This window comes from Bifidobacterium sp. ESL0820, from assembly GCF_052606235.1.
In genome coordinates, this window is record NZ_CP199594.1 from 115,343 (window position 1) to 1,038,088 (window position 922,746).

722 protein-coding genes, 16 tRNA genes, 2 other RNA genes, 8 pseudogenes and 6 riboswitches (2 of these 754 only partly in view) are annotated in these 922,746 nt (G+C 61.3%); of the genes and pseudogenes, 384 read left to right on the plus strand and 364 right to left on the minus strand.

Annotation, left to right across the window (positions count from 1 at the left end; genetic code table 11):
- Positions 1-702, minus strand: the 5' portion of a protein-coding gene (locus tag ACUIAH_RS00510; RefSeq protein WP_445341023.1) for an alpha/beta hydrolase. Its footprint begins 663 nt before the window's first position; the window shows 702 of its 1,365 coding nt (coding positions 1-702); the start codon lies at positions 700-702; its stop codon lies off the left edge, out of view.
- 220 nt (positions 703-922) lie between these two features.
- On the opposite strand from ACUIAH_RS00510, the gene ACUIAH_RS00515 reads away from it, so the two are divergent.
- Positions 923-1,843, plus strand: coding sequence for a metal ABC transporter solute-binding protein, Zn/Mn family (locus tag ACUIAH_RS00515; protein WP_445341024.1), 921 nt, complete (start codon positions 923-925; stop codon positions 1,841-1,843).
- 126 nt (positions 1,844-1,969) lie between these two features.
- Positions 1,970-4,147 (plus strand): sulfatase-like hydrolase/transferase, encoded by a 2,178-nt coding sequence (locus ACUIAH_RS00520; protein ID WP_445341025.1) that lies wholly within the window; start codon positions 1,970-1,972, stop codon positions 4,145-4,147.
- Here ACUIAH_RS00520 and purD read toward each other — a convergent pair.
- The 6 genes from purD to purT form a co-directional block, all read right to left on the minus strand.
- Positions 4,144-5,415, minus strand: a complete 1,272-nt coding sequence (gene purD, locus ACUIAH_RS00525) for a phosphoribosylamine--glycine ligase (RefSeq protein WP_445341026.1) — start codon at positions 5,413-5,415, stop codon at positions 4,144-4,146. The two genes, ACUIAH_RS00520 and purD, sit on opposite strands and share 4 nt — an antisense overlap.
- Positions 5,416-5,433: 18 nt before the next feature.
- Positions 5,434-6,483 (minus strand): phosphoribosylformylglycinamidine cyclo-ligase, encoded by a 1,050-nt coding sequence (purM, locus tag ACUIAH_RS00530; protein WP_445341027.1) that lies wholly within the window; start codon positions 6,481-6,483, stop codon positions 5,434-5,436.
- Positions 6,484-6,528: 45 nt separating this feature from the next.
- Entirely contained in the window at positions 6,529-8,034 is a 1,506-nt protein-coding gene (gene purF / locus ACUIAH_RS00535) for an amidophosphoribosyltransferase (RefSeq protein WP_445341028.1), read from the minus strand.
- Between the two features lie 17 nt (positions 8,035-8,051).
- Entirely contained in the window at positions 8,052-11,831 is a 3,780-nt protein-coding gene (locus ACUIAH_RS00540; RefSeq protein ID WP_445341029.1) for a phosphoribosylformylglycinamidine synthase, read from the minus strand.
- A 79-nt stretch (positions 11,832-11,910) separates the two neighbouring features.
- The gene (gene purC, locus ACUIAH_RS00545) at positions 11,911-12,663 is read right to left on the minus strand and encodes a phosphoribosylaminoimidazolesuccinocarboxamide synthase (protein ID WP_445341030.1); all 753 of its coding nucleotides are present in this window, start codon (positions 12,661-12,663) and stop codon (positions 11,911-11,913) included.
- A 77-nt stretch (positions 12,664-12,740) separates the two neighbouring features.
- A complete protein-coding gene (gene purT, locus ACUIAH_RS00550; RefSeq protein WP_445341031.1) occupies positions 12,741-14,048 on the minus strand; it encodes a formate-dependent phosphoribosylglycinamide formyltransferase in 1,308 nt (435 codons plus the stop codon).
- Positions 14,049-14,183: 135 nt separating this feature from the next.
- Here purT and ACUIAH_RS00555 point away from each other — a divergent pair, with 135 nt between their 5' ends.
- From ACUIAH_RS00555 to ACUIAH_RS00575, 5 genes are all read left to right on the plus strand, one after another.
- Positions 14,184-15,236, plus strand: a complete 1,053-nt coding sequence (locus tag ACUIAH_RS00555) for a methionine ABC transporter ATP-binding protein (protein ID WP_445341032.1) — start codon at positions 14,184-14,186, stop codon at positions 15,234-15,236.
- A complete protein-coding gene (locus ACUIAH_RS00560; protein ID WP_445341033.1) occupies positions 15,233-15,913 on the plus strand; it encodes a methionine ABC transporter permease in 681 nt (226 codons plus the stop codon). Before ACUIAH_RS00555 ends, ACUIAH_RS00560 begins: the two co-directional genes overlap by 4 nt.
- Positions 15,914-15,938: 25 nt before the next feature.
- A complete protein-coding gene (locus ACUIAH_RS00565) occupies positions 15,939-16,820 on the plus strand; it encodes a MetQ/NlpA family ABC transporter substrate-binding protein (RefSeq protein ID WP_445341034.1) in 882 nt (293 codons plus the stop codon).
- A gap of 33 nt (positions 16,821-16,853) precedes the next feature.
- Positions 16,854-17,717, plus strand: a complete 864-nt coding sequence (locus ACUIAH_RS00570) for a MetQ/NlpA family ABC transporter substrate-binding protein (RefSeq protein WP_445341035.1) — start codon at positions 16,854-16,856, stop codon at positions 17,715-17,717.
- Between the two features lie 77 nt (positions 17,718-17,794).
- Positions 17,795-18,973, plus strand: coding sequence for a glycosyltransferase (locus ACUIAH_RS00575; RefSeq protein ID WP_445341036.1), 1,179 nt, complete (start codon positions 17,795-17,797; stop codon positions 18,971-18,973).
- A gap of 6 nt (positions 18,974-18,979) precedes the next feature.
- Here the strand turns inward: ACUIAH_RS00575 and ACUIAH_RS00580 are convergent, their stop codons facing one another.
- Both ACUIAH_RS00580 and ACUIAH_RS00585 read right to left on the minus strand, forming a co-directional pair.
- Positions 18,980-19,756 carry an ABC transporter permease gene (locus tag ACUIAH_RS00580; RefSeq protein ID WP_445341037.1) on the minus strand — a complete coding sequence of 259 codons (777 nt, stop codon included), beginning with the start codon at positions 19,754-19,756 and terminating at the stop codon, positions 18,980-18,982.
- Positions 19,753-20,685, minus strand: a complete 933-nt coding sequence (locus tag ACUIAH_RS00585; protein ID WP_445341038.1) for an ABC transporter ATP-binding protein — start codon at positions 20,683-20,685, stop codon at positions 19,753-19,755. Before ACUIAH_RS00585 ends, ACUIAH_RS00580 begins: the two co-directional genes overlap by 4 nt.
- Positions 20,686-20,842: 157 nt before the next feature.
- On the opposite strand from ACUIAH_RS00585, the gene ACUIAH_RS00590 reads away from it, so the two are divergent.
- Together ACUIAH_RS00590 and ACUIAH_RS00595 are read left to right on the plus strand one after the other, a co-directional pair.
- On the plus strand, positions 20,843-21,535 hold the full coding sequence (locus ACUIAH_RS00590) for a response regulator transcription factor (protein ID WP_445341039.1): 693 nt from the start codon (positions 20,843-20,845) through the stop codon (positions 21,533-21,535).
- Between the two features lie 50 nt (positions 21,536-21,585).
- On the plus strand, positions 21,586-22,491 hold the full coding sequence (locus ACUIAH_RS00595; RefSeq protein WP_445341040.1) for a sensor histidine kinase: 906 nt from the start codon (positions 21,586-21,588) through the stop codon (positions 22,489-22,491).
- A 193-nt stretch (positions 22,492-22,684) separates the two neighbouring features.
- Here the strand turns inward: ACUIAH_RS00595 and ACUIAH_RS00600 are convergent, their stop codons facing one another.
- From ACUIAH_RS00600 to ACUIAH_RS00630, 7 genes are all read right to left on the minus strand, one after another.
- Positions 22,685-23,734 (minus strand): NAD(P)-dependent alcohol dehydrogenase, encoded by a 1,050-nt coding sequence (locus ACUIAH_RS00600; RefSeq protein WP_445341041.1) that lies wholly within the window; start codon positions 23,732-23,734, stop codon positions 22,685-22,687.
- A gap of 260 nt (positions 23,735-23,994) precedes the next feature.
- Positions 23,995-25,020, minus strand: a complete 1,026-nt coding sequence (locus ACUIAH_RS00605) for a threonine aldolase family protein (protein WP_445341042.1) — start codon at positions 25,018-25,020, stop codon at positions 23,995-23,997.
- Between the two features lie 81 nt (positions 25,021-25,101).
- On the minus strand, positions 25,102-26,460 hold the full coding sequence (locus tag ACUIAH_RS00610) for an NAD(P)(+) transhydrogenase (Re/Si-specific) subunit beta (protein ID WP_445341594.1): 1,359 nt from the start codon (positions 26,458-26,460) through the stop codon (positions 25,102-25,104).
- 47 nt (positions 26,461-26,507) lie between these two features.
- Positions 26,508-26,876, minus strand: a complete 369-nt coding sequence (locus ACUIAH_RS00615; protein ID WP_445341043.1) for an NAD(P) transhydrogenase subunit alpha — start codon at positions 26,874-26,876, stop codon at positions 26,508-26,510.
- Complete coding sequence (locus ACUIAH_RS00620) at positions 26,873-28,063, minus strand: NAD(P) transhydrogenase subunit alpha (protein WP_445341044.1); 1,191 nt, start codon at positions 28,061-28,063, stop codon at positions 26,873-26,875. Before ACUIAH_RS00620 ends, ACUIAH_RS00615 begins: the two co-directional genes overlap by 4 nt.
- A gap of 556 nt (positions 28,064-28,619) precedes the next feature.
- The gene (locus ACUIAH_RS00625; RefSeq protein ID WP_445341045.1) at positions 28,620-29,492 is read right to left on the minus strand and encodes a hypothetical protein; all 873 of its coding nucleotides are present in this window, start codon (positions 29,490-29,492) and stop codon (positions 28,620-28,622) included.
- 299 nt (positions 29,493-29,791) lie between these two features.
- A complete protein-coding gene (locus tag ACUIAH_RS00630) occupies positions 29,792-30,430 on the minus strand; it encodes an ACT domain-containing protein (RefSeq protein ID WP_232340461.1) in 639 nt (212 codons plus the stop codon).
- Between the two features lie 39 nt (positions 30,431-30,469).
- A riboswitch (guanidine-III (ykkC-III) riboswitch) is annotated at positions 30,470-30,527 on the minus strand.
- A gap of 146 nt (positions 30,528-30,673) precedes the next feature.
- Here ACUIAH_RS00630 and ACUIAH_RS00635 point away from each other — a divergent pair.
- Positions 30,674-31,525: an aldo/keto reductase gene (locus ACUIAH_RS00635; RefSeq protein ID WP_445341046.1), complete on the plus strand. Its 852-nt coding sequence runs from the start codon at positions 30,674-30,676 to the stop codon at positions 31,523-31,525.
- A gap of 121 nt (positions 31,526-31,646) precedes the next feature.
- Here ACUIAH_RS00635 and ACUIAH_RS00640 read toward each other — a convergent pair whose 3' ends face one another.
- The gene (locus ACUIAH_RS00640) at positions 31,647-32,201 is read right to left on the minus strand and encodes an NAD(P)H-dependent oxidoreductase (protein WP_445341047.1); all 555 of its coding nucleotides are present in this window, start codon (positions 32,199-32,201) and stop codon (positions 31,647-31,649) included.
- A gap of 13 nt (positions 32,202-32,214) precedes the next feature.
- A pseudogene (locus tag ACUIAH_RS00645) lies at positions 32,215-32,540 on the minus strand (carboxymuconolactone decarboxylase family protein).
- Between the two features lie 319 nt (positions 32,541-32,859).
- On the opposite strand from ACUIAH_RS00645, the gene ACUIAH_RS00650 reads away from it, so the two are divergent.
- The gene (locus tag ACUIAH_RS00650) at positions 32,860-33,228 is read left to right on the plus strand and encodes a VOC family protein (protein WP_306221091.1); all 369 of its coding nucleotides are present in this window, start codon (positions 32,860-32,862) and stop codon (positions 33,226-33,228) included.
- Positions 33,229-33,343: 115 nt separating this feature from the next.
- Here the strand turns inward: ACUIAH_RS00650 and ACUIAH_RS00655 are convergent, their stop codons facing one another.
- Positions 33,344-34,252, minus strand: coding sequence for a LysR family transcriptional regulator (locus ACUIAH_RS00655; RefSeq protein ID WP_445341048.1), 909 nt, complete (start codon positions 34,250-34,252; stop codon positions 33,344-33,346).
- Between the two features lie 240 nt (positions 34,253-34,492).
- Between ACUIAH_RS00655 and ACUIAH_RS00660 the strand changes: the two genes are divergently transcribed.
- Positions 34,493-36,952 carry a DNA cytosine methyltransferase gene (locus tag ACUIAH_RS00660; RefSeq protein WP_445341049.1) on the plus strand — a complete coding sequence of 820 codons (2,460 nt, stop codon included), beginning with the start codon at positions 34,493-34,495 and terminating at the stop codon, positions 36,950-36,952.
- Between the two features lies 1 nt (position 36,953).
- On the opposite strand, the gene ACUIAH_RS00665 is transcribed toward ACUIAH_RS00660, so the two are convergent.
- From ACUIAH_RS00665 to ACUIAH_RS00685, 5 genes are all read right to left on the minus strand, one after another.
- A complete protein-coding gene (locus ACUIAH_RS00665; protein ID WP_445341050.1) occupies positions 36,954-38,141 on the minus strand; it encodes a hypothetical protein in 1,188 nt (395 codons plus the stop codon).
- 638 nt (positions 38,142-38,779) lie between these two features.
- Positions 38,780-38,852: transfer RNA gene (locus ACUIAH_RS00670), tRNA-His, on the minus strand.
- Between the two features lie 121 nt (positions 38,853-38,973).
- Complete coding sequence (locus tag ACUIAH_RS00675) at positions 38,974-39,432, minus strand: ASCH domain-containing protein (protein ID WP_198203441.1); 459 nt, start codon at positions 39,430-39,432, stop codon at positions 38,974-38,976.
- Positions 39,422-39,988 carry a DNA-deoxyinosine glycosylase gene (locus ACUIAH_RS00680; RefSeq protein ID WP_445341051.1) on the minus strand — a complete coding sequence of 189 codons (567 nt, stop codon included), beginning with the start codon at positions 39,986-39,988 and terminating at the stop codon, positions 39,422-39,424. Before ACUIAH_RS00680 ends, ACUIAH_RS00675 begins: the two co-directional genes overlap by 11 nt.
- A complete protein-coding gene (locus ACUIAH_RS00685) occupies positions 39,985-40,983 on the minus strand; it encodes a YwiC-like family protein (RefSeq protein ID WP_445341052.1) in 999 nt (332 codons plus the stop codon). Before ACUIAH_RS00685 ends, ACUIAH_RS00680 begins: the two co-directional genes overlap by 4 nt.
- A gap of 112 nt (positions 40,984-41,095) precedes the next feature.
- Here ACUIAH_RS00685 and ACUIAH_RS00690 point away from each other — a divergent pair, with 112 nt between their 5' ends.
- From ACUIAH_RS00690 to gmk, 10 genes are all read left to right on the plus strand, one after another.
- Entirely contained in the window at positions 41,096-41,464 is a 369-nt protein-coding gene (locus tag ACUIAH_RS00690) for a DUF488 domain-containing protein (RefSeq protein WP_445341053.1), read from the plus strand.
- A 540-nt stretch (positions 41,465-42,004) separates the two neighbouring features.
- Positions 42,005-42,376: a 30S ribosomal protein S12 gene (rpsL, locus tag ACUIAH_RS00695; protein WP_015022141.1), complete on the plus strand. Its 372-nt coding sequence runs from the start codon at positions 42,005-42,007 to the stop codon at positions 42,374-42,376.
- A gap of 3 nt (positions 42,377-42,379) precedes the next feature.
- On the plus strand, positions 42,380-42,850 hold the full coding sequence (gene rpsG, locus ACUIAH_RS00700) for a 30S ribosomal protein S7 (protein WP_015022140.1): 471 nt from the start codon (positions 42,380-42,382) through the stop codon (positions 42,848-42,850).
- Positions 42,851-42,876: 26 nt separating this feature from the next.
- Positions 42,877-45,003: an elongation factor G gene (fusA, locus tag ACUIAH_RS00705; RefSeq protein WP_045924656.1), complete on the plus strand. Its 2,127-nt coding sequence runs from the start codon at positions 42,877-42,879 to the stop codon at positions 45,001-45,003.
- A 195-nt stretch (positions 45,004-45,198) separates the two neighbouring features.
- Complete coding sequence (gene tuf, locus ACUIAH_RS00710) at positions 45,199-46,398, plus strand: elongation factor Tu (RefSeq protein WP_015022138.1); 1,200 nt, start codon at positions 45,199-45,201, stop codon at positions 46,396-46,398.
- A 236-nt stretch (positions 46,399-46,634) separates the two neighbouring features.
- On the plus strand, positions 46,635-47,198 hold the full coding sequence (efp, locus tag ACUIAH_RS00715; RefSeq protein ID WP_445341054.1) for an elongation factor P: 564 nt from the start codon (positions 46,635-46,637) through the stop codon (positions 47,196-47,198).
- A gap of 22 nt (positions 47,199-47,220) precedes the next feature.
- The gene (gene nusB, locus ACUIAH_RS00720) at positions 47,221-47,925 is read left to right on the plus strand and encodes a transcription antitermination factor NusB (RefSeq protein ID WP_445341055.1); all 705 of its coding nucleotides are present in this window, start codon (positions 47,221-47,223) and stop codon (positions 47,923-47,925) included.
- A gap of 196 nt (positions 47,926-48,121) precedes the next feature.
- Positions 48,122-49,351: a glutamine-hydrolyzing carbamoyl-phosphate synthase small subunit gene (gene carA / locus ACUIAH_RS00725; protein ID WP_445341056.1), complete on the plus strand. Its 1,230-nt coding sequence runs from the start codon at positions 48,122-48,124 to the stop codon at positions 49,349-49,351.
- Positions 49,344-52,718 (plus strand): carbamoyl-phosphate synthase large subunit, encoded by a 3,375-nt coding sequence (gene carB, locus ACUIAH_RS00730; protein ID WP_445341057.1) that lies wholly within the window; start codon positions 49,344-49,346, stop codon positions 52,716-52,718. Before carA ends, carB begins: the two co-directional genes overlap by 8 nt.
- Positions 52,719-52,816: 98 nt before the next feature.
- Entirely contained in the window at positions 52,817-53,440 is a 624-nt protein-coding gene (gmk, locus tag ACUIAH_RS00735) for a guanylate kinase (protein ID WP_306222257.1), read from the plus strand.
- A 75-nt stretch (positions 53,441-53,515) separates the two neighbouring features.
- On the opposite strand, the gene ilvD is transcribed toward gmk, so the two are convergent.
- Positions 53,516-55,375: a dihydroxy-acid dehydratase gene (gene ilvD, locus ACUIAH_RS00740; RefSeq protein ID WP_445341058.1), complete on the minus strand. Its 1,860-nt coding sequence runs from the start codon at positions 55,373-55,375 to the stop codon at positions 53,516-53,518.
- A gap of 178 nt (positions 55,376-55,553) precedes the next feature.
- Here ilvD and rpoZ point away from each other — a divergent pair, with 178 nt between their 5' ends.
- From rpoZ to ACUIAH_RS00790, 10 genes are all read left to right on the plus strand, one after another.
- Positions 55,554-55,838, plus strand: a complete 285-nt coding sequence (rpoZ, locus tag ACUIAH_RS00745; RefSeq protein WP_015022131.1) for a DNA-directed RNA polymerase subunit omega — start codon at positions 55,554-55,556, stop codon at positions 55,836-55,838.
- Positions 55,839-55,899: 61 nt separating this feature from the next.
- Positions 55,900-57,120 (plus strand): methionine adenosyltransferase, encoded by a 1,221-nt coding sequence (gene metK / locus ACUIAH_RS00750; protein ID WP_445341059.1) that lies wholly within the window; start codon positions 55,900-55,902, stop codon positions 57,118-57,120.
- Between the two features lie 92 nt (positions 57,121-57,212).
- Positions 57,213-59,516 carry a primosomal protein N' gene (locus tag ACUIAH_RS00755; RefSeq protein WP_445341060.1) on the plus strand — a complete coding sequence of 768 codons (2,304 nt, stop codon included), beginning with the start codon at positions 57,213-57,215 and terminating at the stop codon, positions 59,514-59,516.
- A 101-nt stretch (positions 59,517-59,617) separates the two neighbouring features.
- The gene (locus ACUIAH_RS00760) at positions 59,618-60,322 is read left to right on the plus strand and encodes an HAD family hydrolase (protein WP_445341061.1); all 705 of its coding nucleotides are present in this window, start codon (positions 59,618-59,620) and stop codon (positions 60,320-60,322) included.
- 45 nt (positions 60,323-60,367) lie between these two features.
- On the plus strand, positions 60,368-61,342 hold the full coding sequence (gene fmt / locus ACUIAH_RS00765) for a methionyl-tRNA formyltransferase (RefSeq protein ID WP_445341062.1): 975 nt from the start codon (positions 60,368-60,370) through the stop codon (positions 61,340-61,342).
- Between the two features lie 65 nt (positions 61,343-61,407).
- Positions 61,408-62,985, plus strand: a complete 1,578-nt coding sequence (gene arc, locus ACUIAH_RS00770; protein ID WP_445341063.1) for a proteasome ATPase — start codon at positions 61,408-61,410, stop codon at positions 62,983-62,985.
- Positions 62,982-64,490: a depupylase/deamidase Dop gene (gene dop / locus ACUIAH_RS00775; RefSeq protein ID WP_445341064.1), complete on the plus strand. Its 1,509-nt coding sequence runs from the start codon at positions 62,982-62,984 to the stop codon at positions 64,488-64,490. The genes arc and dop overlap by 4 nt, the downstream gene beginning before the upstream one ends.
- A gap of 90 nt (positions 64,491-64,580) precedes the next feature.
- Entirely contained in the window at positions 64,581-65,417 is an 837-nt protein-coding gene (locus tag ACUIAH_RS00780) for an inositol monophosphatase family protein (RefSeq protein ID WP_445341065.1), read from the plus strand.
- A 24-nt stretch (positions 65,418-65,441) separates the two neighbouring features.
- On the plus strand, positions 65,442-65,645 hold the full coding sequence (locus tag ACUIAH_RS00785; protein WP_045924644.1) for a ubiquitin-like protein Pup: 204 nt from the start codon (positions 65,442-65,444) through the stop codon (positions 65,643-65,645).
- A gap of 3 nt (positions 65,646-65,648) precedes the next feature.
- On the plus strand, positions 65,649-67,076 hold the full coding sequence (locus ACUIAH_RS00790) for a proteasome accessory factor PafA2 family protein (protein WP_445341066.1): 1,428 nt from the start codon (positions 65,649-65,651) through the stop codon (positions 67,074-67,076).
- 100 nt (positions 67,077-67,176) lie between these two features.
- Here ACUIAH_RS00790 and ACUIAH_RS00795 read toward each other — a convergent pair whose 3' ends face one another.
- From ACUIAH_RS00795 to ACUIAH_RS00850, 12 genes are all read right to left on the minus strand, one after another.
- Entirely contained in the window at positions 67,177-67,464 is a 288-nt protein-coding gene (locus ACUIAH_RS00795; RefSeq protein WP_015022121.1) for an HU family DNA-binding protein, read from the minus strand.
- A 169-nt stretch (positions 67,465-67,633) separates the two neighbouring features.
- Positions 67,634-70,105, minus strand: a complete 2,472-nt coding sequence (locus ACUIAH_RS00800) for a lysylphosphatidylglycerol synthase transmembrane domain-containing protein (RefSeq protein WP_445341067.1) — start codon at positions 70,103-70,105, stop codon at positions 67,634-67,636.
- Between the two features lie 2 nt (positions 70,106-70,107).
- A complete protein-coding gene (gene purB, locus ACUIAH_RS00805) occupies positions 70,108-71,553 on the minus strand; it encodes an adenylosuccinate lyase (protein ID WP_445341068.1) in 1,446 nt (481 codons plus the stop codon).
- 72 nt (positions 71,554-71,625) lie between these two features.
- On the minus strand, positions 71,626-73,053 hold the full coding sequence (locus ACUIAH_RS00810; RefSeq protein ID WP_445341069.1) for an esterase/lipase family protein: 1,428 nt from the start codon (positions 73,051-73,053) through the stop codon (positions 71,626-71,628).
- Complete coding sequence (locus ACUIAH_RS00815) at positions 73,050-73,379, minus strand: hypothetical protein (RefSeq protein ID WP_306221070.1); 330 nt, start codon at positions 73,377-73,379, stop codon at positions 73,050-73,052. Before ACUIAH_RS00815 ends, ACUIAH_RS00810 begins: the two co-directional genes overlap by 4 nt.
- Before the next feature lie 127 nt (positions 73,380-73,506).
- The gene (locus ACUIAH_RS00820; protein ID WP_445341070.1) at positions 73,507-74,040 is read right to left on the minus strand and encodes a DUF6466 family protein; all 534 of its coding nucleotides are present in this window, start codon (positions 74,038-74,040) and stop codon (positions 73,507-73,509) included.
- Entirely contained in the window at positions 74,037-75,065 is a 1,029-nt protein-coding gene (locus ACUIAH_RS00825; RefSeq protein ID WP_445341071.1) for a vWA domain-containing protein, read from the minus strand. Before ACUIAH_RS00825 ends, ACUIAH_RS00820 begins: the two co-directional genes overlap by 4 nt.
- Positions 75,062-76,138 carry a vWA domain-containing protein gene (locus ACUIAH_RS00830; protein ID WP_445341072.1) on the minus strand — a complete coding sequence of 359 codons (1,077 nt, stop codon included), beginning with the start codon at positions 76,136-76,138 and terminating at the stop codon, positions 75,062-75,064. Before ACUIAH_RS00830 ends, ACUIAH_RS00825 begins: the two co-directional genes overlap by 4 nt.
- Positions 76,135-76,668, minus strand: coding sequence for a hypothetical protein (locus ACUIAH_RS00835; RefSeq protein WP_445341073.1), 534 nt, complete (start codon positions 76,666-76,668; stop codon positions 76,135-76,137). The genes ACUIAH_RS00830 and ACUIAH_RS00835 overlap by 4 nt, the downstream gene beginning before the upstream one ends.
- Complete coding sequence (locus ACUIAH_RS00840) at positions 76,665-77,597, minus strand: DUF58 domain-containing protein (protein WP_445341074.1); 933 nt, start codon at positions 77,595-77,597, stop codon at positions 76,665-76,667. The genes ACUIAH_RS00835 and ACUIAH_RS00840 overlap by 4 nt, the downstream gene beginning before the upstream one ends.
- Positions 77,594-78,649, minus strand: a complete 1,056-nt coding sequence (locus ACUIAH_RS00845) for an AAA family ATPase (protein WP_198200092.1) — start codon at positions 78,647-78,649, stop codon at positions 77,594-77,596. The genes ACUIAH_RS00840 and ACUIAH_RS00845 overlap by 4 nt, the downstream gene beginning before the upstream one ends.
- A 45-nt stretch (positions 78,650-78,694) precedes the next feature.
- Positions 78,695-79,483, minus strand: a complete 789-nt coding sequence (locus ACUIAH_RS00850) for a uracil-DNA glycosylase (RefSeq protein WP_231575791.1) — start codon at positions 79,481-79,483, stop codon at positions 78,695-78,697.
- A gap of 149 nt (positions 79,484-79,632) precedes the next feature.
- On the opposite strand from ACUIAH_RS00850, the gene ACUIAH_RS00855 reads away from it, so the two are divergent.
- The 3 genes from ACUIAH_RS00855 (at position 79,633) to groL (ending at position 82,588) form a co-directional block, all read left to right on the plus strand.
- A complete protein-coding gene (locus ACUIAH_RS00855; RefSeq protein ID WP_445341075.1) occupies positions 79,633-80,277 on the plus strand; it encodes a LytR C-terminal domain-containing protein in 645 nt (214 codons plus the stop codon).
- 168 nt (positions 80,278-80,445) lie between these two features.
- Entirely contained in the window at positions 80,446-80,649 is a 204-nt protein-coding gene (locus ACUIAH_RS00860) for a cold-shock protein (protein ID WP_045924634.1), read from the plus strand.
- A 319-nt stretch (positions 80,650-80,968) separates the two neighbouring features.
- Positions 80,969-82,588 (plus strand): chaperonin GroEL, encoded by a 1,620-nt coding sequence (gene groL, locus ACUIAH_RS00865; RefSeq protein WP_101432598.1) that lies wholly within the window; start codon positions 80,969-80,971, stop codon positions 82,586-82,588.
- A 206-nt stretch (positions 82,589-82,794) separates the two neighbouring features.
- On the opposite strand, the gene ACUIAH_RS00870 is transcribed toward groL, so the two are convergent.
- Positions 82,795-83,088 carry a WXG100 family type VII secretion target gene (locus tag ACUIAH_RS00870; protein WP_045924632.1) on the minus strand — a complete coding sequence of 98 codons (294 nt, stop codon included), beginning with the start codon at positions 83,086-83,088 and terminating at the stop codon, positions 82,795-82,797.
- A gap of 42 nt (positions 83,089-83,130) precedes the next feature.
- On the opposite strand from ACUIAH_RS00870, the gene ACUIAH_RS00875 reads away from it, so the two are divergent.
- The 6 genes from ACUIAH_RS00875 (at position 83,131) to ACUIAH_RS00900 (ending at position 90,951) form a co-directional block, all read left to right on the plus strand.
- On the plus strand, positions 83,131-83,949 hold the full coding sequence (locus ACUIAH_RS00875; RefSeq protein ID WP_445341076.1) for a TPM domain-containing protein: 819 nt from the start codon (positions 83,131-83,133) through the stop codon (positions 83,947-83,949).
- A gap of 4 nt (positions 83,950-83,953) precedes the next feature.
- A complete protein-coding gene (locus ACUIAH_RS00880; RefSeq protein ID WP_445341077.1) occupies positions 83,954-84,712 on the plus strand; it encodes a response regulator transcription factor in 759 nt (252 codons plus the stop codon).
- 19 nt (positions 84,713-84,731) lie between these two features.
- Entirely contained in the window at positions 84,732-86,636 is a 1,905-nt protein-coding gene (locus ACUIAH_RS00885; RefSeq protein ID WP_445341078.1) for a sensor histidine kinase, read from the plus strand.
- 86 nt (positions 86,637-86,722) lie between these two features.
- Positions 86,723-87,112 (plus strand): cold-shock protein, encoded by a 390-nt coding sequence (locus ACUIAH_RS00890; protein ID WP_015022102.1) that lies wholly within the window; start codon positions 86,723-86,725, stop codon positions 87,110-87,112.
- Positions 87,113-87,180: 68 nt separating this feature from the next.
- Positions 87,181-88,200: a DUF3027 domain-containing protein gene (locus ACUIAH_RS00895; protein ID WP_445341079.1), complete on the plus strand. Its 1,020-nt coding sequence runs from the start codon at positions 87,181-87,183 to the stop codon at positions 88,198-88,200.
- 102 nt (positions 88,201-88,302) lie between these two features.
- A complete protein-coding gene (locus ACUIAH_RS00900) occupies positions 88,303-90,951 on the plus strand; it encodes an ATP-dependent Clp protease ATP-binding subunit (protein ID WP_306221057.1) in 2,649 nt (882 codons plus the stop codon).
- 423 nt (positions 90,952-91,374) lie between these two features.
- Here ACUIAH_RS00900 and ACUIAH_RS00905 read toward each other — a convergent pair whose 3' ends face one another.
- Together ACUIAH_RS00905 and ACUIAH_RS00910 are read right to left on the minus strand one after the other, a co-directional pair.
- Positions 91,375-93,807 carry an energy-coupling factor transporter ATPase gene (locus ACUIAH_RS00905; protein WP_445341080.1) on the minus strand — a complete coding sequence of 811 codons (2,433 nt, stop codon included), beginning with the start codon at positions 93,805-93,807 and terminating at the stop codon, positions 91,375-91,377.
- A gap of 9 nt (positions 93,808-93,816) precedes the next feature.
- Positions 93,817-94,443, minus strand: coding sequence for an ECF transporter S component (locus tag ACUIAH_RS00910; protein WP_045924627.1), 627 nt, complete (start codon positions 94,441-94,443; stop codon positions 93,817-93,819).
- Positions 94,428-94,562: riboswitch (FMN riboswitch) on the minus strand. It overlaps the preceding gene by 16 nt.
- A gap of 165 nt (positions 94,563-94,727) precedes the next feature.
- Here ACUIAH_RS00910 and ACUIAH_RS00915 point away from each other — a divergent pair.
- The 7 genes from ACUIAH_RS00915 to ACUIAH_RS00945 all read left to right on the plus strand — a co-directional run bounded on the left by ACUIAH_RS00915 (position 94,728) and on the right by ACUIAH_RS00945 (position 102,282).
- Complete coding sequence (locus ACUIAH_RS00915) at positions 94,728-95,378, plus strand: RNA polymerase sigma factor (protein ID WP_180335432.1); 651 nt, start codon at positions 94,728-94,730, stop codon at positions 95,376-95,378.
- A complete protein-coding gene (locus tag ACUIAH_RS00920) occupies positions 95,365-96,228 on the plus strand; it encodes a hypothetical protein (RefSeq protein WP_313835538.1) in 864 nt (287 codons plus the stop codon). The genes ACUIAH_RS00915 and ACUIAH_RS00920 overlap by 14 nt, the downstream gene beginning before the upstream one ends.
- A gap of 34 nt (positions 96,229-96,262) precedes the next feature.
- Positions 96,263-97,120, plus strand: coding sequence for an ABC transporter ATP-binding protein (locus ACUIAH_RS00925; RefSeq protein WP_445341081.1), 858 nt, complete (start codon positions 96,263-96,265; stop codon positions 97,118-97,120).
- Between the two features lie 70 nt (positions 97,121-97,190).
- Positions 97,191-98,408, plus strand: coding sequence for a hypothetical protein (locus ACUIAH_RS00930; RefSeq protein WP_445341082.1), 1,218 nt, complete (start codon positions 97,191-97,193; stop codon positions 98,406-98,408).
- Positions 98,409-98,511: 103 nt separating this feature from the next.
- Entirely contained in the window at positions 98,512-99,138 is a 627-nt protein-coding gene (locus tag ACUIAH_RS00935) for an ABC transporter ATP-binding protein (RefSeq protein WP_445341514.1), read from the plus strand.
- Positions 99,139-99,278: 140 nt separating this feature from the next.
- A complete protein-coding gene (locus ACUIAH_RS00940) occupies positions 99,279-101,204 on the plus strand; it encodes an FtsX-like permease family protein (RefSeq protein ID WP_445341083.1) in 1,926 nt (641 codons plus the stop codon).
- A 52-nt stretch (positions 101,205-101,256) separates the two neighbouring features.
- Entirely contained in the window at positions 101,257-102,282 is a 1,026-nt protein-coding gene (locus tag ACUIAH_RS00945) for a glycosyltransferase (RefSeq protein WP_445341084.1), read from the plus strand.
- A 12-nt stretch (positions 102,283-102,294) separates the two neighbouring features.
- On the opposite strand, the gene ACUIAH_RS00950 is transcribed toward ACUIAH_RS00945, so the two are convergent.
- Both ACUIAH_RS00950 and ACUIAH_RS00955 read right to left on the minus strand, forming a co-directional pair.
- Positions 102,295-103,068, minus strand: a complete 774-nt coding sequence (locus tag ACUIAH_RS00950; protein WP_445341085.1) for a histidine phosphatase family protein — start codon at positions 103,066-103,068, stop codon at positions 102,295-102,297.
- Between the two features lie 52 nt (positions 103,069-103,120).
- A complete protein-coding gene (locus ACUIAH_RS00955) occupies positions 103,121-103,900 on the minus strand; it encodes a nitroreductase family protein (RefSeq protein WP_445341086.1) in 780 nt (259 codons plus the stop codon).
- Positions 103,901-104,068: 168 nt separating this feature from the next.
- On the opposite strand from ACUIAH_RS00955, the gene ppgK reads away from it, so the two are divergent.
- The 4 genes from ppgK to ACUIAH_RS00975 all read left to right on the plus strand — a co-directional run bounded on the left by ppgK (position 104,069) and on the right by ACUIAH_RS00975 (position 109,911).
- Positions 104,069-104,839, plus strand: a complete 771-nt coding sequence (ppgK, locus tag ACUIAH_RS00960; RefSeq protein WP_024626544.1) for a polyphosphate--glucose phosphotransferase — start codon at positions 104,069-104,071, stop codon at positions 104,837-104,839.
- 75 nt (positions 104,840-104,914) lie between these two features.
- Positions 104,915-106,096, plus strand: a complete 1,182-nt coding sequence (locus ACUIAH_RS00965; protein ID WP_445341087.1) for a pyridoxal phosphate-dependent aminotransferase — start codon at positions 104,915-104,917, stop codon at positions 106,094-106,096.
- A gap of 130 nt (positions 106,097-106,226) precedes the next feature.
- Positions 106,227-107,603: an MFS transporter gene (locus ACUIAH_RS00970; protein ID WP_445341088.1), complete on the plus strand. Its 1,377-nt coding sequence runs from the start codon at positions 106,227-106,229 to the stop codon at positions 107,601-107,603.
- Between the two features lie 70 nt (positions 107,604-107,673).
- Complete coding sequence (locus tag ACUIAH_RS00975) at positions 107,674-109,911, plus strand: exo-alpha-(1->6)-L-arabinopyranosidase (RefSeq protein WP_445341089.1); 2,238 nt, start codon at positions 107,674-107,676, stop codon at positions 109,909-109,911.
- 18 nt (positions 109,912-109,929) lie between these two features.
- Here ACUIAH_RS00975 and ACUIAH_RS00980 read toward each other — a convergent pair whose 3' ends face one another.
- Entirely contained in the window at positions 109,930-112,188 is a 2,259-nt protein-coding gene (locus tag ACUIAH_RS00980) for a hypothetical protein (protein ID WP_445341090.1), read from the minus strand.
- A gap of 50 nt (positions 112,189-112,238) precedes the next feature.
- Between ACUIAH_RS00980 and ACUIAH_RS00985 the strand changes: the two genes are divergently transcribed.
- The 3 genes from ACUIAH_RS00985 to ACUIAH_RS00995 all read left to right on the plus strand — a co-directional run bounded on the left by ACUIAH_RS00985 (position 112,239) and on the right by ACUIAH_RS00995 (position 119,490).
- Positions 112,239-115,643, plus strand: a complete 3,405-nt coding sequence (locus ACUIAH_RS00985) for a tetratricopeptide repeat protein (protein WP_445341091.1) — start codon at positions 112,239-112,241, stop codon at positions 115,641-115,643.
- On the plus strand, positions 115,636-118,224 hold the full coding sequence (gene ligA, locus ACUIAH_RS00990) for an NAD-dependent DNA ligase LigA (protein WP_445341092.1): 2,589 nt from the start codon (positions 115,636-115,638) through the stop codon (positions 118,222-118,224). Before ACUIAH_RS00985 ends, ligA begins: the two co-directional genes overlap by 8 nt.
- A 69-nt stretch (positions 118,225-118,293) precedes the next feature.
- Complete coding sequence (locus ACUIAH_RS00995) at positions 118,294-119,490, plus strand: Mrp/NBP35 family ATP-binding protein (RefSeq protein WP_121914236.1); 1,197 nt, start codon at positions 118,294-118,296, stop codon at positions 119,488-119,490.
- Between the two features lie 44 nt (positions 119,491-119,534).
- Here the strand turns inward: ACUIAH_RS00995 and ACUIAH_RS01000 are convergent, their stop codons facing one another.
- From ACUIAH_RS01000 to ACUIAH_RS01020, 5 genes are all read right to left on the minus strand, one after another.
- On the minus strand, positions 119,535-120,881 hold the full coding sequence (locus ACUIAH_RS01000; protein WP_445341093.1) for an MFS transporter: 1,347 nt from the start codon (positions 120,879-120,881) through the stop codon (positions 119,535-119,537).
- Between the two features lie 184 nt (positions 120,882-121,065).
- On the minus strand, positions 121,066-122,502 hold the full coding sequence (gene glnA, locus ACUIAH_RS01005) for a type I glutamate--ammonia ligase (protein ID WP_445341094.1): 1,437 nt from the start codon (positions 122,500-122,502) through the stop codon (positions 121,066-121,068).
- A 143-nt stretch (positions 122,503-122,645) separates the two neighbouring features.
- Positions 122,646-123,380, minus strand: a complete 735-nt coding sequence (locus ACUIAH_RS01010; RefSeq protein WP_313837977.1) for a DUF4191 domain-containing protein — start codon at positions 123,378-123,380, stop codon at positions 122,646-122,648.
- A gap of 48 nt (positions 123,381-123,428) precedes the next feature.
- The gene (locus tag ACUIAH_RS01015) at positions 123,429-124,916 is read right to left on the minus strand and encodes a dihydrolipoyl dehydrogenase family protein (protein ID WP_445341095.1); all 1,488 of its coding nucleotides are present in this window, start codon (positions 124,914-124,916) and stop codon (positions 123,429-123,431) included.
- Positions 124,917-125,056: 140 nt separating this feature from the next.
- Entirely contained in the window at positions 125,057-125,683 is a 627-nt protein-coding gene (locus ACUIAH_RS01020; protein WP_445341096.1) for a DUF3043 domain-containing protein, read from the minus strand.
- Between the two features lie 66 nt (positions 125,684-125,749).
- On the opposite strand from ACUIAH_RS01020, the gene ACUIAH_RS01025 reads away from it, so the two are divergent.
- From ACUIAH_RS01025 to ACUIAH_RS01035, 3 genes are all read left to right on the plus strand, one after another.
- On the plus strand, positions 125,750-127,126 hold the full coding sequence (locus tag ACUIAH_RS01025) for a dipeptidase (RefSeq protein ID WP_445341097.1): 1,377 nt from the start codon (positions 125,750-125,752) through the stop codon (positions 127,124-127,126).
- A gap of 3 nt (positions 127,127-127,129) precedes the next feature.
- Positions 127,130-127,245: riboswitch (TPP riboswitch) on the plus strand.
- A gap of 49 nt (positions 127,246-127,294) precedes the next feature.
- The gene (locus tag ACUIAH_RS01030; protein ID WP_306221039.1) at positions 127,295-127,969 is read left to right on the plus strand and encodes an ECF transporter S component; all 675 of its coding nucleotides are present in this window, start codon (positions 127,295-127,297) and stop codon (positions 127,967-127,969) included.
- Between the two features lie 10 nt (positions 127,970-127,979).
- Complete coding sequence (locus tag ACUIAH_RS01035) at positions 127,980-130,475, plus strand: ATP-binding cassette domain-containing protein (RefSeq protein ID WP_445341098.1); 2,496 nt, start codon at positions 127,980-127,982, stop codon at positions 130,473-130,475.
- Positions 130,476-130,584: 109 nt separating this feature from the next.
- On the opposite strand, the gene ACUIAH_RS01040 is transcribed toward ACUIAH_RS01035, so the two are convergent.
- Positions 130,585-131,205 carry a superoxide dismutase gene (locus ACUIAH_RS01040; protein ID WP_015022073.1) on the minus strand — a complete coding sequence of 207 codons (621 nt, stop codon included), beginning with the start codon at positions 131,203-131,205 and terminating at the stop codon, positions 130,585-130,587.
- Positions 131,206-131,425: 220 nt separating this feature from the next.
- Between ACUIAH_RS01040 and ACUIAH_RS01045 the strand changes: the two genes are divergently transcribed.
- The 20 genes from ACUIAH_RS01045 to ACUIAH_RS01140 all read left to right on the plus strand — a co-directional run bounded on the left by ACUIAH_RS01045 (position 131,426) and on the right by ACUIAH_RS01140 (position 153,237).
- On the plus strand, positions 131,426-132,346 hold the full coding sequence (locus ACUIAH_RS01045; protein WP_445341099.1) for a TrmH family RNA methyltransferase: 921 nt from the start codon (positions 131,426-131,428) through the stop codon (positions 132,344-132,346).
- A gap of 69 nt (positions 132,347-132,415) precedes the next feature.
- Positions 132,416-133,483 (plus strand): phenylalanine--tRNA ligase subunit alpha, encoded by a 1,068-nt coding sequence (pheS, locus tag ACUIAH_RS01050; protein ID WP_445341100.1) that lies wholly within the window; start codon positions 132,416-132,418, stop codon positions 133,481-133,483.
- A gap of 7 nt (positions 133,484-133,490) precedes the next feature.
- Complete coding sequence (gene pheT, locus ACUIAH_RS01055) at positions 133,491-136,097, plus strand: phenylalanine--tRNA ligase subunit beta (protein WP_445341101.1); 2,607 nt, start codon at positions 133,491-133,493, stop codon at positions 136,095-136,097.
- 25 nt (positions 136,098-136,122) lie between these two features.
- Entirely contained in the window at positions 136,123-136,740 is a 618-nt protein-coding gene (locus ACUIAH_RS01060) for a DUF4190 domain-containing protein (RefSeq protein WP_445341102.1), read from the plus strand.
- A gap of 23 nt (positions 136,741-136,763) precedes the next feature.
- Positions 136,764-137,354 carry a DJ-1/PfpI family protein gene (locus tag ACUIAH_RS01065; protein WP_445341103.1) on the plus strand — a complete coding sequence of 197 codons (591 nt, stop codon included), beginning with the start codon at positions 136,764-136,766 and terminating at the stop codon, positions 137,352-137,354.
- Positions 137,355-137,462: 108 nt separating this feature from the next.
- Complete coding sequence (argC, locus tag ACUIAH_RS01070) at positions 137,463-138,557, plus strand: N-acetyl-gamma-glutamyl-phosphate reductase (RefSeq protein WP_445341104.1); 1,095 nt, start codon at positions 137,463-137,465, stop codon at positions 138,555-138,557.
- Positions 138,554-139,723, plus strand: a complete 1,170-nt coding sequence (argJ, locus tag ACUIAH_RS01075; RefSeq protein WP_445341105.1) for a bifunctional glutamate N-acetyltransferase/amino-acid acetyltransferase ArgJ — start codon at positions 138,554-138,556, stop codon at positions 139,721-139,723. The genes argC and argJ overlap by 4 nt, the downstream gene beginning before the upstream one ends.
- A 71-nt stretch (positions 139,724-139,794) precedes the next feature.
- Positions 139,795-140,742: an acetylglutamate kinase gene (argB, locus tag ACUIAH_RS01080; RefSeq protein WP_445341106.1), complete on the plus strand. Its 948-nt coding sequence runs from the start codon at positions 139,795-139,797 to the stop codon at positions 140,740-140,742.
- 7 nt (positions 140,743-140,749) lie between these two features.
- The gene (locus ACUIAH_RS01085; protein ID WP_445341515.1) at positions 140,750-142,015 is read left to right on the plus strand and encodes an acetylornithine transaminase; all 1,266 of its coding nucleotides are present in this window, start codon (positions 140,750-140,752) and stop codon (positions 142,013-142,015) included.
- A gap of 54 nt (positions 142,016-142,069) precedes the next feature.
- On the plus strand, positions 142,070-143,044 hold the full coding sequence (argF, locus tag ACUIAH_RS01090; RefSeq protein ID WP_313835478.1) for an ornithine carbamoyltransferase: 975 nt from the start codon (positions 142,070-142,072) through the stop codon (positions 143,042-143,044).
- Positions 143,044-143,580 (plus strand): arginine repressor, encoded by a 537-nt coding sequence (locus tag ACUIAH_RS01095; RefSeq protein WP_445341107.1) that lies wholly within the window; start codon positions 143,044-143,046, stop codon positions 143,578-143,580. The genes argF and ACUIAH_RS01095 overlap by 1 nt, the downstream gene beginning before the upstream one ends.
- 59 nt (positions 143,581-143,639) lie before the next feature.
- On the plus strand, positions 143,640-144,875 hold the full coding sequence (locus ACUIAH_RS01100) for an argininosuccinate synthase (RefSeq protein WP_306221028.1): 1,236 nt from the start codon (positions 143,640-143,642) through the stop codon (positions 144,873-144,875).
- Between the two features lie 17 nt (positions 144,876-144,892).
- Positions 144,893-146,338 carry an argininosuccinate lyase gene (argH, locus tag ACUIAH_RS01105; RefSeq protein WP_445341516.1) on the plus strand — a complete coding sequence of 482 codons (1,446 nt, stop codon included), beginning with the start codon at positions 144,893-144,895 and terminating at the stop codon, positions 146,336-146,338.
- A 93-nt stretch (positions 146,339-146,431) separates the two neighbouring features.
- Positions 146,432-147,163, plus strand: coding sequence for an SGNH/GDSL hydrolase family protein (locus tag ACUIAH_RS01110; protein ID WP_445341108.1), 732 nt, complete (start codon positions 146,432-146,434; stop codon positions 147,161-147,163).
- 222 nt (positions 147,164-147,385) lie between these two features.
- Positions 147,386-148,717 (plus strand): tyrosine--tRNA ligase, encoded by a 1,332-nt coding sequence (gene tyrS / locus ACUIAH_RS01115; RefSeq protein ID WP_445341109.1) that lies wholly within the window; start codon positions 147,386-147,388, stop codon positions 148,715-148,717.
- Between the two features lie 23 nt (positions 148,718-148,740).
- Positions 148,741-150,864, plus strand: a complete 2,124-nt coding sequence (locus ACUIAH_RS01120) for a helicase (protein WP_445341110.1) — start codon at positions 148,741-148,743, stop codon at positions 150,862-150,864.
- The gene (locus tag ACUIAH_RS01125; RefSeq protein WP_445341111.1) at positions 150,861-151,922 is read left to right on the plus strand and encodes an HAD-IIA family hydrolase; all 1,062 of its coding nucleotides are present in this window, start codon (positions 150,861-150,863) and stop codon (positions 151,920-151,922) included. Before ACUIAH_RS01120 ends, ACUIAH_RS01125 begins: the two co-directional genes overlap by 4 nt.
- A gap of 5 nt (positions 151,923-151,927) precedes the next feature.
- Entirely contained in the window at positions 151,928-152,248 is a 321-nt protein-coding gene (locus ACUIAH_RS01130) for a hypothetical protein (protein ID WP_445341112.1), read from the plus strand.
- A gap of 77 nt (positions 152,249-152,325) precedes the next feature.
- Positions 152,326-153,054: a TlyA family RNA methyltransferase gene (locus ACUIAH_RS01135; protein WP_445341517.1), complete on the plus strand. Its 729-nt coding sequence runs from the start codon at positions 152,326-152,328 to the stop codon at positions 153,052-153,054.
- A 106-nt stretch (positions 153,055-153,160) separates the two neighbouring features.
- Positions 153,161-153,237, plus strand: a tRNA-Arg gene (locus tag ACUIAH_RS01140).
- A gap of 146 nt (positions 153,238-153,383) precedes the next feature.
- Here ACUIAH_RS01140 and ACUIAH_RS01145 read toward each other — a convergent pair.
- The gene (locus tag ACUIAH_RS01145) at positions 153,384-153,479 is read right to left on the minus strand and encodes a hypothetical protein (RefSeq protein WP_445341113.1); all 96 of its coding nucleotides are present in this window, start codon (positions 153,477-153,479) and stop codon (positions 153,384-153,386) included.
- A gap of 1,571 nt (positions 153,480-155,050) precedes the next feature.
- Between ACUIAH_RS01145 and ACUIAH_RS01150 the strand changes: the two genes are divergently transcribed.
- A complete protein-coding gene (locus ACUIAH_RS01150; RefSeq protein WP_445341114.1) occupies positions 155,051-155,371 on the plus strand; it encodes a phage antirepressor KilAC domain-containing protein in 321 nt (106 codons plus the stop codon).
- Positions 155,372-157,258: 1,887 nt separating this feature from the next.
- Here ACUIAH_RS01150 and ACUIAH_RS01155 read toward each other — a convergent pair.
- From ACUIAH_RS01155 to ACUIAH_RS01180, 6 genes are all read right to left on the minus strand, one after another.
- Positions 157,259-157,504, minus strand: a complete 246-nt coding sequence (locus ACUIAH_RS01155; protein WP_445341115.1) for a hypothetical protein — start codon at positions 157,502-157,504, stop codon at positions 157,259-157,261.
- A gap of 376 nt (positions 157,505-157,880) precedes the next feature.
- Complete coding sequence (locus ACUIAH_RS01160) at positions 157,881-158,123, minus strand: helix-turn-helix domain-containing protein (protein WP_445341116.1); 243 nt, start codon at positions 158,121-158,123, stop codon at positions 157,881-157,883.
- Positions 158,124-158,738: 615 nt separating this feature from the next.
- Complete coding sequence (locus tag ACUIAH_RS01165; protein ID WP_445341117.1) at positions 158,739-158,972, minus strand: helix-turn-helix domain-containing protein; 234 nt, start codon at positions 158,970-158,972, stop codon at positions 158,739-158,741.
- 534 nt (positions 158,973-159,506) lie between these two features.
- A complete protein-coding gene (locus tag ACUIAH_RS01170; RefSeq protein ID WP_445341118.1) occupies positions 159,507-159,761 on the minus strand; it encodes a helix-turn-helix domain-containing protein in 255 nt (84 codons plus the stop codon).
- A gap of 1,129 nt (positions 159,762-160,890) precedes the next feature.
- On the minus strand, positions 160,891-161,130 hold the full coding sequence (locus tag ACUIAH_RS01175; RefSeq protein ID WP_445341119.1) for a hypothetical protein: 240 nt from the start codon (positions 161,128-161,130) through the stop codon (positions 160,891-160,893).
- Between the two features lie 59 nt (positions 161,131-161,189).
- Positions 161,190-161,366: a hypothetical protein gene (locus ACUIAH_RS01180; protein ID WP_390458303.1), complete on the minus strand. Its 177-nt coding sequence runs from the start codon at positions 161,364-161,366 to the stop codon at positions 161,190-161,192.
- 1,326 nt (positions 161,367-162,692) lie between these two features.
- Between ACUIAH_RS01180 and ACUIAH_RS01185 the strand changes: the two genes are divergently transcribed.
- The 3 genes from ACUIAH_RS01185 to ACUIAH_RS01195 all read left to right on the plus strand — a co-directional run bounded on the left by ACUIAH_RS01185 (position 162,693) and on the right by ACUIAH_RS01195 (position 165,799).
- Positions 162,693-163,358 carry a helix-turn-helix transcriptional regulator gene (locus ACUIAH_RS01185; RefSeq protein WP_445341120.1) on the plus strand — a complete coding sequence of 222 codons (666 nt, stop codon included), beginning with the start codon at positions 162,693-162,695 and terminating at the stop codon, positions 163,356-163,358.
- Between the two features lie 1,214 nt (positions 163,359-164,572).
- Positions 164,573-165,202 carry a Panacea domain-containing protein gene (locus ACUIAH_RS01190; protein WP_445341121.1) on the plus strand — a complete coding sequence of 210 codons (630 nt, stop codon included), beginning with the start codon at positions 164,573-164,575 and terminating at the stop codon, positions 165,200-165,202.
- Between the two features lie 39 nt (positions 165,203-165,241).
- Entirely contained in the window at positions 165,242-165,799 is a 558-nt protein-coding gene (locus ACUIAH_RS01195; RefSeq protein ID WP_445341122.1) for a hypothetical protein, read from the plus strand.
- 757 nt (positions 165,800-166,556) lie between these two features.
- On the opposite strand, the gene ACUIAH_RS01200 is transcribed toward ACUIAH_RS01195, so the two are convergent.
- On the minus strand, positions 166,557-167,024 hold the full coding sequence (locus ACUIAH_RS01200) for an EXLDI protein (protein WP_445341123.1): 468 nt from the start codon (positions 167,022-167,024) through the stop codon (positions 166,557-166,559).
- A 318-nt stretch (positions 167,025-167,342) separates the two neighbouring features.
- On the opposite strand from ACUIAH_RS01200, the gene ACUIAH_RS01205 reads away from it, so the two are divergent.
- From ACUIAH_RS01205 to ACUIAH_RS01215, 3 genes are all read left to right on the plus strand, one after another.
- Positions 167,343-168,257 (plus strand): ABC transporter ATP-binding protein, encoded by a 915-nt coding sequence (locus ACUIAH_RS01205; RefSeq protein ID WP_445341124.1) that lies wholly within the window; start codon positions 167,343-167,345, stop codon positions 168,255-168,257.
- A 31-nt stretch (positions 168,258-168,288) separates the two neighbouring features.
- A complete protein-coding gene (locus ACUIAH_RS01210; protein WP_445341125.1) occupies positions 168,289-169,044 on the plus strand; it encodes an ABC transporter permease in 756 nt (251 codons plus the stop codon).
- A 324-nt stretch (positions 169,045-169,368) separates the two neighbouring features.
- Positions 169,369-170,136 carry an LOG family protein gene (locus ACUIAH_RS01215; protein WP_445341126.1) on the plus strand — a complete coding sequence of 256 codons (768 nt, stop codon included), beginning with the start codon at positions 169,369-169,371 and terminating at the stop codon, positions 170,134-170,136.
- Positions 170,137-170,155: 19 nt separating this feature from the next.
- Here the strand turns inward: ACUIAH_RS01215 and ACUIAH_RS01220 are convergent, their stop codons facing one another.
- The 3 genes from ACUIAH_RS01220 to ACUIAH_RS01230 form a co-directional block, all read right to left on the minus strand.
- Positions 170,156-170,833, minus strand: a complete 678-nt coding sequence (locus ACUIAH_RS01220; RefSeq protein ID WP_445341127.1) for an O-methyltransferase — start codon at positions 170,831-170,833, stop codon at positions 170,156-170,158.
- 73 nt (positions 170,834-170,906) lie between these two features.
- Entirely contained in the window at positions 170,907-172,055 is a 1,149-nt protein-coding gene (locus tag ACUIAH_RS01225; RefSeq protein WP_445341128.1) for a succinate dehydrogenase/fumarate reductase iron-sulfur subunit, read from the minus strand.
- A gap of 141 nt (positions 172,056-172,196) precedes the next feature.
- On the minus strand, positions 172,197-174,098 hold the full coding sequence (locus ACUIAH_RS01230; RefSeq protein ID WP_445341129.1) for an FAD-dependent oxidoreductase: 1,902 nt from the start codon (positions 174,096-174,098) through the stop codon (positions 172,197-172,199).
- A 78-nt stretch (positions 174,099-174,176) separates the two neighbouring features.
- Here ACUIAH_RS01230 and ACUIAH_RS01235 point away from each other — a divergent pair, with 78 nt between their 5' ends.
- Positions 174,177-174,521 (plus strand): MGMT family protein, encoded by a 345-nt coding sequence (locus ACUIAH_RS01235; RefSeq protein WP_082067705.1) that lies wholly within the window; start codon positions 174,177-174,179, stop codon positions 174,519-174,521.
- Here the strand turns inward: ACUIAH_RS01235 and ACUIAH_RS01240 are convergent.
- From ACUIAH_RS01240 to ACUIAH_RS01265, 6 genes are all read right to left on the minus strand, one after another.
- Positions 174,437-176,098 carry a DNA-processing protein DprA gene (locus ACUIAH_RS01240; RefSeq protein WP_445341130.1) on the minus strand — a complete coding sequence of 554 codons (1,662 nt, stop codon included), beginning with the start codon at positions 176,096-176,098 and terminating at the stop codon, positions 174,437-174,439. The two genes, ACUIAH_RS01235 and ACUIAH_RS01240, sit on opposite strands and share 85 nt — an antisense overlap.
- 1 nt (position 176,099) lies before the next feature.
- On the minus strand, positions 176,100-177,686 hold the full coding sequence (locus ACUIAH_RS01245; RefSeq protein WP_445341131.1) for a YifB family Mg chelatase-like AAA ATPase: 1,587 nt from the start codon (positions 177,684-177,686) through the stop codon (positions 176,100-176,102).
- Entirely contained in the window at positions 177,686-178,204 is a 519-nt protein-coding gene (locus ACUIAH_RS01250; RefSeq protein WP_445341132.1) for a YraN family protein, read from the minus strand. Before ACUIAH_RS01250 ends, ACUIAH_RS01245 begins: the two co-directional genes overlap by 1 nt.
- An 805-nt stretch (positions 178,205-179,009) precedes the next feature.
- A complete protein-coding gene (locus ACUIAH_RS01255; RefSeq protein WP_445341133.1) occupies positions 179,010-180,005 on the minus strand; it encodes a DUF5692 family protein in 996 nt (331 codons plus the stop codon).
- Positions 180,006-180,087: 82 nt separating this feature from the next.
- The gene (locus tag ACUIAH_RS01260) at positions 180,088-180,711 is read right to left on the minus strand and encodes a TetR/AcrR family transcriptional regulator (protein ID WP_313837903.1); all 624 of its coding nucleotides are present in this window, start codon (positions 180,709-180,711) and stop codon (positions 180,088-180,090) included.
- A 264-nt stretch (positions 180,712-180,975) separates the two neighbouring features.
- A complete protein-coding gene (locus ACUIAH_RS01265; RefSeq protein WP_445341134.1) occupies positions 180,976-181,866 on the minus strand; it encodes a pyridoxamine kinase in 891 nt (296 codons plus the stop codon).
- Between the two features lie 267 nt (positions 181,867-182,133).
- On the opposite strand from ACUIAH_RS01265, the gene ACUIAH_RS01270 reads away from it, so the two are divergent.
- The 3 genes from ACUIAH_RS01270 to ACUIAH_RS01280 all read left to right on the plus strand — a co-directional run bounded on the left by ACUIAH_RS01270 (position 182,134) and on the right by ACUIAH_RS01280 (position 187,237).
- Positions 182,134-183,453 (plus strand): O-acetylhomoserine aminocarboxypropyltransferase/cysteine synthase family protein, encoded by a 1,320-nt coding sequence (locus tag ACUIAH_RS01270; RefSeq protein ID WP_024626493.1) that lies wholly within the window; start codon positions 182,134-182,136, stop codon positions 183,451-183,453.
- A gap of 192 nt (positions 183,454-183,645) precedes the next feature.
- Positions 183,646-184,533 carry an ABC transporter ATP-binding protein gene (locus ACUIAH_RS01275; protein WP_445341135.1) on the plus strand — a complete coding sequence of 296 codons (888 nt, stop codon included), beginning with the start codon at positions 183,646-183,648 and terminating at the stop codon, positions 184,531-184,533.
- Between the two features lie 10 nt (positions 184,534-184,543).
- On the plus strand, positions 184,544-187,237 hold the full coding sequence (locus tag ACUIAH_RS01280; protein WP_445341136.1) for an ABC transporter permease: 2,694 nt from the start codon (positions 184,544-184,546) through the stop codon (positions 187,235-187,237).
- 160 nt (positions 187,238-187,397) lie between these two features.
- Here ACUIAH_RS01280 and ACUIAH_RS01285 read toward each other — a convergent pair whose 3' ends face one another.
- Positions 187,398-187,592, minus strand: coding sequence for a hypothetical protein (locus ACUIAH_RS01285; protein WP_445341137.1), 195 nt, complete (start codon positions 187,590-187,592; stop codon positions 187,398-187,400).
- 88 nt (positions 187,593-187,680) lie between these two features.
- Between ACUIAH_RS01285 and ACUIAH_RS01290 the strand changes: the two genes are divergently transcribed.
- Both ACUIAH_RS01290 and ACUIAH_RS01295 read left to right on the plus strand, forming a co-directional pair.
- Entirely contained in the window at positions 187,681-188,565 is an 885-nt protein-coding gene (locus tag ACUIAH_RS01290; protein ID WP_445341138.1) for an ABC transporter ATP-binding protein, read from the plus strand.
- Positions 188,566-188,597: 32 nt separating this feature from the next.
- The gene (locus ACUIAH_RS01295) at positions 188,598-191,246 is read left to right on the plus strand and encodes an FtsX-like permease family protein (protein WP_445341139.1); all 2,649 of its coding nucleotides are present in this window, start codon (positions 188,598-188,600) and stop codon (positions 191,244-191,246) included.
- A 19-nt stretch (positions 191,247-191,265) separates the two neighbouring features.
- Here ACUIAH_RS01295 and ACUIAH_RS01300 read toward each other — a convergent pair whose 3' ends face one another.
- The 8 genes from ACUIAH_RS01300 to ACUIAH_RS01335 form a co-directional block, all read right to left on the minus strand.
- A complete protein-coding gene (locus ACUIAH_RS01300; protein WP_445341140.1) occupies positions 191,266-191,955 on the minus strand; it encodes a response regulator in 690 nt (229 codons plus the stop codon).
- Between the two features lie 384 nt (positions 191,956-192,339).
- Entirely contained in the window at positions 192,340-195,072 is a 2,733-nt protein-coding gene (locus tag ACUIAH_RS01305) for a DUF7134 domain-containing protein (protein WP_445341141.1), read from the minus strand.
- A 415-nt stretch (positions 195,073-195,487) separates the two neighbouring features.
- A complete protein-coding gene (locus ACUIAH_RS01310; protein ID WP_445341142.1) occupies positions 195,488-196,471 on the minus strand; it encodes a ribokinase in 984 nt (327 codons plus the stop codon).
- Between the two features lie 54 nt (positions 196,472-196,525).
- Complete coding sequence (locus tag ACUIAH_RS01315; protein ID WP_445341143.1) at positions 196,526-197,563, minus strand: LacI family DNA-binding transcriptional regulator; 1,038 nt, start codon at positions 197,561-197,563, stop codon at positions 196,526-196,528.
- Positions 197,564-198,039: 476 nt separating this feature from the next.
- The gene (locus ACUIAH_RS01320) at positions 198,040-201,639 is read right to left on the minus strand and encodes an RCC1 domain-containing protein (RefSeq protein WP_445341144.1); all 3,600 of its coding nucleotides are present in this window, start codon (positions 201,637-201,639) and stop codon (positions 198,040-198,042) included.
- Positions 201,640-202,147: 508 nt separating this feature from the next.
- On the minus strand, positions 202,148-204,652 hold the full coding sequence (locus tag ACUIAH_RS01325) for an InlB B-repeat-containing protein (protein ID WP_445341145.1): 2,505 nt from the start codon (positions 204,650-204,652) through the stop codon (positions 202,148-202,150).
- A gap of 856 nt (positions 204,653-205,508) precedes the next feature.
- Positions 205,509-208,664 (minus strand): RCC1 domain-containing protein, encoded by a 3,156-nt coding sequence (locus tag ACUIAH_RS01330; protein WP_445341146.1) that lies wholly within the window; start codon positions 208,662-208,664, stop codon positions 205,509-205,511.
- A 250-nt stretch (positions 208,665-208,914) separates the two neighbouring features.
- Entirely contained in the window at positions 208,915-209,055 is a 141-nt protein-coding gene (locus ACUIAH_RS01335) for a hypothetical protein (protein ID WP_445341147.1), read from the minus strand.
- A 235-nt stretch (positions 209,056-209,290) separates the two neighbouring features.
- Here ACUIAH_RS01335 and ACUIAH_RS01340 point away from each other — a divergent pair, with 235 nt between their 5' ends.
- From ACUIAH_RS01340 to ACUIAH_RS01365, 6 genes are all read left to right on the plus strand, one after another.
- Positions 209,291-210,670, plus strand: coding sequence for an alpha/beta fold hydrolase (locus ACUIAH_RS01340; protein ID WP_445341148.1), 1,380 nt, complete (start codon positions 209,291-209,293; stop codon positions 210,668-210,670).
- Between the two features lie 10 nt (positions 210,671-210,680).
- Positions 210,681-211,484 carry a pyrroline-5-carboxylate reductase gene (gene proC, locus ACUIAH_RS01345; RefSeq protein ID WP_445341149.1) on the plus strand — a complete coding sequence of 268 codons (804 nt, stop codon included), beginning with the start codon at positions 210,681-210,683 and terminating at the stop codon, positions 211,482-211,484.
- Between the two features lie 42 nt (positions 211,485-211,526).
- Positions 211,527-212,633 carry a redox-regulated ATPase YchF gene (gene ychF, locus ACUIAH_RS01350; protein WP_445341150.1) on the plus strand — a complete coding sequence of 369 codons (1,107 nt, stop codon included), beginning with the start codon at positions 211,527-211,529 and terminating at the stop codon, positions 212,631-212,633.
- Positions 212,630-213,430: an alpha/beta fold hydrolase gene (locus ACUIAH_RS01355; protein ID WP_445341151.1), complete on the plus strand. Its 801-nt coding sequence runs from the start codon at positions 212,630-212,632 to the stop codon at positions 213,428-213,430. The genes ychF and ACUIAH_RS01355 overlap by 4 nt, the downstream gene beginning before the upstream one ends.
- 54 nt (positions 213,431-213,484) lie before the next feature.
- Positions 213,485-214,273: a L,D-transpeptidase gene (locus tag ACUIAH_RS01360; protein ID WP_445341152.1), complete on the plus strand. Its 789-nt coding sequence runs from the start codon at positions 213,485-213,487 to the stop codon at positions 214,271-214,273.
- Between the two features lie 122 nt (positions 214,274-214,395).
- Positions 214,396-215,403, plus strand: coding sequence for a bile acid:sodium symporter family protein (locus tag ACUIAH_RS01365; protein ID WP_445341153.1), 1,008 nt, complete (start codon positions 214,396-214,398; stop codon positions 215,401-215,403).
- 33 nt (positions 215,404-215,436) lie between these two features.
- On the opposite strand, the gene ACUIAH_RS01370 is transcribed toward ACUIAH_RS01365, so the two are convergent.
- The 4 genes from ACUIAH_RS01370 to ACUIAH_RS01385 all read right to left on the minus strand — a co-directional run bounded on the left by ACUIAH_RS01370 (position 215,437) and on the right by ACUIAH_RS01385 (position 219,595).
- Positions 215,437-215,817 (minus strand): fluoride efflux transporter FluC, encoded by a 381-nt coding sequence (locus tag ACUIAH_RS01370; protein ID WP_445341154.1) that lies wholly within the window; start codon positions 215,815-215,817, stop codon positions 215,437-215,439.
- The gene (locus ACUIAH_RS01375; protein WP_445341155.1) at positions 215,814-216,251 is read right to left on the minus strand and encodes a fluoride efflux transporter FluC; all 438 of its coding nucleotides are present in this window, start codon (positions 216,249-216,251) and stop codon (positions 215,814-215,816) included. Before ACUIAH_RS01375 ends, ACUIAH_RS01370 begins: the two co-directional genes overlap by 4 nt.
- 88 nt (positions 216,252-216,339) lie before the next feature.
- A riboswitch (Fluoride riboswitch) is annotated at positions 216,340-216,412 on the minus strand.
- 46 nt (positions 216,413-216,458) lie between these two features.
- Entirely contained in the window at positions 216,459-217,811 is a 1,353-nt protein-coding gene (locus ACUIAH_RS01380; RefSeq protein WP_445341156.1) for an ABC transporter ATP-binding protein, read from the minus strand.
- Positions 217,812-217,831: 20 nt separating this feature from the next.
- Positions 217,832-219,595, minus strand: coding sequence for an ABC transporter permease (locus ACUIAH_RS01385; protein WP_445341157.1), 1,764 nt, complete (start codon positions 219,593-219,595; stop codon positions 217,832-217,834).
- A gap of 73 nt (positions 219,596-219,668) precedes the next feature.
- Positions 219,669-219,827, minus strand: a riboswitch (M-box (ykoK) riboswitch).
- A 133-nt stretch (positions 219,828-219,960) separates the two neighbouring features.
- On the opposite strand from ACUIAH_RS01385, the gene ACUIAH_RS01390 reads away from it, so the two are divergent.
- The 13 genes from ACUIAH_RS01390 (at position 219,961) to ACUIAH_RS01450 (ending at position 234,674) form a co-directional block, all read left to right on the plus strand.
- Complete coding sequence (locus ACUIAH_RS01390; protein ID WP_045924577.1) at positions 219,961-220,593, plus strand: NAD(P)H-dependent oxidoreductase; 633 nt, start codon at positions 219,961-219,963, stop codon at positions 220,591-220,593.
- Positions 220,590-221,753, plus strand: a complete 1,164-nt coding sequence (locus tag ACUIAH_RS01395; protein ID WP_445341158.1) for a glycosyltransferase family 4 protein — start codon at positions 220,590-220,592, stop codon at positions 221,751-221,753. Before ACUIAH_RS01390 ends, ACUIAH_RS01395 begins: the two co-directional genes overlap by 4 nt.
- Before the next feature lie 9 nt (positions 221,754-221,762).
- The gene (locus tag ACUIAH_RS01400; RefSeq protein WP_445341159.1) at positions 221,763-224,969 is read left to right on the plus strand and encodes a UPF0182 family membrane protein; all 3,207 of its coding nucleotides are present in this window, start codon (positions 221,763-221,765) and stop codon (positions 224,967-224,969) included.
- Positions 224,966-225,496 (plus strand): GNAT family N-acetyltransferase, encoded by a 531-nt coding sequence (locus ACUIAH_RS01405; RefSeq protein ID WP_445341160.1) that lies wholly within the window; start codon positions 224,966-224,968, stop codon positions 225,494-225,496. Before ACUIAH_RS01400 ends, ACUIAH_RS01405 begins: the two co-directional genes overlap by 4 nt.
- Positions 225,497-225,536: 40 nt before the next feature.
- Positions 225,537-226,136, plus strand: a complete 600-nt coding sequence (gene pth / locus ACUIAH_RS01410; RefSeq protein ID WP_313836704.1) for an aminoacyl-tRNA hydrolase — start codon at positions 225,537-225,539, stop codon at positions 226,134-226,136.
- The gene (mfd, locus tag ACUIAH_RS01415; protein ID WP_445341161.1) at positions 226,126-229,728 is read left to right on the plus strand and encodes a transcription-repair coupling factor; all 3,603 of its coding nucleotides are present in this window, start codon (positions 226,126-226,128) and stop codon (positions 229,726-229,728) included. The genes pth and mfd overlap by 11 nt, the downstream gene beginning before the upstream one ends.
- A gap of 43 nt (positions 229,729-229,771) precedes the next feature.
- Complete coding sequence (eno, locus tag ACUIAH_RS01420; protein ID WP_024627326.1) at positions 229,772-231,067, plus strand: phosphopyruvate hydratase; 1,296 nt, start codon at positions 229,772-229,774, stop codon at positions 231,065-231,067.
- A gap of 101 nt (positions 231,068-231,168) precedes the next feature.
- Entirely contained in the window at positions 231,169-231,723 is a 555-nt protein-coding gene (locus tag ACUIAH_RS01425) for an FtsB family cell division protein (RefSeq protein WP_445341162.1), read from the plus strand.
- Positions 231,724-231,859: 136 nt separating this feature from the next.
- On the plus strand, positions 231,860-232,468 hold the full coding sequence (locus ACUIAH_RS01430; protein WP_445341518.1) for a DUF501 domain-containing protein: 609 nt from the start codon (positions 231,860-231,862) through the stop codon (positions 232,466-232,468).
- 11 nt (positions 232,469-232,479) lie between these two features.
- Positions 232,480-233,481 (plus strand): Ppx/GppA phosphatase family protein, encoded by a 1,002-nt coding sequence (locus ACUIAH_RS01435; RefSeq protein WP_445341163.1) that lies wholly within the window; start codon positions 232,480-232,482, stop codon positions 233,479-233,481.
- A gap of 24 nt (positions 233,482-233,505) precedes the next feature.
- Positions 233,506-233,591: transfer RNA gene (locus tag ACUIAH_RS01440), tRNA-Leu, on the plus strand.
- A gap of 90 nt (positions 233,592-233,681) precedes the next feature.
- The gene (locus ACUIAH_RS01445) at positions 233,682-234,089 is read left to right on the plus strand and encodes an FKBP-type peptidyl-prolyl cis-trans isomerase (RefSeq protein ID WP_024627330.1); all 408 of its coding nucleotides are present in this window, start codon (positions 233,682-233,684) and stop codon (positions 234,087-234,089) included.
- Positions 234,090-234,194: 105 nt separating this feature from the next.
- Entirely contained in the window at positions 234,195-234,674 is a 480-nt protein-coding gene (locus ACUIAH_RS01450; RefSeq protein WP_024627331.1) for a GreA/GreB family elongation factor, read from the plus strand.
- Between the two features lie 178 nt (positions 234,675-234,852).
- Here ACUIAH_RS01450 and trhA read toward each other — a convergent pair whose 3' ends face one another.
- The gene (trhA, locus tag ACUIAH_RS01455) at positions 234,853-235,773 is read right to left on the minus strand and encodes a PAQR family membrane homeostasis protein TrhA (RefSeq protein WP_101432503.1); all 921 of its coding nucleotides are present in this window, start codon (positions 235,771-235,773) and stop codon (positions 234,853-234,855) included.
- Between the two features lie 168 nt (positions 235,774-235,941).
- Here trhA and ACUIAH_RS01460 point away from each other — a divergent pair, with 168 nt between their 5' ends.
- Entirely contained in the window at positions 235,942-237,429 is a 1,488-nt protein-coding gene (locus tag ACUIAH_RS01460; RefSeq protein WP_024627333.1) for a sensor histidine kinase, read from the plus strand.
- Positions 237,430-237,510: 81 nt separating this feature from the next.
- Here the strand turns inward: ACUIAH_RS01460 and ACUIAH_RS01465 are convergent, their stop codons facing one another.
- The 4 genes from ACUIAH_RS01465 to ACUIAH_RS01480 all read right to left on the minus strand — a co-directional run bounded on the left by ACUIAH_RS01465 (position 237,511) and on the right by ACUIAH_RS01480 (position 242,664).
- A complete protein-coding gene (locus ACUIAH_RS01465) occupies positions 237,511-237,789 on the minus strand; it encodes a WhiB family transcriptional regulator (protein WP_015021978.1) in 279 nt (92 codons plus the stop codon).
- A gap of 78 nt (positions 237,790-237,867) precedes the next feature.
- Positions 237,868-239,820, minus strand: a complete 1,953-nt coding sequence (locus ACUIAH_RS01470) for an FtsK/SpoIIIE domain-containing protein (RefSeq protein WP_445341164.1) — start codon at positions 239,818-239,820, stop codon at positions 237,868-237,870.
- A 94-nt stretch (positions 239,821-239,914) separates the two neighbouring features.
- A complete protein-coding gene (locus tag ACUIAH_RS01475) occupies positions 239,915-241,153 on the minus strand; it encodes an LCP family protein (protein WP_445341165.1) in 1,239 nt (412 codons plus the stop codon).
- A 74-nt stretch (positions 241,154-241,227) separates the two neighbouring features.
- Positions 241,228-242,664: an LCP family protein gene (locus ACUIAH_RS01480; protein ID WP_445341166.1), complete on the minus strand. Its 1,437-nt coding sequence runs from the start codon at positions 242,662-242,664 to the stop codon at positions 241,228-241,230.
- A gap of 304 nt (positions 242,665-242,968) precedes the next feature.
- Between ACUIAH_RS01480 and ACUIAH_RS01485 the strand changes: the two genes are divergently transcribed.
- From ACUIAH_RS01485 to ACUIAH_RS01495, 3 genes are read left to right on the plus strand one after another with little or no spacing between them, the layout of a single operon-like run.
- Entirely contained in the window at positions 242,969-243,226 is a 258-nt protein-coding gene (locus ACUIAH_RS01485) for a WhiB family transcriptional regulator (RefSeq protein WP_029676165.1), read from the plus strand.
- Positions 243,227-243,284: 58 nt separating this feature from the next.
- Complete coding sequence (locus ACUIAH_RS01490) at positions 243,285-246,425, plus strand: glycosyltransferase (protein ID WP_445341167.1); 3,141 nt, start codon at positions 243,285-243,287, stop codon at positions 246,423-246,425.
- Complete coding sequence (locus tag ACUIAH_RS01495; protein WP_445341168.1) at positions 246,422-247,945, plus strand: DUF5719 family protein; 1,524 nt, start codon at positions 246,422-246,424, stop codon at positions 247,943-247,945. The genes ACUIAH_RS01490 and ACUIAH_RS01495 overlap by 4 nt, the downstream gene beginning before the upstream one ends.
- 10 nt (positions 247,946-247,955) lie before the next feature.
- Here ACUIAH_RS01495 and ACUIAH_RS01500 read toward each other — a convergent pair whose 3' ends face one another.
- On the minus strand, positions 247,956-248,390 hold the full coding sequence (locus ACUIAH_RS01500; protein ID WP_445341169.1) for a metallopeptidase family protein: 435 nt from the start codon (positions 248,388-248,390) through the stop codon (positions 247,956-247,958).
- A gap of 65 nt (positions 248,391-248,455) precedes the next feature.
- Between ACUIAH_RS01500 and ACUIAH_RS01505 the strand changes: the two genes are divergently transcribed.
- Together ACUIAH_RS01505 and ACUIAH_RS01510 are read left to right on the plus strand one after the other, a co-directional pair.
- On the plus strand, positions 248,456-249,295 hold the full coding sequence (locus ACUIAH_RS01505) for an HAD-IIB family hydrolase (protein ID WP_372338639.1): 840 nt from the start codon (positions 248,456-248,458) through the stop codon (positions 249,293-249,295).
- Between the two features lie 112 nt (positions 249,296-249,407).
- Positions 249,408-250,148 (plus strand): ComF family protein, encoded by a 741-nt coding sequence (locus ACUIAH_RS01510; RefSeq protein ID WP_445341170.1) that lies wholly within the window; start codon positions 249,408-249,410, stop codon positions 250,146-250,148.
- Here ACUIAH_RS01510 and ACUIAH_RS01515 read toward each other — a convergent pair.
- From ACUIAH_RS01515 to ACUIAH_RS01530, 4 genes are all read right to left on the minus strand, one after another.
- A complete protein-coding gene (locus tag ACUIAH_RS01515) occupies positions 250,145-251,497 on the minus strand; it encodes a Y-family DNA polymerase (protein WP_306220964.1) in 1,353 nt (450 codons plus the stop codon). The genes ACUIAH_RS01510 and ACUIAH_RS01515 overlap by 4 nt on opposite strands.
- On the minus strand, positions 251,494-252,111 hold the full coding sequence (locus ACUIAH_RS01520; RefSeq protein WP_144085689.1) for a LexA family protein: 618 nt from the start codon (positions 252,109-252,111) through the stop codon (positions 251,494-251,496). Before ACUIAH_RS01520 ends, ACUIAH_RS01515 begins: the two co-directional genes overlap by 4 nt.
- Before the next feature lie 70 nt (positions 252,112-252,181).
- Positions 252,182-253,318 (minus strand): sensor histidine kinase, encoded by a 1,137-nt coding sequence (locus ACUIAH_RS01525; protein WP_445341519.1) that lies wholly within the window; start codon positions 253,316-253,318, stop codon positions 252,182-252,184.
- An 18-nt stretch (positions 253,319-253,336) separates the two neighbouring features.
- Positions 253,337-254,074: a response regulator transcription factor gene (locus tag ACUIAH_RS01530; RefSeq protein WP_045924564.1), complete on the minus strand. Its 738-nt coding sequence runs from the start codon at positions 254,072-254,074 to the stop codon at positions 253,337-253,339.
- Between the two features lie 224 nt (positions 254,075-254,298).
- Here ACUIAH_RS01530 and ACUIAH_RS01535 point away from each other — a divergent pair, with 224 nt between their 5' ends.
- Both ACUIAH_RS01535 and ACUIAH_RS01540 read left to right on the plus strand, forming a co-directional pair.
- Positions 254,299-254,919 (plus strand): CarD family transcriptional regulator, encoded by a 621-nt coding sequence (locus ACUIAH_RS01535; RefSeq protein WP_024627346.1) that lies wholly within the window; start codon positions 254,299-254,301, stop codon positions 254,917-254,919.
- Between the two features lie 14 nt (positions 254,920-254,933).
- Complete coding sequence (locus tag ACUIAH_RS01540; protein WP_445341171.1) at positions 254,934-255,413, plus strand: 2-C-methyl-D-erythritol 2,4-cyclodiphosphate synthase; 480 nt, start codon at positions 254,934-254,936, stop codon at positions 255,411-255,413.
- Positions 255,414-255,419: 6 nt separating this feature from the next.
- Here ACUIAH_RS01540 and ACUIAH_RS01545 read toward each other — a convergent pair whose 3' ends face one another.
- Complete coding sequence (locus ACUIAH_RS01545; protein WP_445341172.1) at positions 255,420-256,247, minus strand: metal ABC transporter permease; 828 nt, start codon at positions 256,245-256,247, stop codon at positions 255,420-255,422.
- The gene (locus ACUIAH_RS01550) at positions 256,244-257,119 is read right to left on the minus strand and encodes an ABC transporter ATP-binding protein (RefSeq protein WP_445341173.1); all 876 of its coding nucleotides are present in this window, start codon (positions 257,117-257,119) and stop codon (positions 256,244-256,246) included. Before ACUIAH_RS01550 ends, ACUIAH_RS01545 begins: the two co-directional genes overlap by 4 nt.
- Before the next feature lie 212 nt (positions 257,120-257,331).
- Here ACUIAH_RS01550 and ACUIAH_RS01555 point away from each other — a divergent pair, with 212 nt between their 5' ends.
- The 6 genes from ACUIAH_RS01555 to pyk all read left to right on the plus strand — a co-directional run bounded on the left by ACUIAH_RS01555 (position 257,332) and on the right by pyk (position 265,428).
- Positions 257,332-258,252: a bifunctional methylenetetrahydrofolate dehydrogenase/methenyltetrahydrofolate cyclohydrolase gene (locus ACUIAH_RS01555; RefSeq protein ID WP_445341174.1), complete on the plus strand. Its 921-nt coding sequence runs from the start codon at positions 257,332-257,334 to the stop codon at positions 258,250-258,252.
- A gap of 103 nt (positions 258,253-258,355) precedes the next feature.
- On the plus strand, positions 258,356-259,861 hold the full coding sequence (gene rpsA / locus ACUIAH_RS01560) for a 30S ribosomal protein S1 (RefSeq protein WP_445341175.1): 1,506 nt from the start codon (positions 258,356-258,358) through the stop codon (positions 259,859-259,861).
- Between the two features lie 71 nt (positions 259,862-259,932).
- Entirely contained in the window at positions 259,933-260,580 is a 648-nt protein-coding gene (coaE, locus tag ACUIAH_RS01565) for a dephospho-CoA kinase (protein WP_445341176.1), read from the plus strand.
- Between the two features lie 39 nt (positions 260,581-260,619).
- Positions 260,620-262,731, plus strand: coding sequence for an excinuclease ABC subunit UvrB (gene uvrB, locus ACUIAH_RS01570; protein ID WP_045924557.1), 2,112 nt, complete (start codon positions 260,620-260,622; stop codon positions 262,729-262,731).
- Positions 262,732-262,872: 141 nt separating this feature from the next.
- Positions 262,873-263,874 (plus strand): TerC family protein, encoded by a 1,002-nt coding sequence (locus ACUIAH_RS01575; protein ID WP_445341177.1) that lies wholly within the window; start codon positions 262,873-262,875, stop codon positions 263,872-263,874.
- Positions 263,875-263,985: 111 nt separating this feature from the next.
- Positions 263,986-265,428 carry a pyruvate kinase gene (gene pyk, locus ACUIAH_RS01580; protein ID WP_101432486.1) on the plus strand — a complete coding sequence of 481 codons (1,443 nt, stop codon included), beginning with the start codon at positions 263,986-263,988 and terminating at the stop codon, positions 265,426-265,428.
- Positions 265,429-265,606: 178 nt separating this feature from the next.
- Here pyk and ACUIAH_RS01585 read toward each other — a convergent pair whose 3' ends face one another.
- Positions 265,607-266,200, minus strand: coding sequence for an NUDIX domain-containing protein (locus ACUIAH_RS01585; protein ID WP_024627356.1), 594 nt, complete (start codon positions 266,198-266,200; stop codon positions 265,607-265,609).
- A 121-nt stretch (positions 266,201-266,321) separates the two neighbouring features.
- On the opposite strand from ACUIAH_RS01585, the gene ACUIAH_RS01590 reads away from it, so the two are divergent.
- The 9 genes from ACUIAH_RS01590 (at position 266,322) to ACUIAH_RS01630 (ending at position 275,367) form a co-directional block, all read left to right on the plus strand.
- Positions 266,322-266,395, plus strand: a tRNA-Leu gene (locus tag ACUIAH_RS01590).
- 64 nt (positions 266,396-266,459) lie between these two features.
- Positions 266,460-267,092 (plus strand): ANTAR domain-containing response regulator, encoded by a 633-nt coding sequence (locus tag ACUIAH_RS01595; protein ID WP_197071164.1) that lies wholly within the window; start codon positions 266,460-266,462, stop codon positions 267,090-267,092.
- 7 nt (positions 267,093-267,099) lie between these two features.
- Positions 267,100-269,994, plus strand: coding sequence for a DNA polymerase I (polA, locus tag ACUIAH_RS01600; RefSeq protein ID WP_445341178.1), 2,895 nt, complete (start codon positions 267,100-267,102; stop codon positions 269,992-269,994).
- 48 nt (positions 269,995-270,042) lie between these two features.
- Positions 270,043-270,960, plus strand: coding sequence for a Nif3-like dinuclear metal center hexameric protein (locus tag ACUIAH_RS01605; RefSeq protein WP_445341179.1), 918 nt, complete (start codon positions 270,043-270,045; stop codon positions 270,958-270,960).
- A 35-nt stretch (positions 270,961-270,995) separates the two neighbouring features.
- Entirely contained in the window at positions 270,996-271,679 is a 684-nt protein-coding gene (locus ACUIAH_RS01610; RefSeq protein ID WP_445341180.1) for an NUDIX hydrolase, read from the plus strand.
- 128 nt (positions 271,680-271,807) lie between these two features.
- A complete protein-coding gene (locus ACUIAH_RS01615; RefSeq protein WP_445341181.1) occupies positions 271,808-272,521 on the plus strand; it encodes a TetR/AcrR family transcriptional regulator in 714 nt (237 codons plus the stop codon).
- Between the two features lie 117 nt (positions 272,522-272,638).
- Positions 272,639-273,370, plus strand: a complete 732-nt coding sequence (locus ACUIAH_RS01620) for an ABC transporter ATP-binding protein (protein ID WP_445341182.1) — start codon at positions 272,639-272,641, stop codon at positions 273,368-273,370.
- 1 nt (position 273,371) lies between these two features.
- Positions 273,372-274,067: an ABC transporter permease gene (locus ACUIAH_RS01625; RefSeq protein WP_445341183.1), complete on the plus strand. Its 696-nt coding sequence runs from the start codon at positions 273,372-273,374 to the stop codon at positions 274,065-274,067.
- Between the two features lie 49 nt (positions 274,068-274,116).
- Positions 274,117-275,367 carry an MFS transporter gene (locus tag ACUIAH_RS01630; RefSeq protein WP_445341520.1) on the plus strand — a complete coding sequence of 417 codons (1,251 nt, stop codon included), beginning with the start codon at positions 274,117-274,119 and terminating at the stop codon, positions 275,365-275,367.
- Here the strand turns inward: ACUIAH_RS01630 and ACUIAH_RS01635 are convergent.
- Positions 275,359-275,432 (minus strand) — tRNA-Pro (locus ACUIAH_RS01635). The genes ACUIAH_RS01630 and ACUIAH_RS01635 overlap by 9 nt on opposite strands.
- A 115-nt stretch (positions 275,433-275,547) precedes the next feature.
- Between ACUIAH_RS01635 and aroA the strand changes: the two genes are divergently transcribed.
- Together aroA and hisN are read left to right on the plus strand one after the other, a co-directional pair.
- Entirely contained in the window at positions 275,548-276,906 is a 1,359-nt protein-coding gene (gene aroA / locus ACUIAH_RS01640; RefSeq protein WP_445341184.1) for a 3-phosphoshikimate 1-carboxyvinyltransferase, read from the plus strand.
- A 32-nt stretch (positions 276,907-276,938) separates the two neighbouring features.
- On the plus strand, positions 276,939-277,739 hold the full coding sequence (gene hisN, locus ACUIAH_RS01645; protein ID WP_445341185.1) for a histidinol-phosphatase: 801 nt from the start codon (positions 276,939-276,941) through the stop codon (positions 277,737-277,739).
- Between the two features lie 157 nt (positions 277,740-277,896).
- Here hisN and ACUIAH_RS01650 read toward each other — a convergent pair whose 3' ends face one another.
- The 3 genes from ACUIAH_RS01650 to ACUIAH_RS01660 form a co-directional block, all read right to left on the minus strand.
- A complete protein-coding gene (locus ACUIAH_RS01650) occupies positions 277,897-279,123 on the minus strand; it encodes an acetate/propionate family kinase (protein WP_313841898.1) in 1,227 nt (408 codons plus the stop codon).
- 189 nt (positions 279,124-279,312) lie between these two features.
- Positions 279,313-281,001: a phosphate acetyltransferase gene (gene pta / locus ACUIAH_RS01655; RefSeq protein WP_445341186.1), complete on the minus strand. Its 1,689-nt coding sequence runs from the start codon at positions 280,999-281,001 to the stop codon at positions 279,313-279,315.
- 126 nt (positions 281,002-281,127) lie between these two features.
- Positions 281,128-283,602 (minus strand): phosphoketolase, encoded by a 2,475-nt coding sequence (locus tag ACUIAH_RS01660; protein ID WP_445341187.1) that lies wholly within the window; start codon positions 283,600-283,602, stop codon positions 281,128-281,130.
- A 337-nt stretch (positions 283,603-283,939) separates the two neighbouring features.
- Here ACUIAH_RS01660 and guaA point away from each other — a divergent pair, with 337 nt between their 5' ends.
- Positions 283,940-285,502 carry a glutamine-hydrolyzing GMP synthase gene (guaA, locus tag ACUIAH_RS01665; RefSeq protein ID WP_445341188.1) on the plus strand — a complete coding sequence of 521 codons (1,563 nt, stop codon included), beginning with the start codon at positions 283,940-283,942 and terminating at the stop codon, positions 285,500-285,502.
- A gap of 116 nt (positions 285,503-285,618) precedes the next feature.
- On the opposite strand, the gene ACUIAH_RS01670 is transcribed toward guaA, so the two are convergent.
- Positions 285,619-286,614, minus strand: coding sequence for a N(4)-(beta-N-acetylglucosaminyl)-L-asparaginase (locus tag ACUIAH_RS01670; RefSeq protein ID WP_445341189.1), 996 nt, complete (start codon positions 286,612-286,614; stop codon positions 285,619-285,621).
- Between the two features lie 598 nt (positions 286,615-287,212).
- Between ACUIAH_RS01670 and ACUIAH_RS01675 the strand changes: the two genes are divergently transcribed.
- Positions 287,213-288,367, plus strand: a complete 1,155-nt coding sequence (locus tag ACUIAH_RS01675) for an MFS transporter (RefSeq protein WP_445341521.1) — start codon at positions 287,213-287,215, stop codon at positions 288,365-288,367.
- A 47-nt stretch (positions 288,368-288,414) separates the two neighbouring features.
- The gene (locus ACUIAH_RS01680) at positions 288,415-289,437 is read left to right on the plus strand and encodes an alpha-L-fucosidase (protein WP_445341190.1); all 1,023 of its coding nucleotides are present in this window, start codon (positions 288,415-288,417) and stop codon (positions 289,435-289,437) included.
- A 234-nt stretch (positions 289,438-289,671) separates the two neighbouring features.
- Here the strand turns inward: ACUIAH_RS01680 and ACUIAH_RS01685 are convergent, their stop codons facing one another.
- The 7 genes from ACUIAH_RS01685 to deoC form a co-directional block, all read right to left on the minus strand.
- Positions 289,672-289,998 (minus strand): hypothetical protein, encoded by a 327-nt coding sequence (locus ACUIAH_RS01685; protein ID WP_445341191.1) that lies wholly within the window; start codon positions 289,996-289,998, stop codon positions 289,672-289,674.
- Positions 289,985-290,992 (minus strand): hypothetical protein, encoded by a 1,008-nt coding sequence (locus tag ACUIAH_RS01690; protein WP_445341192.1) that lies wholly within the window; start codon positions 290,990-290,992, stop codon positions 289,985-289,987. The genes ACUIAH_RS01685 and ACUIAH_RS01690 overlap by 14 nt, the downstream gene beginning before the upstream one ends.
- Before the next feature lie 350 nt (positions 290,993-291,342).
- On the minus strand, positions 291,343-292,167 hold the full coding sequence (locus ACUIAH_RS01695; RefSeq protein WP_445341193.1) for an oxidoreductase: 825 nt from the start codon (positions 292,165-292,167) through the stop codon (positions 291,343-291,345).
- A 153-nt stretch (positions 292,168-292,320) separates the two neighbouring features.
- Positions 292,321-293,247: a ribokinase gene (gene rbsK / locus ACUIAH_RS01700; protein ID WP_445341194.1), complete on the minus strand. Its 927-nt coding sequence runs from the start codon at positions 293,245-293,247 to the stop codon at positions 292,321-292,323.
- 8 nt (positions 293,248-293,255) lie between these two features.
- The gene (locus ACUIAH_RS01705; protein ID WP_445341195.1) at positions 293,256-294,272 is read right to left on the minus strand and encodes an aldose 1-epimerase family protein; all 1,017 of its coding nucleotides are present in this window, start codon (positions 294,270-294,272) and stop codon (positions 293,256-293,258) included.
- Between the two features lie 14 nt (positions 294,273-294,286).
- Complete coding sequence (fucP, locus tag ACUIAH_RS01710) at positions 294,287-295,657, minus strand: L-fucose:H+ symporter permease (RefSeq protein ID WP_445341196.1); 1,371 nt, start codon at positions 295,655-295,657, stop codon at positions 294,287-294,289.
- Positions 295,658-295,751: 94 nt separating this feature from the next.
- Positions 295,752-296,402, minus strand: a complete 651-nt coding sequence (deoC, locus tag ACUIAH_RS01715; protein WP_267430489.1) for a deoxyribose-phosphate aldolase — start codon at positions 296,400-296,402, stop codon at positions 295,752-295,754.
- A gap of 155 nt (positions 296,403-296,557) precedes the next feature.
- On the opposite strand from deoC, the gene ACUIAH_RS01720 reads away from it, so the two are divergent.
- The 4 genes from ACUIAH_RS01720 (at position 296,558) to ACUIAH_RS01735 (ending at position 300,089) form a co-directional block, all read left to right on the plus strand.
- Positions 296,558-297,502, plus strand: coding sequence for a sugar-binding transcriptional regulator (locus ACUIAH_RS01720; RefSeq protein ID WP_445341197.1), 945 nt, complete (start codon positions 296,558-296,560; stop codon positions 297,500-297,502).
- Positions 297,503-297,842: 340 nt separating this feature from the next.
- Positions 297,843-299,015, plus strand: a complete 1,173-nt coding sequence (locus ACUIAH_RS01725; RefSeq protein ID WP_445341198.1) for an aminotransferase class I/II-fold pyridoxal phosphate-dependent enzyme — start codon at positions 297,843-297,845, stop codon at positions 299,013-299,015.
- Between the two features lie 82 nt (positions 299,016-299,097).
- Positions 299,098-299,538, plus strand: coding sequence for a hypothetical protein (locus ACUIAH_RS01730; RefSeq protein WP_445341199.1), 441 nt, complete (start codon positions 299,098-299,100; stop codon positions 299,536-299,538).
- A complete protein-coding gene (locus ACUIAH_RS01735; RefSeq protein ID WP_445341200.1) occupies positions 299,442-300,089 on the plus strand; it encodes an NAD(P)-dependent oxidoreductase in 648 nt (215 codons plus the stop codon). Before ACUIAH_RS01730 ends, ACUIAH_RS01735 begins: the two co-directional genes overlap by 97 nt.
- 39 nt (positions 300,090-300,128) lie before the next feature.
- On the opposite strand, the gene ACUIAH_RS01740 is transcribed toward ACUIAH_RS01735, so the two are convergent.
- A complete protein-coding gene (locus ACUIAH_RS01740) occupies positions 300,129-300,719 on the minus strand; it encodes a xanthine phosphoribosyltransferase (protein WP_445341201.1) in 591 nt (196 codons plus the stop codon).
- Between the two features lie 247 nt (positions 300,720-300,966).
- Here ACUIAH_RS01740 and ACUIAH_RS01745 point away from each other — a divergent pair, with 247 nt between their 5' ends.
- Positions 300,967-301,260 carry a hypothetical protein gene (locus ACUIAH_RS01745; RefSeq protein ID WP_045924523.1) on the plus strand — a complete coding sequence of 98 codons (294 nt, stop codon included), beginning with the start codon at positions 300,967-300,969 and terminating at the stop codon, positions 301,258-301,260.
- Between the two features lie 206 nt (positions 301,261-301,466).
- On the plus strand, positions 301,467-303,995 hold the full coding sequence (locus ACUIAH_RS01750) for a UvrD-helicase domain-containing protein (protein ID WP_445341202.1): 2,529 nt from the start codon (positions 301,467-301,469) through the stop codon (positions 303,993-303,995).
- Positions 303,996-304,046: 51 nt separating this feature from the next.
- Here the strand turns inward: ACUIAH_RS01750 and ACUIAH_RS01755 are convergent, their stop codons facing one another.
- Entirely contained in the window at positions 304,047-304,700 is a 654-nt protein-coding gene (locus ACUIAH_RS01755; protein WP_445341203.1) for a response regulator transcription factor, read from the minus strand.
- Positions 304,697-305,959 (minus strand): sensor histidine kinase, encoded by a 1,263-nt coding sequence (locus tag ACUIAH_RS01760; protein WP_445341204.1) that lies wholly within the window; start codon positions 305,957-305,959, stop codon positions 304,697-304,699. Before ACUIAH_RS01760 ends, ACUIAH_RS01755 begins: the two co-directional genes overlap by 4 nt.
- A 178-nt stretch (positions 305,960-306,137) precedes the next feature.
- Between ACUIAH_RS01760 and ACUIAH_RS01765 the strand changes: the two genes are divergently transcribed.
- From ACUIAH_RS01765 to ACUIAH_RS01775, 3 genes are read left to right on the plus strand one after another with little or no spacing between them, the layout of a single operon-like run.
- Positions 306,138-307,094 carry an ATP-binding cassette domain-containing protein gene (locus ACUIAH_RS01765; RefSeq protein WP_445341205.1) on the plus strand — a complete coding sequence of 319 codons (957 nt, stop codon included), beginning with the start codon at positions 306,138-306,140 and terminating at the stop codon, positions 307,092-307,094.
- A 41-nt stretch (positions 307,095-307,135) separates the two neighbouring features.
- Complete coding sequence (locus tag ACUIAH_RS01770; RefSeq protein ID WP_445341206.1) at positions 307,136-308,329, plus strand: ABC transporter permease; 1,194 nt, start codon at positions 307,136-307,138, stop codon at positions 308,327-308,329.
- Positions 308,316-309,653, plus strand: coding sequence for an ABC transporter permease (locus ACUIAH_RS01775; RefSeq protein ID WP_445341207.1), 1,338 nt, complete (start codon positions 308,316-308,318; stop codon positions 309,651-309,653). Before ACUIAH_RS01770 ends, ACUIAH_RS01775 begins: the two co-directional genes overlap by 14 nt.
- A gap of 15 nt (positions 309,654-309,668) precedes the next feature.
- On the opposite strand, the gene ACUIAH_RS01780 is transcribed toward ACUIAH_RS01775, so the two are convergent.
- From ACUIAH_RS01780 to ACUIAH_RS01790, 3 genes are read right to left on the minus strand one after another with little or no spacing between them, the layout of a single operon-like run.
- Positions 309,669-310,406 (minus strand): hypothetical protein, encoded by a 738-nt coding sequence (locus ACUIAH_RS01780; protein ID WP_445341208.1) that lies wholly within the window; start codon positions 310,404-310,406, stop codon positions 309,669-309,671.
- Positions 310,407-310,418: 12 nt separating this feature from the next.
- The gene (locus tag ACUIAH_RS01785; protein ID WP_445341209.1) at positions 310,419-310,928 is read right to left on the minus strand and encodes an MFS transporter; all 510 of its coding nucleotides are present in this window, start codon (positions 310,926-310,928) and stop codon (positions 310,419-310,421) included.
- Complete coding sequence (locus tag ACUIAH_RS01790) at positions 310,925-311,374, minus strand: hypothetical protein (RefSeq protein ID WP_445341210.1); 450 nt, start codon at positions 311,372-311,374, stop codon at positions 310,925-310,927. The genes ACUIAH_RS01785 and ACUIAH_RS01790 overlap by 4 nt, the downstream gene beginning before the upstream one ends.
- Positions 311,375-311,691: 317 nt before the next feature.
- Here ACUIAH_RS01790 and rpsD point away from each other — a divergent pair, with 317 nt between their 5' ends.
- The 7 genes from rpsD (at position 311,692) to mltG (ending at position 318,398) form a co-directional block, all read left to right on the plus strand.
- A complete protein-coding gene (gene rpsD, locus ACUIAH_RS01795; RefSeq protein WP_015021916.1) occupies positions 311,692-312,318 on the plus strand; it encodes a 30S ribosomal protein S4 in 627 nt (208 codons plus the stop codon).
- A 92-nt stretch (positions 312,319-312,410) separates the two neighbouring features.
- The gene (locus tag ACUIAH_RS01800; RefSeq protein WP_445341211.1) at positions 312,411-313,079 is read left to right on the plus strand and encodes a histidine phosphatase family protein; all 669 of its coding nucleotides are present in this window, start codon (positions 312,411-312,413) and stop codon (positions 313,077-313,079) included.
- A gap of 92 nt (positions 313,080-313,171) precedes the next feature.
- Entirely contained in the window at positions 313,172-313,618 is a 447-nt protein-coding gene (locus tag ACUIAH_RS01805) for a DUF948 domain-containing protein (protein ID WP_445341212.1), read from the plus strand.
- A complete protein-coding gene (locus ACUIAH_RS01810; RefSeq protein WP_024627396.1) occupies positions 313,618-313,857 on the plus strand; it encodes a hypothetical protein in 240 nt (79 codons plus the stop codon). Before ACUIAH_RS01805 ends, ACUIAH_RS01810 begins: the two co-directional genes overlap by 1 nt.
- A 172-nt stretch (positions 313,858-314,029) precedes the next feature.
- Positions 314,030-316,711: an alanine--tRNA ligase gene (alaS, locus tag ACUIAH_RS01815; protein WP_445341213.1), complete on the plus strand. Its 2,682-nt coding sequence runs from the start codon at positions 314,030-314,032 to the stop codon at positions 316,709-316,711.
- 7 nt (positions 316,712-316,718) lie between these two features.
- Positions 316,719-317,201 carry a Holliday junction resolvase RuvX gene (gene ruvX, locus ACUIAH_RS01820; RefSeq protein ID WP_313841920.1) on the plus strand — a complete coding sequence of 161 codons (483 nt, stop codon included), beginning with the start codon at positions 316,719-316,721 and terminating at the stop codon, positions 317,199-317,201.
- A complete protein-coding gene (gene mltG, locus ACUIAH_RS01825; protein ID WP_445341214.1) occupies positions 317,202-318,398 on the plus strand; it encodes an endolytic transglycosylase MltG in 1,197 nt (398 codons plus the stop codon).
- A gap of 25 nt (positions 318,399-318,423) precedes the next feature.
- Here the strand turns inward: mltG and ACUIAH_RS01830 are convergent, their stop codons facing one another.
- A complete protein-coding gene (locus tag ACUIAH_RS01830) occupies positions 318,424-318,897 on the minus strand; it encodes a peptidase A24 (RefSeq protein ID WP_445341215.1) in 474 nt (157 codons plus the stop codon).
- A 62-nt stretch (positions 318,898-318,959) separates the two neighbouring features.
- Between ACUIAH_RS01830 and aroC the strand changes: the two genes are divergently transcribed.
- The 5 genes from aroC to ACUIAH_RS01855 all read left to right on the plus strand — a co-directional run bounded on the left by aroC (position 318,960) and on the right by ACUIAH_RS01855 (position 326,542).
- Positions 318,960-320,153 (plus strand): chorismate synthase, encoded by a 1,194-nt coding sequence (aroC, locus tag ACUIAH_RS01835; protein WP_445341216.1) that lies wholly within the window; start codon positions 318,960-318,962, stop codon positions 320,151-320,153.
- Positions 320,154-320,166: 13 nt separating this feature from the next.
- Positions 320,167-321,798: a bifunctional shikimate kinase/3-dehydroquinate synthase gene (locus ACUIAH_RS01840; RefSeq protein WP_445341217.1), complete on the plus strand. Its 1,632-nt coding sequence runs from the start codon at positions 320,167-320,169 to the stop codon at positions 321,796-321,798.
- 3 nt (positions 321,799-321,801) lie between these two features.
- Complete coding sequence (gene aroQ, locus ACUIAH_RS01845) at positions 321,802-322,272, plus strand: type II 3-dehydroquinate dehydratase (protein WP_445341218.1); 471 nt, start codon at positions 321,802-321,804, stop codon at positions 322,270-322,272.
- Positions 322,269-324,812 carry an excinuclease ABC subunit UvrA gene (locus ACUIAH_RS01850; protein WP_445341219.1) on the plus strand — a complete coding sequence of 848 codons (2,544 nt, stop codon included), beginning with the start codon at positions 322,269-322,271 and terminating at the stop codon, positions 324,810-324,812. Before aroQ ends, ACUIAH_RS01850 begins: the two co-directional genes overlap by 4 nt.
- Positions 324,813-324,877: 65 nt before the next feature.
- Positions 324,878-326,542: a CTP synthase gene (locus ACUIAH_RS01855; RefSeq protein WP_445341220.1), complete on the plus strand. Its 1,665-nt coding sequence runs from the start codon at positions 324,878-324,880 to the stop codon at positions 326,540-326,542.
- 137 nt (positions 326,543-326,679) lie between these two features.
- Here ACUIAH_RS01855 and ACUIAH_RS01860 read toward each other — a convergent pair whose 3' ends face one another.
- The 4 genes from ACUIAH_RS01860 to ACUIAH_RS01875 are packed head-to-tail and all read right to left on the minus strand — an operon-like array spanning position 326,680 to position 330,490.
- Positions 326,680-327,438, minus strand: coding sequence for a histidine phosphatase family protein (locus ACUIAH_RS01860; RefSeq protein ID WP_445341221.1), 759 nt, complete (start codon positions 327,436-327,438; stop codon positions 326,680-326,682).
- Positions 327,438-328,850, minus strand: coding sequence for a hexose-6-phosphate:phosphate antiporter (uhpT, locus tag ACUIAH_RS01865; protein WP_198200496.1), 1,413 nt, complete (start codon positions 328,848-328,850; stop codon positions 327,438-327,440). The genes ACUIAH_RS01860 and uhpT overlap by 1 nt, the downstream gene beginning before the upstream one ends.
- A gap of 39 nt (positions 328,851-328,889) precedes the next feature.
- Positions 328,890-329,891, minus strand: a complete 1,002-nt coding sequence (gene alsK, locus ACUIAH_RS01870) for an allose kinase (protein ID WP_445341222.1) — start codon at positions 329,889-329,891, stop codon at positions 328,890-328,892.
- A complete protein-coding gene (locus ACUIAH_RS01875) occupies positions 329,837-330,490 on the minus strand; it encodes a ribulose phosphate epimerase (protein WP_445341223.1) in 654 nt (217 codons plus the stop codon). The genes alsK and ACUIAH_RS01875 overlap by 55 nt, the downstream gene beginning before the upstream one ends.
- Before the next feature lie 153 nt (positions 330,491-330,643).
- On the opposite strand from ACUIAH_RS01875, the gene ACUIAH_RS01880 reads away from it, so the two are divergent.
- The 8 genes from ACUIAH_RS01880 to ACUIAH_RS01915 all read left to right on the plus strand — a co-directional run bounded on the left by ACUIAH_RS01880 (position 330,644) and on the right by ACUIAH_RS01915 (position 339,632).
- Positions 330,644-331,888 carry an ROK family protein gene (locus tag ACUIAH_RS01880; protein ID WP_445341224.1) on the plus strand — a complete coding sequence of 415 codons (1,245 nt, stop codon included), beginning with the start codon at positions 330,644-330,646 and terminating at the stop codon, positions 331,886-331,888.
- 201 nt (positions 331,889-332,089) lie between these two features.
- Positions 332,090-333,544 carry a Fe-S cluster assembly protein SufB gene (gene sufB / locus ACUIAH_RS01885; RefSeq protein WP_445341522.1) on the plus strand — a complete coding sequence of 485 codons (1,455 nt, stop codon included), beginning with the start codon at positions 332,090-332,092 and terminating at the stop codon, positions 333,542-333,544.
- Entirely contained in the window at positions 333,544-334,770 is a 1,227-nt protein-coding gene (gene sufD / locus ACUIAH_RS01890) for a Fe-S cluster assembly protein SufD (protein ID WP_445341225.1), read from the plus strand. Before sufB ends, sufD begins: the two co-directional genes overlap by 1 nt.
- A gap of 1 nt (position 334,771) precedes the next feature.
- Positions 334,772-335,551, plus strand: a complete 780-nt coding sequence (gene sufC, locus ACUIAH_RS01895) for a Fe-S cluster assembly ATPase SufC (protein WP_306220909.1) — start codon at positions 334,772-334,774, stop codon at positions 335,549-335,551.
- A gap of 21 nt (positions 335,552-335,572) precedes the next feature.
- Complete coding sequence (locus tag ACUIAH_RS01900) at positions 335,573-336,847, plus strand: SufS family cysteine desulfurase (RefSeq protein WP_445341226.1); 1,275 nt, start codon at positions 335,573-335,575, stop codon at positions 336,845-336,847.
- A gap of 60 nt (positions 336,848-336,907) precedes the next feature.
- A complete protein-coding gene (gene sufU, locus ACUIAH_RS01905) occupies positions 336,908-337,495 on the plus strand; it encodes a Fe-S cluster assembly sulfur transfer protein SufU (RefSeq protein ID WP_445341227.1) in 588 nt (195 codons plus the stop codon).
- Positions 337,492-338,214 carry a metal-sulfur cluster assembly factor gene (locus ACUIAH_RS01910; RefSeq protein WP_445341228.1) on the plus strand — a complete coding sequence of 241 codons (723 nt, stop codon included), beginning with the start codon at positions 337,492-337,494 and terminating at the stop codon, positions 338,212-338,214. The genes sufU and ACUIAH_RS01910 overlap by 4 nt, the downstream gene beginning before the upstream one ends.
- A gap of 101 nt (positions 338,215-338,315) precedes the next feature.
- Positions 338,316-339,632, plus strand: coding sequence for a uracil-xanthine permease family protein (locus ACUIAH_RS01915; RefSeq protein ID WP_445341229.1), 1,317 nt, complete (start codon positions 338,316-338,318; stop codon positions 339,630-339,632).
- Positions 339,633-339,680: 48 nt separating this feature from the next.
- On the opposite strand, the gene ACUIAH_RS01920 is transcribed toward ACUIAH_RS01915, so the two are convergent.
- Positions 339,681-340,544, minus strand: a complete 864-nt coding sequence (locus tag ACUIAH_RS01920; protein WP_445341230.1) for a TrmH family RNA methyltransferase — start codon at positions 340,542-340,544, stop codon at positions 339,681-339,683.
- 1,084 nt (positions 340,545-341,628) lie between these two features.
- On the opposite strand from ACUIAH_RS01920, the gene ACUIAH_RS01925 reads away from it, so the two are divergent.
- Together ACUIAH_RS01925 and ACUIAH_RS01930 are read left to right on the plus strand one after the other, a co-directional pair.
- Positions 341,629-342,306 carry a hypothetical protein gene (locus tag ACUIAH_RS01925; RefSeq protein ID WP_445341231.1) on the plus strand — a complete coding sequence of 226 codons (678 nt, stop codon included), beginning with the start codon at positions 341,629-341,631 and terminating at the stop codon, positions 342,304-342,306.
- A gap of 237 nt (positions 342,307-342,543) precedes the next feature.
- Complete coding sequence (locus tag ACUIAH_RS01930) at positions 342,544-342,714, plus strand: hypothetical protein (RefSeq protein ID WP_445341232.1); 171 nt, start codon at positions 342,544-342,546, stop codon at positions 342,712-342,714.
- A gap of 1,276 nt (positions 342,715-343,990) precedes the next feature.
- Here ACUIAH_RS01930 and ACUIAH_RS01935 read toward each other — a convergent pair.
- Positions 343,991-344,079: transfer RNA gene (locus ACUIAH_RS01935), tRNA-Leu, on the minus strand.
- A gap of 118 nt (positions 344,080-344,197) precedes the next feature.
- Between ACUIAH_RS01935 and ACUIAH_RS01940 the strand changes: the two genes are divergently transcribed.
- The 6 genes from ACUIAH_RS01940 to era all read left to right on the plus strand — a co-directional run bounded on the left by ACUIAH_RS01940 (position 344,198) and on the right by era (position 349,563).
- The gene (locus ACUIAH_RS01940) at positions 344,198-344,998 is read left to right on the plus strand and encodes a 16S rRNA (uracil(1498)-N(3))-methyltransferase (RefSeq protein ID WP_445341233.1); all 801 of its coding nucleotides are present in this window, start codon (positions 344,198-344,200) and stop codon (positions 344,996-344,998) included.
- A gap of 71 nt (positions 344,999-345,069) precedes the next feature.
- The gene (locus tag ACUIAH_RS01945; protein ID WP_024627960.1) at positions 345,070-345,417 is read left to right on the plus strand and encodes a histidine triad nucleotide-binding protein; all 348 of its coding nucleotides are present in this window, start codon (positions 345,070-345,072) and stop codon (positions 345,415-345,417) included.
- Between the two features lie 40 nt (positions 345,418-345,457).
- Entirely contained in the window at positions 345,458-346,657 is a 1,200-nt protein-coding gene (locus ACUIAH_RS01950) for a PhoH family protein (RefSeq protein ID WP_445341234.1), read from the plus strand.
- Positions 346,654-347,208 (plus strand): rRNA maturation RNase YbeY, encoded by a 555-nt coding sequence (ybeY, locus tag ACUIAH_RS01955; protein ID WP_101432424.1) that lies wholly within the window; start codon positions 346,654-346,656, stop codon positions 347,206-347,208. The genes ACUIAH_RS01950 and ybeY overlap by 4 nt, the downstream gene beginning before the upstream one ends.
- Positions 347,201-348,613 carry a hemolysin family protein gene (locus ACUIAH_RS01960; protein WP_313836740.1) on the plus strand — a complete coding sequence of 471 codons (1,413 nt, stop codon included), beginning with the start codon at positions 347,201-347,203 and terminating at the stop codon, positions 348,611-348,613. Before ybeY ends, ACUIAH_RS01960 begins: the two co-directional genes overlap by 8 nt.
- Complete coding sequence (era, locus tag ACUIAH_RS01965) at positions 348,610-349,563, plus strand: GTPase Era (protein ID WP_445341235.1); 954 nt, start codon at positions 348,610-348,612, stop codon at positions 349,561-349,563. The genes ACUIAH_RS01960 and era overlap by 4 nt, the downstream gene beginning before the upstream one ends.
- A 6-nt stretch (positions 349,564-349,569) precedes the next feature.
- Here era and ACUIAH_RS01970 read toward each other — a convergent pair whose 3' ends face one another.
- Positions 349,570-351,579: an AMP-dependent synthetase/ligase gene (locus tag ACUIAH_RS01970; protein WP_445341236.1), complete on the minus strand. Its 2,010-nt coding sequence runs from the start codon at positions 351,577-351,579 to the stop codon at positions 349,570-349,572.
- 235 nt (positions 351,580-351,814) lie between these two features.
- On the opposite strand from ACUIAH_RS01970, the gene ACUIAH_RS01975 reads away from it, so the two are divergent.
- From ACUIAH_RS01975 to ACUIAH_RS01985, 3 genes are all read left to right on the plus strand, one after another.
- The gene (locus ACUIAH_RS01975) at positions 351,815-352,438 is read left to right on the plus strand and encodes a 50S ribosomal protein L25/general stress protein Ctc (RefSeq protein ID WP_445341237.1); all 624 of its coding nucleotides are present in this window, start codon (positions 351,815-351,817) and stop codon (positions 352,436-352,438) included.
- Between the two features lie 204 nt (positions 352,439-352,642).
- A complete protein-coding gene (locus ACUIAH_RS01980; protein ID WP_445341238.1) occupies positions 352,643-353,770 on the plus strand; it encodes a branched-chain amino acid aminotransferase in 1,128 nt (375 codons plus the stop codon).
- Between the two features lie 183 nt (positions 353,771-353,953).
- Positions 353,954-354,748, plus strand: a complete 795-nt coding sequence (locus ACUIAH_RS01985; protein ID WP_313841939.1) for a trimeric intracellular cation channel family protein — start codon at positions 353,954-353,956, stop codon at positions 354,746-354,748.
- Positions 354,749-354,787: 39 nt separating this feature from the next.
- On the opposite strand, the gene rpsT is transcribed toward ACUIAH_RS01985, so the two are convergent.
- Entirely contained in the window at positions 354,788-355,048 is a 261-nt protein-coding gene (rpsT, locus tag ACUIAH_RS01990) for a 30S ribosomal protein S20 (protein ID WP_015021872.1), read from the minus strand.
- Between the two features lie 145 nt (positions 355,049-355,193).
- On the opposite strand from rpsT, the gene lepA reads away from it, so the two are divergent.
- From lepA to metF, 12 genes are all read left to right on the plus strand, one after another.
- Positions 355,194-357,071: a translation elongation factor 4 gene (gene lepA, locus ACUIAH_RS01995; RefSeq protein ID WP_101432419.1), complete on the plus strand. Its 1,878-nt coding sequence runs from the start codon at positions 355,194-355,196 to the stop codon at positions 357,069-357,071.
- Positions 357,072-357,114: 43 nt separating this feature from the next.
- Entirely contained in the window at positions 357,115-358,419 is a 1,305-nt protein-coding gene (gene hemW, locus ACUIAH_RS02000; protein ID WP_445341523.1) for a radical SAM family heme chaperone HemW, read from the plus strand.
- A 123-nt stretch (positions 358,420-358,542) separates the two neighbouring features.
- Complete coding sequence (gene gltB, locus ACUIAH_RS02005) at positions 358,543-363,117, plus strand: glutamate synthase large subunit (RefSeq protein WP_445341239.1); 4,575 nt, start codon at positions 358,543-358,545, stop codon at positions 363,115-363,117.
- 1 nt (position 363,118) lies between these two features.
- Positions 363,119-364,666 carry a glutamate synthase subunit beta gene (locus ACUIAH_RS02010; protein ID WP_445341240.1) on the plus strand — a complete coding sequence of 516 codons (1,548 nt, stop codon included), beginning with the start codon at positions 363,119-363,121 and terminating at the stop codon, positions 364,664-364,666.
- A gap of 45 nt (positions 364,667-364,711) precedes the next feature.
- Entirely contained in the window at positions 364,712-365,164 is a 453-nt protein-coding gene (locus ACUIAH_RS02015; RefSeq protein WP_029678776.1) for a hypothetical protein, read from the plus strand.
- A gap of 2 nt (positions 365,165-365,166) precedes the next feature.
- Positions 365,167-366,006 carry an ABC transporter ATP-binding protein gene (locus tag ACUIAH_RS02020; RefSeq protein ID WP_445341524.1) on the plus strand — a complete coding sequence of 280 codons (840 nt, stop codon included), beginning with the start codon at positions 365,167-365,169 and terminating at the stop codon, positions 366,004-366,006.
- A gap of 141 nt (positions 366,007-366,147) precedes the next feature.
- A complete protein-coding gene (locus ACUIAH_RS02025) occupies positions 366,148-367,911 on the plus strand; it encodes an ABC transporter ATP-binding protein (RefSeq protein ID WP_445341241.1) in 1,764 nt (587 codons plus the stop codon).
- Positions 367,912-369,858 (plus strand): ABC transporter ATP-binding protein, encoded by a 1,947-nt coding sequence (locus ACUIAH_RS02030; protein WP_445341242.1) that lies wholly within the window; start codon positions 367,912-367,914, stop codon positions 369,856-369,858. It begins immediately after the preceding gene.
- A gap of 6 nt (positions 369,859-369,864) precedes the next feature.
- Positions 369,865-370,998 (plus strand): tRNA (adenine-N1)-methyltransferase, encoded by a 1,134-nt coding sequence (locus ACUIAH_RS02035; RefSeq protein ID WP_445341243.1) that lies wholly within the window; start codon positions 369,865-369,867, stop codon positions 370,996-370,998.
- Between the two features lie 80 nt (positions 370,999-371,078).
- On the plus strand, positions 371,079-371,639 hold the full coding sequence (locus tag ACUIAH_RS02040) for a SixA phosphatase family protein (protein WP_306220886.1): 561 nt from the start codon (positions 371,079-371,081) through the stop codon (positions 371,637-371,639).
- Between the two features lie 177 nt (positions 371,640-371,816).
- Positions 371,817-374,153, plus strand: coding sequence for a 5-methyltetrahydropteroyltriglutamate--homocysteine S-methyltransferase (gene metE / locus ACUIAH_RS02045; protein ID WP_445341244.1), 2,337 nt, complete (start codon positions 371,817-371,819; stop codon positions 374,151-374,153).
- Complete coding sequence (metF, locus tag ACUIAH_RS02050) at positions 374,146-375,027, plus strand: methylenetetrahydrofolate reductase [NAD(P)H] (protein WP_306220884.1); 882 nt, start codon at positions 374,146-374,148, stop codon at positions 375,025-375,027. Before metE ends, metF begins: the two co-directional genes overlap by 8 nt.
- Positions 375,028-375,085: 58 nt before the next feature.
- Here metF and ACUIAH_RS02055 read toward each other — a convergent pair whose 3' ends face one another.
- Complete coding sequence (locus tag ACUIAH_RS02055; protein ID WP_445341245.1) at positions 375,086-375,406, minus strand: hypothetical protein; 321 nt, start codon at positions 375,404-375,406, stop codon at positions 375,086-375,088.
- A gap of 18 nt (positions 375,407-375,424) precedes the next feature.
- Here ACUIAH_RS02055 and ACUIAH_RS02060 point away from each other — a divergent pair, with 18 nt between their 5' ends.
- The 10 genes from ACUIAH_RS02060 to ACUIAH_RS02105 all read left to right on the plus strand — a co-directional run bounded on the left by ACUIAH_RS02060 (position 375,425) and on the right by ACUIAH_RS02105 (position 387,039).
- Positions 375,425-375,724: a hypothetical protein gene (locus ACUIAH_RS02060; RefSeq protein ID WP_445341246.1), complete on the plus strand. Its 300-nt coding sequence runs from the start codon at positions 375,425-375,427 to the stop codon at positions 375,722-375,724.
- Between the two features lie 479 nt (positions 375,725-376,203).
- A complete protein-coding gene (locus ACUIAH_RS02065; RefSeq protein WP_445341247.1) occupies positions 376,204-379,284 on the plus strand; it encodes a bifunctional [glutamine synthetase] adenylyltransferase/[glutamine synthetase]-adenylyl-L-tyrosine phosphorylase in 3,081 nt (1,026 codons plus the stop codon).
- Between the two features lie 160 nt (positions 379,285-379,444).
- Positions 379,445-380,362: an aspartate carbamoyltransferase gene (pyrB, locus tag ACUIAH_RS02070; RefSeq protein ID WP_232345849.1), complete on the plus strand. Its 918-nt coding sequence runs from the start codon at positions 379,445-379,447 to the stop codon at positions 380,360-380,362.
- Entirely contained in the window at positions 380,359-380,772 is a 414-nt protein-coding gene (locus tag ACUIAH_RS02075; RefSeq protein WP_445341248.1) for an aspartate carbamoyltransferase regulatory subunit, read from the plus strand. The genes pyrB and ACUIAH_RS02075 overlap by 4 nt, the downstream gene beginning before the upstream one ends.
- 1 nt (position 380,773) lies before the next feature.
- Complete coding sequence (locus tag ACUIAH_RS02080) at positions 380,774-382,198, plus strand: dihydroorotase (protein ID WP_445341249.1); 1,425 nt, start codon at positions 380,774-380,776, stop codon at positions 382,196-382,198.
- A 2-nt stretch (positions 382,199-382,200) separates the two neighbouring features.
- Positions 382,201-383,262: an orotidine-5'-phosphate decarboxylase gene (gene pyrF, locus ACUIAH_RS02085; RefSeq protein ID WP_445341250.1), complete on the plus strand. Its 1,062-nt coding sequence runs from the start codon at positions 382,201-382,203 to the stop codon at positions 383,260-383,262.
- A complete protein-coding gene (locus ACUIAH_RS02090; protein WP_445341251.1) occupies positions 383,259-384,104 on the plus strand; it encodes a dihydroorotate dehydrogenase electron transfer subunit in 846 nt (281 codons plus the stop codon). The genes pyrF and ACUIAH_RS02090 overlap by 4 nt, the downstream gene beginning before the upstream one ends.
- The gene (locus ACUIAH_RS02095; protein ID WP_445341252.1) at positions 384,101-385,048 is read left to right on the plus strand and encodes a dihydroorotate dehydrogenase; all 948 of its coding nucleotides are present in this window, start codon (positions 384,101-384,103) and stop codon (positions 385,046-385,048) included. Before ACUIAH_RS02090 ends, ACUIAH_RS02095 begins: the two co-directional genes overlap by 4 nt.
- Positions 385,045-385,794 carry an orotate phosphoribosyltransferase gene (pyrE, locus tag ACUIAH_RS02100; protein WP_445341253.1) on the plus strand — a complete coding sequence of 250 codons (750 nt, stop codon included), beginning with the start codon at positions 385,045-385,047 and terminating at the stop codon, positions 385,792-385,794. Before ACUIAH_RS02095 ends, pyrE begins: the two co-directional genes overlap by 4 nt.
- 126 nt (positions 385,795-385,920) lie before the next feature.
- Complete coding sequence (locus ACUIAH_RS02105; protein WP_445341254.1) at positions 385,921-387,039, plus strand: DsbA family protein; 1,119 nt, start codon at positions 385,921-385,923, stop codon at positions 387,037-387,039.
- Positions 387,040-387,127: 88 nt separating this feature from the next.
- Here ACUIAH_RS02105 and ACUIAH_RS02110 read toward each other — a convergent pair whose 3' ends face one another.
- Genes ACUIAH_RS02110 through ACUIAH_RS02120 form a run of 3 tightly spaced genes read right to left on the minus strand, consistent with a single transcriptional unit; the run spans position 387,128 to position 390,809 of the window.
- Positions 387,128-388,066, minus strand: coding sequence for a LysR family transcriptional regulator (locus ACUIAH_RS02110; RefSeq protein WP_445341255.1), 939 nt, complete (start codon positions 388,064-388,066; stop codon positions 387,128-387,130).
- A gap of 24 nt (positions 388,067-388,090) precedes the next feature.
- Entirely contained in the window at positions 388,091-388,873 is a 783-nt protein-coding gene (locus ACUIAH_RS02115; protein ID WP_445341256.1) for a 2,3-bisphosphoglycerate-dependent phosphoglycerate mutase, read from the minus strand.
- Between the two features lie 28 nt (positions 388,874-388,901).
- Entirely contained in the window at positions 388,902-390,809 is a 1,908-nt protein-coding gene (locus ACUIAH_RS02120) for a bifunctional ADP-dependent NAD(P)H-hydrate dehydratase/NAD(P)H-hydrate epimerase (RefSeq protein ID WP_445341257.1), read from the minus strand.
- Positions 390,810-390,945: 136 nt separating this feature from the next.
- Between ACUIAH_RS02120 and ACUIAH_RS02125 the strand changes: the two genes are divergently transcribed.
- The gene (locus tag ACUIAH_RS02125; protein ID WP_024628070.1) at positions 390,946-391,635 is read left to right on the plus strand and encodes an MgtC/SapB family protein; all 690 of its coding nucleotides are present in this window, start codon (positions 390,946-390,948) and stop codon (positions 391,633-391,635) included.
- A 21-nt stretch (positions 391,636-391,656) separates the two neighbouring features.
- Here ACUIAH_RS02125 and ACUIAH_RS02130 read toward each other — a convergent pair whose 3' ends face one another.
- Both ACUIAH_RS02130 and ACUIAH_RS02135 read right to left on the minus strand, forming a co-directional pair.
- On the minus strand, positions 391,657-393,258 hold the full coding sequence (locus tag ACUIAH_RS02130) for an ABC-F family ATP-binding cassette domain-containing protein (RefSeq protein WP_445341258.1): 1,602 nt from the start codon (positions 393,256-393,258) through the stop codon (positions 391,657-391,659).
- A gap of 117 nt (positions 393,259-393,375) precedes the next feature.
- Positions 393,376-394,578, minus strand: a complete 1,203-nt coding sequence (locus ACUIAH_RS02135) for a TspO/MBR family protein (protein ID WP_445341259.1) — start codon at positions 394,576-394,578, stop codon at positions 393,376-393,378.
- A 197-nt stretch (positions 394,579-394,775) separates the two neighbouring features.
- Here ACUIAH_RS02135 and ACUIAH_RS02140 point away from each other — a divergent pair, with 197 nt between their 5' ends.
- The 12 genes from ACUIAH_RS02140 to hemH all read left to right on the plus strand — a co-directional run bounded on the left by ACUIAH_RS02140 (position 394,776) and on the right by hemH (position 409,524).
- Entirely contained in the window at positions 394,776-395,378 is a 603-nt protein-coding gene (locus ACUIAH_RS02140; RefSeq protein ID WP_445341260.1) for a DNA-3-methyladenine glycosylase I, read from the plus strand.
- A gap of 162 nt (positions 395,379-395,540) precedes the next feature.
- Positions 395,541-398,462, plus strand: a complete 2,922-nt coding sequence (gene uvrA, locus ACUIAH_RS02145) for an excinuclease ABC subunit UvrA (RefSeq protein ID WP_445341525.1) — start codon at positions 395,541-395,543, stop codon at positions 398,460-398,462.
- The gene (uvrC, locus tag ACUIAH_RS02150; RefSeq protein ID WP_306222203.1) at positions 398,459-400,759 is read left to right on the plus strand and encodes an excinuclease ABC subunit UvrC; all 2,301 of its coding nucleotides are present in this window, start codon (positions 398,459-398,461) and stop codon (positions 400,757-400,759) included. Before uvrA ends, uvrC begins: the two co-directional genes overlap by 4 nt.
- Before the next feature lie 49 nt (positions 400,760-400,808).
- Complete coding sequence (locus ACUIAH_RS02155) at positions 400,809-401,780, plus strand: shikimate dehydrogenase family protein (protein WP_445341261.1); 972 nt, start codon at positions 400,809-400,811, stop codon at positions 401,778-401,780.
- A 2-nt stretch (positions 401,781-401,782) separates the two neighbouring features.
- Positions 401,783-402,676: an RNase adapter RapZ gene (gene rapZ, locus ACUIAH_RS02160; protein WP_101432393.1), complete on the plus strand. Its 894-nt coding sequence runs from the start codon at positions 401,783-401,785 to the stop codon at positions 402,674-402,676.
- Positions 402,677-402,796: 120 nt separating this feature from the next.
- Positions 402,797-403,756, plus strand: coding sequence for a DNA-binding protein WhiA (whiA, locus tag ACUIAH_RS02165; protein WP_045935384.1), 960 nt, complete (start codon positions 402,797-402,799; stop codon positions 403,754-403,756).
- 79 nt (positions 403,757-403,835) lie between these two features.
- On the plus strand, positions 403,836-405,032 hold the full coding sequence (locus ACUIAH_RS02170) for a phosphoglycerate kinase (RefSeq protein WP_313841966.1): 1,197 nt from the start codon (positions 403,836-403,838) through the stop codon (positions 405,030-405,032).
- Positions 405,033-405,122: 90 nt separating this feature from the next.
- Positions 405,123-405,905 carry a triose-phosphate isomerase gene (gene tpiA / locus ACUIAH_RS02175; protein ID WP_045924435.1) on the plus strand — a complete coding sequence of 261 codons (783 nt, stop codon included), beginning with the start codon at positions 405,123-405,125 and terminating at the stop codon, positions 405,903-405,905.
- 60 nt (positions 405,906-405,965) lie between these two features.
- A complete protein-coding gene (gene secG, locus ACUIAH_RS02180) occupies positions 405,966-406,214 on the plus strand; it encodes a preprotein translocase subunit SecG (RefSeq protein ID WP_045924434.1) in 249 nt (82 codons plus the stop codon).
- A gap of 233 nt (positions 406,215-406,447) precedes the next feature.
- Entirely contained in the window at positions 406,448-407,206 is a 759-nt protein-coding gene (gene hemQ / locus ACUIAH_RS02185) for a hydrogen peroxide-dependent heme synthase (protein ID WP_445341262.1), read from the plus strand.
- 55 nt (positions 407,207-407,261) lie between these two features.
- A complete protein-coding gene (locus ACUIAH_RS02190; protein WP_232347217.1) occupies positions 407,262-408,608 on the plus strand; it encodes an MFS transporter in 1,347 nt (448 codons plus the stop codon).
- A complete protein-coding gene (hemH, locus tag ACUIAH_RS02195) occupies positions 408,601-409,524 on the plus strand; it encodes a ferrochelatase (RefSeq protein ID WP_445341263.1) in 924 nt (307 codons plus the stop codon). Before ACUIAH_RS02190 ends, hemH begins: the two co-directional genes overlap by 8 nt.
- A gap of 112 nt (positions 409,525-409,636) precedes the next feature.
- On the opposite strand, the gene tal is transcribed toward hemH, so the two are convergent.
- On the minus strand, positions 409,637-410,746 hold the full coding sequence (tal, locus tag ACUIAH_RS02200; protein WP_024628055.1) for a transaldolase: 1,110 nt from the start codon (positions 410,744-410,746) through the stop codon (positions 409,637-409,639).
- Between the two features lie 157 nt (positions 410,747-410,903).
- Positions 410,904-413,006, minus strand: coding sequence for a transketolase (tkt, locus tag ACUIAH_RS02205; protein ID WP_445341264.1), 2,103 nt, complete (start codon positions 413,004-413,006; stop codon positions 410,904-410,906).
- A 184-nt stretch (positions 413,007-413,190) separates the two neighbouring features.
- Here tkt and hrcA point away from each other — a divergent pair, with 184 nt between their 5' ends.
- Together hrcA and dnaJ are read left to right on the plus strand one after the other, a co-directional pair.
- On the plus strand, positions 413,191-414,264 hold the full coding sequence (gene hrcA, locus ACUIAH_RS02210; RefSeq protein ID WP_313836501.1) for a heat-inducible transcriptional repressor HrcA: 1,074 nt from the start codon (positions 413,191-413,193) through the stop codon (positions 414,262-414,264).
- A gap of 84 nt (positions 414,265-414,348) precedes the next feature.
- Positions 414,349-415,485 carry a molecular chaperone DnaJ gene (gene dnaJ, locus ACUIAH_RS02215; protein WP_445341265.1) on the plus strand — a complete coding sequence of 379 codons (1,137 nt, stop codon included), beginning with the start codon at positions 414,349-414,351 and terminating at the stop codon, positions 415,483-415,485.
- A gap of 10 nt (positions 415,486-415,495) precedes the next feature.
- Here dnaJ and ACUIAH_RS02220 read toward each other — a convergent pair whose 3' ends face one another.
- Complete coding sequence (locus tag ACUIAH_RS02220) at positions 415,496-416,290, minus strand: fructosamine kinase family protein (protein WP_445341266.1); 795 nt, start codon at positions 416,288-416,290, stop codon at positions 415,496-415,498.
- A 145-nt stretch (positions 416,291-416,435) separates the two neighbouring features.
- Between ACUIAH_RS02220 and ACUIAH_RS02225 the strand changes: the two genes are divergently transcribed.
- From ACUIAH_RS02225 to ACUIAH_RS02235, 3 genes are all read left to right on the plus strand, one after another.
- Complete coding sequence (locus ACUIAH_RS02225; RefSeq protein WP_029678827.1) at positions 416,436-417,311, plus strand: undecaprenyl-diphosphate phosphatase; 876 nt, start codon at positions 416,436-416,438, stop codon at positions 417,309-417,311.
- A gap of 498 nt (positions 417,312-417,809) precedes the next feature.
- Positions 417,810-420,986: an RCC1 domain-containing protein gene (locus tag ACUIAH_RS02230; protein WP_445341267.1), complete on the plus strand. Its 3,177-nt coding sequence runs from the start codon at positions 417,810-417,812 to the stop codon at positions 420,984-420,986.
- 747 nt (positions 420,987-421,733) lie between these two features.
- A complete protein-coding gene (locus ACUIAH_RS02235) occupies positions 421,734-422,387 on the plus strand; it encodes a helix-turn-helix transcriptional regulator (RefSeq protein ID WP_313841974.1) in 654 nt (217 codons plus the stop codon).
- A gap of 601 nt (positions 422,388-422,988) precedes the next feature.
- On the opposite strand, the gene ACUIAH_RS02240 is transcribed toward ACUIAH_RS02235, so the two are convergent.
- The 4 genes from ACUIAH_RS02240 to ACUIAH_RS02255 all read right to left on the minus strand — a co-directional run bounded on the left by ACUIAH_RS02240 (position 422,989) and on the right by ACUIAH_RS02255 (position 423,358).
- Positions 422,989-423,061, minus strand: a tRNA-Val gene (locus ACUIAH_RS02240).
- 31 nt (positions 423,062-423,092) lie between these two features.
- Positions 423,093-423,164, minus strand: a tRNA-Val gene (locus tag ACUIAH_RS02245).
- A 23-nt stretch (positions 423,165-423,187) separates the two neighbouring features.
- A tRNA-Cys gene (locus tag ACUIAH_RS02250) sits at positions 423,188-423,258 on the minus strand.
- A gap of 27 nt (positions 423,259-423,285) precedes the next feature.
- Positions 423,286-423,358 (minus strand) — tRNA-Gly (locus ACUIAH_RS02255).
- 162 nt (positions 423,359-423,520) lie between these two features.
- Here ACUIAH_RS02255 and ACUIAH_RS02260 point away from each other — a divergent pair.
- The 17 genes from ACUIAH_RS02260 to ACUIAH_RS02340 all read left to right on the plus strand — a co-directional run bounded on the left by ACUIAH_RS02260 (position 423,521) and on the right by ACUIAH_RS02340 (position 441,091).
- The gene (locus tag ACUIAH_RS02260; RefSeq protein WP_045924425.1) at positions 423,521-424,351 is read left to right on the plus strand and encodes a PAC2 family protein; all 831 of its coding nucleotides are present in this window, start codon (positions 423,521-423,523) and stop codon (positions 424,349-424,351) included.
- A gap of 76 nt (positions 424,352-424,427) precedes the next feature.
- On the plus strand, positions 424,428-426,473 hold the full coding sequence (thrS, locus tag ACUIAH_RS02265) for a threonine--tRNA ligase (protein ID WP_306222185.1): 2,046 nt from the start codon (positions 424,428-424,430) through the stop codon (positions 426,471-426,473).
- 3 nt (positions 426,474-426,476) lie between these two features.
- Entirely contained in the window at positions 426,477-427,151 is a 675-nt protein-coding gene (gene pgsA / locus ACUIAH_RS02270) for a phosphatidylinositol phosphate synthase (protein WP_445341268.1), read from the plus strand.
- Between the two features lie 4 nt (positions 427,152-427,155).
- Positions 427,156-428,166, plus strand: a complete 1,011-nt coding sequence (locus ACUIAH_RS02275) for a phosphatidylinositol mannoside acyltransferase (protein WP_445341269.1) — start codon at positions 427,156-427,158, stop codon at positions 428,164-428,166.
- Complete coding sequence (locus tag ACUIAH_RS02280; RefSeq protein ID WP_445341270.1) at positions 428,141-429,427, plus strand: glycosyltransferase family 4 protein; 1,287 nt, start codon at positions 428,141-428,143, stop codon at positions 429,425-429,427. Before ACUIAH_RS02275 ends, ACUIAH_RS02280 begins: the two co-directional genes overlap by 26 nt.
- A gap of 61 nt (positions 429,428-429,488) precedes the next feature.
- Positions 429,489-430,244, plus strand: a complete 756-nt coding sequence (locus tag ACUIAH_RS02285) for a YebC/PmpR family DNA-binding transcriptional regulator (protein WP_144085973.1) — start codon at positions 429,489-429,491, stop codon at positions 430,242-430,244.
- Positions 430,245-430,248: 4 nt separating this feature from the next.
- Complete coding sequence (gene ruvC, locus ACUIAH_RS02290) at positions 430,249-430,830, plus strand: crossover junction endodeoxyribonuclease RuvC (RefSeq protein WP_445341271.1); 582 nt, start codon at positions 430,249-430,251, stop codon at positions 430,828-430,830.
- A gap of 42 nt (positions 430,831-430,872) precedes the next feature.
- Positions 430,873-431,484 (plus strand): Holliday junction branch migration protein RuvA, encoded by a 612-nt coding sequence (gene ruvA, locus ACUIAH_RS02295; protein WP_445341272.1) that lies wholly within the window; start codon positions 430,873-430,875, stop codon positions 431,482-431,484.
- 3 nt (positions 431,485-431,487) lie between these two features.
- Positions 431,488-432,564 carry a Holliday junction branch migration DNA helicase RuvB gene (gene ruvB / locus ACUIAH_RS02300; RefSeq protein ID WP_313836484.1) on the plus strand — a complete coding sequence of 359 codons (1,077 nt, stop codon included), beginning with the start codon at positions 431,488-431,490 and terminating at the stop codon, positions 432,562-432,564.
- Between the two features lie 66 nt (positions 432,565-432,630).
- Entirely contained in the window at positions 432,631-433,227 is a 597-nt protein-coding gene (locus ACUIAH_RS02305) for a preprotein translocase subunit YajC (protein WP_445341273.1), read from the plus strand.
- 107 nt (positions 433,228-433,334) lie between these two features.
- Complete coding sequence (locus ACUIAH_RS02310) at positions 433,335-433,919, plus strand: adenine phosphoribosyltransferase (RefSeq protein ID WP_110412910.1); 585 nt, start codon at positions 433,335-433,337, stop codon at positions 433,917-433,919.
- Between the two features lie 22 nt (positions 433,920-433,941).
- Positions 433,942-435,156: an ADP-forming succinate--CoA ligase subunit beta gene (gene sucC / locus ACUIAH_RS02315; protein ID WP_313841980.1), complete on the plus strand. Its 1,215-nt coding sequence runs from the start codon at positions 433,942-433,944 to the stop codon at positions 435,154-435,156.
- Positions 435,153-436,076: a succinate--CoA ligase subunit alpha gene (gene sucD, locus ACUIAH_RS02320; RefSeq protein ID WP_445341274.1), complete on the plus strand. Its 924-nt coding sequence runs from the start codon at positions 435,153-435,155 to the stop codon at positions 436,074-436,076. Before sucC ends, sucD begins: the two co-directional genes overlap by 4 nt.
- Positions 436,073-437,449 carry a cell division protein PerM gene (locus tag ACUIAH_RS02325; protein ID WP_445341275.1) on the plus strand — a complete coding sequence of 459 codons (1,377 nt, stop codon included), beginning with the start codon at positions 436,073-436,075 and terminating at the stop codon, positions 437,447-437,449. The genes sucD and ACUIAH_RS02325 overlap by 4 nt, the downstream gene beginning before the upstream one ends.
- A 52-nt stretch (positions 437,450-437,501) precedes the next feature.
- Positions 437,502-439,103: a bifunctional phosphoribosylaminoimidazolecarboxamide formyltransferase/IMP cyclohydrolase gene (gene purH / locus ACUIAH_RS02330; RefSeq protein WP_445341276.1), complete on the plus strand. Its 1,602-nt coding sequence runs from the start codon at positions 437,502-437,504 to the stop codon at positions 439,101-439,103.
- A gap of 131 nt (positions 439,104-439,234) precedes the next feature.
- On the plus strand, positions 439,235-440,608 hold the full coding sequence (locus ACUIAH_RS02335) for an NAD-dependent succinate-semialdehyde dehydrogenase (RefSeq protein WP_445341277.1): 1,374 nt from the start codon (positions 439,235-439,237) through the stop codon (positions 440,606-440,608).
- Positions 440,609-440,743: 135 nt separating this feature from the next.
- Positions 440,744-441,091 carry a DUF3017 domain-containing protein gene (locus tag ACUIAH_RS02340; protein ID WP_445341278.1) on the plus strand — a complete coding sequence of 116 codons (348 nt, stop codon included), beginning with the start codon at positions 440,744-440,746 and terminating at the stop codon, positions 441,089-441,091.
- A 6-nt stretch (positions 441,092-441,097) separates the two neighbouring features.
- On the opposite strand, the gene ACUIAH_RS02345 is transcribed toward ACUIAH_RS02340, so the two are convergent.
- Positions 441,098-442,375 (minus strand): MIP/aquaporin family protein, encoded by a 1,278-nt coding sequence (locus ACUIAH_RS02345; protein WP_445341279.1) that lies wholly within the window; start codon positions 442,373-442,375, stop codon positions 441,098-441,100.
- 170 nt (positions 442,376-442,545) lie between these two features.
- Here ACUIAH_RS02345 and ACUIAH_RS02350 point away from each other — a divergent pair, with 170 nt between their 5' ends.
- The 3 genes from ACUIAH_RS02350 (at position 442,546) to ACUIAH_RS02360 (ending at position 447,634) form a co-directional block, all read left to right on the plus strand.
- The gene (locus tag ACUIAH_RS02350) at positions 442,546-443,319 is read left to right on the plus strand and encodes a pseudouridine synthase (RefSeq protein ID WP_045924410.1); all 774 of its coding nucleotides are present in this window, start codon (positions 442,546-442,548) and stop codon (positions 443,317-443,319) included.
- Positions 443,316-445,424 (plus strand): bifunctional cytidylate kinase/GTPase Der, encoded by a 2,109-nt coding sequence (gene der, locus ACUIAH_RS02355; protein ID WP_445341280.1) that lies wholly within the window; start codon positions 443,316-443,318, stop codon positions 445,422-445,424. Before ACUIAH_RS02350 ends, der begins: the two co-directional genes overlap by 4 nt.
- A gap of 857 nt (positions 445,425-446,281) precedes the next feature.
- Complete coding sequence (locus ACUIAH_RS02360) at positions 446,282-447,634, plus strand: ApeA N-terminal domain 1-containing protein (RefSeq protein WP_445341281.1); 1,353 nt, start codon at positions 446,282-446,284, stop codon at positions 447,632-447,634.
- 211 nt (positions 447,635-447,845) lie between these two features.
- Here ACUIAH_RS02360 and ACUIAH_RS02365 read toward each other — a convergent pair whose 3' ends face one another.
- A complete protein-coding gene (locus ACUIAH_RS02365; protein WP_445341282.1) occupies positions 447,846-448,574 on the minus strand; it encodes an SdpI family protein in 729 nt (242 codons plus the stop codon).
- 10 nt (positions 448,575-448,584) lie between these two features.
- Complete coding sequence (locus ACUIAH_RS02370) at positions 448,585-448,923, minus strand: metalloregulator ArsR/SmtB family transcription factor (protein ID WP_045924406.1); 339 nt, start codon at positions 448,921-448,923, stop codon at positions 448,585-448,587.
- Positions 448,924-449,234: 311 nt separating this feature from the next.
- Here ACUIAH_RS02370 and ACUIAH_RS02375 point away from each other — a divergent pair, with 311 nt between their 5' ends.
- The 15 genes from ACUIAH_RS02375 to ACUIAH_RS02445 all read left to right on the plus strand — a co-directional run bounded on the left by ACUIAH_RS02375 (position 449,235) and on the right by ACUIAH_RS02445 (position 463,933).
- Positions 449,235-449,882, plus strand: a complete 648-nt coding sequence (locus ACUIAH_RS02375; protein ID WP_445341526.1) for an HAD family hydrolase — start codon at positions 449,235-449,237, stop codon at positions 449,880-449,882.
- Positions 449,883-450,002: 120 nt separating this feature from the next.
- The gene (locus ACUIAH_RS02380) at positions 450,003-450,626 is read left to right on the plus strand and encodes an endonuclease III domain-containing protein (protein ID WP_445341283.1); all 624 of its coding nucleotides are present in this window, start codon (positions 450,003-450,005) and stop codon (positions 450,624-450,626) included.
- Between the two features lie 250 nt (positions 450,627-450,876).
- Entirely contained in the window at positions 450,877-451,917 is a 1,041-nt protein-coding gene (locus ACUIAH_RS02385) for a zinc-dependent alcohol dehydrogenase family protein (RefSeq protein WP_445341284.1), read from the plus strand.
- A gap of 315 nt (positions 451,918-452,232) precedes the next feature.
- The gene (locus ACUIAH_RS02390; RefSeq protein ID WP_258334447.1) at positions 452,233-452,964 is read left to right on the plus strand and encodes an ABC transporter ATP-binding protein; all 732 of its coding nucleotides are present in this window, start codon (positions 452,233-452,235) and stop codon (positions 452,962-452,964) included.
- A gap of 32 nt (positions 452,965-452,996) precedes the next feature.
- Positions 452,997-454,385, plus strand: a complete 1,389-nt coding sequence (locus tag ACUIAH_RS02395) for a hypothetical protein (protein WP_445341285.1) — start codon at positions 452,997-452,999, stop codon at positions 454,383-454,385.
- A gap of 281 nt (positions 454,386-454,666) precedes the next feature.
- Complete coding sequence (locus ACUIAH_RS02400) at positions 454,667-455,200, plus strand: ClbS/DfsB family four-helix bundle protein (protein ID WP_445341286.1); 534 nt, start codon at positions 454,667-454,669, stop codon at positions 455,198-455,200.
- A 210-nt stretch (positions 455,201-455,410) separates the two neighbouring features.
- Entirely contained in the window at positions 455,411-456,007 is a 597-nt protein-coding gene (locus ACUIAH_RS02405) for an RNA polymerase sigma factor (RefSeq protein WP_445341287.1), read from the plus strand.
- Positions 456,008-456,021: 14 nt separating this feature from the next.
- Positions 456,022-456,867 (plus strand): hypothetical protein, encoded by an 846-nt coding sequence (locus ACUIAH_RS02410; protein WP_445341288.1) that lies wholly within the window; start codon positions 456,022-456,024, stop codon positions 456,865-456,867.
- Positions 456,868-456,956: 89 nt separating this feature from the next.
- Positions 456,957-457,592: a hypothetical protein gene (locus ACUIAH_RS02415; RefSeq protein WP_445341289.1), complete on the plus strand. Its 636-nt coding sequence runs from the start codon at positions 456,957-456,959 to the stop codon at positions 457,590-457,592.
- On the plus strand, positions 457,589-458,347 hold the full coding sequence (locus ACUIAH_RS02420; protein WP_445341290.1) for a murein hydrolase transporter LrgB: 759 nt from the start codon (positions 457,589-457,591) through the stop codon (positions 458,345-458,347). The genes ACUIAH_RS02415 and ACUIAH_RS02420 overlap by 4 nt, the downstream gene beginning before the upstream one ends.
- Before the next feature lie 31 nt (positions 458,348-458,378).
- Positions 458,379-459,239, plus strand: a complete 861-nt coding sequence (locus ACUIAH_RS02425) for an ABC transporter ATP-binding protein (protein ID WP_445341291.1) — start codon at positions 458,379-458,381, stop codon at positions 459,237-459,239.
- Between the two features lie 35 nt (positions 459,240-459,274).
- Positions 459,275-459,679, plus strand: a complete 405-nt coding sequence (locus ACUIAH_RS02430) for a DUF2511 domain-containing protein (protein ID WP_445341292.1) — start codon at positions 459,275-459,277, stop codon at positions 459,677-459,679.
- A 503-nt stretch (positions 459,680-460,182) separates the two neighbouring features.
- The gene (locus ACUIAH_RS02435) at positions 460,183-461,826 is read left to right on the plus strand and encodes an MFS transporter (protein ID WP_445341293.1); all 1,644 of its coding nucleotides are present in this window, start codon (positions 460,183-460,185) and stop codon (positions 461,824-461,826) included.
- A 98-nt stretch (positions 461,827-461,924) separates the two neighbouring features.
- The gene (locus ACUIAH_RS02440) at positions 461,925-463,307 is read left to right on the plus strand and encodes a sensor histidine kinase (RefSeq protein ID WP_445341294.1); all 1,383 of its coding nucleotides are present in this window, start codon (positions 461,925-461,927) and stop codon (positions 463,305-463,307) included.
- Positions 463,304-463,933 carry a response regulator gene (locus tag ACUIAH_RS02445; protein WP_445341295.1) on the plus strand — a complete coding sequence of 210 codons (630 nt, stop codon included), beginning with the start codon at positions 463,304-463,306 and terminating at the stop codon, positions 463,931-463,933. Before ACUIAH_RS02440 ends, ACUIAH_RS02445 begins: the two co-directional genes overlap by 4 nt.
- A 186-nt stretch (positions 463,934-464,119) precedes the next feature.
- Here the strand turns inward: ACUIAH_RS02445 and ACUIAH_RS02450 are convergent, their stop codons facing one another.
- Both ACUIAH_RS02450 and ACUIAH_RS02455 read right to left on the minus strand, forming a co-directional pair.
- On the minus strand, positions 464,120-464,647 hold the full coding sequence (locus ACUIAH_RS02450; RefSeq protein WP_445341296.1) for a VOC family protein: 528 nt from the start codon (positions 464,645-464,647) through the stop codon (positions 464,120-464,122).
- Between the two features lie 84 nt (positions 464,648-464,731).
- Positions 464,732-465,535, minus strand: a complete 804-nt coding sequence (locus ACUIAH_RS02455) for a MerR family transcriptional regulator (protein WP_445341297.1) — start codon at positions 465,533-465,535, stop codon at positions 464,732-464,734.
- A 334-nt stretch (positions 465,536-465,869) separates the two neighbouring features.
- Here ACUIAH_RS02455 and ACUIAH_RS02460 point away from each other — a divergent pair, with 334 nt between their 5' ends.
- The 21 genes from ACUIAH_RS02460 to ACUIAH_RS02560 all read left to right on the plus strand — a co-directional run bounded on the left by ACUIAH_RS02460 (position 465,870) and on the right by ACUIAH_RS02560 (position 492,354).
- Positions 465,870-467,438, plus strand: coding sequence for an Hsp70 family protein (locus tag ACUIAH_RS02460; RefSeq protein ID WP_445341527.1), 1,569 nt, complete (start codon positions 465,870-465,872; stop codon positions 467,436-467,438).
- A 68-nt stretch (positions 467,439-467,506) separates the two neighbouring features.
- A complete protein-coding gene (locus tag ACUIAH_RS02465) occupies positions 467,507-468,637 on the plus strand; it encodes a DnaJ domain-containing protein (protein WP_445341298.1) in 1,131 nt (376 codons plus the stop codon).
- Complete coding sequence (gene grpE, locus ACUIAH_RS02470) at positions 468,630-469,136, plus strand: nucleotide exchange factor GrpE (RefSeq protein WP_198200601.1); 507 nt, start codon at positions 468,630-468,632, stop codon at positions 469,134-469,136. Before ACUIAH_RS02465 ends, grpE (ACUIAH_RS02470) begins: the two co-directional genes overlap by 8 nt.
- A 3-nt stretch (positions 469,137-469,139) precedes the next feature.
- Positions 469,140-469,295, plus strand: a complete 156-nt coding sequence (locus ACUIAH_RS02475; protein WP_198200604.1) for a hypothetical protein — start codon at positions 469,140-469,142, stop codon at positions 469,293-469,295.
- A 45-nt stretch (positions 469,296-469,340) separates the two neighbouring features.
- Positions 469,341-471,215 (plus strand): nuclease-related domain-containing protein, encoded by a 1,875-nt coding sequence (locus tag ACUIAH_RS02480; protein WP_445341299.1) that lies wholly within the window; start codon positions 469,341-469,343, stop codon positions 471,213-471,215.
- Between the two features lie 47 nt (positions 471,216-471,262).
- Positions 471,263-471,568 carry a hypothetical protein gene (locus ACUIAH_RS02485; protein ID WP_445341300.1) on the plus strand — a complete coding sequence of 102 codons (306 nt, stop codon included), beginning with the start codon at positions 471,263-471,265 and terminating at the stop codon, positions 471,566-471,568.
- Positions 471,569-471,603: 35 nt separating this feature from the next.
- Positions 471,604-473,196, plus strand: coding sequence for a TRAFAC clade GTPase domain-containing protein (locus ACUIAH_RS02490; RefSeq protein WP_445341301.1), 1,593 nt, complete (start codon positions 471,604-471,606; stop codon positions 473,194-473,196).
- 20 nt (positions 473,197-473,216) lie between these two features.
- Positions 473,217-474,059 carry a nucleotide exchange factor GrpE gene (gene grpE / locus ACUIAH_RS02495; protein ID WP_445341302.1) on the plus strand — a complete coding sequence of 281 codons (843 nt, stop codon included), beginning with the start codon at positions 473,217-473,219 and terminating at the stop codon, positions 474,057-474,059.
- A 43-nt stretch (positions 474,060-474,102) separates the two neighbouring features.
- Complete coding sequence (locus ACUIAH_RS02500; RefSeq protein ID WP_445341303.1) at positions 474,103-475,770, plus strand: Hsp70 family protein; 1,668 nt, start codon at positions 474,103-474,105, stop codon at positions 475,768-475,770.
- A gap of 171 nt (positions 475,771-475,941) precedes the next feature.
- Positions 475,942-478,026: an Hsp70 family protein gene (locus tag ACUIAH_RS02505; protein WP_445341304.1), complete on the plus strand. Its 2,085-nt coding sequence runs from the start codon at positions 475,942-475,944 to the stop codon at positions 478,024-478,026.
- Positions 478,027-478,038: 12 nt separating this feature from the next.
- Positions 478,039-481,092 (plus strand): double zinc ribbon domain-containing protein, encoded by a 3,054-nt coding sequence (locus ACUIAH_RS02510; protein WP_445341305.1) that lies wholly within the window; start codon positions 478,039-478,041, stop codon positions 481,090-481,092.
- A 74-nt stretch (positions 481,093-481,166) separates the two neighbouring features.
- A complete protein-coding gene (locus tag ACUIAH_RS02515) occupies positions 481,167-482,336 on the plus strand; it encodes a hypothetical protein (protein ID WP_445341306.1) in 1,170 nt (389 codons plus the stop codon).
- A 57-nt stretch (positions 482,337-482,393) separates the two neighbouring features.
- Positions 482,394-485,144, plus strand: a complete 2,751-nt coding sequence (locus tag ACUIAH_RS02520) for a GAP1-N2 domain-containing protein (RefSeq protein ID WP_445341307.1) — start codon at positions 482,394-482,396, stop codon at positions 485,142-485,144.
- 43 nt (positions 485,145-485,187) lie between these two features.
- Positions 485,188-485,949, plus strand: a complete 762-nt coding sequence (locus ACUIAH_RS02525; protein WP_445341308.1) for a hypothetical protein — start codon at positions 485,188-485,190, stop codon at positions 485,947-485,949.
- 23 nt (positions 485,950-485,972) lie between these two features.
- Positions 485,973-486,749: a hypothetical protein gene (locus tag ACUIAH_RS02530; RefSeq protein WP_445341309.1), complete on the plus strand. Its 777-nt coding sequence runs from the start codon at positions 485,973-485,975 to the stop codon at positions 486,747-486,749.
- A gap of 78 nt (positions 486,750-486,827) precedes the next feature.
- On the plus strand, positions 486,828-487,292 hold the full coding sequence (locus tag ACUIAH_RS02535; RefSeq protein WP_445341310.1) for a hypothetical protein: 465 nt from the start codon (positions 486,828-486,830) through the stop codon (positions 487,290-487,292).
- A gap of 367 nt (positions 487,293-487,659) precedes the next feature.
- Entirely contained in the window at positions 487,660-488,649 is a 990-nt protein-coding gene (locus ACUIAH_RS02540) for an ATP-binding cassette domain-containing protein (RefSeq protein WP_445341311.1), read from the plus strand.
- Positions 488,646-489,497, plus strand: coding sequence for an ABC transporter permease (locus tag ACUIAH_RS02545; RefSeq protein ID WP_445341312.1), 852 nt, complete (start codon positions 488,646-488,648; stop codon positions 489,495-489,497). The genes ACUIAH_RS02540 and ACUIAH_RS02545 overlap by 4 nt, the downstream gene beginning before the upstream one ends.
- Positions 489,494-490,294: an ABC transporter permease gene (locus ACUIAH_RS02550; RefSeq protein ID WP_445341313.1), complete on the plus strand. Its 801-nt coding sequence runs from the start codon at positions 489,494-489,496 to the stop codon at positions 490,292-490,294. The genes ACUIAH_RS02545 and ACUIAH_RS02550 overlap by 4 nt, the downstream gene beginning before the upstream one ends.
- 162 nt (positions 490,295-490,456) lie before the next feature.
- Entirely contained in the window at positions 490,457-491,683 is a 1,227-nt protein-coding gene (locus ACUIAH_RS02555) for a sensor histidine kinase (protein ID WP_445341314.1), read from the plus strand.
- On the plus strand, positions 491,680-492,354 hold the full coding sequence (locus ACUIAH_RS02560; RefSeq protein ID WP_445341315.1) for a response regulator transcription factor: 675 nt from the start codon (positions 491,680-491,682) through the stop codon (positions 492,352-492,354). The genes ACUIAH_RS02555 and ACUIAH_RS02560 overlap by 4 nt, the downstream gene beginning before the upstream one ends.
- Positions 492,355-492,811: 457 nt before the next feature.
- Here the strand turns inward: ACUIAH_RS02560 and ACUIAH_RS02565 are convergent, their stop codons facing one another.
- The 7 genes from ACUIAH_RS02565 to ACUIAH_RS02595 all read right to left on the minus strand — a co-directional run bounded on the left by ACUIAH_RS02565 (position 492,812) and on the right by ACUIAH_RS02595 (position 501,901).
- Positions 492,812-494,974: a glycosyltransferase family 39 protein gene (locus ACUIAH_RS02565; protein WP_445341316.1), complete on the minus strand. Its 2,163-nt coding sequence runs from the start codon at positions 494,972-494,974 to the stop codon at positions 492,812-492,814.
- Between the two features lie 201 nt (positions 494,975-495,175).
- Positions 495,176-496,177 (minus strand): dolichyl-phosphate beta-glucosyltransferase, encoded by a 1,002-nt coding sequence (locus ACUIAH_RS02570; RefSeq protein ID WP_445341317.1) that lies wholly within the window; start codon positions 496,175-496,177, stop codon positions 495,176-495,178.
- Between the two features lie 320 nt (positions 496,178-496,497).
- Positions 496,498-497,481 carry an Abi family protein gene (locus tag ACUIAH_RS02575; protein ID WP_445341318.1) on the minus strand — a complete coding sequence of 328 codons (984 nt, stop codon included), beginning with the start codon at positions 497,479-497,481 and terminating at the stop codon, positions 496,498-496,500.
- A 944-nt stretch (positions 497,482-498,425) separates the two neighbouring features.
- A complete protein-coding gene (locus tag ACUIAH_RS02580; RefSeq protein ID WP_110412869.1) occupies positions 498,426-499,088 on the minus strand; it encodes an alpha/beta hydrolase in 663 nt (220 codons plus the stop codon).
- 385 nt (positions 499,089-499,473) lie between these two features.
- Positions 499,474-499,692, minus strand: a complete 219-nt coding sequence (locus ACUIAH_RS02585) for an alpha/beta fold hydrolase (protein ID WP_045924388.1) — start codon at positions 499,690-499,692, stop codon at positions 499,474-499,476.
- A gap of 475 nt (positions 499,693-500,167) precedes the next feature.
- The gene (locus ACUIAH_RS02590) at positions 500,168-501,151 is read right to left on the minus strand and encodes an Abi family protein (RefSeq protein WP_045924387.1); all 984 of its coding nucleotides are present in this window, start codon (positions 501,149-501,151) and stop codon (positions 500,168-500,170) included.
- A 673-nt stretch (positions 501,152-501,824) separates the two neighbouring features.
- Positions 501,825-501,901, minus strand: a tRNA-Pro gene (locus ACUIAH_RS02595).
- A 179-nt stretch (positions 501,902-502,080) separates the two neighbouring features.
- Between ACUIAH_RS02595 and ACUIAH_RS02600 the strand changes: the two genes are divergently transcribed.
- From ACUIAH_RS02600 to ACUIAH_RS02625, 6 genes are all read left to right on the plus strand, one after another.
- On the plus strand, positions 502,081-503,511 hold the full coding sequence (locus tag ACUIAH_RS02600; RefSeq protein WP_445341319.1) for a UTP--glucose-1-phosphate uridylyltransferase: 1,431 nt from the start codon (positions 502,081-502,083) through the stop codon (positions 503,509-503,511).
- 144 nt (positions 503,512-503,655) lie between these two features.
- Positions 503,656-505,611: a helix-turn-helix transcriptional regulator gene (locus ACUIAH_RS02605; protein WP_445341320.1), complete on the plus strand. Its 1,956-nt coding sequence runs from the start codon at positions 503,656-503,658 to the stop codon at positions 505,609-505,611.
- 21 nt (positions 505,612-505,632) lie between these two features.
- Positions 505,633-505,956 carry a hypothetical protein gene (locus ACUIAH_RS02610; RefSeq protein WP_445341321.1) on the plus strand — a complete coding sequence of 108 codons (324 nt, stop codon included), beginning with the start codon at positions 505,633-505,635 and terminating at the stop codon, positions 505,954-505,956.
- Positions 505,957-505,969: 13 nt separating this feature from the next.
- Positions 505,970-508,534 (plus strand): DEAD/DEAH box helicase, encoded by a 2,565-nt coding sequence (locus tag ACUIAH_RS02615; protein ID WP_445341322.1) that lies wholly within the window; start codon positions 505,970-505,972, stop codon positions 508,532-508,534.
- Between the two features lie 84 nt (positions 508,535-508,618).
- Positions 508,619-508,966: an RNA polymerase-binding protein RbpA gene (locus ACUIAH_RS02620; RefSeq protein ID WP_024627700.1), complete on the plus strand. Its 348-nt coding sequence runs from the start codon at positions 508,619-508,621 to the stop codon at positions 508,964-508,966.
- The gene (locus ACUIAH_RS02625) at positions 508,959-509,690 is read left to right on the plus strand and encodes an HAD hydrolase-like protein (RefSeq protein WP_445341323.1); all 732 of its coding nucleotides are present in this window, start codon (positions 508,959-508,961) and stop codon (positions 509,688-509,690) included. Before ACUIAH_RS02620 ends, ACUIAH_RS02625 begins: the two co-directional genes overlap by 8 nt.
- 205 nt (positions 509,691-509,895) lie before the next feature.
- Here ACUIAH_RS02625 and ACUIAH_RS02630 read toward each other — a convergent pair whose 3' ends face one another.
- From ACUIAH_RS02630 to ACUIAH_RS02745, 24 genes are all read right to left on the minus strand, one after another.
- A complete protein-coding gene (locus ACUIAH_RS02630; RefSeq protein ID WP_306222123.1) occupies positions 509,896-510,492 on the minus strand; it encodes a MerR family transcriptional regulator in 597 nt (198 codons plus the stop codon).
- Positions 510,493-510,505: 13 nt separating this feature from the next.
- Complete coding sequence (locus ACUIAH_RS02635) at positions 510,506-510,949, minus strand: FHA domain-containing protein (protein WP_024627697.1); 444 nt, start codon at positions 510,947-510,949, stop codon at positions 510,506-510,508.
- 6 nt (positions 510,950-510,955) lie between these two features.
- Positions 510,956-511,789 carry a DUF881 domain-containing protein gene (locus tag ACUIAH_RS02640; RefSeq protein WP_101432310.1) on the minus strand — a complete coding sequence of 278 codons (834 nt, stop codon included), beginning with the start codon at positions 511,787-511,789 and terminating at the stop codon, positions 510,956-510,958.
- 4 nt (positions 511,790-511,793) lie between these two features.
- Positions 511,794-512,126, minus strand: coding sequence for a small basic family protein (locus ACUIAH_RS02645; protein ID WP_015021764.1), 333 nt, complete (start codon positions 512,124-512,126; stop codon positions 511,794-511,796).
- A gap of 1 nt (position 512,127) precedes the next feature.
- The gene (locus tag ACUIAH_RS02650) at positions 512,128-513,084 is read right to left on the minus strand and encodes a DUF881 domain-containing protein (RefSeq protein ID WP_445341324.1); all 957 of its coding nucleotides are present in this window, start codon (positions 513,082-513,084) and stop codon (positions 512,128-512,130) included.
- Positions 513,077-513,691 carry a CDP-alcohol phosphatidyltransferase family protein gene (locus ACUIAH_RS02655; protein WP_045924372.1) on the minus strand — a complete coding sequence of 205 codons (615 nt, stop codon included), beginning with the start codon at positions 513,689-513,691 and terminating at the stop codon, positions 513,077-513,079. Before ACUIAH_RS02655 ends, ACUIAH_RS02650 begins: the two co-directional genes overlap by 8 nt.
- Positions 513,692-513,695: 4 nt before the next feature.
- The gene (gene hisG, locus ACUIAH_RS02660) at positions 513,696-514,547 is read right to left on the minus strand and encodes an ATP phosphoribosyltransferase (protein WP_445341325.1); all 852 of its coding nucleotides are present in this window, start codon (positions 514,545-514,547) and stop codon (positions 513,696-513,698) included.
- Positions 514,548-514,597: 50 nt separating this feature from the next.
- Positions 514,598-514,861 (minus strand): phosphoribosyl-ATP diphosphatase, encoded by a 264-nt coding sequence (locus ACUIAH_RS02665; RefSeq protein WP_045935327.1) that lies wholly within the window; start codon positions 514,859-514,861, stop codon positions 514,598-514,600.
- A 31-nt stretch (positions 514,862-514,892) separates the two neighbouring features.
- Positions 514,893-515,558, minus strand: coding sequence for a ribulose-phosphate 3-epimerase (gene rpe / locus ACUIAH_RS02670; RefSeq protein WP_445341326.1), 666 nt, complete (start codon positions 515,556-515,558; stop codon positions 514,893-514,895).
- A 90-nt stretch (positions 515,559-515,648) separates the two neighbouring features.
- A complete protein-coding gene (lgt, locus tag ACUIAH_RS02675; protein WP_313842018.1) occupies positions 515,649-516,560 on the minus strand; it encodes a prolipoprotein diacylglyceryl transferase in 912 nt (303 codons plus the stop codon).
- 37 nt (positions 516,561-516,597) lie between these two features.
- A complete protein-coding gene (gene trpA / locus ACUIAH_RS02680) occupies positions 516,598-517,518 on the minus strand; it encodes a tryptophan synthase subunit alpha (protein ID WP_445341528.1) in 921 nt (306 codons plus the stop codon).
- Entirely contained in the window at positions 517,518-519,623 is a 2,106-nt protein-coding gene (gene trpB, locus ACUIAH_RS02685; protein WP_445341327.1) for a tryptophan synthase subunit beta, read from the minus strand. The genes trpA and trpB overlap by 1 nt, the downstream gene beginning before the upstream one ends.
- A 64-nt stretch (positions 519,624-519,687) precedes the next feature.
- Positions 519,688-520,101: a phosphoribosyl-AMP cyclohydrolase gene (hisI, locus tag ACUIAH_RS02690; RefSeq protein ID WP_445341328.1), complete on the minus strand. Its 414-nt coding sequence runs from the start codon at positions 520,099-520,101 to the stop codon at positions 519,688-519,690.
- Positions 520,102-520,275: 174 nt separating this feature from the next.
- Positions 520,276-521,052 (minus strand): imidazole glycerol phosphate synthase subunit HisF, encoded by a 777-nt coding sequence (gene hisF / locus ACUIAH_RS02695; RefSeq protein ID WP_313842020.1) that lies wholly within the window; start codon positions 521,050-521,052, stop codon positions 520,276-520,278.
- 112 nt (positions 521,053-521,164) lie between these two features.
- The gene (gene rlmN / locus ACUIAH_RS02700) at positions 521,165-522,352 is read right to left on the minus strand and encodes a 23S rRNA (adenine(2503)-C(2))-methyltransferase RlmN (RefSeq protein ID WP_445341329.1); all 1,188 of its coding nucleotides are present in this window, start codon (positions 522,350-522,352) and stop codon (positions 521,165-521,167) included.
- A 44-nt stretch (positions 522,353-522,396) separates the two neighbouring features.
- Complete coding sequence (locus tag ACUIAH_RS02705) at positions 522,397-523,386, minus strand: phosphatidate cytidylyltransferase (protein WP_445341330.1); 990 nt, start codon at positions 523,384-523,386, stop codon at positions 522,397-522,399.
- A 25-nt stretch (positions 523,387-523,411) separates the two neighbouring features.
- Entirely contained in the window at positions 523,412-523,966 is a 555-nt protein-coding gene (frr, locus tag ACUIAH_RS02710) for a ribosome recycling factor (protein ID WP_045924363.1), read from the minus strand.
- Positions 523,967-524,080: 114 nt separating this feature from the next.
- Entirely contained in the window at positions 524,081-524,836 is a 756-nt protein-coding gene (gene pyrH, locus ACUIAH_RS02715) for a UMP kinase (protein ID WP_045924362.1), read from the minus strand.
- 228 nt (positions 524,837-525,064) lie between these two features.
- Positions 525,065-525,916 carry a translation elongation factor Ts gene (tsf, locus tag ACUIAH_RS02720; protein WP_445341331.1) on the minus strand — a complete coding sequence of 284 codons (852 nt, stop codon included), beginning with the start codon at positions 525,914-525,916 and terminating at the stop codon, positions 525,065-525,067.
- Positions 525,917-525,943: 27 nt separating this feature from the next.
- Positions 525,944-526,813 (minus strand): 30S ribosomal protein S2, encoded by an 870-nt coding sequence (gene rpsB / locus ACUIAH_RS02725; protein ID WP_306222108.1) that lies wholly within the window; start codon positions 526,811-526,813, stop codon positions 525,944-525,946.
- Positions 526,814-527,038: 225 nt separating this feature from the next.
- Positions 527,039-527,521, minus strand: a complete 483-nt coding sequence (locus ACUIAH_RS02730; protein WP_015021747.1) for a peptide deformylase — start codon at positions 527,519-527,521, stop codon at positions 527,039-527,041.
- 3 nt (positions 527,522-527,524) lie between these two features.
- Positions 527,525-529,507, minus strand: a complete 1,983-nt coding sequence (locus ACUIAH_RS02735; protein WP_445341332.1) for an AMP-dependent synthetase/ligase — start codon at positions 529,505-529,507, stop codon at positions 527,525-527,527.
- 38 nt (positions 529,508-529,545) lie between these two features.
- The gene (locus ACUIAH_RS02740; RefSeq protein ID WP_045924359.1) at positions 529,546-530,100 is read right to left on the minus strand and encodes a hypothetical protein; all 555 of its coding nucleotides are present in this window, start codon (positions 530,098-530,100) and stop codon (positions 529,546-529,548) included.
- Positions 530,101-530,299: 199 nt separating this feature from the next.
- Complete coding sequence (locus tag ACUIAH_RS02745; RefSeq protein ID WP_445341333.1) at positions 530,300-531,424, minus strand: GuaB3 family IMP dehydrogenase-related protein; 1,125 nt, start codon at positions 531,422-531,424, stop codon at positions 530,300-530,302.
- Between the two features lie 163 nt (positions 531,425-531,587).
- On the opposite strand from ACUIAH_RS02745, the gene ACUIAH_RS02750 reads away from it, so the two are divergent.
- Both ACUIAH_RS02750 and ACUIAH_RS02755 read left to right on the plus strand, forming a co-directional pair.
- The gene (locus ACUIAH_RS02750; protein ID WP_445341334.1) at positions 531,588-532,847 is read left to right on the plus strand and encodes an NADP-dependent isocitrate dehydrogenase; all 1,260 of its coding nucleotides are present in this window, start codon (positions 531,588-531,590) and stop codon (positions 532,845-532,847) included.
- Between the two features lie 270 nt (positions 532,848-533,117).
- Positions 533,118-534,665, plus strand: a complete 1,548-nt coding sequence (locus tag ACUIAH_RS02755; RefSeq protein WP_445341529.1) for a hypothetical protein — start codon at positions 533,118-533,120, stop codon at positions 534,663-534,665.
- On the opposite strand, the gene ACUIAH_RS02760 is transcribed toward ACUIAH_RS02755, so the two are convergent.
- The 16 genes from ACUIAH_RS02760 to ACUIAH_RS02835 all read right to left on the minus strand — a co-directional run bounded on the left by ACUIAH_RS02760 (position 534,635) and on the right by ACUIAH_RS02835 (position 552,839).
- The gene (locus ACUIAH_RS02760; protein WP_445341530.1) at positions 534,635-536,461 is read right to left on the minus strand and encodes an AMP-dependent synthetase/ligase; all 1,827 of its coding nucleotides are present in this window, start codon (positions 536,459-536,461) and stop codon (positions 534,635-534,637) included. The genes ACUIAH_RS02755 and ACUIAH_RS02760 overlap by 31 nt on opposite strands.
- Positions 536,462-536,581: 120 nt before the next feature.
- Positions 536,582-537,247 (minus strand): M23 family metallopeptidase, encoded by a 666-nt coding sequence (locus ACUIAH_RS02765; RefSeq protein WP_445341335.1) that lies wholly within the window; start codon positions 537,245-537,247, stop codon positions 536,582-536,584.
- A 196-nt stretch (positions 537,248-537,443) separates the two neighbouring features.
- Complete coding sequence (arfA, locus tag ACUIAH_RS02770; RefSeq protein ID WP_445341336.1) at positions 537,444-538,979, minus strand: arabinosylfuranosidase ArfA; 1,536 nt, start codon at positions 538,977-538,979, stop codon at positions 537,444-537,446.
- Between the two features lie 312 nt (positions 538,980-539,291).
- Positions 539,292-539,364: transfer RNA gene (locus ACUIAH_RS02775), tRNA-Asn, on the minus strand.
- A gap of 78 nt (positions 539,365-539,442) precedes the next feature.
- Positions 539,443-540,486, minus strand: a complete 1,044-nt coding sequence (gene tsaD, locus ACUIAH_RS02780; RefSeq protein WP_445341337.1) for a tRNA (adenosine(37)-N6)-threonylcarbamoyltransferase complex transferase subunit TsaD — start codon at positions 540,484-540,486, stop codon at positions 539,443-539,445.
- Entirely contained in the window at positions 540,479-540,991 is a 513-nt protein-coding gene (gene rimI / locus ACUIAH_RS02785; protein WP_445341338.1) for a ribosomal protein S18-alanine N-acetyltransferase, read from the minus strand. The genes tsaD and rimI overlap by 8 nt, the downstream gene beginning before the upstream one ends.
- Positions 540,988-541,776, minus strand: a complete 789-nt coding sequence (tsaB, locus tag ACUIAH_RS02790; RefSeq protein ID WP_445341339.1) for a tRNA (adenosine(37)-N6)-threonylcarbamoyltransferase complex dimerization subunit type 1 TsaB — start codon at positions 541,774-541,776, stop codon at positions 540,988-540,990. The genes rimI and tsaB overlap by 4 nt, the downstream gene beginning before the upstream one ends.
- Positions 541,773-542,375: a tRNA (adenosine(37)-N6)-threonylcarbamoyltransferase complex ATPase subunit type 1 TsaE gene (tsaE, locus tag ACUIAH_RS02795; RefSeq protein WP_445341340.1), complete on the minus strand. Its 603-nt coding sequence runs from the start codon at positions 542,373-542,375 to the stop codon at positions 541,773-541,775. Before tsaE ends, tsaB begins: the two co-directional genes overlap by 4 nt.
- Positions 542,372-543,349, minus strand: coding sequence for a DNA polymerase III subunit delta (gene holA / locus ACUIAH_RS02800; RefSeq protein ID WP_313836397.1), 978 nt, complete (start codon positions 543,347-543,349; stop codon positions 542,372-542,374). Before holA ends, tsaE begins: the two co-directional genes overlap by 4 nt.
- Positions 543,350-543,377: 28 nt before the next feature.
- A complete protein-coding gene (locus ACUIAH_RS02805; RefSeq protein ID WP_445341341.1) occupies positions 543,378-544,871 on the minus strand; it encodes a ComEC/Rec2 family competence protein in 1,494 nt (497 codons plus the stop codon).
- 413 nt (positions 544,872-545,284) lie between these two features.
- On the minus strand, positions 545,285-545,950 hold the full coding sequence (locus ACUIAH_RS02810; protein ID WP_445341342.1) for a ComEA family DNA-binding protein: 666 nt from the start codon (positions 545,948-545,950) through the stop codon (positions 545,285-545,287).
- A gap of 100 nt (positions 545,951-546,050) precedes the next feature.
- Positions 546,051-549,020 (minus strand): leucine--tRNA ligase, encoded by a 2,970-nt coding sequence (gene leuS, locus ACUIAH_RS02815; RefSeq protein ID WP_445341343.1) that lies wholly within the window; start codon positions 549,018-549,020, stop codon positions 546,051-546,053.
- A 75-nt stretch (positions 549,021-549,095) separates the two neighbouring features.
- Entirely contained in the window at positions 549,096-549,926 is an 831-nt protein-coding gene (locus tag ACUIAH_RS02820) for a glutamate ABC transporter substrate-binding protein (RefSeq protein ID WP_445341344.1), read from the minus strand.
- Between the two features lie 9 nt (positions 549,927-549,935).
- Positions 549,936-550,886 (minus strand): magnesium transporter CorA family protein, encoded by a 951-nt coding sequence (locus tag ACUIAH_RS02825; RefSeq protein WP_024627661.1) that lies wholly within the window; start codon positions 550,884-550,886, stop codon positions 549,936-549,938.
- Positions 550,887-550,992: 106 nt separating this feature from the next.
- Complete coding sequence (locus ACUIAH_RS02830) at positions 550,993-551,808, minus strand: DUF1287 domain-containing protein (protein ID WP_445339966.1); 816 nt, start codon at positions 551,806-551,808, stop codon at positions 550,993-550,995.
- Between the two features lie 5 nt (positions 551,809-551,813).
- Positions 551,814-552,839: a D-2-hydroxyacid dehydrogenase gene (locus ACUIAH_RS02835; RefSeq protein ID WP_445341345.1), complete on the minus strand. Its 1,026-nt coding sequence runs from the start codon at positions 552,837-552,839 to the stop codon at positions 551,814-551,816.
- Positions 552,840-553,052: 213 nt separating this feature from the next.
- Here ACUIAH_RS02835 and ACUIAH_RS02840 point away from each other — a divergent pair.
- A tRNA-Ala gene (locus tag ACUIAH_RS02840) sits at positions 553,053-553,125 on the plus strand.
- 119 nt (positions 553,126-553,244) lie between these two features.
- Here the strand turns inward: ACUIAH_RS02840 and ACUIAH_RS02845 are convergent.
- Positions 553,245-554,409, minus strand: a pseudogene (locus ACUIAH_RS02845) (IS1249 family transposase).
- 549 nt (positions 554,410-554,958) lie between these two features.
- On the opposite strand from ACUIAH_RS02845, the gene ACUIAH_RS02850 reads away from it, so the two are divergent.
- From ACUIAH_RS02850 to ACUIAH_RS02865, 4 genes are read left to right on the plus strand one after another with little or no spacing between them, the layout of a single operon-like run.
- Positions 554,959-555,477 (plus strand): class III lanthionine synthetase LanKC N-terminal domain-containing protein, encoded by a 519-nt coding sequence (locus ACUIAH_RS02850; RefSeq protein ID WP_141650093.1) that lies wholly within the window; start codon positions 554,959-554,961, stop codon positions 555,475-555,477.
- A gap of 11 nt (positions 555,478-555,488) precedes the next feature.
- Positions 555,489-556,187, plus strand: coding sequence for an ABC transporter ATP-binding protein (locus ACUIAH_RS02855; protein WP_045924347.1), 699 nt, complete (start codon positions 555,489-555,491; stop codon positions 556,185-556,187).
- A gap of 47 nt (positions 556,188-556,234) precedes the next feature.
- Positions 556,235-557,680: an FtsX-like permease family protein gene (locus ACUIAH_RS02860; protein ID WP_045924218.1), complete on the plus strand. Its 1,446-nt coding sequence runs from the start codon at positions 556,235-556,237 to the stop codon at positions 557,678-557,680.
- An 8-nt stretch (positions 557,681-557,688) separates the two neighbouring features.
- Entirely contained in the window at positions 557,689-559,047 is a 1,359-nt protein-coding gene (locus tag ACUIAH_RS02865; RefSeq protein ID WP_101433109.1) for an ABC transporter ATP-binding protein, read from the plus strand.
- Here the strand turns inward: ACUIAH_RS02865 and ACUIAH_RS02870 are convergent.
- Positions 559,022-560,184 (minus strand): annotated as a pseudogene (locus tag ACUIAH_RS02870) (IS1249 family transposase). The gene ACUIAH_RS02865 and the pseudogene ACUIAH_RS02870 overlap by 26 nt on opposite strands.
- A gap of 316 nt (positions 560,185-560,500) precedes the next feature.
- Between ACUIAH_RS02870 and ACUIAH_RS02875 the strand changes: the two are divergent.
- Both ACUIAH_RS02875 and ACUIAH_RS02880 read left to right on the plus strand, forming a co-directional pair.
- Positions 560,501-561,013 carry a hypothetical protein gene (locus tag ACUIAH_RS02875; protein WP_045925197.1) on the plus strand — a complete coding sequence of 171 codons (513 nt, stop codon included), beginning with the start codon at positions 560,501-560,503 and terminating at the stop codon, positions 561,011-561,013.
- 22 nt (positions 561,014-561,035) lie between these two features.
- Complete coding sequence (locus ACUIAH_RS02880; RefSeq protein WP_015022033.1) at positions 561,036-561,482, plus strand: hypothetical protein; 447 nt, start codon at positions 561,036-561,038, stop codon at positions 561,480-561,482.
- A gap of 135 nt (positions 561,483-561,617) precedes the next feature.
- Here ACUIAH_RS02880 and ACUIAH_RS02885 read toward each other — a convergent pair whose 3' ends face one another.
- The 11 genes and pseudogenes from ACUIAH_RS02885 to ACUIAH_RS02935 all read right to left on the minus strand — a co-directional run bounded on the left by ACUIAH_RS02885 (position 561,618) and on the right by ACUIAH_RS02935 (position 575,081).
- On the minus strand, positions 561,618-562,178 hold the full coding sequence (locus tag ACUIAH_RS02885; protein ID WP_015022034.1) for a hypothetical protein: 561 nt from the start codon (positions 562,176-562,178) through the stop codon (positions 561,618-561,620).
- Between the two features lie 373 nt (positions 562,179-562,551).
- A complete protein-coding gene (locus ACUIAH_RS02890; RefSeq protein WP_015022035.1) occupies positions 562,552-562,899 on the minus strand; it encodes a hypothetical protein in 348 nt (115 codons plus the stop codon).
- A gap of 24 nt (positions 562,900-562,923) precedes the next feature.
- A complete protein-coding gene (locus tag ACUIAH_RS02895; protein ID WP_445341346.1) occupies positions 562,924-563,193 on the minus strand; it encodes a hypothetical protein in 270 nt (89 codons plus the stop codon).
- Positions 563,194-563,370: 177 nt separating this feature from the next.
- Complete coding sequence (locus tag ACUIAH_RS02900) at positions 563,371-564,801, minus strand: ParB/RepB/Spo0J family partition protein (RefSeq protein ID WP_015022037.1); 1,431 nt, start codon at positions 564,799-564,801, stop codon at positions 563,371-563,373.
- A gap of 699 nt (positions 564,802-565,500) precedes the next feature.
- Positions 565,501-566,665, minus strand: a pseudogene (locus tag ACUIAH_RS02905) (IS1249 family transposase).
- A gap of 195 nt (positions 566,666-566,860) precedes the next feature.
- Positions 566,861-568,897, minus strand: coding sequence for an ABC transporter permease (locus ACUIAH_RS02910; protein WP_033512067.1), 2,037 nt, complete (start codon positions 568,895-568,897; stop codon positions 566,861-566,863).
- Complete coding sequence (locus ACUIAH_RS02915; RefSeq protein ID WP_029676375.1) at positions 568,894-569,625, minus strand: ABC transporter ATP-binding protein; 732 nt, start codon at positions 569,623-569,625, stop codon at positions 568,894-568,896. The genes ACUIAH_RS02910 and ACUIAH_RS02915 overlap by 4 nt, the downstream gene beginning before the upstream one ends.
- A gap of 182 nt (positions 569,626-569,807) precedes the next feature.
- Positions 569,808-570,972 (minus strand): annotated as a pseudogene (locus tag ACUIAH_RS02920) (IS1249 family transposase).
- A 545-nt stretch (positions 570,973-571,517) separates the two neighbouring features.
- Positions 571,518-572,540, minus strand: coding sequence for a nucleoside hydrolase (locus tag ACUIAH_RS02925; RefSeq protein WP_445341347.1), 1,023 nt, complete (start codon positions 572,538-572,540; stop codon positions 571,518-571,520).
- On the minus strand, positions 572,537-573,646 hold the full coding sequence (locus ACUIAH_RS02930; RefSeq protein ID WP_144086046.1) for a LacI family DNA-binding transcriptional regulator: 1,110 nt from the start codon (positions 573,644-573,646) through the stop codon (positions 572,537-572,539). Before ACUIAH_RS02930 ends, ACUIAH_RS02925 begins: the two co-directional genes overlap by 4 nt.
- Before the next feature lie 52 nt (positions 573,647-573,698).
- On the minus strand, positions 573,699-575,081 hold the full coding sequence (locus ACUIAH_RS02935; RefSeq protein ID WP_198201350.1) for an MFS transporter: 1,383 nt from the start codon (positions 575,079-575,081) through the stop codon (positions 573,699-573,701).
- Between the two features lie 575 nt (positions 575,082-575,656).
- On the opposite strand from ACUIAH_RS02935, the gene ACUIAH_RS02940 reads away from it, so the two are divergent.
- The 4 genes from ACUIAH_RS02940 to ACUIAH_RS02955 all read left to right on the plus strand — a co-directional run bounded on the left by ACUIAH_RS02940 (position 575,657) and on the right by ACUIAH_RS02955 (position 579,231).
- Positions 575,657-576,652 (plus strand): ADP-ribosylglycohydrolase family protein, encoded by a 996-nt coding sequence (locus ACUIAH_RS02940; protein WP_445341348.1) that lies wholly within the window; start codon positions 575,657-575,659, stop codon positions 576,650-576,652.
- A 153-nt stretch (positions 576,653-576,805) separates the two neighbouring features.
- Positions 576,806-577,240: a cytosine permease gene (locus tag ACUIAH_RS02945; protein ID WP_445341349.1), complete on the plus strand. Its 435-nt coding sequence runs from the start codon at positions 576,806-576,808 to the stop codon at positions 577,238-577,240.
- Positions 577,221-578,273 (plus strand): purine-cytosine permease family protein, encoded by a 1,053-nt coding sequence (locus ACUIAH_RS02950; RefSeq protein WP_445341531.1) that lies wholly within the window; start codon positions 577,221-577,223, stop codon positions 578,271-578,273. Before ACUIAH_RS02945 ends, ACUIAH_RS02950 begins: the two co-directional genes overlap by 20 nt.
- Entirely contained in the window at positions 578,266-579,231 is a 966-nt protein-coding gene (locus tag ACUIAH_RS02955) for a PfkB family carbohydrate kinase (protein WP_045924215.1), read from the plus strand. Before ACUIAH_RS02950 ends, ACUIAH_RS02955 begins: the two co-directional genes overlap by 8 nt.
- Positions 579,232-579,323: 92 nt before the next feature.
- Here the strand turns inward: ACUIAH_RS02955 and ACUIAH_RS02960 are convergent, their stop codons facing one another.
- The 12 genes from ACUIAH_RS02960 to glyA all read right to left on the minus strand — a co-directional run bounded on the left by ACUIAH_RS02960 (position 579,324) and on the right by glyA (position 590,299).
- Entirely contained in the window at positions 579,324-580,409 is a 1,086-nt protein-coding gene (locus ACUIAH_RS02960) for a glycerol dehydrogenase (protein ID WP_445341350.1), read from the minus strand.
- Positions 580,410-580,537: 128 nt separating this feature from the next.
- Entirely contained in the window at positions 580,538-581,464 is a 927-nt protein-coding gene (locus ACUIAH_RS02965) for a hypothetical protein (protein ID WP_445341351.1), read from the minus strand.
- 74 nt (positions 581,465-581,538) lie between these two features.
- On the minus strand, positions 581,539-582,279 hold the full coding sequence (locus ACUIAH_RS02970; RefSeq protein ID WP_445341352.1) for a histidine phosphatase family protein: 741 nt from the start codon (positions 582,277-582,279) through the stop codon (positions 581,539-581,541).
- On the minus strand, positions 582,272-582,748 hold the full coding sequence (gene rsfS / locus ACUIAH_RS02975; protein WP_445341353.1) for a ribosome silencing factor: 477 nt from the start codon (positions 582,746-582,748) through the stop codon (positions 582,272-582,274). The genes ACUIAH_RS02970 and rsfS overlap by 8 nt, the downstream gene beginning before the upstream one ends.
- Positions 582,749-582,789: 41 nt before the next feature.
- On the minus strand, positions 582,790-584,124 hold the full coding sequence (gene glmU / locus ACUIAH_RS02980; protein WP_445341532.1) for a bifunctional UDP-N-acetylglucosamine diphosphorylase/glucosamine-1-phosphate N-acetyltransferase GlmU: 1,335 nt from the start codon (positions 584,122-584,124) through the stop codon (positions 582,790-582,792).
- Between the two features lie 56 nt (positions 584,125-584,180).
- Complete coding sequence (locus ACUIAH_RS02985; RefSeq protein ID WP_015021717.1) at positions 584,181-584,978, minus strand: HAD-IIA family hydrolase; 798 nt, start codon at positions 584,976-584,978, stop codon at positions 584,181-584,183.
- A 67-nt stretch (positions 584,979-585,045) separates the two neighbouring features.
- Positions 585,046-585,116: transfer RNA gene (locus ACUIAH_RS02990), tRNA-Gln, on the minus strand.
- 82 nt (positions 585,117-585,198) lie between these two features.
- On the minus strand, positions 585,199-586,215 hold the full coding sequence (locus tag ACUIAH_RS02995; RefSeq protein ID WP_306222051.1) for a ribose-phosphate diphosphokinase: 1,017 nt from the start codon (positions 586,213-586,215) through the stop codon (positions 585,199-585,201).
- A 103-nt stretch (positions 586,216-586,318) separates the two neighbouring features.
- Positions 586,319-586,999: a nicotinate-nucleotide adenylyltransferase gene (gene nadD, locus ACUIAH_RS03000; protein ID WP_101432243.1), complete on the minus strand. Its 681-nt coding sequence runs from the start codon at positions 586,997-586,999 to the stop codon at positions 586,319-586,321.
- 5 nt (positions 587,000-587,004) lie between these two features.
- Positions 587,005-587,562 (minus strand): hypothetical protein, encoded by a 558-nt coding sequence (locus ACUIAH_RS03005; RefSeq protein WP_034525012.1) that lies wholly within the window; start codon positions 587,560-587,562, stop codon positions 587,005-587,007.
- Entirely contained in the window at positions 587,559-588,872 is a 1,314-nt protein-coding gene (locus ACUIAH_RS03010) for a glutamate-5-semialdehyde dehydrogenase (RefSeq protein WP_445341533.1), read from the minus strand. Before ACUIAH_RS03010 ends, ACUIAH_RS03005 begins: the two co-directional genes overlap by 4 nt.
- Before the next feature lie 119 nt (positions 588,873-588,991).
- Positions 588,992-590,299 (minus strand): serine hydroxymethyltransferase, encoded by a 1,308-nt coding sequence (gene glyA, locus ACUIAH_RS03015; protein ID WP_024627946.1) that lies wholly within the window; start codon positions 590,297-590,299, stop codon positions 588,992-588,994.
- Positions 590,300-590,502: 203 nt separating this feature from the next.
- On the opposite strand from glyA, the gene thrC reads away from it, so the two are divergent.
- Positions 590,503-591,984: a threonine synthase gene (thrC, locus tag ACUIAH_RS03020; protein WP_445341354.1), complete on the plus strand. Its 1,482-nt coding sequence runs from the start codon at positions 590,503-590,505 to the stop codon at positions 591,982-591,984.
- A gap of 17 nt (positions 591,985-592,001) precedes the next feature.
- Here the strand turns inward: thrC and ACUIAH_RS03025 are convergent, their stop codons facing one another.
- The 15 genes from ACUIAH_RS03025 to ACUIAH_RS03095 form a co-directional block, all read right to left on the minus strand.
- Positions 592,002-592,718 carry an ABC-2 transporter permease gene (locus ACUIAH_RS03025; RefSeq protein WP_445341355.1) on the minus strand — a complete coding sequence of 239 codons (717 nt, stop codon included), beginning with the start codon at positions 592,716-592,718 and terminating at the stop codon, positions 592,002-592,004.
- Entirely contained in the window at positions 592,715-593,671 is a 957-nt protein-coding gene (locus tag ACUIAH_RS03030; protein ID WP_445341534.1) for an ABC transporter ATP-binding protein, read from the minus strand. Before ACUIAH_RS03030 ends, ACUIAH_RS03025 begins: the two co-directional genes overlap by 4 nt.
- 22 nt (positions 593,672-593,693) lie before the next feature.
- Positions 593,694-594,101, minus strand: a complete 408-nt coding sequence (locus ACUIAH_RS03035; RefSeq protein ID WP_121914582.1) for a GntR family transcriptional regulator — start codon at positions 594,099-594,101, stop codon at positions 593,694-593,696.
- A gap of 460 nt (positions 594,102-594,561) precedes the next feature.
- A complete protein-coding gene (locus ACUIAH_RS03040) occupies positions 594,562-596,331 on the minus strand; it encodes a DNA repair protein RecN (RefSeq protein WP_445341356.1) in 1,770 nt (589 codons plus the stop codon).
- Positions 596,331-597,269, minus strand: coding sequence for an NAD kinase (locus tag ACUIAH_RS03045; protein ID WP_445341357.1), 939 nt, complete (start codon positions 597,267-597,269; stop codon positions 596,331-596,333). Before ACUIAH_RS03045 ends, ACUIAH_RS03040 begins: the two co-directional genes overlap by 1 nt.
- A 70-nt stretch (positions 597,270-597,339) precedes the next feature.
- Entirely contained in the window at positions 597,340-598,653 is a 1,314-nt protein-coding gene (gene clpX, locus ACUIAH_RS03050; RefSeq protein WP_445341358.1) for an ATP-dependent Clp protease ATP-binding subunit ClpX, read from the minus strand.
- A 145-nt stretch (positions 598,654-598,798) separates the two neighbouring features.
- A complete protein-coding gene (locus tag ACUIAH_RS03055) occupies positions 598,799-599,467 on the minus strand; it encodes an ATP-dependent Clp protease proteolytic subunit (protein ID WP_144086028.1) in 669 nt (222 codons plus the stop codon).
- 9 nt (positions 599,468-599,476) lie between these two features.
- Positions 599,477-600,064, minus strand: coding sequence for an ATP-dependent Clp protease proteolytic subunit (locus ACUIAH_RS03060; RefSeq protein ID WP_029676324.1), 588 nt, complete (start codon positions 600,062-600,064; stop codon positions 599,477-599,479).
- A gap of 179 nt (positions 600,065-600,243) precedes the next feature.
- Positions 600,244-601,620, minus strand: a complete 1,377-nt coding sequence (gene tig, locus ACUIAH_RS03065) for a trigger factor (protein WP_445341359.1) — start codon at positions 601,618-601,620, stop codon at positions 600,244-600,246.
- Positions 601,621-601,669: 49 nt separating this feature from the next.
- Positions 601,670-602,956 (minus strand): HRDC domain-containing protein, encoded by a 1,287-nt coding sequence (locus tag ACUIAH_RS03070; RefSeq protein ID WP_144086026.1) that lies wholly within the window; start codon positions 602,954-602,956, stop codon positions 601,670-601,672.
- 368 nt (positions 602,957-603,324) lie between these two features.
- Entirely contained in the window at positions 603,325-604,206 is an 882-nt protein-coding gene (gene pflA / locus ACUIAH_RS03075) for a pyruvate formate-lyase-activating protein (RefSeq protein WP_015021700.1), read from the minus strand.
- A gap of 98 nt (positions 604,207-604,304) precedes the next feature.
- The gene (gene pflB, locus ACUIAH_RS03080; protein ID WP_045924199.1) at positions 604,305-606,680 is read right to left on the minus strand and encodes a formate C-acetyltransferase; all 2,376 of its coding nucleotides are present in this window, start codon (positions 606,678-606,680) and stop codon (positions 604,305-604,307) included.
- A gap of 242 nt (positions 606,681-606,922) precedes the next feature.
- Positions 606,923-607,159: a hypothetical protein gene (locus ACUIAH_RS03085; protein ID WP_101432280.1), complete on the minus strand. Its 237-nt coding sequence runs from the start codon at positions 607,157-607,159 to the stop codon at positions 606,923-606,925.
- Between the two features lie 5 nt (positions 607,160-607,164).
- Positions 607,165-608,844 carry an NAD+ synthase gene (locus ACUIAH_RS03090; RefSeq protein WP_445341360.1) on the minus strand — a complete coding sequence of 560 codons (1,680 nt, stop codon included), beginning with the start codon at positions 608,842-608,844 and terminating at the stop codon, positions 607,165-607,167.
- Between the two features lie 51 nt (positions 608,845-608,895).
- A complete protein-coding gene (locus ACUIAH_RS03095) occupies positions 608,896-610,590 on the minus strand; it encodes an MFS transporter (protein WP_445341361.1) in 1,695 nt (564 codons plus the stop codon).
- Positions 610,591-610,797: 207 nt separating this feature from the next.
- Here ACUIAH_RS03095 and ACUIAH_RS03100 point away from each other — a divergent pair, with 207 nt between their 5' ends.
- From ACUIAH_RS03100 to ACUIAH_RS03120, 5 genes are read left to right on the plus strand one after another with little or no spacing between them, the layout of a single operon-like run.
- On the plus strand, positions 610,798-611,505 hold the full coding sequence (locus ACUIAH_RS03100; protein ID WP_445341362.1) for a TetR/AcrR family transcriptional regulator: 708 nt from the start codon (positions 610,798-610,800) through the stop codon (positions 611,503-611,505).
- The gene (locus ACUIAH_RS03105) at positions 611,496-611,852 is read left to right on the plus strand and encodes a YccF domain-containing protein (RefSeq protein WP_045924197.1); all 357 of its coding nucleotides are present in this window, start codon (positions 611,496-611,498) and stop codon (positions 611,850-611,852) included. Before ACUIAH_RS03100 ends, ACUIAH_RS03105 begins: the two co-directional genes overlap by 10 nt.
- Before the next feature lie 28 nt (positions 611,853-611,880).
- A complete protein-coding gene (locus ACUIAH_RS03110) occupies positions 611,881-612,420 on the plus strand; it encodes a peptidylprolyl isomerase (RefSeq protein WP_045924196.1) in 540 nt (179 codons plus the stop codon).
- A 12-nt stretch (positions 612,421-612,432) separates the two neighbouring features.
- A complete protein-coding gene (locus tag ACUIAH_RS03115; protein ID WP_445341363.1) occupies positions 612,433-612,897 on the plus strand; it encodes a very short patch repair endonuclease in 465 nt (154 codons plus the stop codon).
- The gene (locus ACUIAH_RS03120; protein ID WP_445341364.1) at positions 612,890-613,936 is read left to right on the plus strand and encodes a Gfo/Idh/MocA family protein; all 1,047 of its coding nucleotides are present in this window, start codon (positions 612,890-612,892) and stop codon (positions 613,934-613,936) included. Before ACUIAH_RS03115 ends, ACUIAH_RS03120 begins: the two co-directional genes overlap by 8 nt.
- Positions 613,937-614,015: 79 nt before the next feature.
- Here ACUIAH_RS03120 and ACUIAH_RS03125 read toward each other — a convergent pair whose 3' ends face one another.
- The 8 genes from ACUIAH_RS03125 to ACUIAH_RS03160 form a co-directional block, all read right to left on the minus strand.
- Positions 614,016-615,023, minus strand: coding sequence for an ABC transporter permease (locus ACUIAH_RS03125; RefSeq protein WP_306222027.1), 1,008 nt, complete (start codon positions 615,021-615,023; stop codon positions 614,016-614,018).
- Positions 615,020-616,099: an ABC transporter permease gene (locus ACUIAH_RS03130; RefSeq protein WP_045924192.1), complete on the minus strand. Its 1,080-nt coding sequence runs from the start codon at positions 616,097-616,099 to the stop codon at positions 615,020-615,022. The genes ACUIAH_RS03125 and ACUIAH_RS03130 overlap by 4 nt, the downstream gene beginning before the upstream one ends.
- Entirely contained in the window at positions 616,096-617,652 is a 1,557-nt protein-coding gene (locus ACUIAH_RS03135; RefSeq protein ID WP_445341365.1) for a sugar ABC transporter ATP-binding protein, read from the minus strand. The genes ACUIAH_RS03130 and ACUIAH_RS03135 overlap by 4 nt, the downstream gene beginning before the upstream one ends.
- A 136-nt stretch (positions 617,653-617,788) precedes the next feature.
- The gene (locus ACUIAH_RS03140) at positions 617,789-618,763 is read right to left on the minus strand and encodes an ABC transporter substrate-binding protein (RefSeq protein WP_045924190.1); all 975 of its coding nucleotides are present in this window, start codon (positions 618,761-618,763) and stop codon (positions 617,789-617,791) included.
- A gap of 192 nt (positions 618,764-618,955) precedes the next feature.
- The gene (locus ACUIAH_RS03145; RefSeq protein ID WP_445341366.1) at positions 618,956-620,704 is read right to left on the minus strand and encodes an LpqB family beta-propeller domain-containing protein; all 1,749 of its coding nucleotides are present in this window, start codon (positions 620,702-620,704) and stop codon (positions 618,956-618,958) included.
- The gene (gene mtrB / locus ACUIAH_RS03150) at positions 620,701-622,338 is read right to left on the minus strand and encodes an MtrAB system histidine kinase MtrB (RefSeq protein WP_445341367.1); all 1,638 of its coding nucleotides are present in this window, start codon (positions 622,336-622,338) and stop codon (positions 620,701-620,703) included. The genes ACUIAH_RS03145 and mtrB overlap by 4 nt, the downstream gene beginning before the upstream one ends.
- Positions 622,335-623,048 (minus strand): MtrAB system response regulator MtrA, encoded by a 714-nt coding sequence (gene mtrA / locus ACUIAH_RS03155; protein WP_260804502.1) that lies wholly within the window; start codon positions 623,046-623,048, stop codon positions 622,335-622,337. The genes mtrB and mtrA overlap by 4 nt, the downstream gene beginning before the upstream one ends.
- Before the next feature lie 120 nt (positions 623,049-623,168).
- On the minus strand, positions 623,169-623,747 hold the full coding sequence (locus ACUIAH_RS03160) for a haloacid dehalogenase-like hydrolase (RefSeq protein ID WP_445341368.1): 579 nt from the start codon (positions 623,745-623,747) through the stop codon (positions 623,169-623,171).
- Between the two features lie 442 nt (positions 623,748-624,189).
- Between ACUIAH_RS03160 and ACUIAH_RS03165 the strand changes: the two genes are divergently transcribed.
- Positions 624,190-624,630 (plus strand): MarR family winged helix-turn-helix transcriptional regulator, encoded by a 441-nt coding sequence (locus ACUIAH_RS03165; RefSeq protein ID WP_306222021.1) that lies wholly within the window; start codon positions 624,190-624,192, stop codon positions 624,628-624,630.
- A gap of 111 nt (positions 624,631-624,741) precedes the next feature.
- On the opposite strand, the gene ACUIAH_RS03170 is transcribed toward ACUIAH_RS03165, so the two are convergent.
- A complete protein-coding gene (locus tag ACUIAH_RS03170) occupies positions 624,742-626,139 on the minus strand; it encodes an MFS transporter (protein WP_445341369.1) in 1,398 nt (465 codons plus the stop codon).
- A 185-nt stretch (positions 626,140-626,324) separates the two neighbouring features.
- On the minus strand, positions 626,325-627,719 hold the full coding sequence (locus ACUIAH_RS03175) for a replication-associated recombination protein A (RefSeq protein ID WP_306222019.1): 1,395 nt from the start codon (positions 627,717-627,719) through the stop codon (positions 626,325-626,327).
- A gap of 270 nt (positions 627,720-627,989) precedes the next feature.
- Here ACUIAH_RS03175 and ACUIAH_RS03180 point away from each other — a divergent pair, with 270 nt between their 5' ends.
- Both ACUIAH_RS03180 and ACUIAH_RS03185 read left to right on the plus strand, forming a co-directional pair.
- Positions 627,990-629,504, plus strand: a complete 1,515-nt coding sequence (locus tag ACUIAH_RS03180; protein ID WP_445341370.1) for an amino acid ABC transporter substrate-binding protein/permease — start codon at positions 627,990-627,992, stop codon at positions 629,502-629,504.
- An 86-nt stretch (positions 629,505-629,590) separates the two neighbouring features.
- Positions 629,591-630,316: an amino acid ABC transporter ATP-binding protein gene (locus tag ACUIAH_RS03185; RefSeq protein WP_306222239.1), complete on the plus strand. Its 726-nt coding sequence runs from the start codon at positions 629,591-629,593 to the stop codon at positions 630,314-630,316.
- A gap of 11 nt (positions 630,317-630,327) precedes the next feature.
- On the opposite strand, the gene ACUIAH_RS03190 is transcribed toward ACUIAH_RS03185, so the two are convergent.
- The 7 genes from ACUIAH_RS03190 to hisS all read right to left on the minus strand — a co-directional run bounded on the left by ACUIAH_RS03190 (position 630,328) and on the right by hisS (position 639,956).
- Complete coding sequence (locus ACUIAH_RS03190; RefSeq protein ID WP_445341371.1) at positions 630,328-632,931, minus strand: DEAD/DEAH box helicase; 2,604 nt, start codon at positions 632,929-632,931, stop codon at positions 630,328-630,330.
- 74 nt (positions 632,932-633,005) lie between these two features.
- Entirely contained in the window at positions 633,006-634,169 is a 1,164-nt protein-coding gene (locus tag ACUIAH_RS03195) for an amino acid ABC transporter permease (RefSeq protein ID WP_445341372.1), read from the minus strand.
- A 6-nt stretch (positions 634,170-634,175) separates the two neighbouring features.
- Positions 634,176-634,853: an amino acid ABC transporter permease gene (locus ACUIAH_RS03200; protein ID WP_024627819.1), complete on the minus strand. Its 678-nt coding sequence runs from the start codon at positions 634,851-634,853 to the stop codon at positions 634,176-634,178.
- 1 nt (position 634,854) lies between these two features.
- Positions 634,855-635,685 (minus strand): glutamate ABC transporter substrate-binding protein, encoded by an 831-nt coding sequence (locus tag ACUIAH_RS03205; RefSeq protein ID WP_254477180.1) that lies wholly within the window; start codon positions 635,683-635,685, stop codon positions 634,855-634,857.
- Positions 635,686-635,728: 43 nt separating this feature from the next.
- Entirely contained in the window at positions 635,729-636,544 is an 816-nt protein-coding gene (locus ACUIAH_RS03210) for an amino acid ABC transporter ATP-binding protein (protein WP_284143466.1), read from the minus strand.
- Between the two features lie 184 nt (positions 636,545-636,728).
- Positions 636,729-638,531 carry an aspartate--tRNA ligase gene (aspS, locus tag ACUIAH_RS03215; protein WP_101432220.1) on the minus strand — a complete coding sequence of 601 codons (1,803 nt, stop codon included), beginning with the start codon at positions 638,529-638,531 and terminating at the stop codon, positions 636,729-636,731.
- A 39-nt stretch (positions 638,532-638,570) separates the two neighbouring features.
- Positions 638,571-639,956 carry a histidine--tRNA ligase gene (gene hisS / locus ACUIAH_RS03220; protein WP_229132928.1) on the minus strand — a complete coding sequence of 462 codons (1,386 nt, stop codon included), beginning with the start codon at positions 639,954-639,956 and terminating at the stop codon, positions 638,571-638,573.
- Between the two features lie 84 nt (positions 639,957-640,040).
- Between hisS and ACUIAH_RS03225 the strand changes: the two genes are divergently transcribed.
- The gene (locus ACUIAH_RS03225; protein ID WP_445341373.1) at positions 640,041-641,552 is read left to right on the plus strand and encodes a DUF349 domain-containing protein; all 1,512 of its coding nucleotides are present in this window, start codon (positions 640,041-640,043) and stop codon (positions 641,550-641,552) included.
- Between the two features lie 205 nt (positions 641,553-641,757).
- Here the strand turns inward: ACUIAH_RS03225 and ACUIAH_RS03230 are convergent, their stop codons facing one another.
- From ACUIAH_RS03230 to ACUIAH_RS03240, 3 genes are all read right to left on the minus strand, one after another.
- Entirely contained in the window at positions 641,758-644,118 is a 2,361-nt protein-coding gene (locus tag ACUIAH_RS03230; RefSeq protein ID WP_445341374.1) for a RelA/SpoT family protein, read from the minus strand.
- Between the two features lie 84 nt (positions 644,119-644,202).
- Positions 644,203-644,667, minus strand: a complete 465-nt coding sequence (dut, locus tag ACUIAH_RS03235) for a dUTP diphosphatase (RefSeq protein ID WP_445341375.1) — start codon at positions 644,665-644,667, stop codon at positions 644,203-644,205.
- Positions 644,667-644,960, minus strand: coding sequence for a DUF4193 domain-containing protein (locus tag ACUIAH_RS03240; protein ID WP_024627827.1), 294 nt, complete (start codon positions 644,958-644,960; stop codon positions 644,667-644,669). Before ACUIAH_RS03240 ends, dut begins: the two co-directional genes overlap by 1 nt.
- A 167-nt stretch (positions 644,961-645,127) precedes the next feature.
- Here ACUIAH_RS03240 and sepH point away from each other — a divergent pair, with 167 nt between their 5' ends.
- On the plus strand, positions 645,128-646,168 hold the full coding sequence (sepH, locus tag ACUIAH_RS03245) for a septation protein SepH (RefSeq protein WP_445341376.1): 1,041 nt from the start codon (positions 645,128-645,130) through the stop codon (positions 646,166-646,168).
- Here the strand turns inward: sepH and ACUIAH_RS03250 are convergent, their stop codons facing one another.
- Positions 646,169-647,392 carry an alkaline phosphatase family protein gene (locus ACUIAH_RS03250; protein ID WP_445341377.1) on the minus strand — a complete coding sequence of 408 codons (1,224 nt, stop codon included), beginning with the start codon at positions 647,390-647,392 and terminating at the stop codon, positions 646,169-646,171.
- Between the two features lie 114 nt (positions 647,393-647,506).
- Here ACUIAH_RS03250 and ACUIAH_RS03255 point away from each other — a divergent pair, with 114 nt between their 5' ends.
- Entirely contained in the window at positions 647,507-650,131 is a 2,625-nt protein-coding gene (locus tag ACUIAH_RS03255) for a DNA gyrase/topoisomerase IV subunit A (protein WP_445341378.1), read from the plus strand.
- Positions 650,132-650,148: 17 nt separating this feature from the next.
- Here the strand turns inward: ACUIAH_RS03255 and ACUIAH_RS03260 are convergent, their stop codons facing one another.
- The 4 genes from ACUIAH_RS03260 to ACUIAH_RS03275 all read right to left on the minus strand — a co-directional run bounded on the left by ACUIAH_RS03260 (position 650,149) and on the right by ACUIAH_RS03275 (position 659,740).
- Positions 650,149-655,053 (minus strand): ATP-dependent helicase, encoded by a 4,905-nt coding sequence (locus ACUIAH_RS03260; protein ID WP_445341379.1) that lies wholly within the window; start codon positions 655,051-655,053, stop codon positions 650,149-650,151.
- Between the two features lie 48 nt (positions 655,054-655,101).
- Positions 655,102-657,450: a DNA gyrase/topoisomerase IV subunit B gene (locus ACUIAH_RS03265; RefSeq protein WP_445339889.1), complete on the minus strand. Its 2,349-nt coding sequence runs from the start codon at positions 657,448-657,450 to the stop codon at positions 655,102-655,104.
- A 130-nt stretch (positions 657,451-657,580) separates the two neighbouring features.
- Positions 657,581-659,002, minus strand: a complete 1,422-nt coding sequence (locus ACUIAH_RS03270) for an RNA polymerase sigma factor (RefSeq protein WP_445341380.1) — start codon at positions 659,000-659,002, stop codon at positions 657,581-657,583.
- Positions 659,003-659,116: 114 nt separating this feature from the next.
- Positions 659,117-659,740, minus strand: coding sequence for a DUF4192 family protein (locus ACUIAH_RS03275; protein WP_445341381.1), 624 nt, complete (start codon positions 659,738-659,740; stop codon positions 659,117-659,119).
- Between the two features lie 166 nt (positions 659,741-659,906).
- Between ACUIAH_RS03275 and ACUIAH_RS03280 the strand changes: the two genes are divergently transcribed.
- Together ACUIAH_RS03280 and ACUIAH_RS03285 are read left to right on the plus strand one after the other, a co-directional pair.
- Positions 659,907-661,133 (plus strand): polyprenyl synthetase family protein, encoded by a 1,227-nt coding sequence (locus ACUIAH_RS03280; protein ID WP_445341382.1) that lies wholly within the window; start codon positions 659,907-659,909, stop codon positions 661,131-661,133.
- Entirely contained in the window at positions 661,126-663,294 is a 2,169-nt protein-coding gene (locus ACUIAH_RS03285) for a protein kinase domain-containing protein (protein WP_445341383.1), read from the plus strand. The genes ACUIAH_RS03280 and ACUIAH_RS03285 overlap by 8 nt, the downstream gene beginning before the upstream one ends.
- Positions 663,295-663,306: 12 nt before the next feature.
- On the opposite strand, the gene ACUIAH_RS03290 is transcribed toward ACUIAH_RS03285, so the two are convergent.
- The gene (locus ACUIAH_RS03290; protein WP_144085999.1) at positions 663,307-664,005 is read right to left on the minus strand and encodes a lysophospholipid acyltransferase family protein; all 699 of its coding nucleotides are present in this window, start codon (positions 664,003-664,005) and stop codon (positions 663,307-663,309) included.
- A gap of 48 nt (positions 664,006-664,053) precedes the next feature.
- Between ACUIAH_RS03290 and ACUIAH_RS03295 the strand changes: the two genes are divergently transcribed.
- Positions 664,054-664,599 (plus strand): hypothetical protein, encoded by a 546-nt coding sequence (locus tag ACUIAH_RS03295; RefSeq protein ID WP_445341384.1) that lies wholly within the window; start codon positions 664,054-664,056, stop codon positions 664,597-664,599.
- Positions 664,600-664,695: 96 nt separating this feature from the next.
- Here ACUIAH_RS03295 and trpD read toward each other — a convergent pair whose 3' ends face one another.
- From trpD to hpf, 4 genes and pseudogenes are all read right to left on the minus strand, one after another.
- Positions 664,696-665,796, minus strand: coding sequence for an anthranilate phosphoribosyltransferase (gene trpD, locus ACUIAH_RS03300; RefSeq protein ID WP_445341385.1), 1,101 nt, complete (start codon positions 665,794-665,796; stop codon positions 664,696-664,698).
- A 231-nt stretch (positions 665,797-666,027) separates the two neighbouring features.
- A pseudogene (locus tag ACUIAH_RS03305) lies at positions 666,028-666,213 on the minus strand (SEC-C metal-binding domain-containing protein); the annotation flags it as partial.
- 227 nt (positions 666,214-666,440) lie between these two features.
- Positions 666,441-669,000: pseudogene (gene secA, locus ACUIAH_RS03310) on the minus strand (preprotein translocase subunit SecA); the annotation flags it as partial.
- Between the two features lie 238 nt (positions 669,001-669,238).
- Positions 669,239-669,922: a ribosome hibernation-promoting factor, HPF/YfiA family gene (hpf, locus tag ACUIAH_RS03315; protein ID WP_445339884.1), complete on the minus strand. Its 684-nt coding sequence runs from the start codon at positions 669,920-669,922 to the stop codon at positions 669,239-669,241.
- 177 nt (positions 669,923-670,099) lie between these two features.
- Between hpf and rnpB the strand changes: the two genes are divergently transcribed.
- Positions 670,100-670,477: RNase P RNA component class A (rnpB, locus tag ACUIAH_RS03320), an RNA gene on the plus strand.
- A 35-nt stretch (positions 670,478-670,512) separates the two neighbouring features.
- Here rnpB and ACUIAH_RS03325 read toward each other — a convergent pair.
- The 7 genes from ACUIAH_RS03325 to ACUIAH_RS03355 form a co-directional block, all read right to left on the minus strand.
- Positions 670,513-671,511, minus strand: coding sequence for a regulatory protein RecX (locus ACUIAH_RS03325; RefSeq protein ID WP_445341386.1), 999 nt, complete (start codon positions 671,509-671,511; stop codon positions 670,513-670,515).
- On the minus strand, positions 671,432-672,586 hold the full coding sequence (gene recA, locus ACUIAH_RS03330; RefSeq protein ID WP_024627844.1) for a recombinase RecA: 1,155 nt from the start codon (positions 672,584-672,586) through the stop codon (positions 671,432-671,434). Before recA ends, ACUIAH_RS03325 begins: the two co-directional genes overlap by 80 nt.
- 228 nt (positions 672,587-672,814) lie before the next feature.
- Positions 672,815-673,048, minus strand: a complete 234-nt coding sequence (locus ACUIAH_RS03335) for a DUF3046 domain-containing protein (RefSeq protein ID WP_445341387.1) — start codon at positions 673,046-673,048, stop codon at positions 672,815-672,817.
- 145 nt (positions 673,049-673,193) lie between these two features.
- Complete coding sequence (locus ACUIAH_RS03340) at positions 673,194-673,712, minus strand: helix-turn-helix domain-containing protein (RefSeq protein WP_373637637.1); 519 nt, start codon at positions 673,710-673,712, stop codon at positions 673,194-673,196.
- A gap of 166 nt (positions 673,713-673,878) precedes the next feature.
- Positions 673,879-674,448: a CinA family protein gene (locus ACUIAH_RS03345; protein ID WP_445341388.1), complete on the minus strand. Its 570-nt coding sequence runs from the start codon at positions 674,446-674,448 to the stop codon at positions 673,879-673,881.
- A complete protein-coding gene (pgsA, locus tag ACUIAH_RS03350; RefSeq protein WP_445341389.1) occupies positions 674,445-675,050 on the minus strand; it encodes a CDP-diacylglycerol--glycerol-3-phosphate 3-phosphatidyltransferase in 606 nt (201 codons plus the stop codon). The genes ACUIAH_RS03345 and pgsA (ACUIAH_RS03350) overlap by 4 nt, the downstream gene beginning before the upstream one ends.
- Positions 675,051-675,157: 107 nt before the next feature.
- The gene (locus ACUIAH_RS03355; RefSeq protein WP_445341390.1) at positions 675,158-677,839 is read right to left on the minus strand and encodes a DNA translocase FtsK; all 2,682 of its coding nucleotides are present in this window, start codon (positions 677,837-677,839) and stop codon (positions 675,158-675,160) included.
- Positions 677,840-677,940: 101 nt separating this feature from the next.
- Between ACUIAH_RS03355 and ACUIAH_RS03360 the strand changes: the two genes are divergently transcribed.
- On the plus strand, positions 677,941-678,651 hold the full coding sequence (locus ACUIAH_RS03360; protein WP_445341391.1) for a Fic family protein: 711 nt from the start codon (positions 677,941-677,943) through the stop codon (positions 678,649-678,651).
- Positions 678,652-678,675: 24 nt separating this feature from the next.
- Here ACUIAH_RS03360 and ACUIAH_RS03365 read toward each other — a convergent pair whose 3' ends face one another.
- From ACUIAH_RS03365 to miaB, 3 genes are read right to left on the minus strand one after another with little or no spacing between them, the layout of a single operon-like run.
- Positions 678,676-679,197, minus strand: coding sequence for a MerR family transcriptional regulator (locus ACUIAH_RS03365; RefSeq protein ID WP_445341392.1), 522 nt, complete (start codon positions 679,195-679,197; stop codon positions 678,676-678,678).
- Between the two features lie 34 nt (positions 679,198-679,231).
- Positions 679,232-680,236, minus strand: a complete 1,005-nt coding sequence (miaA, locus tag ACUIAH_RS03370; RefSeq protein WP_445341393.1) for a tRNA (adenosine(37)-N6)-dimethylallyltransferase MiaA — start codon at positions 680,234-680,236, stop codon at positions 679,232-679,234.
- The gene (gene miaB, locus ACUIAH_RS03375; protein ID WP_445341394.1) at positions 680,223-681,623 is read right to left on the minus strand and encodes a tRNA (N6-isopentenyl adenosine(37)-C2)-methylthiotransferase MiaB; all 1,401 of its coding nucleotides are present in this window, start codon (positions 681,621-681,623) and stop codon (positions 680,223-680,225) included. The genes miaA and miaB overlap by 14 nt, the downstream gene beginning before the upstream one ends.
- Before the next feature lie 151 nt (positions 681,624-681,774).
- On the opposite strand from miaB, the gene ACUIAH_RS03380 reads away from it, so the two are divergent.
- Positions 681,775-682,485 carry a GTP pyrophosphokinase gene (locus tag ACUIAH_RS03380; protein ID WP_045924161.1) on the plus strand — a complete coding sequence of 237 codons (711 nt, stop codon included), beginning with the start codon at positions 681,775-681,777 and terminating at the stop codon, positions 682,483-682,485.
- A 120-nt stretch (positions 682,486-682,605) separates the two neighbouring features.
- Here the strand turns inward: ACUIAH_RS03380 and ACUIAH_RS03385 are convergent, their stop codons facing one another.
- Entirely contained in the window at positions 682,606-683,445 is an 840-nt protein-coding gene (locus tag ACUIAH_RS03385; RefSeq protein WP_306221985.1) for an aldo/keto reductase, read from the minus strand.
- Positions 683,446-683,752: 307 nt separating this feature from the next.
- Between ACUIAH_RS03385 and ACUIAH_RS03390 the strand changes: the two genes are divergently transcribed.
- The 4 genes from ACUIAH_RS03390 to ACUIAH_RS03405 all read left to right on the plus strand — a co-directional run bounded on the left by ACUIAH_RS03390 (position 683,753) and on the right by ACUIAH_RS03405 (position 692,469).
- Entirely contained in the window at positions 683,753-687,265 is a 3,513-nt protein-coding gene (locus ACUIAH_RS03390; RefSeq protein ID WP_445341395.1) for an RCC1 domain-containing protein, read from the plus strand.
- A gap of 502 nt (positions 687,266-687,767) precedes the next feature.
- Positions 687,768-687,908, plus strand: coding sequence for a hypothetical protein (locus tag ACUIAH_RS03395; protein WP_445341396.1), 141 nt, complete (start codon positions 687,768-687,770; stop codon positions 687,906-687,908).
- A gap of 179 nt (positions 687,909-688,087) precedes the next feature.
- Positions 688,088-691,336, plus strand: coding sequence for an RCC1 domain-containing protein (locus ACUIAH_RS03400; RefSeq protein WP_445341397.1), 3,249 nt, complete (start codon positions 688,088-688,090; stop codon positions 691,334-691,336).
- 329 nt (positions 691,337-691,665) lie between these two features.
- Positions 691,666-692,469 carry a Bax inhibitor-1/YccA family protein gene (locus ACUIAH_RS03405; protein ID WP_445341398.1) on the plus strand — a complete coding sequence of 268 codons (804 nt, stop codon included), beginning with the start codon at positions 691,666-691,668 and terminating at the stop codon, positions 692,467-692,469.
- Positions 692,470-692,517: 48 nt separating this feature from the next.
- Here the strand turns inward: ACUIAH_RS03405 and acnA are convergent, their stop codons facing one another.
- From acnA to ACUIAH_RS03465, 12 genes are all read right to left on the minus strand, one after another.
- Positions 692,518-695,250, minus strand: coding sequence for an aconitate hydratase AcnA (acnA, locus tag ACUIAH_RS03410; RefSeq protein ID WP_445341399.1), 2,733 nt, complete (start codon positions 695,248-695,250; stop codon positions 692,518-692,520).
- 110 nt (positions 695,251-695,360) lie between these two features.
- Positions 695,361-697,847 carry an HAD-IC family P-type ATPase gene (locus tag ACUIAH_RS03415; protein ID WP_445341400.1) on the minus strand — a complete coding sequence of 829 codons (2,487 nt, stop codon included), beginning with the start codon at positions 697,845-697,847 and terminating at the stop codon, positions 695,361-695,363.
- A gap of 14 nt (positions 697,848-697,861) precedes the next feature.
- On the minus strand, positions 697,862-698,476 hold the full coding sequence (locus ACUIAH_RS03420) for a substrate-binding domain-containing protein (RefSeq protein WP_445341401.1): 615 nt from the start codon (positions 698,474-698,476) through the stop codon (positions 697,862-697,864).
- 1 nt (position 698,477) lies between these two features.
- Positions 698,478-699,764 carry a class I SAM-dependent RNA methyltransferase gene (locus tag ACUIAH_RS03425; protein ID WP_445341535.1) on the minus strand — a complete coding sequence of 429 codons (1,287 nt, stop codon included), beginning with the start codon at positions 699,762-699,764 and terminating at the stop codon, positions 698,478-698,480.
- A complete protein-coding gene (locus ACUIAH_RS03430) occupies positions 699,757-700,458 on the minus strand; it encodes a DUF3159 domain-containing protein (protein WP_445341402.1) in 702 nt (233 codons plus the stop codon). The genes ACUIAH_RS03425 and ACUIAH_RS03430 overlap by 8 nt, the downstream gene beginning before the upstream one ends.
- Before the next feature lie 4 nt (positions 700,459-700,462).
- Positions 700,463-701,278 (minus strand): DUF3710 domain-containing protein, encoded by an 816-nt coding sequence (locus ACUIAH_RS03435; RefSeq protein ID WP_445341403.1) that lies wholly within the window; start codon positions 701,276-701,278, stop codon positions 700,463-700,465.
- 37 nt (positions 701,279-701,315) lie between these two features.
- Positions 701,316-703,313 carry a dipeptide ABC transporter ATP-binding protein gene (locus tag ACUIAH_RS03440; protein ID WP_445341404.1) on the minus strand — a complete coding sequence of 666 codons (1,998 nt, stop codon included), beginning with the start codon at positions 703,311-703,313 and terminating at the stop codon, positions 701,316-701,318.
- 11 nt (positions 703,314-703,324) lie between these two features.
- Positions 703,325-704,314: an ABC transporter permease gene (locus tag ACUIAH_RS03445; protein ID WP_445341536.1), complete on the minus strand. Its 990-nt coding sequence runs from the start codon at positions 704,312-704,314 to the stop codon at positions 703,325-703,327.
- Between the two features lie 31 nt (positions 704,315-704,345).
- Positions 704,346-705,272: an ABC transporter permease gene (locus ACUIAH_RS03450; RefSeq protein ID WP_024627150.1), complete on the minus strand. Its 927-nt coding sequence runs from the start codon at positions 705,270-705,272 to the stop codon at positions 704,346-704,348.
- Between the two features lie 189 nt (positions 705,273-705,461).
- The gene (locus tag ACUIAH_RS03455) at positions 705,462-707,123 is read right to left on the minus strand and encodes a peptide ABC transporter substrate-binding protein (RefSeq protein ID WP_306221965.1); all 1,662 of its coding nucleotides are present in this window, start codon (positions 707,121-707,123) and stop codon (positions 705,462-705,464) included.
- Between the two features lie 78 nt (positions 707,124-707,201).
- On the minus strand, positions 707,202-708,881 hold the full coding sequence (locus ACUIAH_RS03460) for a peptide ABC transporter substrate-binding protein (protein ID WP_445341405.1): 1,680 nt from the start codon (positions 708,879-708,881) through the stop codon (positions 707,202-707,204).
- A 137-nt stretch (positions 708,882-709,018) separates the two neighbouring features.
- Positions 709,019-709,951, minus strand: coding sequence for a tyrosine recombinase XerC (locus tag ACUIAH_RS03465; RefSeq protein WP_445341406.1), 933 nt, complete (start codon positions 709,949-709,951; stop codon positions 709,019-709,021).
- A 104-nt stretch (positions 709,952-710,055) separates the two neighbouring features.
- On the opposite strand from ACUIAH_RS03465, the gene ACUIAH_RS03470 reads away from it, so the two are divergent.
- Positions 710,056-710,328, plus strand: a complete 273-nt coding sequence (locus tag ACUIAH_RS03470) for a DUF6725 family protein (protein WP_445341537.1) — start codon at positions 710,056-710,058, stop codon at positions 710,326-710,328.
- Here ACUIAH_RS03470 and ACUIAH_RS03475 read toward each other — a convergent pair.
- From ACUIAH_RS03475 to msrB, 14 genes are all read right to left on the minus strand, one after another.
- Positions 710,318-711,355 (minus strand): prephenate dehydrogenase, encoded by a 1,038-nt coding sequence (locus ACUIAH_RS03475; protein ID WP_445341538.1) that lies wholly within the window; start codon positions 711,353-711,355, stop codon positions 710,318-710,320. The genes ACUIAH_RS03470 and ACUIAH_RS03475 overlap by 11 nt on opposite strands.
- Positions 711,356-711,420: 65 nt before the next feature.
- Positions 711,421-712,407: a prephenate dehydratase domain-containing protein gene (locus tag ACUIAH_RS03480; protein WP_445341407.1), complete on the minus strand. Its 987-nt coding sequence runs from the start codon at positions 712,405-712,407 to the stop codon at positions 711,421-711,423.
- Positions 712,404-712,868: an alcohol dehydrogenase gene (locus tag ACUIAH_RS03485; RefSeq protein ID WP_198200724.1), complete on the minus strand. Its 465-nt coding sequence runs from the start codon at positions 712,866-712,868 to the stop codon at positions 712,404-712,406. The genes ACUIAH_RS03480 and ACUIAH_RS03485 overlap by 4 nt, the downstream gene beginning before the upstream one ends.
- Positions 712,869-712,940: 72 nt before the next feature.
- Positions 712,941-714,860, minus strand: a complete 1,920-nt coding sequence (typA, locus tag ACUIAH_RS03490) for a translational GTPase TypA (RefSeq protein WP_045924317.1) — start codon at positions 714,858-714,860, stop codon at positions 712,941-712,943.
- A 77-nt stretch (positions 714,861-714,937) separates the two neighbouring features.
- Entirely contained in the window at positions 714,938-715,600 is a 663-nt protein-coding gene (scpB, locus tag ACUIAH_RS03495; RefSeq protein WP_445341408.1) for an SMC-Scp complex subunit ScpB, read from the minus strand.
- Positions 715,597-716,400: a segregation and condensation protein A gene (locus ACUIAH_RS03500; protein WP_306221959.1), complete on the minus strand. Its 804-nt coding sequence runs from the start codon at positions 716,398-716,400 to the stop codon at positions 715,597-715,599. Before ACUIAH_RS03500 ends, scpB begins: the two co-directional genes overlap by 4 nt.
- On the minus strand, positions 716,397-717,236 hold the full coding sequence (locus ACUIAH_RS03505) for a ParA family protein (RefSeq protein ID WP_015021621.1): 840 nt from the start codon (positions 717,234-717,236) through the stop codon (positions 716,397-716,399). Before ACUIAH_RS03505 ends, ACUIAH_RS03500 begins: the two co-directional genes overlap by 4 nt.
- A gap of 45 nt (positions 717,237-717,281) precedes the next feature.
- Positions 717,282-718,211, minus strand: coding sequence for a site-specific tyrosine recombinase XerD (xerD, locus tag ACUIAH_RS03510; RefSeq protein ID WP_445341409.1), 930 nt, complete (start codon positions 718,209-718,211; stop codon positions 717,282-717,284).
- A gap of 103 nt (positions 718,212-718,314) precedes the next feature.
- Entirely contained in the window at positions 718,315-720,084 is a 1,770-nt protein-coding gene (locus ACUIAH_RS03515; protein WP_445341410.1) for a spermidine synthase, read from the minus strand.
- 117 nt (positions 720,085-720,201) lie between these two features.
- Complete coding sequence (rplT, locus tag ACUIAH_RS03520) at positions 720,202-720,585, minus strand: 50S ribosomal protein L20 (RefSeq protein WP_015021618.1); 384 nt, start codon at positions 720,583-720,585, stop codon at positions 720,202-720,204.
- Between the two features lie 48 nt (positions 720,586-720,633).
- Positions 720,634-720,828: a 50S ribosomal protein L35 gene (rpmI, locus tag ACUIAH_RS03525; RefSeq protein WP_015021617.1), complete on the minus strand. Its 195-nt coding sequence runs from the start codon at positions 720,826-720,828 to the stop codon at positions 720,634-720,636.
- The gene (gene infC, locus ACUIAH_RS03530) at positions 720,809-721,480 is read right to left on the minus strand and encodes a translation initiation factor IF-3 (RefSeq protein ID WP_029676114.1); all 672 of its coding nucleotides are present in this window, start codon (positions 721,478-721,480) and stop codon (positions 720,809-720,811) included. The genes rpmI and infC overlap by 20 nt, the downstream gene beginning before the upstream one ends.
- A 236-nt stretch (positions 721,481-721,716) precedes the next feature.
- A complete protein-coding gene (asnB, locus tag ACUIAH_RS03535; RefSeq protein ID WP_445341411.1) occupies positions 721,717-723,606 on the minus strand; it encodes an asparagine synthase (glutamine-hydrolyzing) in 1,890 nt (629 codons plus the stop codon).
- A gap of 135 nt (positions 723,607-723,741) precedes the next feature.
- Positions 723,742-724,719 (minus strand): peptide-methionine (R)-S-oxide reductase MsrB, encoded by a 978-nt coding sequence (msrB, locus tag ACUIAH_RS03540; RefSeq protein ID WP_445341412.1) that lies wholly within the window; start codon positions 724,717-724,719, stop codon positions 723,742-723,744.
- Between the two features lie 188 nt (positions 724,720-724,907).
- Here msrB and ACUIAH_RS03545 point away from each other — a divergent pair, with 188 nt between their 5' ends.
- The 5 genes from ACUIAH_RS03545 to gap all read left to right on the plus strand — a co-directional run bounded on the left by ACUIAH_RS03545 (position 724,908) and on the right by gap (position 728,489).
- On the plus strand, positions 724,908-725,645 hold the full coding sequence (locus tag ACUIAH_RS03545; protein WP_445341413.1) for an AzlC family ABC transporter permease: 738 nt from the start codon (positions 724,908-724,910) through the stop codon (positions 725,643-725,645).
- Positions 725,642-725,998, plus strand: a complete 357-nt coding sequence (locus tag ACUIAH_RS03550; RefSeq protein WP_445341414.1) for a branched-chain amino acid transporter permease — start codon at positions 725,642-725,644, stop codon at positions 725,996-725,998. Before ACUIAH_RS03545 ends, ACUIAH_RS03550 begins: the two co-directional genes overlap by 4 nt.
- A gap of 41 nt (positions 725,999-726,039) precedes the next feature.
- Positions 726,040-726,798 (plus strand): thiamine diphosphokinase, encoded by a 759-nt coding sequence (locus ACUIAH_RS03555; protein ID WP_445341415.1) that lies wholly within the window; start codon positions 726,040-726,042, stop codon positions 726,796-726,798.
- Positions 726,799-726,839: 41 nt separating this feature from the next.
- Entirely contained in the window at positions 726,840-727,244 is a 405-nt protein-coding gene (locus tag ACUIAH_RS03560) for an arsenate reductase family protein (RefSeq protein ID WP_045924129.1), read from the plus strand.
- Positions 727,245-727,433: 189 nt separating this feature from the next.
- Complete coding sequence (gene gap, locus ACUIAH_RS03565) at positions 727,434-728,489, plus strand: type I glyceraldehyde-3-phosphate dehydrogenase (protein ID WP_121914510.1); 1,056 nt, start codon at positions 727,434-727,436, stop codon at positions 728,487-728,489.
- Between the two features lie 74 nt (positions 728,490-728,563).
- Here the strand turns inward: gap and ACUIAH_RS03570 are convergent, their stop codons facing one another.
- Entirely contained in the window at positions 728,564-729,160 is a 597-nt protein-coding gene (locus ACUIAH_RS03570) for a DedA family protein (protein ID WP_445341416.1), read from the minus strand.
- A gap of 76 nt (positions 729,161-729,236) precedes the next feature.
- Between ACUIAH_RS03570 and ybaK the strand changes: the two genes are divergently transcribed.
- Entirely contained in the window at positions 729,237-729,743 is a 507-nt protein-coding gene (gene ybaK / locus ACUIAH_RS03575) for a Cys-tRNA(Pro) deacylase (RefSeq protein WP_121914508.1), read from the plus strand.
- A gap of 20 nt (positions 729,744-729,763) precedes the next feature.
- Here the strand turns inward: ybaK and ACUIAH_RS03580 are convergent, their stop codons facing one another.
- Positions 729,764-730,831: a 4-hydroxy-3-methylbut-2-enyl diphosphate reductase gene (locus tag ACUIAH_RS03580; protein ID WP_445341417.1), complete on the minus strand. Its 1,068-nt coding sequence runs from the start codon at positions 730,829-730,831 to the stop codon at positions 729,764-729,766.
- 172 nt (positions 730,832-731,003) lie between these two features.
- On the opposite strand from ACUIAH_RS03580, the gene ACUIAH_RS03585 reads away from it, so the two are divergent.
- Together ACUIAH_RS03585 and ACUIAH_RS03590 are read left to right on the plus strand one after the other, a co-directional pair.
- Complete coding sequence (locus ACUIAH_RS03585; RefSeq protein WP_306221940.1) at positions 731,004-731,972, plus strand: aldose 1-epimerase family protein; 969 nt, start codon at positions 731,004-731,006, stop codon at positions 731,970-731,972.
- An 85-nt stretch (positions 731,973-732,057) separates the two neighbouring features.
- Complete coding sequence (locus ACUIAH_RS03590; RefSeq protein ID WP_099327425.1) at positions 732,058-732,132, plus strand: 50S ribosomal protein bL37; 75 nt, start codon at positions 732,058-732,060, stop codon at positions 732,130-732,132.
- Positions 732,133-732,287: 155 nt separating this feature from the next.
- On the opposite strand, the gene ACUIAH_RS03595 is transcribed toward ACUIAH_RS03590, so the two are convergent.
- Positions 732,288-732,575 carry a hypothetical protein gene (locus ACUIAH_RS03595; protein ID WP_313836971.1) on the minus strand — a complete coding sequence of 96 codons (288 nt, stop codon included), beginning with the start codon at positions 732,573-732,575 and terminating at the stop codon, positions 732,288-732,290.
- Between the two features lie 39 nt (positions 732,576-732,614).
- Complete coding sequence (locus ACUIAH_RS03600; protein WP_313837041.1) at positions 732,615-733,235, minus strand: sigma-70 family RNA polymerase sigma factor; 621 nt, start codon at positions 733,233-733,235, stop codon at positions 732,615-732,617.
- A gap of 154 nt (positions 733,236-733,389) precedes the next feature.
- Here ACUIAH_RS03600 and ACUIAH_RS03605 point away from each other — a divergent pair, with 154 nt between their 5' ends.
- The 4 genes from ACUIAH_RS03605 to ACUIAH_RS03620 all read left to right on the plus strand — a co-directional run bounded on the left by ACUIAH_RS03605 (position 733,390) and on the right by ACUIAH_RS03620 (position 737,962).
- Positions 733,390-734,148: an exonuclease domain-containing protein gene (locus tag ACUIAH_RS03605; RefSeq protein ID WP_445341418.1), complete on the plus strand. Its 759-nt coding sequence runs from the start codon at positions 733,390-733,392 to the stop codon at positions 734,146-734,148.
- Positions 734,149-734,322: 174 nt separating this feature from the next.
- A complete protein-coding gene (locus ACUIAH_RS03610; protein ID WP_445341419.1) occupies positions 734,323-735,891 on the plus strand; it encodes a Mur ligase family protein in 1,569 nt (522 codons plus the stop codon).
- Positions 735,892-735,977: 86 nt separating this feature from the next.
- Positions 735,978-737,222, plus strand: a complete 1,245-nt coding sequence (locus ACUIAH_RS03615; protein WP_445341420.1) for a carboxylate--amine ligase — start codon at positions 735,978-735,980, stop codon at positions 737,220-737,222.
- A complete protein-coding gene (locus ACUIAH_RS03620) occupies positions 737,219-737,962 on the plus strand; it encodes an aspartate/glutamate racemase family protein (RefSeq protein WP_445341421.1) in 744 nt (247 codons plus the stop codon). Before ACUIAH_RS03615 ends, ACUIAH_RS03620 begins: the two co-directional genes overlap by 4 nt.
- On the opposite strand, the gene smc is transcribed toward ACUIAH_RS03620, so the two are convergent.
- A complete protein-coding gene (smc, locus tag ACUIAH_RS03625; protein ID WP_445341422.1) occupies positions 737,895-741,533 on the minus strand; it encodes a chromosome segregation protein SMC in 3,639 nt (1,212 codons plus the stop codon). The genes ACUIAH_RS03620 and smc overlap by 68 nt on opposite strands.
- Positions 741,533-742,954 (minus strand): bifunctional folylpolyglutamate synthase/dihydrofolate synthase, encoded by a 1,422-nt coding sequence (locus ACUIAH_RS03630; RefSeq protein ID WP_445341423.1) that lies wholly within the window; start codon positions 742,952-742,954, stop codon positions 741,533-741,535. The genes smc and ACUIAH_RS03630 overlap by 1 nt, the downstream gene beginning before the upstream one ends.
- A 155-nt stretch (positions 742,955-743,109) precedes the next feature.
- Between ACUIAH_RS03630 and ACUIAH_RS03635 the strand changes: the two genes are divergently transcribed.
- Positions 743,110-744,711, plus strand: coding sequence for an aminopeptidase P family protein (locus ACUIAH_RS03635; protein ID WP_445341424.1), 1,602 nt, complete (start codon positions 743,110-743,112; stop codon positions 744,709-744,711).
- A 3-nt stretch (positions 744,712-744,714) separates the two neighbouring features.
- Positions 744,715-745,251, plus strand: a complete 537-nt coding sequence (locus ACUIAH_RS03640) for an NUDIX hydrolase (protein ID WP_445341425.1) — start codon at positions 744,715-744,717, stop codon at positions 745,249-745,251.
- A gap of 45 nt (positions 745,252-745,296) precedes the next feature.
- Here the strand turns inward: ACUIAH_RS03640 and ACUIAH_RS03645 are convergent, their stop codons facing one another.
- Complete coding sequence (locus tag ACUIAH_RS03645) at positions 745,297-746,532, minus strand: ROK family protein (RefSeq protein ID WP_445341426.1); 1,236 nt, start codon at positions 746,530-746,532, stop codon at positions 745,297-745,299.
- Positions 746,533-746,727: 195 nt separating this feature from the next.
- On the opposite strand from ACUIAH_RS03645, the gene ACUIAH_RS03650 reads away from it, so the two are divergent.
- Positions 746,728-748,239: a xylulokinase gene (locus ACUIAH_RS03650; RefSeq protein ID WP_445341427.1), complete on the plus strand. Its 1,512-nt coding sequence runs from the start codon at positions 746,728-746,730 to the stop codon at positions 748,237-748,239.
- Positions 748,240-748,258: 19 nt separating this feature from the next.
- Here the strand turns inward: ACUIAH_RS03650 and ACUIAH_RS03655 are convergent, their stop codons facing one another.
- From ACUIAH_RS03655 to ACUIAH_RS03665, 3 genes are all read right to left on the minus strand, one after another.
- Complete coding sequence (locus ACUIAH_RS03655; RefSeq protein WP_445341428.1) at positions 748,259-751,555, minus strand: glycoside hydrolase family 2 TIM barrel-domain containing protein; 3,297 nt, start codon at positions 751,553-751,555, stop codon at positions 748,259-748,261.
- Positions 751,556-751,748: 193 nt separating this feature from the next.
- The gene (gene xylA, locus ACUIAH_RS03660; protein ID WP_445341429.1) at positions 751,749-753,092 is read right to left on the minus strand and encodes a xylose isomerase; all 1,344 of its coding nucleotides are present in this window, start codon (positions 753,090-753,092) and stop codon (positions 751,749-751,751) included.
- A gap of 134 nt (positions 753,093-753,226) precedes the next feature.
- Positions 753,227-755,689, minus strand: coding sequence for a glycoside hydrolase family 2 TIM barrel-domain containing protein (locus ACUIAH_RS03665; protein ID WP_445341430.1), 2,463 nt, complete (start codon positions 755,687-755,689; stop codon positions 753,227-753,229).
- A 297-nt stretch (positions 755,690-755,986) separates the two neighbouring features.
- Here ACUIAH_RS03665 and ACUIAH_RS03670 point away from each other — a divergent pair, with 297 nt between their 5' ends.
- The 5 genes from ACUIAH_RS03670 (at position 755,987) to ACUIAH_RS03690 (ending at position 759,570) form a co-directional block, all read left to right on the plus strand.
- On the plus strand, positions 755,987-757,264 hold the full coding sequence (locus tag ACUIAH_RS03670) for an ROK family protein (RefSeq protein ID WP_445341539.1): 1,278 nt from the start codon (positions 755,987-755,989) through the stop codon (positions 757,262-757,264).
- On the plus strand, positions 757,254-758,153 hold the full coding sequence (locus ACUIAH_RS03675) for a carbohydrate kinase family protein (protein ID WP_445341431.1): 900 nt from the start codon (positions 757,254-757,256) through the stop codon (positions 758,151-758,153). The genes ACUIAH_RS03670 and ACUIAH_RS03675 overlap by 11 nt, the downstream gene beginning before the upstream one ends.
- 250 nt (positions 758,154-758,403) lie before the next feature.
- Positions 758,404-758,802, plus strand: a transfer-messenger RNA (tmRNA) gene (ssrA, locus tag ACUIAH_RS03680).
- A gap of 242 nt (positions 758,803-759,044) precedes the next feature.
- Positions 759,045-759,299, plus strand: coding sequence for a type II toxin-antitoxin system RelB/DinJ family antitoxin (locus ACUIAH_RS03685; RefSeq protein ID WP_101432134.1), 255 nt, complete (start codon positions 759,045-759,047; stop codon positions 759,297-759,299).
- Positions 759,292-759,570: a type II toxin-antitoxin system RelE/ParE family toxin gene (locus ACUIAH_RS03690; protein ID WP_045924101.1), complete on the plus strand. Its 279-nt coding sequence runs from the start codon at positions 759,292-759,294 to the stop codon at positions 759,568-759,570. The genes ACUIAH_RS03685 and ACUIAH_RS03690 overlap by 8 nt, the downstream gene beginning before the upstream one ends.
- Positions 759,571-759,892: 322 nt before the next feature.
- Here ACUIAH_RS03690 and ACUIAH_RS03695 read toward each other — a convergent pair whose 3' ends face one another.
- Entirely contained in the window at positions 759,893-761,332 is a 1,440-nt protein-coding gene (locus ACUIAH_RS03695) for an FtsX-like permease family protein (RefSeq protein ID WP_445341432.1), read from the minus strand.
- Between the two features lie 353 nt (positions 761,333-761,685).
- Here ACUIAH_RS03695 and ACUIAH_RS03700 point away from each other — a divergent pair, with 353 nt between their 5' ends.
- From ACUIAH_RS03700 to dtd, 3 genes are all read left to right on the plus strand, one after another.
- Positions 761,686-763,293: a hypothetical protein gene (locus tag ACUIAH_RS03700; protein WP_445341433.1), complete on the plus strand. Its 1,608-nt coding sequence runs from the start codon at positions 761,686-761,688 to the stop codon at positions 763,291-763,293.
- Positions 763,294-763,514: 221 nt separating this feature from the next.
- A riboswitch (guanidine-III (ykkC-III) riboswitch) is annotated at positions 763,515-763,578 on the plus strand.
- An 8-nt stretch (positions 763,579-763,586) separates the two neighbouring features.
- Positions 763,587-763,904: a DMT family transporter gene (locus ACUIAH_RS03705; RefSeq protein WP_445341434.1), complete on the plus strand. Its 318-nt coding sequence runs from the start codon at positions 763,587-763,589 to the stop codon at positions 763,902-763,904.
- A gap of 163 nt (positions 763,905-764,067) precedes the next feature.
- Positions 764,068-764,568, plus strand: a complete 501-nt coding sequence (dtd, locus tag ACUIAH_RS03710) for a D-aminoacyl-tRNA deacylase (RefSeq protein WP_445341435.1) — start codon at positions 764,068-764,070, stop codon at positions 764,566-764,568.
- Here dtd and ACUIAH_RS03715 read toward each other — a convergent pair.
- From ACUIAH_RS03715 to mraZ, 12 genes are all read right to left on the minus strand, one after another.
- On the minus strand, positions 764,561-765,826 hold the full coding sequence (locus ACUIAH_RS03715) for a cell division protein FtsQ/DivIB (protein WP_445341436.1): 1,266 nt from the start codon (positions 765,824-765,826) through the stop codon (positions 764,561-764,563). The two genes, dtd and ACUIAH_RS03715, sit on opposite strands and share 8 nt — an antisense overlap.
- Positions 765,823-767,457, minus strand: coding sequence for a UDP-N-acetylmuramate--L-alanine ligase (gene murC, locus ACUIAH_RS03720; protein WP_445341437.1), 1,635 nt, complete (start codon positions 767,455-767,457; stop codon positions 765,823-765,825). Before murC ends, ACUIAH_RS03715 begins: the two co-directional genes overlap by 4 nt.
- Before the next feature lie 73 nt (positions 767,458-767,530).
- Positions 767,531-768,763: a UDP-N-acetylglucosamine--N-acetylmuramyl-(pentapeptide) pyrophosphoryl-undecaprenol N-acetylglucosamine transferase gene (locus ACUIAH_RS03725; RefSeq protein ID WP_445341540.1), complete on the minus strand. Its 1,233-nt coding sequence runs from the start codon at positions 768,761-768,763 to the stop codon at positions 767,531-767,533.
- A 70-nt stretch (positions 768,764-768,833) separates the two neighbouring features.
- Complete coding sequence (locus ACUIAH_RS03730) at positions 768,834-770,057, minus strand: peptidoglycan glycosyltransferase FtsW (protein ID WP_445341438.1); 1,224 nt, start codon at positions 770,055-770,057, stop codon at positions 768,834-768,836.
- A complete protein-coding gene (murD, locus tag ACUIAH_RS03735) occupies positions 770,041-771,480 on the minus strand; it encodes a UDP-N-acetylmuramoyl-L-alanine--D-glutamate ligase (RefSeq protein WP_445341439.1) in 1,440 nt (479 codons plus the stop codon). Before murD ends, ACUIAH_RS03730 begins: the two co-directional genes overlap by 17 nt.
- Before the next feature lie 79 nt (positions 771,481-771,559).
- Complete coding sequence (mraY, locus tag ACUIAH_RS03740) at positions 771,560-772,663, minus strand: phospho-N-acetylmuramoyl-pentapeptide-transferase (RefSeq protein WP_045924096.1); 1,104 nt, start codon at positions 772,661-772,663, stop codon at positions 771,560-771,562.
- A 74-nt stretch (positions 772,664-772,737) separates the two neighbouring features.
- Positions 772,738-774,264 (minus strand): UDP-N-acetylmuramoyl-tripeptide--D-alanyl-D-alanine ligase, encoded by a 1,527-nt coding sequence (locus ACUIAH_RS03745; protein WP_445341440.1) that lies wholly within the window; start codon positions 774,262-774,264, stop codon positions 772,738-772,740.
- A gap of 9 nt (positions 774,265-774,273) precedes the next feature.
- Positions 774,274-775,155, minus strand: coding sequence for a UDP-N-acetylmuramyl peptide synthase (locus ACUIAH_RS03750; protein WP_445341441.1), 882 nt, complete (start codon positions 775,153-775,155; stop codon positions 774,274-774,276).
- Between the two features lie 46 nt (positions 775,156-775,201).
- Positions 775,202-776,983, minus strand: a complete 1,782-nt coding sequence (locus tag ACUIAH_RS03755; RefSeq protein ID WP_313836921.1) for a peptidoglycan D,D-transpeptidase FtsI family protein — start codon at positions 776,981-776,983, stop codon at positions 775,202-775,204.
- On the minus strand, positions 776,980-777,471 hold the full coding sequence (locus ACUIAH_RS03760) for a hypothetical protein (RefSeq protein ID WP_445341442.1): 492 nt from the start codon (positions 777,469-777,471) through the stop codon (positions 776,980-776,982). Before ACUIAH_RS03760 ends, ACUIAH_RS03755 begins: the two co-directional genes overlap by 4 nt.
- The gene (gene rsmH, locus ACUIAH_RS03765; RefSeq protein ID WP_045924304.1) at positions 777,468-778,559 is read right to left on the minus strand and encodes a 16S rRNA (cytosine(1402)-N(4))-methyltransferase RsmH; all 1,092 of its coding nucleotides are present in this window, start codon (positions 778,557-778,559) and stop codon (positions 777,468-777,470) included. The genes ACUIAH_RS03760 and rsmH overlap by 4 nt, the downstream gene beginning before the upstream one ends.
- An 11-nt stretch (positions 778,560-778,570) precedes the next feature.
- Positions 778,571-779,053, minus strand: a complete 483-nt coding sequence (mraZ, locus tag ACUIAH_RS03770; RefSeq protein ID WP_445341443.1) for a division/cell wall cluster transcriptional repressor MraZ — start codon at positions 779,051-779,053, stop codon at positions 778,571-778,573.
- 278 nt (positions 779,054-779,331) lie between these two features.
- Between mraZ and ACUIAH_RS03775 the strand changes: the two genes are divergently transcribed.
- On the plus strand, positions 779,332-781,566 hold the full coding sequence (locus ACUIAH_RS03775) for a HelD family protein (RefSeq protein WP_445341444.1): 2,235 nt from the start codon (positions 779,332-779,334) through the stop codon (positions 781,564-781,566).
- Positions 781,567-781,714: 148 nt separating this feature from the next.
- Here ACUIAH_RS03775 and nrdR read toward each other — a convergent pair whose 3' ends face one another.
- A complete protein-coding gene (nrdR, locus tag ACUIAH_RS03780) occupies positions 781,715-782,197 on the minus strand; it encodes a transcriptional regulator NrdR (protein ID WP_045924089.1) in 483 nt (160 codons plus the stop codon).
- A gap of 157 nt (positions 782,198-782,354) precedes the next feature.
- Positions 782,355-782,783, minus strand: coding sequence for a LysM peptidoglycan-binding domain-containing protein (locus ACUIAH_RS03785; protein ID WP_445341445.1), 429 nt, complete (start codon positions 782,781-782,783; stop codon positions 782,355-782,357).
- A gap of 298 nt (positions 782,784-783,081) precedes the next feature.
- Here ACUIAH_RS03785 and lexA point away from each other — a divergent pair, with 298 nt between their 5' ends.
- Positions 783,082-783,750: a transcriptional repressor LexA gene (gene lexA / locus ACUIAH_RS03790; protein ID WP_445341541.1), complete on the plus strand. Its 669-nt coding sequence runs from the start codon at positions 783,082-783,084 to the stop codon at positions 783,748-783,750.
- A gap of 3 nt (positions 783,751-783,753) precedes the next feature.
- On the opposite strand, the gene ACUIAH_RS03795 is transcribed toward lexA, so the two are convergent.
- The 3 genes from ACUIAH_RS03795 to hflX form a co-directional block, all read right to left on the minus strand.
- A complete protein-coding gene (locus ACUIAH_RS03795; protein ID WP_306221899.1) occupies positions 783,754-784,683 on the minus strand; it encodes a cation diffusion facilitator family transporter in 930 nt (309 codons plus the stop codon).
- Between the two features lie 71 nt (positions 784,684-784,754).
- Positions 784,755-785,717 (minus strand): L-lactate dehydrogenase, encoded by a 963-nt coding sequence (locus ACUIAH_RS03800; RefSeq protein ID WP_024627229.1) that lies wholly within the window; start codon positions 785,715-785,717, stop codon positions 784,755-784,757.
- Positions 785,718-785,815: 98 nt separating this feature from the next.
- A complete protein-coding gene (gene hflX / locus ACUIAH_RS03805; RefSeq protein WP_445341542.1) occupies positions 785,816-787,282 on the minus strand; it encodes a GTPase HflX in 1,467 nt (488 codons plus the stop codon).
- A 222-nt stretch (positions 787,283-787,504) separates the two neighbouring features.
- Here hflX and ACUIAH_RS03810 point away from each other — a divergent pair, with 222 nt between their 5' ends.
- Genes ACUIAH_RS03810 through ACUIAH_RS03820 form a run of 3 tightly spaced genes read left to right on the plus strand, consistent with a single transcriptional unit; the run spans position 787,505 to position 793,118 of the window.
- Complete coding sequence (locus ACUIAH_RS03810; protein ID WP_445341446.1) at positions 787,505-788,167, plus strand: class I SAM-dependent methyltransferase; 663 nt, start codon at positions 787,505-787,507, stop codon at positions 788,165-788,167.
- Positions 788,164-792,234, plus strand: a complete 4,071-nt coding sequence (hrpA, locus tag ACUIAH_RS03815) for an ATP-dependent RNA helicase HrpA (protein ID WP_445341447.1) — start codon at positions 788,164-788,166, stop codon at positions 792,232-792,234. The genes ACUIAH_RS03810 and hrpA overlap by 4 nt, the downstream gene beginning before the upstream one ends.
- Complete coding sequence (locus tag ACUIAH_RS03820) at positions 792,231-793,118, plus strand: hemagglutinin (protein WP_445341448.1); 888 nt, start codon at positions 792,231-792,233, stop codon at positions 793,116-793,118. Before hrpA ends, ACUIAH_RS03820 begins: the two co-directional genes overlap by 4 nt.
- 9 nt (positions 793,119-793,127) lie before the next feature.
- On the opposite strand, the gene glnA (ACUIAH_RS03825) is transcribed toward ACUIAH_RS03820, so the two are convergent.
- The 16 genes from glnA (ACUIAH_RS03825) to ACUIAH_RS03900 form a co-directional block, all read right to left on the minus strand.
- The gene (gene glnA / locus ACUIAH_RS03825; RefSeq protein WP_045924085.1) at positions 793,128-794,465 is read right to left on the minus strand and encodes a type I glutamate--ammonia ligase; all 1,338 of its coding nucleotides are present in this window, start codon (positions 794,463-794,465) and stop codon (positions 793,128-793,130) included.
- Positions 794,466-794,511: 46 nt separating this feature from the next.
- Positions 794,512-795,243: a bifunctional 1-(5-phosphoribosyl)-5-((5-phosphoribosylamino)methylideneamino)imidazole-4-carboxamide isomerase/phosphoribosylanthranilate isomerase PriA gene (gene priA, locus ACUIAH_RS03830; RefSeq protein WP_445341449.1), complete on the minus strand. Its 732-nt coding sequence runs from the start codon at positions 795,241-795,243 to the stop codon at positions 794,512-794,514.
- A gap of 1 nt (position 795,244) precedes the next feature.
- Positions 795,245-795,994, minus strand: coding sequence for an imidazole glycerol phosphate synthase subunit HisH (hisH, locus tag ACUIAH_RS03835; protein ID WP_445341450.1), 750 nt, complete (start codon positions 795,992-795,994; stop codon positions 795,245-795,247).
- A 31-nt stretch (positions 795,995-796,025) separates the two neighbouring features.
- Positions 796,026-796,778: a hypothetical protein gene (locus tag ACUIAH_RS03840; protein WP_445341451.1), complete on the minus strand. Its 753-nt coding sequence runs from the start codon at positions 796,776-796,778 to the stop codon at positions 796,026-796,028.
- Positions 796,775-797,377: an imidazoleglycerol-phosphate dehydratase HisB gene (gene hisB, locus ACUIAH_RS03845; RefSeq protein WP_121914005.1), complete on the minus strand. Its 603-nt coding sequence runs from the start codon at positions 797,375-797,377 to the stop codon at positions 796,775-796,777. The genes ACUIAH_RS03840 and hisB overlap by 4 nt, the downstream gene beginning before the upstream one ends.
- A 99-nt stretch (positions 797,378-797,476) precedes the next feature.
- Positions 797,477-798,625, minus strand: a complete 1,149-nt coding sequence (locus ACUIAH_RS03850) for a histidinol-phosphate transaminase (RefSeq protein WP_445341452.1) — start codon at positions 798,623-798,625, stop codon at positions 797,477-797,479.
- Positions 798,622-800,019 (minus strand): histidinol dehydrogenase, encoded by a 1,398-nt coding sequence (gene hisD / locus ACUIAH_RS03855; RefSeq protein WP_445341453.1) that lies wholly within the window; start codon positions 800,017-800,019, stop codon positions 798,622-798,624. Before hisD ends, ACUIAH_RS03850 begins: the two co-directional genes overlap by 4 nt.
- 82 nt (positions 800,020-800,101) lie before the next feature.
- The gene (gene dnaE, locus ACUIAH_RS03860; RefSeq protein WP_306221888.1) at positions 800,102-803,659 is read right to left on the minus strand and encodes a DNA polymerase III subunit alpha; all 3,558 of its coding nucleotides are present in this window, start codon (positions 803,657-803,659) and stop codon (positions 800,102-800,104) included.
- A 43-nt stretch (positions 803,660-803,702) separates the two neighbouring features.
- On the minus strand, positions 803,703-804,632 hold the full coding sequence (locus tag ACUIAH_RS03865; protein ID WP_445341454.1) for an RluA family pseudouridine synthase: 930 nt from the start codon (positions 804,630-804,632) through the stop codon (positions 803,703-803,705).
- The gene (locus ACUIAH_RS03870; protein ID WP_445341455.1) at positions 804,629-805,159 is read right to left on the minus strand and encodes a signal peptidase II; all 531 of its coding nucleotides are present in this window, start codon (positions 805,157-805,159) and stop codon (positions 804,629-804,631) included. The genes ACUIAH_RS03865 and ACUIAH_RS03870 overlap by 4 nt, the downstream gene beginning before the upstream one ends.
- A 12-nt stretch (positions 805,160-805,171) precedes the next feature.
- Entirely contained in the window at positions 805,172-806,476 is a 1,305-nt protein-coding gene (locus tag ACUIAH_RS03875) for a DivIVA domain-containing protein (protein ID WP_313839453.1), read from the minus strand.
- Positions 806,477-806,567: 91 nt separating this feature from the next.
- Positions 806,568-806,852 (minus strand): YggT family protein, encoded by a 285-nt coding sequence (locus ACUIAH_RS03880; RefSeq protein WP_198189529.1) that lies wholly within the window; start codon positions 806,850-806,852, stop codon positions 806,568-806,570.
- A 41-nt stretch (positions 806,853-806,893) separates the two neighbouring features.
- On the minus strand, positions 806,894-807,361 hold the full coding sequence (locus ACUIAH_RS03885) for a cell division protein SepF (RefSeq protein ID WP_029677902.1): 468 nt from the start codon (positions 807,359-807,361) through the stop codon (positions 806,894-806,896).
- Positions 807,362-807,379: 18 nt separating this feature from the next.
- Complete coding sequence (gene ftsZ, locus ACUIAH_RS03890; protein WP_445339801.1) at positions 807,380-808,552, minus strand: cell division protein FtsZ; 1,173 nt, start codon at positions 808,550-808,552, stop codon at positions 807,380-807,382.
- 231 nt (positions 808,553-808,783) lie between these two features.
- On the minus strand, positions 808,784-809,881 hold the full coding sequence (dusB, locus tag ACUIAH_RS03895) for a tRNA dihydrouridine synthase DusB (protein WP_445341543.1): 1,098 nt from the start codon (positions 809,879-809,881) through the stop codon (positions 808,784-808,786).
- A gap of 67 nt (positions 809,882-809,948) precedes the next feature.
- A complete protein-coding gene (locus ACUIAH_RS03900; RefSeq protein ID WP_445341456.1) occupies positions 809,949-811,466 on the minus strand; it encodes a glycine--tRNA ligase in 1,518 nt (505 codons plus the stop codon).
- A gap of 199 nt (positions 811,467-811,665) precedes the next feature.
- Here ACUIAH_RS03900 and ACUIAH_RS03905 point away from each other — a divergent pair, with 199 nt between their 5' ends.
- The 4 genes from ACUIAH_RS03905 (at position 811,666) to ACUIAH_RS03920 (ending at position 816,267) form a co-directional block, all read left to right on the plus strand.
- The gene (locus ACUIAH_RS03905) at positions 811,666-812,001 is read left to right on the plus strand and encodes an MTH1187 family thiamine-binding protein (RefSeq protein ID WP_445341544.1); all 336 of its coding nucleotides are present in this window, start codon (positions 811,666-811,668) and stop codon (positions 811,999-812,001) included.
- A 61-nt stretch (positions 812,002-812,062) separates the two neighbouring features.
- Positions 812,063-813,136 (plus strand): LacI family DNA-binding transcriptional regulator, encoded by a 1,074-nt coding sequence (locus ACUIAH_RS03910; RefSeq protein WP_445341457.1) that lies wholly within the window; start codon positions 812,063-812,065, stop codon positions 813,134-813,136.
- 264 nt (positions 813,137-813,400) lie between these two features.
- A complete protein-coding gene (locus tag ACUIAH_RS03915) occupies positions 813,401-814,693 on the plus strand; it encodes an MFS transporter (protein ID WP_313839459.1) in 1,293 nt (430 codons plus the stop codon).
- 50 nt (positions 814,694-814,743) lie between these two features.
- Positions 814,744-816,267 carry a glycoside hydrolase family 32 protein gene (locus ACUIAH_RS03920; RefSeq protein WP_445341458.1) on the plus strand — a complete coding sequence of 508 codons (1,524 nt, stop codon included), beginning with the start codon at positions 814,744-814,746 and terminating at the stop codon, positions 816,265-816,267.
- Between the two features lie 254 nt (positions 816,268-816,521).
- Here ACUIAH_RS03920 and ACUIAH_RS03925 read toward each other — a convergent pair whose 3' ends face one another.
- From ACUIAH_RS03925 to ACUIAH_RS03965, 9 genes are all read right to left on the minus strand, one after another.
- Complete coding sequence (locus ACUIAH_RS03925) at positions 816,522-817,718, minus strand: MFS transporter (protein WP_445341459.1); 1,197 nt, start codon at positions 817,716-817,718, stop codon at positions 816,522-816,524.
- 90 nt (positions 817,719-817,808) lie between these two features.
- On the minus strand, positions 817,809-819,239 hold the full coding sequence (locus tag ACUIAH_RS03930) for an amidohydrolase (RefSeq protein ID WP_445341460.1): 1,431 nt from the start codon (positions 819,237-819,239) through the stop codon (positions 817,809-817,811).
- 168 nt (positions 819,240-819,407) lie between these two features.
- Positions 819,408-820,202 carry an isoprenyl transferase gene (locus tag ACUIAH_RS03935; protein ID WP_045924066.1) on the minus strand — a complete coding sequence of 265 codons (795 nt, stop codon included), beginning with the start codon at positions 820,200-820,202 and terminating at the stop codon, positions 819,408-819,410.
- 3 nt (positions 820,203-820,205) lie between these two features.
- Positions 820,206-820,928, minus strand: a complete 723-nt coding sequence (recO, locus tag ACUIAH_RS03940) for a DNA repair protein RecO (protein ID WP_045924065.1) — start codon at positions 820,926-820,928, stop codon at positions 820,206-820,208.
- Positions 820,929-820,943: 15 nt separating this feature from the next.
- Positions 820,944-822,596, minus strand: a complete 1,653-nt coding sequence (locus ACUIAH_RS03945) for an alpha/beta hydrolase family protein (protein ID WP_445341545.1) — start codon at positions 822,594-822,596, stop codon at positions 820,944-820,946.
- Between the two features lie 101 nt (positions 822,597-822,697).
- Positions 822,698-823,927: a flavodoxin-dependent (E)-4-hydroxy-3-methylbut-2-enyl-diphosphate synthase gene (ispG, locus tag ACUIAH_RS03950; protein WP_180335377.1), complete on the minus strand. Its 1,230-nt coding sequence runs from the start codon at positions 823,925-823,927 to the stop codon at positions 822,698-822,700.
- Complete coding sequence (gene dxr / locus ACUIAH_RS03955) at positions 823,924-825,198, minus strand: 1-deoxy-D-xylulose-5-phosphate reductoisomerase (protein ID WP_445341461.1); 1,275 nt, start codon at positions 825,196-825,198, stop codon at positions 823,924-823,926. The genes ispG and dxr overlap by 4 nt, the downstream gene beginning before the upstream one ends.
- Entirely contained in the window at positions 825,195-826,868 is a 1,674-nt protein-coding gene (locus ACUIAH_RS03960) for a DivIVA domain-containing protein (RefSeq protein ID WP_445341462.1), read from the minus strand. Before ACUIAH_RS03960 ends, dxr begins: the two co-directional genes overlap by 4 nt.
- A gap of 100 nt (positions 826,869-826,968) precedes the next feature.
- Positions 826,969-827,042: transfer RNA gene (locus tag ACUIAH_RS03965), tRNA-Val, on the minus strand.
- 131 nt (positions 827,043-827,173) lie between these two features.
- On the opposite strand from ACUIAH_RS03965, the gene ACUIAH_RS03970 reads away from it, so the two are divergent.
- Positions 827,174-828,745, plus strand: coding sequence for an MDR family MFS transporter (locus ACUIAH_RS03970; protein WP_445341463.1), 1,572 nt, complete (start codon positions 827,174-827,176; stop codon positions 828,743-828,745).
- A 93-nt stretch (positions 828,746-828,838) separates the two neighbouring features.
- Here the strand turns inward: ACUIAH_RS03970 and ACUIAH_RS03975 are convergent, their stop codons facing one another.
- Positions 828,839-829,186: a DUF3052 domain-containing protein gene (locus ACUIAH_RS03975; protein ID WP_445341546.1), complete on the minus strand. Its 348-nt coding sequence runs from the start codon at positions 829,184-829,186 to the stop codon at positions 828,839-828,841.
- Positions 829,187-829,306: 120 nt separating this feature from the next.
- Positions 829,307-830,173 carry a S16 family serine protease gene (locus tag ACUIAH_RS03980; protein WP_445341464.1) on the minus strand — a complete coding sequence of 289 codons (867 nt, stop codon included), beginning with the start codon at positions 830,171-830,173 and terminating at the stop codon, positions 829,307-829,309.
- A gap of 94 nt (positions 830,174-830,267) precedes the next feature.
- Here ACUIAH_RS03980 and ACUIAH_RS03985 point away from each other — a divergent pair, with 94 nt between their 5' ends.
- Complete coding sequence (locus tag ACUIAH_RS03985; RefSeq protein WP_445341465.1) at positions 830,268-831,905, plus strand: zinc-dependent metalloprotease; 1,638 nt, start codon at positions 830,268-830,270, stop codon at positions 831,903-831,905.
- 46 nt (positions 831,906-831,951) lie between these two features.
- Here ACUIAH_RS03985 and ACUIAH_RS03990 read toward each other — a convergent pair whose 3' ends face one another.
- Complete coding sequence (locus ACUIAH_RS03990; protein WP_445341466.1) at positions 831,952-833,442, minus strand: ATP-dependent helicase; 1,491 nt, start codon at positions 833,440-833,442, stop codon at positions 831,952-831,954.
- 103 nt (positions 833,443-833,545) lie between these two features.
- Here ACUIAH_RS03990 and ACUIAH_RS03995 point away from each other — a divergent pair, with 103 nt between their 5' ends.
- Positions 833,546-835,180 (plus strand): phosphotransferase, encoded by a 1,635-nt coding sequence (locus ACUIAH_RS03995; RefSeq protein ID WP_445341467.1) that lies wholly within the window; start codon positions 833,546-833,548, stop codon positions 835,178-835,180.
- A gap of 89 nt (positions 835,181-835,269) precedes the next feature.
- The gene (locus tag ACUIAH_RS04000) at positions 835,270-835,509 is read left to right on the plus strand and encodes a DUF3107 domain-containing protein (protein ID WP_024627268.1); all 240 of its coding nucleotides are present in this window, start codon (positions 835,270-835,272) and stop codon (positions 835,507-835,509) included.
- Between the two features lie 64 nt (positions 835,510-835,573).
- Here the strand turns inward: ACUIAH_RS04000 and ACUIAH_RS04005 are convergent, their stop codons facing one another.
- Positions 835,574-836,461, minus strand: coding sequence for a PHP domain-containing protein (locus ACUIAH_RS04005; RefSeq protein WP_306221869.1), 888 nt, complete (start codon positions 836,459-836,461; stop codon positions 835,574-835,576).
- 71 nt (positions 836,462-836,532) lie between these two features.
- Between ACUIAH_RS04005 and ACUIAH_RS04010 the strand changes: the two genes are divergently transcribed.
- Positions 836,533-837,141, plus strand: coding sequence for a vitamin K epoxide reductase family protein (locus ACUIAH_RS04010; RefSeq protein WP_445341468.1), 609 nt, complete (start codon positions 836,533-836,535; stop codon positions 837,139-837,141).
- Here ACUIAH_RS04010 and dapF read toward each other — a convergent pair whose 3' ends face one another.
- The gene (gene dapF, locus ACUIAH_RS04015; RefSeq protein ID WP_306221867.1) at positions 837,142-838,107 is read right to left on the minus strand and encodes a diaminopimelate epimerase; all 966 of its coding nucleotides are present in this window, start codon (positions 838,105-838,107) and stop codon (positions 837,142-837,144) included.
- A 67-nt stretch (positions 838,108-838,174) separates the two neighbouring features.
- On the opposite strand from dapF, the gene murI reads away from it, so the two are divergent.
- Both murI and ACUIAH_RS04025 read left to right on the plus strand, forming a co-directional pair.
- On the plus strand, positions 838,175-838,960 hold the full coding sequence (murI, locus tag ACUIAH_RS04020) for a glutamate racemase (RefSeq protein WP_445339785.1): 786 nt from the start codon (positions 838,175-838,177) through the stop codon (positions 838,958-838,960).
- A 68-nt stretch (positions 838,961-839,028) separates the two neighbouring features.
- Positions 839,029-839,880 carry a patatin-like phospholipase family protein gene (locus ACUIAH_RS04025; RefSeq protein ID WP_045924054.1) on the plus strand — a complete coding sequence of 284 codons (852 nt, stop codon included), beginning with the start codon at positions 839,029-839,031 and terminating at the stop codon, positions 839,878-839,880.
- Between the two features lie 52 nt (positions 839,881-839,932).
- Here the strand turns inward: ACUIAH_RS04025 and ACUIAH_RS04030 are convergent, their stop codons facing one another.
- Entirely contained in the window at positions 839,933-840,901 is a 969-nt protein-coding gene (locus ACUIAH_RS04030; RefSeq protein ID WP_445341469.1) for an SPFH domain-containing protein, read from the minus strand.
- 166 nt (positions 840,902-841,067) lie between these two features.
- Between ACUIAH_RS04030 and ACUIAH_RS04035 the strand changes: the two genes are divergently transcribed.
- Positions 841,068-842,015, plus strand: a complete 948-nt coding sequence (locus ACUIAH_RS04035; protein ID WP_445341470.1) for an aldo/keto reductase — start codon at positions 841,068-841,070, stop codon at positions 842,013-842,015.
- A 136-nt stretch (positions 842,016-842,151) separates the two neighbouring features.
- Here ACUIAH_RS04035 and ileS read toward each other — a convergent pair whose 3' ends face one another.
- From ileS to ACUIAH_RS04055, 4 genes are all read right to left on the minus strand, one after another.
- The gene (gene ileS, locus ACUIAH_RS04040) at positions 842,152-845,496 is read right to left on the minus strand and encodes a mupirocin-resistant isoleucine--tRNA ligase (RefSeq protein ID WP_445341471.1); all 3,345 of its coding nucleotides are present in this window, start codon (positions 845,494-845,496) and stop codon (positions 842,152-842,154) included.
- A 275-nt stretch (positions 845,497-845,771) separates the two neighbouring features.
- A complete protein-coding gene (locus tag ACUIAH_RS04045; RefSeq protein WP_445341472.1) occupies positions 845,772-847,046 on the minus strand; it encodes a glutamate-cysteine ligase family protein in 1,275 nt (424 codons plus the stop codon).
- A gap of 137 nt (positions 847,047-847,183) precedes the next feature.
- A complete protein-coding gene (locus ACUIAH_RS04050; RefSeq protein ID WP_445341473.1) occupies positions 847,184-849,484 on the minus strand; it encodes a glycoside hydrolase family 3 N-terminal domain-containing protein in 2,301 nt (766 codons plus the stop codon).
- Between the two features lie 59 nt (positions 849,485-849,543).
- Positions 849,544-851,634, minus strand: coding sequence for a beta-galactosidase (locus ACUIAH_RS04055; protein ID WP_445341474.1), 2,091 nt, complete (start codon positions 851,632-851,634; stop codon positions 849,544-849,546).
- A gap of 413 nt (positions 851,635-852,047) precedes the next feature.
- Between ACUIAH_RS04055 and ACUIAH_RS04060 the strand changes: the two genes are divergently transcribed.
- Positions 852,048-852,704, plus strand: a complete 657-nt coding sequence (locus ACUIAH_RS04060; RefSeq protein ID WP_445341475.1) for a TetR/AcrR family transcriptional regulator — start codon at positions 852,048-852,050, stop codon at positions 852,702-852,704.
- A gap of 78 nt (positions 852,705-852,782) precedes the next feature.
- On the opposite strand, the gene ACUIAH_RS04065 is transcribed toward ACUIAH_RS04060, so the two are convergent.
- Entirely contained in the window at positions 852,783-853,436 is a 654-nt protein-coding gene (locus tag ACUIAH_RS04065) for a sugar O-acetyltransferase (protein ID WP_445341476.1), read from the minus strand.
- Positions 853,437-853,520: 84 nt separating this feature from the next.
- On the minus strand, positions 853,521-858,971 hold the full coding sequence (locus ACUIAH_RS04070) for an acyl-CoA dehydratase activase-related protein (RefSeq protein WP_445341477.1): 5,451 nt from the start codon (positions 858,969-858,971) through the stop codon (positions 853,521-853,523).
- Between the two features lie 509 nt (positions 858,972-859,480).
- Between ACUIAH_RS04070 and xseA the strand changes: the two genes are divergently transcribed.
- Both xseA and ACUIAH_RS04080 read left to right on the plus strand, forming a co-directional pair.
- The gene (gene xseA, locus ACUIAH_RS04075) at positions 859,481-860,755 is read left to right on the plus strand and encodes an exodeoxyribonuclease VII large subunit (RefSeq protein ID WP_445341547.1); all 1,275 of its coding nucleotides are present in this window, start codon (positions 859,481-859,483) and stop codon (positions 860,753-860,755) included.
- A 72-nt stretch (positions 860,756-860,827) separates the two neighbouring features.
- Positions 860,828-861,139: an exodeoxyribonuclease VII small subunit gene (locus tag ACUIAH_RS04080; RefSeq protein ID WP_045924047.1), complete on the plus strand. Its 312-nt coding sequence runs from the start codon at positions 860,828-860,830 to the stop codon at positions 861,137-861,139.
- 7 nt (positions 861,140-861,146) lie between these two features.
- Here ACUIAH_RS04080 and ACUIAH_RS04085 read toward each other — a convergent pair whose 3' ends face one another.
- Positions 861,147-862,172, minus strand: coding sequence for an endonuclease/exonuclease/phosphatase family protein (locus ACUIAH_RS04085; protein ID WP_445341478.1), 1,026 nt, complete (start codon positions 862,170-862,172; stop codon positions 861,147-861,149).
- A gap of 166 nt (positions 862,173-862,338) precedes the next feature.
- On the opposite strand from ACUIAH_RS04085, the gene ACUIAH_RS04090 reads away from it, so the two are divergent.
- Positions 862,339-862,411, plus strand: a tRNA-Arg gene (locus ACUIAH_RS04090).
- A gap of 319 nt (positions 862,412-862,730) precedes the next feature.
- On the opposite strand, the gene ACUIAH_RS04095 is transcribed toward ACUIAH_RS04090, so the two are convergent.
- From ACUIAH_RS04095 to ACUIAH_RS04110, 4 genes are all read right to left on the minus strand, one after another.
- Entirely contained in the window at positions 862,731-863,483 is a 753-nt protein-coding gene (locus tag ACUIAH_RS04095) for a Fic family protein (RefSeq protein ID WP_445341479.1), read from the minus strand.
- A 397-nt stretch (positions 863,484-863,880) separates the two neighbouring features.
- Positions 863,881-865,236: an ABC transporter substrate-binding protein gene (locus ACUIAH_RS04100; RefSeq protein WP_045924046.1), complete on the minus strand. Its 1,356-nt coding sequence runs from the start codon at positions 865,234-865,236 to the stop codon at positions 863,881-863,883.
- A gap of 105 nt (positions 865,237-865,341) precedes the next feature.
- The gene (locus ACUIAH_RS04105) at positions 865,342-866,310 is read right to left on the minus strand and encodes a carbohydrate ABC transporter permease (RefSeq protein ID WP_445341480.1); all 969 of its coding nucleotides are present in this window, start codon (positions 866,308-866,310) and stop codon (positions 865,342-865,344) included.
- On the minus strand, positions 866,307-867,173 hold the full coding sequence (locus ACUIAH_RS04110; protein WP_445341548.1) for a carbohydrate ABC transporter permease: 867 nt from the start codon (positions 867,171-867,173) through the stop codon (positions 866,307-866,309). Before ACUIAH_RS04110 ends, ACUIAH_RS04105 begins: the two co-directional genes overlap by 4 nt.
- A 299-nt stretch (positions 867,174-867,472) precedes the next feature.
- On the opposite strand from ACUIAH_RS04110, the gene ACUIAH_RS04115 reads away from it, so the two are divergent.
- The 5 genes from ACUIAH_RS04115 (at position 867,473) to ACUIAH_RS04135 (ending at position 871,589) form a co-directional block, all read left to right on the plus strand.
- Positions 867,473-868,495, plus strand: a complete 1,023-nt coding sequence (locus tag ACUIAH_RS04115) for a LacI family DNA-binding transcriptional regulator (RefSeq protein WP_445341481.1) — start codon at positions 867,473-867,475, stop codon at positions 868,493-868,495.
- Between the two features lie 276 nt (positions 868,496-868,771).
- A complete protein-coding gene (locus ACUIAH_RS04120) occupies positions 868,772-869,047 on the plus strand; it encodes a MarR family winged helix-turn-helix transcriptional regulator (RefSeq protein WP_445341482.1) in 276 nt (91 codons plus the stop codon).
- Positions 869,048-869,159: 112 nt separating this feature from the next.
- The gene (locus ACUIAH_RS04125) at positions 869,160-869,480 is read left to right on the plus strand and encodes a hypothetical protein (RefSeq protein WP_445341483.1); all 321 of its coding nucleotides are present in this window, start codon (positions 869,160-869,162) and stop codon (positions 869,478-869,480) included.
- Positions 869,481-869,492: 12 nt separating this feature from the next.
- Positions 869,493-869,912 (plus strand): hypothetical protein, encoded by a 420-nt coding sequence (locus ACUIAH_RS04130; protein WP_445341549.1) that lies wholly within the window; start codon positions 869,493-869,495, stop codon positions 869,910-869,912.
- Between the two features lie 1,098 nt (positions 869,913-871,010).
- Positions 871,011-871,589 carry a hypothetical protein gene (locus ACUIAH_RS04135; protein WP_445341484.1) on the plus strand — a complete coding sequence of 193 codons (579 nt, stop codon included), beginning with the start codon at positions 871,011-871,013 and terminating at the stop codon, positions 871,587-871,589.
- Between the two features lie 564 nt (positions 871,590-872,153).
- Here ACUIAH_RS04135 and ACUIAH_RS04140 read toward each other — a convergent pair.
- The gene (locus ACUIAH_RS04140) at positions 872,154-873,149 is read right to left on the minus strand and encodes a hypothetical protein (RefSeq protein ID WP_445341485.1); all 996 of its coding nucleotides are present in this window, start codon (positions 873,147-873,149) and stop codon (positions 872,154-872,156) included.
- Positions 873,150-874,042: 893 nt separating this feature from the next.
- Between ACUIAH_RS04140 and ACUIAH_RS04145 the strand changes: the two genes are divergently transcribed.
- The 18 genes and pseudogenes from ACUIAH_RS04145 (at position 874,043) to ACUIAH_RS04230 (ending at position 919,785) form a co-directional block, all read left to right on the plus strand.
- On the plus strand, positions 874,043-875,065 hold the full coding sequence (locus tag ACUIAH_RS04145) for a hypothetical protein (protein ID WP_445341486.1): 1,023 nt from the start codon (positions 874,043-874,045) through the stop codon (positions 875,063-875,065).
- 855 nt (positions 875,066-875,920) lie between these two features.
- A pseudogene (locus ACUIAH_RS04150) lies at positions 875,921-876,088 on the plus strand (InlB B-repeat-containing protein); the annotation flags it as partial.
- 63 nt (positions 876,089-876,151) lie between these two features.
- Positions 876,152-879,382: an RCC1 domain-containing protein gene (locus tag ACUIAH_RS04155; protein WP_445341487.1), complete on the plus strand. Its 3,231-nt coding sequence runs from the start codon at positions 876,152-876,154 to the stop codon at positions 879,380-879,382.
- A gap of 512 nt (positions 879,383-879,894) precedes the next feature.
- Positions 879,895-880,866, plus strand: a complete 972-nt coding sequence (locus ACUIAH_RS04160) for an ABC transporter ATP-binding protein (protein ID WP_445341488.1) — start codon at positions 879,895-879,897, stop codon at positions 880,864-880,866.
- Positions 880,867-880,871: 5 nt separating this feature from the next.
- The gene (locus ACUIAH_RS04165; RefSeq protein WP_445341489.1) at positions 880,872-881,639 is read left to right on the plus strand and encodes an ABC transporter permease; all 768 of its coding nucleotides are present in this window, start codon (positions 880,872-880,874) and stop codon (positions 881,637-881,639) included.
- Between the two features lie 6 nt (positions 881,640-881,645).
- On the plus strand, positions 881,646-882,311 hold the full coding sequence (locus ACUIAH_RS04170) for a TetR/AcrR family transcriptional regulator (RefSeq protein ID WP_445341490.1): 666 nt from the start codon (positions 881,646-881,648) through the stop codon (positions 882,309-882,311).
- A gap of 348 nt (positions 882,312-882,659) precedes the next feature.
- The gene (locus ACUIAH_RS04175; RefSeq protein WP_445341491.1) at positions 882,660-886,370 is read left to right on the plus strand and encodes an RCC1 domain-containing protein; all 3,711 of its coding nucleotides are present in this window, start codon (positions 882,660-882,662) and stop codon (positions 886,368-886,370) included.
- A 467-nt stretch (positions 886,371-886,837) separates the two neighbouring features.
- On the plus strand, positions 886,838-890,494 hold the full coding sequence (locus ACUIAH_RS04180) for an RCC1 domain-containing protein (protein ID WP_445341492.1): 3,657 nt from the start codon (positions 886,838-886,840) through the stop codon (positions 890,492-890,494).
- Positions 890,495-890,780: 286 nt separating this feature from the next.
- Entirely contained in the window at positions 890,781-894,464 is a 3,684-nt protein-coding gene (locus tag ACUIAH_RS04185; protein WP_445341493.1) for an RCC1 domain-containing protein, read from the plus strand.
- Positions 894,465-894,763: 299 nt separating this feature from the next.
- Complete coding sequence (locus tag ACUIAH_RS04190; protein WP_445341494.1) at positions 894,764-898,285, plus strand: RCC1 domain-containing protein; 3,522 nt, start codon at positions 894,764-894,766, stop codon at positions 898,283-898,285.
- A 536-nt stretch (positions 898,286-898,821) separates the two neighbouring features.
- A complete protein-coding gene (locus ACUIAH_RS04195) occupies positions 898,822-898,965 on the plus strand; it encodes a hypothetical protein (protein WP_445341495.1) in 144 nt (47 codons plus the stop codon).
- Positions 898,966-899,158: 193 nt separating this feature from the next.
- Positions 899,159-902,347 carry an RCC1 domain-containing protein gene (locus ACUIAH_RS04200; protein ID WP_445341496.1) on the plus strand — a complete coding sequence of 1,063 codons (3,189 nt, stop codon included), beginning with the start codon at positions 899,159-899,161 and terminating at the stop codon, positions 902,345-902,347.
- Positions 902,348-903,826: 1,479 nt separating this feature from the next.
- Complete coding sequence (locus ACUIAH_RS04205) at positions 903,827-907,114, plus strand: RCC1 domain-containing protein (protein WP_445341497.1); 3,288 nt, start codon at positions 903,827-903,829, stop codon at positions 907,112-907,114.
- Between the two features lie 711 nt (positions 907,115-907,825).
- Complete coding sequence (locus ACUIAH_RS04210) at positions 907,826-907,969, plus strand: hypothetical protein (RefSeq protein WP_445341498.1); 144 nt, start codon at positions 907,826-907,828, stop codon at positions 907,967-907,969.
- A gap of 193 nt (positions 907,970-908,162) precedes the next feature.
- Positions 908,163-911,411, plus strand: coding sequence for an RCC1 domain-containing protein (locus ACUIAH_RS04215; protein WP_445341499.1), 3,249 nt, complete (start codon positions 908,163-908,165; stop codon positions 911,409-911,411).
- A gap of 770 nt (positions 911,412-912,181) precedes the next feature.
- Entirely contained in the window at positions 912,182-915,652 is a 3,471-nt protein-coding gene (locus ACUIAH_RS04220; RefSeq protein ID WP_445341500.1) for an RCC1 domain-containing protein, read from the plus strand.
- A 532-nt stretch (positions 915,653-916,184) separates the two neighbouring features.
- A complete protein-coding gene (locus ACUIAH_RS04225; protein ID WP_445341501.1) occupies positions 916,185-916,334 on the plus strand; it encodes a hypothetical protein in 150 nt (49 codons plus the stop codon).
- Positions 916,335-916,485: 151 nt separating this feature from the next.
- Positions 916,486-919,785 carry an RCC1 domain-containing protein gene (locus tag ACUIAH_RS04230; RefSeq protein WP_445341502.1) on the plus strand — a complete coding sequence of 1,100 codons (3,300 nt, stop codon included), beginning with the start codon at positions 916,486-916,488 and terminating at the stop codon, positions 919,783-919,785.
- Between the two features lie 199 nt (positions 919,786-919,984).
- Here ACUIAH_RS04230 and ACUIAH_RS04235 read toward each other — a convergent pair whose 3' ends face one another.
- Positions 919,985-921,373: an MFS transporter gene (locus ACUIAH_RS04235; RefSeq protein ID WP_024627495.1), complete on the minus strand. Its 1,389-nt coding sequence runs from the start codon at positions 921,371-921,373 to the stop codon at positions 919,985-919,987.
- 51 nt (positions 921,374-921,424) lie between these two features.
- Positions 921,425-922,381, minus strand: coding sequence for a nucleoside hydrolase (locus ACUIAH_RS04240; protein ID WP_306221824.1), 957 nt, complete (start codon positions 922,379-922,381; stop codon positions 921,425-921,427).
- Between the two features lie 320 nt (positions 922,382-922,701).
- Here ACUIAH_RS04240 and ACUIAH_RS04245 point away from each other — a divergent pair, with 320 nt between their 5' ends.
- Positions 922,702-922,746, plus strand: the start of a protein-coding gene (locus ACUIAH_RS04245) for a sugar porter family MFS transporter (RefSeq protein WP_445341503.1). The gene runs 1,326 nt beyond the window's last position; the window shows 45 of its 1,371 coding nt (coding positions 1-45); its start codon is at positions 922,702-922,704; its stop codon lies beyond the right edge, outside the window.

Here is a 922,746-nt window from a genome sequence, read left to right on the forward strand (position 1 = left end):
CGGAATGGCTCCGGCGGTGAAGAGCCGGTCGGGGCTTCCGGGCTGGCCGGCCAGAAGCACGAACACAGGCAGCGCGGGCGGTTTGTCGCTCAAAGCGGCAGGCGGCAGGTAGATATCAGCTGGCCGTGCTGCGAATCGGGAGCGGCTGTTGGGGATGCGCATGCTGTAGGAGCGGCCGACCCTGGGATGCGAGGGCAGTTCGCCCCGTGAGGCCAAGGATCGCCACTGTGCCACGCTCATGGCCGGTCTGGCTGTCTTATGGTCTTTGTAGTCGGGGTAGAGGGAGACGCTGAACAGGGACCCCAGAGTGGTGAACTCCCCGTAGATGATATCCACTCGAAGCCCGGTGGAAAGCAGGCAGAGCAGGACGGTCAGGGCGGCAAGGACGCGGCGCCAGCCCCGGGCAGTGATCAGGATGCAGACGGCAAACCCCGCTGCCAGGAATCCCAAGGCCACGCTGATGATGACCATCCAGCCCAGGGAGACGCCGAAGAGCATGAAGACGTCGGAGACCAGCCAGGTGGCCAACAGCCCTAGGCCTCCTATGCCTAGGGCAATGGCCGCTTGGCGCAGCAGGGTCCGCCAGCGTCCATGCGTCAGTCCGGTCAGCGCCAGCACGATCAAGGCCAGGGCCGTCAGCGAAAATATTGACGCAGGCAGCCACCCCTGGGTCAGATGAACCTTTGCCAGCCATGCACCCATGCCATTCCTTCCAACCAAAATACATCCGCAGTTCAGTATAGGGAGTGTCCGGTCGCACGGCTGCCATTTGAGCAGTCATTCATTCTCGCCAGGACCGCATCTTCAGATTCCGGTCATGGGTTCGTCTATGGTAGATTTATTGATAATCAATCTCAGTAACGGTCGGCGAGCCTGGCGACAGGTTTGTCCCGTGCCGTCGCCAGGAAGGAACCCCCCATTCATGCATGCCAGCAGCCCACGCCTTTGCCGGACCCGTACCTTGGTCGCCGCCCTCCTGGCCGGACTGACCCTGCTGACCTGTCTGACAGGTTGCGGCAAGAGCGAATCATCCTCGTTGCCCACAGGATCCGGCCCCCTGAAGGTGGTGGCCAGCATCAACCAATGGCAGTCCCTGGCCGTGGACCTGGGCGGCGACCAGGCCCGGGTGGACACCATTCTGAGCAACACCTCGACTGATGCCCACGACTATGAGCCGACGACGGCGGACATCGCCCGGATCAGTCGTGCAGATCTGGTCATCGTCAACGGGGCCGGCATCGACGACTGGGCTGCCAAGGCCGCGGAAACCGGGCAGGCCAAGCTGGTGGACGTATCCAAGGCATCAGGGCGCAAGACCGGCGATAACCCCCATCTCTGGTTTTCCTCCCAGGGCAGGGGGGCAGCTGCCAAGGCCGTGCATGAGGCCTACAGGCAGTTGCGTCCAGACCGAGCGGCTGGCTTCGACAAGGCCTACCAGGACTGGCAGGGTCGGCAGGCCCGGCTGGACGATCTTATTGCCGATGCGCGCAAGCACACCCAGGGACGGCACTACGCGGCCACGGAATCGGCTGCCTACTACCTTTGCCATGATCTGGGCATGGAGGATCTGACCCCAGAGGGGTACCTGCGGGCGGCCGCCAACGAGAGCGAGCCCTCGCCTGAGGACCTGGTGGCCTTCCGTCATTTGCTGGCATCCGGACGCTTGGACATGCTGGTCCTCAACACCCAAGAAGTCAATCGAACCTCCAAGGAGCTGGCTGCTGAGGCTCGCAAGGCCCATGTGCCGGTGTTCGAGGTCAGCGAGCAGCGCCCCGATAAGTACCGGAACCTGGAGGATTGGATCAGCGCCTTGGTCCAGCAGGTGCCGGGCGCCAAGGCCTGATGAGTCCACTTGCGCTTGATGTTCGCCAAGGGATGTTTTCGTGGGGCTTGTCGTCCTTGATGGGAACAATGGCACAGGTATCGGTAAGGGCCCAGCGGGCCCAATCGCCAAAGTCAGGAGTATGCGGTGAACGATCGTAAGCATCAGCCCGGCCGGTGGAGATCCTGGATGCAGAACATGACCGGACGTCTTCAGGTACGCGGGTGGGTCTACCTGCTTGCCTTCATCCTGATTGACTTCCTGTCAGTGGGCATCCTGCAGTGGGGGGTCTCCCTGAACAGCTCCCGCGTCGAGCTGTCCAACCCGCTGATCGGATTCTGGGGCTTCATCTCGGCCATGTGGACCCAGCGTCGGTTCGTCCTGGTGCTCAACATGCTGGCTGTGGGCCTGGTCTACCTGGCCCTGACCTACCTGACCAACCGCTTCTGGGCGGCATCAGGGCTGATCCTGGCCATCTGCGCGGTCATAGCGGTTATCGAACGCTTCAAGGTGCGTGCACGGTATGAGGCTGTCCTGCCCTCGGACCTGGATTTCCTCCATGCTGATGCGGCCAACCTGGTCTCCTTCCTGCCGGCCCGGTCCCTGATCATGATCGGGCTAGGCATCGTGGCCCTGATCGTCCTCGGCGCGCTTTGCTGGGTGGTGACGCGGATGGATGCCCGTCGCGGCCGTCCGGTGGCCACTGGCAACAAGCCTTTGGGTGCGGGACTCCGTACAGCAGGTGTTCTTGTTCCGGTGCTGGTGGTGGCGGTGTTCATGTCCACTGTGGGCACCTACGGCAGTCCCGCCTACCGTTTCTCGCAGTTCATGGGCGACAAACCCTCCATGTGGGACTCGGTCTATGACGCCCAGCGCAACGGGGTCTTCGTGTCATTCTCCCGGCAGCTGCGACCCAAGGTCATGGACCAGCCCGCAGGATACAGTCGTGCCACCATGCAGTCTCTGGCCCATCGATACCAGCTTTCGGCGGACCGCATCAACCATGACCGCAAGTCCTATATGAATGAGTCGAGCCTGGTCTACATCCTCTCCGAGTCGTTCTCGGATCCCACACGGGTGCCGGGCGTCGCGCTCAACCAGGACCCCATGCCTCATATCAGATCCATCAAGGAGGGCACCACCAGCGGGCTCATGCTCTCCTCCGGCTATGGCGGGGGAACGGCCAATCTGGAGTTCCAGGCCATGACCGGCCTGTCCATGGCTAACTTCGATCCCTCGCTGACCTCCCCCTATCAGCAGGTCATCCCTCACCTGAACTGGATACCCACGGTCAATCAGGCTTGGGGGACGCCATCCAGGTCCCTGGCCTTCCACCCCTACGAGTCCTCCATGTATTCCAGGGCCGAGAACTACAAGAAGTTCGGCTTCTCGCATTTCTACTCGCTGACCGGTCCTGATCAGATAGCCCACCAGGACCGCATCGACCGCAGCCAGTATGTGGGGGATCGCTCCGCTTACGAATCCGCCTTGGAGCAGATGGGCGACGACAGGGGCAACCAGTTCGTCGAGGTCATCACCATGCAGAACCACATGCCCTACAACGACTGGTATGACAACAACGGCTTCTCGGTCAGTTCATCCGACCCCAACAGGCCCTTGGGCGACGATGAGATGCAATCCATACGCACCTATGCCAAGGGGGTCAGCCTGAGCGATCAGGCTACCGCCGATTTCCTGAACAGCCTTGACTCCCAGAGCAAGCCGGTCACCGTGGTCTTCTATGGGGATCATCTGCCCGGCATCTACGGCACGGCAAGCTGGGACGAGCGCAACTCCCTGGCCCTGCATCTGACCGACTACTTCATCTGGTCAAACAAGGCTTCGGACTCTTCTGGAGCACAGGTCAGCAATAGCGCTTATTCCTCGCCAAACTTCTTCCAAGCCCAGGCGGCCGAGCACATGGATGCCAAGGTCTCGCCCTTTACGGCCTTCCTGACCGAGCTACACGACAAGATCAGTGCCATCGAGCCTCCGGTGGCCAACCAGATCCAGGACTGGAACAGAATACCGGCAGGGCAGACCAACTATCTGAATGCCCAGGGCCAGCCCATGAATGCCCGAGACTTCGACAAGGCCACCCGACAGCTCCTGAACGACTACAAGCTGATTCAGTACGACATCATGGCCGGCAAGCACTACCTGCAGGGGACTGGCTTTAACACCACGCCCACCCGCCGCTCCGATGCTGCCCGACAGAAGGCTGAAAAGAAGCGCCAGGCCAAAGAGCAGGCCAAGGAGCAAGTCCGCCAGGAAGAGCAGAACCGGGACAAGGACCGGGAGAGCTCGACCAGTTCGGCCAACTAGGCTTCCAGTCCGCGGTGGCCGATGTCGTGTCGATAGAAGAGTCCGGGCATCGACAATCCGTCCAGCCGGTCATAGACTCGCCGGGCGGCCTGGGCCAGGTCGTCGCCTTGGGCCACGACCAGGGCGGTCCTTCCCGAGGAGGACGTCAGGCCAGTGGAAGCCGAGCCGGACACTCCGGCGTAGTAGGCTCTGAGGTCCTGCTCCGGGGCGATCAGCGGCACGGGCACTCCGGTCTTGGGATTGCCGGGATAGCCCTGGGCTGCCAGGATGACACCCAGGCGGCTGTGGGATTCGTCCCAGGTGAACTGCGGCTCTCCGCCCTCCATCAGCGTGCGGATGGCCGTGCCCAAGTCGCTGGTCAGCGCAGGCAGCACCACCTCGGTCTCCGGGTCGCCCAGTCGCGCATTGAACTCGATGACTTCAGGACCCTTGTCAGTGACCATGAGCCCTGTGTACAGAACTCCGGTGAAGGGACTGCCTTCTTGCGCCAGGGCACGGACTGCGGGCGCGACGATGGTATCCAGGGCCTTTTGGGTCAGTTCCGGGCCGAACTGCGGCAGAGGGGAGTAGGCCCCCATGCCTCCAGTGTTGGGACCCCGATCCCCGTCATAGGCGGGCTTGTGGTCCTGGGACAGGGGCATGGGCCAGAACTGCTCGCCCCGGACGAAGCACATGAGCGAGCACTCCTGACCCGCCAGCCGATCCTCGATGACCACCCGGGCTCCGGCCTGCCCGAACTTATGATCGATGAAGATGGCATCCAGGGCCTGCATGGCCTGGTCAAGGTCGGCGGCCACCGTCACACCCTTGCCGGCTGCCAGACCGTCAGCTTTAATGACGACCGGAGCGCCGTGCGAGTGCACATAGGACTTGGCACTGTCCAAGTCATGAAAAACCGCATAGTCAGCGGTAGGAATCCCATGCCTACGCATCAGGTCCTTGGCAAAGCCCTTGGACCCTTCGATGCGGGCCGCGGCCTTGGTAGGCCCAAAGGCTGGAATGCCGGCAGCCTGCAGTTCGTCGACCAATCCAGCGGTTAAAGGGGCCTCGGGTCCGACGAAGACCCAATCGATTCCCAGCTCGCGTATTGCAGCGATCAGTTTTTCTGGCTGCGAGGAATCCTCCTGCAGCAGGCTGATGCCGTCCGGCTCCATACCCGGGTTGCCTGGGGCGCACCAAACCCGATCCACTCCTGGTCCGGACAGCAGGGTGGTGGCGATAACGTGCTCCCTGGCTCCCGAGCCGATGACCAGTACCTTGTCCGCCATGATGGGCTCCTCTCGCTATTACTGACGACCGTTGTCGTTAAGGATGACCTGCTGGCCGTTTTGAGCATCTGTCACCCGTCCGATCAGGGCGTAGGGCTCCTGCTCATCATCCAGGACTGCGCGGGCCTGGTCCAGCTGGTCAGGAGAAACCACCAGAACCATCCCAATGCCCATGTTGAAGATGTTGTACATCTCCAGATGGTCGACCCTGCCCATTGCTTCGATCATGGTGAAGATAGGCGGCACATGCCAGGCATCCAGATTGAAGCTGGCAGCCAGTCCTTCGGGCAGGATCCTGGGCACTTTTTCCACGAAGCCGCCGCCGGTGATGTGGGCGGCGCCCCTGAGCAGGCCGGAGGCGAAGAGCGGGCGCAGGGCCTTGACATAGATGTGGGTGGGGGTCAACAGTTCCTCTCCCAGGGTCCGTCCGCCAAGCTGGTAGGGCCGATCCTCCAGCTTCATGCCCCCCTGGTCCAGCAGGACCTGGCGGATCAGCGAGAAGCCATTGGAGTGGACGCCCGAGGAGGGCAGGCCGATCAGCTGGTCGCCTTCTCTGATGGCCGAACCGTCCACCAGGGACTCACGCTCGACCACACCCACGGTGAATCCGGCCAGATCGTACTCGTCGGGCTGGTACATGTCGGGCATCTCGGCGGTCTCGCCGCCTACCAGGGCGGCCCCGGCCTGGACGCAGCCGTCGGCCACACCCTTGACCACCTGCTCCAGCAGAGCCGGGTCATTGTGTCCGCAGGCGATGTAGTCCAGGAAGATCAGCGGCTCGGCCCCCTGGGCGATGATGTCATTGACGCACATGGCCACGCAGTCCCGGCCGATGGTGTCATGGCGGCCGGCTTCCCGGGCCACCATCAGCTTGGTGCCCACGCCGTCAGTGCCCGAGACCAGGACTGGGTGGCGGTAATTGAGGGCAGACAGATCGAAGTCGCCGCCGAAGCCGCCGATGTCGCCGGCGCCCGGCCTGCGGGTCCTGGCCGTGTGGGAGCGGATCCTGTCGATCAATTCGTATCCGGCCTCCACCGATACCCCAGCCTGCTCATATGCCTTCGGCATGGATGCCCCTTTCTCTGCCCTGTCTGTTCTGCTCTTCGCTAGTGCTCATTGGTCTGTCTTCTGCCCCGACCCCGCAGGCATGTCAAGCCCGTAGGATCCCTTGGAGGCTTCCAGCCGGGCCCGGTCCTCTGGGGTCAGCGAGGCCAGGAAGCCCTGCTCGTAGTCGTCAAGCCGTGTTGGGTAGTCTCCGTTGAAGTAGGCCACGCAGAGTCCCTGGTAGGGTGCATCACGACCCAGGCCGATGGAATCCACCAGGCCGTCCAGACTCAGGTAGGCCAGGGAATCGGCCTCGATGGCTTCTCTGATCTGCTCCACGGACTTCTTGGCGGCAATCAGCTCGGAGGTCCGTTGGATGTCGATGCCGTAGTAGCAGGGGTAGCGCAGGGGAGGGGAGGCGATGCGCATGTGCACCTCGCTGGCCCCAGCTTCCCGGAGCAGGCGGACGATTCTGCGCGAGGTGGTGCCTCGGACGATGGAATCGTCGATGACCACCACTCGTTTGCCGGCTACAACGCCGCGCACAGCGGCCAGTTTCATCCTGACGCCCTGCTCGCGCATGGCCTGGCTGGGCTGGATGAAAGTGCGGGCCACATACTGGTTCTTGATCAGCCCCATCTCGTTGGGCAGCCCGGCCGCCTCGGCATAGCCTGAAGCGGCGGACAGGGAGGAGTTGGGCACCCCGATGACCATGTCGGCGTCCACCGGGGCCTCACGGGCTAGCCTCGCGCCCATTCTCTTGCGGGCCGAATGGACGTTGACCCCATAAATATTGGAGTCGGGCCTGGCGAAGTAGATGAACTCCATGGAGCAGATGGACAGGCAGGTCTGATCGGTATAGCGCTCGATGCTGTAGCCTGAGTCGTCCACCCGGACGATTTCGCCGGGACCGATGTCCCGCACCAGCCTGGCGCCGACCAGGTCCAATGCGCAGGTCTCCGAGGCCAGGACATAGGCCCCTCCTGGCAGCTGGCCCAGGGAAAGGGGACGGAAGCCGTTGGGATCCATGGCTCCGATCATGGCATCCTCGGTCATGAGCAGGTAGGCGAAGCCGCCATGGACCTGGCGCAAGGCCTGTTTGAGCGCCGCCATGAAGTCCTTTTCAGGGCTGCGCCGAATCAGGTGCATGAGCACCTCGGTGTCGGAGTTGGAGTGGAAGATGGCCCCCTGATCCTCCAGCTGCGCCTTGAGGCTGTTGCAGTTGGTCAGGTTGCCGTTGTGGGCCAGGGCTATGTCCCCGTCATGGAAGCGGAAGACGAAGGGCTGGATGTTCTCGATGGACCCTGAGCCGGTTGTGGCGTAACGAACGTGGCCGATGGCCCGGTCACCGGTCAGCGGTGCCAGGCTGTACTCGTCCGGGAAGACCTGAGTCAGCAGGCCCAGGCCCCGCCGTCCTATCAGGTGCCCCTGGTCGTTGGAAACGATGCCGGCGCCCTCCTGGCCGCGGTGCTGCAGGGCATGCAGGCCGAAGTAGGTCAGCCGGGCAGCGTCGGGGTGCCCCCAGACGCCGAAAATCCCGCACTCCTCGTGGATGCCTTCAAGCTCCAACGACATGGTCTATGTCCTTTCCCCTAGGCGGCAAAGTAGTCCACTCCCGACTGGAAGAGCGGCTGCGTGCGGTTTCCGGGCACGTTGAGATACAGGTCGGGGCCGCTGCGCTCCGTGTGGCCCATCTTGCCCAGCACCCGGCCGTCCGGGCTGGTGATGGCCTCGACGGCCATGTCGGATCCATTGGGGTTGACCAGCGGATCCATGGATGGACGGCCCTGCTCATCTACATACTGGGCTGCCACCTGTCCTCGGTCGATCAGGGTGCGCAGGAGGCCGGGCTCGGCCACGAACCGTCCTTCCCCGTGGCTGATGGGCATGGTGTGGATGTCGCCCACCCGGCAGGCGCTCAGCCAGGGGGAGCGTGTGGAGCTGATCCGGGTGTGGACCAGACGGCTCTGATGGCGACCGATGGTGTTGACGGCCAGGGTGGGATCCTCGGGCGAGCCGGTGACGATTTTGCCATAGGGAACCAGGCCCAGCTTGATCAGCGCCTGGAAGCCGTTGCAAACGCCCAGAACCAGCCCGTCCCGGTCCTGCAAAAGCTCCTGGAGGGCGTCGGCTACCTGGTTGGAACGCAGGAAGGATGCCACCAGTTTGGCCGAACCGTCTGGCTCATCGCCGCCGGAGAAGCCTCCGGGCAGCATCAGTATCTGGCTGCTGCGAATGGCCCGGGCCAGGCGGCTGGAGCTTTCGGTCACGTCCTCGGCATTCAGGTTGCGGATGACCACGGTATCCACCTGGGCTCCAGCGTCCTGGAAGGCCCGTGCGGAGTCGAACTCGCAGTTGGTGCCGGGGAAGACGGGCATGACCACCCTGGGGCGTGCGGTCTTGGCAGCCCCCCTGGTTCTGCGCGCCGCTGGCCTGCCGGGCTCACGGTCGGTGCGGCCGATGGTCGGCACCTGGTCGCCTTGGCCCCGGTACGGGAAGATGCCTTCCAATCCCCTGGCACGGATTTCCTCAAGCTCAGCCAGGTCCAGATCCTCGCCGCCGCAGCGCAGACGATAATCCTCGCGAGTGTGTCCAAGGAGGCGCAAATGCAGGCCGGAATTCTGAATGAACAGGGGCTCCGGACCCGAGGTCTCCAGGATGAAGCTTCCATAGGCGGGGCGGAAGAGCGCAGATATAGCAGTGTCTGATGCCAGATCCAGCCCGATCCTGTTGCCTATGCACATTTCCATCAGGGACTGTGCCATGCATCCGTAGCCCGGAGTGGCTGCAGCATCCACCAGGCCCTGGCTGATCATCGATTCCACCTGGTCCATGACGGTCCGCAGGCTCTCCGGATCGGGCAGCAAACCGTCCTCTTGGTATTCGGGCGTCAAGAGATAGACATGACGGTCAGCCGCCTTGAATTCGGGGGAGACTGCATCCTTGGCCTGCCCCAGGGCCACAGCAAAGCTGATCAGTGTGGGCGGCACATCCAGGTCCTCGAAGCTGCCGGACATGGAGTCCTTGCCGCCTATGGCCCCCACCGCCAGGTCCAGTTGGGCCTGGAGGGCGCCAAGGACGCCGGCCACTGGCAGGCCCCATCGCCGGGGGTCGCCGCCGGGCTTGGGGTAGTACTCCTGCAGGCTCAGGTGGGCATGGGAACGGCTGAAGCCAGAGGCCACCAGCTTGGCCAGGCTCTCTACCACGGCCAGGTAGGCGCCGGTGTATGGGTCCTGGCTGCTGATCCAGGGGTTGAATCCCCAGGCCATGGCCGAGGCGGTGGCAGTGTGCCCATCCACGGGCAGCTTGGCCACCATGGCCTGGGCCGGTGTCAGCTGTCGGGCTCCGCCGAAGGGCATGAGGACGGTGCCTGCGCCGATGGTGGAGTCGAACTGTTCGGCCAGACCCTGCTGGGAGCAGACGTTGATATCTGCAAGCAGGGCCTTCATGCGCGCGTCCAGGTTGCCTTGGACCTCGAAGGGGGCATGGTAGGGAGCAGGGACCGCCACCTGGGCATCGGCCTTATGAGGGGCGCCGTTGGAGGCCAGGAAGGATCGGGGGATGTCCACGATGGTCTCTGATCGCCAGGTCATCCGCAGCCGGGGTTCTTCGGTGACCTCGGCGATGACGGTGGCCTCGAGGTCCTCCTGCTGGGCGTACTCGATGAAGGCGGGCGCGTCTTCGGCAGCCAGGGCCACGGCCATGCGCTCCTGGCTCTCGGAAATGGCGATTTCGGTACCGTCCAGCCCCTGGTACTTGAGCGGCACCCGGTCCAGGTCCACGTTCAGCCCGTCCGCCAGTTCGCCCACGGCCACGGCAACGCCGCCGGCTCCGAAGTCATTGCAGCGCTCAATCAGCCTGGCCGCCTCCTGACGGCGGAAGAGGCGCTGGAGCTTGCGCTCCTCAGGTGCATCGCCCTTCTGCACCTCAGCTCCGCAACGTTCCAGACTTTCTTCGTTCTGGGACTTGGAAGCTCCGGTGGCGCCGCCGATTCCGTCGCGGCCGGTCCTGCCGCCCACCAGGATGATCAGATCGCCGGGTGCGGGCCGGCGGCGGATCACATGGTCGGCCGGTGTGGCGGCCACCACAGCGCCCACCTCCATACGCTTGGCCGCATAGCCTGGGTGGTAGATTTCCCGAACCTGCCCGGTGGCCAGCCCGATCTGGTTGCCATAGGAGGAGTAGCCATCGGCTGCCTGACGGACGATCCGGCTCTGGGGCAGCTTGCCGGGCAGGGTCTGATCCAGCGGTTGACGGGGATCTGCTGCCCCGCTGACCCTCATGGCCTGGTAGACGTAGCCCCTTCCGGACAGGGGATCACGGATGGCTCCGCCGATGCAGGTGGCTGCACCACCGAAGGGCTCGATCTCGGTGGGATGGTTATGGGTCTCGTTTTTGAACAGGAAGAGCCAGTCTTGATCCTGGCCGTCCACGTCGACCTTGGTCCGGATAGTGCAGGCGTTGACCTCCTCGGACTGGTCCACGTCGTTCAGGATGCCGCGCTTCTGCAGGTACTTGGCTCCGATGGTGGCCATGTCCATCAGGCATTCAGGTCGGTCCTGACGGCCCAGTTCTCCTCGGATTGCCCGATACCGTTCCAGCGTGGTCCGTACTCGGGGGTTGTCCGCCTCGATCCGTTCCAGCCTGGTATTGAAGGTGGTGTGCCGGCAGTGGTCCGACCAATAGGTGTCGATCACCTTGAGCTCGGTCAGGGTCGGATCGCGCTTTTCCTGGCGGTAGTGATCCCGGCAGAAGCGGGCATCCGGCAGATCCATGGCCAGGTCCAGCTTGTCGATCAATGCTTCCAGTCCAGGATCATCCAGATCGCGGAACCCGTCCAATACAGGCACTGGATCCGGATCGTCGTCAGGCATGGCCAGGGTCTTGGGCTGCTCCAGCCCTACCACCCGTGAGTCGACCGGATTGACCAGGTAATTGCGGATGGCCTCTATTTGCTCGGCATCCAGGTCGCCCTGGAGCAGATAGACGGTGGCTGTGGCCACCAAGGGGCGGGCGCCCTGGCCGATCAGCTGGACACACTGGGCTGCGGAGTCGGCTCGCTGATCGAACTGGCCGGGCAGGGGGGCCACGGCGAAGAGCATGGGGGAGTCCAGCGGCGGCAGGTTCTCGTCGCCCTTCATGCGCAGGGCCTGCTCCAATTGGGTGGCCACCAGATCGGTCTGGGGCTGGGCGAAGACCGTGGGCAGGCAGCGTTTGAAGAGGTCTTCGTCGATGCCTTCCAGATCGTAGCGGTTGAACATGCGCAGGCCGGTCAGCCCTTGCACGCCCGGCAGGGTGCGCAGCTGTTCGGCAAGCCTGTCGGCGGCCTGGTCGAAGCCCCGCTTTTTCTCGGTATAGACACGGAAGAGCACAATGGATCCTTTCGCGATGGACTGGTTGGGGACCAATGAAAAACCCGGAGGCGATATGCTCGCTTCCGGGTCGACCGATTCAGCTGTTCGATTGGCTTTCGCGCTCCTCCAATTCGGTCAGCCCATCCAGAATGGTTTGATAAGCCGGAATGATGCTGCCCAGGTCCCTGCGGAAGATGTCCTTGTCCAAGTGGGTGACCTGGCCGTCATTATTGTTGCCGATCGCCCAGAGCCGGCAGGTGTCGGGGGTGATCTCGTCGCCGAGAAGGATGATGCCCGATCCGGTCTTGCCCATTTCGATCTTGAAGTCCACCAGCTCCACGTTGATGGCGCGGAAGATGCTGGTCAGGGTCCCGTTGATTTCCCGGGTCTTCGCGGCGATGATGTCCAGATCCTGCTCAGTGGCCAGTCCCAGGGCCAGAATGTCGTCCCGGTTGATAAATGGATCATCCAGGGGATCGGACTTGTAGAAGAACTCCAGCACCGGCTGCTTCAAGGTCGTGCCTTCCTCAACCCCGTACCGCTGGGCGAAGGAGCCTGCGGCCCGGTTGCGCATGACGATCTCCAGCGGGAACATGTCCAGCCGGCGGTTGAGTTGTTCGGTATCTGAGACGCTGCGTATGAAGTGGCTGGGGATCCCCCGGCGGGCCAGCAGGGAGAATATCACCGTGGTGATCCTGTTGTTCAGTCTGGCCTTGCCTTCGATATTGGCCTTCTTGGCCCCGTTCCCCGCGGTGGCCTGGTCAGTGTACTCAACCCAGAGTATGTCCGGGTCATCCGTCTCGTACAGTTTCTTGGCCTTGCCTTGATAGCGCATTCCCAACTTTTCCACTGTTCGCCTTCCTCGAGTTTGTTGCGAATTGGAAACTTCTGCACTGCTTGGGACACGACCACCATAGCAAGCCCGGGTTACATCCCCGTGCCCACCCGGGGTTTCAGATCGTGGACCACGGCTTCGGCACGCTCGGTGGCGGTCTGCAAATCTGGCCCCAAGGCCAGGGCCACGCCCATGCGGCGCAGGCCATGCACTTCCGGCTTGGAGAAGATGCGCAGATCGGTGCTTGGGTGGTCCAGGGCCTGCGGCAAGCCTTGGAAGCTGACCGGTCCCTGGCCCCTGACCAGGATGGGCCGGCTGACCGCGCATGCGCCTTCCGGCAGACTCAGGGCCAGATCCTCCTGGTGGACGGGAATGCCCAGGATGGCCCGGGCGTGAAGGTCGAACTCGCTCAGCCGTTGGGAGATCATGGTCACCATGCCGGTGTCATGGGGGCGCGGCGCCACCTCGTTGAAGAGCAGGGAGCCGTCGCGCAGGACGAAGATCTCCACACCGTAGATCCCCCAACCGGTCTCGCCGCTCTGGCGGGCCAGGGAGGTCATGGCCTCAACCAGTCGGGTGGCCATGCTCCGGGCCTGCTGCAGGATGTCAGGATTCAGATCCGCCGGTTGCCAGGAGAGGCGGTAGTCCCCGTCCTCCTGACGCTGGCCGATGGGCGTGCAGGTGGTCACGCCGGCGCAGGAGGCCACGGTCAGAACCGTCAGCTCATGGGCCAGGGGGGCCAGGGCCTCCACGATGACCTCGGCCTTGCCCTGGTGCTTGGTGGCTGCCCGGCCTTGGGTCAGTGCCGAATTCCAGGCTTGAGACAAACCCTCCCTGCTTCGCACCAGAGTCTGTCCGTGGCCGGAGGAGCTCATCAGGGGTTTGACCATGCAGGGGTAGCCCACCTGGTCCGCCGCGCTGGCCAGCTCTTCGGGGGAGTCGGCGAATCGGTAGGGGGTAGTGGGCAGGCCTACCTGTTCGTGGGCGAAGACGCGCAGGGCCCTGCGATCCATGCACATGGCCGCCAGGGGGGCGGCAGGCACTACCTGGATGCCCCGGGCCGCGGCACCGACCAGGCGGTCTGTGGCGATGGCCTCCACTTCAGGCACGATCAAATCGGGGTGGACCTTGTCGATCAGGTCCTCCAAAGCCTGCGGATCGCTCATTTTCACCTGGTAGCCCGCATGGGCCACCTGGGTGGCTGGTGCGCCAGGGTAGGAGTCCGCCGCGCCAACCCAGGCACCCAGCCGCATCAGACTGATGGCTATCTCGCGGCCGAGTTCGCCGGCTCCCAGGAGAAGGACTCGTGTAGGTCTTGGCCCCAGAGGAGAGCCGAACGGTCGCTCCCCGGGATTGATGGTGTTGATAATCCGCTGCTGACCGGATGCGCTCATACCCATATTCTGCCACCGACCCATCGACCAAGCAGGCGGTTTATCGATACATGTCTATAAGCGACATCTATAGAGGCCTTCTTGTCCACTGGCCGCCGGGACGATTACCATGTCAGGCAGTCGACCAGGGAAGGCGGGAACGTGAGCGAGCGGACACCGGCGGTGCGGATGGAGCACCTGACCAAGACCTATCACAGCGACGACGACGAAGACAAGACGGCACTGGCCGACATTGATCTGACCGTCGAAACTGGGGATATTTTTGGCATCATTGGCCTGAGCGGGGCGGGCAAGTCCACACTGGTCCGCTGCATTAACGGGCTGGAGGATTACGACTCGGGCAGCGTCAAGGTCCGCGGCCGCGAGGTCAAGGATCTGGCTCCGGCCGAGCTGAGGGACCTGAGGCGTCGTACCGGCATGATCTTCCAGCATTTCAACCTGATGCCCTCCAGAACGGTGGCCGACAATGTGGGCCTGCCTCTGCGGGGGAGCGGCCGCGACCGTGCATCTCGACGGGCCCGGGTGTCCGAGCTTCTGGAACTGGTAGGACTGACCGAGCTGGCCGACCACTATCCCGCCGAGCTCTCCGGCGGCCAGCAGCAGCGGGTGGCCATCGCCCGAGCCCTGGCCAACGAACCGGATATCCTGCTCAGCGACGAGGCCACCAGCGCACTGGATCCGACCACCACGCGCTCCATTCTTCAGCTGCTCCGCGACCTGCACGACCAGCTGGGCATCACCGTGGTCATGATCACCCATGAGATGTCGGTCATCCGGCAGATCTGCAACCGGGTGGCGGTCATCGACCAGGGCGTCATCGTGGAGCAGGGCAGGGTCTTCGATGTCTTTGCAGACCCCAAGGCCCAGCTGACCAAATCCTTCGTGGCCACCACCTCCAACCTGGACAAGGTCAAGGATCTGATGGCCGCCGATTCGCCCCTGGTGGCCCTGGAGCCCGGGCAGACCCTCATGCGCATGTCCTATGTCTCCAAGGAGGTCTCCGAGGCCCTGGTCTCCACCATCAGCCGTCGCTACAACCTGGACGTCAACATCATCTTCGGCGACATCGATGTGGTGGAGGGTGCGCCCCTGGGCGGTCTGGTGGTCAGAATGGGCGGCGACGCTGAAAACATCCGCCAGGCCATGGAATACCTGCGCTCGCGCAACATCGGAATCGAGGTTCTCAAGTCATGACGTCCCTGCTTACTGCCTGGTTCCCCAACGTCATGAGCCGGCTGCCGGAGTTTTTCAGCAGCATGGTTCAGACCCTGGTCATGGTCGGCGTCTCCGGGGTGGTCTCCTTCCTGCTGGCCCTGGTCATCGGGGTGGGGCTGATCATCAGCCGACGTGACGGCATCCGCCACAACGGCCTGGTCTTCACTATCCTGGACAAGCTGATCGACCTTTTCCGCTCCATCCCCTTCATCATTCTGGCGGCGGCCCTGGTGCCGGTGACCAGGATGCTCATGGGCACGGCCATCGGGCCCAAGGGGGCGATCTTCCCCCTGGTCGTGGGCATCACGCCTTTCTTCTCCCGACAGATCGAGTCGGCCCTTGCAGGTCTGGATCCTGGGTACGTCGAGGCGGCGGAGTCCATGGGCATGACCACCTGGCAGATCATCTGGCATGTCTACCTGCGTGAGGGCATCCCCTCCATCATCCGGGTGACCACCATCACCATCGTCAGTCTGGTGGGCGAGACCGCCACCGTGGGCATCGTGGGCGGCGGAGGTCTGGGCGACTTCGCCATCCGTCTGGGCTACCAGCGGTCCATGAATGACGTGACCATCGCCACCATCATCGTGCTGGTCATCTTCATCGCCCTGATCGAACTGTTCGGCCGGCTTCTGGCCGAGGTCGTCGAACACTGAGCAACCCGGGAAAGGTCAGATTATCGTGGTCGGTCGTAGTCGCGTCGGCAAAAAGAACAAAGCCAAGGTCCAGCTGGCGGCGCTCAGCCTAGTCATCGTCCTCCTGCTGGCGCTGGTGGTCGGTACCGATGTCCGTCTGAACCAGGTGGGTGCCGATGTCAAGGTCGTCAGGGTCGGCGTCATCGGCAGTTCGGACGATCAGATCTGGAAGGCCGTCCAGGCAGAGCTGGATCGGCGGGGCGAGCACATCAGGATCGAGCTCAAGCCCTTCCAGGATGCCATCTACGTCAACCAGGCCACATCCAACCGCGAGGTGGACTTCAACGCAGCCCAGCACTATGCCTACCTGGAGGACGATGTAAAGACCAACCACTACCAGCTGGCCGTGCTTGGCAATACCTACATCTCGCCCATGAATCTCTACTCGCAGCGCTATGCCGAGCCCTCGCAGTTCCAGGACGGCGACCGGGTGGCCATCCCCAACAACGCCACCAACATGGGTCGGGCCTTGAAGGTCCTGGCCGATGCCAAGCTGATCGGGCTGCGCGACCCCAAGGCCACCAACCCGCTGCCCGAGGATGTGGTGGACAATCCCAAGCATCTGAGTATCGAGCAGGTGGATCCGGCTGGCATCCTCAATCTGCTGCCTGACTATGCGGGCGGGGTCACCAATGCCAACTTCGTGGTCGATGCAGGGCGCAGCGTGCATGATGCCATCCACGAGGTTCCCTACGACCTGCAGAACCCGGCCAACAAGCCATACATCAACATCATCGTCACCACCAAGGATCAGCGGGACAACCCCACCTACGCCGCAGTAGTGCGCGCCTATCATTCCAAGCCTGTGGCCGACACCATCGTCCGTGTCTACAAGGGCGCCTGCCTGCCGGCTTTCAAGGTTTCCTGATGCGATAGGTTCCATCGATGAAGGAGGACGGATATGAGCACCAGAAGAACCAGGGCCAAGCGAGAGCTGGCGGCTGTTTCGGTCGTCATCCTGGTGGTCGCCGTCCTGATGGGCGTGGCCTATGTCAAGGTCAACCAGCCTGAACGCGGCCAGCGGGAGATCAGCATCGGCCTGGTGGGCGATGCCGATGAAGAGATTTGGAAGGCTGTTCAGCACGAGTTGGACCAGCGCCGGGCCGGCATAACAATCAAGCTGCGCTCCTTCCAATACGGGCGCTACGCCAATCAGGCGCTGGCCAACGGGGAGATCGACCTGAACGCTTTTCAACACTATGCCTTTCTGGAGCAGGAGTCCAAGCAGCATGGGTATCGCTTCGCCGCCATCGGCGACACCTACATTTCACCGCTCAACCTGTACTCAAAGAAGTACCGGAGCGTCGACCAGATAGGGCATGGCGAGCGGCTGGCCATTCCCAGCGATCCCATCGACCTGGGCCGCTCCCTGAAGGTGCTTGCCAGCGCCGGGCTGATCGGTCTGCGAGACCCCAAGGCCACCACGCCGGTTCCCGAAGACATCGTTGACAATCCGCGTGGGCTGGTCCTGGACCAGGTCGATCCACCGGGAATCGTCAAGGTCCTGCCCGACTATGCGGCCGGCATTACCAACACCAATTTCATCCTTGATGCCGGCATGAAGATCCAGGATGCCATCTACCAGGTGCCCGGCGATCTCAAATCGCCAGCCAATCACCCCTATGTCAACATCATCGTGGCCAGGCAGGCCGACAAAAATGATGCCGCATACAAGGCCCTGGTCTCTGCCTATCACAGCCGCTATGTGGCCGATGCCATCAACCGCTACTACCGTGGGGCGGCAGTCCCGGCCTTCTCCTACTAATAGTGGGTGCAATCGGGTCGTCTACCTGTCTTAATCCGGCCCAAGTCTGCTAATGATGAACAGCGGAGGGAAGGCTGATGAGGGATCGTGATCGCCTGACGCTGGCCCTGGTTCTGGATTCCTTCGGCAACAGGGGCAACGGGACCTCCAATTCCGCCATCCAATACGCCCAGGGTCTGGAGGCGCTGGGGCACCGGGTCCGTCTGGTGGGGGTGGGCTCGACAGATTATCCGGCACGGGTGCATCGAATTCCTCTGGTTTCCCGTGCGGCGGCCAGGCAGCAGATGAGCTTCGCTCGTGCCGATCCTGAACTCTTCCGAAGGGCCTTTGCCGGTGTGGATCTGGTCCATATCTACGAACCATTCGCCTTCGGCCGTGCCGCCCTGGCACAGGCCAGGTCTATGGGCATACCGGTGACTGCTGGGTTTCACATTCAGCCTGAGAACATCACCTATTCCGCAGGCCCATTGCGCTGGCTGCCCGGAGTGGACTCGGCCGTCTACCGGCTCTTTCGGTTCTGGCTCTACGATCATGTCGGGCACATCCACGTTCCCACCCAGCTGACGGCCGACCTGCTGCGCTCGCATGGGTACAAGGCCCGCCTGCATGTCATATCCAACGGGTACCAGCCTAGGTTCAACCCCGGGAACCGATATGAGCGTGACCGATACGAGCGTCAGAGATCAGACCGGCTGATCCAAGTCGCGGCCTCCGGCAGGCTGGCCCGGGAAAAGGACCATCTGACCCTGATCCGAGCCTTGGCTCTGTGCAGGAACAGGCGCAGGATCAGCCTGACCATAGCAGGCACAGGGCCTATGGAGCGCCGACTGAGGGCGGAAGCCGACAGGCAGCTGGACGGCATGCGGGTCTCGATTGGATTCCACCAGAACGCGACCATGCCCGACCTGCTCAGGCGGGCCGATCTTCTTATCCACCCCTCAATCGCGGATCTGGAATCGGTCAGCGTCCTGGAGGGGATGGCCTGTGGCGCAGTCCCGATCATTGCCCGATCCGACCTGAGCGCCGCAGGACACTTCGCCCTGACGCAGCATTCGCTCTTCCCGGTTGGCAAGGCCTGGGCGCTGGCTGAGCAAATCGACTGGTGGATAGATCATCCTGATGCCCTTGCAGTCTGGTCCGGACGCTACGCCGAACATGCCAAGGAACATTATTCCCTGGATGCCTCCGTCAAGGCCTTTGCCCATATGGCCATGCAGGCCGTCAGCGATCAAAGAGCCGGAGCAGGTATAGCCTGACCTGGCTTAGATCTCCTGCTTGGATATGATCAGAGCCGATCCGATGATGGCCGCCAGGACCACACCCACGGATGCTCCGGCATAGATCCAGGCCTGATCGGCCTTCAGAGTGTTCAGAACAATCTGTTCGCCGAACCCGACGAAGTCGAAGTATTTCAGCCACTGCCATTTTGCTGTCAACTCTACGAGGCCGATCAGCACGGGCCATATCACGATCACCACCGCTGGGATGACAAGGGATTTGGCAATGATCAAGAGGACAATGCCCAGACTGATGATGACGGAAATGCAGAAGCTCACCAGTAGGGTCATGACGGCCACATCCTTGCCCAAGACGCCCCAGTCGGCCCCCGGCTTCCTTCCTAGAGCCAGACCGGTGATCAGGATGGTGATGAAGTAGCACAGGGTCAGGAGGATGATGTCAATCAGGATGGTCACGTACTTGCCTAGGATGAACTGTATTCGTGAGATGCCTGATGTCAACGTGTTCTTCAAAGTGTGCTGGCTGTATTCCGAACCAATGACGATAACGAAGACCGCGATGTAAAAGTAAACCAGGGACGAGGCGGAGGCGGCACCCACTTGCAGGCCTGTTCTGACTGTCCAGCCCTGGCGTTCGATTGCCGACAGTTGATGAGCGTATTCTTCGCCCCCGGTGGTGATTCCTATGGTCGTCTTGCTCCATGTGGTCACTATGCCGAGGGCCACAGTGGCAATCAGCAGAATCAGCATGCCGATGGAGCGTAGCTGCCTATAAAAGTCCGCTCTGATCTGGTTGATCATTGTTGCCTCCTCGGCTCTTGAGGGTCCTTGTTGAGCAGATCCGCGAAATATTCCTCCAGCGATCCCTTCTGCTGGCTGATCTGATTGACCAGGATTCCTTTCTGAACCAGAAGTCTGTTGATGGGGCCTGGCTCCAGATTCCCCTGTCTGATCAGAATCTGATGGTCATCAAGGACTTGGAAGGGGCCGATTCCCTGGCGATCCAGGATCATGGCGGCCTTGGAGCTCTGGTCCACGTCGATCAACAGTCCGTTCTGATTGATCCGATCCAGTTCATCCTTGCCCACCTCCTTGATCAGGCGGCCGTGGCTGATGAACCCGAACCGGGAGGAGACCAGGTACAGTTCGCTCAGAATGTGGCTGGAGATGAGGATGGTCGTCTGGCGCTCCTGGTTGAGCGTGTCCAGAAGTGTTCTGAATTCCATGATTCCTGCCGGGTCCAGGCCGTTGATGGGCTCGTCCAGAATCAGGAAATCGGGTCGGGTGAGGATGGCCATGGCCAGCCCCAGGCGCTGACGCTGGCCCAGAGAGAGGTGACCGGCCCGAGTCTTGGCCTTCTCGCCCAGACCGACGAAGTCGATGACCTGGACGATGGCCTTGTCGTCGGCCAGCCCGTGCTGGATGGCTGTCAGCTTCATGTTCTGGCTGACGGTCATTTTTTTGAAGGCGGCTGGTGCCTCAATGATCGAGCCTATTCTGCTCAGTATGCGGCTGTCCTTGCCAATTGTGTGCCCCATCAGCCTTATGCTCCCCTTCTGTATGGGGGACAGTCCGGTGATCAGACGCATCAGGGTGGTTTTGCCAGCGCCGTTCTCGCCGATCAGCCCGTAGATCTCGCCCTTGTTGATGGAAAGGCTGACATCATCGAGTGCCTGGAAGCGGCCGAACCGTTTGCTGATATGGCTGATATCCAGAATGGTATCGTCCATGGAGTTCCTTTCTCTGTGTCACTATCAGAGAATCTAAAATGCTTTTCTTAAGTGCTTGGCCAAGAAATCATTAAGAATTGCATAAATTCGCTTGGGCGAGACTGGCCTCGTTAGGCTGCTTCAGTAACATGAGAGTGACCTGCGAAAGGAAGAAAGCATGCCGACGATTCTGGTCGTGGAGGATCAGGAGGACATCCAGTCTCTGCTCAAGGATGTGTTGGGAGGGACCTACCGAATCATCCAGGCGACGACGGGTGCCCAGGCCTTGGCCTGCTTCCAGCAGGAGGAACCCGACCTGATTCTTCTGGATCTGATGCTCCCCGTAGTCACCGGGGACAGCGTTCTCAAGGCCATTCGGCGTATGTCATCGGTGCCGGTCATCATCCTCACGGCCATCCAGGACAAGACCAGGACCGTCAGCCTCCTGGAGCAGGGCGCCAATGATTATGTGACCAAGCCATTTGACATCGACGAGCTCCGCGCTCGCATCCAGGTTCAGCTGCGCCAATCCGGGTCACTGAAAGCGGATGCGGATGCAGCAGGTGAATCCGCTGCCAAGATTTGTTTCCAGGGGATCGAGCTGGACCGGATGGAGCACACGGTAAGCGTTGATGGGCGCCGGGTCGATCTGGCCCGCAAGGAATTTGCCATTCTTGAGCTTCTGATGGACCATCCACATCGGGTTTTCGAGAAGGAAGACCTCTATCGGCAGGTTTGGAACCAGCCCTACATCAATGCCGAGAACACTCTCAATGTGCACCTGAGCACCTTGCGGACCAGCCTGAACAGATACGCCGGCAGCCAGCGCTACATCGTGTCGGTCTGGGGCATCGGGGTTCGCCTGGTTTGAATTCACACGGAAGGAAGAACGATGAATAAGGGGTCGTCGGAGGTGAATCCGTGAAGGTGGTTGCACTTGTTCTGGGTCTTGTCGCCCTCGCCTTAGCGATTGGCCTGATGATGCTGACTACCGACCTCAAACGGATCAGTGATGATCTGGACTTCATCAACCATGCCGACACCAATGCCTTGGTAACCACTGGGTCCAATATCGGGCTCATCCGTACTCTAGCGGATAGGATCAACGCCGTTCTGAACAGGACCAGACGGCTGCAGATTATCGAGGCTGAGCAGAACAAGCAAGTCCGGCAGATGCTGACCAACCTAACCCATGACATCAAGACCCCGCTGACCGTGGCCAGAGGATATGCCCAGCTGCTCAAGGAGGGATCGGCTGATCAGGAGCAATTGAGCAAGATTCTCAACAACCTACAGTCGGTGGATCACTATCTGCATTACCTGATGGATTTCAATCTGATACAGGAAAAGAGCGTGAATCTGGATCTGGCCAAGGTGAACCTATCGGCACTGGTTCAGCAGGAGCTCTTCAATGCCTTCGATTCTTTGACTGCACGGTCAGTCACGGTGGAGCCCAGGATCCAAGCTGGTGTGGAAATCACGACGGACCAGACCATGATGAGTCGGGTAATCCAGAACCTGATCGGCAACTGGCTCAAGTATGCGCAGGATTCAGCCTGGGTTGACCTGCACCAGGATGAAGATGGGCGGATTCATCTTGACTTCGGCAACGAAACCAAGGGCGGAGCCGTCGATGTGGACAGGCTCATGGAACGGTTCCAGACCGATGACCAATCACGGACCAAGATCAGAAGCACAGGTCTGGGTCTGAGCATTGTCGACTCCCTGGTGGATTCGCTCGGCGGCTCCATGAGGCTGGAATCCGCCAATGGTATTTTCTTGGCCCACTTGTTGCTGAGTGATGCTCCCCAATCAAGCCAATCATAAACAATGCGGGTTTAAGGTCGCTTGTTAAGATGCTGTGGCCTGTCTCGGCCTTTATGACAAGGCCGAGACAGGCCACCGAGTGTATGTAGGCGGAGAAATGGTGTCAGCACATCAATCTGATTGTGTTTAAATCCGATCGTGCTTCAATCCAATCGATGGATGAGCCGCTTCTCCGTCTACAATCAAGGGAAAATCAGGCCTTGGTGTGGGGGACTATGACGGCCCTGGCTGAGAGCTTGTTGTCGACCAGCTTGTGGTAGGCATCCAGAGCTTTGTCCAGCGAGTAGGTTTCAATCTCGGTCTGGATCTGGCCGTGGCGATACATGTTGGCCACATCGTAGAGCTCAGGAATGGAGCCCCAGTACACGCCCAGCAGCTCCTGCTCCCAGGGCTTGGAGTACCAGTCGTATTCCGCCTTGCCGCCGGCGATGCCGACCACGGTCACCCGGGATCCCGGGCCGCCCGAGGCCTGTGCGGCAGCAATGGTCGGGGCCACACCCACGAAATCGAAGGCAGCATCCACGCCCTCGCCATGGGTGATCTTCCTGATGTTCTCCACCTGGTGCTCGTCGCTCATAACGGGGATGGCACCCTTGGCCTCAGCCTTGGCCAGAGCCTCCGGCTTGGTGTCAGTGGCGATCACGGTAGCGCCGGTCAGCGCGTGCAGAATCTGAATGGCGATCTGGCCCAGCCCGCCCAGGCCAATGACCAGAGCGTACTTTCCGCCGCCGTTCAGGTGGGGCATGGCAGCCCGGATGGCGTGGTAGGGAGTCAGGGCAGCGTCAGCCAGGGGTGCAGCCGCGATTGGATCCGCATCGCCCAGGGGCACCAGGTTGCGGGCCGGGACGGTCATGTATTCGGCCATGCCGCCGTCGCGCCCCAGACCCAGGGCCAGCGACTTGTTGGTTGCGGCGCTGGAGCAGTAGTTTTCCTGGCCGGCTACGCAGTGAGGGCAGTGGCCGCATCCGGTGGGCCCGTAGACGATGTAGGCATCGCCCTTCTTGAAGCCCGTGACATCGGGTCCTACCTCTTCCACCCAGCCGGTGGTCTCATGTCCCAGAATGAACGGCGGCTTGGTGTGGCTGCCTGTTTCGGGGGTGTAGTCCTGGAAGACGGAGACGTCGGAATGGCAGCAGCCTGCACCGGCCACCTTGAGGAGAACCTCGCCGCTCCCGGGAGTCGGCTCTGGCACTTCCTTGAGGGTGGGGAAGGTGTTGAATTGCTCGAAAACAACGGCTTTCATAAGTTTCCTTTCATCGTTGAAGCATTTCTGCCCTTGCGTTCAGGGCGGGAGTGTCTGCATCAGCATCGTTGCAATAAAAATTTTACTGAACGTCAGATTTGCACTCACCCGAAAGAGTGTGAGATGTCCAACAATGCAGGATTGGCCATGCCTATAGGTCGGGCCGAAAAGCCATATATATGCCCCCCCCCCCCTAAGGCGAACTGGGAGGGGAGGGGACAAAATGATCTAAAGTTTGCCAGGATGAGTGTGAGCGGCTTTTACAGCAGACTGATCAGAGCCTGGGTGTCCTCAACGGTTGTCGCCCAGGAGGTGGCCAGCCGGATCACGGTGTGGGTGGCATCGCTGCGTTCCCAGAAGTCGAAGGCGACCTGCTTGGATAGCTCTTCCATGCGCTCATTGTCCAAGCGGACGAAGGTCTGGTTGGTGGGGGAGTTCATGACAATCTGATACCCCTTCTCATGCAGGGCTTTCTTGAGCATCGCTGCTGTCTGGATGGCGTTCCGGCTGATTCGCGAGTAGAGGCCGTCGGTAAAGAGGGCATCGAACTGCACTCCTAGGAGTCTTCCCTTGGCCAGAAGGGCGCCTCTTCTTTTGATCATGGTGCTGAAATGCTCGGGAGCGTTCCCCCTGGGGAAGACCACCGCTTCCCCACAGAGTGCGCCGACCTTGGTCCCGCCGATGTAGAAAACGTCGCAGAGACGGGCTATGTCCGTCAGATCGACGTCGGTTCCGGGGGCCACCAGCCCGTATCCAAGCCTGGCCCCGTCCAGGTAGAGCGGAATCTTGTGTTCCCGACAAATTTGCGAAAGGTCTTCCAGCTCCTGACGGGTGTAGAGGGTTCCATACTCGGTGGGATGGGAGATGTAGACCATACCGGGGAAGACCATCTGCTCATGGTTTTCGTCGGCGTAGAAGCCTTCCAGGAAAGCCTTAAGGTCCTCGGCGCGAATCTTGCCCTGTTCACCGGGGATGGTCAGAACCTTGTGGCCTACGGCTTCAATGGCGCCGGCCTCGTGGACGTTGACATGGCCCGTATCCGCAGCGACCACTCCCTGGTAAGGCTTCAGCAGGCAGGAGGTGACGACCTGGTTGGTCTGGGTCCCGCCGGCCATGAAATAGACCTGAGCCTGGGGGCAGTCGCAGGCCTGAGCGATCTTCTGAGCGGCGGAGGAGCAGTACCGATCCTTGCCATAGCCGGGAAGATGCTCCATGTTGGTGTCGATCAGCCGCTGCAGGACTGCGGGGTGGGCGCCCTCGGAATAGTCGTTGACAAATGACAGCATGTGGATCCTTCCGGTTCGACGATAATTGGCTCCGGGCCAGCCAAGCCGATCCGGAGCCATGGTTCTGACTACAGCATATGCTCAGGCTATGAGCTCCTTGACGGAGGCAATGATCGCCTGAAGGCTGACCTTGGCGTCGTTGAAGAGCATCTGTGTGTTCGGGTTGAAGTAGAGCTCATTCTCGATGCCGGCGTACCCCTTGCCCCTGCCTCTCTTGAGGACGACAACGTGCTGGGCCTTGTCGACATCCAGGATGGGCATACCGGAGACCGCGGTCCCTGGTCGGCGTGCAGCCGGGTTGGTCACGTCATTGGCGCCCACTACCAAGGCGACGTTGGCTGAGGGGAACTGGGGGTTGATGTCATCAAGGTCGATCAATTCCTCATAGGGGACGTTGGCCTCGGCCAAGAGGACGTTCATGTGTCCGGGCATACGTCCAGCCACAGGATGGATGGCATAGGAGACCTCCACGCCTCGCCCCTTGAGCAGCTCGCCCAGGTCGGCCAGTTCGCGCTGGGCCTGGGCCTGTGCCAGACCGAAGCCGGGGACGAAGATGACCTTGTCGGCATATACCAGCTGGACGGCCACATCGTCGGGTGTAGTCTCTTTCATGGCCCCCTGGGCACCTCGATCCTGGCTGGCGCTGACAGAGGAGCCGCCGAACCCTCCGGCCAACACGCTCAGGAGCGGCCTGTTCATGGCCTGGGCCATCAGGACGGACAGAGTGGCACCTGCTGCACCAACCAAAGCGCCTGCCACGATCAGAGCCACGTTGTCGATGGCCAGGCCGTTCATGGCCACAGCTGTGCCGGTGCAGGCGTTCAAGACGGAGATGACCACGGGCATGTCGGCGCCCCCGATGGGGATGACGAAGACCAGTCCATAGCCCAGGGCGAAGATGGCCGTGAGGATGGCCCATAGGGTTCGATTGCCGGGATTCAGGCAGAGCATGACCAGGCTGAGAACCGTCAACAGGGCGAAAAGCACATTCCAGACGGCCTTTGCTGGTAGCTTCAGGTTTTTGATCAGGCCGATGCCCTGGAGCTTGCCGGCAGCTATCAGAGAGCCGGTGAAGGTGATGGAACCGATGACCACGCCCAGGCCGGCGGTGATCAGCACCACCAGAGTCGGGGTGCCCTCGGAAGTCAGTATGTCGTTCAGGGCGACCAGGGCTGCAGCGCCGCCGCCGACCGTGTTGAAGACGGAAACCAGCTGAGGCATGTCCGTCATTTTGACCTTCCTGGCCGAGTAGACCCCCGCTGCCGATCCGATCAGGATGCCGAGCACGAGCAGAATGATGGCCAGGGAGGAGTTGAAACCGGTGGCGAACAGATGGATGAAGGCCATGGCCACGGCGATGACCATGCCCGCTGCAGAAATCCTGTTGCCCGTACGGGCCGTCTTGGGGGAGTTCATGTAGTGCAGGCCCATGACGAACATGACCGAGGAAAGGAGATAGACGAACCAGGTGATGATATCGAGGGTATTCACTTGTCGGCTCCCTCGTTCTCAGCGGTCTCGGTCGTGGCGGCCGACGCCTGTTCGTCCTGGCAGGCTTTATCCTTTCCCTTGTCGGGTTTGGAGGACTTGAACATCTCCAGCATCCTGTCGGTCACCACGTAGCCGCCTACCACATTCATGGCGCCGAGGACGGCAGCCAGGAATATGAGTACATAGGAAAGCGGGGAATGGGCCTCTGCCGCGATGATGACCACTCCGACGATCACAATGCCATGAATGGAGTTGGCGCCTGACATGAGCGGTGTGTGAAGCGTGGCCGGAACCTTGCCGATCACCTCCACGCCGATCAGCAGGGCCAGAATGAAAAGCGTAATTGCTATGACCACAGAATTCATTGCTCTTGACCTTTCTCTTCGGCCTTTTCGTCACCTGGAGCATCCGCGCTTTCGCCCGTGCCGGATTCGGCTGCTCCTGTTGCCACCAGTGCCTGATCAATCTCGTCGTCCGCTTTGATGCTGAGCGCGCCATCACGAAGGAAATGCACCAGCACGTCCGCCACATTTCTGGACAGCAGGTTGGATGCCGTCGTGGCTACGCCGCTGGCCAGGTATGGTGCCCCGATCATGATGACCCCCTTGTCGGTGGTCCTGGTTCCCACCTGTGATCCCTCGACGTTGCCGCCCAGGTCACTGGCAGCGCAGTCCACGATCACTGCTCCGGGGTGCAGATTGGCCACACCCTTGGCGCTCAGGAGGCGAGGAGGCTTTCCGCCTGGAACCTTGGCCGTGGTGATGACCACATCGAAGCCTGCCGCTTTGGCATCCACCGCAGCCTGCTGCTGGGCCTGTTCCTGGTCGGTCAGCTGCCGTGCATAGCCGCCCTGGCCCTGTCCCTTGGAGAAGTCCAGCCCCAAGTCGAGGAACTTGGCTCCCAAGGATTCCACCTCCTGCCTGGAAGCGGGCCTGACATCATAGGCAGTGACCACGGCTCCCAGACGTTTTGCGGTCCCGATGGCCTGCAGGCCTGCAATCCCCGCGCCCAGGACCAGAACCTTGGCTGGTCGGATGGTCCCCGCCGCAGTGGTCATCATGGGGAAGAAGGATCCATAGGCATCGGCAGCCACCAGAGCCGCCTTGTATCCCATGACCGAGTTCTGCGAGGTCATCTCATCCATGGACTGGGCCGAGCTGAGCTGTCGGGGGAGCCGCTCCATGGCGATTCCTGTAAGCCCGGCCGCTTCCAGGGATTTGATGTAGTCCCTGTCGCTCAAGGACCCCAGCATGCCGATGATCCATGTTCCGGCTGGAATCCTCTTCAGCAAGGAGCTATCCGGTCTGTTGACGAAACCCAGGACTTCTGATTTGGATAGGACGGTATCCCTGTCGGTGACTGTGGCTCCCGTCCGCTGGTAGTTCTCATCCCGGAAGCCGGCTCGAGCTCCGGCCCCGGACTCCAATAGGCAAGCAATGCCTTGTCTGGTCAGTCGGGTCACGATGTCTGGCGTTAGGGCCACACGAGACTCTTCCTCGTTTGTCTCTTTGAGGACCCCGAAGGTTACTGGAGATTGTTCTGGTCCACTCATGTCTTTCCTTTTTCAAACACAACTGTGTGTGAGCAATTGCACCAATGATTCTAGTTGCTGTACCTTGCTGTTGGGAGGTTAGTGCAGCCTGTATGTGCTTGCGCTTTATAAGTATCAGTCGAGAAGGGACCGAGCTCAAGGTATTTTCCGAATGTGGACGAGAAATAGATGGAGCATGAAGCTGTGCCCACATAGTTGCACCCGCGCAACCTATACAATGTCTGAAGAGTTGTAACGTCCGAAAAATGGGCTCACGGTTTTGTTACCGAATTTTTTGGGAGCCGGTCGGCATAGCACATGGCATCGCAGCCCTGTCCATCCGACAGTTTCCAGCTATGACCAGCTACGGCATGTGGGTTGATCATGCTAGGGTGCCGCGCGTCTTCAAGAATGATACGCGGCACCATAAGATGCAAAACATCAATGAGCACAAGACCTTGGCGACAGAACGATTTGGTGAGCTGATTTGTTCGTCTGCTGAGGCGGTCTCACATTGACGGCCAGTCCGCCTTTCTGGACTTGTGTGTCATCTCTGATTGATGTGCGCTGTGGCGCCTTATTCCCTTCCCTCATGCTTGTCGTTTGCCGCGGAATCCTTGGGCTTGGACTGCAGGGGATTGTGATGGTAGATAAGGGCGAAGGCAGCCAGGGTCTCGATCATGCTGGCGATGATCCAGGCAATGACGATGGCGTTCTGGTGTTTGCCGACTGTTCCCATTCGGGTGAAGATGAAGACATCCATGATGAAGGTCTGCAGCACCAGAAGGACCGTCGCCACGACTACCGTCCTGGTATGCCTGTCCGTCTCCGTTCCCTCTCCCTCCGGCTTGCCGGGAGACTTGAAGCTGGCATAGGAGAGGAGCCAGATACCGATTCCGAATAAGACTGCGGCAAGAGGCAGGGAGAAGAAGATCGGCATGGTGCTCAGGCTGAGGCCTAGAGCTGCGACTAGGACTGCTGAGGCCAGGCCCAGATAGAAGGAGTCATGGTTTTTGGCCTTGGGCGGTTTTGCTGGTCTACTTTCCCTAGTTGGTTGAGATGGCTTGTCGACAGGTACGGGCGCATCCTTTGCGGCAGACTTATTGGGTTGACTCGGCTTGTCGTCATGAGAGGGGCCATCATGCTCTCTGTCTACGTGGCCGGCTTGTTCCTGTTTATTTCGTGCTTCAGGTCTGGCATGATCAGTGTCCTTGCTGGATGAGTCCCTGCCTTCCTTCTCGCCTGTTTGTTCTGGTGCGGGCTTCGGCTTGGATGCATTTGCTGCTTGATTTTCTTTTCTGGCGTTCGCAGTTTCCACTGGTTTTGGCATGTGGTTCTTGTCGTTCATGGTTGTTTGTTGGGAATCTTCACGTGTGTCGTCGCTCCGCGAGGAGTTGCCCTCATGCCTGCCTTGGTTCTTATTCGCACGTTCGTTTCGATTGTTGCTCATCTGATCCTCCAGGCTTGTACTTCCCGTCACTTGTGGCAGGTCATCTGGCAGCCTGCCTATTTTCAGGAAGCAACCTCTGTTGATGCCAGTTTATGTGTCATTTTCTCGTAAAAGCGGCATTGACTGGCACTAGGTCGGCATCATTTCGATATTGACCAAGTGCAGGTGAAGCACATAGAGTTAGACGAGAGGCAGGGCCGGCACAAGCGCAGGATTCGTTGCAACATATTCAACGACGAAGGGTGTTTGTTTATGCATGGGCAGCATCGGCGGTCATGATTAATGTTGTTGTGGGTCAATCAGATGATTGTATATCCTGACTTGTCGAGGGCATCCAGGGCGGCAGGGAAGTCCTCGGCCTTGGTAAGGACATAGTCCGTGTTGTAGGTCGAGACGGCGAAAATGCCTATGCCCTTGTTTGCCAGAATGGTGGCGATGGGCGCCAGGATGCCGATGAGTGAAAAGTCGAGAATGCCTTGGATGCGGAAGGCCCGCCAGCCGTCGCTGCGTTCCAGGGTCCGGCTGGGAACAATCTCGGTTGGACAGACTAATGAAGCTTCTTGGTCGGTTCGTCCTGTAAAGACAAAAGGTGAGTTCAGATCAATCTCTGTATAATCAGCAACTTTGCAGACAGTCAGTTCCGCTTCTATGGGTTGGATGCAGATACCCTGCCCTTGCCTTGTCGCTGAGCTGCAATTCTTGGTCGTGAATGAATCGCTTTTTAAATATGATCTGATGATGGCGTATAGCGCAACTAGGGCCCATACGCATTCAAGGGCAAAAAAGGCCCACCTCCGGTTAGCCAGAGCATCGACGGCCAGCAAACATGCGCCGATAAGGTTCAAAACAAGGTTGACCCGGCTGCCGCTGGGCAGGCCTAGCAGCATCATCGAAGCAAAGGCCATGAGGAGCAGCAGAAATCCAATAAGCTGAGTCATTAGGAACAAACCAACCACATCCTTCCACGAGTGACCTGTTGAGCGTCGTCGATCCGGGTACGGCGCGTCTCGTCCGGGGAAGGAATGCTTCCGAAAGATACTGTAGCATTACTGGCAGGGGTCGAAAGTCCGGTGTGCATCCCCATAAGCAGAGGATGAATATATAGCCAAAAGTGATAGGCAATACTGTCTTCCTATGCTTTGTTAGATTGCAGGAGGGCATCACCAAGGAGACGATAGCGCATGGAAAAACTGCAGCTGAGCAATGGCTTCGAGCTTCCCATATTGGGATTTGGAGTCTACCAGATAGGTGATCTGGATGAATGCAGACGTGGTGTGGCATCGGCCCTCGATTGGGACTACCGCCTTATCGATACAGCTGCCTTCTATGGCAACGAGAGAGCAGTGGGAGATGCGCTGAGGGAATCTGCTATTCCTCGAGAGGAAGTGAGCCTTTCCTCAAAGGTCTGGATTCAGCAAAGTGGTTACGAGGGGACGATGCAGTCCTTTGAAAAGACGCTGATCAACCTGCAGACGGACTACCTGGATCTGTACCTTATCCATATGCCTTATGGCGATTATCAGGGGTCGTGGAGAGCTATGGAAGACCTGTATGGCCAAGGCCGCGTTCGTGCCATCGGAGTCTGCAATTTCCTGCCTGACCGGCTAATTGATTTGATCCTTTCCAGCAGAATCGCGCCTATGGTCAATCAGATTGAGCTGCATCCCTTCACTCAGCAGATCGCACTTCGAAAGGTCATGGACGAGCAGGGGGTTGCACCCATGGCCTGGGCGCCTCTGGCTAAAGGTCGTCGGGGAATTTTCGACAATCCTGTCCTCATGCTTATCGGCCAGCGCTACGGCAAGACATCGGCCCAGATAGTATTGCGCTGGCTGACCCAGCAGGGGATATGCGCCATCCCGAAATCCGCGCATGAGGAACGGATTCGCGAGAACCACAATATTGCAGATTTCAGTCTTGATGATGACGATATGCATGACATCAGAGCCATGGATACAGGAGGTCGCCTATTTCTTAATGTGGATACGCCTGAGGAGACCACACGTCTGCATGGGTTATCTTATACACAGTGACTGAGGTCCGCTGAGCTGATAAAATGAGGGCGCCCGCACTTTAAGATTCCTGTGTGGATGCCCTCGTCTTGATATTAGGGATTCTTGCTGAGGCTCTTCATGCGCCTGCGCCTCGACTGGCTTATTGTGCCGGCCAGTCGCCTTGCAGACAGCTCAAGTAATCTTTGGCCGCCTTTTCCAGGCTCTGATCGCTCATACCTGAGCTAACGCCGGTCAGAATAAAGGGCTTCCGATAGACGGTTCCAATGAGATTGCTGGTAGCTTTGAACGGAGCCAGGAGCTCGTCCACCGTATAGCCGAATTCGCCCTCATGGTGATAGTTCTCTCCGGCAGAGCCGACCGAGACGGCGAGCATGAGTTCCTTGCCTTTCAGGGCATCGCCGTGGGTACCGTAGGCCCATCCGTAGGTAAGCACCAGGTCTTCCCACTCCTTGAGCAGCGGAGGGCAGCTGTACCAATACATGGGAAACTGCCATACCAGACGGTCACAGCCTTTGACGAATGCTTGCTCACTAGGGATGTCGATCTGATTTGAGCGCAAGGCAGCATATTCATCCCGGACCAGGATGCCCTCATCCTCATGCCCCGTGGCTTCCTGCATCAGGCGGGCGTTGATCCGTGAGGCTTCCATATGGGGGTGGAAGACCAGGACTGCAGTCTTGGCGTTTTGCTTCATGCCTTATTCTCCTTCAGTCATCATTTTGCCAGATTTGCTTGGCGCGGTTGAAAGCCGACCAGGCCTTCGGCCAGCCTGCGTAGAAGACCAGATGGGTAATTTCCGCTGCTATCTCGTCCTTGGTGATGCCGTTCTTTTTCCCATGTTCAGATGAGCGTCGAGCTGTTCTGTGCTGCCCATGGTAATCAATGCGGCTATGGTGATCATGCTTCTGTCGTGCGCGGACAGTGCTTGTTCATCAGCCCAGACTTCACCGAATAGAACATCGTCATTCAGAGCGGCGAACTGAGGCGCGAATTCGCCCAACTGCTCTCTTCCTGCTGTTTGTTTTGTGGCCATGACGTTCCCTTCCTCGCTGACTGTATGATCTCCCAAGACACAGGTTCGCTGCCGTCTTGGATGTGAACGGCAATAGTTTATGGCCCTCGAAACGGTATGTATAATGCCATTTGCTTATATGTTGGTATTCGTTTTTTGCATGGGTGCGTTGCCGAGCTTTCATCCGATTGGTTTCTTCTTGACTCTGGCAGGAGTCTTGTCTGTTGTGACTATGGGTCGCTTTCTCTGCTGGTCCCAATGCCAGTTTTTCGAATGCGCCCGCTTAGGCTGTCTTTTGGGTTACTAGGCGATGGGAGTTGAGCTCATGAGAATCACTGGTTTGGATCATCTGGTCATCACAGTGCAGGATGTCGATGCGACCTGCGCGTTTTACCATGATGTGCTGGGCATGCAGGTACAGACGTTCGGCGATGGGCGTTTGGCGCTGAAATTCGGCCAGCAGAAGATCAACATTCACGAGGCCGGCCACGAGATTGACCCCAAGGCGGACAAGCCTACGCCCGGCTCGGCTGATTTATGTTTGCTCGTGGAGGATTCGCTGGATGATGTGGTTGCCGCGCTTCATGAGCATCATATCGACTATATGGGTCCGGTCAATCGGACTGGCGCGCAAGGGGCCATCACCTCGGTGTACGTCAGGGATCCCGATAGGAACCTGATCGAGCTTTCCAGATATGACCAGGACTGATATGGAATATGAACGGGATACGTCAGTACATGCACCCTCCCGGCTTAACGCTATGAGCCGGTAGTTCAATTAGTGCAGGCTGGATTTCGTGGTTCTGCTTACATCTCGAGTCGCATCATAGCGTTTTCCTGGCTTCTGTAGATTTGCAGGCGTTTTCTGTTCCAATCTGTCTTCGCAATATTTCCAGATACTGACTCGCCGCTGATGAAAAATGCCTATTGCTCTTCCAAACCAGGTTCACTCTTGTTCTAAGTTCAGGCACCAGAGGTTTGAAGACCAGATTTGAGCCCTCGGTCAGATTGATGATGCGGTCCAGGCAGAGCGCGTAACCACATTTTTCGCTGACGAATAGTGACGCGTTGAAGAGCAGATTGTAGGTTCCTACAACATGCAGTTCGTGCTCTGAGAAGGAACTCCATCCGCTGAATTCTCTGTCGAACCTGACCTGCCGTGAGAGCAGGAGGGGTATCTGCTCAAGATCTTCCTGGCGGATGCCATCATGGCTGGCCAACGTGGAGTCCTTGCGTATGAGCAATCCCCATCTGTCGGCTGTAGGCAAGCCGATATAGGAGTATTTGGTGTTGTCCGAGGGCTCAAAAAGCAGGCCAAAATCCAGAAGTCCTGATTCTAATTGATCTGTTACGGCCTGACCATTGCCGCTGAGAATGTGGAACTTTACCTGAGGATAGTGCTGCAGCATGCACTCTGCGGCCCTGGCCAGGAAGCGCACGGCTTCTGTTTCACCCGCGCCGATGTAGACATTGCCGTTGATTGGCTTGCCCATGCTTGTGAGCTCAGCTTCAGCACGGTCAGCCATGAGCACGATCTCGCGTGCCCGGTCACGCAGCAGTTCCCCTGCTGGAGTCAGCGTAATTGTGCGGCTTCCGCGGTCAAAGAGCTTGTGTCCTAGGTGCTTTTCCAGATCTTTTATCTGCCTGGACAGGGATGGCTGGGATATGTTCAGGTACTCGGCTGCTCCAGTGATGCTCCCCTCTTCAACGATGGCCAGGAAATACCTCAGCACCCGTAAATATATTCTGTATTCAACTATGCAATTTGATATGATGATAAGCGTAGTATAAAACCACTTTGTTTAAATAACCTAAGTGGTTTCCTCGAACGACGGCGACTCTAATTCATGTAAACTCCTGCTCCAAGATGCCGTGGAAAGGCATAATTTCACATAATGTGAGTGAATAAAGAGATGAAGGACAAAAAGCAAAACGCTGATGTAAATTTCCTTCTTATGCTGTATTGTTGACCTATGAATTCAGTTAAAGCGGAAAACTCATATATTAGCCTATTCAGCTCGGGAGGTATTGGCGACATTGGCTTTCATGATGAGCATTTCTTCTGCATAGCTTCAGCTGAATTGTTATCTAAACGAATCGAAATACAAAGAATCAATCACATTGCAGATGACAATAGATTGATATGTGGCGATTTACTGTTACCAGGTCCATTCGAAACTGTGTTATCTCTCGCAGAGAACTATATGGAAGAGAAACAGCAGCCTATTACCGCTGTAATTGCTACTCCTCCATGTCAGGGGATGTCTGTTGCGAACCATAAAAAGGGCGATGAGCTGAAAAGAAATTCGCTTGTGGTACGGTCGATAGAACTTATTCAAAAGGTTAAGCCTCTAGTTTTCATATTTGAAAATGTTCCGGCGTTTATGAAGACTATTTGTACTGGCCAAGATGGAATTAATCGTCCGATTAAGGATGAAATCGAATCAGACTTGGGTGCTACTTATGAATTTTATTCGCATGTGTTGCAGCTGAGCAACTATGGTTCTCCGTCAAGCCGTACCCGATCTCTTACCATTGGAGTGCGCAACGATATCACATGGGTAACTCCTTTGGATTTGTTCCCGAGTAAGAAAAGTGCGCCTACGCTGCGTGATCTAATCGGAGATCTTCCCCGACTGACGGAAATGGGGCAAAGCTCAGAGGGGGATGTGCTGCATTCTTTCAGACCGTATAACAAAGAGATGCGGTCATGGATTCATGATTTAAAAGAAGGACATTCTGCTTTTGAAAATAAGGACCCACTTAAGAGGCCACATAGAGTAGTTGATGGCAAGGTTATTCAGAATGTGCAGAAAAATGGTGACAAGTATAGACGTGTTCCTTGGGATGCTGTGGCTCCGTGCGTGCATACGCGGAATGATATCCTGGCAAGCCAGAATACGATTCACCCAGAAGATGATCGGGTTTTCAGTATCCGAGAATTAATGAGAATGATGGGCGTTCGTGATGATTATCATTGGTTCGATTCGCAGACGGATGCAGGTTCATGCGCTTGTATGAGCGAATTAAAAAATCACGCATTAAATATTAGACAGTGTCTCGGTGAAGCCATACCAGTGCCTGTGACGCAATCGATAGCACGCCACATCAGTAAAGCTCTTACACCATTTCTCAGGTTTTCGTCACAACGACCTAGACGCGCACGTGTTTCTAACTGGGCAAGTGAAGCACAAAAATGTGCTTACGTCGAAGTTTCAGAATTGCGCAAAAAAAGTTTGTCTGCTTATTATACAGAACCCTTGATCGCCTTTTCAGTCGTTAAGCGATCGTTAGCAGAATATAAGGAGAATCGAAATAAAGCGATTAAGATTCTGGAGCCTTCTTGCGGAAGCGGCGTGTTTATTCAGATACTGAATCAGTTTGCTGAGTTTTACCCGATAGATTTGGATTGCTTAGATATCGATGCAGAAGTCATAAAGCAAGTGAAAAAACGATTCCAAACCTCAAATAACTTTATTAATTTGACGATATGTCGAAAAGATTTTCTCAAAGATTGCAGCGAGATGATTCATGATTTCGATTTAATAATTGGGAATCCTCCTTTTGGGCGCAGGAAGTTGGATAAGAACAGTGCTTGGGGAAAAGACTCGGAGCTGTCTGTTAGGTTCTTAAGGAAAGCGGTCTCGTTAGCCAAGAGAGTAGCTTTCGTATTACCCAAAGCATTTTTACACGCAGCCTATTACCAAGATATACGTAACACAATTGCATCTATGACTGATGTACGACATATATTAGATTTCGGTGAATTCACATTTCATGATGCTAAAATCGAAACAATAGGTTTAGTCATAGAAGTGGTAAGCGATTATAGAAAAGGGAAAAATCTCTTAAAAATTAAATCATGGCCGCAAGAGTGTATGGCGGCAGGGCCATCTGAATATTATCTAGATTGCCGATTCCCAACATGGATCATTTATCGGAATAGCCAATTTGACAAAACTGTTCAGTTATTAAAGTTAGGTGTATTTAGAGCATGGAGAGATAGGAAGATTAGCCGACGACTTGCTGTATCTAGCGGGATAAGAGTACTACGCGGGAGAAACATCGGAATGAACGGTCACTTAGAGCACGATTCAAGAGACTACAAAGTTTCGAAATCTACTGCAGACAGTGTTTCGTCATCTATAGCAAGATTACCTGGAAACAGCAAATTCTTGGCTCCTAATCTGTCGTATAACCCTCGGGTTATAGAATTCGAAAGTGGCAAAAGTGCAGTCCCTGATGGGAGTTGTGCGGTCCTGTATGGAGATTTGAACCCCGAGTCTTCTCGAACTTTCTTATCATTCGCAGACAGCAAGCAATTCCAATCTTTTTATAGGATAGCTTGTAATTATTCTACGAGATCTATCAATATAGACTCTTGTTTAGTTTATTGGTGGGGAGTGCCCAAAAACCCGGAAAAAATACACTAATTTAGTCCACATGATTGATTATTGCGTCTCGCAGAGACTTATACGTCGGCTTAAGATCTTGTAGACCCCAACCAACTTCAAGGACCTTTACGAAACCACTATAAGTGTACATTTCATCTCTTTCGAGAACACTCTTTTTGATGGTTTCCAGTTTTTGTGATAAGCAAACACGCTGAAAGGATAAATCAATCTTATGTGTATTTCCATCAGGATGAGCTTGCCCAAGATGCTGGCCAGGTGTGAGTGCAATCATATTTTCGGGTATTTCAGCTAAAGTAGGGTAAGAATGGACTGGGAAAATGTGGTGGATATGCGTAGCTTTCCCCAAGGAAGAATCAGGAATTTCCGAAATTTGTCTCTGGTATGTCTTGACTTTAAGCATTACAGCGTCTTTGAGATGCCTGTGCAATTCATATTCTGCGCCGCTCTTTGATTGTTGAATATACTCTTGGCGAGTCATTTGTTTGGGTTTCTTCGAAGCAATATCTCTCCAATTTGGTTTGTTATAGATGAGGTCTATGTTTGTTGGTGGACAATCCATTACACGACCTCTCTTGATTCCTGGAATCAGTAATGCATAAGCTGTTAGATTAATTACCTTTGGAAAAATTCGTCCTGCCTCAACTTCGGGATGTGCGCTACCTTTGCTGCCTAATGACATGGTATTTATTAAGAGGTTCGTGAATTGTTTTTTCAAGTTATCCATGTCTTCTTGTTTATGCTGACTGTCTGCATATGTCGTGATATATTGCCACCAATTAAATTTTTTTAGCACCCACTCGATGTATTGAATTAGAAAAACTCTACATTGGTTTTCATCACCGGCTATGCGTTGAAGCACTCCAGAATTTTGTACCGAGTATATTCTTTTCCTATCTTGCAGTGAAGAACTCAAAACGCCTGAGTAAGCTAGGACATTTAGGTTCTGGGCAATGAATTTGTCATACTCATCGTTTGCTTTTTTGTCACTCAAAGGCGGTTTGCCATACTGCCTGGTAAGAGCACTGTTCAGCGAGAGGCACTTTTGTATATCGAACCGAGAGAAAACAGTATGAGTAGGTGCAGTGTAGTGTGCGGCGTCTGCTATTTGGGCCAAATTATCATATGTTACCTTTTGATCAAACCACCGAACCCCACCAGCATTAGAAGAAGTAAATGACATTGTATACGCCGCTTTGTGTTTCATCATTTGATTTCCTTTTTACAGATACTATTTTAGCTCATATTCAGTTTACACATATCTGATTTTCGAATTGAATTGTAATTCGGAATTATTTACCATTTAAAAGTAAAAATCAGGAAAGACTTTTTCTCTTGACACGGGCAGGATTAATCAAATCACTTGTACAAATAACTGATAACCGCTAACCAATGGTTCTATCGAAAGACCGTGTTCGACTTATTTCGTGACTATTATTTAAAACGCATCTTCAGATTCAGAAATAATGGACAATCCCCAGCATCTAATTCATCAGCTGTTCATAACTATCATCGTCTCTCGAGCGGCAAAGGTCTTGATTTCCGAACGTCATATCTTGGCACTGTATGGTCGTGTCAGAGAAATAAGAATCTGATTAAGGAACATCATGGATACCGCTATATATTTAGCAAATCCAAAGCTAGCAACGTGGAAAAAGCAGCAATTTAGCATTCCAGTTTCGGCGAGATCAAAAGCAGCTCATGGAAGCAAAATTGTGGAGAATTAGTATGAGGCCGGAGATCGTTATAGCAATTAAAGACATTTGATTGGTCTGGGTAAAAAGCAGCTCGAATTCCTATTGGAACAAGGCATATCTAAAGCTGAAGATAATACAAACATCTAGCGGGGGTGGCTAACGCGGCTCGAACGCGCGACCTCCTGAACCACAATCAGGTGCTCTACCGACTGAGCTATAGCCACCATGATGAACCAACCCGCGATGCGGATCAATGCAACAGATGAAACTATACACGATGGCATGACATGGCACGCCGGTGATGTGTGACTCATGCGATAAAAGCCACGTTTTGTCTTTAGGCCTTCAGTTCACGACCATGGCCTCTACATGAAAAGTCTCCAGCACCACCGGGGTCTGATCATCGACGTTGAAGTCACGATCATCCAGTGCCTGTCGCATATTCTCCGAGGTCCAGAAAGACTCATGCGCCAAGCGCCACTCAGGAAAGCTTTTGTAGTCTTCTCCTTCATTCAGAACATGCTGCAATATGACCAGGCCGAGTCGGTTCACGCCGACTGAGGCATATCGAAGGACGGCAAGATGCTGGTCATCTGAGTTCAACAGAACCGTTCGTCGGCCGGAGGCGAGGAGCTGCTCGTGATCATGGATGAACTTTGCCATCAGGCTGGTCGTAGCAGTTTTGCGCCCATCCAGGATTACTTCCACCAGGCAATCACGTTCTGGACCAGGGAAGGCGAATTCACCCTTGGGAAGATTCGCAACATCTTGGGCTTTGACCGTTGGTATTTGCCTATTTGCCATGGTCGTTGTGATTGTCTTGTCTGTTAGGCTCTATGTCTTCGAGCGCTTTTCTTATGGGTTGGTAGGCCTTGATCAGATCGGTAAGACTCATAGCAGCATTGGCGGGGCTGGTGGATGGCAGGTTGATCATCGGTCGGTACCTCTTCTCCTGCAGGTTCGGCAGGCAGTAGCGATGGTAGAGCTGACCGGCTTTGCGTCCTGTAGTGAATATGGTGTCGATAGGCGCACGGTCCAGCAAGCCGGCGATGTCGGTAGGAACAACATTGGTGATAGAAGCATCGGAGGCGCCGTGGATGTCGCATTCTTGGATGACATCCCATAGTGCTATGCGGTGATTGAGAGCGAACCGTGCGCGGACAGACGGATCAGGCTCCGGAACAGGCTGGTCGAAGAGCGCGGCCAGCACGGGCCAGAAGCGGTTGCGCGGAAACATGTAGTAGAAGCCAGCCTCACGCGAGCTCGGGCTGGGAATGGATCCCAGGATCAGCACACGGGACCGGTCATTCCAGACAGGCCCGAACTCGTGAGTGACGTGTGAGGACGAACCTGCAGTCATACGCCGAGAAGGCTTGTCAGAGCTGTGGCCATCACGTCGGCCTGCGCAATCACCAGAATGAAGACCAGCAGGCTGGTGGCGCATTCGACCAGTCCCACATACAGAATGGGGATGCGGCGCCGACGGGAGATTGCGGGCAGCAGGGCCGCGCGAACCAGCAGAACCAGGGCGGTCAACAGAGGCCACCATCCTGCGGTGTGCACCATGGCGACCCCGATCAGGCAGAGTGCCAGGTTCCAAGCCAGCGAAAGCAGGTAGCACCAGGTCTTGCCGCGCTCGCGGATCATGGTTTTGACGAAGATGACCGAACCGAACTGGGTCACAGCGAATACAGCTGCACTGACCACTCCGATCGATGGCAGGGCGGCGCTTGGCAGGAATCCGCTGGCGAAGCAGTCCACAGCGGGATTCGGCTGGCACCCGAAGTAACCGGTGTTCGCGCCTTCCATTCCTGGTCCCGACTGCTGGAATCGCGACCCAAGGGAGACGGCGATCAGACAGAGCGTGCAGGCCGCAATCACGGCCACGGCATCGTTCCACCAGGAGCGTTCCATGCGCATCCAGGCGGCAGCGAAGTTCAGCACGCCCAGCACCAGGTAGAGCGGGGCCCATCGCAGGAGCCCGGGGGTGCCGATCAACAGGATCAGACCGGTCACGGCCGTGAGCAGAGCATATCCCAGAGCTGGCGGCGCGAATCTGGCAGCCCGATGCGAGACCATCCATCTCGAGCCAGTGAACTCAAAGCAGTAGCAGAAAGCCCAGGCGACCATGAGAAGCAGGCTCCTCCAGGTCGGGCCTCCGACCAGCAGCCCAGCCAAGCCCGGCATCAAGGCCATGGCCCAGCCGCCTATCTGGTCGGGTATCCATAGGCGCCGCCACTGCCGTCCCTTGGATCCTGGTCCGGTCGATTTTGCTGAATTGCGGGCTTGAGGGCTTGGTTTGCTGCCGTTTGATCCGGCCGCCTTGCCCTTGTCTGCGTCTGTAAGCATACTCATCAGCCTACGCCCCGGTATGGCAGTCGCTGCCTCTTCCGTAATGCCGATTCCGTCAATATCATGGTTCAAGGAGACATGAATCACTCGGATCCCTGGTTTCAGGAGGCAGATGATGGGTCAGGTGGATATCAAGCGCGTATACGAGCAGGCTGCTGACGAGGACGGGATCCGCATCCTGGTCGACAGGCTCTGGCCGCGCGGTGTCAGCAAGGAGCGGGCAGCCCTGTCCGGCTGGCTCAAAGACGTCGCTCCCAGTCCGGACCTGCGGCGCTGGTGGCACCATGATCCGGACCGTTTCGAGGATTTCGCCCGCCGCTACCGTACCGAGCTGGATGACAATCCCGCCTTGGGGGATCTGCTGAGCATTGTGCGCGAACACGATCGGACGACACTGGTCTATGCGGCCAAGGATCCGGCCGTCAACCATGCCCTGATCCTGCGCGACTACATTCGCCATGCTCTTGAGAAGGACAACAAGTAGACGGCCGGCCACCCACGAATCCCAGGGCATCCCCGCACGCTGATGCTTACGTGACCGAACGCAGGCATTGATGTTTCTGGCATCTCTATTTGCTGATACAGATATGCTATGTATTTTTCGACACCTGTATATTAGGAAGCTGTTATAGGCGGGCGCCCGTTCCTTTATTGGAATCTGTGAGCGGTGCATGCAAAAGCCAGCCAAAGGTCTCTTGCAAGGGGCTTCCTATCGACGGTTCCAGCGCGGCATCACAGTGAGCAAAGCTCAGAGCATACTTCCGAGTGCTAGACGTGGCCGTGTCTGCCTCGGTGATATACTTTTCATCGTGTGTGCCGACAGCATGCCTTATGTCACAGGTGAGCTTGTCGGGATATCCCCGAATCCGAAGAATGCAGGCAGCAATGCCCGGCAGGAGGATCAGGGGCCATCGGGCCGGTGGACAGTGGCTGATCTCTCCTTCTGGGAGCGACTGCGGCTGCGGTGCGGCGGTCTCGCAGTGCAAACGAAGACAAGTTCATCGAAGGAATCGGAGAGAGTCAGTTGCCAACAATTGAACAGCTCGTCCGCAAAGGGCGCAAGGCCAAGCCTCGCAAGTCGAAGACTTTGGCACTCAAGGGCAGCCCGCTGCGTCGCGGCGTGTGCACCCGTGTCTACACCACCACCCCCAAGAAGCCGAATTCGGCTCTGCGGAAGGTCGCCCGTGTCCGTCTGAGCTCCGGCATCGAGGTATCCGCCTACATCCCCGGCGAGGGCCACAACCTGCAGGAGCACTCCATCGTGCTGGTGCGCGGCGGACGTGTCAAGGATCTGCCCGGCGTGCGCTACCACATCGTGCGCGGTGCGCTGGATACCCAGGGAGTCAAGGATCGCAAGCAGGGCCGTTCCCTGTACGGAGCAAAGAAGGCCAAGTAACACATGTCACGCAAAGGACCAGCTAAAAAGCACCAGCTCCTGCCCGATCCCATCTACGGTTCAACCGTGGTGGCCCAGCTGATCAACAAGATCCTGCTGGACGGCAAGAAGTCCATCGCCGAGAACATCGTCTACACCGCTCTGGAGCAGGTCAAGGAGAAGACCGACCAGGAGCCTGTGGCCGTGCTCAAGCGCGCCCTGGACAACATTCGTCCCAGCCTGGAGGTCCGCAGCCGTCGTGTCGGCGGCGCCACCTACCAGGTCCCCGTCGAGGTCAAGCCGAACCGCGCCAATACGCTCTCGTTGCGGTGGCTGACCGATTACAGCCGCGCCCGTCGTGAGAAGACCATGTCGGAGCGGCTGGCCAACGAGATCCTTGATGCCTCCAACGGCCTGGGTGCCGCGGTCAAGCGCCGCGAGGACACCCACAAGATGGCCGAGGCCAACAAGGCGTTCGCCCACTATCGCTGGTAATCCCAAGAGAGCGAGAACAAGGAATTATGGCACAAGACGTGCTCACGGACCTGACCAAGGTCCGCAACATCGGCATCATGGCCCACATCGATGCCGGCAAGACAACGACGACCGAGCGTATTCTCTACTACACCGGCGTCAACTACAAGATCGGCGAGACCCACGACGGCGCCTCCACCATGGACTGGATGGACCAGGAGAAGGAACGTGGCATCACGATCACCTCCGCCGCCATCACGGCCTTCTGGAACCGCCAGTCCCACGATCCTGAGGACCGCTACCAGATCAACATCATCGACACCCCCGGCCACGTGGACTTCACCGCCGAGGTGGAGCGCTCCCTGCGTGTGCTCGATGGCGCTGTGGCGGTGTTCGACGGCAAGGAGGGCGTGGAGCCCCAGTCCGAGACCGTCTGGCGTCAGGCCGACAAGTACGGCGTGCCCCGCATCTGCTTCATCAACAAGATGGACAAGCTGGGCGCCGACTTCTACTACTCGGTGGACACCATCAAGGACAAGCTGGGCGTCAAGCCGCTGGTCATGCAGCTGCCCATCGGCGCTGAGAGCGACTTCCACGGCGTGGTCGACCTGGTGCGCATGGTGGCCTACTACTGGAAGGACGAGGCCGACCTGGGCGCCAAGTACGAGACCATCGACATCCCAGATGATCTCAAGGACAAGGCCGAGCAGTACCACACCGAGCTGCTCGAGGCCGTGGCCGAGTCGGACGAGGACCTGCTCGAGAAGTACCTGGGTGGCGAGGAGATCTCCCAGCAGGAGATCCGCACCGCTGTGCGCAAGATGACCATCGAGCAGTCGGCCTTCCCGGTCTTCTGCGGATCCGCCTTCAAGGACAAGGGCGTGCAGCCCATGCTGGACGCGGTCGTGGACTACCTGCCCAGCCCCGAGGACGTGCCGGCCATCAAGGGCTACAAGATCGGCGACGAGTCCGTCGAGATCGACCGCAAGCCCACCGTGGACGAGCCCTTCTCGGCTCTGGCCTTCAAGGTGGCCACCCACCCCTTCTACGGCAAGCTGATCTACGTGCGTGTCTACTCCGGCAAGGTGGCCCAGGGCGAAACCGTTCTGGACTCCACCAAGGACAAGAAGGAGCGCGTCGGCAAGCTCTTCCAGATGCACTCCAATAAGGAGAATCCGGTCGACGAGGCCATCGCCGGCAATATCTACGCCTTCGTCGGGCTCAAGAACGTCACCACTGGTGACACCCTGTGCGACGAGAAGGCGCCGCTGGTGCTGGAATCCATGACCTTCCCCGATCCTGTGATCGAGGTGGCCGTGGAGCCCAAGACCAAGGCCGACCAGGAGAAGATGGGCATCGCCCTGCAGAAGCTCTCCGAGGAGGATCCCACCTTCCAGGTCAAGACCGACGAGGAGTCCGGCCAGACCCTGATCTCCGGCATGGGCGAGCTCCAGCTGGACATCCTGGTGGACCGCATGCGCCGCGAGTTCCATGTGGAATGCAACGTGGGCAAGCCCCAGGTGGCTTACCGCGAGACCATCCGCAAGCCCGTCATGAACCAGGAGTACACCCACAAGAAGCAGACCGGTGGCTCCGGCCAGTTCGCCAAGGTGCTCATGAACTTCGAGCCCCTGGACACTTCCGAGGGCGAATCCTACATCTTCGAGAACAAGGTCACCGGCGGCCACATCACCAAGGAGTTCATCCCCTCGGTCGACGCTGGCGTGCAGGAGGCCATGGAGTCCGGCGTGCTGGCAGGTTTCCCGGTCGTGGGTGTCAAGGCGACCCTGACCGATGGCCAGATCCACGAGGTCGACTCTTCGGAGATGGCCTTCAAGATCGCCGGCTCCATGTGCTTCAAGGAGGCCGCTCCCAAGGCCAAGCCCGTCATCCTCGAACCCATCATGGCTGTCGAGGTCCGTACTCCCGAGGAGTACATGGGCGACGTCATGGGCGACATCAACTCCCGTCGTGGCTCCATCCAGTCCATGACCGACGCCACCGGCGTCAAGGTCATCGACGCCAAGGTGCCCCTGTCGGAGATGTTCGGCTACATCGGCGACCTCCGGTCCAAGACCCAGGGGCGCGCCATGTTCACCATGCAGATGGACTCCTACGCTGAGGTCCCCAAGGCTGTCAGCGACGAGATCATCAAGGCCCAGCGAGGCGAGTAATGCCGGTCCGGTCCGCCGCCATGGCGGGCCGCCGCCAAAAGGCTCTTCTGTCACAAGTCGGCGTTACACTCTTGTAGCGCTGACTGGGCGGAGGGCAAAAGTGGCAAAGAACCCGATAACCCAGTAATATGTAGCGAGTGCTCTGTGCGTGGTTCGCGCAGGCAACCTACGAGACGTCCAGGAGGACAAAACACAATGGCAAAGGAAAAGTACGAGCGGACCAAGCCGCACGTTAACATTGGCACCATCGGCCACGTCGATCACGGCAAGACCACCCTGACCGCGGCCATCTCCAAGGTGCTGCATGAGGAGTACCCGGACGTCAACCCCGAGTACGATTTCGCTCAGATCGACGCTGCTCCTGAGGAGAAAGAGCGCGGCATCACCATCAACATCGCGCACATCGAGTACCAGACCGCCAAGCGCCATTACGCCCACGTGGACTGCCCCGGGCACGCCGACTTCGTCAAGAACATGATCACCGGCGCTGCTCAGATGGATGGCGCCATCCTGGTGGTCGCCGCCACCGACGGCCCCATGGCCCAGACCCGCGAGCACGTCCTGCTGGCCCGCCAGGTCGGCGTGCCGAAGATCCTGGTCGCCCTGAACAAGTGCGACATGGTCGACGACGAAGAGCTGATCGAGCTGGTCGAGGAGGAAGTCCGCGATCTGCTGGACGAGAACGGCTTCGACCGCGACTGCCCCGTCATCCGCACCTCCGCCTACGGCGCCCTGCACGACGATGCCCCTGACCACGACAAGTGGGTCCAGACCATCAAGGACCTCATGGATGCCGTCGACGACTACATCCCCACCCCGGTCCACGACCTGGACAAGCCCTTCCTGATGCCCATCGAGGATGTCTTCACCATCTCCGGCCGCGGCACCGTGGTGACCGGCCGTGTCGAGCGCGGCAAGCTGCCCGTGAACACCAACGTGGAGATCGTCGGCCTGCGCGACACCCAGTCCACCACCGTCACCTCCATCGAGACCTTCCACAAGCAGATGGACGAGGCCGAGGCTGGCGACAACACCGGTCTGCTGCTGCGTGGCATCGGCCGTGAGGACGTCGAGCGCGGCCAGGTCGTGGCTGCTCCCGGCACCGTGACCCCTCACCACAAGTTCGAGGGCGAGGTCTACGTGCTGACCAAGGACGAGGGCGGACGCCACTCGCCGTTCTTCTCCAACTACCGTCCGCAGTTCTACTTCCGGACCACCGACGTCACCGGCGTCATCACCCTGCCCGAGGGCGTGGAGATGGTTCAGCCCGGCGATCACGCCACCTTCTCCGTCGAGCTGATCCAGCCCGTCGCCATGGAGGAGGGTCTGACCTTCGCTGTTCGTGAAGGCGGCCACACGGTCGGCTCAGGTCGAGTCACCAAGATCATCGAGTAGGATTGCCTGTCGCTTGTCGACGCGATCCAATGACGGGGCCCGGAATCCATCATGCGATTCCGGGCCCTGCCCATATCCGGCCAGATGCGCCACTGGGCCGACTGCGGTGTTCATGCGCCGTGGCATAATAGGCGAGGATTTATTGCGAGCGGGCCGGATCCTGTATGGCCCGGTGCTTTCGGCAGATGGCCAGGAGCCCTCCGAAGGAACGTTCATCAGAATGAGGTGGTATCAAGGTGGCACAGACTTCCAACGACATCAAGAACGGATCGGTCATCAACCTGGACGGCAAGCTTTGGACCGTCATCAAGTTCCAGCACGTCAAGCCGGGCAAGGGGCCGGCCTTCGTGCGCACGACCATCAAGGACGTCCTCTCAGGCAAGATCGTGGACCGCACCTTCAACGCCGGCATGAAGATGGACTTCGAGACCGTCGACAACCGGACCATGCAGTACTCCTATCGGGACGGCGACTCCTTCGTCTTCATGGACATGAACACCTACGAACAGGTCAACATTCCCGAGACCCTGGTTGGCGATCAGGAACGCTTCCTGCTTGAGGGCACCGACTGCATCATCAGCTTCCATGATGGCAACCCCCTATCAGTGGAGCTGCCTGCATCAGTTGTGCTGACCGTAACTGCAACCGAACCGGGCGTCCAGGGCAACCGCTCCAACGCCGGCACGAAGCCTGCCACTGTGGAGACCGGGGCGGAGATCCAGGTGCCCCTCTTCGTGGTCGAGGGCGAGAAGGTCAAGGTGGACACCCGCGACGGCTCCTACCTGGGCCGCGAGAACTGAGCAAGGCGGAAACCACACATCCATGGCACGTTCCACAGCCCGCAAGCGGGCCTTGAATACCCTGTATGAGGCCGATGAGAAGAGCCAGGATTTCCTTTCCCTGCTGGAAGAGCGCAAGGTTCGGCCGGGGGCTCAGACACCTCTGCCTGCTTATGCGGTGACCATCGTCGAGGGTGTGGCAGATCATCGTCGCGATATCGATGAGGCTTTGCAAACCCATTCCACCCGATGGCCGCTGAGCCGGATGCATGCCATCGACCGCAACATATTGCGTATCGCCGCCTGGGAGATGCTCTACAACCCCGACGTTCCTGACAAGGTGGCCATCGATGAGGCCCTATCCTTGGCCAAGACCCTCTCGGATGCCGATGCTCCCTCCTTCATCCACGGCGTTCTCAGCGCTCTGGAGCAGGAGAAGGATGAGCATCAGGCTCGTCGTGAGCAAGCCGATCGAATCGCTGCCCTGGCTGATGCTGAGGCCGATGCGGACGTTTCAGATGATGAATCCGATAAGGCAAAAGCGGTGGTTGCAGTCTCCGAGCCTGCTTCCTCTGAGGATGCCCATGCTGACAGCGAGTCGGAATCGGCAGCGAGTGGATCTGAAGGAGGGGAATCCGGTCATGTTCCTGACCATACTGTCGATCAGTCGGCCCCCAGCTTGGACCAGCTAAAACTGACCCTGCCGGAGGAACTGACCCCCGATGCGGATCGTCCTTTGGACAACTGAGCAATGATTCGGATAAAGGCCGACCAATGCCCGCTAACTATCAGGGCATCAGGTCGGCCTTTTGCCCTATTCGGACTGGTTGACCTGCAGTCTATCCAGGAAGATTTGGCCAACCATTTTTTGGCTGGGTCTGCCGGCATAATCCATGGGGGTCATTAATATGGGTGCGAATATCCGCGGTAATCAAGGGGGTTCGGTGAACCTGAAAGACACCAACACCATCACCTCCGATAGCCGTTTCTCCAATCGTGCCTTGCTCATCCTTGAGGATGGGGAAGTGTATGTGGGGAGAGCCTTCGGAGCGGTGGGCACTACCATAGGTGAAATTGTTTTCTCGACCGGAATGACGGGGTATCAAGAAACCCTGACGGATCCCAGCTATGCTCGGCAGATTGTTGTACAGACCTTCCCCCACATCGGTAATACCGGTGTCAATGACCAAGACGGGGAGTCAGACAGGTTCTGGGTGGCAGGATATGTAGTCCGGGAACCCAGCCCTAACGTCAGCAACTGGCGGGCCCGGGGCAGTCTCCATGACCAGCTGGTCGATCAGGGCATCGTCGGTATCAGTCACATAGACACCCGCCGGCTCGTGCGACACTTGCGTTCTGCAGGTGTCATGCGGGCCGGTATTTTTTCAGGCCCGGACCCAATGCTCAACGACGGCGGTAGGCCCAGAACCATGCAGGAACTCCTCAATCAGGTCCGTTCGGCCCCCAAGATGACCGGGTCCCACCTGACTGGCGAGGTCAGCACAGACAGGTCCTATATCGTCGAACCAGTCGGAGACCGTCAGGCGAAAGAGCCTGTCTGCACGGTGGCGGCGGTGGATTTGGGAATCAAGTCCATGACCCCTCACAGGCTGGCTGAGCGCGGGTGCAGGGTCCACGTACTTCCCGTCGACACCACCATCGAGCAGATACAGGCCCTGGGGCCTGACGGGGTTTTCTTCTCCAACGGTCCAGGCGACCCATCGACCGCAGACGAGGAGGTGTCGCTCCTCAGGCAGGTCCTGGATGCCGGACTACCATTCTTCGGAATCTGCCTGGGCAACCAGCTTTTGGGCCGCGCCCTGGGCTTCGAGACCTATAAGCTGAAATTCGGTCATCGGGGCATCAATCAGCCGGTCATGGATCTCAGCACTGGCAAGGTTGAGATTACCGCCCATAATCACGGATTCGCAGTCAAAGCACCCAAGGGAGACCCAGTGCCCTCACCCTATGGTGAAGGCCGATATGGCCGTGTCCGAGTCTCTCATGTCGATCTCAACGACGGCGTGGTCGAGGGTTTGGAGTGTCTGGACATTCCAGCCTTCTCCGTTCAATACCATCCGGAGGCGGCGGCTGGCCCGCACGATGCCTCCTACTTGTTTGACAGGTTCGTCACTTTGATGCAGGACGCCAGGGAAGGGAAGGCACATGCCTAAGCGGCAGGACATCCATTCAGTCATGGTTATCGGCTCGGGGCCCATCGTCATCGGGCAAGCGGCCGAATTCGACTATTCTGGGACCCAGGCCTGCCGGGTGTTGCGCGAAGAGGGGATTCGCGTCATCCTGGTCAATTCCAATCCCGCCACCATCATGACGGACCCCGAGATGGCCGATGCCACCTACATCGAGCCCATCGCCCTGCCCTTCCTGGAACGGATCATCGCCAAGGAGCGGCCGGATGCGCTGCTGCCCACCCTGGGTGGCCAGACCGCTCTGAACGCTGCCGTGGAGCTGGGCAAGGCTGGCGTGTTGGAGCGCTACGGGGTTGAGCTGATCGGTGCTTCGCTGGATGCCATCGACAGGGGAGAGGACCGCGAGCTCTTCAAGCAGGTGGTGGACCAGGCCGGTGCCGAGTCGGCCAAGTCCCGCATCGCCCACAGCCTGGATGAGGCCGAAGCAGTAGCCGCCGAACTGGGTTACCCACTCGTGGTTCGTCCCTCCTTCACCATGGGCGGTCTGGGCTCTGGAATCGCCCATGATCGCGAGGAGCTGAGGAGGATCGCCGGCGCTGGCATCCATTATTCGCCTACCGATGAGATTCTTCTGGAGGAGGGCATCGAGGGGTGGAAGGAGTATGAGCTGGAGCTCATGCGCGACCGCCTGGACAATGTGGTTGTGGTCTGCCCCATCGAGAATGTGGACCCGGTCGGCGTGCACACCGGCGACTCCATCACCGTGGCCCCGGTTTTCACCCTGACCGACCGGGAGTATCAGCGCATGCGTGACATCGGCATCGCCATTATCCGTGGCGTGGGGGTGGATACAGGCGGCTGTAACATCCAGTTCGCCGTCAACCCGAAGAACGGCCGGATCATCGTCATCGAAATGAATCCGCGTGTTTCGCGCTCCTCGGCTCTGGCATCCAAGGCCACTGGCTTCCCCATCGCCAAGATCGCGGTCAAGCTTGCCCTGGGATACACCCTGGATGAGATCGAGAACGACATCACCCGCTCAACGCCTGCCTCCTTCGAACCGACCATTGATTATGTGGTCACCAAGATTCCACGTTTCACCTTTGAGAAGTTCCCCGGGGCGGACACTACCCTGACCACCTCGATGAAGTCCGTGGGCGAGGCCATGGCACTGGGGGGAAACTTCCGTGAATCCTTGGGCAAGGCCATGCGCTCCATCGACAAACGGCACATGACCTTCTCCTGGGACGGCCCACGGCCCGACCAGGCCGAGACTGACCAGTTGCTGGAGGCCATGCACACCCCCACCGAGCACCGCTACCTGCAGATCCAGCGGGCCTTCTGGGGCGGGGCCACTGTGGAGCAGGTCCACCAGGCCACCAGGATCGACCCCTGGTTCTTGGAGCAGATCAGCATGATCAATGACCTGGCCATTCAGGTGCGAGAATCCGAGGTCCTGGATGACGACCTGCTGCGTCGGGCCAAGCAATCAGGACTGAGCGACCTACAGATCGCCCACCTGCGCGGTATGGGCGACCAAGGCGAGGCAGTCGTCAGGGAGCTGCGTTGGGCCTTTGGCCTTCATCCTGTCTACAAGACTGTGGACACCTGCGCAGCGGAGTTCGATGCCGTCACGCCCTACTACTACTCCTGCTACGCCGACGAGTCCGAGCTGCGACCCCGGGAACGCGAGGCGGTCATCATCCTGGGTTCGGGGCCCAACCGGATCGGCCAGGGGGTCGAGTTTGACTACACCTGCGTGCACGCCGTCCAGGAGCTGGGCAAGGACTATGACACCATCATGGTCAATTGCAATCCTGAGACGGTCTCCACCGACTATGACATGTCGGACCGGCTCTATTTCGAGCCACTGACCTTCGAGGACGTTCTGGAGATTTATCGGGCCGAGAAGGCCATGGGGCCTGTCAAAGGGGTCATTGTACAGCTGGGCGGTCAGACGCCCCTGTCCCTAGCGGCCAGGCTTAAGGCGGCCGGGGTGCCCATCCTGGGAACCAGCCCCGAGTCCATCGATCTCGCCGAGAACCGTGAGCTCTTCGGCCAGGTGCTTAGCAAGGAGCATCTGAACGCTCCCCGGTACGGCACCGCTCTTTCCCTGGAGGAGGCCAGAGATGCAGCACATGCCATCGGCTATCCGGTTCTGGTCAGGCCCTCTTACGTGCTGGGCGGGCGAGGCATGGAGATTGTCTATGACGACCAGCAGCTGGGCACCTACGTGGATCGAGCCCTGGAGGAAGCCAAGGCCGATACAGTGGTCTCCGGCCGGCTGCCCTCGCCCCTGTTGATTGACAAGTTCCTTCAGGATGCCATCGAGATCGATGTGGATGCCCTTTATGACGGGCAGGAACTCTACATCGGCGGAATCATGGAGCATGTGGAGGAGGCCGGGGTTCATTCCGGTGATGCAGCCTGCACCCTGCCGCCATCCACGCTCTCCGACGACCAGATCAACCGGTTGCGGCAGGCCACCCTGGCAATAGCCCAAGGTTGCGGCGTTCAGGGGCTAATTAATGTTCAGTATGCCTTCATGGCCAACACCCTCTATGTGATCGAGGCAAATCCCCGCGCATCCCGGACTGTCCCCTTCGCCTCCAAGGCCACGGGTACGGCGCTGGCCAAGGCCGCGGCGCGGATCATGGTGGGGGAGTCCATCGCACAGCAACGAGCCAATGGCCTGCTTCTGCCTGTCGGCGACGGCGGCATGGTCCGTGTCGGCCAGCCTGTGGCGGTCAAGGAGTCCGTCCTGCCCTTCAAGCGCTTCCGCACTCCAGTGGGTCGTACCGTGGACATTCTGCTGGGCCCGGAGATGCGTTCCACAGGAGAGGTCATGGGCTTCGATCGGGACTTCCCCCACGCCTTCGCCAAGAGCCAGCTGGCCGCCTACCAAGGAGGTCTGCCCACCAGCGGGGTCGTCTTCCTGTCGGTCAATGACGCGGACAAGCGGCAGCTGCCCATGCTGGCAGCGCGTCTGCTGGAGCAGGGCTTCAGCATCTGCGCCACCCGTGGCACGGCCTCTGTCCTGCGTCGGTACGGTTTTGATGTGGCCGTTGTCGACAAGATCAGCGATGCTGAAGAGCCGGGTCAGGCCTTCACAGATGCCGACGGAGTAAGGCATATGGGCCGAAATCCTGTCCAGTTGATTGAGGATGGGGCCATTGACATGATCCTCAACACGCCTAGCTCAAGGGGTTCGCGCTCCGACGGCTATCTGATCCGAGTTGCCGCCATTGCCGCCGATCTGCCGCAGTTCACTACCATCACCGAATTCTCAGCCGCTCTGATGGCCATTGATGTGGTCAAAAAGGACGACTACGAGGTCATGAGCATACAGGAGCACGCGGCCCGGCTGCTGGAGCTGGAGAAGGCCAGGTAGGTGCTCGCTATATGATTGACCCATGTTCCGGTCCAGCTAGGCCGGAGGGTGACCTTTAAGGAAAGGAAGTGGCCGTGTCAGCGATCAACGGTGCCGACATGTCGAGTCAGGACTCTTCGGGAGCACAGACCGGGGGGCCGGGGGAGACGGGCGGCCGGTTGATTGTGTTGACGGGTCCCACGGCAGTTGGCAAGGGCACTGTGGAGGCGGCCCTGCGTCATGCCCACCCGGAGGTCTGGGTCTCCGTCTCGGCCACCACTCGCGCTCCGCGTCCGGGCGAAAAGAACGGCATCACCTACTGGTTCATGGACGAGCAGGAGTTTGCCCGCAGGGAGGCAGCCGGAGATTTTCTGGAGACCGCCCTGGTCCATGGCATGTCCCACTATGGCACCCCGCTGCAGCCGGTCCTGGACCATCTGGCAGCAGGGGTGCCCACCATTCTGGAGATCGACCTGCAGGGGGCGCATCGTGTCCGCCAACGGGCGGGAGAGCTGGGTCTGGAAGTGTTTTACGTCTTCCTGGCGCCGCCGTCATTCCAGGACCTGGTCACCAGGCTGAACATGCGGGGAACCGAGAATGAGGAGCAGCGGGCCCGAAGGCTGGAGACCGCCAAGGTGGAGCTGGCCTCAGAGGATCAGTTCGATCAGGTCATAGTCAACGACAGTGTGGATAAAGCCGCTCAGGCGCTCTGGTCGGTGATCGCCAAGGAATACGGTCTCTGAGCACCTGCCCTTTACTCCAGAAGAGTCAAAAAATCCCCCAATCGAGTGAAAGCCCGATTGGGGGATTTTGGTCTGTCAGTCCAGACCCGACAGTCGGTTGATCAGGTCGGGGTCGCGGGTGGCTCCCTTGTCTGCTGAGCGGGCGAAGGCGGCGTAGGCCTTCAGTGCCAGGGAGACCTTGCGGTCCCTGTGGGCCACATAGCCTTCGCCGGCCTCCAGTTCAGCGCGGCGCTGGGCGAGTTCCTCATCGCTCAGCTCGACGTCTACCCGCCGGTTGGGGATGTCGATGCGGATCATGTCGCCGTTGCGGATCAGGGCGATGGGGCCCTTGTTGGCTGCCTCAGGAGCGATATGGCCGATGGCCAGGCCTGATGAGCCGCCGGAGTAGCGGCCGTCGGTCAGCAGGGCTACGTCCTTGCCGATGCCCTTGCCCTTGACGAATGAGGTGGGGTAGAGCATCTCTTGCATGCCCGGGCCGCCCTTGGGTCCCTCGTAACGGATGACCAGGGCCTGACCCTTGTGCAGGGTGCCATTGAGTATGACCTCCACAGCCTGCTCCTGCGATTCGACCACCAGGGCTGGTCCGCGGAAGTTCCAGATTTCCTTGGGCACGCCGGCGGTCTTGACCACGCAGCCATCGGGGGCCAGATTGCCGCGAAGTATGGCCAGGCCACCTTCGGAGACGGCCGGGTGATCCAGGTCGTGGATGGCGCCGTTGACGCGGTCGGTGTCCAGATCCTTCCATTCCTTGGACTGGTTGAAGGGCTCGGGGGAGGTGATGTGCCCGGGCGCTGCATGGTAGAGTTCCTTGGCCTGGTCCAGGCAGGTGGGGCGCATGATGTCCCAGTCGTTGAGCTTGGACTCCAGATCCGGATAGTCGATGGAATGCGTGTCCTTGTGCAGTACTCCGCCACGGTCCAGCTCACCCAGGATGCTGCAGATGCCGCCGGCCCGGTGGACGTCCGATATCTCCCAGTCTCCGGAGGGGGAGGCCTTGCAGATGCAGGGGACCGTGTGTGAGATGCGCTCGATGTCGTCCAGGGTGAAGTCCACATCCGCCGACTGTGCGGCGGCAAGGATGTGCAGGACGGTGTTGGTTGATCCGCCCATGGCCACATCCATGGTCATGGCGTTTTCGAAGGCCTTCTTGGTGGCGATGGAACGCGGCAGGACTGAGTCGTCGTCATCCTGGTAGTACCGGTTGGCGATCTCGACGACCAGCTTGCCGGCCCGTTCGAAGAGCATCTTCCTCGCTGTGTGCGAGGCCAGGGTGGTGCCGTTGCCGGGCAGGGCCAGACCCATGGCCTCGGTCAGGCAGTTCATGGAGTTGGCGGTGAACATGCCGGCGCAGGACCCGCAGGTGGGGCAGACCGTCTTCTCCAGGGCCAGCAGACCCGCATCATCGATGCTGTCATCCGCTGAAGCGTACATGACGTCGATCAGATCCGTGCTCTCCTGGACTGTCCCGTCGGGCATGACCGTACGTCCAGCCTCCATGGGGCCGCCGGAGACGAAGACCGTGGGAATGTTCAGACGCAGAGCGGCCATGAGCATGCCGGGGGTGATCTTGTCGCAGTTGGAAATGCAGATCAGGGCATCGGCGCAGTGGGCGTTGACCGAGTACTCCACAGCGTCTGCAATCAGGTCACGGCTGGGCAGAGAGTAAAGCATGCCTGTATGGCCCATGGCGATGCCGTCGTCCACGGCGATGGTGTTGAACTCGCGGGGGATGCCGCCCGCTTCCTTGACGGCCTTGGAGACCAGGCGCCCCACCTTGTTCAGGTGGACGTGGCCGGGCACGAACTCGGAGAAGGAATTGGCGATGGCCACGATGGGCTTGCCGAAGTCCTCACCCTTGACGCCAGCGGCACGATAGAGAGCACGGGCGCCCGCGAACTCTCGTTCCTTCATCAATTTGGCTGATCGCATCTGCATAGTTTTATTCAAGTGAACGTGGGCATCAGCGGTTTGAACATGACCACATGTTGGAATTTTCGGCCTTTTCGCCCTGCTTTTTCCGGCAGAGAAGCCTGCGAGGCTAAAATCGAGCCCGGGCGGTAAAATCATTCAGATTGAATGAATGGTTCATCCAGTTGAATTGGAGAAACATCTTATGGCATTCGGTACCGAGCCCCATCCGCAGGGATTTGCGAATCCTCCTATTGACGACCTCATGAAGCACGCCGATTCGAAGTATGCGCTCTCTATCTTTGCGGCCAAGAGGGCCCGTCAGATCAATTCCTATTTCACACAGCTCAATGAGGGCCTGCTGCAGAACGTCGGCCCGTTGGTTGAGTACCAGAACCAGGAGAAGCCCCTGTCCATCGCCTTCCGGGAGATCAACGAGGGCCTGCTTGAAGAGACCCTGGGCGAGGACGATCTGAGCGAGGGCAACTGAGCTTTCGACTCTCAGTGCAGGGTCCTCGGACGGTGACGGTTTCTAGACAAAGGTGAATGAAATGACAGAGCGACGGCTGATTTCGGCTGAATCAGTGACCGAGGGCCATCCAGACAAGGTCTGCGACCAGATTTCCGATGCCATTCTGGACGATCTGATCGCCCAGGATCCGCACTCGCATGTGGCTGTGGAGACCTCGGCGGCCACCGGCCTCTTCTTCGTCTTCGGAGAGGTCTCGTCCCAGGGCTACACGGATATTCAGTCCCAGGTCCGGTCGGTGCTGCGCAGGATCGGCTACACCTCATCCGAAATCGGGCTGGACGCGGATTCCTGCGGCGTGACCGTGGCTCTGAGCGAGCAGAGCAAGGAGATCAACCAGGGCGTGGAACGGCTGTCGGCCAGCCAGGAGAGCGCCGCCACCCGCGAGGAGCGTTACCAGTCCCAGGGGGCCGGCGACCAGGGAGTCATGTTCGGGTACGCCTGCGATGAGACTGACACGCTCATGCCCCTGCCCATCTATCTGGCCCACCAGCTGGCCTTCCGGCTGGCACAGGTCCGCAAGGAGGGGATCATCCCCCACCTGCGCCCCGACGGCAAGACACAGGTCACCATCGAATACGACCAGGATGACCGGCCCCGCCGGGTGGACACGGTCCTCATCTCCACCCAGCACGATCCCGAGGTGGGGCATGACTGGCTGCAAGAGCAGTTGATGGAGCACGTCATCACGCCTGTGCTGGATCGCATCTGCGGCCAGGCCGTCGAGCACCAGGGCTATCGGGTGCTGGTCAATCCGACCGGCTCCTTTGTTCTGGGCGGCCCTGCGGCTGACGCAGGACTGACCGGGCGCAAGATCATTGTGGACACCTACGGAGGTGCGGCCCATCATGGAGGCGGCGCCTTCTCCGGCAAGGATCCCAGCAAGGTCGACCGGTCCGCCGCCTACGCCGCGCGTTGGGTAGCCAAGAACATCGTGGCCGCTGGACTGGCGCACAAGGTCGAGGTCCAGGTGGCCTATGCCATTGGCGTGGCCGAACCGGTCAGCGTCAACGTGGAGACCTACGGCACCGAGCAGGGGGTCAGCCGGGAGCAGATCCAGGAGGCTGTGCGCGAGGTCTTCGACCTGCGGCCTGCTGCCATCATCGATGAGCTGGACCTGTTGAGGCCCATTTACGCCAAGACTGCAGCCTATGGGCACTTCGGCCGGGAGGATCCCGACTTCACCTGGGAGCAGGTGGACAAGGTGGGCGAGCTCAAGGCCGCCATCGGCATGACCAGGTAGCAGCTGTTCATCAAGAGCCACGGCGGATTCCCGGGTCATCGACTGGGGAATCCGCCGTGGCTCTCTTAATTGTGAAAGCGAGGGGAGGAGCCATGGATTCGCAGGACGTCAGTCAGCCCGCCCTGGACGGTCTCGCTCCGCGCCGTCGTTCGAGCAGCAGTCGAAAGAAACCTCCCCGCAGACCGGCCGATGAACTCCCTGTGGCACGGGTGGTGCTGGACGTGCAGGCCACTCACCTGGGTGGGACCTTCGATTATCTGGTGGATGCCGACCAGGACGATCATGCACAGCCGGGATGTCTGGTTCGCGTCCGGTTCGGGGCGCGCAGGGTCAACGGCATCATCTGGGAACGCGTGGCAGACAGCCAGGTTCCCCGCGCCTCCTTGCGCTACCTGGAACGGGTGGTGCTGGATCGCAGCCTGATCTCATCTTCCCTGCGCGCGGACATCACTGCCATCGCCAGGGCCTATGGGGGTACTGAGGCCAATATTCTGCGGCTGGCCCTGCCCCCTCGCGTGGCCCGCATCGACAAGGAGCAGCAGCTGGTTCCCGGTCAGCCCCGGCTGGCGTCTGATCCCGCCTGGGTGGCCGGGCTGGCCCAGCGGCAGAGGGATCTGAAACAGAAGCTTGATTCGGGCTATCAGGGACTGGAGAAACTGGATCAGTCGCTGGAAGATGATGACTTCGGCTCCTTTGTGACCGACATTCTGCCCGGCATGGACCAGGCCGCCCTGCTGGCTGCCAGGGTGCTGATAGGCGCCCTGCTGGCCGGCCGGTCGGCGGTTATGGTGTTGCCGGGCACCCGTCAGGTGACCCACCTGTCCGCAGTCCTTCAGCAGCTGGGGTTGCGCCCCTTCGGCCCATCTGTTGCCGCCGGTCCTGGCCAACAGGAGGCTCACGGCTGGTCTGGTGATTTCGCCATTCTGGACAGCGGCATGGCTCCTGCCGAGCGCTACAGGGCCTACCTTGCGCTGGCCTCCGGTCAAGTCCGCTGCGCCATCGGGCTGCGGGCTGCCATGTACGCCCCGGTGGAGGGTCCTGCCCTCTTCGCTCTGATGGACGATGCCAGCTACCAGTACGCCGATGGGATGATGCCCTACGCCAACGCCCGCGGAGTGCTGAGGCTGCGGGCGCGTGCCCACGGCGGCGTCTTCCTGGCCATGGCCCGTGCCAGAAGCGTGCGCTCCCACTGGGAGAGTCTGCCCGAGGCCATCGAAGCGGACTCTGGCGTGACCGGTCCAGGCACTGCCCTGACGCTTGACCGGCCTACGGTGACCACTCTGCTGCCTTGGATCCGCTGGCTGAACCGGGAGGAGCTGAGCCATCTGGCCGACCCGACCATCGGCGCCCGGGTTCCCCATACCGCAGTCGCCGTTATCAACAAGGCCTTGGAGCGTGGTCCGGTTCTGCTGTCCATACCGCAGGACGGCATCTTCGAAAGCCTGAGTTGCGCTCGCTGTCATCATCAGGCTCGTTGCCCCCGCTGCACTGGGCCCCTGCGGGCACGGCGGCCTGGTGCACCCCGATGCGTCTGGTGCGGGGCAGCGGCTACGGACTGGTCCTGTCCGGATTGCGGGGGTTCACGGCTTCGGGTGGTCAGGGTAGGCGCCGCCGGGACGGCCCAGGAGCTGCGCATGCTCTTCAGGAATGTGCCCATCGTCATCTCTTCGCCCAGCCAGCCCCGCGGGGTAGTCGAGCGTGTACAGGATCGCCCCAGTCTGGTCATCGCCACACCAGGCGCCGAGCCCAGAGTGGTCGCCTCGAGCATGGATGGCAGCAATAAGGACACTGGCGATTCGGATCTGCCCCGGCTGTCACGGGGATACCGGGCCGTGGCCATTCTGGACGCCTGGACCAGCCTGTATGCCCCTGGCGTCGATGCGCGTATGGACACCCTGGGAGCCTGGATGCGCGTGGCCTCCTTCTGCCGCTCCCGGGCCCAGGGAGGTCAGGTGCTCCTGCTGGGGGAATGCGATCCCCAGCTGGCCCAGGCGCTGATGACCTGGCAGGGGCCGGTACTGGCCGCTGCCGATCTGGAGGATCGTCGGCTGACAGCCATGCCCCCTGCGGTCGGTATGGCTGCAATATGGGGTGAAAGGGAGGCCGTCGTCTCGATGCTGGACGCCGTCGGGATTGCACCGGGTCAGGAGGCTGTAACCGATGCCGGTCCTGAGTCTGTTCCTGCCCTGCTTGGGCCTGTGCCCATACCGGCGCCATCCACACTGAAAGCCGGCTATTTGGAGGGAACCCAGGATAGGGTCCAAGCTCTGGTTCGGGTACCCATCAGCTCCAGGGATAAGCTGGCTGACGATCTCAAGCAGGCTCAGGCCCGGTACGTGGCCGGCCGCGGGCGAGGGGAGCTGCGCTTCCGGATGGATCCCAAGGATCTGACCTGATTGTCGCTGCAAGCGAATATCTGCAGGGTCTATGCGGCGTGGTTTCATGAGGGGGCGCAGGCAGAGGCGCAAATGAACGAATTCGGGAAAGGCGGAGAGCCATGAAGGGCTGGCCGGGCGAGATCCAGGTTGAAGCAGATGTGATCCAGGCTGAGCAGGAAGCGGCTCAGGCTAAGGGTCAGCCCATTGAACAGGTCATCTTCGACTTCGGCAACGTCCTGATTCGTTGGCAGCCCGAGATGGCCATGGTGGCCCGGTACGGGCGCAAGAGCATCGAAGCCATGCTGGATGACAGCCGTTCCGGCTTTTACCGGGCCAACGACATGATGGACGGCGGAGCCACCTGCGCCCAGGCCCGTGACTGGGTGGCCGCCAACTGCGGATCCCCCTGGGATGCCATGTTCGCCTACTACTGTGACCACTTCGTCGATTCGCTGGCCGGCCCGGTGCCTGGTGCCCGCATGCTGGTGGAGGATCTGAAGGCGGCAGGCCTGGGTGTCTGGGGGTTGACCAACTGGGGTGCCGAGCTCTTCCATCACGCCTGGGACGGCGACTCCTTCCTGCATAGGCTGGACGGGGTGGTGGTCTCCGGGCCCATCCACATGCGCAAGCCTGACCCGGCCATCTATCGGTACGCCCTGGATCAGTTCGGAATCCAGGCTGGCAGGACCCTCTTCGTGGATGACAAGGGTATGAATGTAGTCGGCGCCAACAAGGCCGGCATCCGCAGCCTGCGATTCAGCAACCCCTACGGGCTGCGCACCGCCCTGATCGAGGCCGGGGTGAACATTCCTCAGGTGCAGTGAACGTGCAGAGGTCCGAAGCCGTCAGATGAAAAGGAGATTGCCGATATGGTCATGACATTGCTGTTTGCAGGCACACCCCAGGTCGCCTTGCCATCGCTGAGACTGCTGGCGGCCGATCAGGAGCATTTCCGGGTTGCTGCCGTGCTCACCAGACCCGACGCCCCCCAGGGGCGTGGAAGGCATCTGCATCCCAGTCCGGTCAAAGCCGAGGCCCTCAGGCTGGGGATCCCCGTTCTTGAGAACAATCCATCCGATCCGGATTTTCCGGCGCGGCTACAGGATACAGGCGCCAGCTGTGCGGCCGTCGTGGCCTACGGACGGATCCTGCGTCAGCCGGTCCTGGACGCCTTTGATGGTGGATGGTACAACCTGCACTTTTCCCTGCTGCCGCAGTGGCGGGGGGCAGCTCCGGTCCAACGGGCCATCTGGGCCGGGGATACCATCACTGGCGCCACGGTCTTCAGGCTGACAGCCGGCATGGATGAGGGGCCCGTCCTGGCCCAGTCAACGGTGGAAATCGGGCCGCACGAGACATCGGGCGAGCTGCTGGATCGCCTGGCCGAGGATGGGTCCCACCTGCTGGCTGCCAGCCTGGAGGCCCTTGCGGAAGGTCGGATTCAACCCAAGGAGCAGACGCGGGGCGCCTATCAGGTGGCCGCCAAAATCACCCACCAGGATGCCCACATGCGTTTTGATGTGCCCGTCTTTGCCCTGGATCGGCAGGTTCGCGCCTGCAGCCCGGAACCGGGAGCCTGGTGTCTGTACCGGCGGGGCGACGATCCGCAGGACGAGCAGACAGGACTGACCGTGCTCAGGGCGGCACCGGCCCGAGGGGATGAGCCAGGTCTTCCGGGGCATCTGGAACCGGGTCGGCTGGCCATGGACCGTCGCCACCTCTGGGTGGGCACCAAGACCCTGCCCCTGGAGCTGCAGATGGTCAAGGCTGCCGGCAAGCGCGCCATGAAGGCCATGGACTGGGCCCGTGGAGCTCGTTTGGAAGACGGGGCCCACTGCAGCTGAATTCTTCCACCGGCTGGCTGTCCAGGCCATGCGGGGATTCCAGGGGCGAATGAAGGAGGAAAGCCATGCAGTCTGATGATGCTGACCAGGCCGACAAGGAGCAGGCCGAGGATGCCAATGACCAGGATCTGGCCGGGGATCGGCGCAACCGTGCGCTGGCTGCGGCGCTGACCAGGGCTGCGAAAGAGCTGTCCAAGGCCAAGAGCCAGTTGGCCCAGTTGGCTCAGCCGCCCTTGACGGCTGCCCTGGCCTTGGGCGTGGATTCCGTCGCCTATGACAGCCAGGGGGTGCAGCAGGCCCGCCTGCTGATCCTGAACGGTTCGCGTCGAATGGTGGTGCCACTGGCGCCCAATATCCGCGCCGAACGGATCAGGGCCGGCCAGGAGGTTCTGCTCAACGCCGATATGGTGGTGGTGCGTGTGGGCGATCAGCCGGTGACCGGGCAGGTCCGCACGCTGCGAGAGACCTTGGAATCCGGTGCCCTGTTGGTGGAAGACCCCTCCGGTCAGACCCGCGTAACTGCGCGTGCGGGCTCTCTGCAGGACCAGCCCATCGAGGCGGGCAGCGCCTTGCTCATGGATGAAAGCTGTTCGCTGGCCCTGGCTGTACTGCCTGAGTCGGATCAGTCCGACATGCTGCTGGAGGAGACTCCTGATGTGGACTTCTCGGATATTGGCGGCCTGGACAGGCAGATCGAGCGGATCCGGGATGCGGTCCAGCTGCCCTTCCAGCATGCCGATCTGATGCGTCGTTATGGGCTCCAGGCCCCCAAGGGTGTCCTGCTCTACGGTCCGCCCGGCAATGGCAAGACCATGATCGCCAAGGCCTTGGCCCGCGCCCTGGCCCAGGAGAGCGACGGTCACGGGGTCTTCCTGTCGGTCAAGGGCCCCGAGGTGCTCAACAAGTTCGTGGGCGAGTCGGAACGGCTGATCCGCCGCCTGTTCGCCCGGGCCCGCAGCCTTGCAGGCCAGGGTGGACCAGTGGTGGTCTTCATCGACGAGATGGATGCTCTGCTCCGCACCCGGGGATCGGGCATCTCATCGGATGTGGAGACCACCATCGTCCCCCAGTTCCTGACCGAGCTGGACGGTGTCGAGTCCCTGGACCAGGTCATGGTCATCGGCGCCTCCAACCGCATCGACATGATCGACCCGGCGGTTCTGCGCCCAGGACGGCTGGATGTCAAGATCCGCATCGATCGGCCCGACAGGGCCAGGTCGGCCGCCATTCTGGGCAAGTATCTGGGCTCCGATATGCCCATGGAGGATGATGCCAGGCCGGAGGAGCTGATCCAGGTGCTGGTCGATGGACTCTTCGCTCGGGATGATGACCACTTGCTGGGCAGAATCATGGATGCCACGGGCCGCTGGCAGCCGCTCTACCTGGAGTCTGTGGTCTCCGGCGCCATGCTGCATAACCTGGTTGATCGGGTCAAGACCATGGCGGTCAAGGCCTCCATCGAACAGGGCCGACAGGTGGGCCTGGACCGCGAGCTCTGCACCAGGGCGGTCCGTGGGCAGTATGAGGACACTCTGGAAGAGCTCCGCGGCCAGGACCCGGACCGCTGGGCAGATCTGGCAGGACTGCGCCCAGGGCAGGTCCAGGAGGTTCGCCCGGTCGACGGACAAGGGGAGCGGTCATGAGTGCCGGGCGGGTCATGGGCACCGAGACGGAGTATGCCATTGCCGACCCCCAGGATCCCGGCGCTGATCCACGCACTCTGGCCCTGCGTATGGTAAGGGCCGCTGCTCAGCCGGCCTTGGCGCACATCCGCTGGGACTACGGGAGCGAGGATCCGGTCAATGATGCCAGGGGAGGTCGGCTGCCGCGTTCCGTTGCTGCTCCGAGCATGCTCACTGATGCGCCCGGCGCCCGGCTGATCGATGTGGCAGCTCCCAACGGCGCTCGGATTTACGTGGATCATGCCCACCCCGAGTATGCCTCGGCGGAAACGGTGGATGCCTTCGATGCGCTGGTTCAGGATCGTGCGGGTGACCGGATGATGGCCCAGGCCGCAGAAAAGGCTGGAGGTCTGGCTCTCTACAAGAACAACGTGGACGGCAAGGGCGCCGCCTGGGGATCCCATGAGAATTATCTGATGGACAGGGCGGTGCCCTTTGCCAGGGTGGCGGCCCTGATGACCATTCATTTCGTCACCCGCCAGATCTACACCGGCTCGGGCAGAGTGGGCCTGGGGCCCAGGAGCGAGGAGGCCGGCTTCCAGCTCAGCCAGCGCGCCGACTATCTGACCAGCCGGATTGGACTGCAGACCACCTTCGGGCGGCCGATCATCAATACCCGGGACGAGTCCCATGCTGGGCCGGGCAGCCGTCGCCTCCACGTGATCGTGGGTGATGCCAACCGGCTGGATGCGCCCCTGGTCCTCAAGCTTGGGACCACCGATCTGCTGCTGGGGCTCTTGGAATCCGAGGATGATTCGACCAGTCAGGTCGATGAACTGCTGGATCGCTGGACGCTGGATGACCCGGTGTCAGCCCTGCACACGGTTTCCCGTGATGTCGCTCTGACCAAGCCGCTGGCCTTGGCAAACGGGGGGTTCGCCGATGCGCTGACCATCCAAATGGCATTGCTGGATGCGGCCCGCCAGGCCAGAAGGGGTATCGACCGGCCAGGTTGTGCCGACGACCGGGTTCTGAACCTCTGGGACCAGGTGCTCGCGGATCTGGCTGCCGTGCGTTCTGGCGACGAGGAGGCTCGTCTGGCCATGCACGATCAGGCAGGCAGGTTGGAATGGCTGCTCAAGTGGCAGCTCTTGGAGCGACTGCGCCGCCGCCGTGCCATGCCCGACTGGTCGGATCCCCGTCTGGCGGCGCTGGATCTGGCCTGGGCACGGGTGGACCCCGGCCGTGACCTGCCATGGCGACTGCAAGGATCTATCCAGCGACTGGCTGATCCCGACCAGATCACCAGGGCCATGGACCAGGGGCCGGAGCAGACTCGTGCCTGGTGCCGTTCCCAGCTGCTTCACCGCTGCCCTGATGCGGTCAAAGCCGTCTCCTGGAGTCGTGTCATTCTTGAGGAGCAGGGACCGGAGGGGGCGCCTGAAACCAGGATCGTGGATCTGTCCGATCCGCTGGGTCATACAAGGTCTTCCTGCCGGGATGACCGCGACATATACTGCAGGTAGCGCAGAAAACAGTCCGATATCCGACCGGACGACCACCGGTGGATCACGGTCGGCAATGTCTCGACCACCCGTTTGAAAGAGAAGAGAAGTATGGAATTGCGCGATTTGGCCATGCAGGCCGCCACAATTGCTGTGGAGGCTGGCCGTCATGCCCTCCAGGACCAGATCAACCCCCACGACCCCCGCTCCACCTCGGCCATCGGCCAGGGCACCCAGTTCTCGCCGGGCATTGACACGCGCCTGATCCGTTACTGCCGGACCAAGATCGCTGCCCTGGATCCTATGGACGGCTTCTGGGAGGAGGAGGCCGGCAATCGCCGTCCAGGCGGCCGCTACTGGTGCCTGGGCCACATCGACGGTCCGGTCAACTATGTGCGCAACATGGCCGAATGGACGCTGACCATCTCCCTCTTCGCCGTGGACGAGAAGGGCCACGCTTCACCGGTCCTGGGCATCGTGCACGCGCCGGTCATGGGCCTGACCTATCTGGCCGCCAAGGGCCAGGGCGCCATCAGGATCCGACGGACCATTGTGGGCGACAAGCGGGAGAAGATCATTCCTTCCACGATGACCACCCTGAACGGGTCAGTGATCAGCTTCGGCATGTCCTACTTCCCCAACGAGTCCGAAAAGGTCCTGCAGATCGTCTCGCGCATGGCCGGCAAGCCTGCCGACATCAAGCGCGTGGGTCCGGTCTCGCTGGATCTGTGCCGGGTGGCGGACGGCAGCTACGATGCCTACTTCGAACCGGCCCTGCACTCCTGGGACATCCCTGCGGTCTCTGCGGCGGCTGTCGTGGTCCGGGAGGCCAAGGGTACCCTCTGGCGCTGGGACGGCGGGCACGTGCGCTGGGAGGGCAGCAACGACGTGGTGGCCACCAACGGGCTTATCGCCGAGGATTTGAACACGTATCTGAGCGGGCGCTGATCCGCGCCGGAAAGGAGGGCGACCATGGCTGAGGCATCCCAGCAGGGACGGCATGTGGCAGCCGGGCAGCAGCAGGAGCAGGAAGAGAATCTGCCGCAGACCGGGGCGCATAAACAGGGTCAGACGGCTGAGTCCGACCTGGATGCGGTCCTTGATGACATCGAGACCACCCTGGAGACCAACGCCAAGGAGTATGTGCAGGGCTTTGTCCAGAAGGGCGGCCAGTGATCCATGGCGGACGGGCAGGGGGCTGACTCGGACTTTCGCAGGATATTCGGCATCGAGACCGAATACGGACTGAGCCTGACCGGCGCCAGTGGACCCTACGCTGCCGGCCGGGTCGCTATGGCCATGTTCCGCCCTCTGATTGAGAAGCACGGGTCAACCAACATCTATCTGCCCAATGGCGCCCGACTCTACCTGGACGTGGGCTCCCACCCGGAGTATGCCACGGCGGAGGCCCGCGATCCGCTGACGGCCCTGACCCAGGTGCTGGCTGGTGAGCGGATCGTGACCGACCTTGCGCAGCGCGCCGGGAAAGGCCTGGCGGAGGACCTGGGCAGGCCGGTGAAGGTTCACCTCTTTGCCAACAATGTGGATGCCCAAGGCCATGCCTTCGGCTGCCATGAGAACTATTTGCTGGACCGGCGAGTCCCCTTGGACATGATCGGAGCCTGCCTGGTCCCCTTTCTGGTCACCCGTCAGCTGATCACCGGGGCGGGTCGTCTGAGCCCAGACGGGTTCCAGCTCAGCCAGCGGGCTGATTTTCTGGACGAAGGGGTCTCCTCGGCCACAACCCGTGCCCGTCCTATGGTCAACACCCGTGACGAGCCTCTGGCTGATCCCGAACGATGGCGGCGTCTGCATGTGATCGTGGGTGATACCAACCGGTCGCCGCTGGCCACCTGGTTCAAGATGGCCAGCACCCACCTGGTCCTGAACTTGATCGAGCAGGCCTGCTGCCGGGGCCGCCGGCCAGAGCTGGCCGACTGGGCCTTGGCTGATCCCGGTGCAGCGGTCCGAGCCGTCAGCCGGGATCGGACCGGCCGGGTAACCCTCGAGCTGCAGGCTTCCACGAAGACCGGCAGCATCAGCGCTCTGGGTCTGCAAGAGGCCTATTGGTCGGCCTGCAAGGCCTTGGTGGACCAGCAGGAGGATATAGGCATCGACCGGCCCCAGGCTTTGCGTGCCCTGCGACTTTGGAGAGCGGCCTTGGATGCGCTGGACGCGGGGCGTTGGCAGGATCTGGCTGACTGGGTGGATTGGGCTGCCAAGTTGCGGCTGCTCCAAGGGCTGAGTCGACGAGGCGCCGGACGTGATCTGGATGAGGCCCTGGACCTGGACTATCACGATCTGAGCGCGGGAAGGTCCTTCCCTGGCCTGATCAGTCATGGACTCATGCGCTCGCCGGTCGACGATTCCGAGGTGCAGCGCGCCATGGATCAGCCCCCGCAGGATACTCGGGCTCGTTTGCGTGGCGACTTCGTTCGTGCTGCAGACCGGGGAACACGCACATGGTCATGCGACTGGAGCCAGCTGGTTTTAGGGGGTTCCCGCCGAGTCGAGGTAGACCTGCCTGACCCCTTCGACCATCTGGGCCCGTCCCGATACCGCTCCCTGATGGATTTTCTGAAGAGTGCCGCAGAGCCTGGTGCCTAGAAGCCCGGTTTGCGCTGCGGGACTTCAATGAGGTCTGTTCTAACAAGAAGGGCCCTGGCATCCGTGGATGGATGTCAGGGCCCTTGCACAAAGGCTTGTTTCACTTCTTGTTGGTGACGGCCTTCTTCAGCAGCGAGCCGGCAGAGATACGCACGCCATAGCTGGCCGGAATCTTGATGGTCTCACCTGTGCGGGGGTTACGGCCGGTGCGGGCGGCGCGCTTGACGCGCTCAGCTGAGAACAGACCGGTCAGCTTCAGACCCTCGCCGGACTTCATGGCCTCGACGAAGACATCCTGGAAGGCGTTGACAGCAGCTTCCGCCTGAGCCTTGGTCAGGTTGGACTTCTGCGCAATCTTCGAAACGAGATCAGACTTGTTGTATGCCATAGAACATCCTTCTTTCGGGGGCCTCCCATTGCTTGATTTGGGGAAAGCCCAACGGTCAATGACTGATATTACCGCAGATTAGGCCCAAACACCGCATTTTCCGGGGGTTTCCGACATTTCATCAAGCGATTTTTGAGGCCCTTGGGAATGAAAGTGTCCGAGGGGCCCTTTAGATGCGATTATGGTTGCTCAGCCAGCGCATGGCCAAGGCTCCCAAGGGGATGCGCAGCCAATAGGTGGCCACCCGGAAGACCAGAGTGGCCGAGATGGCTACGCCCGAGGGAACGCCTGCCAGGCGGAAGGCGGAGAAGAGCACCGCCTCTATGGCTCCCAGGCCCCCGGGTGTGGGGACAGCCGAACCCAGCGTATTGGCCAGGAGGAAGACGAAGGTGGTCTCGAAAACGTTGGTCCGGCAGCCGAAGGCCATCAGGGCGGCCCAGAAACTCATGCCCAGGGCGGCTGACTGCATCACAGCCCCAAGCACGGCCACCACCAGCTGCCTGGGCTGAGTCAGAATCTCTATAAGGTGGCGGGCGTAGGAGGCCACGATGGGCATCAGGCGTTCCATGACCAGTCGCCGTGTGTAAGGCACGGCCATGATCAGGGCTGCGATGATGGCCACTGTCCCGATGACGATGACCAGGGTGTTGGTGGGGATCATCCCGGATAGGGTGTTGCGCCCGGTGAACAGCCCGATGCCGATCAGCAGACAGAAGGTGGTCGCGAACTGGACGGCCACCACGGCGCTCATGATGGCCGTGGCCATGGTGTTGTCATAACCGTCCCGCCGCAGGAACTGCAGGTTGACGAAGGCCGGCCCCACCCCGGCGGGCATGGAGACCGAGGTGAACGAGGAGGCCACCTGGGATAGGAAAATGCCTTTGAAATCGCGCTTGGCCGGGTCGATGAAGACTCCTAGGGTAATGGCGCAGCCCACCCAGGACAGTGATCCCAGCAGGAAGGAGAGGCCAGCCATCCAAGGGTTGGCATTGCGGACGGCGCTGATGACCTGGGGCAGATTGAACTGGGTGACGATGACGGCGACAGCTACTACCAGCAAGGCCAGGGCCACGAAGCTGCGCAGACTGAAACGTGAGAGGGTTACCTGGCCGGTCTCAGCCACCGACTCAGGAGGAGCCAAGGTCTGCAGCTGTTTGCGCAGATCAGTCAGAATCTGTCGATCCCAGCCAGGCAGGGCCTGGGTCTGTGAGGGGATGGCCACCATCTGGCAGAATGGCGATAGCCCGGCCAGGGTCTGGACCCCCCAGGAGGCTCGGGCGGCCGTGATGGCCTGGTCCACGCCGATCATCGCGGCGATCAGGGCGAGAAGCTGGACCCGGTCCAGGGCGATGTTGGCCTGGGAGCTGGCGCTGTCGCCGTTCTCCCAGCCGGCGATGACCGCGGAGCCTGACTGGTCCACGGCCAGAGTCTCCGGGCGGATGCGGCGGTGTGTGAAGCCGCGCTCGTTGGCCCGGCGAAGGTAGTCCATCAGCTGTTTGGCCCTGTCGGCGTCCAGGTTCTCAGGTTCCAAGGGCCCAAGATGGACATCATCCTCAAGGACCAGAATTGAGGATTCGGCGCTCTCCGCCAGACCATAGGGGTGCAGGGTGGTCAGTCCTAGGTCCCGCAATTCAGTCAGCATGGCCATATGGTGTTGCATGGAGTTTCTGACCGACCGGTCCCGGCGCATGGAGACTCCGGACAGTTTGATCCACTGCCAGAGCTGCATCAGATAGCCCATGGTGTGCAGCTGGCCGTCCATGACCGAAACCGTGTAGGTGCGGCCATCCCTGTCACGGGCCCTGTAGATGCGGGAGGCCTCGATAAGATCGTCGTCGAGGGCGGGCAGGGGCTGGCCATCGTTGTCTAGACTGGGATCCTGACGCTCCAGGCTGGCGGCATGGATGCCGATGGAGGCTATGGCCTGCACCACGCCCTGCCCCCAAGCGCCCTTGTTCTGCGTGCCCGCCAGGTATCGGACGATCATGCCCATGATTCGGCCAAGGATCAGCGAGACCAGAACCCCGCTGGCCGAATTGGAGGATATGGCGACCATGATGATGGCCACGACGTATAGAGCGTTCCATCCCCACTTGACCGAGCTGCGTAGTCGACGGGGTCCTGCTGCGCTCAGGAAGGCAGCCAGACCGGCATAGAAGTCAGGCAGCAGGACGGGAGACCCTATGGCGTTCTGGGAGTTGAATGAGGCGATCAGGGTCGGGTTGCCCGCCTTCAGGATCAGGTTGGAGGTCAGCATGACCAGCCCGAAGCCCAGGAACATGGCCAAGGGGGCAGTGATGGCCTGGATCCATTCCCTGTTGACCAGCAGATGGACAAGCACCGCCAGGACCACGGTCACGGTCACTGCTTGCTGAAGGAAGGCCGTGGGCACGTCCATGAGCCAGTCCATGGCATTGCCGGCCTGGCGCATGTCCGACTCGACCCCGGCGGCTATGCCCTTCAGATAGACAGCTGCCAGAGTGACCAGGATTCCCAGGATCAGGGCTGCCAGGGCTCGAAGCAGGTCTTCGGCATCATGAACCCGCTGGGGTGGGGTATCCCGAATGACGACCTGGTCTTCCTGCACAGGGTCGGCGGAATCGTTGTCCTCGGGGGTGATGGTCGACTGGGACGGGGTCATGGTCAGTCGCGATCGAAGTCCACCAAGGTTCCGGCTGCACCGGTGTAGGTTGCCGGCGTCAAGGCCTTGAGCCGGCTCGCCGTGTCCTGGTCCAGGTCCAAGCCGTCGATGAAGTGCTCGACATCCTCCCGGCCGATCCTCTTGCCCCGCATCAGCTCCTTGACCTGCTCATAGGGGTGATCCATGCCTGAGCGTCCAGCCAGTCCGGCGGCCCGCATGGCCGTCTGTATGGGCTCGCCCAGGACCTCCCAGTTGCTGTCCAGTTCGCGGGCCATCTGTGTCTTGTCTGGGTGGATGGTCTGCAGACCGCCGTCCAGGTTGTCCAGAGCCAGCAGGCTGTAGCCCAGGGCCGAACCGATGTTGCGCTGGGTGGTGGAGTCGGTCAGGTCCCGCTGCCAGCGGGTTTCGGTCAGGGTTGTGGCCAGGGTGTCCAGCAGGGCTCCTGAGATCTCCAGATTGGCTTCGGCGTTCTCGAAGCGTATGGGGTTGACCTTGTGGGGCATGGTGCTGGAGCCGGTGGCGCCTTTGACGGGTTCCTGGGCGAAGACGCCGCGGGAGATGTACATCCAGACATCCACGGCCAGGTTGTGCAGGATCCGGCCCAGGTGGGCGATGTTGCCGAAGAGCTCGGCCTGCCAGTCGTGGGACTCGATCTGAGTGGTCAGTGGGTTCCAGACCAGGCCCATCCGTTCTGTGACGAAGGCCCGGGTCAGATTGATCCAATCCACCTGCGGCAGGGCGGCCAGATGGGCGCCAAAGGTTCCAGTGGCGCCATTCATCTTGCCCATGTAGTCCTGATGGCGGATCCGATCCAGCTGCCGGTGCAGCCGGTGGACGTAGACCGCCATCTCCTTGCCCAGGGTAGTGGGTGTGGCCGGCTGGCCGTGGGTCAGGGCGAGCATGGGCAGATCCCGGTATTGCTCCGCCATGGTCGCCAGATGGCTCTCGATTCGGGTGGCCTTGGGGAGCCAGACCTGTTCGACCCCGCCTCGGATGCAGCGGGCATAGGCCAGATTGTTGATGTCTTCGCTGGTGCAGGCGAAGTGGACCAGGGGTGTCAACCCGGGAAGTTGGGACTCAGGGCCAAGGGCTGTGGCTGCAGCTTCCAGACGGCGGTCGATGTAGTATTCCACGGCTTTGACATCGTGGTGGGTCTGGGCTTCGATGCCAGCCAGTTCAGCGATGCCGTCGGCGTCGAAATCCTCGGGGATGGCTCGCAGATAAGCCTGCTCGGCTTTGGTCAGGGGCTCTACGCCCGGCAGGACCGGGTGCTGGCCGTTGCCCGGGTAGCCGTTGGCCAGCATGATCATCCATTCGACCTCGACCCGCATGCGCTCGCGGTTCAAGGCAGGTTCGCTCAGATAGTCCACCAAATCGGCGGTCTGCCTGCGGTAACGTCCGTCCAAGGGATTGAGGGGGATGACTGGGGTGATTCGGCTCAGGTTCATGCCTCCAGCCTAGACGACCGGGTCAACCAGCAGGAATCGACATGGGCGCTTCTGGTGGACCGCGTGTCCTGCTCATCGCTGCAGCCTGCCGCGGTAATAGCGGGTCTCCTGCAGATCGCCCTCTATGGCATGGGCGAAGTGGTCGTCCTGACGTCGTACTGCTGGTGAGTTCAGATCTCGGGCATCGGCCCAGGCCGCCCGCTGGTAGGCCATGCCATGGGTGGATTCCTTGCCGGGTCCGGCAGTGGTCACTGTCCGGCCAGTCCGGCTGCCACCTGGAGGGGGAGGTCCGCCCGCCCTTCCCCTCACGGTCAGTTGATTGGGCCGGGAGGGGTTGTCGGCTCCATCAAGACTGGAGACCAGCTCTTCGCGCATCTCCACGCTGGTGACCCAGGTGTCTGACCCTATCTGGCGATGGGCGATGGGCGATCCGACGGTCACGATGTGATCGAAGCGGTAGCGGTTGGAAAGATCCGAGGCCATGGTGGCGGCCACGATACCGCCCTGGGAATGACCCACCAGGCTGACCGGATCGTCCGGGCGCACCCCGGCATCCCGCATGGCCTGGTCCACCAGACGCAGGGAGGCCGCCCTTTCGCGTACTGAAGCCTTGTCGCTCATGAGCTGGATGTTTTGGCACCAGCCGATGGGCGAATCGAGATGGGAGCTGGTGCCGGGTATGTAGACCAGCCAACGGTCCTTGCCGTCCGCCTCCCGATATCGTTGTACAGCGATGGTTGCGTAAGGAATGCCGTCCTGGCAGGATCCCAAGCTCTCCAGATTTCGCAGAGCGGTGGCGATGTCATGAGCCTCGCCCAACCCCTTGCCCTGAGGCTGGACAGGATCCATCGTGAGCCGGTCACCCTGAAGATGGGCGAGTACGAAGGGCACCAGCAGGCCTGGACCGGTGACCAATCTGCCAATAGGATCATGGTGGTCTGAAGTCAGGTCGGATGCGGCGGCGGCCAGCAGAGGCTGATGGATGCCGGCCGTAGTTTCCAGAAATTCCTGGAATTGCGAGGCATCCAGTTTGCCGGTCAGTTTAGCTGCTCCCAAGCTCAGACCGATGGTTCCCAGCATGAACGGGGCAATAGGCTGAAACAGGGTCAAGGCCTTGGACATCAGGGAGTCTATCAGCCTTTCCATGAATGATTCCGCCTGCGAGTACAACCCGTAGGCCTTGGTCAGCCGATCGGCCACAGACTGGAGCCTGGTGCGGAGATCTTCGCAGGCCTGAGCTTGGCCACTGCAGAAGGTCACCATCAGGTCCAGGGGCAGACGGGCGTGACCTGGCGGCGGCACGGCAGCCTGGGCGCAAGGGAGGGCGGGCAACCCTGGCATGGCTCTGCGGATGGCCTGATTGGTGAGAATCCATTGCGTCTGCAGGGTGGCCAGGGCTCCGCCTGCCTGGTTGAGCCGGTCCGCCATGCCGGTCAGGTGGTCCAATTCTGTGCTGGTGTAACCGTTGGCATCGGGTGCGGCGGTGACCGTCCGCTTCATGGTCGGCTCTCTTGATCGATCAGGTTCAGGGTGCGTCCTGCCTGGACACGCTGATCCTGGCAGAGGGCATCCATGGCCCGTACCTGGGCCCGGTAGGCCTGAGCGGCCTTTCCCTGCCAGTCGACCCTCAGAGCCTGGTCGGCTAGTTCGCTCAGGTGGACCAGGGTTGTTCGCGACTGCCGAGCCATATCGGCCAGCATGGTCCGGCAACGGGCCACCCGTGCGTGGCAGGGGCAGGCTCCGGCCGCCTCAGGATCGGACAGGTAGGAGGGCTGCTCGAGGAAGGGGCCCAGGGTGGGTAGTGACGATGGTGATGACTTGTCCATGCGTCTACTTCATCACCGCAGTCATGCTTGCATGGCGTCGATTGGACCATGTGGTCGATTGTTGCCTGATCCGTTTTGATGGGGACAGGTCTTCGAAAAATGATCGAGCAATGCCTGGTGAGGCCGGTCACCAGGGTTTGACGTTCTTTTCCCGATCCTGGTGGCCGCCCATATTGCCTGTTGGGCTGGGGGACGAGGAGGGATCGCTCTGTTCCTGGTTGCGCTTGAGCAGATCCTCTACCTCAGCTTCCTGCTGCTTGGTCAACCCAGAGGATGCGCCCTTGCCTGATCCGCTCTTTCCATCCTGCCCATTCTTGGTTTTGTCTGCTTGTTGTTTTTTGAGTACCCGTTCCGTACGCTGGGTCAGCGCAGTGCTGGTCGCTTGGTTGGCCTGCGCGGCCTGCCTGGTCTTCGGCAGAAGCAAGGGGCCCGGCCGCTCCACTTGGGCGAAAAGGCGGTCCGCCTGATCTTGCAGCGCCTTGATTGCTGCCGGGTCTGCCTGTGGGTTTCGGGCCTGCCGGATGCTGGTATTCAGTGTGCGCGTGGCCTCGTTGTAAGTGGCGATGGCTCTGACGTTGATCAGGCCCCATGCCCCGGCCAGCGCTGCTATCAGGGCTAAAACGATAAGGACCAGACGCGTTCGAAGGGTGTTCCTGCTCATAGCAATCTCCTCGAAGTACGGACCCATTGCCCTGCCTCAACCAGGATCAGGACCAGTTCCACCAGTGCCAAGGGCCAGACCAGCGGGGTGACATGTCGGCGCACCTGGTCGACCGTGGTCACCCGGTAGCGCTTGGAGACCGAAGCTGTAGCGCCCTCGCGGACAGTGACCCCCTTGGCCAGGGCCTGATAGTGGCCGCTCATCTCGTCGGCCATGGCCTTGAGGGTGTCCGGATCCATGGCCGAGATGCCCGGCTGGCCGGTCTGCGGATCCGTCACCCAGCCTCCGGCGCCGCTGCCGCCGACGTCCGAGGTCAACGGCACCGTGCCTCCCTTGGCTGAGCCGGTTCCCAGGACAAAGGCCTCGTCCAGTCCTTCCCTGAGTACGCTGAAGGATCGCCGTTCGTCCTTGCCGGTCTGTTCTCCATCGCTGATCAGATAGAGCAGGATCCGGTCGTTGGGATGCCGGTCCTTGGTCTGCTTCAATGCCAGAGTCAGCCGATCCAGAGGAGCATCCAAGCTGGAGCCGGAGGAACGGGAGGTGGGCTCTGTGGCCAGCCCGCGGGCCCAGTTGTCCACAGCTCGCACGTCGGGGGTCAGGGGCAGATCGACGCTGGCCGAGGCGCCGAAACTCAGGGCTGAGAAGGATGCATCCGGATAGGTGTCGACCAGGTCGCGGACGGCTGCTTTGGCCGCCTCCAACCGGCTGATGCCGTCCTGGGCCCCATATCCGGCATCCTTGACTGCCATGGATCCGGTCACGTCAACCGCAATGAAGACATCAGTGGCGTTGACGGCCTTGTTGGTGGTTTTGCTGACAGTGCTGGGGGTCAGGACCATGAGGGCCAGGATCAGGACCATGGCGGTGCGCCGGGCCAAGGCCCAGCGATCGGCATCCGTATCCCGGCCCTTGCGCAGTCCATGGATGACCAGCGCAATGGCCAGGAGCAGCAGCAGGCCCGACAATAGGCCGCCGGCCACCCAGCCCAGGGCAGGCTCAAAGGTCAGGGACTTGAGTATGTTCATCGCTTCAGCCTCCAGGCCAGGAGCAGATATCCGGACAGCGCCAGGGCCAGGGCCAGGGTCCACCAGCCGGGTGCATCCACCAGGCTGGACTGCTCCTGCTGGCGTGGGTCGGCTCCATGGCGATGTTCGATCCGGCGGACCAGCGCGCTGATGGAGTTCCCGTCCTGCCGTCTAAGGAAGATGCCGCCGCGGGCTGCGATCAGCCGCTGCATCTGCCGTGTGCTCTCCGCCTCGGTGCCTTGGTCCGGTCCCGAATAGAGTCCGTCCACCGCGATTCCTGCGGCCGAGGTCAGCTTGAGCGCCTCCTCCAGGGTGTATGTGGGTTTGCCGGAGACAACGTTATCGGTGGCCAGGACCAGGGAGCTCGAACGTTGGTCGGCCTTTGCCGGTCCGGGTTGGCCCTTGGGAGCGAATTGCGGCAGGAGCGCAGCGCAACCCACCAGCCCGTCGCCGATCAGTGAGGTGGTGTCCCGGCGGTTCTGCGTGCCCTCCAGCCAGTCGCTGATGTCCTGGTACTGTCGTCCGCTCATGGCATCGATGCGGTCCTGGGACTGCACCCCGTCCAGGATCCGCCGTGCCTTGCTCAATTCGGCGGTGATCATGCCGTAGTCATCGGTAAGGGGGAAGACGGTGCGCGAGGTGGAGTTGAAGATGCTCAGAGCCATGCGTTCGCCCCGGAAGCTGCGGACCAGGTCGAGGTAGGAGGCGATTACCTGCCTGTCGTAGGGCAAGGTGGAGCCGGACACATCCAGACATAGCACGATATCGCGGTTATGACCCTGCTCCAATGTCCGATCGACCCGGGCGGGCCTGGCAGCCAGGCTCAAAACCATCAGCAGGGCCAGAGAGAGCAGGATTGCGGCGCAACGGTTCAATCGTCGCCAGCGCCTCAGCGCCTCATGGCCCTCATCGGTGTCCAGATCGCTCTTCAAGGTCCAGACCCGTGCCCCTGTTTGCTGATCAGGCTTGCCACGACCTGCCATACGGTAGGCCAGCAGGCCGAACGTCAGAGCCAGGGCCAAAGCCAGTATCGGCAGCCATGGCCACCGCCAGGACAGATTGCCTATGCTCATCGCGGCCACCGTTCAATCAAATCCCGTACCCACTCGGCTGCCTGATTCACCGTGGCGTCAGTTCCCTCGCTGTCCTTGGGAAGGGCGAATTCGGGCGGGTAGAGGGCATCTATGGTCTGTCGAAGCAGGTCCAGACCCTGCCGCGTACTCGGCGTACGGGGCTGAGCCTGGATTTCGGCCAAAGTCTTGGACTTCATGTCGCTGTTCCAGGAACGGGAGGCAAATCCACGAGCGATAGCGGCCAGTGCTGTCATGGCCTGGTCACGGTCCAGATGGCCCTTGTCGTACTGGGTCACCACCTGATCGATCCTCTGACGCCATGCATCGAGGGAGTCAGAGCTCGCTTGGATCGGGTGCCCTTCCTGCTGACGGCGGAACCTGGGCAGGAGAATGGCCGCTCCGGCTAGGGCCAGGGCCAGTACGATGGCGGTCGTCGTCAGAGCCAGCAGCCATGCGGGCTGGGTCATGGTGGGCATGATCTTGATTCGACCATGACCGGACGCAAGACGAATCAGGACGACAGCATTCATGCCGCCATCACCGTCCGTCGCATGGGAATGCCTGGTCGGCCGGCTGAGAGCAGGTGGATGAACCTGTTGAACATGGCTGTGCTGGAGTCGGCCCGGATCAGCGAGGCCCCGATTCTGGCCAGTTCCCGGCTAAAGGCCTCGATCTGATAGCGCCTGTGCAGGTCCACAGCTCGCGTCCCGTTTGCGGTACGCAGGAAAGCCGGGATCCTGCGTCCGCTGGGCGCATCCGTCACCGAGCCCATAGGGGGCTGCTGGCGCAGGGGATTCATGGTCTCCACTCCAATGAAATTCAGGGGGTGGGTGGTTGCCAACTGTCGGATGGTCGGCATCAGGTCAACGTGCAATGCCGACTGGTCGGTGGCGATGACCAGTATGGCCTGCCGGTCCTGGATGCCGGCAGCGTAGCCCAGCAGTGCCTCAAGGTTGCGTGGCTGATCCAGCGGTGACTCCAGAGCCCGGTCCAGGGTCTGTTCGAATCGGGCGAAGCCCCCCTGGCAGGGTATGCGGCGGATGGCGGATGAATCGACCAGGACCAGGTCCACCTCATCGCTGCGGCGCAGGCAGAGGGAGGCGAACATGCACAGGGCGTTGGCGGCCACCTGGATGGCCTGCTCCCCGTCAGGGCACGTTCCAGACATCTCGCGGCCGACATCCAGCAGCAGCCAGACCTTGCTGGTAACCAGGCGCTCGCGCTCCACCACCATGGGCCGACCCATCCGTGCGCTGGCATGCCAGTCGATCATGCGGGTTTCGTCTCCGAACTCATAAGCGCGCAGGTCGGCACGTTCGTCACCGCCGCCGCGTCGGCCAGAGGAATGCTCGCCCTCCAGCAGCCCAAGGGCCCTGCGCACCGTGGGAAGCCGCAGACTGGTGTCCAAGGACTCGATCCGTCTGCGGACCGGGTCGCGATTCGAGCGTCGACGGCTCATGGCACCGGCACCGTGTCCACGATCTGGTCGATGATGTCGTCGCTGCTGATGCCGTCGGCCTGCGCCTCGAAAGTCAGCAGGATCCGGTGGCGGAGCACCGAATGGGCCCAGTCCTTCAGATCCTCGGGAATGACATAATCCCTGCCAGTCAGCAGGGCTCTGGCCTGGCCAATGCGCACCAGGGCGATGGAGGCACGCGGGCTGGCTCCCAGCCTCACCTGCTCGGCCAACCCTTGGATGGGCCGCGATCCAGCCCCCCTGCTGGTGGCTGCCAGATCGACTGCATATCGCATGATGGGCTGTGCCACGTGGACCTGCCGGGCCTTCTGCCTCAGGAAGTCCACATCGGCGATGGTCAAGGCGTCCCGATCGTCCTTGCCGGGCATATCGGTGCCTCGGCTGGTCAGCATCTGCAGCATTCGGGTCTCCTGGTCGGCATCAGGATATGTCATGACGGCCTTGAGCATGAACCGGTCCATCTGGGCCTCGGGCAGGTTGTAAGTGCCTTCCTCCTCAATGGGGTTCTGGGTGGCGATCACCATGAAGGGCCGGGGCAGGGCTATGCGCTCGCCGCCGATGGTGGTGGCGCCCTCGGCCATGGCCTCAAGCATGGCTGACTGGGTCTTGGCGTTGGAACGGTTGATCTCGTCCATGAGAACGAAGTTGGCGTGGATAGGGCCCAGCTGCGTCGAGAAGCGCTGTGTGGAGAAGTCGTAGACCTGGGTGCCTACCAGATCCGAGGGCATCAGGTCGGGCGTGCACTGAATCCGCTTGAAGCTGCCGGAGACCGAGGTGGCCAGGGTCTGAGCGGCGGTGGTCTTGGCCAGGCCGGGCACGGATTCGATCAGGATGTGTCCTGAGGCCACCAGCGTCAGGATCAGGGCCTCGCGCAGGTTCTCCTGGCCTACCAGAGTCCTGGAAAAGCGGGTCCTGATCCGGTCGGCCAACTGACGGCAACGTTGCAGGTCGTCCTGGCTGATTGGCGGAACCTGCCGGTCCTGAGCAGGCTGAACAGATGGGGACTGACTGGGTCGAGGTGGGAATAATGCCATAGCAGACATGGTAACGGCATTTCCTGACGATTCAGCCAGCTGGAATCAGGTCAGGGACCAATCCACCGGCTGGGCGCCCATGGCCTCCAGGGCATGGTTGGCCTTGGAGAATGGACGTGACCCGAAGAAGCCGTATCGGGCCGACATGGGGCTGGGATGCGGGGATTTGATGATGGCCGCATTGGTCAGCAGGGGCTCCAGGCTCTGGGCCTGCCTTCCCCAAAGAATGGCCACCAGGGGCCGGACCCTGCCCTCCTGGTCGCGTCGGTCGTTCAGAGCTCGGATGGCGGCGTCGGTGATCTCCTCCCAGCCCTTGTTCCGGTGGCTGGCCGGCTTGCCCACCCGTACAGTCAGGCAGCGGTTCAGCAGCATGACCCCTCGCCTGGTCCAAGGCGTCAGATCGCCGTTGGAGGGCGTGGGCAGGCCCAGGTCGGAGCTGAGCTCGGTGTAAATATTGCGCAGGGAGCCGGGGATGGGGCTGACGGCAGGGTCCACGCAGAAGCTCAGGCCCACCGGATGCCCGGGCGTCGGATAGGGATCCTGGCCCACGATCAGGACCTTGATGGAGTCGAAGGGGATGGTAAAGGCGCGAAGGATGTTCTTGCTGGCAGGCAGATAGCGGTGGCCCTGGGCCAGCTCGGATCTGAGGAAGTCGCCCATCCGGTGGATGTTGGGCTCGACAGGAGCGAGAGCCTTGGCCCAGCCAGGATCCACCAAGGCGCTCAGAGGTTTGCGATGGGTTCGGCCCTGGCCTCCTGCTATGGTCGGAGGGTTGGTACCGGTTCCGTTCGTCGGCGCGGGGGAGGTTGCGGCAATAGGCTGGCTGCTGTTCATAAGGTCACTATATCGCTTGGTGATATGAGCCGGTCAGGGTTGTCATGGCTTTCCCGGGCTTGCGGGGAACGTCGGATGGTCAGCGGGATGCTGCTCCGGCGTCCCATTACATATAATGGTTCAGGATCCGGTGGAGCGGAGGAGAGTTCATGGCTAGCACGCGCGACAATGGGACGCAGGCGCGCCCTCAGGTTCATGATGCGTTCGACAACCCTCCCAAGGGGCCGGTCGGTGTGCATCGGGGGCCCCGTTCCCTGCCGGTCAGGGCTCTGCCCTACCTGCTGGTGGTTGTCCTGGCCGTGCTGTGCGGACTGGGCTTATGGGCTGCAGTCAGCGGCTCCCTGCCCTGGCAGCAGACGCACACTGATGCCTCCCGGGTCATCAGCAGCCATGTGCCCAAGCGGTCTGCATCCCCCTCCGCCTCAGACAGCAAGACCTCTGCTGAAAAATCCTCCCAGGAGCAGACTTCGCAGCCGCCCTCGCAATCGCCTTCGACGAGTGCATCCAGCAGCAGCCCGGCACCTGTGGTCAACAGGGGCACACAGGTGGCCATCATCAACGGAACCAGGATCACCGGGCATGCGGGCAGCAAGCGCCAGGTCCTGGTCAATGCCGGTTACACTGCGGTCACGGCAACCAACCCGCAGGGCGCTCTGCCTGGCGTAAGCACGGTCCGCTACCGTGATGAGGCCGACAAGGCTACCGCCCAGGAGGTGGCCAGCCTGCTGGGCATCACCCAGGTTGAGCAGTCCTCCGTGGCCTCCACTCCGGTGGAAGCCATCCTCATGCAGTGAGGTTCAGCCAGCCGGACGACAAAGGGAATTCGATGGCAAAAGTTCCCGAATTTCGGCTCGGCGTTTTGCAATTGCCCTGTCGATAGGCCTAAACTGACCTTGCCGACCGGCAGATGCGGTCAGTCTCGTATCTGTTGTGACGCGGCACCTATGTTAAGGAAGTTAGTTATGGCACAAGGCACTGTGAAATTCTTCAGCGCTGGCAAGGGTTACGGATTCATCAATCCCGACGATGGCGGCGAGGACGTGTTCGTGCACTACTCAGCCATTCAGTCCGACGGGTTCAAGACCCTTGATGAGGGAGATAAGGTCGAATATCAGGTGGAAGAGGGCCCCAAGGGTCTGCAGGCAACCAAGGTCACCAAGCTCTGATTGTCGTCTTCTGTATTCGTCATGGTGGATCCCGGTTATTCCGGGGTCCATTTTTTGTAGCATGTGTTTCGAATTACAGTGCTGAGCCGGGACTGTGCAGGGTGCGGATTGCCTGTGGGCGCGGCCGATGGGTCAGGGGCGATATGGCATACAGCCTGCAGCGTATTTTCCCCTGGGGTTGGCACTCGGCTCCATCGAGTGCTAATCTGCTGAATTAGCACTCGAGGTGCGGGAGTGATAACACGACAGCTGACGGTCGGGTTCCGTTCCACGCCGACGGTGGGTCATGAAACCTCAAGCCATGACGGAGGAAGCAACAATGGCAAAAATCATCGAGTATGACGAGGAAGCTCGTCAGGGCATGCTTGCCGGCCTGGACAAGCTGGCCGACACAGTAAAGGTCACCTTGGGCCCCAAGGGTCGCAATGTGGTGCTGGACAAGTCCTACGGGGCCCCGACCATCACCAACGACGGCGTCTCCATCGCCAAGGAGATCGACCTGGAGGATCCTTACGAGCGCATCGGCGCCGAGCTGGTCAAGGAAGTCGCCAAGAAGACTGACGACGTAGCCGGAGACGGCACCACCACCGCCACCGTACTGGCCCAGTCCCTGGTGCATGAGGGCCTGAAGAACGTGGCTGCCGGGTCCAACCCCATCGCCCTGCGTCGCGGCATCGAGAAGGCCGCCGACGCCATCGTCAAGGAGCTCGTGGCTCAGTCCAAGGAAGTCGAGACCAAGGACCAGATCGCTGCCACCGCCACCATTTCTGCGGGCGACCCCGAGATCGGCAATGAGATCGCCGAGGCCCTGGACAAGGTCGGCCAGGACGGCGTGGTCACCGTCGAGGACAACAACCGCTTCGGCCTGGACCTGGAGTTCACCGAGGGCATGCGCTTCGACAAGGGCTACATCGCCCCCTACTTCGTCACCAACAACGACGACCAGACCGCCGTTCTGGATGATCCTTACATTCTGCTGACCTCGGGCAAGGTCTCCAGCCAGCAGGACGTGGTCCACATCGCCGAGCTGGTCATGAAGACCGGCAAGCCGCTGCTGATCGTCGCTGAGGATGTGGATGGCGAGGCGCTGCCCACTCTGATCCTCAACAAGATCCGCGGCACCTTCAACTCCTGCGCCGTCAAGGCTCCTGGCTTTGGCGACCGCCGCAAGGCCATGCTGCAGGATATGGCCATTCTGACCGGCGCACAGGTGGTCTCCGACGAGCTCGGCCTCAAGCTGGACTCCATCGACATGAGCGTGCTGGGCACCGCCAAGAAGGTCATCGTCTCCAAGGACGAGACCACTATCGTCTCCGGCGGCGGCTCCAAGGATGAGGTCTCCGCACGCGTGGGCCAGATCCGCACCGAGATTGAGAACACTGACTCCGACTACGACCGCGAGAAGCTGCAGGAGCGGCTGGCCAAGCTGGCCGGCGGCGTGGCCGTCATCAAGGTCGGCGCAGCCACCGAGGTCGAAGCCAAGGAGCGCAAGCACCGCATCGAGGATGCTGTCCGCAACGCCAAGGCCGCCATTGAAGAGGGCCTGCTGCCCGGAGGCGGCGTGGCTCTGGTTCAGGCCGCTGCCAAGGCCGAGAAGGATGTCAAGCTGGATGGCGACGAGTCCACCGGTGCCTCCATCGTCTTCCGCGCCATTGAGGCCCCCATCAAGCAGATCGCCGAGAACAGCGGCATCTCCGGTGACGTGGTCATCAACAAGGTCCGCTCGCTGCCTGCCGGCCAGGGCTTCAACGCCGCCAACAACGAGTACCAGGACCTGCTGGAGGCCGGTGTGGCCGACCCCGTCAAGGTGACCCGCTCTGCCCTGCAGAACGCAGCCTCCATCGCCGGGCTCTTCCTGACCACCGAGGCCGTCGTGGCCAACAAGCCTGAGCCTCCGGCACCTGCTGCCGCTCAGCCTCAGGGCGACATGGGCTACTGATCCCTCGAGGTTCGGCCGGGCTTTTCGGCTGGACTGATTGATCGCCAAGGACAGGGGCCTGCGCACCGGATAATGGTGCGCAGGCCCCTGTCTCTTTTCTTGCGCTCGTTCACCGTCTGTTCCGTTTTCCGCATATGCATGCCGGGTCTGGGGCCGATCCGCCATGATCGAATGGCTCCGGGTTGCCTGCATGCATCAACCAGGCGTCAGGCTCCGGCGAAGAGACGGGTGGCCTGGGCCTCGGTGTCCGCATAGAGCGACGATGCCTGTGTCAGAGCTGCCTGGATACCTTCAAGCGCCTGTTCCATCTGAGCCTGCGAGGCGCGCCACTGCTGGGCCACTGTGGCGAATTGACTGGCCGCCGAGCCCTGCCAGACGCTTTGCAGATTGTCCAGATTGGTGTACATTCCCGCCACGGCATCTCTGATGGCCCCTATCGAGCCGCTGACCGCCCCGGAGGCCGTCTGTATCTGATCCGAATCAACTTGGTACCGTGTCATGATTGTCCTTTCCGTGAATGGCGGTGATGGTGGGGGAGTCCAATGCTGTCAACCGCTACTGTGGACACTATGACAGTGTTCACGCAGTTGCCCCGTCCGCGGACCCATGTGGTCGAACGAGTCCCCTTCCACAAGACGAATCCGGTCGGCGTTTCACCCATAAAGCGGGTGCTGGCTTTTCTGCTCTTGATGATTTTGACGGTCGGGGTTATGGGGCCGACCAAGGCTTGTGCCGATGAGCCTCAGGCTGGGGCCGGAACCATGACCGACGCGATCACCGATCCGCAGAATTTGCTGGGATCGGACGTAGGATCCGTCAAGGATGCTATCCAGGAAACCGCAGAGCAAACAGGAGTATCGGTCCGGCTGCTCTACCTTCCGCATTTCTATCAGGGCGTTAAGCCTGAGACCTGGGCATCCAGGGTGCTCGAATCAATGAAGCCCACCCACGACACGGTTCTACTGGCTGTGGCCTCTCAGGACGGCAAGTTGGTCGTGGCGGTCTCCAGCAACTCGCAGGCTTGGCTCAAGGACCAATCCAGCGTAGATCAGCTCTCGCAGGCTGCTTTGGAGCCGGTCACCAAGGGCCGCAATCCCGACTGGGTGGGGTCGGCCAAGGCCATGATGGACCAGGTTGAGACTCTTGACCAAAACCATCGGCATCGCCGGGTGATGATCATTGCCCTTTCGGTGACGGTTGTCGTCCTGGTCATGCTGGGCGTAGCCGTTGCGATTTGGTGGCGTCGCAGTAGCCGAACCGGGGCTCATCATCGCAAGTCCGGTGCTCCGAAGAAGCAATTACGCCCGACAGAGACGGTCAGCAAACTCTCAGATAATACCCAGAAAGACGCGGCAAGCTGAGACCATGAGCAAACCGACGCAAGCACAACTGGTCGTGGTCGACGACGAACCGTCCATCAGGGATCTGCTGGTGGCCTCCCTGCACTTCGCAGGCTTTGCGGTCGAGACCGCGGCGTCCGGCTCCGAGGCCATTCAGGTCATTGAGCGCATCCAGCCCGATCTGATCGTCCTGGATGTCATGCTGCCTGATATCGATGGATTCACGGTCACCTCCCGTATCCGTCAGGAGGGAATCGAGGCGCCGGTGCTCTTCCTGACGGCCAGAGATGATACCCAGGACAAGGTCATGGGGCTGACTGTGGGCGGCGACGACTACGTGACCAAACCCTTCAGCCTGGAGGAGGTTGTGGCCAGGATCAAGGCCATATTGCGCAGGACGCGCGAGCATCAGGAGGACGATCCGATCATCCGCGTAGGGGATCTGGAGATCAACGAGGATTCGCACGACGTCACCAGGGCCGGGCGACCCATCGACCTGAGTCCGACCGAATACAAGCTGCTGCGCTACCTGATGGACAATGAGGGCCGCGTGCTCAGCAAGGCGCAGATTCTGGATCATGTCTGGCAGTACGACTGGGGCGGGGATGCGGCCATTGTGGAGTCCTACATCTCCTACCTGCGCAAGAAGGTGGATGGCATCACCATCAGTGACGGACACGGCGGGGACCGCAAGGTCACCCCGCTGATCGAGACCAAGCGGGGCATCGGCTACATGATTCGGGCCCCTAGGCAGAACGCATCGGATGGCGGCGATGGCAACTAGTCCCTCGGGCTCGACTCCCATGGCAGAACCGTCGGCTGAAGGGGCCAACTCCGTCATGGGTTCGGATTCCGGCAAGGGAAAGGGCTCCGGCAGGCCGAGGGGTCGGTTCATGCACAGGTCGCCGCTGGCTGCCATTCCCTTAAGCACCAAACTTGTGGCCAGCATGCTCATCCTGCTCATCGTGGGCACGGTGGGTGTCTCTGTGGCCATCTGCCAGATGGCCGATGACTATCTGATGAAGCGCACGGACTCCCAGCTGATCCGCCAGGCAAACCTGGGCATCCGCAACGCCACCCTTCTGCGCCAGGAGGATCTGAGCAAGAATGGCCTTGGCCCCACTGACTATTTCCTGCAGATCCGCGACGACAAGCTGCACATTATTTCGGACGATCTGAATCCTATGCAGGTCAACGGGGTCATTTCCCGCCCTCGTCTGCCCGCCGACGGCAGCCTGGACTCGATACCCCTAGGCAAGCCGACCACGGTACCGGCCTATGTGCGCGTCTCGCGACAGGCCTCGCCAGACCGGGACACCATGAAGCGAGCCCGGGCCTCCTGGCGAGTGGTGGCCATGCAGTGGAAGCTGCGCAACGAACTGGACGGCTCCGAAATCAGCGGCATCCTCTTCATCGGTCTGTCCATGAGCGACCAGGACGAGGCCGTACACGATCTGACGGCTTTCTGCATGATCATTTCCGTTGTTGTGGTCCTTCTGGGCGGAGTCATCTCGGTCCTGCTGATCCAGTCCACCTTGGTTCCCCTCAAACGCATCGAGAAGACTGCTGCCAAGATAGCGGCCGGTGACCTATCCCAACGCATTCCCAGCTTCCCGGAGAATACCGAGGTGGGTTCCCTGGCAGCATCCCTGAATGCCATGCTGACGCGAATCGAGCATTCCTTCGACGAGCAGCGCCAGACCACCGAAAAGATGAAACAGTTTGTTTCGGATGCCAGCCATGAGCTTCGTACCCCTCTGGCCGCCATCCACGGCTATGCAGAGCTCTACAGGATGCAGCGCGACTATCCAGGGGCTCTGGAGCGTGCCGACAAGTCCATCCAGCACATCGAAGACTCTTCGACCAGGATGACGGTCCTGGTCACGGATCTGCTCTCGCTTGCACGTCTGGATGAGGGCAGGGGGATCGACCCGACCCTGCCGGTCGATCTGACTGGACTGGTGCGAGACGGGGTGGACGACCTGCATGCCTTGGATCCGGGCAGAGAAGTGGCTACAGGAAAGGTTTGCCTGCATACCGAAGACCAGCCCGCCCCCCAGGAGAAGCCGGTCACGCCCAACAAGGGTCTGCCGGGCCTCAAGGGACGCAACAAGGAAAAGATCACCGTGGGCGGGCACCTGGGCCCAGCCGTCAGCCTGGACATCCAGGAGGGTCCCCTGCCCTCGGTGCCGGTGACTGGCGATCCCAGCCGCCTGCGTCAGGTGATTACCAATATCGTAGGCAATATCCACCGCTACACCCCATCTGATTCGCCGGTCCAGGTGGGAGTGGGCCTGGTCAAGGCGACCATCGCACCGGCGGATCTGACCAGGTTGGAGGCCACTGAGTCCTCGCTGGGACACCTGACTGAGGCGATCCAGGTGGCAGAGAACAGCCATGTGGGCACCGACTATGCTATCATCCGGGTGGTTGACCACGGGCCAGGCGTCCCGGAGGAATCCAGGTCCAGGCTCTTCGAGCGCTTCTACACGGCCGATCCGTCCAGGGCTCGGGAGAAGGGCGGCACGGGGCTTGGACTGGCCATTGTCCAGTCCATTGTCAAGGCTCATCAGGGATTCATATGCGCCTCGCAGACCCCGGGAGGCGGCTTGACCTTCACCATCGTCATACCCCAGGGCGTCATCCGGGATCAGGGGCGCCTTGGGGACCAGGCCAATTCTGCACCCAACCGTCCCGTACGCCCATGACAAGATGAGTCGTCCTGCCCGTTGCGTTCAGGTAGACTGAATTCGGATATATCAGTTCAAGAAGCAACGTAAGGAAGTGGCAGAGCATGCCCAGCGGGAGAGTACGGTGGTACGACGCCAAGCGGGGGTTCGGGTTCATCACAGATGAACAAGGCGGGGACGTCTTCCTGCCCTCATCAGCCCTGCCCGCTGGGGTGTCCACCATACGCAAGGGATCCCGGGTGGAGTTCTCAGTGGCTGAGGGCCGCAAGGGTCCCCAGGCCCTGGATCTGAAGCTGGTGGGGCCGACCCCCTCCATTCTGCGTGCCAAGCGACCCGATCCGGACGATATGGCCGCCATCGTGGAGGACTTGATCAAGCTGCTGGACTCTGCGGGCAATGGCCTGCGTCGACACCACTATCCAGGTCGGGCTGAATCCGCCAAGCTGGCCACCCTCTTAAGGGCTGTGGCCGATGACTTCGACGTGCCGGACTGAGCAGACGGCGAGAACAATCCCACGTGGATCGGTCTGATCCGGTCCCACTGATGATGAAGGTGTGATAGATGGTTCAAGAGGACCTGGATCCTGAGGAACTGGCTAGGCGAGTGGCTCTGAGCGTGGCCGCCGACAGCGATGAGGTCGGTGGGCTGGTCGGCCGCACCCTGATTGGTGACGGAGTCTGGGACTACCGGTTCGCCTCGGCCATCAAGGGCTATGAGGGCTGGCAGTGGTCGGTCACCCTCTACCGTGATGAGGATGCCGATACCTGGACTGTGGATGAATCCTCTCTGGTGCCTACAGATGCAGCCCTGCAGCCGCCCGCTTGGGTTCCCTGGAAGGACCGCCTGCTGCCCTCGGATCTGAGCGTGACCGATGCCATGGGAACCGAGCCCGACGACCCCAGGCTGACAGCCGGATACAAGCCAGCGCAAGCTAGCCATCAGAATTCTCAAGTACAGCAGAACCCAGAAGATGATAACCCCGCAGATGATGAAGAAGGCCAGCAAGAATCGAGTCCCCTTGTTGGTGATGGGTCCGATCAGGAGACTGACGGCGTGGTCTTCCGCCTGGCAGACCGCCCAAGTGGAGAAAAAGACGTTCACGAGCAGGAATCGAATGATCAGATTCCCCTCGGCGCACAGACCTCTTCCGATGACCTGGATGAGGCCGTCGACCGTTTCGCTCTGACCCGCCGACACGTGATGACGGCCGAGGCCAGGACGGCGACCGCCAAACGTTGGTACGAGGGTCAGCACGGTCCCAAGTCCCTGTCGACCAGGACGGCCAAGGGCAAGGCCTGCGAGACCTGTGGCTTCATGATTCCCCTGGCAGGCGATCTGGGGACCATGTTTGGCGTCTGCGCCAACCGATGGAGCCCGGACGACGGGCGCGTGGTCTCCCTGGATCATGGCTGCGGCGAGCATTCCGAGATCGAGCCCCAGGAGGAGTCCCATCTCTGGGTCCAGTCCCAGCCGGCCTATGACGATCTTCATATTGACGTGGTCAGGCAGAAGCCCCGTGAGGAGCGCCCAGAGGTGGAACTCATGGAGCAGATGCAGTCAGAAGACGGCTCAGAGGACTGATTCCAAGGCCTCGTTGCGTTCAGAGCGCAATCACCGGCGGGCCGAGAATAAACGTCACCGTAAATCTGTAGAGTGAATTACGGATCAAAGGGAAGGACAAGTATGTTCGAACGGTTTACCGACCGTGCGCGGCGGGTGATTGTGCTGGCGCAGGAAGAGGCCCGCACCCTGCAGCACAATTACATCGGCACCGAGCACCTCCTCCTGGGCCTGATCAGGGAGGGTGACGGTGTTGCCGCCAAGGCCCTGGCCTCCAAGGGCGTGGAACTGGATGCCACCCGCAAACAGGTTGAGGAGATGATCGGTAAGGGCAACGCGGTTCCCAATGGGCATATCCCATTCACCCCGCACGCCCGTCAGGTCCTGGAGCTGTCGCTGCGCGAAGCGCTTCAGCTGGGCCACTCTTACATTGGCACTGAGCACATTCTGCTGGGACTCATTCGCGAGGGTGAGGGTGTCGGCACCCAGGTGCTGATCAAGATGGGCGTGGACCTGGGCGATCTGCGGACCGCCACTATTGACATGATTCGCGGCAACCACGAGGGCGGTGATGCCGGCAAGGGCGATCTGGCCAATGCCGGCGGCGTTTCCAACAAGGGCGGACAGACCGGTTCGGCCATTCTGGACCAGTTTGGCAGGAACCTGACTCAGGAGGCCGCTGAAGGCAAGCTGGATCCGGTCATCGGCCGGGCCAACGAGATCGAGCGGGTCATGGTCGTCCTTTCCAGGAGGACCAAGAACAACCCCGTGCTGATCGGAGAGCCCGGTGTAGGCAAGACCGCTGTGGTCGAGGGCCTGGCGCAGAAGATTCATGAGGGCGATGTTCCCGAGACCCTCAAGGGCAAGCAGGTCTACTCGCTGGATCTGGGTTCCATGGTGGCTGGTTCACGCTACCGGGGCGACTTCGAGGAGCGCCTGAAGAAGGTGCTCAAGGAGATCAAGACCCGCGGCGACATCATCCTCTTCATCGATGAGATTCACACCATCGTCGGCGCAGGTTCGGCTGACGGGGCCCTGGGCGCCTCTGACATGCTCAAGCCCCTGCTGGCCCGCGGCGAGCTGCAGACCATCGGAGCGACCACCACCGACGAGTACCGCAAGTACATCGAGAAGGATGCGGCCCTGGAGCGGCGCTTCCAGCCGATCCAAGTCTCCGAGCCCACCATCGCCCAGACCATCGAGATTCTCAAAGGTCTGCGTGGCCGTTATGAGCATCACCACCATGTCACTATCACTGACAAGGCCCTGCAGTCGGCGGCTGAGCTCTCTGCACGCTACATCCAGGACAGGAACCTGCCTGACAAGGCTATCGATCTGATCGATGAGGCCGGCGCACGCCTGCGCATCAAGCGGCTGACCGCCCCGCCGGAGCTCAAGGAGCTGGACGCCAAGGTGGATCGCATCTCCGCCCAGAAGGATCAGGCCATCAAGGACCAGGACTTCGAGAAGGCCGCTCAGCTGCGCGACAGTCAGGAGAAGCTGGAGGCCGAGCGCAAGGAGAAGGAACAGGCCTGGCACGAGGGCGAGTCCGACGTCAAGATGGTTGTCGACGAGGATGTGATCGCCGAGGTAGTCTCTTCTACCACCGGCATCCCGGTTTTCAAGCTGACCCAGGCCGAATCCAAGAAGCTCTTGGGCATGGAGAAGGAGCTGCACAAGCGGATCATCGGCCAGGACGAGGCCGTCTCCGCCCTGTCTCGCTCCATCCGCCGCACCCGTGTGGGTCTCAAGGACCCCAAGCGTCCCGCAGGTTCCTTCATCTTCGCCGGCCCCACCGGCGTGGGCAAGACCGAGCTGGCCAAGGCTCTGGCCCAGTTCCTCTTTGACGATGAGAATGCCCTGATCCGGGTGGATATGTCCGAGTTCTCGGAGAAGTACTCCACCTCTCGTCTCTTCGGCGCCCCTCCGGGGTACGTGGGCTACGAAGAGGGCGGCGAGCTGACCGAGAAGGTCAGGCGCAAGCCCTTCTCTGTAGTCCTCTTCGACGAGATCGAGAAGGCTCACCCGGACATCTTCAACACCCTTCTGCAGGTGCTGGACGACGGCCATCTGACCGATGGGCAGGGTCGCATGGTGGACTTCAAGAACACCATCATCATCCTGACCACCAATCTGGGAACCCGCGACATCGCCAAGGCGGCCAATACCGGCTTCAACGTGAGCGGCAACACCGAAACCTCCTATCAGCGGATGAAGGACCAGGTGACCAGTGAGCTCAAGCAGCAGTTCAGGCCCGAGTTCCTGAACCGTCTGGATGACATCATCGTCTTCCAGCAGCTGACCGAGCCCCAGGTCCGTCAGATCGTCGATCTGGACATCGCTCAGCTCAACGATCGTCTCTTTGAGCGCCACATGTCCCTGGATCTGACCGACAAGGCCAAGGACCTGCTGGCCGAAAAGGGCTTCGATCCGCTCCTGGGTGCCCGGCCTCTGCGCCGCGTCATCCAGCGGGACATCGAGGATGCGGTCTCCGAGAAGATCCTCATGGGCGAACTTACGGACAACGAGTCCGTCCAGGTCGATGCCGAAGGCGAGGGCATCCTGGGCGAGTTCACCTTCACTGGCAAGCCCTTCGAAGGACCCCGTCATGCGGCCAGCTCCGCTGATAAACAGGACCAGAAGTCTGAACTGGTCGGAGCTTCGGTGAGCTCTTCCGACGCTGATGTTCCGCCAGCAGGCGAGGCCGACAGCCAGAGCCAGGATGGGCAAGGTTCTGAGCAGTCCGCTCAGAGTTCGCCTGCCAGTGACTGAGATAAGGGTTGAGGCCCGACGCAGCTGACTGAAGAGGGGTTGGAGCACACAGTGCTCCAACCCCTCTTATTCTGTACTGCCGGGGATTTGCGTCGATCTCTGTAATGCAGTTTCTGAAACGTCACTTGGAATCCATGGCTTCTATTGGCAGTGTGAGCTCGGCATTTGCTTTTGCTTACGAGTCTATCGAATCTATCGAATGGTTCGATCATTCTCTTATATCAGGCTTAAGGCAGCGATGGAATTGGCAGGTAATTGACATCAGTGTTTGCCAGGTCAGCATTCCATGCATAACGGTTCGTTTACCCCAAACGGCCGGCGACTCAGGCAGTTGCGTGATGAAGAACTCAGGCCAGGCGTGGAAGAAGGCCTTGTTGACCTTGAAGGAACAAGGAACCTAAATGCTTGACGTAGCCGGACCCCTCAGAACAGGGGATGCAGCAGCAGGGCCAGCAGATAGAGACCCATAAGAGCGATGAACAGGATGTCCATCCTGCCCAGTCGCAGCAGTCGGTAGTGGGTGCGTTCTTGACGGCTGCCCTCATAGCACCGGGCATCCAAGGCCCGGCTCAGGTTGTCAGCGTGGCGCAGGGCTCCGGCGAAGACGGGAACCGTGATAGCCATGGCCGCATGCAGGCGTTGCGAGAGCGAGCCGGACTCGATGGATCCGCCGCGGGCGGCCTGGGCTTCCACGATGGCCTGAACCTCACGTCCTAGGGTAGGGATGAAGCGCAGAGCCAGTGAAAGGACCAGGGCGATTTCATTGGTGTGGATGCCCAGCCTGGACAGTGGGCTCAGCAGGGATTCACAAGCATCGGTCATCTGTGTCGGGGTGGTGGTCTCCACCAGGAGCGCCCCCAGAAAGATGATCAGCATGAAGCGGCAGGCATAGAGTACAGCCACCCAAATGCCGCCGGTGGTCAGCACGAATGGACCCCAGGCAGCCAATCTGCGGCCGGTCTGAGTGACCAAGAGATTGAACAGGGCCAGCAGAAGCATGAGGGCCAGAAAGCCCTTGACTGATTTCATAATGGAATGCAGTGGTGCCCGGGCGGCGGCAAAGAGGCCTACAGTGACCACCAGCGCCAGAACAAGCTGCGCAGGCGTGGAAATGGCGAAAGCGGTGAACATGGCTAGGAGGAAGGTCACCAGCTTGGCTCGCGGGTCCAGCCTCGCCAGCAAGGATAAGGGTTTCTGATCGGCTTGGGTGCGATCCGCTTTCCTGCCTGAAGTTTCTTTGCCAGCAGCCTCCTTCTCCGCTGCATCTGTGGCGAGCAGCTGATGGTAGCGCTCCACGACTTCGGCAGTAGGCCCATAGGCTAGCGTTTCTCCATGCTCCAGGAGCAGGGTCTGGTCGGCCAGATCCAGGGCCTCGCGATCGGCGTGGGTACTCATGACGATGGTGACGCCGCGCTGATGGAGCACTCGAAGCAATGCCATAATTCGTGCGCAGGCCTGGGGGTCGAGACTGGCGGTGACCTCGTCCAAAACCAGCAGTTGCGGGCTGCAGGCTACGACGCCGGCGATGGCCACCAGGCGCCGCTGACCCCCCGAGAGGTCGAAGGGGGAGCGGTCGGCCAGATCACCGATGCCCAGAAGCTTCATGGCATCATCCACCCGCTGCTGCACCTGTTCGGGCCCATAGCCCAGGTTGTGCGGACCATAGGCGATGTCCTGGGCAACGGTATCCGCAAAAAGCTGATGTTCGGGGTATTGCATGACATAGCCGACCCTTTGGCGCAGAAGCTTCAGATTCTGGCGTCGCAGATGCTTGGCCTTGGGCCGGTCGGGTCCGGCCAGGGGCAGGCCGGCCACCTGGATGGATCCGCTGTCGGGATCTGCCAGGGCACAGATGAGCCTGGCCAGAGTTGACTTGCCGGATCCGTTGCGCCCGATAATGGCTAGGGTCTGTCCTCCAGCGAGCTCCAGATTCACCTGGCTGAGGGCTTTGCTGCCTGCGTCGGGAAAGCTGTAAGAGACATCCGAGAACTTGACCATGGGGATAGCGTGGTCATCGACTGCGGTCTTTGCATCCGTATCCGATGCCCTGCTTTGGGTCAGCGAATTCTGGTCAGGTTCGCCAACAAGGGCAGGCAGATCCTGCCTGGTCAGAATCTGATCAGGTCTTCCGGAGGCCACGATGCGCCCATGGTCAAGCACGAGGACCCGATCAGCCTGTCTGGCTTGCTCGAGCAGGTGGGTGATGTGGACGACAGCTGTGCCCTGGGCTGTCAGCCGGCAGAGGATTGATTGAATCTCCTGTCGGCCGGCCGCATCGAGCATGGCGCCTGGCTCGTCCAGCACCATCATGCCTGGATTCATGGCCAGGCTGCCGGCCAGGGCCAGTCGTTGCTGCTGTCCGCCCGACATGCGGGTGGGATCATCATTCATCCGCGTCTGCAAGTCGACCTGTTCCAGGGCCGCTGGCACGCAGGAGAGCATCTTCTGGCGGGGCAGGCCCAGATTCTCGGGTCCGAAAGCCACATCGTCCTGGACGACGGTGGTCACGATCTGGTCCTCAGGGTTCTGAAAGACCATACCGATGCTCCGCCGTGCTTGCCGGTAAGCCTCAGCGTCGATCTGGCGGTCCTGATCCTGGGTGTCGGAGCAGACCGCTCGGCCCATAAGCTCGACCTGGCCGTGGTCAGGTGCCGTCGCGCCCGAGAGAATGCTTCCCAGCGTGGATTTGCCGGAGCCATTCGCTCCCAGGATGCACAGATGTTCGCCTGCATGCACTTCCATGGACAGGTGGTCCAAGGCCCAGGTCTCGCCTCCGTCATAGGAGAAGGAGACCTGGCTGAGCCGGGCGACCGTTGTCTTCGAATCCGCTGAATCCAAGACGGCGGATTGGGTCATGGATGTGGCCTACTTGTTGATCAGTGTGGAGATGGGCTTGTAGATCAGGAAGGTGACCACGCCGTGGATGGCGAACTTCATCAGGTTGAAGGGCAGGAGGATGGGCACGATCATGGCGACCACCTTGGCCATGGACATGTGCGCGTAGAAGGGGGTGATCACCACGTTGCACAGGATGGCTGCGATCACGCCCAGGATGGCGCCGGAGACGATTCCGATGACCGCTCCCTTACGGCTGTGCATCCTGCGGTAGACCAAGGCTGCCGGCACGCTCAGGGCCAGGGCCACGATCATCGAGATCAGAGCGCCGAAGGGGTTGGTGAACAGGTGCGGGACGAATCCCAGTATGGAGATAATGGCGGCGGCCGCCGGTCCGAAGGCGAAGCCGCATACCAGGACGACGATGCCTGATGGGTCGTATTTGAGCCAGGGAGCGGCTGGAAAGATCGGGAAGGAGAAGAAGCTCAGAACCATGGCCAAGGCTACGAAGAGCGCGTAGACCGCGATCCGCTTGGTCGACCAGCGTCCTGAACCACCTGCACCTGTGGAGTGGACATCGTTGAAGCGCGTGTCCTTGTTTGCAGTGGTGTGTGAATGAGAATTGGGCATGCTCATAGAGGGCCTCGTTTCTTCCATCCGGACTGTAACCGTTGGCTTCGGACTTCGACCGATATCCACCGCTTGCGCGGGTCGCGGGCTCCCGGCATTCAGCCGGATACCGCCAGTAAGGACTTCCACCTTCCCTGAAACTGACGATTTCAATATAGCTGCGGTCCTTGGAATGGTCAATTCTTTCTCACTGCTAGTGCATTTCTAGACACGCCAGGAAGGAAATATAACCGCCTTCCATGCAACTATTGCAGCCTGCACAACGAATATGAGGTTGTCGAAAGTTCACAATGTTGCAAGGAGGCTGGAGCATGGCGAGGATGGGTGACCATCTGCTGCCTGCGGATGAAGCTATACATCCGGCCTTGGTCAGACAAACCAGTGACGGAGACGCTGATGGTGGCCAATCCCAGGCAGAGGACCTGGAATGGATCAGAAACATACTGTCAACTAGGTCCTTTCGCGCAGCCGATGACCTAGTTCGCAAGTACTACGACGACATCCTGGCCTACATCCGAGCTCAGGTAGGCGATAAGGAGGAGTCGCTGAACCTTGCGCAGGATGCCTTTGTTGCCATTCTGCGGTCTTTGGGCAGCTACGATCCGCACAAGTCCAGCTTCCGTACCTGGATCCACCGCATCGCAACCTACAAGGTCATTGATTACTGGCGGATCCGCCGCAGGCGGCAGCGGCAGGAGGCGCAAGTATTTGTGGCATCCGGCCACGATCAACATGACGACCCCGCCGACCAGACCTTCAAGGACGACCTAGTTGGTCGGATTGAAGACAAGATCTCACAGGCTCCGGTCCCGGCGCAGGAAGTTTTGCGTCTCCATCTGTATGCCGGCTATGGGTTCGCGCAGATTGCCGAGGCCTGCGGAGAGCCTGAAAACACGGTCAAGGCTCGGTATTACCGACTTTTGGACAATTTGAGGAAGGAGTTTGGTCATGAATCGGTCTGAACCTGATATCCGTCCCATTCTGGCGGCTCTTCAGGGTAGCGACCTTGAGCGCGATGATTTTGCTGAATCACAGATCGGCAGTTCCAGGATGCGCGAGCGATCTATAAAAACAATTGTACGCAAAGGGATGGGAAGACGTCCTGGGCTGATCTGGACCCTTGTAGCCATGGTCCGTTCCCTAGGCCTGAGAAACCTGCTCTTTGGCCTCTGGGACTGCGTCTTTATCGGCCTGATTCTGACGGCGGCGGTTTGGGCGACCGTCTTTGGCTCCTTCATGAAGACTGCTTGGCCCAGCAGAGTCGATAGAACCTTCGGTCTGGTTGTCCCCATATTCGTCTGCTCGCCTGCTCTTTTCCTGGTGGTGCACCTTTTGGTCGTGCTCAAGGAACGGAACCTGAATACCCTGAATCTGATCAGAACTTGCAGGTGGTCATTCCGTCAGATAGCCGCAGTCAGGATGCTTCTGTTCGGCATGGTCAGCATGATGATTTCATCCTTGGCCACGGTCTTGCTGGCGTGGACGACCAATCCGGGGCTGTCCACCATGACCCTTCTGGGGATCAGCTTCTCATCCCTCTTTCTCTTTTCCCTGGCACAGATCTGGGTAGAGGAGCATATGCATGGAGAACTGTCCATCTGTCTGGTTCTGGGACTCTGGATCGTGCTCGGTATGATTCTTTATCTGACTCGATTCGCCACCGCCCCCATCCTTGTCTCTATTCCGCCGGCGCTGAGCCTAGCGACGGGCCTTGTTCTTCTGACGATCTTCCTGCTTGTTCTGCATGGACGCTGCGTAGGGTCACCTCTGTCAAAGCGAGCATGGCATATGAAAAGACTGGCTACGGCATGAGGGCGGAATCTTACATGTTTAGTGTGAAAGGACGGTGAGTTTCGTGCTGCACTTGGACCATGTGTCAAAGAGCTTCAGGAACAAGCGGGTTATCAACGATCTGAGCCTCTCCATTGGAACCGGCGTCCACGGGCTTCTCGCGCCTAACGGAGCAGGCAAGACCACGCTGATCCAAATGATCGCCACCTTGATCCGCCCGGATTCGGGAAACATCACTTGGAACGGGCAGGACATCATGGTCATGGACGAGGACTATCGCGGTCTCTTGGGGTATCTGCCCCAAAAATTCGGCTATTACCCAGACTACAGCGCTGAAGATTTTTTGACCTACATAGCAGCCCTTCAGGGGATCGGCCGGAAACGGGCCAAGCCCCTGGCGAAAGATCTCCTGAAGACCGTGGGGCTTAAAGACCAGGGCAAGCAGAAGATGAAGACGCTCTCTGGGGGCATGATTCAGCGCGTGGGGCTGGCACAGGCCATGATCAACGACCCGGAACTGATGATTTTGGACGAGCCGACCGCTGGTTTGGACCCTGGGGAACGTGTCCGCTTCCGCAACCTGGTCCATGCTCTTTCGCGCGACCGGATCGTTATCCTGTCCACTCATATCGTCTCTGACCTGGAGACCATCGCCGACCGGGTCATCATGCTCAAGGATGGGCAGATCTGCTGCAACCAGTCCCCAAGGCAGATAAGCCGCTGGCTGGAAGGCAAAATATTCCTGGTTCCTGCGGATTATCGCTTAGGGCAGGGGCAGCTGCTCCTTGAGGACGAGCTGGATGGGGATGCGACCCGGCTCAGAATTTACTCACCTGAGCCGCCGTCCCAGGGCCAGGCTGTTCCTGCCAACTTGGAGGATGCCTTCCTGGTGATCTACGGGGACGAGGAGTAGCGATGCAGCATACCCCGCCGAATCGGGCTCGCAATCTTATTTCTTGCCAGGGATGTCTTCAATGAGATGGATGGTGATCAGGAACGAGATGCGGCACCTTCTGGGTACCTCTTTTTGGGTGGTGCTCAGTCTGTCTCTTGGATTCGTTTTCTGTATGAATCTAGCTATGTATGACCAAATTCCCACTGACGAAGCCCATCATGACCTAGCTAGCTACGGACCGTATGTCAGTCAGTCCACCATTACTGGATTCAAGCGTGAGGCTGACAGACTTGAACCGGTGGTATCCAAAGATCTGATGGCACTTGGTCCTCAGGCTGTTCAACTGGGCGTCAAGAATTATCAGTCGGCCAGGGACCTGGTCGATTCGGTCGAGAGCTCGCGCTGGACAAATCCTTCAGTACTGAATACAGACCGGGGCAAACTGGCCGGCCGCATCAATGCCTTGCCTAGCTATCGTCGGCTTGTTCATTGCCATGATGTCATGGATGCCTATCGTGGATGCAACCGGGAAGCCCTGACCGCAAGAGCTGAGAAACAGTTGCGTAAGGGCGGTAGTAATGGCATCGAACTGCCCGAATCGGTGACGAAGCGGCTTGACATCTTAAGTGGACAGTGCAGGGCGGGTATGAGCCTGGCCGCTCCTGAATTACTGGACTACACTCAGAGCAACTTCAGACTTTCAGTTTATCTGGTCCCGCTTCTGGCAGCCTTGGTTGTCGTGGCCCCACGCCTTGTTAAAGACCAGGTCCATGGGGTCCGGCAGACGCAGTTGACGACACGGACCGGACGCATCTTGCCTGGGCTGCAGGTGTTCGCCATGGTCTGTGCGGGCCTGCTGATGATGCTCATGGTGGCAGCTGGATCATTCCTGATGTGGGTGCCCAAGATCGCGGGTTTGCAGGATCTTTCGGTTTTTGATGGACATGCATTGCCTTGGTTCACCTGGTCCTTGGGGGAGTATCTGGCTGTGTTCGTATTGCTCTGCCTGGGATCCGCCTTTCTTGTTTTTCTCTTGGTTCTCTGGATTTCCATGCACTGCAGGACCTACACACGCTTGGTCTTGCTTGCAGTCCCGGTGGTGTTGCTGGCCGTTCATGTCTTTGTCGCCTGGCTTCTCGTGGATCCATGCTGTATTGGCAGTGTGGTGACTCGGATTGTGCCATTGCCCGGCATTGAGCTCTACCTAATCCTGGGACTGCTGGTTTTGACCCTTTGTCTTTGCTGGTGGTCGGCCAGAAAGCTTTGTTGCCTAGGCGATCTGAATGAAAGGAAGATCAATGAATGAACTGCCACTGAAAATGGAGGGGGTATCCTTCCATTACAAGGCTGGTGAAGTTGGAATAGACCAAGTCGGCCTGGAATGCTCGACAGGATCTTGGACCGCAGTTATGGGTCCTTCCGGAGCGGGGAAAACCACCTTGCTTTATTGCGCCTCAGGGCTCTTGCCAGTACAGCAGGGATCGGTCGAGATAGCCGGCCAGAACATAGCCAGGATGAAGGAGTCCGCCCTAACCAGGATGCGCCGCGACCATATCGGTTTCGTTTTTCAGGATTACAACCTGGTCGAGGCCTTCACCTGCTTGCAGAACGTCATGCTGCCCCAGCTCTTCGGCGGTCCCAAAGTTGGTGTCGCCCAATCGCTGCAGGCCTTGAAGATTTTGGGTCTAGATGGTTATGCGCAGCAATATCCGTCTGACATATCTGGCGGTCAAAGGCAACGCGTGGCCATTGCCAGAGCGCTGGTCGCCCAGCCAGATATGATTTTCGCGGACGAGCCCACCGGGGCACTGGATACGCGCAGCTCGGAAATGGTTCTGGATGCCCTTTCGACCTTGGTGGAGAGCGGACGGACCGTGCTCATGGTGACCCATGACCCCAATGTGGCGGCCTGGGCGCAGCGCACGGTCTTCTTGGTGGACGGCACAGTGCATTCGATATGCCAAGGATATACGGCCGAGCAGCTGTCCACTCACCTGACCAGCATAACTCAGGTCGGCCAGGGGGTAGGACGATGATGCATGCGGGTAAAGGACAAGCAGGAAGAGGAGAAGTTCCCGGACGGGATTCCCTGCATGCATTCTCCTCGATCAGTCGACCGACCCTGTTCTCCTTGGTCTTGTCCCTGATCAGGAAGCATCGAGCATCGTACGCGGTCATGGGTCTATCCACCTTCCTGGCATCCCTGCTGACCTCTTCGACCATGCAGGTCTACCAAGCGGGAAAGTCCTTTGACAATATCGGCGATCTGAATAGGTTGAACACCTACCAGCGTCTCCAAGCCAAAGTACCTTATTCAAATCTCTCCATGGTCACTATTCCGGCGCTGGTTTGCTGCCTGCTGGTGTCGGTCTTTTTGGTCCTCTCGTCGGTCACTTTTCTGATTCAGGAACGCCGACGCGAGTATGCAATGATGCGGTTGAACGGAGCCTCGCGCAGGAGGATCCTGATCATAGGTATCTTGGAATTCTCGATCCCCCTGGCCCTCTCGAATCTCATTGGCTGCCTGGTCGGATCTCTCCTGACCATACCAGTTGGACGGTTTTACGCGCGCTCTGCCGAGTTCAGCGACAGTGGCATGGTTTTCACACCGCGGATTCGACCTTCCATTGCAGTTGTCACCTTCATCATGATGATGGTCGCCTGCCTGTTGGGAGTATGGATGGCTATGCGCAAGGTGGGCGGGGCAGCTCCGCTCCAGCTCATGACGGAGACCAGTGACAAAACCAAGCGGATCGGATGGATTCGTTCTTCGGCAGCCCTGGTCTTCCTGATCCTGACCTTGGTGGTCGGGTTCGCCCCATTGCTTTCTATGACCCAGGACCTGCGTATTATGCTCGAGGTCATTCTTGTCATCACTACGGTCTACTTGGCGGCTCCGATCCTGGTTGTCCTGACTGTGTCGGTCATTGGTCTGATCCCGGCGAAGGTGGCCGGGGGGCCAGGTCTTCTGGCCCTGCAGCGTGCTCGAAAGGAGAGCGCAGGTTCAACCGCTATAGCCCTCCCCGCCATGATGATCCTGACCATCGTCATTTCCCTTGTGGCAGCCATGCAGGCTGGCTCCATCGGAGGGGCGGTTCTGAGCCTATATCCGCTGAAGGCCGATGTTATGGCTACTTCCCTTGATTCGGATGCCCAAAACCGCAACCCATCCGATCTGATCGGTGGGATGCCTGAGGTTCGAGACTTTGTTACCTACCAGACTCAGCAATGGGCTATGGAAGGATCAGCGGGCCATACGGCAACGGTGGTATGGGAACCTGCCGAGCAACTGCAGGGTCAGAAAGTTCAGAGTTCGCCGAGCATTCATTTCTCCTTTGTCCAAGGGAACTCGTCTGATCTCGGTTCAGACCGCGTCGCTGTGAATCAGGATTCCTCCTATTCCATAGGCGACACCGTTCGTCTTCTTGATCGCCATGATCAACCGCATGAGGTGCGGGTCGTTGCCCTTGTTCAGTCGCCTGAGGGCATTCCAGAACTATCTGCAGGCAATAACTATCCTCTGCTTCTGACGGCGGAGGGTGACCTGCCTCAATTGGGTGAAGACGCACATACGATCATTCCCATATCGGCTGTCAATCCGACTGATGCGCACGGGATTACCTCCCGTCTGAAGAGTGGCCTCCAGGGCGATTTCGCGGTGCAGACCAGGCAGGAGTATATAGATGACTTCATTCAACGAGGCTTGTCCGGGCAGACGGCCATGACGGTCATGATCGTCGGCGCGACCATTCTTGCCCTAATTTTCATGATGCAGTCCATCGCCATTTCGGCTTGGGAGCGCAAGCGGCAGAACCAGCGGCTCAATCAGATCGGGGTGGCCTGGAGGTCAATAGCCTGGTCGGGAATGATAGAGACACTGACCGATGTGGCGGGCGGTGCAGTGATGGCGCTGCTGGGGATCGCCATTGTCGAGGGCTGTATTGCCTTGAGTTTTGTCCAGGCTGGCATGTCTATGGCTCTGACCCCTGTGCCCGTCGGCCGGTTCCTTCTGGTGACTGTGGTTCTGCTGCTGGTGGCGGTGTTCACATCCTGGGTGTGTAGCCTGCGATCCAGGAAGGTGGAAGAAGGCCGAACCTACTAGGAGGATTTTGCTTCAGTAAGCAAAGTTGCGGGGCGGTGTCACAATGGAGAGCATGGGAAAGACCTTGAATAAGGCGGCTATGGTCGTCGTAACCTATAAGCGTCAGGAATTGCTGACAGGCCTGTTCGACTCCATCCTCCGGCTCACCCAGGCCCCCTGGCGGATCGTGGTGGTGGATAACGAGCATTCGGCAGACACGCGAACCATGGTCGAGCAGTTCTCAGAACGTGTGACAGGACGTTGGGGCAGGACCATCATCGACGGATCCGGCAATCAGGATCGTGTTGTTTATCTGCCACAGGACCACAATGGCGGCGGCGCGGGAGGCTTCTCCGCTGGGGTGCGCAAGGCATACGAGCTGGGGGCCAAGTGGTTCTGGGTCATGGATGATGACGTTGCAGTAGAGCCCGAAGGACTTGACCTGCTGGCTAAGTGGAGTGAACGCTATCAGGTGGTGCAGGGTTCCCGGCTGGATTATGATGGCGGCCCCTTCTATTGGCAGTATCATTTTCTTACCGCCTTGGGCATTCCAGACCCGATAGCACCAGGGGAGTTCGGCCCATCGGGCTGTCGTCCCATGAACACCATGTGCTTTGAAGGAGGGTTCTTCTCCCGGCAAGTTGTGGAGCAAATCGGTCTGCCTGACCCACGCTTCTTCATCTATTGGGATGACACCATCTATGGGTATTTGGCATCCAAGGTCACACAGCCTGTGGTCGTATCCGATGTAGTCATGCGTCGGACTCGCAACATCGCCAACTGGAACATTGCCGGGGTGCGCCAGCTTAATTCCACCTCGGATATGAATCGCTACCACATCATGCGCAACCGAGGTTTTATGGCCAGGTATTTCATGGTCCATGGGGACTATCGGCCTCTGGCTTTCGCCCTGGGGACCCTGGCAACAGCTCTCAAGGAAATCATCCGCCTTCTGGCTGTTGATCGCAGTCACATCATGACTGGTATCCCTGCCATCCTGAAGGGATGGGTGGATTCGCGCCAGATATTGCACGATCCCGACTGGAGGCCCATGGAGCCCCTCAAGGGCCAACCAGCCAGGGAAATACAGGGCGCCTGAAAGTTTTGCCTGCTACTTTTCCTGACTTCCTGCTTGGAAGTACTCCATGGAACCGATAGGCCCTGCCAGATGGAAACCGTCATCCTGGTAGATGACCTTGGTGACAGCGGTGTTGTCCATGTCAGGGATGGGGCAGTGGTCATCGATGGCCACGAGGAACTGTTGCAGGCACATGCCGGAGGAGACCACCAGGACCGGTCCGCCGCCCTCTTCGATGGCGGACTGGGCGATGCGCGTCAGCACTGCGATCATCCTGTTACGGACCTGGGCCGTGGTCTCGGCACGATCCTGTTCCTCAAGTCCGGCGGAAAGGACGTCCTGGGCATCTAGCCGATGGAAGGTGTCCTGCATATGGACGGAGATGTTCCTGCCGTAGGTTGCCTTGGCCGTAACGAAGTCCTTAAAACCCATGGCGGCGCAGACCTGGTCCAGAGTGGTGCGCTCATCCCGGCCCTCGAAACTGCCGAAATTGTCCTCACGCAGGTCGGGATCCACGCCCACGGGCAGGTCCCCGTTGCCGGACTTGTCGAGGGCCAGGCGGGCTGTTTCATACTGGCGGCTCAGATTGCCGCTCCAGGCTGCCCGGAAGCGAATGGACCGCAGACCCCGACCGAACTGGCGCACGTCCTCGCGGCCTTGCCGGGTGAGAGGGAAATCGGACCAGCCCTGCATCAGATGCATGACATTGGCCGTCGTTCTGCCGTGACGGGTCAGGTAAAGGGTTGTCGAACCAGCTTCAGTGCTTGGTTCGGTGGTGGGCTGAGATGATGATGCTCCATTGTTCATAGTTCATCACCCTACACGGTCCCCTTGCCGGAGCACTGGGATACAACCCCGATCAGGACCTGATGAAACGGCCTCCGTCTCCCCAGGTCCATGTGCCGCCGCCGGCGCCAATCTGGAAGTTCATTTTGGCTATGCCCAGATCGACTGCGGATCCGTAGGCGACCGAGGGATCCAGAGTGGCGATCGCATCGCCTGTGTCCTTGTCCCAGGCGAAAACCACCGGCTGTCCGTTCATGGCCGAAGGCGCTTTGGCGGCGGCAGCCACGCCGGCTTTGAACCACTCCGGAGCATCCCGGCGGTCCTGCGCGCTCATGGCTGAGGTCAGCTCCTCATAGCTCTTGGAGGTTCGATGCTCGCTCTGACGTTGGCAAAGCTTGTCGAAGTCCTGGTTGCCGTAGCCGACCTGATCGGCTGGGTAGCCGATGGTGACTACCAGATAAAGCGACTGGCTGGGGGTGATCCGGCAGTGGCGTTCGGCTGCTTGACGGTCCCAGCTGCCCGACACCCATCCTGTCCCTAGTCCGTACAGGGTGGCGGCAAGGACCATGCGCTCGCCGTAAAAGCCTGCTTTCTCCAGGCTCTCCTGATCATCCTTGGGCCCGACCAGGGCCAGGTAGTTGGCCGCATTGGCCAAGTGGCCGGAAGCGTTGTCGGCCGCGAAGGCATCGGGCTTGCCCAGGACCAGCTGCATGTCCAGACCGCTCAACGTGTTCAGAGCGTTCAGGGTGCTGCCCAGCTGCCTGGCCAGGTCGGGATCGATGGGCTTGGGGTCGTATTCTCTGGTGGTGATGCGCACGTTGACTGCGTCGATGAGCTGTGTATGTTCGTTCATAACTTCAATTATCCCACCCAATCCTTCTTCCCGCAGTCTGCAGCACACGGCCAGCGAGACTGCCCTGGGTTGGCTTATGCCGCTCCCAGGGCTGCAGAGGCATGCCTTGGGGTACAATCGCTACCGTGCCGGTTCGGACTCTCATCTTTGATCAGCTAAGGAGCAGCAATGATTGAAACAGCGCAGGCTTTCGGAGTGGATATTGGTGGATCCGGCATCAAGGCTGCCCCTGTTGACCTGACGATCGGGGATTTTGCAGAGCCTCGCAAGAAAATTCTCACTCCCGAGCACTCCACGCCGGAGGCTGTGGGGGTTGTCGTCAAGGAGCTTTTGGACCGCTTCGAAGTTTCCTCGGACGTGCCTGTGGGCATCGCCTTCCCGGCCCCTGTCAAGCCTGACAAGCCGCTGGATTTCATGGCCAACTTGGACCAGGCCTGGGTGGGTACCAATGTCCAAGAGGTTCTTTCCAAGGCCTGCGGCAGGCCCGTCAGCGTTGTCAACGACGCGGATGCGGCCGGTCTCGCCGAGGTGCAGTACGGGGCTGCCAAGGGCCAGAAGGGTCTGGTCATCGCCACCACACTGGGCACCGGAATCGGCACGGCGCTGATTTATAACGGCGTGCTGATTCCCAACAGCGAGCTGGGCCACCTGACGCTGGACGGCAAGGACGCAGAGAAGTACGCAGCCTCATCGGTGCGTGACCGCAAGAAGCTGAGCTACAAGAAGTGGGCCAACCGTCTGACCAAGTACTATCGACTGCTCGAGCACTACTTCAATCCCGATTTCTTCGTCGTCGGCGGCGGTGTCAGTCGGATGAGCGAGAAGTTCCTGCCCCACATCGACATCAAGACCCCCATCGTGGCTGCCAAGCTACGCAATCAGGCTGGCATTGTGGGTGCCGCCTATCTGGCTGACCTTCGGCAAAAGCACCTGGGGTGAAGCAGGGCTTTTCATGCGACCAACCTGTTTGGGGCGTTCTGGCCATTGCTGGATCGGATGAGGAGCTGAGAAACCGTGCATTTTTCTCACCGTACAGGGTCTGACCGCCCCAATCGCATTGCTCTTGCCGAGTCAGAAGCCCGAGCTCATGGTCTCAAGCTGGGCAGGCTGAACGACTCCAATCCCACCCGCTTCGGGCTGGCCCCGGCATTCCTGCCGCAAGTCTATGAGGCTGAACCCAGGGGGCCTCGTAAGGCCCGCCAGGCCCTGGCTGAGTTTCTGACCGCGCGCCGGGGATTGGGCCAGAGCGAGGGCGGTAGAGTGGTCAGTCCTGATGACCTCTACCTGCTCTCATCGACATCCGAGGCTTATTCCTGGCTGATGAAGCTCCTCTGCGACCCGGGTGACGCCATTCTGGAGCCCAGGCCCGGATATCCCCTGATCGAATCCATCGCCGGTCTGGAGTGCGTTCGAACAATCCCATACCGCCTGTCCTATGACGGGTCCTGGGTCCTTGACTTGGCCACGGTCAGACAGGCCCTGGAGGGACCGGATGGCGACCATATCCGTGCCCTGGTCCTTATCAACCCCAACAACCCCACCGGTTCCTATATTCATCCGGAAGAACGCCAGTCGCTGCTGGAACTCTGTCAGCAGCATGGGGTGGCCGTCATTGCGGACGAGGTCTTCTTCGACTACCCGCTGGATCCCCTGCCGGGTCGTGCCCGGTTGGCCGGTGAGCAGCAGGTGCTGACCTTCGCCCTGGACGGGTTCTCGAAGAGCCTGGCAGCTCCCCATGCCAAGGTGGGCTGGATCCAGGTTTCCGGGCCAGCCGACCAGGTTGCCCAGGCCAAGCGCCATCTTGACCTGATAGCCGATGATTACCTGCCCATGAGTCTTTTGATCACCAGGGATATGGAAGCCATGCTGGCAAATATTCCCAGTCAGACCAGCCGAGTGGGGGAGCGCGTCAGGGGCAATCTTGAAAGCCTTAGACGGATATTGGGCCAAAAACAGTCCAGCGTCTCCCTGCTCAGGCCCGAGGGAGGCTGGAACGTTCTGCTGCGCTTTCCCCAGGTCATCGACGAGGAGGAATTGATTCTCCGCCTGATTGGGTCCTACGGGTTGACTGGCCAGCCCGGATACTTTTTCGACATGCCAGGCAACGGATACCTGGCCCTGTCGCTCCTTCCGGAAACCTTGGAATTCCGCCGAAATGTAGATTCAGTCGTCTCAGCTATCGAAAAAATGCTGTGAAGAAAACCCTCCTCTTGCCTGTTTGCTCCGATAATGAATTCGGAATGATCACCCGTCATGGAAGGGGGAGGTTGGTGGGGCTCGATGATGAGCCACTGATTGCAAGGTTGCACACGAAGGAGCATTGATGATGGGGAACAAAAATAATGATCGAAGGGGAGACCTGGCTGAGGGGGTCGGTGATCGAGTAGGGGAGGGCATCAACGCCATGGCCTCTGCGGATGAGACCGGAGGCGCTGTCGCAGGCCAGGGCATGGATGCGAGCCTGGCTCCGGATACCGGCAGAAAGCTCAACAGCAAGGAGAAGGTCCGTTTCGCCATTGGGTTCGCCCTGGTATCCCTGCTCTGGGCCGCGCCCTTTTCCATGGGTTCGGGGGTTCTTCTGCCTCAGATCTTCAATACTCTGCACGGGGTCAGCGCCGAAGCGGCCCTAGGGACGATGAATTCGATTGGTTGCGTATTCGCCCTGGTGGCCAACGTTGTTTTCGGCGCTCTCTCTGATATGTCCAGGTTCCGCGTCGGCAAGCGCACCCCCTGGATCGTGCTGGGCGGTATCATAGGCGCCCTCGGTTTTCTGATGATCATACAGTCGCATACCCTTTTCATGATCATCTTTGGCTGGTGCATCGTCCAGGTGGGCATCAACTGCCTGATAGCCCCGGCTGTGGCGGTCCTCTCAGACAGGATTCCCGAATCGACCAGGGGAACCTATTCGGCTCTGTATGGTGCCAGCCAGGTGGTCGGTCAGCAACTGGGAAATATCATCGGCAGCTCGTTCATAGCCAACATCCGCACGGGCCTGATAGTCGGCATGATCATCTTCCTCTTCTCCGGAATCCTCACCGTGTTGATCTGGCCGCGCGAGAAGTCAGCTGCAAACACAGTCGTGGAACGGACTTGGGCTGACGTTGGCCGGTCCTTCATACCGCCCACCAAGAACAGCCGTGACTTCTACATGGCGCTTCTGGGCAGGTTCACTTTCATCGTCGGCTGTTACATGATCCAGGGCTACCAACTCTACATTCTGCAGAAGTACTGCCGCTTGAGTGATGACCAGGCTGCATCCACACTCAAGATCATGGCTCTGCTCTCGGTAATCACCACCATCCTGGCCGCTGTGGTCTCAGGCCCTCTTTCGGACTTCCTGCAGAAGCGGAAAGTGATCGTGGCCATCAGCTGTCTGATCATTGCTCTCGGGATGGTTTTCCCCTTCCTGATGCCGACCGCAACCGGCATGTACATTTATGCCGCCCTGGCTGGAATCGGCAACGGCTGCTACATGTCAGTGGATCAGGCGCTGAATGTCGATGTGCTGCCGAATGCCAAGGAGGCTGGCAAGGACCTGGGCATCCTCAACCTGGCCAATACAATAGGCCAGGTGATCGCCCCCGGATGCACCACTCTGGTTATCGGCATCTTTGGCGGCTATAGGATGATCTTCCCCGTCGCCATCGTCTGCCTGCTGGCGGGGACCTTCTTTATCATGATGATCCGTAAGGTCAAGTGAGTCTGAAAACCTGTAATCCGGACCTGTGATGAGCAGCGGCCCGGGCAATCGAATCCGAAAGGACACAGACATGACGGAAAAATCGCATACCAAAGCCGAGGATCTGGATCTGCAAGAGGAGGCCTCGCTGACCTCGGGATCCGACTCCTGGCACCTGCAGGGACTTCCCGACAAGGGCTATGAAGGCTATATGATCACCGACGGCCCTTATGGCCTGCGCAAGGCCACAGGCTCCGACGTCTACGGCTCGGTCCCGGCCACCTGCTTCCCTCCGACCGCCGGACTGGCCTCCTCCTGGGATCCTGATCTGACCTACCAGGTGGGCCAGGCCATGGGCGAAGAGTGCATCCAGGAGAGGGTGGCCGTGATTCTGGGCCCCGGCATCAACATCAAGCGCAGCCCGCTGGGCGGCCGCAACTTCGAGTTTTACTCGGAGGACCCGGTCCTGGCAGGCCACCAGGCCGCAGGCATGGTCGAAGGGGTCCAGTCCAAGGGAGTCGGAACCTCTCTGAAGCATTTTGCAGCCAACAACCAGGAGACCGACCGGCTCAGGGTCAGCTCTGACGTGGACGCGCGCACCCTGCGCGAGATCTACCTGCCGGCCTTCGAATACGTGGTCAGGAAGGCCAAGCCCTGGACCATCATGTGCGCCTACAACAAGATCAACGGGGTCTTCAGCTCGGAGAACCGCTGGCTGTTGACGGAGGTTCTGCGCGGCGAGTGGGGCTATCAGGGCATGGTCATGTCGGACTGGGGCGCTGTCCACAACAGGGTCGATGCCCTGCAGGCCGGGCTCAATCTGGAGATGCCGCCCTCCCGCACCGACGACCAGGTGGTCCAGGCCGTGCAGGCTGGCAATTTGGACAAGGAACAGCTGGACCGGATGGCCCAGGGGATCCTTGACCTGATCGACAAGGCCCGTCCGGCCATGTCCCAGCAGGGGTATCGCTACGACGTCCAGGAGCACAACAACGTGGCCCGTCGCGCGGCCCAGGAGTCCATCGTGCTGCTGCGCAACGAGGATCGGATCCTGCCGCTTGATCCGAAGAAGAAGGTCGCTGTCATCGGCGAATTCGCCCGGACTCCGCGCTACCAGGGCGGTGGTTCCTCGCACATCACACCCACCGAGGTCTCTTCGGCGCTGGATGGCTTCAAAGAGGCAGGCATGAATGTGGACTTCGCGCCCGGGTTCACGTTTGACGACAAGGAGCAGGATCCTGCTCTGACCCAGCAGGCGCTTGAGGTCGCGCGCGGAGCCGATGCCGTGGTGCTCTTCCTGGGATTGCCTGATTACGCTGAGTCCGAGGGCTTCGACCGCACCAGCATGGATCTTCCTGACAAGCAGGTGGCTCTGCTCAAGGCTGTCTCCGAGGTCAACGACCGGGTGGTCGCCGTCCTCTCCAATGGAGCCGTGGTGACAGTTGCCGACTGGATGGACAAGACCAAGGGTCTGCTGGAGACCTGGCTGCTGGGCCAGGAGGGAGGACGCGCCGTGGTGGATGTGCTGACCGGCGCCGCCAATCCCTCGGGACATCTGCCTGAAACCATTCCGGTCCGGCTGGAGGACAACCCCACCATCACCTCCTTCCCCGGCGAGGAGGGTCACTCCCGCTATGGCGAGGGCGTCTACGTGGGCTACCGCTACTACGACACCTTCCAGCGTCCGGTGGCCTTCCCCTTCGGGTTCGGGCTGTCCTATGCAGACTTTGACCTGGATCAGGTTGCGGTGACCAAGACCGGAGCCAACTCGGCTCGGGTGGAGGTGACGGTGACCAACACCTCGCAGGTGGACGGCGCTCAGACCGTGCAGGTCTATGTGGCCCCCTGCGCCAGCCGGGTGAACCGGCCCAGCCATGAGCTCAAGGCCTTCGCCAAGGTCTTCCTGAAGGCCGGGCAGTCCCGCCGAGTGAGCATGGACCTGACTGAACGCGACTTCGCCTACTGGTCCACAGCCATGGATACCTGGCATGTGGAGGCGGGCACCTACCGTATCCAGGTGGGTACCTCCAGCCGCGATCTTGTTGCGGAGCAGGACCTGCAGGTGGACGGCGACGGCAGGTTCATTCCGTTGAATGCCGAATCGACCATGGCCGAGTGGCGTGAGAATTCGATCGGCGGGCCCATCCTGCGTGACCGTGTCGAGCAGGATGGCATACCGCTGCCCGACGATCCCAATACGGCCCAGCTTTTCGACACCATGCCTCTGGCCTCGGTCATCACCCTGTCGGGCGGCGATGGCAATGGCATCGTGGCTGACATGGTCGACCGGTATAACCAGGCCCTCAAGCAACAGGGTCTGGACTCCTGACACCGAGGTCGGCTGGGCTCAGGGTCCTAGGAACCAGACAGCCACGTTCATGGCCTGGCTGGAGTCGAAGTGCTCCAGCAGGACCATGGCGTTGACAAATGTCAGGATCAGACCAGCCAGGCAGGCCAGTGTCAGCAGGCTCATGACGGCCGCTCCCGCAGTGGAGCGGCCGTCTTCGTATATTGAGAATGCAGCGGCTATGACCACCACGGCGGCCAGGCAGATCAGCCAAGCGAAATCGATGGTATAGCGCACTGAGAATCCGCCAATATAGGAGTCCGCGGCCATGACCAGGACCGCCAGGGCCAGGGCCAGGATCAAGGCGGGCATCCATCCCCGGCGCTGCAGATAGTTTCGCACTCGGGGCAGGGCGATTAGGGCAATGGCCAGCAATAGTACCGGGGAGGTGACCAGGAGCCCGCCCAGGCCAGGTTCGGTGAAGTGCCAGATCCGCATGGGAGCCGGGGAGAATTGCAGGTAGGGGAAGACGGGCAGACTGGTCAACGGCTGCAGCAAATAGTAGCCGAAGATCTGAAGCAGGCCCTGGGTGCCGGGATGATAGTTGGTCAGGTCCAGGACGGTCATTTGATAACGGTTGCCGAAGTCCAGCAGGGATCCGAACCGCCAATGGTTGTACCAGAGCAGGGGGGCGGCCACCAGGAGGACCGGCAAGAGACCGCAGGTCAGCAGGGACAGCGCCCGCCCCCGGGACAGGCCGTCAGGATGGCTGCCACGCGTGAACAAGGTACTGAATACTGCCTTTATTTCCCGGGCAAACAGGGGTAGCGCCAACAGACCGGCGGCCAGGAAGGTGGGTCGGCAACCCAGGGTGGCAGTCACTGACAGCGATCCCAAAAAAAGCCGGGTTGGGGACAGATGCCAGGGGTTATCCCCGTCTTCTATGGTCCACATACGTGTTGACCGATGACTCGGATGTTCACCAGCGTCCGCAGTCTGTTGCCTGACCCGTCTGGCCCCCATCCAGAGCCAAAGTCCGGTCATGACCGCCAGCAAGGAGGCATCGAAGGGAATCGTATAGAAGTTCCGGCGGCACCAGAGGTAGACCATGCCGGATCCTCCCAGCATGGTCATAAGGGCCATGCCGACCACGGCCAAGTTGACCCGGGGGTACCAGCGGGCCAGCAGGCGGATGGTGGCCAGAGCCGTCATGATGGTGGCCGCCGCAACCAGCAGGGCTGCAGCCGAACTGGTGGGCAGGGCATAGCCGCCTGGATGCACCAGGCCGGTAATCGCTCGGTAGGGCAGGAAGAGCAGCAGCACCGGCAGGACGCCGAAGTAGGAGTACCAGTGGCCGCTCCGGTAGACGTAGTCCCAATATATGGGTTGCTGGTCCTGGGCCAGCAGTGCGTTGCGGGTGGCTATGTCAAAGGGGTTGGCTGCCTTGGCCAGACCTGGCGCCTGGCCCAGATCCAGCCAGGGGCGTCCATGAAGAAGGGCCTGGGCTACGTGATCGTACTGGTTGAAGTCGTAGACGTAGGCATGCGGCTGGTGGTAGGCCATGGGAGTGAAGGTGGACAGATCATGCTGGATGTTCCAGCAGGACCAGGCTGCCAGCGGGGCCAGGATCAGGGCCAGGACCAGGCGCTGGCTCGCTGAGCCCGTATCCAGCCGGGTCCGCCAGAGGATCGAGCCGGGCAGGTAGCCCAGGATCAGCGCCGCCAGACAGGCCAGCATCAGTATCCGCGCCAAGCTGAGGTCCAGGGGGACCACCTTGGCCGGGGTCATACCGGTCAGTGCCAGCCGGGATCCGGTGGGTTCCTGTATCCACAGGCGCATGGACTGGATCCGGGCGCCGCTGGGTTTTCCACGGATGCGCAGATAGTGGCTGCGGGCCTGACCGGGGCAGATCAGCCCTCGGGTGCCCTGGGTCCAGCCCCCATCGCCGGCCAGGCGCAGGTCCAGACGTACATGGATCTGCGACAGGAATGAACCCTCGATATCCTCTGCCAGATGGGCCTGAACAAAGGATGCCTGTCCATCGGCGACAGGGACATCCACCCAGGCGCCAGCCGGATCGGTGACTTTCAGTCCCCCGCCCGGCAGAGGGGACAGCCCTGGTCCCAGCCGGCCTGGTGGGGAGTGGGCATCGCCCGTAGTCTGTGCCGGAGAGTTTGACCTGGAGCCTATCAGGGACTGCCAATGGGCCAGATTGAACACTCCCAGTTCGAGGATGAGCACAACAACAAGCGCTGCCAGCAGCCGAATGGTCGTGCCCCTGGCCGGGGTGGGTCGTCGCAGGGCTGGCAGAGTCATCACGGTTTTATTCTAACGGCGACATGTCGCGCTGGATTGGGACAATCGAAGGTATGTCCAAGAACGCGAAGAAGTCCCGGGGGTTCGGGGATCTGTCCGGCCTGGGCCGTTCCATTCTTTCCGCACTGGAGGGATTGGTGGGCTCCTCTCGGCCGACCACAGGGGGTCGTGGGGATCGTCCCCTGGATTCTTCGGTGGCCGACATGGTCGATCTGATCAACCGGACGGGAGGCCATCCGGATGATCGGCAGATGCGCGAATTCCTGGCCTCTCACAGCCGTATTTTAGGTATTGCTGTCAAGCGCCGGCTTTTTCCCCGCCTGCAGGGCGTGCCCGAGGGGCTGACGCTGGGCTGGGTCCAGTGGTCCGATGCCCCTGGCCGGGGCTTCGCATTGGGGATCTTCACCGATCGCCGTCACTTTGCCCAGATCGCTCTGGCTGACGACCATGGCCGGGTTTTCATTGGCGAGCAAAGCCGGATGGATCTGCAGAATATGGAGCCTGCCTTCTTGCTGGGTCGGGAGGAGGAGGTGACCTTGGCCGACGGTCGTCGGCTGGGCCTTGATCCAGAACAGGGTTCGGGGCCGGTCCGCGCCCTGCAAGGTGCTGTAGTAGGTCGTGACGATGCCGGCCACCTGCGCTGGTTGGCCTCCTGGCTGCGGTCCAATGGCCGCTATTGCCTGGAGCAGCTGCGTCCCCTGCTGCCTCCGGAGATGCGTCTGGACCTGGAGTATCGGGATGCTGTGGCCATCGCCTTCTTCGCCGCCTACCTGCTGCCGCGCATCCAGGGGACCTTCACTGGGTTCGGCTCGGGCAACATCTTCTACCGGCTCAACCGGGAGGCACCGATGGGAGCCATCCGACGCAGCGTGGGCGACATGATCCAGGCACGCTCCCATGGGCAGCGGGTCTCCGGGCTGGAGGATCTGTTCGCCGACCTGATGCGTGAGGCCGGGGCCCTGTCGCCCGTCTCGGGTTTGGAGGCCGTTCACGGGGCGGAGCCCCTGCATCTGTATGCTTCCTCCTACTCCGGTGCCTACTTCCTGAGCTGGGATAACGGACTGGAGTTCACTGCCGCCTTGGCGGCCCTGCGCATCGAAGGCAATCTGAACAGGTTTGCCGCAGTCAGCGCCTGGCTGGAGCGCAATGCTCGCCTGGGGACGCTGCCCACCGAGGACTCGATCAACCGCGTCCAGGCTACCCGGCTGGACCAGGCCCTCTTGGACGATCCTGCCATTGTCGCCCTGCTACGCCCGGGAGACTATCCGATTCGCTTCGATCCCCTGGAGGATGACGGGCGGACTGCTATCAATGCCATGGTCGACAAGGCTGCAGCCACCGCTGTCATGGTCCGTCAACAGGCTCCCCGGGCGCTGCCCGTGCGAGCGGACGGCCAGGGCCAGGAGCCGGTGCGATCCGAGTGGGTCTACCGGCAGACGATGGCCATGCTCATGCGATCCCTTCGATTGCCCTTCCGTTTTGATGTGGAGTTCAGGTCCAATCTTGCCCAGGGACAGGTAGCCTTGGCCTTCACCGCGGCAGGGCGCACCATGATGCCCTCCAGCCGCTACGAGGACAAGTCACGGGCCTGGCGGGACCTGGACGAGGGCGAACGTTCCGCCATGAGCGCTGACTACAATTTGCGCGTCGGGCTGATGATGGCCGCCCTGGCCTTCGGAGCGGATCCAGCTGTGCGCGAGGTCAGCCTGCAGATCGACTCCATCGGTCTGGAAGAGGCTGTCGACCAGCAGAACTCGGCCATCAGGACCATGATGGGACAGGCTTTGGAGGCCTTTGAACGCATGCGTTCGGGTGAGGTGGCCCCCACTGGGTCCAAGGCTGATCCCAAGGATGGCGACGTACACGGCGATCCCGCCAAACCTATCGCCTCCCGGATGGCTCCTGAGCAACAACAGGACGAAGAGGAAGACAAGGCCGAGGATCAGGGCGAAAAGGAATCCGTGGATCGTGAGTTCAAGGATCTCATGCAGGGCGTGGACCTTGACTCTGCAGCCTTTGCAGCGCCGTCGTCAGCCAATGGGGATGCATCGAAGGAGGATGTCTCCAATGATGATGCCTCCGCAGATCAGAGCGACGACGACGCATCGCAGAACCCGCTCAGCGCTCTGCAGAGCAATCCGACCATACGCACCTTGGTTTCGGTGGTCTTCAGCAGGGAACTCTTCCTCTCCCGCATCCGTTCACAGGGTCTGAAGGATCCACGTGCCGTCTACCGCTTCTTCGACGCGGCCATGCAGGTGGATTCCCAGGGCGGGCTCAAGCCCACTGAGGCTGTCTTCGACATGCGCGATGATCACTTCAGCCCCCATGGCAGCCAGGAGGAGCCCGAGTTCTCCGAGGTGGCCTTTGCCGACAAGTCTGCCAAGGCACTGGGCGCGCATCAGGCTGTGGATCTGTCCATCCAGCGGGCCGACCTGCTGCAGAGGGCTGTAGGCGGCTTCCATCAGCTGGCTTCTGACCGGGCCATGACTTCGGCAGCCAAGGCCCAGGCGGCCACGGGCATCATCGAAAGCATCGGCGACCCGGAGCTGGAGCAGCTGGCGCCTCAGGTTGCCAGCGCCATGATCGACGGCACCCCTGTTCCCGACTTCGACTTCTCCCTGTCATCCCAGTTGGACAAGGAGCGCGTCAAAGCCCGCGATCTGCTCTTCTCCGGCGGCGCAGCCCAGGGCATACAGGTTGAGCAGGATGCCATCGCCCATATGGATGCCGTCTTTGCGGCCGAGGGCCAGGTGCCCCGCTACTTCAACTCCTACGCCGAGCGGGTGGTCTATAACCGCCTCTTCGCCACACCGGGGGAGCGGACCCTGCTCATTCCTGACAACCTCTTCTATGCCCACCTGGAGATAGCCGATCTGCTGGCCCAGCTCAAGGAGGACCAGGCGGCCCTCAAACACCTGAACGCCATGGTGGCCTATGCGCCCGCCTACCCGCTCTCCCACCTGAAGCTGGCAGTCATGCTGGCCAACCGGGAGGACTGGGATTCGGCCCGGGCTGCCACACTCAATGCTCTGAGGGTGGCTCTGGACCGGGACGATGCCTCCTTCGCCTACTACCGTCTGGCCTATGCCTCATGGATGCGCGACGAGTTCGACGTGGCTGCAGCGGCCTATCTGATGAGCGAGCACATCAGTCCTGACCGGATACCAGCCCTCAAGAGCGAGCTGGCCGAGCTGCAGGCCAGGGCCCGCTCCCAGTGCGTGGTCCTGCCCGAAAACCACAGACAGGCCCGCCAGGTGCTGGCTGAACATGGCCTGCCGGTCTGGCCTCACACCGAGGTGGCTTCGATAGTGCGCCAGGCCGCGCGCATCTGTGTGGACGGCGGGCTCTTCGTCCCGGCCCGAACCCTGTCAATGGCGGCCGCCAGGATGAACGACGACGATAATGAAGGTGTTGATGTGGTACAGGCACAGTTCATGAGGTCGCTCAATGCATGACAAAACAGCTCAGGAAGATATTCAGCAAACCAGTGATGAGGATGGCAATGCCCAGTCCAGGCCCAGGCCGGGCACTGACCGATGGATAGCCTCCCTTCAGCCCGACGATGCCGATGCCATGCGGCTCGGGGAGCTGGATCTTGACTCCCTGGGAGCCCAACAGGCCCAGCGTCTCTGGTCCAGGCTGGCCGCCTGGGTGGAGTCCGACCAGGTCGCCTACTACATAGACGATGCTCCGGTCTCCTCCGACGCGGCCTACGATGCCAGGATGCGTTGCCTGCAGGAGCTGGAGTCCCGCTTTCCCAGCCTGGATACCCCCCAGTCGCCGACGCACCGGGTCGGAGGGACCTTCTCCAACGACTTCGCCTCGGTCCGCCACCCCTCCCAGATGCTCAGCCTGGATGATGTCTTCAGCGTCGCCGAGCTGCGCCAGTGGTATGAGGGGCTTCGCAGCGAGCTTGACTGGCCAGAGGACAAGGCTCTGCCCATGACCAGCGAGGTCAAGATCGACGGCCTGGCCCTCAACCTTCTCTACCGCAACGGGGTCCTGGAGCAGGGGCTGACCAGGGGGGACGGGGTGACCGGAGAGGATATCACCCTGAACGTCCGGACCATCCCAAGCATTCCGCAGAACCTGTCCGGTCCGGCCCGCGACATCCCTGAGTTCGTGGAGGTCCGCGGCGAGGTCTTCATGCGGTTCGACGATTTCAACGCTCTCAATGAGCAGCAGGAGAAGGAGGGCAAGGCGCCCTTTGCCAACCCTCGCAACGCCGCCGCCGGGTCTCTTCGGCAGAAGGACCCGCGCATTACAGCCAGCCGTCGTCTGAGCTTCTACGCCCATGGCCTGGGCTCCCTGAGGTGGGGCCCGGCCCATCCCAAGGGGACCCACGACGAGGTCATCGACCAGTCCCAGGCCTACGACCTCTACAAGCAGTGGGGGATTCCGGTCTCTCCCCACAACCGGGTCGTCACCTCCTTCGACCAGATCCTGGACATGATCGACTATTACGGCCAGCACCGCAATGACATCGAGCATGCCCTGGACGGCATCGTCGTCAAGCTTCAGGACCGGGATCTTCAACGCAGGCTGGGTGCCACCTCACGCGCCCCCCGCTGGGCCGTGGCATACAAGTATCCGCCGGAGGAGGTCAATACCCGGCTTCTGGACATCACTGTCCAGGTGGGCCGGACCGGGCGAATCACCCCGGTGGCTGTGCTCACCCCGGTCACCGTGGCCGGGTCCACGGTCTCCAGGACCACCCTCCACAACGCCTCTGAGGTCAAGCGCAAGGGCATTCTGATCGGGGACACGGTCGTGGTCCGCAAGGCGGGCGATGTGATCCCCGAGCTGGTCGGACCGGTCGTCGAGGCCAGGAAGGGGCGCGAGAAGGAGCTGAGACCCTTCGTCATGCCCGAGACCTGCCCCAGCTGTGGCGCCCGTCTGGCTCCGGCCAAGGAGGGCGATGTGGACATCCGCTGCCCCAACGTGGAGTCCTGCCCGGCCCAGCTGACCGAGCGGATCATCCATATGGCCTCGCGAAAGGCCCTGGACATCGAGCATCTGGGGGAGCAGAGCGCCATAGCCCTGACCAACCCCGATGAGAACCGGCCTGATTCCGTTGAGGTCTACGCCCCCGGCCTGCGTGAGGTCCTGGTCGACCAGGGCGGCCAGGCAGCCCCCTACCAGCCGGACCCGGACCTGAAGCTTCCGCCACGTCAGGATCCGGTCCTGACCAGCGAGGCAGGCCTCTTCGACCTGAAGGTGGAGGATCTGCGTCAGGTCTATGTCTGGCGTGAGGTTCCCCTGATGGAGCAGGTGGAGGTCGAAGGCCGGCAGGGGCGTGCCGCAACCAAGCGCAGGACTGGCGGCAGCGGCCTCTGGTACCGGGTGCCGGCCTTCTATAATCTGCCCAAGGGCGCCCAGGCTGGACAAGGCGAGCGGGCCATGAACAGTCATGAGACCCAGGTCCAGGAGGCCGCACTGGACAGTGCCGACGCCCAACCCTCCAGGAACACCCTGCAGATGCTTGAAGAGATCGACAAGGCCAAGCATGCCGATCTGTGGAGGGTCCTGGTGGCCCTGTCCATCCGGCACCTGGGACCGACCTCGGCCCGGGCCATCGCCACCCGATTCCCCTCGCTCAAGGCCGTGGAGGAGGCCAGCGTGGAGGACTTGTCCGAGCTGGACGGGGTGGGCCCCGAGATTGCGCACTCCATCCACGACTGGTTCCAGGGCGCCCGACAGCCCGGCGACTGGCGCGGTCGCATCCTGGATGCCTGGCAGGCCGCAGGGGTGGGCGCTCACGTCGAACGCAGCACCAAGCCGCAGACCCTGAAAGGCATGACCGTGGTGGTCACCGGCAGTCTGGAGGACTTCTCCAGGGACTCTGCCAAGGAGGCCATCGTGGAGCGCGGCGGCAAGGCTTCTGGGTCCGTCAGCAAGAAGACCACCTATGTGGTGGTCGGTGCCAACCCGGGCTCCAAGGCCGACAAGGCTGAGAGCCTGGGCCTGCCCATCCTGGACGAGGCGGCTTTCCACCGTCTGCTTGACACCGGCGACCCAAGCCCGGCCCAAGGCTGATTGTGACATTCGCAATATCCGACCAGCCGCGCCCTAGCAGCCGATGGCTGGGCGCGATATGGTGACGGCATGGAACAAGTAGAGCATCGCAAGGAAGGGACCCGGAATCTGGAGGAGCTGCCTCGAAGAATCAAGGGGGAGGTCTATGAGCGGCTCAGCCGGGTCATCGATCCAGAACTGGGTCGATCCATCACCGATCTGGGCATGATCACTGACATCATTGTCGAGCCAGCCAGGGATGCCCAGGCCGACTACGAGGTGACCGTGCGGGTGGAGCTGACCATCAAGGGATGCCCGCTGTCGACCACCATCACCAACCAGATCAACGGGACCGTGACCTCCTACCCGCGAGCCCGGCTGCGTCCGCATATCGATGTCTCCTCCATGAGCCGGGAGAAACTGGACAACCTGGTGGCCGACCTCAAGGCCGCCCGGCGCAGCAACCCTTTCTCCAAGCCTGGCGTAGGCACCCGCATCTTCGCCATCGCCTCGGGCAAGGGGGGCGTGGGCAAATCCTCGGTGACGGTCAACCTGGCGGCCACGCTGGCTGCCCTGGGCTATGACACGGCCGCCATTGACGCGGACATCTACGGATTCTCCCTGCCTGGGCTCTTCGGCGTGCACAGCCGGCCCACCAACTTGCACGGCATGCTGATGCCGGTGACCGCCTGGGGGGTCAAGCTGATCTCCATCGGCATGTTCGCCGGGTCGGACCGGGCCATCCTCTGGAGGGGTCCCCGTCTGCAGCGCTCGCTGGAACAGTTCCTCTCTGATGTCTGGTGGGGGGATCCCGATGTGCTGCTGCTGGATCTGGCTCCTGGCACCGGGGACATGGCCCTGTCAGTGGCTCAGGCCCTGCCCAACAGCCGGCTGATTGTGGTCACCACCCCCCAGCCCTCGGCCTCGCAGGTGGCCGTGCGTTCAGGGCTGGTGGCCCTCCAACTGCCCACCAAGGTCCAGGGTGTGATCGAAAACATGTCCTGGTATGAGCACAATGGTGAGCGGCTGCGCATCTTCGGTCAGGGCGGCGGCCAGCGGGTGGCCGACCAGCTGACCCGTGACCTGGGGTATCAGGTGCCCCTGCTGGAGCAGCTGCCCCTGCAGACCGACCTGCGCGAGTCGGGGGAGTCCGGCCGTCCGGCTGTCTTGAGGTCAGATGGCTCCCTGGATGATTCGCCGCTGACCGAGCGATTCGTGGATCTGGCCAAGACCCTGATGGAAGGTTCGGAGCCTGGCGATGCTCGTCGGGCCGCCGGTGAGGACTGACTCTAAAACAAGGTTATTAGTCCGGTGCCGTGCCTTACCTGAGGCTAGACGGCGGCCGGGCTCTTTTGACTGGTGATTTGCCGCGAAGGGATGGCCAGGAACCAGGGAACTGCCAGCACGACCAAGCCGATGGCGCACATGGCCAGGAAGGGAATGACCTCATGTCCGGCCAGGATGTAGGAGGCGAACATGGGTCCCACGATGTAGCCCAGGGAGGCGGCCGTATTGAGCAGGCCGAACATGCGTCCGCTGAAGGATGGCCCGGCCAGTTCGGCGGCTACAACCGGCTGGGAGATGCCCATCATGACCTCGCCCAGCCCGAAGATGGTGATGCCCAGGGAGGCCACGCTCAGGGCGCCGGGGGTGGAATCCAGGCGCAGGCCCAGGACGATGATCACCCAGGCCGCAGCCCAGAAGACCGGCACGGTGCGCAGCAGGCGCACATGGTTGGCGTCCTTGAGCCGGGGCAGCAGCACGATGTTCATGATGACCACCGAGAAGGTGTTGACCACGTCCACCACTGACAGGGACCAGCGGGGAATGTGCGGATCGGAGATCAGGGTGGTGACCAGGCCGGCGTCGAACTGGGAGTAGCCGAACAGGTCCATGAAGAAGGTTCCCATGGTCAGCAGGGCCATTGAGGCCAGCACCCTGGTCAGGGAGCTGGTGCGTCCGCCGAAGGTGCCGTTGACGGTCATGCTTTCTGCGCCCTCTGCCTGGCTGGCCTTTAGGGCATGGGTTGCCCCTGCGGATTCCTGGACGACCTCTCGCTCTGCCTGGGCCTTGAGCTCAGCCGTCAGCCGGCGCAGCTGCCAGTGTCGTTCGATGACCAGCAGGGACAGGCTGAGCAGGGCGAATCCTAGGGCCCTGCCGCCGAAGCCAATGCGGTAGAGGAAGTCCTGACCGCCTGCGGCCAGCAGTCCGCCTACAGCCGCCCCAAGGCCGATGCCCAGGTTGAGCTCGGCCTGGTTGATGCCGTAGACAATCCGATGCTGCTCTCTGGTGGAGATCTGTGTCAGGATGCTGGCCCAGGAGGTCTGCATGCCCATCCCCAGGCCCGAGACGAAGGCACCCGCGACTGCTGCCCGGTAGTCGTGGGCCATGGTGAAAATCAGGGGGCCGATGACCGAGAAGATCATGGCCGTGTGCATGGCCAGCCAGGAGGAGCGACGATCCGAGACCCAGCCGATGATGGGGTTGGAGATCAGGGACCCCACGGAGCTGATGGTCACCAGGAGGGCGGCCTCGCTCATGGTGGCGCCCAAGGAGTGGGTGGCGAAGAGCAGCTCGATGGGCATAACCAGACCGATGCCGAAGTTGCACATGAGGTCCACGATGAGCATGGCTCGCAGATATACGGGCAACTCCATGAACTCACGCAGCCAGCGCATCGGTTTCCACCTCCATCGGATCCGTTTTCATGCCTCTCCTCATTCTGGCCTGACCGCCTGCCGGGATGCCGGGGCTGGCGTGTTGCCGTCTATAGGCGGGATGCAAAAAGGCCCGACCCTTCAGCAGGAAGGATCGGGCCACATGTGACCTGGCCGGTCAGCCAGCGTCAGCCGTCAAGTGAACTCAGATGTGGAAGTAGAGCTCGTACTCCAGGGGGGTGGGGGCCAGACGGGTCTGGTCCAGCTCGCCGTGCTTCAAATCCAGCCAGGTCTGGATCAGGTCATCGGTGAAGACGTCGCCCTCGCTCAGGAAGTCGTGGTCCTCCTCCAAGGCGTTCAAAGCCTCCTCCAGGGAGCCGGGCACCTGCTTGATCTGGGCGTGCTCCTCCGGGGGCAGCTCATAGAGGTCCTTGTCGATGGGGGCCGGAGGCTCGGTGTGGTTGAGGATGCCGTCCAGTCCTGCCATCAGCTGGGCCGAGAAGGCCAGGAAGGGGTTGCAGGAGGGGTCGGGGGCGCGGAACTCGATCCGCTTGGCGGCAGGCGAGGTGCCGGCCAGGGGGATACGGATGGCCGCCGAACGGTTCCTGGCCGAGTAGACCAGGTTGACCGGGGCCTCGTAGCCGGGCACCAGCCGCTTGTAGGAGTTGGTGGAGGGGTTGGTGAAGGCCAGGACGGACGAGGCATGTTCGATCAGGCCGCCCACATACCAGCGGGCGATGTCGGAGAGTCCGCCGTAGCCGTTCTCGTCGTAGAAGAGGGGCTTGCCATCCTTCCAGAGGGACTGATGGCAGTGCATGCCGGTCCCGTTGTCCCCGGCGATGGGCTTGGGCATGAAGGTGGCAGCCTTGCCGGCCAGGGCGGCGGTCTCGTGGACCACGTACTTGTACTTCATCAGGTCGTCGCCTGCATGCAGCAGGGTGTTGAAGCGATAGTTGATCTCCTGCTGGCCGGCGCCGCCCACCTCGTGATGGGAGCGCTCCAGAATCAGGCCCACCTTCTGCAGGTTGGCCACCATGTCGTCGCGCAGATCCTGGTAGTGGTCGATGGGTGGCACAGGGAAGTAGCCCTTCTTGACCCGGTTCTTGAAGCCGATGTTGTCGGAGCCGTCCTCCTCAACGTCGACGCCCGAGTTCCAAGGAGCCTCGATGGAGTCGACCTCGTAGAAGGAGCGCTGCATGCTGTTCTCGAAGCGGACCTTGTCGAAGATGAAGAACTCGGCCTCGGGGGCGAAGGAGGCCGTGTCGGCGATGCCGGTGGAGCGCAGGTAGGCCTCCGCCTTGGCGGCAATCTGCCGGGGGTCGCGCGAGTAGGGCTCGTCGGTCACCGGGTCAACAATGGAGAAGGCCACATTCAGCGTGCGATGACGGCGGAAGGGATCCAGGTAGGCAGTCTCTGGATCGGGAATCAGCTTCATATCCGATTCGTTGATGGCTTGGAAGCCTTGGACGGAGGAGCCGTCGAAGGCCATGCCGTCCGTGAAGGCGTCCTTGAGGAATTCGCTGGCGGGCACGGTGAAGTGCTGCTGAACCCCGATCAGGTCCGTGAACCTGACTGAGACATATTCCACGCCCTCCTGGTTGATCAGAGCTTCGCAATCGGCCTTTGACTTCAGTTCTCTCACTGAACTGCTCCTTTCGTGGAAACCGTAACGGTCACCCAGTCTAGGGGACCGGTTTTTTCAGCAATGCGCCGCTGAGGTTACGGGGGTGTTTCATGCGAAGGTCCCGGCGCCTCCCTCAGGGAGACGCCGGGACCTTGAAAACATCAGCGCCCGCGCATGGCCTTGCGGCTGACATGTATCTTGGTCGGATCGATGCCCTTGGGCATTCCCAGGGCGCTCTGCCGCTTTTGCAGGGTGACCAGCCGGTCGTTCAGGGTCTCCAGCTCGGTGGCGGTCAGCTTGACCTTCTTCTTGATCACGGTGCGCTGGAGCTTGTTGAGCGGAACCTGGTCGGGTCCGTGGCCCACGCTGATCCGGTAGATGGGGATGGCCGACCCGCGGGTGATGCGGCGGATCTTCTCCTCTTCGCGGTTCATGGCCTTGTTGACGCGGTTGTAGTCGCCCTCGGCTATCAGGTAGACCCCGGTTCGGCCGGTGCCCCTCCAGACGGCGTCCTTGGTCTTGGCATCAATCCATACAGGTTCCTGGGGGAAGGAGAAGCCCGCCTTGGAGATGCTGCTCAGCACGGCGGCGGCAGCGCCTGGACGACCCTCCATCTTGGCGTAGCCGACCTTGTCGGAGCGCCTGGTCAGGGTCATGGTGGCCAGAAGCAGGCCGACCATGATGCCCAGAAGCACGGTCAGGATCCAGGACAGCCAGCCAAAGTGAGCCAGCAGGCAGATCACCACGGCTATCAGTGTGGGCACCAGGATGGCCGCGGCCAGCAGCCAGGGAAGAGCCTTGTCCTCTGCGTAAGTGAATTGGTAGATCTTGACGATCTGACTGATCGTGCTGTTCTTCTTTTTTGTTTTTTTGCCCTTGGTGTCCTCTGTAGCCATGCCATCCTCACTCGGAAACGTTCACTGGTTGACCAGTCTACCGCATGCCTACTGCATGTTCAGGGGTCTGCCGTCAGCCTTGAGCAGGGCCTCTCCAATGGCTTCCGAGAAGGTGGGGTGGGGATGGATGAGCCCGGCCGCCCGGTGCAGGGGGATCTGGTTGCCCACCAGCTGCTGGGCCTCGGCGATATTCTCGGAGGCCTGGGGGGAGACCATCTCCAGACCGACGACTATCTGCTTCTCCAGATCGGTGGCTTGGCAGGCGGTGATCAGGCTGAGGGTGCCCTGCAGGCCGCTCATGCGCATGCGCGAGTTGGCCATCATGGGGTAGATGGTCTCCTTGACCTGGTTCAGCGATGGATCATCCTCGGCCTCCTGGCGGCTGAAGCCCACTGCTGCGGCCTGGGGGGAGGAGAAGACCACGCGGGGTATGGTGGCCTCGTTGACAGGTTCAGGATCCAGACCAGAGGCGGCATCGGCCAGGGTGATGCCCTGCTGGAAGGCCCTGTGGGCCAGATGGTGACCCGGGGTGATGTCGCCCAGGGCCCAGACCCGGTCGCGGCTGGTGCGCCCTTGGGAGTCGGTCAGGACCTGGCCCTGTTCGTCCAGGTCGATGCCCAGCTCCTTCATATGCTGGGGGTTGGTATTGGGGTCCCTGCCGATGGCCACCAGAACCAGATCGGTCTCGAGCGCTCCCGCCTGGCCCTTGTCGTCGGCCGGCTGGTAGTCGACCTGCATGCCTCTATCTGCGGGCAGACGGTGTCCGCCCGAGCAGCGGGCATGGGTAATGATCTGAATTCCCTGACGTTTCAGTTCCCGGGTCATGATCTGGCCGGTCCGCCGACCCCAGTGGGAGAGCACCCGGTCATGCCTGACCATCAGGGTCACCTGGCAGCCGGCTTGGTTCCAAATAGTGGCGAATTCCAGGGCCACCGCACCTGAACCGATAATCAGCGCCCGGCGGGGGAAGGGCTTGAGGGTCAGCGCCCGGTCGGTGTCGATGACCAGATCATCGAAGGGGAGTTCCTCCAGGGCCCTGGCATGAGACCCGGTGGCCAGGATGGTATCGCAGGTGGTCAGCCGGGTTCGATTGCCGTCAGCAGCGGTCACCTCCACCAGGCCGTCGCCAACGATGGTGCCGTGGCCGTGCACCACGGTGATGCCACGCTGCTTGAGCAGGCTTGCCAGGCCGCCGGTCATGGCGTCCACCATACGGTCCTGATAATCCTGGAGCTTCTGGTAGTCGATGCTGGCCGAGCCGATATTGATGCCCATGGCGGCTCCAAGGTCAGCCTGTTCGAGAACCTGTGTGGCTGTCAGCAGGGCCTTGGTAGGGATGCATCCGCGGTTCAGGCAGACGCCGCCGACCACAGGGTCCTGCTCGACCAGGGCCACCCGTCCGCCCAGCTCTGCCGTGCGCAGGGCCGTGGCATAGCCGCCTGGGCCCGATCCGATGATGATGGTGTCGTACTGGCGGCTGTCGGCATCCCATGGGTCAAGAGACTCTGTGCCGGGTTGGTTGATCGATTGCTGCATAAGAATCCATGCTAGCCGTACCGGCTGGGAGAATGAAGAGCATTCGCACAATGTGGAGTAAGTACAAAAACCGCCCGGAACCCAAAGGGCACCGGGCGGCGCTACCAGTCCATCGTTCGGTATGTCAGGACGGTTCGCTGTCAGTCGGGCCAGTGCCCGCGCTTGCTCTGATTGGGCTTGGGAACCCGCCAGCGCCGGACCATCATGGCACGTTGCCAGGCGTAGGAGGCCGAACGTGAACCTTTGGCCACCGAGCGCTCGCCGAACTTGTCGATCAGCAGGCGCTTGAGCTTACGCCACATCAGCCAGGTGTCGACCAGGGCCACGATCAGGTAGCCATACAGCAGGACGGTCACCACCATGGTGAAAGTGGCATAATGCTGCGGACCCACGAACATGCCCATCAGGGTGGCGACGAACATAAGGATGATGGCCGGGAATATCCATTCCAGCAGATTGAAGCGGGCATCCACATAGTTGCGGATGTAAATCCTCCAGGGCAGGCGCTCCGACTTGGGCATGTGGTCGAGGTCGCCGGTCCTCATGGCCTCGTACTGGGCATCCTCACGGGCCCGGATCCGGGCCTTGGCGGCCTTGCGTGAGGCCTTGCGGTCCTTGGGGACCAGCGGGCGCAGGTTCCGGGCCTCAGCCTGCTTGCGCTTGGGTGTGGGGCGTCCCTTGCCTCGTGCTTCTTCAGTGGAGGCCGTCTGGTCCGCCTCCGCCTCTTTGTCCCGTCGATCCTTGCGTGAGAAGGGGTTCCATGTCATGCGAACAGGTTACGGTGACGCCTAGACTCGCAAGCATTGATTCGCAAGCAATCACAGGAGGTAACGATGGCGGAGCTGGGCCTGGAGACGATCCGCACACGTGTGCAGGACGATAGGAGCCGGATCGTCGATCTGCTCAAGGACAAGATCGCCCTGGCTTCGGTTTCGGCCAAAGGGATCACCGGGGATCACATGCGGCGATCGGCCGACTATGTGGCCGGACAACTGCGGCAGGTGGGTGTGGATGCCCGGGTGGTCCAGGCGACCAATCCTGATGGGACCCCGGGCGCCTTCGAGGTGATCGGATCCCGGCAGGTGGATGACAAGGCCCCGACCGTCCTGCTCTACGCTCATCACGATGTGCAGCCGGTGCCCGATCCCTCCCAGTGGTCCACTGACCCCTTTGCCGGCGTGGAAAAGGAGGGACGGCTCTACGGACGCGGATCGGCCGACGACGGCGGCGGCATCGCCATCCACTCGGGTGCCCTGCACGCCCTGGGCAAGGACCTGCGCGTCAACGTCAAGGTCTTCATCGAGGGCGAGGAGGAGATGGGCTCGCGCAGCTTCATCCCCTTCCTCCAGGCTCATCGGGACGATTTCGCCTCGGATCTGATCATCGTGGCCGACTCGGGCAACTGGTCGGCGGACACCCCCAGCCTGACCACCTCCCTGCGAGGGAATGCGGACCTGGATGTCACGGTCACAGTCCTTGAGCACCCGGTTCACTCCGGGCAGTTCGGCGGGCCCATCCTGGATGCCAACACCCTGGCTGCCATGCTGATCGCCTCCATGTATGACGACCAGGGTCAGCTGGCGGTGCCCGGCCTGGAGGGCGGACAGCCCATAGGCGGCCTGCAGCGTGACCTGGACCAGGCCCAGCTGCGTGCGGATGCCGGCGTGGTGGACTCATATCGGCTGGCCGGAACCGACTCCCTGGCCTCCCGGCTCTGGACCAAGCCTGCAGCGGCGGTGATCGGCTTCGATGCCCACCCGGTGGAGGGCTCCTTCAACGTGCTGGCCGACAAGACCCGCTTCCGCATTTCGCTGCGGACAGCGCCCACCCAACGGCCTGAGCAGGCCGCGCAGGCTCTGGCTGATTTTTTGATCGCCCATGCTCCTCAGGGGGCCAGGGTGGAGGTCACGCCCGGCGACATGGGCATGGGATGGGCCATGGATGCCGGCAGCCCGGTGGTCCGGCAAGCCGAGGAGGCCATGCGGCAGGCCTTCGGTCGGGACCCGGTCAACAAGGGCGAGGGCGGATCCATCCCCTTCATCCCCGAACTCAAGCGGCTCTTCCCTGAGGCCCAGGTCCTGGTGACCGGCCCAGAGGATCCCCAGTCCAACGCCCACAGCCCGAACGAGTCCATCTCCCTGCAGGGGCTGGTCGACAACATCATCACTGAGGCCCTGCTGCTGGATTCCCTTGACCATCGTATGTTCTAAGATGGCAAGTGACACGGGGGCCGTATGCCTATGGGCGTGCGGCTGAGAGGAGGCTCAGCCTCAACCGGACGAACGTTTACCGGGTAATGCCGGCGCACGGATGTCACTGGACCCGTGCCTGAACGGGATGGCGCTCATAGGGAGCGCCCCGAGGAAAGGCACAAGATCATGACCGATGGTCATTTCATCAACAACACTGCTTCCGGATCGGAGCCGGAGTCCGAGCGGACTCCCTCCCAGGTCAGGACCCCCTCCCGACGGTGGAGGGTGGTGGATATCGCCGTAGCCTCGGTCATCGGGGTGGCCTCCGCAGTCATCTACTGGGTGGTCGCCATGGTGACCACCATTCCCTGGTCATTCCTGGACGGGGTCGTGCCCGGTCTGGGGGGCATTCTCAACGGTCTTTACCTGTTTGCCGGGCCCTTGGCATCGGTCATCGTGCGCAAGCCGGGGGCGGCCGTCTATGCCGAGCTGGTCGCAGCCATCCTGGAGTCGCTGCTGGGCAGCCAATGGGTGCCTGTGGAGACCATTCTGATTGGTCTGCTTCAGGGCTTCATGGCCGAACTGGTCTTCATGCTGCTGCGTTACCGGCGTTGGAACATGTCCACGGTTGCACTGTCAGGCGCTGCCGCTGGTTTCGGCTGCTGGCTGTACTCCTTCTGCACGCACCTGCAGGCCATCAACCTGACCGGCCCCTATGGGGTGATCTATCTGATAGCCACCCTGATCTCGGGCGCTCTGATCGCTGGAGTGCTGGTCTGGTACCTCTACAAGGCCATTGCCGCCACCGGGGCTCTGGACCGTTTCGCCTCCGGCCGCGATATTCGTACGGCTGGGAAGTAGAGGTCTGGGCGTGGACCGGAGCATCCAGGACAACCCCTACCGACCCGCAGCCTTGGAGCTGCGCGGTTGGGGTTATCGGCATGCCTATCGGAACCACTTCGCCGTCAGGGACCTCTCCCTGAGCATTCCTGCAGGTCAGCGGGTGCTGCTGCTGGGAGCCTCCGGCATCGGCAAATCGACCATCCTCGAGGGTGTGGCCGGGCTTCTGGGCGATCATGCCCCGCAGAGCGGTCAGGATCAGGTCGAGGATGACGAAGGCGGGGTGACCCAGGGCCAGGTCCTGATTGACGGCAATCCCGCCGTCTCCAGCCGGGGGCGTGTGGGGCTGGTCCTGCAGGATCCGGATGCCCAGGCCATCTTTCAGCGGCTTGGTGACAATGTGGCCTTCGGGCCCGAGAACATGGGGCTGCCCCGAGAGGAAATCTGGCCACGGGTGCAGAGGGCCATGGCCGAGGTGGGTTTGGCTGACCTGCAGCTGACCCGGTCCACCATGCATCTGAGCGGAGGGCAGATGCAGCGTCTGGCCCTGGCCGGCGCCCTGGCCATGCAGCCTGGGCTGCTCCTGCTGGATGAGCCCACGGCTAATCTGGATCCGGTCGGCGTCGACCAGATTGTCGGCGCCGTCAGGAAGGTTCTGGACCGGCAAGGCTCGACCATGATTCTGGTCGAGCACCGGGCAGGTCCATGGATGGATATGATCGACCGGGTCATCGTGCTTGGGCTGGGCGAGGTTGAAGACAGCACCGGCGGATCGGGCGCTGCGACCTATCGCAAGACGGTGATCATGGCCGACGGCAGCCCCCAGGAGGTATTCACTGATCCGGGATTGGACCTGGCCTCACTGGGCATCTGGGTTCCCGAAGCTTATAGGAGCGCCAGGGATTCGCTCCCTGAGCTTGGAGGGTCCAGGGTCAGGTCCGGGCAATCCGATCCCGGCCGGGATGATCATCCCGTCCTGCTGGCCGCTCAGGATCTGGCGGTGGGCCGTCAGGGCAAGGCAGTGGCCGAGCATATCGATTTGGAATTCAGGGCCGGTCAGATCACCGCCTTGGTCGGAGCCAACGGAGCCGGCAAGTCCACGCTGGCCATGACCCTGGCCGGTCTGCTGGAGCCAGTGGCCGGTTCGGTCCTTGCCCAGGACCGCCTGCTCCGGGAATCCCAGGGGCAGACGCCTGCCGAGCCCGAGCCCATTCGATGGACCTCATCCCAGCTGGCGGCGCGCATCGCCTATGTCTTTCAGAATCCCGAGCATCAGTTCGCCCGGGGCACGGTCTTGGATGAGGTCAAGTTGGCTCCAATCCGCACTGGCATGAGCGAGGACCGGGCCCAGGCTCGCGCCCTGGAGCTGCTGGACCGTTTCAGGCTGAGGCAGTACGCGCATGCCAACCCTTACACGCTCTCGGGCGGTGAGAAGCGGCGGCTCACCGTGGCCTCGGCCCTGGCCGCCGCACCTCAGATGCTGATTCTTGACGAGCCTACTTTCGGTCAGGACAGGAACACCTGGGTCAGCATGGCCCAGCTGATTGCAGACCTGCGCGACCAGGGAGCCTGCATCATCCTGGTCACCCACGACCGGGAGCTGGTCCAGGCCTTGGATGCCCGTCTGGTGGAGATGACGCCTCCGGGAGCCCAGAAGGCCGTCTGGCCTGTATCAGAGTCAGATTTGCAGGCCCGTCAGAAGACTGTTGCGGCCAGACTGACCGTCACGCCCATGGATCAGCGGGACGAGCCGGTCAAGCCGGCCAGCCGGTCGCCATACATAGCCTCCATCAATCCGGCCTTCCGTCTGATCGGGGCTTTCCTGGCGGCTCTGCCCCTGCTGATCAGCCTGGACCCGGTCTCGGCCACGACGGCACTGATCCTGGAGTTCCTGATGCTGGGCGCGGCAGGCTTCACACCCCTGCGGGTGGTCAGATCCACCTGGCCCATCTTCCTGGGGGCGCCCGGCTCGGCCCTGGCGATCATCCTCTACGGCAAGAGCGGCGGCGCCACCTTCTGGCAGTGGGGCATGATCCACATCACCCAGCGGTCGTTGGATCTGGCCCTGGCCACCGCGCTGCGAATCCTGGCCATCGGGATTCCCGCCATCATCACCGTGCTGGGAATAGACGCCACCGATCTGGCCGATGCCTTCAGCCAGGTGCTCCACCTGCCTGATCGCTTCGTCTACGGCGGGCTGGCCGGCATGCGGCTCTTCACCGTTCTCAAGGATGACTGGTCGGCCCTGACCGCCTCGCGCCGCAGTCGCGGGCTGGGCGATGAGAACCGTTTCAAGGCCTTTATGCCCCAGGCCTTCGCCCTGCTGGTCCTGTCCATCAGGCGTTCGACGACCTTGGCTACGGCCATGGAGGCCAGGGGTTTCGGCGGCAGCACACCGCGCACCCATGCCAGGGTTTCCCAGATCAGACCACGTGACGCCGGTTTCCTGCTCATATGCCTGGCTGTGCCTGCAATCTCCCTGACCCTGGCTGCCCTGACCGGCTCCATCGCCTTCTTCGGCAACTGATCGCCCGGGTTTTCCGCAGGCTCCGGATATAGAGGAACCCCGGTCCTTTCCGCCTCCCGCAGAGAGGGGAAAGGACCGGGGTCCGCCTGTGGTTGGAAGCGCTGGTCTTTTACCTGGCCAGAGTGGTGTTGATGTTGCGCACCTCGTCGAAGCGCTTGGAGGCATCCTCCCAGTTGACGATGTGCCACCAGGCCTTGACGTAGCTGGCCCGGTCGTTCAGGTACTCCAGGTAGTAGGCGTGCTCCCAGAGGTCCAGCAGGACCAGCGGGAAGATGGTGACGGGCAGGTTGCCCTGGTGGTCGTACATCTGCAGGGTGACCAGGCGCTCGCCCAGGGTATCCCAGGCAAGGACGGCCCAGCCGGAGCCCTGGATGCCGGCGCACATGGACTCGAAGTAGGTCTGGAAGCCCTGGAAGGACCCGAACTGGTCCTCGATGGCGGCCTTGAGCTCGCCAGTGGGCTCCTGGCCGATGGCCGGGGCCATGTTCTTCCAGAAGATGGAGTGGTTCTTGTGTCCGGCCAGGTTGAAGGCCAGGTTCTTCTCCAGCAGGTTGGACTGAGCCACGTTGCCGGACTCGGCCGCGTCGTGGATCTGCTCCAAGGCCTTGTTGGCACCGTTCACATAAGCCTGATGGTGCTTGTCATGGTGCAGCTCCATGATCTTGCCGGACACGTACGGCTCCAGCGCCGAGTAGTCGTAGGGCAGATCGGGAAGTGTGTATACGGGCATATCGTCTCCTCACAATGATTCTGGCCAAGCCAGACGAGTGATGGTCGGTCTGCGCCATACCAACAACGGACGTGGTCGACCCGACCGGTTCTTTAACACTAGCCCCTTGTCCGAGGAGCACAAGGGGCGCAGGCCTTTCTTTCAGTGAACTTTCCCACAGACGCGGGCTCATCAAGGTCCGTCGGCCGTGCTTTCGACTGCCGGGGCTAGAGTTGTGCCCATGCCCTTTGATGACTCCCTTCTTGACAATCCCCGTGCCCAACGAGTTCGCCGTCTGGCTGAACTGCAGAATCGGCGGGCCCGGCAGCATCATGGCCGCTTCCTGATAGAGGGTCCGCAGAGCGTGCGCGAGGCGGTCCGCTGGCGTCCCGACCTGCTGACTGACCTCTATGTTCAGGCGGATGAGTCCTCTTCTGTAGATAAGGGCGGTCATCCGCGGCCGCTCAACGAGACCGCAGGCGCCATCATGGAGCAGGCCCGGGAGCTGCCTGACTGCTATGGGCACTTCGTCTCGGCCCGGGTCATGCGTGCCATCAGCGGCAATGCGCAGGGGATCCTGGCCCAGGCGCGGACTGATGGATTTTTGGCACAAGCGACGGACCTTGACGATCCCCGGAGCCTGACGGGGGAGGGGCCCGACCTGGTGGCAGCCTTCTGGCAGATCCGTGATCCAGGCAATGCCGGAACCGTCATGCGCACCGCTGATGCCGCCGGTTGCCGGGCGGTCATCCTGGTGGACCAGTGCGTGGAACCCACCAATCCCAAGGTCATTCGCTCTACGGCTGGCTCGGCCTTTCACATACCCCTGGCGACCATGGGCACTGAGGACTTCCTGGCCCTGTGTAGACAGCAGGGCCGGGCCATGGTGGCGGCCGATGTCTATGGCACGCCGGACAAACCGGTCCGCTCCCTGAATGATTTGATGGCGAGCGGTGCCTTGTCCAAGACAGACACGGCGGGTCAACCCATGGCCCTGCTCTTCGGCAATGAGGCACGTGGGCTGCCCAATGAGCTGCTGGAGTCCATGGATCAGATCGTTCGCATACCCATATACGGGCGGGCTGAATCGCTCAATCTGGCTACCTCGGCGGCGGTGCTGCTCTACGCCATGGCCATGTCGAGTCGTATTGAAAGAATGTGAAAGCGTCAACGACCGGGATTTCCGCTGATTTGCGGCCCGGACATGGCATTGGCAACAGTGGAAAGGTCCATGGTGGCACAGGAAGAATTCGACCCCGCGGCGATGACCGACGAGGTCAACGAGGGCATCGGCAGGATTCGCGAAGCCTCCGATCTGGAAGAGCTCAAGGCGATCAAGGCCAAGTATGCGGGGACAGGTTCCGCCCTGGCCGGATCCGGCCGGATCATCGGAAAGCTGCCAGCGGATCAGAAGAAGACCGCCGGGCGTCTGGCAGGCAAGCTCAAGGCTGACTTCGGCCGCGCCTACGGGCTCAAGGAGCGGCAGCTGCGCCAGGAGGAGGAGTCCCGCCGCCTGGCCGCCGAACAGGTGGATATGACCCTGCCGGTCAACCGCCGTCCCCAGGGCGCCCGCCACCCTCTGTCCAAGCTCATGGAGGATGTGGAGGACTTCTTCGTCTCCATGGGTTGGAGCATTGCCCAGGGACCCGAGCTGGAGGCCGAGTGGTACAACTTCGATGCGCTCAACTTCGGCCCTGACCATCCTGCCCGCCAGATGCAGGACACCTTCTACGTCAAGGGCAGCCAGGCCAGGGATGCCGCCGGCTTCGTCGGCTCCAACATGGTCATGCGCACGCATACCTCGCCCGACCAGGCCCGTTCCCTGATAACCCGTGGCGTACCGCTCTACGTGGCCTGCACGGGCAGGGTCTTCCGCACCGACGAACTGGATGCCACCCACACCCCGGTCTTCCACCAGTGCGAGGCCATCGCCGTCGATGAGCATCTGACCATGGCCGACCTCAAGGGCACCCTGGACAAGCTCGCCGTGGCCATGTTTGGCCCCGAGGCCCGGACCAGACTGAGGCCCTCATACTTCCCCTTCACCGAGCCCAGCGCCGAGATGGACCTCTGGTTCCCCGACAAGAAGGGCGGCCCTGGATGGATCGAATGGGGAGGCTGCGGCATGGTCAACCCCAATGTTCTGAGGTCGGCTGGCGTGGATCCGCAGCGCTACTCAGGCTTCGCCTTCGGTGTGGGCATGGAGCGCACCCTGCTCCTGCGCCACGACATCAACGACATGCACGACCTGGTCGAAGGCGATGTGCGGTTCAGCCAGCAGTTCGAGATGGGGGAGTGACCGTCAGATGCCAATGGTAGATATCGACTGGCTCAAGGAGCATGTGCAGGTCCCCGAGGATCTGACCTATGAACAGCTGGCCAAGGACCTGGTCCGGGTCGGTCTGGAGGAAGAGGACATCCACCAGTCCACGGTGACCGGCCCCATTGTGGTCGGCTATGTGGTGGATGCCGAGCCTGAGCCCCAGAAGAACGGCAAGACCATCAACTGGTGCCATGTGGATGTGGGCGAGCAGTACAACGCTGTGGACGACCAGGGCCGCAAGGTGCCCCGGGGCATCGTCTGCGGGGCCCCCAACATGGCTGCGGGCGAGAAAGTGGTGGTGACCCTGCCGGGGGCCGTCCTGCCTGGGGACTTCCGCATCGAGCCGCGCAAGACCTATGGCCACCTCTCGGACGGCATGTGCGCCTCCGAGCGTGAGCTGGGGCTGGGCTCGGACCATCAGGGCATCATCCTGCTGCGCAACTACGGGTTCACCCCCGAGCAGTACGAGCAGCTCAAGCCCGGTGACGATGCCATGAGCCTCCTGCATATGAATAGGCCCGTGCTTGAAATCAACATCACCCCGGATCGTGGCTACGCCTTCTCCTACCGGGGGGTTGCCCGCGAATACCACCACTCCACGGGCGCTGAGTACACGGATCCGGTGATTGAGCTGAACAAGACCGTGCCAGCCTCCGCAACGCAGGAGGATCAGGCTCCGCTGGCCGTGCATGTTGAGGACGACAATCCCATTCATGGTCAGCCCGGATGCGACCGCTACTACCTGCGGGCCCTGACCGGGTGCAACCCCAAGGCGCCGACTCCCAGCTGGATGCGTCGTCGGCTGGTTCGGGCCGGCATGCGCTCCATCAGCCTGCCGGTGGACATCACCAACTACGTCATGCTGGACCTGGGCCAGCCCCTGCACGCCTACGATCTGGACAAGCTCAGCGGCCCCATCGTCGTCCGCAGGGCCAGGCAGGGCGAGCACCTGACCACCCTTGATGGCAAGGATCGCGAGCTCAGCACCGAAGATCTGCTCATCACCGACTCGCCCGAGGGGCACGAGGGTTCTCGCATCCTGGGTCTGGCCGGCGTTATGGGCGGCCTGTATGGAGAGGTGACCGATCAGACGAAGAACATCCTGATCGAGTCCGCCCACTTCGACCAGGTGACCATCGCACGGACCGCCCGTCGCCACAAGCTGCCCTCGGAGGCCTCCAAGCGCTTTGAGCGTGGGGTGGATCCGCAGATGCAACCGGCCGCCGCAGCCATGGCCGCCGATCTGTTGCATCGCCTTGCCGGTGGCCAGGACCTGGATGCTCCGTTGGATTTGAACCAGACCAAGCCCATGCCGGTCATCGACTTTGCCGTCAGCGAGGTGGCACGTCTGACCGGACTGGAGGTGGAGCCCCAGCGCATCGTCGCCATTCTGCGCGACATCGGCTGCACGGTCCAGGGTGATCCTCAGGACCGGCTGTCGGTGACCCCGCCAACCTGGAGGCCCGACCTGGGCGAGGGCTGTGATCTTGTCGAGGAGGTGGCCCGCCTGGTGGGCTATGACCGCATCCCTGTCACCGTGCCATCGCCCAAGGTGTCAGGTGCGGTTGGTCTGACCGATCGCCAGCAGCGCCGCCGTTGGGTGGCTGACACCCTGGCCGAATATGGGCTGACCGAGGTTCTGGACTACCCGTTCGTCGGCGACAATGATTTCAAGGCCTTCGGCATGGATCCTGACGAGGTCCATATCAACAGCGTGGAGCTTGCCAACCCCATGGCCGCTGACAGGCCCTACCTGCGCCAGAGCCTGTTGCTGCCGCTGGCCAACACCGTGGAGCGCAACCTGCGACGTGGCAACACGGATGTGCGTCTCTTCGAGATCGGCTACGTCTTCCGTCGCGATCCCAAGGCTCCTGCGGTGCCCACCCTTCCGGGCGGTGTGCGGCCCAGCGACGAGGATCTGGCCCGCCTGGACCAGGGTCTGCCAGAGCAACGGCTGCATGTGGCGGCCCTGCTGACCGGCCGTGCCCAGGAGGACGGCTGGCTCAAGGACAGCAGGGATGTGGACTGGACCGATGCAGTCGAATCCGCTCGGCGTGTCCTGGATAGGCTGGGAGCACATTATCGGCTGGAGCAGCCCTCGGCTGAGCAGGTGCCCGACCAGTGGCATCCGGGCCGTACCGCCAGGCTGGTCCTGGATGACGGCACGCTTGTCGGCATGGTGGGCGAGCTGCATCCTCGGGTTGATCAGGCTCTGGGCTTCCCCGCCCACTCGGCCGCCTTCGAGTTGAGTCTGGACATGGTGCTGGACCACCTGGACTACACGCCCCTGCAGGCTAAGCCGGTCTCGACCTTCCCGCCGGTCCGTCAGGATCTGGCCTTCACCGTGCCGGAAACGGTTTCGGCCGCCGACCTGACTTCCGCCATCAGAGAAGCGGCTGGGTCTAGTCTTGAATCCATCGAGCTGTTCGACGTTTTCACTGGCGATCAGATCGGTGAGCATGCAAAATCGCTGGCCTTCGCAGTCACCTTCCGCGCCCCGGACCGTACCTTGACGTCCGAGGACAGCGAATCCCTGCGCCAGGCCATCGTTGACAAGACTGCAGGTCTGGGCGCCGTGCTGCGTGCCTGACCGGGCATCAACGGGACCGAGGGACATGACGGATTCTCAAGAACAGGGCACAGCCGGTGGACCCGACCGCCAGGATCATGATGGGGGCGACCAGCCCTTGTACGGCGCGCGCGCCGATCGTTATCCAGGATGGAATCCGTACATCTACGGTCGCCCAGACCCCGAACCCAAGGCCAAGGAATCCGATTCGTCCCAGGGCAACCCCGCCAACCGGCCCATGCCCATGGCGGGGCAGTCGGGTCCCGGTCGCGGCGGAAATCCTGGGAACCCTGGGAGCCCTCAGGCCCGTCCCGGCGCTCCGGTCTGGCCTCCCCAGGGCATGCCCGATCTGAACGACCCCTCCCAAAATCCGGTCTACGGCCACTGGGATCCCTGCGCCATCATCGCCTTCCTCATGGCCCTCTTTTTGCCCATGCCTGTGATTCCCGCCTTGCTGGGTGGCGTTTCCATGTATCGGACCCGCAAATTGCACATGAAGGGCTATGGATTGGCCATAGCTGCCCTGATCATCAACCTGCTCTTCACGCTGGCCTGGATCTGGCTGCTGGTCAACGGGGTCTCTCTGAACGACTTCTACCAGCAGATGATGCCGTCGCCCTCGACGGGTGGCGGCGGCTCCGGCGGGGATGGTGTCAGCGCCTGACATTTAAGCAGGGGGTCATTCAGATGGGCTTGGATATCAATATTGTCGTATTCGACGGGTATGAACCCTTGGATGTTTTCGGCCCCTTTGAGGTTTTCATCAACACTGATGGCGCCCGGGTGCGGCTTTTCTCCTTGGACGGTCCTGGAGTGAAAGTCGGGGAGGGCGGCGTCAGGGTCGAAGCTCTAGGACTCGAAGCGATCGATCCCAATGGAGTTTTGCTGATACCTGGCGGGTCCGGCACGCGAACTCTGGTTGGAAACGACCGATGGATTAGGCAGTTGGCAAGCCTGGCCGCCCAGTCGCCGCAGGTAATGACGGTCTGCACAGGCTCGGCTCTCTTGGCTGCCGCCGGTGTGCTCGACGGTCGGCGTGCGACTTCCAATGACTTGGCCTTTGACTGGGTCGTCGGCACGGGGGAGCGCGTGGATTGGATCAAGGATGCCCGCTGGGTGGTCGATGGAAAGTTTCGCACCTCTTCGGGTATCTCGGCCGGCATCGATATGGCCCTGGCCTTTGTGGAGGACACATGCGGGCCCGAGGCGGCGGACAGGGCCAGTACGCAGATGGAATACATCCGCAACCGAGATTCCGGTTATGACCCCTTCGCATAGGTGACAGTGTCGCGCAGCTAAAGCAGGTGCATAGCGACACGCCGAATTGTATAAATATGCATTTTACTGCATGAGTATGTATTATGGTGCCCGATGAAGGGAGCACTCATGCGGCAATACACGGTGGCTGTAGCGGGAGCTTCGGGGTATGCCGGCTCGGAAATGATCCGTCTATTGGCGGCCCATCCAGCCTTTCAGGTATGCACGGTCACCGGTCACGGCTCCGCTGGTCGACTGTTGGGGGAGTTCTCGCCCAACCTTCCGGAGTCGCTGGCCTCGCTGCAGATTCAGGATACGAAGCCGGAGATCTTGGCCGGCCATGATCTGGTGGTTTTGGCCCTGCCTCACGGGGCTTCTGGCCCCCTGGCCGAGCAGTTGGATCCGCAATCGCTGATGGTCGACTTGGGGGCTGATCACCGGCTGGAGGATCCAGGCGACTGGCAAGACTACTACGGAGGGCCTTTCTCAAGCCCGTGGACCTACGGGATGCCTGAGCTGCTCAATCCGGGTGGCGGCCGCCAGCGTCAGCTGCTTGGACAGACCCGGCGGATCGCTGGTCCTGGGTGCAATGTCACGGCAGTCACTCTGGCCTTCCAACCCGCTTTGGCCGCCGGACTGGTGCAGACCGATGATCTGGTGGCCGACCTTGCCGTCGGCTACTCGGGCGCTGGGCGCTCGGGCGGCAGAATGGATCTGCTGGCAGCCCAGGCCATCAATTCAGCCCATCCCTACTCGGTCGGAGGCACCCATCGGCATATCCCTGAGATTCTGCAGAACCTGCGCAAGGCCGCAGCTGCGGACCCCAACCTCGGGGGTCTTGGGAAACAATCCATCCGCTTGGGGCTGACCCCCATACTGGTCCCCATGTCAAGGGGGATTCTGGCTGTGGTGTCAGCCAAGCTGAGCGCGCGTGGACAGAGCATGGGTATGGCTGATATTCGTTCCGTCTGGGAAGAGATCTATGCCGACGAGCAGTTTATCGATCTGCTCCCCGAGGGCAGGCTTCCCTCCACGGCCGATGTGTATGGCTCCAACCGGGCCCAGGTCCAAATAGCTGTGGACCAGCGCGCCGACCGCCTCTACGCTTTCGCCGCCATCGACAACCTGACCCGGGGCACCGCAGGCCAGGCCCTCCAGGCCGTGAATCTGGCTCTGGGCCTGCCCGAGGAGACCGGATTGACAACCATAGGAGTGGCACCATGAGCATCACCTACCCTGCAGGCTTCCGGACCGGCACGGCCATCGCCCATCGTCCGGGAGGCTCACAGCGCCGCAACCTGGCCTTGGTCGTCAACAGCGGACCCTTGGACACGGCTGTGGGGGTCTTCACACCCAATCGTTTCCGGGCCGCTCCGGTCGTCTGGACCAGCCGAATCTTGGAAGCAGGCCATGCTGGAGCCGTGGTCATCAACTCCGGCAATGCCAACGCCTGCACGGGCCCCGAGGGCCTGGACCAGGCCAGGGCCATGGCCGAGCGGACAGGTGAGAAACTGGGCCTGCCCGCCGAGCGGGTTGCCGTCTGCTCCACCGGGATCATCGGCCATCTGCTGCACCTGGACTCCATCTTGACCGGTATCGATCAGGCTGCCCAGGGGTTGTCGGCCAGTCAGGAGGCCGGCGAAGAGGCCGCCAAGGCCATATTGACCACCGACACCTGCACCAAGACCGTGGCTATGGACGGTTCCGGATGGCGGCTGGGCGGCATGGTCAAGGGTTCCGGGATGATCGCCCCGCAGTTGGCCACCATGATCTGCGTAATCACCACCGATGCCATTCTGGAGCCGGAACAGGCTCGCCAGGCCCTGTCCGATGCTTGCCGGCTCAGCTTCAACCGGATCGATGTGGACGGGTGCATGTCCACCAACGACACCGTCCTGCTGATGGCCTCCGGGGCATCTGGTGTACGGCCTGACCCCGGCCAGTTCCAGGAGAAGCTTGGTCAGGCCTGCGCGGATCTGGCCCATCGGATTGTGGCCGACGGTGAGGGCAGCAAGCATCGGATCCGCATCCAGGTGGACGGTGCCGAGAACGAGGATGCAGCCCTTGCCTGCGCACGGGCGGTCTCCGGCTCCACGCTGCTCAAGTGCGCGGTGGCCGGCGAGGACCCCAACTGGGGCCGAGTGGTGTCCTCGCTGGGCACCGTGCCGGTTTCGACGGCGGCCTATGATCCGGCCCATGTGGATGTCAGCTTCAACGGCATCACGGTCTGCCAAGGAGGCCGTCCCGGCCAGGATCCGGAGCTGGTCGACCTGCACGTTCCCGAGGTCCATATCGACATCGACCTTGGTCATGGCGACAGCCAGGCCACGGTATGGACGGATGATCTGACCCACGAATACGTGACCATCAATGCCGACTACCACACCTGACAGGAAACCTGATCGGGCGCGCTGCCAAGAGCCGCAGCAATTGGAAGATGGTCATAAGGAAGGGGAAGAGGATGGCGGATGTCGAGCAGGATGCCGAAGCTGAAACAGCCTTGGACGATGCCCGCAAGGCCCAGGTGCTTATCGAGGCCCTGCCTTGGCTGGAGGAGTTCGCCGGTCAGAGGATCGTAGTCAAATACGGAGGCCATGCCATGGTGGACGACCATCTGCGGCAGTGCTTCGCTCAGGACATGGTCTTCCTGAGGCAGGTGGGCATGCATCCGGTGGTGGTGCACGGCGGCGGCCCGCAGATCTCCCGCATGCTCCAGGCCCTGGGCATCCCCTCGGTCTTCCGCGGCGGTCTGCGGGTGACCACCCCCGAAACCATGAAGGTGGTTCGCATGGTGCTGACCGGACAGGTAGGCAGGGATCTGGTCGGTGCCATCAATGCTCACGGTCCCATGGCGGTCGGCCTGTCAGGGGAGGATGCCGGCCTGTTCAGTGCGGCCCGCCGCACCGGCATGGCGGATGGCCGACCAGTCGACCTGGGCCTGGTGGGCGAGGTCGTGGGCGTGGATGCCTCGGCCGTCGAGGATCTGATCGACGCCGGTCGGATTCCCGTCGTCTCCTCTGTGGCTCCTGACGAGCAGGATCCCACCCAGGTGCTCAATGTGAATGCCGACGCGGCCGCATCCGCTCTGGCAGTAGCTCTGGGGGCCCGAAAGCTGGTCATTCTCACCGACGTGGAGGGACTGTATGCCAACTGGCCCCAGGCCGACTCCCTGGTCTCCAGCATCGGCGTGGACCGGCTTGAGGACATGTTGGAGGACATGCATGAGGGGATGCGCCCCAAGATGGAGGCCTGCCTGCAGGCCGTGCGCTCCGGGGTGGGCGAGGCACACGTCATCGACGGGCGGCGGCCGCATTCCATGCTCAACGAGATATTCACCCGCAACGGCATCGGCACAGTGGTCGTGCCAGGCCGGGACATGATCATGAGGAGGAGCCATGACGAAGGCTGATGCACCTATGAGAACCCCCGAGGGGCCGCAGAGCAGTCAATGGGCAGACCGCTATGACCGCGTCCACATGCGGGTCTTCGGACGGCCGGGCAGGGTCATGGACCATGGCCGAGGCGCCTGGATCTGGGACCTGGACGGCAACCGCTATCTGGACATGATGGCCGGAATCGCGGTCAATGCTCTGGGTTACGCCCATCCTGCCTGGAACAAGGCACTGGCTGAGCAGGCAGGAAAGATGGCTCACATCAGCAACTTCTTCGCCTCCCAGCCTCAGATTGAGCTGGCCGAACGACTGCTGGACCTGGCTCAGGCACCGGAGGGATCACGCGTCTTCTTCGCCAACTCGGGGACCGAGGCCAATGAGGCGGCCATCAAGCTTGCCCGGCTGCATGGCGCTCGCATGGGCGGTCACCCTGGCCGGATCCTGGCTCTGATCCATAGTTTCCACGGCCGCAGCATGGGCTCCTTGAGCCTGACATGGAAACCTGCCATTCGTGAGCCCTTCCAGCCCCTGGTCCCGGGCATGGGCTTTCTGCCGGCAGAAGACGGCGAGGCTATGGAGAAGGCCTTCGCACAGGGGGAGACCTCAGGAGAGCCGGTGGCTGCCGTCATTCTGGAGCTCATCCAGGGAGAGGCCGGGGTGCTGCCGCTGAATCCTGACTACGTTCGGCAGGTGCGTGAGCTTTGCAGCCGGCATGGAGCCCTGATGATTTTGGACGAGGTGCAAACCGGCATGGGCAGGACCGGCCACTGGTTCGCCTTCCAGGACCGGAGCCTGTCCGGAGGAGCCTGCCCTGACGTGCTCACCTTCGCCAAGGGGGTGGCAGGCGGCTTCCCCATGGGCGGGATGATCACCTTCGGCTCTGGGCCATCAGGTCTGCTGACCCCTGGCATGCACGGATCCACCTTCGGCGGCAATCCCCTGGGGTCGGCCCTGGCACTGACCACCTTGGAGACCATCCAACGGGAGGGCCTGCTGGAACGGGCGCGGCAGATGGGCGAGAGGCTGCGCGCTGGCCTTACCGACTGCGGCAATCCCCTCTATAGCCAGGTCAGAGGCAGAGGGCTGCTGGATGCGGTCCAGCTGAGCGCCCCCTGTGCCGGGGATCTGGCCTCCTGGGCCCTGGATCACGGGCTGATCGTTAACGCTGTGGCCCCTGATGCCCTGCGTCTGGCCCCGCCCCTGATCATCCAGGCCGACCAGATCGACCTGGCCGTGGATATCCTGTCCAAGGCTCCGGTCAGTCTCGGGGAAGGGCTTGCAACAGGATGATCAGTGAGATCAGCCATCAATGACGTACATGATCATAGCGATAGGGAGGCAGAGATGAACAGCGGTTTGCGGCACATGCTGCGTGACGACGACCTCAACCATGAGGAGCAGTTGGAGGTTCTTCGACTGGGCATGGCATTCAGGGCAAATCCCTATTTGTCCCAGCCCTATCAGGGCCCCCAGGCCGTGGCCATCATCTTCGACAAGCCCAGCACGCGCACCAGAACCAGCTTCTGCGTGGGCGTGGCCCAGCTGGGCGGCTATCCCATGGTCATCGACAGCTCTGGCTCGCAGCTGGGCCGTGGCGAGCCCGTGGCGGACACCGCCAAGGTGCTGACGCGGATGACGTCCACCATAGTCTGGCGCACCTTTGGCCAGGATCGGGTGGAGACCATGGCTGCCCATGCCACCGTGCCTGTCATCAACGCGCTGACCGACTCCTTCCACCCCTGCCAGGTTCTGGCCGACTTCCTGACCCTGGCCCAGCACCGGGGCGGGGTCGATGCCCTGGCCGGCATGACCATCGCCTACCTGGGCGACGCAGCCAACAACATGGCCAACTCCTACTTGCTGGGCGGAGCAGTGGCCGGCATGAACGTGCGGATTGCCGGCCCCCACGGCTTCCTGCCCGATCCAAGCCTGGTGGATCAGGCGCGGACCCTGGCTGCTGAAAACGGCGGATCCATTCTGGTCACCACGGATCCGGTTCAGGCTGTGGAGGATGCCGACTGCGTCTTCACCGACACCTGGGTCTCCATGGGCGAGGAGGACCAGTACGCCATTCGCTCCCATCCCTTCCAGCCCTATCAGGTCAACGCCGCACTTATGGCCCATGCCCGCCCGGATGCTCTCTTCCAGCATTGCCTGCCTGCCTACAGGGGTCGGGAGGTGACGGCCGAGGTCATTGACGGCCCGCAGTCCGTGGTCTGGGACGAGGCGGAAAACCGTTTGCACGCCCAGAAGGCCCTGATGACCTGGCTGGTGGCCCGCTCCCGGGGCGACGAATCCCTCCTGCAGGGGGTGTGCTGATGCGTCCGACGACCAAGGTGGCCCGGCTGGATGCCATCCGCCAGGCCCTGAGCCGACATCGGGTCAACTCCCAGCAGCAGCTGTCGGCCCTCTTGGCAGAGCAGGGCATCGAGGTGACCCAGGCCACCCTGAGCCGTGACCTGGACGACCTGCATGCCACCAAGCTGCGGTATGCAGACGGGAGCATGGCCTACTGGATTCCCGCCACCACCGACCAGCAGGCCATGGAGGCAGCTGCCGCCGAGGGGCCTGAGGTCGAGGGAGAGAACAAGACCGATGCCTATCTGGCCAAGATTCTGACCGGGCTGATCACCTCGGTGGCCAGGGCCCGCAACCTGCTCGTGGTCAGAACCCCCGCCGGCGCCGCCCAGTATGCGGCTTCCGCCCTGGACCGCCAGCCCATCAAGGGGATTCTGGGCACCATAGCCGGGGACGACACGATTCTGATCATCGCTGCCAACGATGAGGCGGCATCATCCCGGGCCGACTGGCTCATGACCATCGTCTCCGGCCAGGAGGAAGCCAGGGCCCGATGAACGCAGAAGACAAGAATTCAGCATCTGCAAGTGTGAAATCACAAGGAAAGAGGATCGCCATGACCGAAAACAATCGCATCGTGCTGGCCTACTCGGGCGGCTTGGACACCTCGGTGTCCATTCCCTACCTCAAGGAGCGCACCGGCAAGGATGTGGTGGCCGTCTCCCTGGATGTTGGGCAGGGCGGGGAGCGTCTGCAGACCATCCGCCAGCGGGCCCTGGACTGCGGGGCCGTCGAGTCGGTCGTGGTGGATGCCCGGGACGAGTTCGCCAGGGATTACTGCATGCTGGCGCTCAAGGCCAACGCCATGTACGAGGGCGTCTACCCGCTGGTATCGGCCATCTCAAGACCGCTGATCACCAAGCATCTGGTCCAGGCGGCCCACCAGTACGGTGCCGACACCATAGCCCACGGCTGCACCGGCAAGGGCAACGATCAGGTCCGTTTCGAGGTCTCCATCATGTCCATCGACCCCTCGCTGAAGGCCATCAGCCCGGTTCGTGACCTGGGGCTGATGAGGGATGTGGAGATCGCCTACGCCAAGGAGCACCGCCTGCCCATCGAGCAGACCGAGGAGAGCCCCTATTCCATCGACCAGAACGTCTGGGGACGGGCCATCGAGACGGGCTACCTGGAGGATCCCTGGAACGGGCCCACCAAGGACGTATACTCCTATACCGATGATCCGGCCTTCCCGCCGGTCGAGGACGAGGTGACCATCGACTTCGAGCAGGGCATCCCTGTGCGCATCGACGGCAGGGCCGTCACCCCTCTGGAGGCCATCGAGGAGATGAACCGCCGGGCCGGAGCCCAGGGGATCGGACGCGTGGATCTGATTGAGGACAGGCTGGTGGGCATCAAGTCCCGTGAGCTCTATGAGGCACCTGGGGCCGTGGCCCTGATCACCGCCCACCAGGAGCTGGAGAACTGCTGCCTGGAGCGCGAACAGCACCGGATCAAGCGCGACATCGACAAGCGCTGGGGCGAGCTGGTCTACGACGCCCAGTGGTACTCGCCTGCCGTCCGCTCCCTGAACGCCTTCATCGAGGAGACCCAGCGCTATGTCTCCGGCCGCATCCGCATGGTCATGCATGGGGGACGGGCCGTGGTCACCGGCCGGCACTCCGACAGCTCCCTCTACGATTACAGCCTGGCCACTTACGAGTCCGGCGACAGCTTCGACCAGAACGCCTCCAACGGGTTCATCGCCATCTACGGCCTGGCCGACAAGGTGGCCGCCGCACGCGACATGCGCTTCGGCAACGGCATCGCACAGGACGGACAAGAGCAGTGAGCAGCGGCGACAAGCCCATGGCCCTCTGGGGCGGGCGCTTCAGCAGCGGGCCCTCGCCGGCGCTGGTCGAGCTCAGCCGATCCACCCAGTTCGATTGGCGTCTGGCCGACGACGACCTGGCCGGTTCCCGGGCCCACGCACGTGCCCTCAACCGTGCTGGACTGCTGGACGATGGCGAGCTGGCAAGTATGGAACAGGCCCTGGATGAGCTCCAGGACCAGGTGGACTCCGGCGCTTTCGCCCCTGAACCTGGTGATGAGGACGAGGCCACGGCCCTGGAGCGCGGCCTGATCGACATAGCGGGGGACCAGCTGGGCGGCAAGCTGCGGGCCGGGCGCTCGCGCAACGATCAGATTGCCACCCTGATTCGGATCTGGCTGCGCCGCCACGCCCGGGTGCTGGCCAAGGATCTGCTGCGCACGGCCCAGGCTCTGATGGATCAGGCCCGGGCGGCGGGGACCACGGTCATGCCGGGCCGCACCCACATGCAGCACGCCCAGCCCGTCCTGCTGGCCCACCAGCTCATGGCCCATGTCTGGCCCCTGATCCGTGACCTGGAACGCCTGAGAAACTGGGACCAGCGTGCCGATGCCAGCCCATATGGATCTGGCGCGCTCGCCGGCACCACCCTGGGTCTGGATCCCCTACCGGTGGCCCGGGATCTGGGCTTCAGCCGGGTCTGCGCCAACTCCATCGACGGGACTGCTGCCAGGGATGTGGTGGCCGAGTTCGCCTTCGTCGCCGCCATGATCGGCGTGGACCTGTCCAGGCTGGCCGAAGAGATCATCATCTGGAACACCCAGGAGTTTGCCTTCGTCCGCCTGGACGACGGCTACTCGACCGGTTCCTCCATCATGCCCCAGAAGAAGAATCCCGATGTGGCTGAGCTGGCTCGCGGCAAGGCCGGTCGACTGGTCGGGGATCTGGCAGGCCTATTGACCACCCTCAAGGGGCTGCCGACGGCCTATGCGCGCGACCTGCAGGAGGACAAGGAGGCGGTCTTCGATCAGGTGGACACCCTGGAGGTCCTGCTGCCCGCCTTTGCCGGCATGGTCGCCACCTTGACCTTCAACAAGGACCGCCTGGAGGAGCAGGCCCCCACAGGATTCGCCCTGGCCACCGACCTGGCCGAGTGGCTGGTCAGGCAAGGGGTACCCTTCCGGCATGCCCACGAACTCTCCGGGGCCTGCGTCAAGCTGGCCGAGGGTCGTGGCTGCGAGCTGGCCGACCTGGATGATGACGACTTCGCCAGGGTCTTCGCTGACTGGGTGCCCGCCGATCGGGCTCCTCAGGTCCGCTCGGTCCTGACCGCCGGGGGAGCCGTGCGCGCTCGCCGGGGCCAGGGGGGCACCGCACCGGAGAGGGTCAAGGAGCAGATGGGCCAGGCTGCACATGCGCTGGAGGAGCTGAAGGCTTTCGCCGACTCACAGTCTGACGGGCCTGCCTACCATCCTCCCAGGTGAAGTTTCTGGTCTCCGCCGGACCGGTGGCCGCGTTAGAATGCCCAACGGCAATTCTTCAAGAGGAAGAGTAAACGGCGAAAGGCGGCGGCGATCATGAATCCGGTGGCACTGGTCCAGGCTTGGTGGGCCAAGCAGCACATCACTCTGGCCAAGGAGCCGCCCGGTTCCCGCCAGGGGTTGTGCTCGCCTCCGGACCAAGGCCGCGACCTGGAGCCATTGACCATGCTGGTGGTGGGCGACTCCATGGCAGTCGGCTGCGGGGTGAAGGACCAGAGCCAGGGCTTCGTCCCCGATATAGCCGCCTGCCTGGCCGCCCGGCTGGGGCGTCCGGTATCCTGGTCGACCCAGGGTCGGCTGGGGGCCACCATCCGCAGGGTGCGCTACCGGTTCCTGCCCGCTCTGCAGGACCATCCTGATCTGCTGGTTCTGTGTGCAGGTTCCAACGACATCATGGCCAACCGCACCGACGAGCAGTGGCGGGATGACCTGGCAGCCAGCATCGAGCTGGCCCAAAACAAGGGCCGTCAGGTGCTGGTCCTCAGCTCCGGTCAGCTCTATCGGGATCCTGCCCTGGGCCGGGCGCTCAGGGCAGAGGTTGAGCGTCGGATAGCCCGCCAGACGCAGACCAGCCGTCAGGTCTGTCAAGAGGCCTCGGTGCCCTTCGTGGATGCCACCCGCGACGATGTCGGTACCGATCGACCCGACTTCTGGGGCATCGATCACTTCCATCCGGGGGTTGAAGGTTACCGGCGCATGGCCGCCTGCGTGGTCGACCACATCCCTCAAGACCTGATCAATCAGTTGTCTGTGTCTGCGCATTCCTGAATTTGATACGGTAGTCGCTCCGCCCTGGCCAAAGCAGTCGGCCGTCAATCGCCAATCCGCAGTGGTCGATTCACAGTGATTAATCTGGTCTCGTCCCCTGGGGATTCTGGTTTTGTGAGGCCTTGTCTGCGGCAGTCCGGGGCTCTGCCGTGTCGGTATCTGTTGCAAGAATAGTAGGGTTTAGCATACATTCATCAAATATTCGATAGGGAGTAGCCTCTCATGTCGCAGGTCACCGATTTCAGGCAGGCGGGTTTCGACTCGCTTTTCGACGAACTCAAGTGGCGCGGTCTCATTGCCCAGTGCACGGACGAGTCCGAGCTCAGGAAGGTGCTGGCCGACCCCTCGGTGACCTATTATTGCGGATTCGACCCCACGGCCCCCTCACTGCACGTGGGCAATCTGGTCCAGCTGCTCAACATGCGCCACCTGCAGGCGGCCGGTCTGCATCCCATCGCCGTTGTGGGCGGGGCCACCGGGCTTATCGGCGACCCTCGGCAGTCGGGGGAGCGCACGCTGAATCCCAAACAGACCGTGGCCGAGTGGACCGAGCGTCTGCGTGGCCAGATCGGGCGCTTCCTGGATACCGAAGGCGAGAATCCCGTCCGGTTTGTCAATAATTATGAGTGGACCGGTTCCATGAGCACCATCGACTTCCTGCGCGATGTGGGCAAGAACTTCCGCATGGGCACCATGCTGGCCAAGGACACGGTGGCCCGCCGTCTGGACTCCGACGAGGGCATCTCCTTTACCGAGTTCAGCTACCAGGTGCTCCAGGGCAACGACTTCCTGGAGCTCTTCGACCGCTACGGATGCAGTCTGCAGCTGGGCGGCAGCGACCAGTGGGGGAACCTGACCAGCGGCCTGGACCTGATCCGCAAGGTGCGCAATGCCTCCGTCAACGTCATGACCAGCCCGTTGATCACCGATTCCCAGGGCAAGAAGTTCGGCAAGTCCGAGGGCAACGCGGTCTGGCTGGATCCCACCATGTTCAGCCCCTACCGCTTCTACCAGTTCTGGTTCAACCAGCCTGACGACCAGGTGGTCAAGCTGCTGAAGACCTTCACCTTCCTGCCCAAGGCCGAGATTGAGCGTCTGGAGGAGAGGACCGCCCAGGATCCGGGGGCGCGCGAGGCCCAGAAGGTCCTGGCATGGCAGGTGACCTCCTATGTGCACGGCGAGCATGCCGCCCAGGGGGCCATCGATGCCTCGGGCGCCCTCTTCGGCCGCGGCAAGACCCTGGAGGAGCTGGACGAGGATGTGCTGGATTCCGCTCTGGACGGGCTCAAGGTCGATGATGGTCAAGGCGGGCGAGCTCTGCCCGCAGCCAGTCAGGGTCAGCGTCTGGTGGAGGCCGGTGTTGCGGCCGGGCTCTTCCGTTCGGTCTCCGAGGCGCGCAAGACTGTGGCCTCAGGCGGTTTCTACCTGAATAACCAGCGGGTCGAGGATCCGGATCAGGTTTTGGATAACAAGGACTTTCTGCATGGGCGCTTCGCCCTGGTTCGCAGAGGAAAGAAGGCCCTGGGCGCACTTGAGCGTCGGGCCGGCAAGTAGGAACGCAGGAATTAAGGACACTGATGGCAGAAGAACACAATTATTCCCGGGGCGATCGCGGACGGGGCCGGGGCGGTTCGCGCCCAGGAGGCTTCCGGTCGGGCGGCCATCGCTCTTCGGGCTTCCACAAGGGCGGTTCGCGCTCGGGCGGATACCGCTCAGGAGGCTATCGTTCGGGAGGTCACCGCTCCGGCAACTTCCACAACCATGACGGCGAGGGCGGCGAAGAGCGTCGTTCCGAGGGCAGGAATGGACAGCGGCCCTTCCGCGGGCGCGGGCACGATCGGTTCGACCGCGACCATCGCGGATACAGGCATGACCGTCAGGATGGCCACGGCGGCTTCCGCAAGGATTCCGACCAGGATCGCCACGGCCGTCGACAGGATGGCGACCGTCCACGTCGTGATTTCCATGCCAATGGGCATGGCGGATACGGGCATCGTGATCATGACAACGACCACGGTAGGTCGGGGTATGGCGAACGTCGTTCCGGTCGCGGCTACCAGCGGCATGACCGTGACCGTGATCGTGGTCAGAGCTTCCACGGAGACCGCCGTCGGGGTGACGACCGGAGGTTTGATCGTCGGCAGGATGAGCGGTCCGGCGGGGATCGTCCATGGAACAACCGCTCGCGGGATGATCGTCCACGTCAAGACCGTTCACATGGGAACCGTCCCTACGGCAACCGCTCCTACGGCGACCGTTCCCGTGACGACCGTCGTCAAGGCGGCTATCGGGGCGACCGCTACCAGGGCCAGCGTGGCCGCGATGACCGTCGCCATGACGACCGCCGCGGGACCTATCAGCGTGACCGCCAGAATGGCTATGACCGCGGTCGCCGCAACTCAGACGGGACCATCTCCTATCCCTCTCAGAACCCCTACACGGATCGCCGGCCTGGCGAGCCCAAGATGCCCAAGGGCCTTGAATGGTCCATGCTCTCCAAGGATGACCGTCTGCGTCTGCGCGGGCTGAGCAAGGAGCATGCCGAGAACATCGGTTTGCACATCCTGGCCGCCTACGCGCTGGAGGAGACCGATCCCCAGGGGGCTCTGGCTCATGCCAAGTGGGCTGCCCGGCAGGCCTCGCGGATCGATCTCGCTCGTGAGACGCTGGCCCTGGTGGCTTACCGTCAAGGCGACTACAAGCTTGCCTTGAAGGAGTTCCGCACTGCACACCGCATGAACGGCTATTCCGATTATCTGCCCTTCATCGCCGACTGCGAGCGTGGTCTGGGCAATCCCCGCAAGGCCATTGAGGAGGCCACCTCTGAGGAGGGCAGCCAGCTCCAGGGCGAGTCCAAGGCGGAGATGTTCCTGGTCTATGCCGGAGCCTTGGGCGATCTGGGCCTGTGGGACAAGGCCATCGAGACCGTTCAGGCCCTGGCCAAGGCTCGTGGGCTCAGCGGCGACTACCGGATGCGTGCCGTGCAGGCCGAGCAGAACTTCCTCGAACAGGCTGGTCGCAGCCAGGAGGCCCTTGAGCTGGAACCCCTGCTGGATCGGCTGGAAACGGAGTATGCCGACGAGGATGAGGACGAGGATGGCCAGAAGGACGGACAGTCCGAGGAGATCCTGATCGACTACGACCTGGAGCACCTGGATTCGGCCATGATGGAGGATCTCTCCATCGACCCGGATGGCGGCGAGGATGACTCGGATGAGGCTGAAGCTGAGACTGAGGCCGCCGAGTCTGATGTCACCGATGTATCTGATCAGGGTGCCGATGACAGCAAGGTTGAGGAATCTTCTGAATCAGTAGGTTCGAACGATTCAGCGGACTCAACTGACACAGGTGGCTCATCTGATTCGGCTGGTTCATCCGATTCGACCGATACATCCGACGCAGCCGATTCACTTGGTTCGTCCGACTCAGCGGGTTCATCCGAAATGCCGGCATCCGAAATGCCGGAATCCGGAATGCAGAAATCGTCAGACGCTGTGGAGCAATACGGGGAAGAGCCCTCTCGCCTTGATGGGCAAACTTCGGACGATGGCTCTCAAAGCGACCAGAGCAGTGACGAAACCGACACGGCTGTCCTGAATGCAGGATCCGAGGCAGACACTTTCGATCATGAAAACGAACAGACCAATGATGAGCAGGTCAAGGAGTCCGATACGTCTGATGAAAACAGGGCTGAATCGTGACCGTCTTCCTCAAAGGAACTGATGACGCTCCGGCAAAGACCTACCGTCTGGCCCTGCTGGACCTGGACGGGGTGGTCTACCGGGGCGCTGACCCTGTCGAGCATGCTGCCGAGGGCATCGACCGCGCTCAGACGCTCGGCATGCGCATGGCCTACACCACCAACAATGCATCCCGGTTTCCCCATGTAGTGGCCGATCAGCTGCGCGGGTTCGGTCTGACCCTGGACGATGGCCAGGTCATCACCTCCGCCGTTGTCGCCGCACGAATGCTGCGCCGACACCTGCAGGAGGGCGCTAGGGTGCTGGTCATCGGATCCGATCATCTACGTGATCAGATCCGCCGCAACAAAATGGTGCCGGTAGGCAAGGCTGCAGATAAGCCAGAGGCCGTCATTCAGGCCTGGTATCCCGAGCTGAGCTGGCAGGACCTGGCCCAGGCCTCCTTTGCCATCGAAGGCGGTGCACGCTACTTCACTACCAACAAGGATCAGACCCTGCCCCGCGAAGGTGGCATGGCACCCGGGAACGGGGCCATGCTTCAAGCGGTGATTCTGGCTACTGGCAAGCAACCGGAGGATTCGGCCGGGAAGCCGGAATCGGCCATGTACGATGAGGCTCGGCAGCTCTTGGCCGGCGACCAGAAGATCTTGGACATTGACCGATGCCTGCCCGTGGGCGATCGTCTGGACACCGACATCGAGGCAGCCAACCGGGGCGGGTACGACTCCATGCTCGTCCTGACGGGAGTGGCCCGAACACCCGCCATTCTGACTGCACCGGCCAAATGGCGGCCAACCTATCTGGCTGAAGACCTGCGTGGCCTCACTGCGCCGCAACCCCAGCCCAGTAAGGAGGCCGACCAGACCTGGCACTGCGGAGGCCAAACCGCAAAGGTGGATGACGACGGGCATGTCACTTTGCATGCTCTTGAGGGTGGCGGCGATCCCCTGTCCGATCTGGATGCTGTGCGAGCCTGCGCCTGTGCGCTCTGGGAGTACCAGGATCGTGGTGGAGACATGGACGCGCTGGATCTGCCCGCCTTCGTCGTAGGGGCATAGCGGCCATGTCGGAAGAGGTCAAGCCCGGACAGCTGGGAGCGAGTGGACTATCCCAGGAATCCAATCACTACGGGCTACCTGAGCAGTCCGGCCAGACCGGGCAGCCTGTAGAGTCTGAGCGTTCTGGACGGTCCTCTCAGGCAGATGACGAGGATACGACTGCCTCAGCACCCGAAGAGCCCATGGATAAGCAGGCCATGGCACCTCTTTTGGAACGTTTCCCTGAATTGGCGGAATTGGATGATCTGGATGATGCCCAACAGGTTGAGCTGCTCGGCAAGGTGCTGACCGGGCTCCAGCAGGACCTGAACCGGGAGGGCAAGTGAACGATGAGGACACAGTCGTCAGCGCTGGGGACGGTCGTCGAAGGACTGTAGCCCACACCCGCGACCGGCTTGACCGTATCCTGCCTGCACAGGGACTCACAGATTCGCGTGCCAGAGCCCAGGCGCTGATTCGGCAGGGCCGAGTCTCGGTCAACGATCATCTGGCTTCAAGACCTGCTCAGAGCGTTCAGCCTGGCGATGTAATCCTTCTGGACCCGGGCGATGACTATGCCTCCCGGGGAGCGCTGAAGTTGGAGGGCGCCCTGACGACTTTTACAACGCAGGGGATGCCCGATCCGCAGGACAGGCTCTGCATCGATATCGGGGCTTCCACAGGCGGCTTCACTGACGTTCTGCTCAGACATGGCGCAAGGCGAGTTATCGCCCTTGATGTGGGCCATGGACAGTTGTTGGGTCGGATTGCCGCTGATCCTAGAGTGATTGACATGAGCGGTGTCAACATACGCGAAGTCCAGTCGGGAGACCTGCCGTATCGTCCGGAATATGTGGTCTCGGATGTGTCCTTCATCTCGCTGACCTATGTCATTCCCGTCCTCCCTGCCTTGCTGGCGCCTGCTGCCAACTGCCTGTTGCTGGTCAAGCCCCAGTTCGAGGTCGGACGCAGTCTGCTGGGCCATCATGGCATTGTGACGGACGAGGATCGCAGGCACGAGGCGTTGGAGCGCGTCTTGGCCTGTGCACGTGAGCATGGATTTGCTGTCCGAGCTACCATGCCATCGCCGATAACCGGAGCCCACGGCAACGTGGAATATCTGCTCTGGCTGTCTTGGCTGCAGTCGGCCTGAAGGCTGTGGTTTCCCGCTTCCTTCGCGACACACCAGGCTGGACAGAATCCACAATTGCGGTAGTATAAATGAGTTGTCAAAAACGAGTTCCTCGTCAAGATGACATGCGCCAGTAGCCCAACGGATTAGAGCAGCTGACTACGGATCAGCAGGTTGCAGGTTCGAATCCTGTCTGGCGCACCACACGAAAGCCCTACAGCCGCAACGGCTGCGGGGCTTTTCCATTACTCGGGAAAATCGTCTGAAACACTATTTTGTGTGACATCTGTGTGGCAAAAGTCCTTGCAAAAAAGCCCAGACGAAGCTGGACTGTATGCAGGCTGCGGTGTCTATTGATTAAGGTGCTGCATGGCGTTGTCGACTTCGTCGTCAGGGAACTGTTTGAGCTCGTTGGCCAGCTGTGTACGGATTGCTTCAGGACTCATGTCAATCGTCTTCTGATAAGACTTAGCCCTGGTCTGGGTGGTTGGCGTTATAGTCCGCCTGAAAGTTGTCGATGGCATACTGTGTGGCTGCGGGCTTGAACCGATCTTAAGTCTACCTGACTGGTCGGCTGTGAGTAGACCCCTGCTTACTCATGTACATCATGTTGAAATACGACTTAGCCTTGGACGGTACCAACTTGTACTCTTTGGGCATGGCTGCGGATGCCTGGCCGGTCTTCTATTGAGTGGTGTACGCCGCTAAAGAAAATCATGTAATCACGAGACGGTGTAATGTGTTCGCCTCGGATACCGCTAAGCGCCTGAGGGGGGTGGGGGCTTGCTCTATGGCAAGATCAGCAAGCAATAACCTCAGGCTTTTATATATGAGACAGATCAAACGCTGACTCGGGCAATGGGTATGAGTGAATCAATTATTGATTAAGGAGTTGATCCGGTGTGATGTCCCAGGCATTACAAATGCGTTCAATGTCTGATACTGCCCATTCCTTTTCGTCATTGATCCTAGCTCGCACATAGGAAGAGCTTCTGTTTATCTGCAATCCGAGGGCCCGTCCAGATATCCTGCGTATGCCCATGCCGGCCCTTATGGACTTGCTTACTCGCAATCCAAAGTCGCTCATTCCTATTCTTTGCTTTCCCATGGTTCCCATAATATTTGATAGACAACGAGTTTGGACTCATATAACGGTAAAAAAATAAAATATGATCTCATTACTAACTTTTGAGCATAAATAAGAGTCATAATTAGGTTATGTGCATTATTGGCCCTTACCGGTTGATGGTTGCATGGATTCGTGCAACACTATGGGCTCAAGAGTGTGCGGGCACCGTTATACCCGAATCATCGGGCATACCAGGATATTTGCTGCCTAACTGTTTGCTAGATAGCTTAATCGATCTCAATTGGCTACCAAAGCTAACGAAAACACTTCAAGCATTTATGCATTAGAGCAGTCAATTATTGTCGCCAAGCAAAGCAATATGATAAGCAAAATCCTATTAGCTATGTGTGCTCACATAACCCAAATTAAATTAAAAGCTGCAGTGGTAACTATGGCGAGCGGCACAGCAAGAGAAAACAATTTCAGATTATATTATGTAGCTCTTTGATTTCAAAGGCCAGCGAGAAAAAGACAATAACCCACGAGACTAGCGAGACCTAGCTGGTGCTCAAGCATATTATTTGCGACGTACTTGGTCTGTCAAAACCAGGTCATGTGGTGCAATGTCTGGATACTGATGAGGCAACCTAGGTGGACCTTAACGCAGAGTTAGGACCGAACTACAACAAGCCAGTCAACCTGGTCAACGAGTCTGGGTTGTATGAGATTGTGCTTAGGGTAGACAAACTGAAAGCTCGAGAGTTCTGGCACTGAGTAGCGCATGAGATACTTCTGTATGTTCGAAGCCATGGCGCTTTCAAGGTACCTGAAGAGATTGTGGGTACTTTGTAAGCTCCATGTTATCCGATTCACTTGGGCAAAGCATTGCAAGAGGCGGAAAAGGTTTAGGCTGAGGCTGAACGGCAGGTAGTTGCTCAGCGTCCAAAGATGTTATTCGCTGATGCTGTTGCCGCTTCGCGCACGGACATCATCGTGGGAGATCTGTTAAAGATACTCAAAGAGGATGGTGTGAACATTAATGTTACATGTCTTTTTGCATGGATGCGGAATCAGGGATATTTAAAGAAAACCAGCAGCGCGAGGAATATGCCTACTCAGAAGTACATGAATCTCGGACTGTTCACCGTGAAGAAGACAACGGTGGTTCACTCCGACAAACGTATTACGGTCAATAAGACTGCAAAAATTAGAAGTCGCGGGCAGGAGTATTTTGTTGTCCACTTCTTGGGAATTCAAGACAGAGTCTAGTTACATAACTCTATTAGATTAATCGCGGCTAGTCGACAATGATTGTCTGCCCTGGCGAGAGTGTCTTCGAGTTTGGTTGCCAAGGCAATAGAGATTTATGCTTTGACCGTAATAAGGGCAATACCTATTCATGGAAATTGTCACAGCACCTATGGACCTGCGCGAGGGCAGGCCGGCCGATTTCTGTCAAATCTATACCCTGTTTGACTTGTTTCATTCTTCGCGAGGAAGGAAATCCCCCCCCCCCCCCCCCTGATCTCGATTGTCATCTGCAAAAGAACGCAGCTGCACTGCTGGAATAGTATGGAAAGTAGGTGCATGCCCAATGTCGGATCCAAGTATGCGGGCTAAACCAATTCGCATGAGTGCCCTGTTGGATCGTTTACAGCGGCGGCAGATGCCTCGCTTGCTTCGGAGTTGGTGCGTCGACATAGACACAGAACGTATAAAACGCATAGATAAAGATAATTGGGTTGCTATAAGGCCATCGAATCTAAGGCTGTGTTGTAGGTATCTGTGAAAGAGATGAGACGGGCAACTGTGAATTGGCTTAATAATTGGACTTGGGGTGTGGCCTACTTCGACTGGGACGGCTCATCTCTGCTTTTCGCCATCCGTTATTGAATCAGGGTGTGTCGAGCTAAGGAAACAGAAGATATGGCGATGTGTAAGATCGTGTGCCTGTGCTGCAGAGAGCAACTGAACTAGACGACAAGTAGTTCTGAGCTTATTTCTTTTCCATGGTATGAAGTTTCTGCTCTAGGTTTTCTTGAACAGAAGTGGGTTGCACAATGAGTCGGTCCTTGAGCGTAGGGGGGCGTGTCAATTCCTCCTGCGTTGGCTTCAGAAGCTCCCCATCCGGGCGTGGCCATACTGGTGCCAGATAACCGCAGCGTATACTCCGAGCATCTTGGCAGACCTTTGCGAACATCTTTATTGGAGAGTAGTCGGCAATCTCGCAGATTAGCACGAACTCGCTGATTCTGACGGGAGCTTTATCCGCATTTTTTATATCTCGTATGCGGCTGTAACGCAGTTGTCCGTCTGACATCTTTACTATGTCGTAGAGTGTCAATTGCTTGGCTGACATCATTTCAGCCACGTTCAGGGCCGCAGCATAATCTACTACAGTCCATGGGTATCTTCTTCTAGGCATGGACGCACTGTAGCTCTTTTAGACTGTAAGAGTTATCCTCTTTGTGTTTGCGGTTTTCCGTAACTGTCATTGCTACTCGTATCTAAGTGACCCCAGCAATTGGATGATGAGTGGGATTCTTTACTGCTGTTCAGATCCTTGTGCGGAAGTCATACTGCTCGTTAAGAACATGGTTTAGACGACATAAGTACTCGGAGAGAGAACGTTGTTCATTGCACGTCAAGATGTAACGGGTGTTGAATGTGCGAGGGTTTGGATTGCCTAGACTGCTAGCTGAACCAATTCTGATCCCTATAAGGTTTAGAAAGAAGGAAGGGCGCTATATAGAGTCGGAAAAATGAAGAAAGGGGTTGTTCCACTGGTGCTATACAGCCTTTAGATTCTAAAAGAGCGTCGAGGCAGGAAATTCACTGGTGAGAAACAGATGAAATATAGTAAGCAGTTCAGAATGTATGTGGCGTTTCGCGTTGCCGAATCCTAGCGGAGTCCCCGGCAGGTCTGCGGCGCGAGAGACGAAGAGGGTTGTTTCTCTCGTCATCGGTTATCTGGGGCATTAAGACGCGTGGCAAAAATGTTGAATCGTGTACAATTTGCGAAGTCATTGCTGTGACATGAGTATATCTGCTTGGGCATTGAAAGAAGCCGGTCATTTAGGTCAAACTAGCCGAGCCTCAGTGTTGGTAATCGTGGCGAATAAAGATCGTGAGAACCGGAAGATATGGCGAGATTGTCTACACTGCATACCCGACAGCGATGCTTATAAGTGATAAGGCGTTTGGTAAACCAAGCATCGGAGCAATGGTATCCAAATCGCTGATGTTCCAAGAATACTTGCCGTTCAGCCTGTTGCTTACGTAAGATTGGGCTTTACGACCTATTTTGAAGGTTATTTGCATTTGAGTGATTCGCTTTTGCTTCATGGCAGAGCGCACATACTCAGAAATTGCTCTATCTGTTCGGCCAGGTTTAGTATCCATATCAGAAATTTATCACCTACAGGGTGAAACAGTTGGCTGATTTACAAAGTAACTCATATAAAGAATTTGTCGCGGGTCAAGGTAGTTTGATTAAATGAGCGCGTCTGTACTAATACCTTATTTGAGTTGTCGGCAAAGCGAGATGGTCATTCTTTATCGCTGGCGTCTGCCTAGCAAGAGTAGCGGATGACCTATATCGATTTGGCAGGGTGACGGGTTGGGATGAGTGTTTTATCCAATCAGCTGGCGTTTCAACAAAATGTACAGACAACAGTACTGCATAGCTTGCTGCCGCTGAATCCCGTCTTCTCCATACAAATACCGGAGAAAGAAGCTGTGCGCTGTCGGTACTTTCTATGAAGCTCGGATGTTCCGGCTAGTTCTTAACTTTGCTGCGCTCCAAGATGCGCTGTGCGTCCTCCATGATCTGAGAGGGAGTGAGGCCCATAGCTTTTCCTAACGATGCAAGCTGACTTACTTTTATCTCGCCTTTTGCTCCAAACAAACGATAGATGGCTTGTACGTTCATTCCTGTTTTCTTTGCTAGCTCGTCATACGTAATTCCGTTGACTGCTCTGGCAGCATGAAGAGCCTTGGCTGTTGCTTGATTAAAGTTCATGACCCATACAATACTATCGAAATTGAAGACTAGATCTGAATTGCTGACAGCTGTTAATTAAATGCGATTGGATAGAAGTGCTCAAAGATTTTTGACAATTTTACGGTATGGCATGGTGCCCACATATTGTATTGCGTTTGAAATCGCGTGAGGTGGCGCTGTGAAACTCAGTGCTTGCAGAATTGAGAGCGTAACTAGGCGATCGATATGTGTTTCCGTGACTTTGAAACTGTCTGTCAGAGAGCCGAGTCTCATGGTTATGCGGACCGTTATGAGCATTGATTGCAAACTGCGAGCAGGACAGTCGCCTTCGGTCAGGGCTCGGACTGGGCAACTTCTTACTAGTACTGTCAGGCATATTAGATGGGTGGGAGCGAGTTCTCTGGACGGCATAGGGCACAGGTACACTGTGCGTATCTCCTTCATTCACTATTGCGTGGTGGTGACGAAAGATAAAGAAATCAATGAGTAGAAAACTCTCAGTTACATATCTGGCCATGGGCGCGCATCTGGAAGCATCTTTCTTCCGGGTTAAGTGTAAACCGCTCGCTATAGAACGATCTAATACACTTGTGAAGATAAACGTGGATGTCCTTGTCGGAGCGGATGCCCTCATCAACACAGTGCGGCCGCCATGAACGAAAGAACATTCGGATAGCCGAACAGCGGGGCAATGGCCTCCACGTCATCTAGTCGCCATGTGGCTGCACCCATCAGATGCTTCGCAATATAAGACTGTGAACGGTTTGATGCAATAGCCATATCTGCTTGTGTGACACCTTTAGCTTTCATGGTATCTCTGAGATATGCGGTGAGTCGATCGTTGGATTGATGCTTACCGTTCCCCATGAATGTGAGTATACCCTGAAGCAGTCTGCAGAGGTAATTAAAAGAAGCTAGCGACAGTGATTCGCACATTATTACCAGGCAGTGTGTATGATCTCGGTATCCGAAGGCGCAGCTTATTCGTTTCGGCGGGCCGGGTTTTGACATTCGCAAAATGGGCCCTGGACTTCAAGCGCCCCAGTTCTGTCGTTGCGGGATAAGCAAACTCAAATTAACGAGGTGTAATTCAGTCTTCCGACTTGCCGCAGTCTCTGGTTACTGTTGCTTTTCTATTATCTTCTCCGTGTCTTCTATGATGCGGGCCAGTGAGACTTGCAGGGCTTGTGCGATCTTGGAGAGAAGCTCAACTGTAATGTCTTGTTTTGCACCAAACATGCGGTAGATAGTCTGGGTATTCAAGCCTCACTTTTCCACTAGTCCATCGTCAGACAGGTCTTTCAAGATTCTGCGTACCCGTAGCGCTTTGGACGAGCCTTGATTGCAGTTCGTGGTAAACATGATTCTTTCTGTATGGGTGGGGGCTGGCTCGCGATTATTTCATTGGATACCTCTGGCTTTATCAAGTAAGGCAAAGGCGTTAGGGAAGCCAAAGTACTTGGCCAGCGCATCAATGTCGTCCAAGGACCATGATTGCAGTCCAGAACAACGAGTTTGAACATAGGACTGTGATCTCCCGAGGACTCTCCCTAAGTCTGTTTGCTTGGCACATCTTGCTTTTGCCAACTGGTTTATGTAATCAGCAACGACCTTAGAGGCGCTACTCGTTCCAGGGAATTTCTGCTTCCTTGACATACGATAGATTATCGCATGTATACGCCTACATCGTGGCAACTGCCCTGTCAGTGCCCATAAAACAAGAGAGCATACGTTTTCGCAACTCGTTTTTCAAAGGATAAAGTCATATGGAGTAGAGACTGCTGTTCAGTTCGCCTTGTTGGAATCTGACAGTCCGCGAGCTTCGTCTATAATACTAAAGCCGTTTGTGTAACCGAAAAGGTGCGCAAGTGCATTCAGATCGTGCGTATCCCATGCGTCAAGACCTCTGATGCGTAGCGACACATAGGTTGGAGATTTGCTGATTTGCCTTGCTATATAGGCGTTCGACATCCGCCTTCTTGTCGCCAGGTCCTTGATTGATGCGGATATCAACTGTGAGAACGGGTCCATTTCGGGTAGCTCGCTATTCCTGACCATGCGACAAGAATAGCGCAATAGAGTTGGGCATCGGCCCTAGTGAGCTGTCTGTTGAGGAGGATATAGATTAGGTTGATTTGCTATAGATATCTGTCTTGCTATCTAAGAGGTACCGGTTCTTCGGGTTTCCGCTATATGTGGTGAGTTATCACAGCCTAATGATGAGGAACAGAGTTGTTGATAGGTGGGAAGTTTCAAGGATACTTGGGCTCATAAGTTGTCGGACAGTCTTTATAATTGAGCAGTCTGCTTAAAATAGTTATCTCAGAGCTGCTGGGAAAGTCAATGGGAAGCGAAGTATCTGGTTGGCTCGCATGAGACGAGCAGCGGCAAATGAGTTTATGCGGTTGGGTTCTTTCCTTCTTGCGAGGAAAGAACCCTACCTATAGATGTATCAAGAATGCCGAAGGTTAGTCTGTTTGAAGATCTCTCAGTAGCGAATCGGTGTCGGTGATGGTGATGAGGGGTGTGAACAGGGCCATCGTATCGATTGCTAGCTCGTGGTTTTCCGGCGTGGATCCGGCGCAGGCATCTGCTGCCAATCAAACGGCGATGCCTTGGTCTGCAGCAGCCAAGGCGGTCTGCAACACCGCACAGGGCTATCTTCTGGGATCCCTTTATTGCCGCCTGCAATTCCGGTCCCCACTTGCCGAAAGTGCTGAGCAAGACAATTGGATGCCCCTTGGCGAGCTCGGCGGTCTCTGGTGTGAGGTCATACATGGGATCGTCAGAGGGGACTTGGAATTTCGGCCATTCGTTCATGTACTCCACCCATGCACCCTTTGGCGGCTACAGCGCAATGTATCTGGTGTAAGGCGACGCGGTAGCTGTATGCCTTGGCGAGACGGGTGTAGTTCTTGTCTGTCTGATAGTAGGCCCCGTCGGAGCAGGCCCAACGGGACCACTCATTGTGGGCGAATGCCTCCTGGCGGTCAATCACCACCGGCCATTCATCATTGTTGATCATGATAATTTCTTTTCCTGTTGTGAAGTATGGAGCGTATCCCTCTGCACCCCCTTACGGTTTCAGTCGATGCTCTCCTGACGACGGATATCGCCCTTCTGGAACAGGAGCGTTCCAAGGAATCCGGCAGCCAGGGCTATGATGACACCCAGGTTTGCTGCCGCCCAGGTTCCGTCCTTGCCTCCGATGGGGCCCAGAAGGTATCCCTGCCAGTTGAGCCAGCTTGCTGAGGAGTTCACCACCAGTCCCCACCCAAGGAAGGTGGCGATGGCAAGGATGGCAAAAGCGATGATGTTCCATGAACCGTATCGTCCCTCAGATCGGTAGAGGTCTGTGGTGTCATAGTCCTTCCGGCGAATTGGTTGTATTTCGCGGCACTCGAGTGTCGAACAGAGAAGGTGAAGTCTGTTGTTGTGATGATCCCTCGACCTACGGAGCCACTGTAGATGAGGTGGAGCGAACCAGATTTTGTTCAAGCTTCTCCGGTCGTGCGCTCATCTTTAAAAAGTGCTAAAGCCTGGCAGAAGCTGCGTTTAGTTATCGTGGATAAACGCTAAGAAGCATTTACCCGGTTCTGAGAAGGCAGAGGATCTCCCTGCCTTATGGCTCGATGACCTGCTGATTGATGGCATTGAGAGCAAAGGGCATAAGTAAAGATAAGGGATGGATATGCGTGTGCATTTCTTGATATTTGGTGCGGGATCACGAGCTGGGCAGTGTTGCTGCTTTAGATGCCACCAACTAGTTTTCTGGAGCGGTTGCCTACGCCAAGTCGGCCCGAACCGTATCTGTATCCTGCAATTCTCTCCTTAACCGACTTTCAGGGAGGATACTCCGTTGTATTCTGAGGCATTCGAGCCTCTGGCACAGACGATGAAACGTGCTGCTGTGAAGCTCGATCAACCCAAAGAGCCTGTGTCAGTGAATAGAACAGTGCAGGTCCTGGTCGGAGTTTCTGGACACCATGGTGCTGAGCATCTGGTTGTCCACTTCGAAGCAGCTGTTGATTCCCGTCTGCTCCTCGGTCAATTCATGTTTGTTTTGAACTCTCTTATAGTTTTGCCTAATGCCGGTGTCATGACTTGGTATGTAAGCCACTTACCCATGAGTATCTACGGACCGGATCCGTCGAGTCTTACCGCGGAGCGGATGGCCGATTTCCAATCGTGAAGCACATCAGTTGACTTAATCCTTCGATGCCGTTCGTGGATCATGGGGAGTATGACCGGGTCTTGTCCCACTGGCTATACCTTCTTATCTTTGGATGGCCTAATTGCATGACAATACATAGGGCTTGGCAATCGGCAACGTGAGGCGAGCGTGATTGGTGTGGCGTTGATAACCCGTCTGAGGTGCTTATCCAGCCTGCATTTTGGTTGAGCCATGCTGATAATCCTTGAAAATGAGGGTGTCAAAGACTTTTGGCAGGGGAATTTTTGCTGGGTGAGGGGTTGGGTTGATAGCTTGAGGGGGTCGGACTTGCGCGGGTCACGATGATGCAAGCACATAGTCATCAACCAACATCGGTTAGCGAACGATGATCAGGGGAAGCGGGTGGCAGGGGTATGGAACTGGGCAATCAGATTCGCCGGTATCGCTCGGAGCGGGGCATGTCCCAGGATGATCTTGCGGGGAAGATATTTGTGTCCCGCCAGACCATATCCAACTGGGAGAACGACCGTACCTACCCGGACGTGCAGAACCTGCTCCTCCTGTCCAACCTCTTCGATGTGACCATCGACCAGCTGATCAAAGGAGATCTCGACATCATGGAGAAGAGCATTGATTCGGAAACCAAAAACCTTCGCCGACTCGGCTTGGTCTGTGGAATTCTCACAGTCTTCATGTTTTTGACCCTTATCGTCGGATTTGCTCTCTATATGAAGTTGAATAAGTCAGATGTGATTCTGTATGCCATGCTCACCATGGTTCTGATAACGGGCATTTTGGGTATCATAGCTGCCGCGTACATCGAGCAGATTAAAGCCCGCAATGACGTGCAGACCTATCGGGAGATCAAGGCCTTTCTGTCTGGCGAGGAAGTGGACCGCAGTAAACGAACCCGCTTTGAACGAAAGTGGCTCATGCCCGGAAATCGATACTACAGCCGGGCGTTCAAGTCCCATCCGATTGTGGGGCCGGTCATCTATTTCTGTGTGACTTCTGCCGTTGGATTTTCTCTGGGTGCAGGTATCGTCTGGATTCTGATTCATATCTTTGGCATGACCTGACTTGCATAGGAAAAGCAGATCGCACCTTTACTGCAGGACAGGTCATCTCACATTTTGGTTTTATTCACTGCCTATGGCTTCATGAGGGGATGTCCGTTTCAGCAGTAAAATCCTCTGCACAGAGATAAGAGGTTGAAACCCACTCGGTCACATTTTCGGCGCATTACTTATGTAAGTCCCCCCCCCCCCCCCCCGTAACTTGGGGCGGACTAAAACCAGGCCACCTGGGCTAACGTCTCAGGCATCAGGCTGATTACCGTCAGAAAATGGAATTAACCCTCAGTTTTCGCGCCACCCGGGAAATCCATCCGACTCTTCTTGGAGGACGCCGTCTACCGCATCGCACAAAAGTTTGCCAGAAACTGGCCGGACGGGATTATCAAGATACCGATCAGGCCAATAAAGTCGGAAAGGTGCCTGAACCGGTCCCACTGATCTATGACGCATTCGCGAGGAATAGGGCAACTCACCAGTCGGTTAGTCCAAAGAAACCCCCAGTTATCAACGACTACGGTAAATTGAAAACCATTACAGAAACTATCGCCCTGCGTTTGGCCCAAGACTATCCTATACAGCTTCGTCTATGCGCAGCGGTAGGCGCGATGGGAAGCTATCGTGCATTCCTATGCTGGTCCTGGACGGAATACCTATCGCGCTGGGAGGCATTGTAAATACGTCCTTTTACGATCAGCGCCGTGACGGATTAGATTGGTACTGAGGATGTGAGTATGAGAATCTAAGGTTACGACTACGAAGATTTTGGCGCCGCGTTGAATCGTCACATGCATATAAGAGCACGGCCGGCACGCCAGAAAGACTGGCTGTTCAACCTTTTTCAAGTTCCACTTGTTCGCTGCAGATCATCGGATCCCGGAAAACCAAGAAGGCTGAAATAGAGGCGGATGTTGCCTTGAAATGCGTCGGGGCAACGATACGCTCTTCCAACGGCTGGCCACCAAGCACCTTTGATTCAAACCGCAGCTGTGGTGGCACAGCAGCAAAACGAAGCGCAATAGCCTTGTGCGTTTGGGTTGCTTAAGTCAATTCACTTGTTCAAGTCTGCAGGGGTATGCCAAGTAAGGAACATACTTGCCTCTATTGGTTGCATGCTTCCCTGTGCGTTCTATGTGACAAGCTGCTAAGAGCATAAGGGGGATTGGGAGATAATCAGACGTTCCGTGTAGAATTATAGCTAAGGAAAGGAGATGAGATTCATGGTGGCTGAAATGAGTTCACGGGATGAGACGGTTGATTTGTATGACACCGTGTTTCACTATAACGCTCCTACCGATGTTGTAGCTGATGCTTTCCTATCGCTTGCTGAGCGCGATGCAATAACTGACGTGACCCAGATGAAGCTTAATAAGCTCATGTATTTGGCCCAGGCCCAGTATCTCGCGGCGACCAACCACCGACTGTTCAGAGAACGGTTGGAGGCCTACAGGCATGGGCCCATAGTGCCGAGCTTACGGTACCGTTTTTCCGCTTGGAAGGATCGTTCTTTGACAGAGGCTCCTTTCGATGAGCATGCCTTGGACCAAGTTCCGCAGGACATGAGGTCGTTCATCGAGCAGGTCTGGGACAAGTACAAGGGTTATACCGCTTCACAGTTGCGTGACATGTCGCATAAAGATCCTGCCTGGAAGTCGGTTTATCGGCCAAATGCTCAGCATCTTGTCATGGATGACAAGCAGATTGCGCAGACGGTCATCAACGCCCCGTGGCAGGAGCGGATCAGTAATCCCAATGTGGTGCTCGTCAACAATGACATGATGAACAGCATCAACTGGGATAAACGTGTCGCTGATGCGGTGGCCCGCACGAAAGCAAAGCTGAGCGTCTGACAAAACATGTGCATCCTAAAGAGAGCTCTATGGGATGAAGTGCGGCATCCGCGTCCGGGTGACCCATTGAAAAGCTTCTCTTGTGGTTTGCCGGATGTTGATCATGTGATCCACCGCAAAGGATTTGGTGCCTGGAAAAAAGAGAAGAGCACCCCGTATATTTGTCTGGATTCGCAGACAGGGGATATACAGGGTGTCTTTGTCTTGAAAACAATCGGGGTAAGCGAACACGATATCCATATCAACCCGGCCGACGACCAAGCCCAAGAACCAGCTACTCAGGCGATTACTGATACGTTGACGAATAAAAGTGGTTTGTATTCGGGGATCCTGCTATGTCAATTGGGGCTCTCACAGAAGGTCGTCCGCCATCAAAAGCAGGGCACGCTGCTGCTACTCCAGGCCATGAAAGCCGCGGTAGCCGCCCATCTGCAGTCAGCTGTGGATTTCTTCATTGTTGATGCTGCGACGCCGGAACTTGTTGACTTTTACCTTGATGCCTCAAGTGGTCTCCTCTTGCCGACGGACAATCTTCGTCTCATGGCTCCTATGGTGGGAATCCGCAATTATTTAAAAGGTTTGAATATCGTGAAGTAGCTAGATCTCAGGAGGTAACTCCAGACAGGTTCCCAAAAGGTATAAACCTCTTGGAAGCTACACTTCTTTCGAAAGACGTTGTAAGAAGGCCGGCATGGCCTTGATGTCGTAAACGATTGTCCGTAATGGGGAACTCGGCTGTGCGTCACGTTGCGCAAACACGAGGACGGGTATCAAGGCGATAGCTGCGCAGATCTTCGAGCTGAAGAAGATCTAGTTCCAGGCGGCGATACTCGTAATGAATGATTCTGCTGCAAACCCGATGGCTATGGCTGAGGATAAGGCCGGTATTACTATGCCCTGACCTTGCCTATGTTCTCTTTGGAGAAAGTGTTCCTTGATGCAGGTGCACACATGGGAAATGAACATAGCCGCTCTCAAATCGGCTAGTGACCGAAATGTGCAGAACATGGTCACAGTACCGGCAGCTCAGCAGAGAAAGGTTGCCAAGATAAAGATGCCCAGCCCGATCATGATTATCGGCTTGCGTAATGCACATTCTGAAAACGGAGCAATAATAGGGGCGCCCACCGTTTCGAATACAGCAATGAATAATTTAACTACCGGGGGCTTCTGCGGTCATTTTAGACAAGCAATGATGTCTTCTCTCCAGTAATCAGAAAACGCCGCAACAATATTTTCAAATAGATGAAAATATAGAGAATCCTGCCATTGATTCGCATGGGAAACGCAGGGATCTCCCCGTCTGCCATGGCGTCGTTAAGAACTCCGAAGGAAATTGTTTTAAGATCTTTGGCTATATATCTAAAACCTCAACACTCTTATAGGTAGACACATCTGACCCTATCTTTTGAGCAATGTTGTTTGATAACTGCGATTTCAGCTGATCGAGTGATTCATATACAGACATCTTCCGAATAACATCTTCTGGAAAATCTATGTACCAATTGCTTGGATCCTCGCGTAGTTGAGTGGCGTGCTCGGCAATCATCGACCAGTCGGTGAAAATTCGTTCGTACAAAACATAGCTCTTCTTCTTTGTTGGGAATATCTCCGTAATGTGCCTTTTCCTAGAAGCCCTATCACTGGATTTAAAAATTCTTTTACCTTCGAATCTTTTTATGATCTCTCGGCCATTGGATGAAACTTTCAGTTCTATATCTTTGTTTCCTGACTCTTTCTCTTTCTCAGAATCAATGAAAAGTCGTAGACCTAGCACAACATCCGCTGAGAGACTGTCTGCATACTTCGCGGCTTCCGTCAAAAGAGGTAAATCTTGCTCTGAGGCATAAATTATTTTGCAACCTGCGTATAAGTATACTCATCTTAAGAGGTAGGTTGCTGCTTCTTAAGATCAACCAGTGTTCGATACGGTTGGCTCGCTTGACTCATCAATAAGCTGCGTTAACAGCTCTGCTGTAGGCTGCACTCGAATATTTGGACGCAACAGCCAACGGTTCTGATACTGATATATTTCAATCACCATAGGTGGTACTCTTTTCGAAGAGTGTCTGGCAGGTTTGGCCGCTCAATGCAATGAAACTTTAACGAACCGCTGTACCTACCATAAAGGGTGGCACCAATGAATGCTGCTATAGAACTTGGCAATCTGGTTAAAGAGTATGAAACGCCGGCAGGGGTTATTAAGGCGCTGGATCACCTTGATCTGATGGTCCCTGAAGGGGGCATCTTTGGTCTGCTGGGTCCTAACGGTGCTGGAAAATCAACAACGCTCGAAATAGCTGTCGGCTTGAGAAAACCGACTTCCGGAACTGTCAAAGTATTCGATAGGAATCCGCAGACTGATTCGCAGTGGGTTCATCGGCGGGTGAGTATTCAACCCCAGGAGTCCACTATCTTTCCCCAGGAAAGAGTGGGGGAGATACTGTCATTTTGGGCCAGTCTTTATGATCACCCACGTGATGTGGATCAAGTCGCAAAATGGATGGGCTTGGACGAATTGCTGCTCCGTAAAGTAGCGAAATTATCAGGTGGACAAAAACAGCGTCTGAACGTTGGTTTATCCATCATCGGGCGGACGAAATTAGCCATACTTGACGAACCTTCCACTGGTCTTGATGTAATGGCTCGAGACGACCTTTGGAAGGTGCTTAGGTTTCTGGCTGATGAAGGTACGACGATTGTCTTATCGACACATGCTCTAGATGAAGCGCGAGTTCTGTGCCATGAAGTAGCGGTGATAGATCATGGTCGGTCTGTAGCCCAAGGCAGCCCGGAGGAGCTCATAAGGAAATATGCCAAGGGGACGTTAATATCCTGCCGAGTAACGCCAGATGGAATATCGGACCTTGTGAGCGTGCTTCGAACTTTTGGCGAACCGGAAGTCGTTGATAAGACAACCATCTCAATACGCGCCGACGATACGGATCCTGTTATTGCTGTGCTGTCGAGCAATCCTGCGGTTTCCCAATTACGTATGAACGAACCAAGCCTTTATGACGCCTTCGTGAAGTTGACCGGGCATGATTTTGAATAATTGATGATACTCATTTTTGTTAGGACTCCAGATGATAGAAAAAAGGCACCTTCGTCCCTTGTTGGCGCTGCAGACTCGTGAACTAGTCAGGAACACTTCGTACTTTATTTTTGTCATAATTTTCCCTTTTGCCATGGCGGGAATGTTCCTTCTCATGTCCGAGATGATGAAAGGACAGGCTGATACTCCCGACTTCAGCCCATTCGTTATGCCCATGGCGCTCTTTCTGGCAGTGACCGGTACAGCTTTGACCATGACCGCAGGTCCTTTGGCCGAGGTCAGGCAATCAGGTGCTCTTCGGGTACTTTCAACAACACCGATTCGAAAAACAGACTATTTGATGACCTATCTGGCGGTAAGGCTCATTATGGCGACCCTGCAGATCCTTGTCATAGTAGGCGCTTCGGTATTGCTGAATCTGCTTCCGTTTAGGGATGTAGGTCGAGTTTTTGTCGTGTCCTTATTGGGCCTGGTCATGTTCCTTGCCTTGGGGTATTTAATGGGTGGCTGGCTTTCGTCACCGCAGTTGGCAACCAACTTGGGAGCTCTCGTGCAGCTGTTGGCGTTGTTTTTGAGCGGCCTGGCCATACCCTTCGCCATCCTTCCGGATTGGTTGACGAATGTTATCAGATGGATTCCGTCGACTCTCTTTGGAGATCTCATTTTCTGGGCATCAAAAAATCCTCTGCAGCAAACGGGTGCCATGCTTTCAACTTCCATCGTGCTTGCTGTTACTGCGGTTCTTGTATTTTTGGCGGTTCGTGGTTTCAAATGGGATGTGGAGTGAGTTTGGAACCCGAAGTGTCATTGATTAAATATGTTTGAAAGTTGAAATATTCAAGCAAGTTGTAAGTAATTCGTGCCACCAGCCATAGGACGGTTGGAGGGCCAAACGCGGTTTTTCTCTTGGTTGTTTGTCCATGTCTGGGACTGCAACACCATACTCTGTTGATTTGATTTAGCTCGTCCATGCTACCCTCAGCTCCTGCGGTTATTTCTCCTGATATGAATCTGATCTTGCCGTCAGCCGGGCGGCGGGGGCCGCTATCATGAGAGCCGGAACAGGATCGAGCGGGTCCTTCGGATTGGGGCCCGATGAAGGAATGCATACATGGCGGATATGGTTGACAATCACAATGACGACGAAGGCCCGGACCTGGGCAGGACCTACCACAGCGGTCCGGTCATTATGCGCGGGCCCATGATTCCTGAGGCGGACGCCAATGCTGGTTTGCTCTCATCGGGCGGTGACACGGACTGGCTGCATATGGATCCCTGGCGGGTGTTGCGCATCCAGGCTGAGTTCGTCGACGGGTTCGGCGCGCTGGCGGAGCTGGGGCCGGCAGCTGCAATCTTTGGATCAGCCCGGACCGGCCGCGATGATCCTAACTACGCTGCTGCACGCAAGATGGGCGGCGACCTGGCCAAGGCCGGCATGGCGGTCATCACCGGGGGAGGGCCTGGCATCATGGAGGCGGCCAACAAGGGCGCTGCTGAGGTCGGCGGCAAGTCGGTCGGTCTGGGCATCGAATTGCCCATGGAGCAGGGGCTCAACCGCTGGGTGAATCTGGGCATCACCTTCCGCTACTTCTTCGTGCGCAAGATGATGTTCATGAAATACTCCTCGGGCATCATCGTCTGCCCCGGCGGGTTCGGCACCCTGGATGAGATGTTCGAGGTGCTGACCCTGGTCCAAACCCATAAGGCACCCAGCATGCCCATAGTCCTCTTCGACAGGGCCTACTGGCAGGGTCTCTTTGACTGGATTTCGGACACGGTGAGGCAGCGGGGCATGATCTCAGATCTGGACCCCGATCTGGTCATCCGCACTGATGATCCCGATGAGGCTGTGCAGGCCATTCTGCGTCACCGTGCCTGAATAAGCAGGCGGACAGTAGTCAGCGGGCGCGGGTAGCCATGATCATGCCCGTGCCGATGGGCAGCAGGCAGGATTCCCAGGCATTGTCTTTGCTCATGGCCTCCATGATGGTGCGCAAGGTGGTCGTTTTGGCGGATCTATTGGCCGGGTTGAGCACGCCGCCCTTGTCCGGTTCCTCCAGCAGATCGAAGGCATCCGTGAAGATCAGCTGTCCCCGGTCCTTGAGCAGGCGCGGAGCCTGGTCCATAACCTGCTGGTAGTTGTCCCCATTGCCTGAAACGACGATAAGGTCGTAGTCGCTGGGGTTGAGCCTGGGGAAGTAGGTTCGGGCAGCCGCGTTGACCGCCCGCAGCCTCATGCTTGGATGGACTTTCTCCATGCCCGCGAAAATTTTCTTGACCAGCGAGGTGCCTTGGGCTGTGGAGTCAACGGCGGTGAACTGGCCATGACCGTGCAGGCCCGTCATCAGGCGCAGGGCTTCGACCACAGAGCCGTTGCCCACCAGGATGATGGAAGCTGGAGCGTTCCGGCCGGCCAGGAACTGCAGGAAGGCACCTTGAGACCGGGAACATTGGGCGAATCCGGCCTCCGAAGCCTTGTCTCGCAAGGTCTGCAACTTGTCGGATTCGACGTTCAGAGCGCTTGCCTCGGCGAATTCCCATCCTCTGGCGATGTTGTTGTACGAGGTTTTGTCCATGCTAACCATGGTAACGACTAGAGGGCACAAGCCTGTCGCCGGCTCTTGCTGACCTGTGTGCGCAGGAGTCTGACTACTCCTTGACGGCTTCGACCAGCTTCCACATCTCTTCGCCCACGTCGATCCCTCTGGGGCAGGGTCGGGTGCAGGCCCGTATGGACTGGCATGCCTGGATTCCGTCCACCTGGTCGATGGCCTCAAGTCGTTCCTGGCGATGGCTGTCGCGCGAATCGTTGATGAATCGAGCCGCTGCGATCATGGCTGCCGGGCCGGCAAAGGCCTCACCGCCCGCATAAATGGGGCAGGCCCCCTGGCAGAGTCCGCAGGCGATGCAGGTGCTGAGCAGTTCATACCGGGCCAGCTCTTCCGGGGTTTGCCGGTATTCCGACGATGGCTTTGTGTCGGCCGCCTTTGCCTGGGCCGCTTGGTTGCTATCAGCCGAGGAATCATCATGGAGCAGATACGGCTTGAAGCGTTGAATCTGCTCAAACATGGCATCGGTGTCCACTATCAGGTCCCTGAGCGGGGTGAAGCCGGGAAGCGGGCGGATCTCCACTGCTGAAGATTCTGCAATGTTTGAAGTTTTTGTAAGGTGCGTGGCATCTATAAGGCCTGTAGCTTCTGAAAGTTCTGCAGGGCCTGCTGTGCCCACAGGATCCGTAGCCGAGAAGTCTGAGGCCGTTGAGTCTGAGACCGAATCCGGATGCGATGCCGACGGGGGTATGGCCGTTTTGGGTGTCGCTGTGCCGGTGCGACGGAAGGCTGGAGACTGTTGGACCTGCGGAGTTCCATTAATTACACCGGGTGAGGCGTAGGCGTTCGGCATGGTCTCGGATGCAGACAGGCAGTCGGCGATGGTAGCCGTGCAGAGCAGATCCGGGCGGCCGTTGATGAGCACGGCATCCGACCCACACATGCCATGGCCACAGGAGTACCGGAAGTTCAGTGTGGGATCCACCTCTCGCTTGATCTGCAGAAGGGCATCCAGAACGGTGCGCTGTGGGGCGATACGAATCCTGTACTCCTGCGTCCAACGGCGGCCGCGGGCCCGTCGACTGCCTGTTGTGGCGAAAGGATTGCTTTTGGCGAATGGGCTGGTTCGTGCCGGACGCTCTGATTGAGGTCGTGGGGTAAACCGGGCTATTCGGAAGGTCACCGGGCGGGGATCGCGGTCCGATGCGGATGCCTTGGATCCGTCTGATTCCGTGGACTGTGATGTCACGGTTGCTCCTGTCCTTGTTCGGGAAACGGCCCGATGCCCACTGATATGCGCGGACTCCATCCTAATCCCTGCCTGACCTGGATAAGTGTCGAGCGGTTGCCTGTCTGAACAATTGGGCTCAGAGTCCATCATCAGAGCCCATCAGTAGTTGCGGCCCTTGGGAGGCATGTCGACGATATGAACGGGCTGCCAGGAGACGTTTTCCTTGGCATCGATCATGGTGTGAGCCAGGTAGTGTTCGTCATCGCGCTGCGGATAATCGCTCCGGTACAGGGCGCCGCGGGACTCCTGACGCTGCAGGCTGGCGTTCAGGACGACCCGGGCCAAGGTCAGCAGGTTGTTCACCTCCGTGATGGCAGTCACCTCCTGGTTGAGCACTGCTGTCCCACTGTGCGCACGCAGCTGCTTGGCATCAGCATCCAGGTGATCCAGGCTGCGCAAACCCCTTTCGATGCTGCTTTGATCGCATCGGACGGCAACGGCCTCCTCCATCAGCCGTCCCAGTCGGCCCATCAATGCGTAAGGGTTGTTCAGGCTGGCCTCGTCACCGGTGTCGGGTTCTTCGCATTGGTTGTCGGCCAATGCTGGTTCCGAGGGCTCGGCGTTGCTTGCGCCAGCCAGCAACTCGTCCATGAAGGCCTGACGCTTCTGCAGGGCTTGTGCCAGCGGAGACGTGTCGGTCATGTCGTTTGGCTTGTCGGTTTTGGACATGGCGGCGGCGATGGTCTGTCCGGTTCTGGTGCCGAAGAGGCAGGCATCCAGCAGGGAGTTGCCGCCCAGCCGGTTGGCTCCGTGAACGCTGACACAGGAGCATTCCCCGGCTGCGAACAGTCCGTCGACGACTCGACGGCGTCCATCCTGCCAGCGATAGACACGGCCGCGATCCGTGATGGGGATGCCTCCCATGGTGTAGTGAGCGGTGGGTTTGACCGGAACCATGTCCACAGTGGGATCCAGGTGGGCGTAGCGATGGATGGTCTCGGTGACCTGGGGGAGCAGGGCAGCCATGCGCTGGCCGTCAATGCCGGTCATGTCCAGCCAGACGCAATCATGAGGCCCGTCCGGGTCCGATGGATCGGCCACCCCGCGACCTGCATCAATCTCGGCCATGATGGAACGGCTGACCACATCCCTGGCGGCCAGGTCGCCGTGTCCCGGCGCGTAGTCCTGCATGAAGGCCCTGCCCTGACTGTTCCTGAGCACGCCGCCTTCTGCGCGGGAGGCTTCTGAAAGAAGGATGCCGGTGTGGCCCAGGCCGGTGGGATGGAATTGGATGAACTCTATATCCTCCAGCTGCAGGCCGGCCTGCAGGGCGAGCGCCATGCCGTCACCGGTCAGGTCCCAGGAGTTGGAGGTCGTATGGAAGAGTCGGCCGGCTCCGCCCGTGCACAGGACGATATTGTCGGCTTGGATGGCCTGCAGTTTGCCGGCGTGGGTGTCCAGGACGATCAGTCCTCGGGCATGGCCGCCGGATTTCTCATCAGTGGGCGGGTCAACGACCAGATCAGTCACATACCATTCCTCGGCGAACTCGACTCCCAGGTGCAGGCACTGCTGCCAAAGGGCGTGAAGGATCTGGTGGCCGATGCGATCGGCTGCATAGGCTGCTCTCCTGACTGGATGGCCGCCATAATCAGCGGTATGGCCGCCGAACTTCCGCTGGGCGATGTGCCCGTCTTCAGTCCTTGAGAAGGCCACTCCGTCATGCTCCAGCTGGATGACGATGCTCGGGGCCTGCTCGGCCAGAATCCGCACGGCATCCTGGTCAGCCAGCCAGTCGCTGCCCTTGATGGTGTCGTAGTAGTGCCAATGCCAGTCGTCCTTTTCCTGGTTGCCCAGACTGGCCGCAATGCCGCCCTCTGCTGAGCCGGTGTGGGACCGCAGGGGTTGCAGCTTGGAGACGACCAGGACCTTTGGCGACGAATCGTTCCTATTTCCGTCGCTCTCCAGAGCCCTGTACAGTCCCAGAGCGGTTGACAACCCGGCCGCTCCGGCTCCGACGATGACGGCATCATAGCGGTTTCTGACCTTCTGCGGATTCATACCATTGATACTGTCACAACCCGTTGATTGTGGTGGCCCTTCCAGTCCATGTCTGCTTACGAGGGCAGAATGGGTCTTATGACCGAACTTTCCTTCTCCCAGCAGGTTTATCAGGTCGTCAGGCGGATCCCTCGCGGCAAGGTAGCCACCTACGGTCAGGTCGCCTCCCTGACTGGCCATCCACGCAACGCCAGGTTCGTGGGTTATGCGCTTCATGACAATCCTGAACCTGGGGTGATTCCCTGTCATCGCGTGGTCTTCCGCGATGGTTCTCTGGCCCCGGGATTCGCTTTTGGCGGGCCTGAACGTCAGCGTCAGCTGCTGGAGGATGAAGGCGTTCATTTTGTTCCTCCCCGCAGCGATGAATCGGCTGGTGCGGACGGCTGGGTGGTGGATTTGGATCGCTGTCGCTGGAAGGCCTGATTCTTCTGGTCTTCAGCTACCACGCATCCATTCTGCAGGTTGATCGAACCACGAATCTCCAGGGAACCCAGCAGCTGCATCAGATGCCTGACTGAGAGTTCATGTCCCTGATTGGCCAGCTCAGTGCGAAGCTGTCCCATCATGGGCGGACCGCCCCTGAGCTGGCAGGTACGGATAGCCGCCAGCACGGTTGCCTCCTCCTTGGTTAGACGATCGTCGTCGGCTTTTTTGTGTTCATGGGCCATGCCTGGATTTGATGGAGGGGTTGAAGGATGCTCTTTGTGCTGAGAGTGGATCGAAAGCCTGCCTTTATTAGTGCCGGATTGTTTGAGCGTGATCGGGAGCGGCTGATTGCCGTGAGTGGTTTGGATAGGATGATCACAGTCAAGCGGCGGTACGCGCTGCGTGGGCTGCCTACTTCCTTGATGCTCATGATCTTCGGCGGTTTTGACTGAACCGCCGGTCCCTTGTCGAACAGGCTCGTCAGGGTGGATAGGTCCATGGGCGGGATGGCAGATGTCTTGGATGTCGGATGCCGACAGGAGCAACTCCGCCTTGCCCTCATGGATGAGCCGGTTGCAGCCGGTGTTTTCCGGCTGGTCGATTCTGCCGGGGGCAGCCAGCACGCGACGGCCCAATTCCACCCCCCAGTTGGCGGTGTTCAGGGCGCCGGATCGGTGACGGGCCTGTGCAACCACGATGTCGGAGGCCAGGGCGGCGATGATCCGGTTGCGCAGCAGGAACCGACGCGCCTCAGGGATGGTGCCAGGCGGCAGCTCGCTGATCAGCGAGCCGCCATCTGCCTCTATGTTCTCGAACAGACGGCTGTTGCGTTTGGGCCCCATATGCAGCAGGCCTCCAGCAAAAACGGCGACCGTGCGTCCGCCGCCAGCGGCCAGGGCTCCCCAGTGGGCGGCGGCATCCGTGCCCATGGCCCCGCCGGAGACGACCAGGTGGCCTTGGCCGGCAGCCTGTCTGGCTATTTGATGGGCGATGGACCGGCCATACTCGTCACAGGCTCTGGATCCGACAACGGCCAAGGGGTGGTCACAGCAGATCAATGCTTCAGGATTGCCTCGTCCCCACAGGCAGAGGGGAGGGGCCCAGTCGGAGCGGCGTGCCAGGTCGTCAACCTGACCTGGCCAGCAGGGGTCGCCTGGGGTCATCACCCAGAATTGGCCTCCACCAGTCATCATGGTCCGCACCTGGTCGGTGTCCATGGCCAGCAGGGGCGTCAGACGTCTTCGCCAGGAGCTGCTGATCTTGTGGAACCGGGTGAGATCCTCAGGGCTCGTTTGCCGTCCCCACCGAGCCGTCCCCTTAAGAAAGCGTTCGTCCAGTTTGAAGCGTGCTGCTTCGTGAGGGTCCTTGCCATCCGACTGGTTCGGCGCTCCCAGCTCGATCAGGTTTCGGCACAGGTCGGCTGCCTGGTCCGAGCCCAGCAGGCAGGCGATCATGAAGGCATCGGGGCCATCTGCCGCCAAGGTCAGCACAGCTCTGGCAAGCCAGTCGCTCTCGACCATGGTCATCGGTCGCGGTCGGCCGGCAGGCATGGTCTTTATCAAGGGTTTGGACATCTCAGACGGCCCTTGTCCTGAGCAGGATGCCGGTGGTCACGTCGTCCGCACCCGGGCTGGTCCGCCCGTCCAGGTCTGCCAGAGTCCAAGCCAGGCGCATGGTCCTGTCGGCACCTCGCAGACTGATCCGTTGCCTGCGCAGGGCCTGATCCACGACCGAACGGGCCTTGGCTGATGTATTCCGGCGCAGCCATTCGCCGCTGATCTGGGCGTTGCAGGTCCAGCCCTGCTTGCGGAAGCGTTCTTTTGCTGTCTGACGGGCGCGGGTCACACGCTGGCGGATCTGGGCGCTGTGCTGGCGTGGACGGTGGTCGTCGAATCCGGGGTCGGTCACCGGGGGGACTGTGGTCTGGATGTCGATGCGGTCCATGATGGGTCCGGACAGCCTGTTCCAGTAGCGGAGGCGCTCGCGGGGCGTGCAGGTGCAGCGCTCACCAGTGCCGTATCCGTATCCGCAGGGGCAGGGGTTGGCAGCCATGACCAGTTGGAAACGAGCCGGGAAGGTGGTGCTGCCCTTGGCGCGGGACAGGAAGATTCGCCCGATCTCCAGGGGCTCGCGCAGGGATTGGATCACCCTTGGGGAGAATTCCGGGGCTTCATCCATGAAGAGGACGCCGCGGTGGGCACGGGTGATGGCGCCAGGCGTGGCCAGTCCGGCGCCGCCCCCGACCATGGCCGCCATGGAGATCGTATGATGAGGAGCCTCGAAGGGCGGCACATCGGAGATCCCATACTGGCTCAGCGTGCCGCACAGGGATCGGATGGAAGCCACCTCCAGCTGTTGGACAGCATCCAGGGCGGGCATGATGCTGGGAAGCCGTTCCGCAAGCATGCTTTTGCCGGCTCCCGGGGGGCCGACCATGAGCATGTGATGGCCGCCGGCTGCAGCTACCATCATGGCCCACTTGGTCTCCTCCTGTCCGATCACGTCAGCCATGTCCGGCTTGGGCGGAGTTGGATCGACATTGGCGGGGGAGTTGTCTTCATGACCTGAGTTCCTGGGGTGCACACTCGCTATGGCGGTCGACTTGTCAGAGTCCTGGCGTGTGTCTGCTTCGGGGACGACAATCCTGCTTTGCCCACCCAAGGCCTGGATGAGCTGGCCCAGGTGGCGCAGTCCCACGACCTCGATATCGGGAACCAGACGGGCCTCATCAAGGTTGTCTGCAGGGACGAAAGCATGCGTGATTCCCTGAGCTCTGGCCTGAGTGAGAATGGGGAGCAGACCGTTGATGGGCAGAATAGTGCCGTCCAGGTTGAGTTCGCCCAGGATGACGGTATGGTCCAGGCCCTCCGTCGGCAGCGCTCCGCCGGCTTCCAGAACGCTGGTCGCGATGGCCAGATCGTGTGAGGAGCCATGCTTGGGTTTTGAAGCAGGGGACATGTTGACGGTGACCCTGGTCTGCGGCCACCGGAATCCGCAGGCCGAGCAGGCGGATTTGACCCGTTCCCGCGACTCCGACAAGGAGGCATCCGGCAGACCGATGATGGAGAAGTAGGGCAGCCCTGGGGAGATGAAGGACTGCACGTGGATGAGAAAGGCCTTGAGGCCTATCAGTCCCACGGATTCGGCGGATCCGAGACGCATCAGAAGGCCTCCCTGGTGTGTCTGAGGAAGACCGATCCCGGATTCCAGCCGCCCCTGCCCGAACGGTTGGATCCCCTGACGGCCTCGGCGGATGCCTGACAGGAAGCCGGGCGATGGGACCCCTCGGAATGCATGCTTCTGCCAGGGTCGGACTTGACTGACAGGCTGATGACATCAAAACGGGTGCCGCGATGCCGTGCGTTGGGATCCCGGTCGTGGCTGATCAGCCATTGGACAGCTGCTCGACGCAGATGGGTCTGTTTGCGCGGGCCGACTGCCTGTTCCGGGGACCCGAACCGACCGGTGCGTCTGGTCTTGACCTCAACAAAGACCAGAGTCGCCTCAGGCTCCAGGGCGATGATGTCCAGCTCGCCGAATCTGCTTCTCCAATTCCGGGCCAGGATTCTCCAGTTTCGTTGTCTCAGCCACTGGCAGGCGTAGTCTTCGCCCAAACGCCCGAGCTCTCGGCTGCTTACGCCTTTGGCTCTGATCTGTCGCTCAACATCTGCCAGCTCCATGTCGAAAGATTCAGGGCTGCTTGTAGCTGATGTGGTATTTCCAGGTTGCATTATTTCCGCGTTGCTGGCGGAGCCTATGGAATCAGGCAGAGCGCTTAAGGGCTGTGTGACCGATGGGTCCGCGAACATAGCGTCGGCATCGGTTCGGTCGTCCCTGTCGTTGAAGACTGTGCGGAGATTGGTTGGTCTAGTCAGTGCTTGTGTATCCATGTTTCTAGGAGACCACTGGAAGGAAGGCGGCGACTAGTAGAACCGGGCATGTGGTCGAATGAACCTGCGCACACATGAAAGTGGATGAACGAGTGGATTGACGATGCAGACGCTGTACCTATTGCGCTTATCTCTGCATCAGGCAGAGGCGGCAGAGGCAAAAGAAGAAAAGCATTGAAAGAGAGTTGAAAACAGAGAAGGGGGAAAGCGAAAACCAAGGAAACAGAAACCATGGAAGCGGAGACTGGCAGCCCAAGAGAAGGAGATTAAGAGAGATGCGGGGCAACAGGCTGATAAAGGAGTCGGCTAACACGACAAGAAGAGCCTGTGATGGTCTTCGTTGCCGCCATGCACCCGGATGAGGGAAGCAGGGATTCAAGGAGACCAGGAGGTGCAACCGATGGTTTCTCGAGAAGCACCATCCGGTCTCCTATTCCTCAATTGCCTTATGGTCTACATGGCTGATTGGTCAGGTAGTGATCGGATTTCTGATCGACAAAGATGCTTGGTTTGAAGCGAACTAGGTGGATGTGACGCAACCCCCGGGAAACCACGTCACCATCCATCTAGCGCCTAGTGGGCTGGTTAAGGGGGATCAGGCCGCGGTGACCACATTCATGTCGGTACGGGTGATGGCCTGGTCGAAGTCCCTGGTGCCCTTGAAGACCTCCTGGGTCCAGGGGTTGATGTGCTGACGGCGCGCACGGACCAGGATGTATCCCAGTGCGAGCACGTTGGCGGCCAGGGAGAGGATGGAGACCGTCAGGTTGACCCCGGCCTTGTTGACCGACTGGGTTGAGAAGACCGAGTAGTCCTGGAACATGGGCAGTACCTGAGCGAACATGCACCAGATGGCCAGGGTGTTGGCCCGGTTCTGGATCCAGCCTCCCTTGTTCCAGAGGAAGTTGGCGAAGGTGGGCGCCAGGAGGAGGGCCAGGCCGCAGTACCAGGCATGGTTGGGCAGGCAGTTGTAGGTGTAGCAGAAGTTCCACAAGTCATAGGAGATGATGAAGACCCAGGTCATGTCGGGCCAGAGCATGTCGCGACGGTCCTTGGAGGCATAGATGCCGAAGATTCCGGTCATGCAGAAGATGTTGATCAGGCCCGCCACCCCATTGAAGATGTTGTGCCAACCGCCCATCAAGGTGATGCCCTCAGTGGACACCCAGGTTCCGCCCCATCCGCGCAAGGCGGATTCGAAGTCGGAGACCACGGCGATCAGGATGTTGATCGCGACGATGATGAAAGGGAAGCACTTGAACCAGTGGGACTTGCCGATCTTGCCCCATCCGTACTTGAGGGCCATGAAGCCGATGCATCCGGCGGTGGCGGCATAGAGCTTGGCATAGTGGAACCAGCTGGTCATATGGACGTAGGTCGGGTTATGCAGCGCCCAATCGGCCCCGAAGGCCGCCGATACGTAGATGGTCAGGAAATATGCGGTCAGAGCAGCGGGAATGGCCAGGAAGCAGATGATGCCTCCTGTCTTGCTCCGCCTGGCGACCTCGTTGAGACCGATCAGGCATGCGAAGACAAGAATCCAGCCCAACCATTGGTAAGGGGCGTTGGCTCCGTAGACTTGGAACAACATGACGATGTCCTTTCTTCTTTTCTCTGTCAGGTGTTCATTGGTTTGGTTCTTGGCAGCGGATGTCGGGAAGGACGCCGTCGCCTTACAGGTAGGGCTCCAAGTGGAGCGTTTGGGCGGCCATGTGGATGAAAGTTTCGTCGCTGGTGTCCGGCTGCACCCTAAGGAGGGTGATGAACCCGGAAATCAGGACGATCAGCATTTCGCGCACATGGTCGATGGGCAATTGATCCTGGTGGTGCCTGGCGAAGTCCTGAACTGCTGTTTGGCAGAAGTAGTCGGCTATGGCTTTGGAGACCTGGTCCACGAATCGCGTGTAGAGCCCTCCGTTGCCGGAGTGAATCATCTGCTGTCGGAGCGGGCTGTTGTCGGCGATGATCGACCGGGCCACATGTACGACGGTCTCCAGTGCTCCCTTGACGTCGCCGGGTGTCCGCACCCTGTTCCATTCCTCCATCCGGGCCAGGACCTGGTTGACGGACTTGTCCACCATGGCTTGGGCCAGCGTCTCCTTGTCGGGGAAGTAGTGGTAGAAGAGGGATCTGGTCATCCCCACCTGCTTGGCGATGTCCTTGATGGTGATGTGGGAGAATCCCTTATTCCTGCAGATATCGATCACAGCCTGGACGATTTCGTCGCTTTTTCTGGACCTCTTGTGCGAGCGTCGCGGTGCGAAAGCTGACGCGTCTTCTGTAACTGATGCCTGCATGGTTACTTCCCGTCCTTCCGGAGTTTGCCGACCCAGGAACTGAACTTTGACACTATGTCAACATTGACGACTCAAGTATAAAACCAACTTTGACAAAGTGTCAATTTCGTCTAGGCGCCTATCTGTAGGCAGCTACCCTGTTTAACCTCATGCGGAGAGGAAGGGGATATGAGAAGACCCCGAAGCGGAGAATGCTCCGGGGTCCCATAGAGGCCTGTGGTCAGTTAATCTGTGATGCTATGACCTGAGGTACGGGTGACCGCCTTACCGGACCAATCCGGTCATCTGTCCCAGATCCAGCTCGAAGCTGACACCGCGCTGCTGATAGTCGGGCTGATTGCGTGTGTGCTGCATGGCTGAGCGGACGAATTCGCCGGCGATCCGGGCGGCATCGGCCAGGCCTCGTCCTGCAAAGAGCGCCCCGCAGAGGCTGGATGCAAAGGCATCGCCGGTTCCGTGGATCATGAAGGGCAGCTTGTCGTGGACCAGCTCGGTGCGCTCGCTGACTCCGCCATGATCTGCCGAGGCCACGAAGTTGCGCAGCTTGCCGTCCTTCCGGTCGATGCCCTTGATGATGACGTTTTTCGCGCCCATGTCCAGCAGGCGGCCCAGACGCTGACCAACCTGGGCATCGTCAAGGTCCTGGCCTTCGTAGTCGATGCCGGTCAGCAGGCTGACCTCGGTCAGGTTGGGCATGAGCAGGTCGGCTCCATCGACCAGGTTGGTCACGGCCCGGCACATTTCCTCGGTGTAGGTGGGGTACATGGATCCGCCGTCGCCCATGACCGGGTCGACCAGCCGCAGAGCCTTGGGGTATTCCCGATACATGCGCTGAATGATGTCGACCTGCTCGGCGCTGCCCAGAAACCCGCTGTAGATCCCGTCCAGTTCGACGCCCTCCTTCTGCCAGGCATCCAGGTATCCCGGCAGCATCTCGGTGGTGTCGTGGAAAGTATAGTCCTTGAACATGGTGTGCGCGCTGAACAGGGCTGTGGGCACCGGGCAAACGTCGCATCCGGCTGCCGAAAGGATGGGGATGGCGGCCGTCAGCGAGCACTTGCCATACCCGCACATGTCATGCACAGCGGCGACTCGGGGAATGTACTTGCTGTCGCGCTGGTAGAGCCTGTTCTGATCGTCCGTCTGTCCGGCCATCTTTTGAACTCCTTCATGCCTGCTGTGGCTGTTCGCAGCGGAGCCTTCTCCGTCGCTTACTCGACTCTACAGCGGAGGGGTTAAACGGGCACCGCCGCGTGTGCAATAGCGAGATAAAAAAGGCCAGTTTTCAACCTTTTGGAAGCTGTTATAAAAAAGGACGATACCGAAAAGTCCCTTCTGGCTTGAACAGGTGGGCTTGTGCCGCTTATGGTCACATTCAAGAACATGGACGAGGACGCACGTCACCAACAGATAGGAATCGACATGACCGACCAGAACCCGCACAAGTACCATTTCGAGACGCTTCAGCTCCACGTGGGCCAGGAGCAGGCCGACCCAGCCACTGATTCCCGGGCCGTGCCCATCTACGCCACCACCAGCTACGTCTTCCACGACTTCGACCATGCCGAGGCCCGGTTTGCGCTGAAGGACCCGGGCAACATCTACGGCCGTCTGACCAACTCCACCCAGGGGGTCTTCGAGGACAGGATCGCCGCCCTGGAGAACGGCACCGCAGGCTTGGCCGTGGCCTCGGGAGCGGCAGCGGTGGAGTATGCCTTCCGGAACATCACCCAGACCGGGGACCATATTGTGTCCTCCAAGAACATCTACGGCGGCACCTTCAACCTCCTCAAGCACACCCTGCCCCGCGATGGTGTAGAGACCACCTTCGTGGACCCTTCGGACCCGTCCAACTTCGAATCGGCCATCCAGGAGAACACCAAGCTGGTCTTCTTCGAGACCTTCGGCAACCCCAACGCCGACCTGCCCGACTTCGAGGCCATCTCCAAGATCGCCCATGACCACAACCTGCCGGTGATCGTCGACAACACGTTTGCCACTCCTTACCTCTTCCGTCCGCTGGAGCACGGTGCTGACATCGTCGTGGAATCGGCCACCAAGTTCATCGGCGGCCATGGCACCACCCTGGGCGGGGTCGTCGTGGAAGGCGGCAAGTTCGACTGGGCGGCAGTGCCCGGCAAGTTCCCCACCCTGACCGAGCCTGACCCCAGCTACCACGGTCTGCGCTTCTACCAGGATCTTGGGGCTGCGGCCTTCGTCACCCGCATTCGCGCCATCCTCCTGCGCGACACCGGCGCCGTCATCTCGCCCTTTGCGGCCTTCCTCCTCCTGCAGGGGACCGAGACGCTCTCGCTGAGGGTTGAGCGCCACGTCGAGAACGCCTTGAAGGTGGTGGATTACCTGCAGACCGTGCCGGAGGTGGAGTCGGTCAGCCACCCGGCCATCGAGGGCCGTCCCGACCACGAGCTCTACAAGCGCTACTTCCCCAACGGCGCCGGCTCCATCTTCACCTTCGATCTGAAGGGCGGCAAGGATGCGGCCAGGGTCTTCATCAACAACCTGCATCTCTTCTCCCTCCTGGCCAACGTGGCTGATGTGAAGTCGCTGGCCATCCACCCGGCATCGACCACCCACTCCCAGGAGACGCCGGAGGAGCTGGAGGATCAGGCCATCCATCCCGGTACCATCAGGCTCTCCATCGGCACAGAGAACATCGAGGACATTCTGGACGACCTCAAGGGTGCCTTCCAGGCATTGAAGGAGTCCGGTCTGGCCAAGTAGCCGGCAATCACACTTCCTTCCTGGTCCCGTATACGCGTGATACATGACCGAGAAGGCACAGAAGCAGAAGGTGCCTGTCGAAACCTCATTACGTTTCGATGGGCACCTTTGCATATGCCTCCCCTTCCTTCTCCAGTGGCAGACAGCACCTGACCAGTAAGGCGGCAATATTGCGGTAGGTAAGATGGAGGCATGAAACATGGAGCAAAGACGAGGGCGTCTTCCGATCCGTCGTCCGGTGCGGGGAAACCGAGGCAGATAGCTCAGGTGGCCATCAAGGCCAAGGGGCTGACCAAGGATTATGGCAGTGGGGAGAACCTGGTCCATGCCCTGCGGGGCGTTGATGTCGAATTCGAACAGGGCAGGTTCACGGTCATCATGGGTCCCTCCGGGTCGGGCAAGTCCACCCTTATGCATACCTTGGCCGGCTTGGACACCGTTACCTCCGGACACGTCTACCTGAACGCCGATGCTGCCGGGGTGAAGGGCAGGCGGACCAGCCGTCATGGAGGGCGGAGGGGAGTGGTCGACCTGACCAAGCTCAACGACAATCAGCTGACCCTCTTGAGGCGCCAGAGTCTGGGCTTCATTTTCCAGAGTTTCAACCTCCTGCCCATGTTTACGGCCAAGCAGAACATCCTCATGCCTCTGATCCTGGATGGGGCCAAGCCAGACACAGCCTGGTTGGATGTTCTGGCCAAGACCCTGGGCCTGGAGGAGAGGCTGAGCCACCGACCCAGCGAGCTTTCTGGCGGTCAACAGCAACGTGTGGCCATCGCCAGGGCCCTCATCACCAAACCTTCCATTGTCTTTGCAGACGAACCCACCGGAAACCTGGACACGGCCTCTTCGACCGAAGTGCTCAGCTTCCTGCGGGATTCGGTCCGCGAGTTGGGGCAGACCATCATCATGGTCACGCATGATGTCTTTGCGGCCTCCTTTGCCGACCGGGCTTTGGTATTTGCGGATGGGCGAATCGTGGCAGACCAGGACAGACCCACTATGGATTCCATGAATGTCTTGCTCTCCGAGGAAGTCATGGCCTCTACAGCTACAGCTGACTCGGCTGCTCATCGCTGAGGGAACGCTTATGTGGTTCGTTGCTAGAAAAATGATGCGGCATGACCTGGGCATGATGGTTCCCGCCGGCATCGCCATTGTCGTCGGAACACTGTTTATCGCCATGACCTTCCTCTTCGGCAACACTATGGATGTTTCCATGCGGCGTATGGTCTCATCCGATGCTGCCCAGGCCAACTACGCCATCATCCCAGCGGAAGGCAACCATTCAGAGCAGAAAAGGGTGAAGGACTTCAAAACAGAGGAGCTGGCAAAAGTCTCAGGCGTTCACGCAGTCAGATCAGACGCCCAGCTCATGGTGGATGTCCGCGCCGGCAAGGTCAAGAGCGAGAGCGTGATTGCCATTCCTATGGCGGATTCATCGCTGATGCCGGTTGGTCTGTCCAAGGGATCCTGGCCCAGTGCTGATGACCAGGTGGTCCTACCCGGGCCGACTGTGTCCAGGCTCAAGCTTTCCCTGGGTGACAAGGTGAATCTGAACCTGTCGCCTAACATGCTGTATATTTCTGAGGACCTTGGGCCGAAAGGGCAAGCCAGCGCTGACCAGGTTGCGGGTAGGTTCGTATCGAGGCCCCTGACCTTGTCGGGGGTCAGTTCGAACCAGGGCAACGAGGGCGGCGAGTTTGGCGAGTCGGGCGGCGCAATCGTGCTGACCCCCAAGACCGTAGATGCTTTGATGGCTACAGCAGGTCTTGGCAACATGGGTAACCTGTATGCCCAGAACATCTACCTGAATGTTGGCGGGCAGGGCAGCGACCTCGATGGGAGTCTGGCCTCTTTGCGCAAGCTCATGCCTTCCGGCTATTCCCTTGAAGACCGTCACACTATGGAGGACCGACTGGTCAAGACCGCGCTCGGCGGTTCCCAAAACCCCGTGACCACCTTCCTTCTGGTCTTTGGCACGTTGGCCATGTTCGTGGCTGCCACCGTCATAGCCAACACTTTCCAGGTCATGGTCGCTCGGCAACGTCGCTACCTGGCCCTCCTGAGGACGATTGGCGCCAATAAGAGCCAGGTCAGGACCAGCGTCCTGATGCGTTCCATCATCCTGGGCGCTGTGGCTTCCCTGATCGGGGTCGGCGCCGCTATCGGAATCATGGCCATTCTGGGTGCAGCCAAGGCTCATACGAGTTCCCTCTATTTCCAATTGAAGCTGACTCCGGCAGTTATCCTGGTGCCTCTCGTTTTCGGCATCGTCGTTACGGTTTTGGCCTCCCTGGGGTCTTCATTGGCCGCCACCAGGGTCAGTCCTTTGGAGGCGCTGAGGCCTGCCGATCTTTTGCAGAACAAGCGGACGAGCAGAATACGACTGTTTGTCAGCGTGGTCATGATTCTGCTGGGCATCACCATGACGGTCTGGTCTCTCTGGCATGTCAGGCTCAATGTCACGGCAGACAAGGCCAGCAAGGCATCCGGAGACGGGCCGAATATCGTCGCTGCCATGGCTGTCATCGGCATTGTCCTTGCCTTCCTAGGTATCCTTCTTAGTGCCAATCGTTGGATTCCTTTCATGCTCAAGGGAGTCGGATCCCTGGTTTCGCGGATTGGGCCCTCGTCCACAATCGCCGTGGCTAACATTGCACGGAATCATTCCCGTGTGGCGGCAACAGGCACCGCCCTCCTGATCGGCGTAACGCTGGTAGCCACCCTGACTACAGGTGCTGCCAGCGCCAAGCAGACCATGGCCGACATGATGGATGAGCACTACTCGGTCGATCTGCAGATCAGCGCCGATGGCCTGGATACCAAGGCTTTGAACGCCATTCGACGGATCGACGGGGTCGCGCAGGCCGAACTAGTGCCCCAGTATGCTGCCATGGTCAAATCAGGCGGCGAGAACGGTGCAGGAATGACTATTTTCGCCCTGGATTCAAACAAGATCGATCGCCTCCTGAATGCCAAGGTCGGCCAGGATTTTTCTGGACAAGATGCCCTGCTGCTTCCCAAAAGCCTCATGGACAAACAGAAGGATTTTCACGACGGCGGGAACTTAGGGCTCAATATACTCAACCCGATTCAAGGCGACGCTCAAGGCGGATCCGCAACGGTGGCTCAAAGACTCTTCGTGACCAGTGTCTATGCGCCCTTCCAGGGGATTGATGCCAGTGACTTATATGGCCTGACTGACTCATCCTCACTCAATGGCGCTCAGCCTCAGACCGTGCAGATCTGGGCCAAGGTCGATGGCTCGCCAACAGTCTCGGAGTTCATAGACAAGGTGAAGAGTGCACTTTCTGGGTATTCGGCTGTTTCTGTGAAGGGCGGGCTGGCTGAGAAGCAACAGTGGGACCGGACCATCGACAACCTGCTCATGATTATCCTGGCCCTGCTGGCGGTGGCAGTTGCCATCGCATTGATTGGCGTGGCCAACACGCTTTCCCTTTCGGTGTTGGAACGCCGGCGAGAGTCCGCCACCCTGCGGGCAATTGGAATGACACGCAAGCAGATCAGACGGTCCCTGGCTGTGGAATCAGGGCTGATAGCCCTGGGGTCGTCCTTGTCTGGCATGGTCCTGGGTCTGCTCTTCGGCTGGGCTGCAGCCTATGAGATCTTCTCCTCTCTGGGGACTGTGGCTTTCCCCATTCCCTGGTCCACTGGACTGGTGATTCTGGTGGTGGCGCTTGTAGCGGCGATCCTGGCAAGCGTCCTGCCAGCAAGACGTGTCAACCGGACTCCACCGGTTGTGGCTCTTGCTGAGGAATGACGGCAAGCAACCAGCGCGCATCATAAGCACCAGCCTTTATCCCAGCGCGCCTTGGTCGGCGCCGGGAATGATTGATTTGTCTCCCCAGATGCCGTCTTTACTGATGCTGCTTGGAAGGGAGCCGGCTTGAGCGAAGGGACCTTGATATTCCCGGAGTCAATCAAGGGGATCGAGGTAACTGTTGCAATCCATTGATCCGATGGTTGCGTGTCTTGAGGCTCACGTCTTTTGCGCTGAACATGATGTTCTTCATCTCCCGGATGTCCATCCCCGCCGCCCCGCGTTGATTTGGATGGTGCCAGCCTAACAGGAAGAGTTTTTCAACGCACTCATCCGTAAGATTGATTCTTTTCATCCCTCCTAGGGACCATATCGCGGCAGCTGATAGCCGCATAGGGTCAGAAGCAGACGGGAGAAAGGCTTCCTGACGGATAAGGAGCACCATGCAGCACAAAACGGATACCGCGTCTTCGCAAGGGTTAATCGACAGTGCAGGCCCAGGCGTTGCGGGACCACCGGCCGTCAGCGCCAGGCAGCTGACCAAGGATTATGGGCAAGGTTCGAGTGCTGTCCATGCCCTGCGCGGAATCGACGTGAATTTCGAGCAAGGCCAGTTCACGGCCATCATGGGGCCTTCAGGTTCGGGCAAGTCAACGCTTATGCACGTTCTAGCCGGTCTAGATACTGTCACCTCTGGTCATGTCTATATGGCCGCTGATCTTCTGTGCCCGAAGAGTAGACATCGTCATCATCCATCGATTGATCAGGCTGGCCGAGTCGATCTGACACGACTGGACGACCGTCAGCTGACCCTGATCAGGCGGCGACATCTGGGATTCATCTTCCAGAGCTTCAACCTGCTGCCTATGTTCACGGCCAAACAGAACATCCTCATGCCGCTGGTACTGGATGGCGTTCGGCCCGACAACTCGTGGATGGAGCAGCTGGTAGAGACGCTGGGTTTGTCGGAGAGGCTGGACCATCTTCCCGGTGAATTATCCGGGGGACAGCAGCAGCGGGTCGCCATCGCCAGAGCGCTGATAACCAAACCCGGTCTGGTCTTCGCGGACGAACCGACGGGGAACCTGGACCTGGCCGCAAGCACTGGTGTTCTGAAGTTCCTGCGCGATTCCGTACGTGAGCTGAATCAGACCGTCATCATGGTCACCCATGATGCCTATGCCGCATCCTATGCCGACCGTGCGCTGGTCTTTGCCGACGGACAGATCGTTGCGGACCGACAGAATCCGACGGTGAAAGCCATGAACGATCTTCTGGCTGAACAAGTTTCGGCTGGCGCTGCTGGCTATTCCCAGGTACAGGACTAGGGGGGTGCATTGTGTGGCGGATAACCCGTACGATGATGAAGCGCGATGCACGAATGATGATGCCGGCTGGTCTGGCCATCGTGATCGGCACCCTCTTTATGTGCCTGACACTCCTTTTTGGCAACGTGGCGAACGCCTCCATGCGCCGCGAGATCAGTATGGATGCCGGTCAAGCCAATTATGCTGTGACCTCCAGAAGGGATCAGGATAAGCCAATTCTGTTCGACGAGTTCGACAGCAGGGGGCTGTCGAAACTGCATGGGGTTCGTGGTCTGCGCCCCGATGTCAACCTCATGGTGGATACGGAAGCAAACGGTCAGTCCAGCAAGGGGATTCTGGCGATTATGGGTGCCAGCCAGGAGCTCATGCCTATCGATTTGGATCGGGGACAATGGCCGGATTCAGACGATCAGGTGGCACTCCCACGTTCCGTCGCCGACAGGCTCCGGGCGGGCCTTGGGGATAAGGTGCACCTCCATCTGTCCCCGTTGATGCTGCCAGAAAGTGACAGTGCTCAGGATTCTTCAAATAAAGAGAGCCTTGTTTACCAAGGCACTGTAGACTTGACCATCTCAGGCATCAGCAAGAGCCGTGGTGGACAGTACGACGACTTCGGCGGAGCTGTGGTGCTGACGGGTTCTCGGATTGATCGCCTGCTGACTAAGGCGGGAATGGTTGGACCGGCGTCCCCTCCTGTGGAAAACGTCTATCTGCAGGTTGATGGCCAAGGCAAGGAACTTCAGAACACTCTGCATGAGATCAGTCGATACGTTCCCGACGGATACCGGCTGGAGGACCGTCGCGTAATGGAGGACAGGCTGCTCAGTGAGCAGACCGGCAATGGCGTGAACATCATGACTGTCTTCCTCATGACTTTCGGTGTGCTGGCCATGGTGGTGGCTGCCTTGGTGATTGCCAACACCTTCCAGATCATGGTGGCCAGACAGCGCAGGTATCTGGCCCTGCTGAGGGTTATTGGTGCGGATCGACGGCAAATCAGGTTAGGCGTGCTGCAGCAGGCCCTGCTCCTTGGTGTCATATCGTCCTTGATTGGCATCCTGCTGGCCATGGGCTTGATGGGTCTTGCCGGTTGCCTTGGTTTGCATTCAGGCACCATGAAACTTGCACTTCTGCTTACTCCTGCTGCCCTTTTGGTTCCATTTGCGCTTGGCGTTCTGGCAACCTTGGTGGCTGCCTTTGGGTCTACGCGTACGGCTATCAAAGTCAGACCGCTTGAAGCCCTGCAGCCAGTGGATTATCAGGAGCAAGGAAGCAGGAAACGGACCGGTTTGCTGATCAGCATCCTGTTGGCGGTCATCGGCATAGCTGTCGTGATCTGGTCTTCTTGGCGTGTCAGGGAGCTAGTCAGGACAAACACTGGCGATACAGTCCAGACCACTAATCAGCAGGAACTCTTGCTGGGTCTCGCGGTATTGGGTGTTTTGCTGATTTTCCTGGGTGCGCTGACCGGTGCGCGTCGGTGGATTCCAGCTCTTCTGCGTTGCCTGGGTAGGTCTGTGTCCCGGATTGGACCATCTTGCAAGGTTGGAGTGGCGAATATCGCTCGAAATCCCTCACGAGTCGCTGCCACAGGTGTTGCTCTCCTGATTGGCGTAACCCTGGTTTCCACTCTGGCTACAGGTGCGGTAACCACTAAACGGACCTTGGCCAAGGATATTGATCAGCGTTATTCCTTGGATATTGAAATATCTGGTCAGGGGCTGAATAAGAATAATGTGCGGGCCATTCAGCGTATCAAAGGTGTCGCTGATGCAGAGCTGGTGCAGCGATTCAGTGCCAAGGTCGAGTCGGGAGGCCCCTCACAAGATTCCATGACTGTCTATGCCTTGGTTGCTTCACGTATCAGGCGTGTGCTTCATGCCGATCTGGGTCCAGATACGCAAAAGTCGGATGCACTGCTGGTATCGACCAGAACGATTTCCCGGCATTCCGGTTACCGGGATGGAAGTCAGTTGAAGTTATCGATAGCTGATCCTCAGACGGACGATGAACGTGGAAAAGAGGCAGTTGCAAGAAGAACATTGACTGGGGTCTTTGCAGGATTCGGCGGGCTGGACACCAGTGGCGTCTATGCAATCACGGACTCCCGGAATGTCGCTGGGATAAACACCAAGGCGCATGAAATCTGGATCAGGACGCAAGGAGATCGCGATGCCGCACTGCTCTTGGATGACATACGTCAGGCTGTCGGAGAGCATGATGACATGGCTATCAGCGGTGGGCTGACGCAAAAGAGGCTATGGGGCGAAAGAATCGATTCCTTGTTGGCGATCATGGTGGCATTGCTGGGCGTTGCCGTCATCATTGCCCTCATAGGGGTCTCCAACACTTTGATGATGTCGGTGCTGGAACGCCGTCGTGAGACCGCCACACTCAGAGCAATCGGCATGAGCAGCGTCCAGGTTCGCCGATCCTTGGGAGTCGAAGCCTGCATGATTGCCCTAGGAGCCAGTCTGGCTGGAATCGTTCTAGGAATGCTATTCGGGTGGATAGGAGCCTATCAGGTCTTTGTGCCCTTAGGATCCGTGACCTTCACCGTGCCATGGTCGGCTTTTGCGCTGATACTGCCGGTGGCCTTGCTGGCTGCGGTGGCAGCCAGTGTGCTGCCAGCCAGGGAGGCAGTCAGGGTTTCACCCATTGAGGCGCTCAGTGACGATTGATGCCGGCTGATGGCCTGGTTCATACCAGATGGTTTTCGTAAGCGAAGACCACTGCTTGGACACGGTCGCGGGCATTGATTTTCTGAAGAATATGAGTGACATGGGTTTTCACCGTGGGCAGTGAGATTCCCAGATTGTCGGCAATCTCCTGGTTGCTCAGGCCTTGGGCTATGTGAACCAGAACCTGCAGCTCGCGGTCAGTGAGTAGGTCTGCTTCGGGATCGCGATAGGTCGATCCCGAAGGCATGGATTCGGTCCCAGGCATGTCATGAGCCATATGCTCGATCAAGCGTTTTGTAGCCGAAGGGGCGATGATCGCATTGCCCTGGTGAACTGTACGGACGGAGGACAAGAGGGTTTCAGGCTCGGTATCCTTGAGCAGAAATCCTGATGCGCCGGCTTTTATAGCAGCCATGACGTATTCGTCAAGATCGAAGGTGGTCAGCACAATGACCCTGGGCTCCGGACGGTCAGGCGACAGAGCAGTGATCCGGCGGGTGGCTGTCAAACCATCCATGCCGGGCATTCGGACATCCATGAGGATCACATCAGGCCGCAGGCGCGAAGCCAGGTCCACTGCTTGCTCGCCGTCTGCGCCTTGGCCAACCACGGTCATGTCATCCTGGGAGCCGATGACCATGGCAAAGCCAGCCCGGACCAGATCCTGATCATCCACGATGGCAACGCTGATGGGTTCGGTCCGTTCCATAACTTCCTGCTTCTTTCCGCTAAATGATGGTCAGCGCCACCATCCGATTTTATCTGAGTCGAGCGTGGCTAGGAATTGCGACAGGTTACAATTTGTAGCCAAGGTAATCGCTGTTTGATTGGGTGTTGTCTAAGCGATGGTTGTCTGAGTGATTGTTACCGAAATAACTGTTGACGGAGCCACTACCAAATGGTGAAGTGAGCCGTTTCGGTTACTGACTCCTGGCCTGGGCTGATCATCAGGTTCGTTATTCATAGAATGCTCCATTCTTCCGGTGGGCTGATTGCCTGCTGTGTACGTTTCCTGTGTATCCATTTCCTGTGTGCTCGCCATAGGAGGTGTACATCATCAAGAACGCTCATGTCTGGAGTCCGGTTGGTCCGATTAGACATGCTTTGATTCCTTATCCTGTTGCGAATGTTGCGGAGGGTTGTCAGGCTGATCGTCAAGATCTACTGGCAGGGGTTTGGCTGGGTGAAGAGCCGGCGAAGGTGTGGTCTTGTGGGTGGGATCGACCATATGGTTCCTGTCTGAATTGGGGCTCTCGTCTGACACGTCGGTGGTGTCAGTGTTTGAGTGCGAATCAGTGCTGGAACTGTGACGCAGGACTGTGAGTAGTTGTCGCATACGAGCCAGGGCCTGGCGTCCTTGGGTTGCAATGTCGCCGAAGGCTTGTGCTACCTGCTCTGGGGGAGGGTCCACCCCCTTGACTTGGTAATCGTTCAACTCGGCGATGGCTTTGCCAGTGGATGCAATGACTGTATTCAGTGTGGCGGCCACCTCTACCTGCATGGTGGCGCCGATGAGTTCCCGCTCTTGATTGGCTGCCAGAGCCTGGCTTTCCTGCAAGGTCTGGTTTAGCGCGCGCTCGCGTTCCTGCTGGAGAAGCAGAACCGAACCACGAGTGCGTCGGCGTGAGGCAATCAGAATGGTCAGCAGACAGATCAAGGCCGGTGCGGCCATCACTATGAAAAGCACTAAATGGGATGCAGAAAAAGAGGCTTCTGCCGGTCCTTTTGTCATGTAGGACAAAATGGTGGGACACCCTTGGGTATTGGCTGCACATCTGACAACCCACAAAACCATATCCGTGATGACCGCGAACGGAACCCAGCGCCTGGTGGAGTTTTTACCGTAAACCATTGCTGAATAGACGGCAATTGGGGACAAGACTGCAGCTTCCGGCAGCCAGGGCGAGAAGAGCAGTAGCAGGGCGGCGACAGCAGCCACTATAGCGGCGCAAAAGCCTGGACGGACCCTGCGCACAATCAGAGGCAAAGCGATAGCTAGTGTGGCAATGATTCTTGCTGGCCGGCCTGGATCATATTGGGGAGTGACAGGTGCTATAGCAAGAGCTTGACCTGGATTTTCTACCAAAACGACTCCGATTACCAGACCCAGGTCGGCCGTCAACGGATGGCGTTGGAACCAAACGAAGAGCGTGGAGACAATTGAACGCAGGGACCATTGCATTTGTCGGTTGGCATGTATTCCTGCTTCAGGGTCGGGTTTTGGCGGAGCAGCAAAAGGAATCCATGCCTGGATGTGGTAACCGCCTTCTGGCTTGGGGCCAGCTTGAAGGCTGCCTCCCAGGGAAGTCAGTCGTTCGCGCATTCCCAAAAGGCCGAAACCTGAATGCTCAGGTCGGTCCATCTCCGGCGGAGAATCTGAATTGGTAATGGCATGGCTGAGTGGGTGGTCGTCAATGGTGAGGCACAGACCGTCTGTGAGCCACTGTTCTTCAATCTGCACATCCGAAGCTGGGGCGGCATGCTTGCGAACATTGGTCAAGGCTTCTTGAAGGATCCGATAAGCAGTTATGGCGCGGCTGCGATCCAACTTTTCTGGGTGGGGTCGGCCTTCGAGGCGTCGGTTGAATTGAGATTCTGGCTGAGCAAGTTGGGCGGCATCTATCAAGTTTGTCCATGATTCGTAGCTGGTCGACGGATTGCTTGAAGAGGTGGCACCTGAGGGCCAAATATACGCATCGTCGGCCGTATCAACGTTGGCCTTGGCAGTATTAGCAGCTGAAGTCTCTTTGCTTGTGTGAAGATAGTCGCTGGCTTGACTTGGCTGAGTGCAATCTGTTCCGGCTGGATTCGGATTATCAGCGTTTGCGGATTGACGAGGGGAATTCGTTTGGGCAGTTGCTTGAGATTGGTCAAGGATATGGATGTCGGCAGGGTCGGTTGGTGGTGGGGAAGACGGGTGCTGGCCGGGAGGAGAATCCGATGTTTTTTGGCTGGTTGCGGCCGCTAGGTTGGTCGGTGATTTGAGTTTGCCGAAGAGAGAGCTCAGCTCGCGTAGGGCTCGACGGCTCTCTTGATCGATGGTGCGCATGGTCTTGAGGGCCAGGCTCATATTGGCAGTGGCTGCGTATCTGCCGGCATCGGCCTGCACGATGACGATGGACAGTGTGTGGGCGACGACATCGTGCATGTCACGGGCTATGCGGGCCCGCTCAGCACTGGCAGACAGGGCGGCGCTCTGTTCTGCCTGCAGGGCCAGGGCATGGTTGCGTCGCCGGGCCTCGTCAAGGGCATCTCGCCTGGTCCGCGTCCAGTAGGCTGCGACGATGGCTACGAGCAGTAAGAGCGCTTCGATCAGAAAATTCGATAGGAAGGTGGTCGCCAGTTCTCTGAATGAGATCGGCCACATAGAGGCGCGGTCCGGCTGTGCTCTGCCCGGAGGCAGAAACCCCAAATCGACCAATGTAAAGATAAGGCAGGATAGAGGCGTCATGACCCAGGCCAAGGTCAGGTAGAGTCGACGCAAGGATGGGCGTCCGTAGAGCAGACATGAATAGACCATCACCAGGCAGACTGCGTCGGCGGGCATGATGGCTGGCCCCAAGAAAAGCTGAGCCAGAGCCACAGCAACGAAGAGCCAGGCTGCCAGGTCGGGGAATCGACGACGGATAACGACAGGAGCTATGAGCAGGACCGTCCACATCAGGATTAGGTTTTCCTGCAAGGGGATCAGGGCCCCATCTTTGAGATTGGCGGTGGAGCCACTCAATAGAAGCAACAGAAGGATGGCGAAGAGAGCGTCAGTCAGCAGCATTCGATTATTGGACCTGGTGATTGGTCGCTGCGCTGTTTGACTGACTGTGCTCATGGAATCAACACTATTCGGGGGCGGAGGGAGGTGCCATCAGTCCGAGGGATGATGTGGTCAAATATGGAATGGCTTTCTGCATAGCATGCACGGCCGAGACATATGCTGCCCAAACGCACATCCCAACCCTCGGATGGCTTTACTGGCAACAAACTCGGATTCCGCGCTTGGATTCAGTAGGCAGTAAGAGCAGATCGCAGACTTGCGCTCAGTCGGCAATGAGTATGGATTCCATATGGATTCCACATTTGTGCTCAACTGGCAATTGGCAGCCGGCAATTGGCAGCCGGCAACAAGTATGCACCCCATATCCATCCATCCAGCCTGTATTCCACAGATACCAGTCAGGCCGACGAATCGTCGTGCATTCCGCAACGGTTCGTCGGCCTGACAACGCAGGGGAGGGCACCCAGTCTCAGGAGAAACGCAGCCGAATCTGCTCGGCCGTGCCGTAGGAGGCCTGCGCCCCTTGCCCGGTGGCGGCGTAGGCGGAGACGTAGGAGGCCAGCTGGGCGGCCTCAACCAGGGTCATATCGGAGGCCAGGCCGGCCAGCACGGTGCCCATGAAGGCGTCCCCGCAGCCGGTGGTGTCCACGGCGTCCACATGCACGGCGTGAATCCGGTAGGTCCGGCCCTGATCCAGCACCATGGACCCCTCGCCGCCTAGGGTGACGATGGCCCGGTGGAAGCCGAAGTCCTGCATGGTCTGGTTGATCCGGTCCCAGTCGGCCCCCAGCCAGTCGCCGTCCTCGGGCTCGTCGATGCCCAGCAGCTGGGCCATCTCATGCTCGTTGACCAGGATCAGGTCCGAGTTGGCGATCAGGTTGGCGGGCAGGTCGGCGCGGAAGGGGGAATCGTTGAGCAGCACGGTCATGCCGGCCTCGTGGCCCATGCGCGCGGCCTCGGTGACCGTCTCGATGGGGCTCTCCAGGCACAGCCCCAGCACCTTGGCCGAGGTCAGGGCCTGGCGGGAGCGGTGGGCGTAGTCCACATCCACCTTGCCGTTGGAGCCTGGGGAGTAGACGATGGTGTTCTCGCCGCGCGCATCCACGGTGATGACTGTGGTTCCGCTGGCTCCCGGCACGGTCATCACATGGGAGACGTCCACCCCGGCGTTGCCCAGCTGCCCCAGCAGGAAGTCGGCGTTGGAGTCGGATCCCACGGCCCCGAAGAGCCTGACCTGGGCGCCGATGCGGGCCGCGGTCGCCGCCTGGTTGGCCGACTTGCCCCCGGGCAGCACCTGCAGGGGACCGCCGTTGATGGTCTCGCCGGGCTTGGGCAGCCGGTCAGTGTTGACGGTGTAGTCCGCATTCATGGACCCGACCACCGAGATGGACCCCGTGATGGCATCCAGTCCCTTGAGCACCTGGTCGGGTGCCGCCGCCATATCTTGAATCATGTTTCTCCGTTCCTTGATGAGCTTGTCCGCCTTGATGATCACGCTGTGACATGTTCAGGGATCCTGGCCGGTGTGCGCGGGCGGGCGACCCACCGAGGCGCAGTGGCGGTAGCTGGTCTGCAGCCGGACCGACCGCACGGGCGAGCCTGCCATCAGAGCCAGGAGCATGTCCACGCAGCGGGTCCCCATGGTGTCGATCTGCTGGGAGATGGTCGACACGGCCGGGGTCAGGATGCGGAAGACGGGCAGGTCGTCGAAGGTGACCATGGACAGGTCCTCGCCGATGCTGATTGCTCGCGACTGGGCCGTTTTGATGGCGCGTATGGCATCCAGGGAGGATCCGAAGAGCACGCCGGTGATGCCCTGCCGGGCCCAGAGGTCGATCATGTCGGGGTCGAAAGTGCCGGGCTCTACCTGGTCGGCCAGAGGGTCGTCCATGCCCTCGATGCTTGCCAGCAGGTCCCGGTAGACGTCCAGGCGTTCGCGGAAGGTGGCCGATTCCTTGAGGGGTCCGGGCACCAGGGTGATGCGTCGGTGGCCCTGGGCGTGCAGATCCTCAAGGGCCTGCCTCAGGCCGGGCTCGGGGTCGGCGTCCACGCAGGGGATGGCCCGCCCGTCGTGTCCGGCGGCACCCTCGGCGGCACGGTCCACGCAGACCAGGGGCAGTCCGCGTCGGGTTAGCTCCTCCAGGGTGTGCGAGGAACGCGGCCCGGGCACGATGATGGCTCCGTCGATGTGCTGGCCCAGCAGGTTGCGCACCTGGGCCCGGTCTTCGCCGGGGTCGCCCTGGGTGGAGGTGCAGATCAGGGTCTGGAAGCCGTGGTTGAGCAGCTGGCCCTGGATCAGGTAGGCCAGGTCCGCGAAGTAGGAGTTGCGGATGTCGGGGATGAGCAGGCCGATGGTGCGCGAATGGGCGGAGTGCATGGACCGGGCCCGGGAGTCCGGCACATAGTGCAGGTCGTGGATGACCTGGTTGATGCGCTGTCGTGTGGCGGGGGAGATGCGCCCGGAGTCGTTGAGGGCTCGGGAGACCGTCGATACGGACACACCGGCCCGTTGGGCCACATCCCTGATCGTCGCGTACGCCATCATGGCCTTTCGTCGAAGTGGTCGGCCGCCGGGCCGGACTGCCGACCTCGGCGGTTGCCTGACCGCCGCCATGGGCAGGCGAACGGTTCTGACAGCCTTCAGTTATATCAGTGCGGTAACGATACCGCAACTTTCACAGCATGGCCCGTCGAGGCTTGGCTATGGGTGAATGTGAGCAAGGCTGAATGCGCGGAGACGAAGCTGCTGCTTGCGCGATTATGCTGGGATAGGGAGATGAACAGCGGCCAGGCTGGCTGGTGGCTGTTAGGCCTGCTGGCCGACCTGGCCGTGTTTCCTCCTCTCCCGGGCTGGGTCGGGGGCGTGTATGCCTGCCTTCGGCTGCTGCCTGCGGAAGTGTGGTGGGGGCGCGGGAGGGATGTGTCGGCTCTCTTGGGGTTGAGCCTTTAAGTGGCACTTGTCCTCCCTGCTCCCCCTGTATGGGCCGGGGGCGGGGGGATTGATACGCCGCCCGGCCGCTCTTACTCGTGCGAAGCGTGTGACAGTCGGCGTTGTTCCCTCCGGTGGCGGCGTGAGGCGAGGACCCCGCCCATGCCGGTCATGCCGGTGGCCAGGGCGAGCAGGATGCCCTCCCCGCCTGCCTGGGGGAGCACGCCTGCTGGCAGGTACGTGTACCTGAGGGAGGTGTCGGGCGTTTGGGGTGCGCCGCCCAGCGTGTAGTCCACGCTGACGGTGACCGTGCCCGGCTGGTGTGCGGGCGTGGTCACGCTGACGCTGCCGCCGTCGCCGCGCGTCAGGCCTGACACGGGGGTCTGGTCGAACCTGACGCCGGTGATCACCAGAGCCAGGTTGAACATCACCGGCACAGGAACAGGACTCCTGCCTTTACTGTTATTTGCCCCTGTGGGGATGCTGTCGTTGCCGAGCTGGCCATAGTAGTTGTATCCCCAGGCGTAGGCGTTGCCGTCGCCGCCCACGGCCAGCGAATGAGCGTATCCGGCGCTGACCTGTGCGGCTTGCAGTCCTTTGCTCCTGTCGGTGGGGTTGGCCGGGTCGCGCACGCGCACCGGAACACTCGAGTCATTGGTGGTGTTGTTGCCGATCTGGCCGTACGTGTTGTTTCCCCACGCGTAGGCGTTGCCGTCGCTGCCCTCGGCCAGCGAATGAGAGCCTCCGGCGCTGACCTGTATGGCTTTCAAACCTTTGCTTGTGATCGTGGGGCTGCTGGGGTCGCGCACGCGCACAGGAACAGGCGAAGAGCTGGCGGTGTTGTTACCGAGCTGGCCGCTGTCGTTCAATCCCCAGGCGTAGGCGTATCCGTCGCTGCCTACAGCTAGCGAGTGATCGCCTCCGGCGCTCACCTGTGTGGCTTGTATTCCTCTGCTCGCGTTGGTGGGGCTGGCGGGGTCGCGCACGCGCACCGGAACAGACGAATACGAAGATACGCTGCTGCCGTTGGCGTTGTCGTTGCCTAGTCGACCATAGACGCCGTTGTATCCCCAGGCGTAGGCGTATCCGTCGCTGCCTAATGCTAACGAATGAAGGGCTCCGGCGCTGACCTGCACGTAGGTGAAATCCGCAAGCTTGCCTGCAGGCTTTCCCACTTTGACCGGCGTAGACCGGTCGGTGGTCGTCCCGTCGCCGAGTTGTCCACGGTTGTTGGTTCCCCAGGCGTAGGCGTATCCGTCGCTGCCCATGGCCAGCGAATAATTTTGTCCGGCACTAATCTGCGCATAGGTGAAATCTGCCGGCGCTCCTGCAGGCTTCTCTACCCTGACCGGCGTAGACCGATAGCTGGTACTGGTCCCGTTGCCGAGCTGGCCATAGTTGTTGTTTCCCCACGCGTAGGCGTTGCCGTCGCTGCCCATGGCCAGCGAATGAGAGTGTCCAGCGCTGACCTGCGCATAGGTGAAATCTGCCGGCGCTCCTGCAGGCTTCTCTACCCTGACCGGCGTAGACCGATAGCTGGTACTGGTCCCGTTGCCGAGCTGGCCATAGTTGTTGTTTCCCCACGCGTAGGCGTTGCCGTCGCTGCCCAGGGCCAGCGAATGAGAGTTTCCAGCGCTGACCTGGTTGAACCTGATGCCCCGGTTGGTGCTGTCCGGCGGGGTGATGGTGGCGGGTTCCCTGCCCAGCTGGCTGCCCTTGTCAGGGCTGATGCTCCACTTGGTGTTCCGGCTTTCGGGCGACCAGTGGGCGGTCAGGGTGAGATTCTTGGTGACGGGCTTGCTGAAGTCGTAGGCGACCTGCCCGATGAACCACCCGTCGAACAGGAAGCCTTGGCGCGACGGGTCGGGTGAGGGGCGCTTCACCCTGCCGTCCAGGGCGGGGAAACTCTGGTCTGTGGGTTCGGGTTTTCCGCCGTCCGTGTCGAATCGGACCGTGAGCGTGGATCGTGGTTCGGCGCTTCTGGTCAGCGTCTGGTCGACCGTGTACTTGAGGCTTCTAGTGAAGGGCTGGCCGTCCTGCCTGCCGGTGATGGTGATGGCGGCTGGCCCTGGCTTATGCGCGGGTATGCCTGTCTGCCATGAGTTGTTGTTCTTGGTGAGTTTGAGCGGTTGGCTGTCCATGCTGGCTGTTTCCAAGATGGGCGCGGCTGTGGTGTCGAGTCTGGCTGTGGTGTCTAGTCTGGCTGGCTTGCCGGGCCGGCCCTGTCCGTCCAGGCTCCACGCGAACATGCTGCCCTGCCTGCTGATGGCTGTGACTCTGCTGCCGGCTTTGACGGCCTGCATGTACTGCCAGCTCCCGTCGTCAGACCGCACGGGGATTTCGCCCGGCTTCCAGGCCCATACGTGACTATCTTTGTCGATGATCGTGGCCTGATCGCCGCTGCTGTTGATTCTGCCGATCTGCTCGCTGTCGGGTAGGCTGACAGCAGTGATGCTGTTCTTGCCATCGGCCAGATAATAGGCTTGTCCATTCGAGTCCAGGAAGAGGAACCCCCGGTTGAGGGCTTGGGCCTGGATAATGCGCATATTCGGTTCCTGCCTAATGCGTTCAGGCTTGACTTTTACAGTGTTGCTCGCATCACAGGTCCAGGCCTGCCCGTCCGCACCCACGATGAGGACACGGCTGTCTGAGCCCACGGCGATGACGGCCTGCCTCTGCCCGGGCAGGCTGGTTGCGGTCTGCCGTATGAGTTTCGGATTCTGATTCTGTCTGTTGGTTTGGCTGTATTGGAGAGCGTGGATCTGTCCCTGCCAATCTAAGGTGAGGAGTTGCTTGTCGCTGATGCTGATGCTGGTGAACTTGGTGTTCTGGCTGGTGTCGAGGATAGTGGGCGTGGGTTGTCCGCTGGTCCAAGTGTATAGCTGCTGGTCGGATCCCAATGCGGCTTGCCATTGGTTGTCGGCTGCAACCTGCAGGTAGTGGAACCCGTCGGGAGCCTGGGCGGGGAAGGGGACCTGCATGGGTGTGTTGTCCTGCGTCCATGTGTAGATGCGGCCGTCGCCTGTCAGACCGAGAGTCTGCTCTCCTGCAGTGTGAATGCTGGCGAATTGAGGCTCCTGCCGGTTGGGTGGGCTGATGGTCAGCCTGGTGCCGGTGGCTGGTCCGTGGTCCGGGCTCAGCGTCCAGTCCGTGATCCTTGTCCATTGGGCTTTCAGGGTGGTGTCCTGGAGGATGGGGGTCTGGAAGTCAAAAGGCTGGTTGTCGAGTGTCCACCCGTCGAATCGGAAGCCTTCACGTTGAGGATTCTGTTGCGGGGGAGCGGCGAAGGTGCCGGTTTCCACGGTTGACTGAGTGGGTGTGCTGCCGTCGCCCAGGTCAAAGCGCACCATGTGCGCGGTTTGATGATCCGTCTTATCGGATGGCTTGGTTGAAGCGGATCCTGTGTTGCCTGGGCTGCTTGTCGGCGATGACGGGGTGTCCGGGTTTGGTGTGGTGGTGCTTAACGGTGAGGAAGGTGTCAGTGGTGATGGTGTGGGTAGTGGTGTGTTGGTTGCGTTGCTGGGGAGAGTGCCGGGGGTTTGGTTAGCTACGCGAGGGGTCTGACGACCCCCCCCCCCCCCGGTGAGTATGGGAGCGTCCGCCTGGGCGGATGCGACGCCCAGGCCTGCCAGCAGGCTGATCAGGACGGTCATCATCGCCATGATGCGACGCAGACGGGAAACCAGATGCATGAAACCAAAACCCCTTCACCAAACACCAAGCGGTATCAATACCGCTTGCCTATTCAAAGTTCTACCTGCCAACGTCAACCCTGCATCAAATTGCATGAGTTAATGGCGCAAGCCAGTCGTCTTCTCGACATCCCCCGCTTTTCACCCTACCACCCAGTCCGCAGACAACACACAAGCCAGAACCAATCGTCCGGCGACAATGAGCGTGGCAATTGGGGAAAAGCGATTGTTTACGAAATTATGAGGTTGTAGGGAATGAACAGCGACTTTCCTGACTGAGTACTGTAAGCTTCATATGTCGGCCTGTCTGTGTTTCTCTGTTTCTCTCCCTTTTTTGAATATGGGTGTGCATGCCTGCCCTGAACTCCAGCAGATAAAACTGTGGTGGGGGCGCGGGAGGGGGTGTCGGCTCTCTTGAGGTTTAAGCCTTGATGGACACGTTCCTCCCTGTCCCCTTCCCCTGTGTAGGCCGGGGGCGGGGGGATTGATGCATCGCCCCCGGCCTCTCTTACTCGGGCGAAGCTTGTGACAGTTGGCGTGTTTCCCTCCGGTGGCGGCGGGATGCCAGCACCCCACCCATGCCGGTCATGCCGGTGGCCAGGGCCAGCAGAATGCCCTCACCGCCGGCCTGGGGGAGCACACCTGCAGGCGTGTATGTGTATGTGAGAGATGTGTCGGTCAGCGTGTTTCCTGCGCCGCCCATCGTGTAGTCGACGCTGACCGTGACCGTGCCTGGCAGATGTGCAGGCGTGAGCACTGTGGCGCTGTTGCTGTTGCTGACAGGAGTCAGATGCGTGCCAGGGCTGGTGTCGAACTTGGCTGCGGCGATCACCGGCTGCGGGTTGAACATCACCGACACGGGAACTAACTTGCCGTTGGTGGTACCGTCGCCGAGCCGACCGTTTCCGTTGTTTCCCCAGGCGTACACGTATCCATCACTGCCCACGGCCAGCGAATGCCAGTATCCAGCACTGATCTTTGTGGCTTTCAGTCCTTTGCTCGTATCAGTAGGGTTGGCGGGGTCACGCGCGGGCACAGGAACATGCGAATCCGTTTTCGTGTTATTGCCGAGTTGGCCAGAGCTGTTGTATCCCCAGGCGTATGCGTATCCGTCGCTGCCCAGGGCTATCGAATGCCGGCCTCCGGCGCTGACCTGTACGTAGGTGAAATTCGTTGGCAGGTCTGGATACGTCTTGCGATCAGGTTTCTGAACCATGACCGGCGTATATCTGGAGTTTTTGGCCGTCCCGTCGCCAAGCTGGCCATACGTGTTGTCTCCCCAGGCGTATGCGTTCCCGTCGCTGCCCACAGCCAGGGAGAATGAACCAGTGTTTGAGCTGCTGATCTGGTTGAACTTGATACCGTTTGTATTGGTTGGTGGGGTAATGGTGGTCCTTTCACCGCCGATTTGACTGCCCGTATCAGGGCTTATTGTCCACTTGTTTGACGACCAATGGGCAGTAAGTCTGAGGTCTTTGGTCACAGGCTTGCTGAAGTCGTAGGCGACGTTGTCGATGAACCATCCGTAGAACTGGTAACCATTGCGCGTCGGGTCGGGGGAGGGCCGCTTCACCCTACCGTAGGGGTAGCCGACTTGCTGGGGTTGGGGTGCCTGGCTTCCTCCTGCTGTATCGAAGGTGATCGTGTGGGTGGAATCCTGTTGAGCATCCCTTAACAGCGGCTGGTCGACGGTGTAATTGAGGCTCTTGGTGAAGGGCTTATCGTCCTGCATGCCGGTGATGGTGATGACGGCCGGCCCGGGATCGCGGGCGGGGACATCTGCCTGCCAGGCATCGCCGGTCTTGCTGAGTGTCAAGTCTTGGCCATCCAGGCTGGCTGATTCCAGGGTGGGCGCTGTGGTGGAGTCGATTTTTGCCGGCTTGCCGGGCTGGCCTTGGGTGTCGATGCTCCACTGGCATAGGCTTCCCTGCCTGTCTAGGGCGGCGATTCTGCTGCCGATGCGGACTGCCTGCAGATAGTGCTGGTTCCCGCTGTCTGCGCGCGTGGGTGCCTCGCCTGACTTCCGGAACCAGAGGCGGTCGTCCTTGTCTGTGATGATGGCTTGGTCATTGCTGGCGCTGATCCGATTGGCTTTCGTGCTTTCTGGCAGGTTGACGGCTTTGGCACTGGTCGCGTTGTCGGCCAGGTACCAGGTCTGCCCGTCAGCGTCCAGCAGGAGCAGCCCCTGGTTGAGGGCTGCAGTCTGGATGATGCGCACGCCCCGGTCCTGCATGATGGGTGACGGCTTCGTGTTTCCTGCCTGGCCTGGCTTCCATGACCATGCCTGCCCGTCCGCGTCCACGATGAGAGTCCGGCTGGGGGAGGCGACGGCCAGTGTCGCCTGAGCTTGCCCGGGCAGGCTGATCGTGGAGTGCTCAGTGGGTTTCATGTTCCGGCTGTCGGCCTGGCTGACCTGGAAGATGTGGACACGGCCCTGTTGGTCCACGGCCAGCAACCGGTCGTCGCTTGTGCTGATGCTGGTGAACCTGATGTTCCCATCAGTATCGAGGATGGTGGGCGTGGGCTGTTGGCTGGTCCAGGTGTAGATGTGCTGGTCGGATCCGAGGACCGTCTGCCACTGGCTGCCGGCTGCGGCTTGCAGGTAGTGGAACCCTTCGGGAGCCTGGGCAGGGAGAGGAACCTGTTTTGGTGTGCTGTCTTGTGCCCAAACGTAGATGTTGCCGTCGCCGGTCAGGCCGACAAACTGGCTGCCTGCCGTGTGGATGCTCGTGTAATAGGGTTTTTTCTTGTCGGGCGGACTGACGGTCAGCTGTGTACCTGAGGAGGGTCCGTGGTTCGGGCTCAGAGTCCAGTCCGTGGCCTTGGTCCAACGGGCGGTCAGCGTCGTGTCTAGCAGGATGGGGGTCTGGAAATCGAAGGGCTGGTCATCAAGCGTCCACCCGTCGAACCGGAAGCCCTCACGTTGCGGGTTCTTTTGCGGAGGTGATGCGAGGGTTCCGGTCTTCACGGTCGCTTGGGTGGGTTTGCTTCCGTCGGCCGGATCGAAGCGCACCGTGTGCGCGGCCTGATCATCTGTCTGCCGGGATGGCCTGGTTGAAGCGGAGTCTGCACTGCTTGGACTATTTGTCGGCGATGACGGGGTGTTTGGGCTTGATGTCGTGGGGCTCAGGGGCGAGGGCGAGGGAAGCGGCGTGCCGGTTGTGCTGCTGGGAAGAGTGGCGGGGGTTTGCTTAGCTACGCGAGGGGTCTGACGACCCCCCCCCCCCCCCCCCGATAAACATAGATTCAGTACCAGCGTCGGTTTCAGCTTCGGCTTCGACCATGCCCAAGCCTGACAGGAGCAGCATAAGAATAATCGCGAACGTCAGCGAACGCAATCGGGAGCTTATACGCATGACTTACAAACCTCTTCCCCAACAACAGGCTTGCCTGCCATCTGTTATTTCCCAACGGCCGGCCAACACCACTGCTACGTCTTACTTGCAGAGGAGTCTCTCGGCCATTCAAGGCGGATCTGGCGCCAATTGCGCTGATACAGTCAGAAGACGAAAGACCCCTCAACATCCCCACAAAAATCATACCATTGCAACCTGCAGGCATCAGCCAAATCCCGTCCAGGGTTGGGAACGAGCGAGTACTTATAGTAATTATTTGAGATAGAGAAATAAACAGCGGCCGGGCTGGCTGGGGGCTGTTGAGCCTCCTGGCCGGCCTGGCCGTGTTTCCCTCTCTCCCGGGCGGGGGCGGGGGCGTGCATGCCTGCCCTCGGCTTCCGCCTGTGGAAGTGTGGTGGGGGCGCGGGAGGGAAGTGTCGGCTCTCTTGGGGTTGAGCCTTAGGTGACACGTTTCCTCCCTGCTCCCCCTTGATGGGCCGGGGGCGGGGGGATTGATACGCCGCCCGGCCGCTCTTACTCGTGCGAAGCGTGCAATAGTTGGCGTTGTTCCCTTCGGTGGCGGCGCGAGGCGAGGACCCCGCCCATGCTTACAGTCCCGGTGATGAGGGCGAGCAGGATGCCTTCCCCGCCTGCCTTGGGGAGCACGCCTGCTGGCAGGTACGTGTACCTCAAGGAGGTGTCCGGCGTTTGGGGTGCGCCGCCCAGCGTGTAGTCGACGCTGACGGTGACCGTGCCCGGCTGGTGCGCGGGCGTGAACACGGTCACGCTGCTGCCATCGCCGCGCGTCAGGCCTGATGCGGGGGTCTGGTCGAATCTGACGCCGGTGATCACCAGAGCCAGGTTGAACGACACCGGCACAGGAGCCCTTCTTGTGTTTGTAGTGTTGTCGCCGAGCTCGCCACTGCCGTTCTTTCCCCAGGCGTAGGCGTTCCCGTCGCTGCCCACGGCCAGCGAATAAGAGTACCCGCCGCTGACTTGCACGGCTTGCAGTCCTTTGCTCGTGTCGGTGGGGCTGGCGGGGTCGCGCACGCGCACAGGAACAGTCGAAGGGTTTCTGATGTTGTTGCCGAGCTGGCCATAGTAGTACCATCCCCAGGCGTAGGCGTTCCCGTCGCTGCCAACGGCCAGGGAATGATCGAATCCGGCGCTGACCTGCACGTAGGTGAAGTCCGCTGGCAGGTCCGGGTACGTGTTGCGGTCGGGCGTCTTCACCCTGATCGGCGTTTTCTTGTCGGTGTTCGTCCCGTTGCCGAGCTGGCCAGTGTCGTTGTATCCCCATGCCCAGGCGTATCCGTCGCTGCCTAGGGCCAGGGAATGATATCGTCCGGCGCTGACCTGCAGGTAGGTGAAATTCGCCGGCGCGTCTGCAGGCTTCCCCACTTTGACCGGCGTAGATTGGCCGCTGTAGCTTGTCGTCCCGTTGCCGAGCTGGCCATTGCTGTTGGATCCCCAGGCGTAGGCGTTCCCGTTGCTGCCCACGGCCAGGGAATGATATCGTCCGGCGCTGACCTGCAGGTAGGTGAAGTCCGCTGGCGCGTCTGCAGGCGTCTTCACTCTGACCGGCGTTTTCTGGCTGCTGGTCGTCCCGTTGCCGAGCTGGCCAGTGTCGTTGTATCCCCAGGCGTAGGCGTTCCCGTCGCTGCCTAGGGCCAGGGAATGCTGCCATCCGGCGCTGACCTGCAGGTAGGTGAAATTCGCCGGCGCGTCTGCAGGCTTCCCCACTTTGACCGGCGTAGATTGGCCGCTGTAGCTTGTCGTCCCGTTGCCGAGCTGGCCACTGTTGTTGTATCCCCATGCCCAGGCGTTCCCGTCGCTGCCCACGGCCAGGGAATGATCGCCTCCGGCGCTGACCTGCACGTAGGTGAAATCCGCAGGCGCGCCTGCGGGCTTCCCCACCATGGCCGGCGTATTCCGGTAGCTGCTGCCCGTCCCGTTCGTCCCGTTGCCGAGCTGGCCATAGTAGTTGTTTCCCCAGGCGTAGGCGTTGCCGTCGCTGCCCGCAGCCAGGGAATGATAGTCTCCGGCGCTGATCTGGCTGAACCGGATGCCCCGGCTGGCGCTGTCGGGCGGGGTGATGGTGGTGGATTCCCTGCCCAGCTGGCTGCCCTTGTCGGGGCTGATGCTCCACGTGCTGTTCCGGCCTGCGGGCGTCCAGTGGGCGGTCAGGGTCAGGTCCTTGCCGACGGGCCTGCTGAAATCGTAGGCGACATCCCCGGTGAACCATCCGTCGAACAGAAAGCCATCCCGCGCAGGGTCGGGGGAGGGGCGCTTCACCCGGCCGTACGGGGAGGGGACAGTCTGGTCTGCTGGTATGGGGTTTCCTCCGCCTGTGTCGAAGCGGGCCGTGAACGCGGATCCTGGCTCCGCGGCTCGTGCCAGCGGCTGGTCGACCGTGTACGCAAGGCTCCTGGAGAAAGGCTGCCCGTCCTGCCTGCCCGTGATGAGGATAGTTGCTTGTCCGGGCTTGTGGGCGGGCATGTCCGCCTGCCAGGAGCCGTTGCTCCTGGTGAGCGTCAATGCCTGGCCGTCCATGCTGGCCGTTTCCAGGATGGGCGCCTGCATGGTGTCGAGCCTGGCCGGCCGGCCTGCCTGGCCCTGCCCGTCCAGGCTCCACCCGAGCATGCTGCCCTGCCTGCTGATGGCGGTGACCCTGCCGCCGGTCTTGACGGCCTGCACGTACTGCCGGCTCCCGTCGTCCGCGCGCTTGGGCGCTTTTCCGGGCTGCCAGGCCCAGACATGGCCGTCCGTGCCGACGATCATGGCCTGATCCTCGTTGGCGGCGATCCTGCTGGCCTGCACGCTGTCGGGCAGGCTGACCGGGGTCATGCTGGCCATGCCGCCCGACAGGTACCAGGCCTGTCCCTGTGAATCCAAGAGCAGGAATCCTCTGATAAAGGCTCGCCCTTGGACGATGCGCATGCCTGGATCCTGTTTGATTCGTTCGGGCTTGGCGTTGCCGGTCTTGCTCGCATCCCAGGTCCAGGCTTGCCCGTCCGTGTCCACGATGAGAGCCTGGCTGTTGGAGGCGGCGGCGGTGATGGCCTGCGCTTTCCCGGGCAGGCTGAGCGTGGCCTGCTGGATAAGTTCTGGATTCTGGCTGTCGTCATCGCTGGCCTGATAGGCGTGGACCTGTCCCTGCCGGTCCACTGCGAGCAGCCGGTCGTCGTCCAGGCTGATGCTGCTGAATTGGGTGCTCCGGCTGGTGTCGAGGATGGTGGGCGTTGGCTGTCCGCTGGTCCAGGTATATATCTGCTGGTCGGATCCGAGAGCCGCCTGCCGGCGGCTGCCGGCTGCAACCTGCTGGTAGCGGAATCCGTCGGGGGCCTGGGCGGGGGAGGGGGCCTGTTTGGGCGTGCTGTCTTGTGTCCAGGTGTAGATGCGGCCGTCGCCGGTCAGGCCGACGGTCTGGCCTCCGGCGGCATCAAGGCCGGCGAATTGGGGCTCCTGCCTGTCGGGCGGGCTGATGGTCACTCGCGCGCCGGAGGCGGGCCCGTGGTCCGGGTTCAGCGTCCAGTCCGTGGCCTTCGACCACTGCGCTGTCAGGGTGGTGTCCTGGAGGACGGGGGCCTGGAAGTCGAAAGGCTGGCCGTCAAGCGTCCACCCGTCGAACCGGAAGCCTTCACGCACAGGGTTCTGTTCCGGAGGGAAGGCGAGAGTCCCGGTTTTCACGGTCGTTTGGGTTGGTTTGCTGCCGTCCGCCGGGTCGAAACGTACGGTATGCGAAGCTTGATTATCTGTCTTGTCGGCTAATTTGGACGGAGCGGCGTCTGCGCTGTCAGGCGTTCCCGTCGTCGATGACGGGGTGCCGGACTTGGATGATGCTGGGTTTAATGGTGTGGCGGCTGGTATCGGCGAGGGCGAGGGCAGTGGCGTATTTGGTGCGTTGCTGGGGAGGCTGGGGAGGGTGCCGGGGGTTTGCTTAGCTACGCGAGGGGTCTGACGACCCCCCGGTGAGTATGGGAGCGTCCGCCTGGGCGGATGCGACGCCCAGGCCTGCCAGCATTCCCAGCAGGATGGTCGTCATCGCCAAGGTGCGACGCAGACGGGAAACCAGATGCATGAAACCAAAACCCCTTCACCAAACACCAAACGGTATCAACACCGCATGCCTATTCAAAGTCCTGCCTGCCAGCGCCAGCCCTGCATCGTATTGCAGGAGCCGATGGCGCAAGCCAGCCGTCTTCTCGACGTCCCCCTCTTTTTACCCTACCACCCAGCCCGCCGACAACACACGAGCCAGGTCCAACCGCCCGGGGACAATGAACCCGACTGACCTGAAAGAAAGGAGCCAGCGCATGACCAACCAGGGATACTATCTGCCGGGACTCTACGTTCGGGAGGGGTCCATCCCCATTCCCTTGGACTGGGCAGGCAGTGAACCTGGCGTCTGGCGGGCCGAAGATCATTCGGACCAGGCGATCATCCGCTGCTTCTACCGCGTGGTCTGCGCCCCCGAGCACATTCACGACGACCTGCCGCTGCTGGTCTACCTGCAGGGCGGACCAGGCTCGGGCGCCCCACGGCCGCTGAACGCCACTGCCGACGGGTGGATGCCTGAGGCCCTGCGTCACTTCCGCATTGTCCTGCCCGATCAGCGGGGTACGGGCCGGTCCAGCGCCATCGACGGCTCCACCATGGCCTCCCTGGGAGAGCCCCGGGCCCAGGCCGACTATCTGAAGCATTTTCTGGCGGACTCCATCATCCGGGACTTCGAGCACCTGCGTCGCACGGTCTTCGCCGGCCGTCCCTGGGTGACCCTTGGGCAGAGTTTCGGCGGCTTCCTGACCATGGCCTACCTGTCGAACTTCCCCGAAGGTATTGCTGCAGCTTTTACTACCGGGGGCGTGCCGCATATCCCTGCTGATGCCTATGAGCTCTATTCCCATACCTTCACCAAAATGGCCCAGCGGTCCCAGATCTTCTATCAGCGCTATCCAGGGGACCAAGACCGTGTGGCAGCCATTGCCGACCAGCTGGCCCAGGGCGACGTGGTTCTGCCCGGAGGCGACCCCCTGAGCGTGGAGCGGCTGCAGACCCTGGGTGCCGACCTGGGCAAGAGCGGCGGGTTCGAGCGCCTCCACTGGCTGCTGGACACGGCCTTCCTGGACGGCGACGGCAGCCTGCCCGCTTCCGGCGCCAGCAGCTCCCGGGCCACCCTCTCGCAGGCCTTCCTGGAAGGGGTGCGGGCGGCCACTGCGGTTACACCGCTCTATTGGCCCCTGCAGGAGTTCATCTACGCCGACGGAGACTGCGAACCCCTGCGCTGGGCTGCACAGCGGGTGCGCGACGCCCGTCCTGAATTCGACACTGCTGCCCGTCCGCTCATGTTCACCGGTGAGGCGATCTTCCCCTGGATGTTCGAGCAGGAGGCAGCCCTGCGCCCCTTCGGCCCGGCGGTCAGCCTGCTCATGGAGGAGGGCTCCTGGGGCCACCTGTACGATCCCGAGCGTCTGGCCGACAATCAGGTTCCCCTGCAGGCCGCGGTCTATGCCGACGACCTCTACGTGCCCTCCGAGCTTCAGCTGGACACCCTCTCGCGCGTGGGTCATGCCCATGCCTGGGTGACCAACGAGTTTGAGCACGACGGGCTGCACGGGGACAGGGTCTTCGCCCACCTCTACCGGCTGGCCCTGGAGCGCGGTGATCTGGAGGGGCTCTTCCCGGCGCGCGGCTAGACTTGAGGGCATGAACACGGACTCATTGACTCTCGGATTCATCGGATACGGCAACATGGCCCAGGCCATGGCCCAGGGCCTGGTCGACGCAGGCGTGCTGCCCGGCGGCCGGATTGTGGCCTGTGCAGCCCACTATGACCGGCTGGTGGAGCGGACGGCCCAGCTAGGGGTGCGGCCCATGCACTCCGGCACCGAGGTGGCTGCGGCCGCCGACCTGGTGATTCTGGCCGTCAAGCCTGGGCAGGTGGCCCAGGTCTGCGAGCCCATCCGCCATGAGCTGGCTGACCCGGACCGCATGGTCCTCTCGGTGGTGGGCGGCATGACCCTTGAGGACTATGCCGATATCCTGGAGGAGGGCACCCACCTGATCTGCGCCATCCCCAACACCCCCATTTCGGTAGGGCAGGGGATTCTGGTCACCCAGGAGGACGACACCCTGACCGACCAGCAGCGGGAGCTCTTCAGCCAGGTCTTCGACCCGGTGGCCATGATCGAACGGCTGCCCCGGGAGCTGGTCTCGGTGGGCACGACCATCGCCGGATGCGCGCCCGCCTACACGGCCATGTACATGGAGGCCCTGGCCGATGCCGGGGTGGAGCACGGGCTGCCCAGGCAGGCGGCCTACCGGCTGGCGGCGCGCATGGTTCAGGGGACTGGAGCCCTCTACCTGGCCACCGGCACCAACCCCGGGGCCATGAAGGACGCGGTCTGCTCGCCGGGCGGAACCACCATCAAGGGGGTCGCCTCCCTGGAGAAGCACGGCTTCCGTGGAGCGGTCATCGAGGCCATCGATGCGGTGGAGCGCGGCGACTAGGGGGAGCCACGCCGGGGCAGTCCGGGCAATAGACTGGTGGATATGTCGTTAACCATAGGAATCGTCGGGCTGCCCAACGTCGGCAAGTCCACACTCTTCAACGCCCTCACCCGCAACAACGTTCTGGCGGAGAACTACCCCTTCGCCACCATCGAGCCCAACACCGGCATCGTGCCCCTGCCCGACGACCGGCTGCCCGTCCTGGCCAAGCTGGTCCACACGGACAAGATCGTGCCCGCCACGGTCACCTTCGTGGACATCGCCGGCATCGTCAAGGGGGCCTCGGAGGGGGAGGGGCTGGGCAACCAGTTCCTGGCCAACATCCGCGAGGCTGACGCCATCTGCGAGGTGGTCCGTGCCTTCAATGACGACGACATCGTCCACGTCAACGGCAAGGTGGATCCGGCCGACGACATCGACACCATCAACACCGAGCTGATTCTGGCCGACATGCAGACCATCGACAAGGCCCTGCCCAAGCTGGAGAAGGATCAGCGCGGCGGCAAGATCAAGCCCGCCTACCTGGACACCGTCCGGAAGGCCAAGGAGATTCTGGGCCAGGGCCGGACCATCGACCAGGCGGCCCAGGCCGGGGACATCGACAAGGATGAGCTCTACGACCTGCATCTGATGACCGCCAAGCCCTTCATCTACGTCTTCAACGTGGACGACGACGAGCTGCAGAACGAGGACTTGAAGAAGCAGCTGGCCGACTCCGTGGCTCCCGCGCCCGCCATCTTCCTCAACGCCCAGTTCGAGTCCGAACTGACCGAGCTGGACGAGGCCGACGCCCGCGAGATGCTGACCGATGCCGGGCTCAAGGAGTCCGGCCTGGACCAGCTGGCCCGGGTGGGCTTCGACATCCTCGGCCTGCAGACCTTCCTGACCGCCGGGGTCAAGGAGGTGCGCGCCTGGCAGATCCACAAGGGCTGGACCGCCCCCCAGGCCGCCGGGGTCATCCACACCGACTTCGAGAAGGGCTTCATCAAGGCCGAGGTGGTCTCCTACGACGACTTCGTGGCCGCCGACGGCTCCTACGCCAAGGTGCGCGAGGAGGGCAAGATGCGCCTTGAGGGCAAGGACTACGTCATGCAGGACGGCGACCTCGTGGAGTTCAAGACCGGCATCCCCTCCGGCTCCAAGAAGTGAGCGCCAAGCCTGGGTTCGCCATTCGCCGGGGTCATGGGCTGCCGCTGATCTTCGTGCACGGGTCCGGTGTGGACCACCACATCTTCGACGACCTGGACCCCGTCTTCGAGCGGGTGGGCGGTTTCGAGCGGATCTATCTGGATCAGCCCGGCTTCGGCCGCACACCGCCCGACCCGTCTATCCTCGATCTGGACGGTCTGGCCCGGTGGCTGGATGATCAGGTGGACATTTTCAGCGGTGGCGGCCCCTTCGCCCTGGTGGGCAACTCCCTGGGCGGGCTGCTCAGCCGCCATGCCGCCGCCGGTCGGTTGGACCGCTGCCGGGGGATGGCCCTGCTCTCCTCGGTGGTCGATCCGGTGACCGCCCACAGACGCCTGCCCCCGCGTCAGGTGCTGGTCCGGGACGACCAGGGATTGGCCGAGGTGGACGAGTTCACCAGGCATGCCTACCGGCAGATGGCCGTGGTGGAGTCCCGGAAGCATCTTGAGGCCTACCAGCGCACCATCATGCCCGGTGTTCGTTCGGCTGATGCCGACACGGTGGTTCGAATGGAGGGGCACTACCAGCTGGATATGGAATTCGACCAGGTTTGGTCCGGATTCATAGCCCCTGTGCTCTTTGTCTGCGGCCGCCAGGACGACCGGGTGGGCTACCTGGACCAGTTCGACCTGGCCTGCCGCTTCCCCCGGGCCTCCTACTCGCTGCTGGACCGGGCCGGCCACAATGTGCAGATCGAACAGACCGCCCTGGTCTGCGACCTGCTGGAGGACTGGGCTAGGCAGGTGCTGAAAGACTGAGTCTCTACCGGTTTCGTCTGCCATTACAATGAACTGTGCATACATGTTCGTTCAATGGCGACGAAGGGGAAGGACATGGCTGTCTGGGGATTGGATAGCAAACGCCTTAAGCGGCGTGCGCTTGCCATGCTCCGTTGGTTGCTGGACCCTGTCCGCCGCACGCCTGTGGTAGTGATAAGCGCATTACTGACGCTGCTGCTGACAGTCCTGATCGTCAACCTGATCCAGCCGGTGGATGCGGCCCATGCAGAACGAACCACAGCTGCGGGCGCTTCGAGCACATCCACCGTTTCGGTCAGACAATTCCCCAAGGTGCATCAACCCCGTAAATCCGCCTCCTCTTCATCAGCCACAAAGAATCAGACAAAGCAGCAGAAGCTAGACCCTGCTGCTACTTCCGCTCATCCTGTCGATTGGCTCAAGCCTTCCCAGCAGGTCGATTACCCGGATCCTGCGGCCCATCCTGGCCTATCCTTGGAGGTCAGCCTTCAGGATCAGCGGGTCTATGTGCGTGACGGGTCTGAGTTGCTCTACACCATGTACGCCTCAACGGGCATGGATGACTCCACGCCCAGGGGCAGCTTCCGCATCCAGGCCGAGCGCGGCGACCACTTTTATAATCCCGGTGAGGGGATGGGCGCCCGCTACTACACCAGCTTTCTGAACCACGGGGTCTTCCTCTTCCATTCGGTTCCCACCGATTCCAAGGGCGGCTACATCAAGGAGGAGGCCGATATGCTGGGCATCCGCCCTGGCTCCCACGGCTGCATCCGGCTAACGGTGCCCGACGCTCGATGGATCATGCAGTCCGTGCCCACCGGCACGCCCGTCCTGGTCAAGTGAATTTCTCTCGTGAGTCGCAATAACCTCGTCCAAAATGTGACCATTCGCCGTCGTGCCTGCCCTCGGTTTTCTAACTTTGCTCTACCACAGAGAGAACTATCGAGAGGAAGTGGTCAGGAATCATGCAAAAGGTGCAGCGGTTCAGTGACTGGTTGACTAAGTGGTTCATCCTGGTGGTCCTAGCGTGGGCCGCCATCAACTTCTTTGTCCCGCAGATTAGCATTTGGGCCCGCAGCTACACCAACTACTTCCTGAGCATTATTCTCTTCGGCATGGGACTGACCTTGAGCCTGGACGATTTCAAGCGAATCCTCAAGATGCCGCTTATGGTCATCGTCGGCACCATAGCCCATTACCTGATCATGCCTCTGCTGGCCGTGCTGCTCTGCCGCATCTTCCGCCTGGACGGCATGATCGCCGTGGGAGTCATCCTGGTGGGCTGCTGCCCCTCGGGGACATCCTCCAACGTCATGTCCTACCTGTCGCGCGGCGATGTGGCCCTGGACGTGTCCATAGGCCTGCTTTCCACCCTGTGTGCGCCCCTGATGATCCCCATGCTGATGAACCTGCTGGCCAGCCAGTATGTGGACATCCCCACCAAGCAGCTCTTCCTGACGGCCCTTGAGGTGGTGCTGATCCCCATCGCCCTGGGCCTGGTCGTCCACGCCATATTCAAGGAGAAGGTGCAGAAGGTGACCGTGGCCCTGCCGGCAGTCTCGCAGATCGCCATACTGATCATCATCGGCGTGGTCGTCTCCGTCAACCATGCCAAGCTCTTCACCGCCGCCACCGCCCTGGTCCTGCCGGTGGTCATGCTTCACAACCTGTGCGGGTACGGGCTGGGCTTCCTCTTCAGCCGGCTCATGTACCGCCTCTACCCCAAGGGATTCCGCTACGCCCAGCAGAAGGCCATCACCTTCGAGGTGGGCATGCAGGATTCCGGACTGGGCGCGACCCTGGCCCTGCAGGCCTTCGCCGCCGACCCGATTGTGGCCATCCCCTCAACCTTCTTCAGTGTCTGGCACAACATCTCCGGCTCGGTGCTGTCCGCCTGGTGGCGTCGGCATGACGACCGGCTGGGGATTGCCGCTGACTCCGCCCAGGGTCGTCCGGAACCGGCTCGTGCCTAGGTTCCGCAGCTCCTTGATTGCTGGCTGGATCTGCTACATGCCCGGTCCGGCCAGCAGGAAGCCCAGGGCCGTCAGCAGGGGCGGCAGAAAGACTGAAGCTGCCAGATAGCCAAGAGCTGCTAGATGCCTTCTCTGCCGGGCCAGGGCCAGCACCTCGTTGACCGCTGTCGAGAAGGTGGAGAAGCCGCCCAGCAGCCCTGTGGCCAGCAGCAGCCGTCCCCAGTTAGGCAGTCCATGGAAGGCGGCCAGAGCGGCCACCAGCCCTGCAGCCAATCCGGCCAACAGGTTGATGATCATGGTAGACAGGGGCAGGTTCACCTGCCAGCGGGCCTTGACCAGGGTGTCCAACAGGTAGCGCAGTCCGGCCCCCAGGCCGCCGCACAGGCAGATCAGCAATGTCAATGCAATGGTCATCGCGCACCCGCCTGGATATGTGCGGCCAGACGGGCTCCCAGCGCGGCCATGGCCCAGGAGGCCATCAGGCCTCCGGCAAAGGAGACCAGCAAGTAGGCAAGGGTTGCCCGGACTTGGCCGCCCGACAGGCCTTGTACCAGTTCCAGCGAGAGCGTGGACATGGTCGACAGCCCTCCGCACAGGCCCATGCCCAGGCCCTTGTTGGTCAGCTGCCTTCGGCGCTCATGTGCGTTTTTTGGCAGTCCGGACAAGAAAGCGGTCAGCAGGGCGTAGCCTGTGCAGGCGATCAGGTTGGCCAGGAGGGTTCCCGGATGCAGTGGGCCGCTCTGGCCTGGCAGCAGGCTCAGGGCGTACCGGCAGCCGGTGCCCAGTGTTCCGCCCAGCATCACCACCAGGGCCGTGGCCATGTCAGGTCCGGTAGGGGGTTTGGTCATTGAAAGCTCGGTTCCCGACGGATCAGCGTCCGCAGGGTCGGGCTGAATGGCATGCGCCTGCACCCGGCCCACAGACGGGTCGTCGAATCATGGTGCAGGAACTATCAGCAGTTTGCGGTTCGGGGCTCAAGCCCCGGGCGGGTTCCATCGCCCGAGGCTCATTCTAGGAGCCCAAGGGGACCGTAGCCGTCGCAGCTGCGAGACTGTTCACTCGGTGTGGTTTTCCGGGTCCAGGGTCAGCCGGTCGTCGTCGGCATCGTAGTCGAAGAGCTCGCCGTAGCGGCCCCAGGTGATGGCGGTGTCGAACTGCTGGACGGCCTCCTTGTCCGAGTGGTGGGCCCGCAGCAGATCCAGGATCAGGGAGCCGTGCAGGCTCTTGTCGTCGCTGTTCTTCAGGGCCCGGTCGATGATGCGGATCAGCGGAACATGATCCATCAGCATCCGTGAGAACATCTCCTTGCTCTCCAGAATGTCCGCGTCGTGCCAGGCACGGCCCTGGTCGGTCAGCCTGACGTGCCCGTTGTCCGCCTGGAAGATGCCCAGCATGAGCCCGGCGTCGATCAGGGGGAAGAGGTCATCCACCTCGAAGGAGAGCTTGGCGGCCAGGTCGGCCAGATCCATGCCGTTGGGCTGGTTGACCATGACGTCGGCCAGACCGGCCAGGCCGCCGGGGGTGGCGTCGGGCAGATTGCGCTCGGCCGTGTCCTCGTCCCGCACCGAGTCCCGCACAGCCTGACGGTTGCGCACCTTGGTCTGCAGACGGCGGCGGATGTCCTCGCTGTCGCGCTGGCCGGTCAGGATGGAGTAGAGGTAGTCCACGCAGGACTGGAAGAGGTCGGACTGCTTGTCCCGAGGCCTGTCCAGGTTGATGGGCACGTCGGCGATGACCCGGCCGGGATGCGAGTCCAGGACCAGGACCCGGTCGGCCATCTCCACGGCCTCCTCGATGTTGTGGGTGACGATCAGGACCGACTTGACGCTGCCCGCCTCCTCGGACCAGACCTTGAGGACCTCCTGGCGAAGATTCTCGGCAGTCAGCACGTCCAGGGCCGAGAAGGGCTCGTCCATGAAGAGGGCGTCCGGCTTGAGGACCAGGGCACGGGCGATGCCTACGCGCTGGCGCATGCCGCCGGAGAGCTCCTTGGGGTAGGCGCTTTCGAAGCCGTCCAGGCCGATGGCGTCGATGGCGGCCAGGGAGAGTTTCTCGCGCTCCTTCTTGGGCACGCCACGGGCCTGCAGGCCCAGTTCCACGTTGTCCTTGACGGTCAGCCAGGGCATCAGGGCGAAGCTCTGGAAGACCAGGGCCACGCCGGGGTTGGGCCCGTCCAGCTGCTTGCCCCGGTATTCGACGCTGCCCTTGCTGGCCGGGACCAGGCCGGCCAGGATGCGCAGCAGGGTGGACTTGCCGGCGCCTGAGCGGCCCAGGATGGCCACCACCTCGCCCTCATGCAGGGTGAAGTCGATGTTGTCCAGGACGGTCAGGTCAGCGCCCTTGTCGGACTGGTAGGTCTTGGTCACGTGCTCGGCCGTGATGATCCCGTTGGAATTGATCTTGGTCATTGTCGAACCTCTCAGACTTCTCATGTCAGGGAATAGCGCCGTTGTGCCAGTGATTGCAGGGGAGACCAGAAGAACCGGTCGGCCAGGACCACGAAGATGCTCATGACGGCCACCCCCAGGATGATGCGGGGGGTGTCGCCGGTGGCGGTCACCTGGGCGATGTAGGCACCCAGGCCCTTGGCCGTCAGCTCGGTCTTGCCGTAGGAGACCACCTCGGAGACGATGGAGGCGTTCCAGGCCCCGCCGGCCGCGGTGATGCCGCCGGTGCACCAGGAGCCGAACAGGGCCGGCAGGATCAGGGTCTTCCATCGCTGCCAGCGGTTCTGGCCCAGGCTGCGCGACATCTCCAGCAGGTCGTCGGGGATGGCCGAGGCCCCGGCGATGACGTTGAAGAGGATGTACCACTGGGTGCCCAGGGCCATGAGCAGGATGCTGCCCCAATTGATGTCGATCCGCCAGATGATGAAGACCATGGTGACGAAGGGGAAGATGAAGTTGGCCGGGAAGGAGGCCAGGATCTGCACCAGGGGCTGCAGGTAGCGGGAGATGCGCGGATTCATGCCGATCAGGGCGCCGATGGGCACCCAGACGATGGTGCAGACCACCATCAGGATCAGCACCCGCAGGAAGGTCAGCAGGCCCAGCTGGAAGACGTGGCCGACCTCGCCCAGACCCAGCGGGCGGATGACCAGGCGGTCCAGCTGCCAGAGTCCCCACAGGCCGATCAGGGCCAGGCAGGCCCACCAGACCAGGTCGCTTGGCCGCCTGCGTCCGCCGCCACGGCTCCAGCGCGCTCCTGTGCGACCCAGGGGGCGGGTGATCCGGTCCAGCAGGTCGGCCAGGGGATGGCCCACCAGGCCCAAGAGGTCCTTGACCCCGGACAGGCGGATGATCGTCAGCACCAGGCTGCGCCGGGGCTCGGTGGACTGGCTGCTGGTGTAGCGGAACTTCTCGGCCCAGGCGGTCAGCGGCTTCCAGAGCAGGAAGTCAATCAGCAGCACCACCACGATCATGGTCAGGATGGCCAGGCCCACCTTGCCTAGGTCCTGCTCGGCGGTGGCCTCCTCCACGAAGGATCCGATGCCGGGCAGGGCAAGGGTCCTGTTGTTGACCGAGATCATCTCGGAGGCGGTCAGGAAGAACCAGCCGCCGCCCATGCTCATCATGCAGTTCCAGAGCAGGGGGATCATGGAGTTGGGCACGTCCAGCTTCCAGAAGCGCTGCCAGCGGGTCAGGCGCATCAGCCTCACCGCCTCGTCCAGGTCGGCGGGCTCGCTGGTCAGGGAGTTATAGAAGGAGAAGGCCATGTTCCAGGCCTGGCTGGTGAAGATGGCGAAGATGGAGGCCGCCTCCACGCCCATGATGGACCCGGGGAAGAGGACCAGCCAGATGGAGATGGTGGCCGACAGAAAGCCCAGGACGGGCACCGACTGCAGGATGTCCAGCAGGGGGATGAGCACGGCGCCCAGGCGGCGGGAGCGCGCGGCGGCCAGGCCGTAGAGGAAGGCGAAGACCAGGGAGATGATCAGGGCCGTGAACATGCGGAAGAGGGAGCGTAGCGCGTAGTAGGGCAGGTTGGCCGGGTCGGTGGAGACGTGCGAGGGTACCCCGGCGGGGCCGATGGGCGCGCCCAGGGCCGGCAGCAGATAGGCCAGGGCCCCCAGCAGGACCAGAGCGCCAATGGCTACGGCCAGGCCCGTCCATATGCGGGTGGAGCGCGATGCCTGGCTGCGGTCGTCGTTCAGTGGCGAACGGAGCACTCCTGGCAGTGCGACAGTATTCACGATGGCCTCCCTCCAAGGTGCGGAACATCCCTGTCGGCAGCCTCGAAGACGGCGTGGCGATCGGCCATGAGCCGACCATTGTCATCGTTCAAGCTTCGGCTTCGCATGGTATTTGGCCCTGCATTAGTCCCTGCCTTGATCCGACGGGGACTGTTGACCTGCGCGGGGTGTCTCCACCACTTTGCGGCAGCATGCCTTGTCCATGCGGTAGCTTCACCTACCGACCACCCAATAACATAGATGGGCCTCAGAGCAGTGTCAAGCATTTGCCAAACCGGTGTTGCCGTCCTTGCCAGGACTGACAATGACAAGGGTCTGCACGCAGTCGGAGCAGGCGAGAAATGGAATGTAAGGAGCGAATCCCTATGAAGATCGTGGCAGTCACGGCCAACCCCGAACCCAAGAGCCTGACCGATGCGGCGGGCAATGCCCTGCTGGACGGGGCGGCCGAGGGCGGGGCTCGCACCGAGTTGATCGACCTTTGCGCCGAGGGATTCAATCCCGTCTTCGGCATGGAGGACAGGACCCACTACCTGGGCCAGGGACCCATGCCCGAGGATGCCCAGGCCATGCAGGAGCGCATCAAGGATGCGGACGTGCTGGCCCTGGTCTTCCCTGTCTACTGGTACAGCATGCCGGCCATCATGAAGGGCTTCATCGACCGGGTCATCTGCCGGGGCTTCGCATACCACGCTGATGGAACCCCGGGGGCCCTGGCCGGGCGCCGGGTGGAGCTGGTCATGCTGACCGGCGGAGACAAGGAATGGTACCAGTCCAGCGGCATCGGCGAGGCCCTGGACAACCAGCTGCGCAGGCAGACCTTCCTCAAGTACTGCCAGGTCGCCCAGGTGGAGACCATCTATGTGGACAATCTGGACTCGGGCAACGATGACCAGCAGGCGCGGGAGGCCGCCGACCGGCACCTGGTGGCCCTGGCCTTGAAGGGTCGTCAGCTGGCCGCAGGGAACGAGCCCGGAGCTGGCCAGGACGCTCAGTGACGCTCAGCATCGGATTCGTCTTCGATGACACCCTGGACGTTTTTGACGGAGTCCAGCAGCACATTCTGACCCTGGGACGGGAGCTGGGCAGGCGGGGCCACAGGGTCCAGTATCTGGTCGGCCAGACCGCCCATCCGCCGGTTGACGGTGTCCACTCCCTGTCCCGCAACGTCATGGTCTCCTTCAACGGCAACAGGATGCGCATACCGCTGCCTGCGCCCAAGGCGCCCATCCGCCGGGTCCTGGAGGCCGGGCACTTCGACCTGCTACACGTCCAGGCCCCCTACAGCCCCTTCCTGGCTGGGCGGGTCATCCGCGCCGCAAACCCGGCAACAGCCCTGGTGGCCACCTATCACATCGCCCCCACAGGGAGCCTGCAGCTGCTGGGCGGCCGACTGCTGGGGATGATCAACCGCAGGACCCATAGGCGCATCGACAGGGTCATCGCAGTCTCGCCTGTGGCGGCCAGCTATGCCCGACGGACTGCCGGTGTGCCCAGCAGGGTGGTGGCCAATCCCGTGGATGTGGCTGCCCTGCGCCGGGCCCGACAGGCCGCTGGCGACCAGGAGGTGGCGCGCCTGCACGGCCAGGGGCCGCATCTGGTCTTCCTGGGGCGGTTCGTGGCCCGCAAGGGGGCGGGGATCCTGCTTTCGGCCCTCCAGGCGGGGGAGCGGGCCGGCATCCTGCCCGAGGGCCTGCATGTGACCATGGCCGGCAAGGGCCCGCTGCTGGAGGACTGCCGTCGGAAGGCCGCCGCCCTGCGCACACCGGTGGCCTTCCCCGGATTTGTGGACGAGAAGGACAAGCCCGCCCTGCTGGCCTCATCCGATCTGACCGTCTTTCCCTCCACCGGGGGCGAGTCCTTCGGCATCGTCCTGCTGGAGGCCATCGCCTCGGGCACGGCCCCTGTGCTGGCCGGGGACAATCCCGGCTACCGGTCCACCCTGATGGGCGACGAGCGGGCTCTGGTGCCCGTCGACTCGCCCAACACACCCGACCTGCTGGCCCGGCGAATCGCCCAGGCCTTGGGGGACCCCTCCTGGAGGCGGAACGTGCGCCATGACCAGCTGGCGCTCTTGGATCGCTACGACGTGACCACGGTGGCCGATCAGGTGGAGGAGGTCTACAGGCAAGCCATCCAGGACCGCCGTCTCATGTAGGCTAGGTACATGTCATTCTTCGATTTCTTCGGTTCCATGTTCGACCCTGAGGGCGGCCCGGGTGGACCAGGCCGGCGTCGCAACGACGACGACCCGGTCATCCTGCATGTGCAGACCGATGGGGAGGGTCCCGGCCAAGGGGGCGGCAGCACGCCCCGTTTCCGCTTCGCCGGACCAGGTGACCCCCGGCTGACTTCCCGCAAGAAGGACAATAACGGACCTTCCAGGGGCATGCGGATTCTGGCTGTGGTTGTCGCTGTCGTCCTGGTCGTCCTCCTACTTTTATTTGGGCTCAGCCGCTTCATCACCGATGTCATGTGGTTCTCCCAGCTGGGGGCGGCACGGATTGTCTGGACCCAGCTGGGCATCAAGGTGGGCCTGTGGCTGGCCTACGCCCTGCTGCTGGCTGCGGTGACCCTGTTCTCGGCCTTCCTGGCCATCCGCAGCCGTCCCGATTCGCCCGACGGGTCCACCATCAGGGTCAGAGGCGATCTGATCGAGGTCGGCAAGGGGGTCTCTTCACGCAAGGCGCTCAAGGTGGCCGCGGTGGTCTCCCTGGTCGTCGGTGTGTTCTTCGGCTTCCAGTTCAACGCGGATTGGAAGCAGGTGCTCCTGCTCTTCAACGCCCAGTCCTTCGGGGTGCGCGATCCCCAGTTTGGCCTGGACAACGGCTTCTACGTCTTCATCCTGCCCGGGCTGCGGCTGCTGGTCTCCTCTTTGCTGATGATGCTGCTGGCGGCCACGGTCTTCAGCCTGGTAACCAACTTCCTCATGGGCGGTATTCGCTTGACCATGCCCGTGCAGGGCCGCGGCATTCTGGAGATGACCCGTGCCGCCCGCAGACAGGTAGCCGTCTGGCTGGTCCTGTTCATGTTGGTTTGGGCCGGTGATATGGCCTTGGGCGTCTTCGGCAGGCTGACCGAGGAGGGCGACCGGATCACCGGCGCCTCCTACACTTCAGTCAAGGCGGCCATTCCCGTCACCCTGATCATGGCTGTGGTCATGGCTTTGCTAGGCATCATCCTGGCGGTCTGGATTCTGAGGTCGCCCACCCTGGAACCCGGCCGTGTCCATGCAGGATCGCTGGGTTCGGCCGTCAGGCAGTGGCGGGTTCCCGTCCTGGCTGTAGCCGTCACCGTCGTCCTGTCCCTGCTGCTGACCGTTTTCTGGCCGGCGCTGGTCCAGCGCTTCCGGGTCAACCCCAATGCCCAGGAGATGGAGTCCGCCTACATCCAGCGCAACATCACCGCCACCGCCCAGGCCTATGGGCTGGACAGGCTGAAGACCGAGGCCTATGACGCCACCACCGAGGTCCAGTCGGGCGCCCTCTCCCGTGATGCCGAGACCACCGCACAGATCCGCCTGCTGGATCCCCAGGTGGTTTCGCCCACCTTCCGTCAGCTGCAGCAGTCCAAGCAGTACTACACCTTCGAGGACACCCTGGCCGTCGACAAGTACGACATTGACGGAGTCAGCCAGGACACGGTCATCGGCGCTCGCGAGCTGGACCTGGAGGGCAACGACAACCGCAACTGGGTCAACGACCACACGGTCTTCACCCACGGCTACGGGATCGTGGCCGCCTACGGCAACAAGGTCACCCCGGACGGGCAGCCCGAGTTCTTCGAACAGGACATCCCCACGAAGGGCAAACTGACCGACAGCCAGCACTACGAGCCGAGGATCTACTTCTCGCCCAACGCGCCCGAGTACTCCATCGTCGGCGCGCCCCAGGGCTCCTCAGGCTGGGAGTTCGACTATCCCACCGGTTCCAAGGGAGCCACCAACACCTTCAAGGGCAACGGCGGCCCCTCGGTGGGCAACTTCCTGGCCCGGGTCCTCTACGCCATCCGCTTTGGATCCGACCAGATCCTCTTCTCGGACCGCGTCACCCCCGACTCGCAGATCCTCTACAACCGCTCGCCCAAGGAGCGCGTGGCCCAGATCGCCCCCTATCTGACCCTGGACGGTCGCGTCTACCCGGCTGTGGTGGATGGCCGGGTCAAGTGGATCGTCGACGGCTACACCACCTCTGACGCCTACCCCTACTCCCAGAAGGTGGACCTGGGTCCCATCACCCAGGACACGACCACCCTGAGCTCGGAGGCCGTCAAGGGACTGGGCTCCCAGAAGGCCAACTACATCCGCAACTCCGTCAAGGCTACGGTCGATGCCTACGACGGCTCGGTGGATCTGTATGCCTGGGACGCCAAGGATCCGGTGCTCAAGGCCTGGCAGAAGGTCTTCCCAGGCCAGTTCAAGCCCCTCTCGTCCATCTCGGGCGACCTGATGAGCCATATGCGCTACCCGGAGAGCCTGTTCAAGGTGCAGCGCCAGCTCCTTTCCCAGTACCACGTCAACTCGGCCAGCCAGTTCTTCTCCGGCGAGGACTTCTGGCAGACCCCCGTGGATCCGACCGGAACCAGCAAGGAGCAGAAGGCCGGGGTCAAGCAGCCTCCCTACTATCTGACCCTGCAGACTCCTGGCACTGACAAGCCCGCCTTCTCGCTGACCTCCACCTTCATCCCCGCCGGCACCTCCACCAGGGAGATTCTGACCGGGTTCCTGTCCGTGGATTCCGACGCCGGGTCCACCAAGGGGGTGATAGGACCGGACTACGGGACCATCCGGCTGATGGAGCTGCCCAAGAATTCCAATGTTCCCGGCCCCGGGCAGGCCCAGAACAACTTCAACTCAGATGCTGCGGTCTCCACCGAGCTCAACCTGCTCCAGTCCGGGTCCACCAAGGTCAAACGCGGCAACCTGCTGACCCTGCCCATAGGCGGCGGGCTGATCTACATCCAGCCGGTCTACGTCCAGTCCAGCGGCGCCACCAGTTTCCCCCTGCTCAAGCGGGTTTTGGTGGCCTTCGGGGACAAGGTGTCGTCGTCCGCCACCCTGGATGCGGCTCTTGACAAGACCTTCCAGGGCAACTCGGGTGCGTCGGCCGGCGATGCCGACAACACCGGACGCACCAAATCTGATGCTGATCAGAGCGAGCAATCCGGTAAGGCCCCGGATAAGAGCGCCGGCTCCGGCGGGGCATCGGCCACAGGAGGACAGGCCCTGAAACAGGCCTTGGACAAGGCCAACCAGGCCATGAGCGACGGCGATGCCGCCCTGAAGAAGGGCGACTTCAGCGCCTACGGCGAGGCGCAGAACCGTCTGCGCGAAGCCCTCAAGGAGGCCTCCGACCAGGAGGGCGGCAACAAGTGAGCGCCACCCCGCGCATCCGGCTCTGCCGCCGCGGGGACCTGGAGGCGGTCACTGCCATCTACAACCAGGCGGTCATGGATGGCGGTTCCACTGCGGATACGGCCCCGGTCAGCCTGGACCAGCGCCTGCAATGGTGGCTGGACCACGATCCGGACCAGGGCCATCCGGTCCTGGTCCTGGAGCAGGAGGGCAGAGTGCTGGCCTTCGGCTCCCTGTCGGCCTACTACGACCGGCCCGGCTACCAGGAGACCTGCGAGCTGGGCTACTACGTGGATCGCGGCAGCCGTGGACGTGGCCTGGGAGCCCTGATGGTCCATTCCCTGCTGGAGCGCGCCCAGCAGGTGGGCATGCGTCTGGCCGTGGCCATCATCTTCGATGACAATTCGGCTTCCAAGGCCCTGCTGCACCGGTTCGGGTTCAGCCGCTTCGGCCTTCTGCCCCAGGCCGCCTGGGACCGGTTCGCCCTGCATGATGTCTCCTACTGGAGCCTGTCCCTTGAGCGAAACGGGGTCGGGGAGCCTGTGTAGAATCTCACCGTCCCGTTTGAGAGCAGGAGGTATCACCTACATGGCATCCGATTTCTGGCTGATGGCCGGACTGGGCAACCCGGGTGACGAGTACAAGGGCACCAGGCACAACATGGGCTTCATGTGCGCCGATCTGCTGGCCGAACGATGGTCGGTCAACCTGCGCGATCACAAGGGCCTGGCCCAGCTGGGCCGTGGCACCCTGGATCTTGACGGACGCCGCATACCCTTCTTCCTGGCCAAGCCGCTGACCTTCATGAACGACTCCGGCGATGCCCTGGCCTCCATCTGCTCTTACTACCACATACCTGTTGGCCGGGTCGTGGTCATCCATGACGATATGGACCTGGAGTTCGGCCGGATCAAGGTCAAGGCCGGCGGGTCCTCGGGCGGGCACAATGGCATCCGTTCCATCGACCGCTCCCTGGGCAGCAACGCCTACGCCCGGGTCCGCATGGGCGTGGGGCATGCCCGAGGAGGTCCTGACGCCCACCGGCGCACTGTGGACTGGGTGCTGGGCACCTTTGCCGGCGACCAGCGCAAGCGTCTGCCTGAGTTTTTGGCCGACGGCGCGGACGCCGCGGAAACCGTAATCATCAAGGGCCTCAGCCAGGCTCAGGAGCAGTTCAATGGTCGATGAGCATACCCAGAAGGCGGAGTCACAGGAATCGCTGAATGGATCCCTGCGTCCCCTCCTGGACGACCTGCAGGCAGACGCTGCCTTCACCAGATTGGTCCAAGGAGACTCCCAGCCTGCCGCCGACACCGACATCTCCCTCATGGTCCAGGCTCCCCAGGGCATCAGGCCAGCCCTGGCGGCCGCAGCTGCTGGACGTGCCCCGGTCGTCCTGGTGGTCCCTTCCGAGCGTGACGCCCAGGAGATGACCGGCGCCATCCGCTCCTGGTATGAGGGCGACCCGGGTGATGTGGCCCTGCTGCGCTCCTGGGAGACCCTGCCTCACGAACGGCTCTCGCCCCGGGCAGACACCGTGGCCTCACGGATGGCTGTCTTCAGGCGGCTGGCCCATCCGGTCCAGGACGACCCTGACTTCGGACCCATCCGCATCCTGGTCATGCCCGTGCGCTCCCTGCTGCAGCCGGTGGTCAAGGGTCTGCAGGATGTGGAGCCCCTGGTCTTTCTGCGCGGCCAGGACCTGCCCCTGGATCAGGCCGTCGAAGCTCTGGTCCGCAACGCCTACACCCGGGTGGACCTGGTCATGGAGCGCGGCCAGTTCGCCGTCCGAGGCGGCATCCTGGATGTTTTCGTCCCCACCATGGCCCACCCGGTGCGCATCGAGTTCTTCGGCGACGAGGTGGACACCATCCGCAGCTTCCACGCCTCCGACCAGCGCACCTACGGCCCTGACCTGGACCGGATCTGGGCGCCGCCCTGCCGCGAGCTGCAGCTGACCGACCAGGTCCGCGCCCGCGCCCGCTCCCTGATCGGGAGCATCCCCAACGCCGACGACATGCTGGAGTCCATCGCCCAGGCCATTCCGGTGGAGGGCATGGAGTCCCTCCTGCCTGCCCTGGTCGACGACCTGGTGCCGGTAGGGTCCATGCTGCCCGAGGGCGCTCTGATTCTGCTGTCGGAGCCGCAGCTGCTGGCCCGTTCCGCCCAGGACCTGGTCAAGACCGCCAACGAGTTCCTGGCCGCCAGCTGGCATGTGGCCGCCTCCGGGCAGGGCTCGGGCGCGCCCATCAGCTTCGACAGGGCCAGCTTCCTGGACTACGACGAGGTCATCTCATCCCTGGAGTACCGCAAGGGGGAGGTCTGGAAGCTGACCGACCTTTCGGTGGACCCGGACCGGGAGGGGGCCGAGCGTCTGGATGCCCTGGCTCCGGACCAGTACCGCGGCGACGAGGATAGGGCCGCCTCGGGCATCGCCTCCCTGCTGGAGCGCGGCGACCGGGTTGTGGTGACCGCTCCGGCCCAGGGAACACTGAGCCGTCTGTGCCGGGCCGTGCAGACCACTGGTGTTGTCGGGGTGGAGTACCACCGTTCCCTGGCCGTGGACGGCTTCGTGGACCAGTCCGCCCATCTGGCCCTGCTGACCGAGCGGGACCTGACCGGGCGCACCAGCGTGGCCGCAGGCAGCAAGACCTCCAACCGCCGGCGCAAGGCCATCGACCTGGACGAGCTCAAACCCGGCGACTACGTGGTCCACGACCAGCACGGCATCGGCCGCTTCCTGGGCATGCGCCAGCGCAGCGTGGGCGTGGGCCCCAGCAAGGGCAGCCGGGAGTACCTGGTTCTGGAGTACGCCCCATCCAAACGCAACGCCCCGCCAGACAAGCTCTTCGTGCCGGCCGACCAGCTGGACCAGGTCAGCCGCTACATCGGCGCCGAGATCCCCAGGCTCAACAAGCTGGGCGGATCCGACTGGTCGGCCACCAAGGCCAAGGCCCGCAAGCACGTCCACAAGATCGCCCAGGGCCTGGTCAAGCTCTACTCGGCCCGGCAGCGCACCAAGGGCTTCGCCTTCAGCCCCGACACCCCCTGGCAGAAGGAGCTGGAGGATGCCTTCCCCTACCAGGAGACCCCCGACCAGCTGACCGCCATCGACGAGGTCAAGGCCGACATGGAGAAGCCGGTGCCCATGGACCGCCTGATCTGCGGGGATGTGGGCTTCGGCAAGACCGAAATAGCCATCCGCGCCGCCTTCAAGGCCGTTCAGGACGGCAAGCAGGTGGTGGTCCTGGTGCCCACGACCCTGCTGGTCCAGCAGCACTATCAGACCTTCACCGAGCGGTTCGAGGGCTTTCCGGTGGACGTGGCCGCCATGAGCCGCTTCCAGACCGCCAAGGAGAACCAGGCCACCATGGAGGGCCTGGCCAGCGGGGCCGTGGACGTGGTCATCGGCACCCACAAGCTGCTCAACCCGCGCATCCGCTTCAAGGATCTGGGCCTGATGATCGTGGACGAGGAGCAGCGCTTCGGCGTGGAGGCCAAGGAGACCCTCAAGGCCATGCGGACCAATGTGGACGTCCTGTCCCTGTCGGCCACGCCCATTCCGCGCACCCTGGAGATGGCGGTGACCGGCATCCGGGAGATGTCCACCCTGGCCACGCCCCCCGAGGACCGTCTGCCGGTGCTGACCTATGTGGGCGCCTACGAGGACGCCCAGGTGACGGCGGCCATTCGCCGCGAGCTTCTGCGCGGGGGGCAGATCTTCTACATCCACAACCGGGTGGAGGACATCGGCAAGGTCTCGGCCAAGGTGCAGACGCTGGTTCCCGAGGCCAAGGTGGGCGTGGCCCACGGCAAGATGGGGGAGAAGCAGCTGGACGGGGTCATCCGCGACTTCTGGCACCGGGACATCGATGTGCTGGTCTGCACGACCATCGTCGAGACCGGCCTGGATATCCCCAACGCCAACACGCTGATCGTGGACCGGGCCGACCGCTTCGGCCTCTCTCAGCTCCACCAGCTGCGCGGCCGGGTGGGACGCGGCCGGGAGCGCGCCTACGCCTACTTCCTCTACGACCCCAGCAAGCCCATGACCCAGACCGCCCACGACAGGCTGGCCACCATCGCCCAGAACACGGCCCTGGGGTCCGGCTACGACGTGGCCATGAAGGACCTGGAGCTGCGCGGCACCGGCAACCTGCTGGGCGACGAGCAGTCCGGCCACATCGAGGGGGTCGGCTTCGACCTTTACGTGCGCATGGTCTCCGAGGCGGTGGAAGAGTACAAGGAGCCCGGGCGGACCGAGCCGGTCACCGTCAGCATCGACCTGCCCCTGGAGGCCTCCATTCCGGTGGACTACATCGATTCGGACAAGCTGCGTCTGGAGGCCTACCGCAAGCTGGCCTCGGCCCGTAACGAGCAGGATCTGCGCGACCTGCACGAGGAGCTGACCGACCGATACGGACGTCCGCCCGCCCAGTTCGACACCCTCTTCGCGGTGGCCAGGCTGCGGGCCAAGGCTCGCTCCCTGGGCATTTCGGAGATCGCCTCCCAGGGCTCCCGGGTGCGGATCAGGCCCGTGACCATGCCCGACTCCCTGCAGGCCAGGATCGCACGAATATACAAGGGCAGCCAGTACCGCCCGGTGACGCAGACCCTGCTGATCCCGGCGCCCTTCGCGGGCTCCCTGGGCTCGGGCCCCATGGATTCGGCGGCCATGACCGCCTGGGTGGACACCCTGCTGGACGACCTGGCCTGGGGGCTGCCCAAGGCCTCCGACGATGGCACGCCAGCGGGTCCCGCCCCCGTCCAACAAAACTAGTATCCTGTAAGAGACATCACAACAACTTATTGAAGGAGCAGTTGTGGCAGCAATTGAAAGCGTGTTCGCGCGCGAAATTCTTGATTCCCGTGGCAACCCGACCGTCGAGGTCGTTCTGCAGACCGAGGACGGCGCCGAGGGGCGTGGTCTGGTTCCCTCCGGTGCTTCCACCGGCGAGGCCGAGGCCTGGGAACGTAGGGATGGCGACAAGAAGCGCTATCAGGGCAAGGGTGTGCTGGACGCCGTCAAGGCGGTCAATGAGACCATCGCTCCCAATGTCATAGGCATGGACGCCACCGATCAGCGCGCCTTGGACGAGACCATGATTGACCTGGACGGCACCCCCAACAAGGGCAAGCTGGGCGCCAACGCCATCTTGGGCGTCTCCCTGGCCGCGCTCTATGCGGCTGCCGAGTCCGCCGAACTGCCTCTCTACCGTTACCTGGGCGGCACCAACGGACACATCCTGCCTGTGCCCAACATGAACATCATGAACGGCGGCGCCCACGCTGACTTCGCCACCGACATCCAGGAGTACATGATCTCCCCCTACGGATTCGACTCCTACCGGGAGGCCCTGCGCGCCGGCGTCGAGGTCTACCACACCCTCAAGGGCATCCTGAAGAAGGACGGCCACGAGACCGGCCTGGGCGACGAGGGCGGCTTTGCCCCCAAGATGAAGTCCAACGAGGACTCCCTGAAGTACATCGTCGACGCCATTGAAGCCGCCGGCTACGAGCCCGGCAAGCAGATCGGCCTCTGCCTGGACGTGGCCTCCTCGGAGTTCTACAACAAGGACACCGACAAGTACCACTTCGACGGCGAGGACCGCGACGCCGACTACATGCTGGACTACTACCAGGGCCTGGTCGAGCGCTACCCGCTGGTCTCCATCGAGGATCCCTTCGCTGAGGAGGACTGGGGTGCTTGGCAGAAGATCACCGCCGCCATGGGCGACCGCCTGCAGTTCGTGGGCGACGACCTGCTGGTGACCAACCCCAAGAGGCTGCAGAAGGGCATCGACCTGAAGGCCGCCAACTCCCTGCTGGTCAAGCTCAACCAGATCGGCACCGTGACCGAGACCCTGGATGCCATCGAGCTGGCCACCGCCAACGGGTTCACCTCCATGGTTTCCCACCGTTCCGGCGAGACCTCCGACACCACCATCGCCGACCTGGCCGTGGCCAAGAACACCCGCCAGATCAAGACCGGCGCTCCGGCCCGTGGCGAGCGCATCGCCAAGTACAACCGACTGCTGGAGATCGAGGAGGAGCTGGGCTCCACCGCCGAGTACGCCGGCTACAGCGCCTTCAAGGCCTGCAAGAAGTACACCAAGTAAGGTCTTGCCAGCCGGGCCGGACCCCTTGCAGGTTTTGACTTGACTGTGAAGTCTTTCACCCGTGGCGGTCCGCGTCGGCTGCCGCGGGTATTTTTATGGGTATGGCCAAGAACAAACGTGACGGCGCCAACCGGCGGACAGGCAGGCGGTCGTCGGGACCCATCACCTTCTTTGTGGCGGTCATCATCGTGGCCCTTGGGCTGATTCAGCTGGTCTCCACCTTTCACGCCTACGCCATCAATCTTTCCGAGCTCAACGGCCTGCGCAACCAGCAGGCCCAGCTTGTCGAGCACAAGCGTGACCTGGAGAACCAGATCCGGCGCTGGGACGACAAGGCCTATGTGACCGCCCAAGCCCGGGATCGGCTGGGATTCGTCTTCCCTGACGAGGAGGCCATCCGGGTCCTGCACCCGGAGGCGGTCACGGGCAGCAAGGACAAGGACCAGGCCGGAAGCAAGGGGGTCCGGGCCCCCAGGAAGAACTCCCTGCCCTGGTATCAGGAGATGGCCTATTCCTTCGCCAAGGCCGACCAGGATCCTGCTGCCGATAGAAGCAAGGGGGAGTCCAGTCCGACCGGCTCTGCCAGTCCGTCTGGTTCAAGCAGTCCAGGCGCTTCTGATGGCCCCTCTCCATCCGAGGGCGGGGGAGCCCAGTGACCTCCGACAATGAACTTAGCAGCAGGAAACAATCAGGGAAGATGAGGACAGCGTGATCAAGGCCCAGGAAAGGCCCCAGGCAGCAGTGGAATCTCAAGCCGCAGACAAGGGCCGGGTCGAGCCTAGAGCCGCCAACCTGGTTACCGACCGGGATCTGGCGGCGGTCAAAGACCGTATCCAGGAGCTTCTGGCGACCCCGGCCACGCCGGAGCAGACAGCCGTCGTGAACCGGCAGCTGGGCCGCTATCCGCGGGGCATGGTGGCCGTGGGCGCCCGCTGCGTCTGCGGCAATCCGCTGGCTGTGGTCACCCGGCCTCAGCTGGAAGACGGCACACCCTTTCCGACCACCTGCTATCTGACCAGCCCCGAGGTCGTCAAGGCCGTCTCCCGGCTGGAGGCCGACGGCGTCATGGCCGACTGGAATGCCGAGCTTGGTTCGGATCCGGACCTGGCCAGCGCCTACCGCAGGGCCCACGAGCTCTATCTGGCCTTCCGTTCCGCCCTGGCCCAGCGGCTGGGCGACGACGAGGGGCACATCGCCGGAATCTCGGCCGGTGGCATGCCCAAGAGGGTCAAGTGTCTGCACGCTCTGACTGCCCAGTCCCTGGTTTTGGGGCCTGGGGTCAATCCCCTGGGCGACCGGGTTCTGAGTCTGGTGCGTCGGGTATTCGACCCGCAGGTCTGCCGATGCGCGCAGCCTTGGACTGAGGCATCCGGGCAAGCGAGCCAGCAGGAAAACCAATGAAGGGGGCTTCCATGGATCAGGTTACGGTGGCGGGCGTGGACTGCGGCACCAACTCCATACGTCTGCTGATAGCCCAGGTGGACCCACAGGGGCTCCACCCGGTGGCTCCCAGGCTGATGCGGGTCATCCGGCTGGGGGAGGGCGTGGACCGCAATCACCGCTTCTCCGATCAAGCTCTGGAGCGCGCCTTTGAGGCCTGCCGGCTCTTCGCCCAGCAGCTGCAGGAACACCCGGTGGACGGCCTGCGCTTTGTGGCCACTTCGGCCACCAGGGACGCTGACAACCGAGAAAGTTTCGAAGAGGGGGTGCGCTCCATCCTGGGGGTCACGCCCGAGGTTATCAGCGGCTCCCAGGAGGCCTCGCTGAGTTTTCTGGGCGCGGTCAGCGTGCTGGAGCAGCGGGGCAGCGACGACATGCCTCCTGCGCCCTACCTGGTGGTCGACCTGGGTGGCGGCTCCACCGAGCTGGTCCTGGGCGGGGACGGGAGCAATCTGCCTGTGGACAAGGTCAGGGCCTCCTACTCCATGAACATCGGCTCCGTGCGGATGACCGAGCGCCATCTGCTGGGCGATCCGCCCAGCCAGGAGCAGATCGACCAGGCGCTTGAGGATGTTGACGGCTGGATCGACCGGGCCTTCGACCAGGTCCCTGTAGCAGGGGTAGGCAGTCTGATCGGAGTCTCCGGCACGGTCACCACCATGAGCGCCCTGGCCCTGGGATGCCAGGTCTACGATCGCCAAGCCGTCGATGGTCGGTCCATTGCGGTCGATGCGGCCCGCCGGGTTGACGACCGGGTGCTGAACATGAGCCGGCAGGAGCGCAGGGAACTCAAGGCCATCCATCCCGGCCGTGTGGATGTGATCGGCGGCGGCGCCCTGATCTGGAGCCGTCTGCTGGAGCGACTGGGCCAGGCCAGTCCCAGTGCGCTGGCTTCGGGAACCTATGTGGCCAGCGAGCACGGCCTTCTGGATGGCCTGGTCTTGGACTACGGCCGGACCCTCCTGCGCGAATGATATACTAAGGCGTTATGGGTTACGGCCCCGGTGGCGAAATGGTATACGCATCGGACTTAAAATCCGCCGCCTTCACCGGCTTGTGGGTTCGATTCCCACCCGGGGCACCAAGGCCTCATCGGCTTGGACGGCAGTGTCGCAACTTGTCACCCGGCCGACGAACCGATACTCTGGTACGCAAGAAAACCAAAGGAGTTGTCATGAGTGACCAATCCATGCCCGAGGTGAACGCCGAATTCGGCGCCACGCCGACCATAACCTTCCATGGTCCGGCGCCCAGCGGGCTGCGCGCCGTGGAGCTGGTCGAGGGGGACGGGCCGGTCGTCCGCAAGGGCGATACCGTCACCGTCAACTATCACGGCGTCGTCTGGGGTTCGGATCAGGTCTTCGACTCCAGCTTCCAGCGCCATCAGCCGGCCAGCTTCGGCATTGGCGTGGGGCAGGTCATTCGCGGCTGGGACCAGACGGTGCCCGGTCACAACGTGGGGTCCAGGTTGGTGGTCTCCATTCCGCCGGAGTATGGATATGGCCGTCAGGGGATGCCCCAGGCGGGCATCGGCGGCGACGATACCCTGGTTTTCGTGATCGACATCATATCGACACGGTAGACAAGGGTCTCCAGGCGCCGGTGAGGGCCGGCGCCTTTTTCATACCCTTGACTTTCCAGTTCAGGTCGGGCCACGAGACAAGCGCATCAAACAAGGAGGAATCACATGGCTGAGGAAAAGACGATTCTGCTGACACAGGCCGCTTACGACAAGCTGAAGGAGGAGCTTGACCACCGTCAGGGCGAGTACCGCGACGAGATCACCGAACGCATCGCGGCGGCTCGTGCCGAGGGCGATCTGAGCGAGAACGGCGGCTATCAGGCCGCCCGCGAGGAGCAGGGCAAGAACGAGGGACGGATCAACGAGCTGATCGTCAAGCTGCGCAACGCCAAGATCCTCAAGGCCCCCAAGGCGGGCACGGTGGGCAACGGCTCCCTGGTGACCCTGACCATGGCCGGCAACGAAATGGTCTATGTGCTGGGCTCCAGGGATCTGACCGTGGCCACCGACTACGACGTCATCAGCCCCGAGTCGCCCATCGGCGCGGCCCTCATGGGCGCCAAGAAGGGCCAGACCGTGACCTACAAGGCACCCAACGGCAAGGACATCTCGGTCACCGTCAAGGATGCCCAGCCCCTCAAGTAGCGGGACGACCCCTCACCGTCCCGGCCCGGCCTGAATGAAGCCGCTCCCCGCCATGGTCGACGGAGAGCGGCTTTTTCTCTGGGTCACCGCTCTCTGGGTCACCGCTTGATTCGTAAGGTCGGCCGGTGGCTTGTGCTGGATGGTGCTCGATGAACAGACCGCCAGGTTGGCGATTTGTTCAGCGCAGGTTGCAGACCACCAGGTAGATGGCCACGATGTGGCAGGCGTAGCCGATGACCGTGCCGCAGTGGAAGATCTCATGGAAGCCGAATACCCGCGGCCAGGGATCCGGCCGGCGCAGACCGTAGACAATCGCCCCAAGGATGTAGGCCAGGCCGCCGGCCACGATCAGCCACACCACCGGCGGACCGGCCATGGGGGAGTCCCAGAAGAGCTTCAGGAAGCCCACGCCCGAGACTCCGAAGACCACGTAGACCAGGGTGTAGAGCCAGCGGGGAGCCTCGATCCAGAAGACGTGGACGATCATGGCCACCAGGCTGGCCCCCCACATGCCCAGGATGATGATCCGCCGCCAGAAGGGATCCAGGGCGAAGGAAATGGGCGTGTAGGTGCCGGCGATGAGCAGGAAGATGTTGACATGGTCCAGGCGGCGCAGCACGTCCGTGGTCCCCGGGGTCCAGTCGCCCAGATGGTAGAGGGCGGAGTTGCCGAAGAGGGCCAGTGAGGCGACCATGAAGACCGCGCAGGCCAGCTTGAGCCCAGTGCCGTGGGCCAGGCAGATCAGCACGATGCCGGCGGCCAGGGCCAGGGGGGCGGCCACGGCGTGGATCCAGCCACGCAGGAGGGGCTTGGGACGGCCGTGGACATCCAGGCGGACCTTGCGCTCGATTTCCATGTCGGGGATGCCCTCGATTCGCGAGGCCTTGATCTCAGCCTTGGCCATGATCCGCGCAGCCTTGGCCTTGGCCTTGGCACGCACCGCGTCAGCCCTGGCCTGCAGATGGGCCTCGTGGGCCACCTCCGCATCCCGGCGCAGGTAGGTCAGCTCCTGACGGCGTTGTTGACGACGGCGTTCGAGATCGGGATCGACCTCCTGATCCTCGGACGGTCTGCCGTCCTCGCTGGTCCTGGTTGCCATGGCCCTCCCTTGGCCCCTTGACTGGTCCGGGCCTGTAGGGTCCGGTCGCCGGGGCGAAACATCCGTCAACCACCCTACCCCAGACCTGCGCATTGGACGCGCATGTCATCATCGCCCTGGGCATGACCCGCCTGTCTGCTTCCGAGGGCCCTTTGTATGATGGGGGGCATGGCTGATTTTTCCGAGATTCTGGCATCCTGCGACGACTGCAATGAGGAGGACCGTGAGTGGCTCCACCACCTGGTGGCCGACTGGCAGGTCATCGCCGATCTGAGCTTTGCGGACCTGCTGCTCCTGCTGCGCACCGGCGAGGGGGAGTTCACCGTGGCCGAACAGTGCCGGCCCTCCACGGTCATGTCCCTGCGGACCGAAGACGTGGTGGGGGAGCACTTCCCGGCTGACCGCCGCGAGGAACTGGAGGCGGCCATGCAGTCCAAGGGGGTGCTGCGGTCCAACAAGCTGCGCACCATAGGCCGCGCCACGGTCTGCGACGTCTATGCCCCCATCCGTCACCAGGGCAGGACCCTGGGTCTGGTGGTCCGCGAGACCAACATGGCCACCCGCGAGTCCAACGGCCGTTACGAGAGCGAGAGCATCAACGCGGGCAAGGAGCTCTTCGAGATGATCACCCGCGGCGAGTTTCCCTATGCGGATTCAGTGCTCAACCAGCGGCACAACGCCAGGGTGGCCGACGGCTTCTTCGTGCTGACGTCAAGCGGCGTAGTGCGGTACGCCTCGCCCAACGCCATCAGCTGCTTCCGCAGGCTGGGCTCAGTGGAGACCATGATCGGCCAGTACCTGAGCGAGATCGGCACCTCCCTGCTCAAGGAGAACGATCCCGTGCCCGACTCCCTGCCACTGGTCCTGTCGGGCAAGGCGGCCGTGGACTCGGAGCTGGACGCCAACGGGTCGGCCGTCTCCATGCGCTCCCTGCCCCTCTATGGCAAGCAGGGCCGGATCGGCGCCATCGTGCTCTGCCGGGATGTGACCGAACTGCGCCGCCGGGAGAAGGAGCTGCAGACCAAGGACGCCACCATCTCCGAGATCCACCACCGGGTCAAGAACAACCTCCAGGCCGTGTCGGCCCTGCTGAGGCTGCAGGCCAGGCGCACCAAGTCCGACGAGGTACGCAAGGAGCTGGAGGAGGCCCAGCGACGGGTCCAGACCATCGCCGTGGTTCATGAGGGCCTCAGCCAGACCGCCGACGAGATTGTGGACTTCGACAAGGTGATCGCCAACCTGCTGAAGATGAGCGTGGATCTGGCCACCACCAGCGACCAGCACATCACCATCTCCTACGTGGGCAAGTTCGGGATGATGCCCGCCCAGGATGCCACACCCCTGTCCCTGGTGCTGACCGAACTGGTCAACAATGCGGTCGAGCACGGCTTCGAGGGCCGCGACGAAGGGCATATCACCATATCAGTGGGCCGGGGCGGCAACAACCTCAATGTGGTGGTCGAGGATGACGGCAACGGCTACAGCACCGAGTCGGATCAGGGACAGGCTCGTTCCACCGGGTCCGGCCTGGGCACGCAGATCATCAACACCTTCGTCACCAACGACTTCGGCGGCACGGTCAAGTGGGAGCCCCGCCGGGATGGCGGTACCAGGGTGGTCATCAACATCAAGCTGCGAGTGGCCCAGGACGTGTGATACCAGGCACCTTCTAAGAAAAGAGAGGGGCGACGGCATCAAGCCATCGCCCCTCTCCTGTTTTGCGCAATCGGGAAGATATCAGGACTGCATCTGCATGGCCTGGGACCTGCGCGCACGCATAGCCCTGCGCTTCAGAGCCCTGCGTTCATCCTCGCTCAGTCCGCCCCAGACACCGTAATCCTGGTTGGTGTCCAGCGCGCACTTCAGACAGGCGTCAATGACCTTGCAGGTCCTGCAGACAGCCTTGGCCTCCTCGATCTGCTGATAGGCTGCACCGGTGTTGCCGACGGGGAAGAACAGCTCAGGGTCCTTGTCACGGCAAGCAGCCTTGGCGCGCCAATCAAACGCATTACTCATCTACCTAAGCCTCCAAGAAGTTTTTATCGATGCTTTTATCACTACCCTATGCAAGATAAGCACGATGAGTGACTTTTTTCAAGGGTTCATTTGTTTTACGGCTAAAGAGAACACCTGTAGCGGAATGGCGAGACCCGCTTCCAGAACCAGACACCGTCCGGGAATGGCGCTGGCCCGGGTGGGGAGGGTAGCCAGCTGATCGGCGGGGATGCCAGCTGCCAGATCGGCCCCCCGTTCGCCGCAGGGGAACACCAGACGACGGCTGAAACGCTCTGGTCTGCGCAGGGCGCTGGCCGTCTCCACGGCCAGGATCACCGTGGTTGTTTCCTGACCCAGAGCCTCCTGTAGAAGAGGGGCCAGAGGATTCCGACAAAGCGGATCCAGCAGATCCTGGGCATCGTCAAGAATCCAGACCAATGCACGGCTGCCATCCCGACGGCCTTGAGGCGGTGACGGCACCGGGCCGGGAAAGTCCCGGCTGCTGTAGCCATGGCCTGTCCGGCGCGTGATGCGCAGGTCGAAGCTGGGTTCTGGTCGGGCCCCTGGCTTCATCAGGGTGAGCAGGGAACGAGCCAGCAGAGCCAGCAGGGTGCTCTTGCCCCGTCCTCGAGGTCCGATCAGGGCCGTATGACCGTTGAGCGGCAGGCGATAGAGATGGAGCAGAACCCCGTCGTCCATGTGTCCCAGAGGTATCTGGGGCTGTCCCGATCGCCAGAGGATCTGTCCGCAGGCCGGATCATGCTCTGGCAGGGGAGGGGAGAAGAGCGGTGCCGGCGGTCGGCTGCCGCAAAAGCGGCTGGCCTTGATGATCTGGCCCACCAGGGCCTGCGGGTCAGCTGCAGGGCAGGTGCGGAAGGCTTGTGGACCCCGGCCCTGCTCCAGGAAGCCCAGACCTGGACAGGCAGGGTCGATCGCCGTGGCACAGGAGGAGCCCAGCAGCTCCCTGGACTGCAGGGGGTCCCGCACTCGCAGACAGATGCCCAGGTTCATGTTGGCACGCATCTGGGCGCTGATCTGCCCCATGGTCTGCTGGGTGCAGGCCACCAGGTTCATGCCCAGGGATCTGCCCTGAGAGGCCAGAGAGGTCAGCCTGTCCAGGTAGTCAGGCAGGAGTTGGCGCAGAGCCTGGAACTCGTCAATGACCACCACCAGGCGTGCCGGTGGATCGGCCATGCGGGCGGTGTCCTCAACCCCTGCTCTGGCGACCAGGCGCTGGCGGCGTTCCAACTCCCGTTGAAGGCCGTTCAGCGCGCGTACGGCCCGGTCTAGATCCAGGTTGGTCACGCAGCCCACGGTGTGCGGCAGTCGGGCCAACAGGCCGAAGCCGGCACCGCCCTTGAAATCCAGCAGGACCAGATTGAGCCGGTCTGGCGGCTGGCTGGCGGCCAGGGCCAGACACCAGGTCTGCAGAAAGACTGATTTGCCTGATCCGGTAGTACCTGCCACCAGGGCGTGGGGTCCGTCGCGGGGCAGATCGATGACCAGCGGACCATGATCAGGCCGGATACCGATGACCGCCGGTGCCGACCTTCCTGATGCGGCAAGCCATGCGCGGACGATGCCCTGCCAGGGCAGACCTTGCGATTTCGAAGGCCCTGATCCCAAGAGCCGGGACTCTAGCTGAGGGCCGGGGTCAGAGGCCAGTTTAGCCAGATCCTGCAAGGTCTCGTTCTCTGTAGTTGTCGAGAGGGATGCACGGTCCGATACTGTGCCGTATGCCAATTGTGCGCCTGCCGGCGGAGCGGACGATGACCGGCGATGCATTCGCAGCAGGCTCAGAAGCACCATGGCCAGGGTGCCCGTCAAGCTGGGCAGCAGCAGGAGGAGGAGCATCCAGCGGCCCTGGCCGACCACGTACCAGATCATGCCCGCCTGGGCCAGGGCTGGAGCCGTCTGCGCAACCAGGGTCAAAATGACCTGGGCGCTTCCCCCTTTGGCCTTCCTCTCTTTGGAGCCGGCAGAGTGCCAATCGCTGCCTGCAGACCCGCTCGGGTCTGTCGACATGGATGCTGATGAATCGGCCTTGATCATGCCTTCAGCATGAGCTTCCCGACGCAGGAGCGCTAGAGCAAGCCTGGCATGTGGTCAAATGTGGACGGGATTGATGGTGTGCGCAAAGTGGGCGCTACATGCCGCCGACAGTTCCAGCGGCATGACTGCCCTGGGCCAGTTGGTTGAACAGGTCGGTGTTGCGGGCTTGATCCAGCAGGACGGTGGAACCGATGCCCCCGCCCGGATAGTAGTCGGGGTCTGTCCAGTAGACGCTTCCGGTGACCCCATTGCTGCTGCTGGCGCTGCGGAAGGCCAGGACCATGCGCACAAGGTCTATGGGGTTGGCCCGCTCATCCACCACCAGGGCATCCAGACCTGCCGAAAGGACCTTGCCGGCCCTGGACGGATTGAGCATGACCGAAGGCTGCAGGGCCTTGGCGCTGATGGCCGAGATGGCCTGGCGCTGGCGTTCGGCACGCCCAAAGTCTCCCTTGGGATCCGAGTAGCGCATGCGCGTGAAGGCTAGGGCCATGCCGCCGTCAGCCTGATGGCAGCCGCGGGACCATACCATGCCTGAGTTGGGGTCGTTGACGTCTGCGTCGTAGCAAAGCCTGACACCCCCCAGGGCGTCGACCACCTTGCTGAGGCCTCCGAAACGGATCAGGGCCACATGATCGACCTTATGACCGGTGATGTCCTCGATCTGGCCGGTCAGGGCCCGGTAGCCCGATGTGTAGGCCACGGCGTTGATCTTCATGTAATCCCCGTCCTGCTTGACCAGGGAGTCTCGTGGAATTGAAATCAAGGAGGCGGCTCCGTGGCGGGGCTTGGTCAGCACCAGGATGGTGTCGGTGCGGAAGCCGGTGATGCTGGCATCCTGTCCTGCCCCCGGAGAACCGTCGCGCTGGTCCGATCCCAGCAGGAGCCAGGTAGTGGCCTCTGAGCCAGGGGCATCGGTCAGCATCTTGTCGCGGGTGAGCTTGCCATTGATCCAGAACCATCCTCCACCTGCCAGTACGACCAGTGCCAGCAGCAGGACCAGCAGCAGAATGATTACGAACTTGCGCACTGGGTGTCTGCGGACGAGGGCAGTGCCGTTCCGCATGTTCCGGTTGTTGCTGTTGCCCCAGTCATTTTTAACAGGTGCGGCTGCAGCCGCCGGCCTGGGTGTGGTTTTCGAGGAGCCACTGGTGCGTCTGGCTTTCTGATGCCCCGTCCCGGAGGAGGGGGAGAAGCTGGGAGGCGTCTGGCTGCGGCTGTGTCTGGCCTCGGTGCCTGGAGATCCGGGGTCGGCCGCCGGACGGTGATGCCCGGAGGGCATGAAGCTAGGAGGCTCCTGTCCTTGTCCGCCTTGGTCTGATCCAGTCCGCATACCCTTAACCTCCGTAGCTTTGACCGACTAGGTAAGCAATAGCATGCCTGAACGACCCAGAGGGGCTTAATCGGCTATCTCTGCGCCGGAACCGCACAGACCGTAGCAAACAGGTAGCGGTCCGCCATGCCGATGTACTGTCCGGTGTTCGCATCCCTGATGGTTCCGTCGTCCGGATCGACGGTCCCGCCCGTGTTTGGATCGATCAGGGTCTTGTCGGGCATGGTGATCAGTCCGGTACGGGGATCGGGCTTGGGCGCAGCGGCATCGGACGCAGAGGGGGACTGGGCGCTGTTCCCTGCGTCAGGGCCGTTGCCTGCTGTCTGAGCGGCATCCTGGGCATCCTGACCATTGCCGGCCTGGCTGCCTGATGAGGAGGCCGACTCTGCAGCCTCATTGGCCTGGGTCAAAGGCTTGCCCTCTCGCAGCAGGTGCCAGATGGTTTCGGCCTCGTCCGTCCATACCACCCGGTTGCTGTCCTGGGACCATTCTTCGACAGGTATGGTTCGGGCGTAGATATGCGTGGTGTCTATGTGCTTGAGCGAATTGCCCAGGCCCAGCAGGGTCTGGAAGCTGCCCAGCCCCTCGCTCAGCTGCAGGGTGGACATGGAGGTGGTGGCCAGACGGTAGGCCTTGGGCAGATCGGAATAGATGTTGACGGCCTTGGCCTCATTGACCAGGCTCTTGATCAGGTACTGCTGGCGGGTGGTGCGCATGATATCCGACCCGTCGGCGCCGGTTCCGTGGCGCATGCGAGCGTACTCGGTGGCCTGGGTTCCGTCCAGATGCTGCAGGCCGCGCTTCAGGTTGATGCCGGTGTAGCCGTCCCAGGTGTCCTTGGGGATGCACATGTCGACCCCGCCCAGGGCGTCGATGATGGACTTGAGGCCGTTGAAGTCAGCCACCACAAACTGCTGGATGTCCAGGCCGGTCAGGGAGCGGACCGCCGCCATGGAGCAGCTGGCGGCCGAATTCGCATCGCCGCCCTGGCTGTAGCCTTCGGCGAAGATGGAGTTGAACATGACCTGGCGGCGGGCCGGGATGGTCTCCCCCTTGCTGGTGGTGCAGGCCGGGGCGTTCACGATGGAGTCCCTGGGAATGGAGACCACATTCACATAGGAGCGGTCGGCGGCGATCTGGACCACCATGGCCGTGTCTGACTGGTGGTTCTCCTCCAGGCCGTCGCCGCTGCCGCCCACCTCGGCATTGCCCTTGCCGTCGCGGGTGTCTTGGCCCAGCACCAGGACGTTCAGAGTTTTGCCCTTGTAGATGTCCTCCGGGGCCTTGTGGGTTTGGGCCAGGCTGACGGGCTCGAGGACGTGCATGTGACCGTTGATGTCGGTCCAGAAGGCCGCCACCGTCGAGGCCACGAAACAGAGAACGAAGGTAAGGGCCAGACAGATGCCCGTGCGCAGACGGTGGCTGCTGCGGAACCCGTCGCTGTGCTGGGGCTTGCCGTTCCTGCCCGCCTTGATGTTGGGCAGACCCATCTTTCTGGTTGGGGACGTCAATGGTATGCCTTCCTCATCGGCTGTCGCTGTAGGGGTCATTCCGGCGGGAAGAACCGGGATGGCGGCGAAGCGTGCTTGAACCAGTCATAGTATAGTCTGACCCCCATCCGCAGCTCCTCTTCGGGCGATATGGCTCCCTGCATGTGTTGCTCAGTTGCGCTGGCAGATATTTAGGGGTTGACAGATGACCCCTACAGCAGCTGTAATGAAAGTGTGTAAACACACTAGGGACTGGGGGGTCGCTATGAGTGGATTTGTTGACACTCGGTATAGCAGTACAACTAAAAACAGGCTGACGCCGCTGATGCAGTGGTTCGAAGTCAACGTCGGACCATCCTGGCGAAGCGAGGCGCTCTGTGCGCAGACCGACCCGGAAGCATTCTTCCCGGGCAAGGGAGGCTCCACCCAGGAGGCCAAACGGGTCTGCGCCGACTGCACCGTCCGCAAGCAGTGCCTGGACTGGGCGGTCGAACACGACGAGCGCTTCGGCATCTGGGGCGGCATGAGTGAACGGGAGCGCCGCCGTTACAAGAAGAGGATGCGCGCACAGCGTCAAGTCTGAATCGCCGCGGATGCCCGAGCGAGGCATTCGGTGACCTGGTTTGCGTAGACTGGAACGCATGAGTTTCGTCGCGCCTCAAGCCCAGGATGTCCGGCAGGTCCTCTCTTCGGTCATGAACGAATGTTCACCCGCCGCCAGTCCTCATGTGGAGGATGCCGTGGCGGCGGTGATCACGGTCGAGCATGATCTGACCTATTTGCCGGACACCCTGCGTGCCCTCTTGCGGCAGAGCCTCTTGCCGCGGGTCCTGGTCATCGCGGACTGTTCGGGGTCCACCGCAGAGCCGCTCTATGCGCAGTTTCCGGTGGATGGGCCCGCGCGGGTGGAAGTGCAGGTGGTTCGCGCGCGAGGCGCCTCCTCCTTTGGCGATGCCTTGGACAAGGCGCTTGGCTATGCCCGCCTGCCTGGTCGGATCCGGGCTCTTTGGCTTCTGCACGACGACTGCCGTCCACTGGATAATCATTGCCTGGACGAGCTGGTGGACACCTGGCACAGCAATCCCACTGCCTCCCTGCTGGGTGCCAAGCAGTATGACTGGCAGGGCGAGGGGCTGCGTGACGTGGGTCGTTACGCCTACCGTCACCGAACGGTGAGCCTGGTAGTGGACAGCGAGCCCGACCAGCAGCAGTATGACGCGCGTCAGGATGTCTTCGCGGTGAGCCTGGCTGGCGCCCTGGTGCCCATGCAGACCATGAAGGACTTGGACGGACCAGGCGCCTGGGCTGGCACTTTCGGCCAGTCCGACGATCTTTGCCGCCGTATCTGCCTGTCAGGGGGACGGGTGGTAATCGTGCCGGGAGCCCGGATGGCCCATGCCGGCGCCCGTATGAGCGGGTTGCGTGATCGGAACGGGCGGGCGGTGCAGCCCGACCACCCCTTGGATGCCTCCATGGGTCCCATACTGGCCCGGGAACGCTACCTGCTGACTGATTTTGCCCTGCCCTGGTGGCCGCTGGTCTGGCTCTGGCGAGTTCTGGCGGCATTGTGGCTCATGGCGGTTGATCTTATCGGCAAGCGGCCCTACAGAGCCCTCTGCCGTCTGTGCGCGCCCTGGCGGATCCTGGCTCGACCTGCAGCGCTGCTGACCATGCGTCGCCGTCTGACCTCCGCCTGCCATGGCAGTCCCCGCCGGTTGGACATTCTTCAGGCCAACGGCCAGCAGATCCGGCAGTGGCGGCAGCGCAGGCAGGCCTTTCATGATCAGCGTGAGCATCCCATGCTCAGCCACCTGGCCCTGGCTCATCTGCGGCAGCAGTTCCTGCGTCGCATGGCCTGGGCTACAGGGATGACCCTAGCGGTCTTGGCGGCCTTGGTGGTCACCCATTGGCCCCTGTGTCGCGCTATCTTCTCGGGAGGGGCCATCCATGCGCCCTCCCTGCCCTCGTCAGGAGCCGACTGGTCCCAGCTGCTGACGGCGGCCACCACCTCCTGGTCCTGGGCCGGGGGTGTGGGGCAGCCCGCAGTTCCTGCCCCCTTCCTCCTGGTGCTCCTGCCCTTCGCTCTGCTGACCGGCGGTCACGTAGCCCAAGCCATGGCTCTGATGCTCCTGGCGGAGACGGGACTGGCCGCTCTGTCGTTCTGGGCTCTGGCCGGCGTGGTCACCAGGTCCAATCCCGTCCGCGTCCTGCTGGGATTGCTCTGGGCTTGTCTGGCATTCGCCCTGGGCATAGTGGATGGGTTGCAGCTGCCCATGCTGACGGTCATGGCCTTCATGCCTGCCGCCTTCGCCTTTGTTTTCAAGGCCGTGGGGCTGTATCAGACCGAAGCTCCCGTGCGCCCCAAGGCTTCGGTGCAGCAGGCGGCTCTGGCCTCTATCTGCTTCCTGCCGGTCCTGGCTGCCGAACCTCAGCTCATGCTGGCCATGATTCCGCTCTTCATCATGGCGATCTGCCTGGTGCCCTCCCATCGGGTCATGCTGCTCCTGATGCCCCTGCCCTCGGCGCTGGCCCTGGCGCCCACCCTGGTCAATTCCTTGCACCATGCTCATCAAGGACTTTTCAGACAGCTTTTCGCAGATCTTATGATCCCCTCGACGGGACTTACCGGTCAGCCCAGAACCGGGAGCCTGGGGCAACTGCTGGCCCGCCTGCTGGGCCTGGACGTTTCGGCCCTGTGGCCCGTCAGGTGGCGACCTGAGCTCTGGCGTCCGACCACCCTGGCCTGCGCTCTGCTGGTGGTGGCCCTGCTGGCCTTTATCGCCTTGGTTGTGCCTCGGGCGCTCAAGACTGCCAGGATTCTTTGGATTACCGTTCTGCTGGGCCTGATTCTGGCGCTGATCTCCCAGGCGGTCTGCACCGGCTTGGACGAGACCGGTCCAGTGGCCGGTTCGGTCCTGCCCGGCGTGATGCTTGCACTCATGGGACTGCTGGCTTGTCTGGGCCTCCTGGCTGGCCGGGCCGTCCGTCCCTTCTCGCCTCTTGCTCCCGGGCACGATCAGGATCCAGACGGCGATGGTGATCGTCCGCCCCTGCCTCCTGCGCAGTCCTCTTCAACCTCTGCAGCTGCGGCTGATGGCGGAGGACGGATTTTCAGGCTCCTGCTGGGTTTGATCCTGACCCTGGTCACGGCAGGCGTGGCAGCGGCTGGTCTGGCGGCGCCAGTCGGAGGACCCCTGTCCGCTGATGACCGGCAGCTTCCGGCAGTGGCGGTGGACTATCTGAACAAGGATCCGTCCCACCGGGTGCTGGTGCTGACCTCGCCCTCACACGGCCGCGTGGCCTACACGGGTCTGCACACCTCACGAGGCGAGCTGATCGATGCCTCGCCTGCCCTGCGCGCCCAGATGGTGAACGGCGGGAAGATGGCCGGTCAGGATGTCCTCTCGCGTTCGGCGGCGGCTCTGATGGCCAATGCCGACTCCAAGGCTGTAGCGGCTGTATCCGGCCTGGGCTTCGGAGGAATCTACGTGCCTGCCGACCATTCTGGTGCCGGCGGCATGGGATCCACGCCCAACGATGACCTGGTGTCCAACATCACCGCCAGCGATGGCGCCCAGCAGGTGGCGACCAATGCCCAAGGAACCTATTTCCGTTTGAGCTCGCAATCCGGCAGGGATGTGGGGGTCAACATGGCCGGGGCCCGTCAGGCGGCGGCCAGCACCTGGAGGAGGGTCTGGCTCTGGACCCTGGGCTTGGTCCTGCTGGGATACTGCCTGGTGGCTCTGCCGCGTCCTGGCTACTTTGGAGGGGAGCAACTATGAGTGCACGAAGCAAGGGATCCCTGGTGGCTGCTCTGGTCACGGCGCCTCTGGTGGCGGTTTTGATTGCGGTTCTGACGGTATGGACGCCTCCGGCCTCCTTGGCCGACGGGGCCCAGGGCTCGGCAGTCGTTGCCACCCGGGTCAGCCAACGTGAGGCAGCGTCCTACTGCCCGGCTCGAATGACGGTAGCGGATGAGGACAAGGTCGGCGATGACCAGTTCAAGGCCTCGGAGGGCGATCTGAGCGCCCGCGTCACAGCCGCCGCCTTTGGAGCCATCGGCAGTGCCAGCCTGACCCCGCTTGCAGGCGGGCGACGCACCATGATGACTGATCCCGATCCTGTGGACGGGCAGAAGGCGATGGCCGCCTCGCTCGATCCAGGCACCTCGGCCACTGCCTTCGATTCCCGGATGCTCAAGTCCCAGCCGGGCACAGGGGCTGCCGTCGGCATGGTCTCCTGGGCCACCAAGGGCGATCTGCGAGGGATCCAGGCGCTGGCCTGCCCTCGGGCCGCCATGGATGCCGACTTCCTGTTGCCCGCCACCGGCCGAGGGGCCACACAGCGGCTGGTGGCCTACAACCCGTCATCCAAGGCTACGGTCATCAGTCTTGAGATCCAGGGTTCGCATTCCTCCGGCAACCTGTCCTTGGAGACCGGGAACACCATGACTGTGGCGCCTGGAGGCTATGCCTCATACGACCTGTCTGCGGCGGCTCCCGGACAGCAGGCCATCTATGTCCGGGCTCGCAGCTCCCAGGCGCCAGTGGCCATGTCGGTCTCGGTCAATGTCATGGCTGGACTCGATCCACGCGGGTCGGATCAGGCAACCGCCTTGGCGGCGCCCGGCCATGATCTGGTTATTCCCGGCCTGCGCGGGGCAGACCAGGCCACCCTGCTTCTGCAGGGTTCCAAGGCCACTGCGGTGGAGCTTTCCTGGATGGATGAAGACGGTCGGGAATCCCTGCGGCGGGTGGATTTGCAGGGTTCCAGGGCCACTGCGGTGGACTTGGGCGGCGTGCCTGACGGCAAGCTGGCTCTGCAGGTGCATGCCGACCAGCCTGTCCGAGCGGTCCTGCAGGTGACCGGCCAAGGCAGCCAGGACCAGTCGCAGTCCGACCTGGCCCTGATTCCTGCGGGTGCTGCTGCCGCCTCCTCGGCCCTGACCATATCCCAGCCTGCCCAGGCTGCACTGACCCTGGTCAACCCATCGACGGATCCGATCAAGGCCGAACTGGTTGGATTCGACGAGAAGGGCAAAAAATTGGATGAGCGCTCGCTGACGGTTGAGCCGGGTCGGGCCCATGAGCTTTCAGCCCACGATCTGGGCGACCAGGTGGCCGCCGTGCGGCTGAACGAGGATTCCGGGCATGGCTCCTCCCGGCTGATCTGGAATGCCCGCCTGAGCGTGGACGCGGTCAACCAGGCTGGCCTGGCCGGTCTGGCGGTCATGGCTCCTGACGGGCTCATGCCTGCCACCACGCTGATCCGCTCCGGCCCGGACTCCGCTGTCCTGCCCTGAAAGTCGGCTGTCAGCGTCCCCACATGGGGTCGATTTCCTCGGGGTCGCGCCCATAAAGGTCAGCCAGCTGCAGAACCAGTTCGTCGCGGATAATCAGCTCCAGCTCGGTGCGGTCTCGGGTCTTGCTCTGGATGGGCAGCCGGTAGAGGACGATTCTGGCGGGGATGCCGTGGCCTGCCGGGAAACTGCGTGAGAAGAGGTCCGCCCTGTCCTCCCAGGGGGTGGGGTCGGAGGGCGGCACATCCTCGACCGCGAATTGAACGGGCTTGACCAGCTGGGGCCAGCCGGCTCCCAGCCGCCGGATCTGGGCCGCGGTCAGATCGTCGAAGATCCCGCATCTGGTGCGATAGCGGGGCAGGCGGGTGCCGAAGGTGGGCCGACGAATCCCGCGGCCATGACTGTCCCGATAGACGCTGCGGGACCAAGGCGGCTGATCGTTGATCATGACACTCACCATAGCCCCTCAATCCAGTGGCAGTTTCGATTCAGGGTGTCTTGTAGCATGGAGCGATGATCGACAAGCGGATGGGAGCAATCATGGCGGAGGACGGTGCGGTGAACGTGGCCTGGTGGGGCAGCCAAGACATAGGGTCCATCTGCGCACGGGCACGGGTGCTGGCCTTCGATCTGGACAATACCCTGGCGCTGTCCAAGACCCGCATGGACCAGACCATGGCCGTCCATTTCGCCGCCCTGACCCGGCTTCGGCCCGTAGCTATCGTCTCTGGCGGGCGGTTCAGCCAGTTCCGCGACCAGGTGCTGGATGCCCTGCCTGACGATACCCGTTTCGGCCAATTGCATCTGATGCCCACCAGCGGCACCCGCTACTACCGCTGGCAGGATGGAAGCTGGGATTGCGTCTACGCCCACGACCTGAGCGCCCAGGACCGGCAGGCCGCCGAGGCCAGCCTGGAGCGCAGGGCCAAGCAGCTGGGCGACTGGGAGGAGCAGGTCTGGGGGCCGCGCATCGAGGATCGTGGCAGCCAGATAACCTTCTCCGCCCTGGGTCAGCAGGCCCCCGTAGAAGCCAAGGAGGCCTGGGATCCGGACAACAGCCGCAAGGATGCCCTGGCCCGGGCCGTGGCCGCTGATCTGCCCAACCTGCAGGTGCGCTCCGGCGGCTCCACCAGCGTGGACATCTCGGCCAAGGGCATTGACAAGGCCTACGCCGTGACCTCCCTGGCCAGGATACTGGGTGTGGATGTCGGCGATATCGCCTTCGTGGGCGACCGGATGGATCCTGACGGCAACGACTATCCGGCGGCCCTGGCCGGGGCCATGGCTCTGCGGGTGCACAATCCTGCTGATGCCCTGGACCTGATTCAGGCCATGGAGGCTGATCTGGTCTGAACCTGTCCGCAGACAATTCTGTGAACAGACAGCCTGTTCATGCACATGGACCTGATCTGCTTGCCTATCCTCTGCGTATTGGGGTTGGCTGGGCGGTATGCGCAACCCTTCATTGGCATTTGATCGACTCCGACAGGCCGCTTGTGCTGTCGCCTCGGCCTTGGCGGGCTCGGCCCTGGACCTGCTGGCTCCTCGAGCCTGTGCCGGCTGCGGCCGCCCTGACCTTCTGCTCTGCCCCAGTTGCAGATCCCTGCTCTTCCGGCCCCTGTCGGTGCCTGCGCCCGCCTATGCCGTAGGTATGGCCCTGGCCTGCGCGCCCTATCGAGGACCTGTCAGGCGGATCATTCTGGCCTGGAAGGACCATGACAACCGGCCCTTGGACAGGCCGCTGGGCCAGGTCATGGCCGATCTGGCTCCAGCCCTGTCCAGGCTGATCGATCCTTTGCTCCGGCCCAAGCCTGCCGGGGCCATTTTACTGGTTCCCGCCCCCTCCTCGTCCTCATCCCTGCGAAGGCGGGGGAGGGTTCATCTGCAGCCGATCCTCCTGTCTCTGGTCCAGGCCCTGCAGCGGCAGGGCCTGACTGCCCGTGTGGAATCTGCTCTGATCATGAACTCCGTCAGGACCAAGTCTGTCCAGGCGGGCGGCCGTCGGAACCGTTCGCGTCGGCTGGCAGGCCGGATCTCGGTTGCGAATCCCTCACGGCTGTCCGGTCATCCTGTCTTGGTGGTGGACGACATCATCACCACGGGATCCACCATCCGCCAGTGCGCCCGTGCCCTGGAGACTGCGGGTGCCCTGCCTCTGGCTGCCCTGGCTCTGGCGGCTGTTCCTCCAGGCCATGAGGACCTCTAACGGGCCTGTGCTACGGCCATCTCGTCCCAGCGGGTGGTGGCCCTGGGGGAGAGCATGCCCCGGTTCATGGCCCAGTCGGCCCCCGTATCCTCGTCGCCCCGGCCCTGGCCGCGGATGCCTCCGTAGCCTACGCCCACGCGGAAGGGGCCGAAACGACGGGTGGCGTCCTCCAGGACGTCCCCCAGACCATGGGTGTCCCGGGCTGCATCCAGTCCTTCCAAGGTGTGGAAGTGGTCGGCATCAGTCAGGTCCAGCAGAACCACCCCGGCCCGGATCCAGCGGGCGTGGGGATCCACTCGGCCCTTGAGCGCCCGGCTGGCTGCGCCGGCGATGACCAGCGGGTCGTCGCTGGGATCCTCCAGGACGACGGTCCGGCCAGCTGAGCAGAACTGCTGGGGCGCATAGGGGCTGGTGGAGCAGAAGACCCGCACCCTGCCGCACAGGCCGTGCTGCCGACGCAGGCGGCGGCAGGCCTTCTGGGCGTAGATGCTCAGCGCCTGGGCCAGGGTGGCGTAGCCCTCTATGGGGTGGGAGAACATGCGCGAGCACAGAATCTGATCGGTGCGCACGCCCCTGGCGGCATCCGCCTCGGGTTCGATGCAGGGTCGCCCCCTCAATTCCAGGACGGTGCGCTGCAGCATGACGGAGAACCGATGCCGGATCAGGGAGGGATCGGCATCGCGCAGATCCAGGGCGGTGGTGATGCCCATGCCCATGAGCCTGCCGGTCAGCCGCCGGCCCACTCCCCAGACCTGGTCGATGGGCACGGATGCCAGAGCCTGGTCGCCATACTGGGACTCCACCTGGCTCCAGAGGGTGATCCCCTCGGTCGAGGGATGGTCCTTGGCCCAGTGGTTGGCCACCTTGGCCAGGGTTTTGGTAGGCGCCACACCCACGCTGACGGGAATGCCGGTGCATCGCAGGACCGCAGCGCGCAGCTCCCGGCAGATCTCGACGGTGCGCTTGTCGTTCCAGATGCTGTCCATGAAGCACTCGTCGATGGAGTAGATCTCCTGGTTGGGCAGGAAATGGGCCATGATGGCCATCATGCGCCTTGAGAGGCTGGCATAGAGCTCATAGTTGGAGCTGCGGGCCACCACTCCGTCCTGCAGGGCCCGGTCGCGAATGGTGAACCAGGGTGTGCCGTTGGTGATGCCCAGGGCCTTGGCCGGGCGGTTGCGGGCCACCACGCAGCCGTCGTTGTTGGACAGCACAACCACCGGGCGATCAGCCAGGGAGGGGTCGAAGACGGCCTCACATGAGGCAAAGAAAGAGTTGGCATCAGCCAGGACCACCCGGCCTGTCAGAGCGGTCCCGGGTGCCGGCTGGGCTGGTCTCTGCGCGCTCATGCCGACCCCCAGCCCGTGGAAGGATAGGCGGGTTTCCGGCCCTGGCTTCCCGTGCGCCTGCGTCCGTGCGGGGTATGTCCGGGATAGGTGACCTGGGGCAGGGGAGAGCCGCTCCGCGATTCGCCCTTGGTGTCCACCCGCTGCCAGTGGTAGTTGCCGATGACCACCCCCCAGATGACCAGTTCCTCGCCCTCCTGGGGCAGGAAGTCGGGGTAGTCGGGGTTCTCGGCCCGCAGCATGGTCCGTCCCTTGCGCCTGGCCAGCCGCTTGACCAGCAGCTCGTCGTCCAGGATGGCGATGACGATGTCCCCCTCGCGTGGCTCCAGTGACCGGTCGACCACCAACAGGTCCCCATCGAAGATGCCGGCTCCGGTCATGGAATCGCCGGCCACATGGATGATGAAGGTGGAGTCGGGGTGGACGATGACGTTCTGGTCGAAGCTGAAGTCGCCGCTGAAGTAGTCCTGGGCCACTGAGGGGAAGCCTGCGTGGACAGCCTCCAGGGCCTGCGGGACAGGGCTGGGGTGCCCTCGGAAGGGACTCAGGGCATCGACCCGGCACTCCGGCAGGGAAGCAGGGGCCGCCTCCGGCGACCCATGAATGGTAGCGACCATGGCACACCTCGAACTCGATGGCATTCGAACAAATGTTCGATTTCATTATGAGCCGAAGTGCGCCTCCCCGTCAATGCGGCGCGTCGGGCCCGCCGGAGCCGTCCCCGTCCCCCTCGTCCTCGTCCTCGTCGGGGTCGCGGTGATATCTGGGCAGGGTGATCTCGAAGTCCGCTCCGCGCGGATCGTCCACCACCTGCACCTGGCCTCCATGCAACTGGGCCGCCCAGCGGGCGATGGACAGCCCCAGCCCGGTGCCGCCTGACTCCGTGCCCGGGCCGGCCTTGCCCTTGACGAAGCGCCGGAAGATATCGGTACGGGCCTCGGGGGGTATCTGCGAGCCGAAGTTGACCACGTTGGTGACTATGGTCTCCTGCTGCCGGTCCTCGTGGGCCTGGATCAGCACCGTGGTGCCGTCGGCCGAGTGCTTCAGGGCGTTGCTGATGACGTTGGTGAAGAGCTGGCGCAGCCGATCCTGGTCGCCCTCCATTCTCAGGCCCTTCTCCAGATCCACCTGGATGTCATGGGCATGCCCGGCGTCGGCTATGGCCAGGGGCTGGAGGGTCTCGTCGATGAAGTCGCCGAAGTCGAAGTCCTCGATCTGCAGGCTGGCGGCTCCGGCCTCCATCCTCGACAGGTCCAGCAGGAAGGCGATCAGGTCGGACAGGCGGTGGGTCTGCTCCAGGATCCCCTCCAGGTTGGCTGGCGTGGGCTCGGTCACACCGTCCGCCATGTTCTCCACCATGGCCTGCAGGGCCGAAACAGGAGTGCGCAGCTCGTGGCTGACATTGGCCACCATGTCCCGGCGCATCTGGTCGGCGTGCTGGAGCTCCTCGGCCATCTCGTTGAAGGACTGGGCCAGGAGCCCCACCTCGTCATGGCTGGTCGTGGTGGCGTGGACCCGGACCGTGTAGTCCCCGTCGGCCATGGCCTCGGCCGCATCCCGCATCTGCCGCAGGGGAGCGGTGAGCCCTCGGGAGAAGAAGTAGGTGATCCCCAGGGCCACCACCAGGGTCAGCGGCATGGCGATCCAGCCGCTCCAGCCCATCTTCAGCAGGAACCAGGCCATGACGAAGGCGATGGCTGTGGAGATGATGATCAGGACGCTCAGCTCCACCTTCAATGAGGCGAAGGATCCAATGGGCCGTTCCCGGTCCACACGCGCACTCAGACTGGGCCCCTTGCGCCGGCTTCTGCCGTCCTTGCTCATAGCGTGCATCCGCGGCTGCTACCGCTGGTCCTGTTCCTGATCCTCGGGCGGCTCGAAGGCGTAGCCCACGCCATGCACGGTGCGGATCATCTGCGAGCCCAGCTTGTGGCGCAGGGCCTTGACGTGGGAGTCCACCGTCCTGGTGCCCGAGGCATCCACCCAGTCCCAGACCTCCTCCAACAGCTTCTCGCGGGTGAGCACGGACTTGGGCCGGCGGGCCAGCGTGGCCAGCAGGTCGAATTCGGTGGGTGTCAGGTGGATCTGCTCCCCGCGCAGGGTCACGATGCGCTGGGCCGGGTCGATGACCAGGGATCCGAAGTCCAGCACCTTCTCGTTCTCGGAGTTCTTGGCGATGACCTTGGCCCTCTCCACCCGGCGCAGGAGGGCCTTGCAGCGTGCGATCAGCTCGCGCATGGAGAAGGGCTTGGTCATGTAGTCGTCGGCTCCGGCGCCCAGACCGGTCACCTTGTCGGCCTCGTCGTCCCTGGCGGTCAGAATCAGCACCGGCACCGGCCGCTCGGCCACGATCCGCTTGGTGGCCTCCAGTCCGTCCATGACGGGCAGCATGATGTCCATGATGACCAGGTCGGGCTTGATCTGGGAAGCGGCCTGCACGGCGCTGGCACCGTCCGATGCCACCCGGGCCGTCCACCCTTCGGCGGTGATGCGCTGGGCTATGGCAGTGGCCAGGGTGGGTTCGTCCTCAACCACCAGGATGGTGCTGGGTGTAGTGTAGCGGCTTGTGTTTCTGATCATGCCTACCTCTGTCTTCGATCACTGATCCGCAAAACGATGCTCGTCATGCGGGGTGGAGCCTTGTCGGCATTCGTTCCACCACCGTCGTTTCTTCCAGAATAGTCTTCAGAGCCTCCAGGGGAAGTGTGCTCGCGGAGAATCGCGTCGTCCCAGGGCGCCCGTCAGCAAGTCCATGCGCAATGGCATTATTATATGGTATTTTCTCGACTCGTTCTGGAGGGCATATGGGTTACAAGGTCGGTGACATGGTCGTCTATCCGCGTCATGGGGCCGCCAGGGTGGACGCCATCACCGAACGGACCGTCAAGGGCGTCACCCGCAAGTACCTGCAGCTGTCCGTGCTCTCCTCGGACGGACTGGTCATCAACGTCCCCGTCGAGAACGCGGCCAAGGTGGGCGTCAGGGACATCGTCGACGCCAAGGCGGTGGCCAAGGTCTTCGAGATCCTGCGCACCCCGGTGGTCGAGGAGAAGGAGATGAACTGGTCTCGCCGCTACAAGCTGAACGTGGAGAAGATCGCCACCGGCGAGGTCAACAAGATCGCCGAGGTGGTGCGCGACCTCTCCCAGCGCGATGTGGACGAGCACGGGCTGTCGGCAGGCGAGAAGCGGATGCTGATCAAGGCCCGCAAGATCCTGACCTCCGAGATCGCCCTGTCCGAGAAGCTGGACGAGGACGAGGCCCAGCGCCTGCTGGATGTCAATCTGGGCTATGCGGAGCCCATGCCCGGCGACGACAAGCACCATACCAAGTCCCCCAAGGAGCCGGCTTCCAAGACCCTGGCACGGGTGGCCCAGGAGGCCGCCAAGACCAAGGGCAAGGGCAAGACCAAGGCCAAGCGCTGAGACCGGAGCCGGTCATGGGCCATCCAAGCATTGGACTGGGCTTTGACGCCCATCGCTTTGATCCAACCGGCGGGCGTCCCCTCTGGCTGGCCTGTCTGTCCTGGAATGACGGAACCCCCGGCCTGCTGGGCGATTCTGACGGCGATGCAGCCGCCCATGCCCTGATCGATGCCATCCTGTCAGCCGCCGATCTGGGCGATATCGGCACCCTGTTCGGCCTGGGAGCGCAGGCCCCTGGAGCGGGCATGCATGGGTCGGCCATGCTGGAGGAGACCATGGACTGTCTGCATGGGCACGGTCGCAGGCTGCTCAACGCCTCCCTGGTCATCGTCGGCCAGCGCCCCAGAATTTCCTCGCGTCGTCACCTGGCCCAGCAGGCCATGAGCCAGGCTGTCGGGGCACCGGTTCGGCTGACTGCCACCACCACTGACGGCATGGGCTTTGCCGGTCACAACGAGGGCATCGCCGTCATGGCCACCGCCCTGGTGGACTGACCGGCATCAGGCGCGCAGGGCCGCCCATCCCTTGGCCAGAGCCCAGAAGAGGGTGGACAGGGTCACGATGACGAAGCTGGGAGGGGCCGGCACCATGGCCGAGATCACCAGGCCTCCCCAGATTGAAGCCAGGCAGATCAATCCCGATAGAAACATGGCCCGCAGGGGAGAGGCCACCAGGATGTTGGCCGTGGCCGCCGGGGTGACGACCAGAGCGAAGATGAGCAGGGTCCCCACTGCCGGCACGGCGATGGTGATGACGCCGGCCATGATGGCCATGAAGGTCAGGTTCATCAGCCCGATGGGCACGCCGCGAGCCTGGGCCACCTGCTCATCCAGGGAGCTGAAGAGCAGGGGCCGGTAGATCAGGGCCAGCAGGATCAGCAGGATCGCATCGAAGATGATGAAGCCGACGACCTGGCCCCGGGTGATGGTCAGGATGGATCCGAAGAGGATGGCCTGCATCTGCTGGGAGGCCGAGCTGGACATCCTGGCGAAGAAGAGCCCCAGGCCGGTGGCGAAGGCCAGGACCGTGCCCGTGGCGATCTCCCTCTGGGAGGCCCGCTTGCCCAGAGCTCCGATGACCAGCGCCCCGCCCAGGGCGAACAGGCCCATGCCGGCAGAGACCGGCAGCCCTAGCAGGACGGCCCCCGTGGCGCCGGGCAGGCCGATGTGGGCCAGGGCGTGGGCGGCGAAGGTGGAGTGTCTGGCGATGGTGAAGTAGCCCATGGCTCCGGCGGCCACGGCGATGCACAATCCGGCCACCATGGCATTGCGCATGAAGGGGGCGGCGAGAATCTCCGTCCAATGGGGGTCGAAGACTGGCGTGGTCATGAGTTCCTTTCCCGGTCCGTCCCGTGCAGGCGGGCCACCTGGCTGGGTTGGTAGCGATTGTGGACGGGCCCGATCGGCTCGTCCATGTCGGGGGCCACGAACATGTCCCCCTGGGGAGTGGTGACCACCTCCACCTTGGTGCCGTAGAGGTGGGTGAGCAGGTCCGAGTCCAGCACGTCGTCCATGCGGGCGTAATGAGGGTGCCCGTCCAGCAGATAGACCGCCCCGGTCAGCACAGGCAGCAGCATGTTCAGGTCGTGGGCCACCACCTGGATGGACATGCCCAGACGGCTGTTGAGCTGCGCCAGCAGGTGGACGGTGGCGCGCTGCCCGGCCAGGTCCAGATTGGCCAGGGGCTCGTCGAGCATGAGCAGATCAGGATCGCAGACCAGGGCCTGGGCGATGGCCACCCGCTGCCGCAGGCCGCCGGAGAGCTGGGAAAGGCGCAGGTGGGCCCTGTCCTCCACGCCGACGAAGCGCATGGCCTCTCTGGCGCGCTCGCGGTCCTGCCGGGTGACGGGGTGAATGCCGAACCGGGTGCCGGTCAGCCCCAGCAGGACGGATTGTTCGGCCGTCAGGTTGGAGTCGATGTCCGAGGTGTAGCTCTGGGGTACGTAGCCGATGCGGTCGTTGGCTTGGCCGGCCGGCTGCCCAAGGACCCGCAGGCTGCCGGCGTCCAGGGGGAGCAGACCCAGTTCGGCCTGCATCATGCTGGTCTTGCCCGTGCCGTTGGTGCCCACGATGGCGGTCACGGTCCCCGAGGGGATGGCGAAGGTTCCTTCAGACCAGATCAGCCGTCCGGATCGGCGGATGGCGGCATGGTCGAAGACGATGCAGGCCTGCGTGGATGTGCTGTCCGTGTCCGTATCCATGGCTTCCTTTCCTGCACGGGCTCAAAATGGTGAACCTGCTCTTATTGAGCATGATTCTCATTATCGCTGGGGAGGGGACAGCACGCAACTTCAGCAGTCGAGTCCTCCCGTCCCGGCCCTTGGACGGAGCTTCCGGTCGGGGTGGAATCTGCGCTAGTCTGGCCCAGACGACTTCGACAAGGGTTTGCGCCCGCTTGGATGATGGAGATGTATTGACTGCAGTGAAACTGGACGGCAAGGCGGCGGCTGCGGAACTCAAGGAGGACCTGCGCGCTCGCGTGGCGAGGCTGACGGCCATGGGACGCACTCCTGGGCTGGGGACCATCCTGGTGGGGGATGACCCCGGTTCGGTCAAATACGTAGAGGGCAAGCACCGGGACTGCAGCCAGGTGGGCATCAGGTCGATCAGGGTTGATCTGCCCGCCGATGCCGGCAAGGAGCGGATTCTTGCTGCGGTGGATCAGCTCAACCAGGATCCTGAATGCACCGGCTACATCGTCCAGCTGCCCCTGCCCGAGGGCGTGGATCCCACCGAGATCATCGATCGCATCGATCCGGCCAAGGACGCCGACGGCATGCATCCTTACAACCTGGGCCAGCTGGTCCTGCATACCGACGGCCGGGTGCGGACCCCCCTGCCCTGCACCCCGCGGGGTATCCTGCACCTGCTGGACCATTACGGGATTGACCTGGCCGGCAAGGAGGTCTGCGTGCTGGGCCGAGGATTGACCGTGGGCCGCACCATCGGGCTGCTCTTGACCAACCGCGGGGTGGATGCCACCGTGACCCTCTGCCATACCCGCACCAAGGACATTGACGCCCATCTGCGCAGGGCTGACGTGATCATCGCGGCCGTGGGCCGAGCCGGGCTGGTTGGTCCGGACCAGGTTCGCCAGGGTGCCGTCCTGGTGGATGTAGGCGTCTCCCGGATCTGGGATCAGCAGGAGGGGCGCTGGCGGATCAAGGGCGACATCGATCCGGCCGCCAGGCTGTCTGCAGCCGCCTATACGCCCAATCCTGGCGGGGTGGGGCCCATGACCCGGGCCATGCTCCTGGTCAATGTGGTCGAATCCGCTGAGCGGGCCGCCGGAATCCCTGCCTGCGACACGCCCGAGGTCTCCCGGCGACAATGACCGCAGTGTCTCCTATCATGGAGAATGTTCGCGCCTGCCGGCGGGAACGCATAACTCAATACGGAAAAAATATCCACCAACTATACAAGAAACAATTTAATTAATGGCAGAGAACAAGAAGGAAGTCCCCCAGGTCGCGGTCAATGACATCGGGTCCGAGGAAGACTTCATCAAGGCAGTCGATTCCACCATCAAGAACTTCGACGATGGGGATCTGGTCGAGGGGACGGTCGTTAAGATCGACCATGACGAGGTTCTGCTGGACATCGGCTACAAGACCGAGGGCGTGATTCCCTCCCGCGAGCTTTCCATCAAGAAGGATGTCGATCCCGACGATGTGGTCCAGGTCGGTGACACCATCGAGGCTCTGGTCGTCACCAAGGAGGACAAGGAAGGCCGCCTGATCCTGTCCAAGAAGCGTGCCCAGTACGAGCGCGCCTGGGGCGACATCGAGAAGATCAAGGAGGCTGACGGCGTCGTTGAGGGCACCGTCATCGAGGCCGTCAAGGGCGGGCTCATCGTCGACATCGGCCTGCGCGGCTTCCTGCCCGCATCCCTGGTCGAGATGCGCCGCGTGCGCGACCTGTCTCCCTACATCGGGCAGAAGATCAAGGCCAAGATCCTGGAGCTGGACAAGAACCGCAACAACGTGGTCCTCTCCCGCCGCCAGTACCTGGAGGAGACCCAGTCCGAGGTGCGCGAGACCTTCATGGCCCAGCTCAAGAAAGGCCAGATCCGCGAGGGCACGGTCAGCTCCATCGTCAACTTCGGCGCCTTCGTCGACCTGGGCGGTGTGGACGGCCTGATCCACGTCTCCGAGCTCTCCTGGAAGCACATCGATCACCCCAGCGAGGTCGTCAAGGTGGGCGACAAGGTCACCGTCGAGGTGCTGGATGTCGATATGGACCGCGAGCGCATCTCGCTGTCCCTCAAGGCCACCCAGGAAGATCCCTGGCAGCGCTTCGCCCGGACCCACGTGCCCGGACAGATCGTCAAGGGCAAGGTCACCAAGATCGTGCAGTTCGGCGTCTTCGTCTCCGTCGAGGACGGCATCGAGGGCCTGGTCCACATCTCCGAGCTGGCCAACCGCCACGTGGAGAACCCCGAGACCGTGGTCAAGCAGGGCGAGGAGATCTTCGTCAAGGTCATCGACGTCGACCTGGATCGCCGCCGCATCTCCCTGTCCCTCAAGCAGGCCGACGACTCCGTCGACCCGACCTCCGAGGACTTCGATCCGGCCATCTACGGCATGCCCGCCGAGTACGACGAGGAGGGCAACTACAAGTACCCCGAGGGCTTCGATCCCGAGAGCAACGAGTGGATCGCCGGCTACGAGAAGCAGCGGGAGGAGTGGGAGTCCCAGTATGCGGCCGCCCACGACCTCTGGGAGCAGCACAAGGCCTTCGTGGCCAAGGAGCTGGAGAACGCCGAGGCTTCGGCCGCCGAGGACAGCCGGTCCTCCCAGGTGCCCGCCTCCGGTTCGCGCTCCCGCCGTCAGAGCTCCGAGGAGACCACCAACTACAGCTCGGAGTCCAGCTCCGAGGGCACCTTGGCCTCCGACGACCAGCTGGCCGCCCTGCGCGAGCAGCTGCTCAAGGAAAAGAAGTGAGCATCAAGCGGTGAATGGAGGGGTCCGGCCTCGGTCGGGCCCCTCCATTTGTATCTGCTGCCATAAGGGATATGCGGGAGGTCGGGATGATACGTGTGGGGTTGACTGGCGGGATAGCGGCCGGCAAGAGCACGGTGGCGGCTCGGCTGGCTCAGGACGGGGCCAAGGTCATTGACTACGACCGGCTCTCCCATGAGGTCATCGCCCCAGGCGGACCCGGCGTAGGGCCGGTCTTGGAGCGGTTCGGTTCAGACTGCGGGGACGGTCGTGGTGGAGTGGACAGGTCAGCCCTGGCGGCGCGGGTCTTCGGCGGGCCGGCGGCCGACCGGGACCGCGAGGACCTGGACGACATCATCCATCCGCTGGTCTATGAGCTGGCCGCCAAGGCCGAGCAGCCCTGGCTGGAGGGTTCCGAGGTGGTGGTCCATGAGGTGCCCCTGCTGACCGAGGTGGGCTCAGCCATTCCTTTTCATTTCGACAGGGTCCTGCTGGTGGAGGCCCCAAGCCAGGTGAGGATTGCGCGTATGGTGAATCAGCGGCATATGACGCCAAGCCAGGCTGTTGAGCGCATCGGTTCCCAGACCAGCAGCAGTTCGCGACGCGCTCAGGCCGATCTGTTGGTGGACGGATCCCAGCCTATCGAACAAATGTTCGAGTCTGTTGATAGAATATATGAAGAGCTGAAATCCTTGGCCCGGGGATCCTCGCACAGCGACTGAGGGGCCTTGGGCGAATGACGCATCCTGGAAGGGAGTTTCATGGGGTTCAACATTGAGCGGACCGACAAGCCCTTCGTGGTCAAGTCTCCCTACAAGCCCTCCGGCGACCAGCCAGAGGCCATCGAGGAGCTGGCCACGCGGATCGAGAACGGCGAGAACGACGTGGTGCTCATGGGCGCCACCGGCACCGGCAAGACCGCGACCACGGCCTGGCTGATCGAGCGCCTGCAGCGGCCCACTCTGATTCTGGAGCCCAACAAGACCCTGGCCGCCCAGCTCTGCGCCGAGTTCCGCGAGCTCATGCCCGACAATGCGGTCTCCTACTTCGTCTCCTACTACGACTACTACCAGCCCGAGGCCTACATCCCTCAAACGGATACCTATATCGAGAAGGACTCGAACATCAACGACGACGTGGAGCGGCTCCGGCACGCCGCCACGGCCAACCTGCTGACCAGGCGCGACTGTGTGGTGGTGGCCACCGTCTCCTGCATCTACGGCTTGGGCACGCCCGAGGAATACGCCGGACGCATGCTCTTCCTGCACGAGGGTGACCGGATCAACCGGGACGACCTGCTGCGCAAGTTCGTGGACATGCAGTACAAGCGCAACGACATCGCCTTCACCCGAGGCACCTTCCGCGTGCGCGGCGACACAGTCGAGATCATCCCCGTCTATGAGGAGCTGGCCGTCCGCATCGAATTCTTCGGGGACGAGATCGACCGCATCTCCACACTGCACCCGCTGACCGGGGACGAGATCGCCCATGAGACCTCCGTGCACATCTTCCCCGCCTCCCACTATGTGGCCGGTCCCGAGCGGATGGAGCGCGCCCTGAAGACCATCAAGGAGGAGCTGGACTGGCGTGTGGGCCAGCTGCGCAAGCAGGGCAAGGAGCTGGAGGCCCAGAGGCTGACCATGCGCACCACCTACGACCTGGAGATGCTCACCCAGATCGGCACCTGCTCCGGAGTGGAGAACTATTCCCGCCACTTCGACGGGCGCGAACCCGGTTCCCCGCCCCACACCCTGCTGGACTTCTTCCCCGACGACTTCCTGTTGGTCATCGACGAGTCCCATGTGACGGTTCCCCAGATTGGAGCCATGTACGAGGGGGATGCCAGCCGCAAGCGGACCCTGGTCGAGCACGGCTTCCGTCTGCCCTCGGCCATGGACAACCGTCCCCTGAAGTGGCCGGAGTTCCTGGACAAGGTGGGCCAGACCGTCTACCTGTCGGCTACGCCTGGCGACTACGAGATGGGCCTGTCCGACGGTGTGGTGGAGCAGGTCATCCGACCCACAGGCCTGTTGGATCCCGAGGTGGAGGTCAGGCCTGTCAAGGGCCAGGTGGACGACCTCCTGGACGAGATCAAGGCCCGGGTGGAACGTCACGAGCGGGTTCTGGTGACCACGCTGACCAAGAAGATGGCCGAGGATCTGACCGACTATCTGCTCGAGCGCGACATCAAGGTGGAGTACCTGCACTCGGACGTGGACACCCTGCGGCGGGTGGAGCTCCTGCGGGAGCTGCGCGAGGGCAAGATCGACGTCATTGTGGGCATCAACCTCCTGCGCGAGGGGCTGGATCTGCCCGAGGTCTCCCTGGTGGCCATCCTGGATGCGGACAAGGAGGGCTTCCTGCGCTCCTACCGGTCCCTGATCCAGACCATCGGCCGTGCGGCCAGGAACGTGTCCGGCAAGGTCATCATGTACGCGGACGAGGTCACCGACTCCATGGACAAGGCCATCAGCGAGACCAACCGTCGCCGGGCCAAGCAGATCGCCTACAACAAGGAGCACGGCGTGGATCCCAAGCCGCTGATCAAGAAGATCAGCGACGTCAACGACATGCTGGCCAAGGAGGATGTGGACACCCAGACCCTGCTGGCGGGCGGCTACCGCAACGCCAACAAGGCCGGCAATTCCCACCTGGGCGTGCCCCTCTACGACAAGGAGGAGGCCGACAAGCGGCATCAGGAGATACTCCAGGCCGGTCTGCCGGCGCAGGACCTTGCCGACCTGATCCGTCAGCTGAGCGACCAGATGCACACGGCTGCGCAACAGCTGCAGTTCGAGCTTGCGGCTCGTCTGCGCGACGAAATCAAGGATCTGAAGAAGGAGCTGCGGCAGATGACCGAGGCCAAAAAGTAAGTAGGCCAAAAAGCAAGTTCGGCCTGTGATGTGGAGGCAAGAGCATCACAGGCCCGACCTGCAGACCGCTGCCTGTGAGGATGTCCTACGGGCAGACGGGGGAGACGAGCACGTCATATCTTGCCGCTAGAGTCTGGTGATATGTCTGAGACACCTCTGCCGTTCATGGTTGTCAGCCTGGTTGTGCTGGCCGTCTTCTTCGTGGTCGATCTTCTGGTGATCGGGCGCCGGCCGCACGTGCCTTCGACCGGCGAGTGCGTCAGGCACATCGGCTTCTTCGTGGTCATGGCTCTGATTTTTGGTGCTTTGATCTGGAAGGTGGCCGGATCCAAGCCGGCCATCGAGTTCTATTCGGGCTGGCTGACCGAATACTCGCTCAGCATCGACAACCTCTTCGTCTTCGTCATCATCATGAGCAATTTCGCCGTGCCCCTGCAGCTTCAGCGCTATGTGCTCAGCGTCGGCATCACCATCGCCCTGGTGCTGCGCGGCGTCTTCATCCTGGCCGGGACGGCGCTGATCACCCGTTTCACCTGGGTCTTCTTCATCTTCGGCTTCTTCCTGCTCTATACCGCCTGGAACATGGTCTCCAGCCGGGGCAAGCAGGAGGAGTACCACGAGAACGGGCTGATCAGGGCCCTGCGACGGGTCATCCCCATCACCAGCCATTACGACGGTGAGCGTCTGCGGACCACCTTCGAGGGCAAGCGCTACTTCACGCCCATGCTGGTGGTCTTCCTGGCCATCGGCACCACCGATGTCATGTTCGCCTTTGACTCCATTCCAGCCATCTTCGGACTGACCAAGGATCCCTTCATCGTCTTCACCTCCAATGTCTTCGCCCTGCTGGGCCTGCAGCAGCTCTACTTCCTGCTGGGATCCCTGCTGGACAAGCTGGAGTATCTGCCCCTGGGGCTGGCTGTGGTCCTGGCCTTCATCGGCGTCAAGCTGATCATGGAGGCTCTGCACGGCAATACATTGCCCTTCATCAACGGCGGACGGCCCCTGACAGCCGTGCCGGATATACCGACCTGGGCATCCCTGCTGGTCATCGTCCTGGCCGTAGGCATCGCCGCTCTGGCTTCGGTGCTCAAGAGCCGTCGTCAGTCCCTTGAAACCGCCTCGCAGGGGAAAAACCAATAAACAATCCTTTGAATCACAAGGGTTGTTAGCGCTAACGGGAAATAGTGGTTCCTATCAGGCCGAGTCTGTACAATAGAACGGTAAACAGGAAAAAGAACAGGCAGGTAGCATATGCGCAAAGCCAAGATCGTCGACACCATCGGGCCGGCTTCGGAGTCGCTGGAAAACATTACCAAGCTGGTCAAGGCCGGCATGGATGTGGCCAGGCTCAACCGGTCGCACGGCACCCCTGAAGATCACCTCAAGGTTTACAACAACGTCCGTCAGGCCAGCAAGGAGACTGGACGAAATGTGGCGGCCCTGGTCGATCTGCAAGGTCCCAAGATTCGCTGTGGTTGGTTCAAGAAGAACGAGCAGGGCGAAGACAAGGTCGTCCTCAAGGAGGGCCAGGAGTTCATCATCACCACCGACGATGTCGAGGGTGACGAGCACATGACCTCCACCACCTTCAAGGGTCTGCCCGGGGACTGCCACCCCGGCGATCCCATCCTGATCGACGACGGCAAGGTCCGCCTGGAGGTCACCAAGGTCGAGGGCAGCCAGGTCCACACCAAGGTGGTCGTGGCCGGTCCTGTCTCCTCCCACAAAGGCATCAACCTGCCTGGTGTGGCCGTGAGCCTGCCGGCGCTGACCCCCAAGGACGAGGAGGATCTGCGCTGGGGCATCCGCACCGGCGCCGACATCATCGCCATGTCCTTCGTCCGCTTCGCCACCGACATCGACCGCGCCCACGAGATCATGGACGAGGAGGGTCGCCGCATCCCCATCGTGGCCAAGATCGAGAAGCCCCAGGCTGTTGAGAACCTGGAGGAGATCGTCAAGGCCTTCGACGGCATCATGGTGGCCCGCGGCGATATGGCTGTGGAGATGCCCTTCGAGCAGGTCCCACTGGTGACCAAGCGCTGCATCGAGCTGGCCCGTCAGTACGCCAAGCCGGTCATCGTCGCCACCGAGGTCCTGGGCTCCATGGTGCATTCGCCCATCCCCAGCCGCGCTGAGGCCTCCGACTGCGCCAACGCCGTTCTTGACGGCGCCGATGCCACCATGACCTCCAATGAGACCGCCGTGGGCGAATACCCCGACACCACGGTGTCCACCATGGCCCGGATCTCCGACTACGCCACCACGCACGGCTTCGACCGTATCCCGGCCATGCACAACCTGGATATGTCCAACTCTGGCGCCGTCTCCTCCGCCGCCGTGGATCTGGCCGACAAGATCAACGCCAAGGCCATCGTGGCTTTCACCCAGACGGGCAACACCGTGCACCGGATCTCTCGCGAGCGTCCGGCTGCCCCCATCTATGCACTGACCACCAATGAGCACACCTATCATTGGCTGGCCTTGAGCTGGGGCACCGAGGCGTTCCTCTGCGGGCAGGACTACCACGACTTCAATCGCGCAGACCTGATGAACTTCGTGGACTCCACCTTGAAGAAGCAGGGCAAGGTCTCCGACGGCGACTGCCTGGTGGTGCTCAGCTGCGCCCAGGGCGAGCATGAGCCGGGCAACACCGACTGCATCTACGTCCACACCGTGGGCTCCAACGAGTGATTCTCGGATTTGCCGCCCGACTGTCGATTGAGTCAGTCAGGCGGACCCTGAGATTCCCAAGATGCTGATGAAGCAGTGAACCGGTGGTCTTTCCCCGTTGGTAGATGCAGGGGGAGAGGCCACCGGTTCCTTGTCTGAAGGTGCCAGTCTCAACCAGATATGTCAACCTGTGAAAACGTCAGTGCAGGTCGGAAAGTCCGATTTTGGCCCGCAGGATGGCGATGGTGGTTTTGGCGTCCAGTATGGTTCCTGCAATCACCATGTCGTAGGCCTCATCCACGGTGAAGAGTCGCACGTTCTGGTGCGGGGTCTCTGGTGCCAGGCTGGCCGGCTGGACCGGGGTAAGGCCCTCCGCGTAGAAGAGCGTGGTGTGCTGGGTGGAGAAGCTGGGAGTGTTGATGAACCTCGCGAACTGGTTAAAGGAGGCAGCCTTGTATCCGGCCTCCTCGCGCAACCGCCTGGTGGCCACATCGATGGGGGCTTCCTTGTCGTTGAGCGGATGCCCGGCCGGCAGCTCAAGGGTCCAGCGGTGGGTGGGCAGACGGTACTGCTCGACCAGCGGTATCCTTCCGTCGTCGGTGATGGCCAGGACGGCGATGGTGTCTCCATGCTTCTCGCTGACGATGCTGCGATCGAAGGTCTGATTGTCGCTGGATTCAAAGGTGACCCTGTCGACGCTGAAGTAGTGGCTGTCCATAATCTGCTTGCGGGCCTTCTCCTGGACGGGGGAGGTGCGCCAAGGATCGAACCGTCGATAGATCTGAGTGGTCATCATGCTCTCCTTCGACTGCTGATGTGCCTGTATACATAACTGTCTTCATTCTAAGGCAGATTCAACACGAATAACCTTGCGTCGTCGCCAAAGTATGGTAGATTCTCTGTGGTAACGAAAAGCCCCCGTATCCCAATTGGTAGAGGAAACGGCCTCAAAATCCGTGCAGTGTGAGTTCGAGTCTCACCGGGGGCACGATAAAGCGAACCCCATCCGTCCCTCATCGGTTTTAGGTGAAGATCGGTTGGACTTTCAGGAAATGAGGTTGAAAGTGGCTTCAGAGAGTAAGAACCGCAGCGATTCCCCCGAAGGGCGGACCGTGGTTGTGGCGGAGGACGAGGCTTTGATCAGGCTCGATACCGTCGAAGCTCTCGAGGATGCCGGCTATGACGTGGTCGGCCAGGCGGCCAGCGGCCAGGAGGCCATTGATCTGACTCGCGAGCTGAGGCCCGACGTGGTGGTCATGGATGTGAAGATGCCTGGCACTGACGGCATTACCGCCGCCACTGAGATCGGCAAGGAGAACCTGGCCCCGGTGGTTATGCTGACGGCGTTCTCCCAGCAGAGCCTGGTTGAGAAGGCGGCTGATGCAGGAGCCATGGCCTACGTGGTCAAGCCTTTCGCTCCTGAAAAGCTGCTGCCGGCCCTTGAGGTGGCTATCTCGCGCTTTGACCAGATCAACGCCCTGAAGGACGAGGTCACCGACATGAAGGCCCGTTTCGAGGCCCGCAAGCGGGTGGACAGGGCCAAGGGTCTGCTCATGGAGAGCATGGGCATGACCGAGTCCGAGGCCTTCCGCTGGATCCAGAAGACCTCCATGGACCGCAGGCTGACCATGCAGGAGGTGGCCGACGTGGTCATCAACAACGTGGCCAACCAGAACGACCGTTAGCCCTCCCATGGAAGACCAGACGAAGAAGCAGGACAAGGACGGCCGCACCCTGCTGGTCGTCGATGGACATTCGCTGGCCTTCCGGGCCTTCTATGCCCTTCCCGTCGAGAGTTTCACCACCTCGACCGGGCAGCCCACCAACGCGGTGTGGGGATTTGCCACCATGCTGGCGGATGTCATGGCCAAGGAGAAGCCCACCCATATGGGCGTGGCCTTTGACGTCAAAGGCGGCACCTTCCGCAATGCCATGCTGCCCCAGTACAAGGGCACCCGTGAAGCCGCCCCCAAGGAGCTGCTGACCCAGCTGCCCCTGATCCAGGACCTGCTCAAGGGCCTGGGCATCACCTATATTGAAAAGCCCGGCTACGAGGGCGACGACATCATCGGCACGCTGGCCACCATGGGGGAGCAGGCCGGGTTCAAGACCCTGGTCCTGTCAGGGGACCGGGATGCCTTCCAGCTGGTGGATGACGACGTCACTGTGCTCTACCCCGGCCACCACTTCAAGAACCTCAAGCACATGACCCCCCAGACCATCATGGACCGCTACAAGGTGACCCCGGAGCAGTATCCCGATCTGGCCGCCATGCGCGGCGAGGGCGCCGACAACATCCCTGGCGTGCCGGGCGTGGGCGACGGCTACGCCGCCAAGTGGATCAACAAGTACGGATCGCTGGATTCCATTCTGGAGCACGCCGACGAGATCGGCGGCAAGAAGGGCCAGGCCCTGGCGGAGAACGCCGACCAGGTCCGGCTCAACCGGAAGGTCAACGCCCTGGTGCGCGACCTGGATCTGGGCGTGAAGGTGGAGGACCTGCATTTCGGCACCATCCACACGGATCAGGTCCTGCCCATCTTCGAGCAGCTGCAGTTCGGCCCGCAGACCCGTAAGAAAATCCTGCGCGGATTCAACACGGTAGCCGATTACGATTACTCTCCAGCCTCGGCACTGGTCGATGTCAGCAACAAGCAGGAGGAGTTCACCCAGCCCGAGCGTGATAAGGCGGAGTCGGCCGACCAGCTGCGGGACTGGTGCGAGAAGCATCTGCCGGACAAGTCCCTTTGCCGACAATCGGCGGACCATGTCAAGGCCATGGCCGATTCCCTGGATAATGTCAAGGACATCGGCGACTCCGACCAGAATGCCATGCGCTGCAGCGAGGCCATGAAGGAGCATTGGGTTCTCCACGCCATCGGCTGGGCCAAGCACGGCGACTACGGCTTGGAGGAGCTGTCCATTCTCTCCATGGACGGCCACGGCCTGGTCCTCATGGCGGAAGACATTGACGAAGACATGCGTGAGGCCATCCAGGAGCTGATCGACCAGCGGATCGGCACCTGCGTGGTCCATGGCTACAAGGAGCACCTGCACCTCCTGGAGAGCCAGGGGCTGCACATGCCCCTGCCCCTGTTCGACACCAAGCTGGCAGGCTATCTGGCTGAGCCTGATTTTCATGCCGACAACCTGGAGCAGGCCGTAGCACACTTCCTGGCCATCCCCGTAGAGGAGGAGCCCGAGGCTACCCAGGGGGCCCTGGCCCTGGACGGGCGAGAGGATGAGGACGAACGTCGGCGGGGGACCCGGATTCTTCGCCAGGCGCAGTACGTCATGATGGTCTCCGAGCGTCTGCAGGAGCTCATGGACGAGCGCCACCAGTACGGCCTGCTGCGCACCATAGAGCTGCCCACCTCCGCAGTCCTGGCGCAGATGGAGACCGAAGGCGCCAAGGTGGATGATGCCCGCCTGAAGGAGATGCACGACCGGTTCGCCGCCGGGGCCCGCCAGGCTCAGGAAATCGCCTGGGACAGGGCCGGCAGCCGTGTCAACCTGCAGAGCCCCAAGCAACTGAGCAAGGTGCTCTTCGACGACATGGGCCTGGTGCCCACCCACAGGACCAAGACCGGTTCCTACTCGACCAATGTCTCGGTTCTGCAGGACCTGTACATCAAGTCGGTCAACAACGAGCGTGCCAACGACTTTCTGGGCGCCCTGCTCAAGCACAGGGAGACCAACAAGCTCAAGCAGATCGTGCAGACCCTGCGCGAGGCTGTCAATCCTCGGGATGGAAGGCTGCACACCACCTACGAGCAGACCGTGGCCGCCACCGGACGGCTGAGCTCGGTCGATCCCAACCTGCAGAACATCCCCAACCGGGATGCCCGGGGCCGCGAGATTCGTTCGGCCTTCGTGCCCGGCAGCGGGTACGAGGCGCTGCTCTCCTCGGACTACTCCCAGGTGGAGCTGCGGATCATGGCTCATCTTTCCGGGGACCAGGCCCTGATCGACGCCTTCAAGTCGGGCGCTGACTTCCACCGGTACGTGGCCAGCCTGGTCTATGACATCCCCATGGAGGAGGTCACCGGGGACCAGCGTTCCCACGTGAAGGCCATGAGCTACGGCCTGGCCTATGGACTGAGCACCTATGGCCTGGCCCAGCAGCTCAAGATCAGCCCGGCTGCGGCCGACGTGCTGCGCGCCAAGTACTTCGCCACCTTCGGCAAGGTCCATGAGTATCTGGAATCCCTGGTGGCCGACGCCCGGGAGAAGGGTTACACCGAGACCATGTTCGGGCGGCGGCGCTACTTCCCTGGGCTGCGCTCCAAGCGCCGTCCCACCCGCGAGGCCGCCGAGAGGGCCGCCCTGAACGCACCCATCCAAGGGTCGGCTGCCGACATCATGAAGATCGCCATGATCAAGGCCAGCCGTGCCTTGTCCGATCAGGGGCTGAAGAGTCGCATCTCCCTGCAGATCCACGATGAATTGCTGGTGGAGATCGCTCCCGGCGAGACCGACAAGGCCACCAAGCTGGTCAAGGATTCCATGGAACATGCCGTTGAATTGGCCGTGCCCTTGGATGTGTCCACCGGCATTGGCCAAGATTGGGAGCTGGCTGCTCACTGACCTGACATGGGGTGGCCTGGGATCAGCAAGATCCGAGGAGGGATCGTCATGCTTGATGAACAGGATGAGGTTCAGAGGCCTTCAGTGCCTCTGGGCCAGGTGGTGGATCTGCTGGAGGGGCTCTACCCTCTGGACTACGCGGAGGACTGGGACCATCCAGGCTTGGTGGCGGGCGATCCGTCCTGGCCGGTCAGACGGATCTGGTGCGCTGTGGACCCTCGGCCCGATGTGGTTCAGGAGGCTCTGGATCACAAGGCCGACCTGCTGATCACTCACCATCCGCTTTTCTTCAGATCGGTCCACCAGGTTTCCGGCCTTGACTTCCGCGGGGATATAATAACCAGGCTGATCGAGGGCCATTGCGGGCTCTGGGTGGGGCATACCAACGCTGATGCCGCCTACCGCGGCGTGGCCCAGGCGGCTGCCGATGCCCTGGGCCTGCAGGAGGCGCGACCGCTGGCCCCTCAGCCGGTCTCAAACCGCGACCTGCACGCCGATCAGGGAATCCAGGTAGGCCTGGGTCGTTGGGGACAGCTTCCTAAGCCGACCCCATTTGAGGATTTGGTTCATACAGTGGCGGATCTCCTGCGCAAGACGGCTCTGGGCGTTCAGGCGGTCGGTCCGTCCGATGCCATGGTCTCCACAGTCGCCCTGCTGCCCGGATCGGGGGACTCCGAGTTCGATCTGGTCCGGTCCACGGGGGCCGATGTCTACATCACCAGCGATCTGCGCCATCACCCTGCCACGGACGCCTACCAACAGGCCCTCTATGAGGCCAGGATGGCCGGTCGGCCCAATCAGCCCAGACCCATGCTGATCAACACCCCGCACTCGGCAATTGAGAGCCTCTGGTTCCACTACGCCAAGGGAGACATTGCCAGGGCCCTGGAGACGGCTACCGGTGTTCGCCCGCAGGTGGAGGTCTCATCAATCGTCACAGACCCTTGGACCATGGTGGTGCGCTGACGGCTGGGGGTTGATGATCGAGGAGGAATGATTGCATGAGCGATGAAGCGCAGGATCTGCAGGCACGATTGGCTGCCAGGCTGGACGGCCGCGATGGACAGGGACCTAAGGGCATCGATATGACCCGCGCTCCCGAGCTGATGGATGACAGGGAGGTCTTTCGCGGCCCGATATTCGTTATCGACCAGCAGCAGGTGGCTATGTTCCGGCGCGACGGTTCCAAGGAAACCATCGATCGGCAGCTCATCCGTCACGACCCCTGCGTGGTCATGCTGGTACACGACTGCGCTGCCGATGCCTATCTGCTGACCCGCGAATACCGGGTGGGCGCCCAGGCTTACGTCTTCGGCCTGCCAGCCGGTTTCATCGACCCGGGGGAGAGCCCTGTCAAGGCTGCTCTGCGCGAGCTGCGTGAGGAGACTGGTCTGGTGCCCGGGCCTGAGGGTGCGCCGGGCTCAGAAAGCCACCTGGATCCGGAGGACGGTTGGATCGATGCTGCTCCCGATGTCTACTCCTCTCTGGGGATGAGCGACGAGCTCGGCCACATCGTGGTCATGCATCTGCGTCGCTGGCATCAAGGATCCACCGACTTCGACCCGGGCGAGCATATCCAGTCGGCCTGGGTCTCCTGGCAGGAGCTTTGTGCAGCGGGAGTCGCCGATGCCAAGGCAGTGGTGGCCATTCAGCATGAGGCCATCCGTCGCCTGCAGAAGGATTAAGGTCCCAGGCATCAACGCCTGTGATTGGGCAAGTAGAACATACCGGTGGTATGATAGGTTCTTGTCAGAAAAGATGGTCAGGTCAGAATGATCAGGCATTGTTGCGCTGACAAGAAGAGGAGCACTGCATGGGCACGCCGAAGGATCCCGAAGGACATCGCAATCAGATCCTCGATGTAGCCCAGCGGCTCTTCCTGGAAAAGGGGTACGACGGAACCAGCATCCAGGACATCGTCGACGGCCTGGGCGGCATGACCAAGGGGGCGATCTACTACCATTTCCCCTCCAAGACGGCTATTTTCCACGCGGTTACCGAGCGTATGGCCTCGTTCTCATCCCAAGGTGACTGGCTAGGGGAATGGCCTGGCGAGACCGGGTTGGAGAAGCTGCGCAATGAGCTTATCGCCTCCCTGTCGGCATACTCGCGTCTCGATGTCACCTTTTCCGCCAGAACCTTGCTGAAGAGCCCCCGCATGGTAGGCCAGATGTACTTGAAATCCATGGACAGGATTGTGGACGTGATCACCCCCTACGTTCGAGAAGGCGTGGAGGACGGCTCCATCGCCCCATGCAATCCCGAGGATCTGGCCCAGGTGCTCTACATCCTGCTCAACATGTGGATAGGGATTCGATTCTCGACCATGACCCGGGACCAGGTGGTCTCCAAGTTCTCCCTGTTGGCGGATATGCTCAAGGGAATAGGGGCGCCTGTCGTCGATGATCGGGTTATTCGTGCGGCCGTGCATTTGCACGCACATCTGAAGAGCAATCCTTTGACTGCCACCAGCGGGGAGTCCACGCAAGAGGAATCTGACAAGAATCGAGATCGAGGGGTCTCTTAGAGCCGATAGATATCTTACGGCCAAGAGGGCTCTGTCTACTAGCAAGATTCGGGCACTCAACGAGTAATGGTTTTTGTTTCCACCAAACATACCGTCGGTATTTTTGAAAGGAGTTTTATGCAGGTGCTGAAGGCGGACGGAATTGTCCAAGTGTTTGAAGGCAGGGAGGTGCTGTCCGGACTGGATTTGACCTTGGGGCAGGGCGAGATTCTGGGCTTGCTAGGTGCCAACGGGGCTGGCAAGTCCACGCTGTTGAAGATCCTGACCGGAATGCAGAGGCCTGTCGGCGGCAGAGTCTGTTTTCTGGGGAGGCCTCTGAGCGAAGACTACCCGGGCAATCTGGCTAGGATGGGAGTGTTCATCAACGAGCCGGTCTTTTATGAGTCCCTCAGCGCTAGGGAGAATCTTGAGATTGACCTGACCTACCTGGCATTGGCAGACCGGGAGCATAGGGATGCCGAGCCTACCGGGATCAGCAAACTTTTGGACAAGGTCGGTTTGGCCGCCGATTCAACCACGCATGTCGGCAGGTATTCCATGGGCATGAGGCAGAGGCTGGCCCTGGCCAGGTGCATGGGCCATCATCCTGACCTTTACCTACTGGACGAGCCGCTCAACGGACTGGACCCTGTGGCCATCAGACAGCTGCGAGACAGCCTGCGCAGCCTGGCAGCCCAGGGGAGTGCAATCCTCTTTTCCAGCCACATTCTCTCCGAAGTGTTGCGCACGGCCGACCACGTGATGGTCGTTGCGGACGGCAGAGTCAGCCTGCGGGCCAGCGTGCCGGAGCTCCTCAATCAGGGCCAGGAGGTCGCCGAGCGAACCCTGGTCAAGGCCATGGAGGGCTGATATGAAGACGCTGCTGAAATTAGAACTGAAAAAGACCAGGCTATGGCCCTGCATCTTCGGAGGGCTGGCAGTAGTGGCCGCAGCCTTGGCCATCGGAGGCATGTTCCTGGCCATTGGCCACACGAGCGGACGGTCAGATCCTCGGTTGTCAAGCCTGGCCTTCGTGCTGCAGATGGCCATGGTCATCCTTCTGGCGGGCTTCTCCCTGGTGGCTGCTGCCCTCTGCAACCTGGTCTTCATTGAGCCCTATACGGGGAGGAACCTGGCGCTCACCCTCTCATTGCCCATATCGCGAAGCCGAATCCTGCTGGCCAAGTTGATCTTCGTCGGCCTCTTCACTGCGCTCTCCTACTTGGCTGGGACGACCATCACCCTGACCGTCATGCTACTGATCGACCGTCTTGTGGGTTCGCTTGGAACGGGCTCGCCAGGCAGTCTGCTTGAACAGGTTCTCCTCATGCTGGTTACCAGCCTTGCCGGACTGGTGGGGTTGGTTGGCATCGCCCTCTCTATAGGCTTCTGGAAGCGTTCGCTGCCCATCATGTTCGCGGTCCTGCTCCTGCTGGACGCTGTAGTGGGCAACTTGCTCTCCCAATCCCCGCTACTGTCTGCTCTGCTGCTTCTGATCATCTTTCTGGCCTCCCTGCCGGCATGGTGGCTGCTTCATCGGACCCTCATGAAGATCGAACTTCCCTGAACGGCTGCCGACCATGCAGGAGCTTCTGAAGAATAAGCCTTTTGTGACCATGGTTCTGGCCAGTCTGTTGAATACGGTCGGAGGCGAGCTCTTCAACATCGTCTTCATTGTCTATGCCCAGACCATGCCCTTTGCCGCACTGGCTGTCTCCATAGCCTCAATGGCCTGGGTGGCTCCAGCCCTGACGGCCATCCTGACCGGATACCTGGCCGACAGGACCGTGCACAAGACGCGGATGCAAGTGGTGATCAAGCTGGTTCAGGTGTGTATCTATCTGGTTATGGCCATAATGATAGGCAGGTCCAAGAGCCTGCCCGTCTTTGTGCTGCTGGTTGCCATGGACATGGCATCTTCCATGCTCGAGGGGTATGCAGGCAGTCTATGGATGCCGGTACTTAAACATCTGGTCCTGCCTAGCCAGCTTCACCAGGCGACTTCAATCACCTCTGCTACCTCCAGCGTCGCGGCTGTCATCAGTGCAGGCGGAGGCGCAGTGTTGATTGCCCTCCTGGGCAACAGATTCGCTGTATTTGCGCTGATCAACGCCCTCACCTTCCTTCTGGCGGGGATCCTCGTGGCTGTTGGCTATCAGAAATTCACCAGGGCGGAGGTCTCAGTCAATGGCCCACCTGTGGGCAAGCATGTGGGACTAGCATCCAGCCTTCATGTGATCTTGGGGGAGTTCCGCCACTCCGCCTTTCTGGTTCTGATGGTGGGTTTCGGATGCATGGTCAACCTTCTGGGGACGGCCCTGCAGCCCCTGCTCAACCTGGGGCTTATCTCCATGCCCGAGGTCTGGTGGGGAAGCTACGGCACGACCATAGCCGCCGTCAACGGCATCTCCTCCCTAGGACTCATTCTCGGCGCACTCCTTGCCGCAGATCCGCTCAAGCGGTTGCCCATGGCCCATCTGCTGACCGGAGTCATGGCCGCAGCTGCCGTAGTAGGGGTCAATCTGGTCTGGCTGCACATTCCTGCCCTGCTGTTCCTCCCGCTCCTGGCCATGAACTATCTTCTGGGCAAGATCAACCCTAGGTTCATGACCATGCTCATCAGCACGGTGGCCGAGGATCACTTGGCTGCAACTATGGGAGTGGTCCAGACTGTCATGATGATCGGAGCGCCTCTGGGGCAGATGGTCTTTCTGACGCTGGGTAATCTGGTCGGCATCCCCATCACCATGTCCATTTATGCAGGCCTGACGGGCCTTCTGGCCCTGACGATTTTCTCTGTGGGATTGCTGGGCATGAATGCCAAGGATCCGACTCCCGACATGGGCCAAAGGCAAAAGTCGGGCTAGCCGGATTTGAACCGGCGACATCCTGCACCCAAAGCAGGCGCGCTACCAAGCTGCGCTATAGCCCGGCGCCCATAGGCATCACCGTATGGGCACAATGTATCAATATAGCACAGGGTCGGGTCCCGGCCGGTCCTGTGGGGGTGAGCAGGGAGCAGGAACAGCTCTGCGCCTGCGGTTACCATGGTGACCATGACAGTGGAAGAGACATGGGCGGCGCCGCAGGCCGATGGCCCCTTGGAAGCCACGGTGATCATACCGGGAAGCAAGTCCCTCTCGAACAGGTATCTGATTCTGGCGGCCCTGGGAAGCCGCCCCGTCAGGCTGACTGGTCTGCTCAGGTCGCGTGATACGGACCTGATGATTGGGGCCCTGGAGGCCCTTGGCGTGGACTGTCGGGTTGACCCGAACAAGGCTACGAATGTGACCGTCATTCCACCGGCAGGCGGGCGCTTCCGCGGTGGCGCTCGCGTGGACTGCGGACTGGCCGGAACCGTCATGCGCTTTGTGCCGGGCCTGGCCATGCTGGCTGATGGCCCCACACGATTCGACGGAGACGAGCAGGCCTATCGCCGTCCCATGAGACCTCTGCTGGAGGGGCTGACCCAGCTGGGAGCCAGGATCGAGTACCTAGGCCAGGAGGGCTTCCTGCCCTTTGTGCTCACACCCCCGGATCGCCTGGTGGGCAGGGAGGTGACTATAGACTCCTCGGCATCATCGCAGTTCATTTCCGGCCTCCTGCTGCTGGCTGCCAGGGCTGATGGCACTATGACCATCGTCCACTCTGGTCAGCATCTGCCCAGTCTTCCGCACATCGCCATGACCGTTGACGACCTGCGTCAGGCCGGAGTTCAGGTCCAGGCCAATCCCGACCGCTGCAGGTGGAGCGTTGAAGGCAGGGGATCTGCTGGGACGCAGCTGCCCGATCGGGTCCAGGTGGAGCCTGACCTGTCGAATGCGGCCCCCTTCCTGGGAGCGGCCCTGATCGGAGGCGGGCAGGTCAGCGTGCCCAACTGGCCAGACCATACCACCCAGCCAGGCGGCTTGCTGCCAGGGTATCTGAAGACCATGGGTGCGCAGGTAGACATGGTTCCCGACGGGCAGGGCAGTCCCACCTGCAGGGTGACCGGCGGGGGAGCCATTCATGGACTCGGCGACTGCGACCTGTCCCCAGCAGGGGAGATCGTGCCTTCGATTGCAGCAATCCTGGTCTTTGCCGACGGGCCCAGCCGCCTGCATGGCATCGGCCACCTGCGCGGTCATGAGACCAACCGACTGAAGGCGCTGGCCACCGAAATCACCAGAATAGACGGTCAGGCCCGCGAACTTGATGATGGCCTGGCCATCGAGCCCGTGCCTGTTCAGCGTCTGCACGGGGCCGTCATGGAGACTTATGCCGACCATCGCATGGCCACTTTTGCCGCCATGATCGGGCTCAGGATACCTGGCATCAGGGTGCGCAACATCGGCACCACGGCCAAGACCATGCCCGACTTCCCGGGGATGTGGAAGCGGATGCTGGCAGGCGAGGACCAAGGCTGAGCCGCGGCGAATCGAGCGAAAGGAGCCTTGTTATGAGCATCGAGGCTGAAGGGCAGAACTGGCAGGAGGATCTGGACCTGGCCATCGCCATGGTTGACCAGGCGGATCAGGTCACCATGGGCTACTTCAAGTCGCCGGATCTTCACGTGGAACGCAAGTCGGACAATACCCCGGTCACCCAGGCTGACAGGGAGGCGGAGGCGGTGATTCGTCGCGTGCTGGCCCGGGCTAGGCCGGACGATACCATCTATGCCGAGGAGCTGGGAAAGCAGGAGTCCAACGGCAGGCGGTGGATCATCGATCCGATTGACGGGACCAAGAACTATGTGCGCGGGGTCCCCGTCTGGGCGACCCTGATCGGCTTGGAGGTAGACCACCAGATGGTAGTCGGCGCGGTCTCTGCTCCCATGCTGGGCACCCGCTGGTATGCTGCGCAGGGTCAGGGAGCCTACATGGCTCGCCAGGGTGAAGTTCCCAGGGCCATCCACGTTTCAAGAGTGGATCGGATGGAAGACGCTTCCATGTCCTTGTCATCGCTGACTGGGTGGAAGGCCATAGGCCGCCGGGAGCGGCTTCTTGACCTGACCGACCGGATCTGGCGGCTGCGCGGATTCGGCGACTTCTGGCAGTACATGCTCCTGGCCCAGGGTGCCATCGATCTGGCGGCCGAGCCGGAGCTGGACCTCTACGACATGGGTGCCCTGGTCCCCATCGTGACCGAGGCAGGCGGCAGCTTTACCGACCTGGCAGGCAACCCGGGTCCATGGGGTGGCAATGGTCTAGCCAGCAACGGTCTTCTGCACAAGGAGGCATTGGCGGCTTTGGGGGACTGACCTATAAGACATATAGAAAAAGGTCGGTGGCCACATGCATTGCTGTGGTCGCCGGCCTCTTTCTGCTCTTAGGACCAGGTTCCTAGAACCAAACCTTGAACTCAATCATCCCTCATTCAATCATCAATCAGATTGAGGGGACAGGTTCGGTTAACGGTCAGGCCTGGAACTTGTTGCCGTAGGCATCGCCTTGGCTGGCGACGACCTCGGCCTGGCGGGCGATGGAGAGCTCCTCGTTGGTGGGGATGACGCAGACGGCGACCGTGCTGTCGGGGGTAGAGATGATTCGGGCCTCCTTGGAACGCTGGTCGTTCTTCTCCTGGTCCAGTTTCACTCCGAAGGGCTCCAACTGCTCGATGACCCGGCGGCGCACGATTTCATCGTTCTCGCCCACGCCGGCCGTGAAGGTGATGGCATCCAGGCCGCCCATCTGGGCCGTGTAGTTGCCGATATAGCCGACGATGCGGTGGACGTAGATGTCCAGTGCCAGCTTGGCATCCTCATCGCCCTCGGCGATTAGCTTGTGGACCTCGCGCATGTCGCCATGGCCGGTCAGGCCGGTCATGCCGGAGCGCTTGTTGAATAGGGTGTCCAGCTCATCCACGCTCATGTGGGCGTTGCGGATCAGGTGGAAGACAACGGCAGGGTCAATGTCGCCGGTGCGGCCGCCCATGACCAGGCCCTCCAGGGGGGTCAGGCCCATGGAGGTCTCGACGGGATGCCCGGAGACCTGCGCCGAAGCGGAAGCCCCGTTGCCGATGTGCAGGACGATCTGCCGCAGGCCTTCTGCGGGCTTACCCAGCAGGCCGGGAACCAGCTGGCCCACATACTGGTGGCTGGTGCCGTGGGCGCCATAGCGACGGATGTGGTACTGCTTGGCGATGTCCTTGTTGAGGGCGTAGGTGGAGGCCTTCTTGGGCAGTTCGAAGAAGAAGGAGGAATCGAAGACGAAGACCTGCGGGGTCTGCGGCATCAGTCGGCTCATGACCTCGGCGCCTTCAGCCTCGGGTCCGTTGTGCAGGGGGGCCAGTACGGCCAGATCCTTGACCTGGCTCAGGGTCTTCTTGGTCAGGAGGGCAGGCTTGGGGAAGATGGCTCCACCCTGGACGACACGGTGGCCAACGGCGATGATGCCGGCCTTGTCCAGATCAGGGCCATACTCCTTGAAGAAGCCCAGGACGCGCTTGAGTCCAACCTCATGGTCGTGGATGGGCTCCTCAAGCTCATGCTTCTCGCCGTTGACCTCGTGCTTGTAGTGGCCGTCGGTGGGCTCGCCGATCTTCTCGACCAGACCCGAGGCCAGGCTCTGGCTGGTCTCCAGATCGACCAGCTGGTACTTGATCGAGCTTGAACCCGAATTGATGACTAGGACGGTTTTCGCCATTGGGGCATCCTCCTGATGTGCTTGTATAGAGCCTGCGCTCCTCAATCAGTCTTCAAGATTACTCGTCGGCCCTTACAAGGCGCGGTATATAGCCAGGCCGACATGGTTTTGGGGCTGCTGCCGGAACCTTCTTGAAGATAAGATCCAGCAGCAGCCCCAGAGGTTTGCATAGACGTTATAAGACGGTCGTCAGTCCTGGGCCTCGACGGCGGTCAAGGCCACGGTGTTGATGATGTCGGCCACCAGAGCGCCGCGGGAGAGGTCGTTGACTGGTTTATTGAGGCCTTGCAGCACCGGTCCGATGGCCAGGGCGCCCGAGGTGCGCTGTACGGCCTTGTAGCCGATGTTGCCGGCGCTCAGGCTGGGGAAGACGAAGACGTTGACAGTTCCGGCGACCGGATCGCCTTTGGCCTTGGTGGCCGCCACAGTGGGTGACCAGGCCGCGTCGAACTGGATGGGGCCCACGATGGGCAGGTCCGGCGCCTTCTCCTTGGCCAGGCGGGTGGCCTCTTCCACCAGGTCCACATCCGGGCCCTTGCCTGATCCCAGGGTGGAGTAGGAGAGCATGCCCACTCGCGGGTCCACGCCGAAGGAGCGGGCCGTCTGGGCCGACTGAATGGCTATGTCAGCCAGCTGTTCGGATGACGGGTTGAGATTGATGGCGCAGTCGGCGAAAACCGCCACATGGTCGGGGAAGCACATGAGGAATGCTCCGGATACCAGCGAGGCACCCGGCTTGGTCTTGATCACCTGCAGGGCTGGGCGGACCGTGTTGGCGGTTGAGTTGATTGAGCCGGACACCAGGCCGTCGGCCTTGCCGAGCACCACCAGCATGGTGCCGAAGTAGGAGGGATCGGCCAGCTGCTTGCGCGCCTGTTCCGGGGTCATGCCCTTCTTGGCGCGCAGCTGGCAGAGGCGATCAACCATGGGTGTCAGCACCTGCTCGTCGTCCATGGGCTGGAAGGAGGCCTTGTCCAGGTTGTTGAGGCCAAGCTCCTTGCCGCGGGCCAGAATGGAATCCTTGTCGCCCACGATGATCAGTTCAACGATGTTGCGGGCCAGCAGGTAGTCGGCCGCCTTGATGATGCGGTCCTCGCCGCCTTCGGGCAGGACTATGGTCTTCCTGTTGGCCTTGGCCTTGGCCAGCAGATCGTTCTGGAAGGCTACAGGCGTGGTGGCCTTGGGGCTGGCGGCGTCGGCGGCCTTCAGCACCTGGTCGACGTCCACCTCCTGCTGGAATGTCTGGCTGGTGGCCTGGCGGGCCTGATCGGCGGACGGATCCGTGTCGAAGTCCATCTTGGAGACGGTCCAGGTCGGCAGATCATACTCTTGGAAGGCCTGAGCAAGAGGCGCCTTCTGTTCAGGCTGGCATCCGGTGATGAAGATCCCGGCAAGCACGGCTCCCTGGGCCTCGATGGTCCGGCGGCAGGCAGCTACGGTCTTCATGACCTGGCCGGGTTCCCTGCCGATAGTGCAGACGGCCAGCATGACCGGGGACCTCAGGTCGGCGGCGATCTGTGCATTGAGAGCAAACAGGCCGGGGTCGAAGAGCTTTGAGGCATCGCTGCCCACGATCAGGACGCGCTCGGGATGGGTGGCCTCCATCAGACCGTCATAGGCGTTGAGGACATCGGCCCGGGTCTGCATGGTGTCCTCAGTGGCGTGCCCAGGGCACTTGCCACGGCAGATCTCTGGATCCGTAGCGGGGAATGAGCTGGCTGCAACCAGTTCCGGGGTCAATGGGTGCTTCCTGCAGGCGATTGGCCTGAATACGGCCGTTTTGGCTTTGGCGCTCAGGGCCTTGGTCAGGCCGTAGGCCACGACATTGCGGCCGTTGGCGGCTTCTGGGCTGATGATGGTGATGCTTGCAAGACTCACTGTGTCTTCTCCTGTCCGGATGTGGTTGCCTTGATGACTGCTTTGTTCACAACCTTGTCCAGTATACAGAAACCGCCCGCCATGCGGGCTGCGCATGACGGGCGGTTTCAGGGTCGGATCAGCGTATCATTCGTTGTCTCCGGCGGTCGCGGCGGTGGCGGAGATGGTCTCCTGGCCGGCGCGGTTGGCATCGGGCCAGACCCAATCGGTGTAATCGGGGTGGTCGTAGCCCTTGTCCACGGCGAACTGGAAGGCCTCGTCGCGGAACTTGGTCCACTTGTCGATCTGGTCGGCGTACTTGCCGGCATCCACCAACTTCAGGGCGGAGGCGGCCAGGCACCAACGATCCATGTTGTTGACGCGCACCATGTCGAATGGCGTGGTGGTGGAGCCCTGCTCCTCGTAGCCGTGCACGGAGAAGTTGTCGTGGTTGGGACGTCCGTGGATCAGGCGGTAGATGGAGCCGGGGTAGGCATGGAAGGCGAACAGGACCGGCTTGTCCTTGCTGAAGAGCTCGGTGAACTCCTCGTCGGACAGGGCCTGATCGTTCTCCTCGGTGTCCTGGATCTTCAACAGGTCGACCACGTTGACGAACTGGACCTTGAGGCCCAGCTTCTGCAGCATGTCGTCGGCGGCCAGGGCCTCCTGGGTGGGGATGTCGCCCGCGGTGGCGATGACGACATCAGCATCCTCAGCATCCTTGGCGTTGGAGGCCCAATCCCAACGGGCGGCCCCCTTCTCCAGCTCGTCGGCGGCCTCGTCCACGCTCTGGTAGGTGGCGGCGGGCTGCTTGCCGGCGAAGATGGCGTTGATGCAGTTGGTCGACTTGTAGCAACGCTCGCCCACGTTCAGCAGCATGTTGGCGTCGGCGGGGAAGTAGATGTTGACCACGTGATCGTTGTTGAAGTTCTTGTTCAGCAGGATGTCGACGAAGCCGGGATCCTGGTGGGAGAACCCGTTGTGGTCCTGACGCCAGACGTGCGAGGTGACCAGGAGGTTCAGTCCGGCGATGGGCTTGCGCCACGGGATTTCGCGGACGGTGGCCTCCAGCCACTTGGCGTGCTGGTTGATCATGGAGTCGATGACGTGCACGAAGGACTCGTAGGAGCTCCAGATGCCGTGGCGTCCGGTCAGCAGGTAGCCCTCCAGGAAGCCTTCCATCTGGTGCTCGGAGAGCTGCTCGATGACCTGGCCGGTGTGGGCCATATGCTCGTCGGTCAGCTCCGACAGGTAGTCGGCATCCCACTGCTTGTTGGTCACTTCGTAGGCAGCGGCCAGACGGTTGGAAGCCGTCTCATCGGGCCCGAAGATGCGGAAGTCGGTGGGGTTCTTGGCCAGTACGTCGCGGGTGTAGTAGCCCAGGACGCGGGTGGCCTCGGTGGCGCCCCAGCCGTGGCCGTGCTTCTTGATGTCGATCTCGTAGTCGTGGATGTCAGGCAGCTCCAGCGGCTTGAGCAGCCGGCCGCCGTTGGCGTTGGGGTTCTCGCCGATGCGCAGGTCGCCCTTGGGCATGAAGCTGGTGACCTCGGGACGCAGGGTGCCCTTCTCGTCGAAGAGCTCCTCGGGCTTGTAGGAGGCCAGCCAGTTCTTGAGGATCTGGAAGTGGGCCTCGGTGTCGCGGGCGGAGGTCAGCGGCACCTGGTGGGCGCGCCAGGATCCCTCGGTCTTCTTGCCGTCGATGAACTTGGGGCAGGTCCAGCCCTTGGGGGTGCGGAAGATGATCATGGGGTAGAAGGGACGGGTCATGTCGTCGGTTTCGGCCCGGGCCTTGATGTCGCAGATCTTGTCGAAGACGGTCTCCAGCATGTCGGCGAAGCGACGGTGGATGGACAGATGGTCCTCGTCGTCGAACCCTGCAACGAACTCGAAGGGCTCATAACCCATGCCATGGAAGTACTCATGCAGCTCCTCGTCGGAGATGCGCGAGAGGATGGTCGGGTTGGCGATCTTGTAGCCGTTCAGATGCAGGATGGGCAGGACGATGCCGTCGGTGCGGGGGTTGACCAGCTTGTTGGACTGCCAGCCGGTGGCCAGAGGGCCGGTCTCGGCCTCGCCGTCGCCCACGATGCAGGGCACGAAGAGGCTGGGGTTGTTCATGATGGCGCCGTAGGCGTGGGAGAGGGCATAGCCCAGCTCGCCGCCCTCGTGGATGGACCCGGGGGTCTCAGGCGCGAAGTGGGAGGGGATGCCGCCCGGGTAAGAGAACTGGCGGAAGAACTTCTGCAGGCCAGCCTCATCGTTGGTGATCTTGGGGTAGTACTCGCTGTAGGTGCCGTCCAGGTAGGACTGCGAGGTGCCGGCGGGGCCGCCGTGGCCGGGGCCCATGATGATTACGGTGTTCTGCTGATGGTCGGCGATCAGACGGTTGATATGGCCCAGCAGGAAGTTCAGGCCGGGGGTGGTGCCCCAGTGGCCGACCAGACGATGCTTGACATCCTCCCGAGTGAAGGGCTCCTTCATCAGGGGGTTGCTGCGAAGATAAATCTGTCCGATGGAAAGATAGTTGGCCGCCCGCCAATACTTGTCGACGGCCTCGAGGGTCTCCTCGGCGATTGGGGTCTCCAGCTTCGCCCAAGGGGTGCCGATAACAGGATTCGTCATGTGTACTCCTGCACTATAGTGCGATTGTTTATTTACTTCGGTTACGGGCTCGTACGGTGTCATTTCAGGCATCCGTCGGGTTCGTACCCAATGCCTACATGGTACGTGAACGAGCAGACTTTTCTGAACGTTTTCTTGCAGTGTGTGTTCGCTCTTGTGAGAAAATGCGAGGGAATTGTCTGCTTGCAGACTTGAATTTCCGCCGGGGGTGCCGACCAGGGCTCAATGACGGTAGCATTGTCGAAAACTGCAACCATACTGGACTTGTCCGCGGGCGTTGAATCGTCGCTCTCGGGCATCCATGGCAGATACAGCATACGTATATATAAGGAGTCTTATGGCACAGGGTCCCGTCCTGGTGGTCGATTTCGGTGCGCAGTACGCCCAGCTGATCGCTCGTCGAGTCAGGGAGGCGGGGGTCTACTCCGAGCTGGTGCCTCATTCGATGAGCCTGGACCAGATGCTGGCCAAGGATCCCAAGGCGGTCATCCTCTCCGGCGGCCCGGCCTCCGTCTACGTGGACGGGGCACCTTCCATAGATAAGAGGATTTTCGAGGCAGGGGTGCCCGTGCTGGGCATCTGCTACGGCTTCCAGGTCATGGCCCATGAGCTGGGCGGCGAGGTGGACAAGGCGGCCCTGGGGGAGTACGGCAAGACCGAGGCCCTCATCGACAGCGCCAAGGGAATCCTGCAGGATTCACCCGCAAGGCAGGATGTGTGGATGAGCCATGGCGTCGCCGTCAACCGTGCGCCTGAGGGATTTGAGGTCCTGGCGCATACCGAGGGTGCTCCGGTGGCGGCCATGCAGGATCCTTCCCGGGGGCTGTACGGGGTCCAGTGGCATCCCGAGGTGACCAACACCCCTCTGGGGCAGGACCTGATCGACCGCTTCCTGCACCAGTGCGCCGGACTGCCGTCGGACTGGAACGCCTCGGGCATCATCGAGCAGCAGGTGGAGAAGATCCGTCGCACGGTGGGAGACGACCAGGTCATCTGCGGCCTGTCGGGCGGCGTCGATTCAGCCGTGGCGGCCGCTCTGGTCCACAGGGCCGTCGGCGACCAGCTGACCTGCGTCTTTGTGGATCATGGTCTGCTGCGTAAGGGGGAGGCCGAGCAGGTCAAGCATGATTTCGTAGCCGCCACTGGCATCAAGCTGATTGCCGTGGATGCCTCGCAGGACTTCCTGACCGCCCTCAAGGGTGTTTCCGAACCAGAGCGCAAGCGCAAGATCATCGGCGAGAAGTTCATCCGCACCTTTGAAAAGGCCCAGCGGCAGGTGATTGAGGAGGCCGGCAAGACCGGCAAGGAAGTCAAGTTCCTGGTGCAGGGCACGCTCTACCCCGACGTGGTCGAATCGGGCGGCGGAGACGGAGCGGCCAATATCAAGTCCCACCACAATGTGGGCGGTCTGCCCAAGGACGTCAAGTTCCAGCTGATCGAGCCCCTGCGCACCCTCTTCAAGGACGAGGTCCGGGCCATCGGCACCGAACTGGGCCTGCCTGACCAGATCGTCTGGCGTCAGCCCTTCCCGGGCCCTGGTCTGGGAATCCGCATCATCGGCGAGATCACCCAGGAACGTTTGGAGACCCTGCGCGAGGCCGACGCCATCGCCCGCGAGGAGCTGTCCAAGGCTGGTCTGGATCGGCAGATCTGGCAGTGCCCGGTGGTGCTGCTGGCCAATGTGCATTCGGTAGGTGTGCAGGGCGACGAGCGCACCTATGGCTCGCCAATCGTGCTGCGTCCGGTCTCCTCCGAGGACGCCATGACCGCTGATTGGACACGGCTGCCCTATGATGTGCTGTCTACTATCTCCACGCGGATTACCAACGAGTGCCCGGGCATCAACCGCGTGGTTCTGGACTGCACCTCGAAGCCTCCAGCAACCATCGAGTGGGAGTGAGCATCTGGGCCGACAAGTTTTATGTCGATACGTCATATGGTTCATCGGCCCATTTGGTAAGCTTCCGACTTCTTGAACGCCAATAGCCAATAGGAGAGCTCAAGTGTCGCAACTGCTCATCTGATGGGCGCTTTCAGCGAGCGTTCATATTCCTGCAACCATTCCTTGGTCACTGGCTCGATTCGTGTTCCGCCTTTGCCCTCTGGATTGGCCATGAGTATGCGTATCCGTTCGCCCTTCGTTGCTATGCAGAAGGTGAATTCTACGTTGGTGGCGACCCCCCATTCCCCTCTCCTGTTGAGAGCGATCAAAGAGATCTCGCCGACCTTGCCGTAGCGGTTCCTCAGGAGGTCGTCGAATTCGTAGACTGCGGAATCGCAGGCTTCCTGCGGGCTCAAGCCGCTTCCCATCAAGGCGACGATCCGATAGGAGAGGCATCCTTTCATGATGTCTTCTCCCAATCCGGTGGCGGCTGCCCCTCCGATGGCGCTGTCCACGTAGAAGCCCGAGCCGGGTAGGGGTGAATCGCCTACTCTGCCCGGTTCCTTCATGAAGAGCCCTGATGTTGATGTGCCAGCAGCCATCGAACCCTGCATATCCAAGGAGATGGTCCCGACCGTATCGTGCCCTCGATAGGGGCCGGCAGACTCCGGTCTTGCGGCCTTGGCGGCTTCCAGCTCCCAGCGCTCTCTGGCCCTATCCGTCAGCATATTGCGCATTTCGAACCCGCTGACCTGGGCGTAACGGGTCGCCCCCTGCCCGACCAGAAAGCTGCTGGTATGGCGCCGGCTCAGCTGCCTGGCCACTGATATGGGATGGAGTACATGCTGGATGCCGGCCACAGCGCCCATTGCCATGCTGTTCCCGTCCATGAAGGCGGCGTCCATCTCCATCTCACCTTCCCGGTTGGGCAAAGCTCCATAACCGACGGAGGTGTAATCGGGGTTGGCCTCAACCTCTCGGATAAGCGCCTCGACAGCATCGCCCGCCTGGCCACCCTCTTCAAGATTGGAACTTGACTTGACCATCCCTTCATAGGCCATCCGCCATGTAGCAATGGAGGCCCAGGTGGACTGATCGTGGCTGACTATCTGTGAGGATGAATCACTCATTTCCTTGGTTCTTTCTGTCGGTACGGTCGTTGACTGCTCTTGGGCGGAGCACAAAAACTGTTTTAAAGCAGAAGAGCAGGCGAGACCTCAGCCGGTCGATGAATGATCGAGCTGATGGACCATGCTCCTGAGGGGACAGCCGTCAGTAGCGGGCTTACCTCGCCCGCATGCAGACAGCAACGATGTCCTCTGCCTTATCTCTTCCATTAATGATAATTAATAAAGATACTTTTGTTTCGGAATGTCTTGCCAGCATTCCTATTGCTTTATCAGCATCAGCTTTTGTGTACATGCCTTAAGGCTGACTTAGAGGGCCGAATTCCAACAATTTGTTTGGTGATCGCTGGATGGCAGATCCGGTTGATTCGGCGTGACGCAACACCTTCGGCGTGTATACTTTCCAATTTGATATATACTATTAACAAACTATTGTCTCTTGAAATAGTTTGGGACCAAGATGGTCCATGGAATTCAGTTGTTTGCAGTATATGAGTGAATCAATCGCTCGCCATCGCGAAGGGATTGCGATGACTGTTCCGAGGAAGGGACTTTCATGGAGTCGAAAGAGCAACAGGTGAATACCAGTTCACCGATTTTGATGCTGGGCATCTTGTCCATATCGTTCCTGATGTCGGTTTCCAATGCCGTTTCAGGGACAATCCCATTAATGAAGCAGTACTTTTCCAACATCTCGGAGGCCAACATCGAGCTGCTGGTCGTCATCCCCACAGGCGGCGTCCTGCTGGGAACCGTGGTCAGCGGCCTCATATCCAACAAGCTGGGCAAGAAGTACACGGTCCTTTTGGGACTCATCGTCTCCCTGGTCTTCGGAGTCATCCCTGCTTTCTTCTACAACTACCCGGCCATCTTCCTGTCGCGAGCCATGTTCGGCGTGGGCATGGGCATCTTCACCCCGCTGAGCGTCTCCTACATCACTGATGTCTTCCCCGAGAAAATCAGGAACAGGCTCCTGGGTTGGAGGAACTCCGTCGGCGCCATCGGCGATTCGATCATGCTCTTCATTGCAGGGTTCCTGATCAACATCTCCTGGCATGCCACTTACCTGGTCTTCCTCTTCCTGATCGTGCCCATTGTCCTCGTCTCCCTCTTCGTCCCCAAGCGGCTTGACCGAGTCATCGTGGAGGACGGCAAGGAGGTTGAGGAGGACACCTCCATCAAGCCGTCCACCAACGGCGGCGTCATCCAGCTGGCCATTCTCTTCCTCTTCGTCTGCCTTTTCTATTCGGCCATCTCCCTGAAGCTGGCCAGCCATATGGTCGATTCACATATAGGCTCTGCAGCTGATGCCACCAGGATCTTCGGCTTCCTGGTGCTCTGTTCGATCATCTCCGGCATCGCCTTCGAACAGCTCGCCAAGTGGTGCGGACGATACACCGTCTTCATCTTCGAGGTGCTGACAGCAGTGGTCATGATCGCCATGCCCTTCACCAACTCCATTCCGATCTTGCTGGTTCTGGTCCTGGTGGCAGGGTTCTGCAACGGCATCATCAACCCGGCCCTGACGGCACGCATGGTGGCCTATTCGCCCAAGGGCTCCATGAACCTGACCACTTCGATCATCCTGATCGGCATCAACATCGGCTCCCTGGTGGCTCCTTACTTCTTCCAGGCTCTGGGCGGGGTGCTTGGCAATAAAGACCCAGGTTTCATGATCATGTGTGCAGGAATCTGCTATGTGATTCTGGCCCTTTACGATGCCTTCGTCGTCAAGAAGGACAAGCTGACCATCTGAGGTTGGTCATGGCAATTCGTGTCAATCAACAGAAACAGAGGTAAATAATGAGCGATACCGTGGAATGGTTCAAGCAGGCCAAGTACGGCATGATGATCCACTGGGGTCTCTATTCACTCCTGGGAGGAGAGTACCAGGGGAAGTCGTCGAGCAACTATGCGGAATGGATCCAATCCAAGCTCCAGATCCCCAACAAGGAATACGAACGCCTGACCCAGGCCTTCAACCCGATTTATTTTGACGCTGATGCCATAGTCGACCTGGCCAAGCGCTGCGGCATGCAGTATCTGGTCGTCACCACAAAGCATCACGACGGCTTCGCCATGTACCGGTCGTTGGTGGATCCCTACAACGTCTATGACGCGACGCCGTTCCATAGGGATGTGATCGGCGAGCTGTCCTTGGCCTGCCGCAAGGCTGGTCTGCGATTTGGCCTCTATTATTCGCAGGATCTGGACTGGCATGAACCGGATGGGGGCGGATACCTCTCGAACGACATCGAGACTGCAGGCACCACCTGGGACAACAGTTGGGACTTCACAGGGGAGAAGAACTACGAGCGTGCGTTCAAGCACAAGATCATGCCGCAGATCGAAGAGATCATGAGCAACTACGGGGAAATATCGGTTGCCTGGTTCGATGTTCCCATGACCCTCAGCGACGAGCAGAGCCAGACCATTTACGATACGGTCAAGCGTCTGCAGCCCGACTGCCTGATCAATTCCAGGCTGGGCAACGGCCGTTACGACTACGTCTCTCTGGGGGACAACGAGATTCCCGAAGATTCGGATGCCAGCGACAAGGCTACTTCGGATGGGAATGTCGATTACAACTCGATCGAAGGATTCAAGCCCTCCAAACTTGGCCTTTATGAGACCGCCGGGACCATCAACGATTCCTGGGGATTCTCCTATCATGACCAAAACTGGAAGAGCCCGCAGACCATTCACGATTACAAGGCCCATCTGAACAAGTACGGCATCAACTACCTGCTCAATGTCGGTCTGGATGGATTGGGACGCGTCCCTATGGCGGCCGAGCAGGCACTCCTGGGGGCGCGAGCTCTGTAGGCCTGAAAAAAACGGAATTCTGTGAATCAGCCAGAGGGTCTTGTCGGAAGGATGCCATTCCAATCCGACAAGACCCTTTGCTGGCTGCTTGTTGAGCTTCACAGTCTGGCGACTTCACAAAATCGGACCTCTGTGTTTGGAATCTATGGAGCCTATAAGTTCAATCATACGTATAGCGGTACTTTGACAACTGTGAAAGCTGATGTTTGATGAATACCGTGTTTGCGCGAACCTTTATTTTGGAAGGAATTTGATTGCTTTCACTACAACAGAGGTGATTGTCCTACCGTTTTTTGCGACGAGACCGCCTGCTGCCAACAAGCCTCCGCCGATGGTGGTTAGGTTTTTCTTCGCATGATCTGCGCTGTCTTTTCTTTTTGCTAAGCAGCGAGCGCAGTAAATGCCATCCGGGTTATCGATGAAAGTGTGGCATTCACGGGATCTGCATACGGCCATCAGTTTTGAGCCGCATTTTGGGCAGTAATCATAGTCTTTTTTATATTTGTCGTTCTTTTTGTAAGAGTCGCATTCCTGGTTGGTGCAGCCTCTAACGCTCTTCATGGCTCTCATCCTTTTCATCAGATACCTTAAGGTACAGGTGCTTCTCAGGCAATGCCAGGGCCTCGCTTAGATTGGAAACATCAAGTTGAAGTGCGGCTCGAGATCGCCAAATTCCCTGTTCTGTTCCTGTATCAGAGCGATCGCATTCCGCTAGAAGGCCCGCATTGTCTCCCACAGTCGTCTTTATGAAGTGCGAATATGTTTCCAGGGATTTCGCCATGGCCTTGGGCTCTCCTTGCTCGCAAAAAATGGCTGCTCTGGCAATCGACGCCTGGTGTATGGCAGGAAAGCAACTGTTGATGCTGTCCATTCTTTCATCGATGAGTTTTGTGCGTTTGCCTTTTTCATGCTCATAGTCGCCATTAGCGAGATATTTCACGTCAGAATCCATCTTCAGCTCGAGCTGGGCCTCTGCGTCCGATAGAGCGCGTAAGGACTGAGACACAAGGAGCTTTCTCAGAGTGTCGTCATCAACTTCACGGGCCTGCAGATAAAGGCGCATGCCGCTCTGCAGGAGGCCGAGCCTATCGCTCTGCTGCCCCTCGAGGACTTCCTGCACGCGCACATCTATGACTGCAATCTGGTGGGCGATGTCTTCAAGCTGACCTTGGATTGCCCTGAGTTGTATGGCGTTCGCCGCTTGAACGGGATCAATCCCCCCGCTGAAATCCTCGCGCTTGATGGGCAGTTTCTTTCCATATCGCCCGTTAGGATCCAAAAGTTGGGCAAAGGTATTGCCTGTTCTATCGGCAGTCAGCTTGATGTCACCATTGGCGATGGCGTCGAGCGTATTTTTTGGAGCATCTACCACCAGGCGAAAATCACTATTCCTGGCCTTATATGCCAAGGCGAATCCGGAGGATTCGCGTTCCAGTGCATGAACTATGTCTTTAATGGCGGCATTGCTTTTATTGACGCCATTCCTTATTCCGTTCAGGAAAAATGCCAAAGGCGAGTCCGGATCGGCGTTGAGCTCAGATTCTTCAGGCTTCAATGAAACCCCCTATCGAAGGACATGCTGGCTGCACGCTAATAAATGACGATAATTAATTAGATTATAACTGTCCGATACTCAAAGGCGCTTACAGCAATTGCTTTGTTTGTAGGTAGTCAGAAACTCAACCAAATATCAATGAATAGGCGGGGCAAGGTACTTGCAATACCCCAACCCAGCGTCGTTCGCATGGCTCTCCTGGTCAATACCGGCCTTGGCAAGGAAATCGAGGTAAATAAGACTGTTGGTATTTCACAATAGCTGGGACAGTATTTGACTTCGGGGAGCTTAAGCTTCATGCACGCATCTGGTTTCAATGAAGACACTGCTCTGGTGCGTAGTTTTAGCGTTTACAGGTCCTTGGCATGGACCATCAGGTAGTCCCAGGCACGGGCGGGGAGCAGGGCATGAATGGCGACCAGAGGTTTGGCTCCGAAGCCCAGAAGGTAGCGTGGACGGGGATGGCGTACCGTCGAAGCACGGACGATGGCCTTGGCAATGGTTGATGGTCGGGTCAAATGCCTGCTGGAGTAAAGCTTGCGCAATCCAGCAGCAGCTTGGAACCCTGACTTTCGATAGGCACTCTTGCGGGTCACCTTCTGAAGATGGTCGGCGGCGATTGCGCCCCAGTTGGTGGCGATGGCTCCAGGCTCGATAAGGACCACGTCGATGCCGAAGGGGCGGGTTTCCATGCGTAAAGCGTCGCTGAAGGCCTCTAGGGCGTACTTGGTGGCATGGTACCAGGCACCCATATAGGTGACCATCCGGCCAGCCATAGATGAGGTGTTGACGATCCGGCCGCGTCTGGCCCGGCGCATGGCTGGCAGCACCAGCTGGGTCAGTCGGGCGAGGCCGAAGAGGTTGACCTCGAATTGTCGCCGGACCTCGTCGATGGAAACCTGCTCGACTGGGCCATAGGAGCCGTAGCCGGCATTGTTGACCAGCAGGTCGACCCGCTTTTCCTTCTGCAGAATTCGTGCGACGGCCTTCTCAATGGAGGCGGAATCGGTCAGGTCCATCTGCACGGCCGTCACCCCCTTGTCGGCCAGTGGCTTCAATCGTTCGACTCGTCGTCCTGCCGCATATACCTGGTATCCATGATCGGCGAGCAGGCCAGCGGTTTCATACCCGATGCCGCTGGTGGCTCCAGTGACCAGCGCCACTCGATTGGTCATACTTATCACCCCTTCTGGCTGGTGTCTGTGAATCGTGGCTCCTGCTTTTCTTTGAGGCACAGTATATGACAACATTTCGTTGCAAGGACATAAAAAAGCCAGACGAGGGCTGTCTACCCGTCCACGCCTGGCAATGCGACCATAGCGAATACCTTATGCCTGCACCCTTTCCAGCAGGAGGTCGTTCAGCTCGGCAGCTGTTGGATAAGCCTTCTGGGTGCCACGGCGCGTGACGCTGATTGCAGCGTATCTGTTGGCGTGCCCCAGAGCGGTTGGCACATCCTCGCCCTGCGTGTAGTAGTGGGCGAACGAGCCGATGAAAGCATCTCCGGCGCCAGTGGTATCCACGGCTTCAACCGTGACTGCAGGCACCAGCAGCTCCTGGTCGGCGCTGACCCATAGGGCGCCCTTGCCGCCCATGGTGACAATCAGGTTGCCTACTCCGCGCCTTACCAAGCTCCGTGCTGCGGCTTTGATCTCATCCAATGTCCCTGTGGGCATTCCTGTGAGCGTGGCCAGCTCGGTCTCATTCGGTGCGAAGAAGGCCACCCTGGAAACGTAGTCGATGTTCAGATCGTCATTTGCTGGAGCAGGGTTCAGCAGTACAGGCACGCCGTAGCCCTCTGCCAGTTCAATGGCATGGTAGTTGGTCTCCAAGGCGATCTCCTGTTGGAGAACGACCAGTTTCGATCCCTTGATCAGGTCTTTTTTATCGTCCAGGGCGGCAGGCGTGAGCTGTTTGTTGGCGCCTTTGACGATCAGGATCCGATTGTCGCCGCTGGTGTCCACAAAGATGGGCGCCACGCCGCTGCTTCCACCGGCGATGCCGATTCCATCGGAGCTGATGCCGTTGCTGCGATAGTTCTCCAGCTGCTGTCTGCCGAATTCGTCCTTGCCGACCATGGTGATGAAGCTGACCTGTGAACCCAAGCGGGCGGCGGCGATGGCCTGGTTGGCCCCTTTGCCGCCGAATCCTATCTCGAATTCAGGAGCTTCCACAGTCTCTCCCTCGACCGGCATGCGATCGACAAAGGTGGTCAGCTCATACATATTGGAACCGATGACAGTGATGTCAGCCATATTCTTCTTTACCTTTCCAGGCCGGTGGTTACCAGGAATGAACGCTTTTCCCGGGGCTTGAGGTGGATCAGGGTGCCCGCATTCTCAGCGGCGGCTCGGCCTTCGGGCGTGCTGGTGCCGGGCAGCGCAAAGGCCGCCACCTGTTGATCGGCGTTGTACAGGATCCAGCGGGTGACGATGGGGAATTGCTCCGTGCTGAACCGTGTCAGGAAGTTGTGTTCGGCATTCAGATGGAGCCGGAACTCGGCCACATCCGTAAACTTGGTCAGGTTCTGGGAGAAGAAGACGATCTCAGGATCGTAGTGGCTCTCGTCGTTCAGGTCGTTGATCAGATCACCGCTGGCCTTGAGCTCTTCGTTGTAGGCCAGCCATTGCGGGGTGGGATGGACGTGGGCGGGAACGGTCTGGCGCAGACGGAAAGCCTCGTCAGGCACGTTCTGCTCCATGTGCCCGTCATGCACGTAGGCGTAGTTCATATGGCACATGTATTGCAGAGGCATGGTCTGATAGTTGGAGAGGTTGGTGACCTCCAGGCCGATATCGAAGAGTCCGGAATCAGCGTGCAGGGTTACGGCTGGCCGGCTCAGGTAGTGGTCGCCGAACCCTTTGACATATTCAAATTGCCCATGTATTGACATGGTCCCATCTCCGAATTCCAGCCAGGCACTGTCCATGCGGCTGGTCGGAGCCTCGCCGTGGAGTTGGTAGTCGTCCTCCGGGGCCGGGGTTCCGCCGCCAAGGAGTCCTGACGTGAACTGGAAGCAGCCGTAGGTATCTGCTATGGCCGTGCCGGGAAGGGGTTGCGAGAACATGTCCTTCATCTTCAGGCTGATGGAGTCGAAGACCGCATCCCAGATGATCAGGCCCATATAGGGCAGGACGGTGAGCTGGCCGCGGGAGTTCTCCAGACGGACCGCTTCAACTCCTGAAGGGTAGGTGAAGGTGACGGCTTTGAAATCGTCGTCGCCATAGAGGGTGAACTCGGCAGGGCCGAACATGTCATGATTGAGGTGAAGCTGTTGCATGATTGGTTTTCCTTTCATTGGTTTTTCTGAGCGCCTACAGCCTTGAAAGCGCGCATCTTTGCTGTGGAATAGACGCAGACGACCGCGAAACAGACCACATCGACGAGGAAGGACAGGGACATGTTCGAGATGTCCGCGACGAATCCCTGCGCTACAGGGATGAAGGCCCCGCCCACGATGGACATGACGATGATGGCTCCCGCTGTTTCCGTATGGCGTTTGTCGGTCACCGTATCCAAGGTCTGCGAGTAGATGGTGGCCCAGCAGGGTCCGAACAGGCCCGAGACGATGATGGCCGCATAGACGGCGCTCATGTTGCGCACCAGGAGGATGTAGACCAGGGCAGCCAATCCGAATGCCGAGAACCACTGCAGGACCCGGGAGGGGTGCATGGACTTCATCATGAAGTTGGCGATCACCTTGCCTATGAAGAAGGCCGCATAGCTGTAGACCATGAAGGTCGATGCCGAGCGTTCGTTGATCGAGGAATTGAGCTCCATGGCCAACCTGATGGTGAAGGACCACACGGCCGTCTGCATTCCTATATACATGAATTCGGTGAAAATTCCCCAAAGGAAGCGGCGATTGTGCGCAAGATAGGCCAGTGTCTCGCCGATGCGCGCCTGAGGCTGCTGCTTGGTGGAATCCACCCTGGGCTTGCCTGAAGGGAACTGCGTCAATGCGAAAAGCACTAGGGCGACCAGCAGGACGAAGATGATGTATTTGTAAGGCAGCAGCGTATGCTGAAGGGCGCGCTCGCCGAAGGCGATGCGGGCCTGTCCGTGAAGCCCTTCCATCTGCTTTTCCAGGCTCTGGCCTGCACCGAAGATCAGGTATTTGCCCAGCAATATGCCCGCTATGGCGCCGAGCGGGTAAAAAGTCTCAGAGATGTTAAGCCGCAGAGTGGCATACTTCTTAGGTCCCATGAGGGAGCTGAAGGTGTTGGCCGAGGTCTCCAGGAAGCTTAAACCGCAGGCCAAGGCGAACAGGGCGATCAGGAAGAAGCCGTAGGTGGCCATGCGCGAGGCTGGGAAGAAAATCGAACAGCCGATGGTGTACAGCGAAAGGCCGATCATGATGGCGACCTTGTATGAGGTCTTCTTGATGATGAGTGAAGCCGGTATGGCGATCAAAAAGTAGCCCAGATAAAAGGCTGTCTGTACAAAGGCGCTGGCGACATTGGACAGGGTGAAGATGGTCTTGAACTGGGTTATGAGTATGTCATTGAGACTGGCGGCCGCTCCCCAAAGGGGGAATAGACAGGAGAGCAGGATGTACTGGAGCATCGGCGTCCTGTCCAGGTATCCATCATCCAATTCCTGCGCGCGCAGTCTGAATGGATGAAAGGATGCTTTTGGACGCTTCTGTAAGGTTGTTGATTGCATGAACCCCTCCTTGGGTTTGCATTCGGTGGCCGCCGCATTGCGTGTGCCGAGAATATAAGAGTCGGTCCGGGGGGCCGGCCCCCGGACGCCGAGGTCAGGCCTTGCCGATGATGGCCATGCTGGAGCTGGTGCCCAGCCGTTCCACACCTGCCTTGATCAGGGCCTCAGCCTCTTGCCTGGTGTGGATGCCGCCGGCGGCCTTGATGTGAATTCTGTCGCCGACTGCTTGTTTGATGACTTCGATGTCGTGCACACTGGCACCACGGCTGGCGAATCCAGTGGATGTTTTGACGAAATCAGCGCCTGCGTCGGCCACCAGCCTGCTGGCCCGCGCGATCTGCTTATCGTCAAGGAGAGCTGTCTCGATGATGACCTTGATGACTTTTCCTGCCTGATGCACGGTCTCGACGACTGCACGAATATCCTTGGCAACGAGCTCCTCTCGACCGCCCGTCATTTCGCCGATGTTGATCACCATATCCAGCTCATCGGCTCCGTTTGCGATGGCTTCCCGGCTTTCGGCGACCTTGCTGGCTGTGGTGTTGGCACCCAGGGGGAAGCCGATGACGCAGGCAGTCAGGACATCCGAACCTTTGACCCGCTCATGGACGTGGGAAACCCAGTAGGGATTGACCATGACCGAATAGAAATGATTGTTCAGGGCTTCGTCGATGACCTGGTCGATCTGAGCGAGTGTTGCCTCCGGCTTGAGCAGCGTGTGATCGATTAGGCGATTGATCTGCATGATTGTTACCTCCTTGTGGGCATCACTGTAACAGTCAATGAACGGAAGTAAAATGCTAAAATGAACATATGTTCAAAAACTGAAGCTCGAACATCACATGACCTGACGCTGTCATTGGCTGCTGTTTCCGCACGACTAGGAGAAGAGGAAGTTTCATGATCGACGATGAACAGCATAGGAATCAAGCTGTCACAGTCTGTCACTGGTATTACGAGGAGGGCTTGGGTCAAAACGCCATCGCCCGCAGACTGGGCGTTTCTCGCCCGACGGTTTCGCGTCTTCTGGCCTACGCCAGGCAAGAAGGGCTTGTTCGGGTTATCATCGCGGACCCTCATGCTGATTTGCAATCCCTGGCCAGAAAACTCAAAGTGACTTTCGGCCTGCGAGATGTCAGGCTGTCATATGATTCGACCGGTGACGAAGAGGCCATCAGAGATAGACTAGGCGCGGTTACAGCGGATTATCTGGCGGAGATTGTCGGCGATCACGACCGTTTGGGGATCAGCTGGGGGAGGACCCTCAAGGCTGTAGCCGATCATCTGCGCCCTAATGAGCACAAGGATGTATCGGTGGTGCAGTTGAAGGGGAGTGTCTCCGCGTCCGATTTCAACAACTATGCTGCGGATATCGCCCTGAAATTCGGTATGGCCTTCGGCACCACCACCACAGTGCTGCCCTTGCCGGTCATTTTCGACAATGCTTTGACTCGGGATATTGTGCTCAAGGATCGTTTCATTGACGAGATTGTTCGTCAGGGGGAACGGACCGATATCGCCGTGTTTACCTGCGGAACCGTTCGTGACGATGCCATGCTCTTCAAGCTGGGATATCTCTCCCGCAGAGAGATTACCATGCTGCAGCATAAGGCTGTCGGTGATGTGCTTTCACGATTTATAGCTCCTGACGGCTCCATTGCGGATGATGGCATTGACGCGAGAACGGTGGGGATACAGCTTGATCGGTTGCGCAAGAAGCCATGTTCCATATTGGTGGCGGGAGGGCCTTCCAAGATAGCATCCATGCGTGCGGCGCTTCTGGGCGGCTATGCCAATGTGCTGATTACGGATTCCCAGGCTGCCATGCGTCTGTTGGAGGAATAGGCGAACCTCTGCAATCGAGGGAATTGCGCTGCTTGCCAGTACACAAGCGTTTGGTCAAATAATGGTCGCGCTCGTATGATTGTTGAAACACCGCTGTACGCTTACTATCAATGCTGATTGTAGATTCCGCAGGAGGTTTCAGCATGCAGGGCACACGATTTACCTATTGGTGGCACGGATTCGATCTGTGACGCCGCGTGCCTTGTAGGAACGGTTGCATGGATCGGAACCCACCGGCCCTGCAGTCGTCGACAGCATTTCCCGTGCATCGTCACCGCATAGTCGGTAGGGCAGCACCAGCGACAATGGTTGAAGTAACCGCATGGGAAAGGACAAGCCAATGACATTGGCGGATCATATGAATGCCAGGGTCAAAGCTCTGGCGCCGAGCGACATTCTCGAGTTCAACAAGGAGATCGCCGGAATAGACGGCATCGTGAAGCTGACCCTGGGGGAGCCGGACTTCTTCACCCCCGAGCACGTCAAGCAGGCGGGCATCCAGGCCATCCGGGACAACCACAGTCATTACACTGAGAGTCGCGGCATGCCCAGTCTGCGCAAGGCGGCGGCCGATTATCTACACGCCAAGTACGCGCTGGACTACGACCCTGACACGCAGATGGTGATTACGGCCGGGGCCACCGGGGGCATCTTCTCGGGCCTTACCGCCATGATCAACTCGGGCGACACGGTGATCCTGCCCACACCCATCTTTCCTCTCTATATTCCCATCGCCCAGCTGAGCGGCGCCAAGACCGTCTTCGTCGACACATCCGATGACGGCTTCATTCTCAGGCCGGACAAGCTGGAGGCCGCCATCGAACACAGCGATGGTCCGGTCAAGGCCCTGGTGCTCAACTATCCGACCAACCCGACCGGCGTGACCTATGCCCGTGAGGATCTGGAGGCTCTGGCCCAGCTGGCGCGCAAGCACGGCTTCTTCGTGCTCAGCGATGAGATCTATGCCGAGCTGACCTACCAGGGCACCCATGTGTCCATGGGCACCATTCTGCCCGAGCAGACGGTCGTGCTTGGCGGGGTCTCGAAGTCCCATGCCATGACTGGATGGCGGGTCGGCATCGCCGCTGGCCCGGCCGACGTCATTGACCAGCTCAGCAAGGTCAACGAGTTCACCATCACTTCGGTGACCACCAACGCCCAGTATGCGGCCCAGGAGGCTCTGACCAAGGGCATGAATGACACGGATCCGATGCGCGAGGCCTACCGCAAGCGGCGGGACTATCTGGTCAAGGCCCTGCCCGAGGTCGGTCTGGACGTCATCGATCCCAAGGGCGCCTTCTACATCTTCGCCCGGTTGCCCGAGGGCATGCACGACAGCTGGAGCTTCGTCTACGACCTGGCTCGAAAGGCCAAGGTGGCGGTGATCCCCGGAGCAAGCTTCGGGCCTGGGGGAGAAGGCTACGTCCGCATCTCCTATGCCGCCTCCATGGAGGATCTGCACACCGCGGTGGAGCGGATCGGCGATTATATGCGCGCTCAAAATCGCGGCTGATCCCTCCGGCGATTCACTCGGCAATCATCACAACCATCATCTAGCAACAAAATCAACGAGGACAGTTACCAAGGACCAGAAAATGACCAGCATTCTCATGTATTCAGTACGCCCCGACGAGCAGGAGGCCATTCAGGCCTGGGCGCAAGCCAATGACATTCAGGTGGACACCACCGACCACGATCTGGGGATGAAAACCGTGGACATGATCAAGGGATACGACGGCATCGTCATCCAGCAGCACGCAGCCCTGCCCGAGCCGGAGCTCTACCAGCGGCTCAAGGACTACGGCCTCAAGCAGCTGACCCTGCGCATCACCGGCTATGACATCGTCAACCTGCAGGCCGCTCGGGAGAACGGGCTGGTCGTCACCAACGTGCCTGCCTACTCGCCCCGATCGGTCTCCAACTGGTCCTGGCCCAGGTCATGCGTCTGGTTCGGCATCTGGGGGAGGCCAGCGCTCGCGAAGCCAAGGATGACTATACCTGGGCTGGGCTTCAGGCCCACGAGATCCACAACCTGACCGTGGGGATCATCGGAGCCGGCAAGATCGGATCGGCCGTGGCCAGGATCTTCCGGGCCCTGGGCTCCACCGTCATCGCCAATGATCCGGTTCACCGCCCGGAGCTGGCAGACACCCTGGATTACGTGGACCTGCCCACGCTTTTGAAGCGGGCCGACATCGTCACCGTTCATACGCCGCTGGACGAGACCACCCATCATCTGATCAATGCGCAGGCCCTGGAAGCCATGAAGCCCTCGGCCTTCCTGATCAACGCCGCCCGCGGCCCTATTGTGGACACCCCGGCACTGATCAAGGCCCTGCAGACCAAGTCCATCGCCGGTGCCGCCATCGACACCATCGAGAGGGAGGCCGGCATCTTCGAAAAGGATTTGAGCGGAACCAAGGTCGACAACCAGGCCTTGGAGACCCTCAAGGCCATGCCCAATGTGGAGGTCTCGCCCCACATCGGCTTCTACACCGATGCCGCCGTGAACGCCATGGTCAACATCTCCCTGAACGATGTGAAGACCATCCTGGAGGGCGGCACCAGCGAGCATCAGGTGGACTGACCGTATTATCTCCGCGACCCGGACCGGACGCCGACCTGCTCAGGCTGGATTCTGAGCAAAGGTGATGGTGCCCTGGTCCGGGTCCATGCTTTCCACGATGGCCAGGGACTTGAGGTTGTAGCCCTTTTTGCGCAGGGTGCGGCCGCCCTCCTGGAAGCCCTTCTCCACGGCGATGCCGATGCCCTCGATGACGACCTTGGCATCATGGCAGATGTCAATCAGACCGTGCAGGGCGTTGCCCTTGGCCAGGAAGTCGTCAAGGATCAGCACGTGCTCGCCCTCCTTGAGGAAGCGCTTGGCCACGATGACGGGGTACTCACGCTGCTTGGTGAAGGAGTAGATGCGGGCCGTGTACTGGTCGCCGTCAAGGTTGATGGACTGGGTCTTCTTGGCGAAGACCACCGGCACGTCGCCAAAGTGGCGGGCGGCCAGGCAGGCGATGCCGATGCCGGATGCCTCGATGGTCAGAATCTTGTCGATCTTGTGTCCAGCGAACAGGCGGGCCCATTCAGCGCCCATGTGGTCGAAGAGCCGCACGTCGCACTGATGGTTGAGGAAGGCGTCCACCTTGAGTACATTGCCAGGCTTGACCGTGCCCTGGCGGCGGATTCGCTCCTCAAGTTCCTGCATGTCATCGTCCTTGTCGTCATGAATGCGGGGCCCCTATGGTCCCGACGGATAGACACCAAGATAACCCGATTCTGGGACTGTGGTCCGGCTGCCCTGATCCGCCAGGTTTCACCTCCAGCGGATTGGAGTGTCTTCCTGGCGTGTCAGCCCGTCAATCCGCGGATTCAAGGCCCTGACTGTTACAGTGAAAATTGACCGCAATGGTCACGCATCGTCACGGTGCGTTCAAGGACCTAAGGAGGACCATATGGGGATTCTGGATGATGCAAAGGATGCCATGAAGTCTGCCGGCGAGAAGATTTCCGATGTCGCTGGCGATGTAAAAGACACCGTTATGGACAAGGCATCCGATGCCAAGGACGCCGTTGCCGATAAGATGGGCGACGCCAAGGACGCTGCCCAGGACAAGATGGGCGACGCCAAGGACGCCGCCTCCGACAAGATGGACCAGGCCAAGGCCGATGCCAAGGTCGGCAAGGCCAAGGCTGAGCAGGGCGCCACCGAGGCTGTCAACAACGCCAAGGACCAAGTGCGCAACTGACTGGGTCATCTCGACTTCCCCGACTAAACCCCGTTCGCCTTCCCTATTCTCAAGGCGGACGGGGTCTTTTATGTCTGCTGGTACGTCTGCTGGCTGACCCATGAGCCAAGATCGATGACACCGCTTTGTGGTAGAAATAGTTGTCTGCCGGGTGTGCGCCATCCGGCCTGAGACGGTGACCGAGACCAGATGGCAAGAGGTGGCTTGTGAACGAGGAACCGGACTTGATCCAGCGCAGCGCCAAGGAGCTGCTCAAGGGGCTCAACGATCGGCAGGCCGAGGCGGTGCAATACCAGGGCCCGGCCCTGCTGATCGGAGCAGGCGCAGGCTCGGGCAAGACCAGGGTGCTGACCCGTAGAATCGCCTGGATCCTCAGTCAGTTCGGCGCCTGGCCCAGCCAGATTCTGGCCATTACCTTCACCAACAAGGCGGCCTCCGAGATGCGTGAACGTCTGCGCAGGCTGATCGGGCCCGTGGCCGACCGCATGTGGGTGTCCACCTTCCACTCGGCCTGCGTGCGCATCCTGAGGCGGGACGGCAAGGAGATCGGCCTGCGATCAGGCTTCACCATCTATGACACGGCCGATTCCGAGCGTCTGATCAAACTGATCGGCAAGGATCTCAACATCGATCTGAAGCGCTACACCCCAAGAAACATTTTGAGCCGCATATCCGACTACAAGAACAACCTGCAGGATTGGCGCACACAGCTGCAGGAGTACGCCCCCGACTACCGGCCCGGGCAGCGCGGCCAGCAGATCACCGCCCGCTTCGGCAACGAGGAGGAGCTCTACTCCGTGGTCTACGCCGAGTACGAGCACCGGCTGGCTCAGGCCAACGCGGTCGATTTCGACGATCTGATCGTACGCACGGTCCAGCTGCTCCAGCAGTCCCCGATGGTGGCCCAGTATTACCACCATCGCTTCCGGTACGTGCTGGTGGACGAGTACCAGGACACCAACCATGCCCAGTATGTGCTCATGCGTGAGCTGGCCGGCGCCGATGCTTGCAAGCAGGACCAGGCCTGGATCACCGTGGTGGGGGATTCGGACCAGTCCATCTATGCCTTCCGAGGGGCTGACATCAGCAACATCAGGGACTTCGAAAAGGATTTCCCCGGAGCCCGGACCATTCTCCTTGAGCAGAACTACCGTTCCACCCAGACCATTCTGGATGCGGCCAATGCCATCATCGTCAAGAACGAGGGCCGCAAGCCCAAGAAGCTCTGGACAGCCCTGGGCAAGGGGGAGCCCATCGTGGGCTATGCCGCCGACAATGCCCAGCAGGAGGCCGCCTGGATCGCCACCGAGATCGCCCGGCTGCGCAGCGAGGAGGGCATTCCATACTCCGACATGGCCATCATGTACCGGGCGAATGCCCAGTCCCGCGCCTTGGAGGAGGGGCTGATCAACGCCGGCCTGCCCTACCAGCTGGTGGGCGGGACCCGCTTCTACGAGCGCAAGGAGATCAAGGACGCCCTGGCCTACCTGCACGCCATCGCCAATCCCCAGGATGATGTGAACATACGACGGATACTCAACGTGCCCAAGCGGGGCCTGGCCGCACGTGCCGAGGCGGCGGCGACCTCCTATGCGGATTTGCATCAGGTCTCCTTCTGGGAGGGGGTGCAGCATATCGAGGAGGTGCCTGGGGCCTCCACGCTGATGGTCAAGCGGATGAAGGCCTTCAGGGATCTGATCACCTCCCTGACCGACTTTGCCGCAGAACACGATACCAAGCCATCCCAGATTGTTGAGAAGGTTCTGGAGGAGTCCGGCATGCTGGACGAGCTTCGCAAGTCGGTGGATCCGCAGGATGCCTCCCGGCTTGAGAACCTTGGCCAGCTGCAGTCAGTGGCCGCCGAGTTCGAGCAGAAGACCCCAGACGCGACGCTGGCGGGCTTTCTGGAGACCACGGCGCTGGTGGCCGACTCGGACCAGCTGCCGGGCCTGGGCGACGACTCGGGCAAGGTGACGCTGATGACCCTGCACACGGCCAAGGGCCTGGAGTATCCGGTGGTCTTCCTGACCGGCATGGAGCAGGGAACCTTCCCGCACTCCCGCTGCCTGGAGGATACCGATGAGATGCAGGAGGAGCGTCGACTGGCCTATGTGGGCGTGACCCGTGCCAAGCGGCGTCTTTACCTGACCCGGGCGGCCGTCCGCTCACAGTGGGGGCAGGTCAATGAGATGCTGCCCAGCCAGTTCCTGGATGACATCCCTGACGATCTGATCGACTGGAAGCGTCGGCAGGCCGGCAACGAGCGGATGCGCGCAGGCTGGGATCTGGGTGACGACGAGGACGAATTCGGCGGCTTCGAGGATGATAGCGACGGCCGTGCATTCGGTCATCGTTCATTCGGCGGGTTCGGCTCCGGCTTCGGCTCTTCCCGCAATGGGTACGGGCGCTCGCGGACCTCCTCACAGCGGTCGTTCGGGTCATCGGGTTACGGCTCTCGCGGCTCCTCCTCCAGAAATGGAAGGGTTACGACCAGGCGGAGCACGACAAGCTCGTCGTCAACCTCGCACGCTGGCAGGGCCTCGGTCCAGCCCAAGTCGAACGGCCTGTCCATTCAGGACTTCTCCCTGGGTGACAGGGTTGCCCACGACCAGTATGGCCTGGGCAAGGTGGTCGACATTCAGGACAAGGGGCACAACTCGGTCCTGACTGTGGACTTCGGTTCCGAGGGAACCAAGCGGCTGATGCTGCGCTTGGCGCCGATCGAAAAGCTCTGAATGATCGAGACTCCGGGCCCACCCACGGACGGGACCACATAATCTATGCGTTCATGACTCTTGCGAGGACAGCCATTCCACGGCGAGCTGGGTGCGGTTGGCCAGGTTGGTCTTGGCCAGGATGGCGGAGATGTGATTGCGGACGGTCCCTTCGCTGAGATAGAGACGCCTGGCGATGGCCTGGTTATCGAGGCCGTCGGCCACCAAAGCGACTATTTCACGTTCGCGGTCAGTCAGGGTTTGGAAGCGCTGGGGAACAGGCTCAGCTGGGTCCTTTCGCGTCTGCTCCTCCTGCTTGCCAAGTGACAGGTTAGCTACGGCCTCGGCTCCAAGAACCGTCTGCCCTGCCATGACGGCCTGGAGGGCCGGCACCACTGAGGCTACGTCCTGCTTGATCACATAACCCTTTGCTCCCAAGGCCAGTGCGCGGGAAATATACTCCTTGTCTGCAAAGGTGGTCAGAAAGAGCACTCGGGCGGTCGAATCCAGGGCGATGATGCGCTCCGCCGCCTCCAGGCCGTCCATACCGGGCATCTGCACATCGAGCAGCAGCACGTCAGGCCTGCCGCCAGTCGCTTGGAAACAATCCAGGGTTGACTGGCCGTCATTGGCTGTCCAGAGCACGTCTGCAGTACCGGTTGCCGTCAAAATCGTTGACAGGGACGAGCAGACAATCGGATCGTCATCAGCGATAGCGACTTTCATGCCATGACCTTCCTATCCTCTCCATGCTCAGCTGCGCTGCGGTTAGACCAGGGTTCCTTAGGCAAGGATACGAAAACCTTCCATCCTTGTCGGTTGGGACCGCTGTTGGCCGTGCCGCCCAAGGCTCTGGCCCTGGCTTCCATATCGGCCAGCCCCATGCCGCGCTGGAGCCTTGACTCTTGAGTGGGCGAGCTGTCAGGCTGCGAGTGCTGAATTCCGCCGTCGTCCTGCACCACCATCTGCCAGAAGGCGGGGAGGTCGCGCAGAATGACCTGCGCCGACCCGGCTGAAGAATGGCGGACCGTATTGGTAAGGGCCTCGCGGACGATGGTGGCCAGGCAACGGCACACTGGTGCAGGCGCTGTCTCAATGCCGTTGTTCAGATCGACCTTCAGCCGCCCCATAGAAGCCTCGGAGCTGGCATCCTCCATCTGGGATGCGAAGTCGGTGCCCTCATCCTCCAAGTCATGCACCGAACGACGAATTGTGGTCATGGCCTCATTCAAGGTCTTGCCGACATCATCCAGTACCCGCTCGGTACTCTGATCGCCCTTGCTCTGCGCAACCACTCGGCCAGCCTGGATCTGCATGATGGCTCGGGTAAGCAGGTGGCTCACATTGTCATGAATATCCCGAGCGATCCGGGTCCGCTCGGATAAGTGCGCCATTCGGGTCGCCTGGGCCCGCTCTTCGTCCAGGTCGTTGATGCGGCCGTGCAGTTGGCGAATTCGGTAGCGCTCGGTGTCTTCAATCCGCCAGACACGACCCTTGGCCACGGCCAAGTGTGCACATGCCAGTCCGCCGCCTTGCGCCAGTGCTGATGTCAACAAAGCCAGCAGGGCATAGCGCTGGGTGAGGCCTGTGAACAGTATGAGGTCGGCCATGGCCGGTATCAGCCAAAAGAATGCCGGTAGCAAGGCCAAGAGCAGCCTGGGCCGGGCAAGCCCGGAGTCCTTGGCTCGGGAATCTTTCATGCCGGCTGATCTGGTAGCCGGAACCATAGCTCCGAGTCCGACCCCCGCCTCGAAGGCCAGGGCTGGCAAGAAGAAAAGCCAGTCTTGAATGAACATTGCCAAAAGCGACACCAGAGCGCCGCCCCAGATGGAACCTGGCGCTGGCAGCAGCCATTCACACAGGGCTCCTGCGGCTATTGAGGCCAGAAGCCCGGCGATCAGGGTTCCTGAAACCCCTGAACCATACCACGATCCGCACAAGGTCCCCAGACCAAGCAGGATCAGCCAGCCAGCTATCCTGCCCATGAATGCCTCCTTGCCCTGTTACCTATTGCCTCAAATAGTAATTCTCGGGCTACCCGTTCCTGAGCCTAGGCGCAGGCAGGAGCACCCGTGACAAATGTCATAGGTTTGATTTGAGCATCCACAACTTTGATGACGGCTGTCATGGTGTTGGGCCAGCCCAGGCTGGGATGATGGAGTTATGAACAGTTCACGTGAGCAAGAGCCTGCCTTACAGGTCAGCGGATTGGTGAAGCGCTACGGTGACATGGTGGCCTTGGACCACTTCGACATGGAAGTCAATCGCGGTGAGGTATTCGGACTACTCGGCCCCAATGGTTCAGGCAAGTCAACCGCCATCAACTGCATACTGGCCCTGCTCAGCTTTGAATCGGGGACGGTTCGGATATTCGGGCAGGAGATGACCCCGACCTCATACGACCTCAAAAGTCATATCGGCGTGGTTCCACAGAATGTGGCTGTCTTCAACGAACTGAGCGTGCAGGAGAACATCGACTATTTCTGCTCCCTCTATGTGCCCAAGAAGGCCGACCGCAAAGCTTTGGTAGAGCAGGCCATCGACTTCGTGGGGCTGGGCGAATTCCGCAAGTTCCGACCTGGCAAACTGTCGGGCGGTCTGCTGCGCAGGCTCAACATCGCATGCGGCATCGCCCACCAGCCTGACCTCATCTTCTTTGACGAGCCCACTGTCGCTGTTGACCCCCAGAGCCGCAACGCCATCCTGGAGGGCATCGAACGGCTGAATACTCAGGGGGCCACGGTGGTTTACACCAGCCATTACATGGAGGAGGTGGAGCAGATCTGTACACGGATCATGATCATGGACCACGGCCGTCAGATCGCCCTGGGCACTGCCGAGGAGCTCAAGGGCATGGTCCAGGCCGGCGAGCAGGTCACCGTCGAGACCCTGGATCTTCAGGACTCCACGCTGGCCCAGATTCGTGCCCTGCCCCTGGCCCAGTCCGTCGACTATGACGGCAAGGAACTGGTCATCCACTGCCGACAGGGCGAGCACAACCTCCAGGACGTGCTGACGGTCCTGGAATCCACCAAGACCAGCTATGGCCACCTGACCAGCCGTCCGCCATCCCTGAACGACGTGTTCCTGGAACTGACCGGCAAGGAACTGCGCGACTGAGCGCGGTCCCCAGGCTCAATTGCCGTAAGGAGCACCTATCCATGTGGAACTCATTCCTGATCAACGTCAAAACCTCGATACGCAACACCTCCTCCCTATTCTGGGTTCTGGCCTTCCCGGTCATTCTGGCCGCTCTGATGCTGGGCATCATGGGCAACCTGCAAGACAGTTACACTGCCGAGGCACAGCACTTCGCCATAGTCTCGGATGCCAATTGGGAAGCCAGCCCAGGTGCTGACGAACTGGTCTCATCGCTATCGAAGAAGCCCAAGGCTGGGTCTGAGGACACTCAGCTGCTTATCCCGACGACAGTGGCTTCCAGGGAGGAAGCGAACACGCGTCTGGATAGCCGGAAGGATATTGGTTACCTGTACGCGGGCTCTGACGGACTGGTCAACATGGTCCTGTCCGACCGCGAAGCCGCCAGCATCCAATCCGATGCAACCGCCTCAGAAGGCATAGCGGTCTCCATTCTGTCCGCCTCGCTGGGCAGTTTCAACCAAGCCAACTCCGCAAGGGCAGCCATTGCCTCACCAAGCAATCAAATTCTGTTGCAATCCGGCGGACCGACCTACACCAGGCAAATCCGCCTGACGCACATCCACCCTTCTATGACCGCGCCCTACTTCTTCGCTGTGCTCGCTATGGCCTGCCTTATCGGTGCCAGTACCGCAGCCGAGATGATAGCCAAGACTCAGCCCAACCTTTCGGCCCTGGGAGCCCGACGGGCCAGCTCTCCCAGTCCCAAGTGGCGGCAGGCAGCGGGCGCCTTTCTGGCCTCCTGGCTCTTCTCCGCAGTCAGCCTACTGGTTGCCTACATCTTCGTCCGCACAGTCTGTGGAGTGCAAACCGGTGGTCGTGACCCGATAGCCCTCATAGCTATCGCCGTAGGCACCTTTATGGCTACCGCTTTTGGCTCTATGATGGGCGCGATTCCCAAACTCCCCACCGAAACGAAGGTTGGCCTGGTCATAGGCATCGACTGCACGCTGAGTGCCTTTATCGGCCTCTACGGCAGCCTGGCCATGGACCTGAACAATGCCATCCAGGAGCATGCTCCTATTCTTCACCTGCTCAACCCAGTCAAGCAGGTCTCCAACCTCTTCTACGACATCGTCTACTACGACAGCCTGGCACCCTTCGCCCGCACCTGCGGCATCCTGGCCATTATGGCCGCTATCTTCCTGGCCATCTGTGGTCTGCTCCTAAGGAAACAACGGTATGAATACTTGTAAAACAGCACTGCGCGTCATCTGGGCGCATAAGTTCTACCTCCTCCTGTATCTAGTGGGCATGAGCCTGATCATGATTGTCATCGGTTCCACGAACATGCAGGCCGCGGTACGTGCCAATACCTCAAGCTCGGTTGGTCGCTTTGAGCCCGCACGTGCGAAGGTGGTCGTCATCAATAGGGATTGCGATAACCAGGCTGGTTGCGAGCTGGGCCAGGGTCTGAAGAAGTATCTGGGCAAATCGGCCCGATTGGTGACAGTCGAAGATAAGCCTCAAGCCCTGCAGGACGCCAATGTATCGGGTAAAAGCGATTTGACCGTCATCATCCCAGCCGGATATGGACAACGGTTCCTTGATGCGCTTGACAACACTGCTGCCCAAGCTCACAGCGGCGGCAAGACGACTGCTTTCCCTAAGGTTGAAACGGCTGCCTCCTACAATTCCAGCCGCGGCAGTCTGGCACAATTGCAGGTGGACAGTTATTTTGATGCTCTTCGTACTGCCTTGCTTACGGGTCTAGGCCAAAAAGGTTCGATGGAGCTGCATTCATCTGCGGCGGTCAAGGATGCGGCTGCCTATGCAGTGGCACACTATGCCGGCAACCAGCCACATATGGGCATCCATGCCAGCCCCAAGACTGATAGCCATGGAGCTTTGTTGAAAGGCTTCGCTACGACAGTCGGCCTGGCCGCTTTTCCCTTGATGACAGCGCTGACGGTCTGCGTTGCCACGCTCTTCGGAGCCTTCAGTTCTCCCGACCGACATCGACGCCTGCTTGCCTCTCCAGAGCGGTCAGGCAGTCTGAATGGACAGGAGCTCACGGCAGTCCTCATCCTGGCAGGCTTCTCCTGGGTATACTACGTGGCACTCGTCGCTTTCAGCATGGCGGCATCGGGGGTGTCCTTGGCTTCCCTTGGCTGGGGGAGGGTGCTGCTGAGCTTTTTCGTCATGCTGGTATTCGCTGTATCGGCGGCATCCTTTGGATTCATGCTTGCTCAGTTCAATCCTTCTTCTTCGCTCATAAACTCCGTCGGGGTCACCTTCGGCCTGGTGGTTATGTTCACCTCCGGGTCAAGTTCCGGCGGCCCCCTGCCTCCGGTCATGCAGACGATCGGCAAACTGACGCCGGGCTGGTGGTACAACACTGCAGTCCAATCAATCATGGATTCGAGCGCAGCAGGCTTGGCCTCCTGGGGCCTTCCGCTGACCGTGGTTGCCTTGTTCGCGCTGGCTTATGCCTGTGTCGGCCTTATGGTCTCACGCCTGACACGCACCCGGGCCACCCTGGTCGCTCCTGTCAGCTCCGACCCCAGTATGATCGGCTGATACCTGATCTGCCAGTCATTCGTCCGGTTTCATGGCAAGCCTGGCAATCAGACATGTCAGCAGTGTCACCATGACCACCCCAGTGATGATCAGGGTCATAGGGCTGTGGTCGATCAGCGGGCCGAAGGCGGCCTGTCCCAGCGGGATCGCGCACATGCACAAGCTGTTGGTCAGTCCTATTACCTTGCCTATCAGCCTTGCGGGGGTGTGAATCTGTTCATAGGACAGGGAAAGGATGTTGACCGTCTGCACCATTCCCGCAGCCAGAGCCATGCACCCGGTTACCAGGGCGAAAAGGACATGTGTAGGCGAATGCATGAGCAGTTCTGCTGCAATGGGAAGGAGAACCAGGGCGCTGCCCGAGAGCAACATGGGTATCCGTCGCAGATGGAACCAGGCTGGACGGATGGATACCAGAATGGCTCCAAGCAGGCTTCCGCAGGCAAGTATTTCTTCGGCCAGCCCCTGCATGGCATTGCTCAGGCCCAGCGTGCGAGTGACCATATAGGGCAGGGCCACGTTGACGTAGGAGGCAAAGATCAGATTGGCCGCCAGGCTGAGTCTTATGACCACTTTGAGGTTGCCATGCCTGGCCAGAAATTGTGCAGCCTCTTTCGTGTCAGCGACCAGATGGCTCACCAGTGCTTTTGGGTCTTGGAAGTGGCTTTGTGCTGGTTCGGGAATTCTGACGGCGATCCTGATCCAGGCAGCCGACAGAAGGCAGGTCAGGGCGGAAACCCCGACTACCTGCATGATTCCGAAGAATCACATGACCATGCCAGCCAATACTGGTCCGATCATTCCTACCAGGGAGATTGCCTGGGAAACCAGGGCTGATGCGCGGGTCAGGTCTTTGCTGTCTACCAGACAGTGAAGGGCCGCCTGCACCGTCGGGCTGTAACAGGCCCTGTAGGCATTCACCAGCACCATGCAGGTCACAGTCAAAAAACCCGGGTCGATCTTGTGACTGATCAGGATATATAAGAAGGCAGTCAACGCTGACAGAATGTCCAGCACTGCCATGGTGGACTGCTTGTGCAGCCGGTCGGCCAGAGCTCCGCCCAGAGGCGTCAGGAGTATGGATGGAAGGACTGCCATAGCGGAGGCCATGCCATAGAGGGATGCTGATCCTGAAATGTTCAGCAAATGAAGCGGAAGGGCGAAGACCAAGCATGTCTGCCCGAGATTGGAGAGAATCTCAGTCGTCAGAAGAGCAAGGAATGGCGGTGCCAGCAGTCCTTTGCTTGAGGTTTGGGCCTGATCGGGCGAGCTCATATCCCGGCTTCGCCTTGGGCGTCGGTGCCGAAGGATGTGAGCAGGTCGGAGAATCCCTGGTCCTCCAGGGGGATGCCCAAGCCCTGCATGATTGAGAAAAAGCAGGCTGCTCTGGTGCACAGCCCAGCCTGTGTTCCCTGGCGAAAGAAGGGCAGCAGCCACATGTTGGCCAGCAGGCGGATGATCTCCGCGGTTTGTTCTATATGCTCTACATGCATTGAGCCGTCCTGATTGCCCTGTGTGATCAGGTCGACAAAGTCGTCCCTCTCATCCACCAGGGCGGTGAATTCCATGCCGATCATCTTGGGATTGGCCTTTGGGTTGAATGTGCGGAACATCAGATTCGCGGCCTCCAGTCTCTTTTGCGCTCGCCTGGGGGTGAAGAGCTCGGTGGCGGCTTGGATGATTCGTTCCTGAGTCAGCTCAGGGTGTGCGTTGCGGGCCATGATCGTCTTCCTTTCCGGTCGCTGAGACGAGTTGTCGTTGATCGGTTGGGGGAGTCTGCCATTTGGGTTTAGTATCATACCGACCGTTGGTATGAATATGTCACAACATACGCACTGCCGTCGGTCGGCCGCATGTGGTTTAATAAACACTTGGTTTGCGTGTTTGTGCGCGAACCTATCTGGAGTCTCAGCCCATCAATGGGTCGGCGGCCGCAAGGTCGTTCGTGCTTGGCACGGTGAAGCATTGGAGAGGCCTGACTCGACGGTTCCGGCCGTCTTCGTTCAGATAACGACAGAAGCAAGTAAGGATTGCATCAATGACTAACATTCAGCGTGCGCGTCGCCAGGTCCGCCTGTCCCGCGCTCTGGGCATCGCCCTGACTCCCAAGGCCCAGCGCCTGTTCGAGAAGCGCCCCTATGGCCCCGGCGAGCACGGCCGCAGCCGCCGTCGCACCGAGTCCGACTACGCCGTCCGTCTGCGCGAGAAGCAGAGGCTGCGCGCCCAGTACGGCGTCTCCGAGAAGCAGCTGCGCGCCGCCTATGAGCGGGGCACCCACGAGTCCGGCCAGACCGGTGCCGCCATGCTTCGCGAGCTGGAGTGCCGCCTGGACAACCTGGTCCTGCGCGCCGGCATCGCCCGCACCACCGCCCAGGCCCGTCAGTACGTGGTTCACCGCCACATCCTGGTCGACGGCAACATCGTGGATCGTCCCTCCTACAGGGTCAAGCCCGGCCAGACCATCCAGGTCAAGCCCAAGAGCCAGACCATGGTACCCTTCCAGATCGCTGCCGAAGGCGTCCACCGGGATGTGCTGCCCGCAGTCCCCGGCTACCTGGACGTGGACCTGGCCTCTCTGAAGGCCAGCCTGGTCCGCAAGCCTGAGCCGGAGGAGATTCCGGTTCAGATCAACATTCAGTACGTGGTCGAGTTCTACGCTCGCTGACCACCAGGAACTTTGGGGCCCCGGTTCGTCCGGGGCCCTTTGCGTGTCAGGATCTGCCACTCCTTCATAGGTATGGGTGGGATAATAGGGACATGTTGCTCCATCTGTATGCCGTCCGCCATGGGCAGACCTATTTCAATCGTTACAACCGTCTCCAGGGCTGGTCCAACTCACCCTTGACCTCATCGGGGCTGGAGGATGCCGACCGTGCGGGCCAGAAATTAAGCAAGGTGAGCTTTGCGGCAGCCTACTGCTCGGACACCACACGCGCTCAGGAGACAGTCCGCAGGATCCTGGCCCAGAACCAGTCGGAGAAGAAGCCCGAACCGGTCAGCGACAGTCACTTCCGCGAGCAGTTCTATGGCTACTTCGAGGGACAGGATATGGCCATGGCCTGGTGGGCTGCAGGCGCGCCCCATGGAGCAGGCACCTACCAGCAGATCGTGGACCAGTTCGGTCTGGCCGCCACCAGGGACTTCCTCAAGCAGGCCGATCCCTTTGGCGATGCCGAGTCCGACAGCGAGTACTGGACGCGCATTGCCGGCGGATTCGCCCTGATTGCCGCCGACCCGCATCTGAAGAATGACGACCGCGTCCTGCTGATCTCGCACGGCAACACCCTGCTCAGTTTGGTCAGCCGCTTCGGCGGCGGGCGTTACGACACCAGCAGTCGCCCAAGCAATGGAAGTGTCACCATATTCGACTTCGATACGGAGGCTCCCTTTGAGCGGGCCCTCCAGGTCCGGTCTTTCAATCAATGAACCGGCTTCAATAGGCCAGTCATGGCCTGAACTGATAGACGGCGCGTGCTAGCCTTGTCCCCAGTATCGTACCTATGGAAGAGAGGTAGCAGATGGACGTAGGACAGATTGCCGGCCTGATAGCGGCCATTGCCTTCGCTATCCTGGCGGGGTTTCTGATCTATCCCCTGATTCGTCTGGGGAAGCTCTTCGATCAGCTGGCGCAGACCATCAAGCAGGCGGGCGACCATGTGGTGCCCACCCTGGACGAGTCCACCAGCACGGTCACCCAGCTCAACCAGACCCTGACTGACGTCAATCGCATCTCCGCAGCGGCTTCGACCACGGCAAGCAACGTTGGCGCCCTGACCGACCTGTATGGATCAATGTTGGGCAAGCCGGTCATCAAAGTGGCGGCCTTCTTCTACGCCCTGCGCAAGACGATCTCGTCATTCCTTTCAGGAGGCCGCAACAGCGCCGAATCCAAGCCCTCCACCGCACCAAATACCACCGCACAAAAGGCCAATGAGGGCCAAGGGAACGAGGGGAGGACCCGCTGATGTTCAAACGGATCTTCTGGATGGGGCTGGGCGTCACGGCAGGCGTGGTCCTGGTGACCAAGGCCGAGGCCTATGTGAGGGCCAACACCCCCAAGCGTGCAAGGGAATTCGTGCTGGGCGAGGATCAGGACCAGGTGGCTTCACGGACCCTGTCCGGCCTGGTGCGCCAGTTCACCCAGACGATGCACCAGCGGCAGGACGAGCTGGACCGCCGCTATCTGGACCGTTTCCAGGGCTGAGCCTGGGGCGGACAGGCCGGGACAGATGGGCCTGGCCGGTGTAAAATCACCATATTCAGCTATAGCTATGAGTCCGGGGTGCGGGCGACCTGTTCGCGCCCCGGACAACCGAGTCATTTGGACAACCCGCAATCCCGTCGGCGTTCACCGGGTCTGAAGGAGCAGAAGCAGCATGCGCACATCGGAAATCGCCAAGCGTTTCCTCGATTATTTCCAGGGCAAGGATCATCTGGTGGTTCCATCCGCCTCCCTGATCTCGCCCAATCCCACCACGCTCTTCACCATCGCCGGCATGGTCCCCCTCATCCCCTATCTGCTGGGGGAGCAGACCCCGCCCAGGAGCCGGATGGCCAGCAACCAGAAGTGCGTGCGCACCCTGGACATCGACGAGGTGGGCAAGACTACCCGTCACGGCACCTTCTTCCAGATGCTGGGCAACTTCTCCTTCGGGGACTACTTCAAGGAGGAGGCCATCCACTACGCCTGGGATCTGCTGACCAAGCCCCAGGATCAGGGCGGCTACGGCTTCGATCCCGAAACGATCTGGGTGACCACCTACACCGATGATGAAGAGGCCCGCTCCCTGTGGAAGAACGAGGGCTTTGACCCCGAGCACATGGAGATCCTGGGCATGGAGGACAACTTCTGGACCACTGGCGGCCCCGGCCCCGGCGGTCCCTGCTCCGAAATTTACGTGGACCGCGGCCCTGCCTACGGTAAGGAGGGCGGCCCCTCGGCAGACGAGAACCGGTACATCGAGATCTGGGATCTGGTCTTCGAAAACTACGAGGTGGACAACGTCCGCTCCAAGACCGACCTGCACATCGTAGGCGAGCTGGAGCACAAGAACATCGACACCGGCGCCGGGCTGGAGCGCCTGGCCTACCTGCTTCAGGGCAAGCAGAACATCTATGAGACCGACGAGGTCTACCCCGTCATCCAGGCTGCCGAGGGCCTGTCTGGCCGGCACTACGGCGACGACGCCCAGGATGACGTGCGCTTCCGCGTGGTGGCCGACCATGTCCGTTCGGCCCTGATGATCATGAGCGACGGCGTGCGTCCCAGCAACGTCGGCCGCGGCTATGTGCTGCGTCGTCTGCTGCGCCGGACCATCCGCTCCATGAAGATGCTGGGGGTGGACCAGGAGGTTCTGCCCCAGCTCTTCCCGGTCTCCAAGGAGGCCATGGCCCCCAGCTACCCTGAGCTCAACGACACCTTCTCCGAGGTGGCCGAGTCGGCCTATGGCGAGGAGCTGGCCTTCCGCCGGACCCTGGACAAGGGGACCACCATTCTGGATACGGCCGTCAACAAGGCCAAGAAGGGCAAGGGCGATCCCGAGGTCTCCGGCAAGGATGCCTTTACCCTGCATGACACTTACGGCTTCCCCATTGAGCTGACCCTGGAGATGGCCGCCGAGCAGGGCGTCAAGGTAGATCAGGACGAGTTCCGGAAGCTCATGAACGAGCAGAAGTCCAGGGCCCGCGCCGATGCCATGAAGAAGCGGCACAACGTGGACCTGAGCGTCTACGACGACATGCGCAAGAGCCTGAAAGAGCCTCAGGTCTTCCTGGGCTACACCGACTTTTCCAGCCGCTCGACCGTCCTGGGCATCATTCAGGAGGGCAAGGGCGCGGTTCCGGCCGTCAAGGCACCTGCTCAGGTTGAGGTGATTTTGGACCGCTCGCCCTTCTACGCCGAGGCCGGTGGCCAGCTGGCCGACCAGGGTGAGATCCTGACCGACGACGGGGCCGTCCTGGAGGTGGACGATGTGCAGAACCCCGTCAAGGGGCTGACCGTCCACCGCTGCCGGCTGACCGAGGGAACGTTGACCCTGCAGGCCAAGGTTACGGCCACCATTGACCGGAACCGACGTGGGGCCATTGCGCGTTCGCACACCGCTACGCACATGGTCCACAAGGCCCTGCGCGAGGAACTGGGTCCCCAGGCCACGCAGCGCGGCTCCGAGGATGCGCCCAACAGGCTCCGCTTCGACTTCCAGTGGTCGCAGGCCCCCAGCCGCCAGGCCATGGATGCGGTGGAAGCCCGCGTCAACGACCGGTTGCGCGACAACCTGGCTGTGACCGCGCAGGAGATGAAGTACGACGATGCCATCGCCCTGGGCGCCATGCATCTGTTCGGGGAGAAGTACGGCGACGTGGTCCGTGTGGTCTCCATAGGCGAGGACGGCTGGAGCCGTGAGCTCTGCGGGGGAACCCATGTGGATCACGTGGGCAAGATCGGTGCGGTCTCCATCATGTCCGAGGCCTCGGTGGGCACCGGCGTCCGTCGTGTCGATGCTGTAGTGGGCCAAGGGGCTTACGAGTACAACGCCCGTGAGCACGCTCTGGTCTCCCAGCTCTCCGACAAGCTCAACGCCCGCCCTGACGAGCTGGAATCCAGGATCTCGGCCCTGCTGGCCAAGCTCAAGGAGTCTGACCGCCGACTGGCGGCCACCTATGAGCAGCAGATGGCTCAGGCTGTGCCCGAACTGGCCAACCAGGCCCTGCATGCCCCGGAAGATGTCAAGATCGCATCCCGGAATATGGGCCGTTTCGGTTCAGTGGATGCCTTGCGCAAGACGGTGACCGATCTGCGGGCCCGCATGGGCGAGGAATACCCGGTTGTAGTCGCCCTGGCCGGTGTCAGCGAGGATGACAAGCCTGTCATCTTCGTAGCCACCAATCAGGCTGCCCGTGATCGCGGCCTCAGGGCTGGCGACCTGGTCAGGACAGCCTCCAAGGTCCTGGGAGGCGGCGGAGGAGGCAAGCCTGACTTCGCCCAGGGCGGCGGTCAGGATGCCTCGGCTATTGATCGGGCCTTGAAAGCCCTGAGTGATCAGGTACGAGAGGGCTGAGCTTCCCGTGCGATCACATACAGCCGTATGGCTGGGGGTGGATCTTGGGGAAGCCAGGGTGGGCCTGGCCCTGTCGGATCCGGAGCTGACCCTGGCCTTTCCCGCTGGCAACATCAGGGTTCAGGGCGACTACTTCCAGGCCTTGGACCAGGTGGAAGACCTGATCCTGGACAAAAGCGTGTCCAGGGTCGTAGTCGGATACCCTCTGCTCCTGAGCGGTCAGGCTGGTCGCAGCGCCAAAAAGGCGTCCCGTTGGGTGCGTGCCTTGACCGGACGCCTTCAGGAGGCTGCCCGGGATGCCGACATTGCCCCTGAGCAACTGCCCAGTGTAGTATTGCGAGACGAACGACTGACGACCGTCAGCGCCCATCGTCAGCTATACGATGCCCGCGTGGACGGGCGAAGACATCGTCCTGTGGTCGATCAGCAGTCCGCTGTTGTGCTGCTGCAGTCGGCCCTGGACAACCAACGTGCCGACAAGGAGTGGTAATTGGCCGACGACATGCAGGAATTCTTCCAGGATAAGGTCCAGTGGGTGGCCGATGGGCAAGCCCCGGTCTCCGCTATGCCGCCGCGTCCTCCTCGTTCGCGTCGTGAGATGCGTCGTCGGCGTGAACGTCGCAAGCGCCGTCAGCGGATCATGGTTCTCCTCATTGCTTTGGCCGTGGTGGTTGCTGCCTCCTGCGTGGTGATTCTGGTGGGCGGGCTACGCCATGGAACTCCCAGGATCGTAGCCACCAAGGAGGTCGCCCCTGATTATCCCGGCCCTGGTGGAGCGCCGGTGGAGTTCACGATCGAGAGCGGCCAGGGGGCTGATCAGGTCGGTGCCAACTTGGTCAAGGCTGGAGTGGTCAAGTCCACGGAGGCCTTTTTGCACGCCATCACCAGCGCCCAATCCGAGTCCAGGCTGGTGCCCGGCACCTTCGATCTGCGTCTGCGGATGAAAGCCTCCGATGTCGTGACCATTCTGACTGACCGGAACAAGGCCGGTGGCTTCCTGCAGGTGCGGGCCGGCGAGCGGGTACGCGATGTGATTGCCAGGGCCGCTCAGCTCTCTGGGGTGCCGCAGAGCGAATTCGATGCCTTGGTTCAAGCCAAGGGGGAGGGGATTCTGCCCCAGGAGGCCCAGGGAGACTTTGAAGGCTGGCTGCAGCCCGGGGAGTACGATGTGCGCAAGGCCGGGTCAGCCAAGGCCATCCTGACCAACCTGGTCTCCAAGCGTATTGAGCATCTGGATCAGTTGGGCGTACCCGGCGGTCAGGAACGGCAGACCATCCTGAATACAGCCTCCATTACCGAAGCCGAGGTCAACAAATCGGAATACTACGGCAAGGTGGCAAGGGTCATCGACAACCGATTGGCCAAGGGAATGCCCTTGGGCATGGACAGCACGGTGGCCTATTCCAACAACGTCTCGGCCTTGAAGCTGACCGACGCCATGCTGCAGAACGCCGACGACCCCTACAACACCAGGGTCCACCAGGGCCTGCCGCCAGGCCCCATCGGCAGCCCGGGAGACGAGGCCATCCAGGCGGCCATGCACCCGGAGTCGGGCAACTGGCTCTATTTCGTGACTGTCAACTTGGACACGGGAGAGACCAGGTTCAGCGACAACCAGGATCAGTTCAACCGAGATGTCAAGGAATACAAGGCCTGGGAATCCCGGCACAACGAGCAGAACAACTAGCGCCCTGCTCTTGGACCGCAATTGCCTAGACGGCGTCAATGATCAGGGCCGCTACTGCTGCGGCGAGGATGACCGGGACGTAGGCCAGCGAGAGCGGGTTGCGTGTTCCGGCCGAACCACGCCGACGAGCCAACCAGGCCAGAGCCAGGGCAACCAACCCCAGCAGCCCCATCATCACCCACCAGACCAGGATCGTTGTCCATCCCAGAACCGACAGGCTCAGGGCCACCAGACCTGTGGCCGTCACGTCGCCCAGTCCCAGGGCGCCGGGTCGGATCAGGGCCAGCAGGAGCTGAAGGCCTGCAGAGGCCAGAGTCAGCAGCAGGCACTGCACCAGCAGCATCGGCTGAGCCTGGAACAGTGAAAAGACCAGCAGGGTCACAGTCTGCAGAACCAGTCCCAAGAGCACTGGAAGACGTGGGACCCGCCGGGTGCGGATGTCGATCAGGGCCAGGAGGAGGGCGGTCAGCAGTCCCGGCGCTGGGATGAGGTAGACCATCTTCTAAGATAATCATACGTAGCCCTAACCTGGCAAACGAGGAACGAACGAGGAGCTTGAATATGTTGCGCTGGCAGACGGCAGGGGAATCCCACGGAGAGGCCCTGGTGGCCATGATGGAAGGTCTGCCCGCCGGGGTCGCCGTGTCCACCAAGGATATTGAATCGGCCTTGGCCCGTCGTCGGCTGGGCTATGGTCGTGGGGCCAGGATGGGCTTTGAGCAGGACAAGGTTCGGCTGCTGACCGGGGTCAGGCACGGACGGACGCTCGGTTCTCCGGTGGCTATCGAGATCGGCAACACGGAGTGGCCCAAGTGGGAGCGGATCATGAGCGTGGACGAGCTGCCTGCCGACCAGGAGCCTCCGGCGACCGGCCGCAACGCCCCGCTGACCAGGCCCAGGCCCGGCCACGCCGATCTGACCGGCATGCGCAAGTACGGGTTCACGGATGCGCGTCCGGTCCTTGAGCGCTCATCGGCCAGGGAGACCGCCTCCCGGGTGGCCCTGGGATCGGTGGCTGCTGACTTCCTGCAGCAGGCTCTGGGCATACGGACCGTCTCCCATGTCATTTCCATAGCCGGGGTCGGCCGGGAGGGCCATGAAGTCACGCCCGGCCCCGAGGACGGACCTGCCCTGGATGCCTCGCCGGTCAGGACCTTGGATAAGGACGCCGAGAAGCGGATGATGGCCAGGATCGACCAGATCAAGAAGGACGGCGACACCGCCGGCGGGGTCTTCGAGGTTATCGCCTATGGTGTGCCGGCAGGCCTGGGCACCTATGTGGAGGACGATCGCCGTCTGGATGCTGCCCTGGCCAGCGCCTTCATGGGCATTCAGGCCATCAAGGGCGTGGAGATCGGCGATGGTTTCAGCGAGGCTGATCGCCCCGGCTCGCAGGCCCATGACGAGATGGAGCCCGGTCCGGACGGCACCATCCGCAGACTCAGCAACCACGCAGGAGGCTTGGAGGGCGGCACGTCCAACGGCCAGCCCATCAGGGTCAGGGCCGCCATGAAGCCCATCTCCTCGGTGCCCCGGGCCCTGCGCACGGTGGATGTGGCCACCGGCCAGCCTGCCCAGGCCATCCATCAGCGTTCCGACGTGACCGCCGTGCCTGCCGCAGCAGTGATCGGCGAAGCCATGATGAACCTGACCCTGGCGCGATTCGTCTTGGAGAAGTTCGGCGGCGACTCGCTCGACGAGGTTCGGCGCAACGCCGAAGCCTACCTCCAGTCCTGGCCCGAGCATCTGCGGTGAGGGGCGGACTTCCATGATTGAAAGCAGCAGCATGCCCAAGGCCGTCGTCATCGGCATGCCCGGTGCGGGCAAGACCCGGCTGGGCAGGGAGACGGCCGCCCTGATCAAGGCGCCCTTCCGGGATACGGACCAGTGCATCGAGGAGGAAGCAGGCCGATCGGTCAGCGAGATCTTCGATACTCAGGGCGAGCAGGCTTTCCGCAGCATGGAGACCAGGACGGTCCTGGACCTCTTGAAGGACTTTCCTGGCGGCATCCTGTCCCTGGGAGGAGGCGCTCCCATGAGCACCGAGGTCTTCCAGGCGCTGCAGGACTATCGGCTGGCAGGAGGCGCTGTGGTCTACCTGGAAGTCGACCCCGAGGAGGGGGTCAGCCGAGCAGCTCGGTCGGATCATCGCCCCCTTCTACGCGGCGGCGCATCGGAGCGCTGGATGGCTCTTTATCGTGAGCGTCGCAGCGTCTACCAGGAGCTGGCCACCATCACCCTTAAATCCAGAAACACCACCCCCCGGGCCCTGGCCAGACGGCTGGCCGATGCCTTGACTGAGCGGGTGGTTCACGTCAGCGGTCCCGACCCCTACGACGTGAGGATCGGAGCAGGGGTGACCGGGCGGCTGCACGAGCTGCTTGGCGACCAGACCATGCGTGTGGCCCTGATCCACACCCAGCCGGTCCAGCGCCATTCCGACCATGCCCGGGCCCTGCTTCGCCAGGCCGGGTATCAGGTGGTGGATCTTACCATTCCCGACGCAGAGGCCGGCAAGACCATCCAGGTCAGCCAGGGCATCTGGGAGCGTCTGGCCACCGAGGGCTTCACCCGTTCCGACGCGGTTGTGGGACTGGGCGGTGGAGCGGCCACAGACCAGGCCGGGTTCATCGCCGCCACCTGGATGCGGGGCATTCGCTATGTGAACTGCCCCACCTCCCTGCTGGCCATGGTCGATGCCTCCACCGGCGGCAAAACCGGCATCAACCTGGAGCAGGGCAAGAATCTGGTCGGCAGCTTCTATACCCCTGCCGGCGTCCTGGCTGATCTGCGGACCCTGCGGACCCTGCCCAATGACATCTTTGTAGAAGGCCTGGGCGAGGTGGCCAAGTCCGGGTTCATCATGGACGGAGGCATCCTGCGCGAGCTGGAGGAGCGGGCTGAGTCCCTTCGTTCCTTCGACGGACAGGAGTCCGACCAGTGGCTGGACACGGTGGTCCAGGATCTGATCGAACGTACCGTAGAGGTCAAGGCCCGGCACGTCTCAGTGGACCTCAAGGAGTCGGGCTTGCGGGAGTTCCTCAACTACGGCCACACCCTGGGCCACGCCATCGAAAAGATCGAACACTTCACCTGGCGGCATGGTCAGGCCGTGTCCGTGGGCATGGTCTTTGCAGCCGAGCTGGCCAGGATCACCGGCCACCTGGATCAGGAGGCGGTCGACTATCATCGGCAGTTGCTATCCTCCCTGGGACTGAGGACCTGGTGGAACGGGGGCGACTTTGACCAGGTGCTGGCCCTCATGCATCGGGATAAAAAGGCCCGTGGCAACAAGTTGCGGTTTATCATTCTTGATGGTTTGGGCAAACCCACCCACCTGGACGACCCGCCGGTCTCGGCGCTCAAGGAGGCCTTCCAGGCCATACGCAAGGAGGGATGACATATGGCGGATGCCGACAAGGGCAGGCAGACGGTTCTGGTGGTCAACGGACCCAACCTGGGTCGGCTGGGCGTGCGCGACCCTGATGTCTACGGTCGCCAGGATCTGGCGACGCTGACCCGGGACTGCGAAGACTGGGGTCAGCAGCTGGGTCTGGATGTTCAGGTGCTGCAGTCGGACGACGAGGGCCAGGTCATTCGCTGGATGCACCAGGCGGTGGATCAGCGCAGTGCAGTGGTGCTCAACCCCGCCGCCTTCACCCACTACAGCTATGGGCTTGCCGATGCCGCCGTCCAGGTCACCCAGGCAGGGCTGCCGCTGATGGAGGTCCATATTTCCAATCCGGCCTCCAGGGAGGCCTTCCGCCGACGCAGCGTCATCTCGCCGGTGGCCACCGGCACCATCACCGGCATGGGCTTCTACGGCTACCGGCTGGCCCTGGAAGCAGTGGCCCACCTGCTGGAGAACGCATGAGCGACAGCGGGGAGACCGGCAAAAACCTCTCCGCACCGCCCGAGGCCATCCTTGTCCGTGGCGCCAGGGTCCACAACCTGCGCAGCCTGGATGTCGACATTCCTCTGAATCGTTTGGTGGGCATCGCCGGGGTCTCCGGCTCCGGCAAGTCCTCCCTGGCTCTGGGGGTCCTCTATGCCGAGGGGTCCCGCCGCTACTTGGAATCCCTGTCCACCTACACCCGGAGGCGGATGACCCAGGCCCAGCGCCCCCAGGTGGAGTCGGTGCGTTTCCTGCCCCCTGCGCTGGCCCTGCGTCAGCGGCCGGGCGTGGGCGGCATGCGCTCCACCTTCGGCACCGCCACCGAGCTGCTCAATGTGCTCAGACTGATGTTCTCCCGGCTGTCCAGCCATGTCTGCCCCAATGGCCATCGCCAGGAGCCCACCCTGGCTGTCGCAGCCGAGATGCCCATCACCTGCCCCATCTGCGGTGCTAAAGTCGAGCCTCCCAGCGCCGAGGAGCTGGCCTTCAACTCCTTGGGAGCCTGCCCCACCTGCCAGGGGACCGGAACCGTGCGCGAGGTGGACGATGCCACCCTGGTCCCCGATGACAGCCTGACCATCGACCAGGGGGCCGTGGTGCCCTGGCGGACCTTCGGCTTCAATGTCCAGCCCGACATCGTTCGCGAGTTCGGAGTCCGCACCGACGTGCCCTGGCGGGACCTGTCCGATTGGGAGCGCAAGATCGTCTTCGAGGGGCCGGCCGAGAAGAAGCACATCACCATTACTTCGATCAAGGGGGTCCACGAGCTGGACTTCACCTTCCGCAACGCACGGCTGACCGTGACCGAGGAGCTCAAGAGGGCCAACGACGACAAGCGTCTGGCCAAGGTGGCCAAGTTCCTGACCGAACGGACCTGCCCGGACTGCAAGGGCACACGCCTCAACCAGCGGGCGCGTCTGCCTCAGATCAACGGGGACAATCTGGCCGAGGTCACCTCCTGGCCCCTGGATGAGGTGCTGGACTGGGGTCGGAAGCTGCCGCCCACGCTGCCTGAACCCATGCAGCCCATGGCTTCGGCCCTCTGCAAGACCCTGGACGAAATGGGCAGGCGGCTGATCCAGCTGGGGCTGAGCTACCTGACCCTGGACCGCTCCAGCGCCTCCCTGTCCACAGGTGAGCGGCAGCGGGCCCAGCTGGCCAGGGCTGTCCGCAACGAGACCACAGGCGTGCTCTATGTGCTGGACGAGCCCTCGACCGGTCTGCATCCCGCCAACCTGGAGGGGCTCATAGGGGTCATGCGCGACCTGCTGGCCGACGGCAATTCCGTGGTTTTCGTCGACCATGACGTCAAGGTTTTGCAATCAGCCGACTATCTGATCGAAATGGGTCCCGGAGCAGGGGAGCGTGGCGGCAGGATCCTGGCCCAGGGAGCTCCTGAGCGGATCGCTGCAGACCCGGACTCACGCATCGCCGGTTTTCTGGATGGACGTGAATCCGTTTTGGTACGGGACCGGCATCCCATGCCTGCAGAGCATGGGTGGATCCGCATGCAGTCAGGGCCCATTCACACAGTCCACCCTCTGGATCTGGCCATTCCTCGCGGATGCATGACGGCTGTGACCGGCGTATCCGGCTCCGGCAAGACCACCATGATCCTGGAGTCCCTGGTTCCGGCTCTGCAGGCCCGCATCCAAGGCGCCCCCATGCCCAAGCATGTGCGCAGCCTGGACCCTGCGGGCATCGACAGGGTTCGCCTTGTGGACTCCTCGCCCATAGGCATCAACGTGCGTTCCACGGTGGCCACTTACTCGGGGCTGATGGACCGGCTGCGCCGCCTCTTCGCGGCCACTGACCAGGCGAAAAAGGACAAGCTGGGGATCTCGGCATTCTCATATAACACAGGATCCCTGCGCTGCCCCCAGTGCGACGGAACCGGGCAGATCAGCCTGGACGTGCAGTTCCTGCCCGACATTCCCATCACCTGCCCCAGCTGCCATGGTCGGCGGTACCGCCCGGAGGCCGAGCAGTACCGTCTATCTACGCTGGCACACCCGGAGTCTATGAGCCTGCCTGATCTGTTGGCCATGGAGGTGGGCCGGGCCTTGGAGATCTTCGCGCAGGGCCGCGAGTACACGGCCATCCGCCGAGGCTTGCAGACCTTGAAGGACCTGGGCCTGGACTACCTGACCCTGGGGGAGGACACCCCCTCCCTGTCCGGCGGGGAGGCCCAGCGGCTGAAGCTCTCCAACGAGTTGGGCCGCAGGCAGAATGGCTCCATGTTCGTCCTGGACGAACCCACCACCGGCCTGCATCCCTTGGATGTGCGTGTCCTGATCGGGGTGCTGGAGCGCCTGGTCAGCAAGGGGGCCACAGTGGTCTTCATCGAGCACGATCTGGACATGATCGCCAACGCCGACCATGTGGTCGATATGGGCCCGGGCGGCGGCGATCGAGGCGGAAGGATCGTGGCCCAGGGCGACCCTGAATCAGTGGCCCGCAACCCTGATTCGGTGACCGGCCGCTACCTGGCCGACCACCTGCATCTGAGCCGTCCCTGAATCGGTCTGTCCTCCTCGTGTGTTGGCCGGTTTCTGGTCGCTCCTGCCTGATAGGCTGAAGTTCCATGGTCAGAGAACATGGAAATTCGCAAGGGCATATCACCAAACACATTTTCGTCACCGGCGGCGTGGTCTCTTCACTGGGCAAGGGACTGACCGCATCCTCTCTGGGCCGACTGCTGAGAAGCCGCGGAATTCGCGTTCTTCAACAGAAGCTGGATCCCTACATCAACGTCGATCCGGGGACCATGAACCCCTTCCAACACGGCGAGGTCTACGTGACCGAGGACGGGGCCGAGACCGACCTGGACATCGGCCACTATGAGCGTTTCACTGACGTCTTCCTCTCCCAGAAGGCCAACGTGACCACCGGCCAGATCTACCAGTCCGTCCTGCGCAAGGAGCGGGCGGGGGAGTACCTGGGCCAGTGCGTCCAGGTCATTCCCCACGTGACCAACGAGATCAAGAGCCGCATGCGGGCCCAGGCCAGCGACGATGTGGATGTGATCATCACCGAGATCGGCGGGACCGTGGGCGACATCGAGTCCCAGCCCTTCATGGAGGCCGCCCGCGAGGTGCGTCGGGACATCGGACCGGACAACTGCATGTTCGTCCATGTCTCCCTGGTGCCCTACGTGGCCGCCGCCCACGAGCTCAAGACCAAGCCCACCCAGCATTCGGTCATGGCCCTGCGCCAGCTGGGCATCGCCCCCGACGCCCTGGTGCTGCGCTCCGACCGGCCGCTCAACCAGGGCATCAAGGACAAGATCTCCCTGATGTGCGACGTGGATGCCGAGGGCGTGGTCAACTGCGTGGATGCGCCCAGCATTTACGACGTGCCCAAGATCCTCTACAAGGAGGGGCTGGATGCCTACGTGGTGCGCAAGCTGGGTCTGCCCTTCCACGACGTCGACTGGAACGAATGGGAGGATCTGCTGGACCGGGTCCACAACCCCCGCACCAAGGTGGCCATCGCCATTGTGGGCAAGTACATCGACCTGCCTGACGCCTACCTGTCGGTCATCGAGGCCCTGAAGGCCGGCGGCTTCGCCAACCGGTCCCAGGTCCAGGTCAAGCTGGTGGCCGCCGACACCTGCGAGACCATGGACGGCGCCCGCAAGGCCCTGGAGGGCGTGGACGGCATCGTGGTCCCCGGAGGCTTCGGCATCCGCGGCATCGAGGGCAAGATCGGCGCCCTGCGCTATGCCCGTGAGACCGGCCTGCCTGCCCTGGGCCTCTGCCTGGGCCTGCAGTCCATGGTCATTGAGTTCGCCCGCCATGTCCTGGGGCTGCAGGACGCCAACTCCTCGGAGTTCGAGCCTGACTGCGAGAACCCGGTCATCGCCACCATGGAGGAGCAGAAGGACATCGTGGCCGGCCACGGCGACATGGGCCACACCATGCGGCTGGGCGCCTACCCGGCGGTGCTCAAGCCCGACTCCCTGGTGGCCAGGCTTTACGGCTCCACCGAGATTTCGGAGCGCCACCGCCACCGCTACGAGGTCAACGTGGCCTACAAGGAGCGGCTGGACAAGGCTGGCCTGCACATCTCGGGCACCAGCCCGGACGGGCAGTTGACCGAGTTCGTGGAGCTCTCCCAGGACCAGCACCCCTTCTATGTGGGCACCCAGGCCCACCCGGAGTTCAAGTCCCGGCCCACCAAGCCGCACCCCCTCTTCGCCGGCCTGGTCAAGGCCAGCCTGGAGCACGGAGGCCAGGAGGCCGCCTGAGCGGCTGATCCGTTTTTGAACAAGTCCGGTTTGAACGCGTGGTACCAATTCAGACCATTGCGCCCGACATGAAAGGAACCCCGTACTAAGCGGGGTTCCTTTCATTCATTATTGGGCAAAGTCGCTTCAAACCGTCGTTATTGGGCGCCACGTTCGTAGTATGCCATGCTGCCGACGGGCTGCTCAATGCTGAAGGTACCCTTGTTGTAGTCCACCTTGGTTACTGCAGTGTTGCCTAAATAGGTTAGGTCGACTTCGGAGTCTATCGTCCACAGGAATTGTCGGATGGCAGTCCCGGAGCTGATAACCAGCACATCGCCGCCACCTTCCCGGCTGACTGTGTCACCAATGTTGGTCATAGCCTGCCACATCCGCTGCTCGACCATATCTGCGGATTCTGCCCGATCCTGTGGTACCAAATCAGTGTGCAGCACGTTTTCCGCGTCAAGCGCGTAAAGAGCATCCTGGACATCGAGGTCAAACTTAGGACCTCTGGCTGCCCTGGCCTCCTCCACAGTTGAGTATCCCAGCCATTCTGCCACTGCCTGATGGGTGGTGCTCACATCACGGCCTTCGAAACTGCCGAAGTTGTATTCACGAAGACCGGGTTCGAAGCGGATCTCGACATTGTCGTTTCCCGAGTTGTCCAGCGCTATGCGAGCGGTTTCGTAGTGACGGGTCAATGTGCCACAGTAGGCCGCTGCGAATCTAGTGCCTTGCAGACCTCTTCCGAATTGACGGGCGATCTCAATGCCTTCCTGTGTCAGAGGGAAATCAGACCAACCTTGTATCAGGTCGATGGCATTAGCGGTGGTCTTGGTGTGCCGAGTCAGGAACATGGTCACTTGTTGTTCTGATCTTTCATCACCTGTGAGGGTCGTATGATTATAATTCATCACTTCTCCAATTCTGCGAGTTTCTTTGCTCGCCGTATCTTCTTCTCTTCGTGAATGGTCACCAGAGCCTGCAGTACGATTGCTCCAAAAATGGCCACATAGAGCACGCTGAAGGTGTCCCCCCAACCATGCAGGACGGTGCCGAAGATGTGTAGGCCCGCTGCCTTGGAGTCGGCGATGCGTGCAAGCAGGACCTTAGCAGTGGAGTCTCCGAGGAGGTATGCGAAAGCACCGAGCATGCCGCCTGCCAGAGCTGCGGCCTTTCTCGGAACCTGTGTCAGGATCGAGATGGAGATGAGTACCTGAGGACCAAAGACGAAGATGCCGAGCAGGAAGATCGCTACGAGCATCATCATGGGTGTGGTGCTGAACTGGTAGAAGGCCAGGGGAATAGGGGTGATTACCAAGCAGATTAATGACATCATAGCGGGACGCCCACCGAGCAAATCGGAGAGCATTCCCCAAATGACAGAGCCTATCAACGAACCCATGCCGAAGTAAAAGATGGCCTGTGCTCCAATTTGCGTGCTGAAATGTAGCTGCTCGGTTACACGCAGGGAGGACCAGTTATCAATACCCACACGCACTATGTATGCGAACACATCGGAGCAGCACAGTATCCAAATCCAGGGGTTGCCTAGCAGATACTTGCGGAAGAGCTGCCAGGTCGTGTCGTTGGTGGAGGTGGTGTCTTCTTCTCTCGGCGGCTCGCCGAAGATCTTTTCGGTGGTTTCCCAGCCCAGGTCTTCTGGACGATCCTTGCCAAAGAAAAACCCGAAGACCGCGATGACTACGGCTACCAAGGCAGGGGCGATGAACATTCCGGCGACGTGGCCACCGAAGAAGGTCTGTGCACACCACAGTGAGAATACACCAGCAAGACCTCCGCCGATATTGTGAGAGGTGCTCCAAATGCTGAAATAACGGCCGTAGTTTTTCTTAGTCGTCCAATTGACAATTGTACCGGTGCAGCAGGGGCCCGAGGAGCACTGGAATATTCCATTGAGGGCCCATAGAGCTAAGATCCAGCCCATTGGGGATCGGTTGACAGACAGGACGACACCTACTGCGAAGACGATGATGGAGGCCCCGAGCAGCATGATAGAGGCCGACTTCTTTTCATCCTTGCCGGTAACCAGATAACCGACGATGATTTTTCCTAGCCCGTAAGCCAAGGAGAACGCAAAGCCTATGAGGCCTAGTTGCTCGGTAGTCATGCCCATCTGCTGCTTAAGCAGAGGTTGGGCAGCTTTGAAGTTGTCGCGGATCAGATAGACGGCGCTGTATATCAATACCACGCTGACGTAGGGTTTCATGAATTCTTTGAACCATGCCTTGCGCTGCGCTGATATTGGCAGTCCCGATTTCGGCACATGCTTCTCGAAATTCATATTGAATGTGATTTTAGACAAAACAACCTCCTTGTGTGCTTGTCTTGAGTGATTAATCATTCATGAAAGTGCTACAGCCGACGTGGATCGTACACGCGGATTGCCTGCCCGCTCAGCCGCATACATTGCGGCTCCGATGATGCCATCTTCTGGGTTGACAGAGGGATACATCAACGAAAGGTCGCTATCCGGGACTGGCTTACGGGCCATTCTGTGGATTTTCTCCAGCAGTCGTTCTTTGGGAAAGCCTGCCATCTGTGGAACGCCGCCAGCGACGATAACTGCGGCAGGATCGAGTAAGTTGATGGCCGTTGCCATAGCGATAGCCAGATATTCTAGCCACTCGTCGATAAAGGGTTCTTGAGTGTGGCGCAGAAAAGTATCCCTGATCGGTTCGTCAGAGCCATACCTGGCTTTCAGCTCGCGGACCAGGGCATTGCCGGCAGTCTTGGTTTCTACGCAGCCCTCATTTCCGCAGCCGCAGCGCAATCCGGTTCCTACCGGAATGTGACCGAGTTCACCGGTGACGCCATGTACGCCTTCTAGGATCTTTCCGTCCACTGCCAAAGAACAACCCAGACCCGTGCCGACATACACGCCAAGCCACACTCCTTGTGGTCGCAGATTCAGTCGCCAGCCATCGTAGCGGAGCAAGAGATTGACGTCTTTTTCGGCGTATACGGGAACATGGAAACGGCTGAGGACCTGAGTGACATCAATATCGTTGAGTGCAGGGGCGAAGGTGGTTCGGATGATGGTTTTGCGGTCAGCAGCGACCATGGATGGAAATCCAGTTGAGACTGCGATGAGCTCTTGGCCATCTGTGAGGCACTCTGACAGATAACGTTCAAGCAGGTCAGCCAGTCGATCCATGGGAGAGTCACCGACCAGGATCCTTTGGCTTTCATACACTCGGGTATTCGACACTCGGTAATCGGATCCGACTAGGCCGACACGAAGGTTTGTGCCTCCGCAGTCGACACCAAGGATGACCGAATTGTGATCTATCATCGCTGCCCTGCTTCCATCGCTTCGGAGAAGTTGTGCTCCATGCATTTCCATGCCTGCTCAAGGTCATCTGACAGGGAGAACAATCCAGCGTTGCCAAGGATGAGCGTGTCTGCGCCGCTGTCAACTACTCGGCGAAAAGTGTCGGCATAGCAATGCCCATCAACCTGTATTTCGTAGTGCAGCCCTTCGCGTTCGCGGAAGACAGCTGCTGCCTCAATCTTGGGTAATACCTCGTCTATAAAAGGCTGACCGGCGAAACCGGTGTCGATGCTCATGAAGGTTAAGAGGTCTATTCGCGGCAGGATGGGTATGGCCGTTTCAAAAGGGGTCAAGGGGTTCAGGACGAGCCCGGTGCCACACCCTAGGGATCTGATGCGGTCCATAACTCTGAAGCCTTCATTTCGAATAGCTTCCAAATGTGGTGAGATGAGGTCTACGTCGGCATCGGCCAATGGTTTGAGCCAACGGTCTACGTCATCAGCCATAAGATGGACCTCTTTGCGAACCTGACTATACGGGGCGATCGCTTTGATCCAGTCCGGGCTCAAAGCCAGGTTGGGGGCGAAGTGGCCATCCATTACGTCACAATGGAACGAATAGGCATGCTGATTTAAGATGCCAATTTGTTCAGCAGCATGTGCCAGGTCCATACACATTAAAGAGACCGCAAAATGAGGCGACGACACTGTTTTCCTCCTGATTCGAACGTGTGAGACTCGGTCCGGTCAGTACCAAGTGCTTTCAGAGTAGGATGGCGATATACAGTCAACAACGACATATATATGTATAAAAAAGGTAGAAATATGTTAAAAAAGAGAGAGCAGACTATTTCCAAAGGTAATGACTTGCCTCCAATTCACCTATATCCCGCGCAACCATTGCCTTTGGAAGATCCAGACATCACACTCTCGGTAATTTGCAAACTGATTGCTTCCGGCCAAGCGGATAACAAGGCATCTTTAGGCAGATTAACTGGATTATCACGAACCACGGTGTCGTCTAGGGTCGAATATCTGGAAAGAAAGGGGATTGTCGCCTCTGAAGGTGTCATAGCAGCAAAACGAGGCAGGCCGGCCAGCAGGTTGGTGATTAGCGCCGACCTTGGGCTGCTGGCTATTGGGGACATCGGTGCCGAACATACCATCATTGCTATTGCTGATATGAATCTACGTTTGCTCGGTTACCGCAGAATGCACATCAAACTTAGCGAGCATGAACCCGACGAGTTGCTGGAGCAGGTTGGGTTGGATATGAAATCAATGGCTCAGGAGTTGCGGCCAGGTGCCCATCTGTGCCATTGCGCGCTCGCCTTCCCTGGCCGCATCGACAACAAAATTCGTCGATTTTTCCGTCCGCCAATCATGCCGGCCTGGGATATGTACAACGCTCAGAAGAAGATGAGTACCATCATGGGCTGTTCGGTCAGCTTAGACAACGATGTCAACGTCCGAGCACTGGGTGAGGCGGCGGTGTTGCCCGGAAACGAACGACCTATTGTCGCAGTAAAGATCGCCACCGGCATTGGTGCCGGCATTATCTGTGCTCGTGATCGAATCCTACACGGCTATGATGGCTCTGCTGGAGAAATAGGGCATACTTGCTTTGATCCGAACAATACACGCCCCTGTCGGTGTGGTATGACCGGCTGTCTGGAGGCCAACGCAGCAGTACCGGCTATTATCGAAGCATACAACTCCTGCGGACCGCAGCAGCGTATTGAGAGTGTGGAGGATCTTATCGATTGCTTGCGATCCGGTGATGCGATTGCCCATGAATTAGTTGTCGCAGCTGGCTCTTCCGTGGGCCAGGCAATAGCCTACGTGTGCAATATTCTTAATCCCCGACGCGTCATTGTCTCCGGGCTATTGGTTGACAGCTGCGATGAGCTGCTTACACAGATCCGTACCAGTGTTTACGGGCTCACTAGGCCGCTTGCATCCAGGAATTTGGTTGTCGAACGTAGCTCTATCGGCCCACTAGCGGGTGTGGTGGGCTGCATGGTTAAGGGCGTCTCGGAAACTCTCTCTCCCGAGGCTATGGCATGGTAAGGTTCTTTGCTGCCGCTGTCCCTTTGTCAAGAGGGTCGGCTGGATTCCTTAGAGAGCGTAAGCCCAGGTCTGGCGGTTTACTACTGTCCTGGTTATTCTGTAAAGGTGTGATCGGCCGCATATGGCGGCCGTGCGTGTGTTAGGAGGTCTCAGCTCGTGGACAGCACCTCGCAGCGGACAGACACATCGCGGGATGTGGAAATGAGCCAGTATGTGGCCGACCGCTTCCGCGTCAATGAAGAGAAAATCAAAAAAGACGACCAGATCATCTCCGAGTTCGGCGACTATACCTATGGCTGGCACGACTCCGACGATGCCGGGCGCAACGCCCACAAGGGCATCGATGAGGACGTGGTCCGGGCCATCTCGGCCGACAAGGGCGAGCCTGACTGGATGCTGCAGATGCGTCTCAAGGGCTATCGGGCCTTCATGGAGAAGCCCATGCCCAAGTGGGGCGTGGATTTGAGCGGGTTCGATGCCGACGACTTCAAGTACTATGTCAAGCCTTTGAAGGAGCAGGCCAAGGACTGGAAGGACCTGCCCGACGACATCCGCACCACCTATGACCGGCTGGGCATCCCCGAGGCCGAGAAGAAGCGGCTGGTCTCCGGCGTGGCCGCCCAGTATGAGTCCGAGGTCATTTACAACTCCATCCGCGACGATCTGCGCAAACAGGGGGTCATCTTTCTGGATACGGACACGGCCCTGAAAGAGTACCCGGACCTCTTCCGCAAGTACTTCGCCACGGTCATCCCTCCGGACGACAACAAGTTCGCCGCCCTGAACACGGCGGCCTGGTCGGGCGGCTCCTTCGTATACGTGCCCAAGGGCGTCCATGTGGACATCCCCCTGCAGGCCTACTTCCGCATCAACACGCCCAACATGGGCCAGTTCGAGCGCACGCTGATCATCGCCGACGAGGGCTCCTACGTCCATTACGTGGAGGGCTGCACGGCCCCCATCTACTCCACCGACTCCCTGCATGCGGCCAACGTTGAGATTGTGGTCGAGCCCCACGCCCGCGTGCGCTATACCACGGTCCAGAACTGGTCCAACAACGTTTACAACCTGGTCACCCAGCGTGCATATGTGCGCGAGGGCGGCACCATGGAGTGGGTTGACGGCAACATCGGGTCCAAGGCGACCATGAAGTACCCGGCCTGCATCCTGGCTGAGCCCTACGCCAAGGCCGAGACCCTCTCCCTGGGCTTCGCCGGCAAGGGCCAGTATCAGGACACGGGCGCCAAGATGATCCACCTGGCACCCCACACCTCCTCCACCATCGTCTCCAAGTCGATCTCCCGCAACGGGGGAAGGGCCGCATACCGGGGCCTGGTCAAGATCATCAAGGGAGCCGAGAAGTCCTCCTCCTCGGTGGTCTGCGACGCCCTGCTGGTGGACGACTACTCCCGCTCGGACACCTACCCGCACGTGGACGTCCGCGAGGACGACGTCTCCATGGCCCACGAGGCCACCGTCTCCAAGGTTTCCGAGGACCAGCTCTTCTACCTGATGAGCCGTGGCCTGGAGGAGAAGGAGGCCATGGGCATGATCGTGCGCGGGTTCGTAGAACCCATCTCCCGGCAGCTGCCCATGGAGTACGCGTTGGAGCTCAACCGCTTGGTCGAATTGCAGATGGAGGGTTCGGTAGGCTGATGTCACAAAACAGCGAAATAACCATTCCGCATGCGGATCCCAAGGATCCCTATGCTTTCCCGGCCACCATGCCGTCCAGCGCCGACAAGGAGCCCCGCTCCTTCAACCCTGACGACTTCCCCATGCCCACCCGCAAGCAGGATGACTGGCGGTTCACCCCCATCGACCGGATGGAGGAGTTCTTCACCGTCTTCCAGCCCAGCGGCCTGACCAAGGTCTCAGTCACCATGATCGACGGGTCTGAACCGCCGGCAGATCAGGTCAGCTTCAGCCAGGTTCCCATGGATCAGGCCCCCTGCGGCACCGTCCTCAAGCCCAGCGACCGAGCGGCCGCTGTGGAGTGGGCCAGCGGCAAGCAGGCGACTGTGGTCAACCTCAGGGGCACCCTGGATCAGCCTGTGCTGGTCCGTGTCAACGGCGGCGGCCCCGAACTGGATGCCTTCCACCTGGTCATCAAGGCCGAAGCGGGCACCAAGGCCGATCTGGTGGTCGAACACCAGGGCCAGGCACGTCTGGCCGAGGGGGTTGAAATCGACATCGGTGACAATTCGCAGATGTCGACCACCTTCATCCAGGAGTGGGACAAGGGCAGCAAGCATGTAGGCAACCACCGCATCCACCTGGGAGCCGAGGCCTCCCTGCGTCACTCGGTGGTCAGTCTGGGCGGTGATGTCGTGCGGCTGCGCATGGACCAGGACTTCGGCGGCGAGCAGGGCGACCTGAACATGCTGGGCATCTACTTCGTCGATCCCGGCCAGCACATGGAGCACCGGACCATGGTGGTGCACAACCATCCCAACTGCAAGTCCCGTGTGGTCTACAAGGGGGCCCTGGACGGAATAGGCGCACACACCACCTGGGTGGGCAACGCGCTCATTCAGCCCACCGCGCCTGGAACCGACTCCTACGAGCTCAACCGAAACCTGGTGCTCACCCCCGGGGCCATCGCCGACTCCGAGCCCAACCTGGAGATCGAGAATGGCGACATCATCGGGGCAGGCCATGCCAGTTCGGTCGGCCGCTTCGACGACGAGGAGCTCTTCTACCTGCAGTCCCGCGGCATCCCCGAGCAGGAGGCCCGCAAGCTGGTGGTTCGAGGCTTCTTCGGCGAACTGGTGGAGGAGATCGACGTCCCCAGCGTCTCCGGGCACCTGATGGGGGTCATCGACCGCAGGCTGGCGGCCGGCGAGGATCAAGAGATGCAGCACGTTTTGGAGGAGAACTGACATGTCCACATTGGAAATCAAGGATCTGCACGTCTCAGTGGAGACCAAGGAGGGTCGCAAGCAGATCCTCAAGGGGGCCACGCTGACCGTCAACTCCGGCGAGACCCACGCCATCATGGGGCCCAACGGGTCGGGCAAGTCCACCCTGGCCTACACATTGGCCGGCCATCCCAAGTATGAGGTGGATTCCGGCCAGGCCCTGCTGGATGGGAAGGATCTGCTCAAGATGACCCCGGACGAGCGGGCCAAGGCCGGGCTCTTCCTGGCCATGCAGTACCCGGTCGAGGTGCCGGGCGTGTCCATGACCAACTTCCTGCGTACTGCCAAGACCGAGGTCGACGGCAAGGCCCCGGCCATCCGCCAGTGGACCAAGGACCTGAACGATGCCATGAAGCGGCTGCGCATGGATTCCAAGTTCGCCCGGCGCTCGGTCAACGAGGGCTTCTCGGGAGGCGAGAAGAAGCGGGCCGAGGTTCTGCAGCTGGAGCTGCTCAAGCCCAAGTTCGCCATCCTGGACGAAACCGACTCCGGTCTGGACGTGGACGCCTTGCGGATCGTTTCCGAAGGAGTCAACAGGGCCAAGGAGAACACCGGCATGGGCGTGCTCATGGTCACCCACTACACCAGGATCCTCAAGTACATCAAGCCTGATATCGTCCATGTCTTCGCCGACGGCCGCTTTGTGAAGACCGGCGGCCCCGAGCTGGCCGACACTCTGGAGGAGACCGGGTACGACCAGTATCTGCCCGAGGGCGCCGACTCGGAATCAGCCCTGGCCTGAGGATAAGAGAAGAGGTCCGCAATGGTCATCGATGACAGCATTCGGCAGCAGTTTCCGATTCTGGACCAGCAGGTGCATGGCCACCCCTTGGTCTATCTGGATTCGGCCGCAACGGCTCAGAAGCCCCTGGCGGTCATCGATGCCGTTCGGGACTTCTACCTGAAGGACAACGCCGGGGTGCATCGGGGCGCGCACGAATTGGCCGCCCGCAGCACCATGGCCTTCGAGCATGCCCGCTCCCGCGTGGCCGCCCTGGTAGGCGCAGAAGGCCAGGAGGGCGGCGAGGAGATTGTCGTCACCGCCGGGGCCACAGCGGCTCTGAACCTGCTGGCCACCGCTTTCGGCAACGCCAGCCTGGGTCGTGGAGGCAAGGCGGCACGTCGATTCGCCCTGAAGCCGGGGGATGAAGTCGTGGTCAGCAAGGCCGAGCACCACTCGGTCCTCCTGCCCTTCCAGGAGCTCTGCTACCGGACCGGAGCAGTGCTCAAATACTTCGATCTGGATCCGGAGGGTCGTGTTCTGGCCGATACCGCTGACCAGGTCATCACCGAGCGGACCAAGGTGGTCGCCATTACCCACGTCAGCAATGTGACCGGCGCCATCACTGACATCAAGCCCATCGTCCGCCGTGCCCACCAGGTGGGTGCCTTGGTGGTGCTGGACGTTTGCCAATCGGTGCCTCACCTGCCTGTGGACCTGCATGCCATGGATGTGGACTTCGCTGCCTGGAGTGCTCACAAGATGTATGGCCCGACCGGCGTGGGCTTCCTCTACGGCCGCCGTGAGTTGCTGGAAGCCCTGCCTCCGGCTTCATTCGGCGGATCCATGGTGGAGCTGGCCTATCTGGACCGCCCAGCCAGCTATATGGATCCTCCGGCCCGGTTCGAGGCCGGCACCCAGCCGGTGGCCCAGATGATCGGCGCTGGCGTAGCTGCCGATTGGCTGATGGATCTGGGCATGGAGAACGTGGCCGAACACGAGAAGGCCATCACTGCAGGTCTGCTGAGGCTGGGGGAGTTGGACGGGGTACGCATCCTGGGGCCGACCACTCCCGAGGACCGGATCGGCACGGTCGCCTTCGACGTTCAAGGGGTCCATCCCCATGACGTAGGCCAGTATGTGGATTCGCGCGGCATTGCCATCCGCGTAGGACACCACTGCGCTCAGCCGGTCCATCGGCACTTTGGCCTGATGGCCTCCAACCGGGCTTCGACCGGCGTGTACAACACTGTGGCCGACACGGATGCCCTGCTGGATGCCGTCGCCGGGGTTCGCAAGTTTTTCCGGGTGGTCTGAGGGTCTTCACCGGCAGCGCATAGACGGATTTGGCAAAGACATACTGGTAGGTTTGAGGACATGGCGGATTTCGGGATGGATGACGAAGAACTGGAGCAGATGTACCAGGAGGTGATCCTGGACGCAGCCCGGGATCCTCACGGGCGTGTAGGGGATCAGGCTGATGGGGGAGAAGACCCTGATGGCGACGGCGTGACCATCAGAGTGGAGCACGAGGCCTGCCTGGCTGCCGAGTCCCACCAGTTCAATCCCACCTGCGGGGATCAGGCCACCATTCATGTGGAGGTGGCGCCCGGCGAGCAGGGCGGTCCCGACCTCATCCAGCGGATCGTCTGGCAGGGTTCGGGTTGTTCAATCAGCCAAGCCAGCCTGTCCATCATGGTGGATCTGGTCCAGGGGCAGACCGTTGACCATGCCATGGATCTGGCTGCAGACTTCCGCCAGCTTATGGAATCGCGCGGAGCCGGAATCGAGGACGAGAAGAAGCAGGACGCTCTCGGTGATGCCATGGTCTTCCAGGGCGTGTCCAAGTATCCTATGCGAATCAAGTGCGCCCTGCTGGGCTGGGAGGGCATGAAGGCCTCGGTGGCCCAGGCCCTGTCGGCTGGGCGAGAGGGCGACAAAGGTGAGAAGGAGGAGCAGGCATGAGCGGCAATACGAATCTGGTACCCGAGCCCCAGGACTCCATCCTGGCCTCGGTGGGCAGGGCCATCAGCGATCCCGGCACGGCACAGGCCTTGGCCAGCAATCCCCTGGGCGCGGAAACGGTGCTGAAGTCGGCCGAAGGTGGTTCCATGCGTCAGGTCGATGGCCAGGCTGACAAGAAGTCCGATTCGGCTAAGTCCGACGATCAGCCTGCCGACCAAGATGCCCCTGGCGCTTCCGCTGAAAGTTCAGCGGCGGTTCAGGGTTCGAATGATGAATCTTCGACTAGTGCCTCGGCCGCCAATGGTGGGAAGACCGCGGACCAGAATGCCGCTGATGCTGAGGCCGCCGCTGAGGAGGCCATCCCTCTCAAGGCCGTCGACGACATCGGCCGGGCCACTGCTGAGGATGTCAGGGAGGCCCTGCACCAGGTCATCGATCCCGAGCTGGGCATTGACGTGGTCGATCTGGGATTGGTCTATGGCATCGAAATCGATGAACTGGGACGGGCCATCATCACCATGACCCTGACCACGCCGGCCTGCCCGCTGACCGACTTGATCGAGGACCAATGCGCCAGCGTCTTGGCGGGCCTGGTCGAGGAGTTCCGCATCGACTGGACCTGGTCGCCGCGTTGGACCCTGGACATGATCACTCCTGAGGGTCGTGAGCAGCTGGCCGCCATCGGCTTCAACTTCGAAAACATGCCCACCTATCAGTAAGGGTATCCGCCCGGTAGACCGACCCGGGTCCTCCCATGCGAATATACTGATGTTTCCGGTCCGCCGTGACCGGCACGGCGCATGAGAGAAAGCACAGTGAAATGGCATTGTCCATGGGCTGGAAACTGCACGGCGACGGGAAAACATTGGCTCCGGGCGAGGTTGTGGAACCCGACGAGCGACTCACATGGCCACGTACGGCTGGCATCGGTGCCCAGCATGTCATCGCCATGTTCGGCTCCACTTTCCTGGTTCCCATTCTGACCGGATTCGATCCCTCAACCACCCTCTTCTTCACGGCCATGTCCACGGCCCTCTTCCTGCTGATCAACCGCAACCGTCTGCCATCCTACCTGGGCAGCTCCTTCGGTTTCATCGCTCCCGTCCTGGCTGTGACCACAGCCCACAAGGGTCTGGCTGTTGCCTCCTTCGGGATCATGGTCACCGGCGCCCTGCTCTTCTTGATCGGCTTGATCGTCCACTTCGCCGGTTCACGATGGATCGATATGATCATGCCCCCGGTGGTCAACGGTGCCATCGTAGCCATCATCGGCTTCAACCTGGCCCCCTCGGCCTGGAAGAACTTCAAGTCCGCCCCGCTGACCGCACTGGTCACCCTGGTGGCCGTCATGCTGATAGCCGTGCTCTTCAAGGGCTTGATCGGCCGACTCAACATTCTTCTGGGAGTCATCGTCGGCTACATCTTCGCGGTCACCCAGGGTCAGGTCGACTTTGCGGCTGTGGAGAAGGCCGCCTGGTTCGGTCTGCCTCACTTCCACACCCCCCAAGCCGATCCCTCCGTTTTGGCCATGTTCATCCCCGTGGTGCTGGTCCTTGTGGCCGAAAACATCGGTCACGTAAAGTCGGTAGCGCTCATGACCGGCCGCGATTATGATGACCAGATCGGCACCGCGCTGATGGCCGATGGTCTGGGCACCACGCTGGCCGGGCTTGGCGGAGGCTCGGGCACCACCACCTACGCCGAGAACATCGGCGTCATGGCCGCCACCAAGGTCTACTCCACGGCCGCCTACTGGTGTGCCGCCATCTTCGCCTTCCTGCTCTCCCTCTGCCCCAAGTTCGGAGCCATCATCAACACCATCCCCACCGGCGTTCTAGGCGGGGTCACCACCATGCTCTACGGCATGATCGGCATGCTGGGCATCCGCATCTGGGTGGAGAACAAGGTGGACTTCGGCAAGTCCGTCAACATGACCCTGGGCGCCGTCGTCATGATCGTGGGCATCGCGGACTTCACCTTCGCTGTGGCCGGGGTCAGCTTCAACGGTATCGCCATCGGCTCTGTGGCTACGCTGGTCATGTACCACGGTCTCAAGGCCATCGGCCGCTGGCGGGGGACTATCGATCCCGACGACTACATTCATGAGGATTCGCAGGCTGTCTCCCAGCAGAGCTGATTGTGTCAGGGTTGTCTGACTCTCCCTTAGTCAGATAGCAAGGCTTAGCTAGCATGCTGGGGGTCTGGTTGCGTAGAAGGCCACGGCGCTGGATGCGGCCACGTTCAGGCTGTCCACGTCGTGGCTCATGGGGATGCGCACGGTCAAGTCCGCCCGGGCAATGGTCCTGTGGCTCAATCCGTCGCCTTCGGTTCCGAATATCAGGGCCAGGCGATCGATTTGGTCGGGCCCGGGTCCTAGACGTTCGGTCAGTTCATCCAGGCTGATGGCGTTCCGGTTCAGGGCCATGGCGGCTGTAGTGAAGCCCAGATCGTGCAGCTGCTTCATGCCCTGGTCGGGCCAGGCGTGAACATCGTCGCCGCCGATTCTTGTCCAAGGAACCTGAAAGACCGTGCCCATGGAGACCCGTGCGGCCCTGCGATACAGGGGATCGGAGCAGGATGGGGTGACCAGGACTGCATCCACCTGCAGGGCTGCCGCCGAACGCATCAGGGCGCCGATGTTGGTGTGATCAACAATGTTTTCCATGACGGCTATTCGCCTTGCTGAGCGGCAGATCTGCTCCACAGTGGGCAAAGGCCAGCGTCGCATGGCAGCCAGCGCTCCTCGATGAAGCCGGTAGCCAGTGATGGTCTTGAGCTGTGCGGGGCTGGCTACATAGACGGGAATGTCGGGCCCAAAGGCTGCGTCCACCTGGTCGAACATGGAACGCATTCCCTCCAGCCAGGGCTCTTCCACCAGGAAGGAGATGGGCTCAACCCCGGCATCCAGGGCGCGGGCGATGACCTTGGGGGACTCGGCGATGAACAGGCCCTTGGCGGGTTCCAGACGATTGCGCAGCTGAGGCTCGGTCAGCCTGGTGTAGGCCTCGATTCTGTCATCATCTATGGAGTCGATGTTCACCCTGAGCACGCCTGCCGCTCCTCCCTCTTGTTCTGACAACAGCATAGGCGGCGCAACCGAAAACCAAGCGTGAGTGATTTCCAATTCGATCTCTGGGCTTGAAAATTACACAGAAAGATTAGGAACGGCAGAAGAACATGAATTACTTCTTCCTCAAGGCCCTCCGTACTTGGTCGCTTATACATGCCTCCTGTAGTGTTTGTAATGCAGTCGGTTCAGCCACGTTATTCACAACCACGTCCTCTGCGATTAGACGTCACTCGTCACAACTGGCGCATCCTAGAAGTGCACAGTTATGGTAAGGGAGCGGATGGTGGTCCTATATCTGGTCGAGGAACGTATCGACCTCGTCACGGTTGTAACCCTGACACGGGGAACATGGCTTCTGAACGGTAGAGTCCTAATGTGCGTCGGATCAATAAATTATCGCTTCTAGGTTTCAGTCTTGCTCATGTATGACCTGTATTTCATTCTGCGGTTGATACCTGCGAACCTGTGCGGGGTCGTAGCGGACCGATTCGCCGAGTTCGAAATACTCATGCAGGTTGTTCCCGGGAGCGACACCAGACCAGTGCGTTACATTCAGTTCCAGGTACGAGGACATCTCAAGCGCTGCCTAGAGGTGTGCATTGTACGCTGCTCTATAGCAAGGGCCTACAACCCATATACTGTACCAGTGTCCCTTTCTCTGAATGTACGGGCAGGTGGACGGGCTCAATACAGCCGCGGTGCAAGTCGGCAAGCAGCGATACAACACTGCTACGGTATCGCCTACGAAAGCCATAGGAATAGCCGATCAAGTATGATATAAACTGGGTCGCATCCTTGTCTCAGACCTTTTTTCAGAACATGGCTCTTGCGTCGGCGAATGGATTGTCCAGACACCAGAATGGTGCGTTTGTCAATCAGGTGTAGTATATTTATTGAAATTGAATTTTCCCATGTCTCCAGTCGTTTGCCTTCAGTTGCAATTGGGTCCTTGCTTTATGAAAGGTGATGATAGGGGGCGAGGAGAAAGTTCACCCCGACGTTTTCACATGACGGAGTGCTAAGCCATATGTCGGGTATGGCTTTCATCAAAGGATAAGAATCAATGAACGCTGCTGAATACTTATTGGATTTTTTTGAAACTGAATGGGCAACAAGAGCAGAGGTATCCGGGTATCGGTTTGCAGATATTGTTGCTGCCGTGCAAGAAGTAATTGATTTTGTAGATTCGCTGAAAGAGCTTGGTGAAGATACAGCACTCTACGACGATTGCATGTCTCGTATCAAAAAGTCTGCTCTCAAACCTTTCGGAGGGTATGAGTTGGATTGGTCGGCGTCCAGGGGATCAAAAACTCAGGATGAATTACTCTCCGGTGATCTTCTGGGTCTAAAGGTTTTAAGCGATCGTATGGAGGAATCATCTTTGCGATTTACTGAAACACAAAGAGAGACGATCGCCGATTTGATTAAACAGGCCAGAAAGATCCTAGGCGAAGTGAGTGATGATTTGCCTACCGGCTTGGCGCTGTATATCAACCGTCTAATGCACGAGACGGAAATTGCTTTAGATGAATATTCAATAACTGGTGATTTTGTCTTGGAGAAAGCTTTCACCCGATTACGAGAGTCTTTGAATATAGCAATTGAGAAAACCTCCGGAAAGAAGAAGGACAAGTGGAACGGTGTGCGTAAGATATTCCGGGATCTGGCGATAGGTTTCATAGTCGAGACCCCCAGTCTCTTGATGACTGCAGCGCAGGTTTTTCCGCCGATAGGATCCTGACGGCTGTCAAGAACTTTTACTGTTCTATTGGCTAAGTCGTTAAGAGGCTTTCTGACAGAACTTCGTTCATTATTTGTTCGTGAAAGTCTTTCGATATCTCTATTTTGAGACAGACCAAAAGGTCCAATTGTTTTCGCAAGTTTTTAGTAACCCCTTATTCATTTTCTTCCATTAGAGTCCTTTCGTCTGTGCTGTGCATGATACTGAGAATATCTACCAAAAGAAGGGAAGCGGGATATGCAGAAAGAACCTTGGGATGCCGCAAAGGATGCTCAGAACGCTGCACAAAGGAAGGATATACAGCAGTGTCTGATTGAATTATCGACCGCTGTGGAGGGGATTGCGGAGTATCAATGGTACATCAATCATTATTTGAAGGAAATCACGAGGAACATGAATATTAGTTGATTCGTTCTTATTAGTTAATTGTGCCGTGAGTTTGCGATACATCGTTTTAAGGTGGAATGAGACTGCGAGGCATGAAATTTTTCAAACTCTTCAATAGTTGTGGGTTGATCATGCGTGTGTAATAATCCAATTCCTCGCGGATAAATGGCCTTATTTTGTAAATAGGATCAGTCTGAACAGTCTTTGGACCATGAGGGTTCATATCTGCCTTTAGCACATCGCGGAAACTGAAAGGGTTTTGATCCGTTATCGTCACCCCGGTAGACCTGATCGTGATCAAGAAGGCTGTGTGTATTCGCGACTAAATCAGAGTCACCACAATTCTCCGTTTATTCTACTACGCTCTAACAATTCTACACACACACATGGTATATTCTTTATACTACGTGGTTCGGACTTTTCCTATGTGGCATAATTCTCCTTTTCCATATATTGAATGTGTTGCTTTTCTTGATTGCGAGCGGCGAGGATTGGGTTTGTGCTTTTGTGTGGAAAGCTGATTGCATGGGCCGTTCTTGATTTGTTAATCACCAGTCTATGCCGCCATTGCTGCTGTGTGGATTGATGTGAATACTAGGCTTGTGGTGCGTAATAGGAGTGAAGCCAGCCCGCTTCTCATGTTAGTGTAAAGAATTCGACGGCCGTGCACCCACGTCAATAGTGGCCGGTCTCTCCCGATACTTTGTGAGAAAGCTGGTGAAGCCTGTTAGGTTTTCGACCTATTAAACATCGGGGATAAGACGAGGGTGAATCAGGGATTGTCAGCCGGTATATTGTGAAGGTTGGCAGGTCAGCCACTCAGATAGTGTCCAAGGTTGTGGGAACTCCCAAGATGGGGGAGAGGTGCGGTGTGTTATATTTCTCTAAGTCTCGACGACCATATTAAGACTCTCATCGTAGGTATATCGAGGATGGGCTATTGTTCACCGGAAGCCTTAAATATGGTTAAATGTGCCATGTCAGCTCTCCGACAAAGGGCGACAACTGTTTTTCCACTGTCTCGGATGCCTTCGGGATACCTAGGGACGTCGGTTCATGACCTGCGTCATACGGCAGTGAACCCGGTAGCAGGCAGCGGAGCCGATGTCAAGGTAATGCAACCTCAGTTCGTGTACGCTTCTGCGGCCCATCATCTAGGACGTTTATGCGTACATATTTGATGCCATAGGGAGGGTCATCAACCACACTTTCGTGAAGAACGTACCGGCACAATTCTGGAAGGCGAAGTAGTAGGATGATGCTCTTTCACTATAGAGGCTTTAATTTGGATAAAAAGTGTCCGGAACGGGAGTTGAACCCGTACGCCTGTATATATATAGGCACTAGCACCTCAAGCTAGCGCGTCTACCATTCCGCCACCCGGACAGGTGCGTAATCGCAACGGAGATAATCATAGCATCTCAGGCGGCATTGCGCACTGGGCGATTGGGGGAGCGTGTCGTCATGAGGGGCGCTTTTCGGCTGCGGGCTGTAGCCTAACACCATGACTGCACCCCTCTTCCTGCTGGATCCCGACCACGATGATTCCCCACTGGCCAGCGATGAGCTCCATACCGGCTGGCGCCTGACCCTGCCCGAGCGCATCCGTCGCCATGCTCTGGGCTCTATGAGGCTAAAGAACGGGGACCAGCTGGAACTTTCAGACGGAGAGGGACTGCGCATCAGCGCCCAGGTCAGGGATGCTTCGACTGGCCTGGTGGAGGTCACCGCTGTAGGGCGGCAGGCACCTCCCAAGAATGAATTGATTCTGGTCCAGGCCTTGGCCAAGGGCGGCAGGGATGAGCAGGCTATTGATATGGCCACCCAGATAGGAGTCGATCAAGTCCTGCCCTGGCAGGCTAATCGGTCCATAGCCAAATGGCGGCCGGGCCGCAACGACCGGCACTGGCAGGCCGCCTTGGATGCAGCCACCGAGCAGAGCCGGAGGGCCTACCGTCCTCGGCTGCTGAGCAAGGTGGACAGCCATGGTCTGGCCGCCTGGTGCCGGAAGGCGACCGATCAGGGAAGCCTGGTCCTGGTACTGCACCAGGATGCCGACCTTGGCTTGGATGCGGTTCGCAAGCGCGTAGACAAGCTGCCAGAGAACTCGTCGATCGCCGTGGTTGTGGGCCCAGAGGGCGGGATTGCCGATCAGGAGGTCCAGATCATGATGAGGGAGGGGGCCTTAGCGGTTCGGTTGGGGGGCAACATCCTACGGGCTGCCCTGGCCGGACCAGTGGCCTTGACCCTGCTGTCGGACATGCTGGGTCGTTGGCAGTCGGAAGTCCCTGAGCCCAGCGCATGAAGTCGCGCACAATATACAACCTCGACAATAAGATGGAAAACAGCAATGTCGGCAATGAATAAGGAGTGGTCATGAGCGATGACGATCGGCAGGAGGACTGCATTTTCTGCAGAATCGTGGCAGGGGAGGTCCCCAGCGAAAAGGTCTATGAGGATGAGACCGTCTACGCTTTCAAGGATGCCAACCCCAAGGCCGCCGTCCATGTCCTGATCGTCCCGCGGCATCACTACGCGTCCGTGGCCGAATTGGCCAAGGCCGACCCTGACACCCTGGCCCACATCGTCCAGGTGGCGCAGCAGATCGCCGACCAGGACTTCCACGGAGCCTACCGACTGATCTTCAACACGGGGGAGGATGCCGGCCAATCGGTCTTCCATGTCCACGCCCACGTCCTGACCGGACAGGTGCTGCCCGAGTGAGGCCCATGTCCACCATCGTCATCGTGCAGGAAGGGAATCCGTGGCGGTAACTACGCGAACCCTGGAGATTCCGGAGGGGATCGACCCGGTTCAGGTACTGGGGCCGGAGGATGCAGTCATCGACAGGATCGAGCGCGCTTTCCCGGCAGTGTCCATCCTGGTTCGGGGCAACCAGATCATGTTGCGGGCCCGGGACCGGCAGGGCGACGTTCAGGCGGCCCAGATCCGGGACCTACTGACCGAACTCATGCAGACCGCCGATCAGGTCCCTGTGGATGCCGATCAGGTGGGGCGAATACTGGATCACCGCCGTCTGGGGACCGCCGATGCAAACGATTACTCCCGTCCAGAAGACCAGAAAATTATAGGCAGCAATACGGCAGACCAAACCTATGTAAGTCACGAATCTCAGGATCGCAATACGACAAGCGATACTTTTGTGGATAATGCTCCTGCAGACCGCAATTATCATGAGACAGCTGTTGCAGACTCGGAGGGAGATAACGCCCTGGAAGGCATTGACCAACCCCGCCAGGCAGCCCCTGCCGTAGTTCGTCGCCGCCCCCTGACCCAGGCCTCCAAGGGCCCGATCAGGCCCAAGACCGCTGGCCAGTCCGCCTACGTGGCCGCCATTGAAACGCATACCATCACCTTCGGCATCGGACCGGCCGGCACCGGCAAGACCTATCTGGCAGTGGCCAAGGCGGTTCAGGAATTCCGGGCCGGACGCATCGGGCGCATCATTCTGACCAGGCCTGCCGTGGAGGCGGGGGAGAGCTTGGGCTTTCTGCCCGGCACCCTTAATGAGAAGGTGGACCCATACCTGCGGCCCCTCTACGATGCCCTGGCCGACATGCTGGGTACCTCGCGGCTCCACCGCCTTCTGGCAGATGAGACCATTGAGGTGGCCCCGTTGGCCTACATGCGCGGACGAACCCTGAACGATGCCTTCGTCATCCTGGATGAGGCGCAGAACACCACCGGCAGGCAGATGAAGATGTTCCTGACCCGCCTGGGCTTCAACACCAAGATGGTCATCACCGGCGACGTCACCCAGGTGGATCTGGGCGGGCCTGCATCTGGTCTGGCCACCATCGAACAGGTGCTGCACGGCATCGACGACATCGCCTTCGTGCACCTGCAGGCCGCCGACGTGGTGCGCAATCGGCTGGTCGGGCAGATTGTCCGGGCCTACGACCGTGCCGATCAAGCCCGCAGCCGGAGACGGGAGCAGGCATGAGCGTGGAAGTGACCAACGAGACCCAGTGGCTGATCGATGCCAAGACCTTCTCCGACCTGGGAGTATGGGTGCTGGACCAGATGCGGGTGAGCACCCAGTCCGACATGACCATCATCTTCAACGACCCCGAGCCCATGGCGGTGCTGCACGAGCGCTGGATGAACCTGGCCGGCCCAACCGATGTCATGAGCTTCCCCATGGACGAGCTGCGCCCCGGCGACGAGAACCATCGGCAGGAGGGCATCCTGGGCGACATTGTCATCTGCCCTTGGGTGGCGGCACAGCAGGCCCTGGCAGCCGGTCATTCCACCATGGAGGAGATGCTGCTGCTGGCCATCCACGGCACCCTGCATCTGCTGGGTTACGACCACACCAGCAGGGAGCAGGAGGAGCAGATGTTCGGTCTGCAACGCCAGCTGCTGCTGACCTTTCTGGCCCTGAGGCAGGGGCCCATTGCGGAGGCCGGGCTGCCGGCCGGGGCCACCAACGCTCTGGAGATCTATGAGCGGTATGGCCGTGGTGCCCACCGGAGAGGCAGATCCCATGAGTGACCGGGCCATAGTCGCCCTGGTGGTCATGGCTCTGGCCGCCATCGCTCTGGTCGTGCTCTCCCTGGCTCTGGCCGAGGCCCAGGGGGCGCTCAACAGGGTGACCCGATCCAGTCTCAACAATCTGATTTTGGGCCTGCAGACCGACCAGGAGCTCAGCCAGTTCTCCAGGATGAAGCGGATCGACCGCATTCATCGGGCCCAGAGTCTGATCTCCCAGCGTCAGGTGACGGGCAGCGCTTGCGCCTACGTACGCATCATCTGCGACATCCTGGTCGGTGTCCTGGTGGCCTGCATGGCTGCCCTTGGCGGTCTGCCCCTCTGGGAGCAACTGCTGTGCGGAGTGGTCATGGCCGTCCTGGTGGCCGCCATCTCCGTCACCCTGGGTCCTCATGGACGTTCCCGCCAGCCCATGGAGGCACTGCTCAAGCATGTTCGCCTGGTCGGGCTGGCTGTTCTTCTGACGCCTTTCAAGCGTCGGCGGCAGGCCGAAGCCCGCTCCCGCAAAAACCACCGCGGCGACCTTTCCGACGACGAGGAGCTGGAGAAGATCCAGATCGAGCAGGGTCGAGCCATGGTCGACCAACTGGTGGAGGCCGGCGCCTTCGATCCCGAGATCTCCGAGATGCTGAAGAACGTGTTGACCCTGTCGACCACGCTGACGCGCGAGATCATGGTTCCCCGCACCGACATGATCTGCATCTCCAAGGATGCCAGCCTGGATTCGGCCCTGAAGCTCTTCTCCCGGTCGGGATTCTCCCGCATTCCCGCTATAGGGGACGACGTGGATGACCTGGTCGGCATCGTCTACTTGAAGGACGTGGTCCGCGCCCTGGCCTTCAACCGCAAGGGCGACAGATCAGTCGCCTCCATCATTCGCCGGCCGGTTCTGGTACCTGAATCCAAGCCGGTGGACGACCTCTTCCACTACATGCAGCGCTCCCGACACCACCTGGCCGTGGTCGTGGACGAGTACGGGGGCATCGCCGGTCTGGTCACCATAGAGGATGCCATTGAGCAGATCGTGGGCGAGCTGGAGGACGAGCACGACCGGGTCCAGCACGATGAGCCCAAACAGATCGGCCCGCACACCTGGCAACTGCCGGTCCGCACGCCCATCACCGACCTGGAGGAGCTCTACGAGATCACCATCGACGAGGACGATGTGGACACAGTCTATGGCCTGCTGACCAAGCTGCTTGGTTCAGTGCCCGTCTCGGGCGCATCGGCGGTGACACGCGGAATCAGGCTGACCGCAGGCGAGGCGGTCGGCCGCCGCAAGAAGATCGCCACCATCGTGGTCGAGCCAGCCAACGGATCAAGCATCGCCCTGGAGGACGGTGCAGAACAAGAAGAAGAACAGGCCGACGGGGATCAACCCGAGCAGGACAGTCAGGAGAATTCATGACCAAGGAAGAACAGAGCGATGCCCAGGCGCCGGCCCACCGATCGGGGTTCGTGGCAGTAGTGGGCCGACCCAATGTGGGCAAGTCCACCCTTATGAACGCCCTGGTTGGCCGACCCATCGCCATAGCTTCCTCCCGGCCGGAGACCACCCGCAAGGCTATCCGGGGGATCATGACCCGTCCCGAGGCCCAGGTGGTCCTGGTGGATACACCGGGCATCCACCGTCCGCGCACCCTGTTGGGCCAGCGGCTCAACGACGTTGTGGAGGCCTCCCTGTCCGATGTGGATGCCATTGCATTCCTGCTGCCTGCCGACCAGGCCATTGGCCCCGGCGATCGCCGCATTCTGAGCCGGCTGCGGTCCGATTTTGCCCGGAAGGACAAGGACGGCAAGTGGATCTGGCGAAAGCCTTTGATTGCCGTGGTGACCAAGATTGACCAGCTGAGCAAGGGTCAATTGGTGGACAAGCTCCTGGAGATAGGCGCCTTCGCCGACTTCTCCCAGATTGTTCCGGTCAGCGCCTTGGAAGCTGACAACGTGGACGAGGTGGCCCAGGTGTTGATGGATGCCATGCCCGAGGGCCCTCAGCTCTACCCTGACGACCAGCTGACCGAGGAACGTCCCGAGGACATGATCGCCGAACTGGTCCGCGGAGCCTACCTGGAGGAGCTCAACGACGAGTTGCCCCACTCCCTGGCCGTCCGCGTGGAGTCCATCGATCCGGATCCTCAGGGCGGGCGCGACACTGTTCACATCGGCATTTATGTAGAGCGCGACTCCCAGAAGCCCATCGTCATTGGACGGGGGGCCGAGCACCTGGTGCGGGTGAAAAAGAAGCTGCGCACCGCCGTCAACCGGACCATGGGTCGCAAGGTCCGGCTGGATCTGCATGTCAAGGTGGCCCGCAACTGGCAGACCGACCCCAAGCAGCTGGAGCGCCTGGGGTTCTGATCCTACTCAGCGGCGCGGTGCCGGGGTGCGCTTGGCTGTGTACATCCGGGTGTTCAGAAGGTCGGCGTAGCGCTCGATGACCTTGGGCCGGATCACCTTCATGGATGGCGTCATCAGCCCGTTGTCCTGGGTGAACTCCTCGGGCAGGATGATGAACTTGCGCACTGACTCGGCCCGGGAGACGCCCTCGTTGGCCCGGTCCACATACTCCTGGACCTCGGCCCGGACCACGGCGTTCTGGGCCGCCTCCTGCAGGGACATGTTGCGATCCAGCCCCTTGGAGGCCAGCCAGGGCCGCAGGGTGGACTCGTTCAGGGTGACCAAGGCCGAGATGAAGGGACGCTTGTCGCCCAGAACCAGGGCCTGGGAGACGATCTCGGAGCGCTCGATGACCTCCTCGATGGGCCTGGGGGAGACGTTCTTGCCGCCAGCTGTGATGATCAGATCCTTCTTTCGCCCGGTCAGGAAGAGGAACCCGTCGCGGGAGAGCCGGCCCAGGTCGCCTGTGGCGTACCAGCCGTCCTCGGTGAAGGATGCACGAGTGGCCTCCTCATTCTTGTGGTAGCGGTGGAATACGCAGACGCCCTTGATTTGCACCTCGCCGTCCGAGGCGATGCGGATGGTGAATCCCGGGAAGGGGATGCCCACTGAGCCCCGGTGGTAGGGGGTGCCCAGGGGGTTGAAGGCGCAGGGTGCGGTGGTCTCGGTCAGGCCGTAGCCCTCATAGACCGGAACATTGGCGCCACGGAAGAACCCCAACAGTTCAGGATCCAGGGGAGCGCCTCCGGAGACGATCCACTTGGCCCGTCCGCCTAGGACCTGGCGCAGGGAAGCGTAGACCAGCGGGTCATAGATGGCTCGCCGCAGGGCGCTGCGCTTGGTCGGCCAGCCCTTGCGGGAGATGTCCTCCATGTAGGTGCGTGCCGCCCGGGCCGCCCCGTTGAAGATCCTGCCCTTGATGCCATGCCCGGCCTTCTGGGATGCGGCGTTGTAGACCTTCTCGAAGACCCTGGGCACGCCGATGATGACCGTGGGCTTGGACTCCTGCAGGTCGGACAGCAGGGTGGCCAGCCCGGAGGAGATGTACACCTGCATGGTCCCGTAGACGACCCCGTAGCTGATGGCCCGGGCGAATGTGTGGGCCTGGGGCAGGAAGAGCAGGATGGATCCATCCGGGTCGTGGGTCAGATTGGGGATGAAGGCGTTCAGGTTCCTGGCCAGCTGGCAGTAATGCTCATGGGTCATCTCCACGCCCTTGGGCGCCGCTGTGGAACCGGAGGTGTAGACGATGGAGCAGAGGTCGGTCTTGCGGATGGAGTTGATCCGCTCGTCGAGTTCGGCGTCGCTGACCGACTCCCCGTAGGCCTGCAGCTCCTGCAGGGCTCCGGACTCCAGGCAGGCGATCCGCTCCAGGGTGGGGCAGTCCTTATCGGCCCCCTCGGCCTTGGCGCGCATCTCGGTGGTCTGCACCACCAGCAGCCTGGCGTCGGAGTTGTTGACGATGAATCGGATCTGTTCGGCCGAATCGGTGTCGTAGATGGTGGCGATGATCCCGCCGATGGACAGGACCGCGGCATCCACGATGTCCCACTCATAGCTGGTCCTGCACATGAAGGCCACGGCATCGCCCTTCTTCAGCCCGTAGTGCATGAAGCCCTTGGCGGTGGTCCTGATGTCGTGCAGGATCTCTCGGCCGGTCCGGTAGGTCCAGCTGCCGTTTTCCACAAAGTGCAGGACCGGCTGGTCGGGGGTCCGGCGGGCCCGATCAGCGTATATGTCATAGACGGTCATGTCGTCAGGCACCGGTCCCATGCCGGCGGTGGTGGCCGAGAGCAGTCCCGAGGCCGGATCCATGCGCGTGGTGGTGGCGTAGTCAGCTGACCAGAAATGCGTATTGGGCAGGGCGAGGGCTTCCTGGGCGGCACCTGACGGATCCGCGGCCTGTTCGCCAGTCGGTCCCTCCCCATGACCCACCTGGTGTGCCACAAAAGATTTGACCGATGCTAGTAACGACACGTTGTCTCCTTCAATAATCGCGGGATACGTCCAGAATAGCCGCCTACTTGGAGAAGGGAGGGCCCGGTGCTAAAGTAGGCACGTTGCTTTGGCGAGGGAGGCTTCATGGCCTCCGTTATCGACTCGGCTGGATCATCGGCGGCCTTTCCTTATGGGCGGTCCGGAATCCGACGCGGCGATGCGCCAGGACCGGCCCAGGTCGGTCTTGAGGAACCATTCAAGGAAGGAAGCCAACATGGCTAACACAATTAAGCTCGAGGGCGAAGTCCGCGACCAATTCGGCAAGGGGGCGGCACGCCGCATGCGCGTGGCCCAGCAGATCCCCGCCACCATCTACGCCGGCGGCGCCCAGCCCGACTACATCAAGCTGCCCATGCGCGAGACCACTCTGGCCCTGCGCCGCGCCAACGCCCTCTTCTCCATCAGCTTCGGCGGGCAGACCAAGACGGCCGTGGTCAAGGACGTGCAGCGCAACCCGGTCAAGCGCCAGGTGGAGCACATCGACTTCTATGAGGTCCGCGCAGGCGAGAAGGTCACCGTGGAGGTGCCCGTCTTCGTCAGCGGCGAGACCAAGGGCGCTGCCGTGGCCCTGATCGACACCCAGAACCTGCAGGTCCGGGCCGACGTGTCCAACCTGCCCGAGCGCATCGACATCAGTGTGGAGGGTCTGTCCGAGGGCGACAAGATCCTGGCCAAGGATGTCAAGCTGCCCGAGGGCTCCGAGCTGATCATCGACGATATGGAGGAATCCATCGTCTCCGTCGAGATCCCCAAGGAGGAGAGCCTGGAGACCCCCACCGAGGAGACCGAACAGCCCGATGCGGAAGCCGCTCCGGAGGCTGACGCCCAGAGCGAGTGAACCCAGAGGTTCGTTACTGCCAAGGCGTTTACTGCTAAGGCCGTGGGATCATCACGATCCTGCGGCCTTTTTGCCTATGACGGTCACTATGCGAAATGCGCTGAACAGGTCAAGGCCTGCCTATGCGATAGTTCGGGTACCGGGCATCGCCATAAGCATTGCACCCGAGCAAACAAATACAGCAGCAAGAAGAAGTGGTAGACAATGGCAGAGCAATCACATCACGACCCGAAGGCACTCAATGAGTTGGCGGACGCTTTCAAGGTCATTCCCAACGATCATCCCGCCTCTGACGAGGAGCGTGCCCGGCTGATTGACAAGCCCGCCTTCGGCCAGCTCTTCTCAGACAACATGACCCACATGGGATGGACTTCGGAAGACGGCTGGAATGATCGCAGGGTTGAGCCCTACGGACCGCTCAGCCTGGATCCGGGGGCCTCGGTGCTCCATTACGCCCAGGAGGCCTTCGAGGGACTCAAGGCCTACTACCACGACGACGGCTCCATCTGGCTCTTCCGCCCCGATGCCAACGCTCAGCGCTTCTACAATTCGGCCAAGCGTTTGGCCCTGCCTCCGCTTGAGCCCAATGACTTCCTAGGCTCGGTTGCGGCCCTGGTCCGTCGTGACGCGGCCTGGGTGCCCCAGCGGCGCGAGTACACGCTCTATATGCGCCCCTACATGTTCGCTTCCGAGCCGTTCCTGGGCGTGCGCGCCCCGCATGCGGTGGACTATTGCGTCATCGCCTCGCCCTCGGGGCCCTACTTCGCCGGCGGGGTCAAGCCGGTCAGCATCTGGGTGGAGGACAAGTGGTTCCGCACCGGCCCCGGCGGCACCGGCTTTGCCAAGTGCGGCGGCAACTATGCGGCCTCCCTGCTGGGTGAGAACCGCGGTGCCGAGCATGGCTGCGAGCAGGTCTGCTTCGTCGACGCGGCCACCAAGACCTACCTGGAGGAGCTGGGCGGTATGAACATGTTCACCGTCCACAAGGACGGGCACCTGGAGACCCCCAGCCTGACCGGAACCATTCTGCCCGGCGTCACCCGCAACTCCCTGATCGCCCTGGCCCAGGATCACGGCAGGGATGTGGTGGAGACCATGATCCGCCTGGACACCCTGCTGGACGACATCCGCTCGGGCGAGGTCACCGAGGTGTTCGCCTGCGGAACCGCAGCCATCATCACCCCCATCGGACGCTTCAAGTCCGAGAACTTCGACGTCCAGGTGGCCGACGGCGGCTCTGGCAAGGTCACCATGGACCTGCGCAACGAGCTCCTGGGCATCCAGCTGGGCGAGATCGAAGACCCGCACGACTGGATGTGGAAGGTCTGCTGAGCGCTGACCCCATTCCTGCCTGACAGGTCTTGAATGGAAGGCGACTTCAGGGCGACGTTTCGCCTTGGGTCGCCTTCCTTCATATTTGTGGCCTTGCGCACATCACCGGCCTGTTCAGCTCTGTGCTTGGCTAATCTATAGACAGACTTGAGTGCGGGACGATTCCGGGAGGAGAAGCGCGGGATGAAGACGGCCTTGGAGGGGAACCTGATCTTCATGGTCATCGAGTACCTGGGCATCTTCAGCTGCGGGCTTTCGGGTGGCCTGGCTGCCGTGCGCAAGGGCTACGACATCATCTCCATTCTGCTGGTCTCCTGGATCAGTGCCCTGGGAGGCGGGGTGGTCCGAGACGTTCTTCTGGGTCAGGTGCCGCCCAGCGGCATTACCGACAAGGGCTCAGTCATCGTCACCCTGGCATCCGGCCTGGTGGTGGCTGTCGCCCATCCTGAAATCAGCAGGATGACCTGGTCCATGTTGGTCACTGATGCCATGGCCCTGGGATCCTTTGCCGTCAACGGTACGGCCAAGGCGCTGATGAGTGGAACCGGTGGCATGACGGCCATCTTCATGGGCATGGCCACGGCCCTGGTTGGCGGCCTGCTGCGAGACATCCTCCTCAACCAGGTGCCTGCGGTCATCCAGGACCAGCATTGGTATGCGTTGCCTTCGCTGATCGGCTGCATGCTGACCCTGGCCTCCACGCGCGCCCAGCAGCATGGGCTCTATCCGGCCCGGGTCGACATGGCCCTGGACCTGGCCATCGTGGCCCTGGTGGTCGTCCTGCGCATCATCTCGGTGAAATTCAACATTCTGGTGCCTGGGGCGGTGGACCGGCGCTCGGCCCGGCTGCCGCTCAACGATGCCCAGCTGGCCAGGGCCATCCGTCATCTGATGCGTGGCCGGTCGAACATCAGTGTCACCATCAAGCACACCGACGAGGATTCCGACCGGAAACCGGATACGAAGAAGGGCCGGTGACCCAAGCGCTTGGATCACCGGCCCTTGTGGGCACCCGGTTCAGAGGGCGTTGACGGCGTTGGCCAGACCGGACTTGCGGTTGGCGGCCTGGTTGCGGTGAATCACACCCTTGCCGGCGGCCTTGTCCAGACGGCGGGCGGCCACCTGGTAGGCAGCCTGAGCGGCCTCCTTGTCACCGGCATCCACGGCCTTGCGCACGGAACGCACGGAGGTCTTGATTGCGCTCTTGACCTCCTTGTTGCGCAGGTGCGCCTTTTCGTTGGTGATGACCCGCTTCTTCTGCGACTTGATGTTTGCCAATGTTGCTCCAAACGATGAATGTATCTGTACAGACAACCCACCATAGTAGCACCCGACCGGGAGAAGAATCCGCCATAGGCGGGCGCTTCGGCCCAGGGCATCGTCTAGAATCGTTAGACCAGACGTACGTGAGGAGAGCAGACCGGTGCAGGAAGCCAAGAACCAACCAGGATTCACCGACCAATCGCTGATCCGCAACTTCTGCATCATCGCCCACATCGATCACGGCAAATCCACGGTGGCCGACCGGATCCTGCAGCTGAGCGGGATCGTGCCCAAGCGCGAGATGCACGACCGGTTCCTGGACAGGATGGACATCGAGCAGGAGCGCGGCATCACCATCAAGTCCCAGGCCGTTCGCCTGCCCTGGGTCAAGGACGGCGTCGAATACACCCTGGGCATGATCGACACCCCGGGCCACGTGGACTTCACCTACGAGGTATCCCGGGCCTTGGAGGCCTGCGAGGGCGCGGTTCTGCTGGTGGACGCCACCCAGGGCATCGAGGCGCAGACCCTCTCCAACCTCTATATGGCCCTGGAGGATGACCTGACCATCATCCCCGTCCTCAACAAGATCGACCTGCCTTCGGCCGAGCCGGACAAGCACGCCGAGGAGATCGCCAACCTGATCGGCTGCTCCACGGACGAGGTGCTCCGGGTGTCGGGCAAGACCGGCCAGGGGATCCGTGAGCTGGTGGACCGCATCGTGGACCAGGTGCCGGCCCCCAAGGGGGATCCCAAGGCCCCGGCCCGGGCTCTGATCTTCGACTCGGTCTACGACTCCTATCGGGGAATCGTCACCTACATCCGGATGGTGGACGGCGAGCTCAAGGAGCGCCAGAAGATCCGCATGATGGGCCGGGCGACCGTGCACGACCCCATCGAGCTGGGGGTGATCAGCCCCGACATGACACCCACCAAAGCCCTGGGTGCCGGGGAGGTCGGCTATGTGATCACCGGCGTCAAGGACGTCAGCCAGTCCAAGGTGGGCGACACGGTCACCACCGAGGCCAACCCGGCCAAGGAGCCCCTGCCTGGCTATCAGGACCCCCAGCCCATGGTCTATTCCGGGCTCTTTCCCATCGACAACGCCCAGTTCCCCGAACTGCGCGACGCCCTGGACAAGCTCAAGCTCAACGATGCCGCCCTGGTCTATGAGCCGGAGACCTCGGTGGCCCTGGGCTTCGGCTTCCGCTGCGGCTTCCTGGGGCTGCTGCACATGGAGATCGTCACCGAGCGCCTGAGCAGGGAGTTCGGCATGGATCTGATCGCCACGGCCCCCAACGTCACCTATCAGGTGACCATGGAGGACGGCAGCGAGCACACGGTGACCAACCCCAGCGAGTTCCCCGACGGCAAGGTTCGCCGGATTCTGGAACCCGTGGTCAGCGCCGATATCATCACCCCCAAGGAGTTCATCGGACCGGTCATGGAGCTCTGCCAGGACCATCGCGGGCAGATGGGGACCATGGAGTATCTGAGCCCCGAGCGCGTCGAGATGCACTACAGGATGCCCCTGGCCGAGATCGTCTTCGACTTCTTCGACCAGCTGAAGAGCCGGACCAAGGGCTACGCCAGCCTGGACTACCAGCCCGACGGCACCCAGTCCGCCGACCTGGTCAAGGTGGACATCCTCATCCAGGGGGAGAAGATCGACGCCTTCTCGGCCATCGTCCACAAGGACAAGGCCTACGCCTACGGGGTGATGATGACCAAGAAGCTGCGCAAGCTGATTCCGCGCCAGCAGTTCGAGATCCCCATCCAGGCGGCCATAGGGTCGCGCATCATCGCCCGGGAGACCATCAGCGCCCTGCGCAAGGACGTGCTGGCCAAGTGCTACGGCGGGGACATCACCCGCAAGCGCAAGCTGCTGGAGAAGCAGAAGGCCGGCAAGAAGCGCATGAAGATGCTGGGACATGTCGAGGTGCCCCAGGAGGCCTTCATCGCCGCCCTGAGCACCGGCCAGGCCCAGGACCGGGACACCAAGGACAAGATCCGGGCCGCCGCCAGGAAGGAGGGCTGAACGGGTGGGATCCTACCAGGTCTACATCCATGTGCCCTTCTGCATGCGCCGCTGCGGCTACTGCGACTTCAACACCTACACGGCCCGCGACCTGGGCGGGGGAGCCAGCCGGGAGCAATATGCCGACCTGGCCATCCAGGAGATGCGCATGGTCCGCGACTGGCAGACCTCCCGAGGCCTGATAGAGCCGCCCGTGTCCACCATCTTCTTCGGCGGAGGCACGCCCACCATTCTGCCCGCCCAGGATCTGGTGCGCATGGTCGAGGCCGTGGCCGACCTTTGGGGGCTGTCCCCCAGGGCTGAGATCACCACCGAGGCCAACCCCGACACCGTGGATCGGGTCTATCTGGAGCAGCTGCTTCGGGGCGGCATCAATCGGGTCTCCTTCGGCATGCAGTCGGCGGTGCCCAGCGTCCTGGCCACCCTGGACCGCACCCATACCCCGGCCAATGTGACCACTGATGTGGCCGCTGCCAAGGACCTGGGACTCAGGGCCAGTGTGGACCTGATCTACGGGACGCCGGGGGAGCGGCTTGAGGATTGGCGGACCAGCCTGCAGGCGGCCCTGGACCTGGGCGTGGACCATGTCTCCGCCTACGCCCTGACCCTGGAGCCCACCACCAAGATGGGCCGAGCCGTGCGCCGGGGCCAGCTGCCTGCACCCGATGACGACGACGAGGCGGCCAAGTACGAGATGGCCGACGACATGCTCTCCCAGGCAGGCCTCTGCTGGTATGAGATCTCCAACTGGGCCCGCCCCGGCCAGGAGAGCCGCCACAACCTGGGCTACTGGCACAACGTGGACTGGGCCGGCATCGGCCCCGGCGCCCACTCCCACTATCGTGCTCTGGAAGGCCAGGACACAGGCATGGCGCCGGTGGATGAAGCTCGGGAACAGGAGCCTATGCCGTCCGTCTCGCCCGGGTTCAGGGCCACAGGAACAGCAGCGGCGCAAGAGGCCGATCCCGGGGTACGCTGGTGGCTATCGCCGGAGCCCGGCCTGGGGGAGCGGCGTGCCAGGGCCATTCGCTCCTGGGACATCGCCCACCCCAGGGACTGGGCCGCCGCCATGGACGCCGGACATGTGCCCTGGCAGGATGCCGAGCTTCTGGGCTTCAGGCAGGACCTGGAGGAGACGGTCATGCTGGCCCTGCGCCTGCCGGAAGGTCTGGGACTGGATCGGCTGACCAGGCAGGCGGGTCGTCCGGCTGACCCGAAGATCCTTAGGGATCTGGTCGATCAGGGCCTCCTGCTGCCCGTGCGTGACCGAATCCAGGTGACCCGCCGGGGCCGCCTGCTCAACGATCTGGTCATCGACCAGGTCCTGGAGGCGGTAGGAATTCGTTAGACACTGCGGAACGTTACACGGATGTCACCTGTGGATGCATTATTCTGTTGATTCACCATTGACAAGGCTCCTCAAGGGTGGAGCATGCCGGCCCCGCCCCCGTCCACGAATGAGGTGATTGCGGTGTCATTCACGGCCCCTCTCGATCTGCATGTCCACGGCCCGCAAGGGCTCTACGACCCTGATACGGAACACGATGCCTGCGGTTTCGGCATGGTGGCCACCCTGAACCGACGGGATGAAAGACTGATCGTCGAACAGGGCATCCGCGTCCTGGTCAACCTGGACCACCGAGGGGCCGTGGGAGCCGAGCCCAACACCGGCGACGGGGCCGGAATCATGCTCTCCATGCCTGACGAGTTCATGCGCACCCGGGTCTGCCGGGATCTGCCCGAAGCCGGCCACTATCTGGCGGGCATGGCCTTCCTGGACAGGGACCCGGCTCAGGCTGCCAGCCAGGAGGAGGCCATAGCATCGATCGCTGGCCAGGAGGGGCTGCGCGTCCTGGCCTGGCGGTCTGTGCCCACCGATCCTGACGGACTGGGTCTGCAGGCTCTGGCCTCCATGCCTCGCTTCCTCATGCCCATCATGTGCGACGCCGGGCCGGATGGCCGCGGAGGACTGGATCTGGAGCGGCTGGGCTACCGGGTCCGCAAGCGGGCCGAGCACGAGCTGGGCGTCTACTTCGCCTCCCTGTCCTGCCGGACCATCACCTACAAGGGCATGCTGACCACCAAGCAGCTGCAGGGCTTCTTCCCCGACCTGGGTGACCCGGTCTTGAAGGCCCGCCTGGCCATCGTCCACTCCCGCTTCTCCACCAACACCTTCCCCTCCTGGCCGCTGGCCCAGCCCTTCAGGATGATCGCCCACAACGGGGAGATCAACACCATCCAGGGCAACCGCAACTGGATGTCGGCCCGCGAGGGAAAGCTGAGCTCGGAACTGCTGGGCGACATGGCCCCGTTGCTGCCGGTCAACACCCCTGGAGCCTCAGACTCAGGCACCTTCGATGAGACCCTTGAGCTGCTCCACCTGGCAGGACGGTCCCTGCCCCACGCCGTCTCAATGATGATGCCTCCGGCCTGGCAGCAGGATCCGGACATGGATCCCGACCTGAAGGCCTTCTACCAGTACAACGACACCCTGATCGAGCCCTGGGACGGCCCGGCGGCCATCGTCTTCACCGACGGGACCCTGGTGGGCGCCCAGCTGGACCGCAATGGTCTGCGCCCGGGCCGCTGGCAGCTGACCGATGACGGCCACCTGGTCCTGGCCTCGGAGGCCGGCGTCCTTGAGGATACGCCCCAGGAGTCCATTGTCGCCAAGGGCAGGCTGGAGCCGGGACGCATGTTCCTGGCTGATACCAAAGCGGGCCGGATAGTGCCCGACAGCGAGATCAAGCATCAGCTGGCGGGTCTGCACCCCTACCGGAAGTGGGTTTCGGAGCGGACCGTCCGCCTGGATGACCTGCCCGAGCGCGAGCATGTCAACTACTCGCGCATCTCGGTCCACCGTCGGCAGCAGGCCTTCGGCTACACCCGGGAGGACCTGACCATGCTGCTGGGGCCCATGACCGAAACCGGCAGCGAGCCCATCGGGTCCATGGGCAATGATGCGCCCATCGCTGTGCTCTCGCGCCGCTCGCGCATGCTCTTCGACTACTTCACCCAGAAGTTCGCCCAGGTCACCAACCCGCCCCTGGACTGGGAGCGCGAGGAGCTGGTGACCAGCATCGCCTCGGCCATCGGGCCCGAGCCCAACCTTTTGGAGGACACCCCCGAGCACGCCTGGAAGATCCACATCGACCTGCCCGTGGTGGACTCCGTCCAGATGGCGCAGATCAAGCGCCTGGACCGGGCGCCGGTCCTGGAAGGCCGCTTCCGCCCCCGTCTGATCCGCGGCCTCTACCAGGTGGCCGGCGGTGGCAAGGCCCTTGAGGAGCGTCTGGAAGCCATCGAAAGAGAGGTGGATCAGGCCATCGAGGAAGGCTGCAATGTCCTTGTCCTCTCTGACCGGGATTCCAATCACATCTGGGGGCCCATACCCTCCCTGCTGCTGACCGGGGCCGTCCAGCACCACCTGCTCCGTCGGCACACCCGCACCCAGGTCTCCCTGGCGGTGGAGGCCGGCGACGTGCGCGAGGTCCACCATGTGGCCCTGCTGATCGCCTATGGCGCCGCCTGCGTCAACCCCTACCTGGCTCTGGAGTCCGTGGAGAACCTGGCCAACAGTGGCGACCTGCACGTGGATGCGAAAAAGGCCTCCGCCAACCTGGTCCGGGCCCTGAGCACCGGGGTCCTGAAGATCATGAGCAAGATGGGGGTGAGCACCATCATGTCCTACCGCGGCTCACAGCTCTTCGAGGCCGTCGGACTGAGCCGGGAGGTCATCGACCGCTGGTTCACCGGCACCACCTCCCTGGTGGGCGGCATAGGGCTTGATGAGATCGCCGCCGAGGTGGCCCAGCGCCATCGGGTGGCCTACCCCATCGAGTGGACCGCCGGATCCGGGCATGACCTGGAGACAGGCGGCAACTACCACTGGCGGCGCACCGGCGAGGACCACCTGAACGACCCCGAATCCATCTTCCTGCTCCAGCAGTCCACCAAGCGAGGGGACTACGGACTCTTCAGGGCCTACACCGACCATGTGAACGCGGCGGCCAAGCAGGGCATGACCCTGCGCGGCCTCATGGAGCTGCACTCCGACAGGGCGCCCATACCGCTGGACCAGGTGGAGCCCGCCGAGTCCATCGTCACCCGCTTCTCTACCGGAGCCATGAGCTACGGGTCCATCTCCCAGGAGGCCCATGAGACCATGGCCCTGGCCATGAATCGGCTCGGCGCCCGGTCCAACTCGGGCGAGGGGGGCGAGTCGCCGGATCGGATTGCAGACCCTGCCAGGACCAGCCGCATCAAGCAGGTGGCCTCGGCCCGGTTCGGGGTGACCAGCGACTACCTGGTCTCGGCCACCGACCTGCAGATCAAGCTGGCCCAGGGAGCCAAGCCGGGGGAGGGCGGCCATCTTCCCGGCGCCAAGGTCCCGCCCTGGATCGCCCAGGTCAGACGGTCCACACCCGGTGTCGAGCTCATCTCGCCTCCGCCCCACCATGACATCTACTCCATCGAGGACTTGAAGCAGCTGATTCACGACCTGAAGATGGCCAACCCCCAAGCCCGCATCCACGTCAAGCTGGTCTCCGAGCACGGGGTGGGAACCGTGGCCGCGGGCGTGGCCAAATGTCATGCCGACGTGGTCCTCATCTCCGGCCAGGACGGCGGCACGGGGGCGGCGCCGCTCAACGCCATCAAGCATGCGGGAACCCCCTGGGAGCTGGGCCTGGCCGAGACCCAGCAGACCCTGGTCATGAACGATCTGCGCTCGCGGATCGTGGTCCAGTGCGACGGGGAGCTCAAGACCGGCCGCGACGTGGTCGTAGCCGCCCTGTTGGGGGCCGAGGAGTTCGGCTTCGCCACCACGGCGCTGCAGGTGGAGGGCTGCGTCATGATGCGGGCCTGCCATAAGAACACCTGCCCCCAGGGCATAGCCACCCAGGATCCGGAGCTGCGCTCGCGCTTCACCGGTCGGCCCGAGGACCTGGTCAACTTCTTCATGTTCATGGCCCGTCAGGTGCGGGAGATCCTGGCCTCCCTGGGATTCGCCAGCCTGGAGGAGGCGGTCGGCCATGTGGAGTGCCTGCGCCGGGACCCCTCCGTGCGCACCTGGAAGAGCCAGGGCATTGACCTGGATGCCATCCTGCGCAAGCCTGGCCCCACCCCGGGCACGGTATTGCACCACACCCAGGCCCAGGATCACGAACTGGACAAGTCCCTGGATGTGGACCTGATCAATCAGGCTGTCGATGCTCTGGATGAGGGCCGTCCGGTGGCCATCAAGACAACCGTGCGCAACGTCAACCGGAGCGTGGGCACCATGCTGGGCTACAGGATCACCCGCAAATACGGAGCCGCCGGCCTGCCGCAGAACACTGTGGACATCACGCTGACAGGTTCCGCCGGTCAATCCTTGGGAGCCTTCATCCCCAGGGGCGAGACCATCCGGGTGATCGGCGAGGCCAACGACTATGCAGGCAAGGGCCTGTCCGGCGGCCGTCTGATCCTCCAGGCTGCCCAAGGCGTCAGGTTCGATCCGCACCAGACCGTCATCTGCGGCAACGTGGCTGGATTCGGCGCCACCTCGGGCGACATGTTCGTGGCCGGCCGGGCCGGGGAGCGCTTCGCCGTACGCAACGGGGGCGGCCGTTTCGTGGTCGAGGGCCTGGGCGACCACGGTTGCGAGTACATGACCGGCGGCCTGGTGGTGGTTCTGGGTCCCACAGGGCGCAACTTCGGCGCCGGCTTCTCGGGAGGGGATGCCTACCTGCTGGACATGGACACCTCCCGGCTGAATCCGCAAGCCTGGAATGACGGCTCCCTGCTGGCCTTGGAGCCCGACCAGGACCAGGCGGCCATGCTCAAGGAACTGATAGCGGAGCATGTCCGGCTGACCGGGTCAAAGGCTGCGGCCGGGCTGCTGGAGGACTGGCCGAGCGCGCTGGCCCGGTTCACCCATCTGGTTCCCCGTCGTTATCTGGCCATGAAGAAGGCCATGGAAGAGGCCGAACGTGAGCAGGTGGACTTCAACGAGCCCGGCGTCTGGGACGCCACCTACGCCCAGGTCATGGAAGGAGCGCACTGATATGGTCGACCCCAAGGGATTCCTCAAGGTACGCACCCGGCACGAGCTGGCCGAGCGCCCGGTAGCCGAACGACTGAAGGACTGGCGGGACGTGCACCAGACCACTGGCCCTGGTCCCTGGACCGCCGAGCAGGCCGCCCGCTGCATGGACTGTGGCACCCCCTTCTGCATGACCGGCTGCCCCCTGGGCAACCTGATCCCCGAGTTCAACGACCTGCTGTCAAGGGGCCGTTGGGAGGAGGCCTACGAACGGCTGAGCCTGACCAACAACTTCCCGGAGTTCACCGGACGGATCTGCCCGGCTCCCTGCGAGTCCTCCTGCGTGCTCTCCATCCACCAGCCGGCCACCACCATCAAGCTGGACGAGCAGACCATCATCGACCAGGCCTGGTCCCTGGGCCTGGTCAAGCCCAGGCCGCCCCAGCGGCTGACTGACATGACCGTGGCCGTGGTTGGGTCGGGTCCTGCAGGGCTGGCCTGCGCCCAGCAGCTGACCCGGGCCGGGCACACGGTGGTGGTCTACGAGCGCGCCGATGCCATAGGCGGACTCCTGCGCTACGGCATCCCAGCCTTCAAGCTGGAGAAGTCCCTGCTGGACCGTCGGCTGGAGCAGATGGAGGCCGAGGGGACCCGATTCCGCACCGGCGTCGAGGTGGGCCGGGACCTGGGCTGGGACCAGCTGCGGGCCCGCTATGACGCCCTGGTGGTGGCCATCGGTTCCACCGAACCCCGGCGGGTGGACTTGCCCGGCAGGGAGCTGAAGGGCATCCACTACGCCATGGACTTTCTGCCCGACCCCACCCGCAAACTGATGGGCCGCGAGCCCATCAACAACATCGATGCCTCCGGCAAGGACGTCATCATCATCGGCGGCGGCGACACAGGTTCGGACTGCCTGGGCACGGCCCTGCGAGAGGGCGCCAAGTCGGTCACCGTCCTCCAGATCCGACCCAAAGAGCCCTCGTCCAGGCCCGATGACCGGCCTTGGCCAACCTACGCCCGGCTCTACAATCCCACCTCCTCCATGGAGGAGGGCGGCCACTACGACTACGCGGTGGACAGCCTGGAATACCTGGGCGACGGTTCCGATGACCGGATCAGCCTGGACCAGACCAGCGCCCCGACAGGTTTTGACCAGGACCATGAGGGACGGGTGCGCGGCGTTCGCGTGGTGGATGTCAGCCGTGACGACCAGGACCGAATCATTCCCCACCCCGACACCGAGCGGGTCCTGCCTGCCGACCTGGTGCTGATCAGCATCGGCTTTGCCCACCCGGAGACGGCCACCTTGACCGGACAGACCGGCTTAGGGCTGGACCCGCGCGGCAACGTGGCACGGAATGCCGACTACGCCACCGAACGTGACGGCATCTTCGTCTGCGGTGATGCCGGACGCGGCCAGTCCCTGGTGGTCTGGGCCCTGGCCGAGGGCCGTTCCTGCGCGGCGGCCGTGGACCGGTATCTGACTGGCGCCACTGAATTGCCCGCCCCCATCCGAGCCGATGAGCGCGCCATGGCCCTGCCTGCGGCCGACAAGCGCCCACGCTAATATGAAAAGGTATGGTGCCGATCGAAGGGATGGAGGCAATGGGATATGACCAACCGCGCTGAACGTAGGGCGCAGGCCAAGCGGAGCCGCCGTGGCGGCAGCGACGACCGGAGGATGACGGCCAAGGGCAGGGCCGGAGTGATGGACGAACGGGCCTTGCAGGAACGCTCCCGCCGGCTGGAGGCTGGCCAAGGCGCCGAGTGGAAGCCCACCGGGCATACCGATGACCTGGTGCAGAAGGACTCCGTGGACCCCAATGACCGCAATCCCCGTCTGCTCAGGGCTCCCAGCGGCGTGCGTCAATGGCTGCGAATCCTGGTCTGGGCCCTGATCATCTGCTCCGGCCTGGCCTTCCTGGTTTGCATGTGGCTGCCCCACGTTCCCATCTGGGCCACCATCGCCATCGCGGCGGTCTTCTGCCTGGGCGTGCTGGGGCTTTTCCTGGTCGGCGGCAACCGGGACAATCCACGCCTGGACTCCTACGGAACGGCCCTGTGACCATGACCGAAAGCGTGGCAGAACAGCAGGCCGTGCTCATGCAGCACGTGGGATTCCGCCGTCAGGGCCGGGTCATACTGAACGATGTCAACCTTGAGGTGGGCCGTGGGCAGAAGTGGGTCCTCTTCGGACCCAACGGCGTGGGCAAATCCACCCTGGTGGCCATGATGAGCACCCGAGGCTTCCCCAGCACTGGCAGCGTGGAGATCCTGGGCAATCGGCTGGGTAAGGTGAACGTCTTCTCCTACCGGCATCGGATTGGTCTGGCCTCGGCTGGCCTGGCCAAGACCATCAGCCCCCAGGAGGATCCCTACGACGTGGTGCTGACAGCCTTCAGCGATACCACCGGACGCTGGAGGGAGACCTTCACGGCCAAGCAGGAAGAGGCCACCCTGGCCCTGATGGACCGGTTCGGCATCGCCTACCTCAAGGGCAAGCGCATGTACCGGCTCTCCGAGGGGGAGCGCGGCCGGGTGCTGATATGCCGGGCGCTGATGGCCAATCCCGACCTGCTCATCCTGGACGAGCCGACCACCGGACTGGATCTGGGCGGCCGGGAGCTGGTGCTCAGGGCCTTGAGCGACATCGGCAGGGAGGACAAGGACCGCACGGTCATCCTGGTCACCCACCGGCTTGAGGAGATTCCTCTGGGCTTCGATCGGATAGCCATGATGGGCCGGCGTCCTGCCGACACCGCAGACACCGGTGACCCGGATCCGGGCACCATCGTCTACCAGGGCCCCTTGGAGGGTGGACTGACCGGTCCGCGCCTGAGCGAGCTCTTCGGCCTGGATCTGACCGTGGTCCACCGTGACGGACGCTGGGGTGCCTTCGCCGTTTGAACGCACTGCTGCTGACCGCCTTCTGACACGCCCATATCAGCTCAAGGAATAGCAAAGTCGTTCTCCAAGGCACGGGTATAGACTGTGGTGGTTTGTCTGCCCGGGGACCGTGGCAGACCTGTATGCGTGAAGGATGTTGACGTGATCAAGATATGGACCCGCTACCTGCGGCCTTATTGGCTGCAGGTGGCCGTTCTGGTGCTCTTTCAGGTGGCGCAGACGGCCTTGAACCTCTACCTGCCCAACCTGCAGGCGGACATCATCGACAAGGGCGTGGCCGTAGGCGACCAGGATGCCATCTACAGGATCGGCTGGCAGATGATGGGGATCACCGCCCTCCAGATCGTGGCCAACGTGGTCGCCGTCTACTGCGCCACCCGGCTGGCCATGAGGATGGGCTACGAGCTGCGCAGGGACCTGTTCGCCTCGGTGGAGGGCTTCAGCCTCAACGAGATCGAGCGCTTCTCGGCCGGTTCCCTGATCACCCGCACCACCAACGACGTCCAGCAGATGCAGATGACCACCATGCAGACCCTGATGATCATCCTGCAGGCCCCGGTCATGCTGATCGGCGGGCTGATTCTGGCCCTGCGCCAGGACGGCCCCCTGACCTGGTCCCTGGCGGTCATCATCCCCCTGATTCTCCTGGTGGCCCTGGTGCTCATGGGCAGGATGGGCCCCCTGTTCACCCGCCTGCAGAACATGCTGGACTCCGTCAACCGCCTGGTCCGCGAGCAGATCTCCGGCGTGCGGGTCATTCGTGCCTTCGTCCGCGAGAAGACCGAGGCCGCCCGCTTCGACAAGGCCAACCGCGACGTCTACGGCGTCCTGATCTCCACCGGCCGGCTGATGAGCATGATGGTGCCGCTCATGTGGTTCCTGCTGAACATGTCCAACGTGGCCATCATGTGGTTCGGCGGCCGTCGCATCGACTCCGGGGCCATGCAGATCGGCGCCCTGCAGGCCTTCATCCAGTACCTGATGATCATCCTGTCAGGCCTGATGATGGCCGCCATGATGTCGGTCATGCTGCCCAGAGCCGCTGTGGCCGCCCGAAGGATCAACGAGGTCCTGGAGGCCACCAGCGAGATCGCCGCTCCCCAGCATCCTTACCGCAACGAGCACCCCCAGGGCCTGCTGGAGTTCAAGCAGGTGGACTTCAGCTATCCTGGCGCCCAGGACCCGGTCCTTTCGGATATCTCCTTCACTGCACGGCCGGGGACCACGACGGCCATCATCGGGGCCACGGGATCCGGCAAGTCCACCATCATCCGGCTGGCCAACCGCATGTTCGACGTCACCAACGGCCAGGTCCTGGTGGACGGGCACGATGTGCGCGAGTACGACCCCGACCAGCTGGCCCTGATCTTCGGGCCGGTCCCGCAGAAGGCCACCCTCTTCACCGGCACCATCCGCGACAACATGCACTACGGGGACCCCGATGCCGATGACGACCGCATCTGGCAGGCCCTGCGCATCGCACAGGCAGAGGACTTCGTCCGTGAAATCCCCGAGGGCCTTGATGCCCGCGTGGCCGAGGGCGGCACCAACTTCTCCGGCGGGCAGAAGCAGCGGCTCTGCATGGCCAGGGCCATCCTGCGCAACCCCCGCATCTACACCTTCGACGACTCCTTCTCGGCCTTGGACATGACCACCGACCGCGCCCTGCACGAGGCCCTGGTGCCGGTCACCCGCGAGGCCACCCAGATCGTGGTGGCCCAGAGGGCGGCATCCATCCGCGAGGCCGACCAGATTCTGGTCCTGGACCGAGGCCGCATCGTCGGCCGGGGCACCCACGACGAGCTCATGGAGGACTGCCCCACCTACCAGGAGATCGTCCAATCCCAGGGCGGGCAGGGTCCCGACGTGGAAGAGCTGAGCATTGACGAGGGGAGGGCCGAGTAGATGGCCAAGGACTTGAGCGCAAATACAGGCTCGAAGGCCGTAGGCAGCCGCCGCCACACCGTGGGCCGGCTGGTCCATTACCTGCTGGCCAGCCCCTGGAGGGTCATCGTCATGGTCCTCTCCGGCATGATCGCCGTGGCCATGATCGTCATCGGCCCCAAGGTCATGGGCGAGGCCACCAACGTTCTCTTCGAGGGTCTGCTGGGGTCCATGCTGGTCAAGATGGGCGCCAAGCCCGGCACCCCCAAGCAGGCTGTGGTCACCTACCTGCAGTCCCGCGGGCAGGACAAGTTCGCTCGGATGATCGACTCCATGAACGTCCAGGTGGGCGTGGGCATCGACTGGGGGCGCTTCGGCACCATCCTCATGTTCGTCATCGGCATCTACCTGATCTCCATCCTGGTCAGGCTGGTGCAGAACTTCCTGATGACCCGGCTGGTCTCAGACGCGGTCTATACCATGCGCAGGCAGATCGAGGACAAGCTGGACCGGCTGCCCCTGCAGTACTTCGACCGGACCCCGCGCGGCGAGGTCATGAGCCGGACTACCAACGACATCGACAACATCTCGGGCACTCTACAGCAGATCCTGGGCGAGCTGCTCTTCTCGGTCTTCTCCATCATCGGCGCCTTTATCATGATGCTGACCATCTCGCCCCTGCTGACCCTGATCGCCTTCATCATCATCCCGGTCATGGCCCTGTGCGCGGGCGTCATCCTCAAGAAGACCCAGCCCCAGTTCACCAGGCAGTGGATACGAACCGGCCAGGTCAACAGCCACGTGGAGGAGATGTTCTCAGGCCACATGGTGGTTCGGGCCTTCGGCCACCAGCACAAGGCTGAAGAGGAGTTCGAGGAGCGCAACCAGGAGCTCTACCAGGCCAGCTTCAAGGCCTCCTTCTTCTCGGCCTTGGTCACGCCCATGTCAACCTTCTTCGGCAACCTGAGCTTCGTGATCGTGGTCATCATCGGCGGCGTGCACGTGCTCAACGGCAGCATGAGCCTGGGCGGCCTGCAGGCCTTCACCCAGTACACCCGTCAGGCCTCCCAGCCCATCGGCCAGCTGGCTTCCATGGGCACCATGCTCCAGTCTTCCCTGGCCTCCTGCCGCAGGGTCTTCGACTTCCTGGACGAGGCCGAGGAGGTGCCGGACATCGAGCATCCCGACCATCTGGGCCAGGAGACCGGAGGCAAGGTCGAGGGCCACGTCCGCTTCGACCACGTCCGCTTCTCCTACGATCCGGCCGAGCCGCTGATCAAGGACCTGTCCATCGAGGCCAAGCCCGGGCAGACCATCGCCATCGTCGGGCCCACCGGCGCCGGCAAGACCACACTGGTCAACCTGCTCATGCGCTTCTACGAGATCCAGGGCGGGCACATCACCATCGACGGCGTGGACACCTCCAGGGTGACCCGCCACGACCTGCGCAGCCACTTCGGCATGGTCCTGCAGGACACCTGGCTCTTCGACGGCACCGTCCGCGACAACCTGCTCTACGGGCTGGACGAGGGGCAGACCATCCCCGAGCAGACCATGATCGATGGCGCCAAGGCCACCCACGTGGACGAGTTCATCCGCAAGCTGCCCCAGGGCTACGACACCGTCCTCAATGAGGACAGCAGCGAGCTCAGCCAGGGCGAACGCCAGCTGATGACCATCTGCCGGGCCTTCCTGTCCGACCCCGACATCCTGATCCTGGACGAGGCCACATCCTCGGTGGACACCAGGACCGAGCTGCTGGTCCAGCAGGCCATGAACACCCTGCGCAAGGGCAGGACCTCCTTCGTCATCGCGCACAGGCTGTCCACCATCCGCGACGCCGACCTGATCCTGGTGGTCAACCACGGCTCGGTGGTCGAGCAGGGCACCCACGACCAGCTGCTGGAGCGCGGAGGCGCCTATGCCTCCCTCTACAACTCCCAGTTCACCAAGGGCGAGGAGGACTGAGGGGGCATGAGCCTTAGACGCGGTCCGCTGAGCGTAGGGGAGCGGGTCCAGCTGACCGACCGGCGTGGCCGCAAGCTGACGGTCATGCTGGAACCAGGCGGCCTGACCCAGACCGACCACGGGCTCCTGCCGCACGAGGCCATGATTGGCCTGCCCGAGGGATCCGTGGTGGTGACCATCTCGGCTGACAAGTGGCGGCGGATGCGCCACAAGCAGGATGTCGGCACTGCCACAGAAGCACCTGACAGGGCCAAGCCCTGGAAGTCCTCGCGAAGCATAGGGGGATGGGCCTTCACCGTCATGCGCCCCCGGCTGGAGGACTACATCCTCTCCATGCCGCGCGGCGCCCAGATCATGTACCCCAAGGACGTGGCCAGGGTCATCCTCCTGGGCGACATCCGTCCGGGCATGAGGGTCCTGGAGTCGGGAGCCGGATCAGGGGCCATGAGCCTGGGCCTGCTGGATGCCATCGGCACGGAGGGGAAGCTGACCAGCATCGAGCGACGGGAGGAGTTCGCCCGGGTGGCCATGGGCAATGCCACCGTCTTCTTTGGACAGCGCCCTGCCCAGTGGGACCTGCGCACCGGCGACTTCGACACCCTTGCCGCCGACCTGCCCGAGGACGAATTCGACCGTATCGTTCTGGACATGCTGGATCCTTGGAACCGTCTGGAGCAGGCCTATCGGGTCATGGCCCCCGGCGGCGTGCTGACCGCCTACGTGACCACCACCACCCAGCTCAGCCGGCTGGCCGAGGCCCTGCGCGCCGACGGCCGGTGGACCGAGCCCGAGATCATGGAGAGCCTGGAGCGCTCCTGGAAGGCCGACGGCCTGGCGGTCCGACCCGAGCATGAGATGATCGGGCACACCGGCTTCCTCTTGACCAGCAGGGCCATGGCTTCCGGCCAGCAGGCTCTGCGCAAGCATATCCGGGCCACCAAGGACTACCAGACAGACGTGGATCAGGGCCGGGGGCCTGCCGAGGCCAGCGGCTCCAATCGCGAGCGCAAAATGGAGGACCTGGAGGATCTCGAGGATCTGGAGCTGCGCCGGGTCTCCGATCGCAAGCTGCGCAAGGTGCTGCGTGACCTGGACCATCAGGTGCGAACTCTGCAAAGCGGACAGGATCAGGAAGACTGATCACCCATGACCGGCGTATCCACTGGGCTCTGTCATAATGGGAAGGGCGACTGATGAGATTGTCGGGAAAGGAAGCATGGATGGGTTTGCGAAAGGGTCTGAAGGCTGAGGATCTGCGGCGGTGCAGCCGAACCCTCATGCTCATGCGTCACGCCAAGACCGGACGCCAGGGGTCGCAGGGCGATCGCAGCCGCCAGCTGACCGACCGTGGCCAGAGACAGGCTCGGATCATGGGCCGTGGCTTGACCGCTTTGGGCCTGGTGCCTGACCGCATCATCTGCTCGGGAGCACCCCGGGCCCGTCAGACCCTGGACGGCATGCTCAAGCCCTTGGGGGATGGGCCGCGTGTCGATTACCGGGAATCCCTCTATGAATCCGGCATGCAGGCGGTCTTCGACGAGCTGGCGCAGACCGAGGATCGTGACCGCCGGGTCCTCATCCTGGGTCATGAGCCCACCATGTCTATCTGCTCACAATGGCTGGCCGAGGACAACTCCGATCCCGACCTTTTGGACCTGCTCAATCTTGGACTGCCCCCGGCCACTATGGTCGTGCTGGGGTCTGAGCGGCCATTGACCGACTGGGGAACCCACCAGGCCCGTTTGCTTGGCATTCTGGGCCCCCAGGACCTTGAAGACTGACCGGCGAACAAGCCGTAGACGATCTTCTATAGGCAGTCTTAGCGTCCAGTAATCCCGTTGCTGCTGTCCTGCCGTTATCGATTCAGGTTATGGCGACACCTTATTTGCACCAATTACCCGCCTCCTCCCGCCGCTGATAGGCTGACCAAAGACATCAGGACGAAACTGGGAGGTTTCATGGCAGCGATTACATCCGTGTCCGGATTCCCGCGCATCGGCGCGCACCGCGAACTCAAGAGGGCCATCGAGGGCTATTGGAAGGGCGAACGGAATCTGGACGAGGTTCGGCGCACGGCCGCCGATCTGCGGGCCAGACACTGGCAGCTTCAGCAGGAGGCCGGCGTCGACCTGATTCCCGTCAACGATTTCAGCTACTACGACCAGGTCTTGGATACGTCCATCCTCCTGGGCGTCGTGCCCGAGCGCTATCGGAAGCTGGGCCTGGGCCCAGAGGACACCCTCTTCGCCATGGGCCGCGGCTACCAGGGGGAGCAGGGTGACGTGACCGCCCTACCCATGAAGAAGTGGTTCACCACCAACTACCACTACCTGGTGCCCGAGATCGACCAGGACACCAAAATCGCCCTTGAGGGCGACAAGCCTTTCAAGGAGTTCCAGGAGGCGCGCGAGCAGGGCATCGCCGCCAAGCCGGTGCTGATCGGCCCCTACACCTTCCTCAAGCTGGCACGCGGCCCCCAGGGCGAGCTGCTGGATCCGGACCCGGCACTGGTCCAGGACCTGGCCAAGGCCTATGCGACCATACTGGAGCGGTTCATCGGCCTTGGCGCCGACTGGGTACAGCTGGACGAGCCCTATCTGGTTCTGGACAAGGAACCGGGCGACCAGGACCTCTTCGATACCCTCTATGGGCCCATTCTCAAGGCCCGCCAGAGCGGCCAGGGCAAGGTCCGTATCCTGCTCAACACCTACTTCGGCCATATTGGCGACTGCTATGCCCGGCTGGCTGACCTGGGCTTCGATGGCATCGGCCTGGATCTGGTCGAGGGCAGGGATGAGAACCTGGCGGCCCTCAAGGAGCATGGCGTGCCGGAGGGAACCACCATCTTCGCCGGCCTGGTCAACGGCCGCAACATCTGGCGCAACGACTATGCAGTCAGCCTGGGCCTGCTGGATGCCCTGCACCAGGTGACCCCGAACGTGGTGGTATCCACCGCATGCTCACTGCTGCACGTGCCCTATACCGTGGCCGACGAGGATGGGCTGGATGCCGACACCGTGCGGCCCCACTTCGCCTTCGCCCTGGAGAAACTGGGCGAGCTGCACGACCTGGCCCAGCTGGCCGATGCCGACGAGGACCAGCGCCGCTCCAGCAAGGCCCTTGCCGACAACCAGAAGCTCTTCGACGGCAGCCGCGTCCAGCCCGACCCCCAGGTGCAGCAGCGCCTGGCCGGCCTTAAGGACGAGGACTTTGTGCGTACCCCGGCCCGGCCCGAACGCCAGAGGATCCAGGCCCAGGAGCTGGGTCTGCCCCTGCTGCCGACCACCACCATCGGCTCCTTCCCCCAGACCGCCGAGGTCCGCGCCGAGCGTGCCCGCCTGCGCAAGAAGGAGATCAGCCAGGGGGACTACGACGACTTCATCGCCCGCAAGATCGACCAGGTCATCGACCACCAGGAGCAGATCGGCCTGGATGTGCTGGTCCATGGCGAGTTCGAGCGCAACGACATGGTCGAATACTTCGGCCAGAACCTCAAGGGCTACCTCTTCACCCGGAATGCCTGGGTCCAGTCCTACGGCACCCGCTGCGTCAAGCCTCCCATCGTCTGGGGGGACATCTCCCGCGCCCGGCCCATCACCGTGCGCTGGTCCTCATATGCCCAGTCCCGCACCAACCATGTGGTCAAGGGGATGCTGACCGGTCCGGTGACCATTCTCAACTGGTCCTGGCCCCGCGAGGACATCGATCACAAGCAGCAGACCCGCCAGCTGGCCCTGGCAATCCGTGACGAGGTCCTGGACCTGGAGGCCGCGGGCATCCGCATCATCCAGATCGACGAGGCCGCCCTGCGCGAGAAGCTGCCGCTGCGGCGCTCTGACTGGCACAGCCGATACCTGGACTGGGCCATCCCCGCCTTCCGGCTGGTGCATTCCGGGGTCAAACCCACTACCCAAATTCACACCCACATGTGCTACTCGGAGTTCAACGACATCATCAAGGACATTGATGCCATGGATGCCGATGTGATCTCCTTCGAAGCCTCCCGCTCCGACCTGACCGTCCTGGATGCCATCCAGGAGGCCAGGTTCGAGACCGAGGCGGGTCCCGGAGTCTACGACATCCACTCGCCGCGCATCCCCTCCACTGAGGAGATCGTGGACCGGATCCACGCCATCCTGAAGAAGCTGGACGCGGCCAAGGTCTGGATCAACCCCGACTGCGGATTGAAGACCCGAGGCGACAAGGAGACCTGGCCCAGCCTGGAGCACATGGTGGCCGCCGCCCATCAGGTGCGTGCGGAACTATCGTCCAGTCAGGAGTCGGATCATGCATGAGCCTATCTTTTCCCTGGAGGTCTTTCCCCCCAAGCGCGATGCCCCGGTGGGCACCATCTATGACACCCTGGACGGTCTGGAAGGGCTGATGCCCGACTTCATCTCAGTGACCTACGGGACCGGCCGGCGTTCGGACCGCACAGCCACGGCCCGCATAGCCAAGACCATCCATACCGAGTACGGCATCCCTGCCGTGGCTCACTTGACCGCCCAGTATGCGGACCGCGAGGTGATCGACCAGGCCCTGGACATGTTCGATGATGCAGGGGTGGCAGCGGTGCTGGCCCTGCGCGGCGACAGCGTGGAGGGCCGCGAGCCCGCCGGAGTCTTCGACCATGCCAGCGACTTGGCCGCCTACATCCGCTCCCGTCGGCCCAACCTGTCTATATACGGGGCCTGTTATCCGGAGACCCATCCTGAGGCCGCCTCGCCCGAGGAGGACATTGAGAATCTGCGGATCAAGGTGGATTCCGGCGTGGATCATCTGGTCTCGCAGCTCTTCTACGACAATGCCGATTTTCTTGACTTCCTTGACCGGGCCCGGGCAGCCGGCATCCAAGTGCCCATCGAGGCCGGCATCATGCCCATCACCAACGAGGGCCAGGTCCGGCACATGAGCGAGGTCTGCCAGGCGCGGATCCCGGCGGCGGTTGAATCCATCCTGGAGCGCTGGGGCGACGACCGGGCCAGCCTGCGCGAGGCGGGCATCATCTACGCCTCACAGCAGATCGCCGACCTGGTGGCCCATGGGGTGGACGGCATCCACCTCTACTCCATGAACCACTCCGGCGTCACCAGGCGCATCTGGCACAACGTCCGCCACCTCTTCCATCAGGCGGGGGCCAAGGAGGAGCCGGTCAGCAGCCAAAAATAATTGCATAGGAGCGGGGGAGGCCCCGCATCGATGACGGCAAAAGCGTGATCGCCGTCTTTCAGCGGCGCTTTTGGCCCTGATTGTCGGTGCGGGGCCTCAGCCATGGCCAGACCTTGAGTGCAGCCCTGTTCAGCGGCGGTATCATGCCAATCAACAGACCGAGGATCATCCCTCCGATGGTCACCCAGGAGGCCAGGTCGCGCCCCAGCAGAATGAGGATCACCACCAGGCCGACCCCGATCAGGGATAGGACCTGTGTCCAGCGTTGCTGCGATTCGGTCAACCGGTCGTTTTTCTTTGGCAGAAATCCGTAGATCAGTCCCACCGCCAGCCCTACCAGGGCGCAGGCAATGGTCAGGAGGATATCGGTCAGCTGCATTCCAGGATTCCTTTGTTCATGATTGCTGAGGTTCTGTTTTTGATACGGTCTGTTTTTGCCCCATGGGCGGATTCGCCAAGAGTTGGTCTATACGGGTCGGGAAGGAAAGAACTACGGGGCCTGACCGGCGCGTCTGCGCATGTTGTCGTCATCACGGGAATGGTGACGATCGCACAGTTGCTCGCCGCAGAAGAGGTTAGAGGAGGCATCCGGCTTGACATGCTTGGGGGCTTCAGCGAACTTGAAACTGATATATGGGTCGTCCATCTTCAGAACAACTGCGGTTTCGTGCAATCAGCGTCATCTCCTCTACAATGATCGACCTGCGAATTTTGTGGACACATCAATGTGCTCGTCGACGCCATTGAAAGTCATTATAGCCGCCTTAAGAGCGGATCCAGTAATCAGATAGCGGGCAGGGAGCACCTTTATGCAGACTATGGTGTCGGGGGGAAACATGCCCCGGAGAGTTTCACGAAGGGGTTCCAAGAACACGTATTCGGTTGTGTTCAGGATGCCTGCCAGGACCACAACCTTGGGATTCATAGCGTTGCCAATGCGGATGGCTGAGTCACCTAAGATCAGCCGGCATTGGCCGTCAGATCCTTTCCCCCGGCTGAGGCTGTGCAGGATGGCAGCCGCTGACATGGCCCACTATGATTTCACCGTACACTGTGCCGTCTGCGCCTTCCGGGAGGGCCGCAAGGGCTGACGACCCGTCACCCCTATAATGCCTGTACCGGTTCCGCAGACATCAGAGTCGTCGCGGAGCCTTAAGCAAAGGCAGGGGATGAGTCATGGAAGATCCGGCGCAACCGACCACTTCGACCCTGATCCACCTTGGGCTGCATGACCTGGACAAGGCCCGGGTCCGGCTGGATCGGCTTGCCCGCCTGGTGGACGACCAGGCTCTGGCGCAAACCCTGGTCCAGAGCCTCGACCAGGCCTGTGATCCGGACGAAGCCCTTGCGGGGCTGATACGAATTCTGGAGCAGTATCCGCAAGGAGCCCGGCCGGGCTTTCTGGCCGGATCCCCGCAGGAAAACCAAGAGGGAGCCCAGTCGCTGATCAGGGTGTTGGGGGCCTCGGAGGCCATGGGCCGACTGATGCGCTCGCGGCCGGAGCTGGCAGAGGCGGCCGCCCTCGACCCCGACCACCTGGCTGACTGCCCGGCGGAAACCAGGCAGAGGCGGGTCCTTGACGCCTTGGACAAGGTGGAGAAGAATTCAGAATCCTCGCCTTCACTGGCGGCCTACGCCGATGCACTGCGGTTCGAATACCGGCTGCAGCTGGCTGCAGTCATGGCCCGAGACCTGGCAGCTGAGGACCCTCTGGAGCTGGAGCCATCAATCAGCAGGGCCCTGTCAGACATGGCCGATGCCGCACTCCAAGGGGCTCTGAGCATTGCCTGCCGTCAGGTCCCCAATGCGGATTCATGCCGTCTGACCGTCATTGGCATGGGCAAGCTGGGCGCCCAGGAGCTCAACTACGTGTCCGATGTGGATCTCATGTACTTGGTGGAGCCGGCTTCGGGGGCGGAGCCGAATGGGACTGATCTTATTGGCGTCGGCACTGCCATGGCCGTCCTCCTGCAGCGGGTCTGCCAGGCGGTCATTCCCGGATCGACCGAGCCGCCGCTATGGAAGGTCGATACTGCCCTGCGGCCCGAGGGACGTGACGGCCCCCTGGTGCGCCGTCTGGCCTCTTACGCCGACTACTATGCCCAGTGGGCTGAGAACTGGGAATTCCAGGCCCTGCTCAAGGCCCGTCCTGTCGCTGGCGACAAGGCCCTGGGACAGGACTATTCGGCCATGGTCGAGCCCCTGGTCTGGGAGGCTTGCCAGCGTCCCAACTTCGTCTACGACTGCCAGCGGATGCGCCAGCGTGTGGAGCGGCTGATACCCGAGGACCGCAAGGAGCGCGAAATCAAGCTGGGCCAGGGCGGACTGCGGGATGTGGAATTCACTGTCCAGATGCTCCAGCTGGTCCATGGCTCCAGCGACCCGGATCTGCGTTGTCCAGCCACCTTGGATGCCCTGCAGGCCCTGTCCCGCGGCGGCTACATTTCACGCAAGCACGGCGACCAGCTGGACCATGACTATCGCTTCGAGCGGGTCATGGAGCATCGCCTGCAGATGTGGCAGCTGCGCCGCACCCACCTCTTCCCGAAAATCACCCGTTCAGGCACACTCGGCCAGCGGCCGCCCAGCCTGGAGGAGCTGGAGAGCAACCGCGATCTGAGGCGGCTGGCCCGGGCCTTCGGTCTGCATGCCGATCAGATGCTGGCCCAATACCAGGCCACCAGAATCGAGGTACGCAACCTTCACCAGGCCATCTACTTCCGTCCCATGCTGCCCATCAACGCCCAGGTGGACGAGGACGAGGTCAGCCTGCGCCCCCAGGCGGCCCGCGCCAGGTTCGCTTCCATCGGCTTCGCCGACCCCGATGCAGCCATTCGCCACGTCACAGCCCTGACCACAGGGGTCACCCGATCGGCGCGCATCAACCGCATTCTCATGCCCGCCGTCCTCCAGTGGCTGGGGGAGGGGCAGGATCCGGACATGGGACTCCTGGGCTGGAGAACCCTTGAGGAGCACTTCGGCGGCAAGAGCACCTACCTGGGCTTCCTGCGGGACTCCACCTCGGCCGCCCGCCGCCTCTGCCATGTCCTGTCCAACTCCCGCTATCTGTCCGGCGCCCTGGCCCGGTCCGTCCAGTCGGTGACCTGGCTGGGCCATGACCAGGACATGATCCCCCGTAATCGGGCCACTCTGGACAAGCGCGCCGCAGCCTATCGGACCCGTCATGCGGACTCGCTGGAGGAGTTCGCCACAGCCGTCCGGGCCATGCGCCGACAGGAGATCGAGCGGATCGGGCTGGGCTGGATGAGCGGGGTGGACGATCAGCAGGCCTGCCTGGCGGGCATGTCCGATGTCTACGATGCAGCCATCAATGCAGCCCTGGACTGGGCCGTGGACCACCGTTCGGAACAGGCTGGCGCACCAGCCGATCTGGCCGTGATCGGCATGGGTCGATACGGGGGCAGGGAGGTCAACTTCAACTCGGATGCCGACATCATGCTGGTCTACCGTCCGGCATCAGGCGCCGACCAGGACCAGGCGGCCGAATTCGCACGTGGAGTGACCGCCGACCTGCGGGCCGTCCTGGCTGGACCAGCCAGCCTGGAGCCCGGCATCGACCTGGACTTCGACCTGCGCCCCGAAGGACGTCAGGGGCCTCTGGTGCGTTCCCTGGACTCCTACCAGCGCTACTACCGCGACTGGTCGGAGACCTGGGAACATCAGGCTCTGATCCGGGCCAGGTTCGCAGCTGGGGACGCCGGCTTGGCCAAGGACTTTCTGGAGGGCATAGCCAATCCGCTCCGCTACCCTCAGCAGCCGCCCAACGAGGAGGAGCTGGGGCAGATCCGCCGTCTCAAGGCCCGGATGGAGGCAGAGCGGCTGCCGCGCGGCGTGCGTCGGGACCGGCATCTGAAGCTGGGCCGGGGAGGGCTGTCTGACGTGGAATGGACGGTTCAGCTCCTCCAACTGCGTCATGCCCACGATCTGCCTGAGCTGCAGGTCACCGGGACGCTGACCGCCCTGGATGCCCTGGAGACTGCGGGACTTATCAAGGCCAAGGATGCCAAGGCCCTGCGCAGCAGCTGGGTGCTCTGCACAGCAGCCCGCAACGCCAACTTCCTCTGGTCCGGAAGGGTATCCCAGGCGGACATCCTGCCTGACGACGGACAGGTGCTGGGAGGCATTGCTGTCTGCCTGGGCTACCCGGCCCACCGAGGCCAGCGCTTTGTCAACGAGCTGCTGGCGGCCATGCGCCGCTGCAGGCAGGTCATGGAACGGATCTTCTACGGCGGCTGACCCTGGGTCCATCCGGGGTCGTATGCTTGTTCAGGTCACATAAGGTGGCCACCTTGAGGAAGGTGAGCCGTTGTCCCAACAAGTTGATCACGCATCCAACACCTCTTCCGCCGTCGTTCCGCTTCGTGGGCGAAGTGTGGTAACTCTCGACGACATTCCCATGACCCAGATCCTGGACCTGCTGGATCGGGCGGCCTACATCGACACCCATCGCCGCCAGGTGGCCCATACCTGCGACGGCCGGGTCCTGGCCACGCTCTTCTACGAACCCAGCACCCGCACCCGGCTCAGCTTCGAGACGGCCATGCTCCGTCTGGGCGGCCAGGTCATCGGATTCGCCGGCGCCCAGCTGGCAAGCGTCTCCAAGGGGGAGTCCATCAGCGACACTCTGAAGACGGTCTCCAACTACGCCGACATCGTGGCCATCCGCCATCCCAAGGAGGGTGCCGCCCTGGTGGCCTCCCAGGCAGCCACGGTCCCGGTCATCAACGCCGGCGACGGCGGACACATGCACCCGACCCAGACCCTGACCGACCTGGCCACCATCCGCGCCCGCAAGGGCCGGCTGAACCACCTGACCATCGGCCTGTGCGGGGACCTGACCTTCGGCCGCACCGTCCACTCCCTGATCACCACCCTCTGCCGCCTGGGCCACGTGGACTTCGTCCTGATCAGCCCCGACGAGCTGCGCACCCCCGAATACGTCCTGGAGAGGATTCGCTCCTCGGCCGACTGCACCTACCGTGAGACCGGGGATCTGAATGGGGTCATCGGCGACCTGGACGTGCTCTACATGACCCGTGTCCAGCAGGAGCGCTTCTTCAACGAGGACGACTACCTGCGTCTGCGCGACACTTACATTCTCAATGCCGACAAGCTTCGGGCCGCGCGCCCCGACATGGCTATCCTCCACCCGCTGCCCAGGGTCAACGAGATCGCCGTGGAGGTGGACGATGATCCGCGGGCGGCCTACTTCCAGCAGGTCCGCAACGGCATGCTGGTCAGAATGGCCCTGGAGAGCGCCCTGCTGGGCGACGAACTGCCTGGTTACCGCAAGCAGAAGGAGGTGGCCGCATGAAGGTCACCAGCATTGTTGAGGGCATCATTATCGACCACGTTCGTGCGGGCACAGCCCTGAAGGTCTTGCACTATCTGCGCGTGGATCCGTCGCAGACCCGGCTGGCCCTGATCATGAACACGGACAGCCGCAAGTACGGGTCCAAGGACATCATCAAGATCGAGCAGACCGGGGATCTGGACCTGACCGCTCTGGGGTTCATCGCCCCTGAGGCCACCGTAGACGTGGTCCGGGAGGGCAGGATCGTCAGCAAGCATCAGCCTGACCGCCCCAACCATCTGGTCAACGTCATCACCTGCGTCAACCCCCGTTGCGTCACCACGGTGGAGACCGGCGTGGACCAGCGCTTCCACCTGGACGCTGCCGGGGTCTACCGCTGCGACTACTGCGACGAGAAGGCTGAAGACTGACATGCGGTTGCTGGGGTTGACCGATTGGCGCAGCGGCAGGGCGATCGATCTGGTGCTTCCCCAGGCCGCTGACAGCGCGCTGATCGACGAGACCGGCGCCGTGTCGGCAGAGGTGGAGCAGATAGACGCCTCGGGGCTGGTGCTGGCTCCGGCCCTGGTCGATCCCCATGTCCACCTGCGCGACCCTGGGCAGACCGACAAGGAGGACATGGTCACCGGCACAGCTGCCGCAGCGGCCGGAGGCTACGGGCTGATACTGCTCATGCCCAACACCCAGCCTGCCATGGATGGACACGCCAGGATGGCCGACGGGCGCACGGTCATCGACTACCTCGAATCCTATGAGCGGGACCATGGGCTGCGCCTGCCGGTGGACTACGCCCTCTGTGTGGCGGCCACCATGGACCGGGCAGGCCGTCAGGCCTCAAACCCAGACGACTGGTCGGGGCACCTGCCCGGCCACGGCTGGGACCATCCCGTAGTCGCCATCAGTGACGACGGCTCGGCCGTCACCGATCAGACCCTGGAGGCTGTGGCCGCCAACGCCCGGGAATTCGACCTGCCCATCCTGGACCACTGCGAACATCACGAGCACGGTCAGGTCAATCTTGGCGCTGTCAGCCGTCAACTGGGGCTGGAGGGGATTCCCACCTCGACCGAGACCGCCATCATCCATCGCGACATCGCCTTGGCGGAGCGCACAGGCACCAGGGTGCATCTGCAGCATGTCAGCACTGCCGGGGGATTTGAAGCCGTCCGAAGGGCCAAGGCCCATGGGCTGCCGATTACCTGCGAGACCGCGCCCCACTATCTGGCCCTCTGCGACGAGGACCTGCTGCGTTGCGGCAGCATGGCCAAGATGAACCCTCCGCTGCGCTCCCGCGCTGACCAGCAGGCTGCGCTTGAGGCCGTGGCCGACGGCACTGTCGACATGATTGCCACCGATCACGCCCCCCACACCGCTGCCGAGAAGGCGCTGGGGCTCAAGGACGCCCCCAACGGCATCATCGGCCTGGAGACTGCCTACGCGGTCTGCAACCAGGTCCTGGTCACAAGCGGGCTCATCGGCCATGACCGCCTGATAGAGCTCATGTCCCTGGCCCCGGCCGAGCTCATGGGCATGCGGCGACTCCTGCCCGAAGACCTGTCCTCGCGCAAGGCCAATAAGGTCAATCAAGCCGACACCGGTCACCTTCTGTTGGAAGTCGATCAGCACAGCGAGGCCGACCAGCCACCCGTCGACCTGGTCATCTTGGATCCCGAGGCCAAGTGGAAGGTTGATCCCAGCCGCTTCCACTCCAAGGCCAGGAACACCCCCTTTGCCGGGGCGGAGCTGACCGGACGGGTCATGGCCACCATCAAGGAGGGGCGTCTGGTCTTCTCCCGCCTGCCTGCAAGCCGTGTCATCACCAGGGAAAGGAACTGAGCATGGACCGACTGACCGCGCTCATCCAGGACAAGCAGAATCCGACCGTGGTCGGCCTGGATCCGCGACCGGAACTGCTGCCCAGCCAGCTGATCGAGCAGGCCAGGCAGCGCGCCGCCGGGAGCATGGCCCGGATGGGCCTGGACCCCAAGGACCCGCAGCAGGCCCAGGGCGAGCAGGCTCAGGCCGTCTGGGCGGACCACCTGGCGCGGGCCTATCTGCGCTTCAACCTGGCCATCCTGGAGGGCGTGGCCGACCTGGTGCCTGCAGTCAAACCCCAGATCGCCATGTACGAGGCCCTGGGGCCCTGGGGCATCAGAGCCTACACCGGTACCTGCCGGGCCGCAGCCGACCGGGGACTCTATGTCATCGGGGACGTCAAGCGCGGGGACATCGGCTCCACGGCCGAGGCCTACGCCGCCCACCTGGATGGGCTTCCCCTGCCCTTCGCCCCGGAGCAGGCTGTGGATGGCCCGGCCCGGGCAGGCGGGAGGTTCCCCTGGTATGAGGATGCCCTGACCATCAACGTCTACCTGGGCTCCGACGGGGTGGAACCCTTCCTGCAGGCGGCCGAGCACATCCAGGGCGACCTCTTCGCCCTGGTGCGCACCTCTAATCCCTCGGGAAGTCAGATCCAGGAGCTGGGCCTGGACACGGACTCAGGCGGCGGCACCATCTATCAGCGCCTGGGCGAATTGGTCGAATCCTGGGGGCGGCCCTCCATAGGCGAATCGGGCTATTCCCGGCTTGGAGCCGTGGTCGGCGCTACCCACCCCGAGGACGGGGCCCTTCTGCGTCAGGCCATGCCCCACACCTTCTTCCTGGTCCCCGGCTACGGAGCCCAGGGCGGTTCAGCGGCCGACGTGGCGCCCATGTTCGACCGGTCCGGCGGCGGCGCTGTGGTCAACTCCTCTCGGGGAATCATCGCTGCCTGGCGAAAGGATCCGGACTACAGCCCGCAGCTCAGCGTTCAGGCGGCCCTGGGCATGGTCACACGCGATGCCCGCCAAGCCGCGCAGGCTATGAAGGACGATCTCAATCAGGCGATCAAGGAGGCCCGATGAAACCCAACCTCTTCATATCCACCAGCCGGGTGGAGGAGCAGGCCCAACAGGCAGGTCGGATGCCCGGACGCCGTACGGCCCAGGTCACCGGCATGGAGCCTTTGGACCGGCAGGTCTGGCGGATGACCATCCGCGACCCCTACCTGGCAGCCCACGCTCCGGCAGGAGCCTTCATCAACCTCTACTCGGCCGACCGCATGACCATGATGCCCAGGCCCTTCGGCATCAGCCGGGTCCTGGAGGGCGAGCAGATCGAAATCATCTTCGCTGTCGTGGGCCAGGGGACCTATGAGTTCTCCCGCCTGCAGCCAGGCATGGCTGTGGACCTGCTGGGGCCCCTGGGCCATGGCTTCGACCTGGGGAAGCCGGCTGACTATCTGCTGGTGGGCGGCGGCCTGGGCGTCCCCCCGTTGATCCGCGCAGCCCAGTGCCTTCAAGGCCGGTCCGGTGTGCGCACCACCGCCCTGCTGGGCTACCGTGACCATCGGTTCGCCGATGCCATCATGGGCCCGCTGACCGATCGATTGGAGTCCATCGACAATGCCTCCGGGGATGTGATAACCCTCTTGGAACGGGTTCGCGGCGACATCGATCCCGGGCGGACCATCATTCTGACCTGCGGACCCCTGCCCATGATGCGGGCCGTGGCCGCCTGGGCCAGTAAGGCCGGCCTCCCTGCCCAGTGCTGCATGGAGTCCCGGATGGGTTGCGGCTATGGCACCTGCGTGGCCTGCGTGGTCGACACCGTGGACGGCAGGCTCAAGGTCTGCAAGGACGGCCCGGTCTTTGCCGCCGACCGTCTGATCTGGGATGCAGGCGAGGACAAGAAGGAGGCACGATGAGCGGGCTGACGATCATGGACCCTCTGGAGCCGCACGCCTGGCGGCATGGCACTGTTGTGGCCGGCACGCCCTGGAAGAATCCGGTGGGCACGGCCTCGGGCACCTTCAACCTGGATGCATGCGGCGACTATTACGACGTCTCCCAAATGGGCGCCATCTCCACCAAGGGGGTTTCGCCGGTGCCCTGGGAAGGCAACCCCACGCCCAGGACAGCCGAGAGCCCCGCCGGCGTGGTCAACTCCGTGGGCCTGCAGAACCCGGGCGTGGACCATTACCTGGTGGACGAGCTGCCCAGGCTCAAGGCCCTGGGAGCCAACGTGGTCACCAATGTGGCCGGCCACAGCGACGAGGACTATGCCACAGTCGTGGAACGGCTGGCCGACTCCCCGGCTGACATGCTGGAGATCAACGTCTCCTGCCCCAACGTCTCACACGGGGGAATGTCCGTAGGCACCGACGCCAAGGCCCTGAACCGGCTGATCACCAGGCTGCGGGGTCTGACCGACAAACCCATGGTGGTCAAGCTGACCCCCAACGTCACCGATATCGTGGAGGTGGCCAAGGCGGCCGTCGATGGGGGAGCGGATGCCCTCAGCCTGATCAACACCCTGGTGGGCATGCGCATCGACATCAACACAGGCAGGCCCATCCTGGCCCAGGGCACCGGCGGCGTCTCCGGCCCCTGCATCCTGCCCATAGCTCTGTCCTTCGTCTGGCGGGTGCGCCAGGCACTGCCCGAGGTTCCCATCATCGGCATCGGGGGCATCGACTCGGGACGCACGGCCTTGGAATTCCTCTATGCCGGAGCCAACGCCGTGGAGGTTGGGGCTGCGGCCCTGGTGGATCCTGTGGCCCCCATGAGGGTGGCCCGGGAGCTGGACGATCTGTTGGACGAGCGGCCCAAGCTGGCCGATTTGCTCAAGAAAGGGGAGTGCTGGCGATGAGCGCATCCGCAGCAGAAAACAGGGCCGAACATGACGGGGATGACCAGGAGCAGACCCGCCGCATCCAGGAGGGCTTCACCAGCTTCCTGCTGCAGAGCGGAGCGCTCAAGTTCGGTGACTTCACCCTGAAGTCGGGGCGGCGCTCGCCCTACTTCATCAACGCCGGGGCCTTCAACGACGGACGGCTGATCGCCCTGCTGGGAGAGTTCTACGCCCGGACCATCGTGCAGGCTGTGCAGCAGGGGACCCTGCCGGCCGACATCGATACGGTATTCGGTCCGGCCTACAAGGGGATCCCCCTGGCCGTCTCCACCGCCATCGCACTGAGCGGGGCGCACGGCATGCCGGTCGGCTACACCTTTGACCGCAAGGAGGTCAAGGACCATGGCGACGGAGGGCTCATGGTCGGCACCCAGTTAAGGGATGGCATGAGGGTGCTGCTGGTGGATGACGTCATGACCGCCGGGACCGCGGTCCGCCAGGTAGTGCCCAAGATCATGTCCCAGGCCAAGGTGACCATCGTCGGCCTGGTGCTCTCCGTGGACCGGATGGAGCGCACCGGACAGGGCCAGGGCTCGGCTGTCGAGTCCATCATGGACGAATTCCACTTCCCGGTCATCAGCATCGTCAACGTCCGCCAGATCTTCGACGCGGCCGCCTACATGAAAGGCCCGGACGGGTCGCCCATTCTGGATCAGCGCACGGCCGATGCCGCCAGGGACTATCTGGAGCGCTACGGGGCCTGAGCAAATGACCTGCTCATATCGGCGCACATTCTCCGGACGGTCATACTGTCGGCCGACCCTCGTGTAGATTGGTAAAAGTCCGGCGGGCAGGCCGACGGATCATCATCGCAAGGAAGGCCATGGATCATGACAAAACCTCTGGAGCAGAACGGTCATGAGGAACCGGACCGGACTACGGCCGATGCGGTGAATGCGACCAAGCCTACCGTTTCGGCCACTTCAGCTGATGCAGCAAAACCTGCGGATATTGCAGAACCTGCTGAAGGGCGAATTGCCACTGAGGAGAAACCCGTAGAGACAGGTCAGCCTCAGGAGAGCGGCTCTGAAGAAAGTGCACCTGTACAGAGCTCGCGGAGGGTTCCGTTGATACTGGTGGCGGTGGCTCTTGTGCTGGTGCTTGCGGCAGGCATATACATGCTGTGGGCTGATCATTCAACAGGCAACCAGTCAGCCCAAAAGCCCTCATCAGGAGCATCGACCGCGCAAGTCAGCCAGGGTCCCAGCGGGGATGCCAAGGCCTACAGGGCCCTGCAAGAGGTCACCGTCAAGCCATCGGTGGCCGACGACCAGGGAGGGCTGACCGTTTCATCCAAGGGGGTCGGCAACAAGAAGAAGGTTGCCGATGCACCGACCCTTGAGATCTTCATGGACCCCATGTGCCCCTGGTGCGGCAAGGTGGGCCGGGTCATCGATCCCCAGCTGCAGCGCATGATCAGCGCCGGTCAGATCAACGTCACCTACAACTTTTTGAACTTCCTGGATTCGGCCTCCAGTGACCAGTACTCCAGCCGCGTGGACAACGCCCTGGCCATGGTGGCCCAGGAGGATCCGGATCATCTGCCGGCCTTCGCTGCCGCCGTCTTTGCAGCAGACTTCCAACCCAATGAAAGCTCCTATCAGGCGGTCTCCGATGCACGTCTGGCCGACAAGGCCGTGGGCGTGGGCGTGCCCAGGGCTTTGGCAGACCGTTTCGCCCAGGGCACCTACAGGCCATGGGTGGACAAGGTCAATGCCTATGCCATCACCCGCAAGGACGCCAAGGACGCCAAAGGGGAGTTCTCGACCCCCACCATCATGATCAACGGTAGGGCCTGGGATCTGACCGCAGCGGCCAAGAGCCAAGGCGGATTGGAACATCTGGATCGAGCCCTGCTCAAGGCCCTGGGGCTCAAATCGCAGGATGTGGGCCATCAGGGGAAGATGCCCTCCATCGGAGCCCAAGGAAAAGCGCTGAAACCCGAATAAGCAGCAACGACAAACAGCTGCTGACCAGCGACGAAATTCAACTATCGCCGCTCTGAATTCAGCTGTTGCCTCTATGCCTGCTTTGCTGCTACTCGCCCGACTCCTGTTCGATCAGCGAGTATCCGTGGTTGGACACCACCTGGCGCAGCTTGTCCAAGTAGAGTTCGGCGGCATGGGACAGCTTGGTCCGGCTGTTGACGATCCAGCCCACCAGCATGGATTCGTCCGACTCCAGGGGGACGCTGACGATCTTCTCGTTGTTGAGGTCCTCGTTGTCGATGCCGGTGCAGACCGTGTAGGCGTTGAGCCCGACGATGAAGTTGAGCATGGTAGCCCGGTCACTCACGGTGATCTGCTTGGGGGAGTAATCGGGCCAGACCGCCTCCTCGGCGAAGTAGAAGGAACCCTCTTCGCCCTGCTCGTACTGCAGGAAGGGGTAGGGCTCCAGGTCCTTCATGGTCACCATGGCCCGATCGGCCAGGGGGTTGGTTCGTGCGATGAAGACATGCAGGTCCGCCCGGAAGAGGGGGTGGAAGTCCAGGTGCTTCTCCCGGAGCATCTTGGACAGCACCCGTTTGTTGAAGTCGGACTCGTAGATGATGCCGATTTCGGACTGGAGGGTGGCCACCTGGTCGATGATGTCCCTGGTGCGCGTCTCCCGTATGGTGAATTCGTACTCGTCGGAATCGATGGAGTTGATCATCTCCACGAAGGCTTCCACGGCGAACATGTAGTGCTGGGTGGAGACCCGGCAGAGCTGCTTGCGGGGCCTGACCTGCTTATAGCGGGCCTCCAGCAGGTCGGTCTGGTCCAGAATCTGTCGGGCGTAGGTCAGGAATTCCGCCCCGTCCACGGTCAGAGCGATCCCCTGGGAGTGGCGGGTGAAGATTTCGATGCCCAGCTCGTTCTCCAGCTCCTTGACCGATGAGCTCAGTGCCGGCTGGGAGATGTAGAGCTCGTGCGAGGCCTCGTTCATCGAGCCGCATTCGACGATCTTGACGATGTAGCGCAGTTGGAGCAGTGTCATATAAGCCAATCTATACCCAAGGCCCTATCGGCCCAGGGCCGCGGTTTCAGCCATACCCTGGTTCGCGGCCTCCTGATCCAGATAGCGACCAGGACCCTGGACCTGGGGGTTGCCGTCTTCGCCGTTCACGAAGCTGTAGACCATGGGCACGCCAGTGGGCACGTTGATGGATCTGATGTCCTTGTCGTCTACGCCTTCAAGGACCTTGATCAGGCTTCGGACCACGGACCCGTGTGTGACGACGAGGACAGTCCGGCCCTGGGCCAGGTTCGGGGCTATCCGGCTGCGCCAGTAGGGTTGCAGGCGAAGCAGCAGGTCCTTGAGGCACTCGGCTCGGATTTCGGCCGGATTCCGGCTGTCCAGCCCGTCGCGCATGGCCGGGGCATAGCGCGGATCCCCTCCCTGAAAGTATGGCGAATCGGTTGCGATGGCAGGCGGCCGAACATCGTAGGAACGCCGGTAGATGTCGAATTGCTGCTGGCCGTAGCGTTCCAGCATGGCCGGTCGCGTCTGCCCCTGGAAGGCGCCATAGTGGCGCTCGTTCAGCCTCCAGGTGCGCTCCACCGGAATCCAGGCCCGATCAACCAGATCCAGCACCGTATTGGCGGTGACGATGCTGCGGGTCAGCAGGGAGGTGAAGACCAGGTCGGGCATCAGGCCTGACTCCTTGAGCAGCTGTCCGGCATGGCGGGCCTGGTCCAGTCCGCGTTCCGTCAGGGGCACGTCCACCCAACCGGCGAAACGGTTGACCGACTTCTGAGTCCAGACGCTTTCCCCATGACGCATGACGATGAGCTGCGCGGTCATCGAATAGACTCCTTTTCTAAGGACGTGTTTAGAACCAAAGCGAGCTATTCTCGAAGAACTGAGAGGCATCGTCCCCATCCTGGGCGGATCGGTCGTTCTGGTCGGCAGTTCCCTCGGCTCTTGACATGACCAGCCCTATGGCCTTGGGCAGGGCATCGGCCACCTGCCCGGCGCGAATCGGTTGTCCCATGGGTCCTGCAACAGTCCCGTGACCATCCCGCTGGCTGTCCTGGGCTACCAGATCGGCGAAATCCTGGGGCTTGCGGGGGTCGAAGATCAGCGGCTGCTCCCAGCCGGTCTGTCTGCCGCCGCTGGCCAAAGAACCGGCCAGTCCATGCAGGAAGGCCGCAGCCGCCGTCAGATCCGCCATCAGGGTGGCATCATCCTGGATCGGTCCGGCGTTCTGGGCCAGCAGCGCTCCGATGGTGCCGGAGAGCACGTCCCCTGATCCGGCCGTGGACAGCCAGGCCGGCCCGAAGCCGGTGGTCATGACCCGGGGGCGGTCGGTGCCGTCCTCGCCGACAACCAGTGTGATGGCGCCCTTGAGCAGAATGGTGGCCCCGGTCAGCTGGCAGGCGCGGACAGCCCAGTGCAGGGGTTCGGCCATGACCTGGTCGCCGTCCACGTTCTCGCCATGCGAGTTGAGCAGGGCGGCCATCTCGCCCGCATGCGGGGTCAGGACGGTGCGTGGCCCCAGCCGGTCCGGCAGCAGGTCCAGGGCTCCGGCATCGGCGACCACCGGCGGATCGGCCGCTGCCTCGTCCTCGTCCAGATCGGCGGCCTGCCGGCTGAGTATGTCGGCAATCAGATCCCGCTGATCGTCCTGGCCTTCAGGTCCAGCGGCCTCCTGGGCCCGCCGGGTGGGCACACCCGAACCCAGCACCCAGGACTCGACCCTTCCGCGGCCTAGGACAGTCTCGGGCAGCTCCTGCAGGATCAGATCGCCCACCTGCTCGGGGCCGCAATAACGGATCATGCCCACATTGCCGCTGGCCGCCGCCCTGCTGGAGAGCAGCCCCGCGCCATGGTAAAGGGCGGATCCCGTGACCAGGCCGACCACGCCTCTGGTGTACTTGGTGTCATCCACCCGGGGTGCCCGCAGAAGTCCGGCGCAGTCCTCGGCGTTCATGCAGGAGACGCTGGGGACCAGGGCCGAGGTGTCGAAGCCGAAGTCCACCAGGACGACTCTTCCGCAGGCGTAGGCGGCCGGAGGCAGCATCAGGCAGGGCTTCATGGCTCCCATGGTCACGGTCACATCCGCCGGTATGTAGGCCCCGGGCAGGGTGCCTTCATCAATGTCCACGCCGGAGGGAGTATCCACGGCCAGCACCAGGGGCCCGTCTTGACCGGCGGGGTCGTGCCAGGCTGGCCTATCGGGCAGGCCGCCCTCCATGCCCAGTTCCGCGGCCAGAGCGGCGGGGATGCCGCGCAGCGCCCCCTTGAGGCCGATGCCCGTCATGGCATCGATGATCAGATCCGCCTGTCGGCACAGCTCCAGGGCCTGGTCCAGTTCTTCGGAGGCCTGGTCCGGGCCGGCCGGTGCCTCGCAGCCGGGGATGGCTGCCTGGGGATCCAGGGCCGTGACCACTCCGCCGGCGCGCAGGAGGGCATCCAATCCGCCCTGGTGCAGGCTCCGCCCGGTCGCCACCACCGTCACGTCGGCTCCGTGTCTGGCCAGATCGGCCGAGGCATAGAGACCGTCGCCGCCATTGTTGCCGGCCCCTGCCAGCAGGACGACCCTGGCTCCTGCCGGCTCCAGCCCGGCCTGGGTCAGCATGACGTCGGCCACGGAGGCCAAGGATCCGGCGGCGATACGCATCAGGGGCACCCCGTCATCCAAAAACGGCTGCTCCAAGGATCGGATCATGTCGGCGGTATAGGCGCTGGTGGCCAGAGTCCGGCGGGCTTCGCGGCGTTCATCTGGTGACGGCTTCATGGCATCACACCCCTCATTCAAAAGGTCCACGTGCGGCGGCGGCACGGCCGGCCACGTGCTGGCTCCACTCTATCCGATGGCCTTGTCCTGCAAGCGTTATAAGGTCTGCCTATTTACGAGGGCAGGAAGGAAATCCATGCAGGGATTCGCAATGCCGAATCAAGGGCAGATTATGGCGGTGGTCCTGACGGTGGTGCTCTGTGGCCTGATCGGCTTCGAGCGCGAGTTCCTCAAACACGACGCTGGCATCCGCACCCATATTCTGGTGGGCCTGGGCAGCTGCCTGTTCACCATGGTCTCCCTTTACGGTATCCAGGCCGCTGTGGGCAACTACTCCTGGGATGCCTCGCGAATCGCGGCCGGCGTGGCCTCGGGCATCGGCTTCATCGGGGCCGGGGTCATCTTCTTCAACCACGACTCGGTCAAGGGCTTGACCACAGCCAGCGCCATCTGGGTGGCCGCCGCCGTGGGCATGGCCTGCGGGGTCCAGCTCTTCGCCATCGCCATCCTGGCGGTCGTCTTCTACTTTCTGGCCGTCCTGGTCATCGCGCCCATCCTCAAGTGGTTCCTGCGCAACCGTCAGAACACAGTCCTGCGCATCGTATATCAGGATGGCCACGGCTGTCTGCGCGAATCCCTGCTCCTGGCCACCCGCATGGGCTTCGAATCCCGGGTGCTGACCATCCACGAGCTGCACAGGGATGCCTGGAAGGGCGCCGATGTCACCGTCAACCTGCTGGGCAAGGGGGATGTGACCGAGCTGGTGGAATCCATTGGCCAGACCCCAGGGGTCAAGGGCGTGGAGGTCCTAGGAGGGGACGACTGACCCGCTCGCTATTGCGGCTGCCTACTCTTCGGCCACCAGATCCAGGTAGTCGTCGCTCCAGAGGTCCTCATCACCGTCGGGCATGAGCAGCACCCGTTCAGGGTTGAGCGCCTTGACGGCCCCCTCGTCGTGGGTGACCAGCACGATGGCCCCCTCGTACTTGGCGATGGCCTTGAGAATCTCGTCACGTGAAGCGGGGTCCAGGTTGTTGGTGGGCTCGTCCAGCAGAAGGACGTTGGCCCGGCTAGTCACCAGGGTGGCCAAGGCCAGGCGGGTCTTCTCGCCGCCCGAAAGCACCTTGGTGGGCTTCATGGCGTCGTCCCCTGAGAAGAGGAAGGAGCCCAGGATGGTCCTCGCCTGGGTGTTGTCCAGGTCAGGGGCCACATGCTGCAGGTTCTCCAAAACGGTGACATCGTTATCCAGGGTGTCGTGCTCTTGGGCGAAGTAGCCGATCTTGGCCCCATGCCCCAGGGTCACCTTGCCCGTGTCGGGCTGTTCGATGCCGGCCAGAAGGCGCAGGGTGGTGGTCTTGCCAGCGCCGTTGTACCCCAGGATGACCACCCGGGAGCCCTTGTCGATGGCCAGGTTGATGCCGGCGAAGACGATGTTGGAGCCGTATGCCTTGGACAGGTCCACGGCCATGATGGGCGTGCGGCCGCAGGGAGCAGGATCCGGGAAGCGCAGGTCGGCCACCTTCTCGGCCTTTTCCGCCTCCTGGGTGTCGGCCAGCAGGCGCTGGGCGCGGCGCATCATGTTCTGGGCGGCCACGGCCTTGGTGGCCTTGGCATGCAGGCGTATGCCCTGCCGCATCAACCGGTCGGCCTTCTTCTCGGCCACCTCCCGTTCGCGGCGGCGGCGCTCCTCGTCCACCACCCGCTGGCGCAGGTAGGCCTTCCATCCCATGGTGTACATGTCGATGCAGGAACGCTGGGCATCCAGGTGCCAGATGCGGTTGACGGTCTCATCCAACAGCTCGGTGGAGTGGGAGATGATCAGGAAGCCGCCCTCGAACCGGCGCAGGTAGCCCTTGAGCCATTCGATGGAGTCGGCATCCAGGTGGTTGGTGGGCTCGTCCAGAATCAGTGTGTCGGCGTCGGAGAAGAGGATCCTGGCCAGCTCGACCCGTCGGCGCTGACCGCCGGAGAGGGTGCCCAGTGCCTGCTGCAGGGTCTCCTGGCTCAGCCCCAGGCTCTCGCCCATGACGATGGCCTGCGACTGGGCCGCATAGCCGCCAGCGTTCTCGAAGTCCTGCTGGGCCTTGTCGTAGCGCTTCATGGCCTTTTCCATGACCTTGGGGTCGGGACTGGTCATATCGGTCTCGGCCTTGCGCATCCGTTGGATGATGGATGCGATGTCCCTGGCGCTCATGACCCGATCCAGGGCGCTCTGCTCGGAGTCGCCCGCATGGGTGGACTGGGGCAGGTACCCCAGCTGTCCGGTCACCCGCACCTTGCCGGCCGAGGGGAGCATGTCGCCGGTGATGACCCGGGTCAGTGTGGTCTTGCCGGCGCCATTGCGGCCCACCAGGCCGATCCGGTCGCCCTTGGTCACGTGGAAGTCGGTGGCTTGCAGGAGTAGTCGGGCACCTATCCGGATCTCAAGTCCCTGCGCCTCAATAGCCATGCCGCCTCCGACCCCGCTTTCCTTATGGATTCAAATCTTGCAAGGAATCATGGTAGCAAGAAGCAAGCCCCGCCAGTGCGTCTCGGCTGACGGGGCAATGGATGGATCATGGATGGATCAGCGACGGACCAGCCTGAACTTGTCCCAGGGGAAGTAGACCAGGAAGGCGCCCACGGCGGTCAGGGCGATGACCAGCACGCCCATGGCGGCCGCGAAGGAGAAGATCCTGATGCCGATGCCCAGGCAGGCCCAGATGACCACCAGGCCGAAGACCCAGTCCTTGCCATGTCTGTTCATCAGGTAGGCGAAGGCCAGGAGGGCGCCGACCACGATGATGGTGGCGAATCCCTGAACCGCGCTGCCGACCTTGTGCCCGGCGACCACCATGTATCCGGCGTTGACCAGGGTGGCCACGCTCAGCCAGCTGGCGTATATCGACAGGGGAATCCAGTCCAGGGCCTTGGCTGCAGTGGGGGTTCCGGCCTTGGTGGCGTCCCGGCGCACCAGGGCGTAGAGCATCCAGGTCAGTACGGTCAGAATGAGGATGATGACCAGAGCCCAGAAGTTGCGCTCCATGTGCCACAGGGCCAGCCAGGCGATGTTCAGGCAGCAGGTGGCCACGAAGAGCAGCCCGCTCAGCGTGAAGGGCAGGAAACCCAGGCGTTTGCGGCTGGGACCGGCCAGGCAGAAGCGGAAGAGCCAGATGGCCAGGGCAATGTAGATGACCCCCCAGATGGCGAAGACGTAGCCGGCGGGCATGATCCACAGATCGACCTTGCGGGCCAGGCCGCCCACGGTCGTGCCATGGAAGTGGTAGACCTCCGCGTAGCCGTTGAAGCCCACCATGGCCACCCAGGCCACCCAGAGCAGGATATCTTCGAAGAGCTTCCAGCCGTGACCCTTGGAGTGTTCCTGCTCCTTCTCGGGCTGACCCTTCTTGTTCTGCTGTTCCTTTGCTTGGTGCTGTGCTTGATTTGATTCCTGTGCTGCCTTAGTGCTGCTGTTATCAGAGCGTTTCTCGCCTCTACTGGGGGTCTCATCTGCGCTGGTTTTTTCAGTCGAGGCCTTCTGCGTCGAATCACCAGACTGCTTGGCTGAGGCACTTGAAGACGATGAACCTGAACTAGACGAATTTGAAGCCGAAGAATTTGAAGTCGACGCACCGGAAGATGCTGAACTCTCATTCCTCGAACTCCGGGCTGCCGATGACGAGCCCGAGGTTGATTGGTTGCCCTGCATGGCAGGGGAGGTGCGCTTGGCCCTCTCGACCGGGTCCTCATCGTCGGTCCAGAGTCTGCGCGGATTGTCCTTGTCAGTCATGGCACATGCTTCCTCTCCTTGCCGGCCGCAACCGTACTGCCGCCATGGGGATGACCCCGGGCATGGGCCGACCGGCCTCTGCTTCAACTTTAAAGCGGCACGCCTGGCTCAGTGGTATTGACCACCCGGTCTGGGTGACCGCGGGTGCTAGCCTGAAGCCAAATCCTGAAGCCAAATACTGCAGAGGGGAGCGTGAAGTGGCCGAACCTGTATATCGATGCGACTGGGCTCGGGTGGATGATCCGCTCATGCGCAGCTACCACGACCATGAGTGGGGCCGCCCCCTGCACGGCTCCCAGAGGCTCTTCGCCATGCTCTCCCTGGAGATATTCCAGTGCGGGCTCAGCTGGCAGCTGGTCCTGCATCGCCGCCAGGCTCTCTTCAAGGATTTCGACAACTTCGATATTCAAGCGGTCGCGGCCTTCGATGACGACCGAATCAACTCTCTCATGGCTGACCCGGCCATCATCCGCAATCGGCGGAAAATCGAAGCCACGGTCGCCAATGCCGCCCTGATTGCCCGCCGATTTCCCGGGGAGGCATTCGACCGCTACTGCTGGTCCTTCACCGGCGGGCTGACCATCAACCACGACTACCCGGACGATCCGTCCATACCGCGCTACGACCACCTGTCGGCCATCGTCTGCAAGGACATGCGCGACCTGGGCCTGCGCTTCCTGGGGCCGGTGACGGTCCATTCATTTCTTCAGGCGGCCGGCATGATCAACGACCATCAGCACGACTGCTTCCTCAACGGCTGCGGCCGTCCGCCCCTGGATCCGCCCGCCCCGGCCATCTAAGCCGTCATCGAACACCTGTTCGAATTATTCGGCCCCGGCGATAGTATGGTCAGGCTTTGGCCTCAGCCTTGGCCATGGGTCTTCAGGGAAGCGGATGGGAAGCACGTGAAGCAGCAGAACAAGCTTAAGTCGACAGTGGACGCGGCCATCGAGAACCCGCGCATGATCGAATCCAAGGGGTCCCTGGTGGCGGACCTGTCCACGGTGCCCAACGACCGCAAAATCGTCATCCAGGGCGCCCGGGCCCACAACCTCAAGAACGTCAACCTGTCCATACCCCGCAACCGGATGGTGGTCTTCACCGGCCTGTCGGGCTCCGGCAAGTCCTCCCTGGCATTCGACACCCTCTTCGCCGAGGGCCAGCGCCGCTACGTGGAGTCCCTCTCCGCCTATGCCCGCCAGTTCCTGGGCCAGATGGACAAGCCCGACGTGGACTTCATCGAGGGCCTGAGCCCGGCCGTCTCCATCGACCAGAAGACCACCAACCGCAACCCCCGTTCCACCGTGGGCACCATCACCGAGGTCTACGACTACCTGCGCCTGCTCTTCGCCAGGACAGGCATTCCCCACTGCCCGGTCTGCGGGGCCGAGGTGCGGGCCCAGTCGCCGCAGCAGATCGTCGACACCCTCATGTCCAGGCCGGAGGGGACCCGTTTCCAGCTGCTGGCCCCCATCGTCAAGGGCCGCAAGGGCGAGTTCGTTGAGACCCTGGAGCTCCTGCGCTCCGACGGCTACTCCCGGGCCATCATCGACGGGGACATGCACCAGCTGTCCGACTCCATCAAGCTGACCAAGCAGAAGAAGCACACCATCGAGGTGGTGGTGGACCGGCTGGTCATCCGCGAGGGCATGCGCCAGCGCTTGACCGACTCTGTGGAGACCGCACTGAGGCTGGCCAAGGGCACGGTGGTGGCCGACTTCGTGGATCTGGATGCCAAGGATCCCGAGCGCCGCCAGCCCTTCTCCGAAAAGCGTTCCTGCCCCAACGGCCACGAGCTGGAGCTGGACGAGATCGAGCCCCGGACCTTCTCCTTCAACGCCCCCTACGGAGCCTGCCCGGCCTGCACCGGCCTGGGATTCAACCTGGAGATCGACCCCGAGCTCGTGGTGCCCGACCCGGAGAAGAGCCTCAAGGACGGGGCTGTGGAACCCTGGAGCGGCACCAAGAGCCAGCAGCGCTTCTACGGCCACCTGCTGGACGGCCTGGCCAAGGAGATGGGCTTCTCCACCTCGACCCCCTGGAAGGACCTGCCCGAGGATGTCCGCCATGCCGTCATGTACGGGCACGACTTCAAGGTGGACGTCTCCTACCGGAACCGCTGGGGCCGCCTGCGCGAGTACACCACCGGGTTCGAGGGCGTGGTCCGCACCCTGATGCGCCGCCACGACGAGACCGACTCGCAGCCCATGAAGCAGTACTACGAGTCCTATATGCGCGAGGTGCCCTGCCAGGTCTGCCAGGGCAAGCGCCTGAAGCCCGAGGTCCTGGCCGTGACCGTGGACGGCCTGTCCATCGCCCAGGTCTGCGACATGGCCATTTCCGCCAGCCTGAAGTGGATTGAGGGCCTGCACATGGAGGGCGCCCAGGCCAAGATCGCCGGGGAGGTCCTCAAGGAGATCCGTGCCCGTCTGCGCTTCCTCAACGACGTGGGCCTGAACTACCTGACCCTGTCCCGGGCGGCGGCCACCCTTTCCGGCGGCGAGGCCCAGCGCATCCGCCTGGCCACCCAGATCGGCTCGGGCCTGGTGGGCGTCATGTACGTGCTGGACGAGCCCTCCATCGGCCTGCACCAGCGGGACAACGACCGGCTTATCAAAACACTGCAGCGGCTGCGCGACCTGGGCAACACCCTGATTGTGGTCGAGCACGACGAGGACACCATCCGCCAGGCCGACTGGCTGGTCGACATCGGCCCGGGAGCCGGCGAGCATGGCGGGGAGGTCATCTTCTCCGGGCGCTCGCAGGACCTGGTCAAGGCCTCGCGTTCAATCACAGCAGACTACATCGCCGGACGCCGTTCCATCGAGGTGCCCAAGCGCCGTCGAAAGACCAGCAAGACCCGTCAGCTGACCGTGGTGGGGGCTCGCGAGAACAACCTGAAGAATCTCAAGGTCTCCTTCCCGCTGGGGGTCATGACCCTGGTCACCGGCGTCTCCGGCTCCGGCAAGTCCACCCTGGTCAACTCCATCCTCTATCCGGTGCTGGCCGACCAGCTCAACAACGCCCGCATCGTGCCCGGCAAGCACACCCGGGTGGAGGGCGTGGACCAGGTGCGCAAGGTCATCCACGTGGACCAGAACCCCATCGGCCGCACCCCGCGCTCCAACCCGGCCACCTACACCGGCGTCTGGGACAAGATCCGCCAGCTCTTCGCCAAGACCCCCGAGGCCCAGGTGCGCGGCTACGGTCCAGGCCGCTTCTCCTTCAACGTCAAGGGCGGCCGCTGCGAGACCTGCCACGGTGACGGAACCATCAAGATCGAGATGAACTTCCTGCCCGACGTCTACGTGCAGTGCGAGACCTGCCATGGCAAGCGCTACAACAGGGAGACCCTGGAGGTCACCTACAACGGCAAGACCGTCTCGGACGTGCTGGACATGCCCATCGAGGAGGCCGCCCGCTTCTTCAAGGCCTATCCCTCCATCGCACGCTACCTGGACACCCTGGTGGACGTGGGCCTGGGGTACATCCGCCTGGGCCAGCCGGCGCCCACCCTGTCCGGAGGGGAGTCCCAGCGGGTCAAGCTGGCCACCGAGCTGCAGCGGCGCTCCGACGGCAAGACCGTCTACATCCTGGACGAGCCCACCACGGGCCTGCACTTCGAGGACGTGCGCAAGCTGCTCAAGGTCCTGCACGGCTTGGTCGACAAGGGCAACACGGTCATCGTCATCGAGCACAACCTGGATGTGATCAAGACAGCCGACTGGATCATCGACCTGGGACCGGAGGGCGGCGACGGCGGCGGCACCGTGGTGGCCCAGGGCACCCCGGAGCAGGTGGCCGCCAACCCGGACAGCTGGACCGGCAAGTACTTGAAGCCCATGCTTGATCCCGCCAAGGTAGCCAAGGCCACACGATCATGACCCGCAGCTGCTTCGAGCGGCACACGCCGCAGGTATGGCGACGCACCGCCCAAGCCCTGGAGGAGGAGTCCGCCACCGGCGCCACGACCGGCGTCAACAAGAACGGCGCGCCCCTGCTGGGAGACAGCCGGGACCTCTTCCGCCCCAAGACCTCCGACATCCCCGCCCAGCCGGGGGTCTACAAGTGGCGGGACGGCGACGGCCGGGTCATCTACGTGGGCAAGGCCAAGAACCTGCGCAACCGTCTGACCAACTACTTCCAGCCCTTGGAGAACTTGCACCCGCGCACCCAGACCATGGTGCTGACGGCCCGGAGCCTGGAGTGGACCGTGGTGGGCACCGACCTGGAGTCCCTGACCCTTGAATACACCTGGATCAAGGAGTTCGATCCGCACTTCAACGTCAAGCTGCGCGACGACAAGACCTACCCCTACCTGGCCGTCTCCGTGGGCGAGGAGTTCCCCCGGGTGTGGATGACCCGCGTGCGCAAGCGGCACGACACCCGCTACTTCGGCCCCTACGCCAAGGTCTGGGACATGAAGCACACCCTGGACGCCCTGCTCAAGACCTATCCGGTGCGCACCTGCACCCCCGGCGTCTTCCGCAAGGCCAAGCTCAGCGGCCGCCCCTGCCTGCTGGCCTCCATCGGCAAGTGCTCAGCCCCCTGTGTGGGCCGGATCAGCGCCAGCGACCACCGGCGTCTGTGCACGGAGCTGACCGGGGTCATCACCGGCAGGCTGGGCAAGAGCTACCGGGCCGGGCTGACCAGGAGCATGCAGAAGGCCAGCAAGGAGCTGGACTTCGAGAAGGCCGCCCGTCTGCGCGACCAGATCGCCATGCTGGACACGGTCATCGAGCAGAATGCCGTGGCCTTCGCCTCCAACGTGGATGTGGACGTCTTCGGCGTGGCCTCTGACGAACTGGAGGCCTCGGTCCATGCCTTCTTCGTGCGCTCGGGCGCCATTCGCGGCGAACGCAACTGGAGCGTGGAGCGGGTCGAGGACGTCTCCGACAGCGAGCTGATCAGCGACCTCTTGGTGCAGGTCTACTCGGATCTGATGAATGAGAACGACAGCGAGCTGCACAAGCTGCCTGGGGATTCCGAGACCCAGGTCTCCATCAGCCAGGACAGGGATGCCATGGGCTCCACCCAGAGGGTCACGGCCCTGGATGCCGAGGCCCGGGCCAAGGCCACCAGGAGCCGACACCAGCATCAGGATCAGACCGGACGCGCCGACCTGCTGGCCCCCATCTCCCCGGTGCCTCCCGAGGTCATCGTCCCCATTCAGCCCGACCGGACCGGCGACCTGCAGGAGTGGCTGCGGGGGCTGCGCGGGTCCTCAGTGACCATCCGGGTGGCCAGCCGGGGTGAGAAGAAGTCCCTGATGGACCGGGCCAACGCCAACGCCCGCCAGGCCCTGCAGCGCAGCAAGCTCAGCCGCATGAGCGACATGGGCACCCGCACCCAGGCCATGAACGACGTGGCCAAGGCTTTGGGTCTTGACCGCGCCCCGCTGCGCATCGAGTGCTACGACATCTCCAACACCGTGGGCGGCCAGTTCCAGGTGGCCTCCATGGTGGTCTTCGAGGACGCGGTCCCCAAGAAGTCCGAGTACCGCCGGTTCGCCATCCGAGGCGAGGATGGCAAGGGCGCTGTGGACGACATGAGCGCCATCTACGAGACCCTGACCAGGCGCTTCCGCCACGGCAACATCGCAGGCGACAGCGGCGACAGCATGGAGGCCGAGCGAAAGGCCAACGACAAGGCACCCGAACTGGTGGAGCAGGAGGAGGGGGCCATTGTCCAGCAGAACACCGCCGCCCGCCACTTCGCCTACAAGCCCAACCTGATCGTGGTCGATGGCGGCAAGCCCCAGGTGACCGCCGCCGCCCGGGCCCTGCACGACTGCGGGGTGGACGATGTGGCCCTGTGCGGGCTGGCCAAGCGCCTGGAGGAGGTCTGGGTGCCCGACGACGACTATCCCATCATCCTCAAGCGCCAGTCCGAGGGCATGTACCTGCTGCAGCGGGTGCGCGACGAGTCCCACCGTTTCGCCATCACCTACCACCGGCAGACCCGGCGCAAGGGTGCCCTCCGGTCGGCCCTGGACGAGATTCCGGGCATCGGCCCCGCCTACCAGAAGAAGCTGCTCAATCACTTCGGGTCGGTCAAGCGCATGCGCCAGGCATCCCAGGAGGAGCTGGAGGCCGTCAAGGGCATCGGCTCAGCCAAGGCCGAGGCCATCTACCAGGCCCTGCACAGCGACCAGGATCAGGCCGGGGACAGCCAGCGATAAAATGGCTCAGAAGGCTGGCAGAGGGCCATGCCCTTATCTTGATTGGTGCGTGATTGCAGATATGAATGGGGCTGATCGTCGTTGTGCCGTCCTGGGCGACCCCATCAGCCATTCCCTTTCGCCACTTTTGCATAGATCAGCCTATGCCGCGCTTGGCCTGGACGGCTGGCGTTACGACCGTGTGCGCATGGACGCTGACGGCCTGGCGGACTTTATCCACGGCCTTGACCCGTCCTGGGCCGGTCTCAGCCTGACCATGCCCTTGAAGAGTGCCGTCGGACCCTTGGGCGATTTTCGTGACTGCTGGTCCAGCACCCTGGGCGTGGCCAACACAGCAGTCTTTGCACAGGGCGGCCCAGCCAGGGGCCTGTCCCTGTACAACACCGACGTGGAGGGGATCGTGGCCGCCCTTCTGGAGGCTGCCGACCGCTGCCGGGCCGACGACGACCCTGACGATCTGGCCGCCCTGCTTAAGGCAGCCGGTCAGGGTCGGCAGGACCGGCTTCCCGACCAACCGTATGGGGGAGCGCAGGCCCTGGTCATCGGCAACGGGAACACCGCCGAGTCCGCTTTCTGTGCCTTGAAGGTGCTGGGGGTCGAGCGTGCGGACCTGCTGGTCCGCAACCCGGAGCACTGTGACCACATGCTGGACCTTTCCTCTCGATTGGGTCTGCCTGAACCAAACGTGACTGCCATGGACCGGGCTGAGGCAGCTGAAAGAGCATTGACCAAGGCTGATATTGTCGTCTCCACCCTGCCTTCGGGTGCAGCCGACCCCCTGGCCGATTTGTTCAATACGGCTGATGGCGGCAGTCGCATGAGCCCGGTCCTGCTGGATGTGGCCTATGACCCCCGGCCCACCCCGCTCATGAGGGCCTTCTGCCGTCGGCCGGGCGCACGGGCCATCAGCGGTGAACGCATGCTGCTTTATCAAGCCGTGCGTCAGGTGGCGCTGATGACCGACCGACCCTTGGCCGCTGTACCGGTGGCCGCCATGGACCAAGCCTTGAGGGAGGCATGACGATGACGACGGAAAAACCGCCCTTCGCAGGTTTCGAGGTACTGCTGATCACCGGCATGTCCGGCGCAGGCCGCTCCCGCGCCGCCGACTCCATGGAGGACATGGGCTGGTATGTGGTCGACAACATGCCCCCGCGCCTGCTGGTCCCCCTGGTCGACATGATGACCTCCGCCGGAAGCTCCTTGCACCGCCTGGCAGCCGTCATCGACGTCCGGTCCCGCTCCTACTTCGACGACCTGTCGGCCGTGCTCAGCCATCTGGACGACCTGGGCGTGCGTTGCCGCATCCTCTTTCTGGACGCCTCCGACCAGGTGCTGGTCAAACGCTATGAGTCCGTCCGCCGTCCCCACCCCCTGCAGGGCTCGGGCCGCCTGATCGACGGCATTCACGAGGAGCGCCGCCTGCTGGGCGGTCTCAAGGAGCGTGCGGACATGGTCATCGACACCTCCAATCTGAGCATCCATCAGCTCTCCACGCGCCTCTACGAAATGGTCCTGGGCTCCGGCCCGACCACCGTGGGCGTGCACATTATGAGCTTCGGATTCAAGTACGGCCTGCCCATCGATGCCGACTTCGTAGCCGACGTGCGCTTCCTGCCCAACCCCTACTGGGTCCCCGAGCTGCGGGACCTGAACGGCCATGACGGCCCGGTCCGCGACTATGTGATGGCCAGCAAGGGCGCCAAGGAGTTCCTGGATGCCTACACCACCGCCATCTTGACCGCGCTCAGCGGCTATGCGCGCGAGGACAAGCACTATGTGACCATCGCCTTTGGCTGCACCGGCGGACAGCACCGCTCAGTGGCCATGGCCGACGCTCTGGCCGCCCGTCTGCGGTCCAGGGGAATGGAGGTGACGGTCTCGGCCCGCGAGCTGCCGCACCGTTCCCGCGGATAGCCAAAGGCGCAATTTGTCCAAGATATTCGGTATCACAGTAATCCGGTGGTCGCCACGGCAGGTGTGTCGTGCGGCCGAGAAGTATTCATTTTTCAGTATTTTTTCGTAGGAGGACGGCTCTTGGCCCTACTTGATGATGTCAAAAGCGAGCTGGCCGCGATTGACAACGAACCCCCCTCTGCCAAGAAAGCACAATCGGCGGCCATGATCCGCTTCGGCGGCGGACTGCACATCATTCAGCGTCACATTGTGGTGGAAGCGCAATTCGACTCCCTGCCGGCAGCGCAGTGGTTGCAGAACACCATCAGGGACGTCTACGGTCATGATTCCGATCTGATCCAGGTCAAGCGGCAGGCCCCCACCGGCAACCTGACCCGCTACTCGGTCCGCGTGCTGCGGGCGGGCGGCGCCCTGGCCCTGCAGACCGGCCTGTTGGACCGCCGCAAGCATCCGGTTCGCGGTCTTCCCGCCGACATCGTCTCCGGCAACATCGCCCAGGTCAAGGCTGCCTGGCGAGGGGCCTTCCTGGCCCATGGCGAGCTGTCCGACCCGGGCAAGGCCTCCTACCTGGAGATCGTCTGCCCAGGATCCGAGGCCGCCCTGGCCCTGGTGGGCGCCGCCCGCCGCCTGGGCATCAACGCCAAGGCCCGCCAGGTGCGCAGCTCCGAGCGCGTCACCCTGCGTGATCCGGACGTCATCGAACGCATGCTCAACCTCATGGGCGCCCCCAAGTCCTCCCGTGAGTGGACCGGCAAGCGCAGCGACGGTGAATCCCGCGGCAAGGCCAACCGCCTGGCCAACTTCGACGATGCCAATATGCGCCGCTCCGCCAAGGCCGCCGTCGAGGCCAGCGCCAAGGTCACCAAGGCCTTTGAAATTCTGGGCGACGACATCCCCGAGAACCTGCGTGCGGCCGGCCAGCTTCGTCTGGACCACCGCGAGGCCTCCCTCGAAGAGCTGGGCCGCCTGGCCGACCCGCCGGTCACCAAGGATGCCATCGCCGGACGCATCCGCCGTCTGCTGCAGCTGGCCACCAAGGTCGAAAAGAAGAGGGCCGAGGAACAGGCCAAACAAGAGTGAGATAGCTCACACAGGTCGGTCTGCCTGAGTACCATGGCAGGGGAGCGGGCGCATGGACCCGCAGTCAGAAAGGATACGCATGAAAACACTGAAGAGCCTCGGTGATCTCAAGGGCAAGCGCGTGCTCGTCCGCGCGGACTTCAACGTGCCGCTGGACGGCACCACCATTACGGACGACGGCCGCATCCGCGCCGCCTTGCCAACCATCGAGCAGCTTCGTGGCCAGGGCGCCAAGGTCATCCTCATGGCCCACCTGGGTCGCCCCAAGGGCAAGGTCGTTCCCGAGCTGAGCCTGGCCCCCGTGGCCGCCCGCCTGGGCGAGCTGCTGGGCGTGCAGGTCCCCCTGGCCGAGGACACCTATGGTCCCGATGCCCATGCCAAGGTGGCCGCCATGAACGACGGCGACGTGGTCCTGCTGCAGAACGTGCGCTACAACCCCGAGGAGACCAGCAAGGACGAGGCCGAGCGCGACGCCTACGCCCGCAAGATCGCCGACCTGGGCGACGTCTTCGTCTCCGACGGCTTTGGCGTGGTCCACCGCGCCCAGGGCTCCAACTACTCCGTGGCCAAGTTCCTGCCCTCTGCCGCAGGCCTGCTGGTCGAGAAGGAAGTCAAGGCCCTGTCCAAGGCGACCGAGAACCCCGAGCGGCCCTTCACTGTGGTCCTGGGCGGCTCCAAGGTCTCCGACAAGCTGGGCGTCATCGAGAACCTGCTCAGCAAGGCCGACCGCCTGGTCATCGGCGGCGGCATGGTCTTCACCTTCCTCAAGGCCGAGGGCTACGAGGTCGGCTCCTCCCTGCTGGAGGAGGATCAGGTAGACACCGTCAAGGGCTACATGGCCACCGCCCGCGAGAAGGGCGTGGAGCTGGTCCTGCCCACCGACATCGTGGCGGCTGACGAGTTCAAGGCGGATTCGCCCCACCAGGTGGTTCCTGCCGACGGCATCCCCGCGGACAAGATGGGTCTGGACATCGGTCCCGACTCCCAGAAGCTCTTCCACGACAAGATCGTGGACTCCAAGACCGTGGTCTGGAACGGCCCCATGGGCGTCTTCGAGTTCCCGGCATTCGCCGATGGCACCCGGGCTGTGGCCCAGGGCCTGGTCGACGCCACCAAGGCCGGAGCCTTCACCATCGTCGGCGGCGGCGACTCCGCCTCGGCCGTGCGCAACCTGGGCTTCCCCGAGGATGGCTTCTCGCACATCTCCACCGGCGGCGGCGCCTCCCTGGAGTTCCTTGAGGGCAAGGAGCTTCCGGGCCTTAAGGTGCTGGAGTAAGATCGGCAGACAGACGGGCAATGCCGGGTCACCGGGTTTCGCATCCGGCGGCCCGGCATTGTTGTTGTTGCGCGGATGGAAAGGTCTGGTATGGCACGCATTCCCCTGGTGGCCGGCAATTGGAAGATGAACTTCGACCACCTGGAAGCCACCTATTTCGTGCAGAAGCTGGCCTGGCTCCTGCGCGACGCCCACTTCGACCGCAGGCGCTGCCAGGTGGCTCTGATGCCCGCCTTCACCGCTCTGCGTTCCGTCCAGGTGCTGGTGGAGGCCGACAACCTGCCCATCGAATACGGGGCGCAGGCCGTCTCAGTCACCGCCCAGGGCGCCTTCACCGGGGATGTGTCCGCCGACATGCTGGCTCAGCTGGGCTGCAGCTACGTCATCGTGGGCCACTCCGAGCGGCGCAAGTACCATCCCGAGGACGATGCCAACATCGTCGACCAGGTCCGTGCCGTCCTGGCTGCGGGCATGAAGCCCATCCTCTGCGTGGGGGAGAGCTACGAGGAGCGCCGCCAAGGCATCCAGCTGGACTTCGCCGTTGGCCAGGTCAATGACGTCACCCGCGACCTGGCCAAGGAGGACATGGAAAACCTGATCGTGGCCTACGAACCGGTCTGGGCCATCGGCACGGGCATGGTGGCCACCCCGGACACCGCCCAGCAGGCCGCCCGGGCCATCCGCGACCACATCTCAAGCAAGTTCGGGGAACCGGCCGGCCAGGCCGTGCGCATCCTCTACGGCGGCTCGGTCACCTCCAAGAACGCCTCCCAGATGATCACCCAGCCGGACGTGGACGGTTTTCTGGTGGGCGGCGCCTCCCTGGATGTGGAGGAGTTCTCGCGAATCGTGCGACTGGCCGCCAAGGGCTGATGCGTTTTTCCCCGGGTGTCTGTATACTTGTTCCCAGTTCCTTACATGGAGGTATGTGCCGTGACCATTGTCAAGATTGTGCTCGAAGTCGTTGTGATCCTCGCCAGCATACTGCTGACCATGCTGATTCTGTTGCACAAGGGCAAGGGCGGCGGCCTGTCCGATATGTTCGGCGGTGGAATCGGCTCCAACGCGGGCACCTCGGGCGCAGCCGAGAAGAACCTGAATCGGCTGACCATTATCGTGGCCCTGATCTGGGTGGCCATCATCATCGCTCTGGATCTCATTTCCAAGTACAAGCTGGCCTGATTCCCGCAGATAATACCTGAAATACCCGACCCCGGCATCGACCGGGGTTTTTCCATATCTAGGCGACTTCAGTGCAAGGTCCATAGTCCTTGACTATTACCACAATATGTCATTCACAATGCATCGATAATCCAACAATTCAGCCGTCTGACGGATAGAGTGGAGAACGGTGTGCCCGACGAGCGGCGCATCACACAATGCCGTGCAAGCTAAGCAAGCGAAAGGAAGTGCTCATGGCTGAGCAAGCTGCACCGAGCCTGGAGGGCTGGTTCTGCCTCCACCTCTTCTGGAAGATCGATTGGGCCAAGTGGCGCCGAGTGCCCCAGGGCGAACGCCGGGAATGCCTGGATGAGTTCAAGGCCCTGGCCGCACAGCTGGACGAGGTCCAGTCCCAGGGCCAGGGAAGCCACTACTGGTGCCAGGTCAACGGGCAGAAGGCCGACCTGGGCCTGATGGTCCTCAGGGAGAGCCTGGACCAGCTGCAGGAGGTCGAGACCTCCCTGGAGAAGCTGCGCATCTCCGATTATCTGGAGCCGACCATCTCCTATGTGTCGGTCACCGAGGTGGGCCTCTATTCGGGCGAACCGACCACGGACCGCGGCTGGTCCTACGTCAACGCCAGCCTGCATCCCAAGACACCCGACAAGCCCTACATCTGCTTCTACCCCATGTCGAAGACCCGCGTCCCAGGCGCCAACTGGTACACGCTGCCCTACGACCAGCGCAAGGCCTACATGCACGACCACGGCAAGATCGGCCGCTCATACGCCGGCAAGGTCTCCATCATCCTGACGGGCTCCATCGGCCTGGACGACTACGAGTGGGGCGTCACGCTCTTCGCCGACGACCCTGTCCAATTCAAGAAGATCGTCACCGAGATGCGCTACATCGAAGCCAGCTCCATCTACGGCGAATTCCCCTACTTCCTGGTAGGCACCCATACCGATCCCGAGCGCATTGACAGGCTGCTCACGGACCAGATGGGACAGTAACACCATGTCTGCAAGAGAGAGAAGATCGATCCTTTCCACGCCCATATGGTTCTTCATGGTCATCGTCTTCATCACCCAGCTGGATGGGGGAGCGGTGCCGACCATGCTGCCGTCCATCACACGGACCTTCGGCCTGACCACCATGGGCTCCTCCTGGGTGGTCGGACTCTACACCCTGGGACTGGTGGTGGGCACACCCATCACCTCCAACCTCTCCGACGCCCACGGGACCAGGAAGGTCTTCCTCTGGGAGCTGGCCTTCTGGTTCCTTGGATGTCTGATGACGGCGGTCTCGCCCAACTATGCGGTCATGCTGCTGGGCCGGTTCATCCAGTCCCTGGGAGACAGCGGCATCATGGTCCTGTCCATGAACGTCCTTCTGCAGCGCGCCCGCAGGAACAACCAGGGCAGGAAGGTCTCCACGGTGGGCATCATCGCCGGTCTTTCCGCCATGGTCAGCCCGGTCCTTTCGGGCATGCTCCTGGGCATCACCCACGGATGGCGGGCCTACTACTTCATGATGCTGCCCTTCCTGGCCATTTTGTTTATTCTGGCCTGGTTCATGATGGGCGACTCCCAGACCGACCGCGCCTGGAAGACCGACTACCTGGGCCTGGGCTCCTTCAGCATCGCTCTGGCCCTTCTGATGGTGGCGATCACCTTCCTCCAGTACGGCACCGCCTATCTGGCCCTGATCATCGGATGCCTCCTGGTCACAGTGGTGGCCGGCGCGGTCTTCCTGGTGCATGAGCGGGGGCTGGGCGACTCCAAGGAGACCATGCCCTTCCTGCCCATCCGCCTGCTGAAGCTGCCCTCCTACGGGCTCACCCTGCTGCTGGGGACCCTGGGAGGCATGTTCTTCTCCCTCTTCGTCTACATTCCGACCTATGTCCACTCCGTCTTCGGGCTCCCGGTCCGCTCGGCCGGCATGGTCATGGTCGGCGTCGGGCTCGGCTCCGTGGTCGGGTCCTGGCTGGGCGGTCTTCTGGTCGACAAGTTCGGCTACCGGACCACGCTGGTCTTTTCGTCGTCGCTGATAGGCCTGATGGCCCTGGTGATCACCCTGACCCTGCACAACCTGCAGCTCTTCATGGTCCTGTCCTTCCTGATGGGGGTCGGCATGGGCTCCATGATGTCCTCGCCGCTCCAGGTCATCGCCGGAAGGCTGGCCGGGCCCGAGAACCGCATGCAGGCCATCGGCGGGCTGTCGGCCTGCAAGAAGATCGGCACCACCATCGCCCCACTGCTCTTCGCCTCGGCCATTGAATTGGGCAAGGTGGGCGGACAGGCCGGTCTGGCCTCCTACAGGAACATGTTCCTGGTGGTCATCGTCATAGCCCTGGTCAATATCGGCCTGACATACTGCATACCATTTTCACAGAAAGAAGTTGCTGATGACTGAACCTACAGCAGTCCTCCTCATGGCATACGGCACCCCCTACCAGGAGTCCGACATCAGGGGGTACTACACCAACATCCGCCATGGGCAGGAGCCGCCCAAGCCGCTCATGGACCAGCTGGTCGGCCGCTACAAGGCCATCGGCCTGCCCTCGCCCCTGGCCAGGATCACCACGGCCCAGCGCGACGGCCTCCAGGCTGCGCTGGACAAGGCCCACCCCGGCGCCTACAAGGTCTACGAGGGGCTGAAGTACATCACCCCCTTCATCCAGGATGCGGTCGACCAGATCGCCGCCGATGGCATCACCAGGGTGATCGGCCTGCCCCTGGCCCCGCAGTACTCCTCCTATTCGAGCGAGGACTACCACAACCGCGCCCGCAAGGCCATCGAGGCCCATCCGGGCATGGAATACCTGCCGGTGCGGTCCTGGTGGAACCACCAGGAGCTGATCCACTTCTGGAGCGACCAGCTGGTGGCCAAGAAGGATCTGACCGACCGGCCGGACACCAAGGTGATCTTCAGCGCCCACTCCCTGCCCCTGCGCATCATCCAGGGAGGGGACCCCTACAAGGATGAGGTCATCGGTCTGTCCAATGCCGTGGCCCAGGCCGCCGGCCTCAATGAGGACCAGCACGTGCTGGCCTGGCAGTCGGCAGGCCGCACCCAGGAACCCTGGATCGGGCCTGATTTCGTCAAGGTGGCCAAGGATCTGATCACTGAGAGCGGCATGAAGACCATCGTCTCCGCCTCCATCGGCTTCATCGCCGACAACCTGGAGATCTGCTACGACGTGGACATGGAGCTGGCCAAGGCCATCGAGTCCGCCGGCGGCACCCTGACCAGGCTGAACATGCCCAACGACAGCCCAGCCCTGATCGCCACCCTGCAGCAGGTGGTCGAGGAGGCCAAGGCCGAGTAGCTCCGCAGCGGCAAGAAATCCAGTAAAATCCAGCACTAATATCAATTGTGCCCCGTCTGGTTTAAACCAGACGGGGCACAATCTTTAATAGCTGCGACTGTCAGTCAGGCGCTCAGCCGTTGACGCGGTCGATGCCCTTCTGCACGTCGGAGAGGACCGAATCCCAGGAGTTGATGAAGGCGGCGACACCATCGGCCTCCAGCTTGTCGGTCACGTCCTTGATGTTGATGCCCAGGTCTGCCAGCTTCTGCATAATCTGGTGGCTCTCCTCATAGGTGCCCTCGATGGAGGGGGCGCCGTTGCCGTGAGCGGCCAGTGCCTCAAGGGTCTTCTCGGGCATGGTGTTGACCACGTCAGGGGCCACCAGCTCGTCCACGTACTTGCAGTCGGAGTAGGCGGCGTTCTTGGTGCCGGTGGAGGCCCAGAGCGGACGCTGGCGCTTGGCGCCCTTGGCTTCCAGATCGGCCCAGCGAGGATCCTTGTCGAAGGCCTTCTCGAAGAGCTCGTAGGCCAGGCGGGCGTTGGCCACAGCGGCCTTGCCCTCCAGGGACTTGGCCTCGTCAGAGCCGTTGGCCTCCAGCAGCTTGTCAACTGCAGTATCCACGCGGGAGACGAAGAAGGAGGCGACCGAACCGATGTGCTTCAGGTCCTTGCCGTTCTTGTCGGCCTGGGCGATGCCCTCAATGAAGGCGTCGATGACCTGCTGGTAGCGCTCCAGGGAGAAGATCAGCGTCACGTTGACCGAGATGCCCTTGGCCAGGGTGGCGGTGATGGCGGGCAGGCCCTCCAGGGTGGCAGGAATCTTGATGAAGGCGTTGGGACGATCGACCTTGTTCCAAAGCTCTTCGGCCTGCTTCTCGGTCTCTTCGGTGTTGTGGGCCAGACGAGGATCGACCTCGATGGAGACGCGTCCATCCACGTAGTCGGTCTTCTCGGCGACCTCGCGGAAGATGTCGGTGGCGTTGCGCACATCGGTGGTGGTCAGCTCGCGGACGGCCTCCTCGACGGGGATGCGGCCCAGCTGCTTGAGCTGTTCGTCATAGGGGCCCACCTGGCTCAGGGCCTTCTGGAAAATCGAGGGGTTGGTGGTCACGCCCACCACATTGCGCTCGGCGATGAGCTGCTGCAGATTGCCCGACTCGATGCGGGTGCGGCTCAGATCGTCCAACCAGATCGAGACACCTGAATCGCTGGTGCGCTGGGTGTTTGCATTTTCTGCCATCTTGTCACTCCTTATTTGGGTTCCCGATGGAATCACATTCACTATGCACTACCGGGAAGTCTGTTGCTGTATTCCCGCAGGCCCGCGTTTCGGGCGTGCCTGCAGGGGAGGGGGCCGGCGTCGCGGACGGCCCCCGATTGATCACGATGTGCCGGGTTCAGCGGGCCCGACGGACTTCCTCCAGGGAGGCCTGTGCTGCTTCGACCACATGATCGGCGGTGATGCCCAGGTCGCGCATGTTCTCGTCGCCGCTGCCCTGCAGGCCGAACTGCTCGATGGAGACGGGCTTGCCATAGCTGCCCAGGTACTTGTACCAGGGTGTGGCCAGTCCGGCCTCAACGGAGACGCGGGCCTTGACGGAGGCGGGCAGAACGGCTTCCTTGTAGTCGTCGTCCTGCTCCTCGAACCACTCCAGCGAGGGCACGGAGATGACGCTGGCCTTGACGCCCTGCTCGGCCAGGGTCTTGGATGCGGCCACAGCGTGCTGCACCTCGGAGCCGGTGGCCATGATCAGCACGTCGGGCTGGCCCTCGGTGTCGACCAGCACGTAGGCGCCCTTGCGCACGCCTTCGCGGGCCTTGGCCTTGGTCTCTTCCAGGGTGGGCACGCCCTGCCTGGTCAGGATCATGGCCGTGGGGTGGGTGTTGTCCTTCTCGAAGAAGGCGCGGTAGGCTTCAGCGGTCTCGTACTGATCGGCCGGGCGCACAACCTCCATCTGGGGGATGGCGCGCACGGCGGTCAGGTGCTCGATGGGCTGGTGGGTGGGGCCATCCTCGCCCAGGGCCACGGAGTCGTGGGTCCACACATACAAATTGGGGATGTCCATCAGGGCGGCCAGGCGCACCGAGGGGCGCTCATAGTCGCTGAACTGGAAGAAGGTCCCGTTGTAGGGCCTGGTGTCCGAACCCAGCAGGATGCCGTTGGTGATGGCGCCCATGCCGAACTCGCGCACGCCGAAGTGCAGCTGGCGGCCGTACTTGCTGGCCTTGGGCCACTGGACGGTCTCGTCGGCCTCGGGGGCGAAGGAGACGGCACCGTTGATGTTGGTGTTGTTGGAGCCGCCCAGATCGGCGGATCCACCCCAGAGCTCGGGCATGATGGGGGCCAGGGCGTTGATGACTGCGCCGGAGGCCTTGCGGGTGGCCACCTTGGAGCCGGGCTCGAAGCCAGCCTCCAGGTCGTCCAGGGCCTTGTCGAAGCCCTCGGGCAGCTTGCCGGCATGGATGCGGTCGTAGAGGTCGGCCTTGTCGGGGTTGGCCTTGCGCCAGGCCTGGTACTTCTCGTCCCAGTCCTTGTGGGCGGCCAGGCCGCGCTGGGCGACCTCGCGGGCGTGGGCCAGGGCCTCCTCGTCGATCTGGAAGCTCTGCTCAGGGTCGTAGCCCAGGGCCTTCTTCAGGCCGGCGACGGCCTCGGCGCCCAGGGCTGAGCCGTGGGCTGAAGGATCGTTGGTCTTGCCGGGGGTGGGCCAGGCCATCAGGGTGTCCACCTTGATGAACTTGGGCCGGTCGGTGACCTGCTCGGCCTTCTCCAGGACGGCAGCCAAGCCCTCGACGTCCTCCTTGTAGGAGCCGTCGGGCTGGATGAAGCTGAACTCGTCGGTGTACCAGCCGTAAGCCTGGTAGCGCTTGAGGATGTCCTCGCCCAGGGAGATGCGGGTGTCGCCCTCGATCTGGATGTGGTTGGCATCGAAGATGACGGTGAGGTTGCCCAGACGCTGGTCGCCGGCCAGGGAGCTGGCCTCGGAGGAGACGCCCTCTTCGACGTCGCCCTCGCCGCAGATGACCCAGACCTTATGGTCGAAGGGGGACTGCCCCTCGGGTGCATCCGGATCCAGCAGGCCGCGCTCATAGCGCTGACCATAGGCGAAGCCCACGGCCGAGGCCAGACCCTGGCCCAGCGGGCCGGTGGTCATCTCGATGCCGGGGGTCAGGCCGTACTCGGGGTGGCCGGGGGTCCTGGTGCCGGCGGTGCGGAAGCGCTTGAGGTCGTCCAGGGTCAGTCCGTACCCGGAGAAGTAGAGCTGCACGTACTGGGTCAGCGAGGCGTGGCCGCCGGAAAGAATGAACCGATCACGCCCAACCCAGTCGGGGTCGTTGGGGTCGTGACGGATGAAGTGCTGGTAGAGCGCGTAAGCGATGGGCGCCAGCGAAATGGGGGAGCCGGGGTGGCCGCTTCCAGCCTTCTCGACCGCGTCGGCCGAGAGGACCTTGGCCATCTTGACAGCCCGCTCATCGAGTTCGGACCATGTGAAATCTGCCATATGGTGCTGCTTTCCTTCCAATCTAGAGGTCTTCATGTTCGACTTGTGTCGAAAATGTTCGATTACCTTCACATTGCGCTTCCATCGTATCGGTTTGAGACGACACAATTCGGCTCTTCGCGCGACGTTTTGGCACTCTCATGGCCCGAGTGCTAATAATGAAACCATGACGGAAGGAGCGACATTGCCTAATACCAGACGCATGCTGGTGCTGCGCGCGGTCGTCGAGGACTATATTCGTTCTCGCGAGCCGGTAGGGTCGGGTTCGCTCACCAGGAATCATCAGCTTGGAGTCAGCTCCGCCACCGTGCGCAACGACATGGCGGCCTTGGAGAGCGAGGGCTACCTGGTCCAGCCCCACACCTCGGCCGGCCGCATCCCCACCCAGAAGGGCTACCGTTACTTCGTCGACAGGCTGGCCACTATCGTGCCCCTGTCCGCCGCCCAGCGCCGGGGGATCAACGCCTTCCTGTCCGGGTCGGTCAACCTGGAGGACACCCTGCAGCACGCTGCCCGGCTTCTGGCCCAGATCACCGGGCAGATCGCCGTGGTGGCCTCGCCCTCCCTGGCCAGCTCGAACCTGCGCCGGGCCGAGCTTATAGGACTGAGCCGGGGGACCGTGCTTATGGTGGTCATCACCGACACCGGCCGGGTGGTCCAGCGCACCCTGCACGGGCCTCTGCAGGAGGACCCGAACGCCCTGGCGGACCTGTCCGACCAGATCAACAGGCAGTGCCAGGACCTGCCCCTGGACCGCGCCGCCGACCGCTGCCGCATGCTGGCCGACTCCCTGACCGAGGGCCGCGACAAGTCCATGCTGCGCCTGGTGGCCACGGTCTTCGACGAGATGGCCACCCGGGAGCAAACCAGCGGCCTCTACATGGCCGGCACCTCCCAGCTGACCCACAGCCAGGCCGTCTCCCTGGGGGATCTGGGCTCGCTGCTGGACGCCCTGGAGGAGCAGGTGGTGCTCATGCGGCTCATGCGGGCCCAGAGCGAGCTTTCCCGCGAGAGCAACGGCGTCAGCGTGGCCATCGGCACCGAGACCCGGACCCCGGAACTGGCCCACGCCTCGGTGGTGACCAGCGGATACGGGCATGCCCGGTCCAGGCAGACCGACGGCTCCGAAGCTGACGAGCCCGTGGCCTTCGTGGGCTCCATCGGCCCGACCCACATGGACTATCCGGCGACCATGAGCGCAGTTCGTGCCGTGGCCTCCTATCTGACCGGTTTCCTGGCCGGCGGCGGGGAGCCGTGAGCGTCAAGGCAAACGCATAAGTCATAGGTATCGTGGGCCCATGCAACTATGGGTCGAGAGGGCATCAAACGAAAAGGATGATCGGTGGCAGATTACTACGAGGTTTTGGGAGTCGAGCGCGGCGCGAGCGATCAGGACATCAAGCGTGCCTATCGCAAGATGAGCCGCAAGTACCACCCGGACATCGCCGGGCCTGAATACGAGGACAAGTTCAAGGAGGTCAACAGCGCCTACGAGGTGCTCTCCGACCCCGAGAAGCGGCGCATGTACGACGCGGGCGTGGACCCCAACGATCCCCAGGCCTCCCAGGGGGGCAGCCCCTTCGACATGGGCGACGTCTTCAACCAGTTCTTCGGCGGCGGCTTCGGGGGCACCGCCCAGGGACCCATTCCGCGCACCCAGCCGGGCCGGGACGCCCTGGCCCAGGTCTCCGTGGACATGAAGACCGCCATCTTCGGCGGCGTGGTGCGCACCCCCATCAGCACCTACGGCCTCTGCCAGGAGTGCGGCGGCTCGGGGGCCCAGAAGGGAACCTCGCCGGTGACCTGCCCGGTCTGCAACGGCAAGGGCTATGCCCAGAAGGTGGTGCGGACCCTGCTGGGGCAGATGATGAGCCAGGCCCCCTGCGAGCGGTGCGAGGGCCACGGCACCATCATCGAGCACCCCTGCCCGGTCTGCAACGGCCACGGCCGTGTGCGCACCCGGCGCGAGGTGGGCGTCAACGTGCCCGCAGGGGTGGCTGACGGCTCCCGGCTGCGGCTGGCCTCCCAGGGCGAGGTGGGCGAGGGCGGCGGCGCAGCCGGCGACCTGTATGTGGACATCACCATCAAGCCCGACAAGCACTACACCCGCAGCGGCCAGGACCTGCACTGCTGGATCGCCGTGCCTATGACCTGGGCCGTGCTGGGCCACCAGGTTGACCTGGAGACCTTTGACGGCCAGCGTCAGGTGGACATCCCCGCCGGCTGCCAGCCCGACCAGGAGATCACCATCAAGGGCCTGGGAGTAACCAGGCTCGGCAACCGGGAGGAGCGCGGCGACATCATCGTCCACGTGCTGGTCCAGATCCCCACCAAGCTGGATGACGATCAGCGCCGCCTTATTGAGGACTTCGCCAACAGCCACGACTCCGAAGCCAGGCAGGTCCCGCAGAGCGCCAAGCCTGCCGGAGCCGGGGGCCGCAAGGGGATCTTCGGCAAGCTCAAGGACATCTTCAGCTGAGCCGGCTGAGTCAGCCCAGCAGCGACCGGCACATGGACCGGTACTCGCTCACATAGCCGCCGCCGAAGAAGGCGCAGTGCCCGGCGATGGCGTAGAGCTGCCAGAGCGTGGTCCGGTTCTGGTAGCCGGCCGCCAGGGGATGCACGCTCTGGTAGCCGTCCAGAATCTGCCCCAGGTAGGGGATGCCGAACAGCTGCAGCATGGCCAGGTCCTCCTCGCGGTGGCCGCCGTGGGCCGCAGGGTCGATCAGGACGGCCTGGGTGTTCCCGTCGTTCCTGGTCCACATGACGTTCCCGCTCCACAGGTCCCCGTGGACCCGGGCGGGCTTGTCATTGGCGGCCGCGCCCAGCAGCTCCGGCAGGGCCTGGATCACCTCTTCGGTCATCTTCATGTCATCGCGGTTCAGGGCCCGCCGATCCATGGCCATGCCCACCATGGGCTCCAGCCGTCCCTTGGCCCAGTAGGTGGCCGGGTCGTCCCAGGCGCCCACGTCCATGGGGAGCGGATCCTGCAGGGGTCCGAAGTAGCAGGTGCCGGTGTAGCCCTCGGGCGCGGAGCCGAAATGGTCGGCCCCGGCATCATGCATGTGGGCCAGCTGGGCGCCGAAGCGGTAGGCTGCACCAGGCGTGGGGGAGGCGGAGGCCACCTCCTCGATGTCCAGGTAGTCCGGCCCCCAGCCGTAGACGTCCACCACCCGGGGACCGCCCTGCGCCTGGGCCTGGCCCAGCCATTGAAGCCCGCGCCCCTCGCACTCGAAGAATCCCGCCGGGGCCCCGCCCCTGGATTTTCTGTAGGTCTTGGCCATGATGATCCACACCCCTATTCGTCGAGTCGTCGATTCCGACAAGACCCATTGTGGGCATTCTGCGAGACATGCCCGGCCCTTGGCTCTGCCTGCCCTGCGCGGTGGCTATGCTTGCCATTGTTGTCCGACATAGCAAGAGGGGTCCATGAATTTCTTCGAAGCCATTCTGTTCGGCCTGGTGCAGGCCCTGACGGAGTATTTCCCCGTCTCATCCAGCGCCCATATCCGCATTGTGGGCGGCCTGCTGGGCCAGGACCCGGGCGCGGCCTTCACGGCCATCATCCAATTCGGCACCGAGCTGGCGGTCCTGCTCTACTTCCGGCATGACATCGCCCGCATACTGACCCACTGGTTCCGCTGCCTGGCCGGCAAGGACGGCTCCTCCTGGCGTGAGCGGATGGGCTCCAAGGACCATGACGCGGCCCTGGGCTGGTACATCATTCTGGGAACCCTGCCCATCGTGGTGGCTGGCCTGCTCTTCCAGAAGATCATCGAGACCAAGCTGCGCAACCTCTGGATCACCGTAGTGGTGCTGATCGTCTTCGGCCTGCTGCTGGACTACTTCGACCGCCACGGCCGCCAGAACAAGGAGATCCGCCAGATGAGCGCCCGCGACGCCCTGCTCTTCGGCATCGGGCAGATGCTGGCCCTGATCCCCGGCGTATCCCGCTCGGGCGGCACCATGACCTTCGGCCGCGCCCTGGGCTACACCCGCGAATCCGCCACCCGGGTCAGCTTCCTCATGGCCATCCCCGCCGTCTTCGGCGCCGGCATACTCGAGACGGTCAAATCCTTGAAGAACATCAACGCGGACGCCGCTTTCCCCGGCTGGGGGGCCACCATCTGCGCCACCGTGGTCAGCTTCCTGCTGGGATACATCGTCATCATCGCCTTTTTGAAGATCGTCTCGCGCTTCTCCTACCGGGGATTCGTCATCTACCGGATCGGCCTGGCCATCTTCGTGGCCATCATGCTCATGGTCGGCGCCCTGCCCGCAGTGGGCGGCGTGGCGGCCAGCTGAGCCTTAGTGAACTGCCGGGGGATTCGACGCTCGGATGGCTGCATGATAGGATTTGCTCATGCGCTGCCCATGGTTGCGGGGGACTGGGTCAGCCAAGCGTTTGAATCCTTTGGGGAGGTTTGTTGTGGTTTCGTCGTCGACGTCTGCCGGTTCTCGTAAGCATAGGTTTGGCCTGCGGCCGCTCATGTCAGCATTGGTGCTGATACCCCTGCTGCTGACCGGCATGGCCACCGGCACCGTCTTCGCCTCCGGCTCAGATGTCAACGGGGGGGGGGTCGTTATACCGCTCAGGTAGATAACGGTTCCCTGAGCGATCTACAACCTACCAATCTTCCTTCCCCCTCGCCGCTGACCACTTCATCTGTTTCCCCTTCGCCCGTTCAAACCCCGACAGGCCTTTCCACTCCTCATGCGGACGCCGAAACCAAGTCGGCTGCCGCAGGTTCGCATACTGTTGTTTTTGACTCTGACGATGGGGGCAAGGCTGAACGCTTAACTGTGCCTGATGGATCCCTAGCGTCGCCTCCTGTGAATAATCCGAAGCGCGACGGCTACCGATTTGACGGCTGGTTCGAGCATGACAGGATCATGGACTTCCGCACCCCGATCATCGGGGACACCGCCTTGAAGGCAAAGTGGATCCCGGTGACTGATTGGGCGCTCAGCCCCGACCATGGTCCGGCTTCCGGCGGCACCAGCATCACCATCACACCCCCGAACGCAGATTTCCCATCGTTCAGCACGCTGGAAGCCCAAGACGGTAAGCTGATCGGTGTGACCGGCGATGGCCGCCTGCTCACGTGGACATCAAACGATGAGACGCCTGTTCAGGTGCCATCACCTCGAGATACGTCTGGCGAGGTGCGATTCACAACTGGAGTCGTTGGCGATAACAGCTACGCAGCCCTGAGCCGGGACCACCGCATCTACACCTGGAATCGTAGCGGAGAGACGCCAGCCCTGCTCGACACAGACTCCACGACCTACATCAGCATTGCCATGGCTGCCGACCGCCTCATAGCAGCGGACCAGGAAGGCCGTATCCGCACATGGACCAGCAAGGAGAAGCCAACAAGAAAAGCCATAAGCCTGCCCATGCAGGCCTTGGCAGTCAAGGTGGCTGGCAATGCTGCCCGTCTGCTCGCCTTGGACAGCAAGGGCCAGGTCTGGACTTGGAAGCCGGATGCCATTGATACCGATCAGATCCAACCCGTCAAGCTTGCCAGCCGCATTGTTCAGATATCAGCCATGGATCATGGCTTTATACTTCTGGACTCAACAGGCCAGACCAGCTATCTGGAAAACGAACAAAACCAGGCAGAGTCTCTGGTCCTGCCCGATCATTCTGCTGTGACAGCAATAAGCATTAATACAACACAAGCAGCTTTGGTTGATTCCAATGGCCACATCTGGGCTTGGAAGTCCGGCGAAGCACCCACCCGGGCAGACGACGGGAGCCAGCAGTACTCGCAGGCCATCAAGGTAGACAGCAGGATCACCGCCTTCAGCAGGCAGGGCAGCCTATACAGGTGGAGCATGGACGAGCAGGGCCGACCAGGCAAACCAGTCAGACTCGACAGCGCAGCCGCACCCACCCTGGAATCTGCCAGTCTGGACAGCCAGCCGCTCAAACTCACCAAGAAAAACAACTCATGGCAGACAGGCATACCCGCGCGCAAGCCGGGGCCAGCCGCTATCCTCATCACCGGCAGGCAGGACGGCCAGCCTTTCACCAGAAGCCTGAAGTACATAGTCGACCAGCCGCTGACACGAGACGCCGAACCACGATCCACATTTACGATCCACTTCGACACGGGCGGAGGAAAACCCGAACCAGCAGACCAGCATTTCTCCACCCCGAACAGCAGGGTGAAGCGCCCCTCCCCCGACCCGATGCGCCAAGGCTACCTGTTCGACGGATGGTTCATCGACGAGGTCGCCTACGATTTCAGCAAGCCCGTCACCAAGGACCTGACCCTGACCGCCAAGTGGACACCCGCAAGCCGGAACAGCACATGGAGCATCAGCCCCGGCAAGGGCAGCCAGCTGGGCAGGGAACCCACCACCATCACCCCGCCTGACAGCGCCAGCCGGGGCATCAGATTCAGCCAGGTCAGCGGATCAACAAACGGTTATTTTTCCTTGGCGGTGGGCAGCGACGGGAACGCCTACGCCTGGGGAAACAACAGCAATGGCCAGCTCGGCGACGGGACGATAGGCGACAAGCATGCGCCGGTCATGGTGAGGAAGCCCGACCGGAAGACGTACCCGGACCTGCCGGAGGATTTCACCTACCTGCAGGTCAGCGCCGGATACCGGCATTCCCTGGCCCTGGGCAGCGACGGCAACGCCTACGCCTGGGGATTAAACGGCAATGGCCAGCTCGGCGACGGGACAACCACCGGCCGGAATGCGCCGGTCAGGGTGAAGACGCCCGACCGCAACACGTACCCGGACCTGCCAGCGGACTTCACCTACCTGCAGGTCAGCGCCGGATACTATCATTCCCTGGCCCTGGGCAGCGACGGGAATGCCTACGCCTGGGGATTCAACCAGTATGGCCGGCTCGGCGACGGGACAACCACCAACCGGTATACGCCGATCAGGGTGAAGACGCCCGACCGCAACACGTACCCGGACCTGCCCAAGGATTTCACCTACCTGCAGGTCAGCGCCGGATACCAGCATTCCTTGGCCGTGGGCAGCGACGGCAACGCCTACGCATGGGGAAACAACGGCGATGGCCAGCTCGGCAACGGGACAACCAGCAGCCGGTCTGCGCCGGTCAGGGTGAAGACGCCCGACCGGAAGACCTACCCGGACCTGCCAGAGGATTTCACCTACCTGCAGGTCAGCGCCGGGGGCCAGCATTCCTTGGCCGTGGGCAGCGACGGCAACGCCTACGCCTGGGGAAACAACGGCAATGGCCAGCTCGGCGACGGGACAACCACCGAACGGCATACGCCGGTCAGGGTGAGGATGCCTGACCGCAACACGTACCCGGACCTGCCCAAGGATTTCACCTACCTGCAGGTCAGCGTCGGATACGATCATTCGTTGGCCGTGGGCAGCGACGGATACGCCTACGCCTGGGGATACAACGCCTTTGGCCAGCTCGGCAACAGCACCAGCTACTCTTCGACTGTTCCTGTGCGCGTGCGCGACCCCGCCAACCGCACTGACACGAACAAAGGGCTGCAAGCCACACAAGTAAGCGCCGGATTCGAGTATTCGTTGGCCGTGGGCAGCGACGGGAACACCTACGCATGGGGATACAACTACTATGGCCAGCTCGGCGACGGCAGCAGCACAAACAACAAGTCTGTTCCTGTGCCGGTGTCGTTCAACCTGCAGCTGGTGATCACCGGCGTCAGATTCGACCAGACCCCCGCATCAGGCCTGACGCGTGGTGATGGCAGCAGCGTCACCGTGACCACGCCCGCACACCAGCCGGGCGCGGTCACGGTCAGCGTGGACTACACGCTGGGCGGCGCACCCCAAACCCCCGACACCTCCCTCAAGTACACGTACCTGCCAGCAGGCGTGCTCCCCAAGGCAGGCGGGGAAGGCATCCTGCTCGCCCTGGCCACCGGCATGACCGGCATGGGCGGGGTCCTGGCCTCACGCTGCCATAGAAAAGAACAACGTAGTCTGTCACATGCTTCGCACGAGTAAGAGCGGCCGGGCGGCGTATCAATCCCCCCGCCCCCGGCCCACATAGGGGGAGCAGGGAGGAACGTGCCACTTTAGGCTCAAACCCCAAGAGAGCCGACACTTCCTCCCGCGCCCCCACCACACTTCTGCAGGCGGAAGCCGAGGGCAGGCATGCACGCCCCCGCCCCTACCTGGGAGAGAGGGAAACACGGCCAAGCTGGCCACGGGCATACAACCCCAGTCAGCCTGGCCGCTGTTTGCTCATTGAGGCACGTGTCGTATTAGCCTGTTCAACTTCTTTGGCAAAGTCGCCTACAAATCCGACCGATCCCAACACACGTGACCAACCTCACATTGTTCATGCATTTTGTCCTAGGCACGCTACAGGTATTTATCCTCAGCTGCTGAATCACTCGGTTCCCCATGATTACTAGGTTTCCGCTCTCATCCTCTCCTGCAGGGTTCGTGGGAAGCGGCTTCCTTGTGGCATCGAGTCCGTTACGACTGGCCGGGTTTGCGAAAAGCAAGATTCAGCCGCTTTCGTGCGCTACCATGAAAGCTCCTTCGCCACTTCGGCTCTCCTGCGGCCTCAATAGGCCGTATGCAACGGACAGAAGTGCGCAAAAGAAGGTCTAATATACGGGATTAGAGGAGGCCGATTGGCTGGTATGGAGGTGATGGACCATATCACGCCATCCAATACCTTTCGCTTCCCGCAGCACCAACCGGTGGCTACAAGCCGCCCTGTTAGGATGTTGAGGATCAGCCATGCATTTCACAGTAGACAACCTTGAAGAGGTATTTCCCCTGGCAGAATTCATAGCCGATTCCTTCGGTCCCATGGCCGAGATTGTTGTGCATGACATCACCCGCCCGGAGAATTCCATCGTCTTCATCCGCAACGGGCAGCTCTCCGGACGCTCCCTGGGCGACGGGGTTACGGACCAGACGCTCCAACTGGCCATACGGGCCGACCAGGACGGGGCCGACTTCGTCTCCGACTACCGTGGGCGCCGCCTGAACAAGCATGAGTTCCGCGTCTCCTCCTACCTGATCCGCAACCAGGAGCAGACCGTGATTGGCCTGCTCTGCATCAGCATCAACATCACCGAGCTGCAGCAGGCCGCCCACGTGCTGCAGACCCTGTCCTCGATCGACTCCGACGATGTGCAGATCTCCACCGAGACCTCGCGCCGCCACGTGAGTGAAGAGCCCGCGGAGAACATCCGCAGGATCACCAGGGATGAGGTCCGCCAGTTCAACATCCCCATGGACAAGCTGACCAAGCAGGACAGGCTGGACATCATCCGCAACATCAAGGACCGGGGCATCTTCCTCATCAAGGGCGCGGTAGGCATCGTCGCCCCCGAGCTCAAGATATCGATTCCCACCCTCTACCGGTACCTGCAGGCCCTCAAATAGGGCCTGAAAAGTAAGACCTCCGGCGGCAGGAGAGGGGGGTATATTTCTGTGCCGCCGGAGGAGCTTTACAGCGCGGCCGCCGCCATTGGCGACAACCGGAACGTGGCCACGCAAACAGACCACGCAAGTATTACATAGATAAAACAGGGAGACCACAGTTTCCTCAAGCTGTGGCGCATTGCAGATTCAGCCTGGCTAGTTACGTGCCCTCATTGGCCTAGGCCTTTCTTCATGCTATCACCTCTTCAAGGATGCACAGGTACTCCCGTTTCAGGCAGGTCCCCCGACCTGTTGCTAAGAGCAAATTATCACAAGGTCCCGGACATGCTCAACACTCCGTTCGCTATATGCCGCAACAACCGGCATTGCAAGGGGCGGTTTGTGCATAATTCAGCGCAGTCGGCTGCCTAAAGCGAGCCCGAAAAGTAAATCTCGGCTGGTCTGCTAACAATAATTTATTACCTGAATTTCCGCAGAAGGAATCATTAGCCAGGGATCATTGGGGATTCGATCACTGACAATTCAGAAGGTTGGTTGGCTGCCAATCGTTGACTGAGAACTGTTACCGGATGGAGAATAGGGGAGAAGTGGAAAATCCAGGTGGGCGATGCAGGAATCGAACCTGCGACCCCTTCGGTGTGAACGAAGTGCGCTAGCCGCTGCGCCAATCGCCCGGATTGGGAAAGACCACCGAAGTGATCCTCGTGGGCGATACTGGATTCGAACCAGTGACCCCTTCCGTGTCAGGGAAGTGCGCTACCTCTGCGCCAACCGCCCGGGTCATTCTCGTTTCGAGAGAGAGGTGGGTACGAGAGTCGAACTCGTCTATACGGCTTTGCAGGCCGCTGCCTAACCGCTTGGCTAACCCACCGTATTGGTTAAACTGCTCGAAACCTCGAGCGGGCAACGGGACTCGGACCCGCGGTCTCGACCTTGGCAAGGTCGCGCTTTACCAACTAAGCTATGCCCGCACTTTCAACTTTCACCGTGGTGGTGACTGCCGAAGCACGTTGCACTACTGTAGCGTAGACCTCCGCACTTGGCAAAAAGCGCGTGTCGCCGCGTCATAGAGCCACCCTCCGCTGACGGCAAAGCCGCGAAATACAAGGCTTCCTACCGGTAGGGTGAAAGGTATGAGTGAAGAAGCCAGGCAGCACTGCACCATGGTGGCCGCCTTCGATGGCTGGAACGATGCGTGCTCAGCCTCGACCAACGTCATCCGCCACCTGTTGAACGTCTACGAGTCCCACGAGATCGGCAGCATTCCGGGCGACGGGTTCTACGACTACCAGATGTCACGGCCCATGCTCTGCCATGTGCAGGGCAGGCGGCGGATCATCTGGCCCTCCGCCAAGATCTACCGGGTGCGGATTGATGACACCCACACCCTTCTGCTGGAGATGGGCCCGGAGCCCAACTACCACTGGAGCGACTTCTGCCGGCGCAGCATCCACTGGGCCGAAGACGACGAGGCGGAGGCCATCATCACCCTGGGCGCCATGTTCGCCGACTGCCCCCACACCAGGCCCCTGCCCATCGACGACCTAGCCGGCGACCAGCCCAAGACCGACACCGACGGCCATTCCGGCCCCATAGGCATCCCCACCGTCCTGGACGCCCTGGCCACCCAGGACGGCTACAGCACCGAGTCCATCTGGGTCTCGGTTCCCCAGTACCTGGGCAGCGACGAGTGCGCCCAGGGCACCCTGCAGCTGCTGCAAAGGCTCTCGGCCATGCTCGGCGTCCACCTTGACGAGGGGGAGCTGCCCCGCAAGGCCGCCGAGTGGAAGGCCCAGGCCGGAATGCTGCTGCGCTGCAACGACGATCTGGCCAACTACGTCCACCGTCTGGAGATGGACGTCGACCAGGCTCAGGTGGACGAGCCGGCCGCCGAAGAGCTGGTCCGGGAAGCCGAGGATTATCTGCGCTCCATGGGCAACAAAGGCCCCTCCTTGTCTGAGTGACGACCTAGGCTGTGGCTCGATAACCATGTCCAGCCTGCACCCTGTAACGCGGGCTCCGATAGCAAGGACGGCATTCATGACACAGTCGAGCATCTCCATCATCGTCAAGGGCGAACGGAAGGAGGTGGCGGCGGATCAGACTGGCGTCCAGCTTTTTGCTGACGACAAGGACATCATCGCCGTCGACCTCAACGGGCAGCCACGCGACCTCTACACACCCCTGCACGAGGGCGACAAGGTCGAGCCCATCACCCTGGAGAGCGACCAGGGACTGGCCATCATGAGGCATTCGGCCACCCACGTCATGGCCCAGGCCGTCCAGGAGATCCGCCCGGACGCCAAGCTGGGCATCGGCCCGGTCATCAAGGACGGCTTCTACTACGACTTCGACGTGGACAAGCCCTTCACCCCCGACGACCTCAAGCAGATCGAACAGCGGATGAAGCGGATCATCAAGTCCTCCCAGAGCTTCCGCCGGCGCGTGGTCACCGAAGAGGAGGCCCGCAAGGAGGAGGCCGACCAGCCCTACAAGCTGGAGCTGATCGGGGCCAAGGAGGCCGAGATCAACAGCGAGGAGGCCACCGAGGTGGCCACCGGCGGCGAGCTGACCATGTATGACAACCTGGACCGCGAGGGCAACACGGTCTGGAAGGACCTCTGCCGGGGCCCCCACCTGCCCAATACCCGCTACATCCGCAGCTTCAAGCTCATGCGCACGGCCGCCGCCTACTGGCGCGGGGACGAGAAGAACCCCATGCTCCAGCGAATCTACGGCACTGCCTGGGCCAACAAGGACGACATGAAGGCCTACACCGCCCGTCTGGAGGAGGCCGCCCGCCGCGACCACCGCAAGCTGGGCGCCGAGATGGACCTCTTCTCCTTCCCGGACGAGATCGGGCCCGGGCTGCCCGTCTTCCACCCCAAGGGTGCGGCCGTCATCAACGCCATGGAGGACTACTCCCGTGAAATGCACCGGCGCAACGGCTACTCCTTCGTGCAGACCCCGCACATCACCAAGGGCCACCTCTACGAGATCTCGGGCCACCTGCAGTGGTACAAGGACGGCATGTACCCGCCCATGCACCTGGACGAGGAGAAGGACGCCAACGGCAAGGTGACCCGCCAGGGCTTCGACTACTACCTGAAGCCCATGAACTGCCCCATGCACAACCTGATCTTCAAGTCCCGCCAGCGCTCCTACAAGGAGCTGCCCCTGCGGCTGTTCGAGTTCGGCACCGTCTACCGCTACGAGAAGTCCGGCGAGGTCCACGGCCTGACCCGCGTGCGCGGCCTGACCCAGGACGACTCCCACATCTACTGCACCAGGGACCAGATGAAGGGGGAGCTGACCAACCTGCTCCAATTCGTGCTCAAGGTGTTGAAGGACTTCGGCCTCAACGACTTCTACCTGGAGCTGTCCACCAAGGACCCCAACAAGTTCGTCGGCTCCGACGAGGTCTGGGAGGAGGCCACCAACACCCTGGCCGAGGTGGCCAAGGACTCCGGGCTGGAGCTGGTCGACGACCCCGAGGGCGCCGCCTTCTACGGGCCCAAGATCTCCGTGCAGGCCCGGGACGCCATCGGGCGCACCTGGCAGGTCTCCACCATTCAGCTGGACTTCAACCTGCCCGAGCGCTTCCAGCTGGAGTACATCGCCGCCGACGGCTCCCACCAGCGGCCGGTCATGATCCACCGGGCCCTCTTCGGCTCCATTGAGCGCTTCTTCGCCATCCTGCTGGAGCACTACGCCGGCGCCTTCCCGGCCTGGCTGGCCCCCGTCCAGGTGCAGGCCGTGCCCGTGGCCGACGAGTTCGCCCCCCACCTGGAGCACCTGCTGGACCAGCTGCGCGACGACATGGTCCGCTGCGAGATCGACCGCTCCGACGACCGCTTCGGCAAGAAGATTCGCAACGCGGCCAAGTCCAAGGCCCCCTTCATCCTGATCGCCGGCGAGGAGGATGCCTCCAAGAACGCGGTCTCCTTCCGCTTCCGCGACGGCAGCCAGCTCAACGGGGTGCCCGTGGAGCAGGCCCGCGCCTGGATCAACGAGGCCATCAAGGTCCGCGCCCAGATCAACTCGGCAGACGACTTCCGAGCGAACACCTCCTGCAGTCAGGACTGACCAATGTTCGAGCATCTACGGCGCCCCTGGAAGCGCATCATCGCCCCCATCGCCCGCGGCCTGGTTCGTCTGGGCGTGAGCGCCAACGGTGTCACCATCAGCGGAGCCGCAGGCACCACCCTGGTAGCCATCGCGACCGGGTTCACCGGCTGGCTCCTGCCCGGGGCCATCGTCCTGGCCATCCTGGTGGCCTTCGACTCCCTGGATGGTTCAGTGGCCGCGCTGACCGGCGGTGGCACCCAGTTCGGGGGCTTCCTGGACTCCACCCTTGACCGGATAGCCGACTGGGCCGTCCTGACCGGGGTCATCATCTACCTGCGGCGCCACGAGCTGGCCTGGGTGGCCGATGGCAGCCACCAGGATCCCGACATCTGGGCACAGGTGGGCATGGCTGCAGCCCTCTTCGCCATCATGACCTCCTTCGTCACCTCCTACGCCCGGGCCCGGGCCGAGGCCGAGGGCTTCGAGGCCAAGAACGGCATCGCCACCAGGTCCGACCGGCTGGTCATCATCCTGGTGGGCATGGCCCTGACGGGAGCCGGGCTGCCCCTGGCCGTGCTCAGCTGCTTCCTGGTCCTGCTGGCCCTGCTGGGCATCGTCACCGTCTGGCAGCGGATCAGCCACGTCGCCAAGGACATGAGCCGCAACCCGCAGCCCGCCAACCCCAACCACGAGTGAGCCTATGCCGGACCGACTGCTCATCTTTCTGGCGCAGCATGCGCGCCTGGTGCCCGAGGGGTTGCTGCGCGGCCTCTTCCTGGCGGCGGCCGACCTCTGCTGGCTGTTTCGGATAGGCGGCGTCAGACAGCTGGAGCGCAACCTGGCCCATGTCATGCCAGAGGCCGACCGTCGCAGCCTGCGGCGCACCTCGCGCAAGGGCATGCGCTCCTACTTCGTCTACTTCGTCGAGGCCCTGACCGTGGGGGCACGCACCAAGGAGCAGCTGCTGGCACGCATACACGGCGGCGGCAACGCCTACCCGGCTCCGGCCAAGAGCGACATCGGCCTGCGATCCCTGCCCATCGGCATGGGCCACCAGGGCAACTGGGACTACGCGGGCTTCTGGGCCTGCTCCACGGTCGGCCAGGTCACCACGGTGGCCGAGCGGCTGCGGGACCCTGGGATGCTGAACACCTTTGCGGACATCCGTCGCCGCCTGGGCATGAACATCCTGCTGACCGGCGAGCCGGACATCACCGGCCGTCTGACGACCCTGCTGCGGAAGCCTGGCCAGGTGGTGCCCCTGCTGGCCGACCGCGACCTGAGCCGCCGTGGCGTCTTCGTCAAGGCCTTCGACTCCTGGATTCGCGTGGCCGCCGGACCTGCCGTCATCGCCTTGGATGCCCGTCTGCCCCTCTATACCGTGAATATGCACAGGGAAAAGCTGACGGGGGAGCGCCGTCGGCAGGCCAAGACCCCCTACGGCTATGTCTGCCAGGTGGACGGGCCCATCGCCATCGAGCCCTACCTGAAGATGCCCCGAGAACAGGCCATCAAGGACCTGACCCAGGCCTGGGTGGACCAGTGGGCCCAGGGCATTCGTGAGCATCCCGAGGACTGGCACATGCTCCAGCCGATTTTCCTTGAGGATCTGGATCTTTCCCGGATGCACGACCTGCCGGACTTCATCCTGGCCCAGGCATCCGAGAACAAGGGAGGTGACGGGCATGAAGGCACCCGAACAAAGGCCTGAGCGGGAGCCGGAGCGGGCCGCCATCAAGGCGCCTCTGCGGGTGGGGATCATCTCGCCCTACTCCTTCGAGACCCCGGGCGGCGTCCAACTGCACATCCGCGACTTCGCCAGGCATCTTATGGACCGCGGCCACCAGGTGCAGGTTCTGGCCCCGGGCCGACGCACCCAGGACATGCCCCTCTGGGTGCAGACCACCGGCTCCTCCTTCTCCATTCCCTACAACGGATCCGTGGCCAACCTGAGCTACTTCGGCGTGGCCGGCCACAAGACCCGGCAGTGGGTCAGGCAGGGCCACTTCGACATCCTGCACCTGCACGAGCCCGAGGTGCCCTCCCTGAGCCACAAGCCCCTGAGGCCCGGATTCATTCCCTGCCCCTATGTGGCCACCTTCCATGCGGCCTTCGATACGACCCCGCTGGCCCTGAGGCTGACCAGGCGCTACCTGCGCCGATACCTGGCCAACATCAGCCAGGCCATCTTCGTCAGTCCCTCGGCCATGCAGAACGCCAAGAATCTGCTGGAACCGGGCATACCCAGCCAGATCATCCCCAACGGCATCGAGACCAGAGCCCTGCGCAATGCCCGGCCGCGCCCGGAATGGCAGGGGAGCGAGCGGGAACCCACCATCGGATTCCTGGGACGGATGAAGGAAGAGCGCAAGGGGTTCAGGATTCTGGCCCAGGCCGCACCTGCCATCCTGCAGCGGGTGCCCGGAGCCCGCTTCCTCTGTGCAGGTGACGGCCAGGGGGAGGCCCGGGAAATACTCGAAGCCGTCGATCCTGGACTGGCTCGGCACTTCACCTTCCTGGGCCGGATAAGCGACGAGGACAAGGCCTCCTTCTACCACAGCCTTGGCCTGTATGTGGCTCCGCAGACCGGGGGAGAGAGCTTTGGCATCGTGCTGGTCGAGGCCATGGCGGCGGGCTGCCCGGTGGTGGCCTCGGACCTGCCCGCCTTCGAGGATGTCTCCCAGAAAGGCCGCAGCGCGCGGCTGTTCGCCACAGGAGACCCCCAGGACTGCGCTCGGGCGGTCCTGGGCCTGCTGGACGACCGACCTGCCCGCCTGGACCTGGCCTCTTGCGGAATGCGTCGGGCCAGCGACTACGACTGGGTGCGGGTCACCGACCAGGTTCTGGATGTCTATGCCCGGGCCCTGGCAGCCAGGCCCGATCATCGCCGTGGCCTGCTGGGCAGGCTGGTGGGCCGGAAGGCTGGTTCTCCTTGCGATGAAGCCCCCACGAAAGGGCCTGAAAACCCGTAAAATTGTCGAAGAGCGGAACTAGAATTCCATTCGTTTACGCATTCGTACCGTCAGGAGACATATGTCAGGGCATTCGAAGTGGGCGACCACCAAGCACAAGAAAGCAGCCATCGACGCCAAGCGTGGCAAGCTCTTCGCCAAGCTGATCAAGAACATCGAGATCGCCGCCCGCACCGGCGGCGGTGACCCCGACGGCAACCCCACCCTCTACGACGCCATCGTCAAGGCCAAGAAGTCCTCCGTGCCCGCAGACAACATCACCAGGGCCGTCAAGCGCGGCTCGGGCGAGGAGGCCGGAGCGGCCAACTACGAGACCATCGTCTACGAGGGCTACGCTCCCGCCGGCGTGGGCATCATCATCGAGTGCCTGACCGACAACCGCAACCGCGCGGCCGCCGAGGTCCGTTCCACCCTGACCAAGGGCGGCGGCTCCCTGGCCCAGAACGGGTCGGTCAGCTTCAACTTCGAGCGCAAGGGCCAGATCATCGTCCCTTCGGAGGGCCTGGACTACGATACGGTCTTCGAAAAGGCCGCCGAGGCCGGTGCTGAGGACGTGCAGGACAACGGCGAGAGCTACACCGTGCTGACAGCCCCCGGCGACATGGTCACCGTCCGCAAGGCCCTGCAGGACGCGGGCATGGACTACGACTCCGCCGACCTGGTCCTCAACCCCAAGAGCGAGGTCACCCTGGACCTGGACTCCGCCCGCAAGGTCTCCAAGCTGATCGACAACCTGGACGACCTGGACGACGTGCAGGAGATCTACAGCAACTGGACTGCCCCCGACGAGGTCATGGCCCAGTTGGACGACGAGTGACCCTATGATCGTTTTCGGCGTCGACCCGGGGCTCACCCGATGCGGCGTTGGCGTCATTGAAGCCGGTGCATCGCGCCGGCTTTCCTTTGTTCATGTGGACGTCGTGCGCTCAGACCCCGAACAGAGCCAGGACCTGCGGCTGCTGGCCATCTACCAGGGGCTGACGGCCGCCCTGGACCGTTTCAGCCCTGATGTGGTGTCCATCGAGCGGGTCTTTGCCCAGTCCAACCACAACACCGTGCTGGGCACCGCCCAGGCGGCGGGGCTGGCCATGCTGGGGGCTGCGCAGCGAGGCATTCCCGTGGCCCTGCACACACCCACCGAAGCCAAGATGGCCGTGACCGGCAATGGCCAGGCTGACAAGATCCAAGTGCAGCGGATGGTGGCCCGCATTCTCGGGCTCAACCAACTGCCCAAGCCCGCCGATGCCGCCGATGCTCTGGCCCAGGCCATCTGCCACGCCCTAAGGCCCGCCGGCGCCATCCAGGGCGGGGAGCGCGAGGAGCATCTGACCCAGGCCCAACGGCAGTGGGCACAGGCCTCCGCCAAGTACGGCAAGTATCGGGGAGTCCAGCGAGACATGTAAGCTGATTCGAACAGACGTTCGATTTCATCGAGGGGTGATCAAGTGCTGGCAATGCTGACCGGGCGGGTGGCCGCCATCGAAACGGGCTCTGCCGTCATCGATGTTTCGGGGGTGGGGTTCGAGGTGCGCATGCCACAGTCGGACCTGGCCTCCATGCGGGCCGAATCCACGGTCACTGTCTACACGGCCCTCTCCCTGACCCAGGATGCACTGACCCTCTACGGATTCCTCAGCCGCACGTCGAAATCCCTCTTCGCCCAGCTGCAGAAGGTCAGCGGCATCGGACCGCGCGTGGCCCTGTCCATACTCGCCACCCTGAACTCGGACCAGCTGGCCCAGGCCGTGGCTGACGGTGATACTGCGGCCCTGTCCCGGGCGCCCGGCCTGGGCAAGAAGGGCGCTCAGAAGATCATCCTCGAGCTCTCCGGCAAGCTGGATCTGGATGCCGGCACAGGCCGACAGGGACCCGCCCAGACCGACGACGGCGCCCACCAGGTAGTCGAGGGACTGATCTCCCTGGGCTGGCTGCAGCGTGATGCCGAGCAGGCCGTGGAGCAGACCTGCAGCGAGGGCGGCTACACCCTGCCCCTGCAGCCGGCCGACATTCCCAAGGTGCTCAAGCAGGCCCTGACCCGGCTGGACAGGGGGCGCTGACCCATGGCTGACAAGCAAATGACCACCGGGTACATCGACTCCCAGAATGGCGACGCCCAGGAGGAATCCCTGCGGATGGTCTCGGCCAAGCCCATCGAAGGCGAGCCGGTCAGTGACGAGGAGCTGCGTCCTGAAACCCTGGACGGATTCATCGGACAGCCCCGGCTCAAGGCCCAGCTGGGCCTCTTCCTGAAGGCCGCCAAAAAGCGGGACGTGGCCCCCGATCACATCCTTTTGGCGGGCCCTCCAGGCTTGGGCAAGACCACCCTGGCCATGATCGTCGCCCACGAGCTGGAGGTGCCCATCCGCGTCACCTCGGGGCCGGCCGTCCAGCATGCCGGCGACCTGGCCTCCATCCTGAGCTCCCTGGAGGCCGGCGAGGTGCTCTTCATCGACGAGATCCACCGCCTGCCCAGGGCCGCCGAGGAGCTGCTCTACATCGCCATGGAGGACTTCCGGGTGGATGTCATGGTGGGCAAGGGCCCCGGAGCCTCCTCCATTCCGCTGACCCTGCCCAGGTTCACGGTCATCGGCGCCACCACCCGCGAAGGCATGCTGCCCTCGCCCCTGCGGGCCCGGTTCGGCTTCACCGCCCACCTGGACTTCTACCCGGAGGAGGAGCTGGAGAAGCTGGTCGAGCGGTCGGCCAAGGTCCTGGGCATCGTCCTGCAGGATGACGCCGCCCATCAGCTGGCCCTGCGCTCCCGCGGCACGCCCAGGATCGCCAACCGCCTCCTGCGCCGGGTGCGCGACTGGGCCATAGTCCACGATCTTGACCAGGTCGGCCCTGACGATGTCAAGCAGGCCCTGTCCCTCTACCAGATCGACTCAGAGGGGCTGGACCGTCTGGATCTGGCCGTCCTCAAGGCCATCGTCAACAGTTTCGACGGCGGACCCGTGGGCCTGAACAACCTGGCCGCCATGGTGGGCGAGGAGGCCGAGACGGTCGAGACGGTCTGTGAGCCCTATCTGGTGCGCGAGGGCTTCCTGGTGCGCACCCCGAAGGGGCGTGTGGCCACCACCAAGGCCTGGGAGCACCTGGGCCGCAAACCGCCCGAGGATGTCATGAAGCTGTTCTAGACTGGGGTCTTCGCAGCAATGCATATCGCCGTTTGATACCCGCCGAAACAAGGAGTGGAAACAGCCATGGGATCCATGATTTTCATGATCGTCATCATCGCCCTGATGATCGCCATGATGTGGGGAAGCTCCCGCAAGAGCAAACAGCAGCAGGCCGCTGTCCAGGACTTCCGCCAGTCCCTGCAGCCCGGTGACGAGGTAGCCACCACCACGGGCCTTCTGGGCAAGGTCGTCTCCGTGGACCTGGAGAAGGAACAGGTGGTCATCGACTCCGAGGGCTCGCAGTCCCGCTGGCGCATCCAGGCCATCACCAAGCCGCCCATCGTCCCGGCCTACATCCACGATGACGAGGTTGACGAAAACGGCAACCCCCTGCCCGAGGACGCGGATGCGCCCGCCGAGGTCACCGCCGCTGAAGAAGACGACAAAGCCAGCGACAATGCCGACGGTGAGGAAACCGCCGCCGATGATGCTGCCGCCCAAAACTCTGCCGCCTCAGAAGGCAAGGATGATGCCGAGGCTAAGTCGGGTACCCAGCCGGAGCCTGAAGACGAATCGGACAAGGAAGAGACTGCGGAGAAGTCCGATGACACCGACGAATCGGATGCTTCCAAGGCTGCCAAGGCTGCCAAGACTTCGGATTCGACTTCCACCAAGTCCTGAACCTCATACGCGCGCCACACCTCCCGTCAGGCTGACTCCGAACGGAAACGCGGCGCGCGTATGATGGCCCCGCAACCACTTCCAAGGAGCAAAACAGAAAGAAGATCATGGCTCAATCGGACGATATCAAGGTTGGAGAACTTAAGCAGGTGGGCGATGATGACGCCGCTTATCTGATCTCGTTGATCCGTACCATTCCGGACTTTCCCAAGAAGGGGATCCTTTTCAGGGACTTCATCCCCGCCATGTCGGATCCCAGAGGGTTGGCCATCATCCTCGACGCCATGAAGCGCACCCTGCCCGTCAAGCCGGAGGACTTCGACCTGGTAGCCGGGCTTGAGGCACGCGGCTTTCTGATCGGCCCCCAGCTGGCCACCGATCTGGGCAAGGGCTTCCTGCCCATGCGCAAGGCCGGCAAGCTTCCCGAGCCCACCTACAGCCAGGAGTATGCCCTCGAATACGGCAACGCCCGCATCGAAATCGAGCAGGGCTCCCTGCGCCCTGGCCAGCGGGTTCTGATTGTCGACGACCTGATCGCCACCGGCGGTTCCGCCCAGGCAGCAGCACGTCTGGTGGAGCAGGCCGGGGGCCAGGTGGCTGGTTTCAGCTTCGTCATGGAGCTCAACGGTCTGGACGGTCGCAAGGCCCTGGGTGCCTACCCGGTCACCTGCCTGATGAACATGCCTGCCTGAGCACGATTGGGGGACCTTCACCATGGATTTGTACGAATACCAGGCCAGGCAGCTGCTCGCTGAACATGGCATCTCCCAACCCAGGGCCGTCTATGCCTCAACCGCAGAAGAGGCCGGCCAGGCAGCCGACGTCATCGGCTACCCCTGCATGATCAAGGGCCAGGCCACCATTGGCCATAGGGGACAGGCCGGAGCCGTCAAGCGAGCCGAGAATCACGATCAGGCCGTAGCCTTGGCCGAGGCCATCCTGCCTATGAACATCGATGGCCATCCGGTCAGCGGGATCCTGGTCACCGAGGCACGCAACATTCTGCACGAGTACTACCTGTCCATCTCGGTGGACCGCACCTCCCGGGACTATGATGTCCTGGCCACGGCCAGCGGCGGCACCGAGGTGGAGACCATCGCCCGTGAGCACCCCGAGTCGGTCCGGCGACTGCACATCGGCCCCCTGGAGGATTTCGACAGGCAGGCCGCCCGCACCATGGCCGAGCGCATCGGCTTCTACCATGCGGATCTGGAGCAGGCCGCGCAGATTCTTCTGGGCATGTGGCACACCTTCCAGGACAGCGACGCGACCCTGGTCGAGATCAACCCCCTGGCCAAGGTGGGCGACCCGGACGACGAGGCCACCAAGCACCTGGACGCCCTCGATGCCAAGATCTCCCTGGACGGGAATGCGGCCTTCCGGCACGACGGCTGGAAACGGTTCACGGACCCGGCGCAGGTCGACCCTCTGGAAGCCAAGGCCAAGGCCGCTGGCCTGCACTACGTCCATCTGGACGGCCAGGTAGGCGTCATCGGCAACGGCGCAGGACTGGTCATGAGCTCCTTGGATGCCGTGGCTGGGTCAGGACGCCGGCAGGGCGTTCCTGTTGGACCCGCGAACTTCCTTGACATCGGCGGCGGCGCCTCGCCCGAGGTCATGCGCACCAGCCTGGACGTGGTCCTCTCCGACCCCAAGGTCCGTTCGGTCATGGTCAATGTCTATGGAGGCATCACCTCCTGCCAGCAGGTGGCCCAGGGCATCCTGGCAGCCGTGAACGCTGCGGGCGAGCAAGACCAGAACGACGACCGGCCCATCGTGGTCCGATTCGACGGCAATGAGGCTGCCGAGGGACTGGACCTGCTGGCCAAGGCCCAAGAGCCTCGGCTCAAGGTGGCCCGCACCATGGAGGAGGCGGCGGACCAGGCCGTGGCCCTGGCCGCTCAGGCAGGAAAGGAGACGGGACGATGACCCTCTTCATTGAAGACGGCGCCCCCGTCATGGTCCAGGGCATGACCGGTCACCAGGGCATGGTCCACACGGCCCGCATGATGGCGGCCGGCACCAACATCCAGGCTGGGGTCAACGCCCGCAAGGCCGGAATCACGGTCGACTTTGACGGCCCTGACGGCCAGACCCGTCATGTGCCCGTCTACGCCGATTGCGCAGCAGCGCGGCAGGCGACCGGGGCTCGCACCTCCGTGGTCTTCGTCCCGCCCAGATTCGCCAAGGACGCCATGGTCGAGGCCATCGAGGCCGGCATCACCCTGATCGTGGTCATCACCGAGGGCATTCCCGTGGCCGATACCGCTTACTGCGTGGCCCTGGCCAGGGAACGCGGCTGCCGCATCGTCGGCCCCAACTGCCCGGGTCTGATGACCATGTCCGACCGGCCCAACGGCGTCGGCGCAGACCTGGGCATCATCCCGCAGGGCATCGCCGGTCGCGGCCCGCTGGGACTGGTCTCCAAGTCCGGCACCCTGACCTACCAGCTCATGGGGGAGTTGTCCTCCATCGGCTTCACCGCCTGCCTGGGCATCGGCGGCGACCCCATTGTGGGCACCACCATGCTGGAGGCTCTGCAGGCCTTCAACCGCGATCCCGAAACCAAGGCCTGCGTCATGATCGGCGAAATCGGCGGTTCGGCTGAACAGGAGGCCGCTCGCTGGGCCTCCACCCACATGACCAAGCCCATTGTGGCCTATATCGCCGGCTTCACCGCACCAGAGGGCAAGCAGATGGGCCACGCCGGAGCCATCATCTCGGGCGGCAAGGGCACGGCCGCCGACAAGAAGGAAGTGCTTGAGTCCGTCGGCATCCAGGTGGGCACTACACCCGGCGAGACCGCCCGGCTGACACTCGACCTGCTACGGGAGCATGCCATCATATGACCGACAGGGTGAAAGTATGGCTCCGGGGGGCCCTCGAGGCCTTCCTAGCCATACTTATCTACACTGTCGCCCTCGGGGCCTGCATGGCCCTGCTCCTGCTCATCATTTCCATTGAGGAGGGCGGGCCATCACTGTCCATGGCCACTGTGGCCCTGACAGAAACCATCACCCTGCTCACCCAAGGCTGCGGGTTCACGGCCGGGGCCCTGACCTTGACCATCATCCCCCTGCTGCTGACCGGCCTGCTGATCTGGATGATCCGCTCCCTGGTCAGTCGGCTGGGCATGTCCGTCGGCGGCTGCATTGCCGGCCTGGTCGTCTGGGTACTCTGCAGCCTCATCCTCATGCAGGGCAGCCAGACCATCCAGGTAGACACCACCCCGGTCATGCTTTTGCGGACCAGCCTGGTCTTCCTATTGGGTTACGGCTGGGCCTGGGTCCGCTCTGAACCCTTCCGCCAGGCTTTCACCAAACGCATTCAAGAGGTTCTGCCGGTCCAGGTCCGCAGGACCATCCGGCTCGGGCTCACGGCCGGCTTGATCCTCCTGGCCGCCATGCTGGCCGCCGGCCTGATCGCCCTGATCGTCTGGATTGTTCTCTATCACGGAGACGTGGGCCGCCTGTTCAAACTGACACGTATGGGCACCGCCTCGGCTGTGACGACCAGCCTGGCGTCCCTGGCCTGGCTGCCCAATCTGATCATCTGGGCTGCCTCCTGGCTCTTCGGTGACGGTTTCAAGATAGGCCAGCTGGCCGCCTTCACCCTCTGGTCCGGACACGCCTCAAGCCTGCCCTCGCTGCCCCTCTTTGGGCTTTTCCCAGAGCCTGTCTCCCGGCAGGGGGTTCGTCTGCTCCTGCTCAACCTGCCCCTGCTGGCCGGAGTAGTTGCGGGCATTCTGCTGCTGACCGGACCATGGGGTGTCAGAATTCACGCCGCTGTGCGCCAAGCAGGGCTGAAATCCCGAGACACCGCAGTCTGCTTCCTGATGGCAACCCTGGCCATGGTCCTGGCCTGGATGGTCGCCCTGCTTGGTCTTGCCCTGCTTTTCCAGCTCTCCAACGGGGCCCTGGGCCGCCAGCGACTGGCCGGAGTGGGCGTGCCCATAGCCTCCTCCCTGCGCATGATCGGGACCTCCCTGGGAGTCGGCCTGCTGGGAATATGGCTGCTGGCACTTGTCATCGCCGCCCTGATCATCATCAAGGACGTACTGATTGACTATCTGCGCCAGGCAGACGCCAAAAAGACTTCCGCCCAGGCGGAAAACAAGAAAAAACACAACCAATCACGCGGTCAGGAGGGAAAGGAGCCCAAGGCAACCGACCGAGCAGACACACCACGACAGGTCTCGTCCACCCGCAGACCAGGCAAGTAGGTCCGAAGGTGGCGGGGCGCCTCGGCATTCAAGCATAGGAGTAGGAGTTTCCATGGTCACCACGAATCGAACCATCAACCGAGCGCTGGTCTCGGTCTACCACAAGCAGGGCCTTGAGGCCCTGGCATCGGCCTTCCGCCAGGCAGGCACCGAGGTCGTATCCACCGGCAGCACCGCAAAGAAGCTGCAGGATCTGGGCGTCCAGGTCACCCCGGTGGAAAAGGTCACCGGTTTTCCCGAGAGCCTTGACGGCCGGGTCAAAACCCTGGATCCGCACATCCACGCCGGGCTGCTGGCCGACATGACCAACCCCGACCATGTCCGGCAGCTCAAAGACCTGGACATTGCCCCCTTCGACCTGGTGGTGGTCAACCTCTACCCCTTCGAGCAGACCGTCCTCGAAGGCGCCGACGCGGACCAGTGCCTGGAGCGCATCGACATCGGCGGACCCGCCATGATCCGGGCCGCCGCCAAGAACCATGCCAGCGTGGCTGTGATCACCGACCCGGACGACTATGCCCTGGCCGCCGATCGCATCGCCTCCGGCACCGGTTTCAGCCTGGCCGAACGCGGACGTCTGGCTGCCAAAGCCTTCGCTCTGACCGCCTCCTACGACGCGGCCATCGCCGAGTGGACAGCTCGCACATGGGTTGACGACAAGCAGGACAAGGCAGAGGATCAGAAACCAGCACAGGCGATGACCCGCACCTGGCGTCTGGCCAACCAACTGCGCTACGGGGAGAACCCCCACCAGAAGGCCGCCCTCTACCTGGACCCGCTGGACCGGGACGGCTTCGCTGCGGCAGAGCACCTGGGCGGGGCCAAGGAAATGAGCTACAACAACTATGTGGACGCTGACTCCGCCTGGCGCTCGGTCTGGGACTTCCCCGACCTGCCCGCAGTGGCCGTGGTCAAGCACTCCAACCCCTGCGGTCTGGCCGTGGGGGAGGACATCGCCCAGGCCCACCGCCGCGCCCATGCCTGCGACCCCATGAGCGCCTATGGCGGGGTCATCGCCGCCAACCGCACGGTCACGCTGACCATGGCCCAGCAGATCAAGCCGGTCTTCACCGAGGTGATCGTGGCACCAGGCTATGAGCCCGAGGCCCTGGACCTGCTGCGGACCAAGAAGAACCTGCGCATCCTGTCTGTGCAACGCCGCCCGCGTCAGCGTCCGGTCATTCGTCCCATCGACGGGGGAGCCCTGGTGCAGACGCCCGACCTGATCGACGCCCCGGGAGACAATCCCTCCACCTGGCGTCTGGTCTCCGGCAACCCTGCCGACCAGGCGACCATGGATGATCTGACCTTCGCCTGGCGGGCCATCCGCTCGGTCAAGTCCAACGCTGTGCTCCTGGCCAACCAGGGAGCCACCGTGGGCATCGGCATGGGCCAGGTCAACAGGGTGGACTCCAGCCATTTGGCCGTGGAGCGGGCCAACACCCTGGACGAGGGCCGCAACCGGGCCAAAGGCTCGGTGGCCGCTTCCGATGCCTTCTTCCCCTTCGCCGACGGTCTGGAATATCTGATCCAGGCCGGCATCAGGGCCGTGGTTCAGCCAGGAGGATCCATCCGTGATCCCGAGGTGATCAAGGCCGCCCAGGATGCCGATCTGACCATGTATCTGACTGGTACCCGCCACTTCTTCCACTGATAAAACCGGACCCCGCGGCCGAATGTCGCCCTGCGGCAAATTCCTTGACCGTGGGGTCCAATGCGGTGATATGCTGAAGGAACTGACCAGCGATGATGCTGACTAGGTACCCATAATTCGAAGGAGATATTGTGACCTATCAGACAGTCAATCCTTTTAACAACCAACTGATCAAGACGTATCCAGATGCCACCGACGAGGATCTGGAGAATGCCCTGGCTCGCGGCCATGACCTCTACAAGACCTGGCGCAAGCAGGAGGGCCCGGGAGACCGTCCCGCACAACTGCGTCAGGTTGCCAAGCTCTTCCGTCAGAACGAGGATACCCTGGCAGCCAACATGACCCTGGACATGGGCAAGCTGGTGGGCGAGGCCCGTGCCGAGGTGGAGCTGTGCGCGGACATCGCCGACTACTTCGCCGATCACGCCGAGGAGCTGCTGGCTCCCGTCCCCCTGGACAACCCCGCCGGCAAGGCCTACTACGTCAAGCAGGCCACCGGCATCGTGTTCATGGTTGAGCCCTGGAACTTCCCCTACTACCAGATCATGCGCGTGTTCGCCCCCAACTTCATTCTGGGCAACCCCATGATCCTCAAGCACGCCTCCAACGTGCCCGGCTCGGCTGTGGCCTTCGAACAGACCGTAAGAGAAGCAGGAGCCCCCGAGGGCAGCCTGACCAACCTCTTCGTCAACTATGACCAGGTGGACCGTGCCATCGCCGACCCCCGCGTCTCTGGCGTGGCCCTGACCGGATCGGAGCGCGGCGGCGCCTCGGTGGCCAAGTCGGCTGGAGCCAACCTGAAGAAGTCCTCCATGGAGCTGGGCGGCAACGACGTCTTCATCGTCCTGGATGACGCTGACTGGGATCTGCTCAAGAAGGTGGCCCCAGGCGCCAGGCTGACGAACGCTGGCCAGGTCTGCACCTCCTCCAAGCGCTTCATCGTCACGGAAAACCGCTACGACGACTTCGTCTCGCTCATCGTCGACGCCTTCTCGCACGCGGTTCTGGGCGATCCCAGCAACCCCGAAACCACGCTGGCCCCCATGTGCATGGTCTCCGCCCGCGACAACCTGGCCAAGCAGGTCGAAACGGCAGTGGCCGGTGGAGCCAAGGTCGCCTACGGCAACAAGCCCTACGATTCGCCGGGGGCCTTCTTCACCCCGACGGTTCTGACGGACATCGACCGTGACAACCCCGTCTACAACCAGGAGATGTTCGGCCCTGTGGCCTCCATTTACAAGGTGGCCAACGAGGACGAGGCCATCGAGCTGGCCAACGACTCCAGCTACGGCCTGGGCGGTGTGGTCTTCTCCTCGGATACCGACCATGCGGATGCCCTGGCCCGTCGCATCGAGACCGGCATGACCTTCATCAACGGCGGCTGGGTGACCATGCCCGAGCTGCCCTTCGGAGGCATCAAGAACTCTGGCTACGGCCGTGAGCTCTACAGCCTGGGCTTCGACACCTTCGCCAACGAGCACCTGATCTTCCAGCACAAGAACTGATCGGACTGCTCCGGCTCCTTGTTGAAAGAGCGGACCGTGCCATCATCGTTTTCAGGGCGATGGCGGCACGGTCGCTTTGCGTCAGCAGCGCTGGTAGGCTCGAACCGACAGAGCATGTGCGGAAGGCAGGAGAACATGGCAGACGCGGCTAAGACCGAAAACCCGAACCTCAAGCCCCCGCAACCGCCCAAGACTTCTGGTCGAGGCCACCCCTTCGTCTCGGAGGCTCAGGAGGGTCGCCCTATCTGCGAGGCCATCATCTTTCTCGTGGTGCTTGTCGCCGCGCTCGTGGCCTTCTGCGGATACACATGGGCCGCGACTGGACTGGTGTCCGTCGCGGCCCTGGTTTGCGGCGCCCTGCGCCTGATCCTCAAGGAACGCAGCCCCTGGAAGGTCCGGTCGGTGCCCTTCGATGCCTTCATCAGCATCGCCCTGGGCATCGGCCTGCTGGTCACCTATAGCAGCATTCAGCTGATGCTGTGACCCCTCTCAGCCTTCAGTAGGCTTGTCTTCGGATTGATCATCACTGTTGTCTTCTGTTTCCGAAGCAGTATGAAGGGGCTCGACCTGCAGATCGGGAATGGTTCCTGCATTAGCTGGGGCAACAGCATCCTTTCCAGCATCAGCATCCTGCTCTGCATCGGAATCGGATAGAGAAGATACATCGACGGTCTGAGCAGTGGTGTCCGCAGGGGCGGCCGTGTCAGTTGTATCAGCAACAGGGGTTTGAACCGGAGCAGAAGATGCCTGGGCCGATTGACCCTGAGCCTGGGCACCGGCAGGAGCAAAGGCTTCAGCCTGAGCATCCGGGCCCGCCTGAGCCTGGGCACCGGGGGCAAAAGCATCAGCTTGTGCTTGTGCCTGAGCATCTGCATCCACCTGTACAACTAGCTGCGCATCAGTGGCGGCACCCATGGCGCGCATGGCCATGTTGTCGGTGATGATGCTGGTCATGATGATGACCAGGGCCACCAGAGAGGCAGCCAGCAGGGGGCAGATCCAGAAGAGCCAGAGCTGCGAGATCGGGCTGACGGCCATGTGCTTGGACTGGGCGAAGATGGCGATGCCGGTGGAACGAGCCGGGTTCAGTCCCGAGCAGGTGATGGGGTAGGTGACCAGCACGCCGACGCCGTAGGCCAGCCCGGTATAGAGAGCATGGTTGCGGCGGGCGCGGCCGTCGGAGCGCAGGGTGGTGATGGCCGCAGCCACCACGATCATGCAGCCGATCAGCTCAACCACGATGGCCATGGGCGCCCCGAAGGCGATGTGCTGCTGGCCCAGGGTGGCTGCAGCGGGTGATCCGCCGGAAAAACCGTTGACCGAGAACATGAGCCAGGTCCTGTCCGGCACAGATTTGCTGACCGGGATAAGGGCGACTGCGAGTGCACCGGCGCCAATAGCGCCGATCACCTGGGCGACGATGTAGATCAGTCCGTCCACCATGCTGATCTGCGAGGTGAACATGGCGGCGACGGTCACGGCGGGGTTGAAGTGGCCGCCGGAGACGCCGCCCAGCATGGCCGTCACGACCAGGTAGGTCAGGGCGGTTCCCAGGACCGGCAGCACCACGCTGGGCTGGCCCATGACCAGCTGGCCGAAGCTGTAGGACAGGTAGATGACCGCGCAGATCAGGAAGGTGCCCACCAGCTCTGCGGCCGCACGAATCCAACGAACATCACGGGGCCTGATCCGCCTGCGGACGGGCTTTGCGGCAACCTGCCCGTCGGCCTGTTCGAGAACCGGCTCAGCACTTGCTTCCATAGTCATGTTCCCCACCTTGCAATCCCTTCGACGACAATGAACAACAACAGTTTCTACCTTAGGGCAAGCCAACAACACTTCCCTAGGCTCCGATATAGTATGATATGACCTTTCGGCGGCTGCGGTCGTCCAGAACGTCATCCGTTACATATCTATCAGGCCACGTTGGGAGAACGATGCCACATCCATACACACAGGCGATCAGAGCGCGCGAACAGGGGGAGGAGGGCATCCGCCTCCAGAAGGTGCTGGCCCAGGCCGGATTCGGCTCTCGTCGCAAATGCGAACAGATCATCACCCAGGGCAGGGTCGAGGTCGACGGCAAGCTGGTCACCACGCTGGGCAGCCGGGTGGACCCCTCCCACCAGCAGATCCGCGTGGATGGATCCCGCATCCATCTGAACGACAAGCATGTCACCCTGGCCCTGAACAAGCCCCGCAAGGTCCTTTCGACCATGGACGACCCCAAAGGCCGGTTCACCCTGCGCGACATCATAGGGGACCGTTACGAGCGCGTCTTCCACATGGGCAGGCTGGACTATGACTCAGAGGGCCTGATCCTCATGACCGACGACGGGGAGCTGGCCCAGCACGTCATGCACCCGCGCTACGAGGTGGAGAAGACCTATATTGCCACGCTCAGCGGCCACATTGGCGGCAACGTCTGCCGACGGCTGGTCACCCAGGGGGTGGAGCTGGACGACGGCCTGATCCGGCTGGACCATTGCGCCATCATCGACCACAACCGCGAGCACACCATCGTCAAGGTGGTCCTGCATTCGGGCAAGAACCGGATAGTCCGGCGCATATTCGGGGCCATCGGCTACCCGGTGACCCGGCTGGTGCGCACCCAGATCGGTCCCATCCGGCTGGGCGAGATCCGTCCTGGCTCCTACCGGGTGCTCTCTGCAGCTGAGATCAAGGCCCTGGATAAGGAGGTCGGACTGTGATCACCGTCGCCATCGATGGCCCTGCGGGAGTGGGCAAGTCCTCCACCTCGCGGGCCCTGGCCAAGCATTTCGGACTGGCCTACCTGGACACGGGCGCCATGTACCGGGCGGTCACCCTCTGGTGCATGGACCGCGGGCTGGACCTGGACGCGGACCAGCCCGACCAGGAGGCGATCACCGAGGCCGTGGCCGATTCCATCACCGGTGGCCACCTGGTCATGGGACTGGACCCCGAGCATCCCACTGTCAGCCTGGACGGTCGTGACGTGGATGAAGCGATACGCTCCACCAGGGTCTCCGAGCATGTCTCCGTAGTCTCTTCGATTCCGGCTGTGCGCCATGTCCTCATCGCCGCCCAGCGGGCCATCATAGCCGACCAGGAGCGCGGTGTGGTGGCCGAAGGACGGGACATCACCACCGTGGTTGCCCCGGATGCCCAGGTCCGTGTGCTGCTGACAGCCCGCGAAGAGGTCCGTCAAGCCCGCCGCAGCGGCCAGGCCCAGTCCGGTTCAACAGGCGCCGAGGATCTGGCTGCCCGGGATGCCCGGGATTCCAAGGTCACCTCCTTCATGAGCGCCGCCGACGGGGTGACCACCGTGGACAACTCCGATCTGACCTTCGAGCAGACCCTGAAGGTTCTGATCGATCTGGTCTCCTCGGCCATGGAGGAGGACTCCTACGACGAGTATGCCCGCAACCTGGACGACTATGAGCTGGACGAGGAGGACCGTGCCCTGCTGGAGGGCGGCTCCGAGAACCAGGATGACCAGGACCATGGCCCCAAGGCCGTGGGCGTGCTGGCCGTGGTGGGTAGGCCCAACGTGGGCAAGTCCACCCTGGTCAACAGGATCCTCGGCCGCCGTGCTGCCGTAGTCGAAGACACCCCTGGCGTGACCCGGGATCGTGTCAGCTACGAGGCCGAGTGGGCCGGCACCCAATTCAAGCTGGTAGACACCGGGGGCTGGGAGAGCGATGTGGAGGGCATCGAATCCGCCATCGCCTCCCAGGCGCAGGTAGCCGTATCCCTGGCTGATGCCGTCATTCTGGTCGTGGATGGCCAGGTGGGTCTGACCGCCAGCGACGAACGGATCGTCACCATGCTGCGGGCCGCCGGCAAGCCGGTCGTCCTGGCCGTCAACAAGCTGGATGACCGGATGGCCGACTACACCGCCTCCGAATTCTGGAAGCTGGGCCTGGGCGAACCCTATGCCATCTCCGCCATGCACGGCCGGGGGATAGGTGATCTGCTGGATGCCGCGCTGGAACAACTCGGCAAGGCCGACAAGACTTCGGGATTCCTCACCCCGGAGGGCCTGCGCCGGGTGGCCCTGGTCGGGCGGCCCAACGTGGGTAAGTCCTCCCTGCTCAACCAGCTGGCCCACGAGGAGCGGGCCGTGGTTCACGATGTGGCCGGCACCACCCGTGACCCGGTCGACCAGGTGGTCCAGGTGGACGGCGAGGACTGGCTCTTCATCGATACCGCCGGCATCAAGCGCCGCCTGCATAAGATCTCGGGTGCCGAGTACTACTCCAGCCTGCGCACCCAGGCGGCCATCGAGCGCTCGGAGCTGGCGCTGATTCTCTTCGATGCCTCCCAGCCCATCGCCGATCAGGACTTGAAGGTCATGAGCCAGGCCGTGGATGCTGGTCGGGCCATCGTCCTGGTCTTCAACAAGTGGGATCTGCTGGACGACTTCGGCCGCCAGCGTCTTGAGCGGCTCTGGCAGACCGAATTCGACCGGGTCACCTGGGCCGAGCGGGTCAACCTGTCTGCCAAGACCGGCTGGCACACCAACCGGCTGGCCAAGGCCATGCGCACTGCTCTGGAATCGTGGGACAAGCGCATACCGACCGGCAAGCTCAACTCCTTCCTGGGCAAGGTTCAGGCCGCGCATCCGCATCCACTGCGGGGCGGCAAGCAGCCGAGGATCCTCTTCGCCACCCAGGCTTCCACCAGGCCGCCGCGTTTCGTGATCTTCGCTACCGGCTTCCTGGAGCATGGCTACCGCCGCTATCTGGAACGCTGTCTGCGCGAAGAGTTCGGCTTCGAGGGCACTCCCATCCAGATCTCGGTGCATATCCGCGAAAAGAAAAAGCGCAAATAAAGAAGGTCCCTAGGCCGGTTCTTTAGTCGGCCCAGGGACCTTTCCCAAATGATCCTGGGTATGCCGATTCGTCGCATCGTCGATGCACGAGCGCTCTGTATTTTCACAGAATCGGCTCAGGCATTACAGCAAAACGTTGCAATACGAATGATTATGCAGAGTGCCGATAAAGTTGTCTAAGTTCAGCATATGTTGAGCACTGCGATTCAGCAAAGACAAGTATGCTGATACAGGAGCTGCTTCGCCAGCTGTGTAAAGTAGCAAACACGACGCAGTCCGATATGTCGACTCGACTCCGGGTTAACCTCAGGCTATATCGCATCGCGAACTATGAAAAAACGACAAACAGTGTCGATAAGCTCAAGATTGGTATCTTCAGTATTCATGATAGGGTGGTAAAGCTTCTGGAAATTTCCGATGAACTGATTTGCCAGTCTTATTATGTCGCCTTCTCTGTAATACCAAAGATACAAAAGAGGGGAATAACAGGCCGCAAACTGCGATTGCTCCCAGTGGTGCCACAGATCCTGACGCTTAATCTAGTAGGATATGGATAACCTTATAGAGGCGACCGCTTTTCACATTTCCGAAGAAGCCTAAGGCAGCGCTAAAGTGGTGTTTTTGTCTGGAGATTTCATCTTCAATCTTGCATCGTCCGGCTTCAGCAACAACAAGGAGTCCATTTTCTACACACAGTATTTGGAGATTCATGAAAGATGTAATTCTCTCCTTCAAAGTCACATTGCTGTGAGCCTCTTCTTAACAAAAGCCAACACAACCCTTTTGCTGTAAAATTATTCATACTACAAATATACCCGTTACTAGTTAACTTCTATTAAGACTGCGAGTAATTAAGAATGGCTCATAATAGCAATGTTCTTTTACCAGAGATGATTAGAGTGGGAACTCTCGTCAGCGACGATTATCTATTCCCCGAGATGCAAGTGCCAATACGTATCACTGAACATGGCATAGAGATAACTATATCGTGGAATAATGTAGATGCTATTTCTAACTTATGGACTGATGACGTGATCAATATAGCGGAGATAGCTGAGATCCAAGACCAAGACATATATCCAGTGCCTAGAAATCTGTGGTTTTACGATATTGACGGTAGTATCGCTTTATTAAATTGCCGCAAATACAGTATGACTGAAGTAATAGGTGGAAATGGCGGAGCCAGGGGGACAATAATTGCTGATTGCGCCGTAATGGGGGCAAGGTTACATACCAATTATCAAAAAATATATGGGTTGCGGACTTCAATCGCCGGTTTGAGGCAGTGGATTGGAAACAGTAATATAGAAAGAAAAAGACCATCAAACAGAAATTCTCGAAACAGGTCCGAGACACTTATCATTAGAAGTCCTGACGACATACGTCTTCAAAACAATCCTCTCGGATATATTCATTTTGATTGGTCACTTTCTTATTCTTCTAAAGATGACACCTGTACAATAAACGACAAGACATATATAGAGACCAGATCATCTCACCTTCTCTCTTGGCAAAGTGCGAGGCACTTGTCTAAAGCAATACAGGATTTGCTTCGCATTTCGTATGGAGAAGATCGCGATTTAACTGAATCACAAGTCCTTCGTTCACCCGATACTGCAGCTACTGCAAACGAAGAAATTGCCAATGAGTGGCTGCCAATAACCGAGGGGATTCAGGAACGCCATAAACCAAAATATGATCGAGGCTTGATTCAATATGCAGAGTTGAAAGAAGACGGTGTACAGAAATGGCTTTCATTGTACGATCAGATACCACGAGCGATTGACCCAATCGTAACTTCATTTACACTAGACAAAGCCACACCTGAAGTTAGGTTATTAGAAGCTGGTTCTGGCCTGGAGGCTTTAGGATATTATTTGCTGAAAGCCGATGGCAAGAACAAAAAAGATGCCAATAAGTTTAGTTTCAAAGACAGATTAAAACGAATAACCGAAAATCTAAAAGATATCCTTCCCTTTGAAGTTAACAACTGGATATTGCAAACTACCTCGGCCTATAACGGGATAAAACACGCAAATAGGAAGAGACCTGACAAAATAGTGTGTCTCAATTCCTGGCAAAAAGCAGTTCTCACCTTCAGATGTTGGATAGCACTCAACCTTGGGATTGATAAAGATATTTTAAAGAGTCGTGCGGAACTGGATCACATGCGAGTAGGATATAAATTACTTTGGGATGAGAACAAATAGCAGGAGTTAGCATCAAACGAATCTATATCTAACTTTGCCTTCTCGACTAGACGGCCTTATCTGCAAATCCTTGTGGTGAGAACTGTGTTTCTGGACATTTATTGTATTTAGGGAACCTCCAAATCCTCCCAAAAGATTCGGATAGTCTCCATTGCGTATATGCAGATCTGTTATTTGCAGTCTCCTTCAAACCACTCATTGCACATAAGCACTAGCGGTGGTACACGGGTCCGCCCTGCCCGGCATACTTTCTGCCAGCGTATGAACCATAGGCAAATATGAGTACAAGGACGATTGCCAGAGCGGTTCCACAGATCCAGTAGAGTCTGACTCCGCTATAAGCCAGGGCAGCCAGGATCATGACCACGCCCAGAATCATGAAGAGCACCCCGCCAAACTGCTGACAACGGCGCCAAGCCTCGCGGCTGGAGTAGGCACCTGGCACCCGAAAACCGCTGATGCCATTGGGTCTGGTTTTAGGAGCAAGATTGCCGATGACTATGAGAGTCAGACCGGTCAATAGCAAGGCGACCTTATCAATGCCGAAATCCGTCGGCCACCATCCCCAATGAGGATCAGCAACAGCTAATTCGAACAGATCTAAAACCGCGACAATAATCTGCATGCATAGACCACCAAGCAGAAAAACGGTCAAGGTATGCCCCGCTTCATCACCACGTTTAATCAAATATGCACGCAGGACGAGCATGAGGATGGTCCAAATCAGCGCAATGACCAGACAGAAGCAGGGCATCCAAACCAGCTCCTGGGGAGAGCCCCAGCGATCCACCTGGTTCTGTGCATTCCAATGAAGCGGGACGTTTTCATTCGGCAGACGATTGACCACTAAGCAGCTTACGCCCAGCATGATTATCCCCGGCAACCACTGAGCCGCGACAAGGGTCGGGACGAACCGACCCGCTTTGCTGCCATCCGCCATGAGAGTCTCCTTAGGACTCGGAAACTGTCGTTGAACCAGTTTCCTTGCTCACAGTCCGCGGCTCGGGCAGACTTCTCTTGTCGCTGGCGCTGGTCCGCAGGCGGTAGAGCCACTGAATAGTGCTGTCCAGCACACTCAGATTGAGTTCGTAGATGACCCTGGTGCCCTGCTTGTGGCCGACAATCAGGTCTGCTTCTTTCAACTTCCGCAGATGATAGGACAGCTTGGACGGGGTCATTCCCAGCTTTTCGGCCAGGCGTCCCGCCTCCATGCCGCCCTGCTCCAAAAGATCCAGCACACGACGACGCAGGGGATCAGCCAGAGCCGCTGTTGTTTCTTGAATAGCCATAAGTCTCCTTTTTCGATGATTTTCTCTAGTATTTGCATGCTAACATTGTTTCAACCAATATTGTATATATTCTTCAACTTTTATGTGCTTTTCGCTCGCTGAGCGCAAAATAATTGACAATCGCTTGGATTGATGACTTCCGCGGCAATATTAAACTGTTGAACTTACCTACTTTTCTGCAGCCAAGACTGATCGGGGAGGGCCTTGGCTCTAAGCCACTGGGCAGGTCATGCTCTTAGGTCATGCTACTATGAAGAACTTCGACAGACAGGAGAACGTGCGGCGTGGGCGAAGATAGAACAAAAGTCAACATTGGCAAGGCCGCCATCTTCGACTTGGACGGCACACTTCTGGATTCCATGGGAGTTTGGAAGGAAATCGACCAACGTTTCTTTGCTCGCCGCAACATCCCCATGCCGGACGATTACGCATCTGCAGTGGCCTCCATGCAGACCGGTGCCATTGCCAGATACACCATCGACCGCTTCCACCTTGACGAGCGCCCAGAAGATCTTGTGGAGGAGTGGAACGAGGACGCACTCCTGCTCTACGCCACAGCTGTGCAGCCCAAACCACATGCACTCGATTACCTGCAAGCGCTAAAAGCCAGCGGTGCCGCCCTGGCTGTGGCAACCAGCCTTCCGCCGCGCCTACGACAAGCTGCTCTGAAGCACGCTGGCATGACCGATTGTTTCGACCAGGTCTGCAGCGTGGATGATGCCAAAAGCATCGGCAAGGAGGAACCGGAAATCTACCTGTTGGCTTCACGGATGCTGGAAGTTGCGCCCGACCACTGCACAGTGTTCGAGGATCTTCTGGTCGCCGTCGATTCCGCCAAGCGGGCTGGGATGAAGGTCTGGGCCATGTACGACCAGTCTTCGTCCAAGGATTGGGATGCCATCCGCTCTGAGGCCGATGGCGCTATCGCTGACTTCGCCCAGGCGCCTGCCATTCTCTGACTCGCTCCGCACCGGCTGGAGCCAGCTGTTACCATGAAAAGCGTCAAGTAGTTTGGTGGAGGCGTTATGGGCAATTCAGGCAGGATAAATGCCGGTTGCTCAAAGTGGCTGTATTCACGTTTGCTCGCTCGCCTGGGATTGCAGAATTGGTGGCCGGCAGAGACCGACTTCGAGATGATGATCGGAGCGGTGCTGGTCCAGCATACGGCCTGGGGAAACGCGGCCATGTCCATCGAGCAGCTGCGCACGGCCGATCTGCTCAACCCCTGCAACATGGCCGACGTCGACCTGACAAGGCTGACGAACTTGATCAGATCAAGCGGCTTCATGAAGGCCAAGGCACGCACCTGCAAGGCCCTGGCTCAGTGGCTGCTGGCTCACGGCATCCGCACGGCCGATGTTGAGGATTGCGCGGATGAAGGCCTGCGTGACGACCTGCTCACCATTGCCGGAGTCGGACGCGAGACGGCGGATGTCATACGGCTCTATGCCTTCGGCCAGCGCTGCTTCATCTGGGACGCCTATGCACGCCGGATGCTGGACGGTCTGGGATGGGCCTCCTTGCGGTCATACCAGGAGGGTGAAGAGTACGAGGCGGATTTTATTCAGGTTGATCAATGGCCGCTCAACGACTTGCGCGAATATCACGGGTTGATTGTCCAAGCAGGCAAAAACCATCGCAACCCCCAAGCCTATGCCGCCTTCCTTAAGGAACTTGGCGGTAATGAAAGCTCTTCCAAATGAATTGATCCCTTGAGGTTCGGCCGAGTCACAAGGCATATGACGGTATCCCGATACGGCACCCCTATAAAGCACCTATATATGGCTGCATCTTATGACCGTGTTCCCGCGTAACAATCTTGTCCGCACCTCGGTGAATCGCACACAATAAGGCATCGACTTGACTTCAAGCGGATTGAACTCCGTAGACTATGTTTCATCCGCATACTTGGCAGGCAAATACGCCAGGTAGTGAAGAATGGGGAGCAAGAGCATGAAGGCAGCAAAGTTTGTGAAGCCAGGCCGCATCGAGCTGGAGGAAGCGCCGATGCCGACCATCGAAAAGCCCGGAGACGCCGTGATTCGGGTCATTCGAGCCTGCGTGTGCGGATCCGACCTCTGGTGGTACCGGGGGATTTCCTCAATGCCCTCAGGCAGTCACGTAGGGCACGAGGCCATCGGCCTGGTCGAGAAGGTGGGCTCCGATGTCACTCATGTCAAACCCGGTGACTTCGTCATAGCACCCTTCACCCATGGTTGTGGACACTGCGCGGCCTGCAGGGCCGGCTTCGACGGTGACTGCCTTGATCCGGACAGGCGGGGGAGCGGCGGCTATCAGAGCGAGTATCTGCGATTCACCAACGCGGACTGGGCCTTGGTGAAGATTCCAGGCCAGCCTGAGGACTACAGCGACGACATGCTCGACTCCCTGCTGACCCTCTCCGACGTGATGGCCACCGGTTATCATGCAGCCGCTACAGCCCAGGTCAAAGAAGGCGACACGGTCGTGGTCATGGGCGATGGAGCAGTGGGTCTGTGCGGAGTCATAGCAGCCAAGCTGCGTGGGGGCGAACGCATCATCGCCATGAGCCGGCATGAGGACCGCCAGAGGTTAGCGCGTGAATTCGGGGCCACTGACATCGTGGCTGAACGCGGCGACGCTGCTGTGGGGCAGGTCATGGCGCTCACCGACGGAGCAGGAGCCGATGCGGTCCTGGAATGCGTGGGCACCGAACTGTCCACCGACACCGCCGTCAGGGTGGCCCGGCCCGGCGCAGTGGTCGGCAGGGTGGGTGTGCCGCAGCAGGCTACCATGGACACCTCTAAGCTCTTCTGGCGCAATGTTGGGCTGCGAGGAGGCACGGCCGCAGTCACCACATATGACAGGCATCTGCTGCTTGACCAGGTGCTCAAGGGCAGCATCCAGCCAGGCAAGGTCTTCACCCAGCGCTTTGCCTTGGATCACATCCAGGAGGCCTATGAGGCCATGGACCAGCGCACCGCCATCAAATCCCTGCTGCTTGTTGGCGAATGAGGCTGCAGCAGTAATCAGCTGATTCTCGGCGCTGCTGACATTACCGGTGGCGCCGCGTAAGCATGCCTGCCTGAACATGCCTCTTATTCTGAAAAAATCAGGGCCGAGTCAGGGATAATTCAGGGTAAATCAGGGTATTTCATCCTTTCTTTCGCTGATATCAATGGAAGTGACTGATGACGACAAGGATGACCGTCATACAGGGGCAAGCGACGAACGAGGGCGCATGACATCTGCGAGGCGAATCAGCATTACTGAGCGTAGATGCCTCGGTCTGGAAGGTCGTCGATGATCATCCAAGGGAAAGATGCAACTATGAATAACCCCAACGTAAGCGAAAGCAGAGGCCCGACACCAACGATTGAAGCTACGGGGCTGTCCATGGTGGTCTCCCCGCGCCGCGGCGATTCGCTGACCATTCTCAATGACATAGCATTCACTGCCTATCCGGGGGAGATGACCGGCATCATAGGGCCGTCAGGCAGCGGCAAATCGACGCTGCTGTACTGCCTGGCTGGGCTGGAGAAGGCCACTAGCGGCAATGTGCTTCTGCTGGGCAAGGACATAACTCGTCTGGGGCTGTCGGCCATGACTAAGTTCAGACGCCAGCATCTAGGCTTCGTATTCCAGTCCTACAACCTGATCACCAGCATGACAGTCGAACAGAATCTGGCTCTGCCATTCACCCTTCGCGGATCCCGCTTTCCCAGAAAGACGGCGGATTCCCTCTTGAAGTACTTTGGCCTGATCGATCAGAAAAAGAAAAGCGTCACCCTGCTGTCGGGCGGCGAGCAGCAACGTGTTGCCCTGGCCCGCGTCCTGCTATCCGACGTAGACGTGGTATTCGCGGACGAGCCGACTGGCGCCCTGGATCAGGAATCCGGAGAAAAGGTCATATCGGTGCTGAAGGAACTTGCCAACCACGAAAAGAAAACCATCGTACTGGTGACGCATAACAATGAGGTGGCGGGTCAGTGCGATCGGCTGTTTGCCGTGCGCGATGGCCGTATCAGCCAGTCATTCTCTGCGAAAGCGCCCATGGCATGAGAGGCGCTCTGTCCGAACTCAAAGCAGCGCCCATGGTCTGGAGCGCCGTCTTGCTGGCCATGGTCGTATCCCAGACTGTCATCTGCTCCCTCATCGCGATCGCCACGATCATTGATCAGGACTATCAGGGCCCGGAGCAGGTACTTGGATCCACATACACTGGTCCCGCCTTGGCATTCAGCGTGATCATCACCATAGCTGTGCTGCTATGGGTCATGAATTCAGCACTGAATCAACGCCGGCATCAACTGGCGCTCATGGTTTTGCAAGGCGCTCTGCCTTGGCAACTGCTGGCCTGGAATCTGCTGATTGTCATGGGATTATGCATCCTGTCTATTGCAGCCACCTGCCTTTTGCTGCCAGTGATTACACCCTTGATCTTCGCCATGGTGACAAATCCACTCGATTTGCATTTGACATATGCCAGCAGCCACCTGTTCAATTCGCTGGGCAAGGGCCTCGCTTTCAGCGCTGCGCCCATCTTCATAAGCACCCTGTTGACTATCCGTTCGCTCTCGAAAATACGACCAATGGAAGCCCTCAGGCAATCCCAGAACCCGCCAAAGCGGATAGGCGTCTTCCGCTTCCTCCTGGGAATCGTATGCTTGATTGGCGCGGGCTGTATGTTGCTGATTCCAGCTTTTGCACTTGCAACCAACCCTCCTGCCAGTCAGATGAGCAGCAATGCCGCTGCGGATCGGATGACGGTATTTCTCGCCTTCGCCATGGGCGGCATGTTCCTCCTGATATTCTCGCTGGCAGCTTTCGCACCATACTTCCTGCCCGGCTTCACGGCGATATGGACGCGTATTGTGGCGTTGCCATCCAGAACCTGGAGGCTGGCAGGCCAGCAGGCTGTCGGCAGCATACAGCGCCAGGGAGCGGCGATCATCCCGATGACTGCAGGTCTGTCATTGCTGATGACCGTCGGCGGAGGGTTGAGCACGATGATCACCACCATGCAAGTCGCTTTGCCCCCCACACCAGACAGCACTGTTCCGGCGACCGCAGACATGTTTGCGAGTCTCCTGGCGCTCACTGGACCGCCACTGATCATCGCGATAACAGGTGCAATTGCAGGCACCTTGATCACTTCCAAAGGCAGAGGGCTTGATCTGGCGCTGACCTACGTATCAGGTGCCGGAATCGGCCAGCTCAGAGTATTGGGCGCACTTGACGGCATCATCACTATGATTACCAGCACACTGTTCTCCCTGGTCATCACCTTGCTCTGCACCTCATCCCTGACCTTCATGCTCTCGCGCTTCATGGGCAAAGCACAGATGAGCGTGCAATGGGGCGCTTGGATCGTAGTGGTGCTCATCGCATCCCTGCTTGGTGCCGCAGCCACAGGAATCCAAGCCCTGACCACCAGATTCGAGAACTCTGTCAGTGTCATATCGCATGCCATCGGCGAGTAATAAAGTCCCGCTGTATGCACCCGAATACATATTTGAGCCACAGCAAGCCTGCCGACCTCTGTCATTCCTTCATGTCTCTTGTTAAATAAATTAAGTCGGTATATGCAGTGCTCGGCTTGATGTATTTAATTGGTAGGTGCAACTGTAAGCACTTGAGTTCGCGACGATTTCCTACACACGAGCATTTGCAAGGCCCATATGGGGTACAGTCGATGACAAACCGAGACAGGTGACGATGGACCAGTCAAATCTTGTCAACAACAGACAAACGGAGGACCGTCATGGTGCGACCTACCACCGAGGAAGAACTCATCAAGGCGGCTAATGATGGCTTCGACAAACTCGTGGCGCTGCTTGAGCCGCTAACACCCGAAGAACGCAATGGCCGCTTTTCCTTCGACCTGAGCAAGGAGAAGGGGGCCCATTGGGCACGCGACAGGAACATCAAGGACGTGCTCGTCCATCTCTACGAGTGGCATCAGCTGCTTTTGAACTGGGTGGAGGACAACCAGCGGGGCAGGATCCACGACTTTCTTCCGGACGGCTACAACTGGCGTAATTACGGCGAGATGAATGTCAAGCTGCGGGACAAGCATGATGACACCACCTACGATCAGGCCTTGAACCTGTTTATCGAATCCCATAAGAAGGTCATGGCCCTGGCGCAATCGTTCACCAACGAGCAGCTATTCAGCAAGGGCGCCCTCCCATGGACCGGAAACTCTACCTTGGGCTCCGCCTTCATCTCTTCAACCTCCAGCCATTACGACTGGGCCCTGAAGAAGATACGGAAGTACTTGAAAGGACGCAAATAAGCGCTAGGACACCTGAAAAGAACCAGCTTCACACATAGACAGTAATGGGTTGCCCTGCGTCTTCGCGACTAAATTCACAGTACGGGCGACCCTAAAAGCAGCATCCCAGCATATTCGTAATAGCAATGAAGCATAACCGCGATAACCGCTTGCATAGCAGTACGCAAGACGATATCTGGGATGTAGACAATACGGAGAAGGACATCATCAGTGAAACGATCTCGCATTGATCCAGATACTGATGATATAAGGCTGATCAAAATGGTAGCCGCAGAGAATGAATCGGCCTTTGAAGCACTTTACAATAAGTATGCTCATACCGTCCAAGCCTTTATTTCCCTGCGAATATCCGACGAGGAGGATGCCGGTGAAGTTTTTGCTGACACATGGCTGGGCTGCTGGCGTTCCTCAAAAACCTTCCGCGCAGACAGCAAGGTGCTTACCTGGATACTCAGCATTGCTCGCCGGCAAATCTATATGATACGTCGCAAACCGAAACCACCTGACCAAATGGATCAGGCGGAACTTGACTCGATAACCGATGATCAGCTGGAGCCTGTAGAACTGGTCAATAAGGATCTGACAATGGAAATAATACGGCAAAGGATTGATGCACTCCCAGCAGAAATGGCCTATACGGTAACCCTGGCTTGGCTCCACGAGTTACCCTACCCGGAAATAGCCTCCCTGCTCGACGTCCCGGTTGGGACTGTGAAGTCTCGTATTGCTCGGGCAAGGCAGATCCTGCGCCCGCAGTTGACCGACCTCGCTCCTGTCAAAACCCATAAAGTGCCGAGCCAGAGATAATTGAAGGGGTGATTATGACAGACCGATATAAGAGCACAAGCCCAGACAGCACAGACCCAGTCACCGAAGAATACCGGGGTGAAGTTCAAGAGGCGCTTAGGGAGAAAGAGCAGAATGCCCAGCCGGCAGTTCCGGCTTTTACTAGCGTAATGAAGGCCATCCACCAGAAGCCGTCGCTGGCAACGGATCAGCCGATACCATTCATGCGTCAAATACGTTCCTGTGGCCCGCTTGTTCTGGCACAATTACGCCTCACACCGCGATATATCTTACTGGTGGAAATCGCGATAGCAGCGTGCTCGGTTTTAATTAGCAACGTTATGCAAGGTGCGCGTTACGGCAGTCTCGGTACGCATATCTTTTCAAATATGCTCATGCTTAACATGGCACTGACCATGATCCTGGTCTTTTCCGTTAAAGATGATCGTGAGTTAATGCTCAGTATGCCCCTGGGACCTCAAGTTGTAGTAGCTTCTAGGCTATTGCTGGCCTTTATCTCCAATATTGTCGTCGGGGGAGCAGCCTTATTGATTGTCACTGCAATCAACCCTGGAATAAGGCCCCTGCCAGTTATTGCCCAAACGATAGCTCCCATAACACTCCTGGCAAATATCGTGGCCCTCTTATGCATATGGCAATGCTCTTGGATTGCACTGCTCCTAGGGGTACTTGCACCACTATTGAGAACTTTGCAGAACTTGAGGTCATCATTTTTCCTACCGGCATGGGTCAATTCGGTACCCACTACAACCACAGCCTGGGCAGGGACCATCCTACTGACACTGGGACTCCTATCTGCTGTTATCCTTACAGCCCCTCTTGCCTGGCATACTCGACTCTCCGGTGGAGATAAAAATTAATGAACCTTTCCATCCTCTCTCGCTACTAACTAAGCAGACGGAACGAGTAGCGAGCAATGTCTGGCGGCAGCCGAAGGCCAAAACCAGATATGAGGAAGGTGGATGAGGTGGCTTTCGTAGACATACAGCTCAAGAGGCTTTATAGACTGGTATTGCTGCCGTTCATACTGACTGCATGTATTCTTCTTGCGGGCTTCGTACTGGAGGGCATCTGGTCATTGAGCCGCATACGGCCACTTATGATGGTTCTTACTCAGGTGCCAGTAATTGCTGCTGGCCTATCTACAGCTTTTGTGCTCAATGGTGACCCAATCGTTGAACTTGCTGAGTCAACTCCAACTGGATGGCGGAAGGTTCAAGTGACCAGGCTGCTTATCATTACCGGGGCAAATCTTACTGCCGCGGGCCTTCTTTTTATCGGCTTGCATATGATGCGACTTTGGCCACGTGACATGGGATGGGTGAGCATCATTACCCCGGTTGGCAGTATATTCATTGTCAACTGTCTGGTTTTCCTTATAGCCGTACTTACCATGTCTATGCCAACGTCATCGCTGGCTTCCATAGCTATTTGGCTGTTTCTATGTTTTATATGGGATCCATACATCACCGATCCAGTCCGGCAACGACTCATTCCATTGTTTGTTGCAGCGGCAGGCGCAATCTTCGGATGGAACTTATGCAATGATGCGGAGCGCAATGTTGTAAAGATGGCAGCCCTATGAGGATACTGAGCCTTGTACGCATCACGCTACTGATGTTTTATCGGCGCAAAGCCTTGTGGATAGCCAGCATGCCGCTGGCGCTCTTCGCCCTCTTTTTGGCCTATGCCTCTCCTATGTCACCTGGATTCAGCGACATAGATGGTCTTGTCTTTACCGGACAGGTTCTTGCTATGTTCACCCCGTTGGCATACGCAGCATCGTTCAGCGACCTTATGACTGCCGGCAGGCGAACAGGTATGGACGAACTTGAATCCACCTCCCCCTTGCCGATGGGAGTCATTCACTCAGCTCATGTCTTGGGAGCCTGGCTTATCTGCATATCATCTTCCCTGCTTTTCCTTGTATTGATCGCAATCTACCAAGCCATTAACGGCAACGGTAAGGCAATACTCGTGGCCCTGGCAGTAGCACTTGTCATACTCTCGCCATCAATGCTGATAGCTATGGGGCTATCCGCCCTGCTAGGAGCCCTGTTGCCCACAATCGTAGCCCGAATTCTTGCCGTCCTGGCATGGGCCTGGCTGGCTTTCTATACCCCCCTATTGCCACTTCCATCACTCAATGGCGGCCCGCTGGCCGTCATTGGCGATCCCATTGCACAGGGATGGTTTCATACCAATCCTATGTACGTACCGGCGAACGGCCCCTTTACCGTCCAATCAGGAGTCATATCCCTGCTCTGGCAGGTGTGTATTATCTTCCTCCTTTTCACTGGTGCAAACATAGCCTCCAACCACGTGAAAGTTCAGGTCTGACTATCTACCGACTTTGAAAGGAATTACTCACATGTTTATCTCGATTGACCATCTGACCAAGGATTTCCGGGGGAGACCGGCCGCTTTGAACGATCTGACCGTTGATCTTCCACAGGGCATGATAGGACTTATTGGTCCAAATGGTGCCGGTAAAACAACCCTCATGCGCATTCTCACCGGAATAATCAAACCGACTAAAGGTAAAGTTTTTATTGATGGAAAGGACCTGTCCTCGCCGGCCAATAGGCGAAATCTAAAACGACACCTGGGTTATCTGCCTCAGCACATCACCCCCTACGACAACCTGTCGCCACTTGAATTCCTTGATTATCTCGGCATCTTGAAAATGATTGACAACAAACACATGCGGCAGGAGCAGGCGCATACCCTCCTGGAACAGGTGGGATTGGAAGACGTGATGAACCAACCTATCGGAGGGTTGTCCGGGGGTATGAGGCGCAGGGTTGGCATCGCACAGGCCCTTATGGGCGACCCCCAGCTGCTGGTAGTCGACGAGCCCACAGCGGGGTTGGATCCCGAAGAGCGCATGCGATTCCGCACGCTCCTTGCCCAGCTGGGACAGGATCGAACCGTTATCCTCTCCACCCACATACTCGACGATGTTGCACAAACCTGCCCCTGGGTATGCGTATTACGTTGCGGACGCAACCAGTATGACGGGCCGACAGAGGGGCTGATCCATGAAGCTGCCGGTCATATCTGGATCACGCCCCCTATCGCGGCACGACCGGAAAATGCCACAATCATCAACGCGGAACCCACCCCACAGGGGACAAGGTACCGCATAGTTACCGATACACCGCCCGCAGGCTCTGTAGAAACTGCGCCCAACCTTGAGGACGGATATATGGCTTTGGCCAGCGAGCGCTAGAAACCGTCCCCAAGTATGAAAGAACGTCGATAATTATGAAACGAATCAAGCAGAGCCTCAGAACCCTTTTCCTTATATGCGCCACAATTATGCTGACAGTGGGGGTTGTCGGCTGCGCTGATGGCATGAAGCACCCTGAAGAGTATTCCACTGATGGAAGCAATAAAGTGGCAGCTACCAGCAACCCGCAAACAATTTCGAAAGAAGATCTGGGTCACACCTGGCCTCTTAAAGTTGATGAGGGCACCGTGTCATGCAAGCTCAGCAAGCAGGGAGACCCCATCCTTCGCTTTACCACCTCAGATGGTGAACAGTACGCACTGAACCAGGTACAAGACAATGAGCATCTCAAAAGTATTGAAACACTAAAATCAGACAAGAGTAAGTCAATAGGAACTCTGATGAGTTTCGCCTTCTCGGTCTGCGACATACCAAAATAAACCAATTTACGGGGCCCAACAGATAGCCAAACGGTGGGCAACAATGACAACAGGTCAACCAGGTTGACAGCGTGGAGAATATCCTCACATTGCATTGTTTGTCGCTGATATTACTCATTCATAGCGTCAGGCAAATCCCGCTCACATTGGCCAGTGGAAAGAGCAGTTGCTCACGAGTCTTCTGGGTAATCTGCCTGCCATAACTATCGATTCCCCCCCCACCACTAATTGGCTTATAAAATCACTCGATAAACTGCGAGACAGTACTTTTCCCAGCACCAGACAGCCCTATAACTCACACAGTCTGATTTCCGCAAACTGTTGCATTGCTGATCTTCTAGCCCCAGCTCTGACACGGCTGACATCGTGTCATCCGAATGGGGGACAGAGATATAGCGACTGGGATGACATAAGAAGCGAGAATATCTTTTTACTCTCATGGTGTAGCGCCTCCAAAGCCGTTCATAGCGATACCAGTTGCGCAAACACGAAAGAGAGACAGTATGCAAACTCGCGAAGTCAAGAGACAAGAAGACCCCTTGCCAGTGATCGGGGCTTCACAACCTCCGATCAGTCACAAAAAACTCAGCCTGATCATGATTGGACTTATTGTCGCCGTCTCTATGACCAACATAGATTCGACAATCGTCTCCTTATCGAGTCAGGCAGTCCAATCAGGTCTGGGTCTGACCGCAAGCGGCATACAGTGGATTGTCAACGCCTACATGCTGGCTGCGGCCGCCACTTTCCCCATCTGCGGGCATCTGTCTGATCTAGCGGGCTACAAGCGCATCATGCTTTCAGGTACATTCCTTTTTGGAATGGGCAGTTTATGTTGCGGACTTGTTCCTGCAAATTCACTCTCGCTGATGCTGATGATCTTTTCCCGAGCGCTCCAAGGCATTGGTTCAGCCATGATGTTCCCGGCCGCTATCGGTATTCTGTTCTCCTACTCGGCCGAAAACAGGAGGGCCGGAAACATGGCTCTGTTCTTCGCCATCACAGGAGCCATGACATGTTTGGGCCCCATTCTGGGCTCTTGGCTGATTCAATACTCCTGGCGCGACATCTTCTTTATCAATCTGCCTCTGGCTCTGGCGGCAATCGCCATGATCGTCTCGATGATTCCGAAGGACTCACCCACAACCGAACCCGGTAGTCAGCATATTGACTGGGCTGGCGGCCTGGCCGTAGGACTGGCCATGATAGCTCTGATCGTGCCGGTTCAGCAGGGCAGCACCGTTGGCTGGTCGGATTGGCGCATTATTGCCAGTTTTGGTGCCAGCCTTGTGCTATTCCTGGTGTTCGGCTTCTGGGATTCGCACGTTGGCAATCCAATCATTAAACTCAGAATCTTCCGCAACCCACCATTCGACATTTCCCAGCTCGCCATGTTGGTAGCCGCCGTGATCTTCCAACCCATCATGTACTTCCTCAGCGTCTATGGGCTCCTTGCACTCAACCGGTCAACATTGATGACCAGCATATTCATCCTCTACTTTTTCTTAGGTTTCCTGGTTTCCGCCTTGTTAGGCGCCCAACTCTTCAACAGACATGGCATGAAACCGGTATTGCTGATTGCCGGCTTGATAGCTGCAACAGGTTTCTCCCTCATGTCGCATACAGCAGGTTCACTCGATAAAGGATTGCCCTCCAATACCGTCTGGCTGTCGCTTTCCATGGTGGTTGCGGGTGCAGGGATCGGATTCATGTTCTCGCCGTCATCCACTGATGCGGTCAATCGGGCCATCAACGCCTCTTATGGAGAAGTCACTGCCATCAATCAGACCTTCAAAAACTTCGGCGGCGCCTTGGGCATGGCAATGCTTGGACCATTGTGTACCCATTATTTTGCCCTGGATATTCATAAGGCCTTGGGCAAGTACGGAGTAAGTGCATCCCGAGCGCAAGCCATCGCAGATACTATTGGATCCGGAACTTCGGCAGGTGCTCAATCACAATTCACCAGTATGCCCCGATCCATGCGGAATATGATCATGCCTCTGATCAGGGCCTCCTATGCCAGCGGCAGCAGCAAGGTCTTCCTAGCAATGGGTTGTCTGTCCTTGCTATTCATTCCCTTGGCTCTCTTGTATCCCCGAAAAGGCAAGCAAATTTTCGCTGGTAAGACAATCAAAAACCAATGAAGATCCCGGTTTCGAGGCTCGGAAACAGGAAAACCCGACGATTTCTACAGGCGTTTTGGCAGTAGGGTGAATAAGTCTGCAAGTCAGGGGAGACATGAGTGAAAATCACTGAGGAAATTAATCGAGAAAACCAACAGCAAGACCAGCTTTCAATGAATCTAAATGGTGATTACGGCGACGGTCAACTTGACGCGACCGCAAGGACCGATGCCCAGCGTCAACGTCTTCATAACACCTGGAACTGGTATTTCATTGTGGAAGCAGGCTGCGTAACAGGAGCCGATTGCTTCTTCTCGACTGCATCCATGACCTATAAACTTGTTTCAAGCTTTCTCATCCTATTGCCCTGCCAGTTTTTCATGATCGTGGTTCTGCCTAGGGTATATGACAAGTCTGAAAGATTTGATCGGAAAACGGCAGATCAGCCGGTAAGCAAAACAGGAGCATATGGTTGGATTTTCGCTCTGCTGACGCTGGTCTGCCTGCCCATGGGCGCTTGGTTGGATGGTACCGCCATTCTGTCTCAACTGTTTATCGTGCCACAACTCTTCATCGCTTTTTTCTACCTTCCTGCTCTGGGGTTGGTAGGAGTCCTGAATATAGCCTATTTGGCCATGGTCTTGGCTGGAAAAAGGTTCTTGAGTACAGATCTATCCGGCAATCTTATGCTCATGATTCTCGTAGTGGTATTCTCCGCAATGATTGGAAAGTCCTTTAATGTCCTGGCTTTGACCAACGGACATAATCAAATGCTGCTGGACAAAATGGAGTCTCAACAAGAGACGATTCGCAGACTCAGCAGAGCTGAAGGAGCGTCCATCGAGCGTGAACGTGTGGCCAACGAAATGCATGACACGATCGCCCAGTCTTTGACTTCCATTCTGGCCTTGGCCAGGGTAGCTCATGAAGAACTGATCGACGACATACCTGCAGCTCAGAAGCATTTGGAAATGACCGCCAGCACGTCGAAGGGTTCTTTGGATGACACCAGAAGAATGATTGCGGATTCGGCACCGGCTGATCTGGATGGCAGGGACCTGAAGACGGCCCTGGAACGGACAGTGCATTCCACCGCAGCAAAGACAGGTTTTCAATCACAGTGCCAGATTCAACGGACCTTGCCGCCCTTGCCTAAGCAGACCGAGGTCAACCTGCTGCGTATAGTCCAGGAGTCCCTGACTAATATTTCCAAGCATGCCAATGCCCAGCATGTACAGGTGAGCTTGCTTTTGAAAGGGCAGGAACTGTTACAGCTTCGGATCAAGGATGATGGTCGTGGTTTTGATATTCAAAACTTGGATTTCCAGGAGATGGAAAAGGCGGGGCATGGCTATGGTCTGCGAGATATGGCCAAACGAGCTCAAGACGCGGGTGGGCGCTGTACGGTAACCTCCGTTCCCGGGCAAGGCACCTCCATAACTGTAAATATTCCTGTCGAAAGACCAAGTAACACTACTCGACCAGATAAGGAGGAAAGATGATCCGACTTGTCATGGCCGACGACCACCCCATGGTTCGGGAGGGCATACGCAGCATGCTGAAACGCCATGCAGACCTTGAAGTGGTTGCCGAAGCATGTAATGGCGCCCAGGCCATAGAGGCTGTAGCGAAAACACGTCCGGATTTGTTGCTACTCGATCTGCGGATGCCTGATATGAACGGTCCTGAAGTCACCCGGAAAGTGCTGGCTTCTTATCCCAAAACCAAGGTATTGATCCTGACCACTTATGATTCCGACCACGATATTCTGCCGGCCATAGAGGCCGGAGCCAATGGCTATCTGCTGAAAGACGTAGAACCTCATGTCTTGGCCCAAGCTATCCGTGACACTGTTGCAGGGTCCACTGTACTGAATCCGACCGCAGCGAAAGCAGTCAGCAAAGCACTGCGTCCAGCGACCAGACCAGCACTATCCGAACAAGAGACGCGTGTGCTGCGCGAGGCCGCCAAAGGCATGACCAATCGGCAAATCGCAGAACACTTATACATCAGCGAGGCAACAGTGAAAACATACTTCAGTCGGATCTTCGCCAAATTGGAGGTCAGCGATCGCACGGCTGCTGTAGCAGAGGCCATCGAAACTCTAGGCCTAAGACCCAATCAGTAAACCAGAACGACTGGCTTTAATAACCAATAGTCACTTAACCGATAACCTCTTTTGGATCTGGGGCAAGAACCAACGTTATAGAAGAACCAATGTTATAGTTATTTCCATTTTCCCTCCGCCGCTCGAAACATTTAATCGTTGCTCTCAGAATCAAATCATGACGGGGGAGAAGGGCTTGAACTTTGCTCATTGACCGTGCGAGTTCAGATAAACTTTGGTCTGCTTTTTATCGACAGCCAAGGCAGCCGTAAGGGTAAGGACCAGGCCTTCCGGGGTGTGAATCCTAGCTTCAAGCGAGTTCCACGGCTTACGTATTGGAGCTGAAGTGGATCCCGGACGAAGGCGCTCGCATGCATCCACAATCTTGCCTATCTGCTTTTCCGTGACTGCTACACTCAGGCTTCCTATGGGCTCCATATCCGAATCAGGGCTGCCAGCATTGGGGCTACTCTTGCGGATCAGCACATCCTGAAAGGCCCAGCGCCGCAAGTGAATCATCATGCCTGGCATGGTGTATAAATTGATGAAATCCAGTCCCTGCGTCCAGAAAACCTCTGATTCTTCTAGATCATGGCTATACAGGCATATGAACATGGGCATGAGGTAGATGCCCCTATAAGGCTCCGGCGGCTCCGCATCCTTCCCTGGCTCCGGCACGGGACTTATGCCTGCACCTATATAAGCAGTAGCTTTGGGCTGGTCATGGTTGTGCATGGTTACCTCGTTCCTTAATTGAAGGATTTTCAATTGGGTTGTCAAACAGAAAACGTGATACGTAGATGGAAGATACTGACTGCGTCAATCCCATTTGGCAGTTGACGGATCTATTCCGTCTGCACGCGCTGCAGTTTCGATTGCGGTAAGCATCCATTGCGTCAATCCTGGTTCCAATTGTTCATAGTGGGATCTGAAACGTGGATCAGCCGCATACATGCGTCCAAGAATGACGTGCATGGAAGGCGTTACGTGGAACCATGACAGAGCCTGCCGATGCTCGTCAATCAGTTCTATAACCTTATCTGAGGACGGTGGCAGACCTTTTCGCTTGGCTTGTGCAAGCTCACTTTCTACATTTTTGAGCCGGGCCGTGTCCTTTTTCTGCTCTTGCTCGGAGCACATGGCCTTTCGCTCCGCATATTCAAGCCACTGCCTGCTAGTACCCCAGCGTTCGTATGCTTCCGAAAAGTACTGGTCCTCCTGATCGGTCTTCGTAGCGGCTGAATCATTACCCGACTTCCCCTCAGCAAGGACTATGAGCCGGTCCAAACGATCCGCAGCTTTCCTAAGAAGCTGAATTTTCTCCTCAATTCGCGAACGCTGATCTCGCAACTCGTCCAAGGCCAGCGGTGCCTTGCAATTGAGCAATGCCTTGATTTGTCGGGCATTGAATCCCATCTCCCTATAGGTCACAATGCGCTCCAACTGTGCGACGTCATCCTGCAGATAATGCCGGTAATTCGACTGGTCGCGAAAGGGGGAGATCAGTCCTTCCTCCTCCCAGTGACGCAACATTCTCCGACTGACCCCAGTAAGCTCAGACATCTGACCGATGCTCAAGCCGCTCTTGCTGCCCTCACCACTGAATTCGTTCTCTCGTGTCATGCCTTGACCCTAAACCTTGCCATCATGTCAAGGTCAAACCAGCATTCAGCCTGAGTCAACTTTCAATTCTTGCCTGAGCCTCATAATGACAGGGCAGTGCAGGGTTCTAACTGAATTTGCATGTGGTTTTGCTGATTTACGAGGTCTTTCACTTCTCTCCTCTGAACGAAGCATATTTCCTGTTCGTCACAACCTAAAGCAGGTGGTTGGCGACGACAGCTTCTTTTACTGCTTTCAATTAATCAAAGGTGACCAGTTGCTGAATAAAAGCAGCTTCATGTCTTAAAGTGGATATATACTTTGCCTATACGAAGTTGTTGTTTATCTGTTGGAATTGCAGAAGGGGAAGAATGAAACAGGCGGTAGGCATCGATTTAGGCACCACGTATTCAGCAGTGGCCATTCTTTCTCCGGGGGGGGGGGTCTAGTTTTAAAAACCCCAGAAGGTGAGTCTTCCACTCCTTCTGTAGTATATTTCCCTCATACAGATGGGCAGGATAAACCCACTGTAGGCACTGTTGCAAAGCATATGGCTGCAGCGGATCCGGACAATGTAGTTCAGTTTGTTAAGCGCCATATGGGGGAGCCGAATTGGCGATATGATTCTCCTGCCGGTCAATCGTACTCACCGGAAGAAATTTCGGCTATTATCTTAAAGCACCTCAAGCAGGATGCCGAAACGAATCTTGGTAAAGAAATAACCGATGCAGTCATCACAGTTCCTGCTTACTTTGACGATGCTCGTCGCACAGCCACAAAACAAGCCGGTAAAATCGCTGGTTTCAACGTGCTGCGCGTCCTGAACGAGCCGACTGCGGCGGCAATTTCCTATGGTTTGGACTCTCAGAAAAAGGGAACCATCCTTGTTTATGACTTGGGCGGTGGCACGTTTGATGTCACCTTGCTCAGCGTCGAAGATCTCACGTTTGAGGTTATAGGGACTGACGGTGATCGCAACCTCGGAGGCTTCGATTTCGACAATGCCTTAATGAAGCTCATAGCAGCCAAGGTATCCGACCAAGGCGGTGAAGGACTGCTCGACGACTTCCAGGCGACCGCTGATTTGCGAGAGAAAGCAGAGATAGCCAAGCGGGCCTTGAGCAAATTCTCCACCACCAACGTTTTCATAACCTTCAAAGGGAAAAACTACAAGATAGCCATAACACGCGAAGAGTTTGAACAAGCTACGCAAAGTCTGCTTGCACGTACCAGGGATCTGGTTCAAGACGTCATGGATGAGGCAGATTTCGACTGGAACGACATTGATTACGTCCTCCTCGTAGGAGGGTCCACTCGAATGCCGATGGTACATCGGATGATGGAAAAGCTGACAGGAAAAGAGCCTCAATCCGACGTCAATCCTGATGAGGCCGTCGCCAAAGGTGCTGCTGTCCAAGCTGGTTTGGAGGAGTCCAAACTGCTTGAGGCGGAAGGCAAGGATCCGGCTGCCGAGGGTCTGCCTACTTTGGGCGGAGCTGTTCAGATACAAGATGTTGCCTCTCAGTCTTTGGGTGTGCTCGCTGCCAATGATGACACAGATGGCCTGCACAACAGCATTGTCATACCCAGGAATTCAGCTATACCAGGTTCCTATTCTAACGTTTTTTACACAATGCAAGAAAACCAGGAATGTGTTAAAGTTGAGGTCACACAAGGTGATGACGAGGATCCCCGGTTCGTCACGATCATCGGCACTAGCACATTGAACCTGCCTCCGCATCCGGAGAATTCCCCGTTAAAAATAACCTACTATTACGACATTGATCAGACGGTGCAAATTGAAGTCGTGGATCTGGTGACCAATCAATCACTAGGGTCTTTTGAAATCGACCGCGTAGCCAATCTCGGCAAGCAGGAGATGGCCGATTCTGCAAACAAGCTGAATACATTGTCCATCGACTAAGTCCATGCGCGAGTAGGCGACACGCATAATTAGCAAAGAAAATCTGAACGACATTTAAGGAACTTACTATGATTGATTATTACCAGCTTCTCAATATTTCACCTGATGCAACTGAGGCAGAAATCAAGAAAGCCATACGTCAACAAAGGGCTAAGTACCGCCGAAGAGTGGATAGTTCTCCTGACATTGACACCAGAACTATGGCAGAGAAGAAAGTGGAGCAGATCGGTGAAGCAGAAAAAATTCTTACCGATCCAGAAAAACGTGATGCTTATGATCAGCAACTTCAATCTGCTCCACCGGACAACTCTTCAGATCAGCCAACTAGAAGTGGTAACAAGGACTGGCTAGCTGTTTCACGCGAGTATTACAGAAACGGTGACACGCGCAAAGCTTACAGCGCTGCCAAAGAAGCGACAGACGTACAAAGCAACAACGCACAAGCCTGGGAGTTCCGCGCTCTATTAGCTTCTGAGCTGAACAAATACGACGACGCAGACTTTGCCATCGACCAAGGAATCCAAATCGAACCCAATAATGCTGGTCTCCATTCTACAGCGGCGTCAATTGCGTATGATGAAGAAAAATACGATACGGCAATAACCGAATATCGAAAAACTATTAAGTTAGATCCATCTAATTACCATGCCGCAATTCAAATTGGCTATATTATGGCATTATCCGGCAGGGATGAGGAAGGTTTTAACCATTTCAAGTCTCTCCATGATGTACACCCTGATAATTCAGATATTACTAAGAACTTTGTCAGCTATGCACTCATTTACCTAGAATCAAAATTGAGCACGTCCGAAGGCAAATTCCCGACTGATGATGTCCCCACAAATGAGACTCAGTTGAAAGCCGGCGTCGAAATCATGAATGAGATCGAATCACTTGAAGTCGATGATGATGATCTCAACGCAGAAAGGCAATCATATAAAGAGGCACTCGATTATGCAGGAAAGCGTCACTTTACAGTATCAACGATATTTGGCGGTATAAAATCAATTATCGTCTGGTTTATAGCTCTTCTTATTGTTAATTGGCTTTTCCACGGCTTCGTGCATTTCCTGGCAATAGTCATAATCACTGCTGTACTTGCCTTTGCATTGTATTTTGGAGTATTACCGTATGGCTACGAACTCAATAGGGACAAAGTCAGTGAAGAAGCCGCCCGAACAGGTGTGCAAAATGCCTGAGAACGATCAAGGCATAGAGGCTATCTCCCAGAACTTGAAAGGCCTGCAGGATCTATTTGTACGCAGATTGTCGGAGGATAAAAACACCAAGCAGCTGATTCGTTCATTGGAACAAAGCCTTCGTGAACGTGATGATTTGGACACCCATAAGGCGTTTGCGCCTTTGTTCAAGGAGCTCCTCCTGGCTGTCGATCGCCTGCAAAGCAATGATCCTTCGCTTGAATTGAATCGGTCTGTCGCTGAAGAAATCCTTGACCTGCTTTCGCAATATGGGTTGAACCCGATAAATACCAATGGTTCAGTTGATCCGCGAGTCCACGAGGTCGTAGGCATTGCAAGCGATGACAAGAACAAAGACCAGATCACAGCCGAGCCTGGCTCAATATGCAAGGTGATTCGGCCGGGATATCTGATGGGCAACATGGTTTTGCGGCCAGCTCAGGTAGTTATTCAATCTCGTTTGGATGATTCAACGCAAACAGGAAATGAAAGGAACTGAACAATGGGATTTTTCACAGATGATCGGCGGTACAAGGTGGTTGAGCGCCATTTTCTAGCACCAGACAAGGTAGTGCTCAACGAGGTGACGATGGATGAGGCAAAGCAGTTCGTCAGCGGTGCTGACAGCAGTCACGACTATGTGATTGAGCATGTCTGATTGAAGTTTGGACTTTCAAGGCGATTCATCGAATAGGAGACACCAGTGCCACGGTTTCATTTTCCCGGGATAGCCAGGAGCAAGGAGCGATCCGCTCCCCTCTGGTCTGTTGCCCGGGATGACGAGATCGACTGGGATGCTGTAAAGAAACCTACGGAGGAAGAGTTAGGAGAAGCCTGGGCACAGGCAATTTCCCGCTACCAGCTTCAAACAGCCACACCCGGGATTCCTGTCATTGATGAAAGCTTGGTGCCGAGGGCTTCACAAAAAACCTTGAAAGCTTACCGCGACATTTGTAACCACGATATTCATGGAGCTCGAATTTACGGCCATCCAGGTTCAGGTCTCGCAGACAGCGGATTCGGCAAAACCGAAGTTCGCACTGGTACGAAAGGCGAAGAAATATTCGCCAAACTCCTGACCTGGGATGGCATCTTGGACCACTGTGTATCATTCTGGTCGGTTTGGAATCCCGAAGCCGATGGACATCGCAACACCAGAGGCACCGACATTGATTGCATTCTGATGTTTGGATCACACATTTTGTTGGTCGATGTGAAAAATTATCGAGCTGGCATCGATTACCACAATCTGGTGCCGGGAAAAGCTATGTTCTGCATGTATCCAAAGGCTCGAGTCGTAGCCCATGAACCATACATATTCAGCGCCAATATGGCTTTTGCCCAGCACAACTTAAGCACCTATCTCCGGGCCAATGGAAGCAGTAGCACAGTTGAGTCCTTTGTCGTTCTGGTGCCGGCCTCAACCGGGGAAGCCAAACTTGACTCGGATATCAGCTGGCCAGGCGATATCCATGCCATGGCTTATTCGGACTTCGTCGGCATGATGAAGCAAAGAGCCCTGGATGATCCCTCCTATATAAACTTCAAGCCAGCAAAAACGAAGGAGGAAGGGTATCTTGCCTCCCTAGTCAAAAGCTACGGAGAAGTACCGTTATGCTCCTTGGAAGCGCCCACCGATCAAAACCAATGGCCCATCCCGGTTTACGATAAGCTGGCTGATATCGCACCCAAGGGTGCTAAGGAAAAGCAACCTAGACGGCATTATCAGAGCCGCCACTTAGACAAGTCCAATTCACCTGCCAAAAAACCAACAGGTTTTATTGGGAAAATACCTCCCTTCAACTTGAGCAAGGGTTCAATTGCCTGTTTAAGCGACAAAAGCGGCTCACTCCGTTACTTAAATCTCAAGGATACAGGCGGCCTGCTTGCTGCAGGAGAACATGGATCGGGATCAGTCGTCTGCATGACCAGCATCATGGCTTCCCTTGTCGCAAGCCGAAAGGTTGATCTACGCATTATCGACTGCAACGGCACTTCCAACTTTGAACGATTCACTGATTATGTCACCTCGTACACTCATCTGTCAGATGGAATTGATCTAGTCTGCAGCGAAATTCAAGAGGTCTATACCGCTATTCGCTCTCGACAGATCACCATGCGCAAAAGCGGCCTGGACGACTACTGGCAGGCTGCCGCTGATTGCCCATTCGGGTTTCAGGTGCTTTTCATCAATGAATGCTCACGCCTTTTCGCTAATCCGCACATACCAAAAAACGATCAGACCTACTTGGATGACATAAAACGCTATTTGCAAACCATCGCAAAGAGAGGGGCGAAAGTAGGCATCTGTGTAATCATTCTGACTCAAAAGCCATCTGTCAAGGCTCTTCCTAACAACCTCACTCAGGCCTGCAATCTGCGTGTTTGCTTTCGTGTGGCAAGAGTTGCAACCCGGAAGTTGATACTGGGATCAGACCTGCAAAACAAGGTCAGTTTTGACCCCAATCCTCGACGCGACATAGGCATGGCCTATCTAAGACGCGGTCGTCAGAAGCCGATAAAGCTCCAATTTCTTCGGGCCAGACCTCAGGTTATGGATACGGCTTACCCCTACTAGTTATGACAAATCAATGGAACTGCTAACTCGAAAAGGATTATGGGGTCATGGAAGTCATCTTTTTCTTAATAGTGCTGGTTATCGTGATAGCACTCATTTGCGCTGCCATTGCATTTGCGCTCCCTTTTATACTCATGGCTTTGATCATGGTGTTATTTGTCGCTTTCTTATACGGTATCGGCAAAAGTCTTATCGGATATTACTCAGCCTTGATTACAACTTATGGAAAAAAAGTTGGAATTACTATAGGAGTCACGCTGACTCTCTTCTGGCTATTCTGCTGCCTTTTCGTGGGCAGAAAGTTTATTGTTCCCCTGTTGGCCTCCATTGGCGTTTTACAAGGAATCATATAAGGAATTTGAAGCACTTTGGAGAGTGAGGATACAATATGAGCCAAGCTGCCAAGGAGCCAGCCAAGCATTCTTATTATTTCGGGCCAGGTTTAGCGGATCTGAAGCAGGTGGTCACCTCTGCTCTGAAGAATATCGAAGAATCTTTATTTTCTTTGGCAAATACAATAGAAGATTCGCCGAATTTCATGAGCAAAATCGACAACATAATTATAAACGTGTTGTGGTGGATATTCAGCTACACTTTTTGGATAGGTGCAGCGACTATGACCATCTTGGCCGGTGTCACTTTCTGCTTCTTTATGCTCATCCCTCACATCGCCATATTCCTTGTCGTCGACATCATCGGCATCGCTTACACAGGCATCATCTTTGTCATAGAGCTGGTGATGATGAAACTGCGCAGGGTTTCACTAGTTTGTGACACCTGTCACACGCGGTTCGCATACCCGGTTTACATCTGTCCCTCCTGCGGAGCCAAACATCAAGAGCTGTCACCAAATATATTTGGTGCCCTGCATCACAGATGCACATGCGGAGCCAAACTGCCTTCAAGTCTACTTGTTCTGAAGAACCCCCGCAGGTCGCTTGATGCCATCTGCCCCAACTGCTGGAAGTCGGGACGAGAAGTAACCGTGCAAGGTGCCGGAAGTCATACCGTGTGTATTCCCATCGTGGGAGGCGAGTCGGCTGGTAAAAGCGCCTTCATTACTGCCTATGTCAAGGATCTTATCGACCATCAGGCATCAGCCCACGGATTGACGACACATTTCTACGATGACAGCAAGAAGAGCATGTACAGCGCTATGACCATGGACTATCAGAACGGTACCGTAAAAAAGACGGCCACCGTTACACGCACCGATATCTCCAGCACAATCTCCTTCAGCTTTTATCTTGAAGGAGAGAAGCTGAAGCCCCGTCGACTGATGCAAATCTACGACATCGCTGGAGAGACCTTCGTCGGCAACAGCGAAAACGAGCAACAACGTCAGTACGAGCACTGTGATGGCATTGTTCTGGTGATCGATCCCATGTCACTGCCGAAGGCTCAGGCGCTTTTCGGGAATCAAATGGATGCCGGTGATCAGAGCGCTGTCAGCTCAGCAAGTCTGGAAGACGTGATGAACGCTCTCAACAATGACCTGCGCGAGAACACGAAAATCGATAAAAGCGGAAAACTCTCCATGCCACTTGCCGTTGTCCTCAATAAGTTCGATGAGGCGGAAGGGTTGGATGATCGCTTCGGCAACAAGGGCGTGATGAAAATCAGAGCAGCGAACACGGAGAGATTCACTGATGATTTCGACCTCATGGACTTGCTATGCCGACAGTTCCTGGTGGACATGGATATGCCCGAAATCGTTGATCTCATTGAGCAGAATTTCAAGAGTTCGCGTTTCTTCGCAGTCAGTGCAATAGGCCATACGGCTGGGAATGGCAATGCCTTTAAACCCTTGAATGTCAACGCGGTAATGAGCTGGATCCTTCAAAACTGCGATCCGAATTTGGCTAAGGACCTCAGCATGCAGACCTTCTCCAAAGCCAGCCTGCCGCTGGAAAAACCAGTAGCTGGCCTGTATGAAGAGCTGCTGGCCGGACAGGGGGGAAGCAAGCAAAGCAGTCAATGACATGAAGCAGGCGACCGCAAATGAGCGGCCAACCGTCATATAGATCTAATGCGAAAGGCGATAAAGGAGCAGAAACAATGGAGAACCGAGAAGCAGAGGAAGACATGCCTTTGCCTAGTTTCCCACCGGAGCCCAGGCAAAAGGCAGCGTACAGCAAGGATGCTCCTGTCTCCGGGCCTAGGGTAGCCGAGACGGCTGTAGAACCTGACCATGCAGAAGCAGTTCCGGAATCCAATCCGATCAACGGCAATCCGAATGCCGTGGCCATGGACATACAAAAGTCAATCGATTCCTTGGGTAAGACAATGGATCAGCTTCAAGCTCTGTTCAGCCAGCGGCTGCAATATGACCAGACCAAAGAGACGGTCATAGATCGACAGCACCAGGAGTTGAAGGCGCTCCGTGAGGGGATCAAAAACGACCTGCTGAGGCCGATTCTTTATGATATCGCCGCGGAATTGGACGACATTCGTCAGATGAAGATAGGGCTGGGAGACCAGCCAGGTTCCCAGCTGGCTGCGGAGCAATTGACCAATGTCGAAGATGTCCTGAAGGACATACTCAATAAAAACGATGTAGAACAGGTGTCCAGCCAGCCAGGAGAGCCCTTCCAAGGCAAGTGGCAACGAATGGTCAAACCTGTGGACACCGATGATCCCAACAAGCACAAGACCATTGCTCAGTCGCTGGCGCCCGGGTATAGGCGAGGCCAGGAAAGCGTGTTCAAAGAGAGGGTAACCGTGTACCGACTGCTGCCGTCCAGCCACCGGCAGCATCAGCCAGGCGACCTTGATTCCAACTCCAGCATTGGGACCGGCAGCGCTGTTCCACCTGAAACGCAGAAATCAGAACCCAGGGCTTAGACAAACCAGCCAATCAACATTTCACCAGAAAGAAGCAGACAGCATGTCAAAATACGTATACGGCATCGACCTAGGAACCACCTATTCCTGCATTGCCTATCAAGACGAGGATGGTCGTCCCACGGTAGTCAAGAATCTTGACACCAATGCCGATACCACTCCATCAGTGGTGCAGTGGGACACGGATGGAACCCCGGTTGTCGGGCAAGAAGCCAAGGATTCGGCAGTTTTGGAGCCTGACAGAACCATAGCTTTCGTCAAACAGCTCATGGGCAAGAGCAAGATCGCCATCAACATCGACGGCAAGGACATATCTCCCATTGAAGTATCCTCCTACATACTGAAGGAATTGGCCAACCAAGCCAGCAATCAGCTCAGCGATGACGTGAAGGATGTCATCATCACCTGCCCTGCATACTTTGGTGAGGCAGAGCGTACGGCTACCAAGCAGGCAGGGGAGATCGCCGGCCTCAATGTGCTCGCCATCATCGAAGAACCTACGGCCGCAGCCATCTGCTACGGTGTAACGACTTCAACTGAAGACAAGAATGTCATGATCTACGATCTTGGCGGTGGCACCTTCGATATCACCATTATGAAGATCTCAGGGGGCACCATCAGGGTGGTCACCACCGAGGGCGATCACGAGTTGGGCGGAAAAAAGTGGGACGAGGCTATGAGTCAGCTTTTGGTGGACAAATACATGGAGTCCACCGGCAGTGACGAGAGTCCAATGGATGCCGACGATAATGAAACCTTCCTTCAGGATCTTGCCATCACGGCCGAAAAGACCAAACAGACGCTGAGCAACAAGAAGAGCGCCAAGGCCGTGCTCAACTTCAATGGCAAAAGGGCGCAGGTCGAAATCACTCGCGAAGAGTTCGACGATGCCACAGCAGCCCTGCTGGATACCTCCCTGGACTTATCGGAAAAGGCCATCAACACTGCCAAGGCCGAAGGAGTAAACGTCGATGAGATTCTCTTGGTGGGTGGCTCCACCAAGATGCCTCAGGTTCAAGAAGGAGTCAAGTCTCGCTTGGGAATAGAGCCCAAGGTGTATGAGCCGGACGAGGCTGTCGCCAAGGGCGCCGCCATCTACGCCATGCTTCAGGCTGACGAACAGTCCAAGCTCAGCGAAAACGAAACCAAGTCAACCGATGCGGAAGGCAACGAAGTCGCCGTCAACAAGGAAACCGGTGAATCGCGAATCCTGCCCACACTTTCCGGCGGCGGTTCCGCCATGCCGACGCTTTCCAGCGGAAGCCTCAAGGTTGTGTCCGTCTCCACCAAGAGTTTTGGAGTCAAAGCCACTGATGCCAAAGACGGACAGGAGAAGATTTTCAACCTGATCAAGAAGGATGACGAAATACCAGCCGAGGTGACTCAGCAGTTCGGCACGGCTGAGGACAACCAGATCAAGGTGGAGATCCGCGTCTATCAGACTCCTGACAAGGTAGACACCTACCCGGTTGATGAGGATCGCTTCCTGGGAACCGCGGAGCTTAACCTCAAGCCCAACACGCCAGCCCAGTCGGTCATCTCCATCACCCTGAAGCTCACCGCTGACGGCATGGTCAAACTGCATGGAAAAGACGAGACCTCCGGGAGCGATATCGATGCCGAATGGAAGGCAGAGAACGCGCTTGACGATCAGGAGCTCCAGGAGGCCAAGGAGCGTGTGAGCACATCCACCAGTCTGTCGATGGAATAAGTGCATCTATAAGTCGGTCAGCCTTCCGGGAGGCTGACCGACCATTCACCATCTGCCGGTTCAAGGACAAGCCCTTTTCAATTCGGCAGGGAAAACGAGCAGGCAGCGAAGAAAGGCTTGAAGACGATGGGTATTGCAGTCGGAATCGATCTGGGAACTACATATTCGGCAGTGGGGCGCATCGATCCCACCACGGGTCATGCCGTCATCATCAGAAACCCGGAAGGGGAGGCCGTGACCCCATCCGTGGTCGCCGTCATGCCTGGAGGTAAAACCCTTATCGGTGCAGAAGCCAAGGAACAGCAGGAGTTGGGCTATACCGAGACCGCTGCCTTCTTCAAACGCTCAATGGGGCAAAAGGACTTTTCACTGACACTCTGCGGCAGCCAGTATTCTGCCAGCGACCTGGCCGGGATCCTGCTGCGCGGGCTGGTCCAACAAGCTCAGGAAGTATCCGGAGAGACCATAGATGCGGCAGTGGTGACTGTGCCTGCCTATTTCAAGAACTCCGAGCGAGAAGCCACTTTGGAAGCTGCCTCCAAAGCGGGCCTGAAAGTCCTCGGACTGCTCAATGAGCCGACGGCAGCCGTCTTTGCTTACGGCCTCAACGCGGACGGGGCTTCCCGCAAGGTCCTGGTTTACGACCTTGGCGGCGGTACCTTCGATGTGACCCTTGCACAGGTGGACGGCGAAGAGATCAGAGTCCTGGGCTCGGATGGCAGCCATATGCTGGGCGGCAAGGACTGGGACGATGCCTTGGTTCGTTGGATCACCGACCAATTCTCGGACGAGTTCGATGTTGATTTGAGCGACGACTCAGAGCAGATGGGTCAACTAGCAGTAGTGGCGGAAAAGGCGAAGAAACGCCTTTCCAGGGCCAACTCTGCGCCCATCCGCGTCTCCTACCAAGGGCATACCGGCAAGTATGAGCTGACCCGGGATGAGTTTGACGATATTACTTCTTTCATGCTCCAGGAAACCTCGGATATCGTCGATAGGCTATTTGCCAGCATGGATCCACCCGTCAGCTGGCAGGATGTTGACGGAGCAATCCTGGTGGGAGGATCCACCAGAATGAAACAGGTCCACGACTACATCGAACGCATGTCCGGCAAGCCTCCTCTGGGCGGCGTGAATGTTGACGAGGCCGTAGCCCTGGGCGCAGCAATCCGTGCCAATCAAAATGCTTCAGGAGCTCCAACTATGTTGCTGGGTTCCGGATCCTCAGCCAGTCCATCTGATGGACCAAGCATGCTCCTAGGCGGACGCAAGGTGACCGACGTCACCTCGCACAGCCTAGGAATGATTGCTGAGTCATCGGACCGGTCCCACTACGTCAATGACATCCTGATTCCCAAGAACTCGCCCATCCCCGCCCGGCAGACCCAACGACGTGAGCTGCGGGTGCCCACTTCCGGAGGAGAGCTGGAAGTATACCTACTCCAAGGGCAGGAACCCGCACCTCTGGATAACGAGGTGGCCGGCAAGTATGTCTTCACCGATATTCCCTATGTAGGCGATGGGCGCACACTCATCGACGTGACCTACAGCTACGACGAAAATGGGGTAATCGCAATCAGCGCGGTTCAGACCGAGACCAATACCTCATTGCCCATGCACCGTGAGCCGGTGCCTGAGGACTTGAGCTGGGCCACCCGTTCTCCTCTGGAGAATGATCAAGTAGAGCAAACAGCTAATCCCGGCATTCCCAAAACGGGAGAGATTTATATATTCATCGACATGTCGGGCAGTATGACTGTTAGCTTCAGAGATGCGATTGAAGCTGCTCAGCGATTCGTTGATCAGATCGATGTTCAAGTCATACATATAGGAATAGTTGGTTTCGCTGACACACATAAGATCTATCAAAAAGCCACAAGTAACAGGTTAAAATTAAAACACAGCATCTTAAAGCTTCAATCGCATTTTGACTCAGATGAGGTAGGCGGCGGAAACGAAGACGATCCTCTCTCATATGTAAAACATATTTTCTCGCATTATGGAAAGTTTAAGCTGGCTCTTATCTTGACTGATGGCGTATGGGACGATAGTAAAAAAGCTATACGGTGCGCGCACTCTGTCTGGAAGCGGGGAATAAACACCATCGGCATAGGTATCGGTGGGGCAGACGAGTACTTTTTGAAACAGATCTCCTCCATCCAGGACCTGTCAGAACTGACAGACGCAAGTCATCTGGTCGAGAGTTTCTCCAAGATCGCCCGAGTCATCAGCAGTGGCGATGGGCTGGTCAGATAGGAAACCGGCACCATGCAGAATGAAACAAACTACTACCTGCTACTTGGCCTCTTCGACTTTGCCAATGACTTGGTGGGCTCCAGCGACGATGATCCCGCCTTCGAAGCCGCTTTCAATGCCGCCAAAACACAAAAGGAACGGCAGTGGTCCTCCGACAAAGTAAAAAACTCCGCCAAGGCCAGCCGAGCAGGGCATAGCCTTGACCTCCTGCCCAAAGCCAAAGAGCACTTGGACACTATGGAAAAGCGCAAGACTCAGTGGGAGGATGCCAAAAACCAGGTAGAGAAAAAGATCCGACAGCAAATCAATGTCTTCGCCTTAGCCCATTCCGGTGCTTACCTGCTCCAGGGCGAAGTGGATCTGGTCATCAAAAAGGTGCAGAAGGATCTGGACTTGACCATAGACCAGGCTACTGTACAACGCTTGGCACCCTCTGGCATCGAGATCAAACAGGGTGAGCAGGCGCCCGCTGGCAAGGATCTGTCGAGACCCAAGGGCTACACGACCTTCCATAACACCCAAAGCACACTGGCTGCATACGGTTATTCAGATTTCTACGACCTTCTAGGCAAGGATCGTGGCGTTACCAAGATCAGGAGCACCCCAGCAGGGCAATGGGCCAAGTGGGCCCAGGAGGATAAACAAGCACTACCCAACAAGGCCACCACTGAAGTGGCGGATCGGCGTAAACTCTATGGGGAATGCGCCCGCATCTTCGCCAGCGAAGACAAGCGCAGCGAGTATGACAACTACATGTCCTACTGCAGCCTTGACGAGGTTCTCACCGAGATGGCCGAGGGCTGCTCGGTGTCCAAGCATTTGGATGCATCTACGGCCGAGTCATACGCGAACAGGCTGGTTGCAAGCGCCGCCAAGCATGGCATCCCTTTGGACGAAAACGAAGCCATGGACTACATCCTGGGGCGTTGTGTAAAGCATGGCATTGCCTTTGCTCCCCCCGAGAAAGAAGGAGCGGATACACCTGCTAAGAAGGAGGTCTGCTTCTGGTGCGGCACGCTGATCGACCAGGGGCTGGCAGTCTGCCCAAGCTGCGGCGGGAAGACCCATATCGACTGTCCCAAATGCGGGACGAGCAACCCGGCCTCGGCAAAATTCTGCACCAAGTGCTCCATGGACTTTGGCGATCTTGGACGCGCATCCTCCTTATGCGACGAGGCAGCATCCGCCGTAGAACACTTGAACTTCGACCAGGCCCAGCAGCTACTGGCTGACGCAGAGCAACTTTGGAAGAATCTGCCTGACATCGCCAAATGCAAGGCACGTCTTGAACAGGGCATAAAGCAATTTGGCTCGCAAGTTCAAAGCCTGCAGGAAGCCATAAACGCCAACCATCTGGTCGAGGCGAAGAAGCTCTATCAGGACATCCAGAAGCGAGCACCCCAGTTTGACAGACAGGACCTGGTCGAGCGGATCGACACTGGAATCAGCACAGCCCAGTCGATCATGGATGGAGAAGATCCCAAGCATCCTGATACCCAAGCCGTCGTAAGGGCTTACGAAGCTTGCGCTGATTACCCTGGTCTGGCTGTTGCTCTGGCCTCCACACCGCCACAGGCTGCGGAAAAAGTGAGCGTCAGGGTTGAGCAGAACAGCCAGTGCAATGTCATTACCTGGTCACCCTCCAAAACGAAGCAGGCCTCTTACCTGCTCGTACGCAAGGAGGGGTCACGCCCACTCGATGTTGAAGACGGCGAAACGTTGGTCCGTACTGCTGGCACAAGCTATACGGATCACGGCCTGAAAGCGAATACCGACTACTGCTACGCGGTTGCGACAGTACTGGGCCCGCTTACCTCAGATCTGACCTGTTCCCAACCGGTCAGAAACCTCTTCGACGTGCATGCAGTCGAGGTCAGCGCCTCTGAAGGATCCATCCAGATCCGTTGGGCTGGACCTCCCAAGCCGTCAGAGGTCGAGGTTTGGCGGGATGAACACTCCGCACCAGACAAACCCGGAAAGGGCAAGCGGGTTACCAATGTTGCCGAAGGAGGCCTTCTGGATCAGGGTCTGAGCAACGGCGTGACCTATTACTACACCATCTTCGTCAAGTACCACACCAAGGACGGTGGCACCGCTTACTCGAGCGGTCAGACCTGCTCAGGCGTACCCAGCGCGCCGCCGGATCCAATTGATTTTATGCTTCCTCAGCTCCAGGAGGACGGTTCCTTTGATCTGGAATGGGACAACCCTGATAAGGGTGAGGCACGCTTCTACTACAGCCCAGAGAAAGTCGAGCTGACTTCTGGCGACATTATGCCAGTTTCAGAACTGGAGACCAAAGTCCTCCCCCTCTCCTTAACCGTCAAGAGCGTAGGCAAGGGCACATTTACCCTTCCAGACGACCAGGTCTACCAGCTGATTGCGGCCACTGTTCGTAATGATACGGCCCTGGTGGGCTGCTCAACCATGGTGACCAGCAAACAAGCCGTTTCAATAACCAAGGTGGTGGCCAGCGGAGCCAACGTCGACATCATCTTTGAATGGCCCGAAGACAGCGAGAATGTGCTCATAGCCTGGAGGACTGACCGTTTTGCCAGTGCAGCGGGGGAGAGCGGCGCGGCCAGCAAGCTGATCAACAGAAAAACCTATGATCTCCACAAAGCCATCGAGCTGGAGGGCCTGGATCTGGGCGTAACCTACTACTTCAGTCTCTTTGCCCAACTGGGCACGGGAGACTCCGCATCCTATTCCGCACCCAGCTTCAAGACTTTCTCCTTCGGCGGAGGAGGCAAAGCGCATTACAGGGTTGAGGCCAAATCCTTCTTCGGCAAGGTCAAGTCCGCCAGGCTGGTCCTGTCCAGCGAGGTGGCTCTGCCGGCCTGCACCCTTCGCGTCCAGAAGGAAAGCATCCCCGTTTTCTCAGGTCAGGGAATCGAGCTGTTCCACGTACCTGCCCAGGCCGAAGCCGGTAACTGGACCTTTGACCTGCCCGCACAGCTGCTCAACAAGGGGCTCTATTACAAACTGTTTTTCGATGACCCTTCAGCATACGACCGCATCGACCTGCAGCTTAACCCGGGAACACACCCACAGATAGGAAAATAAGCATGAAATTGCACTATGTATGCCCCTTCTGCTTTAGCGAACACAAAATCTACGATGTTGAATTCGCCTGTGACATGCGCAAGATCTGCGGCAAAAAGGATGCCGATGGCAATGTGCTGGTGCCTGCCGGCGCCGGCGAGGACGATCCTAAAATGGCTGCCTACAAGGGCGTGCCTCGAATTCAGGGGCCTCACCACTTTCGCGCTCCCAGTTCGGCATTCACCAAGTTCTCCATGCCTGATAAGGCTGTCTGCGACTGGTGCAACCAGGTGAGTCACACTCGGGTGTGTCCCGACTGCCATAACCCCCTCCCCGTCACCATCGACACCGATCAAGAGGCCATCGTCGCCCTGATCGGCACTCGAGGCTCAGGCAAGTCCACATATGTGGGTGTGCTCATCCATGAGATGATGAAGCGTCTTTTCCGTCCGTTCAATGGAACCTTCCAACTGTATGGCCCCGAAGACCAGCAACAGTACAAGGAGCGTTTTGAAGAGGATCTGTATCGGCTGCATCATCTGATTCCACAGACACAGAGCCACATCGCTGGTCAAACAGTCACCGAGAACCGACCGATTCTCGGCACGCTCAAGCTCCAGTCCACCGGACTGTTCAAGAAGATCCAAGCGATGACTCTGGTCTTCTTCGACTCAGCTGGCGAGGATTGGGAGAGCGAAGAGGCGATCAGAATCCTGGCTAAGTATGTCTCGCATTCCTCTGGCATCATTTTCCTCATCGATCCTTTGGCCAACAGTGCCGTTCGCTCGGCCATCGATGATGAGGAGGCGGTGAGGACCTCCACTTCTGTTGACGAGGGCGAGGTATCCGAACCAGCAGAGGTGCTCAATCGGGTCGCCGATCTGATCCGGCGTGATCGGAACATGAAGCAGACTGACAAAATCGACATTCCGGTGGCTGCGGCTTTTTCAAAGCTTGATGTCTTGGAGGATGCCGGCATTCTGCCCCCAGGCTCTGCTTTAGCCCAGCCATCACCTCACGTTCAGCTGGGAAAATTCGATGATGCCGATCGCCAAGCAGTCGACCAGGAGATGCGCGGGCTGCTGTCAACCTGGAACCAGGGAGATTTCCTTTCCGCTTTGGACATGAACTATACGACCAATTCCTGCATGGCTTTCTCTGCCATCGGCAGGGCGCCTGAACAGAACAACGAAATAGCCCCGCCAGTGCCTAAACGCATTGAAGATGCCATGTTCTGGATTCTGCACATTCGGGGCTTGATATGAGCGAGCAGGATCAGCGCCTCTTGTCATCGAACTCGGCTGCATCGGAAAGGACTCACTATGAAGGCTGAACAGATCATCTATACTTCCTGCCGGCGCGGCATTTCCGGGACCTCTTCAGGCTTTCAGAATTACTCCTATTCCCCTGAGATGGGCAAGTGGATCAACAGCGGCGATGCCATCGGACTGCTGCAATCCTATCAACCGCCCCGTCAAGCGGACCTGCCGGCCCTGCCCTCCAAGGAGGAAGCGCAAAGTCTCTTCCCCAGGCGAGAGTTCTTCGGGCCATTAGAGGGTCCAGATCATCTCTACGGCATGGCCTTGTGTTCCTATATAGGACGGGACTACCCCGAAGGATCCGTCCGAGGGGGCAATTTCATCAGCCACGTTCTCGCCCTGCCGATCGAACAGGTAAAGGGTTATCCTTGTGAATACATCGATTCTGCTTCCTTCCTGACGTGGATGGACGCGGACCTGGCCCGTTCACAGACAACCCCCGACCCTCTGCCTTCGCTGTCGATAGAGAGCAATCCGAGCATCAGCCTTCAGGCTGTCCAAGACTTTCTTGAGGACGATCGGTCTGATGCCTTTGAGCTGATGTTGCGATGCCTGTTGACACGCAACGAAGGCGGCTATCCCCATAAACTCGTCATCGTTGACGACAAGGACAATTTTGCACTCTGGGTAGCTGCGCTGGAATACGCTCTTCCAGTCAGACAGGCACGCAGCTACGCCTTCTCCTCCTACGAGTATGATCTGCAAATCACGCCTGCTGTGGTTGTTCGGGCCGTAAAAGGCTGTCTTCATGGCATTGGCGATGCCTCTATGGCCTACAATTTCGTTTTCAATTTTGAAACAGGGGAGTTGCCCGCTCCACCGGATGCCAACGAGGATGTCGATGCCTTCTGTGAGTTTGCAGCATCGGCACTCTGCTACGCGCCAGACAGCCTGTCGGTAAACAACAGCTATCTGGATGCGACAGAATATGCGGATGTCGATGCCCGTGTCGGCACTGGCTATATCCTATGCCAATTGGCTGCGGGAACCATGGCTGCTGTTGATTGCACCAGCGATCAGATCAGCAGGGGATGCAGCTTTCTTGTTGATTTCGGCACACCCGAACAGTGCAGGTCCATGGTTGACAGCCTGCTTGAATCCTCTGGTGCCCAAGTCATGCCGAAAGAATGGACGGGCGCTGTGGAAGGCGGCATCCAAGCCATAGGTAAAGCGCAGCCAAATGTAGCCGCCCACGCCGCCACAGAGCTGGTGAATCGTCTGAAAACCATGTTCACAGCCAGCAATGTCAGCGAAGACTTGTATCAGCAGAACCGCAGCCTGGCTCAAACTCTCAGCCAGGTAACGGGACGGGATTTGAATGTGGAACTCTTCCGCCTGCTGACAGAGGATGGCAGTGCCGCCCTCGACCTGGGGCAGAGCAACGGGCAGGTTCCATGGACTGTGAGAGCCTATGCGTCCATTCTTTCATCGTCCTTGTTGTCTTCCTTCACCCAGATTGGCGGTTTGCCGCAAGGGGTTTCTGGGCAAGAGATGCTGGCAAGCTTGGGTCGTGAGAATGCGGCAGCGGTGAACAAGCTCGTCACCAGCCTGGCAACCAGCTCGGCTAGCACCGGCAGCGCCATTTTTGAGTCTCTTGTGTCGCAGTGGGGACAGGATCCTGCTCTGGTCTCGATGCTTGGCTTCTTGGTCGTAGAGGCCCGGCCTACCGCAAAGGACGTGGAGAATCTGGCAGTGGCCAGGCTCTGGCAGATATTTCTCCAGGAGCCCGAACCGAACCGCATCAACCATATTGCTTCCCTCTTGAAATCTGGACGCACGGACGTCGCCTTGGACCACCTGCTGGCTCTGGGCGATCAAAGCCAATCGGATCCTGTGCCCTATTACCGTTTCCTTGCCCAGCTTCTACATTCGCCCATTGGCAATTTCATCATCACCCAAGCTGACGCCCTCCTGGACAAGTCCTGGTCCCTGCATGGACAGTCAGTCGCTTGGGGGGTTGCATGCCTGTCGCTGATGAGCCAGCTGCCGGGGATGACAAAGTCGGAAGTCTGGCAGAAAGTGCAAGAACTTGATCAGCAGGTCAACTTCATACCGAACACTCAGTCGCAGGCCCAGGATGCTCAGACGCTGGAGAAGTTCTGCTCGGAAACCGGACTGGCAATACCCGATCATGTCAATCTGTGCATGCAGGCCCTCCGATTGAGCCAATTAGCACAGGCCGCTTCCAACCGTCGTCAGGATCAGATTCTGATTGATGCCCTCTGCAAGAGCATCCGTCAAGCAGGACCAAAACTAGCTGTCAACAAGGCCGGCAATGAGCTGAATGCCTATATTGAACACTTGGCTATCAGTATTGCACCAGTCGCTACCGAAAGCGGGCAGATTGAGACTGCATGGATGCAGTCGATGCCGATGCAAACGATAGCCACTATGCTCTGTCAGGTGCTCAGGCAGGTCGCGGCATTGCACAATGAAACTGAGGTCATGCTGCTCCTGGCCACCTACCTGCCTTATGTGTTGAACAAGTCACGGCACGTCCTCATTCAGGAAGGGCCATTCATCAACTTTGCAGCCCAACAGATGGGTGATGCAGGATTCAAATCATCTTCCATCAATAAGTTGCTGGAAGACGATCGTCAACTCAATAAATTGATCGACCGATATCAAAAGCGATTCGGTTCCTCTTTCAATAGCGGCGACTTCAGATCGTTGCTTTCGAAGATCCATCAAAAGATGCAGGCAAACGAGAAGCAAGACGGCAGAGGGGGCTTCTTCTCAATGTTCAGACGGTAGTGAACCGGGAGCTTTAACAGAAGAGGCATAGAGAGGCAACACTATGAGCACATACAATACATCCGGGTCAAGCACGGGGGGAGCGCCTGCAGGGTCGCCATACAGCACTTCAGGATCGCCGTATGGGTCATCATCGTCTCCTTATGGCTCAAGCCCTGCGACAGCTCCTGGCAGCCCCTCCAGCAGTGGTCCTTCCAGCACTAGCCCTTCTGGAGCTGGCCCCTCAGCAGGCTCCGGACCATCAGGCAGTTCGCCATATCCGTCTGCACCCACATCCCCGGCTGCTGTTCCTTACAGTAACGAAGCTTACCTGTCGTTTACTTCAATCGCCATCGCTGTCATTGTCATGGCCCTGAACGTCTATATCACACCCATATTTTTGTCTTCTACCGGGGACAACCCGATTGCTTCAAAAAGTGCCATCAAAACCATTCATACCTTTTTGAGCATGCCTTTTTATGTGCAACAAACCTTGTTTACATCACTATGTTTGCTCATAGCTTTCTTGGTTTGTTTCCTCACATGCAGATACGCTCCAGTTTTTTGCGATGACGTGGGTCGAGACGTCGTTTCTTACGTCATGATGCTCCTCATTGCCGGATGCTGTGTGGTTTTTGCTGACTCGAACCGGTTGGCGCATCCGCACATTGTCTATTCGCTACTGTGCACGCTGGCCCTAGCCGGTTCAGCCTATGTCACCCATGTGATCGAAGTCGATACCAGCATAGGAAAGCGGCTGCTGATCTGGCTCCTAGAAATCGTCCTGCTTGGAGCCGCGCTGTTCGTACACCAGTACAACATCTGATCGCGAACGGGAGGATTATACGAATGAGTGAATGGTATAAGAAAGTCGGAGTGCTTGTTGCCCTGATTCTCGGATTGGGTTTGGGATTCGTGGCTGTTCGCGGCTCAATGGACTTGGAAACAGCAAATGAAATCGCCTCCGGGCTCTCTGTCCTTCCTTTCAGCGATTGGCTCCTGCGACTGCTGAGAGGTATGGTTCACATCGATCCCGCATATGTAATACAAGTTCAAAAACCATGGTTTACCTCTCTGCTGATCCTGTTTGTGCAGACCTTGATACAGTCGCCGATTCTGCTGCTGCTGAATAATGCCATGGGGCCCGTATTGTTTCGCACCAACGCCAACGAATATTCCGTGGTGGGGGATTGGAGCGCAAGTCGTACCAAGGACAAGATCCTGCGGCGTTTAGGCAAACTCGTATTGGTCATCATCCTGGTTCCTCTTATTGCCTTTCTGGCAGGCTGGATGATCTCCACTGCTCAAGAATGGGTAGGCAAGCGGCCCACATGGTTGCAGGTCATTATTTACATTCTGCTTTTCCTCCTTGTCGTAGCACTTGCCTGTTTGCCTATTTGGATGCATCCAAGAGGATTCTCCTATGGGGTCTTTCTGGCGAGCGCCGCACAGCGAATCATCTATGTGCTGATCACGAATTTCCTGATTATTGCGGTGGTTTCCATCCTGGTTGCAGGATCTTCAGGCTGGCATTTCATGCTTGCTCTGCTCATATTGCTGGGGTGGATGACCATCTACTCGGACACCGATGGGTTTCTGGCCCACAAGCTGGTGTCCGCTCGATAAACGTGCGCCGTCGTCCTTAGCGGCGCAACCATAGTAGTCATAAGAATTGAAGATACAACTATGCTGACGGAGAAGGACATGGCTGATTTCCATGCCACCATCTACTTCGACGATGAATCAAACTCAACTTCCCTGAACGATATAAAAATTCGCCTTGAACAGACTGCTGAGAACGTCGGCATACCACTTGCTTTTTCACATGGCAAAATAACAACTTATAAAGTGTTCTGCAAGACCATTCATGACTGTATCATCTTGTACCATCCTGATCACAAAAGAGACTACTACAACTTCTGCGTATACCTTTCGCGACAAGATAACAGAATCTTCATCCACATCAAGATGTTTGGCCGAAGTAAACAGTTCAATAAACATGCCCGTTCCGAGAAGGCAAAAGCTGATAGGCTGGGCAAGGAACTCGCTTATCAGCTAGGCTCTATGTTGGGATCCTGTTTGTACAACATCGGTAAGAGTACGAGAAAACTCGAAGAAGAGCAAGAGTATTACAGTGCTCTTGATCAGGTTTTCGAGAAAACGTTTTGATAACTTTCCTCCATGTGCCTCTCTTCGTTGAGAAGCCAAAGCAAATGAATCGTCCACAATTGAGCCATTTCAGTTTTACCTATAGTTCACGCAAATACTGGCATGACATTTTATAAAGACTGTATTCTTGCACCTAATGCATCAATCGCATAAGCCGGGACCTATTGAATTTAAAACTGTGCATGTGCTCATTGAAGCTGCTATGAAACTCATGTGTTAACTCGGTTTGGCTCAATATTAAGAAACACTGTCTTACTCTGTATTGGCATGTCCTCTGCAGGGGACATTTCCTTTTTCCGTCTTGAAGACCTGTGCGCTCCGAACTTGCATAGGAATCAGTTGAATTCCGATTGGAAGGGGAGGCGCAATGGCATATACGGACGGAAACAATGATCCGCAACTGGCTGTGGTTACACAGGGGCTGGTCAAGGCCTATGGAGATTTCAAAGCCGTGGATGGGCTGAATCTACGAGTGCCGGCTGGCGGGGTCTATGGACTGTTGGGACCAAACGGAGCCGGAAAATCGACCACCATGAAGCTCCTTCTGGGATTGACAAAACCGACTGCGGGGAGCATGTGGCTGCTAGGACAGCAGGTTGGAAAGAAAACCACGATCCAGCCGGGCCGTGTGGGCTCCATGATTGAAGGACCCAGCTTCTATCCAGGCCTGTCGGGACTGGATAACTGCCGCATGGTAGCCGATTATCTGGGTCTGCCAGTTTCGGCTGCCTCAGAAGTGCTAACCAAGGTTGGATTGCGGGGATACGAGAAGAGGAAGGCGGGCGCCTACTCCCTGGGGATGAAGCAGCGGCTGGGCATCGCCATGGCGCTGATCTCGCAGCCGGAGCTCCTGCTCCTGGATGAGCCCACCAATGGCTTGGATGCCGCAGCTGTGGTCGAGGTGCGACAGATGATCATGGACTTGGCTACATCCGAGGGAGTCACCGTCATCATCAGCAGCCATATCCTGTCCGAAATCGAAAAGATGGCTCCGGTAGTTGGCATCATTGCCGACGGTCATCTGCTCTACCAGGGGACATTGGAAAATCTGCGCGAAGAGGGTCATATCGATCTACGAGTATCCGATCCTGGGCTCGCGTCAGAGATGCTCGAAACTCAAGGCATTCACCACGAATATATCCGCAAGAGCGCAACCCTGCGTATTCCCGAGATAACCGATTCGCAAATCGGAGCGCTGGTGGCTCGGCTGGTATCGCATGGTCTGCAGGTATACCGTGTCGCTTCCGAACGCAAGAGCTTGGAAGAGGCCTTCCTTGAACTCGTGGAAAACCCGCAGAGTCATGCAGCGCAGTGCCCTATGCAGCCGTCCGGTCATAAACAGAGGAGCATACGATGAGCTCTGTCAAATCAATCTCCATACGGTCCGAAGAATTTCGATTGGGGAAACCGCCACGCTCATCCCATCCTGGAGGGCTGCTTGTTCTGCTTTCGATGGAGCTTCGCAAGTTGAAAGGCTCCTCATTCTGGTGGATGGCCTTGGGCATGATTGCCCTGGTTTCGGCATGGTCGGGCTTGGCCTTCATGAAACGAGCCGAGTCTGCGAACCCCGCCACTCGTACCGTAGCCCTTGCCCAAGGTGAGATATTCCAAACTGTCGGTCTGCTGGCACCCATCCTTGCAGCGCTGCTGACCAGCCGGCTTGCCGTCATGGAGAGCAGCGAGCGCATGGATCTCAAATGGCGATCCCTAGGCCAGAGTGCGACTGGGAGGTTTCTTGCCAAGCTCGTAGTTACGGGGTGTGTGATTTCGCTATGCTTCGTGATTCCTCTGGCGTGTATACCGCTGTCAGCTTCAGCACAAGGGTTCCATCTCGATGGCAGTCTGGCCGAATACATACTCCTTCCGGCACTGATTGCCTGCTTCTCAACCATGGCGGTCACAGCTATACAACTCGCCCTCTCGCTGACGATAGATAAACAAGCCATAGGCCTGGGTCTGGGTGTGATAGCCGGTCTGATCGGGACTGGACTGGGCGCGATGAATATGCCGGCTCTGGGCTGGTTCTTCCCAGCCGGGATCAGTTCCGCGGCCAGCCCGTTCCTGTTTTCAGCCAGCTCTGATGGTTTTGCCAGAATGACCTTGGTCGCCAATCCCTGGCCAAAAGTCCTGACCAGCCTTCTGGCATACATTATCTGGTCGGGAATATCAGCACTCATCGTCAAGGTCAAGGAGTCAGGCCGATGAACAGGCAATACCCTGCAAACGCTATAACCATCACCCCGATGCATCGCCACAAGCCATCGATCGCCGCCGCCTTCAAATGGGAGATCCGCAAGGCCGGCAATCTCTGGTACTGGCTGGCCACCATGCTCTTCGACGCCGTCGGAATCTTCAACGGTTGGGACCAGTATCAGAGCTACAAACCGGACTTCCAGGCTCAAGGGGTGACCTGGGCTGCGGTCTGGGGGCAGGCGATCCTTCTGCCAAGCATGGTCTTCATGCCAGTCCTGGTCGCGGCCTTTGCAGCCCAGGTTGAAGCCAACGAGCACAAGGGACGAAACTGGCAGCGTCTTAATGCCTCAGGCATGGTCGGGACTGCCCTAGCCGGGAAGGTGATGCATGGACTGCTGGCCTCCCTCCTTACCGTCGCCATCTTTGAATCCGAATTCATACTCGTGGGTGTTCTTATAGGAGGCTTCGGCCCAGCGGAACTCGGTCCCTATCTCTTACGTGGCGCACCAATGACGTTGGCAGTGTGGGCCATTATGACTCTGACCCAGGCCATAGCTGCCAGAGCCGAATCCTTTGCCTCGACTATGAGCATCATGTTTCTGCTCACTCTGGCAGGCTGTGTGCTGTCGGTTGCCACACCGGCCTTGGCGCTGCCGTATCCGCTGGCCTTGATCACCACTGCATCCGCAGCCCGTGACATGGGCAATATCGCGTCTACGGCCTCTATGGCGGCCTCGTGCATGACGGCAATCCTCTGGGTGCTGATCAGCCTCCTTATATTCCGGCACGAGGCCCGCAGAGCCATTTAGTCTCAAGTACAACATCAATTAAGTGAGGATGCAGCACTTGCCAGGTCGCACATCACAGTGTCTGACAGCATAATGGAATACCGGCAGTTATCAGGAAGAGGCTCACCGATGAGAGCAGGCAAGAAGACTCAAGGCTGGATTCAGTTGTGGAACCGGCCATATATGACCTTCGTGGCAGTCTTTTTCTGCACCCTCTACGAGACAGGGATGCTGACCAGGCTGATCCTTGTCCCAAGCTGCGCGAACCAGACCCTCTACCAGGTCATGAAGTCTGCCAGCTGGGGCTTGCCCCTGTTTGTGGTCATTATTTTTCTCGCACTTGTCACCCTATGCCTGCGCCGTCTATATCCTATGGCGACCCTGCTGGTGGTCAGTGGCCTGCTTGTCCTGACTGCCGCAATCTATGGCTCGGGATGCACCTACCTGACCATTCCCTGGCTCGTCAGCCTCTACGCCTGCGCAGTAGAATCTAAGAGCATGGCATCACTGGCAGCTGGGCTGAGCAGTTCCGCTATTCTGGGCCTGCTCAGCATTGCATTCTCTGCTAATTGGCATCGTGATGTCCACTTCACCGACCTTCTGTATCCGACTGGATTGACTTTCGCCCTCTGCCTGACAGTCGCCTTCCTCTCACGCTCCGTAAGGCAGTCACGCATGTCGGAGCAGGCATTGGAGGAGGAGCGCTCGTATGCTCTAACCCTGGCCCATGAGCGGGACCAGGCCATGCATCAGTCCAGGGTTGCCTCCCAACTGCATGACAGCGTGGGTCACGACTTGACCGCCATTATCGCCCTATCTGAGGGACTGGATCATGCCAGCGGAAAGCCGGAAATTGATGAGGCTATCTCGATGATTAACGACCTGGCACGGCAGGGACTGGATGACACCCGAACGGCTGTCAAAGCCCTGCAATCAGAAACAGATCCAAAAAACGACCCACAGCCAGCCACAGGGGGGAGGCATAGCTGGGATGACATCAAACCCATCCTCGACCACGCCCGGCATGTCGGCATCAGCACTGCCCTGACGGAGACAGGCCGTCGGCCACAGGATTCCGAACAGGCCGACCTTGCCTTCACTGTCACCAGGGAGGCGATCACCAACGCCCTCCGCCACGGACAGGAGGTTAACCGTATTGTGGTCTCCTGGGATCACGACAGCCATGGCGGCATAAACATTACCATTCGTGATGATGGCCAACTTTTGAACAATGATGCTGACGATAGCGGCGACAACGGAACAGGCCTTGCCAGGTTAAGAGGCGAATTGCGAGCTCATGGTGGCAGCTTCAATTCGGGTCCTGGTCCTGACGGTTGGACCTTGCAGGCCCGCATACCCTCGCTAGCTGCTACGGCAGCTGACAACACGGGCAAGGAGGAAAGTGCATGATCCGTGTCATGATCGTCGACGACCAGCGCCCGACCCGCATGGGACTGGCACTCATGGTCGCCAAGGACCCAACCTTACATGTCGTTGCGCAGGCAGCCAACGGCCAAGAGGCTCTGGACCAGCTAGCCACAGCCGCCGACAATCAGCAATCTCTGCCCGATGTGATTCTGATGGATGTGCGCATGCCTGTCATGGACGGGCTGGATGCCACCAGCCGTATCAAAAAGCTCCATCCTGAAATGAGCATTCTCATTCTGACCACCTACGACGAGGACGACTATGCGTTCACAGCTTTAGGGGCAGGCGCATCTGGATTCCTGCTCAAGGATGTCAAGACAGCCGATCTGAACAGAGCCATCCATGCGGTACATGCAGGCGATGCAATTCTCACGCCGCGCATCACGGCCGAAGTGATCAGAAAAGGAGTCCCGAGGCCAAAAGCCAAAGATGAGTCTGAGGCTCGCCATAAATTCGAGCAACTGGGCAAACGCGAACTTCAGGTCGCTTCGCTGGTTAGTCAAGGCCTGACGAATGCGGAGATTGCCAAGCGCCTCCAGCTGCAGCATGATTCGGTCAAAAAGACCGTCAGCCGCATACTGGCAAAACTCAAAGTCAGGGACCGAATCAACATCGCCGTCCTTTGGTATCAGGCCGACATGACGAATCAGTAATCGTATTGAATGCTGGCTCGCTCATCCGTGGACGGAAGAGAACTACATCCGGCTGTATTTTGTGCGCCTAAATCCATAATTGGCGATAGAGTTCCGCCATTTGTAGGAATTGCTTATTACGGTGCAAAGCAAACGAATGCAACGAAATCAATAGCTCTATTTAGTTTGATTTGATGTGATCTGGCCTGCAATGCAGGGTCTTGCAATAATCAGATCTGAATTCCTGCGCGAACTTGTCAATATAAAAATGAGCGGGCTGAAGTATTATCAGGCCGCTCACTGCTTTACACTTTTGCGCTACACAAAAGATGCAACTACTCACGACCTACAGATTAGAAGTCAGTAGCTCGCCTCGCCTTTATTTTGTTGCCGCAAACCTGGGAGTAACTCTTAGACAAGAGCTACTCCCACCGCTCAGCTGGCCTGCTGCTGGGTCAGATCATACACAGTGATGCCATCAACCGTGGTTGCGGTGTAGTGCTTGGCCACCCTGCGAGATTTGCGTGGCAGTGTCTGAACCTCCCATCTGATGGCCACCCATCTCACCGGCTATGTAGTAATGAATCTGCTTACCCTTCACGTACTGCTTGAACTGTTCCAAGCTGGGGTAGGGGTCGGAACCATTGAACCCACCAATGGCCATGACCGGCTTTTGAGAAGCCAGCTGATAGCCCGCCGCCTGCTGGGATCCCGTAGTGGCAGCAGCCCAGCGATAGGAATCGGATGCCTTTTCCAGCTTGGCGACGACCTTGGAACTGGACCGGCCTCCACCAAGCAGACCTCCTCCTCTTATCCTTCCTCCTTCTGATCCACCACGGAATCCAAATTTGCCCCTGCGCTGTGAGTGCATGTAGGGCGCACCCGAAGTGGATTCCCCATGTGACCCCGTGGAATCCTGGCCCATGGGACCTGGCCCTTGAGAACCCATGCTGGGAGCCTGTTGACTATTCGAACCGCCACCAGGTATCTGGCCCTGCTTACGTGACTGACCCTGCTGATTCATCGGGTCTTGGCCCATTTGATATGAGCCCATGGGACCGCCGTCACCACCAGGTAAGCCTTGCTGCATATTGCTAGGTGCCATGCCGCCTGCCTGGCCACCGCCGGGTTGGCCACCACCAGGAGCACCCCCAGGCATACCACCGGGGCCGCCACCCATGCTCCCTGAAGTCAGGTTGGGTCCGGCTAGGACGATTGATCCCATGTGTCCTTGGGATACGGTGTACAGCGTCCATGCAGCAGGGCCAGCAGCCATAAGCCCTATGACCGAGAGAATGAGGGCTACAAGAGCGAGTCGTCGTATTCGCAACAGCCCAGCCAGGGCAAAACCAAGGGCGCCCATGAGACCGATTATGAGAATGGACCACTTGAGCCAGGGGAGCCACTGGGAGCGACCTGCCAGGCTGAAATCCCAGAAGGCCGCGAAGGTGATAAGAATCGGCGTGACAATCCTGGCCCAGAGCTTGTCCCGGGCGATCCACAAACTGAATGCGCCGATGGCAACCATCGCAGCCAGGGCAGGTGCCAGAGCCACGGTGTAATACTGGTGGAAAATGCCGGCCATAAAGCTGAAAACGAGCCAGGTGACGGTCAGCCAACCTCCGAAAGCAATGACACTGGCTCTGCGCACGTCAATGCGAACGGCCCTGCCGATAACCAGCAAGCTGATGACAATGCCCGCGAAAGCCAAAGGAGCCAGCCAGGAAATCTGCGTGCCGAACTCGCCGCTGAACAGACGATTGAGTCCAGTCTGGCCCCACATGCCACCACCGCGACCGCCGCCAGCCGGCATGCCGCCACCTTCGCGGCCGTGGCCAGGTATGACGGATCCTTCTTCGCTGCCGGTCAAGCGTCCGAAACCGTTATAGCCGAAAGTGAGCTCAAGGAAGGAATTGCGCTGGGAGCCGCCTATATAAGGTCTGTCGCTGGCTGGCACGATGACCGTCAGCAGTACCCACCAGCCAGCGGCGACAATCATGGAACCAATGGCAGCGAGTGAATCCAGAATGCGACGAACCATGCCTGTAGGCGAGGCCAGAAAAAAAGCAAGGGCAAAGCCAGGCAGTACGAGCAGCACCTGCAGTTGCTTGGTAAGGAAGCCAAACCCGATCAGAGCCCCGGCCAGGACCATCCACCAAGTGCGCTTTCGATTGCCAGAAGGATGGTTGGCATACTCCAGGGATCTGAGGAGCGCGTGAGTGGCACCGGTCATCAATAAGACCAGCAAGGCATCGGGGTTGTTGAAGCGGAACATGAGCGCGGCTACCGGAGTGAGCATGAAGATGAAACCGGTGACAATACCCGCCCAGTTGCCCCAGTACCGACGCACAGTGGCATAGAGCAGGTAGGTGGTCGCCACTCCCATCAACGCTTCCGGCAGGAGGATGGCAAAGGAATTCAGACCAAAGATGCGCACGGAAAGCGCCATCAACCATAGGGCTGCCGGCGGCTTGTCCACGGTGATGGCGTTCCCTGAGTCCAGGGACCCCCAGAGAAAGGCTCTCCAGCTGACCGAGCCTGCCTGGGCTGCAGCCGAATAAAACTCGTTGGCATACCCGGAGGCGGTGAGGTTGATGAAGAATATTGCACAGGCTGCAAGCAGCATGACACCCAGCGCCATCCAATCCCCACGGGTCCGTCGCGGCAGAATATACGCGCGGGAAGCGTGCTCATCAGCAACTGCATCTGCGTTTGTTGATCGTGGCGGATCGAAAGTCTTTGAATGCTGTGAGAAGCCATAGCTGCTGTGAGAAGCCAATGAAGCGTTCATGATAGGTGAAGTTTGCTCTTTCTGTATGAGATTTCGTTTGCTGTCAGCCGCTCAGCAAGCGGCAGCTTCTTTGCCTGGATTCCGCATATGTGAATGCGAATCCTCCTCTTCTGCAGGCAAGAGGGATCCGCGCAACTCATGCTGGCGGATCTGGTCCCAGACGGCAGGGGAGTCCAGGTCGACGCGAAGCCCCTCGACCGCTCGGGCCTCCATACCCTCCCTGACCCGGTGCATGCCTTCCAGATCCTTCTTCACCGTGTCTGGAATGTCGACCGTCGAGCCTGTATCCTCCACCCAGCGAACAGGAAGCTCCAGCATGGTCATCCCAGCCTGCTGGGCTCGTACAAGCAGCTCCGTATCGAAGAACCACTCGTCATCCTTCACCTGAGGCAGCAGGACATGTGCAGCCTGGGCAGTAAGGGCCTTGAAACCGCACTGGGCATCATGAAAGGAGACCGCCAGATATGAGCGGAGCATGAGGTTGTAGGTGCGCGAAATGAATTCACGTTTGGGGGAGCGGGTGACCTGAGATTGGGGCATAAGACGCGAGCCAAAGGCGATGTCAGCCCCGCCCTGAAGCAGGGGAAGAATAAGACTGCCCGTAGAGCCGATATCGGTGGATAGATCCACATCCATATATGCGACGACTGCCGCCCTGGAGCTGAGCCAGGCCTGTTTCAGGGCGTACCCGCGGCCTTTTCTTGCGAGGTGCAAAGCGCGTACCTGATTGGGACACCAGTTACACAAAGCCTTGGCTATCTGCCAACTGGCATCTGTGCTGGCGTTGTCTGCAATCACGATATTCCAGCTAAAGGGTGTCAGATCTCTGGCGTGACGATCCAGAAAGCTGCATAAGGTGGAAACGGAGTCAGCCAGCTGAACTTCCTCGTTATATATGGGAATGACAATATCGGCGTCGACCGCGGCTGGGCTGCCGTAGTAGATAGGCGAATCAACCTCACCCTCTGGGATTTGCCTGTTGCCAGAAGAGCGCCTGTCAGGCACATAGGACTGCCCACTAATGTTTCTTTGGAGAATGTTCGCTGTGTTCATGACTCATAGTAAACAGCGGCTTCTTGGGCTATTCCTCAAACTTATCTTTATAAACTGATTGGACTCTTTAAAAAGAATCATGAGGATTTCTCAATGTTCGCTGATACAGCTGCACCAAATATCCGCAGTCAATGCCGCAGTGTTCTCGGCCACTACGCAACTGTAGATAGCTTGCCGCTCAAAAAGTGCCACGGACAGAGTTACCACTTAATACTGTTTCAGCGCTTAACGACGGCATCTGTTTGAGGATATTAGTACTAATATGACATACATATTGAGAAATCAAAACCGCGCATTTTAAATAGAGAAGATAGAAGACTCTATTGCCATATGGGCAGCTTTTGCCAGTCGTCCGGGAAGCCCATTGGTTTGAGTGGAATGCCAGGATAGCGGTTCATCAGGTCTATGAAGTTTGTACGCCAATGAGTGACGCCCAGTTGCTTCAGGAGGAAGTGTTCCATGGTCAGGAATCCTGCAGGGCCTTTCGACTCCGGTCGGCGGAAGGGCTCCCATTCGTTACCCCACCAGTCGGCATTTGCGGGATACAGCTTGGGTTTGATGGGTGTCATCTTCGGGTCTATGCAGTTCCAGAAGCGGTCATGGTGGGCGGTCTTGTTGCGGGCAACACGGATATTCTCGAGCCAACCGCGCAACAATTTCTCATTGCCGACACCGGGCTTGTTCGACATGATTTCCAGTTGCAAGGCCAACCTGCGTTTGATGGCAGCGTCAGCACCCTTGTAGAAGATCTTCTTGAAATCGCCGTAGGACAGGCAATCCACTATCATCCAAATGGGCGGCAGCGGGTCGCAGTAGGTGCTCTTGAAATGCTTAAGCTGTGGCAGCGAAGATCGCTCATAGTCCTTGGCTATGCCGGCAATCGCACTCTTATGCTCTTCGGTGCTGAGTCCAGGCAGACCGGCAGGCTCAAGGTAACCGAACGGACCCGTTGCTTTGGCAAGTTCGGCAGCCATGTAGCTTTTGAGAAAGACCTCGATGCTGACGATGCCATCGAAGACGATGTTGCGTAGTTCCTGGTCGAACACGTACCGTTCCCAAATGGGGTCCCAAGCAGTCTTCAAAAGAAAGGGCAACTTTCGTTTACTGCTACCCACCATAGGAGTAAGGAAAGGATACCAGTAGCCCTTGAGGCGATAATAGCCTACCAATTCCAAACGATCCGCAAGGTCCTGCACGCCGATGCCTGTCAACCCGTTATCCAGAAGCAGTTGGGCCAGGTCTGCAGAGTCGCGATAAGGATGGCTGGGGTATGTGGGCAACTTGGTTGCAGTTGTGAATCCCATGTGCCCTCCGGGTAAAAAAATACCGCCATAGTATGCGTTCCACCCCGAAAGGCAGTAGAGGCAGTGGCGGCTTCTAACAGCAATAACTTTACATCGTGCGGGCGCCGAACGCAAAACTTCAAGACTCGATTGCCGCTCAGAGCTAAGGCTGAGCGTACACGGCACTCAACGAGATGACATCTCGGACCAGACACAGGGCGGTGGATTTGATTATGACCCTCTACCAGACTCCCGCAGTTGCCCTGGGTACGCTCCTTTGTGGTTCTGCACAGAACAGGAGGATACCGGCGACCTCAACCCTGACCGTCCGCCAGGCCGAAGCCAGCCACAAACGTCAACTGATCCAGGTTGACTACCACGACCTACGTGATTGGATGGAGGAGGATGGCATAGAGGACTTGCGCCTGTATTAGCCCAGGAATGCATCCGCAGAGACCATCAGCGTCAAGGGAAGGCGCGGCCGCGTTGCCGGGGACTCCGAGAAAGAAGCTGATGACGGCTTACGCTCAGCTCAACGCCGACCCCGAAGATCTTCTGACCGATCATGAACTCACAGTTGGCGAATGAAGGGAAACATGAAGAACGAGCGAAGCGACGAATATATGCAAATAGGTATCAAAGGGCCTGGAACTACAAATAATTCCAAGGCCTAAGACCTTGGAATCGTTGCTATTTGGTCGGGCCGGCGGGATTTGAACCCGCGACCCCTTGTAAGATAAGCCGCTGTTCTGGTACATGCGAGCTGCCTTTAACTGCTGCTAACTATCCAAGGAATACTGCCAATTCTAGCAGATTCCAAGTATGAACTGATGCAAGCTGATACGGGTACTTATGGGTAGCGATGTGCCCGAAATGTGCCCGATTGGATTAGCCAGAAGGAAGTGTCTGATGACATTGGCACAAAAATCGTCTGACTGCATAAAATGAGATTGCTTGGAACTGATTCAGGGATGAGATGTAAGTGTGTGCCGGATAACCTTGCTGGATCGGTCAGGTTTTCCGCTTATAAAATCCCTGATGGCCTCGGACATTTTTTCAGGCACATAGTCGTGGAGATAATGAGGGGCATCGAAATACCGTATCTGTGAGTTACCTTGCTGCGCTTTGAAGGATTCTTGGATGGATCGCCACTCATCCTTGCTGAAGCCAGTGCCTTTCCCGTTGGAAACCAGTTGCAGCATCTTGATCTGTGGCAATCCAGCTTCCGCAACCTTGCGGGCGTTGGCGTTGACCGTGTTGATCTCTCGCTGGATGTCTGGATCCATGAAGTTCTTGAAGAAGAGGGTCCGGTAGACCGCCTTATCTTCAGCAGACAAATTTCCTGCTTTGATGGCGGGTGACTGGTCCGCGGTCAGTCTGGGCAGGAGACGAGGAAGTCCTGTCCGGCAAAGGGCGCCCAACAGTGCTGTGGCTGCGGCGGGAGGCACCAGGTTGCGCGTCTCATAAGCCTGTGGCGTGGCCATATCCAATCCGATGATGGCCTCCACCTCGGCAGGGTACTTCTTGGTCCAGTAAAGTGCTTCAAGCCCAGACATTGAGTGGGGGAGGAGCACATAGGGCCCAGTCACTCCGGCCCCGTGCAGCGCCGCCCTGGTCTCATCCAACATCGTGTCGATATCTCTGGGGTCCCGAGACCAGTCACTAAACCCGTACCCGGACTTCTCCACCACAATCAGACAGTATGAGTTTTGCAGTCTAGTAATGAGAGCCTTGAAATCATACAGAGGGGAAGGGGTTCCACACCCTGAAAGCAGCACCAGTTTCGGGACGCTACCATGTGTGTCCCCGAACACCGCGACACTCAGTAGTTTATGTCCCACTCTCACCAGCTGACGGTATTGTGCTTCGCCCTTATCTTCCAGGGGATTCCTCGTAATTACTTGGAGCATATAGACGAGTCTACAGTAGCTGACAGCTTGTGGCAGAGCAGCAGTAAAAGCATATTGAGGAAGTGCTTTCTCGGCAAAAAAAGGATTCCGGTTCTGCGATCAGTTATTGACTTAAGTCTTGCAGCACACATCCCAGGAAGCGGTCGGGTTCCTCCCATTGGGGGAAGTGGCCGGAGCGATCGAACCAGTGCCAGCTTTTGGGGCTGTCGATTGTCTCGTACCAGTCGCGGGCGACGGCGGAGGAGACGTGGTGGTCCTGTCTGCCCTCACAGAAGGTGACCGGCACCTCGAAGTGGTGGGTGTCGGTGAAGTCCGTGTCCATCAGCTCCTGGTGAAGTGGTCGCACATCGCAGGGTTGGTGGGTTGCTTGGCAGGGGAGAGCTTTGACAAGCCGGACATGAGAACGAGCAGAGGAGCTGGATGACTGGTTGAGGTTCTGATGGAATCCTCTTTGAGATTACTATCGGTGAATCTTGCATTATTGAGACATGGCCAGCGATAACACTATGGAACCGTGCGCTGCCCAAATGGTGGTGGCCTGCGATCTAGTGGTTCGGGTATGTCCTACTTTCTGTGAAAAGCCATCTGACTTAGGTGGGCAGCAAAGCTTGTATCGGGGCCGCCGCCCCGAAACCCCGCCGAGCTGGATCAGCTCGACCATACTGCTGCCGCACTGGTTCCGGTCGCCACGCGACCGGAACCAGCTTGCCCCTCAATACGAGCCTGGAATAAGGCTATACGCCAAAACTGCCTGCCTATTCTAGTCGCAGTATTATTGGGTGAAAAGGGTGCAGGCTTCACTGCCAGATGGGCAGTGACTGCCAGTTGTCCGGGAAGCCCATGTGTTTCAGGGGGATGCCTGGGTAACGGTTCATCAGTCCCACGAAGTTGTTGCGCCAGTAGGTGATGCCTAGCTGGTTCAGCAGGTAGTGCTCCATGGTCAGGAATCCAGCCGGGCCTTTTGACTCCGGCCGGCGGAAGGGCTCCCATTGGTTGCCCCACCAAGTAGCGTCGTTGGGGTACAGCTTGGGCTTGATGGGTGTCATCTTGGGGTCGATGCAGTTCCAGAAGCGGTCGTGATGGGCGGTCTTGTTGCGGGCGATTCGAATGTTTTCCAGCCAGTCGCGCAGCAGTTTCTCGTTGCTGACGCCGGGCTTGTTGGACATGATGCCAAGCTGCAGTGCCAACTGCCGTTTGATTGAAGGATCGGCGCCCTTGTAGAAGATCTTCTTGAAATCACCGTAGGAAAGGCAGTCCACCAGCATCCAGATGGGCGGCAGCGGATCGGAATACGTGGCTCTGAAATGTCGTAGCTGAGGCAGCGACGACCGCTGGTAGTCGCTGGTGATATTGGCGATCGCGTTCCTGTGTTCCTCGGGGCTGAGCCCGGGCAGGCCATCCGGCGCGGTATAGCCGAACGGCCCAGTTGCCTTGGCCAGCTCTGATGCCATGTAGCTTTTGAGATGGACCTCGATGCCGACGATGCCGTCGAAGACGATGGTGCGCAATTCCTGGTCGAACACGTAGCGTTCCCAGATGGAATCCCAGGACGTGCGGGACAGGAAGGGCAGTTTGCGTTTTCTGGCACCTGCCACAGGGGTGAGGAACGGATACCAGTAACCCTTGAGGCGGTAGTAGCCGACCAGGTCTATTCGCCCGGCAAGGTCCTGGACGCTGATACCCGTCAGCCCGTTGTCCACAAGGAGCTGGGCCAGGTCCATGGAACTGCGGTACGGGTGGCTGGGGTATGGGGGCAGCTTGGCTACGGTTGTGGATGCCATGCGCCCTCCAGGTAAAAAAGTACCGCCATAGTATGCGTTCCACCCCGAAAGGCAGTAGAGGCAGTGGCGGCTTCTAACAGCAATAACTTTACATCGTGCGGGCGCCGAACGCAAAACTTCAAGACTCGATTGCCGCTCAGAGCTAAGGCTGAGCGTACACGGCACTCAACGAGATGACATCTCGGACCAGACACAGGGCGGTGGATTTGATTATGACCCTCTACCAGACTCCCGCAGTTGCCCTGGGTACGCTCCTTTGTGGTTCTGCACAGAACAGGAGGATACCGGCGACCTCAACCCTGACCGTCCGCCAGGCCGAAGCCAGCCACAAACGTCAACTGATCCAGGTTGACTCCATGACCTACGTGATTGGATGGAGGAGGATGGCGTAGAGAACTTGCGCCTGTATTAGCGCAGGAATGCATCCGCAGAGACCATCAGCATCAAGGGAAGGCGCGGCCGCGTTGCCGTGGACTCTGAGAAAGAAGCTGATGACGGCTTACGCTCAGCTCAACGCCGACCCCGAAGATCTTCTGGCCGATCATGAACTCACAGCTGGCGAATGAAGGGAAACGTGAAGAACGAGCGAAGCGACGAATATATGCAAATAGGTATCAAAGGGCCTGGAACTACAAATAATTCCAAGACCTAAGACCTTGGAATTGTTGCTACTTGGTCGGGCCGGCGGGATTTGAACCCGCGACCCCTTGACCCCCAGTCAAGTGCGCTACCAAACTGCGCTACGGCCCGACGGTGCATCAGCACCGAGTAGAGATAGTAGCACAGCGTCACCGGGCCGACAATGGCCCGGCGAGTCCCGGCAGACTAGTGCAGACAGACCGAGCCCCATGATCGACTTGCTATCATTATTCTGAACGGTCGGCGCAACCCGCGTCGGCCGCAAGTCGTCCCAGCCCGGAAGGGGTTTCATGAGCACAGACGTTTTCGACCTTTCGGCCGCAAAGATGCGTGACAAGGGCATGAGCGAAGTCTCCATCAACCAGTTCAGGCACCTCTACGAAACCTGGGAACGGGGAGATGCCAAAGCCTGCGTGCGTGAAAAGGACATCACCCCGCTCAAGGATGTGCCCCGTACCAAAGACATCCACGACGCCATGGATATGGACATGGCCCTGGACGCGTTCTCCCGCACCGCCTTCATCAAGCTCAACGGTGGGTTGGGCACCTCCATGGGCCTGGAGAAGGCCAAGTCCCTGCTGCCCATCCGTCGCCACAAGGCCCGTCGGATGCGCTTCCTGGACATCATCATGGGCCAGGTGCTGACGGCCCGCAAACGCCTAGGGGTACCCCTGCCGCTGATCTTCATGAACTCCTTCCGCACCTCACGAGACACCATGCGCGTGGTCAAGCAGGACCGCCGCTTCGTTCAGCATGATGTGCCCATGGAGATCATTCAGCACATCGAACCCAAGATCGATGCCGACACTGGTCGTCCGGTCGACTTCCCAGCCAAGCCCGACCTGGAATGGTGCCCTCCCGGCCACGGCGACATCTTCTCGACCATCTGGGAGACCGGCCTTTTGGACACACTCAAGGAGCAAGGGATCGACTACCTGTTCATCTCCAACTCCGACAACCTGGGCGCCAGGCCTTCAAGGACCCTGGCCGGTTATTTCGCACAGTCCGGAGCGCCTTTCATGATCGAAGTGGCCGAGCGGACTGAGGCTGACCGCAAGGGCGGCCACATCGTCATCGACAAGGCCACCGGACGCCTCATCCTGCGAGAGATGTCCCAGGTGGATCCGCACGACCGCAGCTCGGCCATGTCCATCCGCAAGCATCCCTACTTCAACACCAACAGCATCTGGGTCCGGGTCGATGCCTTGCGTGACAAGCTGGCCGAATACGACGGGGTGCTGCCCCTGCCCATTATTGAAAACCGCAAGACCGTCGATCCCACCGACCCTTCCACCAGACCCGTGGTGCAACTGGAGACCGCCATGGGTTCCGCCGCCACGCTCTTCGAGGGAGCCATCTGCGTGCAGGTGGACCGCATGCGCTTCCTGCCCGTCAAGACCACCGACGACCTGTTCATCATGCGCTCCGACCGTTTCCACCTGACCGACTCCTACGAGATGGAGGATGGCAACTACGATTTCCCCAACGTCCAACTGGACGAACGCTACTACAAGTACATCGCCGACTTCGATGAGCGCTTCCCCTACGGGGTTCCCAGCCTGGCGGCTGCCAACTCGGTCACCATCGAAGGGGACTGGACCTTCGGCAGGGATGTGACCTTGTATGCGGATGCCCATCTGAGCGACCTGGGGCGTTCCTCATATGTGCCCAATGGCCAGTATGTGGGACCCCAGGGTATCGAACCGGACGAGTGGGTCTAAAGCCAGGCGCAAGAAGGTTCAGCCTGTCAAGAAAAGGGACCGTATTTGAGCGTTTGGCTCCCACGTTCCTAAAAATGAATCTATGATAGACAGATGTGCGTTAGGCGCACTAACAGTCAAAATTTTAACGATACGCGAGGACTGATGGCAGAAGGTACGAACGGAAGACGGCGTTTCTCAGATAAGTGGGGCAAACACGAACTCGATGTCCTGGCCGTCTTATCGTCCGCTTTCCCTCAATGGTTGACTTCTCGGCAGATAGCGCAGCGGGTCAAGGCCTATGCCGACTCTTACGGTGAGCTGGCCGATCAGGCCGCCAAGGCCGCCTTTGCCAAGCAGTTCCAGCGTGACCGGGCCAAGCTGGCAGCCATGGGGATCGCCATCGAATCCCGTCAGCCCGAATACTCCTCCAAGTCCGAAGGCCAGGATTTCGCCTCCTACCGTCTGCAGCTGGGGGATGAGCCCCGCATCCGTATGCACTTCAACCAGGAGGACATGCCGGTACTGGCCGCAGCCAACTATCTGGCCCGATCCATCGCCATGTCCCAGGAGGCATGCGAAGAGCCGGTCCGCCCGGCCTCGCGCACCACTCCTCGGGTGCCGCAGGTACCCATCCCTGGTCTGGGTCTGGATTCCATAGCTCCTGGACTGGGTACCCAGCGCATTCCCGACAATCTGGTCAAGGTCATCGACTCCCGCCGCTTCGCCGCCACGGTGGACGTGGACGGGGAGAACCTGAACGTGGCCTATGCCGATTCGGACGATCTGGCCATGTTCGTCCTGGAACACCCCGATGCCTCCATCGTCAGCCCGCAGGAGGCCGCAGATGCTTTCCGGCGTCGTCTGGATGCAGCCACCCGCTTCAAGCTTGCCGACGAGTCGCAGAGCCCTGGCGCAGCAACCGTCATTTCCCCTGAGATCGCCCGGACCAGCGTCGAGCACTTCGCCACCGACCTCAGCGACGACGATACCGACCTCAGGCACGCCCGCCGAGCCAGCGCATCCTCCTTCCAGACCGGATCCGAGGTGGACCGCCGCCTGCGGCTCATGCTTTTCCTGTCCGCACACCTGGGCGAGGAGTTCTCCCTGGCCGAGCTGGCCGAGCGCTTCATCGGCCACCCCAACAGCAAGGAAGAGCTGCGCAAGTACGTCAACACAATCCACAAGGACATCAACACCCTGACCACGGTCTCGGACGACGGGGAGATGGCCGGCAGCCAGTTCTTCGACATCGACTGGTCCCTGCTGGATGACAGCGGCATTGTCTCGGCCACTAATTCGCTGGGGCTGGAACGGCTGGCCGGCATTTCTCCCCAGTACCTGAGCATGCTGACCGCCTCGCTCAACTATCTGGCCCATTCGCCCCTGCTGCCCGAGCAGTCCCGCACCCAGGCCGAGTCGCTCTACCAGCGCCTGCGCACGCATGTGGGGCCGGGCGTGACTCCCTGGCTCTCCCTTACCGGGTACGAGACCGAACCCAAGAGCTTCTCGGTGGTTCGCCGGGCCATCAAGACCGAATCCTTGCTGGATATGGAGTACACGGATGCTGCCGGCCGAACCCGCCGCAAAGTGGTGGCACCTGCCAAGATCTTCGTGGACGAGGGCGTCTATTATGTCGCCGCCTGGACCGATATCGGCGACGCAGCGGAAGGCACTGAGGCTGCGGACGCTCCCTCGGATTCCAGCCGCCACCTCAAGCAGGGCACCGGACGCAACAGGCAGTGGCAGGTTCTGCGAATCGCCAGAATCGAGCATGCGACCATCGTCAAGCCCAGCCATAAGGTGGAGTTCCCGGATGTGCCGGTCAGCGAGCTGCGCAAATGGTCCTTCGACAACGGCACGGCTGCGGTCTTCATCACCGACCGTCCTGACCTGCCCTACATCAAGTCCCTGCCGGGCGCCTCGGTGGAGCCCTGCGGATCAGGACAGAAAGTCCACCTGACCGTCTCCTCGGACTCCTGGTTCGTGGCCTTCTGCATCGCCCATGCCAAGCACATCACCGCAGTGGCGCCCAAGACCCTGCGCACTATGATTCTGGCACGTGCCCAGCGCGAGATCACCATCAGCGACGCTCACGACAAGGAGCAGGACCGGCACTAGTCCCGGTCGGAGAGGAGTTCCATGCCTGGATGGATCTGGATCCTTCTGGTGATCTTCATGTTGGCCATGCTGATCGGCGGAGCCGTCTACGCCATCCGTCACGCCATGGCAGCCAGCCGCTCCATAGGACGGGTCTCAGAAGATCTGAACCGGCACATGCCCCAACCTCCGGCGGCAGGGCAGTCCCAGGCGACGGATAGAACGAAGGGTCCGTCCTTCGCCCTGCCCCTGTCGCAGTCAACCGAGCGATACAGCCAGGCCCATGCCATGGTGCTGGAGCGCAAGGAGCAACGCAGGAGGAACCACGGTCGCATCTGGCGGCGGTGGAAGCAGTTCAATCAGTGATTCTTGGAGGAACATGTCAGGTCATCGTCACCACGGACAGGATTCATCAACATCCGAACCGGGGCCGGCGGAACGCTACGCCCGTTTCAGTCGTCACCGCAAACGCATGACCGGAGCTCCAGCACGCTTTCAGTCCAAGCTGCCCTTCCCCTTGGACAACTTCCAGCTGGAGGCCATCACCGCCCTGGAGGATGGCGACAACGTCCTGGTGGCTGCCCCTACCGGCGCCGGGAAGACCATCGTGGCTGATTTCGCAGTATTCCTGGCCCAGGAGCAGAATGTCAAGACCTTCTACACCACCCCCATCAAGGCGCTGAGCAACCAGAAATACCATGACCTGGTCGACCGCTATGGCGAGGACCGGGTGGGGCTGCTGACCGGCGACACCTCCATCAACTCGGAGGCGGACATCGTGGTCATGACCACCGAGGTCCTGCGCAACATGCTCTATGAGCAGTCCTCCACCCTGACGGCACTGAAGTACGTGATCCTGGACGAGGTCCACTATCTGGCCGACCGCTTCCGGGGGCCCGTCTGGGAGGAGGTCATCATCCATCTTCCGGCCTCCACCCGCATTGTGGGGCTGTCGGCCACCGTATCCAACGTGGAGGAATTCTCCGACTGGATTTCCTCGGTGCGCGGACGCACCCATCTGGTGGTCTCCGAGCGCAGGCCCGTGCCGCTGGAGCAGCATGTCCTGGTCCAGGCCGACAGACACACCGAGCCAGAGATCCTGGACCTGTATCGGCACGACGGCTCAGGACGGCAGACCCCAAAGATCAACCCACGCCTGGTCTCCCGGCTGGCCCAGCTGGACAAGGCCGGACAGGAGCGCATCCAGGCCCGCGACCAAGGGCATCACCATCGCCATGGCCGTGGCGGCAGGCCGGAGCGACGGATGGGGGAGCGGTATCGTCCAAGCCGGGCCGACGTGGTTGATGAGCTTGACTTCATGGATATGCTGCCCGGTATCTACTTCATCTTCTCCCGCACCGGCTGCGACCAGGCAGTCCAGCAGTGCATCCGGGCAGGGCTGCAGCTGACCACCGACGAGGAGGCCCGCCGCATACGGCACATCGTGGACTCCATGGCAGCCGGCCAGCTCAGTAAGGAGGATCTCAAAGCGCTGGGATTCTCCCAGTTCCGCTTCGCTCTGGAACAGGGCTTTGCAGCACATCACGCCGGCGTGGTCACCCTTTTCCGGCAGATAGTCGAACATCTGTTCGAACTAGGACTGCTCAAGGTGGTCTTCGCCACCGAGACTTTGGCCCTGGGCATCAACATGCCCGCCCGCTGCGTCGTGGTCGAGAAGTTGGAGAAGTTCGACGGCACCGGCCATGTGGCCCTGACCCCCGGCGAGTTCACCCAGCTGACCGGCCGGGCCGGCCGGCGCGGCATCGACGACATCGGCCATGTAGTAGTGGTCGATCACCGGGACTTCAGTCCCAAGACCATGGCCGCCCTGTCCAGCAGAAGGGTCTACCCGCTGCACTCCAGCTTCCGGCCCACCTTCAACATGGCCGTCAACCTGCTCAACTCATCCAGCTATACGCGTGCTCGGGATACCCTGGACCACTCCTTCGCTCAGTGGGAGGCCAACCGATCAGCCTCGGAGCTGGAGGAACGCATCGAGACCCTGACCAGCGGCCTAGAGGACTACCGGAAGGCCGCCCAGTGCAGCCGTGGCGATCTGATCGAGTTCATGCGCATCCGTACAGCCCTCTCATCAGCCCAGAAGAACGATCGCCGCCGCCTGAAGCGGCAGAGGTTCACCAGCGAGAAGGCCCGCGACCGGGCGTTCCGAGACCTTGACCGGCACATCGACCAGCTGCGCGAGCAGGAGCGCAACCATCCCTGCCGACAATGCCCGAACCTGCCCAAGCACCTGCGCTGGGGGAACCGGTGGATCCGCATGGACAAGGAGCTGCAGCGCACCCGGGAACAGTACGAGTCCAAAACAGGGTCGGTCTCGCGCCAGTTCGACAGGATCTGCCAGATTCTGGCCGACCTGCACTATACCCGGCCCGTGGATGCTGACGACTGCCGACTGACCCGGAAGGGGCAGCTGCTCCGGCGAGTTTACAGCGAACAGGATCTGAGCCTTGCCGAGATCCTGGATCGTGGCATCCTCAACGATTTGGAGCCCGCTGAACTTGCAGCGGCCGTCTCCGGGCTGGTCTACGAATCCCGTCGTGGGGTAGGGGAGCAGCCGGGGGAGAGGGCCGGATATCGAGCTCCCAGGCTGGTTGAGGCCATGGAGGATATGAAGCGTCAGTGGTCCCAGGTGCAGGAACGCTGCGATCAGGCTGGATTGGAGTTGCCGCCTGAACTCGACTTTGGCTTGGGGCCGACCATCTATGACTGGGCCTGCGGCGACTCGCTGACCACCATCCTGCGGGACAGCGATCTGACGGCGGGGGACTTCGTCCGCAACGCCAAGCGCCTGTCCGATGTGCTCACCCAGATCGTCCAGGTAGAGCCCTACCTGGGCAGGGGAGGGCATCATCTGGCCAGGACTGCCAGCATCGCCGCCGACCAGGTCAATCGCGGCATTGTGGCTTACACCGGCGTGGAGTGAACACGGGCCCAATCAGGGAATAAGTTTCAGGTCAACACTGTTCTGTAGCTTGGAGGCAGTGACGGACACGAGTATGGAGGAATCATGGCAGAGCGCAGTCTTCGCGGCATGAGTATTGGGGCGAAGTCCCTGGAATCCGATCAGAATGTGGATTTTGCTGCACGCAGCGAGGTCGCCTATGTCTGCCCCAAGGGCCATCGGACTATCCTGCCCTTGGCTGAAGGCGCTGAGGTGCCGCAGGAGTGGGAGTGCCGCTGCGGGCAGATCGCTCACCTTGAGGGACATGACGAGCAGGAGTCCGGCAAGACCGGCAAACCGACCAGGACCCACTGGGACATGCTGCTGGAGCGTCGGTCGGAGGACGAGCTCAAGGCCGTGCTTGACAAGCGCCTGAAAATGCACCGCGAAGGATGGTTCCCTGACTATGAGTAAATCACCGCGCCGCCTGGTTCTGCTGGATCTGGACGGCACCCTGACAGCCTCGCATCCAGGCATTATTGCCTCCGTGGTGCAAACGTTCAAAGAGCTTGGTTATCCCGTGCCCGAAGATGCAGAGCTGCGCCGATTCATCGGACCGGCGGTCAGCGAATCGTTGCGACGCAACAAGGTCAGATCTGAGGACATCGATAAGGGCGTACAGATCTATCGCCACTATTACAGCGGGATAGCAGCATTCGAGGATCCGGAACATCCTGGCCAGCACATTCCTGGACGTCTACTCGCCGAGGTTTTCGACGGCATTCCCGAACAGCTGAATCGAATGCGCAATCATGGTCTGACCCTGGCCGTAGCTACCTGCAAACCCGAGTATCAAGCTCTGCCGGTCTGTGACCATTTCGGTCTGACACCCTTGGTAGATGGCGTCTATGGAGCCAGCAAGGACTCCACAAGGATCACCAAGGCCCAGGTCATCACCTACGCTCTGGAGAATATTGGTTTCGATGCTACGCTCGGCGACCGTGCCCTGATGGTCGGCGACCGCTGGACTGATGCCGATGGCGCCCTGGAAACCGGTCTGGACTGCCTAGGATGCAGCTGGGGCTATGCCGAACCCGGGGAACTTGAGTCCCATGGCTGCTACCGAGTCATCGACCAGGTCGACCAACTGTGCCAAGCGGCTGACGAGTACTTCGGCAACAATCAGACTCAGCACTGAGTCGCCAGAACTGTATCTCATTTTGCATTGGCCACCCGGGTGATCTCGGGTGGCCAATGCAACTTCACCAAGTGGCTATAACTGATTTGCCGTGAAATCGCTGGAAAACCGGAAAAATCGCAATCGTGACCTACTAAGCCGATAATGTACGTTATGTCAAATTACCTGTTATTTTCTCCCCTGGTCCAGTTCGCCATCGCGACAATCAGGCAGCCCGCTGGCGCTGCTCGTGCTGCTGCTCCAGGCGCTGGCGCAGACGCATGGCCGTCAGTTCGTCGATAGGTCGCTCAGGCAGACCCGGGGTCAGCTGTCCAGTAGTCAAATCCACGTGGTCGCAGGTCTGCAGCTCCAGATCCATACGATGCCAGATAGCACCCACAGAGATAGCAAAAACGGCACGCCCGGACTGCATCAGCGCAAAGACCTGATCGGGTCCTGAGCATTCTGTGACCTGATCACCATCGCAGACCACAGTCACATGCTCAAGTTGACCGACGGTCCGGCGCTCAAGATAGTTCACCGTGTTCGTGGCATTGACCAAATTGACACCGGCATCCAAGAGGCGTTTGAGGACGGCCAGGATGACCACATCCTTGAAGGAATAGAGCCTGCGGGAGCCTGATCCGTGCGAGGCCTTGATCGACGGCTCGACGATTCGCTTGCGGGCCCAATAATCCAGCTGCCGATAGGTAATGCCGGCCACCTTGGCCGCAACCGTTCCCCGGTAGCCCCGGGTCGTGCCCTCGGCCTGCTCAGGCGAAAAGAGTTCCCCCTGCACCAGCGTCGGCAACTCTTCGGCCATGCCGTGCCCCCTGTCAGTTCTTGGCGATGACTGCCCGATTATCGAAATATACCAGCCTGAACTTGCCGATCATGATCTCGTCGCCGTTGTGCAGGTCGGCCTGGTCCACGCGTTCGCGGTTGACATAAGTGCCGTTGAGGCTGCCAGTATCCTCGACCCGAAAACCATGGTCAGTCCGCACGAATATGGCGTGCGCTCTGGAGACTGTCGAATCGTCCAACAGAATGTCCGCCTTCGGATCGCGACCCACGCTGACCTGATCCTCGTCCAACAGATAACGCGATCCTGACACCGCTCCCCTGGTAGAGATCAGCAGGGCTGTGCCCTCAGGCAATCGCGCCATGGTCTCCAGGTCGTCCTTGGTCAGTGGACGGTCACCGTTGGAGGTGACTGGAATGTTCAGGGCCGGCATGCCGATGATGGTCGTCTCGCCCGCAGTGGGAATAGGATCTGTCATAATTGTCTATTCTACAGGCTTTGCATACTGGTAGTCCTGCACGCGTCGAACCTGGTCGATTCTGACACTATTTGACTGCTCCACGGATACGGTCGCATGGAACTGCACCTTGATCCGCGAACCCACTCCCCCGGCGATCTGAACGGCATTCTGCAGGCTGTCCGGATCCCCGATGGCCTTGACAATGTAGGGGCTGCGCAGCTTGGCGTGGTCGCATTGCAGACCGGTGCGGGTGTCCAGCAGATAGGTGCTGGTAACCACCCGGACATCGTTGAAGGATATGACCTCGGCGCCAGCGTTGCGCAGTTCTTCGATCAGATTGAACATGGTAGAGGCGTCCACCCGGTCACTGTCCTCGGTGACCGTTACCACCACTCCCCTGCCCTGGGCAGGCAGCCGTCCGGCCAGGATGCCGCTGCTCTGCTCATTCTGCTGGGCTATGCGGGCGGCCTCCTTCTGCTTGTCGGCGGCTGACTTGATGGAGGTCAGCTGCTGGTTGAGCTGGCTCTTGCGCTCCTCCAGCTTATCGACCTGGTTGCTGGTCTCGTCCAGCACCCGTACCAGCTCCTCCTCGGACAGACTCTGGTAGGAGGACTGGTTATTGTGCACCTGGACCGCATACCCGAAACCCAACAGGGCGCACATAAGGGCCACCAGGACGCTGGTAACCAGTCTGACCCTGGTGGCGTTGGAATTGAGGGTGCGCAGAGGCCGACGGCGAACCACCGGAAAAGCACCGGTCTGCGTATCGTCGGCTGGAGCCCTGACCCGTCCGGGCCTCCTAGGCGGAATGCTCTTGGGCATTCCCTCGTCGCGCTTCTTCCTCAGGGTGTGTCTCATATGCTCACCCCTTGAAAATGAACCGTCGAATAGCGGAAACGTTGGAGAAGATCCGGATGCCCAGAACCACAATGACGGCCGTGGACAGCTGAGAACCCACGCCCAGCTGGTTGCCCAGGAAGACCAGAAGAGTGGCCGTGATCACATTGGAGATGAAGGAAACCACGAAGACCCGGTCCGAGAAACTGCGTTCGAAGTAGGAGCGGACTGCGCCCATCAGGGCATCCAGGGCGGCCACCACCATGATGGGCAAATAAGGCTGCAGGACAATGGGAATGTCGGGCTTGAGGAAGATGCCCGCCACCACGCCTAGGATCAGGCCGAGAATTGCCGACATGTCAATGACTCCTTCCGGCATAGGACAGATTGGGCAAACTCACTGCATTCAGACTCAGGCGTCGCTGTTTGGCCACATTGACAGTGATGTTCGCCTTCTTCAGGTCCCGCAAACGGCCCTGCAGATCGCTGCGAACCATCAGATCGGACAAGGCGCCTTGATCGCCGATGGCTTCGATCTTGTAGGGTGACTCGATCGAGGTGGTCCCCACCAAAATGGTCTGACCGGCCGTACGCACTGATGTCTGTGTTCCTATTCTATTGCCGTTGATGGCAATGGCTTCGGCCCCAGCAGACCAAAGCTTGGTCAGGAACCACTGCAGGTCCTGGTCGGTGAGCAGTTTGATCTGATCGGCATTGTCCCGGGAATCCTTGGAGGCAATGGGGTTGGCCAGGGTGATGACGACGCCCTGCCCCTGCACCTTGCTGGTGCCGTTGGTCAGATCGTCAGCGGTCTGCGTGCTGTTCTGCCCTTGGCCGCCCTCCTGAGCCGAGAGCGTGTCGATATTGCCGTTAAGGTCCGATATCTGACTGTTGAGGTCATTGGCACGCTTGCTGACCCCCTCCACCTGGGAGATGAGCTTCTCGCGTACCTTCTGACGCGGATCCCGGTGCAACACCTGAACGATACCCGTGCCCGCCAGGCCGACCAGCACGCAAATGACGAAGACCAGTATCCGATTGACCCAGACGCTCAGCGGCGATCTACGCTCAGCGGGCAGCAGACGGGCATCCTCGAACATGGGGTCCATGGGACGGTTGGTCAGGTCGTCAATCAGCCTCAGAGACTCATCAGCCATGCGCCGACGCATGGACTCCTGGGCGGGCTCCGAGCTTTCCTGGTCCACATAGTGGCGTTCCAGACCTGCGCTGGAATGCGAAAAAGCCGCCCGGCGGTGAATCAAGGCACGGTCAGGCGGCACGGGGAAGGATTGGGGGGTCATCTGCGGTTCAGTCATGATGGCGGTCCTGACGAAGCAGCCCGATGCCCTGACGTGCGTAGATCAGCCCTGCCAGCCAGTAAAGGCCAACCCCCCAGATGACAGCCGCAAGAGCCACCAGGTGGAAGAAACGGAAGAAGGCTGAAGTGCCCACATCCGCAAAAATCAGGGCCGGTATGGCCAGCATGAGCACGGCCGTTCCGGTCTTGCCAGCGAAGTGCACCGGCAAGGGGCCATAATCATGCTGGGCCAGCGCCAAAACCAACAGACCCATGAGCACATCCCGGGCACCGACTAGGGCCAGAAGCCACCATGGGAGTATGGAGGCGATGCTCAGGGCAAGGACGGAACAGAGAATCAGCAGCCGATCGGCAACCGGGTCCAGGATCTGCCCCAGCTTGCTGACCTGGTTGAACCTGCGGGCAATGATCCCATCCACACCGTCTGAAAGGGCCGAAATCAGCATGACCACCAAGGAAATGATCAGATGACGGTTGGCCACCAGATAGGCAATAAGAGGTATGGAGAGGATACGAAGCAGGCTGATGACATTGGGTACGGTGAGAATCACCGACCGTGGCTCAGGGCTGTACCTGCTGCGTGAAATTCGATCAATCAGTGCCATCCGACTACATTCTAGAAGCTTGAAGGGCAGTTACAAGGATGGCACGCGCACCGATCCCATAGAGGCGGTCCATGAGGTTGTTCACCTGGTCCCTAGGAACCATGGCCCTGACTGCCGCCCACTGCTTGTCGTGCAGGGAGGATACTGTCGGCGACTCATAGCCGGGCGTGATGCCCACGGCCATGGCTACGCGCTCTACCGGGATGTCATAATCCATCAGTACATAGCGGCGGGCTGTCAGCACACCCTCCAGCCTGCGGGACATGACCGCCAACCGCTCATCATCTGGATCCAGACGGGGTGATCTGATGAGAATCCCCTCCGATTTCAGAATGGGATCGCCGAAGACCCGAAGCCCGGCGTTGCGCAGGGTGGTGCCGGTGGAGACCACATCGGCGATCAGGTCGGCTACCCCGAGCTGGACTGAGGACTCCACTGCGCCGTCCAAGTGGATCAGTTCGGCCTTGAGTCCCTTGCTGGTCAGGTAGTCCTCAAGAAGCCGGTCGAAGGTAGTGCCGATCCGTTTGCCGTCCACGTCCTGCAAGGTGTTGATAGCACTGGCTTCCGGAGCGGCGAATCTGAATGTGGATGCGCCGAATCCCAGCTCAATGACCTCGACGGCCCTGGTTCCGGAATTGAGCAGCAGGTCACGCCCGGTGATGCCCAGATCAATGGTCCCCAAGCCGACATAGACCGCTATATCGTTGGGCCTTAAGTAAAAGAGCTGGATGTCGTTGTCGACGTCATCGACCACCAGTTGCCGGTCATTGGAACGCAGACGATAGCCTGACTCTGACAGCAGCCTCCATGCGGGCTGGGACAACATGCCCTTATTGGGCACCGCGACCTTCAACACGGCAACCTCCTAATTGCGGAAGCGAATCTACAACGGGATATGATTTGAGGTCACAGATACCTGTAGACATCCTCCAGGGTGATGCCTCGATCGATCATCATGACCTGGATGTGGTACAGCAGCTGGCTCATCTCCTCGGCCGTCCGTTCCTTGCCCTCATATTCAGCGGCGATCCAGGTCTCTCCGGCCTCTTCATTGATCTTCTTGCCGATGAAATGCGTGCCCTTGTCCAGCTCTTCAACAGTCAAGGATCCTTCTGGGCGCTCCTTGGCCTTGGTCGTGAGCTCCTCAAACAACCCATCGAAGGTCTTCATCTGGCTATCTCCATTCTTCCTGCAAAACCTGTCAGTCCTTGTAGCTTACCTGCGCGGCCTGCCGGATCTGGTCAATGGCCTTGGCCGGGTCGTCAGCACCGTAGACCGCGGAGCCTGCCACCAGGACATCAGCTCCAGCCTCTGCCACGATGGGAGCCGTGGTGGGACTCACCCCGCCATCGACCTGGATGTGGGTGTTCAGGCCGCGGGCGGTTATCTGGTCACGCAGGCGGCGGGTCTTGGGCATCTGATTGTCCAGGAACTTCTGGCCGCCGAATCCTGGCTCCACGGTCATGACCAGAATCATGTCGAACTCATCGAGAATGTCGAAGATCGGCTCCACAGGTTCGGCAGGGCGCACGGCCAAGCAGGCCTTGACCCCCATGTCGTGCAGCTGGCGGGCCAGACGGACCGGGGCATGGACGGCTCCGGTGTGGAAGGTGACGGAGGCGACACCCAGTTTGGCGAATTCCGGGGCCCAGCGGTCGGGGTCCTCGATCATCAGATGCACATCCACCGGCAGGTCGGTCACCTGGCAGATGCGCTCCACCACAGGCTCGCCAAGCGTCAGGTTGGGAACGAAATGGTGGTCCATCACATCCACGTGAACCATATCGGCATTGGCAATAGCCTTGAGATCCCGCTCCAAGTTGGCGAAATCGGCGGAAAGAATGCTGGGTGCTATCTGAATGCTCATGGAGATTATTCTATGTTGTACGGAAGACCGGCGGCACCGGTTTGTGGCCCAATTGCACACCTGCCGGCCCTTGGATAGCCGACCCCTGTCCTACTTGCTCCGGGCCTCGGATTCCTGACGCACCTCAAGCTCGGTGATGGTCCGCAGCTTTTCGGACAGCAGGGAGGTCGGCTTGCCCTTGCGCGCTATGAGGACGAAGGCTGCAGCCGCCAGGAAGAAGACCGTCATGGACACCCAGACGTTGACCCTGACCCCCAGGAATTCGTGGGCGAAGTCGATGCGAAGGGCCTCGATCCAGGTGCGCCCCAGGGTGTACCACATGACATAGAGGGCGAAGAGGGAGCCGGCCTTGAGCACGTTCACGGCCTTGTGGCCGATCCAGACCAGGAGGGCCGCGCCGATCAGGTTCCAGATCATCTCATAGAGGAATGTGGGTTGGAAGAGGGTGCCGGTCGGGCAAGTGGCCCCGTCATAGCACTGTTCGCTGCTGCCGATGGCGGAACCTGCCGCATCGATCTTCAGCCCCCAGGGCAGCGTGGTGGGGGCCCCGTAGAGCTCCTGGTTGAACCAGTTGCCCAGCCGCCCGATGGCCTGAGCCACCAGAAGGGCAGGGGCCACACTGTCGGCCAGCAGGGCGGTCGGGTAATTCTTGTGACGGCACCAGGCCCAGGCTGCCAGTGCTCCCAGGAGGACTGCACCCCAGATGCCCAAACCGCCACGCCAGATGCGCAGAATATCGGCTGGATTGCCATCAGCTCCGAAATACCGCTCAGGGGTGGTGATGACGTGGTAGAGCCTTGCGCCGACGATTCCGGCCGGTACCGCGCAGATGGCGATGTCCAGAATCTGGTCGGTCCGGCCACCCTCCTTCTTCCAGCGCCTGGCCGTGATCCAGGCGGCCACGATGATGGCCAGAAGCATGGTCAGCGCATAGAACCTGATGGTGACCGGCCCCAGATGGAAGCTGGATATTCCCGGCGATGGAATGTAGGCAAGCGTCATAAAGCCCCAATCTAGCCCCTGGGCCTTACAGCCCCACTCACTTCCTGGCCTGGGAGATGCCCCAACGCAGGTCGGAGCAAACCTCAGCCAGGGACTCCAGTGCCTTTCTGCGATCCTTTCGTGGCCTGCCCTCGTCATCCAGAAGACAGTGGACCAGGGCCGAGCCGACGATGACCCCGTCCGCGTAGGCGCCGACCTGAGAGGCCTGCTGGGCGGTAGACACCCCGATGCCCACGCAGACATAAGGGGCTCCAGCCTGCCTGACTCTCGCCACCAGGTTCTGCGCCGAGTTGGACATGCTGGTGCGTTCGCCGGTCACGCCCATCCGTGAGGTCGCGTAGACGAAGCCCCTGGCCGCACGGGAGGTGATCTGCAGACGTGCATCAGTGGAGTCGGGCGAGACCAGATAGACCCGGTCAAGACCATACCGGTCCGACTGCTCTATCCATTCCCCGGATTCGTCGACGATCAGATCCGGGGTGACCAGCCCGGACCCTCCGGCCTCGGCCATGCGCTGAGCAAAGTCTGCCACTCCGTGATGCATGATCAGATTCCAGTAGCTCATGACCAGAGCCCTGGCACCGTCCGCCTGGACCTGGCGGACCGCGTCGAAGACACCCTCGACCTTGACGCCATTGTCGATGGCACACTTGCTGGCCGCCTGGATGACCGGGCCATCCATGACCGGGTCGCTGTAGGGCAGCCCGATCTCGAGGATGTCGACCCCGCTTTTCACCATGACCCGCATGGCCTCCAAGGATGTGGGCACGTCAGGGAATCCGTAGGGGAAGTACCCGATGAATGCCGGCCTGCCCTCTTGGCGGAGGGCCTGCAGCGTGGACGCCACCGGGCTGGCCGTGCGGCTGAAACCCTTAGGCTGGACAGGCTGGGATTGCACAGACTGGGGTTGGACAGGCTGGGCGGGCGCTTTCTGCCACTGCCATTGCTGGTTGACCATCATCGGGCCTCCTCTTCTGCTTGATCGCTTCCGCTGTGCCCGGCCTGGGCTTCCAAAGCGCTGGCCTCCTGCTCGGACAGATAGCCGAACCATCTGCCCGCCGTGGCTACATCCTTATCGCCCCTGCCCGAGATGTTGATCAGAATGACAGGATTTCTGATTCCCTTGCGCAAAAGGTCGGTGGCCGCCTTGCTGGCTCCGGCCAAGGCGTGCGAGGACTCCAGGGCAGGGATGATGCCCTCGGTCCGGCAGAGGTCGCTGAAAGCCTGCATGGCCTCCTTATCGGTTGCATAGTCATACTTGACCCGGCCCATGTCGTGCAGCCAGGCATGCTCAGGCCCCACTGAGGCGTAATCCAGGCCGGCGGAAATGGAGTAGGTGTCCATGGTCTGGCCCTGGTCGTCCTCCAGCAGATAGGACTTGGTCCCTTGGAAGACGCCGATCTGACCGGTGCCTGGCGACAGGCGGATGGCGTGCTTGCCGGACTTGGGCCCGTCCCCGCCGGCCTCATATGCGTAAAGGGAGACCCGTGGATCGTCCAGGAAGGTGTTCATGATGCCGATGGCGTTGGAACCCCCGCCGACGCAGGCCACAACCCCGTCGGGATGGTCGATGCCGTATGCGGACAGCTGTGCGGATGCCTCTTCGCCGATGATCTTCTGGAAGTCCCTGACGATGGTCGGGAAGGGGTGGGGGCCGGCAACCGTGCCCAGCAGGTAGTGGGTGGTCTCCACGTTGGTCACCCAGTCGCGCAGAGCCTCGTTGATAGCGTCCTTAAGGATCCTGGTCCCGGTGGTCACCTCGACGACTTCGGCTCCCAGCATCCGCATCCTGGCCACGTTCAGGGCCTGTCTGCGGGCGTCTATCTGCCCCATGTAGATTCGGCACTTGAAGCCCAGGAGGGCACAGACCGTGGCCGTGGCCACGCCGTGCTGGCCGGCGCCGGTCTCCGCGATGACCCGGGTCTTGCCCATGCGCTTGACCAGGAGCCCCTGACCCAGGGCGTTGTTGATCTTGTGGGCGCCCGTGTGGTTCAGGTCCTCCCTTTTCAGGAAGACCCTGACCTGGCCGCCGACCCGATCGCCGATCAGCTTGGCGAACCGAGGCGCCGGCGTCAGGGCCGAGGGACGCCCCACATAGACCCGGTTGAGTCTGTTCAGCTCCTCACGGAAGGCCGGATCGGCCTTGGCCTCCTTGTAGACACGCTCCAGCTCGTCGAGGGCGCCCACCAGGGCCTCAGGGACGAAACGTCCGCCATAGGGGCCGAAATAGGGACCGTCATGGGTTGAGAGGGGCCTGGCCTCGGCTGCCTTGAAGCGGTGGCCAGCCTGAACCAGCAAGCGAACGGTACCCTCCTGGTCCTGTGAGGTGACCAGACCTTCTCCTATCAGGACCGCATCGGCCCCGGCCCGGGCGTACCGCTCCAGCTCGACCGTGCCGAACACTCCGGACTCGGCCACCTTGACCACATCCTTGGGCAGGTTGGAAGCCAGGCGGGCATACTGGTCAACGTCAACGCTCAGGTCCTTCAGATTCCGGGCGTTGATGCCGATCACCCTGGCGCCGGCCGCAATGGCCCGCTCGATCTCCTGGCGATCATGGGTCTCGACCAGGGCGGTCATGCCCAGGCTCCCGGCCAGGTCGAGCAGGTGCTTGAGACGTGTGTCATCCAAGGCCGCCACAATCAGCAGGATCATATCGGCCCCGTTGGCCCTGGACTCCCAGACCTGGTAGTCGGAGACGATGAAGTTCTTGTTGAGAACGGGAATGCCCACGGCCTGTCTGACCTGCCGCAGATCCTCCAAGGATCCCAGGAAGCGCCTGCCCTCGGTCAGGACCGATATGGCCGAGGCGCCCCCGTTGGCATACTGCCGGGCCAGGGCGGCGGGATTTTTGATGTCGGCAAGATACCCCTTGGAGGGCGAGGCGCGCTTGATTTCCGCGATGATCGGAATGCCGACGCTCTCCCTGAGCAGCCGGGCGGCATCCAGAGGTTTGCGCTTCATGCTCCTGACCTGTTGCTTGAGGCTTTCCAAGGGAATCTTCTGTACCCGGCCCCTAGCATCCTCCACGGCGCCGGCCACCAGTTCATCCAAGACGGTCATAGAGCCCTTCCCTCCAGTTTCCTGTGTATTCCCTGTCACAACCTTAGCGTCTTTCTGCATTGGACTACCCTTCCTGGCTCTGCATTTGCGCCTGCGTGCGGTTGCCCTGCACCGCTGGCAAGGGTCCTCCGGCTTCAAAACACGACCTGTGTCCGGTGTGGCAGGCCGCCCCCACCTGGTCGACTTCGATAAGCAAGGCGTCCCCGTCGCAGTCGATGCTGACTGCCTTGACGTATTGGACATGCCCGGAGGTGTCTCCCTTGCGCCAGTATTCCTGCCTGGAGCGGGACCAGAAGGTGACCCTTCCCGTGGTCAGGGTCCGTCTCAAGGCCTCCTCATCCATGTATCCGACCATGAGCACCTGACGGCTGTCATACTGTTGGACCACAGCGGCCACAAGTCCCTTGGCATCCTTCTTCAGCCTGGCCGCTATGCTCGGCTCCAAACGTGCTTCCTGGTCCTTCGAAGACTGTGACATTGATCCTCATTCTCCTTGATTCATCTATTTGATTCATCTATTTGATTCAGCTGATTTGTCCGACATATCCCTGCCGGTTGATTGTTTCAGGTATGGGTATGGTTTCACGATGGCTGCCAACATGGCCAGCAAACGCCATGCAGCATGCGGTGTCGAATTATCTGCGGGATTGGTTCAGGCCTGCCATCGAACCGGGTACCCGGCCGCATGGAGCGCCTGCTTGACATCCTTGATGGACACCTGGCCGAAATGGAAGACGGAAGCCGCCAGGACCGCATCGGCCCCGGCCTTGACAGCTGGAGGAAAATCGGCGGCCTTGCCTGCGCCACCGCTGGCGATAAGGGGAAGGGAAACGGCCTTGCGCACGTCGGCGATCATTTCCAGATCGAATCCCTGACGGGTGCCGTCCGCATCCATGGAGTTGAGGAGGATCTCGCCGGCTCCGAGCTTCTGGGCCTGCTTGACCCAGCCGATGGCATCGATGCCGGTGGACTGGCGGCCGCCCATGGTGGTCACCTCATATCCTGAGGTAATGCCCTGGGCATCGGATCGGCGGGCATCGACCGAGAGCACCAGGACCTGGCGACCGAACCGCTGGGCGATGTCGCCGATGACCTGCGGATTGGCAATGGCTGCCGTGTTGATGCCGACCTTGTCGGCCCCTGACCGCAGGAGGGTGTCGACATCCTGCGGGGTGCGCACGCCTCCACCCACGGTCAGCGGAATGAAAATCTGGTCGGCAGTGCTCTTGACCAGGTCCGCCATGGTGGCTCGCCCGCTGCCCGAAGCGGTCACATCCAGAAAGGTCAGTTCGTCGGCGCCCTGTTGGTAGTAGGCGGAAGCCAGTTCGACCGGGTCGCCTGCATCGCGCAGATTCTTGAAGTGGACGCCTTTGACCACCCGGCCCTGGTCGACATCAAGGCAGGGAATGACACGAACCGCTACCGTCATGCGACCCGCCTTCCTGCCTGAACCGATTTGTTTGAGTCACGACATTAGCTTCTGTAGTGCCCGAAGACCATGGCATGTCCACACTATGGCATGTTGATTGCAGAATACCGGATTAGGCCTGGAGCTTGACGGCTTTTGCAGCCAGCTGCCCGCAGGCGCCGTCGATGTCCGATCCGCGGGTGTCCCTCATGGTTGCAGTGATGCCGGCCTTGTGGAGAATGTCCAGGAAGCGCTGCTCGTCCTCGGGCTTGGAGGCTGTCCAGCGAGACCCCTCAATCGGATTCAGGGGTATGGGGTTGACATGCGCCCAGTCGTCCCCGTAGTGGTTGAGGCGCTTGGCCAGAAGACGGGCATGCTCGGCCTGGTCGTTGATGCCGCGCATCAGGGCGTACTCGATGCTGACCCGTCTGCCGCTGGCCAGGTAGTAGTCGTGGGCCGCGTCCAGGACCTGGGTGGTGTCGAAGCGCCGGTTCATGGGAACCAGCTCGTCGCGCAGCTTGTCGCTGGGGGCATGGAGGGAGACGGCCAGACGGACCGGGACCCCCTCTCTGGTCAGCTTGCGGATGCCGGGCACCACGCCGACCGTGGAGACGGTGATGTTCCTGGCCGAGATGCCGAATCCCTTGGGCGGCAGGGCGCTGATCTGCCTGACTGCGGAAAGCACAGCCCGGTAGTTGCCCATGGGCTCGCCCATACCCATGAAGACGATGTTGCTTAGGCGCCCCGGGCCTCCGGCGACCTGTCCGGACCTCATCATCCGGGATGCGGCCCTGACCTGTTCCAGAATCTCACCAGTCGACATGTTCCGGGTCAATCCAAGCTGACCGGTAGCGCAGAAGGGGCAGCCCATGCCGCAGCCGACCTGGCTGGAAATGCAGAGGGTGGCTCTGGAAGGGTAGCGCATGAGCACGGACTCGATCCTGGACCCGTCGAAGAGCTCCCAGAGGGTTTTGATGGTCGTCCCCTGATCCGCCTTCTGGACGGTGACCGGGGCTATCAGTTCAGGAAAGAAGCGGTGTGCGGCATCCTGGCGGCTGGCCGCAGGAAGATCCGTGAAGTCGTCCGGATTGGTGGACAGATGGCTGAAGTAATGATTGGCCAGCTGCGAGGCCCGGAATTTCGGCAGGCCCAGTTGAGCGCAGACCTCCTGACGCTCCTCTAGGTCCATATCCGTAAAGTGACGCGGCGGCTTGCCTCGCCGGGCGTGGTCGACCGCTAGAACGTCCCTGAAGGCCCCATCCTTGCCACCAGGGGTGATGCCGGTTTCAGGCTCGGCACCAGTCATGTCGCCATCTGTCATACCTCTACCTCATCCCGTATCAGTCATCCGACCATCAATCCCGGTCACAGGCCGGTAATCAAAAGAACCAGTGTGATGAAGGGCGCGGACATGAGGATGGAATCCACCCTGTCCAGCACCCCGCCGTGGCCCTTGAGCAGGTGGCCCATGTCCTTGATCCCCAGATCGCGTTTGATCAAGGATGCGCTCAGATCCCCTAGGGTGCCTGTGGCTCCGACCATGATGCCCATGAGCAGGGCGACCCACCAGATCCTTCCCCAATCCGCCATGGGATAGGTGGCCGCGAAGATGACCAAAGCGCCAACCAGACAGCAGAGCATGGAGCCGGCCAGACCTTCCAAGGACTTGCCGGGCGAGATGCGGGGCGAAATCTTGTGCTTGCCGAAGAGCGAACCAAAAAGAAGACCGCCGATGTCGCTTAAGGCAGGCAGGAAAATCACCATGAAGGCATGTGCTGCAGGATGCCCGCCGAAGGTGGTGGGCAGGGTTATCAGACAGGCCAGGAGGGTGATGTAGACAACGGTCAGGAGGGTGACGCCCACATTGGCCAGGCTGCTGGACCGGCTCCCCTGCTCTGCAGCACCGTAGGAGGCATCGGCCATGGTCTGCGCGTCCTTGCCCGAGAGCTTGGCATTCACCGCCTTGGCCAGACGACCGCCCAGGCGATGGTTGCGGGTGGCCGCAAGAGCCCCGACCAGGGCAGTGACCAGAACTCCGGCGGTCATAACTGCGACATGGTCCGGCGCATAGAAGGAAACCAGCATGGTGGCCGCCGAGCAGATCCAGAGCTCGACCACCGGTATATGCAGGCCCGCCGTGGCAAAGTCCACCCTGAGCTCCCAAAGCCCCAGGGTCATGAAAATCACAATCAGGTAGATGAATGCGTCGATGCGCACCAGGATGCAGGCCAGGATGATGACCACCAGAAGCGCGCCAGTGGCCACCGCCTGCGGCATGTTGCGCCCGGTCCGCTTGTTCAGGGTTGCGACGGCATCCTGACCTGCCTTCTCGGCGGAGCTTTCCTTAGTACTCATGAAGTGTGGATCCTCCCCAGGCGGATCAGACCTCGAGGATCTCCTTTTCCTTGGCGTCCAGGAGCTGGTCGATCATGTCGTTCTTCTGCTTGGTGACGGTCTCCAGCTCCTTCTGCAGCCGGTTGCCCTCATCCTCGCCCAGGTCGCCATCCTTGACCTTGGACTCCAGCTCCTCCTTGACCTTGCGCCGGATGTTGCGGACGGCCACCTTGCCCTCCTCGGCCTTGGTCTTGGCCAGCTTGACATAGTCCCGGCGGCGTTCCTCAGTCAGCTCGGGCATGGTGACCCTGATGACGTTGCCGTCACGGCTGGGGTTGACGCCCAGGTCCGAATCGCGGATGGCCTTCTCGACCGCGCCTGCCTGGGAGGGGTCGAAGGGGGTGACAGCCAGCGTACGGGGCTCCGGGACGCCGATGGATGCCAAGGACTTGATGGGGGTGGGTGTGCCGTAATACTCCACCATGATGTCGTTGAGGAAGGAGGGGTTGGCACGCCCGGTCCTGATTCCCGAGAAGTTCTCCTTGGTCGCCTCGATGCTCTTGTCCATCTGCCTTCCGGCCTGGTCCACCACTGTGGTCATGATCTGCTCCTTGCTGTATGGACCATCCGCCTGTGCGCGCGAGGTCCGTCATTCTTATACTCTACGGCCATGGGGCCACTGGGGCCAAGCGGCGCGGGGTGTGCCCGCAGCCGGTCACAGGGTACGATCAGAACCGCCGTGGACCAAGGTGCCCAGGCGCTGGCCCTTGAGCGCTCCGGTCACGTTGCCTTCACCCTCCAGTCCGAAGACGCGGATGGGCATGTCGTTGTCCCTGGCCATGGACAGCGCTGCCGCGTCCATGACGGCCAGATTGTCCACCAAGGCCCGCTGGTAGCTCAGATTGGTGAACATGCGCGCAGAAGCCTGCTTGTTGGGATCAGCCGTGTACACGCCGTCCACGCCGTTCTTGCCCATGAGGACCTCGACGCAATGAATCTCCAGGGCCCGCTGGATGGAGACGGTGTCGGTTGAGAAGTACGGCATGCCGGATCCGGCGCCGAAGATGACCACGCGTCCCTTCTCCAGGTGACGGATGGCCTTGAGCGGGATGTAGGGCTCGGCAACCTGGCCCATGGTGATGGCTGTCTGCACCCTGGTGGCCTGCCCATCCTGCTCCAGGAAGTCCTGCAGGGCCAGGCAGTTCATGACCGTGCCCAGCATGCCCATGTAGTCTCCGCGCGAGCGTTCGATTCCGGCCTGGCTGAGCTCGGCTCCGCGGAAGAAGTTGCCGCCGCCTACCACGATGGCCACCTGAACGCCGCTCTGCACCGCCTGGACGATCTCCTTGGCCACCCGCTTGACCACCTGAACGTCGATGCCGACCTCGCCTCCCCCGAAGGCCTCTCCGGAGAGCTTGAGCAGCACACGACGAGGCGATGCTGGGTTTTGCGCTGAATCGGATCCGGTCATAAAAACCCTTTCTCCAGACATGATGACGGGCGGAATACGCCGCTAATAGGGTATCGAGGCTGGGCGACAACCCCTCCTTGAGCAGGCTGATGTGATAGGCCCAGGACGAAAGAAGGGGAGCGGCCGCGAAAGCCACTCCCCTATCGTCAGTCATCATCAATGCCGGCCGTCTGTCTATCCCTCAGACAGGATCGGACGAGACGACCCAAGACATTGCTGGACTACCGACTACTCCTCGTCGCCCTTGCCGACCTCGAGACGGGCGAAGGCCAGGGCCTTGCCGCCAGCCTGCTTGAAGAGGTCGCCGATGGTCTTGGAGGTGTCCTTGACGTACTGCTGCTCCAGCAGGACGGTCTCCTTGAAGAAGGCGTTCAGGCGCCCCTCGACGATCTTGGGAATGATCTTCTCAGGCTTGCCTTCGGCCTGGGACTTCTCGGTGGCCACGCGGCGCTCGGACTCCACCACGTCGGCGGGCACATCCTTGCGGCTGAGCCACTTGGGGCTCATGGCGGAGATCTGCAGGGCCACCTCATGGGCCACCTGGGCGCCGGCCTCGTCAGTGGCGATCATGGCCACGATGGAGGGGGGCATCTCCACGGACTTGCGGTGGGCGTAGATCTCCACACGGGGACCTTCGACCCGGGCCACCTGGCCGACCTTGACGTGCTCATGGAAGAGCGCGCCGGCCTCCTCAACGGTCTCCTTGACGGTGCCCGACTTAGATGGAGCGGCATCGACCTGCTCGGCGTTGGAGGCATCAGCCTTGGCCACGTCGTCGATGACCTCCTGGCCGAACTCGATGAACTGAGGGGTCTTGGCCACGAAGTCGGTCTCGGAGTTGAGCTCGACGGCATAGCCGATCTGGCCCTGTCCGCCCTCGACGACGGTGGAGGCTATCAGGCCCTCCTGAGCCTTGCGGCCCTCACGGGCGCCTGCGGCCTGGATGCCGGTGGCGCGGATGATCTCCTTGGCGCGGGCCATGTCGCCCTCAGCCTCGGTCAGGGCCTTCTTGACGTCCATCATGCCGGCGCCGGTCTGATCACGCAGCTCCTTGATCAGTGCAGCGGTGATTTTTGCCATGAAACTCTCCTATCTAGACGCCAGATTTCAGGCGGCCTGATCAGCAGCGGGGGTCTCCTGCTGCGGTTGCGCAGGCTGCTCGGCCTGGGGAGCCTGGGCGGTCTCCTGGGCCTGCTCCTGCGGCTGTCCGTCCTTGTTCTCCAGCAGGTTCTTCTCCCACTCGGCCATGGGCTGGTCGGAGGCCTCCTCGGTCTTGGCGGCCTTGCCGGAGCGCTCCAGCAGACCGTCGGCCACGGCATCGGCCATCAGCCTGGTCAGCAGCTCGACGCCGCGAATGGCATCGTCGTTGGCTGGAATGGGGTAGGTGACGAGCTCAGGATCCGTGTTGGTGTCCACCAGGGCCACCACCGGAATGCCCAGCTTGTTGGCCTCGGAGACGGCCAGGGCCTCCTTGTTGATGTCGACCACGAACAGGGCCGAAGGGGTGCGGTTCATGTTGCGGATGCCGCCCAGCTGGCGCTCCAGCTTGTCCTTCTCGCGCCGCAGGAGCAGGAGCTCCTTCTTGGTCAGCCCCGAGCCGTGCACGTCGTCGAAGTCCATCTCCTCCAGTTCCTTCAAGCGGCCGACCCGCTTGGTCACGGTCTGGAAGTTGGTCAGCATGCCGCCCAGCCAGCGCTCGGAGACGTAAGGCATGTTCACCCGGGTGGCCTGGGCCTTGATGGCCTCCTGGGCCTGCTTCTTGGTCCCCACGAAGAGCACGGTGCCGTTGTGGGCCACGGTCTGCTTGATAAAGTCATAGGCCTTGTCGATCAGACCGAGCGACTTGAAGAGGTTGATGATGTGGATGCCGTTGCGCTCCATCAAAATGTACTGCTTCATCTTGGGGTTCCAACGACGGGTCTGGTGTCCGAAGTGGACGCCGGCCTTCAGCATTTCGCTCATGGTGATCTGTGCCATGTCCGTACCTTTCATTGTCGGTTATTGCCTGGCCATGTGCACCTGCGTGCAACTCCGAGGAGCCGACCGACACAGGACGTCGCGGACATGGCGCGAATTTGCGGCGTGCGTTCGGGAATACTCTTGGTGCGCTTGCCCGCCCGTGACAGCAGACCTGCGCAATGACACGCCGAATTACCATGATACCCGAGGCCAATGACCTCGGGTATCGCGTTCGCCCTCTGCCTACCTGGCTGATCTGAGCTGCTGCATGGCCTTGCGGCGAACGTCGCTCTCCAGCCGATCCACATAGACATGGCCGTCCAGGTGGTCGCACTCGTGCTGGATCATCCGCCCCATGATGCCATGGCCTTCAAGAGTCACCGTCTTGCCGTCCAAGTCGATGCCGTGGGCTCGGGCGTAGTCGGCCCGCCTGGTCGGATACCAGAGGTTGGGCAGGGACAGGCACCCCTCCTCGCCATACTGCTCGCCGGAGGTCTTGTCGATGACCGGATTGATGATGTAGCCCACCTTGCCGCCGATGTTGTAGGAGAAGACACGCAGGCCCACGCCGATCTGGTTGGCCGACAGGCCGGCCCGGCCCGGGTCGTCAACAGTGTCCACCAGGTCACGCACCAGACTGCGCACAGCCGGGGTGATGCTGGTCACTGGATCGCAGGGTGTGCGCAAAACCGGATCTGGAACCACTCTGATTGTACGAATCGCCACTGCTTACTCCTCGTCATCCCGGCCGTCGCGGCCGTCCTTCTCGTCCTCTGGTGCCGCTTCCTCCTCCTGGCGGACATCACGCATGCGTCCGGTCATGCTGGCCAGGGAGTCGCTCATGGTGGTCCGAGCCCTGCTGACGATGTCGTTCTCCTTGGCGGCCGGCTTGGCCGGCGTCCTGGGGGCATAGAGGACCTTGTCCACGAGTTCGGCATACTGGCGGAGCACCTCGGGGCGCACGACCTTCAGGCTGGGGGTCAGGGTGCCGTCCTCCTGGCTGAAGTCCTTGTCCAGCACCAGGAACTTGCGCACCGACTCGGCCCGCGAGACGTTGCAGTTGGCCTTGTCCACATACTGCTGGATGAAGGCATGGATGGCCTCGTTATGGCTGGCCTGCTCCATGCTCATGTCAGCGTCCAGACCCTGGGAGGTCAGCCAGGACTTCAGCATCCCGGCATCCAGGGTGACCAAGGCGCCCACAAAGGGCCTGCCGTCGCCCACGACCACGGCCTGGGAGACTATGGGGCAGGTGCTGATGACATCCTCCAAAGGCGCCGGGCTCACGTTCTTGCCGCCGGCGGTGATGATGACGTCCTTCTTGCGGCCAGTGATGAAGACGAAGCCCTGGTCGTCGATCTGGGCCAGATCTCCGGTGTGCAGCCAGCCGTCCTTATCGAGCACGGTGGAATCAAGCTCGGGCTGGTGGTAATAGCCCATGAAGACGCTGGGGCCCTTGACCAGGAGCTCATCGTCGTCGCTCAGCCTGACCGTAATGCCCGAGCCAGGGCGGCCGACCGACCCTACCTCATTGGCGTCCTCGAAGTTGACGATGCAGGGGGCCGCCGTCTCGGTCATCCCGTAGCCCTGAATGAAGGTGATGCCGTCGATCCCGTTGAAGAAGTGGGCCAGGTCGGCATTCATGGGCGCGCCGCCGCAGGCCAGGTAGCTCAGGTTGGAGCCCAGGGCGGACTCGATCGTGTTGCCGACGGTCTTGGTATAGAAAGCGTGGGCCAGGCGGGTAAACAGCGAATGACCGTTCCCCTCCTGCTCGTCCTTGGACCACTTGATGAAGTGCTTGGTGGCCTTGGCGAAGACCTTGCCGGCCAAGCCTGTGCCGGCCTTCTGCGAGGCGGCGTTGTAGACCTTTTCGAAGACGCGGGGCACGCCCAGCAGATAGGTGGGCCGGAAGGTGCGCAGGTCGGTCAGCAGGTGCTTGGCGTTGGAGACGTATCCGACCACGCCCTGAGCGCCGATGGCCACATACTGGATGTAGCGGGCGAAGCAGTGGGCCAGGGGCAGGAAGAGCATCAGGCGGGAGGGCGCCGCCAGCATGTGGTAGAGCACATCCCAGCCCACGAAGACGATGTGGACGAAGTTCCGGTTGGAGAGCATGGCGCCCTTGGGCTCCCCAGTTGAACCCGAAGTGTAGACGATGGTGGCCAGATCGTCGGCCTTGACTTGGGCGATGGCCTGATCCAGGCGCTCGTCTTCTATCCCCTGGCCGAATTCACTGACGGCGTTCAAGCCCCCGGCTTCGAAATTGAAGACGTACTTGAGCTTGGGCGAGGACCCCCGGACCTGCTCCAGGATCTGCGCGTGCTCAGAGTCGCCGGCAAAGGCCAGGACACAGTCCACATCCTGGACGATCTTCTGGGCCTGGTTGGGCGAGTCGGTCTCATAGATGGGCACAGAGACCGCCCCGATGGCAGCGCAGGCGAAGTCTGTGACCCCCCAGTCGTAACTGGTGGAGGCGTAGATGACCACGGTACTGCCCTTTTCCACGCCCAGGGCCATCAAGCCCTTGGCCACGGCGCGTACCCGTGCGGACATCTGCCCTGCCTTGACATCGTGCCAGTTTCTGGTCATGGGATCCTGCCACTGGGCAACCAGCTCCTCAGGATCGCGGGCGGTGCGTTTTGCCAGGAGTGAATAGATGGTGTCCTTGTCCGTCGTCGGGTGTTGAAGCTCGACCGTATATTCACGCAACATACCCACCATCATATGGGTCACCCCGCCAAAGCCGCCGCCTAACCCATGTCGAAGCGGACGCAAACCCAGCGCGAACCGCTTCTGGCGACGATCAGGTTGGTCAGCACTGTGCGCTCGCCGACCAGAAATCCGATGGTGGTTTCGTACCGGTCACGGTCTACGCGGTAGAGCTCGACCAGTTTAGGAATCAACGGCAGGTATGTCATGCCGACGTGATCCGCTGTGCGGACCATGCCCAGATGCCGATCCCGCAGCAACTGGGCCAGCAGGGCCAATCGCTCCATGCAGACGCGGTTGAGCACACGGTCCAGGCTCTTCATAGGCAAACGACCCCGCAACACATCGAAGACCCTGGATGCCAAGGCGCACAGATTGACAAGAATACGCTTGAGATCCGCAGACAGACCCTCATGCCCGGCAGCATCCCCAGGCCGGATGAAGTTGACCGTTCGCACGGTCAGATTGATGTCGCCAAGTCCCAGCGGCACCTGTGTACAGGTAGACGGCCACCAACCGCCATTCTCCTGTCCTGCCGACTCTTCGGTTGCTTGATCTTGATCCCAGACCGGTGCCAGATCCATATACTCCGTCATACTTCTCTCCTCGCACTCCGATGTGCTTGTCCCCCCTCCCATGCCGGCGAGGCGCACTGGGCAACCGACGCAACGACAGCGATTACGTCCAGAGTAGGAATGCACAGAGGGATTGTAAAGGCCGGTTCAGGAATGTGGTCAACCTGAACCGGCCTTTATGCGGATTGTGGATAACTGGACCGTGAATGCCCTATTCTGCTCAGCAGCGGGGGCCGGGGGTCACTGCCACACGGCACTTCTGGAAGTTCTTGACATCCACATAACCGGTGGAAGCCATGGCCCGGCGAAGTGCCCCGATCAGATTCAGACTGCCGTCGGTGCGGTCGCTGGGACCGAAGAGTATGCGCTCCAAGCTCCCCACCTGGCCGACCTGGACCCTGCGGCCCCTTGGCAGTTCGGGATGATGAGCCTCGGCCCCCCAGTGCATGCCCTGGCCGGGAGCCTCCGTAGCCTTGGCCAGGGGCGTGCCCAGCATGACCGCGTCGGCCCCCATGGCCAAGGCCTTGACAAAGGAACCCGAGGTACCGGTCTCCCCGTCGGCGATGACCTGAACGTAGCGTCCGCCCGACTCGTCCAGGTAGTCGCGACGCGCCTCGGCCACATCCGAGATGGCCGTGGCCATAGGCGCTTGGATTCCGATGGTGGCGGAATCGGTGGAGGAGGCTCCCCCGCCGAACCCGACCAGCACCCCGGCGGCACCGGTGCGCATCAGATGCAGGGCAGCCTGGTAGGTGGCGGCCCCTCCGACGATGACCGGAACGTCCAGGTCGTAGATGAACTTCTTCAGATTCAAAGGCTCATGGCTGGTGGAGACGTGTTCGGCCGAGACCGCCGTTCCTCGGATCACGAAGAGGTCCACGCCCGCATCGACCACCGTGGCATAGAACTCCTGGGTGCGCTGAGGGGACAGGGCTCCGGCCACCGTGACCCCGGCCTTGCGGATCTCCTGCAGACGGCGGGTGATCAGCTCCGCCTTGACCGGTTCCCGGTAGGCCTCCTGAATGACCCCGGTCGCCTGCTCCGGCGAGGCATGGGCTATCCGATCCAGCTGGGGGCGCGGATCCTCGTATCTGGTCCACAGCCCCTCCAGGTCCAGCACGCCCAGTCCACCCAATCGTCCCAGAGCAATGGCCGTCTCAGGGCTGGTCACCGAGTCCATGGGCGCCGCCAGCAAGGGCAGGTCAAACTCGTAGGCATCCACCTGCCAGGCTGTGGAGACATCCTGGGGATCCCGGGTCCTTCTGGAGGGGAGTATGGAGACATCATCGAGCGTGTAGGCCACCGTGGCCTTCTTGCCGAGACCGATTTCGATATCCTGTGTCATGTCTGCCAGCCTAGCGCCTCATGATGACGCTCCGGCGTGCTACGAACGAGTTACGAGCCTGGGAACAAAGAGTAACAAACTTGGGATAGAACAGTTCGCAAGCGCAACTGCGGCACCGGGAGCAGGATCCGGCCCCCGACCCGCCGACCGATAGGAGGCCGCCATGGACAAGATCGCCGTGAAAGGACGTATCGTCGAGCTCGACGGTGACGAGATGACCAGGGTCATCTGGAAAATGATCAAGGAACGGCTGATTCTGCCCTATCTGGACGTGGACCTGGACTATTACGACCTGGGCATCCGCAACAGGGACGCCACCGACGACAAGGTCACCGTGCAGGCGGCCCAGGCCATTCAGCGCGAGCACGTGGGCGTCAAGTGCGCCACTATCACCCCGGACGAGGCCCGAGTAAAGGAATTCGGTCTCAAGCGCATGTGGAAGTCGCCCAACGGCACCATCCGCAACATTCTTGGCGGAACCATCTTCCGCGAGCCCATCGTCATCGATAACATCCCCCGGCTGGTTCCCGGGTGGTCCAAGCCCATCGTAGTGGCCCGACATGCCTTCGGCGACCAATACCAGGCCACTGATTTCACCGTTCCGGGGCCGGGAAAGCTCAGCGTCGTCTTCACTCCTGAAGACGGGAGCGACCCGGTGACACGGGAGGTGACCGTCTACCCAGGTCCAGGCGTGGCCCAGGTACAGTTCAACCTCGACGACTCCATCCGCGACTTCGCCCGCTCCTGCTTCAACTACGCCCTGCAGAGGCACTATCCGGTCTACCTGAGCACCAAGAACACCATCCTCAAGGCCTACGACGGCCGGTTCAAGGATATTTTCGCCCAGGTCTACGAGCAGGAATACCAGAGCCGGTTCGAGCAAGAAGGACTGACATACCAGCATCGGCTGATCGACGACATGGTGGCCTCCTCGCTCAAGTGGCAGGGCGGCTACGTCTGGGCCTGCAAGAACTACGACGGCGATGTCCAGTCCGATGCGATAGCGCAAGGGTTCGGGTCTCTTGGCCTCATGACCTCCATGCTGATGACGGCCGACGGGCAGACCGTTGAAGCCGAGGCCGCCCATGGGACCGTGACCAGACATTACCGGCGCTGGCTCAAGGGGGAAACCACCTCCACCAACCCGATCGCCTCCATTTTCGCCTGGACCGGCGGACTCAAGCAGCGGGCGCGGCTGGATGAGACACCCAAGGTGGCCGAGTTCGCGCAAACACTGGAATCCGTGGTCATCGAGACCGTTCGCTCCGGTCGCATGACCAAGGATCTTGCCAGTCTGGTAGGTCCTGATCAGCCTTGGCTGGACACCGTAGGGTTCATGGACGCCTTGGACCATGCTCTTGCCGAGCGTATGTCTTCAGGTGCTGCAGAGGCCAAGGGACACAAGGCGGCCAAAGCAGACTAGCAGATCAGAGAAAAACACCCACCTTTTGCCATTGCGGACGCTTATTGCATGCGGTTGATCTTTTCAGATCCGCCTTCACTGTCTGTTCCATCAGCGAGGACCGTGTACGCGAAACATCGACCCTTCATACGCTCCTGCCCGAGAGCCCATAGAATGGTTGCTCGGGACCCGGCCAGAGTCAGGCCCTGTCGGAACGAAGGAGCGAACGTGAAGAAGACCGGCTTTGCACGGCGTTTGTCCAGCTTGCTGGCCCTGCTGGCAGGCCTGGCCATGGTAGCCTCGGCTGCCGCTTGCGGTGGTCCGGCCTCGGGCAGTGGACAGCAGTCTCCGAGCGCCCCGCAGAGCCAGGAAACCACTGCGGCCGCTGATGTCCCCGGTCGGGTGGCCATTTTCACTCCCTCCGACGGCATCACGCTCTCCCAGCACACGCCCATCAACAAGTGGGCCGCGCTGGTTCCTGAGCTCAAGGCAGCACTGGCCAAGGAGCATCTTTCCGATAAACACATCGACACCTACACCAGCGGAAATCTGGAGGATCAGAGCAAGGAGCTGCAGGATTACCTGGTCAACCGTCTTTCGGAGCGCAAGACCGGGAAGGCTTCAGAGCCGACCACACTGGTGGTGGCACCCATGACCTCGCCTGACTCCATTACCCGCCAGTATGGCGACTATATCAGCAAGTCTCTGGTTGCCGACTCCAAAGACAAGGCGCGGGCACGTCTGGTCTCGTCTCTGCGTCTGGCTTCGGGCGCCGGCATGCATGTGGTTCTGCTGGCCAACCAGGTGCCGGGCATCCAGCCGGATCTGTTCGTGCAATTGTCCGATGCACGGGCCATTGGTCAGATGCAGGCGGACAAGCTGGCCAGCAAGCTGGAGCTGGACAAGGCCAGCAAGGACAACCCCTGCCGCATCGAGATTCTGCTGCCTAACCGGACAACTGATGCATCATCTGATGAATCCCCTGCCGACAAGGGCGGTGAAGCAGGCCAGGCTGAGCGGAACCAGCAAGAGGATCAGGATGAACAGCATTCCTTCCCCGCCCAAGCTTTCGCTGGAATCTGGCAGGTGCTGGGACCCTACTTCAAGGATGGACGGGCTGTCAGCCCATCGGGGCTCCTGAAGGCAGACAGCACCGAGAAGGACTGGCAGGCGATCGCCTTCGATCCGGGCAAGGACGCTTCGGCTACCGGCAAAGAGCTGGCGACCCGCCTGACCATGAACGATGGCGCCAAGACCCACACCGAGGTGGACGGCATTCTGGCCATGAACGACTTCATTGTTTCCGGTGTGGTCTCTGAGCTCGGGGATCTGGGATATCGGGGTTCTTCAGCGGACGTCAACCCAGAGATCTCAATATCAGGCATTGTGGGATCCATGGTCGGTCGCCAGGATCTGCACCGGAAGCGCGTGCCCAAACCCGCTCAGAGTCCTACAGCGCAGAATCCGACGGGGTCGCAGGCGGATCCTTCACAGGGCACGGGCAGGACTCAGGATTCCACACCCTCGGATGACCACGCTGCCTGGCCCATCATCAGTGGATACGGCGCCTACGTAGACAACATCCCTCAAATCGTGGACGGACGGCAGTGGATGACTGGTCTGGAGGACAGACAGGGGCTTGCAGCTGATATTGCCAAGGCCTGTGTCGGACTCAACAGCCAGGGCAAGGTGCCAGCCATGGATACGATCCAGACCGTCAACCAAGATGGCAAGCAACTGCGCCGCCTGTCAAGACCACTGGTTGCGGTTTCAGCCTCCAATCTCAAGGCGGCTCTGATTGATACAGGCTACATCAAGCCAGCTGACGCAGGTCTTTGAGCATAGATCCTCTGCTCGATCTGGTCTTCATACCGCTTGAGAACCTCCTGACGACGGGGCTTGTATGATGCGGTGAGCAGTCCATTTTCACGAGTGAAGTCCTGGTCCAGAATCAGATAGCGACGGATCCCCTCGGCCCGGGAGACCTGAGCATTGGCCGCGTCTACCGCACGATCGATCTCCGTGCGGATGATAGGGTTCTCCCCAGCCGAAGCAGCATCGTCCAGAGGTTCAGCGCCCTGGTCCCTCAACCACCTGTTGACCTCCTCGAGATTGAGGGTGATCAGGGCCGAGATGAAAGGCCTGCGGTCCCCGATGACCATGCAATGGCTGATGATGGGCGAACGCTCGACGGCTGTTTCCAGCAGCGACGGCGAAATGTTTTTACCCCCTGCTGTGATGATGATCTCCTTGCGCCGGCCGGTCAACCGAACGAACCCGTCCTCGTCCAGACTGCCCAGATCGCCGGTCAGCAGCCAGCCGTCGCGAATCTGCCTGGTGGTGATTTCTGGATGGTTGTGGTAGCCCATGCAAACATCGGGGCCCTTGACGCATAGCTGGCCCTCCTGGTCGATGCCCACGGTGATGCCGGGCATGGGCAGGCCGATGGTGCCCAGCCTGTAGCCTTTGGTGGGGTTGACCGTCACCGGACCCATGGTCTCGGTCATGCCGTAGCCCTCCAGCAGGGGCAGACCTATGCCGTTGAAGAAGTCCGCAATGTCCCTGTCCAGGGGGGCTCCGCCCGAAATGGCATACCGGACCCGGCCGCCCAAGGCCTCCAGGATGGGATCGTAGACGGTGCCCGTATACATGAGGTGCTTGGTCTTCAGCGACATGGGAACCCGGCTTCCGGTCTGCTGATGACGGGACCACTGCCTGGCCACACCTGCGGCATCCAGGAAAATCCTGCCCCTGGCGCCTGTTCCGGCCCGCTGGGAGGCAGCGTTGTAAATCTTCTCGAAGATCCGCGGCACAGCCAGGATGAAAGTGGGCTTGAAGGTCTGCATGTCCTGCAACAGATTGCGGATGGACCCGGTAAGCCCCAGGGTGAGATCCGTGGCAATGGCGAAGAACTGCAGGCAGCGGGCGAAAGCGTGGGCCAGGGGCAGGCAGAGCAGAAGCCGCTTGCCCTCACCCAGGCAGATGTCAGGGACTGCTTGAGTACCTGAACGGACAGTGAAGACGATGTTGCTATGGCTGAGTTCTATGCCCTTGGGCTTACCCGTGGAGCCTGAGGTATAGACGATGGTGGCCAAGTCGGAACCCTGCACTGAGTCAGCACGGGCTTGGAAGTCTGCCTGGTCCACCGCCCGTCCGTAGGCGGTCATGGTGGTCAGCGCTCCCCTGGTGATCACATACAAGTCGTTCAGATAGGCGCACTGGGAACGAACCGCATCCACCCGGGCCCTCATGTCGTCATCCTCCAGAAAGGCCATGCCGACATGGGAGTCGTTGAAGATACGCCGGATCTGATCGGGAGAGTCCGTCTCGTAGACCGGCACCGTCACGGCCCCGATAGCCAGGATGGCCATGTCCAGGGCAGTCCATTCCCATCGGGTGTGCGAGACGATAGCCACTGAATCCCCCCGGTCTACCCCCCGGGCCATAAGCCCCTTGGCCAGCGCGACCACACGGTCGCGAAACTCCCGGGCCGTTATCGTGTTCCACTCGCGTCCGCTCCGGTATTCGATCAGAGGATCGTCGCCCAGGCGCTTCACCCTGTCCTCAAGCAGGGAGAAGACACCGGCATCGGCGTCTATGGGCTCCTCAAGCGGACGCGTAAATTCTTGCTGCATGTTCTGCATGACCACTCCCTGCTGAAACGGCGTTATGCTTTACGATTCTAACCGCTCCCCCGGGCCTGCGATATACCTGGTCTGCAGACGCGCGAGTCTTGCAGGCGGACCCCTGCACTCCTATAGAGGCTTGAGACGAATGCGATGCCGTCCGACTTTAGCGCCTGGATCCAGATAGTGGTTATGACCATCTTTCAGCCCCCAGTGCAGGCAATCTTGGTCACAATGGTCAGAGACCCCATCTACTTTTCCCCAGACTGTGCCTGCCTGCAACCGGGTTCCCGCAGGCAAAGAGCTCTTCGCCGGCTCATAGGTGGAGGTCAGTTTGCCGTGACGAATGGAGACCACGTCCTTGCCTGCTACAGAACCGGTGAAAGTGATGACACCGTCTGCTGGGGCCCGGATGCGCCTGCCTTGTTGCACTGCCAGATCAATCCCGCGATGACCGCTCAGCCATGGATGATCCGGAGGATCGAAGGGACGCATAATCTCTGGGGCGGCCTTATCACCAGGCAAAGGTTCAAGGGGCCACAGCCAGCCCCGGCGACAGGCTGAGGTCGATGAGGTAACCCGACCATTCTGCGCCGGAGCTGCAGCCGAAGGCAGGGTCGGCGCAGGCTGAGCCGCGACGGTTGCCGCAGGCCCTCCGGCCGACAGGACCAAGGCCAGCATCAATGCCAGCAGGGACCTGGGGAACCAGGGAGGCCGACAGCCGGAAGGCATGATGGGCATCCGGCTGGTAACTCGCCCAATACCCTTGTTCTTATGGTCACGCGCACAGGCCATAGTCGCACCTTCATTCCGTCATCGTGGGTACCCGATTGGGCGCCCACCATCATGATGGACTGGATACCAAAGCTGCTTGAGCCGGAAGGAAGTATGTGGTCGAATATGTAGTCGTTCACACCCGGATTGACCACAGAGAAACCATACTTGAGAATCCTGGAAAGGTGTTTTTATCCAAAATGACTTCATTGGCCCCTTAAGCCAGATGAATGACCGTCCAGGAGATGGGAGGCAGTTGAAGGCTTATGGCATCCTCATCCATCCTGAAGTCTTGCCTGGCGTGCATGACGACCCGCTCCTGATGTTCAAGGGTGTTGCGAGCCGAGGGGTCATCCTCGTGCAGGGTGCTGACCGTCGCCTTCCGATGTCGATCCTGCTCAGGCAGCGCGATTCTACAATCAATGGAACGCTCAAGACTACGGTTGACCGCAAATATGCTTAGGGAACCGTCGGCACCCCTGACGGCCACAGAATCAGTCATGGGCACCTGACCATAGCGGGAGGTCTCATAGGTGTCGCAGCTTTGCAGGCTCTTGAGTACACGGGCACCCCGCGCATAACGGGCAGTCAGGGCGAAGGGATAGAAAATGGTCTGCCTCCAGGCCGGGCCGCCGGGCTCGGTCATGATGGGGGCAATGACGTTGACCAGCTGGGCCAGGCTGGCCGCATGAACGATGTCAGCATGCCTGAGCAATGTGATCAGCAGGTCACCCACCACCACGGCATCTGCCACAGAATAGACATCCTCCAAAAGCGGCGCGCCAAGAGGCCAATTGCCGATGCCTTCCGGCGATTTGCTGGCCTGGGCATCCTGGTACCAGACATTCCACTCATCGAAGGAGATGAAAACCTGATGATCACTGCCCAGCCGGGCACGCGAGGCGGCGATGGTGTCCGCTACATCGGTAATGAAACTGTCCATGTCCACGCCAGAAGCCAGAAAGCTGGCCATGTCTCCATCCTTGGGCGCGTAATAGGCATGGCATGAGAGGAAGTTCACATTTTCGAAGCAGCGCTCCAGGACGGTACGCTCCCAGAGACCGAAAGTGGGCATGGTGTGCGAAGAAGATCCACATACAACCAAATCCAGTTCCGGATCGATCATCCGCATGGCCACAGCCGTCCGGTTGGCCAGATCGGCGTATTCCTGTGCACTCTTGTGGCCGATCTGCCAGTCGCCGTCCATTTCGTTGCCCAGGCACCACATCCTGATGTCGAAGGGGCGATCATGGCCATTGGCACGCCGCCGTTCCGACAACTCGGTACCCGATGGCACATTGCAGTATTCGAGCAGATCCAAGGCCTCCTGCATGCCCCTTGTGCCTAGGTTGACGGATTCCATGAGCTCGTTGCCACCCAGCTTGTCCAGCCAGTTGCTCATCTCATGCAGGCCGAACTCGTTGCTTTCGCTAGAGTGCCAGGCCAGGTCGAGGCGACGAGGACGGCTTTCGCGCGGACCCACGCCATCTTCCCAGCGATAGCCTGAGACGAAGTTGCCGCCCGGATATCGGATGGTGGTCACGCCCAATTCCTTGACCAAATTCATGACGTCACCGCGAAAACCCTGCTCGTCTGCTGTCGGATGACCCGGCTCATAGATGCCCGAATAGATGCCCCGGCCCAGGTGCTCCACGAAAGACCCGAAGAGTCGATCGTCAATGGACGTGGACTCCTGCTCCTCATACACATTGAACTGTGCCCTGCTCCTGCGAGTTTGCTGCTCTTGCGTCACCGTCTGACTCCCTCGTTCTGACTTTGTCGTCCATGCTTCTCGTCCATGTTGGAAGTATGGATCATCTGAATGGTACAACGTTGTGTATTCTGCAAAGCACTCGGCTGCAGCTTTGCACAACCTCGAAATGGACCGCCTAGTGTTAAACGAAAGGTTGCCTAATCATTCATCTTGAAAGCAATTCGAGCAAATGATCATTCTGATATTTGTGCATACAGCAACCAAGAGCACCTGGGGCAGTGGGGCTTGCATTCCTTGGATTGATCACAGAATAAAAAAGAAGAAAACCGCCGGATAACCGGCGGTTGGAAGCTCCCGCAGCTGGGCTTGAACCAGCGACATTTCGATTAACAGTCGAACGCTCTGCCAACTGAGCTATGCGGGAATGTCCCGTTCAACTCTCGCTGAACACAGTTACCATACTATAGTCAGGACTCTCGTATCCGACAACTTGGCGTGTCGATTACATGAGAACCCGATCCATGGGCATGGCCGAATCGATGGAGAAGTCAGGAGCGGAGGGGGACAGTCCGGCCTGGACCAGATTGACACCCAGCATGGCCACCATGGCGCCATTGTCCGTGCACAGGTTGATCTTGGGAATGCGGACTTTGATGCCCTCCTGCTCGCCGAATTCCTGGAGCTTGCCACGTAGCTGCGAGTTGGCCGAGAACCCGCCGCCGACAATCAGGGTATCAGTGCCGAACCTGTGGCAGGCGGCCATGGCCTTGCGGGACAGGACGGTGGCTACGGAATCAGCCAGGGAGGCGCAGACATCATCCACGGGAATGTCGAGCCCGGCCTGCTGTCTGCGTTCGACCCATCGAGCAACGGCCGTCTTGACCCCGGAGAAGCTGAAGTCATAAGGATGCTCGGCTCCGGCCCGGCCCTTGGTCAGCCCCTGGGGCACGGCGATGGCATGAGGATCGCCCAGACGGGCGTGGCGGTCGATGTGGGGGCCGCCCGGATAGGGGAAGCCGAGCAGACGGGCGATCTTGTCGAAGCACTCTCCCGCCGCGTCGTCCAAGGTGGTGCCCACCACCTGGACCGATCGCGCCAGATCATCCACATGCAGCAGTGAGGTGTGGCCGCCGGAGACGATCAGGGCCAGGGCATTCTGAGGGAAGGGGCCGAACTGGAGCTGGGTGACCGCTATGTGTCCTATGACGTGGTTGATGCCATACAAGGGCTTTTTCGCCGCCCAAGCCAGCGCCTTGGCACCGGAAACGCCTACAGCCAGGCATCCAGCCAGTCCGGGACCAGCCGAGACCGCTATGGCATCCACCTGGGACAGGTCCATATCCGCATCCTTCAGGGCCTTGGAGACGACCGGCACAAAGGACTCAGCATGTGCCCGCGAGGCGATCTCGGGGATGACACCACCATAGCGGGCGTGCTCGTTCATGGAGGATGCCACCACGTTGGACAGCAGCCGGTTGCCCTGAACCAGGGCGGCAGCGGTCTCGTCGCAGGTGGATTCGATGCCCAGCACCAGTGGCTCACTCATGGTCAATGATCCTTTCCTGTCCTTCCGAAGGCTTGTTGCTGACAAAACCCACCGGACCCGGTCCAATCGAACTCAAAGATCTGGTCATAGCCCAGGCATCCACGTCTTGAGGCTGATAGTAACCCTTGCATAGACCGGCCTGTGAAAAGCCAAAGTTCTTGTAGAGGTCAATGGCCGCAGGGTTATCTACGCGGACCTTCAGGTTCATGCGTTGCAGACCCTCGCGATCGGCTCCGGTAATTATCCTGGACAGCAGAGATCCTGCAATGCCGCGATGCCGGGCTTCCGGCAGCACCCCGATAGTCATCAGCTCGGCATCCCTTTCGCCTGACCAATAGCCTCCGTAGCCCAGGATGGCACCCTGGTCTTCCCAGACCAGGTAGGTGCGTGAAGGCGCAGACAACTCGAACAGCAGCTCCTGCCGGCTCCAGGCCTGGTCGCCGAAGACGCACGATTCCAGATCAACCAACCGGTCCAGATCCTCCAAGACCGCCCCGCGAATCATGATTGGACTGCCACATGCTTAAGCGGATTGGGCACGGAGACATCCGGCCGGCGAAGATAAAGTGGCTCCACCGGGTCGATCAGCCCATGCTGGGCACGTCTGGTAGCGCAAGCAGCCATCAGGCCTGTCCCCCGTGTCCGATCCTCCAGGAAGGATCCTTCGTCCAGCACAACCCGCATATCGGAATGCTGATCCAGACGCTCCCACTGGTCGGCATAGCGGGTGGCTCCATGGCCGCTGATGACCAGAGTGACAGGGTCCTGATCCATAGACTCCCGCTCTTCCGCAATGGCCGCGATCTTCTCACAAATAGCCGCCGGATAGTCGATGCTCATTTCGGTCAGCGGCCGTGCCGGAGCTTCTGCGCCACCGAAGTCGTCAAAGAGACGGTAATAGAGCTGCCGCCGTCGAGCATCGTTGACAGCCAGAACCAGAAGCCGTGCATGGTCTTGGCCCTGCTGCTTGAACCTGCTGTAGGCATAGCGGGCCTGCGGCTCCAGGATGTCCTGTCCCAGCAGACGGGCACCCGTGGTGAACGCCAGGGCTTTGGCGGTGACGATGCCTGCCCGCAGACCGGTGAAAGGCGCAGGCCCCAGTCCCACTACGATGGTCCGCAGATCGTCTGCAGACAGCCCAGCCTGGTCCATGACCTTGGCGATATTGACCTGGAGGCGTTCAACGTGCGAGCGCGAGTCGGTCTCGATGCACGGCTCCCGCCCTGGCAGCCCCACAGTCGAGCCATATGAGGTATCGATCACCAAAAGGGACGTATCGGTCCAGCTCATGCCGTCATCGCCTTTCTCAGCTGATCCATTCTATTGGCCCATGACGGACCCACTCCACGCAGACGTACCATACGCTGACCCTGGGAGCTGGGTGGCGCCTCAGGATCTTCCCGGGGATCCACGTGTCGGGCGATTCTCACTTCCAGACGTTGATCGGCCAGGGCAGAGGCCATCTGCTCGCCCCATTCCATCAGAATGATGGTCCTTTGGCCCGGGTCTTCCAATTCCTCATCCAGACCAAGGGACTCCAGCTCGTCCAGGAGCCGATCCACGGCATCCTCGCCAGGCAGATAGCCCTGTCCGCCCAGCCGGTAGGCATCCACATGGATCAGGGTAACCGGCGAGCCGTCGGACAGATGGCCATGCAGCTCTCTTGCGATGGTGAAGGTGGGCGAGACCACAGGGCCGTCCACTCCAAGTCCGTGGCCCAGCCCCTGGGCCAGCGTGGTCTTGCCCGCACCCAGAGGCCCGGACAGGAGGATCACGTCCCCGCCTTGCAGACACGAGGCCAGGTTTCTGCCCAGGCCTTGCATGTCCTCGCCTGTAGGCACAGCCAGTTCAAATCCATCCCGTTGCCGGGCACTGACCTGCAAGCTCATGCCAATGTCCTTCCCTTGGCGGCGATCAGCTCCACTGCCCGTTCCAGGGCATAGCGGGCGTCGCCGCTGCTGGTCTTGCTGATCTCATCAGCTCGGGCCAAGGCCTCGATGCAGGCCGCCAGGCCGGCGGAGGTCCATCCATGCAGCTGTCTCTTGGCCTCCCGCAACTGCCAATAGGCAGCCTTGGCCTCGGCTGTGGTAATGGATCCCGACTCGATGGCCGCCTCCTTGCCCAGCGTCCGCAGCTTCAGGGCCAGTACGCCAATCAGGGATACTGGTTCGTTGCCCTGCTCCAGGGCTGTACGCAGAGCGACGACGGCTTGGGCCGGACTGCCGGCGAGGGCCCTGTCCGCCACCGCGAAACCGGATACAGCCGGGTTATCGGTCAGATAACGGTTGACGATCTCCAAGGTCATGGGATCCTGGTCGAAATCGAAGCAGAGCTGGGAGCACATGGCAGCCAGTTCCGGAGTGCGCTCGCCCAGGACATCAACCAGGCGCTGGGCCGCCCGTGGCTGGATGCGGCGCTGATGGGCTTTGAAACGCCCGTAGACGAAGTCGACCTTGTCGTCGAACTTCTTCAGATCCGGCATCCGCTCCGTCACCGCTCCGGCCCGCGCCATTTGGTCCAGAAGCCTGCGACCCCGGTTGCCCCCGTCATGACGTGCGATGACAATGCTGGATCCGGCCCCTGCGCTCTCACGGCAGAAATCGATCAGAGCCTGGCTCAGGGCTTCATCAGCCGCCTGCAGATCATCCAGACAAACCACAGACGTCTGACTGAGCAGGGAAGGTCCGACCGCCTCCTGAAAGGCGTAAGCGTCGCAGTCTGACGCGTCCAGCTCAATGTATTCGCTGTCCGGATGGGCGGCGCATGCCTGCGCGCACAGCTCTTTGAAACGCTGAGCGTTGAGGAAGGGATCGCCGCCGACCACCAGATGGACGGAAGGGTTCTCCTGCTGAGCTTTGGTCATGACTCAAATCTCCCTTCATCGCTGGACATTAACCTGGGTCGTTTTTGAAGACCAGCTGGGCTAGAAGGCCATAGGTCTGCCGCAGCCAGCCCTTGGCTGACAACCAGGCCGACGGCCGGAATGGAACCCCCGAATTCGCCCCTGTCACAGCCGGCCATGAATGGTCCCGGCCCCGAGCACGGATGAATCGCATCAACCGATGATCAATCAGGGCCATGAGACCCAGACCGACCAGGCAGGCGCTGCCGACCGGCCCCGGTGGCCAGGCCGCCGGAGCAGCCGCTTCGCCCAGCCAGGTGGCGGCAAAAGCCATGACTCCGGTACCCAGGGAGGTCAGTTGGGCCAGCAACAGACCCACTGGTGGCCAGAGCCAGGAGGTGAGCAATGCCAGCAGGCCGGTCACTGTGGCAGCGTCGACCACAGGGGTGACCAGCAGGTTGGCCAGTGGAGCCAGTAGAGGCAACCCAGGACTCATCAGCACCTGCACGGGCATCGTACCGGCCTGGGCGCACATGGTCGTGGCCAATGGACGTGCCAGGAATGCCGGCAGATGATCCTCAAGGAGGGCCGACAACCGCCGGTTACCCAGGCCGATGCCCAGCACGGCTCCACAGGAGAGAGCGAAGCCGAAGCTGGCAGCCATGGAAGGTCGCAGGATCAGAACCAGCAGGACGCACCAGGACAGCGTGTTCAATGACTGGGCAGGCCGAAAGGCGGCCAGAGCCAATGCCGAAAGAAGCCCCATGGCCTGAGCTCGCAAGACAGAATCCCCGGGAACCATCAGCATGCCCAAACCCAGATAGGCGGCAGACAAAACCAAGGCCATCAGCAAGGGCGGCGAGCGCAGGGCTCGCATGATCCTCACCAGCAGCGAGGCCAGGATCATGAAGTGCCCGCCGGAGACAGCCATCAGGTGCAGGATGCCCGATGCCCGGAAGTCCTGGGTCAGACGGGTTGCATAGGCGGGCTCCACTGCCGGTCTGCCCAGGGAGCCATCCGATCCGGGCAGGGCCTGGTTGCCTAGGATGCCCATGGTCAAACCCGGCACCAGGATCCTTCCCTGATCGTCCAGTCTGCCGGTCTGTTCGAGAAAGGACCTTTGCATACGGGCGATCAATCGTCTACAGGGGCCTGGCGGCTCGACCTGTTTTGTGCCGTCTTCCACAGCCAACCAGGGAATAGGACGGCCGTAAGCAGGGGGCTCCAACAGGCCCCGCGCAAGATACAGCCCGCCCTGTTGCAGCAGGCATGATCGGCTTCGAGCGAAGAGCATGATCCGTTCATCGGAAGGCATGCGCACCCCGGCCACAGTCACCCATTGCAGCCTGACCTCAGCCTGACAGTCCCAGCCTCGCCGAGAGGATGCACTCATAGGGCCCACAGCCCGGCCACGAATCTCGGCCAGCGCTTTTCCCTGACGGATCTGCCGGGCTGCCGGCCCGCTGCGCGCTGACTCATGACCGACTGCGGCGGCCAATGCTGCAGTCAGAGCCACCGCAGCCAAGACAGCCAAGGTCGGCACGGTGGGGATACACGGAAACTCACAACCTTGGGGCAGGCGGTTTCGTGGGCATGAGCGAGAGGGGTGACACAATACCTGACCCTTGCAATCGGAGTTCTCTGCAGCGACCAAGCAAACGAGTTTGAAGGCAAGCAGGACCATTGCTATGAGTAATGGAAGCGCCAAGACAAGCGGCATCAACCAGACCGACATGCCCGTGCCCCCACCAGCTATGCCACCTCTGGACTCCCCTGCCGTCTTGGACCAGCCGCCGCTTTTGGCTGACCCGGCCACGGATCCGCCCATGATGCGGTCCAGAAGCCACGGGACCAGCAGGGCAATCGCCCAGGCCAGACAGGCAGCGGGGAGCATACGAAGATTGCGATTGCCGTTTTCTCGATCAGCAGCAGGACGATCTCCTGCCCGGCCGGCCATCATTGCGCCACCAGATATGGGCGCAATCGGGCCAGGGTCTTGGCACCGATGCCGGGGACATCCAAAAGCTGATCGACCGAGGCGTAGCGACCGCCGATAGCACGACGATGCTCCAGTATTTTTGCTGCCGTGACCGGTCCGATTCCCTTGACATTCTCCAGATCCTCTTGGCTGGCGCTATTGAGATTCACTCGGCCAGTCTGATCTACTGTTCCCTCGGAGGTGCTGGTGGCCGGAGCAGCAGAGGGATTGCCCGCCCTTTCACCATGCTGAGCGGAATCTGAGACCGAGTCAGTATGCTCGCTGCCTTCGTCACCATGGGTGTTCCGACTGGGATCGTTTCCTGAAACATGCTTGCTTCGGTGTGCAGCACTGTTGGCATCGCCGTTTGCCGGAGTCGATGACATGCCCCCGGATCCGTCGACTGCTACTCCTGCAGCCAGCGCCCGTTCCTGCTGGACCAGCAGGGTCAGGCTGACAGCAAGGGCAACCACCAGCATAAGAATGGCTGTCAAGGCCTGAAGCGGGGTAAACGACCAGACGGGCCGATTACGCCGAGTCTGGGATTCGGCCATGCCTTCGGCTGACCCCTCTGACCGGGCAGATTGATTCAGAGCCAGAGCCTGCAAGGGTGGCGCCGGCGGCTGGATGATGTTGATGCTCATGGACCCAGCCTGGCATGAAAAAGCCCCCCGATATGAGGTCGAGGGGCTATGTGGTCGAAGGTCATCGCCTGTCCACAGCCTGGCTGCGGGCAGTGCAGGGTCAGGCTGGCACGACCGAAACGATCTTGGGCGCCTTGACGATGACCTTGCGAGGCTCCTTGCCGCCCAGCCGTTCCTGAACGGCGGGCAGTGCCAGGGCCATGGCCTCGAGCTGGTCGGGCGCGATGTCGGGGCTGACCTGCAGCTTGCCGCGGACCTTGCCCTTGATCTGGACCACGGCGGTGACCGTGTCCTCGCCAAGATAGCGATCATCCCAGGTCGGCCACTGGGCATGCGCCAGGGATTCCTTGTGACCCAGTCGGCTCCAGAGCTCCTCGCAGATATGTGGGGCGATGGGCGAAAGCATGAGCACCAGTGGCTCAACGGCTGCCCTGGGCGTCGGATTCAGCCCGGTCAGATGATTGTTGAGCACGATCATCCTGGCGATGGCTGTGTTGGGACGCATGGCCTCCATCTCCACGGTCACGTCGTGGATGGTGGTGTTGAGCAGCTTCAGGGTCTTCTCGTCGGGCTCACCCTCGTCCAGGGCCACCTCACCTGTCTGCTCGTCCACCACGTTGCGCCAGAGCCGCTGCAGGAAGCGCATGCCGCCCACCACGTTGCGCGTGTTCCAGGGCCTGGACTCGTCCAGGGGTCCCATGCTCATCTCGTAGAGGCGGAAGGTGTCGGCCCCGTAAGTGCGGTACATGTCGTCCGGAGTGATGATGTTCTTGAGGCTCTTGCCCATCTTGCCGAACTCGCGGTTGACCGGCTGCCCCTGCCAGGTGTAGCTGACCTTGCCGCCCTCCTCATGCTCCTCCACCTCGGCGGCGGGCACGTACTGGCCGCGCTGGTCCGTGTAGGCGTAGGCCTGGATCATCCCCTGGTTGAAGAGCTTGTGGAAGGGCTCCTTGGACGAGACATAACCCAGATCGTAGAGGACCTTGTGCCAGAAGCGGGCATAGAGCAGGTGCAGCACGGCGTGCTCCACGCCGCCCACGTAGAGGTCGACGCCGCCCGACTCACCGGCCGTGGCGTTGTGCCTGGGCCCCAGCCAGTAGTCGTATTCCTCCGGATCGACCATGTGCTGGTCGTCCTTGGGATCGATGTAGCGCATGTAGTACCAGCAGGAACCGGCCCAGTTGGGCATGGTGTTGGTGTCCCTGTGGTAGACCTTGGGGCCGTCGCCCAAGTCCAGGGTCACGTTCACCCAGTCCTGGTTTCGGCTCAGCGGTGCCTCGGGGCTGGACTGGGCATCCTCGGGGTCGAAGGTCTTGGGCGAATAGTCGGGCACGTCCGGCAGGGCCACCGGCAGCTGGTCGTCGGGCAGCAGGTGGGGCAGGCCCTGGTCGTCATAGACCACCGGGAAGGGCTCGCCCCAGTAGCGCTGACGGGAGAAGAGCCAGTCGCGCAGCCGGTAGGAGACCGTCCCATGACCGACTCCCGCCGACTCCAGCCATGCGGTCACTTTCTCGATGGCCTGGTCAACCCGCATGCCGTCCAGGCTGAGCGGATCGCCAGAGGCCTGGGTGGCCTGGACCGAAGAGTTGACCACAATGCCGTCGTGGGAGACGAAAGGCGCCTTGCCCCGATAGTCGTCCAAGGTCTGTCCGGAATCGGCCAGCGGGCTGACCGTATAGACGACGGGCAGACCATACTTGGCGGCGAAGTCGTAATCGCGCTGATCGCCGCCTGGCACAGCCATGATGGCTCCAGTGCCGTAGTCCATCAGCACGTAGTCAGCGGTGAAAATAGGCAGCTTGGCCCCGGTGATGGGGTTGAGCGCATACAGTCCGGTAAACAGGCCGGTCTTGGCCCCGCCCTCGTCCACGCGATCCTTGGCGGTTTTGGCCTCGGCGGCCCTGCGATAGGCCTGCACGCCCTCCGCAGGATTGGCATAGCCGCCCTTCCACTGCTCAGGCACATCCTCAGGCCACTCCTGGGGCAGGTGCTGCAGCAGGTCGTGCTCGGGAGAAACCACGGCGAAGGTGGCGCCGAAAAGCGTATCGGGGCGGGTGGTGTAGACCTCCATAGTCTGATCGCCGTCAGGGCTGGGCACGGTGAAGTCCACCGAAGCCCCGTGCGACTCCCCGATCCAGTTGCGCTGCATGAGCTTGACCTTTTCGGGCCAGTCCAGAATGTCCAGATCCTCCAGAAGCCGGTGACCGTAGGCGGTGATGCGCATGGACCACTGCTTGAGCTCACGCTGGTAGACCGGGTAGTTGCCGCGCTCGGAGCGCCCCTCAGCGGTCACTTCCTCGTTGGCCAGGACCGTGCCCAGCCCGGGGCACCAATTGACCGGCGAGCGCGAGATGTAGGCCAGGCGGAAGTCGTTGAGCACCTCGGAGCGCTCGGCATCGTCCAAATCATCCCAGGAGGCATCGGGATGACCGGGGATGGCCTTGCTGCCGGACTTGAAGGCTTCGACCAGTTCGCTGATAGGCCTGGCCGAGCCCGTCCCCCCGTCGGCTCGACGGTAGTCGGGGTCGTACCAGGACTCGTAGATGCGCGAGAAGATCCACTGGGTCCAGCGCACGTAGTCCGTATCGATGGTGGCGAAGGAGCGGCGGTCGTCGAAGCTGAGCCCCAGCCGGTGCAGCTGCCAGCGCATGTTGGCTATGTTCTGCTCGGTGGTGACCCGGGGATGCTGGCCGGTCTGGACCGCATACTGCTCGGCGGGCAGGCCGAAGGCATCGTAGCCCATGGCGTGCAGGACGTTCTCACCCTTCATCCGGTGGTAGCGGCTGACCACGTCGGTGGCGATGTAGCCCAGGGGGTGGCCCACATGCAGGCCCTTGCCCGAGGGATATGGAAACATGTCGATAACGAAGTAGGGACTGCGGCCTCCGGCGTGATCTCCCTGGGCATCGGTCAAGTCGCCCTTGGTGTTGGCTGCCCAGAAGGTGCCCTCCTTGTCCCAGCGCTTCTGCCAGTGCTCCTCGATGGTCTGCGCCATGGCGGCATCGTAGCGGAACTTGGGCTGATCGGATTCCTGGGTCTGCTGATGATCCCTGTCTTCATTCGCGTTCATATGGTGAATTATCGCCATTCACATGGACACGGCCGAGCCAGTGTCCAGCATCCGTCATCCTGGCGGAAGCCTTGCTCAGCGATCGCCGGGCCGCAGCGTGCGGGCGGCGGCATCAATGGAATAGCCGATGGACTTGGAGGCCCGGCCCAGGGCGGCCTTGAAGGACCCGTCCCGCATCATCCTCTTCAGGGCCTGGTCGATGACGCCCACCAGCTCCGGATCCCCGTGGGGCACGCCGATGCCGTAATGTTCGTTGGAGAAGGGCTTGCCGACCAGGCGCAGCTGGCCGCCGCCGCGAACATGAGCCAGGCCGGCCAAGGCAAAATCGTCGCCGCTGGCGGCATCCGTGTCCCCGCTGAGAAGGGCCGTGACGCACTCGGGGAACTCCTCACGCTCCTGGACCTGGGCTTGAGGGGCCAGCGAGCGCACCAAGGCCCCGGAGGTGGACCCCGCTGCCACGCAGACCCGCTTCTGGGCCAGGTCCTCCACCCCGGCGATGTCATTCTGCGTTTGACGAACCAGCAGATCCTGCCCTGCAGCCAGGTAGGGCCCGGCGAAATCCACCAGCTTCTGCCGATCCTGGGTGATGGAGTAGCCGGCCACGACCATGTCCACCTGGCCTTGTTCGAGCATGCGCTCGCGGTCTGCAGGCTTCACCGGGCGGAAGACGATCTGCGACTCGGCGTATCCCAGCTCGTGGACCACGTACTGGGCCACATCCACATCCAGACCCCGGTACTGGCCGGACTGGGCGAATCCAAGCCCGGGCTGGTCGAAGGAGATGCCCACGCTGATCTTGGGCCCGATGGAACCCGCCCGGTAGCGATCCTCCTGACGGCCGCACCCGCTCAGGGGCACCGCCAGAACCAGTGCCGCAAGAGCCGCCGCAATCCTGCGTGCAAACATGATCGACACCTACTTGAACATTCTCGAGCGTGTCAGGAACCAGGTCACCAAGGCGGTCACCAGACCCGAAAGAATCACCACGACCGCGAACCCCCAGGGTTTGTCGGTGAAGGGCATGCCGAACATGCCCTGGTTGAAGTTCATACCATACATGGAGAAGATCAGCGTGGGCACCGACAGGCTGATGGAGATGATGGTGAAGATCCTCATCACATTGTTGACGTTGTTGGAGACGATGGAGGCGAAGGCATCAGTCATGTTCGAAAGCACACTTGAGTAAATGTTGGCCATCTCGATAGCCTGCTTGTTCTCAGTAATCACGTCGCCCAGAAGGTCCTCGTCGTCCGGGTAGCGCTTGATCCGCTCCAGGCCGGTCAGCTTCTCCAGGACGATCTCGTTGGACTTGAGGCTGGTGGCGAAATAGACCAAGGTCTTGTTGAGCTCCAACAGCATAAGAATCTCGCGGTTCTGCATGGAGTGGCGCAGCTTGAGCTCCAGCCGGTCCGACTCGCGGTCGATGATGCGCAGGTAGCGCAGGTAGAGGGTGGCGTTGCGATAGAGGATCTGCAGGATGAAGCGGGACTTCATAAAGGTGTTGAAACCCCGGATGGTGCCCTCCATGAAGGGGTGGAGCAGGACGGTGTCCTGCATGCAGACGGTGACGATCAGATCCTCGGTGACGATGATGGACAGGGGGATGGTCTCGTAGTAGTCCCGGCCGTCGCGTTCCTCGGCCCGGGGGATGTCGACGATGACCATGGTGTACTCGTCCTCAACGTCCACACGCGAGCGCTCCTCATCGTCCAGGGGGGCACGCAGGTCAGCCAGGTCTATGCCGGTGGTCTGGGAGACGTTGGCCAGTTCTACATCGGTGGGCGCCGATAAGCATATCCATGAGCCCTTGGAAGCCTTGCCGATCTGCTCGATCTGCCCGTTCATGGTGCTGAATACTCTCATCATCGCCATCACCGCCTCTCGTGCTCGAACCTGGCCGACGTGTCTGGCCGAACCGATAGTAGCAGATAACCAGTTGCCGCCGTGTTCAATTCCGCAGGGTAGTCCCTGGTCATCCCCGCCATGGCCGCAGGACGGCAGGTTGGATTTTGGAGGCGTCGAAGCGAAAATGCCCGGTGATGGGACGGTGGCCTGGCGAGCCCAGGTAGTCGTTCTCCCTGTCGCGCTGGCCCATGTTGTGCAGAAGCAGGGGAATGCCCCGGCTGTCCCTTCTGTCGGAGGCCATGCCGATGTGCCAGGAGGTGTCGAAGATGACGATGTCGCCCTGCTGCCACTGGTCGGTGGCCGCAGTGTCGTTGGTCAGACGCTGGGCATGCCGGGACAGGAATACGCCGAGGACGTTGGTCCGCCTGAAGTCGATGTTCGGATCCGGGCTGTTGATCACTCCGGCGTAGGCCCCAGGAGACGAGGCGATGTCGGCGTCGACCATGGCTTTCAGATCGTAGCCGGCCTGCCGGAAGGCCCTCCAGATCTCGTCGGTGCAGGCGCCGCGGTCATCGGGGGGATAGCCGCCCTGGTAGTAGCCGCTGTCATAATGAGGATGGCGGCGGGCCTCCTGATGGGCTCCACGCACCATGGCCGTGTAGTCATCCACGCCGTCATGGTTGTAGTCCACAGGCGAGGTCAGAGGCGAATGGGCCGCGGTCTGCTCTGGAGAATACCCGGCCGGGCCGTGAGAAGCGGTCCTGGGGCCGTTTGCTGAGGAGTTTTGATTGTCTGAATGGCGAGCAGGCCCGACGCCCACCAGCCTGCCAGCCAGGGCCAAGGAGCCCGCCACAATCAATGCAAGCGCCAGCAGGACGGCCGCCCACCGCAGAACCATTGTCCGCCGATGACGGCGGCCGCTGCGGTTTCGTTCTGTAGACACAGCGGTCACCTCATCCGGTTGCGCAGGGGCCTGCCATCCATGAATCGATGAAGGTTATCCAGGCAGATTTCCCGAACCTTGTCCATGTTGGAGGGCAGGTGGGCTCCCCCGGCCACATGCGGGGTGAGCAGGCAGCGTGGTTGCCTCCAGAGTGGGTGGTCTTCAGGCAGGGGCTCCGGTTCGGTCACATCCAGACCTACACCGAAAATGCCGTCATTATCCAGGGCTTGGGCCAGAGCCATGCAGTCCACGGCATCTCCCCTGCCCGCGTTGATCAGCACGGCGGTGGACTTCATCAATGCAAGACGATGGTCATCGATGATGTGCCGGGTCTGCGGCGTTGAAGGCAGGGCCAGGGCCACTACATCCATCTCAGGCAGCAGGGCATCCAGATCATCAAAACCAGCCAGACGGTCGAACCCCTCCACCGGCTGGTCGGGATGGCGCCTGATGCCGATGGTACGAGCGCCTACGGCCTTGGCCAGACGAGCGAAGGAGGTTCCGATATCCCCTGTGCCTAAAACCAGGACCTGGCAGCCATGCGGCGAAAGGACGGCCCCGCGAGGTTCCCAACGGCCCAAACGCTGATTGTCCCGGTAGGCCGGCAGGTCCTTCATCAGAGCCCACATCATGGCGAACATGTGCTCGGAGACCGACTGCCCGTAAGCGCCTGAGGCACTGGTCAACATGGCGTCCGGAGGCAGAACCCCCGGTTTCATGTAGGCATCCACACCCGCGCTGCTGGTCTGCAGCCAGACCAGGTTACGGCAGGCAACCACCTGCTCGGTCGGCGGATTACCCAAAATGATCGTGGCCTCCGACCGGAGGGATTCAGGGACATCGATGAGCCAATGCATGCTCTGCCGCATGTCCGTGTCGACAATGAACTCCTGACGAACGCCTGGAGCCGCCTGGAGGAATTCCTGTCGTTCACTCTGGTCCAAGGGCAGGCAGTTGATGATGAGCTGGTCCCCAGGATGGTTCTCGTTCCGCTTTTCAACCCGCACTTTGGCATCGTTTTTGCCGGTCATGGTCCGCCGCCTTTCCGTTGCTGCCGACCCCCTTGGTCGCCCCTTGTTCATCATGCTAGCGCACTTGCAAGCTCAGGAATGACTCCAGACCATTCGAGGATAAAATCCATAAATTAGCTCACAATCCCTGCAATTCCGGGGCAACACACTGAGTTGCTCCATTCGCCAATCCCGGTGTACTATAAGCAAGGCTTCACCAAGCAAGGCAAGCACGGGGCTATGGCGCAGCTGGTAGCGCGTCTCCATGGCATGGAGAAGGTCGGGGGTTCGAATCCCCCTAGCTCCACAGATAGGATCCCGAGGTCACCTCGGGATCTTTTTTCATATCCGGATGCTGACCCATGCGGCCTATAGGAACTAAACGCGTTGTTTTAGGTTCTGTGTGTGGGTTTGGTTGTGTGTTGGTCAGAGTGTGGTGTTGGGGTATCTGACTGGTGTGTGGAACTCGTTCCAGTTGATGGCGGTGCCGTAGTGTTCGGGCTCGTCCTGTTCCTGTCTGGTTTCCCGTTTGGGTGCTGGTTGTGGCTGGTGGTGTTCGTCCCTGATCAGGCTGGCGGGGTCGGGGTTGTCGGTTTTCATGTAGCAGTGCCATTCGCAGGCGCGTCTCATGTGGCTCTCGGGTAGGCCGTGGTGTTGCAGGAGGGTGCGTTTGATGGGTGGGTTGACTCCTCCTTCCAGCCGGTTGGTGGTGCGTTCCACTGGCCCGCCGGCGGTGAGTTCGGGTTCCGGGAAGGCGAAGAGCTGCCTGTCTTGGAAGAGGTGTTCGGGCCTGCGGTAGCAGCGGCGGAGTTCCTGGTGGGTCCACCACCAGGATTGGTGGCTGGCTTTGGGGTTGGCTGGGTCGTCCTTGGCCATGGTGCGTTCGTCGATGAGGGTTTTCCATCTTTCGTGCCAGGCGTTCAAGGCCTCACCCCGACGCACCGCTTCCTCGATGGTATGGACCCGGGTGAGCTGGTCGGAGAGTCGCTTGAGTTCCTTGCCGGCCTGAAGTCGTGGTTTGAGTGTCGGGTCGGTTTTGGTGTTGCGTTGCACGTGCACCAGGCAGCGTTGGATGCGCGTGCCCGGCCAGCAAGGCATGGCAGGCTTTCTGCACGCCGCGAAGGCCGTCGGTGATGAGCACGTCGGGCCCGGGGATGCGGGAGGACAGGGCCGTGCAGGCCGCCGTGTTCGCCTGATGGCACCACTGCCAGTCGATGACCTGGCCCGTCTGCCCGTCGATCGCTATCAGGAGGCACCAGCCGTGTGCCATATACGTGCCGTCGGCCATGAGCGTGTGATGGACCACCCCGTCCGGTGTGATTGCCGGCTTGATGTTCCAGCACCAGCCGACCCGTTTACGCCAGGCCCTGGCGCCCATGGCCCCCATCTGTTCCCGGGTCCTGCCCGTCAGCGGCCGGTCCGGGAACTCCCTCAACTGCGCGGCGCGGGCCCGGTCCTGCCTGCGCGCGGTGGACGTGATCGAGCAGGACGGACACATCCAGCGCTGCGTGCCTGATCTGTTGCGCCCATGCCTGCGCATCCGCCCATGGCATATGGGGCAATGCCTGGCCCTCTTCGATCTGGTTCTCATTCCCCAATCGAACAGGAACGGGCACCCCTGCAAGACCCCTATTAACAACCCGACCTATTAACAACCACCCAACACGCTTACAGCCACAAGGCCAAACCCCCAACATAAACAACGCGTTTAGTTCCTATAGCCCAGAATCTCTGAAGTGGGTGTCACTGCTCCAGGAAATCGGTGCAGACGCAGTCGTTAATATCATTCAGAATGGAAGCCACGGGGGAGGATCAGGTAAGTATAGACGCTGGGAAAAGTTTGCTATGCAAACGGCTTGGTGTCTTGACATCATTGGATGCAGCAATTGAAGGTCCATCTCTACTCAAAGGAAAGTTGCCATCTTAAAAGGCGACGTATGGGTACTTAGCTATCAAAGGCAATGAGCAAGTTATTAATATTCAAGAAGCGAGTTAAAACAGAAGTTGACACTGAACCGGGTTCTGATAATATTACTACAATGCATAGTCCGCAACGATGGGAGACGCATTGATTGGGGAAGCTGTATACATGCGGGCGACGCACCCAGGATCTCCTTTCTTTGTCGATAGCCGTAGTCTCATGGCACATGCCGAAGAGTCATGGGATCCTGAACCTGACTGTCCGATAGGATGGGCTTCAAATAAATCCGTAGTATGGACATATATGCAGCCGACTGCTTGCATAATGAGGACCCACGGATGGAAAATTCATGTGACGGCTTCCCTTGACAATGCACAATCAGTTTTAGAAAAAGTTTCTAAAATCTGTATTTCAGAGCATGTTATGTTCAAATATCTCAGGGATAAACAACAGTACCGATCCTCCAATACCAAATATGCAGGACGCAGCTCTAGTGGAAAATTCATAACCATATATCCCTTTTCTGATGAGCATCTTGAAAGATTAACCCTCAAACTAGAGGAAGCAATAGGCGGTGAACCAGGACCTTATATCCTCAGTGATTTAAGGTACAATAACGGACCTATCTTTTTCAGATATGGGGCGTTTGTTTCAATAGAAATGTCCGATTCAGTACTCGTTGTCGTGGGGCTTTATAATCGCATGAGGTCTGGCGATACTCTGATCTCAGTACCATGAAGGTTAATATTATGCGTGATGGTGTGGTAGTAGCTGAACAGCTAAGTAAGAATTTCGTCTCGGGTGACGGGACTCCCACTGTGGTGTTCAATGATCTTTCTTTTGTTGCTGCTGGTGGTGCCATGACCGCAATTACAGGGCCCTCTGGATGTGGTAAGAGCACCTTGCTATATTGCCTTTCTGGTCTTGAACAGCCATCTCAAGGAAATGTGTGGGTGCTGGGTGAGGAACTAACTAAGAAGAACCAGCGTAACTTGGCTTTGTTTCGCAGATCGCATATCGGGTTTGTGTTTCAGTCCTACAATCTTGTCCCGTCCATGACCGTTCGTGACAATATCCTGCTCCCCTTGACTCTCAGCCATCGCAAGGTCGATCAAGGAAGCATCGATGCCCTCATGGATAAGTTCCACTTGAGCGGGCACGACAATGACGCAGCTAGTTCGCTCTCAGGTGGTGAGCAGCAGCGGGTATCCTTGATTCGCACCTTGGTCGCGGATCCCGATGTTGTGTTCGCCGATGAGCCGACAGGTGCTCTTGACCAGAAGTCCGGACAGTTGGTTTTCTCGCAGTTGCGGGACTTCTCCCATCGACCCGGTAAATGCGTGGTCGTGGTCACACACGATCTCCGCCTGGCCCGGCAATGCGACGTCGTATACACCATGAGTGATGGCGGATTTGTCGCATCAGGGAATGTGGAAGAGCAAGCGTAGTTATTGCCCTGATTCTGTATGGCGATGCGGCGTGAAAGGTGTAAGTCATGAAGTGGGCGTTGAATGATCTGAAAGCCAATAGAGGAATCTGGGCCGGTGTGTTTCTTGTGCTTGTGGTCACGCAGACGATTCTGTGCGCCATGAGTGTATGCAAGGGAATCAATGATCTCAAACATGATTCCCCGGGGGAAGTGGGTGTGGTATCTCACCATCTCAGCACTAACGTGGACTCGGTCTACCAGATAGCAATGGTCCTGGGTTGCCTGGTCATTATGGTGACGATTCAGGCTTCCATAAGGCAGCGGCGGAAGGGACTTGCATTGTTGTCCCTGCTTGGTGCCACACCTAGGCAGGTGCTGACCCTCACCATGGTGCAGGTGTTCGTGCTGACTCTGATCTCCTCCATCGTTGGTATGGCGCTGGCGCCAATTCTTGCCCCACGGATTCTAAAGTTCCAGTTGGAGGCCGTGCTGTTACCGCCGCTTATCACTTTTACTTGGCAGGGTTTCTTAGACTTTGCTTTGAGGGGGCTTGCAGTCGGTTTCATTGTGGCTTTGTTGGGTGCTCTCTTTACTCTGCGTGCTTTGAGGAAAGTGCTTCCGGTTGAGCTGCTGAGAGGTTCAGGAACTGAGGAAGTCCACGTCACGAGAGCTGGGCGCGGTCTGAGGAGATTCCTTATTATCGGTGGTTTCATCGCCCTGCTGGCACCGGCTGTCGCTGCCGTCATCCTGGTGTTGAACGACCCCAAAACTCTGAGTAAGACCCAATTGGGCATCATCATGCAACCCATGTCATTAGGCCCGATCATCGCGATACTGCTGTTTCTGGTCGCTCTGGCCTATTCTGGAGGACCCATCATCCAATGGGCCACCAAAACATGGACGAATCTGGTTCCTGTGCAATCCGATGTCTGGAAGATCGCACGGGCACAAGCCATTGTGAGAAGTCGCGGGAAGGCATTCGGCTCCACCATCATCTCACTGACTGCTTGCCTGTTCCTGCTCGGTGGATTGTTAATCACAGGTCAAACCAGTACTGCTGCCATAAGTGGCTTTCCCCAGTTGAAAGACATGGGATCAGCCACACCGATAGAGCTTATGTCCAGCCTGTGGTCGGCCTTGCTCATTGCTGTAATCGGTGCGGTCGCCAGTTTCGCCATCTCTGCCAAGGAACGCAACCTTGATCTGGCCCTTATCTCCATCGCGGGCGCTGTGCCCGGACAGCTACTTGCCATATCGGCCTTGGATGGTTTCATCCTCGTGACCACCGGTATCCTTATCTCTGCGGGGGCCACCTTGCTCGTCGGAGTTTTCACCGCTGTGACATTCCTCCCTCTTTCCAAGAATCTCTTTGTAGTGGTCTTCCCCTGGAAGTTCTTCATTATCCTTGCTGTGCCCATTATCGCCGCGGGAACACTTTCCACATTTTTCTCTGCACGTTCTAGTTTGAAGCGATCGGCAATTGAAACCGTCCAAACAGCCATAGGCGAATAGCGGAAATCATGTCAACTATGCAAACTCAGCAACGTCAAAAAACCACAATTTTTAATGTATTCAGACTATTGAAACCGCACACAGCTATCACTGTTGTTGTGATGTCTGTGGGTATAGTGTCTTCAGGTCTGGCGTTACTACAACCTCTGTGTGTCAATTATCTTCTACACGCCATAGAACAGAGTCAGAAGTTGGTGAGACCAATTGCAGTCTTGGCGCTTTTGTTTGTAGCAGGCATCGTCCTGGATGGTTTGGGATCCAATATGGCAAACCGCCTTGCGGCGAAAATAGTTTTCGATAAACGTAGCAATCTCATTACCTGTATCCTCGGCCTGCCGGTACAAGAGTATGATAAGAGGGAGTCGGGTGACTATGTCTCAACTGTCATCTCAGATACTAATGAGTTACGCTCAGCCCTGTCATCAGACTTCTTTAAAGTGGCCGCGAATCTGTTAACAGCTTGCGGATCAGCTGTCGCTATGCTGTTCATTGATACCAGACTCTTTGCCGTGGCACTTATAACTTCGTGCACATCCATTCTGTTGATGATTGCTGCTTCTTCTCGTCTGCAGGCCTATACCGAACTGGTACAAGCTAAGACAGCAAGACTGTCTAATGCCATACTGCGATCATTAGCTGGAATTCGCACAATTAAGGCCTTTATGGCAACAGTGCCTGAAACGAAAAGAGTAGTCGGTACCGCAGAAGAAGTGTATCGGGCAACAGTAAAAGTGGCCAACAAGGAAACAATCATTCGGTCCATTGTGAACTGCGCCATACAGCTGACCTTACTAATCGTTTTTTCCTTTGGCGGCGCGGAAATAGCGAAAGGGGATCTTGATATTTCTAATTTCATCTCCTTTTCAATGTATTTGACTATGGTTGTTTCTTCGCTAAGCTCCTTTTCCTCATCTATAACCACGGCTTTCAAAGCTTTAGGACCACTCAGGAGAATAGAAGACATTGAATCTTTGCGCGATAAAAGCGAAACCGTAAGTTCGAGCAATATGCTTTCCCCAGATGGGCATTCCTCGTTTGATACAGCCAACATTACGCTGGAGTTCAAAGATGTATGCTTTTCTTACAATACAGCGGACAAAGATGATGAACGAAATACCACTCTGCAGAACATTAGTTTTAGCGCAGTCCCACACCAAAGAACCGTCATCGTGGGCTCGTCGGGTTCAGGTAAAACTACGCTGCTTTCCCTATTGGAGGCTTTTTATAGGCCGGATTCGGGGCATATCCTATACAACAATGTTGACTCAACTGATTTAAATGGGCCTATAGGAACTAAACGCGTTGTTTTAGGTTCTGTGTGTGGGTTTGGTTGTGTGTTGGTCAGAGTGTGGTGTTGGGGTATCTGAATGGTGTGTGGAACTCGTTCCAGTTGATGGCGGTGCCGTAGTGTTCGGGCTCGTCCTGTTCCTGTCTGGTTTCCCGTTTGGGTGCTGGTTGTGGCTGGTGGTGTTCGTCCCTGATCAGGCTGGCGGGGTCGGGGTTGTCGGTTTTCATGTAGCAGTGCCATTCGCAGGCGCGTCTCATGTGGCTCTCGGGTAGGCCGTGGTGTTGCAGGAGGGTGCGTTTGATGGGTGGGTTGACTCCTCCTTCCAGCCGGTTGGTGGTGCGTTCCACTGGCCCGCCGGCGGTGAGTTCGGGTTCCAGGAAGGCGAAGAGCTGCCTGTCTTGGAAGAGGTGTTCGGGCCTGCGGTAGCAGCGGCGGAGTTCCTGGTGGGTCCACCACCAGGATTGGTGGCTGGCTTTGGGGTTGGCTGGGTCGTCCTTGGCCATGGTGCGTTCGTCGATGAGGGTTTTCCATCTTTCGTGCCAGGCGTTCAAGGCCTCACCCCGACGCACCGCTTCCTCGATGGTATGGACCCGGGTGAGCTGGTCGGAGAGTCGCTTGAGTTCCTTGCCGGCCTGAAGTCGTGGTTTGAGTGTCGGGTCGGTTTTGGTGTTGCGTTGCACGTGCACCAGGCAGCGTTGGATGCGCGTGCCCGGCAGCAGGCATGGCAGGCTTTCTGCACGCCGCGAAGGCCGTCGGTGATGAGCACGTCGGGCCCGGGGATGCGGGAGGACAGGGCCGTGCAGGCCGCCGTGTTCTCCTGATGGCACCACTGCCAGTCGATGACCTGGCCCGTCTGCCCGTCGATCGCTATCAGGAGGCACCAGCCGTGTGCCATATACGTGCCGTCGGCCATGAGCGTGTGATGGACCACCCCGTCCGGTGTGATTGCCGGCTTGATGTTCCAGCACCAGCCGACCCGTTTACGCCAGGCCCTGGCGCCCATGGCCCCCATCTGTTCCCGGGTCCTGCCCGTCAGCGGCCGGTCCGGGAACTCCCTCAACTGCGCGGCGCGGGCCCGGTCCTGCCTGCGCGCGGTGGACGCGATCGAGCAGGACGGACACATCCAGCGCTGCGTGCCTGATCTGTTGCGCCCATGCCTGCGCATCCGCCCATGGCATATGGGGCAATGCCTGGCCCTCTTCGATCTGGTTCTCATTCCCCAATCGAACAGGAACGGGCACCCCTGCAAGACCCCTATTAACAACCCGACCTATTAACAACCACCCAACACGCTTACAGCCACAAGGCCAAACCCCCAACATAAACAACGCGTTTAGTTCCTATAGCCCTATGATGGTGTAACGGTGGTGCTACTGTCACCGTTGATGTAATAACTCAAGAATGATAGTTAGGCCTATCTATCAGTGCAGTATTCCAGTTTTAGCTGGGTTGTCAGAGGTGCCATGGCTGACACCGCTGACTTCGTTATTGGTTATCAAGGATGAATTGACTCAACAAACGGAAAGGGGCTTATGATGAAAGCTCTGAACACTATCAAAAGTAGGTTGCTCGCCAGCGTTGCTGTTCCACTTGCGCTGTCTATGGGAGTCGCCATGGTTCCCAGTCAGGCGATGGCTGCAGAGCCTGTGGATACCGCTTCGACATCTATCGTGAGTCAAGTCACCGATTCGCTGACTCCGAGGGATGTGCTGGAGATAGCGGATACCGCATGGGAAAACGGTGATTATGAAGGTGCTGGCATCCTGACCGAGTATGCATTCTCGATGCATGATGGCACTGCCGGTAATGGCTTCCAATCGAGGAATTGGGCTACGACGATCGCCAAGAAAGCTGTCATTAAGCTTCTGCGCTGGGGAGGTTCCAAGCTTCCTGCCAAGATTGCTCCGTGGGCCGGTCGGATTGCAGACTTCCTGGAAGCCACCGGCGTCTGGACTCATGCCGCTATCGTCTCAGGTTTGATGCAGCTGGGCATCCCTTACGATATTGCTGAATACACGGCGACATGGGTTGATTTGTTCCTCTGATTCATGGAGAGAGGGGTGAGCGATGAGTGACCGTGGACGATCAGACCATGTAACGGTTTCGGATGCGATTACCGGTGTTGGTTTTTTCGGAACTGTGTTGTTGGGTTTTGTCTTTCCTTTTGCGGTCGGCATTGGTGTCACTTATCGCTTGCTCCCTTTCGGTGGCGTTCGTTCCTGGGTGCATGGGTGGCGTGGGGTTTTGGGTACCATCGTTATCTTTCTGTTGTGGTTCTTTGGTACCTACATAACTGATGCGTTGGTGGATGTGTTGTTTAGCATGAGCAGTCACAAGGTCTTGAAGAAGCTTGTTAGCGAAGTTGTGAGTTTTGTGTTTCTCATGGGGTTGATGGCCTTGGCCTTCAGCAGGTGGGAAGCCATGGCGCTCTCATCTTTGATAACTGAGGTTCTCACCATTCTCATCTCCCTACTCGTCATTCATGCCGTTGATGCTGCAGACAAGCATGATTAATCTAAACAACGATCATTCCTAGGGAATGAAGCGGATTCGAGTGCCCCTTTTATGGGGCGGGAGAAACGCATCGGACGCGGAGAGGTCTCCTCCTTGGTTTGGGAGGAGACCTCTTCGGTTTGGTTGTGTGTGGTGTTAGTCGTCGGTGGGGTTGATGTTCTTACTGAGGGCCAGGGCGATGAGCGCTGCGAGGTTGTTGGTTCGGTCGAGGGTGAGGGCTTGGACCATGTATGAGCTGGCTTGGTCGGGGTCGCGGGCGGCCCAGGCCAGGTAGGCTCTGGAGGCGCTGAGGTGTGGGGTGGGGCCGACGGCGGCGGTGAGCTGGTCGAAGAGGTTGTAGGCTCTGTCGGCGCGTTCCTGGTTGACGGGGGTCCGGCCTTCGAAGCAGGTGGTGAGGCTGGTGAAGATGAGTTTGACGGCGGCGGGGTCGTGGGGTTGTTCGGTGATGGTGGTCAGGTCGTCTCGGGTGGTGTCGGGGTTGATGGCGGCGACCAGGAGCGCGTCGCGGTGCGGCAGTGAGGTTTCTATCAGCGCGGCCATGCGGGTGAGCCGGTCGTGTCCTATGGCTTCGGGCTGGTGGGTGCCGTCGAGTATGCGCATGATGCTGTCGAGGGCCTGTCGGCCTGCGGTGAGCATGAGTTGGGGGTCCTGGCTCAGTTGCTTGACGTCGTCCTGGAGGCTGGTTGTGGTGTTCATGGGTGTTCCTTTCCTTGGTGCCGGGACTGTTTGTGCCGACGCCTGGAATGGCGGCCCGGGTATAGCGGAGAGTCAAGCCCCCGCGTGGATCCGAACACTCCCCCGGAGGCCGAGGGGGCATGCTGTTCGGCCCCCTCGGCCGGAGCGGGGTGTGGGCGGAGACGCTCGGGGCTTGAGTCGCAGCGGCCCGGGCCAGAATGGAAGGGGGCGGCACAAACACCACATTCCCAACCCCTTCAGCAGCACGCCGCAGGCGTGCGACAGCGGCGGCCAGACATCAAGGCGCAGCCGCCGATGACCACAACCCCGGCCGAGCCGAGCATGGAAAAAGGGACCCCGTTGAGGGGTCCCTTGATGATGTTGCCCTGATGGGTCAGGCCATCTGGCTTCGGAGTCCTGGGTAGTGGTGTGCCAGGTATTCGGCGGTGGCTTGGCGGATCAGTGCCGATAGGTTGGTGCCTTCTGTTTTGACGGCGGCTTCGGCCCATTGGTCCAGGGCCGGGGTGGTGCGTACCTGCCAGGTTTTGCTGGTGGGTTGTTTGAGTTCGTCGCGGGGGCGGCCGGCGAAGATGGAGAGCAGGTCGTCGTCGGTCAGGGGGCCGGCGTCGTAGCCCCGGTATACCCGGGTGCCTTCGATGGGTGTGAATTGGCCGGCGTCGGCCATGCGGTCGAGTGCTTCGGCGTGTGCTGCCCTGTCGGCGGGTGTCTGTGTGTTGGTCATGGTCTGGCTCCTTGTTGGTTGTGTCTATTGGTATCTGAGATGTTGCCACCGGCTGGTCAGCGGCATGGCGCGGAAGGCGTGGAGCTGGCCGTCCTGCCATTTGCTGACGATGACTTCGAGCAGGTTGTCGGGTAGGGCCCCGGGGTGTGGCTGGCCGACGAAGACCACCGTCATCTCGTCGCCGTAGCCCTCGATTTGTTCGTGGCCTATGGAGTGGAGGACCGCGTGCCTGATTTCGTCGTCGGCGCAGCCGTGCTTGCGGGCTGATTGCTCTATCTCGATCTCCATGACCATGAGTGTAGTACAAATTGCACATACAAACCAGTCGTGCGTTCCTCGCGTTGCGGTCTGGCTGTCCGAACGCGGGGCGTTCGACGATGCCGATTCCACCCCGTGGGGTGGCGCGAGGCATCGCTGCGCCGCCGCCGGCAGCCGGCCCCGCTTGGTGGCGGGGCCGGCTGCGGGGTTCATTCACTCTTTGGTGTCCTCCTCCTGGTCGCCGTCGTCTGTTTCATCTTCGTTCCCTTCGTTGTCTTCCTCTTCAGGTCGGGGCACCAGGTCGCCGTCGAGACCGGATTGCTCTTCGTCGCTGATGGCGTAGCCTGCGGTTTGGAGGGCACGGTAGAGGGGTTTGAGCAGGCCGTCTATGTCGTCTTGGCTGCGCCAGGTCTCGTGGTTGATCTGTGTCTCCATGATGGCGTGGCACAGGGCGAAGGCCGTCTGGGTGCGGCGACTCTCGTCAAGGTCGGCCTTTTGCGCCAGCTCGGCTTCCTGGTCCTGGACGATGGCGCGCCATGTGTCCCGCACCTGGTCCCGGCTGACCCACCAGGTGCGTTGGCTCGCTTGGGCGATGACCAGCATGGACAGGGCCTGGGACTGGTTTTTGGCGGGGCGTTTGAGGGACATGAGCCGTTGCGTGTAGGCCAGCCGCAGGTCGTGGCTTGCCGTGTCCAGTTGCTTGGCCGGTGCGATTTCGGCTTCTTGTTCGGCTTGCCACCTGGCCAGGTCATCCTCTCTTTGCCGGCGTTCGTCCTCCTGGTCCTGTTGGGTGTATGGCTCCAGCAGGGTGATTTTGACGCGCCACTGTCCGCCACGGTCGAGCAGTCCGGCGGCCGTGGGTTTGTCGCCTTCCCATTCCTCCAGCCATGTGTCGAGGGCCTGCTTGGGGTCGGGGTCGGTATCCGGGGAGAATCGGGCGATGGTGCGCCAACCTTCCGGGTCAGACCAGGATTGTGATGGTGTCAGCGGCACGATGGGCAGCCCGGCCTGCTTGATGGCTTCCTGGGCCTGTTCGATCCACTTGTCCAGCGACCGTTTGGCCTGGACCTGGTGCAGTGTCATGTTCCAGTTGTTGGTGCCTGCGGCTTTGATGAGCTGGTCTTGCAGGCCTTCGTCGTCGCGGAAGTCGGCTATCGTCTCCAATTCCTCGAAGCTCAGCTGGGATGGCAGCGCGAGTATTTTCTCGTCGTCGATGGACGATATTTTGAGCCGTCGCTGCACGGTGCTGCGGCTGCGGCCAGTGGCTTTGGCCATCTGGTCCACGTCTTCGCCAAGGTCCAGGAGGTGGGCGTATCCGCGTGCCTCGTCCAGGGCGGTGAGCTGGTCACGGTGTATGTTCTCTACCAGCATCACCTCCGCCTGGGTCTGCTCGTCCATGTCGGTGATGATACAGGGCACGGTTGCAAGGCCGGCCTGCTCGGCGGCCGCCAGCCGCCGGTGTCCGATGACCAGGGTGTGCCGCCCCTCCTGGTTCGCCGGTGTGACGACCAGGGCCTGCTGTATGCCTTGGGACGCGATGCTCATGGCCAGCTCCGACACGTCTCCTATCTCGCTTCGGGGGTTGGCGTCGTTGGGCCTGATGGCGTCGATGGGCAGCATGGTCACTGTGGTTGTGGTGTTCATGGGTGTTCCTTTCCTTGGTGCCGGGACTGTTTGTGCCGACGCCTGGAATGGCGGCCCGGGTATAGCGGAGAGTCAAGCCCCCGCGTGGATCCGAACACTCCCCCGGAGGCCGAGGGGGCATGCTGTTCGGCCCCCTCGGCCGGAGCGGGGTGTGGGCGGAGACGCTCGGGGCTTGAGTCGCAGCGGCCCGGGCCAGAATGGAAGGGGGCGGCACAAACACCACATTCCCAACCCCTTCAGCAGCACGCCGCAGGCGTGCGACAGCGGCGGCCAGACATCAAGGCGCAGCCGCCGATGACCACAACCCCGGCCGAGCCGACCAGTTTTATGTTTGCCGATTGAAGGGTGATCTGCAGTAGCTCATGATAGAAGAAAGACCATCCGATAAGAAATGTGTTTATATTGTGAAGCTTTATCTTGATGAAGCTTTCTAACTGATATCCCGAGTATATTAAAGCTTGTTAGAAGCCGCCACTGCCTCTATCATATTTATATGATATGCACACTAGGGCGGCACTTTTTTATCTAAAGGGGTGTAACTGAGATGGACACCGCTCGTATTCCTTACCCTTCGCATCCTTATCAGAGCTCAGCCAATCTAGCCTCTATGCTGATACAGAACGGTCTCTCCGGCATCAGGGGCTATAGGAACTAAACGCGTTGTTTTAGGTTCTGTGTGTGGGTTTGGTTGTGTGTTGGTCAGAGTGTGGTGTTGGGGTATCTGACTGGTGTGTGGAACTCGTTCCAGTTGATGGCGGTGCCGTAGTGTTCGGGCTCGTCCTGTTCCTGTCTGGTTTCCCGTTTGGGTGCTGGTTGTGGCTGGTGGTGTTCGTCCCTGATCAGGCTGGCGGGGTCGGGGTTGTCGGTTTTCATGTAGCAGTGCCATTCGCAGGCGCGTCTCATGTGGCTCTCGGGTAGGCCGTGGTGTTGCAGGAGGGTGCGTTTGATGGGTGGGTTGACTCCTCCTTCCAGCCGGTTGGTGGTGCGTTCCACTGGCCCGCCGGCGGTGAGTTCGGGTTCCGGGAAGGCGAAGAGCTGCCTGTCTTGGAAGAGGTGTTCGAGCCTGCGGTAGCAGCGGCGGAGTTCCTGGTGGGTCCACCACCAGGATTGGTGGCTGGCTTTGGGGTTGGCTGGGTCGTCCTTGGCCATGGTGCGTTCGTCGATGAGGGTTTTCCATCTTTCGTGCCAGGCGTTCAAGGCCTCACCCCAACGCACCGCTTCCTCGATGGTATGGACCCGGGTGAGCTGGTCGGAGAGTCGCTTGAGTTCCTTGCCGGCCTGAAGTCGTGGTTTGAGTGTCAGGTCGGTTTTGGTGTTGCGTTGCACGTGCACCAGGCAGCGTTGGATGCGCGTGCCCGGCCAGCAAGGCATGGCAGGCTTTCTGCACGCCGCGAAGGCCGTCGGTGATGAGCACGTCGGGCCCGGGGATGCGGGAGAACAGGGCCGTGCAGGCCGCCGTGTTCGCCTGATGGCACCACTGCCAGTCGATGACCTGGCCCGTCTGCCCGTCGATCGCTATCAGGAGGCACCAGCCGTGTGCCATATACGTGCCGTCGGCCATGAGCGTGTGATGGACCACCCCGTCCGGTGTGATTGCCGGCTTGATGTTCCAGCACCAGCCGACCCGTTTACGCCAGGCCCTGGCGCCCATGGCCCCCATCTGTTCCCGGGTCCTGCCCGTCAGCGGCCGGTCCGGGAACTCCCTCAACTGCGCGGCGCGGGCCCGGTCCTGCCTGCGCGCGGTGGACGTGATCGAGCAGGACGGACACATCCAGCGCTGCGTGCCTGATCTGTTGCGCCCATGCCTGCGCATCCGCCCATGGCATATGGGGCAATGCCTGGCCCTCTTCGATCTGGTTCTCATTCCCCAATCGAACAGGAACGGGCACCCCTGCAAGACCCCTATTAACAACCCGACCTATTAACAACCACCCAACACGCTTACAGCCACAAGGCCAAACCCCCAACATAAACAACGCGTTTAGTTCCTATAGCCCAAGAATGTGCCCCGGCATGTATTTCCTGACGACGTGGATAAAGTTCATGGTTGGCCTGGCCTCTAGTGTTTTGTGGGTTGGTTCTTGTGGGTGAGGCGTGTGCAGAGGATGGTGGTGGCTATGGCGACGGCCAGGAGCAGGAGGGACATGGGTAGGAAGATGTCTGCGATGATGGGTGTGTGTTGTATGCCGACCCCGTCCCGGACGAAGCTTATCGCCACGGATGCCTCGGTGATGGCCACGGCGACGAGGGAGAGGATGATGCCGGCGGTGACGTCGAGTGTGGTCTCGATGGCCGCTGACCAGGCGAGGGCGCCGCGGGTGACGCCCATCTGGTTGAGGCGCCGGTTCTGCATGCGTCGTTCGCTGATTCCTATGGCTATAGATTGGACGAGGAATATCAGGGCCAGGATGGTGCCGCCGGCTATCATGAGCGGTGTTCCCTGCTGCTCCTTGATGCTGGTCTTGATGTAGTCGTCGATGAAGTCCTGCCTGTTCAAGGCGGTGATCTTGTGGGTGGTGTCCCTTATCTGTTGGGCTATGTCGTCGGCCTGGGTGTGGTCGCGGGCGGTGATGAAGGCGTACAGTCGGCCGTTCTCGCCCTCCCTGGGCAGGCCATCCTCGGTCGTGAGCATGTCCATGTTCACGTGGGGGGTGGTCTTGGGCGGCTCGATGACGGCCACGACCTGGACCTGGTGTCTTTTGTCGTGGCGGTCGATGAGGGTGATCGTGTCGCCCGGCTTGCGCTGGTTGTCGTATGCTCTGCTTATGGCCACCTTGCCGGCGCCCAGGTCGGCCAGGCTGCCCTGGAGCACCTTGGGGGCGGTGTCCTTGTGGCTGGGGTCGGCCAGGTCACGGGCCTGGGCCCAGGTGACCTGGGGGAAGGTGTCCATCTGGATATTTCCGTGCTTGTCGGTCAGGACCCATTGCTGGGTCTGGTAGATGTCGGCTGTGCCGACCTCCCGTCCGAGCCCCTGCAGCGTGCGCGAGATCCTGCCGGCCTGGGACAGGTCGTCCGAGGAGGCCACCACGTCGGCCTTCATGGGCTCGATGCTGAGCACCACCGAGCTCATGCGGCCCGCCTGCATGATGAGGATGAAGGAGACCAGAATGGTCAGCGCCATCATGGCCGGCAACGCTATGGCCGTGGCGCCTGCCCTGCCCCTGCGGACCCGTTGCCGGGCCAGCAGGCCCGGTCCGGCCGCGGTTTTTTCGGCCAGCAGGCCCAGCAGGGATGCTACCGGGGGGACCAGCAGGGGGGCGGCCACGTACACGGTGATTATCAGTAGGACGATCAAGCCCAGCAGCCGGTCGTAGAACTCCGAGCGGTCGACCGGCATGAAGGCGACCGTGATAGAGGCTAGGAACAGGGCCAGGGAGCATACGATCCGCAACCGGCTGGCCTTTTTGTCCTTGACGGCCGGTTGTGTCATCAGCTTCAGGGGGGTCTCGGCCCCGAACCTGCGCGTGGCCAGCCACACGCCCAGCAGGCAGACCGCCATCATCAGGGCGAAGGCCACGGCCGCCACCCACAGGCGGGCCCTGGGGTGGAAGAGCAGGTCGATGTCCGTGGTGCCCATGGCCCTTATGAAGGCCATGCCCACAGGAACGGTCAGCAGGGATCCGGCCAGGCATCCCGCGGCGTCGGCCAGGGCCAGGGGCAGGGAGAACTCTCGCAGGGCCATGGCCACGACCTGTTTGCCCGAGGCGCCGTTGAGCCGCATCAGGCCGTATTCCCGGCGCCTTTCCTGGACCAGGAAGGACACCGATGACAGGACCAGGAACACCGTCACCAGCAGGCAGAACACCAGCGCGATCAGCGACACAGTGTTCAATGCCAGGTCGTAGTAGGCCTTGGTCAGAATGCGGTGGTAGGCGTTCAGGCCCTCCAGGCCGTGCAGGCCGTCGTAGGCCAGGCCCGCCTGACGTGCCTGCAGGGTCGCGCAGGACAGGGTCGTGGCGGCGAACACGGCCAGGCACATGATCCAGTAGGAGGAGCGGTGGGCCCTGACCAGGGAGAAGGACAGGCTGGCCCTTGTTGGCCGCTTGCGCCAGGGTCGGCTCGCCTGCTGGGCCGGGGAGGCCATGCCCGCGCTCACCGGTCGGCCCCGCTCAACGTGGTCTCGGCCAGGTGCATGGCCAGCTGCTCGGCCGTGCAGCCCGACCACACCGAGTGGATGCGGCCGTCGACCAGGAACACGGTGCTGCCAGCACGGGCCGCCACATCCGGGTCGTGGGTCACCATCAGCACCGTGGACCCCCGCGCCGCCACCTGGCCGAAGGCGTCCAGCACCAGCTGGGAGCCGGCGGTGTCCAGGGCGCCCGTCGGCTCGTCGGCAAAGACGACCGAGGGCCTCGAGGCCAAAGCCCTGGCCACCGCCACACGCTGCCGCTGCCCGCCCGACATGTCCGAGGGATAGACGTCGGCGAAACCATCCAGACCCACCGCCTGCAGGGCCCGCACGGCGTCGTCGACCTCGATGCGCGGCCCGCCGAAGAGGAAGGACAGCATCACGTTCTGCAGGCATGTGAACGCTTCGACGAGGTTGTAGTCCTGAAACACGAACCCGATCAGGTCACGCCTGACACGTGTCAGGTCGGCCTCTCCCATCCGGGCCAGGTCATGCTGCCCGATGTGCACCAAGCCCTGGTCGACCGGCAGCAGGCCCGAGGCGCAATTCAGCAGGGTCGACTTGCCCGCGCCCGAGGGCCCCATGATCGCCGTCCACGACCCAGGCGGGCATTGCAGGGACACGTCGGTGATGCCGGCCCCGCCCGAACCGTAATGATAGGAGACACCCTCAAGGGACAGAAACTCACCAGCCATACCCAACCCCAATCCACAGCCCGACGAAACCCCGAGCACCATACGAATCCACAACGCGAAAAGCTACAGCGAACTTTACACTGAGACGCAATACAAGTATTGCTTGCGTGACGGTTAAAAGTGGGCTATAGGAACTAAACGCGTTGTTTTAGGTTCTGTGTGTGGGTTTGGTTGTGTGTTGGTCAGAGTGTGGTGTTGGGGTATCTGACTGGTGTGTGGAACTCGTTCCAGTTGATGGCGGTGCCGTAGTGTTCGGGCTCGTCCTGTTCCTGTCTGGTTTCCCGTTTGGGTGCTGGTTGTGGCTGGTGGTGTTCGTCCCTGATCAGGCTGGCGGGGTCGGGGTTGTCGGTTTTCATGTAGCAGTGCCATTCGCAGGCGCGTCTCATGTGGCTCTCGGGTAGGCCGTGGTGTTGCAGGAGGGTGCGTTTGATGGGTGGGTTGACTCCTCCTTCCAGCCGGTTGGTGGTGCGTTCCACTGGCCCGCCGGCGGTGAGTTCGGGTTCCGGGAAGGCGAAGAGCTGCCTGTCTTGGAAGAGGTGTTCGGGCCTGCGGTAGCAGCGGCGGAGTTCCTGGTGGGTCCACCACCAGGATTGGTGGCTGGCTTTGGGGTTGGCTGGGTCGTCCTTGGCCATGGTGCGTTCGTCGATGAGGGTTTTCCATCTTTCGTGCCAGGCGTTCAAGGCCTCACCCCGACGCACCGCTTCCTCGATGGTATGGACCCGGGTGAGCTGGTCGGAGAGTCGCTTGAGTTCCTTGCCGGCCTGAAGTCGTGGTTTGAGTGTCGGGTCGGTTTTGGTGTTGCGTTGCACGTGCACCAGGCAGCGTTGGATGCGCGTGCCCGGCCAGCAAGGCATGGCAGGCTTTCTGCACGCCGCGAAGGCCGTCGGTGATGAGCACGTCGGGCCCGGGGATGCGGGAGGACAGGGCCGTGCAGGCCGCCGTGTTCGCCTGATGGCACCACTGCCAGTCGATGACCTGGCCCGTCTGCCCGTCGATCGCTATCAGGAGGCACCAGCCGTGTGCCATATACGTGCCGTCGGCCATGAGCGTGTGATGGACCACCCCGTCCGGTGTGATTGCCGGCTTGATGTTCCAGCACCAGCCGACCCGTTTACGCCAGGCCCTGGCGCCCATGGCCCCCATCTGTTCCCGGGTCCTGCCCGTCAGCGGCCGGTCCGGGAACTCCCTCAACTGCGCGGCGCGGGCCCGGTCCTGCCTGCGCGCGGTGGACGTGATCGAGCAGGACGGACACATCCAGCGCTGCGTGCCTGATCTGTTGCGCCCATGCCTGCGCATCCGCCCATGGCATATGGGGCAATGCCTGGCCCTCTTCGATCTGGTTCTCATTCCCCAATCGAACAGGAACGGGCACCCCTGCAAGACCCCTATTAACAACCCGACCTATTAACAACCACCCAACACGCTTACAGCCACAAGGCCAAACCCCCAACATAAACAACGCGTTTAGTTCCTATAGCCCCCAGATCGCTCTCTTCTTTCCTTATGCTCAGCAACAGCCGATACATGTCTGAATCATTGCCAATGACTGTGTTGGCACAGTCAAACTGCCATCATTGACTGTGGGCAATCTGTGAAAAAGCCATGGTTTTTCGACTCTTGCAATTGTGTTTTGGCAAAGCTACCCCCTAAGCAAGGCAGAGTCGTCACCACGGGCAATCGGGCATCATGACCGGCGATAGTCATGCACACAGCGTTTTGGGTCGTTGCTATATGCAGGTTGACAATATTCCTGGGATTTCGAAGGTCCAGGAGGCTGCCAAACAGCACATGACCGCCACCGCAGAGTCCAACCACTTGCGGAATAACTGGACGCGTACATGTGCTGCAGCCCCCATGACTAACTCATGAGATAGTGAAAAGGGCTCGGCACTTCAGCGAGGCAGAACAGCCTGCTGCCAGACCTGAATCATGCGCGAATTATCCACGCCAGTGCAAAGTTCCACCTCATACGATCTGACACCACTAACAGGCTGGTCACCATTTCTGTCAGCCAATAACAGCTTGCCGCTGTCGGCAAGATTCACCCGTGCAGGACGAAGAGCAACCAGGTCCCTTTCAGCCAGAGCCAAGACGGATACCAGGTCATGAAGCCACATGCCATCGACTGGTCGAGTTCGTCTGCTGTATGTCAGCCACGGTCTCAACCAACGGTTCATCGAGTCCTTCCACGGCGCCTTGCTTGCATCGGCCTCGGCGATCATACGATCCCAGCATCGCTGGCTCAGATGCGTGGTCCTGGTCACATCAAGCGGAACCAAGGTGATGGGAATACCAGATTCCAACACCCGCCGGGCTGCCACCGGATCGACGGCGAAGTTGGTGTCCACCTCATCACCGAATCCAATGGCACCGCCCATGATGCTGATCCTCTCAATATGCCCAACGACCTGCGGCTCATCACTGATCAGCCCGGCTAGGTTGGTGAGAGGTCCTATGGCGGCAATGGACACCGAACCGCTGCAAGCAAGCACATCCTGCGCAAGCTGATCAGGCCCGGAAACCTCTGGTATGGCTGATACCTTATCGGCGCTTGATGCATGGAACCCTGCCTGCGATCCCACGGCATTTCTCCATACTTCTGGCGCCTCGGGGCTGCTGGCCGCATTCAGCCTCTTGGTCAGCCAAGGCTGGCGTGATCCCAGCAGCGGGCCATCCGCCCCTCGACGGACAGGAACATCCATGCGTCCCATGGATCTCAGCAAGGCCTCTGCACTGGAATAACCGAGATCAGAGGTAGTGTTGCCGAACACGGTCCATATTGCTCTGGTCTTGAGCTTTTCGGAACGCAAGGCATAGGCAATGGCCAGGGCATCATCGACGTTGGCTCCGGGTACACCGTTGCCCGGGTCACAGTCGACGATAATGTTGACTGCATCTTTCATTTCTGTTTTCATACCTCATTTTGGCTGCATCCACAGCTACGGCCAATGACCAGCTGTGGAGCTGCCGGAATTGTGCCTAAACCAGTACGGACAGGAGCATCCGAACGATTTGTTGGAGCGACGGAAGTCTCGTAACCCCCTGGTTTGTCGTCTCCATCATCGCCAGTGTCCTGATAGGCGCCGTCCGGTTTCAGCAACACCTTGGCAATCTTGTCCGCTATCTCATCCTCGGACAGCTGGACGGCTGTCAGTGACGGAATCAAATATGCGGATTGGTCAGTCCCATTCATCGCCGCCAAAGCAACATCATCAGGCACTTTTTTGTCGCGCTGGGCCATGCCTGCCAGGAAACCCATGGCCTGAAGTTCATTCGAAGCAAAGACAGCCTCAACCTGATCGTCGACCAGCTCCGCCGCCTCGTATCCCCCCTGGCAGGTGTAGGGAACGAAGATCTCCTGCCCTGGCTCAAGGCCGGATTCACGTATGGCCCTCTTCCACCCACGGATTCTTTCCCGCGAATTGAGACGCTCCCGAGGGCCGGCAATGATGGCCAGCTTTTGATAGCCATGCCCTATCAGATGGGCTGTAGCCATCCTGGCCTCTTCGCTTTCGTCAAGACCCAATCGAACTCGGCGCCCTGCAGAGGGACTCAATTCCTGTCCTTCCGGTTGGTTGAGCATAACCACGGTTCCCGGGTAGGTTTCAAGGGCATCCATGGGAAGAGGCTGGTCCACGCCATACCAAACCAGACCAGAGACTTGCTGACGCTGGAAGGATTCCAACAGCTCCATCTGGCGACTGGGGTCATCGCTGGAATCGCCGACCAGGAGGGTCTTGCCCAAGGAGAAAAGCTTGTGCTCCAAAGCCTTGGTCATCTGTGCCAGGAAGGGATTGGCCAGGTCTGTCACCAGCAAGGCGTAGGTATCGCTGGTCCCGTTGGCCAGCGACTTGGCGATATTGTTAGGCACATAGCCGGTTCGCCTAATGGCATCTAAGACCTTGCGCCTGGTCTGCTCGGAGACTGGACGTGGACCATGATTGATCACATAGCTCACCACGGCAGATGAAGTACCCGCCTCCCTGGCCACGTCATCCCTTGTCGGACGCCTCGTCACCATTCCCCTCCTTGCAACTGGTCTCCTTACAGATTACCGATTCAATGGAGATTCATCAGATCGCATCGTCAACCAGGGTCAGGTCCCGGCCACGGGTCTCAGGGGCGAAGAATGTCGTGACCAGACCGATCGCTGCCATCAAGCAGTAATAGGCAGCCAAAGGCACCCAGGAGCTGAAGGCTGCCAGCAGTGCCGAAGCGACCATCGGAGCCGTGCCGCCGGAGAGGATGGAGCCAAGCTCCTTGGCGACTGCCATCCGGGAATACCTGTGCTGAATGCCGAAGAGCTCAACACCGTAGGCCGCTTGGACTCCGAAGATGCCCAGCGAAGCCACACCCATACCCACGATTATCACCAGGCTGACAACAATGGTGTTCTTCGACTGCAACAGGGCAAAGGCCGGGAAGGCGTACAGGACCAGAAGCAGGCAAAAGACGCGGTAGACAATCCTGCGGCCGAACCGGTCGGAAAGCCATCCGGAGAAGGGGATGATCAGGAAGCCCAACAAAGAGGCAATCAGCACTGCTGTAGTTGGCACAGATTTGCTCACGCCCAGTGTGACCACGTATCCGATAAGGAAGCTCTGCGAAAGATACGAGGGACCATTCTCTCCTATACGCAGACCAAGCATGATGAAGAAGGCCTTCCAGCCACCCTCGGACTTCTTCTCCTGCTTGCCTGCGGCAGCCAGAATAGCCTCTTCCTTCTTCCTATTGGCCTGGTAGGAACGAAATGCGGGCGTCTCCTGCATGGAGCGACGCAGATAGACAGCGAAAAGCGCAATCAGGATTGAGACCAGGAAGGGAATCCTCCATCCCCAGGCAATCAGGCTGTCGTGGGGCAAAAGCAGAACCAGAAGCCAGACAGCAGAAGCCAGCAAGGTGCCCGAATTAGACCCGATGCCAATCAATGAGGAAACCAGGCCACGGTGGTTGACAGGGGAATACTCGGCGAGCATCACTGCTCCCCCCGACAGCTCGGCTCCAGCGCCGAATCCCTGGCATACGCGGCAAAGTATCAAGAGAATGGGAGAAAGAATGCCCACCATTTGGTACGTCGGCAAAAGCCCCAGGGCTGTAGTCGACAGACCCATCAGCATGACCGTGAAGACCATGATGAACTTACGTCCGCGCTTATCACCTATCTTGCCCAGAACAAAGGCTCCGACAGGCCTGGCCAGGAAGCCGACCGCATATGTTGCGAATGAAGAGAGCAGAGCGATTACCGGCGTTTGCCCGGGAAAGAAGATGTCGCCAAAGACAAGCCCTGAAGCCAGACCATACAAGGCAAAGTCCACATATTCCATGGTTGTGCCCAACCATACGGCCACGATATTGGTCCAGAAGCTCTTCCTGCCCTCCTTGGTGCGGAAGTTGACATCAGCTGCCTGTTCCTGTTGATCAGACAATTCGGAATTCGACCTGGATCGCTGATTCACAGTTTCAGGTTTTCCTCTCTTGGCCCGGTTCACTCCCATTTATGCCTCCTTGCAGGGGATCATTGCGATTCGATGCTGAATAGCGTTGTTCTACCCGCGTAGATTGGAAAGCGACTTTTTGCGCGTTTCCATTTGCCAACAATGCAAAATTCTACGCGCGTAGTTTTCCTTGTCAATTTGAGAGTTTACCGTTTTGCTGATTGGCAAGCACACAGGATGGAGTTCATGGTCACATAAGATGGGCTCCCATTCATTGCGAAGCTCAAACCTTGCCTGATTGCAACAAGAAATCAGCAATCAAAGCGATCAATGGATTCCAACGATTGCGACTCATAGTATTCGAGCGCGAAGCATATCCTTGCAACTGTCTTGGTTCGTTCGACCTTTAAAGATGCTTGCTCAACGATTAAGCGATCACTACAACTGTACTACCCTACCAAGGGCTGATATAAGGTTCAATCATCATGACGAATCATGCTTATCGGGCTGATCAGATCAATTGTATTGATATTATTCACTCAGGCTAAGAAGATCCTGGTCCGAAACAACGAATAATTCGGGAGGGGTGCGCGGCAATGAGCACGATTGAGGAAGGCGCACTCGGCGCGCTTACTGGGCTGTCCTTGGGAGATGCACTGGGCATGCCCACGCAGAGCATGAGTCCAGCAGCCATCCATGAGGCCTACGGCAGGGTTGACACCCTTCGTGATGCTATTGCGGATCAGCCGATCGCTCCAGGTATGCCTGCGGGATCTGTGACCGATGACACCGAGCAGGCACTGATTGTCGCAGAGCTGATCATCGAGGGCAGAGGACACATCGATCCCAAAGAGTTCGCTAAGCGCCTTCTGACCTGGGAGGACGGCATGAAGTCACGCGGATCACTCGACCTGCTCGGGCCATCCACCAAGCTGGCTCTGGAAGAGGTTCGCCATGGCGCGGACATCATGACAACAGGAAGGACCGGCACCACCAATGGGGCGGCCATGCGAGTCGCCCCGGTAGGGATAGCCAACAGGCCCGAAGACACCAGACGGCTGGCCAATCGCATCTACGAGTCCTGCCAGGTCACCCACGACACGGTCGCAGGCTTTCAAAGCGCAGCGCTGATCGCTACGACAGTCAGTCTGGGACTTGAAGGAATGACCGTTCGCCAGGCACTGAATGAGTCCTTGCGCCTGGTACCCGCCATGGAAACCGCCGGAGCCTGGACACCCACGGCATCGGTTCCCGCTCGGGCCCGCCAGGCAATACAAGTGTCCGAAGAATTCAGCGATGAGGACGACTTCGAACGCCACCTCATCGAAGACTGCGGCACTTCGGTGGAGGCCAATGAGTCTGTGGCAGCCGCTTTTGCCCTGGCCTGGAGATTCGCCGACGATCCCCAATCGGCTCTATTCGTCGCAGTCAACCTGGGCGGCGATACGGACACCATCGCTGCCATGACCGGCGCAATGACCGGCGCATGCACCGGCCCCGAGGTGTTCGACCCTGCACTCTGCTCCCAGGTGGCTTCGGTATCTCACCTTGACCTGCAGAAAACTGCCCGTGGCCTGATTACCCTAAGGTAAAGCGCAAAACGGATACGACAGAATCCTTCAGGAATACAAGAATGTAAAATCCAGTCAACCCCGAGATCATGGGGTCCACCCAGACCACACCACAGGCCTGACCAGACAATCCATCGCTGCATCCAGTACATCGTGAGTCAAAGGAGACAATCCATGTCAACTGCGCCAAAAGAGGGCACCATCCTCTCCAGAGTTGAGCAAAGGGGCATCGAACCCGTGCCCGAGGATCAGAGGAACGGGTCGCCCGGTCAGCTCTTCTGGGTCTGGTTCGCCGCCAACATCTCGATCTTGGGAATCCCTCTGGGAGCTACCCTGATTGCCCAGGGCCTCAACCTCTGGCAGGCCGTGCTCGCCACGACCATCGGAGCCTTCGGATCCTTCGCGCTGGTCGGCATCATTTCCATAGCCGGCAAAAGAGGCGGCGCCCCCACGCTGACCCTGTCCCGAGCCATTTTCGGCGTCAGAGGCAATGCGGGCCCCACACTGGTGGCTCTGCTATCCAGGCTGGGCTGGGAGACGGTGAACACGATGACTGGCGCTTTTTGCCCTGCTCTCCCTGATCGCCATCATCTTCGGCACCTCAGCTGATGCCAAGCGCTCCCCCTTCCTGACCTTCGTCTGTATTGCCGTCTTCGTAGCCTTGACCGTGGTGGTCTCGGCCGCAGGCCACGCCTTCATCCTCACTGTGCAGAAGTGGGCCACCTGGATATTCGGAGCCCTTACCCTCTTGGTAGCCATCTATCTGGCCACGACCGTCGACTGGTCCTCCTTCATCGGCAATGCCCCCGGATCAGCCAGCGCCTTCCTGATCGGTGTCGGCACCATAGCCGCGGGGACGGGCATCGGCTGGGTCAACTCCGGCGCAGACATGGCCCGCTACCAGAAGACCTCGGTAAAATCCGGCTCTCTGATCCTGACTGCAGCAGCCGGCGCCGGCATCCCCCTGGTCGTGGTTATCGGCCTGGGATCGGTCCTGACAGCAGGCAACTCCACCATTGCCTCCGCCGCTGATCCGGTCGCCGCGGTTCGAAGCGCCCTGCCCGCCTGGGTTTCGATCCCCTATCTGATTGCCGCCTTCGCTGGGTTGCTCATGTCAAACAACCTGTCCGTATATTCGGCCGGCCTGACCACCATCACCCTGGGCATCAGAATTCCCCGCGTCTATGCGGTCGTCGTCGATGTGGTGGTGACCACCTGCGGAGCCCTGTACTTCACGCTGGGCTCCGACGGGTTCAACGGCCCCTTCGTCACCTTCATCTCCCTCTTGGCAGTGCCGCTGAGCACCTGGGCAGGCATCTTCCTGTCAGATATGATCTTCTGCAAGCGCTACGATTCGGACGGCCTTCTGAATCTTCAAGCCGACTCCCCATACTGGTACTGGCACGGCATCAACCGCCCGGCCATCGTCAGCTGGCTGGTGGGGATAGTCGTCGGCTTCCTGTTCGTGACGGCCCAGGTCTCCAAGAACGAGGTCTGGTTCTCAGGACCGCTGGCCGGCAGCTTCCTGGGCAGGAACGGCCTGGCATGGCTGGTATCCCTCCTGCTGGGAGGAATCCTCTATGCCATTTTGCACCTCCTCTCCAAGGACTCCGTGGCGGTGAGGAGCAGCAGTAATGACTGAACCCAGCATCCTTCATCTCGGTCAGGTGGTGATTGACCTGAGCATGAACATCGACCACCTCCCGGAACGCGGAGGGGACATTTTCGCCAGGCGAACCGCCATAAAGGTCGGCGGCGGATACAACGTGATCCAGGCAGCCAGGCGGATGGGGGCACCCATAGCCTACATGGGGGCGATCGGCACAGGTCCGATGGCGGACATGGCCCGTGGAGCCCTTGCTGCCCTGCAGGTTCCCGCACAAGGGCCTGTGCTGGATAACTGTGACACCGGATACTCGGTAGCCATGATCGAACCCTCGGGTGAACGCACCTTTGTATCGGCGAGGGGCGCAGAGACCCGGGTACCGGAGGGCACCTACGAAAGCATGAATCTGGTTCCCGGTGATGTCATCTACCTGAGTGGGTATTCCTTCTGCCACAAGGACAACACCCGAAGCCTGCTCGGTTTTGCCGAGAAACACCAGGGCGAAGGATTTTCGGTGCTCTTCGACCTGGGACCCATGGTGGCCGATATTGCATTGGATGTACTTGATGCGGTCAACGGTCTGCATCCTATCTGGTCCCTCAACGAACGCGAGGGACCAATCCTGGCGAAACGTCTAGGGTGCCAACCCGAAACCGGCGACGTTACTGAGTTGGAATCCCTCTGCCGCTCGCTTTCGTTGAGACTGGACAGTCCGGTGGTTCTCAGAGCCGGCGCCCGCGGTGCCTGGTACTGCCAGCCCAAGGATGCAATGCAGAGCCAGTACATTCCCACCCCGCAGGTCCATGCCATAGACACCAACGGTGCAGGCGATGCACACTCGGGTGTCCTCTGCGCGGGCATCTTCCAAGGTCTGCCCATTGAGGAGGCCCTGGTGCTGGCCAACTGTGCAGGAGCACTTTCCACTACCCAGCGGGGTCCAGCCACATGCCCAAGTGAAGAAGCCATACGAAAGGCCGCCAGCTCCCTGCAATGATGACCGGAGCAAAACCGGAGGAAACAAAGGCGGCCGCCGACTTCATGCCGACGGCCGCTTGGCCTCTCAACGAGGGACCAGAGAATGACGTATCAGAGCTGCTTGCCCAGCTGATCGGCTGCACGCAGGGCGTGAGCCACATCGGTCGGGGTCACCTCGAAGGGCATGTTGCCCATGGTCTCGTCAGGACCGCAGGCGTGCTCGCCGACCTTGAGCAGATCCTCCTCACTGGCCTGGCCGATGCCGATCTGCTCCAAGGAGGTGGGCAGACCCACGCTGCGGAAGAAGTCGTAGACCAGGCGGGTCTCCTCCAGAGGACGGTCCTCAAGGACCAGCTGGGCCAGGGTGCCGAAGGCCACTTTCTCGCCGTGCAGCATGGAGTGAGTGCCCTCCAGGGCGGTCATCCCGTCATGGATGGCGTGGGCTGCAGCCAGTCCGGAGCTCTCGAAGCCCAGGCCGCTCAGCAGGGTGTTGGCCTCGATGATCTTCTCCAGGGCGGCTGTGCGCACGCCGGCCTTGGCGGCGGCCACCGCCTTGACCCCGTCCTCCAGCAGCGTGTCACGGCAGAGACGGGCCAGGGCGAAGGCGGCCATGGTGGCGTGGCCTCCGGTCATGGTCACCGCGTTCGACTGCACGCAGGCGGCTGCCTCATAGTAGGTGGCGAAGGCATCGCCCAGTCCTGATACCAGGAAGCGCACCGGTGCCTTGGCGATCACGTCGGTATCCATCAGGACCACATTGGGGTTGGCAGGCAGGGGCAGGTAACGGTCAAAGACGCCCTCGGGCGTGTAGAGCACGGACAGCCTTGAGCAGGGCGCATCCGAGGAGGCTGCCGTGGGCACAATCATGACCGGCAGGTGGGCGAAGTGGGCCACAGCCTTGGCGGTATCCAAGGTCTTGCCGCCGCCGATGCCGATCACCGCGTCGCTGTCGCCCAAATGGGCACGATGGCGGTCGATTTCCTCCATGGAGCACTCGCCGCCGAATTTCATCAGTTCGTAGGGGATCCCATCGTGCTCAAAGGAGGCGACAATGTCGTCGTGATAGAGCCCGTCGATGACCGGGTCGACGATCAGATGGGCGCCCTTGGTGCCCAGAGCCGCGTATTCTCCAGCCAGCTTTCCCATGGCGCCCTCCTGCTGAACATAGGAGCCGGGAGAGCACAGAACCTTGCGCATACATACACCTTTCTCATCGCTGATCCCGCCTTCGGGACCAGGTCCTTAGTGACGAGCCTCTTGGCCCGTCTGAAAGTGACCCTAGTCACATTACATGGTGAGATGGGTGTGCCGCGCCGTGCGACCGGTCAGTTATGAGGCAAGGAATTGGTCGTGCTCGTCGGCGACGACTGGGGTGTGGAAGCCGTACTTGAGGGGCTGGGCGTGGAGCCGGTCGCGTCGGCAGACGGCGAAGGCGAGCTCGTGGGGTTCCCTCCCTGCTGTTGACCTTGCCCGGATCCCTGTTCGTTGCCTTGGTGCTGATTCGTTCCCGAAGGCTGATTCTGGGGGGCACCCGGGGTCGCCTGGTCTTCAGGCTGCTCAGTACGCTGTGCAGGCTTGGAGGGAGTCTCTTCCTCCTGGCTGGGGGTTACCTGGCTGGTCGAAGGGCTGACCACGTTGCGGACCACCTTGTCGGTGCCTTCGCCTTTGGTCAGGGCATTGATGGCCAGGGCGGACAGCAGCACGGCCACCAGAGCGCTGACCACGGAGACGATGATGACGTTGCGGCGGCGCTGATCCAGTTTCTTTTTGCTGGTTGCCGCGATGGGGGCCGCATGGGCCCGAGGACCATTGTTGGACGAAATGGTTCTGCCGGTCTTGGCTGCCGACTTTTCGTCACCGACAGGAGGCATGACCTGCGTGGATCCATCAACCGGCGCCATGACCTGGGTGGACCCGTCGGCAGCACCGCTGGAATCGTCCGAAGCGCCTTTCCCCTGTGCCGGCAAGACCCTGGTCTGCCCATCAGCGGCTGAATCACTGTCCGTATCCGTCTTGGAATCGTCATCATCCTGGTCGGCACTGCCAACCACGGACTCCTGCAGCTTCTGGCCAGAGGCTTCCAAGACATTCTTGTAGATCTGCGAGGCCACAGCAGAGACGATGGAACCGATGGCTACGCCGATGATGGATCCCGCCACGCCGATCTTGGCGGCCAGCCAGAAGGAGGTCATGGCTGCAAGAGCGCCGGCGACGATCTGCGCCCAGGAAATGTCATGAAAGAACTGCTTCACTACGACCCCTTTTGATCCAACGGCTGGTTGCTGCGCTCTTATGGTAGCTGGTCGTCATGGCGATTCTGTGATGGTCAGTCGGTCTGAACCAGCCCTCGGGGATTGTCCCAGTCCCCCCGCATGGCGATGGCAGGACCGCGATTGTAGTCGATCATGGACCAGCGCAGACCGCCGTCTGGCAGGTCTCGTGGCATCAATCGCGCCCAGTGGGCATTGCGCATGGTGACCAGACCCAGGTATTCGGGATATTCACTGGCCATGCCCAGCAGAGCCTGGAGGGCCTGGGCTATGAAGGACCCATGGGAGAAGACCATGAGATCCGTATCCGGACCAGCCCGATGAATCCAACGATTCAGGGTTTCCAAGCCTCGTTTGCCTACCTGGGCCTTGGTCTCGGCACCGTGAAGCAGCTCTCCCCCGGCGCCTCGGGACCAGGATTCGTAGTCCTCGGGCCAGCGTTGGCGAACCTCTTCGGCGCTGGCCCCCTCCCACTCGCCAAAGCTGCGCTCGCGCAGCCCGGGATCAAGATGGACCGGCTGGCCCAAGGGATCGGCAAAGGCATGGGCGGTGGCGGCAGCCCGACCCAGGTCAGAGGAGACCACCAGCAGGCGGCGGTCTTGAGGAGCGCCATCCACGTACTCAGCCCGGAGCTCCTCGGCAGCCCTCTCCACCTGCCAGCGGCCAACGCTGTTGAGGGGAATGTCGATCTGGCCCTGCATCCGGTGCTTCGCATTATATGAGGTCTGCCCATGACGGACCACGGTCATGGAGCGCACATGCCGTCCGTCCTCGACGGCGGCAACCGAGTCAGTCATGGCTTTCCTGAGGGTCGGCGAAACGGCTGCGCAGATCATCCCCATTCAAATCGTCCGCCTTGGAGGCCAGTCGGCTATCCGGGTCATCATCTGCGAGGGTAAAGGGATGCTCCAGCTGCAGGTCCACCTGGGGGCAGTCCTTCCAAAGCCGTTCCAGGTCATAGTAAGCCCGGGCCTGCTTGTGCATGATGTGGATGACAAAATCACCGTAGTCCAGCAGAACCCACTGGGCCTCCTGGACGCCCTCCCGCGAGCGGGGATCCAGGTTCTTCTGCAGATGGAGCTGCTTCTCCACCTCCTCGGCGATGGCCAGGACCTGACGTTCGTTGCTGCCGGTGGCCACCATGAAGATGTCGGTGATGGCTATGGGCCGGGAGACGTCGAAGGCCACGATGTCCATGGCCTTGACATCGTTGGCAGCCCGAGCGGCCACCCGGACCGCGTCGATGGATTCCTGCAATGCTGGCACTTGTCACGCCTTTCCTTGTTGTGAAGCCGATGCTCCCAAGATTACCGCTCCCAGGCGGGCTTCCAGTCCGGAACCTGATGCTGGTCATTGGTGGAGTAGACCATGGCTCCGTCCTCGACCGGATGACGGATGACCGATCCGGCGCCGGTCGTGACCCCGTCGCCCACCTGGACGGGGGCCACGAAGAGGTTTCCTGCGCCCACGTGCACCTCCGACCCGATCTCGGTGCGGTTCTTGTGCACGCCGTCATAGTTGGCCGTGATGGACCCGCCGCCCACGTTGCTGTCGTGGCCTATGTGGGCATCACCCACGTAGGAAAGGTGGGGCACCTTGGTCCCGTGGTCGATGGTGGCCTTCTTCATCTCCACGAAGGCCCCGGCCTTGGTGTCCTCGGCAAGGACGTTGCCGGCCCTCAGATAGGTCCAAGGACCGATGTTGGCCCGGGCCCCGATCCTGGTCTCCTGCACGCGGGAACGCTCCACCCTGGCCTGCGGCTCGACGATGGCGTCAATCAGGGTGGTATAGGGACCGATGACTGCGTCCGAGGCAATCTCGGTATGACCCTGCAGGAAGCATCCGGGCAGGATGACGGCATCCTGCTGGATGACCACGTCGTCCTCGATCCAGGTGGTGGACGGGTCCAGGATGGTCACCCCCTGGCGCATGAACTCTTGGCAGACCCGCAGGTTATGGGCCTTGGCCAGATCAGCCAACTGGATCCTGTCGTTGACACCTTCGACCTTGAGCGGATCAGGAGCGGCGAAAGCCCCGACCCGACCCAAGCGACGGGCCGTCTCCAGGGCGTCGGTCAGATAGAACTCCCCCTGGGCGTTGCTGTCGTCCAGGCCACGGACCGCCTGTCGAAGCAGATCAGCCTCGAAGACGTAAACGGAGGTATTGACCTCCTTGACGGCCAGCTCGGTGCCGGTGGCATCCCGTTGTTCGACGATGCGCAGGACCCGTCCATCCTGGTCACGAATGATGCGGCCGTATCCGGTGGGGTCGTCCAGATTGACCGTCAGCACGGTGGCCCCGTCGCCGGAATTGACATGATAGTCAAGCAGGCTTTGCAGCGTATCCGCGTCCAGCAGGGGCATGTCCGAGGCCACGATCAGCACCTGGCCGTCGTGCTGGAGCTCGCCATCCAGCTGATCCACGGCGCACTGGACCGCGCGCCCCGTGCCCGGTCGGCTGTCCTGACGCACGATGCGCACCTGGGGATCGTAAGAGCGTGCAGCCTGCGCCACCAGGTCGGCCTGATGATGAACCACCACGGCCGTCAGTTCGGGATTCAGGGCGGTCACCGATGTCATGACCCTTTGCAGGAAGGTCTTGCCGGCCAAGGTGTGCAGAACCTTGGGATGAGCCGAATGCATGCGAGTGCCCTCGCCTGCGGCCAGGATGATGCCAGCGGTCAGCGTCTTGCCGCCGCTCAAAACTCCACCACCCCGCTCTCGGCGATGTCGATCAGATCCTGAATAGAGTCCACCACCTGGTCAGGGCGGTAGGGGAAGGTTTCCACCTCGGATCGTGTGGTGATGCCTGTCAGCACCAGGAAGGTGTTCAGACCGGCCTCGACTCCGGCCACCACGTCGGTGTCCATCCGGTCGCCGATCATGGCCGTGGTCTCGGAGTGGCCGCCCACCCTGTTCAGGGCCGTGCGGAACATGATGGGGTTGGGCTTGCCCACGAAGTAGGGCTCCCGGTTGGTGGCCTTGGTCACCAGGGCCGCCACCGCGCCGGCTGCCGGCAGGACGCCGTTCTCGCTGGGGCCGGTGGCGTCCGGGTTGGTGCAGATGAAGCGGGCGCCTCCCAGGATCAGGCGGATGGCTGTGGTGATGGACTCAAAGGAGTATGTCCGGGTCTCGCCCAGGATCACATAGTCCGGGTTGATGTCGGAAAGAATGAACCCGGCCTCGTGCAGGGCCGTGGTCAGCCCGGCCTCGCCGATCACATAGGCCGATCCCCGCGGCATGGTCCGGGACACGAAGTCGGCGGTGGCCAGGGCCGAGGTCCAGATCCGATCCTCGGGCACGTCGATGCCCGAACGGCCAAGGCGGGCCGAAAGGTCACGTGGGGTGTAGATGGGATTGTTGGTCAGCACCAGATACTGGCGGTTGTTGCGCTTAAGGGTGTCGATGAATTCGGCAGCTCCGGGCAGGGCCGTGTTCTCGTGCACCAGCACGCCGTCCATGTCGGTGAGCCAGGTTTCGATCTTCTTGACTGCCAAGACAGTTCCTTTCGGTTGGTCACCGACCCCAAGGAGGCCGTCTCCGACCGGAATCGGCGAGCGTAAGCTCCCCCACCTGGATTCGAACCAAGACTAAGGGTTCCAAAGACCCGTGTGCTGCCTTTACACCATGGGGGAAGGGCGGAACCCTTGAGGCCCCGCCAGGTTTATTATGCCACAGCCGGACGATTACGCCACGCCATGCCGGGCAGGCAGGGCTTTAGGCAAAGAGGAAGCCCTGGCCGTGATGAGCCGGATACGTGTCGAAGAGCCGGGCCACCGAGCCATCCTCAAAGACCGCCTTGATGGCCGAGGCCAGCAGGGGGGCGATGGACAGCACAGTCAATCCATCCCAACGCTTCTCCTGGGGGATGGGGACAGTGTCGGTGACAATGACCTCCTTGGCCTGGCAGGACTTGAGCCGTTCCACGGCAGGCCCGGACATGACGCCATGAGTGGCCACGATGGTGATGGAGTTGGCGCCGGCCTCCTCCAGGACGTTGCAGGCCTCGGTGATGGTGCCGCCGGTGTCGATCAGGTCGTCCACCAGCACACAGTCCAGGCCGCGCACGTCGCCCACCACCCGATGGGCCACAGCCTTGTTGGGCTGGGTGATGTCACGGGTCTTGTGGATGAAGGCCAGGGGCACGCCACCCAGGCGCTGGGCCCACTGCTCGGCCACCCGGATGCGGCCGGCATCTGGCGAGACCACAGCCACCTTGGACAGGTCCATACGGTCGCGCACATAGTCCACCAACACAGGCATGGCGATCAAATGGTCCACAGGCCCATCGAAGAAGCCCTGGGACTGGGCGGCGTGCAGGTCAACCGACATGATCCGGTCCGCGCCAGCCGTCTTGAGCAGGTCGAACATGAGCCGGCAGGAGATGGGCTCGCGGCCCAGATGCTTCTTGTCCTGACGGGAGTAGCCCAGGAGCGGGCAGACCGCGGTGATGGATCGCGCCGAGGCCCTCTTGAGGGCGTCGATCATGATCAGCTGTTCCATGATGGACTTGTTGACCGGGTCTGAGTGGGTCTGCAGGACGAAGACATCCGCACCGCGCACCGACTCCGTATAACGCACATACATCTCGCCGTTGGCAAAGTCGTATGCCGTCGTCTCCAGGACGTCGATGCCAAGTTGATCGGCCACGTCCGCCGCGAGTCTGGGATGGGTCCGGCCTGTGACAAGTATGAGATTTTTTCCTGGTCTGCCTTTGAGTATCGCGCTCACCATATCTCCAAACGTTGTTTTCGCTGAAGCGGACAGCCCCCATAATAATGGCGCGCGCTGACACAGCCGGGCTGTCCGTGTTGGCGAGTCCGACAGCATGCGAAGCTCAGGAAGCCGAGCGGTAGAGCCCGTGTTTGTTGATGTACTGCACCACCCCGTCCGGAACCAGGTACCAGACCGGCATGCCCCTGGCCGAACGACGGCGCACATCTGTGGACGAGATGGACAGGGCCGGAATCTCCAAGGTGTCCACCCGCTGGGCAGGCACCTGAAGGTCGTCCAGGCTGGAGGAGTAGCCGGGCCTGGAGACGGCGACGAACTTGGCCAGATCCCACATCCGGTTGGCATCCTTCCAACGCATGATCTCGGCCACAGCGTCCGCCCCGGTGATGAAGAAGAGGTCGCTGTCGGGACGCATCCGCTTGATGTCGCGCAGGGTGTCCACCGTGTAGGTGATGCCAGGACGCTCAATGTCCACCCGGGAGACGGTGAACTTGGGGTTGGAGGCCGTGGCGATCACGGTCATCAGATAGCGATCCTCAGCATTGGTCACCGTCTTGTTCAGCTTGAAGGCCGGACGGCCGGTGGGCACAAAAATGACCTCATCCAGGTCGTAGACCCAGGCCACCTCCGAGGCAGCCACCAAGTGGCCGTTGTGAATGGGGTCGAAGGTGCCGCCCATGATCCCCACCCGGGGTCGGCGGTTATGGTGAGAAGGCCTACAGGATCCGTCAATATCTGATGGCTCCTGCCCAGATTCCCCCTCCTTGGACAGTTCAGACATCATCCGGTTCACCCCTGCTCGCCCTCCCGTCTGGCTTCCGAGGCGTTCTCCTCGTTCTCCGACTTAGCCTCCTGGCGCATCTGCTCGGCGCTGGGGTTGACCCGGTCAGGATCGATCCGCTCCATGTCGGCATTCCACTCCTCCTGGACCACCCGGCGGATCTCGGAGTAGGTGGGCAGGGGGAAGCCCGGCTGGTAGGCCCGACGAACCTGAGCCACGCATCCGGTGACAGCTACCAATGAATCGGACAGGTCGGCGATGCGCCCCTCCTGCTCCTGTTTGCGGAAGACCGGCACCCGCTCCTCCATGACGGTGATGTTGTGCCTGACCTGATTGAGCTGGTCCTGGTCAAGGTCGTACACATCATCGGCATGTTCGTCAGGCCAGCCAATCAGGACCGCATCGGCGTACTCCAGGCAGGAACGCTGGTCTGCATCCGGGATGCCGTCCTCGATTTGCACCAGAAAGACGTACCGCAGCAGGCTCAGCCGCTCTGAAGCCACCCTCAGCCAGATGCGCGGATTGTCGTGCTCGCGCTGGAAGAGCTCTTCGATCTTCTCGTTCACGGCCGCACCTGTCCCCTGCCGTAGCCGATCCACTTGGTGGTGGTCAGCTCCTGCAGACCCATGGGTCCTCGGGCATGCAGCTTCTGGGTGGAGATGCCCAGCTCGGCGCCCATGCCGAACATGCCGCCGTCGGTGAATCTGGTCGAAGCATTGACCATGATCACGGCCGAATCCACCCGACGGGAGAACTCCTCCACGGCCTCGTAGTCCCGGGCCAGGATGGCCTCGGTGTGACCGGTGGAGTGACGGTTGATGTGATCGATGGCTTGATCCAGGGAGTCGACCACACGCACCCCCATCTTCAGATCCAGATACTCACGGTCCCAGTCGGCTTCCTCAGCGCGAACCAGCAGTTCTTCAGGCAGACCCTGCCCGGCGAGGATGTCCATGGAGACCGCATCCAGGTGCAGCTCAACCTGGGCCTGCGTCAGCGCTTGGGCCACGCGGGGCAGGAAGTCGGCGGCCACTTCCCTGTGCACGATCAGCTTTTCAGCGGCGTTGCAGACGCCCACCCGCTGGGTCTTGGCGTTGACGATGATGGGGATGGCCTGATCCATATCCACTGAGCGATCCACGTAAATATGGACATTGCCTGCCCCGGTCTCGATGGTGGGCACAGTGGCCTGCTCGATTACGCTGCGGATCAGCCCTCGGCCGCCCCTGGGCACCAGCAGATCGATATGACCGCGTGCCTTCATCAGAGCCTGGGCCCCCTCGCGACCGTATCGATCCACGGAAGCCACCAAAGCCGGATCCAGCCCCTGCTCACGAAGGACCCCGCCTATCAGCTCCACCAGGGCGCGATTGGTGCGCTGAGCCGCGTGACCTCCCCGCAGGAGGGCCGCATTGCCGGACTTGAGGCAGAGGGCCACCACATCGATGGTGACGTTGGGCCTGGCCTCGTAGATCATGGCCACCACGCCCAGGGGAACCCGCACCTGATTGAGCCGCATGCCGTTGGGCATGTCATGGCCGCGAACCACCTCGCCCAGGGGATCGGTCAGCCCCGCCACCATGCGCACGCCCCGGGCGGCGTCCGCGATACGAACCTTGTCCAAGCGCAGACGGTCTATCAGACCGGCGCTCATTCCTTCTTCAAAAGCCTGGGTGCAGTCCTGCTCATTGACTGCGGCAATCTGATCGGCCTGATCGATCAGTGCATCGGCCAGGGCCAGCAAGAGGGCATTCCTGGCCTGGCCGTTCATGCCTGCCAGGCCTGCCTGTGCAGCGGCCGCCGCATCGGCCATGGCACAGACACGATCGAACACATCCTGACGATCGGAGTTCTCGTCTTCACTCATGTTCGTCAGATCCTTTCGCCCTCACGGGTCTGCCAGACCCGTATTCTGTACCGATTGTAACCCTCAGCGAGGGCAATGACGACAGGAGGAGGGAGGGCATTGCCGCGCCTGCCTCCTCCAAGGGCCGATCAGTGGGTCTGGTCCAGCTCAGGATAGAGCGGGAAGGCCTCGACCAGGCGGTCCACCCGTGCCTTGAGGGCATCCAGATCCGCCTGGGGACCCTGGGCCAGCGCAGTGCCGATCACGTCAGCCACCTCCTCGTACTGGGCCGGGCCGAATCCGCGCGTGGCCAGGGCGGAGGTCCCGATGCGCAGTCCGGAGGCCACGGATGCCGGGCGGGGATCGAAGGGCACCGTATTGCGGTTGACGGTGATGCCGATCCTGGCCAGCAGATCCTCCCCCTGACGGCCGTCCATCTCGCTGTTGCGCAGATCCACCATGACCAGGTGGACATCAGTCCCTCCAGTGAGCACGGTGATGCCGTTGTCGGCCACATCCTTGGCCATCAGGCGCTCAGCCAGAATCTTGGCGCCCTCCAGGGTGCGCTCCATCCGCTCCTTGAATTCAGGCGTGCCGGCCAGCTTGAAGGCCACAGCCTTGGCGGCGATCACATGCATGAGCGGGCCGCCCTGGTTGCCGGGGAAGACCGAGGAGTTGAGCTTCTTGGCATACTCCTGACGGGCCAGGATGAACCCGGACCTGGGTCCGCCCAGGGTCTTGTGGGCCGTGGAGGAGACCACATCGGCATAGGGCACCGGGCTGGGGTGCAGGCCGGCTGCCACCATACCCGCGAAGTGGGCCATATCCACCCAGAACTTGGCCCCCACCTCGTCGGCGATCTCCTTCATGGCTGCGAAGTCCTCGATGCGCGGATAGGCGCTCCACCCGCCGATGATCAGGGCCGGATGGGTCTCCAGGGCCCGCTGGCGGATGATCTCGGGCTCGATGCGGAAGGTGTCCGGATCGACTCCGTAGGATTCGGCATGGTAAAAACGTCCGGAGAAGTTGATTTTCATGCCGTGCGTCAGATGGCCGCCATGATCCAGGGCCAGACCCAGCACGGTGTCGCCGGGCTTGATCAGTGCCTGATAGACGGCGGCGTTGGCCTGGGCGCCCGAATGCGGTTGGACGTTGGCATATTCGGCGCCGAACAGGGCCTTGGCGCGGTCCCGGGCCAGGTTCTCGACCTGGTCCACCCACTCGCATCCGCCATAGTAGCGTTTGCCGGGATAGCCCTCGGCATACTTGTTGGTCAGCACGGATCCCTGGGCCTGCAAGACAGCCTTGGGCACGAAGTTCTCAGAGGCGATCATCTCCAGACCGCCGCGCTGGCGCTCCAACTCTCCATCCAGCAGTGCTGCGATCTCCGGATCCACCTGCGAGATCGAAGAGTTCAGGACATCGTAGGATTGCTGTACCGGGTTCTCTTCGACCATGGGTCGCTCCTTTGTCTGTAACGTACAGCCTCGAATACAGGGGCTGGTGGGCAACACTGTACGCCATGCCGACCCCTGGCAGGCCCTGGCGTCCACAGACAGTTTCCTCCGCGAGCCGAGCAAGGCCATGGTTCGGACCCCTGCACGGGGTAGAATGCCCTGGTAATGATCAGTTCGGCGACATGGCGGAGGGGCAGGCAACCATGAGCACATACCACAGCACCCGAGGCGGCAAGGAGCAGCTGCAGTCCAAGCAGGCCATCAGACGAGGCCTGGCTCCTGACGGCGGACTCTACGTCAGCGATGGACTGGACGCACTGACCATCGACCCTGCCGACGTTGCCGGCCTGGACTACAAGGGCACGGCCAAACTGGTCCTTTCGAGACTGCTGAGCGATTACTCTTCCCCAGAACTGGACTCCTGCCTGGACGCAGCCTACGGAGAGCAGTGGTCCGATCCGGCAATCACACCTCTGGTGGACCTGGGCGGCAACGACTTCGTACTGGAGCTCTTCCGCGGGCCCACCTCGGCCTTCAAGGACGTGGCCCTGCAGCTTCTGCCGAGACTGATGGCTCTGGCCGGGGACGATGGCGAACGGATCATGGTGCTCACCGCCACCTCCGGAGACACGGGCAAGGCGGCGCTGGCCGGATTCGCAGACGCGCCAGGCACGGGCATCACTGTTTTCTATCCTCAGGGCAAGGTCAGTCAGATCCAACGCCTGCAGATGGTCACCCAGGAGGGCGGCAACCTGCAGGTCTGCGCGGTTCGGGGCAATTTCGACGATGCCCAGTCCGCAGTCAAGTCCATCTTCGCCGACGCTGATCTGGCTCATGAGCTGGACGAGAAGGCCTCAACGGTTCTCTCGTCGGCCAACTCCATCAATGTGGGCCGCCTGGCCCCGCAGGTCGTCTACTACTTCCGGGCCTACGGGTCCCTGATGGAACGGGGAGTGATCAGACCTGGGGATCCGGTCGAATTCTGCGTGCCCACCGGCAACTTCGGCGATGTGCTGGCCGGATACTACGCCAAGATGATGGGCCTTCCGGTGGCCCGCCTGACCGTGGCCTCGGACCGCAACCGGGTCCTCAACGACTTCCTGACCACTGGCGTCTACGACCGCAACCGCCCCTTCTACGCCACCACCTCCCCCAGCATGGACATCCTGATCTCCTCCAACCTGGAACGGATGCTCTACTACATGGCCGACGGCGATACCAAACTGATTGCCTCGCTTATGGCCGATCTGGAATCCACAGGACGCTACCAGGTGCCTGAGGCCCTGATGACCAGAATCCGCGGGCTCTTCTCCTGCGGCTGGGCCGACGAGGACCAGGTGGGATCAGCCATCAGCGACTGCTGGGAGGGCCGGGGATACCTGATCGATCCGCACACGGCCTGCGGTTATCAGGTCATGACCGGACAGACCGACAGGGATCCTGCCGTGCCCCGGGTGCTGCTGTCCACGGCCAGCCCCTATAAGTTCCCCCGGGTGGTCTGCCAATCCCTGGGCCTGGAGACCCCGGACAGCGACTTCGACTGCATGGACATCCTGGCCGAGTCCACCAACACCAGGCCCCCCAAGGCTCTGCGCACCCTGGAAAACGCGCCTGTGCGCTTCCAGGACTGCATCGATCCCGGAGATATGTCCGACTACGTCCGCCACGCGGTCATGCAGTCCTGAAGCCTGAGCGAATCGGCTCAGATCTCCTTCCTGGCATAGACCTTGCGAGATATGGCTATCGAAACCATGTCAGCCGCCAGAATCACCGCCAGCCCGAGGAGCACCGGCCGCCACAGGTCGGATGTCAAAAAACGCATGATTGAATTCCAGACGGCCCCCCAGTCAAAGGGCAGCCAACTGCCGACAAGGGCCGTTATTGGTACCAAACCAAGAAGCGCCAGAAAAGCTATCACGGCTTTCGCCATTTCCAGCCAATAAAACAGGGGGGCAGCTACTGCAAAGAGCAAAGACTCCGACATGAACAATCCCAGAGCAAACAGGACGGTAGCACGCCAATGGGCCTGACCCTGCAAAAACGAATCAGCAACGCAGAAATAGAATATTGCATAGCCGCAAGACTGAACCAGGACCAGCAGACTTACAGCAGCATAGCGTCCGAATACCTGGTGATCACGTGTTATGGGCAGCAGACCGTTCAACCGAATCGCTGCATTGCTGAAATCGACAAACAAACCAGATACCAGGCCTACAATCAGTCCGATTCCCATGCCGGCCACCAATCCCGTCAACGCAGTCCGTGCATCATCCCCATCATTGCCTGTCAGAGCCATGACCAGGTTCAGCAGGATTCCGATGACGGGCGCAGACAGGAAAATCAGCACACCAACCCAAGTTCTCCCTGCTCCTGAGAAACGTTGCATGTCCAGCCTGATCTGCTCGGCTATCGCCTTCATGACTCCACCTCCTTGTTCTTGTCGGCCGCAGCAGGTGGGCCTGCGGTCAGTCTGATGATGTTGTCAAAGTCGGCCCGCTCCACCAGGTAGCGGTCCTCTGAAGGCTCCACGGCGGCAGGAGAAGCCGATGCCAGAAAATCCTTCAAGTGTTCGGCGGGCACCAGAGCCTCGAAACCTGTGGCGGAACGCTGCAAGCCCATCAGATGCGGCATTTGCCCTCCAGCCAGATCGTCCGGCCCCCCTCTTACGACCTGGAAAGCCTCCATCAACTCGTCCTTGGGGCCGGTGTAGAAGACAGACCCCCGATTGATATACGTGACGAAGTCAGCTACCCGTTCGAGATCCGTGGTGATGTGCGTGGAGAAAAGCACCGAATGACAACCGTCGCCGATGTAGTCCAGCAGAATATCCATGAGCTCGTCTCTGGCCAGGACATCCAGACCGCTGGTGGGCTCGTCCAGAATCAAGAGCCTTGCATCGTGGCTGAGGGCGACGGCCAGCATCAGCTTCATCTGCATGCCACGCGAGAGCTTGCCGATTTTGCGGTTTTCCTGCAGACCGAACCGACGCAGATAGTCGTGGTAGCGATCACTGTCCCAAGAGGGATACATGGGTGCCATCACTGGCTCGACGGCCTTGACCTTCCATGCCTCCGGGAAATAAATGGAATCGAAGACCACGCCCAGGTCTGCTTTGACCTCCTCCTCCTGGCTCAAGGGATCACGGCCCAAAATGCTGATTGCTCCGCTGTCTCGATGGGTCATATTCAGCAAGAGCCGGATCAGAGTGGATTTGCCTGCGCCGTTGGGGCCTATCAATCCCATGATGTAGCCCAAGGGCAGGTCCATGGTGACCTGGTGCAGGCGGAAACCCGTGCCGTCGGCCCTGACATAGCTTTTCCCCAGGTCACTGATACGCAGGGCATAGTCGACCTCTTCGCCAGAGGTTGTCATCACCGGTGATGCGCACATGCTGCTATTCCTTTCCTTCTTCGGACGCGGGCGCAGAACCCCTGTTGCCTAGCAGGCCGTCGAGCAGGCCGCGAATCCGATCCGGCTCCATGCCGGCCCGACGAGCCGTATCGACTGCCTCTCCCAGCAGGGACTGCACGCGGTCCTCCAGATGCTGCCGCATGACCTGGTCGCCGCTGTCGGCCACGAAGGTCCCCTTGCCTTGGATGTTCTCCACCAAACCCTCTTGAGCGAGTTCGGTATAGGCGCGGGTCACGGTCAGCACGGACACCCTGAGCTCCTGTGAGAGATGTCGCAAGGAAGGCAGTCCCTCCCCCGCTTTCAGGTCTCCGGTCAGGATGGCCGAACGTATCTGGTCCTCGATCTGCCGATAAATCGGCTGCCCGGACAGGGATGAGATGATCAGCTTCATCCAAGCCCCTTTCATTGATTGTCGGCACGACCCTGGCTGAGCTGTGCCGGTGTTCATATATACACTATAACAGTTCAATCACGGAGACAAACTCCGACCTTGATCATCCAAGGGGTGGATCATGGATTGATAGATACGTCTCTGGTGCCGAAATCCCCGGCCGATCACAATTTCAGACAAAATCCATTTGGACCAGGTCGCCGCCGCATTGTTCATGTCGAGGGCGGATGCGGTGTCTTTTACGAAAATCCCGTATGGGTGTTATCACAGGTCCATCAACAGCCGGATACCTACTGTCAAAGCATCAGAAATAAAAAGGAACAGAATGGCTGATGTCGAGCACGCGGCGACACAGCCACAAAAGGCAGCAGAGTCGCCAGCAACAAAGTCGTCAAAACTTGTCGGATTCGCTGAATCAACGGACCTGAACATGGCAAAGTTGAGGCGACAACCAGACCCATCAGGCCTGGAGTCTGCTGGAGGACAGAAGCTCTCGGGCATGCTTCAGGGAGGTCGTGGACTCGCTGCCGGCCAGCATCCGGGCGATCTCCCGCTCCCTGTCCTCGCCCTCCACCTGGCGGACCAGGGTCTCTACGGCATCGCCGCCTTCACGCCCTTTGGCCACGACGAACTGTCGATCAGCCCAGGAAGCCACCTGCGGCAGGTGGGTGACCACGATCACCTGGGCGGTGACGGCCAATCGGGCCAGACGACGACCCAGTTCCACGGCAGCCCGACCGCCGACGCCAGCATCCACCTCGTCAAAGATGAAGGTCATCGTCGGGTCGCCGACCTGAGAATCTACGCCAGTATGTCCATGGCCAGACCTGTCGGGGCCCGATGATGTCCGGCCTTCGGCGGCCACCAGCTCCAGGGCCAGCATGAGTCTGCTGAGTTCGCCGCCCGAGGCGCTCTTGCCCATGGGCAGAAGGTCCGAACCCGGATACGGTCTGAAGAGAAAATCGATCTGATCCAGACCATGCCCGTCCATGTCCTGGTCCTGGCGTGGTCTGACACGGATCTCCAGCCCAGCGCCCGCCATGGCCAGGGAGTGCAATTCACCGTCGACAAGATCGCTCAACCTTCGTGCAGCCTTGGCCCGTGACGCTGACAGAGTCCGTGCGGCTTTCAGGGCGCTCCCGCGAAGCTGCTCAACCTGACCCTGAAGCTCCTCAAGCTTCTCGGGTGAGGCATCCATGTCCTCAAGCTCAAACGCAGCCTTCTTGCGCCAGGCCAGAACGTCGTCGATGTCTGGTCCCCAGCGCCGGGTCAGCTCATCCAGATCGTGGATGCGGGCGTTGATCTTGTCCAGATCGCCCTCCTGGCCTTCGTCGTCCAGCTGGCTGCTCAGGGTGAAGACCAGATCGGACAGGTCGGCATTCAGCGAGCGCAACCGCTGGGCCGCCTCCTGAAAGACCCCCTCTACACCGATGCCCTCCAAGGCGGCGATGGCTCGTTCTACCAGGGCCGTAGCCGATGGTGAGTCTGCATCCGGGTCAATCTGGCCGGCGTCCAAGGTGGATAGTGCGGACATGACTCCCTGACTGATCTGGGCAGCATGCTCGATCCGGTCTCTCTGGGCCTTGAGTTCACGATCCTCACCGGGATGGGGGTCGACACGGTCGATCCGGGCGATGGACTCGCGAAGATAATCAGCCTGGGCCATAGCGCCGGACTGCTGGTTGCGCAGCTCCTCCAGATGGTCCTGGGCCTGTCGGTACTGCCTGAAGGCCTTGGAAAAAGCCTCCAGCTGCAGACCGTCACCGGCATAGGCATCCAGAAATTCGCGCTGCCGGGCCGGACTGGCCATACGCATCTGATCCGCCTGGCCATGGACGGTGACCAGCATGCCGGCCACCTCCTCCAGCAGGCCACGAGGGGCCGTCCTGCCGTTCAGAGCGGCACGTGAACGCCCCTTGACAGGCATGGTTCTCGCCAAGAAGATCTGTCCCTCATCCTCCAAGGGCAGGCCAGCCTCGGTTATGGCAGCGGTCACTGGATTCCCGGCTCCTGCCGCACCAGCATCAAAAATCCCCTGGACCCAGGACTCATGTGCTCCAGGCGACACCAATTGCGGACGGGCAGTGGATCCCGAGATCAGCCTGATGGCGTTGAGCAGCATGGACTTGCCAGCCCCGGTCTCCCCGGTGATGGCCGTCATGCCGGCAGCAGGCCGTAGCAGGGCATGATGGATGGGACCCAGGTCTCGTACTTCCAGCTCTTCCAGCATCAGTGCTCCTTGTTCGACTCCTGCGGCTCCCCCTGGTCCTGCCCGTCTGCAGCCGCCGAGGGGCGATGCTGCTCCCTCCAGCCGACCACCGGCAGGTCGAACTTGGAGACCAGCCGTCTGGTGAAGGGCACCCCGGACAGCCTGGCCAGCCTCAGGATGTCATGGGACTGCCGCACCACAATGCGGGACTGCTTGGGCACAGGCCGTTGACGGCGCCCGTCATTGCAGATCCAGCCGGCCGACTGGGAATCACCCAGAATGTCCAGGGTGAACTGCGACTTGGGGCCGATGATCAGGGACCTGGCAAAGAGGGCGTGGGCGGCTATGGGCACCATCTGCAGCGACTGCGCATCCGGCCAGACGATGGGCCCGCCCACCGAAAAGGCATAGGCCGTCGATCCGGTCGGGGTGGCCACAATCATGCCGTCGCAGCCGAAGGAGCTCATCTCCACATCGTCCACTCGGACCGATACCTCGATCATCTTGCCCCGATCGTATCGTTCCAGGGTCATGTCATTAAGTGCCCAGTCGCTCAGTGGTCGATCGGCCCCGGGTATCCACAGGTCCACATGGGCCACCATGCGCTCGTCGATGGAGTAGTCATGATCGGCCACCCGGCGAATGGCCTCCCCTATCTGGAAGCTCTCGAACTCCGCCAGGAACCCCACATGACCCAGATTGACTCCCAGGATGGGGACCTCGGTGCCCTTGACCAACTCTGCAGCCCGCAGAATGGTTCCATCGCCGCCTAGGACGATGACGATCTCGGTGTCGTCGGCCACCTGCTGGCTGGGGCTGCCGAATTCCGGGGCGGCGATGTTGTCGACAATCGAGACACGGAATCCGTCCCGGCGCAGCTGCTCCTCGACCTCGTCCACCAGGTGGCCGCTTGCCCGGACCCGGCTGTGCGTGACCACAACAGCGCTACGAGCACCCATGGGTCCTCCCTTCCGGCATCAATGATCATCCTATCGGGCCCGGCCAACAGCGGTGCTCATCACGGCGGTGTCAGGCCAAACGACGACCAGTAGCTGCGGCCATGCCTTGCCCGGTCTCGTAGCGGGGCGATCCCGTCCCGTCCACGGCATCGGCATCCACCACAACACGGGAGACATCCGTCCTGTCGGGCAGCTCGAACATGGTCGCCTCCAGGGTGTGCTCAATGATTCCGCGCAACCCCCGGGCGCCCACCTTGCGCTCCAGGGCGATGGCAGCAACACGGTCCAGGGCGGCATCGGTGAAGACCAGATCGGCCCCGTCATCCAGGAACATGCGCCGGTACTGGTCGACCAGGGCATTGTCCGGTTCGGTCAGCACCCGCCGCAGCTCATGGGCGCCCAGCGGCTCCAGGGTGGAGATGACCGGCAACCGCCCGACGAACTCGGGAAGCAAACCAAACTGTTCCAGATCCTCGGCCCTGACCTGGCTCATGACCCGGTCGTCGGGCACTCTGTCATTCCCTTGAGTAGCCGAGAATCCGCTCTCCCGCAGGCCCAGCCGCCGACGGACGATCTCTTCAAGACCGACAAAGGCGCCGCCGCAGATGAAGAGGATGTTGGCCGTGTCCATGACGACCGTGCGGACATCGCCGTGCCGCCGCGAACCCTGGACCGGCACACGGGCCTGGGTGCCCTCGATGATCTTGAGCAGGGCCTGCTGAACCCCCTCGCCGGACACATCCCTGGTGATGGAGGTGTTCTCGCCAGACTTTCTGGCGATCTTGTCAATTTCATCGATGTAGATGATGCCGCGCTGGGCCAGATCCATGTTGCCGTCGGCAGCCTGAAGCAGCCCCTGCAGGACGGACTCCACGTCCTCGCCCACATATCCGGCCTCGGTAAGGCTGGTGGCATCCACAATAACGAAGGGGACATTCATGATGGTGGCCAGGGTTCGTGCCAGGTAGGTCTTGCCCACGCCGGTGGGACCCATGAGCAGGATGTTGGACTTGTCCACCTGGACGCGCGGGGCCGCATCCTTGCCTCCAAACGCAGCGTCGGCAATACGGCCTCGGTCTCCCAGGTCCATATTGACGCGCTTGTAGTGGTTGTAGACAGCCACCGACAGGGTGCGTTTGGCAGCCTCCTGGCCTATGACATACCGGTTCAGATAGGCGAATATCTTTGAGGGCGCAGGCAGGGTCACCCGCTGGTCGGCGGCATCCTTGGCCATGTCCTCCTGGATGATCTGGGCGCATAGGCGTATGCATTCGTCGCAGATAGCGCAGGAAGGCCCTTTGACCAGGCGGCGCACCTGGTGCTCGTCCTTGCCGCAGAACTCGCAGCGATTCAGTCCGTCATTGTAGCTGACCACACGGCCCATGGCTCTCCCTTCCCGGAGAATCCGCGAGGATCGCCGAAATCACATTCTGACTGACATCGTCCATGATGCCAAAAACGTCCGGAGGCCGTGGGTCCCGAGGACCCGCCGCCATCCGGACGATCAATCTTGCGCGCAGTCACTGGAGCTAATTGCGGTGCTCCAGGACCTCGTCCACCATCCCGTAATCCTTGGCCTGCTGGGCGGTCAGAATGGTGTCCACCTCGATGTCCTTGCGGATCTTGTCGACATCCTGGCCGGTGTGCTTGGCTAGGGTCTCCTCCAGCCAGGTGCGCATGCGCAGCATCTCCTTGGCTTGGATCTCGATCTCGGTGGCCTTGCCGAAGTCCTGCTCCATGGCCGGCTGGTGAATCAGCACACGGGCGTTGGGCAGGATCAGCCGCTTGCCCTTGGTTCCGGCCGCCAGAAGAACCGCAGCAGCCGAGGCAGCCTGGCCCAGGCAGACAGTCTGCACATCGGGCTTGATGTACTGCATGGTGTCATAGATGGCGGTCATGGCCGTCATGGATCCCCCCGGCGAGTTGATGTAGATGATCACGTCGCGGTTGGGATCCTGGCTCTCCAGAACCAGCAGCTGGGCCATGATGTCGTCCGAGGAGGTGTCATCCACCTGGACGCCCATGAAGATGATCCTGTCGTCGAAGAGCCTGGTGTAGGGGTCTTGGCGCTTATAGCCGTAGGGGGTGCGCTCCTCGAACTGCGGCAGCACATAGCGGTCGGTGGGCATGGCGCCCAGGCCGCGAGGGCCGGCCAGTCGACGGGCCCGTGCTACGAATTGCGCTTCTTCAGATGCCATGTGGAGTGCTCACTTCCCTTGATCCGCGGTCATAGTGCCGTGGGTGGTCACGATCCGGTCGACAAAGCCGTACTCCAGGGCCTGTTGGGCCGTGAACCAGTGATCGTATTCGTTGTCCCGGTAGATCTCTTCCAGGGTGTGGCCGGTCTGCTCGGCCGTCAGCTGGGAGAGCGTGCGCTTCATGTCCATGATCAGCTCGGCGTTGATCCTGACATCAGTGGCCGTGCCTCCGACGCCGCCCGAAGGCTGATGCATGAGCACCCGTGCATGGGAGGTGACGAAGCGCTTGCCCTTGGCCCCGCTGGAGAGCAGGAACTGGCCCATGGAGGCCGCCATGCCAACCGCAACCGTAGCCACGTCGGGCTCGATCAGCTGCATGGTGTCGTAGATGGCCATGCCGGCCGTAATGGAGCCGCCAGGCGAATTGATGTAGAGCCAGATATCCTTCTTGGGATCCTCGGCCGCCAGCATCAGCATCTGTGCGCAGATGACGTTGGCGTTGGCGTCCTTGACCTCGTCCCCCAGCCAGATGATCCTGTCCTTGAGCAGTCGGTTGAAGATGGGATCGGTCGGCGCAGGGGCCTCCCCCTCCTCCATCACGGGACTGGTTGCCAATGAGTTGTTCACCCTGTCTCCTTCGATAAACGTATCTGTATTGAGAGTAGCCCCCGCAATCGACGCGGTCTTGGTCTTTCTGCTCTTTGCGCAACCGTTGCGACAGGGCCGCACCCAGGCTGTTTCGCCACTGGGTGCGGCCCTGTTCGCTGCTTTAAAAGCTACTCCTGATCCTGGGATAGCTGGTCAGCCACTTCAGCCGCGGCGGAGGCAGCCTGGACGCTCTCGTCCTGCTCCTCCTGGACCTCGGGCTCATCCTCGCCCAGGAAGCGGCTCAGGTCCACCTCCTGGCCATCGGGATCCTTGAAGGTAACAGCCCGCATGCCGGCCAGCATGCCCTTGGAGCGGCCGACCTCCTGCACGGCCGAACCCAGCTGGCCGTTGCGGACGATGCCGTTGATGAAGGCGCTGGGATCCATGCCGTACTGCTGAGCGATGGAAGCCAGGAAGTTGGTCACGTCGGCCTGGCTGACCGTGATGCCCAGCTTCTCAGCCAGGGCGTCCAGGGTCATCTGGTCACGCAGCTCCTTCTCGACACTCTTCTCAGCTTCGGCCTTCTCATCCTTGCTGGCCTTGTCGGGATCCTTGCCGGTGTTCTTGAGCTGATCGGTCACCATGGACTGCTTGATGCCCTTGGGCACCGGGATGTCCAGGCCGTCCTGGAGCTTGGCAATGAAGGCGTCGCGGGCGTCAGTGGCCTGCCGACCCTCGGCATCCACCTGGCACTGCTTGCGCACGTCCTCGCGCAGCTCCTTCAGGGTCTCGAACTCGGAGGCCTCCTTGGCGAACTCGTCGTCCAGGTCGGGCAGCTCCTCAGCCTTGACCGAGTTGACCTTGACCTTGATCTGGGCCTTCTCGCCCTGGTGCTCACCGGCCTCCAGGGTGCCCTCGAAGGTGGTCTCCTCCCCGGCGGACAACCCGTCCAGGGCCTCATCCAGGCCGTCCAGCATGGTGTTGGAGCCCAGCTCGTAGCTGACCCCCTGCTGGGAGTCCACGGACTCGCCGTCGATGACGGCATCCAGGTCGATGTTGGCATAGTCGCCCTTGGAGGCGGGACGATCCACGCTGACCAGGGTGCCGAAGCGCTGACGCAGGTTGTCCAGACGCTTGTCCACGTCCTCGTCGGTGACGGCAGGCTTGGGGACCTCAATCTCCATGCCCTCGATGTCGGGCAGCTCGAACTTGGGACGAATCTCCACCTCAGCGGTGAACTTGAGCTTGGTGTCGTCCTTGGCCGAGGAAGGCATGTCCTTGACATCGATCTGTGGCTGGGCCATGGCGTGCAGCTGCTTCTCCTCCAGGGCCTTGGAGTAGAGCTCGGGCACGCCGGCGTTGACGGCCTCGCCCGCCACGCTGGCAAAGCCCACACGCTGATCGATGATGGGTCCGGGCACATGGCCCTTGCGGAAGCCGGGAATGGTTACCTGCTTGCCGATCTCCTTACGGGCCTGATCCAGGTAGGGGTTCAGCTCATCGGGATCGACGGTGATGGTGAGCCTGACCTTGGTGGGCTCGAGGTTTCTGACGCTGATTTTCACGCTGCGCTCCAATTCATCCAAACCGTTTGATCTGCCAGTAAGGCAACCGTTACATAATAGCGCGAGTCAGGGACTCTGACAGGAGCGAAACCTGCCAGGGACGGGCGCCCTCCTGACGCAGGAAGTCGGCCACATCCCGCTTCTCCGGTTGATCGGTCCAGCAGAGGTTACGCAGGTAGCGGGGCTTGATCAGAATCTCGTCGGGGGTGTTGGTCTGGCGTCCCACCTCTGTCACCGCCTTGCGCGCTGCCTCCAGCCTGGCATATCGTTCCGGGTGGCGGTGCCGCCAGACCTGCATGGACTTAGGGGCATTGGTCTCCTCACACCGCGGCTTGGGAGGCACAGGCAGCTCTTCGGTGGGCAGATGCAACGCATCCAAAATGGCCTGTTTCCAGACTGAGGGTCTGACCCGGCGCTGGATGGGAGCATAGCGCTCGAACATGCGGTCCTGCTCACCGCCGGTGTGGATTCTGACCCGTTCATTCAAGGATCGGATGGCTCGGAACTGGGCGTTGTTGCGGGGCTTGAGCCTGCCGGCCTCGATGATGGCCTTGTCGGGCAGGAGCAGCGTCGGAGCGATGTCGTTGCGCCGGGCCAGCTGGTCTCGGGTGGTCCACAGCGAACGGGCCACAGCAAGGCCTCGACGGTCATTGTGCAGGGCATTGATATGCGAAATATGCCGCCAGGGCTGCTCGGGCTCCGGCTTGGGGATTTTGCCCTGCTCCAGCAGCCAGGTGAATTCCTGCCTGGCCCACTCATCCTTGCCGTGACGGCGCAGATCCTCCAGCTCGCACGATCGCACCTGATCCAGCAGCTCCACATCCAAGGCGGCGTAATTGCGCCAATCACGCGGCAGTGGGCGGTAGGACCAGTCTGCGGCGGAGTGCTCCTTGGCCAGGGTCAGCCCCAGATAGTGTGCGGTAACTGCAGACAGGCCGTAATGACCGAGATTAAGCATCCTGGCCGCCAGCTCGGAGTCGAAGAGCGATGAGGGCCTCATGCCCAGTGCGTAGAAGCCTGGCAGATCCTGGGGGGAGTCATGAATGATCCACTGGGCACCATCAACGGCCTTATTGAATTCCGACCAGTCGCAGCCCGCCTGCGTCAGAGCCGGTGGGTCCAGCAGGAATATCCCCGCCCCCTGGCGCTTGAACTGGACCAGGTAGTCGTCGTGGCCATAGCGGAAGCCTGATGCGCGTTCAGCGTCCGCGGCCAGCGCACCGCTCCCCTGGGACAGCAGCCGACATGCCCGGCGGTATCCGGCCATATCGTCGATGACCGACGGTACACCCTGGGCGGGCTCTGAAAGCAGCTGCGTCTTAGGATCCGTGGTCACCTGCGCTCAACCTCTTTTTTAGTTTGTCTTCCGTAACGCCACCGGGCCGACCAGGCCCGGAAAACACTCGCCTGAAAGCATAGTCCATGGCCTCAACCCGCTGACAATCGTTTACCGAGCATGACTGGTCAGCAATTTATCGATTTACAGTATCGGTCATCCATTGGATCCGCCGTCCATTGGCTCTTCCAACCATTAAGTCGGTCATTCAGCGTGCAAGACATTCAGTGAGTCGGTCATTCGCTGATTGGCTGGCTGGCCTGCGCCCGATCAAACAAAACTCCCCACGGCATCTGCCGTGAGGAGTCATAAGTTGATTATTCGGGTTGCTCCTAGGACCGCCTGGGAACCACAGTGGGTTCTGCGGCTCAGTAGACCACGAAGCCGTGGGCCTCAAGCTGCTTCTTGACCCGATCCTTCAGGGCCGCCGAAGGGCCTTTGGCGTCCTCCAGCGGGTAGGGGATGCGAAGCTCATGCCACTTGGGCCGTCCAAGCTGATGGAAGGGAAGCACATCAATGTGCTCGATGGCATCCTTGAACTGTTCGCACACCCGCGCGACGTTCTCGACGTTCTCCTCGGAGTCGGTCAGCCCCGGCACCAGCACGAAGCGAACCCAAATCTTGCTGCCACGGGCAGCCAGACGCTTGCCGAATTCGATTGTGGGGGCCAACGTGCCGCCGGTCACCTTCTTGTAGGTGGCCTCGTCGCCGGATTTGACGTCCAGCAGACACAGGTCGATATCGTCAATCATGGCATCGGTGTAGTTGCGATTGAGGAAGCCCGAGGTGTCCAGGCAGGTGTGGACGCCCATCTCCTTGGCAGCGCGAAAGACGCGTGAGACAAAGGCTGCCTGCATCATGGACTCGCCGCCGCTGAAGGTGATTCCTCCGCCCGTGCTCTTGAAGAGGTCCTGGTAACGGGCCACCTTATCGATCATGGCCTGTAGGTATACGGGCTGGCCATCGCGCATCTTCCAGGTGTCAGGATTCTGGCAGTACTGGCAGCGCAGGGGGCATCCGCTCATGAAGACGGTCATCCTTGTGCCCGGCCCGTCCACTGAGGTATTGATGTCCCAGGAGTGAACAAATCCGATGTCGCCCGTGCGCAGGGCATTCATACGGTCGTGCCGGTCCAGTCCAATGGGCGATTCGAACCCCGAAAGGCCGCCCATCAGGGTCTGGCTCTGGTAGACCTTGGATTCCTTGAGCATGTGCGGCTGCGTGGTATGGAAGGTGGTGGTCTCCGTCATTGGATCCTCCTGAAAAAGACGAAAAGGGGGCGGGGCCTTGGTGCGCCCCGCCCCATGATTCACCGTCTCATCAACGGTTGACTATCGCACAAGGGCGATCAGTCGGTCACCGCGCCCTGGTGGAAGGTGCGGGAGATCACGTCGAGCTGCTGCTCGCGGGTCAGCTTGACGAAGTTGACGGCGTAGCCCGAGACGCGCACGGTCAGGTGCGGGTACTTCTCGGGGTGCTCGACGGCATCCTCCAGCTGCTCCTTGCGCAGGACGTTGATGTTGGCGTGGTAGAGCCCGTGGCCGTTGCCGGCGTCCAGGATGCCCACCAGGTTGTTGATGCGCTCATCCTCGTCGCGGCCCAGGCCGTCAGGGGTGATCGTGTTGGTCAGCGAGATGCCGTCCAGGGCGTCGTCGTAGTCGATCTTGCCCACGGAGAACATGGAGGGCAGCATGCCGTGCGAATCCATGCCGTTCTCGGGGTTGGCGCCGGGAGCGTACGGAGTGCCCTTCTTGTGGCCGGAGGGGAAGGACCCGGTGTTCTTGCCATACTCCACGTTGGAAGTAATGGTCAGGATGGACTGGGTCGGCACAGCGCCACGGTAGACAGGCAGGCGCTTGATCTGGCCCATAACGGTGGAGACAGTCCACTTGGCCAGGTCGTCGGCGCGATCGTCGTCGTTGCCGTAGACCGGGAACTCGCCGACGGTCTTGTAGTTGACGATCAGGTCGTCGTCAGCGCCCTCGACATACTCAGGGGTGCCCTTGGCATCCTTGTTGTAGATCGGGTAGACCTTGGCGTACTTGATAGCCGACAGGGAGTCAGCGGCGATGGACAGGCCGGACATGCCGCAACCCAGGGTGCGGTAGACCTCCTTGTCGTGCAGGGCCATCTCAATGGACTCGTAGTCGTACTTATCGTGCATGTAGTGGATGATGTTCAGGGCCTCGACATAGGTCTCGCTCAGCCACTCCAGGGCCTTCTCGTAATTGTCCTTGACCTCTTGGAAGTCCAGAGAACCGTCTTCCTTGGGGGTGACAGGCTTGATCACGTCCTTGTCGATGACCTGCATGCCGGTCATCTCGTCACGGCCGCCGTTCATGGCGTAGAGCAGGGCCTTGGCGGAGTTGACGCGAGCACCGAAGAACTGCATCTGCTTGCCGACCCTCATGGGGGACACGCAGCAGGCGATGGCAGCGTCATCGCCCCAGTGGGCGCGAATGTCCTTGTCGGACTCGTACTGGATGGCGGAGGTGTCGATGGAGATACGGGCGCAGAAGCGCTTGTAGCCCTCAGGCAGCTTCGGATCCCAGAAGATGGTGATGTTGGGCTCGGGGCCGGGTCCAAGGTGCTCCAGGGTCAGGGTTGCCAGCAGACGGAAGGAGGTCTTGGTGACCATGGGCCTGCCGTCATCGCCGAAGCCAGCGTCGGACCAGGTGGCCCAGTAGGGGTCGCCCGAGAAGATGTTGTCGTAGTCCTTGGTCCGCAGGAAGCGCACGATGCGCAGCTTCATCACGATGTTGTCGATGATCTCCTGGGCATCGGTCTCGTCGATCAGGCCAGCGGCCAGATCACGCTCGAAGTAGACGTCGAAGAATGCGGACAGACGGCCGATGGACATGGCGGCGCCGTCCTGGCTCTTGACCGAGGCCAGGTAGGCCATGTAGGTCCACTGGACAGCTTCCTTGGCGTTCATGGCAGGACGGCTCAGATCCAGGCCGTACTCCTTGCCCAGGTTCAGCAGCTGCTTCAGAGCCTTGATCTGCTCGGCGTGCTCCTCGCGGAAGCGGATCCAGTGCTCGATCTCTTCCTCGGTGAAGTCGTTGCGGTAAGGAATCGAATCCTTGTCGGCCTTCTTGCGGGCAATCAGCTCGTCAATGCCGTAGAGGGCCACACGACGGTAGTCGCCAATGATGCGGCCACGGCCGTAAGCATCGGGCAGACCGGTCAGAATCTTGTTGTGGCGGGCCAGCTTGATCCTCTTGGTGTAAACGTCGAAGACGCCATCGTTGTGGGTCTTGCGATACCGGGTGAAGATCTTCTTGACCTCGGGGTCGGGCTCCTTGCCGGCCTCCTTGAGGGCCTGCTCAACCATGCGCCAGCCGCCGTAGGGCATCATCGCACGCTTGCAGGGCACGTCGGTCTGTATGCCGACAATCACGTCATCCTGAGTCTCGCCGGCAGGCTTGCCGTCGATGTATCCGGCCGGGAAGGCGTCAATGCCCGCCGGAGTGTGGGTGTCCACGTCGTAGACGCGCTGCTTGCGCTCCACGGCGAGGAAATTGTCATCCAGGTAGTTCCACAGGAACTTGGTCTTCTCTGTGGCCGGTGCCAGGAAGGATTCGTCACCGGTGTACGGAGTGTAGTTCTTTTGAATGAAGTCGCGAACGTCGATGTCTTTCTTCCAGTCCTCGCCCTTGAAGCCCTTCCAAGCCTTGGCTTGCAGCTCTGCGGGAGAGACGGTGTTGGTCTCAACTGCTGTCATAGTCAACTCCTTGTTGATATGGTCAATGGCGCTTCCTCACACCACTGTCACTTTCAAGTATAGGGTGCGCACTACCACGGGAAACCGAATCGCGACGTGAGCTATATCACACTAAGGGCGGACTCGCAATGGGCGCCACGCCCATATCTTGCAAACTCGCCCGGCACACCGTCTGAGTCCCGATTCCTTCTGCCCGCATGGCTGACTGGTCGCTAACGCTAGTGAGCGATCCAGCAGGAGCTTCATCTGTCAGCTGATGACTGTCCCTGCCCAGGGTCTCCCTCCCAGGCCTGCCGCCAGCGACGGTCTTCTTCATCCCATTCCTTGTTCCGGCGTTTGGCGATCTTCCAGGCATCGAGGGCCTCCTGCCTGCTGCGGTAGGGGCCCATCCGCCTGTCCTGGGGAGACAGCTTGCCCTGTTCGGGTTCACCGGTGACGGTGTTGAAGTACCAGGCCGTTTGCTCTTGTTCGGAACCCATGGTGATCATTCCCTGAAGGCGTTGGTGACAGGCAGCCGACGGTCACGGCCGAAGGCCAGGGAGGTGACCTTGGGCCCCAGCGGGTACTGACGCCGCTTCCACTCGGCCCGATCCACCAGTCGCATGACCGTGTCGACCGTGTCGGGATCGAAGCCGTCGGCCAGAAGGTCGGCCCGACCATGCGCATGCTCGATGTACGCCTCCAGGACCTTGTCAAGCAGGCTGTAGTCGGGCAGGGAATCAGAGTCCTTCTGCCCTTGGCGCAGCTCGGCCGAAGGAGGCTTGACGATGGAATTGACCGGAATGGGCTCACGTTCGCCCCGTGCCTGGGCCTGGGCGTTGCGCCAGCGGGCCAGCTGCCAGACCCGGGTCTTGAGCAGATCCTTGATGGGCGCGTAGCCTCCGACCGCATCGCCATAAATAGTCGAGTAACCGCAGGCCAGCTCGGACTTGTTGCCTGTGGCTAGGGCCAGAAGCCCCTCGGCATTGGCGTAGGCCATGACGATGACGCCGCGTATCCGGGCCTGCAGGTTCTCTTCAGCAACTCCTTCCAGATGCAACTGCCCTTGGAAGGCATTGAATTCCGGGCCTATGGCTTGGACCACGTAACGCACGCCCAGACGCTGGGCCAGGTCGGCGGCATCATCCCGGGAGCCTTCCGAGGAATAGCGGCTGGGCATGGAAATGCCGCGCACGTGCTCCCCCCCGCAGGCATCGGCGGCCATGGTGGCCACCAGGGCCGAGTCGATCCCGCCTGAGAGCCCCAGGCAGACGCCGGTGAAGTGATTCTTGGCCATATAGTCTTGTAGCCCCAGCACGCAGGCCCGATAGACCTCCTCGTCTCCAGGCATCTCTTCGGCCATGCATGACTTGCTGGGCATTGGGCGCTCCCCTCGTGCAGGCAAGGTCCACGTGGACAGATCCTGGACGAACCTGGGCGAGCGCTCCAGCAGGGTGCCATCCTGGTCCACCACAAAGCTGCCGCCGTCGAAGACCAGATCGTCCTGCCCGCCCACCTGGTTCAGGTAGAGCAGAGGCGCACCGACCTGTTTGGCCCGGCGAGCCGCCAGCTCGTAGCGGACATGCCCCTTGCCCTCCTCGAAGGGGGAGCCATTGATGGTCACCAGGAGGTCGATGTCCCGGCCAGCCAGGTCGCTGATGGGATCGCCCTCCTGCCAGATGTCCTCGCAGATGGCCAGCCCTATCCGGTGCCCCTGCACCTCCAGGACCACGGTTCTGTCCCCCGAAGTAAAAATCCTGTACTCGTCGAAGACTCCGTAGTTGGGCAGGAAGTGCTTGTCATAGCCGGCCTCGACACGCCCCTGGTGCAGCACTACCAGCCGATTGCGGGGCCTGTCCTGATCCGCGTCGGTACCAACGGTCCCCACGATCACATGCAAATGGCCCAGACCCTGCTCGTCCAGCTCCCGGGCCAGACGGTCGGCCCGGGACCAGGCAGCCCGACGGAAGCTGGCGCGAAATGCCAGGTCCTCGATCGGGTAACCTGTCAGGCTCATCTCGGGAAAGACCACCAGGGCCGCCCCCTGCTTAGCTGCCTTATGGGAGTAATCCATAATAATGTCGGCGTTGCCGTCAAGATCGCCCACACAGGTGTCGATCTGAGCCAGAGCCACCAGCAGATCGCCATCCCGCTGCGGCTGTTCGTCTTGTATGCCCATACCCATGATTCTAAACCGTGCAGGGAGGGACCCGGGAAAAACGGGATCGCGGACGCCTCAGACCTTGTCGGCGCCAGCCTTGCGGGCGGCCCGACGCACCAGCACCGAGGCAGCCAGTCCCACGAGAAGCAGCAAGACTGCAAAGCCCATGGCCCACTGGGCGCCTTGGGTGAATCCCTCGGTCAGGGCATTGGTCACCTGAGGACCCAGGGCTCCCAGCCGACCCCGTGTGCCCTGGGCGCGCAGGCCGACGATGGCATTCCCGGCAGAGGACTGAACGGATCTGACCAGGCCATCGGCCATCTGCGCCGAGATCCCCTTGAGCGCCGTCAGATGCCTTGGCAGCACCAGGCTCAGAGCCAGGGAGAGGGCGGAACCGGAGACTGCAGCACCCAGGGCGGTCCCCCACTGACGAATGGTGGACTGGGTGGCCGAAGCCTGGCCGGACTGGGCCACCGGAACACCGGAGAGCACCAGGCTGGTCAGCTGTGCCGAGGCAAAGCCCAGGCCGGCACCGTAGATGATCAGAGTCAGGGTCATGGGCCAGACCGGCACCGACCCACGCATGAGCAGAATGGACAGGGCCACGCCGACGATCTCCATCAGCAGGCCCGTCTGCACCGTGCCGCCGGCCCCCAGACGGGCTGAGACCACCCGGGCCAGACCGCCCGAAACAACTGACCCCAGAGCCATGACGCCCAGGATGGATCCGGCCCCCAGCGGACTCAGGCCTCTGGCGTTGATCAGGTAGAGGGGCAGGATGAACATGACTGCGAACTGACCAGCGTTGACGATGGCGGCCGTCAGGTTGCCCCAGCCGAAAGTGCCGATGGCGAACATGGAAACGTCCAGGATGACCATCCTGCCCCTGCGCGCCCTGGCCAGCTCAGTCATCGCAAAGGCGGCCAGCAGGGCCAACCCCAGGAGCAGACTGACCGGGGCCGGCGACAGCGGTGCCGATGCGGACCAGTGCAGAGGGCCCAAATCGAGTGCAGCGCGGGGACGCCACCAGCCGTAGGTCTGCCCCTCGATCAGCGCAAAGACCACCAGAGCCGACCCCAGGGCCGAAAGGAGTATGCCCTTCCAGTCGGCAAGCATCCCCCACCGGTCGCCGGTCTGCCGGGGCGCTGACTTGGTCTCGGGCACAAAGACTGCGCTGGCCAGGAGGACGATCAGGCCCAGGGGCAGATTGACCAGGAAAATCCAGCGCCATCCGATGGTGCTGGTGAAGACACCGCCCAGGAAGGGGCCGACCGCCGCAGCAGAGGACATGACGGCCCCCCAGATGCCGAATGCAGTAGCCCGGTGACGACCCCTGAAGGTGGCGGACACGGTAGACAGGGTGGATGGCATGACCAGGGAACCGCCGATTCCCTGAACAAGCCGGGCCAGAAGCAGCATTGTGCCGGAGGAGGCCGATGCGGCGAAGACGGAACCCAGCACAAAGATGACCGTGCCCACCTGCAGGATCCGCTTGCGTCCGATCATGTCCCCCAGTCGACCGGAAGGCAGGAGCAGGGCCGCCAGGACGATGCTGTAGAGGGCGGTCACCCACTGGGCCTGAGCCAGGTTGATGTGGATGGCAGCGATGATGGAGGGGATGGAGACGTTGACGATGGACGAATCCAGCACAATCATGGCCAGACCCAGGGCCAGCACCCAGAGGGCACGCCAGGGCGGTGCTGCCTCCTGAGACTCTTGACGGTTCCTCTGGATGCCCATCTTCACGTCCGTACTTGCCGATCCGGTCATCGGAGCTCCCCTCACCCTGGTCTGCGAATTTTTTGCGACTATACGTCGCAAAAACATATCTGGCAAGTTCACTCAGCGCGGACAAGCCGCACGCTGAACCAGTCCTTACAGCTTGGTTCCTCAGCGAATAGGCCATATCATATGCCCCAAGACCGGCCCAGCCCGATTCCGAATCGCTGCACCAAGGAGGCCGGACCAAGGAGAACCATGCCCAGGATCCGCGAATCCACGCTCCAGGAGCACCGTGCCAAGACCTTGGACCAGATCATCGCCGCCGCCGAGGCCATCCTGCGCACTGGCGGACGAGGCCAGCTGACCATGGCCGAGGTGGCCCGGCGCGCCAATCTGGCCCGGAACTCCCTCTACCGCTACGCCCGGGACGCCGACCAGCTCTGCGACATGGTCATGGAACGGCACCTGCCCGACTGGGGCCGTGCCCTGGACCAATCCCTGGGCAAGGCAGAAGACCCGCGCCGGACGATCGAGGTCTGGACCCGCACCAATCTGGAGCAGGCCGGACTGCACGGACACGGCTGGCTGATGAACCTCTACGCCGAGCAGCACGACGAGCAGCTACGCCAGGCCCTGATCTATGGCAACCCCTCGAATCCTCATGAGCCCGCCCCAGGGATCGACCGGTCCACAGACCGGCAAATCCAAGCCCTGCTGGACTTCCACGGGCAGGTCAACCAGCCGCTGATCCAGGCGTGGACAGCCCTGCGCCCAACAGACCCGGCCATGGGCGTGGAGGTGACGCGAGGGATCGTCCAATCCGGCATGCGGCTGATTGATGCCCTGGACCAGGAGCTCACCACCGAGCAGCGGCAGAAACGACTGACTATCATCATCGAGAAGGTGACAGCCTGCGCCAAGGCCGTCACCGCCACCCTGACGGAAGGATCCACATGCGCCTGATCGGCAACATCTGCTGGCTGCTGCTGGGAGGACTGGCCATTGCCCTGGCATGGGCCCTGATAGGCATCCTGCTCTGCCTGACCGTGGTGGGCATCCCCTTCGGTCTGCAGGCCTTCAAGATGGCCAGACTGACTTTGACCCCCTTTGGCCGACAGGTCATCTATGGAGGCGGGCTGGGATCTTGGCTGGCCAATCTGCTCTGGATCATTCTGGGCGGCTGGTGGCTGGCCCTGGCCTATCTGGTGGCCGGACTGGTCACCATGTTGACCGTGGTGGGCATCCCCTTCGGTCTGCAGGCCTTCAAGATGGCCCGCCTGGCCCTGATGCCCTTCGGATCCTCAGTGTGAGTCGCCATCTTATGAAAGGATTGGTGACATGAGCACAGTTATCATGCATACCTCGGAGGGCGATATTCGCCTGGACCTCTTTGACGATCAGGCCCCTGAAACCGTAGCCAACTTCCTGGACCTGGCCGCAGGCCGCAAAAACTGGACCGACCCCGAGACGGGCCAGAAGCGTCAGGATCCCTTCTATGACGGTCTGACCTTCCACCGGATCATCAAGGACTTCATGATCCAGGGCGGCTGCCCGCTGGGCACGGGCACGGGCGGCCCAGGCTACGAGTTCGATGACGAGATCGATCCCTCTCTGACCTTTGAGGAACCCTACAAGCTGGCCATGGCCAATGCAGGGCTGCGCCGGGATCCGGCCACAGGAAAGACCCACGGCACCAACGGATCACAGTTCTTCATCACCACCGTGCCCACCCCCTGGCTCAACGGGCATCACACCATATTCGGCCAGGTGGCTGATGAGGATTCCCGGAAGGTAGTCGACAAGCTGGACGCCGTAGCCACCGATTCGAGCGACCGTCCCCTTGAGCCGGTCTTCATCAACAGCGTCGAAGTCCTCTGAGCCGGGCCGGGGATGGTTTCGAAAAAGACACCCAGCAGATTCCAGCCCGGCACACGCAGCTACACCATGTCCCGAATCAGGGGCACGGAAACATCAATAGAACGCCAGGTCCGGTCATATCTCTTCTCGCGCGGTCTGCGGTTCCGCAAGAACGACAAGAGGTATCCGGGCCATCCCGATGTGGTTCTGCCCAAGTGGAGGGCCATGGTATTCGTCAATGGCTGTTTCTGGCACATGCATCAGGGCTGTGCCAAATTCTCCCTTCCCAAATCCAACGTGGAATATTGGACCACAAAGCTGACAAGGAACCGTCTGCGGGATCAGGAACAGGGCGAAAAACTGAAAGCCATGGGTTGGCGGGTTTTCACAGTCTGGGAGTGCCAGCTGGACACCCGACATGCCGAGGAAACCCTGAAGAAATTGTATGAGGCCATCACAGCAGATGGCCGTCCAAACGAAGGAGTCAAGGATGAGTAGATTGAACGGCAAACGACAAGAGGCTGAGCAGAAGGGCATGCGGGTCAACTTCGCCATTCTCGGCGCCGGACGGATAGCCAACGCCCTGGCCAAGACGGTGGTCATGATGGCTCAGGACTCGCAGTACAGTCATCTGATCGCCCCCTACGCTGTGGCCTCGAGGGATGGGGATCGCGCAGCCGCTTTCGCCAAAAAATATGGATTCGAGCACTCTTATGGTTCCTACCAGGAGCTCCTGGACGATCCCCAGGTGGATCTGGTCTACATCGCCACGCCTCACAGCCTCCACGCCGAGCAGGCCATCGCCTGCATGAAGGCGGGAAAGAACGTGCTGGTTGAGAAGTCCTTCACGGCCAACGCCGATCAGGCCAGGCAGGTCATTGAAACATCCGAGAGCACCGGCCTGCTCTGCACCGAGGCCATCTGGACCAGGTACATGCCCTCGCGCTCCATCATCGACGACATCGTCTCCTCGGGAGAAATCGGCACCGTCAGAACGGTCACCGCCAACCTGGGATATGTCACCGTGGGCAAGGCCAGAATGACCGACCCGGCCCTGGCCGGCGGCGCCCTGCTCGACGTAGGCGTCTACCCTCTCAACTTCATCGACATGGTCATGGGACCCAAGCCTATTGAGCGGGTCTGCACGGATTGGGTCCGCAGCCCGGAGGGCGTCGACAGCCAGAACTCCACGACCATTCTCTACCAGGATGGATCCATGGGGGCAGCGACCAGCTCCATGGTCTCGGCCAGTGACCGGACCGGCAGCATCTGCGGAGACCAGGGTTACCTGCAGTGCGCCAACATCAACAACGTGGAGTCAATCGACCTGTACGACGCGGATCACCAATTAAAGAAGCGCTACCCCATCCCTGACCAGCTGACCGGTTATGAGTATGAGGTGTCCAGCGCAGCGCAGGCCATTCTGGACGGCGAGACCGAGTGCGCCCAGATGCCCCACAAGGACACCCTGCGGATCATGGAGCTCATGGACTCTCTGCGCCGCCAGTGGGGATTGGTCTTCCCCTTCGAATCATGAACCAGCAATGCGAATGGGGGCTGATGCCGCAATCGCCACGGCATCAGCCCCCATTCGGATCATCCAGGAAAGCCCTGCTTCATTCCTTTCTCACGAAAGTCACCAGACGCTGGAGGATGACGAAGACCAGGATCATCAGACCGACCACGATGGTGACGGCCTCAGCCGGGACTCCGAAGTCCGAGGTCAGAGGATCGATGATCGAGCGGACCAGCGCGCCTATGACAGAACCCAGCACGTAGCCGTAACCGCCAGTGATCAGGGTGCCGCCGATGACGACCGCAGCTACAGCGTCCAGCTCCCAGCCCACGCCCATGGTGTTCTTGGCTGAACCGATGCCAGCCACATAGACGATGGAAGCGATGGAGGCCAGGACGGCCGAAGTCAGGTAGATGACATACTGCGTCCGCTTGACCGGAAGGCCCATCAGCTCGGCCGAGGACCGGGAACCGCCGATGGCGTAGATGGTACGGCCCGTCCTGGTCTTGTGGAGGATGACATAGCTGACTGCCACAACGACCAGAGCGACCACCACGCCGAAGTTCAGCGAAAGATCATTGGAAATCTTCGGGTTATCGATGATTTTCAGTCCCTCGCCGCCGATCCAGCTGAAGTTGTTGTTCTGCGGCATATTGAGCGAGTCAGTCGAGATGATGGAGGCTATGCCCCTGGCCAGGAACATGGTGGACAGTGTGGCGATGAAGGGCTGCATGTTGAACTCTTCAATGAGCACACCGGCCAGCAGCCCAAAGACTGCGCCAATGGCGATCATGATGACGATGACCAGTGACGCCGGCACACCGGCAATCATGAGCTTGACACCGACCACGCCGGTGATGGCCACTATGGCCCCCACGCTCAGATCGATGCCGCCGGTGAGAATGGGGAAGGTCATGGCTACTGCCAGGATCACCAGGTAGGCGTGGTCCATGAACAGGGAGGACATGAATCCCAGCCGGATATAAGTGCCGAAGAGCACCTGGCCCATGATCAGCATGAGCAGGAAGATGACCACGGCAGCGACTGTCGGAATGGCCCTGGGGCTCAGCCGGAAACCTGCTTGTCTGCTTGCACTCTTCTTCATCATGCCACCACCTCTGCAGACTGCCTCATGGCACGCCTGCGTTTGAACTCAGCGACCGCGTTGTGCACCTTGGGCGCCTGCATGACGCAGATGATGATGACCACCACGGCGAAGAAGGCTGGCGTGGCGGCTGAATCAATGCCCAGGGTGATGATGGTCTTGCGGATCATCGCAATGATCACGGCGCCGAAAGCGCTTCCCAGCAGCGAGAACTTGCCGCCCAGCAGGGAGGTGCCTCCAATGACCACAGCCAGAATGGCGTACATCTCCAGATCCTGACCGGTCTTGACCACGTCGACCCTCATCACTGAAGCAGTCGCGAACAACCCTGCCACAGCGGCCAGCAGACCGGAGATGGCGTAGACCAGGAAGAGGATCCGACGGGGCTTGATGCCGGTCATTCGGCTGGCTTCCTGGTTGATGCCCACAGACTCGATCATCATGCCGGCTGCCGTCTTCCTCATCAGAAGACCGACAAGGCAGACGATGATCACGGCTATGACGAAATTGGCCGGGATTCCCAGAATGAAGCCATTGGCCATCCAGCGCAATGGTCCGCTGCCGGCCACGCCTGAAGCGTCGGCATTCTGCCCATTGGTGATGACCTTGGCCAGTCCCCTGCCTGCCAGCATCATGATCAGCGTGGTGATGAAGGGCTGGAGTCCCAGGATGGAGACCAAGGCGCCGTTGATGCAGCCCAGAACCAGACCTACGGCCAGGGAGATCAGAATGGCCATCCAGACGTTCACCCCGTTGATCAGCATCTGCATGGCTGCAGCTCCGGCCACGGCCATGAGCGAGCCGACCGAAAGGTCGATGCCCGAGGTCGAGATGACCAGGGTCATGCCGGTGGCGATCATCAGGTATCGCGCAGACTCCTGGATCATGGTGATCAGGGGTCCTGCCAGGCCGCCTGTGCGCGGATTGTATGACAGGCTGAGGAAGGAATGATCCACTAGGGTGCAGACCACAATCAGCGCGAGGAAGGCGACCACGCTCCAAATTAGCTGATTGCCGAATATGCGGCGCAGGAAGGATGGACCTTCATCCTCCGATTGCTGCTTGGCGGGCTTGCTCATCTTTCCTCCTTTCCTTGAGATTGTCCGGAGACCGAGGTGTTGGCTATGTCTTCCACGATGGTCTGCTGGGAAACCGTGTCATCGTTGTCCATCAGGTCGATCTTGTGACGGTCCTTGAGGACGGTTATCTGATCGGAGAGGCGGACGACCTCATCAAGCTCAGAGGAGATGAAGACCACGCTCATGCCCTGAGCGGCCAGATCCAGCACCGTCTGCTGGATCTCCGCCTTGGCGCCGATGTCGATTCCCCTGGTCGGTTCGTCCAGGATCAGCAGCTCAGGATCCGTGGCCAGCCACCTGGCCAGCAGGACTTTCTGCTGGTTTCCTCCTGAAAGGTTCTTGATCAGCCTGTCGGGATCGGTCGGGCGGACATTGAGCTCCTTGATGTACTTGTCGACTATCCGGTCAGCCTCCTTCCTGGGGATTGGCCTGAACATGCCCCGGGTGGCCTGGAGGGCCAGGATGATGTTCTCCCTGACCGTCAGGTCGCCGATGATGCCCTCATCCCTTCTGTTCTCCGTAGAGTAGGCAATCTTGTTCTTCAGGGCGTTGGCCGGGCTGTCGATGGAGATCTTCTTCCCATCAAAGGTGTAGGTACCCTTGTCGGGCTTGTCTGCGCCGAAGAGCAGGCGGCCGATTTCGGTTCTGCCGGAACCCAGCAGGCCGGCCAGTCCCATGATCTTGCCCTTGAAAAGATCCATGTCGAAGGGGTAGATGCTGCCCTTTCTGCCGAAGCCGCGGACGCTGGCCAGAGGCCGGTCTGTTGTGGCTTGGGGTGTCTCTTTCCTCGACTTGGTGCCGATCAGCGAGAGCTCATCGGCGTTCTTGCCGATCATCTTGGTAATAAGGACATCGCGCGGCATGTCCTTGACCATGGTCTCCTCGACGAATTTGCCATTGCGCAGAATGGTCATTCTGTCGGCGATCTCGTAGACCTGGTCCAGGAAGTGGGAAACGAACAGTATGGCGATGCCCCTGTCCCTGACCTTGCGCATGATCCGGAAAAGATCCTGAACTTCATTGGCATCCAGCGAAGATGTCGGCTCATCCAGGATCAGGACCTTGGCATCGATGACCATGGCCCTGGCGATGGCCACCAGTTGCTGCATGGCTATGGATATCTCATTGAGCGGTGTGTGAGGATCCAGGTCCGTCAGGCCCATCTGGGCCAGAAAGCCTTTGGCCGCCTCATGGGTCTTGCGCCAGTTGATGCCCAGGTGCCCCCTCACCTCGTGCCCGAGCATGACGTTTTCGCCCACGCTCAGATTGGTGCACAGGTTGACTTCCTGGTAGACCGTGGCGATGCCGGCGTTCTGCGCATCGGCTGTGCCGTTGAAAATCCTGTTTTGGCCGTTGACGGTGATGGTTCCCGCGTTGATTTTGTATACCCCGGTGAGCGCCTTGATCATGGTCGATTTGCCTGCGCCGTTCTCCCCCATGAGGGCATGGACCTCACCGGGGAACAGACGCAGATCGACATTGTCGAGCGCCTTGACACCAGGGAATTCAATGCTGATTCCCTTCATGGAGACCAAGGGTGCTTCTTTTGTCATTGTCTTGCCTCATCAAACTGAATGCTGATCGGGGGGCGGTACCGCGGCCCAAAGACCCTTTCCCGCCCATGAAAAACGGCGTACCGCAACCTTCCCGGGTGCGCCGTCCTGTGCGTCCTACGCGATCAGCGATAGATCAGTACGCTCTGGAATCGATGACCTTCTTGGCCTCGTCGGCGGTGAAGACCTTCGAATCAATGACGATGTTCTTCTTGACCTTCTTGCCGTCCAGGTAATCCTTGACGGTCTTGGCGGTCGTTTCGCCGAAGAGCGGGTTGTACTCGATCACCAGCGACAGATCGCCGTCGATCAGGGCCTTCAGAGCAGGCTTGGTGCCATCGATGGTGATGATCTTGACCTTGCCCTTAAGACCTGCGGCATCGACAGCCTGTGCAGCGCCCAGGCCCATCTCGTCGTTCTGCGAGAAGATGAACTGGACATTCTGGCTCTTGTACTTGTCCAGCAGTCCGGCGGTGACGGTCTTGGCCTCGTCAGTGGACCAGTTGGCCGACTGGCTCTCCAGAACCTTGATGTTGCCACCGATCTTGGAATCCCAGCCCTTCTGGCGGTCCTTGACCACCGACAGTCCGGCAGGGCCCTCCAGGATCAGGCCATTGGCTCCATCGGGGAAGTTCTTGTTGACGAACTCTGCCGCCTGCTGCCCTGCCCACTCGTTGGAAGGTCCGATGTGGGAGGCGACCAGGCTTTCGTCCTTGGTCTGCACGTTGCGGTCGACCAGGAAGACCGGGATCTCGGCCTCCTTGGCCTTCTTCAGCGACTCATCCCATCCGCTGTCCTCGGTGGAGGACAGGACGATGGCATCAACCTCGTCGTTGACGAACTTGTTGAAGGCCTGGATCTGCTTCTGCTGATCGTTGTTCTGGGTCGGCGAATAGATCATGTTGAATCCGGCATTCTTGAAGGCCTTCTTCAGATCGTTCTCGTTGGCCGTGCGGAAGCCGCCCTCAGGACCCACAGCAACGAATCCGATGGTCTTCTGCTTGTCGCCGCCCTTGCTGGAGCTGGATCCGGAAGAGCCGCAAGCTCCCATGGCCAAGACCGCAGCCGAGGCCGTGGCGATGGTCAGCGCCTTCTTCAGTACTGTATTCATTGTTCTCCTCCTTGAGTAGTCAGCATCGAAGCCACAGCATTATGATCATCGATGATGACATCCACGATTTTCAGTATCGTTTTTCCTCTTGCCGAGCTCAAGGCGCAGTGATAACAAATCGATAACAGTTCAACCATACCGACAGCCAAGCTGCAGCCGAGCCGCAGCCGGTCCTACCCATCCCGGTGATTGTCACCTGCCGCTGGTAACCGTATCCACCTGGGAATCAATGATGTACCACATGCCCTCCAGGGCTCCGGAAAGGCAGTGAACGATGCCCGAACGGTCCAGGGCGATCAGGCTCTGCATCTGATTGACCTGCCCTGCAGCCAAGCCTGTGGTTCCGGCCGGCAAATGCTGGATCGTCTCCGGACCAGGGGCGATCTGGGAATGGCCGCCCGCATCCATGTCGCCATCCTTGTAGACCAGGGTGTCGTCGTTGTAGAAGGTCAAGGCCCTGATATCCCGATGTCGGGCGATGACCTGGATCTGGTCGCTCAAGCCCTTCGGCCGCTGATTCTCACCTCGGACAATACCCAGCATGACCAGGGTGTTCATACCCTGCGAACCATCTTCGAGCACCAGGCATAGACGCTGCCCCTCAGGTGCCACAGTCAGGGCGACCACACGCCGCCCATGCAGCCAGGGCAGGGCGAATTCCAAGGCACCCGGCTTGCCTGCGTCGACCAGGATGGCGGAATCACTCTGCCTGACAGCCCAAACCTCATCGGTGAAACTGCCGGCTATGGCGGTAATGGGTGTGCCGGCAAACAGTTTTCCGCAGGATGAAGCATCGGGTTTCAGACAGGTCACCTGGCCCTGATCAGACAGCAGCGCACCGCCATTGGAGGAAAAGACCAGCCCCCTGGGCTCATGAAAGACGGGAGGCTGACCGACCCTGATCAGGTTCGAGGAGTTGAAACCTACCACCCCGCTGCTGCCCAGACTGTAGATGCGGTTGGAAGTCTGCCCTGAAGCTATGGTCAGGTCGTCATCCGCGTGGGAGTAGTCAATCCCTGACGCATCGACCACCCGCAGATCAAACTCGCCATTGCCGTCGCCCAAGAGCATCCGCATTTGATGGACCAGCATGGCCCTGTTTTCGTTGCTCAGGGAGGCGAAGGAGCTGCTGACCCTGATTTCCATGCGTCCCTTGACCTGCTGCACCGCATCGACTGCCAGGGAGACCTTGGCGGTGTTGAAGTTCGTCACGGAATCCCGCAGCCAGGCCGGAGGGCCCTTCAGCAGTTCCTTAAGGGCCAGGGTCCTCCAGTTTCGCCAGCCGAACCAGCGGTTGTCGGGAACAGGCACACCCTTGGCCAAGGGGAACTGATAGATGACGACCTGACGGTAGACCTGCATGAAATCATCCGAAGAGATCACTATCCCCGCCGGGGCCTTGCTGATCCGCCATTGGCCGCGCACTTTAGCGAGCTCAAACCGTTCGGTCCTGTACCCTGAGCCGCAGTCCTGTTCGGTGACGGAGAATATTCCATGGGCGTCCAAGGAGCCAATGCACTCGGTGGTCAGGTCAAGGGCAGTCCTCTTCCCGCTGCCCTCGTCATCCACGCGGTCATAGACAGGGGAACCCTTATAGATCGAGACGGATGCATTGAAATCCCATCCCGCAAAGGCCCGCTTGGTCATGTAGGACTTGGCGACAGCAAAGCCATCGCTTTGAATGCCGGTAGGCAGAGCCGCCAGGAAGCCCTTGACAATGCTCTCTGGCACGGCTCCGTCCACAGGACCCTCCGGGGAGGAGAAGACGCGATGGGGCTGATTCTCGATGGGACTGAGCTGACGGACCGACCCTGAGGTCGGCAGCCCGAATGGATTGGCGCAGCCTCCTGCGACCAGAGCAGCCACCATGGCCACACACAGCCCCAGCATCCGCACAGGGCGAAAGGCTCTTGGCCAGCGTGACGGTCTGAAAATGCTCATGATGCAGCCTCTTCGAAGAAGCCTTCCACGTCCAGACCATGGCCAGACTGGAATCGGACCGGCGCACTCCCCTGATCCAGTTGCTCACAGACATCCCTGGGCAGGGTCAGCAGGAACCAGGTCCCCTGCCCAACCTGCGAGCGCACCTGGAGCAGGCCATGCATGAGGTTGGTATTGTCCAAGGCGATCGACAGCCCCAGACCTGTACCGCCCGTCAACCGAGACCGCGACGGATCGGCCCGCCAGAACCGTTCGAATATATGAGTCAGGTCTTCGGGCGCAATGCCGGTTCCCCAGTCGCGCACACTGAATACCACGGCCTGCTCCGAGACGGCCAGCCGCAGCTGCACCGGCCCGTCCTCGGCGAAATCGATGGCATTGTTGACCAGGTTGCGCAGAATCGAAGTGCAACGGCTGGCATCGACGGTGATCATCACCTTGTGGTCGGGAAGGAGCGCCTTCACGGGAACCCCCTTCGTCCTGGCTATCTGGGCGACCTGCTGGACCACGTTGCGGACCAGATCGCAGGCATCGCACAGGTCCGGATTCAGCGATGTCTGGCCAGCCTCGTACCTGGATATTTCGAGAAGATCCTCAAGCATGCTGGCGAAGCGCGACACCTGCTTGTCCAGCAATTCCACGGTCCTGCGCTTGCTGGGATCCAGGTCGTCCCGAGTCTTGAAGAGCAGGTCCGTGGCCATGCGGATGGTGGTGACCGGGGTCCGCAGCTCATGGCTGACGTCTGATACAAACCTGCGCTGGTAGGCTTCGGCCTCCTCCAGCTGACCGATCTTCTCATTGATGGAATCAGCCATCACGTTGAAGGAACGCTGCAGGGTGCCCAGCTCATCGGTCCGGTCCTCGGTGACCCGAACGTCCGACTCCCCTTGGGCCAATCCCTTGGCGGCACCTGCCACCTTGGTCACCGGACGGATGACTGAGTGAAGTGCCAGGAACACGATGATCCCCATCACAACGCTGGTCACCACGCTGACCGCAAGAAGGGCCATCTGCACGGAGAGCACGGAGCGCTGCTGGTCTGCGAAGGAGTAGATGGCATAGAACTCGATCCCTCCGGTAGTAGCCGGCCTCAGCATGGACCCCATGACGATGCCCGGGACCGGGTACTGACCCTTGTCGGCCGTGTTGATCATCTGCGAGTATGAGTGGCCGCCATTTGAGACGACGGCATTCCTGATTTCCGGGGTGATCAGGTCGCTGTCACCAGGGGCAGTGGATACAGGGACGAACCTGCGGGCTGTGGAGTCATCCGGCCAGATGAAGACCCCAACCATGTTGGGCGCCCCCTCATTCTGAACGTTGGCTGCCATATTGACCACCAGTTTCTGATAGCTGCCCTCATCACCGGTGATGTCTGCGGAGTCAAGTCCTCCCTGAGCCCTGGTCAGCTCAGCGGCAAAGTCGGCCTGTGCCTGTCGCAGAACCTGGTTCAAGAGGGAGGTCCTGACCGAATACAGGGAGGCTGTCATGAAGACGACGCCGATCAGGAGTGCCGAAACCGTTGCCAGAAGGACCATCCGTATCTGCAGGGAGCTCCTGACTGCTCTGTAGAGCCTGCGCAGGAACATCCCGACTGCGGAAGACACGACCCTGTGCCTCGTGCGACTGCTCATGATCCTGGCTGCTCAGCCGCATACTTGTAACCGATGCCCCGAACCGTCTCGATGATTCTGGGATTTTCGGGATCGTCTTCGATCTTCTGCCTGAGACGCTGCACGTGGACGTTGACCAGACGGGTATCGCCCATATCCTGGTAATCCCAGACCTTCCGCAGCAGCTCTCCCCGGCTGAGCACCTCCCCGGGATGCGAGGCCAGCACGTAGAGCAGCTCGAACTCCGTGGGTGTCAGGGAAAGCTGCCTGCCCCGCTTGACCGCAGTGTGCTCCTGGCGGTTGATCTCTATCAGGCCATGGATGGCGGCCGGTGACTCCTGCCCCTCCTGATCAGCCCGGACCGAAACCGGACGCAGACGTGCATGAATCCTGGCCAGGAGTTCATCGGTGCTGAAGGGCTTGACCACATAGTCATCGGCTCCAGCCTCCAGACCCTCGACGATGTTCTTGGTATCGGATTTGGCTGTCAGCATGATGATGGGGACATTGGATCTGGACCTGATCCACCGGGCGATGCCAATCCCATCCATGCCGGGCAGCATGATGTCCAGCAGCACCAGATCAGGTTCCACCGTAGGGAATATCTCCACTGCCCTGGATCCATCCGTACAGGTCACCGGCCTGTAGGACTTCGTCTGCAGCACTATTGACAACATCTCGCCCAGATCCCTGTCATCGTCGACAATCAGTATCGTGGCCGGCTCTTTCACAAGAAGCCCTCCCTCGTTCTCAGCATGCCATTATGCTCACTTGCTCCTAAGCAGAACGATAGCAGGGTTGGTCGGGGCTGAACCCGCCGACGGATCTTGGCGGGAATTGGCAGGGTTGACCTATTTGATGCGACGGACCCGGCCATGCTCCACCATATAGGCTCGCCGCGCCAGATCGATCATGGGCAGATCGAAGGCCGAATCGGTGTAAAAGGCGTCAATGGCCGTCTTCTGGCCCAGGATCCGCTGAAAGTGCAGAGGCTTGTCAGGCCCGAAGTTGAGGTAGCCCACGGTCAGGGATTCCAAATCCAGGGTGGAGCCGATGCAGCGGGTGATGCCCAGTCGGCGGCAGGCCTCCCCCGCCACCAGATCAAAGGAGGCGGTCACCACCACATCGTCAGCCTGGGGGGTGTACCAATCCATGATCTTGTGCATGTTGGCATCCCAGAATTGGTTGACCAACCGGTCCATGTCAAAGCCGGGACGCGAGGTCAGGCGACGCAGGTAGCGCGAGCCCACCCGGCGCATGGCCGAGTCCAGCTGCTCGAGTGTGACCCGGCCCAGACGGTAGCGGACAGCATAGAAGAGGGCAATCGGCAGGTAGTGAAGCACCCGCGGATCCTTGCGGGCGGTGAACAGGTAGAAGTCAAGCAGACTCTCGCCATCGTAGATGGTGCCATCGAAGTCCAGTACCCGCATGCCAGTCCTTTCCAGATCTCAGCGCTAAAAAGCGAACATCTTAGCATACCGTGGAGCAATGACGGTGATAGTCCCCGACCTTGGCCGACCCTGCCTCGTCGGATGCTTAGCTCCACTTGGCCGAACAAGCAGGCAATCCACCTCGGTCCAGGAGCCGGATGAAGACGGGAAAGCCCTGTATGGCCTGTTCAGACAGCAATCAAGCCTAAGCCCCGCCAGGCAAATCATGGCCTGCCTGATCCATGTCCTGATTGTGGATCATCCCCATGGTGTCGACGGTATTGATATGATGAAAAATGCGTCGTCCGTGCTGGGCCGAGGCTAGGGAGTTGCCGGAAATAGGCCTGGAAGGGGAACGGCGCAGAAGGGGTCCATGCGGTCATTGGGTTAACCATGCCCGCAGAACTCTTCGATCTTCCTTACCAGCTAGGGGGCAGCAGCGATGTTGAAGAAGAGCCACTACCACAACCTGAGCAGCTGTATAGCCGGAATCTACCGGCATGCACGCAACGATGCCAGCCGGTATACAGGCGACTCCACCTTACGGGGCACCCAGGGTGATCTGATCGTATACCTCTATGACCATCCAGGCCTCAGCCAGCGCCAGATAGCCCGGGACCTGTGCGTAGATCCCAGTCTGTTGGCCCGGGATCTGAAAGCCTTAAAAGCCCTGGGCCTGGTCAGCCGTGAACAGAACCCCGCCGATCACCGGGTCAATATCATCGCTCTGACCAGGTCAGGCGCAGGCATAGCGCGCAAGCGAATCAGATCGGTCAACAACTGGTGGATCGATCTGTTCAAACAGAATCCAGATATCGACCCTGAGACCTTGCAGAACGAGCTGCGCTGCGTCTACAACCGGCTCCTGGCCAACCAGCTCTGATCCCTCATACTGAAAAAGGGACCCGACCGAACCTGTCGCCGTCCTTGGACGGTTGGGTTTGTGTCAGGCCCCAGGCTTTTCAGGCTTTTTACGCCCTTATGCCGGACCGTATCAGCCCACCGAACGGCCGGAGGTCTCCCAGCCCATCAGGCCTACAACCAGCATGGAGGCCAGGGCAACCAGGCTGATGGTGACGAAGATCGAGGTGCTCCCCCATACGCTGAGCATGGCACCGATCAGCACAGGCATGAGCACATTGCAGAGCTTGGCAACGGCATTGGCAATGCCCACGCAACGGAAGCGGACCGTGGTCGGGAAGAGCTCGGGCGCATAGACGGCCACCACTGAAGACATGAGGACGTAGAGGCTGGCCATGAGCAGGATGCCCACCAGGATGGCCGTGACCTGGCTGGTCTGCGCGGCGTAGAGCATACCGAAAACCGCTGTCAGCAGGAAGGCGGTGACGATGATCCGCTTACGACCTATCCGGTCCAAAAGCAGGGATCCGATCAGGCAGCCCAGGGGGGCACCCAGCATCATCACGGTGCTGATCCACAGGGATCCGCTCAGATTGATGCCCCGCTTGAGCAGGATGGTGGGCACCCAGGAGGTGAAGGCGTAGGAGCAGACATTGGTGGCCGAGACTGCCACAGTGGCCACAATCAGGCCGCGGACAATGCTTCCCGAAGCCTTGGCAGGTGCTTGAGTGCCTTCATCCTTCCCAACAAGGGCGGAGCCACTGGCGGAACCGGAGCCTGAATTACCCTGAGCGTTGTTGGCCTCCAGAAGCTCGACCACCTGGGTGGCCTCGTCTATCCGCCCGTGCTGGGCCAGCCATCGAGGGGACTCAGGGATGTCACGCCGCAGGTACCAGATCAACGCCGCTGCCAGACCAATGCCCACGAAGAGCGGCCGCCAGGACCAGCGCGGAATGATCCAGGCGCACAGGAGCATGGCCAGGGGCACTCCGGTGTTGGCCACCAGCGAGACGATGGCGCTCCAGCGTCCGCGATGCTTGATGGGAGCGAATTCGTTGACCATGGAGAATCCGGTGACGATTTCGGCGCCAAGACCCAGGCCGGCCCCCAGCCGGCAGACCGAGAGGACGGCCATGTTCGGGGCCAGAGCGCCCAGCAGGGTAAAGCCTCCGAAGAGCAGCAGGTTGATCTGATAGGCGGTCTTGCGCCCCCGCAGGTCTCCGATGAATCCGGCCAGCAGCGAGCCCACCAGGAGCCCCAGGAAACCAGCCGACAGGAAGAGGGAATTCTGGGCGACCGTGGACCACCCGGTGCTCAGTGCTGAACTGGCTACTGCGCTGCCCACATAGACATCGATGCTGTCCATGAGCATTCCCGCGGCCACCAGGGCCACGATCTTGTAAAAAGTAGCCGATTCACGAGCATTGTCTACACGCCGGGTAATCTCGCGGACCGCCAGGTCGTCCTCGGCCACGCCGAGGCCCTTTGATTGTTCGGATATGTCTGCATTGTCAATGACCGCTGTCGACATCGTCACCCTCGCGCCCGTGCATGAGGCAGGCATGCCCCATGCGTCCATGCCAGACCTGCCGACGACGACAGGCTCCTTGTGGGAGCGTGGCGACCGTCAATATGGAAGGCCTGGACCCTGCGGCGTTTCGGTCATTGTGTGGCTGCTCAACGTCTATTGGGTGCCCAGTATAGGAGTCTGGACGGTCATTGCCCAGACCCGGCGTTTCCCCCCGGCCCGGCTGCCCTGTCCAGGATGGCCCTGATGGCCTCCAGTCGTGGACCCAGCTGACGCTCATAGCCACGATCATTGGGGTGGTAGTAGCGTCGTCCGACCAGTTCGTCGGGCATGTACTGCTGGGGCGCCACCGCATCCGGCGCATCGTGGGCATACTGGTAGCCCTCATGGTTGCCCCAGGCCTTCATCAGCTTGGTGGGGGCATTGCGCAGGTGCAGGGGAACCTGGCCGATATGCCCGGCGTCCACATCCTCCAGGGCCTGGTTGATGGCCAGGTAGGAGGCGTTGGACTTGGGCGCAGTGGCCACGGCGATGACTGCCTCGGCCAGGATCAGCCGGGCCTCCGGCATGCCTACCATGGCCACGGCCTGGGCAGCCGCGACCGTGATCTCCAGCACCTCCGGAGAGGCCATGCCCACCTCCTCGGCGGAGGCGATCATGATCCGTCGGGCGATGAAACGCGGGTCCTCGCCTGCCCGGATCATCCGAGCCAGGTAGTGCAGGGCCGCATCCACGTCGGAACCCCGCATGGACTTGATGAAGGCCGAGGCCACGTCATAGTGGTCGTCGCCCTTCTTGTCATAGCGGACGGCGGCCACGTCCATGACCGAGGAGACCACCTTGGCATTGATCAGGGGCCGACGCGCCCCCTTGGCACGAGGCCCGCCCTCGGTGACGGCCCCGGCCGCAGCCTCCAGAATGGTCAGAGCACGACGGGCGTCGCCCCCGGAAAAGCGCACGATCTGGTCCAGAGCCTCTGCATCCAGCCGCACCTGGTCCTTGAGCCCCCGCTGGTCCTTGACGGCCCTGCGGACCAGCTTGGCCAGGTCCTGGTCGTCCAGGGCCTCCAGCTTGACCACCACCGAGCGGGAAAGCAGGGGCGCAATGACCGAAAAGCTGGGATTCTCCGTGGTGGCTGCGATAAAAGTCACATCCCGGTTCTCCACGCTGGGCAGCAGGGCATCCTGCTGGGACTTGGAAAAGCGGTGGACCTCATCGATGAAGAGGACCGTCTCCTGGCCCTGGCTGACCAGCCGCTCCCGAGCCTGGGCGAGGACCTGCCGCACCTCCTTGACCCCCGAGGTGACGGCCGAAAGCTCTTCGAAATGCCGCCCGGACTGTCGGGCGACGATGTAGGCCAGGGTGGTCTTGCCCACCCCGGGAGGACCGAAAAGAATGACCGAGCTGGGAGCCGTCAGGCGGTTGTTCGGATCCGACCGGGCCAGCCGCTCCAAGGGGGTTCCAGGAGCCGTGACCTTGTCCTGGCCGACCACCTCGTCCAGGCTCTTGGGCCGCATCCTGACCGCCAGAGGCAGGGTGTGCTCCTCGGGGGGATCCGCCGCCTGGAAGAGATCATCAACCATCTGCAATACCTCATTCCTCGGGGCCCCTATGGCTCCCCGCCCTCACCAGCATAAGCCTGCATCTGCCGCAATCAGAAGGACGAACGCGCTAGACTGGGAACTCATATAGCTGTATCGCCCAGCGCGTAGTTGGGCTCCGGAAACCCGGCATGTGTACAGTTTACTGGTCATCAGCCTGGATATTTTCAGGAAGGCCATAGGCAGCAGCAAGGCCTGCCGCCTGGAAAAAACCGGTACCGGCACAGGTCGGAACAATAAGGAGAATTGCCAGTGATCGCCAAGCATGTTCGCCAGGGATGGACATCGGGTCCAGGCAGGTGGGCCGTCGGCCTGATGGCCTTGGTCCTAGGGCTCTCAGCCCTGATCGTCGCCCCCCTGGCCACGCCGGCGCAGGCGGCTCAGGACTCCCCCGCCGCGCAGGCGGTCCACGGACGCACCTTCCGCGTCGCCACCGACACCACTTTCGCCCCCTTTGAATTCCGCGACTCCTCCGGCAAGCTGGTCGGCATCGACATGGATCTGATCCGCAAGATCGCCGACATCGAGGGGTTCTCGGTGCAGATCCAGTCCCTGGGCTTCAACGCCGCCCTCCAGGCCTTGAACTCCCAGCAGGCCGATGTGGTCATAGCCGGCATGACCATCACCGACCAGCGCAAGCAGGTCTACGACTTCACCGACCCCTATTTCGACTCCGGCGTGCAGATGGCCATTGCCAAGGACAACGACCAGATCCACAGCTACAAGGATCTGCGAGGCAGCGTGGTGGCTGTCAAGACCGGCAGCGAGGGCGAGGCTTTCGCCAAGCAGCGTGCGGCCCAGTACGGGTTTAGCGTCAAGGCGGTGGACCAGTCCTCCACCATGTACGAGATGGTCAAGTCCGGCAACGCCCAGGCGGTCATCGACGACTACCCGGTCCTGGCCTACGGCATCGCCCAGGGCAACGGGCTGAAGACCGTGACCAAGAAGGAGCCTGGCGCCTCCTACGGAGCGGCCGTCCGCAAGGGCGAGAACAGGGAGTTCGTGGCCGCCTTCAACGAGGGACTGGCCAGGATGAAGGCCGACGGCAGCTATAAACAGCTGGTCGATTCCTATGTGGGCAGCGGCCAGTCCAGCAAGAGCGCCCCCGCCTCCAGGCCAGGATTCTTCGAGCTGGTCCGCCAGGCCTTCCCCTCCCTGATGCTGGGCCTGCGCAACACCCTGGCCATCACGGCCATATCCTTCGTCATCGCCCTGGCCATCGGCATCATCCTGGGACTGTGGCGGATCAGCCCCAACCGGATCCTGTCCTGGATCGCCCGGATCTATGTGGCGGTCTTCAGGGGCACACCCGTCCTGGTCTGGGCCTTCTTCTTCTACCTGGGCGTCCCCCAGCTGATCGGCCACCGCATCAGCATCTGGCTGGCCGGCGCGCTGACCCTGTCCCTGAACTCCGGAGCCTACCTGGTGGAGATCGTGCGCGGCGCCATCGACTCGGTTGACGTCGGGCAGATGGAGGGAGCCCGCAGCCTGGGCCTGACACGTCGCATGGCCCTGCGCCGGGTCATCCTGCCCCAGGCCGTCAGATTCGCCACGCCCTCCATCATCAACCAGCTGGTCATCATGCTCAAGGACTCCTCCCTGCTGCTGGCCATCGGCTTCGGCGAACTGCTCTACCAGGCCCAGCAGATCTACGCGGCCAACTTCCGCGTGACAGAGACCCTGTTCATGGTGGGCGTCATCTACTTCGTCGCCATCAGCGCCCTGACCTGGATGGCCAATATGCTCGATAGGAGGCTGCATCGATGAACTTCGAGGACCCGGACATGGACACCGGACGACTGACCCGTCGCATCCGTCAGAACCAAAGTCGCCTCAACCAGGGAACATCCCAGATGGCCGTATCCATCCGCGACCTGCACAAGCGCTACGGCGACACCGAGGTCCTCAAGGGGATCGACATGGAGGTCAAGCCGGGCGAGGTCATCTCCATCATCGGCCCCTCGGGCGCGGGCAAGTCCACCCTGCTGCGCTGCATCAACGCCCTGGAGATGCCCACTTCGGGCACCATCAGCGTCTATGGGATCGACATTTCCGATCCAAAGACCAACATCGACAAGCTGCGCGAACACGTGGGCATGGTCTTCCAGCACTTCAACCTCTTCCCCAACATGAGCGTGGCCGACAACATCACGCTGGCCCCCCATATGCTGCACAAGACCCCCAAGGAGGATGCCCGGCAGCAGGCCCTGGAACTGCTGGAGACCGTAGGGCTTCAGGAGAAGGCGGACGCAAGGCCCACGGACCTGTCGGGCGGGCAGCAGCAGCGTGTGGCCATCGCCCGCGCACTGGCCATGCACCCGGACATCATGCTCTTCGACGAGGCCACCTCGGCCCTGGATCCGGAGATGGTGGGCGACGTGCTTGAAGTCATCCGCTCCCTGGCCGAGGGCGGCATGACCATGATTCTGGTCACCCACGAGATGGCCTTCGCCCGGGAGGTCTCCTCCAGGGTGATCTTCACCGATGCCGGGATCATCGAGGAGGAGGGCACGCCCGAGCAGATCTTCGGCCACCCGCAGAGCCCTCGGCTGCAGTCCTTCCTCTCCAAGGTCCTGTAAAGGACCCCGGCCTAAAGCTCCATCAACTCCTCGATGGGACCCACCCGGTACTCCTTGAAGACCACCTGACCGCTCTCCTGGCTGGCATCCAGATCCACAATGCCGGCGATGCCCCAGTCGCGTTCGCCTTCCACATCGTCGAAGATCTGCTGGACCCGCCAGGTGCGGCCCCTTCGCTCATCACGGTCATCCAGGCTGAAGAAGTCCGAGGACCTGGCCTGGGCATCGGTCAGAATCTGCTCATGGTCCTCATAGAGGTCATCCAGTGCATCGCTCCAGGCCCGCAGGCCGTAGCCCCAGTCCGCATCCAGGTCGGCCAGGGCCTCCGGCCGGTCGGCAGCCACCAGCTCCACCCGCTGGAACATGGCGTTGCGCACCAGCAGGGTCAGCCCACGCCGGTCAGCCACCACCTGGTCCTCCACCTTGGGCGGGGCGGCATCTAGTCCGCTAGGAACTTCGCCGCTTTCGGCCCTGCCCGCGGCCTCCCACTCATCCACCAGGCTGGAGTCCACCGAGCGCACGATCAGTCCCAGCCAGGCCAGGATGTCCTCCAGCCGCTCATCCATGAACTCTTCGGGAACCGTCCTGCTGAGCGCCCGATAGGCATCCGACAGATAGCGCAGCAGGGTCCCCTCCGACCGGGATATTCCGTAGCGGGCGATGTAGCCGTTGAAGTCCGAGGCCGTCTCGATCATGTCCCGCAGCACGGACTTGGGATGGATCTCATAGTCGTTGGCCCAGGGAACGTCCCGACGGTAGCGGTCGAAGGCCTCGCCCAGCAGCTCCTCCAGGGGCTTGGGCCAGGTCACCTCCTGCAGGCGCTCCATCCGTTCCTCGTACTCCAGGCCATCCTCCTTCATCTGCTGGATGGCCGCGTCACGGGCCTGCCGCTGCTGGGCCTTGAGTATCTGCCGGGGATCCTCCAGGGTGGCCTCGACCATGGAGAGCAGGTTCATGTCGTAATCAGGATCCTCAGGATCCAGCAGCTCCAGGGCGGCCAGCAGGAAGGGCGAAAGGGGCTGGTCCAGGGCGAAGTCCTCGGGCAGGTCCACGGTCGTGAAGTAGTCCAGGCCGCCGTCCGGGTTCTTTTCGGTCTCGATGACCCCGGTGTCGGTCAGAGTCTGGAAGATCTCGTCGGCCCGGTCCTGCAGATGCTCCTTCTGCTGCGGGGTCTGACGGGAGTCCTCGATCAGGTCCTCCACCCGCCTCCTGGCATCCCCGCCCTGGTCGACCTCGTTGAGGACCATGGCGTGGGAGATCTTCAGGTGTGGCGTCAGGGTCTCGGGACGGGCTTCGATCAGCTTGTCGAAGGTCCCCTTGCCCCAGGTGACGAACCCCTCCTGGGGCTTCTTGCGTTTGATCCGCTTGAGCTTCTTGGGGTCGTTGCCCGCCTTGGCCACAGCCCTGGCGTTCTCTATCTCGTATTCGGGTGCCTCGGCCACGACCAGTCCGCTGGTGTCGAAGCCCATGCGCCCGGCCCTGCCTGCGATCTGGTGGAATTCCCTGGCTCGCAGACGGCGCATTTTGTAGCCGTCGAACTTGGTCAGCCCGGTCAGCAGGACGGTGTGGATGGGCACGTTGATGCCGACCCCCAGAGTGTCCGTGCCGCAGATGACCGGCAGAAGGCCATCCTGGGCCAGCTGCTCCACCAGGCGCCGGTACCGGGGCAGCATGCCGGCATGGTGGACCCCGACCCCGGTGCGCAGCAGCCGCTGCAGAATCCTGCCGAAGGCCGTGGTGAAGCGGGTGCCGGCCATGGCCTCCTTGATCCGGTCGCGCTGCCCCCGGTCCGAGACCCCCGTGCTGGACAGGGCCTGGGCCGTCTCCAGGGCGGCATCCTGGGAGAAATGAACGATATAGACCGGCGAATCCCCATCGGCCAGCAAGGACTCTACGGTGCTAGGCAGAGGGGTGTCCACATAACGGTAGTCCAGAGGCACCGGCCGAGGGGCATCGGCGACGATGTCCACACCCACCCCGGTTTTGCGCTCCAGATCCTGGGCAATCTGATCCACGTCGCCCAGGGTGGCCGACATGAGCAGGAACTGCACATCGGGCAGGGTCAGCAGGGGCACCTGCCAGGCCCAGCCTCGGTCCGGGTCCCCGTAATAGTGGAACTCATCCATGGCCACGCAGCCGATGTCGGCATGCCTGCCCTCCCTCAAGGCCTGGTTGGCCAGAATCTCGGCCGTGCAGCAGATGACCGGAGCATCCGTGTTGATGTGGGTGTCGCCGGTGATCATGCCCACCCGGTCGCGGCCCAGGACCGAGACCAGGTCGAAGAACTTCTCAGAGACCAGAGCCTTGATGGGGGCCGTGTAATAGGAGCGCCGCCCGGTGCACAAGGCGATGAAGTGCATGGCCAGGGCCACCATGGACTTGCCCGAGCCGGTCGGGGTCGACAGGATCACATGGTCGCCTGAAACCAGGGAGAGCACGGCCTCCTCCTGGTGCGGCCAGGGGGTGATGCCCCGGGAAGCCACCCAGGAGAAGAAGCGGTCATAGATCTGATCCTCGGTCAGGTTGCGGGGGCCTCCCGCCTCGGGGATCAGGTCGCCCAGGGAGGCGGGCTGGTCGGTTGAGGCGGTTGAGGAATCAGCATGTTCTTGGACCATGTCCACCAGTCTATCCGGCCAGGCACACAAGTCCGGCCGGAGACTGGCTTGGAATCATGGGGGCTGAGGACCGGTCAGCCCTGGTCTTTGCCCTCCTGCTTCTTGCCCTCGGCTTGTTCATCGCCGTCGGAGCGGCCGCCGCGTCCAGGCTTGAGGAAGTCCGGAATCTCCAGGCTCGCCTTGTGCGGATCGACCAGCGTGTCGGGCTGGGTCCTGTCATAGCCCTGGATGTAGCGGGTCTTCCTCCAGTGCTTGATGGAGGCGTTGGATCCACGGTGGTGTGCGTGGTACTGCAGCGGCGCGCCGCCGTACCGGTCCTCGTCCACCTCCTTGGCCACGGCTATCTGGTTGACATTGGAGGGATCCATGATGGCCACGGGCGCGGCAGGCTCCACGAAGTCGGCGGGGGCGGCAGTGCGCTCCTGCATCTTCTTGGGCAGCCAGCGGGCGAAGTGGGACAGCAGGAAGCAGACGAAGAAGTAGACCACCGAGGCCACCACCAGGGTCTGCAGGATGTTGAAGTACATGGAGCCCAGACGACGCGACTCCTGCAGCAGATCCGTGTACATGATGATGGAGCCCAGAGCCGTGTCCTTGAGGACCACGACCAGCTGGGTCACGGCCGCCGGCAGCATGGCGTAGACGGCCTGGGGAACCTCGATCTGCATCAGCGACTGGGTCCTGGTCAGCCCCAAGGCCAGGGAGGCCTCGCGCTGGCCGTTGGGCAGGTTGCCCACGCCCGAACGGATCAGCTCAGCCACCACGGAGCCGTTGTAGAGGATCAGACCCAGCACGACGGCCCAGTAGGAGGCCTGGCTGACTCCGGCAAAGGCGAACCAGCGCCAGAAGAAGATCATCATCATCAGCACCGGGACGGCCCGGCAGAACTCCACAATAACGCCCGAAACCGCCCTTGCCAGCCCGTTGGGCAGCAGACGGCCGATGCCGAAGACGAACCCAAAGATGACCGAGCCTATCACGGCAACAACCGAGGCCTTGATGGTCAGCCAGAGCCCGGGCAGGTAGAAGTCGGACCAGGCTTCGTAGTCCAGGGCCGGGCGCCAGAGCTCCCAACTCAGCTGGTTCTCGCCGTCCGGTGGGTTGTGCAGCCTCATCAGCACCAGGATGACCACGATGGCGAAGATGACGGCGGCTATCCAGTTGACGATTCGTATGGTGCGCCGGCCCTTGGGACCGGGCTGATCGAAGAGCAGCGAGCTCTCATTGTCCTGTGCCATGGCCGCTCACCTCCTTACTGCCAGCTTGTTGGACAGGTACGTGGTCAGCGCCCCGATAGGCAGAACCAGGATCACGTATCCCAGGGCGAAGATCAGGAAGATGGCCACAATGGCGTTGGCGTGGAACTCGATCATCTCGCTCATCAGGGAGGAGCTCTCGGAGGCCACGGAAGCGGCTGCAGCCACGGTGGAGTTCTTCAGCAGGGCGATGAAGGTGTTGCCCAGGGGCGCCACCGACCCGCGGAAGGCCTGGGGCAGAATGATCTGCGAGGCCGACTGGAAGAAGCTCAGCCCCAGGGCACGGGCCGCCTCGGCCTGGCCCAGGGGCACCGTGTTGATGCCCGAGCGCAGGGACTCACAGACGAAGGCCGCCGTATACAGGGACAGGCCCGTCACCGCCAGCCAGAAGAAGTTGACGGAGAATTCCGGCGAGAAGCTGATCTTCAGCTGGGCGAAGGCACCCAGGACCATGAAGACCATGATGATGGTCAAAGGCATGTTCTGGAAGAACTCCACATACCCTCGGCCGACGGCGCGCAGGGAGGAGATGGGCGAGATGCGCATGATCACCAGGATGATGCCCAGAATCAGCGAGAAGAGGGCCGACCAGAGGGTCAGCTGGATGTTGACCCAGAAGGCCGCCGGGATGTCGTAGTCGGAAAACAGTTCGATGATGGTTGACATCTCACTCTCCTTCCGTTGGCTTGGGCGGATTGAACCGCGGGTCGGGTTTGTAGTGGGTGCCCCGGGTGTTGTTCTCCAACGCCCGCTGCCAGGAGCCGTTGGCCTCCATGTCGGCCAGGGCCGCATTAATCTTGTGGGCCAGCTTGGTATTGCCCTTCTTGATGCCCACGCCGTAGTACTCCTGGGTGAAGGGTTTGCCCACCAGCCGCAGTCTTCCCCGGGATGCGGAGGCCAGCCCGGCCAGGATGATGTCGTCGGTGGTGACCGCATCGACGATGCCGGAGAAGAGGGCGGTGGCGCATTCTGCGTAGCCGGGCTGCTCCATCAGCTGGACCTCCTTGGCAAACTTTTTCTTGACAGTGACGGCCGAGGTGGATCCGGTTACCGAGCACAGACGCTTGCCGTTGAGGTCCTCGGGGCCGCGGATCTGATGGTCCTCCTTGCGCACCAGCAGGTCCTGGCCGGCCACGATGTAGGGTCCGGCGAAGGAGACGGCCCTCTTGCGCTCATCTGTTATGGAGTATGAGGCCAGGATCATGTCCACGTCGCCGTTCTGGAGCATGGCCTCCCGCTGCTTGGAGGGGGCCTCCTTCCAGACGATGTCGTCGGCGCTGTAGCCCAGCTTGTCGGCGATGTAGGTGGCCACGTCCACGTCGAAGCCCACATAGGTCCCGGCCTTCTTGAAGCCCAGACCGGGCTGGTCGAACTTGATGCCCACCCGGATCTTGCCTGCCTCCTTGTCGGAGCCGCAGGCCGCCAGGGAGACCAGGCAACCCAGAGCGCACAGGATCGCGGTCAGATTCCTGGCCAGCCGTTTCAGCGGCCGGCCCATGCCATGCATGCTTGCATTCATGCGGATATGCTTCCCTCCTGCTTCAGTGGGTCAGAATCTTGGACAGGAAGTCGGCGGCCCGCTGGGTCTTGGGGTGGTCGAAGAAGTCGTCGGGGTCATCCTTTTCCAGGATCCGCCCATCGGCCATGAAGACGATATGGTCGGCCGCCTGACGGGCAAAGCCCATCTCATGGGTCACGCAGATCATGGTCATGCCCTCCTGGGCCAGCTGGATCATGACATCCAGCACCTCATTGACCATCTCCGGGTCCAGGGCTGATGTGGGCTCGTCAAAGAGCATGATCTTGGGCTGCATGGCCAGGGCGCGGGCGATGGCCACACGCTGCTGCTGCCCGCCGGAGAGCTGGGAGGGCATCTTGGAGGCTTGGGATTCCACGCCCACCCGGGCCAAGAGGTCCATGGCCAGGTCCTCGGCATCCTTCTTGGGCATGTGGCGCACCTTGATGGGCGCCAGGGTCATGTTCTCCAGGATGGTCTTGTTGGCGAACAGGTTGAAGGACTGGAAGACCATGCCCACCTCGGCCCTGAGCCGAGCCAGGTCGCGCCCCTCCTGGGGCAGGGGCTCCCCCTCGATCCTGATGACGCCGGAGTCGATGGACTCCAGGCGGTTGATGGTCCGGCACATGGTGGACTTGCCGGAGCCTGAGGGCCCGACCACCACCAGCACCTCGCCGGTGTCGACCTGCAGGTTGATGTCCTTGAGGACGTGCAGGCTGCCAAAATGCTTCTCGACGTGGGCCAGCTCGACCAGCGGCCCGGACTTGTCCTTGACGGGGCGATCCGAGGCCGGTTTCTCCGGCAGAATCCGCTCCGACGGATGTTTGGTTGTTTCGCTCATATTGGGCAGTTTACTCATCCTTTGTTGCAGAACGGCCATAGAAACGGTTCTCCCGTCAAGCCGAGGCAAGGGCAAAGCCCGGCCCGATCGGTCCGCAGCGCATAACAAGGCATACACATAAGGGCCGGAACCCCGCAGGATTCCAGCCCTTTGAAGACTCTCGCCGATCAGCGGCGGGATGCGCTCAGTCGGCATCCTCCTCATCCGGCTCCCAGTCCACGCCGGTCTCGGCGCGTTGCTGGTCGGAGATGGGGGCCGGAGCCCCGGTCATGGGATCCTGGCCGCCGCCGGACTTGGGGAAGGCGATGACGTCGCGGATGGAATCCGCCCCCGTCAGGATCTGTGCGGTCCTGTCCCAGCCGAAGGCGATGCCCGCGTGGGGCGGAGCGCCGTACTTGAAGGCATCCAGCAGGAAGCCGAACTTCTCCTGGGCCTCCTCGGGGCCGATGCCCAGCACCTTGAAGATCCGGTCCTGGATGTCGTCACGGTGGATACGCACCGAGCCGCCGCCCATCTCCTCGCCGTTGCAGACGATGTCGTAGGAGTCGCTCATGGCGTGCTCGGGATCCTCGTCGAAACGGTCGATCCAGTCGGCCGAGGGCATGGTGAAGGGGTGGTGCATGGAGGTCCACTTGGAATGGCCCACGGCCACATCGTCGTCATCGGGGTCGTCGGTGGGCTTGAAGAGCGGGAAGTCCACCACCCAGGTCAGGGCGAACTCGTCGGGCTTGAGCAGCCCTTGGCGGCGGGCGATCTCCACACGGGCCGCACCCAGCAGGGTCTGCGAGGCCTCGCGGGGTCCGGCTGCAAAGAAGACGGCATCCCCGTCCGAGGCGCCCACAGCCTCCTTGAGGCCCTGGCGCTCGGCATCAGACAGGTTCTTGGCCACGGGACCCTTGAGAGTGCCATCGCCGGTGAACTGGACATAGGCCAGACCCTTGGCACCCCGCTGGCGGGCCCACTCCTGCCAGGCATCGAACTGCCTGCGGGGCAGGTTGGCCGCGCCCTGGTAGACCACGGCACCCACATAGGGGGCCTGGAAGACCCGGAAGGGCGTGTCCTTGAAGTACTCGGTCAGCTCGACGATGGGGTTGCCGAAGCGCAGGTCAGGCTTGTCGGAGCCGTACTTGTCCATGGCTTCCTGCCAGCTGATCCTGGGAATGGGCAGGGTGACCTCGAATCCTGCAGCCTTCCAGACCTCGGCGATGACCTGCTCGGCCATGGCCATGACGTCCTCCTGGGAGGCGAAGCTCATCTCGATGTCCAGCTGGGTGAACTCGGGCTGCCTGTCGGCACGGAAGTCCTCGTCGCGGTAGCAGCGGGCGATCTGGTAGTAACGCTCGAAGCCGCCCACCATCAGCAGCTGCTTGAGCAGCTGTGGGGACTGCGGCAGGGCGTACCAGGATCCGGGCACCAGACGGGCCGGCACCAGGAAGTCGCGGGCACCCTCGGGGGTGGATTTGATCAGGGTCGGCGTCTCGATCTCGCAGAAGTCCATCTTGTCCAAGGCGGCACGGGCGGCACGGTTCATGGCGGCCCTCAGACGGATGTTGCGCTGCATGGAGGGGCGGCGCAGGTCCAGATAACGGTAGCGCAGCCGCACATCCTCGCCGGGCAGCTTGTTCTCGGCCTCGTTCTCCAGGGCTGTGGACACCTGGAAGGGCAGGGCGGCCGACTTGGCCAGAACCTCGATCTTGTCGGCCACGATCTCGATGTGCCCGGTGGACAGATGCTCGTTGTCGTTGCCCTCGGGGCGTTCGCGGACCTTGCCGGTGACCTGGATCACGTACTCGCTGCGCAGGGGCCGGGCCTCTTCCTCATCGTAGATGACGATCTGCACCAGACCGGAACGGTCACGCAGGTCGATGAAGGCCACGCCTCCGTGATCCCGGCGGCGATCCACCCACCCGGCCACCGTCACCTGGCGACCGACCATATCCTGCGTGACATCCGTGGCGTAGCTCGTTCTGTAAGCCGACTGGCCCATGCTTTCCTGTACCTCCATAATGCTCGGCCTGCCCCTGCGTCAGGCCTGGTATTCCACACTCTGCCGGGCATACAGGCTATCCGGCGTCCACGACACCAGGTCAGCCGGAATCTGTTCGCCGGTGATGATGTTCTTGACCTGGTCGCCCTCCTGCTGGCCCTCCTTGGCGGGGAACCAGACATAGGGGATGCCCAGGTGGTCGGCATAGCGGATCTGCTTGCCGATCTTGGCCGCGGTGGGAGCCACGTCGGCGGCGATCCCCCTGTCACGCAGGTCCTGGGCGATGTGGTTGCTGGCGGTACGGTCCTCCTCGTCCCAGACAGCGACCATGACCGCAGCCGGGGAGACCCTTGAGGCCTGGACCCCCTGGGCCAGCAGGTAGGAGAGCAGGCGTGAAAGCCCGATGGACAGCCCCACACCCGGGTAGGTGCGGTTGCCCTGGCTGGCCAGGTTGTCATAGCGGCCTCCAGAGCAGATGGACCCCAGGGACTGCGCCCCCTCCAGGAAGGTCTCGTAGACCGAGCCGGTGTAGTAGTCCAGCCCGCGGGCGATCTTCAGGTCGGCGATGACCGAGCCCGGCCGGATGCGCGCGGCCTCGTCGATGATCATGGCCAGCGTCTCCAGCCCCTCGATGGCCAGGGCATATGAAGAAGACTCCTTATCGATGCCAACCTTGTCGACCAGGGCGTCGAAGCGCTGGCGCAGCTGCTGGCCATCGTCGGCGGTCAGCTCAGCCAGATCCAGGCAGGCCCTGGCCTGGTCCTCATTGGCGCCGCACTCGCTGACCAGCAGGTTGGCCACCTCATCGGGACCGATCTTGTCCAGCTTGTCGATCTCGCGCAGAACGCCCTCGACATCCTCCAGGCCCAGACCCCGGTAGAACCCCTCGGAAAGCTTGCGGTTGTTGGCGTGCACGGTGGGCTTGGGCAGGCCGAAGGCCCGCAGCTCCTCCAGGGCGCTCAGCATGACCAGGGGGACTTCGACCTCGTAGTGGTCGGGCAGTTCCCCGTTGCCGATCACATCTATATCGGCCTGGACGAACTCCCTGAACCGTCCCTCCTGGGGGCGCTCCCCACGCCAGACCTTCTGGATCTGCCAGCGCTTGAAGGGGAAGGTCAAATCGTTGCTGTGCTCCACCACGTAGCGGCTCAGCGGCACGGTCAGGTCAAAATGCAGGCCCAGCCGGCGCTCCACCGGCACATCCTTTTCCTGCCCCAGGTCCTGAAGACGGGAAAGCAGGTAGATCTCCTTGCTGGTCTCCCCCTTCTTGAGCAGGCTGGATCCCTCTTCCACGGCCCTGGTCTCAATGCCGATGTAGCCGTTCAATTCGAAGACCTTGCGGAGCGTGTCGGTGATGCGCTGCTCCACCACTCGTTGTGAAGGAAGCCATTCAGGGAAACCGGATAGAGATGTGCCTTTTGCCATAAGAACCTATACTATAGGAGGTCAAGGAAAATGGTATTGCCATATTTTGCGATCTCTCCAACACACAAGCCTAAGGAGCTGGCCATGGCCGACAACACCGCCATTACACCCGAGAACACCTCGACACCGCAGAAGGACCACACCGTGGATGCGGCGGGCCAGGTCGCCGCTGCGCCGGCACCCGAAGCCGGACAGGGACAGGCAGCGGCCGAGCAAACTGCTCCCGCAGAGGATGCTCCGACCCAGAGCGCACCGGTACCGGCTGTGCCCAAGCCCAAGGCAGTCCCCTCCCCTGCGGCTCTGGCCCACAAGGCCCCTCGCGTCAAGGCCGCTCCAGCCGCTCCCTCATACAGCCAGGAAGAGATCGACAAGGCCGAAGCCTTCGGCCGGGTGGACGAGCAGGGCAACGTCTTCGTCCGCGAGGGCGATCAGGAGCGCCAGGTAGGTCAGTTCCCCGACGCAGACACAAAGGAGGCCCTGAACCTCTATGCCCGCCGATACCTGGACCTCAAGGAGAAGCTGAACCTCTTTGCCTCCAGGCTGCGCAGCCCCAAGATCAAGGCCCACGAGATCGACGAGTCCCTCACCTCGCTCAAAGAGGAGACCAAGCAGCCCGAGGCCGTCGGCGACCTCGCCGCCCTCCGCACACAGCTGGATCAGCTGGCTGAACAGGGGCAGGCGCGCAAGGCCGAGCTGGCGCAGGCCCGCAAGGATGCCATGGCCAAGGCCATCAAGGAGCGGACTGCCATCGTGGAGAAGGCCGAAGATCTGGCCGCATCCCTGGGCGACTCCACCAACTGGCGGTCCACAGCGGACAAGTTCCGTTCCCTCTTCGAGCAGTGGCAGCATCACCAGCGCACGACCATCCGCATCGACAAGGCCGACGCGGACGCGCTCTGGAAGCGCTTCTCATCTGCCCGCACCACCTTCAACCAGGCCCGCCGCAAGTGGGCCCAGCAGCGTGATGCCCAGCGGTCCGAGACCAAGCGGATCAAGGAGGAGATCATCGCCGAGGCCGACCAGATCAAGGACTCCACCGACTGGGGACCCACCTCCCACCAGTTCAACGAGCTCATGGACCGTTGGAAGCAGGCCGGACGGGCAGGACGCCAGGATGACGACGCCCTCTGGGCTCGGTTCCGCCAGGCTGCGGATGTCTTCTTCAACGCCCGCCAGGCAGACCGGGACAAGACCTCGGTCAACGAGCGCGAAAATCTGACCAAGAAGGAGGCCCTGGTGGCCAAGGCCGAGGCCCTGCTGCCCGTTAAGGACACCAAGGCCGCCAAGCAGGCCCGGCAGGAGCTGGCCAAGATCCAGGAGGAATGGGACGCCATCGGCTTCGTCCCCCGCGACGACGTGCGCCGGATCGAGGGCAGGATGGATGCCGTGGACCGGCAGATCAAGGCCGTCGAAGATGCGGCCTGGAACCAGTCCGACCCCGAGGCCGATGCCCGAGTCTCCAGCTTCGAGCAGCAGCTGGCCGCCCAGCTTGAGGACCTGGACCGTCGGATCGCCGCCGAGCAGGATCCAGCCAAGAAGCAGGAACTGGAGGCCGAGAAGGCCACCAAGGAACAGTGGATGAACGCCGTGCGCTGATCGCACTCGTTTCCGTCAGGGCCCCCGGCCTGGTCATTGACCACCGGGGGTCCTTCTGTAACCACCGTTCACAGCCGTCTTTCAGACTGTCGCCCAGTGAATTTTCAAGGCTGGAAGCAAATGATCACTTCGACAGCACAACAGGAAGAATGCCGTCGAAAGAGTGCAGAGGATAACCGGACATATTGGTGGCTGAGAGGGAAGGTCAGATGGCCCGCATATGGGGACTGGCCGAGCCCTTGGCTCCGGTCAGCCGATAGGCATCGAAGACCCCGTCGATCTTCCTGACGGCCGCCAGGAGCGTGTTCAGATGCTGGGGATCGCCCATCTCGAAGACGAACTGGCTGACCGCCACCCGGTCACGGCCAGTGGACTGGCTGCCCGACAGGATGTTGACGCCGTGGTCGGACAGCACCTGGGTGATGTCCGAGAGCAGGTGGGGCCGGTCCAGGGCCTCCACCTGGATCTGGACCATGAAGGTGCCCTGTTTGCCCGTCCAAGAGACCTCGATGATCCGTTCGGGCTGCTTCTTGCGCAGGTCCAGAAGGTTCTGGCAGTCGGACCGATGGACCGAGACGCCCTGGTTGCGGGTGATGAACCCGGTGATGGGATCTCCCGGCACTGGGGTGCAGCAACGGGCCAGCTTGACCCAGACATCGTCCACGCCCTTGACCGAGATCCCCTGGGAGGTCTCCGGCCGGCTGGACTTGGCGACCCGCTGCAGAGGAATGGCCTCCTGCTCCACCTCGTCCTCAAGGGCCGACCGTCCAGCGTCATGAACCAGCCGGGAGATCACGTTCTGAGTGGAGACCTGTCCGTCGCCAATGGCAGCGTAGACCGCCTTCTCATTGGGATAGTTGAGCTCGTCGGCGGCCCCCACCATGGCTTCGGGGGTCAATAGGGTGGCCACGGGCAGGTTCCGCTTGCGCATGGCGCGGATCAGCTCGTCCTTGCCCTCCTCGATGGTCTCCGAACGACGCTCCTTGCTGAACCACTGACGGATCTTGCTGCGGGCGCGGGGGCTCTTGGCGAAGCTGAGCCAGTCGCGCGAGGGTCCGTCGGTGTCCGACTTGCTGGTCAGGATCTCGACCGTATCCCCGTTGCGAAGCTTGGTATCCAGCGGGACCAGACGGCCATTCACCCTGGCGCCCATGGTTCTGTGTCCCACCTCGGTGTGGACGGCATAGGCGAAGTCCACGGGCGTGGAATCGGCCGGCAGGGAGATGATCTTGCCCTTGGGGGTGAACACATAGACCTCGGCCGAGCCCAGATCGTCTTTCAGGGAGCCCAAAAATTCGTTGGAGTCCGGAGTCTCGCTGGTCCAGTCGGCCAGCTGCTGGATCCAGGTCAGGTTGTCCTCCTGGGTCAGCTCCCCCTCCTGGCGTTCGCGCTTGACATCGGACTTGTCCGGCTGGGAGAGCTCACGGCCTGCAGAACCGTTCTCCTTGTACTTCCAGTGGGCGGCGATGCCGAACTCGGCCCTGCGGTGCATCTGCCAGGTTCGGATCTGGATCTCGACCGGCTTGCCGCCCGGGCCCACCACCGTGGTGTGCAGGGACTGGTAGCGGTTGGTCTTGGGCATGGCGATGTAGTCCTTGAACCGCCCAGGCACCGGGCTCCAGCGTGCATGGACGGCGCCCAGGGCCGCATAGCAGTCGCGGATGGTGTCCACGATGATGCGCACCCCTACCAGGTCGTAGATGTTGGCGAAATCGTGCCCTCGCACGATCATCTTCTGGTAGATGCTGAAGTAGTCCTTAGGCCGGCCGGTCACCTGAGCCTTGATGCCCTGGGCATCCAGATCCTCGTGGATCTCGTCCAGGATCTGCTTCAGGTAGACCTCCCGCTGGCCCGCCCTGCGGGAGACCAGAACTACGATTTCGTTGTAGATCTTGGGATAGAGGGTCTTGAAGCTGAGCTCCTCCAGCTCGGTCTTGATGGCGTTCATGCCCAGCCGGTTGGCAAGAGGCGCGTAGACATCAAGGGTCTCGCGGGCCTTGCGCTGGGCTGACGAAGCCTTGACGTAGCGCCAGGTGCGGGCGTTGTGGACCCGGTCGGCCAGCTTGACCACCAGGACGCGCACATCCCGGCTCATGGCCACGATCATCTTGCGGATGGTCTCGGCCTGGGCCGAATCGCCGTAGTCCATCTTGGATATCTTGGTGACCCCATCCACCAGACCGGCCACGGTGTCGCCGAACTCGTTCCTGCACTGTTCCAGGGTGTAGTCGGTGTCCTCCACGGTGTCGTGCAGCAGGCCGGCCGAAACCACCGTGGGACCCATGCCCAGGTCGGCCAGGATCTGGGCCACAGCCAGCGGATGAATGATGTAGGGCTCGCCGGACTTGCGCCTTTGGTTGGCATGCTGGACTACAGCCCGGTCATAGGCGCGCTGGAGCATGGACAGGTCCTCGCCAGGATGGTGGGCGGCGCAGATCTCCCGGATGGGCATCAGGGGGTTGAGCGCATCGTCGCTGATCTCGCAGCCCAAGGCTCTGGAGGACAGGCCGGAAGGGGCCTGCTCGCCGACATCATTGCTGCAGACGCTGCCCTCCGGAGTGACCATTCAAGCCTCCAATATCCTGAATATAATGCACCAATCCTACACTTGCGCCTGACCCATTCAGGCCGTCCGTGTCCGAAGGATGCCTCATCGGCCCGTCGAGCCGAATCCGGCATCCGAACGCACCGAGCCAGGCAGACGTTCTGCGGGCACGAAACGGGCCTGCACGTAGCGCTGAATGATCAGCTGGGCAATGCGCTCCCCAGGCTCGAAGTGAACCGACTCATGCGGATCCAAGTTGATCAGCGGCACCTTGATCTCGCCCCGGTACCCGGCATCGATGGTTCCTGGCGCGTTGAGCACGGTCACCCCCATCTTGACTGCCAGCCCCGAGCGTGGGTGAACCAGGCCGACATACCCGTTGGGCAGAGCCAGAGCGACACCGGTGGGAACCAGCGCCCGCTGGAAAGGGGCCAGATCCACGGCCACCCTGGCTCGCAGATCGGCTCCTGCATCGCCAGGCATGGCGTATTCCGGCACCTCGGCCCCATCCAAGGATTCGAACAGGACCTCGACCGTTTCCGGCTCGTTGTAGGACTCGTCGTAGGCCATTAGGCGGCGCACTCCTTGCAGACGGGCTTGCCGTCAGGGGTTGTGTAGGCCAGCTGGCTCCGGTGTTTGACCAGGAAGCAGTTGGAGCAGATGAATTCATCGCCCTGCATGGGAATGACAGTCACCGAAGAGTCCTCATTGCTCAGGTCGGCGCCCGGCAGCTCATAGTCCTCGGCGATGGCGTTCTCGTCGTCGTCCAGATCGGCCCCGGCATCCTGGCCGCTTTTGCCCAGCTCCTGCAGGGATTCCTCGTCTTCGTCCTTGTCTCGCGGGGTATCGTAATCCTGTGCCATCGTGTACCCTTTCCTTGTTCGACCAGCCACCTCGTATGCCGGTCATTTCACACGATATGTACTGCGCATAGGATACACGATTTCAAAAGCACGTAAAATACGAACCATAGGGCACAATGGAAATACCTGAGGCCGTGTAAAGGAACCGTAAGAGGATAGGGGCGTGCATGTCTGAGAATGGGACCAGGGTGGCCAGCTTTGACCATGTCGACGACAGGGGCGATCTGGTCTTCGTCTGTGACCACCGGCACTTCGCCGTAAGGGTCGACGATGCGCTTGATCGCGCCATTCTTGAGGCCAAGCAGGTCAAGGAGGAAGAGGACGTGGACCCCCAGACCGGCAAGTCCAAGCCCCTGCCCGTCTCAGCCATTCAGGCGGCTGTGCGCGCCGGTGCCCGCCCCGAGCAGGTGGCTCAGCAATACGCTGTCAACGAAGCGCTGGTACGGCGTTTCGCGGCTCCCGTGGAAACCGAGAAGAAGTACGCCATCGAGCAGTTCCTGACCATGCCGGCGCCCAAGGGGTCGGGAGGGCGAAACTATCAGGAACTGATCGGCAAGGTGCTGGCCCGTGCGGGGGTCAGCCTGACACAGGTTTCCTGGCAGGCCACCAGACGAGGGTACGAACCCTGGAACATCAACGGCGTGTTTACGCTGGACAAACGGATTTTCAACGCCCGCTGGGCATGGAACATGCATGACAACACGGTGACCTGCCTGAACGGGGCGGCAAGGATGCTGCTGGACAATTCCGCAGACGATCATGGCCAGGATCGGCCTGCTGAGGCGATTGACGATCAGACCGACAGGCGGCCTCCAAGCCAGAAGGATACCTTTACCCAAATAGAAGAAGAGGACGCCGGTTCGGAGGGCCAGGAGAGCGGTGAACGTCAGGCGGCACTCACGGCCTGGCTCTATGGCAAGCCCAAGGAGAGCCAGGAGCGGACAGCCGAGCGGGAGCCCAGCCACCCCAGTGCAGAACTGACCGAGGACCCTGACACGGCCGAGCATCCTCCCATCAGAGACAACGAATCCACCATGGTCCTGCCCGTGCAGAACCATGAGCAGCCCCGGCAAGAGGATCCAGGCGATGATGCCGGACAGGACGAGCAGGAGGATCAGCCCAAGGAGGGCCGCCGCAGCAAGCGGGCCAAAAAACACTCCGGACGGTCGGCCGTGCCCAGCTGGGATGAGATCCTCTTCGGCAAGTAGTCAGACCAGGTCGATCAGACAGGGGATCTGCGTCTCCAGACGGGTCCATGAACCATGCACGCCGGGCAGCCTGGTCGCTGCATCGGTCTGATCTGCAGAATTCACCAGGGTGATCCGGTCGCCGGCCAGCACCAGAAGGTCGCCGATCATGGGTCGGATCCGAGCGTCCACAGGGCCGAAGATTCCCCCTTGGATGGCCTGGTCACGGGTCAACACCCAGGCCCGATCCCCCAGACGCTCACGCCAGCGTGTAGCCACGACCTGGGGGTCCGCCCCCTGGTCCAGATAGAGCATGACCGCCCTGGGCTCGCCGCCCACCAGTCGCACATCCTGGCTCAGCTCCGGATCCTGAGCGATGTCAATGCGCTGGTTCGGATCGGACTCAACCATGCCGTGATCGGCTACGATCACCGTCAGTGTCCCGGCGGGCAGGCGGCGATGAAGCTCGGCCAGCTGTGCATCGGTCGCTTCAAGAGCGGCCACCCACTCCTCGCCCTCCCAGCCGCTGTGGTGGCCCACCTTGTCCACATCGCGGATGTAGAGGTAGGTCAGCCCCGGCTGGCTGGCAGCCTGGCAGGCGGCCAGAAGACGCTGACGGGAGTGGTTGTGGGCCAGGTACTCCCCGCCGCGCAGAGCCGCGCGGGTCAGGGCTGAATCGCGAAAACGCGGCAGGCCTGAGGAGGTCACACGGACCCCTTGCGCCTGGAGGGTCTCGAAGACCGTGGGACGGCGTTGCAGGCGCTCGGGATCCTGAGCCCCCCTGAACTGGATCATCTGGCCCAGCTGGCCAGTGTCCGGATTCAGCTGGGTGTAGCCGGTCATACCGGTCAGCCCGGGGCTGGTTCCGGTGCCGAAGACGCCCATGGCCGCCACGGTCGTCGAGGGCAGGCTGGTGTAGAGGGGACGCTGGTTGATGGGTTCGGACAGCAGCGAGCGCAGGTAGGGCACATGGCCCTGGCGGCTGACCAGATTCCAGAATCCCAGCCCATCCACCAGGACGACGACCACCGACCGGGCCTCCGGCAGTCCCAGGGCTTCCTGGAGGGCCTTGGCAGACGGGTGGACGTCGGTGGCCACAGGCACTCCCAGGCAGGCGCTCAGGGCGGGCAGGACGGCGGACAGATGCCTGGCCCCGCCAACATGGTTGTCCTCCGCCCGGTCCCCGTATTGGATAGGCGGACTCGGCTGCAGCAGTTCCTTCATGTCAGGTGTATCCAGACCCATACAACCCATTCAAGCACGGTCAGGCCCCAGGCCGACACCGCATCCCTGCTGTCAATGCTTTGGCGGACCGTCCGGTTATCATAAGGCGGAACATGAAGGAGCAGGAGCTGGAGCATGGCAACTCATCGCAGGAGCAAGGCGGCGGGGTACGACCCCCGGCAGGTCAAGGAGCACATCGTCGAAACCCCTCTGAACGAGGAGATGAGCAAGTCCTTCCTGGAATACGCCTACTCGGTCATCTACGCCAGGGCCCTGCCCGACGCCCGTGACGGACTCAAGCCGGTCCAGCGGCGGATCATCTACCAGATGGGCCAGATGAACCTCAACCCCGACCGCCCTTATATGAAGTCCGCCAGGGCTGTGGGCGAGGTCATGGGCAAGCTGCACCCCCATGGCGACTCATCCATCTACGAGGCCATGGTGCGCCTGGCCCAGCCCTTTGCCATGCGCCTGCCCCTGGTCGACGGCCACGGCAACTTCGGATCCCTGGACGACGGCCCGGCTGCCTCCCGCTACACCGAGGCCAGGCTGGCTCCTGCGGCCCTGGGCATGAACGCCGACATCGACCAGGACACGGTGGACTTCTCCCCCAACTACGACAACAAGCTCAAGGAGCCCCAGGTCCTGCCCTCGGCCATCCCCAACCTGCTGGTCAACGGGGCCTCGGGCATCGCCGTGGGCATGGCCACCAACATGATCACCCACAACCTGGGCGAGGTGGTGGCCGCCGCCAAGTATCTGATGGCCCACCCGGACGCAGGGCTGGACGAGCTCATGCGCTACGTGCCCGGCCCGGATCTGCCCGGCGGCGGAGTCATCGTGGGACGGGACGGCATCCGCAAGGCCTACGAGCACGGCCGGGGGGCCTTCGTGACCAGGTCCGTCACCCACCTGGAGAACGTGACCGCCCGCAAGAAGGCCATCGTGGTCACCGAGCTGCCCTTCATGGTGGGCCCCGAGCGGGTTCTGGAGCGTATCTCCGATGGGGTGCGCAACCACAAGCTGGAGGGCATCTCCAGCGCCATCGACCTGACCGACCGGCACAACGGGACCCGCCTGGTCATCGAGATCAAGACGGGATTCGATCCGGGCAAGGTCCTGGGCAAGCTCTTCAAGTACACGCCCCTGGAGGACTCCTTCACCATCAACAACGTGGCCCTGGTCCACGGACGGCCCAGAACCATGGGGCTCAAGGAGCTGCTGGAGGTCTGGGTGGAGCACCGGCGCACGGTCATCCATCGGCGCAGCGAGTTCCGCCGCAAGAAGGCCCTGGAGCGTCTGCACCTGGTCGAGGGGCTCCTGCTGGCCCTGGTCGACATCGACGAGGTCATCCAGGTCATCCGCAGCTCGGACGACGCGGATGCGGCCAAGACCAGGCTGATGGCGGTCTTCGATCTGGATCAGACCCAGGCCCAGTACATTCTTGACCTGCGGCTGCGGCGGCTGACCAAGATGAGCCGGATCGAGCTGGAGGGCGAACGAGACGACCTCAACAAGCAGCTGGAGGAGCTGGAGCGGATTCTGGGCTCCTCGGCCGAGCTGGACCGGGTGGTCATCCAGGAGATGGATCAGGCGGTGGCCCAGTGGGGCACGCCCAGGCGCACGGTCATCCTGGACCAGGAGCCTTCCGGCGACCTGGCCCCCGTGCAGTCGGCAGCCAGCGACCAGCAAACCGCTCAGCAGACCTCGGGCAAGGTTGCTGCTGGCTCGCAGACCGCATTGCTGGCCAGCGGAGGAACCAGCCGCGGCGGCGACCTGCACATGGAGGACGAGCCCTGCACGGTCATGATGAGCGCCACCGGACTGCTGGCACGCAGCACCCCGGGCGCCCTGGATGCCTGGCGGTCCCGGCCGCGCAACCAAGACCGGGGGCATGACGACCAGGTCATCGCCATATTCGCCACCACTACTCTGGCCACCTACGGCCTGGTGACCACGGCTGGAAGGCTGATCACCGCCCCCGTGGCCGACCTGCCGCTGATCCCGGCCACCGCCAACCCCAACCTGAGCGGGGGCATCGTGGCTGACGAGCTCCTGGGCGGGACCGCCAGCACCGAACCCCAGGCCGACGAGCACGCCGTCACCGTCATCGACATGAACGACTCCGCGCCACTGGCCTTGGGCACCCGGCTGGGCACGGTCAAGCGCTGGAACCGCGAATCCCCGACCACCATGGACTCCTGGTCGGTCATCGACCTCAAGGGGGACGACCAGGTGGTCTTCGCAGCCCCCTGCCAGGACGGGGACCGGATGGTGCTCATCTCCTCGGATGCCAGCCTGCTGACCTTCACCGGGGACAAGGTTCGCCCCCAGGGCCGCAATGCGGCCGGCATGGCGGGCATCCGGCTGGCCCAGGGCTGCCAGGTCGCCGCCTTCGCGGTCGTGCCGGCCGGAGAGATCGGCTGGACCTATCAGGAGACCGGCGAGGATGGCATGAGCACCCAGGCCGGGGCCGTGGTCCTGACTGTGGCCGGCGACTCCGAGGCCCTGCCCGGCACCGAGAACGGGTCGGCCAAGCTGACCCCGCTGGAGATGTATCCGGTCAAGGGCCGCGGCACGAAAGGCGTGCGCTCCCAACGCTTCCTCAAGGGTCAGGACACCCTGCTGCTGGCCCGGGTGGGCGCCTGGCCCCTGCACGCCAGCACCGCCGCCGGCTCTCCGGTCGAACTGCCCGAAGTGGACATGCGCCGGGACGCCTCCGGCCAGGAGCTGGCAGCGCCCATCGCCTTCGTGGCCTGAGGGCGCTCAGCAAGGGCTCAGTAGAGTGCCATGCCGCCCGGACCGGCCGTGAACCCGGCTGCGGCCAGGGCCATGCCCACCGGTTCGCGCATGGTCAGGGGCCGGCCATTGGCATCACTGAAGAGGATGCGTCCCTGTCCGTCCCGGCTCAGCCATGAGGCCAGCTGGGCGAAGGCGGCCTCCAGCAATCCACGCTCGGGCTCACCGAAGACCAGCAGATGATGCCCCTTGGGCGCCGCATAAACCAGGGCGCGGCCATGATTCTGCACCAGGAGGTTCCCTATCCGCCGAATAGGCCGTCCGCCGGCATCCCCTGATGTAGTCGGCCAGGCAAGAGCCGTGCCATAGAGGTTGGCGGGATCGGTCACGTCCATGACCACGGGTTCGGCAGGTCGCTGCCCCGATCCGCCTTCGCCATCGCTTTTGCGCTCATCCTCTTGGAAGTCCCTGAGCTGGTTGATCACCTCTCTGGGGGCGAACTGGGCGCCGCCGAAGCCGTCGACAATGACCCCACGCGTCAGCCGGCCGGCCTCCTCCATCCGTCTGCAGACCTGATAAAGGGCCGAGAATCCGCCGGGCAGGGACAGCACCTCAGGCAGCACCGGAGCCAGGAGCCCATAGCGGTCCAGGATGGCCTGCTCCTCGTGGACCAGGCTGACGGTCCGCTGCCGGTCACCGTCCTGGCTGCCTCTCGATTTGTCGATTGGATCGGGCATGCCCATCCCCGCTGCAACTGCTGCTGCTCCGCGCTCATCCGCAACCAGGGTCCAGAATCCCTCCGTCGCCGCTGACAAGGCAGATGAGCCGGCCGCCCGCGTCAAAGCCGCGCGTCCCAAGGACCTGCCGCGCCCACGCAGACCATGGGGCAAACGGCGGGCCCTCCCCGAGGGCTGCGGCCCTGATCCCCGGACCAGCCGCCGAACAGGAGCCAGGGAGGCGTTGGTGACCAGCCCACGCCTGACCAGGCCCCAGAGCGAACGGGCCAGGGCCTCCTGGTCGGGGGCCTGAGAATCAGGGGACTCCATGCCATCCCCGCCCCGGCTGGCGCAGGCGCGCAGAAGGCGATCGAAGCGGTAGGCTCCCCCATCGGCCAGCACACCCAGCAGGACCTTTTCCAGATCACCCGCGTCGCCCGCCTTGCTCGACTTGCCGGCTACATCCGTGACCGATGAAGAACCAACGGATTGTGCTGGAAGCTCCTCATCCAGATCCTCGGCCAGGTAGAAGGTCATGGCGCCCAGCGGGCCCTCCCCCTGGTCGGACCCCACCCAGACCACCTGGCCCGAGGCCAGCAGATCGTCCATCAATGCGGGACCGTAATCACGCACCCTGGCCGGGAAGATGGCCGACTCCCAGAGTTCAGGCGGCAGAGCCAGCCCCTCCAGCTGCCCGACCACCTCCAGCAGTCCTTCGGCGCCCATCAAGGGCTCCTGGCCCAGGGGTGCCAGACCCTGCCGGTGAAGAAGAAAGTCGCTGTAGACATGGCCGGGGACGGGACTGGCGGCCTTGCTGGCCTTGGCCAGGGACCGCGAGCGCAGCCGGCGGAAGACCTCGGGATCCAGCCACCCTCGGCGGGGTTCGCCTCCCTCAAATCCAGGCTCGCCGTAGGCACGCAGGTCGGGCCGGGGGAAGACCCCGGTCATGAGCAGTTCGCGAGCGGCCAGGGAATGCAGTCTGTCCTCCAAGAGAGCGCTGCCCAGGCCCAGGTGGCCGGCCAGATCCTGGGTGGTGAATGGCCCATGGACTGCGGCGTATTGCCTGACCAGCTGGTCGAAGTCCTCGCTGTCTGATTCCGGTTCCTTTGTCTGCTGGGCGGATGGCTGGATGATGCCAGGACCCAGAACCGCCGTCAGCCGCCCTGCCTGACCGGCCCATACCCAGCAGTCGCGAGCGCCTAACCTGACCGGAACCACCCTGGACTGGGTCCACAGCTCCTCCAGCATGGCCCGGACCTGTGCCTGCGTCACCGGTTCGTCCTCCTGCCCGCGCATGCGCCGGCGAATCCCGGCCGGATCCATGGGGCCCAGGGTGCGCAGCAGGTCGGCCAGTCCCTCGGCCCCCCTGGCCCGGGTCCTGGGCGAAAGCCGCTGCAGATCAGCGGTCACCTGGTCGACGGTCTCCTGGTCCAGGAGGTCAGCCATGTCCACCTGGCCGACCATCTGCTCCAGCAGATCGGAGTCGATGGCCAGCATGGCGGCGTCGCGCTCGGCCTTGGGCATGTCGTACTGGTACATGAAGGTCCCCAGGTAGCCGAAGAGCAGCCCCGAGGCCATGGGCGAGGGGGTCCGGGTGGAGGCCGGGACCAGACGGGCGCTCCCCTGCTCCAGGTCGGCCATGAGCTCGCGCAGGGCAGGCATGTCGTAGACGTCCTGGAGGCACTCGCGCATCGTCTCCAGAACCAGGGGGAAGTCATCCTCCTTCAGGGCCGCGTCCAGCAGACGGGAGGCTCGAAGACGCTGCTGCCAGAGCGGCACCCTGCGGCCGGGCTCCATCCTGGGCATGTAGAGCGAGCGGGCTGCGCACTGGCGGAAGCGGGCCTGGAAGAGCGCCGAGCCGACCAGATGACGTCGGACCTCGCGCTCCACCTGATCGGGGGTGAATCCGAATATTCGCTGGTCTTCCAGGAAGGCATCAGTGCCCGGGATCTGCACGACGATGCCGTCCTCCCCCGCCCAGACGGATCCGTCGTATCCGCGCTCGCGGGAGAGCCGGGCGGCGATGGCCAGGGCCCAGGGCTCGTTGACCCTGCGGCCGTATGGCGAATGGAGGATCAGCCTCAGATCGCCCTCCTCGTTGGGGCAGCGCTCGACCACCAGGTGACGGTCGTCGGGCACCCGGCCGGTGGAGGCCTGCTGCTCGGCCAGAAAGGCGGCCAGATTGTTGATGGCAGGACGGTCCAGGCCGTCCTCCAGCAGACGAGAACAGACGGGTTGAGTGAAGCCCGGCCGACCGGAGGCAGTCTGGACCGCCGGTATCAGACCCTGGGACAGTTCCCTGGCCAGCCTGCCCAGACGACGGCCGAATGCGGGGTCACGGCCGGTGCCCTCCCCGTGCCAGAAGGGCAGTCTGGCGGAGCGTCCCGGAGCGGGTACCACCACCACACGGTCGCGGGTGATCTGCTGGATCCTCCAGGAGGTGGTGCCCAGGGTGATCACGTTCCCCTTGCGGGACTCGTAGACCATCTCTTCGTCCAGTTCCCCCACTCGGCGGGGCTTGCCGCCTGCGGCCTCGGAGGGCATGACCACACTGTAGGAGCCGCGGTCGGGAATGGTGCCTCCGGAGGTCACCGCCAGTCGTTGTGCGCCGGGTCGGGCCGTCAGGGTTCCGGTCTGGCGGTCCCAGACCAGGATGGGACGGAAGGCGGTGAAATCCTGGGAGGTGTAGGCGCCGCTGAGCATGCCCAGCACCGCCCGGTAGACCTGCTGGTCCAGATGGGCGAAGGGCGCGGCCCGTCTGACCGTGGCCAGCCAGTCCTGCTCCCTGAGCGGTCCCATGGCGGCCGCGGCCACCGTCTGCTGGGCCAGAACATCCAAGGGGCTGCTGGGCATGATGGTGGGTTCGATGTCGCCCTGGGCCATGCTCTCCATGCTGGCCGTGCACTCCAGGATCTGCTCGCGGGTCAGGGGGAAAAGCCTGGCTTGGGATACCCGACCGACCTGGTGATCGGCCCGGCCCACCCGCTGCAGTCCCGAGGCGGTCGACAGCGGGGCGTTGACCTGGATGACCAGATCGACCGAGCCCATATCGATGCCCAGCTCCAGGCTGGAGGTGGCCACCACACAGCGCAGTCTGCCGGCCTTGAGGTCATCCTCCACCTGGCGCCGGCGTTCCTTGGACACCGATCCATGGTGGGCCATGGCAATGGGATGGTCGACGCTCTGGCCGGAAGTCCTCTCGGAAGTGGAACCGGTGGCCGAATCGTAGTGGGCGGGCTCCCTGGACCCATCTGTCTCATCGGAGAAACCCGGCTGGCCATGACCTGAGGCCTGCAGATCGGCTTGGTGCAGGTCGTTGAGCCGGGCGGTCAGGCGCTCGGCGAGCCCTCGCGAGTTGACGAAGACCAGGGTGGTGCGGTGGGACAGAACCTGGTCCAGAATGGCCCGCTCGATTGCTGGCCAGATGGATCCGCTTCTTTGGTCGCCCTCCTGACCTGACTCACCTGACTGACCGGGCGGCGCGGCCAGATCGCCCATGTCCTCCAGGGGCTCGATCAGGCGCAGGTCCATGGCTGTGGACGACTTGGGCTGGATCAGACTGACCGGACGGCTGCCACCCAGGAAACGTGCCACCTGCTCGGGCGGCCGGACCGTAGCCGACAGGCCGATCCGCTGCACGGGCCCTCCGACCAGGTCGTCCAGCCGCTCCAGACTCAGGGCCAGATGAGCCCCGCGCTTGTTGCCCGCCAAAACGTGGATTTCGTCCACAATAACGGTTTGCACGTTCTTCAGCGTGCTAGCCGTTTTGGAGGTCAGCATCAGATAGAGGGATTCAGGGGTGGTGACCAGAATGTCCGGCGGATGGGCGGCCAGGGCTCTGCGGCCGCGGGCATCGGTGTCTCCGGTGCGGATGCCCGTCCGGACCTTGGGCGCTTTGCCTCCCTGCTGTTCAAACCGCTCGGCGATGCCTTCCAGCGGAGCCTGCAGGTTGCGGGCCACATCCGTCCCCAGGGCCTTCATGGGCGAGATGTAGAGCACGGCGACCCCAGGCTTCCGGGAGCGCCGGGGCCTGGTCATGAGCTCGTCGATGGCCCAAAGAAAGGCGGCCAGGGTCTTGCCCGAACCGGTGGGCGAAATGATCAGCGCATCGCCGCCTGCGCGGATGGCCGGCCAGGCCTGCACCTGGGTCGGCGTGGGACCCTCGGGGAAGGCCTGACGAAACCAGTCGGCCGTCTGCGGGGAGAAACTGCCCAAGGGATCGCCCATGTGCGTCACACTCCTCTCCCCGCCCTTTCGGGCCTTGCCGAAGGCAGATCAGGTGTCGATCTTGCTCCGGTCGAAGTCGTCGGCATTGTCCACGATGAACTGCTTGCGGGGCGGCACGTCGTCCCCCATGAGCAGGGGGAAGATGCCGGCTGCCTGAGCGGCATCCTCCATGCGGATGCGGCGCAGCATGCGGGTCCTGGGATCCATGGTGGTGTCGGCCAGCTGGTCGGCGTCCATCTCGCCCAGACCCTTGTAGCGCTGCACATCGGGATTGTAGTCGATGTGCTTGGCATGCAGGTCGGCCAGCTTGCCCTCCAGCTCATCGTCCGAATAGGTGTAGATGAACTTCCCCTTGTTCTTGCCTGCCAGGGCGATTCGATGCAGGGGCGGCACGGCTGCGTAGACCCGCCCGTTCTCGATCAGGGGCCGCATATAGCGGTAGAAGAGGGTCAGCAGGAGGATGCGGATGTGGGCGCCGTCCACGTCGGCGTCGGTCATCATGATGACCTTGTTGTAGCGGGCCTGGTCGATGTCGAAGCTGGCCCCCGAGCCGGCGCCGACCACCTGGATGATGGAGGCGCACTCCTTGTTGGTCAGCATCTGGGACAGGGAGGCCTTCTGCACGTTGAGGATCTTGCCGCGGATGGGCAGCAGGGCCTGGAACATGGAGTTTCGGGCGGCCTTGGCCGTACCCAGGGCGGAGTCGCCCTCGACGATGAACAGCTCGGCGATGTCGTCGTTGCCGGGCATGGAATCCGAGAGCTTGGAGGGCATGGAGGCCGATTCCAGGGCGTTCTTGCGCCTGGTGACCTCCTTGGTCTTCCGGGCCTGGACGCGGGCATGCATCTCGCCCACGATCTTCTCCAGCACCTGGCCGGACTGCTCCTTGAAGCCGCGCTTGGAGCCGCTGATCATCTGGCCGAACTGGTCGTCGGTCATCCGGGTGACGATGGGTTTGACCTGGGCCGTGCCCAGCACGTCCTTGGTCTGGCCCTGGAACTGCGGCTCGGCAATGCGCACCGTGACCACGGCCACCAGCCCGGCCAGGACGTCGTCGCGCTCCACCTTGGTATGGGAGTCCTTGAGGTTGACCTTGAGACGGCGGGCGTTGGCCTCCACGGCCTTGCGCACCTGGCGGGTCATGGCGTTCATGAACCCGTCCACGTGCATGCCTCCGCCGGGCGTCTCCACCACATTGACGAAGCTGCGGACGACTGAATCGTAGTCGTTGACCCAGCGCAGGGCGATATCCACCCCGCAGACACGTTCCACCTGCTCGGCGTGCAGCTCGCCATCGGGGCCCACCCGCTGGGTCTCCTCCTGGTAGGTGTCCTGGCCGCTGATCCGCCAGATATCGCTGACCGGCTCGCCCTTGGACAGGAAGTCCACGAAGTCCGTCACCCCGCCGGTGTGCAGGAACTCCTCCACCCGCTGATGGCCGGACTCGTCCTCCGGCTGCAGCATGGCCCGGTCGGCCCGCTCGGTGGCCGAAAGGTCGGCATCATCCGCCTGCGCATCCTCGGCAGGTTGGTCTTCGGCGCCTTCTTCTGGCCAGTCCCCGCTGTCAGACGGTTCACCAAGGTTCCCCTGAACGTCCTGATCGTCCGGTTCCGCAGCAGGTTCGCCGTCAACCTCCAGGCGCAGGTCCTGCTCGGCGCTTCCTGTGGCGGGGATGCGCTCGTCGATCACGGTGATCTTGAGGCCGGGCACCAGGAAGCTGGTCTGACGCACCCGGTCGATCAGCTGGGCGTAGCTGAACCGGGCCGTCGAGTTGAAAATTTCCGGGTCGGCCCAGTAACGCACCCTGGTGCCGGTCCGGGACTTGGGCACGCTGCCCACCACTTCCAGAGGCGTAGGCCGGTTCTTCCTGGTGCGCTTGAAGGGCGAATCAGGCGAGGGATGCTCCGGATCCGGGTCCTGGTAGGTGCCGGGATGGCCCTGGTGGAAGCGCATCCGGTGGGTCTTGCCGTCCCTGTCCACCTCCACGTCCAGTCGTGAGCTCAGAGCGTTGACCACCGAAGAGCCCACGCCGTGCAGACCACCCACGGCCGTATAGGAGGAGTTGCCGAACTTGGCGCCGGCATGAAGCTTGGTCAGGACCACCTCCACGCCGGTCAGCCCCGTGCGAGGCTCAATATCGACGGGGATGCCTCGTCCATTGTCGTCCACCTCGATGGAGCCGTCCTGGTGCAGGATGACCTTGATGTGGTCGCACTGGCCGGCCAGAGCCTCGTCCACTGCGTTGTCGATGATCTCCCAAAGGCAGTGCATGAGCCCCTGGCTGTCCGTGGTCCCGATGTACATGCCTGGACGCTTGCGCACTGCGTCCAGGCCATCCAGAACCGTCAGACTGCCGGCACCATAGGACTTTCCCTTATCAGGCTTTTTCGCCACCATTTACCTCGCCGTTCACCTCATGGCGCCCACGGGGACAGGAGTCCTCGCATGGGCGGTCGCTTACGCACCGATGACCATTTCTAGCAAGGAGGCCTCGACAGCACCAGGACCTCCCCGCCGGGCGCAGAGGTCACTGATCCAGGAAGTCCCGCAGGGTCTGCGAGCGCGAGGGATGCCGCAGCTTGGACATGGTCTTGGACTCGATCTGGCGGATGCGCTCACGGGTGACCCCGTAGACGCGGCCGATGTCGTCCAGGGTCTTGGGCTGTCCATCCTCCAGGCCGTAGCGCATCTTGATGACGCCGGCCTCACGGGGGCTCAGGGTCTCGAGAACCTGCTGGAACTGCTCCTGCAGCAGGGAGAAGGCCACGGCATCCGAGGGGGCGATGGCGTCGGTGTCCTCAATCAGATCGCCGAACTCCGAGTCACCGTCCTCACCCAGCGGGGTGTGCAGGGAGATAGGCTCGCGGCCGTACTTCTGGACCTCCTGGACCTTCTCGACGGGCATGTCCAGTTCCCTGGCCAGCTCGTCGGGAGTGGGTTCGCGGCCCAGGTCCTGCAGCATCTGACGCTGGACGCGGGAAAGCTTGTTGATGACCTCGACCATGTGGACGGGCACGCGGATGGTGCGGGCCTGGTCGGCCATGGCCCTGGTGATGGCCTGACGAATCCACCAGGTGGCGTAGGTGGAGAACTTGTAGCCCTTGGTGTAGTCGAACTTCTCCACGGCACGAATCAGACCCAGGTTGCCTTCCTGGATCAGGTCCAGGAAGAGCATGCCCCTGCCGGTGTAGCGCTTGGCCAGGGAGACCACCAGTCGCAGGTTGGCCTCCAACAGATGGTCCTTGGCCTTCTTCCCGTCGTTGGCGGCCCACTTGAGCTCACGACGACGCTTGAAGTCCATGTCCTCGCCCTCGGTATCCAGCAGATGCTGGGCGTAGAGGCCGGCCTCGATGCGCTCCGAGAGGTCCACCTCCTGCTCGGCGTTCAGCAGGCTGACGCGGCCGATCTGCTTGAGGTAGTCCTTGACAGGATCGGCAGTGGCGCCGGCGGTGACCACACGACGCTTGGGATTGCCTGAGGGGGTGACATTCTCGTCGTCATCGGAATCGTCGACGACAAAGGCGCCCTTGACCTTGGCTGCGAGGGCATGGGCGGCCTTGCGGTCCTCTTCGGCCTCATCCTGGACCTGGGAGGCCTCGTCCTCCTCCTGATCGTCCTCGTCGGGCTCGTCCTCCAGCTGATCCTCGCTCTTGTCCAGCTGGTCGTCGTCCTCCTGATCCTCGAGCAGGTCCTCGTCGGGCTCCTGATCCTCCTGCTGGAGGATGGGCTTCTCTTCGACCTTCTTGGCGGTCTTGGAGGCCGGACGGCGGTTCGTCTTGGTCGCCGAGGTGCTAGTGGCGGCGCTCTTGCGGGACGCGGTCTTGCGGGACGCCTTGCTGCTGGTCTTGGACCTGGTGGCGGTCTTGGTCTTGCCGGCAGTTGAACTGGTCCGGCCCTTTTCGGTATCCACTGCGGCTGTCTTGGCTGACTTGGTGTCCTTCGTGGCCAAATTCTCCTCCTGGATCATCCCACCCGCCGACACTGCTTTTAGGGCACAGCTCTGGCAAGGTCAAATCGTAGACTCATTAAAGTGAACCACCCCAGGGGGACGATTATTCCCGATTCAGCCCAATTGCCTCCAAGCCGGGTCGATGCCGCGGCGCATCAAGGCCAGGACGATGGCGGCCAGGCTGCAGGAGCGGTCGTCTGCCAGAGCTTTCTCCGCAAACCCCGATGCTCGGGATCCGCCACTCCACCAGTCGACATAAGCCGCGACCGCCAGTGGCTGGGACCGAAACCCCGGCGGAACCTGATCTGCCATAGCTTCAAGCATGGCAAGCCCAGCACGGCAACGGGGCTGGTCCGGCCGTGTTGCGGTGTCCTTGAAGACCGCATCCAGGATGCTGCAGAGCGCCGTCACATTCGATGGATCGTTGGGACGAACGCAAAGATCCATCAGCCGATCGCTGTCCAGGCCAGGCCCGGGTGCCAGAATGGACAAAATAAGCCCGTCGCGTATGGCCAGCGTCTCCTTAATGGCCACGGCCAGGCAGTCGGCCGAGTCTGAGTCGAACCGCTGGCACGCTTGCGGCCCTTGCAAACCAGCGGTCCAGTCTGTCAGAGGTTGCTGGAGCCATCGTCTGTCGGCCTCTTCCACACCCCATCGTCGTCGGCCCTCTCGGTAGTGCTCCACCAGGTCTTTCATGCCGTATTCATGCGCATCGTCCATGCCGTCATCGCCTCCCATCCGCTCCCGGTATGAGCACCGGGAGCCTTGGCACCATCCTGATCCAGCTGGAATCTCGAGGAAAGCCACAACCGATCATGTGGTCAAGTGGTGTCATCCATCCACCATGGTCCTGGCAGCCTGTTCGCTGGGCAGATATGCGGATAGGCTCTAAGGCATGAAAAGCGTGACTGCAGCACGGGTCGAACAGCGCATGGAGGAACTGCTCCAGCGCCGTTGCGACCATCTGATTGCTCCAGAGTCCGGACCGGACCAACCCCTGGATCAGAACCCCTCCCAGGAGGCTTTGCAGGAGGTCATACTCCAGGCGATCGAGGCTGGCCGCGGCGGCAAACGCCTGCGCGCCCTGCTGCTCTGCGACGTCTGGCGGGCTCTGGAGTCCGAGCAGAATCCTGACCATGAACAGGCGGTAGTGGACCTTGCCTGCGCCTTGGAGGTCTATCAGACCAGCGCGCTGGTCCACGACGACATCATCGACGGCTCACCCCGTCGTCGGGGCCGTCCTGCAGCCCATCTGGCCCTGAGCCGGTCGGTTGCCGGAAACGATTCGAGCGGCCGGGCGCCCGCAAAACCTGATGCCCGCGGCGCCGGCCTAGGCATCCTCCTTGGCGACCTGCTGGCATCGCTGAGCACGGACATGGCCCTCCAGGCGGCTGCCAAGCTGCCTCAGGGGGCGGCCATCGGCAGGGCCTTTCAAGCCATGCAGACGGCTGTGGTCACCGGCCAGGTCCTGGACATGGGCATGGAGGAGGCCTGTCTGGACGATCCGGAACGCCTGCGCCGCCAGGCCCTGCACACCATGGCCTGGAAGACCGCCTCCTACACCACCCTGGCCCCGCTGGCTCTGGGCCTGCTGGCCTCTGGAGCAGACCTGGAAGAGCATAAAGAGTCCGTGCGCGCCCTGGGTCTGGATCTGGGTCTGGCCTACCAGCTGGCGGATGATCTGCTGGATGTAACAGGCGACGACCGACGTACCGGCAAACCCGTGGGTGGCGATATCCGCGACGGCAAGCGGACCGTCCTCCTGGCCGACACCCTGGCCATGGCCGATCCTGACCAGGCCAAGGAAATCCGCCGGCTGTACAGTTGCACCTCCCAAGTCCGCAACAAGACCCAGGTGAATATGGTCCGTGACCTGATGCAGTCCTGCGGGGCCGTAGAGGCCAGCCGTCGACGCATGGCTGACCTGTCCGTCCGAGCCCAGGCCCGAGCCCAGGCCCTGGCCGATCGTCTGCATCTGTCGACAGGGGGCCGAACCATCTTCCTGGAGGCCTGCCGACGCTTCCTGCCGCTTGCCACCACCGCCGGGTATCATGAACGTGTATCTTCCATTGATGCCGAGGCCGGTCAGGCCTCCGAGGTGCAGAGGGCCGGACAAGACGAGCATGAGTGAAGCGGACGAGAGGACCAGCGACCGGATCATCGACGGGCGCTACCGCATTCTGCGTGAGATCGCACAGGGTGGCATGGCCACGGTCTACGAGGCCTTGGACCAGCGGCTGTCCAGGCATGTGGCGGTCAAGATCATGCACACCATGCTGGCCCAGGGGCCGCACAGGGCCCAGTTCGAGGAGCGCTTCCGCCGGGAGGCCAGGTCCGCGGCTGCCATCGCCAACCCCCACATCGTCCAGGTCTACGACACGGGCGTCGATCAGGGGCTGGATTACCTGGTCATGGAGTATGTCCACGGCATCAGCCTGCGGCGGGACATGGCCCGGCAGGGCGTCTATCCCCTGAAAGAGACCCTGCGCATCCTGGGCGAGGTCCTGGACGGCCTGGCCTCCGCCCACCGAGCCGGCGTCATCCACCGCGACATCAAGCCGGAAAACATCCTCATCAACGACCGCGGCCACGTGGAGATCACCGACTTCGGCCTGGCCCGCGCCGCCGCCCAGGCCACCCTGTCCTCGACGGGCATGCTCATGGGCACGGCCGCCTACCTGGCACCCGAGACCATCGAGAACAATGAGGCCTCCCCCCAGAGCGACCTCTACGCCGTGGGCATTATCGCCTACGAGATGCTGACCGGCACGGTCCCCTTCGCCAGCGACAATCCGGTGACCATCGTCTTCAAGCACGTCCACGAGGACGTCCCCTCCCTGGCCAGGGTCTGCCCGGGAATCGACCCGTCTGTGGCCGCCCTGGTCTCCGAGATGACCGACCGCTCCCCCGAGCATCGCCCGGATGACGCAGGCAAGGCCCTGGAGAGCCTGAGGAAGGTGGCCAAGGGACTGGACCGACAGGCCATGGACTACGTGCTGCCTGCAGGGGCCGCAGCAGCCGCAGCCAGCGGACAGCCCGAGTCCGCCATCGCCGGAACCTCAGAGCGCGCGGCTACGGCACCCAGCGACGATGCCGAAGAGGCAGCCACAGACCCGGAGAATTCGGACACGGTTCCGTCTGTGCCCGCCCCGCCCGAAACCGATGCGGAGGCAGCGACCAGACGCTATCGGCTCAACGATGTGGACACCCCCTCCCGAGCCGAGACCACGACCGTTTTGCAGCCTCAGAATCCGACAGCGCCTTCAGCCGATGCAAAGATCATGCAGCCAGGCGCTGAAGCGGCTCAACCCAAGCACCGGCATCGGGGCTTGATCATCGTGTTGGTGGTTCTGCTGGTCCTGGCCCTGGCAGGAGGCGGCGGTGGCGCCTGGTGGTACTTCCTGGGTCCGGGCAGCTATGTCGCCCTGCCCAAGCCGGATGACGTCTCCTGCTCCGAGAACCAGGAGTGCAAGGTCGTCGGCGCCGACTTCGCCAAGTACGCCCGCACACTCAAGGTCGCCGGCATCCAGGTCGACACCGCCTATGACTTCAGCGACCAGGTGGCCAAGGGAGCCGTCATGGCCGCGGATCCCGATGCGGTCGGAGCCCATATCAGCAAGAGGGGCGGCAGGCTCAAATTGACCGTCTCCAAGGGGGTGCGCCAGGCCACGGTGCCCAAGGACATCCTCACGCCGGAAACACCCAATGGCAAGGATCCGGTGCAGGCCTTGAAGGCAGCCGGGTTCGACAGGATAGACCACGACACCTCCAAGGACCAGTACTCCATGGACATCCCCGAGGGAGCGGCCATTTCAGTGGATCCGGCACCAGGGACCAAGACCCGCCACGATGCCAAGGTCAGCCTGGTCCTGTCCAAGGGTCGCATGCCCGTGGCCATGCCCGATATCGTCGGCAAGGCCAGGGATGAGGCCAAGGCGGCCCTGGAAGCCCTTCGGCTCAAGGTCAGCTACAGCGAGGACTGGTCTGACAAGGTGCCACGCAACCAGGTGATCTCCGCCTCCCACCAGGCCCAGGAGCAGCTGCACTGGGGCGATGCGGTCAACGTGGTGATCTCCAAGGGGCCGCAGTCCATCACCATGCCCGACGTGAAAGGCAAGAGCCAGGACGAGGCCACCAGGATCCTGGAGGGATACGGGCTCAAGGTCAACATCTCCGCTCCCTTGGGCAATCTGACCCACACGGTGCGCATCCAGGACCCCAATCCCGGCAGTCAGGTCAAGGTGCTCAACGATGACGGCTCGCCGGCCGTCGTGACCCTGACTGTGGTCTGAACTGCTGGGAAGTCAGTCCAGCTCCTGGTTGTTCTCATGGTTTTCATGCGCCTTGATGACCTGGGCATACACGTCCACGTAGCGTTGCCCGCTCATCTCCTGGATCTCCTGCATGATCCGGTCGGTCAGGTTGCGGATCTCCTCGTGGGTGAGGCTGTTGACGGGAACATAAGGCACGGTGATGGGCTTGCCGTAGATGACCTTGGTCCGGCCCTTATGCGGAATCACATGGCCGGGCTCCTGAAGCTGCCTGGTGCCGATGATGGCTGCTGGCACCACCGTCGTCCCGGTCTCGAAGGCCAGCCGCGCCGCCCCGGTATGCCCCCGGTAAAGCCTGCCGTCAGGGCTGCGCGTGCCCTCCGGATGGATGCCGAAGATGTGCCCGTGCTCAAGGATGGAACGAGCCGTTTCCATGGCGCCCAGCGACTTGGAGCCGCCTGACCTGTCCACGGGGAAGACGCCGACCGAGCTGAACCACCACTTCTTGAACTTGCCCTTGATCCCCTTGCCGTTGAAATACTCGGCCTTGCCCATGAAGTGGATCATCCGAGGGCAGGTGATGGGCAGGAGGGCGTCGTCGATGACGGCCAGATGGTTGGAGGCGATGATGGCAGCCCCCTGCTTGGGAATGTTCTCCGTGCCTTCAACGGTCGGTTTGAACCAGGTACGCGCCAACGGACCGAGCAGTTTGACGAAGAACCAGTACAGCACAGAGACTCCTTGGTAGCGAATGCGTGCGGCCGAGGTTACGATGGTTCTATGACCGAGCACAAGCATAACGACGCCGGGAAACAGTATAACAGCGAGGCGGGAACCGGGTCCCCGCAGGGGGACGAGGAATGGGCGGACTTCCTGAACTCGCACGCTGACGAGCTGGGTTCCCTGGAATCGTCCAGGACGGCCAAGGAATTCGAGAAGAAGGCTCGAAAGTCCGAGAAGAAGGCAGCGCTGAGGGCCGAGGACTTGAAGCGCGACTCCTTCGTCGGCGGCTCCGGACCGCGCGATTTCCAAGGCAGCAGCTGGCTGGACACCGACGAGGTCATGGACCAGTCGTCGAACTTTGTGCCGCCCAACCCCGACCTGAGCGACCTGGGCAGAAGGCGGGTGGCCTTCATGATCATGACGGCGCTGGGCCTGGTCTGCTTCTTCCTGACCATCTTCATCCCCCGCTGGTCCGGATTGACCGGCCTGCTGGCGGGCCTGCTCCTGCTGATAGGCATCGCAGGACTGATCATCGACCGGAAGAATTTCCGCGACGATTCAAGCGGGCTCTTCGATGACGACCAACGACACTACCGGCGATAATGCCGTGTGCCGCCGTATACAAGCATCCAAAACAGTCGGGCCTCGCTGGCTGATCTCTCTGCCAGCGAGGCCCGAACAGACTTGGCAGCCGCGAACCTAGACTAAGACCGGACGGGATGCCCGATTCTCTTGCTGGCAGCGGGACTGCGCTTCCTGGGCTCCGTCGATCCAGGCTGCCAGCAGGTCGGCGGCCCTGCCCTGGTCCACAACCTCGGTAGCCAATTGATAGGCCTGGGCAAACCGCACGTTCAGGTCGGCCTCGGGACCGGCGTCGATCTGCGTGCCGTCAGCCACGATGGCCGAGGCCGCATTGAGCAGGGCCGTGGAACGCGAAGGAACCGACTTTCCAGCCAGGAAGTCCCTGACGACGCTGGCGTTGAAGGCCGGATCGCCGCCGCGCAGGTCATCCAAATCCACCGGGTCGAGGCCCAGTTCACGAGTCGGGTCGAAGGAGCGCTCCTCCACCTTGCCCTGGTGGATCTCCCAGATGGAGACCGGCCCGGTCGGGGCCATCTCGTCCAGGCCTTCGACCGAGGTGTAGACCATGCCCTCCTGGCCGCGTGAGGCATAGACTTGGGCCATCATGGGGCTCAGCTGGCGCTGGGCGCATCCGATGGCCACATAGCGGGGGTTGACCGGGTTGGTCAGGGGACCCAGCAGGTTGAAGACGGTCGGGATGCCCAGCGACGAGCGAACAGGGCCGGCAAACCGCATGGCAGGGTGGAAGGTCTTGGCGAAGACGAAGGTGATGCCGTAGCGGTCAGCCATGGCAGCCACCTCCTGCGGCGGCAGATCCAAGGGCAGGCCCAGCTGCTCCAGGCAGTCGGCGGTGCCGCTCTTGCTGGATGCGGCCCGGTTGCCATGCTTGACGATTCTGACCCCTGCTGCGGCAGCCACGATGGCGCCCATGGTCGACAGGTTGACCGTCGCTGCCCCATCGCCGCCGGTGCCGACGATGTCGGTCACATCACCCCTGACCTTCAGCGGCACAGCATGGCCCACCATGGCCTTGGCGGCCCCTTCGACCTCAGGGCTGGTCAGCCCCAGGGTGGACTGCATGGACAGGGCGGCGCCCACCTGCACCGGGTCGGCATTGCCGTCCATCAGTTCGTTCATGCACCACTCGGCCTCATCCGCGCTCAGGTGTCGACCGGACACCAAGGAGTTCAGGACGGATTTCCAGCTAAGTGGCCGCATGATGACTCTTTTCCCTTTGAAGAAGCGGGGCCGGATGCCCCGCTGTTTGCTCTAGGTTTACTGCCCTGCCCCTCCCCTGCACAAGGCCATCCCATATTTTGGTCACTTTGCTACCAATATATGGATGTTGGCAATCCAATATATGAAAGCAGCCACCGCCCTTGCGAGCGATGGCCGTCAACCAGATCAGCAACCCTATCTGCAGAAGCCGCTAATGCTTACGCGTACCTGTCATTTCTTCTCGTTCTGACCGTGGCACATCTTGTACTTGCGTCCGGAGCCGCAGGGGCAAGGTGCGTTGCGGGGCGTGCCCGGGAAGGTGCGGCCGTCGGCCCAGGGCGAGTGGTCCTCTACGGCCTTGGGCCTCTTATTGGCAGGAACCTTGCCCTCGGCATGGCTGATGGGCGCAGGCCCGACCGGAGCCGGGGCCGAAGCGTCAGAAACCTCCGATTCCTCGGCGGACGTGCTCAGACTCGACTGCGCGTCAGCGGCATCCTCTGACGCATCCTCGTCGGAGTCCTCCTGGACGCTGCCCGCCGGGGCATCTTCATCACGCTCCTCGGCCGTCTCGTCGATGTCGGTGGTCTCATCCTCGGCATCAGGCTCTTCAGGCGCCTGGTAGTTGACCTCTTCGGACTGGCTCCCCTCGTTTTCTTCGCGTTCTTCGCGGGCCCGCCGCTCGTTCTCCTGGCTGGCTGCAATTTGCTTGAGGTCCACGTTGAAGAGCAGCTGCACGGTCTGCTCCTTGATGGCGTCGATCATGGAGTTGTACATCTGGTAGCCCTCGCGCTGGTACTCGACCAGGGGGTCGCGCTGACCCATGCCGCGCAGGCCGATGCCGTCCTTGAGGTAGTCCATCTCGTAGAGGTGCTCGCGCCACTTGCTGTCCAGGACGGAGAGGACCACCTGGCGCTCCAGCTGCCTTGAGCCCTTCTCGCCCAGTTCATCCTCGCGATCCTGATAGATGGACTCGGCATCCTCCACGATCTTGTCCGCCAGGGCCTTGACGGCCTTGTCACCCTTCAGACCCTCCAGGGAGTCCATGGTCTCGTCCTGGTCGAGACTGATCGGATAGACGGAGGCCAGCGCCTTCCAGAGCCCGTCGGCATCCCAATCCTGAGGCTTGTCCGAGCCGTTCTGCGCCCCATGGATGTATGAAGTCACGGTCTCGCGGATGAAGCGGAGGATGTCCTGGTGGATGTCCTCGCCCTTGAGCACGGCCTGACGCTCGCCGTAGATGACCTGACGCTGCTTGTTCATCACATCGTCGTACTTGAGCACGTTCTTGCGGATCTCGTAGTTGCGGGATTCAACGGACTTCTGCGCATTGCGCACACCCTTGGAGACGCTCTTGGTGCCGATGGGTTGACCTTCGGGCAGGCTCTTGGAGGACATCATTCGAGCCACCAGCTGAGTGTTGAACAGACGCATCAGGTCATCCTCCAGGCTCAGGTAGAACCTGGACTCACCGGGGTCGCCCTGACGGCCGGAACGGCCGCGCAGCTGGTTGTCGATGCGGCGGGACTCGTGCCGTTCGGTGCCCAGCACGTAGAGGCCGCCCAGCTTGACGACTTCCTCATGCTCATCCTTGACCTGTTCCTTGACGGAATCCAGCATCTTGGGCCAGCGCTTCTCATACTCCTCAGGGGTGTCGTCGGGCGAGTAGCCCTGCTCCTTGAGCTTCTGATCGGCGAGGAACTCCACGTTCCCGCCCAGCATGATGTCGGTGCCGCGCCCGGCCATGTTGGTGGCCACGGTCACGGCCCCCTTGCGCCCTGCCACGGCTACGACGGCAGCCTCGCGCGCATGCTGCTTGGCGTTGAGCACCTGGTGGTCGATGCCGGCCACGTCCAGCAGGGAGGAGACCACCTCGGAGGACTCCACGGATGCGGTACCCAGCAGGATGGGCTGGCCCTTGGCATGCCGCTTGGCTACATCCCGGACGATGGCGGCCAGCTTCTCCTTCTTGGAGCGGTAGATCAGATCGTCCTGATCCTTGCGGATCATGGGCTTGTTGGTGGGGATGGGCAGCACGCCCAGCTTGTAGGTGTTCATGAACTCGGCGGCCTCGGTCTCGGCCGTGCCGGTCATGCCCGCCAGCTTGTCGTACATGCGGAAGTAGTTCTGCAGGGTGATGGTGGCGAAGGTCTGGTTCTCGGCCTTGACCTCCACGCCCTCCTTGGCCTCGATGGCCTGGTGGAGGCCCTCGTTGTAGCGGCGGCCCTTGAGCAGACGGCCCGTGTGTTCGTCCACGATCAGGACCTCGCCGTTCTGGACCACGTAGTCGCGGTCGCGCAGGAAGAGCTCCTTGGCCTTGATGGCGTTGTTCAGGTACCCGATCAGGGCGGTGTTGGCGGGCTCGTAGAGGTTGTCGATGCCCAGGTAGTCCTCGACCTTGGTGATGCCGGGATCCAGAATGCCGACGACCTTCTTCTTCTCGTCGACCTCGTAGTCCTCGTCCCTGGTCAGCTTGGGGACCAGCTTGGCGAACTGCCGGTACCATCGGGTCACATCGCCCTCGGCGGGTCCGGAGATGATCAGAGGAGTTCGTGCCTCGTCGATCAGGATGGAATCCACCTCGTCCACGATGGCGAAATGGTGGCCGCGCTGGACCAGCTCGTCCTTGTCCCAGGCCATGTTGTCGCGCAGGTAGTCGAAGCCGAATTCGTTGTTGGTGCCGTAGGTGATGTCCGCCTGGTACTGCTTGCGACGCTCGTTGGGACGCTGGTCGGTGATGATGCAGCCCACGCTCATGCCCAGGAAGCGGAAGATGCGCCCCATGAGCTCGCTCTGGTAGGAGGCCAGATAGTCGTTGACCGTGACCACGTGCACGCCCTTGCCCTCCAGGGCATTCAGATAGCTGGGCAGGGTGGCCACCAGGGTCTTGCCCTCGCCGGTCTTCATCTCGGCGATGTTGCCCCAGTGCAGGGCCGCGCCGCCCATCAGCTGGACGTCGAAGTGCCGCTGGCCCAGGGTGCGCTTGGAAACCTCGCGAACCGTGGCGAAGGCTTCGGGCATCAGGGAATCCAGGGATTCGCCGTTCTCCAGTCGCTGCTTGAACTTGGGCGTCTGCGCCTTGAGCTCCTCATCGGACATGGCCGAGATCTGATCCTCGAAGGCGTTGGTCGCCTTGGCCACCCCCTGAAGCTTGCGAATCTGACGACCCTCGCCCATACGGAGGACCTTGTCCAAGACTGCTACCACGTTGCGCTCCCTACCGTTCTTTTATGGCCTTCGCACGCCCTCAGCTGACGTAGGCCCAGACCTTGATTATCTTACGCGAATGCACCGATTTTCTCGAAACCGATTATTCCATGAACCCAACTGCGGCCTTGGCAGCCGGACAGGGCATTGAAGAAGGGCGATTCTCCGCGCGTCAGGCCAATTTGCCGCCGGGGAATCGCCCCACAGTTCAATATCCGCTCGTCTATCCGTTTTGCTGTTACTTCTTCTGGCCTACATGCTCAGGCGTATCGATCTCGAAGACGCCGTAGCTCCATCCGTGCCGACGATAGACCACCGACGGCCGCTGGGTCTCCTTGTTGACGAAGAGGAAGAAGTCGTGGCCGATCAGCTCCATCTCGTAGAGGGCCTCGTCGATGCTCATGGGCTCGGCGATGTGCAGCTTGCGGCGGATGACGATGGGGGTGTCCCCCACCTGCACCTCGACCGACTGGCCCGGAGCCAGGTCCGAGGCCACGGCGCTCTGGGCGCTGTTGTCGGGGTTGGACTCCTGGCCCTGGTCTCCCTGATCGCCCTCATCGCCTGTCTGATCCTCCACGGGCAGGTCGGCGGGCAGGGGCGGATGCTCAAGTCCCCGGCGGTGGTCCTTGCGGCGGTCGCGGACCCGGCGCAGACGCTGGGTCAGCTTGTCCAGGGCCATGTCCAGTGCGCTGAACTCGTCGGCGCTGGAGGCCTCGGCGCGGATCACGGTCTTGCCGGCCTGGACCGTGAGCTCCACCCTCTTGGCGCTGTCAGCCTGGCGGGGATTGCCTTCATGTGTCAGAACGACCTGGATGCGCTGGGCATCGGGGGCGATGGCCGTCACCCTGTTCATCTTGCTGTCCACAACATCGCGGAACCGCTGCTTGATTTGGGTATGTCGACCGGTAATGACGATCTCCATGGGAATCTCCTTGCACTTGTGAGCGGACGAACCGCTGGTGCGATGGCGGACTTGGTCACCATCGACTGTGCTTCCGATTGTATCCGAAGAGCAGGGCTGACTCACTGATTGAGCTTGAGGCCAGAGCGGGATCCTGGCCGTTGGTCCGGTCGTTCAGTTCCGCTATGCTGAATCCCCGAGACCTCTCGGATGGCCGCGGCCCCTCCTCCTGGGAAGGGCTGAGGAACTTCCGGGCTCCACAGAGCACGATGGCGGATAACGTCCGCCCAGGGCGACCTGAGAGATAGCGCAACAGAGAACAGACCGCTCGCCTGGCAAAGGCGGGCAAGGGTGAAACGGCGGTGTAAGAGACCACCGGGTCGACGGTAACGCCGACCGCATGGCAAGCCTCATCGGGAGCAAGGCCAAGCAGAAGGCATTCAGGGGCTGCTCGTCCCGCCTTCGGGTAGGCCGCTAGAGCCTGGCGGCAACGTCAGGTCGAGATGGATGGCCATCCGTCGTCCGGATTTTCATCCGGTCGATGACAGAACCCGGGGTATATGAGAGGTCTCATCTTCTTTTTACCGTGTGGTGCCTTGGCAGCAATCGACTCAATCAAGGGGGTCGTCAGAGACGAAAAGGTCGGCTGCCACCTGGTTGAGGAGGCCGGGAGAGTGGCCTTTGCGGGATCCAGCACTCCAGAATCGCCGTTTGCGCACCTTGAGATCAAGTCCGGCTGTCTTGCGGGCCACCTTGCGGCCGAGCTCGTAGGCGGAGTCGACGAAGAGCCCCTCACGGGAGGCCTGGGCCACCACCTGCGCAGCCAGTCCTGGGTCTAGTCCCTTGCGGGTCATCTCCGAGAGCACACCCCGCTCCCCCATGGTGCGATGCAGACAGGAACGCAGAAGATCCTGGGCATAGTCCCGGTCATCCAACAGGCCCAACTTGGTCAGCCGGTCGATCACCTGATCGACCACGTTCGTATCAAACCCCTTGTCGACCAGACGGCGGGCCAGAGCCCCGCTTGAACGGGCCGCCGCATCCAGCAGGGTCAGAGCAACCTCCCGGCAAGCATCCGCATCATCGGCATCTGCTCGCGGAGCTACAGGCGCGGAACCTCCACCAAAGCCGCCGGCACGTGGGCGACGGCCACGGCGGCGAGTTCTTCTATCGGAACCACGAGCAGAACGGTGACCACGAGAATGGCGACCTGCCAGGGATTCGTCACCCATATCAGCATTGGCAGCACTGTCTGCATCTTCCAGACTGCCTCCGAATCGGGCGCCATGCCCAAGACCCAGGACAGGAGACTGCACCAGGCGGCTGTCCTCCTTGAAGCTGTCATCCTTCTGCTCAAGGGCAGGATCAAGGACTGACACCGACTCTGCTGGAACAGGCGCACCCGCAGAGTCTGGCTGCAACTGGTCCGACCGAGGATTCTTCGACTCTGTGCTGGAGCCGGCAGGATCCCCGGTCTGCGCCAGTCGGACAGGATTTTCCTTGAGGAAGTCCTCGGCCGAGATCATCGGGTCATGCAGCCTGGGCCGTGGGCACAGTGGTGTTGACGTCGACAGGAGCAGAATCGTCTTCCTTGCTGCCTTGGTCAGCATCAGCCTGATCGGCCTTGTCGTCCTCGGAAGGAGCAGGGATAAGGCCGAAGGCGACCTTGACCTTATCTTCGATCTCCTTGGTCAGGCCGGGGTTGTCCTTGAGGAACTGACGGACGTTCTCCCTGCCCTGACCCAGCTGATCGCCCTCGTAGGTGAACCAGGAGCCCGACTTCTTGACGATGTTGGTCTGCAGGGCCATGTCCAGAACCGAACCCTCCTTGGAGATGCCCTCCCCGTAGAGAATGTCGAATTCGGCCACCTTGAAGGGCGGGGCCATCTTGTTCTTGACCACCTTGACCTTGGTGCGGTTGCCCACTGCCTCGTCGCCATTCTTCAGGGTCTGGATGCGGCGGATGTCCAGGCGGACCGAGGCGTAGAACTTCAGGGCCTTGCCGCCGGTGGTGGTCTCCGGGCTGCCGAAGAAGACGCCGATCTTCTCCCTGAGCTGGTTGATGAAGATGGCTGTGGTGTTGGCCTGGGACAGGGCGCCGGTCATCTTGCGCAGGGCCTGGCTCATCAGCCTGGCCTGCAGACCCACGTGGCTGTCGCCCATGTCCCCCTCGATCTCGGCCTTGGGCACCAGGGCGGCCACCGAGTCGATGACGATGACATCCAGGGCGCCCGACCGGATCAGCATGTCGGCGATCTCCAGCGCCTGCTCGCCGTTGTCCGGCTGGGAGACGATCAGGGAGTCCGTGTCCACACCCAGCTTCTTGGCGTACTCGGGATCCAGAGCGTGCTCGGCATCGATGAAGGCCGCCACTCCACCGCCGGCCTGTGCATTGGCCACCGCATGCAGGGCCAGGGTGGTCTTGCCCGAGGATTCCGGACCGTAGATCTCGACGATGCGGCCGCGGGGCAGTCCGCCGATGCCCAGGGCCATGTCCAAGGCCAGGGACCCGGTGGGAATGACCTCCACATCCTGGGCAGGCTTGTCGCCCAGACGCATGGCCGAACCCTTGCCGAAGCTCTTCTCCACCTGCGCGAGGGCCGTGTTCAAGGCTGCCTGGCGACGGGGGTCGATCCCGCCCTCTTCTTCCTTCTTCGCCTTGCCACTGTTGCTCTGACGTGCCATATGGCTCTCCTTCTTCGTAACCGACCTCACGATGACGACATCCTGATTGACGACCTCACGATTGACAGCCTATCCGCCGTCGGAACCTGTCTGCGGTCCCGGCGCCCGATGTGGTCGAACGTGCCGATGGTCACCGGACCATGGGTATCAGTATACCCGACCATGCGAACAAATGTTCGAAAATCGCCTGGAATGGAAAATAAATTCGCGGAGGATAAAACCCGCTGATCAGGCTGCCGGCAGGGGCGGCGCATTGTGGTCCTTTCCCCAGCGCCGGGAGTCGGGAATCTCCATCTGATCGCAGAGCACGTTCCAGACCACGCGCGGCTCCACGCCCGCATCCAGGGCCTCTATTACGGTCATGGAATCCAGGGCGGTCAGCCTTTGGTCACGGGCCAGACTGCGTCCGTAGACCCGGCCGAAGACCTCCTCCAGCAGCTGCCAGAATTCCCGTTCACGCACCCGACATCACCTTTCGTCCAAGACCCACCCTGTCACAACCCTTCTACGGTAGCAACCGACAGTCAGCAGAAGAGGGCGCCTGGTTCCTCAGAACCGGACGCCCTCAAGAACGGTCCGCCGGGTCAGCCGACCGGACCTGACATGTTTACTCCTGGGTGGACTCCAGGTAGTCCGCCACCATCCGCAGTGTCTGCGGCACACCCAGGCCCAGCGCGTCGGCGATGGAGCTCAGCAGTTCGGAGCTGGCCTCCTTCTGGCCGCGTTCCACCTCGGACAGGTAGCCCAGGGACACGCCGGCCTTCTCGCTAACCTCACGCAGGGTCTTGTGATCGTTGGTCCTCAGCTCGCGCAGCACGTGGCCCAGGGCCTCGCGCAGGGAGACGGTATGGGTGACGGCCCGGCCGTCATTGGTGGAGGCTGCCCGCTGACGGCTGGCTTCCATGCCGTCCTCCTCCATCCACATCTTGTTCAGGTTGGCCTGGCGCTCCTCCTTGGCCTTCTTGGCGGCCTTGGCACGGATCACCTGCTGTTGGGCGAAGACGACGGCACGACGCTGGGCGGGTGTCAGATCACGAACCCGCGCGTTGCGCTCCACTCCGGGTGCGGCCGGCTTGACATCATAGGTATCGTTGGTTCGAGTCATCACGGTCTCGGTGCTGGCCATAGCAGCCCCTTTCGCCATTATCGTGTTCAACTTCTTACACAGAGACCAACAGACGAGCCGCTGAATTATTCCAGGGGAGGAACCCGAAAGGCCCGCTTTGTGACCAAGGTCACGTATACACAAGGTACGACAGCGGAAAGTGGAAGCGACTCACCGCATCAGGCCGTCAGCCGCGCGAGTGCAGGGCCCGATCCAGCTGGTCCAGAATCCGCATGACCGTACCACGACGCACTTGTTCGCGGTCGCCATCCAGATGCAGCTCGTAGGCATAGGTCCGGTAGGCGTGGGACTGCAGGCCGGTCTCAATACGCCGACCCATCACCCGGACGGGCAGGGCCAGACCGATGTAGACCAGCCCGGCAGGATCATCCCCGTCAGGGCCCGGCCCGGCCACACCTGTAGTGGCCATGCCGATGACCGTGTCCTCATGCCCCGGCCGGGTGTAGAGCCTGGCCGTACCCTCGGCCATCTCCTGGGCAACCCGTGGATGGACCGCACCCTGGGTGGCCAGCAGGTCCTGGTCCACCTTGAGGATGGCGGCCTTGGCGGCGATGTCGTAGGCGACGGCCGACCCAAGAAAGACGTCTGACGCACCGGGAATCCTGACGAAGGCATCGGCCAGCAGCCCACCGGTCAGCGATTCGGCGGCGGCTAGCAGCAGGCCCGAGTCACGGCAGGTGTCGATGATCCGTCCAGCCAGGTCGTCGCAACGGCCCTGCACGCTCTTGCCGATCATCGCCGCATCCCCATCACGTATTCCGCTCCCGAGTAGAGGCAGAGGGCCAGGGCCACCAGGATGACCACACGCGTGGTCACCAGATACCAGGGCCAGACCGGTGAAAGGGGCACCATCAACATGCCCAGGCCGATGCATTCAAACAGGGTCTTGTACTTGCCGGCCCGGGAGGCGGCGATGACCCGCCCTTGCTTGTTGATGACCAGGATCCGCAGCAAAGTGATGCCCAGTTCCCTGACCAGGAAGAGCACGGTGACCCACCACCAGAGCTCGCCGAAGACGGAGGCCACGATCAGCGCCGAACAGATCAGCAACTTGTCAGCGATGGGATCCATGAGCTTGCCCAGCTCGGTCACCTGGTTGTACCGGCGGGCCAGCCACCCGTCCAGCTTGTCGGTCGAGGCGGCGAGGATGAAGAGCACGGCGGCGGTCCACCGCAAGCCGGGCCTGCGCTCGCCCCAGGGACCGGCCATCAGATCCAGGGCGATGAAGACCAGGACCAGGAGGATACGGGTGTAAGTGACCAGGTTTGGGGGTGAATTCCATCCTTCGAGAAGCCTGCGCCTCTCACGACCGGTCTCTGACTCGGCATGCTCCTGCATTGCCACTCCTTATACGCGATACTCGTGCGCTCGGGCCGTCCAGCAAAAGATGCCGGGCGGCAGTTTCATCATAACGGTAGACCAGGCCCAGCTTTTTGGGCCGATGTTCAGCCCTGCGCTTGCTCATCCGGGGCGGGATCCATGGAGGGGGCGTCGCCTCGGATGAAGGCCAGGGCCTGCTGCAGCTGCGGCGGCTGGATGAGCACCTCGCGGGCCTTGGAACCCTCCGATGGCCCCACGATTCCCCTCGACTCCAGCAGGTCCATCAGCCTCCCCGCCCTGGCGAAGCCCACACGCAGCTTGCGCTGGAGCATGGAGGTGGATCCGAACTGGGTGGTCACCACCAGCTCGGCCGCCTGGAGCAGCTCGTCCATGTCGTCGCCGATCTCCTCCTGGATCTCGTTCTTGTGGTCGGCCTTGTCGGCCATCTGCTCGATGTCCTCGCGGTAGTGGGGCTTGCGCTGGGTGCGCACATAATCCACCGCCTTGCGGATCTCGGACTCGGAGACCCAGGCCCCCTGAACGCGGGTGGGCTTGGCCTGGCCCATGGGCAGGAAGAGGGCGTCGCCCTGGCCGATCAGGGTCTCGGCGCCGGTGGCATCCAGGATGACCCGGGAATCGGTTGAGGAGGATGTGGCAAAGGCCAGCCTGGAGGGGATGTTGGCCTTGATCAGGCCGGTGACCACATCCACCGAGGGCCGCTGGGTGGCCAGGACCAGGTGGACGCCGGCGGCACGCGCCAGCTGGGTGATCCGCTGGATGGAGCTCTCCACGTCGTTCTTGGCCACCATCATCAGGTCGGCCATCTCGTCGACCACCACAACCAGGTAGGGATAAGGGGCCACCTTGCGGTTGGAGCCGGCGGGAGCATGGACCTTACCCTCGCGCACGGCCTTGTTGAAGTCCTTGATGTGCCGGAATCCGAAGAACTGCAGGTCGTCGTAGCGGGCGTCCATCTCCTTGACCACCCATTCCAGGGCCTGGGCGGCCTTCTTGGGTTCGGTGATGATGGGCGTGAGCAGGTGGGGGATGCCGGCGTAGGCGCTCAGCTCCACGCGCTTGGGGTCCACCATGATCAGGCGGACCTGCTCCGGCGTGGCCCGCATGATCAGCGAAACCAGCATGGAGTTGATGAAGCTGGACTTGCCCGAGCCCGTGGCGCCGGCCACCAGCAGGTGGGGCATTTTGGTCAGGTCGGCGGTCACATAGTGGCCCTCCACATCCTTGCCCACGGCGGTCATCATGGGGTTGTCGTCCTGCTGGGCCTTGTCGGAGCGCAGCACGTCGCCCAGGTGGACGATCTCGCGGTCCACGTTGGGAATCTCGATGCCGATGGCCGACTTGCCGGGTATGGGCGACAGGATGCGCACGTCCGAGCTGGCCACCGCGTAGGCGATGTTGCGCTGGAGGTTGGTGACCTTCTCCACCTTGACGCCCGGGCCCAGCTCCACCTCGTATTGGGTGACCGAGGGGCCGCGCAGGAAGCCGACCACCTTGGCGTCCACGTCGAACTGCTGGAAGGTCGATTGCAGGGCCTTGATGACCGCGTCGTTGGCCGAGGTCCTGACCGCGTGGGGCTTGCCCTTGACCAGCAGGTCCGTGCTGGGCAGCACATAGGGCCGGCTCTCGTCCACCTGGCGGTCATCGGAGGAACCTGACGCACCGGCAGCCTGGGCTCCGGCCGTATGATCGCCTGCTTCCGGAGCGGGCTGGGCGTCCATCTGCACGGTGTCGGCAGCAGCTGCGGCAGCGGCCCATGGATCCGAGGCCCCCACGCCGGACAGCGCGGCCGGATCCACCTTGGGATGCCCCTGCTCCCTGGCATCCAGGAGCGCAGCCGTGGCCGGGGCCTCCACCGCGGGCATGTTCTGCGTGGACACCTGGTCAGCCTGGTCAGCCCCCTCCAGCGAGACCGCCTGGGAGAAGGGCTCGTCAGCCTCGTAACGCTCCAAATGGGTGTCCGTATCCTTGCCGATGCGGCCATGCAGCAGGCGACTGAACCAGCCGGCCACCCCGCCACGGCCGGAATCCTTGGCATCCTCCTGGTCCGACTCCTGGTGGGCGGGCACGCCGGGCGCCAGAGGCAGGGTGTCATCCCCCAGCCTGACCTCGTTGGGAGCGGTCTGCGCCGGAGCCGAGTCGGAGGCATGGGTCCTCTTGCCGCGCAGCAAGGCGACCAGGTCGCTCATATGGAATCTGAAGGTGATGAAGAGGCCGAAAATAGCCACGAGGACGAAGATGATGACGGCGAAGACCTTGGACAGCCCCCAGGCCAGCGGCGACCCCAGGAAGAACCCCAGAAGGCCGCCTGAGCCGCTGATGGCCCTCATGTCGAAGCCTCGATGGTCCGAAGCCATGAGCACGTCCAGAATGGAGCAGACCGACCAGAGCACCACCATGAGGCCGCCTACCACAGGCAGGTTGCCGGCCTCGCGCCCGGTGTAGCAGACCAGCCGGAAGGCCGCAAAGAGCAGGACCACCGGCAGGATGATGCTGCAGAGCCCCAGAACGCCCGCAGCCAGGGCATGCAGCCCCCGTCCCAGGAAGCCGTTCACGCGGAACCATTCGCTGGCACTGAAGAGCACGGCCAGGATGACCAGCACGAAGCAGAGCCCGTCCTTGCGGTAGGCGGAGTTGTCGCCGTTTTTGCCGACCACAGCACGCACCAGGGATCCCAGGCCCCGGGGCAGGGCCAGCAAGGCCTTGTGCCAGAAGGGTTCCGGGTCTTGGCTGTCCTTGGCTGCGGTCCGGCCGCGACCGCGTGCGTCTGCTTGCTGCTTACGTGTCATAACCCTTTCAGCCTACCCAGAACCCCGGTCCGCGCCGGGCCCGACGGGTCAGTGTGCACAACTCTTTCAGACGGTGGGCCGCCAGGGCTAGCATCGTTGGCATGACACCAGCCGAACGTCAGAGCGCCGTGGCCTTCGCCCTGCGCAACCTGCTTCTGGATGACCGTCAGCCCGGCCCTTCGGCCCTTCAGGCGGCCAGCGACTTTGTGGCGGGCAGAAGGCAGGCCGAGGCTCTGGCCGACCAGGCCCGGCGCTTGGAGGCCAAGGCGGCTGCCCTGACGGATGCCCTCTTTCTGCGGACCATCCTGGTCTGTCAGCGACCCTGGGCGACCGAGGGCGATCTTGCGGAACTGCGGGCCATCCATCGCCGACTGCTTCCCGGCCTGCCGGAAGAGCGAGCGCTGCGCCGACCCCGACCGGGGGACGACGCCAGCCTGTATCCAGCGACCATGCTGGAGCAGGGCGCTGCGGCCATCGGCCAGGAGCTGGCAGCCGAACGCAACCTGGCCAGCCTGGACCGTCCGGTCTTCGTGGAGCGCCTGGCCCACTACTACGACGAGCTCTCCTGCCTGCACCCCTTCGCCGACTGTGACGGCATGACCCTGCGCATCTTCCTCTCGCGCCTGTCCCACGATGCCGGCTGGGACCTGGACTGGGGACAGGCTGATCCGACCGCCAACCGCCGGGCCATCCAGCGAGCGCTCCGAGGCAGCACCGATGACCTGCAGGCCCTGATTGCGGGCATGGTTCGCCCGGTCAACCCAACCCGAATATTTCTGATCGCCGGATGGGACCAGGGACCAGCCCACTAAATTGGCAGCCTCAGCCCGGCAGCCTCAGCTTGGCAGCCGCTCGTTGCCGCTGCGCTTGGCGGCCTCGATGATCTGGGCACTCTGATTGATCAGTTCCGTCGCCCCGGCCTGGTCGTGGTCGCGGACGCGCCCCCAGTATCGTATTTTGAGCTGCACATACCGCTTCCGCGCCCGCAGGCCGGCCATCCGCTGGTCCAGCCGCCGTCCCTGCTCGGCCAGGAGCTCGATCTGCCGTCCGGCGGCCTCGGCGCCCGCGGCACGGTTGCCCAGATACTCCCGCATGTGCTCCAGGGACATGCCCGTGGCGCTCAGGCAGGAGATAGTCTCCAGCAGGTCCAGATCGTCCTGGTCGTAGCAGCGGTGGCCGCTTGAGGGGTCCCTGGCAATGGGCGGAATGATGCCGATGGTCTCGTAGTAGCGCAGGGTGGTCTCCGGCATCCCCGACATGAGCGAGGCCTGGCGGATGGTGTACCAGGGCCCTGATTCCTGGTCGGGCTGGGTTTGGTTGGTCTGAGTTTCAGCCTGGGGCTGCGTGATGGTGGTCATACCCGTCCAGCCTAGGAACTTCAAGTACTTGAAGTCAAAGCGCGCCCAGATGGTGTCTGGTCACCCTCCCCTGGTCCGACTGGTCGGCCTGGGCGTCCGCCTGGTCGAAGCAGCCTTGGTCGGCCTGGTCCACCAGGTCCAGGGCCTGCCGGGCCAGGTCCGGGGCCAGGGCATTCAGCCAGTGGATGCGCGGGTCCCGGCCGAACCAGCCCATCTGCTTGCGGGCCAGACGCTTGGTCTTCTGCGCTATCAGACCGAAGGCGGCATCCAGGTCGGTGCGGCCGTCCAGGTAGTCCAGAATCTGCTGGTAGCCCAGGGCGCGTGAGGCCGTGGTCCCCAGGCGGTTGCGCAGCCTGCTCACCTCGTCGACCAGCCCCTGGTCGCGCATGACCTGGGTGCGCTGGTCGATCCTGCGGTCCAGCTCCTCCCGGGGCAGGTCCAGTCCCAGCTGCAGGGCGGGCAGCAGGTAGCGGTACCGGGGCAGGCTGGCCGAATAGGGCCGTCCGGTGATCTCCATGACCTCCAGAGCCCGCACGGTCCGCCGCACATTCCGAGGGTCCATCCGCTCCGCAGCCTCCGGGTCCCGCTCCTGCAGCTGGCGGAAGAGCAGCCCGGGGCCTTCCTCTTGGGCCCGCTCCTCCAGCCTGGCCCTGACCGCCGGGTCGGTGCCGGGGAAGGACAGATCGTCGATGACCGCCCGGGTATAGAGCCCAGAGCCACCGACCAAGATCGGCCGGATTCCCTGCGCCCGCAGGTCGGCTATCAATGACCGTGCCATGGCCTGGAAGCGGGCCACGCTCATGGCCTCCTCCGGCTCGATGATGTCGATCAGGTGGTGGACCACCGCCTGCCGCTCAACTACCGAAGGCTTGGCCGTGCCCACATCCATCCCCCGGTACATCTGGTAGGCATCGGCATTGACGATATGTGCCTCCTGCCCGCGGGCTTGGAGAGCCTGTGCCAGGGCCACGCCCAGGGCGGTCTTGCCCGAGGCTGTGGGACCCACGATGGAAACGATGTGGGGTTCAGCGGATGACATAGACCTGCCCCGCCCGGGGATCCGGGTCAGCGATCAAATAGTGGGGCCCGGCCTGGGTGACGGTGCAGGTGACCAGGTCCCCGGGCTCCGGCGCAGGCATCCCCTGGGGCACGCCGACGTGGACCAGCACCCCGGTGCGCTCGTGCCCGGTCACCCGATGGGTGCTGCCGTCGTGCCGGCCGTGCCCGTCGCCGATCAGCACCTCCACCTCTTTGCCCAGAAAGTCCTGCATATGCTCCATGGTGATGGACTCCTGCAGGGCCTGCAGCCGCTCGAACCGGTCCTGGACCACGGCCTTGGGCAGCTGCGGCATGCGCGCGGCCGGAGTGCCCGGACGCGGCGAATACTCAAAGATGAAGGCCGAGGAGAAACGAGCCCGGCGCACCACGTCCATGGTGGCCTGGAAGTCCTCCTCGGTCTCTCCGGGGAAGCCCACGATGATGTCTGTGGTAATGAGGGCATCGGGCATGGCGGCCCGCACCTTGTCCAGTATCTGCAAAAAGCGCTGGGACCGGTAGGAGCGCCGCATGGCCCGCAGAATCCGGTCGGAGCCCGACTGCAGGGGCATGTGCAGCTGGTGCATGACCGTGGGCGTCTCGGCCATGGCGGCGATCACGTCGTCCGTGAAGGCTGCCGGGTGGGGCGAGGTGAAACGGATCCGTTCCAGCCCAGGCACGCGGCCGCAGGCCCGCAGGAGCCTGGCGAAGGCGTAGCGGTCCCCGGTGGACCAGCCGTAGGAGTTGACGTTCTGCCCCAGCAGGGTCACCTGGCGGGCCCCGGAGCGCACGCAGTCCTCAACCTCCTGCAGGATGTCTTCCATGGACCGGTCCCGCTCCCGCCCGCGCACCGAGGGCACGATGCAGAAGGTGCAGGTGTTGTTGCAGCCGACCGATATGGACACCCAGGCCTGCGTGCGCGAAGCCCTGACCGCCGGCAGCCGCCCGGGCAGATCCCGCAGCTCCTGCGTAACCCCCACCTGGGGCCGCCCGTCCTTGCGGGCCTTGTCCAAAAGCCCGGGCAGCGAGCCGATGTCCCTGGTGCCGAAGACCGCATCCACCCAGGGCGCCGCCTTCACGATCCGCTCCCGGTCCTTCTGAGCCATGCAGCCGCCCACGGCGATGCGCGTGTCGGGCTTGTGCTGCTTGAACCTGTGCCAGCGCCCGATGGTCCCGTACATGCGCTGGGTGGCGTTGTCGCGCACGGCGCAGGTGTTGAGCACCATCACGTCCACCTCGCGCGCGCGGACCTGCTCGGGCGTGGCCTGCTGGTAGCCCTGGGCCCGGAGCACCCCGGCGATCCGCTCGGAATCGTGCTCGTTCATCTGGCAGCCCAGGGTCCGCACATAGTAGACGCCCCTGCTGTCCTTACGCTGAGCGGTCGCGCTCATGCCCTCGCCTGCTTCCATAAGCCATGATTGTATGCGCAGGTCGGGTCCCGCGGCCATCGGGGCCTGTGCGTACCATGAGTCATGGTTACGAACGGCGGCATGGGAGGTTCATGTGATACTCGACCGTAACAGTGCCATGAGCGCATCCGAAATGAAGCAGCGACTGTCCGACCTGGACGAAAAGGACCGTCCCAAGCTGGACATCGACGAGATAACGGAGTTCGTCAATCTCATGCAGACCTACGAGGGGGCCATGTATGAGATTTCGACCAAGCTGGACGTGCTGGACACGGAATTCCAGGTCCGGTTCAGCCACAACCCCATCCACCACATGGAGCGCCGGCTCAAGAGCGTGGACTCCCTGATCGGCAAGCTGCACCGCAAGAACCTGCCCGTCACCATTCCCTCGGTGCGCGATCACATCTTCGACGTGGCCGGCGTGCGCGTCATCTGCAACTACCGGGACGACGTCTACTCGGTCTCACGCTACCTCTCCGACCAGTCGGACATCCAGGTGCTGAGGGTCAAGGACTACATCCGCAACCCCAAGATGAACGGCTACCGCAGCCTGCACGTCATCTACGCCGTGCCGGTCTTCCTGACCTCGGGCCCGCACTACACGCCGGTCGAGGTGCAGTTCCGCACCATCGCCATGGACTACTGGGCCTCCCTGGAGCACCAGCTGCGCTACAAGTCCGACCTGCCCGACGCCCGCCTGGCCGAGCATTCGCAGACCCTGCTGGACTGCGCCCGCTCCCTGCAGAACATCGAGGTGCAGATGCAGTCCATCCACCGCGACATCTCAGGTTCGCCCCAGGAGCAGGAGGCCGACGACGAAGCCATCAGCGGCAATGCCGATTAGCTGAATCGTCACAAATCCTTTACCATAGAGACCAGGCCAGGTGGAAGGGTTGGGGCTTCCGCCGGGTCCCAGGAGGAGGCCCCGCCTGCAAGGTCGGGTCTCCTCCTGTACCACCATCCCTTAGAAGTCGAAGTTGTCGGGATCCGCACCGGTGCGCTCGTCCCTGTTCATGGCGGTGATGGCTTTCATGTCCTCGTCGCTCAGCTCGAAGTCGAAGACCTGCGCGTTCTGCTCGATCCGCTCCTTGTGGGTGGACTTGGGGATGACGATGACCCCGCGCTGCAGGTGCCAGCGCAGCACGATCTGTGCCGGGGAGCGGTCGTAGCGCTCGGCCATGGCCTTGAGCCTGGGGTCGGCCAGCAGGCTGCCGCCGGTGCCGCCCAGGGGGCTGTAAGCCTCCACGTCCACACGCAGGGTGCCGTGGCAGTAGTCGATCAGGTCGTCGTTGACGAACTGGGGCGAGGACTCGATCTGGTCGACCGCCGGCTTGGTGCCGCTGATGGTGTGCAGCTCGTCCAGGTGGTGCTTCTGGAAGTTGCAGACCCCGATGGCCCGCACCCGCCGCTGGGTGTAGAGCTCCTCCATGTCCTCCCAGGCCTGCTGCCAGCCCTTGGCGGGCCAGTGGATCAGGTAGAGGTCCAGGTAGTCCACGCCCAGCCGGTCCAGGCTCTCCTTGAAGGCCTCCTTGGCCCGCCCTGCGCGTATGTCGTCATTCCAGAGCTTGGTGGTCAGGAAGACATCCCGCCGGTCGACCCCGGAGCGGCGCAGCCCCTCCCCCACGGACTGCTCGTTGCCGTAGATCATGGCGGTGTCGATGTGGCGATAGCCCGCCTGCAGGGCCCAGGTGACGGCCTGGCTGGTGGCCTCGCCATCGGGTGTTTGGAAGACCCCAAGACCCAGCTGGGGAATGCTGACCCCGTTGTTGAGGGTGATGACGGTGTCGGTGACGTTTCCGGTCATATAGGCATGCTCCTTATCGGCCGATCAGCGGCCGTGACGTGTTGTCTGCCCATTCTATCTGCCAGGCAAGATGGGAGGAGCTGTTGCTTAGGCCCACCGCCGCGCATTTGCATCTCGTGTGTTGTTTTCTGGCTGGGTGGTAGGGTGAAAGGCGGGGGATGTCGAGAAGACGGCTGGCTTTTATCGTGACTTGTGCAGTCTGTTGCACGGGCTGGTATTGAGCAATGGGCGGCTTTCCGAGAAGAAGAACTTTGTTATGCAAGCGGCGTTGATTCCGTTTGGTGTTTGGTGAAGGGGTTTTGGTTTGATGCATCTGGTTTCCCGTCTGCGTCGCATCATGGCGATGATGACCGTCCTGATCAGCCTGCTGGCAGGCCTGGGCGTCGCATCCGCCCAGGCGGACGCTCCCATACTCACCGGGGGGGGGGGTCGTCAGACCCCTCGCGTAGCTGACGGAACCTCCGGCATTTCCTCCAGCAACGCAACCAGCACACCACTACCCTCACCCTCACCGATACAGGCCACCACACCGTTAAACCCCGCATCATCTAAGCCGGGCACCCCGTCATCGACGACAGGAACACCCGGCAGCGCAGACTCCGCTCCAGCTGAATCAGCCGAACAGGCAAACAATCAAGCTTCACACACAGTGCGCTTCGACCCCGCCGACGGCAGCAAATCCACCCAGTCCACTGCGAAAACTGGGACTCTAGCCGCTCCCCCGCAACACAATCCTCAGCGTGAAGGCTTCCTGTTCAACGGATGGACGCTTGACGGCCAGCCTTTCGACTTCCAGACCCCCATCCTCCAGGACACGACCCTGAAAGCCCAATGGACCAAGACCACAGACTGGACGCTGAGCCCGGACCACGGGCCCGCCACCGGCGCCCGACTGACCATCAGCCCACCCAGCCTGCAGGAACCCTACTACATCAGCATCCATACTTTCGGAGACCGGTTTGTCGGCCTGACCGGCGACGGCCGCATCTACACATGGACACAGGACAGCACACCTGAGCAGATTCCCACCCCCGCCCAGGCTCCCGACGGGTTCCACTACCTACAGGCCACAGCCGGCGACCAATGGCAGGCAGCACTCGGATCCGACCAACACATCTACACCTGGAACAGCCAACAGCCCACACCCACCATCCTCGACGCCGTCCGGAACACCAGGTTCACCAGCATCAGTACGAACGATGATCGGCTGCTGGCCGTGGACCGGCAAAGCCGAGTCCACGACTATCAGGCCGACCAGAATCCGAACCCAGAACTCAAAGAGCAGGCCGCAACCAGCCTGCCCGGGCAGGCACAGGCCGTCACCGCCACCACCTCCGGCAGCCGAACCCTCATCGTGGACGCGGACGGGCAAGCCTGGACCTGGGACACAAGCAACACCAGGAAAGCCGAACCCGAACGCATCAAGCTGGACCCGGGCATGCGCATCATTCAAGCCCAGGCCCTCAGCCAGGGGTCCCTCCTGCTGGACACGAAAGGACAGGCCTGGTACCTGGCCGACAGCACCACCGCCATGACCCCGGTCAGTCTGCCGGACGGCGCCAAGGCCAGCCAGATCACAGCCAACAAGGACCAGGCCATGATCACCAGCACGGACGGCTCCCTTCGAGTGTGGAAGCCCGGCGAAACACCCGTTCGGGCGGACAACAGAAATCATCAATATATACAGGCCGCAAGCACCGGCAGCAGGGTCACCGCCATCAGCAGGCAGGGCGGCATGTTCGCGTGGAGCCTGGACGGGCAGGGCCAGCACGGCGGGCCAGCACGGCTCGACACCACACAGGCGCCCATCCTGGAATCAGCCAGTCTGGACAGCCAGCCGCTCAAACTCACCAGGAACAACGGCTCCTGGCAGGCGCAGATGCCCGCCCGCAAGCCGGGACCAGCCGCCATCCTCATCACCGGCAGGCAGGACAGCCAGCCCTTCACCAGAAACCTCAACTACACGGTCGACCAGCCGCTGACACGAGCCGCCGAACCACGATCCACGCTCACGGTCCACTTCGACACGGGCGGAGGAAGCCCCGTACCAGCAGGCCAGAGTTTTTCCACCATAAACGGGAGGGTGAAGCGCCCCTCCCCCGACCCGGCGCGTGAAGACTTCCTGTTCGACGGATGGTTCATCGGCGATGTCGCCTACGATTTCAGCAAGCCCGTCGACAAGGACCTGACCCTGACGGCCAAGTGGACTCCGAACAGCACGTGGAGCATCAGCCCGGACAAGGGCAGCCAGCTGGGCAGGGAATCCACCACCATCACCCCGCCTGACACAAGCCGGGGCATCAGGTTCAACCAGATCAGCGGAGGAAAAAGTTCCAACAACAGTTTTTCCTTGGCCCTGGGCAGCGACGGGAACGCCTACGCATGGGGAAACAACACCTATGGCCAGCTCGGCGACGGGACGAAAACCGACAGAACTACGCCAGTCAAAGTGAGAAAACCTACTAACGCACCTGCGGATTTCACCTACGTGCAGGTCAGTGCCGGATGGGATTGTTCGCTGGCCCTGGGCAGCGACGGGAACGCCTACGCATGGGGAAACAACAGCTCTGGCCAGCTCGGCGACGGGACAACCACTCAAAGGACTACGCCGGTCAAAGTAGGGAAGCCTACAGGCCTCACCTACGTACAGATCAGCGCAGGAGTCCATTATTCGCTGGCCTTGGGCAGCGACGGCAACGCCTACGCATGGGGAAGCAACACCTATGGCAAGCTCGGCGACGGGACAACCACTCAAAGGACTACGCCGGTCAAAGTAGGGAAACCTACAGGCCTCACCTACGTGCAAGTCAGCGCCGGATGGCAGCATTCACTGGCCCTGGGCAGCGACGGCAACGCCTACGGATGGGGACAAAACAGCAGTGGCCAGCTCGGCAACAACACCGCCAGCGGGTACGGTGACTCGAATCCGGTTCCTGTACGCGTACGCGACCCCGCCAACCCCACCGACACGAGCAAAGGACTGAAAGCCACACAGGTCAGCGCCGGAGCATTGCATTCGCTGGCCCTGGGCAGCGACGGGTACGTGTACGCCTGGGGGATGAACGACCATGGCCAGCTCGGCAACGGCACCACCAGCGACACTAACGCGAACCCTGTTCCTGTGCGCGTGCGCGACCCAGCCAACCCCACCGATGCGAGCAAAGGACTGCAAGCCACACAGATTATCGCCGGATACAAGCATTCGCTGGCCCTGGGTAGCGACGGATACACCTACGCATGGGGACGCAACGACTATGGCCAGCTCGGCAACACCACCACCAGAGATTCGTCTGTTCCTGTACGCGTGCGCAACCCCGCCAACCCCACCGATACGAGCAAAGGACTAAAAGCCGTACAGCTCAGCGCCGGAGAATATTATTCGCTGGCCCTGGGCAGCGACGGAAATGCCTACACCTGGGGTGCCAACGGCAATGGCCAGCTCGGCAACGACACCACCAAGGACTCGAATATTCCTGTGCCGGTGATGTTCAACCTGCAGCTGGTGATCACCGGCGTCAGGTTCGACCAGACCCCCGCATCAGGCCTGACCCGTGGCGATGGCAGCAGCGTCAGCGTGCTCACGCCTGCGCACCAGCCGGGCATGGTCACGGTCAGCGTGGACTACACGCTGGGCGGCACCCCCCAGCAGCCCGATACTTCCCTCAGGTACACGTACCTGCCAGCAGGCGTGCTCCCCAAGGCCGGAGGGGAAGGCATCCTGCTCGCCCTGGCCACGGGCATGACCGGCATGGGCGGGGTCCTCGCCTCACGCCGCCACCGGAAGGAAACACGCCGACTATTGCACGCTTCGCACGAGTAAGAGCGGCCGGGCGGCGTATCAATCCCCCCGCCCCCGACCCACATAGGGGGAGCAGGGAGGAAACGTGTCAGTCAAGGCTCATCCCCAAGAGAGCCGACACTTCCCTCCCGCGCCCCCACCACACTTCCGCCTGCGGGGATACAGGCAGACCTCTCTTGTTTCCGCCCAGGAAGGGAGATGAACACAGCAGGGCAGGCAACAGGGCTTACCACCCGGACAAGCCTGGCCGCTGCCTGTTCTCCCCGTCCTGGCATAATTCCGTAACGTCAGCTGCCGAACTCGTTGTCTTCGGACGGCTGGCTTGGGCTTATGTGTGTTGTCTGCCGACCGGGTGGTAGGGTGAAAAGCGGGGGACGTCGAGAAGACGGCTGACTTATGCCATGGCTCCTGCAATCCGATGCAGGGCTGGCGTAGACAGACAGCACGGCCTTCCGACAGACAGAACTTTATTAGGCAGGCGGTGTTGATTCCGCTTGGTGTTTGGTGAAGGGGTTTTGGTTTCATGCATCTGGTTTCCCGTCTGCGTCGCATCATGGCGATGATGACCGTCCTGATCAGCCTGCTGGCAGGCCTGGGCGTCGCATCCGCCCAGGCGGACGCTCCCATCCTCACCGGGGGGGGGGTCGTCAGACCCCTCGCGTAGCTGACGGAACCCCCGGCACTCTCCCCAGCAGCGCAACCAGCACACCACTGCCCACACCATCACCGATACAAACCACCACACCATTAAGCCCCAGACCAGACACCCTGTCACCGAAGACGAGCAGTCCGGACAACACAGAACCCGCTCCAACTAAGCCATCCGATACCAGTGATCAAGCCGTGCAAACAGTGCGCTTCGACCCAATCGACGGCAGCAAACCCACCCAAGCGACTGTGCAAACCGGCACCCTCGCCGCTCCCCCGCAACAGAACCCTGTGCGTGGGGGCTTCCGGTTCGACGGGTGGACTCATGATGGGCAGCCTTTCAACTTTCAGACCCCTATCCTCCAAGACACGACTCTGAAAGCCCTGTGGACCAAGACCACAGACTGGACACTAAGCCCGGACCATGGGCCCGCGTCCGGAGCCCGGCTGACTATCAGCCCGCCCAAAACTCAGGAACCTCAATTTGTCAGCGTCCAAGCAGCAGGAGAGCAGACCGTCGGTTTGACCGGCGACGGCCGTATCTACGTCTGGGCACAAGACGGCACGACCAAGCAGGTTCCCTCCCCCGCCCAGGCCGCCGACGGGTTCCGCTACCTGCAGGTTGCAGCCGGCAGCCGACGGCACGCAGCTTTAGGATCCGACCAGCACATCTACACATGGAACAGCCAAGAGGACACACCCACGATTCTCGACACCAGCCAGGATGCCGGGTTCACCAGCATCAGCCTGTACGATGACCTTCTGCTTGCCGTGGACCGGCAAGGACAGGTCCACGCCTTCCAAATCGGCATGACAGGCAGCCAGAACCTGAACCCGAAGCACGTCGAAAAGGCGACGCTTAGCCTGCCCGGAAAGGCGCAGGCCGTCAACGCCGTCGTCTCCGCCAGCCAGGCTCTCATAGTGGACGCGGACGGGCAGACCTGGACCTGGGACGCGAGCAACACCAGAAAAGCCAAGCCTATACACATCAAACAAGACACCGGAATGCGCACCGTCCAAGTCCAAGCCTTTAGTAAAGGATTCCTGCTCTTGGATTCAAAGGGACAGCCCTGGTACCTGGCCGACAGCGAGGCAAGCGTAACCCCAGCCGGCTTGCCGGACGGCACCAAGGCCAGCCATATCGCCGCCAACGAGGACCAGGCCATGATTGTCAGCAAGGACGGCCGCGTCTGGGCGTGGAAGCCCGGCGAAGCGCCCAAGCGCGCGGACACTGGGAACCAGCAGTACATGCAGGCCGCCAAAGCCGGCAACAGAATCACCGCCCTGAACAGGAACGGCGGCATTTACAGGTGGAGCCTGGAAGAGCAGGGCCAGCCCGGCAAGCCAGCCAGACTCGACACCAGCAACGCCCCCACCTTGGAATCAGCCAGCCTGGACGGCCAACCGCTCAAACTCACCAGGAACAACGACTCCTGGCAGGCGGACATGCCCGCCCACAAGCCGGGGCCAGCCGCCATCCTTATCACGGGCAGGCAGGACGGGCAGCCTTTCGCCAGGAGCCTTGCGTACACGGTCGACCAGCCGCTGACCAGAGGCGCCGGACAACGATCCGCGTTCACGGTCCGCTTCGACACGGGCGGCGGAAGCCCGAAACCAGCGGACCAGACTGTCCCCGCCCCGTACGGCAGAGTGAAGCGCCCCTCACCCGACCCTGTGCGGGAGGGCTACCTGTTCGACGGCTGGTTCACCGGCGAGGTCGCCTACGATTTCAGCAGGCCCGTCGACAAGGACCTGACCCTGACCGCCCACTGGACGCCCGCAGGCCGGAACACCAAGTGGAGCATCAGCCCCAATAAGGGCAGCCAGCTGGGCAGGGAACCCACCACCATCACCCCGCCCGACAACGCCAGCCGGGGCATCAGGCTCAGCCAGGTCAGCGGATCACAATCGGGCAATTTTTCCTTGGCGGTGGGCAGCGACGGGAACGCCTACGCCTGGGGAGACAACAACTATGGCCAGCTCGGCAACGGGACAACCAGCTACAGCCAGGCTACGCCGGTCATGGTGAGGAAGCCCGACCGCAGCACGTACCCGGACCTGCCAGCAGACTTCACCTACCTGCAGGTCAGCGCCGGAGGCGATCATTCGCTGGCCCTGGGCAGCGATGGATACGTCTACGCCTGGGGATGGAACACCTATGGCCAGCTCGGCGACGGGACAAGAGACGACAAGCATGCGCCGGTCAGGGTGAAGACGCCCGACCGGAAGACCTACCCGGACCTGCCAGCGGACTTCACCTACCTGCAGGTCAGCGCCGGATGGATGCATTCGCTGGCCTTGGGCAGCGACGGCAACGTTTACGCCTGGGGATACAACTACTATGGCCAGCTCGGCGACGGGACAGGCAGCAGCCGGTATGCGCCGGTCAGGGTGAAGACGCCCGACCGGAAGACCTACCCGGACCTGCCAGCGGACTTCACCTACCTGCAGGTCAGCGCCGGAGCCGGTCATTCCCTGGCCCTGGGCAGCGACGGCAACGCCTACGCCTGGGGAAGGGGCACCTTTGGCGAGCTCGGCACCACCAGCTACAACAATTCGAATCCTGTTCCTGTGCGCGTGCGCGACCCCGCCAACCCCACTGACACGAGCAAAGGACTGCAAGCCACACAGGTCAGCGCCGGAGGCGATCATTCGCTGGCCGTAGGCAGCGACGGATACGCCTACGCCTGGGGATTCAACTACTACGGCCAGCTAGGAAACGGCACCACCAGCTACAACAATCCGAATCCTGTTCCTGTGCGCGTGCGCGACCCCGCCGACACAAGCAAAGCACTGCAAGCCACACAGGTCAGCGGAGACTATCATTCCCTGGCCGTAAGCAGCGGCGGATACGCCTACGCCTGGGGACACAACAGCCATGGCCAGCTCGGCAACAACAGCAGCGGCAGCAATTCGTCTGTTCCTGTGCGCGTGCGCGACCCCGCCAGCCCCGGGAACGCGAGCAAAGGACTGCAAGCCGCACAGGTCAGCGCCGGAGGCGATCATTCGCTGGCCGTGGGCAGCGACGGCAACGTCTGGGCATGGGGAAACAACCAGTATGGCCAGCTCGGCGACGGCAGCACAAGCAGCAAGTCGGCTCCTGTGCCGGTGTCGTTCAACCTGGCTCTGGCGATCACCGGCGTCAGGTTCGACCAGACCCCCGCATCAGGGCTGACGCGCGGGGATGGCAGCAGCGTCAGCGTGACCACGCCCGCACACCAGCCGGGCACGGTCACCGTCAGCGTCGCCTACACGCTGGGCGGCGCACCCCAAACGCCCGACACATCCTTGAAGTACACGTACCTGCCCGCAGGCGTGCTCCCCAAGGCAGGAGGGGAAGGCATCCTGCTCGCCCTGGCCACCGGCATGACCGGCATGGGCGGCGTCCTCGCCTCACGCCGCCACCGGAGGGAACACCAGCTGCTTCATGCTTCGCACGAGTAAGAGCGGCCGGGGGCGGCGTATCAATCCCCCCGCCCCCGGCCCTACATAGGGGGAGCAGGGAGGAATGTGCCAGTCAAGGCTCAAACCCCAAGAGAGCCGACACTCCCCTCCCGCGCCCCCACCACACTCCGTCCAGCCTGCAAAGTCTGGACGGCACATCAGGAGAGGGGCAACCGCCATGGCGGGATGTGGGCATGCAACCACCCCACCATGGCGGCCACCCCCGCCTGATTCCAACCAGAGCAAACACCTGTTATATGGCCAAACCGGCCATGTAGAATTGAACAAGACGACCATCCCGCCACAGACGGGAAGACAAGGAGGAGCAGATGGCTTTCAACGGGAATCCGCGGCCGCAGGCCCCATACGGTCAGTACACACAGCAGCCGATGCCGACCATGCAGGGCGGTGAGCCCTACGGCATGGGCGCGCCCATCGACACCAACGCAGCATACAGCTTTGAAAAGGCGGAACGGGTCTCCATGTCCCGCGCCTATGCGGAGATGGCCGTCGGCCTGCTGGTCACCGCCCTGACGGCCTATCTGACCGCCCGCACCGGACTGCTCCTGGCCTTCATGCAGGCCACGGGCACCCTGGGGTGGATCGGCATGGCCGTGGTCCAGGTGGCCTTCGCCATGATTCTGAGCTTCCGGGTCATGCGCATGCGCACCTCCACCGCCCGGGTCATGTTCTACCTCTATGCGGCCCTGATGGGCTTCACCCTGAGCACCATCTTCATGACCTACTCACTGCCGTCCATCATGCTGACCCTGGTGATCAGCGCGGGCTTCTTCTTCGTCCTCAGCATGCTGGGGCTGACCACGCGGCGCAACATGCTGGGCATGGGTTCCATCTTCATGGCCGGCCTGCTCATGCTGATCCTGGTCGAGGTGGTCATGCTCTTCGTGGCCCCCTCCAACACGGCCCTGCGCGTGGTCTCGGCCATAGGCATCATCCTCTTCGCCGGGCTGACCATGTATGACGCCCAGCAGACCAGGGTCATCTTCGCCACTTACCGCAGCCAGGGGCCGGAGGCCATCAAGCGGGTCTCCATCCTCTGCGCCCTCAACCTCTACTTGGACTTCGTCAACCTCTTCCTCTACATCCTGGATCTGGTCGGCGATCGCAACTGACAAAAGAAAATCCCCGCTCCTAACGTTGGGGCGGGGATTTTTGTATCTTCAGACCTCCTGATCGGCCCTGGCCAGCAGCCCACGCAGTACGTACTGCAGGATGCCGCCGTTGCGGTAGTACTCGGCCTCGCCAGGGGTGTCGATGCGCACCTTGGCCGCGAACTCAACCGTGCTGCCATCGGGCCGCTGGGCCCGCACCTGGACCTGCTCGGGCAGGGAGCTGTTCAAGGCGTCGACGCCAACCAGGTCATAGGTCTCCTGGCCGTCCAGACCCAGGCTCTGGGCCGACTGACCCGCTGGGAACTCCAGCGGCAGCACGCCCATGCCGATCAGGTTGCTGCGGTGGATGCGCTCGAAGGACCTGGCGATGACGGCCCGCACACCCAGCATCCGGGTGCCCTTGGCCGCCCAGTCCCTTGAGGAGCCCGTCCCGTACTCGCTGCCGGCCAGCACCACCAGGGGCGTGCCCTGCCTGGCGTAGTCCTGCGCCGCCTCGAAGATGGTCGTCTCCTGGCCGTTCAGAAAGTCGTAGGTGAACCCACCCGGGCGCACATCCAGCCCCACCGAGGCCAGCAACTGGTTGCGCAGGCGGATGTTGCCGAAGGTGCCCCGGACCATGACCTCATGGTTGCCGCGCCGGGAGCCGTAGGAGTTGAAGTCCCTGGGGGCTATGCCATGCTCCTGCAGGTAGCGGCCGGCCGGTGCGTCGGCCTTGATGGCCCCTGCGGGCGAGATGTGGTCGGTAGTGACCGAATCCCCCAGCAATGCCAGCACCCGGGCCCCGTGGATGTCCTCCAGGGGGTCGGGCTGGGCCTTCATGCCGTCGAAGAAGGTCTGGCGACGGATGTAGGTGGAATCCTGATCCCAGTGGAAAAGCTCGCCCTCCGGCACCTCCAGCTTCCGCCAGCGCTCGTCCCCGCCGAAGACGTCCGCATAGTCGCGCAGGTACATGTCCCGGTCCAGGGCGGTCCCCACCACGGACTCGATGGCCTCCTGGGAGGGCCAGATGTCCGCCAGCATGACCGGCCTGCCCTGGCTGTCCTGGCCCAGAGGGTCGTGCCAGGGGTCGAAGTCCATGGTGCCAGCCAGGGCGTAGGCCACCACCAGGGGCGGCGAGGCCAGGTAGTTCATCTTCACATCCGGGCTGATTCGGCCCTCGAAGTTCCTGTTGCCCGAGAGCACGGCCGTCACCGTCAGGTCGTGGTCGGCGATGGCCTGGTGGATGGCCGGGTCCAGGGGGCCGGAGTTGCCGATGCAGGTGGTGCAGCCGTAGCCGACCAGCTCGAAGCCCAGGGCGTCCAGGTCCTTGCTCAGGCCGGTCCGGTTCAGATAGTCCGTCACCACCTGGGATCCGGGAGCCAGCGAGGTCTTGACCCAGGGCTTGGGCTTGAGGCCCCGGGCGCGCGCCTGGCGGGCCAGCAGACCGGCGGCCACCATGACCGAGGGGTTGGAGGTGTTGGTGCAGGAGGTGATGGCCGCGATGACCACATCCCCGTCCCGCAGGCTGAACTCGCTGCCGTCGGCCTTCCTGACCGGCACGGCCTGGCTGTCTGCGTCCCTGCCTTGGTCGCTGTAATCCTTCAGGTCCCGATGGAAGGTCTGCTGGGCCTGGTCCAGCAGGATGCGGTCCTGGGGCCTCCGGGGGCCGGCAATGGACGGACGCACCGTGGACAGATCCAGCTCCAGCACCTGGGAATACTCGGGCTCGGGGCAGTCGGCATCCTCCGGGTCCATCCACAGGCCGTTGGCCTTGGCATAGGCCTCCACCAGGCGCACATGCTCGTCGCTGCGGCCGGTCAGACGCAGGTAGTCCAGGGTGATTCGGTCGATGGGGAAGATGGCGCAGGTGGAGCCGAACTCAGGGCTCATATTGCCCAGGGTGGCCCGGTTGGCCAGGGGGACCTGGGCCAGGCCCTTGCCGTGGAACTCCACGAACCGGCCCACCACGCCCACCTCGCGCAGCATCTGGGTCACGGTCAGCACCACGTCGGTGGCGGTGACCCCCTCGGGAATGGATCCGGTCAGCTTGAAGCCCAAGACCTGGGGCACCAGCATGGAGATGGGCTGGCCCAGCATGGCCGCCTCGGCCTCGATGCCGCCCACGCCCCAGCCCAGCACGCCCAGGCCGTTGACCATGGTGGTGTGGGAGTCGGTGCCCACGCAGGAGTCCGGGTAGACCAGGGCCGGCCCCTCCCCCTTGGTCCTGTCCCTGCGCATGACCACCTGGGCCAGGTACTCCAGGTTGACCTGGTGGATGATGCCGGTGCCCGGAGGCACCACGCGGAAGTTCTGGAAGGCCTGCTGGCTCCAGCGCAGGAAGCGGTAGCGCTCACTGTTGCGCCGGTATTCCATGTCCATGTTGTGTTCCAGGGCGCCGGGCACGCCCGAGCTGTCCACCTGGACGGAGTGGTCGATGACCATCTGCGCGGGGATGAGCGGGTTGACCAGGGAGGGGTCGTCGCCCAGGGCCTTGACGGCATCGCGCATGGTGGCCAGGTCGACCATGCAGGGCACGCCGGTGAAGTCCTGCATGAGCACCCGGGCGGGACTGTACTGGATCTCCCTGTCGGGCTGGGCCTTGGGGTCCCAGTTCAGCAGCTGGTCCAGCTGGTCCCGGGTCACCGTGGTCCCGTTCTGGTGCCGCAGCAGATTCTCGGCCAGGATGCGCAGGCTGTAGGGCAGGTGGTCGATGCCCGGCAGGTCGCTGATCCGGTAGTATTCGAACTCCTCGGAGCCCACCTTGAGCTTGGAACGACCGGCATCTTGTGCGGATTCTGACATGCACCACCCCTTCCTTGGACGCTCAGGCACTGCCCTTGCGCCCATGTGGACCGGCGGCGGGAGGACCCCAGGCCGTCAGTGACGCTTATCTGTGCTTGTGAGGTTCATTCTTAGCGCCTATGTGTTACCTGACGGATGTAACGTGCGCATGCCGGATAGCCCAGGACGGCCAGGACCATGAGCAGGGCACCCGCCAGGGCGAAGGCCACGGTGGCGGCCAGGGCCGGACCAGTGGGCAGGCTGATGGCGAAGAACCGCGCCACCATGGGGATCAGGGCCCCGATCACCCCGGCTGCGGCGAAGAAGAGAACCAGCAGGCCCCTCCAGGAGCGCAGGGGCCGGGCCACCTGGGTCAGGACCAGCACGCCCATGCAGAAGAGGACGATGGCGCAGACCGACCGCCAGCGCCCCAGGTCGCCGGGCCGGGCCAGGTCCAGTCCCAGCAGGCCGGGCAGGCTCCAGGCCGCCGCCAGCACAATCAAAGCCGTGGCGATGCCCGAGGGCAGGGCGAAGGCGACCACACGCTTCAGGAAGCCGGGCCGGTAGCGCCTGGTGTTGGGGGCCAGGGCCAGGAAGAAGGCCGGCGTGCCGATGGTCAGGGCGCCGATGTAGGTGATGTGCCGGGGCAGGTAGGGGAAGGGAATGCCGGTCAGGACCACGCCCAGGGAGATCAGGGCCGAGTAGACGGTCTTGACCAGGAAGAGGCCGGCCACACGCTCCATGTTGGCCATGACCTGCCGGCCCCGGGCCACCACGTCGGGCAGGTGGGAGAAGCGCGAATCCACCAGGACCAGCTGGGCCACGGCCTTGGTGGCGGCCGCCGCATTGCCCATGGCGATGCCCAGGTCCGCCTCCTTCAGAGCCAGGGAGTCGTTGACCCCGTCGCCGGTCATGGCCACCGTATGGCCCTTCAGGTGCAGGGCCTGGACGATGGCCTTCTTCTGGTCGGGCAGGACCCGGCCCAGCACGTCCACATCCTCCAGGACCTCGGCCAGGGCTGCGGTGTCCTCGGGCAGCTGGCGGGCATCCATGGCCCTGGGGGCCCGGTCGCCGGTCAGGCCCACCTTGTTGGCGATGGCCGCCACAGTGGCCGGGTTGTCGCCCGAGATGACCCGGCAGCGCACGCCCTGCTGGCGGAACCAGGCCAGGGTCTCGGCGGCGTCGTCGCGGATGTGCTCCGAGCAGGTGATCAGGGCCAGGGGCTTGAGGTTCCCGGGCAGGTCGGGGCTGCTGGTGAAGTAGTCAGGCTGGTCGGTGCTCGGGTACCCATCGGGGGCGGCCAGCATCAGCACCCGGTAGCCACGGTCGGCCAGGTCGGCCACCTGCTGGTCCACCTGGGGCCAGCTGCCCGCCTGGGATGCCAGGAGCACCTCCGGGGCGCCGAAGTACCAGATTCTGCCGGACCGGTCGGCCACGGCGCTCCACTTGCGGGCCGAAGAAAAAGGCAGGCGGCTGACGGCCCTGCCCGGGCGCAGGTCGTCCATCCCCTTGAGGATGGCCCGTCCGGTGGCGTTGGGGCTCTCCTCCGCGCAGACGTCCACCAGGGCCTGCCGCAGCTGCTGGGCCGGCAGATCCTCGGCCAGCGGGTGCAGGTCGTCGTAGACGATGCCCCCGTCGGTGATGGTGCCGGTCTTGTCCAGGTTCAGGGCGTCCACCCGGGCCAGGGTCTCCACGGACTCCATCTGCTGGACCAGGGTCTGGTGGCGGGCCAGGCGGATGGCGGCCAGGGCGAAGTTCAGGGAGGTCAAGAGGACCAGCCCCTCGGGGATCATGCCCACGACCCCGGCCACGGCGGACACCACGGCCTGCCGCCAGGCTCCGGTGGCCAGGGCCGTCTGGAAGCCGCCCACGGTCCGCATCTGGGTGAAGATGAGCAGCAGGCAGAGGGGAATGACCACTATGGTCATGACCTTGAGGATGGTGTTGATGCCCTCGTTCAGGTCGGAGTGGACCTTCTTGTAGACCTTGGCCTTGGCCGTCAGCGTGGCGGCGTAGGAGTCGGCGCCCACGGCGGTCACCTGGGCCAGGGCCATGCCCGAGACGGCCGTGGAGCCCGAGTAGACCTGGTCCCCCGGCTTGTGCTTGACCGTGCGCGATTCGCCGGTCAGCATGGACTCGTCCAGCTCCAGGCCGTAGGTGTCGATGATCTGCGCGTCGGCGGGCACCTGGTCCCCGGAACGGATCCAGAGCAGATCCCCCTTGACGATGGCATCGTGGGGCACGGTCAGGTTGCGCCCATCCCTGCGCACCGTATAGTCGGAGGCCACCAGGATGGACAGCCCGTCCAGGGTGTGCTTGGCCTTGAGCTCGGTGGCCACGCCGATGCCGGTGTTGATGATGATGATCAGGCCGAAGACCGCGTCCTTCCACTGCCCGGTCAGCAGGACCACCACCATGGCGGTCAGGATGATCCCGTTGAAGAGGGTGAAGACGTTGTCGCGGATGATCTGGCCCAGGCTGCGGGAGGTTTGATCCTGGGAGACGTTGACCAGCCCCTGGGCCTTCAGCCGCTCCACCTCCTGGGAACTCAGCCCCGGCCGGTCGGTGTCCGGAAAGCCTGTGCCCGCTGTCTGCACTTGCTCACTGCCTGTGCTCATCCTTGGCCCCCCTCTCAGTCGGCGCTCAGGCGCACGGCCATTATCCTTTCATGCGGTCCGTCGTCCACGATGGTCTGCAGGGCGTCAGCCAGCAGGGGCGCGTGTGGATTCCCGGCAGGATCGACCGGGTGAACCGTAGCCGCATAGTAGAGCCTACCTGGGTCAGGGGTCCAAGCCTTGGCGCTTTGAGCGAACTCTACCACAGGAATGCCTGCCTTCCGGGCTGCCTTCAGGGCCGGGGTCCAGTCGCCGGCTCCGGGCCGGCGGATCAGAATCAGGCTGACCCCGCGGTTGATGGCATCCTGCACCCCATCCTGCTGATCGCTGGTGGACTGCGCTGAGGAGAAATAGCCCTTCATCCGCTCCGCCTTCAAGGATGCCAGGATGCGGCTGTCAAGACCTGCATCCGGGTCCTTGCCGCCCTCCTGCGGGCAGCCGATCAAAGCTACGAGCGTATCGGAGCGATCCACGCCGTCGTGGGGCACGGTGCCCTCATGCCAGGAGTCGCCCACGGCCCTGTCCTTGGGGGCGCAGCCGGTCAGCATGAGCAGGCCTGCCAGCAGAGCGACCGCCAGCAGCAGACCCGCCAGCCGTCTGACCGCTGCCAAGACTTGCCCGGCGCGGCTCATGTCAGCGCCGCCTTCCCGCCGTGCGGGTGAAGACCGCCAGGGTCTCCACGTGGTGGGTCATCGGGTAGATGTCAAAGGCCTCGAGGTGCTTGGGGCTGTAGCCCAGGGAAATCAGTGTGGCCGTATCCCTGGCCAGGCTGGTCGGGTCGCAGGCCACATAGATGATAGTCCCAGCCCCGCTGGCGGCCAGTAGCCGGCAGACCTGAGCCTTGGCGCCGGCCCTGGGTGGATCCAGCAGGATCAGGTCGGGATGTCCCAGCCCCTTGGGCGCACCGCCAGCCAGGATCTTGGCCACGTCCCCCCGACGCAGGGCCACCCGGTCCAGTCCGGCCTGCTTCACGTTGTTTTTCGCACTGGCAATGGCTCCGGCGGACCCCTCCACGGCCAGGAGCAGGGCCCGTCCGTCGGCCAGAGCGGCCAGGGGCAGGGTGAAGAGCCCTGATCCGCAGTAGAGGTCCCAGACGACCGGCTCGGCCACCCCGTCCAGGGCCTGCCTGGCCTGGTCCAGGACCGCCTTGGTCAGCACGACCGGTGCCTGACGGTGGACCTGCCAGAATCCGTCGGCCCGGACCTGATACACAGGTCCTGATCCCGCCTCCAGCCGCTCTATCAGCAGGCGGCTCCCCTGTCTCAGGCGGTCATCCACCAGCAGAGCATAGTTATCTCCAACCGGTCCCCCGTCGCGCGGCTGGGGCACGGCCAAGCGTATGCGGGCATCCGCCGGCAGGCCGCCCTCCCAGATGCCCAGTTCGTCGGCCAGGTCCAGCAGCTCCTGGGTAGCCAGGGGCATGGTCTGAATCGGCAGGCGGTCATGCGATCCCCGACGACGCATGGAGGGGCGGCCCTGATCGTCGGCCACCAGCTCGATTCGGGTCCTCCAGTGCAGGCCGCCCAGCTCCTCATCGCCCGGCACCCGGGCCACCGGCACCTGGACGTCCACCCCGCCCAGACGGGCCATCTGCTGACCGATCAGATCGGCCTTCCAAGCTAGCTGACCGGGCAGGCTGACGTGTATCAGATCGGCCCCACCGAGGCCGCCGCCCCAGGCCAAGGGTCCAGCCAGGGGCCAGACGGGTTGGCGGCGATCAGGGCTGGCCTCCAGCACCTTGGTGACCTCGCCCGTGGCGAATCTGCCGGCCCGGCCGTGAGGCTCGTCCAGGAGGACCTCCACCAGCTCCCCGGGCAGGGCGAAGCGGACGAAGACCACCCGGCCGTCCTCCAGGTGGCTTACGCAACGGCCCTGGTCGGCATAGCGTTCGATGCGCAGACGAACCCTGGTCTCAGTCATGATCGGCATGAACCTCCTGGTCGGCCTGAATCTGGTCAGCCTGGCGACGATGGTAGGGCCCGCCGATCAGCAGCCAGCTGATCCAGATGCCCAGGGCAAACAGGGGCAGGCCCAGAATCAGGCGTGCAGCGCCCAGAAACCCGACGGAACCGGCCAGGTAGAGCGGCACCTGGACCAGCAGGCGCAGCGCGAAGACGGCGATCCAGACCAGGGTGGCCTGATTATAGGCCCGAACCAGGTCCGGTTCACTGCGCCAGGAGTCCAGCCACTGCCTCCAGCCTGAGACGACGGGTCGGCGCAGATACTCCACCAGCAGGCCGATGCCGGGCGTCCGTGCCAGCAGCGAGGCCCCAAGAACGATGATCCAGAATCCGTTGGTCAAAAATCCTGGCAGATAATAATTGCGGGCATCCCGGGTCAGCCATGCGGCCACCAGGCAGATGCCCACCGAAAGCAGACCGGTCAGCGCACCCAGAAAGGACTGCCGCTGGACCAGACGAATCAGGAGCTGCACAACGGCCAGGGCCGCCGAAACCGCCACGGTCAGACCCAGATGGCCGGTGGCCAGGAAGACAACCAGAAATACCAGCCCCGGCAGCAGGGACTCGACGATCCCCCGCCATCCGCCGATGGCCTCCATGACGGAGAAGTCGTCGTCGGCCAGCGCCGCCAGCCCGGAATGCTTCTGCTTCACAGCCTTAGCGGATCTCCGAGAACATGGGTCCGCGCGACAGGGTGGTCTTCACCTCGGTCTGCTGGTCCGAGTCGAAGGGGCCCTCTGGCCTGCCGGGGATCTGCGCGCTTTCATCGTCCTTGGACTCCGGGTCTTCGGCTTCTCCCCGGCGCTGGTTGGGGGTGACGGGCGCATGCATGGGAACCAGGTCCCGGGGGGCCAGGGGCTCATCGCCACGGACCACCACCAGGTCGGCCAGGTAGCCGTCGAGCACATCCTTCTCCTTGCCGCCCTTGGCTGCAGGGCCGGAGAAGATGCCTCGCAGCATCCAGCGGGGTCCGTCGATGCCCACCACCCGGGTCAGCATGTTCTTGCCCTTGACCTTGACGGGCAGGGTCAGCTCCTTGCCGAAGACGCCGTCCACCTCTTTGCAGGAGGGGTTGGCCTTGAGCAGGTCGGCCCGGACCTCGTCCCAGAGGCCCAGGGACTTGGGGGCAGCAAAGGGCTCCAGCTCCAGACTGGAGGACCCGTAGGTGATGGTGGCTCCCAGCACGTCGCCGGTCTGCGAGTTGGCCTTGAGCCTCAGCTCGCTGCCCTTAAGGAAGGGCAGCATCAGGGCGCCGATGTCCAGGTACTCGTCGGTGTCGGGGGCCTCGGAATCCATGCTGTCCCAGGGGCCCTTCCCGCTCTGCTCGGCTTCATCACGGTCAGCCTGAGAGGTCTGGTCGGATTTCTCTGTGGACTCCTCAGCGTCCTTGGACTCGTCGAGCTCCTTGGACTCCTCGACGGCCTCCTCAGCCTGCCGCTTGGCGCGTTTTTTGCCGAAACCGAACAATCCCATGATGCCTCATTTCCTTGTGAGTCTGTGCAAAGGATACCTAGTCAAGACCCAGGCGCAGCTTGCCGCCGGGGATGGCGTCCAGCAGATCCTTGGTGTACTGGCGCTGGGGGTGGTCGAAGACCTCGTCCGTGGTGGCGTGCTCCACCAGCCGGCCGTGCTGCATGACCACCACCTCGTCCGCGATCTGCCTGACCACGGCCAGATCGTGGGTGATGAACAGGTAGCTGAGCCCCTGCTCGGCCTGCAGATCGTTGAGCAGCCGCAGCACCTGGTCCTGGACCAGCACGTCCAGGGCGGAGACGGCCTCGTCGCAGATGATCACATCCGGATTCAGGGCCATGGCCCGGGCGATGGCGATGCGCTGACGCTGTCCGCCGGAGAGCTCGTTGGGGTAACGCCCCATGACCGACTCGGGCATCTCCACCATGTCCAGCAGCTCTTTGACCCTCTTCTGCCGGGACTTGGCGTTGCCGATCTTGTGGATGCGCAGGGGCTCCTCGATGGAGCGGTAGATGGAGTACATGGGGTCCAGGGAGCCGTAGGGGTTCTGGAAGACCGGCTGCACGTGCCGGCGGAACTCCATGAGCTCGTGGCTGCCGAAGCCGGCGATGTCCTGGCCCTCGTAGGTCACCCGGCCCGAGGTGGGCTTGAGCAGGTGCAGGACCATGTTGGCCACGGTGGACTTGCCGGAGCCCGACTCCCCCACGATGGCCAGGGTGGTCCCCCGCTTGACCGAGAAGGAGACGTCGTCCACGGCCTTGAACATCTCCTTGCGCCGGGGCAGCCTGAACTCGCGGGTCAGGTGCTCCACGGTAATGACGTGCTCGCTGCGCTCCAGGGTGCTCTCGCCCTTGACGTGGTGCTCCAGCAGGTCTTCAGCATCCTGGCCGCGCTGCTTGGCGGAGATGATGCGCTGGGAGGCCAGCGAGGGCGCGGCCTGAACCAGCCGCTTGGTGTAGGGGTGCTGGGGGTGCTGCAGGACCTCCAGGCTGGGCCCGGACTCCACCACCTGGCCCCGGTACATGACCACGATGTGCTGGGCGCGCTCGGCCGCCAGCCCCAGGTCGTGGGTGATGAAGAGCACGGCGGTGCCCAGGGATTCGGTGAGGCTGCGCAGGTGGTCCAGAATCCGCTTCTGGACGGTCACATCCAGGGCGCTGGTGGGCTCGTCCGCAATCAGCAGGTCGGGCCGGGAGGCCAGGCCGATGGCGATCAGGGCACGCTGGCGCATGCCGCCGGAGAACTCATGCGGATACTGCCGGGCCCTGGTGGCGGCCTCGGGCAGACCGGCCTCCGACAGCAGCCCGGCGATGCGGTCGTCCATGTCCGAGCCGGTCACATGCTCCTTGGCCAGCGTCCAGGCCGCATCGTCATCCACACCGGCGTCGATCAGGGACTTGGCCACGCCCCAGCGGGTCTCGGAGCCCACATCCCACTCGGCCTTCATAGCCTCCATGGTCTTGTCCACGTCGGCGACCCCGGCATCGCTCAGGGCCTGACGGGCGGCTTCCAGCAGGCCAGGCAGGTCCTTGGAGGAGATGAAGAGCTCGTCGTCGGACTTCTTGAGGGTCACCTCTTCGTCGCTGGCCAGGGCCTTGGCCAGCCGGGAGCGCTTCTCCCTGGAGACGTCCATGTGGTTGGCGGTCAGCGCCTCCTTGACCTGGGAGCCGATGCGCCAGACCGGGTTCAGGTTGCTCATGGGGTCCTGCGGGACCAGGCCCACCTGGGAGCCGCGCAGCGCCTCGTAGTCCTTGCGGTCCAGGCCCACCAGCTCGCGGCCCTTGAGCCGGATGCTGCCGCCGGTCACCTTGCCGGTGCCGGGCAGAAGGCCCAGCACAGCCATGGCCGAGGTGGACTTGCCCGAGCCGGACTCCCCCACGATGGCCACCCACTGGCCGGGGTAGACGTTGAAGGAGGCGTCGCGAACCGCATGGACGGTGCGCCCATCGGCGGTGAAGTCCACCTGCAGGTCCCGCACGTCGAGCAGAGGCTGCTGCTCCTGATTGGTGGTCATGTTCTTGTCTGCTTCAGTCATGCTTCCTCCACTCAGGCCGTTCTGCTCTTGGGATCCAATGCATCCTTGACCGCGTCGCCCATCATGATGAAGGCCAGCACGGTGATGGCCAGGGCTGCGGAGGGATAGAAGAGGACCGAGGGGTTGGTGGTCAGGAGGTTCTGGGCCGTCGAGATGTCCCCGCCCCAGGAGACCACGGTGGAGGGCAGGCCGATGCCCAGGAAGCTCAGCGTGGCTTCAGAGACGATGTAGGTGCCCAGCGACATGGTGGCCATGACGATGACCGGGGCCAGGGAGTTGGGCATGATGTGCCTGAAGAGGTTGCGCAGGGGCGTGGAGCCCAGGGCCGTGGATGCGGTGTTGAACTCCAGGTTCTTGGCCTCCAGGACGGCGCTGCGGGTGATGCGGGCCATGTTGACCCAGCCGAAGAGGGTCAGGGTCAGGATGATCTTCCACAGGGAGGTGGAGGTGCGGAACATCTGCAGGAGCACGATGGCGCCCAGGATCATGGGGATGGCGAAGAAGATGTCGGTGATGCGGCTGAGCACTGCGTCAACCCAGCCTCCGAAGAAACCGGCGATGGCGCCGATGAGGCCGCCGAAGGCGGTGACCAGGATGGTGGTCATGATGCCGATGGCCACCGAGGTCCGGGCCCCGTGGATGACGCGGCTGTAGACGTCGCAGCCCTGCAGGTCGAAGCCGAAGGGGTGCCCGGGCCGGCCGGGCTCCAAGGAGTCGGACAGGCTGCAGGCCATGGGGTCCTGCCTGGCGAAGAGGTTGGGGAAGAGGGCCACCAGGATGACCACGATCGCCAGGATTGCGGAGATGATGAAGAGCGGGTTGCGCCTCAGGGTCTTCCAGGCGTCGGCCCACATGCTGGTGGGCGGCACGTCCTCATCCACCGAGTCCACCTCGCGCAGGGGCGTCTCGTCGACGGGGGCCACGAACCGCTCCTGCCCCGGCAAGGGGTCGGGAAAGTAGACGCGGGCCTGGCTTTCGTTCTGTTCGCTTGACTCGTTCATTGCCGTTTCACTCATAGTCGGTCCCTCTCCCTCACGCATACCGGATCCGCGGATCGAGCACTGCGTAGAGCAGGTCGACCAGGAGGCTGGTGATGACGAAGATCAGGACCAGAATGGTCACGATGGAGACCACCAGGGTGCCTTCGCCCCTCAGGATGGCCTGGTAAAGGGTGTTGCCCACACCCTGGATGTTGAAGATGCGCTCGGTGATCATGGCCCCGCCCATGAGTCCGCCGATGTCGGCGCCCAGGTAGGTGACCACGGGGATCAGGGAGTTGCGCAGCACATGCCGCACGATGACGGACCGGTTGCTCATGCCCTTGGCCCGGGCCGTGCGCACGTAGTCCTCGGAGATGTTGGAGGTGATCTCCGTCCTGGTCAGACGGATGATGGAGGCCATGGACACCGACCCCAGCACAATGGCCGGCATGAGCAGGTCAATGAAGCCCGGATTGGCCCCGGCTGTGGCTGGCAGCAGATGCCATTTGACGCCGAACAGGTACTGCAGGATGAAGCCGGTGACGAAGGTAGGCACCGAAATCAGCAGCAGGGAGAGGACCAGGATGATGTTGTCCGACCACTTGCCCTTGGTCAGGCCGCCGATGATGCCGAAGATCACGCCGAAGACGCCCTCGAAGACGAAGGCCATCAGGGCCAGCTTGATGGTCACCGGGAAGGCCCTGCCGATCACGCTGATCACGGGCTGGCCGGCGAAGGTGTTGCCGAAGTTCAGGGTCAGCGCGTTCTTCAGGAAGAGCACGTACTGCACGATGAAGGGCTTGTCGAGATTGTATTCCGAACGTATCTGTGCGGCAACGGCCTGATTGACCGGCTTGTCTCCGAACATGGCGGCCACAGGGTCGCCGGGAAGCGCGAAGACCAGCGCGTATATCAGCAGTGTCGTGCCGAGAACGACGGGGATCATCTGCAGAATACGTCGCAGAAGATATTTTCCCATCGGCTATTCTCCTTTGTCATCCGCGACCGGGATCGGCATGGGGATCGGGGCCGCCGCAAAAATTCTTGTTTGAGTCTACCAGCACACCTCAACAGGGGTGCAAAGACGCCAAGGCCGGCGCGGAGTGGATCCTTCCGTGCCGGCCCGGGGGTGTCAGCTGTCAGGTGCGGGATTCAGGCTCCCGTCACCTCACTTGCTGATGTTGTAGTAAGCAGGGACGCCCTTCCAGGTGAAGGAGAATCCTTGGATGTTCTTGGCGGCCACGCCGTTGGAGTTCTGGTAGTAGAGCGGGACTGCGGGCAGATCGCGGAAGAGCAGCTCCTCGGACTGCTGGTAGATCTTGTTGGCCTCGTCGATGCTCTTGGCGGAGGCTGCCTTGTCCATCAGGCCGTCGAACTCGGGGTTCTTGTAGTCGCCGTCGTTGGACCCGTTGCCGTTGGCTGCCGAGCTGGCGAAGTTGCTGGACAGGTAGCTCTCGGGCGAGGGGTAGTCGGGCTGCCAGCCGGAGCGGAAGGCCGAGTCGGTGAACTTGCGGTTCTGCACGTTGGAGCGGAACTCGCTGAAGGTGGGCAGAGGGTTGCCCGAAGCCTGGATGCCCAGGGCGTTCTTGATGGAGTTGGTGACGGCGTCATAGATCTCCTTGTGGGCGCCGTCGGCGTTGTAGGCGATCTTGAAGCTGTCGCCCTCGCCCCAGGGGGAGATCTTGTTGGCCTCAGCCCAGAGCTCCTTGGCCTTGGACGGGTTGTACTTGAGCACGTCGGATCCCTTGATGCTGGTTGAGTAGCCGGGGATGACGGGGGCGGTGAAGTCGTGGACCTCCTTGGCGGTTCCGGACAGCACCTTCTTGATGATGGTCGGCCGGTCGATGGCCATGGAGATGGCCTGGCGACGGAGCTTGCCCTCCTGATCCTGGCCGAAGTGCTTCATGTAGGTGGGGATGGTGAACATCTGGATGACCGAACCCGGATCGTTGATGGCCTGGACCGTGTTATCGGTCTGGAAGGTCTTGCGAGCCGAGGCGGGCAGGGTGTCCAGCACGTCCAGGTTGCCGGCCTGCACATCGCGGTAGGCTGCGGTGGCATCGGTGTAGGAGCGGAACTCCACGCCGCCGTTCTTGACCTTGATGCCGCCCTTGTAGGAAGGATCCTTGACCAGCTTTATGGCCTTGTTGTGCTCCCAGGACTGGAACTTGTAGGGTCCCACGGTCACCGGCTTCTCGCCGAAGGCCTTGGTGTCCTTGTAGAAGGACTCGGGCAGGGGCGCAAAGGCGGTGTAGCCCACCTGGATGGGGAAGGTGGAGGAGGGCGAAGTCAGGTCAACGGTGAAGGTCTTGTTGTCGATGACCTTCAGGCCGGACAGCTGGGCATCGCCAGGGGTGCCCTCCTTCTGCAGATCGTCATAGCCCTTGATGTTGGCGAAGAAGCTGGCGCCCAGCTGCTTGTTGGCAATGTCGGCCGCCCAGGACCAGGCCTTGGTGAAGGACTGTGCGGTGACCGGGGTGCCATCCGAGAACTTCCAGCCGTCATTGATGGTCACGGTGTACTGGGTGTTGTCCTCGTTGGCCTTGATCTGCTTGGCGATCTCGTTGACCGGCTTGCCCTTGTCGTCAAAACGGACCAGCTTGGAGAACATGACGTCGATGGGGTTGCCACCGCCCACCTCGTTGGTCATGCTGGGGATGAGCGGATTGGCCGGCTCAGGATTGAAGACCGAGATGACGGCATTCGAGCTGCCGCCGTTGGTCCCCTGGGCAGAGGAGCCGGATCCGCCGGATCCGCCGCAGGCGCCCAGCGTGAGCGCCATGACGCACAGTCCGGCACCCGCAATGGTCAGGGCCGATTGCTTCTTCATATATCTTGCTCTTTCCTTTGGTTGGTTTCCCGAACCGCCAGTCATCGACGGCGGTTCATGCCGTTTCCGGCACGATCATTACTGGTCCTTGGACAGCTCCGGGAAGATCGGATAGCCATCCCAGCCCAGACGCATCCCATGGACCTTCTTGGCGGAGGCGCCAATGTTGTTTCCATAATAGAGCGGAACCGCCGGCATGTCCTGCAGAAGGATCTCCTCAGCCTGCTGGAAGAGCCTGTTGGCTTCATCGGTGTCCTTGGCCTTGGCAGCCTGCTTGAGCAGGGCGTCGAACCTGGGGTTCTTGTAGTCGCCGTCGTTGGATCCGTTGCCATCGGCCGCCGAGCTGGCGAAGTTGCTCATCAGATAGCTCTCAGGCGATGGATAGTCGGGTGACCAGGAGGACCTGAAAGCCGCATTGTTATAGAGGCGCTTTTTGATGTTGCCACGGAACTCGCTGAAGGTGGGCACGGGAGTGGCCTCGGCCTTGATGCCCAGCGTGTTCTTGATGGAGTTGGCCATGCCGTCGTAGAAGTCCTTGGCTCCGCCATCCGAACTGTAAAGCATTTGGAAGCTCTTGTCGGCCGGCCACTTGCTGATGGCATCGGCCTTGGCCCAGTACTCCCTGGCCTTCTTGGCGTTGTACTTGAGGTTGTCCGAACCCTTGAGACCTTTGGCATAGCCTGGGATGGTCGGCGCGGTGAAGTCGGTGGGCTGCACGCCCAGACCGCCCAGGACCTTGTCGATCAACATCTTCCGGTCAATGGCCATGGAGATGGCCAGGCGGCGCAGGTGGCCCTCCTGATCCTGGCCGAAATGCTCCATCGTGGTAGGAATGGTGAACATCTGCAGGGTGGAGCCGGGCTTGTTATAACTCTGAACCATGCTGTCGGTCATGAACGTCTTGACAGCGGAGGTGGGAATCCTGTCGATCACATCCAGGTTGCCCGCCTGCACATCGGAATAGGCAGAATTCAAGTCAGTGTAGACCTTGTAGTCGATGCCGCCGTTCTGAACCTTGACCTCCCCGCCGTAGTCGTTGTTCTTGCGAAGCTTGATCATGGCGTTGTGCTGCCAGGACTCAAACGTGTAAGGACCCGAGCTGACCGGATTCTCCCCGTAGGCCTTGGGATTCTTGTAGAAGGATTCAGGCAGGGGCGCAAAAGAGGTATAGCCCACCTGAATGGGGAAGGTGGACGAGGGCGAAATGAGGTCCACGGTGAAGGTCTTGTCATCGATGACCTTCAATCCGGAGAACTGGGCATCCGCAGGCGCTCCCTGCTTCTGCAGGTCATCAAAGCCCTTGATATTGGAGAAGAAGCTGGCGCTCAGCTGGCCGTTGGACACATTGGCGCTCCAGGACCAGGCCCTGGTGAAGGACTTGGCGGTGATGGGAGTGCCATCCGAGAACTTGCGCCCGTCAGCCAGGGTGATCCTGTACTGGGACATGTCGTCGTTGCCTTTGATCTCCGAGGCCAGATCGTTGTGGGCCTTGCCCTGGCCATCGAAGCGAACCAGCTTGGAGCTGATGGCATCCACGACCTGCCCGCCGCAGCTTTCCGCGGTGCTGCTGGGAATGAGCGGATTGGCCGGCTCGCACCCACGGACCGACACCACGGCGTTGCTGCTGGGCTCGCTGCTGGACGACTGCTCGGCACCCTCGGTATTGGTGCTGCTGCCTCCGCTGCCGCAGCCGCTGGCCAAGAGCGCCAAGGCACAGATGAACGCTGACACCACTGTGAGCTGTGAACTTCTCTTCATTCCTGCCGCTCCCCTTTAGCTGGTTGTCAACGTCTCGCCTGTATCCCGAAAATCTTTGACCGATGTCCAAGTTACAATACGCCATATTCTGATACCGGGATGTTTCCCAAGACAAGTCCTGTCTCATTTGCCGGATTTCAGGCCCTTGGAAAAGCCTGCCTGTACCGGGCCCGCAGCTGCTCGATGGAGACGTGGGTGTAGCGCTGGGTGGTCCGCAGGGAGGAATGGCCCAGCATCTCCTGAACCTCGCGCAGGTCGGCTCCCCCATCCAGCATGTGCGTGGCGGCCGAGTGCCGCAGGGCATGGGGGGCGATGTCGGGCACTCCGGCCTGACCGGCCGCCTGGTGGACCACCTTGCGGACCTGCCGCTGGCCAACCCTGCCGCCAAGCTGACCCAGGAAAAGGGCCTGACCTGCCTTGCGGGCCGATTTGGCCGTTGAGCCCGCCAGGACCGGCCGCCCCTCCCCCAGCCAGCGATCCAGGGCGCGATCGGCGGGCAGGCCATAGGGCAGGACCCGCTCCTTGGAACCCTTGCCCAGAACCTTTACGGTGCGGCTGTGCCGGTTCACGTCATCCAGGTCCAGCCCGCAGAGTTCGGCCACACGCATGCCCGTGGCGTACAGCAGCTCCAGCATGGCCGCATCCCGCACCTGCAAGGCCGCCTGGACATCCTCGTCCTGCCGGGGCTCGACCGGATCATGGTCGACCGTATCCATCAGGGTGCGGGCCTGGTCGTGCGTCAGGATCCGTGGAAGGTGCTCGGACTGCTTGGGGCTGCTCAGGGCCAGGGTGGGGTCGGTCTTGATCCGGCCGTGCCTGCTCAGCCAGCCGAAGAAGGACCTCAGTGCGGCTGTCTTCCGGGCCATGGTCGAGCGGGCGTGGGTCGATGCCTCGTGGGCCAGCCAGGACCTGATGGTGGCCAGGTCGATCTGCGCGGGGTCATCGATGCCGTGCAGACGCATCAGATGCAGAAAGCCCGACAGGTCGGCCCGGTAGGATCGCACGGTGTTGGGACTCTTGCCTGCCACCCGGGAAAGATAGTCGGTGAAGTCCTGCAGATACTGATCCACCGATGGCGCTCCCTTCGCTTGACTGTGCAGTATGTGCAATACAGTTTAGGCGCTTTCATCCTCGTCGCAGCCGCAGGCGATACTGGCCCAGGAGGTGGATGGCCATGCGTTTGCCAGCAACCATACCGGCCGGAGCGCGGCTGGTGGTCAGGATCGCCCTGGGGTCGGACCCGGAGGATGGAAGGCCCAAGTTCCGAGACTACGTGGGCCATGTGGTCGACTGGGACGGACATCGGCTGATCCTGGACAGGGACCCGGCGGCCAATGGGTCGCGTCCCGGGGAACGTGTGACCCTGCCAGCAGAAGACATGGTGGCCCTGAAGCCGGTTCCGGAACGCCGTTCGCCCCGCCCGGACCCACCTGATCTCAGTCGATGACCGGCGGGTGCAGCACCCGGGCCCGGCTGGTGGTCAGGAAGGCCGAGACCTGCTCGCCGCGCAGGGCTGAATCCAGCAGCTCCTGCCGCCAGTTGCCCTCCTGCGGATCCAATTCAAGGTCGGTGGTGGGCGTCTGCTCCCGGTCGCCCAGGGCGGCCTTGTAGCGCCGGAAGGGGTCCGCCTGGAGGAAGAAGTCCTGGCGCTTTTCATCGGCCTCCGGCTCCTGGTCCCGCAAGAGAGAGGCCATGTCTTGCAAATTCTCGGCCAAGTCATCCAGCAGGTCGGCCACCTGGCCGGCGTTCTCCTCCACCATGGCCCGGGTCCGCTCAGGATCGGTCAGGGCCACACGGGTCATGTCCCGCCAGGATCCGGCCGCCAGGGCCGAGGCCACACGGCGGTCAGGCGACTTCGTCAGCATGTTGACCAGGGCGGTGGCCACCACATGGGGCATGTGCGAGATCAGTGCCGCAGCCCGGTCATGGGTGGCATCGTCCAGGGCGATCAGCCGGTTGCCCAGCCCCTGGGTAACCATGTCGGCCACGGTCAAAAAGCGGCTGTAGTCCGTATGTTCATCGACGCAGAGAGCCCAGAGGGCATCTTCCAAGAGGGCCGGGTCCGAGTCCTCATAGCCGGAGCCTTCGCTGCCGGCCATGGGATGGGCCCCTACATACCGATCGGCCAGACCTGCCTGCTCGACCTGACGGCGGACCGGCCCCTTGACACTGCCCACGTCGGTCAGGGTGGTGCCTCGGGTCAACACCGGAGCCAGGGCCTGGAGCACGTCGGGCATGGCCCGCAGGGGGGTGGCCAGCACCAGCACGTCTGCCTTGCCCTTGGCCAGCTCCTCCAGGGTGTCCACGCAATGGATCCCCTGGCTGCGGGCCTGCTCGTAGGGACGGTCATTATGGTTCCATGCGATCACGAACCGGCCCCGGGCGGCCAGGCGGCGGGCCAGCGATCCGCCGATCAGACCCAGCCCCGCCACGGCGATCTTGTGGGCCGAGGTCAGCACCGGCGAGGCGGCCATGCCCGCCATGGGGTGCATATGCTCGGGACCGGACAGGTCCATGTGCGGAAAAGACGCGGATTCATCTACCATAACAACTCCTTGCTGATCGTCTCGGTGTCGGGGTCCTCGCCCCGGAAGGCCCCCGCCCTGGGCAGCATCCATTCACGGATGGGGGGCGCTGGATGCGGGGTGCGCGGATGGACCGCCAGGGTCTTGAGCCAGTCCCCCCTGTCCAGCAGGTCGGCCAGCACCTGATGGAGCTCCTTCTGCCAAGGCGCGGCGTCGATGCTGGCTACGAAGCTGTAGGTCCCGTCGTGCCCCTTGATGGGCCGGGACATGAATGAGGTCATGTTCAGGCCCGCATCGCGCAGGCGGTCCAGCAGGTTGGCCAGCACGCCCGGCCCCGTATTCAGGGGGATGAAGGTGACGATGGACTCGAAATCCCCGCCCGGCGCCAGACGGCGTGCCAGCTGGGCGGCCTGATCCCGTGCAGCCAGCAGAAGAAAGTCCGTACGGGCCCCCTGATAGTCCTGCACCTCGCGCCGGTAGGTCTCCAGTCCGTAGAGGCTCCCGCAGATGCGAGGACCCAGAGCCACCTGATCGGGGCCCAGATCACGGCAGGCCGCAGCGTTGGAGTTGGCCGTCACCGGATTGAGGCCGGTCTCTGTGATGAAGCCCTTGCACTGGGCCAGTCCATGGGGATGGGCGGCGACCTGGCGCAGGGAATCATGGCCAGCCCGGACGAAGGCGTCGAAGACGATGGGCAGGCGGACCATGCCGAAGCCCGCTACTGACTGAGCGTCGATCAGGGCATCCATGTTGGGCACCACATGGCCCTCCACGTTGTTCTCCCAGGCCAGCACTCCCCAGCCTCGGCCCTCCTCCACAGCGGCCACGATGGCAGCCGCATCCGAGCAGGGGCGCAAGTCAGCCTTGCAGTCCAGCCTTGTCTCCATGAGGTTGGCTGCCTCAAGAGCGGCCTGATGGGTGAAGGTCCCCTCGGGACCCAGGAAGTGCAGGGGAATCCGGCCGGGTTCAGTCGCCGGCTTTCCTGACGGATCCTGGCTCATGCTGATCGCCCCTGACGACGCAGGGGACCGTCAGCAAACCAGGAGGCCGGCAGGCAAATGGCCAGGGTCTGGATCAGGACCAGCCCGCCCATCCAGAGAAAGACCGCGTACTTGGCAAAGAATGTGGGGAAGTCGGCGTAGGGCATGAGCACGTCGCCGCCAGGCCCCCGCATGGAGAGCAGCCAGACCGTGACCGTCGAGGCCACCAGATGCAGGGCCAGACCCATGGTGCCGCTGTCGCAACGAACCCACCAGGAGGCCAGGGCCACCAGCAAATAGGCCAGGACCATTCCCCAGGGCAGACCCTGGGCGGCCCCGGAGCGCTGGACCAGGGTTCCCAGTACGCCCACCGCCAGACCGATGGGCAGGCCCAGCAGGCAGCGGAAAGGACTCCTCTTGCCGGACTCACCCGCCGAATGGGAGGGGGCCTGATCCTTGGATTTGGAAACCTGAGACTTCATGGGTACAAGACTAGTCCGACCCGGTCACCGTGGGGCGGCCGGGTCGGACTGAATCTGATTGTGGGAGAAGGGTTACTTCTTGTTGGCCCTGCGCTGGCGGGCGTTCCACTTGTACCAGGCATCCCTGTCCAGGATGATCTTGCGCACGCGGATGGACTCGGGGGTCACCTCCACGCACTCGTCATCGTTGGCGAAGTCCAGGGACTCCTCCAGGCTCATGTCGATGGGCGGGGTCAGGGTCTCCAGCACGTCGGCGGTGGAGGAACGCATGTTGGTCATGTGCTTCTCCAGGGTGATGTTGATGTCCAGGTCGCCGGGCTTGTTGTTGATGCCCACGATCTGCCCCTCGTAGACGGGCGACTGGGGCTTGACGAAGAACTCGCCCCGGGCCTGGAGCTTCTGCATGGCGTAGGGGCTGGCCTTGCCGGATCGGTCGGAGACCATGGATCCGTTCTGCCGGGTCTTGATGTCGCCCGCCCAGGGGGCGTAGCCGGCGGAGATTGAAGCGGAGATGCCGGTGCCGCGGGTGGCGGTCAGCAGGGCGGTGCGGAAGCCCAGCAGGCCACGGGAGGGCACAGTGAACTGCATCCTGACCCAGCCGGAGCCGTGGTTGGTCATGGTCTCCATGCGGCCCTTGCGGTCGGCCATGAGCTGGGTGACCGCGCCCATGTACTCCTCGGGCACGTCGATGGTGTCGGACTCCATGGGCTCCTGAAGCTTGCCGTCCACGGTCTTGGTGACCACCTGGGGGCGGCCCACGGTCAGCTCGTAGCCCTCGCGGCGCATCTGCTCGGCCAGGATGGCCAGGGCCAGCTCGCCACGGCCCTGGACCTCCCAGGCGTCGGGCCTGTCGGTGGGCAGCACCTTGATGGAGACGTTGCCAATCAGCTCGCGGTCCAGACGGTCCTTGAGCATGCGGGCGGTCAGCTTGTGGTCCTTGCCCTCGGTGCCGGCCAGGGGCGAATCGTTGGTGCCGAAGGTCATGGAGACGGCCGGGTCGTCCACGTGGATCAGAGGCAGGGGCCGGGGGTCGTCCTGGTCGACGATGGTCTCACCGATCATGATGTCCTCCACGCCGGCCACAGCCACAATGTCGCCGGGGCCGGCCTCGTCCACTGGCGAGCGCTGCAGGCCCTTGGTGCGCAGGATCTCGGTCAGCTTGAAGTTCTCGATGGATCCGTCCACGCGCGACAGGCCGTACTGGCGGCCCTTGCTCAGGGTGCCGTTGTAGATGCGCACCAGGCCCAGGCGGCCCAGGTAGTCGGAGGCGTCGATGTTGGTCACATGGGCCTGCAGCGGGGCGCCCTCCTCGTACTCAGGGGCGGGAATGTTGGTCAGGATGGCCTCGAAGAGGGGCTCCAGATCGTCGTTGTCGGGCACGGCGCCGTCGGCGGGCTGATTGACGGAGGCCTTGCCTGCCTTGGCTGCGCAGTAAATGACCGGCAGGTCCAGGAGGGAATCCAGATCCAGGTCCACTCCCTCCTCGCTCACGTCCTGGGCCAGTCCCAGGAGCAGATCGGTGGACTCGGAGACCACCTCGGAGATGCGGGCATCGGGACGGTCGGTCTTGTTGATGACCAGAATGACGGGCAGCTTGGCCTCCAGGGCCTTGCGCAGGACGAAGCGGGTCTGGGGCAGGGGCCCCTCGGAGGCGTCCACCAGCAGGACCACGCCGTCGACCATGGAGATGCCGCGCTCCACCTCGCCGCCGAAGTCAGCGTGGCCGGGGGTGTCCACCACGTTGATGGTGATGCCGTCGGGCTCGCCCAGCTTGGCGGCCAGTGGGCCTGTGTACTTGACGGCGGTGTTCTTGGCCAGGATGGTGATGCCCTTCTCCTTCTCCAGGTCGTTGGAGTCCATGACCCGGTCGGGCACCTCCTCCCGCTCGGAGAAGACGTGCGACTGCTGCAGCATGGCGTTGACCAGGGTGGTCTTGCCGTGGTCAACGTGTGCCACAATCGCCACATTTCGTATATCGCCGCGTACCGCCATCAAAACCTCATTCTCGTGAATGCTATCCCGGAATTGGACAAACAGAGACAAGTGTAACCGCCTTGTGTGACAGGTGATCACTCCTCCTCGCCCTGGGGCGAACCTTGGACTGGATCCGGAGACTGAAGCTGCTCGGACAGCTCCTGGCGGGCCTGGGCCAGAACCGAGTCCTCGTCGGGCAGGAAGGGGGCCAGGGAGGGCAGATCCTCCAAGGATTGCAGGCCCATCCGCTCAAGGAAGAGGTCGGTGGTGACCAGCAGCGCGGCGTGGGTCTGCTCGTCCAGGCCCTCCTCGCGGACCAGACCGCGCACCAGCAGGGCCCGGATGACCCCGTCCGAATTGACCCCGCGGATCTGCCCCACCTGGGCACGGGTCATGGGCTGGCGGTAGGCCACGATGGCCAGGGCCTCCAGGGCCGCCTGGGAGAGGCGTGCTGTCTGGCCGTCCTTGACGAAGGCCGCCACCACGGGCTGGTAGGCGGCCCTGCTGGTCAGCTGCCAGCCCCGGGCGGTCCGACGCAGTTCGAATCCTCGGTCGCCATAGGACTCGGCCAGCGATTCCAGGGCGGCATTGACCGGGTCCGGATCCACGGCCAGCACCCGGGAGAAATCCTCTGCGGTCAGCGGCCGGTCAGTGGCCACCAGAATAGCCTCCAGGCAGGCGGCCAGCCCCCCGGGAAAGTCCTGCACGTCAAAGTCCACGTATTCGGGACGGGTATCGGGAGCCGAGGTTTGGCTCATGCAAAGTCCCCCTCACTGATCAAGGCCGTTTCCGGCTCCTGTGTCGGCCCAACCCAGCGCAGGTAGAGCGGCTGGTAGGGGCCATCCTGACGGTACTGGATCAGTTCCTGCCTGAAGAAAATCAGCACGGCCAGGAATCGGGCCACCACCTGCGCCCGGCCCTTGGAGGAGGCGACCAGATCGGCGAAGGCCACCGGCTGCCCGGGCTGTGCCAGCAGGGCCTGGCGAACCTGGTCGGCCTCCTTGTTCAGGTCGACCAGGGGCACGTGCAGCTGGTCCAGACGCACCTGGGAGGCCGGAGCGTTGACCAGGGCGTTGGCGCAGAGCAGGGCCAGATCCTCTGGCTTCAGGGTCCAGACCAGATCAGGCAGCAGATGGGCCAGCTGGGGCTCCAGATGGCCGGGGTGCGGGTAGCGGCCCGAGTTGGCGGCCAGCCTGGCTCGAAAGTCCTGCCCTGCCTGCTTGAAGGCCCGGTACTGCAGGAGCCTGGCGAAGAGCAGATCACGCTCCCGGAGGGCATCCATGGAGGCCTGGTCGCGCATGGACTCGTCCTCCACAGGCAGGAGGGCGGCGCTCTTGGCCTCAACCAGAACCGAGGCCACGTCCAGGAAGGCGCTGGCCTGGTCCAGCCCCTGGCCGAAGTCCAGGGTGCGCACATAGTCCAGAAACTCCCCGGTTATGGCGGCCAGCGAGACCTCGGTCAGTGAGAGCTTGCGGTTGGCCAGCATGCCCAGCAGCAGGTCGAATGGCCCCTGGTAGACATCCAGGTCGACGGCAAAGCCGTCCGCTGATCCGCTCACGCCACGATGCCGCGGGCGATCAGCTCCCGGGCGACCTCCCGATACTCCTTGGCGGTCTTGTGCTCGGGGGCGAACATGGTGATGGGCTCGCCGGCCACCGTGGCGTCGGGCAGCTTGATGGACCGGCTGATGATGGAGTGCAGGACCTTGCCCTTGAAGGCCTCGTAGATGCGCTGAAGCACCTCGTCCGAATGCAGGGTCTTGGTGTACATGGTGACCAGCACCCCGTAGATCTGCAGGTCGGGGTTGATGCGGCTGCGGACCTTCTCGATGGATTGCATGAGCAGGGCCACGCCGCGCAGGGCGAAGAACTCGGCCGCCACGGGAATGATGACCCCGTCCGCAGCAGTCAGCGCGTTGACGGTCAGCAGACCGAGCGAGGGCTGGCAGTCGATGATGATGGCATCATACTCCTGCCGCAGGGGCCGGATGGTGGCCGCCAGGGCCTGTTCCCTGCCGACCTCGGTGACCAGCTGAATCTCGGCTGCCGACAGGTCAATGTTGGCCGGGATGATGTCCAGGCCGTCAAAACGGGTGTGCCGGACCACCTCGTGAACATCCAAGGAGGTGTCGAACATGGCGGTGTAAATGGTGTTGTCCACGCTGTTGGCGTTGATGCCCAGGCCCACGGTGGCCGCGCCTTGGGGGTCGAAGTCCACGATCAGCACCCGTCGCCCATACTGGCACATGGCCCCGGCGATGTTGATGGATGAGGTGGTCTTGCCCACGCCGCCCTTCTGGTTGCACATGGCGAGGACACGGGCCGGACCGTGCTGTTTCAAAGGCTCCGGGGCAGCGAACGTCTCATACTCGCGCCCTAACAAATCCGTAGGCATGCCTCTACCCTATCAAGTTTCCGTCCGCTTTCGCGGGTTGGCGGGTCAGCGGGCGCGGGGATGGGCCGTCTGGTAGGTCTCCATCAGGGCCTGGGGGCTGACGTGTGTGTAGATCTGCGTCGTGGTCACCGAGGCGTGGCCCAGCAGCTCCTGAACCGAACGCACATCGGCGCCTCCCTCCAGCAGATGAGTGGCGAAGGAGTGCCGCAGGGTGTGGGGGTGCAGGGGTCTGTTCAGGCCCGCCCGGCGGCCGGCATCCCTGACCACCTGCCAGACGGTCTGCCTGGTCAGCCGCTTGCCCCGCTTGTTGAGGAAGACGGCACGCAGCTCCCTGCCCTTGGTGGCCCGATCGCACAGGCTGGACCGCCCCAGATTCAGGTAGGCCTGCATGGCCTGGCAGGCGTAGGAGCCCATGGGCACCAGACGCTGCTTGTCGCCCTTGCCGGTCAGGCGGACCACCCGCTCGTCAAGGTCCATGTCCTCCAAATCAGTGCCGACGGCCTCCGAGACCCGGCAGCCGGTGGCGTACATGAACTCCAGCAGGGCCTTGTCACGCAGGACCACCGGATCCTTGGACCCGCCCATGGCGGCCACATCCAGCAGCCGGGTCACCTGGTCCACGTCCAGCACATCCGGCAGGGCCGAGGTGCCCTTGGGAGCCTTGACGGCACGAGAGACATCCTGGTCGGTCACCCCCTGCTTGAGGGCGAACCGGTGCCACTCATGGACGGCGGCCATCCTCCGCGAGCGGCTGGCTGGACTCTCGTCGGCCAGATGGGCCAGAAAGCCCTCCACATCGGCGGTCTTGATCTGCTCCAGGCTGGTGATGCCGCGGCCGGACAGCCAGTTGATGTACATGGTCAGATCGGACCGATAAGCCTTGACCGTGGCGGGGGCAAGACCCCGCTCCAGACCGGTGTAGGCCAGGAACTGATCCAGCAATGCAGTCAGCCCCTCCTGATGATCACCGTCCACTACTGCTTAACCTCCGGTTCTCTTCATCAGTGCTGGTCTTTAGGCCATATTCTAGCGCTCAGCTCCCCTGTTCCCGTGCTTCCAACGCGCCTGGGATCGAGAATCAGGAGACCTCCTGGATCAGCCCCTGGATCCCTTTTTGCTGAAGAATCCGCCGGTAGGGGCCGGCCTCCCTGCCGATGATCCGGTCGATGGCGTGCATGCCCAGCAATTCGACCGGCGCATTGTCATCGGTCAATACCCTCCCCTTGGCATTCCCAACCGTGCTCAGTCGGGAGCTGACCTGCTCCATCATCTGGGACAGGTCCGGATCAGGGCTGACCCTGGCGGCCGCCTCCGCCAACAGGTCGGAACCCGGGTAGTCCCCCATTGCCTCCTTCTTGCCCTGGCTATCCCCTCCTGGTCCCGAGAAATCCTCGGAAGAGGGACGACGCGCAAAGAGCTCGCGGTTGGTGGTCCGGGGCACGTCGGCCGTCAGGATGGCATCGGATCCGAAGACCCTGGTGATGGTATTGGTCAGGGCCGCATTGATGGACCCCTGACCGTCGTCGATCATGTTCATGTTGACCACCATGACTCCGCCCGGATTCAGGTGGTTCCTGACCAGGGCGAAGAACTCGGTGGAGCTCATCTGGAAGGGTATGGTGATGTCCTGATAGGCATCGACCATGATCAGGTCGTAACGCTGGCGACTGGCCGCCAGCCAGGCCCGGCCGTCATAGGTGGAAACCGGAATATCGGCGGGCTGATCAAAATACTTGATGGCCAGGCTGCTGATGGCCTGGTCGATCTCCACCCCCTGGACGGCCATCCGAGGATAGTATCGCCTCAGTTGCCGGGCATAGGTCCCGGTCCCCATGCCCAGGATCAGGGCCGAGCGGGCCTGATCAGCCATGAGCGGCGCCGCCAGGGCCGTGTCGTAGTACATGCCGGTCATCCCGGGGTGCTTCATGGTGACCGACTGAACGCCGAAGAGGACGTTGGTGGAGAGGATGGTCCTGTCCGCCAGGGTTTTGACCTGCAGGTAGTTGTAGATGGACTCGCCCTCGTAGGCCAGGCCCTTCTCCCAGAAGGCGAACCCCGTCATCGGCGACAGGGCTGCCGAGACCACAAAGGCCACCGTGGCGATCAGGCAGGCCAGGCGGTGGGCATGGGAGGAAAGAAAGTAGACCAAGGCCACCAGGAGCAGTATCCCGGAGAAGATCAGAAAGGTGACGAAGGTCCCCACGGCCGGGATGGTCACAAAGGTGGGCAGGAAAGTGCCCAGGATGGATCCTACGGTATTGCAGGCGCTGAGCCGGCCGACAACCGAAGCGTTGTCGTCCAGGGAGTCGGTGGCGCTCTTGACCAGGCCGGGGGTGATGGTCCCCAGAAGGAAGAGGGGCGGGACAAAGATGATCAGGCAGGAGATGAAGGCCGCCAGGACCAGGAAGTTGGTGGAGACGGCCACGATCAGCAGCCCCGAGATCAGGATGATCAGATACTTGCCGACCAGGGGGATCAGGGCGATCCAGACCGCCGCGGCCATAATGCACAGGTAGAGCCTGTCCGGGTCAGGGTTCCGGTCGGCCCATCGGCCGCCGACGACGGCACCCAGGGCCAGGGCGATCATGATGGTCCCGATGATGATGGTCCATACGATCTGGGAGGACGAGAAGTAAGGAGCCAGCAGGCGGGAGGCCCCCAGCTCGGCGGCCATGACGGCCATCCCCGAGAAGAACTCCGTCACATAGAGAAAGATCCGAGAGCGCAAAATAGGGCGCGACTGATTGATTCTGGCCCTTTTGGATGTACCCCTGCTCGGCGACTGACTGGCCTGACCTGCCGATGCTGCAGAGACAGCCGATGCGTCTGCGCTGTGATCACTGTTCATGGCGGCTCCCGGCATCATTGTCGTCAATCAACTTACCGTCCCGCTGAGGAATGGTCAAATATGCAAAGAACCCCGCGAAAGGCGAGGTTCTTGAAATGCGGTATTCAGGTCCGCTGATCAGGCAGCGACCGGAGCGTTCACATCGGCAGGCAGGGCCTTCTTGGCCTCAGCCACGATGGCGTTGAAGGTGTCGATGTCGTTGACGACCAGGTCGGCCAGGGCACGGCGATCCAGCTCGATGCCGGCCAGGCGCAGCCCCTGGATGAAGCGGTTGTAGGTGATTCCCTGGGCGCGGCATCCGGCGTTGATGCGCTGGATCCACAGCTTGCGGAAGTCGCCCTTGCGGGCCTTGCGGTCCCGGAAGTTGTATGTATATGAATGAAGCAGCTGCTCCTTGGCCTTGCGGTAGAGACGGGAGCGCTGGCCACGGTAGCCTGACGCCCGCTCCAGGACGACCCGACGCTTCTTATGCGCGTTGACTGCCCGCTTGACTCGTGCCATAGATATTCCTCAGCTTTCTAAAATCTCACTCGACGCGACAGCACCCGCTCAGCGGGCCAGCATCCTCTTCATGTTCTTGGACTGGGTCGGAGCGAGCACCTCGTCAGTGGACAGGTGACGACGCTTCTTGGCCGACTTGTGCTCCAGATTGTGGCGCATACCGGTCCCGGCGTGCATGAGCTTGCCCGAACCCGTGGTCCGGACGCGCTTGGATGCGGCGGAGTTACTTTTCATCTTCGGCATTGCTGCCCTCCTTGGATTTCATCTGCTTGGGAGAAGTATTGTTGTCGGCCTTGGCAGCCAGATGGGCCGCCTGACGGGCCTTGCGCTCGGCACGGGCCTGGCCGCCCCGCCGACGCTGCTCGGACTGGGTGTGGACCTTCTTGCCCTTGGGCGACAGGGTCATGATGATGTTGCGCCCCTCCTGCTTGGGGGCGAACTCGATGGAGCCCAGATCCGCGACGTCGTCAGCCAGCTTGCGCAGGAGCTCCACGCCGCCGATGGGCCGGGACTGCTCGCGCCCACGCAGCATGATGGTGACCTTGACCTTGTCTCCGGCGGACAGGAAGCGGCGCACGTGCCCCTCCTTGACCTCGAAATCGTGGTCGTCGATCTTCAATCTGAAGCGGATCTCCTTGATCTCCGACATGCTCTGATTGCGGCGCGCCTCACGAGCCTTGATCTTCTCGTTGTATTTGAACTTGCCGTAATCAATGAGCTTGGCGACCGGAGGCTTGGCCTTGGGCGCAACCTCGACCAGGTCAAGGTTGGCCTCCTTGGCCAGGTTGAGGGCGACGGAGGTCGCAATGATTCCCACCTGCTCGCCGTTGGGCCCGATCAGGCGTACCTGAGACACTCGTATATCGTCGTTAATCCTTGGTTCGTCGCTAATGATGACTCCTTCTCAAATACCACAACATCCACTGCCAGGCGAAGAACCCAAAGGTTTCGAACATGACCGTCGCTGCTGTATGGCAACGAAACCGCCAATGCCTGCACCGTACGTGATGACGGGCAACCGTCATCGGCGCAGGTCGAACCCGAAGCCATGGAAGGCTCCCAGGTGGGATCATCCGCTTTCTTGATTTCTCAAGCCGAATAGCAGTATAACACAGGCCTAAGGACAGACCCCTAGGCTTGAAGGTCCAGCAGCTCCGGCTTGGTTCCGTCGTGGATGAAGTAGACGTCATACCAGGTCAGGAAGGAGTAGACGGTCCAGATCTTGCGGCGGGCGTCGTTGCGCTTGGCGTAGTTGTCGTCCAGCATGCGCAGCAAGGCCTTCTGGTCGAAGAATTCGGAGACCCATTCCTGCTCGAACATGCTGCGGACCAGCCGGTAGTAACGCTCCTGATGCAGCCAGTCCCGGATGGGCACGGGGAAGCCCAGCTTCTCCCTGGCGGACCACTCCCGGGGAATATGGCGATCGGCAGCCTTGCGGAAGGCGAACTTGGTGTTCTGATCAGTGATCAGGTATTTGGTAGGCACCTTCTCGGCCACATCCATCAGCTTGCGGTCCAGCAGAGGCACCCGCAGCTCCAGGGAGTGGGCCATGGTCATCTTGTCAGCCTTGAGCAGGATGTCCCCGGGCATCCACTGATGCATGTCCAGGTACTGCTTCTTCTTGAGCTCGGACAGGCTGCGCCCCTTGAGCCGGGCATAGATTCGCCCAGTGATCTCACAGACACGGGGGGCCTTGCGGTAGGCCGGCTTGAGCAGCCTGCCGGCCTCGTCCTCGTCGAAGACCTTGGCCTGGCCGATGAAGCTCTCCTCGGCGGGGGCCAGGTTGGCGTAGAGGTGCCAGGCCCCATGGAAGTGCTTGCCCTTGGCCCAGCGTCCGATGGCATACCGGGCCTTGCGGGGCAGACGGCCCAGGAGGCGGGTGACATCCTTGATGATCCGCGAGCGCGTGTGCACGCCGTAGTCTATATAGCCTGCGAAGAGCTCGTCGGCGCCCTCCCCGCTCAGAACCACGCGCAGGTCCCGGCTGGCCAACTCGGAAAGGAAGAAGAGCGGCACGCAGGAGGGATTGGAGTCCGGCTCGTCCATATACCACTGAATCTGCGGGAAATAGCTGAAGGCCTGGTCGCCGTCCAGGGACTCGGTGGTGTTGTTGAGCTTGAGTATGGAGGCCAGCTCGCCAGCCTGGTCAGACTCGTTGTAGGTCCCCTTGCCGAAGCCGATCGAATAGGTGTGCCGGGGGCGTGCCAGGGCGGCGACATAGCTGGAGTCCACCCCGGAGGAGAGGAAGGAACCCACCTCCACATCGGCCACCTGGTGCGCCTTGACCGAATCCTGGACGGTCTGGTCGATGGAGTCGACCAGATCCTTCAGATCCTGCTTGCTCTCCCCAAAGGCCGGGTCATAATACTGGTGGACGTCCATCTTCCCGTCCCGGAAAGTGAACCAATGGCCCTCGGGAAGCTTGAATACTCCCTTGAAGAAGGTCTCCGGAAGCGCCGGGTACTGGAAGGTCATGTAGGGACGCAGGGCCTGGGTGTTGAGCTCCTTGTGGAAGTCCGGATGCTGCAGGAGGCTCTTGATCTCCGAGGCGTACATGAAGGTGCCGCCCATCCGGGCGTAATAGAAGGGCTTGATGCCGAAGTGGTCCCGGGCCCCGAAGAGTTCGCCGCGGCCGCGGTCCCAGATGACGAAGGCGAACATGCCGCGCAGGCGGTTGACCACCTGGTGGCCCCACTGCTCGTAGCCGTGCAGGATGACCTCGGTGTCGGACTCGGTGGAGAAGGTGTGCCCCAGGTCGATCAGCTGGCGGCGCAGTTCACGGTAGTTGTAGATCTCCCCGTTCATGGTGATGGCCATGGAGGAGTCCTCGTTGAAGATGGGCTGGTCGCCGCCCTGCAGGTCGATGATGCTCAGGCGCCGAAAGCCCAGGGCCACCCGCTCATCGACGTAATGCCCCTCGTTGTCGGGGCCTCGGTGGGCGATGATGTCCGTCATCCGCTTGAGCACGGCCGTTTTTTCCTCGGCAGAGGTGTCGTTGACGAACCCAGCAATTCCGCACATTGGCATGACTCCTTATCAATCCACCAGCAGTCCACAATAGCCCAAAAGGGCAACAGGGAACAGACCGGCCTCACACGTGGACTGCGCCGGAACCCCATGGGTCAGAAGCTCCGGCGTGTCACTGGAGGCGAACGGTCAACGGCTAACTTGGTCTACCAGGGGCAGGTAGTCCCCGTAGCCCTCCTGTTCCATCCGGTCCCGCGGCACGAACCGCAGGGCGGCGGAGTTCATGCAGTAGCGCTGCCCGCCACGGTCAGCAGGGCCGTCGTCGAAGACGTGTCCCAGATGGATGCCGGTCTGTGCCGTCCGCACCTCAATCCGGGGCCGGCCCAGCAGCTTGTAGTCCTTGCGGTTGACCAGCAGGTCGGGATCGATCGGCTTGGTGAATGCCGGCCAGCCGCAGCCCGAGTCGTACTTGTCCGCCGAGGAGAAGAGCGGCTGTCCACTGACCACGTCCACATAGATGCCCGGGCGGAACTCCCCGTCGTAGGCGTTGGTGAAAGGCCTCTCGGTGGCCGAGTGCTGGGTGACCTCGTAGCTTTCAGGGTCCAGGGACCAGATGCGCTCGATATAGCGCTGGCGGGAGGCGGCGTTGGCGATGGCCTCCAGAGGGATGTGGCAGTATCCGCCGGGGTTCTTGAGCAGATAGTCCTGGTGGGACTCCTCCGCCGGATAGAAGTTGATCAGGGCTTCCACCTGCACAGCGGGGTGACGGCCGGTCCTGCGCTCCAGCTCATCCAGGGCGCGGCGGAAGACGGGCTCCTCCTGCTCGCGATCCTCAGGATCCCAGTAGAGGCCGCTGCGATACTGCCTGCCCCGGTCGTTGCCCTGCCGATCCACCGAGAAGGGGTCGATCAGATCCAGCAGAAGCAGGGTCAGGGTCCGCAGACTGACGCTCTGGGGATCATAGGTCAGCCGAACGCTTTCCACGGCGTCGGTGACACCGCTGCAGACCTGCTCATAGCTGGGGTTGGGCACTGTGGACTGGGCGTATCCCACCTGGGTGTCGGTGATCCCGTCCACCTCCTGGAAGAACCGCTCAATGCCCCAGAAACATCCCCCTGCCAGGACGACTGTGGCCGGGTTGTTGGTCGAAATCTTGTTCTTGTCCATGATTCCTCCTCACATACCGGTGCTTACCGCTAGGTTCAACAGGAGCGGGAGAGCGCCTATTCCACGCCCGTCCCGTCTTGACAGCCTTCTCACATTGTCGCCCAGCCTATCCGCGCAGCGCGAGAGGGGATTATCATTGCTGACCATTCCCCAAACGAAGTCACCCAAACGAAGTCAGGAGGCGGTTCATGCAGCGAGTGCAGGAAGACGCTGACGAAGACGCGGAGTCCTCCGGGACCATCCTGGGCTCCCTGGCTGCGGCCTTCCCACGGACCCTGCCCATCATGGCCGGATTCCTGGTGCTGGGAGTCTCCTACGGTTTTCTGATGACCAGCCGTGGCTTCCCGGTGGTTTACCCGGTGGCCATGAGCGCCCTGATCTATGCCGGGTCCATGGAGTTCGTGACCGTGGACCTGCTCATGTCAACCTTCAACCCCTGGGGCGCGCTGATGCTGACCCTGATGGTCAATGCACGCCACCTCTTCTACGGCCTGGCCATGCTGCCGGTCTTTCGAGGGACGGGCCGGAAGAAGCCCTACCTGATCTTCGGCATGTGCGATGAGACCTTCGCCCTGGAGTCCGCCGATCCTCACCCGGCCGGAACCGACAAGGGCTGGTACCTCTTCTTCGTCACCCTGCTCGACCAGATCTACTGGGTGGGCGGCGCCACCCTGGGCGCCGTGCTGGGCAACCTGGCCAACTTCGACACCCGGGGGCTGGATTTCGTGCTGACCGCCATGTTCCTGGTCCTCTTTCTGGAGCAGTGGCGGCAGGCCGAGGCCCGTCTACCTGCCATGATCGGTCTGCTGGCCTCCTTGGCCTGCCTGCTGGCCTTCGGACCTGACCGGTTCATCATCCCGTCCATGGTGGTCATCCTGGCCATCTTCATCCTCTTGGACTTCCACAGCCAAAGGGAGGCCTCATGACCGCCACGCAGCAACTGATCACCATAGGCATTGTGGTCCTGGGAACCATGGCCACCAGATTCCTGCCCTTCATCATCTGGCCGGAGGGGCATCGGCCGCCGGCCCTGGTGACCAGGCTGGGACGTCTGCTGCCCGCCGCCGTCATGGGGCTGCTGGTGGTCTATTCGTTGAGGCACACCAACCTGGCCGGAGGCGACCACGGGCTCTACGAGGCCCTGGCCCTGCTGGTCACGACCCTGGTCCACCTGCGCTGGCGGAACATGATGGTCAGCATCGCCTGCGGGACCCTGACCTACATGGCCCTGGTACAGGGGTGGCTGACCTTCCTGATCGGTCTGGCTGGTCTGGGATGATGGAGGCGCCTTCAAGGGACGAGCGCAGAAAGAAGACTCTTATGCAGGATGACGGCCAGTCGGGCGAGACTGTCCAGGCACCGCTCTGCCGGATCTGGGGCGCAGGACAGTACTTTGGCGAAGAGACGGCACGCGGCGATCAGGCCCTGGTCATCGCAGCGGACGGAGGGCTGGAGCCGGCCCTGGAGCACGGGGACGAGCCCGAGTTGGTCGTCGGCGACTTCGATTCCCTGCCCGCCGGCAGCCGGAAGCTGCGCACGGACATCCCCCGCCGCGTCCTGCCTGCCGAAAAGGACGACACGGACCTGCTGGCCGCGGTCAAGGTGGGTTGGCAGCACGGTTGCCGACGGTTCCTTATATATGGTGGCCTGGGCGGACGCATGGACCACACGCTGGCCAATCTGAACCTGATCCATCTGATCGCCGCCAGCGGGGGCCGGGCCGAACTCTGGGGTCAAGGGATGCTGGTCACGGCCCTTGGCCCTGGAAGCCTGGACTTCCCCGCCTGGAACTGCCCGCCCAGGTCCATGGTCTCCGTCCTGGCAGCCGACGACCAGGCTCTGGGCGTGGTCGAGCAGGGCCTCAAATACCAGACGGATGGCATGACCATGACCAACCAGGAGGTGACCGGCGTCAGCAACGAGTTCCTGCCCGGCAGACCGGCCCACATAGGCCTGAAACAGGGAGCGGTATTCGTCACCTACCCCACCTCGGCGCCTCAGCCGGTCTGGAGCACCAGCCTGGAGCCCAGGGCCGACCTGGGCTCCCTGGAGACGCGGCCCTCCCGGCGGCTGGCCTGAGCCCCTTTTTGACTTGAAACCCCACTTGGAAAGGAAAAACTATGACAGCATCACCTACAGCCCAGCACCCGCTCTTCATCTGCTACAGCCGCTGCTCAACCTGCGCCAAGGCCCGCACCTGGCTGCGCGACCACAATGTGGACTTCACCGAGCGCGACATCAAGGAGGACCGCCCCACCCAGGAGGAACTGACCGCCTGGCTGGACATGAGCGGCCTGCCCGTCCGACGATTCTTCAATACCTCGGGCCAGGCCTATCGCAGCCAGGGCTTAAGCAAACGGCTGCCACAGATGGACACGGAGCAGGCTCTGCAGCTGCTGTCCACCGACGGCATGCTGGTCAAGCGTCCCATCCTGCTGGATGGCCGGCATGTCCTGGTCGGATTCCGTCAGCAGCAGTGGGAGGATTGGCTGGCCGATACGAACGAAAATCCTCACAATTCTTGATCGTTTCGTTACGCAAACAGACAACAAAACCTACCAATTTTTTTGTTCGTTTTTTCCTTGGCAGAACCCGCGTTATCGCTTGCTATAAGTACACGGGGTTCTATAAACTATGAGATGTTATCAGTAATCGGCCATATACGGTCCGGTATTTTTTGTGCTGTATACGGCCAATCTCCAAGGGAGAATTGAATGACAGTAAAGATTGGCATCAACGGATTCGGACGTATCGGTCGTCTGGCCTTCCGGCGCATCTTTGAGCTCCAGGCCCGTGGCGGCGACGCCTCCAACATCGAGGTTGCCGCCATCAACGATCTGACCACCCCGGCCATTCTGGCCTATCTGCTCAAGTACGACAGCACCCAGGGCACCTTCCGTCACGACGACGGCACCAATGTCTCGGTCACCTCCACCGACACCGCCATCGTGGTGGACGGCAAGGAGATTCCGGTCTACGCCGAGAAGGACGCCAACAACATCCCCTGGGTCAAGAACGACGGCGTGGACTACGTGCTGGAGTGCACCGGCTTCTACACCTCCTCCGAGAAGGCCCAGGCCCACCTGAACGCCGGAGCCAAGAAGGTCCTGATCTCGGCCCCCGCCAAGGACGACACCACACCCACCGTGGTCTACGGCGTCAACCAGGAGACCCTGAAGCCCTCCGACAAGATCATCTCCGCCGGCTCCTGCACCACCGGCTCCCTGGCCGCCATGGTCAAGATGCTGGATGACAACTTCGGCATCCGCATCGGCTACATGACCACCATCCACGCCTACACCGGCTCCCAGATGCTGCTGGACGGCCCCAAGGGCAACAAGCCGCGCAATACCCGCGCCGCCGCCATCAACACCATCGAGCACTCCACCGGCGCCGCCAAGGCCATCGGCAAGGTTGTTCCCTCCGTTGACGGCAAGCTGCAGGGCCATGCACAGCGTGTGGCCGTTCCCTCCGGCTCCGTCACCGAGCTGACCTGTGTCCTGGACAAGAAGGTCACCGTCGACGAGATCAACGACGCCGCCAAGAAGGCTTTCGAGGGCAAGGACTACTTCGGTTACAACGACGAGGGCATCGTCTCCTCCGACGTGATCGGCGATACCCACGGCGGCATCTTCGATCCCACGCAGACCGATGTCAACACCTACGGTGACGACCAGCTGGTCCGCACCGTTGCCTTCTACGACAACGAGTACGGCTTCACCAGCAACATGATCCGCACCCTGCTCTACTTCGCTGAATTGGGCGACTGAGCATACGGCCGGTTTATCCGGCCATAGCGATTATGGGGTCCGCCTCCCTACGGGGGCGGGCCCCTTGCTTATCATCAGCGCTTCCGTGTGAGCGCCCGCATGGCCAGGTCGCAGACCAGCCCGACGACCATACCCGCCAGAAAACCGATGGCCATGACGGCCAGAGGGTTGTTTTCCAGCCAGGAGGCGGCCAGGTACCCCAAGGTCCACATGTAGATGGACCAGAGCAGGCCGGCCAGGGCAGCCAGGGGCAGGTAACGGTTCAGCGGATACCGGGCTGCCCCAGCCGTCAGATTGACCACGGTCCGGCCCGAGGGCACGAACCGAGAGGCCAGCGTGAAGAATCCGCCTCCCTGCAGCAGGGCCCTATGGGCCCATGAGGTCACTGCCTTGCCTGCGGCACCACGAAAGACAGCCAGACGATTCAGCGGAACCATCCTCCCCAGCCCATAAGTACAGGCATCGCCGCCTGCGAAGGCCAGGGAACATACCAGAAAGACCAAAACGGGCAGGGGTCGTCCCGAGGCCCGAAAGGCCGAAGCCGTAGCCAGGACCATGAGCTCCGTGGGTATGGGAATGATCAACGCATCCAAAAAGGCGGCCAGGAAGAGCACGGCCAGCCCCCAGCCGCCCGTCACCGCATCGAGCAGCCAGGCATTGACAGCGGTCATGGACCACCCTTTCCGCGCAATGGCGCCAAAGACACCCCTCAGCCTACCAAAACGGTCAGTACCTTAGCATGGAGTCATGAGCAAGAAGAAGCGGGCGGACTCGGATGCCGCGACCCCGGCCATGGCCCAGCTGGAGCGTCTGGGAGTTCCCTTCACCATCCACGAGTATCAGCACAATGCCGACCATATGGACCAGGGGTACGGCATCGAGGCCGCCAAAAAGCTGGGCCTGGACCCGCGCACGGTCTACAAGACCCTGATGGCCGACACGGGCAAGGAACGGGTCATCGGCATTGTTCCGGTGACCGGCCATTTGAACCTCAAACACCTGGCGGCTGCCGTGGGTGCCAAGAAGGCCCGCATGGCCGACAAGGCCCAGGCAGAACGAGAGAGCGGATACGTCCTGGGAGGCATATCGCCTTTCGGACAGCGCACTGCACACATCACCGTACTGGACCAAGGAGCCCTGGAATTCGACACCATCATGGTCTCCGGCGGCAAGCGCGGCATCAGCCTGGGTCTGGACCCGCGGGATCTGATCCGTGTTCTCAAGGCCAAGACCGCCCCGCTGGCCACCGACTGAGGGATCTTAGCCTTGGAAGCTCAGCCCTGCGGCTGTGGAGCTTTCCTGGACGCCCGTGCGGAGCGCAGGGCCGCAGGCAGTACGAAGTGCATGTGCTCGTCGACCGCCCGGGCCCGGGTCACCTGGGTGAACCCTCGGGAGGCCAGGGTCTCCAGCACCCCCTGAACCAGGTCTTCGGGAACCGAAGCACCAGAGGTGAGCCCTACCGAATCCATGCCCTGCAGCCAGGCGGGATCCAGCTCGCCCGCATCGTCGACCCGGTGGGCCCTCTGCTCGCCCTGACCGGGAAAGCGCTCATCCAGGGCCTGACGGGCCACCTCGACCAGACGCACCGAATTGGAGGAGTTGGCCGACCCCACCACAATCATGCAGTCCGCCTGACCGGCCACCAGCTTGACCGCCTGTTGCCTGTTCTGGGTGGCATAGCAGATGTCTGAGCCTGGCGGCTCCTCTATCCAGGGGAAGCGTCGACGCAGGGCCGCAGCCAGGTCGGCGGTCTCATCCAGGCTCAGGGTGGTCTGGGTCAGCATGACCAACGGCGTGTCGGGCCCAAAATCCAAGGCCTCAATATCGGCCTCATGCTCCACCAGATGAACCCGGTCCGGGGCCTCCCCCATGACTCCCACAGCCTCGTCGTGCCCACGGTGGCCTATGTAAATGATCCGGTAGCCGTCTCGCACGAAGCGCTGGACCTCCCGGTGGACCTTGCTGACCAGGGGGCATGAGGCATCGACCACGCGCATCCCCCGACGCTGGGCCTCCTTGACGACCGAGGGGGCGATGCCATGGGCCGAGAAGACCACAGGAACCCCGGCACGAACGGCCTGGTCAGGAATCTGATCCAGCTCGTCCACGAAGACAGCCCCCCGCTGGGCTAGATCCTCGACCACATGCCGGTTGTGGACTATTTGCCGGCGCACATATACCGGCGGCAGCCCCTGGTGGGGGTTGTCCGCATCCAGGATGGTCTGCACGGTCTGGATGGCACGGTCCACCCCCGCGCAGAACCCGCGCGGATCAGCCAGGATGACCCGCCCATGCCCCTGCGGGGTCGGCTGTTCGCACACGGTGGTCCGAAATCCTGCCACTGCCGCTCCTTGTCGATGTCAATCCGGAAAGTCCCGGAGATTGCAAGACCATCGTAGAAAACCAGGGCAGCTCCCGGTAGTCCATGCGCCACTCTTTCACCAAGAAGCCAAGACCGCCAAGGCGCTAGGATGGTGGCGTACCAAGCATCAACGGCACTATGGAAGTGGGAGCATGCATACGAACGAGATGATGGGCGGGGCCGTGCCCCGGACCGGACAGCAGTACAGCATCCGTCATGGGGACTACGAGGCGGTAGTGACCGAGCTGGGAGCCATCCTGCGCGTCCTGAAATACCAGGGAAAGGACCTGCTGGCCTCATTCGACCCGGATGGAACCGTACCCTGCAGCAACGGGAACGTGCTGGTCCCCTTCCCCAATCGGATCGAGGACGGCACCTACGACTTCCAGGGCCACACCTATACCCTGCCCATCGATGAGCACGACCGGCGCACCGCCATCCACGGCTATGGCTACCGAGCCTACTGGCACCTGCAGGTTCTGGCCGAAGACTCCGTCAGCCTCTCCTGGCGGGTGCCCGACATGGCCGGATACCCCTTCGACGTGGTGGTCACCGTCACCTACACCCTGGACGACCAGGGGCTGACCATGACCACCCGGGCCCTGAACCTGGGCGACGAGGCCGCGCCCTGGGCCTTCGGCATCCACCCCTGGCTGTCCAACGGCAAGCAGGGCGTCGGTGACCAGATCCAGAAGGACAACGCCCCCTGCACTCTGTCCATCCCCTGCCGCACTCATGTGGTGGTCGATCCGGACAGGCTGCTGCCCACCGGCACCGAGCCCGTCCAGGGACGGACCGATCTGCGCCAGGGCCCTGTGTTGGGCGAGGATGCGTCCTTCGACGATGCCTGGACCGATGTGGAACCGGACGACGACGGCACCTGCTCGGCCTGGTTCACCAGGCCGGACGGCATCCGCATTCAGCTCTGGGGCGATGAGACCATCACCTCCTGGCAGGTCTGCACCGGGACCGGCTTCGACGCCGGCATGCGCCCGGCCGGCGTTGCCGTGGAGCCCATGACCGCCTACGCCAACGCCTTCAGAACCGGCCGGAACCTGGTCATTCTGCAGCCTGCCGCTGCATACACCACCCAGGTGGGTTACCGGGCACAACAGCTCTGAGCGGACCGTCCGGTCGACAAAGGTCACCCCGGTGTGCGATAATCGGCAAGGCTTATAGGTTCATCAGTAGCAAAGGAGTCCAATCATGGGCATGCGCGGACGCAAGCGCAGGGATCGCCGCAAGAAGGCCGCCAACCACGGCAAGAGGCCGAACACCTGATCGTCTGCCCCGGCACCAACGGTGCCGGGGTTTTGCATATATGCATAAAGAAAAACCATGGCTGCATTCGCATGACCATGATCTGTGCAATAGCCTGAATAGCCGGACAGAAGCGATCCTCTGCCAAGAAACAGGCTGGATCTGCTTGACTTTGTCTACTTATCCGTAGCGCGATCCGGGGTTCCTTGCTCCAGTTCATCCATCTGATCGAACATGTGCCTGAGCCGATCCAGCAGACAGTCCGGTGCGCATTCGGGGCGCAGATACCGGCGCAGCTCCTCGATGACCATGCGCTCACGCTCGTCGCAGCAGGATTCCGGATCGAAACAGTCGCTGGGATCAACGCAGGAGGCATCCCGGTAGATGCGCAGGCTGGTGTGGGTCACCCTGACAGAGCCGCCGTCATCGTAGGCGTAGTGACTCATCTCCACGCGTCCGTCCATGCTCCTGCCCGCTTCCTGATACCCGATCTTCGGGGGCCCTCAATGCCCCTTGTTGCTGATCTCTTTTTTTATACTAGGCCCGGCAGCACCAGTGCCATGGTGTTCCGCTGAGGGCTTGCCTGCAGCCTCACGCTCCTGCTGGTAGCCGCGCTCCTGGGCATAGCGCTCCAGCTCCTGGCGCAACTGCGAGCGCGCACGGTTCAGCCGGCTCATGACCGTGCCGATCTTGATGCCCTCCTCGTCGGCCACCTGCTGATAGCTCTTGCCGTCGATGGCAGCATCGATGAAGACCCGTCGGCGTTCCGGGCTGAGCCGGTCCAGGGCTGCCATGATCTCCTCGGGGGCGAAGGTCTCCATGTACTCCTGCTCGGCGGATTTGAGTCCCTCGGACCCGTGCTCCGAAGCCGAGTAGATGTCCCAGTCGTTGTACTCGCCCGTCGAGTCGTTGGCCCTTTGCGGGCGCCGCTTGGCCTTGTGGTACTGGTTGAAGTAGGCATTGCGTTCGATGGTGGTCATCCAGGCCTCGAAGTTGCTGCCGGGCTGGAAGCGGTCGAAAGCCTTGAATCCGCGCTCGAAAGTGTCCTGGACCAGATCCTGGGCGTCCTCCGGGTTGTTGGTCAGGCGCATGGCCTGGCGGTAGAGCACATCCACCGCAGGCATGGCCAGGGCCTCGAATTGACGTTTTCTGCTTTCGAGTTCGCTGGTATCTGCCACAACCCCTATTGTGCCATCCCCCCTCGCCCGTGGCGGTTTCGACCCGTTCGCGGGCCGGTCGGTCCTCGGTTACCATAATGACGAAGGAGAAATCACGCTTATGGAAAACACCGAGTACACAAGCATGGAGCAGGCGCTCGCGTCAGCCCCGCAACAGGAGGGGTCGACACGCCTAGGGGACTCCTGGCTTCTGGGGTTCGACACCGAGACCACGGGTACCAGGCCGGGCAAGGACGGCATCGTTTCGGCCAGCCTGGTTCTGCGCGACCCGACCAAGGGCTACTCAGGGGACGTCGTAGCCACTTGGATAGTCAATCCGCACCGGCATATCAGCAAGGGGGCCAGCCGGGTCAACGGGTTCACCGATGAACAGCTGGCCGACGAGGGCATGGAGCCTGAGCTGGCCACCGAGCAGATGGCCGGGTTCATTGCCCGCGCCCAGGACAAGCGCATCCCCCTGCTGGCCTACAACGCGCCCTTTGACGTGCAGATGCTGGATGGGGACATCGCCCACTGGTGCGCACAGTCAGTCAAGCCGTTAAGCGAGGGGGATCTGCTGGTAGTGGACCCCCTGGTCCTGGATAGGGAGATCTCCCACCGGTCGGGCCGCCGCACCCTGGGTCTGACCAGCGAGTACTACGGTGTCATCCCCCATGGCAACTTCCACAATGCCACAGCGGATACAGTGGCGGCCGTGGACCTGATCAAGCCCATGACCACCCTCTTCCCCCAGGTGGCCCGAATCACCATGGATTCCCTTATGGACTGGCAGCGGAAGGCGCAGGCCAGGTGGCGGGACCAGTTCAACCAGCATCTGATCTCCCAGGGGCGCCGTCCGGTCACCGACTCCTGGCTCTGAAGCTCAGATCCAAGGCCGATCCGCTACCTGCTTTTTGCCCATTCAGTCAAGGGGTCGTCGGATCGTCCTGCCCTCGCCTGGAGGCGGTTTAGACTTGTATCTGGTCTCGATCGGAGTCACCAATCGGGCAGGAACAAGTTACGTGACAAACCTACAGACAAGGGGGAAGCCGGCATGGCGCTGACGATGGCTTCAACTCTGGAGCTGCTGCGCAAACATCATCAACTGCGCGAGGTGATCCAGGGCGACCAGTGGACCTTGAATACTCCAGAAGACACCCAGTCATCCAAGCCCTTCACCGACATCACCTACGACACCCGCCAGGCTGGACCCGGCAGTCTGCTCTTCTGTAAGGGCCACTTCCTGCCCGAATATCTGGATGCGTGCGACCCCGAGGGACCGCAGGCCTATGTGGCCCAGCAGGATCTGTCCGCCCACACCAAGGCCCCGGGGATCATCGTCAACGACGTGCGCAAGTCCATGAGCCTGCTGGCCGCTGCTTTCTACGGGCATCCCCAGGAGCAGCTGACGCTGGTGGGAATCACCGGGACCAAGGGCAAGACCACCACCGCTTACTTCCTGCATGCCATGCTGTCCAGGATCTCCGGAGGTCGAGCGGCCCTGCTCTCATCAGTGGACAACTGCCTGGACGGCCGGCACTACGAAGAGTCCCAGCTGACCACACCCGAATCGCTGGACCTCTTTCGGATGATGCGCCAGGCGGCAGACGCCGGCATGCGCTACCTGGTCATGGAGGTCTCCTCCCAGGCCTACAAGGTGGACCGCGTCTACGGGTTGACATTCGACCTGGGGGCATTCCTGAACATCTCCCCCGACCACATCAGCCCCATCGAACACCCCAGCTTCGAGGATTACTTCTACTGCAAGCGCCGCATAACCTACAACAGCCGGCAACTGGTTCTGGGAGCCGATGCGCGCGGAGCCGACCTGATCCGTCAGGATGCCCGCGCCGCCGGCATTCCGGTGACCACATTCGGCGATGGAACCGGGCAGGCCGATTTCCTGGTTCGCAAGGCTCCCGGCCAAGGCGACGACTACCTGATAGGACCCTCCGGCGGAGCCATGAGGCCGGTCAGCCTGTCCATGGACGGGGATTTCAACGCCCTGAACGCGGCCGCTGCCCTGGCCATGCTGACCCGTCTGGGCCTGGAGCCCGATGCCGACGCACTCCGGGCCATGGGGAGCGTCAGGATCGCCGGCAGGATGGAACGCTTCAAGGCCGACAACCGAGTGGTCTACGTCGATTACGCCCACAACAAGGCCTCGGTCACCGCCCTGCTGGATTTTGTGGACGAGCGCTACGGAAAGCGCAAACCCCTGATTACCCTGGTCTCCGGTTCAGCTGGCGGCAAGGCCATCGACCGCAGGGAGGGCATCGTCAGCGCCGCCCAGGACCGCGTCGACCGGCTGATCCTGACCGCCGACGACGAGGAGGGGGAGAGCGCGGACCAGGTGGACCGGCAGATGCTGGGCTTCGTGACCAACCCAGACCTGGATGTCCGCATCGAGCCGGACAGGGTCCAGGCCATCCAGCAGGCCTTGGGAGATCCGGGCCGGCCAGGGGACCGTCTGCGTGTCACTCTGGTCATCGGCAAGGGTGAGGAACGTTGGTTCAAGAGGGACAGCGGCCACGTGCCCTATGAGGGCGATGACCACGTAGTGGCGCGCCTGCTGGGCACCGAAAGCTACGACCTGGGAGCCACCGGCGCAGCCCAGGGATGACGATCCTGAGAGGACCCTAAGATGGAAAGCCAAATGCCCCGCGGCAGGGCGGGGCGCACGAGCATATAGTAGGTGGTTTCATACAGATGCAAGAATTCCAACCGGTCATACTGGGCAGCGACATCAACGCCTACGGCATGGCGCGCGCCTTTCATGAGGCCTATGGACTGGTCTCCACCGCCTTCGCCCACCAGCAGCTCTCCCCCACCAAGTACAGCAGGATCATCGACGTGCACCTGGTACCGGATTTCGCCAATCCCAAGGTCTTTGTGCCGGCCCTGAACGACTGGGCCGACGCCTATCACCGGGACCACCCAGGAGCCACCCTGCTCCTGCTGCCCTGCGGAGACACCTACGCCAACCTGCTGGACGAGTTCGGCGATCCCCTGCGCGAACGGTTCGTCTTCAACGCCATCGATGCCAAGCTCAACCGCGCCCTCTCGCTCAAGTCCTCCTTCTACGAACTCTGCGACCGCTATGACCTGCCCCATCCGCAGACCGTCTCGGTGGATGCCGACGATGTGAAAGCTGGTCGCCACCGCAACCTGCCCTTCGACTACCCGGTGGCCATGAAGCCCGCCGACAGCGACGAGTGGCTGGGCATCGACTTCCCCGGGAGGAAGAAGGCCTTCATCTTCAGCAACCCTGAGGAGCTGGACACCATGATCCGCAGGTCCTACCAGGCCGGGTACACCTCGCAGATGGTCATCCAGGACTTCGTGCCCGGGGGCGATGACAACATGAGGGTGCTCAACGCCTATGTGGACCGCCACCACCGGGTGCGCATGATGTTCCTGGGACACCCGCTGCTGGAGGACCCCACCCCAGAGGCCGTGGGCAACTACGCGGCCATTATGCCCGACTACAACCAGGACATCTTCGACCGGATCAAGGCCTTCCTTGAGGACATCAACTACAGCGGTGTGGCCAACTTCGACATGAAGTACGATCCGCGCGACGGCGTCTACAAGCTCTTTGAGATCAATCTGCGCCAGGGACGCAGCAGCTACGTGGTCACTTTGAACGGCTTCAACCTGGCCCGCTGCTTCGTGGACGACCTGGTCCTGGACACCCCCTTCAACGGACGCACCGTCTTCGGCCGGGGGCATCGCCTCTGGATGGAGATTCCCAAGGACATCTTCCGCAAATACTGCGCCGAGTCCGAGGACAAGCGACAGGCCATGGCCATGATTCGCCGCGGAGACTGGGGCACCACTCTGGAGTACAGTAAGGACCGCAATTTCAAGCGCTGGCTGCTGATTCGACACATGTTTTCCATCTATCGGCGTCGTTACCGGCGCTACTTCCATGACAAGAGGACACTGGCATGAGGAACTTCTTCGTCGTCCTGGGCGGCATGGGCACACTGGCCACCGAAAGCTTCGTGCGGGTGCTGGACCGGATGACCGGGGCGCACAGGGACCAGGACTTTCTGGACTATGTGGTCTTCAACCACGCCACCGTGCCCGACCGCACCGAATTCATCCTGGGCCGCAGCAAGGATGACCCCTTCCCCTATCTGGCCGAGGATGTTCGCCAGGCCACAGCCATGGGCGCCTCCTTCATGGTCATGGCCTGCAACACCGCCCATCAGATTCTGCCCAGGCTCCAGGCCCTGACTCCGGTGCCCATCCTGGATATGCCCCAGGCCACCATCGACTGGGCTGATCGGCACTATCCGGCGAAATCCCATCCGCGCATGGGGTACATGGGCACCGAGGGGTCCCGCCATGCCGCCATCTACCAGGGCCCGGCCGACAGCGCCGGCTACCAGCTGGTGGACCCGGACCAGGCCCTGCAGGACCGGGTCAGTGCGCTGATCTACGACGATGTCAAGGAAGGGCGACTGGACCGGGACCGCTACCTGGGCGTTCTCGATGCCTTCCTAAAGGACTACCGCTGCGACTCGATCCTGCTGGGCTGCACCGAGCTCTCAGTGCTCAACGAGGCCTACCCCATGCCGCAGCTGCCCATCGTGGACTCCCAGGCCGTTCTGGCAGAGGTCACCCTTGATCGGGCTCGGGCTCTTCGCGGCCGGAACGATTCGGATCCTTCAGCCGCTGGGAGATGACGGCCGTCACCCCGTCCCCCCGCATGGTGACCCCGTAGAGGGCGTCGGCGATGCCCATGGTCCGCTGCTGGTGGGTGATGATGATCAGCTGGGCATGCTCCCGCAGCTGCTCGAAGGCCTTGAGCAGCCTGGTCAGATTCACATCGTCCAGGGCGGCCTCGACCTCGTCCATGACGTAGAAGGGGCTGGGCCGGGCCGTGAAGATGGCCAGGAGCAGGGCCAGGGCCGTCAGCGACCGCTCCCCTCCAGAGAGCAGGGAGAGCCGGCGGACCTTCTTGCCGGCCGGGCTGGCCTCGACCAGAACGCCTGTGGTCAGCAGGTCATCCGGATCCTCCAGCCGCAGCCGTCCGCGCCCGCCGGGGAAGAGGGTGGCGAAGATGCGTTCGAAGGCCTGGGCAGTGTCGTCGAAGGCCTCCTTGAAGACCGTGACCATGGTCGAATCAAGATCCTTGACCAGGGCCATCAGATCGTCCCGGGACCCGATCACATCCTGACGCTGCTCGTGCAGGTAGCGGTTGCGGGACTCCAGGGCCTCGTATTCCTCGGTGGCCAGTGGGTTGACCTTGCCCAGGGCAGTCAGATCCCGCTTGGCCTTGGCCAGCCGCTTCTCCTGTTCCCCGCGCTTATAGGGCACCGTTTTGAAGGCTGGCGAATCGCCGTCTTCCTCCGTCGCTTCCTGGTCCAAAGGCACAGGATTGCCCTCGTCATCCAGAACGGGCACCGGACAGTCGGGGCCGTATTCGCGGATCAGCTCCCCCGGCTCCATGCCCAGGTCATCCTGGATGCGCTGGCGCAGACGGCCGTCCTCGCCGGCCAGACGCTCCCGCTCCAGATCCAGACCGTGCTCATCCTGGCGCAGACCGGCCACCTTGGGTTCCAGGGCATCCCTGCTGGCCCGCAGATCGGTCAGCTCCTTGTCATGGGCCGAGGCCTTGGCCCTGAGCTGATCCCGGCGGCGTGCCGCATGCTCCATCCTCCCCTTGATCAGCTGGGCCAGCAGGTCGGCCCTGAGCGCGATCAGCCCCAGGGAGGCCATGCCAGCCTTGCGACGACGGTTTTCCTCGCCTATCCGCTGACGATGGCGTTCGGCCTGGTCGGCCTGATCCCGCAGCAGATCAATCTGCCGCAGCAGGGAGGCATGCCGCCGGTCGCTCTCCGTCCAGGTCAGCTTGGCCTCCATCTCGGCGGTACGGGCCTGGTCCAGGGCCGTCTCCAATTCATGCTGCCGGTCTTCCATGCCCTCCGGGTCATCAGGATCAGTCCCCCCGTCCTCCTGGGCACGGGCCAGGCCGGCTTTCAGGTCTTCCAGTTTGAGTTCGTGGGTGCGCACCTGGTCGCGCACCTGGGCCAGCCGGTCCTCCAGATCCTTGACCCCGGCCTGGGCTCGATCGGATTCCTTGCGGGCCGCCGCCAGATCTCGGGCTGCCTGCTCGGCCTTGACCCGGGCCTCGGTGCACCGGTTGCGCGCCTCCTGCAACTGCTTCTCGGCCTGCTCAAGGGCGGCACGGGCCGCATCCATCTGCGGTTGCAGCGTCCGGGATTCATCCTGGAGGGCCTCTACCTGCGCCAGGGCCTTATCCCTGCGCGCAGTCAGCGCCAGGTCGCTGGTGGCCGGGGCTGATCCGCCCACAGCACCTACCCGGTCGTAGAGGTCGCCCAGGCGGGTCAGCGCCTGCTGCCATCCGTCCTCCAAGGCACGGCGGGCCTGATCGGCGTCATCGACTGCAGCTGTAGAGGCCAGCAGACTGCGAACAGCCGCCAGCACACCCTGGGCCCGGTCGGAGTCGGACGGATGCTCCCGCAGATCCACCAGGTCGGCGGCCGACCTCCAGGGGCCATTGCCGGGTCGTATGTCTGCCCCCTTGAGCGCATCTGATGCCGAGATCAACGCGGCGCGTCCCAGGCGATCCCGGCGGGCCCGCTCCAGGGTCCAGTCGACCGTCTGGCCATCCTTGGCCACCAGGGCCGAGGCATAGTCGTGCAGGGCCTGGGCCAGGGGCTCCTCCCAACCCTCCTCCACTCGGACGAAGTCGGTCAGCACACCCAGCAGGGCCGGATCCCCCGCCTGGGACAAGGCCTCGCCAGCGCCGCGATGGTCCAGCGTGTCCGCCAGGGCATCGGCCTTGGCCTGGGCCGATATGGCATCGGACTGGATTCGACGTTCGCGCTCCTGGAGGTCGTTGAGCCTGCTGCGGGCCTGGTCCCTGACCTGACCTGCCTGGTCCAGGGCTTGTCTGCCGTCCTGGTCGGGACCTTCCTCCTGGCTGTCCAGATCCCGCACCCGGCTCCTGGCTCGCTCCAGGCTCCCCTTGACCTGATCCTGCTGATGGGTCAGGTCACGCTCGCGCTGCCTGGAAAGTTCCAGGGCCGATTCCTCCTTGGCCACCAACTGGGCCAGGTCGCCCAACCGAGCCTGCTGCTTTCTGGCCGCCTGCCGCAGCTCGGTCATGGTCTGCCGGTGGGCGGCCAGCCGCCGCTCCAGATCCGCACGGGCTTGAACGCGGCCATCCAGGGCGATCCGGTCAGCTCCAACCTGGCTCTCCGCCTGATCGGCCTGGCCCTTGAGTTCGTCGGCCCGCCGCCTGAGCACCCCGGGGTCCTGCCCCTGGTCGGCCACCATGCCGGCCTGCAACGAACGGCTGCGCTCCCTGGCCAATGATGACAAAGAACCGGCTCGCTCACCCAGCTTGGTCAGGTCGTTCCACAGCTGGTTGACGGCCTCCAGGGCCGGACTGGACTGTCGGTCCAGCCCCTCCAGCTGCTCGATGCGCAGCTTGACCCTGGTCAGATCCTCCTGCCCCCGGGCCAGTAGCCCCCGGGTCTGGGACATCCGCGAACGCAGATCCTCCAGCTTCCTCTGCGAGGTCAGGGCGTCGTCGGCATGGATGCGTGCCTGGGCGTCCCGCAGGCTGACCTGGATCATGTCGGCCCGGCGGGAGACCTTGGCCTGGCGGCCCAGCGGCCCCAACTGCCGATGAATCTCGCCGATCAGGTCATCCAGACGGGACAGGTTGGCCTCGGTGTTGGCCAGCTTGTGAAGCGCCCGCTCCTTACGCTTGCGGTGCTTGAGGATGCCGGCCGCCTCCTCGATGAAGGCCCGATGACCGGCCGGATCAGCCCGCAGGATGGCATCCAGCCGCCCCTGGCCGACGATCACGTGCATCTGCTGGCCCAGCCCGGTGTCGCTGAGCAGCTCCTGGATGTCCAGCAGGCGGCAGTCGGATCCGTTGATGGCATACTCGGACCCGCCGTTGCGGTAGATGGTCCGGCTGATGGTGACCTCGGTGTAGTCGATGTCCAAGGTCCGGTCGGTGTTGTCGATGGTCAGGGTGACCTGAGCCCGGCCCAAGGGCGGCCTTGAGGAGGTGCCGGCGAAGATCACGTCCTCCATGGATCCGCCGCGCAGGCTCTTGGCCCCCTGCTCGCCCATGACCCAGGCCAGGGCGTCGACGATGTTGGATTTGCCTGATCCGTTGGGGCCCACCACAGCGGTGATGCCCGGCTCGAAGCGCAGGGTGGTGGCCGAGGCGAAGGACTTGAAGCCCTTGAGGGTCAGCTCCTTGAGATACATCAGGCGCGCTCCGCCTTAGGTTTGGCCAGATCGGGATTGGGACGCTCGGCCAGCAGGGTGCGGGCGTCGCCGGCGGTGACGAAGCTGCCGCAGATCAGCACGCCGCGGCCATAGCCCACCCCGGTCTGATCCTCGCTGTCGACCATGTCGACGGCGGTCTGGATGGCATCGGGCATCCGGTCGCGCCGGACCACCCTGTCGGGCCCGAAGACCCGCACGGCGACCCGTTCCAGATCCTCGGCCGGCATGACCCGGCCCTTCCAGGAGTTCTCGGTGACCACGACGCTGTCCAGCACGGGCTCCAGCAGGCCCAGATAGTCCTCCACCTGCTTGTCGGCCATCATGGAGATCACACCCACCAGCTGCTTGAAGTCGTAGTTCTCCTCGATGGCCGAGCGCAGGGACTGGGCCGCGTTCAGGTTGTGCCCGCCATCGATGATGATGGTGGGCGAGGTGCGCACCTGCTCGATCCGTCCGGGGATGCGTACCTGGCTCAAGGCCTCGGCCACCAGATCCTGGTCCAGTGCCCCGTTGACGGGGATGACCGTCTCAGCCGCTGCCAGGGCCGCCAGGGCGTTGTGGGCCTGGTGCTCCCCGAACTTATCGATGGGCACATCCTTGTAGAGCCCCTGCGGCGTGCGCAGCGTAGCCACCTGGCCGCCCACTGCGGGCATGCGGGAGACCACCTCCAGCTCGTTGCCATCCCTTAAAAGGGTGGGGGCGCCCTGCTCGCGCACGGCCTGCTCGATGATGGGCATGACGGCCTCCTCATGAGGCTGGGCCCCGACGATGACCGTGGACTTGGGCTTGATGATCCCGGCCTTCTCCCCTGCTATCTGCTCGACCGTATCCCCCAGCCACTGCATGTGGTCCATGTCCACCGGACCGATGATGGCGGCATCGCCATCGAGGACGTTGGTGGCATCCCATCGGCCGCCCATCCCCACCTCAACGATGGCCACATCCACGGGAGCGTCGGCGAAGGCCCAGACGGCCATGGCGGTCAGGACCTCGAAGAAGCTCATCGGGGCCCTGCCCTGCTGGGCGAAGCGGTCGTCCACCATGGCGATGAAATCCTCGATCTGCTGGTAGAGATCCACAAAGTCCTCGTCCGAGAGCTCCTTGCCGTCGATGGCGATCCGCTCATTGATCCGCTCCAGGTGGGGCGAGGTGTAGAGCCCGGTGCGCAGACCGTAAGCCCGCACCAGAGCCTCGGCCATCCGCGCCGTGGACCCCTTCCCGTTGGTCCCGGTGACGTGGATGACCCGGAAGCTGTGCTCCGGATGGCCCAGCAGGTCCAGCATCATCCCCATCCTGTCCAGGTCCAGGTTGGGGCTGTCATGCTCGGTGGGACGCGCCATGATGGCCCGCTCGACATCGCGAATATTCCGACCCTTGCTGTTGGGGTGTTCGAATGACATATTCTGCCTGCGCCTCCTGCTGGCTGTGGATGCTTCCCGCCCATTCTATGCGCGACCGACCCCGATTGAGGGCCGGATCAGCCGACTGTCACATCGGCCGAACGCACTACCATGGAACCAACATAGCCATAACCGGAATTTCAAGGAGGCTGGACGTGACCGCATCCGCACAGGAGCATCTACAAGGAGACACCGATCCCAAGAACGTGGACCTGGATGAGCAGAACATGGAAGACCGGGTGAACAACCGCACCCTGCGCCCCAACTCCCTCGCCTTCCAGAAGTTCATGACCACCGGGTGGCAGGCCCAGGAGCCGCAGATCGAGCCACTGGAGTCCAGCAAATATACTGAGCGCCGCCTGCGTGAACTGGGTCAGCGTTTCCCCGGCGAACGACTGGTCATCCCTGCCGGATCCTACAAGACCCGAAACAACGACAACGACTACGCCTTCCGCCCAGACACCACCTTTGCCTACTACACGGGCCTGGGCGAGGACTACGAACCCGGAGCCATCCTGGTCCTGGACCCGGTGGACCCCGACAGCCCGGAGGCCGCCAAGGGCCTGACCCATACCCCTGAGCTCTTCGTCCATCCCCGGGCCGATCAGTCCACCCGCGATTACTACCGGTCCTCCCAGTATGGGGAGTACTGGGTGGGTCCCCGCGCCGGGCTGCGGGAGCTGGCCATCATGACCGGCATCCCCACCAAGGACATCGCCTCCTTCCCTGATGCCATCGCCAAGGACCTGGGACCGGACCAGGGAGCGGTCAAGCTGCGGGTGATCCGCACCGCCGACCAGGAGGTCCTAAGCCAGGTGGAGGCCGCCCGCAAGGCCAACGGCATCGGCGGCCCTGACCGCAATGAGGAGGCCGACGACAAGCTCGAGGAGTTCACCTCCGAGGCCCGCATGATCAAGGACGACTACGAGGTGGGCGAGATGCGCAAGGCCATCGCCGCCACCAAGGACGGGTTCGACCGGATCCTGACCCACCTGCCCCAGGTGGTAGGCAAGCCCCGTTCCGAGCGGATGTTGGAGGGCGTCTTCAACGCCAACGCCCGCGAGAAGGGCAACGACGTGGGCTACGGCTCCATCATCGCCTCGGGCAAGCATGCCCCCATCCTTCACTGGATGCGCAATGACGGAACCGTCCAAAAGGGCGATCTGCTCCTGATCGACGCCGGCGTGGAGGTCAACAGCCTCTACACGGCCGACATCACCCGCACCTTCCCCGTAGGCGGCACTTTCAGTCCCCTGCAGAAGCGGATCTACCAGACCGTGCTCAAGGCCCAGCAGGCCGGCTTCGAAGCCGCCAAGCCCGGCGCCACCTACTCGGACATTCACCATGCCGTCATGCGGGTGCTGGCCGAAACACTGCACGAGTGGGGCATCCTCAAAGTCAGCGTGGAAGAGTCCCTCTCCCCCCAGGGCCAGCAGCATCGCCGCTGGCACGCCTGCGGCTGCGCCCACCATCTGGGCCTGGACGTGCACGACTGCGCGGAGGCCAGGTACGAGTCCTACCAGGGCGCGCCCATCACCCCTGGGATGATCTTCACCATCGAGCCCGGACTCTACTTCAAGGAGAACGATCTGCTGGTGCCTCCGGAGTTCCGTGGCATCGGCGTGCGCGTGGAGGACGACGTGCTCATGACCGAGCAGGGACCCCAGTGGCTGTCTGCAGGCATCCCCAAGACCGTCGAAGAGGTGGAAGCCTGGATGGCGCAGCGGGCTGCACTTGCCGACCCGGACCGGGACTGATGTATGCCCACCCCTGACTTCGTGCTCGAACTGCGCCGGTCCATAGGCCATGACCTGCTCTGGCTGAACGGTGTGACGGCCTTCGTCAGCGATGACCAGGGCCGCCTCCTGCTTGGCCGGCGCTCCGACACCGGCCAGTGGGCCTTGGTCTACGGGATCAACGAACCGGGCGAGGACCCGGCTGACACCGTGGTCCGCGAGGTCAAGGAGGAGACCGGAGTGGATGTGATTGTCACCGATCTGGCGGCAGTCACATCCTCCCAAGAGGTGATCACCTATGCCAACGGGGACCGGACCATGTATATGGATCATCTGTTCATCTGTCGGCCTGACCCCAGCGGCAACACCGACCCCTTTGTGGGCGACGAGGAGAGCCTGTCAGTCGGCTGGTTCGAACCCGATCGGCTTCCAGCCCCGCTGGCCCAGACCACTGTGGAACGCATGGCCCGAGCCCGAACCTATCTGGAACGCCTGCATGGCGGAGATGCCCACGCCCTGTTCAAGGTTGGCGGCAGGGAGCTTCCCGCTAATTCCGACTAGTCCCAGGTTGCCATTGGGCCCTTGGACGGGTCAGTCCTCGAAGGGTCAGTCCTCGAAGAAATCCAGCGGATCATCGATGAAGCGGCGCAGGCCTACCAACGCTGCTCCCTTGAGGGCCGGATAGTCGGCCTGGCTGGGGATGAGCACGCGAATGTCCACGGCATCCCGGCCCAGGGTCAGCTGATTGAGCCGATCCTGCAGACGCTGGGCCAGATTTCCCCCGAAGTGCGACCAGAATCCCCCCAGGATGACTGTATCCACGTCGACGATATTGATGGCTGAGGCGATGACCGAGATCATGGCATCGAGCCCACGGTCGATGGCATCGACGGCCTTGGCATCGCCCTGCTGCCAGCGCTGGTAGAGTTCCTCCATGGCCTGGGGCGTGACCGCTTCGGCTCCGGTGGCGATGTCAGCTGCCTCAACCAGAGCCCTGCGCCCGGCGTAGGTCTCCAGGCATCCACGGCGGCCGCAACGGCAGGTGGGGCCGTTCAGATCCACCGAGGCATGCCCCAATTCACCAGCGAACCCATGGTCTCCGGTTTCGACGGCTCCGCGGCGCACCACAGCTCCGCCGATGCCGATGTCAGTGGAGATGTAAATAAAGGAATCGGTGGGCGAAAGCGGTCCCTCATGGCCGCCCGCAGGACGCTGCGCAGCATAGCCGGGAATCTGGGCAAGGGCTGCCAGACGAGCCTCGTTGCCCACTCTGGGAGCCAGACGACGGACCAGGGGAAAGTTCTGCAGATCCAGACATTCCCACCCCAGGTTGCGGGCCATGAGCAGGGTGGTGTCGCCGCCGACCAGGCCGGGCAGGGCCAGGCCCGAACCCACTGTGCGGTAGTGCCGCCGTGACAGCTTGCGTTCGATGGGCTTGGTCAGTTTCTCCAGTTCAGCGAAGACCCGATTGGGTTCCGCCTCATGCATATCATCCTTGACCCAGGCCGAATCGATCAAGGTCCCATCCAGATCCATGGCCAGACACCCGTAGCCATCGGTGTTGATCTGCAGGCCCAGACCGGCCCAACGTCCGTGCGCGATGGACAACGGGGTGCTGGGTCGGCCATGGCTGCTCTGCGAAGTCTCAGGCTCCTCCTCGCGCACCACCCGATTCCGGATCAGAAGCCCTGCCAGGAGCGACATAGTAGCCTTGGTCAGTCCTGTGGCCTTGGCCAGATCCGCCCTACTGAGCGAGGTAGGCGACCGCAGAATGGTGTCGATGATGACCGAGAGGTTGTGGTTCCTCAGATCATCCTGATTGATAGAGCGCAGGGCAGTCACGGTTCAATAACCTTTCATGAAGGAACACAGGCCCGCAGAATCCTGGACCTTCTTCAACATCTTACGTTCCAGCCTAACGGCAGGTAAACAAATAAGGGTCACTCAGATCAAGGTCATTTAGTTTATCGATTTAATAATTGAGATACTATTATGGAGTATTCCAATGACCGGAGTGCAGAAAGCAAGGAGGCTGACATGAATGAGATCCTGGTGGCGGGAGTGGACACTTCGACCCAGTCCTGCAAGGTGAGGGTCACCGATGCCCGGACCGGTCGGCTGGTTCGCTTCGGCAAGGCTCCTCATCCGGCAGGCACCAGCGTCGATCCCATGGCCTGGTGGGAGGCATTTCAGGAGGCTTCAGCCCAGGCGGGCGGATTGGACGATGTCTCGGCCCTCAGCGTGGGTGGCCAGCAGCACGGCATGGTATTGCTGGACCACCAAGGACGGGTGATCAGGGATGCCCTGCTCTGGAACGATACGCGTTCTGCTCCTGATGCCGACGATCTCATCATCCGGCTCGCCAAGTCCGAAACCGACGGGCCAAACAAAGACCCGGACTCAGACCCGGACCTGGCCATGCAGGGCAAGCAAGCTTGGGTACGGGCTGTGGGTTCATCCCCCGTAGCCTCGCTGACCATCACCAAGGTGGCCTGGGTCAGCCGGATGGAGCCGGATAAGGCCAAGGCCATCGCGGCCATATGCCTCCCCCACGACTGGCTGAGCTGGGTCATCGCCGGCCATGGCCCCGCAGCCGACCCTGGGGCTGAACCCGGGCTGAAGGATCTCTTTACAGATCGTTCTGATGCCTCCGGCACCGGCTACTACGACCCCGCCGCCGACAGCTACCGGCGTGACCTGCTGGCCATGGCCCTCCCCGCTGGAATGGCCGAGCGGGTGATCCTGCCTAAGGTTCTTGGCCCCCACCAGGTCGGAGCCAAAGCCGACCCCCGCATCGCCGGCAGGGACGTGCCCGGAGGCTGCATCATCGCACCGGGCGGCGGCGACAACGCCATGACGGCCCTGGGCCTGGCCATGCAGGTGGGCGACGTCTCCATCTCCCTGGGAACCTCGGGGGTCGCTGCAGCGGTCAGCCCGGTCCCCGCCTATGACATGAGCGCCTCGGTAACCGGATTCGCGGATGCCACCGGCCACTGGCTGCCCTTGGCCTGCACCATCAATGCATCACGCATCCTGGACGCAGGCCTGGCCGCCCTGGGAACCGATTACGACGGTCTGGCCAAACTGGCAGAGAAGTCCTCGCCAGGGGCCGAGGGCATCACCCTGATCCCCTACTTCGACGGCGAGCGCACTCCGAACCGTCCAGATGCCCACGCCAGGCTGGAGGGACTGACCCTGGCCAACACCACGCGCACCAACCTGGCCCGAGCATTCGTGGAGGGCCTGCTCTGCTCCCAGCGTGACTGCCTGGAGCTGCTGAAACGGCTGGGCACTACGGTCTCCAGGATCCTTCTGGTCGGCGGCGGCGCCAAGTCCCCAGCGGTCAGAGCCTACGCACCAGGGATTCTGGGCATGGATGTGCAGTTGCCCCGGCCGGACGAGTATGTGGCCATCGGTGCTGCCCGCCAGGCAGCCTGGACTCTGACTGGGGAAGAGGAGCCCCCCGCCTGGCCGGTGGACATCGAGACCACCCTGACGGGAGCCCCCTGCGAGCAGGTCTACCAGCAGTACCTGCGCTGGCGGGGATGAGGGGCCCCGCCAGCCTGGGTCACTTGGAGCGGACCCGCAGATGCAGTCCGAAGACCAGATCGGTTTCATCCAGGCGGTAGGCGGGATCCAGCTCCGGTCCGCAGCTGTTGGAGCCTATGCCGCTTGTGGCATAGTCCAGACAGAGCACGGTCGATCCGCATTCCTCCAGCTCATGGTCGTGCCCCTTGGCGGTCAGCTCCTCCTGCGTATACGGTGAGCAGTTGAAGCTGATGGGCCCATCCCCCGCCGCCTGCAGCAGGGAGCGATCATCCTCCACCAGGACGTAGTCGCAGCCATAATGGGAGCCGTTCTCCTGGGGCCGCAGGTAGTGCTCGACCATGCCTGATGCGGTGTCATGGAAAACGCCATAGTGGCTGGCGCGGTGCATGTCCCGGTAGCTCTCGTAGGGCCCATAGCCGCAGTAGGTGACCCGCTTCAGGCTCTTGGGCAGGAAGAGCCGCAGTCCAAACCTGGGCAGATAGGGGAACTCGGGATCCCGATGCAGCTCCATCTTCAGGTCCAGTCCACCCTGGTCGCTCAGGGTCCAGGTGGCGTTGATGCTGCCCATGGGCTGAATGAAGGGGGCCACCAGGGACAGTTCGGTCTTGATTGTGGTCAATCCCCGATCCTCGTCGGTCTGCAGCTGGCAGGAGAGGGCTCTGGTGCTAGCCCGGTCATATTCGGCCTTGCGCCATTCCTCCTTGATGATGGCATCGTTGTCGGTGGGCGCCCGCCAGAGGTTGACCTCCATAGGGGCGTCCAGCAGGGAACGGTTGTCGATGCTCATGGATCCCACCATGCCGGTGCGGCGGTTGAAGACGTAGCGCCAGTCGGCCCCCTCCACATCGAAGCGGGCATCAGTCTGCCTGACCACCGGACGGTGGGCGCCCCGGGCTCCACTGCCGGGGTCGGCGCTGATGACCCTGGCCACGCCATTGGGCCGTTCGGGCATTCCCATATCCGCAGCTTCAAGCTGATCGAAGCCCAGAGGATGCCCCTGAGCAAGCACGGGATCGGCCTTGGCCAGGGCGTACTCCACCAGCAGGGTCAGACGGCCGTGCTCGGGCGGATCCATGGCGGGCAGACCCACGGTGCCCTCGGCATGGGGGGCGATGTGCAGGCCGGTCCCGCGATCCAGTTCAGGCTTCCCGGAGGCCACCGGCTCTCCATCACACAGGAGGGTCCACTTCAGGCTCAGATATTCATCCAGGAAGGTGAAGTCCAAATAGCTATGCAGGGTGAGCAGCCGGGTCTGGGGATCGTAGCCGACCAGGCGGGCCGGGCGGAAGACATTCTTGAACTCCCTGAGTCCAGTGTGGGGCCGCCGGTCGGGATAGACCAGGCCATCCATGCAGAAGTTGGCATCATGGGGGTACTCGCCATGGTCTCCCCCATAGGCATAGATCCGACGGCCCTTGCGATCCCTGCCCTGGTCGATGGCATGGTCGGCCCACTCCCATATGCAGCCGCCCAGGAGCCCCGGATGAGCCTGAATGACCCGGAAGTAGTCCTCCAGATCCCCTGGGCCCAGCCCCATGGCATGGCAGTATTCGCAGAGGAAGTAAGGCTTCCGGCCCCCGTCTCCGTCATCCCCGTGGCTGCTGATGCCGTGAGGACCCTCCGGCCTGAAGTAATCCTCGATTTGCTTGATGGAGGGATACATCCGCGAGGTGATGTCCAGATTGCTGTAGTCCAGATCCTTACGGGGCGAGCCGTGGATGGCCGACTCGTAATGGGTAAGACGGGAGGGATCCCGGGACTTGGTCCAGGCCAGAGCCGCCTCGATACCGCAGCCGTAGCCGCTTTCGTTGCCCATGGACCAGATCAGGATGGAGGGGTGGTTCTTGTCCCGCTCCAGACTGCGCTGGACCCGGTCGACAATGGCCTTGGTAAAGAGCGGCTCGTCGGCGATGCGGCCGTTCCAGTAATCGGGCTCCTTCCAGTCCGGACCATGGTAGAGGGCTTCGATGCCATGGGCCTCCAGGTCGGCCTCGGCGATCAGGTAGAAGCCCAGCTGGTCGTAGAGAGCGTAATACTGGGGGCTGTTGGGGTAATGGGAGGTGCGGATGGCGTTGACGTTGTGCTCCTTCATCAGGGTCAGGTCGCGCATGATCTGCTTCTGGTCGATGGCGAAGCCGGTGCGCGGATCCCCGTCATGGCGGTTGACCCCGTGGATTTTAATTGGCCTGCCGTTGACCTTGACCACCTGGCCGTCCACGCTGATGGTGCGCAGGCCGATGTACTCGGTGAGGACCTCATCAGAGTCGCCGGAGCCGGTAGAACTGGACCTGGTCGACAAGGTCAGCCGGTAAAGTTCAGGATCCTCGGCATTCCAGAGACGGGGATGGCCAACCTCCATGGCAAATTCCGCAGGCTCCTTGCAACCCGTCAGCTCGGCCCGGGCCACCTCCACACCATCGGGGTCGGTCAGCAGAGCCTGGACGTCCAGAGCGGCATCGTCCTGGCCCGATACGCCAGTCGGATCCAGATCCAGGGTCACACTGGCATGGCTCATGTCCTCATCGAGGTTGGTGTGGACGAACCAGTCGCGCAGACGGGCCTTGGGGCGACGCAGGATGTAGACATCGCGGAAGATGCCGCTCATGCGGAACTTGTCCTGGTCCTCCAGATAGCTGCCATCGCACCACTTGAGCACCAGGACGGCCAGCTGGTTGCGGCCTCGCTGCAGGTGGTCGGTCACGTCGAATTCGCTGGTGGCATGAGAGACCTGGCTGTAGCCGATCAGATCCCCATTGACCCACAGATAGAAGCAGGAATCCACCCCCTCGAAATTGAGCAGGGCCCGGGGCGCTGAGGGTTCGAGCTCGTAGTCGAAGGCGCGCAGGTAGATGCCGCAGGGATTGTCGGCAGGCACCCTGGGCGGATCGAAGGGGAAGGGGTAGCGCACGTTGGTGTATTGGGGACTGTCATAGCCCTGGGTCTGCCAGACTCCTGGTACATGGATGGGCTGGTACGCCCCTCGGCCCGCATCCCTGGAAGGGCTGTAGTCGGCTTCGAAGAAAACCGGATCCTCGGCCTCGACGGCGGACTGGACCTCGGCATCCAGCTGGTCGATGCTGGCGTAATAGCGAAAATCCCAGTCCCCATCCAGATCCAGGTACCGGTCGGAGCGCCTGCGCAGATCGCCACGCGTGTCCATGGGGGCGCCGGCTGGCACGCAATAGGCACGGTTGGGCTCGGTCCCCACATGCAGCGTGGCTGGATCCTCGTAGTAACGCGGTATGAACATGACTATTCCATCCTCCTCGGTGGCCATGGCAGCAGACGTTTCACAGGCGTGACTGTTTACGCTCACATGCGTCCATGATACCGGGGCCATAGCACAGAATTCCCGCCGGTTGTCACAGGCATCAACGCACCGGACGCGCCCTAGGTATCCCCTATGCAGACTCGAGTCCGCCCTGCCAAACATGTCTGCCCTGGTCAGGGCATAAAAAAGCCCCGCGGGCTTTCGCTCGCGGAGCTAGGAGACGACAGCCGTCTAAAGCTCAGGCCTGGGCCAGAGCCTCGACGATGTAGTTGTTGATGGTGGCCTTGACGACCTCAAGATGGTCGGACTTGTCGGCGGCGATCAGTTCGGCCTGCGGCTTGTCAAGGCTGTACTCCTCCAAGGAGGCCAGCGTGGCCGTGCCGTCCTTCACCGTCGAGCCGATGCCGGATTCGAAGGAGGAGTAGCGCTCCTGCTGCAGCTGCTCGATGTAGCCGTCCTCGTGCATCTTGGCCGCGACCAGCAGGCCGGCGGCGTAGGTGTCCATGCCCACGATGTGGGTTCTGAAGAGGTCCTCAGGCAGGAAGGAGGAGCGACGAGGCTTGGCATCGAAGTTCAGACCTCCACGGGGCCCGATGCTCCCATTGGCCAGCACCTCCCACATGACGGCGGTGGCATCGTAGAGGTCCGAGGGGAACTCGTCCATGTCCCAGCCGATCAGCTTGTCGCCCTGGTTGGCATCCAAGGATCCCAGGAATCCAGCCTCGCGGGCCACGCGGACCTCATGCTGATAGGTGTGCATGGCCAGGTTGGCGTGGTTGCCCTCGATATTGAGCTTGAAGTTATCCTGCAGGTCGTAGGTGCGCAGGAAGTTGATGGTGGTAGCCGCGTCGTAATCGTACTGGTGGAGCGTGGGCTCCTTGGGCTTGGGCTCGATCAGGAACTGCGCGTCGAAGCCGATTTCCTTGGCGTAGTCCACGCACATGTGGAAGAGGGCGGCCATATGGTCCTGCTCCTCCTTCATCCGGGTGTTCCAGAGGGATTCGTAGCCTTCACGGCCGCCCCAGAAGACGTAGTTCTCGGCACCGAGCCGCTTGCCGATCTCCAGGCTGTGCTTGAGCTGGCCAGCCGAATACGCATAGATGTCAGCGAAGGGCGAGGTGCCGGCGCCGGCCTCGAAACGAGGATTGGTGAAGAGCGACGAGGTGTTCCAGAGCAGCTTGACGCCCGTGTCCTTCATGGCGGCCTCGATGCGGTCAACCACCTTGTCAAGATTGGCATCGCTCTCGCGCAGGGTGTCGCCCTCGGGAGCCAGGTCACGGTCATGGAAGCAGAAGAACTCGACCCCCAACTTGGTGAAGAGCTCGAAAGCGTAGTCCACCTTGGCCAGCGCCTGATCCATGGGATCGGTGTAGCGGTAGTAGGGCCTCTGCGCAGTGGGATCGCCGAAGGGATCCACCAGGCCCTGGTTGAAGGTGTGCCACCAGGCCACGGCGAAGCGCAGCCAGTCCTTCATGGGCTTGCCGGCCACCACCTTGTTCTTGTCGTAGTAACGGAAGCCCAGGCCCTCCTTGACGCCCTGGCGACCCACGTATTCGATCTTGTCAACGTCCCACAGACCCATAATGCTCCTTTGCCTAATGCATTTGCCTTTACAGCGTTCACAGGGGAGGAAACCAGTTCCTGCCTCCTGAACAATAAGAGTAGAGGGCTGGATCGATTTTGTCAATTCGTTGAATTATATAGATGGCGATCACGTCACCAGCGGATTGGAAGGCGCAAAGCAGCCTTGCGATGACCGTCGGAGACCTTGATCTCAAGCAGGATGGGTCCACCTGAACCGTCTGAACCTGCTGACCGATCCGCCTGCACCACTGCCAAGGCTTGGCCGTAATAGGTGCGCGTGTGCCCGGTCAAAAACCCTTCGGGATTGTATGGGGCGGCACATCCGAAGGCCAGCAGTCGGCCACCCTGCACGCGGGCAGTCAAATCCCCCAATACCGTGGGTTTGTCAATGCCCTGCTGGTCGGTATACCTTGCCCTCACAAAGCACAACCCTCCCGGGCGGACGGAGTCCCGATCGGCTGCCAGCCTGACCGTGGTCTGAGGCGCGGCTGACCGCAACCGACTCCGTCCAATCAGCCCGCCCGAGCTGTCGTAGGCCAAGGCCTCCAGCAGGCCGTGTTCATAAGGGCAGGAGAAACGGAATCGAGTGCTACCCCGCCAACGCGAGCGGCCAAGGCAACGACCATTCAGCATCAGCACGACCTCATGAGCGTGAGCGTAGACCTCCACCTGGGCGGTCCTGCCCTCGCAGCCATCCCAAGACCATGAGTCAAGGGCATCTGTCATCTTCCAGGCGCTGGGAGAATGCCTCTCCCCCGAGTGATTGACGGGCCGCACAGCCAGATAGGGCCCGGTCTCGCCCCCTAACGCCACCCGTGTGTACAAGGCCTCGCCCAGCGGCCTGCCTGTCAGATCCAAACGGCCGGAACCAGCAGTCAGCCAGCCCAGCCCGCTGAACCGTGGAGCTTCCTGTCTATACTCCCAAGCGCCCACGCCGACTTCGCCCAGATAATCCATACCTGCCCAGACGAAGTCTCCGATCAGGCGCGGGCAACGGGAGGCCAGACGCATGAACTCGTCGGCATCGCTGCAGAAGGTCTCCGTCCCCAGGATGAGCCGATGAGGGTATCTGCGGAGGTCTTGAAGGTATCGTTTGATTCCATAGTTGTATCCGGCCACGTCCATAAGTGCGAAGGCATCACGGGTCAGGCGGTCGCAGGACGGCAGGGTGGCACCTCTCTTCATGAAGTCCGCTCCCATGATTCCGGCCATCTCATTGAAGAATCGGCTCCCTACAGATCCATGGCGCTTAATCGAAAGTGACACGCTCCTCTTTGGCCCATCGTGCGCCACCTGCTTGGCCGCTTTCTTGCTCGAAAACACCCCGAGCCCGATCGAACTCAGGAAGTTGAAGAAGATGTTGACCCCGCAGGTAACCGGTCGGCTCGCATCCTGACCGTGGAGGAAGTCAACCATGCGCCTGGTCAGCTCTACCCCCTTGGACTGGGCGGTTTCGCTGACCTCATTGCCAATGGAGTACATGATGACCGATGGATGGTTGAAATCCTTGGCAACCATATCAGCCAGGTCCCTGCGCCACCATTTCGGGAGGTATTGCGCATAGTCGTGGATGGTCTTGTGGATGTACCATTGGTCGGCATATTCGTCCAGGACCAGCATGCCCAGACGGTCGCAAGCCGCCAGAAGACTTTTCGAACAGGGGTTGTGGGCGCTGCGAATGGCGTTGTAGCCATTACGTTTCAGCAGCTTCACCTTCCGCTCCTCAGCCTCGGGCCAGGCGCAGGCGCCAAGGATCCCGTTGTCATGGTGAACGCAGGCACCCTTGAGAATCCTGCGAACGCCGTTGATGAGCAGCCCCTGATCCCCCCAGGCCACCGTTCGTATGCCGAATATCGCCTGAGCCTGGTCATGACAGCCCGATGAGGAGACGAAGAGCACCTGGCATTCATATAGCGTCGGGCTTTCCGGGCTCCATGGTTGGGCGCTAGGTAGGTCGATATCGACCTGGGCTCTGCCATCGGAATCCACAGGGACTGCGACCTCAGCCAAGGGCCCCGATTCATCCTTGTTGTTGCACAAAATGCGAACCTGCGCAGTCCCGCCTGACGATGCCCGCAATGAGACCCGGATGGCGCAGGGGTTGACCCCAAGCGTAGAGACTCTGATGCCGTCCGGGTACAGATACTGCGGGCCAGCACTCCAGAGCGTGACGGGCCGGTGGATGCCTGCTCCGGAATACCAACGCGAATTGGGCTGCTGGGCGTTGCGGGCGACAACACGGACCACGCCAGGTTCCCCCGGTCGGATTTTCCCACTCAGGTCGACAAAGAACCCCGTGTATCCATAAGGGTGAAAGCTCAGGCGGCGGTCATCCAGCCAGACCTCGCTGTGTTGGTAAACGCCTTCGAACTCCAGAATCATCGAATCCTGCTGCCTAAGACCGTCAGCACGTAACTTCTTGCAGTATTCGTAATCGCGCCCTACGAACCATCCGCTGTTAGCCTCGCTCGGGGCATCGGCCCTTCTGGGTTCTGCCAGCATGGCATCGTGGGGTAGCTCAACGGGCTTCCAGGGTTCTTCTGACTCCTGTAAATGTCGATAATGCCAACCCTGGTTCCAATCCGTTGCCTGCATACAACTCCTCCGCCATCGTTCATGATCACCAGTGCATAGCCGACCTAATCAACATTGATGGATAGAAGACCAGACTACTCCCGCCTGGATGGTTCGACCTTGGCTACCAGCCGAAACCCCGCCCCTTGAGCAGACAAGTTCGACGGCCGCAGATGGCAATCCTCTCCTTGGTACCTTGAACAGTTTTGGAACAGATGGAAAGGTTTGCGAGCAGATACTAAACAGTGTTAATATATAAACGCCGTTCATAAAGTGCGCGAGGATCGCGTGACGAAACCACTCAAGGAGGAGGTCGACATGCGCAGCAGCACCTACGCCAGCACGCCGAAGGCCATTTCCGAGCTCAACCAGTCACGCATCGTCCAGTATCTGCACCAGCAAGGCACCAGTTCGCGAGCCCAAATGGCCCGGGACCTCGATCTGACACCGGCAGCCGTAGGCAAGCTGGTGGCCCGCCTGATGAATCTGGGCCTGATCAGCGAGACCGGCAGTATGGACTCAGAGGGCGGCCGCCGATCCATCGGCCTGGCCCTGAACGCCGACCGCTACCAGGTCATCGGAGTCAAGTTCGCCCGCAGCCTGGTCAGCATCGGGCTGTTCGACATCAGCGGTCGCCTGCTGGACTCGGAGGAGCTGCCCCCCGTCGACCCCGGCAACATCCCCGGTGCCGTAGCCGATGTCCGAACCCGAGTGGCAAGACGACTTGAGGCGAACCCCGCCATCGTGGCTGTAGGCATGGCTGTGCCGGGCCCTTATCTGCGCGAGAGCGGACGCATCGCCCTTGTCACCAGCATGCCCGGCTGGCGCAGCGTGGACTTTATCCACGAATTCGGTCAGGCCTTCTGCGTACCCACCTTCATCGAGCAGGACGCTCGGGCCGGGGCACTGGCCCAGAGCCTGTTCGACCCCCGCGTGAGTGCATCCAGCATGGCCTACTTCCTGGTGGGCGAAGGCGTAGGGCTGGGAGTCATAGACAGGGGTGCCCTGGTGGACGGCAGCCAGGGAGCTGCCACCGAGATCGGCCACGTCAGCATCGATCTGAACGGCCTGCCCTGCGAGTGCGGCAACCGTGGCTGCCTGGAATGCTACTGCTCGGCGGTAGCCATCCACCGCCGCATGTGTCAGCCGGATATGCGGGATCACTTCCCTGGAGTCGAGGCCATGACCCACGCCAGGGCCTGCGCAAGCCTGTTCGACCAGGCCCGATCCGGTCAACAGGCCGCCCAGGCTCTGGTGGATCAGATAGCCGACTACGTAGGCTATGGCTGCGTGACCATTGTCAATGCCTACAACCCCGCCCAGATTGTCATCGGAGACATGGTGGCCGCCGCCGGAAACCGCTTGCTGGAACGGGTTCGGTCCATAGTCTCCCAGCGCGCCCTGCCCGGCCTGCGCGAGCACACGCAAATCCTGCTTTCCCACCTTCCAATCGACGCCACGCTGACCGGCGCTGCGGCAGTGGCGGCCAACCAATTTTTGGAGCACCCGGCCAGCATGGGCCGTACAGCTGTGAAATCAACAAGCACAAGGCGGGCGCATCACCCGTCATCAGGAAAGGAACACCATGACCAGTAAACCCATGGTCCTCAGCATCGGCGAGATCCTCTGGGACGTTCTGCCTACAGGCAAGCGGGCCGGTGGCGCACCGGTCAACTTTAGCTACCATGCTGCCAAGAACGGGGCGGAAGGCTATGCCATCAGCGCCGTAGGACGCGACGACCTGGGCCGGGAGCTTGAGGAGGCTGTTCACCAGGCCGGCGTCGATGCCGTGCTGCAGCACAACGACCATCCCACCAGCACCGTCGAAGTTCAGCTGACCGAGGGCATCCCCCAGTACGTCTTCAAACCGGATGTGGCCTGGGATCATCTGGAGTACACGGATGACCTAGCCGGACTGGCCAGCAAGGCCGATGCCGTCTGCTATGGCACGCTGAGCATGCGCAACAGCCAGTCCCGCGAGACCTGCCTGCAGGTGCTGCGCCACACCAAGAGCCATGCCATGCGCTTCTTCGACATCAACCTGCGTGGCACCTTCTACAGCAAGGACCTGATCCAGGAGCTGCTGGACATGGCCACGGTCTTCAAGCTCAACGACGAGGAGCTGGCCACCCTGCGCGACATGTTCCACGTTCCCGGAGCCACCGACGACGAGCTCTGCCGCTGGTTCATGGACCAGTGGCATCTGGACACCATCGTGCTGACCGCCGGCAGCGACTACAGCACGATCTATCTGGCGGACGGCCAGTCCTCCCACCTGCCCACGCCTGAGATCACCGTGGCTGACACGGTCGGGGCCGGCGATGCCTTCTCCGGAACATTCGCCATCAACCGCCTGCTGGGGGCCTCCCTGACCCAGGCCCACCGGGCTGCCGTCAACACCGCCGCCTTCGTCTGCACCCAGCAGGGCGCCTGGCCCGAATATCCCGAGCATATCCCCGACTATCTGGGCCAGCAGGGTCAGTGATCCCTCGCTTTTAAACGTGATTTGGTCCCGCCCGGTCGAGCTGTCAATAGCCGACTGGACGGGACCAAACTTTTATATATGGAAGTTGGCATTTACCAGATGACGACGAGCCCCGTCTACTGGCCTCTGTGGATGGGTCAGGATTCAAGTCAATGCCCAGGGAGAAGCGGGAATAACTATAACGTCCATCTGTTGTATACTGACGAGGCTGGTCCGTAATGGCACCGGCAGAGCTTGATAATTCAAGATTGGGGCTGATCGGTTTCGACGGTGACCTGTTCGTCGCAGGGAAGCGTGCCGAGAACGCGGGGGTCCGCTCGTTAATGTCCTCCCGCAAACAACAAGTGCTAAATCTAACCGCACTGAGTTCGCTCTCGCTGCCTGAGCTTCGCGCCAGGATTAACCAGTGAGCAGCTGCTCCGTTCACTCCCCTTCGCCTTCGGGGGGATGCTGAGCGTCATTAAGAAGACTTGCCTGAACTGCTGCGCCACAGGGCGGTTCGGGGACTTTTACTGCGGCTATGCCCGCCACCGGTTGTCTGCGACACAGGTGGGGGCAGACAGATAGCCACAAAGGCCAGCAGACTACGCACGTAGAAGACTGAGGGTGCGGTCACCGGACCGGGGTTCAATTCCCCGCAGCTCCACAGAACAAGGGCCGGCCGAGGCAACTTGGCCGGCCCTTTTCATACCGCCTTTACGGTTCAAGAATCCAACTCCCCGCATTTTTTAGTTCGTCACATTGTCAAAAACCTTGTTCATGAATCTCAAGTCATGCTCATTTCTTCACTCGTGGAGTTAAAATAACTCCAATATAACTCCATTCGGAGCACAAATGATATAATTTTGGAGCTAAAGAAGACAAATAGAGCAATCGAAGCGGGTGAAAGTAATGAAAGAGACAGCGAGAATTCAAATTCGCACCAGCGAGGATATGAAGCGTCGGGCCTCACAGCTTTTCGAAGATCTAGGCCTTGATCTCGGCACAGCAATAAACATGTTTCTTTCTCAGTCTTTGCGCGAAGGGGGACTTCCATTTCGCTCCCAACTTTCCAATTTTGACAGGGAAATGGAGGAAGCTCAAGCTTCACCGGTCACTCACGTGGGTGATGTAGAGGATATGAAAGACATCATCCATCATGTATGAGTTTGCATATACGCAGAAATTCCTGCGTGATGTCAAGAAAATCAAGAAGAAGCATTTCGACTTAAGCAGGCTCGATCAAGTGCTCGACGACTTGGCTGATTACAATTCAGCACTGCTTAAACGTAAATACCGAAATCACCAGTTGAAGGGACGCTGGTCCAAATACGAGGAGCTACATGTCGACGCAGACTGGCTCCTGGTGTACAAGCGCGACAAGAATCGAATGATTCTTACCTTGATGACCACCGGCAGCCATGACCAAACACTGTGACATAAGTGAAAGTCTGAGTAATCGAGCCTTGTTCCGACTGACACGAATCACCCTACTCAATACACAAATTTGACCGCCAACTGTTTATCTACTTCTCAGTTAAAGAGTTAATCGTCAGTAGGATCTCCTCAAGATTAACGTGCCATAATGGCGATACCCATCTTCGAGCAGCCAACATGTATTTTCCGTATTGACCAGCGCTGGTCAATACGGCAAGGAACTGCAGGTTGATGAATATGTCACACAGCCATGGCCGAAATCAGTGCTTGGCAAGACCGCTCAATTACGCATCGCGAGCCCAGGATTAAAAGTTCATTGTCAATCATTCGCCTATGGCACCTTGCAGAATGGCTATGGGCGAGCGCCTCAGAGCAGGCCGCGCCGTCAGCATGGTCGCTAGCGAGCCGACGACGATGATCGGCAACCCGCATATAAGGAAGAACTGCCAGGGAAAGACCATGGACAGACTGTGGACTAGTGGCCAGTAGACCATAGCAGTGCTCAGCCCGACCAGTCCGATGCCGCCTGCTGCGATGATAATGCCCGTAGTCATCACGATGGTGCCGTCCAATATGGATATAGCAGTCAGCTGCTGCGGGTTTGCGCCAGCAATTGACAGGAGCGCCAGATCGAGGTCACGATCGCGAGCGGCGATGGCAAACCCCGCGATCACACCGACCAGGGCGACCAGCAGCGCTGCCCAGAAACCATAGAGCAACTCCAAGGTTCCGCCTGACGTGACGTTCTCTATTCCCGGTACCTTGTTCATGGCGATGGTACTGGTGCCTCCGGCAGCCAACAGACCGCCAACCAGAAACATACAGGCAGTCAGAGCTATTACTGTTGAGCCGAATGTAGTGTCTCGACTCCTGGCCACAGCCTGTGAACGCGCTATCCGCCAGACAGCAGATGACAAGGGGATCAGAGCAGTCCAAAATTGAGTGACCCTGCTTATAACTGGCCCCCCAGAACGTGCCAAGGCAATCAGCAGCAAGAGAATAGCAAACAGCGGTCCACTTCCAACGGCGCTTATGACCGCCTGGACCTGCTTAGGCTCTAAGGCCCCAGAGCCGCTGTGCGAAAGATAGGCAAAGACAGGCAACGGCAATAGCAGCAAGGCCAGCCCAAGGAAAAGCGATACAAGACCACGTCCATGTCGGGGCCGGTCAATCGATTCGCTCTCCTCAGCACGGCGCACTACCCGGACTGGTGTCATCTTTCCCAAATCCTGCAATGTCCGGCTGGTCGCCAAGACGACCGTGGCCAACCCCACTGCGAGACCAGTCAGGGCAGACCTCGGAAAACCGCGCCAGGTAAAAGCGAAATGTACCGGGATTCGCATTCCAGCGGAATACCAATCGAGGATCCTTCCAGCCAGCGCAGGTGAAAGAGCCGCAGCAACGAGTGAGGCTGGTAGAACCAAAATCATCATCTGCAAAAGCGTGAACACCAGGGTCTGCTTAGGCGTAGCGCCCAGCAGCGAAAGAAGGGCCAGCCCCTGCCGACGTTGGCGAATCGATGCCTGCAGGGTCTGTTTGATCACCAGACAGCCGAGCACAATGACCGTGAGAAAGACCAGACTCAGGACCGAAGCCAGGCTCTTGGCAGGATCCCTGGTCTTGGCCGACAAACCCTGGTAATAGCTGTTGACACCCATGCTCACGCTCATGGCACAGAGCAGGGTTTGGGTGACCACAAGAACGATAAAGACGCCAGCCCAGATGCCACTATTGGCTTTCAAATCACGTAAGGCCCAAGTCATGTTTCATTCACCTGCCACGTCCTCGTGCGTACACTCGACTACATTCCACTGTTTATATAAATAGCCGACCGACGCGAAAGACAACATCCGGCAAACCCCTGAAACGACCCTGAATCAACCCTGGTTCAACCTTATGACACCGAACTCATTGTGAGCGTATGCCTTACATCGTCTAGGCGTCACAGCATTAGAATGAAGCCCTTTAACTGGAGAGACTCAGCTAACAAACAATTCCAATGCAACGGCCAGTTCGATGGTCATCTTGTTTCTCGATCCGCAACCAGGACAGCATGCAAACTACATGTCCTTTAATCGTATTTATATTTAACTATATTAGGTCACAATGAGAGACGATGATAGAGCGGGTTTCAATTATGTCCACTGCAAGAGATCATTCGAATATTGCTCCAATATTCCATCCAGCAGAAAGCTGGCACGCTGAAAATGTAAGGCAATTCTTTGCGGCGACAGCATACTCTTTTCCGCTTTTAGCATCAGGAATCGGCCTCAGGTTAGCGGAATATAACTTAATTGAAAATAAAGCAGAGCGAAATCGGTATAAGCAAAATACCTTCCTCCGCAATTTTGTACTTAACAATCCTTATAAAGACTCTGCAAATATGCTGCTGGCATTGTGGGCATTAATCATAAGCGTCATCATTGTCACAGCTTTTTTGGAAACAAAAACTCCTGAATCATCCAGCAAAGCGAGAGCATTCAATGTATTCGTCTGTTTCCTGTCATGTGCTATTAGCATTTTCACAGGCTACATATCCCCTGATATGTTGCAGCAGAACGATTTTGGTCTGAGCCTGTTATTGATAATCGTCAGCCTCAATATCGCAGCCTTTGCTCTTAGCTATGGCGTAAAACAGGTCTTTTCGTTTCGCATGATACAGGAAAACGAAATGCTGAGATCAGATCACCTCAATGAATATCAGTCATTAGCAAAGGGATCATTGGTCAAAAGACACCCGAGAGCCGATGCTTTTCTTCGTATTACTTGCGGATTGATACTCATGACTACTCTTGCTGCTTTTATAACATACGAAATAGCAGCGCTATTCGCCAGAATGAACAATCACCCAGTATCCTCCATAAAGACGTTTATTATAACTGCTGTTTCTGGACTGGTTCCTTGCTTGTTTGATCCTCTGTTTATGCTAGACATCGGCGCTGGTGGTCACCCAAGTAGAAAGAATTTAAAATACTACAAGGTTCGCATGACTTGTAAATGGATATATCGAGTCTTTACAGTATTGTCTTCCTGGCTCATATCGATATTTGCCTTTGCCATTGTCAGTGTATTGAATCCAACAACTGTGCCTATGTACTTAGATACTCTTTTGGCGCCGATACCGATCGGCGTCATCTATCTGCTACCCTGCTGGAATTGGTTTTTAGCTCCTATTCATAAATCGTGGGTTTGCAATTTGATAAAAGATGACCAGCGTAATATTGAACAGATTCACTACGAAGCATTCACAAAAATTGCGGCATCATACTTGAGCTCTGAATTATCCGTCGATACTCATCGCGAGTATTTGATGCATACCGTCATAATACCCGCCGAAAAAGAAGAATGGGCAGAAATATGTCATCCCGCTTTCCGCACCACAAATCAAGTTCCCTTGCTTTCTTTATCAACTCAGGAACTTCAGAAAACCCTAGAATCTGATAACCTCAAACAGAAAAACGATATAAGTCCTGATGCAACAAAACGTCAACGCACTATCGCAAGCCTGATAAATAAAATCGACACCAATGATCAAGAGTTCAATTGTTGCGACCAGGAGGACTGCAAAATCTATTTAGCTGCTATCTTCGATGATCGTCAGTACTTATCAACATCTATAAGCTCAGAGGCTGATAACGAGGAAAGACTACAAAAAGTCATCACTCATAGTTTTTCCAGCTTCAAAGGAAGGTGGCAACTGATACTGACGCTAGTGAGGCGGTGAAGCCAAGACATGCGATGTAGCCATGTGTGCTTTTGACAGCTTTAATCGCCCAGATCACCTAGGTTGCAGCGTTTCCCCTTCCTCGTGTACATACAGCAATGTAATCCCAAATGAGCAGGATCTCTGACGAACTGAATCAGCATTGATCATTTACTACCTTTGAACCGCCATGAGAATATCTGACTCAACCTCTTACGATTCAACCCATGCTAGTCTGATGCGCAGAATCTGATTCAGGTTCCCGGACGATGGTCAAGTACCCGGACAGCGACAAGACTTGCCGAAAGGGAGCCATGTCATCGTGGATTGTACTCATACTCGCCGGCATCTGTGAATCGGTCTGGGCCACCGCACTAGGCAAATCTCAGGGCTTTACCAAAATCGTTCCTGACATTGTTTTCATTGTGGGATTGATTCTGAGCATGGCGGGTCTGGCCTTGGCCATGCGCACCATCCCTACCAGCACGGCCTATGTGGTCTGGGTCGGCATCGGAGCTGCCCTGACTGTCCTATACGCCATGGCTACGGGATCGGAACCTGTTTCGCTGGCACGCATTCTGCTCATCATCGGCCTGGTCGCTTGCGTGGTCGGACTCAAGATCGTCAATTGAGAGCGGTGCCCGTCATATTACCTAAGTAACACAGGCATAGTGGGCTTCGACCTGAAGCTGCCCACCGATCTTCAAACGGGTCTCCAGCCTGACTCTCACCAGGTACCGGTTCAGCTTTTCCGTGCGGCACTACAACAACGCCTGAAGTATTTAGACTGGAACCATGAGAATCGTCATACAGCGGGTCAGCCATGCCCGGGTCGATGTGGTCGACGAGCAGGGACAGCCGGATTCTGATTTCCATCCACAGAGCATCGGAAAAGGCCTCTTGCTCCTGGTGGCCGTCCAAGATTGCGACGGCGATGCCCAAGTGGACTATACCGTCCGCAAGCTGACCCGGATGCGCATCTTTGCCGACGAGGAAGGACGAATGAACCGGTCGGTCCTGGACTGCGGCGGCTCCATCCTTTCCATTTCCCAGTTCACCCTCTATGCGGATCTGCATCGTGGCAATCGCCCCAGTTTCATGGCTGCGGGAGAGCCCCGACATGCCCAAAACGTCTGGCAGGACCTGAACCGGGCACTGGCCGCGACCGGTGTCCCTGTTGCCGCCGGACAATTCGGCGCCCACATGCGAGTGGATCTGGTCAACGACGGACCGGTGACCATCCTACTGGACACCGACAAACTAATGAAGCCGGCAGCTTCCACAGTGGCTATTTGACGATGGGCCGCAGGGGCGCCGACACATCAAGCTGATGCTTGTCGCCGATCTTGGAAGGATCATTGATGATCTTGTCGACCACGGCCTGCTTGAGCTTCAGGTCGGAGCCGTCGCCCCAGATGATGACATGTTTGCCCTGGTCCAGCTCGGTGGTGATGGAGTCCTGGGTTTCCGCAGTCACCTTGGTCACCGAATGACGCATGGCCTCGGGCATGGTTGACAGTATCCGCAGGGTCTGCCTGACCGCCTGATCCTGCTGGGCACGATTGACGGTGGACACCTGGATGACCGGCACTCCCTTCACCGGCTTGGACACAGTATTGAGCACCCTTCCCTGTCTGTCTACGGCCGTCAGTCTGTCCTGTGCATCCTTGAAGACCGCAGTGGGCTCCTGGGCATCGAAGGTCACCTCCAGACCGTGCGGAAAACTCTTGCGGACCTTGGCATCGGTCACCCCGGCCATGCCGCTGATCTCCTGCTCGACTCCATTAGTGGAAATCAGCAGCAGCGAGCGATCCCCCTGATGAGCCACGATTGAGGCCACCCGATCGTTGGACACCCAGGCATTGCCGCCGCTGACATCGATCTTTTTGGTCTGCAGGCGGAAGACCGGCGAGAGAAAAAGCAGCCATGACAGTCCTGCAATCAGAGCCATGACCAGTAGAACGACACCTGTCCGGATCAGGACCAGCCTGCGACTGACCTTCTTCTTCTCGCGCACCCGGGCCTGAAAGTCCAGAACCTTGGGCCGTACGAAGATCCCCAGCCCCTGATCCTCCTGGTCGGTGCCAATCCTGCCTGAGACGGGTCGGTCCGGCGGTATGGTCCGGGCATCGACGAATCCGCCGGCCGAACTCGTCGAACGAGATTCTGCAGACTTGGATGTCACAGACTTGGAGGCTGAGGCGCTGCTGCTCTTTACCAGAGAGCGGGAGGATGAAGAGGCCGACCTTGGGCTACGTGTCCTGGAGCCGCCTGCATTCTTGGCACGATTGGGACGACCCTTGAGACGCTTGGACCGCTTGAGACGCCTGCCCCTGACGCCTGTCTTTTCAGCCTTGGACCGGCGACCTGCCAGTTCAGCAGCATCGGAAACAGTCGACCTGCCTGATCTTGCGGTTCTACCGGTCTGCGATTCCTCTCCCAAAGGCTTGGCGGTGCGCCCAGACCGGGCTGTCCGTGCGGCCTTGGCAGCCCGAACGGCCCTGCTTCTAGAAGAGGCTCCGCCGGAGGCGCTGCGACCCTTGCCGGTCTTCACTGTTCGTCCCGTTCAGCAAGCTTGTCAAGAATGACCGGTCCCATGGCGGTGACATCGCCGGCGCCCACAGTCAGGATCACATCCCCCGGCTCTGCCCGCTCGGCCAGATCCAGAGCTGCCTGATGCATGTCCGGGCAGGCCCGGAAGACAGCTCCGGTCGACCTCTTCCTGGAATCCCGGGACTCATGGTTCGATGCCTTGCGAGCGGCGGCAGGGATGGTCCCGGCATCCACGCCCGGAAAATCGCTGGCCAGCTCACGGGCGGGAAAGATGTCGGTGACAGTCACGTCGTCAGCCAGAGACAAAGCATCTGCGAACCGGTCGGCGAAGATGGCCGTGCGCGAATACAGGTGGGGCTGGAAGAGCACCCTGATGGTCCGCCCCGGATAACGCCGTCTGGCGGCGGTCAGCAGAGCAGCGATTTCCGTAGGATGATGGGCGTAATCGTCCACTACAGTGACCCCATGCTGGATTCCTCGGACCTCGAAGCGTCGAGAGGCCCCACGGAAGTCGGCGGCAGAAGCGGCGGCCGTATCGGGATCCATTCCCAGCAGGATGGCGGCGATGATTGCCGCGGCGGCATTGCGGGCGTTGTGGATGCCGGGAATCGCCAAGTCCACCTGCAATTCGAGCGGCTTGCCGGCATCCAACCCAGCTGCCTGAAGCACCTGCGCCGGGAGAGCCAAACGGCAATGCTCACGACCACTGCCGCTGCTTTCGGACTCGGACTCGATGCGAACCAGGCCGAGGACCCCGGGCAGGGAGCCCATATTCAGCTGGGGATCCGAAGCATAGACGATGATCTTGGCCTGGCAGTCCCCGTGCAACCGCCGCAGCACCTCCAGGGCGCCCTGGTCGTCCCCGCAGACCACCAGGAAGCGGCGGGCATGCCTGGCATGTTCCACGAAGGCCTGGTGGAAGGCGTCAGCCGTGCCGTAGTGGTCCAGATGGTCGGGCTCCACGTTGGTGATGATGGCGATGTCGGGAGTGTACTTGCCAAAGCTGCCGTCGGACTCGTCCGCCTCGGCCACAAGGACCCGTCCGGCCCCCACATGCCCCCCGTCCATGGGCCCCTGGCCGCTCTGAAGGCTGCCCCCGATGGCGTAGCTGGGATCAGCCAGATCCCCTTGGCCGCCCTTGGTCAGCAGGTGGGCCAAGAGCGCGCTGGTGGTGGTCTTGCCATGGGCACCGGCCACGGTGACTGAGATTCTGGAGGCCATGAGCAGGGCCAGAATGTCACTGCGGTGGACCAGCCGGGCGCCGGCCTCGCGAGCTGCCAGAATCTCGGGATTGTCAGGCTTGATGGCACTGGACCAGACCACCGTGCGAGCCCCGGCCACGTTGCTGGCGTCCTGACCGATGGCGACCGGGATTCCCAGCTGACGCAGGCGGCGGGTCTTATCCCCCTCGGCACGGTCGGAGCCCGAGACCTGCGCCCCCTCCTGGTGAAGCATCTCGGCCAGCACGCTCATCCCGGCCCCGCCGATGCCGATGAAGTGGGTGGGCCCCAGATCCCTGGGGTCGCGCACTCCGGCCTGGGCCAAGGCAGGCAGGCAGGGGTCCAGAACCGGCAGGGACCGGTCGCCGCCGTCCTGCCGACCGGGCACAGTATTCAATTCATGCTTGGGCACAGTAGTTGCATCTCCTCCAACAGTTCATGACCGTTCAGGACGGTCGCCCGTCGCCTGCCTCCATTATGCCCGATTAGGCCCTCCCAGAGTCCTTGCGGGCAAGGTGTTGGTCGGCCATGGTCAGGATCTGCTCAGCCATCACCTGGGCAGCGTCGCGAATCCCGTACCCCCAGGCCCGGCTGCGCATGTCAGCCAGCCTATCCTTATCAGCCATAAGAGCAGGGACGTGCTGGGCCACCCATTTGGCGTCCAGCGCCGCATCATCGACCATGAGCCCTCCCCCGGCCTGAACGACTGGCTGGGCGTTGAATCGCTGCTCGCCGTTGCCAATGGGCAGGGGCACGTAGACGGCGGGCACCCCCAGGGCGGCCAGCTCGCTGACAGAGCCGGCACCAGCCCTGCAGACCACCAGATCTGCGCAGGCAAAGGCCAGATCGATCCGCTCCAAGTATTCGGCCATGTGGTAGTCCCCCCGGCCCTGGTGGGCCGGGTCCAAATCGTTGATGGCCGCATCGCCCAGATCAGCAGCCACCTGGTCTCTGACCTGGTCGGCCTTGCCACGACCAGTCAGATGGATGACCTGGGTTCGCTCCAATAGTTGCCGGGCCGCGCCAGCCACCGCCTTATTCAGGCTGAGCGCACCCAGGGATCCCCCGGTGACCAGCAGGATAGGCCTATCGGGATCCAGACCCAAGGACTGCGCCGACTCCCGGCGAGCACCCGAGGGGTCAGCCTCCATCCGCTTGGCCAGTCGGGCGATAGCTGGCCGCAGGGGAAGACCCACGCGGCGCACAGGCACTCCGGCCCGGGCTCGGATGCCGGTATCCTCATAGGCTGTACCGACGAAATCAGCCCAGCGAGCGCCCAGCTTGTTGGCCATGCCTGCCCGGGCGTTCTGCTCGTGGACGACGATGGGCAGACCCAGATTCCGCGCAGCCCTGTAGGCCGGCGCCGAGGCATAGCCACCAAAGCCGACCACCAGGTCGGCCGACCGATCCTGCAGATATCCTCGAACCCGCTGCACCTCATGCCGCCAACGCCGGGGAAAGCTCAGGGCGGCCTTACTGGGACGACGAGGGAAGGGCACCTTCTCAATCAGATCCAAGGGAAGGCCGGCGGCCGGCACCAGGTCGTGCTCCAGCCCGACAGCAGTGCCGATCACACTGACAGCCGCCTGGGGACAGCGTTCCCGAATGGCCGCAGCCACGCTGAGCAGGGGGTTGACGTGCCCTGCCGTCCCCCCACCAGCCAGCACCAGATGGGGACCAGCGCCCTTACCGGCATGCTCCTGGTCGTCCCCAGGCATCCCGTTCTCGGTCCTCGTCGCTGTCGTCATCCCTGAATCCGCTTCCTTTCCGCCATATCCATTCCATATCTCATGACCCGTCTGTGGCCGCCTTCACGTCCGGTTGAGTCCGAATCATCTGCAGGGCCACCCCGGCCGAAGCCAGGCAGGAGATCAGGGCGGTCCCTCCAGCCGACACGAAGGGCAGGGGCAGGCCGATGACCGGCAACAGGCCCAGAACCACGCAGATGTTGACCAGGGCTTGACCCACCAGCCATACATCCAGGCAGATCAGCACCATGCCCGCATACCGGTTCCTGGTGGTCAGGGCGATCCTCAGCATGCACCAGCCCATGACCACGAAGACCAGAATAAGCATGGCCGCCCCTACAAAGCCCAGCTCCTCGCCGATGACAGCGAAGATGAAGTCATTGTGCGCCTCGGGCAGGTAGTTCCACTTCTCTCTGGAGTTTCCCAGCCCGACCCCGGTCAGGCCCCCCGAGGCCATGGCATACAGTCCGTGTATGGACTGGTAGCAGACACCCTGAATGTCATCCGCCGAGCACTTGCCGTAGGCGGCCATGATCCGCTGGGTCCGGTTGCTGTTGCCGTAGACCGAAAAGCCGATGACCGCGGCCATCCCCAGAACTGCCAGGCTGAGCAGCCAGCGCAGGGGGAAGCCCGAGACCAGGAAGGCCACGAAGCCGATGATGACGATGATCATGGCCGTTCCCAGATCCTTGCCCAGCATGATCAGCAGGAAACTGACGATAAAACCGGCGGCAGGCTTGGCATAGGCCTTGGCCAGGCTCTTCAGGTCGGAATCCTTGCCAGCCTGCCGCTGGGCTTCGATCAGGGCCTGGGGCAGCCACAGGCACAGGGCCAGTTTGAGCAGCTCGGCCGGCTGCATGGAGATGCCCCCCACCGAGATCCATCCCTCATTGCCGTTGGCAGACCGCCCCAGGGGAGTACGCGTCAGCAACTGAATACCCTGGCTGACAATCAGAAACCCGGTACTCCAGCTCCGGTAGCGGTCGATGCTGATCCTTACGGCCAAAAGGGCCAGCAACAGCCCCACCACGGCGTATATGCTCTGACGAATAACCTGGCTCCAGGGAGAGCTGCCCTGGGCCACCAGATCCACAGCCGAGGAGGAAAAGACCATCATCAGGCCGAAAACCGTGGTGGCGACGACCGTGGCCAAAAAGCCGTAGTAGCACCAGAGCGGGTTGAGGATGGCCCGCCAGCCCCGGTAGTCCCCCTTGCCGCCAGACCCCCGAGAGGGAGCCTTGTGCGGATCAGTGTCGCGCTTCATGCTCGTGGACCCACTGTTCGGCCTGCTGGGCAAACTGGTCGCCCCGGTCGGCATAGGAGGCGAACTGGTCCATGGAAGCGCAGGCGGGGGCCAGCAGAACCACCTGGCCGGGCTGTGCATAGGAGCCAGCGGCACGGACGGCCCGGGCCATAACCTGATCGCCGGCACCAGGGTCGATCAGGGTAACCGGCAGATCGGGCGCCTGGTCCTTGATGGCTTGAACTATGGGCTGCTGATCCCGGCCGATGACCACGGCTGCAGCCAGCTTGGACCTGCGGGACCGGACCAGATCGTCAAAGCGGGCGCCCTTGGCCAGCCCGCCGGCCAGCCAGACCACCTGGCCGTCATGGTAACTGGCCAGGGAGGCCTCGGCGGCATGGGCGTTGGTGGCCTTGGAGTCGTCGACAAAACGGATGGCCTGCGAACCCTGGCCCAGGGTGGCCACCGTACTGATCCTGTGGTCGCCAGGGGTGAAAGCACGCATGGCTTCGATGGCCGCGTCGACCTTGGCCCCAGCACCCAGGGCCAGAGCCAGGGCGCAGAGGGCGTCAGCCAGCAGATGGGGGTAGACCGTGCCGTCAGGCTCGCACAGATCCGTCAGGTCGGCCACCCGGACCAGCCTGACGCCCTCCTCAAAGTCATGACCGGTCAATCCGCTGTGGTCTATGACCCAGCCATCCTCTACGCCCAACTGCCCAGGCTCGGGCCGACCCAGGGTGAACCCCACACGTCGGCAGCCTGGGGCTGGCTGCGCCTGCCTGGCCAGATCGGAGACTCGGGAGTCGTCAGCGTTGTAGACCAGGGCCTTGCGCACGCCCCGGTAGATGCGCGCCTTGTCGGCCGCATAGGCCTCAAAGCCACCGTGCCAGTCCAGGTGGTCGTCGGCCAGATTGGTGATGGCCGCGCACTCCAGGGTCGGCGAAAAAGTGAAGTGCAGCTGGAAGGAGCTCAGCTCTACGCAGAGCATGTCGTTGTCGGAGTCCAGAACGGCTGTGGAGACGGCCTTGCCGATGTTGCCCACCGCAGGGGCCGTGAACCCGCTGGCCTGCATCATGGCGGCGACCATCCTGGTGGTCGATGTCTTGCCATTGGTGCCGGTGATTCCGATCCAGGGGGCTGGCCGGCCGGTCCGGGCTGCGGGCACCCGCAGCATCCAAGCCATCTCCACTTCGCTGACCACAGGGATGCCCCGACGCTGCGCCTCAAGGATAAATGGGGTGCGCGGATTGAAGACGGGCGAGGCCATGACCAGGTCCACCTGGCTCCAGTCCACCTGGTCGAAGTCATGAAGATCGGCCTGCGGGGCGCGCTGGTCCACAGTAGTCACTCCGGCCGCCCGGCCTCGCAGGGCTGCGGCCACGCTCCGTCCGGAAATGCCCAGCCCGGCGACCAGTACACGCTTCTGGCTCAAGTCCATATCCATGAACACCTCATTCCGCTAGCTCCGGCATCTGCTTGGCATGATACCGGCTGCCGAAGTCCGGTACCGTGAATGGACGCGCTCAGATGGGCAGCCCGGAGCGGACCACCCAGTCTGCATAGAAGCAGACCAGGGCCAGCAGGACGAAGATCAGGTCCACCATCCAGAACCGGACAACCACCTTGGACTCCTGCCAACCCATCAGCTCGAAGTGGTGGTGGATGGGCGCCATCTTGAAGACCCGCTTGTGGGTGAGCTTGAAGTAGCCCACCTGGATGACGTCGGAGGCGGCCTCGCCCACGAAGAGCCCGCCCAGGATGACCGCCAGAAGCTCGGTATGAGTGGCGATGGACAGGGCTGCGAAGAGCCCGCCCAGGGCCAAGGATCCGGTGTCTCCCATGAAGATGGAGGCTGGATTGGTGTTGTACCAGAGGAAGCCGAAGCAGGCCACGGCCGCGCAGCAGGCGATGATGGCCAGGTCCAGGGGGTCGGAGACCGCATAGGCATGGCCGGGATGGCTGCCGCCCTTCAAGTGGTAGCTTTCCCAGAAGGCGATGACCGTGTAACCCACGAAGGCGATCATGGAGGAGCCTGAAGCCAGCCCGTCCAGGCCGTCAGTCAGGTTGACCGCATTGCTCCAGGCCGTCATCAGCAGATTGACCCAGATGATGAACAGCACCACGGACAGGACGCTGCCTGCCATTCTGAAGTCGATGATGGGCTGCTCCACGAAGGAGATGCCCGCCTGGGCGCTGGGGTACCCGTTCTTGGTGGGCAGCTTCAGAGCCAGCACCGCGTAGATGGTGGCCAGTATGAACTGGCCGATGAACTTGGCCCTGACCGACAGGCCCAGGTTCTGCTTCTTGCGCACCTTGGCGAAGTCGTCGATGAAGCCCAGGAAGCCCATGGAGAGCATGGCGAACAGCACCAGCATGGCCGACAGGGACACGGATTCCCCCCGCGACAGGTAGCGGTAGAGCGCCGAGGCTGCCCAACCCAGCAGGATGGCCAGGTTGATGATCAGCCCGCCCATGGTCGGGGTGCCGCGCTTGACCAGGTGGGACTTGGGCCCATCCTGGCGGATGTACTGGCCGTAGTGCAGACGGTGGACCAGCCGTATCAGCAGGGGGGTGCCTGCCAGCGTCACCACCAAGGCGACCAGGATTCCGATGATGAGGGCAATCACAGTGTGTACTCCAACTCTTGGATTCTGTCCTTGAACGTTCTACCCCGCTGTGGGGATGCCAGCAGATTCATGGCTCAGCCCTGCCACCGGTCGGCCAGACCGGACAGGCCGGACATGTGCGAGCCCTTGAGCAGGACAAGATTTTGCCGGTCAGGATGCTTGGCGCATAGGCGGCGAACCATGTGATCGGCCTGGTCAGCATCCTGGGCGAAGAGGACGCGCATGGCCCCAGGCTGTTCCTCGCTCCGACCGGATAGGCCGCCAGCGCCACGGACAAGAGCATGAACCAACCCGTCCATCTGCTGATCCAGGCAGCCCACCGCGACCAATGCATCAATGCCCAACCGACGGCAGTAGGCGCCGATCTCCTGGTGCAGCCGCTCCCCTCGATCGCCCAGCTCAAGCATGACCCCCAGGACAGCTATCCGATAGACCGGGCCATCGGATCCCTTCCAGGCGGCCAGGGCGTCCAGGCCAGCCCGCACGGAGTCGGGATTGGCGTTGAAGGAATCATCGATCAGCGTGAAGGAGGCATCCGGCAGCCGGACCGAAGACAGGGCCATCCGATGCGGGCTTATTTGCCGCTGTCGACCCAGCTCATCGGCGATGCGTTCTGCGTCCAGACCCAGAGCGTGGGCTACCGTGGCGGCAGCCAGGGCGTTCATGACATTGTGCCGCCCCGGGATGCCCAGACGCAACCGCACTGGTTGCTGGCCAGGCAGACGCAGCTCGAAGGCCGGCCTGTCCAGGCTGTCGCTGCCAAGGTAGCGAGCCGAGCCGTCCAGGCTGCGGTCCTGACCGCCGTCCTCAGCGGCCATGCCAAACCGCAGAACAGGCCCAGAGGCCAGATCAGCCATGGCAGCCACCCGGGAATCGTCTGCGTTGAGCACGGCTGTCCCGCCCGGCACCAGGCCTTGCACGATCTCGCTCTTGGCCTGGGCGATGCGATCCACGGAGCCGAATTCGCCCAGGTGGGCCACTCCTACCTTGAGGACCAGAGCCATGTCCGGGGGAACCATTGTGGTCAGCCGGGCGATCTCACCCAGGTGGTTGGCACCCATCTCGGCCACCAGATACCGGGCGTCAGGCCCGACCTCCAAGGCGGTCAGAGGAAGGCCGATCTCGTTGTTGAAAGACCCGACAGGGGCCACCACCGGACCAAGGAGTGCCAGCAGGGAGGACAGCAGATCCTTGGTGGTGGTCTTGCCGACGGATCCGGTGATGCCGATCACCGTAAAGGGTTCCGAGGCTGCGCGCCGACGGTCTATGCTGGCCCGGGCCAGCAGCCCCAAGGCGTCAACCGTATCGTCCACAAGAATCTGGGGCAGGTCAGCGCCCGGAACGAGATGGTCGACCAGGGCCGCCCGGCAGCCCTTGGCTCCCAAGCCGGGAACATAGTCATGACCATCCACGTGCTCGCCCTTGATGGCTACGAAGAGTCCATCGGGCTTGGCCTGACGGGAGTCGGTCACCACCCGCATGCGCACGGACCGCTGGTCGGATTCGTGACCAGGACTGACCTCGACCAGCCGGCCGTGCACATATTCGACGACCTCTTCCAGGGTCATGGGCATGGACCCGGCCCCTACAGACTGACTCATCCTCACCTCTCAGGACATTTCGCGGGAGACGCGCAGGGCGCTCCTGATGTTGTTGCGTTTGACGCCGGCGGCCATGGTCATGGCGATGCACAGGGACAGGTCGTCGCTCTGTGCATCGGCGGGCAGGGACTGCCGGGCCAGCCCGTCGGATTCCTCGTTGCGCCGGGCTACGATGGTGTGCCCGCCCAGGCTGAACCCATATCGGCGGGCCCTGGAGATCAGCCGTACGTGCCGCATATCGCGCGTGGAGCCCTCCTGGGCACCCAGGGCCACTACATCCAGATCCACCGCCTGCAGGGCATCCCTGGCCAGGGTCTGTTCGTCCACGGAGATGACCACGGCGGCCGCCCCGTCCTCCAGGGCGATGGACAGACTGCGTTGCACATCGAACATGCTCAGGGGATATTCCAGGTCCAGTCGCCGGTCCAGCGAATAGGAACCCTTGGAGCTGAGAATGCCGACGGGATTGCCCAGCACGTGCAGGAAGTCGGCCAAGAGATCCACCTGCTCCTGCACCTGGGAACCGACCAGGGCGAAGACGGCCAGGGCTCCCGAAGGGTCCCCTGCAGCGTTGGACAGCAGCTGGCCCATCTGCCAGGCGTGCATGGTGCCGAAGAGCAGGGGTATGCGGGCTCGTCCCACCTCTTGACGGGCCGAGGTCGGCAGCAGGGCTGCGTAGGCCCCTCGACGCTCGGCCTCCTCGATCATGCCCTGGTCCACCTGCTGGTCTGCTGGCACATACAGACTGCCGGGCCGCACTGAGGGCAGGTCGTCCACCAGTGAGGTCACCGTAACTGGTTCAGCGAAATCGGGGACCAGGGTCAGCCCGTAGCGTCCTTTGAGCTGCCCCAGGGTCAACCGTCGGGAGATTGATTCACTCAGCGCACTCATGCTGCAATCTCTCCTTCGTCCGGGAACGCCATGATGCCTGCCGGTATCACCATGTTACCGGGATAGCATCGGTTCTGGGCCCAGACGTGGGGACCTGGTATTTCTGCATAAGGAATTCACCGATCTGAGCGAAGATGGGGCCGGCGGTGATGCTGCCGAAAACGCCATCGCTGCTGTGGGGATTCTTCAGGACTACGGTGACAACATAATGGGGGTCGTCAGCAGGCAGGATGCCCACCCAGTCGCTGATGATGCCGCCCAGGCCGCCCGAGCTGTCGGCCACCTCGGCGGTGCCGGTCTTGGAGGCCACCCGATAGCCATCCACCTTGGCTGTATTCTGGTACTTTTCAGCCACCGACTCCATGCCGTTCATGACCGTAGCCGCCACCTTCTCGTCCACTACCCTCACCCGGTTGGCGTTGACGGCATCCTGGCCGCGGATGATGGTCTGGTCGGCCCGGACCCCCTTGTTGGCCAGGGTGGCGATGACGTTGGTCAGCTGGATGGCGTTGGTGGCGTAGCCCTGGCCGAACAATACCGTGTTGCGCGTGCGTCGGTCCCAGGTCTGAGGCGAAGTCAGCAGGCCCTTGGACTCCCCCGGCAGGCCCAGGGACGAGGCCTGGCCGATGCCAAAGCGGGTCAGATAGTCGTAGCGCTTCTGATCCGGGTAGTGTTCGCCGGCCATGACCATGCCCACGTTGGAGGAGTTCTGCAGAATGCCGGCAAGGGTCCAGTGCTCGGCTGGATGGTCGAAGGCATCCTTGTACTGCTGGTTGTCCACGGTGATGTGGTCGGGCACAGTGAAGCGGTCGCTCATGGAGTGCACCTGCTCCTGAAGCATGCCGGAGATCGAGATGGTCTTGCCGATGGAGCCGGGCTCGAAGGTCTCCGCCACCGCCCGCGAAGAGTTGACCTTGGCCTGGTCGCTGCCAGCCTGGTAATCGTCAGTGTCGGCCAGGGCCAGGATCTCGTTGGTGCGGGTGTCCTGGACGACGGCCAGGGCCCAGTCGGCATGAAAGCGCTGGCAGCCCGACTTGAGGGCCTGACGGACGTACCACTGAACGTCCTGATCAACGGTCAGGGTCACATCCTTGCCGTTGACCGGATTGCGCTGACGGGTCACGGTTCCGGGGATCTCCTGTCCAAGCATCCCCTGCTGGTAGACCGTGTAGCCGTCAGAGCCGGTCAGCTGCCGATTCTCCATCTGCTCGATCCCGGCCACGCCCTTGCCGCTGTCGTCGATGCCCCCGATCAGGGCTCCCATCAGATCCGCATGGGGATAGGTGCGTTCGCTGCTCAGCTCTGCCGTGATGATCCCCTGCAGCCCCAGCTTGTCGATGGAGCGCTTGACCTCGGGAGTCACCCGCTTGGCCAAGACCACGTACCGTCCGGGGACGCTGAGTTTGCCGCCCAGCTCCATGGCGTTCATTCCCAGGGCCGGCGCCAGGAGGCGGGCCACGCCGGCAGCACCGTCAGCGCCCACCGGGTGGCCTTTGATGCTGTGGCAGTCGCTGCCTGTGCGCTTGGTGCAGTTGACAGGTATGAAGGAGGCGGCCGCTTCGGGGTCACCGATGATGTTGTACCGCTCCAGGCTCTGGGCCAGCACGCGGCCATTGACGTCCAGGATGCGGCCACGCTGGGCCTTGATGGTGTGCGGCACGGTGCGGCCCGCCGCAGCGGCTTGGGCCATGGACCTTCCGTCGAAGAGCTGGATATAGGCCAGCTTGCCCAGGGCCAGGGCGGCCACCAGGACCAGGATCAGGCCCACAGACAGCGAACGCTTGCAGAAGGAGAGGTGCCAGGAGCGCTTGGTTCCCTTGCCGCTCATGGATGCCCCGCCTTGCCCTGGGCATCCTGACGGGGCTTGTAGCCCTGCAGATCGATGGAGTTCAGGCCTTGCTGAGGCTGCATGCCCAACTGCTGGGCCTTGTCCGGCAAAGAAGCCTGGAGCTGGTCGAGCTTGTTCTGGTCATCCTGGACGTCCTGGTTGAGATTGCTGATCTCATGCTGGATCTGGGTAGCTTCGAAGGAGTCCTGGACCATCTGCGTGCGCAGCATCAGGGAACCGAACATGCAGGCAGCCAGAAAAACCACGGAGGCCATGATCCGCAGCAGGGGGTTGCCGCGGGTGCGCGTCCAGCCAATCAGACGCCTGGCCCCCTCAGCCACCGGGCCTCGTTCGGGATGGCGGTCCTTGCCCGGTTTGCCTGTGCCCTTGATCAAACTGAGCTCAGGCCTGGTGGGCATCTCCTGAATGCGGGGATGGCCCTTGTCCGCAGACGCCTTGGAACGGACTGAACGTGCTGGCATGGTCATGACCGGCGCCTCGATTCCGAACCATGGCCGACGCGGCGATGACGACCATCCGAGCCCTCACCACGGGCCTCGGCCTGAAGCCGGCGACGGCGCTCCTCGGGGATGGCTCCGATCATCTCCACGGCCCGCAGACGCACTGAAGCCGATCTTGGGTTGTGTTCCCGCTCGGCCGCGTCGGCCTTAATGGCCCCATGAGTCAGATCCGATAGATAGGGGCGGGCCTGATCGGGCACCACCGGCATGCCCGCCGGCAGGTCCACGTGCAGCCCTGGCGCCATGAAGCGCTTGACCATGCGGTCCTCCAGAGAATGGTAGGACTCCACAATCAGACGGCCCCCCTGAGCCAGCCGCAGCATGGCCTGGGGCAGGGTGCGCCTCAAACGATCCAACTCCCCGTTGACCTCGATGCGCAGGGCCTGGAAAACCCTCTTGGCCGGATTGCCCGGGGGACGATGGCCGCGCGGCACTGCCCTGTCGACCAGACGGTCCAGCTGGGCCGAGGTGGTCAGCGGCTGCTCCTGCCTGGCCTCGACGATGGCCCGAGCGATGCGTCCTGCATAGCGTTCCTCCCCATATCTGGAGAAGATGTCAGCCAGCCGGGCCTGGTCGTACTCGGCCAGGACCTGCGCAGCCGTCAGCTCCTGGCTGGTATCCATGCGCATGTCCAGCGGGGCATCCTGACGGTAGGTGAATCCCCTGTCGCGCTGGTCGATCTGCAGAGAAGACAATCCCAGATCCATGAAAACCAGGTCCACTTGCCCCAGGCCCAGGGCATCAAGCTGCTGGTCCAGCTGATCAAAGGGGGCGTGAACCGGCGTGAAGCGGTCGGCCAGACCCTCGTCGCGCATCCGGCCAGTGGCCAGATCCAGGGCCTGGCTGTCCCTGTCTATGCCAATAAGACGGGCCTCAGGGCAGGACTTGAGGAAGGCGGTGGCGTGACCAGCCAGGCCCAGCGTGCAATCCACAGCCACGGCCCCCGGGTGCTCCAAGGCGGGTCGAGCCAGCGCAAGGCAGCGTTCCAGCAGTACGGGACGGTGGACCCTGCCGCTGTCCACGGCCTCCTGGTCGGGAGGATTGCGATCTGACATCAGGGCCTCCATCAGCAATCCACCGCCGGAAGAACATCATCGGCAATGTCGGCGTAGCCCTGCTCCTTGCTCTCCAGGTAGGCAGTCCAGGAATCCTGATCCCAGATCTCAGCACGGGTGCCCACGCCGATGACCACGACGGGGCCCGTCAGCCGTGCATATGAGCGCAGCATGGGCGGAACCAGGATGCGGCCCTGCTTGTCGGGGACCTGGTCGACGGCGCCGGACAGAAATACGCGCAGGTAGTCCCTGGCCGACTTGTCGCCCATGGAGGTGTGCTGGATGCGCACGGCCATCCGTCGAAATTCCTCGGTGGGCAGCAGGCTGACGCAACGTTCCTGGCCACGGGCCATGACCAGGCCCTGACCCAGCTGGGCGCGGAACCTGGCGGGCAGAGCCAGGCGGCCCTTGGAATCCATCTTGGGGGTGTAGGTGCCCAGAAGCATAGGCGGCAGGGAAGGCGAGGCGGCATCTGCGTCATATGTATCGGCCATGCCCCACCTCCAATGCCAGTTTGGTAACCATGGGACGGCCCCATCGGGTAGCGTCCCCTACGCAGTGCTCCCCACTTTACCCCACTTATCCCCATTGCTCACCACCTTGACACCACTTCAGGCCCAAATCCAACCATTCGCCTCACCGACGGGTTCGCCTCGGCGTTTCGCCACCCGGCAAGGAGGGCGCGGCCAGGGGTCAGATGGACCGAAAAAATGTAGAGGTCGAGCGGTATATTGGATCATCCGATTTTGAACATTCCACAGAACGGACACACATGTCGAGCTATTCCTCACAGCTGCATGAAGAGCAGACGGCGGTGGACAGGGCCTACGGCCGTCTGGACGAGCTGCGGGCGCAGGCCAGGACCAGACTGGACGCGGTTCGGGCCGCCGGCTCCCACGGTTCCCCCACGCAGCGTACCGAGCGGGATTCCTTCGCCAACATGTATGAGGACCGGCTCACCCAGCTGCGGGCCGTAGAGGACCGTCTGGTCTTCGGCCGACTGGATACAGCCCAGGGCGGCCGGCGATATATCGGGCGACTGGGCCTGCTGGACAGCAATCACGAGCCAATCCTGACCGACTGGCGTGCCGAGGCCGCACGCCCCTTCTACGAGGCCACCCCGGCGGATCACGGCGACATCGTCATGCGTAGGCACATCACCCTCAACTTCCGCCAGGTCACCGGCATCGAGGATGAGGTTCTGGACCTGTCGGCCCCGGAAGTGGACAAGGCGGCCCAGGGCGGCACCCTGGCCGGCGAGGGCGCGCTCATGGCATCCCTGTCCAGCCGCCGCACCGGGCAGATGACCGACATCGTGGCCACCATCCAGGCTGAACAGGACCGGATCATCCGCTCCCCCATGACCCGTCCGCTGGTGGTCCAGGGCGGACCGGGCACCGGCAAGACGGCCGTGGCTCTGCACCGGGCGGCTTATCTGCTCTACACTCACCGGCGCCGACTGGAGAGTTCAGGCGTGCTGATCGTCGGGCCCAGCAACGCCTTCCTGCACTACATCGACCAGGTTCTGCCCTCCCTGGGCGAGACCGGAGTGCTCAGCCGCACCATGGGCGACCTCATCCCCGGCATCAGCGCCGACCGCCAGGAGGACCCGCACGTGGCCCGACTCAAGGGGGACATCCGCATGGCCGAGGCTGTAGCCAACGCCGTCGCCTCACGTGAGCGGGTTCCTGCCTCCCTGCCCACGGTCAAGGTGGATGGGGTGGCCGTCCCCATGCTGGCGGTCGACCTGGAACAGGCCCTGATCGATGCCCGACGCAGCCACCAGCCCCACAACAAAGCCAGGAACACCTTTGTGCGCTCGGCCCTGAACGCTATGACCGCCCGCTATGCCGAAGGGGTGGACTATCAGCCCGGAGCCGAGGAACTCGCCCGGGTCACCTCCCTGCTGCGGCTGAACGACCAGGTGCGGAGGACTCTCAACCTGGCCTGGCTGCCCATGAACCCCCGCTGGCTGGTCAACGACCTCTGGTCCAGGCCGGACCGTCTACGCCGGTTCGCCCCCTGGCTGACTCCTGAACAGATTGATCTGCTGACCCGCCAGGATGGCGCCGAACTGACCGTATCCGACATCCCCATCCTGGACGAGGCCATGGAGCTGCTGGGCCCCGACCCGCGCCAGGCGGACCGCGAACAGGCTGAAAAGGCCCGTCGCGATGAGGAACGGCGGTTTGCCAGCGACACCTTGGCCCAGAATGGCATCGGCACAGGGATCGTGACCTCCCAGATGCTGTTGGATTCCATCAACGGTCAGGACGAGAACCAGGCAGCCACCCAGGCGGCCGCCGACCGTGAATGGGTCTACGGGCACATCGTGGTTGACGAGGCCCAGGAACTGACGGCCATGGACTGGAGGATGCTGATCCGGCGCTGCCCCTCCCGATCCTTCACCATCGTCGGGGACGTGGCCCAGACCGCAGCCCTGGGCGGCACCCGGTCCTGGGCCTCCACCATGGATGCGCTTTTCGGACCGGATGGTTGGGACTTGCGACAGCTGACCATCGACTATCGCAACCCTCGTCAGGTATCCAACCTGGCCTCCTCCTTCGCAGCCTCCGAAGGTCTTGAAGTTTCAACGCTCAAGGCCGTGCGAGAGGTGGAAGGCTCGGTCAGCCGCCTGCGGGCAGAGGATCAAGCAAGCCTGTTGGACCAGCTGCCTGACCTGGTGAGCGAGCTGGCAAAACGTCATCTGGGCAAGGACGGCACCGGACGCCTGGCCATTATCGTTCCTGGCGCCCTGGAAGCTGAAGTAATCTCACGGCTGCATATTGACAAGGCTCAGGAGCACCAGATCACGGTCACGACCACCGGTCACACCAAGGGCCTGGAGTTCGATGCCGTGGTTCTGGTTGAGCCTGGAGCCATTCAGGATGAAGCCCCTTCCAGGCTGAGCGCGGCGGCTGACCTCTATGTGGCCATGACGCGACCGACACAGGAGCTGGTCATAGCCCAGACTTCCGGGGATCACAGGCTGCTGGACCTGGGATGAAGTGCCTAGGTGCCAGGCCTGCATCGTGCCTGGCGCCCCCGTTCGCTTCCAAACACAGTCCGATCTCGTCACAAGCCAGCCCAGTCGCACACTGACGAAAGCTGCTGGCCTGTTGCTGTCAGAATGGCCGATGCCAGAATAGCCAATTCTAGGACTGCTGAATTGCAGACTGCTCTTCGGCAGACTGGTCTTCGGCGCGCAAGGTGTCGATGGCCTGCTGGAAGTCCTCCAGGTTGCTGAAGTTGCGGTAGACCGAGGCGAAGCGCAGATAGGCCACTTCGTCCAACTCCCTGAGAGGCTTCAGGATGGCCCTGCCGACCTCTTCCGAATCCACCTGAGCCAGGCCGCGTGAGCGCAGATCCTCTTCAACCTGCTGGCCCAGGAGTTTCAGGTCATTCTCGTCGATGGGCCTGCCTTGGCAGGCCTTCCTCACACCAGCAATGACCTTGTCGCGGTTGAAGGGCTCGGCATTGCCCGAGCGTTTCATGACCAAGAGGATCGAGGTCTCCACCGTGGTGAACCGACGCGAGCATTGCGGACACTCACGGCGGCGTCTGATGGCATGGCCGTCGTCGCTGATTCGCGTATCCACAACCTTGGTATCGGGATTCTGGCAGAAAGGACAGTGCATATGCAATATCATAGCGCCAAAGAATCTCAAGACCCACGTATACCGGGCCTATCAGCGTATAACACTGGACAAACTCCTCGAATTCAGCTACTGCCTTCATCCAAACGACAGGTCATTGAGGCCCCGTCGTGCATCTTCTGGATCTAAAGCCGATGCCTCACTCGTCGCTGGGAATCAGAATTCGGTCCCCGACGCGCAGGTTGGGTGAGGACATATTGTTGATCTGCATGATGCGGTCTACGTTCTTGGTGACATCCTCGCCTTGCGGGGTGATTGAGGCCGCATAGGACCAGACATTGTCGCCCGGACGAACTGTTCTGGTGACGACTTCCTGTGGTCCTGGAGCAGAGCTGGCCGGACGAGCCATCCATCCGAACCCAGCCAGGGTCAAAGCTCCGACAGCCAGGAAAACCGCGATTCTGCGCACGACAACACCCGCAAACCCCTGATCAGGCAGACAGGCATTGACAACTCTGCGAAGACGAGCCAAGACGGACGAGAACACAGGACGCACATAGGCCAGGCAGACCGAAAACAGGTTCGTCGGCGCAGACATGCGGGAACCGGCACAGGTACGGACAACCATGGCACACCTCTTTCGAACATTTGTTCTATCGAACAGATGTTCTCATTCTGGCACCGCGATGGTTATTTGGCAAGGCTGATTCGAACATTTGTTTGATTTTTCACTTCAGGCAGGTTAGACTGAGTTCAGTTTCCAAGGAAAGGAGCCCATCGTGAGTACCATCCCCTTCACCGGGTCCACGGCCACGAGCTCCCTCAACCAGTCCACCCTTGCCAACAGCGCCGGATCTCAGGAAACCGGCTCACCCTCAGCCAAGGACACGACGAAAGAAAAGGCAGCCACCTCCAAGAGTCCGAATCTGGAGTCCAGACCCAAACTGACCGATCGCCAGGCCAAGGTCTTGGAAGCCATCAAGCGGCACCTGTCAGAGCGCGGATTCCTGCCCTCCTACAGGGAGATCGGCAGAGACGCGGGACTGCGCAGCACTTCTTCCGTCAAGCACCAGCTTCAGGTCTTGCAGGATCTGGGCTACATCCGTCTGACTGCCAACAAGGGACGTGCCATAGAGCTGGTCCAGGATCAGCCTGAGCCAACTGCTGGAATCGCCAAGATCATGCCCTTCCCTGATACACAGGCCGACGAGGCCATCATGCAGTCGCGCGACGTGCCCCTGGTCGGCAGAATCGCCGCCGGCCAGCCCATTCTGGCCGAGCAGCACGTGGACGATGTCATGCGTCTGCCTGAACGTCTGACCGGATCCGGGGAGCTCTTCATGCTTGAGGTCCATGGGGATTCCATGGTCGATGCCGCCATCTGCGACGGGGACTTTGTCGTCGTCCGCCGCCAGCAGGAAGCTGAGAACGGAGATATCGTTGCAGCCCTGATTGACGATGGAGCCACGGTAAAAACCTTCCGCCGCGAGGAGGGCCACGTTTGGCTGATTCCCCACAACCCGGCCTACTCCCCCATCGACGGCACCCACGCCGTCATCATGGGCAAGGTAGTCACCGTTCTGCGCAAGGTCTGAAGACTACATGTCCAAATGCTCGCCGCTGCTATCCCGGTGGCCCTGGGGTTCTATCTGAAAGGTCGTGTGTTCGACCGAAACAGGGAAATGATCGCGCAGGCAGCGTTGCATGCTGGTAAGGATGCGTTCGCTCTCAACAGCCGTCGTGCCCTGACGCACTACCACATGCGCCGTCAGCTGCGGCAGACCAGTGGAAACGCTGTTGGCATGCAGGTCATGTACCTCAAGTACGCCAGGCACGCCCTCCAGGTGCTTCCTGACCTTGGCCATGTCGAGGTCCGCCGGAGTCTCCTCAAGAAGCACAGAGACACTGCTGGCCAGCAGTTTGATCGCGCGGGGAATCATCAGCAGGGCGATCAGTCCTCCCGCCACGGCATCGAACCCGGCCCAGCCGGTGATCATCATGACCACGGCTGATACCAGAACCGCCACCGAGCCCAATGCATCGTTAACCACCTCGAGAAAAGCGGCACGCATGTTCAGATTGTCCTTGTGCCCTGAGGCCAGGACCAGGATGGATCCCACATTGGCAGCCAGACCCAAAAGTCCGAAGAAGAGCAGCAGTCCCTGCTGATGGACCTGATCCCGACCGGGCGACCAGAGCCGCAAGACGGCCTCCACGATGGCATAGATGCCCACAGCCAGCAGAACCAGAGCACCGCCAGCCGCCGTGATGACCTCCAGACGGGACCAGCCCCAGGTCCGTCGGTTCGTGGGGCGGCGATCCATCAACACAGCGGTTACCGTGGAGGCGATCAGCACAGCCATGTCGGTCATCATGTGCCCGGCATCGACCAGCAGGGCCAGACTGCGGGTGACCAAGGCGCCGACGACCTCGGCAACAAAGACCGATCCCGTCAGCGCCAGGGTCGTCAGCAACTGTCGACGATGGGCGGATCCGCCGCCTTGGACACCACCTTCATGAGCACTCATGCATACCCCGATTCATCAGTCACCAAGGTAAGTCACCAGGGGCTGCAAGGCAAGGGTCTTATGCCAAATCCTCAGAAGCCGAACTTGCTGGCCGTCTCCTTGAGGGTCTCGGCGGAGCGCTTCAGAGCGGCCAGCTCGCCGTCGCTCAGCGGAGTGTTGATGTGGGTGTTGACCCCGTCACGGTTGAGCACGCTGGGCACCGACATGCACACGTCCGATATGCCGTGGAAGTCCTCCAGCAAAGAGCTGACCGGCAGGATTCGGTCGGTGCCGTTGAGGATGGACTCGATGATGTCCACGCCGGACATGGCGATGGCGAAGTTGGTCGCCCCCTTGCCCTCGATGATCTGGTAGGCGGCGTTCTTCACCTCCTGGTGGATTTCCTCACGCTTGGCCGCATCCAGAGGCTCGTGGCCGGGCAGCTCCATCCAGTCGCACATGGGCACCCCGCCGATGGTGGCCGAGCTCCAGAGCGGGACCTCGGAGTCGCCGTGCTCGCCGGCGATGTAGGCATGCACGTTCTTGACGTTGACACCGGTCTGCTGGCCGATCAGGTAGCGCAGGCGGGCGGAGTCCAGGTTGGTGCCCGAACCGAACATCTGGTTGACCGGCAGCCCGGACAGCTCCAGGGAAACCCGGGTCACGATGTCGACGGGGTTGGTAATCAGCAGGAAGATGGCATTGGGGGCCACCTCGACCATCTGAGGGATGATGGACTTCATCATGTTGATGGTGGCACCGGCCAGGTCGAGCCGGGTCTGTCCCGGCTTCTGCCTGGCTCCGGCCGTGATGACCACCATATCGGCGTCGGCGCAGATCTGTGGATCGTCCGAGCCATCGATGGTGACCGTGGGGTAGAAGCTGGATCCGTGCTGCATGTCGCGGACCTCGGCCTCAACACGCTGGGCGTTGATATCCTCAAGAACGATCTCCCGAGCCACACCGCGCTGGGCCGCCGAAAAGGCCAGAGTCGACCCCACGGCTCCGGCTCCCACGATTGCTAGCTTGGTTGGCTTGATTGATGATTCCGCCATAGTTTTATGGACCTCTCTTATCGGAACCCGGGAAACGGGTTTGCCGCTGACAACATACGTAGTCTACCCAGCATAGATGACCTGGCGTGCACCTGCTCTTATGAGCTCAGCCCGGCTGATGGCGTGTCACCCGCTGAAGCCTGCAAGGGCTTCTGATCGATGGCCTGGTCAAGCACGGCAGCTGCCAGCCGGTCATCCACATCAGCGCTCAGCGCAACCCCATCGGCCCGGTATTCCAACGAATCCACCCGTCCCAGCTGCCGCACCTGCTCCAGCAGGGAGCCGCTGGTGTAGGGCAGGATAGCCTGGACATGCACAGCGGGGGCGGGCAGCAGCTCCTCCACTCGTCTGCGCAGGGGCTCCAGACCCCGACCCTGCCTGGCCGAGACCAGGAAGGCCTCGGGCTCAAGGTTGGCAAGGCGCTGCCGGGCATCCTGATCGATCAGATCAACCTTGTTGAAGACCAGCAGGCGGGGAATGGACTCAGCGCCGGGGATGTCTGCCAGCACGGCGTCCACAGCCCTGATCTGCCCGAAGGGATCGGGATGGGAGCCGTCTACGACGTGCAGAATCAGATCGGACTGCCCCACCTCCTCCAGGGTGGATTTGAAGGCCTCGACCAGCTGGGTGGGCAGACGGCGTACGAACCCGACCGTGTCCACGTAGACGTAGAGCCGGCCGTCTGCCGTCTTGGTGCGCCTGACGGCCGTGTCCAGCGTGGCGAAGAGGGCGTTCTCCACCAACTCCTCGGAGCCGGTCAGCCGGTTGGTCAGCGAGGATTTGCCGGCGTTGGTATACCCCACCACGGCCACTGCCGGCAGCTGGTAACGCCGACGCGACCCACGCTTGACCTGGCGCGAGGGGGCCATCTGGGCGATCTGACGCTTCAGCCGGGAAATCCGTCGCCTGATGACCCGACGGTCGGTCTCGATCTTGGTCTCTCCCGGGCCGCGGGAGCCTATGCCGCCGGCCTGCCCTGCAGCCTGGCCGCCGGCCTGGCGGGAGAGGGATCCGCCCCAGCCGCGCAGCCTGGGCAGCATGTACTCCAATTGGGCCAGCTCCACCTGGGCCTTGCCCTCGCGGCTGGTGGCATGCTGGGCGAATATGTCCAGAATCAAGGCTGTCCTGTCGACCACTTTGACCTTGGTGACATCCTCAAGGGCACGTCGCTGGGAGGGATGAAGGTCGTCATCGGTAATGATGGTGTCGGCGCCCAGCCCAGCCACGATATCCGCCAGCTCCCGTGCCTTGCCCGAACCCAGGTAGGTGGCCGGATCGGGCTTGACCCGCTGCTGGAGCAGCCCGTCAAGCACCTCGGCCCCGGCCGTCCGCGCCAGGGCGGCCAGCTCGCGCAGGGACTCCTCGGCCTGACCGACCGTGGTCCGCGAACCCGACCAGACGCCGACCAGGACCACCCGCTCCAGACGGACCTTGCGGTACTCCACCTCGGTCACGTCCTGGAGCTCGCCCAGTCCCTCGACATGGCGGAAGGCATTGCGCCGGCTACGCTCCTGCCACTCCTGATCCTGGTCCTGCCCGACCTGCCCCTCGCTGCCGGTCAGCACCTCGGACTTGTGGGCGAGCGGGTCCTGGTGGGCATCGACAACTGCTGAACCATGTTCTTGGGTCGGTTTTTCTTGGGTCAAAGGCACCTCTGCATTGATCTGTGGACTAGGGAACGAATCCGGTGTAGGCGGAATCATGACACAGTCTTTATTATCATCTTCTTAGCAGACATCAGCGGATGCCCGAGGGACGGGCAGATTTCAAAGACGGACAGGATGGACATGACGCACAGGGACCATGGCAGCAGCCGGGGGCAATCCTCCAGGACCGGGACGGACGGAGGCGAACAGTACTTCGTAGCCCGTCCGGCCTCCCCCGACCAGCGGCGAACCATCCAGGTGGAGCTGGCCGGCCGCACCTGCCAGGTGGAGGTCTCCCACGGGGTCTTCTCGTCAGGCAGGCTTGACCTGGGCACTTCGGTCCTGCTCAAACGCGTCCCCCAACCCCCGTCCGAAGGCGATTTTCTGGACCTGGGCTGCGGCTGGGGTCCCATCGCCCTGAACATGGCCATACAGTCGCCCAAGGCCAACGTCTACGCTGTAGACACCAACCTGCGAGCCCTGGATCTGACCGCCCGCAACGCCCGATCCCAGAACCTTGACATGGTGCATACCCTGACCCCGGAGCAGGTGCCGGACGATCTGCGCTTCGACCTGATCTGGTCCAATCCGCCCATCCGGGTGGGCAAGGCGGCCCTGCACGACCTGCTGATGACCTACCTGCCCAGGCTGAAGCCCCAGGGCCTGGCCTACCTGGTGGTTCAGCGCAACCTGGGCGCCGACTCCTTGATTCCATGGCTGGCTGACGCCCTGGGCCCCGGCTGGACGGCGGAGAAGTATGCCTCGTCCAAGGGCTACCGGATCATCGAGGTGGGCCGGGCATGAGGTTCGAGTATCCTGCCGAGCTGCCCATCAGCGCGGCCAAGGAGGACATCGTCCATGCCGTGCAGTCCTCCCAGGTGGTCATCGTCTCGGGCCAGACCGGCTCGGGCAAAACCACCCAGATCCCCAAGATCCTCCTGGAAATGGGTCGCGGCGACCACGGCCGCCAGATTGTGCACACCCAGCCCAGAAGGATCGCCGCCAGAACCGTGGCCGAGCGCATCGCCTCGGAGACGGGCACCAGGCTGGGCGATCAGATCGGCTACCAGGTGCGATTCACCGACAAGTCCAGCCGAAGCACCCGTCTGCGTGTGGTCACCGACGGCATCCTCCTGGCGCAGATCCAGGGCGATCCGCAGCTGCGGGCCTACGACACCATCATCATCGACGAGGCCCACGAGCGCAGCCTGAACATCGACTTTCTGCTGGGGTATCTGACCGCCCTGCTGCCCAAACGGCCCGATCTGAAGTTGATCATCACCTCGGCCACCATTGATTCGGTCAAGTTCCGCGACCACTTCGCCAAGGCCCTGCACACCCAGGTGCCCGTGCTGGAGGTCTCCGGCCGCACCTATCCGGTCCAGACCCTCTACGAGCCTGCTGGGTCGGCCCCTGCCCTGATGCGGCATGTCCCCGGGTTCGACTCCGAGAAGGAGGGCCCGGACAGGGAGGAGCCGGACATGCCCCAGGCGGTGGCCCGGGCCTGCGCCGAGCTGGTCATCCACTCCACCCACGTGGACGGCCCCAGGGACATCCTGGTCTTCGCCGCCGGAGAACGCGATATCCGCGAGTACGAGACCGCTCTGCGACGGCACTTCGGCCCTCGGACCTCCGACATGCGCCGTCCGGACGCCCTGGAGATCATCCCCCTCTTCGCCCGCCTGTCGGCCAAGGAACAGCACCGGGTCTTCGAACGCCACGGCCATCAGCGCATCGTCATCGCCACCAACGTGGCCGAAACCTCCCTGACGGTGCCGGGCATCCGTTACGTGGTGGATCCGGGACTGGCCAGGATCAGCCGCTACTCCAAGTCGGCCAAGGTCCAGCGCCTGCCCATCGAACCCATCTCCCAGGCTTCAGCTGATCAGCGGGCGGGTCGCTGCGGGCGCGTGGCCGACGGCATCGCCATCCGTCTGTATGCCAAGGATGACTATGACACCCGTCCCAAGTTCACCGATCCTGAGATCCTGCGCACCTCCCTGGGCTCGGTCATCCTGCACATGCTCTCGGTGGGCGTGGCCCATACGGCCGAGGACGTCACCGACTTCGGCTTCATCGATCCGCCCGACACCCGTGCGGTCAGCGACGGTCTGCGGGAGCTGACCGAGCTGCAGGCCATCTCCCGCCGGCAGGGCCTCATCCGGCTGACCACTCTGGGACGACGGCTGGCCAGGATCCCCATCGACATCCGTCTGGGCAGAATGATCCTGCAGGCCGGCCAGGACGCCACCCCGGACACCCTGGCCGCCGTTCTGGTGGTCGTGGCCTTCCTCTCCCTGCAGGACCCTCGCGAACGCCCGGAGGAGAAGCGCGAGGAGGCCGACAGGATCCATGCCCGCTACGAGGACCCCTCCAGCGACTTCCTGACCGCCCTGAACATCTGGAACCGCTTCTTCCCGCAGGACAAGGAGCCATCCAACGGGGCCCTGCGCAAGGCCTGCAAGCAGGAGTACATGGCCTTCCTGCGCATGCGGCAGTGGCATGACCTCTACCGGCAGCTGGCCCAGATGTGCCGGGGCCTGCACATGAAGGTAGGCTCCCCCGTCCCCGTCAAGGGTCCGGACCAGGCTCTGCTGGCTCTGCCTATGGGGCAGCAGGCCGCACACGCCCTGGTCTGCTCCTGGGACGACCAGGGCATCCACCGTTCCATGCTGGCTGGCCTGCTCTCCAGCATGGGCATGCAGGTGGTTCACGAACCCAAGGCCTCCGATTTCGCCGGCCTGCATGGCGCGGCCCGGGCCAAAGCCATGAAGCGGGCGCGCCGGCAGGCCAAGAACGACTATCAGGGTGCGCGCGGCACGCATTTCGCCATCTTCCCCGGATCTGCACTCTCCAAGGTCAATCCGCCCTGGATCATGGCCGCCGAGCTGGTGGAGACCTCCCGTCTCTGGGCTCGCTGCTGCGCGGCCATCGATCCGGCCTGGGCCGAGCCCCTGGCCAAGTCCCTGACCAGGACCACCTACGCCGAACCCCACTGGTCGGCTTCCCGTGGTGCCGCAGTGGCGACCTCCAAGGTCCTGCTCTACGGCCTGCCCATCGTGCGCGACAGGACCGTCCAGTGGGCCCGGATCAACCCCGGCCAGGCCAGGGACATGCTGATACGCCAGGGCCTGGTCCAGGGCGACGTGCGCGAGCGCTTCCCGCATGACGGCTTCATCCAGGCCAACCGGCAGGTGCTCAGCGAGGCCGGTGAGCGGACCAGCAGAACCCGCCAGGTGACCGGCACCGTCACCGAGGAGGACCTCTACGATTTCTACCAGGAGCGCATTCCCCAGGAAGCCACCTCCCTGGCCGCACTGGGCTCTTGGTGGCGGCGGCACCACGATGCAGACCCCCACCTGCTGGACTTCGACCCCGACAAGGTGGAGCGCCTGAACGACCAGTCCGCCTCCTACCGACCCGGAGACTACCCCGACCACTGGCACACCCTGGGCACCGACGGCCGGCCCATGGATCTGCCCCTGACCTACCGCTATCAGCCGGGAGAGCCGGACGACGGCATCACGGTCCACATCCCCCTGCACTGCCTGAACCAGCTGACGCCCGGACAGTTCAGCTGGACCGTGCCCGGCCTCCTGGACGACCTGATCACAGCCACCATCAAGTCCCTGCCCAAGGCCCTGCGGGTCCAGTTCGTTCCCGCCCCTGACGCCGCCCGGACCATCCGCGCCTGGATAGACGGCCACTATCCCCTGCTGCCCGGCGCCGATCCTAACTCGGCAGAGCAGGCCACCTACGGATCGGCTGACCAGCAGTCTGCGTCCGGGAACGAAAACGGTGCAGAAGCCATCCCCGCCGAGGGCTGGCCGGACTTCGAGCAGGCCTTCACCGCCGCGGCCATAGACACGGTCGGAGCCCAGCTGCACCCGGAGGTCTTCACCCAGGACAGGCTGGAACGACTGCCCGACTACCTGCGGCCCACCTTCCAGGTGGAGGAGAAACGGCGCCACGGCCATCCCAAGGTCCTGGGCCGGTCCAAGTCCTTGACCGACCTGCAGCGCGACCTGGCCGGACAGGCCCGGCAATCGGCCCGGTCCCGGGTTGACTCCCAGGCCAGCAAGGCTGCCCGACAGGGCCAGGTGGTCAAGAGCGCCGACCTCCTCCACCAGTCCGGCGCCACCACCAAACCGCGAGAGGAGCTGATCTGGCAGGCCGCCCTGGGCAAGCTCCACCTGCCTGCCCAAAGGATCTCCTCGCGCTGGCTGAGCCGGGAGGCCCTGATGCTGGCCTCGGCCCCCTACCCGGACACCTCCGCCCTTGCCGAGGACCTGCAGATGGCTGCTGTCAAGCGCCTGATCCCCCACACCGAGGCCATCACCGACGACCGGTCCCTGCAGGAGGCTGTGGCCGGCGTCAGCCAGGTATACGAGGACACTGTGTATCAGGTTGCCAAGGATGTGGTCGCCATTCTGGAGACCTCGGCCCAGGTGGACAAGGCCGTGTCTGGCCCCGCCGATCTTCCCCTGCTCTCGGTCCTGCAGTGGATCCGCCAGCATGCCGGCGGATTGGTGGCCAAGGGCTTCATCGGCGCCGACCCGCCCTACGCCCTTCCCCGCCTGCGCACATATCTGAAGGCGGACCTGATGCGCCTGAACAAGGCCCGCAGGGACAAGGACCGTGACGTACGATGGGCATGGCAGGCGCAGACCGCCCAGGATCTGGTGGACCAGGCGGCCAAGGCGGCCCAGGCCCTGCCCGCCGGTCCCGGACGAGACCAGGCCATGGACCGTGCGCGAAGGGGACGTTGGATGATGGAGGAGTACTTTGTCTCCATCTGGGCCCAGGAGCTGGGGACGGCCATCCCTGTCAGCCTGCAACGGATCAGGAAGGTGCTGGAAGGAAAGCCATGAGCACGAAACCATCGGGACGATCACGCAGGGGCAGCACCAAACGCGGACGGATGACCCTCCGCCGCGCGCAGACCCTGGGGGCCGCCCTGATGGCCATAGTCCTGGTGGTCGCCCTGTGCATCCTGGCCGTCCGCTTCGTCTCCTACCGGCTGATGGTCGGCCGCGTCATCCGCCACCAGGAGGAGCTGTCCCAGGAGTACGTTTTCAATCCAGGCAAAATCATCACCGATCACCGCTTCCATGACACCGTCGATATGAACGCCGACGATGTCCAGGACTTTTTAAACAAACACGAGGCCTCATGCAGCGGATCCACCTGCCTGCGCAGCCTGCAGATGGATGTCCCCGACCGTCCCGGTGACGGTCTCTGTGATACCTACAAGGGCGGCAAGAGGCAGAGCGCGGCTCAGATCATCGACGGTGCCGCCCGCTCCTGTGGAATCAGCCAGAAGGTCCTCCTGACCATGCTGCAAAAGGAGCAGCATCTGGTGGCCACCAACCAGTCCCCCACACAGGTCCAGCTCAAGTCGGCCATGGGCCTTTCCTGCCCAGACGATGCAGACTGCGACACCCGCTATGCCGGATTCTTCAATCAGGTCTACGGGGCCGCCCACCGATTCCGCTACTACCAGGCCCATCGGGACCAGTATGCCTACCAGACCAAGGCCCTGAACGATGTGCGCTTCAGCCCCGATGCCTCCTGCGGCAGCGGCAAGGTCTACATCGAGAACGACGCCACCGCCCTGCTCTACATCTATACGCCCTACCAGCCCAACGAGGCAGCGTTGCAGGCAGGCGACGGCGAAGGCGACCGCTGCTCGAGCTACGGCAACCGCAACTTCGTCATCATCTACAACAACTGGTTCGGCCGATCGGACCAGTGAACCCCGGTTTCAAAGCCTGGGCAGGTAGTAGGCCAGCTCGTAGGGGGTGACCTGCCGGCTGTATCCGGCCCACTCCCGGTGCTTGTTGCGCAGGAAGTACTCAAAGGTCTGCTCGCCAAGCACCTGGGCCACGAAGTCCGACTTCTCCATGACCTTGAGCGCCGCGTCCAGACTGTCAGGCAGGGGCTCGATGCCCATGGCCTGCCGCTCGGCGTCGGTCAGCTCCCAGACATCATCGCTGGTGGGCTCGCACAGGGTCATCTTCTGCTCGATCCCGTCCAGGCCGGCAGCCAGCAGCACCGAATAGGCCAGATAGGGGTTGGCCCCCGGATCCAGCCCGCGGAACTCCATCCTGGCCGAGTTGCCCTTGCCGGGCTTGTACTGGGGTATGCGCAGGAGGGCGGACCGGTTGTTGTGCCCCCAGCAGACGTAGCTGGGCGCCTCGGCCCCGCCCCAGAGACGCTTGTAGGAGTTGACATACTGGTCGGTCACCGCGCAGATCTCGGCCGCATGGGCCAGGATGCCGGCGGCGAACTGCCGGGCTGTCTGGGACATGTTGAACTCCTGGCCTACCTCGTAGAAGGCGTTGGTGTCACCCTCGAACAGGCTCAGATGGGTGTGCATGCCCGATCCAGGCTGGTCGGTGAAGGGCTTGGGCATGAAGCTGGCGTAGATCCCCCGCTCCAGGGAGATCTCCTTGACCACGGTCCGGAAGGTCATGATGTTGTCGGAGGTGGTCAGGGCATCGGCATAGCGCAGGTCGATTTCGTTCTGCCCCGGCCCGGCCTCGTGGTGGGAGTACTCCACCGAGATGCCCATCTGCTCCAGCATGTTGACGCAGGCCCGGCGGAAGTCCATCCCCGGGCTGCGGGGCACATGGTCGAAGTATCCGCCCTCGTCGATGGGGGTCGGGGTCTGGGACCAGTCCTCCTGATTCTCGAACAGGTAGAATTCAATCTCCGGATGGGTGTAGAAGATGAAGCCCTTCTCCTTGGCCTTGGCCAGGGCCCGCTTGAGCACGTGCCGGGGATCCCCGCTGCTGGGCTCGCCGTCCGGGGTGAGCACGTCGCAGAAGATCCGGGCTGTGCCCTGCGGTCCGCCCCTCCAGGGAAGAATCTGGAAGGTGGACGGGTCGGGCTTGACGATCATGTCATCCTCGGAGACCCTGGTCATGCCCTCGATGGCCGAGCCGTCAAAGCCCAGCCCCTCCTCGAAGGCCACCTCCAGCTCGGTGGGTGCTATGGCCACCGACTTCAGGGTTCCCAAGACATCGGTGAACCAGAGACGAATGAATCGGACATCGCGCTCCTCGACGGTGCGCAGCGCGAATTCCTCTTGCTTATCCATAGAGCTTATGCTCCCATTCCTATATTTCGCTGACTTGCTTATAGCGTTAACAATGCCCTGAGACCAGGTCCAGTGCCTGCTCCAGGGTGAAGGCCCCCTCATAGAGGGACTTGCCCAGAATGGCGCTGTCCACGCCCCGATCCACCAGACCCAGGATGTGGCTCAGGTCATCCAAGCTGGATATGCCGCCCGATGCCGTCACCTTGGCCCGAGTCCGGTCAGCCACCTGTCCCAGCAGATCCAGGTTGGGGCCGGTCATCATCCCGTCGCGGGTCACGTCGGTGACCACGTACCGGCTGCACCCGTCCCGGTCCAGCCGCTCCATGGCCTCGAAAAGGTCCCCGCCCTGTCTGGTCCAGCCCCGTGCGGCCAGGGTGTGTCCGCGCACGTCCAGACCCACGCAGACCCTCTGCCCGTAACGCTCCAGGACCTGGCTGGTCCACTCCGGGTTCTCCAGGGCCGCCGTGCCGATGTTGACACGGGTGGCACCTGCATCCAGGGCGGCCTCCAGGCTGGCATCGTCACGGATGCCGCCGCTGAGCTCCACCTTGACGCGATCGCCCAGCTGGTTGACCAGGGCGGCCAGCTTGTCACGGTTGTCTCCGGTGCCGAAGGCCGCATCCAGATCCACCAGGTGGAGCCACTGGGCACCCTGGTCGAACCAGGCCTTGGCTGCATCGGCAGGCTCACCGTAGACCTTCTCGGAGCCGGAGACCCCTTGCCTGAGGCGGACCGCCTTTCCGTCGCGGACATCGACAGCGGGTAGGAGCGTCAGCATCTCATTCACCTTTCTCGGAGGGGATCCCGGAAGCCCCGGGAAGGGTCCGCACCCAATTGGTCAGCAGCCGCGCCCCGGCCTGACCGGACTTTTCAGGATGGAACTGGGTGGCGCTCAAGGGACCGCATTCATAGGCGGCCACGAATCTGCTGCGCCCATAGGTGGCCCAGGTAACCAGCGGTTCGCCGAACAATGCGCCCTCTGTTGACCCTGGCTGCCTGTCGCTGTATTCATTCAACGCCGATACTCGTAGGGACAGATCGGGCTGCGCCACGCCGGCCCGATCATCCCCCTGCACCGCCATGGCGGCATAGGAGTGGACAAAGTAGAAGCGCTGGTCCTGGACCCCTGCCAACAGCTGTGTCCCCTGTGGCGCCTGGACATGGTCCCAACCCATATGGGGCACCACGTCAGCGTCCAGCCTGGTCACCCGACCGGGGATCAGGCCCAGGCCGGGCTCGCTGCGGCCGTCCTCGTCCCCGAACTGGAACATGATCTGAAGGCCTATGCAGACCCCCAGGACCGGCAGCCCTTGGGCCAGGCGATCCAGGATGATCCGGTCACCGCCGACGGCACGCAATCCTGCCATGCAGGCCCCGTAGGCCCCCACGCCGGGGATGACCAGGCCGTCGGCCTTCATGGCCAGGTTCGGGTCGGCGCTGATTTGCGCATCGACCCCCAGCTGGGAGAGAGCATGCACCATGGATCTGACATTGCCGAACCCATAGTCAAGCACCTGTATCCTGGTCATGTTCCTCCTAGCAGGTCTTTGGTCTCAACAATTACTCGACGCGGCCCTGGCGGGTCGATCCTCCGGCCCCGAACCTGGTGTGCGAGGCGATGATGCCCATGGCCTTCTCGCGGTTGTACTCCCCCGAGTCGAAGATGGCGGCCCCATCCTGGCGCAGCCTGTCCACCGTAGTGGTCCCGATCATCAGGTCCTCCACGAAGTCGGCGGTTGCGGCAAAGAGGATGGGCGGCGCAAGCGTCTGCCCCGACTGCCCGCTGATCCAGAGAGTCACTTCGAGCTTGTCGGCCCGGTTGACCGCCAGGATGGCGCTGAGCCCGGATACGACGGTAGTCAGATCGCGGATGGCTGCCTCGGGTCCGTCACCGTCCAGGTTTCTCAGGACGGCCACGGCACCCTCACGGGCCTGGATGCACCAAGCTGAGATATCGGATATCTGACAGAAGGCTGCCAAAAGCTCTGCCGAAGCCAGACGGGTCACCATGACGGCGGCCTTGGCCCGATTGCCGATCAGGCCTTCCAGCTCTTGATCGAAATCGGCAGCAACGCCATCAGCCTCATCCGGTTCCACCGACGATTCGTCAGCGGGCCCGGAATCCAAACCGGCCTCGTCAGCCACGCCTGATTCGGTATGGTCAACAGGCTGATCCGCCTGATTCTGGCCTTCATTGAACTCGGCCTCAAAGCTGGCCAGGGCCCGCTCGACCTCCTCCTCGCTCAGATGGTGGCCGGAATCCGGCAAGCCCTGATCCTCGCTGTCATTGTTGTCGTGTTCATCAGCACTCATAGCGACCCCTTGGTGCTGGGGATCCCCTTCACCCTGGGATCAGGCTCCACGGCGAAGCGCAGAGCCCTGGCCAGGGCCTTGAACTCAGCCTCGGCGATGTGGTGCGGATCCCTGCCCGACAAGAGGGTCAGATGCAGGCAGATGCCGGCATGCAGGGCGATGGACTCCATGACGTGCCTGACCAGGGAGCCGGTGAAGTGCCCGCCGATCATGGCATACTCGAACCCCTCAGGCTCGCCGGTGCAGACCGCATAGGGTCTGCCGGAAATGTCGACCACGGCTCGTGCCAGGGCCTCGTCCAGGGGAACGGTGGCGTCGGCGAAGCGCTTGATGCCCCGCTTGTCGCCCAGGGCCTGGGCCAGGGCCTCGCCAAAGACGATGGCCACGTCCTCGACGGTGTGATGGACGTCGATCTGGGTGTCCCCGCTGGCCTTTACGGTCAGGTCGATCAGGGAATGCCTGCCCAGGGCCGTCATCATATGGTCATAGAAGGGAACCGAGGTGTCGATATCGGTCACTCCGGTGCCATCCAGATCCAGACTCAGGCTCACCTTGGATTCACTGGTCTGGCGGGTGATGGTGGCTGTTCTGCCTGCCATTGCTGCTCCTCCGCTTTCTGCCGCGCTCTCCAGTTCGCACTGTGTCTTCTGCACGGCGTCTAGACCACCAGCATAGCCGTGCCGCTGGTCTGCATCCTCCTAGAACCGCTTGAGAACATGGACCAGGGTTTGACGGAATCGATCCATCTCCGCGTCCGTGCCCATGCAGACCCTCAGGTAGCCCTGGGGGCCCACGGCCCGGATTAGCACGCCTTCATCCTTCATGGCTTCGAAGAAGGCATCCCGGTCGGGGAAGATGCCGAAGAGGATGAAGTTGGACGCCGAGGGCACCACCGTCAAGGGCTGACCATGGAACTTCTGTCCGGCCAGCCACTGGGCGGTCCGCCGACGGGTCTGGCGAAGCTGATCCACCCGAGCCAGCTGGAGGTCCGTGTGCTCCAGGGCAGCCAGGGCCGCAGCCTGGGTCAGGGCACTCAGGTGGTAGGGCATTCGGACTATGCGGACCGCGTCGACTATGCCCCTGGATGCGGCCAAATAGCCCACCCTGGCGCCAGCGAAGGCGAAGGCCTTGGACATGGTCCGGCTGACTGCCAGATGGTCGTACTGCCCGATCAGGCTGACCGCCGAGGGCGTGCCCGGGTCGCGGAACTCGATGTAGGCCTCGTCCACGACCACGATGGGTCGGGCGGACGGATCCGCGCCCGCTACAGGAACCTTGGAGCAGGCCTCAAGAAGCCTGGTCAGCTGATCCATGGGCAGGGGCGTCCCCGTGGGATTGTTGGGGCTGGTCACCAGAACCACGGCTGGCCTCAAAGCCTTGATGCGTTCGATGGTCGTAACCATGTCCAGGCTGAAATCAGGCAGCCGGTGGGCCAGTTCCCAGTCGGTGAAGGTGTCCCTGGCGTACTCGGGATACATGGAGTAGGTCGGGTCGCAGCCCAAGGCGGTCCTGCCCGGTCCGCCGAAGGCCTGGAAGAGCTGGAGCATGATCTCGTTGGACCCGTTGGCCGCCCAGATCTGCTGGGGTTGGAGCGAGGTCCCTGATTCCTTCTTCAGGTAAGCCGCCAGGGCCCGCCGCAGTTCCTCATGCTCCCTGTCCGGATAGCGATTGAGGCCGGGGGCCACCTGGCGCACACGCTGGCAGATGGCCTCAACCACTTCTTGATCCAAGGGGTAGGGGTTCTCGTTGACATTCAGGCAGACCGGGACATCCAGCTGGGGGGCGCCGTAGGGCTCCTGTCCCACCAGGTCCGTGCGCAGGGGCAGATCGGCTGGTATGGCACTCACCGCAGACCGGCCTTCTCTTCATTGGCTTCAAGGTCGGCCTTGTCATAGGGGTCGTCCAGGAACCGGCTCAGGATGCACTCGCCGTGGGCGGGCAGGTCCTCGGCTACGGCGAAATCGTTGATCTTGGCCGCGATGGGCTTGAGCCCCTCCTCGTCATATTCGATGACTTCGACAGGCTTCATGAAGGTGTGGACGCCCAGGGCCACGTCGAACCGGGCGGTTCCGCCGGTGGGCAGGACGTGGTTGGACCCGGACATGTAGTCGCCCAGGGGAACAGGAGAGTATGGGCCGCGGAAGATGGCGCCCGCGTTTCGAATCCGGTCGATGACGGCATCAGGATCGGCCGTCTGAACCTCCAGATGTTCGGCTGCATAGGCATTGGCCACGTCGATGGACTGGTCGATCCCGTCGGTCAGGATGATTCCCGACTGGTTGCCGCCCAGAGAGGTGCGCACCCGGTCGGCATGCTCAGTCCGAGGCACCCTGCGCCCCAGAGCCTCCTGAACACCCTGGGCCAGATCCTGGCTGTCGGTGATCAGCACCGAGCCGGCCAGCTCGTCATGCTCGGCCTGGCCGATCAGGTCTGCCGCAACCCAGTCGGGGTTGGCCTGCCCGTCAGCCAGAATGGCTATTTCCGTGGGGCCGGCCACGGCGTCGATGCCCACCATGCCGGAGACCATCTGCTTGGCTGTCGCCACGAAGATGTTGCCCGGGCCGGTGATCTTGTCAACCGGATCGCAGAGAATCTCCCCGTCCTGGGGCTCGGATCCCTTGGCCCCGTATGCGAACATGGCCACGGCCTGGGCGCCGCCCACGGCATAGACCTCGTCCACCCCCAGGATGGCGCAGGTGGCCAGGATGATGGCCGCCGGCAGACCGCGGGGATCGTCAGAGGCAGGCGGAGTGGCCACAGCCAGGGAATCGACACCGGCAATCTGGGCGGGGACCGCGTTCATGATGACCGATGATGGGTACAGGGCCTTGCCTCCAGGCACGTACAGACCCACCCGTTGAACCGGGATCCACCGCTCGCTGACCCGGGCACCGGGTGCCAGGTCGGTGGCCATGGGCTTGGGCACCTGGGTGGTGCAGACCTTGCGGATGCGGCTAACGGACTCCTCGATTGCCGCCCTGACCTTGGGGTCCAGTCCATCCAAGGCCTCCTGCATGGCTGATGCCGGGACCCTCAGATCATGAGGGCGCACATGATCGAACCTCTCCTCCAGTTCGCGCAGGGCCGCAGCCCCATGCTCACGCACCTGGTCCAGTATGGGCTGCACCTGGGCGCTGGCCTCCCGGGTACCCATATCGGCTCGGGGCATGGCGGCGAGGAGTTGGGCGCGGGACATGGTTTTCCCACGCAGATCCATGGTTCTCATCATGAGCTTTGACATACTTTGATGGTAGTGAACTTTTGTGTCGCCAAAGCCAGCGACTCACCGCCGTCCCATATGGTGAGACGGTTCCGGGCGCATCCTAGGCCGACGGCAGGCAGGAGGGCCCGAAGACCGACTTGATCTCGGCCATCATGGAGGTGTCGTGCCTGGTACGGAATCCGTCGCCAAAGGTCAGCAGGCGGACGTTGCCCCGGTCGTCGGTGACCGCCAGACGAACCTGGCAGTAGCCGGGGTGGGACTTGAGTATCCGGGCCAGCCGCTCCATGTGCCCCCGATCCAGGGCCTGCCTGGGCAGGGTGATGGTCAGAGGCCGCTCGTCCGCCGACTCCAGGACGGGCACCTCCATATCGGTGACGCGGATGTTGGTGGCCTCGTCCCGCAGCTCGACCACACCCTTCACCCGGATGACCGAGTCCAGAACCAGGTCGTCGGAGTGGGCGTCGTAGACCTTGCCAAAGAACATGCACTGGATGGAGCTCTCCAGGTCCTCAATGGTGACGATGGCCCAAGGATTGCCCTTCTTGGAGACCCGTCGGTCCACAGCAGTGACCAGCCCCGCCAGGGTCACCGCCTTGCCGTCCATGCCCTTGGACCGGTTGAGCAGCTGGGCGATGGACATGTCACGCATGCCAGCCAGAACCGAAGTCATGCCGCTCAAGGGATGGTCGGACACGTACAGACCCAGCATCTGCCGCTCGAAGTTGAGTTTGGTGGACTTGTCCCACTCGTCGATGTCGGGCACGGTCACCTGGGCATCGCCCAAGGCATCCTGCTGGGGCACGTCGTCATCGGGGTCGGCGAAGAGATCGAACTGGCCCTCGGCCTGCTTGCGCTTGATGGGCATGACCTGGTCGACGGCCTCGTCATGAATCTGGAAGAGGGCCCTCCTGTTGGGGTCGATGCCGTCGAAGGCACCGCCCTTGATCAGGGATTCCACGGTTCGCTTGTTGAGCACCTCCATGGGCACCCGCTTGACGAAGTCCATGAAGTTGACGTACTTGCCCCGGGGCCCTTGGCGTTCCTTGATGATGTCCGCCACCACCTTGTCGCCCACATTGCGGATGGCTCCCAGGCCGAAGCGGACCACGTCGCCGACAGCGGAGTACTCGGCCACGGACTCGTTGATGTCAGGCGCCAGGATGCGGATGCCCATCCTTCTGGCCTCACCCAGGTAGAGGGCGGTCTTGTCCTTGTTGGTCTTCTCGTTCTGCAGCAGAGCGGCCATGAACTCCACCGGATAGTGGGTCTTCAGGTAGGCGGTCCAGTATGCGATCAGGGCGTAGGCCGCGGAGTGCGCCTTGTTGAAGGCGTAGCCGGAGAAGGGCACCAGGACGTCCCAGACCGCTTGGGCGGCCTCCTGGGAGTAGCCGTGCTCCTTCATGCCCTGGAAGAAGGGCACCTGCTCCTTGGCCAGGACATCGGGCTTTTTCTTGCCCATGGCCCTTCGCAGCACGTCGGCGCGGCCCAGGGAGTAACCGGCCAGAATCCGGGCTGCGGACTGGACCTGCTCCTGGTAGACGATCAGACCGTAGGTCTCGTCAAGCACGCCCGCCAAGGGCTTGGCCACCTCCGGATGAATGGGCTCGATCTTCTGCAACCCGTTCTTGCGCTTGGCATAGTTGATGTGCGAGTTCATATCCATGGGCCCTGGCCGGTAGAGGGCGATCAGGGCGGAGATGTCGTTGAAGTTGTCGGGCTTGAGCATGCGCAGCAGGGATCGCATCCCGTCGCCATCGAGCTGGAAGACGCCCAGGGTGTCGCCCCGGGAGAGCAGCTGGTAGGTCTCCTTGTCGTCCAGGGGAACCTTCTCGATGCTGATGGGCTCCTTGCCGTTGCGCTTGATGTTGGCGACCGTGTCCCTGATGACCGTCAGGTTGGACAGCCCCAGGAAGTCCATCTTGACCAGCCCCAGGGTCTCGCAGGTGTGGTACTCGAAGGTGGTGGTCACCGTGCCGTCGGTACGCTCCATCAGCGGCGAGGTGTTGGTGATGGGGTTGGAGGCCATGATGGTGGCGCAGGCGTGCACGCCGGTCTGGCGGATGATGCCCTCGATGCCCTTGGCTTCCTCGGTGATCCGCTTGACGTCCGGGTTGGACTCGTACAGGTCACGGAACTCCTTGGCCTCCGGGTAGCGCTTGGACTGGGGATCGAAGATCTCCTTGAGGCTCATGTCCTTGCCGTTGACCGTGGGCGGCAGGGCCTTGGTGACCTGGTCGCCCACCGAGTACTCGTAGTCCATGATCCTGGCCGAGTCCTTCAGGGCCTGCTTGGTCTTGATAGTGCCGTAGGTCACGCACTGGGCCACCTTGTCGGAGCCGTACTTGCGGCCCACGTAGTCCAGGACCTTCATGCGCCCCTCGGGGTCGAAGTCCACGTCGATATCGGGCAGGGAGACGCGCTCGGGGTTGAGGAAGCGCTCGAAGATCAGCCCGTGCTTGAGCGGATCCAGCTCGGTGATGCCCATGGCGTAGGCCACCATGGATCCTGCCGCCGACCCACGGCCCGGCCCCACCATGATGCCATGCTGTTTGGCCCAGTTGATGTAATCGGCCACCACCAGGAAGTATCCGGTGAACTGCATCTGGCAGATGACCCCGCACTCGTAGTCGGCCTGGTGGGAGACCTCCTCGGGCACCCCGTCCGGGTAGCGGTTCTTCAACCCCTCATCCACCTTCTTCAGGAAGAGGGAGGTCTCGTCCCAGCCCTCCGGGCAGTCGAAGCGGGGCATGAAGGCCCCGTCCTCGTGATCGTCGAACATGACGTTGCAGCGTTCCGCGATCTCCAGTGTGTTGTCGCAGGCTTCGGGGAACTCCTTGAAGATCTCCCGCATCTCCTGGGCCGAGCGGATGTAGTAGCCGGTGCCGTCGAACTTGAAGCGTCCAGGGTCGGTCAGCCGGGATCCCGAGTTGATGCAGAGCAGGGCATCCTGGGCCGAGGCGTCCTCCTTGCGCACATAGTGCGAGTCGTTGGTGGCCACCAGGGGTGCATCCAGACGACGGGCGATCTCCAGCAGTTCCTTGGTCACCCGATGCTCGATCTCCAGCCCGTGGTCCATCAGCTCCACGTAGTAGTTCTCCTTGCCGAAGATGTCCTGGAACTCCCCTGCCGCCCGCAGGGCCTCGTCGAACTGGCCCAGCCTCAGCCTGGTCTGGATGATGCCCGAGGGGCAGCCGGTGGTGGCGATGACCCCCTGGTGGTAGGTGGACAGCAGGTCCTTGTCCATGCGGGGCCACTTGCCGACCAGACCCTCCAGGTTGGCCACCGAGGAGGCCTTGATCAGGTTGACCAGACCCGTGTCGTCGCTGGCCCAGAGGGTCATGTGGGTGATGAAGCCGCCGCCGGAGACATCGTCGGAACGCTGCTCGTCGGTTCCCCAGTGGACCCGGCTCTTGTCCTGGCGGGCAGTCTCAGGGGTCACGTAGGCCTCGATGCCGATGATGGGCTTGATGTCGGCATCCACGGCCGTCCGCCAGAGCTCGTAGGCCCCGTGCATGTTGCCGTGGTCGGTGATGGCCACGGCCGGCTGCCCCAGCCGCCCCACCTCGGCAACCAGGTCGGGGATCCTGCTGGCCCCGTCCAGGGTGGAATAGTGGGTATGGGTGTGAAGGTGAACGAAGTCTGACCGGGTTGAGGACATATCTCCAACTTACCCAGGACCCTGGCCGAATCGCCGGAGTCCGCTAGCTGCGTATACCAGTGGCGCTCTGGCGTTCGATCTGCAGGGCGCGGCGCAGATCAGCCGGATAGGAGGAGACCACCTTGGTCCAGATCTTGGTGCGGGGATGGCGGAATTCCAGGCGCATGGCGTGCAGCCACTGCCGCTTCAGGCCCAGTCGCTCCGCCAGGTCGGGGTTGGCCCCGTACATGTGGTCGCCTACCAGGGGGTGGCCTATGGAAGAGAAGTGCACGCGTATCTGATGGGTGCGCCCGGTCTCCAGATTGACGCTGACCAGGGTGGCCGAGCCGAAGCGCTCCAGTACGTCCCAGTGGGTGATGGCCTCCTTGCCTGCAGGGGTGACGGTGAAGCGGAAGTCCGAGACCCGGGCCCGGCCGATGGGAGCCTCGATGGTGGCCTTGTCCTGGGAAAGATTGCCCTGGACCAGGGCGTGGTATATCTTGACCACCTCATGCCGAGCGAACTGCCGGCGCATCTCTTTGTAGGCCAGGTCGGACTTGCAGACCAGCATAAGGCCGCTGGTGCCTGCGTCCAGGCGAGAGACGATGCCCTGACGGCCCTGGGCCCCCATGGAGGTGATGTGGGTGCCCCGCTGCAGGAGGCTGCCCAGAACAGTTGGTCCGGTCCAGCCTATGGAGGGATGTGCCGCCACCCCAACCGGCTTGTCAACGACGACCACGTCCTCGTCCTCGTAGACCACGGGCATGTCCTCAGCCACCGGCTCCACCTGTGTAGCCGGCTCGGGTTCGTCCAGCTCTATCAGATCGCCGCTCATCAGGGTGGTGGCCTTGTTCACCCGACGGCCCATGATCCGCACATGGCCCTGGGCCACCAGATCGCTGGCCTTGGCCCTGGACAGGCCCAGCATCTTGGACAGGGCCATATCCAGGCGCCGACCCACCAGGGCATCCGGCGTGGGAAGAAGCCGGGTCACTTGGCTGCTCCCCCATGTTCTTTGGGTTGGGATCTGTCGCTGAACTGCACATTGCAGGCAATGAGCGCCACCACGGCAACACCGGCCAGAGTCAGATAGATGTCGGCCACATTGCCCACCGACCATCCGTAGTCCAGAAAGTCGACCACGGCACCGTCAATAAAGCCTGATGCATAGGCCACCCGGTCGATCAGATTGCCTGCCGCCCCTGAGAAGGCCAGGGAGAGGGCCAGGGTCCAGGCCATGGAGGTGGTCCGCAGGGCCAGAACAATGATGAGCAGGCAGGCGGCCAGGGCGATCAGGGATATGACCCAGGTACTTCCGGATCCCAATCCAAGAGAAGCCCCAGGGTTGCGCACCAGTCGCAGACCATGGAGAGGACCCGGCAGTGCCACACTGACCCCCTTGCCCAGCCGAGCCAAGGCCAAGGCCTTGGTCACCTGATCCAACGCTATGGCCACTGCCGCCAGAGCGACGAAGACGGCCACGCGCCCGCGCAGCCGTCTCTTGTATGTGTTCTTGGTCATTACCGGATGGAATCAGTGGGCCTGTTCGGACTTCTTTTCCATGGACTGGTAATTGCTGGTGTCCGAGATCTGGTTGATGAGCTGGTTGAGGAACTCGGTCAGCTTGCTGCGGTAGCCCGCCTCGAACTGCTTGAGACCCTGGATGTTCTCCTCCAGAACCTTGGACTGATCCATGAGCTTGTTCTTGACATCGGCGGCATAGCGGTCGGCGCTGTCGCGGGTGTTCTTGTCGTACTCCTGGGCACGGGTCTGCACCTGGGTCTCGTACTCGTCGGCCTGGTTATGCTGGCGCTTGGAATAGGCGTCGGCATCGGAACGGGTCTTGACCGAGTACTCGTCAGCCTGGGAGCGTACGCGCTGTGAGTAGCCATCGGCCTCGGAGTGCACGCGCTTGGAATACTCGTCCACTTCGGCGCGGGTCCTCTTGGAGTAGTCCTCCGCCTTCTTGACGATGTCGTCGTGCTGGGCGTGGCCCTCGGCCACCAGCTGGGAGGCGTTGGCCTTGCCCTTGTCGACGTACTGATCGTGCAGTTGCATGGCCAGGGTGAGCATGGCGGTGGCCCTCTCGGGTTCGCTGCTGGCCTCGGCGCCAGCGCCCGCGATCCGTTGCAGGCTGCCCGTTTCGGTGGAGGGCTCGGCCTTGGAGACCTGCTGACGCAGCTGCTCCTCGCGCTTGCGGGACTCCTCCAGCTCCTTGTTCAGCTGTTCGGTGCGCTGCTGCTGCTCCTGAGAAGCCTTCTGGGCCTGGGTGACCTGCTGGCGGGCCGTGGCCATGCCCTGCTGGGAGGCATTGAGCTGGTTGGTCAGAGCCTGGACCTGCTGGCGGGCCTGGTCGCGCTCCTTTTGCATGGCCGTCAGCTGGTTGGTCAGCGCCTGGGTGTTGTTGCCCGCGGCGGCCTGGGCGGTAAGCTGGTCGATTTGAGAGTTGAGCTGCTCGACCTGACGCTTGAGCTGGTCGTTCTGGGAGGCCAGGGTCTTGACCTGGCTCTGGGACTCGGCCAGCAGTCGCTTGGTCTGGGCATCCACGGCAGGCTGTTGGGCGGCGGACCCCTGGGCCTGCTTCAGATCCCGGTTCTCCTTCTGCAGGGATTCGACCTGAGCCGTCAGGTCGGAAATCTTCGAGTTCAGCGAGGCCACATCGGTACCCAGGGACTGGGTGGAAGCGGCGTTGCCTTGCATGGCCTGCTTACCCAGAGCTTCAACCGTATCGGTGACCTGATCCAGGAAGTCGTCGACCTCGTCGACGTCGTAGCCTTCCTTAAACCGCACTGTCTGGAAGGTATGCTCCCTTATGTCATTAGGCGTCAATAGAGCCATATGTTTCTCCACCTCGCTTCAGGCCAACCAGCCCGATTGTGTTCTCTTACTGCATGCTAGCACGGAGTCTGCCGTATCCACGGTCTTGCTCTTACCCCAACAGCACCTGGATGATGATCAGGGCCGCATAGAGCACCATGAAGGAGACGTCAAGCTGGATCCTGCCCATGGGCAGAGGCGGAATGTACCGGCGCAGCCAGCGCAGGGGCGGCTCAGTCAAAGCATAGATGACCCGAATGAGCGAGGCCACGAAGCCACGAGGGTACCAGCGAGGCGACAGAACCAGGACCCAGTCCAGAATCATCCGCACGAAGAGGATCAGCAGGTAGGTCTCAATGCAGATGTCTATCAGATATCGAAGAAAAAGAACAAGCATGCGTCTCTAGGCTCCTGCGGACACGGCTGCCAGGGCATCGCTCACTGGGCGAAAAGCCCCTTGGCCGAAGAGCCTGACTCGGGCTCCTCCACCTTGATGTTGACCTGCGCAGGACTGAGCAGAAAGACCCTGGGAGTGACCCGCTCGATGGACCCGCGTACCCCGAAGACCACTCCTGCCGAGAAGTCGACGATCCTGTAGGCCACCGACTCGGACACGCCAGTCAGGTTGAGGACCACCGGCACTCCGTCCCGCAGGGCCCTGCCGACCATCTGGGCATCCTCATAGGACTTGGGATGGATGGTGGTGATGCGGTTGATCCGGCTCTGGAAGGGCGTGGACTCGGCCTCCTGGCTGCTGGACGTGGATTGCGGAGCCATGGGAGTCACAGAGTGATCGGTGTCGAAGCCATCGCGGGCCTCGTCATCGTCGGCCAGGTCGTCGTCATCGTCGTCTACGACGTCCGACATGCCGAAAAAGGACATTGCGTTCTTCATCAATCCTGCCATACCTGCTCCTTCGCCTGATTACCGCAGAAAGTCAGGGATATCCAGATATCCCGGGTCGGAGGTGCCGTCGTCGCCGGAGGCGGGGGGCACCACATCGTGTTCGGAAGTCTCATCTGACTCCGCCTGGGCGGAAGGGGTCGTCAGCGGCTGCTGAGGCTGCTGGACCTGGGTGGCCGCTGCCGGCGTGGTGGTCGTGTCCACTGCAGGGGCCGGGGTCTCGTCCTTCTTTGGTGTGGGATCGAATCCGGCGGCGATGACCGTGACCCGCACCTCGTCCCCGTAGGCGTCGTCCAAGGCCAGGCCCCAGATGATCTGGGCCTCGGGATGGATGGCATCCTGAACCAGCTGGGCGGCGGCAGATGCCTCCTGCATGCTCAGGTCGGTGGGGCCGGCCACGTTGATCAGGGCCCCGTGGGCACCCTCGATGCTCTCCTCCAGGAGCGGGGAGGAGATGGCGATCTCGGCGGCCTGGGTGGCTCGATCCTCGCCCCTGGCTGCGCCGATGCCGAAGAGGGCGGTGCCTGCATCCTTCAAGATGGCGGTGACATCGGAGAAGTCCACGTGAATGTAGGAGTTCATGGTGATCAGGTCAGTGATGCCCTGAACACCGGCCAGCAGGGCCGTGTCGGCGGTCTTGAAGGCATCCATGACCGAGACTGTGCGATCCGAGAGGTCCAGAAGCCGATCATTGGGGATAACGATAAGGGCATCGACCTCCTTGCGCAGGTTCTCGATGCCCGATTCGGCGGAAGCGGAGCGCCTGGGTCCCTCAAAGGTGAACGGCCGGGTGACTACGGCGATGGTCAGCGCGCCTTGCTGACGGGCTGCACGCGCAACCAGTGGGCTGGCGCCAGTGCCTGTGCCGCCGCCCTCCCCTGCAGTGACGAAGACCATGTCGGCACCCTTGAGAACCTCCTCAATGTCGGACTGATGGTCCTGGGCAGCCTTGGCGCCCTTCTCTGGATCGGCTCCGGCCCCCAGGCCGCGGCTGTTGGCATCGGAAAGGGAGATCTTTACATCGGCTTCTGAGCGCAGGAGATCCTTGGCATCGGTATTGATGGCAACAAACTCGACATTCTGCAGACCCTCGGCGATCATGCGATTGACAGCATTGCCACCGGCTCCACCAACACCAACGACCTTGATGTTGGTCTTGTCATTGAAATTGTCATTCTGGGCAATCTCGCTCACAGTATGCTCCCGTCACTCACGTTACGCTCAACTCTAGCGCAGGTCGTATACGCCAACACGCATTTGCCCACAGGCGTTCCGACCCTCCCTGACGGCCGTGGGCCTAGGGTCCGGGAGGACAGAGCCAACCGCCCTGGCCTTCCGAGAGAACCTCCACGCCGTTCTGTCCGTATTCTAAACCCTGATTCTAGACCCGGATGCGCACGGTTGGCGACAGGAATATTTCCGGCTTCAGTAGGAGGCATCCATGGGGTCGTTGCCGAAGAGCGTCTCGCGCTCCTGATGGGTGGTGGTCCGCGAATCCAGCCAGCCATAGGGAAGACGGACCTTCTTGGCATAGCGGACCCGGCCACGGGGCTTGCCGGCCACGGCTCGTGGATAGGGCATGTCCTGATCCAGATCGGCGATGCAGCGGTCCAGCTCCTCCAGGCTCTCGCAGGCCATGAAGTCGCGGCGCACCTGGCCTCCCACCGCGAAACCCTTCAAATACCAGGCCACGTGCTTGCGCATGTCGTGGACGGCCATGCGCTCGTCGCCGTCGTAGAACTCGACCAGAAGCCGGGCATGGCGGGCCATGATGGCCCCTACCTGGCCCAGGGTTGGCTCCTGCCGTTCCGGGGAGCCAGCCAGGGCCGCCGCTATGTCGGCGAAGAGCCAGGGACGGCCCTGGCAACCCCGACCGATGGCCACGCCTGCGCAGCCGGTCTGGGCGAACATGTCCAGGGCATCTTCGGCGGTCCAGATGTCGCCGTTGCCGAAGACGGGGATATCAACGGCCTGGACCAGCTGAGCGATCCGGTCCCAGTCGGCATGGCCGCCGTAGTACTCAGCCGTGGTTCTGGCGTGCAGGGTCACGGCGGCGCACCCCTCCTCCTGGGCGATGTGGGCCGCCTCCAGGAAGGTCTCGTGCTGGTGATCGATGCCCACACGGATCTTTGCGGTGACGGGGATCCCGGCAGGCGAGCAGACGACGACCACCCGATGGACCAGTTCGGCGAAGAGGTCGGTCTTCCAAGGCAGGGCGGATCCGCCGCCATGCCTGGTGACCTTGGGTACCGGGCAGCCGAAGTTCATGTCGATATGATCGACCCAGCCGGCATCAACCACCATCCGGGTGGCCTGTTCCATGATCTGCGGGTCCACCCCGTACAGCTGCAGGGAGCGCACCTTCTCCTGCGGGGCGAAGCGACAGAGCCGGAAGGCCTTGGGGTTGCGCGCCACCAGGGCCCGGGCCGTTACCATCTCCCCCACGTACAGTCCGTCGGGACCGTACTCCCGGCAGAGCAGGCGGAAGGGCCAGTTGGTCACGCCCGCCATGGGCGAAAGCATGACCGGCACAGGCACGGTTATCGGGCCCAGCTGCACAGGGGCAGCCTTCGGGGTCGGGCGATCAGTCTCAGTACCGGCCACCGGCCTCGGCCACCTTGATGGGTTCGCTCTCGTCCGTGCCCGGCTCGCTGGCCAGGTCCGTGTAGCCGTCAGCGGCACGCGCTCCGGTCAGGTCAGACGGCCCCATGGGGTAGCGCACCCGCCGCTCGCCGACGACCCGGCGCACATAGTCCTCCACCTGGTCCAGGGCCACCCGGTCCTGCTGCATAGAGTCGCGGTTGCGGATGGTGACCGCCTTGTCGTTCAGAGTATCGAAGTCCACGGTGATGCACAGGGGCGTGCCGATCTCGTCCTGGCGACGGTAGCGGCGGCCGATGGCGCCGGACTCGTCGTAGTCCACCATCCACTCGTTCTGGCGCAGGTCGGCAGCCAGGTCATGGGCGATCCGCTGCAGATCAGGCTTCTTGGACAGGGGCAGGACGGCTGCCTTGACCGGGGCCAGCCTTGGATCCAGGCGCAGCACGGTGCGCCGGTCGACCCCGCCCTTGGTGTTGGGGGCCTCGTCCACGTCATAGGCATCCACCAGGAAGGCCATCAGCGAGCGCGTCAGGCCGGCGGCGGGCTCGATCACGTAGGGGATGTAGCGTTCCCCGCTGGCCTGGTCGAAGTAGCTCAGATCCTCGCCCGAGTGCTCGGCATGGGCCTTGAGGTCGTAGTCGGTGCGGTTGGCCACGCCCTCCAGCTCGCCCCACTCGGAGCCCTGGAAGCCGAACCGGTACTCGATGTCCACGGTCCGCTTGGAATAGTGGGCCAGCTTCTCCTTGGGGTGCTCGTAGTGGCGCAGGTTCTCGGGCTTGACGCCCAGGTCCACGTACCAGCGGGTCCTGGCGTCGATCCAGTACTGATGCCACTGCTCGTCGGTGCCGGGGTGGACGAAGAACTCCATCTCCATTTGCTCGAACTCGCGGGTGCGGAAGATGAAATTGCCGGGTGTGATCTCGTTGCGGAAGCTCTTGCCCATGTTGGCGATGCCGAAGGGGGGCTTGGAGCGGGAGGAGGCCATGACGGACTTGAAGTCCACGAAGATGCCCTGGGCGGTCTCGGGACGCAGGTAGTGCAGGCTCTTTTCGTCCTGGACGGGTCCCAGGTGGGTCTGCAGCATCATATTGAAGTCGCGCGGCTCGGTCCACTGGCCCTTGGTGCCGCAGTCCGGGCAGGGGATGTCCTTGAGGCCGTTTTCCGGATCATGGCCGTGTTTCTCGACGTAGGCCTCCTCCAAGGTATCGGCCCGGTGCCGCTTGTGGCAGTTCAGGCACTCGATCAGGGGGTCGTTGAATACCGAAACATGGCCCGAGGCCTCCCAGACCGCCGTGGGCAGGATGACCGAAGTATCCACGCCGACCACATCGTCGCGGGTGACCACCATGGATCGCCACCACTCACGCTTGATGTTGTCCTTGAGGGCCACGCCCAGGGGTCCATAGTCCCAGGCCGAGCGTGTCCCGCCGTAGATCTCCCCTGCGGGAAAGACGAATCCTCGGCGCTTGGCCAGGGAGATGACCTCATCCAGTTTCGATACTGCCACTGATCACACCTTCTGCTCGGGAGCCCCTCCTGGGGACATACGACCTGATGACCGGCCTCCAGCATACCTTCGGCGGGTGACCTGCTGTCAGCGCAGAGGCCTACCCTTGAGGAAGGTGCGGGAGGCCGCGCAGGTGACCGCAGGGGGGACACCGGGCATCCTGCCTGCCAACCCCAGTCGACGAGGAAAGGTTCCCGATATGCCTAATGTGAACGACCCATCCTATCTGAACACCGTAGCCGAGGTCACCATTGCGCCCTCTGGTCAGGGTGAGGAGCTGTCCACCTATGTGGCCCAGGTCATCAAGGTCATCAGGGATTCGGGGCTGCCCAACCAGACCAATGCCATGAGCACCGTCGTCGAAGGGGATCTGCATCGGGTCATGGAGGTCGTGGAAGAAGCCACACGGGTCCTGGCCGAGCAGGGATACAGGACCGGCGTCAGCCTCAGGCTGGACATCCGTCCCGGCAAGCAGGATCAGATCCACGAGAAGGTGGAGCGGGTCGACCGGATCCTGGGCGGGGAAAGCCGCTGAAAGCTCCCTGCCGTTCAAGATCAGCCGGGCTGAAATCGCCTGAGCAAGTTAAGGTGTGCCCATGATCACGATGAAGCAGATCGCCGAACGCACAGGCGTGTCCGTCTCCACAGTCTCTCTGGTGCTCAACGGCCGCGACAAGGGCAGAGTCAAGTCGGAGACCGCCCGGAAAGTGCGCAGCACAGCCAAGACCCTGGGCTATCGGCCCAATCCCATGGCTCGGTCGCTGCGCACCAGCAAGACCGGCATGCTGGGCTTCATCAGCGAAGAAGTGGCCACTACGCCCTACGCCGGCGCCATTATTCGGGGCGCGCAGGATGCGGCAGCCGAGCGCGGCTATGTGCTTCTCACCGTCTCCACCGATGGAGGAGTTCGGGAATCCGAACAGATCCGGGCTTTGAAGCGCTATGGGGTGGATGGATTCCTCTTCGCCAAGATGTACGACCAGGATGTTGACCTGCCCCAGGCTCTGCGCTCTTGCCCTGCCGTGGTGGTCAACGCGGCGGAGCGGGCCAACCGCTGTCCCAGCATCGCCCCCGACGAGTTCCTGATCGGCTACGATGCCACCCGCCACCTGATTGAATCAGGCTGCCGCCGGGTGGCCTACCTGGGCACCACACAGGATCTGCCCGCGCAAGAAGACAGAATGCGCGGATATCACGCAGCCCTCAAGGAAGCTGGGTTACCCACAAGTCAGGCCTTGATCCGACTGGTCGGATTCAACCAGGAGGCCATGGATCAGACAAACGACCTCATGGACGACCAGCATCCCGACGGGGTCTTTTGCTTCAATGACTCGCGGTCCTTTTACCTCTACCAGGCCGCCGCGGCCCGCCATCTGATCATCGGCAAGGATCTCAATCTGGTAGGCGTGGACAACCACCAGGTCATAGCCGAAACCACAGCGCCTCCCCTGACCACGGTCGAACTGCCCCACTACGAGATGGGCTTCTGGGCGGTGCGGCGGCTGCTTGCGCAAATCAATCCACGTCGCGTCGCTCTGCCCCTGCCCAAAACCCGTGCCGCCCTGCCGCCGCTTGATCACGACGAGGGAGTGCGCATCCATTGCGCCCTGATCCGCAAGGGCTCCACCCGCCTCGATGCCGCCTCGGCCGCAGTGCCAGCCAACCGCTAAAGCCAGGAACGCATCTGCCTGTTCCCGATTGCAAAATGGTGAACCATGGTCGAAGGCTGACGAAGTTCAAACCAATCGCCGATCGGTCGGGATCCCTTATTGGCTGCTCATGGCGCACTCAGGTACGCACAGCAATCGTCAATCGTTTGACGTAAATCGATTGACGGCCTACTATACCTACCAGGATCCGCTCTGCGCACAGAACGCGCATCGGACCTGGAAGCACTGCGGGGAAGCAGTGCACAATAGGGAGAGAGGGGCAGCATGGCCGCCAAATCATCAGCATGGAGGAATCCATCATATTTGGAATCCTCCACCGGAATATTCTTCTTCTTCTGCGCCTGGGGCATCTGGTGGTCCTTCTACCAGCGATGGCTGGTAACGGGGCTTGGCATGACCAACACCCAAGTGGGCAACATCTACTCCATCAATTCCGTGGCCACCCTGATCATCATGTTTGTCTACGGGGTGATCCAGGACGAACTGGGCGTCAAGCGCCGTCTGGCCGTCTTCATCGCGGCCATCGCCGCACTGGTGGGGCCCTTCGTCCAATTCATCTATGCGCCGCTCATGCGCTCCAACATCATGCTGGGCGCCATGCTTGGCGCAGTGGTCCTCTCTGCCGGCTTCATGTCCGGCTGCTCCCTGATCGAGGCCATCACCGAACGCTACTCGCGCAAGTTCGGCTTCGAGTACGGACAGTCCCGGGCCTGGGGCTCCTTCGGCTACGCCATCGTGGCCCTGATCGCCGGCTTCGTCTTCAACATCAACCCCATGATCAACTTCTGGCTGGGCTCAGCCTTCGGCCTGTGCATGCTACTGGTCTACGCCTTCTGGATCCCGGACGAGCAGCGTGACGAGATCCGCCGCGAATCGACCCCCGAGGGCGAGAAGTCCCAGCCTTCACTGAGGGATATGCTCCATGTACTGGGCATGCCGGCCCTCTGGCTGCTGATCGTCTTCATGATCTTCACCAACACCTTCTACACGGTCTTCGACCAGCAGATGTTCCCTACTTACTACGCCAACCTCTTTGCCACCCCGCAGCTGGGCAACCAGGTCTACGGCATCCTCAACTCCTTCCAGGTCTTCCTGGAGTCGGCCATGATGGGCGTCGTACCTGTCATCATGCGCAAGATAGGTGTCCGCAACTCCCTCCTGCTGGGCGCTACGGTCATGTTTGCCAGGATCGGCCTGTGCGGCTTCTTCCACGATCCGGTCATGGTCTCCATCGTCAAGCTCTTCCACTCCATCGAGGTTCCGCTCTTCAGCCTGCCGGCCTTCCGCTACTTCACCCTGCACTTCAACCCCAAGCTGTCCGCCACCCTCTACATGGTGGGCTTCCAGATCGCCTCCCAGGTCGGCCAGGTGGTCCTGTCCACCCCGCTGGGCATGCTCCACGACCGGGCCGGCGACCGGGTCACCTTCTACACCATCTCCCTGGTGGTGCTCGCGGCCCTGATCTACGGCATCTTCGTGCTCAAGCGCGACGACCAGCAGGTTGACGGCGATCCCTTCATCAGGGATTCGCAGAAGTCCGCCGTAACCCAGGGCTGATCCCCACATCAACCATCATTAGCTTCCATCCGACCCGAAAGGATTCAAGGATGAACCAGTCAGTAACCAAGGAAAACGCCGATATGAGCGCTCAGCTGGACAAGGCCCAGAAGAGCATCGATCGGCTCTTCGCCACCCGCAATGACCGCTGGTATCCCCAGTGCCACATCGCCTCCAAGGCCGGATGGATCAACGACCCCAACGGCCTGAGCTACTACAAGGGGCGCTATCATGCCTACTTCCAGCTCAATCCCTACGGGAGCGAGTGGGGAAACATGCACTGGGGGCATGTGTCCAGCGCGGATCTGGTCACCTGGCGGCGCGAGCCCCTGGCCATGGCACCCACCCTGGAGGTCGAGAAGGACGGAGTCTTCTCCGGATCGGCCGTGGTGGGCGACGACGGCCGTCTGACCATCTACTACACAGGTCACCGCTGGCGCAACGGGGTCAACGATGACGACGGCAACCTCCAGGAGCAGTGCATGGCTGTCTCCTCCGACGGCATCCACTTTGAAAAGAAAGGTGTTGTGGTCCCCTGCCCGGACGACAAGATCCTGCACTTCCGCGATCCCAAGGTGTGGAAGATGGGCGGGCTCTGGTACATGGTCTTCGGAGTCAGCACCCCCGCACAACGCGGCGAGATCTGGATGTACACCTCCAATGACATGGAGCACTGGACCTTCGACCGGGTCATCTACCGGCACCCCGACCCTGAGGTCTTCATGCTGGAATGCCCCGACATGTTCCCCCTGGAGGACAAGTGGGTGATCTGCTACTCGGCCATGGGCCTGAAGCCCCACGGGTTCGAAGCCCGCAACCACAACAACGCCGGCTATGTGATCGGCAGCTGGCAGCCCGGCGGCGACTTCCATCAGGAGACTGAATTCCACCTCTGGGACGACGGCCATAACTTCTATGCACCGCAGACCTTCCAGGCCCCTGACGGCCGTCGGCTGGTCTTCGGCTGGATGAGCCCATTCACCGAACCCATCCCCATGCAGGAGGATGGCTGGTGCGGCCAGTTCACGGTACCCCGCGAGGTCACCCTGGCCGGTGATCATCTGCGCTGCCTGCCGGTGCGCGAGTTCTCCAACCTGGACCAGGACAGGCAGGACTTCGGTCCCATCGAGCTGGAGGTCAACGGCAGCCAGGATCTGGTTGACGACGCGCAGACCGCCGACATCACTATGGAAATCGACCTGGCCAAGTCCCAGGCCGAGCGCATCGGCCTGGAGATTCATCGGACCCAATCAGGTGACCACACGCTGGTCTGCTATGACGACCAGCTGGGCCGCGTGGTGCTCGACCGCCACTGCAACACCTATGGGGACCGTGGCTACCGCACTGCTCCCGTCGAGAAGTCCTCGGGCAAGCTCAAGCTGCGCATCATCGTGGACCGGGGCTCGATCGAGGTCGTCGTCAACGACGGGCTGGAGATCATGTCCTCCTACTCCTTCCCCGCCGAAGGGCCCCGCGGCATCCGCCTGATCGCCGAATCCGGCGAGGGCAAGGCCCTGATCGACTCCCTCTCCATCGCCAGGCTGGGCACCATCTGGGAAGAGCCGGATCGCTGATCCCGCTGTCCTGGTCGGCACAGGAAAGGCCTGCCCTCTGAATCACTCAGGGGGCAGGTCTTTTTGTTTTGCAAGCATCGCTTTCAAGCATCGCCTTCAAGCATCCATGATCAGAACCGATGAATCGGAAATCCTAGAGGAAGCACCGGTCCTTTGGCACTGACCCCTTGCCGGAAACTGCCAGTCATGACTAGGTCTCAGACCTTTGATCTGCGGGACCGGAAGCCATTGGTGTGGCCGATCCGACTTCGGCTTTACTTGCCGACCTTGACCAGCAGAGCCATCAGCCCGGAGGCGATGGCCGCCGCACCCATGAAGAGGAAGGCTCCGACGAAGGAACCGCCGGCCGCCTTGACCAGGTAGCCGATGATCATGGGGGCCAGGAATCCGCCCAGGGTGCCGCCGGTGTTGATGATGCCGATGGCGGAGCCGATGATGTGCGGGTCCATGATCTTGTGGGGCCAGGTGAAGATGCCGGTGAAGGCCACCACGGAGACGCAGGATACCAGGATCAGCAGCAGGAGGGAGAGCCAGATGTTGCGCGAGAAGACAAAGCAAACGACCAGGACGGCGCTGATCACCCCGGCGCCCAGGATGGCTAACTTCTCCCTGCCCAGGAAAAGCTTCGAGAGCAGCTGACCGGCGTAGATGGTAGCGACGGTCGAGAAGACCGCATTGACCGCCAGCAGGATGCCGGCCTGGCCAATCGTAAGGCCGAAGGTGTTTTTGATGAAGGTGGGCATCCAGGAGATATTGCCGTACAGGAGGATGTTCAGCAGCAGCATGGCTACGAAGAGGACCAGCACGTTCCTGTTCTTCAGAACCTCGAGGAACCCTGCCCCCTTGGCTCCGGGCTTCTGGTCAGCCTCGGGCTGGCGGGGCTTGGAGGGCACGAAGATCAGGATGCAGACAAAGGCCAGCAGGTAGAGGGTGCCCAGCACAGCGTAGGCCAGGTGCCAGTTGATGGCGACCAGGTTGGCGCCCAGGACGAAGGCCAGAATGCCGCCGATGCCCGAGGTCGACAGGATCAGCGACTGCACAAAAGTGCGCCGTTCCTGGGGGAAGTTCTCCGCGATCGACTTGGAGCAGGAGGGCGGGTAGCCGCCGTGGCCCATGCCAGCGAAGAACCGGACGATGATGAAGAAGGCCAGACCATTGGCCAGGCCGAACAGGTAGCTGAACAGACCGATGATGATCATGGAGGCCATCAGCACACGCTTGGCCCCAAGCCGGTCGGCCAGCCAGCCGCTGGGAATCTGCATGAGCGAGTATCCCAGGAAGAAGGCCGACATGATGATGCCTGTCTGCCCCGAGTCCAGGTGGAACTGCTCGGAGATGGGGATGATGGCGGTCGAGATCATGTTCTTGTCCATGTACACGATCGAGTAACCGGCCATCAGGGAAAAGATCAGCGTTCCGCTCGCCGTTTTTGAGGATTGCTTGATTGCCATTGGTCTGTCATCCTTCAGTAGAAACCGGCCGCCGCCGGGCAAGGTGATCCGCAAAGATCACAGGGCCTGGCGGCAGCCGAACAGTAGAGGTCAGTGGGGCATCACATCGTCAGGGATGACGACCTTGTACTCCTGGCCGGCGAAGGTCTTGTCAAAGTCCTCCTTGGCGGCCTTGACCAGATCCGGGTCGGTAAAGGCATCATAGGCGGTCAGGGCCAGGGTCTTGCCCGCAGCCAGCAGGCCCTTGTGAGCCACCGAGGACTTGCCGTTGGCCGCCCACTGCCAAGAGTGAGCAGAAGTGCCCTGGGGCTCGAACCCGCCGCTGAACTGGGCGGTGGGCGTCTGCCAGCTGACATCGCCGACGTCGGTGGATCCCGATGCCGTATCGGTGAAGACCAGTGGATACTTCTTCAGGGCCATGGTCGACTCGGCCATCCTCCTGACTTCCTCATCCGTCAGATCAGGGAAGGCCTCCTTGGTGCGGCTGAGCACCCTCTGCTTGCCGGCCTCGGGGACCGTGTCCGTGTAGCGGCGCTCGTAGTCCAGCTCCTGCTGGTCCAGGGGCAGGGGGCCGACGAGGTCCAGGTTCCTGTCTATGGCCTCGGTCAGCGGATGGTTGGGAATGAAGTTGTAGCAGGCCGCGTCGAACTCCTCCTTGACCTGGGTCTCGGTCATCAGGGCCGCACCCTGGGCGATCTTCTCCACACGCTTGAACAGATCCTGAGCCTGGTCCATCCTGGGGGCGCGCACGAAGTAGTAGAGCCGGGCGTGGGACTGCACCACGTTGGCCGACTCGCCGCCTGCGTCGATGAAGGCGTAGTGCACGCGGGCCGCATCGATCATGTGCTCGCGCAGGAACTGCACGCCCACGTTCATCAGCTCAGCGGCATCCAGGGCGCTTCGGCCCAGCTCGGGAGCCGCAGCCGCGTGCGCCGGCACGCCGGTGAAGTCGAAGTAGGCCTGCAGGACCGCCAGGCTGGAGGAGCCCCAGGCCTGGGTCACATCCGAGGGATGCCAGGACAGGGCCAGGTCCAGCCCGTCGAAGACCCCGTCCCTGGCCATGAAGGCCTTGCCATAGCCCGACTCCTCAGCCGGGCAACCGAAGACCTTGATGGTCCCCTTGAGGCCCTTCTCCTGCATGAAGGTCTTGATGCCCACGCCTGCCGCGACGGCGGCCATGCCCAGGATGTTGTGGCCGCAGCCTTGCCCGTTGCCGCCTTCGACCAAGGGCTTGTGCTCGCCCAGGTCGGCCACCTGGCTGAGCCCTCCCAGGGCATCGTATTCGCCGGTGATGCCGATCACCGGACGGCCCGAACCCCAGGTCGCCACGTAGGCGTAGTCCATATGGCCCACGCCCTTCTCGATCTCGAAGCCCTCCTGCTCCAGCACCTTGTAATGCTGCTGGACCGACTCCTTGACGGCAAACCTGGTCTCGGGGGTGCCCCAAATATGATCGGCTGCCTCGATGAACTCCTGTGACTTGTCCTCGATGATCTGCATGATGCGTTGCTTGTCGTCCACGCCTGTCGACTCCTTCGTTTCGTTTGCTGCGCTGATTTCCACGGCGGACACATGGCCTGCTCCGCTGTGATAAGTCACAGACTACCTTTCATGGGCGTTACGAGGGTGTTCAGACGTGTAAATTTGGACGACTATGGGTAACCTCACAAAATTGGAGGTTCTGTCTTCTCAGGCATTCTCCACGCCGCCAAAGCGCCTGTCCCGGTGGATGTAATCGTCGATGGCCCGCCAGAGCACCTCACGCCCGCAGTCCGGGAAGAGCTCAGGGACGAAATCCAGCTCCGCATAGGCCGCCTGCCAGGGCAGAAAGTTGGAGGTGCGCTGCTCCCCAGAGGTGCGCATGACCAGGTCGCAATCCGGAATGTCGGGGTTGTAGAGGTGCTGGGCGATCATCTTTTCAGTCACCTTGGAGCCCTTGATTCGCCCAGCCGCGACTTCTCGGGCGATGTCTGTGGCTGCATCGGCCAGCTCAGCCCTGCCCCCGTAGTTGATGCAGAAGATCACATCGATCCTGGTGTTGTGGCGGGTGCGCTCCATGGCCGCCTCCAGCTCGTCGATGACCGACTTCCAGAGCCGGGGCCGACGACCCGCCCAGCGCACGCGCACCCCCCAGTCGTCCATCTGGGCCACCCGGCGGTGGATGATGTCCCGGGAGAAGCCCATCAGAAAGCGGACCTCAGAGGGCGAGCGTTTCCAGTTCTCCGTGGAAAAGGTGTACAGGCTCAGGTAGCGGACCCCGGCCTCAATGGCCCCGGCTATGGTGTCGAAGACCACCGGCTCGGCAGCCCGGTGACCCTGGGTGCGCTCCATGCCCCTCTGCTTGGCCCAGCGGCCATTCCCATCCATGATCACACCCAGGTGCCGCGGGACTGAGCCCTTGGGGAACTGCGGGATACGCGCGGGATCGGAGAAGGGGGCTGCAGGCACATCAAGAGAAGTGTAGTCGACGGGGTCAAAGCTCATGCTTCAAGAATCTAATAGCCGCAGGGACCTGATGGGCCGCTCCAGGTAATATTCGCCCCATTTCTCAACAAGACCGTCGCAGAGGGGGGTGGAGTCCTTGCCGTCCAGCTTGGACCAGTCCCCGCTGCTCAGCGCCCGGAAGCGGGCCAGGGTGGCGGAATCCACTGCCACGGCGTCGGTAGGCCTGTCCCGGCTGCAGACCACCCCGCCGCCAGGAACCGAAAAGTGGGTCAGCTGGTCGGTCCGGCCGCAGACGATGCAGGAATCCAGCCGGGGCCTCCAGCCAGCCAGCGCCAGGGACCGCAGCAGGTAGGAGGCGCCGATGTCACGGGGTCCATGCCGGTGACCGGCCAGACTGGCCAGGGCGGAGGCCAGCAGACGGTATTGCTCAGGGGCCGGCTCGTGCTCGCCCACCACCAGCTTGTCGGCGGTCTCAAGCATGACGCCCCCGTTGGCATAGAGGTCATAGTCGGCGCATATGGCATCCGCATAGGCGGCTATGCAGACGGCCTGGGAGACGATGTCCAGGTTGCGGCCACGGGAGATGAGCAGGTCGTCACGCATGAATGGCTCCAGCCGCGCGCCGAAGCGGGACTTGGTCCGTCGCACCCCCTTGGCCACGGCCCTGACCTTGCCGTGCCCCCTGGTCAGAATGGTGACGATCCGGTCTGCCTCGCCCAGTTTGACCGTTCTGAGGACCAGGCCCTCGTCACGATAGATAGCCACGACGGCCCCGTCCTTTCATTGGTAGATGAACAGGCCCCAGAAAGCGAAAATCAGCAGGACTCCGAACATGGCCAGGGTGGTGACGGTGAAGAGCGCGACGCCAAAGCGGGTGGAGGCCAGCACAGGCCTGGGATCCATGCTCCGCATCTGCTGGCGCAGACTGGGGCCGCCGGCCTTGCTTGTGCGCACCTGGTCGGGCAGCCGGTCCAATCCCCTGAGTGAGGCTACCTCGACCATACGGGCGAAGGTGCGCGACCAGGCCCAGATGACCAGGGCACAGACCACCTGGATGACCGGCCAGCTCCAGTAGCTGACCCCAGCCTGGTCGGGCACGCCGCCCCAGCCCAGGCGTACCACGGCCATGATGACCTGGCCCAGACCAGCTCCGAAAAGGACCAGGGTAGCCAGGGTGGTGCCGGTGATGGTGACCAAGGTGCCGCCGAAGCCATGGCTGAAGCCCAGGACCGAGTCCTTGCGCCGGCGCAGACGGAATAATTTCATCAGACCGGCCACCAAAGCCATAATCAAGGCCGCCAGCAAAAGCACCAGGGTCAGCAGGTGCAGGACCAGCATATAGATGGTCAGCGAGCGTCGCCCCCGCAGGTCAGTAGGCACGGCGATGGACTGGTGGATGGTGGCCCCACCCACGCTGGGGCTGGTCTGATGCAGGCCATGGACCTGACCCACCGCCCAGTCGACCATGTCCTGCTGGTAGTGGTCGGCCAGGGGCGTGCCGGTCCGGGCCTCATCTCCCAAACGCAGCACATGGTTGGAGACCGGGTAGGAACGCACAGTGACGTTCTCGTTGCCCGAGGCGTGGGCCTGGGCAAGCACGCGTTGCACCCCCTCCACCTGGGCGGTCATGACATCCTTGGCCCCGTAGGCCAGCAGGGTGGGAATGGCATAGGTGCTGCGGTCGGTGGGGTCGATGTCCAGATTATTCAGGCCCAAGAGGGAGGCATCGGTGCTGAAGAGCCGACGGACCACCGACTGGTAGCCCTGGTTGGCTCCGGCAATGGCGAAATCCTGGGCTACGAAGAAGCCCATCGCGTGCCGCGGCGAATAGACCATGGGGCTCAACAGGATCTGGAAGGCGATCCGGTGGTCCATGCTCAGCAGCATGGCGGCGATCCAAGTGCTCTCGCTGGTGGCATAGATGCCTACCTTGGATGCATCCACATCAGCCCGGTCGCGCAGCAGATTGGCAACCCGCTCGTAGGCCTTGGCCGAGGCGGGATAGTCCCGGTCGGCATCATTGGTGGACCAGACCGGCTTGTCCAGCACGGCGGTGACGAAACCGGCAGAGGCCAGGGTTCGGGCCACATCCCCGAAGGAGTTGTCGCAGGTGCCGTAACCGGCGCCATGCATGAAGACTACGGCTGGCCGATGCCCTGAAGCCTCCTTGGGGGCGCGGATCAGTATTCGGATGCGTTGGTGCTCGCCAGTGGCTGGCCGTTCCACGCTCAGTTCCTGGTGACGGGATTCGACCTGGTACTGCCCCACGGCATCCCTGTCAACCCCGGCAGGCCAGTCGAAGGTGACCGCGGTGTCCGGAGTCAGCGTGGGAAAATTCTGATCCACTGGTTCGTATTTCCAGGGGACGGCGGTCAAGTGGGAGACCGAGGCCAGCAGACCCATGAGAATGATGAAGACGGGCAGGCTGGTCATGAGCCGCCTGACCCTGCTCCACCCGCTTGCAGGGAGGGAACGCTCAACCTCTTGGGACACGTCGGTCATTGTAGCCGGTGGCGGGGATGGCGCTTACGCCCTCAGCTGGCACGGCCGGTGACCGGGACCACCATGGGCCCTGCCTCCGGCAGGGTTTCACCCTGGGCCGCCGCCTTGGCATCCATCTGGGCGGCGATTTCCTTGGCCCGTTCCAGCAGCGTGGGGACAATCTGGTCCTCGGGCACGGTCTGCACCACCTTGCCCTTGATGATGATCTGGCCCTTGCCGTTGCCCGAAGCCACCCCCAGATCGGCCTCCCTGGCCTCGCCAGGTCCGTTGACGATGCAGCCCATGACGGCCACCCGGATGGGGGCGGTGATGTCCTTGAGCCCCTCGGTGACCTCCTTGGCCAGCTCGATCACGTCCACCTGGGCCCTGCCGCAGGAGGGGCAGGAGATAATGTCGAAGTGGCGCTGGCGCAGCCCCAGGTACTCCAGGATCTTGCAGCCCACCTTGACCTCTTCCACAGGCGGTGCGGACAGGGAAACACGAATGGTGTCGCCGATGCCCTCGGCCAGAAGCGCGCCGAAGGCCAGACAGGACTTGATGGTCCCCTGCCAGGAGGGCCCGGCCTCGGTCACGCCCAGGTGCAGGGGCCAGTCGCCCTTGGAGGCCAGAAGCCTGTAGGTCTGGACCGTGGTGACGGGATCGTGGTGCTTGACGGAGATCTTGAAGTCATGGAAGCCCACGTCCTCGAACATGTGGGCCTCTTTCAAAGCCGAGGCGACCAGGGCCTCAGGGGTGGGTCCGCCGTAGCGGGCGTAAATGTCCTTGTCAAGGCTGCCGGCATTGACCCCGATGCGCAGGGAGATGCCTGCATCGGTGGCGGCCTTGCAGATCTCGGGGCCGACCTGGTCAAACTTGCGGATGTTGCCCGGGTTGACCCTGACGGCTGCGCAGCCCGCATCGATGGCCTGGAAGACGTACTTGCTCTGGAAGTGGATGTCGGCGATGACCGGGATGGGCGACTTCTTGGCAATGATGGGAAGCGCGTCGGCATCGTCCTGGCTGGGCACAGCCACCCGTACGATGTCGCAGCCGGCGGCGGCCAGCTCGGCGATCTGCTGCAGGGTGGCATTGATGTCAGCGGTGACCGTGTTGGTCATGGACTGCACCGATATGGGGGCTCCCCCGCCGACCGGCACAGGCCCCACCATGATCCGACGGGAGCGGCGACGAGGATGCAGCGGAGTCTGGCTGATGGCCTGCTCGCCTGTCTTGCGGAACCCCTGAGAGGATGTTGACTGTTCGGTCTTGGGAATGCTACTCACGCTGTCATGTCTATCAAAGCATCAGCCCTTTGGCGTGCCTCATGCTCGACTTGCTCCATTACCTCCACGGATGTGAATGTTCCCGGAAGATGCGTTTCCATGGCATCCATGACCGAACGGATGGTTTCGACGATGCCCAGGTAGGGCAGCCGGTGATCCAGGAAGGCCCTGACCGCCTGCTCGTTGGCGGCATTGAAGACCGCGGTCATGGGCTCGCAGCTGCCCAGGGCCCGCCTGGCCAGGTTGACCGCCGGGAAGGCCTCATCATCCAGGGGCTCGAAAGTCCAGATATTGGACTTGGACCAGTCGCAGGCCGCAGCCACATGGTCGAGACGGACGGGCGCCGACAGGCCCAAGGCGATGGGCAGACGCATATCCGGAGGGGAAGCCTGGCTTATGGTGGCCCCGTCCTGGAACTGGACCATGGAGTGGACCACGGACTGGGGGTGAACCACCACGGTGATCCGCTCGGGCTCGATCCGGAAGAGCCGGCTGGCCTCGATGACCTCCAGCCCCTTGTTGACCATAGTGGATGAGTTGATGGTGACCACCGGACCCATGGACCAGGTCGGATGATTCAGGGCCTGCTCAGGGGTGACCTCGCGCATGGCTTGGCGGCTCCAGCCCCGGAAAGGACCTCCCGATGCGGTGACCACGAGACGGGCCACCTCTCCATGCTGCCCCGAACGCAGAGACTGCCAGATGGCTGAATGCTCGGAGTCGACCGGGTTGATCTGACCCGGCCGTATCTCAGCATCAAAGAGCAGATGGCCGCCGGCCACCACGGACTCCTTGTTGGCCAGAGCCAGCTGGGATCCGGCCTGCAGGGCCGCAATGGACGGGCGCAGACCGACTGATCCGGTGATGCCGTTGAGGACCAGATCACTGCCGGAGCCGGCCAGAGCCTGGACCGCCTCCATGCCTGCTTCTACTTGGATACCAGTCAGCCCCAGGGCCTTGAGCGCCTGCTGCAGGACAGGAACCTGGGCCCTGTCGGCCAGAGCCAAACGGGTCACGCCAAAATCACGGGCTTGACGGGCCAGGAGCTCAACATGCGCACCACCAGCGGCCAACCCAGTCACCTGGAACCGGTCCCTATGACGACTGATCAGATCCAAGGCCTGGGTACCGATGGATCCTGTGGATCCCAGGATAACCAGACTGCGAGATTGGTCGGCATCGTCCCTAGGCGACCAATCCGCCAGGGTACGTTCACGCTCGACCGGCAAACCGGCCTGCACGCCTTCACTCATCACTGCCAACCGACTCATCGACCGCCTTTATCCTGCTCCCCCTCGTCGCCGAAGGCCGGGAATGAAATATCAGGGATGTCCAGATCCATCTTGGGCAGATCCTGGTTGAGCAGGGAATTCAGGTAGGAATCCGGATCCTGGTCCTGCTTGTTCCCATGCGTGTTTTGTGAGTACCGAGGCTTGGCCCAGTCGGGCGTATCCGTGCTGCTTTCGGCTGTTTCGGCCCAAGGACGCTCCTGGGTCTCAGGTGCTGCTGGTGCCGGCTCCTCGTAGCTGCCCAAGGGCCCGCCTGCGCCCAGAGGGCCGTCGACGAAAGGCGAAGAGATAACTGAGGTGGATCCTGGCACAGAAGAGTCTTCGGCGTCAGCCTCGTTCGAGGGAGGCACCGGTGATTCCGGTCTTGTGGCGGGGGCGGATGCGGCAGGTGTCGAGGGGGCCGGCTGGAATACCGTCGGCTCAGGAGCCTGCGGTGCGGGGGAAGGCGAAGGAGAGGCCGTCGGGTTGAAGGGCACGGATTGTACAGCCGGCGCGGGTGCAGCCGAGACTGCAGCGGAGACTGCAGGAGTATAGCTGGTTGGCGCAGAGGTGGGCATAACCGATTCAGGCCGACCGGAAACAGCCGGATTTGCAGGAGCAACGGCCGCTCCGCCGCCGACATCGACTGAGGACGCAGACCGGGCTGAAGCTGTTGAAGGTGTATCAACACCGGTATCCACAGCCGCTCCAGCGCCGTCCTGAGCCAGTCGCTGGTTGACCGCTGAAGCCAGGGCACTCAGGGAGCTGTTGGGCTGGGCCGTCGGCACCGTCTGCGTGCTGGCAGCGGGAGCATCGAAGATGGCCCGTTCCGCCTGATGCAGTTGAGCGAAATCGTCCTGACTGCTTTGGTCCTCCGCAACAGGGGAAGCATTGGGGATGCTCCAAGCGGGTTCCTGGCTCTGTCCGATCAGCGGCTGAACGCCCGAGGCTGAAGAGTCCTGCACAGGAAGCTGCGATTGCGCAGGAACAGCGGCAGGCGCCGTTGAACTCGCGCTTGCTCTCTTGGCCCTCTCGCTGACCCTGGCGAAGGACTCCAGCTGCTCCAGAAGCTCGACGGCCTTGGCCAGGAAGAAGTCCACCTGGCGCTCGTCATAACCCTTGGGCCCCCGCCGCTGGGTGAAGATGACGTTGGAGACGCGGTCAGCCGTGATGTCGGTGTTCTTCGACTTGCCCGAGTCCGTCTTCCGCCCCTCCTGCAGGTTGAGCTGGTCAGAAGTCTTGTTGAGGACCTGCTCGATCAGCCGCTCCACCTGCTTGCAGTCGTATGAGGGCATGCCGGGATCCCCGCGCTTGAAGACGCTACCTGAGGGCCTGCCGGCATGAGTGGTCAGCTCCGATTGCAGACTGACCATTCTGGTCGTCCAACCATCCACGCCCACCCGGGCTATCTCCAAGCTGGTCTGCCTGTCGGAAATCACCCTCTCCAGTCGGGAGAGGGCTGCATCCACCTGGGTGATGATGTAGCCGTTCTTGCACAGGTCAAAGGAGGCGTTGGCTATCTCCTCCTGAGTCAGATCAGGATCCTGGCTCTCATAGAGCGAGTGCGCCCGCTCCAGGAAGGCGTCCACCTGCTTGGTGTCATACCCCCACTTGCGCTTGCCCGAGCGCGCGATGGTCGCCTCGGTTCCACGGGCATCAGGCCTAGCTGACATCAGGCATCGACCTCCTGACCTTTCTTGCCAACGATCGTCGTGCATCGATTCTACGTGAGCGCTAAGACGCGACTTCGGGCACGCCCCCTAAAAACCCCTGTGGTCCCGCCCGGACTCGAACCGGGGACATCCACCGTGTAAAGGTGGCGCTCTAACCAACTGAGCCACGGGACCAGCACACTACCTTAGCAGAATACACGGTGACAAGGCCGCACGGTGCGGCTATAATCCACTAGGAATTCGCGGGCCTTGTCCGCAAAAAGAAGAGAAACGCACCATATACACCGTATAAAAGGGGGTTCGGATTGTCACAGACAGTCGATACAGGCAGCGGCAGGAAGACCAACCGCACCCTGGTGACGGTGGCGGTCTTCATCGCCACCTTCATGACGGCCATCGAGGGGACCATCGTCTCCACCGCCATGCCCACCATCATCGGGGACCTGCATGGGCTGTCCATCATGAACTGGGTCTACTCCATCTATCTGCTCATGACAGCGGTCACCACACCCATCTATGGCAAGCTTTCGGACCGCTTTGGCCGCAAGCCGCTGCTGACCATCGGACTGCTGGTCTTCGTGATCGGATCCACCCTGTGCGCCCTCTCCCAGTCCATGCCCCAGCTGATCGGCGCCCGTTTTCTGCAGGGCCTGGGGGCCGGCGCCATCCAGCCGCTGACCTATACGGTCCTGGCCGACATCTATCCCCTGGACAAGCGGGCGGGCATGATCGGCCTGAACGGCTCGGCCTGGGGCATCGCCTCCATCATCGCCCCGCTGCTGGGAGGCTTCATCGTCCAGCAGATAAGCTGGCACTGGGTCTTCGCCATCAACGTGCCCATCGGCCTGCTGGTCATCATCATGATCCAGATTTTCCTGAGCGAGCATATCAAGGCGCGTGAAACCCGCGTCGACTACATCGGCATCGGGCTGCTCAGCGTCTGCCTGATCTGCCTGATGCTCTGCCTGCAGAGCCTGGGATCGGCGGGCGATACGCGAATTACCCTGATCCTGGCTGCAGCCACCGTGGTCACCTTTGCCCTGCTGCTTCATGTGGAGGGCCGCCAGGAGGACCCCATCCTGCCTCTGCGGCTCTTCCGCATCAGGACCTTTGTCATCCAGAACATCTGCATGCTCCTGGTGGCCGGATTCCTGATGGGCTTCGACACCTACATGCCCATCTGGATGCAGTCTGTTTTGGGAATGAACCCCTCCCTGGGCGGCTTTGTGGTCACCCCATCCTCCATTCTCTGGCTCCTGGGCGCCTACCTGGCCGGACCGCTGACCATGCACGACCCGCCGCACCGGGCCACCAACATCGGCCTGGCCTTCATCCTGACGGCCTGCATCTGCTACATAGCCGTCCCCCAAGCCACCGCCTACTGGGTCTTCCTGGTCATCTCGGCCGTGGTCGGCTTCGGCTTCGGACTGACCATCACCACCTCGACCATCACCGCCCAGAGCGTGGTGCCCTCAGGCGACGTGGGCGCCTCGACCAGCTTCAACACCCTGGCTCGGTCCCTGGGGCAGACCCTGATGGTCTCCATCTTCGGCATCGTCATGAACACGGTCATCGCCCGCGAGGTGCCTCAGCATAAGGGACTGACCGAGGACATGATGAACAGCATGATCAACCCGGCCACGGCAGGGAGCATTCCATCGCGTCTGCTGGGCCCGGCCCGCACCATCGTCTTCGACGGCCTGCATTGGATCTTCCTGGTGGGCCTGGTCATTCTGATCATGGCCCTGGTGGCCAACCTCTGCGACATCCGTTCGCGCACCCTGCTGGCCGAATATCAGAACAAGGCCACGACGGCGTCTCCGGCCATTGCTGGGAAGGGCGAGCAGCAAGGGCCGCTGGCCAAACTGGATTCCTGAGGGAATCCCTTATGAAAGACAGCGAGGTGGCGGGCATCGGTTGATCCTGATGTCCACCACCTCGTTCATTGGCGCTTCTGCAGCCAGAAAAACTTACTTGCCCTTGCCGAAAGCCCGCAGCTGGGTGGCGTTCCAATCCTTGCTGGCGGTGGTGGGCATCAGGGCGTTCATGCCCGCGGTCTTGGCCGCATTGGAGACGACCCCTGGAGCCGATGCCCCAGGTCTGCCGGGTTTGGGGGTCAGCACCCAGAACGGCGCACCCTTGTTGACCATGGCCGAGGCATCCATGATGGTATCTGCCAAATCGTCCTCGGCATCGCCGTCCCGCCACCAGATGATGACCCCATCCACGGCTGCGTCATAGTCCTCGTCCACCAGCTCTTCGCCGGTCAGATCCTCGATCCTGGTCCGGATCCCGTCGTCGACATCGTCGTCCCACATCCATTCCTGAACGATATCGCCGGGATGGAAACCGAACTCTTCCGCTGTATAGGTTGTAGTCTCAGCCACGGCTTCAGCATAACAAGACTGCCGGAATTCACCAATTGGACCGGCCTTGTCTTATCTGCCCTTGGCGGCTGTGCAGCGGGGCAGCCCCTCCCCCTGGCCATGGCCGATGGCCACCAGGGCCTTGTAGGCCTCGTCCAAGGTGGATACCCGCACGTCGCGCAGTCCCTGTGGCACATGGCCCGCCACCTGTGGGCAATTAGCCGCCGGGGCCAGGAACCAGGTGGCGCCGTCCCGCCTGGCGCCCAGCATCTTCAGCTGGATGCCGCCGATGGCACCGACCCGTCCCTTCTGGTCCATAGTGCCGGTACCTGCGATGGTCAGACCGCCTGTCTCCTGCTCCGGAGTGATCTTGTCGATGGCCCCCAGGGTGTACATGAGCCCGGCTGAGGGACCGCCGATGTCGGCCACCCTCATGCTGAACTGCAGGCCTGAGACGTCGTATCCCCGGGCCTTGAGGAAGGCCAGAGCCTGGGCCGAGGCAGCCTTCTGGGAGCCGTGCATATCACCCTGCTCCTGGCGCCTGTACTCCTCCACACTCTGCCCGGGAGGCACCACGGCCTCCTGGGGAAGCACCGTGGCGTGGGGGTCGGCCCAGCCCACCAGAGCATCCAGATTGGAGGCCGGATAACCGGGGATTCCGCGGGCATTGACCGTGGTCATCAGCAGACGGCCCCTGTCATGGTGGACCTGGCCGCCCTTGACCTTGATGACCGGTGAGCCTTTTGAACTTCCCAGCACATCCTGGGTGGGTCCGGGCGTCTCGATGGTATAGGGCGAGGGGAGGAAAAGCACCAGGAGGGCCAGAATGATCAGAAGACCGCCGACCAGCATTTTGCGGGTGGGTCCGCCAAGCGTCCCGATTTGCCTTTCGGGTGCGCCTGTGGCGCAGTGATCCGATTTCCCGTGCGGAAGTGTCATAGCTCCAATATTATGGTTGATGAAGACGATAATCCCGGCAGACGTCGACCTCGATGGCGGACGGCCTGCCTTGGCGAGGACTGGAATCAAAGCAATGGACGAGAATGCAATCCACCAATGGCTCATCGAGTGCTTCGGCCCGGTGCAGGGCGAGCTGGCCTGGAGTCAGTTCTCACAGCTGCCTGAGTCCATCCGCTCGCAGATGGCGGCCCAGGGAGCCGATCAGCTGCCCAAACCCGCCGAGGTTCAGGCCCTGATTCAGGCTTTCACGGCCGGAGGGCTGAACACGCCGGCTGACATGCAGGCCCAGGCCGACCGGGGGCCCATCAACCTTGTGCTGGCCAAGAACATCGCCCTGGGACGCACCAGGGCCGACCAGTCCGATACCGCCGTCACAGCCGAGGACAGCGACCGGGTGGCCCGGGTCATGAGCGAGGCCAACCTCTGGCTGGACACCGTCTGCTCCTTCGACCCCGCCCCAGGCCAGACCGAAGCCTTGACCCGTGCCGGATGGATCGAGGGCAGCATAGACGCCTGGGTCCAGTTCGCCTCGCCTGTGGCCCAGGCGGTCAGCGAGGCCCTGACCTCCGTCATAAACCAGCGCTTCCAAGGTTTCGACCAGGGCGAGATTTCGGGGATGTTCGCCGGACCTGTGCCCATCCCCCTGCCCGACAATCTCAAGGATCCGACCACGCTGATGAGACTGCTGGGGAACACCTCATTCGCCATGCAGCTGGGGCAGGCCGCCGGCGAGCTGGCCAAGGAGGTCCGCGGAGGATTCGACCAGGGCATCCCGTTGCTGAAGAACCCCGCCGGAGCCCTCATACCTCAGAACATCAAGGCCTACGCCAAATCATTGGAACTGGATCTGGACGAGGTCACCCGTTACATGGCCCTCAAGGAGGCCGCCCACGCCCGGCTCTACGCCGCCGTCCCCTGGCTGATGCCGCGCTTCGAGGCCCTGATCGGCAAGTACGCCCGGGGGGTCTCCATCGACCTGGACGCGGTGGAGGATCAGCTGCGCGACGCCGACCAGATCAATCCCGAATCCATCGCCGGCGCCATCAACCTCAGCAATGTCGGCATCGAGGACACCCCTGAGCAGAAGGAGGCCCTGCACAGCCTGGGCGACCTGCTGGCCCTGGTGGACGGCTGGGTGGATTGCGTGGTCTGGAATGCCGGCATGGCCCACCTGCCCCACCTGGAGCAGCTGCGGGAGATGACCCGACGCGAGCGCGCCGTGGGGGGGCCGGCCGAGCAGACCTTCGAGTCCCTGCTGGGCCTGCATCTTCACCCCAAGCGGCTGCGCGAGGCCGCCGACCTCTGGGAGCGCATCACCGCCGAGGAGGGAGTCCAGGGCCGTGACGGCCACTGGTCCCATCCTGACCTGCTGCCTTCCCTGCCTGTCAAGGACGAAGGCGGCCAGGGCGGAGCATCCACCTCTGCAAATGGGCAATCCGAGCAGAAGGCCTCCACTTCCGCCACCTCGGTGGACTGGGATGCCGAGCTGGACAAACTGCTGAATGCCGAAGACAAGGATTCCTCTGCCGATCTGGCCACCCCTGCAGACTCCGACGCTTCCGATTCCGACGCTTCAAATGACCAGGAGCATTCAGACCACGAAGCCCCCGGCAATCAGAAAAGCGCCGGCACCGATTCCAAGGACCCCGACAGCGGTCACCCGGACCAGAACAACGCAGACAAGGGCGATTCGGACGGCAACCAAGCTTGAATCGCACTCCCTCTCCCCGCGTTCCGAGGGGCCGAGTCGATAGCGCTCAGCGGTGAATGAACCGGCTGGGAGCACGCCGGGCAAAGGCGCTGCCGTCCTTGTGCTCCGCATAGGAAAGATGCAGGGTGTCCTCTGCTCGGGTCACCCCTACATACATAAGGCGGCGCTCCTCCTCCAGAGCATCCCCCTCGGGCGGTGAGCCAAAGGGAATAAGCCCCTCGGCACAGCCCACGATGAAGACATGGGCGAACTCCAGCCCCTTGGCAGCATGAATGGTGGAGACCGTGACCCTCCCCTGGCCCATGCCGCTCTCCAGCTGCTCCAGCACCTCATGTTTGCTCAGATCGACCGACTGGTTCTGCCAGCCCGACTCCGTGCGCACCCGGTAGCCGATCCCGCATTCGTGCAGGGCACGGCAGATCAGGGTCTGCTGGGCGTTGATCCGGGTCAGGATTGCAAACTGGCCGGGGCGGGCCCCCGTCCGGATCATGGAGGATATACGGGAGGCCACTGCCCCAGCCTCTTCACCATCGTCCTCGTAACGGGTCATCGCGACCCTGCTGCCCTCCTGGCGGGCTGATGCCAGCTTCAGGTAGTCGTCACGCACCGGCGAGCGAGCCAGAATGCCATTAGCGTAGTGAACCACTCTTCCCGTGGACCGGTAGTCGGTGGTCAGGTCCAGATCGGCCTTGATTCCCGGGAATTCCTGGGGGAAGTTCAGCAGGTAGTAGGAGGTGGCCCCCGCAAAGGAGTAAATGGTCTGGGCCGGGTCCCCCACCACGCACAGGTTCTGCCTGCCATCGAGCCAGAGCTTGAGCAACCGATGCTGCAGGGGCGAGACATCCTGGTACTCGTCCACCGTCAGCCAGCCGATGCGGTCTCGAATGTCAGCAGCAGCCCGGCCGCCCTCTTCCAAAATGTGGCAAACCAGCAGAAGAATATCGTTAAAGTCCATCTGATTATGGGCGGCCTTGGAGCTCTCGAAGACCGTGTACAGGTCGGCCATCCGATCAGCCTCCAGACCAGCCGGCGGCAGACGGTGACTGGCCGCGCAGACCCGAACGTAGTCCTGAGGGGCGATCAGCCCCACCTTGGCCCAGTTGATCTCCGCAGTCAGATCCCTGACCTGGCCCGGGTCGGCCTCCTCACCGCAGACCCGCTGGCAGGCGGAGGACACCAGGGGGGCCACATCCTCGATCAGATCCGGAAGATAGGTCTCGCTGACCTGGGGCCAGACCCGCCTGAGCTGGCGCAGGGCCGCCGAGTGAAAGGTCGCCGCCTGCAGGGAGGCCGACACGCCAAGCTTGGTCAGACGATCACGCATCTCGGCTGCGGCACGGACCGAAAAAGTCACTGCCAAGGTTCTGGAGGGCTCCCAGCTGCCACTGGCGCAGGCATAGGCCATACGCCGGGTGATGGTCCTGGTCTTGCCAGCCCCGGCCCCTGCGACGATCCGCACAGGCCCGTCAAGCACAGTGGCCGCCTGCCGCTGGGCAGGATCCAGACCCTGCAGCAATCGTTCCTCATCCTCATGCACACCCCCATTGTGTCAAAGGCCGGTACCGGAACCCGCTGCGGCGTGCCCATGTGGTCAAGTGGACAACCGTATTCACAACAGTCCTTGTATTATCCTTGAGAATGTGAGTGAACGAACGAAGCTGACCCTGGCCGCCCTGGCGTCGGCCGCCATGCCCGAGGTGCCCATGACCGGCGCGCGGGACTGCGACCAGCTCAGCAGCCTTGACCGTGCACAGGGCGTGGACTGTGCGGTGGTCCAGGACGCGACCGGCAACGTCTACGACGTCTGGGCCACCAGCTCGGAAGCCGGCAAGCGCCGGTTGGCCGCTCGGGTCAAGGCGGCTCAGGCTCTGGCCGATGCCAAGGAGATGGCGGCCATGGGCTTCAGGGTCGAGCACATCCTGGCCTACCAGCCCGGCGAGAAGGCCGATAGCCCGACCGGCACCACAGCTGTTGCCGTCATGACCCACTGCCCAGGCCGAATCCGTCCCCTCCATCTGCTGACCTTGAACGAATGCACCGCCGCAGGCACCGCCATCGGCGCCATCCACCGGGTGCGCCCTGATTTTCTGAAAACCCACGGATACCCAGCCTTCTCCACTGCCCAGATCGCGGCCCAACTGCGGGGATGGATCAAGCGGCTGCGCATGGACGGCCACGTGCCCAAGGAAATCACCGATTCCTGGGCATCCATCGTGGCGACCGAGGGACTCTGGTCCTTTGAAACCTGCACCGTGCACGGAGGCTTTTCCGACGGCGACCTGCTCTATGCAGGCTCCGGGCTGAGCGGGGTCTACGGTTGGCAGGACATGCAGGTCAACGATCCTGCCCGTGACCTGGCCTGGATCTTCGCCAAGCTGGACGGATCCCGCCGCAACGCAGTCATTGCAGCCTACGGCAGGATGATGGGGGCTCGGCTGGACGACCTGATCATGCTCCGAGCCAATCTCTGGCTGCAGATGGAGCAGGTGGGCGACTTCATCACCGCCCTGGATCATGCCGACAACGAACGGATCATCCAATTCAAGGCCCAGGTGGAGCGTCTGGCCCAGCAGTTGGGCGACCACGAGCAGAACCAGCGCGCCCGTCGTCAGCAGCAGACGCCGAGTCCGTCACCCACTGACGCACCCTCCACCATCACCGTGGGCACCCTGCTCGGCGACGACAATGCCGAGAATCCGGCATCAGAACAGGGCCTTGCCGCGGCAGATGCGGCAACCTCACCTAAGGAACCCTCCTTTGAACCCTCGGATGAGAGCTCGGCCACCATCGCCATCAGCAGGGCAGAAATGGCTGACCTGGCTCAGACCCAGACCGCCATGGACCATTCCGAAGCCAGGAATAAGCCCATCAGACAGGCCCAGAGCACAAACCTTGGCAGCGACAATCAACCCAAGCCACCAGCTGTTGCTCCTGTTGCCCAAGAAGAGGAATCAGGCCTGAGCGATCACTTCCGCGGCATCGGCAGTCCAGCCACCAGCGACAAGGATACGGATGGCGAGGCGAATCCAAAGGCTGCAACGAGCGACGCGTCCGTAGACAGCCAGTCCTCGAACCCCGCTGGGGCAGGAGAGGCCGCTTCCCAGCCGCATGATGCCTCGTCAGCTCAAACCCTCGCCAGCGATCAGGCTGAGACCGTCGTCATTCCCAGAAAGCCCCTGCCCGAGCAGACCCCCACGCTCACTGCAGACGGACAGGCATCGGCATCACCGCCGGAAAGCGGCTCTTCCCCGGAGGAGCATCAGGGAGACGCTTAGAGCGTAATCACCCGGGCCAGCGAATAATGAGACCGGAAGAACCGTGGGCCGGCAGGTCTGGGCGACGGAAAACAACCTTGGAGGTAGCAATGGATATCGAATTCGGCATCAAAAATGTGGCCCGGACGGTCAACTTCAGCACCAATGCCAAGGCGGACGAGGTGGCTGCCCACATCGCCCAGGCCCTGAACGAGGGCGGACCCATCGATCTGGTGGACGACAAGGGCCGGCACATCATTGTTCCTAAGGAGTCCCTGGGCTACGCAGTGGTCGGTTCGGACACCACCCATCCGGTCGGCTTCGGTGTCCTGGGAGGCTCCTCCGACTGAGGCTGTGATCGCCTGACGGGGGCGGCCGGGTCCTTGTGGTCCGACCGCCCCCGATTCGTATCCGCTAACCCTTCCAGGCCACCGGACGGCTTCCCCGGGCCCTGTCCACGATTCGGGCCACCACCTCGTCACTGGTGCTGTTCTCCCCCATGCGATTGGGCTTGCCTTGCCCGTGCCAGTCCGATCCTCCGGTCACCAGCAGCCCCCAGCGCTGTGCCAGGGCCAGCAGCCGTCGGCGCTGCTCGGGCGGATTGTCCCGATGCCAGACCTCCAGGCCTCCCAGTCCCTCCCCGGCCAGAGCGGCTATCTGCTGGTCGGAGAGCAGGACGGGATTGCGACTGACTGCACCGGGGTGGGCGACGACCAGGACGCCGCCTGCATGGTTGACGGCTGCCAGCACCTGGTGGGTAGTCGGCGAGGGCGTTGGCAGGTAGTAGGCGCTTCCGGAGGAGCAGACCCCGGCGAAGGCCTGGCTGCGGTCGGCATAGACACCGGCCTTGACCAATGCATCGGCGATATGCGGGCGGCCCACCGTGGTCTTCGACCCCTCCTTGACCTGATCCAGCACATCCTGCCAGGTGATCGGATAATCCCGGGAGATCCGCTCGACCATGGTCCTGGTCCTGGTCAGCCTGGCCTCCCTGGTCTTGGCGAAGAGCCCGGCGATGACCGGATCCTCGGGATCATAGAGGTAGGCCAGCATGTGAACCGAGACATGGCCATCCTGGGCGGTGATTTCGGTGCCTGGCAGCAGGGGCATTCCCAGGTCCTGGGCCGCCTGACGGGCCTCATCCCAGCCCGCATTGGTGTCATGGTCGGTGATGGCCAGACCCTCCAGTCCCAGCTGCTGCGCCTGCTCGACCATCCCCCGGGGCGTCACGGTGCCGTCGGAGAAGACGGTGTGGCAGTGCAGGTCCCATCCGGAGACCGTGACAGTATCCTCATGCGTCATGCCTCCATCCTAAACTCGTGAACGCGTTCCCGTCTCAGAGAACCCTCCCGACCATTGAGGTGATGGACCCCATGAGCGAACCGACCTCGTCAGCCCCTTCCAGCTATCTGATCGCCGCCCTGACCTCGTTTGCGGCGCTCTACGCCAGCCTGGTCCTGTCAGCGGAAACCCTGCAACTGGCGCGTCACCCCCAGGGCCAGCTCAGCTGTGACATCAACTCGGTGGTCTCCTGCTCAGCCGTGGCCCAGTCCCCCCAAGCCGAGCTGATCCGCCTGGGCACACTGCCGATCCCCAATGCCTTTCTGGGGCTGGTCGCTGAGGCTGTCTTCCTGACGCTGGCCGTAGTGGGTCTGTGCCGAATCAAAATGCCTGCGCTGCTGACGGCAGGGACCTGGCTGGCCTCGCTTGCCGCCCTGGCCTATGCGCTCTGGCTGTTCGCCCAGTCGCTCTTCGTCATCCACGCCCTCTGCCCCTGGTGCCTGGTCATGACCTTCGCCACCAGCCTGCAGTTCATGGCCTTCAGCCACGCCACGGTCATCCAGCAGGGTCTGCCGCGCAAGAGGTCGGGATGGCTGCTGACCTACTATCAGCGGCACTTCGATCTGATGGTCGACCTGGTCTGGCTGGTCGCCCTGGCCACTATCGTCCTGGCTGTGGAAGGATCCGCCCTCTTCGGCTGATCAGCAGTCTGGCACATGCTCCAGGGTCAGACGGGCGACCATTCTGGCCGGTCCAGTCAGCCACACATCCTGCGAATCCACGTCCACCTTCAGACGGCCCCCGCCCACCTGGATGGTCCAATGGTCGACCCCGGTCAGGGCTCGCAAGAGCACGCCGCTGGCGCACAGACCGGTACCGCAGGACAGGGTCTCGCCCACCCCACGCTCATAGACCCTCATGGTGGCCCGACCGCTGCCATTGTCGGCATCCAGGGCATCCAGACGCAGGAATTCCACATTCTGCCCCTCAGCCAGCCCGGGCCTGACCCGCGGCGGGGCCGACAGGTCCAAATCGCCCGGATCGGGCAGGTCGGTCCTAGCCAGCAGTTCGGTCACGGTCCCGGGCAGTCCACCGGCCTCCAATTCGGCAGCGACTGCAGTCAGGACGACTGCATGAGGATTGCCCATATCCACCATGGTGCCAGGAGCCGAGCCTCCCAGGGCTCCGCCGTCGACCAGCTGTTGCCCCACCGGCCCCATCCGCCAGGCCCCGACCTTGACCTTGAACACATGATCGCCGTCGCACTTCATCGGACTGCGCGAGACGATCCGCTTGACCCCGGCCCGGGTCCCCAGCAGGAAGGAGGCGCCTTCCATAGTCGGCGTCAGCCCCTGCTTCTGGGCGAAGAGGGTGATGGCCCGGGTCCCGTTGCCGCACATCTGAGCCAAGGAACCGTCCGCATTGCGGTAGTCCATGAACCACTGGCAGCCGAAACGGTCGCAGGCATCCACCTGCTCCTGGTTCAGGTCGCTGACATCGGCCGGGTGGGTCAGCCGGATGACCCCGTCGGCTCCGACTCCGAAATGACGGTCGCACAGCCAGCGCACCTGGTCGGCCGTAGGCTCCAGATCCCCCCGGGGATCGGCGTAGACCACGAAATCGTTGCCGGTGGCTTGCATTTTGTAAACAGTCCGGGGAATACTCATGCTTGTAGCGTACGGCCCTTCGGCGACAGGCTAGGGTGGTTCTTCGGCTGCGAAAGGAGCGGATCAGATGACATCAGATGCACCGATCGGGATCTTCGACTCCGGACTCGGCGGTCTGAGCGTCACTGCAGCCATCCGCAACCTCCTTCCTCAAGAAAACCTGCTCTACTTTGGCGATTCCGCCTACGCCCCCTACGGCATCAAGAAGCCGGATCAGATCACCCAGCGCTGCCAGGTCATTGGCGACCGGTTCATGGACCAGGGCGTCAAGGCCATGGTCATCGCCTGCAACACCGCCACCAGCGTCTGCGTGGATGAAATGCGCCGACGCTACCCGGTCCCGGTCATCGGCATGGAGCCGGCCCTGAAGCTGGCTTGCACACGTGGCGGAGGCCGACCCCAGCGGGTACTGGTCACGGCCACCCCGCTGACCTTGAAGGAGGCCAAGTTCTCACGCCTGATGGCACGGTTCTCCGGCAGGCACACCATCCTGACCCAGCCCTGCCCAGACCTGGTGACCATTGTGGAGTCTGACAGGCTGAATGACCAGGCCCTGGTCGATGCCACCCTGCACCGTTATTTGGATCCCTATGACCTGCAGACCCTGGATGCCCTGGTCCTGGGCTGCACCCACTTCGTCTTCTTCCGCCAGTCCATCGCCCGCATCTGCCCGCCAGGCCTGGCGCTGATCGACGGCAACCCTGGGACGGCCCGCCACCTCAAGGATCTGCTGGCCCAGGCCGATGCCCTCAACCCGGGCCCCGGCACCGGCAGAGTAGAGATCGCCAACTCCGATCCCTCACCGGCCATGCTGGATCTGTCCAAGCGGCTGCTGGCCTCCTGCCGCCCCTGAACGGCTTGTCCAACGTTCACGCATAAGCTGTCATCAAGCTCGGATATCTGTCAGGAAACGAGGTGCCCATGGCACGCAAAAGAACAGCCGTCATCGACGTAGGCGGCGGCTACCGGTCCATCTTCGGCGCCGGCGTCTTCGACCGCTGCATGGAGCAGGGCATCACCTTCGATCACTGCTACGGGGTCTCGGCCGGCAGCGCCAATCTGGCCTCATTCCTGTCGGGCCAGCTCAGACGCTGCTACCGCTTCTACACCGTCTACTCCTCCCGCAAGGAGTACGCGAGCGTGAGCAACTTCCTGACCAAGCACACCTTCGTCGACCTGGACTACGTCTATGGCAAACTGTCGGCCCACGACGGGGAATGCCCGCTGGATTACCAGGCTCTAAAGGCCAATCCGGCCCTGTTCACCGTAGTCGCCTGCAAGGCCACTGACGGATCCACCGTCTACTTTGACAAGTCCGACCTGGCCCAGGACAACTATGACATCCTCAAGGCCTCATCCACCGTGCCGGTGGCCAACAAGCCCTACATGATCGATGGGGTGCCCTATCTGGACGGCGGCATCGCCGACCCGGTCCCGGTCCGCAAGGCCATGGACGAGGGCTACGAGCGCATCGTCCTGGTCCTGACCCGCCAGAGGGATATTCTGCGCGAACAGAAGAAGGATGTCCTGCCGGCCCGGATCCTGGCCAGAACTTATCCGGCGGCCGGCGAGCGCCTGATGGAGCGCTACCGCACCTACAACGACGAGGTGGCCCTGGCCAAGCAGGCCGAAAAGGAGGGTCGGGTGCTCATCCTGGCCCCTGACAGCCTGTGCGGACTGACCACGCTGAGCAAGTCGCTCAAGGGACTCAACGCCATGTACGACAAGGGCTATCGGGCCGCCGAGGCCATAGCCGACTTCCTGAAAAGCTGAAATCCGACCCCGCAGGACCTGCCATGCGGAAATTGCTTCTTAGGACACGGCCTTACAGAGCCGGCGTCCCGGCCCCGCCCTCTGCGCCCGCACCCCTGCGGCCGTGGCGGGGATCCGCACTGCCCTGGGTGCTCTGGGCGGTCATCAGCGCTGCGGTCATCTGGCTGAAGAGCTCGTTGTAACCCCCAGGGGTCGCCGCAGGCAGAACCAGGGTCTTGGCATTGTCGGATTCGGCCAGCGAGCGCATCACGTCCAGATATTGGTTGAAGAGCACCACATTGTTGACCGCATCGATATCCATGCCCACGGCCCGCAGACTGTTGATCTGGTCCACAATGCCGTTGGCGATCTCCCGTCGGTAGTTGGCCTGGCCCTCGCCCTGCATCCTGGTCTTCTCGGCATCGGCCCTGGCCTGGGTCTCGATCTCGATCCGACGGGCATCGGCACGCTCCCTGGTGGCCTCCTTCTCACGCTGGGCCGCGTTGATGGAGTCCATGGCCTGCTTGACCTGGGTGGAGGGGTCGATAGCCGTGACCAGGGTCTTGATGACCGAGAACCCGAAGCGCTGCATCTCCTGGCCCACGGTCTGCTGCACGTCGGAGGCGATGTCGTCCTTGCGGGCGAAGGCGTCATCCAGGCTCAGGGCGGGAATGGCCGACCTGAGGGCGTCCTCCATGTAGGAGCGCAGCTGGCCCGCCGGGTCGACCAGCTCGTAGTAGGCCGTAGACACGTTGGCCGCCTCCACCCGGAACTGTGCAGAGACCTCCACGGTGACGAAGACGTTGTCCTTGGTCTTGGTCTCCAGCTTGACGTTCAGCTGGTTGACCCGCAGGTTGGTCTTGGCGGCTATCCGGTCCACCAGGGGGATCTTGGCGTGGATGCCCGCCAGCGCCACCCGGTGGTACTTGCCGAAGCGCTCAATGACGTCCGCCTGCTGCTGGGGCACCACGAAAATCCCCAGAAGGAAGATGATCAGCGCCAGGACCAGCACGGCGATCACAATGGCGATGCCCAGATGCATGAGTGTTCTCCTTCGAGCTTAAAACCCTTGGGGCCGGACCTGAGAACCGCACCATTCCGGCCTATCCTCTCATCACCATACATGATGGACTCGTCTGAATAATCGGTTCGGGCGCATAAGCCGTAATAGACTCGGTTTAACAAGCCTTCAACCCGAAAGGATGAATATGGCAAAACTACGCGGCATCGATGCCGAAATCTTCCCCCTGGTCCTGGGCGGCAACACCTTCGGATGGACCAGCGACGAATCCCAGTCCGACCAAGTCCTGGACGCCTACACGCAAGCCGGGGGCAACCTGATCGATACAGCCGACGTCTACTCGGCCTGGGCCCCAGGCCACTCCGGCGGCGAGTCCGAGATCGTCCTGGGCCGCTGGCTGGCCAAGAACGGCAACCGCAACAAGGTCCTGGTGGCTACCAAGGTCAGCCAGCACCCCCAGTACTCAGGCCTGTCAGCCAAGAACATCGAGGCCGCCGCCGATGCCTCCCTGCTCAGGCTGGGTCTGGATGTGATCGACCTCTATTATGCCCACTTCGACGACAGCTCCACCCCCTTGGAGGAGACTGCGGCAGCCTTCGACAAGCTGGTCAAGGAGGGCAAGGTCCGGGCTATCGGCCTGTCCAACTACACGCCTGACCGGATCCGCGAATGGTTCAGCATTGCACGCAAGGAGGGCCTGACCCTGCCGGTGGCCCTGGAGCCCCAGTACAACCTGGTCTACCGCAAGACCTATGAGGGCGGCCTTATGCAGGTCGCCAAGGACGAGGATTTGGCGGTCTTCCCTTACTTCTCGCTGGCTTCGGGCTTCCTGACGGGCAAGTACCGGACCATGGACGACCTCAAGGGCAAAAAGCGCGAGGGCATGGTCAAGGACTTCTTCACCCAGGAGGGACTGGACGTGGTCGCTGCCATGGACGGCATCGCCAAGGCCCACGGGGTCGAGCTGGCCACCGTAGCCCTGGCCTGGCTCAACCATAGGCCTGGGATCGCAGCCCCCATCGCCTCTGCACGCACCCCCGAGCAGCTGCCGGCCCTTCTGGCCGCTGCCCATCTGGAACTGAGCGACCAGGATATGCAGACCCTGGACCAGGTCAGCGACAAGGTCAAGGGCTGATCAGCAGCCGGCGCTCCATCGCAATATTGCCAGCCGCACGGCCAAGCGTAGCGCAGACGAGCACCTAGCCAGGCAGGTCGTATGAAAAAGGGCTTCCATCTGATAGGAGATGGAAGCCCTTTTTATGCAACTATGATCAGGCTTTGACCAGGTCAACCTGCGGCTGGTCCAGATCGCCAGCATTGACGGTCAGACTGGTGGCCAGGGTCTCGCGGGCGATCAGGTCGCTGAACTGCTGAGCCTTGGAGGCATCCTCCTTGGGGAGGGTCAGGGTCAGCCGAATCCGGTCAGCGATGTCCAGGCCAGCGGTCTTCCGAGCATCCTGAACCTGGCGGATCAGATCCCTGGCATAGCCCTCCGCCAGGAGATCGTCGTCCAGCTGGGTGTCGAGAATGACGAAGCCGCCGGTGGGCAGGGCCGCGGAGGCCGAACGATCAGCCTGGGAACCATCCTCCTGCTCGATCCTGTTGTCCAGCTCGTATTCGCCAGGTTCCAGGGCCACCACTCCGTCGGGAGTGGTGACGACCACGTGGCCGTCCTGCTCGGACCAGTCGCCCTGCTTGGAAGCCTTGATGACGAACTGGACCTGCTTGCCCAGCCGGGGTCCGGCCGCACGGGCGTTGACCTTGAGATCGTGGATGATCCGCAGACCATGCTGACCGGCCTGGTCCAGGGTGCAGAACTCCACGTCCTTGATGTTGAGCTCGGACTTCAGCACGTCCACGTAGGGGCGGGCCGCGTCGGGGTCACGAACCACCACGGTCAGCAGGGACAGGGGCTGGCGGACGCGAATCTGCTCGGCCTTGCGCAGGGCCAGGGCGGCCGAAACCACCTCGCGGACCTTCTCCATGGCGGCTACCAGGGCAGGATCGTCACGCAGGACCTGTCCCAGTTCGGTCTCCTGCCCGGTGGCCTCGTCGGCCAGGAAGGGCCAGTCGGCCAGATGGACAGACTCGCCACCGGTCAGGCCCCGCCAGATCTGCTCGGCTTCCATAGGCGCCAGGGGGGCCAGAAGGCGGGCGAAGGCCTCCAGAACCGTGTAGAGGGTGTCGAAGGCCTGGTGGTCCTCGCCCCAGAAGCGGTCGCGGTTGTTGCGGATGTACCAGTTGGTCAGCACATCGATGAAGTCGGTCACCGCATCGCAGGCCTCCGAGATGGCGAAGTCGTCCAGGGCCTTCTGCACCGATTGGATCAGCCGACGGGTGCGTGCCAGCAGGAAGCGGTCCATCTCCGGCAGGTCGGCCACACGCTCCGGCGTCAGCGCCTGGGCCTGGTAGCCGGCGCCCTTGTTGGCCGCGTTGGCATAGAGCGTGTAGAAGTAGTAGGAGCTCCAGACCGGCAGCATGACCTGGCGGACCGTGTCGCGGATGCCATCGGCGGTGACGACCAGGTTGCCGCCGCGCAGGATGGACGAGCTCATCAGGAACCAGCGCATGGCGTCGGATCCGTACTTGTCGAAGACCTCGTTCACATCCGGGTAGTTGCGCAGGTGCTTGCTCATCTTCTGGCCGTCGGAGCCCAGGACGATGCCATGGCAGATCACGTTCTTGAAGGCCGGGCGGTCGAAGAGGGCCGTGGACATGATGTGCATGGTGTAGAACCAGCCGCGGGTCTGGCCGATGTACTCGACCACAAAATCACAGGGATCCCTGTCCTCGAAGTACTGCTTGTTCTCGAAGGGGTAGTGGAACTGGGCGAAGGGCATGGAGCCCGACTCGAACCAGCAGTCCAGCACATCGGTGATCCTGTGCATGGTGGATTTGCCGGTGGGGTCGTCAGGGTTGGGCCTGGTCAGCTGGTCGATCCAGGGCCGATGCATGTTGATCTGCCCCTTGTCATCAGTCGGGTAGCGGCCGAAGTCCTTCTTGAGCTCATCCAAGGACCCGTAGACGTCCACCCGAGGATACTTGGGATCGTCCGAGACCCAGACCGGAATGGGCGAGCCCCAGAACCTGTTGCGGGAGATGGACCAGTCGCGGGCATTGGCCAGCCACTTGCCGAACTGGCCGTCCTTGACGTTTCTGGGGATCCAGTTGATCTGCTGGTTGAGTTCCAGGAGGCGGTCCTTGATCTTGGTCACGGAGACGAACCAGCTGGAGACCGGCTTGTAGATTAGCGGGGTGCCGCAACGCCAGCAGTGCGGGTAGGAGTGGACGTAGCTCTTCTCCTGGAAGAGGAGGGCCCGGCGCTCGGCTGGGATCTGTGCCAGAGGGCCATCGCCTGCGCGCAGGTTGCGGACGATGGGCATGTTGGCCTCGAAGGCCTGCAGGCCCTGGTAGTCGGGGCACTGCTCGGTGAAGACCGCGCCTGCATCGAGCACGTCCACGCTGCGGATGCCCTTGGCGTTCAGGGTGTTCATATCGTCCTCGCCATAGGGAGCCTGGTGGACCAGGCCGGTGCCCTCCACGGTGTCGACGTAATCGGCCGTGTAGATGGTATAGGCATTGGGGCCGGGGGTGCCGCCCTCGGATTCAGCCTGCTCTCCGGCGAAGTAGGGGAAGACCGGCCAGTACCGCCAGCCCTCCATCTCTGACCCTTTGAGGGTGCGGACCACCTGGTAGTCCTCCCCCAGCTGCTTGGCGTAGTCTCCCAAACGGGCCGTAGCGATATAGAACCGCTTGCCGGCGAAGGGGCCAGACACCGGACTGACCTCCGAGTACTCGATATCAGCGCCGACCACGATGGCCAGATTGGTGGGGACGGTCCAGGGGGTGGTGGTCCAGAAGACGGCATAGGCGTCCTCGTCCCTGAGCTTGACGGCCACGGAGACGGTGGTGTCCTGGCGGTCCTGGTAGACATCGGCATCCATGCGCAGCTCATGGTTGGACAGCGGGGTCTGATCCTTCCAGCAGTAGGGCAGCACCCGGTAGCCCTCATAGGCCAGGCCCTTCTCGTAGAGGGTCTTGAAGGCCCACATGACCGACTCCATGTAGGAGACATCCAGGGTCTTGTATCCGTGGTCGAAGTCCACCCATCGGGCCTGACGGTGGACGTAGTCCTTCCACTCGCTGGTGTACTTGAGCACTGAAGCGCGGCAGGCGTCGTTGAACTTCTCGATGCCCATCTGCTCGATTTGATCCACGCTGTCGATGCCGAGCTCACGCTGCGCCTCCAGCTCGGCAGGCAGACCGTGGGTATCCCAGCCGAAGACCCTCTTGACCTTGTGGCCCTTCATGGTCTGGTAGCGGGGAATGACATCCTTGACGTAGCCGGTCAGCAGGTGTCCATAGTGGGGCAGGCCGTTGGCGAAGGGCGGGCCATCGAAGAAGACGAACTCATTGTCGGCATGATCGCCGGAAGGGCGACGGTCTACTGACTTGTTGAAGGTGTCGTCATGGTCCCAGTAGTCCAGAACGGACTCCTCCATATGGGGGAAGGAGGGATTGGGCTTCACCTTGGCCAGAGCCGGGTCCACCACCGCCTTGGGATAGACTGCGCCATCCCGTTTTGTCGCATCTGAGGTATCAGTGGTCTGATTCACCGTTCACGCTCCTCGCTGGTCGTTCATGTCGCCATGTCGAGGACGAGGGACCCATGGGGCCCACCGCGGTACCACCTCGCTTGCCCGGCCAATGACCTGCGCCGGACCGCTTGAACTGGGCTATGCGGGCCCGCCCGTCGGTTCTACTGAGGATCGCCGCAAGCGAACCCGTTCTTCCGAGGGCTCCCCGCTGATAACGGATCAAGGCCCATTGGTGACCAGATTATACCATCCTCAGGAAACCTGACCCGCCCGTTCGCATAACGAAACAGTCGTCAGGACTGGAAGCGTTCAGGATGGCGTGGATCGCCCGGCAGATCATCCAGAGTGTTCTCGGCACCTAGCGCCTGCCGCCAGAAGTCCAGAGAGCGCCCATAGGGGCTGGCCTGCCCGCCGTGGGCCTGCAGATCGGCCTTGGCCTGGAGCACGTCCTCCTCGCTCACCCCGTCCAAAAGCTCGACAAGTCTGGCGAATCGATCCGAGTCGTAGAAGATACCGCCGACGATCTCCAGAAGTCGGCTGGCACGTTTCATGGGCAGGGAATCCCAGTGCCTGAGCTCGATGTAATTCTTCAAACGGACGTCGTTGAAGTGCGTGGTCAGGATATGCGCTATCTCGGCATCGTTGAGCCGGCGGTCAGGATAGATCTCCCCGGCGTTCTCATGCCAGGCAATGAAGAACTGACGACCCTGCGGCCCGTCCACCTCAGGGGTGTGGGAGACATCCGCCACCATGAGCGGGGTGGAGAGCATATCCACGGCGTAGTCCTCCCAGCCGAAGCCGTCCTCGAACAGCCCCGGAATCAGGCCTGTGCGCTGGGTGTCGAGCCAATCCCAGATCCGCTGGCGTCGCAGGGGCATGCGGTTGGGCTTCCCCTCAAAGATCGGAGTATTGCGGAAGAGGTAGGCCAAAATGGGCCCGATAGCCGTGCCCAGACGTATCTTGGCGATGGCATCGTCCTCATCCCGGTAATCGATGCTTATCTGGGTGGAGGCGGTGCTGCGCATCATCATGGGCCCGCACTGGCCGATGCGACCCAGGTAGGTGTTCATGACCGCATAACGTTCCTTGGGATTGACGCCCACATCCGCATAGGACCCAGCCGGACGGTACCCATATTCGACCAGACGGAACCCCAGCCGGTCGGCAATGGGGTCGACCTCGGCACGGAAACGACGGTAGAGATCCTCGAATTCCCGGCTGTCGCGCACCACGCCCAGGGAGCACTCCACCTGGCTTCCGGGCTCCAGGGAAACCACGCAGCCCGGCCTGCTCAGCCCGACCAGGTGGCCATCCTCCCGGTATTCCTTATCGCCGTCGTAGCAGGGCTCCAAGGCCGACAGCAGAGCCTCGATGCCCCGCTCCCCCTCATAGGGAACCGGAGCGTCGGACCCGTCGTTGCGGACCGGCAGATGCTCGACCTCAATGCCGAACCGCCACTTGGACCGTGGTTTGGATCCGCGTGTGAAGTAGTCGACCAGGCTGGCCACATGCCGAGGATTTGGGACCGTCAACAGGTGCGCATACCCAGCGCCTACGCTTTTCCTCATGCTGCAATGGTAGAAGCGGGCGAGGGCCATGGGCAACCAACACGCGAGGAGTTCCACAACAAGGTATCGGTCAGTCGACCGGCGGCAATCCAGAACAACCGCAAACTAAAGCAACCGCAACCCGGTCGATTTCATGCTCAGCCCACGGTCACCGTCACGGCCTGCAGGTCTTCCCTGCGCGAGGAGGATCCCACCAGCACCTGGAACTGACCGGGCTCGACCCTGCGGTTGCAGTCGGCATCAACCAGGGTCCACTCAGACACCGGTAGATCAAAAACCACCTTCCGGGTCTGCCCTGGATCCAGCTGAATCCTTTGGAAGGCCTTCAGCTCGCGGTCGGTCCAGCTGACGGAGGTCACCAGGTCGCTGATGTAGGCCTGGACGACCTCGGTGCCTGGGCGCTGGCCGGTGTTGGTGAGGTCCACAGTCACCCTGACCCTGTCTTCAGGGCCGACGGCATCCGGTCCATCGATCTGGGGCTTTCCGTAGGCAAAGGTGGTGTAGCCCATCCCCTGGCCGAAGGCGAAGGCCGGCTCTTGGGTCAGGTCGGCATAGCGGTCACCATGCTGGCCTCGGATCTGGTTGTAGTAGACCGGCAGCTGGCCCGCATGCCTGGGGAAAGTGATGGGTAGCCTGCCTGTGGGCTCAACCTTGCCGGTGAGAATCCTGGCCAGGGCACGGCCGCCCTGCATGCCCGGGTCGGGCTGCCAGATCAGAGCCCTGGCCGACTGTGCGGACGGGGGCAGGATCAGCGGCTTGGAAGACATGAGCACGATGACCATGGGCTTGCCCGTCTGCGCCAGGGCATCCAGCAGATCGCGCTGAGGACCATAGAGCTCCAAGGTGGCAGTCGAACGGCCCTCGCCCACCAGCTGGACCACGTCGCCGACCACGGCCACCACCAGGTCGCTTTGCCTGGCCAGGTCCACTGCCCTGTCGAAGCGGTCCTGATCGATCCTGGCCGGGGCCGCCACCTTGGGCCTGGGCTGGCCGTCGGGGAAGAGCGGACCCGCGGGATCGTCGACCAGACGAAGCACATCGACGCCCTGCTCGCAGTCGAGCCGCCAGTTTGCAGGCAGCTCCTGGCGCAGACCGTCGGCCACGGTCGAGATCATCTCCCGAGGCTGGTCCTTGATCCAGTCGCACTGGCCCGAACCGCCGGCCCAGTCCCCCAGCTGGTTCTGGGCATCGTCGATCAGTGGACCCACCAGGGCGATGCTGTGCGCTGAATTATCGCCAGGACAGCCATCGGCATCTACCCCACCGAACAGGGGCAGGATGCCGTCGTTCTTCAAAAGGACTGCCGACTCCTGGGCCACCTGAAGGTTGAGCTCCTGGTGCTCCGGTGAGTTGATAATCGCCTTCTGGGCCTCGGGGTCGGGCAGACGCGGATCCTCGAAGAGCCCCATGCGGAATTTCAGGGCCAGGATGTGCTTGACCGCCCGGTCGAGGTCTTCCTCGCGCAGCAGCCCGGCATCCAGCGCATCCAAGGCCCCTTGGTAGAAGCCGGGCGTGGTCATGATCAGGTCGTTGCCGGCCTTGACGGCGGCTGCAGCGGCCCTGGTGTAGTCGGGCTGCACCTTCTGCTCCCAGACCATCCGGCCCACGTTGTCCCAGTCGGTGATCAGGGTGCCCTGGTAGCCCCACTCCCCTCGAAGCACCTCGTTGAGCAGCCAGTTGTTGATGGTGACCGGTACCCCGTCGATGGACTCGTAGCCCAGCATGAAGGTGGCCACACCCTCCTTGGCCAGCCGCTCAAAAGGCGGCAGGAACCAGGAGAGCAGCTTGCGGTGCGAAAGGTCCGCCTCGGAGGCGTCGCGCCCGCCCTGGGTCTCGGAGTAGCCGGCGAAGTGCTTTGCCGTGGCCAGCACAGCGTCCTTGGGGAGGGTTCCGGTCATGGCTGATCCGCCCTGGTAACCACGCACCATGGCCGAGGCCATCTCGCCGATCAGGAAGGGGTCCTCGCCGAAGGTCTCATCCACCCGGCCCCAGCGGGTGTCCCTGGCGATGCAGAGCACCGGGGAGAAGGTCCAGTGGACGCCTGTTGTGGCGACCTCCTGGGCTGTGGCCCGCCCCATCCGCTGAACCAGTTCAGGATCGAAGGATGCTGCCATGCCCAGCTGCTCGGGAAAGATGGTGGCCCCGCGGAAGAAGGAATGGCCGTGAATGCAGTCGTCCCCGATCAGCAGGGGAATGCCCAGTCGTGTGCGATGAACGGCCTTGTCAGCCTTGATCATGTTCTGCGGAGAGACATGCAACAGTGACCCGGCGTGCTGATCCACCACCTCCTTGTCCACTCCCGAGCGGGCATCAAGCTGCATCATCTGGCCCACCTTCTCCTCACGGGTCATCCGGCCCACCAGGTCGGCCACTCGCTCATCCACGCTTAGGTCGGGATTGCGGTAGGGCAGGTCCTCCGTCAACTTTCTTGATGCCATCTGGGCACCTTCCTTTCTTCATATCCGGTCAGTCTGAAGCCGATCAGACTGAAGCCGGTCTATCGAACGATGATCGCCAGGTCCCAGGGTCCGATGGTCATTGATTGGCCCTGGTCGACATGAGCCTGAGGATCAGCCTGCCCGTCGGCCACCAGCAGATGCCCCCCGTAGGGCGCGTCCAGCTTGACCTCCTTGGACGAATAATTGAGCAGGTAGGCGACCTGCTCCCCCAGGGCGTTGATGCCCTCCCGCACGGTGACCAGGCCAGCCAGATCCCGAGCAGGACCGCTCAAGCCAGCCGCATCCGCCGCATCCGAAAGCAGCTGCCGCATGCCCTGGGCCGACGGCAGAGTGCCGATCCACTCCGCGCTGCCGTGGCCGTAATCATGACGGGTCACAGCCGCATACCGCCCCCAGACCGGGTGGTCATAGGATGCCAGGACCTGCGTGTCGGAACGCGGATTCAGCAGCTCGATCAGCCCCTGGCAGACCGGTCCAACCTGGTCGGCTTCGGCTCCATGCAGATCCAGGGTCAACCCCTTGCCGGGACGGGTGAACTGGTTGTAGTCGATGCCGAACACCTCGGTCAGCAGATGCGGAGCCTTGTCATGCCAGACCTTGAGGTTCTCGTCCGCTACAAAGGAGCGCAGCGTGGCTACCAGGTGACCTCCCTGATGGGCATAATCGGCCAGGGCCTTCAGCGTATCCTCACAGGTGCTGTACAGGGCAGGAACCACGACCATGGCATAGCGGCCCAGCTGGGACTGGTCAGCCTCCTCGCTGATGAAATCGCACTCGATGTTGAGCTCGAAGAGGGCATCGTAGACCCGTCTGACCACATCGTTGTAGGAGATCTGCCCCTGCTGACGGGGGAAACCGGTCTCCAGGGAGAACCAGTCCAAGGCGGTCAGGGAGTCGTTGCCCACCATGATGGCGACCTTGTTGCGCTTTTGAAGGTTGATCAGGCGCTCACCCACACCCTTCTGCGCTATCTGCCTGCCGAACTGGCCGGCCTCCTCATAGGTGGGGTTGGGTTCCATGTCCTGTGAAAGCAGCCCCTTCCAGTAGGTCTCAAAGGAATTGTGGATGGAATGCCAGTGCCAGTACATGACCCCGTCAGCCCCCGAGGCCAGATGGCTGTATGCCTGCAGCCTCAGCTGCCCGGGGTAGGGCAGCCAGCCGTTCTGCCCCTGGGCGTCGGTTTCCAGAACCAGGTAGTTGGCACCGCCCTTCAGGCTGCGGGTCATGTCCCCGCCGAAGGCGATCTCCTTGCCGGTCAGGTCATCTTCAGAAGGGTGGTAAATGTCCGCGCCGGCCACATCCAGGCATTCGGCCGCTTCGAAATGATCGACGGCGGGCTGAAGGCCATATGACCAGCCTGGGCTCCAGTCGAAATCGAAGTTGTGGGTGACGAACTGGTCCTCGCGGGCATATTCGCGCACGATGTCAGCCTCCCAGGCCAGATAGCGGCTGACCTGGCTTCGACGGAAGCGGTCGAATGCCGAACCAAGGGAGGCGTTGATGGTCCCGGTCAGGTCGGGAAAGTCCTCCCAGGAGTCGATCCTGTTGGACCAGTAGTCAAGGCCAAAGGCCGCATTGAGACGGCCCAGGTCATTGCCAAAACGCCGTCGCAGATCCTTGACGAAGAGCCGTTGCATGTCGGGCGATACACAGTCGTAGTACTTGGTTTCGTTGTCGACCTGGTAGCCGATCACCTGGGGGTTGTCGGCCGCATGGCTCACCAGCCTGCGGATGACGCGCTCGCCGTAGTACCGGTAGGAGGGGTTGATGATGTCCATGATCTGGCGAGCGCCATACCGGCTGGGACCCTTGGGGGTGTCCGCCAGAACTTCCGGATGCATGGCGACCAGCCAGGCGGGGACGGCATAGGTGGGCGTGCCCACGATGACCTGAATGTCGAAGCGGCCAGCGGCATCCAGCACCCGGTCCACATGGCTGAAGTCGAATACGCCAGGCTGGGGCTCCAGGGTGCTCCAGGTGGATTCGGCGATACGAATGGTATTGATGCCGGCGGACTTCATCATGGACATGTCCTTGTCCACCCGCTCATAGGGCATGTATTCGTCGTAGTAGGCGCATCCGAAGATGAGCCTGTCCGGAAGGCGCGTGCTGCCCGCATTGTCTGACATGATGAACTCCAATCTTGATTGACGGGACTCAATTCATAGGGCGATGGTGCTGAAAGATCGCGGCTCCAGCTTTGACTGGAAGCCTTGGCTTTCTTCCCTAGTCCATCCCAGATCGGTTGACGGCTCCGATGAGACCTTATGCACCTGCCGCAGTTCCGAATCACCCAATGCCGGGGTTGTTGAGTCGCTCATGGTGCCGACATCTTTCAACTAGTCTTCTCTGACGCTTTCATCGTGGAAAAAGCCATATCTACTAATTATTAGATAATGATATATCTAACAGGTATTCAATGATTCTGTCAAGTCATCGACTCTATGCAGGGCCGCGGGTGCCACGACTTGTTTTCTCTCCCCAGACGAGCCGGAACCCTTGTGCTGTTGCCAATACGCCCCCATGTACCATAAGTATCAACATGTCCAAGAGCAGTGAAAAGGAGCCGCAAGACCAGGAAATGGGGAGCCGAACAAGAAAATCACCGGAGGCGAGAAGAGCGGAAATCACACAGGCCGCTGCCCGCCTCATCAGCCAACATGGGTACAACGGCATATCGCTCAAAGACGTCGCTGACATGGTAGGGATGTCGCAACCGGGCGTCCTCCATTATGTGGGCAGCAAGGAAGGCCTGCTCTCCCTCTTGGTCACGGATATCTATGATGCCGATGGCACGCCAGAGGAATTCCTGCGGACCGGCCTTCCCGGGTCAGACCCCGAACATCCGCATCTTCCGGCCTATTTTGACTATTTAGTCGCCCACAATGCCGACCAGCCCGAACTCACGCAGCTGTATACGGTCCTAGAGACAGAGGCCATTTCGGCCAGCCACCCCTTGCATGATTATTTCATCCGCAGGCCGGCAGAGGTCTGGAAGCGCTATTCTGAATTCCCCTGGCTGCTTCCTGATGGCATAGCGTGGGCAACAGACATGCAGGACAAGGTGAGGATGAGTCTGGAAGTCATGGACGGCATACAGATACGGCTGCTGCGTGAGCCGAAAATCGACTACATCCAGGAATGGGACCGGTTCAAAGCGCTGATTTTTCCCTCACCACTCTGGGATGGATATTGCTGATCAGCACAGGCATTGCAGTGGCCAAACCGCAGTTGCCGGACACCAGCCGACAGGGACATCCAAGGAAGCAGCTACCAATCAGCCTTCCTCATCCATCCTGAAAGGCCGGGCATCGTAAGGCGCCTGATACCGACGATCCCCCCAGTAGTATTCATAATCGTGGTCGTTGATGGGACGGACGGCCTTGCAGGGGTGGCCGTAGGCGACCACATCAGAGGGGATGTCCTTGGTGACCAGGGACCCTGCCCCGATGACCGTGTTGTCGCCGATGGTCACTCCCGGCATGACGATGGCGCCTGCTCCGATCCACACATTCCTGCCTATGCTGACCGGAACCGAGAACTGGGGCGTTCCATATACGCGTATATCGGGGCGAATGGTGTGCCCCGTGGTGACGATGGTGACGTTGGGTCCGAACATGGTGTGGTCGCCTATGTCAATGCGTCCGTCGTCGACCAGAACCAGGTTGAAGTTGGCGTAACATTTGCTCCCCCAGTAGGTGTTGCAGGCCCAATTGGCCCGCACTGGCCCCTCAATCCAGCTGCCTTCGCCGAATGAACCGAACATCTCTTTGCAGAGGTCCCGCTTTTTCTCCGCCTGGCTGGGACGGCAGGCGTTGAACTCGAAGACCAGATCCTGCTGGGCGTCCTGGACCTGCTTCATTTCGGGTGTATCGGCAATGTAGATCTGGTCGGTGTCCAGCAGAGCCTTGATCTCCTCGCGGCTGGTCATGGGAAACCCCTCTTTCCTTGATCTTCGTGGTTCAGCAGCTCCAAGGCCGGCGGGTTAGTCCCGGAACCGGCCTCGGCCTGGCGGCTACAGGCTCTCCAGAACCTTCTCCTCGTCCTGGACGGGTGCTGCCTGCCCAGCATCCCGACCGGTCGATCCAGATGCCTGGGATTCGACGTTGGCCCTGTGGCCCTGGGTGGCATTTTGCTGGCCGCCTGGCTTCTTGGCGGCGGCGATCATCAGCTTGATCCTGTTGAGCTGATTGGCCTCCGAGGCGCCGGGATCGTAGTCGATGGAGACGATGTTGGCCTCAGGGTAGGTCCTGCGGATCTTGCCGAACATGCCGCGTCCTGTCACATGGTTGGGCAGGCAGGCAAAGGGCTGCGCACAGACGATGTTTGGGGCGCCGGACTGGATCAGCTCGATGATCTCGCCGGTCAGAAGCCAGCCCTCTCCCGCCTGAACGCCCAAGGAGGTGACCGAGGCAGCCTTCTCCCTCAGGTCGGTGATATGAGCGGGAATGTCGAACTTCCCATGGGAGGCCTTGAAGCCGGCGATCATGGGGGCACGGTAGGCATCCGCCGCCTTGAGGACGATCTTCTTGACACCTACTGGTCCGCCTGTGCCCAGCATCTCCTCGTTCCATTCAGCATTGGAGATGCCGTTGACCATGAAGTCGCAGACACCGGGGAGTACAGCCTCGCAGCCCTGGCTTTCGATCAGGTCGACCACGTGGTTGTTGGCATCAGGATGGTACTTGACCAGGATCTCTCCGACTACACCCACTCGAGGCTTGCGGGGGATATTACGCAGGGGCAGCTGGTCAAAGGCCCGGATCATCCGCTTCATCAGCGTGCGGTAAGGCAGATATCCATGACCGTAGACCTTCTTGGCGGTCTTGGAGTACCCGTGGTGTTCGATGGTCTCCTTGCAGATCGTGTCCCAAAGCTTGTAGAGCCTGTTGGCCGAGCCGGGCTCCTGCTCGTAGGGGCGAACCCTGAGCAGGCACTCGATCATGGCATCGCCCAGGTAGAAGGCCTTGACCGCGCGGTGCAGCAGGGCCGGGGTTACCTGGAGGCCCGGATTGGCCTTGAACCCCTGCACGCTCAGCGTGATGATCGGCACGTAGCCGTAGCCCGCATCAGCCAGGGCCTTGCGCAGGAGGCCATAGTAGTTGGTGGCCCTGCACATGCCACCGGTCTGGGTGACAATGACCGCGCACTTGTGTGGGTCGAACCTGCCGGACAGGAAGGCGTTGACCAGCTGCCCCACCACGATGATGGCAGGGAAGCAGGCATCATTGTTGACATACTTGACACCGGTGTTGATGTCTTCGGCCGTGGCATGCTTCAGGAGCTCGAAGTGGTAGTCGGCGCTGGAGAAGACCGCCTCCAGGAGGGAGAAGTGCACGGGGGACATCTGCGGCGCCACCACTGTGAATTTGTGACCCATCTCCTTGGTGAAGCGATGCTCAGTGGCGTACTTGGACAGGGTCGGTTTGGCGGCGGCCCCGCTGGGCTGAGCAGCTTGGCCTTGTTCGGCCGGAGGCTCTGCCGACTTGGTTTCGGCTTCCTGATCCTTCTGCCGCGAGGCCATGGTCTCTCGGATGGGCCTGATGCCCATGGGATGAAGGCCTATCAGACCCTGGTCGCTCTTATCGTGCAAAGCCACGAACCGTGCCAGAGCCACAATGTCGGCCTTGCGCTGGGACAGGCTGATCTTCTGCGCGTTGGTGGACCGGAACCCATCGGATGCCGGCTTGTCAGACGCATTCGCATCCACTGCTTCAATGCGGTCTGCAGACTCTTGAGAACCCTGAGAATCAGATGATTCCTCCGCCTGAACCAGGTCAGGCAACGGATCAGCATCCTTGACCGCGACCTTGGCAGGCGCTTGCTCCTTGACGGGGGCTTCCTTCTGGGCAATATCCCGTTGATGGCGTTCATCCATGGCGGCCTTCAGCGAGCGCAGACGGATCTTGGCTGCACCCAGGTTGGAGACCTCGTCGATCTTCAGCTGCGTATAGACATCACCCTTGTCGGCCAGAATCTCCTGGACCTGGTCAGTGGTGATGGCATCCACGCCGCATCCGAAGCTGACCAGCTGAACCAGCTGCAGGTCGGGATACTCGGAGACGAACCTGGCTGCCGAGTAGAGCCTGGAATGGTAGGCCCACTGGTCGGTCACCCTCAAGGGCATCTTCTGATGGTCGTCGCCGAAGCTCGGCACGGTCTTGCGGAACTTGGTAGCCGTGGGGTTGTTGGAGGCCAGGGCCCGCTCCCCCGCCGCCGGGATGATGTAGTCGCTCAGCTTGGGCAGTTTATGCACGTCCAGCTCGCAGATCGAATCCTCTGAAAGCACGGCCATGCCCAGGGAGCAGATGGTCTCGGGAATGCCGTGGTTGACCTCGGGGTCCACATGGTAGGGACGGCCCGACAGAACCACGCCCTTGACTCCGTACTCCTGCATATAGGCCAGGGCACGGAGCCCCTCCTGGCGGACGTCCTCCTTGAAGCGGACATCCTCACGGTAGGCCTCCTGGACGGCCGTCCTGGCCTCTTCCTCGCTCACATTGGCCCAGTCGAAGACCTTGACGATCCGCTCGACCATCTTCTCCCTGTTGGAGAGGTTGAAGTAGGGCCGCATGAAGCGGACGCCGTTCTCCTTGAGCTCGGCCATATTGGCCTCGATCACCACCGGGTAGTTGGCCACGATGGGGCAGTTGTAATGGTTGTCCGTATCGGGAACCAGCTCCTGCTCATAGGTGACGCAGGGATAGAAGATGGTCTTGATGCCCTTGTCGACCAGGGAGTGGATGTGCCCGTGGACCAGCTTGGCCGGGTAGCAGATGTTCTCGGAGGCGATGGACTCCATCCCGCTCTCGAAGAGCTCGTGGTTGGACCGCCCGGAGATCATGACCCGGAAGCCCAGGGAGGTCAGCAGGGTGAACCAGAAGGGGTAGTCCTCGTACATGTTGAGCACGCGAGGAATGCCGATGTCGCCTCTGGTGGCCTTGTCCGGGGTCAGACGGCGGTAGGCGAAAGCCCGCTTGTACTTGAAGTCGTAGAGGTTGGGCCTGTCGGAGCGCTTCCTGTTCTTGTCGCCGCCACGCTCGCAGCGGTTTCCGGTCACGTAGCGGCCGCCGTCCTCGAATTCGGTGATGGTCAGCTTGCAGTGGTTCTGGCAGAGCTTGCAGACATCGTGGGTGGTGGTCATGGAGAGGTTGTCCAGATCGTCCCCTGCCAGAATGGAGCTGACCACATGGCCGTCCTGCACCTTCAGGTCAGGCAGGGTCGCCTTGAACCCCTGGTCGTTCTTGGAGGCAATCTTGTTGACGGCGGCCGGTGACGACTTTGGCTTGGTGGAAGTCGGAGCCTTATTGGGGGTGGTGGGCGTGCTGCCCACGGACTTCACCCCGTCGGCCATGTGAGCGGCAGCGGTCAGATCCTCGACCTCTTCATTCTGCGGGCAGTGCATGCGGGCCGTCAGTGCAGCACCATAGGCTCCCATGAGCCCGGCGATGTTGGGCCTGGTCACCTTGCGACCGGTCAGGAGCTCAAAGGCCCGCAGGACGGCATCGTTGAGGAAGGTGCCTCCCTGGACCACGACCACAGGCCCCAGGGCGTTGGCATCGCGCAGCTTGATGACCTTGTAGAGGGCGTTCCTGACCACCGAGTAGCAGAGCCCGGCGGCGATATCCTCCGGGGAGGCGCCCTCCTTCTGAGCCTGCTTGACCGAGGAGTTCATGAAGACCGTGCAGCGCGAACCCAGATCGGTCGGAGCGTCGGAGGCCAGTGCCTGCTTGGTGAACTCCTGGATGCTGATGCCCATGGACTGGGCGAAGGTCTGCAGGAAGGACCCGCAGCCGGCCGAGCAGGCCTCGTTGACGCAGATGGAATCGATGACCCCGTCGTTGACGGCGATGTACTTCATATCCTGCCCGCCGATGTCAATGACCGAGGTGACCCCGGGGCTGATCTCCTCGGCTGCCCGGTAATGGGCCATGGTCTCGACCACACCCTCGTCAACGTGCAGGCCGGCCTTGACCAGACCCTCACCATAGCCGGTAGCGCAGGCACGGGCGATGTAGGCGCCCTCGGGCAGGGACTTCCTGACTTCCTTGACGATGTTGGCGGCGGCAATCAGCGGGCTGTCCTTATGCACCCCGTAGGTGGACCAGACGATGGTCTTGTCGTCGTTGACCAGCACGGCCTTGATGGTGGTGCTGCCCGCATCGATGCCCAGGAAGTGCGGCCCCTTGGCTCCTGACAGGTCTCCGGTGGGGATGACCTGGGCCCCATGCCGGTCGTTGAACTCACTGCGCTCCTCCTCGTTCAGGAAGAGCGGGCGGATCGTTCTGGCCGTGGAGGGCATGTTCTCCAGGCCCTTCAGGGCGGAGAGGACGCCATCCAAGGAAGTCAGATCAAAGTTCATGTCTTGAGTGTGGCTGGCATCCTTGGCGGTTTCGGTCGCGGGAGCCTTATGCTCACCGTCCACCAAGGTGGTGGTGCGGCCGTCCTGCATGGCATCCTGCAGAGCCATCTTGTCCAAGTTCGAAGCCTTCTCGGACCGTGCCTTGTCGACCTCCGCCTGATCCAGCCCCCAGGCCGGGCCGAAGGGGTCGTTCACATCGGTCTCTGGCGAATAGTCGGTCTTGACCTGCGCAGCGCTGTCCTGGTCGTCCTGCTCGCGGCGGCCAGCCATGATGGCAGCGCCGTAGGCCACATAGAGGTGCGCGTTCTCAGGGATGATGTAACGGCTGACCCTGTCCTGAAGGATCCGCTTGAAGGCTTCCCTGAGCTCGCTCATGAAGAAGAGGGGCCCGCCCAAAAAGATCACGTTGCCACGAATGGGACGTCCGCAGGCCAGTCCAGAAATGGTCTGTGTGGCCACGGCATTGAAGATGGATGCAGCCAGATCCTCCTTGGCGGCTCCGTCGTTGATCAGGGGCTGGAGGTCGGACTTGGCAAAGACCCCGCAGCGCGAGGCGATAGGATAAATGGTCTTGTACTTGGCGGCCATATCGTTCAGGCCTGAAGCATCGGTGTTGAGCAGGGTGGCCATCTGATCGATGAAGGCTCCGGTCCCGCCTGCGCAGGACCCGTTCATCCGCTGTTCTGGCGTGGGCTTCAGATAGGTGATCTTGGCATCCTCGCCGCCCAGCTCAATGATCACGTCCCCCTCGGGGTAGGTGGCGTTGATGGCCTCGGTCTCGGCAATGACCTCCTGGGCGAACTCGGCCTGCAGCTGGCTGGCCAGTTCCAGCCCGCCCGAACCGGTGATCACCAGGCTGATGGGATTGCCTGCCAGGCCAACCCGTGACAGGGAAAGCTTGATGTCGGTGACCAGCTCGGCCACACACTGCCGCACATTGGCATGATGGCGGCGATAGTCGCTGAACAGCGCCTGATCCAGCCTGTCACCTGCGCCAAGGACCACGGCCTTGACTGTGGTGGAACCGATGTCCAAACCCACACGCAGGAGATCCCGCGGTCCTGTGCCCTTATATCGACCCGCTATGTCGACGCCATCAGACATGAAACAACCTCAATCCGTGAGACCGCCGCATGATGGGTCCAAAAAGCAGACACCACATCATATCCGGCTTACCCTATTTATGCTACCGCCAGAGCGTGAATAACTTTTGCAATATCAAGGAATCAAGACTGTCTCCTTTGACACAGCCGCCAGCAGAACCGCCACCGATACAGGCAAGCCACAGACTGGGACAGGTGCATCAAGGCGTTGGTTGCAACCCTCGTCCTCCACGCTTTCGCCTCAATGACAGCCTGCCCGCAAATGGAAGAAAAGCCGCTGTGCCCTTGGCGAAATCGGCTCAGGAGCAGTCGTCAGCAGGCCTGCGAAGGACTTACAGGGAATAGGGAATTGTCCCCGTATTGAGAGACCCTGAGAGAACGTTTCCTTCACCGACCAGCCCGCATGCCATCCTGTACAGGCCGTTGCCAGATAGGTTGGTCAGACTGGCGGAACCGATGGTCAGGAGGTATCAGGTGCGAGCATACATGGGTTCGAACATGCGCGGGTCGATGGGTGCGCCGGCTGGCCCAGCACCGTCAGGACTGGCTCCCAAACCATTGGATCAGCTGCCCCGCCTGGCACGTGACACCACCGAGGAGGATCCCTGGCCGGTCAGCGTGCTCAGCCAGAAGTACCACGATGCCGTGGCCCGCTGGCCCGGAGCCTGGGTGGAGGGTCAGATCGTGGAGATCAACACCCGCCGTAGCGGCTCGGCATATCTGACCCTGCGTGACAACTTCGAGGACATCTCCATCAACGTCATGGGCTTCCGGGCCTTCGCCACCCAGGCCAGGGAATTTCGTCAGGGCGACCGGGTGGTAGTGCATGGGCGGCCTGACCTGTGGATCAAACAGACCCGTCTGAGCTTTATGGCCGACAGGATCAAGCGCGTAGGCACCGGTGACCTGAAGGAGCAGATTGACCAGCTCAGGCGCAAACTCAAGGGCGAGGGCCTCTTCGATGCGGAAAACAAGGTTCCCCTGCCCGAATTCCCCCGGCGCATCGGCCTGATCTGCGCGCCCAAGGCCAGAGCCGAGGGGGATGTGATCACCAACGCCCGCCTGCGTTGGCCCACCATCGAATTCTCCGTGGTGCACGCCCACGTCCAGGGCCCCCAGTGCCCGCCCGAAGTGGTCGAAGCCATCCAGAAGCTGGATGCTGATCCGGCTGTGGATGTGATCATCGTGGCCAGGGGCGGCGGCAGCTTCGAGGATCTGCTGGGCTTCTCGGACGAGTCCGTGGTCCGCGCCACGGCAGCCTGTCTCACTCCCATCGTCTCGGCCATCGGCCACGAGGACGACTGGACCTTGATTGACCTGGCCGCAGATCTGCGTGCCTCCACCCCCACTGACGCCGCCAAGCGGGTGGTGCCCGACCTGGTCGAGCAGGAGGGCATCGTCCAAGAGGCCCGGATGCGCATAAACGCGCGCATCCAAAATATGGTCGAGGGCGAGACACGGCTGATTGAGGGATACGCCAACCGCCCCAGCCTGACCAAGCCGCAGACCATGCTGGACAAGCCCCAACGGCTGGTTGACGAGTCGCTGGTCCGCCTGGACATCGCCCTGCGACGGATCGTGGACGACGCCTCCCTGACCGTGGAGAAGCTCCAGTCCTCGCTGACCGCCCTCTCTCCCCAGTCCACGCTGGACCGCGGATACGCAGTCGTGCAGACTCTGGACGGGAAGGTGGTCGTCAGCCCACAGCAGGTTCAGACCGATCAGGATCTGACCTTGACCGTCAAAGAGGGCAGGATCGAGACCAGGGTCGTCAGCGGGCAGTGACCGATCCCACGTGGTCAGCTACATATAATCATCAGGAATTTGATAACGCACTATATAAGAAGAGGAGCATAAATGAGCGACACCGATGAGGAGCAGGGCAAGGAACAGCCGGTACTGGCTTCGGCCCTGAGCCAGAAGGAACGCGAAACCATCGCCAAACTGCCCTATGAGCAGGCCCGGGACCAGCTGATCCAGGCGGTTCAGGCGCTGGAGGCCGGCGGCCTGGATCTAGATGCCTCCATGCGTCAGTGGGAGATCGGCGAGGCTTTGGCCAAGCGTGCTCAGGAGCTACTGGGCCAGGTGCGGGCCAAGCTCGATGCCGCCCAGCAGGAGCAGGCCAGCGCCGGGGCACAGGCTGGCACCCAGTCAAACTTGGATGCCTGAAAAGCCACTACTCCACCATTACCGTGGCCAGCAGGGCCGCATGATCCGAACCCTCGATAGGTATGGCCTGCAACCGATTGGCCCTGATGCCCCGATCCACCACCACATGATCGATGGCCACCAACCTGGGCAATGGAGCTCGGTTGGCTGGCCAGGTCATGCTCATGCCATGCCCGGCCTGACGTGCTCCATCACTGAACCGCTCCCCCAGCATGTCTCGGAAAACTGCATGATCGTAAGTGGCGTTGAAGTCCCCCAAAAGCACGTATCGCGTGTGCTCATGCTTCCGCAGTTTTCCCAGGTCGGACACGCTGCGTCGCCAGGCATTCCAACTGCCCGGTTGCGGCGAGGTGGTATGGACCGAGACGAATCTGACACTGGTCCTGCCCCTGCCGAAGTCGATGCTGGCCGCTGGCATCATGGAAGAGCGGGAACCTACGTCGTCCTTTGAAGGTGACTGCATTGGCGCGGCCGTCCAAAGCCCGTTGGCGTATTCCTTCGAAGATGTGGAAAGCTGCTCGTGGGGCAGATAGCGGTCGATGCCGGCCTTGTGCAGACGGTCCACAAAATCCTTGCTGACCTCCTGCAGAGCCAGCACCTCGACCCGGTTGTCGCTGACAGTCTTGACCACCTGATTGGCATCAGCCTGACCCTTGTAGACGTTCAGGGTCATGACCCGGGCCACATTGTCATACCGGTCAGGATGCTCAAGGGCCATGAGCTGATCAGCTTGCCCATTGAGCTCGGATCCCTGCTGGTAGAAAGGGTACTGCCAGTAGACATTCAGTGCCAAGGCGGCGATAAGCATCAAAGCCGTGAACCATCGTGAAGCCATCAGAGCCAAGACCAGGGCCAGCAGACTCAAGAGGATAAACCAGGGCGTAAGAGCGGCCAGATCAGGCAGGTAGGGTATTGCTGACAGCCATGCCGGGCAGGCACGCGCCGCTAGGGTCAGCAAGCTGACCAACGCCAGCAGTCTGGCCGTCCACCCAAAGACATGCTTCACTAGGAAGGACTGTCTGAATTTCGCCATGGTCTCCTCCCAAGGGATACACAGTCAGCTTGACCGTTGAGCAATTGTAAACCATGACGTATGGCGGACCGGGATAGGAGGCTAACTTTCTCCAGGAGGCACACGGTCCTAGCCTGCACATCAGCGACCTGCCCGAGTCGCACTTCGTGGTACAGTAGTTTCCGTTGCCCCGGTAGCTCAGGGGATAGAGCACTTCTCTCCTAAAGAAGGTGTCGTGCGTTCGAATCGCATCCGGGGCACCCTGAAAGTTCAGGCATAAAGAAATACCTGGCTTTGCTCCCCGCATTCATTTTCCAGCCCAATGACTTTTGTATTCTGACGCGTCGCCTCAAGTATTCCCCGCTAACCTGTATCCACTGCATCCCTACATGTACATTGGCATGGGTTGCCCCTCCTGGACGAGGTGTCGGTACTGTTAGTCAGACTTATACGCGGTTCGGCTGACACAGGTGCCGGGCAGACCATTGAAATCAGAGCAGCCAATCAGGCCCGGGCTGACTTACACTATGTATTGATTGCTGTGCTTGTTTGACCGTCCCAAGCCGGAAGAAGAAGAGGCTATAGAGTGGGGCTGTCCATCTGCATTCCGTGAGTCTGCTCAGGGGCGGAGAACGGCATTTCATCCCCGTTATCTCTCTGCTCGGCCAGCAGTGCCTGCTGCCTGTTCCACCTGGCCAAATGATGAATGATCGTTTGATCATTGTTGAGATAATAAGCAGCCAGCTCCCGGTTGAACCAGGTCCTGTCCTTATCAATGGTAGGCACGGTCAGCGGATATTGGTCGCCGTGCGCGATCAGCAGCCCATTGCCGGCGAGCAACGCGGTCCTCTTATTGCCGTCACCGAATGGCTGCATCTTGGCTAAGCCAGCGAAAAGGCGCACCGCATCCTCCAGGATGTCTTCTCCAGTTGCTCCCTCAACAGTGCCTCTTATCAGGTATGCAAGGGTGGCGGAATCAGGCACGGGCGGCTCATACTTCCCCAAAGGGGTATTGACCATGACAGGGGTGCGTTCGTCGCGCAGCTTGCCGGGTTCCATGGCGGCAGTCCTTGTCAGCTGTGCGTTGATGGACTTCACGTACTCCAGATCGATCGGCTTGCGTGCATAGTCGTAGTGCAGGGTGTACTCTGCGGCCTGTCGCAGGTCAAGCAGAAGGTTGTAGTCAGCCTTGGAATTGACGACACGAGGGTTGCCCGTGCGCAGGAACTCCTCGGTAGCCATGAAGGTCGACTGCAACCCATCAAAGGTGCGGCCCATGGAGTACAGAAGCCCTGCAAGTTGTTTGGTGCTCAGTGATCCATGCCCGCTCATGTGCGTTTCCTTCCGTTCATGTGCTGCTTATTCTCTCATGTCAGCCATGCTTTGCGTCGGCTGTTTTCACCTGGCTTCCGACCAACAGGCAGGCCGTGAGTTGCTTACAGCTGATTTAGCATTGACCTCTTCGGCGACATCGATCGAAAAGAGCTTTACACAATAAGTTGTGTCACCGCACACGCCAGTTACGGTTATCGAAGAACACCCTCGTATTGCTCATCGGTACATAAAGGCAAAGATGGAGCCACAGTCTTCAATCTGATTCTCACTGCCATCAGTGTAAATTGAATACTGCAGGCCTACACCACGATACGTATGCAAGAGTCGGCCAGGGAAAGACCATCTCTCCCTGGCCGACCATTCATTATAGAACTACTCTGCAGAGCCTGGCTTGCTACTTTTTCACCGTGTAGCCCTGCTGCTTGGCGTAGTTCTGCAGATCCTTCTGCCAGGCGGCGATCCCCTGATCCAGCGTGGCCGACTTGGAAGTGAAAGCGGTCATCTTGTCGCCATAGATCCCGCGAGCATAGACCTCAAAGGGCAGGAACTTATAACCAGGCAGAACGTTCTTGGCGGCCTGCGACAGAACCTCGTTGAACTTCTGGCCACCAAAGTAGGCGTTGTCCTTGCCGTCGGCATCCTTCAAGCTGGTCATTGACAGGAACTCGTTGGACTTCAGCGTGTTGTTGTCAGCCGGGAAAGCGCCGCCATCGACACGGGTCTTGATGCCCTGCGCGTTGTGGCAAGCGTACTCCAGGAACTTGTACGCGGCCTTGCTCTTGGAATCGTCCTTGGTCTTGATCATAGCCAGGGAAGACCCGCCGTTCTCGGAATTCTCAGTCCCGCCCTTTTCCCAAGTCGGCATCTGCGCCACACGCCACTTGCCGGAGGCATCAGGGGCACCGGACAGCAGGTTGTATGGCATCCAGGCGCCGGTGAGCAAGGAGGCGATTGATCCGTCGTTGAGGCCCTTGTTCCAGTCGTCCGACCATCCAGGAATCTTCGTGTTGATCAAGTCCTCGTTGATCATCTTCTGCCAGTAGTCGTCCCACTGCTTGACTTTGGGGTCACCCGTCAGATTGATGGTGACGGTCTTGCCGTCCTTGCTGGTGGCAAAGGGCTTGGCGCCGGCCTGCCAGGTCATGGAATCGAAGAACCCTGCATCGCCTGAGTCCGAAGTGATGTAGGAACCGACGGCCTTGATCTTCTTGGCTGCCTCGTAATACTCATCCCAGGTCGTGGGCACTTCGGTCACTCCGGCCTTGTCGAACACTTCCTTGTTGTAGAACAGAGCCATGGGCCCGGAATCCATAGGCAGCGCGTAGACGCCGCCATTCAAATTCACTGAATCCCAAGTGCCCGGCGTGTAGAAGCTCTTGTACCCGGAGGCGCCCATGTCAGACAGATCCTGCAGCTTGTCCTGAGTGGCATATTCGGGCAGAGCATAATACTCGATCTGTGCAAGGTCAGGGGCGCCCTTGTTGGCGGACAGGGCATTGTTCAAGGCCGTGTACTCTTTTTTGTTGGTGCCGACATTGGTGACCTTCACCTTGATGTCGGGATTCTTGGCTTCGAATCCCTTGACTGTCCGAGGAAGAGTCGAATCCCATGACCAGACCAAGATTTCGGTCTTCCCGTCTTTGCCCGACGCAGAGGAGCCGCTGCCGGATCCGCCGCAGCCGGCGAGTCCGAACGCCATGGCTACAGCACCTGTCAGGGCTATGACCTTCGTCATCTTTTCGAACCTCATTGTCCCTATCTCCTTTTCTGTTGTCCTTGGCAACAACACATGACTACTGATATCTTTTCGCGGTCCTACGGCTCAAGGCCTGTAGGACGGTTTTAGTTTCTTTTCTTATTCTTTGACGGCTCCTGCGGCGAGGCCGGACTGCCAGTATTTCTGCAGGAGGAGGAAGGCGATGACCAGGGGGATGATGGTGACCAGGCTGCCGGTGATGACCAGGTTCTGGATGGCCTGCCCGCCCGCGGTGCTGGCCTGGTCCTTCCACTGGTTCAATCCGATGGTCAGCGGGTACCAGTCCGCGTCCTTGAGCATGATCAGGGGCAGGAAGTAGTTGTTCCAGGTCGCCACGATCGTGAACAGGGCGCAGGTCACGATCCCCGGCGCCAGCAGGGGCAGGCTGATCGTGCGGAAGGTGCGCCACTCCGAGGCGCCGTCCACGCGCGCCGCCTCCAACAGCTCGCCGGGCACGGCCTGGTCCGAGAAGATCCACATCAGGTACAGGCCGAAGGGGCTGATCAGGCTGGGGACGATCATGGCCCAGGGCGTGTTGGTCAGCCCCAGCTTCGCGAACAGCAGGAACTGCGGCACCGCCAGGGCGATGCCCGGCACGCTGATCGCGCCCAGCACCACCGCGAACACCGCCTTGCGGCCCGGGAACCGGAACTTGGCCAGCGCGTACCCGCCCATCACCGCCAGCAGCGTGGCGCCGCCCGCGCCCACCGCCACGTACATGAGCGTGTTCGCCAGCCAGCGGGCGAAGATCCCGTCCTGGTAGGAGAACACCTCCCGGATGTTGTCCCACAAGGCGAACGAACGGCCCGGCCCCAGGCCGAACGTGCTCGTGAAATCCGCCTGCGTCTTCGTCGCGTTCACCAGCAGGTAGGCGAACGGGAACAGGCAGTACACGGCGAACACGCCGCACGCCAGCGTCAGCCACACCGACCGGCGCGGATTCGACGGGTTCGAGAACCCGCTCGACGCCGCACGACGCCGCTCAGCCCGCTCGTCCGACGCCACCCGGCGCGCCCGCGCACGCTCCGCCGCCCGCACCCGGCGGCCCTCAGCATCCAGCACGCTCATCGCATCTGCTCCCTCATGCTCCGCAGCTGCACCGCATACGCCACCAGCATCGTCAGCGCCGCCATCACAATGGCCAGCGCAGCCGCATAATTGGACTGATTGCCCGAAAAACTCAGATTATACGCATACATGTTCGGCGTGTAATACGTCGTGATCGCATTGCCCGGCACCATGTTCTGCATCACGCTCGGCTCATTGAACAGCTGGAACGAGCCGATGATGCTGAAAATCACCGTGATCGCCAGCGAACCCCGCAGCTCCGGCAGCTTCACCCGGCGCACCACCTGCCACTCGCCCGCCCCGTCGATCGCCGCCGCCTCGTACAAGGAGCGCGGCACCGTCGACAGCGACGAATAGAAGATCAGCATGTTATACCCCGTGAACTCCCACGTATTGATGTTCCCGATCGCCGCCAGCAGCACCGACGGCTGCAACACGTCCACATGCGTGCCCAGCCACGCGTTCAACGAGCCCACCAGACCATACTTCGCCCCATACATGAACCCCCACACCAAAGCCGACACCACCGCCGGCACCGCATACGGCAGAAACGTCGAAATACGGAAGAACCGCATCCCATGCAGACGCAGCGAATCCAACGCCAGGGCCATCAACGCCGACAGGCACAGCATGACCGGCACCTGCACCACCGTGAACACCACCACCCGGCGCACCGACGACCAGAACTGCCCATCAGCCAGCAGACGACGATAATTCGCCAACCCCACAAACACCGTCCCCCCGACCATCCGATGCTGAAACAAGGAAATCCACACCGCATACAACACCGGCACCACAAACACCACCACAAACACCACAGCAAACGGCCCCATAAACAACCAACCACGCCAACGAGAACCCATGTGGCCCCGGGGCGCACTACTCGATTGGGCAGCAGCGCCGCTAGTAACAGCAGCCATATTTGACCTTCTCCCTCGAAGCTCTGCAACAACACAAACAATCAAGCTCCGACCATATCGAACAGCAATGGACGTTCACCGGATGTTTTCGTTACCATAATAGCATGAATCAGAGAATCCTGTATTCTCTTAATCTCTGATATACTGGTGTTTATAAAAATGGTGTCGCAAACATATTGTCTGCCACCAAGGAGCAACCGACGCTAAGGACGGCAAGCTCCCATGAGCTGGATCAGGTGGGCATGGGACGGAAGAAACAGGTATCGATACAAGACGTCGCACGGTTTGCCGAGGTATCGCCGCAAACGGTGTCGCGAGTCGTCAATGACAGCACAGCTGTGCGCCCCCACACCAAGCAAAAAGTGCTGAACGCCATGGAAGCCTTGGGCTATCGACCGAATTATGCCGCCAGGGCATTGAAACACGGCCGGTTCAACAATATTGGCATCGTCCTGTTCAACATCACCACATTTGGCAATGCGCGCATCCTGGACGGCGCTGTGGAAGCCGCATCAGAATTCGGATATGCGGCAACCGTCCACGTAGTCAACCACTCATCGGACATTACCTTGGCGGACATCGTAGAGCAGATGAAGCAGTTGCCTGTCGACGGCGTTATCGTGGTACTTGAACAAAGGGTCGTCGATTTCGATCGATTTAGACCCAGCAAGGAGCTACCTGTGGTCCTCATCACCGAGAAGCCTTCCGCTCATTGCCCCACTATCGACGCCGACCAATACGGATGCTCGACTTCGGCTGTCGAATATCTGCTCAAAAAAGGCCACCGCACTGTTTACCACATCTCAGGCCCCTCGACTTCACGGGCTGCGGAAAGCCGGGCCAAGGGCTGGAGAGACGTCCTTCAGGCTCATAGCATCCCAGTGCCGCCGACCTATATAGGCGACTGGGAAGCAGACAGCGGATATGAGGCAGGGCGAGCCTTGGCGCATGAAGCTGATTGCACAGCCATCTATGCAGCCAACGACCAGATGGCTTATGGGGCCATTGAAGGCCTCAAGGATTCCGGCAAAAGAGTACCTGGGGATGTCAGCGTGATCGGTGTCGACGATTCTCTGACCGGGACAGTCCCCAGATTGAGCCTGACCACCATGCGCATGGACTTCGAAACCATCGGGCGCGAGGCCTTCGCCAAAGTCAAGCTTCAGTGCGAGGGAGAATACGTTCCTACAAACACCAAGACGCTTATTCCGGCGAAGTTGATCCAGCGCGGATCGGTCAGCGACATCAGCCGGCGTCAGGAATAATCAGGGTAAGGTCAGCGACCCCCTCCCCTAAACCATCCCGATTCAGCATCATTGCCTTGGCCCAAGTAAATGTCAGATCACTGGTGCCTAGCCGCTTGCGGCAACGCCTGCAGAACAGCCCAAAGACCTCATTGCCACCTTCAACAACCCGACATGCACGCTTTTCTATACCCGAGAGACTATTCATTAGGTAGCTAACTATCTGATCGAGGAGAGCCGTTGAAGGAAGACTAAGGCAAGCGCATCAAACGGGCAGCCAACCTCATCTCGCGATCCATGGATGCCTACGCGGGCCAGTATGGACTGACCGGCACCCAGATGTCCATCATCGACTTTCTGGGCGAGTCCCAGAACCGCACCCAACGGGACATCGAGATGGAATTCGACATCCGCCCGTCCACAACGACTAAAATCCTGCAGTGCATGGAGGCCAGCGGACTGGTTGCCGTCAAATGGGACCCCAGGGACGGCCATCAACGCATCATTGCTCTCACTGCCAAGGCCCGAGGCCTGCAGACAGCAGTTCGGGCTATATCAATGACCAGCAAATAGCCATGGAGCGTCGGTTTAACCAACGCGATCTGGCTGCCTTCGACCGCGTGCTGGCTTATTTCGTCACGCTGAATTCTGATGATTCCTCCCAGGCCGGGAAGGAGCCTCGCTCATGAGCGCAACCCAAGCACCAAGCACAGCAATCCCCCGCAGAATCATCGGGGCGTTGACCCTGGGGCTCATCACCCTGGCAGTGTTCACCCTTCGCGCCTGGCGTCAGACCCAACCGATCATCGACGTGCGCCTGTTCACCGACAGCCGCTTCTCCCTGCATGTCGGCGCCTACATCCTCTTCGAGATCAGCGCCCTGGCCCTCTCATTCATCCTGCCCAACCACCTGCAATTGGTCGATGGCTGCACCTCCCAGCAGGCCGGTCTGGTGGTGCTGCCGGGCGCGGCGATCGGAGCCGTCCTGGCCCCGCTCTCAGGCTGACTCTATGATCAGCTGGGCCCACGCATTCCCATCATCAGCGGCAGCTGTGTCGCCCTGATCGGCCTCCTGGGATTTGCCCTGACGGCACGTCAGCTGACAGCAGTGGCCATCCTGATACTCTATATTTTCTTCATGCTGGGCATCGGGCTCAGTTTCGGCAACATCATGACCAACGGCCTGCACCGACTGAATCAGGAGCAGCAGGCCGACGGCAACGCCATCTTCAATACTGTCCAGCAGTTCGCCGCAGCCGTCGGCAGCAGCTTGGCCGCCACCATCGTCGCGGCAGGCCAGGCCGCAGTCGCAGATCGACGGCTGGGCACCATCAACGGCTCCCAGCATGCCCTGATCCTGCTACTGGTCATCGGCACCCTGGAGGTTCTGCTGATCCTGGCCGCCCTGCGTCGCACTCGTAAGCAACAACTCGATTGAGAGACGGTGACCTTCAGTCCACGTCCTGAACAATGCTCATACATTGTTCAGCAGTCGGAACAAACGAAATAGGGAATCAGGAGTGACTGTGGTTGGTAGGCATATGCTTGCATTGCTATTGCCCATCTGTTCATCACCTATAGTCAGTTGCACCTATATCTGTCCAATATGAAAATCAACAAACCACTGTATTGCGCACAGATTGAGGGCCTCCTGACACACGGTCATAAGCTATTCGACGAACCCATACAAGCATGAGAATGCGGCCCCGTGAAACCGAACGTTTATGCTGCATGCAAACAGTATGGCCTAAATCGAATAGCTGTCCGACTGCAACCGAGAATCCCAATCAAATCGATTCTTCATGCCGCCTTGTACGGGCTGTTGGCAGCCTTTGAACATGCAGACTATTCACATCGCGACGGCTCAGCCTGGAAAACGGTATATGAACCCAACAAGAATAACGAAATCACTGAAAAGAGTCGTGCCATGCTCTCACATCAAAATTGATCATCCTGATCTGCTGAGAGCCCTGGCTGGAGGAGGTGCTTGTGCAGCCGATGAGCGATTCGCAAACGCCTTGAAACTACCAGAGGACTCAGAAGAACAAGCCCTTTGATTGGACAGACAAAAGTTGAATATTGATAATTCAGATGTATCTAAGCGCAATAGCTTGTATCGCTGGATACAAGAAATGATCAGAGGGCAGAAAGCATTGAGTGAGTTGGGCAAGCAACTTCAAGATGCAGTCAGCCTCAGAAAATTCCCTAACAACTGTTCCCGGCTTGGTGGATGACCGGTAAAACATAGCGACAAGGGTTCGTTTTTTAACTTTTCCAAAAGCGGATCGCCACTCCTGTTGTGATCTCAGGTCTTAAGACGGCGTGAACCGCACACGTGATGCTAACGATTGGCAGGCAGAGCGACGACTAATCGGGTACACAGCCAGCATTTGACCTCTGACGTTGCCAATCTGTAAATATTTGTATAGTTTAAATAAAGAGCTAAGCTTATAAGCTAATAACTGCTTTCTGGCTTGTAAAACACAAATCTCACTAACAACGTCGTGAACCCTCCTCACCTCCCTAAGGAGAACTGATGAAGAAGACAAAGGCTTTTGGACAGACGGACTTTGATCCGGCAGAGGCGTCTCAGGGGGATTCCCATGGACGCATAAAACAGTTGGCGACATTGCCAGCCCGATTCCATAGCGAAGCAAGGACGGCTGCGGCTATTTGGAAAAAACAAATAATTGCCCTGATAGCAGTATTGATGAGCGTGGCACTGTTTTCCGGCTGCCAGGGGGCGAATCAGTCAGAGCCGTCAGTGGAACAGGTCTCCGATTATTTTTCATCTTTGACAAAGTACGACGTTTCTGGTGATGGCAGCGTCAAAACCATCTCTGCAAACAAATCAGGAACCCTGTATGTACTTGCACGGCGGGCCGACCTTAAGCAGGCAAAACCCGAGCAATGCAAGGTAAATGGGCAATCCATGCAGCGATCTTCTTCGAACTTGAATTATCCTGCAGGCGACGGGCAGAATTTCTTCCCATTTGCACAAATCGACATTAAAAAGGGCAACTCGCACAAGCTCTCATGCAACCAGCCGGATGGTGTCAAAATGATTGCATTGCTCGATCCTCACGTTCGAAGCCTGCCAAAGCAAGCCGCATAATTCCGGTTATTGCTTTTCCGCGCTGTTACGACACGTCGATTACGGCTTCAATCGTTGGACTCCTAACTCCCATTAATAAGTGCCTCCATAAGCAACGAATCGTCTTGTCGCTTGGTCTTTTCCGATTCATAGACCGATCAGTTTGCTTCGACTAGGCCTTCCTGGATCACGGCTTCTGATAAAAACGAGATAGGTTCTGAAGAACCAGCCAAGCGTAAATAATCCACACTTGGCACATTCACACCTAAACCGAACAATATTGCATTCTCCGGCCAATACGGCAAAGAATGCTTGAACTCCTATCGCGAAAAACAGACTGGCAGCTCGGCACCTGCGTAGCCCCGGCAGTGGCCACAGCCACTACCCTGCCAGTCTATCCGGATCCCAGGTGCAGAAGCCGACCGGCCCAGCGGCCGATCTTTCCTGGTGTTATCGTTGATGTTTCCATTCTCGCGCTAAAAATGAGACAGCCAATCAATTTAGTCGTCCACAAATAGATTCAGCGGGATAGGAGCCCTACCAAGCAACCGACCCCGCTGACACATTCTTCAATTTTCCAATTAGTCAGCCAATAGGGCAGGATCCCCCAGTATGACATTGGCTAGGGGTCTGATGATCTTGAACCCATTGATCCCAGTTAATCCCGCTACCGCCGCCTCCTTGTGGTGCTGACGGTGTTACAGGAGCCTGCGTGGACGCTGGGGCGTGTCCACCGCCTGTGTTGATGGACGGACGGTATGAGGGCGTGTAGCCGCTTCGGCCGCTGTTATTGGAGGAGGCCGCCTGCTGGGCGGCCAGCTGGTCAGCTTGGCTCTTGGCTTGCACGGAGGCGTTTACCTGGTCAATAGCCGACTGCAAGGCGTTCATCGCATCCCAGTAGGATTTCGCCGTATCCGCTTTTATCTGGCCAACCTGATCAATAACCTTCTGCAGGCTGTCACGCACGGCAGAGTCGGCCACCTTCCCGTCGGAGTCACCAAGCAGCTTTGATGCTTCGTCCCTTTTCGCATTCAGGGTCGCCTTCGCATCCTCCAAGGTCTTCGCATTCCGGGACGCTATTACTGCCTTAGCCGACTTAGATACGGCCGCGTATTCACTGTCAAGCTTCTTGGCCTTGCTGGCTTTGGCGTTGAGATCACCGGTGGACATGGAGGCCTTGCACTGGAAGGTTGGCCGCTCGAGCCTGCCAGCTGCCTTCACGTTGCGGCTCATGTTCGCCACGGTCTTCGCATCCTTGACCTGGTCCTCCTTCACTCGGGATGCCTCACGGTAGCTGGCCATCATGGCCGAGCCGGTCTTCTCCTGCAGGGTCTTCGTCACCCGGTTGCAGGAGTCAAGCGCCGATTCATGACGACGGCTCTCAACCACTCGCCAGCCTAAAAGACCTGCAACAACTACCATCACTGCAACTACTGCGACAATCACCGGAACCAGCCACTTCGGTTGTCGCTTGCCTGAAGCGGCATCCCCATCCTCCGGCACGACCACCGGTGGGGCCTGTTCAAGCCCGGCCTCTTTGCCTGCTTCATCGACTTCTGACTGCTGGTCCTTATTGTTCATAGCCCTTTCTCCGATTTTCTTCGCCGAGTATCACACGCAATGTACCAGGCTGAAAGATAACTATTGATTCATTATCACTCGCGCAATATCAAAAGAGACCTCGAGCTATCACTAATAAAGCTATGTATGCACTAAAACGAGCCTGCCCAAATACAGGATTCACCGCTATTACCCGCACTACAGTTCCGAGTAATCGTTGATGTCACACCTCTCATAACTACAGCGGTAAGCAATTGTCTAATTTGCAAAATTAATGGTCGGATCCATCTGCAGTTCGTACCTAGGCGTGCAACTCGCTGTACTGCGAGATGCCATAGCCGATAATCAACCTTGCTTTTCCTATGTGGACATGAAAGCGTTGACCGGCAATCTGCTACAAACTTCTATCGGCGACAATTCCTTCACTTTACTAGTTAAGCTAAGCCATATTTACAGAGACAGAAAGTCTGAACGATGAGACACTGATTATGTTAGAAAGGTTGATTCTCATCCTTTTCGGCATTTTCCCTTTCCAAAAGCTCTTTCTGTTGCAGAAGCCGTGAATGTGGGAATGATCTGCTTTTAGCACATTCATACGCTTTCTGGTAGTAATTTTCATACTCGTTTAATCATCGACCTATCGAATTACATCAAATGTTGTATCGTAAGAGGATTCACAATCGGTCTGCTGATACAGTATTGAATGTCAGCGCATCGATGATTTACTGCACAGCAACAAGGGAAAGTTATCGCTGTTTTGACGGGACCACAATAGCGAAGAACGTGCAGCAAGGGCAAGCTCTGAAGGGTGACACGTCGCATCGCCACAAGTATGAGAGGCGGCAATGCGCGCCTGCCCAGTTGACCGTCGATCCTAAGACAAGACAGAGGTTGAGGGAAAAAGGGGGTGCGTCGTGGCAGATCAGGGAGACGAGGAGGCCGAGGGCCTGAAGAACGTGTCCGCCCCGGTTGAAAGCGAGACTGCATCTCCGCCGGCGATCATGCCGGATAACGAGGATGCTCCGTCGGACAGGCGGCGTCCGAAGTGGCTGGTTCCGGTGATTGTCGCCGTGGCAGCGGTGGTGCTTGTTGTGGCCGGCCTCGTGGGTTGGCGCGTGGTGGAATCCCGCCAGCATGATGCGGCGCTCGACTCCTGCAACCGGGCGGTGAAGACCCTGCAGGAGAAGACCGGCTCTGCCAGGATGGCCAGCTACCGTGAAGCGGCCGGCGTGAACGCGGGCCAGGTCAAGGACGCGAGCGCCGTGTTGGCCATGGCGCGCAGCGTAAAGAACGCTGAAGGACTCAAGCAGCCAACGATTCAGTGCAAGGCCTCCATGTCCACCGGTGATCTGAATACCGAGGCCGGCAAAGCCAAGAAGCTTGACAGCAAATATGAGGCTGTAGCCAAGGCGGCTAAGGCTGTGTTGGCCTCCCGGGACGCGAAGGCCCTTGAGGATGCGAAGGCGGCCCTAGACGGGAAGAAGGATGAAGCATCGAAGCTGCTGGGCGACTCCGACGGGAGGGTGGCCGACAATGCGACCCGCGACAGCCTGCAACAGGCCATCGACAAGGCCGGCCAGGTCAAAGGGGATGAGGTCAAAGCCTATCAGGACGCGGCGAGCGCCCTGCATGCAGCCATTGACCAGGCGAACGCCTCCATGCAGGCCAAAAGCCAGGCCGACCAGCAGGCCGCAGCCCAAGCGGCTCAACAGCAGGACACCACCCAGCGTCAGCCTTCCTACCGCCCGTCCGGCAACCACGGCAGGTATCAGCCTGCGCAAGCTCCGGCTCCGTCGTCGCCACATCAGGGAGGAAGCCTCAACATTCAGGACTATCCCAACCTGTGGGAGCAGCTGCAAAAGGGGGACGGCGGGCCGGCTATCGACAACCAGGGCAACTGCATCGCCAACTGTTATGGATGGACAGGCTCTAATTGAGCTTTGACAGATCCGGGGGCCTGCACTGCACGACCATCCCATCCATCTGCTAATCCTCTTTCTTGTCGAAGCGCGTGGCTATTCCTGCCTTCCCTACCTAACTCTTGACAATCTCGTCCCAGACTGCCCTTTTGGCATACATAACTCTGTCTTGAGTTTGCTTTCTTCGCTGTTGCATTGATCCATATCTATTTCCTGGTATTCTTCCTGCTTCGCTGACTGAAGTCGTAATGACCCCTTAAGGAACGAAAGGTCGGCCACGGATGAAAAGCCGGCGGACCCGATTAAATCGTCAAAAAGTAGACGGGAGTTTCCTTGATTTTGTTTGTTTTAGACCCTCAGAGGTTATGCTAATGTGTCATTAGTGGCCAAAGTTGTCTTCGGCGCTTGATTCGTCGAATGTTGGGGATAATCGACAATGCGGCTGCGATTCCTGGGGAAGGGGATCATACTAATGCCTCGTCAGCACTCGAACATAGCGACTCGACCGGCCTTGCTGGTGAGCCTGATGCTGGCTATTATCCTGCCCGCAAGTCTCCTGGTCTGCACCTATGCCACGGCAGACAACGCTGCAACCGAGTCCGGCGTGGCCGACGCAGTCGCGCCGACCACACAAGAAAATAGCGGGGGGGGGGGGGGGGTCGTCAGACCCCTCATGTAACTAAGCAACAGTCCAGCAATTCTCCTGACATCACCGCCCAGCCAACAGGAACTCCAAACACTCCTACAGCAACAATTCCTACTTCACCCTCTCCCCTCGCTACATCCTCCCCACTGAATCACACACAGCCAACCCCCTCCCTCTCTCCCACGCCGAACGAGACCAGCTCCTCCGAAGACAAAGTCAACGCCGGGCTGCAGGCGCGCGCCTCCACACCGCACACCGTCAGCTTCAGCAATCCCCAAGGCACCGACACAACACAAACAGTAAATGATGGCGAGCGTGTAAAACGTCCAGCAGATCCAACTCGAAACGGCTACCTATTCGACGGCTGGTTCATTGGTGATACACCAGTTGCCTACGATTTCAGCAAACCAGTCATCAACGATCTAAAGATCACCGCCCATTGGAGCAAGGATTGGAGCATGAGCCCCGTGCAGGGACCGGCTTCTGGTGGCACGAAAGTCACACTGACCCCGCCTGGGCCGCGCGGAATACGCTTCAGCCAGGTCAGCGCCGGAAGAGGACACACTCTTGCAATCGCCTCGGACGGCAACCTTTACTCTTGGGGAAGCAATGATTATGGCCAACTCGGCGACGGGACAATAACTGAACGTCATGAACCGGTCCAGGTAAAGAAGCCCCAAGGCGTATCCCAGAATTTCACCTGGGTCCAAGCTTCAGCCGGATACATGTTCTCTTTTGGCCTAGGGTCAGACGGCAAGCTCTACAGCTGGGGCAACAATCTACACGGATACCTGGGAGACGGCACAACTAACGATCGCCACACTCCCGGCCCAGTAGCTCTACCACCGAATGTGCCGACAGGATTCACATGGAATCTGGTCGCAGCAGGCAGCCTGCATGCTCTCGGTTTAGGATCCAACGGCAAGCTCTACAGCTGGGGCAACAACCTATACGGATACCTGGGAGACGGCACTACTAACGATTGTTACACTCCCGTCCCTGTAATCCCGCCACCAAATGTGTCTGCCGGTTTTACTTGGAAGCAAATAAGCTGCTGGGGTTGGCATTCCCTGGCATTGGGATCGGATAACTGGCTCTACTCCTGGGGCTATAATGGAACTAATGAGCTGGGTATCGGAGGACCAACAGGATATCAACCAACACCCGTACGCGTAGCTGCACCGCAAAAAGCAGGTTCCGGATTTATTTGGGTAGAATCCAAAATGGGTGATTATTACTCTCTCGCCATCGGATCCGATGGCAACATATATGGTTGGGGATACGGAGCAAGCGGCAATATAGGCAATGGTGCTGTTGATAATGAGCCCAGTCCGACACAAGCTTTTAAACCCAGTGGAGCGCTCCCAGGATTCGCTTGGAAGCAGATCAGCAGTCTATCTTTTGCATCCCTGGCTATAGGTTCTGACGGGAATCTCTATTCCTGGGGAGACAACGCAAACGGCCAGCTGGGCGACAACACCACTACTCAACGTAACACCTCTGTCAAAGTTGCAGCGCCGCCAAATACACCTTCTGGACTGACCTGGCTACAGGTAAGCGCCGGTTGGGACAACACATCCTTCGGTCTGGCTTCGGATGGCAACCTCTACTCCTGGGGCAACAATATAAACGGCCAGCTGGGCGACAACACCACCAGTGAACGACACATCCCCGGCCGAGTAAGCCTGCCGAGCACCACCACAATCACCGCTGTCAGCTTCGGCGGATCGGCAGGTACGAACATAACCAAGAACGCGGATGGCACATGGAGCGTCACCACGCCCGCACATGCGCGAGGAAAAGTGGACACGACCGTCTCATGGACGTTGAACGGCCAACAGCCGGACGCCCACCTAGCCTACAGATACCTGGACTCCTACACCGTCACTTTCACCAGTGCGGACACCTCCTGCCCTGCACCCTCCGGGATGCCCCAAAACCAGACCATCGCAGAAAGCAAACAGGCCAAACGCCCCTCCCCCGATCCGAAGGCAAACGGCTGCCTATTCGACGGATGGTTCATCAAAGACGCTGGCAACGACTCCAAGATCGCATACGACTTCAGCCAGCCCGTGACCGGCAACGTCATCCTGGCCGCCCACTGGACCAAGATGGACACCCACTGGGCCCTGAACCCCGAAAAAGGCAATGTGCTCGGCGGACAACATGTGACCATCACCCCGCCCACAATCAACCGAGGCATCCGCTTCAACCAAATCAGCGCCGGAGGCTACCAGACCGCGAGCGCCAGCAGTTTCTCCATAGGAGTCGCCAGCGACGGAAACGCCTATGCATGGGGAAGCAACAAGTACGGGCAGCTGGCTCAGAAACCGGCCGATGCCAGCATGCAGAAGGCCCCTGTCAGAGTCCCCCTGCCCGACGGCGTGGATTCCAGCTTTACCTATACCCAGGTTGCAGCCGGCGACTCGCACGTCCTGGCCATCGGATCCAGCGGCATCCTCTACAGCTGGGGACGCAACGATCACGGGCAATTGGGCGACGGCACCACCACAGACCGGTACAAGCCCCAGCCCGTCAAGGACACCAGCGGCCAGCCATTCAAAGCCGTACAGGTCAGTGCCGGTGTCGCCAACTCGGCCGCCATCGACTCCGAAAGCCGCGTCTACACCTGGGGCAGCGAAAGCACAGGCAAGGGGCAGACGCCTGCATACAGCACAGCTAGGAAGAACCCGACACCGGCCGCTGACCCGGGCAATCCCGGACAGACCTTGCATGCGGTCCAGGTCAGCCTCAACTGGAGCTTCGTCATGGCCCTGGATGCCGACGGCAACGTGTACACCTGGGGATACAACACTAATGGCCAGCTCGGCAACAACACCAGTAACAGCACCAATTACGCATCCAATCCGGCCCGACTGCCCAACCAGTCCTTCCAGGCCACCCAGATCAGCGCAGGAAGCTGGAATGCTCTGGCCATCGATACGGACGGGAACACCTGGACCTGGGGATACAACGGGTACGGCCAGCTGGGCGATGGTAGCACCAGTGATAAATACAAGCCTCAAACCGTGCAGAACCCCACTAATACCAGCCAAAGTTTTAAAGCCACTCAGATCAGCGCGGGTGTGAATCACTCCCTTGTTGTCAGCCAAGACGGCAATCTCTGGGCATGGGGATTAAACAGCAACGGACAGCTGGGCATCGGCAACACCGTCAATCAGACAAAGCCCGCGTTCATCAAGGACCCTGCCAATAAGGCCCAAGCATTCAAGGCCATTCGAAGCAGCGCGGGGCAACTCCATTCACTGGCCATCAGGCAGGATGGCAACCTCTGGGCCTGGGGCGACAACCAGTACGGGCAGCTTGGCAACAATCAAACGGCAACCAAAAGCACGGCCCCCATGGCGGTTGCTTTCGATCCGGCGCCTGTGGTTCTCACTGGCGTCAAGTTCGGCGGCATCCCCGGGACCAGCCTGTACAGGAACGACGACGGCACCTGGAGCATCACCAACCCACCCCACGACGCAGGACACGTCGATGTGGCCGTCGACTGGACCATCGACCAAGTCGCGCAGACGACCGCACACCTGGGCTACACCTATGAAGGCATCCTGCCCATGGCCGGCAGCACCGGCCTCCTTGTCTTGCTCGCCACAGGACTGCTCGCCGCTGCAGGCGCCACAGCAGCAGCCTCCCACCAGCGGGAAACCAGCAGCCGCCACCACTGAGCTCTTTGCCCGAGTAAGCGGGGTGGCCCCGCAAACCCCCAAGATTGCGAGGTCACCCCATTTCTTTAATCTCTTTCAATCTTCTGCTTTGCTCCCCAACTGGAGCTTCCTCTTAAGCAGGGCCAACATTCTTCTGTCATAGGCCAGCTACTGTATACGCCAGTTATTGCCACGCCCACCGGGACCCTGAAGGCCGGCGCCTGCGGAATCACTAAGCCAGGGCTACGGCCAACCAAGGCATAGCAGTGGCATAGCAGCATAGACAGCATCCTGTCCCGCTCGCACTTGAACAATCCCCCGGGTCTTCTTCGTTGAATAGTAATTATCGGATTCCCAACACTGCTGAGGTAAGCATAGTACTTCCAAGACGATGCAAGGCGTATATCCCCACCTCGCCACGCCAGAATATCCGAGAGCTGGCGCAGTCCACAAGCATCATGGTGAGACTAAGTTGTTAACAAGGTTATTATAGTTTACATTGTTAACTACCAACAATCGTCAGGAGGTATACCTTGCAACCTGCAAGAAACGAGTCAGGGGAATATGCCCTGTCCTGTCGCCAGGTGCGCAAATCATTCGGGAGCAGGCAGGTGCTCAAGGGTGTGGATCTTGAAGTCAGGCGCGGAAGCATCCTGGGCCTGCTGGGCAGGAACGGGGCAGGCAAGTCAACCCTGATCTCGGCCTTGACAGGGCTGGGCGAGCCGGACTCAGGCCACATCACAGTCGAGGGGCACAACCCTTATCGAACCCCTTCGCGCATCTTCGGCCGGGTCATCGGACTTGCTCCCCAGGACCTGGGCATCTATCCCCATCTCAGCGTCCGAGACAACCTGCGCGGCATGGCCGGCCTGCAGGGACTGAGCACCAAGCAGGGCAGCAAAAGGGCCGACGAACTGATAGAGCTCATGGGATTGGGATCCCAGTCAGGAACAGCAGCCGAGAATCTATCAGGAGGGCAAAAGCGCCGCCTGCATACCGCCATGGCCATGGTCCACAATCCCCCGGTGCTCTTCCTGGACGAGCCGACAGTCGGAGCAGACGTGGAGGCGCGCGCCAGAATACTGGACATGGTCAAGGCCATGAGCCGGCAGGGCACCACCATCATCTACACCACCCACTACCTGAAGGAGCTGGAAGAGATGGGCGCGGACCTGGCCTTCCTGATCGACGGGCGGATCCAGGTCCAGGGCTCCTTGCAGGAGGTGCTTCACAAATATGCCCGAGCTTCCCTGCGCATCTCCTTCGTCGGACAGACCCCAGGCCAGGTCCCCGGATGGCGGACGGCAGACGGCTTCCTGGAGCCCGATCACCCGGTGTCCAGTCCAGAGCAGGAGTTGGCCCGCCTCTTGCAGGAGCCGGTCATGAAAAGTGCCCGTCTGGCATCAATCACCATCGTCCAGCCTGACATCGAGTCGGCCTACATGACCGTCATGGGCACATCTTCAAGCGATCCTGCCGGGTCACGAGCATGGGAAGACAGGTGACCACCATGCATTTCAACGGATACTTGGCGACATTCCGCCTCAATTTCAAAATCGAGCTGCGAAGCATCTGGCTGCAGGCGGTCATCGTGGCCATTCCACTGATCATCATCCCCTTCATGCTGCCCTCCTACCGGGACTCACTGAGGGCCCAGGGGCATCTGGGCGCCAATGGATCCGAGCAGGCGCTTCCTGGGTTCGCCATTCTTTTCGCCATGTTTTCCTTGCAGCTGGTCCTCCAACTCTTCTTCCAGGAGCACGAATGGCATACCTGGGACAGAATGCGGGTGTCGGCGGTCTCCCTCTTCGACCTGGTCATGGCCAAACTGAGCGTGTCCTTCATGGTGCAGGTGGTCCAGGTTTCTCTGGTCATGCTGATCGGGACGGCGCTCTACCACTATCGGCCCAATGGATCAGTCCTGGCCCTGGCCGCGGTCTGCCTGCTCATTTCGATTGTGCTGACCCTCTTCGGCCTGCTGCTCTACATCTTCTCGTCCTCCCAGAACATGGCCATGTCCTTCAACAACATTCTTGGCATGCTCCTGGCTGGCATGGGCGGCGCGCTCAGCCCTGTCTCCGGATTCCCGGACTGGGCACAGAAGCTGGCCAAGGGCAGCCCCGTCTACTGGGCCATGGATGCCGTAGGAAAAATCAATTTCGACCATGCCGGAATGGCGGATGTATGGCCTGACCTGCGTATCCTGCTGGCCTTCCTGCTCGCCCTGGCTCTCCTGGCAACGGTACTATTCAAGAGAGGAGTACAGCGGAAGGAGTGAGGAAGCATGGCTGACCCACCCAAGGCACCCGTCAAGACGACACTCAACCGCGACTACGTTCTGCGTTCCGCCCTCTATTTCGTCGACGAGCACGGACTGGAGGCCCTGAACATCCGCGCCCTGGGCAAGCAGATGGGAGTGTCAGGACCAGCCATCTACCGTCATGTACCCAGCAAGGCCGCCCTGCTTGATGGGATCGTCGAGCTCATCTGGCAGTCAGCCACTGACCTGGACTCCATACCACAGGGCATGGGATGGCGGCAAGCACTGGAAGAGGTCATGCTCCAGGTTCACCGGACGCTGCTTTCGCATCCCCGGGCGCTCCCGCTCATGGCCACGCATCCCATCAACACCGACCAGTCCTTCCACATGGTCAGCACCTGGTTGAACCAGCTGACCGCCCACGGGCTCAAGGTCGATTCCGACACCATCCACCTGCTCAACAGCCTTGCAGGACTGACCCTGGGCAGTGCCATCGCCCAGGCCTCTCCCCCGGTCGGCGGTGCGGGCGGCCAGACCAATACAGATCTGGCCAAAAGGCTGGCCGCAGACACCCAAGGATTCGATGACCTGAAGACGCTTTTCGCCTCTACGAACGACGGAATTAGTGCCCTTATGGAGACCAGCTACCACAAGGGCCTGCACGCCCTGATTGCCGGTTGGCCTGCCTGATTAGTGGTCAATGGATCATTCCTAGTCACGCACCCAGCAACGTTGAAGTCCGACTCAGAATTGCTTACCCGACATTCCATCTGGGAGGACCTTATCGGTAGGTAGTATAGTTGAAAAACGTAAGGCTTCCTGCTCGCACCCTCGCACAGAGGGATGGGGATATGCGTAACGTCAGGAAAGCCTCCAGGGACAGCTCTACCGTTAGGGACCGGTGGTGTCAGTCTTTGGGGAAAGGGATTCTGCTTAATATGCGTCAGCATCAGTGTATGTCGATCAGACCGACCGCGGCCGTCGGTCTTCTACTGTCCGTCATCCTGCCTTTAGGTCTCCTTGCTGGCACCAGCGCCGATGCCAGCACTACAGCCAGCGAGCCTGCTGTGGCTGGCGCGAGCGCGCCTGCCACAGCAGGAGGCACCGGGGGGGGGGGGGGGGGGTCGTCAGACCCCTCGCGTAGCTAAGCAAAACCCCGGCACTTTCCCCAGCAACGTAACACCAACATCCACACCATCAACGCCCCAATCACCACTGGCCACCCCATCACCTCTACATCCAACAAATCCAACACCGTCTGCACAACCCGTGCCAAAAAAGACCGCAAGCGACAAGACTGCCGGCAGCCAACTTCGTGCACGCTCATCAGCCTCGCACACCGTTACATATAAAGACCCAGTGGGTGGAAACACTACAATTGAACAGACTGTCACCGATGGCAACTGTGCGGTCAGACCAACTGATCCAATCCGCCCTGGATACGCCTTCGATGGTTGGTTTATCTGGAACACCTCAATCGCTTACGACTTCAGCCAGCCCGTATCAGACACAATTACACTGGAAGCCCATTGGACTAAGGGCTCGAATACCTGGAACCTTAATCCCAACCACGGGTCCACAGCAGGAAACACCCCGGTCACACTGACTTCTCCAACGATGCTTGGCACCCGTTTCAGCCAAATCAGCGCAGGAGACAACCATTCCTTAGCCATAGGTTCCGACGGGAACCTCTACAGCTGGGGAAACAATAAAGAAGGTCAGTTAGGGAGAGAAACCGGAACTAACACATATGACGCCAAACCGGGTATTGCTTCAAAACCGGATGGAGTATCTGATACCTTTACATGGACTCAAGCCATTGCAGGCTACGATGTCTCAATGGCCTTAGGCTCGGACGGGAACCTCTACAGCTGGGGAAACAACGAAGAAGGTCAACTGGGCCGCATCACTCCAAAAGGTAATGACGGTCTGATGGAATCCGATCAAAAGCCAAAACCTGTAAGCAAGCCTGCAAACGTCGTATCCGGCTTCACATGGACAAAAACCAGCACAAGCGGCAATTCCTCTATGTCCTTTGGCTCCGATGGCAACTTATACAGCTGGGGAAACAACGCCAGCGGCCAGCTAGGACGTTCCACGGTTTCCTACACTTATGACGCTACGCCTGGTCTGGTTACTAAGCCCAAAGATGCTTCCGCTACTTTCTTTTGGACTCAGGCCAGCGCAGGAGGTTTTCACTCTCTGGCCCTTGGCTCTGACGGAAACTTATACAGCTGGGGAAGCAATGATAATGGCCAATTAGGGCGTGACGAGAACAGCGGGACTAATAAACCAAATAGCCTACCAACCAAGGTTCGAGGGCTGGATGGAATTTCCATCGCCAATGCTAGTGCTGGTTATTTGCATTCCTTGGCCGTCGACACCAACGGTAATCTGTACGCATGGGGAAATAATGACTTCGGTCAGCAGGGAAGCGGGACTGGATCAAATGCCACCCCCAGCCAGATAAAGCAGGTTACAGGCGTTGTTTTTTCAAAAGCAAGTGCGGGAAGAAGAGGCAGTCTAGCCCTTGATGAAAGTGGTTCCGTGTACACATGGGGTGTATATGGAAGCAATGGCCGAGTAACTGGTATCCCAGCCGGAGTCAGCATTACACAGGCTGTAGCAGGGGCACAGCATTATTTAGCGCTCGGATCTGACGGAAACCTCTACAGTTGGGGAAAGAACGATCAAGGACAACTCGGCAACGGCACTAAAGTCAGTACCGATCGCCCGAGTCAAATTACCTTCCCTGAAGCACCCGTAGCCACCAGTATCACCTTTGATGGAAAACCTGGAGGGACAAGTTTAGTTAGCAACTCAGACGGTACCTGGAGCACTACCACCCCCAAACACACAAAAGGAAGGGTGGAAGTAATCATTACTTGGGTTATGAACGGACAACGACAAACACGTCTATCTTATTGGTACGACGGGCCTAAGCGAACTGTAACTTTTGGCAACTCAAACAACTCAGGAATAACCGCTGTGGATATGCCAATGCCCCAATCCGTTGCAGAGGACGAGCAAGCAAAGCGCCCCTATCCTGATCCGAAATCAGACGGTTATCGTTTCGACGGCTGGTTCCTTAATGATGCTGATGGCAGCTCTGACGTGGCTTACGATTTCAGCCAGCCTGTCACAGGCGATCTGAGTCTGGTAGCGCATTGGTCTCCAATCGACACGCACTGGTCGATCAATCCTAGCCAAGGCAATGTGCTGGGTGGCCAGCAGGCGACGATCATCCCTCCCAGCCATAACCGCGGTATCCGTTTCAATCAGGTCAGCGCCGGCGGCGAGCAGGACAGCGTCATTGGTTTCTCCGTAGGAGTGGCCAGCGACGGGAACGCCTACGCCTGGGGCAACAACCAGTATGGGCAGCTGGGCCAAGACCCAGCCAAGACATCCGCTCAGAAGACACCGACCAAGGTTCCCCTGCCTGAAGGGGTGGCCGCCGGCTTCACCTACACTCAGGTTGCCGCAGGCGGTGCCCACACCCTGGCCATAGGCTCCGACGGAATCCTCTACAGCTGGGGCCGCAACAATCATGGGCAGCTTGGTAGCGGCACCACCACGGACCGGTACAAGCCCCAGCCTGTCAACAGCCCCTATACAGGCAAGTCCTTCAAAGCCGTGCAAATTAGCGCGGGAGCCTACGATTCAGCCGCCATCGACGATCAGGGCCGCGTCTACACCTGGGGGTGCGAGCACAACAGCTACTCCTCCTACGGAACGGATAAACCAGCACCGACCCTGGCCAAGGACCCCAACGGCTCCAGCCAGGGGCTGCACGCGGTCCAGGTCAGTGTCAAATGGAGCTTCATGCTGGCCCTGGACGAGGACGGCAGCGTGTATGCCTGGGGATACAACACCAACGGTCAGCTTGGCAACGGAACCGCCACAGGGGACGGCAACGCTGATTATGCCAACGACCCGAAGCCGGTCCAAGATCCCAAGGATGCCAGCAAGACCTTCAAAGCCACGCAGATCAGCGTAGGCACCAGGCACGCCCTCGCCATCGGAAAGGAAGACGGCAGCCTGTACACCTGGGGCAAGGTCAACGACACCAACTACACAAGGCCCACGAACGACCCCTCCAACACCGGCAAAACCATCAAAGCCACCCGCGTCAGCGCCGGCACATGGCATTCCCTGGGCATCGACCAGGACGGCAACGCCTGGGGCTGGGGCTGGAACCAATACGGGCAGACCGGCAACGGCAACACCAACGCGCAGGAAACCCCAACGAAAGTGACCGGTCCGAACGGCACAGGCCAGGGATTCAAGGCCGTCTGCATCAGCGCATCTCACAACCACTCCCTGGCCATCGGCCAGGACGGCAACGCCTACGCCTGGGGCAAGAACGACTACAACCAGCTCGGCAACACCAGCATCCCCACAACAGGCAGCAGCCCCAAACCCATACAGACCATGTTCGACCCCACCCCCCTGAACATCACCGGGGTCAGGTTCGACCAGACAGTGATCGGCACCCTACGGCAGAACACCGACGGCTCCGTCACCCTGGCCACTCCTGCCCATAATCCGGGGCGGGCTGATGTGATCGTGGATTGGACCCTGGGCGGGATAGTCCAGACCCAAGCGCACTTGCCCTACACCTACGAAGGCATGCTGCCCCATGCCGGCAGCAGCGGGGCCATAATCCTGCTGGTCACAGGACTGCTCGCCGCCGCCGGCGCCGCAGCCGCCGGACGCCATCGGCGGGAGGCTCGCAGTCTGCAAGCCTGAAAACTTCGCACGAGTAAGCAGCCAGGCCGCATCCCAAGACAGCCCGGCTAAACAGGGTGGCCCCGCACTCCCCCAATACAGCGGAGCCACTCATTCTCTTTTGCAACGGCTCTCCCAGGAGGATCGATAAGTCGAACAGAATAGACATTCCTTAGATAAAGCAGGATCGATTTTCTGGCACACATCACTGACCTTGGCGAAGAGTGGATAGTCATGTCCACCAGGGTGATAAAATTATTGCAGATGAGGCCGGGATTGTGCCCGGCATGCGGCGGGGGATCCGGACTGGGGAGTTCCGGGCATGTAGCCGCAGGTCCTGGGGAAGGGGATCATGTTTACCATGCGTCAGCATACGAACACGCACAGTCGTCCGGTCATGGCCGTCAGCCTTCTGCTCGCCGTCATCCTGCCGGCAAGTCTGATCGCTGGTGGCCTCGCTGCGGCCGACACGACCGCCAGCGAGCCTGTTGTGGCCGGCGCAAGCGCGCCTGCCACAACAGGAGGCACCGGGGGGGGGGGGGGGTCGTCAGACCCCTCGCGTAGCTAAGCAAAATTCCGGTATTTCCTCCAGCAAGGCAACATCGCTGGCAACACCAGCATCTCCCTTATCCACACCCTCTCCCCTGAACCCCACGCACGTCGAACCCGACAGAACCGACAAGCATAAAAGTCCTGACAGCCAGAAGCTGGCTCGCTCATCCACCCAATACACCGTCACCTTCACAAACCTGCAGGGCGCTGATATACAGCAAAGCGTCACAGATGGGAAACAGGCAAAACGGCCCGACGATCCCACCAAGGACGGCTACCTTTTTGACGGCTGGTTCAATGGCGATACGCCCATCGCCTACGACTTCAGCCAGCCCGTCACCAACAATCTGACTCTCAAAGCTCACTGGACAAAGGGATCAGGCGACTGGAGCATTAACCCGAATAGTGGCCCCACCTCCGGCAACACCAATGTGACGCTTGCGCCACCTGCCACAAGAGGCATACGATTCAGCCAAGTCAGTGCAGGAAAGAACCACTCTCTGGCCCTTGGCTCCGACGGCAACCTGTACACATGGGGTTACAACAGAAATGGACAGCTGGGTCGAAAACTCGCCATACTGGCCGATAACCGGCCAGGGATGGTGACTATACCTGGCAACGCTCATCATACTTTTGTTTCAGTCAGTGCGGCGGGCGCCTACTGCTTGGCCATTGATAAAGACGGCAACCTCTACAGCTGGGGAGACAATCAGGATGGCCAGCTGGGACGCGACACCGGAGGGGCCTCAACCGATCAGCCAGGCCAGGTGAAAGCGCCGGCAGGAGTCAAATTTACCCAGGCTATCGCAGGAAACGGATTCTCCATGGCTTTCGGCTCAGACGGCAACCTGTACAGCTGGGGGGACAACGAATATGGCGAACTAGGACGTCCAACCGATGCCGACGACAATGTTCCCGTGGGAGTGGCCGGAAAACCTGCAGATGCCAAGCCCGGCTTCACCTGGACACAGGCCAGCGCAGGAATGAACCATACTCTGGCCTTGGGCTCGGACGGCAAGCTGTACAGCTGGGGAAGCAACGACTACGACCAGCTGGGACGGGACATCGGAAGTTCTTCAACCAGCCAGCCAGATCAAGTGGAAACGCCTGCAGGCGTCACCTTCACTCAAGCCGTTGCAGGCATGTTCCACTCCATGGCCATTGACCAGAAAGGCGAGATGTACAGCTGGGGAAACAACGACTGCAAGCAGCTGGGACGGGACACCGACAGCATACCTAGAAACAAGCCAGGCCTTGTGGGCATACCTGAAGGCACACAAATCGTCAAAGCCTATGGCGGATACTGGTTCAGCATGGCCATGGACACGGACGGCAACCTCTACACCTGGGGATTCAACGATGCCGGCGAACTGGGACGTACTGCTTCCGGCTCAGTCATGCAACCCGGCAAAGTCGCTATGCCAACGAACATCACCGCCTCTCAGGCCGTTGTGGGAAACTTCCATTGTCTGGCCATCGGCTCGGACGGCAACCTCTACACCTGGGGACTTAACAATGGCGGCCAAATCGGCAGGGGCACAATCGGCAACGATGCCTATTCACCTGGTCAATTGACATTCCCCGCATCGCCTATACTTACCAGCGTCACCTTCGATGAAACAGCCATTACGGAAGCGACATTCAATATCGACGGCACTTGGACCTTCGCTACGCCGCAGCATGCGGAAGGCTGGGTTCCCATCACCGTGACATGGAGGCTGAGTGCCCCGCAGCCAGACCAGACAGTATATTTGGGTTACACCTACATAGGAACACCGCGCACCGTAACCTTCGACCCAGCCAATGGCAGTGCGGCAAATAGCGAAACCGTCAACAACGGCTACCGGGTTAAACGACCAGCAGATCCGATCTGGAATGACTATCGCTTTGATGGCTGGTTCCTCAAGGATGCCAAAGGCGGCTCCAATGTGGCCTATGATTTCAGCCAGCCGGTCACCGCAGGCATCACGCTGGTCGCGCACTGGAGCCCTGCCAACACCGGCGGCTGGTCGATCAACCCGTTCAAGGGCAGCTCGATGGGCGGCCAGCAGGTGACCATCACACCGCCCAAAATAAGTCGAAGCATCCGCTTCAACCAGGTCAGCGCCGGCGGCTACCAGGCCGGGGACTTCCACGGATTCTCCGTGGGCGTGGCCAGCGACGGAAACGCCTACGCCTGGGGCAGCAACCAGCACGGCCAGCTTGGCCAGGGCACCGCCAACAGCACCACGCAGAAAACGCCGGTCATGGTTCCCCTGCCCGACGGCGTGGCCGCCGGCTTTACCTACACGCAGGCCGCGGCAGGTGGCTACCACGTGCTGGCTGTCGGCAGCGACGGCATCGTCTACAGCTGGGGGGCCAACGACCACGGGCAGCTGGGCGACGGCACCACCAGCGACCACTCCAAGCCGCAGCCCGTCAAAGGCCCGGACGGTCAGCCCTTCAAAGCCGTCCAGGTGAGCGCCGGTGCCTACGACTCGGCTGCCATCGACCCGCAGGGGCGCGTCTACACTTGGGGCAGCGAAAACAACAATTACACCGCATACAGCACGCCCAAACTGGCGCCGACCCTGGCCAAGGACCCCAGGGGCTCAGGCCTGGGACTGCACGCGGCCCAGGTCAGCCTCGGCTGGAGCTTCATCATGGCCAAGGACACGGACGGCAGCCTCTACACCTGGGGATACGACAACTACGGGCAGCTCGGCAACGGCGCGGCCACAGGAGAATACAGCACCACATATGCCGCCGACCCGGCACCCGTACCCGACCCCGAGGACACGAGCAAGACCTTCAAAGCCACACAGATCAGCGCAGGCGCCAACCACGCCCTGGCCATCAGCCAGGACGGCGCAGCCTGGGCATGGGGATATAACGACCACGGGCAGCTGGGCGACGGGACGACAACCAGCCGGCCCTCCCCCAAGCAGATCCCGGATCCTACGAACTCCAGCCAAGCATTCCAGGCCGCATGGATCAGCGCCGGCGTGCACCACTCCCTGGCCGTCAACCAGAACGGCGCAGCCTGGGCATGGGGATGGAACACCGACGGCCAGCTCGGCAACGGTACCACCAGCGACCAGCCCACGCCCACGCGCGTATCGCCGCCCACGGGCCAGGGCAAGGCCGATGGCGAGCTCACAGCCGTACGTGCCAGTGCAGGACGAAACCACTCCCTGGCCATCGGCCAGGACGGCAACGCCTACGCCTGGGGCGACAACCAGTACAACCAGCTTGGCGTCGAGCAAAGCCTGACGCAGAGCAGTACTCCGGCTCTGGTGGCCTTCAACCCGGTCCTGCTGATCACCGGTGTCAGCTTCGACCAGACAGCAGTTGGTACTCTGCAACAGAACTCTGACGGCTCCGTCACCCTGACCACACCGGCCCACAATCCTGGACAGGCTGATGTGATCGTGGATTGGACCCTGGGCGGGATCGCCCAGACTCAAGCACACCTGACCTACACCTACGAAGGCATCCTGCCCCACGCAGGCAGCAGCGGGATCATGATCCTGCTGGCTGCCGGAATGCTCGCCGCCGCCTGCGCCGCAGCAGCCGGACGCCATCGGCGAGAGGTACGGAGCCTGCAGGTCTGAAGACTTCACACGAGTAAGCAACCGGACCATACCCCAAGATGGCCAGGTTAAACAGGGTGGCCCCGCAGTCCCCAACACAGCGGAGCCACCCTTCTTATTCGCCCTGGTGTTGCTCCCACTCTTGCCCGTCCGCGCGTGATAGACTGCAATACAGCTGTCGGGATGGTCCCCGGCACACGTCTCGTGAAGCGACTTGGGGATTTTCATCATCGAGCCACCTGTTTGGGGAAAGGGGTTCGCAGCCATCATGCACCATAGGGATGCTTCTGCCCAGCCATGCATTGCCGTGAGCCTTCTGCTTGCCATCATCCTGTTCGCTAGTCTGATCATGGGCAGCCTCGCCACAGCCGACACTGACACCAACACCGACACCGACACAAGCCAGCCAACGCTGCAGGCCACGCCGACGACACCCCAATCCCCATTGACACCAACACCCTCGCCACTGAACACCACACCATCGCCACTGAACACCATACCCGAACACGATCAAACACCTGACAGCCGCCCCCAGGCACGCTCAACAAGGCACACCGTCACCTTCGACAGCGCCGACGGCAGCAGCATCGACCCTCAAAACGTCGATGACGGCGCACTGGCCAGCCGGCCCGCCAAGGACCCGACCCGGGACGGCTACCTGTTCGACGGCTGGTTCACCGGCAATCTTGCCTACGACTTCACCCAACCCGTCACTGCAGACCTCACCCTGACCGCCCACTGGACCAAGGGAACCAGTGCCTGGAGCCTCTCCCCCACCGCCGGGTCAACCGCCGGAGGCGACAAGATCACCTTGGTCCCACCCGCCAAACCCGGCGTACGATTCAGCCACATCAGCTCGGGTCTATGGCATACCTTGGCCACGGGCTCGGACGGCAACCTCTACAGCTGGGGAGAAAACAAAGCAAGTCTGGGACGCGACACCAATGAGATACCAGCCACCGCACCGAGCAAGGCGCCAGAAGGCACCCCAGGCCCGGTCACCCCGCCGACCGGCGTCCACTTCACCCAGACCAGCGCAGGAATGAGCCTTTCCCTGGCCATGGGCTCGGACGGCAACCTTTACAGCTGGGGACTAAACGACAGCGGGCAGCTGGGACGCAGCACCACCATCACGCCAGCTGACAGACCGGGCCTGGTCACCCCGCCGACCGGCGTCCACTTCACCCAGTTCACCGCCGGATACTCGCAATCCCTGGCCATCGGCTCGGACGGCAACCTCTACAGCTGGGGAGACAACAGCCGAGGCCAGTTGGGACGCGACACGGGATCAGCGACCTACGACGCCACGCCAGGCAGAGTGTCAATGCCGACAGGCATCACCTGCACCCAGATCAGCGGGGGAACCTTCTATTCCCTGGCTCTGGGCTCGGACGGCAACATTTACAGCTGGGGAGACAACACCGAGGGCGAACTCGGACGCAACACCAACAGCGAACAGCCAGAAACCCTGCCGAGCAAAGTGATCCTGCCGAAAGGCGTTACGAAATACACCGCGATTGCCGCACAGGGATGGTGTTCTCTGGCCATGGGCTCAGACGGCAACCTCTACAGCTGGGGTTACAACGCCTACGGCCAGATGGGACGAGAGACCGACACACCCACACAAAACATCGATCCAGGCAAAGTGACGCTGCCCACAGGCGTCACGAGATTCACCCAGTTCGGCGCAGGAAACCAACACACCCTGGCCGTAGGCTCGGACGGCAACCTCTACAGCTGGGGGAGCAACAAATTCGGCCAGCTGGGACGCGACGCCAGCAGCATGAGAAATGCCAAACCGGGCAAAGTATCCCTGCCGGCAGGCATCAGCTGCATCCAGATCAACGCAGAGAATACCTCCTCCCTGATCCTAGGCTCGGACGGCAACCTCTACAGCTGGGGAGACAACAGCCGAAGCCAGTTGGGACGCACGACCACTGGTCATTCTGACGCCCACCCCGGCACAGTCACATTCCCCGAGGATCCCAGACCCGTCAGCGTCAGCTTCGGCGGGACGCCCGGCACCAACCTCATCGCCGAGTCGAACGGCACCTGGAGCGTCACCACGCCCCAGCATGCAGCAGGCAAGACCGATGTCACCATCATCTGGGGCATGAACGGCCAGCAGCCCGACACCCACCTGACCTACCAATACGTGAACACCTACCATGTCACTTTCTCTTCCGACAGTGACTCCCCTACAGCACCCTCGGGCATGCCCGGACCCCAGTCCGTCACCGAAGGCAGGCAGGCCACACGCCCGATCGCAGACCCGACCAAAGACGGCTGCCTGTTCGACGGCTGGTTCCTCAAGGACTCAAAAGGCGAATCCAAGGTGGCTTATGACTTCAGCCAGCCCGTCACCAGCAGCATCACCCTGGTCGCCCATTGGAGCCCTGTAGACATCGGCAGCTGGGCAATCAGCCCGAATAATGGCGATGCCCAGGGCGGCCAGCAGGTGACCATCACCCCGCCCAAAACCAGCCGGGGCATCCGCTTCAACCAGATAAGCGCCAGCGATAATTTTGCCGGTTTTTCTGTAGGGGTGACCAGCGATGGGAATGCCTACGCCTGGGGCGGCAACGACTACGGGCAGCTGGGCCAGGATCCGAGTACGACGGCCACACAGTACGCGCCGACCAAGGTCCCCCTGCCTGACGGCGCAGCTACCGGGTTCACCTACACGCAGGTCGCCGCAGGCGGAACCCACGTACTGGCCATCGGCTCCGACCAGACCGTCTACAGCTGGGGACAAAATCAATATGGCCAGCTTGGCGACGGCAGCAGGCAAGACCGCTCCAAGCCACAGCCCGTCAAGGGCCCAGACGGACAACCCTTCAAGGCCACCCAGGTGACCGCCGGATTCACCGACTCGGCAGCCATCGACCTGAATGGGCGCGTCTACGTCTGGGGCAGCGAAACCAAGGACCAGGACACCTATAGCGCGCCCAAACTGACGCCGGCCCTGGCCAAGGATCCCAGCGGCTCCGACAAGGGGCTGAAGGCGGTCCAGGTAAGCGCAAGATACAGCTTCCTCATGGCCCTGGACGCCGACGGCAACGTATACACCTGGGGATACAACAACCACGGACAGCTCGGCAACGGCCAAAGCACAGGAAAATACAGCACCGCATATGCTGCCGACCCAGCTCCCGTGCCCGATCCCAAGAACGCCAGCAAGACCTTTAAGGCCAGGATGATCAGCAGCGGTGAAGTCCACGCACTGGCCATCGGTCAGGACGGCACAGCCTGGGCATGGGGAATGAACGCGGATGGCCAGATCGGCGATGGCACGCTGACCGACCGGTCCACACCCACGCAGGTAAAAAACCCTGCCGATGCCAGCCAGGGATTCCAGGCCGCCCAAATCATCGCCGGAGCCACATATTCGCTGGCTATCGACCAGAGCGGCACAGCCTGGGGATGGGGAGAAAACACCTTTGATCAGCTGGGCAGCAACCAGGGCACCTCCGAGCTGCTCGTCCCCTCACAAGTGTCACCCCCCGCAGGCCAGGACAACGCAGGCAAGGGGTTCGCGGTCGCGCGGATCAGCGCAGGATCGGCTTGTTCCCTGGCCATCGGTCAGGACGGTAAGAGCTACAGCTGGGGATACAACTACCGTGGGCAACTCGGCACCGGCAGCAACAGCGATACGAAGATCATTACACCGACGCTGGTGGCGCTATATCCGCCGCCGCTGATTACCGGCGTCAAGTTCGACCGAACAGCAGCCAACAGCCTGCAGCAGAACGCGGACGGGTCAGTCACCCTGACCACGCCAGCCCACAATCCGGGACTGTCTGACGTGATCGTGGACTGGTCCCTGGGTCCCGCCAACCAAGCCCCGACCCACCTCAGCTATACCTTCAAAGGCATTCTGCCCCTCACAGGCAACACGGGGGTACTCCTCCTGCTCGTCTCCGGCCTGCTTGCCGCCGCCGGTGCTCTGGCAGCCGGACGCCACAGGCACGAATTCACTTCGCTCGAGTAAATGGTCGGGCCGCATCCCAAGAACGGCCCGACCTTGATGGGTGGCTCCGCACCCCCCGCTAACACCAGGGAGCCACCCATTTTCATTTTTACCTCTGCGCCTAGAGGAAAATATCTGCTTCCCAACTTGACATAATATTTTTTATCCGTTTTAACCGAGTGTTGCTCCCCTTCAGACCCGAACCTGCATGCTAGCGTACTTTTTAGCAACCGGGAACGTACCCGGCATGCAGCCGATGAAAAAACTTGGGGTTTTCATCATCGGACCGCCTTACCTTGGGAAAGGGGTTTGTAGCGATCATGTGCCATCCGGACGCGTCTTCCCGGTCAGCCATTGTTGTAGACCTTTTGAAGGTTATCGTCATTCTTCCAGCCAGCATGATCATCGGCGGCCTCACTGCAGCCGACGCCGTCGCGAAACCTATCAGCCCGGCCCAGCAAACAGACGCATCCGTCAGCACAACCACCGCCCGAGCTCAGCCAGGTTCAACTTCATACCAGGTCGTCTTCGACAGCGACAACGGCAGCAGTGTCGACTCACAAACCATTGCCGAAGGCACCCAGGCCAGTCGACCCGCGCAAGACCCGACCAAGGACGGCTACCTGTTCGACGGCTGGTTCACCAAAGACGCCAAGGGCGACTCCAAGGTCGCCTACGACTTCACCCAGCCCGTCACCACAGACCTCACCCTGACCGCCCACTGGACCAAGGGCACCAGCGCCTGGAGCCTCTCCCCCACCTCAGGGAAAGCCACAGAATACACCAGGATCACCCTGACCCCGCCCACCACACCAGACATACGCTTCAGCCACATCGTCCCAGCAAAAGAAGAAGGCTCCCAGGCCATAGCCTCGGACGGCAACCTCTACAGGTGGGGAGACAACAACTACAAATTGGGGACTCCTGAAGACGAAAAGCGCACGCCAAGCCTGGTCAACCCGCCGACCGGCGTCCACTTCACCCAGGTCAGCACAGGCTACACCCATTTCCTGGCCATCGGTTCAGACGGCAATCTCTACAGCTGGGGGAACAATGCCGACGGAGAACTGGGACGCGAAACTGTCAGCACAACACCAAAAGACAACCCCCAGATAGACAATCAGCCGAAGCTGGTCACTCCACCGGCCGGCGTCCACTTCACCCAAGCATGTGCAGGAAAATGGCATTCCCTTGCACTGGGATCGGACGGCAACCTCTACAGCTGGGGAGAAAACAAGTACGGCGAACTTGGACGTGACACGGGTTCTGCCATATACGACGTCAAGCCAGGCAAGGTGAACTTGCCGAAGGGCATCACAAAAATCACTCAAATCAGCGCAGGAACCTTCTACTCCATGGCTCTAGACTCGGACGGTGACCTTTACAGCTGGGGCGACAACACTTATGACGAGCTGGGACGCTACGCCGGCGGATATCCCTTCCGTGACCGTTCACCGCGCAAGATGACCATGCCGGCAGGCGTCAAGAAATTCACCTGGATCAAGGCTGGAGAGTGGACATCCCTGGCCACCAGCTCAGACGGCAGTCTCTACAGCTGGGGATGGAACGAATATGGCCAGCTAGGACGCAACACCGCCCCGGCGAGACAAGACCGCACACCGCGCAAGGTGACCATGCCGGCAGGCGTCACGAAGTTCACCAAGGTCAGCGCAGAACACAGGCATTCCCTGGCTTTGGGTTCGGATGGCAACCTCTACAGCTGGGGACTAAACGATTGCAAACAGCTGGGCCGCGACACCGGGTCAGCCAAATACGACGTCAAGCCGGGCAAAGTGCCTACACCAGCAGGTGTCGCACAATTCACCGAGGTCAGCGCCGGCTATTCCCACTCCCTGGCCATCGGCTCCGACGGTAACCTGTACAGCTGGGGACAAAACAAGTATGGCGAACTGGGACGCCCCACCAGCGGCAAGTACGACAGCAGCCCCGGCATGGTCGCATTCCCCGAGGATCCCAAGCCCGTTAACGTGAGTTTCAGCGGTACACCCGGAACCAACCTCGACCCCAACTCGGACGGCACCTGGAGCGTCACCACGCCCCCACATGACCATGGCAGAGTAGATACAGTCATCACCTGGAGGATGAACGGCGAGCGTGCAGACGCACACTTGTCCTACAGGTACCTAGGCAATTATCTCATCGTTTTCGACCCCGACGGTGGCACTGGGTTCGGTTTCCAATTCGCGACTGAGGGAAACCGAGTGAAACGCCCCGCCAAGGATCCTACCAAGGATAAACACCTGTTCGACGGCTGGTTCATCGGCGACACAGCCTACGACTTCAGCAGGCCGGTCACCGACAAGGTGACCCTGACCGCCCACTGGAGCAGTGTCGACAGCAACAAATGGAAGCTCGACAAGGACAACGGGCCCGAGTCAGGCGGCCAGACCGTCACGCTGACTCCACCGCCAGCACGCGGCATCCGCATCAGCCAGGCTGACGGAGGAGATCTCCATTCCGCAGCCGTAGGTTCTGATGGAAGCCTCTACACCTGGGGAGACAACGAAAGCGGCCAGCTGGGCCGTGACACCACCGACAAGCAGGACAGTCATCCAAGCAAGGCGGAAGCTCCTGCAGGCGTCAACTTCGTCCATGTCAGCGCAGGCTACGGATTTTCCGTGGCCCTGGCCTCTGATGGCAGCCTCTACAGCTGGGGAGACAACAGCCGAGGCCAGCTGGGCCGTACCGTCACCAGCAACACCCCAGCCAACAGGCCCCACAAGGTGGATACCCCGGCAGGCATCACCTTCGTCCAGGCAAGCGCAGGCGGATCCCATGTCGTAGCCCTAAGCTCGGATGGCAACATCTACACATGGGGAGACAACAGCGCTGGCCAGCTGGGCCGTACCGTCACCAGCAACAACCCCGCAGACAAGCCCGGCAAAGCCGACACCCCGGCAGATGTCACCTTCACCAGTGTCAGTGCAGGCTGGGGCCACACGGTGGCTGTGGACACGCAAGGCGACGTGTACACCTGGGGCGACAACACCCACGGCGAACTCGGTCGCAGCACCACCAGCACTCCCGCAGACAAGCCCGGCAAAGCCGACACCCTGGCAGGCATCACCTTCACCCAGGCCAGCGCAGGCGAAAGCCACTCTGTGGCCGTAAGCGACGACGGCGGCATCTACACCTGGGGCAACACCGCCAATGGGCGCCTGGGCCGCGACACCAGCAGCACTCCCGCAGACAAGCCCGGCAAGGTTGAAACCCCGGCTGGCATCACCTTCACCCAAGCCAGCGCCGGAGGCGCGCATTCCATTGCCTTGGGTTCCGACGGTAGCCTCTACACCTGGGGCGGCAGCGGCAAAACCTCGTCAGACAGGCCCAACAAGGTGGATACGCCGGCAGGGATCACCTTCACCCAGGCCAGCGCAGGAGCATCGTACTGCCTGGCCCTGGGATCCGACGGCAACCTTTACAGCTGGGGAGACAACGAAAGCGGCCAGCTGGGCCGTGACACCGGCAGCGCTCAGGACGCCAGCCCGGCCAAGGACACCTTCCCCAGGCCTGGCATCCCCACGCATGTCCAATTCGACGACGTGGAAGCCTCCGACCTGACCAGGAACTCCGACGGCACCTGGACGGCGACCACGCCGGCGCACATGCCCGGCACGTCAACCGTCACCATCGATTGGAAGCTGAACGGAATCGCACAGACCCCCGACACCAGCAACAGGTACCGGTACACCTCCATCAGCGTGCTGCCCAGGGCCGGAGGAGGCGGCCTGCTTCCCCTGCTCATCGCCGGGCTGATCGCCTTCGCATGCGCCGCAGCAGCCAGGCGCCACCGGCTGGAAACCCACAGCCGACAACAATAAAGACTTCCCTCGTGTAAGCAGGTCCGGGTTATCACTATCCCCAACACACTCCCGGACCACAAGGGTGGCCCCAACTCCCCCAACGCAATGGGGCCACCCATATACTTCCGCCAGAACGGCATTGGCCTTATCTCTGACTAGCGGCCTGTCCCTTCTGATCCTCGCAAAACAGGGGATAAGCCGCCGAGAAGGGCAACCAGATCAGATTTGTGCCCTCAGTCATGCCTCGCTTTCCTTCGTCTGATTAGTCAGCCCGATTTGCTTCCAGACAGATAGGAGTCTAGAAGTTGTAGCACTGGTTAACGAAGCGACGCTAAGCAGAGGGCGGGGTCTCCTTGCATTCGTGCGCCTAGCTCCGGCACGTGTGTGTTGTCTGTGAGCTCGGTGGTAAGGTGATAAGCGGGGGATGTCAAGAAGATGACTGGTTTCCGCCATGGTTCATGCAATACGATGCATGGCTGGCGCTGGCAGGCAGAATTTTGAATAGACAAGCGGTGTTTGCTCCGCTTGGTGTTTGGTGAAGGGGTTTACGAGTCATGCATCTGGTTTCCCAACTGCGTCACGCGCTGGCGATGATGACCATCCTGCTGGGCCTGCTGGCAGGCATGGGCGTCGCATCCGCCCAGGCGGACGCTCCCATACTCACCGGGGGGGGGTCGTCAGACCCCTCGCGTAGCTAAGCAAACCCCCGGCACTCTCCCCAGCACCGCGACCAACACTCAACTGCCCTCGCCATCACCAATACAAACCACCACACCATTAAGCCCAACAGCAAATCCAGGCACCCCGTCATCGACGACGAATACATCTGACAACACAGGATCCGCTCAGGCTAAATCAACCGAAAAGACAGAAAATCAAACCACGCATACAGTGCGCTTCGAACCGGACGATGGAAACAAACCCACCCAGAAGGATGTAAAAACCGGCACCCTTGCCACTCCCCCGCAATACAATCCTCAACGTACCGGCTTCCGGTTCGACGGGTGGACACTCGACAACCAGCCTTTCTACTTCCAGACCCCCGTCCTCCAGGACATGACTCTGACTGCAAAATGGACCAAAGCCACGGACTGGACGCTGAGCCCGGACCACGGGCCCGCCTCCGGCGCATGGGTGACCATCAGCTCACCCAGTAGACAAGAGCCATGTTTCAGCAATATCCAGGCCGCAGGAGAGCAAATGGTCGGCCTGACCGGCGACGGCCGCATCTATACATGGACGAAAGACAGCACACCCGTGCAGGTTCCTTTCCCCGCCCAGGCTCCCGACGGCTTCCATTATCTGCAGGCCGAAGCCGGTAGCCGATGGCAGGCCGCGCTCGGATCCGACCAGCACATTTACACCTGGACCAGCAGACAAACAACGTCCACCATCCTCGATGCCGTCCGAAACACTGGGTTCACGAGCATCAGCATAAACGATGACCGGCTCTTGGCCGTGGACCGGCAGGGAAGGGTCCACGCTTTCCGGGCCAGTCAGGCCGACAGTCAGAATCAGAATCCGAAACTTACACAGCAGACCACAACCAGCCTGCCCGGACAGGCGCAGGCCGTTACCGCCGCCACCTCCGCCAGCAGGGCCCTCATCGTGGACGCGGACGGGCAAGCCTGGGCATGGGATGCGAACAACACCGGAGAAGCCAAGCCCGCAGATCTTAAACAAGACCCGGGCACGCGTATCGTCCAAGTCCAAGCTCTCAACCAGGGCTATCTCCTCCTGGACACGGACGGTCACACCTATTACCAGGCCGACAGCACAACTAGCTTCACAGCCGTCAGCCTGCCGGAAAGCCTGAAAGCCAGCAGGATTACAGCCAACAAGGAGCAGGCTATGATCACCGGCAAGGACGGCCGCGTCTGGGCCTGGAAGCCCGGAGAAGCCCCCAAGCGCGCGGACAACGAGAACCAGCAGTATGCGCAGGCCGCCAAAGCCGCCAGCAGGGTCACCGCCATCGACCGACAAGGCAGCATGCTCACGTGGAGCCCGGACGAGCAAGGCAAGGCCGGCAAGCCAGCCAGACTCGACACCGCACAAGCGCCCACCCTGGAATCAGCCAGCATGGACGGCCAAGCATTGATGCTCAGCAGGAAAGACAGCTCCTGGAAGGTGGAGATTCCTGGACTCAAACCAAGGCAAACCGTCATCCTCATCACCGGCAGGCAGGACGGCCAGCCCTTCACCAGAAGCCTTAACTACACGGTCGACCAGCCGCTGACTAGAGACGCCGAACCAAGATCCACGCTTACGGTCCACTTCGACACGGGCGGAGGAAATCCCAAACCTGAAGACCAGAATTTCTCCACCCCAAACAGCAGGGCGAAGAGGCCCTCCCCCGACCCGAAGCGTGAAGGTTATCTGTTCGACGGGTGGTTCATCGACGAGGTCGCCTATGATTTCAGCAAGCCTGTGACCAAGGACCTGACTCTGACCGCCAAGTGGACTGAAAGCAGGAACAGCACGTGGAGCATCAGCCCCGACAAGGGCGGCCAGACAGGCAACGAATCCACGACCATCACCCCGCCTGACAGCACCAGGCGAGGCATCAGGTTCAGCCAAGTCAGCGGATCAACACACTACACTGATTATTCCCATGGTTTTACCTTGGCGGTGGGCAGCGACGGGAACGCCTACGCATGGGGGGGCAACAGCAACGGTCAGCTCGGCAACGGGACGGCCTCTTACGCCACCCGGACGACTACACCGGTCATGGTGAAAAAGCCTGCACGCGCGCCCGCGAATTTCACCTACGTGCAGGTCAGCGCCGGAGGCTTCCATTCGTTGGCCATAGGCAGCGATGGGTACGTCTACGCCTGGGGATTAAACAACTACGGACAGCTCGGAGACGGGACGACCACCAACCGGGCTACGCCGGTCAAAGTGGAGAAGCCTGCAGGCGCACCCGCGAATTTCACCTACCTGCAGGTCAGCGGCGGATTCTGGTATTCGCTGGCCCTGGGCAGCGACGGCAACGCCTACGCCTGGGGATTCAACCAGCATGGCGAGCACGGAGATGGAACTTACACCGAACGGCATACGCCGGTCAAAGTGAGAAAGCCTGCAGGCGTGCCCGCGAATTTCACCTACCTGCAGGTCAGCGGCGGAACCTGGCATTCACTGGCCCTGGGCAGCGACGGGAAAGCCTACTCCTGGGGGGACAACAGCTATGGCACCCTTGGCGACGGGACGGACACCTACTACCGGACTACGCCAGTCATGGTGAAGAAGCCTACAGGCGCGCCCACGAATCTCACCTACGTGCAGGTCAGCGCCGGACGCACTTATTCGCTGGCCCTGGGCAGCGACGGCAACGCCTGGGCATGGGGGGACAACGAAAATGGCAAGCTTGGCGACGACACCACCACCGAACGGCATACGCCAGTCATGGTGAAGAAGCCTGCAGACGCGCCCACAGACCTCACCTACGAGCAGGTCAGCGCCGGAGAATATCATTCACTGGCCCTGGGCAGCGACGGCAACGCCTACGCATGGGGGCTCAACGACCGCGGGCAGCTCGGCGACGACACCACCACCGAACGGCATACGCCAGTCATGGTGAAGAAGCCTGCAGACGCGCCCACGGACCTCACCTACGAGCAGGTCAGCGCCGGAGAATATCATTCACTGGCCCTGGGCAGCGACGGCAACGCCTGGGCATGGGGAAACAACAACTATGGCCAGCTCGGCGACGGCACCACAAACGAAAAGTCAAATCCTGTACCGGTGGTGTTCAACCTGCAGCTGGTGATCACCGGCGTCAGATTCGACCAGACCCCCGCATCAGGCTTGACGCGCGGCGATGGCAATAGTGTCACCGTGCTCACGCCCGCACACGCACCGGGCACGGTCACGGTCGGCGTGGACTACACGCTGGGCGGCGCACCCCAGCAGCCGGACACCTCCCTCCGATACACGTACCTGTCTGCAGGCGTACTCCCCCGGGCAGGCGGGGAGGGCATCCTGCTCGCCCTCGCCACAGGAACCGTAAGCATGGGCGTGGTGCTGGCATCCCGCCGCCATAGAAAAGAACAACGTAGTCTGTCACATACTTCGCACGAGTAAGAGCGGCCGGGCGGCGTATCAATCCCCCCGCCCCCGGCCCATTTAGGGGGAGCAGGGAGGAACGTGTCACTTTAAGGCTCAAACCCCAAGAGAGCCGGCACCTCCTCCCGCGCCCCCACCACACTTATTTAACCGCCGATGACCGTGATGTCGACCAAACCGATCCATTCATAGCCCGATCATTCATACCCACAACACGGTCCAACTGCATTTGAGGCGGCGCGTCAAGCACAGTCGAAAGGATAGGCAAGAGCATGAAGCCTACCTCGGCATAGCTGACCTAGGCAGTCAGCATCAAGGCCAAGAGACTAGGCAGAGGACGACGCAGCCTCGCGCTCCGCCAGTGCAATGGAACCACATATACGCACTTCCGCCGGACTGGCATTAGCGCCATCCATGAAGCCATAAGGCAGAACAGCCCCGCCTGCCAGATCAGCCTGATCCCGGCAATCTCCCAAACCCCTGCCAGCATAAGTCTGTGGTGGCGGCCAGCTGGCATACCCCGCAGACTGCCGGTCAAATTGACTCACGCCCACCCACAGGACAGCTACAACCCTAGGCTGACCGGTCTTTTGAGAGCGACGGAAAAACCAACAGATTCCGGATTCTTCACCCGCACTATCCTTGGCCGTTGGAGAATGATGACTACCGAGTAGCACCATGTTAGGTTCGGCCGAAACGTTCGCCCACACAGGGCATTGGATGCCGCCATCCGTAGCACCCAGCCCTGATTAATACTGCCGCTTCCCTCACATCTGATTTGCCAGCCCGTTTCGTCATTGAGCAGATGCTGAATATTGCGGTCGATATAAGAGTCGACACAGTAATGCGATTAATCGGACAATACGACGCTGGCACAACAGTTAATGGTGGCTCGCCGTACCGTGCGGATCGGGTATCACGGATTGCTTCGTGTGTTGTTTTTTCGGCCCGGTGGTATGGTGTGAAAATAGGGGCATCAGGAATGTGTCCGTCTTCCGCAGTGGTTCATGCAATTGGATGCAGGGGCTGGCGTTGAAAGGCTGAACGGTTTTCCGATGGACAAGACGTTACAAGGCAAAGCGGCACTGTTTCGCTGGTTCGACCGTCACGAACCAACAGACAATGCCCAGTGATGGTAAGGGGTTTACGAGTCATGCATGTGGTTTCCCAACTGCGTCGCACGTTGGCGATGATGGTCGTCCTGCTGGGCCTGCTGGCAGGCTTGGGCGTCGCGTCCGCCCAGGCGGACGCTCCCATACTCACCGGGGGGGGGATCGTCAGACCCCTCGTGTAGCTAAGCAAACCCCCGCCACTCTCCCCAGCAGCGCAAAAAACACTCCACTTCCCACACCATCACCAATACAAGCCACCGCACCATTAAACCCAACAGCAAATCCAAACACCTCGTCAACGCCGACAGGCACGCAGGACAACACAGGCTCACCTTCGACCAAGCCATTCAATAACAATGAGACGGATAGCCAGGCCACGCACAGAGTGCGCTTCGACCCTGCCGACGGGAGCAAGCCAACACAGTCAGCCGTAAAAACCGGCACTCTCGTTGTACCTCCGGAACACAACCCTGTACGTGAGGGCTTCCGGTTCGACGGGTGGACACTCGACAACCAGCCTTTCGACTTCCAGACCCCCATCCTCCAAGACACCACCCTGACTGCGCAATGGAGCAAAGCAACAGACTGGACGCTGAGTCCGGATCACGGGCCCGCCTCCGGCACCCGGCTGACCATAATCTCGCCCGACAGGCAGGAGCCCTACTATGTCAGTATCCAAGCCGCCGGGCAGCAACTACTCGGCCTGACCGGTGACGGCCGCATTTACACCTGGACGCAAGACAACAGACCAACACAGGTTCCCTCCCCCGCCCAGGCTCCCGACGGGTTCCACTACCTGCAGGCAGCAGCCGACAGCCGATGGCAAGCCGCATTGGGATCCGACCAGCACATCTACACCTGGGACAGCCGACAGGCCGTGCCTACTATCCTCGACACCGACCGGAACGCCAGGTTCACCAGCATCAACGTGAACGATGGCCTGCTGCTGGCCATTGACCTGCAAGGGCAGGTCCACACCTTCCAAGCCAGCCAGTCTGACACCCAAGGCCCAGCTGCAAAGTCCGGAGAACAAGCTGCAACAAGCCTGCCCAGTCATACTCAGGCTGTAACCGCTGTCGCCTCCGTCAGCCGGGTCCTCATCGCGGATGCGGACGGACAGGCATGGACCTGGGATGCAGACAACACCGGAAAAGCCAAACCCGTGCGCGTCAGACAGGACCTAGGCATGCGCACCGTCCAAGCCCAATCCCTCAACCAGGGATTCCTCCTGCTGGACGCGAACGGGCAAGCCTGGTACCTGGCCGACAGCACCACCAGCCCTACAGCCCTTAGCCTGCCGGACGGCGCGAAAACCAGCCGAGCCATCGCCAACAATGACCAGGCGTTGATCACGGACACAGAAGGACACGTTTGGACGTGGAAGCCCGGCGATACGCCCGTACGCGCAGACAACGAGAACAAACAGTACATACAAGCCGTCAGCGTGGGCAGCAGGATCACCGCCATCAGCAGGCAGGGCAGCATATTCAGGTGGAGCCTGGACGCTCAAGGCAAACCCGGCAAGCCAGCCAGACTCAACACCAACACCGCCCCCACCCTGGAATCAGCCGGCCTGGACAGCCAGCCGCTCAAACTCACCAAGACCGGCGACGTATGGCAGACGCCGATCCCCGCACGCAAGCCAGGGCCAGCCGCCATCCTCCTCACCGGAAAGCAGGACGGCCAGCCCTTCACCAGAAGCCTCAACTACACGGTCGACCAACAGCTGACCAGAGACACGGAACCAAACACCACCCACACAGTCACCTTCAACACAGACAGCGGAACCCCCACACCAGCAGACCAGCAGGTCTCCTACCCATACGGCCGGGTCCAGAGGCCCTCCCCCGACCCAACACGCGACGGCTACCAGTTCGACGGATGGTTCACCGGCAGCATCGCCTACGACTTCAGTAAGCCTGTCACCAAGGACCTGACCCTGACCGCCAAGTGGACACCCACGAGCCGGAACAGCACGTGGAGCATCAGCCCCGACAAGGGCAGCCAGCTGGGCAGGGAATCCACCACCATCACCCCACCGAACACCAGCCGAGGCATCAGATTCAATCAGATCAGCGGAGGAAAAGACTACGACCATGGTTTTTCCTTGGCTGTGGGCAGCGACGGGAACGCCTACGCCTGGGGAGACAACAGCAGTGGCGAACTCGGCGACGGGACACCCAGCGGCCACCGGAATACGCCGGTCAGGGTGAAGACGCCCGACCGCAACACGTACCCGGACCTGCCCAAGGATTTCACCTACGTACAGGTCAGCGCCGGAGCAAATCATTCGCTGGCCATCGGCAGCGACGGATACGCGTACGCCTGGGGAAACAACAGCTCTGGACAACTCGGCAACAACACCAGCGGCGGCAATCCCAATCCTGTTCCTGTGCGCGTGCGCGACCCCAGCAGCCCCGCTGACACGAGCAAAGGACTGCAAGCCATACAGGTGAGCGCCGGATACGATCATTCGCTGGCCGTGGGAAGCGACGGATACGCGTACGCCTGGGGATACAGCTACAATGGCGAACTCGGCAACAACACCAGCGGAGGCAATCCCAATCCTGTTCCTGTGCGCATGCGCGACCCAGCCAGCCCCACAAACAAGAACAAAGGACTGCAAGCCGTACAGGTGAGCGCCGGAGCCAATTATTCGCTGGCCGTGGGCAGCGATGGATACGCTTACGCCTGCGGGTATAACAGCTTTGGTCAACTCGGCATCAACACCAGCAACTTCAATGCGAATCCTGTTCCTGTGCGCGTGCACGACCCCGCCAACCCCAATGACACAAGCAAAGGGCTGAAAGTCACACAAGTGAGCAGCGGAATGTATCATTCACTGGCTGCAGGCAGCGATGGATATGCATACGCTTGGGGATCCAACAGCTATGGCAAGCTCGGCAACAACACCAGTGGCACCTATGCGAATCCTGTTCCTGTGCGCGTGCACGACCCCGCCAACCCCAATGACACAAGCAAAGGGCTGCAAGCCACACAAGTGAGCGCCGCAAACGATCATTCGCTGGCTGCAGGCAGCGATGGATACGTCTACGCCTGGGGAAACAACTGGTTTGGACAGCTCGGCAACAACAGCACAGCGGATCTGTCTCTTCCTGTGCGCGTGCACGACCCCGCCAACCCCAATGACACAAGCAAAGGGCTGCAAGCCACACAGATCAGTACCGGAGGATATCATTCGCTAGCCATAGGCTCGGACGGGAACGCCACAGCATGGGGAGACAACGAGAATGGCCAGCTCGGCAGCAACAGTATCCCCATAGGAAGTAATAACAGTAACGCTATGAGTCTTGTTCCTGTGCCGGTAACGTTCAATCCGCAGCTGGCAATTACTGGTGTCAGATTCGACCAGACCCCCGTCGCAGGACTGAAACGCAGCGATGGCAGCAGCGTCACCGTGACCACGCCAGCTCACCAACCGGGTACGGTCGTAGTCAGCGTCGACTACACACTGGGAGGCGCACCCCAGCAGCCCGACACCTCCCTCAGATACACGTACACGCCTGTAGCGCCTGTAGGCGTACTCCCTCGCGCCGGCGAGGACGGCATCCTGCTCGCCCTGGCCACCGGCATGACCGGTATGGGCGGGGTCCTCGCCTCTCGCCGTCACCGGAGGGAACAACACCTACTGTCACACGCTTCGCACGAGTAAGACAAGCCGGGAGCGTATCAATCCCCCGCTCCGGCTTACAGGGGGCGCACAGAGGCAAGTGTCACTAAAGGCTCAACCCCAAGGGAGCCGACACTCCTCCCGCGTCCCCACCACATTTAACTTATCGATCAACCACCCGACAGCCACAATAAAAGCGGCTCTCCTCGACGCTGGGGGTTGTTGTTTTGCATTGGGAACAAAATCTGCGGCTGTTTAACTACTTATCACCGGGCTTGGCTACACAGACCATATGCATGACCCGGCCAAGCGTGGACAATGCAGCGCCGATCAGAGGCACATTGCTGCTGTCGGCGGCCCCAAAACATGAGACCCCCTCTCCCCAAACTAAGCCAGCCCTTCAGCCTTCTGTCACCAGGCACATGCCGAACTTAGTGAAGGCAATAAGAGTCGATAGGGCGATGCTTACAGGCCGTTTCCATTAGTGATGCAATTAGCCAGAAACACAAAACCAATTACCACATGGTCGTCTACAGCGAGAACACCTATCACGAGTTGCATCGTGTGTTATTTATGGACTGGGTGGTAAAGTAAAAACGAGGGGATGTCGAAAAGACAGCTGGCTTCCGCCATTGGCTGATGCAATCATGCTGGACTGGCGCTGACAGACAGAAAGGCTTTCCGACGGTCAGAACTTTGTATAGGCAAGCGGCATTGGCTACGTTTGATGTTTGGTGAAGGGGTTTTGGTTTCATGCATCTGGTTTCCCGTCTGCGTCGCACGTTGGCGATGATGGTCGTCCTGCTGGGCCTGCTGGCAGGCCTGGGCGTCGCATCCGCCCAGGCGGACGCTCCCATCCTCACCGGGGGGGGGTCGTCAGACTCCTCGCGTAGCTGAGCAAACCCCCGGCATTTCCTCCAGCAACGCAACCAGCACGCCACTGCCCACACCATCACCTTTACAGACCACCACACCATTAAGCCCGACAGCAAGTCCAAATACCCCGTCATTGACGACGGATAGCCCGGACAATGTAGACCCCGCTTCTATCAAGCAATCCCATAAGACGGATGATCAAGCCACACACACGGTGCGCTTCGACCCAGCCGACGAAAGCACACCCACCCAGGCGAGCGTGAAAACCGGCACCCTTGCCACTCCCCCGCAGCAGAATCCTGTACGCGAAGGCTTCCGATTCGACGGATGGACGCTTGACGGCCAGCCCTTTGACTTCCGGACCCCCATCCTCCAGAACACCACCCTGAAAGCACAATGGTCGAAGATAACTGACTGGACGCTGAGCCCGGACCACGGGCCAGCCACCGGCGCCCGACTGACCATCAACCCGCCCAACCCGCAGGAACCCTACTACACCAGCATCCAAGCCGCAGGAGAGCAGACAGTCGTCCTGACAGGCGACGGCCGCATCTACACATGGACGCAGGACAGCACGCCAAAACAGGTCCCCTCCCCCGTCCAGGCTGCCGACGGGTTCCACTACCAGCAGGCGGCAGCAGGCAGCCGACGGCAGGCCGCGCTCGGATCCGACCAGCAGATCTACACCTGGACCAGCCAGCAGCCCGAACCCGCGACCCTCAACACCGACCAGAACACCCAGTTCACCAGCATCAGCATGAACGGCGACCGACTCATAGCCGTGGACCGGCAAGGCCGGGTCCACGTCTTCCAAGCCGATCAGACCAACAGCCAGAATCCGAATCCAAAGCCCACCGAACAGGCCACAACCAGCATGCCCGGACAAGCTCAGGCCGTCCTTGCCGTAGCCTCGGGCAACCGGATCCTGGTACTGGATCCGGACGGGCAAATCTGGGCATGGGACGCAAGCAAAACCGGCAACGTCAAGCCCGAACGCATCAGGCAGGATCCAGGCATGCGCACCGTCCAAGCCCAAGCACTCAACCAAGGATTCCTCCTCCTGAACGAGGACGGGCAAGCCTACTACCTGGCCGACAACACAACTGAACCCACAGCCGTCAACCTGTCAGAAGGCATAAAAGCAAGCAGGATCACCGCCGACAAGAACCAGGCCATCATCACCGACAGGAGCGGCCACGTCTGGTCCTGGAAGACAGACGCAACCCCCATCCGGTCGGACAACAGCAACCAGCCATACGCTCAGGCCGTCCTTGCAGGCGACAGAATCACCGCCATCAACAGGCAAGGCGGCATATACCGATGGAGCCCGGACAAGCAAGGCCAGCCCGGCAAGCCAGCCAGACTCAGCACCACCACAACACCCATCCTGGAAACAGCCAGCCTGGACAGCCAACCACTCAAACTCAACAAGAGGAACGATGCATGGCAGACGGACATACCCGCCCACACGCCAGGACAAACCACCATTCTCATCACCGGCAAACAAGACAACCAGCCCTTCACCAGAAGCCTCGAATACTCAGTCGACCAGACCCTGACCAGAGACGTCCAGTCTGGCTCCATTTACAAGGTCAGCTTCGATACCACCGGAGGAAGCCAGGCGCCCCAACCCCAACAAGTCCCCTACCCGTACGGGAGGGTGCAGCGGCCCTCACCTGATCCGACGCGTAGCGGCTATCAGTTCGATGGTTGGTTCACCGGCAACATCGCCTACGACTTCAGCAAGCCCATCACAGAAAACCTCACCCTCACCGCCCGCTGGACAAGCAAAAACCCAAGAACCACGTGGACCATCAGCCCTGACAGGGGCAGCCAGTTCGGCAATGAAACCACCACCATCACCCCGCCAGACAGCACCAGCGGCGTTAAATTCAACCAAATCAGTAATTCAATTGGATCTGGCTTCATGCAAAATAGCGTTTCCTTGGCTGTAGGCAGCGACGGTAACGCGTACGCATGGGGAGACAACAGGTCTGGCCAGCTCGGCAACGGGATGACCACCCAGCAGAACACGCCAGTCCCGGTGAAAAAGCCAGCAGGCGTGTCGGCTGACTTCACCTATGTGCAGGTCAGCGCCGGATACCGATATTCACTGGCCTTGGGCAGCGACGGATACGTATACGCCTGGGGAGACAATACATATGCCCAGCTCGGCAACAACACCAGCGGCGGCTATTCAACTGTTCCCGTGCGTGTCTGTGATCCTTCTACACATTCCAACGTAAATACGGGACTGAAGGCCATACAGGTTGACGCTGGAGGTGAGCATTCACTGGCAGTCGATAAGGAAGGTAATGTCTGGGCATGGGGCCGCAACGGGAACGGTCAGCTCGGCAACGGCACCAGCAGCAGCTACTCGAGTGCTCCCGTACGCGTGTGCGATCCAGAACATCCTACGGATGCAAGCAAAGGGCTGGTGGCAATAAAAGTAGCTGGCGGAGGAGCTCACTCATTAGCGATCGACAGGGACGGGGATACCTGGGCTTGGGGATTCAACAGTTACGGCCAGCTTGGCAACAATGTCACGAACGGCTTCGAAGGTGCGAATCCTGTTCCTGTGCGCGTGCGCGACCCGAACAATCCCGACGATACAAGCAAAAACTTAAAAAGCGTTCAAATCAGCGCCGGTTTTGAACATTCCATTGCTATCGATGCCCAAGGGAACACCTGGTCATGGGGATGGAATTATTGGGGCGAGCTCGGACAGAATACGACGAATCAGGATATTCTTTCCCCAGCTCGAGTATACAATCCCGACAATCCCAGTATCCCTTTCAAAGCCAGCCAAGTCAGTGCGGGATACGACACTTCCCTAGCCGTTGACACCAATGGAATTGCATGGTCGTGGGGACGAAACACTTATGGCCAACTTGGCTATACCAATTATGACGGTTCAATAGCCCACAACCGGCCGGCAAGAGTGCGAAATCCTGCATCCCCAAATAACACCAATCTAAGCTTTAACAGCACTCTCGTCAGTGCTGGAAACTGGCATTCCCTGGCTATCGGCAAGGATGGATACACATATGGATGGGGATACAACAAGTATGGTCAACTTGGCAACAACAGCAACAAAGATGCCTATGTCCCGACGTTAGTGGAGTTTAACCTGGCTCCGGTAATCAGCGCAGCTAGGTTCGACACCAGCCCTGGCAGGCATCTGACTCCTATCAGAAACAGCAACAGCGTGACCGTGCTCACGCCCGCACACCTGCCAGGCACGGTCACGGTCAGCGTGGACTACACGCTGGGCGACTCAGGACGCGCGCTGACCGACACCTCCCTCAGATACACGTATCTGCATGCAGGCGTGCTCCCCCGGGCCGGAGGGGAGGGCATCCTGCTCGCCCTAGCCACCGGCATGACCGGCATGGGCGCGATGCTAGCCTCACGCCGCCACCGGAGGGAACAACACCGTCTATTGCACGCTTCACACGAGTAAGAAAAGGCCTGGGGCGCATATCAATCCCCCCTCCCCAGGCCAGAACAGGGGAGCAGGGAGGCCAGTGTCACTTAAGGCTCAATCCCCAAGAGAGCCGACACTCCTCCCGTGCCCCCACCACACTTCCGCAGGCATATACACATGGCCGCACAACCGGCCGGTTCGGGAGTATCAGAACAGGACGGCAATGATTCTGCTCTGCACCAACCTGGTCGACACTGGGAGAATCCCAGCAGCTGCTGCTCCCGCCATTTACAGGACATCCAACCGACAACCGTCAAAGACCTTGAGCGGACAGCATCGATAAACTGCCACGCAAGGCCTTAGATGCCGCCATCCGCGACTCCCCGACCTCACCGGCAATCTCGTCCAGAACCGTCACCACCCTCGCCGCTTCCCACGCACCTGACCTGCCGAACCAATCTACTCCTGGACAGACGGAGAGCCTGGGAATCGGAGCACCGGGTAACAAAGCACTGCTTACCTGCTGTTTTTCTTTGCCAGTGAGGCGATTAACCAGCAATACGGTTAGGCATAGGGATCAATCAAGTCTTGGACTACATTTCGAAGCACTTATTGTGAGTTACACCATGTGTGGTGCTTTTTCGGCTAGCATGATGAGTGCAATGCGGTTGGGTCATTGGTTGGGTTTCGATGTGGCTCGAGGGGTCACTTTCTGACGGGTAGGGCATTGTAAGCAGTGGTCATCGGCACACTCTCGGGGACGCTGGAGGTAGATGTGTCCGATGTGGGCGAAAGGTGTTCGGCTTATGCATCTGGGTACCCATCTACGTCGTATCTCGGCAATGATGATCGTCCTGCTGGGCTTGCATGCTGGCCCTGCTGCGGCATCCACCAACGCGGACAGTGATGCACTCCCCGCTCTCTCCGGCAGCGCCACCAGCACTCAACTTTCCTCGCCATCGCCCCTGAAAACCGCATCACTGCTAAAACCTGCAACAACTTCAGATGCCCCTTCAACGTCGACTGGCATTCCGGGCAGCACAGAATCGGCTCCTTCGGCCAAGTCATCCGATAAGACTGACGATGAAGCCACGCACGTGGTGCGCTTCGATCCTACCGATGGAGGCACGCCTTGGCAGGCAAGTGTGAAAACCGGAACCCTCGCCGCACCCCCGAAACAGAATCCCCAGCGTGATGGATTCCGGTTCGAAGGATGGACACTTGACGGCAAGCCCTTCGACTTTCAAACGCCCATCCTCCAAGACACGACACTGACTGCGAAATGGAGCAAATCTGCAGACTGGAGGCTGAGCCCGGACCACGGGCCCGCCACCGGCTCCCGCTTGACCATCAGCCCGCCCAGTCGGCAAGAACCTTGTTACATCGCCATCCACACAGCAGGCAACCAGACAGTCGGCCTGACCGGCGACGGCCGCATCTACGCCTGGACGCAGGACAGCACACCCGTACAGGTTCCCTTCCCCGCCCAGGCTCCCGACGGGTTCCACTACCTGCAGGCCACGGCAGGCGACCAATGGCAGGCAGCATTAGGATCCGACCAGCACGTCTACACCTGGACCAGCGAGCAAGCGACGCCCATGATTCTTGACGCCGGCCAGAACTCCAAGTTCACCAGCATCAGCATGAACGGCAACCTGCTGCTGACCATCGACCTGCAGGGACAGATCCACACCATCCAAAACAGCCAGGACGACAGCCGGGATCCGACCAGGCTGCCCGGTCAAGCGCAGGCCGTCACCGCCGTCTCCTCAGCCAGCCGTATCCTCGCCTTAGATGCAGACGGGCAAGCCTGGGCTTGGGACACAACCAACACTGGAAGCGCCAAGCCAGAACGCATCAGCCAAGACTCGGTCATGCGCACCGTCCAAGCCCTCGGTGAAGGAGTCCTCCTATTGGACGCAGGCGGGCAGACCCGATACTTGGCCGACAGCACAACCAGTCCCATAGTTATCAACCTGCCGGACGGCGTGCAGGCCAGCAGAATCACCGCCAACAACAGCCAGGCCATAATCACCGACAAGAACGGCCACGTCTGGACCTGGAAGCCAGGCAAGACACCCGTCCGCGCGGACAACAGGGAACAGGTTTACGTGCAGGCCACGGCTGCCGGCAGCGGGATCACCGCTATTGACAGGCAGGGCAACATATTCAGATGGAACCTGGACGCCCAGGGCAAGCCCGGAAAACCAGCCCGGCCCAACACCATCCAAGCGCCCATCCTGGAAACAGCCAGCGTGGACGGCCAGCCACTCAACCTCACCAGAGATAAGGATTCCTGGCAGACGGACGTGCCCGCCCACACTCCCGAGTCGGCCATCATCACTATCACCGGAAAACAAGGCAATCAGCCCTTCACCAGAAGCCTCAGCTACACGGTCGAACAAACCTTGACCAGAGAGGTCCAACAGGGCTCCGCCTACACGGTCCATTTCAACACGGGCGAAGGAGGCCCAGCCCCCCAGGACCAGAGCATCCAGCCAGTCTACGGCAGGGTCCAGCGCCCCTCCCCCGACCCCACGCTCGAAGGCTACCAGTTCGACGGATGGTTCACCGGCAACATCGCCTACGACTTCAGCAAGCCCGTCACCGGCAACCTCACCCTCACCGCCAAATGGACCAGCAAAACCCCCAACACCTCCTGGAGAATCAACCCCAACAAGGGTAGCCAGCTCGGCAACCAGACCACCACCATCACCCCACCAGACAGCACCAGTGGCATCAAATTCAGCCAGGTCAGTGGCGGAGGATACGTATATGGTGATCTGACGGGGTATTCGCTGGCTGTGGGCAGCGACGGGAACGCCTACGCCTGGGGACTGAACTGGTATGGCCAGCTCGGCAACAGCACGTCCGTCCAGCAGAACACGCCCGTCCCGGTGTCAAAGCCTGCAGGCGTGCCCAAGGATTTCACCTACGTGCAGGCTGATGCCGGCGGCTATCATTCGTTGGCCATCGGCAGCGACGGCTACGTGTACGCCTGGGGACTCAACGACCACGGGCAGCTCGGCAACCACACCACATCCAATTCGTCGCTACCTGTGCGCGTGCACGGGCCGGGCAACTCCGGCGAAGGGCTGAAAGCCATCCAGGTCGCCGCTGGAGCCTGGAACTCCATGGCATTGGCCGCCGACGGCACCGTATACACCTGGGGCGGCATATCCAAAGGAGGCGGTGATGACTGCTTCAGCCCGCAGAACGTGCCCACGGCCGTCAAGAACCCTTCGGATGCGAGCGGCGTCCTCCACGCCGTGCAGATCAGCACAAGCTGGTCCTTCGACATGGCCATCGGCCAGGACGGGTACGTGTACACCTGGGGCTACAACACCCATGGCCAGATCGGCAAGAACACCAGCGACGAGAGTTTCCACCTCACGCCCAGCCGCGTGTTCGCCTCAAACAAATCCACGGCTGCTGCGGGCCCCTGGCTGAAAGCCGTCCAAGTGAGCGCCGGCGGATGGTTCGCATTAGCTATCGGCGAGGATGGCAACACATGGGCATGGGGCTATAATCTGTACGGTTCGCTCGGCAACGGCTACAGCAGCAGTGCGAATCCTGTTCCCGTGCGCGTGCAATACCCTACGAATGCGGGCGCAGTGACAGCCGTGCAGGTGAGCGCAGGAGTTTATCATTCATTGGCCGTCGACACGGACGGGAACACGTGGGCATGGGGCTACAACGACTATGGTCAGCTCGGCGACAACGCCACCATTGACCGGAATTCCCCTGTGAAGGTGTTTGCCTCCGCGCAGTCCAGGAGCTCGGCCGGACCCTGGCTGAATGCCGTGCAAGTCAGCGCAGGATGGCGGCATTCACTGGCGATTGGCACGGACGGAGTCGCCTACGCCTGGGGACAGAACTGGTATGGCCAGCTCGGCAATCCCAATGCAGGAAGGCAGAGTCATGTTCCTTCACCGGTGTCGTTCAACCTACAGCCGGTGATCACCGGCGTCACCTTCGACACCAGCCCCGGCACGAACCTGATCCGCAGCGATGGCAGCAGCGTCAACGTCACCACGCCCGCACACCAGCCAGGCACAGTCACAGTCAGCGTTAAATACACAACGGGCGGCGCGGGAAATACCCTGACCGACACTTCCCTCAAATACACGTACATGCCTGCAGCACCTGTAGGCGTGCTCCCCCAGGCCGGCGGGGCAGGCATCCTACTCACCCTGGTCACAGGAGCTGTGAGCATGGGCAACGCGCTGGCCTCCCGCCACCACAGGAGGAAACGGCATCAGCTGTCGCAGACTTAGCACGAGTAAGACCATCCAGGGGCGGGTCAATCTCTCGGCCCTGGCTTATCGGGGGCGCACGGAGGCATTCGTCACATAAGGCTCAATCCCAAGTGAGCCGACACGCCTCTTGCGCCCCTCCCACCACGCTTCTGCCGATAACAGTCAGCGGCATCTGAGAGCAGTCATATACGCGATGCCCCTGTCGAGGAGAGAAAGGAATATTGCAGGCTTGCCAAAGGGCACACGGTCCCGAGTCAGCCCGGCCTCCGTCTGTGTTCCCCGACCCGGCATGAGTACTTTAAACAATTACCCTCCCCTAGCCAAAGAAATTATTGTCGCCGGACAGTTGAACCTCGCTCGGGTGTTTATCTACGGGCTGGGTGGTAGGGTTAAAAATGGGGGATGTTGAGAAGACGACTGGCTTCCGTCAGGATTCGCGCAATCTGTTGCACGGTCTGACCTTGAGCATTGGGCAACTTCCCGACAGGAAAACGTTACGTAGGCAGGCGGCATTGGTTCCGCTTGGTGTTGGTGAAGGGGTTTTGGTTTCATGCATCTGGTTTCCCGTCTGCGTCGCATCATGGCGATGACGATCGTCCTGCTAGGAATGCTTGCAGGCCTGGGCGTCACATCCGCCAACGCTGCGGATGCTCCTGTTCTCACCGGGGGGGGGGGGTCGTCAGACCCCTCGCGTAGCTGACGGAACCCCCGCCACTCTCCCCAGTAACGCAACCAGCACACCACTGCCAACACCATCACCAGTACAGACCACCACACCATTAAGCCCAGCAACACCTAGTCCAGGCACCCCGTCATCGACGACGGGAACACCCGGCAGCGCAGATTCCTCTTTGGCTCAATCAGCCAAAAAAACAGATACTCAAACTACGCACACGGTGCGCTTCGACCCAGCCGGCGGCAGCAAACCCACCCAAGTAACCGTAAAGACCGGCACTCTGGCCGTCCCTCCGGGACATAATCCTGTACGTGCAGGCTTCCGGTTCGATGGGTGGACATATGACGGCGAGCCTTTCGACTTCCAGACTCCTATCCTCCAGGATATGACCATGAAAGCTCAATGGACCAATATCACGGACTGGACGCTGAACCCGGAGCACGGGCCCGCCACCGGAGCCCAGCTGACCATCAGTCAGCCTAAAACTCAGGAACCTCAATTTGCCGACATCCAAGCCGCAGGAGACCAGACAGTCGGTCTGACCGGCGACGGCCGCATCTACACCTGGGCGCAAGACAGCACCCCCAAACAGATTCCCTCCCCCGCCCAGGCCCCCGACGGGTTCCACTACCTGCAAGCCACAGCCGGCAGCCGATGGCAGGCCGCACTCGGATCCGACCAGCGCATCTACACCTGGAACAGCCAACAATCAACGCCCATAATCCTCGACATCGGACAGGACACCAAGTTCGCCAGCATCAGCATGAGCGATGACCGACTCCTTGCAGTGGACCGGCAAGGCCGGATTCACGCCTTCCAAGACAGCCGGAACACGAACCAGAAACCCTTAGAACAGGCGTCGCTCAACCTGTCCGGAAAGGAGCAGGCCATCACCGCTGTCGCCTCCGATAGCCATGCTCTCATCATGGACGCGGACGGACAAGTCCGGACATGGGACACGAGCAACACTGGGAAAGCCAAGACCGCACGCATTAAGCAGCAACCTGATATGCGCATCGTCCAAGCCCAAGCCCTCGACCACGGGTTCCTCCTCCTGGACGTGGACGGGCAGGCCTGGTACCTGCCAGATGGCACTGTCGCCATCGCAACTGTGGATCTGCCAAAAAACACGAAAACCAGCCGGATCACCGCCAACGACGGCCAGGCCGTCATCACGGACACGGACGGTCATGTCTGGGCCTGGAAACCCAACAATACCCCTGTGCGCGCAGAAAACGGGAATCAGCAGTACATGCAGGCCGCCGCAACCGGCAGCAGGATCACCGCTATCGGCAGGCAGGGCGACATGCTCACCTGGAGCCTGGACGGGCAGGGCCGGCCCGGCAAGCCCGCCAGACTCGGCACCACACAGGTGCTCACCCTGGAATCAGCCAGCATGGACGGCCAGCCGCTCAAGCTCGGCAAAACCGGCGACGCCTGGCAAGCGCAGATCCCCGCCCGCAAGCCCGGACCAGCCACCATCCTCATCACCGGTAGGCAGGACGGCCAGCCCTTCACCAAAAACCTGAAGTACACAGTCGACCAGACACTGACCAGAGACGCAGAGCCAGGCTCCACCTATAAGGTCACCTTCGACACGGACGCAGGGAGCAAAGCACCGGACCCGCAGCAGGTCTCCAACCCATACGGCAGGGTGAAGCGCCCCTCCCCCGACCCGACGCGCCAAAGCTTTCTGTTCGACGGATGGTTCATCGGACAGGTCGCCTACGACTTCAGCAAGCCCGTCACAGAAAACCTCACACTCACCGCCAGATGGACGCGCCAAGACCCCGATAACACGTGGAGAATCAACCCCGACAAGGGCAGCCAGCTAGGCAAGGAAACCACCACCATCACTCCACCGGCCAACACCAGTGGCATCAAATTCAACCAGATCAGTGCCTCAAAAAACAATCAAGGATATTGCTTTTCTTTGGCAGTGGGCAGTGACGGGAACGCCTACGCCTGGGGGAACAACCGATATGGCCAGCTCGGCGACGGGACAACCGATCAACGGACTACGCCGGTGATGGTGAAGAAGCCCGATTCCAAGATATATAAGGATCTACCTTTGGATTTCACCTACGTGCAGGTCAATGCCGGAGGCTGGCATTCGCTGGCCCTGGGCAGCGACGGATACGTGTACGCTTGGGGATATAATAACGCTAATCAGCTCGGCTACAACACCAGCGGCAACTATTCAACTGTTCCTGTACGCGTGCACGATCCTAACTTCCCCACCGATACGAACAAAGGACTCAAAGCCATACAAGTGAGCGCCGGATACTACAGTTCGCTGGCCGTCGGCGAGGACGGAACCACCTGGGCATGGGGAGACAACGGTTTTGGCTTGCTCGGCAACAACAGCAGCGTCAATAATTCGTCTATTCCTGTGCGTGTGTGCGATCCTAATTTCCCCACCGATACAAACAAAGGACTCAAAGCCATACAAGTAAGCGCCGGAAGCTGGCATTCGCTGGCCGTCGGCGAGGACGGAACCACCTGGGCATGGGGAGAGAACAACTATGGCCAGCTCGGCAACAACGAAAGCAACTATAATAGGAATTCAGTACCTGTGCACGTGCGCGACCCAGTTAGCCCCTCCGACGCAAACAAAGGGCTGAAGACCTCACTCGTGAGTGGCGGAGGCACCCATTCGCTGGCCATTGACAAGGAAGGAAATATATGGGCATGGGGAAGAAACGATCACGGTGAGCTCGGCGCTGGAAAGACCAATGGCAGCAGCAACTGGAACGAAAATCCAGTGCCGCAAAAAGTGATTCTTGACACCAAGGACGCAAGCGCACAACTAAAAACCGTACTAGTAAGCGCCGGGGAAGAGCACTCGCTGGCCGTCGGCGAGGACGGAACCACCTGGGCATGGGGATTAAACAACTTTGGTCAGATCGGAAATAACACCATGAGCGATCAGCGTTCACCCGTGAAAGTGTTCGCTGCCGCCCAATCCACAAGTTTGGCCGGCCCCTGGCTGCTCACCACGCAAGTAAGCGCAGGAGGCGCACATTCGCTGGCAATCGACGTAAATGGGAAGTCGAAAGCATGGGGAGACAACCAGCGTGGAGAACTCGGCAATCCTGATCCGGTAAGATGGAGCGGCACTTCTGTGCCGGTGGCATTCCACCTGCAGCCGGTGATCAGTGCAGCCAAGTTTGATACTAGTCCCGCCGAGAATCTGAACCATGTCAGCAAAAGTAACAGCGTCACCGTGACCACGCCTGAGCACCTGCCGGGCACGGTCACGGTCAGCGTTGACTACACGCTGGGCGGCGCAGGAAGTACTCTGACCTACGACAAGCTCCAATACACTTACCTGCCTGCAGGCACACTCCCCCATGCTGGTGGGGAGGGTATCATGCTCGCCCTCGCCACCGGGACCGTATGCATGGGTGGGGTCCTCGCCTCACGCCGCCACCGGAAGGAACAACACCGACTATTGCACGCTTCGCACGAGTAAGAGCGGCCGGGCGGCGTATCAATCCCCCCGCCCCCGGCCCATCAAGGGGGAGCAGGCAGGAACGTGCCACTTTAGGCTCAAACCCCAAGTGAGCCGACACTCCTCCCGCGCCCCCACCACACATATATCAGTCGACCGCCCAAGCGCAACAGAGGAGGCAACTCCTCTTGCCGCGCCCGGACGGTCGACTGCAACAGGCCTACTGCTGGTCAGCAGTCGTGGCGTAGATGGTCTTCTTGCAGGCCAAATACACGACCAGACCCAGCAGGGACACCGCAGCCCCGATCAGCAACAGGTTGCTGTAGTTGGCAGCCGGACCGGTTGCGCCCATGATGCTGAAGCCCTCCAGGCTGGGCTTGCCCATCAGGCCGCCGATGATGGCGATGCCAATGGAGCCGGTCACGTTCATGACCAGGTCGTTCATGCCCACGCCGCGGCCCGACTGGTCCTGAGGCAGGGTGTCAAGCACGGTGGAGACGATGGGCGAATACATCAGGCCGACCCCGGCATAGTAGACGCAGGCAGTCAGCGTCAAGGCCAGCAGGCCGGAGTTGACCACCAGAGCCGTCCCCGCGAAGCCCAGAATCATCAGGCAGGCGGCGATGATGATGGCAGGCTTGCGGCCGATCCTGTCCACAATGGCGCCCGAGGTGGTGCCCAGCACGGCGGCCACCAGGAAGGCCCAGACCACATGCAGGGAAACCGTGGTGGTCGACACCTTGTAGACGTCACGCCCGATGGCGTTGAAGATGGGCGACATGCAGTAGTTCATGAAGTAGAAGATCAGGATCAGCCCGATGCCCATCAGCCAGCGCTTGTTGCGGAAGAAGTCCGGGGTGATGAAGGGGCTCTTGGCCCGGCTGATGTACACGGCGAAGATCAGGTAGCAGACAGCGGAGGCCGCCAGCAGCCACCAGGCCGTGTACGAGAAGAAGAGGGTCAGCAGGGCCGTGGCCAGTCCGAAGATGACGAAGCCCAGCCAGTCCACCTTCTCGCCGTTGCCGCCGCCGGTGGGCAGGCTCTTGAGCAGGATGGGCAGGAAGACGATGGTGACCGCGGGAATCAGGAAGAGGTACTGCCAGGCTATGGAGCTGAGCAGACCGGCGGCGAAGATGCCGATGGCTGCAGACACCTGGTAGCCTGCCGTGAAGATGCCGAAGAAGATCACCTTCAGGGAGGGCTTGAGGTACTTGGTGGCCACGACCAGGTAGGCCGAGCCAGCCACCTGCTCGCCGGCAGTCTGCAGCAGCCGGGCCGCGATCACATTCCAGATGTTGGGAGCCATGATCGTATTGGCCACGTATCCGTACACGGACCCGACGAACAGTATGCACAGGCCGAAGGTGACCAGCTTGCGCAGGGATACGAAGTCGCCCAGGGACCCGTAGATGAAGCAGACGATGCCCAGGACGATGCTGGGCAGGGCCGTGATCAGCGAGGCCTGGTCTGGAGCGCCGGCGTCCTTGCCGACCTGCTGGAAGACCAGGTTGAAGCCCTGCAGGCACAGGGTTCCCAGAACGAAGGTGATCAGCAGCAGGATCAGCGATCGTACGGCTGTCGAATCCTCGGTGGATTGCTTTTCGGACATGATGTCGTCAATTCTCTTTCTCTTGCGTGGACTTGCCGGGGATGGCGGACCTCAGTCGGCCTGGGAGGCCAGCTTGGTGATGCGGGTCATGAACTCGTCCAGGAAGCGGGGCACGTCCACGCCGACGGCCACGCGCATGGTCTTGTTCGGGTCGTTGAGCCGCTGCTCGTCGCCGATGGTGCGCCCGCGAGTGGCGCCTTCGGTCTCCACCTTCATGTTCATGGGCAGGGTGGTGACCAGGGTCGGATCCACGGCCACGCCCACGGCCAGCGGATCGTGCAGGCCGCAGCCGCCCAGGTGGGGCGAGGTGGTCTCATAGGCCTTGATGTAGAAGTCGGTCATGTCAGCCAGGAAGTTGCCTGCCGCGGTGCCCAGCTCCCGCCAGCGGGCGGTCTCCTTGTAGGTCAGCAGGGTCTGCAGGGTCACGTCCAGGCCGACCATGGTCACGGGCGCGCCGGAGCGGAAGAGCACGTCGGCCGCGTCCGGATCCTGGGAGATGTTGGCCTCCTGCCAGGCGTCCACATTGCCCGGCACGGTCAGGGCCCCGCCCATGAGCACGATGGAGCCGATGCGCTGGGCGATGTCAGGCTCCTTGGCCAGGGCGGCGGCGATGTTGGTCATGGGGCCGGTGGGCACGTAGACCAGATCCTTGCCATAGGTGTTGACCGCATCGATGATGAAGTCCACGGCCGACTGCGTCTCCGCCTTGCGGTCCGAGTCGGGGATGGCCACGTCGCCGATGCCGTTCTCTCCGTGGATGAAGGCGGAGACGGGCAGCACCTCGAAGGAGTCCGCCTTGGAGGCGTGGGGCAGGCCCGGGTAGACCTTGACCTCGGGGTGGCCCAGCAGGTCGGTGATGGCCAGATCGTTGCGGATGCCCTGCTCCAGCAGCACGTTGCCATAGGTGCCGGTTATGCCAATCAGCTCAACTTCGGGGCTGCCCAAGGCATAGGAGATAGCCAGAGTGTCGTCGACACCAGTGTCCAGATCCAGAATCAGCTTGCGCATACAATGTTTCCTTTCATTGCCATGGCTGTATGGAACCATGGCCGTATGCATCCACGATGTCCTTGTGGTGAATGCTTGTTTATCATATGCGAAATTGAGCAGTTTCGCTGCCCATGACATGCGCAAGTCGTGGACAATATCCTCAAATGTTCATCTAGCCCGCGACCAGGGCCCGGATGACGAATCCAGATAGCGAATCCAACAGCTGGTTTTCCGGGCGATTCCCTGGTCCATAATGGCGAGCCGGATCGACGGACCGCTCCCCCAGGTGCATATGATTGCTTTAATTATGCCCGGATGATCCGGCGAAAGGGGAGCCCATGGCTGCAATCCAAGGACGGCGGCGCAATCTGCAACTGATGACC

What these genes read in the sequence shown, in the direction of transcription:
- ACUIAH_RS00515 (WP_445341024.1), top strand. Translation starts at nt 923, where the DNA reads ATGCATGCCAGCAGCCCACGCCTTTGCCGGACCCGTACCTTGGTCGCC.
- purD (WP_445341026.1), bottom strand. Translation starts at nt 5,415, where the DNA reads ATGGCGGACAAGGTACTGGTCATCGGCTCGGGAGCCAGGGAGCACGTT.
- purM (WP_445341027.1), bottom strand. Translation starts at nt 6,483, where the DNA reads ATGCCGAAGGCATATGAGCAGGCTGGGGTATCGGTGGAGGCCGGATAC.
- purF (WP_445341028.1), bottom strand. Translation starts at nt 8,034, where the DNA reads ATGTCGTTGGAGCTTGAAGGCATCCACGAGGAGTGCGGGATTTTCGGC.
- purT (WP_445341031.1), bottom strand. Translation starts at nt 14,048, where the DNA reads ATGGGTATGAGCGCATCCGGTCAGCAGCGGATTATCAACACCATCAAT.
- ACUIAH_RS00560 (WP_445341033.1), top strand. Translation starts at nt 15,233, where the DNA reads ATGACGTCCCTGCTTACTGCCTGGTTCCCCAACGTCATGAGCCGGCTG.
- ACUIAH_RS00570 (WP_445341035.1), top strand. Translation starts at nt 16,854, where the DNA reads ATGAGCACCAGAAGAACCAGGGCCAAGCGAGAGCTGGCGGCTGTTTCG.
- ACUIAH_RS00575 (WP_445341036.1), top strand. Translation starts at nt 17,795, where the DNA reads ATGAGGGATCGTGATCGCCTGACGCTGGCCCTGGTTCTGGATTCCTTC.
- ACUIAH_RS00580 (WP_445341037.1), bottom strand. Translation starts at nt 19,756, where the DNA reads ATGATCAACCAGATCAGAGCGGACTTTTATAGGCAGCTACGCTCCATC.
- ACUIAH_RS00585 (WP_445341038.1), bottom strand. Translation starts at nt 20,685, where the DNA reads ATGGACGATACCATTCTGGATATCAGCCATATCAGCAAACGGTTCGGC.
- ACUIAH_RS00590 (WP_445341039.1), top strand. Translation starts at nt 20,843, where the DNA reads ATGCCGACGATTCTGGTCGTGGAGGATCAGGAGGACATCCAGTCTCTG.
- ACUIAH_RS00600 (WP_445341041.1), bottom strand. Translation starts at nt 23,734, where the DNA reads ATGAAAGCCGTTGTTTTCGAGCAATTCAACACCTTCCCCACCCTCAAG.
- ACUIAH_RS00605 (WP_445341042.1), bottom strand. Translation starts at nt 25,020, where the DNA reads ATGCTGTCATTTGTCAACGACTATTCCGAGGGCGCCCACCCCGCAGTC.
- ACUIAH_RS00610 (WP_445341594.1), bottom strand. Translation starts at nt 26,460, where the DNA reads ATGTTCGTCATGGGCCTGCACTACATGAACTCCCCCAAGACGGCCCGT.
- ACUIAH_RS00615 (WP_445341043.1), bottom strand. Translation starts at nt 26,876, where the DNA reads ATGAATTCTGTGGTCATAGCAATTACGCTTTTCATTCTGGCCCTGCTG.
- ACUIAH_RS00620 (WP_445341044.1), bottom strand. Translation starts at nt 28,063, where the DNA reads ATGAGTGGACCAGAACAATCTCCAGTAACCTTCGGGGTCCTCAAAGAG.
- ACUIAH_RS00625 (WP_445341045.1), bottom strand. Translation starts at nt 29,492, where the DNA reads ATGAGCAACAATCGAAACGAACGTGCGAATAAGAACCAAGGCAGGCAT.
- ACUIAH_RS00630 (WP_232340461.1), bottom strand. Translation starts at nt 30,430, where the DNA reads ATGACTCAGCTTATTGGATTTCTGCTGCTCCTCATGGCCTTTGCTTCG.
- ACUIAH_RS00635 (WP_445341046.1), top strand. Translation starts at nt 30,674, where the DNA reads ATGGAAAAACTGCAGCTGAGCAATGGCTTCGAGCTTCCCATATTGGGA.
- ACUIAH_RS00640 (WP_445341047.1), bottom strand. Translation starts at nt 32,201, where the DNA reads ATGAAGCAAAACGCCAAGACTGCAGTCCTGGTCTTCCACCCCCATATG.
- ACUIAH_RS00660 (WP_445341049.1), top strand. Translation starts at nt 34,493, where the DNA reads ATGAATTCAGTTAAAGCGGAAAACTCATATATTAGCCTATTCAGCTCG.
- ACUIAH_RS00665 (WP_445341050.1), bottom strand. Translation starts at nt 38,141, where the DNA reads ATGATGAAACACAAAGCGGCGTATACAATGTCATTTACTTCTTCTAAT.
- ACUIAH_RS00675 (WP_198203441.1), bottom strand. Translation starts at nt 39,432, where the DNA reads ATGGCAAATAGGCAAATACCAACGGTCAAAGCCCAAGATGTTGCGAAT.
- ACUIAH_RS00680 (WP_445341051.1), bottom strand. Translation starts at nt 39,988, where the DNA reads ATGACTGCAGGTTCGTCCTCACACGTCACTCACGAGTTCGGGCCTGTC.
- ACUIAH_RS00685 (WP_445341052.1), bottom strand. Translation starts at nt 40,983, where the DNA reads ATGAGTATGCTTACAGACGCAGACAAGGGCAAGGCGGCCGGATCAAAC.
- ACUIAH_RS00690 (WP_445341053.1), top strand. Translation starts at nt 41,096, where the DNA reads ATGGGTCAGGTGGATATCAAGCGCGTATACGAGCAGGCTGCTGACGAG.
- rpsG (WP_015022140.1), top strand. Translation starts at nt 42,380, where the DNA reads ATGTCACGCAAAGGACCAGCTAAAAAGCACCAGCTCCTGCCCGATCCC.
- fusA (WP_045924656.1), top strand. Translation starts at nt 42,877, where the DNA reads ATGGCACAAGACGTGCTCACGGACCTGACCAAGGTCCGCAACATCGGC.
- tuf (WP_015022138.1), top strand. Translation starts at nt 45,199, where the DNA reads ATGGCAAAGGAAAAGTACGAGCGGACCAAGCCGCACGTTAACATTGGC.
- nusB (WP_445341055.1), top strand. Translation starts at nt 47,221, where the DNA reads ATGGCACGTTCCACAGCCCGCAAGCGGGCCTTGAATACCCTGTATGAG.
- carB (WP_445341057.1), top strand. Translation starts at nt 49,344, where the DNA reads ATGCCTAAGCGGCAGGACATCCATTCAGTCATGGTTATCGGCTCGGGG.
- gmk (WP_306222257.1), top strand. Translation starts at nt 52,817, where the DNA reads ATGTCGAGTCAGGACTCTTCGGGAGCACAGACCGGGGGGCCGGGGGAG.
- ilvD (WP_445341058.1), bottom strand. Translation starts at nt 55,375, where the DNA reads ATGCAGATGCGATCAGCCAAATTGATGAAGGAACGAGAGTTCGCGGGC.
- rpoZ (WP_015022131.1), top strand. Translation starts at nt 55,554, where the DNA reads ATGGCATTCGGTACCGAGCCCCATCCGCAGGGATTTGCGAATCCTCCT.
- metK (WP_445341059.1), top strand. Translation starts at nt 55,900, where the DNA reads ATGACAGAGCGACGGCTGATTTCGGCTGAATCAGTGACCGAGGGCCAT.
- ACUIAH_RS00755 (WP_445341060.1), top strand. Translation starts at nt 57,213, where the DNA reads ATGGATTCGCAGGACGTCAGTCAGCCCGCCCTGGACGGTCTCGCTCCG.
- ACUIAH_RS00760 (WP_445341061.1), top strand. Translation starts at nt 59,618, where the DNA reads ATGAAGGGCTGGCCGGGCGAGATCCAGGTTGAAGCAGATGTGATCCAG.
- fmt (WP_445341062.1), top strand. Translation starts at nt 60,368, where the DNA reads ATGGTCATGACATTGCTGTTTGCAGGCACACCCCAGGTCGCCTTGCCA.
- arc (WP_445341063.1), top strand. Translation starts at nt 61,408, where the DNA reads ATGCAGTCTGATGATGCTGACCAGGCCGACAAGGAGCAGGCCGAGGAT.
- dop (WP_445341064.1), top strand. Translation starts at nt 62,982, where the DNA reads ATGAGTGCCGGGCGGGTCATGGGCACCGAGACGGAGTATGCCATTGCC.
- ACUIAH_RS00780 (WP_445341065.1), top strand. Translation starts at nt 64,581, where the DNA reads ATGGAATTGCGCGATTTGGCCATGCAGGCCGCCACAATTGCTGTGGAG.
- ACUIAH_RS00785 (WP_045924644.1), top strand. Translation starts at nt 65,442, where the DNA reads ATGGCTGAGGCATCCCAGCAGGGACGGCATGTGGCAGCCGGGCAGCAG.
- ACUIAH_RS00790 (WP_445341066.1), top strand. Translation starts at nt 65,649, where the DNA reads ATGGCGGACGGGCAGGGGGCTGACTCGGACTTTCGCAGGATATTCGGC.
- ACUIAH_RS00795 (WP_015022121.1), bottom strand. Translation starts at nt 67,464, where the DNA reads ATGGCATACAACAAGTCTGATCTCGTTTCGAAGATTGCGCAGAAGTCC.
- ACUIAH_RS00800 (WP_445341067.1), bottom strand. Translation starts at nt 70,105, where the DNA reads ATGACCCCGTCCCAGTCGACCATCACCCCCGAGGACAACGATTCCGCC.
- purB (WP_445341068.1), bottom strand. Translation starts at nt 71,553, where the DNA reads ATGAACCTGAGCCGAATCACCCCAGTCATCCCCCTCAATCCCTTGGAC.
- ACUIAH_RS00810 (WP_445341069.1), bottom strand. Translation starts at nt 73,053, where the DNA reads ATGAAGCGGACGGTCACCGCCGCACCCGATGCCAACGGTTACACCAGC.
- ACUIAH_RS00815 (WP_306221070.1), bottom strand. Translation starts at nt 73,379, where the DNA reads ATGGACAAGTCATCACCATCGTCACTACCCACCCTGGGCCCCTTCCTC.
- ACUIAH_RS00820 (WP_445341070.1), bottom strand. Translation starts at nt 74,040, where the DNA reads ATGAGCAGGAACACCCTTCGAACGCGTCTGGTCCTTATCGTTTTAGCC.
- ACUIAH_RS00825 (WP_445341071.1), bottom strand. Translation starts at nt 75,065, where the DNA reads ATGAACATACTCAAGTCCCTGACCTTTGAGCCTGCCCTGGGCTGGGTG.
- ACUIAH_RS00830 (WP_445341072.1), bottom strand. Translation starts at nt 76,138, where the DNA reads ATGAGCATAGGCAATCTGTCCTGGCGGTGGCCATGGCTGCCGATACTG.
- ACUIAH_RS00835 (WP_445341073.1), bottom strand. Translation starts at nt 76,668, where the DNA reads ATGAATGCTGTCGTCCTGATTCGTCTTGCGTCCGGTCATGGTCGAATC.
- ACUIAH_RS00840 (WP_445341074.1), bottom strand. Translation starts at nt 77,597, where the DNA reads ATGAGCCGTCGACGCTCGAATCGCGACCCGGTCCGCAGACGGATCGAG.
- ACUIAH_RS00845 (WP_198200092.1), bottom strand. Translation starts at nt 78,649, where the DNA reads ATGGCATTATTCCCACCTCGACCCAGTCAGTCCCCATCTGTTCAGCCT.
- ACUIAH_RS00850 (WP_231575791.1), bottom strand. Translation starts at nt 79,483, where the DNA reads ATGAACAGCAGCCAGCCTATTGCCGCAACCTCCCCCGCGCCGACGAAC.
- ACUIAH_RS00855 (WP_445341075.1), top strand. Translation starts at nt 79,633, where the DNA reads ATGGCTAGCACGCGCGACAATGGGACGCAGGCGCGCCCTCAGGTTCAT.
- ACUIAH_RS00860 (WP_045924634.1), top strand. Translation starts at nt 80,446, where the DNA reads ATGGCACAAGGCACTGTGAAATTCTTCAGCGCTGGCAAGGGTTACGGA.
- groL (WP_101432598.1), top strand. Translation starts at nt 80,969, where the DNA reads ATGGCAAAAATCATCGAGTATGACGAGGAAGCTCGTCAGGGCATGCTT.
- ACUIAH_RS00870 (WP_045924632.1), bottom strand. Translation starts at nt 83,088, where the DNA reads ATGACACGGTACCAAGTTGATTCGGATCAGATACAGACGGCCTCCGGG.
- ACUIAH_RS00875 (WP_445341076.1), top strand. Translation starts at nt 83,131, where the DNA reads ATGCTGTCAACCGCTACTGTGGACACTATGACAGTGTTCACGCAGTTG.
- ACUIAH_RS00880 (WP_445341077.1), top strand. Translation starts at nt 83,954, where the DNA reads ATGAGCAAACCGACGCAAGCACAACTGGTCGTGGTCGACGACGAACCG.
- ACUIAH_RS00885 (WP_445341078.1), top strand. Translation starts at nt 84,732, where the DNA reads ATGGCAGAACCGTCGGCTGAAGGGGCCAACTCCGTCATGGGTTCGGAT.
- ACUIAH_RS00890 (WP_015022102.1), top strand. Translation starts at nt 86,723, where the DNA reads ATGCCCAGCGGGAGAGTACGGTGGTACGACGCCAAGCGGGGGTTCGGG.
- ACUIAH_RS00895 (WP_445341079.1), top strand. Translation starts at nt 87,181, where the DNA reads ATGGTTCAAGAGGACCTGGATCCTGAGGAACTGGCTAGGCGAGTGGCT.
- ACUIAH_RS00900 (WP_306221057.1), top strand. Translation starts at nt 88,303, where the DNA reads ATGTTCGAACGGTTTACCGACCGTGCGCGGCGGGTGATTGTGCTGGCG.
- ACUIAH_RS00905 (WP_445341080.1), bottom strand. Translation starts at nt 93,807, where the DNA reads ATGACCCAATCCGCCGTCTTGGATTCAGCGGATTCGAAGACAACGGTC.
- ACUIAH_RS00910 (WP_045924627.1), bottom strand. Translation starts at nt 94,443, where the DNA reads ATGGAAGAAACGAGGCCCTCTATGAGCATGCCCAATTCTCATTCACAC.
- ACUIAH_RS00915 (WP_180335432.1), top strand. Translation starts at nt 94,728, where the DNA reads ATGGCGAGGATGGGTGACCATCTGCTGCCTGCGGATGAAGCTATACAT.
- ACUIAH_RS00920 (WP_313835538.1), top strand. Translation starts at nt 95,365, where the DNA reads ATGAATCGGTCTGAACCTGATATCCGTCCCATTCTGGCGGCTCTTCAG.
- ACUIAH_RS00930 (WP_445341082.1), top strand. Translation starts at nt 97,191, where the DNA reads ATGGTGATCAGGAACGAGATGCGGCACCTTCTGGGTACCTCTTTTTGG.
- ACUIAH_RS00935 (WP_445341514.1), top strand. Translation starts at nt 98,512, where the DNA reads ATGGGTCCTTCCGGAGCGGGGAAAACCACCTTGCTTTATTGCGCCTCA.
- ACUIAH_RS00940 (WP_445341083.1), top strand. Translation starts at nt 99,279, where the DNA reads ATGGGTCTATCCACCTTCCTGGCATCCCTGCTGACCTCTTCGACCATG.
- ACUIAH_RS00945 (WP_445341084.1), top strand. Translation starts at nt 101,257, where the DNA reads ATGGGAAAGACCTTGAATAAGGCGGCTATGGTCGTCGTAACCTATAAG.
- ACUIAH_RS00950 (WP_445341085.1), bottom strand. Translation starts at nt 103,068, where the DNA reads ATGAACAATGGAGCATCATCATCTCAGCCCACCACCGAACCAAGCACT.
- ACUIAH_RS00955 (WP_445341086.1), bottom strand. Translation starts at nt 103,900, where the DNA reads ATGAACGAACATACACAGCTCATCGACGCAGTCAACGTGCGCATCACC.
- ppgK (WP_024626544.1), top strand. Translation starts at nt 104,069, where the DNA reads ATGATTGAAACAGCGCAGGCTTTCGGAGTGGATATTGGTGGATCCGGC.
- ACUIAH_RS00970 (WP_445341088.1), top strand. Translation starts at nt 106,227, where the DNA reads ATGGGGAACAAAAATAATGATCGAAGGGGAGACCTGGCTGAGGGGGTC.
- ACUIAH_RS00975 (WP_445341089.1), top strand. Translation starts at nt 107,674, where the DNA reads ATGACGGAAAAATCGCATACCAAAGCCGAGGATCTGGATCTGCAAGAG.
- ACUIAH_RS00985 (WP_445341091.1), top strand. Translation starts at nt 112,239, where the DNA reads ATGTCCAAGAACGCGAAGAAGTCCCGGGGGTTCGGGGATCTGTCCGGC.
- ligA (WP_445341092.1), top strand. Translation starts at nt 115,636, where the DNA reads ATGCATGACAAAACAGCTCAGGAAGATATTCAGCAAACCAGTGATGAG.
- ACUIAH_RS00995 (WP_121914236.1), top strand. Translation starts at nt 118,294, where the DNA reads ATGGAACAAGTAGAGCATCGCAAGGAAGGGACCCGGAATCTGGAGGAG.
- ACUIAH_RS01000 (WP_445341093.1), bottom strand. Translation starts at nt 120,881, where the DNA reads ATGCGCTGGCTGCGTGAGTTCATGGAGTTGCCCGTATATCTGCGAGCC.
- ACUIAH_RS01010 (WP_313837977.1), bottom strand. Translation starts at nt 123,380, where the DNA reads ATGGCTACAGAGGACACCAAGGGCAAAAAAACAAAAAAGAAGAACAGC.
- ACUIAH_RS01015 (WP_445341095.1), bottom strand. Translation starts at nt 124,916, where the DNA reads ATGCAGCAATCGATCAACCAACCCGGCACAGAGTCTCTTGACCCATGG.
- ACUIAH_RS01020 (WP_445341096.1), bottom strand. Translation starts at nt 125,683, where the DNA reads ATGACATGGAACCCCTTCTCACGCAAGGATCGACGGGACAAAGAGGCG.
- ACUIAH_RS01025 (WP_445341097.1), top strand. Translation starts at nt 125,750, where the DNA reads ATGGCGGAGCTGGGCCTGGAGACGATCCGCACACGTGTGCAGGACGAT.
- ACUIAH_RS01030 (WP_306221039.1), top strand. Translation starts at nt 127,295, where the DNA reads ATGACCGATGGTCATTTCATCAACAACACTGCTTCCGGATCGGAGCCG.
- ACUIAH_RS01040 (WP_015022073.1), bottom strand. Translation starts at nt 131,205, where the DNA reads ATGCCCGTATACACACTTCCCGATCTGCCCTACGACTACTCGGCGCTG.
- ACUIAH_RS01045 (WP_445341099.1), top strand. Translation starts at nt 131,426, where the DNA reads ATGCCCTTTGATGACTCCCTTCTTGACAATCCCCGTGCCCAACGAGTT.
- pheS (WP_445341100.1), top strand. Translation starts at nt 132,416, where the DNA reads ATGGTGGCACAGGAAGAATTCGACCCCGCGGCGATGACCGACGAGGTC.
- pheT (WP_445341101.1), top strand. Translation starts at nt 133,491, where the DNA reads ATGCCAATGGTAGATATCGACTGGCTCAAGGAGCATGTGCAGGTCCCC.
- ACUIAH_RS01060 (WP_445341102.1), top strand. Translation starts at nt 136,123, where the DNA reads ATGACGGATTCTCAAGAACAGGGCACAGCCGGTGGACCCGACCGCCAG.
- ACUIAH_RS01065 (WP_445341103.1), top strand. Translation starts at nt 136,764, where the DNA reads ATGGGCTTGGATATCAATATTGTCGTATTCGACGGGTATGAACCCTTG.
- argC (WP_445341104.1), top strand. Translation starts at nt 137,463, where the DNA reads ATGCGGCAATACACGGTGGCTGTAGCGGGAGCTTCGGGGTATGCCGGC.
- argJ (WP_445341105.1), top strand. Translation starts at nt 138,554, where the DNA reads ATGAGCATCACCTACCCTGCAGGCTTCCGGACCGGCACGGCCATCGCC.
- argB (WP_445341106.1), top strand. Translation starts at nt 139,795, where the DNA reads ATGGCGGATGTCGAGCAGGATGCCGAAGCTGAAACAGCCTTGGACGAT.
- ACUIAH_RS01085 (WP_445341515.1), top strand. Translation starts at nt 140,750, where the DNA reads ATGAGAACCCCCGAGGGGCCGCAGAGCAGTCAATGGGCAGACCGCTAT.
- argF (WP_313835478.1), top strand. Translation starts at nt 142,070, where the DNA reads ATGAACAGCGGTTTGCGGCACATGCTGCGTGACGACGACCTCAACCAT.
- ACUIAH_RS01095 (WP_445341107.1), top strand. Translation starts at nt 143,044, where the DNA reads ATGCGTCCGACGACCAAGGTGGCCCGGCTGGATGCCATCCGCCAGGCC.
- ACUIAH_RS01100 (WP_306221028.1), top strand. Translation starts at nt 143,640, where the DNA reads ATGACCGAAAACAATCGCATCGTGCTGGCCTACTCGGGCGGCTTGGAC.
- argH (WP_445341516.1), top strand. Translation starts at nt 144,893, where the DNA reads ATGGCCCTCTGGGGCGGGCGCTTCAGCAGCGGGCCCTCGCCGGCGCTG.
- ACUIAH_RS01110 (WP_445341108.1), top strand. Translation starts at nt 146,432, where the DNA reads ATGAATCCGGTGGCACTGGTCCAGGCTTGGTGGGCCAAGCAGCACATC.
- tyrS (WP_445341109.1), top strand. Translation starts at nt 147,386, where the DNA reads ATGTCGCAGGTCACCGATTTCAGGCAGGCGGGTTTCGACTCGCTTTTC.
- ACUIAH_RS01120 (WP_445341110.1), top strand. Translation starts at nt 148,741, where the DNA reads ATGGCAGAAGAACACAATTATTCCCGGGGCGATCGCGGACGGGGCCGG.
- ACUIAH_RS01130 (WP_445341112.1), top strand. Translation starts at nt 151,928, where the DNA reads ATGTCGGAAGAGGTCAAGCCCGGACAGCTGGGAGCGAGTGGACTATCC.
- ACUIAH_RS01145 (WP_445341113.1), bottom strand. Translation starts at nt 153,479, where the DNA reads ATGAGTCCTGAAGCAATCCGTACACAGCTGGCCAACGAGCTCAAACAG.
- ACUIAH_RS01150 (WP_445341114.1), top strand. Translation starts at nt 155,051, where the DNA reads ATGTTATTCGCTGATGCTGTTGCCGCTTCGCGCACGGACATCATCGTG.
- ACUIAH_RS01155 (WP_445341115.1), bottom strand. Translation starts at nt 157,504, where the DNA reads ATGGATACTAAACCTGGCCGAACAGATAGAGCAATTTCTGAGTATGTG.
- ACUIAH_RS01160 (WP_445341116.1), bottom strand. Translation starts at nt 158,123, where the DNA reads ATGAACTTTAATCAAGCAACAGCCAAGGCTCTTCATGCTGCCAGAGCA.
- ACUIAH_RS01165 (WP_445341117.1), bottom strand. Translation starts at nt 158,972, where the DNA reads ATGGGGAACGGTAAGCATCAATCCAACGATCGACTCACCGCATATCTC.
- ACUIAH_RS01170 (WP_445341118.1), bottom strand. Translation starts at nt 159,761, where the DNA reads ATGTCAAGGAAGCAGAAATTCCCTGGAACGAGTAGCGCCTCTAAGGTC.
- ACUIAH_RS01175 (WP_445341119.1), bottom strand. Translation starts at nt 161,130, where the DNA reads ATGATCAACAATGATGAATGGCCGGTGGTGATTGACCGCCAGGAGGCA.
- ACUIAH_RS01185 (WP_445341120.1), top strand. Translation starts at nt 162,693, where the DNA reads ATGGAACTGGGCAATCAGATTCGCCGGTATCGCTCGGAGCGGGGCATG.
- ACUIAH_RS01190 (WP_445341121.1), top strand. Translation starts at nt 164,573, where the DNA reads ATGGTGGCTGAAATGAGTTCACGGGATGAGACGGTTGATTTGTATGAC.
- ACUIAH_RS01205 (WP_445341124.1), top strand. Translation starts at nt 167,343, where the DNA reads ATGAATGCTGCTATAGAACTTGGCAATCTGGTTAAAGAGTATGAAACG.
- ACUIAH_RS01210 (WP_445341125.1), top strand. Translation starts at nt 168,289, where the DNA reads ATGATAGAAAAAAGGCACCTTCGTCCCTTGTTGGCGCTGCAGACTCGT.
- ACUIAH_RS01215 (WP_445341126.1), top strand. Translation starts at nt 169,369, where the DNA reads ATGGCGGATATGGTTGACAATCACAATGACGACGAAGGCCCGGACCTG.
- ACUIAH_RS01220 (WP_445341127.1), bottom strand. Translation starts at nt 170,833, where the DNA reads ATGGACAAAACCTCGTACAACAACATCGCCAGAGGATGGGAATTCGCC.
- ACUIAH_RS01230 (WP_445341129.1), bottom strand. Translation starts at nt 174,098, where the DNA reads ATGAATCCGCAGAAGGTCAGAAACCGCTATGATGCCGTCATCGTCGGA.
- ACUIAH_RS01235 (WP_082067705.1), top strand. Translation starts at nt 174,177, where the DNA reads ATGACCGAACTTTCCTTCTCCCAGCAGGTTTATCAGGTCGTCAGGCGG.
- ACUIAH_RS01240 (WP_445341130.1), bottom strand. Translation starts at nt 176,098, where the DNA reads ATGTCCAAACCCTTGATAAAGACCATGCCTGCCGGCCGACCGCGACCG.
- ACUIAH_RS01245 (WP_445341131.1), bottom strand. Translation starts at nt 177,686, where the DNA reads ATGCGTCTCGGATCCGCCGAATCCGTGGGACTGATAGGCCTCAAGGCC.
- ACUIAH_RS01250 (WP_445341132.1), bottom strand. Translation starts at nt 178,204, where the DNA reads ATGGAGCTGGCAGATGTTGAGCGACAGATCAGAGCCAAAGGCGTAAGC.
- ACUIAH_RS01255 (WP_445341133.1), bottom strand. Translation starts at nt 180,005, where the DNA reads ATGTTGTTCCAAGTCTACGGAGCCAACGCCCCTTACCAATGGTTGGGC.
- ACUIAH_RS01260 (WP_313837903.1), bottom strand. Translation starts at nt 180,711, where the DNA reads ATGCAGGCATCAGTTACAGAAGACGCGTCAGCTTTCGCACCGCGACGC.
- ACUIAH_RS01265 (WP_445341134.1), bottom strand. Translation starts at nt 181,866, where the DNA reads ATGGCCGGACAGACGGACGATCAGAACAGGCTCTACCAGCGCGACAGC.
- ACUIAH_RS01270 (WP_024626493.1), top strand. Translation starts at nt 182,134, where the DNA reads ATGACCGACCAGAACCCGCACAAGTACCATTTCGAGACGCTTCAGCTC.
- ACUIAH_RS01275 (WP_445341135.1), top strand. Translation starts at nt 183,646, where the DNA reads ATGAAACATGGAGCAAAGACGAGGGCGTCTTCCGATCCGTCGTCCGGT.
- ACUIAH_RS01280 (WP_445341136.1), top strand. Translation starts at nt 184,544, where the DNA reads ATGTGGTTCGTTGCTAGAAAAATGATGCGGCATGACCTGGGCATGATG.
- ACUIAH_RS01285 (WP_445341137.1), bottom strand. Translation starts at nt 187,592, where the DNA reads ATGAAAAGAATCAATCTTACGGATGAGTGCGTTGAAAAACTCTTCCTG.
- ACUIAH_RS01290 (WP_445341138.1), top strand. Translation starts at nt 187,681, where the DNA reads ATGCAGCACAAAACGGATACCGCGTCTTCGCAAGGGTTAATCGACAGT.
- ACUIAH_RS01295 (WP_445341139.1), top strand. Translation starts at nt 188,598, where the DNA reads ATGATGAAGCGCGATGCACGAATGATGATGCCGGCTGGTCTGGCCATC.
- ACUIAH_RS01300 (WP_445341140.1), bottom strand. Translation starts at nt 191,955, where the DNA reads ATGGAACGGACCGAACCCATCAGCGTTGCCATCGTGGATGATCAGGAT.
- ACUIAH_RS01305 (WP_445341141.1), bottom strand. Translation starts at nt 195,072, where the DNA reads ATGAGCACAGTCAGTCAAACAGCGCAGCGACCAATCACCAGGTCCAAT.
- ACUIAH_RS01310 (WP_445341142.1), bottom strand. Translation starts at nt 196,471, where the DNA reads ATGATTCAAGATATGGCGGCGGCACCCGACCAGGTGCTCAAGGGACTG.
- ACUIAH_RS01315 (WP_445341143.1), bottom strand. Translation starts at nt 197,563, where the DNA reads ATGATGGCGTACGCGACGATCAGGGATGTGGCCCAACGGGCCGGTGTG.
- ACUIAH_RS01320 (WP_445341144.1), bottom strand. Translation starts at nt 201,639, where the DNA reads ATGCATCTGGTTTCCCGTCTGCGTCGCATCATGGCGATGATGACCGTC.
- ACUIAH_RS01335 (WP_445341147.1), bottom strand. Translation starts at nt 209,055, where the DNA reads ATGCATCTGGTTTCCCGTCTGCGTCGCACCTTGGCGATGACGACCATC.
- ACUIAH_RS01340 (WP_445341148.1), top strand. Translation starts at nt 209,291, where the DNA reads ATGACCAACCAGGGATACTATCTGCCGGGACTCTACGTTCGGGAGGGG.
- proC (WP_445341149.1), top strand. Translation starts at nt 210,681, where the DNA reads ATGAACACGGACTCATTGACTCTCGGATTCATCGGATACGGCAACATG.
- ychF (WP_445341150.1), top strand. Translation starts at nt 211,527, where the DNA reads ATGTCGTTAACCATAGGAATCGTCGGGCTGCCCAACGTCGGCAAGTCC.
- ACUIAH_RS01360 (WP_445341152.1), top strand. Translation starts at nt 213,485, where the DNA reads ATGGCGACGAAGGGGAAGGACATGGCTGTCTGGGGATTGGATAGCAAA.
- ACUIAH_RS01365 (WP_445341153.1), top strand. Translation starts at nt 214,396, where the DNA reads ATGCAAAAGGTGCAGCGGTTCAGTGACTGGTTGACTAAGTGGTTCATC.
- ACUIAH_RS01370 (WP_445341154.1), bottom strand. Translation starts at nt 215,817, where the DNA reads ATGACCATTGCATTGACATTGCTGATCTGCCTGTGCGGCGGCCTGGGG.
- ACUIAH_RS01375 (WP_445341155.1), bottom strand. Translation starts at nt 216,251, where the DNA reads ATGACCAAACCCCCTACCGGACCTGACATGGCCACGGCCCTGGTGGTG.
- ACUIAH_RS01380 (WP_445341156.1), bottom strand. Translation starts at nt 217,811, where the DNA reads ATGACCAAGATCAATTCCAACGGGATCATCACGGCCGAGCACGTGACC.
- ACUIAH_RS01390 (WP_045924577.1), top strand. Translation starts at nt 219,961, where the DNA reads ATGAAGATCGTGGCAGTCACGGCCAACCCCGAACCCAAGAGCCTGACC.
- ACUIAH_RS01400 (WP_445341159.1), top strand. Translation starts at nt 221,763, where the DNA reads ATGTCATTCTTCGATTTCTTCGGTTCCATGTTCGACCCTGAGGGCGGC.
- pth (WP_313836704.1), top strand. Translation starts at nt 225,537, where the DNA reads ATGGCATCCGATTTCTGGCTGATGGCCGGACTGGGCAACCCGGGTGAC.
- mfd (WP_445341161.1), top strand. Translation starts at nt 226,126, where the DNA reads ATGGTCGATGAGCATACCCAGAAGGCGGAGTCACAGGAATCGCTGAAT.
- ACUIAH_RS01425 (WP_445341162.1), top strand. Translation starts at nt 231,169, where the DNA reads ATGGCCAAGAACAAACGTGACGGCGCCAACCGGCGGACAGGCAGGCGG.
- ACUIAH_RS01435 (WP_445341163.1), top strand. Translation starts at nt 232,480, where the DNA reads ATGGATCAGGTTACGGTGGCGGGCGTGGACTGCGGCACCAACTCCATA.
- ACUIAH_RS01445 (WP_024627330.1), top strand. Translation starts at nt 233,682, where the DNA reads ATGAGTGACCAATCCATGCCCGAGGTGAACGCCGAATTCGGCGCCACG.
- ACUIAH_RS01450 (WP_024627331.1), top strand. Translation starts at nt 234,195, where the DNA reads ATGGCTGAGGAAAAGACGATTCTGCTGACACAGGCCGCTTACGACAAG.
- trhA (WP_101432503.1), bottom strand. Translation starts at nt 235,773, where the DNA reads ATGGCAACCAGGACCAGCGAGGACGGCAGACCGTCCGAGGATCAGGAG.
- ACUIAH_RS01460 (WP_024627333.1), top strand. Translation starts at nt 235,942, where the DNA reads ATGGCTGATTTTTCCGAGATTCTGGCATCCTGCGACGACTGCAATGAG.
- ACUIAH_RS01465 (WP_015021978.1), bottom strand. Translation starts at nt 237,789, where the DNA reads ATGAGTAATGCGTTTGATTGGCGCGCCAAGGCTGCTTGCCGTGACAAG.
- ACUIAH_RS01470 (WP_445341164.1), bottom strand. Translation starts at nt 239,820, where the DNA reads ATGATCAAGGCCGATTCATCAGCATCCATGTCGACAGACCCGAGCGGG.
- ACUIAH_RS01475 (WP_445341165.1), bottom strand. Translation starts at nt 241,153, where the DNA reads ATGCGGACTGGATCAGACCAAGGCGGACAAGGACAGGAGCCTCCTAGC.
- ACUIAH_RS01485 (WP_029676165.1), top strand. Translation starts at nt 242,969, where the DNA reads ATGCAGTGGTTCGAAGTCAACGTCGGACCATCCTGGCGAAGCGAGGCG.
- ACUIAH_RS01490 (WP_445341167.1), top strand. Translation starts at nt 243,285, where the DNA reads ATGAGTTTCGTCGCGCCTCAAGCCCAGGATGTCCGGCAGGTCCTCTCT.
- ACUIAH_RS01495 (WP_445341168.1), top strand. Translation starts at nt 246,422, where the DNA reads ATGAGTGCACGAAGCAAGGGATCCCTGGTGGCTGCTCTGGTCACGGCG.
- ACUIAH_RS01500 (WP_445341169.1), bottom strand. Translation starts at nt 248,390, where the DNA reads ATGATCAACGATCAGCCGCCTTGGTCCCGCAGCGTCTATCGGGACAGT.
- ACUIAH_RS01505 (WP_372338639.1), top strand. Translation starts at nt 248,456, where the DNA reads ATGATCGACAAGCGGATGGGAGCAATCATGGCGGAGGACGGTGCGGTG.
- ACUIAH_RS01515 (WP_306220964.1), bottom strand. Translation starts at nt 251,497, where the DNA reads ATGAGCGCGCAGAGACCAGCCCAGCCGGCACCCGGGACCGCTCTGACA.
- ACUIAH_RS01520 (WP_144085689.1), bottom strand. Translation starts at nt 252,111, where the DNA reads ATGGTCGCTACCATTCATGGGTCGCCGGAGGCGGCCCCTGCTTCCCTG.
- ACUIAH_RS01525 (WP_445341519.1), bottom strand. Translation starts at nt 253,318, where the DNA reads ATGAGCAAGGACGGCAGAAGCCGGCGCAAGGGGCCCAGTCTGAGTGCG.
- ACUIAH_RS01530 (WP_045924564.1), bottom strand. Translation starts at nt 254,074, where the DNA reads ATGATCAGAAACACAAGCCGCTACACTACACCCAGCACCATCCTGGTG.
- ACUIAH_RS01535 (WP_024627346.1), top strand. Translation starts at nt 254,299, where the DNA reads ATGGGTTACAAGGTCGGTGACATGGTCGTCTATCCGCGTCATGGGGCC.
- ACUIAH_RS01540 (WP_445341171.1), top strand. Translation starts at nt 254,934, where the DNA reads ATGGGCCATCCAAGCATTGGACTGGGCTTTGACGCCCATCGCTTTGAT.
- ACUIAH_RS01545 (WP_445341172.1), bottom strand. Translation starts at nt 256,247, where the DNA reads ATGACCACGCCAGTCTTCGACCCCCATTGGACGGAGATTCTCGCCGCC.
- ACUIAH_RS01550 (WP_445341173.1), bottom strand. Translation starts at nt 257,119, where the DNA reads ATGGATACGGACACGGACAGCACATCCACGCAGGCCTGCATCGTCTTC.
- rpsA (WP_445341175.1), top strand. Translation starts at nt 258,356, where the DNA reads ATGGCAGAGAACAAGAAGGAAGTCCCCCAGGTCGCGGTCAATGACATC.
- coaE (WP_445341176.1), top strand. Translation starts at nt 259,933, where the DNA reads ATGCGGGAGGTCGGGATGATACGTGTGGGGTTGACTGGCGGGATAGCG.
- uvrB (WP_045924557.1), top strand. Translation starts at nt 260,620, where the DNA reads ATGGGGTTCAACATTGAGCGGACCGACAAGCCCTTCGTGGTCAAGTCT.
- ACUIAH_RS01575 (WP_445341177.1), top strand. Translation starts at nt 262,873, where the DNA reads ATGTCTGAGACACCTCTGCCGTTCATGGTTGTCAGCCTGGTTGTGCTG.
- pyk (WP_101432486.1), top strand. Translation starts at nt 263,986, where the DNA reads ATGCGCAAAGCCAAGATCGTCGACACCATCGGGCCGGCTTCGGAGTCG.
- ACUIAH_RS01585 (WP_024627356.1), bottom strand. Translation starts at nt 266,200, where the DNA reads ATGACCACTCAGATCTATCGACGGTTCGATCCTTGGCGCACCTCCCCC.
- ACUIAH_RS01595 (WP_197071164.1), top strand. Translation starts at nt 266,460, where the DNA reads ATGAGGTTGAAAGTGGCTTCAGAGAGTAAGAACCGCAGCGATTCCCCC.
- polA (WP_445341178.1), top strand. Translation starts at nt 267,100, where the DNA reads ATGGAAGACCAGACGAAGAAGCAGGACAAGGACGGCCGCACCCTGCTG.
- ACUIAH_RS01605 (WP_445341179.1), top strand. Translation starts at nt 270,043, where the DNA reads ATGCTTGATGAACAGGATGAGGTTCAGAGGCCTTCAGTGCCTCTGGGC.
- ACUIAH_RS01610 (WP_445341180.1), top strand. Translation starts at nt 270,996, where the DNA reads ATGAGCGATGAAGCGCAGGATCTGCAGGCACGATTGGCTGCCAGGCTG.
- ACUIAH_RS01615 (WP_445341181.1), top strand. Translation starts at nt 271,808, where the DNA reads ATGGGCACGCCGAAGGATCCCGAAGGACATCGCAATCAGATCCTCGAT.
- ACUIAH_RS01620 (WP_445341182.1), top strand. Translation starts at nt 272,639, where the DNA reads ATGCAGGTGCTGAAGGCGGACGGAATTGTCCAAGTGTTTGAAGGCAGG.
- ACUIAH_RS01625 (WP_445341183.1), top strand. Translation starts at nt 273,372, where the DNA reads ATGAAGACGCTGCTGAAATTAGAACTGAAAAAGACCAGGCTATGGCCC.
- ACUIAH_RS01630 (WP_445341520.1), top strand. Translation starts at nt 274,117, where the DNA reads ATGGTTCTGGCCAGTCTGTTGAATACGGTCGGAGGCGAGCTCTTCAAC.
- aroA (WP_445341184.1), top strand. Translation starts at nt 275,548, where the DNA reads ATGGTGACCATGACAGTGGAAGAGACATGGGCGGCGCCGCAGGCCGAT.
- hisN (WP_445341185.1), top strand. Translation starts at nt 276,939, where the DNA reads ATGAGCATCGAGGCTGAAGGGCAGAACTGGCAGGAGGATCTGGACCTG.
- ACUIAH_RS01650 (WP_313841898.1), bottom strand. Translation starts at nt 279,123, where the DNA reads ATGGCGAAAACCGTCCTAGTCATCAATTCGGGTTCAAGCTCGATCAAG.
- ACUIAH_RS01660 (WP_445341187.1), bottom strand. Translation starts at nt 283,602, where the DNA reads ATGACGAATCCTGTTATCGGCACCCCTTGGGCGAAGCTGGAGACCCCA.
- guaA (WP_445341188.1), top strand. Translation starts at nt 283,940, where the DNA reads ATGGCACAGGGTCCCGTCCTGGTGGTCGATTTCGGTGCGCAGTACGCC.
- ACUIAH_RS01670 (WP_445341189.1), bottom strand. Translation starts at nt 286,614, where the DNA reads ATGAGTGATTCATCCTCACAGATAGTCAGCCACGATCAGTCCACCTGG.
- ACUIAH_RS01675 (WP_445341521.1), top strand. Translation starts at nt 287,213, where the DNA reads ATGCTGGGCATCTTGTCCATATCGTTCCTGATGTCGGTTTCCAATGCC.
- ACUIAH_RS01680 (WP_445341190.1), top strand. Translation starts at nt 288,415, where the DNA reads ATGAGCGATACCGTGGAATGGTTCAAGCAGGCCAAGTACGGCATGATG.
- ACUIAH_RS01685 (WP_445341191.1), bottom strand. Translation starts at nt 289,998, where the DNA reads ATGAAGAGCGTTAGAGGCTGCACCAACCAGGAATGCGACTCTTACAAA.
- ACUIAH_RS01695 (WP_445341193.1), bottom strand. Translation starts at nt 292,167, where the DNA reads ATGACCAATCGAGTGGCGCTGGTCACTGGAGCCACCAGCGGCATCGGG.
- rbsK (WP_445341194.1), bottom strand. Translation starts at nt 293,247, where the DNA reads ATGGCTGACATCACTGTCATCGGTTCCAATATGTATGAGCTGACCACC.
- ACUIAH_RS01705 (WP_445341195.1), bottom strand. Translation starts at nt 294,272, where the DNA reads ATGCAACAGCTTCACCTCAATCATGACATGTTCGGCCCTGCCGAGTTC.
- fucP (WP_445341196.1), bottom strand. Translation starts at nt 295,657, where the DNA reads ATGCAATCAACAACCTTACAGAAGCGTCCAAAAGCATCCTTTCATCCA.
- deoC (WP_267430489.1), bottom strand. Translation starts at nt 296,402, where the DNA reads ATGCAGATCAATCGCCTAATCGATCACACGCTGCTCAAGCCGGAGGCA.
- ACUIAH_RS01720 (WP_445341197.1), top strand. Translation starts at nt 296,558, where the DNA reads ATGATCGACGATGAACAGCATAGGAATCAAGCTGTCACAGTCTGTCAC.
- ACUIAH_RS01725 (WP_445341198.1), top strand. Translation starts at nt 297,843, where the DNA reads ATGACATTGGCGGATCATATGAATGCCAGGGTCAAAGCTCTGGCGCCG.
- ACUIAH_RS01730 (WP_445341199.1), top strand. Translation starts at nt 299,098, where the DNA reads ATGACCAGCATTCTCATGTATTCAGTACGCCCCGACGAGCAGGAGGCC.
- ACUIAH_RS01735 (WP_445341200.1), top strand. Translation starts at nt 299,442, where the DNA reads ATGCGTCTGGTTCGGCATCTGGGGGAGGCCAGCGCTCGCGAAGCCAAG.
- ACUIAH_RS01740 (WP_445341201.1), bottom strand. Translation starts at nt 300,719, where the DNA reads ATGCAGGAACTTGAGGAGCGAATCCGCCGCCAGGGCACGGTCAAGCCT.
- ACUIAH_RS01745 (WP_045924523.1), top strand. Translation starts at nt 300,967, where the DNA reads ATGGGGATTCTGGATGATGCAAAGGATGCCATGAAGTCTGCCGGCGAG.
- ACUIAH_RS01755 (WP_445341203.1), bottom strand. Translation starts at nt 304,700, where the DNA reads ATGAAAGTCGCTATCGCTGATGACGATCCGATTGTCTGCTCGTCCCTG.
- ACUIAH_RS01760 (WP_445341204.1), bottom strand. Translation starts at nt 305,959, where the DNA reads ATGGGCAGGATAGCTGGCTGGCTGATCCTGCTTGGTCTGGGGACCTTG.
- ACUIAH_RS01765 (WP_445341205.1), top strand. Translation starts at nt 306,138, where the DNA reads ATGAACAGTTCACGTGAGCAAGAGCCTGCCTTACAGGTCAGCGGATTG.
- ACUIAH_RS01770 (WP_445341206.1), top strand. Translation starts at nt 307,136, where the DNA reads ATGTGGAACTCATTCCTGATCAACGTCAAAACCTCGATACGCAACACC.
- ACUIAH_RS01775 (WP_445341207.1), top strand. Translation starts at nt 308,316, where the DNA reads ATGAATACTTGTAAAACAGCACTGCGCGTCATCTGGGCGCATAAGTTC.
- ACUIAH_RS01780 (WP_445341208.1), bottom strand. Translation starts at nt 310,406, where the DNA reads ATGCAGGTAGTCGGGGTTTCCGCCCTGACCTGCCTTCTGTCGGCTGCC.
- ACUIAH_RS01785 (WP_445341209.1), bottom strand. Translation starts at nt 310,928, where the DNA reads ATGAGCTCGCCCGATCAGGCCCAAACCTCAAGCAAAGGACTGCTGGCA.
- ACUIAH_RS01790 (WP_445341210.1), bottom strand. Translation starts at nt 311,374, where the DNA reads ATGGCCCGCAACGCACACCCTGAGCTGACTCAGGAACGAATCATCCAA.
- rpsD (WP_015021916.1), top strand. Translation starts at nt 311,692, where the DNA reads ATGACTAACATTCAGCGTGCGCGTCGCCAGGTCCGCCTGTCCCGCGCT.
- ACUIAH_RS01800 (WP_445341211.1), top strand. Translation starts at nt 312,411, where the DNA reads ATGTTGCTCCATCTGTATGCCGTCCGCCATGGGCAGACCTATTTCAAT.
- ACUIAH_RS01805 (WP_445341212.1), top strand. Translation starts at nt 313,172, where the DNA reads ATGGACGTAGGACAGATTGCCGGCCTGATAGCGGCCATTGCCTTCGCT.
- ACUIAH_RS01810 (WP_024627396.1), top strand. Translation starts at nt 313,618, where the DNA reads ATGTTCAAACGGATCTTCTGGATGGGGCTGGGCGTCACGGCAGGCGTG.
- alaS (WP_445341213.1), top strand. Translation starts at nt 314,030, where the DNA reads ATGCGCACATCGGAAATCGCCAAGCGTTTCCTCGATTATTTCCAGGGC.
- ACUIAH_RS01830 (WP_445341215.1), bottom strand. Translation starts at nt 318,897, where the DNA reads ATGGTCTACCTCATCCCAGCGCCGGGACTGCTGACCGCCCTCCTCCTG.
- aroC (WP_445341216.1), top strand. Translation starts at nt 318,960, where the DNA reads ATGTTGCGCTGGCAGACGGCAGGGGAATCCCACGGAGAGGCCCTGGTG.
- ACUIAH_RS01840 (WP_445341217.1), top strand. Translation starts at nt 320,167, where the DNA reads ATGATTGAAAGCAGCAGCATGCCCAAGGCCGTCGTCATCGGCATGCCC.
- aroQ (WP_445341218.1), top strand. Translation starts at nt 321,802, where the DNA reads ATGGCGGATGCCGACAAGGGCAGGCAGACGGTTCTGGTGGTCAACGGA.
- ACUIAH_RS01850 (WP_445341219.1), top strand. Translation starts at nt 322,269, where the DNA reads ATGAGCGACAGCGGGGAGACCGGCAAAAACCTCTCCGCACCGCCCGAG.
- ACUIAH_RS01855 (WP_445341220.1), top strand. Translation starts at nt 324,878, where the DNA reads ATGGTCAGAGAACATGGAAATTCGCAAGGGCATATCACCAAACACATT.
- ACUIAH_RS01860 (WP_445341221.1), bottom strand. Translation starts at nt 327,438, where the DNA reads ATGAATTATAATCATACGACCCTCACAGGTGATGAAAGATCAGAACAA.
- alsK (WP_445341222.1), bottom strand. Translation starts at nt 329,891, where the DNA reads ATGGAAATGCATGGAGCACAACTTCTCCGAAGCGATGGAAGCAGGGCA.
- ACUIAH_RS01875 (WP_445341223.1), bottom strand. Translation starts at nt 330,490, where the DNA reads ATGGACCTGGCACATGCTGCTGAACAAATTGGCATCTTAAATCAGCAT.
- ACUIAH_RS01880 (WP_445341224.1), top strand. Translation starts at nt 330,644, where the DNA reads ATGTTAAAAAAGAGAGAGCAGACTATTTCCAAAGGTAATGACTTGCCT.
- sufB (WP_445341522.1), top strand. Translation starts at nt 332,090, where the DNA reads ATGAGCCAGTATGTGGCCGACCGCTTCCGCGTCAATGAAGAGAAAATC.
- sufD (WP_445341225.1), top strand. Translation starts at nt 333,544, where the DNA reads ATGTCACAAAACAGCGAAATAACCATTCCGCATGCGGATCCCAAGGAT.
- sufC (WP_306220909.1), top strand. Translation starts at nt 334,772, where the DNA reads ATGTCCACATTGGAAATCAAGGATCTGCACGTCTCAGTGGAGACCAAG.
- ACUIAH_RS01900 (WP_445341226.1), top strand. Translation starts at nt 335,573, where the DNA reads ATGGTCATCGATGACAGCATTCGGCAGCAGTTTCCGATTCTGGACCAG.
- sufU (WP_445341227.1), top strand. Translation starts at nt 336,908, where the DNA reads ATGGCGGATTTCGGGATGGATGACGAAGAACTGGAGCAGATGTACCAG.
- ACUIAH_RS01910 (WP_445341228.1), top strand. Translation starts at nt 337,492, where the DNA reads ATGAGCGGCAATACGAATCTGGTACCCGAGCCCCAGGACTCCATCCTG.
- ACUIAH_RS01915 (WP_445341229.1), top strand. Translation starts at nt 338,316, where the DNA reads ATGGCATTGTCCATGGGCTGGAAACTGCACGGCGACGGGAAAACATTG.
- ACUIAH_RS01925 (WP_445341231.1), top strand. Translation starts at nt 341,629, where the DNA reads ATGAACGCTGCTGAATACTTATTGGATTTTTTTGAAACTGAATGGGCA.
- ACUIAH_RS01930 (WP_445341232.1), top strand. Translation starts at nt 342,544, where the DNA reads ATGCAGAAAGAACCTTGGGATGCCGCAAAGGATGCTCAGAACGCTGCA.
- ACUIAH_RS01940 (WP_445341233.1), top strand. Translation starts at nt 344,198, where the DNA reads ATGACTGCACCCCTCTTCCTGCTGGATCCCGACCACGATGATTCCCCA.
- ACUIAH_RS01945 (WP_024627960.1), top strand. Translation starts at nt 345,070, where the DNA reads ATGAGCGATGACGATCGGCAGGAGGACTGCATTTTCTGCAGAATCGTG.
- ybeY (WP_101432424.1), top strand. Translation starts at nt 346,654, where the DNA reads ATGAGCGTGGAAGTGACCAACGAGACCCAGTGGCTGATCGATGCCAAG.
- ACUIAH_RS01960 (WP_313836740.1), top strand. Translation starts at nt 347,201, where the DNA reads ATGAGTGACCGGGCCATAGTCGCCCTGGTGGTCATGGCTCTGGCCGCC.
- era (WP_445341235.1), top strand. Translation starts at nt 348,610, where the DNA reads ATGACCAAGGAAGAACAGAGCGATGCCCAGGCGCCGGCCCACCGATCG.
- ACUIAH_RS01975 (WP_445341237.1), top strand. Translation starts at nt 351,815, where the DNA reads ATGGCTAACACAATTAAGCTCGAGGGCGAAGTCCGCGACCAATTCGGC.
- ACUIAH_RS01980 (WP_445341238.1), top strand. Translation starts at nt 352,643, where the DNA reads ATGGCAGAGCAATCACATCACGACCCGAAGGCACTCAATGAGTTGGCG.
- ACUIAH_RS01985 (WP_313841939.1), top strand. Translation starts at nt 353,954, where the DNA reads ATGAAGACGGCCTTGGAGGGGAACCTGATCTTCATGGTCATCGAGTAC.
- hemW (WP_445341523.1), top strand. Translation starts at nt 357,115, where the DNA reads ATGCGCCGCTGCGGCTACTGCGACTTCAACACCTACACGGCCCGCGAC.
- ACUIAH_RS02010 (WP_445341240.1), top strand. Translation starts at nt 363,119, where the DNA reads ATGGTCGACCCCAAGGGATTCCTCAAGGTACGCACCCGGCACGAGCTG.
- ACUIAH_RS02015 (WP_029678776.1), top strand. Translation starts at nt 364,712, where the DNA reads ATGACCAACCGCGCTGAACGTAGGGCGCAGGCCAAGCGGAGCCGCCGT.
- ACUIAH_RS02020 (WP_445341524.1), top strand. Translation starts at nt 365,167, where the DNA reads ATGACCGAAAGCGTGGCAGAACAGCAGGCCGTGCTCATGCAGCACGTG.
- ACUIAH_RS02030 (WP_445341242.1), top strand. Translation starts at nt 367,912, where the DNA reads ATGGCCAAGGACTTGAGCGCAAATACAGGCTCGAAGGCCGTAGGCAGC.
- ACUIAH_RS02035 (WP_445341243.1), top strand. Translation starts at nt 369,865, where the DNA reads ATGAGCCTTAGACGCGGTCCGCTGAGCGTAGGGGAGCGGGTCCAGCTG.
- ACUIAH_RS02040 (WP_306220886.1), top strand. Translation starts at nt 371,079, where the DNA reads ATGGGTTTGCGAAAGGGTCTGAAGGCTGAGGATCTGCGGCGGTGCAGC.
- metE (WP_445341244.1), top strand. Translation starts at nt 371,817, where the DNA reads ATGGCAGCGATTACATCCGTGTCCGGATTCCCGCGCATCGGCGCGCAC.
- metF (WP_306220884.1), top strand. Translation starts at nt 374,146, where the DNA reads ATGCATGAGCCTATCTTTTCCCTGGAGGTCTTTCCCCCCAAGCGCGAT.
- ACUIAH_RS02055 (WP_445341245.1), bottom strand. Translation starts at nt 375,406, where the DNA reads ATGCAGCTGACCGATATCCTCCTGACCATTGCCTGCGCCCTGGTAGGG.
- ACUIAH_RS02060 (WP_445341246.1), top strand. Translation starts at nt 375,425, where the DNA reads ATGATTGCTGAGGTTCTGTTTTTGATACGGTCTGTTTTTGCCCCATGG.
- ACUIAH_RS02065 (WP_445341247.1), top strand. Translation starts at nt 376,204, where the DNA reads ATGGAAGATCCGGCGCAACCGACCACTTCGACCCTGATCCACCTTGGG.
- pyrB (WP_232345849.1), top strand. Translation starts at nt 379,445, where the DNA reads ATGACCCAGATCCTGGACCTGCTGGATCGGGCGGCCTACATCGACACC.
- ACUIAH_RS02075 (WP_445341248.1), top strand. Translation starts at nt 380,359, where the DNA reads ATGAAGGTCACCAGCATTGTTGAGGGCATCATTATCGACCACGTTCGT.
- ACUIAH_RS02080 (WP_445341249.1), top strand. Translation starts at nt 380,774, where the DNA reads ATGCGGTTGCTGGGGTTGACCGATTGGCGCAGCGGCAGGGCGATCGAT.
- pyrF (WP_445341250.1), top strand. Translation starts at nt 382,201, where the DNA reads ATGGACCGACTGACCGCGCTCATCCAGGACAAGCAGAATCCGACCGTG.
- ACUIAH_RS02090 (WP_445341251.1), top strand. Translation starts at nt 383,259, where the DNA reads ATGAAACCCAACCTCTTCATATCCACCAGCCGGGTGGAGGAGCAGGCC.
- ACUIAH_RS02095 (WP_445341252.1), top strand. Translation starts at nt 384,101, where the DNA reads ATGAGCGGGCTGACGATCATGGACCCTCTGGAGCCGCACGCCTGGCGG.
- pyrE (WP_445341253.1), top strand. Translation starts at nt 385,045, where the DNA reads ATGAGCGCATCCGCAGCAGAAAACAGGGCCGAACATGACGGGGATGAC.
- ACUIAH_RS02105 (WP_445341254.1), top strand. Translation starts at nt 385,921, where the DNA reads ATGACAAAACCTCTGGAGCAGAACGGTCATGAGGAACCGGACCGGACT.
- ACUIAH_RS02110 (WP_445341255.1), bottom strand. Translation starts at nt 388,066, where the DNA reads ATGACACTGCTCCAACTGCGCTACATCGTCAAGATCGTCGAATGCGGC.
- ACUIAH_RS02115 (WP_445341256.1), bottom strand. Translation starts at nt 388,873, where the DNA reads ATGACCGCGCAGCTCATCGTCATGCGTCATGGGGAAAGCGTCTGGACT.
- ACUIAH_RS02120 (WP_445341257.1), bottom strand. Translation starts at nt 390,809, where the DNA reads ATGAAGCCGTCACCAGATGAACGCCGCGAAGCCCGCCGGACTCTGGCC.
- ACUIAH_RS02125 (WP_024628070.1), top strand. Translation starts at nt 390,946, where the DNA reads ATGCAGGGATTCGCAATGCCGAATCAAGGGCAGATTATGGCGGTGGTC.
- ACUIAH_RS02130 (WP_445341258.1), bottom strand. Translation starts at nt 393,258, where the DNA reads ATGGCTATTGAGGCGCAGGGACTTGAGATCCGGATAGGTGCCCGACTA.
- ACUIAH_RS02135 (WP_445341259.1), bottom strand. Translation starts at nt 394,578, where the DNA reads ATGACTGACAAGGACAATCCGCGCAGACTCTGGACCGACGATGAGGAC.
- uvrA (WP_445341525.1), top strand. Translation starts at nt 395,541, where the DNA reads ATGATCGAATCCAAGGGGTCCCTGGTGGCGGACCTGTCCACGGTGCCC.
- uvrC (WP_306222203.1), top strand. Translation starts at nt 398,459, where the DNA reads ATGACCCGCAGCTGCTTCGAGCGGCACACGCCGCAGGTATGGCGACGC.
- rapZ (WP_101432393.1), top strand. Translation starts at nt 401,783, where the DNA reads ATGACGACGGAAAAACCGCCCTTCGCAGGTTTCGAGGTACTGCTGATC.
- ACUIAH_RS02170 (WP_313841966.1), top strand. Translation starts at nt 403,836, where the DNA reads ATGAAAACACTGAAGAGCCTCGGTGATCTCAAGGGCAAGCGCGTGCTC.
- tpiA (WP_045924435.1), top strand. Translation starts at nt 405,123, where the DNA reads ATGGCACGCATTCCCCTGGTGGCCGGCAATTGGAAGATGAACTTCGAC.
- hemQ (WP_445341262.1), top strand. Translation starts at nt 406,448, where the DNA reads ATGGCTGAGCAAGCTGCACCGAGCCTGGAGGGCTGGTTCTGCCTCCAC.
- ACUIAH_RS02190 (WP_232347217.1), top strand. Translation starts at nt 407,262, where the DNA reads ATGGTCATCGTCTTCATCACCCAGCTGGATGGGGGAGCGGTGCCGACC.
- hemH (WP_445341263.1), top strand. Translation starts at nt 408,601, where the DNA reads ATGACTGAACCTACAGCAGTCCTCCTCATGGCATACGGCACCCCCTAC.
- tal (WP_024628055.1), bottom strand. Translation starts at nt 410,746, where the DNA reads ATGGCAGAAAATGCAAACACCCAGCGCACCAGCGATTCAGGTGTCTCG.
- tkt (WP_445341264.1), bottom strand. Translation starts at nt 413,006, where the DNA reads ATGGCAGATTTCACATGGTCCGAACTCGATGAGCGGGCTGTCAAGATG.
- ACUIAH_RS02220 (WP_445341266.1), bottom strand. Translation starts at nt 416,290, where the DNA reads ATGGCCAAGACCTACAGAAAATCCAGGGGCGGGGCCCCGGCGGGATTC.
- ACUIAH_RS02225 (WP_029678827.1), top strand. Translation starts at nt 416,436, where the DNA reads ATGAATTTCTTCGAAGCCATTCTGTTCGGCCTGGTGCAGGCCCTGACG.
- ACUIAH_RS02235 (WP_313841974.1), top strand. Translation starts at nt 421,734, where the DNA reads ATGCATTTCACAGTAGACAACCTTGAAGAGGTATTTCCCCTGGCAGAA.
- ACUIAH_RS02260 (WP_045924425.1), top strand. Translation starts at nt 423,521, where the DNA reads ATGAGTGAAGAAGCCAGGCAGCACTGCACCATGGTGGCCGCCTTCGAT.
- thrS (WP_306222185.1), top strand. Translation starts at nt 424,428, where the DNA reads ATGACACAGTCGAGCATCTCCATCATCGTCAAGGGCGAACGGAAGGAG.
- pgsA (WP_445341268.1), top strand. Translation starts at nt 426,477, where the DNA reads ATGTTCGAGCATCTACGGCGCCCCTGGAAGCGCATCATCGCCCCCATC.
- ACUIAH_RS02275 (WP_445341269.1), top strand. Translation starts at nt 427,156, where the DNA reads ATGCCGGACCGACTGCTCATCTTTCTGGCGCAGCATGCGCGCCTGGTG.
- ACUIAH_RS02280 (WP_445341270.1), top strand. Translation starts at nt 428,141, where the DNA reads ATGAAGGCACCCGAACAAAGGCCTGAGCGGGAGCCGGAGCGGGCCGCC.
- ACUIAH_RS02285 (WP_144085973.1), top strand. Translation starts at nt 429,489, where the DNA reads ATGTCAGGGCATTCGAAGTGGGCGACCACCAAGCACAAGAAAGCAGCC.
- ruvC (WP_445341271.1), top strand. Translation starts at nt 430,249, where the DNA reads ATGATCGTTTTCGGCGTCGACCCGGGGCTCACCCGATGCGGCGTTGGC.
- ruvB (WP_313836484.1), top strand. Translation starts at nt 431,488, where the DNA reads ATGGCTGACAAGCAAATGACCACCGGGTACATCGACTCCCAGAATGGC.
- ACUIAH_RS02305 (WP_445341273.1), top strand. Translation starts at nt 432,631, where the DNA reads ATGGGATCCATGATTTTCATGATCGTCATCATCGCCCTGATGATCGCC.
- ACUIAH_RS02310 (WP_110412910.1), top strand. Translation starts at nt 433,335, where the DNA reads ATGGCTCAATCGGACGATATCAAGGTTGGAGAACTTAAGCAGGTGGGC.
- sucC (WP_313841980.1), top strand. Translation starts at nt 433,942, where the DNA reads ATGGATTTGTACGAATACCAGGCCAGGCAGCTGCTCGCTGAACATGGC.
- sucD (WP_445341274.1), top strand. Translation starts at nt 435,153, where the DNA reads ATGACCCTCTTCATTGAAGACGGCGCCCCCGTCATGGTCCAGGGCATG.
- ACUIAH_RS02325 (WP_445341275.1), top strand. Translation starts at nt 436,073, where the DNA reads ATGACCGACAGGGTGAAAGTATGGCTCCGGGGGGCCCTCGAGGCCTTC.
- purH (WP_445341276.1), top strand. Translation starts at nt 437,502, where the DNA reads ATGGTCACCACGAATCGAACCATCAACCGAGCGCTGGTCTCGGTCTAC.
- ACUIAH_RS02340 (WP_445341278.1), top strand. Translation starts at nt 440,744, where the DNA reads ATGGCAGACGCGGCTAAGACCGAAAACCCGAACCTCAAGCCCCCGCAA.
- ACUIAH_RS02345 (WP_445341279.1), bottom strand. Translation starts at nt 442,375, where the DNA reads ATGACTATGGAAGCAAGTGCTGAGCCGGTTCTCGAACAGGCCGACGGG.
- ACUIAH_RS02350 (WP_045924410.1), top strand. Translation starts at nt 442,546, where the DNA reads ATGCCACATCCATACACACAGGCGATCAGAGCGCGCGAACAGGGGGAG.
- ACUIAH_RS02360 (WP_445341281.1), top strand. Translation starts at nt 446,282, where the DNA reads ATGGCTCATAATAGCAATGTTCTTTTACCAGAGATGATTAGAGTGGGA.
- ACUIAH_RS02365 (WP_445341282.1), bottom strand. Translation starts at nt 448,574, where the DNA reads ATGGCGGATGGCAGCAAAGCGGGTCGGTTCGTCCCGACCCTTGTCGCG.
- ACUIAH_RS02370 (WP_045924406.1), bottom strand. Translation starts at nt 448,923, where the DNA reads ATGGCTATTCAAGAAACAACAGCGGCTCTGGCTGATCCCCTGCGTCGT.
- ACUIAH_RS02385 (WP_445341284.1), top strand. Translation starts at nt 450,877, where the DNA reads ATGAAGGCAGCAAAGTTTGTGAAGCCAGGCCGCATCGAGCTGGAGGAA.
- ACUIAH_RS02390 (WP_258334447.1), top strand. Translation starts at nt 452,233, where the DNA reads ATGAATAACCCCAACGTAAGCGAAAGCAGAGGCCCGACACCAACGATT.
- ACUIAH_RS02395 (WP_445341285.1), top strand. Translation starts at nt 452,997, where the DNA reads ATGGTCTGGAGCGCCGTCTTGCTGGCCATGGTCGTATCCCAGACTGTC.
- ACUIAH_RS02400 (WP_445341286.1), top strand. Translation starts at nt 454,667, where the DNA reads ATGGTGCGACCTACCACCGAGGAAGAACTCATCAAGGCGGCTAATGAT.
- ACUIAH_RS02410 (WP_445341288.1), top strand. Translation starts at nt 456,022, where the DNA reads ATGACAGACCGATATAAGAGCACAAGCCCAGACAGCACAGACCCAGTC.
- ACUIAH_RS02415 (WP_445341289.1), top strand. Translation starts at nt 456,957, where the DNA reads ATGAGGAAGGTGGATGAGGTGGCTTTCGTAGACATACAGCTCAAGAGG.
- ACUIAH_RS02420 (WP_445341290.1), top strand. Translation starts at nt 457,589, where the DNA reads ATGAGGATACTGAGCCTTGTACGCATCACGCTACTGATGTTTTATCGG.
- ACUIAH_RS02425 (WP_445341291.1), top strand. Translation starts at nt 458,379, where the DNA reads ATGTTTATCTCGATTGACCATCTGACCAAGGATTTCCGGGGGAGACCG.
- ACUIAH_RS02430 (WP_445341292.1), top strand. Translation starts at nt 459,275, where the DNA reads ATGAAACGAATCAAGCAGAGCCTCAGAACCCTTTTCCTTATATGCGCC.
- ACUIAH_RS02435 (WP_445341293.1), top strand. Translation starts at nt 460,183, where the DNA reads ATGCAAACTCGCGAAGTCAAGAGACAAGAAGACCCCTTGCCAGTGATC.
- ACUIAH_RS02445 (WP_445341295.1), top strand. Translation starts at nt 463,304, where the DNA reads ATGATCCGACTTGTCATGGCCGACGACCACCCCATGGTTCGGGAGGGC.
- ACUIAH_RS02450 (WP_445341296.1), bottom strand. Translation starts at nt 464,647, where the DNA reads ATGCACAACCATGACCAGCCCAAAGCTACTGCTTATATAGGTGCAGGC.
- ACUIAH_RS02455 (WP_445341297.1), bottom strand. Translation starts at nt 465,535, where the DNA reads ATGACACGAGAGAACGAATTCAGTGGTGAGGGCAGCAAGAGCGGCTTG.
- ACUIAH_RS02465 (WP_445341298.1), top strand. Translation starts at nt 467,507, where the DNA reads ATGATTGATTATTACCAGCTTCTCAATATTTCACCTGATGCAACTGAG.
- grpE (WP_198200601.1), top strand. Translation starts at nt 468,630, where the DNA reads ATGCCTGAGAACGATCAAGGCATAGAGGCTATCTCCCAGAACTTGAAA.
- ACUIAH_RS02475 (WP_198200604.1), top strand. Translation starts at nt 469,140, where the DNA reads ATGGGATTTTTCACAGATGATCGGCGGTACAAGGTGGTTGAGCGCCAT.
- ACUIAH_RS02485 (WP_445341300.1), top strand. Translation starts at nt 471,263, where the DNA reads ATGGAAGTCATCTTTTTCTTAATAGTGCTGGTTATCGTGATAGCACTC.
- ACUIAH_RS02490 (WP_445341301.1), top strand. Translation starts at nt 471,604, where the DNA reads ATGAGCCAAGCTGCCAAGGAGCCAGCCAAGCATTCTTATTATTTCGGG.
- grpE (WP_445341302.1), top strand. Translation starts at nt 473,217, where the DNA reads ATGAGCGGCCAACCGTCATATAGATCTAATGCGAAAGGCGATAAAGGA.
- ACUIAH_RS02500 (WP_445341303.1), top strand. Translation starts at nt 474,103, where the DNA reads ATGTCAAAATACGTATACGGCATCGACCTAGGAACCACCTATTCCTGC.
- ACUIAH_RS02510 (WP_445341305.1), top strand. Translation starts at nt 478,039, where the DNA reads ATGCAGAATGAAACAAACTACTACCTGCTACTTGGCCTCTTCGACTTT.
- ACUIAH_RS02515 (WP_445341306.1), top strand. Translation starts at nt 481,167, where the DNA reads ATGCGCAAGATCTGCGGCAAAAAGGATGCCGATGGCAATGTGCTGGTG.
- ACUIAH_RS02520 (WP_445341307.1), top strand. Translation starts at nt 482,394, where the DNA reads ATGAAGGCTGAACAGATCATCTATACTTCCTGCCGGCGCGGCATTTCC.
- ACUIAH_RS02525 (WP_445341308.1), top strand. Translation starts at nt 485,188, where the DNA reads ATGAGCACATACAATACATCCGGGTCAAGCACGGGGGGAGCGCCTGCA.
- ACUIAH_RS02530 (WP_445341309.1), top strand. Translation starts at nt 485,973, where the DNA reads ATGAGTGAATGGTATAAGAAAGTCGGAGTGCTTGTTGCCCTGATTCTC.
- ACUIAH_RS02535 (WP_445341310.1), top strand. Translation starts at nt 486,828, where the DNA reads ATGGCTGATTTCCATGCCACCATCTACTTCGACGATGAATCAAACTCA.
- ACUIAH_RS02540 (WP_445341311.1), top strand. Translation starts at nt 487,660, where the DNA reads ATGGCATATACGGACGGAAACAATGATCCGCAACTGGCTGTGGTTACA.
- ACUIAH_RS02545 (WP_445341312.1), top strand. Translation starts at nt 488,646, where the DNA reads ATGAGCTCTGTCAAATCAATCTCCATACGGTCCGAAGAATTTCGATTG.
- ACUIAH_RS02550 (WP_445341313.1), top strand. Translation starts at nt 489,494, where the DNA reads ATGAACAGGCAATACCCTGCAAACGCTATAACCATCACCCCGATGCAT.
- ACUIAH_RS02555 (WP_445341314.1), top strand. Translation starts at nt 490,457, where the DNA reads ATGACCTTCGTGGCAGTCTTTTTCTGCACCCTCTACGAGACAGGGATG.
- ACUIAH_RS02560 (WP_445341315.1), top strand. Translation starts at nt 491,680, where the DNA reads ATGATCCGTGTCATGATCGTCGACGACCAGCGCCCGACCCGCATGGGA.
- ACUIAH_RS02565 (WP_445341316.1), bottom strand. Translation starts at nt 494,974, where the DNA reads ATGGCGCTGGGTGTCATGCTGCTTGCAGCCTGTGCAATATTCTTCATC.
- ACUIAH_RS02570 (WP_445341317.1), bottom strand. Translation starts at nt 496,177, where the DNA reads ATGAACACAGCGAACATTCTCCAAAGAAACATTAGTGGGCAGTCCTAT.
- ACUIAH_RS02575 (WP_445341318.1), bottom strand. Translation starts at nt 497,481, where the DNA reads ATGGGATTCACAACTGCAACCAAGTTGCCCACATACCCCAGCCATCCT.
- ACUIAH_RS02580 (WP_110412869.1), bottom strand. Translation starts at nt 499,088, where the DNA reads ATGTTGGATGAGACCAGGGCGGCGCTGCACGGGGCCGGAGTGACTGGG.
- ACUIAH_RS02585 (WP_045924388.1), bottom strand. Translation starts at nt 499,692, where the DNA reads ATGGACACGGACTTCACCGACACCCACCACTTCGAGGTGCCGGTCACC.
- ACUIAH_RS02590 (WP_045924387.1), bottom strand. Translation starts at nt 501,151, where the DNA reads ATGGCATCCACAACCGTAGCCAAGCTGCCCCCATACCCCAGCCACCCG.
- ACUIAH_RS02600 (WP_445341319.1), top strand. Translation starts at nt 502,081, where the DNA reads ATGAGCACAGACGTTTTCGACCTTTCGGCCGCAAAGATGCGTGACAAG.
- ACUIAH_RS02605 (WP_445341320.1), top strand. Translation starts at nt 503,656, where the DNA reads ATGGCAGAAGGTACGAACGGAAGACGGCGTTTCTCAGATAAGTGGGGC.
- ACUIAH_RS02610 (WP_445341321.1), top strand. Translation starts at nt 505,633, where the DNA reads ATGCCTGGATGGATCTGGATCCTTCTGGTGATCTTCATGTTGGCCATG.
- ACUIAH_RS02615 (WP_445341322.1), top strand. Translation starts at nt 505,970, where the DNA reads ATGTCAGGTCATCGTCACCACGGACAGGATTCATCAACATCCGAACCG.
- ACUIAH_RS02620 (WP_024627700.1), top strand. Translation starts at nt 508,619, where the DNA reads ATGGCAGAGCGCAGTCTTCGCGGCATGAGTATTGGGGCGAAGTCCCTG.
- ACUIAH_RS02625 (WP_445341323.1), top strand. Translation starts at nt 508,959, where the DNA reads ATGAGTAAATCACCGCGCCGCCTGGTTCTGCTGGATCTGGACGGCACC.
- ACUIAH_RS02630 (WP_306222123.1), bottom strand. Translation starts at nt 510,492, where the DNA reads ATGGCCGAAGAGTTGCCGACGCTGGTGCAGGGGGAACTCTTTTCGCCT.
- ACUIAH_RS02635 (WP_024627697.1), bottom strand. Translation starts at nt 510,949, where the DNA reads ATGACAGATCCTATTCCCACTGCGGGCGAGACGACCATCATCGGCATG.
- ACUIAH_RS02640 (WP_101432310.1), bottom strand. Translation starts at nt 511,789, where the DNA reads ATGAGACACACCCTGAGGAAGAAGCGCGACGAGGGAATGCCCAAGAGC.
- ACUIAH_RS02645 (WP_015021764.1), bottom strand. Translation starts at nt 512,126, where the DNA reads ATGTCGGCAATTCTCGGCCTGATCCTAGGCGTGGTGGCGGGCATCTTC.
- ACUIAH_RS02650 (WP_445341324.1), bottom strand. Translation starts at nt 513,084, where the DNA reads ATGACTGAACCGCAGATGACCCCCCAATCCTTCCCCGTGCCGCCTGAC.
- ACUIAH_RS02655 (WP_045924372.1), bottom strand. Translation starts at nt 513,691, where the DNA reads ATGGCACTGATTGATCGAATTTCACGCAGCAGGTACAGCCCTGAGCCA.
- ACUIAH_RS02665 (WP_045935327.1), bottom strand. Translation starts at nt 514,861, where the DNA reads ATGAAGACCTTCGATGGGTTGTTTGAGGAGCTCACGACCAAGGCCAAG.
- rpe (WP_445341326.1), bottom strand. Translation starts at nt 515,558, where the DNA reads ATGAGCATTCAGATAGCACCCAGCATTCTTTCCGCCGATTTCGCCAAC.
- lgt (WP_313842018.1), bottom strand. Translation starts at nt 516,560, where the DNA reads ATGACGCTTGCCTACATTCCATCGCCGGGAATATCCAGCTTCCATCTG.
- trpA (WP_445341528.1), bottom strand. Translation starts at nt 517,518, where the DNA reads ATGGTCAACCAGCAATGGCAGTGGCAGAAAGCGCCCGCCCAGCCTGTC.
- trpB (WP_445341327.1), bottom strand. Translation starts at nt 519,623, where the DNA reads ATGACCGTCTTGGATGAACTGGTGGCCGGCGCCGTGGAGGATGCTAGG.
- hisI (WP_445341328.1), bottom strand. Translation starts at nt 520,101, where the DNA reads ATGTCACAGTCTTCGAAGGACCAGGAAGCACGTTTGGAGCCGAGCATA.
- hisF (WP_313842020.1), bottom strand. Translation starts at nt 521,052, where the DNA reads ATGACGGTAGCGGTTCGTGTCATTCCCTGCCTTGATGTCGACCAGGGC.
- rlmN (WP_445341329.1), bottom strand. Translation starts at nt 522,352, where the DNA reads ATGACAGATGGCGACATGACTGGTGCCGAGCCTGAAACCGGCATCACC.
- ACUIAH_RS02705 (WP_445341330.1), bottom strand. Translation starts at nt 523,386, where the DNA reads ATGAGTACTAAGGAAAGCTCCGCCGAGAAGGCAGGTCAGGATGCCGTC.
- frr (WP_045924363.1), bottom strand. Translation starts at nt 523,966, where the DNA reads ATGACCACAGTGGTGGACCAGGCCGGAAGGCAGATGGACAAGAGCATC.
- pyrH (WP_045924362.1), bottom strand. Translation starts at nt 524,836, where the DNA reads ATGACCGGATCCGATTCAGCGCAAAACCCAGCATCGCCTCGTCGTGTG.
- tsf (WP_445341331.1), bottom strand. Translation starts at nt 525,916, where the DNA reads ATGGCAAAAATCACCGCTGCACTGATCAAGGAGCTGCGTGATCAGACC.
- rpsB (WP_306222108.1), bottom strand. Translation starts at nt 526,813, where the DNA reads ATGGCACAGATCACCATGAGCGAAATGCTGAAGGCCGGCGTCCACTTC.
- ACUIAH_RS02735 (WP_445341332.1), bottom strand. Translation starts at nt 529,507, where the DNA reads ATGTTGCGTGAATATACGGTCGAGCTTCAACACCCGACGACGGACAAG.
- ACUIAH_RS02740 (WP_045924359.1), bottom strand. Translation starts at nt 530,100, where the DNA reads ATGACGGAGTATATGGATCTGGCACCGGTCTGGGATCAAGATCAAGCA.
- ACUIAH_RS02745 (WP_445341333.1), bottom strand. Translation starts at nt 531,424, where the DNA reads ATGACACAGGATATCGAAATCGGTCTCGGCAAGAAGGCCACGGTGGCC.
- ACUIAH_RS02750 (WP_445341334.1), top strand. Translation starts at nt 531,588, where the DNA reads ATGGACAAGATCGCCGTGAAAGGACGTATCGTCGAGCTCGACGGTGAC.
- ACUIAH_RS02755 (WP_445341529.1), top strand. Translation starts at nt 533,118, where the DNA reads ATGGTAGCCTCGGCTGCCGCTTGCGGTGGTCCGGCCTCGGGCAGTGGA.
- ACUIAH_RS02760 (WP_445341530.1), bottom strand. Translation starts at nt 536,461, where the DNA reads ATGCAGCAAGAATTTACGCGTCCGCTTGAGGAGCCCATAGACGCCGAT.
- ACUIAH_RS02765 (WP_445341335.1), bottom strand. Translation starts at nt 537,247, where the DNA reads ATGGCCTGTGCGCGTGACCATAAGAACAAGGGTATTGGGCGAGTTACC.
- tsaD (WP_445341337.1), bottom strand. Translation starts at nt 540,486, where the DNA reads ATGAGTGAGCCACTGGTGCTGGGCATCGAATCCACCTGCGACGAGACC.
- rimI (WP_445341338.1), bottom strand. Translation starts at nt 540,991, where the DNA reads ATGATTCGCGGGGCGGTCTTGGAGGATCTGGACCGGTTGGTTGATCTG.
- tsaB (WP_445341339.1), bottom strand. Translation starts at nt 541,776, where the DNA reads ATGAGCTGGACCGATACGTCCCTTTTGGTGATCGATACCTCATATGGC.
- tsaE (WP_445341340.1), bottom strand. Translation starts at nt 542,375, where the DNA reads ATGAGCTTGCAGGTCAGTGCCCGGCAACGGGATGGATTTGAACTGGCT.
- holA (WP_313836397.1), bottom strand. Translation starts at nt 543,349, where the DNA reads ATGACCAAAGCTCAGCAGGAGAACCCTTCCGTCCATCTGGTGGTCGGC.
- ACUIAH_RS02810 (WP_445341342.1), bottom strand. Translation starts at nt 545,950, where the DNA reads ATGAGCATCAACATCATCCAGCCGCCGGCGCCACCCTTGCAGGCTCTG.
- leuS (WP_445341343.1), bottom strand. Translation starts at nt 549,020, where the DNA reads ATGAACGCGAATGAAGACAGGGATCATCAGCAGACCCAGGAATCCGAT.
- ACUIAH_RS02820 (WP_445341344.1), bottom strand. Translation starts at nt 549,926, where the DNA reads ATGTTTGCACGCAGGATTGCGGCGGCTCTTGCGGCACTGGTTCTGGCG.
- ACUIAH_RS02825 (WP_024627661.1), bottom strand. Translation starts at nt 550,886, where the DNA reads ATGATGAGAGTATTCAGCACCATGAACGGGCAGATCGAGCAGATCGGC.
- ACUIAH_RS02835 (WP_445341345.1), bottom strand. Translation starts at nt 552,839, where the DNA reads ATGACCGGCAAAAACGATGCCAAAGTGCGGGTTGAAAAGCGGAACGAG.
- ACUIAH_RS02850 (WP_141650093.1), top strand. Translation starts at nt 554,959, where the DNA reads ATGGCACATGCCGAAGAGTCATGGGATCCTGAACCTGACTGTCCGATA.
- ACUIAH_RS02855 (WP_045924347.1), top strand. Translation starts at nt 555,489, where the DNA reads ATGCGTGATGGTGTGGTAGTAGCTGAACAGCTAAGTAAGAATTTCGTC.
- ACUIAH_RS02860 (WP_045924218.1), top strand. Translation starts at nt 556,235, where the DNA reads ATGAAGTGGGCGTTGAATGATCTGAAAGCCAATAGAGGAATCTGGGCC.
- ACUIAH_RS02865 (WP_101433109.1), top strand. Translation starts at nt 557,689, where the DNA reads ATGTCAACTATGCAAACTCAGCAACGTCAAAAAACCACAATTTTTAAT.
- ACUIAH_RS02875 (WP_045925197.1), top strand. Translation starts at nt 560,501, where the DNA reads ATGATGAAAGCTCTGAACACTATCAAAAGTAGGTTGCTCGCCAGCGTT.
- ACUIAH_RS02880 (WP_015022033.1), top strand. Translation starts at nt 561,036, where the DNA reads ATGAGTGACCGTGGACGATCAGACCATGTAACGGTTTCGGATGCGATT.
- ACUIAH_RS02885 (WP_015022034.1), bottom strand. Translation starts at nt 562,178, where the DNA reads ATGAACACCACAACCAGCCTCCAGGACGACGTCAAGCAACTGAGCCAG.
- ACUIAH_RS02890 (WP_015022035.1), bottom strand. Translation starts at nt 562,899, where the DNA reads ATGACCAACACACAGACACCCGCCGACAGGGCAGCACACGCCGAAGCA.
- ACUIAH_RS02895 (WP_445341346.1), bottom strand. Translation starts at nt 563,193, where the DNA reads ATGGTCATGGAGATCGAGATAGAGCAATCAGCCCGCAAGCACGGCTGC.
- ACUIAH_RS02900 (WP_015022037.1), bottom strand. Translation starts at nt 564,801, where the DNA reads ATGAACACCACAACCACAGTGACCATGCTGCCCATCGACGCCATCAGG.
- ACUIAH_RS02915 (WP_029676375.1), bottom strand. Translation starts at nt 569,625, where the DNA reads ATGGCTGGTGAGTTTCTGTCCCTTGAGGGTGTCTCCTATCATTACGGT.
- ACUIAH_RS02925 (WP_445341347.1), bottom strand. Translation starts at nt 572,540, where the DNA reads ATGAAAACAGAAATGAAAGATGCAGTCAACATTATCGTCGACTGTGAC.
- ACUIAH_RS02930 (WP_144086046.1), bottom strand. Translation starts at nt 573,646, where the DNA reads ATGGTGACGAGGCGTCCGACAAGGGATGACGTGGCCAGGGAGGCGGGT.
- ACUIAH_RS02940 (WP_445341348.1), top strand. Translation starts at nt 575,657, where the DNA reads ATGAGCACGATTGAGGAAGGCGCACTCGGCGCGCTTACTGGGCTGTCC.
- ACUIAH_RS02945 (WP_445341349.1), top strand. Translation starts at nt 576,806, where the DNA reads ATGTCAACTGCGCCAAAAGAGGGCACCATCCTCTCCAGAGTTGAGCAA.
- ACUIAH_RS02955 (WP_045924215.1), top strand. Translation starts at nt 578,266, where the DNA reads ATGACTGAACCCAGCATCCTTCATCTCGGTCAGGTGGTGATTGACCTG.
- ACUIAH_RS02960 (WP_445341350.1), bottom strand. Translation starts at nt 580,409, where the DNA reads ATGCGCAAGGTTCTGTGCTCTCCCGGCTCCTATGTTCAGCAGGAGGGC.
- ACUIAH_RS02970 (WP_445341352.1), bottom strand. Translation starts at nt 582,279, where the DNA reads ATGACTGACTCGGTTGCCGCCGTCGAGGACGGACGGCATGTGCGCTCC.
- glmU (WP_445341532.1), bottom strand. Translation starts at nt 584,124, where the DNA reads ATGCATTCGGCTCATCCCAAGGTTCTGCACACCTTGGCCGGCAAGACC.
- ACUIAH_RS02995 (WP_306222051.1), bottom strand. Translation starts at nt 586,215, where the DNA reads ATGGTGAGCGCGATACTCAAAGGCAGACCAGGAAAAAATCTCATACTT.
- nadD (WP_101432243.1), bottom strand. Translation starts at nt 586,999, where the DNA reads ATGATGTCTGAACTGTCCAAGGAGGGGGAATCTGGGCAGGAGCCATCA.
- glyA (WP_024627946.1), bottom strand. Translation starts at nt 590,299, where the DNA reads ATGGTCGAAGAGAACCCGGTACAGCAATCCTACGATGTCCTGAACTCT.
- thrC (WP_445341354.1), top strand. Translation starts at nt 590,503, where the DNA reads ATGAGCACATACCACAGCACCCGAGGCGGCAAGGAGCAGCTGCAGTCC.
- ACUIAH_RS03025 (WP_445341355.1), bottom strand. Translation starts at nt 592,718, where the DNA reads ATGAAGGCGATAGCCGAGCAGATCAGGCTGGACATGCAACGTTTCTCA.
- ACUIAH_RS03030 (WP_445341534.1), bottom strand. Translation starts at nt 593,671, where the DNA reads ATGACAACCTCTGGCGAAGAGGTCGACTATGCCCTGCGTATCAGTGAC.
- ACUIAH_RS03035 (WP_121914582.1), bottom strand. Translation starts at nt 594,101, where the DNA reads ATGAAGCTGATCATCTCATCCCTGTCCGGGCAGCCGATTTATCGGCAG.
- ACUIAH_RS03040 (WP_445341356.1), bottom strand. Translation starts at nt 596,331, where the DNA reads ATGCTGGAAGAGCTGGAAGTACGAGACCTGGGTCCCATCCATCATGCC.
- ACUIAH_RS03045 (WP_445341357.1), bottom strand. Translation starts at nt 597,269, where the DNA reads ATGGGTGCTCGTAGCGCTGTTGTGGTCACGCACAGCCGGGTCCGGGCA.
- clpX (WP_445341358.1), bottom strand. Translation starts at nt 598,653, where the DNA reads ATGGGCCGTGTGGTCAGCTACAATGACGGACTGAATCGCTGCGAGTTC.
- ACUIAH_RS03055 (WP_144086028.1), bottom strand. Translation starts at nt 599,467, where the DNA reads ATGGCATCTGAAGAAGCGCAATTCGTAGCACGGGCCCGTCGACTGGCC.
- ACUIAH_RS03060 (WP_029676324.1), bottom strand. Translation starts at nt 600,064, where the DNA reads ATGGAGGAGGGGGAGGCCCCTGCGCCGACCGATCCCATCTTCAACCGA.
- pflA (WP_015021700.1), bottom strand. Translation starts at nt 604,206, where the DNA reads ATGACGGAGACCACCACCTTCCATACCACGCAGCCGCACATGCTCAAG.
- pflB (WP_045924199.1), bottom strand. Translation starts at nt 606,680, where the DNA reads ATGACAGCAGTTGAGACCAACACCGTCTCTCCCGCAGAGCTGCAAGCC.
- ACUIAH_RS03085 (WP_101432280.1), bottom strand. Translation starts at nt 607,159, where the DNA reads ATGGGTTCCGAACAAGAGCAAACGGCCTGGTACTTCAACACCGTCACC.
- ACUIAH_RS03090 (WP_445341360.1), bottom strand. Translation starts at nt 608,844, where the DNA reads ATGGGTATGGGCATACAAGACGAACAGCCGCAGCGGGATGGCGATCTG.
- ACUIAH_RS03095 (WP_445341361.1), bottom strand. Translation starts at nt 610,590, where the DNA reads ATGACCGGATCGGCAAGTACGGACGTGAAGATGGGCATCCAGAGGAAC.
- ACUIAH_RS03100 (WP_445341362.1), top strand. Translation starts at nt 610,798, where the DNA reads ATGCCCAGGATCCGCGAATCCACGCTCCAGGAGCACCGTGCCAAGACC.
- ACUIAH_RS03105 (WP_045924197.1), top strand. Translation starts at nt 611,496, where the DNA reads ATGCGCCTGATCGGCAACATCTGCTGGCTGCTGCTGGGAGGACTGGCC.
- ACUIAH_RS03110 (WP_045924196.1), top strand. Translation starts at nt 611,881, where the DNA reads ATGAGCACAGTTATCATGCATACCTCGGAGGGCGATATTCGCCTGGAC.
- ACUIAH_RS03115 (WP_445341363.1), top strand. Translation starts at nt 612,433, where the DNA reads ATGGTTTCGAAAAAGACACCCAGCAGATTCCAGCCCGGCACACGCAGC.
- ACUIAH_RS03120 (WP_445341364.1), top strand. Translation starts at nt 612,890, where the DNA reads ATGAGTAGATTGAACGGCAAACGACAAGAGGCTGAGCAGAAGGGCATG.
- ACUIAH_RS03125 (WP_306222027.1), bottom strand. Translation starts at nt 615,023, where the DNA reads ATGATGAAGAAGAGTGCAAGCAGACAAGCAGGTTTCCGGCTGAGCCCC.
- ACUIAH_RS03130 (WP_045924192.1), bottom strand. Translation starts at nt 616,099, where the DNA reads ATGAGCAAGCCCGCCAAGCAGCAATCGGAGGATGAAGGTCCATCCTTC.
- ACUIAH_RS03135 (WP_445341365.1), bottom strand. Translation starts at nt 617,652, where the DNA reads ATGACAAAAGAAGCACCCTTGGTCTCCATGAAGGGAATCAGCATTGAA.
- ACUIAH_RS03140 (WP_045924190.1), bottom strand. Translation starts at nt 618,763, where the DNA reads ATGAATACAGTACTGAAGAAGGCGCTGACCATCGCCACGGCCTCGGCT.
- ACUIAH_RS03145 (WP_445341366.1), bottom strand. Translation starts at nt 620,704, where the DNA reads ATGAGCATTTTCAGACCGTCACGCTGGCCAAGAGCCTTTCGCCCTGTG.
- mtrB (WP_445341367.1), bottom strand. Translation starts at nt 622,338, where the DNA reads ATGAGCAGTCGCACGAGGCACAGGGTCGTGTCTTCCGCAGTCGGGATG.
- ACUIAH_RS03160 (WP_445341368.1), bottom strand. Translation starts at nt 623,747, where the DNA reads ATGCGGGTACTGGACTTCGATGGCACCATCTACGATGGCGAGAGTCTG.
- ACUIAH_RS03165 (WP_306222021.1), top strand. Translation starts at nt 624,190, where the DNA reads ATGTTGAAGAAGAGCCACTACCACAACCTGAGCAGCTGTATAGCCGGA.
- ACUIAH_RS03170 (WP_445341369.1), bottom strand. Translation starts at nt 626,139, where the DNA reads ATGTCGACAGCGGTCATTGACAATGCAGACATATCCGAACAATCAAAG.
- ACUIAH_RS03175 (WP_306222019.1), bottom strand. Translation starts at nt 627,719, where the DNA reads ATGGTTGATGATCTCTTCCAGGCGGCGGATCCCCCCGAGGAGCACACC.
- ACUIAH_RS03185 (WP_306222239.1), top strand. Translation starts at nt 629,591, where the DNA reads ATGGCCGTATCCATCCGCGACCTGCACAAGCGCTACGGCGACACCGAG.
- ACUIAH_RS03190 (WP_445341371.1), bottom strand. Translation starts at nt 632,931, where the DNA reads ATGGTCCAAGAACATGCTGATTCCTCAACCGCCTCAACCGACCAGCCC.
- ACUIAH_RS03195 (WP_445341372.1), bottom strand. Translation starts at nt 634,169, where the DNA reads ATGGCACAGGACAATGAGAGCTCGCTGCTCTTCGATCAGCCCGGTCCC.
- ACUIAH_RS03200 (WP_024627819.1), bottom strand. Translation starts at nt 634,853, where the DNA reads ATGTCAACCATCATCGAACTGTTTTCCGACTACGACATCCCGGCGGCC.
- ACUIAH_RS03205 (WP_254477180.1), bottom strand. Translation starts at nt 635,685, where the DNA reads ATGGGCCGGCCGCTGAAACGGCTGGCCAGGAATCTGACCGCGATCCTG.
- ACUIAH_RS03210 (WP_284143466.1), bottom strand. Translation starts at nt 636,544, where the DNA reads ATGAGCGAAACAACCAAACATCCGTCGGAGCGGATTCTGCCGGAGAAA.
- aspS (WP_101432220.1), bottom strand. Translation starts at nt 638,531, where the DNA reads ATGGGCCAGTCGGCTTACAGAACGAGCTACGCCACGGATGTCACGCAG.
- hisS (WP_229132928.1), bottom strand. Translation starts at nt 639,956, where the DNA reads ATGGCAAAAGGCACATCTCTATCCGGTTTCCCTGAATGGCTTCCTTCA.
- ACUIAH_RS03225 (WP_445341373.1), top strand. Translation starts at nt 640,041, where the DNA reads ATGGCCGACAACACCGCCATTACACCCGAGAACACCTCGACACCGCAG.
- ACUIAH_RS03230 (WP_445341374.1), bottom strand. Translation starts at nt 644,118, where the DNA reads ATGGTCACTCCGGAGGGCAGCGTCTGCAGCAATGATGTCGGCGAGCAG.
- dut (WP_445341375.1), bottom strand. Translation starts at nt 644,667, where the DNA reads ATGGCCTACGACGAGTCCTACAACGAGCCGGAAACGGTCGAGGTCCTG.
- ACUIAH_RS03240 (WP_024627827.1), bottom strand. Translation starts at nt 644,960, where the DNA reads ATGGCACAGGATTACGATACCCCGCGAGACAAGGACGAAGACGAGGAA.
- sepH (WP_445341376.1), top strand. Translation starts at nt 645,128, where the DNA reads ATGTCTGAGAATGGGACCAGGGTGGCCAGCTTTGACCATGTCGACGAC.
- ACUIAH_RS03250 (WP_445341377.1), bottom strand. Translation starts at nt 647,392, where the DNA reads ATGGGTCTGGATACACCTGACATGAAGGAACTGCTGCAGCCGAGTCCG.
- ACUIAH_RS03255 (WP_445341378.1), top strand. Translation starts at nt 647,507, where the DNA reads ATGGCAACTCATCGCAGGAGCAAGGCGGCGGGGTACGACCCCCGGCAG.
- ACUIAH_RS03260 (WP_445341379.1), bottom strand. Translation starts at nt 655,053, where the DNA reads ATGGGCGATCCCTTGGGCAGTTTCTCCCCGCAGACGGCCGACTGGTTT.
- ACUIAH_RS03265 (WP_445339889.1), bottom strand. Translation starts at nt 657,450, where the DNA reads ATGGTGGCGAAAAAGCCTGATAAGGGAAAGTCCTATGGTGCCGGCAGT.
- ACUIAH_RS03275 (WP_445341381.1), bottom strand. Translation starts at nt 659,740, where the DNA reads ATGGGAGGCGATGACGGCATGGACGATGCGCATGAATACGGCATGAAA.
- ACUIAH_RS03285 (WP_445341383.1), top strand. Translation starts at nt 661,126, where the DNA reads ATGAGTGAAGCGGACGAGAGGACCAGCGACCGGATCATCGACGGGCGC.
- ACUIAH_RS03295 (WP_445341384.1), top strand. Translation starts at nt 664,054, where the DNA reads ATGACCGAGCACAAGCATAACGACGCCGGGAAACAGTATAACAGCGAG.
- trpD (WP_445341385.1), bottom strand. Translation starts at nt 665,796, where the DNA reads ATGCGGCCACTTAGCTGGAAATCCGTCCTGAACTCCTTGGTGTCCGGT.
- hpf (WP_445339884.1), bottom strand. Translation starts at nt 669,922, where the DNA reads ATGGAGATCGTCATTACCGGTCGACATACCCAAATCAAGCAGCGGTTC.
- ACUIAH_RS03325 (WP_445341386.1), bottom strand. Translation starts at nt 671,511, where the DNA reads ATGCTGACCAAGGCAGCAAGGAAGACGATTCTGCTCCTGTCGACGTCA.
- recA (WP_024627844.1), bottom strand. Translation starts at nt 672,586, where the DNA reads ATGGCACGTCAGAGCAACAGTGGCAAGGCGAAGAAGGAAGAAGAGGGC.
- ACUIAH_RS03340 (WP_373637637.1), bottom strand. Translation starts at nt 673,712, where the DNA reads ATGGCCAGCACCGAGACCGTGATGACTCGAACCAACGATACCTATGAT.
- ACUIAH_RS03345 (WP_445341388.1), bottom strand. Translation starts at nt 674,448, where the DNA reads ATGATCGGCAAGAGCGTGCAGGGCCGTTGCGACGACCTGGCTGGACGG.
- pgsA (WP_445341389.1), bottom strand. Translation starts at nt 675,050, where the DNA reads ATGCAGGAGCATGCCGAGTCAGAGACCGGTCGTGAGAGGCGCAGGCTT.
- ACUIAH_RS03355 (WP_445341390.1), bottom strand. Translation starts at nt 677,839, where the DNA reads ATGACACGTAAGCAGCAAGCAGACGCACGCGGTCGCGGCCGGACCGCA.
- ACUIAH_RS03360 (WP_445341391.1), top strand. Translation starts at nt 677,941, where the DNA reads ATGACACCAGCCGAACGTCAGAGCGCCGTGGCCTTCGCCCTGCGCAAC.
- ACUIAH_RS03365 (WP_445341392.1), bottom strand. Translation starts at nt 679,197, where the DNA reads ATGACCACCATCACGCAGCCCCAGGCTGAAACTCAGACCAACCAAACC.
- miaA (WP_445341393.1), bottom strand. Translation starts at nt 680,236, where the DNA reads ATGTCATCCGCTGAACCCCACATCGTTTCCATCGTGGGTCCCACAGCC.
- miaB (WP_445341394.1), bottom strand. Translation starts at nt 681,623, where the DNA reads ATGAGCGCGACCGCTCAGCGTAAGGACAGCAGGGGCGTCTACTATGTG.
- ACUIAH_RS03380 (WP_045924161.1), top strand. Translation starts at nt 681,775, where the DNA reads ATGAAGCAGCGACTGTCCGACCTGGACGAAAAGGACCGTCCCAAGCTG.
- ACUIAH_RS03385 (WP_306221985.1), bottom strand. Translation starts at nt 683,445, where the DNA reads ATGACCGGAAACGTCACCGACACCGTCATCACCCTCAACAACGGGGTC.
- ACUIAH_RS03390 (WP_445341395.1), top strand. Translation starts at nt 683,753, where the DNA reads ATGCATCTGGTTTCCCGTCTGCGTCGCATCATGGCGATGATGACCGTC.
- ACUIAH_RS03395 (WP_445341396.1), top strand. Translation starts at nt 687,768, where the DNA reads ATGCATCTGGTTTCCCGTCTGCGTCGCATCATGGCGATGATGACCGTC.
- ACUIAH_RS03405 (WP_445341398.1), top strand. Translation starts at nt 691,666, where the DNA reads ATGGCTTTCAACGGGAATCCGCGGCCGCAGGCCCCATACGGTCAGTAC.
- acnA (WP_445341399.1), bottom strand. Translation starts at nt 695,250, where the DNA reads ATGTCAGAATCCGCACAAGATGCCGGTCGTTCCAAGCTCAAGGTGGGC.
- ACUIAH_RS03415 (WP_445341400.1), bottom strand. Translation starts at nt 697,847, where the DNA reads ATGAGCACAGGCAGTGAGCAAGTGCAGACAGCGGGCACAGGCTTTCCG.
- ACUIAH_RS03420 (WP_445341401.1), bottom strand. Translation starts at nt 698,476, where the DNA reads ATGAGCCGCGCCGGGCAAGTCTTGGCAGCGGTCAGACGGCTGGCGGGT.
- ACUIAH_RS03425 (WP_445341535.1), bottom strand. Translation starts at nt 699,764, where the DNA reads ATGACTGAGACCAGGGTTCGTCTGCGCATCGAACGCTATGCCGACCAG.
- ACUIAH_RS03435 (WP_445341403.1), bottom strand. Translation starts at nt 701,278, where the DNA reads ATGGGATTGTTCGGTTTCGGCAAAAAACGCGCCAAGCGGCAGGCTGAG.
- ACUIAH_RS03440 (WP_445341404.1), bottom strand. Translation starts at nt 703,313, where the DNA reads ATGACTGAAGCAGACAAGAACATGACCACCAATCAGGAGCAGCAGCCT.
- ACUIAH_RS03445 (WP_445341536.1), bottom strand. Translation starts at nt 704,314, where the DNA reads ATGAACGAGTCAAGCGAACAGAACGAAAGCCAGGCCCGCGTCTACTTT.
- ACUIAH_RS03450 (WP_024627150.1), bottom strand. Translation starts at nt 705,272, where the DNA reads ATGGGAAAATATCTTCTGCGACGTATTCTGCAGATGATCCCCGTCGTT.
- ACUIAH_RS03455 (WP_306221965.1), bottom strand. Translation starts at nt 707,123, where the DNA reads ATGAAGAAGCAATCGGCCCTGACCATTGCGGGTGCCGGACTGTGCGTC.
- ACUIAH_RS03460 (WP_445341405.1), bottom strand. Translation starts at nt 708,881, where the DNA reads ATGAAGAGAAGTTCACAGCTCACAGTGGTGTCAGCGTTCATCTGTGCC.
- ACUIAH_RS03470 (WP_445341537.1), top strand. Translation starts at nt 710,056, where the DNA reads ATGCGTTTGCCAGCAACCATACCGGCCGGAGCGCGGCTGGTGGTCAGG.
- ACUIAH_RS03475 (WP_445341538.1), bottom strand. Translation starts at nt 711,355, where the DNA reads ATGGCCGCCTCGCCGGTGCTGACCTCGGCCCACAAGATCGCCGTGGCG.
- ACUIAH_RS03480 (WP_445341407.1), bottom strand. Translation starts at nt 712,407, where the DNA reads ATGAGCCAGGATCCGTCAGGAAAGCCGGCGACTGAACCCGGCCGGATT.
- ACUIAH_RS03485 (WP_198200724.1), bottom strand. Translation starts at nt 712,868, where the DNA reads ATGAAGTCTCAGGTTTCCAAATCCAAGGATCAGGCCCCCTCCCATTCG.
- typA (WP_045924317.1), bottom strand. Translation starts at nt 714,860, where the DNA reads ATGGCGGTACGCGGCGATATACGAAATGTGGCGATTGTGGCACACGTT.
- scpB (WP_445341408.1), bottom strand. Translation starts at nt 715,600, where the DNA reads ATGAGCCAAACCTCGGCTCCCGATACCCGTCCCGAATACGTGGACTTT.
- ACUIAH_RS03505 (WP_015021621.1), bottom strand. Translation starts at nt 717,236, where the DNA reads ATGCCTACGGATTTGTTAGGGCGCGAGTATGAGACGTTCGCTGCCCCG.
- ACUIAH_RS03515 (WP_445341410.1), bottom strand. Translation starts at nt 720,084, where the DNA reads ATGAACAGTGATCACAGCGCAGACGCATCGGCTGTCTCTGCAGCATCG.
- rplT (WP_015021618.1), bottom strand. Translation starts at nt 720,585, where the DNA reads ATGGCACGAGTCAAGCGGGCAGTCAACGCGCATAAGAAGCGTCGGGTC.
- rpmI (WP_015021617.1), bottom strand. Translation starts at nt 720,828, where the DNA reads ATGCCGAAGATGAAAAGTAACTCCGCCGCATCCAAGCGCGTCCGGACC.
- asnB (WP_445341411.1), bottom strand. Translation starts at nt 723,606, where the DNA reads ATGTGCGGAATTGCTGGGTTCGTCAACGACACCTCTGCCGAGGAAAAA.
- msrB (WP_445341412.1), bottom strand. Translation starts at nt 724,719, where the DNA reads ATGGACAAGAACAAGATTTCGACCAACAACCCGGCCACAGTCGTCCTG.
- ACUIAH_RS03545 (WP_445341413.1), top strand. Translation starts at nt 724,908, where the DNA reads ATGCAGCGAGTGCAGGAAGACGCTGACGAAGACGCGGAGTCCTCCGGG.
- ACUIAH_RS03550 (WP_445341414.1), top strand. Translation starts at nt 725,642, where the DNA reads ATGACCGCCACGCAGCAACTGATCACCATAGGCATTGTGGTCCTGGGA.
- ACUIAH_RS03555 (WP_445341415.1), top strand. Translation starts at nt 726,040, where the DNA reads ATGCAGGATGACGGCCAGTCGGGCGAGACTGTCCAGGCACCGCTCTGC.
- ACUIAH_RS03560 (WP_045924129.1), top strand. Translation starts at nt 726,840, where the DNA reads ATGACAGCATCACCTACAGCCCAGCACCCGCTCTTCATCTGCTACAGC.
- gap (WP_121914510.1), top strand. Translation starts at nt 727,434, where the DNA reads ATGACAGTAAAGATTGGCATCAACGGATTCGGACGTATCGGTCGTCTG.
- ACUIAH_RS03570 (WP_445341416.1), bottom strand. Translation starts at nt 729,160, where the DNA reads ATGACCGCTGTCAATGCCTGGCTGCTCGATGCGGTGACGGGCGGCTGG.
- ybaK (WP_121914508.1), top strand. Translation starts at nt 729,237, where the DNA reads ATGAGCAAGAAGAAGCGGGCGGACTCGGATGCCGCGACCCCGGCCATG.
- ACUIAH_RS03585 (WP_306221940.1), top strand. Translation starts at nt 731,004, where the DNA reads ATGCATACGAACGAGATGATGGGCGGGGCCGTGCCCCGGACCGGACAG.
- ACUIAH_RS03595 (WP_313836971.1), bottom strand. Translation starts at nt 732,575, where the DNA reads ATGGACGGACGCGTGGAGATGAGTCACTACGCCTACGATGACGGCGGC.
- ACUIAH_RS03600 (WP_313837041.1), bottom strand. Translation starts at nt 733,235, where the DNA reads ATGCCTGCGGTGGATGTGCTCTACCGCCAGGCCATGCGCCTGACCAAC.
- ACUIAH_RS03605 (WP_445341418.1), top strand. Translation starts at nt 733,390, where the DNA reads ATGGAAAACACCGAGTACACAAGCATGGAGCAGGCGCTCGCGTCAGCC.
- ACUIAH_RS03610 (WP_445341419.1), top strand. Translation starts at nt 734,323, where the DNA reads ATGGCGCTGACGATGGCTTCAACTCTGGAGCTGCTGCGCAAACATCAT.
- ACUIAH_RS03615 (WP_445341420.1), top strand. Translation starts at nt 735,978, where the DNA reads ATGCAAGAATTCCAACCGGTCATACTGGGCAGCGACATCAACGCCTAC.
- ACUIAH_RS03620 (WP_445341421.1), top strand. Translation starts at nt 737,219, where the DNA reads ATGAGGAACTTCTTCGTCGTCCTGGGCGGCATGGGCACACTGGCCACC.
- smc (WP_445341422.1), bottom strand. Translation starts at nt 741,533, where the DNA reads ATGTATCTCAAGGAGCTGACCCTCAAGGGCTTCAAGTCCTTCGCCTCG.
- ACUIAH_RS03630 (WP_445341423.1), bottom strand. Translation starts at nt 742,954, where the DNA reads ATGTCATTCGAACACCCCAACAGCAAGGGTCGGAATATTCGCGATGTC.
- ACUIAH_RS03640 (WP_445341425.1), top strand. Translation starts at nt 744,715, where the DNA reads ATGCCCACCCCTGACTTCGTGCTCGAACTGCGCCGGTCCATAGGCCAT.
- ACUIAH_RS03650 (WP_445341427.1), top strand. Translation starts at nt 746,728, where the DNA reads ATGAATGAGATCCTGGTGGCGGGAGTGGACACTTCGACCCAGTCCTGC.
- xylA (WP_445341429.1), bottom strand. Translation starts at nt 753,092, where the DNA reads ATGGGTCTGTGGGACGTTGACAAGATCGAATACGTGGGTCGCCAGGGC.
- ACUIAH_RS03665 (WP_445341430.1), bottom strand. Translation starts at nt 755,689, where the DNA reads ATGCAGGCAACGGATTGGAACCAGGGTTGGCATTATCGACATTTACAG.
- ACUIAH_RS03670 (WP_445341539.1), top strand. Translation starts at nt 755,987, where the DNA reads ATGCGCAGCAGCACCTACGCCAGCACGCCGAAGGCCATTTCCGAGCTC.
- ACUIAH_RS03675 (WP_445341431.1), top strand. Translation starts at nt 757,254, where the DNA reads ATGACCAGTAAACCCATGGTCCTCAGCATCGGCGAGATCCTCTGGGAC.
- ACUIAH_RS03685 (WP_101432134.1), top strand. Translation starts at nt 759,045, where the DNA reads ATGAAAGAGACAGCGAGAATTCAAATTCGCACCAGCGAGGATATGAAG.
- ACUIAH_RS03690 (WP_045924101.1), top strand. Translation starts at nt 759,292, where the DNA reads ATGTATGAGTTTGCATATACGCAGAAATTCCTGCGTGATGTCAAGAAA.
- ACUIAH_RS03695 (WP_445341432.1), bottom strand. Translation starts at nt 761,332, where the DNA reads ATGACTTGGGCCTTACGTGATTTGAAAGCCAATAGTGGCATCTGGGCT.
- ACUIAH_RS03700 (WP_445341433.1), top strand. Translation starts at nt 761,686, where the DNA reads ATGATAGAGCGGGTTTCAATTATGTCCACTGCAAGAGATCATTCGAAT.
- ACUIAH_RS03705 (WP_445341434.1), top strand. Translation starts at nt 763,587, where the DNA reads ATGTCATCGTGGATTGTACTCATACTCGCCGGCATCTGTGAATCGGTC.
- dtd (WP_445341435.1), top strand. Translation starts at nt 764,068, where the DNA reads ATGAGAATCGTCATACAGCGGGTCAGCCATGCCCGGGTCGATGTGGTC.
- ACUIAH_RS03725 (WP_445341540.1), bottom strand. Translation starts at nt 768,763, where the DNA reads ATGCCTGGGGACGACCAGGAGCATGCCGGTAAGGGCGCTGGTCCCCAT.
- ACUIAH_RS03730 (WP_445341438.1), bottom strand. Translation starts at nt 770,057, where the DNA reads ATGAAGCGCGACACTGATCCGCACAAGGCTCCCTCTCGGGGGTCTGGC.
- murD (WP_445341439.1), bottom strand. Translation starts at nt 771,480, where the DNA reads ATGGATATGGACTTGAGCCAGAAGCGTGTACTGGTCGCCGGGCTGGGC.
- ACUIAH_RS03745 (WP_445341440.1), bottom strand. Translation starts at nt 774,264, where the DNA reads ATGAGTCAGTCTGTAGGGGCCGGGTCCATGCCCATGACCCTGGAAGAG.
- ACUIAH_RS03750 (WP_445341441.1), bottom strand. Translation starts at nt 775,155, where the DNA reads ATGAGTGCGCTGAGTGAATCAATCTCCCGACGGTTGACCCTGGGGCAG.
- ACUIAH_RS03755 (WP_313836921.1), bottom strand. Translation starts at nt 776,983, where the DNA reads ATGAGCGGCAAGGGAACCAAGCGCTCCTGGCACCTCTCCTTCTGCAAG.
- ACUIAH_RS03760 (WP_445341442.1), bottom strand. Translation starts at nt 777,471, where the DNA reads ATGACCATGCCAGCACGTTCAGTCCGTTCCAAGGCGTCTGCGGACAAG.
- rsmH (WP_045924304.1), bottom strand. Translation starts at nt 778,559, where the DNA reads ATGTCAGATCGCAATCCTCCCGACCAGGAGGCCGTGGACAGCGGCAGG.
- mraZ (WP_445341443.1), bottom strand. Translation starts at nt 779,053, where the DNA reads ATGGCCGATACATATGACGCAGATGCCGCCTCGCCTTCCCTGCCGCCT.
- ACUIAH_RS03775 (WP_445341444.1), top strand. Translation starts at nt 779,332, where the DNA reads ATGTCGAGCTATTCCTCACAGCTGCATGAAGAGCAGACGGCGGTGGAC.
- nrdR (WP_045924089.1), bottom strand. Translation starts at nt 782,197, where the DNA reads ATGCACTGTCCTTTCTGCCAGAATCCCGATACCAAGGTTGTGGATACG.
- ACUIAH_RS03785 (WP_445341445.1), bottom strand. Translation starts at nt 782,783, where the DNA reads ATGGTTGTCCGTACCTGTGCCGGTTCCCGCATGTCTGCGCCGACGAAC.
- ACUIAH_RS03795 (WP_306221899.1), bottom strand. Translation starts at nt 784,683, where the DNA reads ATGAGTGCTCATGAAGGTGGTGTCCAAGGCGGCGGATCCGCCCATCGT.
- ACUIAH_RS03800 (WP_024627229.1), bottom strand. Translation starts at nt 785,717, where the DNA reads ATGGCGGAATCATCAATCAAGCCAACCAAGCTAGCAATCGTGGGAGCC.
- ACUIAH_RS03810 (WP_445341446.1), top strand. Translation starts at nt 787,505, where the DNA reads ATGACGCACAGGGACCATGGCAGCAGCCGGGGGCAATCCTCCAGGACC.
- hrpA (WP_445341447.1), top strand. Translation starts at nt 788,164, where the DNA reads ATGAGGTTCGAGTATCCTGCCGAGCTGCCCATCAGCGCGGCCAAGGAG.
- ACUIAH_RS03820 (WP_445341448.1), top strand. Translation starts at nt 792,231, where the DNA reads ATGAGCACGAAACCATCGGGACGATCACGCAGGGGCAGCACCAAACGC.
- glnA (WP_045924085.1), bottom strand. Translation starts at nt 794,465, where the DNA reads ATGGATAAGCAAGAGGAATTCGCGCTGCGCACCGTCGAGGAGCGCGAT.
- priA (WP_445341449.1), bottom strand. Translation starts at nt 795,243, where the DNA reads ATGCTGACGCTCCTACCCGCTGTCGATGTCCGCGACGGAAAGGCGGTC.
- hisH (WP_445341450.1), bottom strand. Translation starts at nt 795,994, where the DNA reads ATGACCAGGATACAGGTGCTTGACTATGGGTTCGGCAATGTCAGATCC.
- ACUIAH_RS03840 (WP_445341451.1), bottom strand. Translation starts at nt 796,778, where the DNA reads ATGAGTGCTGATGAACACGACAACAATGACAGCGAGGATCAGGGCTTG.
- hisB (WP_121914005.1), bottom strand. Translation starts at nt 797,377, where the DNA reads ATGGCAGGCAGAACAGCCACCATCACCCGCCAGACCAGTGAATCCAAG.
- hisD (WP_445341453.1), bottom strand. Translation starts at nt 800,019, where the DNA reads ATGTCAAAGCTCATGATGAGAACCATGGATCTGCGTGGGAAAACCATG.
- dnaE (WP_306221888.1), bottom strand. Translation starts at nt 803,659, where the DNA reads ATGTCCTCAACCCGGTCAGACTTCGTTCACCTTCACACCCATACCCAC.
- ACUIAH_RS03870 (WP_445341455.1), bottom strand. Translation starts at nt 805,159, where the DNA reads ATGACCAAGAACACATACAAGAGACGGCTGCGCGGGCGCGTGGCCGTC.
- ACUIAH_RS03875 (WP_313839453.1), bottom strand. Translation starts at nt 806,476, where the DNA reads ATGGCTCTATTGACGCCTAATGACATAAGGGAGCATACCTTCCAGACA.
- ACUIAH_RS03880 (WP_198189529.1), bottom strand. Translation starts at nt 806,852, where the DNA reads ATGCTTGTTCTTTTTCTTCGATATCTGATAGACATCTGCATTGAGACC.
- ACUIAH_RS03885 (WP_029677902.1), bottom strand. Translation starts at nt 807,361, where the DNA reads ATGGCAGGATTGATGAAGAACGCAATGTCCTTTTTCGGCATGTCGGAC.
- dusB (WP_445341543.1), bottom strand. Translation starts at nt 809,881, where the DNA reads ATGCTTTCGCCCATGGCGGGCGTGACCAACTGGCCCTTCCGCCTGCTC.
- ACUIAH_RS03905 (WP_445341544.1), top strand. Translation starts at nt 811,666, where the DNA reads ATGCCTAATGTGAACGACCCATCCTATCTGAACACCGTAGCCGAGGTC.
- ACUIAH_RS03910 (WP_445341457.1), top strand. Translation starts at nt 812,063, where the DNA reads ATGATCACGATGAAGCAGATCGCCGAACGCACAGGCGTGTCCGTCTCC.
- ACUIAH_RS03915 (WP_313839459.1), top strand. Translation starts at nt 813,401, where the DNA reads ATGGCCGCCAAATCATCAGCATGGAGGAATCCATCATATTTGGAATCC.
- ACUIAH_RS03920 (WP_445341458.1), top strand. Translation starts at nt 814,744, where the DNA reads ATGAACCAGTCAGTAACCAAGGAAAACGCCGATATGAGCGCTCAGCTG.
- ACUIAH_RS03925 (WP_445341459.1), bottom strand. Translation starts at nt 817,718, where the DNA reads ATGGCAATCAAGCAATCCTCAAAAACGGCGAGCGGAACGCTGATCTTT.
- ACUIAH_RS03935 (WP_045924066.1), bottom strand. Translation starts at nt 820,202, where the DNA reads ATGAGCTTTGACCCCGTCGACTACACTTCTCTTGATGTGCCTGCAGCC.
- ACUIAH_RS03945 (WP_445341545.1), bottom strand. Translation starts at nt 822,596, where the DNA reads ATGACCAGCCTGCCCGTCTTCATCATTCTCATGGGTCTGCTGGCCTCG.
- dxr (WP_445341461.1), bottom strand. Translation starts at nt 825,198, where the DNA reads ATGAGTCGGTTGGCAGTGATGAGTGAAGGCGTGCAGGCCGGTTTGCCG.
- ACUIAH_RS03960 (WP_445341462.1), bottom strand. Translation starts at nt 826,868, where the DNA reads ATGTCAGCTAGGCCTGATGCCCGTGGAACCGAGGCGACCATCGCGCGC.
- ACUIAH_RS03975 (WP_445341546.1), bottom strand. Translation starts at nt 829,186, where the DNA reads ATGTGGGACGACGATGTCGACGACGGGATCCGGACCAGGATCGAGGAT.
- ACUIAH_RS03980 (WP_445341464.1), bottom strand. Translation starts at nt 830,173, where the DNA reads ATGACACTTCCGCACGGGAAATCGGATCACTGCGCCACAGGCGCACCC.
- ACUIAH_RS03985 (WP_445341465.1), top strand. Translation starts at nt 830,268, where the DNA reads ATGGACGAGAATGCAATCCACCAATGGCTCATCGAGTGCTTCGGCCCG.
- ACUIAH_RS04000 (WP_024627268.1), top strand. Translation starts at nt 835,270, where the DNA reads ATGGATATCGAATTCGGCATCAAAAATGTGGCCCGGACGGTCAACTTC.
- ACUIAH_RS04005 (WP_306221869.1), bottom strand. Translation starts at nt 836,461, where the DNA reads ATGACGCATGAGGATACTGTCACGGTCTCCGGATGGGACCTGCACTGC.
- ACUIAH_RS04010 (WP_445341468.1), top strand. Translation starts at nt 836,533, where the DNA reads ATGAGCGAACCGACCTCGTCAGCCCCTTCCAGCTATCTGATCGCCGCC.
- dapF (WP_306221867.1), bottom strand. Translation starts at nt 838,107, where the DNA reads ATGAGTATTCCCCGGACTGTTTACAAAATGCAAGCCACCGGCAACGAT.
- murI (WP_445339785.1), top strand. Translation starts at nt 838,175, where the DNA reads ATGACATCAGATGCACCGATCGGGATCTTCGACTCCGGACTCGGCGGT.
- ACUIAH_RS04025 (WP_045924054.1), top strand. Translation starts at nt 839,029, where the DNA reads ATGGCACGCAAAAGAACAGCCGTCATCGACGTAGGCGGCGGCTACCGG.
- ACUIAH_RS04030 (WP_445341469.1), bottom strand. Translation starts at nt 840,901, where the DNA reads ATGCATCTGGGCATCGCCATTGTGATCGCCGTGCTGGTCCTGGCGCTG.
- ACUIAH_RS04035 (WP_445341470.1), top strand. Translation starts at nt 841,068, where the DNA reads ATGGCAAAACTACGCGGCATCGATGCCGAAATCTTCCCCCTGGTCCTG.
- ACUIAH_RS04045 (WP_445341472.1), bottom strand. Translation starts at nt 847,046, where the DNA reads ATGAGGAAAAGCGTAGGCGCTGGGTATGCGCACCTGTTGACGGTCCCA.
- ACUIAH_RS04050 (WP_445341473.1), bottom strand. Translation starts at nt 849,484, where the DNA reads ATGGCATCAAGAAAGTTGACGGAGGACCTGCCCTACCGCAATCCCGAC.
- ACUIAH_RS04055 (WP_445341474.1), bottom strand. Translation starts at nt 851,634, where the DNA reads ATGTCAGACAATGCGGGCAGCACGCGCCTTCCGGACAGGCTCATCTTC.
- ACUIAH_RS04060 (WP_445341475.1), top strand. Translation starts at nt 852,048, where the DNA reads ATGTCCAAGAGCAGTGAAAAGGAGCCGCAAGACCAGGAAATGGGGAGC.
- ACUIAH_RS04065 (WP_445341476.1), bottom strand. Translation starts at nt 853,436, where the DNA reads ATGACCAGCCGCGAGGAGATCAAGGCTCTGCTGGACACCGACCAGATC.
- ACUIAH_RS04070 (WP_445341477.1), bottom strand. Translation starts at nt 858,971, where the DNA reads ATGTCTGATGGCGTCGACATAGCGGGTCGATATAAGGGCACAGGACCG.
- xseA (WP_445341547.1), top strand. Translation starts at nt 859,481, where the DNA reads ATGGGTGCGCCGGCTGGCCCAGCACCGTCAGGACTGGCTCCCAAACCA.
- ACUIAH_RS04080 (WP_045924047.1), top strand. Translation starts at nt 860,828, where the DNA reads ATGAGCGACACCGATGAGGAGCAGGGCAAGGAACAGCCGGTACTGGCT.
- ACUIAH_RS04085 (WP_445341478.1), bottom strand. Translation starts at nt 862,172, where the DNA reads ATGGCGAAATTCAGACAGTCCTTCCTAGTGAAGCATGTCTTTGGGTGG.
- ACUIAH_RS04095 (WP_445341479.1), bottom strand. Translation starts at nt 863,483, where the DNA reads ATGAGCGGGCATGGATCACTGAGCACCAAACAACTTGCAGGGCTTCTG.
- ACUIAH_RS04100 (WP_045924046.1), bottom strand. Translation starts at nt 865,236, where the DNA reads ATGAGGTTCGAAAAGATGACGAAGGTCATAGCCCTGACAGGTGCTGTA.
- ACUIAH_RS04105 (WP_445341480.1), bottom strand. Translation starts at nt 866,310, where the DNA reads ATGAGCGTGCTGGATGCTGAGGGCCGCCGGGTGCGGGCGGCGGAGCGT.
- ACUIAH_RS04110 (WP_445341548.1), bottom strand. Translation starts at nt 867,173, where the DNA reads ATGGGTTCTCGTTGGCGTGGTTGGTTGTTTATGGGGCCGTTTGCTGTG.
- ACUIAH_RS04115 (WP_445341481.1), top strand. Translation starts at nt 867,473, where the DNA reads ATGGGACGGAAGAAACAGGTATCGATACAAGACGTCGCACGGTTTGCC.
- ACUIAH_RS04120 (WP_445341482.1), top strand. Translation starts at nt 868,772, where the DNA reads ATGGATGCCTACGCGGGCCAGTATGGACTGACCGGCACCCAGATGTCC.
- ACUIAH_RS04125 (WP_445341483.1), top strand. Translation starts at nt 869,160, where the DNA reads ATGAGCGCAACCCAAGCACCAAGCACAGCAATCCCCCGCAGAATCATC.
- ACUIAH_RS04135 (WP_445341484.1), top strand. Translation starts at nt 871,011, where the DNA reads ATGAAGAAGACAAAGGCTTTTGGACAGACGGACTTTGATCCGGCAGAG.
- ACUIAH_RS04140 (WP_445341485.1), bottom strand. Translation starts at nt 873,149, where the DNA reads ATGAACAATAAGGACCAGCAGTCAGAAGTCGATGAAGCAGGCAAAGAG.
- ACUIAH_RS04155 (WP_445341487.1), top strand. Translation starts at nt 876,152, where the DNA reads ATGAGCCCCGTGCAGGGACCGGCTTCTGGTGGCACGAAAGTCACACTG.
- ACUIAH_RS04165 (WP_445341489.1), top strand. Translation starts at nt 880,872, where the DNA reads ATGCATTTCAACGGATACTTGGCGACATTCCGCCTCAATTTCAAAATC.
- ACUIAH_RS04170 (WP_445341490.1), top strand. Translation starts at nt 881,646, where the DNA reads ATGGCTGACCCACCCAAGGCACCCGTCAAGACGACACTCAACCGCGAC.
- ACUIAH_RS04175 (WP_445341491.1), top strand. Translation starts at nt 882,660, where the DNA reads ATGCCAGCACTACAGCCAGCGAGCCTGCTGTGGCTGGCGCGAGCGCGC.
- ACUIAH_RS04190 (WP_445341494.1), top strand. Translation starts at nt 894,764, where the DNA reads ATGTGCCATCCGGACGCGTCTTCCCGGTCAGCCATTGTTGTAGACCTT.
- ACUIAH_RS04195 (WP_445341495.1), top strand. Translation starts at nt 898,822, where the DNA reads ATGCATCTGGTTTCCCAACTGCGTCACGCGCTGGCGATGATGACCATC.
- ACUIAH_RS04210 (WP_445341498.1), top strand. Translation starts at nt 907,826, where the DNA reads ATGCATCTGGTTTCCCGTCTGCGTCGCACGTTGGCGATGATGGTCGTC.
- ACUIAH_RS04220 (WP_445341500.1), top strand. Translation starts at nt 912,182, where the DNA reads ATGCATCTGGGTACCCATCTACGTCGTATCTCGGCAATGATGATCGTC.
- ACUIAH_RS04225 (WP_445341501.1), top strand. Translation starts at nt 916,185, where the DNA reads ATGCATCTGGTTTCCCGTCTGCGTCGCATCATGGCGATGACGATCGTC.
- ACUIAH_RS04235 (WP_024627495.1), bottom strand. Translation starts at nt 921,373, where the DNA reads ATGTCCGAAAAGCAATCCACCGAGGATTCGACAGCCGTACGATCGCTG.
- ACUIAH_RS04240 (WP_306221824.1), bottom strand. Translation starts at nt 922,381, where the DNA reads ATGCGCAAGCTGATTCTGGATCTGGACACTGGTGTCGACGACACTCTG.